817 protein-coding genes, 6 tRNA genes, 1 other RNA gene and 18 pseudogenes (2 of these 842 cut by a window edge) are annotated in these 922,746 nt (G+C 49.5%); 449 read left to right on the plus strand and 393 right to left on the minus strand.

The window, feature by feature from the left end; genetic code table 11:
* The 4 genes in view from UNDYM_RS10415 to UNDYM_RS10430 are tightly spaced (at most 58 nt apart) and all read left to right on the plus strand, a layout consistent with a single transcriptional unit that may run on beyond the window.
* A protein-coding gene (locus tag UNDYM_RS10415; RefSeq protein ID WP_162040979.1) for a FixH family protein crosses the window boundary here: on the plus strand, window positions 1–189 show its 3' portion. 357 nt of this gene lie to the left of the window's left edge; 189 of the gene's 546 nt are visible here — the last part of the coding sequence; its start codon lies beyond the left edge, outside the window; it ends in the stop codon at window positions 187–189.
* Between the two features lie 58 nt (window positions 190–247).
* Window positions 248–505, plus strand: coding sequence for a hypothetical protein (locus UNDYM_RS10420; protein ID WP_232063330.1), 258 nt, complete (start codon window positions 248–250; stop codon window positions 503–505).
* An 8-nt stretch (window positions 506–513) separates the two neighbouring features.
* Window positions 514–1,917 (plus strand): oxygen-independent coproporphyrinogen III oxidase, encoded by a 1,404-nt coding sequence (gene hemN / locus UNDYM_RS10425; RefSeq protein ID WP_162040980.1) that lies wholly within the window; start codon window positions 514–516, stop codon window positions 1,915–1,917.
* Window position 1,918: 1 nt separating this feature from the next.
* Window positions 1,919–2,695: a sulfite exporter TauE/SafE family protein gene (locus UNDYM_RS10430; protein WP_162040981.1), complete on the plus strand. Its 777-nt coding sequence runs from the start codon at window positions 1,919–1,921 to the stop codon at window positions 2,693–2,695.
* 13 nt (window positions 2,696–2,708) lie between these two features.
* Here UNDYM_RS10430 and UNDYM_RS10435 read toward each other — a convergent pair whose 3' ends face one another.
* The 11 genes from UNDYM_RS10435 to trpS all read right to left on the minus strand — a co-directional run bounded on the left by UNDYM_RS10435 (window position 2,709) and on the right by trpS (window position 12,235).
* Complete coding sequence (locus UNDYM_RS10435) at window positions 2,709–3,032, minus strand: flagellar basal body rod C-terminal domain-containing protein (protein ID WP_162040982.1); 324 nt, start codon at window positions 3,030–3,032, stop codon at window positions 2,709–2,711.
* 116 nt (window positions 3,033–3,148) lie between these two features.
* Window positions 3,149–3,967: a sensor histidine kinase gene (locus tag UNDYM_RS31085; RefSeq protein WP_162040983.1), complete on the minus strand. Its 819-nt coding sequence runs from the start codon at window positions 3,965–3,967 to the stop codon at window positions 3,149–3,151.
* A complete protein-coding gene (locus tag UNDYM_RS10445; protein ID WP_162040984.1) occupies window positions 3,877–5,085 on the minus strand; it encodes an MASE3 domain-containing protein in 1,209 nt (402 codons plus the stop codon). Before UNDYM_RS10445 ends, UNDYM_RS31085 begins: the two co-directional genes overlap by 91 nt.
* Window positions 5,086–5,227: 142 nt before the next feature.
* On the minus strand, window positions 5,228–6,067 hold the full coding sequence (locus tag UNDYM_RS10450) for a universal stress protein (RefSeq protein ID WP_162040985.1): 840 nt from the start codon (window positions 6,065–6,067) through the stop codon (window positions 5,228–5,230).
* Window positions 6,068–6,175: 108 nt separating this feature from the next.
* The gene (locus UNDYM_RS10455; protein WP_162040986.1) at window positions 6,176–7,063 is read right to left on the minus strand and encodes a helix-turn-helix domain-containing protein; all 888 of its coding nucleotides are present in this window, start codon (window positions 7,061–7,063) and stop codon (window positions 6,176–6,178) included.
* 30 nt (window positions 7,064–7,093) lie between these two features.
* On the minus strand, window positions 7,094–7,477 hold the full coding sequence (locus tag UNDYM_RS10460; protein WP_162040987.1) for a response regulator: 384 nt from the start codon (window positions 7,475–7,477) through the stop codon (window positions 7,094–7,096).
* 212 nt (window positions 7,478–7,689) lie between these two features.
* Window positions 7,690–8,331 carry a response regulator transcription factor gene (locus tag UNDYM_RS10465; RefSeq protein ID WP_162044555.1) on the minus strand — a complete coding sequence of 214 codons (642 nt, stop codon included), beginning with the start codon at window positions 8,329–8,331 and terminating at the stop codon, window positions 7,690–7,692.
* Window positions 8,332–8,456: 125 nt separating this feature from the next.
* Window positions 8,457–8,912, minus strand: coding sequence for a universal stress protein (locus UNDYM_RS10470; protein ID WP_162040988.1), 456 nt, complete (start codon window positions 8,910–8,912; stop codon window positions 8,457–8,459).
* A 131-nt stretch (window positions 8,913–9,043) separates the two neighbouring features.
* Entirely contained in the window at window positions 9,044–9,928 is an 885-nt protein-coding gene (locus tag UNDYM_RS10475; protein ID WP_162040989.1) for a dienelactone hydrolase family protein, read from the minus strand.
* The gene (locus UNDYM_RS10480; protein ID WP_162040990.1) at window positions 9,929–11,155 is read right to left on the minus strand and encodes a winged helix-turn-helix domain-containing protein; all 1,227 of its coding nucleotides are present in this window, start codon (window positions 11,153–11,155) and stop codon (window positions 9,929–9,931) included.
* Between the two features lie 60 nt (window positions 11,156–11,215).
* Window positions 11,216–12,235: a tryptophan--tRNA ligase gene (trpS, locus tag UNDYM_RS10485; protein ID WP_162040991.1), complete on the minus strand. Its 1,020-nt coding sequence runs from the start codon at window positions 12,233–12,235 to the stop codon at window positions 11,216–11,218.
* A 299-nt stretch (window positions 12,236–12,534) separates the two neighbouring features.
* On the opposite strand from trpS, the gene hemC reads away from it, so the two are divergent.
* The 5 genes from hemC (at window position 12,535) to ppa (ending at window position 17,296) form a co-directional block, all read left to right on the plus strand.
* Window positions 12,535–13,482 (plus strand): hydroxymethylbilane synthase, encoded by a 948-nt coding sequence (gene hemC, locus UNDYM_RS10490; protein WP_255456540.1) that lies wholly within the window; start codon window positions 12,535–12,537, stop codon window positions 13,480–13,482.
* A gap of 11 nt (window positions 13,483–13,493) precedes the next feature.
* Window positions 13,494–14,267, plus strand: coding sequence for a uroporphyrinogen-III synthase (locus tag UNDYM_RS10495; RefSeq protein WP_162040992.1), 774 nt, complete (start codon window positions 13,494–13,496; stop codon window positions 14,265–14,267).
* The gene (locus UNDYM_RS10500; protein ID WP_162040993.1) at window positions 14,264–15,424 is read left to right on the plus strand and encodes a uroporphyrinogen-III C-methyltransferase; all 1,161 of its coding nucleotides are present in this window, start codon (window positions 14,264–14,266) and stop codon (window positions 15,422–15,424) included. The genes UNDYM_RS10495 and UNDYM_RS10500 overlap by 4 nt, the downstream gene beginning before the upstream one ends.
* Before the next feature lie 4 nt (window positions 15,425–15,428).
* Window positions 15,429–16,625 carry a heme biosynthesis HemY N-terminal domain-containing protein gene (locus tag UNDYM_RS10505; RefSeq protein ID WP_162040994.1) on the plus strand — a complete coding sequence of 399 codons (1,197 nt, stop codon included), beginning with the start codon at window positions 15,429–15,431 and terminating at the stop codon, window positions 16,623–16,625.
* A 134-nt stretch (window positions 16,626–16,759) separates the two neighbouring features.
* Entirely contained in the window at window positions 16,760–17,296 is a 537-nt protein-coding gene (ppa, locus tag UNDYM_RS10510; protein WP_162040995.1) for an inorganic diphosphatase, read from the plus strand.
* Between the two features lie 91 nt (window positions 17,297–17,387).
* On the opposite strand, the gene UNDYM_RS10515 is transcribed toward ppa, so the two are convergent.
* Window positions 17,388–18,428 (minus strand): serine/threonine-protein kinase, encoded by a 1,041-nt coding sequence (locus tag UNDYM_RS10515; protein ID WP_162040996.1) that lies wholly within the window; start codon window positions 18,426–18,428, stop codon window positions 17,388–17,390.
* Between the two features lie 31 nt (window positions 18,429–18,459).
* Window positions 18,460–19,641 carry a GNAT family N-acetyltransferase gene (locus tag UNDYM_RS10520; protein WP_162040997.1) on the minus strand — a complete coding sequence of 394 codons (1,182 nt, stop codon included), beginning with the start codon at window positions 19,639–19,641 and terminating at the stop codon, window positions 18,460–18,462.
* A 26-nt stretch (window positions 19,642–19,667) separates the two neighbouring features.
* Here UNDYM_RS10520 and UNDYM_RS10525 point away from each other — a divergent pair, with 26 nt between their 5' ends.
* From UNDYM_RS10525 to UNDYM_RS10535, 3 genes are all read left to right on the plus strand, one after another.
* Entirely contained in the window at window positions 19,668–21,281 is a 1,614-nt protein-coding gene (locus UNDYM_RS10525; RefSeq protein ID WP_162040998.1) for an NAD+ synthase, read from the plus strand.
* Window positions 21,282–21,338: 57 nt separating this feature from the next.
* Window positions 21,339–21,677, plus strand: a complete 339-nt coding sequence (locus tag UNDYM_RS10530) for a P-II family nitrogen regulator (protein WP_110253085.1) — start codon at window positions 21,339–21,341, stop codon at window positions 21,675–21,677.
* 86 nt (window positions 21,678–21,763) lie between these two features.
* The gene (locus tag UNDYM_RS10535) at window positions 21,764–22,861 is read left to right on the plus strand and encodes an ABC transporter substrate-binding protein (protein WP_370529480.1); all 1,098 of its coding nucleotides are present in this window, start codon (window positions 21,764–21,766) and stop codon (window positions 22,859–22,861) included.
* Window positions 22,862–22,935: 74 nt separating this feature from the next.
* Here UNDYM_RS10535 and UNDYM_RS10540 read toward each other — a convergent pair.
* Window positions 22,936–23,570 (minus strand): annotated as a pseudogene (locus tag UNDYM_RS10540) (Smr/MutS family protein).
* A 26-nt stretch (window positions 23,571–23,596) separates the two neighbouring features.
* Window positions 23,597–24,541, minus strand: a complete 945-nt coding sequence (gene trxB / locus UNDYM_RS10545) for a thioredoxin-disulfide reductase (RefSeq protein WP_162040999.1) — start codon at window positions 24,539–24,541, stop codon at window positions 23,597–23,599.
* Between the two features lie 271 nt (window positions 24,542–24,812).
* Here trxB and UNDYM_RS10550 point away from each other — a divergent pair.
* The 5 genes and pseudogenes from UNDYM_RS10550 to serS all read left to right on the plus strand — a co-directional run bounded on the left by UNDYM_RS10550 (window position 24,813) and on the right by serS (window position 32,102).
* A pseudogene (locus UNDYM_RS10550) lies at window positions 24,813–27,151 on the plus strand (DNA translocase FtsK).
* Between the two features lie 54 nt (window positions 27,152–27,205).
* Window positions 27,206–27,841, plus strand: a complete 636-nt coding sequence (lolA, locus tag UNDYM_RS10555) for an outer membrane lipoprotein chaperone LolA (RefSeq protein WP_162044558.1) — start codon at window positions 27,206–27,208, stop codon at window positions 27,839–27,841.
* Between the two features lie 18 nt (window positions 27,842–27,859).
* A complete protein-coding gene (locus UNDYM_RS10560; RefSeq protein WP_162041000.1) occupies window positions 27,860–29,167 on the plus strand; it encodes a replication-associated recombination protein A in 1,308 nt (435 codons plus the stop codon).
* An 84-nt stretch (window positions 29,168–29,251) separates the two neighbouring features.
* Window positions 29,252–30,700, plus strand: a complete 1,449-nt coding sequence (locus UNDYM_RS10565) for a DUF4139 domain-containing protein (RefSeq protein ID WP_162041001.1) — start codon at window positions 29,252–29,254, stop codon at window positions 30,698–30,700.
* A 107-nt stretch (window positions 30,701–30,807) separates the two neighbouring features.
* Window positions 30,808–32,102, plus strand: a pseudogene (gene serS / locus UNDYM_RS10570) (serine--tRNA ligase).
* Window positions 32,103–32,173: 71 nt separating this feature from the next.
* On the opposite strand, the gene UNDYM_RS10575 reads toward serS, so the two are convergent.
* Window positions 32,174–33,943, minus strand: coding sequence for a GGDEF domain-containing protein (locus UNDYM_RS10575; RefSeq protein ID WP_162044559.1), 1,770 nt, complete (start codon window positions 33,941–33,943; stop codon window positions 32,174–32,176).
* Window positions 33,944–34,260: 317 nt separating this feature from the next.
* Here UNDYM_RS10575 and UNDYM_RS10580 point away from each other — a divergent pair.
* Both UNDYM_RS10580 and UNDYM_RS10585 read left to right on the plus strand, forming a co-directional pair.
* Window positions 34,261–34,349, plus strand: a tRNA-Ser gene (locus UNDYM_RS10580).
* Between the two features lie 312 nt (window positions 34,350–34,661).
* Entirely contained in the window at window positions 34,662–34,889 is a 228-nt protein-coding gene (locus UNDYM_RS10585; RefSeq protein WP_162041002.1) for a hypothetical protein, read from the plus strand.
* A gap of 144 nt (window positions 34,890–35,033) precedes the next feature.
* Here the strand turns inward: UNDYM_RS10585 and UNDYM_RS10590 are convergent, their stop codons facing one another.
* Window positions 35,034–35,453, minus strand: coding sequence for a hypothetical protein (locus UNDYM_RS10590; protein ID WP_162041003.1), 420 nt, complete (start codon window positions 35,451–35,453; stop codon window positions 35,034–35,036).
* A 334-nt stretch (window positions 35,454–35,787) separates the two neighbouring features.
* On the opposite strand from UNDYM_RS10590, the gene UNDYM_RS10595 reads away from it, so the two are divergent.
* Window positions 35,788–36,279: a hypothetical protein gene (locus UNDYM_RS10595; RefSeq protein WP_162041004.1), complete on the plus strand. Its 492-nt coding sequence runs from the start codon at window positions 35,788–35,790 to the stop codon at window positions 36,277–36,279.
* Window positions 36,280–36,425: 146 nt separating this feature from the next.
* On the opposite strand, the pseudogene UNDYM_RS30635 reads toward UNDYM_RS10595, so the two are convergent.
* Window positions 36,426–36,737: pseudogene (locus tag UNDYM_RS30635) on the minus strand (DNA adenine methylase); the annotation flags it as partial.
* A gap of 354 nt (window positions 36,738–37,091) precedes the next feature.
* Here UNDYM_RS30635 and UNDYM_RS10600 point away from each other — a divergent pair.
* The 7 genes from UNDYM_RS10600 to UNDYM_RS10630 all read left to right on the plus strand — a co-directional run bounded on the left by UNDYM_RS10600 (window position 37,092) and on the right by UNDYM_RS10630 (window position 45,507).
* Window positions 37,092–37,529, plus strand: a complete 438-nt coding sequence (locus UNDYM_RS10600) for a hypothetical protein (RefSeq protein WP_162041005.1) — start codon at window positions 37,092–37,094, stop codon at window positions 37,527–37,529.
* 108 nt (window positions 37,530–37,637) lie between these two features.
* The gene (locus UNDYM_RS10605) at window positions 37,638–37,976 is read left to right on the plus strand and encodes a hypothetical protein (RefSeq protein ID WP_162041006.1); all 339 of its coding nucleotides are present in this window, start codon (window positions 37,638–37,640) and stop codon (window positions 37,974–37,976) included.
* Window positions 37,977–38,383: 407 nt separating this feature from the next.
* A complete protein-coding gene (locus tag UNDYM_RS10610) occupies window positions 38,384–39,211 on the plus strand; it encodes an ABC transporter permease (protein WP_162041007.1) in 828 nt (275 codons plus the stop codon).
* Entirely contained in the window at window positions 39,201–40,529 is a 1,329-nt protein-coding gene (locus UNDYM_RS10615; protein ID WP_162041008.1) for an ABC transporter ATP-binding protein, read from the plus strand. The genes UNDYM_RS10610 and UNDYM_RS10615 overlap by 11 nt, the downstream gene beginning before the upstream one ends.
* 51 nt (window positions 40,530–40,580) lie before the next feature.
* On the plus strand, window positions 40,581–43,088 hold the full coding sequence (locus tag UNDYM_RS10620; protein WP_162041009.1) for a methyltransferase domain-containing protein: 2,508 nt from the start codon (window positions 40,581–40,583) through the stop codon (window positions 43,086–43,088).
* A 41-nt stretch (window positions 43,089–43,129) separates the two neighbouring features.
* Window positions 43,130–44,296, plus strand: coding sequence for a non-hydrolyzing UDP-N-acetylglucosamine 2-epimerase (wecB, locus tag UNDYM_RS10625; RefSeq protein WP_162041010.1), 1,167 nt, complete (start codon window positions 43,130–43,132; stop codon window positions 44,294–44,296).
* The gene (locus tag UNDYM_RS10630; protein ID WP_197740995.1) at window positions 44,293–45,507 is read left to right on the plus strand and encodes a glycosyl transferase; all 1,215 of its coding nucleotides are present in this window, start codon (window positions 44,293–44,295) and stop codon (window positions 45,505–45,507) included. The genes wecB and UNDYM_RS10630 overlap by 4 nt, the downstream gene beginning before the upstream one ends.
* 9 nt (window positions 45,508–45,516) lie before the next feature.
* Here the strand turns inward: UNDYM_RS10630 and UNDYM_RS10635 are convergent, their stop codons facing one another.
* From UNDYM_RS10635 to UNDYM_RS10645, 3 genes are all read right to left on the minus strand, one after another.
* Complete coding sequence (locus tag UNDYM_RS10635; RefSeq protein ID WP_162041011.1) at window positions 45,517–46,554, minus strand: acyltransferase; 1,038 nt, start codon at window positions 46,552–46,554, stop codon at window positions 45,517–45,519.
* Window positions 46,555–46,730: 176 nt separating this feature from the next.
* Window positions 46,731–47,411 (minus strand): Fe2+-dependent dioxygenase, encoded by a 681-nt coding sequence (locus tag UNDYM_RS10640; RefSeq protein ID WP_162041012.1) that lies wholly within the window; start codon window positions 47,409–47,411, stop codon window positions 46,731–46,733.
* A gap of 52 nt (window positions 47,412–47,463) precedes the next feature.
* A complete protein-coding gene (locus UNDYM_RS10645) occupies window positions 47,464–49,740 on the minus strand; it encodes a catecholate siderophore receptor Fiu (RefSeq protein WP_162041013.1) in 2,277 nt (758 codons plus the stop codon).
* A gap of 356 nt (window positions 49,741–50,096) precedes the next feature.
* Here UNDYM_RS10645 and UNDYM_RS10650 point away from each other — a divergent pair, with 356 nt between their 5' ends.
* The 5 genes from UNDYM_RS10650 to crcB all read left to right on the plus strand — a co-directional run bounded on the left by UNDYM_RS10650 (window position 50,097) and on the right by crcB (window position 53,161).
* Window positions 50,097–50,618, plus strand: a complete 522-nt coding sequence (locus UNDYM_RS10650; protein ID WP_162041014.1) for a glycine zipper 2TM domain-containing protein — start codon at window positions 50,097–50,099, stop codon at window positions 50,616–50,618.
* 177 nt (window positions 50,619–50,795) lie between these two features.
* Entirely contained in the window at window positions 50,796–52,007 is a 1,212-nt protein-coding gene (gene glp / locus UNDYM_RS10655; RefSeq protein ID WP_232063935.1) for a gephyrin-like molybdotransferase Glp, read from the plus strand.
* A gap of 42 nt (window positions 52,008–52,049) precedes the next feature.
* Window positions 52,050–52,307: a molybdopterin converting factor subunit 1 gene (moaD, locus tag UNDYM_RS10660; protein WP_162041015.1), complete on the plus strand. Its 258-nt coding sequence runs from the start codon at window positions 52,050–52,052 to the stop codon at window positions 52,305–52,307.
* A 12-nt stretch (window positions 52,308–52,319) separates the two neighbouring features.
* Window positions 52,320–52,781: a molybdopterin synthase catalytic subunit MoaE gene (moaE, locus tag UNDYM_RS10665; protein ID WP_162044561.1), complete on the plus strand. Its 462-nt coding sequence runs from the start codon at window positions 52,320–52,322 to the stop codon at window positions 52,779–52,781.
* A complete protein-coding gene (crcB, locus tag UNDYM_RS10670; protein WP_162041016.1) occupies window positions 52,778–53,161 on the plus strand; it encodes a fluoride efflux transporter CrcB in 384 nt (127 codons plus the stop codon). The genes moaE and crcB overlap by 4 nt, the downstream gene beginning before the upstream one ends.
* Before the next feature lie 14 nt (window positions 53,162–53,175).
* On the opposite strand, the gene UNDYM_RS10675 is transcribed toward crcB, so the two are convergent.
* Entirely contained in the window at window positions 53,176–54,204 is a 1,029-nt protein-coding gene (locus tag UNDYM_RS10675; RefSeq protein WP_232063938.1) for a phytanoyl-CoA dioxygenase family protein, read from the minus strand.
* A 150-nt stretch (window positions 54,205–54,354) separates the two neighbouring features.
* On the opposite strand from UNDYM_RS10675, the gene pip reads away from it, so the two are divergent.
* Window positions 54,355–55,320, plus strand: a complete 966-nt coding sequence (gene pip / locus UNDYM_RS10680; RefSeq protein ID WP_162041017.1) for a prolyl aminopeptidase — start codon at window positions 54,355–54,357, stop codon at window positions 55,318–55,320.
* Window positions 55,321–55,346: 26 nt separating this feature from the next.
* Here the strand turns inward: pip and UNDYM_RS10685 are convergent, their stop codons facing one another.
* A complete protein-coding gene (locus UNDYM_RS10685) occupies window positions 55,347–55,889 on the minus strand; it encodes a hypothetical protein (RefSeq protein WP_162041018.1) in 543 nt (180 codons plus the stop codon).
* Between the two features lie 117 nt (window positions 55,890–56,006).
* Between UNDYM_RS10685 and clpB the strand changes: the two are divergent.
* A pseudogene (gene clpB, locus UNDYM_RS10690) lies at window positions 56,007–58,609 on the plus strand (ATP-dependent chaperone ClpB).
* 83 nt (window positions 58,610–58,692) lie between these two features.
* On the opposite strand, the gene UNDYM_RS10695 reads toward clpB, so the two are convergent.
* Entirely contained in the window at window positions 58,693–59,478 is a 786-nt protein-coding gene (locus UNDYM_RS10695; RefSeq protein WP_162041019.1) for a helix-turn-helix domain-containing protein, read from the minus strand.
* 137 nt (window positions 59,479–59,615) lie between these two features.
* On the opposite strand from UNDYM_RS10695, the gene UNDYM_RS10700 reads away from it, so the two are divergent.
* From UNDYM_RS10700 to UNDYM_RS10710, 4 genes are all read left to right on the plus strand, one after another.
* Entirely contained in the window at window positions 59,616–60,530 is a 915-nt protein-coding gene (locus UNDYM_RS10700; protein ID WP_370529458.1) for an MFS transporter, read from the plus strand.
* On the plus strand, window positions 60,440–60,844 hold the full coding sequence (locus UNDYM_RS31340) for an MFS transporter (protein ID WP_370529459.1): 405 nt from the start codon (window positions 60,440–60,442) through the stop codon (window positions 60,842–60,844). Before UNDYM_RS10700 ends, UNDYM_RS31340 begins: the two co-directional genes overlap by 91 nt.
* Before the next feature lie 44 nt (window positions 60,845–60,888).
* Window positions 60,889–61,383 carry a ribonuclease E activity regulator RraA gene (gene rraA / locus UNDYM_RS10705; RefSeq protein ID WP_162041020.1) on the plus strand — a complete coding sequence of 165 codons (495 nt, stop codon included), beginning with the start codon at window positions 60,889–60,891 and terminating at the stop codon, window positions 61,381–61,383.
* Window positions 61,384–61,509: 126 nt separating this feature from the next.
* Window positions 61,510–62,454 (plus strand): N-acetylmuramoyl-L-alanine amidase-like domain-containing protein, encoded by a 945-nt coding sequence (locus tag UNDYM_RS10710; RefSeq protein ID WP_232063942.1) that lies wholly within the window; start codon window positions 61,510–61,512, stop codon window positions 62,452–62,454.
* An 11-nt stretch (window positions 62,455–62,465) separates the two neighbouring features.
* On the opposite strand, the gene UNDYM_RS10715 is transcribed toward UNDYM_RS10710, so the two are convergent.
* The gene (locus UNDYM_RS10715; protein WP_162041021.1) at window positions 62,466–63,212 is read right to left on the minus strand and encodes a helix-turn-helix domain-containing protein; all 747 of its coding nucleotides are present in this window, start codon (window positions 63,210–63,212) and stop codon (window positions 62,466–62,468) included.
* A gap of 129 nt (window positions 63,213–63,341) precedes the next feature.
* Between UNDYM_RS10715 and UNDYM_RS10720 the strand changes: the two genes are divergently transcribed.
* From UNDYM_RS10720 to UNDYM_RS10765, 10 genes and pseudogenes are all read left to right on the plus strand, one after another.
* Complete coding sequence (locus tag UNDYM_RS10720; RefSeq protein WP_162041022.1) at window positions 63,342–64,142, plus strand: hypothetical protein; 801 nt, start codon at window positions 63,342–63,344, stop codon at window positions 64,140–64,142.
* A 48-nt stretch (window positions 64,143–64,190) separates the two neighbouring features.
* Complete coding sequence (locus UNDYM_RS10725) at window positions 64,191–64,997, plus strand: TatD family hydrolase (protein WP_162041023.1); 807 nt, start codon at window positions 64,191–64,193, stop codon at window positions 64,995–64,997.
* 15 nt (window positions 64,998–65,012) lie between these two features.
* On the plus strand, window positions 65,013–67,445 hold the full coding sequence (locus tag UNDYM_RS10730) for a DNA internalization-related competence protein ComEC/Rec2 (protein WP_232063948.1): 2,433 nt from the start codon (window positions 65,013–65,015) through the stop codon (window positions 67,443–67,445).
* Between the two features lie 16 nt (window positions 67,446–67,461).
* Window positions 67,462–68,277, plus strand: a complete 816-nt coding sequence (locus UNDYM_RS10735) for an alpha/beta fold hydrolase (RefSeq protein ID WP_162041025.1) — start codon at window positions 67,462–67,464, stop codon at window positions 68,275–68,277.
* 19 nt (window positions 68,278–68,296) lie between these two features.
* A complete protein-coding gene (locus UNDYM_RS10740; protein ID WP_232063953.1) occupies window positions 68,297–69,241 on the plus strand; it encodes a lipid A deacylase LpxR family protein in 945 nt (314 codons plus the stop codon).
* Between the two features lie 111 nt (window positions 69,242–69,352).
* On the plus strand, window positions 69,353–70,996 hold the full coding sequence (locus UNDYM_RS10745; protein ID WP_162041026.1) for a CTP synthase: 1,644 nt from the start codon (window positions 69,353–69,355) through the stop codon (window positions 70,994–70,996).
* A 455-nt stretch (window positions 70,997–71,451) separates the two neighbouring features.
* The gene (gene eno / locus UNDYM_RS10750; RefSeq protein WP_162041027.1) at window positions 71,452–72,735 is read left to right on the plus strand and encodes a phosphopyruvate hydratase; all 1,284 of its coding nucleotides are present in this window, start codon (window positions 71,452–71,454) and stop codon (window positions 72,733–72,735) included.
* Between the two features lie 105 nt (window positions 72,736–72,840).
* Window positions 72,841–73,157, plus strand: a pseudogene (gene ftsB / locus UNDYM_RS10755) (cell division protein FtsB).
* 246 nt (window positions 73,158–73,403) lie between these two features.
* The gene (locus tag UNDYM_RS10760) at window positions 73,404–75,791 is read left to right on the plus strand and encodes a hypothetical protein (protein ID WP_162041028.1); all 2,388 of its coding nucleotides are present in this window, start codon (window positions 73,404–73,406) and stop codon (window positions 75,789–75,791) included.
* A gap of 57 nt (window positions 75,792–75,848) precedes the next feature.
* Window positions 75,849–76,961 (plus strand): hypothetical protein, encoded by a 1,113-nt coding sequence (locus UNDYM_RS10765; protein ID WP_162041029.1) that lies wholly within the window; start codon window positions 75,849–75,851, stop codon window positions 76,959–76,961.
* 9 nt (window positions 76,962–76,970) lie between these two features.
* Here UNDYM_RS10765 and UNDYM_RS10770 read toward each other — a convergent pair whose 3' ends face one another.
* Genes UNDYM_RS10770 through UNDYM_RS10785 form a run of 4 tightly spaced genes read right to left on the minus strand, consistent with a single transcriptional unit; the run spans window position 76,971 to window position 80,344 of the window.
* Window positions 76,971–77,681 carry an ABC transporter ATP-binding protein gene (locus UNDYM_RS10770; protein WP_162041030.1) on the minus strand — a complete coding sequence of 237 codons (711 nt, stop codon included), beginning with the start codon at window positions 77,679–77,681 and terminating at the stop codon, window positions 76,971–76,973.
* Window positions 77,678–78,445: an ABC transporter ATP-binding protein gene (locus tag UNDYM_RS10775; RefSeq protein ID WP_162041031.1), complete on the minus strand. Its 768-nt coding sequence runs from the start codon at window positions 78,443–78,445 to the stop codon at window positions 77,678–77,680. Before UNDYM_RS10775 ends, UNDYM_RS10770 begins: the two co-directional genes overlap by 4 nt.
* Window positions 78,442–79,413, minus strand: a complete 972-nt coding sequence (locus UNDYM_RS10780) for a branched-chain amino acid ABC transporter permease (RefSeq protein WP_162041032.1) — start codon at window positions 79,411–79,413, stop codon at window positions 78,442–78,444. Before UNDYM_RS10780 ends, UNDYM_RS10775 begins: the two co-directional genes overlap by 4 nt.
* A 10-nt stretch (window positions 79,414–79,423) precedes the next feature.
* Window positions 79,424–80,344, minus strand: a complete 921-nt coding sequence (locus tag UNDYM_RS10785) for a branched-chain amino acid ABC transporter permease (protein WP_162041033.1) — start codon at window positions 80,342–80,344, stop codon at window positions 79,424–79,426.
* Window positions 80,345–80,554: 210 nt separating this feature from the next.
* Here UNDYM_RS10785 and UNDYM_RS10790 point away from each other — a divergent pair, with 210 nt between their 5' ends.
* The 12 genes from UNDYM_RS10790 to UNDYM_RS30640 all read left to right on the plus strand — a co-directional run bounded on the left by UNDYM_RS10790 (window position 80,555) and on the right by UNDYM_RS30640 (window position 94,008).
* Window positions 80,555–82,189 carry a benzoate-CoA ligase family protein gene (locus UNDYM_RS10790; protein ID WP_162041034.1) on the plus strand — a complete coding sequence of 545 codons (1,635 nt, stop codon included), beginning with the start codon at window positions 80,555–80,557 and terminating at the stop codon, window positions 82,187–82,189.
* A gap of 24 nt (window positions 82,190–82,213) precedes the next feature.
* The gene (locus UNDYM_RS10795) at window positions 82,214–83,416 is read left to right on the plus strand and encodes an ABC transporter substrate-binding protein (RefSeq protein WP_162041035.1); all 1,203 of its coding nucleotides are present in this window, start codon (window positions 82,214–82,216) and stop codon (window positions 83,414–83,416) included.
* Between the two features lie 42 nt (window positions 83,417–83,458).
* Window positions 83,459–85,852, plus strand: a complete 2,394-nt coding sequence (locus UNDYM_RS10800) for a bifunctional salicylyl-CoA 5-hydroxylase/oxidoreductase (RefSeq protein WP_162041036.1) — start codon at window positions 83,459–83,461, stop codon at window positions 85,850–85,852.
* Between the two features lie 2 nt (window positions 85,853–85,854).
* Window positions 85,855–86,637, plus strand: coding sequence for an SDR family NAD(P)-dependent oxidoreductase (locus UNDYM_RS10805; RefSeq protein WP_162041037.1), 783 nt, complete (start codon window positions 85,855–85,857; stop codon window positions 86,635–86,637).
* A complete protein-coding gene (locus UNDYM_RS10810) occupies window positions 86,637–87,203 on the plus strand; it encodes a MarR family winged helix-turn-helix transcriptional regulator (RefSeq protein ID WP_162041038.1) in 567 nt (188 codons plus the stop codon). Before UNDYM_RS10805 ends, UNDYM_RS10810 begins: the two co-directional genes overlap by 1 nt.
* Before the next feature lie 2 nt (window positions 87,204–87,205).
* Window positions 87,206–88,060, plus strand: coding sequence for an enoyl-CoA hydratase family protein (locus UNDYM_RS10815; RefSeq protein WP_162041039.1), 855 nt, complete (start codon window positions 87,206–87,208; stop codon window positions 88,058–88,060).
* Window positions 88,061–88,074: 14 nt separating this feature from the next.
* The gene (locus tag UNDYM_RS10820) at window positions 88,075–89,256 is read left to right on the plus strand and encodes an acyl-CoA dehydrogenase family protein (RefSeq protein ID WP_162044565.1); all 1,182 of its coding nucleotides are present in this window, start codon (window positions 88,075–88,077) and stop codon (window positions 89,254–89,256) included.
* Entirely contained in the window at window positions 89,253–89,666 is a 414-nt protein-coding gene (locus tag UNDYM_RS10825) for a thioesterase family protein (protein ID WP_162041040.1), read from the plus strand. The genes UNDYM_RS10820 and UNDYM_RS10825 overlap by 4 nt, the downstream gene beginning before the upstream one ends.
* Before the next feature lie 72 nt (window positions 89,667–89,738).
* Entirely contained in the window at window positions 89,739–90,131 is a 393-nt protein-coding gene (locus UNDYM_RS10830; protein ID WP_162041041.1) for a RidA family protein, read from the plus strand.
* 2 nt (window positions 90,132–90,133) lie between these two features.
* Window positions 90,134–91,663: a 3-hydroxyacyl-CoA dehydrogenase gene (locus UNDYM_RS10835; RefSeq protein WP_162041042.1), complete on the plus strand. Its 1,530-nt coding sequence runs from the start codon at window positions 90,134–90,136 to the stop codon at window positions 91,661–91,663.
* Between the two features lie 110 nt (window positions 91,664–91,773).
* Window positions 91,774–92,949 (plus strand): acyl-CoA dehydrogenase, encoded by a 1,176-nt coding sequence (locus UNDYM_RS10840; protein WP_110253131.1) that lies wholly within the window; start codon window positions 91,774–91,776, stop codon window positions 92,947–92,949.
* Window positions 92,950–93,219: 270 nt separating this feature from the next.
* Window positions 93,220–94,008 carry a potassium channel family protein gene (locus tag UNDYM_RS30640; protein WP_232063954.1) on the plus strand — a complete coding sequence of 263 codons (789 nt, stop codon included), beginning with the start codon at window positions 93,220–93,222 and terminating at the stop codon, window positions 94,006–94,008.
* An 18-nt stretch (window positions 94,009–94,026) separates the two neighbouring features.
* Here UNDYM_RS30640 and UNDYM_RS10850 read toward each other — a convergent pair whose 3' ends face one another.
* The gene (locus tag UNDYM_RS10850) at window positions 94,027–95,682 is read right to left on the minus strand and encodes an isovaleryl-CoA dehydrogenase (RefSeq protein WP_162041043.1); all 1,656 of its coding nucleotides are present in this window, start codon (window positions 95,680–95,682) and stop codon (window positions 94,027–94,029) included.
* A gap of 136 nt (window positions 95,683–95,818) precedes the next feature.
* Between UNDYM_RS10850 and UNDYM_RS10855 the strand changes: the two genes are divergently transcribed.
* The 6 genes from UNDYM_RS10855 to UNDYM_RS10880 all read left to right on the plus strand — a co-directional run bounded on the left by UNDYM_RS10855 (window position 95,819) and on the right by UNDYM_RS10880 (window position 101,738).
* Entirely contained in the window at window positions 95,819–96,457 is a 639-nt protein-coding gene (locus UNDYM_RS10855; RefSeq protein ID WP_162041044.1) for a TetR/AcrR family transcriptional regulator, read from the plus strand.
* Window positions 96,458–96,466: 9 nt separating this feature from the next.
* The gene (locus UNDYM_RS10860) at window positions 96,467–98,758 is read left to right on the plus strand and encodes a DNA polymerase III subunit gamma/tau (protein ID WP_162041045.1); all 2,292 of its coding nucleotides are present in this window, start codon (window positions 96,467–96,469) and stop codon (window positions 98,756–98,758) included.
* Window positions 98,759–98,840: 82 nt separating this feature from the next.
* Window positions 98,841–99,167, plus strand: coding sequence for a YbaB/EbfC family nucleoid-associated protein (locus UNDYM_RS10865; protein ID WP_110253135.1), 327 nt, complete (start codon window positions 98,841–98,843; stop codon window positions 99,165–99,167).
* A gap of 2 nt (window positions 99,168–99,169) precedes the next feature.
* Window positions 99,170–99,766, plus strand: a complete 597-nt coding sequence (recR, locus tag UNDYM_RS10870) for a recombination mediator RecR (protein WP_162041046.1) — start codon at window positions 99,170–99,172, stop codon at window positions 99,764–99,766.
* A 20-nt stretch (window positions 99,767–99,786) separates the two neighbouring features.
* Complete coding sequence (locus UNDYM_RS10875; protein WP_162041047.1) at window positions 99,787–100,452, plus strand: hypothetical protein; 666 nt, start codon at window positions 99,787–99,789, stop codon at window positions 100,450–100,452.
* A 38-nt stretch (window positions 100,453–100,490) separates the two neighbouring features.
* A complete protein-coding gene (locus UNDYM_RS10880) occupies window positions 100,491–101,738 on the plus strand; it encodes a CaiB/BaiF CoA-transferase family protein (protein ID WP_162041048.1) in 1,248 nt (415 codons plus the stop codon).
* Between the two features lie 151 nt (window positions 101,739–101,889).
* On the opposite strand, the gene UNDYM_RS10885 is transcribed toward UNDYM_RS10880, so the two are convergent.
* Window positions 101,890–102,492, minus strand: coding sequence for a MarC family protein (locus UNDYM_RS10885; RefSeq protein ID WP_162041049.1), 603 nt, complete (start codon window positions 102,490–102,492; stop codon window positions 101,890–101,892).
* A gap of 41 nt (window positions 102,493–102,533) precedes the next feature.
* A complete protein-coding gene (elbB, locus tag UNDYM_RS10890; protein WP_232063959.1) occupies window positions 102,534–103,184 on the minus strand; it encodes an isoprenoid biosynthesis glyoxalase ElbB in 651 nt (216 codons plus the stop codon).
* A 239-nt stretch (window positions 103,185–103,423) separates the two neighbouring features.
* Here elbB and UNDYM_RS10895 point away from each other — a divergent pair, with 239 nt between their 5' ends.
* The 16 genes and pseudogenes from UNDYM_RS10895 (at window position 103,424) to UNDYM_RS10970 (ending at window position 119,324) form a co-directional block, all read left to right on the plus strand.
* Complete coding sequence (locus UNDYM_RS10895) at window positions 103,424–103,624, plus strand: DUF1289 domain-containing protein (protein WP_162041050.1); 201 nt, start codon at window positions 103,424–103,426, stop codon at window positions 103,622–103,624.
* A gap of 56 nt (window positions 103,625–103,680) precedes the next feature.
* A complete protein-coding gene (locus UNDYM_RS10900; protein ID WP_162041051.1) occupies window positions 103,681–105,939 on the plus strand; it encodes a molybdopterin cofactor-binding domain-containing protein in 2,259 nt (752 codons plus the stop codon).
* Between the two features lie 219 nt (window positions 105,940–106,158).
* A complete protein-coding gene (gene gspG, locus UNDYM_RS10905) occupies window positions 106,159–106,629 on the plus strand; it encodes a type II secretion system major pseudopilin GspG (protein WP_162041052.1) in 471 nt (156 codons plus the stop codon).
* 9 nt (window positions 106,630–106,638) lie between these two features.
* Window positions 106,639–107,103, plus strand: a complete 465-nt coding sequence (gene gspH, locus UNDYM_RS10910; RefSeq protein WP_370529109.1) for a type II secretion system minor pseudopilin GspH — start codon at window positions 106,639–106,641, stop codon at window positions 107,101–107,103.
* Between the two features lies 1 nt (window position 107,104).
* On the plus strand, window positions 107,105–107,491 hold the full coding sequence (gene gspI / locus UNDYM_RS10915) for a type II secretion system minor pseudopilin GspI (RefSeq protein ID WP_162041053.1): 387 nt from the start codon (window positions 107,105–107,107) through the stop codon (window positions 107,489–107,491).
* Window positions 107,481–108,161: a type II secretion system protein J gene (locus tag UNDYM_RS10920; RefSeq protein ID WP_162041054.1), complete on the plus strand. Its 681-nt coding sequence runs from the start codon at window positions 107,481–107,483 to the stop codon at window positions 108,159–108,161. Before gspI ends, UNDYM_RS10920 begins: the two co-directional genes overlap by 11 nt.
* Window positions 108,158–109,162: a type II secretion system minor pseudopilin GspK gene (gene gspK, locus UNDYM_RS10925; protein ID WP_162041055.1), complete on the plus strand. Its 1,005-nt coding sequence runs from the start codon at window positions 108,158–108,160 to the stop codon at window positions 109,160–109,162. The genes UNDYM_RS10920 and gspK (UNDYM_RS10925) overlap by 4 nt, the downstream gene beginning before the upstream one ends.
* 6 nt (window positions 109,163–109,168) lie before the next feature.
* Window positions 109,169–110,362: pseudogene (gspL, locus tag UNDYM_RS10930) on the plus strand (type II secretion system protein GspL); the annotation flags it as partial.
* A gap of 118 nt (window positions 110,363–110,480) precedes the next feature.
* Window positions 110,481–110,915 carry a type II secretion system protein GspM gene (gspM, locus tag UNDYM_RS30645; protein ID WP_232063962.1) on the plus strand — a complete coding sequence of 145 codons (435 nt, stop codon included), beginning with the start codon at window positions 110,481–110,483 and terminating at the stop codon, window positions 110,913–110,915.
* A gap of 15 nt (window positions 110,916–110,930) precedes the next feature.
* Window positions 110,931–111,710, plus strand: coding sequence for a type II secretion system protein N (gene gspN / locus UNDYM_RS10940; protein WP_370529460.1), 780 nt, complete (start codon window positions 110,931–110,933; stop codon window positions 111,708–111,710).
* 29 nt (window positions 111,711–111,739) lie between these two features.
* A complete protein-coding gene (gene gspD / locus UNDYM_RS10945) occupies window positions 111,740–113,875 on the plus strand; it encodes a type II secretion system secretin GspD (protein WP_162041058.1) in 2,136 nt (711 codons plus the stop codon).
* Between the two features lie 3 nt (window positions 113,876–113,878).
* Window positions 113,879–115,309 carry a type II secretion system ATPase GspE gene (gene gspE / locus UNDYM_RS10950; protein WP_162041059.1) on the plus strand — a complete coding sequence of 477 codons (1,431 nt, stop codon included), beginning with the start codon at window positions 113,879–113,881 and terminating at the stop codon, window positions 115,307–115,309.
* A gap of 4 nt (window positions 115,310–115,313) precedes the next feature.
* Window positions 115,314–116,534 carry a type II secretion system inner membrane protein GspF gene (gene gspF / locus UNDYM_RS10955; protein WP_162041060.1) on the plus strand — a complete coding sequence of 407 codons (1,221 nt, stop codon included), beginning with the start codon at window positions 115,314–115,316 and terminating at the stop codon, window positions 116,532–116,534.
* 10 nt (window positions 116,535–116,544) lie between these two features.
* The gene (locus UNDYM_RS10960; RefSeq protein WP_162041061.1) at window positions 116,545–117,144 is read left to right on the plus strand and encodes a type II secretion system protein N; all 600 of its coding nucleotides are present in this window, start codon (window positions 116,545–116,547) and stop codon (window positions 117,142–117,144) included.
* Window positions 117,141–117,965 carry a uracil-DNA glycosylase gene (locus UNDYM_RS10965; protein WP_162041062.1) on the plus strand — a complete coding sequence of 275 codons (825 nt, stop codon included), beginning with the start codon at window positions 117,141–117,143 and terminating at the stop codon, window positions 117,963–117,965. The genes UNDYM_RS10960 and UNDYM_RS10965 overlap by 4 nt, the downstream gene beginning before the upstream one ends.
* A gap of 102 nt (window positions 117,966–118,067) precedes the next feature.
* A complete protein-coding gene (locus tag UNDYM_RS10970) occupies window positions 118,068–119,324 on the plus strand; it encodes an HD-GYP domain-containing protein (RefSeq protein ID WP_162041063.1) in 1,257 nt (418 codons plus the stop codon).
* A gap of 65 nt (window positions 119,325–119,389) precedes the next feature.
* On the opposite strand, the gene UNDYM_RS10975 is transcribed toward UNDYM_RS10970, so the two are convergent.
* The gene (locus UNDYM_RS10975) at window positions 119,390–120,370 is read right to left on the minus strand and encodes an NADPH:quinone oxidoreductase family protein (protein ID WP_162041064.1); all 981 of its coding nucleotides are present in this window, start codon (window positions 120,368–120,370) and stop codon (window positions 119,390–119,392) included.
* Between the two features lie 105 nt (window positions 120,371–120,475).
* Between UNDYM_RS10975 and surE the strand changes: the two genes are divergently transcribed.
* The 21 genes from surE (at window position 120,476) to UNDYM_RS11080 (ending at window position 142,348) form a co-directional block, all read left to right on the plus strand.
* Entirely contained in the window at window positions 120,476–121,213 is a 738-nt protein-coding gene (gene surE, locus UNDYM_RS10980; RefSeq protein ID WP_162041065.1) for a 5'/3'-nucleotidase SurE, read from the plus strand.
* Window positions 121,210–122,079 (plus strand): protein-L-isoaspartate(D-aspartate) O-methyltransferase, encoded by an 870-nt coding sequence (locus tag UNDYM_RS10985; protein ID WP_162041066.1) that lies wholly within the window; start codon window positions 121,210–121,212, stop codon window positions 122,077–122,079. Before surE ends, UNDYM_RS10985 begins: the two co-directional genes overlap by 4 nt.
* Window positions 122,080–122,121: 42 nt before the next feature.
* On the plus strand, window positions 122,122–123,075 hold the full coding sequence (locus UNDYM_RS10990) for a peptidoglycan DD-metalloendopeptidase family protein (RefSeq protein WP_162041067.1): 954 nt from the start codon (window positions 122,122–122,124) through the stop codon (window positions 123,073–123,075).
* A 173-nt stretch (window positions 123,076–123,248) separates the two neighbouring features.
* Window positions 123,249–124,310 (plus strand): RNA polymerase sigma factor RpoS, encoded by a 1,062-nt coding sequence (gene rpoS, locus UNDYM_RS10995; RefSeq protein WP_370529461.1) that lies wholly within the window; start codon window positions 123,249–123,251, stop codon window positions 124,308–124,310.
* A gap of 138 nt (window positions 124,311–124,448) precedes the next feature.
* Window positions 124,449–125,783, plus strand: coding sequence for a 23S rRNA (uracil(1939)-C(5))-methyltransferase RlmD (rlmD, locus tag UNDYM_RS11000; protein WP_162041068.1), 1,335 nt, complete (start codon window positions 124,449–124,451; stop codon window positions 125,781–125,783).
* A 223-nt stretch (window positions 125,784–126,006) separates the two neighbouring features.
* Window positions 126,007–126,432 (plus strand): nucleoside-diphosphate kinase, encoded by a 426-nt coding sequence (ndk, locus tag UNDYM_RS11005; RefSeq protein ID WP_162041069.1) that lies wholly within the window; start codon window positions 126,007–126,009, stop codon window positions 126,430–126,432.
* 86 nt (window positions 126,433–126,518) lie between these two features.
* Entirely contained in the window at window positions 126,519–127,679 is a 1,161-nt protein-coding gene (gene rlmN / locus UNDYM_RS11010) for a 23S rRNA (adenine(2503)-C(2))-methyltransferase RlmN (protein WP_162044571.1), read from the plus strand.
* On the plus strand, window positions 127,676–128,482 hold the full coding sequence (gene pilW, locus UNDYM_RS11015; protein WP_232063970.1) for a type IV pilus biogenesis/stability protein PilW: 807 nt from the start codon (window positions 127,676–127,678) through the stop codon (window positions 128,480–128,482). Before rlmN ends, pilW begins: the two co-directional genes overlap by 4 nt.
* Entirely contained in the window at window positions 128,475–129,539 is a 1,065-nt protein-coding gene (locus tag UNDYM_RS11020) for a RodZ domain-containing protein (RefSeq protein ID WP_162041070.1), read from the plus strand. Before pilW ends, UNDYM_RS11020 begins: the two co-directional genes overlap by 8 nt.
* Before the next feature lie 2 nt (window positions 129,540–129,541).
* A complete protein-coding gene (ispG, locus tag UNDYM_RS11025) occupies window positions 129,542–130,819 on the plus strand; it encodes a flavodoxin-dependent (E)-4-hydroxy-3-methylbut-2-enyl-diphosphate synthase (RefSeq protein WP_162041071.1) in 1,278 nt (425 codons plus the stop codon).
* 14 nt (window positions 130,820–130,833) lie between these two features.
* A complete protein-coding gene (hisS, locus tag UNDYM_RS11030; protein ID WP_162041072.1) occupies window positions 130,834–132,192 on the plus strand; it encodes a histidine--tRNA ligase in 1,359 nt (452 codons plus the stop codon).
* Window positions 132,193–132,234: 42 nt separating this feature from the next.
* Entirely contained in the window at window positions 132,235–132,891 is a 657-nt protein-coding gene (locus UNDYM_RS11035) for a tetratricopeptide repeat protein (RefSeq protein ID WP_162041073.1), read from the plus strand.
* A 12-nt stretch (window positions 132,892–132,903) separates the two neighbouring features.
* A complete protein-coding gene (gene bamB, locus UNDYM_RS11040) occupies window positions 132,904–134,064 on the plus strand; it encodes an outer membrane protein assembly factor BamB (protein WP_162041074.1) in 1,161 nt (386 codons plus the stop codon).
* A gap of 5 nt (window positions 134,065–134,069) precedes the next feature.
* The gene (gene der / locus UNDYM_RS11045) at window positions 134,070–135,413 is read left to right on the plus strand and encodes a ribosome biogenesis GTPase Der (protein WP_162041075.1); all 1,344 of its coding nucleotides are present in this window, start codon (window positions 134,070–134,072) and stop codon (window positions 135,411–135,413) included.
* Window positions 135,414–135,612: 199 nt separating this feature from the next.
* A complete protein-coding gene (gene hfq, locus UNDYM_RS11050; RefSeq protein ID WP_162041076.1) occupies window positions 135,613–135,849 on the plus strand; it encodes an RNA chaperone Hfq in 237 nt (78 codons plus the stop codon).
* 30 nt (window positions 135,850–135,879) lie between these two features.
* Entirely contained in the window at window positions 135,880–137,007 is a 1,128-nt protein-coding gene (gene hflX, locus UNDYM_RS11055) for a GTPase HflX (protein WP_162041077.1), read from the plus strand.
* Between the two features lie 31 nt (window positions 137,008–137,038).
* Window positions 137,039–138,304 carry an FtsH protease activity modulator HflK gene (hflK, locus tag UNDYM_RS11060; RefSeq protein ID WP_162041078.1) on the plus strand — a complete coding sequence of 422 codons (1,266 nt, stop codon included), beginning with the start codon at window positions 137,039–137,041 and terminating at the stop codon, window positions 138,302–138,304.
* A complete protein-coding gene (gene hflC / locus UNDYM_RS11065; RefSeq protein WP_162041079.1) occupies window positions 138,304–139,206 on the plus strand; it encodes a protease modulator HflC in 903 nt (300 codons plus the stop codon). The genes hflK and hflC overlap by 1 nt, the downstream gene beginning before the upstream one ends.
* A 116-nt stretch (window positions 139,207–139,322) precedes the next feature.
* The gene (locus UNDYM_RS11070; RefSeq protein WP_162041080.1) at window positions 139,323–140,474 is read left to right on the plus strand and encodes an ATP phosphoribosyltransferase regulatory subunit; all 1,152 of its coding nucleotides are present in this window, start codon (window positions 139,323–139,325) and stop codon (window positions 140,472–140,474) included.
* 3 nt (window positions 140,475–140,477) lie between these two features.
* Window positions 140,478–141,791 carry an adenylosuccinate synthase gene (locus UNDYM_RS11075; protein WP_162041081.1) on the plus strand — a complete coding sequence of 438 codons (1,314 nt, stop codon included), beginning with the start codon at window positions 140,478–140,480 and terminating at the stop codon, window positions 141,789–141,791.
* A gap of 23 nt (window positions 141,792–141,814) precedes the next feature.
* Window positions 141,815–142,348, plus strand: coding sequence for a phosphoribosyltransferase (locus UNDYM_RS11080; protein WP_110254186.1), 534 nt, complete (start codon window positions 141,815–141,817; stop codon window positions 142,346–142,348).
* A 249-nt stretch (window positions 142,349–142,597) separates the two neighbouring features.
* Here the strand turns inward: UNDYM_RS11080 and UNDYM_RS11085 are convergent.
* Window positions 142,598–142,682, minus strand: a tRNA-Leu gene (locus tag UNDYM_RS11085).
* A gap of 232 nt (window positions 142,683–142,914) precedes the next feature.
* Window positions 142,915–142,999, minus strand: a tRNA-Leu gene (locus tag UNDYM_RS11090).
* A gap of 159 nt (window positions 143,000–143,158) precedes the next feature.
* Here UNDYM_RS11090 and rnr point away from each other — a divergent pair.
* The 3 genes from rnr to cysE all read left to right on the plus strand — a co-directional run bounded on the left by rnr (window position 143,159) and on the right by cysE (window position 147,283).
* A complete protein-coding gene (gene rnr / locus UNDYM_RS11095) occupies window positions 143,159–145,654 on the plus strand; it encodes a ribonuclease R (RefSeq protein ID WP_162041082.1) in 2,496 nt (831 codons plus the stop codon).
* Window positions 145,655–145,689: 35 nt separating this feature from the next.
* Window positions 145,690–146,421, plus strand: coding sequence for a 23S rRNA (guanosine(2251)-2'-O)-methyltransferase RlmB (rlmB, locus tag UNDYM_RS11100; protein WP_162041083.1), 732 nt, complete (start codon window positions 145,690–145,692; stop codon window positions 146,419–146,421).
* 115 nt (window positions 146,422–146,536) lie between these two features.
* Complete coding sequence (gene cysE / locus UNDYM_RS11105) at window positions 146,537–147,283, plus strand: serine O-acetyltransferase (RefSeq protein WP_162041084.1); 747 nt, start codon at window positions 146,537–146,539, stop codon at window positions 147,281–147,283.
* A 32-nt stretch (window positions 147,284–147,315) separates the two neighbouring features.
* On the opposite strand, the gene UNDYM_RS11110 is transcribed toward cysE, so the two are convergent.
* From UNDYM_RS11110 to fliF, 15 genes and pseudogenes are all read right to left on the minus strand, one after another.
* Window positions 147,316–148,854 (minus strand): NAD(P)H-hydrate dehydratase, encoded by a 1,539-nt coding sequence (locus UNDYM_RS11110; RefSeq protein ID WP_162041085.1) that lies wholly within the window; start codon window positions 148,852–148,854, stop codon window positions 147,316–147,318.
* Window positions 148,855–148,857: 3 nt separating this feature from the next.
* On the minus strand, window positions 148,858–149,103 hold the full coding sequence (locus tag UNDYM_RS31345) for a flagellar biosynthetic protein FliR (protein WP_370529462.1): 246 nt from the start codon (window positions 149,101–149,103) through the stop codon (window positions 148,858–148,860).
* A gap of 2 nt (window positions 149,104–149,105) precedes the next feature.
* Window positions 149,106–149,654 (minus strand): flagellar biosynthetic protein FliR, encoded by a 549-nt coding sequence (locus UNDYM_RS11115; RefSeq protein ID WP_370529463.1) that lies wholly within the window; start codon window positions 149,652–149,654, stop codon window positions 149,106–149,108.
* Between the two features lie 21 nt (window positions 149,655–149,675).
* Window positions 149,676–149,945 (minus strand): flagellar biosynthesis protein FliQ, encoded by a 270-nt coding sequence (gene fliQ, locus UNDYM_RS11120; protein ID WP_162041086.1) that lies wholly within the window; start codon window positions 149,943–149,945, stop codon window positions 149,676–149,678.
* A gap of 8 nt (window positions 149,946–149,953) precedes the next feature.
* Window positions 149,954–150,721 carry a flagellar type III secretion system pore protein FliP gene (gene fliP / locus UNDYM_RS11125; RefSeq protein ID WP_162041087.1) on the minus strand — a complete coding sequence of 256 codons (768 nt, stop codon included), beginning with the start codon at window positions 150,719–150,721 and terminating at the stop codon, window positions 149,954–149,956.
* 9 nt (window positions 150,722–150,730) lie between these two features.
* Window positions 150,731–151,189, minus strand: a complete 459-nt coding sequence (gene fliO, locus UNDYM_RS11130; protein WP_162041088.1) for a flagellar biosynthetic protein FliO — start codon at window positions 151,187–151,189, stop codon at window positions 150,731–150,733.
* 2 nt (window positions 151,190–151,191) lie between these two features.
* The gene (gene fliN / locus UNDYM_RS11135; RefSeq protein ID WP_162041089.1) at window positions 151,192–151,620 is read right to left on the minus strand and encodes a flagellar motor switch protein FliN; all 429 of its coding nucleotides are present in this window, start codon (window positions 151,618–151,620) and stop codon (window positions 151,192–151,194) included.
* On the minus strand, window positions 151,613–152,614 hold the full coding sequence (fliM, locus tag UNDYM_RS11140) for a flagellar motor switch protein FliM (RefSeq protein ID WP_162041090.1): 1,002 nt from the start codon (window positions 152,612–152,614) through the stop codon (window positions 151,613–151,615). The genes fliN and fliM overlap by 8 nt, the downstream gene beginning before the upstream one ends.
* A 3-nt stretch (window positions 152,615–152,617) precedes the next feature.
* A complete protein-coding gene (gene fliL, locus UNDYM_RS11145; protein ID WP_162041091.1) occupies window positions 152,618–153,121 on the minus strand; it encodes a flagellar basal body-associated protein FliL in 504 nt (167 codons plus the stop codon).
* 331 nt (window positions 153,122–153,452) lie between these two features.
* A complete protein-coding gene (locus UNDYM_RS30650) occupies window positions 153,453–155,075 on the minus strand; it encodes a flagellar hook-length control protein FliK (protein WP_232063971.1) in 1,623 nt (540 codons plus the stop codon).
* Window positions 155,076–155,095: 20 nt separating this feature from the next.
* On the minus strand, window positions 155,096–155,536 hold the full coding sequence (fliJ, locus tag UNDYM_RS11155) for a flagellar export protein FliJ (protein WP_162041092.1): 441 nt from the start codon (window positions 155,534–155,536) through the stop codon (window positions 155,096–155,098).
* A 32-nt stretch (window positions 155,537–155,568) separates the two neighbouring features.
* Window positions 155,569–156,875, minus strand: a pseudogene (gene fliI, locus UNDYM_RS11160) (flagellar protein export ATPase FliI).
* 86 nt (window positions 156,876–156,961) lie between these two features.
* The gene (locus UNDYM_RS11165) at window positions 156,962–157,642 is read right to left on the minus strand and encodes a flagellar assembly protein FliH (protein WP_162041093.1); all 681 of its coding nucleotides are present in this window, start codon (window positions 157,640–157,642) and stop codon (window positions 156,962–156,964) included.
* Window positions 157,635–158,630 carry a flagellar motor switch protein FliG gene (fliG, locus tag UNDYM_RS11170; protein WP_162041094.1) on the minus strand — a complete coding sequence of 332 codons (996 nt, stop codon included), beginning with the start codon at window positions 158,628–158,630 and terminating at the stop codon, window positions 157,635–157,637. Before fliG ends, UNDYM_RS11165 begins: the two co-directional genes overlap by 8 nt.
* Complete coding sequence (gene fliF, locus UNDYM_RS11175; RefSeq protein WP_162041095.1) at window positions 158,623–160,314, minus strand: flagellar basal-body MS-ring/collar protein FliF; 1,692 nt, start codon at window positions 160,312–160,314, stop codon at window positions 158,623–158,625. Before fliF ends, fliG begins: the two co-directional genes overlap by 8 nt.
* A gap of 202 nt (window positions 160,315–160,516) precedes the next feature.
* On the opposite strand from fliF, the gene fliE reads away from it, so the two are divergent.
* The gene (fliE, locus tag UNDYM_RS11180; RefSeq protein ID WP_162044574.1) at window positions 160,517–160,870 is read left to right on the plus strand and encodes a flagellar hook-basal body complex protein FliE; all 354 of its coding nucleotides are present in this window, start codon (window positions 160,517–160,519) and stop codon (window positions 160,868–160,870) included.
* A 144-nt stretch (window positions 160,871–161,014) separates the two neighbouring features.
* Here the strand turns inward: fliE and UNDYM_RS11185 are convergent, their stop codons facing one another.
* The 8 genes from UNDYM_RS11185 to UNDYM_RS11220 form a co-directional block, all read right to left on the minus strand.
* Complete coding sequence (locus UNDYM_RS11185; RefSeq protein WP_162041096.1) at window positions 161,015–161,776, minus strand: flagellar brake protein; 762 nt, start codon at window positions 161,774–161,776, stop codon at window positions 161,015–161,017.
* Window positions 161,777–161,813: 37 nt separating this feature from the next.
* The gene (locus tag UNDYM_RS11190; RefSeq protein WP_162041097.1) at window positions 161,814–162,125 is read right to left on the minus strand and encodes an EscU/YscU/HrcU family type III secretion system export apparatus switch protein; all 312 of its coding nucleotides are present in this window, start codon (window positions 162,123–162,125) and stop codon (window positions 161,814–161,816) included.
* Window positions 162,112–163,443 carry a flagellar hook-length control protein FliK gene (locus UNDYM_RS11195; RefSeq protein WP_162041098.1) on the minus strand — a complete coding sequence of 444 codons (1,332 nt, stop codon included), beginning with the start codon at window positions 163,441–163,443 and terminating at the stop codon, window positions 162,112–162,114. The genes UNDYM_RS11190 and UNDYM_RS11195 overlap by 14 nt, the downstream gene beginning before the upstream one ends.
* Window positions 163,444–163,448: 5 nt before the next feature.
* Window positions 163,449–163,784 (minus strand): flagellar protein FliT, encoded by a 336-nt coding sequence (locus UNDYM_RS11200; RefSeq protein WP_162041099.1) that lies wholly within the window; start codon window positions 163,782–163,784, stop codon window positions 163,449–163,451.
* 6 nt (window positions 163,785–163,790) lie between these two features.
* Window positions 163,791–164,261 (minus strand): flagellar export chaperone FliS, encoded by a 471-nt coding sequence (gene fliS / locus UNDYM_RS11205; protein WP_162041100.1) that lies wholly within the window; start codon window positions 164,259–164,261, stop codon window positions 163,791–163,793.
* Between the two features lie 43 nt (window positions 164,262–164,304).
* Entirely contained in the window at window positions 164,305–166,317 is a 2,013-nt protein-coding gene (fliD, locus tag UNDYM_RS11210; protein ID WP_162041101.1) for a flagellar filament capping protein FliD, read from the minus strand.
* A gap of 120 nt (window positions 166,318–166,437) precedes the next feature.
* Entirely contained in the window at window positions 166,438–166,821 is a 384-nt protein-coding gene (locus tag UNDYM_RS11215) for a flagellar protein FlaG (RefSeq protein ID WP_162041102.1), read from the minus strand.
* A gap of 100 nt (window positions 166,822–166,921) precedes the next feature.
* Window positions 166,922–168,409, minus strand: a complete 1,488-nt coding sequence (locus tag UNDYM_RS11220; protein WP_162041103.1) for a flagellin — start codon at window positions 168,407–168,409, stop codon at window positions 166,922–166,924.
* A gap of 404 nt (window positions 168,410–168,813) precedes the next feature.
* On the opposite strand from UNDYM_RS11220, the gene UNDYM_RS11225 reads away from it, so the two are divergent.
* The 8 genes and pseudogenes from UNDYM_RS11225 to UNDYM_RS11260 all read left to right on the plus strand — a co-directional run bounded on the left by UNDYM_RS11225 (window position 168,814) and on the right by UNDYM_RS11260 (window position 176,711).
* Complete coding sequence (locus tag UNDYM_RS11225; protein WP_162041104.1) at window positions 168,814–171,018, plus strand: tetratricopeptide repeat protein; 2,205 nt, start codon at window positions 168,814–168,816, stop codon at window positions 171,016–171,018.
* Window positions 171,015–171,784, plus strand: a pseudogene (gene rfbF, locus UNDYM_RS11230) (glucose-1-phosphate cytidylyltransferase). Before UNDYM_RS11225 ends, rfbF begins: the two are co-directional and overlap by 4 nt.
* Window positions 171,778–172,857: a CDP-glucose 4,6-dehydratase gene (gene rfbG, locus UNDYM_RS11235; protein WP_162041105.1), complete on the plus strand. Its 1,080-nt coding sequence runs from the start codon at window positions 171,778–171,780 to the stop codon at window positions 172,855–172,857. The pseudogene rfbF and the gene rfbG overlap by 7 nt, the downstream one beginning before the upstream one ends.
* Window positions 172,854–173,432: a dTDP-4-dehydrorhamnose 3,5-epimerase family protein gene (locus UNDYM_RS11240; protein WP_232063972.1), complete on the plus strand. Its 579-nt coding sequence runs from the start codon at window positions 172,854–172,856 to the stop codon at window positions 173,430–173,432. Before rfbG ends, UNDYM_RS11240 begins: the two co-directional genes overlap by 4 nt.
* Complete coding sequence (locus UNDYM_RS11245) at window positions 173,429–174,655, plus strand: class I SAM-dependent methyltransferase (protein ID WP_162041106.1); 1,227 nt, start codon at window positions 173,429–173,431, stop codon at window positions 174,653–174,655. The genes UNDYM_RS11240 and UNDYM_RS11245 overlap by 4 nt, the downstream gene beginning before the upstream one ends.
* 9 nt (window positions 174,656–174,664) lie before the next feature.
* Window positions 174,665–175,153 carry a DapH/DapD/GlmU-related protein gene (locus UNDYM_RS11250; RefSeq protein WP_162041107.1) on the plus strand — a complete coding sequence of 163 codons (489 nt, stop codon included), beginning with the start codon at window positions 174,665–174,667 and terminating at the stop codon, window positions 175,151–175,153.
* The gene (locus UNDYM_RS11255; RefSeq protein WP_162041108.1) at window positions 175,150–175,965 is read left to right on the plus strand and encodes an NAD(P)-dependent oxidoreductase; all 816 of its coding nucleotides are present in this window, start codon (window positions 175,150–175,152) and stop codon (window positions 175,963–175,965) included. Before UNDYM_RS11250 ends, UNDYM_RS11255 begins: the two co-directional genes overlap by 4 nt.
* A complete protein-coding gene (locus UNDYM_RS11260; protein WP_162041109.1) occupies window positions 175,962–176,711 on the plus strand; it encodes a cephalosporin hydroxylase family protein in 750 nt (249 codons plus the stop codon). Before UNDYM_RS11255 ends, UNDYM_RS11260 begins: the two co-directional genes overlap by 4 nt.
* Before the next feature lie 124 nt (window positions 176,712–176,835).
* Here the strand turns inward: UNDYM_RS11260 and UNDYM_RS11265 are convergent, their stop codons facing one another.
* Both UNDYM_RS11265 and UNDYM_RS11270 read right to left on the minus strand, forming a co-directional pair.
* Window positions 176,836–178,488 carry a GGDEF domain-containing protein gene (locus tag UNDYM_RS11265; protein ID WP_162041110.1) on the minus strand — a complete coding sequence of 551 codons (1,653 nt, stop codon included), beginning with the start codon at window positions 178,486–178,488 and terminating at the stop codon, window positions 176,836–176,838.
* Between the two features lie 58 nt (window positions 178,489–178,546).
* A complete protein-coding gene (locus tag UNDYM_RS11270; protein WP_162041111.1) occupies window positions 178,547–179,194 on the minus strand; it encodes a response regulator transcription factor in 648 nt (215 codons plus the stop codon).
* Between the two features lie 166 nt (window positions 179,195–179,360).
* On the opposite strand from UNDYM_RS11270, the gene greB reads away from it, so the two are divergent.
* Entirely contained in the window at window positions 179,361–179,909 is a 549-nt protein-coding gene (greB, locus tag UNDYM_RS11275; protein ID WP_162041112.1) for a transcription elongation factor GreB, read from the plus strand.
* Window positions 179,910–179,935: 26 nt separating this feature from the next.
* The gene (locus UNDYM_RS11280; RefSeq protein ID WP_162041113.1) at window positions 179,936–181,288 is read left to right on the plus strand and encodes a DUF3422 family protein; all 1,353 of its coding nucleotides are present in this window, start codon (window positions 179,936–179,938) and stop codon (window positions 181,286–181,288) included.
* Window positions 181,289–181,296: 8 nt separating this feature from the next.
* Here UNDYM_RS11280 and UNDYM_RS11285 read toward each other — a convergent pair whose 3' ends face one another.
* From UNDYM_RS11285 to UNDYM_RS11300, 4 genes are all read right to left on the minus strand, one after another.
* Window positions 181,297–183,600: a bifunctional (p)ppGpp synthetase/guanosine-3',5'-bis(diphosphate) 3'-pyrophosphohydrolase gene (locus UNDYM_RS11285; RefSeq protein WP_162041114.1), complete on the minus strand. Its 2,304-nt coding sequence runs from the start codon at window positions 183,598–183,600 to the stop codon at window positions 181,297–181,299.
* A 63-nt stretch (window positions 183,601–183,663) separates the two neighbouring features.
* Window positions 183,664–183,867, minus strand: coding sequence for a DNA-directed RNA polymerase subunit omega (rpoZ, locus tag UNDYM_RS11290; protein ID WP_110253221.1), 204 nt, complete (start codon window positions 183,865–183,867; stop codon window positions 183,664–183,666).
* A gap of 43 nt (window positions 183,868–183,910) precedes the next feature.
* A complete protein-coding gene (gene gmk, locus UNDYM_RS11295; RefSeq protein WP_162041115.1) occupies window positions 183,911–184,555 on the minus strand; it encodes a guanylate kinase in 645 nt (214 codons plus the stop codon).
* A 136-nt stretch (window positions 184,556–184,691) separates the two neighbouring features.
* Window positions 184,692–185,609 carry a YicC/YloC family endoribonuclease gene (locus UNDYM_RS11300; RefSeq protein ID WP_232063973.1) on the minus strand — a complete coding sequence of 306 codons (918 nt, stop codon included), beginning with the start codon at window positions 185,607–185,609 and terminating at the stop codon, window positions 184,692–184,694.
* 137 nt (window positions 185,610–185,746) lie between these two features.
* Here UNDYM_RS11300 and UNDYM_RS11305 point away from each other — a divergent pair, with 137 nt between their 5' ends.
* The 8 genes from UNDYM_RS11305 (at window position 185,747) to UNDYM_RS11340 (ending at window position 194,072) form a co-directional block, all read left to right on the plus strand.
* Window positions 185,747–186,757 carry a serine/threonine-protein kinase gene (locus UNDYM_RS11305; RefSeq protein ID WP_162041116.1) on the plus strand — a complete coding sequence of 337 codons (1,011 nt, stop codon included), beginning with the start codon at window positions 185,747–185,749 and terminating at the stop codon, window positions 186,755–186,757.
* A 125-nt stretch (window positions 186,758–186,882) separates the two neighbouring features.
* Window positions 186,883–187,818, plus strand: coding sequence for a PP2C family serine/threonine-protein phosphatase (locus tag UNDYM_RS11310; protein WP_162041117.1), 936 nt, complete (start codon window positions 186,883–186,885; stop codon window positions 187,816–187,818).
* A 3-nt stretch (window positions 187,819–187,821) separates the two neighbouring features.
* Window positions 187,822–188,559 carry a ribonuclease PH gene (gene rph, locus UNDYM_RS11315; RefSeq protein WP_162041118.1) on the plus strand — a complete coding sequence of 246 codons (738 nt, stop codon included), beginning with the start codon at window positions 187,822–187,824 and terminating at the stop codon, window positions 188,557–188,559.
* A gap of 18 nt (window positions 188,560–188,577) precedes the next feature.
* Window positions 188,578–189,168, plus strand: a complete 591-nt coding sequence (rdgB, locus tag UNDYM_RS11320; protein ID WP_162044577.1) for an RdgB/HAM1 family non-canonical purine NTP pyrophosphatase — start codon at window positions 188,578–188,580, stop codon at window positions 189,166–189,168.
* Window positions 189,165–190,424: a radical SAM family heme chaperone HemW gene (hemW, locus tag UNDYM_RS11325; RefSeq protein WP_162041119.1), complete on the plus strand. Its 1,260-nt coding sequence runs from the start codon at window positions 189,165–189,167 to the stop codon at window positions 190,422–190,424. The genes rdgB and hemW overlap by 4 nt, the downstream gene beginning before the upstream one ends.
* Before the next feature lie 343 nt (window positions 190,425–190,767).
* Window positions 190,768–191,919 (plus strand): EAL and HDOD domain-containing protein, encoded by a 1,152-nt coding sequence (locus UNDYM_RS11330; protein ID WP_162041120.1) that lies wholly within the window; start codon window positions 190,768–190,770, stop codon window positions 191,917–191,919.
* Window positions 191,920–191,922: 3 nt separating this feature from the next.
* Entirely contained in the window at window positions 191,923–193,941 is a 2,019-nt protein-coding gene (locus UNDYM_RS11335; protein ID WP_162041121.1) for a bifunctional diguanylate cyclase/phosphodiesterase, read from the plus strand.
* 41 nt (window positions 193,942–193,982) lie between these two features.
* Window positions 193,983–194,072, plus strand: a tRNA-Ser gene (locus tag UNDYM_RS11340).
* A gap of 190 nt (window positions 194,073–194,262) precedes the next feature.
* Here the strand turns inward: UNDYM_RS11340 and UNDYM_RS11345 are convergent.
* Window positions 194,263–194,619 (minus strand): hypothetical protein, encoded by a 357-nt coding sequence (locus UNDYM_RS11345; RefSeq protein ID WP_162041122.1) that lies wholly within the window; start codon window positions 194,617–194,619, stop codon window positions 194,263–194,265.
* Between the two features lie 750 nt (window positions 194,620–195,369).
* Here UNDYM_RS11345 and UNDYM_RS11350 point away from each other — a divergent pair.
* The 5 genes from UNDYM_RS11350 to UNDYM_RS11370 all read left to right on the plus strand — a co-directional run bounded on the left by UNDYM_RS11350 (window position 195,370) and on the right by UNDYM_RS11370 (window position 198,831).
* Complete coding sequence (locus UNDYM_RS11350; RefSeq protein WP_162041123.1) at window positions 195,370–195,654, plus strand: recombinase family protein; 285 nt, start codon at window positions 195,370–195,372, stop codon at window positions 195,652–195,654.
* Entirely contained in the window at window positions 195,651–195,926 is a 276-nt protein-coding gene (locus UNDYM_RS11355; protein ID WP_162041124.1) for a hypothetical protein, read from the plus strand. Before UNDYM_RS11350 ends, UNDYM_RS11355 begins: the two co-directional genes overlap by 4 nt.
* Before the next feature lie 10 nt (window positions 195,927–195,936).
* On the plus strand, window positions 195,937–196,647 hold the full coding sequence (locus UNDYM_RS11360) for a hypothetical protein (protein WP_162041125.1): 711 nt from the start codon (window positions 195,937–195,939) through the stop codon (window positions 196,645–196,647).
* 174 nt (window positions 196,648–196,821) lie between these two features.
* Window positions 196,822–197,559, plus strand: a complete 738-nt coding sequence (locus UNDYM_RS11365; protein WP_162041126.1) for a hypothetical protein — start codon at window positions 196,822–196,824, stop codon at window positions 197,557–197,559.
* Window positions 197,560–198,159: 600 nt separating this feature from the next.
* On the plus strand, window positions 198,160–198,831 hold the full coding sequence (locus tag UNDYM_RS11370) for a helix-turn-helix domain-containing protein (RefSeq protein ID WP_162041127.1): 672 nt from the start codon (window positions 198,160–198,162) through the stop codon (window positions 198,829–198,831).
* 830 nt (window positions 198,832–199,661) lie between these two features.
* Here UNDYM_RS11370 and UNDYM_RS11375 read toward each other — a convergent pair.
* From UNDYM_RS11375 to UNDYM_RS11390, 4 genes are all read right to left on the minus strand, one after another.
* Entirely contained in the window at window positions 199,662–200,294 is a 633-nt protein-coding gene (locus UNDYM_RS11375; protein WP_162041128.1) for a hypothetical protein, read from the minus strand.
* Between the two features lie 156 nt (window positions 200,295–200,450).
* Window positions 200,451–200,903, minus strand: coding sequence for a hypothetical protein (locus tag UNDYM_RS11380; RefSeq protein WP_162041129.1), 453 nt, complete (start codon window positions 200,901–200,903; stop codon window positions 200,451–200,453).
* A 29-nt stretch (window positions 200,904–200,932) separates the two neighbouring features.
* Window positions 200,933–201,403: a GIY-YIG nuclease family protein gene (locus UNDYM_RS11385; protein WP_162041130.1), complete on the minus strand. Its 471-nt coding sequence runs from the start codon at window positions 201,401–201,403 to the stop codon at window positions 200,933–200,935.
* Between the two features lie 58 nt (window positions 201,404–201,461).
* On the minus strand, window positions 201,462–201,782 hold the full coding sequence (locus tag UNDYM_RS11390; protein WP_162041131.1) for a hypothetical protein: 321 nt from the start codon (window positions 201,780–201,782) through the stop codon (window positions 201,462–201,464).
* A 254-nt stretch (window positions 201,783–202,036) separates the two neighbouring features.
* Between UNDYM_RS11390 and UNDYM_RS11395 the strand changes: the two genes are divergently transcribed.
* Window positions 202,037–202,366 (plus strand): hypothetical protein, encoded by a 330-nt coding sequence (locus UNDYM_RS11395; protein WP_162041132.1) that lies wholly within the window; start codon window positions 202,037–202,039, stop codon window positions 202,364–202,366.
* A gap of 284 nt (window positions 202,367–202,650) precedes the next feature.
* Here UNDYM_RS11395 and UNDYM_RS11400 read toward each other — a convergent pair whose 3' ends face one another.
* Both UNDYM_RS11400 and UNDYM_RS11405 read right to left on the minus strand, forming a co-directional pair.
* Entirely contained in the window at window positions 202,651–203,301 is a 651-nt protein-coding gene (locus UNDYM_RS11400; protein ID WP_197740997.1) for a recombinase family protein, read from the minus strand.
* A 1,010-nt stretch (window positions 203,302–204,311) separates the two neighbouring features.
* Window positions 204,312–205,358, minus strand: coding sequence for a site-specific integrase (locus tag UNDYM_RS11405; RefSeq protein WP_162041133.1), 1,047 nt, complete (start codon window positions 205,356–205,358; stop codon window positions 204,312–204,314).
* 35 nt (window positions 205,359–205,393) lie between these two features.
* On the opposite strand from UNDYM_RS11405, the gene UNDYM_RS11410 reads away from it, so the two are divergent.
* The 8 genes from UNDYM_RS11410 (at window position 205,394) to UNDYM_RS11445 (ending at window position 212,059) form a co-directional block, all read left to right on the plus strand.
* Window positions 205,394–205,535 (plus strand) — tRNA-OTHER (locus UNDYM_RS11410).
* Between the two features lie 309 nt (window positions 205,536–205,844).
* A complete protein-coding gene (locus UNDYM_RS11415) occupies window positions 205,845–206,537 on the plus strand; it encodes a hypothetical protein (RefSeq protein WP_162041134.1) in 693 nt (230 codons plus the stop codon).
* A gap of 523 nt (window positions 206,538–207,060) precedes the next feature.
* Complete coding sequence (locus tag UNDYM_RS11420; RefSeq protein WP_162041135.1) at window positions 207,061–207,294, plus strand: AlpA family transcriptional regulator; 234 nt, start codon at window positions 207,061–207,063, stop codon at window positions 207,292–207,294.
* Window positions 207,295–207,296: 2 nt separating this feature from the next.
* Window positions 207,297–208,577 (plus strand): DUF3987 domain-containing protein, encoded by a 1,281-nt coding sequence (locus UNDYM_RS11425; protein ID WP_162041136.1) that lies wholly within the window; start codon window positions 207,297–207,299, stop codon window positions 208,575–208,577.
* A gap of 293 nt (window positions 208,578–208,870) precedes the next feature.
* Window positions 208,871–209,314 (plus strand): hypothetical protein, encoded by a 444-nt coding sequence (locus tag UNDYM_RS11430; protein ID WP_162041137.1) that lies wholly within the window; start codon window positions 208,871–208,873, stop codon window positions 209,312–209,314.
* Window positions 209,311–210,015, plus strand: a complete 705-nt coding sequence (locus tag UNDYM_RS11435; protein ID WP_162041138.1) for an inovirus-type Gp2 protein — start codon at window positions 209,311–209,313, stop codon at window positions 210,013–210,015. Before UNDYM_RS11430 ends, UNDYM_RS11435 begins: the two co-directional genes overlap by 4 nt.
* A gap of 135 nt (window positions 210,016–210,150) precedes the next feature.
* Window positions 210,151–211,137 carry a hypothetical protein gene (locus UNDYM_RS11440; protein ID WP_162041139.1) on the plus strand — a complete coding sequence of 329 codons (987 nt, stop codon included), beginning with the start codon at window positions 210,151–210,153 and terminating at the stop codon, window positions 211,135–211,137.
* A 256-nt stretch (window positions 211,138–211,393) separates the two neighbouring features.
* Window positions 211,394–212,059, plus strand: coding sequence for a hypothetical protein (locus tag UNDYM_RS11445; protein ID WP_162041140.1), 666 nt, complete (start codon window positions 211,394–211,396; stop codon window positions 212,057–212,059).
* 165 nt (window positions 212,060–212,224) lie between these two features.
* Here UNDYM_RS11445 and UNDYM_RS11450 read toward each other — a convergent pair whose 3' ends face one another.
* The gene (locus tag UNDYM_RS11450) at window positions 212,225–213,175 is read right to left on the minus strand and encodes a toxin-antitoxin system YwqK family antitoxin (RefSeq protein WP_162041141.1); all 951 of its coding nucleotides are present in this window, start codon (window positions 213,173–213,175) and stop codon (window positions 212,225–212,227) included.
* Between the two features lie 89 nt (window positions 213,176–213,264).
* The gene (locus tag UNDYM_RS11455) at window positions 213,265–213,606 is read right to left on the minus strand and encodes a hypothetical protein (RefSeq protein ID WP_162041142.1); all 342 of its coding nucleotides are present in this window, start codon (window positions 213,604–213,606) and stop codon (window positions 213,265–213,267) included.
* Window positions 213,607–213,793: 187 nt separating this feature from the next.
* Between UNDYM_RS11455 and UNDYM_RS11460 the strand changes: the two genes are divergently transcribed.
* The gene (locus UNDYM_RS11460; RefSeq protein WP_162041143.1) at window positions 213,794–214,033 is read left to right on the plus strand and encodes a helix-turn-helix domain-containing protein; all 240 of its coding nucleotides are present in this window, start codon (window positions 213,794–213,796) and stop codon (window positions 214,031–214,033) included.
* Window positions 214,034–214,114: 81 nt separating this feature from the next.
* Here the strand turns inward: UNDYM_RS11460 and UNDYM_RS11465 are convergent, their stop codons facing one another.
* The 6 genes and pseudogenes from UNDYM_RS11465 to UNDYM_RS11490 all read right to left on the minus strand — a co-directional run bounded on the left by UNDYM_RS11465 (window position 214,115) and on the right by UNDYM_RS11490 (window position 220,622).
* Complete coding sequence (locus tag UNDYM_RS11465) at window positions 214,115–215,689, minus strand: DUF4942 domain-containing protein (RefSeq protein WP_162041144.1); 1,575 nt, start codon at window positions 215,687–215,689, stop codon at window positions 214,115–214,117.
* A gap of 119 nt (window positions 215,690–215,808) precedes the next feature.
* A pseudogene (locus UNDYM_RS11470) lies at window positions 215,809–216,761 on the minus strand (hydrolase or metal-binding protein).
* Window positions 216,762–216,894: 133 nt separating this feature from the next.
* Window positions 216,895–217,914, minus strand: coding sequence for a YqaJ viral recombinase family protein (locus UNDYM_RS11475; RefSeq protein ID WP_162041145.1), 1,020 nt, complete (start codon window positions 217,912–217,914; stop codon window positions 216,895–216,897).
* 172 nt (window positions 217,915–218,086) lie between these two features.
* Window positions 218,087–219,046, minus strand: a complete 960-nt coding sequence (locus UNDYM_RS11480) for a DUF932 domain-containing protein (protein ID WP_162041146.1) — start codon at window positions 219,044–219,046, stop codon at window positions 218,087–218,089.
* Window positions 219,047–219,202: 156 nt separating this feature from the next.
* Window positions 219,203–220,009, minus strand: coding sequence for a hypothetical protein (locus tag UNDYM_RS30655; RefSeq protein WP_232063976.1), 807 nt, complete (start codon window positions 220,007–220,009; stop codon window positions 219,203–219,205).
* 283 nt (window positions 220,010–220,292) lie between these two features.
* On the minus strand, window positions 220,293–220,622 hold the full coding sequence (locus UNDYM_RS11490; protein WP_162041147.1) for a hypothetical protein: 330 nt from the start codon (window positions 220,620–220,622) through the stop codon (window positions 220,293–220,295).
* Window positions 220,623–220,873: 251 nt separating this feature from the next.
* Between UNDYM_RS11490 and UNDYM_RS11495 the strand changes: the two genes are divergently transcribed.
* From UNDYM_RS11495 to UNDYM_RS11565, 15 genes and pseudogenes are all read left to right on the plus strand, one after another.
* A complete protein-coding gene (locus tag UNDYM_RS11495) occupies window positions 220,874–221,740 on the plus strand; it encodes a hypothetical protein (RefSeq protein WP_162041148.1) in 867 nt (288 codons plus the stop codon).
* Between the two features lie 5 nt (window positions 221,741–221,745).
* Window positions 221,746–223,053: a DUF6035 family protein gene (locus tag UNDYM_RS11500; protein WP_162041149.1), complete on the plus strand. Its 1,308-nt coding sequence runs from the start codon at window positions 221,746–221,748 to the stop codon at window positions 223,051–223,053.
* A gap of 299 nt (window positions 223,054–223,352) precedes the next feature.
* Window positions 223,353–223,916 (plus strand): DUF3237 domain-containing protein, encoded by a 564-nt coding sequence (locus UNDYM_RS11505; protein WP_162041150.1) that lies wholly within the window; start codon window positions 223,353–223,355, stop codon window positions 223,914–223,916.
* Window positions 223,917–224,087: 171 nt separating this feature from the next.
* A pseudogene (locus UNDYM_RS11510) lies at window positions 224,088–224,405 on the plus strand (helix-turn-helix domain-containing protein); the annotation flags it as partial.
* A 238-nt stretch (window positions 224,406–224,643) separates the two neighbouring features.
* A complete protein-coding gene (locus UNDYM_RS11515) occupies window positions 224,644–224,970 on the plus strand; it encodes a type II toxin-antitoxin system HigB family toxin (RefSeq protein WP_232063984.1) in 327 nt (108 codons plus the stop codon).
* Between the two features lies 1 nt (window position 224,971).
* Window positions 224,972–226,207, plus strand: a complete 1,236-nt coding sequence (locus UNDYM_RS11520; RefSeq protein ID WP_162041151.1) for an ImmA/IrrE family metallo-endopeptidase — start codon at window positions 224,972–224,974, stop codon at window positions 226,205–226,207.
* Window positions 226,208–226,220: 13 nt separating this feature from the next.
* On the plus strand, window positions 226,221–227,348 hold the full coding sequence (locus UNDYM_RS11525; RefSeq protein ID WP_162041152.1) for a beta family protein: 1,128 nt from the start codon (window positions 226,221–226,223) through the stop codon (window positions 227,346–227,348).
* 665 nt (window positions 227,349–228,013) lie between these two features.
* Window positions 228,014–228,892 carry a WYL domain-containing protein gene (locus UNDYM_RS11530; RefSeq protein ID WP_162041153.1) on the plus strand — a complete coding sequence of 293 codons (879 nt, stop codon included), beginning with the start codon at window positions 228,014–228,016 and terminating at the stop codon, window positions 228,890–228,892.
* An 11-nt stretch (window positions 228,893–228,903) separates the two neighbouring features.
* The gene (locus UNDYM_RS11535) at window positions 228,904–230,454 is read left to right on the plus strand and encodes a class I SAM-dependent DNA methyltransferase (protein ID WP_162041154.1); all 1,551 of its coding nucleotides are present in this window, start codon (window positions 228,904–228,906) and stop codon (window positions 230,452–230,454) included.
* Window positions 230,444–231,784, plus strand: coding sequence for a restriction endonuclease subunit S (locus tag UNDYM_RS11540; RefSeq protein ID WP_162041155.1), 1,341 nt, complete (start codon window positions 230,444–230,446; stop codon window positions 231,782–231,784). The genes UNDYM_RS11535 and UNDYM_RS11540 overlap by 11 nt, the downstream gene beginning before the upstream one ends.
* Window positions 231,785–231,788: 4 nt before the next feature.
* A complete protein-coding gene (locus tag UNDYM_RS11545; protein ID WP_162041156.1) occupies window positions 231,789–232,832 on the plus strand; it encodes a hypothetical protein in 1,044 nt (347 codons plus the stop codon).
* 34 nt (window positions 232,833–232,866) lie between these two features.
* On the plus strand, window positions 232,867–236,019 hold the full coding sequence (locus tag UNDYM_RS11550; protein WP_162041157.1) for a type I restriction endonuclease subunit R: 3,153 nt from the start codon (window positions 232,867–232,869) through the stop codon (window positions 236,017–236,019).
* Between the two features lie 120 nt (window positions 236,020–236,139).
* Window positions 236,140–236,676, plus strand: coding sequence for a DUF262 domain-containing protein (locus UNDYM_RS11555; RefSeq protein ID WP_162041158.1), 537 nt, complete (start codon window positions 236,140–236,142; stop codon window positions 236,674–236,676).
* Window positions 236,655–237,620 (plus strand): hypothetical protein, encoded by a 966-nt coding sequence (locus UNDYM_RS11560; protein ID WP_162041159.1) that lies wholly within the window; start codon window positions 236,655–236,657, stop codon window positions 237,618–237,620. The genes UNDYM_RS11555 and UNDYM_RS11560 overlap by 22 nt, the downstream gene beginning before the upstream one ends.
* The gene (locus UNDYM_RS11565; protein WP_162041160.1) at window positions 237,617–239,599 is read left to right on the plus strand and encodes a DUF262 domain-containing protein; all 1,983 of its coding nucleotides are present in this window, start codon (window positions 237,617–237,619) and stop codon (window positions 239,597–239,599) included. Before UNDYM_RS11560 ends, UNDYM_RS11565 begins: the two co-directional genes overlap by 4 nt.
* A gap of 310 nt (window positions 239,600–239,909) precedes the next feature.
* Here UNDYM_RS11565 and UNDYM_RS11570 read toward each other — a convergent pair.
* The 3 genes and pseudogenes from UNDYM_RS11570 to imuA (UNDYM_RS11580) all read right to left on the minus strand — a co-directional run bounded on the left by UNDYM_RS11570 (window position 239,910) and on the right by imuA (UNDYM_RS11580) (window position 245,204).
* Window positions 239,910–243,049, minus strand: a pseudogene (locus UNDYM_RS11570) (error-prone DNA polymerase).
* Between the two features lie 6 nt (window positions 243,050–243,055).
* On the minus strand, window positions 243,056–244,525 hold the full coding sequence (locus UNDYM_RS11575) for a DNA polymerase Y family protein (protein WP_162041162.1): 1,470 nt from the start codon (window positions 244,523–244,525) through the stop codon (window positions 243,056–243,058).
* Window positions 244,458–245,204, minus strand: coding sequence for a translesion DNA synthesis-associated protein ImuA (gene imuA, locus UNDYM_RS11580; protein ID WP_162041163.1), 747 nt, complete (start codon window positions 245,202–245,204; stop codon window positions 244,458–244,460). The genes UNDYM_RS11575 and imuA (UNDYM_RS11580) overlap by 68 nt, the downstream gene beginning before the upstream one ends.
* Before the next feature lie 342 nt (window positions 245,205–245,546).
* Between imuA (UNDYM_RS11580) and UNDYM_RS11585 the strand changes: the two genes are divergently transcribed.
* Window positions 245,547–245,831, plus strand: coding sequence for a hypothetical protein (locus UNDYM_RS11585; protein ID WP_162041164.1), 285 nt, complete (start codon window positions 245,547–245,549; stop codon window positions 245,829–245,831).
* Between the two features lie 8 nt (window positions 245,832–245,839).
* Window positions 245,840–246,439, plus strand: a complete 600-nt coding sequence (locus UNDYM_RS11590; RefSeq protein ID WP_162041165.1) for a hypothetical protein — start codon at window positions 245,840–245,842, stop codon at window positions 246,437–246,439.
* 158 nt (window positions 246,440–246,597) lie between these two features.
* Here the strand turns inward: UNDYM_RS11590 and UNDYM_RS11595 are convergent, their stop codons facing one another.
* The 4 genes from UNDYM_RS11595 to UNDYM_RS11610 all read right to left on the minus strand — a co-directional run bounded on the left by UNDYM_RS11595 (window position 246,598) and on the right by UNDYM_RS11610 (window position 252,345).
* On the minus strand, window positions 246,598–248,772 hold the full coding sequence (locus tag UNDYM_RS11595) for a hypothetical protein (protein ID WP_162041166.1): 2,175 nt from the start codon (window positions 248,770–248,772) through the stop codon (window positions 246,598–246,600).
* Window positions 248,766–250,013 carry a hypothetical protein gene (locus UNDYM_RS11600; protein WP_162041167.1) on the minus strand — a complete coding sequence of 416 codons (1,248 nt, stop codon included), beginning with the start codon at window positions 250,011–250,013 and terminating at the stop codon, window positions 248,766–248,768. Before UNDYM_RS11600 ends, UNDYM_RS11595 begins: the two co-directional genes overlap by 7 nt.
* A 2-nt stretch (window positions 250,014–250,015) precedes the next feature.
* On the minus strand, window positions 250,016–250,624 hold the full coding sequence (locus UNDYM_RS11605; RefSeq protein WP_162041168.1) for a hypothetical protein: 609 nt from the start codon (window positions 250,622–250,624) through the stop codon (window positions 250,016–250,018).
* Between the two features lie 506 nt (window positions 250,625–251,130).
* Entirely contained in the window at window positions 251,131–252,345 is a 1,215-nt protein-coding gene (locus tag UNDYM_RS11610) for a site-specific integrase (RefSeq protein ID WP_162041169.1), read from the minus strand.
* A 556-nt stretch (window positions 252,346–252,901) separates the two neighbouring features.
* Between UNDYM_RS11610 and UNDYM_RS11615 the strand changes: the two genes are divergently transcribed.
* The gene (locus UNDYM_RS11615) at window positions 252,902–253,579 is read left to right on the plus strand and encodes a hypothetical protein (protein WP_162041170.1); all 678 of its coding nucleotides are present in this window, start codon (window positions 252,902–252,904) and stop codon (window positions 253,577–253,579) included.
* Between the two features lie 168 nt (window positions 253,580–253,747).
* The gene (locus UNDYM_RS11620) at window positions 253,748–254,953 is read left to right on the plus strand and encodes an acyltransferase (protein ID WP_162041171.1); all 1,206 of its coding nucleotides are present in this window, start codon (window positions 253,748–253,750) and stop codon (window positions 254,951–254,953) included.
* Between the two features lie 213 nt (window positions 254,954–255,166).
* Here the strand turns inward: UNDYM_RS11620 and UNDYM_RS11625 are convergent, their stop codons facing one another.
* Entirely contained in the window at window positions 255,167–255,310 is a 144-nt protein-coding gene (locus UNDYM_RS11625) for a hypothetical protein (protein ID WP_162041172.1), read from the minus strand.
* A gap of 187 nt (window positions 255,311–255,497) precedes the next feature.
* Between UNDYM_RS11625 and UNDYM_RS11630 the strand changes: the two genes are divergently transcribed.
* Window positions 255,498–255,929 carry an SMI1/KNR4 family protein gene (locus UNDYM_RS11630; protein WP_162041173.1) on the plus strand — a complete coding sequence of 144 codons (432 nt, stop codon included), beginning with the start codon at window positions 255,498–255,500 and terminating at the stop codon, window positions 255,927–255,929.
* 380 nt (window positions 255,930–256,309) lie between these two features.
* On the opposite strand, the gene UNDYM_RS11635 is transcribed toward UNDYM_RS11630, so the two are convergent.
* From UNDYM_RS11635 to UNDYM_RS11650, 4 genes are all read right to left on the minus strand, one after another.
* On the minus strand, window positions 256,310–257,419 hold the full coding sequence (locus tag UNDYM_RS11635; RefSeq protein ID WP_162041174.1) for an LPO_1073/Vpar_1526 family protein: 1,110 nt from the start codon (window positions 257,417–257,419) through the stop codon (window positions 256,310–256,312).
* On the minus strand, window positions 257,409–257,594 hold the full coding sequence (locus UNDYM_RS11640) for a hypothetical protein (RefSeq protein ID WP_162041175.1): 186 nt from the start codon (window positions 257,592–257,594) through the stop codon (window positions 257,409–257,411). The genes UNDYM_RS11635 and UNDYM_RS11640 overlap by 11 nt, the downstream gene beginning before the upstream one ends.
* Window positions 257,595–257,833: 239 nt before the next feature.
* Entirely contained in the window at window positions 257,834–258,118 is a 285-nt protein-coding gene (locus UNDYM_RS11645; protein WP_162044581.1) for a phage virion morphogenesis protein, read from the minus strand.
* 639 nt (window positions 258,119–258,757) lie between these two features.
* Window positions 258,758–259,300 carry a hypothetical protein gene (locus UNDYM_RS11650; RefSeq protein WP_162041176.1) on the minus strand — a complete coding sequence of 181 codons (543 nt, stop codon included), beginning with the start codon at window positions 259,298–259,300 and terminating at the stop codon, window positions 258,758–258,760.
* A gap of 834 nt (window positions 259,301–260,134) precedes the next feature.
* Here UNDYM_RS11650 and dksA point away from each other — a divergent pair.
* Both dksA and UNDYM_RS11660 read left to right on the plus strand, forming a co-directional pair.
* The gene (dksA, locus tag UNDYM_RS11655) at window positions 260,135–260,602 is read left to right on the plus strand and encodes an RNA polymerase-binding protein DksA (protein WP_162044582.1); all 468 of its coding nucleotides are present in this window, start codon (window positions 260,135–260,137) and stop codon (window positions 260,600–260,602) included.
* Window positions 260,603–260,699: 97 nt separating this feature from the next.
* Complete coding sequence (locus tag UNDYM_RS11660; RefSeq protein WP_162041177.1) at window positions 260,700–260,966, plus strand: GlsB/YeaQ/YmgE family stress response membrane protein; 267 nt, start codon at window positions 260,700–260,702, stop codon at window positions 260,964–260,966.
* Between the two features lie 92 nt (window positions 260,967–261,058).
* On the opposite strand, the gene UNDYM_RS11665 is transcribed toward UNDYM_RS11660, so the two are convergent.
* A complete protein-coding gene (locus UNDYM_RS11665) occupies window positions 261,059–262,045 on the minus strand; it encodes a lipase family protein (RefSeq protein ID WP_162041178.1) in 987 nt (328 codons plus the stop codon).
* 153 nt (window positions 262,046–262,198) lie between these two features.
* Here UNDYM_RS11665 and UNDYM_RS11670 point away from each other — a divergent pair, with 153 nt between their 5' ends.
* Window positions 262,199–262,672 (plus strand): hypothetical protein, encoded by a 474-nt coding sequence (locus UNDYM_RS11670; RefSeq protein WP_162041179.1) that lies wholly within the window; start codon window positions 262,199–262,201, stop codon window positions 262,670–262,672.
* A complete protein-coding gene (locus UNDYM_RS11675; RefSeq protein WP_162041180.1) occupies window positions 262,672–264,135 on the plus strand; it encodes a patatin-like phospholipase family protein in 1,464 nt (487 codons plus the stop codon). The genes UNDYM_RS11670 and UNDYM_RS11675 overlap by 1 nt, the downstream gene beginning before the upstream one ends.
* An 85-nt stretch (window positions 264,136–264,220) precedes the next feature.
* Here UNDYM_RS11675 and UNDYM_RS11680 read toward each other — a convergent pair whose 3' ends face one another.
* Together UNDYM_RS11680 and UNDYM_RS11685 are read right to left on the minus strand one after the other, a co-directional pair.
* On the minus strand, window positions 264,221–264,454 hold the full coding sequence (locus UNDYM_RS11680) for a hypothetical protein (RefSeq protein WP_162041181.1): 234 nt from the start codon (window positions 264,452–264,454) through the stop codon (window positions 264,221–264,223).
* A 302-nt stretch (window positions 264,455–264,756) separates the two neighbouring features.
* A complete protein-coding gene (locus UNDYM_RS11685; RefSeq protein ID WP_162041182.1) occupies window positions 264,757–265,050 on the minus strand; it encodes a hypothetical protein in 294 nt (97 codons plus the stop codon).
* A gap of 222 nt (window positions 265,051–265,272) precedes the next feature.
* Between UNDYM_RS11685 and UNDYM_RS11690 the strand changes: the two genes are divergently transcribed.
* Complete coding sequence (locus UNDYM_RS11690; RefSeq protein WP_162041183.1) at window positions 265,273–265,593, plus strand: helix-turn-helix transcriptional regulator; 321 nt, start codon at window positions 265,273–265,275, stop codon at window positions 265,591–265,593.
* A 189-nt stretch (window positions 265,594–265,782) separates the two neighbouring features.
* Here the strand turns inward: UNDYM_RS11690 and UNDYM_RS11695 are convergent, their stop codons facing one another.
* Window positions 265,783–266,838, minus strand: coding sequence for an AraC family transcriptional regulator (locus UNDYM_RS11695; protein WP_162041184.1), 1,056 nt, complete (start codon window positions 266,836–266,838; stop codon window positions 265,783–265,785).
* Between the two features lie 112 nt (window positions 266,839–266,950).
* Between UNDYM_RS11695 and UNDYM_RS11700 the strand changes: the two genes are divergently transcribed.
* The 6 genes from UNDYM_RS11700 to UNDYM_RS11720 all read left to right on the plus strand — a co-directional run bounded on the left by UNDYM_RS11700 (window position 266,951) and on the right by UNDYM_RS11720 (window position 273,379).
* Entirely contained in the window at window positions 266,951–268,561 is a 1,611-nt protein-coding gene (locus tag UNDYM_RS11700) for an FAD-binding oxidoreductase (protein ID WP_162041185.1), read from the plus strand.
* Window positions 268,558–269,433 (plus strand): glycerol-3-phosphate dehydrogenase/oxidase, encoded by an 876-nt coding sequence (locus tag UNDYM_RS31350; protein WP_370529464.1) that lies wholly within the window; start codon window positions 268,558–268,560, stop codon window positions 269,431–269,433. The genes UNDYM_RS11700 and UNDYM_RS31350 overlap by 4 nt, the downstream gene beginning before the upstream one ends.
* Before the next feature lie 14 nt (window positions 269,434–269,447).
* Window positions 269,448–270,179, plus strand: coding sequence for a glycerol-3-phosphate dehydrogenase C-terminal domain-containing protein (locus UNDYM_RS31355; protein WP_370529465.1), 732 nt, complete (start codon window positions 269,448–269,450; stop codon window positions 270,177–270,179).
* Window positions 270,180–270,188: 9 nt separating this feature from the next.
* Window positions 270,189–271,751 carry an FGGY-family carbohydrate kinase gene (locus UNDYM_RS11710; RefSeq protein ID WP_162041186.1) on the plus strand — a complete coding sequence of 521 codons (1,563 nt, stop codon included), beginning with the start codon at window positions 270,189–270,191 and terminating at the stop codon, window positions 271,749–271,751.
* A 357-nt stretch (window positions 271,752–272,108) separates the two neighbouring features.
* Window positions 272,109–272,411, plus strand: coding sequence for an alpha/beta fold hydrolase (locus tag UNDYM_RS11715; protein ID WP_162041187.1), 303 nt, complete (start codon window positions 272,109–272,111; stop codon window positions 272,409–272,411).
* Window positions 272,411–273,379 carry a GyrI-like domain-containing protein gene (locus tag UNDYM_RS11720; RefSeq protein ID WP_197740998.1) on the plus strand — a complete coding sequence of 323 codons (969 nt, stop codon included), beginning with the start codon at window positions 272,411–272,413 and terminating at the stop codon, window positions 273,377–273,379. The genes UNDYM_RS11715 and UNDYM_RS11720 overlap by 1 nt, the downstream gene beginning before the upstream one ends.
* A 54-nt stretch (window positions 273,380–273,433) precedes the next feature.
* Here the strand turns inward: UNDYM_RS11720 and UNDYM_RS11725 are convergent, their stop codons facing one another.
* From UNDYM_RS11725 to UNDYM_RS11745, 6 genes are all read right to left on the minus strand, one after another.
* Window positions 273,434–273,964, minus strand: a complete 531-nt coding sequence (locus UNDYM_RS11725) for a response regulator (RefSeq protein WP_162041188.1) — start codon at window positions 273,962–273,964, stop codon at window positions 273,434–273,436.
* Entirely contained in the window at window positions 273,964–274,734 is a 771-nt protein-coding gene (locus tag UNDYM_RS30660) for an HD-GYP domain-containing protein (RefSeq protein ID WP_370529481.1), read from the minus strand. The genes UNDYM_RS11725 and UNDYM_RS30660 overlap by 1 nt, the downstream gene beginning before the upstream one ends.
* Entirely contained in the window at window positions 274,662–275,276 is a 615-nt protein-coding gene (locus tag UNDYM_RS30665) for a response regulator (RefSeq protein WP_232063991.1), read from the minus strand. Before UNDYM_RS30665 ends, UNDYM_RS30660 begins: the two co-directional genes overlap by 73 nt.
* Window positions 275,273–276,829: an ATP-binding protein gene (locus UNDYM_RS11735; protein ID WP_197740999.1), complete on the minus strand. Its 1,557-nt coding sequence runs from the start codon at window positions 276,827–276,829 to the stop codon at window positions 275,273–275,275. Before UNDYM_RS11735 ends, UNDYM_RS30665 begins: the two co-directional genes overlap by 4 nt.
* Window positions 276,830–276,897: 68 nt before the next feature.
* Entirely contained in the window at window positions 276,898–278,523 is a 1,626-nt protein-coding gene (locus tag UNDYM_RS11740; RefSeq protein WP_162041189.1) for an EAL domain-containing protein, read from the minus strand.
* A 68-nt stretch (window positions 278,524–278,591) separates the two neighbouring features.
* A complete protein-coding gene (locus tag UNDYM_RS11745; RefSeq protein ID WP_162041190.1) occupies window positions 278,592–279,914 on the minus strand; it encodes an ATP-binding protein in 1,323 nt (440 codons plus the stop codon).
* 644 nt (window positions 279,915–280,558) lie between these two features.
* Here UNDYM_RS11745 and urtA point away from each other — a divergent pair.
* The 6 genes from urtA (at window position 280,559) to UNDYM_RS11775 (ending at window position 287,098) form a co-directional block, all read left to right on the plus strand.
* Window positions 280,559–281,812, plus strand: a complete 1,254-nt coding sequence (gene urtA, locus UNDYM_RS11750) for an urea ABC transporter substrate-binding protein (protein ID WP_162041191.1) — start codon at window positions 280,559–280,561, stop codon at window positions 281,810–281,812.
* A 99-nt stretch (window positions 281,813–281,911) separates the two neighbouring features.
* On the plus strand, window positions 281,912–283,510 hold the full coding sequence (gene urtB, locus UNDYM_RS11755) for an urea ABC transporter permease subunit UrtB (protein ID WP_162041192.1): 1,599 nt from the start codon (window positions 281,912–281,914) through the stop codon (window positions 283,508–283,510).
* Entirely contained in the window at window positions 283,507–284,616 is a 1,110-nt protein-coding gene (gene urtC / locus UNDYM_RS11760; protein WP_162041193.1) for an urea ABC transporter permease subunit UrtC, read from the plus strand. The genes urtB and urtC overlap by 4 nt, the downstream gene beginning before the upstream one ends.
* A gap of 11 nt (window positions 284,617–284,627) precedes the next feature.
* Window positions 284,628–285,470: an urea ABC transporter ATP-binding protein UrtD gene (gene urtD, locus UNDYM_RS11765; protein WP_197741927.1), complete on the plus strand. Its 843-nt coding sequence runs from the start codon at window positions 284,628–284,630 to the stop codon at window positions 285,468–285,470.
* A 22-nt stretch (window positions 285,471–285,492) separates the two neighbouring features.
* The gene (gene urtE, locus UNDYM_RS11770) at window positions 285,493–286,191 is read left to right on the plus strand and encodes an urea ABC transporter ATP-binding subunit UrtE (protein ID WP_162041194.1); all 699 of its coding nucleotides are present in this window, start codon (window positions 285,493–285,495) and stop codon (window positions 286,189–286,191) included.
* A gap of 28 nt (window positions 286,192–286,219) precedes the next feature.
* Window positions 286,220–287,098 (plus strand): urease accessory protein UreD, encoded by an 879-nt coding sequence (locus tag UNDYM_RS11775; protein WP_162041195.1) that lies wholly within the window; start codon window positions 286,220–286,222, stop codon window positions 287,096–287,098.
* Here UNDYM_RS11775 and UNDYM_RS11780 read toward each other — a convergent pair.
* The gene (locus UNDYM_RS11780) at window positions 287,042–288,097 is read right to left on the minus strand and encodes an NAD(P)H-binding protein (RefSeq protein WP_162041196.1); all 1,056 of its coding nucleotides are present in this window, start codon (window positions 288,095–288,097) and stop codon (window positions 287,042–287,044) included. The genes UNDYM_RS11775 and UNDYM_RS11780 overlap by 57 nt on opposite strands.
* Window positions 288,098–288,194: 97 nt before the next feature.
* Here UNDYM_RS11780 and UNDYM_RS11785 point away from each other — a divergent pair, with 97 nt between their 5' ends.
* On the plus strand, window positions 288,195–289,091 hold the full coding sequence (locus UNDYM_RS11785) for a LysR family transcriptional regulator (RefSeq protein ID WP_162041197.1): 897 nt from the start codon (window positions 288,195–288,197) through the stop codon (window positions 289,089–289,091).
* 5 nt (window positions 289,092–289,096) lie between these two features.
* On the opposite strand, the gene UNDYM_RS11790 is transcribed toward UNDYM_RS11785, so the two are convergent.
* The 5 genes from UNDYM_RS11790 to UNDYM_RS11810 form a co-directional block, all read right to left on the minus strand.
* Window positions 289,097–290,041: a VTT domain-containing protein gene (locus UNDYM_RS11790; RefSeq protein WP_162041198.1), complete on the minus strand. Its 945-nt coding sequence runs from the start codon at window positions 290,039–290,041 to the stop codon at window positions 289,097–289,099.
* Window positions 290,042–290,203: 162 nt separating this feature from the next.
* Window positions 290,204–291,277, minus strand: coding sequence for a threonine/serine dehydratase (locus UNDYM_RS11795; RefSeq protein WP_162041199.1), 1,074 nt, complete (start codon window positions 291,275–291,277; stop codon window positions 290,204–290,206).
* A gap of 406 nt (window positions 291,278–291,683) precedes the next feature.
* Window positions 291,684–292,910 (minus strand): hypothetical protein, encoded by a 1,227-nt coding sequence (locus UNDYM_RS11800; protein WP_162041200.1) that lies wholly within the window; start codon window positions 292,908–292,910, stop codon window positions 291,684–291,686.
* Between the two features lie 84 nt (window positions 292,911–292,994).
* Window positions 292,995–293,492 carry a hypothetical protein gene (locus tag UNDYM_RS11805; RefSeq protein WP_232063994.1) on the minus strand — a complete coding sequence of 166 codons (498 nt, stop codon included), beginning with the start codon at window positions 293,490–293,492 and terminating at the stop codon, window positions 292,995–292,997.
* 8 nt (window positions 293,493–293,500) lie between these two features.
* On the minus strand, window positions 293,501–294,103 hold the full coding sequence (locus tag UNDYM_RS11810) for an RNA polymerase sigma factor (RefSeq protein ID WP_232063995.1): 603 nt from the start codon (window positions 294,101–294,103) through the stop codon (window positions 293,501–293,503).
* Between the two features lie 289 nt (window positions 294,104–294,392).
* Between UNDYM_RS11810 and UNDYM_RS11815 the strand changes: the two genes are divergently transcribed.
* From UNDYM_RS11815 to UNDYM_RS11880, 15 genes are all read left to right on the plus strand, one after another.
* A complete protein-coding gene (locus UNDYM_RS11815) occupies window positions 294,393–294,695 on the plus strand; it encodes an urease subunit gamma (protein ID WP_110253278.1) in 303 nt (100 codons plus the stop codon).
* A gap of 9 nt (window positions 294,696–294,704) precedes the next feature.
* A complete protein-coding gene (locus UNDYM_RS11820) occupies window positions 294,705–295,010 on the plus strand; it encodes an urease subunit beta (RefSeq protein WP_162041202.1) in 306 nt (101 codons plus the stop codon).
* Window positions 295,007–296,704 (plus strand): urease subunit alpha, encoded by a 1,698-nt coding sequence (ureC, locus tag UNDYM_RS11825; RefSeq protein ID WP_255456541.1) that lies wholly within the window; start codon window positions 295,007–295,009, stop codon window positions 296,702–296,704. The genes UNDYM_RS11820 and ureC overlap by 4 nt, the downstream gene beginning before the upstream one ends.
* A 3-nt stretch (window positions 296,705–296,707) precedes the next feature.
* Window positions 296,708–297,226: an urease accessory protein UreE gene (gene ureE / locus UNDYM_RS11830; protein ID WP_162041203.1), complete on the plus strand. Its 519-nt coding sequence runs from the start codon at window positions 296,708–296,710 to the stop codon at window positions 297,224–297,226.
* A gap of 2 nt (window positions 297,227–297,228) precedes the next feature.
* The gene (locus UNDYM_RS11835) at window positions 297,229–297,909 is read left to right on the plus strand and encodes an urease accessory protein UreF (protein ID WP_162041204.1); all 681 of its coding nucleotides are present in this window, start codon (window positions 297,229–297,231) and stop codon (window positions 297,907–297,909) included.
* 16 nt (window positions 297,910–297,925) lie between these two features.
* Window positions 297,926–298,570, plus strand: coding sequence for an urease accessory protein UreG (gene ureG / locus UNDYM_RS11840; RefSeq protein WP_162041205.1), 645 nt, complete (start codon window positions 297,926–297,928; stop codon window positions 298,568–298,570).
* A gap of 20 nt (window positions 298,571–298,590) precedes the next feature.
* On the plus strand, window positions 298,591–299,193 hold the full coding sequence (locus UNDYM_RS11845) for a HupE/UreJ family protein (RefSeq protein WP_162041206.1): 603 nt from the start codon (window positions 298,591–298,593) through the stop codon (window positions 299,191–299,193).
* 325 nt (window positions 299,194–299,518) lie between these two features.
* Window positions 299,519–300,415, plus strand: a complete 897-nt coding sequence (locus tag UNDYM_RS11850; protein WP_162041207.1) for a dihydrodipicolinate synthase family protein — start codon at window positions 299,519–299,521, stop codon at window positions 300,413–300,415.
* 41 nt (window positions 300,416–300,456) lie between these two features.
* Window positions 300,457–301,584: an FAD-binding oxidoreductase gene (locus UNDYM_RS11855; protein WP_162041208.1), complete on the plus strand. Its 1,128-nt coding sequence runs from the start codon at window positions 300,457–300,459 to the stop codon at window positions 301,582–301,584.
* Window positions 301,577–301,861 carry a 2Fe-2S iron-sulfur cluster-binding protein gene (locus UNDYM_RS11860; protein ID WP_162041209.1) on the plus strand — a complete coding sequence of 95 codons (285 nt, stop codon included), beginning with the start codon at window positions 301,577–301,579 and terminating at the stop codon, window positions 301,859–301,861. The genes UNDYM_RS11855 and UNDYM_RS11860 overlap by 8 nt, the downstream gene beginning before the upstream one ends.
* Window positions 301,862–301,863: 2 nt before the next feature.
* Window positions 301,864–302,472, plus strand: coding sequence for an FAD/NAD(P)-binding oxidoreductase (locus tag UNDYM_RS30670; protein WP_232063997.1), 609 nt, complete (start codon window positions 301,864–301,866; stop codon window positions 302,470–302,472).
* A 2-nt stretch (window positions 302,473–302,474) separates the two neighbouring features.
* A complete protein-coding gene (locus UNDYM_RS30675; RefSeq protein ID WP_232064004.1) occupies window positions 302,475–303,155 on the plus strand; it encodes an FAD-dependent oxidoreductase in 681 nt (226 codons plus the stop codon).
* 39 nt (window positions 303,156–303,194) lie between these two features.
* Complete coding sequence (locus UNDYM_RS11870; protein WP_162041210.1) at window positions 303,195–304,625, plus strand: aldehyde dehydrogenase family protein; 1,431 nt, start codon at window positions 303,195–303,197, stop codon at window positions 304,623–304,625.
* A gap of 224 nt (window positions 304,626–304,849) precedes the next feature.
* Window positions 304,850–305,224, plus strand: coding sequence for a hypothetical protein (locus tag UNDYM_RS11875; RefSeq protein ID WP_162041211.1), 375 nt, complete (start codon window positions 304,850–304,852; stop codon window positions 305,222–305,224).
* 44 nt (window positions 305,225–305,268) lie between these two features.
* A complete protein-coding gene (locus tag UNDYM_RS11880; protein ID WP_162041212.1) occupies window positions 305,269–306,255 on the plus strand; it encodes a hypothetical protein in 987 nt (328 codons plus the stop codon).
* Window positions 306,256–306,258: 3 nt separating this feature from the next.
* On the opposite strand, the gene UNDYM_RS11885 is transcribed toward UNDYM_RS11880, so the two are convergent.
* Window positions 306,259–306,915 (minus strand): TetR/AcrR family transcriptional regulator, encoded by a 657-nt coding sequence (locus tag UNDYM_RS11885; protein WP_162041213.1) that lies wholly within the window; start codon window positions 306,913–306,915, stop codon window positions 306,259–306,261.
* Window positions 306,916–307,057: 142 nt separating this feature from the next.
* Between UNDYM_RS11885 and UNDYM_RS11890 the strand changes: the two genes are divergently transcribed.
* A complete protein-coding gene (locus tag UNDYM_RS11890; RefSeq protein WP_232064007.1) occupies window positions 307,058–308,200 on the plus strand; it encodes an acyl-CoA dehydrogenase family protein in 1,143 nt (380 codons plus the stop codon).
* A 36-nt stretch (window positions 308,201–308,236) separates the two neighbouring features.
* Window positions 308,237–309,388: a CaiB/BaiF CoA-transferase family protein gene (locus UNDYM_RS11895; RefSeq protein WP_162041214.1), complete on the plus strand. Its 1,152-nt coding sequence runs from the start codon at window positions 308,237–308,239 to the stop codon at window positions 309,386–309,388.
* Window positions 309,389–309,412: 24 nt separating this feature from the next.
* Here UNDYM_RS11895 and UNDYM_RS11900 read toward each other — a convergent pair whose 3' ends face one another.
* Window positions 309,413–313,309, minus strand: coding sequence for an ATP-binding protein (locus UNDYM_RS11900; protein WP_162041215.1), 3,897 nt, complete (start codon window positions 313,307–313,309; stop codon window positions 309,413–309,415).
* Window positions 313,310–313,562: 253 nt separating this feature from the next.
* Here UNDYM_RS11900 and UNDYM_RS11905 point away from each other — a divergent pair, with 253 nt between their 5' ends.
* From UNDYM_RS11905 to UNDYM_RS11925, 5 genes are all read left to right on the plus strand, one after another.
* On the plus strand, window positions 313,563–316,835 hold the full coding sequence (locus UNDYM_RS11905; protein WP_197741890.1) for an amidohydrolase family protein: 3,273 nt from the start codon (window positions 313,563–313,565) through the stop codon (window positions 316,833–316,835).
* Window positions 316,836–317,085: 250 nt separating this feature from the next.
* Window positions 317,086–318,279 (plus strand): amino acid aminotransferase, encoded by a 1,194-nt coding sequence (locus UNDYM_RS11910; protein WP_162041216.1) that lies wholly within the window; start codon window positions 317,086–317,088, stop codon window positions 318,277–318,279.
* A 59-nt stretch (window positions 318,280–318,338) separates the two neighbouring features.
* The gene (locus tag UNDYM_RS11915; RefSeq protein ID WP_162041217.1) at window positions 318,339–318,815 is read left to right on the plus strand and encodes a hypothetical protein; all 477 of its coding nucleotides are present in this window, start codon (window positions 318,339–318,341) and stop codon (window positions 318,813–318,815) included.
* Between the two features lie 125 nt (window positions 318,816–318,940).
* Window positions 318,941–319,456 carry a hypothetical protein gene (locus tag UNDYM_RS11920; protein ID WP_162041218.1) on the plus strand — a complete coding sequence of 172 codons (516 nt, stop codon included), beginning with the start codon at window positions 318,941–318,943 and terminating at the stop codon, window positions 319,454–319,456.
* 14 nt (window positions 319,457–319,470) lie between these two features.
* The gene (locus UNDYM_RS11925) at window positions 319,471–319,818 is read left to right on the plus strand and encodes a hypothetical protein (RefSeq protein ID WP_162041219.1); all 348 of its coding nucleotides are present in this window, start codon (window positions 319,471–319,473) and stop codon (window positions 319,816–319,818) included.
* Window positions 319,819–319,849: 31 nt separating this feature from the next.
* Here the strand turns inward: UNDYM_RS11925 and UNDYM_RS11930 are convergent, their stop codons facing one another.
* The 7 genes from UNDYM_RS11930 to UNDYM_RS11960 form a co-directional block, all read right to left on the minus strand.
* A complete protein-coding gene (locus UNDYM_RS11930) occupies window positions 319,850–320,407 on the minus strand; it encodes a redoxin domain-containing protein (RefSeq protein WP_162041220.1) in 558 nt (185 codons plus the stop codon).
* A gap of 70 nt (window positions 320,408–320,477) precedes the next feature.
* Window positions 320,478–321,029: a carboxymuconolactone decarboxylase family protein gene (locus UNDYM_RS11935; RefSeq protein ID WP_162041221.1), complete on the minus strand. Its 552-nt coding sequence runs from the start codon at window positions 321,027–321,029 to the stop codon at window positions 320,478–320,480.
* 30 nt (window positions 321,030–321,059) lie between these two features.
* Window positions 321,060–321,830, minus strand: a complete 771-nt coding sequence (locus UNDYM_RS11940; protein WP_162041222.1) for a hypothetical protein — start codon at window positions 321,828–321,830, stop codon at window positions 321,060–321,062.
* Between the two features lie 204 nt (window positions 321,831–322,034).
* Complete coding sequence (locus UNDYM_RS11945) at window positions 322,035–322,694, minus strand: MarR family winged helix-turn-helix transcriptional regulator (protein WP_162041223.1); 660 nt, start codon at window positions 322,692–322,694, stop codon at window positions 322,035–322,037.
* 141 nt (window positions 322,695–322,835) lie between these two features.
* Window positions 322,836–323,681 (minus strand): glutamate racemase, encoded by an 846-nt coding sequence (gene murI / locus UNDYM_RS11950; protein ID WP_162041224.1) that lies wholly within the window; start codon window positions 323,679–323,681, stop codon window positions 322,836–322,838.
* 55 nt (window positions 323,682–323,736) lie between these two features.
* Complete coding sequence (locus UNDYM_RS11955) at window positions 323,737–325,260, minus strand: fumarate hydratase (protein ID WP_162041225.1); 1,524 nt, start codon at window positions 325,258–325,260, stop codon at window positions 323,737–323,739.
* A 182-nt stretch (window positions 325,261–325,442) separates the two neighbouring features.
* A complete protein-coding gene (locus tag UNDYM_RS11960) occupies window positions 325,443–326,042 on the minus strand; it encodes a YqhA family protein (protein ID WP_162041226.1) in 600 nt (199 codons plus the stop codon).
* Window positions 326,043–326,332: 290 nt separating this feature from the next.
* On the opposite strand from UNDYM_RS11960, the gene acs reads away from it, so the two are divergent.
* A complete protein-coding gene (acs, locus tag UNDYM_RS11965; protein WP_162041227.1) occupies window positions 326,333–328,327 on the plus strand; it encodes an acetate--CoA ligase in 1,995 nt (664 codons plus the stop codon).
* Window positions 328,328–328,404: 77 nt separating this feature from the next.
* Here the strand turns inward: acs and UNDYM_RS11970 are convergent, their stop codons facing one another.
* On the minus strand, window positions 328,405–329,268 hold the full coding sequence (locus UNDYM_RS11970) for a MoxR family ATPase (RefSeq protein ID WP_162041228.1): 864 nt from the start codon (window positions 329,266–329,268) through the stop codon (window positions 328,405–328,407).
* A gap of 271 nt (window positions 329,269–329,539) precedes the next feature.
* Between UNDYM_RS11970 and UNDYM_RS11975 the strand changes: the two genes are divergently transcribed.
* The 3 genes from UNDYM_RS11975 to UNDYM_RS11985 all read left to right on the plus strand — a co-directional run bounded on the left by UNDYM_RS11975 (window position 329,540) and on the right by UNDYM_RS11985 (window position 330,666).
* A complete protein-coding gene (locus UNDYM_RS11975) occupies window positions 329,540–329,863 on the plus strand; it encodes a cytochrome c (RefSeq protein ID WP_162041229.1) in 324 nt (107 codons plus the stop codon).
* A gap of 14 nt (window positions 329,864–329,877) precedes the next feature.
* Window positions 329,878–330,225 (plus strand): cytochrome c, encoded by a 348-nt coding sequence (locus UNDYM_RS11980; protein WP_162041230.1) that lies wholly within the window; start codon window positions 329,878–329,880, stop codon window positions 330,223–330,225.
* A 177-nt stretch (window positions 330,226–330,402) separates the two neighbouring features.
* Window positions 330,403–330,666 carry a hypothetical protein gene (locus UNDYM_RS11985; RefSeq protein ID WP_162041231.1) on the plus strand — a complete coding sequence of 88 codons (264 nt, stop codon included), beginning with the start codon at window positions 330,403–330,405 and terminating at the stop codon, window positions 330,664–330,666.
* A gap of 303 nt (window positions 330,667–330,969) precedes the next feature.
* Here the strand turns inward: UNDYM_RS11985 and UNDYM_RS11990 are convergent, their stop codons facing one another.
* Window positions 330,970–332,106, minus strand: coding sequence for a cupin domain-containing protein (locus UNDYM_RS11990; RefSeq protein ID WP_162041232.1), 1,137 nt, complete (start codon window positions 332,104–332,106; stop codon window positions 330,970–330,972).
* Between the two features lie 78 nt (window positions 332,107–332,184).
* On the opposite strand from UNDYM_RS11990, the gene UNDYM_RS11995 reads away from it, so the two are divergent.
* Window positions 332,185–332,739: a peptidylprolyl isomerase gene (locus UNDYM_RS11995; protein ID WP_162041233.1), complete on the plus strand. Its 555-nt coding sequence runs from the start codon at window positions 332,185–332,187 to the stop codon at window positions 332,737–332,739.
* 61 nt (window positions 332,740–332,800) lie between these two features.
* On the opposite strand, the gene mutS is transcribed toward UNDYM_RS11995, so the two are convergent.
* On the minus strand, window positions 332,801–335,431 hold the full coding sequence (gene mutS / locus UNDYM_RS12000; protein WP_232064008.1) for a DNA mismatch repair protein MutS: 2,631 nt from the start codon (window positions 335,429–335,431) through the stop codon (window positions 332,801–332,803).
* A 258-nt stretch (window positions 335,432–335,689) separates the two neighbouring features.
* Here mutS and UNDYM_RS12005 point away from each other — a divergent pair, with 258 nt between their 5' ends.
* Complete coding sequence (locus UNDYM_RS12005) at window positions 335,690–336,484, plus strand: hypothetical protein (RefSeq protein WP_162041234.1); 795 nt, start codon at window positions 335,690–335,692, stop codon at window positions 336,482–336,484.
* Window positions 336,485–336,552: 68 nt separating this feature from the next.
* Here the strand turns inward: UNDYM_RS12005 and UNDYM_RS12010 are convergent, their stop codons facing one another.
* Window positions 336,553–337,923: a DEAD/DEAH box helicase gene (locus tag UNDYM_RS12010; RefSeq protein WP_162041235.1), complete on the minus strand. Its 1,371-nt coding sequence runs from the start codon at window positions 337,921–337,923 to the stop codon at window positions 336,553–336,555.
* 90 nt (window positions 337,924–338,013) lie between these two features.
* Complete coding sequence (locus UNDYM_RS12015; protein WP_174244988.1) at window positions 338,014–338,805, minus strand: inositol monophosphatase family protein; 792 nt, start codon at window positions 338,803–338,805, stop codon at window positions 338,014–338,016.
* 199 nt (window positions 338,806–339,004) lie between these two features.
* On the opposite strand from UNDYM_RS12015, the gene UNDYM_RS12020 reads away from it, so the two are divergent.
* From UNDYM_RS12020 to UNDYM_RS12030, 3 genes are all read left to right on the plus strand, one after another.
* On the plus strand, window positions 339,005–339,781 hold the full coding sequence (locus UNDYM_RS12020; RefSeq protein ID WP_162041237.1) for an RNA methyltransferase: 777 nt from the start codon (window positions 339,005–339,007) through the stop codon (window positions 339,779–339,781).
* A 521-nt stretch (window positions 339,782–340,302) separates the two neighbouring features.
* Window positions 340,303–342,081, plus strand: a complete 1,779-nt coding sequence (locus UNDYM_RS12025) for a FimV family protein (protein WP_162041238.1) — start codon at window positions 340,303–340,305, stop codon at window positions 342,079–342,081.
* A gap of 94 nt (window positions 342,082–342,175) precedes the next feature.
* Window positions 342,176–342,823, plus strand: a complete 648-nt coding sequence (locus UNDYM_RS12030; protein ID WP_162041239.1) for a glutathione S-transferase — start codon at window positions 342,176–342,178, stop codon at window positions 342,821–342,823.
* Window positions 342,824–342,869: 46 nt separating this feature from the next.
* Here UNDYM_RS12030 and UNDYM_RS12035 read toward each other — a convergent pair whose 3' ends face one another.
* The gene (locus tag UNDYM_RS12035; RefSeq protein ID WP_162041240.1) at window positions 342,870–343,670 is read right to left on the minus strand and encodes a PP2C family serine/threonine-protein phosphatase; all 801 of its coding nucleotides are present in this window, start codon (window positions 343,668–343,670) and stop codon (window positions 342,870–342,872) included.
* Window positions 343,671–343,754: 84 nt separating this feature from the next.
* Here UNDYM_RS12035 and UNDYM_RS12040 point away from each other — a divergent pair, with 84 nt between their 5' ends.
* Together UNDYM_RS12040 and UNDYM_RS12045 are read left to right on the plus strand one after the other, a co-directional pair.
* Window positions 343,755–343,955 carry a YdcH family protein gene (locus UNDYM_RS12040; protein ID WP_162041241.1) on the plus strand — a complete coding sequence of 67 codons (201 nt, stop codon included), beginning with the start codon at window positions 343,755–343,757 and terminating at the stop codon, window positions 343,953–343,955.
* Between the two features lie 44 nt (window positions 343,956–343,999).
* Window positions 344,000–345,994, plus strand: coding sequence for an ATP-dependent DNA helicase (locus UNDYM_RS12045; RefSeq protein ID WP_370529482.1), 1,995 nt, complete (start codon window positions 344,000–344,002; stop codon window positions 345,992–345,994).
* A gap of 88 nt (window positions 345,995–346,082) precedes the next feature.
* On the opposite strand, the gene UNDYM_RS12050 is transcribed toward UNDYM_RS12045, so the two are convergent.
* From UNDYM_RS12050 to UNDYM_RS12080, 7 genes are all read right to left on the minus strand, one after another.
* Window positions 346,083–348,134, minus strand: coding sequence for a M13 family metallopeptidase (locus UNDYM_RS12050; protein WP_232064012.1), 2,052 nt, complete (start codon window positions 348,132–348,134; stop codon window positions 346,083–346,085).
* Between the two features lie 242 nt (window positions 348,135–348,376).
* A complete protein-coding gene (locus UNDYM_RS12055; RefSeq protein ID WP_232064015.1) occupies window positions 348,377–350,440 on the minus strand; it encodes a M13 family metallopeptidase in 2,064 nt (687 codons plus the stop codon).
* Between the two features lie 158 nt (window positions 350,441–350,598).
* Entirely contained in the window at window positions 350,599–351,585 is a 987-nt protein-coding gene (locus tag UNDYM_RS12060; protein ID WP_197741891.1) for a peptide ABC transporter ATP-binding protein, read from the minus strand.
* Window positions 351,585–352,601 carry a dipeptide ABC transporter ATP-binding protein gene (gene dppD, locus UNDYM_RS12065; protein WP_162041244.1) on the minus strand — a complete coding sequence of 339 codons (1,017 nt, stop codon included), beginning with the start codon at window positions 352,599–352,601 and terminating at the stop codon, window positions 351,585–351,587. The genes UNDYM_RS12060 and dppD overlap by 1 nt, the downstream gene beginning before the upstream one ends.
* A gap of 13 nt (window positions 352,602–352,614) precedes the next feature.
* Window positions 352,615–353,550, minus strand: coding sequence for an ABC transporter permease subunit (locus UNDYM_RS12070; RefSeq protein ID WP_162041245.1), 936 nt, complete (start codon window positions 353,548–353,550; stop codon window positions 352,615–352,617).
* 48 nt (window positions 353,551–353,598) lie between these two features.
* Complete coding sequence (locus UNDYM_RS12075) at window positions 353,599–354,603, minus strand: ABC transporter permease subunit (RefSeq protein WP_162041246.1); 1,005 nt, start codon at window positions 354,601–354,603, stop codon at window positions 353,599–353,601.
* Between the two features lie 138 nt (window positions 354,604–354,741).
* Window positions 354,742–356,361, minus strand: a complete 1,620-nt coding sequence (locus UNDYM_RS12080; RefSeq protein ID WP_162041247.1) for an ABC transporter substrate-binding protein — start codon at window positions 356,359–356,361, stop codon at window positions 354,742–354,744.
* 352 nt (window positions 356,362–356,713) lie between these two features.
* Between UNDYM_RS12080 and UNDYM_RS12085 the strand changes: the two genes are divergently transcribed.
* Window positions 356,714–357,421 carry an alpha/beta family hydrolase gene (locus tag UNDYM_RS12085; RefSeq protein WP_162041248.1) on the plus strand — a complete coding sequence of 236 codons (708 nt, stop codon included), beginning with the start codon at window positions 356,714–356,716 and terminating at the stop codon, window positions 357,419–357,421.
* Window positions 357,422–357,443: 22 nt separating this feature from the next.
* Here the strand turns inward: UNDYM_RS12085 and recJ are convergent, their stop codons facing one another.
* Entirely contained in the window at window positions 357,444–359,132 is a 1,689-nt protein-coding gene (gene recJ / locus UNDYM_RS12090) for a single-stranded-DNA-specific exonuclease RecJ (protein WP_162041249.1), read from the minus strand.
* Complete coding sequence (locus UNDYM_RS12095) at window positions 359,129–360,124, minus strand: hypothetical protein (RefSeq protein WP_162041250.1); 996 nt, start codon at window positions 360,122–360,124, stop codon at window positions 359,129–359,131. Before UNDYM_RS12095 ends, recJ begins: the two co-directional genes overlap by 4 nt.
* Window positions 360,125–360,189: 65 nt before the next feature.
* Here UNDYM_RS12095 and UNDYM_RS12100 point away from each other — a divergent pair, with 65 nt between their 5' ends.
* The 6 genes from UNDYM_RS12100 (at window position 360,190) to UNDYM_RS12125 (ending at window position 366,854) form a co-directional block, all read left to right on the plus strand.
* On the plus strand, window positions 360,190–361,446 hold the full coding sequence (locus UNDYM_RS12100; RefSeq protein ID WP_232063351.1) for a lipoprotein-releasing ABC transporter permease subunit: 1,257 nt from the start codon (window positions 360,190–360,192) through the stop codon (window positions 361,444–361,446).
* Window positions 361,439–362,152, plus strand: a complete 714-nt coding sequence (gene lolD, locus UNDYM_RS12105) for a lipoprotein-releasing ABC transporter ATP-binding protein LolD (protein WP_162041251.1) — start codon at window positions 361,439–361,441, stop codon at window positions 362,150–362,152. Before UNDYM_RS12100 ends, lolD begins: the two co-directional genes overlap by 8 nt.
* A gap of 7 nt (window positions 362,153–362,159) precedes the next feature.
* Window positions 362,160–363,581, plus strand: coding sequence for a hypothetical protein (locus tag UNDYM_RS12110; RefSeq protein ID WP_162041252.1), 1,422 nt, complete (start codon window positions 362,160–362,162; stop codon window positions 363,579–363,581).
* A 2-nt stretch (window positions 363,582–363,583) separates the two neighbouring features.
* The gene (locus tag UNDYM_RS12115) at window positions 363,584–364,315 is read left to right on the plus strand and encodes a polysaccharide deacetylase family protein (RefSeq protein ID WP_162041253.1); all 732 of its coding nucleotides are present in this window, start codon (window positions 363,584–363,586) and stop codon (window positions 364,313–364,315) included.
* A gap of 89 nt (window positions 364,316–364,404) precedes the next feature.
* Window positions 364,405–366,291, plus strand: coding sequence for an MFS transporter (locus tag UNDYM_RS12120; RefSeq protein ID WP_162041254.1), 1,887 nt, complete (start codon window positions 364,405–364,407; stop codon window positions 366,289–366,291).
* A gap of 365 nt (window positions 366,292–366,656) precedes the next feature.
* Complete coding sequence (locus UNDYM_RS12125) at window positions 366,657–366,854, plus strand: hypothetical protein (protein ID WP_162041255.1); 198 nt, start codon at window positions 366,657–366,659, stop codon at window positions 366,852–366,854.
* A 100-nt stretch (window positions 366,855–366,954) separates the two neighbouring features.
* Here UNDYM_RS12125 and UNDYM_RS12130 read toward each other — a convergent pair whose 3' ends face one another.
* The 13 genes from UNDYM_RS12130 to bla all read right to left on the minus strand — a co-directional run bounded on the left by UNDYM_RS12130 (window position 366,955) and on the right by bla (window position 377,905).
* On the minus strand, window positions 366,955–368,670 hold the full coding sequence (locus UNDYM_RS12130; protein WP_162041256.1) for a PhoH family protein: 1,716 nt from the start codon (window positions 368,668–368,670) through the stop codon (window positions 366,955–366,957).
* A gap of 116 nt (window positions 368,671–368,786) precedes the next feature.
* Window positions 368,787–369,269, minus strand: a complete 483-nt coding sequence (locus tag UNDYM_RS12135; RefSeq protein ID WP_162041257.1) for a peroxiredoxin — start codon at window positions 369,267–369,269, stop codon at window positions 368,787–368,789.
* Between the two features lie 36 nt (window positions 369,270–369,305).
* Window positions 369,306–370,241, minus strand: coding sequence for a polysaccharide deacetylase family protein (locus tag UNDYM_RS12140; RefSeq protein ID WP_162041258.1), 936 nt, complete (start codon window positions 370,239–370,241; stop codon window positions 369,306–369,308).
* Window positions 370,242–370,252: 11 nt separating this feature from the next.
* Window positions 370,253–371,293, minus strand: coding sequence for a bifunctional UDP-4-keto-pentose/UDP-xylose synthase (locus UNDYM_RS30310; RefSeq protein WP_162041259.1), 1,041 nt, complete (start codon window positions 371,291–371,293; stop codon window positions 370,253–370,255).
* A gap of 57 nt (window positions 371,294–371,350) precedes the next feature.
* Window positions 371,351–372,280, minus strand: a complete 930-nt coding sequence (locus UNDYM_RS30315) for a formyltransferase (RefSeq protein WP_162041260.1) — start codon at window positions 372,278–372,280, stop codon at window positions 371,351–371,353.
* Between the two features lie 10 nt (window positions 372,281–372,290).
* A complete protein-coding gene (locus UNDYM_RS12155; protein ID WP_162041261.1) occupies window positions 372,291–373,256 on the minus strand; it encodes a glycosyltransferase in 966 nt (321 codons plus the stop codon).
* 19 nt (window positions 373,257–373,275) lie between these two features.
* Window positions 373,276–374,403, minus strand: a complete 1,128-nt coding sequence (locus UNDYM_RS12160) for a DegT/DnrJ/EryC1/StrS aminotransferase family protein (protein WP_162041262.1) — start codon at window positions 374,401–374,403, stop codon at window positions 373,276–373,278.
* A 64-nt stretch (window positions 374,404–374,467) separates the two neighbouring features.
* Window positions 374,468–374,839 carry an EamA family transporter gene (locus tag UNDYM_RS12165; RefSeq protein WP_162041263.1) on the minus strand — a complete coding sequence of 124 codons (372 nt, stop codon included), beginning with the start codon at window positions 374,837–374,839 and terminating at the stop codon, window positions 374,468–374,470.
* Between the two features lie 6 nt (window positions 374,840–374,845).
* Complete coding sequence (locus UNDYM_RS12170) at window positions 374,846–375,949, minus strand: hypothetical protein (RefSeq protein ID WP_370529466.1); 1,104 nt, start codon at window positions 375,947–375,949, stop codon at window positions 374,846–374,848.
* Entirely contained in the window at window positions 375,928–376,317 is a 390-nt protein-coding gene (locus UNDYM_RS31360; protein ID WP_370529467.1) for an ArnT family glycosyltransferase, read from the minus strand. Before UNDYM_RS31360 ends, UNDYM_RS12170 begins: the two co-directional genes overlap by 22 nt.
* Entirely contained in the window at window positions 376,314–376,535 is a 222-nt protein-coding gene (locus UNDYM_RS31365; RefSeq protein ID WP_370529114.1) for an ArnT family glycosyltransferase, read from the minus strand. Before UNDYM_RS31365 ends, UNDYM_RS31360 begins: the two co-directional genes overlap by 4 nt.
* Window positions 376,532–376,909: an Mth938-like domain-containing protein gene (locus UNDYM_RS12175; RefSeq protein WP_162041264.1), complete on the minus strand. Its 378-nt coding sequence runs from the start codon at window positions 376,907–376,909 to the stop codon at window positions 376,532–376,534. The genes UNDYM_RS31365 and UNDYM_RS12175 overlap by 4 nt, the downstream gene beginning before the upstream one ends.
* A gap of 84 nt (window positions 376,910–376,993) precedes the next feature.
* Window positions 376,994–377,905, minus strand: coding sequence for a class A beta-lactamase (gene bla, locus UNDYM_RS12180; protein ID WP_162041265.1), 912 nt, complete (start codon window positions 377,903–377,905; stop codon window positions 376,994–376,996).
* Window positions 377,906–378,268: 363 nt separating this feature from the next.
* Here bla and UNDYM_RS12185 point away from each other — a divergent pair, with 363 nt between their 5' ends.
* From UNDYM_RS12185 to UNDYM_RS12195, 3 genes are all read left to right on the plus strand, one after another.
* Window positions 378,269–379,498: a pyridoxal phosphate-dependent aminotransferase gene (locus UNDYM_RS12185; protein ID WP_162041266.1), complete on the plus strand. Its 1,230-nt coding sequence runs from the start codon at window positions 378,269–378,271 to the stop codon at window positions 379,496–379,498.
* Between the two features lie 28 nt (window positions 379,499–379,526).
* The gene (locus UNDYM_RS12190) at window positions 379,527–380,837 is read left to right on the plus strand and encodes a homoserine dehydrogenase (RefSeq protein WP_162041267.1); all 1,311 of its coding nucleotides are present in this window, start codon (window positions 379,527–379,529) and stop codon (window positions 380,835–380,837) included.
* Window positions 380,838–380,922: 85 nt separating this feature from the next.
* A complete protein-coding gene (locus tag UNDYM_RS12195; protein ID WP_162041268.1) occupies window positions 380,923–382,164 on the plus strand; it encodes an MFS transporter in 1,242 nt (413 codons plus the stop codon).
* Between the two features lie 26 nt (window positions 382,165–382,190).
* Here the strand turns inward: UNDYM_RS12195 and UNDYM_RS12200 are convergent, their stop codons facing one another.
* The 4 genes from UNDYM_RS12200 to UNDYM_RS30685 are packed head-to-tail and all read right to left on the minus strand — an operon-like array spanning window position 382,191 to window position 384,284.
* The gene (locus tag UNDYM_RS12200) at window positions 382,191–382,937 is read right to left on the minus strand and encodes an NRDE family protein (RefSeq protein ID WP_162041269.1); all 747 of its coding nucleotides are present in this window, start codon (window positions 382,935–382,937) and stop codon (window positions 382,191–382,193) included.
* Window positions 382,928–383,215: a DUF4936 family protein gene (locus UNDYM_RS12205; RefSeq protein WP_162041270.1), complete on the minus strand. Its 288-nt coding sequence runs from the start codon at window positions 383,213–383,215 to the stop codon at window positions 382,928–382,930. Before UNDYM_RS12205 ends, UNDYM_RS12200 begins: the two co-directional genes overlap by 10 nt.
* A gap of 29 nt (window positions 383,216–383,244) precedes the next feature.
* The gene (locus UNDYM_RS30680) at window positions 383,245–383,832 is read right to left on the minus strand and encodes a folate-binding protein YgfZ (protein WP_232064018.1); all 588 of its coding nucleotides are present in this window, start codon (window positions 383,830–383,832) and stop codon (window positions 383,245–383,247) included.
* The gene (locus UNDYM_RS30685) at window positions 383,832–384,284 is read right to left on the minus strand and encodes a folate-binding protein YgfZ (RefSeq protein ID WP_232064023.1); all 453 of its coding nucleotides are present in this window, start codon (window positions 384,282–384,284) and stop codon (window positions 383,832–383,834) included. Before UNDYM_RS30685 ends, UNDYM_RS30680 begins: the two co-directional genes overlap by 1 nt.
* Before the next feature lie 140 nt (window positions 384,285–384,424).
* On the opposite strand from UNDYM_RS30685, the gene mltG reads away from it, so the two are divergent.
* The 12 genes from mltG to UNDYM_RS12270 all read left to right on the plus strand — a co-directional run bounded on the left by mltG (window position 384,425) and on the right by UNDYM_RS12270 (window position 396,122).
* The gene (mltG, locus tag UNDYM_RS12215; RefSeq protein ID WP_162041271.1) at window positions 384,425–385,411 is read left to right on the plus strand and encodes an endolytic transglycosylase MltG; all 987 of its coding nucleotides are present in this window, start codon (window positions 384,425–384,427) and stop codon (window positions 385,409–385,411) included.
* A gap of 38 nt (window positions 385,412–385,449) precedes the next feature.
* The gene (gene tmk, locus UNDYM_RS12220; RefSeq protein ID WP_162041272.1) at window positions 385,450–386,097 is read left to right on the plus strand and encodes a dTMP kinase; all 648 of its coding nucleotides are present in this window, start codon (window positions 385,450–385,452) and stop codon (window positions 386,095–386,097) included.
* Window positions 386,094–387,134: a DNA polymerase III subunit delta' gene (holB, locus tag UNDYM_RS12225; RefSeq protein ID WP_162041273.1), complete on the plus strand. Its 1,041-nt coding sequence runs from the start codon at window positions 386,094–386,096 to the stop codon at window positions 387,132–387,134. Before tmk ends, holB begins: the two co-directional genes overlap by 4 nt.
* Before the next feature lie 24 nt (window positions 387,135–387,158).
* Entirely contained in the window at window positions 387,159–387,548 is a 390-nt protein-coding gene (locus UNDYM_RS12230) for a PilZ domain-containing protein (protein WP_162041274.1), read from the plus strand.
* 5 nt (window positions 387,549–387,553) lie between these two features.
* Entirely contained in the window at window positions 387,554–388,057 is a 504-nt protein-coding gene (locus UNDYM_RS12235) for a GNAT family N-acetyltransferase (protein ID WP_162041275.1), read from the plus strand.
* Between the two features lie 107 nt (window positions 388,058–388,164).
* On the plus strand, window positions 388,165–389,070 hold the full coding sequence (locus UNDYM_RS12240) for a 23S rRNA (adenine(2030)-N(6))-methyltransferase RlmJ (RefSeq protein WP_162041276.1): 906 nt from the start codon (window positions 388,165–388,167) through the stop codon (window positions 389,068–389,070).
* A gap of 265 nt (window positions 389,071–389,335) precedes the next feature.
* Window positions 389,336–390,988 carry a 3-(methylthio)propionyl-CoA ligase gene (locus UNDYM_RS12245; RefSeq protein WP_162041277.1) on the plus strand — a complete coding sequence of 551 codons (1,653 nt, stop codon included), beginning with the start codon at window positions 389,336–389,338 and terminating at the stop codon, window positions 390,986–390,988.
* Window positions 390,989–391,086: 98 nt separating this feature from the next.
* Window positions 391,087–392,322, plus strand: a complete 1,236-nt coding sequence (locus UNDYM_RS12250; RefSeq protein ID WP_162041278.1) for a branched-chain amino acid ABC transporter substrate-binding protein — start codon at window positions 391,087–391,089, stop codon at window positions 392,320–392,322.
* 94 nt (window positions 392,323–392,416) lie between these two features.
* Window positions 392,417–393,364, plus strand: coding sequence for a branched-chain amino acid ABC transporter permease (locus UNDYM_RS12255; protein ID WP_174244937.1), 948 nt, complete (start codon window positions 392,417–392,419; stop codon window positions 393,362–393,364).
* 3 nt (window positions 393,365–393,367) lie between these two features.
* Complete coding sequence (locus UNDYM_RS12260) at window positions 393,368–394,654, plus strand: branched-chain amino acid ABC transporter permease (RefSeq protein WP_162041280.1); 1,287 nt, start codon at window positions 393,368–393,370, stop codon at window positions 394,652–394,654.
* On the plus strand, window positions 394,651–395,415 hold the full coding sequence (locus UNDYM_RS12265) for an ABC transporter ATP-binding protein (RefSeq protein ID WP_162041281.1): 765 nt from the start codon (window positions 394,651–394,653) through the stop codon (window positions 395,413–395,415). The genes UNDYM_RS12260 and UNDYM_RS12265 overlap by 4 nt, the downstream gene beginning before the upstream one ends.
* A complete protein-coding gene (locus UNDYM_RS12270; RefSeq protein ID WP_162041282.1) occupies window positions 395,412–396,122 on the plus strand; it encodes an ABC transporter ATP-binding protein in 711 nt (236 codons plus the stop codon). Before UNDYM_RS12265 ends, UNDYM_RS12270 begins: the two co-directional genes overlap by 4 nt.
* Window positions 396,123–396,213: 91 nt before the next feature.
* Here the strand turns inward: UNDYM_RS12270 and UNDYM_RS12275 are convergent, their stop codons facing one another.
* Entirely contained in the window at window positions 396,214–397,251 is a 1,038-nt protein-coding gene (locus UNDYM_RS12275; protein ID WP_162041283.1) for a GGDEF domain-containing protein, read from the minus strand.
* A gap of 733 nt (window positions 397,252–397,984) precedes the next feature.
* Between UNDYM_RS12275 and UNDYM_RS12280 the strand changes: the two are divergent.
* Together UNDYM_RS12280 and UNDYM_RS12285 are read left to right on the plus strand one after the other, a co-directional pair.
* A pseudogene (locus tag UNDYM_RS12280) lies at window positions 397,985–400,062 on the plus strand (3-hydroxyacyl-CoA dehydrogenase NAD-binding domain-containing protein).
* A 227-nt stretch (window positions 400,063–400,289) separates the two neighbouring features.
* Window positions 400,290–401,891, plus strand: coding sequence for an ABC-F family ATPase (locus UNDYM_RS12285; RefSeq protein ID WP_162041284.1), 1,602 nt, complete (start codon window positions 400,290–400,292; stop codon window positions 401,889–401,891).
* Window positions 401,892–401,947: 56 nt separating this feature from the next.
* On the opposite strand, the gene UNDYM_RS12290 is transcribed toward UNDYM_RS12285, so the two are convergent.
* The 4 genes from UNDYM_RS12290 to UNDYM_RS12305 all read right to left on the minus strand — a co-directional run bounded on the left by UNDYM_RS12290 (window position 401,948) and on the right by UNDYM_RS12305 (window position 405,072).
* The gene (locus tag UNDYM_RS12290; RefSeq protein WP_162041285.1) at window positions 401,948–402,484 is read right to left on the minus strand and encodes a hypothetical protein; all 537 of its coding nucleotides are present in this window, start codon (window positions 402,482–402,484) and stop codon (window positions 401,948–401,950) included.
* A gap of 115 nt (window positions 402,485–402,599) precedes the next feature.
* Window positions 402,600–402,863, minus strand: a complete 264-nt coding sequence (locus UNDYM_RS12295; protein WP_162041286.1) for a hypothetical protein — start codon at window positions 402,861–402,863, stop codon at window positions 402,600–402,602.
* Window positions 402,864–402,868: 5 nt separating this feature from the next.
* Entirely contained in the window at window positions 402,869–404,758 is a 1,890-nt protein-coding gene (locus tag UNDYM_RS12300) for a ferrous iron transporter B (RefSeq protein WP_232064027.1), read from the minus strand.
* A complete protein-coding gene (locus tag UNDYM_RS12305; protein ID WP_162041287.1) occupies window positions 404,758–405,072 on the minus strand; it encodes a FeoA family protein in 315 nt (104 codons plus the stop codon). The genes UNDYM_RS12300 and UNDYM_RS12305 overlap by 1 nt, the downstream gene beginning before the upstream one ends.
* Before the next feature lie 265 nt (window positions 405,073–405,337).
* On the opposite strand from UNDYM_RS12305, the gene UNDYM_RS12310 reads away from it, so the two are divergent.
* Window positions 405,338–406,303, plus strand: coding sequence for a helix-turn-helix domain-containing GNAT family N-acetyltransferase (locus tag UNDYM_RS12310; protein ID WP_162041288.1), 966 nt, complete (start codon window positions 405,338–405,340; stop codon window positions 406,301–406,303).
* Window positions 406,304–406,352: 49 nt separating this feature from the next.
* Here UNDYM_RS12310 and UNDYM_RS12315 read toward each other — a convergent pair whose 3' ends face one another.
* Window positions 406,353–406,853, minus strand: a complete 501-nt coding sequence (locus tag UNDYM_RS12315) for a DUF1579 domain-containing protein (protein WP_162041289.1) — start codon at window positions 406,851–406,853, stop codon at window positions 406,353–406,355.
* A 101-nt stretch (window positions 406,854–406,954) separates the two neighbouring features.
* Between UNDYM_RS12315 and UNDYM_RS12320 the strand changes: the two genes are divergently transcribed.
* From UNDYM_RS12320 to hmpA, 5 genes are all read left to right on the plus strand, one after another.
* Window positions 406,955–407,911 (plus strand): YafY family protein, encoded by a 957-nt coding sequence (locus tag UNDYM_RS12320; protein ID WP_162041290.1) that lies wholly within the window; start codon window positions 406,955–406,957, stop codon window positions 407,909–407,911.
* A 135-nt stretch (window positions 407,912–408,046) separates the two neighbouring features.
* Window positions 408,047–408,304: a hypothetical protein gene (locus tag UNDYM_RS12325; protein WP_162041291.1), complete on the plus strand. Its 258-nt coding sequence runs from the start codon at window positions 408,047–408,049 to the stop codon at window positions 408,302–408,304.
* 462 nt (window positions 408,305–408,766) lie between these two features.
* Window positions 408,767–409,000: a hypothetical protein gene (locus UNDYM_RS12330; protein WP_162041292.1), complete on the plus strand. Its 234-nt coding sequence runs from the start codon at window positions 408,767–408,769 to the stop codon at window positions 408,998–409,000.
* 150 nt (window positions 409,001–409,150) lie between these two features.
* Window positions 409,151–409,711 (plus strand): HNH endonuclease, encoded by a 561-nt coding sequence (locus tag UNDYM_RS12335; protein WP_162041293.1) that lies wholly within the window; start codon window positions 409,151–409,153, stop codon window positions 409,709–409,711.
* A 229-nt stretch (window positions 409,712–409,940) separates the two neighbouring features.
* Window positions 409,941–411,158: an NO-inducible flavohemoprotein gene (hmpA, locus tag UNDYM_RS12340; RefSeq protein ID WP_162041294.1), complete on the plus strand. Its 1,218-nt coding sequence runs from the start codon at window positions 409,941–409,943 to the stop codon at window positions 411,156–411,158.
* A gap of 162 nt (window positions 411,159–411,320) precedes the next feature.
* Here hmpA and UNDYM_RS12345 read toward each other — a convergent pair whose 3' ends face one another.
* The 4 genes from UNDYM_RS12345 to mfd all read right to left on the minus strand — a co-directional run bounded on the left by UNDYM_RS12345 (window position 411,321) and on the right by mfd (window position 418,228).
* On the minus strand, window positions 411,321–412,580 hold the full coding sequence (locus UNDYM_RS12345; protein WP_162041295.1) for an acyl-CoA dehydrogenase family protein: 1,260 nt from the start codon (window positions 412,578–412,580) through the stop codon (window positions 411,321–411,323).
* A 69-nt stretch (window positions 412,581–412,649) separates the two neighbouring features.
* Window positions 412,650–413,717: a phosphotransferase family protein gene (locus UNDYM_RS12350; RefSeq protein ID WP_162041296.1), complete on the minus strand. Its 1,068-nt coding sequence runs from the start codon at window positions 413,715–413,717 to the stop codon at window positions 412,650–412,652.
* Between the two features lie 167 nt (window positions 413,718–413,884).
* Window positions 413,885–414,733 (minus strand): phosphoserine phosphatase SerB, encoded by an 849-nt coding sequence (gene serB / locus UNDYM_RS12355; RefSeq protein ID WP_162041297.1) that lies wholly within the window; start codon window positions 414,731–414,733, stop codon window positions 413,885–413,887.
* 63 nt (window positions 414,734–414,796) lie between these two features.
* Window positions 414,797–418,228, minus strand: coding sequence for a transcription-repair coupling factor (mfd, locus tag UNDYM_RS12360; protein WP_162041298.1), 3,432 nt, complete (start codon window positions 418,226–418,228; stop codon window positions 414,797–414,799).
* 126 nt (window positions 418,229–418,354) lie between these two features.
* Between mfd and ispD the strand changes: the two genes are divergently transcribed.
* The 8 genes from ispD to UNDYM_RS12400 all read left to right on the plus strand — a co-directional run bounded on the left by ispD (window position 418,355) and on the right by UNDYM_RS12400 (window position 423,827).
* Window positions 418,355–419,083 carry a 2-C-methyl-D-erythritol 4-phosphate cytidylyltransferase gene (ispD, locus tag UNDYM_RS12365; RefSeq protein ID WP_162041299.1) on the plus strand — a complete coding sequence of 243 codons (729 nt, stop codon included), beginning with the start codon at window positions 418,355–418,357 and terminating at the stop codon, window positions 419,081–419,083.
* 10 nt (window positions 419,084–419,093) lie between these two features.
* Window positions 419,094–419,597, plus strand: a complete 504-nt coding sequence (gene ispF, locus UNDYM_RS12370) for a 2-C-methyl-D-erythritol 2,4-cyclodiphosphate synthase (protein ID WP_232064038.1) — start codon at window positions 419,094–419,096, stop codon at window positions 419,595–419,597.
* 67 nt (window positions 419,598–419,664) lie between these two features.
* Window positions 419,665–419,937, plus strand: a complete 273-nt coding sequence (locus UNDYM_RS12375; protein ID WP_162041300.1) for a DUF4404 family protein — start codon at window positions 419,665–419,667, stop codon at window positions 419,935–419,937.
* Window positions 419,938–420,250: 313 nt separating this feature from the next.
* Window positions 420,251–420,730 (plus strand): peptidylprolyl isomerase, encoded by a 480-nt coding sequence (locus UNDYM_RS12380; RefSeq protein ID WP_162041301.1) that lies wholly within the window; start codon window positions 420,251–420,253, stop codon window positions 420,728–420,730.
* Between the two features lie 129 nt (window positions 420,731–420,859).
* The gene (locus UNDYM_RS12385; RefSeq protein WP_110253570.1) at window positions 420,860–421,138 is read left to right on the plus strand and encodes a DnaJ domain-containing protein; all 279 of its coding nucleotides are present in this window, start codon (window positions 420,860–420,862) and stop codon (window positions 421,136–421,138) included.
* Window positions 421,135–421,737, plus strand: coding sequence for a hypothetical protein (locus UNDYM_RS12390; protein ID WP_162041302.1), 603 nt, complete (start codon window positions 421,135–421,137; stop codon window positions 421,735–421,737). The genes UNDYM_RS12385 and UNDYM_RS12390 overlap by 4 nt, the downstream gene beginning before the upstream one ends.
* A gap of 9 nt (window positions 421,738–421,746) precedes the next feature.
* Window positions 421,747–422,517 (plus strand): hypothetical protein, encoded by a 771-nt coding sequence (locus tag UNDYM_RS12395; RefSeq protein ID WP_162041303.1) that lies wholly within the window; start codon window positions 421,747–421,749, stop codon window positions 422,515–422,517.
* 86 nt (window positions 422,518–422,603) lie between these two features.
* Window positions 422,604–423,827 (plus strand): hypothetical protein, encoded by a 1,224-nt coding sequence (locus UNDYM_RS12400; RefSeq protein ID WP_162041304.1) that lies wholly within the window; start codon window positions 422,604–422,606, stop codon window positions 423,825–423,827.
* A gap of 115 nt (window positions 423,828–423,942) precedes the next feature.
* Here the strand turns inward: UNDYM_RS12400 and UNDYM_RS12405 are convergent, their stop codons facing one another.
* From UNDYM_RS12405 to UNDYM_RS12430, 6 genes are all read right to left on the minus strand, one after another.
* A complete protein-coding gene (locus UNDYM_RS12405; RefSeq protein ID WP_162041305.1) occupies window positions 423,943–424,536 on the minus strand; it encodes a hypothetical protein in 594 nt (197 codons plus the stop codon).
* Window positions 424,537–424,560: 24 nt separating this feature from the next.
* Window positions 424,561–425,943, minus strand: coding sequence for a peptidylprolyl isomerase (locus UNDYM_RS12410; protein ID WP_162041306.1), 1,383 nt, complete (start codon window positions 425,941–425,943; stop codon window positions 424,561–424,563).
* A 7-nt stretch (window positions 425,944–425,950) separates the two neighbouring features.
* Window positions 425,951–426,973, minus strand: coding sequence for a phospholipase (locus UNDYM_RS12415; protein ID WP_162041307.1), 1,023 nt, complete (start codon window positions 426,971–426,973; stop codon window positions 425,951–425,953).
* A gap of 515 nt (window positions 426,974–427,488) precedes the next feature.
* Window positions 427,489–428,649 carry an iron-containing alcohol dehydrogenase gene (locus UNDYM_RS12420; RefSeq protein ID WP_162041308.1) on the minus strand — a complete coding sequence of 387 codons (1,161 nt, stop codon included), beginning with the start codon at window positions 428,647–428,649 and terminating at the stop codon, window positions 427,489–427,491.
* A 64-nt stretch (window positions 428,650–428,713) separates the two neighbouring features.
* Window positions 428,714–429,466: an SAM-dependent methyltransferase gene (locus tag UNDYM_RS12425; RefSeq protein ID WP_162041309.1), complete on the minus strand. Its 753-nt coding sequence runs from the start codon at window positions 429,464–429,466 to the stop codon at window positions 428,714–428,716.
* 43 nt (window positions 429,467–429,509) lie between these two features.
* Window positions 429,510–430,121, minus strand: a complete 612-nt coding sequence (locus UNDYM_RS12430) for a Maf-like protein (protein WP_232064039.1) — start codon at window positions 430,119–430,121, stop codon at window positions 429,510–429,512.
* A gap of 116 nt (window positions 430,122–430,237) precedes the next feature.
* Here UNDYM_RS12430 and UNDYM_RS12435 point away from each other — a divergent pair, with 116 nt between their 5' ends.
* The 16 genes from UNDYM_RS12435 to UNDYM_RS12510 all read left to right on the plus strand — a co-directional run bounded on the left by UNDYM_RS12435 (window position 430,238) and on the right by UNDYM_RS12510 (window position 443,159).
* Window positions 430,238–430,762, plus strand: a complete 525-nt coding sequence (locus UNDYM_RS12435; RefSeq protein ID WP_174244938.1) for a DUF177 domain-containing protein — start codon at window positions 430,238–430,240, stop codon at window positions 430,760–430,762.
* A 124-nt stretch (window positions 430,763–430,886) separates the two neighbouring features.
* On the plus strand, window positions 430,887–431,069 hold the full coding sequence (rpmF, locus tag UNDYM_RS12440; RefSeq protein WP_008449924.1) for a 50S ribosomal protein L32: 183 nt from the start codon (window positions 430,887–430,889) through the stop codon (window positions 431,067–431,069).
* A 255-nt stretch (window positions 431,070–431,324) separates the two neighbouring features.
* The gene (plsX, locus tag UNDYM_RS12445) at window positions 431,325–432,419 is read left to right on the plus strand and encodes a phosphate acyltransferase PlsX (protein ID WP_162041310.1); all 1,095 of its coding nucleotides are present in this window, start codon (window positions 431,325–431,327) and stop codon (window positions 432,417–432,419) included.
* Complete coding sequence (locus UNDYM_RS12450) at window positions 432,416–433,402, plus strand: beta-ketoacyl-ACP synthase III (RefSeq protein WP_162041311.1); 987 nt, start codon at window positions 432,416–432,418, stop codon at window positions 433,400–433,402. Before plsX ends, UNDYM_RS12450 begins: the two co-directional genes overlap by 4 nt.
* 51 nt (window positions 433,403–433,453) lie before the next feature.
* Window positions 433,454–434,395, plus strand: a complete 942-nt coding sequence (gene fabD, locus UNDYM_RS12455) for an ACP S-malonyltransferase (RefSeq protein ID WP_162041312.1) — start codon at window positions 433,454–433,456, stop codon at window positions 434,393–434,395.
* Entirely contained in the window at window positions 434,392–435,144 is a 753-nt protein-coding gene (gene fabG / locus UNDYM_RS12460) for a 3-oxoacyl-ACP reductase FabG (RefSeq protein ID WP_162041313.1), read from the plus strand. Before fabD ends, fabG begins: the two co-directional genes overlap by 4 nt.
* 151 nt (window positions 435,145–435,295) lie before the next feature.
* Window positions 435,296–435,535 carry an acyl carrier protein gene (gene acpP / locus UNDYM_RS12465; protein ID WP_110253556.1) on the plus strand — a complete coding sequence of 80 codons (240 nt, stop codon included), beginning with the start codon at window positions 435,296–435,298 and terminating at the stop codon, window positions 435,533–435,535.
* Window positions 435,536–435,567: 32 nt separating this feature from the next.
* Window positions 435,568–436,809: a beta-ketoacyl-ACP synthase II gene (fabF, locus tag UNDYM_RS12470; protein ID WP_162041314.1), complete on the plus strand. Its 1,242-nt coding sequence runs from the start codon at window positions 435,568–435,570 to the stop codon at window positions 436,807–436,809.
* A 60-nt stretch (window positions 436,810–436,869) separates the two neighbouring features.
* Window positions 436,870–437,358 carry a protein YgfX gene (locus UNDYM_RS12475; RefSeq protein ID WP_370529468.1) on the plus strand — a complete coding sequence of 163 codons (489 nt, stop codon included), beginning with the start codon at window positions 436,870–436,872 and terminating at the stop codon, window positions 437,356–437,358.
* Window positions 437,359–437,493: 135 nt separating this feature from the next.
* Complete coding sequence (gene rpoE, locus UNDYM_RS12480) at window positions 437,494–438,096, plus strand: RNA polymerase sigma factor RpoE (RefSeq protein ID WP_162041316.1); 603 nt, start codon at window positions 437,494–437,496, stop codon at window positions 438,094–438,096.
* A gap of 75 nt (window positions 438,097–438,171) precedes the next feature.
* Window positions 438,172–438,840, plus strand: a complete 669-nt coding sequence (locus UNDYM_RS12485) for a sigma-E factor negative regulatory protein (RefSeq protein WP_162041317.1) — start codon at window positions 438,172–438,174, stop codon at window positions 438,838–438,840.
* A gap of 2 nt (window positions 438,841–438,842) precedes the next feature.
* Window positions 438,843–439,859 carry a MucB/RseB C-terminal domain-containing protein gene (locus tag UNDYM_RS12490; protein WP_162041318.1) on the plus strand — a complete coding sequence of 339 codons (1,017 nt, stop codon included), beginning with the start codon at window positions 438,843–438,845 and terminating at the stop codon, window positions 439,857–439,859.
* A gap of 12 nt (window positions 439,860–439,871) precedes the next feature.
* Window positions 439,872–441,353, plus strand: a complete 1,482-nt coding sequence (locus UNDYM_RS12495; RefSeq protein WP_162041319.1) for a DegQ family serine endoprotease — start codon at window positions 439,872–439,874, stop codon at window positions 441,351–441,353.
* A 143-nt stretch (window positions 441,354–441,496) separates the two neighbouring features.
* Window positions 441,497–441,748 (plus strand): glutaredoxin family protein, encoded by a 252-nt coding sequence (locus UNDYM_RS12500; protein WP_162041320.1) that lies wholly within the window; start codon window positions 441,497–441,499, stop codon window positions 441,746–441,748.
* A complete protein-coding gene (gene rnhB / locus UNDYM_RS12505) occupies window positions 441,741–442,346 on the plus strand; it encodes a ribonuclease HII (protein WP_162041321.1) in 606 nt (201 codons plus the stop codon). Before UNDYM_RS12500 ends, rnhB begins: the two co-directional genes overlap by 8 nt.
* Complete coding sequence (locus tag UNDYM_RS12510; protein ID WP_162041322.1) at window positions 442,347–443,159, plus strand: RNA methyltransferase; 813 nt, start codon at window positions 442,347–442,349, stop codon at window positions 443,157–443,159.
* A gap of 83 nt (window positions 443,160–443,242) precedes the next feature.
* On the opposite strand, the gene UNDYM_RS12515 is transcribed toward UNDYM_RS12510, so the two are convergent.
* Window positions 443,243–444,091, minus strand: coding sequence for a pyruvate, water dikinase regulatory protein (locus UNDYM_RS12515; RefSeq protein ID WP_162041323.1), 849 nt, complete (start codon window positions 444,089–444,091; stop codon window positions 443,243–443,245).
* Between the two features lie 232 nt (window positions 444,092–444,323).
* Between UNDYM_RS12515 and ppsA the strand changes: the two genes are divergently transcribed.
* From ppsA to UNDYM_RS12535, 4 genes are all read left to right on the plus strand, one after another.
* Window positions 444,324–446,741 carry a phosphoenolpyruvate synthase gene (gene ppsA, locus UNDYM_RS12520; RefSeq protein ID WP_162041324.1) on the plus strand — a complete coding sequence of 806 codons (2,418 nt, stop codon included), beginning with the start codon at window positions 444,324–444,326 and terminating at the stop codon, window positions 446,739–446,741.
* Window positions 446,742–447,064: 323 nt separating this feature from the next.
* A complete protein-coding gene (locus UNDYM_RS12525; protein WP_162041325.1) occupies window positions 447,065–447,499 on the plus strand; it encodes an NfeD family protein in 435 nt (144 codons plus the stop codon).
* A 59-nt stretch (window positions 447,500–447,558) separates the two neighbouring features.
* On the plus strand, window positions 447,559–448,509 hold the full coding sequence (locus UNDYM_RS12530) for an SPFH domain-containing protein (protein WP_162041326.1): 951 nt from the start codon (window positions 447,559–447,561) through the stop codon (window positions 448,507–448,509).
* Window positions 448,510–448,651: 142 nt separating this feature from the next.
* Window positions 448,652–450,595 carry an SPFH domain-containing protein gene (locus UNDYM_RS12535; RefSeq protein WP_162041327.1) on the plus strand — a complete coding sequence of 648 codons (1,944 nt, stop codon included), beginning with the start codon at window positions 448,652–448,654 and terminating at the stop codon, window positions 450,593–450,595.
* A 25-nt stretch (window positions 450,596–450,620) separates the two neighbouring features.
* On the opposite strand, the gene UNDYM_RS12540 is transcribed toward UNDYM_RS12535, so the two are convergent.
* Genes UNDYM_RS12540 through UNDYM_RS12550 form a run of 3 tightly spaced genes read right to left on the minus strand, consistent with a single transcriptional unit; the run spans window position 450,621 to window position 454,534 of the window.
* A complete protein-coding gene (locus UNDYM_RS12540; RefSeq protein ID WP_162041328.1) occupies window positions 450,621–451,511 on the minus strand; it encodes a DNA-binding domain-containing protein in 891 nt (296 codons plus the stop codon).
* Entirely contained in the window at window positions 451,508–452,428 is a 921-nt protein-coding gene (locus UNDYM_RS12545; protein WP_162041329.1) for a DUF692 domain-containing protein, read from the minus strand. The genes UNDYM_RS12540 and UNDYM_RS12545 overlap by 4 nt, the downstream gene beginning before the upstream one ends.
* Window positions 452,429–452,455: 27 nt before the next feature.
* Complete coding sequence (locus UNDYM_RS12550) at window positions 452,456–454,534, minus strand: ferritin-like domain-containing protein (RefSeq protein WP_162041330.1); 2,079 nt, start codon at window positions 454,532–454,534, stop codon at window positions 452,456–452,458.
* 185 nt (window positions 454,535–454,719) lie between these two features.
* Between UNDYM_RS12550 and UNDYM_RS12555 the strand changes: the two genes are divergently transcribed.
* The 3 genes from UNDYM_RS12555 (at window position 454,720) to UNDYM_RS12565 (ending at window position 458,713) form a co-directional block, all read left to right on the plus strand.
* Window positions 454,720–455,412, plus strand: coding sequence for a DNA alkylation repair protein (locus tag UNDYM_RS12555; protein WP_162041331.1), 693 nt, complete (start codon window positions 454,720–454,722; stop codon window positions 455,410–455,412).
* 112 nt (window positions 455,413–455,524) lie between these two features.
* Complete coding sequence (locus UNDYM_RS12560) at window positions 455,525–458,197, plus strand: polysaccharide deacetylase family protein (protein WP_162041332.1); 2,673 nt, start codon at window positions 455,525–455,527, stop codon at window positions 458,195–458,197.
* Between the two features lie 45 nt (window positions 458,198–458,242).
* A complete protein-coding gene (locus tag UNDYM_RS12565) occupies window positions 458,243–458,713 on the plus strand; it encodes a DUF1870 family protein (RefSeq protein WP_162041333.1) in 471 nt (156 codons plus the stop codon).
* A gap of 54 nt (window positions 458,714–458,767) precedes the next feature.
* On the opposite strand, the gene UNDYM_RS12570 is transcribed toward UNDYM_RS12565, so the two are convergent.
* From UNDYM_RS12570 to UNDYM_RS12580, 3 genes are all read right to left on the minus strand, one after another.
* Window positions 458,768–459,883, minus strand: a complete 1,116-nt coding sequence (locus UNDYM_RS12570; protein WP_162041334.1) for an NADH:flavin oxidoreductase/NADH oxidase — start codon at window positions 459,881–459,883, stop codon at window positions 458,768–458,770.
* Between the two features lie 88 nt (window positions 459,884–459,971).
* On the minus strand, window positions 459,972–460,196 hold the full coding sequence (locus UNDYM_RS12575; protein WP_162041335.1) for a DUF6500 family protein: 225 nt from the start codon (window positions 460,194–460,196) through the stop codon (window positions 459,972–459,974).
* Entirely contained in the window at window positions 460,196–460,747 is a 552-nt protein-coding gene (locus UNDYM_RS12580; protein WP_162041336.1) for an NUDIX hydrolase, read from the minus strand. Before UNDYM_RS12580 ends, UNDYM_RS12575 begins: the two co-directional genes overlap by 1 nt.
* A 178-nt stretch (window positions 460,748–460,925) precedes the next feature.
* Here UNDYM_RS12580 and UNDYM_RS12585 point away from each other — a divergent pair, with 178 nt between their 5' ends.
* Window positions 460,926–461,777, plus strand: coding sequence for a zinc-dependent peptidase (locus UNDYM_RS12585; RefSeq protein ID WP_232064040.1), 852 nt, complete (start codon window positions 460,926–460,928; stop codon window positions 461,775–461,777).
* Window positions 461,778–461,821: 44 nt separating this feature from the next.
* Here UNDYM_RS12585 and UNDYM_RS12590 read toward each other — a convergent pair whose 3' ends face one another.
* The 7 genes from UNDYM_RS12590 to dapC form a co-directional block, all read right to left on the minus strand.
* Entirely contained in the window at window positions 461,822–463,807 is a 1,986-nt protein-coding gene (locus UNDYM_RS12590; protein WP_162041337.1) for an ATP-binding cassette domain-containing protein, read from the minus strand.
* Between the two features lie 109 nt (window positions 463,808–463,916).
* The gene (gene prmB, locus UNDYM_RS12595; RefSeq protein ID WP_162041338.1) at window positions 463,917–464,819 is read right to left on the minus strand and encodes a 50S ribosomal protein L3 N(5)-glutamine methyltransferase; all 903 of its coding nucleotides are present in this window, start codon (window positions 464,817–464,819) and stop codon (window positions 463,917–463,919) included.
* 39 nt (window positions 464,820–464,858) lie between these two features.
* Window positions 464,859–465,986, minus strand: a complete 1,128-nt coding sequence (dapE, locus tag UNDYM_RS12600) for a succinyl-diaminopimelate desuccinylase (RefSeq protein ID WP_162041339.1) — start codon at window positions 465,984–465,986, stop codon at window positions 464,859–464,861.
* Window positions 465,987–465,988: 2 nt separating this feature from the next.
* A complete protein-coding gene (locus UNDYM_RS12605; protein ID WP_162041340.1) occupies window positions 465,989–466,360 on the minus strand; it encodes an ArsC family reductase in 372 nt (123 codons plus the stop codon).
* A 6-nt stretch (window positions 466,361–466,366) separates the two neighbouring features.
* Window positions 466,367–467,509, minus strand: coding sequence for a PilT/PilU family type 4a pilus ATPase (locus UNDYM_RS12610; protein WP_232063357.1), 1,143 nt, complete (start codon window positions 467,507–467,509; stop codon window positions 466,367–466,369).
* A 64-nt stretch (window positions 467,510–467,573) separates the two neighbouring features.
* On the minus strand, window positions 467,574–468,401 hold the full coding sequence (dapD, locus tag UNDYM_RS12615; protein ID WP_162041341.1) for a 2,3,4,5-tetrahydropyridine-2,6-dicarboxylate N-succinyltransferase: 828 nt from the start codon (window positions 468,399–468,401) through the stop codon (window positions 467,574–467,576).
* Between the two features lie 82 nt (window positions 468,402–468,483).
* Complete coding sequence (gene dapC / locus UNDYM_RS12620) at window positions 468,484–469,716, minus strand: succinyldiaminopimelate transaminase (RefSeq protein WP_162041342.1); 1,233 nt, start codon at window positions 469,714–469,716, stop codon at window positions 468,484–468,486.
* Between the two features lie 334 nt (window positions 469,717–470,050).
* Between dapC and smc the strand changes: the two genes are divergently transcribed.
* The 5 genes from smc (at window position 470,051) to def (ending at window position 478,211) form a co-directional block, all read left to right on the plus strand.
* On the plus strand, window positions 470,051–473,575 hold the full coding sequence (gene smc / locus UNDYM_RS12625; RefSeq protein ID WP_162041343.1) for a chromosome segregation protein SMC: 3,525 nt from the start codon (window positions 470,051–470,053) through the stop codon (window positions 473,573–473,575).
* The gene (locus tag UNDYM_RS12630; RefSeq protein ID WP_162041344.1) at window positions 473,572–474,654 is read left to right on the plus strand and encodes a cell division protein ZipA C-terminal FtsZ-binding domain-containing protein; all 1,083 of its coding nucleotides are present in this window, start codon (window positions 473,572–473,574) and stop codon (window positions 474,652–474,654) included. The genes smc and UNDYM_RS12630 overlap by 4 nt, the downstream gene beginning before the upstream one ends.
* A gap of 12 nt (window positions 474,655–474,666) precedes the next feature.
* Window positions 474,667–476,724, plus strand: coding sequence for an NAD-dependent DNA ligase LigA (gene ligA / locus UNDYM_RS12635; RefSeq protein ID WP_162041345.1), 2,058 nt, complete (start codon window positions 474,667–474,669; stop codon window positions 476,722–476,724).
* Between the two features lies 1 nt (window position 476,725).
* Window positions 476,726–477,604: a UTP--glucose-1-phosphate uridylyltransferase GalU gene (galU, locus tag UNDYM_RS12640; protein ID WP_162041346.1), complete on the plus strand. Its 879-nt coding sequence runs from the start codon at window positions 476,726–476,728 to the stop codon at window positions 477,602–477,604.
* A gap of 73 nt (window positions 477,605–477,677) precedes the next feature.
* Complete coding sequence (gene def, locus UNDYM_RS12645) at window positions 477,678–478,211, plus strand: peptide deformylase (RefSeq protein WP_162041347.1); 534 nt, start codon at window positions 477,678–477,680, stop codon at window positions 478,209–478,211.
* 69 nt (window positions 478,212–478,280) lie between these two features.
* Here def and UNDYM_RS12650 read toward each other — a convergent pair whose 3' ends face one another.
* From UNDYM_RS12650 to map, 3 genes are all read right to left on the minus strand, one after another.
* On the minus strand, window positions 478,281–479,027 hold the full coding sequence (locus UNDYM_RS12650) for a pseudouridine synthase (protein WP_162041348.1): 747 nt from the start codon (window positions 479,025–479,027) through the stop codon (window positions 478,281–478,283).
* Between the two features lie 87 nt (window positions 479,028–479,114).
* Complete coding sequence (locus tag UNDYM_RS12655; protein ID WP_162041349.1) at window positions 479,115–481,667, minus strand: [protein-PII] uridylyltransferase; 2,553 nt, start codon at window positions 481,665–481,667, stop codon at window positions 479,115–479,117.
* Between the two features lie 27 nt (window positions 481,668–481,694).
* Window positions 481,695–482,504 (minus strand): type I methionyl aminopeptidase, encoded by an 810-nt coding sequence (gene map, locus UNDYM_RS12660; protein ID WP_162041350.1) that lies wholly within the window; start codon window positions 482,502–482,504, stop codon window positions 481,695–481,697.
* Between the two features lie 395 nt (window positions 482,505–482,899).
* On the opposite strand from map, the gene rpsB reads away from it, so the two are divergent.
* From rpsB to UNDYM_RS12750, 18 genes and pseudogenes are all read left to right on the plus strand, one after another.
* Window positions 482,900–483,646: a 30S ribosomal protein S2 gene (gene rpsB / locus UNDYM_RS12665; RefSeq protein WP_110253518.1), complete on the plus strand. Its 747-nt coding sequence runs from the start codon at window positions 482,900–482,902 to the stop codon at window positions 483,644–483,646.
* Between the two features lie 137 nt (window positions 483,647–483,783).
* Window positions 483,784–484,665: a translation elongation factor Ts gene (gene tsf, locus UNDYM_RS12670; RefSeq protein WP_162041351.1), complete on the plus strand. Its 882-nt coding sequence runs from the start codon at window positions 483,784–483,786 to the stop codon at window positions 484,663–484,665.
* Between the two features lie 257 nt (window positions 484,666–484,922).
* Window positions 484,923–485,639 carry a UMP kinase gene (gene pyrH, locus UNDYM_RS12675; RefSeq protein ID WP_162041352.1) on the plus strand — a complete coding sequence of 239 codons (717 nt, stop codon included), beginning with the start codon at window positions 484,923–484,925 and terminating at the stop codon, window positions 485,637–485,639.
* 85 nt (window positions 485,640–485,724) lie between these two features.
* Window positions 485,725–486,285, plus strand: coding sequence for a ribosome recycling factor (gene frr, locus UNDYM_RS12680; protein WP_110253515.1), 561 nt, complete (start codon window positions 485,725–485,727; stop codon window positions 486,283–486,285).
* A 35-nt stretch (window positions 486,286–486,320) separates the two neighbouring features.
* Entirely contained in the window at window positions 486,321–487,100 is a 780-nt protein-coding gene (locus tag UNDYM_RS12685) for an isoprenyl transferase (RefSeq protein ID WP_162041353.1), read from the plus strand.
* Window positions 487,100–487,918 carry a CDP-archaeol synthase gene (locus UNDYM_RS12690; RefSeq protein ID WP_162041354.1) on the plus strand — a complete coding sequence of 273 codons (819 nt, stop codon included), beginning with the start codon at window positions 487,100–487,102 and terminating at the stop codon, window positions 487,916–487,918. Before UNDYM_RS12685 ends, UNDYM_RS12690 begins: the two co-directional genes overlap by 1 nt.
* A gap of 5 nt (window positions 487,919–487,923) precedes the next feature.
* On the plus strand, window positions 487,924–489,108 hold the full coding sequence (gene ispC / locus UNDYM_RS12695) for a 1-deoxy-D-xylulose-5-phosphate reductoisomerase (RefSeq protein ID WP_162041355.1): 1,185 nt from the start codon (window positions 487,924–487,926) through the stop codon (window positions 489,106–489,108).
* Window positions 489,105–490,478 (plus strand): RIP metalloprotease RseP, encoded by a 1,374-nt coding sequence (gene rseP / locus UNDYM_RS12700; protein ID WP_162041356.1) that lies wholly within the window; start codon window positions 489,105–489,107, stop codon window positions 490,476–490,478. The genes ispC and rseP overlap by 4 nt, the downstream gene beginning before the upstream one ends.
* A 69-nt stretch (window positions 490,479–490,547) precedes the next feature.
* Window positions 490,548–492,896 carry an outer membrane protein assembly factor BamA gene (gene bamA / locus UNDYM_RS12705; protein WP_162041358.1) on the plus strand — a complete coding sequence of 783 codons (2,349 nt, stop codon included), beginning with the start codon at window positions 490,548–490,550 and terminating at the stop codon, window positions 492,894–492,896.
* Between the two features lie 176 nt (window positions 492,897–493,072).
* Window positions 493,073–493,465 carry an OmpH family outer membrane protein gene (locus tag UNDYM_RS12710; protein ID WP_370529469.1) on the plus strand — a complete coding sequence of 131 codons (393 nt, stop codon included), beginning with the start codon at window positions 493,073–493,075 and terminating at the stop codon, window positions 493,463–493,465.
* A gap of 5 nt (window positions 493,466–493,470) precedes the next feature.
* Entirely contained in the window at window positions 493,471–494,532 is a 1,062-nt protein-coding gene (lpxD, locus tag UNDYM_RS12715; protein WP_162041360.1) for a UDP-3-O-(3-hydroxymyristoyl)glucosamine N-acyltransferase, read from the plus strand.
* Window positions 494,525–494,977, plus strand: coding sequence for a 3-hydroxyacyl-ACP dehydratase FabZ (fabZ, locus tag UNDYM_RS12720; RefSeq protein ID WP_162041362.1), 453 nt, complete (start codon window positions 494,525–494,527; stop codon window positions 494,975–494,977). The genes lpxD and fabZ overlap by 8 nt, the downstream gene beginning before the upstream one ends.
* A 9-nt stretch (window positions 494,978–494,986) precedes the next feature.
* Window positions 494,987–495,775, plus strand: coding sequence for an acyl-ACP--UDP-N-acetylglucosamine O-acyltransferase (gene lpxA, locus UNDYM_RS12725; protein ID WP_370529470.1), 789 nt, complete (start codon window positions 494,987–494,989; stop codon window positions 495,773–495,775).
* Between the two features lie 8 nt (window positions 495,776–495,783).
* Complete coding sequence (gene lpxB / locus UNDYM_RS12730; protein WP_255456542.1) at window positions 495,784–496,944, plus strand: lipid-A-disaccharide synthase; 1,161 nt, start codon at window positions 495,784–495,786, stop codon at window positions 496,942–496,944.
* Between the two features lie 59 nt (window positions 496,945–497,003).
* A pseudogene (locus UNDYM_RS12735) lies at window positions 497,004–497,782 on the plus strand (TatD family hydrolase).
* Between the two features lie 8 nt (window positions 497,783–497,790).
* Window positions 497,791–498,459: an ankyrin repeat domain-containing protein gene (locus UNDYM_RS12740; protein ID WP_162041363.1), complete on the plus strand. Its 669-nt coding sequence runs from the start codon at window positions 497,791–497,793 to the stop codon at window positions 498,457–498,459.
* Window positions 498,460–498,811: 352 nt separating this feature from the next.
* Window positions 498,812–500,545, plus strand: coding sequence for an ABC transporter permease subunit (locus UNDYM_RS12745; RefSeq protein ID WP_162041365.1), 1,734 nt, complete (start codon window positions 498,812–498,814; stop codon window positions 500,543–500,545).
* A 42-nt stretch (window positions 500,546–500,587) separates the two neighbouring features.
* Window positions 500,588–501,889: an AAA-associated domain-containing protein gene (locus tag UNDYM_RS12750; RefSeq protein ID WP_162041366.1), complete on the plus strand. Its 1,302-nt coding sequence runs from the start codon at window positions 500,588–500,590 to the stop codon at window positions 501,887–501,889.
* 36 nt (window positions 501,890–501,925) lie between these two features.
* Here the strand turns inward: UNDYM_RS12750 and UNDYM_RS12755 are convergent, their stop codons facing one another.
* From UNDYM_RS12755 to imuA (UNDYM_RS12765), 3 genes are read right to left on the minus strand one after another with little or no spacing between them, the layout of a single operon-like run.
* Window positions 501,926–505,090, minus strand: a complete 3,165-nt coding sequence (locus UNDYM_RS12755; protein WP_162041368.1) for an error-prone DNA polymerase — start codon at window positions 505,088–505,090, stop codon at window positions 501,926–501,928.
* A 20-nt stretch (window positions 505,091–505,110) separates the two neighbouring features.
* Window positions 505,111–506,622, minus strand: coding sequence for a DNA polymerase Y family protein (locus tag UNDYM_RS12760; protein ID WP_162041369.1), 1,512 nt, complete (start codon window positions 506,620–506,622; stop codon window positions 505,111–505,113).
* Window positions 506,567–507,295 (minus strand): translesion DNA synthesis-associated protein ImuA, encoded by a 729-nt coding sequence (gene imuA / locus UNDYM_RS12765; RefSeq protein ID WP_162041370.1) that lies wholly within the window; start codon window positions 507,293–507,295, stop codon window positions 506,567–506,569. The genes UNDYM_RS12760 and imuA (UNDYM_RS12765) overlap by 56 nt, the downstream gene beginning before the upstream one ends.
* A gap of 170 nt (window positions 507,296–507,465) precedes the next feature.
* On the opposite strand from imuA (UNDYM_RS12765), the gene UNDYM_RS12770 reads away from it, so the two are divergent.
* On the plus strand, window positions 507,466–507,762 hold the full coding sequence (locus UNDYM_RS12770; protein ID WP_370529471.1) for a hypothetical protein: 297 nt from the start codon (window positions 507,466–507,468) through the stop codon (window positions 507,760–507,762).
* Window positions 507,763–507,902: 140 nt separating this feature from the next.
* Here the strand turns inward: UNDYM_RS12770 and UNDYM_RS12775 are convergent, their stop codons facing one another.
* The gene (locus UNDYM_RS12775; protein ID WP_162041372.1) at window positions 507,903–508,391 is read right to left on the minus strand and encodes a nuclear transport factor 2 family protein; all 489 of its coding nucleotides are present in this window, start codon (window positions 508,389–508,391) and stop codon (window positions 507,903–507,905) included.
* A 65-nt stretch (window positions 508,392–508,456) separates the two neighbouring features.
* Here UNDYM_RS12775 and UNDYM_RS12780 point away from each other — a divergent pair, with 65 nt between their 5' ends.
* Entirely contained in the window at window positions 508,457–508,981 is a 525-nt protein-coding gene (locus tag UNDYM_RS12780) for a helix-turn-helix domain-containing protein (protein ID WP_162041374.1), read from the plus strand.
* 172 nt (window positions 508,982–509,153) lie between these two features.
* On the opposite strand, the gene UNDYM_RS12785 is transcribed toward UNDYM_RS12780, so the two are convergent.
* The 15 genes from UNDYM_RS12785 to UNDYM_RS12855 form a co-directional block, all read right to left on the minus strand.
* The gene (locus tag UNDYM_RS12785; RefSeq protein WP_162041375.1) at window positions 509,154–510,434 is read right to left on the minus strand and encodes an AI-2E family transporter; all 1,281 of its coding nucleotides are present in this window, start codon (window positions 510,432–510,434) and stop codon (window positions 509,154–509,156) included.
* A gap of 192 nt (window positions 510,435–510,626) precedes the next feature.
* The gene (locus UNDYM_RS12790; RefSeq protein ID WP_162041377.1) at window positions 510,627–514,676 is read right to left on the minus strand and encodes a Pls/PosA family non-ribosomal peptide synthetase; all 4,050 of its coding nucleotides are present in this window, start codon (window positions 514,674–514,676) and stop codon (window positions 510,627–510,629) included.
* 305 nt (window positions 514,677–514,981) lie between these two features.
* Entirely contained in the window at window positions 514,982–515,257 is a 276-nt protein-coding gene (locus UNDYM_RS12795) for a hypothetical protein (RefSeq protein WP_232064041.1), read from the minus strand.
* 179 nt (window positions 515,258–515,436) lie between these two features.
* A complete protein-coding gene (locus UNDYM_RS12800) occupies window positions 515,437–515,652 on the minus strand; it encodes a hypothetical protein (RefSeq protein ID WP_162041378.1) in 216 nt (71 codons plus the stop codon).
* 782 nt (window positions 515,653–516,434) lie between these two features.
* A complete protein-coding gene (locus UNDYM_RS12805) occupies window positions 516,435–517,694 on the minus strand; it encodes a type II secretion system protein GspD (protein WP_232064042.1) in 1,260 nt (419 codons plus the stop codon).
* Window positions 517,691–518,731, minus strand: coding sequence for a zonular occludens toxin family protein (locus UNDYM_RS12810; protein ID WP_162041380.1), 1,041 nt, complete (start codon window positions 518,729–518,731; stop codon window positions 517,691–517,693). Before UNDYM_RS12810 ends, UNDYM_RS12805 begins: the two co-directional genes overlap by 4 nt.
* A gap of 3 nt (window positions 518,732–518,734) precedes the next feature.
* Window positions 518,735–519,073: a DUF2523 family protein gene (locus tag UNDYM_RS12815; RefSeq protein ID WP_370529472.1), complete on the minus strand. Its 339-nt coding sequence runs from the start codon at window positions 519,071–519,073 to the stop codon at window positions 518,735–518,737.
* Complete coding sequence (locus tag UNDYM_RS12820) at window positions 519,031–520,368, minus strand: hypothetical protein (protein WP_162041381.1); 1,338 nt, start codon at window positions 520,366–520,368, stop codon at window positions 519,031–519,033. Before UNDYM_RS12820 ends, UNDYM_RS12815 begins: the two co-directional genes overlap by 43 nt.
* A 162-nt stretch (window positions 520,369–520,530) precedes the next feature.
* Window positions 520,531–520,755 carry a hypothetical protein gene (locus UNDYM_RS12825; protein WP_162041383.1) on the minus strand — a complete coding sequence of 75 codons (225 nt, stop codon included), beginning with the start codon at window positions 520,753–520,755 and terminating at the stop codon, window positions 520,531–520,533.
* A 50-nt stretch (window positions 520,756–520,805) separates the two neighbouring features.
* Window positions 520,806–521,057, minus strand: a complete 252-nt coding sequence (locus UNDYM_RS12830) for a hypothetical protein (protein WP_162041384.1) — start codon at window positions 521,055–521,057, stop codon at window positions 520,806–520,808.
* Between the two features lie 2 nt (window positions 521,058–521,059).
* Entirely contained in the window at window positions 521,060–521,395 is a 336-nt protein-coding gene (locus tag UNDYM_RS12835; protein WP_232064043.1) for a single-stranded DNA-binding protein, read from the minus strand.
* A gap of 13 nt (window positions 521,396–521,408) precedes the next feature.
* Window positions 521,409–522,599, minus strand: coding sequence for a phage/plasmid replication protein, II/X family (locus UNDYM_RS12840; RefSeq protein ID WP_162041385.1), 1,191 nt, complete (start codon window positions 522,597–522,599; stop codon window positions 521,409–521,411).
* Window positions 522,599–523,102, minus strand: a complete 504-nt coding sequence (locus UNDYM_RS12845; protein WP_162041386.1) for a hypothetical protein — start codon at window positions 523,100–523,102, stop codon at window positions 522,599–522,601. Before UNDYM_RS12845 ends, UNDYM_RS12840 begins: the two co-directional genes overlap by 1 nt.
* A 238-nt stretch (window positions 523,103–523,340) precedes the next feature.
* Complete coding sequence (locus tag UNDYM_RS12850) at window positions 523,341–523,535, minus strand: hypothetical protein (protein WP_162041387.1); 195 nt, start codon at window positions 523,533–523,535, stop codon at window positions 523,341–523,343.
* A 20-nt stretch (window positions 523,536–523,555) separates the two neighbouring features.
* Window positions 523,556–523,882 carry a hypothetical protein gene (locus UNDYM_RS12855; protein WP_162041388.1) on the minus strand — a complete coding sequence of 109 codons (327 nt, stop codon included), beginning with the start codon at window positions 523,880–523,882 and terminating at the stop codon, window positions 523,556–523,558.
* Between the two features lie 66 nt (window positions 523,883–523,948).
* Here UNDYM_RS12855 and UNDYM_RS12860 point away from each other — a divergent pair, with 66 nt between their 5' ends.
* The 3 genes from UNDYM_RS12860 to UNDYM_RS12870 all read left to right on the plus strand — a co-directional run bounded on the left by UNDYM_RS12860 (window position 523,949) and on the right by UNDYM_RS12870 (window position 526,948).
* Window positions 523,949–524,548, plus strand: coding sequence for a DUF2726 domain-containing protein (locus UNDYM_RS12860; RefSeq protein ID WP_162041389.1), 600 nt, complete (start codon window positions 523,949–523,951; stop codon window positions 524,546–524,548).
* Window positions 524,549–524,681: 133 nt separating this feature from the next.
* Window positions 524,682–525,167, plus strand: coding sequence for a helix-turn-helix domain-containing protein (locus tag UNDYM_RS12865; RefSeq protein WP_162041390.1), 486 nt, complete (start codon window positions 524,682–524,684; stop codon window positions 525,165–525,167).
* 518 nt (window positions 525,168–525,685) lie between these two features.
* Window positions 525,686–526,948 (plus strand): hypothetical protein, encoded by a 1,263-nt coding sequence (locus tag UNDYM_RS12870; protein WP_162041391.1) that lies wholly within the window; start codon window positions 525,686–525,688, stop codon window positions 526,946–526,948.
* A gap of 306 nt (window positions 526,949–527,254) precedes the next feature.
* Here the strand turns inward: UNDYM_RS12870 and UNDYM_RS12875 are convergent, their stop codons facing one another.
* Window positions 527,255–527,611, minus strand: a complete 357-nt coding sequence (locus UNDYM_RS12875) for a hypothetical protein (RefSeq protein WP_162041392.1) — start codon at window positions 527,609–527,611, stop codon at window positions 527,255–527,257.
* Window positions 527,612–527,713: 102 nt separating this feature from the next.
* A complete protein-coding gene (locus UNDYM_RS12880; protein WP_162041393.1) occupies window positions 527,714–528,730 on the minus strand; it encodes a DNA-binding protein in 1,017 nt (338 codons plus the stop codon).
* A 206-nt stretch (window positions 528,731–528,936) separates the two neighbouring features.
* On the opposite strand from UNDYM_RS12880, the gene UNDYM_RS12885 reads away from it, so the two are divergent.
* The 7 genes from UNDYM_RS12885 to UNDYM_RS12915 all read left to right on the plus strand — a co-directional run bounded on the left by UNDYM_RS12885 (window position 528,937) and on the right by UNDYM_RS12915 (window position 535,052).
* Window positions 528,937–529,920, plus strand: a complete 984-nt coding sequence (locus tag UNDYM_RS12885; protein WP_162041394.1) for a site-specific integrase — start codon at window positions 528,937–528,939, stop codon at window positions 529,918–529,920.
* Window positions 529,921–530,491: 571 nt separating this feature from the next.
* On the plus strand, window positions 530,492–531,124 hold the full coding sequence (locus tag UNDYM_RS12890; protein WP_162041395.1) for a LemA family protein: 633 nt from the start codon (window positions 530,492–530,494) through the stop codon (window positions 531,122–531,124).
* Between the two features lie 26 nt (window positions 531,125–531,150).
* The gene (locus tag UNDYM_RS12895; RefSeq protein WP_232064153.1) at window positions 531,151–531,969 is read left to right on the plus strand and encodes a YgcG family protein; all 819 of its coding nucleotides are present in this window, start codon (window positions 531,151–531,153) and stop codon (window positions 531,967–531,969) included.
* Window positions 531,970–531,971: 2 nt separating this feature from the next.
* Window positions 531,972–532,469 carry a TPM domain-containing protein gene (locus tag UNDYM_RS12900; protein ID WP_162041396.1) on the plus strand — a complete coding sequence of 166 codons (498 nt, stop codon included), beginning with the start codon at window positions 531,972–531,974 and terminating at the stop codon, window positions 532,467–532,469.
* Between the two features lie 97 nt (window positions 532,470–532,566).
* Entirely contained in the window at window positions 532,567–532,821 is a 255-nt protein-coding gene (locus tag UNDYM_RS31370) for a heavy-metal-associated domain-containing protein (protein WP_162041397.1), read from the plus strand.
* Between the two features lie 54 nt (window positions 532,822–532,875).
* Window positions 532,876–533,484 (plus strand): L-2-amino-thiazoline-4-carboxylic acid hydrolase, encoded by a 609-nt coding sequence (locus tag UNDYM_RS12910; RefSeq protein WP_162041398.1) that lies wholly within the window; start codon window positions 532,876–532,878, stop codon window positions 533,482–533,484.
* Between the two features lie 317 nt (window positions 533,485–533,801).
* On the plus strand, window positions 533,802–535,052 hold the full coding sequence (locus tag UNDYM_RS12915; RefSeq protein ID WP_162041399.1) for a hypothetical protein: 1,251 nt from the start codon (window positions 533,802–533,804) through the stop codon (window positions 535,050–535,052).
* A 38-nt stretch (window positions 535,053–535,090) separates the two neighbouring features.
* On the opposite strand, the gene UNDYM_RS12920 is transcribed toward UNDYM_RS12915, so the two are convergent.
* The 14 genes from UNDYM_RS12920 to UNDYM_RS12985 form a co-directional block, all read right to left on the minus strand.
* A complete protein-coding gene (locus UNDYM_RS12920) occupies window positions 535,091–538,213 on the minus strand; it encodes an efflux RND transporter permease subunit (RefSeq protein ID WP_162041400.1) in 3,123 nt (1,040 codons plus the stop codon).
* Window positions 538,210–539,790 carry an efflux RND transporter periplasmic adaptor subunit gene (locus tag UNDYM_RS12925; RefSeq protein ID WP_162041401.1) on the minus strand — a complete coding sequence of 527 codons (1,581 nt, stop codon included), beginning with the start codon at window positions 539,788–539,790 and terminating at the stop codon, window positions 538,210–538,212. The genes UNDYM_RS12920 and UNDYM_RS12925 overlap by 4 nt, the downstream gene beginning before the upstream one ends.
* On the minus strand, window positions 539,787–541,133 hold the full coding sequence (locus tag UNDYM_RS12930; RefSeq protein ID WP_232064044.1) for a TolC family protein: 1,347 nt from the start codon (window positions 541,131–541,133) through the stop codon (window positions 539,787–539,789). The genes UNDYM_RS12925 and UNDYM_RS12930 overlap by 4 nt, the downstream gene beginning before the upstream one ends.
* A gap of 74 nt (window positions 541,134–541,207) precedes the next feature.
* The gene (locus UNDYM_RS12935) at window positions 541,208–541,615 is read right to left on the minus strand and encodes a hypothetical protein (RefSeq protein WP_162041402.1); all 408 of its coding nucleotides are present in this window, start codon (window positions 541,613–541,615) and stop codon (window positions 541,208–541,210) included.
* 122 nt (window positions 541,616–541,737) lie between these two features.
* Window positions 541,738–544,062 carry a heavy metal translocating P-type ATPase gene (locus UNDYM_RS12940; RefSeq protein ID WP_255456543.1) on the minus strand — a complete coding sequence of 775 codons (2,325 nt, stop codon included), beginning with the start codon at window positions 544,060–544,062 and terminating at the stop codon, window positions 541,738–541,740.
* Window positions 544,063–544,090: 28 nt separating this feature from the next.
* On the minus strand, window positions 544,091–544,741 hold the full coding sequence (locus UNDYM_RS12945) for an isoprenylcysteine carboxylmethyltransferase family protein (RefSeq protein ID WP_162041404.1): 651 nt from the start codon (window positions 544,739–544,741) through the stop codon (window positions 544,091–544,093).
* Window positions 544,728–545,015, minus strand: a complete 288-nt coding sequence (locus UNDYM_RS12950; RefSeq protein ID WP_162041405.1) for a DUF2933 domain-containing protein — start codon at window positions 545,013–545,015, stop codon at window positions 544,728–544,730. Before UNDYM_RS12950 ends, UNDYM_RS12945 begins: the two co-directional genes overlap by 14 nt.
* An 11-nt stretch (window positions 545,016–545,026) precedes the next feature.
* The gene (locus tag UNDYM_RS12955; RefSeq protein ID WP_162041406.1) at window positions 545,027–545,476 is read right to left on the minus strand and encodes a hypothetical protein; all 450 of its coding nucleotides are present in this window, start codon (window positions 545,474–545,476) and stop codon (window positions 545,027–545,029) included.
* Window positions 545,477–545,729: 253 nt separating this feature from the next.
* The gene (locus UNDYM_RS12960; protein ID WP_162041407.1) at window positions 545,730–546,158 is read right to left on the minus strand and encodes a nuclear transport factor 2 family protein; all 429 of its coding nucleotides are present in this window, start codon (window positions 546,156–546,158) and stop codon (window positions 545,730–545,732) included.
* An 83-nt stretch (window positions 546,159–546,241) separates the two neighbouring features.
* Window positions 546,242–546,583: a copper-binding protein gene (locus UNDYM_RS12965; RefSeq protein WP_162041408.1), complete on the minus strand. Its 342-nt coding sequence runs from the start codon at window positions 546,581–546,583 to the stop codon at window positions 546,242–546,244.
* A gap of 65 nt (window positions 546,584–546,648) precedes the next feature.
* Window positions 546,649–547,170: a plastocyanin/azurin family copper-binding protein gene (locus tag UNDYM_RS12970; protein ID WP_162041409.1), complete on the minus strand. Its 522-nt coding sequence runs from the start codon at window positions 547,168–547,170 to the stop codon at window positions 546,649–546,651.
* A 25-nt stretch (window positions 547,171–547,195) separates the two neighbouring features.
* Window positions 547,196–548,608 (minus strand): multicopper oxidase family protein, encoded by a 1,413-nt coding sequence (locus UNDYM_RS12975; RefSeq protein WP_162041410.1) that lies wholly within the window; start codon window positions 548,606–548,608, stop codon window positions 547,196–547,198.
* A 33-nt stretch (window positions 548,609–548,641) separates the two neighbouring features.
* Window positions 548,642–550,075 carry a TolC family protein gene (locus tag UNDYM_RS12980; RefSeq protein ID WP_162041411.1) on the minus strand — a complete coding sequence of 478 codons (1,434 nt, stop codon included), beginning with the start codon at window positions 550,073–550,075 and terminating at the stop codon, window positions 548,642–548,644.
* Between the two features lie 11 nt (window positions 550,076–550,086).
* The gene (locus tag UNDYM_RS12985; protein ID WP_162041412.1) at window positions 550,087–550,455 is read right to left on the minus strand and encodes a hypothetical protein; all 369 of its coding nucleotides are present in this window, start codon (window positions 550,453–550,455) and stop codon (window positions 550,087–550,089) included.
* A 358-nt stretch (window positions 550,456–550,813) separates the two neighbouring features.
* Between UNDYM_RS12985 and UNDYM_RS12990 the strand changes: the two genes are divergently transcribed.
* Both UNDYM_RS12990 and UNDYM_RS12995 read left to right on the plus strand, forming a co-directional pair.
* Window positions 550,814–550,984 carry a hypothetical protein gene (locus tag UNDYM_RS12990; RefSeq protein WP_162041413.1) on the plus strand — a complete coding sequence of 57 codons (171 nt, stop codon included), beginning with the start codon at window positions 550,814–550,816 and terminating at the stop codon, window positions 550,982–550,984.
* A gap of 407 nt (window positions 550,985–551,391) precedes the next feature.
* Entirely contained in the window at window positions 551,392–554,364 is a 2,973-nt protein-coding gene (locus tag UNDYM_RS12995; RefSeq protein ID WP_162041414.1) for a Tn3 family transposase, read from the plus strand.
* A gap of 162 nt (window positions 554,365–554,526) precedes the next feature.
* On the opposite strand, the gene UNDYM_RS13000 is transcribed toward UNDYM_RS12995, so the two are convergent.
* Complete coding sequence (locus UNDYM_RS13000; protein ID WP_162041415.1) at window positions 554,527–555,573, minus strand: DNA-binding protein; 1,047 nt, start codon at window positions 555,571–555,573, stop codon at window positions 554,527–554,529.
* Window positions 555,574–555,780: 207 nt separating this feature from the next.
* On the opposite strand from UNDYM_RS13000, the gene UNDYM_RS13005 reads away from it, so the two are divergent.
* Both UNDYM_RS13005 and UNDYM_RS13010 read left to right on the plus strand, forming a co-directional pair.
* On the plus strand, window positions 555,781–556,761 hold the full coding sequence (locus tag UNDYM_RS13005; RefSeq protein ID WP_162041416.1) for a site-specific integrase: 981 nt from the start codon (window positions 555,781–555,783) through the stop codon (window positions 556,759–556,761).
* Window positions 556,762–556,800: 39 nt separating this feature from the next.
* A complete protein-coding gene (locus UNDYM_RS13010) occupies window positions 556,801–557,391 on the plus strand; it encodes a DUF2726 domain-containing protein (RefSeq protein ID WP_162041417.1) in 591 nt (196 codons plus the stop codon).
* A gap of 28 nt (window positions 557,392–557,419) precedes the next feature.
* Here the strand turns inward: UNDYM_RS13010 and UNDYM_RS13015 are convergent, their stop codons facing one another.
* The 10 genes from UNDYM_RS13015 to gspK (UNDYM_RS13060) form a co-directional block, all read right to left on the minus strand.
* Entirely contained in the window at window positions 557,420–557,902 is a 483-nt protein-coding gene (locus UNDYM_RS13015) for a Fur family transcriptional regulator (protein WP_162041418.1), read from the minus strand.
* A 542-nt stretch (window positions 557,903–558,444) separates the two neighbouring features.
* Window positions 558,445–559,728, minus strand: coding sequence for a glycoside hydrolase family 47 protein (locus UNDYM_RS13020; RefSeq protein WP_197741894.1), 1,284 nt, complete (start codon window positions 559,726–559,728; stop codon window positions 558,445–558,447).
* A 93-nt stretch (window positions 559,729–559,821) separates the two neighbouring features.
* Window positions 559,822–560,739 (minus strand): carbohydrate kinase, encoded by a 918-nt coding sequence (locus UNDYM_RS13025; RefSeq protein WP_162041420.1) that lies wholly within the window; start codon window positions 560,737–560,739, stop codon window positions 559,822–559,824.
* A complete protein-coding gene (locus UNDYM_RS13030; RefSeq protein ID WP_162041421.1) occupies window positions 560,732–561,964 on the minus strand; it encodes an AGE family epimerase/isomerase in 1,233 nt (410 codons plus the stop codon). The genes UNDYM_RS13025 and UNDYM_RS13030 overlap by 8 nt, the downstream gene beginning before the upstream one ends.
* Before the next feature lie 45 nt (window positions 561,965–562,009).
* A complete protein-coding gene (locus UNDYM_RS13035; protein WP_197741895.1) occupies window positions 562,010–563,419 on the minus strand; it encodes an MFS transporter in 1,410 nt (469 codons plus the stop codon).
* Between the two features lie 8 nt (window positions 563,420–563,427).
* The gene (locus UNDYM_RS13040) at window positions 563,428–565,755 is read right to left on the minus strand and encodes a GH92 family glycosyl hydrolase (protein WP_174244939.1); all 2,328 of its coding nucleotides are present in this window, start codon (window positions 565,753–565,755) and stop codon (window positions 563,428–563,430) included.
* 62 nt (window positions 565,756–565,817) lie between these two features.
* Window positions 565,818–568,175 carry a GH92 family glycosyl hydrolase gene (locus tag UNDYM_RS13045; protein ID WP_162041424.1) on the minus strand — a complete coding sequence of 786 codons (2,358 nt, stop codon included), beginning with the start codon at window positions 568,173–568,175 and terminating at the stop codon, window positions 565,818–565,820.
* Between the two features lie 54 nt (window positions 568,176–568,229).
* A complete protein-coding gene (locus UNDYM_RS13050; protein WP_162041425.1) occupies window positions 568,230–569,216 on the minus strand; it encodes a LacI family DNA-binding transcriptional regulator in 987 nt (328 codons plus the stop codon).
* Window positions 569,217–569,516: 300 nt separating this feature from the next.
* On the minus strand, window positions 569,517–570,446 hold the full coding sequence (locus UNDYM_RS13055) for a hypothetical protein (protein ID WP_162041426.1): 930 nt from the start codon (window positions 570,444–570,446) through the stop codon (window positions 569,517–569,519).
* Window positions 570,447–570,526: 80 nt separating this feature from the next.
* Complete coding sequence (gspK, locus tag UNDYM_RS13060; RefSeq protein WP_162041427.1) at window positions 570,527–571,525, minus strand: type II secretion system minor pseudopilin GspK; 999 nt, start codon at window positions 571,523–571,525, stop codon at window positions 570,527–570,529.
* Between the two features lie 363 nt (window positions 571,526–571,888).
* Here gspK (UNDYM_RS13060) and UNDYM_RS13065 point away from each other — a divergent pair, with 363 nt between their 5' ends.
* The 4 genes from UNDYM_RS13065 to UNDYM_RS13080 all read left to right on the plus strand — a co-directional run bounded on the left by UNDYM_RS13065 (window position 571,889) and on the right by UNDYM_RS13080 (window position 576,079).
* Window positions 571,889–572,089 (plus strand): hypothetical protein, encoded by a 201-nt coding sequence (locus tag UNDYM_RS13065; protein ID WP_162041428.1) that lies wholly within the window; start codon window positions 571,889–571,891, stop codon window positions 572,087–572,089.
* Between the two features lie 165 nt (window positions 572,090–572,254).
* The gene (locus UNDYM_RS13070; RefSeq protein ID WP_162041429.1) at window positions 572,255–573,457 is read left to right on the plus strand and encodes a hypothetical protein; all 1,203 of its coding nucleotides are present in this window, start codon (window positions 572,255–572,257) and stop codon (window positions 573,455–573,457) included.
* A gap of 422 nt (window positions 573,458–573,879) precedes the next feature.
* Window positions 573,880–575,625, plus strand: a complete 1,746-nt coding sequence (locus UNDYM_RS13075) for an AAA family ATPase (protein ID WP_232064045.1) — start codon at window positions 573,880–573,882, stop codon at window positions 575,623–575,625.
* Window positions 575,626–575,689: 64 nt separating this feature from the next.
* The gene (locus UNDYM_RS13080) at window positions 575,690–576,079 is read left to right on the plus strand and encodes a nuclear transport factor 2 family protein (RefSeq protein WP_162041431.1); all 390 of its coding nucleotides are present in this window, start codon (window positions 575,690–575,692) and stop codon (window positions 576,077–576,079) included.
* Window positions 576,080–576,145: 66 nt separating this feature from the next.
* Here UNDYM_RS13080 and UNDYM_RS13085 read toward each other — a convergent pair whose 3' ends face one another.
* The 13 genes and pseudogenes from UNDYM_RS13085 to UNDYM_RS30700 form a co-directional block, all read right to left on the minus strand.
* Entirely contained in the window at window positions 576,146–578,308 is a 2,163-nt protein-coding gene (locus tag UNDYM_RS13085) for a S46 family peptidase (RefSeq protein ID WP_162041432.1), read from the minus strand.
* 268 nt (window positions 578,309–578,576) lie between these two features.
* Entirely contained in the window at window positions 578,577–580,490 is a 1,914-nt protein-coding gene (locus UNDYM_RS13090) for an ATP-binding protein (RefSeq protein ID WP_232064046.1), read from the minus strand.
* Window positions 580,415–581,047: a hypothetical protein gene (locus UNDYM_RS30690; protein ID WP_232064047.1), complete on the minus strand. Its 633-nt coding sequence runs from the start codon at window positions 581,045–581,047 to the stop codon at window positions 580,415–580,417. The genes UNDYM_RS13090 and UNDYM_RS30690 overlap by 76 nt, the downstream gene beginning before the upstream one ends.
* Window positions 581,048–581,107: 60 nt before the next feature.
* The gene (locus UNDYM_RS13095) at window positions 581,108–582,067 is read right to left on the minus strand and encodes an ABC transporter substrate-binding protein (RefSeq protein WP_232064048.1); all 960 of its coding nucleotides are present in this window, start codon (window positions 582,065–582,067) and stop codon (window positions 581,108–581,110) included.
* Window positions 582,068–582,299: 232 nt separating this feature from the next.
* Window positions 582,300–583,121, minus strand: a complete 822-nt coding sequence (locus tag UNDYM_RS13100; protein WP_370529473.1) for an arginase family protein — start codon at window positions 583,119–583,121, stop codon at window positions 582,300–582,302.
* Window positions 583,112–584,347, minus strand: coding sequence for a sulfotransferase (locus tag UNDYM_RS13105; protein WP_232064050.1), 1,236 nt, complete (start codon window positions 584,345–584,347; stop codon window positions 583,112–583,114). The genes UNDYM_RS13100 and UNDYM_RS13105 overlap by 10 nt, the downstream gene beginning before the upstream one ends.
* The gene (locus UNDYM_RS13110) at window positions 584,347–584,949 is read right to left on the minus strand and encodes a methyltransferase (RefSeq protein ID WP_232064051.1); all 603 of its coding nucleotides are present in this window, start codon (window positions 584,947–584,949) and stop codon (window positions 584,347–584,349) included. Before UNDYM_RS13110 ends, UNDYM_RS13105 begins: the two co-directional genes overlap by 1 nt.
* A gap of 156 nt (window positions 584,950–585,105) precedes the next feature.
* Window positions 585,106–586,743, minus strand: coding sequence for a response regulator (locus UNDYM_RS13115; protein WP_232064052.1), 1,638 nt, complete (start codon window positions 586,741–586,743; stop codon window positions 585,106–585,108).
* Between the two features lie 242 nt (window positions 586,744–586,985).
* Window positions 586,986–587,453: an Rrf2 family transcriptional regulator gene (locus UNDYM_RS13120; RefSeq protein ID WP_162041437.1), complete on the minus strand. Its 468-nt coding sequence runs from the start codon at window positions 587,451–587,453 to the stop codon at window positions 586,986–586,988.
* Between the two features lie 416 nt (window positions 587,454–587,869).
* Window positions 587,870–589,210, minus strand: coding sequence for a TonB family protein (locus tag UNDYM_RS13125; RefSeq protein ID WP_162041438.1), 1,341 nt, complete (start codon window positions 589,208–589,210; stop codon window positions 587,870–587,872).
* Window positions 589,207–589,587 carry a BlaI/MecI/CopY family transcriptional regulator gene (locus tag UNDYM_RS13130; protein ID WP_162041439.1) on the minus strand — a complete coding sequence of 127 codons (381 nt, stop codon included), beginning with the start codon at window positions 589,585–589,587 and terminating at the stop codon, window positions 589,207–589,209. Before UNDYM_RS13130 ends, UNDYM_RS13125 begins: the two co-directional genes overlap by 4 nt.
* A 163-nt stretch (window positions 589,588–589,750) precedes the next feature.
* Window positions 589,751–590,122: a DMT family transporter gene (locus UNDYM_RS30695; RefSeq protein WP_162041440.1), complete on the minus strand. Its 372-nt coding sequence runs from the start codon at window positions 590,120–590,122 to the stop codon at window positions 589,751–589,753.
* A 92-nt stretch (window positions 590,123–590,214) separates the two neighbouring features.
* Window positions 590,215–590,631 (minus strand): annotated as a pseudogene (locus UNDYM_RS30700) (EamA family transporter); the annotation flags it as partial.
* Window positions 590,632–590,773: 142 nt separating this feature from the next.
* On the opposite strand from UNDYM_RS30700, the gene UNDYM_RS13145 reads away from it, so the two are divergent.
* The 8 genes from UNDYM_RS13145 (at window position 590,774) to UNDYM_RS13180 (ending at window position 597,236) form a co-directional block, all read left to right on the plus strand.
* The gene (locus UNDYM_RS13145) at window positions 590,774–591,469 is read left to right on the plus strand and encodes a glutathione binding-like protein (protein ID WP_162041442.1); all 696 of its coding nucleotides are present in this window, start codon (window positions 590,774–590,776) and stop codon (window positions 591,467–591,469) included.
* Window positions 591,470–591,536: 67 nt separating this feature from the next.
* Window positions 591,537–592,763, plus strand: coding sequence for a DUF2863 family protein (locus UNDYM_RS13150; RefSeq protein WP_162041443.1), 1,227 nt, complete (start codon window positions 591,537–591,539; stop codon window positions 592,761–592,763).
* A 31-nt stretch (window positions 592,764–592,794) separates the two neighbouring features.
* On the plus strand, window positions 592,795–593,310 hold the full coding sequence (locus UNDYM_RS13155) for a GNAT family N-acetyltransferase (protein WP_162041444.1): 516 nt from the start codon (window positions 592,795–592,797) through the stop codon (window positions 593,308–593,310).
* 156 nt (window positions 593,311–593,466) lie between these two features.
* Complete coding sequence (locus UNDYM_RS13160; RefSeq protein ID WP_162041445.1) at window positions 593,467–594,657, plus strand: acyl-CoA dehydrogenase family protein; 1,191 nt, start codon at window positions 593,467–593,469, stop codon at window positions 594,655–594,657.
* A gap of 10 nt (window positions 594,658–594,667) precedes the next feature.
* On the plus strand, window positions 594,668–595,807 hold the full coding sequence (locus tag UNDYM_RS13165; RefSeq protein ID WP_162041446.1) for an acyl-CoA dehydrogenase family protein: 1,140 nt from the start codon (window positions 594,668–594,670) through the stop codon (window positions 595,805–595,807).
* A gap of 77 nt (window positions 595,808–595,884) precedes the next feature.
* Entirely contained in the window at window positions 595,885–596,346 is a 462-nt protein-coding gene (locus UNDYM_RS13170; RefSeq protein ID WP_162041447.1) for a MaoC family dehydratase, read from the plus strand.
* Window positions 596,347–596,368: 22 nt separating this feature from the next.
* A complete protein-coding gene (locus UNDYM_RS13175; protein ID WP_162041448.1) occupies window positions 596,369–596,821 on the plus strand; it encodes a MaoC family dehydratase in 453 nt (150 codons plus the stop codon).
* A gap of 34 nt (window positions 596,822–596,855) precedes the next feature.
* Entirely contained in the window at window positions 596,856–597,236 is a 381-nt protein-coding gene (locus UNDYM_RS13180; RefSeq protein WP_162041449.1) for a nuclear transport factor 2 family protein, read from the plus strand.
* A gap of 52 nt (window positions 597,237–597,288) precedes the next feature.
* Here UNDYM_RS13180 and UNDYM_RS13185 read toward each other — a convergent pair whose 3' ends face one another.
* Genes UNDYM_RS13185 through UNDYM_RS13200 form a run of 4 tightly spaced genes read right to left on the minus strand, consistent with a single transcriptional unit; the run spans window position 597,289 to window position 600,265 of the window.
* Window positions 597,289–598,371, minus strand: a complete 1,083-nt coding sequence (locus tag UNDYM_RS13185) for an exo-alpha-sialidase (protein ID WP_232064053.1) — start codon at window positions 598,369–598,371, stop codon at window positions 597,289–597,291.
* A gap of 2 nt (window positions 598,372–598,373) precedes the next feature.
* Window positions 598,374–598,643, minus strand: coding sequence for a MoaD/ThiS family protein (locus UNDYM_RS13190; protein WP_162041451.1), 270 nt, complete (start codon window positions 598,641–598,643; stop codon window positions 598,374–598,376).
* A gap of 2 nt (window positions 598,644–598,645) precedes the next feature.
* Complete coding sequence (locus tag UNDYM_RS13195; protein ID WP_162041452.1) at window positions 598,646–599,113, minus strand: CYTH domain-containing protein; 468 nt, start codon at window positions 599,111–599,113, stop codon at window positions 598,646–598,648.
* Window positions 599,114–599,140: 27 nt separating this feature from the next.
* Complete coding sequence (locus tag UNDYM_RS13200; RefSeq protein WP_162041453.1) at window positions 599,141–600,265, minus strand: carboxypeptidase family protein; 1,125 nt, start codon at window positions 600,263–600,265, stop codon at window positions 599,141–599,143.
* A 209-nt stretch (window positions 600,266–600,474) separates the two neighbouring features.
* Between UNDYM_RS13200 and UNDYM_RS13205 the strand changes: the two genes are divergently transcribed.
* A tRNA-Pro gene (locus tag UNDYM_RS13205) sits at window positions 600,475–600,551 on the plus strand.
* 138 nt (window positions 600,552–600,689) lie between these two features.
* Here the strand turns inward: UNDYM_RS13205 and UNDYM_RS13210 are convergent.
* The 5 genes from UNDYM_RS13210 to UNDYM_RS13230 form a co-directional block, all read right to left on the minus strand.
* Window positions 600,690–601,715 (minus strand): arabinan endo-1,5-alpha-L-arabinosidase, encoded by a 1,026-nt coding sequence (locus UNDYM_RS13210; protein WP_162041454.1) that lies wholly within the window; start codon window positions 601,713–601,715, stop codon window positions 600,690–600,692.
* A 117-nt stretch (window positions 601,716–601,832) separates the two neighbouring features.
* Window positions 601,833–603,416, minus strand: coding sequence for an alpha-N-arabinofuranosidase (locus UNDYM_RS13215; RefSeq protein ID WP_162041455.1), 1,584 nt, complete (start codon window positions 603,414–603,416; stop codon window positions 601,833–601,835).
* A 79-nt stretch (window positions 603,417–603,495) separates the two neighbouring features.
* A complete protein-coding gene (locus UNDYM_RS13220) occupies window positions 603,496–604,923 on the minus strand; it encodes a glycoside hydrolase family 105 protein (RefSeq protein WP_232064054.1) in 1,428 nt (475 codons plus the stop codon).
* 33 nt (window positions 604,924–604,956) lie between these two features.
* Complete coding sequence (locus tag UNDYM_RS13225) at window positions 604,957–605,700, minus strand: DUF6250 domain-containing protein (protein ID WP_162041456.1); 744 nt, start codon at window positions 605,698–605,700, stop codon at window positions 604,957–604,959.
* A gap of 10 nt (window positions 605,701–605,710) precedes the next feature.
* Window positions 605,711–606,628 carry a rhamnogalacturonan acetylesterase gene (locus tag UNDYM_RS13230; RefSeq protein WP_232064055.1) on the minus strand — a complete coding sequence of 306 codons (918 nt, stop codon included), beginning with the start codon at window positions 606,626–606,628 and terminating at the stop codon, window positions 605,711–605,713.
* Between the two features lie 323 nt (window positions 606,629–606,951).
* Between UNDYM_RS13230 and UNDYM_RS13235 the strand changes: the two genes are divergently transcribed.
* Entirely contained in the window at window positions 606,952–608,355 is a 1,404-nt protein-coding gene (locus tag UNDYM_RS13235; RefSeq protein ID WP_232064056.1) for a hypothetical protein, read from the plus strand.
* Between the two features lie 79 nt (window positions 608,356–608,434).
* On the opposite strand, the gene UNDYM_RS13240 is transcribed toward UNDYM_RS13235, so the two are convergent.
* Entirely contained in the window at window positions 608,435–609,100 is a 666-nt protein-coding gene (locus UNDYM_RS13240; RefSeq protein ID WP_162041458.1) for a DUF1080 domain-containing protein, read from the minus strand.
* A gap of 100 nt (window positions 609,101–609,200) precedes the next feature.
* Here UNDYM_RS13240 and UNDYM_RS13245 point away from each other — a divergent pair, with 100 nt between their 5' ends.
* Window positions 609,201–610,121, plus strand: a complete 921-nt coding sequence (locus tag UNDYM_RS13245; protein ID WP_162041459.1) for an alpha/beta hydrolase — start codon at window positions 609,201–609,203, stop codon at window positions 610,119–610,121.
* Between the two features lie 73 nt (window positions 610,122–610,194).
* Here UNDYM_RS13245 and rhaM read toward each other — a convergent pair whose 3' ends face one another.
* The 6 genes from rhaM to UNDYM_RS13275 all read right to left on the minus strand — a co-directional run bounded on the left by rhaM (window position 610,195) and on the right by UNDYM_RS13275 (window position 619,639).
* Window positions 610,195–610,509, minus strand: a complete 315-nt coding sequence (rhaM, locus tag UNDYM_RS13250; protein ID WP_162041460.1) for an L-rhamnose mutarotase — start codon at window positions 610,507–610,509, stop codon at window positions 610,195–610,197.
* A gap of 17 nt (window positions 610,510–610,526) precedes the next feature.
* Window positions 610,527–611,738 (minus strand): glycoside hydrolase family 105 protein, encoded by a 1,212-nt coding sequence (locus UNDYM_RS13255; protein WP_232064057.1) that lies wholly within the window; start codon window positions 611,736–611,738, stop codon window positions 610,527–610,529.
* A 37-nt stretch (window positions 611,739–611,775) separates the two neighbouring features.
* Entirely contained in the window at window positions 611,776–613,224 is a 1,449-nt protein-coding gene (locus UNDYM_RS13260; RefSeq protein ID WP_232064058.1) for a glycoside hydrolase family 28 protein, read from the minus strand.
* Window positions 613,221–615,986 (minus strand): glycosyl hydrolase, encoded by a 2,766-nt coding sequence (locus UNDYM_RS13265; protein ID WP_232064059.1) that lies wholly within the window; start codon window positions 615,984–615,986, stop codon window positions 613,221–613,223. Before UNDYM_RS13265 ends, UNDYM_RS13260 begins: the two co-directional genes overlap by 4 nt.
* Before the next feature lie 168 nt (window positions 615,987–616,154).
* Window positions 616,155–617,450 carry an L-rhamnose catabolism isomerase gene (rhaI, locus tag UNDYM_RS13270; protein ID WP_162041461.1) on the minus strand — a complete coding sequence of 432 codons (1,296 nt, stop codon included), beginning with the start codon at window positions 617,448–617,450 and terminating at the stop codon, window positions 616,155–616,157.
* 80 nt (window positions 617,451–617,530) lie between these two features.
* The gene (locus UNDYM_RS13275; protein ID WP_174244940.1) at window positions 617,531–619,639 is read right to left on the minus strand and encodes a bifunctional rhamnulose-1-phosphate aldolase/short-chain dehydrogenase; all 2,109 of its coding nucleotides are present in this window, start codon (window positions 619,637–619,639) and stop codon (window positions 617,531–617,533) included.
* Between the two features lie 387 nt (window positions 619,640–620,026).
* Between UNDYM_RS13275 and UNDYM_RS13280 the strand changes: the two genes are divergently transcribed.
* From UNDYM_RS13280 to UNDYM_RS13305, 6 genes are all read left to right on the plus strand, one after another.
* Window positions 620,027–620,890: a DeoR/GlpR family DNA-binding transcription regulator gene (locus UNDYM_RS13280; RefSeq protein WP_162041462.1), complete on the plus strand. Its 864-nt coding sequence runs from the start codon at window positions 620,027–620,029 to the stop codon at window positions 620,888–620,890.
* The gene (rhaS, locus tag UNDYM_RS13285) at window positions 620,890–621,870 is read left to right on the plus strand and encodes a rhamnose ABC transporter substrate-binding protein (protein ID WP_370529474.1); all 981 of its coding nucleotides are present in this window, start codon (window positions 620,890–620,892) and stop codon (window positions 621,868–621,870) included. The genes UNDYM_RS13280 and rhaS overlap by 1 nt, the downstream gene beginning before the upstream one ends.
* A gap of 195 nt (window positions 621,871–622,065) precedes the next feature.
* On the plus strand, window positions 622,066–623,649 hold the full coding sequence (locus UNDYM_RS13290; protein ID WP_162041463.1) for a sugar ABC transporter ATP-binding protein: 1,584 nt from the start codon (window positions 622,066–622,068) through the stop codon (window positions 623,647–623,649).
* Window positions 623,646–624,653 carry an ABC transporter permease gene (locus UNDYM_RS13295; protein ID WP_162041464.1) on the plus strand — a complete coding sequence of 336 codons (1,008 nt, stop codon included), beginning with the start codon at window positions 623,646–623,648 and terminating at the stop codon, window positions 624,651–624,653. Before UNDYM_RS13290 ends, UNDYM_RS13295 begins: the two co-directional genes overlap by 4 nt.
* A gap of 11 nt (window positions 624,654–624,664) precedes the next feature.
* The gene (locus tag UNDYM_RS13300) at window positions 624,665–625,666 is read left to right on the plus strand and encodes an ABC transporter permease (RefSeq protein WP_162044617.1); all 1,002 of its coding nucleotides are present in this window, start codon (window positions 624,665–624,667) and stop codon (window positions 625,664–625,666) included.
* A 7-nt stretch (window positions 625,667–625,673) separates the two neighbouring features.
* On the plus strand, window positions 625,674–627,050 hold the full coding sequence (locus UNDYM_RS13305; RefSeq protein WP_162041465.1) for an FGGY-family carbohydrate kinase: 1,377 nt from the start codon (window positions 625,674–625,676) through the stop codon (window positions 627,048–627,050).
* 69 nt (window positions 627,051–627,119) lie between these two features.
* On the opposite strand, the gene UNDYM_RS13310 is transcribed toward UNDYM_RS13305, so the two are convergent.
* The 13 genes from UNDYM_RS13310 to UNDYM_RS13370 form a co-directional block, all read right to left on the minus strand.
* Window positions 627,120–627,761: a hypothetical protein gene (locus tag UNDYM_RS13310; RefSeq protein WP_197741896.1), complete on the minus strand. Its 642-nt coding sequence runs from the start codon at window positions 627,759–627,761 to the stop codon at window positions 627,120–627,122.
* Window positions 627,752–629,044, minus strand: coding sequence for a family 43 glycosylhydrolase (locus UNDYM_RS13315; RefSeq protein ID WP_197741897.1), 1,293 nt, complete (start codon window positions 629,042–629,044; stop codon window positions 627,752–627,754). Before UNDYM_RS13315 ends, UNDYM_RS13310 begins: the two co-directional genes overlap by 10 nt.
* A gap of 150 nt (window positions 629,045–629,194) precedes the next feature.
* Window positions 629,195–632,365 (minus strand): TonB-dependent receptor, encoded by a 3,171-nt coding sequence (locus tag UNDYM_RS13320; protein WP_232064061.1) that lies wholly within the window; start codon window positions 632,363–632,365, stop codon window positions 629,195–629,197.
* Window positions 632,366–632,768: 403 nt separating this feature from the next.
* Complete coding sequence (locus UNDYM_RS13325; RefSeq protein ID WP_162041467.1) at window positions 632,769–633,716, minus strand: LysR substrate-binding domain-containing protein; 948 nt, start codon at window positions 633,714–633,716, stop codon at window positions 632,769–632,771.
* A gap of 23 nt (window positions 633,717–633,739) precedes the next feature.
* The gene (locus tag UNDYM_RS13330) at window positions 633,740–634,513 is read right to left on the minus strand and encodes an SDR family oxidoreductase (protein WP_162044618.1); all 774 of its coding nucleotides are present in this window, start codon (window positions 634,511–634,513) and stop codon (window positions 633,740–633,742) included.
* A gap of 29 nt (window positions 634,514–634,542) precedes the next feature.
* Window positions 634,543–635,580, minus strand: coding sequence for an L-arabinose ABC transporter permease AraH (gene araH / locus UNDYM_RS13335; protein ID WP_162041468.1), 1,038 nt, complete (start codon window positions 635,578–635,580; stop codon window positions 634,543–634,545).
* A gap of 18 nt (window positions 635,581–635,598) precedes the next feature.
* Complete coding sequence (gene araG, locus UNDYM_RS13340) at window positions 635,599–637,116, minus strand: L-arabinose ABC transporter ATP-binding protein AraG (protein ID WP_162041469.1); 1,518 nt, start codon at window positions 637,114–637,116, stop codon at window positions 635,599–635,601.
* A 13-nt stretch (window positions 637,117–637,129) separates the two neighbouring features.
* Window positions 637,130–638,149 (minus strand): arabinose ABC transporter substrate-binding protein, encoded by a 1,020-nt coding sequence (locus tag UNDYM_RS13345; RefSeq protein ID WP_370529483.1) that lies wholly within the window; start codon window positions 638,147–638,149, stop codon window positions 637,130–637,132.
* A 13-nt stretch (window positions 638,150–638,162) separates the two neighbouring features.
* A complete protein-coding gene (locus UNDYM_RS13350) occupies window positions 638,163–639,140 on the minus strand; it encodes an SMP-30/gluconolactonase/LRE family protein (protein WP_162041471.1) in 978 nt (325 codons plus the stop codon).
* Complete coding sequence (locus UNDYM_RS13355) at window positions 639,137–639,802, minus strand: 2-dehydro-3-deoxy-6-phosphogalactonate aldolase (protein WP_162041472.1); 666 nt, start codon at window positions 639,800–639,802, stop codon at window positions 639,137–639,139. The genes UNDYM_RS13350 and UNDYM_RS13355 overlap by 4 nt, the downstream gene beginning before the upstream one ends.
* Window positions 639,803–639,834: 32 nt before the next feature.
* Window positions 639,835–640,845 (minus strand): 2-dehydro-3-deoxygalactonokinase, encoded by a 1,011-nt coding sequence (locus UNDYM_RS13360; protein ID WP_162041473.1) that lies wholly within the window; start codon window positions 640,843–640,845, stop codon window positions 639,835–639,837.
* Between the two features lie 2 nt (window positions 640,846–640,847).
* Complete coding sequence (dgoD, locus tag UNDYM_RS13365; protein WP_162041474.1) at window positions 640,848–641,996, minus strand: galactonate dehydratase; 1,149 nt, start codon at window positions 641,994–641,996, stop codon at window positions 640,848–640,850.
* A gap of 150 nt (window positions 641,997–642,146) precedes the next feature.
* Entirely contained in the window at window positions 642,147–643,769 is a 1,623-nt protein-coding gene (locus UNDYM_RS13370) for a glycoside hydrolase family 28 protein (RefSeq protein ID WP_162041475.1), read from the minus strand.
* 540 nt (window positions 643,770–644,309) lie between these two features.
* On the opposite strand from UNDYM_RS13370, the gene UNDYM_RS13375 reads away from it, so the two are divergent.
* From UNDYM_RS13375 to UNDYM_RS13410, 8 genes are all read left to right on the plus strand, one after another.
* Window positions 644,310–648,341, plus strand: coding sequence for a beta-galactosidase (locus UNDYM_RS13375; protein ID WP_197741898.1), 4,032 nt, complete (start codon window positions 644,310–644,312; stop codon window positions 648,339–648,341).
* A 23-nt stretch (window positions 648,342–648,364) separates the two neighbouring features.
* Entirely contained in the window at window positions 648,365–650,266 is a 1,902-nt protein-coding gene (locus tag UNDYM_RS13380) for a rhamnogalacturonan lyase (protein WP_162041476.1), read from the plus strand.
* 60 nt (window positions 650,267–650,326) lie between these two features.
* Entirely contained in the window at window positions 650,327–653,092 is a 2,766-nt protein-coding gene (locus UNDYM_RS13385) for a Tat pathway signal sequence domain protein (RefSeq protein WP_162041477.1), read from the plus strand.
* 120 nt (window positions 653,093–653,212) lie between these two features.
* Window positions 653,213–655,597 carry an outer membrane beta-barrel family protein gene (locus UNDYM_RS13390; RefSeq protein ID WP_232064063.1) on the plus strand — a complete coding sequence of 795 codons (2,385 nt, stop codon included), beginning with the start codon at window positions 653,213–653,215 and terminating at the stop codon, window positions 655,595–655,597.
* 310 nt (window positions 655,598–655,907) lie between these two features.
* Complete coding sequence (locus tag UNDYM_RS13395) at window positions 655,908–657,035, plus strand: rhamnogalacturonan acetylesterase (protein WP_162041478.1); 1,128 nt, start codon at window positions 655,908–655,910, stop codon at window positions 657,033–657,035.
* A gap of 70 nt (window positions 657,036–657,105) precedes the next feature.
* Window positions 657,106–657,972 (plus strand): rhamnogalacturonan acetylesterase, encoded by an 867-nt coding sequence (locus tag UNDYM_RS13400; RefSeq protein ID WP_162041479.1) that lies wholly within the window; start codon window positions 657,106–657,108, stop codon window positions 657,970–657,972.
* A gap of 37 nt (window positions 657,973–658,009) precedes the next feature.
* Window positions 658,010–658,714: a GDSL-type esterase/lipase family protein gene (locus UNDYM_RS13405; RefSeq protein ID WP_162041480.1), complete on the plus strand. Its 705-nt coding sequence runs from the start codon at window positions 658,010–658,012 to the stop codon at window positions 658,712–658,714.
* A gap of 288 nt (window positions 658,715–659,002) precedes the next feature.
* Window positions 659,003–660,391, plus strand: coding sequence for a hypothetical protein (locus UNDYM_RS13410; protein WP_162041481.1), 1,389 nt, complete (start codon window positions 659,003–659,005; stop codon window positions 660,389–660,391).
* Between the two features lie 149 nt (window positions 660,392–660,540).
* Here the strand turns inward: UNDYM_RS13410 and UNDYM_RS13415 are convergent, their stop codons facing one another.
* Both UNDYM_RS13415 and UNDYM_RS13420 read right to left on the minus strand, forming a co-directional pair.
* Window positions 660,541–661,488, minus strand: coding sequence for a glyoxylate/hydroxypyruvate reductase A (locus UNDYM_RS13415; protein WP_162041482.1), 948 nt, complete (start codon window positions 661,486–661,488; stop codon window positions 660,541–660,543).
* Window positions 661,485–661,898, minus strand: coding sequence for a VOC family protein (locus tag UNDYM_RS13420; RefSeq protein ID WP_162041483.1), 414 nt, complete (start codon window positions 661,896–661,898; stop codon window positions 661,485–661,487). The genes UNDYM_RS13415 and UNDYM_RS13420 overlap by 4 nt, the downstream gene beginning before the upstream one ends.
* Before the next feature lie 118 nt (window positions 661,899–662,016).
* Between UNDYM_RS13420 and UNDYM_RS13425 the strand changes: the two genes are divergently transcribed.
* Window positions 662,017–662,880, plus strand: a complete 864-nt coding sequence (locus UNDYM_RS13425; RefSeq protein ID WP_162041484.1) for a LysR family transcriptional regulator — start codon at window positions 662,017–662,019, stop codon at window positions 662,878–662,880.
* Here UNDYM_RS13425 and UNDYM_RS13430 read toward each other — a convergent pair.
* Entirely contained in the window at window positions 662,877–663,542 is a 666-nt protein-coding gene (locus UNDYM_RS13430; protein WP_162041485.1) for a ribonuclease HI family protein, read from the minus strand. The genes UNDYM_RS13425 and UNDYM_RS13430 overlap by 4 nt on opposite strands.
* Before the next feature lie 127 nt (window positions 663,543–663,669).
* On the opposite strand from UNDYM_RS13430, the gene UNDYM_RS13435 reads away from it, so the two are divergent.
* The 3 genes from UNDYM_RS13435 to UNDYM_RS13445 are packed head-to-tail and all read left to right on the plus strand — an operon-like array spanning window position 663,670 to window position 665,794.
* A complete protein-coding gene (locus UNDYM_RS13435) occupies window positions 663,670–663,909 on the plus strand; it encodes a DUF1272 domain-containing protein (RefSeq protein ID WP_162041486.1) in 240 nt (79 codons plus the stop codon).
* A 7-nt stretch (window positions 663,910–663,916) separates the two neighbouring features.
* The gene (locus UNDYM_RS13440) at window positions 663,917–664,828 is read left to right on the plus strand and encodes an EamA family transporter (RefSeq protein ID WP_162041487.1); all 912 of its coding nucleotides are present in this window, start codon (window positions 663,917–663,919) and stop codon (window positions 664,826–664,828) included.
* Window positions 664,829–664,834: 6 nt separating this feature from the next.
* Complete coding sequence (locus UNDYM_RS13445; protein WP_162041488.1) at window positions 664,835–665,794, plus strand: GlxA family transcriptional regulator; 960 nt, start codon at window positions 664,835–664,837, stop codon at window positions 665,792–665,794.
* A gap of 162 nt (window positions 665,795–665,956) precedes the next feature.
* Here the strand turns inward: UNDYM_RS13445 and UNDYM_RS13450 are convergent, their stop codons facing one another.
* Entirely contained in the window at window positions 665,957–671,062 is a 5,106-nt protein-coding gene (locus UNDYM_RS13450) for a DUF4214 domain-containing protein (protein ID WP_162041489.1), read from the minus strand.
* 366 nt (window positions 671,063–671,428) lie between these two features.
* Between UNDYM_RS13450 and UNDYM_RS13455 the strand changes: the two genes are divergently transcribed.
* A complete protein-coding gene (locus UNDYM_RS13455) occupies window positions 671,429–671,899 on the plus strand; it encodes a DUF6265 family protein (RefSeq protein WP_162041490.1) in 471 nt (156 codons plus the stop codon).
* Between the two features lie 79 nt (window positions 671,900–671,978).
* On the opposite strand, the gene thrC is transcribed toward UNDYM_RS13455, so the two are convergent.
* The 4 genes from thrC to UNDYM_RS13475 all read right to left on the minus strand — a co-directional run bounded on the left by thrC (window position 671,979) and on the right by UNDYM_RS13475 (window position 677,697).
* The gene (gene thrC, locus UNDYM_RS13460; protein ID WP_162041491.1) at window positions 671,979–673,439 is read right to left on the minus strand and encodes a threonine synthase; all 1,461 of its coding nucleotides are present in this window, start codon (window positions 673,437–673,439) and stop codon (window positions 671,979–671,981) included.
* A gap of 118 nt (window positions 673,440–673,557) precedes the next feature.
* Window positions 673,558–674,673, minus strand: a complete 1,116-nt coding sequence (gene fdhD / locus UNDYM_RS13465) for a formate dehydrogenase accessory sulfurtransferase FdhD (protein ID WP_174244941.1) — start codon at window positions 674,671–674,673, stop codon at window positions 673,558–673,560.
* A gap of 11 nt (window positions 674,674–674,684) precedes the next feature.
* Window positions 674,685–676,991 (minus strand): FdhF/YdeP family oxidoreductase, encoded by a 2,307-nt coding sequence (locus UNDYM_RS13470; protein ID WP_162041492.1) that lies wholly within the window; start codon window positions 676,989–676,991, stop codon window positions 674,685–674,687.
* Between the two features lie 133 nt (window positions 676,992–677,124).
* The gene (locus tag UNDYM_RS13475) at window positions 677,125–677,697 is read right to left on the minus strand and encodes a helix-turn-helix domain-containing protein (RefSeq protein WP_162041493.1); all 573 of its coding nucleotides are present in this window, start codon (window positions 677,695–677,697) and stop codon (window positions 677,125–677,127) included.
* A 216-nt stretch (window positions 677,698–677,913) separates the two neighbouring features.
* Between UNDYM_RS13475 and kbl the strand changes: the two genes are divergently transcribed.
* From kbl to UNDYM_RS13490, 3 genes are read left to right on the plus strand one after another with little or no spacing between them, the layout of a single operon-like run.
* A complete protein-coding gene (kbl, locus tag UNDYM_RS13480) occupies window positions 677,914–679,119 on the plus strand; it encodes a glycine C-acetyltransferase (protein ID WP_162041494.1) in 1,206 nt (401 codons plus the stop codon).
* 8 nt (window positions 679,120–679,127) lie between these two features.
* Window positions 679,128–680,108, plus strand: a complete 981-nt coding sequence (locus UNDYM_RS13485) for an NAD-dependent epimerase/dehydratase family protein (RefSeq protein ID WP_162041495.1) — start codon at window positions 679,128–679,130, stop codon at window positions 680,106–680,108.
* 35 nt (window positions 680,109–680,143) lie between these two features.
* Window positions 680,144–681,526 (plus strand): L-serine ammonia-lyase, encoded by a 1,383-nt coding sequence (locus UNDYM_RS13490; protein WP_162041496.1) that lies wholly within the window; start codon window positions 680,144–680,146, stop codon window positions 681,524–681,526.
* Window positions 681,527–681,561: 35 nt separating this feature from the next.
* On the opposite strand, the gene UNDYM_RS13495 is transcribed toward UNDYM_RS13490, so the two are convergent.
* A complete protein-coding gene (locus UNDYM_RS13495; protein WP_232064064.1) occupies window positions 681,562–684,072 on the minus strand; it encodes a TonB-dependent receptor in 2,511 nt (836 codons plus the stop codon).
* A gap of 135 nt (window positions 684,073–684,207) precedes the next feature.
* Window positions 684,208–686,277, minus strand: coding sequence for a hypothetical protein (locus UNDYM_RS13500; protein ID WP_162041497.1), 2,070 nt, complete (start codon window positions 686,275–686,277; stop codon window positions 684,208–684,210).
* Window positions 686,278–686,502: 225 nt separating this feature from the next.
* On the opposite strand from UNDYM_RS13500, the gene UNDYM_RS13505 reads away from it, so the two are divergent.
* Window positions 686,503–686,817, plus strand: coding sequence for a hypothetical protein (locus UNDYM_RS13505; protein ID WP_162041498.1), 315 nt, complete (start codon window positions 686,503–686,505; stop codon window positions 686,815–686,817).
* Window positions 686,818–686,963: 146 nt separating this feature from the next.
* Complete coding sequence (locus UNDYM_RS13510) at window positions 686,964–687,296, plus strand: hypothetical protein (RefSeq protein ID WP_162041499.1); 333 nt, start codon at window positions 686,964–686,966, stop codon at window positions 687,294–687,296.
* Between the two features lie 56 nt (window positions 687,297–687,352).
* On the opposite strand, the gene UNDYM_RS13515 is transcribed toward UNDYM_RS13510, so the two are convergent.
* Window positions 687,353–687,799: an Lrp/AsnC family transcriptional regulator gene (locus UNDYM_RS13515; RefSeq protein WP_162041500.1), complete on the minus strand. Its 447-nt coding sequence runs from the start codon at window positions 687,797–687,799 to the stop codon at window positions 687,353–687,355.
* 174 nt (window positions 687,800–687,973) lie between these two features.
* Between UNDYM_RS13515 and UNDYM_RS13520 the strand changes: the two genes are divergently transcribed.
* The 20 genes from UNDYM_RS13520 (at window position 687,974) to UNDYM_RS13615 (ending at window position 709,522) form a co-directional block, all read left to right on the plus strand.
* Entirely contained in the window at window positions 687,974–689,065 is a 1,092-nt protein-coding gene (locus UNDYM_RS13520) for a saccharopine dehydrogenase family protein (RefSeq protein WP_162041501.1), read from the plus strand.
* Between the two features lie 139 nt (window positions 689,066–689,204).
* On the plus strand, window positions 689,205–690,716 hold the full coding sequence (locus UNDYM_RS13525; protein WP_162041502.1) for an aldehyde dehydrogenase family protein: 1,512 nt from the start codon (window positions 689,205–689,207) through the stop codon (window positions 690,714–690,716).
* 123 nt (window positions 690,717–690,839) lie between these two features.
* Window positions 690,840–691,136 carry a helix-hairpin-helix domain-containing protein gene (locus UNDYM_RS13530; RefSeq protein ID WP_162041503.1) on the plus strand — a complete coding sequence of 99 codons (297 nt, stop codon included), beginning with the start codon at window positions 690,840–690,842 and terminating at the stop codon, window positions 691,134–691,136.
* 104 nt (window positions 691,137–691,240) lie between these two features.
* Window positions 691,241–691,723 carry a Fe-S cluster assembly transcriptional regulator IscR gene (iscR, locus tag UNDYM_RS13535; RefSeq protein WP_162041504.1) on the plus strand — a complete coding sequence of 161 codons (483 nt, stop codon included), beginning with the start codon at window positions 691,241–691,243 and terminating at the stop codon, window positions 691,721–691,723.
* A gap of 16 nt (window positions 691,724–691,739) precedes the next feature.
* Window positions 691,740–692,993 carry an IscS subfamily cysteine desulfurase gene (locus tag UNDYM_RS13540; RefSeq protein WP_162041505.1) on the plus strand — a complete coding sequence of 418 codons (1,254 nt, stop codon included), beginning with the start codon at window positions 691,740–691,742 and terminating at the stop codon, window positions 692,991–692,993.
* A gap of 82 nt (window positions 692,994–693,075) precedes the next feature.
* On the plus strand, window positions 693,076–693,471 hold the full coding sequence (gene iscU / locus UNDYM_RS13545) for a Fe-S cluster assembly scaffold IscU (protein WP_162041506.1): 396 nt from the start codon (window positions 693,076–693,078) through the stop codon (window positions 693,469–693,471).
* A gap of 68 nt (window positions 693,472–693,539) precedes the next feature.
* On the plus strand, window positions 693,540–693,863 hold the full coding sequence (gene iscA, locus UNDYM_RS13550) for an iron-sulfur cluster assembly protein IscA (protein ID WP_110253627.1): 324 nt from the start codon (window positions 693,540–693,542) through the stop codon (window positions 693,861–693,863).
* An 11-nt stretch (window positions 693,864–693,874) separates the two neighbouring features.
* A complete protein-coding gene (gene hscB / locus UNDYM_RS13555) occupies window positions 693,875–694,378 on the plus strand; it encodes a Fe-S protein assembly co-chaperone HscB (RefSeq protein WP_162041507.1) in 504 nt (167 codons plus the stop codon).
* Window positions 694,379–694,451: 73 nt separating this feature from the next.
* Complete coding sequence (hscA, locus tag UNDYM_RS13560) at window positions 694,452–696,317, plus strand: Fe-S protein assembly chaperone HscA (RefSeq protein WP_162041508.1); 1,866 nt, start codon at window positions 694,452–694,454, stop codon at window positions 696,315–696,317.
* A gap of 68 nt (window positions 696,318–696,385) precedes the next feature.
* Window positions 696,386–696,724 carry an ISC system 2Fe-2S type ferredoxin gene (gene fdx, locus UNDYM_RS13565; protein WP_162041509.1) on the plus strand — a complete coding sequence of 113 codons (339 nt, stop codon included), beginning with the start codon at window positions 696,386–696,388 and terminating at the stop codon, window positions 696,722–696,724.
* Between the two features lie 46 nt (window positions 696,725–696,770).
* Window positions 696,771–696,965, plus strand: a complete 195-nt coding sequence (iscX, locus tag UNDYM_RS13570) for a Fe-S cluster assembly protein IscX (protein ID WP_162041510.1) — start codon at window positions 696,771–696,773, stop codon at window positions 696,963–696,965.
* A 263-nt stretch (window positions 696,966–697,228) separates the two neighbouring features.
* Window positions 697,229–698,842: a sensor histidine kinase gene (locus UNDYM_RS13575; RefSeq protein WP_162041511.1), complete on the plus strand. Its 1,614-nt coding sequence runs from the start codon at window positions 697,229–697,231 to the stop codon at window positions 698,840–698,842.
* Window positions 698,843–698,983: 141 nt separating this feature from the next.
* Window positions 698,984–699,778: a thymidylate synthase gene (locus UNDYM_RS13580; protein WP_162041512.1), complete on the plus strand. Its 795-nt coding sequence runs from the start codon at window positions 698,984–698,986 to the stop codon at window positions 699,776–699,778.
* Between the two features lie 17 nt (window positions 699,779–699,795).
* A complete protein-coding gene (locus tag UNDYM_RS13585; RefSeq protein WP_174244942.1) occupies window positions 699,796–700,278 on the plus strand; it encodes a dihydrofolate reductase in 483 nt (160 codons plus the stop codon).
* 7 nt (window positions 700,279–700,285) lie between these two features.
* Window positions 700,286–700,855, plus strand: coding sequence for a DUF4337 domain-containing protein (locus tag UNDYM_RS13590; protein WP_162041514.1), 570 nt, complete (start codon window positions 700,286–700,288; stop codon window positions 700,853–700,855).
* A gap of 16 nt (window positions 700,856–700,871) precedes the next feature.
* Window positions 700,872–701,660, plus strand: coding sequence for a MipA/OmpV family protein (locus UNDYM_RS13595; RefSeq protein WP_162041515.1), 789 nt, complete (start codon window positions 700,872–700,874; stop codon window positions 701,658–701,660).
* A gap of 330 nt (window positions 701,661–701,990) precedes the next feature.
* A complete protein-coding gene (locus UNDYM_RS13600) occupies window positions 701,991–704,261 on the plus strand; it encodes an arginine/lysine/ornithine decarboxylase (protein WP_162041516.1) in 2,271 nt (756 codons plus the stop codon).
* 160 nt (window positions 704,262–704,421) lie between these two features.
* Window positions 704,422–705,348 (plus strand): flagellar brake protein, encoded by a 927-nt coding sequence (locus UNDYM_RS13605; RefSeq protein WP_162041517.1) that lies wholly within the window; start codon window positions 704,422–704,424, stop codon window positions 705,346–705,348.
* 220 nt (window positions 705,349–705,568) lie between these two features.
* Window positions 705,569–708,058: a DUF1800 family protein gene (locus tag UNDYM_RS13610; RefSeq protein WP_162041518.1), complete on the plus strand. Its 2,490-nt coding sequence runs from the start codon at window positions 705,569–705,571 to the stop codon at window positions 708,056–708,058.
* 12 nt (window positions 708,059–708,070) lie between these two features.
* Window positions 708,071–709,522, plus strand: coding sequence for a DUF1501 domain-containing protein (locus UNDYM_RS13615; RefSeq protein ID WP_162041519.1), 1,452 nt, complete (start codon window positions 708,071–708,073; stop codon window positions 709,520–709,522).
* 59 nt (window positions 709,523–709,581) lie between these two features.
* Here UNDYM_RS13615 and UNDYM_RS13620 read toward each other — a convergent pair whose 3' ends face one another.
* A complete protein-coding gene (locus tag UNDYM_RS13620) occupies window positions 709,582–710,502 on the minus strand; it encodes a glutaminase (protein WP_162041520.1) in 921 nt (306 codons plus the stop codon).
* Window positions 710,503–710,515: 13 nt separating this feature from the next.
* On the minus strand, window positions 710,516–711,082 hold the full coding sequence (gene dcd / locus UNDYM_RS13625) for a dCTP deaminase (RefSeq protein ID WP_110253642.1): 567 nt from the start codon (window positions 711,080–711,082) through the stop codon (window positions 710,516–710,518).
* A gap of 278 nt (window positions 711,083–711,360) precedes the next feature.
* Between dcd and UNDYM_RS13630 the strand changes: the two genes are divergently transcribed.
* The 6 genes from UNDYM_RS13630 to UNDYM_RS13655 all read left to right on the plus strand — a co-directional run bounded on the left by UNDYM_RS13630 (window position 711,361) and on the right by UNDYM_RS13655 (window position 719,545).
* Window positions 711,361–713,679, plus strand: coding sequence for a YgiQ family radical SAM protein (locus UNDYM_RS13630; protein WP_162041521.1), 2,319 nt, complete (start codon window positions 711,361–711,363; stop codon window positions 713,677–713,679).
* Window positions 713,680–713,848: 169 nt separating this feature from the next.
* Complete coding sequence (locus UNDYM_RS13635) at window positions 713,849–714,139, plus strand: hypothetical protein (RefSeq protein ID WP_162041522.1); 291 nt, start codon at window positions 713,849–713,851, stop codon at window positions 714,137–714,139.
* Window positions 714,140–714,333: 194 nt separating this feature from the next.
* A protein-coding gene (prfB, locus tag UNDYM_RS13640) for a peptide chain release factor 2 (protein WP_162041523.1) occupies window positions 714,334–715,438 on the plus strand; the annotation gives its coding sequence in 2 pieces (ribosomal slippage) (window positions 714,334–714,414 and window positions 714,416–715,438; 1,104 coding nt in all).
* Window positions 715,439–715,589: 151 nt separating this feature from the next.
* On the plus strand, window positions 715,590–717,068 hold the full coding sequence (lysS, locus tag UNDYM_RS13645) for a lysine--tRNA ligase (RefSeq protein WP_370529484.1): 1,479 nt from the start codon (window positions 715,590–715,592) through the stop codon (window positions 717,066–717,068).
* 105 nt (window positions 717,069–717,173) lie between these two features.
* Window positions 717,174–718,961 carry an ABC transporter ATP-binding protein gene (locus UNDYM_RS13650; RefSeq protein ID WP_162041525.1) on the plus strand — a complete coding sequence of 596 codons (1,788 nt, stop codon included), beginning with the start codon at window positions 717,174–717,176 and terminating at the stop codon, window positions 718,959–718,961.
* Between the two features lie 110 nt (window positions 718,962–719,071).
* Entirely contained in the window at window positions 719,072–719,545 is a 474-nt protein-coding gene (locus UNDYM_RS13655) for a cupin domain-containing protein (protein ID WP_162041526.1), read from the plus strand.
* 18 nt (window positions 719,546–719,563) lie between these two features.
* Here the strand turns inward: UNDYM_RS13655 and UNDYM_RS13660 are convergent, their stop codons facing one another.
* The 3 genes from UNDYM_RS13660 to UNDYM_RS13670 form a co-directional block, all read right to left on the minus strand.
* Complete coding sequence (locus UNDYM_RS13660; protein WP_162041527.1) at window positions 719,564–720,556, minus strand: NAD(P)/FAD-dependent oxidoreductase; 993 nt, start codon at window positions 720,554–720,556, stop codon at window positions 719,564–719,566.
* A gap of 74 nt (window positions 720,557–720,630) precedes the next feature.
* On the minus strand, window positions 720,631–720,834 hold the full coding sequence (locus UNDYM_RS13665) for a hypothetical protein (RefSeq protein WP_162041528.1): 204 nt from the start codon (window positions 720,832–720,834) through the stop codon (window positions 720,631–720,633).
* A 91-nt stretch (window positions 720,835–720,925) separates the two neighbouring features.
* Window positions 720,926–721,375, minus strand: a complete 450-nt coding sequence (locus UNDYM_RS13670) for a CBS domain-containing protein (RefSeq protein ID WP_162041529.1) — start codon at window positions 721,373–721,375, stop codon at window positions 720,926–720,928.
* A 166-nt stretch (window positions 721,376–721,541) separates the two neighbouring features.
* Here UNDYM_RS13670 and UNDYM_RS13675 point away from each other — a divergent pair, with 166 nt between their 5' ends.
* From UNDYM_RS13675 to UNDYM_RS13685, 3 genes are read left to right on the plus strand one after another with little or no spacing between them, the layout of a single operon-like run.
* On the plus strand, window positions 721,542–722,852 hold the full coding sequence (locus UNDYM_RS13675; RefSeq protein ID WP_162041530.1) for an O-acetylhomoserine aminocarboxypropyltransferase: 1,311 nt from the start codon (window positions 721,542–721,544) through the stop codon (window positions 722,850–722,852).
* Window position 722,853: 1 nt separating this feature from the next.
* Window positions 722,854–723,660 (plus strand): alpha/beta fold hydrolase, encoded by an 807-nt coding sequence (locus UNDYM_RS13680; RefSeq protein WP_162041531.1) that lies wholly within the window; start codon window positions 722,854–722,856, stop codon window positions 723,658–723,660.
* A 6-nt stretch (window positions 723,661–723,666) separates the two neighbouring features.
* Window positions 723,667–724,290: a LysE family translocator gene (locus tag UNDYM_RS13685; protein ID WP_162041532.1), complete on the plus strand. Its 624-nt coding sequence runs from the start codon at window positions 723,667–723,669 to the stop codon at window positions 724,288–724,290.
* Window positions 724,291–724,297: 7 nt separating this feature from the next.
* On the opposite strand, the gene UNDYM_RS13690 is transcribed toward UNDYM_RS13685, so the two are convergent.
* From UNDYM_RS13690 to UNDYM_RS13705, 4 genes are all read right to left on the minus strand, one after another.
* Window positions 724,298–725,368: a sulfotransferase gene (locus UNDYM_RS13690; RefSeq protein ID WP_162041533.1), complete on the minus strand. Its 1,071-nt coding sequence runs from the start codon at window positions 725,366–725,368 to the stop codon at window positions 724,298–724,300.
* Window positions 725,369–725,436: 68 nt separating this feature from the next.
* Window positions 725,437–726,447, minus strand: coding sequence for a hypothetical protein (locus UNDYM_RS13695; RefSeq protein ID WP_162041534.1), 1,011 nt, complete (start codon window positions 726,445–726,447; stop codon window positions 725,437–725,439).
* Between the two features lie 19 nt (window positions 726,448–726,466).
* Window positions 726,467–727,171 carry an adenylyl-sulfate kinase gene (gene cysC / locus UNDYM_RS13700; protein ID WP_162041535.1) on the minus strand — a complete coding sequence of 235 codons (705 nt, stop codon included), beginning with the start codon at window positions 727,169–727,171 and terminating at the stop codon, window positions 726,467–726,469.
* A 48-nt stretch (window positions 727,172–727,219) separates the two neighbouring features.
* Entirely contained in the window at window positions 727,220–728,959 is a 1,740-nt protein-coding gene (locus UNDYM_RS13705) for a methyl-accepting chemotaxis protein (RefSeq protein WP_162041536.1), read from the minus strand.
* Between the two features lie 434 nt (window positions 728,960–729,393).
* On the opposite strand from UNDYM_RS13705, the gene UNDYM_RS13710 reads away from it, so the two are divergent.
* Window positions 729,394–729,726, plus strand: a complete 333-nt coding sequence (locus tag UNDYM_RS13710) for a DUF962 domain-containing protein (RefSeq protein ID WP_162041537.1) — start codon at window positions 729,394–729,396, stop codon at window positions 729,724–729,726.
* A gap of 46 nt (window positions 729,727–729,772) precedes the next feature.
* On the opposite strand, the gene UNDYM_RS13715 is transcribed toward UNDYM_RS13710, so the two are convergent.
* The 11 genes from UNDYM_RS13715 to UNDYM_RS13765 form a co-directional block, all read right to left on the minus strand.
* Entirely contained in the window at window positions 729,773–730,207 is a 435-nt protein-coding gene (locus tag UNDYM_RS13715) for a GNAT family N-acetyltransferase (RefSeq protein ID WP_162041538.1), read from the minus strand.
* Complete coding sequence (locus UNDYM_RS13720) at window positions 730,204–730,647, minus strand: thioesterase family protein (RefSeq protein WP_162041539.1); 444 nt, start codon at window positions 730,645–730,647, stop codon at window positions 730,204–730,206. The genes UNDYM_RS13715 and UNDYM_RS13720 overlap by 4 nt, the downstream gene beginning before the upstream one ends.
* Before the next feature lie 5 nt (window positions 730,648–730,652).
* Window positions 730,653–731,549, minus strand: a complete 897-nt coding sequence (locus tag UNDYM_RS13725) for an alpha/beta fold hydrolase (RefSeq protein WP_162041540.1) — start codon at window positions 731,547–731,549, stop codon at window positions 730,653–730,655.
* Between the two features lie 32 nt (window positions 731,550–731,581).
* Window positions 731,582–732,481: an SDR family oxidoreductase gene (locus UNDYM_RS13730; protein WP_162041541.1), complete on the minus strand. Its 900-nt coding sequence runs from the start codon at window positions 732,479–732,481 to the stop codon at window positions 731,582–731,584.
* Between the two features lie 47 nt (window positions 732,482–732,528).
* On the minus strand, window positions 732,529–733,461 hold the full coding sequence (locus UNDYM_RS13735) for a glutathione S-transferase family protein (RefSeq protein WP_162041542.1): 933 nt from the start codon (window positions 733,459–733,461) through the stop codon (window positions 732,529–732,531).
* 35 nt (window positions 733,462–733,496) lie between these two features.
* Window positions 733,497–734,507: an NADP-dependent oxidoreductase gene (locus tag UNDYM_RS13740; RefSeq protein WP_162041543.1), complete on the minus strand. Its 1,011-nt coding sequence runs from the start codon at window positions 734,505–734,507 to the stop codon at window positions 733,497–733,499.
* A 7-nt stretch (window positions 734,508–734,514) separates the two neighbouring features.
* Window positions 734,515–735,765: a serine hydrolase gene (locus UNDYM_RS13745; protein WP_232064065.1), complete on the minus strand. Its 1,251-nt coding sequence runs from the start codon at window positions 735,763–735,765 to the stop codon at window positions 734,515–734,517.
* Between the two features lie 113 nt (window positions 735,766–735,878).
* Window positions 735,879–736,346: a PaaI family thioesterase gene (locus UNDYM_RS13750; RefSeq protein WP_162041545.1), complete on the minus strand. Its 468-nt coding sequence runs from the start codon at window positions 736,344–736,346 to the stop codon at window positions 735,879–735,881.
* Window positions 736,343–737,125 (minus strand): SDR family oxidoreductase, encoded by a 783-nt coding sequence (locus UNDYM_RS13755; RefSeq protein ID WP_110254229.1) that lies wholly within the window; start codon window positions 737,123–737,125, stop codon window positions 736,343–736,345. Before UNDYM_RS13755 ends, UNDYM_RS13750 begins: the two co-directional genes overlap by 4 nt.
* A gap of 106 nt (window positions 737,126–737,231) precedes the next feature.
* Window positions 737,232–739,049 (minus strand): acyl-CoA dehydrogenase, encoded by a 1,818-nt coding sequence (locus UNDYM_RS13760; RefSeq protein ID WP_162041546.1) that lies wholly within the window; start codon window positions 739,047–739,049, stop codon window positions 737,232–737,234.
* A gap of 90 nt (window positions 739,050–739,139) precedes the next feature.
* Window positions 739,140–740,318 (minus strand): acetyl-CoA C-acyltransferase, encoded by a 1,179-nt coding sequence (locus UNDYM_RS13765; RefSeq protein ID WP_162041547.1) that lies wholly within the window; start codon window positions 740,316–740,318, stop codon window positions 739,140–739,142.
* A gap of 408 nt (window positions 740,319–740,726) precedes the next feature.
* Between UNDYM_RS13765 and UNDYM_RS13770 the strand changes: the two genes are divergently transcribed.
* The gene (locus tag UNDYM_RS13770; RefSeq protein ID WP_162041548.1) at window positions 740,727–742,391 is read left to right on the plus strand and encodes an MFS transporter; all 1,665 of its coding nucleotides are present in this window, start codon (window positions 740,727–740,729) and stop codon (window positions 742,389–742,391) included.
* Between the two features lie 66 nt (window positions 742,392–742,457).
* Here the strand turns inward: UNDYM_RS13770 and UNDYM_RS13775 are convergent, their stop codons facing one another.
* The 9 genes from UNDYM_RS13775 to guaB all read right to left on the minus strand — a co-directional run bounded on the left by UNDYM_RS13775 (window position 742,458) and on the right by guaB (window position 751,019).
* Window positions 742,458–743,363 carry an LD-carboxypeptidase gene (locus UNDYM_RS13775; protein ID WP_162041549.1) on the minus strand — a complete coding sequence of 302 codons (906 nt, stop codon included), beginning with the start codon at window positions 743,361–743,363 and terminating at the stop codon, window positions 742,458–742,460.
* Window positions 743,364–743,371: 8 nt separating this feature from the next.
* On the minus strand, window positions 743,372–743,932 hold the full coding sequence (gene tadA, locus UNDYM_RS13780; protein WP_162041550.1) for a tRNA adenosine(34) deaminase TadA: 561 nt from the start codon (window positions 743,930–743,932) through the stop codon (window positions 743,372–743,374).
* A complete protein-coding gene (queD, locus tag UNDYM_RS13785; RefSeq protein ID WP_110253669.1) occupies window positions 743,932–744,375 on the minus strand; it encodes a 6-carboxytetrahydropterin synthase QueD in 444 nt (147 codons plus the stop codon). Before queD ends, tadA begins: the two co-directional genes overlap by 1 nt.
* 6 nt (window positions 744,376–744,381) lie before the next feature.
* Window positions 744,382–745,017 carry a 7-carboxy-7-deazaguanine synthase gene (queE, locus tag UNDYM_RS13790; protein ID WP_162041551.1) on the minus strand — a complete coding sequence of 212 codons (636 nt, stop codon included), beginning with the start codon at window positions 745,015–745,017 and terminating at the stop codon, window positions 744,382–744,384.
* A 300-nt stretch (window positions 745,018–745,317) separates the two neighbouring features.
* Window positions 745,318–746,286, minus strand: coding sequence for a heme-binding protein (locus tag UNDYM_RS13795; RefSeq protein WP_162041552.1), 969 nt, complete (start codon window positions 746,284–746,286; stop codon window positions 745,318–745,320).
* Between the two features lie 570 nt (window positions 746,287–746,856).
* On the minus strand, window positions 746,857–748,449 hold the full coding sequence (gene guaA / locus UNDYM_RS13800) for a glutamine-hydrolyzing GMP synthase (RefSeq protein ID WP_162041553.1): 1,593 nt from the start codon (window positions 748,447–748,449) through the stop codon (window positions 746,857–746,859).
* 3 nt (window positions 748,450–748,452) lie between these two features.
* Window positions 748,453–748,884 (minus strand): GGDEF domain-containing protein, encoded by a 432-nt coding sequence (locus tag UNDYM_RS13805; RefSeq protein ID WP_232064066.1) that lies wholly within the window; start codon window positions 748,882–748,884, stop codon window positions 748,453–748,455.
* Window positions 748,829–749,503, minus strand: a complete 675-nt coding sequence (locus UNDYM_RS13810; RefSeq protein ID WP_162041555.1) for a GAF domain-containing protein — start codon at window positions 749,501–749,503, stop codon at window positions 748,829–748,831. The genes UNDYM_RS13805 and UNDYM_RS13810 overlap by 56 nt, the downstream gene beginning before the upstream one ends.
* Before the next feature lie 55 nt (window positions 749,504–749,558).
* A complete protein-coding gene (gene guaB / locus UNDYM_RS13815; RefSeq protein WP_162041556.1) occupies window positions 749,559–751,019 on the minus strand; it encodes an IMP dehydrogenase in 1,461 nt (486 codons plus the stop codon).
* A 147-nt stretch (window positions 751,020–751,166) separates the two neighbouring features.
* On the opposite strand from guaB, the gene UNDYM_RS13820 reads away from it, so the two are divergent.
* Window positions 751,167–751,502 carry a DUF4124 domain-containing protein gene (locus UNDYM_RS13820; RefSeq protein WP_232064067.1) on the plus strand — a complete coding sequence of 112 codons (336 nt, stop codon included), beginning with the start codon at window positions 751,167–751,169 and terminating at the stop codon, window positions 751,500–751,502.
* 140 nt (window positions 751,503–751,642) lie between these two features.
* Here UNDYM_RS13820 and UNDYM_RS13825 read toward each other — a convergent pair whose 3' ends face one another.
* Window positions 751,643–751,939: an RnfH family protein gene (locus UNDYM_RS13825; RefSeq protein WP_162041557.1), complete on the minus strand. Its 297-nt coding sequence runs from the start codon at window positions 751,937–751,939 to the stop codon at window positions 751,643–751,645.
* The gene (locus UNDYM_RS13830; protein ID WP_162044623.1) at window positions 751,932–752,363 is read right to left on the minus strand and encodes a type II toxin-antitoxin system RatA family toxin; all 432 of its coding nucleotides are present in this window, start codon (window positions 752,361–752,363) and stop codon (window positions 751,932–751,934) included. Before UNDYM_RS13830 ends, UNDYM_RS13825 begins: the two co-directional genes overlap by 8 nt.
* A 111-nt stretch (window positions 752,364–752,474) precedes the next feature.
* Between UNDYM_RS13830 and smpB the strand changes: the two are divergent.
* Window positions 752,475–752,923 (plus strand): annotated as a pseudogene (smpB, locus tag UNDYM_RS13835) (SsrA-binding protein SmpB).
* A gap of 36 nt (window positions 752,924–752,959) precedes the next feature.
* Here smpB and UNDYM_RS13840 read toward each other — a convergent pair.
* The gene (locus tag UNDYM_RS13840; RefSeq protein WP_162041558.1) at window positions 752,960–753,526 is read right to left on the minus strand and encodes a hypothetical protein; all 567 of its coding nucleotides are present in this window, start codon (window positions 753,524–753,526) and stop codon (window positions 752,960–752,962) included.
* A gap of 91 nt (window positions 753,527–753,617) precedes the next feature.
* Between UNDYM_RS13840 and ompR the strand changes: the two genes are divergently transcribed.
* From ompR to UNDYM_RS13855, 3 genes are all read left to right on the plus strand, one after another.
* Window positions 753,618–754,322 carry a two-component system response regulator OmpR gene (gene ompR / locus UNDYM_RS13845; RefSeq protein WP_162044625.1) on the plus strand — a complete coding sequence of 235 codons (705 nt, stop codon included), beginning with the start codon at window positions 753,618–753,620 and terminating at the stop codon, window positions 754,320–754,322.
* Window positions 754,323–754,368: 46 nt separating this feature from the next.
* The gene (locus tag UNDYM_RS13850; RefSeq protein WP_162041559.1) at window positions 754,369–755,730 is read left to right on the plus strand and encodes an ATP-binding protein; all 1,362 of its coding nucleotides are present in this window, start codon (window positions 754,369–754,371) and stop codon (window positions 755,728–755,730) included.
* A 154-nt stretch (window positions 755,731–755,884) separates the two neighbouring features.
* Window positions 755,885–756,826 (plus strand): retropepsin-like aspartic protease, encoded by a 942-nt coding sequence (locus tag UNDYM_RS13855; RefSeq protein WP_162041560.1) that lies wholly within the window; start codon window positions 755,885–755,887, stop codon window positions 756,824–756,826.
* 99 nt (window positions 756,827–756,925) lie between these two features.
* Here UNDYM_RS13855 and UNDYM_RS13860 read toward each other — a convergent pair whose 3' ends face one another.
* A complete protein-coding gene (locus UNDYM_RS13860; RefSeq protein ID WP_162041561.1) occupies window positions 756,926–762,646 on the minus strand; it encodes a hypothetical protein in 5,721 nt (1,906 codons plus the stop codon).
* 205 nt (window positions 762,647–762,851) lie between these two features.
* On the opposite strand from UNDYM_RS13860, the gene upp reads away from it, so the two are divergent.
* Together upp and UNDYM_RS13870 are read left to right on the plus strand one after the other, a co-directional pair.
* Window positions 762,852–763,484 (plus strand): uracil phosphoribosyltransferase, encoded by a 633-nt coding sequence (gene upp, locus UNDYM_RS13865; protein ID WP_162041562.1) that lies wholly within the window; start codon window positions 762,852–762,854, stop codon window positions 763,482–763,484.
* A 43-nt stretch (window positions 763,485–763,527) separates the two neighbouring features.
* Window positions 763,528–764,694, plus strand: coding sequence for a pyridoxal phosphate-dependent aminotransferase (locus tag UNDYM_RS13870; protein WP_162041563.1), 1,167 nt, complete (start codon window positions 763,528–763,530; stop codon window positions 764,692–764,694).
* Window positions 764,695–764,721: 27 nt separating this feature from the next.
* On the opposite strand, the gene UNDYM_RS13875 is transcribed toward UNDYM_RS13870, so the two are convergent.
* From UNDYM_RS13875 to UNDYM_RS13945, 15 genes are all read right to left on the minus strand, one after another.
* Window positions 764,722–766,140, minus strand: a complete 1,419-nt coding sequence (locus UNDYM_RS13875; RefSeq protein ID WP_162041564.1) for a DUF3999 family protein — start codon at window positions 766,138–766,140, stop codon at window positions 764,722–764,724.
* Window positions 766,141–766,204: 64 nt separating this feature from the next.
* Window positions 766,205–770,143, minus strand: coding sequence for a DUF2339 domain-containing protein (locus UNDYM_RS13880; protein ID WP_162041565.1), 3,939 nt, complete (start codon window positions 770,141–770,143; stop codon window positions 766,205–766,207).
* A gap of 263 nt (window positions 770,144–770,406) precedes the next feature.
* On the minus strand, window positions 770,407–770,811 hold the full coding sequence (locus UNDYM_RS13885) for a hypothetical protein (RefSeq protein ID WP_162041566.1): 405 nt from the start codon (window positions 770,809–770,811) through the stop codon (window positions 770,407–770,409).
* Window positions 770,811–771,908, minus strand: coding sequence for a cell division protein ZapE (gene zapE, locus UNDYM_RS13890; RefSeq protein ID WP_162041567.1), 1,098 nt, complete (start codon window positions 771,906–771,908; stop codon window positions 770,811–770,813). Before zapE ends, UNDYM_RS13885 begins: the two co-directional genes overlap by 1 nt.
* Window positions 771,909–772,053: 145 nt before the next feature.
* On the minus strand, window positions 772,054–773,481 hold the full coding sequence (gene lpdA, locus UNDYM_RS13895) for a dihydrolipoyl dehydrogenase (protein ID WP_162041568.1): 1,428 nt from the start codon (window positions 773,479–773,481) through the stop codon (window positions 772,054–772,056).
* A gap of 75 nt (window positions 773,482–773,556) precedes the next feature.
* Window positions 773,557–773,889, minus strand: a complete 333-nt coding sequence (locus UNDYM_RS13900) for a PspC domain-containing protein (protein ID WP_162041569.1) — start codon at window positions 773,887–773,889, stop codon at window positions 773,557–773,559.
* Window positions 773,890–773,922: 33 nt separating this feature from the next.
* Complete coding sequence (gene odhB / locus UNDYM_RS13905; RefSeq protein ID WP_162041570.1) at window positions 773,923–775,182, minus strand: 2-oxoglutarate dehydrogenase complex dihydrolipoyllysine-residue succinyltransferase; 1,260 nt, start codon at window positions 775,180–775,182, stop codon at window positions 773,923–773,925.
* 61 nt (window positions 775,183–775,243) lie between these two features.
* The gene (locus UNDYM_RS13910) at window positions 775,244–778,099 is read right to left on the minus strand and encodes a 2-oxoglutarate dehydrogenase E1 component (protein WP_162041571.1); all 2,856 of its coding nucleotides are present in this window, start codon (window positions 778,097–778,099) and stop codon (window positions 775,244–775,246) included.
* Between the two features lie 334 nt (window positions 778,100–778,433).
* Complete coding sequence (gene gltA / locus UNDYM_RS13915; protein ID WP_162041572.1) at window positions 778,434–779,738, minus strand: citrate synthase; 1,305 nt, start codon at window positions 779,736–779,738, stop codon at window positions 778,434–778,436.
* Between the two features lie 61 nt (window positions 779,739–779,799).
* Entirely contained in the window at window positions 779,800–780,081 is a 282-nt protein-coding gene (locus UNDYM_RS13920; protein ID WP_162041573.1) for a succinate dehydrogenase assembly factor 2, read from the minus strand.
* 108 nt (window positions 780,082–780,189) lie between these two features.
* A complete protein-coding gene (locus UNDYM_RS13925; RefSeq protein WP_162041574.1) occupies window positions 780,190–780,900 on the minus strand; it encodes a succinate dehydrogenase iron-sulfur subunit in 711 nt (236 codons plus the stop codon).
* A 12-nt stretch (window positions 780,901–780,912) separates the two neighbouring features.
* A complete protein-coding gene (gene sdhA / locus UNDYM_RS13930) occupies window positions 780,913–782,688 on the minus strand; it encodes a succinate dehydrogenase flavoprotein subunit (protein ID WP_162041575.1) in 1,776 nt (591 codons plus the stop codon).
* 2 nt (window positions 782,689–782,690) lie between these two features.
* Complete coding sequence (gene sdhD, locus UNDYM_RS13935; RefSeq protein ID WP_162041576.1) at window positions 782,691–783,059, minus strand: succinate dehydrogenase, hydrophobic membrane anchor protein; 369 nt, start codon at window positions 783,057–783,059, stop codon at window positions 782,691–782,693.
* A gap of 2 nt (window positions 783,060–783,061) precedes the next feature.
* A complete protein-coding gene (sdhC, locus tag UNDYM_RS13940) occupies window positions 783,062–783,469 on the minus strand; it encodes a succinate dehydrogenase, cytochrome b556 subunit (protein ID WP_162041577.1) in 408 nt (135 codons plus the stop codon).
* Window positions 783,470–783,670: 201 nt separating this feature from the next.
* Window positions 783,671–784,474, minus strand: coding sequence for a GntR family transcriptional regulator (locus UNDYM_RS13945; RefSeq protein WP_162041578.1), 804 nt, complete (start codon window positions 784,472–784,474; stop codon window positions 783,671–783,673).
* Window positions 784,475–784,829: 355 nt separating this feature from the next.
* Here UNDYM_RS13945 and UNDYM_RS13950 point away from each other — a divergent pair, with 355 nt between their 5' ends.
* The 5 genes from UNDYM_RS13950 (at window position 784,830) to UNDYM_RS13970 (ending at window position 790,621) form a co-directional block, all read left to right on the plus strand.
* On the plus strand, window positions 784,830–785,819 hold the full coding sequence (locus UNDYM_RS13950) for a malate dehydrogenase (protein WP_162041579.1): 990 nt from the start codon (window positions 784,830–784,832) through the stop codon (window positions 785,817–785,819).
* A gap of 66 nt (window positions 785,820–785,885) precedes the next feature.
* Window positions 785,886–786,857, plus strand: coding sequence for a CoA ester lyase (locus UNDYM_RS13955; RefSeq protein WP_162041580.1), 972 nt, complete (start codon window positions 785,886–785,888; stop codon window positions 786,855–786,857).
* Between the two features lie 8 nt (window positions 786,858–786,865).
* Window positions 786,866–787,345 carry a hypothetical protein gene (locus tag UNDYM_RS13960; RefSeq protein ID WP_162041581.1) on the plus strand — a complete coding sequence of 160 codons (480 nt, stop codon included), beginning with the start codon at window positions 786,866–786,868 and terminating at the stop codon, window positions 787,343–787,345.
* A 131-nt stretch (window positions 787,346–787,476) separates the two neighbouring features.
* Window positions 787,477–790,212, plus strand: a complete 2,736-nt coding sequence (gene acnA / locus UNDYM_RS13965) for an aconitate hydratase AcnA (protein WP_162041582.1) — start codon at window positions 787,477–787,479, stop codon at window positions 790,210–790,212.
* Window positions 790,213–790,384: 172 nt separating this feature from the next.
* Window positions 790,385–790,621, plus strand: coding sequence for a hypothetical protein (locus tag UNDYM_RS13970; RefSeq protein WP_162041583.1), 237 nt, complete (start codon window positions 790,385–790,387; stop codon window positions 790,619–790,621).
* A 55-nt stretch (window positions 790,622–790,676) separates the two neighbouring features.
* Here UNDYM_RS13970 and UNDYM_RS13975 read toward each other — a convergent pair whose 3' ends face one another.
* From UNDYM_RS13975 to phaC, 7 genes are all read right to left on the minus strand, one after another.
* On the minus strand, window positions 790,677–791,858 hold the full coding sequence (locus tag UNDYM_RS13975; RefSeq protein WP_162041584.1) for a cystathionine beta-lyase: 1,182 nt from the start codon (window positions 791,856–791,858) through the stop codon (window positions 790,677–790,679).
* A gap of 115 nt (window positions 791,859–791,973) precedes the next feature.
* A complete protein-coding gene (locus tag UNDYM_RS13980) occupies window positions 791,974–792,918 on the minus strand; it encodes a S9 family peptidase (protein ID WP_197741899.1) in 945 nt (314 codons plus the stop codon).
* Between the two features lie 157 nt (window positions 792,919–793,075).
* Entirely contained in the window at window positions 793,076–793,552 is a 477-nt protein-coding gene (locus tag UNDYM_RS13985; RefSeq protein WP_162041585.1) for a hypothetical protein, read from the minus strand.
* Window positions 793,552–794,934, minus strand: coding sequence for a 30S ribosomal protein S12 methylthiotransferase RimO (gene rimO / locus UNDYM_RS13990; RefSeq protein ID WP_232064068.1), 1,383 nt, complete (start codon window positions 794,932–794,934; stop codon window positions 793,552–793,554). The genes UNDYM_RS13985 and rimO overlap by 1 nt, the downstream gene beginning before the upstream one ends.
* A 154-nt stretch (window positions 794,935–795,088) precedes the next feature.
* Window positions 795,089–795,646, minus strand: a complete 558-nt coding sequence (phaR, locus tag UNDYM_RS13995) for a polyhydroxyalkanoate synthesis repressor PhaR (RefSeq protein ID WP_162041586.1) — start codon at window positions 795,644–795,646, stop codon at window positions 795,089–795,091.
* A gap of 299 nt (window positions 795,647–795,945) precedes the next feature.
* Window positions 795,946–796,686: a 3-ketoacyl-ACP reductase gene (locus UNDYM_RS14000; RefSeq protein ID WP_162041587.1), complete on the minus strand. Its 741-nt coding sequence runs from the start codon at window positions 796,684–796,686 to the stop codon at window positions 795,946–795,948.
* Between the two features lie 43 nt (window positions 796,687–796,729).
* Window positions 796,730–798,448 carry a class I poly(R)-hydroxyalkanoic acid synthase gene (gene phaC, locus UNDYM_RS14005; protein ID WP_162041588.1) on the minus strand — a complete coding sequence of 573 codons (1,719 nt, stop codon included), beginning with the start codon at window positions 798,446–798,448 and terminating at the stop codon, window positions 796,730–796,732.
* Window positions 798,449–798,582: 134 nt separating this feature from the next.
* Here phaC and UNDYM_RS14010 point away from each other — a divergent pair, with 134 nt between their 5' ends.
* Window positions 798,583–798,846, plus strand: coding sequence for a hypothetical protein (locus UNDYM_RS14010; protein ID WP_174244911.1), 264 nt, complete (start codon window positions 798,583–798,585; stop codon window positions 798,844–798,846).
* 11 nt (window positions 798,847–798,857) lie between these two features.
* On the opposite strand, the gene pgeF is transcribed toward UNDYM_RS14010, so the two are convergent.
* Both pgeF and UNDYM_RS14020 read right to left on the minus strand, forming a co-directional pair.
* The gene (gene pgeF, locus UNDYM_RS14015; RefSeq protein WP_162041589.1) at window positions 798,858–799,667 is read right to left on the minus strand and encodes a peptidoglycan editing factor PgeF; all 810 of its coding nucleotides are present in this window, start codon (window positions 799,665–799,667) and stop codon (window positions 798,858–798,860) included.
* Window positions 799,664–800,704, minus strand: coding sequence for an RluA family pseudouridine synthase (locus tag UNDYM_RS14020; RefSeq protein ID WP_162041590.1), 1,041 nt, complete (start codon window positions 800,702–800,704; stop codon window positions 799,664–799,666). The genes pgeF and UNDYM_RS14020 overlap by 4 nt, the downstream gene beginning before the upstream one ends.
* A gap of 43 nt (window positions 800,705–800,747) precedes the next feature.
* On the opposite strand from UNDYM_RS14020, the gene UNDYM_RS14025 reads away from it, so the two are divergent.
* The gene (locus UNDYM_RS14025) at window positions 800,748–801,551 is read left to right on the plus strand and encodes an outer membrane protein assembly factor BamD (protein ID WP_162041591.1); all 804 of its coding nucleotides are present in this window, start codon (window positions 800,748–800,750) and stop codon (window positions 801,549–801,551) included.
* Between the two features lie 56 nt (window positions 801,552–801,607).
* Here the strand turns inward: UNDYM_RS14025 and yaaA are convergent, their stop codons facing one another.
* A complete protein-coding gene (gene yaaA, locus UNDYM_RS14030; protein ID WP_162041592.1) occupies window positions 801,608–802,384 on the minus strand; it encodes a peroxide stress protein YaaA in 777 nt (258 codons plus the stop codon).
* Between the two features lie 22 nt (window positions 802,385–802,406).
* Between yaaA and UNDYM_RS14035 the strand changes: the two genes are divergently transcribed.
* The 8 genes from UNDYM_RS14035 to UNDYM_RS14070 all read left to right on the plus strand — a co-directional run bounded on the left by UNDYM_RS14035 (window position 802,407) and on the right by UNDYM_RS14070 (window position 809,485).
* Window positions 802,407–802,886 (plus strand): putative toxin-antitoxin system toxin component, PIN family, encoded by a 480-nt coding sequence (locus UNDYM_RS14035; protein WP_162041593.1) that lies wholly within the window; start codon window positions 802,407–802,409, stop codon window positions 802,884–802,886.
* A 256-nt stretch (window positions 802,887–803,142) separates the two neighbouring features.
* Window positions 803,143–803,901 (plus strand): protein phosphatase CheZ, encoded by a 759-nt coding sequence (locus UNDYM_RS14040; RefSeq protein WP_162041594.1) that lies wholly within the window; start codon window positions 803,143–803,145, stop codon window positions 803,899–803,901.
* Complete coding sequence (locus tag UNDYM_RS14045) at window positions 803,901–805,745, plus strand: chemotaxis protein CheA (protein ID WP_162041595.1); 1,845 nt, start codon at window positions 803,901–803,903, stop codon at window positions 805,743–805,745. The genes UNDYM_RS14040 and UNDYM_RS14045 overlap by 1 nt, the downstream gene beginning before the upstream one ends.
* An 88-nt stretch (window positions 805,746–805,833) precedes the next feature.
* The gene (locus tag UNDYM_RS14050; RefSeq protein ID WP_162041596.1) at window positions 805,834–807,312 is read left to right on the plus strand and encodes a YdiU family protein; all 1,479 of its coding nucleotides are present in this window, start codon (window positions 805,834–805,836) and stop codon (window positions 807,310–807,312) included.
* A 26-nt stretch (window positions 807,313–807,338) separates the two neighbouring features.
* Window positions 807,339–807,734, plus strand: coding sequence for a peptide-methionine (R)-S-oxide reductase MsrB (gene msrB / locus UNDYM_RS14055; protein WP_370529475.1), 396 nt, complete (start codon window positions 807,339–807,341; stop codon window positions 807,732–807,734).
* Window positions 807,735–807,744: 10 nt separating this feature from the next.
* Window positions 807,745–808,368, plus strand: coding sequence for a septation protein A (locus UNDYM_RS14060; protein ID WP_162041597.1), 624 nt, complete (start codon window positions 807,745–807,747; stop codon window positions 808,366–808,368).
* On the plus strand, window positions 808,365–808,637 hold the full coding sequence (locus UNDYM_RS14065; RefSeq protein ID WP_162041598.1) for a BolA family transcriptional regulator: 273 nt from the start codon (window positions 808,365–808,367) through the stop codon (window positions 808,635–808,637). Before UNDYM_RS14060 ends, UNDYM_RS14065 begins: the two co-directional genes overlap by 4 nt.
* 50 nt (window positions 808,638–808,687) lie before the next feature.
* A complete protein-coding gene (locus UNDYM_RS14070; RefSeq protein ID WP_162041599.1) occupies window positions 808,688–809,485 on the plus strand; it encodes a peptidyl-prolyl cis-trans isomerase in 798 nt (265 codons plus the stop codon).
* Between the two features lie 72 nt (window positions 809,486–809,557).
* On the opposite strand, the gene UNDYM_RS14075 is transcribed toward UNDYM_RS14070, so the two are convergent.
* From UNDYM_RS14075 to UNDYM_RS14180, 22 genes and pseudogenes are all read right to left on the minus strand, one after another.
* Entirely contained in the window at window positions 809,558–810,298 is a 741-nt protein-coding gene (locus UNDYM_RS14075; RefSeq protein WP_162041600.1) for an ABC transporter substrate-binding protein, read from the minus strand.
* A gap of 169 nt (window positions 810,299–810,467) precedes the next feature.
* Window positions 810,468–814,461, minus strand: a pseudogene (purL, locus tag UNDYM_RS14080) (phosphoribosylformylglycinamidine synthase).
* Window positions 814,462–814,603: 142 nt separating this feature from the next.
* Entirely contained in the window at window positions 814,604–816,316 is a 1,713-nt protein-coding gene (locus UNDYM_RS14085) for a glycosyltransferase family 39 protein (RefSeq protein ID WP_162041601.1), read from the minus strand.
* A 140-nt stretch (window positions 816,317–816,456) separates the two neighbouring features.
* Entirely contained in the window at window positions 816,457–817,674 is a 1,218-nt protein-coding gene (locus UNDYM_RS14090; RefSeq protein WP_162041602.1) for an EAL and HDOD domain-containing protein, read from the minus strand.
* Between the two features lie 437 nt (window positions 817,675–818,111).
* Window positions 818,112–818,501: a chemotaxis response regulator CheY gene (gene cheY / locus UNDYM_RS14095; RefSeq protein WP_110253727.1), complete on the minus strand. Its 390-nt coding sequence runs from the start codon at window positions 818,499–818,501 to the stop codon at window positions 818,112–818,114.
* Between the two features lie 103 nt (window positions 818,502–818,604).
* Window positions 818,605–819,681, minus strand: a complete 1,077-nt coding sequence (locus UNDYM_RS14100) for a chemotaxis response regulator protein-glutamate methylesterase (protein WP_162041603.1) — start codon at window positions 819,679–819,681, stop codon at window positions 818,605–818,607.
* 53 nt (window positions 819,682–819,734) lie between these two features.
* Window positions 819,735–820,343, minus strand: coding sequence for a chemoreceptor glutamine deamidase CheD (gene cheD / locus UNDYM_RS14105; protein ID WP_110253729.1), 609 nt, complete (start codon window positions 820,341–820,343; stop codon window positions 819,735–819,737).
* Window positions 820,340–821,239, minus strand: a complete 900-nt coding sequence (locus UNDYM_RS14110) for a CheR family methyltransferase (protein ID WP_162041604.1) — start codon at window positions 821,237–821,239, stop codon at window positions 820,340–820,342. Before UNDYM_RS14110 ends, cheD begins: the two co-directional genes overlap by 4 nt.
* Window positions 821,240–821,473: 234 nt before the next feature.
* Entirely contained in the window at window positions 821,474–823,234 is a 1,761-nt protein-coding gene (locus UNDYM_RS14115) for a methyl-accepting chemotaxis protein (protein WP_162041605.1), read from the minus strand.
* A 78-nt stretch (window positions 823,235–823,312) separates the two neighbouring features.
* The gene (locus UNDYM_RS14120) at window positions 823,313–823,822 is read right to left on the minus strand and encodes a chemotaxis protein CheW (protein ID WP_162041606.1); all 510 of its coding nucleotides are present in this window, start codon (window positions 823,820–823,822) and stop codon (window positions 823,313–823,315) included.
* 35 nt (window positions 823,823–823,857) lie between these two features.
* Window positions 823,858–825,891, minus strand: a complete 2,034-nt coding sequence (gene cheA, locus UNDYM_RS14125) for a chemotaxis protein CheA (protein WP_162041607.1) — start codon at window positions 825,889–825,891, stop codon at window positions 823,858–823,860.
* Between the two features lie 50 nt (window positions 825,892–825,941).
* A complete protein-coding gene (locus UNDYM_RS14130; protein WP_110253733.1) occupies window positions 825,942–826,307 on the minus strand; it encodes a response regulator in 366 nt (121 codons plus the stop codon).
* A gap of 51 nt (window positions 826,308–826,358) precedes the next feature.
* Window positions 826,359–826,907: a chemotaxis protein gene (locus UNDYM_RS14135; RefSeq protein WP_162041608.1), complete on the minus strand. Its 549-nt coding sequence runs from the start codon at window positions 826,905–826,907 to the stop codon at window positions 826,359–826,361.
* Window positions 826,908–826,972: 65 nt separating this feature from the next.
* Entirely contained in the window at window positions 826,973–827,896 is a 924-nt protein-coding gene (motB, locus tag UNDYM_RS14140; protein WP_162041609.1) for a flagellar motor protein MotB, read from the minus strand.
* 17 nt (window positions 827,897–827,913) lie between these two features.
* On the minus strand, window positions 827,914–828,774 hold the full coding sequence (gene motA, locus UNDYM_RS14145) for a flagellar motor stator protein MotA (RefSeq protein ID WP_162041610.1): 861 nt from the start codon (window positions 828,772–828,774) through the stop codon (window positions 827,914–827,916).
* Window positions 828,775–828,891: 117 nt separating this feature from the next.
* Window positions 828,892–829,119, minus strand: a complete 228-nt coding sequence (locus tag UNDYM_RS14150; protein WP_162041611.1) for a hypothetical protein — start codon at window positions 829,117–829,119, stop codon at window positions 828,892–828,894.
* Entirely contained in the window at window positions 829,116–829,697 is a 582-nt protein-coding gene (locus UNDYM_RS14155) for a hypothetical protein (RefSeq protein WP_162041612.1), read from the minus strand. Before UNDYM_RS14155 ends, UNDYM_RS14150 begins: the two co-directional genes overlap by 4 nt.
* A gap of 15 nt (window positions 829,698–829,712) precedes the next feature.
* Window positions 829,713–830,267 (minus strand): flagellar transcriptional regulator FlhC, encoded by a 555-nt coding sequence (flhC, locus tag UNDYM_RS14160; RefSeq protein ID WP_162041613.1) that lies wholly within the window; start codon window positions 830,265–830,267, stop codon window positions 829,713–829,715.
* Window positions 830,268–830,305: 38 nt separating this feature from the next.
* Window positions 830,306–830,623: a flagellar transcriptional regulator FlhD gene (flhD, locus tag UNDYM_RS14165; RefSeq protein ID WP_110254236.1), complete on the minus strand. Its 318-nt coding sequence runs from the start codon at window positions 830,621–830,623 to the stop codon at window positions 830,306–830,308.
* Window positions 830,624–831,160: 537 nt separating this feature from the next.
* Entirely contained in the window at window positions 831,161–831,868 is a 708-nt protein-coding gene (gene dnaQ, locus UNDYM_RS14170; protein ID WP_162041614.1) for a DNA polymerase III subunit epsilon, read from the minus strand.
* Between the two features lie 32 nt (window positions 831,869–831,900).
* The gene (tilS, locus tag UNDYM_RS14175; protein ID WP_162041615.1) at window positions 831,901–833,292 is read right to left on the minus strand and encodes a tRNA lysidine(34) synthetase TilS; all 1,392 of its coding nucleotides are present in this window, start codon (window positions 833,290–833,292) and stop codon (window positions 831,901–831,903) included.
* The gene (locus UNDYM_RS14180) at window positions 833,289–834,263 is read right to left on the minus strand and encodes an acetyl-CoA carboxylase carboxyltransferase subunit alpha (RefSeq protein WP_162041616.1); all 975 of its coding nucleotides are present in this window, start codon (window positions 834,261–834,263) and stop codon (window positions 833,289–833,291) included. Before UNDYM_RS14180 ends, tilS begins: the two co-directional genes overlap by 4 nt.
* A 489-nt stretch (window positions 834,264–834,752) precedes the next feature.
* Between UNDYM_RS14180 and UNDYM_RS14185 the strand changes: the two genes are divergently transcribed.
* The 5 genes from UNDYM_RS14185 (at window position 834,753) to UNDYM_RS14205 (ending at window position 839,104) form a co-directional block, all read left to right on the plus strand.
* Window positions 834,753–835,775, plus strand: coding sequence for a tetratricopeptide repeat protein (locus UNDYM_RS14185; RefSeq protein WP_162041617.1), 1,023 nt, complete (start codon window positions 834,753–834,755; stop codon window positions 835,773–835,775).
* 113 nt (window positions 835,776–835,888) lie between these two features.
* Entirely contained in the window at window positions 835,889–837,043 is a 1,155-nt protein-coding gene (locus UNDYM_RS14190) for a murein L,D-transpeptidase family protein (RefSeq protein ID WP_162041618.1), read from the plus strand.
* 52 nt (window positions 837,044–837,095) lie between these two features.
* A complete protein-coding gene (locus tag UNDYM_RS14195; protein WP_162041619.1) occupies window positions 837,096–837,767 on the plus strand; it encodes a peptidylprolyl isomerase in 672 nt (223 codons plus the stop codon).
* A gap of 35 nt (window positions 837,768–837,802) precedes the next feature.
* Window positions 837,803–838,291, plus strand: coding sequence for a peptidylprolyl isomerase (locus UNDYM_RS14200; RefSeq protein ID WP_162041620.1), 489 nt, complete (start codon window positions 837,803–837,805; stop codon window positions 838,289–838,291).
* Window positions 838,292–838,318: 27 nt separating this feature from the next.
* Window positions 838,319–839,104 (plus strand): UDP-2,3-diacylglucosamine diphosphatase, encoded by a 786-nt coding sequence (locus UNDYM_RS14205; protein WP_162041621.1) that lies wholly within the window; start codon window positions 838,319–838,321, stop codon window positions 839,102–839,104.
* Between the two features lie 35 nt (window positions 839,105–839,139).
* Here UNDYM_RS14205 and UNDYM_RS14210 read toward each other — a convergent pair whose 3' ends face one another.
* Window positions 839,140–839,832, minus strand: coding sequence for an ABC transporter ATP-binding protein (locus UNDYM_RS14210; protein ID WP_162041622.1), 693 nt, complete (start codon window positions 839,830–839,832; stop codon window positions 839,140–839,142).
* Between the two features lie 76 nt (window positions 839,833–839,908).
* Between UNDYM_RS14210 and UNDYM_RS14215 the strand changes: the two genes are divergently transcribed.
* Complete coding sequence (locus UNDYM_RS14215) at window positions 839,909–840,514, plus strand: arylesterase (protein ID WP_370529485.1); 606 nt, start codon at window positions 839,909–839,911, stop codon at window positions 840,512–840,514.
* A 4-nt stretch (window positions 840,515–840,518) separates the two neighbouring features.
* Window positions 840,519–841,601: a tRNA 2-selenouridine(34) synthase MnmH gene (mnmH, locus tag UNDYM_RS14220; RefSeq protein ID WP_162041623.1), complete on the plus strand. Its 1,083-nt coding sequence runs from the start codon at window positions 840,519–840,521 to the stop codon at window positions 841,599–841,601.
* A 14-nt stretch (window positions 841,602–841,615) separates the two neighbouring features.
* On the opposite strand, the gene ccoS is transcribed toward mnmH, so the two are convergent.
* From ccoS to UNDYM_RS14255, 7 genes are all read right to left on the minus strand, one after another.
* Window positions 841,616–841,759: a cbb3-type cytochrome oxidase assembly protein CcoS gene (gene ccoS / locus UNDYM_RS14225; RefSeq protein WP_162041624.1), complete on the minus strand. Its 144-nt coding sequence runs from the start codon at window positions 841,757–841,759 to the stop codon at window positions 841,616–841,618.
* A gap of 23 nt (window positions 841,760–841,782) precedes the next feature.
* Window positions 841,783–844,029 carry a cation-translocating P-type ATPase gene (locus UNDYM_RS14230; protein WP_162041625.1) on the minus strand — a complete coding sequence of 749 codons (2,247 nt, stop codon included), beginning with the start codon at window positions 844,027–844,029 and terminating at the stop codon, window positions 841,783–841,785.
* A 4-nt stretch (window positions 844,030–844,033) separates the two neighbouring features.
* Window positions 844,034–844,276, minus strand: a complete 243-nt coding sequence (locus UNDYM_RS31090) for a heavy metal translocating P-type ATPase metal-binding domain-containing protein (RefSeq protein ID WP_162059171.1) — start codon at window positions 844,274–844,276, stop codon at window positions 844,034–844,036.
* A gap of 452 nt (window positions 844,277–844,728) precedes the next feature.
* Window positions 844,729–845,712, minus strand: coding sequence for a S49 family peptidase (locus UNDYM_RS14240; protein ID WP_162041627.1), 984 nt, complete (start codon window positions 845,710–845,712; stop codon window positions 844,729–844,731).
* 14 nt (window positions 845,713–845,726) lie between these two features.
* A complete protein-coding gene (locus tag UNDYM_RS14245) occupies window positions 845,727–846,092 on the minus strand; it encodes a Rieske (2Fe-2S) protein (RefSeq protein ID WP_162041628.1) in 366 nt (121 codons plus the stop codon).
* 27 nt (window positions 846,093–846,119) lie between these two features.
* The gene (locus UNDYM_RS14250) at window positions 846,120–846,779 is read right to left on the minus strand and encodes an HAD-IIIA family hydrolase (protein ID WP_162041629.1); all 660 of its coding nucleotides are present in this window, start codon (window positions 846,777–846,779) and stop codon (window positions 846,120–846,122) included.
* A gap of 101 nt (window positions 846,780–846,880) precedes the next feature.
* Window positions 846,881–847,888, minus strand: coding sequence for an RluA family pseudouridine synthase (locus UNDYM_RS14255; RefSeq protein ID WP_162041630.1), 1,008 nt, complete (start codon window positions 847,886–847,888; stop codon window positions 846,881–846,883).
* Between the two features lie 640 nt (window positions 847,889–848,528).
* Between UNDYM_RS14255 and UNDYM_RS14260 the strand changes: the two genes are divergently transcribed.
* The 10 genes from UNDYM_RS14260 (at window position 848,529) to UNDYM_RS14305 (ending at window position 861,031) form a co-directional block, all read left to right on the plus strand.
* Window positions 848,529–851,507 carry an Rne/Rng family ribonuclease gene (locus UNDYM_RS14260; RefSeq protein ID WP_162041631.1) on the plus strand — a complete coding sequence of 993 codons (2,979 nt, stop codon included), beginning with the start codon at window positions 848,529–848,531 and terminating at the stop codon, window positions 851,505–851,507.
* A gap of 158 nt (window positions 851,508–851,665) precedes the next feature.
* On the plus strand, window positions 851,666–852,973 hold the full coding sequence (gene chrA, locus UNDYM_RS14265; protein ID WP_162041632.1) for a chromate efflux transporter: 1,308 nt from the start codon (window positions 851,666–851,668) through the stop codon (window positions 852,971–852,973).
* 84 nt (window positions 852,974–853,057) lie between these two features.
* The gene (gene moaA / locus UNDYM_RS14270) at window positions 853,058–854,185 is read left to right on the plus strand and encodes a GTP 3',8-cyclase MoaA (protein WP_162041633.1); all 1,128 of its coding nucleotides are present in this window, start codon (window positions 853,058–853,060) and stop codon (window positions 854,183–854,185) included.
* Window positions 854,186–854,216: 31 nt separating this feature from the next.
* A complete protein-coding gene (gene mobA, locus UNDYM_RS14275; RefSeq protein WP_162041634.1) occupies window positions 854,217–854,852 on the plus strand; it encodes a molybdenum cofactor guanylyltransferase MobA in 636 nt (211 codons plus the stop codon).
* A 1-nt stretch (window position 854,853) separates the two neighbouring features.
* Window positions 854,854–856,155, plus strand: coding sequence for a gephyrin-like molybdotransferase Glp (gene glp / locus UNDYM_RS14280; RefSeq protein ID WP_162041635.1), 1,302 nt, complete (start codon window positions 854,854–854,856; stop codon window positions 856,153–856,155).
* Between the two features lie 107 nt (window positions 856,156–856,262).
* Window positions 856,263–857,105 (plus strand): peptidylprolyl isomerase, encoded by an 843-nt coding sequence (locus UNDYM_RS30320; RefSeq protein ID WP_197741900.1) that lies wholly within the window; start codon window positions 856,263–856,265, stop codon window positions 857,103–857,105.
* 88 nt (window positions 857,106–857,193) lie between these two features.
* Window positions 857,194–857,559 carry a helix-hairpin-helix domain-containing protein gene (locus UNDYM_RS14290; protein ID WP_162041636.1) on the plus strand — a complete coding sequence of 122 codons (366 nt, stop codon included), beginning with the start codon at window positions 857,194–857,196 and terminating at the stop codon, window positions 857,557–857,559.
* Window positions 857,560–857,718: 159 nt separating this feature from the next.
* Entirely contained in the window at window positions 857,719–858,930 is a 1,212-nt protein-coding gene (locus tag UNDYM_RS14295; RefSeq protein ID WP_162041637.1) for a hypothetical protein, read from the plus strand.
* 8 nt (window positions 858,931–858,938) lie between these two features.
* A complete protein-coding gene (locus UNDYM_RS14300) occupies window positions 858,939–859,367 on the plus strand; it encodes a hypothetical protein (RefSeq protein ID WP_162041638.1) in 429 nt (142 codons plus the stop codon).
* Window positions 859,368–859,378: 11 nt separating this feature from the next.
* Entirely contained in the window at window positions 859,379–861,031 is a 1,653-nt protein-coding gene (locus UNDYM_RS14305; protein ID WP_162041639.1) for a sensor domain-containing diguanylate cyclase, read from the plus strand.
* On the opposite strand, the gene UNDYM_RS14310 is transcribed toward UNDYM_RS14305, so the two are convergent.
* Entirely contained in the window at window positions 861,007–862,068 is a 1,062-nt protein-coding gene (locus UNDYM_RS14310; protein ID WP_162041640.1) for a questin oxidase family protein, read from the minus strand. The genes UNDYM_RS14305 and UNDYM_RS14310 overlap by 25 nt on opposite strands.
* 90 nt (window positions 862,069–862,158) lie before the next feature.
* Between UNDYM_RS14310 and soxR the strand changes: the two genes are divergently transcribed.
* Window positions 862,159–862,629: a redox-sensitive transcriptional activator SoxR gene (soxR, locus tag UNDYM_RS14315; protein WP_162041641.1), complete on the plus strand. Its 471-nt coding sequence runs from the start codon at window positions 862,159–862,161 to the stop codon at window positions 862,627–862,629.
* Between the two features lie 16 nt (window positions 862,630–862,645).
* Here the strand turns inward: soxR and UNDYM_RS14320 are convergent, their stop codons facing one another.
* The 6 genes from UNDYM_RS14320 to UNDYM_RS14345 form a co-directional block, all read right to left on the minus strand.
* Window positions 862,646–864,124, minus strand: a complete 1,479-nt coding sequence (locus UNDYM_RS14320) for a DNA recombination protein RmuC (RefSeq protein WP_162041642.1) — start codon at window positions 864,122–864,124, stop codon at window positions 862,646–862,648.
* Window positions 864,125–864,173: 49 nt separating this feature from the next.
* A complete protein-coding gene (locus UNDYM_RS14325; RefSeq protein ID WP_162041643.1) occupies window positions 864,174–864,587 on the minus strand; it encodes a group II truncated hemoglobin in 414 nt (137 codons plus the stop codon).
* A 12-nt stretch (window positions 864,588–864,599) separates the two neighbouring features.
* Window positions 864,600–865,232, minus strand: coding sequence for a glutathione transferase (gene yfcF, locus UNDYM_RS14330; RefSeq protein ID WP_162041644.1), 633 nt, complete (start codon window positions 865,230–865,232; stop codon window positions 864,600–864,602).
* Between the two features lie 38 nt (window positions 865,233–865,270).
* A complete protein-coding gene (locus UNDYM_RS14335; RefSeq protein ID WP_162041645.1) occupies window positions 865,271–867,769 on the minus strand; it encodes an ABC transporter permease in 2,499 nt (832 codons plus the stop codon).
* A 114-nt stretch (window positions 867,770–867,883) separates the two neighbouring features.
* Window positions 867,884–869,137: a cystathionine gamma-synthase family protein gene (locus UNDYM_RS14340; protein WP_162041646.1), complete on the minus strand. Its 1,254-nt coding sequence runs from the start codon at window positions 869,135–869,137 to the stop codon at window positions 867,884–867,886.
* A gap of 99 nt (window positions 869,138–869,236) precedes the next feature.
* Window positions 869,237–870,130 carry an alpha/beta fold hydrolase gene (locus UNDYM_RS14345; protein ID WP_162041647.1) on the minus strand — a complete coding sequence of 298 codons (894 nt, stop codon included), beginning with the start codon at window positions 870,128–870,130 and terminating at the stop codon, window positions 869,237–869,239.
* A 145-nt stretch (window positions 870,131–870,275) separates the two neighbouring features.
* Between UNDYM_RS14345 and UNDYM_RS14350 the strand changes: the two genes are divergently transcribed.
* Window positions 870,276–872,000: an acyl-CoA synthetase gene (locus tag UNDYM_RS14350; protein WP_162041648.1), complete on the plus strand. Its 1,725-nt coding sequence runs from the start codon at window positions 870,276–870,278 to the stop codon at window positions 871,998–872,000.
* A gap of 23 nt (window positions 872,001–872,023) precedes the next feature.
* Here the strand turns inward: UNDYM_RS14350 and UNDYM_RS14355 are convergent, their stop codons facing one another.
* The gene (locus UNDYM_RS14355; RefSeq protein WP_162041649.1) at window positions 872,024–872,578 is read right to left on the minus strand and encodes a flagella assembly protein FlgT middle domain-containing protein; all 555 of its coding nucleotides are present in this window, start codon (window positions 872,576–872,578) and stop codon (window positions 872,024–872,026) included.
* A 199-nt stretch (window positions 872,579–872,777) separates the two neighbouring features.
* Here UNDYM_RS14355 and UNDYM_RS14360 point away from each other — a divergent pair, with 199 nt between their 5' ends.
* Together UNDYM_RS14360 and UNDYM_RS14365 are read left to right on the plus strand one after the other, a co-directional pair.
* Window positions 872,778–873,311 carry a GNAT family N-acetyltransferase gene (locus UNDYM_RS14360; RefSeq protein WP_162041650.1) on the plus strand — a complete coding sequence of 178 codons (534 nt, stop codon included), beginning with the start codon at window positions 872,778–872,780 and terminating at the stop codon, window positions 873,309–873,311.
* 107 nt (window positions 873,312–873,418) lie between these two features.
* The gene (locus UNDYM_RS14365; RefSeq protein WP_162041651.1) at window positions 873,419–874,039 is read left to right on the plus strand and encodes a GIN domain-containing protein; all 621 of its coding nucleotides are present in this window, start codon (window positions 873,419–873,421) and stop codon (window positions 874,037–874,039) included.
* A 15-nt stretch (window positions 874,040–874,054) separates the two neighbouring features.
* On the opposite strand, the gene UNDYM_RS14370 is transcribed toward UNDYM_RS14365, so the two are convergent.
* Complete coding sequence (locus tag UNDYM_RS14370) at window positions 874,055–874,858, minus strand: ferritin-like domain-containing protein (RefSeq protein WP_162041652.1); 804 nt, start codon at window positions 874,856–874,858, stop codon at window positions 874,055–874,057.
* A gap of 97 nt (window positions 874,859–874,955) precedes the next feature.
* Here UNDYM_RS14370 and UNDYM_RS14375 point away from each other — a divergent pair, with 97 nt between their 5' ends.
* The 7 genes from UNDYM_RS14375 (at window position 874,956) to UNDYM_RS14405 (ending at window position 882,610) form a co-directional block, all read left to right on the plus strand.
* Window positions 874,956–875,480, plus strand: a complete 525-nt coding sequence (locus UNDYM_RS14375) for a gamma carbonic anhydrase family protein (RefSeq protein WP_162041653.1) — start codon at window positions 874,956–874,958, stop codon at window positions 875,478–875,480.
* 13 nt (window positions 875,481–875,493) lie between these two features.
* Window positions 875,494–876,420, plus strand: coding sequence for an Hsp33 family molecular chaperone HslO (hslO, locus tag UNDYM_RS14380; protein ID WP_162041654.1), 927 nt, complete (start codon window positions 875,494–875,496; stop codon window positions 876,418–876,420).
* 168 nt (window positions 876,421–876,588) lie between these two features.
* Window positions 876,589–877,032, plus strand: coding sequence for a DoxX family protein (locus UNDYM_RS14385; RefSeq protein ID WP_162041655.1), 444 nt, complete (start codon window positions 876,589–876,591; stop codon window positions 877,030–877,032).
* 86 nt (window positions 877,033–877,118) lie between these two features.
* Complete coding sequence (locus tag UNDYM_RS14390; RefSeq protein ID WP_162041656.1) at window positions 877,119–878,165, plus strand: MerR family transcriptional regulator; 1,047 nt, start codon at window positions 877,119–877,121, stop codon at window positions 878,163–878,165.
* An 11-nt stretch (window positions 878,166–878,176) separates the two neighbouring features.
* A complete protein-coding gene (locus tag UNDYM_RS14395) occupies window positions 878,177–879,490 on the plus strand; it encodes an MFS transporter (protein WP_174244943.1) in 1,314 nt (437 codons plus the stop codon).
* Between the two features lie 281 nt (window positions 879,491–879,771).
* Entirely contained in the window at window positions 879,772–880,254 is a 483-nt protein-coding gene (locus tag UNDYM_RS14400; protein ID WP_162041657.1) for a cache domain-containing protein, read from the plus strand.
* Between the two features lie 82 nt (window positions 880,255–880,336).
* Window positions 880,337–882,610 (plus strand): ATP-binding protein, encoded by a 2,274-nt coding sequence (locus tag UNDYM_RS14405; RefSeq protein ID WP_162041658.1) that lies wholly within the window; start codon window positions 880,337–880,339, stop codon window positions 882,608–882,610.
* 67 nt (window positions 882,611–882,677) lie between these two features.
* Here the strand turns inward: UNDYM_RS14405 and ffs are convergent.
* Window positions 882,678–882,776: signal recognition particle sRNA small type (gene ffs, locus UNDYM_RS14410), an RNA gene on the minus strand.
* A gap of 258 nt (window positions 882,777–883,034) precedes the next feature.
* Between ffs and UNDYM_RS14415 the strand changes: the two genes are divergently transcribed.
* From UNDYM_RS14415 to UNDYM_RS14435, 6 genes are all read left to right on the plus strand, one after another.
* Complete coding sequence (locus UNDYM_RS14415; RefSeq protein ID WP_162041659.1) at window positions 883,035–883,943, plus strand: ABC transporter ATP-binding protein; 909 nt, start codon at window positions 883,035–883,037, stop codon at window positions 883,941–883,943.
* Between the two features lie 9 nt (window positions 883,944–883,952).
* A complete protein-coding gene (locus tag UNDYM_RS14420; protein WP_232064070.1) occupies window positions 883,953–886,463 on the plus strand; it encodes an ABC transporter permease in 2,511 nt (836 codons plus the stop codon).
* Between the two features lie 71 nt (window positions 886,464–886,534).
* Window positions 886,535–887,521, plus strand: coding sequence for a M1 family aminopeptidase (locus tag UNDYM_RS30705; protein ID WP_232064071.1), 987 nt, complete (start codon window positions 886,535–886,537; stop codon window positions 887,519–887,521).
* Between the two features lie 302 nt (window positions 887,522–887,823).
* Window positions 887,824–889,686 (plus strand): oligoendopeptidase F, encoded by a 1,863-nt coding sequence (gene pepF, locus UNDYM_RS14425; protein ID WP_162041660.1) that lies wholly within the window; start codon window positions 887,824–887,826, stop codon window positions 889,684–889,686.
* 121 nt (window positions 889,687–889,807) lie between these two features.
* On the plus strand, window positions 889,808–891,862 hold the full coding sequence (locus UNDYM_RS14430; protein WP_162041661.1) for a S46 family peptidase: 2,055 nt from the start codon (window positions 889,808–889,810) through the stop codon (window positions 891,860–891,862).
* 153 nt (window positions 891,863–892,015) lie between these two features.
* Window positions 892,016–892,615, plus strand: coding sequence for a hemerythrin domain-containing protein (locus UNDYM_RS14435; RefSeq protein WP_162041662.1), 600 nt, complete (start codon window positions 892,016–892,018; stop codon window positions 892,613–892,615).
* A gap of 23 nt (window positions 892,616–892,638) precedes the next feature.
* Here the strand turns inward: UNDYM_RS14435 and UNDYM_RS14440 are convergent, their stop codons facing one another.
* Together UNDYM_RS14440 and hrpA are read right to left on the minus strand one after the other, a co-directional pair.
* The gene (locus UNDYM_RS14440) at window positions 892,639–893,535 is read right to left on the minus strand and encodes a DMT family transporter (RefSeq protein ID WP_162041663.1); all 897 of its coding nucleotides are present in this window, start codon (window positions 893,533–893,535) and stop codon (window positions 892,639–892,641) included.
* A 291-nt stretch (window positions 893,536–893,826) separates the two neighbouring features.
* Complete coding sequence (gene hrpA, locus UNDYM_RS14445; protein ID WP_232064072.1) at window positions 893,827–897,990, minus strand: ATP-dependent RNA helicase HrpA; 4,164 nt, start codon at window positions 897,988–897,990, stop codon at window positions 893,827–893,829.
* A gap of 202 nt (window positions 897,991–898,192) precedes the next feature.
* Between hrpA and UNDYM_RS14450 the strand changes: the two genes are divergently transcribed.
* From UNDYM_RS14450 to UNDYM_RS14460, 3 genes are all read left to right on the plus strand, one after another.
* Entirely contained in the window at window positions 898,193–899,347 is a 1,155-nt protein-coding gene (locus tag UNDYM_RS14450) for a tetratricopeptide repeat protein (RefSeq protein WP_162041664.1), read from the plus strand.
* A 161-nt stretch (window positions 899,348–899,508) separates the two neighbouring features.
* Window positions 899,509–900,819 carry an amino-acid N-acetyltransferase gene (gene argA / locus UNDYM_RS14455; protein ID WP_162041665.1) on the plus strand — a complete coding sequence of 437 codons (1,311 nt, stop codon included), beginning with the start codon at window positions 899,509–899,511 and terminating at the stop codon, window positions 900,817–900,819.
* 65 nt (window positions 900,820–900,884) lie between these two features.
* The gene (locus UNDYM_RS14460; protein ID WP_162041666.1) at window positions 900,885–901,157 is read left to right on the plus strand and encodes an oxidative damage protection protein; all 273 of its coding nucleotides are present in this window, start codon (window positions 900,885–900,887) and stop codon (window positions 901,155–901,157) included.
* Window positions 901,158–901,236: 79 nt separating this feature from the next.
* On the opposite strand, the gene UNDYM_RS14465 is transcribed toward UNDYM_RS14460, so the two are convergent.
* The 3 genes and pseudogenes from UNDYM_RS14465 to UNDYM_RS14475 form a co-directional block, all read right to left on the minus strand.
* Window positions 901,237–901,989 (minus strand): carbonic anhydrase family protein, encoded by a 753-nt coding sequence (locus UNDYM_RS14465; protein WP_232063385.1) that lies wholly within the window; start codon window positions 901,987–901,989, stop codon window positions 901,237–901,239.
* Window positions 901,990–902,085: 96 nt separating this feature from the next.
* Window positions 902,086–902,756, minus strand: a pseudogene (gene rpiA, locus UNDYM_RS14470) (ribose-5-phosphate isomerase RpiA).
* A gap of 91 nt (window positions 902,757–902,847) precedes the next feature.
* Window positions 902,848–903,855 (minus strand): serine/threonine protein kinase, encoded by a 1,008-nt coding sequence (locus tag UNDYM_RS14475; RefSeq protein ID WP_162041667.1) that lies wholly within the window; start codon window positions 903,853–903,855, stop codon window positions 902,848–902,850.
* 113 nt (window positions 903,856–903,968) lie between these two features.
* Between UNDYM_RS14475 and UNDYM_RS14480 the strand changes: the two genes are divergently transcribed.
* Window positions 903,969–904,670, plus strand: coding sequence for a UPF0149 family protein (locus UNDYM_RS14480; protein WP_162041668.1), 702 nt, complete (start codon window positions 903,969–903,971; stop codon window positions 904,668–904,670).
* Between the two features lie 123 nt (window positions 904,671–904,793).
* On the plus strand, window positions 904,794–905,048 hold the full coding sequence (locus UNDYM_RS14485) for an acyl-CoA-binding protein (protein WP_162041669.1): 255 nt from the start codon (window positions 904,794–904,796) through the stop codon (window positions 905,046–905,048).
* A 23-nt stretch (window positions 905,049–905,071) separates the two neighbouring features.
* Here the strand turns inward: UNDYM_RS14485 and UNDYM_RS14490 are convergent, their stop codons facing one another.
* The gene (locus UNDYM_RS14490) at window positions 905,072–906,043 is read right to left on the minus strand and encodes a D-glycerate dehydrogenase (protein ID WP_162041670.1); all 972 of its coding nucleotides are present in this window, start codon (window positions 906,041–906,043) and stop codon (window positions 905,072–905,074) included.
* Between the two features lie 400 nt (window positions 906,044–906,443).
* On the opposite strand from UNDYM_RS14490, the gene fdxA reads away from it, so the two are divergent.
* Together fdxA and UNDYM_RS14500 are read left to right on the plus strand one after the other, a co-directional pair.
* A complete protein-coding gene (gene fdxA / locus UNDYM_RS14495; RefSeq protein ID WP_162041671.1) occupies window positions 906,444–906,767 on the plus strand; it encodes a ferredoxin FdxA in 324 nt (107 codons plus the stop codon).
* 74 nt (window positions 906,768–906,841) lie between these two features.
* Window positions 906,842–907,912: an NAD(P)/FAD-dependent oxidoreductase gene (locus UNDYM_RS14500; RefSeq protein ID WP_162041672.1), complete on the plus strand. Its 1,071-nt coding sequence runs from the start codon at window positions 906,842–906,844 to the stop codon at window positions 907,910–907,912.
* A gap of 67 nt (window positions 907,913–907,979) precedes the next feature.
* Here the strand turns inward: UNDYM_RS14500 and UNDYM_RS14505 are convergent, their stop codons facing one another.
* Entirely contained in the window at window positions 907,980–909,104 is a 1,125-nt protein-coding gene (locus UNDYM_RS14505) for a two-component system response regulator (protein WP_162041673.1), read from the minus strand.
* Between the two features lie 71 nt (window positions 909,105–909,175).
* A complete protein-coding gene (locus tag UNDYM_RS14510; protein ID WP_162041674.1) occupies window positions 909,176–913,468 on the minus strand; it encodes a response regulator in 4,293 nt (1,430 codons plus the stop codon).
* 508 nt (window positions 913,469–913,976) lie between these two features.
* Between UNDYM_RS14510 and UNDYM_RS14515 the strand changes: the two genes are divergently transcribed.
* The 3 genes from UNDYM_RS14515 (at window position 913,977) to nth (ending at window position 916,674) form a co-directional block, all read left to right on the plus strand.
* Entirely contained in the window at window positions 913,977–915,212 is a 1,236-nt protein-coding gene (locus UNDYM_RS14515) for a polyhydroxyalkanoate depolymerase (RefSeq protein ID WP_162041675.1), read from the plus strand.
* Between the two features lie 113 nt (window positions 915,213–915,325).
* Window positions 915,326–916,030 (plus strand): electron transport complex subunit RsxB, encoded by a 705-nt coding sequence (gene rsxB, locus UNDYM_RS14520; RefSeq protein WP_162041676.1) that lies wholly within the window; start codon window positions 915,326–915,328, stop codon window positions 916,028–916,030.
* Window positions 916,027–916,674 carry an endonuclease III gene (gene nth, locus UNDYM_RS14525; protein ID WP_162041677.1) on the plus strand — a complete coding sequence of 216 codons (648 nt, stop codon included), beginning with the start codon at window positions 916,027–916,029 and terminating at the stop codon, window positions 916,672–916,674. The genes rsxB and nth overlap by 4 nt, the downstream gene beginning before the upstream one ends.
* Before the next feature lie 68 nt (window positions 916,675–916,742).
* On the opposite strand, the gene UNDYM_RS14530 is transcribed toward nth, so the two are convergent.
* Window positions 916,743–917,324, minus strand: coding sequence for a malonic semialdehyde reductase (locus UNDYM_RS14530; RefSeq protein WP_162041678.1), 582 nt, complete (start codon window positions 917,322–917,324; stop codon window positions 916,743–916,745).
* Window positions 917,325–917,433: 109 nt separating this feature from the next.
* Between UNDYM_RS14530 and UNDYM_RS14535 the strand changes: the two genes are divergently transcribed.
* Entirely contained in the window at window positions 917,434–917,862 is a 429-nt protein-coding gene (locus UNDYM_RS14535; RefSeq protein WP_162041679.1) for a DUF1841 family protein, read from the plus strand.
* 148 nt (window positions 917,863–918,010) lie between these two features.
* Here the strand turns inward: UNDYM_RS14535 and bamC are convergent, their stop codons facing one another.
* The 6 genes from bamC to htpX all read right to left on the minus strand — a co-directional run.
* A complete protein-coding gene (bamC, locus tag UNDYM_RS14540) occupies window positions 918,011–919,174 on the minus strand; it encodes an outer membrane protein assembly factor BamC (protein WP_162041680.1) in 1,164 nt (387 codons plus the stop codon).
* Between the two features lie 84 nt (window positions 919,175–919,258).
* A complete protein-coding gene (gene dapA, locus UNDYM_RS14545; RefSeq protein ID WP_162041681.1) occupies window positions 919,259–920,143 on the minus strand; it encodes a 4-hydroxy-tetrahydrodipicolinate synthase in 885 nt (294 codons plus the stop codon).
* A 99-nt stretch (window positions 920,144–920,242) separates the two neighbouring features.
* Window positions 920,243–920,800 carry a bifunctional 2-polyprenyl-6-hydroxyphenol methylase/3-demethylubiquinol 3-O-methyltransferase UbiG gene (locus UNDYM_RS14550; protein WP_232064073.1) on the minus strand — a complete coding sequence of 186 codons (558 nt, stop codon included), beginning with the start codon at window positions 920,798–920,800 and terminating at the stop codon, window positions 920,243–920,245.
* A gap of 31 nt (window positions 920,801–920,831) precedes the next feature.
* Entirely contained in the window at window positions 920,832–921,527 is a 696-nt protein-coding gene (locus UNDYM_RS14555) for a site-2 protease family protein (RefSeq protein WP_162041682.1), read from the minus strand.
* A 50-nt stretch (window positions 921,528–921,577) separates the two neighbouring features.
* Window positions 921,578–922,201, minus strand: coding sequence for an L-threonylcarbamoyladenylate synthase (locus UNDYM_RS14560; RefSeq protein WP_162041683.1), 624 nt, complete (start codon window positions 922,199–922,201; stop codon window positions 921,578–921,580).
* A 52-nt stretch (window positions 922,202–922,253) separates the two neighbouring features.
* Window positions 922,254–922,746, minus strand: the 3' portion of a protein-coding gene (gene htpX, locus UNDYM_RS14565; RefSeq protein ID WP_162041684.1) for a protease HtpX. It continues 383 nt past the right edge of the window; the window shows 493 of its 876 coding nt (coding positions 384–876); its start codon lies beyond the right edge, outside the window; it ends in the stop codon at window positions 922,254–922,256.

Below are 922,746 nucleotides of genomic sequence, written 5' to 3' on the forward strand. Positions count from 1 at the left end.
GTGATACGTCGCTTACCGATGAAGCGTACGGCCACAGGTCAATATGAAGGTGACCTCAAACTGATGCCAAATGCCGGAGAACAAGCTGTAAAACTGTTTCATATCAAACTGGAGACCACAGACTGGCGTCTGACCGGTGACTGGTTTGATCCAGGACAAAAACCAGTACAACTGAATGCCGCAAAATGAGTTTAATCCCTGAATTTTGCTGACCTGAGGCTGGACAATCACTAGAAGGGGACAGGATTTGGAAAATAGCACTCTCACATCACGTAAACCACAATTGCGTTCTATGTTGATGATCGTTTTGTGGCCAGCGTTTTTGATGGCCTGTGCGGCAACCGGCTTGTTCTTTAGCCTGGTTGACCCGATGGAATTGATTGTGCTGGACAGGCGCCTGCAAATGCATGAAACAGGTGTTTATACCATAGGCTTTTTTGCCTTCTGGTTACTGGGAATCCTGTCTAGTGGTTTAACGGCCTTGCTTGTGCAAAAAGCACATTGAGACCCATCATGAAAATGAACGAACCGGCTGCATTTCCGGCAATAGAAATTCCAGAAGCACTGATACGCCGTTTCGACAGCCTGGGCCCCCGTTACACGTCTTATCCCACGGCAGACAGATTTGCAGAAACTTTCACGGCAGAGTCCTACATACTCTATCTGGAAGAACGCAGTCGTTTGCTGAACAAACCGCCATTATCGCTATACATACACATCCCGTTTTGTGCATCGCTGTGTTATTACTGCGCCTGCAATAAAGTCATCACTAAAGACCATGGAAGGTCGGCCAAGTATCTTGAATACCTGGCCAAGGAATTGAAGCTGGTGACCGGTCATTTACATGCACGTGAAACCCTGAGTCAGTTGCATCTTGGTGGTGGTACGCCGACCTTTCTCAGTCATGCCGAATTGCGCCAGTTGATGCATCTGCTGCGCGAACATTTTGACTTCACCGCTGATGCCGAAATCTCCATAGAGATAGATCCGCGTACCGTTACTACCGAAACACTGCAATTACTGGCAGAGCTGGGCTTTAACCGGACCAGTCTGGGTGTACAGGACTTCAATGCAGACGTGCAAAAAGCAGTTCACCGCATACAGCCGTATGAAATGGTGGCAAGCACGGTGGCCGACAGCCGGGCCTGTGGCTTTCAGTCCATCAATTTTGATTTGATCTATGGTCTGCCGAAACAGAATCTGGAAAGTTTTTCTCAGACGCTGGACCAGGTCATCGCACTGTCTCCTGCCCGCATTGCGCTCTATAACTATGCACACCTGCCCACGCGCTTCAAGCCTCAGCGCCGCATCGCCGAAGCCGACTTGCCGTCTGCCGAGCAGCGTCTGCAGATTTTCCTGATGTCGATACGGCGCTTGCTGGCTGAGGGTTATGTCTATATAGGCCTTGATCATTTTGCCAAACCGGACGACAGTCTGGCACTGGCGACTCTGGATGGCAGTCTGCACCGGAACTTCCAGGGTTATACGACGCGGGCAGATTGCGATCTCATCGCCCTGGGTTTGTCAGCGATAGGCAAGGTGGGGGCATCTTATGGCCAGAACCTGCGCACGCTGGATGAATACTATGCCAGCCTAGATAAAGGTATATTGCCTGTAGAAAAAGGTTATCACCTCGATGTCGATGATATCTTGCGTCGTCAGGTCATCATGAGCCTGATGTGCAGCAATACCCTGAATTTCAAATACCTTGAAATGCAATATGGTATTTCTTTCCCTGATTATTTTGCAGATGAGCTGCAGAGGCTGCAAGACTATGCAAAAGAGGGTATCGTCCTGGTGGATGATGTCAGTATCAGCATCCCCGCCAAAGGCCGCTTGTTTGTACGCGCACTCGCGATGGTTTTTGACCGTTATCTGTCACAGCAATCAGGTGCCAGATACTCCAAACTGATCTGAGATGCTGACCCTGCCTTTGGTATTTGCCGCGATGACAGCCGGTGCCATAGGTGGGGTGCATTGCGCTGGTATGTGTGGTGGCATCTCCATGTTGCTGACACAGTCCAGGCAGAAGTCTTACGGGAGTGGTGGTAAAGTCATTCCTATTGCCCTGGCAGGGCAGCGGGCGGCAAAACACGCTTCTTTTGGTGTGCCGGTCAGTTTGCAATATCAAATCATGTTGCAAGGTGGGCGCATTTCTACCTATATGATTGCCGGTGCTGTGCTCGGCGGCCTGGGCGCAGCGGGTTTGTTATTCAAGCCTTACCTGCCAGTGCAGCAAATCATGTTCGTTCTTGGTAACCTGATGTTGATACTGCTAGGTTTGCGCGTGCTGGGTTGCTTGCCACGTCTGCCTTTTTTGCAAAATGTACTGGCAAACCTGCATGCAGGGCTGACTGACAGGCTACCATTATTACGTCAGGTGACGCGGCATCCATTCTTGATGGGTATGGGCTGGGGCTGCCTGCCTTGCGGTCTTTTGTATGGCGTGGCGCCATTTGCCTTATTATCTGGCGATGCCTGGTCTGGTGCTGTGCTGATGCTGGTGTTTGGTCTGTTTGCGTTACCGCATTTATTGCTGACCCAGGCAGTCATGCAGCAGGCGCAAAATAATGCCATCATGCGTGGCTTGCGCTATTTGGGTGCTGCAATTCTGTTGGGAATAGGTGGATTCGGACTTTGGTATTTTGATATGAAGGATATGCCATCCTTCCTGTGCCTGGTGCCAGCAGCTTAGCAGGCGGACTACCTCAGGCCTTGATGTCAATCAGTGTGCCCAGTAACTCATCTTTCGTTTTGATAATTTTCGCAGACAGGTCAAAACCTGTCTTGAATTGTAGGGACTGCACGATTTCAGTGTTCAGGTCAGTGCCGCTCTGTTCTTGCGAGGCCAGACTGCTGCCTTCTTTACTGATATTGGCAATCACACCACCAGCAGGCTGCTCTTGAAAGCTGACTTGTTGCGGAACAAAGCCTGCCGTACTCGCATTCGCCACATTGTGACCAGAACTATCAAGTGCACGGGCATAAGCCTGGAGTCCTGAAAGGCCACTATTGAGTGCTGAAACTGACATTAAAATGCTCCTGCCGCGATACGATTTTCCGTAAGCTTATACTGGATTCGCCAGGTCTGCACGCATCTTCTGTTTGCTTAACATATTTGCTTGATGTATTTGCTTAACTTATTGAATTAACTTAATGGCAAATTGATTTTCAGTTGCGTTCCTTCTCCTGGCTGGCTGTCAACCAGAAATTCGCCGTGCATGGCTTTGACGCGTTCACGCATGCCAACCAGGCCAAAAGAACGTGATTTACGCATCTCATCTGCCTCTATGCCTTTGCCATTGTCGATAATGCTGAAGCTCAGTGAGTCCGGGCTACGTTCGAAAGTAATTTGCACTTCTGTGGCATCTGCATGCCTGACTACATTCGTCAGCGATTCCTGGACGATACGGAAGATTGCTGTGCTGTGCGCATCGTCGAGTGTCAGTTGCTCTTCGTTTGCCAGCAGGTCGCAGGTAATGCCATGGCGCTGGGAAAAATCCTTTTGCAGGGTCTGCAAGGCAAAATAGAGTCCACCTTCATCCAGTGCGCGCGGCCTGAGGTCGGTGGCGATGCGTCTCAGCGTGGTAATTGAAGTCAGAAGCAGTTGATCCATGCTGTTGATGGTTTGCTGGGTCTTGCCTGTCAACACACTGTCTCTTTGCAGCAGCGATAAATCCATGCGCAACGCGGCCAGTAACTGGCCGAGATCATCATGCAGTTCGCGGGCAATGTGCTTGCGTTCTTCCTCGCGTATGCTTTGCAGTGCTGCTGATAACTGTGTCAATTCATCGTGATAAAGTGCCATTTTTTCTTTCGCGACCTTGCGTTCGGTAATGTCGCGGAAAATCACGGTATAAAAACGTTTGCCATTTTCTATCTGGCTGGAAATTGAAGCCTCGATGGGAAATTCTTCACCATTGGATTTGACGCCGGTGACATAAAAATCATCAAAGTTTCCCCCCATCTTTCTGCGGGTCTCGCCAGTTTCACCAAACTGCTGTACATGTTTGCCATGTACCTTGCGGTGGCGCTCTGGTAATACAAGATCAAGTGAAGCCCCATCAGATCATCGACTTCATAACCGAAAGTGGCAGCAGCGGCAGGATTGACGAGGATGATGGATTGCGATTCGTTGATGGTGATGATGCCATCGATGGCTGTATCTATCATGCGGCTCAGACGTTCTCGCTCTATGCTGAGCTCCTCTGCCGAGCGGGCCAGATTCTGGCTGGTTTCTGCCAGACTGGCATAAGGCGTATGGATATTCACAGAGACCATGCCACGATAAATGGCAATGGCTGCCATTAACTGGAACACATGGCCGATGGCGACGAAGACATCATTGCCATCAGCATAGATGGCAAAATACACCTCTGAAACGGCCAGCAGGATGGCCGCAAGAAACAGGGGCGCACGTTCTATTTGCAGAAGCTCAGCTTGCTTGCCAGGTCCAGCAGAGCCTGAAATGGCCTTGCCCCGTTTGTTCAATTGATAGGCTGTGAACAGATTGATGGCGATCAGACCTGCTTCACAGGCTATTTTGAAAGAAGTTTGCCCTTCACCCTGGATATAAGTTAGCGGCAGCAGATGCGGCAGTGCGAACACCATCATCATCCATCCGGCAGTTGCTATCAAGCCTGCAATCAAGACGAAATAAGCTTGGGCCGGGCTGACTTCTGAATCCTCAGGGGCCAATGCCAGGCCCAGCAGCGTAGTGGCAATGAATGAGCGTGACAGCAGCCAGAACAGCAGGGACTTGTGCATGTCTTCGGCATCTGGGAAGCCGGGCATGCCCTGGAAACTGATTGCATGCATGAAGCCCAGAATGGCAGTGCACAAGAACGCGACAGCCAGGATAACGCTGCTCTTTTTCCTGGCGCCGCCAAAGGCATTCCAGCAAACGATGAATACCGAAGTGAAAATCACGATGGTGATCGTTTCCAGCACGGTATGTACAGGCAGAGGTGCAGGCATCTGTATGGTGGACAGGGTTGCGTGGTTCAACCATAAAACGGCTGATAACAAGGCCAGCAAACCTGCTATCCATCGTGCTTTTACCATACTGGGATAATCATTAGCCATGTGATTTTGCTTTATTGAAATGAGACCATTATTCTAATTCGTAAATGCCCGGTTAAAGCTTGAGTGCCCGGCTATAAAAAATAAAATGACACTCCTTTTACAAGGAGTGTCATTTGCCAGGCTTGAGATACCGACGATTAGTTTAATGTGACATCAGCACTGGCAGCGTCATACTTTGCAGAATGGTTCTGGTAACCCCACCCATGATCATTTCACGGAAGCGCGAATGACCGTAGCCACCCATGACCAGCAAATCATTGTCCTGATCGTGTGACAGCGACAATAATGCATTGCCGATATCGGTAGATGTTTTATGCACGCCAACTTCTACCTTGATACCGTGTCTTGCCAGGTACAGGGCAATATCGGCACCAGGTTGCTCGCCATGACTGTCAGGTACTGCCTTGGGATTGAAGATTGCGACATTGACCATGTCGGCGCGACGCAGCAGGGGAATTGCATCGGTGATCGCGCGGGTAGATTCACGGCTGGCATCCCAGGCAATCAAGGGGCGTTTTGCGACTGTCGTGAAATCACCTACATAAGGAATGATCAGGATGGGGCGGCCTGAATTCATGATCAGGTATTCAGGGAAATCAGGCAATACCGAGGGCGAGGGCTCGTCACGATTGGTCTGGCCTATGACTACCAGGTCGCTATACCTTGCTTGCAGGCCAACTCCACCACCGGCTTCATCATTGGCGATCATGCTTTCATAAGAATTGACGCCTAGAGCCTGGGCTTGCTGGTTAAAGTTGGCGACAGCTTTTTCTGCGCGTTCCCTTAAAAAATTCAGATGTATGCTCAGATTGGGATCGTTGGCACTGATATTGCCATCCTGATAGATAAAACGGGAAACACCGGTGACGGCAGTTCCGGTCAGATGTGCTTCGTCAGCCTTGGCAATTTCTGCCGCAACACGGATACGGAAGTTGGAACGTTCAGATTCATCGACATGAACCAGTATGGTTTTGTATGGCATGTTTTACTCCTTGATGTGAAATCCGGGAAAGAAAACAAATACAAGTTCAGCCATCTTTTTGCCATGGCAAACATGGCAAAAAGATGATGCTACTTGTTAAAGCTTACACTAATTTAAGGCAACAGCAACTTCTTTGCCCCATTGCGGCAGCAAATTCTTACCAACTAAAGCCGACACTTTTTCGCTGACCTTGATGCGTGCCTTGGCTGGTGGCAGGCGACGCAGGGTTTTCAGCGCGGGCACATCGTTCAGGGCGATCTGACGCTGATCTACGCTGATCAGACCCATTTCGTTGAAGGCTGATAGAGTGCGGCTAACAGTTTCCAGGGTCAGGCCCAGGTAGCTGCCTATCTCATGTCGTGTCATGCGCAGATTGAAGGACTTGCCAGAATAACCCAGTTGGCTGAAACGTTCACCGAGTGTCGTCAGGAAGCGGGCAACCTTGGCTTCAGCACTCAGTGCGCTGAGCATGCCTATCATGATCTGTTCACGCACCAGCTCGCGGCTCATGACGCTGAACATGGCCTGTTCCAGTTCTGCATAGGTGCGGCCCAGTGCAGAGAATGTTTTATAGGGCAGCAGTATGATGTCACAGTCGGACAGGGCCACTGCTTCCGAAGCGTGGTGCTGGTTGTGTATACCATCGATACCGAGCAAATCGCCTTTCATGGGGAAGCTCAGGACTTGTTCGTTACCGTATTCGTCAAGCAGCACCGTTTTCAAAAAACCTGAATTGACGATGTAAAGAGTGTCAAAATCCTGGCCTATGGTATGGATTCTCTGACCAGCTTTGAAGCGTACATGCTGGAACAGTACTTCTTCATCTGCTGACGCGGCTGGAGTAGGGATGCGCAAGAGTTCACATACTTCACGCAGGTTGGACCAGAGATTGCCATGACAACGCCAGCCAGCTTCATTGGAAATGGCCGGGAAGGCAGTTTTGCTGGCAACTGAAGGCAGGCTGCTTGTACTGGTGGTGAAGGCTGCTATAGTCATGATATTTCCCTTGTAATGTAAGGACACTGATTAATTGATTTGATGATTTGAATCTGGTTGCTGCCAGCGCAGCAGATAATCTTGTAACAGGCTAAAGTCCGTCGATTTATCAAGGAAGCCGTCTGCGCCAGCCCGCATTGCATGCAGACGGTTGTCTTCAGTTACATGATTTGTCAGTACTACAACTTTAATGCCGGGCTTGCTTTGCTTGATATTTTTCAATAACTGCAGACCGTTGCCGTCGGCAAGCTGTATGTCGAGTATCAAAGCGTCTGCGTCATTGCCCAGCAGTGCCTGATAAGCGCTACCCATATCGCTTGCCACTCCCAATACATGCATGCCAGGCACTTCTTCGACTAACCGTATCAGGCGGTTCTGAATCAGGACTGAATCTTCAAGGATGTACAGGTTCATTTGTAAATGCTGTGCTTGTTTGCTTAGGCTCTATTATCGTAAGCATGGGCTTTGATTTAAATCAGGGGATGCTGATTTGAAGTGTCAGATTTGGCGCTGCCGGTGTAGGAATATTCCTAGACGGCAATTTGTATGGACTGATAAGGCGCAGGGCATCCTGCCCTCAGGGCCTGCTCTGGAATATTAATGTTCAGGAAGGGCGAGGGAGTATTTCAGGCCTGCGGCTGCAGGAGGTGGTGTGCTACCGCGTATTGCACGAGGTCAGACAGGTTGCTCATATTCATTTTTTGCATGATACGGGTTTTGTGTGTACTGACTGTTTTTACGCTTAAATGCAGGATTTCACCAATTTCGGTGATGGACTTGCCTTTCACCAGGTGGGTGAATACTTCAAATTCACGGTCAGACAGGCTGGTGTGTGGCTGGCTGTCATCCGCAGGCATGGCGCTCATGGCCAGTTGTTCGGCCACTTCTATGCTGATGTACGGGCGCCCGGAAGCAACCTTGCGCAAGGCAGTGACCAGTTGCGTGCCTGCACTTTCCTTGGTCAGGTAACCGCGTGCACCGGCGCGTATGGCACGCACGGCATATTGTTCTTCTTCATGCATGGTCAGTATCAGGATGGGTAATTTGGGGAACTCATCCTTGATCTGGCGTATCAGGTCAACGCCGCTACGTCCGGGCATGGACAAGTCCATGAGCAAGACATCAAATTCGGTATTACGTACTTTTTCCAGTGTATCGAAACCATCAACTGCTTCGGCAACTACCTGTATGTCTTCTATGCCATCAAGTATGCGTTTCAGTCCTTCACGCATGATAGTGTGGTCGTCGGCAATCAGGATGCGGGTCATAGGGGCAATAGGGCAACAATGCGTGTTCGGTGGTACACCGGCACTTTCTTGTGCCAGTGCAAAGTTAGCCACTATTGTACTGTAGCCTGACGCCGGATGTGTTCTGGCGGTGGCTTATTGACGATTTAGTGATGCTTTATTCTATGTACCAGCACAGGTATCTGGCACAGAGACAAGACCTTGGTAGTGACACTGCCGAGGATGAATTGCCCCAGACCGCTGCGGCCATGTGAACCCATGAAGATCAGGTCGCAGGCATATTCTTGCGCAGTGTGGACGATTTCCTTGGCCGTGGAATCATTGAATTGTATGACTTCCTGATAGGGCAGGCCAGCGGCGGCAGCGGCCTCCCTGACGGGTTGCAGATAACTTTCAGCCAGGGTCTGCATGGCAGCCTGATATTCTTCTTCAGTTGGTCCATTGGGAGGAAGTATGTCCACATAGAGTGGATACTGATAGTTGCCCGCAACAAAAACGGCGACGACTTCTGCCTTTAATTGCTGGGCAAATTCCAGCCCTGCTGCAACACAGGCATGTGACAGTTCAGAGCCATCGGTGGGTAACAAGATTCTGGAGTACATATCCTGCGCCTTTCATCGTTGAACTTGAAACCAGTATGCTTTCTGATTGTTGCACCAGCTTTGATTTCAAACAAGGTATTTGATGAATTATTCAGCAATCTTGGGGTAGTTATTTTGTATTCATTGCGCACTTATTGCGTACTCAAGTGCTGTTTGAAAAACAGCAGCATTTCTTTGTAGGCCAGTTCTTTGGCTACCGGGTTGCTGCCTGTCGTCACGCCTTGTCCCGGATGCACACCATTCGGCACATCCATGCGTTTGCGCAAAGGCAGGTCCGGCGCATCAAAATCATGATAGCTATCGGGAAATACGCTGACCTTGACAGGTGATGGTGCCAGCATTTTTTCAAAACTTACACAGGGAGCAGCTGGTGTCCAGTCATCTTCTGCACCTATAAGTATCAACAGCGGGGCCGCCAGGCGATAGGCGGGGCGTGCTTTCAGATAGCCCTGACAGCCTGGATAAAAAGCTACGGCTGCCTTGGGATAAAGATCATCCTTGCCTGCAGCTTTATGGGCGGCATTCAAGGCATTCAGGGTGGTAGATCCACCATTTGACCAGCCGAGAAGGGCTATGTTTTTTGCATCAACCGCAGTTTGCCTGCCCAGCCATTGCAAGGCAGCCTGTACATCCAGACGACGGTTGTTGGTGCTGATATCGCGGCTTTTGTAGGTACTGCTGCAGATACTGTTGGTGCCACGCGGACGAAAACTGTCAGGCATCAGTACGTTGTAACCATTTTCCTGCAATAGCCTGGCCATATTGTGATGTCTGGCATTCAGTTCCTGCTCATGTCCCTTGCGGGAGCTATACAAGCCGCCGCAACCATGCAGGGCAATGACGGTTGGCGCAGTGGCAGCATTGCCGCTGGCATGGAACCAGAAGGCATCAAGCTGGACAGTCTGACCGTCTTGCAAGTCCAGGCTGGGGAAGCTGATTTTCTCGGGAGCCTCACCAGCCATTGTCATGGAGCTGGTCAGCAGCAGACTGATGAAGAATGCGTATCGTGGAGACATTTAAATCAGTGCCTCTAACAATGGTATCAGCTCCGCTGAGCTGCACCATGTCAATTGCAGATCATGGCATTCGTGCCATGTGGCGAATTCGTGCAAAGTCCTTGCCAAATCAGCCGCCAGTGCTTGAGAGGCTCGCACGCCCGGCTCCAGATGCAGGGCCTTGATTTCCAGTATGCCTTCCTTGCGATGAGCTTTGGCATCCATGCGCCCAATCAGGGCACCCTTGCGCAAGATAGGCAGGGTGAAATAACCATAACGCCGTTTTGGCGCTGGCGTGTAGCATTCAAGTTTATAGTCAAAATCAAACAGGTCTATTGCACGTTTCCTGTCCCACACCACCGGATCGAAAGGCGAGAGGATGCGCGTAGCAGTAGCTTTCAGCTTGTTCTCGCCTGCCTGTTCCAGCAAATCGCGGCGATCAGGATGGACATAAAACAGGGCATCGTGTTGATCAACAGTGACGGGTATCAGCAAGCCTTCTTTGACCAGTTGTGCTGGCTGGTTGCTGACATCGGGTTTGCCCATGCGGAAATAATCGCTGATCCAGTTTGCCTTGCAAATACCAAGCGCACGGACGGATTGCAATATCTGTGCGCGCTCGCAATGCAGGATGGGTTTCAGATGTTTTTTGTCATTCCACTTGGGATGAACACGTTCCCGCAGATCATAAATACGCTGGAAATTATGGCGTTTTGCGACCATCAGTTCTCCGGTCGTGAACAAGACTTCCAGTGAACGTTTTTCCGGCTTCCATTCCCACCAGCCACCACTTTTGCCATCAGTGCGTTCAAAGTCTGCCGAGCGGCTGGCACCATTTGCGTGGATATGCTGGCGCACAGTTTCTACCTGGGCAGCATTTTCTTTGAGCCACTTGTGATTATATTTCCAGCCCAGACCCTGTGGTGACACCATCTGATGCCGGTACAGGCCGTAGTCTTCTATCGGCAAGAAGCAGGCTTCATGCGACCAGTATTCAAACAGATGGCCTTCTTCCAGCAATTCATGCAGCCATGCATGAGGATAATTGCCCAGACGGCTCCACAGCACCAGGTAAGGGCTGCGCGCAACCACGCTGATGGTGTCAATCTGCAGCGCCGACATATTGCGTATGCAGGCCAGCACATCCTGTTTGCCAGCTTTGCGCGGCGAAGGATTCAACAAGCCCTGTGCGGCCAGATGCAGGGCGCGAGCGGAACTGAGTGTCAGATGGAAATCAGTTGCGCTCATAAAATTTTCGCCCAGGATAACAGAGAGAACCGGGGGTTGGTATCCCCCTTAGATCAGACGTCAGAAGTGTTTCAAGCCGATTGCTGCCCTGACTTCATCGGTGGTTTGCGCAGCAATCTCACGCGCCTTGCGTGTGCCTTCCTTGAGTATTTGCAAAACCTGGCCACGGTCCTTGGCAAATTCTTCACGGCGTTCACGTATCGGTTTCAATAAATCCTGCAAGATACCTTCCAGGCGTGCCTTGACGATGCTGTCACCGAGGCCGCCGCGCACGTAATGGTCTTTCATTTCTTGCAGGCCGGCTTTGTCTTCATCGAAAGCGTCGAGATACATAAAGGCAACATTACCTTCCAGGTGGCCAGGGTCAGCGACGCGCAGATGCAGCGGATCGGTATAGACATTGCGCACTGCTGCCTTGATTTCAGCGGATGAAAAATTCAGGTTGATGACATTGCCCAGTGACTTGCTCATCTTGGCCTTGCCATCTACACCAGGCAGTCGGCCAATTTCAGGCACCAGTGCCTGGCATTCCACCAATATTTCTTTGTTCGCCAGGCGGTTGAAACGACGGACGATTTCATTGGTCTGTTCTATCATCGGTATCTGGTCTTCACCGACCGGTACCAGGCTGGCCTTGAAGGCGCTGATATCTGCTGCCTGGCTGACAGGGTAAGTCAAGAAGCCGGCAGGGATGTCGCGCTCGAAATTGCGCAGGGCGATTTCCTGTTTGATCGTCGGATTGCGTTCCAGGCGCGCTACCGTGACCAGATTGAGGTAGTAGAAAGTCAATTCCGTCAATTCAGGAATTTGTGACTGGATCAGGATGGTTGATTTGGCCGGGTCTATACCAACGGCCAGGTAATCAAGCGCCACTTCCATGACATTGTCATGGACTTTGGCAGGGTTTTCCATATTGTCGGTCAGGGCCTGGGCATCAGCCAGCATGATGTATTGCTCATACTGGTTCTGGAATTTGACGCGGTTGCGCAGGCTGCCTACAAAATGGCCAAGGTGCAGGGGGCCGGTAGGGCGGTCGCCCGTCAGTATCAGGTGTTTTTTATCTTCGGTACCAGGGAGCATGCTGAATCCAGTTGGGTGATGCGGTGAAAAATAGCTAGTATACGTAAAAAAGCCGCTGAATCATGAGCGGCATGACGTATATCAAGGCGTGTTCTAAGGCTATGATGCCGTTTTCAGGTTGACTATGTCAAGTTTGACCAGATTTGATGTGCTTCTACCCCCATTCTGCCGCTGCATTTAATTTAATTCACGCAAAACTATCATCTTGTCATCTGAATTACTTATAAAGTCATTTCCTGCAATGATAAAATCGTGTCTGGTTTTTGTATCCCGCTTTTACAGTTGAAAGTAGCCTTATTTTGACATCTTCAAGTTCTAAAAAATTGATTATTGCCTCACGCGAAAGCCGTCTGGCGATGTGGCAGGCCGAACATGTGCGCGACCGCCTGGCTGCGCTGTACCCTGATTGGCAGATAGAGATTTTGGGCATGACGACCCGTGGTGACCAGATACTGGACCGCGCGCTGTCAAAAGTGGGCGGCAAAGGCCTGTTCGTCAAGGAGCTGGAAGTCGCCATGGCAGAAGGCCGTGCTGACTTGGCCGTGCATTCTCTCAAGGACGTACCCATGGATTTGCCCGAGGGCTTTACCCTGGCGGCCATTTTGGAACGTGAAGATCCGCGCGATGCCTTTGTTTCGAATGACTATGCTGGTCTGGATAGTTTACCTGCTGGTGCAGTCGTTGGTACCAGCAGCTTGCGTCGTCAGGCCCTGATTTCTGCACGTTACCCGCATCTGGTGATACGGCCTTTACGCGGTAATCTGGATACCCGTTTGCGCAAACTCGATAATGGCGAATACGCTGCCATCATCCTGGCTGCGGCCGGCCTTAAACGCCTGGGTGTACCTGAACGCATACGCGCCTGCCTGGATCCTGAAGAAAGCTTGCCGGCAGCAGGGCAGGGCGCAATGGCAATAGAAATACCCGATAACCGGCCAGAGCTGCAAGCCATGCTGGCTGCATTGAATCATACCGAGACTGCCCAGGCAGTGACTGCTGAGCGCACAGTGTCAAAGGCCTTTGGTGGCAGTTGCCAAATCCCGCTGGCAGCTTTTGCGACTGTCAGCCAGGGCCAGATGCAGATCCGGGCCATGGTGGCGACGCCGGATGGCGCACGCATTGCCAGGGCAGAAGCAACAGGGGCTGCAGACCAGCCACAGGAACTGGGCTTGAAGCTGGCACAAGCGCTATCTGCGCAGGATGCAGAAGCCATACTGGCGGTTTGCAAAGCTCAGATCACAGAGTGATATAAGCAGGTATGCAGAATCACAAGGTCATACTGACGCGCCCACTTGCACAGGCTCAGGATTTTGCCCGGCAGGTCAAGGCTATGGGGCGTGAGGTGGCACATTTCCCTTTGCTGGAGATAGTGGCGCTGGAAGACAATACCGCCCTGATCACCCAAATAGGACAATTGCAGGACTATGCCCTGATTGCCTTTGTCAGTCCGAATGCGATAGAAGCTTTTTTCCGCCATGTGGTGAATTTGCCAGCAAATCTGACTTTTGCAGTAATGGGGGAGGGCAGCCGGGCAAAACTGGCCGAATATGGCGTGAATGACCAGACTGCTACCATCTTACGTCCGCGTAATCTGTTGAAGACGGATTCTGAAACCCTGCTGGCCGAACTGGATCTGAAAGCACTGCGTGGGCAGAAAGTATTGATCATACGTGGTGAATCAGGTCGGGAATTATTGGCCGACGCCTTGCGTGCGCATGGAGTAGAAGTGGTGCAGGTGGCCGCTTATCGCAGGGTAAAACCAGTACTGAATGATGAAAATGAAAAGTATTTAACACAATTGCTGGAAACCGGGAATGACTGGGTCATCACCAGTTCCGAGGCTTTGCGCAATTTGTGTGACTATGTAGAGGCGTTGAAATTAAATAGTGGCGTGGCAAAAATGCAACGACAACATTTGCTGGTGCCACACAGCCGTATCGAAGAAACCGCACGATCTCTGGGGTTTCTGCACATAACCTTAACAGCTTCTGGCGACGAACAACTGCTTGTCGCGTTACAATCTCGTCTATGAGTGAACAGCAATCAAATCCCGACGCCGTCGTGACGGCAAATCCTGTCGATGCCCAGGCGCGACAGCCCGCACCAACTTTACCTGCTGAAGCTGCGAAGGAGCCTGGTTGGACCAGTCCGGCTTACCTGGTATCCGGTGTGCTCGCAGTTTTACTGGCAGCTAACTGGTGGTCTTCACAAAATCAGATCAGTGCTTTGCGCGAAGAGGTCGCCAAACGCCTTTTGACTGCAGACACCAATAGTAGTGAAACCAAGGTCTTGGCGCGTAATGTGCAAGAGACTGCCAAGGAAATCCAGTCCAAGGTGATTCTGCTCGAAGGCAAGCAATCTGAGGCGCAAAGCCAGCAACTGGCCCTTGAGCAGTTGTATCAGGATTTGTCCAAGAATCGTGATGACTGGGCGCTGGCAGAGATAGAGCAGGTACTGGCAACTGCCAGCCAGCAATTGCAACTGGCCGGTAATGTGCAAGGTGCACTGATTGCACTGCAAAATGCCGATGGTCGCCTGGCGAAATCCGACAAGCCACAGTTTATTTCCATACGCCGCGCGATAGCCAAGGATATTGAGAGACTGAAGTCTTTGCCTGCACTGGATTTGCCTGGTGTCGCACTGCGCCTGGATAGTGTGATTGCCCAGATAGACCATATTCCATTATGGTCAGACGAAAAATCAGTGGTATCTGCAACACCACCAAAAGCGCCATTGCGCGTTTTGCCAAAGTCTTCAGTCACTGCAAAAGCAGAAAAGAAAACTGTCGATGATGTTGAAGAAATCACCTGGAGCATGCGCCTGCAAGATGGCTGGCAAAGTTTTTCCAGCGAAATGTGGAATGAAGTCAAGCAATTGATACGCGTGCGCAACGTAGAAACGCCGGACGTGCTGTTGCTGACACCATCACAATCTTATTTCGCTCGTGAAAACCTGAAGCTGCGCCTGTTGAATGCAAGGCTGGCTTTGTTGTCCAGGAATGAAAGTATCTTCAGAAGCGACATGATTGCTGCACAAGATGCCATCGCCAAGTATTTTGACACCCGCGCCAAGCAGACCCAGACTGTGCAGGCCTTATTGCGTCAGGTGCAGGGCAGTAATCTTTCGATAGAAATGCCGACTCTGGGTGAGAGCCTGAATGCGGTGCGTAACTATAAAGTGAAGCCATAAGAGTATGCGTATCTTTATCCGGCTTCTGATTCTTTTTGCGCTCGCTGTTGGCCTGGCCGTAGGCGCACGTTATAACCCTGGGAATGTGGTCCTGTTCTTTCCGCCGTACCGGATAGATTTGTCACTGAACTTCTTCCTGTTCCTGCTGCTGGTTCTTTTTGTCGTTATTTATCTGGTCATACGTGCCATTGTCACGACCAGGAAAATGCCGCGCAAAGTTGCCCTTTACCGGCAGAACAAGCGCGAAAAAGATAGTAACAAGGCCCTGCGCGAGGCCTTGAAAGCTCTGTTCGAAGGCCGTTTTGGTCATGCCGAAAAAGCCGCCATGCGTGCTACTGACTTGCCTGATAACGCTGGAGTTGCTTCACTTATCGGTGCGCGTGCTGCCCATCACATGAGCCAGTATGAGCGGCGCGATTCCTGGTTTGCCGGTCTTGAGCAGGATGGCGCTTATAAGGTCGCCCGCCTGGTGAGCATGACCGAGTTGCTGGTCGACCAACACCAGCCTGGCAAGGCACTGGAAGCAGTGCGTGAACTGAATGCCAATGGTACTCGCCACATCCAGGTCTTGCGTTGGGCCTTGAAAGCGAATCAGCAGGCACAGAAGTGGCAGGAAGTATTAAAGCTGGTGCGTACACTGGACAAGCATCGCGCCCTGCATCCGGCACTGTTGCAGCGTTTGCGTGAATTGGCGTATGAAGATCTGTTGAAAAACCAGGGTCATGATGCAGAATCCCTGCGCCGGGTCTGGTATGAAATTCCACAGGCAGAACGCAAATCTGCTTTTATTGCAACAACTGCCGCTACAGCGTTCAACTCGCATGGCTTGTTTGACGATGCCCGCGGTATAGTTGAAAAAGCATTGGCAGAGGAGTGGGATGAGCGCCTGATGCGTGCCTACCGTGATGCCGCAGCCTCAGAAGGTTCCGCTGCCTTGTTATCACAAATTGAACATTGTGAAAAATGGTCAGAGCAGCATCCGACTGACCCTGAACTGGCGCTGACACTTGGTACACTATGCCTGCGCCAGAAATTATGGGGCAAGGCCCAGAGACACATGGAGCAGGCCTTGTCTGATGCAGTTGATCCACGCACCGTGCGGGAAGCTAATCTGAAGCTGGCACAATTGCATGAGGCGCTGGGCCAGGCAGAAGAAGCTGCCAGCCATTATCGCCAATGTGCGATGGCTACCATGTTATGAGTAAACGGGTCGTATAAAGTGGCTGAAAGTTAAATTGTCATGCTGCCCTGTTGCGGCGCACAATTCTGCCTTGAAAAATTATATAATCCCGTTCAAACCATTTCTTCTATTGATACTTATACAGAAAGTGCAAGATGAGCTTGAATAAAGTACCAGCAGGTCGTGATCTGCCAAATGACTTCAATGTTATTATCGAAATTCCTATGAACGGTGATCCGATCAAGTATGAAGTCGATAAAGACACTGGCGCTCTCTTTGTTGACCGTTTCATGGGTACTGCCATGCATTATCCTTGCAACTATGGCTATGTGCCACAAACACTGGCTGGCGACGGTGATCCGGTTGACGTATTGGTCATCACGCCTTTCCCGCTGATTCCTGGCGTAGTCGTGCGTTGTCGTCCTATCGGTATCCTGAAAATGACAGATGAAGCCGGTAATGATGCCAAAGTATTGGCGGTACCAGTAGATAAAATCCTGCCTATCTACACACACTGGCAAAAACCTGAAGATCTGAACGAACTGCGTCTGCGCCAGATCCAGCATTTCTTTGAGCACTACAAAGACCTGGAAAAAGGCAAATGGGTTAAAGTTGAAGGCTGGGGCGGCCCGGACGATGCCAGGGCAGAAATTTTGGCTGGTGTAGAGAATTTCAAAAAAGCTGAAGCTTAATAGCCAGTAGTTTCTTAAAACAAAAAAAGGTGCGGTCAATCGCACCTTTTTTGTTTTTGCTGAAATATTCAGCGAATATCTTTGCCAGCTTCTATGCCCTGTGCATCAGATAAGCGGCCACGCCGATGACGGCTGCGATCAATGCCACCCAGCTCAGCCATGAGCCCACATGCCTGTCTCCTTCATTTTTGTAATCGCTGGTATCGTTGCCTTGCTTTTGGCGTTTGCGTTTCAGTTTTCTGTCGCGCTCAAGAAATTTTTCCAATGCCAAAGACATTTCAGCGGCACTTTCATAACGTGCTGCAGGGTCTTTTTGCATCGCCTTCATGACAATTTTTGATAGTGAGTCTGGTATGCTGGGACGAATTTCAGAAGGATATTTCGCTACTTTATTTACAATCTGTTGCAATAATTTGTCTACATCTTGCGACTGAAATGGCTTTTGACCGGTCAGCATTTCATACATGACCGTACCCAGCGAATATACATCCGTCAGGGCATTGACAGGTTTGCCATTGGCCTGCTCTGGTGACATGTAGTTGGGCGTGCCCAGAATATTATTATTGAACAGAGTGTGGGCCTGTTCCCTGGTTTCATCGAGTACGCGATTTGGTGCGCGGGCGATGCCAAAATCCACCACCTTGGGTTGCTGGTTGGGTAAAACAAAGATATTCGCGGGCTTGATGTCGCGGTGTATCACGCCATTGCTATGGGCGTAAGCAAGAGCTTCAGCGATCTTTTGTATGATGTTCGCAGTCTCTATGATGTCGAATTGCTTGCCCTCTGCCAATAAATGGCGCAAATCCTTGCCTTGCAGAAATTCCATCGCGATAAATGTCGTGCCACCTTCGCTGGAAGCATCGAATATCGTCACGATGTTGGGGTGGGATAACCTGCCAGCTGCACGTGCTTCATTGATAAATTGCTGCTCGCGTTGCTTTTTGTCGGCGGCATTGTTGCCTGCACTAAATATTTTAATGGCGACATCGCGGTCTATGACAGGATCGTGGCCCAGATATACCGCGCCATTTGATCCCATGCCCAGACGTTCGCTGAGATAAAAGCGTCCGACGCGTTTACTTGGCAATGCAGCAGGTGGTGCATTCGGTGTCGAGAGAAAGTTATTTTGCATGGCGACAGGATGCCTTGAACGAAGCAAAATTTCAAGTAGCGCTTACTTCAATGTGTTTCAGCGCTTTATATGGTGTGTGTTGATGTAACTCATTTAAATATAGCTCAATATCTTGTGTTTCACGTACAAGGAAATTTGATACTGCGTCAAAAAATTCTGGATGACTCAGGTAATGTGCAGACCAGGTCGTGGTAGGCAGAAAGCCGCGTGCCATTTTGTGCTCGCCTTGGGCTCCACCTTCGAAAATCGCAATTTTTTCCTGTATGCAGAAAGCTATGGATTGGTAATAAGCTGTTTCAAAATGCAGGCAGGGGTGCGTTTCCAGGCAACCCCAGTAGCGGCCATATACGCGTTGCTGATCATGAATGAGCAGGGATGCAGCGATCTTGTTGCCTTCTCGTAAGGCAATAATAAGATGGATGTTTTCTGGCATGGCACGACCTATGCGCAAGAAAAAATCCAGATTCAAATAAGGCGTTGAATGGTGTTCTTCATAAGTCTGGTCATAACAGTTTTTGAAGAGGCGCCAATCGTCGTCTAGTATGTCTTTGCCGCGCACATGCTGGAACTGTATGCCAGCATCCTGCACTTTCCTGCGTTCGGCACGAATATTCTTGCGTTTTTTCTTGTCCAGCGTATCCAGAAAATCATCAAAGCATTGGTAGCCCTTGTTTTCCCAATGAAACTGCACGCCTTTGCGCAAAAGATAGCCTTCTTCACTGAGCATGCGCGCCTGATCTTCCGGCAAGAACAGCAAGTGGCTGGATGAATATTCACCGGCCTCTTGTAGCTCCTGCAGGGCAGCGATCAAGGCCCCTTGTGCTGCCTTATTGCGTGCCAGCAGACGGCTGCCCGTGATGGGAGAGAAAGGGATGGCGGACAGCAGCTTGGGATAATAATCGTGGCCGTGTCGCTCAAACGCCCTGGCCCAGGCCCAGTCAAACACATACTCGCCATAGGAATGGCTCTTTTCATACAGCGGCATCGCAGCTTCAAGCTGCTCACCATCCCAGATGGTAATAAAACAGCTTTGCCAGCCAGTTTTTTCAGTGGCAGAACCTGACTCTTCCATGGCGCTCAAGAATGCATACGATAGAAATGGATTGGCAAGCGTCTGATCTGCAATCAGGCTGTCCCATGATGATTGCGCTATCTCGCTCAGTGAAGTGACGATGCGCATGCGATAATGTGGGGCTGGAGATTCAGATTTCATTTTCGATTTAATACAGATTTGCAAATATGACCGTAAAAGTTGCCATTGCCCAGATGAATAGCGTTGTCGGTGATCTTGCCGGCAATGCTGCCCAGATCGCAGAATATGCCCGCCGTGCCGCAGAGCAGGGAGCAGACATACTCGTCACACCGGAACTGTCTCTGGTAGGTTATCCACCAGAGGATTTATTGCTGCGCCAGGCGTTTTATCATGATACCGCTGCCGCACTCGATACCTTAAAGAAACAGCTTACGCTATTTCCCGGCCTTGCGGTTTTGGTCGGTCATCCGGGTGAGGCTGAAGGTAAACGGTATAATGCTGTTTCTGTGCTGCAAGATGGTGTGGTATTAGCAAGTTATTTTAAGCGTGATTTGCCAAATGATATGGTGTTTGATGAAAAACGCTATTTTTCATCAGGTAACGAGGCTTGTGTATTCGCCATCAAGGGCGTGAATTTTGGCATCAATATCTGTGAAGATACCTGGCTGCCAGATGCGCCCGCGCAAGCCAGGCAGGCCGGTGCAGAAGTGCTGCTGGTGCCAAACGGTTCACCCTATCACATGGGCAAGCAGCACCAGCGCTACGACGTCATGCGCGCCAATGTGATCTCTCAGGGTCTCTCCCTGGTGTATGCCAATCTGATCGGTGGCCAGGACGAATTGATTTTTGATGGCAATTCATTCGTCATGGATGTCCAGGGTCAGATTTGCGCCCAAATGAAGCATTGCGAAGCTGATTTGCAAGTAGTCGAATTTGATGGCGCGCAGCCTTTGACTGGTCGCGTGGAAGCGGCCTTATCGCTGGAAGCCGAGGTTTATCAGGCACTCGTCATGGGCGTGCGTGATTATGTAGGCAAGAACGGCTTCCCCAGTGTTTTGCTGGGTTTGTCTGGCGGAGTTGATTCTGCCCTGGTGCTGGCAATTGCAGTTGATGCGCTAGGTGCAGACAAGGTCAGGGCGATCATGATGCCTTCGCCTTATACTGCCGATATCTCATGGCTGGATTCGCGTGATATGGTGGCACGCATAGGTGTGCGTTACGATGAAATCGCCATCAGCGATTGCTTCAGTGCATTCCGTTCTACTCTGAGCCAGGAATTTGCTGGCTTGAAGGAAGATACCACCGAAGAAAATATACAGGCCAGGATACGTGGCACTCTGTTGATGGCCTTGTCGAACAAATATGGTTCTATCGTTTTAACGACGGGTAACAAGAGTGAAATGGCAGTTGGTTACTGTACTTTGTACGGTGACATGGCAGGTGGCTTTGCCGTCATCAAGGATATTGCCAAAACCCTGGTATATCGCCTGTGTGCTTATCGCAATACCCTGTCAGCCGTCATACCCGAGCGGATACTGACGAGGGCGCCATCAGCTGAATTGCGACCTGATCAAAAAGACCAGGATTCTTTGCCGCCCTATGACATTCTGGACGGCATCATGGCCATGTATATGGAAGAAAACAAGGCGCGTGCCGAGATAGTTGCGGCAGGCTATGCGGCAGAGGATGTGGAACGCATCACGCGCCTGATCAAAATTAATGAGTACAAGCGGCGTCAAGCGCCCATAGGTATCAGGATTACTCATCGCGCTTTCGGGCGTGACTGGCGTTATCCTATTACTTCGAAGTTCAGAGACTAGTTTGGTTCGTATTAATTATATTAACCGTAATAATCGACATAAATTAAGGAGAGGGAAATGAAACAGATTACCGCTATCATCAAACCATTCAAACTCGACGAAGTGCGTGAGGCGCTGGCTGACGTTGGTGTGACAGGATTGACTGTGGTTGAGGTAAAAGGTTTTGGCCGTCAAAAGGGTCACACTGAGCTGTATCGTGGCGCTGAGTATGTGGTCGATTTCTTGCCCAAGATCAAGGTGGAAGTGGTGGTAGATGACAAGATTGCCGACAATGTAGTCGATGCAATCATTAAAGCAGCCCACACCGGCAAGATTGGTGATGGGAAGATTTTTGTACAAAATGTGGAGCAGGTAATACGTATTCGCACTGGCGAGACGGGTCCTGATGCGGTTTAAATATGACGATGTTTAAGAAGTTTGCAGTAAATGAATTTGTTGGTGTTTCAAAAGCAAAAACAAAAATAGGGGTGGCACTGGTGTTGATGGCGATGGCAAATGCCCAAGCCGAAACCGGTGTCACAGATAGAAAAATTTTATTGGGGCAGTCAGCTGCATTTTCGGGCCCGGCAGCACAACTTGGCTTGCAGCTCAATTCAGGTGCCAAGACTTATTTTGATCAGGTCAATGCTGCTGGCGGTGTATATGGCCGCAAGATTGAAATCATACAAAAAGATGATAAGTATGAGGCAGATCTGGCGGCTGCCAATACCAAAGCCCTGATTGAAAATGATGGTGTATTTGCTTTATTTGGCTATGTAGGTACAGCCACCAGTAATGCAGCCTTACCCATTTTCACGCAAGCAAAAGTCCCTTTCTTTGCGCCTTATACTGGCGCTCAATCCCTGAGAGAACCTCTCAACCGTCAGATTTTCAATATCCGGGCAAGTTATAACGACGAGACTGAATATCTGGTCGATCGCCTGGCCAATCTGGGAACAAAAAATATCGCCGTCTTTTATCAGAACGATGCCTATGGCAAGGCAGGTCTGGCTGGTGTGGAGCAGGCGATGAAGAAAAGAAATTTGCGTATAGCCGAGATGGCGACAGGAGAAAGAAATAGCTCTGATGTATCAGCTGCCGTTGCCAAGCTCTTGCCAAAACGGCCTGATGCCATCATACAGATCAGCACCTATGCAGCCAGTAGTGCGTTGGTCAAGGAAATGCATAAGGCTGCCTATACTGGTATGTTCTACAATGTTTCTTTTGTCGGTAGCCAGGCCTTGGCAGATACGCTGGATAAAGATGGCGTCGGTGTCGTGATTTCACAGGTGGTTCCATTTCCATGGTCACCATCGATACCTGTGGTTGCCGAATACACGAAAAGCATGGAAAAGGCCGGAAATAAAAATCTGAACTTCTCCAGCTTCGAAGGTTATCTGGCTGCCAAAGTGTTTGTGGAAGGTTTGAAGCGCGCCGGATCAGGTCTCACTAGGGAAAAGCTGGTGTCTGCACTGGAAAGTATCAACCGCAGCAGCTATGACGCCGGTGGTTTTGATGTGAGTTTTTCGCCCTCGAATCATAACGGTTCAAAATATGTTGATATGACCGTTATTTCGAAGGACAAGAAGTTCCGCAATTAAGTTTGCTATGCCTGAGCCCCGGTTCATCGGGGGCTCAGGCAGGATAGCCATCAGCCATCAGCCATCAGCCATCGTCAAGATTTCAATAGCACGATCAAGGCACCAGAGCCACCATCAGCCGCAGTCGCCTGGCTGAATGCCAATACTTCATCTTTCTGTATCAGCCAGTTCCTGACTTTTTGCTTTAGTACCGGCTCCTTGTTGACAGAGCCCAGGCCTTTGCCATGGATGATGCGCACGCAACGTGTGCCATTGCGCATGCACTTGCGCAGGAATTCTCCCAGACTGTCCCTGGCTTCATCGCGGCGCAAGCCGTGCAGGTCAAGTTGCGCCTGTATGACCCAGTGGCCCTTACGCAGCTTCCTGACCACATCCTGGCCTACGCCTGATCTGGTATAGCTCAGGTTTTCATCGGTCTCCAGCAGTGAATCAGCATCGAATTCATCCGACAAAGATTCCTGTAGCGCTGCCTGTTCATCTGCAATGTGCTGAAAAGGCAGAGGTTCAAGACGTGTGGGGCAGGGTGATGCTTCACCACTGTTTTCAAAGCTTCGACCTTGCCTACGCTGGAACGAAAAATATTGGCCTCTTCCCTGGCTTTCTTTTCACGTTCCAGACGTTCTGCTTCGGCGCGTTGTCGGCTTTCTTCCTGTTGCTTTAATTGCTGGCTGAGTGACTTCAGGTCAGCAAGGTTTTTAAAAGACGACATGCTTTCATCCTCGACTTGAGCTGAGCTTATTCTTCCAGGTACCGCTGTGCATCCAGAGCTGCCATGCAACCTGTACCCGCACTGGTAATTGCCTGGCGATAAATATGATCCTGCACGTCACCGGCAGCAAACACACCTGGTACATTGGTCGCTGTTGCCATGCCCTCAGTACCGGTACGGGTTTTGATATAGCCATTCTTCATATCAAGCTGGCCATCAAAGATGCTGGTATTTGGTTTGTGACCAATCGCGATGAACACGCCATGCAGGGTGATAGGGGTAATTGTCCCATCAGCAGCCTTGACATTGATGCCAGTCACACCAGAGTCATCACCGATGACTTCATCCAGCGTATGGTTCCATTTGACTTCGATCTTGCCTTCAGCAACTTTAGCCATCAAGCGGTCTATCAAGATTGCTTCGGCGCGGAACTTGTCGCGACGATGGATGACGGTGACCTTGCTGGCGATATTCGACAAATACAGGGCTTCTTCAACAGCGGTATTGCCACCACCAACGACGGCCACTTCCTTGCCGCGGTAAAAGAAACCATCGCAAGTTGCACAGGCAGACACGCCTTTGCCCATGAAGGCTTGTTCAGATGGCAGGCCCAGGTATTGCGCAGACGCACCGGTAGCGATGATCAGGGAGTCGCAAGTGTATTGCGCCTGGTCGCCGATCAGGCGTATCGGTTTTTCATCGAGCTTGGCGGTGTGGATGTAATCAAAAATGATTTCTGTATTAAAACGCTCGGCGTGTTGCAAGAAACGCTGCATCAGTTCCGGGCCTTGTACGCCCATGGGGTCGGCTGGCCAGTTCTCTACATCGGTGGTAGTCATCAACTGGCCGCCTTGTTCTACACCGGTGATCAGTACAGGTTTCAGATTGGCGCGGGCAGCATACACAGCGGCTGAATAACCTGCGGGGCCAGAGCCAAGAATTAATACGCGGGCATGTTTGGGTGTGGACATAGCAGACCTGATAAAAAAGTTGATGATTAGCTGAATTGCAGATAATAGATGGCGTTTTTCATGCAAATTTCAAGTTTTTTGCTGATTTTGCATCACTATCCTGAGATAAGCCTGAATTATAGACTATCCTCATAGTGGTCGTCTTCCTGCCGTGGGCGTCTGGCTGGCATATCTGTTTCAACTGTTACAGCGCACTTGTTTGGCGCATACACGGCTTCATGCTATCTTGTCAGCTTTTGATGGCTGTCCGAATGAGGTTGCTCCCTGTTTTATGACTACTGGTAACGAAGCTTATACTCGAAGCAAGAAAACTGCAGTACCTGCTGCGCCTCCAAACCGCTTCCTGGTGCTGTTGATGGAAGCAAAATGGATAGCTCTGGCCGCATTTTGCATTTGCCTGATACTGATCATGGCAAGCTATTCCACGCAAGACCCGGGTTGGTCAAGGTCAGTGGATATCCCCCGCATACATAATATTGCTGGCAAATTTGGTGCCTGGCTGTCTGACGTGCTGTTTTATGTGTTCGGTATTTCTGCATGGTGGTGGTGCATATTTGCCTGCCGCCAGGTGTGGATTTCGTATAGCAGCCTGTCACAGAGGGTAAAGCTCAATCCTGAGCCGGAAGCGGATGTTGGTTTTCCTGAAATCCTGGTGCGCAATATTGGCTTTGGCCTTTTATTGGCTGGCAGTATGGGCCTGGAATATTTGCGCATGCACAGTCTCAAGGTAGCCTTGCCTCTGGGGCCGGGAGGAGTGCTGGGCGAATTGATAGGAAATGCCGGTTTTGCGGCGCTGGGCTTTACAGGTGCGACCCTGGCATTACTACTGATGATCGCTCTGGGCATCAGCCTCTACTTCCACGTATCCTGGCTGACCATCGCAGAGCGCATAGGCGCAGGTATAGAATGGGTGTTTGTGTTCGTGCAAAACAAACATGCCGATGCAGAAGACCGGCGTGCTGGTCAGACTGCCGCCGTCAAGCGTGAAGAAGTCGTGGTGCAAGAGAGAGCCAAGATCGTCGAGGCCGCACCAATACGTATAGAACCGCAAGTGGTCGCGGTGCAGCGCTCAGAACGCGTAGAAAAAGAAAAACAGGTATCCCTGTTCAATGAACTGCCAGACACGAACCTGCCACCGCTGTCTCTGCTGGATGAACCACCACCAGTGCAGGAAACTGTCAGCGTGCAAACCCTGGAATTTACCAGCCGCCTGATAGAGAAAAAACTCTCAGACTTTGGTGTCGATGCCAAAGTGGTGGCAGCTTACCCTGGCCCGTGGTTACCCGCTATGAAATTGAACCAGCTACTGGCGTCAAGGGTAGCCAGATCGTTAATCTGGCACGTGATCTGGCGCGTTCCTTGTCACTCACTTCCATACGTGTGGTTGAAACCATCCCCGGTAAAAATTACATGGGTCTGGAGTTACCGAATCCCAAGCGCCAGATCGTGCGTCTGACCGAGATTCTGGGCTCCAAGGTCTATAACGACAGTTCGTCCAGCCTGACAGTGGCACTGGGCAAGGATATTGCGGGCCACCCTATCTGCGCTGATCTCGCCAAGATGCCGCATTTGCTGGTGGCGGGTACCACTGGTTCTGGTAAGTCTGTGGGTATCAATGCCACCATTTTGTCGCTGCTCTACAAGTCAGATCCCAATGATGTGCGCATGATACTGATTGATCCCAAAATGCTGGAGATGTCGGTGTATGAAGGCATACCGCATTTGCTGGCACCTGTGGTCACGGATATGCGTCAGGCAGGTCACGCCCTGAACTGGGCGGTGGCAGAGATGGAGCGCCGCTACAAGCTCATGTCCAAGCTCGGTGTACGTAATCTGGCTGGCTATAACGCCAAGATCGCCGAGGCAGCCCGCAAGGAAGTGCATATCCCAAATCCTTTCAGTTTGACGCCAGATGCGCCAGAGCCCCTTGAAAAACTGCCAACCATCGTCATTATCATTGATGAGCTGGCTGATTTGATGATGGTGGTTGGTAAAAAGGTAGAGGAATTGATTGCCCGTATTGCACAAAAAGCGCGTGCTGCGGGCTTGCACCTGATACTGGCAACTCAAAGGCCGTCGGTCGATGTGATCACTGGCCTGATCAAGGCGAATATTCCTACCCGTATCGCTTTCCAGGTCAGCAGCAAGATAGATTCGCGCACCATTCTTGATCAGATGGGGGCAGAAGCCTTGCTGGGCATGGGTGACATGCTCTACTTGCCACCAGGTACAGGCCTGCCTGTGCGTGTGCATGGCGCTTTTGTCTCGGATGAAGAAGTGCATCGCGTCGTCGAATATTTAAAAGCCCAAGGTGAGCCAAATTACATAGAAGGCATACTCGAAGGCGGCACGCTGGAAGAGGGCGGTGAAGCCGGTGGCGAGAGTGCTGGTGCAGGTGGTGGCGAATCAGACGCCTTGTATGACCAGGCTGTTGCCATCGTACTCAAGAATCGCCGTGCCTCTATCTCACTGGTACAAAGGCATTTGCGCATAGGCTATAACCGTGCTGCCCGTTTGCTGGAACAAATGGAGCAAAGTGGTGTCGTATCTACCATGCAGTCCAACGGTAACCGGGAAATCCTGGTTCCTGCCGGGAATACATCTGAATAAAGCAACAGAATAGCAGCGACAGAATAGGATAAATCAGTGAAAAAACAATCTAACATGATGGCAAGACTGGTGGCGGGTGCCTTTGCACTTGCCATGATACCTGCATGGGCATCTGCCACTGCGGTTGAACAGTTCAAATCCTTCGTGACGAATAATAAAAGCGCCAAAGGTGAATTTACACAGCAGCAAGTCAAAATGGTTGATGGCAATCCCAAGATCAGCAAGACTGCAACAGGCAATTTTGTGTTCGCCCGTCCGGGCAAGTTCATCTGGTCTTATGTGAAGCCGTATGAACAACTCTTGCAGGCAGATGGTGAAAAGCTGTACATCTACGATAAAGACTTGAATCAGGTCACGATTCGTCCCCTCGGCAATTCACTGGGTTCCAGTCCCGCAGCCATTTTGTTTGGCAGCGCTGGCGCGGCTGATCTGGACAAGAATTTCAATTTCAAAGAGGTCGGTGCCAAGCAGGGTCTGGAATGGCTGGAAGCTACCCCCAAAGCCAAGGATTCACAGTTTGAGACCATAGGCATAGGTATGAAAGACGGCGTGCCAGTGGCCTTGGAGTTGCACGACAATTTTGGTCAGTTTTCTACCCTGACCCTGAAGAATCTGGAAAAAAATCCTGCGCTGAAGCCTGAGCAATTCAAGTTCGTCGTGCCTGCTGGTGCAGATGTATTTAGACAGTAGTAGCAGTAGTAGCGTTCAATGAATATGTTGCATAATAATCCGCGCAAAAAGCCTGCCCCATTGGCTGAGCGCATGCGCCCGGCTACGCTGGATGATGTCATCGGCCAGCAGCATATCCTGGGCGAGGGCAAGCCCTTGCGTGTAGCTTTTCAGTCTGGTGAACCACATTCGATGATCTTATGGGGGCCACCAGGCGTGGGCAAGACCACACTGGCGCGCCTGATGGCAGATGCCTTTCATTGCGAGTTCATTGCCTTGTCGGCAGTCTTGTCTGGTATCAAGGATATACGCGAGGCAGTAGAGCGCGCGCAGATATTGCAGGCGACTTCCCATCGACGCACCATATTGTTTGTTGATGAAGTCCATCGCTTCAACAAAAGCCAGCAAGATGCCTTCTTGCCGCACGTAGAAAGTGGCTTGTTCACGTTCATCGGTGCGACGACAGAGAATCCTTCGTTTGAAGTCAATAGCGCCTTATTGTCACGTGCCTCAGTGTATGTGTTGAAGTCACTGACGGATGAAGACCTGCAAGCCATGGTAGTACGCGCCTGTGAGCGTGAACTCGATGGTTTGACGCTGACGCCAGAAGCCATGGCCAGCCTGGTCTCCAGTGCTGACGGCGATGGTCGCAAGTTGCTGAATAATCTCGATATTGTTGCCCATGCAGCAGTCGCCAAGCATCTCGACACGGTAGACCAGGGATTGCTGGGCGAATGCCTGGGCGATGCCTTGCGCCGCTTTGATAAGGGGGGCGATGCCTTCTATGACCAGATTTCTGCCCTGCATAAATCGGTACGTGGCTCCAACCCTGATGCCGCCTTGTATTGGCTGGTACGCATGCTTGATGGCGGTGCCGACCCGCGCTACATGGCCAGACGCATAGTCCGCATGGCGTCTGAAGATATAGGCCTGGCCGACCCACGCGCCTTGCGGATATGTCTCGATGCGGCAGAAACCTATGAAAGACTGGGCTCGCCAGAAGGCGAACTGGCCCTGGCAGAAGCGGTAATCTACTTGGCTTGTGCAGCCAAATCAAATGCGGTTTACAAAGCCTATAACGCCGTGCGCGCCATGATCGCCAAAGACAAGTCCCGCATCGTGCCCGAGCATTTGCGCAATGCACCCACCAAACTCATGAAAGAACTGGGCTATGGCAAATTGTATCGCTATGCCCACGATGAGCCAGATGCCTATGCCGCAGGCGAAACCTATCTGCCTGAAGGCCTGGAAAATGAATCCTGGTATCACCCAGTGCCACGCGGGCTGGAAATCAAGATAGCAGAAAAACTCGCGTATTTGCGTAGCATGGATGATCAGGCCAAGTAATTTCAGTTTCGTCTGAATTTCAATCGTTTAGATTTCATTCGTTTAAATCTTCATTGCAAATCAATAATCATAATAAGGACTTTCATGAATAAAACATTTACTGCAAGCGCAAGCCTATTGTTATTCTCACTGGCAGGCTCTGTCTATGCACAAACCGAAGAGCAGCGCAGTACCCTGGCTGACCAAAAAGAAGTCGCCGTCACGATCTACAATGAAAACCTGGCCCTGATCAAGGACCAGCGCAAGCTGCCTTTGAAACGCGGCGCAAGCGCACTGGCTTTCCGCGATGTCAGTGCCAAAATGCGTGCTGAAACTGCCTTGCTACGCAGCTTGTCTTCTCCAGGCAGCTTGTCTGTCGTAGAGCAAAATTTTAATTTCGATTTGCTGACGCCGCAAAAATTGCTGGAAAAATATGTTGGGCGTAACGTCAACATCATTCGCACCAATCCTGCGACGGGTGCTGAGACAACAGAATCGGCCACAGTCTTGTCCGCCAATAATGGCGTGGTGTTGAAGATAGGTGACCGCATAGAAACCGGCCTGCCAGGTCGCATCATTTATCCTGATGTGCCAGCAAATCTCCGTGACCGTCCCACCCTGGTCATGGCACTCGATAACAACGGCGCACAGCAACAGGATGTAGAACTCAGTTACCTGACAGGTGGTTTGTCCTGGAAGGCAGACTATGTTGTAGAACTGAATGCCGCTGATGATAAGCTTGATATTTCAGGCTGGGTCACGCTGGGCAATACCAGTGGTACGACTTACCGCAATGCCAAGCTGCAACTGGTGGCAGGTGATGTTCATCAGGTTTTGCAAAGGATAGAGGTTACCGGTAGCGCAGTCAAAAGGATGGATGCCCCGCAAGCCATGATGGCCAAAAAAGCCATGGCAGAAGAATCCTTGTTTGAATATCACCTGTACACACTGGACAGGCCAACCACCATTGCAGAAAACCAGACCAAACAAGTGGCCTTGCTGTCTGCTTCTGGCGTTCCCGCCCGTAAGGAATTGCTGCTGGCGGGCAGTGATTATTATTACCAAAGCAGTTACGGTGATCTTGGCCAAAAAATGAAAATAGGTGTCTTTGTTGAATTCGACAATAAAGAGGCCTCTCAACTGGGTATGCCTTTACCCAAAGGTGTCGTACGCGTCTATAAAAAAGATGGTGCAGGCAATGCCCAGTTCATTGGTGAAGACAGCGTAGATCACACGCCAAAAAATGAAAAAGTCCGCCTTAAACTCGGCGAAGCCTTTGATGTGACTGCAGACAAGAAGCAGACAGACTTCAAAAAGCTCGCAGCGAGCGGCAAATACAATTACGTTTCTGAAAGTGCCTACGAGCTGGTATTGAAAAATGCCAAAAAAGAAGCCGTCATCGTCACTGTGCAGGAACCCATGCCTGGTGACTGGCAAGTCTTGAGCAGCAGCCATCCTTATACCAAGAGCGCCAGCAATACGGCAGTATGGAAAATCAGCGTGCCTGCAGAAGGTAATACCAAACTGGTTTATCGCAGCGTGGTCAAGTATTGATATAAGTATACTGATGTAAAAACGGCATTTCTCCTTGTCTGAAAATAGGGGAAATGCCCATCCCTTGATACAATAGTCGATTAGCTTAGTTCACTGCACTTAAAATCATGATAGATATTCAACTTTTGCGCAAAGATATTGCCAGTGCGGCAGCGCGCCTGGCTACCCGTAAGTTCCAGCTCGATGTAGAAACCTTCAATGCCCTCGAGGCCGAACGCAAGCAGATCCAGTCCCGTACTGAAGAGCTGCAAGGCAAAAAAATACTATCTCCAAGCAGATTGGTAATCTTAGAAGCAAGGGCGAAGATACTTCCGCATTAATGGCTGAAGCAGCGAGCATCCCGGAAGAGTTGAAAGCATCAGAAACGCATTTGAGTGATGTGCAAGTTCGCATGAGTGCGTTCCTGCAAACCATTCCAAATCTGCCGCATGAATCCGTCGCTGTCGGTGAAGATGAAACCGGCAATGTGGAAGTACGCAAGGTCGGCACGCCACGCGCATTTGATTTTGACGTCAAAGACCATGTCGATATCGGCTCAGCCCTGGGTCTGGATTTTGAAACTGCAGTCAAACTCACAGGTTCACGTTTTTCCGTCATGAAAGGTGGCATGGCACGCCTGCATCGCGCATTGGCCCAGTTTATGCTCGACATGCAAACGCTGGACCATGGCTATACCGAAATGTATACGCCTTACATGGTCAATGCTGATTCCATGCGCGGCACAGGCCAGTTGCCTAAATTTGAAGAAGACTTGTTTGCAGTGAAAAAAGGCGGACAAGAAGGTACAGGCGAAACGTTTTACCTGATCCCTACCTCAGAAGTCACTTTGACCAATACCGTGCGCGACGAGATTCTGGCTGCCGATGCATTGCCCATCAAAATGACCGCGCATACTCCATGCTTCCGTTCTGAAGCCGGCAGCGCAGGCCGCGACACCCGCGGTATGATACGTCAGCATCAATTCGACAAAGTCGAAATGGTACAAATCGTTCATCCAGAAAAATCCATGGAAGCCCTGGATGAAATGGTGGGCCATGCTGAAGCTGTTTTGACCAAGCTGGAACTGCCTTACCGCGTCATGAGCCTGTGTACTGGCGACATGGGCTTTGGTGCCTGCAAGACTTTCGATCTGGAAGTATGGCTGCCAGCACAAAACACTTACCGTGAGATTTCTTCCATCTCGAATATGTTCGACTTCCAGGCCCGCCGCATGCAAGCCCGTTTCCGCAATGCCCAGGGTAAACCAGAACTGGTGCACACCCTGAACGGCTCCGCGCTGGCGGTTGGCCGCACCTTGGTGGCCGTGCTGGAAAATTATCAGCAGGCTGATGGTTCTGTCGTCATCCCTACAGCTTTGCGCCCATACATGGGTGGCCTCGAAAAACTGGCGCCAGCAGCTTAATTGGCTCTAGCCCAATAAGAAAAGCGCTTCACTACATAAAGTGAAGCGCTTTTCTCGTTTACAGATTACGTTTAACCTACCAGTAAATCCATTTCAGAACGACGATCTACAAACAGACTATTGCCATGTATCTTCTTGGCCTGCTTTTTGGCGTCTGATGCGGCGATGGATATCTGGTGATGTGAGTAATAGCGATTTGCTCTTGATTTCACCACGCCCAGAGACAGGCTGACGAGCGGGTAAAAGACTTTTTTGCCCTGCCTGTCTTCACTGAGATAGCCACCTCGTTCGCGGTCTTCATTGCTGTAAAAATCGTAGATGGCAGCTGAAAAACTCGCCAGTATAGCCTGGCAGCGTACTTCCCAATCCTCGCTGCGGAACAGGATGATGAAATCATCGCCACCGATGTGGCCGATAAAATCCAGCTGCTGGTCGCAATGCTGCTTTAATACATCACTGGTCATTTGTATGATGTCGTCACCACGGCGGTAGCCATAGACATCATTAAACGGTTTGAAATGATCAAGGTCGCAATAGCAGGCACAAAAAGACTGCTCTTTTTGCAGCAATACATCAATATGCTCATTGATGGGCACATTGCCCGGCAGTTGCGTCAACGGGTTGGCATAACGCGCCGCATTGATTTGCATCTGCGTGATCTCGCGCATCAAGTCAGGGCCACTACCCAGACCTATGTAGCGGCCCTGATCAGTAATGATAATGCCGTTGATTAACTGCTCAGAATTGGCTTCCACGATAATGTGGCTGACATCCTGCATGCTGGTATTTTTATCGACAATAACAGGATGCGCTTCCATGAAAACGGTGCAAGGCTTTTTGCCATACAGCTCACGCTGATACGGGCGGGCAAAGCGGTCTATCATGTGATAACGGTTGATCAATCCCACAGGCATGCCGTCATCCACCACGGGAATGATCTGCAATTTGGGGTTTTGCAAGAAGATGTCATCCACCTGGTTGTTCAGCATGCGTGAAGAAATAGTTGGTGGCGTCTTTAAAATCTTTTCTACCGTGGCAGCTTGTTCAAAACTGCCGGAGGTACGTCGCGCAGCCTGATATTGGTTCGGCGTTAAAATCCGCGCCACTTCAGCAGACACTGCACGCGCCGGAGTTGGGTGAGGGCGGGCGATATGATAACCCTGGCCGCAGGCTACACCCAGATCACGCACTGCCAGCAACTCAGCCTGGGTTTCTATGCCTTCAGCAACCACCCGCGTACCAGATTTTTCAGCGATGCTTTGTATGGAGCGCACAAACTGCGCTTTGACCGGATCGTGATCTATGCCCTGGATAAAATGCATGTCGATCTTGACATAATCGGGCTTCAATTCTGACCACAAACGCAGACTGGAGAAGCCTTCACCAAGATCATCAATCGCAATTTCAAAACCCATCTCGCGATAATGGATAACCGCCTCACACAACAAGGCATAGTCATGCGTAGGCTGGTATTCAGTCAGTTCTATGATGACGCGCTCAGGGTTGATGCCAAGCTCATGGATATAATCCAGCGTCTCACCATAGCGCACATCTCTCTGTAACAGACACTCAGGGCTGACATTCAAAAATAATTTGCCGGGTAATTTCTGCGCAGCGAATTGTTCCAGCACGATGCGGCGGCAAAGGTGTTCCACCGTCACCGTCAAATTGTTTTCCCATGCCGCCTTGAATAAATTGACGGGAGAGTGCAGCGGGCTGTCCGAAGGGCCACGTATCAAACCCTCATAGCCAAGGATGTCGCCATTCTGCATCTGGACAATGGGCTGGAAGCGTGCGGTAAGCAGGCGCTGCTCAATAATACGCTGCAAATGCGCCAGCATCAGCGCCGCAGACTGCGCACCGAACTGGCTGATGTCTTGCTCTGATACCAGGTTTTGCTGAGACAGATAATCCACAGTATCCCCCGCTAAACTACTTTCCATTGAAGCTGATCCTAATATTGAAATGCCAAGAGCATTCACAATTGCAAACGACATCTTGCCGCATTGCATCAGAATATAGTCTTGCTTTATGACATCTTCATGTCGCAATGTGGCTATGCCTGCCTCATTGCATCGCTGTGTATAAACCGCTAATTTTGATTTGAGCAAGTTCTTTGCTATAATCTCAGGCTTCGTTTATAACGAACAACCAAGCCGGAGAGGTGGCAGAGTGGTTGAATGTACCTGACTCGAAATCAGGCGTAGGGTCAAACCTATCGGGGGTTCGAATCCCCCCTCTCCGCCAAAATAATCAAGCACTTAGCACCATATCGAAGGCCGGAATAATCCGGCCTTTTTCTTTTTGGTCTGCAAGAAATCAGCCATTTAATTTTATAAATTGGTGTAAGGCGGCGCAATACTTTGCACTGATTTGCGGATAACCTTGCATTCTATTGTTTTATAAAGGGTCACGAACGTGACCCTTTTTGATTTCAGAAACTATATTTGAATGCCGTGCTTATGTGACGATTACTTGGTCGCATAAAGAGTGCGCAAACTCTGTGATTGGTATTATCATGCACTATGCTAATTTCGCAATTATAAAAAAGGAATTTATATGTCAATTGAATCTACAAAAAAAATAAAAGTTATCTCAACCAATATTGTTCAGGGCTGCGAGCATGGTTGCACACTGCCATATAACGGCCAGTTCTTTGACGCAAATGTTAATCACTATATTCAAGACCATGGCTACAAGGTCTTGCATATTGGGCAAGAATCAACGCCCGATTCAGAAGGAAAGCCATATCATTCCACTGTTGCAGTGTTGGCAGTTCCCGTTTGAACCTATGGAAACTTCATACCTATACGCTTGATCAACGCATAGAATTCTGCAAATTGATGGTTGACGACAATGCGGACAGACTAAAAGAAAACACCGCCTCAAGGTCGGTGTTTTCGCAAGTTGATCAGCTACAAGCTATAACAGTCAATGCAGCGTTTTTTTGTTCATGCTCTCTGTAAAAGCAGAAACTCCAAAATTAATTGCAGATACGTATCTTTTAAAGTTGTTATAAAAGCTAAGAGTATTTGGATGTAAGCACTGTACTACGCAATGTACTTTGTTGCCCTGCGTGATAAGTTTAGCAAACTTTGTCTGTTGGTTCGCTTTATTGCATGATTCGACTAGCTGGAAAATTTTGGACTGATCCTCTTCTTTCCAAAAAGGCTGATACGTAATTTCAAAGTAACCTTGGTCTTTTTCGTCGTGTGCAATTACGAACAAGCCCCCCTCGACCATGACTTTAACGAGATTATTTTCTATGATCTCAGGCCTGAAACCATCCTTTGACAGTAACTCGTGTATCTCTGCAGTTATACTCAGCACTGGAGTTTTTATTTTAGTCATATGGATTGCAACCTTTGAATATGATTGAAATACTAGCCGCCAATTTTTAATAACATACAATTCAAATATGTGGATGTATATGGTTAATTTAATTATATTTGCAAGGGCGCGACAATTTTGTCCCTCATTCGCAAATTATTTGTCTTAGTAATCACCTCCGGTTCGCGTATTAATTGTCGCCCGCCCCCCCTTGCTTAGTGAGCAATATAGAAACCTCTTGCAACGATCATTGCACTTAGTCCGTATTGAAAACTTGCCTTAAGACACTGCCTTGAATATTTAACGCCAGTTAAAGTTAAGTTACTTATAATGACGTATAGCGATGGAGAGGATGATGACAAGAAAAACGGCATATTGGATTGGCAAAAGACCTTCAGACGGCAAGGCATGGCAGTACGCGGAACACGCAACTATCATTGATGATGCATCTCAGGCGGAAATGATTTATCGGATGTATCGCCGCTACGTCAAGCAGTGGAATGACATTGAATTGAATCCCGAAAAATGTTTGTCAGCTCATACACATGAAATTTGCGGTGCTGCAGTCATAAGTTCTAGTATTCATAAGTTTGTACTTCATGCTCATAATAGTAGTTATCAAAACCACTGGATTCTTGAGGTCTGTTTAGCCAGAGGCTTTTCTATGTATTATCCAGGCGGCTCGTGTGGACTTAACACTCTCCGCTCAATAGATGACATACGCAGTATCAGGCTACACTGGAGTCAAGCAGGTGATGAGGTATTTAAAGCGTGGCTGAACACGGAAAAAGAGATAAATAGTGCTAATGGAGAATCAGAGGAATACAGAGCAAAATCAAGTTACTGAAATTGGAGCTGCGAACTCGGTTTGCAGCTCCAAAAGTCAAAACAAGCTGTTTATACTGCTGCCTTCCCAATTCATTATCACCAATTCCTTGCTTGTCTCAGGCTGACCATGGGTGTTTTATACGCTGTACTTAATATCTAGACCCATCATGTGCGCCCGTTAAACGCTTCCCTGATGGCTGGATGGTCGTTGATACTGACCATTACTTTACCCTTGCAAGTCTGCATGAATTCAACCATCTGCACATAGTTTTCATAGCCAAATTCAACACCGTATCCCTCTGTCTCTCAGTATGGCGGGTCGCAATAAAAGAAGGTATGCGCCCGGTCATATCGCTTCATGCAATCCAGCCAGGACAGGTTTTCCACTTACGTTCCAGCCAGGCGTAAATGGGCGGCGCTCAGGCTTTCCTCTATGCGGCACAGGTTAATCGGTGATCCGGTAGTGGCCGTGCCAAAGTTCGAAAATTGGGTTAGTTCTAACTTTCCAACATCTGCCTTCATACCTTAGCCACTATGTTAGGCTTTACACATGGCCAGATCACTACGTTTAGAATTCGCCGGAGCTTCGTATCACGTGACGTCGAGAGGATATTTATCTGAATGATGAAGACAGGTAGGAGTGGTTGACGGAATTTGCGGCGGTTCTGGTTCTTCGCCAGCCTTGAATGTGCACGCTATTTCCAATCTGATTGTACTTAAGAATTGGGTGATGATTGCTAAGGAGCGTAACTAACACTGGTTCTTTGGGTTTATCCTCCAGATAATTTTTTTAATCACCAAACTTGAACTATCAATTAACTACCAATACGCATGAACCCAAAATTTGAAGAAATAATACCTGTTTTTCGCAAGTTTCTTGAGCAGCAAGGCTTTCCAGGGGAAATTGTATGGGTAGCTCCAGAGCACACTATTTGTTGTGGTAGAGCAGAATGGAAAATTTTTGAGAATGAATGCGTCGATGAAGAAGATATAAAATTAAAGTATCAAGACGCAGATGATAAAAAATTTGGCGTTAGGTTTTGTGCTTTATGTGTAAACGATGAAACTTCCTACTGCTATTTAATTGTCCCCACCAGTGAGCTTGATGCTGACTATAAATTATTGACATATGAAAACGTGAAATTGAGTGTTCCGGCAGAGATGCCACATGCCAGGATTTTGCGTAGAGGTTTTCGTGCGAGTTGGTATCAAATGAGAGAATCAATAAAATTTAAAGAATGGAAGGAGCTGGTTTTTCGGATAGATTGATTTGTATTACTTGTTGCTACTTTTTGTGGGCCTGGAATGGCAAAGACATGCAACAGGTTGATTCGAAATTTTGACCTCCTTTTGCGACCGTTTAGAAAAAGAGAAGATATGTCGAACATCAAACAGGTCTTGTGTATCACTGTGTATGTAAAGCTGTCACAGGGCATTGAGAGCTTCCTTGAAAAATTCAGACATTTTGATCCACTTGCAGAACTGGATTTGGTGGATGGAGTATTGATGGTGTTCTGCGCTACAGATGAATTGAACGCGTTAATTACATCCTCCATACAAGATGCCAAGAAAAAATTTGATTGTGCTTCCTCAGTTGGGTTGATGACGCTGGTTCTTAACGAAGCTGGGGAATTGCAATCTCCGCCTATGGGCATGGCTGTCAATGCGGCCATATTGGAAGCTTCCAAGCTTCAGGGCATGCGGAATTCTGCGTGAATTTTCTCTATAGACTCAAATCGCAATATTCGCATATCAAAAAATTCCATCGTTCTACACGTGTACAAATTGCATACAATTGCACGACACTTGTTAGAAATACTCTTCCTGTCTCCTCCCTATAATCCCCATCTGATAGAGCGCGTCTTGGTATGTCTGTGATGCGCAGTAGATCAGCGCTTGCATGATGTGAGCTTGTACGGGCTCTTGTGTGTGCGCCCGGCATCTGGTTGTCGGACGCGGAAGCAGTGCACGTAGTTGTGCTGCTCAAATAATTATCTCCACTTGTTCAGGCTTTGAACATTCTGTATCCCTATAGGGAGGATGAGTTTCGTCTGTACTTTTTGTGGCTGTGCGCTGGTAGTTGGTGACTCTGAATATGTCGCGAAATTTTTGAAATGAATTGAATGAATCCACACGCAGTACCGTCCATTACGCCCTTGAGCTTGCTGGCTTCTTTACGGCAGCATCGCAGACTCATCGTGAGTTTGATAAAGCGTGAAGTGCTGATGCGTTATCAAGGCTCGCTGCTGGGTTTGTTGTGGTCTTTCTTTAATCCTGTGTTGATGCTGGCGGTTTATACCTTTGTATTTAGTGTGGTGTTCAAGGCGCGCTGGGCTGGTGGGTCTGAATCGAAGACGGAATTTGCACTGGTGCTGTTTGCGGGGCTGATGGTGTTTGGATTGTTTTCTGAATGTGTGAGCCGTGCGCCTGGTCTGGTGGTCAGCAATGTGAACTACGTCAAGAAGGTGATATTCCCTCTGGAGATTTTGCCGGTAGTGGCAATGGGGGCGGCTTGTTTTCATTTGATGGTCAGCTTTGCAGTCTGGCTGATTTTTTATTCGATATTTTTTGGTGTGCCGCCTGCGACGATTTTTATCCTGCCTTTGGTTTTGCTGCCGCTGGTTTTGTTGAGCCTGGGTGTGAGCTGGTTATTGGCCTCACTGGGTGTTTTTATTCGTGACATACATCAGGTGGTGGGTGTTGCAGTGTCAGTGCTGACATTTTTGTCTCCGGTGTTTTATCCGATAGCGGCTTTGCCTGATGGTTTTCGTGCTGTCGTTCAAGTCAGCCCTTTGACGCAGGTGATAGAGCAGAGCCGCGACGCCATGATCTGGGGCAAGCCGCTGGATTGGCAAAGCTGGTTGGTTTATTTTTTATTGTCTGGTGTTGTTGCCTGGCTGGGTTTTGCCTGGTTTCAAAAGACGCGCAAGGGGTTTGCCGATGTCCTCTAAGTTTTCCATCAAGGTCGAGCAATTGAGCAAGTGTTATCAGCTCTACGACAAGCCGCAGGACAGGTTGAAGCAAATGCTTTTTTCGCGCTCCAAAACCTATTACCGTGAATTTTGGGCTTTGCGCGATGTGTCGTTCGAGATTGCACCGGGTGAGACTGTAGGCATCATAGGTCGCAATGGCAGTGGCAAGTCCAGCCTGTTGCAGATGATATGCGGCACTTTGTCGCCAACATCGGGAACGGTGACTACGCATGGCAGGCTGGCGGCTTTACTGGAATTAGGCGCTGGTTTTAACACTGAGTTTACCGGGCGTGAAAACGTCTTGTTGAATGCGGCGATTCTGGGCTTTCCGCAAGAGCAGATGCTGGAGCGTATGGGCGAGATATTGGCCTTCTCTGAGCTCGATGATTTTCTGGATCAGCCGGTCAAGACCTATTCCAGCGGCATGTATGCGCGCCTGGCGTTTTCGATTGCGATTCATGTTGATCCTGAGATTTTGATTGTGGATGAGGCGCTGGCTGTGGGTGATGCCCGTTTTGTTGCCAAGTGCATGCGCCGTATCAAGGATATACAGAAAACAGGGGCCAGTATTTTGTTTGTTAGCCATGACGTCAGTTCAGTGCGCACTTTATGTGACCGCGCCATCTGGCTCGACAAGGGGCGCATGCTGGAGCAGGGCGATGTTTTTCCGGTGACTGGTCGCTATATGGAAATGATGTTTCAGGACGATGATGCCAGCGACGATGACGAGCATGAAGCCATGCACTCGGCCAATGTTCCTGTATTGGGAAATGTACTGGCTGAAGTGGCGGCGGAAGACATTGCACTTGATAGTCGGCCAGTTACTCACTGGGGTTCGCATAAGGGTCTGATACTTTCTGCAGCTGTGCTGGATGCCAATGGCGCACGCCGTGATGTCCATGAATGGGGCAAAAGCATGGAGATCAGGATCAGCCTGCGCATACCGCAAAGCATAGACAGAGAGCATTTAAGCGTTGCCGTCTCCATCAAGGATTTAAAAGGCAGCGACCTTATCGTTTCGACTACCCATGATTTTGAAAGCAGGCGTTTGCCAGACGATGAAGAATTTGAAGTCAGCTTCACACTCACCAACCCGTTGGTTACTGGCAAATACCTGTTGGTTGCCGCAGTAGAGAACCGCCTGCATCGCGATATTCACTATTACGAATACATAGAGGGTGCGCATTACTTTTCTTCACTCGCGGATCAGCGCTTCTTTGGGTTGTTTCAACCGCCGATTTCGCAAGAGATTGTTGCGCCTGCACTCGACCTGAAGCTAAAGAAACTGGCTGCCTGAAGGCAATGAAGCACTCTTCATCAAAATTAATCAGTGATAGATAACACGAACATGCAAACAGAAATTAATTCCCGCGCGTATTGGGATGCGCGATTTGAAAATGATTGGGTCGCTTGCAAAGGTGATAAACAATCACGTTTCTTTGCCAGCATCGCCATTCAGCAATTGCCAGGCTGGTTGCTGGACCAAATCAGGCAAGAGAAATTAAGTGTGGCTGATTGGGGTTGCGCACAGGGGGATGGAACTGATGTTTGGGCCAGCTATGTACCGGCTGATCAGATTAAGGGGGTGGACTTTTCTGCTGCGGCGATACAACAGGCGCATGCACGTTATCCAGGATTGCGGTTTGCAAATACTGACTGGCTGTCATCATCAACATCAGATCAGGATGTATTTGATGTGGTATTTTCTTCGAATACGCTGGAGCATTTTCATCAGCCCTACCAAGTTTTGCAAACGCTGAGCCAGCGAGCGAGCAAGGCACTGGTGTTGGCCTTGCCTTACCGCGAGCTGGAGCGAGAGAGCGAGCATTTCTATTCTTTCTTGCCTGAGAATATTCCACTGCAACTGGAAAATGGTTTCAGCCTCGTTTGGGCCAAAGTACTGGATTGCCGCCCATTGCCAAACAGCCTGTGGCAGGGTGAGCAAATCATCTTGATGTATGCAGATATGGGCTGGCTTAAGAAACTGGGCTTGCGTTTGAGTCATGTGCACTTGACGCAAACCGATGTGCAATCTGAATTGCTTCAATTGCAAACCTCACTGAGCGAATCGCAGCTGCAATTACAGCAGGCACAGCAAACGCAAAAATCGCTAGAGTTGGAAAGCGTTCATCAAGAGCATATGTTGCTGCAACATGAAAAAGCTTATCAACAGCAGCAACTGGATATTGCTGAATTGCTGTTGAAGTGTGAAAAGCTACAGCAAGGCATAGACGAGAAGGTGCAACAGATACTCGGCCTGAAAGATCAACTGGTGAGTAGCGAACATGCATTGCAGGCGCAATACAAAGTTCAATCTGGGTTGCAGAATTTGACAGCCGATCTGCAAAAGAAGGCAGATGACTACGACAAACTGCTCCAGCAACTTGATCTGCGTGATGCACAAATCAGCAGGATGAATCTGGATGTGCATTACAAAGAGCAGGCCATCAGGGAGATCAAGCAGTCTTATTCCTGGATATTGACGCGCCCCTTGCGTTTTACCAGGCAGTTTTTTCAAAGCCCTGGGCGTGCCTGTTATGACCTGGCGAAATTCATGTTCTGGCGTTTGCCAGCAAAAATGCGCTGGGCATTGCATGGGCCAAGGCATGATTTCGTGCGCTGGGTGAGAGCGTCGTCGCCTGCAGTAAACGCGTCGCAACTGGCATTTGCCGGAGTTTCATCAGCAAATACCAATGCAGTAACGCCTTTTGCAAGCAAAGCTGAAAAAAACACAGATTTAAGCTGGCCTGAATTCCAGCAACAGGTCTTGTCGCGTCGTGCAGATTACAAGGGCATCTTTGTGCAGGAGCTGGTGATTGACTGGAATGTACCTCTGTATCAACGTCCCCAGCATATTGCCGCTGCCTTTGGCCGTCTTGGCTACCTGGTGATTTATCGCACCGATAACTGGGCGGGCGATGATGTGCAGGGCTGCAGGGAGGTGGCGAAAAATGTCTGGATCACGAACCGTCATGAAGTCAATCAATTGCAGGATGTGGTGCGTTCATTGTATTCAACTGCCTATGCCAATACACCTGAGCTGCTGCTGGAAAACGGCAGGCGTGGCACGCTGGTGTATGAGTACATCGATCATATCGATCCGCAAATCAGTGGCGATGCAGAAAATGTGCGCCGTTTGTTGGCCTTGAAGGATTTCGCTTTCAGTGGTGGCGCAGATTATGTGGTGGCGTCTGCCAAGAAATTGTATGAAGAAGCCATCGCTGCTGTAGGCGTAAATAAAGTCATCCTTGCACAAAACGGGGTCGATACTGCGCATTATCGTCACCCTAAGCACCTGAGCACGCCGCTGCCGCAAAACCTGCAAAAATTCCGCGCCAGGTACAGCAAGGTAGTTGGCTACTTCGGTGCGCTTGCTCCCTGGCTCTGGTATGAGGCAGTGGCTGATCTGGTTAATTGCCGCCCTGATCTTGGCTTTGTGTTTATCGGGCCTGACTACTACGGTGGTTCAGACAAACTGGTGAAGGCTGACAATCTTTTGTATATGGGGACGGTGGATTATCAAATCCTGCCAGCGTACGCACGCCAGTTTGATGTTTGCTTTATTCCATTCGCTCCCGGCGAAATCGCCCGCACCACTTCACCCCTCAAATTATTTGAATACTTTGCGCTGGAAAAACCTGTGGTCGTAACCAGGGATATGGCGGAGTGCGTCGCGTTTGAGGAGGTATTTTCTGGCAACAGTGTGGAATCGCTAAGCGCCGCGCTGGATGCAGCCTTTGCAGTGAAAGATGACCCTGAATTTACCCAGTGCCTGGCTGATCTGGCAGATGCCAATGACTGGGACTGTCGTGTCAGGGCGATGGAAAAAGCATTTCAAAAACCTTCATTGCATTGAAATGCATGGACAGTAATTTCTGAATCTGAAAGTAATTCATCATGAAAAAAATATTGTGTGTCGTTGGTACCCGCCCTGAAGCCATCAAGATGGCTCCCGTTATTCTGGCCTTGAAGCAAGAGCCCTGGGCACAGGTCAGGGTGCTGGCAACGGCACAACATCGCCAGATGCTGGATCAGGTGTTGTCATTTTTTGATATTGAAGCTGATATTGATTTGAACATGATGCGTCCTAACCAGTCATTGACAACCCTCACTGGCCGCATGTTGCTGGATCTGGATGCGGTCTTGCTGGCAGAGAAACCGGATGTGGTCTTGGTTCAGGGTGATACAACAACTGTCATGACAGTATCGCTGGCCTGTTTTTACCACCGCATACCTATTGGACACGTTGAAGCGGGCTTGCGTACCTGGGATAAACAAAATCCATTTCCAGAAGAGGCAAACCGGGTATTGACCGGTCGCCTGGCACAATGGCATTTCGCCCCGACAGAAAGCTCACGCCAGAATCTCTTGCTTGAAGGTGTGGCTGATAGTGACATCATCGTCACAGGCAATACCGTGATTGATGCCTTGCTGATGACGGCGGAGCGTGAGCTGAACCTGGGTATAGAGCTGGATGCCAGCAAACGCATGGTACTCATCACTTCGCACAGGCGTGAGAATTTTGGTGAACCATTTGCTCATATCTGCCGCGCCATACTGAAGCTGGCGCAAGATAACCCGGATGTGCAGTTCCTTTACCCTGTGCATCCAAATCCTAACGTCAAGGAAGTTGCCCATGCAACGCTGGGTGAGTGCGCGAATATTCATTTGTGTGCACCGCTGGATTATGCCCCTTTTGTGGCAGCGATGAAGCGCGCTTATCTGATCATTAGCGATTCTGGTGGAGTGCAGGAAGAGGCGCCAGCGCTGGCCAAGCCTGTACTGGTCTTGCGTGAAGAAACCGAAAGGCCTGAAGCGGTAGAGCAGGGCGTAGTGAAGCTGGTCGGTGCAAATTACGACAACATCGTCGCAGAGACACAAAAACTGCTGGATGACGAGTTTGCCTACAAAGAGATGGCAAGAGGCGTATCGCCTTATGGTGATGGCCTGGCCGCTGGACGGATAGTGCGGGTACTCCAGCAGTATTATGCAGCCCAGGATAAATCTGCAGATAGTCATAGCGAAGCTGCAGTTGAAGCAGCAGTTGAAGCTGAGCCTGCATGATGCGCCTCGTTTATCTCTCTCCTGTTCCCTGGAACAGCTTTGCCCAAAGACCACATCAGTTTGTGCGCTGGTTTCATCAGCAATTTAATGCGAAGGTATTGTGGGTAGACCCTTATCCCACGCGCTTTCCAGACCTGAGTGATGTGCAACGCGTGCTGGTTTCAAAATTTGCACAGACATCCACTTTTGCTGGCACTGTCAGGGATAAAGAAAACCCGGAAAAAGCAGACTGGCTGACACTGGTCAAGGTTCCTGCCTTGCCGATAGAACCTGTGCCTGCTTCCGGGTTTTTACAGCAATGGTTTTGGCGCAAGGCCATGACAGAGATAGATGCATTTGTTGGCAACGCCAAGGCGCAGATTGTTGTTGGCAAGCCTTCCAAGCTGGCCTTGCAGGTATTGGCGCGTTATCCTGAAATGGCGTCCATGTATGATGCCATGGATGATTTTCCGGCCTTCTATGAGGGTTTGTCCAGCAGGGCTATGCAATATACCGAAAGCAATCTGGCAGCCAGGGTCAATAAGATCGTGGTTTCTTCCAGCGCAGTCTCACGTTTCTCGGCGCAGGCTGATAAACTGAGCCTGATACTGAACGCCTGTGACAGTGATAACCTGCCGCCTGCATTGCCAAGATCTGAGCAGTCACCAGTGTATGGTTATGTGGGCACGATAGGTCATTGGTTTGATTGGGATGCAGTCGTCAAGCTGGCCTCTTCGCTGATAAACACTGACCCACGCGCCGTTGTGCGCCTGATAGGGCCAGTGTTCACGCCGCCACCTTGCGCATTGCCAAAGAATGTGCAAATCCTGCCAGCATGCAGCCATGCGCGTGCCATGCAGGCCATGCAGAAATTTTCTGTAGGCTTGATACCTTTCAAGCGCAAATTGCTGACGGCCTCGGTTGACCCTATCAAGTACTATGAATACCGCTCGCTGGGGATACCGGTTCTGTCATCTGACTTTGGTGAGATGTCTTTGCGGGCGGATGAGGATGGCGTGTTTTTATACAATGGGGAAAGTGATTTCACTACCCTGCTCAAGACTTGCCTGCGGCATCGCAGCAGCGCGGATGGTCTGAGCAAGTTCAGGGCAGATAATTCCTGGGCAGCCCGGTTTGCCGGACTGATACCGTTATTTGATGCCGGTGCTGATCACAGGGGACGTAGAAAATCCACTGCCAGGCTTGAGCAATTTGCATGGCAGCGTGCTTAATCTGATGTTTTAGCGCTCAAACCGGGTTTTCAAGTTCAGAAACCACGATTCGTAATAACGGAAGCTGATACTGGCGGTGATAGTAGCTACAATCAGCGTCAGCAAGAAAACCGCAATACCTGTTTCATGAATCTGCAAGACAGCAAAGAGTTTGGTGACAAAGTTTTTGCACAACATGTGCAGCATATACATGCCGTAACTGATAGACCCCAGATAGGCGATTGGTTTCAAGGACAGTAAAGATGTCAGGGGATGGCGTTCCTGAATGACGCAAGCCCCGACCAGACCCGCAAACAATATTGAGGCAATAAAGCCAGGCAATATATTGCCAAGCAAGACTAGCAGAAGTGCCATGCAGAACACAGGCGCTGACCATGTCTGGCCAAGGATGCGGTAGAGCCAGCTAAAGTGGCTCTCATTGTTCAAGCCTATCGCCAGCAAGGCACCGATGACGATGGGTAATTGTATGATATCGAATGCACGCAGCCCTGCCATTTGGCTTGCTGCACAAACTGCAATTACGCTGATCAGGATGACGCTGGCTCTTTTGACTGAACCTGCGAGTAATAAGAGTGGTGGCCACACCAGATAGAACTGCTCTTCTGCTGCCAGTGACCAGGCAAAATAAAAAATGACCCGTCCATCCAGTGCGACAAAAATATTTGATGTGTAAGTCGCAAAGTAGATCAGGTTGTGAAAGAAAGCCTGACCTGGTTCAGAATATCTTTCCAGTACATATACCAGAACGATATACAACGCCAGTGTGCCGTAATATAGAGGGAAGATGCGCAGTGAACGGCGCAGGTAAAATGCCTTGAGGTCTATCTTGCCATTGCGCTCACGTTCTCTTAACAACAAGGTCGTGATCAAAAAACCGCTGATGGCAAAGAATAATTGCACACCTTGCGCGCCTATGCTGGTCAATATCTCATTGATGCCCGCAGGTGCAGTGTGATGCCAGATGACGGCGATGATACTGATGGCGCGCAAGCCATCCAGGGATGCAAATCTTTTATTTGACAGGTAATCGGCAAACGGCTTAAACATCCACGCTCCTGGCAGACTGGCTGGTGTGCTTGTCAAGTTTCATGTTCGTTTGGTCTGAGTGCGTTTGCTGGGATGGATAGTCTTCGGTTAAGGCAAGTTTACCTTTAAGTAAGAAAGCCCGCATGGAAATTTATCTTTGCGGGCTTTGCTGTTTGATTTGCAGGTGACAAGCAAGTTCAGGTCTCTGACCACATGCGCAAGAGATTGTGGTACTGGCCGGTCAGGCTCAAGACTTCTGCACTGTCACCAAGCAAGCTGCGCAGGCGGGTGATGTTCTGGTCCATTTCAAAGAGCATGTTACGGCGGGCGTCGTCGCGTATCATGCTTTGTGTCCATAAGAACGAACATACGCGTTCACCACGGGTAACTGGCAAGACCTGGTGCAGGCTGGTGGAGGGGTAGAGTATCAGGTCACCGGCAGGCAATTTCACTTCATGGGTGCCGTAGGTATCAACTACTTCAAGCTCGCCGCCATCATAGTCTTCCGGGTCACACAGGAACAGCGTAGAAGATACATCGGTACGCAGACTGTAGTTAGCATTGGCGACATTGCGCACAGCACCATCTACATGCAGGCCATAGTGTTCACCACCGGCATAAGAGTTGAACAGCGGCGGCACGATGCGCAAGGGCAGGGCAGCGGCGAAAAACAGGGGATTATTTTTTAATGCAGCCAGAACGATGTGGCCCAGTTCTTGTGCCAGTGCAGAGTGCTCAGGAAGTTGACGGTTGCGTTTTACCTGGGCACCCTGCGCACCTACAGTCTGTTTGCCGTCAACCCAGTTGGCTGCGTCCAGCCTTAGTCTTATTGCGCTGACTTGCTCACGGCTGAGCACGCCAGGTATATGTAACATCATTACGATTGCTCCAGAAAAAAGCCCCTCAGGGAGAGGGGCCAGTTTGATTGCTTTAGAATTTTACATTTGCTGTCAGGCTGACTGCCCTTGGTGTGCCTGGAGTATAGCGGTAGCCACTCTTGTTGATGGCAGCAACATAGACTTTGTCTGCAATGTTGTTGATGTTCAATTGCAGGTCTATGTTTTTGTTGATGGCATAGCTGGCCATGGTATCAAATACCCAGTAGGCTTCTGTTTTCGCTGGTGTGCCTACTGCGCCATCAGTGCCGCGCAACAGTGCATCAACGAAGCGTGCGCCACCACCGAGCTTGATGCCCATAGGTAATTGGTAAGATGTCCAGGCGGTGAAGCTTTGTTTAGGCGTGTAGCTCAGGTTGTTGATGCCGCTGGCAGTCACCAGTGGGCCACTCTCAACACTGGTATCCATGCGTGTATAACCTGCGCTGACCAGCCAGTTGCGGTTGATCGCGCCTGTCACGCCCAGCTCTACACCTTGCACGCGTTTTTTGCCAGTTTGGTAGTACAGCAAGTCTGTCAGGTTTTGTACTACTTCATTGGATACTTCAGTACGGTAAATCGCTGCCGTGAAAGACAATTTCTGATCCAGCAGATCCCACTTGGTACCAATTTCCATATTCTTGGTTTCTTGCGGATCAAACTTTGGATTGGCAGCGCTGCTGGCAGATGCGCTCAGGGCAAAGTTGGAACCACCAGGCGGCTGCTTGGAAGTCGAATACGATGCATAGACGCTGCTGTCCTTGGTTGGTTTATACAATGCGCCCAGTTTGAAGTTGACCAGGTTGCCGGCCATGTTCAGGTTGGTGGGGATTAACGTGCCAACCGGCAAAGTTGGGTTGGCCGCTGCTGTTGACAAGCTGGCTGCAGAATAGTCTGTCGTGTAATGGTCTATACGTACACCCGCATTGGCTTGCCATTCAGGACTGAATTTGATCGTGTCAAATACATAGGCGCTGGCAGTATTGGTTGCACCACGGGTGAAGACGGCATTACGTACCGGGTTCAGGCCAGTGACTGGGTCACGTGGGTTTGGGTTGTAGAAATTAGCTGCTGGCAAAGTACCCAGGCCATCATTACCCCAGGTATTTTGTTTTTCACTGGTGATTTCAATGCCGCCGACCATGCTGTGTTTCAGGCCGCCCAAGTCCAGGTCTGCCACCAGGTTAGTCTGGTTGGTCAGGATTTCATTTTCCTGGTCTTTCAAAGTGCGTGTGCCGCGTGCCAGTGTCCAGGTAGAGAGATCGGTTGTTGATGGCGTCAGCAGATTGGCAGTGGAACCCATGAAGGATGTCAGCAGGTAATGCTGGCTGGTTTTGCCATAGCGTGCCGTGTTGATCAGTTTTACCTTGTCGCTGAAGTCATGTTCAATGCGGCCAGTCAGCATGTCAGCTGTGACTTTGTCAAAGTCATTGACAGAGCCATAGAAATTTTCAGGATTGACTTTGGGTGCCGTACCAATGAAAGGACGTTTGGGGTCGGGGCTGGTATAGCCCGGCAGGCCCACGGTAGGTACGCCGCCATCAGGCACATTGTCTTGCTGTACATGCAGGTAATTCACATAAACGCGGGTAGCAGACTTCAGACCAAAGGCGAAGGATGGCGCAACACCCCAGCGTTTGTTTTTAACTTCATTGCGGCCAACCACACCGCTGTCCTGATCTACCACGTTCAAGCGGAATGCAGAACCCTGTTCAGCGCTGATGGCCTTGTTCCAGTCCAATGCCACACGTTTTTGGCTGCCGCTACCTACAGTCACGTTACCGAGGATGGCATCATCAAGAGTAGCCTGTTTGCTGACCAGATTGACGGAGCCTGTAGGTGCACCACGGCCACCATCTGTACCAGCCGGGCCTTTGAGTACATCGATTTGCTCGATATTGAACAAGTCACGGGAGATGGAACCCAGGTCACGCACGCCATCCACATAAATGCTGCTGGACGTATCAAAGCCGCGCATGTAGATACTGTCACCAGTACTGGTGCTGCCATTTTCACCGAGGAAGAATGCACCAACGCCTGGCGTATTGCGTAGCGCTTCTGTCAGTGTCAGAGCGCCTTGCTGATCAATCAGCTCGCGTTTAATGACGCTAATGGTTTGTGTGGTATCGACCAGCGGCTGCGTATATTTTGGGGAAGACGCTTTGTCTGCCTTGAAATCATTCTCGGTTTTTGCGGTGACTTTAACTTCTGGCAGGGCTGGGTCAGCCGCCTGTGCTGCGATAGGCAGCAAAAATGCCGCCGCTGCCACCGTCATGGTGTGGTTGATGCGCGTATTGAAATTGGAGTGCTTGCGACTCTTGATGTGAACCATGATATTTCCTGGATGATAATGAAAATAAAATACCGCTGGCTTTTCTTCAAGAATGGCTGAGGTAAGAATGTGAAAAAATCAGAGCGCAATTGTAACGAAATGAATATTGAAAGTAAATGATAATCGTTCTTATTTATATTTGATCTGCATCAATTTCCAGGCAAGTAAAATGAAAATTGTCTATGATGCAAGGAGACATGGCACTGGAAGCAACTTTTACTTGTTGTTTGGCTGAATTTTCGTTTTGGCAATAAAACGTAATTTTTTGTTACTTCGCGTGATATTTTTGTGCTTGCGGTCAACAATAGTCTGAGTACCGCGTTGATTGAGTACATTACTTTTTTTCGGAGTTCATTATGCGCAAGCTTACTATCCTGGCCACTTTAGCCCTTGCTGTTTCTCTGGCAGGATGTGCTGTCCAGCGTTATCCTTCACATGCGCAAAACCAGTACCCACAGCAATATCAGACCCAGCCGCAATATCCTGCTTACGGACAAAATCCTCAGAATTATCCGCAGCAATACCAGAATGCCTATGTGGATACAGCAACGATTGTTGGTGTGCGTGAGGTAAATGTCGGCAGTGGCGGTTCTTCTGGCGGTGGTGCGGTGGTTGGTGCACTGCTAGGCGGCGTGCTTGGACACCAGGTCGGCAAAGGCACTGGACGTGATCTGGCTACCGTTGGCGGAGCTATCGCCGGTGGTGTCATAGGCAATGAAATGGAACGTAATTCCACCCCAAGGAACAAGCTGGAGCTGACTTTACGTCTGCCGAATGGTGATCAGCGTGCAGTCCTGGTAGAGCCCAACAACTATTACCGTGTAGGTGACAGGGTCAGGGTAACTTTCCAGAATGGTCAGATGATATTGGCACCCTGATTGGTAGTGAAGTAGTCGCCGGTCATGCTTAAAAAATAAATCCGCATGCATTATTGCCTGCGGATTTATTGCTTTCAGATCAGACATGGTTCTTGACTCTCGTCTCATACAGTAAAGCCTGGGGACTCAGGCTACAATATAGCTTGCCCTTATATTAGCTGAGATGAAATCCGAACCATGTCCAAACCCATGTTGAGTACCCAAGAAGCGCTGGTTTTTTTATTGTCAGCCGTACGCCCTTTATGCGCAGCCGGGGGCGATGAAAAACTCCCCACGATTGCGGCAAATGGCCGTATCCTCGCTGAAGATCAGTCGTCTTTATTGGATGTTCCACCCGCGGATAATACCCAGATGGATGGCTATGCTGTACGCGCAAGTGATTGCGCCAGCGGCGAGACGCGTCTGCGCATCTCGCAAAGAATACCGGCCGGTCATGTGCCACAGGCACTGGAGCCAGGTACAGCGGCACGTATCTTCACTGGCGCCATGATACCTGCTGGCGCAGATGCGGTCGTCATGCAGGAGCAGTGTCAGGCAGACGGTGAATTTGTCATCATCAGGCACCAGCCACGTAGTGGCGAATGGGTGCGTCGCCAGGGCGAAGATATCCAGGCGGGCTCTACAATATTGAACGCGGGCACGCGTTTGCGGGCGCAGGAACTGGGATTGGCCGCATCGGTAGGCCTGGCACAATTGCCCGTTTTGCGTCAGCCCAGGGTCGCGGTATTTTTTACCGGCGATGAACTGACCATGCCTGGTGAAGCCTTGAAACCTGGCGCGATATACAATTCCAACCGCTTTACATTAAATGGCTTATTGCAAGACCTGGGTTGTGTTGTCACTGACTATGGCATCGTGCCAGACAAGCTGGACGCAACCCGTGACACTTTGCGTCGTGCCAGCCAGGATCATGATCTCATCATCACATCCGGTGGTGTTTCTGTTGGTGAAGAAGACCATATAAGGCCGGCAGTTGAGGCCGAGGGTAGTCTGAACATGTGGCAGATCGCCATGAAACCCGGTAAGCCTTTGGCTTTTGGTGAAGTCGGCAAGGCATTTTTCATGGGGTTGCCGGGCAATCCGGTATCGAGTTTCGTCACTTTCCTGCTGTTTGTGCGTCCTTTCATCCTGCGCATGCAGGGTGTAGAAAAAGTGGAGCCCGCAGCTTACCAGGTGCGTGCTGATTTCGACTGGTTAAAGCCGGACAGGCGCAATGAATTCTTGCGTGCCCGCCTGAATGCAGAGGGGGGTCTGGATCTGTTTGCCAACCAGAGTTCTGGCGTACTGACTTCGACTGTCTGGGGCGATGGCTTGATCGATCTTGCGCCAGGTCAGAACATACGCAAAGGCGAACTGGTACGATACATCCCCTTTAGCAGCCTGATGTAAGCTGCCCGCTTGAATTTGCTCTTATTCCCGGTATTTTAGATGATGAATATACAATTACGTTTCTTTGCCAGTGTCCGTGAAAAGCTGGGCATGTCTGAGCAAAGAGTGGTCTTGCCAGAAGATATCAGGACAGTGGGACAAGTCAGAACCTGGCTGGCAGCGCGTGGCGATGTGTGGGCTGAAGTGCTGGCACCCGGACGCGCGTTGCGCATGGCATACAACCAGCAGATGTGTGAGCCGGATACCGTTATCAGCGAAGGGGCGGAAGTGGCATTCTTTCCGCCAGTTACCGGAGGCTGATAGATGACTGACATGATAATCCGCGTGCAAACCGCTGACTTTGATTTGAATGCAGAGTTGGCGCAATTGCGTCAGGCGAATCCTGGCATAGGTGCTGTGGTCAGCTTTGTTGGCCTGGTACGCGATATCAACGATGGTCAGGACATCAGTGCCATGGAGCTGGAACATTATCCTGGCATGACAGAAAAAGCGCTGGAACAGATAGTCAAAGAAGCTGGGGCACGCTGGAAGCTGATCAATACTGTCGTCATTCACCGGGTGGGAATTTTGCAGCCACTGGACCAGATTGTGCTGGTAGCTGTGGCTACACGCCATCGTGGCGATGCTTTTGCTGCTTGCGAATTCATCATGGACTATCTGAAAACCCAGGCACCTTTCTGGAAGAAAGAGCAGACGCCAGAAGGTGCACGCTGGGTGGATGCGCGTGAATCCGACGATCAGGCCCTGCAAAAATGGACAGAGGGTGTCGCATGACCTGGCTGGGGGCGTTGGCAGTTGGCCTGGGTGCGGCGTTCGGTGCCTGGCTGCGTTGGGCTCTGGGATTGTGGTTCAACGGTGTGCTGCCCTTGTTGCCTGTCGGTACCCTGATCGCCAATCTGGGGGGCGGCTATATTATCGGTTTTGCGGTAGCTTTTTTTTCTGCCTATCCGCAGCTGTCTCCTGAATGGCGGCTGTTTCTGATTACTGGTTTTCTGGGTGGGCTGACAACCTTTTCTACTTTCTCGGCAGAAGCCATGAGCCTGCTGCACCGTGGCGACTACGGCTGGGCTTTACTGCATAGTGGCGTGCATTTGCTGGGGTCCATTATTTGCTGCTTTGCCGGTTTTGCGAGCTACAAGGCGTTCTTCCAGTAAATTGCGGGGTGTTTTTAAAGCCAGGTCTCATGTACTTGCAAATGGCTGGGCAGCATGTTGATGTATTGTACGATGCGGGGTTTCTTGCCCCGGTTAGGTCGGCTGCCATGGGGCAGGGCCTGGTGCCAGATCACCAGGTCGCCTGCCTTGCCACCCACAGGTACAGAGCCCAGGGCATGTAAATCTTCTTCCCTGGGGCTGGCATTTGCTGGTAGTGCATCCAGCCATGCTGCAAGCTTGTGCTGAAAACCTGGCACCAGGGTCAGTGCGCCTTGTTCTGGCGGTGTATCTGTCAGGTAGAGTACGCCCTGGGTTGCAAATGGCACGGGCTGGTACAAGCTCACATCCCAGTGCAGGTCTGGCCCCTGGAAGACGTGGCCTGGTTTTTCAGGGACATTAAAGCTGCAACGGTCAGTGCTTGCCCATAAATCTGCAGTCCCCCACAATTGTGCAAATGCCTTGTGTATGCGTAAAGAGCGGCGATTTTTGTCAAATGCCGGTGACTGGAATAACTGCACCATGATGTTGGCATGTCCTTTGTGGTACCACGATGCAACTTCATCTTCTTTTGCACCTAAAGCATCCCAGATTGTTTGTGCTGCCTCCGCGCAATCTGTTGCTGGTACAGCTTCGTTTAGAATGACGAAACCATGTTCAGACCAGTGTTGCAAGTCTTCGGCACTGAGTACATCAGGCATATTGCTGACTTGCTCATGCAGGCTCAGGATATCCTGAGGGAGGGGCGCATCCTCATACAAGTTTTTCAGGCGGGCAATGGTGTTGCCGGATGGCTTACCTGCTGTAGCAAAGGCCCAGTCCTGGAATTCTGTAAAACCAGGGTGGTTTTGCAAAAGATATTGTGTTGTTTGTTCCAGTCCTAGCCCTAGTACATGCAGGAGCAGGCGATCCCTGTGGAATTCGGAGTTGTGTCCGCTGCTCTTGCCACTCAGCGCTGCCGTCATGCGTGACCAGTAGCCATGCAGGCCAGGTACATCCGTTTGTTCATGTCCGCTTGAATTCGCCTGAAGCTCTGATAGTGGCATGGCTATAGCCTGAAATGTAAAAACAGCATCATAGAAAATAAAAGTCTATACCGCAATACTCGACCAGGTATTGCAATATTGCCTATTACTTCTCAAAACACATGGGTATAATCCTTGGTAATTATTTAAACCACATCAACTCTTATCATCATGAGCGCTGACACTACCTCTTTGTATCCCCCTATAGAGCCACGCCGCACTGGCATGCTGCCTGTTGATGACATACATACCCTGTATTGGGAAGAGAGCGGCAATCCCAACGGCCAGCCGGTAATTTTTCTGCATGGCGGGCCTGGTGCTGGTACGGCACCCAACCATCGCCGTTTCTTTGATCCTGAGCATTATCGTATCGTGCTGTTTGATCAGCGCGGCGCGGGCAAGTCCCTGCCACTGGGGGAATACCGCAATAACACCACGGCCTTGCTGGTGGATGACATAGAAAAAATCCGTGTCATGCTGGGTATAGAGCAATGGCTGGTTTTTGGTGGCTCCTGGGGCTCCACCCTGGCGCTGGCCTATGGTGAAGCACATCCTGAGCGTTGCCTGGGTTTTGTGTTGCGCGGTATATTCCTGTGCACCAGGGCTGAGGTTGAATGGTTTGTGAATGGCATGAAATGGTTCTTTCCTGAAGTGTACCAGCGTTTTGCCGAGGGTGTGCCAGCAGAAGAACGACATGATTTGCTGCAAGCCTATGCCAAACGCTTGTTCAGTGACGACCCCGCTGTTTACACTGAAGCTGCGCGCAACTGGAGCCGCTATGAAGGCTCTTGCATCTTCCTGTTGCCGCAGCCAGATACCATCGCCGATTTTGAGTCAGATGCAATTGCCATAGGTTTGGGCAGGCTGGAGGCGCATTACATGATCAATGGCGCTTTCATGCGTGAAGACCAGTTAATACAGGACATAGATCGTATCCGTCATTTGCCCGCTGTTATCGTGCAAGGCCGCTATGACGTGGTTTGCCCGCCTGCGACCGCACACAGACTGCACCAGGCCTGGCCAGAAGCACGCATGCAGATTATTGCCGACGCCGGTCATTCTGGTGGTGAGCCCGGCATCGCTGCTGCATTGGTGGATGCCACCGATCAGTTCAAAAAATCTGGCAAATTCGATTAAGCCTTAATCGTCCTTAGCTTGCTGTTTTAGTTCAGCATGTTCGCCGGAGGCATTTCCGGCGCACTGCCCAGCATTTCCAGGGTGAATCCCCAGTCTGCTTTTTCCACGGCGTCCTGGAATAATTTGCAAAAGCCATGCAGCAAACGCTTGCCCATGGCAATTTCAAAATTCTTGCCGCCGGCAACCGTAAATTCCATCCTGAATGGCAATTTGGCATGGACATGAAATTGTATGTTTTCTGGCAGCATGGCTTCCTTACCCAGAGGCCAGCCTTGAACATCTCCCTCTAGGGGCGTATCAAAATGGCCACTATCCTTCATCTCGGCCACTGAGGCTTCATGTTCCATTTGTACCAGTTCCGAGCTCGCATGGGCGGCGCTGGGTTTGCTCATCTTGACCTGCTTGCCCATGGCCTCCAGCAAGCCGGGCCAGAACTTCATGGTCGTCCGGCGGGTGAACAAAAGGTCTATCTCTTGCCTCATTGTCTTATCTTTTTCTGCAAACGATAATTTCAGCAATAATCTGTCCTGTTCAGGAAGATAAGTAATTTGTATCTGATGTAAATCCATGTGATCTTTGATGTAAAACAAGCTTTGGGGGATGTGTCGCGAGTTTAAACCAACTATTCTTGAAATTGGCTTAGCTGCCCCAAATTGTAAAGCTAACTAATTCTTCAGGAGAGAGTCATGCGGCTCGACAAATTAACTACCAAGCTACAAGAAGCGCTCTCTGACGCGCAAAGTCAGGCAGTCGGCAATGATAACCAATACATAGAACCTGTGCACGTCTTGTTGGCATTGATCAACCAGGATGATGGCAGCAGCCGTTCATTATTGCAAAGGGCAGGTGTCAATGTTGCCGCCTTGGGCAATGCCTTGAAAGCTGCTTTGGAGCGTTTGCCCAAGGTCAGCGGTACGGATGGGCAAGTACAGGCTGGCCGCGAACTCGTTGGCTTGTTGAACCTGGCAGACAAGGAATCGCAAAAACGCGGTGACCAGTTTCTCGCCAGTGAAATGATCCTGCTGGCACTGACAGAGGACAAGTCCGAGGCTGGCAAGCTGGCACGCGAGAATGGGCTGACACGTAAATCATTGGAAGCAGCCATCGCTGCTGTACGGGGTGGTGGCAATGTGGATAGTCAGGACGCTGAAGGTCAGCGCGAGGCCCTAAAAAAATACACCCTGGACCTGACCGAGCGCGCCCGTATGGGCAAGCTCGACCCTGTGATTGGCCGTGATGATGAAATCCGCCGCGCCATCCAGGTTTTGCAGCGCCGCAGCAAAAACAATCCTGTGCTCATCGGTGAGCCTGGCGTTGGTAAAACCGCCATCGTCGAAGGGCTGGCTCAGCGTATCGTCAATGGCGAGGTGCCGGACAGCCTGAAGTCCAAGCGCGTCCTCTCGCTGGACATGGCTGCCTTGCTGGCCGGTGCCAAATTCCGTGGTGAATTTGAAGAGCGACTCAAAGCCGTGCTCAAGGAAATCGCCATGGATGAAGGCCAGACCATCGTCTTTATCGATGAATTGCACACCATGGTCGGCGCAGGCAAGGCAGAAGGCGCAATGGATGCGGGCAATATGCTCAAACCTGCACTGGCACGCGGTGAATTGCACTGTGTAGGCGCAACCACGCTGGATGAATACCGCAAATACATAGAAAAGATGCTGCACTGGAGCGCCGTTTCCAGAAAATTATCGTTGATGAACCTAGTGTGGAGGCAACCATAGCTATCCTGCGTGGTCTGCAAGAGAAATACGAAGTCCATCATGGTGTCGATATTACTGATCCGGCGATAGTCGCTGCGGCTGAATTGTCACATCGCTACATTACTGACCGTTTCTTGCCAGACAAAGCAATTGATCTGATTGATGAGGCCGCAGCCAAGATCAAGATAGAGATAGATTCCAAGCCTGAGGTCATGGACAAGCTGGATCGTCGCCTGATACAGCTGAAGATAGAGAAAGAAGCCGTCAAGCGCGAAAAGGATGAGGGTTCCAAAAAACGCCTGATCTTGATAGAAGAAGAAATAGGCAAACTGTCGCTCGAATATGCTGACCTCGAAGAAGTCTGGAAGGCAGAAAAAGCGCTGGTGCAGGGCAGTACCCATATCAAGGAAGAGATAGAAAAAATCCGCCTGCAAATGGATGAGGCAAAACGCAAGGGCGACTGGCAAACCATGTCTGAATTACAGTATGGCCGTTTGCCAGAGCTGGAGGCACAACTGAAACAGGCCGATACCCAGGCAGACAAAAACCAGCAAGATGCCAGCAAGATGAAACTCTTGCGTACCCAGGTAGGTGCAGAAGAAATTGCGGAGATTGTATCCCGTGCTACCGGCATACCAGTGTCACGCATGATGCAGGGCGAGCGCGAGAAATTACTGCACATGGAAGACGCCTTGCATGAGCGTGTTGTCGGTCAGCATGAAGCCATTGCTGCCGTGTCGGATGCGATACGCCGTTCACGTTCTGGCCTCGGTGACCCTGGCCGTCCTTATGGTTCTTTCCTGTTCCTTGGGCCTACCGGTGTGGGTAAAACCGAGCTGTGCAAGGCGCTGGCGAATTTCATGTTTGATACGGAAGAATCATTGATCCGTATCGACATGAGTGAGTTCATGGAAAAACATTCGGTGGCCCGCCTGATAGGTGCGCCACCGGGCTATGTAGGCTATGAAGAGGGCGGCTATCTGACCGAGGCAGTCAGACGTAAACCATATAGCGTGATTTTGCTCGACGAGGTCGAAAAAGCGCATCACGATGTCTTTAATGTCTTACTGCAAGTACTTGATGATGGCCGTATGACAGATGGACAAGGCAGAACGGTGGATTTTAAAAATACCGTGATCGTCATGACCTCCAACCTCGGTTCACATCAGATACAGGCGATGGAAGGTAGTGATCCTGAAGTCATCAAGATGGCTGTCATGGGTGAGGTTAAAACTCACTTCCGCCCTGAATTCATCAACCGTATTGATGAAATCGTGGTCTTCCATGCGCTGGATGCGAAAAACATAGGAGCGATTGCCAAGATACAGCTCAAGACCCTGGAGCAGCGTTTGCGCCAGATGGACATGGGTTTGCAGGTCAGCGAAGATGCATTGCAAAAAATTGCCGAAGCCGGTTTCGATCCTGTGTATGGCGCAAGGCCTTTGAAGCGAGCGATACAGCAAGAGATAGAAAATGTTTTGTCCAAGTTGATATTGCAAGGCAAATTCGGGCCCAAGGACATGATCATGATTGATGCCAAAGACCATGAGCTGGTATTCAACAAGGGACCACAACTGGATTGAGCATGAATTGAACTCAGGACCAGGTAAATGGTCTTATAGAGCAGGATAGCAAGTTCGGGCAGCACGAGAGTGCTGCCCTTTTTTTATCTTTGCTTGAAAAAGGCCGATGGCGATTCACCAAATGTTTTTTTGAACATTGCAGAAAAAGCCGATTGGCTGGCGTAACCCAATTCTGATGCCACTTGTGACAGAGGCATGCCGCTGGTGATCAGGGGCGATGCTTTGGATAAGCGCATTTGCTGACGCCAGGCAGTGAAGGACATATCCAGTTCCTGTTCAAACAGGCGTGACAAGGTGCGTGAGGATGCGCCTACCTGCAATGCATAGTCTTCCATCGTCAGGACTGAGGCGGGATCTGCCAGTAAAATTTCACACAGATTTTTGAGCCGTTTATCCCTGGGCATGGGCAAGCGTATGGGCAGTGCCTTTGCTGCCTGCAATTCATCCATGATGACAGCCGCGATATGAAATTCACGTGAGCTTGCGACTTCTATCACTTCCATACAGGCGATCAATTCCCTGAGCAGGGGCGAAACTTCCAGTACCAGGCAGTCGGTGCCGCGAAAAGGTGCAAAATCGGCATGAATATTCAGCAACCGCAATTGTGAAGGTTCTATGATGCGCACTTCATGGGCCACATTCGGCGGTATCCAGATTGCCCTTAAAGGTGGCACGAACCAGGTGTTATTGTTTGCCAATATCTGCATCATGCCTTGGGGCGTGTAGGTAAACTGCCCCCAGGTATGACTATGCATGCTGATGACTTCTTCCGTAGGCAAATTCCTGGCGGCCAGGCGCACCGGGCGCTCAGGTGTCGGATGCTTGTCTGGTGCCTGGGGACGGGTATCGGTCAGGATTTCAATTGCCATGGTCAATCCCAGTTTGGCGGAAATGCGATAAAGTTTGTCTCTCTATCTTAAATCAGACTGGGCGAATTTGCATACACTGTTTGCTGAGTATTTGCTTTGCCATGCAAAGCGTGATTGGAAACAGTAAAGGATTACAAATGACAGCAGCAGCAATACCGCAAGCTCCGGAAAATCTTAAAAAAGATGTCATGGTTATCAGTCTGGTTGGCCTGGCGCATGGCATTTCCCACTTCTTCCACATGATACTGGCCCCTTTATTCCCCTGGATTAAAGATGCCTTCAGCCTGTCATTTGCTGAACTGGGTTTGCTGATGACGGTATTTTTTGTGATTTCTGGCATAGGTCAGGCCTTGTCCGGTTTTATTGTTGATAAAGTCGGTGCCAGGGCAGTCTTGTTTTTTGGTGTCACTTCTCTGGGCATTGCTGCCCTGGTATTGTCGACGTCGCAAAATTACAGCATGCTGCTCATGGGTTCCATGCTGGCTGGGGTGGGGAATAGCGTATTTCATCCTTCAGACTACACCTTGCTCAACAAGAAGGTATCGAGCCAGCGGCTTGGTTATGCATTCTCTGTCCATGGCATCACGGGTAATCTCGGTTGGGCAGCGGCACCCGTGTTTTTGGTGACCATCGCCGGACTGACAAGCTGGCGTACTGCCTTGTTTTGCGCAGCATTCCTGCCTTTTACCGTACTGGCTATCCTGGTCTTTTATCGTGAGCTGTTGCATACCGAAATAGTTCAGCATAAAAGCGCAGCGCATGCTGCAAAGGCCGCCGAGGGATCTATGGATTTCATGCGCATTCCTGCAGTGTGGATGTGCTTTGGTTTTTTCTTCATGATCGCCATGGCACTGGGCGGTATACAAAGTTTTTCATCGGTCAGCTTGCGTCAGATGTATGACATGTCGCTAGGATCAGCCACCACTGCCTATACCTTTTACATGCTGGCTTCTGCGGGGGCATGCTGTGGGGTGGTTTTCTGGCAGCCAGAACCAGTCATCATGACAGGACAATTACGCTGGCCTTCAGCTTCGCTGGTATTTTCTCGCTAATACTCGCCAGCGGGGGTGTGAATGCCAGTATCGCCATTTTGCTCATGGGGGCGATAGGCTTTGGTTCCGGCGTAGCCGGGCCTTCGCGCGATCTGATGATACGTGCTGCAGCACCCAAAAATGCAACTGGCCGTGTGTATGGCATAGTCTATTCAGGCCTGGATTCTGGCCTGGCGGTCGCACCGCTGATTTTTGGCGCCATCATGGATGCGCATCATCCATCCTGGGTGTTTATCTGCGTTGGTTTCTTCCAGGTGTTGGCAATATTGACGGCCGTCAATGTCGGCAGCAGGACCAGGGCATTGGCGGTTTGAAGTTTGCTGGTTAGAATGGGGTTCCACACTAACGAGGACAAATCATGAGCTTTGCTACCTGTGATATTTGTGATGCTAACGAAGACAAGATTGCTACGCATGAGCTGGCTGTTATCCCACCTATTTTCATGCGCTATGGCACAGCAGTTAAATTCAGTGGTCAGGCAGTGACGCTGAAGGTGTTTGAAGATAATTTACTGGTCAGGGAAACGCTGGAAACTCCAGGCAATGGGCATGTCCTGGTGATAGATGGCGGCGGCAGCTTCCGCTGCGCCCTTGTTGGCGGCAATCTGGCGGCACTCGCAGAAAAAAATGGCTGGGTTGGCATAGTCGTGCACGGTTGTATTCGGGATGTTGATGAAATCAACGCCTGCAATATAGGCGTGCGTGCCATGGCTGCCATGCCTTTGCGCGCTACCAAACACGGCGGCGGCATGCGCGATGCACGCATCAATATCGCGGGTGTGGCAATCAAGCCGGGCGACTGGATTTATGCCGATGTGGATGGTGTGTTGGTAGCCAGGCACGCGCTGGTGTAGTGTGATCCGGTCTGGATGATATTAACGCATACGGCCTGCAGGCCCGTATGCGTTTTTGCTTTTTTAGATGCATGCATGGCAGGCTATGGTATAAAGTCTGACTCCCGTCATTTATCCTGTTCCCTTATGTTTCTACGCGTTTTGGTGTTTGCCCTTGCCTCTGCTTCCATGATTACTGGGCCTGTTCAAGCTCAGGATAAGCAGCTCACTGCCCCTGCCAGGCTGCGTACTGAGCCATTTCAGAGCAAGAAAATCTTCCAGATGACACCGCAGGAGGTCGATCAGTACCTGGCATTTTTGCACGCCAACGTACCTGATCTGCGCCAGCGTATCGCCTTGATTGCCAGAAAAAATATAGGCCAGCCCTACAAGCTGAACCTGCTGGGAGAATTCCCTTTTGAACTGCATGACAACCTGCCCATGTATAGTCTGACGCATAGCGATTGCTTGGTGTTTGCTGAACATACCTATGCGATGGCCTTAAGCAGTTCCTGGGAAGAATTCTTCTGGACCCTGCAACGCATACGTTATAAAGACGGTTTGATAGGTGTGGTGACACGCAACCATTACACGGAAGTCGATTGGAATACCAATAATGCCTGGTTGCTTAAAGATGTCAGTGCCGGTTTTGGCTCAGACAAAGTGGCGAGCTATGACATCGTCGTTGACAGGGCAAAATTCCTGCGCGAGCAGCACCATAAAGAAACCACTATCCCCGTGCAAACCAGCCATGAAGCCTATGTCAAAGCCGACAAGGTAAGCGCTATACTGGATCAGTTGCGCGATGGTGATTTTGTGAACGTGGTATCAGACAAGGATGGATATCAATCGATTACCCATGTCGGCCTGGTCGTGGTTGACGCCAATGGCAAGCGCAACTTTCTGAACTCTGGTGAACCACAGGTCAAGGAAGAGAGCTTTGATACTTTCATTAGCCGTACCAATGAAAGAACCAGGACCAGCAAGCAAGCCAAGCCACGTCGCTTGCTAGGTTTTAAATTCTTGCGTTTGCGCGACGATATCGTCATCCCCGGTGCCGTCACTTTACCCAGACCCAAACAGGCGCAGTAAATTAAGTTACACTAAAGTTTTCTTCGCAGGGCAGTGAAGCTGGCTGGCTCCCATTCGCGCATGGCCAGCAATACCGCCGTGCCGCGCCTTTTCTTGAGCGGACTGCTCAAACTCTCGGTATGCAGCTCAGCCAGTTTTTGTCTCAGTTGGCGTATCTCAGCCTGGAATTTTTCAGCGGCGGCATCCGTCAGCATGCCGTGTATGAAATGCTGTGACTCATACTCATGACTAAACGGCGCATCCAGAAAATCTGCCATACCTGTGTCGTGGAAATATTGGCGTATGGGGCCATGTGGCAGCCAGTCAAAATCCCTGGAGATATTCAGGCGTATGCGATTATTTGGCATCAGGCTGATCAGGCATAATTTATCCAGGCGCAAGAGTTTGCTCAGACATTCTGTTTCACTGAGTTGGTAGACGTGCAGGATTTCTTCAAATTTCCAGTGATTCAGGGCGCAAACCGCCACTAGCAACAGTTTTGTGTCAGAGACCAATTCCTTTTCCTGCGCGGGGCTCAGGCTATGGATGCGGGTGTTGCTTGCATTTGCCTCCTGCGTAATCTCCATCAGGCTAAAGCCCAGAAACTGGCTGATTTGCGCCAGCCTCTCTATACTCATATTGGTGCCATTATCGGCACTCAAGAGGCGCTTGATACTGGCCTCGGACAAATCCAGTGCCACAGCCACATCCCTGTATGTTTTGCCTTGCAGCTTCAATTGCTGCTTGATGCTGTTCAATAATTGCCGGATTTCAGTCATGTTTGTGCATGCGCAAGGTTGCGGGATTTAATACTTCGATTGTTCTGTGGTGCTACTTTACCAGTATTAGTTACATTATTTGCTGCCTGTCTTCACAATTGCCTATCTCTTAAAACATGGGTGAAGAAAATGAAAGCTGGATTGCGTACGCTGCCTTTGCTGATTTCGGCGCTGGCAGCCCTGGCATTATTACTGCATGGACCGATTGCCCAGCTAGCGCATTATCATGACTTTGCTGACCAGTCAGACTGGGCGGGTATACCTCATGTGATTGATGTACTGACCAATCTTGGTTTTGCGATGGTGGCGATGGTTGGTGGCTGGTTTTTGCTGGAGAAATATCGCAAGGGCGATGTTGGTGTCGCATTCCCCGCTTATTGCGTCTTTGCTCTCAGTATCGCTGCTACTACCGTGGGTTCCAGTTATTACCATTTGGCACCTGACGATGCACGCCTGTTCTGGGATAGATTGCCCATTGCCTTTGCCTGTTGCAGTTTGCTGGCGGCAGTCAGGGCAGATAGTCTGCCAGGTATGGATGCGCGCAAAGCCTTTTTGGAGCTGGTGCTGTTATTGATGGCGGCTTTGATGTCGGTGATCTGGTGGCAGCAGACAGGTGACTTGCGTCCCTATTTGCTGATACAGGGTTTGACTCTGGTATTGATCCCTTTATGGCAATGGATATGGAAAGCAGAACGTGCAGACCGCCTGGCATTTGGTGCAGCGATGTTTTTATACGTAATTGCAAAAATTACTGAAATGCTGGATGGACAGATTTTGCAGCAACTCCAGTTCATGAGCGGCCACAGTCTCAAGCACTTGCTGGCAGCCCTGGCTGCTGGCCTGATAGTCTGGCGCTGGCGTGCTCACAAGGAAGTACAAGCAAGAACCACCGTTCAAAATATTGTAGTCCGCAGGCAAACTGCTTCATAATCAGGCTATTAATCAATTAGCCTGGATTTGAAGCTATGTGTGGATATTATGTGGATAGATAGCCACTGTCATCTGGATGCAAGTGAGTTTGGCGGCACATCGCTGGCCGTTGCCGAAGCTGCTGCGCAGGCAGGCGTCTCGGCCATCGTTGTGCCTGCCGTTCACAAAAGCAATTTTGACACTGTCATTCAGCTGGGCGAGCAGCGACCTGATTGTTTTTATGCCCTCGGCATACACCCCATGTATGTGCCAACTTCAAAAGAAGAAGACTTGCTACTTCTGCGTGAAAAAGTAAGTGAGTTGATGGCTGGCGCAGATGCACACAAAAAATTGGTTGCCATAGGCGAAATTGGTCTCGACTATTTTGTACCTGCACTGACACAGAGCCCTTTGAAGGAAAAGCAGGAATACTTCTATACGGAACAACTGAAGCTAGCCAGGGATTTTGATTTGCCTGTGCTACTCCATGTAAGACGTTCACAAGACATCATACTCAAGCATTTGCGACGCATCAAAGTGAGAGGCGGCATTGCTCATGCTTTCAATGGTAGTGTGCAGCAGGCACAGACCTTCATTGACATGGGTTTCAAGCTGGGCTTTGGTGGCGCCATGACTTTCACGCGCGCCTTGCAAATACGCAGGCTGGCAACGGACTTGCCCTTGTCCAGCATCGTGCTGGAAACCGATGCGCCAGATATCCCGCCTAGCTGGTTGCCAGAGGGTGCGAATACACCAGCCCAGTTGCCAAAGATAGGAGCCGTGCTGGCGGAGTTACGTCATCTGAGTCTGGCTGAGGTGGCGCAAGCAACTACCGCCAATGCCATGCACATCATGCCACGCATGCAAAGGGGCTAGTCTGTGCGGGCGGTGATGTTGGGATTGGTGTTTGGTGTCGCCATCTTGCAGCAGCAGGCAGAGCTATTGAGTTACAATTTTTTGGCGCTGTTGGTGGCTTCGTCACTAGTCATCATTCTTCTTTTGCTTAAATACAAACCAGAACCCTGGTTGCATCTGCCCGTGCGCTTTGCGCTTGCTGCTCTATTGGGCTTCGTCTGGGCCAGCGCTTATGCACATTTCTATATGCGCGAAGAGTTACCCAAAAAATGGGAAAACCAGGATGTGGTATTAACCGGCACCATAGACAGCCTGCCATTTCAGTTTGAACAAGGGCAAAGATTCAATTTCGCAGTCGAGCAAGTGCGTGCTGATGGTGTCGGTGATCTTACTGGCATTGCACATTGGCCATCCAAAGTCGCATTGTCCTGGTATGGTGTCGACCGTGGTAGCGATATGCGACAGGTGACGACAGTCCAGCCAGGAGAACGCTGGCAATTCAAAGTACGGCTGAAGCGCCCGCATGGCAACGCCAACCCACTCGCTGGCTTTGATTATGAGGCATGGCTGCTGGAGCAGGGTATACGTGCTACTGGTACTGTCAGGCTCGATAAATTTGAACCGGAAGCCGTTATCTATAACCGCAAGCTGGCTGATTTTGTCTGGAGCATCAACAATGTCGTCGAATACAGCCGCGCCAGGTTACGCGACCGCATCCACGCTGCTTTGCCCGGCCAGCCCTATACCGGGGTGCTGGTTGCCCTGGTGGTTGGTGATCAGCGTGAAATTCCTCAGTCTGACTGGACCATATTTAACCGGGTGGGCATAGGTCATCTGATCAGTATCTCCGGCTTGCATATCACCATGGTTGCAGGCTTGTTTGCTGGCCTGGTATTTTACTTTTGGCGGCGCTCTTTCTTTCTCAATCTCTCTTTGCCCCTGCGTTTGCCTGCGCAAAAAGCAGCAGCACTGGCAGGTGCGCTGATGGCATTGGTCTATGTTGCCCTGGCTGGATTTGGTTTGCCAGCGCAAAGAACATTGATCATGCTCAGCGTGGTAGCGGTGGCGATATGGACAGGGCGCATCAGCAGTTTTTCTGCAGTATTAAGCCTGGCGCTTGGACTGGTCGTATTGGCAGACCCGTGGGCGGTGTTGTCCGCGGGGTTTTGGTTATCCTTTGCGGCCGTCGGTGTCATTGTCTTTGCTACCGGTGGACAAGAGCGCCACAAACCTGAGGGGAGCCGTGCAGCTGGCCTCATCGCCTCTTTACGCTCTGCATCCCTCATGCAATATGCAGTGACCCTGGGTATGATCCCGCTGACCATGTTTTTATTTGGCCAGATATCCCTCATCAGCCCGCTGGCAAATGCAATTGCCATTCCCCTCGTCAGCTTTGTTGTGACTCCACTGGCTCTGGTTGGCAGCATCCTGCCTGCGCCCTTGTCAGGATGGCTGCTGCAAATTGCTCATGTCTTCGTCGATTTTCTGGCGCGCTTCCTGACTTACTTCAGTGCCTTGCCCTATGCAGTGTGGACGGCGCCCATCCCCTCATTCTGGCTGTTTGCGTTGGCCATGGCCGGTGTCTTGTGGCTCCTGGCTCCCAGAGCCTGGCCCTTGCGCTGGCTGGGGCTGGTCTGTTGCTTGCCATTGTTATTGCAGACTTCGCAAAGACCAGCAGAGGGAGAGTTGGCTGTGACGGCACTGGATGTAGGGCAGGGTATGGCTTTATTGCTGGAGACTGCACATCACAGGCTACTGTATGACAGCGGCCCCAGCCTTGGGCCTGAGTCAGACAGCGGCAGCCGCGTGATTTTGCCTTATCTGCATGCGAGGGGCATCAATGAGCTTGATGTCATGATGATTTCCCATAACGATAATGACCATTCTGGTGGTGCGCTGAGCATACTCAGGCATTTGCCAGTAAGTCTGCTAAGCACGTCCCTGAGTCTGGATAGTCCCATCGTTCAAACTGCAAAGCAGCACTGGCGTTGCGTGGGCGGGCAATTCTGGGATTGGGATGGTGTGCATTTTGAGGTCTTGCAACCAGGCACGGCCAGTTATGAAAGTACGAAGTGGAAGCCAAATGCCCGCAGCTGCGTATTAAAAGTCTCTACCAAACTGCACTCCATCTTGCTGGCGGGTGATATAGAGGCCATACAGGAAGATGAATTGGTGAACAGTATCCCGCAAAAACTGAAAGCGGATATATTACTTGCGCCCCACCATGGCAGTGGCACCTCTTCAACAGAACCTTTCCTGAAAGTGGTGCAACCAGAGCTGGCAATTTTCCAGGTAGGTTACCTGAACCGCTACCACCATCCCAAGCCAGAAGTCTTCCAGCGCTATGCTGATTTTGGAATAAAACGTCTAAGAACAGATGAATCGGGTGCAATCAGCATACAATTTGGCGCATCATTGAAAACTTCACAATTCAGACAGGAAAACGCGCGTTACTGGTTTGACCGGTAATGCAATGCCTATAGTTATGAACGAGACTACCGTAAAACCCATCATCCATTTTGTCCATGGCAATAGCTTTCCATCCGGGACTTATCGTATGTTCCTCGATCATTTGCGCTCTGACTATGAAGTTCATGCCACTGACATGGTCGGTCACGATCCGGCATATCCTGTCACAGATGGCTGGCGCAACCTGGTGCAGGAATTGATTGATACCTTGCAGGCTAGTTATCAGCAACCTGTGATTTTGCTGGGCCATTCGCTGGGTGGTATTTTGTCTTTAATGGCCGCCAGGGCCAGGCCAGACCTGGTGCGTTGCGTAGTGGTGCTGGATTCGCCAGTAGTCTCAGGTTGGCGGGCAATGTTGTTGCGTATATTCAAGTCCCTGGGGCTGGACAAAAAGTTTTCACCTGCGCGTTTTTCAGAAAGGCGACGTCACCTTTGGAAAAATGAAGAAGAGGCTTATCAGCACTTTGCCTCCAAGGAGATGTTTGCGATCTGGCCGCCAGAAGTCTTGCGTGATTATATGAAAGCTGGACTTAAACCTCATGCTGAAGGCGTCACCCTGCGCTTTACCCGTGAAGTGGAAACGGCAATTTACCGTACTCTGCCACATGGCCTGGGCCGTTTGAATAAACGTCCACCCAATGTGCCAGTGGGTTTTGTAGGCGGGACTGAGTCCATAGAATGCCGTCAGGCAGGCCCTCATGCGACAAAAAAATTAATGGGTGATAATTACGTTCTTATTCCTGGTGGGCATCTGATCCCCATGGAAGTGCCTGGTCATACAGCCGCTGCTGTGCTGAACATGCTGGAAAGCATGAAACTAAGCTCCATATAAACACTATCGTGATAAATACATGAATCAAATCAAGCCTGTATTGAAATTTTCCACTTCACTGGCAGCAATGCTTTTTACTGCCAATGTATTTGCACAAGAGACTTTGCCATCCTGGGATGAATTCACTCAGGTGCGGCAAACTGGCAAGACGACCTGGCAAGTGGACATTGATAATGACAGCCTCTTGCTGAAGAAGGATGATGGTTTTTACACCAGCGGTAACAGAATAGGACAAAGCTTTACCAAAGGGAGCGCAACACAAGCACTGACTTATGGCTGGCGACTGGGGCAGGAGCTATATACAGCATCAGACATCAAGCTGGCACCAAACCAGATCGCCAAAATTGATCATCCCTACGCTGGCTGGTTGTTTGCAGGCGTGTATCGTGAAAAGAATGAAGCCAATGGCAGCAGCCAGCGCCTGGGTCTGGATATAGGATGCCTGGGCCCTTGCGCTGGTGGCGAGTGGACGCAGACGCATTTGCACCGATTGCTGAAGCAGCCTTTGCCACAAGGCTGGAGTACACAACTGCGCAATGAATGGGGTGCAGTCTTATCAGGTGAATATTCGCCTGGCCGCATCGTGACCATGTCCAATGTAGATATTGCTCCGCGTGTGAAGGGCCGTTTTGGCAATATCTTTACTGATGCCAGTGCCGAGTTGATGATACGGGCAGGTAGCTTGAATGCACTGCCGGAGCAGCCAGCCAGTTATGGCTTCTTGCGTACGGAACTCAAAGCCGTTGCCTACAATGCAAGCATACAGGGCGGTTACTTTAGTAATCAGACTACTGCAGTCAAGCCAAAGAGCCTGATTGGCGAGTTTGAAATAGGCTATTTATGGCGTGCTGAAAACTTCGGTGCATCGGCATCTTTCATCCGCCGCAGCAATGAAATCAAGGAATTAAGCAATGGCCAGGGCGCACAGAGTTTTGCAAGATTGCAATTTATTTATGCAATGTAAATCTGCTGATTCCTGAATTTTCAAGCTAATTGCGAGCGGGAATTCTCGCACATCATGGCTTAGTGATGTATAATTCGAATTTCCCGCTTGTGCCGTTCGGCACCTTCTGCAATGACTAAGTTTGTATTCGTTACGGGGGGCGTAGTCTCCTCTTTAGGCAAGGGTATTGCCGCTGCCTCTCTCGCTGCGATCCTTGAATCGCGCGGTCTCAAAGTCACTATGCTCAAACTTGATCCCTACATCAATGTGGATCCAGGTACCATGAGCCCATTCCAGCATGGCGAAGTTTTCGTGACCGATGACGGCGCTGAAACTGATCTGGATCTGGGTCACTATGAGCGTTTCATCACGGCCAAAATGAAAAAGGTGAATAATTTCACCACCGGCCAGATTTATGAATCCGTTATCCGCAAAGAACGCCGTGGCGAATACCTGGGCAAGACTGTGCAAGTTATTCCGCACATCACTAATGAAATCCAGGAATTCATCCACCGTGGCGCAGCCGGTGCTGACGTTGCCCTGGTTGAGATTGGCGGCACAGTCGGTGATATTGAGTCCCTGCCTTTCCTTGAAGCTGCCCGTCAATTGAGTTTGCGTGCTGGCCGCAATGCTGCCGCTTTCGTGCATTTGACACTGGTGCCTTATGTTGCCGCTGCTGGTGAATTGAAAACCAAGCCTACCCAACACAGTGTACAAAAACTGCGCGAAATCGGTATTTTCCCGGATGCCTTGTTATGCCGTGCTGACCGTCCTATCCCTGATGATGAACGCGCCAAGATTTCCTTGTTTGCCAACGTACCTGAAGAAGGCGTGATCTCAGTCTGGGATGCCGATACCATCTATAAGATTCCACAGATGTTGCACGACCAGGGCTTGGATAAAATCGTCTGCGATAAACTGGGCTTGTCACCAAAACCGGCTGATCTGGCGATGTGGGACAAATTGATCTATGCGCTGGAAAATCCGAAAGAAGAAGTCACTATCGGCATGGTAGGTAAATATGTCGATCTGACAGAGTCGTATAAGTCTTTGACAGAAGCCCTGCGTCATGCCGGTATCCATACTGAAAGCCGTGTGAATATTGAATACGTGGATTCTGAAGAAATCGAAGCGCATGGTACCAAGTCGCTGGAAAAATACGATGCCATCCTGGTGCCAGGTGGTTTCGGCAAGCGTGGCGTAGAAGGTAAGATCCTGGCTGCCCGTTATGCGCGTGAAAACAAAATACCTTACCTGGGCATTTGCCTGGGTATGCAGGTTGCCCTGATTGAATATGCACGTAACAAGGCAGGTCTGGCCATGGCAAATTCGACAGAGTTTGATGCTGAGACAGAACAGCCAGTGGTTGCTCTTATCAATGAATGGCAAAACCATGATGGTAAAGTCGAAACGCGCGATGAAAATTCTGACCTCGGCGGCACCATGCGCCTGGGAGCGCAGACTTGTGCAGTTCGCCCCGGTACGCTCGCTTCTGAGATTTATGGCAATGTCGTGACTGAGCGTCATCGCCATCGCTATGAAGCCAATAACCATTACCTGGGGCGCGTGGAGGCTGCTGGTCTGACAGTATCTGCCCGTACGCCGACTGAAGATTTGTGTGAAATCATGGAATTGCCACGCGATGTGCATCCATGGTATCTGGGTGTGCAGTATCACCCTGAATTCAAATCGACACCGCGTGACGGCCATCCCTTGTTTATCTCTTTCGCCAAGGCGGCGATAGAACATAAAAAGGCGCAGGGTAACAAGGCATGAGATGTAAGGGATTTGATGCAGACCTCCAGCCGGGTAGTTTGAACACTGGTTTGTCTGTTATCTGCAAATTCTGATTAAAAAGGCGAGCCACTTTTGCGGTTCGCCTTTTTTGCAAGACGGTACGTAGTTGCCTGAGGGAATGTTGTTGGCATACTCTGCAGAAGGTCATGGCAGGGATATGCCTGGCTTTTTGAGCCTGCTTTTCCATGATTTGATCTGTGGTGAAGGTTTTTTTGCTTACCAGCGTAAAAAGCCGCAAGAATAAAGTTTTGTCCGGCTTGAAGTGTCGCCGTAATGGGGTATCATCTGCACCATCATTTTGGCTGTATCAATTCATTACAGCTTCCAGCTTTATTTGTCTGCAGGCATATCCGGCCAGTGGATGTTTTACAAATCAGATTCGTATTATTTTGTTAGATATTTTGTTCGATATTTTGATTGTTTAGGAGAATTGAATGAGTGCCATCGTTGACATTATCGGTCGTGAAGTTCTGGATTCGCGCGGTAACCCAACTGTTGAATGTGATGTCTTGCTGGAGTCTGGTGTCATGGGCCGTGCTGCCGTGCCTTCTGGCGCATCCACAGGTTCCCGCGAAGCGATAGAACTGCGTGATGGCGACAAGTCCCGCTATCTGGGCAAGGGCGTCCTGAAAGCCTGCGAACACATCAATACCGAAATCGCCGAAGCCATCATGGGCCTGGATGCGAATGAGCAGGCATTCCTGGATCGTACCCTGATCGATCTGGATGGTACTGAAAACAAGAGCCGCCTGGGTGCAAATGCCATGCTGGCTGTGTCCATGGCTGTCGCCAAGGCTGCTGCTGAAGAAGCGGGCCTGCCACTTTACCGTTATTTCGGTGGTTCGGGCGCAATGCAATTGCCAGTGCCTATGATGAACGTCATCAATGGCGGTGCTCATGCTGACAATAATCTGGACTTGCAAGAGTTTATGATTATTCCGGTTGGTGCACCAACTTTCCGCGAAGCAGTTCGCTATGGTGCTGAAGTATTCCACGCACTGAAAAAGATTTTGCATGACAAGGGTTTGACGACAGCAGTTGGTGATGAAGGCGGTTTTGCTCCTTCCGTAGATAACCATGAAGCCGCCATCAAGCTGATCATCCAGGCGATAGAAGCTGCTGGCTACGAGCCAGGCACGCAAATCGCCCTGGGCCTGGATTGCGCCGCCAGTGAATTCTACAAAGACGGCAAATATCACCTCGAAGGTGAAGGTCTGACTTTGTCTTCTGCTGACTTTACTAACCTGCTGGCAACATGGGTAGATAAGTATCCTATCATCTCCATCGAAGACGGCATGGCTGAAGGTGATTGGGATGGCTGGGCTATCCTGACTGAAAAACTGGGCAAGAAAGTCCAGATCGTTGGTGATGACTTGTTCGTCACTAATACCAAGATCCTGAAAGAAGGCATACAAAAAGGTATTGCCAACTCCATCCTGATCAAGATTAACCAGATCGGTACTTTGACTGAAACTTTTGCTGCGATCGAAATGGCAAAACGTGCTGGTTATACAGCCGTTATTTCCCATCGTTCCGGTGAAACAGAAGACAGCACTATCGCTGATATCGCCGTTGGTACGAATGCCTTGCAAATCAAGACCGGCTCTTTGTCTCGTTCTGACCGTATGGCAAAATACAACCAATTGCTGCGTATTGAAGAAGATTTGGGCGAAATTGCCAGTTATCCTGGTCGCGACGCCTTCTATAATCTGAAGTAATCTGGTATCGTGCAAATAAAAAGGGGAACTGGGTTCCCCTTTTTCTTGTAGCTCTGCTTTTGGAAACAGATTGGTTTTGTTTTTATTTTTTTGCTTTAATTATCCGTGCGTTTGATAGCTCTTTCCTTTGCTGCCCTGTTGATGTTGATCCAATACCCGCTGTGGTTGGGTAAGGGGGGTGGTTGCGTGTCTGGGAGTTGGACAGGCAGGTAGCGCAGGTAAAAGGAAATAACGAAAAATTAAAAGAACGCAATGGCAAGCTCGAATCCGAAGTCCAGGATTTAAAGACAGGTACAGACGCGGTAGAAGAGCGTGCCCGTTTTGAGCTAGGCATGATCAAGAAAAATGAAATTTTCGTGCAGATACTAGATGCCAATTCACCTGCTTCAACGACTGCACAGCCTGACCAGGTCAAGCGCTGACAGTATTCATGGTCAGCCTGACGTGGCTGTGCTTCCTCAGTTATACCTCATTTACATCCCATATACATATAGCCACATATTTGTTCGTCCTGTATGTGGTCAAGCAGCATTCTGGTGTTAGAATCACCAGTCTTTTTTGCATTTACATTTCGTAACAAAATTGCAGATATTGCATTTTCCTAGATGCCAGCTGTATTTTGTACTTTTTATGCATGAGCGCATTTGTGCTCAAACTTCGATTACTTCATGAAAAATAACAAGTATCAATTTTTTATTCCCGTCTTATTGTCAGCATTGCTCAGCGCTTGCGGCGGTGGAAGCGGCGGTGCTAGTACAGCCAGCAATAACGCGAACGGCGCTACAGTAGCTGTCAGTAACAGTGGCCGGCAATTCATCGGCATAGTCGCAAAGGGGCGCATCATCGGCGCGCGCGTATCAGCCTTTAGTCTTGATCAGTCCGGTAATAAATCTGCCAGTTCTTTTGCGACAGCTACTACCGGCGCTGACGGGAGCTATGCGATATCGGTACCTGGCAATGTCACCAGCTTTCTCATCGAAGTAAGTGGGGTGCCCGGTGCAATGATGTATGACGAAGCCACCCAGGCAGACCTGCCTTTTCCTGAAGACTTGAAGTTGCGCAGTGTTGTCAAGCAGGGCGCCAGTCCTGAGCCAGTATATTGGGGTAGCGTTACACCGCTGACGGAATTGATCGTTCAGCTTGCAGAAAAAGCGGGTGGCCTGAGTTCGTCCAATATAGACAGGGCCAGGGCAGGTGTGCAGGCATTGCTGGGCTTTGACCCGCAAAGGGTGCCTGTCATCCACACGACGGCTGAGTCATCGCAAGATACTTATGTTGATGAAAAAATTCAGGGCCTGAGTTTGACGGCCATTTCGCAACTGGCGCTGGACAAGGCATTTTCCTGCGATGCTGCAAGCCAGGGTAGCCGCGTAGCTTGCGTGGTAAAACAAATCGCCTCTGCTGGCAGGTTGGATGGCAATGATTTTGTATTGCGCGAAGATGTGCGTGCTGCTTTGCGTGCCAGCCTTGAAAAAGTCGCACAAGATGAAAACCTCAACAAATCAGGCAAAAACTCTGTGGCCGGTACCAGTGCGTTCACTGCAAATAGTTTGCCAGCACCTGCGCCGGAACAGGACAAGATCGCTGCAACCAAACAATTATTTGGCAGCTTGCGTAATAACATCTATGCAGTATCGAATTCACAGCAAAATGGTGGCCTGGATTTACGCCTCAATGCTGTCAAGTCCGACTTTGAAAAAGCGACGCAACCCTTGGATAAGGATTTGCTGATCTGGTCCAAAACCATCACCGAAGGTATAGATCAATTCAATAAATACAGAAATGGTCAGACCAATGCAACGGCGGTCAATGGCCTGTTTTATGGGCAAACGGCATTGTGGAGTGGTTATCAGAATATAGGCAATCTGGGCGATTGCACTGTCATGCGCGATGCCTTGAATGTGGCAACTACACCTGCGCAGGCGGCGGGCATAGAATGCCGTTTTTCACGTTTCATTTTGCCGGGCACCTATAAATACGGTTACAAATACCAGGTTGACTGGGTAGAATTGGTAGATCGTATCTGGCTGGAACCAGTGGCAAATGACGTCACCCGTTTTAACTACAAATCTGAATTGGTGCAGCAAAAAGCAGTGTTCGTCTGGAATGAAGGAAAGAATGATTTCCTGAGAAGACCAGTTAATCCTGCAGACGTAGTTGCCACGTATGGCAATTCAAATGATGCATACACTGGTCAGATGAGTATTGCCATGGAAGGCAACAAGCTATATGCCTTCACGGTTGAAGGCAAGATGCCGCCACGTACGAATAGCGCTGGTCAATTGATTTCAGATTTTGAACGCTGGAGTCTTCGTACAGACCGCAATCAAACTGTCGATGGCAATTTCCGCTATGACTTCAGTGGTGAGCTTAAATCTTATGTCAAAGATCAGGTAAGTTCACGCCTGTCGCTGGATAAAGGTTCTTATGCAATTGTTGCCTTGAATTACAAAGGTAATCTGCAAAAAAATGGCATCAAAGAATTCAATCTGGCGATTACGGCTGAAGCTGGTAATAGCAAAGTGCATGGTGAAATTAAAATCGGCAATGCATCTGCCGACAAGAATGGCCTCAGCTATCAGCCTAACCGTATAGATTTTATCGGTAGCATCAGCAATGCCACAGGCCTTGCAAATGCACTGGAGATTTTCAATGGACAATTGACGGTAGAGCGTTTTGCCTACGGCAGTTTTGATAGCAGCAAGCCTGAGTCAGCAAATAATTTTGTGCGCAAGGCAGTAGCATTGTCAGGCGTGGTGCAGGTGCCAGAACGCCCGCCATTAAAATTGAATGTGACAGGCAGTAATGATGCCTTCGGCAGTAGCAGCATACTTGCGCAATATCTGGATGGCAGCAGTGTCATCAATGCGCAAATGAGTGAGAGTACTGGTAAGCCCCGCGTTGTGCGCGTCAGTAGCTCGTCCGGTGTTTCTTTTGACGTGTATGGCAAAAATGAAGTTGCCGACATCCTCAAGGATGGCAGCAAGGTAGGCTGGCTGGATATCAAGGCAGGCCGTATCAGCTATGTTGATGGCAGCTTTGAAACCATCCGATAGTTTGTAAATTGTTTGACGGCCCGCTGCATGTCAGCGGGCTATTTTTTTGAGTAAACCATGTTTTCATCCCGTCTGATATTTTCCTTGTTCTGCGCATCGCTGATTCAGCAGGTATATGCTCTGGATGTGCTTGCCCCACAAAAGAGTGATGAGGGCTGGCAGGTATTTTCCAGTATCGATTTGTGGGAAGCGTCAGACTTCATGCCCACCCGCAAAATCGAGGGTAACTGGAATACAGATTTTTCTCCCAAAGATGGTCAGAATGTCAGCCTGCGCCGTTTGCGGGCAGAGCTGGGCGTGGGTTATAAAGAGTGGCGCTTGAGTCTGGAAGCGCGTCAGGAAGGCATGCTTAAAGCCAGTTCATCCACCCTGGCATTTGTTAAAGCATACAAGCAAGCTGGTTTGCCACAGCAAGCGGTCAATTATCAGCTGGATGCACAGCTGGAAAGCTGGTCAGGCTTTGGTGTGCGGGCAGGGCGTTGGTTTGCATTTGGCGGTGAATATCAGCCACGCTTCTTTGCCAGTGTCGTGTATTACATGAATCCGCAATACCGCTCCACGCAGGCAACAGGTGCGGCCAGTTATGTCGATAATCAGCACTACAGTTTTTCTGCAACCGAACTGGATGTGAATAGCCGTTACCAATATTTGTTCCAGCAATTTGAGCCTGAAGCCAGGGGTTACAGCTCCAGCCTTGCCATGGATTGGCAAATCAATCCAGCATGGCGCATGCAATATCAACTGGAAGATGCATACAACCGCTTTGCCTGGAAAAATTTGCCAGAGCTACAGCAAAGCCTGAGCTCTGCCGTTGTGCAATATGACAGTAAGGGGTATTTGAACTATCAGCCTTTGCTACAAGGCGTCAACCGTCAAAGGACGCGCTCAGTCTCTGTGCCACAAACACATACAGCGCGACTCGCCTACCAAAACCAGCAATGGGAATTTGCCGCACAAGTACAGCATTTTTACGGCGTCAATCTGCCTGTGTTGAGTGTCGCTAATCATTCTGCCTATGGCCGCTTTGATGCCAGCTTTAATACGCGCTATAAATCAGTGGGCCTAGGCTGGAGCAATCAATTCGTGGGTGTGCATTTGCAGACAGATAATCTGAACTTGAGTAGTGCCAAAGTACTGGGTTTGGGTGTGCAGGCACGCTATCAATTTTAAATGCCAATTCTAAACACCTACATATTTCTGCCAGGTCTCGGGTAATTGTGTGAGGCTGTCGCTATTCCCATGCCAGACTATCTTGCCGCGTTCCATGATGCTGTGTTGGTCGGCAAGGGGTATGAGTTTTTCTACATATTTATCGATAACCAGCGTGGTTTGCCCCTGATCGCGCAGTTTCCGCAGGCAGGCCCAGATTTCTTCACGCACTAGCGGTGACAGGCCTTCCGTCGCTTCATCCAGTATCAGCAAATGCGGATTGGTCATCAAGGCGCGTGAGATGGCCAGCATCTGCTGTTCACCACCAGACAATTGATTACCCATATTACCGGCGCGCTCGGCCAGACGTGGGAATAGCTGGTAAATTTCTTTTAGGCTCCATGGCGTTTTGCTTTGATTGCGATTGGCTGCAAAGGCAACCAGGTTTTCCTTGACGGTCAGGTTAGGGAAAATCTGTCTGCCTTCCGGCACCAGGGCTATGCCCATCCTGGCGATCTTATCCGTCGTCATTTTTTCTATGCGCTGGCCCATGAAACTGATATGGCCCATATGTGCCGGTGTCAGGCCCAGTATCGAGCGCAAGGTCGTAGTCTTGCCAGCGCCATTGCGGCCTAGCAGGCTGGCGACTTCACCTTGGCGTATCTGCAGGTCTATGCCAAACAAGACCTGGCTGTGGCCATAGGCGGTAGCGATATGCTCGACTTCCAGTATGGTCTTCATGCGACTTCCTTGTGTGCGATATCCATTTCATCACCTAGATAGGCTTTCTTGACTTCCGGGTTCTGGCGTATCTGTTCTGCCGCGCCAGTGGCGATGATGGAGCCTGCCACCAGGACAGAAATACGGTCAGCCAGTTTGAAGACGGCATCCATATCATGTTCAATCAAGATGACTGCTGCCTTGCCACGCAGGGCGGCAATCAGTTCCAGCATCTTGCCTGATTCTTCATGTCCTGTGCCTGCCATGGGTTCGTCCAGCAAAAGCAGTTTTGGTTGCGTCGCCAGCGTTAATCCGAGTTCCAGTTGACGTTGTTCGCCATGCGCAAGTTCACAGGCTTTGCTGTTGACCACTTCCGCCAACCCTATGTCACTGGCGAGTTGTCTTGCTTCCTCAAAAAGTGCCTGCTCATCTATCGCTTTGCGCCAGAAACGCATGCTGCTGCCTGAGCGCGCTTGTATTGCCAGGCTCAGGTTATCGATAACGGTATATGACTGGAAAATATTCGTGATCTGGTAAGAACGTGCCAACCCTAGCTTGACGCGCTCATGCATGCTGGTGGCAGTAACATCCTCACCATTGAAAACGATTTGCCCCTGGTTTGGCGCAATGGCACCGGATATCTGATGTATCAGCGTAGTCTTGCCTGCGCCATTCGGGCCTATGATGGCGTGTATCTCGCCAGGCAATACATCCAGGCTCAGGTTGTTGGTTGCGAGCAGCCCGCCATAACGTTTGACCAGGCCTTTTAACTGTAAAACGCTCATGCCTGATCCCCTTGAGGTTTTTTCGCCGACATGAATTTTTGCGGCAGGCTGGCCAGGCCATTTGGTAAGAGCATGACGACCAGTAGCAAGATGATGCCAAGATACAATTGCCAGTGTATGGTGTATCCAGACAGTATCTCTTCCAGCATCAGCATCACTACAGCGCCCAGGATGCCGCCTGACAGATAACCCACGCCGCCGAGTATGACCATTACCATCAGGCTGCCGGATTGTGTCCAGTGCAAAAGATTAGGACTGACCAGCATGTTTTGGTTTGCCAGCAGGGCACCAGCCAGACTGGCGATGCTGCCAGCAATTGCAAAACACAACAGCTTGTAGCGAAACACCGGGTAACCTATGGCTTCCATGCGGGTTTCGTTTTCCTTGATGGCTTGTATCACTCTACCAAAACGGGAGTTGATAAGTCGGTACAGGATGAAGAGAAATATGGTACTAATGGCCAGCACCAGATAATAAAAATTGCTGTCATTGCTCATGTCCAAACCAGTCACCGAGCGTTGTGCCAGGCTCAGGCCATCATCACCGCCATAGTTTTTCAGTGATACGAACAAAAAGTACAGCATCTGCGCGAATGCCAGCGTGATCATGATGAAATATACACCGCGCGTCCTGAGTGAGACACTGCCTATCGCCAGTGCCAGCACAAAGCCAGTGAGCATCGCCACTGGCCAGCTGATCCAGGCAGACGTGACTCCATGCTGCATCAATATACCCACTACATAGGCGCCACTGCCAAAGAAAGCAGCATGTCCCAGGCTGATCATGCCGCCAAAACCGAGTATCAGGTTCAGGCTGCTGGCTACCAGCGCAAAAATCATCAAGCGGCTTAACAAGCCTATATAAAATTCCTGGGCGAAGTAAGTCGCCAGCAGGGGGAAGGCAAGCAGCACGAGCAGGATGCCTGTGCTGGACTTGCGCGATATGCTGTGATGTAGGCTGCTTTGCATAATTAGTCCCTCAGCCGCGAGCAGGGAACAGACCCTGGGGTTTGTAAAACAGCACGGCTGCCATCAATACATAAATCAGTATCGACGCCAGGGCAGGGCCGAGGTTCGCGGCCATCTCCAGCGGCATCAATAGTTTCAGTGCACCAGGCAGCAAGGTTTTACTCAGGGTATCAACCAGCCCCACCAGCAATGCACCTACCAGTGCACCGCGTATCGAGCCTATGCCGCCAATGACGATGACCACAAACGCCAGTATCAGGATACTTTCACCCATGCCCACCTGTACTGCCAGTATGGAGCCGAGCAGAGCGCCCGCGATGGCGCAAAGGGCTGCACCAAAAGCAAACAGCAATGTAAACACCAGCTTGATATTGATACCCATGGTGATCGCCATTTCACGGTTCGATGCCCCGGCACGTACCAGCATACCTACACGGGTTTTGGTAACCACAAAATACAGTAGGCCAGCGACAGCCAGCCCGGTGGCAATGATGAACAGACGGAAAGAGGAATAAAAAAAGTCAGGCAGCAACTCCACTGGCCGTGACAACTGCGGTGGAATATTCAGCATCAGCGGTTGCGCACCCCAGATCATGCGTGCACCTTCGTTAAAGATCAGTATCAATGCAAAAGTCGCCAGTACATGGGACAAATGATCGCGCTGGTATAAATGCCGGAAGACGACTACTTCCAGTATCACACCCAGCAGCGCAGTCGCTATCACCGCTGCAAGCAGGCCCTGCCAGAAAGAACCTGTCATACCAGTAAAGCTGGCGGCGAAATAAGCACCTGCCATATACAGGGAACCGTGAGCCAGGTTGATGAAGTCCATGATGCCAAAGATCAGCGTCAGGCCCGCTGCCAGCAGGAAAAGCATGAGGCCAAACTGCAAGCCATTTAAGCCGTGTTCAAGCAAAAGAGTGATATTCATCCCCTGATCCCTAAATGCTGATGGTGGTACAGATGTGAAATTACTTTAGGCCTAAAATATACTATAAGCGACGCAATTGAAAATATTTTCTTTGTGAAAAATTGAATTTTGATGTGAAAAAACACTTTACCTAAAAATAGTTTAGGTTTAAAGTAGTTTAGTGTTTTCGGGGTTGTTGTATCTACATTGTGTACCAAAGCCGGAGAAGAAATGAATTCAACTGTGCTACCAGGGTCTGCCCATCTGGATACCTTTGCTTTTGATCACTTGCCGTCGCGCGAGCAATGGCCGGAACTGATTTTTTCTTTGCCTGAATTGCAATACCCTGAACGCCTGAATTGTGTCGCCGATTTGCTCGACAAGATGTGCGCAACTGGTCATGCCGACAGCATTGCCATCCGCAGTCAGACAGAAAGCTGGACTTACTCCCATCTGTTGGCTACCGTCAATCGTATTGCCCATGTCTTGCTGGAAGATATGCATTTACAGCCCGGTAACCGGGTATTGTTGCGCGGTGCCAATAATCCCATGATGGCTGCCAGTGTACTGGCTGTCATCAAGGCGGGTTGTATAGCCGTGCCTACCATGCCATTGCTACGCGCCAAGGAATTAGGCGTGATCGCCAACAAAGCTGAAATTGCAGCCGCCCTTTGCTCAGAAAATCTGCGTGAAGAGATGGAGCTTGCAGTGCAGGCTAATCCCATATTGACGCAGGTGATGTACTTCAATCATCAGGGTGATGATGGCCTGGAAGCACTGATGGCTGGCAAGTCAGCTGAATTTGCAGCCGTCGATACCCTGGCCGAAGATGTCTGTCTCATCAGTTTTACTTCTGGTACGACTGGCATGCCCAAAGGCACCATGCATTTCCACAGGGATGTGCTGGCGATCTGCGATTGCTTCCCACGTTCAACCTTGCAGTCTGCACAAAGTGATATTTTCATAGGCACGCCACCACTGGCGTTTACTTTTGGCCTTGGTGGTTTGCTGCTGTTTCCCTTGCGCGTAGGTGCAACTGCGGTGCTGCTGGAAAAACTGACGCCAGAATCCCTGCTGAAAGCCATAGACGAATTCAAGGCTACTGTCTGTTTTACAGCGCCTACCTTTTATCGCCAGATGGCCACGCTGGCAAAGAATTTTGATCTATCCAGTCTCAAGAAAACTGTTTCTGCCGGTGAGGCCTTGCCTGCTGCAACCCGTGAAGCCTGGCGTCAGGCGACTGGTCTGGTCATGATAGATGGCATAGGTGCGACCGAGATGCTTCATATTTTTATTTCTGCCGCAGGTGATGAGGCGCGGGCAGGGGCAACCGGCAAGCCCATACCCGGCTACCAGGCATGCATATTTGATGAGCATGGCAACATGGCTGGCCCTGGCGTGGTTGGTCGTTTGGCAGTCAAGGGGCCAACAGGTTGCCGTTACCTGGCAGATGACAGGCAAAAAAATTATGTGCATCAGGGCTGGAACCTGACTGGCGATGCCTATGAAATGGATGCCGACGGTTATTTCTGGTACCGCGCCCGCACTGACGACATGATCATTTCTGCTGGCTATAACATTGCAGGCCCTGAGGTGGAGGAAGCCTTGCTGAAGCACCCCGCAGTGTCTGAATGCGCAGTCATCGGCCTGGCGGATGAAGAACGCGGCCAGATCGTCAAAGCCTTTGTGGTCTTGAAAGCCGGTGCGCAGGCATCAGCAGAGCTGAGCAAGGAAATCCAGGATTTCGTCAAGAATAACATCGCCCCTTACAAGTACCCGCGTGCCATAGAATTCATGACGAGTTTGCCGAGAACTGAGACCGGCAAACTGCAGCGCTATAAATTGCGTACGCCTGCTGCCAGCTAAAATAACGTTTGAATATATTCGCCCATGCCCATTAACCCGAAGGAGACGTTCGTGAAAAAGACCTTGCTGTGTTTATTGTTGTCCAGTATTGCTGCAACCAATGCGAACCATGCTTTTGCCGCAGACAAAGTCAAAGTAGGCATGGTCACCACCTTGTCTGGTGCGGGTGCAGGCCTGGGTGTTGATATACGCGATGGCTTTTCCCTCGCGATGAAACATCTGGACAATAAATTCGGCAATTTGCCAGTAGAAGTCATTACGGGTGATGATCAGCAAAACCCTGACGCGACCAAGCAGTTGGTGGACAAGCTCATCAAGAAAGACAAGGTCGATTTGATGACAGGCATCGTGTTTTCCAATCTGATGCTGGCAGTAGGGCCAACTATTTTTGGTGCCAAGGTGCATTACATCAGTGCCAATGCTGGCCCTTCGCAATATGCGGGTGAGCAATGTAATCCTTACTTCTTTAATGTGGCCTGGCAAAACGACAGCCTGCATGAAGCTGTTGGCAAACAAGTCAATGACAAGGGTTTTAAGAATGTCGCGTTGGTGGCACCTAATTACCCTGCAGGTAAAGACGCGCTGACTGGTTTCAAGCGCTATTACAAGGGCAAGGTTGCCGAAGAAATCTATACCAAACTGGGGCAGCTTGATTATGCGACGGAGTTGGCGCAGATACGTGGTCTGAAGCCCGATGCCGTGTATATATTCCTGCCAGGTGGCATGGGTATCAATTTCATCAAGCAGTTTGTGGATGCCGGTTTATCCAAGAATACCCAACTCTTTGGCCCCGGCTTTTCCGCTGATGAAGACATCATCAAGGCAGTAGGCGCACCCATGCTGGGCATGTTCAATGCATCGCAGTGGGGGCATGATATGGATAATCCACAAAACAAACGTTTTGTAGCAGACTTCCAGAAAGAATATGGCCGCTTGCCATCACTGTATGCATCGCAAGGCTATGACGCTGCCATGTTGATGGATAGCGCAGTGCGCGGTGTCAAGGGCAAGATAGAAGACAAGGATGCGCTGGGCAAGGCCATCAAGGCCGCCAACTTCAAATCTGTGCGTGGTGACTTCAAGTTCAACAGCAATCACTACCCTGTGCAAAATTACTATGCGCGCATCATCAGCAAGGATGGTCAGGGCAGGGTGACGAATAAAACCCTTAGCGCCGTATTTACCAATCACCCTGACGCTTATGTAGCCTCTTGCAAAATGCAATAAGACAGTGATTGATCAAGTAAAAATAATTTCCAAGGTAATTAAATGAACATCCTATGCATAGGTGGTGGTCCGGCTGGCCTGTACTTCAGCCTGCTGATGAAAAAACAAAACCCGGCACACCAGATCACCATCGTTGAACGCAATCGCGCTTACGATACCTTTGGCTGGGGTGTGGTGTTTTCTGACCAGACCCTGGGCAATCTGGTGAATGCAGATGAACAGACGGCCCGTTCCATCTTGCAGTCCTTTAATCACTGGGACGATATCGACACGCATTTCAAGGGGCAGGTCGTTAGCTCCGGTGGCCACGGTTTTTGCGGCATAGGCCGCAAGCGTTTGCTGAATATCCTGCAAGAGCGTTGTGAAGAGCTGGATGTCAGGCTGGTGTTTGAAACCGATGTGACAGACGATCAGGCATTGGCGCTGGAATATGATGCCGACCTTGTCATTGCCTGCGACGGCCTGAATAGTCGTGTGCGCACTCGTTACGAGCAAAGCTATCAGCCCGATATTGATACCCGCAAATGCCGTTTCGTCTGGCTGGGTACAAAAAAACTGTTCTCGGCTTTTACCTTTGCCTTTGAAGAAACCGAGCATGGCTGGTTCCAGGCGCATGCCTATCAATATGATGGCGATACGGCGACCTTTATCGTCGAGACGCCGGAAAAGACATGGATCAAGGCTGGCATAGATAAAATGAGCCAGGAAGAGGCCATCGCATTTTGTGAAAACCTGTTCGCCAAATACCTTGATGGCAGTGCCCTGATGTCAAATGCCACGCATTTGCGCGGCTCGGCAAACTGGATCAAGTTCCCACGCATTATCTGCAAGAACTGGGTGCACTGGAACCAGTTAAATAATAAACGCGTGCCCGTAGTTTTGATGGGGGACGCAGCCCATACCGCACATTTTTCCATAGGTTCTGGTACCAAGCTGGCTTTGGAAGATGCGATAGAACTGGCGCGCAGTTTCGAAAAACATGGCGAGCAAGGCATGGATGCCGTGCTGGAAGCCTATCAGGATTTGCGTTCCATAGAGGTCTTGAAGATACAGAGCGCAGCCCGCAATTCCATGGAATGGTTTGAAAACGTCCAACGCTATACCGCCATGGAAGCGCCACAGTTTGCCTATTCCATGCTGACACGCAGCCAGCGTCTGTCGCATGAAAACCTGCGGGTAAGGGATGCTGGCTATGTACGCAGCTTTGAGCAATGGATAGCAGAACAGGCGTATGCCAAGGCTGGCCTGCCTGTGCCCAAAACAAAAATAGCGATTCCACCTATGTTGACGCCCTACAAGCTGCGCAATGTGGTATTGAAAAACCGCATAGTCGTCTCACCCATGGCGCAATACTCAGCGGTCGATGGCGTGGCCGGTGATTATCATCTCGTGCACCTGGGTAGCCGGGCCATGGGTGGTGCCGGCCTGGTATTTGCCGAGATGACCTGCGTCTCTGCCGATGCACGTATCACGCCAGCTTGCCCAGGGCTGTATGCACCTGAACATACACAAGCCTGGAAGCGTATCGTTGATTTTGTTCATGCCAACACCGATGCAAAGATTGCGGTGCAGCTCGGCCATGCTGGTGCCAAAGGTTCTACCTGCGTGGCCTGGGAAGGGACGGATCAGCCATTGAAAGAAGGCAACTGGCCATTGGTCTCAGCGTCAGAGCAACAATACCTGCCTGGCATTTCGCAAGTTGCACGTGCTGCGACAAAAGCAGACATGCAACGCATACAGGATGATTTTGTCCAGGCGACCAGGGCAGCAGCGGAAGCAGGCTTTGACTGGCTGGAACTGCATTGTGCTCACGGTTACCTGCTATCAAGCTTCATTTCGCCACTGACCAATCAGCGTGAAGATGAATACGGTGGTTCGCTGGAAAGCCGTTGCCGTTATCCGCTGGAAGTATTTGCCGCCGTACGCGCTGTCTGGCCTGCGGATAAACCGATCTCAGTGCGTATCTCTGCGCATGACTGGGTAGAGGGCGGCATTACGCCAGATGATGCAGTTGCCATTGCCCGCCTGTTCAAGGCAGCGGGTGCCGACATGATAGATTGCTCATCCGGTCAAGTCAGCAAACAGGAGAAACCTGTCTATGGCCGCATGTTTCAGACGCCGTTTGCTGACCGCATACGCAACGAAGCACAAATCCCTACCATCGCAGTTGGTGCCATTTTTGAAGCGGATCATGCAAACAGCATCATCGCTGCCGGCCGTGCTGATTTGTGCGCCATCGCCAGACCGCACCTGGCTGACCCCGCCTGGACCTTACATGAAGCAGCCAAACTGGGCTTCAATGATATGCCCTGGCCCAGGCAATATGTCGCCGGAAAAATGCAGCTGGAACGCAATCTTGAACGTGACAGGCAGGTTGCCGCAGCCAGCGCTGGCCTGACACCACAGCAAGTTGCCGCCAAATTGCTGGAAGGATGAGCATGGTTGCGTATCAGGAAAAATTACAAGGCAGGCATGCACTGGTCACCGGTGGTGGCAAAGGTATAGGCCTGGCGATAGCGCAAGCTTTGCTCAGCGAGGGTGCGACCGTGACCTTGGCAGGTCGCAGCGAAGCGACCTTGCAGGAGGCTGTAGCCTCTCTGGACTATGCCAAAGTGCAGTATGTCGTCATGGATGTCAGCAATGTGGAATCAGTGCAGGCAGCTTTTCAATTATCACAGGGCAGGGATGGCCGCATCGACATCCTCATCAACAATGCCGGGCAAGCCAGTTCCGCTTCTTTCCTGAAAACCGATGCCAAACTGTGGCAAAACATGCTGGATGTGAACCTGAACGGCAGCTTCATTTGCATGCAACAGGCTTTGCCTGCGATGTTGGAAGCAGGCTGGGGTCGTATCGTCAATGTGGTCAGTACAGCAGGCTTGAAGGGTTATGCCTATGTCTCTGCCTATTGCGCCGCCAAGCATGGCGTGATAGGTCTGACGCGCGCGGTGGCGCTTGAAGTTGCAGCTAAAGGCGTGACCGTGAATGCGGTTTGCCCCGGCTATACCGAAACCGATATCGTCAAGGATGCAATTGCCAATATCGTTGCCAAAACCGGTAGAACTGAAGAACAGGCGAAAGCTGAACTGGCCGCTGGCAATCCACAAAAACGCCTGGTGCAACCGCAAGAGGTGGCAGATGCGGTGTTGTGGCTATGCATGGACGGTGCATCGGCGATGAATGGACAATCCATTGCTGTCGCTGGTGGCGAAGTCATGTGATGAAATCTGAAGAACAGATAAAATCAGGTATGAAAGAAGACAGCAACCCCGTATTCGACATGGAAACCCGTCTGACGCAAGATGACCATCAGTCTTTGCGCCTGTGGTTACGCATGTTGTCTTGCACCGTAATGATAGAGGGTGAAATTCGCAGCCGCCTGCGTAGCGAGTTTGGTATTACCTTGCCGCGTTTTGACCTCATGGCGCAACTCGAACGCCACCCAGAAGGCTTGCGCATGGGTGAACTGTCCAAGCGCATGATGGTCACTGGCGGCAATATCACCGGCATTACCGATCAACTGGAACAGGAAAAACTGGTAACCCGTGTCGCAGATCTCAAAGACAGGCGTGCTTACAGCGTCAAGCTGACACCTGCTGGCCGCCGCGCCTTCAAGCGCATGGCTGCTGTCCATGAAGCATGGATAGCCGATATGTTTTCCGGTTTGCAGACTGAACAAAAAAGTAAATTATTTGAATTATTGTCGCAGGTGAAAACGCATTTGCATGAACCTGGTGTTGATGGCATTGCCGACAATAATACGGACAACCTCAAGCAGGAACAATAAACATGAAATACCTACCTGGACAGCCTCAGAATTTGCCTGGCAATCGTCAACAACTGACGGGCTATGAAGCCAGTCATTTCAAATACGCCGTAGTCGCTGGTGTTGCCACGATCAGCCTGAACCGGCCTGAGCGCAAAAATCCCTTGACCTTTGATTCCTATGCCGAGTTGCGCGACCTGTTTCGTGCACTCGCGTATGGGGACGATGTCAAGGCCATTGTTATTACTGGCGCAGGCGAGAATTTTTGTTCTGGTGGTGACGTGCATGAAATCATCGGCCCGTTGACCAAACTTGATATGCCAGGTCTGCTGAGTTTTACCCGCATGACGGGTGATCTCGTCAAAGCCATGCGTGCCTGCCCACAGCCGATTATCGCGGCAATTGATGGCGTCTGCGCTGGCGCTGGCGCGATTTTGGCACTGGCGTCTGATATACGCCTGGGTACAGCGCGTAGCAAGACAGCCTTCCTGTTCACCCGGGTTGGTCTGGCAGGTTGTGATATGGGCGCTTGTTCCATTTTGCCGCGTATCATAGGGCAGGGGCGGGCTTCTGATCTTTTATATACGGGGCGTTCCATGTCGGGCGAAGAGGCAGAACGCTGGGGATTTTTCAATAGGCTTGTAGAGCCTGAGCAAGTTTGGGAAGAGGCGCAGGCTTATGCGCGCAGCTTGGCCGACGGTCCTACCTTCGCTCACGGCATGACCAAAAAAATGCTGCAGCAAGAATGGAATATGGGGGTTGACGAAGCCATAGAGGCGGAAGCCCAGGCACAGGCCATCTGCATGATGACCAATGATTTTCATCGTGCCTACCATGCCTTCGTTGCCAAGCAAAAACCTGTCTTTGAAGGGGATTGAGCATGACGCATATCATGTCTGACACCAGTTACCTGGACTGGCCCTTCTTTGATGACAAACATCGGGAATTGCAACGCACGCTGGATGCCTGGTCTGCGGAGAATCTGCCTGATCATCATGCGGCTGATGTCGATCAGGCTTGCCGCGATCTCGTCAAGCAACTCGGTGCGGCTGGCTGGCTCAAAAATGCCATAGGCGGTAGTGCTTATGGTGGTAATGCTGACGTTATCGATACACGCGCCATTTGCCTGATACGCGAAACCCTGGCCCGTCATTCTGGCCTGGCAGATTTTGCCTTTGCCATGCAAGGGCTGGGCTCAGGTGCCATCAGCCTGCACGGGACGGAAGCGCAAAAGCAAAATTATCTGAGCAAGGTCGCCAAAGGTGAGGCGATTGCCGCGTTTGCCTTGTCGGAACCTGAAGCTGGTTCGGATGTGGCAGCCATGCAATGTGCGGCAGAATTTGTCGCGGATGCAGATGGTGGTCACTATGTATTGAATGGTGAGAAAACCTGGATTTCCAATGGTGGCATTGCTGATTTCTATGTACTGTTTGCCCGCACAGGGGAAGCGCCGGGCGCACGTGGCATCACGGCCTTTATCGTTGACGCTGATCTGCCTGGCTTTGAGATTGCAGAACGTATCGATGTGATAGCCCCGCATCCGCTGGCACGTCTGAAGTTCACTAATTGCCGTATTCCGGCAACACAGCGTCTGGGCGAAGCAGGGCAGGGTTTCAAAGTGGCGATGGCGACGCTGGATATCTTCCGTACGTCCGTGGCTGGCGCTGCACTTGGCTTTGCCCGTCGTGCCATGGATGAAGCCATGCACAGGGTGACGACACGCAAGATGTTTGGCCAGACCCTGGCCGATTTTCAATTGACGCAGGCCAAGCTGGCGCAGATGGCTGCTACGATAGATAGCTCAGCCTTGTTGATTTACCGCGCAGCCTGGCAAAGAGACCAGGGCCGGAAAGTCACCAAAGAAGCCGCCATGGCAAAACTGACTGCGACTGAAGGTGCGCAGCAAGTGATAGATGCAGCGGTGCAGATGTTTGGTGGCCTGGGTGTCGTCAGCGAAGTGCCGGTAGAGCGCCTGTATCGTGAAATCCGCTCCCTGCGTATTTATGAAGGGGCGACGGAAGTGCAGCAACTGATCATAGGCCGTGAATTGCTGAAAGAGTTTGCTTCCGCATGATTTTTACGGTTGAGTTGCCCATACGCTTTGCTCACTGCGACCCGGCGGGCATTGTGTTTTATCCTCGCTATTTTGAAATGATGAATGGCGTGGTAGAAGATTGGTGCGCGCAAGGTCTGGAATGCAGTTTTCATGAAATGCATATTGCACGCGGCATAGGTTTGCCTACCGTGCATCTGGAAACTGATTTCATCAAACCAGCAGAACTGGGCGAAAGCTTGCTGGCGGAATTGATCGTGACGAAACTGGGCAAGAGTTCAGTCGAACTGGAAATTTGCTTTAGCGGGCAGCAACAGGATGTGCGTCTGAAAGCCAGGCTAGTGCTGGTCATGATGGATTTGAAAATGCGCAAGGCGATAGCCATACCCGATGAGCTGCGTACTGCCATGCTGAAGTACTGCGAAATATAAGATAGATAAGATAGATATAATGGACTTTTCAGGCTCAAGGCTATGAAAAGTCATCAATGAAAGGGATAGATGATGGACATTTTGCAACCTCCAGGCTGGGCCAGACCACGTGGTTATTCGAATGGCATTTCTGCCAGTGGCCGCACTGTGTGCGTCAGTGGCATGGTGGGCTGGGACGCGCAATGCGCCTTTCAGACAGATGATTTTGCTGGGCAAGTTAGGCAAGCCTTGCAGAATATCGTTGAAGTATTGACAGAGGCAAATGCCAAACCTGAGCATATCGTGCGCATGACCTGGTATGTCATCGATAAAAAAGAATATGTAGGTGCCTATAAAGAAGTTGGCGAAGCTTACCGCGACATCATAGGCCGCCATTACCCAACCATGACTGCCGTGCAGGTAGCAGGCTTGATAGAAGACAGAGCCAGGGTAGAGATAGAAGTCACCGCCATTGTGCCGGAGTAAATATGAAGACCAGTATTGCTGTTGTTGGTGCTGTTGGCGCTGTTGGCATCGTCGGTGCCGGTGCCATGGGGCGTGGCATCGCCCAGATTGCGGCACAGGCAGGTTTTACTGTGCTCTTGTTTGATGTGCAGGCAGACGCCGCCAGCAAGGCCAGTCAGTTGATTGCCGAACAATGGCAAAAAATGCTGAACAAGGAAAAACTCAGTGCAGAACAATATCAACGCGCTGTGGAAAACTTGCAAGTCGTCAATAGTGTGCAGGAACTGGCCAAATGTGATCTGGTAGTTGAGGCTATTGTTGAAAAGCTGGATGTCAAACGTGCTTTGTTCCAGCAACTTGATGCCATCGTCAGCGACACTTGCATACTGGCGACCAATACTTCTTCCCTGTCAGTAACCGCCATTGCGGCTGGAACAAAAATACCTGAGCGTGTCGCCGGCCTGCATTTCTTTAACCCTGTCCCCTTGATGAAGGTGGTTGAGGTCATTGATGGTTTGCTGACCGATGCTGCGGTCGCAGAGCAGCTCATGGCGTTCTCCACACAAATCGGGCATTTGCCAGTGCGTGCCAAGGATACACCGGGCTTTATCGTCAACCATGCGGGCCGTGGCTATGGAACGGAGGCTCTGCGGATATTGCAAGAGAATGTCGCCAGCTTTCGCCAGATCGACCAAATCATGCGCGAAGCGGCAGGTTTCAAATTGGGCCCGTTTGAATTGCTGGATCTGACTGGGCTGGATGTTTCTCACCCGGTCATGGAAGCGATTTATCATCAGTATTATGAAGAGCCACGCTATCGCCCTAGTGTCATTACTGCACAGCGGGTACATGCGGGTGTGCTGGGTCGCAAGACCGGGCGCGGTTTTTATTCTTACAGTGGCAATCAGGATGTGCCGCCAGTTCCTGAGCAACTGCCTGCCTGGGCGGGGCCAGTATGGATCAACCAGGAAAATGCGGACGCAGTGCCAGCACTGCTTGCCTTGTTTGAACGTTGCGGCGCCGTCGTCGAAAATGGTGCTCTGCCATCTACGGAAGCAATATGCATAGTTAGCCCTTATGGCGAAGATGTCAGCGCCTGTGTAGCAAGAGCCGGGCTGGATGCCCGTCGCAGCCTTGGCATAGATGCACTGACTGCTTGTCAGGGGCATCTGAGCCTGATGATGAATCCCGCTACAGATGCAAATCTGGCAGCACAATGCCAGTCCCTGCTGCAAAAAAGCGGGCAGGGCGTCAGCCTGATACAGGATAGTGCCGGTTTCGTGGTTCAGCGTATTCTGGCGACCATCATCAATATCGCCAGCGACATAGCTCAGCAGGGTATTTGCAGCCCGCAAGACCTGGACAATGCAGTGGTATTGGGCCTCGCTTATCCGGCAGGTCCGCTGGCTTGGGGCGACAAACTCGGCACTTCGCGTATACTATTGGTTTTGCGGAACTTGTATGCCAGCACTGGCGACCCGCGCTATCGCCCCAGCCCATGGCTGGTACGCAGGGCGCAACTGGGTTTGTCCTTGCTGCATTTGCCACAATAGTGGACTGTAACAGGATAAGGCTGCATAAAACCAGACATGTCACTTCTTAATGTAGAAAAGTGGCAGGTAAATAAATATATAACGGTACATATTCAAATCAGGAGAAACAGATGGCCAAGGCTGTATTTAGTTGGGAAGATCCCTTGTTATTGTCCTCGCAACTCAGCGATGAAGAGCGCATGGTGCAGGATGCCGCGCGTGTTTATTGCGAAGAAAAACTGACTCCAAGGGTACTGGAAGCTTTCCGTCATGAAAAAACAGATCCGGCCATTTTCCGTGAAATGGGTGAGCTTGGTTTGCTGGGTTCCATGATCCCTACGCAATACGGCGGCGCTGGTTTGAACTACGTCTGCTATGGCCTGGTTGCACGTGAGGTGGAGCGTGTGGATTCCGGTTATCGTTCCATGATGAGTGTACAAAGCTCGCTGGTGATGGTGCCTATCAATGAATTTGGCAGCGAAGCACAAAAACAAAAATACCTGCCCAAGCTGGCAACTGGAGAATGGATAGGCTGCTTTGGCCTGACCGAGCCTAACCACGGTTCTGACCCCGGCAGCATGGTGACCCGTGCCAAGACTGTACCGGGTGGTTATTCCCTCAGCGGCGCGAAGATGTGGATCACCAATAGCCCTATCGCTGATGTCTTTGTGGTTTGGGCAAAAACAGATGATGGCCGTATCCGTGGCTTTATTCTGGAAAAAGGCTGGAAAGGCCTGAGCGCACCGGCCATTCACGGCAAAGTTGGTTTGCGTGCTTCCATCACTGGCGAAATCGTCATGGATGAAGTATTCGTGCCAGAAGAAAACCTGATGCCGAATGTAGAAGGCCTGAAAGGCCCGTTCACTTGCCTGAACTCTGCCCGTTATGGTATCGCCTGGGGTGCATTGGGCGCGGCAGAATTCTGCTGGCATACGGCACGTCAATACACCATGGACAGACTGCAATTTGGTCGCCCACTGGCCGCAAATCAGCTGGTACAGAAAAAACTGGCTGACATGCAGACAGAAATCACGCTGGCACTGCAAGGCTGTTTGCGTCTGGGGCGTATGAAGGATGAAGGTACGGCAGCCGTTGAAATCACGTCCATCATGAAGCGTAATTCTTGCGGCAAGTCCCTGGATATCGCCCGCACTGCGCGCGATATGCTGGGTGGTAATGGTATTTCCGATGAGTTTGGCATTGCCCGTCATCTGGTGAACCTGGAAGTCGTCAACACCTATGAAGGTACGCACGATATCCACGCACTGATATTGGGCCGTGCGCAGACTGGAATCGCTGCTTTCTAAAATAGCGGTACTCCAAGCTGCTTGCAAAACCATAACAGCCGCTTTGCCTTTAAGGCAGGCGGCTTTGGTTTTATGGCATGGCTTGATTTGCCTGCCTGATTTTTTACCGCAATTTCTCCCGCCTATTCTTCGACTTTCTATAAAATTTGCGCGATCGCAAGGTGTGTTCAATTTTTTCCATTGATGATTGCCAAAAAGCGATAAAGCAGGATTCAGATCCTACAGATGCTGTCGCGTGTTCGTCTTGATGAGATTTTTGGTGAAAATACAATGAAATTTCCAGTGACTCAACGCTTCTGGACCTGGTTTACCCGTCCTTTGTTATTGGTGGGGTTGCTGTTGACCATCCCGGCATTTTATCTGTTGCTGGGTGGTACTACTGACATCACCGAGCTGGCCGGGCGCAGCCTGTATGCGGCCTCAGCTTTGTTGATGCTGGTCGATACTGGTCTGCAATGGCAAAAGAACAGAAATCAAAAAAGACGTAGTGGCAAGCTGGCACTGGATGGCGTGATTATCGCTGGTTGCCTGCTGAGCATCGTCTTTACCGGCGAGGCTTGGGGTACGCTGGAATGGCTGCTGCGCCTGGCGCTGGTAGCCGTCATTCTGCTGCGTCTTGCGACCCTGGTTTTGCAGCACATGAAACCCAGTCATCTGGTGCAAATGATAGTGCTGGCCTTGTTGATGCTAAGTTCCGCAGGTGCCGGGTTTTACTGGCTGGAACCCAATGTGCATAGCTATGCAAATGGTGTCTGGCTGGCTTTTACGACGATAGCTACCGTGGGTTATGGAGATATTGTCCCATCTACACCCGCGTCCAAGATATTTGCCGTCTTCATCGTTTTGCTTGGTTATGCCATGTTTTCCATCGTAACGGCCAATATCGCCGCCTTGTTTGTGGAGGAAGAAGAAGCGAATCTGGAAAAGCAACTGCATGCTGATATACGCCACTTGAGCAGGGAAGTGGCTGCACTCAGGGAAGAGTTGCGCAGCCGGGATCGTCTTTTCCTGGAGAAGGAAAAGGCGAGGGAATTGAAACAGGCTGCGCAAACTGAGTAATGTCCGGCAGCCTGCAGGTTAATTGATTTTTTGGTAAGTGAATGAGCGGGCGATGATACGGTCCAGCAAAGCGCTCTTCACCTGTCCATGCAAGCTTCCATAGACACGACCACATTCAGCATCTGCGCGGCTTTGTATAAAGGTGAGGGCGATATCTTCTTCAGCATATTCGGCCATCAAAAAAGCCTGTGCCGTCAGTACCAGTTTTTGGGTAATGCGGCGGGCGTTCATTTCCCTGAATTCTGTTGATGCCAGGTCTGGCTGTAATTCCTGCACCATTTTCCTGACCTGCTCAGATGCTGAATTGCTCCATAATTGCAACAGTAATTGCAGGCCTTCCGGGTCTCTTTCCATGGCACGCAAGACATCCAGGCACATTACATTACCTGAGCCTTCCCAGATGGAGTTGACTGGCGCTTCACGATATAACCTCGCCATGGGGCCAGTCTCGACATAGCCATTGCCACCCCAGACCTCCATGCATTCACCGGTAAATTCCAGCGCACGCTTGCAAATCCAGAATTTCGCGGCAGGCGTCATGATGCGTTTCCAGGCGCGTTGCAAGGCGTCATCTGGTGCATCCAGGGCAGCAGCCAGATGCAGCATGAGTCGGGTTGCTGCTTCGCTTTCCAGTGCCAGGTCAGCCAGTACATTACGCATCAAAGGCTGATCTACCAGCTTCTTGCCAAAAGCCGTGCGATGGCGTGCATGATGGATGGCTTGCACCAGTGCCTGCCGCATCAGACCTGCGCTGCCGATGACGCAATCCAGCCGGGTCAGGTTGGCCATTTCTATGATGGTTGGTATGCCCCGGCCTTCATTACCTATCATGACGCCGTAGGCATCTTGGAATTCAACTTCGCTGCTGGAGTTGGATTTGTTGCCCAGTTTGTCTTTGAGACTTTGTATCAGGATAGAATTCTTGCTGCCATCAGGACGCCAGCGCGGTACAAAGAAACAAGATAAGCCAGTTTCAGTTTTGGCCAATACCAGATGGGCATCGCACATGGGGGCAGAGAAAAACCATTTGTGGCCGGTCAGTGCATAAGCCTGGCCTCGTCCTTCCGCACCCAGCGCTACTGCCGTGGTGGTATTGGTGCGCACATCCGAGCCACCCTGTTTTTCCGTCATACCCATGCCTATCAGGATGGATTTTTTCTGGGCTATCGGCAAGTCACGCGAATCATGTTCCAGCGAGTACAGTTTGTCTTTGAGTTCAGCGAACAGCACAGCTTCGTTTTGCAGCACGGGGATGGAGGCAAAAGTCATTGTGCTGGGGCATAAGGAACCAGATTCCACCTGTGACTGCATGAAATAGCCGGCTGCACGGGCAACATGTGCACCCATGCGCGATTGACTCCAGGGGCTGGCATGCAAGCCTTGCTTGCGCAATATTCCCAATAATTGATGCCAGCTCGGATGAAAATCTACCCTGTCTATGCGCTTGCCCTGTCTGTCATGAGTATGCAGCTCGGGCAGATGCGTATTGGCCAGCGTAGCAGCTTCCAGCACGGCGCTGCTGCCCAACTCCTGTCCAGATTCTGCCAGCGTGTTTTGATACCAGTCAGCCTGATACTGCGCCAGGCTGGTCATTAGAACGGCATCACTAGTGAAAATATTGTAATCTTGCAGGTCTGCGACCTGATTGCTTATTTCATGGGTTTGCCACTGCATATGGGCCTCATTGAGATGGGGGTATTGATGTTGAGTAAATAAGTAAGCCAGATGAATAGTGTAGTCTGATGAAGTAATCAAGATGTTCGCCTTTTAGCATTCCCCAAGTACCTGAACTTATAAAACAAGAAACACCATGAGCGAGTCTGCCAGCCCTTTGAAACTACGCCGCAAGCCAGTGCAGCAACGCTCAAAAATGACACAATTGGCAATCCTCGATGCCTTTGTTCGGCTTTTGGTCGAAAAAAGCTATGCCGATCTGACCATGCGCGATATCGCTTTGGTTGCTGGCGTAGGTTTGGGTACCTTGTATGAATACTTCCCTGGCAAGAAGTCGATAGCAGCCCATTGTATCCATGAGCGGATGAAGAATATCGGTGCGCAGATGCGCATCTGGGTGGAGTTGCAACATGGTCAGCCCTTGCAAGACATCGTCACGGATCTGCTGGAGCGCATCATTCTTTTGCATGCCGACAAGACCGAGGAGTGGTCTGCCCTGATTTTCCTGGAGCGGCAGATTTCTAATATGGAAGCCTATAGCGCTTTGTATGGGCAGGTTGTTGATATCTGGGAATCTGCTTTTGCGGCAAGCTCAGACCGTGCGCTGTACCCCAATACCAGCCCGGCGATAGTCCACGCGGCTGTCTACGGCGTCTTGTACCAGACCCTGATGTTGTCCCCACAAAGCCTGCAAGAGCCTGAATTTCTTGCTCAGATGAAAAACTTGGTGTTGGGATATCTGCAAATCACTGATCAGAGTGCCCGAATAAGGTAAAATCGCGGGATGTCCTATCAAGTCCTCGCCCGAAAATATCGCCCCAAGAGTTTTGAAACTCTGGTGGGGCAAGAGCACGTGGTCCGTGCCTTATCGCATGCGCTAGAGCAGCAGCGGCTGCATCACGCCTATTTGTTTACCGGTACCCGTGGTGTCGGCAAGACGACGCTGTCACGCATACTGGCCAAATCCTTTAACTGCGAGACGGGCATCACCGCCCATCCTTGCGGAGTTTGCGAAGCCTGTACAGCGATTGATGCCGGGCGCTTTGTTGACTATATTGAAATGGATGCCGCCTCGAACCGCGGCGTCGATGAAATGGCCTCGCTGCTGGAGCAGGCGATTTATGCTCCGTCCAATGCACGCTTTAAAGTCTATATGATAGACGAGGTGCACATGCTGACCAACCACGCTTTCAACGCCATGTTGAAAACGCTGGAAGAGCCGCCTGAACACGTCAAATTCATTCTTGCCACGACAGACCCGCAAAAAATTCCAGTCACGGTCTTGTCACGCTGCCTGCAATTCAATCTCAAGCAAATGCCGCCTGGCCATATCGTTGGCCATCTGGAAAATATCCTGGGGCAAGAGCAAATCGAATTTGAATTGCCCGCCTTGCGTTTGCTGGCACAAGGTGCCCATGGCTCCATGCGCGATGCCTTGTCGCTGACAGATCAGGCAATTGCCTATGCTGCCGGTAAAGTAAGCCTTGATGCGGTGCAAGGCATGCTGGGTGCGCTGGACCAGTCTTATCTGATACGCCTGCTGGATGCCTTGCTGGCCCAGGATGGCAAGGCCTTGCTGGATGTTGCCGACGAAATGGCAGCACGTAGCCTGTCTTATAAGGCTGCCCTGCAGGACCTGGGTAGTTTGCTGCACCAGATAGCCGTGGCGCAAATGGTGCCAGCAGCAGTGGCAGAAGATATTCCTGAGCGTGAACAGGTATTGCGCCTGGCGCAGAGTTTCGCCAAAGAAGAAGTACAACTGTTTTATCAAATTGCCGTACATGGCCGCAATGAGCTGGCGTTGGCACCTGATGAATATGCAGGCTTCAGCATGACACTGTTGCGCATGCTGGCATTCAAACCCGTCAGTGGTGAGCAATGGGCGCAGCCGCCCGCCAGTACACCACCGGCTGGTGGGCGTCCGGCTTTGCCGGTGAATCATGTTAACAATCAGGCTCCCTCACAAAGCGCTGGTCGTCCGGGTTCTGCTCCTGCTTCCGGTCCTGCAGTCGCAAATGTCAGTGGTTCCGTACCGATCGCAAGCGCAGTACAGGCAGTTGCGCCTGCCAGAGTTACTGCAGAAGTAGCGAAACCGGTAGTACAGGAAAAAATAGATGCGCCCGCACCAGCACCAGTGCCAGCTACTGGTGCCCGGGTAAGCCCTGTCATGGCGGCCTTGGCCGCTGCACGTGCAGGTGCAGGTGCCAAGGGCGGTACGCCAGCCCGCTCGGCTCAGTCTGAAGCCGCGCCGGCATCACAAGTCAAGGCTGTGATTGCGCCCGTGGCCCCGGTTGCTCCAGTCGCGCCCGTCGCTCCGGTTACTCCGGCTGCCACGCCAACTGTCAAAGTCGCACCGCCATCCGCGCAGCCATTAGTCAAGCCAGCCCAGCCGGTGTCTGCACCCGCGCCTTTGATTGCCGAGCAGGATATGCAATCCATGGGCATGGATGATATGCCACCACCCTGGGATGAAGAAATGTTCTTCGATGCAGAGCCTGCAAAACCGGCGATGCTACCACGAGTGACGGCTCCCGCTGCACCTACTGTGCCGCAGGAGCAAGCCGCGTCAGTTGAAGTGGCCGTGCTAGCTGACCAGGAACAGCAAGCTGTTGCTGCAGAAGTTGTCAAACCCAGGGAGTCTACTACCCCGAATGCTGATCGGCTGATCGCGAATGCACCAGTGCCTGAGCTGAATTGGGATGGTCATTGGCCAACACTGGCTGCCAGTTTGCCAGTGCGTGGTGTAGCGCAGCAAATGACACAGCAAAGTGAACTGGTCAGTTGCAAGCAGGATGGTAATGCTCATGTATTCCGCCTGCGCCTGCCTTTGGCGACTCTCCTGTCTTCGGGCAGTGTAGAAAAACTTAGTGCAGCCCTGACTGAGCGTTTTGAAAAAAACATACGGGTAGAAACCGAGATAGGTGCGGTTGAGCATACAGCCAACGCACAGGCTGTGGCTGAGCGTGAAGTGCGCCAGCAACAGGCAGAGAAATCCATACAAGGCGACAGTTTCGTGCAGACTTTAATGCGCGAATTTGGTGCCACTATCGTCACAGGCAGCATACGGCCGATCTGAGATCGGCAATGTGTAAGTAAATGTGTCTGTGCTTGTGAGCATCTTTCAAACAAATTCTAATTTTATTTTCGGAGAAATTTTTATGATGAAGAATCAACTGGCTGGCCTGATGAAACAAGCCCAGGCTATGCAGGACAATATGAAAAAAGCCCAGGATCAATTGGGCCTGGTAGAAGTTGAAGGCCAGGCGGGTGCTGGCTTGGTCAAGGTTGTCATGACCTGCAAGAATGATGTCAAGCGCGTTACCATCGATCCATCTCTGCTGGGCGATGACAAGGACATGCTGGAAGATCTGGTCGCTGCTGCATTCAATGATGCAGTACGCAAGGCAGAAGCCACTTCACAAGAAAAAATGTCCGCACTGACAGCTGGCATGCCTTTGCCACCCGGCTTCAAGATGCCATTCTGAGTGTGAAAAAACTCGGTAGTCTGGAAGCCTTGTCTGAGGCATTGCGCCGCTTACCCGGTGTTGGGCCAAAGTCTGCGCAGCGCATGGCTTATCACTTGCTGCAACATGACAGGGAAGGCGCCGCCATCCTTGGCATGGCGCTGACTCACGCGGTTGAGCGGATACAGCATTGTGCATCCTGCAATACCTTCAGCGAGAGCGAAGTTTGCGAAACCTGTCTGGATGCTGTGCGCGATACCAGTCTGCTATGTGTGGTGGAAACACCTTCTGACCAGATGATGATAGAGCAGACCATGACGTACAAAGGCTTGTACTTTGTACTCATGGGACGACTCTCGCCGCTTGATGGCATAGGCCCGAAAGACATACACCTGGAAAAGCTGGTTACCAGAGCTACTGACGGTAAAGTGCAGGAGGTGGTGCTGGCGACCAATTTCACCAATGAGGGCGAGGCAACTGCGCATTACATCAGTGAGACGCTGAAGGCACGTGGCTTGCGGGTCAGCCGTCTGGCGCGTGGTGTGCCGGTTGGTGGTGAACTCGAATATGTGGATGCAGGTACGATTGCCCGCGCCATGCTGGATAGACGGACTACTTAATTATAATAATATAAGCCATCATGTTTCTGATCCCCGCCGAACAAAAAAGCAAATTGCAGTTGCAATGGTCAGACCTGATACAGGGCTTGGCGGGTAGTCCCCGGCATGCCAAAGAAGTCTGGGCTTTACTGGACAAACACTACTCCGAACCTCAACGCAGTTTTCATAATCTCACGCATATCCAGTCCATGCTCAGGCATGCTGAAGAGCGGCGCGCAGATATCCAGAATTTCCCTGTCGTCTCGCTGGCGATCTGGTTTCATGACATGGTGTATGACACCCATGCCAATAATAATGAACTGAAAAGTGCAGAATTGGCAGGAGAGTTGATGATGCGCATGGAGATCAATCCCACCGTCATCATGCATGTGCAGCAATGCATACTTGCCACGGCCAGACATGAAGTGGCTGATTTTAAAAACCGTGCGGCAGATATTCCCTTGTTTCTCGATATTGCACTGACTATCCTGGGCGCACCCAAGGACGTGTATCAGCAATATAGCCGGGCCATACGCAATGAATTCCGCTGGCTGGAAGCACCTGCTTACAGGGCAGGGCGACTGAAAGTGCTGAAGCGCTTTGCAGGCCGCGAACAACTATATTTTCACCCCATCATGGCGGCGCAGTTTGATGCGCAGGCACGCGCCAATATCGCATGGGAAATCAAGAAGCTGACTTTTGTATAAGTCAGTCCCGTAAAACCTTTCTGAGCGCATTTTCTCTTATGCAGTCACAAGCTAAAGCACATGGCCCTTTGGCGGGCATCAAGGTTCTGGAGTTGGGCACACTGATCGCAGGACCATTTTGCTCGCGCATGCTGGCTGAATTTGGTGCCGAAGTGATCAAGGTAGAATCGCCCGATGGCGGCGACCCTTTGCGTCAATGGCGTGTGCTAAAGGATGGTACTTCACTGTGGTGGAGTGTGCAGGCGCGCAATAAGAAAAGCATCACCCTGAATATGAAGCAGGAACAGGCGCGTGAAATTGCCAAACGCCTGGCCCTGGAAGCCGACATCATCATAGAAAATTATCGCCCCGGCGTACTGGAAAAATGGGAGCTGGGATTTGAAGATTTAAAAGCGATCAATCCCGCCACCATCATGGTGCGTCTGTCTGGATATGGCCAGACCGGGCCTTTGAAAGACTTGCCCGGCTTTGGTGCCATAGGCGAGTCCATGGGCGGTTTGCGTTATGTCTCTGGCCACGCTGATCGCCCACCTGTGCGCGTAGGCATATCGATAGGGGACTCAGTCGCCGCCTTGCATGGTGTCATTGGTGCCATGATGGCCCTGCGTCATCGCGATGTCACGGGTGGACGCTGGAATGGCAAACAGGGCGAGGCATGTGTTGCTGGTCAGGGCCAGATGGTGGATGTGGCTTTGTACGAGTCGGTCTTCAATTTGATGGAATCTCTGGTGCCGGAATTTGATCATGCCGGTGTCGTGCGTGAACGTACTGGTGGTGCTTTGCCTGGAATAGTCCCATCGAATACTTATACCACTGCTGAGGGTGAAAATATTGTTATTGCAGGTAATGGTGATGCGATCTTCCACAGGCTCATGAAAGCCATAGATCGTGATGATTTGGCGCAAGACCCTGGTCTGGTGCGCAACGATGGCCGTGTCCCGCGTACGGCAGAAATTGATGCGGCAATTCAAGCATGGTGCTCAGGCCGTGATATAGAAACAGCCTTGCAAATACTGAAGGCTGCGGATGTGCCAGTGGGTAAAATCTACTCTGTGCGGGATATGATGAGCGATCCGCAATTCCTGGCGCGCCAGATGTTCGAGCAGCATGCATTTGATGATGGTACGCCAGTCAAGCTGCCTGCCATAACACCCAAGATGTCAGAGACTCCTGGGCAGACTCAGTGGTTGGGTCCGCGCCTCGGTCAACATAATCAGGAAGTGCTGAGTGCCTTGGGTTATAGTGATGCCGAGATCGCGCAAATGACTGAAGATAAAATAATTTAAAGGACAACCATGAATCGTCAAATGCTTAAACAATTCCTGATTGCCCTGGCGTTGTTCCTGCTCGGTTACTTTAGCTTTAATCACTGAAGGCGCTTGATAAATCGTCTGGTGTGGCTGACCAAGTCCTCAATGCGTGGTCAGCTGTATTTTGTCAGTTCAGGGTTTTCAGATAATCCCTGATCCCCGCCAGCAGCATTTCGACCGACATCGCCGTCAGTATCAAGCCCATCAGGCGTTCGAAGGCCGTCATCGCGCGCACACCCAGTACTTTTTGCATGCGTTCTGCGCTCAATAATACCACCAGCCAGACTATTGCAACGGCAGTCAATGCCGCCAGATGTACCACCATGTCCTGACGGCTATCGGATGAAAATAGCAAGACTGTTGCCAGCGCAGACGGGCCAGCCAGTGCTGGTATTGCCAGTGGCACGATAAAGGGTTCGTGACCATCTTCCACATCGCCAAAAATACCACCTTCCTGCGGGAACACCATGCGCAAGGCAATCAGGAACAGGATCACACCACCACCTATGCGCAAGGACACTTCAGTTAATTGCAGCGCAGTGAGGAAGTGTTTGCCAAAGAACATGAACAGCAAAAGCAGGCCAAAGGCTATCGCGCATTCGCGCACGACCACACGCCAGCGCCGCTCGGGCGCAACATGGGACAGGGCACTGACAAAGATGGGGACGTTGCCAAACGGGTCGGTGACCAATATCAGCAACATCAGGGATTGGAAAAAATCTTGAGTCATGAAGACCTTGTTTTAAAAATGATACCTGGGGCTTGGGGGTTTCAGATTAATGCCAGCGTCGCTTTGACGGCAGCTTCTATGCCAGTAGCAGCTTCAGCAATGTTTTCTGCCAGCATATAGGCTGGTGTGCTGACAACTTTTCTTTGCTTGTCGATGACAAATTCTTTGACCGGGCAATTGATGTGCTGCCCGCCCATGGCAGTGACAGCGCTTGCTGTGCCTTCATCTGTGCCTATGGTGACGGCGACACCATTGCCATAGATGTGGGGCATCATGGCGGGAGCGATGCAGATGTAACATGCGGGTTTGCCTGCATCAGCGATGGCTTTGGCAAAACGCAAGACATCTGGCTGTATCTGGCAGTCTGCCCCTTTGCTGGCAAAATCAGACAGGTTTTTGGCTGCGCCAAAACCACCAGGGAAAAATACGGCGGCATAGTCGTCAGCATTTGCCAGCGCGATATCTTTGATTTTGCCGCGGGCAATGCGGGCAGATTCCACTAATACATTGCGGCTCTCACCTTCAGCGACCAGGCCAGTAAGGTGATTGACAACATGGGCTTGCGGGATATCGGGTGCCAAGAACTCAGGTTCTGCACCGGCTCTGACGAGAGCCAGCATAGTCAGCACACTCTCGTGAATTTCAGCGCCATCGAAGACGCCACAACCGGAAAGAACGACGGCTACTTTCATGATGTACCTTTATATTTGTGAGGGATAGACAGAAAGCAGCCAATTTTCCCGCTGAAGCCTGTAGGCTGTCAACAAAGTCCCTCTGTTTCTGGAAAAATAGAGAGCAAAATAGAGTAAGACCACCAACGCAGTAAACAAAAAAACATTTACTATTAGCCGGGGAAAATGCGAACGCTCGTTTTATTATAAGAGCGCCAAGCTCTCAGGCAAGATTTTCCTGAAAACAAGAGTACATATATATGTCAGTAATAAAGATGGAAGGCAAAGAACGCCCGGACACGCCATGTGTTGCCGTTTGCTCAACAACATTTGATGATGTCTGTCGTGGCTGTGGCCGCACCGTGGCTGAGGTGGCAGAGTGGGTGTTCATGAACACAGAACAGAAGGAAATCGTCTGGACCAGGATATTGGCAGAAGGTTATCCAAGACGGAATACATAAGCACGCCAAATATATAAGAAATAATATGAAGGCGGCAAAAATAAGGGAGACAGCGCATGTCGCAGCTAAAAAAATCAGGACGCCGCCGCTTCATCCTGGGTGGCTTGGGCTTGACGGGTGCATTACTGGTAGGTTGGGGCGTAATGCCTCCGCGCCAGCGACTGAACACCAGTACACCCTTGCCGGTATCAAATGGCGAAGTCGCCATGAACGGTTGGATCAAGATTGTGCAAGATGGCACAGTCAGTGTTGCCATGCACAGGAGCGAAATGGGGCAGGGCATACATACTGCCCTGCAAATGTTGGTGGCCGAAGAGCTGGATGTGCCCATGAGCATGGTCAGGCCCATGTATGTGCCCGCTGACAAAATCTATGGAAACATGGCCGCATTGGCTGATGGCCTGCCTTTTCACCCGGATGATCACGGTAGCCTCAAGCGCACCGCGCAATGGGTGACGCTCAAGTTTGCCCGCGAACTGGGTTTGCAAATGACAGGTGGCTCATCCAGCGTCAAAGACGCCTGGCAACCCATGCGCGAAGCAGGTGCTACGGCGCGCGCCATGCTGATTGCCGCAGCAGCAAAAAAATGGAAGGTGGCTGCGACAGAATGTAGAACCAAAGATGGAGTAGTCAGCCATTCATCCGGCAAGCATGCCAGCTATGCTGAACTGGCTGCTGATGCCGTCAATAGCAAACCTGGTGAGATACAACTCAAGCGTCCGCAAGACTTCAAAATCATAGGCCAGCCGCAGCCGCGTACTGATGCTGCGCCCAAAGGTGATGGCAGCGCCCAGTTTGGTATTGATGCGCGACCAGAAGGCATGGTGTATGCCGCCATCAAACAAAGCCCGACCATAGGTGGTCGCATCAAGTCTTTTGATGCCGCTGCAGTCAAGTCCATGCCCGGCGTTATGCAGGTCATTGATTTCTCCATGGAAGGGGCGGTGGCAGGTGTGGCCGTGGTGGCTCAGTCTTATTGGCAAGCCAGACAGGCATTGGATAAATTGCCCATCACTTGGGATGCGGGCGAGCATGCGCAACTCTCTACAGAAAGTATATTCAAGGACTTTGCCAATAAGCTCGATAGTGAATCTGGTTTTGCCTATCACAAGACTGGAGATGTCGAAGAAACCTTGGCTGGCAAGAACGTAACAAAAACCGTAGAGGCAGAATATCGTGCGCCGTTTCTGGCGCATGCTGCGATGGAACCTATCAATTGCACCGCACAGCTCAAGGATGGCAAGCTGCAAATCTGGGTTTCTACCCAGGTACCTGGTGTGGCCGTAGATGTGGCTGCCAAAGTTGCCAAGCTTAAATCTGAAGACGTCACTCTGCACATGGCCTATCTGGGTGGTGGTTTTGGCCGCAGGCTGGAAGTAGATATGGTCGCGCAAGCCGCGCGTATTGCCTTGGAAATCAAGGGTGCTCCTGTAAAGATGATCTGGAGCCGGGAAGAAGATACGACGCACGACATGTATCGCCCAGCCGCCCTGGCACGCTTCAGGGCAGGGCTGGATAGTGCGGGCAAATTGCTGGCTTATGACAACAAGTCCGTGTCGGGTTCAATTACCCATCAGGTATTGGCGCGCACCTTTGGTTTGATGGGGGCTGGTCCTGATAAAACCACGGCAGAAGGCGAGTTTGACATGCCGTATGAAATCCCGCATCAGCGCATCCGGCATGTCATTGCTCCCAGTCCCGTTGCGCTTGGTTTCTGGCGCTCAGTCGGCCATTCACACAATGCCTTTTTTAAAGAGAGTTTTATCGATGAAATTGCCCATGCAGCTAATCAGGATAGCCTGACATTCCGCCGTGGCTTGTTGAAGGATCATCCACGTCATCTGGCCGTGCTGGATGCAGTAGTACAAAAAGCGGGCAAGCCAGCGGAAGGCAGGGCCCATGGCCTGGCATTGCATGAATCCTTTGGCAGTATAGTCGCCCAGATAGCCGAGGTCTCAGTGCAGGATGGGCAAATCCGGGTGCACAAGGTAACTTGTGCTGTGGATTGCGGCATAGCGGTTAATCCCAATATCATTGCCCAGCAGATGGAGTCTGCCGTGGTATTTGGCCTCAGTGCTGCCTTGTATGGCGAGATCACGATCAAGGACGGCAAGGTCATGCAGAGTAACTTCAACGACTATCAGGTCTTGCGCATCAATGAGGCACCAGAAGTCGAAACTGTCATCATCAAGAGTGCAGAGCTGCCGCAGGGGATAGGTGAGCCAGGCGTGCCGCCGATAGCACCAGCAGTTGCCAACGCGGTATTTATCCTGGCTGGTAAACGTCTGCGCAGTCTGCCGCTGAAATTGAGTTGACACATACTGGTGGTAGTATGAAGTGCAATTCAACAGAATTCATACATATTAATTTCCAATTTTGTGTTTAAATATTGTCTTCAAGGCATTTTTTGTTACTATTCGATACAGAAAGTGGCCCCAGGGATAATCTCAGGATTTATACTGCGTCAGCGTGCAGCTAGTATGTACGCCACGCATTTTTTTATTTTTAGAGTTTTTATTTTTTAGAATTACGCCATGCTTAATTTTTCAGTTCCTTCAGTTTCATTACGTGCAGGCAAGGCCAGGAATTCCCAGCGCGGTTTTACCCTGATAGAGATCATGGTGGTTGTGACCATCATCGCCATTCTCGGTGCTTTTATGGTGCCTAGACTGACGGGTTTTACCCATGAAGCCAGGGTGACTGCAGCCAAGCAGGATATTTCCACCATCATGGGTGCACTGAAGATGTACAAATTGCATAACCAGCGCTACCCGACTACGGAACAGGGTTTGCAGGCACTGATAGAAAAACCAACGTCTGGCCCTGCAGCAAATGCATGGCAGACGGGTGGCTATATAGAAAAACTGCGCAATGACCCATGGGGCAAGCCATATCAATATCTTTCGCCTGGTATCAGAGGTGATGTTGATGTATTTTCTCTGGGGGCTGATGGCCAGCCTGGCGGCAGCGGAGAAGATGCCGATATAGGCTCCTGGGATTTATAAGAAGCAAACATGAAGATGAAGCATGGGCAGCAAGGTTTTACCTTGCTGGAGTTATTGGTGGTGTTAGTCATTTTTGGCCTCATTCTGGGTGCCATCAGTATTAACGCCATGCCGGGCGAGCAGCAACGCCTGGAAAATGACGCCAAGCGTATTTCCCTGCTTTTGCAACTTGCCCGTGATGAAGCGATCGTGCGCAATTTGCCGGTGGCTTTTGAGGTGGATCAGAATGGTTATCGCTTTCTGGTCAGGGAAGACAGAATCTGGTCTCCTATCAAGGACGACATGCTGCGCGAACGGTTTTTTCAAACTGCGCCAGTAGAATTATCCATGCAGCCCCAAGCGGCAGACAGCTCGGTGATCAGGATACTGTTTGGCCGTGAACCCGTCGATAAACCCTTTGTGCTCACCATCAAGTCCAATGACAAACATGTCAGTGTACGGGCCGACGGTATAGGTCATTTTTCAGTGGAATAAGATGCATAAGATGCCGCGCTTGCGCTCACAATCTGGATTTACCCTGCTGGAAGTACTGGTGGCACTGGTCATCGTCGGTACTGCCCTGGGTGCGAGCTTGCGTGCAGTGGGTAGCCTGACGCAAAACAGCAGCAGCTTGCGCGCTTCCATGATGGCGACCTGGTCGGCTGAGAACCGTTTGGCGCAAATACGTCTGGCGCATGAGTGGCCCGCCTTTGGTGAGCGTACCTTTGCCTGCCCGCAAGGCGACTTGCACCTGATGTGCGAAGAGCATGTCATTGCCACTCCCAATCCTTCTTTCAGAAGAGTTGAAGTGTTTGTGTATGAAGCAGACAGCCCTGAGCGCCGCATCATCAAGCTGACGCAGGTGGTGCCGAATGCACTTTAAATGTAGGCCATCCCGGAAAGACCGTACAGCCAATTTGCCGCAGTCCGGTTTTACCCTCATAGAGCTCTTGGTAGCAATTACCATATTAGCGATTATCGCCGTGCTCGGCTGGCGTGGCCTCGATAGTATTGTCCGCGCCCGCACCGTGCTGGCCGAGGAAATGGAGCAGACACGCGGTATACAACTGGCGTTTGCCCAATTGGAGAATGATTGCGCCCATATCGTTGATGCCAGTAATTTGCCGGGCCGTGAAGTTTTCAGCGCCCAAGGGCCGAGATTGGCATTGGTGCGCACTGTATTTGAAGAGAATCAACCCACCCGCTTGCAAGTTGTCGTCTACAGCGTGCGTGGTGGAGTACTTGGCAGGCGCGAAATGCTGCCCACCCGTGAACTGGCAGTGCTGGAGCATGATTGGCAAAATGCCATGTCTGATGCCGAGACCACGCCCTCGATCGGCTTGCAAACGCAGGTGACAGGGTTTGAAATGCGTACCTGGAAAGAAGGTGAGAATGGCTGGCGTGCCGGTGGCAGCGAAGCCGGCGCCAATCCCACACCAGCAGCGCCAGGCATTCCAAGCAGAGCCGGTAAATTGACCGGGCTGGAAATTGCCGTGCAGCTATCAGGCCGTGAGCTGCCTGTCACTAAAGTATTCTTGCTGGGCGCGGTATGAACTCAAAAAATACCCGCCAACAGCGTGGCGTAGCTGTGATTACTGCCTTGTTGCTGACAACCCTTGCTATCACCATTGTTGCCAGCCTGTTCTGGCAACAGCAAGTGCAGGTCAGGTCGATAGAAAACCAGCGCATGCAATTGCAAAAGAAATGGATATTGCGCGGGGCGATAGACTGGGCAAGACTGATATTGTGTGAAGACGGCAAGCAGTCTGCCAATGTCGATCACCTGGGAGAGCCATGGGCTGTCAAGCTGGCAGATACCCGCCTTGATCAATATGTGGAAAATGCCAAGACTGAAAATGAAGATAGCGATGCCACGCTGTCAGGCCAGGTCGTTGATGCGCAAGGAATGTATAACCTGAATAATCTGGCGACAGATGGCAATGTGGATGCACGTGAGGTGGCCGTGTTCAGCCGTCTGCTGGTGAATTTGCGTTTTGATGGGCAACTGGCAGAGGCTGTTGCAGACATGGTGGCAAGGACACAAACCCGGGCGATTGCTGCGCCAGGTTCTTCTTCCGCTGAAACAGGGGCAGGAAAAAGCACCTCCGATTCCGTGCAACCTGAAGTACAATTCCTGCGCTTTACTCAAGTAGATGATTTGCTGGCAATTAATGGATTTACGCCGGAAATGGTGGAGAAGCTCAAAGGCTTTGTTACGGTGTTGCCAGGCAAGACCAGTATTAATGTCAATACGACATTTGCCGAAGTGCTGGCTGCCAGAATTGACGGACTTAGCGTGGGTGATGCTGCCGCCATGATCGCCAGTCGCGATCGTGCGTACTTTCGCACGGTGGCAGAATTCAAGTCGCGCTTTGAAGACAGACTTAAAACACTGACAGACAAGGACGTGGATGTCGCAACCAGATACTTCATCGTCAATGGCAAGGTCAAGATGAATCGTTCGGCACTGGATGTCAGTGCATTGATAGAGCGTGCCGATAATATAGGATCGACGGCAATGACAACAACAGTGCTTTGGGTACGGGAAAATTAAATAAAAATGGCAAGCACACTGTATATCTCTTTGCCCTCCAGAGTGGCGGCACAACACAGGCCTGACTGGTCAGCGCAAGCATTGGCTTTCGCCTTGATATCGGCAGAAGGCCGCTTGCAACAGCAAGGGCATTCCAGCCTCGCTGAATTAAAAACGCTGGCGATCAGCGCAAAACAGGTTGCTTTTATCCTGGCTGCCAGTGACACCAGCTTGCTGAAAACCAAAGTGCCACCGATGTCGGCAGCCAGGTTGAAACAGGCGTTGCCGAATTTGCTGGAAGATCAGTTGATTACCGATCCCTCAGACCTGGTGCTGGTCGGTGGTGATGTGCAGGATGGAGAAGTCACTGTTGCCGTCACGGATAAAGCCTGGCTTGAAGGCTTGGCCAAACGGGTAAAAGACTGGCCGACCAGGAAATTTTCTGCTTATCCAGCACAATTGTCGCTTGCCTATGATGAGGCCAGCCAGACTGCCTCAGCCCTGATAGAAGAAAAGGATGAGGGACTGGAGCTGAGCCTGCGTGACGGTGTTCAGCATGGCCTGGGCCTGAGCCTTGAAAGTGCAGGCATGGGCGATGCGCTTTCCATGCTGGCGCAATTGAGCAACAGTCCTAAAGTTGCTGCTTATGTTCCGGCAACTGCAGTCGAAGCATGTCAACTCGCATTGAAGTCAGATGGCCTGGAAGACAAGATAGAAATCTTGCCGGTAAGCTGGGTCAACCGGGTAGCGGGTGTCAATACCAATACGCCAGACCTGATGACAGGTGTGGCGGCAGAACACATGGCCAGTTTTGACTGGAGCAAATGGCGCTGGCCGCTACGTTTGGCAATAGCCTTGGCGGTAGTCAATTTGCTGGCGCTGAATATTGAATGGTTCAATCTGAGGCGTGAAGAAAAAGATCAGAAGAGTGCCTTGTTGCAGGTATTCCGTAATACCTATCCAAAAGAAACCGTCATTTCTGACCCATTGAAACAGATGCAGCAAAAAATCAACATATCAAAACGGGCAGCCGGACAGTTTGCAATCAATGACTTTGCCGTGATTGCAGCGCAATTCTCGCAAGTATGGGACAGGGTCGGCGTGCCTGGTGGTGTGGCGTCCATAGAATACAAAGACAGGTCATTGTTCGTCAGAATCAAACCGAATGTGCAAGTGCCGATGGATGCCTTGCGTTCTGCACTGGCCGAGCAATCCATGAAAATCAGTACCGCATCAGATGGCGCTTTGCGTGTTTCCACCGGGGTAAAGAATAATGTTCAGTGCAATCAGAGAACAGTTCAATTTCTTTTGGCAGTCCAGGGTAGAGCGCGAGCGCAAAATGCTGATCATTTGTGCCTTGTTCATTATTGCTGCCATAGTCTATGGTTTTTTTCTTGCTCCTGCCTTGAGCGGCCGCAAGCAATTGAGTATTGCATTGCCTGTCTTGAATCAGCAATTGGCAGAAATTACCGAGTTAAGCAAACAGCAGGCCGGCTTGACTGCCAATTTGTCTGAATTTGTTGCGCCTGTGAGCCGAGAACAAATAGAGGCGGTGTTGGGGCGGCGTGGTATCAAGGTGCAAACTGTTGCTGTCAGTGATGATCTGGTACGTTTGCAAATTCCAACCGCTTCTTATGCAAGTTTGATGGAATGTCTCGTGGAAATGCAAAAAGCCTCAAGACTGACCGTGGAAGAAGCAAAGCTGGTGTCCCTGCTGGAAAGTGGTCAGGTAAGTGCGACCCTGACTTTGCGGCAGCAAAGAAGTTCTACCTGAGGCCGGAATACAGCAATGTTAATCACCCGGCGTTTGACGTGGATACTGGCAGCACTGATCAGTGTCATTTTGACTGTAGTTGTGTTTTTGCCTGCGAGTTGGCTGGGCTTTGTGCTTGAAAGACAAAGCCAGGGCAGGTTGAGTCTGGGCGATGTGCAAGGCAGTTTCTGGCAAGGCTCGGCATTTGTGGGTGTGGCAGCAGGTAAAGTCGGGCCGGTGACTCCTTTGTTCCCCGGGCGGTTTCAGTGGCGTATTTCACCTCTGCTGATGTTGGGGCAAATCAAGGTCGAGCTGGAAAATTCTGCGGCCCTGTCTGCCCCTGTCAAGATTGCCGGCAACTTCAGCCAATGGCAAGTCAGTCCGTCGGTGCTGTTGTTGCCGCCTGAACGGCTGGAAGGTTTGGGGGCTCCTTTGAATACCGTAGGGCCTACCGGTTTGTTGCATTTGTCCTGGAATGAGTTGCTGTTTTCGCGCAAGAATGCCCAGTTGAGTATGACAGGACACATGCAGCTGGAGCTGGCAGAAATGGCGTCACGCCTGTCACCTATCAAACCTCTGGGTAGTTACCAGATGGCGTTTGATTTGCGCGGAACAGAAGCAGATATGCAGTTGTTGACGATGAAGGGCCCGATGATGCTGGCAGGCAGTGGAAAAATGACGAATGGTCGTTTCCAGTTTTCTGGCAAGGCATGGGCAGAGGCAGGGCAAGAAGCAAGGCTGGCAAATTTATTGAATTTGCTTGGGCAGCGTCGTAATGACGGTGAAAAAGATGTAATTGCGTTAGAGTTCAAATGAAAACATTTCCATTAAAGCACAGGGTCGCCATGACTAGAAATTCGCTACGCCAACCTATCCAGCAATTGTCTGCATTGACTGGTGCGGCAATATTGACAGCCGGTTTCTTGATGGCACCTATGGCCATGGCACAAGACCCGTCAAAAAATACGGTCGATATCAACCTGGTTGGCGCGGACATAGAGTCGGCCATCAAGGCGATAGGTCACTATACCGGCGTGACTTTCATCATTGACCCCCGGGTCAAGGGACAGATCAATCTGGTGTCGGAAACACCGCTGACCAAGGACCAGGCTTATAAGCTACTGACTTCCACTTTGCGTCTGCAAGGTTTTTCAGTGGTGACGGCGGACGGTTACTCCAAGGTGGTGCCAGAGTCAGATGCCAAGTTGCAGCCCGGCCCTACCCAGAATACAAGTTCAGAAAGAACAGAAACTGCCAAGGGTGACCAGGTCGTCACCCAGATCTATAAGCTGAATTATGAGTCATCTGCCAATATCGTGACGATATTGCGCCCGCTGATTTCGCCGAATAATACGATTAATGGTAACCCCAGCAATAATACGGTGGTCATTACCGATTATGCAGACAACATCAAGCGCCTGAACAAGATCATCGCTGCCCTGGATGTGCCTGCAACCACAGATATGGATGTGGTCCTGATCAAGCATGCAATCGCTTCTGACATCGCCACCATGGTTTCCAAGGTCGTAGATTCGGGCGGCGGCGGTGCTGACCCTACCAAGCCGGTATTGTTGGCTGACCCGCGTTCCAATGCCATATTGGTGCGTGCCTCTTCTGTGGCCAAGGCAAACCAGATCAAGTCGCTGATCGCCAAGCTTGATCAGCCTACCTCACAGCCTGGCAATGTCCATGTGGTTTATTTAAAGAATGCTGAGGCTGAGAAGCTGGCGCAAACCTTGCGCTCCATCGTTACTGGCGATACTTCTTCCTCGCGCAGTTCAAGCAGCACGATTTCCAATGCAGGCAGCGCGGCTAATGGTACCAACAGCCCTGTATCTGCAAATACTACCGGCACGACGCAAAGTAGCATGCCATCATTCAGTAATAACAGCACAGGCAGCAGCTCCAGTGGTGGCGGTGCAGCTGGATATATCCAGGCTGACGCATCGACCAATACCCTGATCATTACCGCGAGTGAACCTGTTTACCGCAATTTGCGCACGGTGATAGAACAGCTTGATGCCCGCCGTGCCCAGGTTTATGTGGAGGCACTGATTGTTGAGATCAGTGCAGACAAATCCAATGAGCTGGGTGTGCAATGGCTGGGCTTGTCAGGTGACAGTACCAGTAATTATCGTATAGGCGGTGGCACGTCGTTCTCTACCAAGGGAAATAATATCCTTAACCTTGCTGCAGGCAATGCCACTACACTAGGCTCGGTGTTGCCGGGCTCAGGCTTGTCTCTGGGCTTGTTCAAACAAGTCAATGGTCAATTGGGCCTGGGCGCATTGGCGCGTGTGTTGCAGACAGATGGCAATGCCAATGTCTTGTCGATACCAAATATCGTCACGCTGGATAACGAAGAAGCCAATATTATCGTCGGTAAAAATGTCCCGCTGATTACTGGTCAATTTACCACTGCATCCAGTGGTACTGCTGGTGTCAATCCTTTTCAGACCATAGACCGCAAACAGGTAGGTTTGAAGTTGAAAATCAAGCCGCAAATCTCTGAAGGCGGCACAGTCAAGCTGGCGATTTATCAGGAAGTATCGAGCGTGGATGATACGACCAATGCCGCAGGCATTATTACCAAGGAACGCTCGATCACTACCAATGTGCTGGTCGATGATGGCCAGATTATTGCGCTGGGTGGTTTGATTGAAGACAGCACCACTGATGGTGGCGAAAAAGTACCAGGCCTGGGTGACATTCCCTTGATTGGCAATCTGTTCAAATACCAGACCAGCAAACGTTCCAAGACAAATTTGATGGTGTTCCTGCGTCCTACAGTGATACGCAATGCAGAGCAAAGCAATAATATTTCTGTTGATCGCTATGACTATATGCGTACCCAGATCGTACCTTCCAAAGATGGCGTTGCAGAGAATTTGTGGCCGTCTGCAGAAAAAGGAAAATTACTGACTACTCCTTTGCTGATCTCTCCTGAGAAAACACCGACAACAGGCAAGGAAGGCAAATAAGCCATGCTTGATCATCGTTTATTGCCTTATGGTTTTGCCAGGGATTTCTCTGTGTTGGCAGTCAGGGACAATGCTGTCATCAATGGCGTCGTAGAAATCCAGATTTCCAAGATGACGCCCTCTGCAGCGATAGCTGAAGTTGGCCGCAAGTTTGGCAAAGTCAAACTGGTCATGCTGCCGCATACTGAGTTAGCCGAAGCAATCGCCAAGGCTTATGCCGGTTCTGGTGGTGATGCGGCCGATGTCGTCGGAGAAGTGGAATCTGATCTTGATCTGGCCAAACTCATGCTGGATATGCCAGCGATTGAGGACTTGCTGGAGTCGGCTGATGATGCGCCGGTGATACGCATGATCAATGCGCTGCTGACGCAGGCCCTGCGTGATGGCGCATCAGACATCCATATTGAGCCATTTGAACAAATTTCTGTAGTGCGTTTCCGTGTTGATGGTGCCTTGCGTGACGTCGTGCGTCCGAAGAAGGCAATCCATGCTTCCCTGATTTCACGTATCAAAATCATGGCGCAGCTTGATATTGCCGAAAAACGCCTGCCGCAAGATGGCCGCATTACCTTGCGCATAGGTGGCAAGCCTGTTGATGTGCGGGTATCCACTTTACCAACCGGCCATGGAGAACGTGCTGTATTGCGCTTGCTGGATAAAGAAGCGGGGCGTCTGGATTTGAGTCATCTGGGCATGAGCGCAGATGTGTTGACGCAATTTGACAAGCTGATCGCGCAACCGCATGGCATCGTGCTGGTGACCGGGCCAACTGGTTCGGGCAAGACCACGACTTTGTATGCAGCTTTGTCGCGGGTGAACGCCGGTACCACCAATATCCTGACGGTGGAAGATCCTATCGAATATGAACTGGCCGGTGTTGGCCAGACACAGGTCAATGCAAAAATCGAAATGACTTTTGCCAAGGCCTTGCGGGCAATTTTGCGGCAAGATCCTGACGTCATCATGATAGGTGAGATACGCGATCTGGAAACCGCGCAAATTGCGGTACAGGCATCCTTGACAGGTCATTTGGTGCTGGCAACCTTGCATACCAATGATTCTGCTGCGGCAGTCACGCGTTTGCTGGATATGGGTATAGAACCCTTCCTGTTGTCTTCTTCATTGCTGGGTGTGGTTGCCCAGCGACTGGTGCGCAAATTGTGTACGCATTGCCGTGTTGAAAAAGAAGGCACTTGGCATGCGGTCGGTTGCGAGCATTGCGGCCATACTGGTTATCAGGGGCGTGTTGGTGTTTATGAGTTATTGCAAACCACAGACGCGATTCGTGCCCAGATACATCATGAGGCGGCAGAAGCAGAAATACGTGCGGCAGCCCAGGCGGATGGCATGAAAACCATGCGTGAAGATGGTGATCGCTGGCTGAAAACTGGTGTTACTACGCCAGAAGAATTGTTGCGCGTGACTAAGGAATAAGTACATGCCAGCATTTCGATATGAGGCTGTTGATAACGCAGGCCATACCAGCAAAGGCGTATTAAATGCCGATAGTGCCCGGGCTGCCCGCAGTGACTTGCGAGCTCAGGGCCTGGTGCCAGTTACTGTAGAGTCCATTGCCAATCAAATGGATGCGGGTGGCAAGCGCAAGACCAGCTTCTTTGCCGATCATCTTTCTACAGTGGAAAATGCCTTATTCACCAGACAATTGTCCAGTCTGCTGGAGGCGGGCTTACCGCTTGAGCAATCCCTGTCTGCCTTGCTGGAGCAATCAGAGCGCACTTATGTCCGTGACCTGGTCGGTTCTATACGTTCGGAAGTCATGGCCGGTAATTCCCTGTCTGACGCGCTGAAGCAGCATCCCAATGATTTTACTGATATCTATTGTGCACTCGTGGCTTCGGGTGAGCATATCGGCCATCTGTCGCGGGTGTTGTCGCGACTGGCTGATTACATAGAGAGACGTAATGCGCTGATACAAAAAGTCAGGCTGGCATTTACTTATCCGGCAATCGTGACGGTGGTGGCTTTTGCCATCGTGATTTTCTTGTTGACTTATGTGGTGCCACAAATTGTTTCTGTCTTTGCCAATACCAAGCAGAAGCTACCTTTCCTGACACTGGTGATGCTGGCCATTTCAGATTTTGTGCGTGCTTATGGCTGGATCGTTGCAATCCTGTTGGTGGCTGCTTTCTCTCTGTGGCGGCTGGCTTTGCGCAATCCTGATTTCAAGATGCGCTGGCACCGCTGGTTATTGCACGCGCCTTTGTATGGCAAGTTTGAACGCAGCCTGAATACGGCAAGGTTCGCCAGTACTCTCGCGATTACGACTGGCTCAGGCGTTCCTATCTTGCGGGCTCTGCAAACCAGCCGCGAAACCTTGTCCAATGTGGCCATGCGTGCACAGGTAGAAGAGGCAACGGCTAGCGTCAGAGAAGGCGTCAGCCTGGCACGCGCCTTGTCGGCGCACAAGCATTTTCCACCCATGTTGATACATATGATCAGGGCAGGCGAGGTGACTGGTGAATTGCCCGCCATGCTGGAGCGTGCGTCAAATACCCAGGAGCAGGACCTTGAGCGCCGGGCAATGACCATGGCTGGCTTTCTGGAGCCGGTATTGATCCTGACCATGGGGATCGTGGTCTTGCTCATCGTGCTGGCGGTACTGATGCCTATCATAGAAATAAATCAATTGGTACGCTAAAAGGATAAAAATGAAACGCTTACCTGTCCTTGTGACATTTCTTTTGTTTATCGCACTATGTGCGTCATTGAGTTTTTGGGCGCTGCGTTTATTCAAGCCGCAGGCAAGGGCGGTTGCTGCCGGGTTTCAGCAAAACAGTTATGAACCAGGTACTGGGCAATGGGGTGGTATTTTCGGTAATAGCCAGGCCGCGCAAGCTACTGCCACCAATTACCAGTTAAAAGGCATTGTGCTGGCAAAGCAGGCTGAAAAAAGTCTGGCCATCATCAGTGCCAACGGAAAACCAGCTGTAGCTGTGGCCATGGATAAGGAGGTTGCTCCTGGCGTGCTCCTGAAAGAAGTGCATGAACAATATGTGATGGTGTCTGAATCCGGCATCATGCGACGTGTAGAATTGCCGCAAATGCCGGATATGAATCGTGGTCCGGTACAAATACCGCCCTTGAATCAGTCCAATACAGTGCCGCCACAAGTGGCGCCTGTCGCATTTCCTTCTGCCAAGCACAATGATGCACCAGGCGGACCTATCAGCAGCCCGCCGCCACCTATGGTGACACCTGGCTTGCCTACGGCCTCTCTGCCATCTGCAATGCCGGGCGGGCAGCAATGAGTTCATGGCAAGATGTGTGCCCGGAAGATGTGTGTCTGGCGATAGAACAGTCACACTCATCCTGGCGGCCTGTCATAGAGAGGGGATTGCAGCGAGTGCATGAAACCAATCCGGATTATTTCCCGGGTTTGACCAGGTCTGACTATCTGCCTAACCAGGCCAGATTATTTGCTGCATTCTCCATGCCCATGGATGATGTACGTTACATCCTGATGGGCGAGGGACCTTATCCGCGGGCAGACAGTGCAACAGGTTATTGTTTCATGGACGGGGCGGTAAAAAGCTTGTGGTCTGATGAAGAGGGTGGTGGCTTGTCCAAGAAAGTCAATCGCGCCACGTCACTGAGAAACTTCATGAAGATGTTGCTGGTCGCTTCTGGTCATTTGCAGCAAGAGGCAACTGCTGGTGACGCCATGGCTGCTGTTGCCACACAGGCGCGTTTGCCTGAGGGCGGTTTTATTCAGACGCTGGACGATTTACAACACAAACTCATCGCACAAGGATTTTTACTATTGAATGCCAGTCTGGTATTTCGTGAAGACACAGCTCCGGTAAAAGATGCAAAAGCATGGCAGCCATTTTTGCAAACAGTTTTATCTGCGCTAGATCAATATCAAAGTGCGCACAAAAAGCAAAAGGCAGTGTTAGTCTTGTGGGGTAAGATTGCCGAACAGCTTCGTGTCATGCCCGAGACCGCACTGTACGAGCAGATCAGTGCTGAGCATCCCTACAACCTGAGTTTTATCGGTAACAAGACAATGCAGGATTTTTTCCGTCCTATGAATTTGTTGGGTAACTTGCCTGAAGGAAAAATTTTGTAATATACGGTTTTACTACTGGCTTGTGGACGAGCTTTGTAGAATAATTGGGTGACACGCATTGAAGCTTTTTTTGCTTATCCAATTCATAACTTTCCCCTGCCTATGTTGAAGAAAATTGAAGTCGCTCAACTGAGGGTTGGCATGTATGTGCAGGAACTGTGCAGTTCCTGGATAGATACGCCATTCTGGCAAAAGTCTTTCTTGCTTGGAGAAATTGAAGAATTAAAAAAAATCCAGGCAACCAAAATCCGTCATGCCTGGATTGATGTCAGCAAGGGCCTTGATGTCCTGCCCGAGGCGGTAGAAAAAACGGCTGCCGAACCTGAGCCAGCGCCACAACCCGAGCCTGCGCCAGAACCGCTGCCAGAGCCTGCTCCATCACCGCGCCAGATTACCTCAGTCTCCATGGATGACGAACTGGGGCGTGCTTCTGCCATTGTCAGCAAATCCAAGCAAGCCGTGTTCAGCATGTTCAGTGAAGCCCGCATGGGCAAGGCGGTAGACGTCGGTAATGCCCAGACCATGGTGGAAGAAATTGCTGATTCCGTCATGCGCAATCCTGGTGCCCTGATAGGTTTGGCCAGACTCAAGACCAAGGATGATTACACCTATATGCATTCGATTGCCGTATGCGCACTAATGGTGGCATTGGCCAAGCAGCTGGGCTTGTCTGAAGAGGCAACCAGGGAAGCCGGTCTGGCTGGCTTGTTGCACGATATAGGCAAGATGATGGTGGATGCTGATATTTTGAACAAGCCAGGAAAATTGACAGATGCTGAATTTGTCTCCGTCAAGGAACATCCTGTAGCTGGATACAAAATGTTGAAAGAGGCCAAGGGTGTCAGTGCAATTGCCCTGGATGTATGCCTGCATCATCATGAAAAAATTGATGGTACCGGTTACCCAAGGCGTCTGAAGGGAGATGAGATCAGTTTGTACGCACGTATGGGGGCTGTATGCGATGTGTATGACGCGATTACTTCAGATCGTCCCTATAAACAAGGCTGGTGCCCTGCTGAATCATTGCGCAAAATGGCTGAGTGGAGTAGCGGTCATTTTGATGAAAAAGTATTTCAGGCTTTTGTCAAAAGTATAGGTATTTATCCTGTGGGTACAATGGTCAAGCTGGAGTCTGGCAGGCTGGCTGTCGTCGTTGAGCAACAGGTTGGAAAATCCCTGTTATTGCCAAAGGTCAGAGTATTCTTTTCTGTTAAATCTATGGCCTACATTGCTCCAGAACTGATTGACTTGTCACGTCCGGGAATGAACGACAAGATCGCCTCACGTGAAGATGCTGCCAAATGGGGTATCAAGGACATCAATCGTTATTGGCTCGGTGAGGCTGCCAACAACCGCTAACAAGTAGTCCCTTTAAGTAGTCCTTTTTGGGGAAAAGACCTCGCACGCAGGCGAGGTCCCGGACTTTATTTCTCAGGTTGTATGACTATCTTGCCAGTTACTTTGCGGGCTGCCAGGTCGTTCAGGGCTGCTGGTGTGTCTTTGAGTGCATAGCGGCCAGAGATATGTGGCTTTATTTTTCCTTCATGCAGCCAGCCCATCAGCTCACGCATGGCAGCCAGGTTGGCTTTAGGCTCACGCTTGGCAAACTCACCCCAGAAAACACCAACCAGAGAAGCGCCTTTCAGCAGGGTCAGATTCAATGGCAGCTTGGGTATTTCGCCATTGGCAAAACCTACCACCAGATAGCGACCGCGCCAGCCTATCGAGCGGAAAGCTGGTTCTGCGTAAATGCCACCGACCGGGTCATAAATCACATCCGGGCCTTTGCCATCGGTAGCGGCCTTGATGGCTTCGCGTAAATCCTGATTGCTATAGTTGATCGTGACATCGGCACCATGCTGCTTGCAGATATCGAGTTTTTCATCGGTCGATGCTGCTGCAATGACACGGGCACCCAGAGCCTTGCCAATTTCTATGGCTGCAAGTCCGACGCCACCGGCAGCGCCCAATACCAGCATGGTTTCACCAGCTTTTAACTGGGCACGATCTACCACTGCGTGATGGGAGGTACCATAAGTCAGGGTGATCGCTGCTGCAACGTCAAAGTCCATGTCTGGTGGCATGGGCATGACGGCATTGGCAGGGGCAACGACCTGTTGTGCAAACGCACCATTACCAATAAAGGCAATCACCTTGTCGCCAGCCTTGATATGGCTGACACCTTCGCCAACGGCATAGACTATCCCGGACAATTCGCTGCCTGGCGTAAATGGCAGTTCAGGTTTGAACTGGTACTTGTTTTGTATGATCAATACGTCAGGGAAGTTGACGCCTGCTGCCTTGACATTGATGGCCACCTGGCCAGGTGCTGGCACCATATCTGGTAAATCTTCTATCACCAAAGTGTCTGGCAATCCCCACTCCTTGCAAACAACAGCTTTCATTTTGATGTCTCCATAAAATAGTACGACCGTTTGATTTTGTGATTATGCCGTAAAAATCTGTTCTCTGTAGAAATTTATATTTCAGCATCAGGTAGAATACAAAACATGAAAATTCTGATCAGTAATGATGATGGTTATCTGGCTCCTGGCATCGTGGCGCTCGCTGAGGCCATGGCATCAATTGCCGAGATTACCGTGGTGGCTCCCGACAGTAACCGTTCCGGGGCATCGAATGCCTTGACCCTGGACCGGCCCTTGAGTGTGCAACGAGCCAGCAATGGTTTTTACTTTGTGAATGGTACTCCTTCTGACTGCGTGCACATCGCCCTGACCGCCATCATGAAAGAAAAACCTGACCTGATCGTTTCTGGTATCAATCAGGGGCAGAATATGGGGGACGATACTTTGTATTCTGGTACCGTAGCCGCAGCGACTGAAGGATTTTTGTTTGGTATCCCGGCAATTGCCTTTTCGCAAACTGAAAAAGGCTGGACGCACCTGGATGCGGCAGCACGCATTGCGCTGGATATGGTGAAGCGTGGTTTCTCAGACTTGGCCAGACCGTTCCTGCTGAATGTGAATATTCCTAATCTGCCGTTTGAAGACATCAAGGGAGTGCGCAAGGCGCGCCTGGGTAAGCGTCATACTTCTGAGCCTGTCATCCACATGACTGATCCGCACGGTCGGGATATTTACTGGATAGGCCCGCCAGGAGCAGCACGGGATGCCAGCGTGGGGACGGATTTTGATACGACGGCCAGGCATTTTGTGTCGGTAACACCTTTACAAATAGATTTGACGAATACCCGCCAGTTGGCTGACCTGGATATGGATTTTGCATGACAACCAAGGATAAGCGCTTTCCTTTGCCCTTGTCTTCTGTGGTCAATCAAAAAGACAAGGCCGGTGGTGGGGCAGTGCGGCATACCGCGATGCCGCAAACTGCCATGCGCAATGCCGCCCACCATTTAAGTGGTGTGGCTGCAGCGAAAGCTGCAAAACCCCAGCAATTGAATGTACCGCAGGGGGCTGCAGGTTCTTCCGCAGGTTTGTCGCCTTCTTTATTGTCTGGCCCCTTGGTGTCTGAAGGCGTAAGGCGTGCCATGGTCGCACGGGTTGCGCAACAAGGGGTCAAGGATGCGACTGTGCTGGCAGCTTTGCAAGCCGTGCCCAGACATTTGTTTCTGGAATCTGGCATGGCCAGCCAGGCCTATGTGGATGCCTCCCTGCCCATAGGCCATCACCAGACCATTTCGCAACCGTATATTGTGGCCCGTATGCTGGAAATCATGCGTAATGGTGGCAAATTGGAGCGTGTACTTGAGATTGGTACTGGCTGCGGCTACCAGGCAGCCGTCCTGTCTGTGATGGTCAAAGAGGTATATTCCATAGAGCGTATCAAGGCCTTGCATGAACTGGCCAAAAGCAATCTGCGTCCCATGCGTATCGCTAATATCCGGCTTTTATATGGCGATGGCATGCAGGGTTTGCCGGGCGAGGCCCCTTTTGACGGTATCATATTGGCAGCAGCGGGAATGGAAGTGCCACAGGCCCTGTTAAAACAGTTGCGGGTAGGTGGCAGGTTGGTTGCACCTGTGGGTGGGCGTAATCAGGTGTTGCAATTGATAGAGCGTGTATCCAATTATGAATGGAAGAGTTCTGTGCTCGAATCCTGCCATTTTGTGCCTTTGCATCCCGGCGTAATTTAGCTTTGCCCATGGCAACAATGAATTTGATAGATTAAAACAGAAATGAAGAAAATACAGCAAATACTACAAACTGGTTTATCCATAACAGTCTTGGCGGTCATGACTGCATGTACCACCAATGTCCAGAATAAGGCGCCAGTTGTGGAGAGGGGCTTTGATCCCAGGCCAGTTGATCCTCCTCCTGTCGTTGAGGTTGTCAAGCCAGTGGTGAAGGCTCCCGATAATACGCGCGGTACCTATGTGGTCAAGCGTGGTGATGGTCTGTACAGAATCGCACTTGATCATGGGCAAAGCTATAGTGACCTGGTTGCCTGGAATGACTTGAAAAACCCGAACGACATCAAAGTGGGGCAGGTTCTGCGGGTTGCGCCACCGGACGCTGCCCAGGGGGCGCAAACTACGGGTGTGGCACCAAATGCCGGAATTGAAGTCAAACCTTTGCCAGTGAACGCAGCTACCAACAAAACCAGCCCGCGCGGCGACAAGCGGCCATATTCAGAGGCTAACCTCGCTGAATTGCAGAAGGCAGATGCCACGGTAGTCGCCTCGGTTGCGCCGACAGTGCCAGTCATTAAGTCTGAAACTTCTGTGCCAGTCAAAGCAGCAGAACCTGTTACGTCTGAAACTGAAAGTGTGGATTGGATGTGGCCGGCTGACGGTAAAGTCCTGGCGACATTTGACGATGTTAAGAATAAAGGCTTCGATATCGCTGGCAAAATGGGGCAGGATGTATTGTCCGCTGGTGCCGGTAAAGTTTTGTACGCAGGTAGTGGCATCCGTGGTTATGGTAATCTGGTGATTATCAAGCATACCAGCACCTTGCTGTCAGCCTATGCGCATAACAAATCCATACTCGTCAAGGAAGGGCAGAGCATAAGCAAAGGGCAAAAAATTGCTGAAATGGGAAATTCTGACAGTGATACTGTGAAGCTGCATTTTGAGATCAGGGTGCAGGGTAAGCCGGTTGATCCGGCAAGATATCTGCCAGCCCGCTAGCTTTTGCGCGCCTTTGTTGTGAAGATGCAGCAAGTGCCGGTGTTTTTCGTAAATTGACATTTTTTATGTAGGGTAATTCCAGAAAAACTGTATTGGTAAATTAATATTGCCATTTTCGACAATAATTTGTTCAAGCAGGACTCACTTACCGGATTTGCAAACCAGCTCAGATCATGCATAACAATTTAAGCACCTACAAGTTGGAAAATTCTTCCGCTAGCGATGAGCCGGATATGTCGCCGGACGGCGCTGATGGTGATGCGCATCCTGCCTCGGATGCTGTGGATATGGATGATGCGGCTGATCTGGCGCAGGAGGGGCGGGACGAGCAAAGTGAAGATCCTGCGGCGCTCATTGTTGCCCCTATTGATGAGCTGAAAAACGTACTTGCTGCCGAGCTTTCTACAGATACCACACAATACTATTTGAATCAGATAGGTACGCGGCCATTGTTTGCCTCTGCTGAAGAGCTGCATTATGCGACTCTGGCCAAGCAAGGTAATTTTGAGGCCAGGCAAAAAATGATAGAGCACAACCTGCGCCTGGTTGTGTCGATTGCCAAACACTATATCAACCGTGGCGTTGCTTTGCTCGACATGATAGAAGAGGGTAATCTGGGCCTGATGCATGCCATCGATAAATTCGAGCCCGAACGCGGCTTTCGTTTTTCGACCTACGCAACATGGTGGATACGCCAGAGTATAGAGCGCGCCATCATGAACCAGGCCAGGACCATACGTCTGCCTGTGCACATGGTGCGTGAACTGAACCAGATACTGCGGGCCAAGTACCATCTTGAATCGCAAAGGCGCGATGGGAGGGATGCGGCACTGGAAGATATTGCCCTGCTGGTCGACAGGCCAGTTGATGAAGTGCAGGATATTCTGACGCTGTCCGAGCATGCCACCTCCCTGGATACGCCGCTGGATAATGATCCCCAGTCCAGTCTCATGGATATGTTGCCAGGTGATAGTGATGATGCGCCAGACATTCGTGCCGAGCAGCATGAAATGACGATCCTGGTCAGGGACTGGCTGTCAAAATTGCCTGACAAGCAACGTATCGTCATAGTGCGCCGCTTTGGACTTGATAATGATGATCCGGCAACTCTGGAAACCCTGGCCGATGAAATGGGGATCACCCGTGAACGTGTGCGTCAGATACAGCAGGAGGCTTTGATCAAACTAAAGCGTTCGTTTGCTTCACGTGGCGTGGGTCGTGACTCTGTGCTTTAGTTGGCTGGCGGCATCTTAAGTTATAGCAGCCAGTTCAATTCGCATATTTCTTGAGGTGCGCGTCCGCGCATCTCTTATAATTCCGTCTTTTAAATCTCACTTCCTCCCGGCGCGATATATCTCGCACCGTTAATTTCCATGAATACAATAGAAATTCGCTCTTTGGATATGGACGCACGTGGCGTCGGTAACTTGCAAAATGAAGATGGTTCCACTGGTAAGGTGGTGTTTGTTGATGGTGCGCTGCCAGGTGAGTTGGTTGAGTTTAGTACCTACAAAAAGAAGGCCAGTTGGGAAGCTGCAACCATGATGAGCCTGGTACGCGAATCTTCGCAAAGGGTGGAGCCTAAATGTGAATTTTTTGGCACTTGCGGCGGTTGTTCCATGCAGCATCTGGATGCCAGCGCCCAGGTTGCCATGAAGCAGCGTGTGCTGGAAGACAACCTCTGGCATATTGGAAAGGTCAAATCCGAAATCATGCTCCGGCCCATCATAGGTCCGACCTGGGGTTACCGCTACCGCGCACGTCTGTCTGTGCGCCATGTGATCAAAAAGGGCACGGTACTTGTTGGTTTTCATGAGAAAAAATCGCGTTATGTCGCGAATATGGAAACCTGTGACATCTTGCCTGCGCATGTGTCCGCCATGCTAATGCCTTTGCGTGGCCTGGTGGCTTCGCTGTCCATAGTTGAAGCCTTGCCGCAAATTGAACTGGCAATAGGTGAGGGTGTGACTGCCATGGTATTGCGCATCATGGCACCATTGACCAAAGAAGATGAAGTGAAGTTGAAGGCATTTGCTGATCAATATCAGGTGCAATGGTGGTTGCAAACCAAGGGGCCGGAAACAGCCACGCCATACTACCCTGCGACTAGCGAATTGCATTATCTGTTGCCAGAATTTGGCGTCAAAATGCCGTTCAAGCCCACTGATTTCACTCAGGTGAACCATCATATCAACCGGGTACTGGTCGCACGCGCCTTGCGCATGCTGGATGTGCAAAAAGATGAGCGTATCGCTGATCTGTTCTGCGGTCTGGGCAATTTCACCCTGCCTATCGCCACGCTGGCAAGAGAGGTTGTGGGTATAGAGGGTAGTGATACTTTGACTGAGCGTGCTCTGGAAAATGCAAAACACAATGGTCTGGCGGCCAAGACCTCGTTCAGTACGCGCAATCTGTTTGAGGTGACGGCACAAGACTTCGTCAAGCTTGGTAAATTTGATCGTTTCCTGATCGATCCGCCTCGCGATGGCGCCATGGCTGTCTGTCAGGCTTTGATTGATCTGGGTGATATCGCGCCTGAATTAAAGCCCAAGCGTCTGGTCTATGTTTCATGCAGCCCTTCCACCCTGGCCAGGGATGCTGGCATGCTGGTGAATCAGGCTGGTTATCGTCTTAGCAGTGCTGGCGTCATTAACATGTTCCCGCATACCTCTCACGTGGAATCCATGGCAGTTTTTGATCTGATCTAGATTTTTGCAATAACAAATCTGTCGTTATGATTGCCCATCGCTGATGGATTTGCCTTATTGCAATGAAATCCCTGCTTCAGATGACATAAGTTCAATTAATTCAGTCTGCGACCAATTGTATTTCTTGAAAGATATATCTGAGCTGGTGGTTTCATGTTAAAATCTAAGGTTAGATGAATTCTTGAAATTTTTCTTAACCCTTTCTTTTTATTGGAGTTTTTAGATGGCTATCGAACGTACATTGTCTATTATTAAGCCTGATGCAGTTGCAAAAAACGTCATCGGTCAAATTTACAGCCGCTTTGAAGGCGCTGGCCTGAAAGTAGTTGCTGCCCGTATGGCGCAGTTGTCCCGTGCTGAAGCTGAAGGTTTCTACGCTGTTCACAGCGCACGTCCTTTCTTCAAGGATCTGGTTGATTTCATGATCTCCGGTCCAGTGATGATCCAAGTTCTGGAAGGCGAAGGCGCCATTTTGAAAAACCGCGACCTGATGGGCGCGACAGATCCTAAGAAAGCAGAAGCTGGCACAATCCGCGCTGATTTCGCTGACTCTATCGATGCTAACGCTGTTCACGGTTCTGATGCTCCAGAAACAGCTGCTGTGGAAATTGCTTACTACTTCCCAGCGTTGAACGTTTATTCCCGTTAATTCAGACTTTGTCTGCATGTAACAGAATAAAGAATTAAGATATGCACCTCATACAGTCTGGTGCTGTTTGAGGTGCGAAAGAGAAGATCATGACGGTACTCACAAATTTATTGGATCTGGATCCAGCACAGCTCGTCGCATATTGCGGTGACTTGGGTGAGAAGCCGTTTCGTGCCAAGCAATTGCAACGCTGGATACACCAGTTTGGTGCCAGTTCGTTTGATGAAATGACAGACCTCGCGAAATCCCTGCGCGAGAAGCTCGCTACGCGGGCGATGATTGCCGCACCCACCGTGATCAGTGACCATACTTCTACAGATGGCACGAGAAAATGGCTGGTTGATGTCGGCCAGGGTAATGCTGTAGAAACTGTATTTATCCCTGAAGAAAACCGTGGCACCCTGTGTATTTCTACCCAGGCTGGTTGTGCGGTGAATTGCCGTTTCTGTTCTACCGGCAAGCAGGGTTTTAACCGCAACCTGAGCGTAGGCGAAATCATAGGCCAGCTCTGGATGGCAGAATTTGAATTGCGCAAGACCAAAGGTATTGCACCTGGACCTAAAGGTGAGCGTCAGATCACCAATGTGGTCATGATGGGAATGGGTGAGCCTTTGCTGAATTTTGAACCAACTGTGACAGCCTTGCGTCTCATGCTCGATGATAATGCTTATGGCTTGTCGCGTCGCCGCGTGACGCTGTCTACCAGTGGTGTGGTTCCCATGATAGACAAGTTGTCGCAAGAATGTCCGGTGGCACTGGCGGTGTCCCTGCATGCATCGAATGATACTTTGCGTGACAGCCTGATACCACTGAACAAAAAGCATCCATTGAAAGAGTTGATGGCAGCCTGCAAGCGCTACCTGGAGTTTGCGCCGCGCGACTTTGTCACGTTTGAATATTGCATGCTGGATGGTGTCAATGATACTGATGCACATGCACGGGAGTTGATCGAGCTGGTGCGTGATGTGCCGTGCAAGTTCAATCTGATTCCTTTTAATCCTTTCCCGGAATCTGGCCTGAAAAGATCAGCGAATCCGCGTATCAAGGCATTTGCCCAGATTTTGCTCGACGCAGGCTTGGTAACAACCACCCGTAAAACCCGTGGCGATGATATCGATGCGGCTTGTGGTCAACTGGCTGGTGAAGTGCAGGACAGAACGCGTGTGCAAGAGCGCATGCAAAAAATGGCGGAATATCAAAAGAAGTTTGGCGAAAATTTTGGCAAGATCGTGGAGATCACTCAGTGAAAATTTCTCAAATGCGTCAATGTTTTTTGAGTGGAGTGCTGGTGGTGCTGGCACTTTCTTTGTCAGCATGTGCATCCAAGAGCCTGGAGGGTGACAGGCCAGATCAAAACATGTCTGCTGAAAAGCAGGATGCGCGAAAACGTGCCTCCATACGCATGGAGCTGGCGGTCGGTTATTATCAGCAGGGGCAGCAGAAGGTTGCTCTTGAAGAGATTCGTCAGGCGTTATTGATTTCTCCTGATCTGGTTGATGCTTTCAGCCTGCGGGCACTTATCTTCATGGATATGGGTGAGAAGCAACTGGCCGAAGATAATTTCCAGCATGCACTGAAACTCGCACCAGGTAATAGTGATATTGGCAATAATTATGGCTGGTTCTTGTGTATGAATGGCCGCGAAAAACAAGGGCTTGTGTATCTTGAGAACGCTGTCAAGGATCCCGCCTATAATGCGCCAGCCAAGGCTTTGAATAATGCTGGATTGTGCAGTTTGCGTATCAAGGATACGCTTGCTGCAGAACGCTATTTCATGCAGGGGCTGCGTGAAGATGCTGGCAATCCGCAAATCAATGCGAATCTGGCCGATGTGCTTTACAAACGCGGTGAATACAAGCAGGCGAAGTTTTATATTGGCCGTGTACTCAAGTTGGACGTGTTGGCAGCAAATGTATTTTGGCTTGCCATCAAAATTGAAAAAAAATTGGGTGATGAGGCTGCGGTAAATAGTCTGGCTACGCAACTGCGTCGCCGCCATCCAAATTCAGCAGAATTTTCTCTGTATCAACGTGGAGTGTTTGATGAGTGATGCGGGCGCGAATCTACCTGTAGAACCTTTGGCTTCTGAGATATCTGAGACTAAAGCGGTTTTGTCTGTAGTGCAGACTGCCGGTTCTCAATTGTCTGCTGCGCGCGTTCAACTCGGTTTGAGTGTGCAGCAGGTGGCGGATCAGCTCAAATTGTCTCAACGCCAGATACTTGCGCTGGAGAGTAATCAATTTGATGATTTGCCCAAGATGGTGATCGTGCGAGGTTTTGTGCGCTCTTATGCGAAACTTCTCAAGCTTGACCCCGCGCCAGTGATCGACTGCCTCCCTGCAGAAAAGGGCCTGTCTGGGCTGGATGCAGATTTGCGTCCTACCCTTGCGACACCTTTCATGGAGTCTCGTACGCCTTTTCTGGGGCGTCAGGACAGTAATAATAATCGCAAGTATGTGATAGGTGCGATAGTGCTGGCTGCATGTGCCCTGATCTTTGTGGCGGTGCAAAAGCTCGAGCAAAACGATTACATCAAGAGCCTGATCTCAGGGCAGTCTGCAAAAAAAACGACTGAAGCAGAGCCTGAAAAACCTGTTGAAAATCCAGACGCGGCATCTGTCAAGCCAGAAGCTGACAAGCCGGCGGCATCAACTATTCCCACAGTGCTTGGTACGCTCAATGGTGCAAAACCAGAAGCTCAGGATGTCGTTCCTCCACCCAAAGTGGATCAGGATGTCCAAACTCCGGTGTCTGCGCCAGCGGTTGCTCAACAAGCTCCGGCCCCGGCTTCTGCTCCTGTGGTTGCAGTAGCTCCGCCCCCGGTTTCCGTGCCCGCTGCGGTTGCCGCACCAGCAGCGACAGATGCGGGAAATAATCAGTTGAAACTGAAATTCAGGCAAGACTCCTGGATACAGGTCAAGCGTGAAAATGGCAGTATTGTGACTTCTCATCTCGCCAAAGCGGGTACTGAAGAGGTGTTTGACATGAAAGAGGCTTTGCAGCTCAGGATAGGTAATGCTGCAGGTGTGGATGGCTGGTTGCGTGGCAAATCCATGGAGATTGCGCCTGGCAAGGATAGTAATGTCATTAATTTGAATGTGAAGTAAAGATGACGGATTTTTTATCGGAAATCGGTTCTGGTCCTAAGCTCAGGCGTGCATCCCGTGCTGCCAAAGTGGTATATGGCAACCGGGAAGTTCTGGTAGGTGGCGGCGCACCTGTCGTGGTGCAATCCATGACGAATACTGATACTGCTGACGCGATAGGCACAGCAATTCAAATCAAGGAATTGGCGCGGGCTGGTTCTGAGTTGGTGCGTATCACGGTCAATAATGCGGAAGCGGCGGCAGCCGTACCAGCGATACGTGAGCAGTTGGACAGAATGGGCATAGATGTGCCGCTGGTAGGTGATTTTCATTACAACGGCCACACGCTGCTGAATGATTTTCCTGATTGCGCCAGGGCTTTGTCCAAGTACAGGATTAATCCTGGCAATGTAGGGCAGGGCGCCAAGCGCGATATCCAGTTTGCCCAGATGATAGAAATGGCTTGCCGCTACGATAAGCCAGTGCGCATCGGTGTCAACTGGGGTAGCCTGGATCAGGCCTTGCTGGCTCGCATCATGGACGATAACGCCAAGCGTGCTCAGCCATGGAGTGTGCAAGCCGTGATGTATCAGGCATTGATCACCTCTGCGATTGAAAGTGCGCAAAAAGCTGAAGAGCTGGGTCTGGCTGGCGACAAGATTATCCTGTCTTGCAAGGTCTCGGGTGTGCAGGACTTGATCGCCGTTTACCGCGAACTGGCAGCACGTTGCGATTACCCCCTGCATCTTGGCCTGACCGAGGCTGGCATGGGTAGTAAAGGCATCGTCGCTTCGACTGCAGCATTGTCGGTATTGATGCAGGAGGGCATAGGCGACACCATACGCATATCCCTGACACCGGAGCCCGGTGGTGACCGTTGCAAGGAAGTTGTCGTTGGTCAGGAAATTTTGCAGACTATGGGTTTGCGAAAATTTACGCCCATGGTCATTGCTTGCCCCGGCTGTGGCAGGACTACCTCGACTGTGTTCCAGGAACTGGCTGATAATATCCAGAGTTTCCTGCGGAATCAAATGCCAGTCTGGAAGAGTCAGTATCCGGGTGTAGAGAATATGAATGTCGCCGTCATGGGCTGTATCGTTAATGGCCCTGGTGAATCCAAGCACGCCAATATTGGTATCAGTTTGCCAGGTACGGGTGAATCACCGGCTGCTCCAGTTTTTATTGATGGTGCCAAGGCGCTCACCTTGCGCGGCGACCGTATTGCAGAAGAGTTCCAGGAAATTGTGCTGGACTATGTCAAGAGTCACTATGCCCCAGTGCATGGCGTAACAAATAATTAAATCAGGTAGCAAGCATGTCGGAAATAAAAAAAGCAGAAAAAATCGCTGGTGTGAAAGGGATGAACGACCTTTTGCCGGATGACGCCCCGTTGTGGGAGTTGTTTGAAAATACTGTGCAATCTGTATTGAAGAGTTATGGCTTCCAGCAAGTCCGTACACCTATCGTTGAGCCTACTAATTTGTTCGCACGTGGTCTGGGTGAAGTAACGGATGTCGTCGAAAAGGAAATGTATTCCTTTGAAGACTCCATGAATGGCGACAAGCTGACTTTGCGCCCGGAAGGTACCGCCGGTGTCGTACGTTCTGCGATTGAGCATAATCTTATTTACGATGGTCCAAGGCGCTTGTGGTATACCGGCCCGATGTTCCGTCATGAAAAACCGCAGCGTGGTCGTTATCGTCAATTTCATCAGGTGGGTGCTGAGGCGCTGGGCTTCACCGGCCCGGACATTGATGCCGAACTGATCATGATGTGTCAGCGTTTCTGGGATGACCTGGGGCTGCAAAATGTGCGTCTGGAATTGAATTCCATTGGCGATGCAGAAGAACGCAATCAGCACAAGGCCGCGTTGATCGCTTATTTTGAACAACATCAGGACATTCTGGATGCCGAAGCAAAAAGGCGTTTGCTGACGAATCCCTTGCGTATTCTGGATACCAAAAATCCTGCCATGCAAGAGATGGTCAATGCTGCCCCCAAGTTGCTGGATTATCTGGGTGCAGAATCGCTGGCTCATTTTGAAGGTGTGCAAAAGATTTTGCGTCATAACAGCATTCCATTTACCATCAATCCGCGTCTGGTGCGTGGGCTTGATTACTATAACCGCACTGTCTTTGAATGGGTCACTGACGACCTGGGTTCCCAGGGCACAGTTTGTGCTGGCGGTCGTTATGATGCCTTGTTTGGTATTTTTGGCGGCAAGCCAACACCAGCCTGTGGTTTTGCCATGGGTATAGAACGCTTGCTGGAATTGATGAAAGCCAATGGCGACGTACATCAGCCTGCAATGTGCGATGCTTATCTGGTGCATCAGGGAGCAGAAGCACAAATGCAGGCGATGGTATTAAGTGAGCGTTTGCGTGATGCAGGTCTGGATGTTGTGTTACATTGCGCAACTGCCAATGGTGTAGGCAGTTTCAAGTCACAGATGAAAAAGGCTGACGGCAGCGGTGCGGCTTATGCTGTCATCATCGGTGAAGATGAGGCAAATAATAATACAGTGAGTATCAAGGAGTTGCGCGCGGCTGACGCTGAAAATAATCAGGTTAACGTCCCGTTCGATACTGCGGTGGATTACCTGGTTGATCAAATTGCCGGTAGCGCTGATGCAGATTGCTGTGATGATCCTCATCATCACCATGTACACCATTAATCCATATTAAAAATATTTATAACATAGATAGACAAAGATACTATGGCATACGATTTAGAAGAACAAGAGCAGTTAGATAACCTCAAGGCAATCTGGAAAAAATACGGCAACATGGCTACCTGGGGGCTGATCGTTGTCCTGGCTGCTTATGCTGGCTGGACCGCATGGACATCGCGTCAAAACACCCAGACTTTGCAAGCTTCTCAGTTGTATGAAGAAATGCAGAAGTCGGTTGTTGCCAAAGACAATGCCAAGGTGCAGGCAGTGACAGAGGATTTGAAAACCAAATTTGCTTCTACTTCATATGCACCTATGGCTGCGCTGGTAGCAGCCAAGAGCGCATTTGATGCGAACGATCTGAAGGCTGCCAAGAGCCAGTTGCAATGGGTGGCAGATACTTCCAAGGCTGATGAATACAAGGCCGTGGCAAGAATACGCCTGGCTGGTATAGCGCTGGATGAAAAAGCCTATGACGAGGCCCTGCAGCAATTGTCAGGTACTTTCCCTGCACAATTCGATGCTGATGTGCTGGATGCCAAAGGCGATGTTTATATAGCACAAAACAAGATCGAAGATGCGCGTACGGCGTATAAGTCAGCGCTGGAAAAAATGGCAGATAAAAGTCCAGGTCGTCAGGCTTTGCAAATGAAGCTGGATGTCATCGGTGGTGTGGCAGATACTAAAGTTGTCAGTAAATAAGGGGAATCATACATGCAATTTTCTGCCAAACTGCTCATTGCGTCATCTGTACTCATGGCAATGACGGGCTGTTCCACGCTGTCTTCGCTGAATCCATTTTCATCTAAATCCGACGCAAAAAATCAGCCAGCTGTTTTGACCGAGATCAAGCCCAGCCTGGCGATCAAACCAAGCTGGACAGTGGCAATCGGTACTGCAGGTAACTACCTCTTTACTCCTGCAGCCTATGCGCAAAATGTCTATGTGGCTGCGGCTGACGGCACGCTGGCACGCATAGAGGTGGCGACTGGCCGCACGGTCTGGCGTATCAATGCCGGTACCCGTTTGACGGCAGGTGTGGGCGTTGACGGTACAACTATTGCTGTTGCGGGTGAAAAAGGCCAGGTATTGGCATTTGACCTCGACGGCAAGCTGCGCTGGAAAACCCAAGGCACAAATGAAATTTTATCTGCTCCGGCAGTTGGCCAGGGTCTGGTTGTGGTTCGTAGTATTGACAACAAGGTCAGTGCTTATGACCTGACTAATGGGGAACGTAAATGGTCCATTGAGCGCCCATTGCCTCCTTTGACTTTGCGCCTTGCACCTGGCATCGTGATACAGGGGCAGCAGGCCATTGTTGCCATGCCTGGTGGCCGTATGTCTTCACTGGCGCTGAATAACGGCGGTTTGCGCTGGGAGGCAACGGTCGGTGAACCTAAAGGTGCTACCGAGCTTGAACGTGTCGCCGACGTTTCTGGTGCGCCAGTGATCTTTGGCGGTGATATTTGCGCCAGCTCTTATCAGGGCAGGGTAGCTTGTTTTGATGTGGCTACTGGTGCTTTGCGCTGGGCCAAGCCTTTGTCCAGCGATGTTGGCGTCAGTGTTGATGAGCGCTTTGTGTTTGCCTCAGATGTTGCTGGTGCCGTAAATGCCTTTGCCCGCAACGGTGGCGCAAGTGCCTGGCGGAATGACAAGCTCAGCTATCGTCGTTTGTCAGCACCAATTTCGTATGACCGTGCAGTTGCGGTCGGCGATTTCGCAGGTTATGTCCACTTCCTGTCAAGGGAAGATGGTTCTTTCATCGGACGTGTTACTACCGATGGTAGTCAGATTTTAGCAGCGCCTTTGGTGGTCGATGCTAAACTGATCGTTCAAACAAAATCAGGATCAGTGGTTGCTCTTGCAACCGAGTAATAATAATGAAGCCGGTTATCGCACTTATAGGCCGACCTAACGTCGGCAAATCCACGCTGTTCAATCGGCTCACCCGTTCACGCGACGCCTTGGTCGCAGATTTACCTGGCTTGACCAGGGACAGGCATTACGGCGAAGGCCGTGTTGGTGAACGCCCTTTTCTGGTGATTGACACTGGCGGTTTCGAACCTGTCGCCAAAGAAGGCATCATGCATGAAATGGCCAAGCAGACCAAGCAGGCTGTGGCTGAGGCAGATGTTGTTGTTTTTATCGTCGATGGTCGTCAGGGTCTGACACCGCATGACAAAACCATCACGGATTTTCTGCGCAAATCAGGCCGCTCCGTCATGCTGGTGGTAAATAAGGCTGAGGGCATGAAATATACCTCGGTCACTGCAGATTTTTATGAACTGGGTCTCGGCGATCCTTATGTGATCTCTGCCGCACACGGTGATGGTGTAGCAGATCTGGTCGAAGAAATGGTTGATATCGCCTTTGCCCAGCGCCCTGAGGAAGTTGAAGAGCCTGAATCCCAGGTTCGCGGCATCAAGATTGCCATCGTTGGCCGTCCCAATGTCGGTAAATCGACACTGGTGAATACCCTGCTGGGTGAAGAACGGGTCATCGCTTTCGATATGCCTGGTACCACTCGCGACTCGATAGAAATCCCTTTCGAGCGTGATGGCGTGCATTATTCCCTGATCGATACCGCAGGTATCCGTCGCCGCGGCAAGGTTTTTGAGGCCATAGAGAAATTCTCTGTCGTTAAAACCCTGCAATCGGTGTCAGAAGCCAACGTAGTCTTGTTGTTGCTGGACGCACAGCAGGACATTTCAGAGCAGGATGCCCATATTGCAGGCTTCATCCTGGAATCTGGCCGTGCGCTGGTAGTTGGCGTCAATAAGTGGGATGGTTTGCAAAGTGACAGGCGCGATGAGATCAAGATGGACATAGAGCGCAAACTGAATTTCCTGACATTTGCCAAATTCCACTTCATTTCAGCCTTGAAATCGACCGGTATAGGTCCTTTGATGAAATCCATTGATGCTGCTTATGCCGCTGCGATGGTGAATTTATCTACGCCTAAACTCACACGTGCCCTGATTGAAGCAGTAGAACATCAACAACCCAAGCGCAAGGGCTCTATCCGTCCCAAGTTGCGCTATGCGCATCAGGGCGGGCAAAATCCACCTATTATTGTCATTCACGGCAATGCGCTTGAGGCAGTGGGTGATGTGTATAAGCGTTATCTCGAAAAACACTTCCGCGAAACGTTTTCACTCACTGGTACTCCTTTGCGAATAGAAATGCGTTCTGGCAAGAATCCGTTTGACAAGTCGTCGAAGTAAGATCGTTCAGTTAAGTTTGCTGGCAAGTATTAAAATGTAAGAAAATGCTTGGTTGATCTCCTTTTGCAGTGAAATTTAAGCAAGAGATATGCAATTAAGATGAAAATAGATTACATTACTTTGTAATCAACTTCTGGGAATACTTGTATTCTGATAAGTAGTCCCCAACTCCTAATCACAACAACACAATGGAGCTGTTATGAGCAATAAAGGGCAATTATTACAAGACCCATTTCTGAACGCTTTGCGTAAAGAACATATTCCTGTATCAATTTATCTGGTCAATGGCATCAAATTGCAGGGCCATATCGAATCTTTCGACCAGTATGTGGTTTTGCTGCGTAATACTGTGACACAAATGGTTTACAAGCATGCTATTTCTACCGTTGTGCCAGCACGCGCAGTCAGCATTAACACCGAGCCAGAGGCAGAGTAATTTTTGAGTAATGAAATAAAGAAGCCGTCCATGCGCGCCGCTTTAGTCGGCGTGGATTTTGGTAAGGACGACTTTGCCGCCAGCCTGGAAGAGCTATCTTTGCTTTCGCAATCCGCGGGGGCAGAGCCAGTTACAACCATCACTTGCAAACGATCAAGCCCTGACGCTGCTTTTTTTGTCGGTAGCGGCAAGGCGGATGAGATTGCGCATGCTGTTGCCGACGCTACGCTGGATATAGTCATTTTTAATCATGCACTCTCGCCGGCGCAACAGAGGAATCTGGAGCGCCACCTGAAAGTGAGGGTGGTTGATCGTACCAGCCTGATCCTGGATATTTTTGCTCAACGAGCCCAAAGTCATGAAGGTAAGGTCCAGGTAGAGTTGGCTCAGTTGCAACATCTTGCCACGCGATTGATACGCGGCTGGACGCATCTGGAAAGACAAAAAGGCGGTATAGGTTTGCGCGGCCCAGGCGAGACTCAGCTTGAGACTGATCGCCGCTTGCTGGGGGAGCGTGTCAAAATGCTCAAACAAAAGCTCGATAAGCTACATAAGCAAAGGGAAACCCAGAGACGTTCGCGTGGCCGTAGTAATACCTTGTCGGTTTCTTTGGTCGGTTATACCAATGCGGGCAAGTCCAGTCTGTTTAATACCATGACCAAGGCAGGCGCTTATGCCGCCAATCAATTATTTGCAACGCTGGATACTACTTCGCGCCGCTTGTACCTGGGCGATGCGGGTAATATCGTCATTTCTGATACGGTTGGTTTTATTCGTGAATTGCCGCATCAACTCGTTGCAGCGTTCAGGGCAACATTGGAAGAAACGATACATGCCGATTTGCTCTTGCATGTCGTAGATGCAAGTAGTCCGGTAAGGTTTGACCAGATACAACAAGTCAACCAGGTGCTTGAAGAAATCGGCGCGGATCACATACCACAGATACTTGTGTGGAATAAGATAGATCTTGCTGAGCTGGAGCCTTCGGTCGAGGTAGATGATTGTGATAAAATCCAGAGGGTTTTTTTGAGTGCCCGCACCGGAGCAGGTATAGGTTTGTTACGCGAAGCTATCGCCGAATTCGCACTGGCAAAAACGTCTGGCATTGCGCAAACGGCAACGCCAGAGGCAGTTGATGCCCGCTTTGATTTTCAGTAGTCCAACCCACTATTCATTGGATAGCGACAGAATGCTTGTTTCATTTCTCAAAAGAATTGGTTTGACCATGTCCATAAATGATCCGCAATGGGGGCGTGGTTCACAAAACAATAATCAAAATAATAATAAGCCCGATGGCAAAAAACCACCGGAAGGCCCACCTGATCTTGATCAGTTATGGAAAGACTTTACCCAGAAATTGGGGCGTCTGTTCGGGCAAAATGGTGCTGGCGATAATGGTGGCAATTTTTCACCAGACTCATCTGGCGCTAAAGTTGGTGCATCCCTGATTGTTGCCGTAATCGCGCTGGTATGGTTGTCCAGTGGTTTTTTCATCGTGCAAGAAGGGCAGACTGCTGTCATCACGACATTTGGTAAATTCAGCCATCAAACTTCTGCCGGCTTTAACTGGCGCTGGCCTTATCCTGTCCAAGGACATGAGATAGTCAATCTGTCGCAAGTCAGAACAGTGGAGATAGGCTACAAAAAAGGCTCAAAAGAGCGCGAATCCCTGATGTTGACTGATGATGAAAACATCGTCGATATTCAGTTTGCTGTCCAGTACACCTTGAACAATGCCGCAGACTGGCTGTATAACAACCGTGATCAGGAAGAGATGATACTTCAGGTCGCAGAAACTGTTGTCCGCGAGGTCGTCGGTAAAAGCTCCATGGATTTTGTCTTGTATGAAGGTCGTGAAAAAATAGCACTTGATGTCAGCGCAGGCATGCAAAAAATCCTGAATGCGTATGGTTCAGGTGTGCTGGTGGCGCAAGTGACTATGCAAAATGTGCAGGCACCTGAGCAGGTCCAGGCTGTTTTTGAAGATGCGCAAAAAGCAAAGCAGGATAAAGAGCGCCTGAAAAATGAAGGCATAGCTTATGCCAATGATGTTATTCCAAAAGCACGTGGTGAGGCGTCCCGGATGATACAAGAGGCAGAAGCATACAAGGGAAGTATCGTTGCCAATGCCCAGGGTAATGCTTCACGCTTCCAACAAGTGCTGGTTGAGTATCAAAAAGCGCCTGCCATTACCAGGGACAGGATGTACCTGGAAACCATGCAGCAAATATTTGCCAATACCAGCAAGGTGATGATGGATACCAAGACTGGTAATAATATGATTTATCTGCCTCTGGATAAAATCCAGGGCGATCAGGCAGCGAAAGTCGCGCCGGCGGCTCCTGCCCAGGTAACTATTCCCGCAGCAGAGCAGATACCTACCGTGGAAATGCGTTATGGCAAGGATGGAAGATCAAAAGATAACCGTGATACACGCGAAAGGGAGGGCAGATAATGAATAAGTTAGCTACTTTCCTCATTGCCATCTGTGGTGCAATTTTAATTGCTTACTCGACTATTTTTGTTGTTGATCAGCGTTCGCACGCGATTGTCTTTGCTTTGGGTGAAGTCAAGTCTGTCATCAGTGAGCCTGGCTTGCACTTCAAGTTGCCACCACCATTCCAGAATGTCTTGTTGCTGGATAAACGTATTCTGACTATTGATACGAATACTGGTGATCGTTTTGTTACGTCGGAAAAGAAAAACATCCTGGTTGATTCGTATGTGAAGTGGCGTATCAAGGACCCACGTCTGTATTTCGTCAGCTTCAATGGCGAAGAGCGCAGAGCACAAAACAGGATGTTGCAAATCATCAAGGCTGCCTTGAATGATGAAATTACCAAGCGTAAAGTTGGCGAAGTAATATCTACACAGCGTGGCAAGGTCATGGACGCCATCAAGAAAAAGGTTTCTGACGAAACCAGGCAGATAGGTGTGGAAATTATAGATGTGCGCCTCAAGCGTGTTGATTACGTAGAGCAAATCAATAATTCGGTGTATGAACGCATGAAGGCCGAGCGTACCCGTGAAGCAAATGGTCTGCGCTCTACCGGTGCAGCTGAAAAAGAAGAAATTAGCGCAGATGCTGACAAGCAAAGATTGGTGATCAAGGCTGAAGCTTATCGTGAAGCGCAAAAGATACGCGGTGCAGGTGACGCTGAAGCTTCACAGATTTATGCGCAGGCATTTGGTCAAAATCCAGAATTTTATAAGTTCTATCGCAGCCTTGAAGCGTATACTGCGTCATTCAAGAATAAGAGTGATGTCTTAGTAGTGGATCCAAACTCTGAGTTCTTTAAATATTTTAAGAGCCCTTCTTCGGTAGGTGGTAATGCTCCTGCTGCAAAGGGTAAGTAACACTCGCCACTGTAAATAGTGACTGTAGTGACCGACAGCGATCTGCACAAATTTTGTGCAGATCGCTGTTTGTCGGATAGACTCAACCAATTTCTTGTTTTTTTTGATTGTTCTTCATGCCAAATTGGCTTTTACCTGAAAATATCGCTGATATCTTGCCGTCCGAAGCACGCAAGATAGAAGAGTTGCGCCGTGTTCTCCTGGACAATTTCAGACTGTATGGCTACGAGCTGGTCATGCCGCCCATGCTGGAATACATAGAGTCCTTGCTGACCGGCGCCGGTCAGGATATGGATTTGCGTACCTTCAAATTGGTAGATCAAATCTCTGGCCGTACCATGGGCCTGCGGGCTGATATGACCACGCAAGTAGCCCGTATTGATGCGCATCTCTTAAACCGCCATACTGTTACCCGTCTTTGCTATGCGGGCAGTGTCTTGCATACCAAGCCTTCTGGTCTGCACGCCACACGCGAGCCTTTGCAAATCGGCGCAGAAATTTATGGTCATGCTGGTCTGGAAGCGGATGCTGAAATCCAGGAGCTGGTATTGGCTTGTCTGGCACTTGCGCATGTGAAAGATGTCAGGCTGGATATGTGTCACGTCGGTGTCTTGCGTGCCTTGCTGGCGGCAGATCCGCTCGCCAAAGCGCAGGAAAATACTCTATATGCCTTGCTGGAGGCAAAGGATTTGCCTAGCATCGATAAGCTGAGCAAGGATTTTTCACCCGAGGTGCGTGCTGCATTAATGGTTTTGCCAGGTTTATATGGCGATATTTCCGTTATCCAGAAAGCGCGTGCGGTACTGCCTGCATTTGAAGGCATACAGACCGCGCTCGACGAACTGGAGCATCTGGTGCGTTTGACTGGCACAACCCATGTCACGATAGATCTCGCTGATTTGCGTGGCTACCACTATCATAGTGGGGTGATGTTCAATGTATTTGTACCAGGTTTGCCAAACGCAGTGGCGCGTGGTGGTCGGTATGACCATGTGGGTGAGGCTTTTGGCCGCTCACGTCCGGCGACTGGATTTTCCCTGGATTTGCGTGAGCTGGCGCGTCTGCTGCCATCCGCAGAGAGAAAGGATGCGATCCGGGCTCCCTGGGGTAGTGACCCTGCATTGCGGGCAAAGATCGTAGAGCTGCGTAGCGAAGGTGAGATCGTTATTCAAAGCTTGCCTGGGCACGAGAACGAACAAGACGAATTTGACTGCAATCGCACGCTCATTTTCGATGCGGGTAAATGGATTCTTCAAAATGTAGGTTGAGTGATGACACAAACTAAAATTGCAAAAAACGTAGTCGTAATCGGTACCCAGTGGGGCGATGAAGGCAAGGGAAAAATCGTTGACTGGTTGACGGATCACGCTCAGGGCGTCGTACGTTTCCAGGGCGGTCACAATGCTGGTCACACATTGGTCATCGGTGGCCAAAAGACAGCCTTGCAACTGATACCTTCCGGCATCATGCGTGCTGGTACTGCCTGCTACATCGGTAATGGTGTGGTCTTGTCTGTGCCTGATCTCTTGCGTGAAATTGACAAGCTGCAGGCAAACGGCGTTGAAGTTGCTTCACGTCTCAAAATTTCAGAAGCTTGCCCAGTTATTTTGCCGTATCACACTGCACTTGATGCAGCACGCGAAATTGCCCGTGGTGCCGCCAAGATAGGTACGACAGGCAAGGGCATAGGTCCTGCCTATGAAGACAAGGTTGCCCGCCGTGCGATACGCGTTGCTGATTTGCTCAATGAAGAGCGTTTTGCCGAGAAGCTGCGCGAAAACCTGGATTACCACAATTTTGTGTTGACCAATTACCTCAAAGCACCTGCAGTTGAGTTCCAGAAAACACTGGATGATACCCTGGCCAATGTGCCGCGTATCCGCCCCATGGTAGCAGACGTCTCCAGTGCCTTGTATGCAGCGCATAAAGCCGGTGCCAGTCTCTTGTTTGAAGGCGCGCAAGGCAGTTTGCTGGACGTCGATCATGGGACTTACCCCTTTGTTACCTCCAGCAATTGCGTGGCTGGCAATGCAGCGGCAGGTTCTGGCGTTGGTCCTAACATGTTGCATTACATCCTGGGTATCACCAAGGCTTACACGACACGTGTAGGTTCTGGCCCATTCCCGTCTGAATTGCCAACCGATGCCGGCGTAGGTAAGCACCTGGCCAGCGTTGGTCATGAATTTGGTACGGTTACTGGCCGTGCCCGTCGTTGCGGCTGGTTCGACGCAGCCTTGTTGAAGCGTTCCGTGCAAATCAATGGTGTATCAGGCATGTGCCTGACCAAGCTGGACGTGCTGGATGGTCTGGAAACACTGAAGCTGTGTACCGGCTACAAGGTCGATGGCAAAGTCGTTGATATCTTCCCGGTTGGTGCTGAAGAAGCGGCGCGCTGCGAAGCCATTTATGAGGAAATGCCGGGTTGGTCTGAAACGACAGTTGGCGCGCAAAGCATGGATGCTCTGCCAGTCAATGCCCGCAATTACATCATGCGTATTCAGGAGCTGGTTGGTGTTCCTGTCGATATGGTCTCTACCGGACCAGATCGCGAAGAAACCATCGTGTTAAGGCACCCGTTTATCTAAGAAGGAAAAATAAAAATATGAATATGCCTGCATCTACAGACAAGGACTTATGGGTTTCCTGGGAAGCCTATCATCGTTCCATTGAGCAGCTTGCATTGAAAGTGCATGAGTCTGGCTGGAAATTTGATCAGGTCCTGTGTCTTGCCCGTGGTGGCTTGCGTCCTGGTGATATTTTCTCCAGAATATTTGACGTGCCTCTGGCGATTTTATCGACCAGTTCGTATCGCGAAGAATCAGGTACCGTACAGGGCACTCTGGATATAGGAAAGTATATTTCCATGACCAAGGGTGCGCTGCAAGGTAAAGTTTTGGTGGTCGATGATCTGGTCGATTCTGGCGTTACTCTGGAAAAAGTACTTGTGCATTTGCGTGAGAATTTCCCGGCTGTGACTGAAGTAAAATCAGCTGTGATCTGGTACAAGGCATGTTCATCAGTGGCTCCGGATTACTATCTCGACTATCTGGCGAACAATCCATGGATACACCAGCCTTTTGAAGAGTATGACAGTATCAGGCCTCATCAGTTGAATGCCTGGTTGAAAAAGGGTGCAGCTTAACTGACAGTCATGAAAACGGAAGCAATTTGCTTCCGTTTTTTTATGTCTACGCTATGCGATTATCTTGTGCTTTATTGCAATGGGTGTCTTGTGTTCTGTGGAGGGGGGGGGGCTCCCGCCAGACTTTGTTTGATTTGGATAATGCAGATATGATGCAGCTTGCGCTAATGATGAAGGCAAATGAGGCAAATGGAGCAAATGTGGAATTGAAAAAGCCCGCTGATTTTCATCAGCGGGCTCTCAAATTTGTGGTGCCCACGGAGGGACTCGAACCCCCACATCCGAAGACACATGGACCTGAACCATGCGCGTCTACCAATTCCGCCACGTGGGCAACGGAAGGCGTAATTATAGAGTATTTGACTGGCTTTGGGGAAATATTTCGGAGAAAATTTCGCATTATGGTGCCGGCAGGTAGAAAGTCGTTGGCAGCTTGGGCAGGAAGTGCAGGGTCAGGGGATTTCTTGCTTATACTTGCAAAACTGAATGCGTGGAATGTGCTGAATGTGAAATTCGAAGTGGAATTGAAAAAGCCCGCTGATTTTCATCAGCGGGCTCTCAAATTTTGGTGCCCACGGAGGGACTCGAACCCCCACACCCGAAGGCACATGGACCTGAACCATGCGCGTCTACCAATTCCGCCACGTGGGCAACGGAGAACAACATTATAAATTAATTGAAGCATTTGTCAAGGTGAGCCACCTTGCAGATACAAGAATTGTTAGGCGAAAGAGGTTTGCTACAGTAAACTATGGCCTGATAAGATTTTGGCGTGAGCCAAATTAACTTTTTTAAGAAAAAATACAAAATTTGAACAAGCATTTATACCCCATCCCCAGTCGCGAAGAGATACTGGGTGTTCTACGTACTAACACGGCAAAAATGACGGCTACTGCAATAGCAGATGCGTTGTCAGTAAAACCTGAGGAGTTAGATGGCATGACACGACGTTTAAGCGCGATGGAAAGAGATGGGCAAGTCAAAGTAGATAAAGGTGGAAATTATTCCATCGCCAATCACGATAACTTCATCAGCGGTAAAGTCAGCAGTCATCGCGAAGGTTATGGTTTCCTGATTCCTGATGATGGCAGTGAAGACCTGTTCCTGCCAGAGCGCGAAATGCAAAAGGTCTTGCATGGTGACCGTGTCATGGCACGCGTGGTAGGTACTGACAGGCGTGGTCGTCTTGAAGGCGGCATACTTGAGATACTCGACCGTGCCAATACTCATGTCATCGGGCGGCTGTTAAATGAAAACGGCGTCTGGATAGTTGCGCCTGAAGACAAACGCTTCAGCCAGGATATTTTATTGACCGGCGCACCGGGCAAAGCCAAGGCTGGTCAGGTTGTCAGCGTCGAGTTGACCGAACAACCGACCCGTTATGCGCAGCCAGTTGGCAAGATCGTTGAAATTCTGGGTGATGTTGATGACCCCGGCATGGAAATCGAAATCGCTGTCCGCAAATTTGGTGTGCCTCATGAGTTTTCTGAAGCGGTAAAAAAAGCCGCAGCCAAATTGCCATCCGAGGTACGCGATATTGATCTGGCTGACCGTGTGGATCTGCGTGACATTCCATTGGTGACTATCGATGGCGAAGACGCCCGCGATTTTGATGATGCAGTGTATTGTGAACCAGTCAAGATAGGCCGCAGTAAAGGTCACAGGCTGATCGTCGCCATTGCCGATGTCAGCCACTATGTCAACCCGAATGATGTGCTTGATGAAGAGGCGCTGTTGCGCAGTACGTCGGTGTATTTCCCGCGCAGGGTGATACCGATGTTGCCAGAGCGCCTGTCGAATGGCCTGTGTTCGCTTAATCCTGACGTCGATCGCCTGACGCTGGTGTGCGATATGGTGATTACGCAAGACGGTGAAGTCACGGCTTACCAGTTTTATCCGGCGGTCATTCATTCTGCTGCGCGCTTCACTTATACCGAAGTGGCAGCCATACTGGGTAACACCAAGGGGCCAGAGGCTGCCAAGCGCCTGACCCTGGTGCCGCATCTCCTGCATTTGTATGAGGTCTTCCAGTCTCTATTGAGGGCACGCCATGCGCGTGGGGCCATCGATTTTGAAACGACAGAGACCTATATCGTTTGCAATCCATCTGGCAAGATAGAAAAAATACTGCCACGCACACGCAATGATGCACACAAGCTGATTGAAGAATGCATGCTGGCAGCCAATGTCTGCGCAGCAAATTTGCTGGAAACCTACAAGCATCCAGGCACTTATCGTATTCATGCAGGTCCGACCAAAGAGAAGCTGACCCAGGTCAGGAATTTCCTGAAACAGGTAGGTCTGTTCCTCAATGGTGGCGACAAGCCTTCAGCCTCGGATTATGCTGAGCTGATGAATAAAATTAAAGGGCGGCCAGATGCGCCGCTCTTGCAAACCATGCTGCTGCGTTCCATGCAGCAAGCGGTTTACAGCCCGGACAATATCGGCCATTTTGGTTTGTCGTATGATGCTTATGCCCATTTCACCAGCCCTATACGCCGTTATCCCGATTTGCTGACCCACAGAGCGATCAAGGCTATTTTGCAGGGGCGTAAATATGAACCCAAGGGCATAGACCTGACGCTCTTGAATACTTCAGTATCGAATGCCGCCAGAAAACAGCAAATTGCTGACAAGGCCGCGGGCAAGAAGAAGGAAGAAAAAGAACAGACCATCTGGGATGCTCTGGGTGTCCACTGTTCTGCCAATGAGCGTCGTGCAGATGAAGCTTCACGTGATGTCGAAGCCTGGCTCAAATGCTACTTCATCCGTAACAAGGTTGGTGAAGAATTCACTGGCATGATCACTGGCGTGACACAGTTTGGTATCTTTGTCCAGCTCGATGAAATTTTCATCGAAGGCCTGGTGCATGTCACTGAGCTCGGTGCTGACTACTTCCAGTTTGACGAAGCACGTCATGAGTTGCGTGGCGAACGCACGGGCAAGCGTTATCAGTTGACTGACAAAGTCACGGTGCAAGTCAGCCGTGTCGATCTGGATGCACGCAAGATAGATTTGGCCATAGTCCAGCCTGTATCACCACGCTCAGCTGGTCTGGTAGATGCTCGTGGTACAGCCACGAATGAAAAAAATCGCAAAGGTGCTGCCAGTGCCAAGAAAGCCTTGCTGGTACCTGAAGAAAAAGCCGTGGCAAATTATGGCAGGGGCGTTAAAGCTGCTCCAGCCAGGAAAGTAAAAGAAGAAAGTTTTTCTGGTGGACGTCGCCAGAAATCTTCGCCTGCTGCTGCCAGTGCAAAGAAAAAAGCACCAGCTGCCGCTGGTAAGTCAGCGAAGAAAAGACGTTAGTACCTCAAAGAAATGCATGTAAAGAAAAGAATGAAATGAAAAGTAAAATGATTTTTGGTTTCCATGCGGTGACCTCCCGGATCCGTCATGAAGCCTCTTCTGTCGAAGAAATCTATGTAGATTCGTCCCGCGTCGATGGTCGTATGAAAGACCTGCTGCAGGCAGCAAAAGCTGCTGGTGTGCGCATCATTCCGGCAGATGATCAGCGCCTCAGCAATATTGTCGGTACACGTCGCCATCAGGGTGTAGTAGCGAAGGCCAGTGAATTGTCACTGGCACGTAATCTCGATGAATTGCTCGATGCGATTGATGGCCCGCCTTTGTTGCTGGTGCTGGATGGCATCACGGACCCACATAACCTGGGTGCCTGCCTGCGCGTGGCTGACGGCGCGGGTGCGCATGCAGTTATCGCTCCAAAGGACAGGGCAGTGGGCTTGAATGCGACTGCAGCCAAGGTTGCCAGTGGCGCTGCTGAAACAGTGCCTTACATCACCGTCACCAATCTGGCGCGCACCCTGCGTGAATTGAAAGACCGTGATATCTGGCTGGTTGGTACCTCAGATGAAGTCGAAAAAAATATCTACGATGTTGATTTCAAGGTTGGTTGCGCCATCGTCATGGGTTCTGAAGGTGAGGGCATGCGCCGCCTGACCCGTGAAACCTGCGATATGCTGGTCAGTGTCCCCATGTTCGGTTCTGTAGAAAGCCTGAATGTCTCCGTGGCTTCAGGTGTTTGTCTGTACGAAGCCCGCCGTCAGCGTCTGTAAGCCATCGTTTCTGTAAGCCTGTACGTCTGCTACCCGGTGATTTTGGTTGGCGGACGCAGCTTTTACAGAAATACGCTACTATCTTATTCCCTTCCGTCATATCCATAAAAAGTTCATGTTTAGCCGCCTGAGAGAAGATATAGCCAGTATTATCAAGAAAGATCCTGCCGCCCGTAATGCCTGGGAGGTGATCACTTGTTATCCTGGTTTTCAGGCGATACTCATGCATGGCTGGGCACAATGGTGCTGGAAGCGTGGCCTGAAATGGCTGGGCCGTTTTATCTCGCACGTTGCCCGCGTATTGACAGGTATAGAAATCCACCCTGGTGCGACCATAGGCCGCAGGGTATTCATAGACCATGGTTTTGGTGTGGTTATTGGTGAAACGGCAGAAATTGGTGATGACTGCACGATCTACCAGGGCGTGACTTTGGGAGGAACTTCCCTGTCGCGTGGCGCCAAGCGTCATCCTACGCTGGAGGCGGGTGTCATTGTCGGTGCCGGTGCCAAGGTGCTGGGTGGTTTTACCATAGGTGCGGGTGCCAAGATAGGGTCTAACTCTGTGGTGCTCAAGCCAGTGCCTGCTGGTGGTACTGCAGTTGGTAATCCTGCTCACGTCATCAAAAAAGAAGTTCCATCGGCAGATTCAGAAACTGCGCATTTGTTCACCGCTTATGGCGTGACTCAAAACAGTGATGACCCGATTTCCAAAGTCTTGCACAAGCTGATTGATCATGCTGCTGCACAGCAAGAGCAGATAGAAAAATTGTCCGCTGCCTTGGCACAGTCTGGTATTGCCTGCGATGCCCGCTCTGAAGTCGGTAAACTGATACCGGAACAGATTAATAGCCTGGTTGACTGATTCCTGGTCCAGTCGGGAATTAATTGTTGGTTTTAGGTTTTAGCGTGATAGGCAAATTGATTGATATGAAGCCTGATCTCTGGCAATAACTCACTGGCAGTCAAACCTATAGGCCCTGTTCCGTTTTTTACCAGTTCATCTGCTGTATGACCATGCACCCAGGTCGCGATTCTTGCCGCATCCATGCTATTGCCAAGCTGCGCCAGTAAGGCACCTGCCACGCCTGCCAGTACATCACCAGTGCCGCCGCTGGCCAATGCCGGATTGCCAGTCGTATTGATAAGCAACTCGCCATCAGGGGCGCAGATAATACTGCCGGAACCCTTGAGTATTACTACTGCATTGAATCGACTTGCCAGTTCTTGTGCTGCAGGCAGGCGATTATTCTGTATGTCAGCGATGCTCTTGTGCAGTAATCTCGCTGCTTCCAATGGGTGTGGTGTGAGTATGCATGGAGTACTTCTGTCGTGTAATAAAGCCTGCAATTTGCTGTCCGCAGCAATCAGGTTCAAGGCGTCGGCATCAATGACCAGTGCTTGCGCAGTCTGAGTCGCACTGCTGAGTAAGGCATGCGCAGCATTTGAAGTGCCTAGTCCTGGACCAACGACCACAGTTGCCTCTGCCAGACTGATATCCCCAGCATGACGAAACATGATTTCTGGGTGTAGACTATCGTAAGCGGGTGCTTCAGCCAGCATGCTGCAGTAAATCCTCCCGGCACCTGCGTACTGTGCAGCCCTGGCCGCAAGGATGGCAGCGCCTGTCATTCCCCTGGCACCGCCAAGCACGACGACGTCACCAAAGCTGCCTTTATGACTGTTTTGTTTGCGAGGTTGTAGAATCTGCAGCAGGGGAGTGCGTTCGTTCAGATGGCTGTGGCATTCAGGAAAAAAATCGTCAGAAATATCCAGTTGGTTAACTGTGACATGACCCGCATAGTCTTTGCCTGATCCTGTGTGCAGGCCAGGTTTGTTGGCAATAAAAGTAATTGTATGGCTGGCCTGAATAAGCACGCTGTCGTGGCTCACTGGCTGCCCGGTATCGGCATTCAAACCACTGGGGACGTCAATCGCCAGTACTGGGATAGTTTTTTCAGATGCGAGTTGGTTGATGAAGTTGATTAGCCTGGCGATGTCAGCTTCTGGTGCCCGTTTCAGACCTATTCCGAATAAGCCATCAATAATCAGGCCCCAGTTTTGTGACGGGGTATTGAGTAACGTCTGAAGCTCTGCAAACTCCAGTCCCGAGCTCCGGGCTCTTTGCAGCGCAGCCTGTGCATCTGGTGAGTATTTCTCAAATACCCCGCACATGAGACAAACGACTTTGAAACCCTGTCTGGATAAGTGATATCCGGCCTCATAAGCATCCCCTCCATTATTACCTGGTCCTGCCAGTATCAATATGGGATATTGCTTGTTCGCGCAAATTTTCGCTGCCAGTTCTGCCGTCGCCAACCCGGCTTTTTGCATGAGTGTGACTTCGCCCTGATGTGCCAGTGCACGGGTCTCTATTTCACGTATCTGTTCTACGTTATATAGTCTGGCTTCGCCGGTAAATACGCTGCATGACATGATTTACCTCTTTACAGGGAGCGGTGTAGTCTGGCTTAAAGACTGTATCATTTCCAGGCCACTCTGGAACAGGTTTTGCAGCGGCAGCAGCAGGTAAGGCATGATAAGGGCGACCATCAAAAAACCTACACCTATGGTGATAGGAAAGCCGATACCAAACAAATTCAATTGAGGCGCAGCGCGCGTCAATATGCCAAGAGCGACGTTGGTTACCAGCAGGGCAGCAACAATGGGTAGTGAGAGATGCATGCCTACGCTAAAAATTTGCTCCCCCAGATTGCCAGCTTTTGATAATTGAGACCAGATTGATAAGTCGTGGCAATTGGTATGGTATGAAAACTTTCCACCAGCGCCGCCAACATGGAGAGGTGCACATTCAGTGTCAGCATCAGCAAGGTGGATGTCAGCACAAGGAATTGTGCAATGGCCGACGATCGCCCCTGCGTCTGTGGATCAAAAAAAGTCGCAAAGCCCAGCCCCATGGTCAAGCCAGAAACCTCACCAGCCATTTCTATGGCAGAAAAGACGACGCGCATGACAAAGCCCATTGCCAATCCTATGATGAGCTGCTGCGCCAGCACCAAAATGCCATTCAGCGAAACCGGATCAAGATTGGAAATGGCTGGCAGGGTAGGGGCGACGATCAGCGATAAAACTATGCCCAGCGCGATCTTGATTTGTACCGGAACAGTGTTATTGCCAAAGGGCGGGGCAACAGCAATCAGCCCCAGTATCCTGGTCAGGGGCCAGATAAAGGAGTTGATCAGTGCGATCAGCTCATTGCTGGAAAAAGAAATCATGGAATTGCGATGGTACGCAAATCAGGCTGCCATGGTGGCGATGCTGGAAAACATCTGGCGCATGTAATCCATCAGGACGGAAAGCATCCAGGGCCCGGCAATGATGAGCGTGACAAAGATGCCTATCAGTTTGGGAATAAAAGACAGGGTCGTTTCATTGATTTGCGTGGCTGCCTGGAAAATACTGACGATCAGACCTATGCCCAGTGCCACCAGCAATAAGGGGGCAGACACCATCAAGGTGACTTCCATGGCCTGGCGGCCTAATGTCATTACGCTATCGGGTGTCATGGTGAACCTCAGTAAAAACTTTGTGCGAGTGAACCTATCAACAACTGCCAGCCATCGACGAGTACGAAAAGCATGAGCTTGAAGGGCAGCGATACGATAGCAGGTGAGACCATCATCATACCCATGGACATCAGCACGCTGGCAACCACCATGTCGATGATGAGGAAGGGGATGAAGATGGCAAAACTGATTTGAAAAGCAGTTTTCAGTTCACTGGTAATGAAGGCAGGGATCAAAATTCGCAAAGGCACATCTTCCGGCCCTTGCAACTCAGGGGTATTGGATAATTTTACATACAGGGCAAGATCAGTCTGCCTGGTTTGCTTCATCATGAATTGTTTCAGCGGGGTTGCACCCTTATCCAGGGCAACCTGCATGGTAATCTTGTTTTCAGTAAATGGCTGATAAGCTTCAGCATAGATTTTGTCAAACACCGGCCCCATGACGAAAAGAGTCAGAAAAAGGGACAAGCCCACCATCACCTGATTCGGTGGTGCAGACTGGGTGCCCAGGGCTTGCCTGAGTAAAGATAAGACGATAATGATGCGGGTAAAACTGGTCATCATCAGCAAGGCCGCCGGCAAGAAGCTTAATGCTGTCAGGAATAGCAGCGTCTGTATGCTGAGGGAATAGTTTTGTCCGCCACCAGGTGCCGGCGTGCTGGTGATGGCTTGCAGGCCACCATTGGCCTGGGCCATGGCGGCTTCTGGCAGGGCTAGTCCGCACAACAAGAGAGCCAGCCAGATGAATGGCAGATGAGAGCGCAAAATTTTCATGCGATGTAATTACCTGTTATCAGACGGCTCTGTAGATTGCTCAGGGGTACGCCCGGTATTGCGTTTTTCCAGCGTGCGTTTAAGCCAGGCGGAAAAAGGATCATTTGCGGCTATTTGCGCTGATTGATTAAGCAGTTCTTGCTGTTTGGGCATGCTGCCCAGATTATTGATATTGCTTGCGGTCACGCCAAGGATCAGCCATTGGTCGCCCACTTCAACTACCATCACCCGTTCGCGATTGCCTACGCTGATGCCGCCAATGATTTTAACCGGAATTTTATTTCCTGCATTCATGGGGCCCAGGCGGCGCATGAGCCAGGCGGCCATGACCACCAATCCCAGTACTAAAAGTAATGCTGTAGCAATTTGCAAAAAACCGCCGCTAGGTGACACTGGCGCAGTCTCGGCAGCAAAAGCAGAGCTGCCAAGTGTGGCTAATATTAGCGGCACAAAATAAGACAATTTCATCCTCATTTGTTGAGCTTGCGTATGCGTTCTGCAGGCGTCACGATATCGGTCAGGCGTATACCGAATTTATCGTTGACCACAACCACCTCACCCTGGGCAATCAGGCAGCCATTGACCAGCACATCCATAGGCTCACCCGCCAGGCCGTCAAGTTCTACGACAGAGCCCTGTGCCAGTTGCAGCAGGTTTTTGATGGCGATCTTGGTTCTGCCCAACTCTACCGTCAGTTGAACCGGAATATCCAGAATGAAGTCGATGTCATTATGGGTTTCAGGTGCGTTACTGCTCTTGCCGCTGAACTCTTTAAAAATGGCAGCGCTGGCCGGTGGTGCTTCAGCTTTTTCGGCTGCCGCAGCTTCGGCTCTTTCCTGCTCTGCAATTGCAGCACCCCAGTCATCTTCACTGATGGGGGAATCGCCGTTGTCATCCATGATTTTCTCCTTGTGCTACTTCCTGTACGCTGGAGCTGATCAACTTCTCCACGCGCAAGGCATATTGCCCGTTAAACACGCCGTATTTGCACTCCATGACCGGAGTGCCATCGACTTTAGCTGAAATAATTTCTGGTACTGAAAGCGGAATGATATCGCCTTCCTTCATATTCAGTATATCGCCCAGAGTGACGCGCGTGGTGCCCAGATCTGCAACTATTTCAACTTCTGCTATCTGTATCTGTTGCGTCATCAGACGCACCCAGCGTTTATCCACCTCCAGGGTTTCGCCTTGCAGGCTGCTGGTCAGGATGTCGCGTATGGGTTCTATGGTGGAGTAGGGCATGCATAAATGCATTTCACCACTGACTGGCCCCAGTTCTATCGTGAACGTGGTGGACACCACTACTTCATTCGGTGTCGCAATGTTAGCGAACTGGGTATTCATTTCTGAACGTATGTATTCAAACTCGATGGGATAAACAGGCTCCCAGGACTTGGAATAGGTTTCGAAAATGATTTCCAGGATGCGATGAATGATACGCTGCTCAGTCTGGGTAAAATCGCGGCCTTCGACACGGGTATGGAAGCGGCCGTCACCACCAAACAGATTATCCACCAGCAAAAACACCAGGCCAGGGTCAAGCACAATCAGGGAGGTGCCGCGCAAGGGCTTCATGTGTACCAGATTCAGATTGGTTGGTACCACCAGGTTGCGGATGAACTCACTGTACTTTGATACCCTGACAGTACCGACGGATACCTCGGCACTGCGTCGCAGGAAATTGAACAAGCCTATGCGCAACAAACGGGCAAAACGTTCATTGATAATTTCCAGCGTCGGCATACGGCCACGGACGATACGCTCTTGCGTGGCAAGATTGTAGGGCCGGACACCGGAGGTATCCTCCAGAGATTGCGAGTCGTCCTGATCTCCCGTGACGCCCTTCAAAAGGGCATCAACTTCTTCCTGGGAGAGAAAATTATCTGACATGGTTTATTGAACTACAAAAGACGTAAAGAAAACACCGCTGACTTTTTGCGGTTCTCCCTTGGGCGTGAAAGGCTGGGCAACTTTTTCTATAATGTCGTTGACCAGTTTTTCCTTGCCTTCGGACGATAAAATTTCAGTTGAATCCTTGCTCGACAACAGCAGCAATAAGCGGCTGCGCACTTGCGGCATATTGGCCTTGATCAGATTGACCTGCTCTTCATCCTGTACTTGCAATGTCATGCTGATTTGCAGGTATTTATCACCATTATCGGATTGCAGGTTTACAGTAAATGGTTCGAGAGCAAGAAATACCGGTGCTTTTGCTGGTTCAGCCTTATGTTCCTTTTCTTTGTTGGCCGAGCTTTTTTTTGACAGTAAAAGGGCTGCACCACCGCCTGCGGCGACCAATAAAAATACGACGGCAGCAATGATGATCAGGAGTTTTTTCTTTGATTTTCCTGCTGGAGCATCACTTGCTTCCGCTGCTTTGGCTGGTGCTTTCGCCATGGTTTTCCTCTCTGTAGGCATGAAATGCCATGATTTTTAAGTATTATGCTTGATGGCAGGCATTTAATATCCAAGAAAAAGAGGGCGTATTTCAGCTTATCTCTAATGTTTGCAAAGTAGTGTGGCCACTTCATCGCCCGGATCAGCCTGTTCATGATCATTCTACATGCATGTACCGGTCTTTTTCCAGAGAGTGGGGCAGGATCTTGCTGCGCAAGAGCAATACTTTTGTGTCAGAGAGTGAAATGAGGGCTGCAACAATGGGCCGGTGTGCAAATCCGGCCATCATTGCAAGGCCTTAGCTCAAGAAAGGGTAGTCGCGGCAAAAAACTCAGGCAAAGGTATCTACCAAGCCGTTATTTGTCTGTATCCTGGCTGGTGCTGTACTTGTTGTATTGATCGTATTGTCAGGCAAGTCAACGCCAGTTCTTGTTGAGCCCAGGCTGCGTGGCTGTTGTTGCGCGAAATTTTGTCCCTGGCCCGCCGCCTGTGAATTGACAGAGAAACCTGTCAATTGTACGCCCGCATCGTTGAGCATTTGTTTCAAGCGCGGTAAGGCTGCTTCCAGTGCTTCCCTGACTTCTGGCTGGGCGGAAGAAAAACTGGCGCTGGCTTGTTCATTGCTGACCTTCAGCACGACCTGCAAGGGGCCGAGATCCGGCGGGTTCAATGTCAGCTCTGCTGATTGCAAGCCTTCACCCACCATCCAGACAACTTTCTGGCCTACTGCTTTATCCCAGCCATTGCTGCCGACTCGTGGTGCAATTTGCTCTGCCGCCAGCACTGCGGCATTGAATTGCGTACTACTGACGGCATTGGCTGCAATCGCAGGTGGTGCCATGACTTGCTGACTGTCTTTGGTAGTTGCACCCGTTTTGACTTCAGATATACGTTCTGCCATGGCATCTTTTGCCTGTGCAATATCAGTGGCAAACGATTTTGGTGTGTCTGCCGCACTTGCTACAGTGCGGGCATCCCCGGTCTTGTCGCTGGTGGCTTTAGCCAAACTCAGGTCGCTGATCTTGGCGTCACTAACTGCCGTTTCAGATGGTGTGTCTGCGCCGACTGTAGTTGCGCCCTTGCTTGTCAGTGTATCTTTTGGTGCGGGAGAGGTGAGCTCAGCCGCGCGGCTAATGGCATCCGTCAATTTGCCTGCCTCTTTATCGAGAGATGACGCTACCGCAGTTTGCCCAGTCTCTGCCAGTCTGCCCGTGGTTTTGCCATCAGCCTTGCTGGCAATCATTTGCGCAGCAATTGCTGCAACATCAGCTTTGCCGGCAGGGTCCTCAGACTTGACCTGTTCCTTGCCCGTTGATTTGCCATCAAGCTGGGTAGTGGCCAGATCCTGATTTTCTGCGCCTGACTTTGCCAGGCTGGCGACCGTATTGCTATCGATCAGATCGCTTGCCGCTGAGTCTGTGCTGGCGACGGCTGCAAGACTATCATTTTTACTGGCATCAACATCGCTTGCAACAGGTTTTTTGGCTATATCTGCAGCCACAGGCGCAGGATTGAGGTTGCCTACCAAGGCGAGAATTTGTTCGCTTACACTGAGTCCATCTTCTTTTTTGACATCAGTTTCGTCTTCTTTGCTGACTGTGCCATCAGTACTCGCTGCGTCTGTTTTTGCTGCACCGGCATTGCCAGGAGCATTATCGTCATTCTTTGCCAGTTTATTGCCAGCATTGGCCTGGTTATTGGCGTTGCCGTTGTTGTTAACGGTATTGTTGGCGTTGTTATTTGTCGCGTTATTATTGTTTTTGTTCGCCTGGGGAGGTTTGTTAGCGCTGCTGGCAGGGCGCGGCGCATCCATCTCTGGCCTTCTTGATCCAGAGATTTCTTTATTCAGCATTTGATTGAAGCTGTTTTCGGTATTGCCAGACGAGTTGCTTTTGCTCGTTTTGGTAGCCGCAGCCGTCTTGTCTGTTGCCGTCAGTATGGGATTAGCTTGCATTTGCGGTACCTGTAAATAAATTAGCGCTTATAAAAAAGGGCGCGGGCAGCCATTTCATCGGTTTGCTTCTGATCTCGCTTGGCTTCTTTTTTTTGCTGTACCGTGAGCGCACGATTCTGCAAAGTATCGTAAGAGAGCCGCTTTTTCTCAGAGGCCTGCCATTCTGTTCTTGCCATCACGATGCGATGTTCTGCATCCATGACGACTTGTTTTTGTCCATCAATAGCCGAGTCCAGCTTGGCGAGGAAAGACAAGAAATTCGTGTATTGCGATACAGTCAGGCCCTTTGCCGCACCATCCTGTAGTCTCTGCGCGTAATCATCGCGGTATTGTTGCAATAAACTCAGTTTTTTTTCTGTATCTTCATGTGCACGTATGGCTTTACCCAGAAGTTTGGCGGCATCGTCAACTTCTTTCTCTGTCATTTCTATCAGTGTGCTAATTGGTGATTTCAACGCCATGGTGATTTAAGTATAGTCGCTGGCAGGATTTTCTAAGCGTTGAATAGAGCCTGAAGTTGCCCCAAGCTTTCGGGAATGCTGCATTTTTCGGCAATATCTTGTTGTAAAAATGAAACGATTCGGTCGCGCAGGCGGATTGCCTCATCCAGTAGTGGGTCTGATCCCGGTGAATAGGCGCCTACGCTAATCAAATCACGGCTGCGTTCGTAACGGGAATACAGCTGTTTAAGTCTTCTTGACAGCGCCTGGTGTTCCGGTGATGTAATGCTGTGCATGGCACGGCTGATCGATTGCTCTATATCGATAGCGGGATAATGCCCGCTTTCAGCCAGGGTCCGGTTCAGGACGATATGACCATCCAGAATGGCCCTTGCGGCATCTGCTATCGGATCCTGCTGATCATCACCTTCGGTCAGGACAGTATAAAAGGCTGTGATTGAGCCGCCACCAGATTTGCCATTGCCCGCTCTTTCTACCAGGACTGGCAGCTTGGCAAATACGGATGGCGGGTAACCCTTGGTCGCTGGTGGTTCGCCTATGGCCAGGGCAATTTCCCTTTGTGCCATTGCATAGCGCGTCAGTGAATCCATGATCAGCAATACACTACGGCCCTGATCCCTAAAATATTCAGCGATGGTGGTCGCGTAGGCAGCGCCCTGCAGGCGCATCAGGGGCGGGGCATCGGCTGGTGCTGCCACCACGACTGAGCGTGCCAGGCCTTCGGCACCAAGAATTTGTTCGATGAATTCTTTCACCTCACGACCCCGTTCACCTATCAGGCCAACCACGATGATGTCGGCGGCGGTATAGCGCGCCATCATGCCCAGCAAGACGCTTTTACCCACGCCAGAACCGGCAAACAGACCCAGGCGCTGGCCCTTGCCGACGCTGAGCATGCTATTGATGGCGCGGACGCCCACGTCCAGCGTTTCAACGATAGGAGCGCGCTCCAGCGGATTATAGATACGCGCACCCAGGGGGCTGATTCGTGGGTGCCGAGCGGGCCCAGGGTATCAAGAGGGCGGCCATTACCATCCAGCACGCGACCCAGTAATTCGTAACCTACTGGTAGATGACGGCTACGGTCACTAGGTCGGCGACGTGGGTGATTGACGATTTCATGTGCTTCAGGTTCCGCCGGGAAGACCGGTGCTCCTGGTGTGACGCCGTCAAGATCACTATGTGGCATCAGGAATAACCTGTCGCCATCAAAACCGACTACTTCGGCATCTATCTTTGCACCACTTTGTAAATGGATGGCGCAGGCGCTACCTACTGGCAAGCGCAAGCCAACTGCTTCCATGACCAGACCCGTGACCCGGGTGACGCGGCCAGACATGGAGGTAGTCTGTACATGCGAAATCTGTTCCCGGCTTAAACTGAGCCTGGATTTCCAGTCATTGATGAAGGTATCCTGCATGCGTATCAATCTGTTTTGTAGTCACTGATTTGCATACTGTCGAGTAGCTTTTTCCAGCGGGTGGAATAACTGGCATCCACCAGGTTATGCTGGGTGACCAGCTTGCAGCCACCACGTTCCATATTGGTGTCAGACACGATGCGCCAACCATCTTCAGACAGAGCTTCTCCCAGCTGATTTTTTACCATTGCTACGTCATCAGGGTGAAGCAGAATTTGCGCTGGCTGCTGTACGCTGGCCAGCTGTGCAATGGCTTCTTCGACGATGGGCAGGATCACGGTAGGGTCGCTATCCAGTTTGGCCTTGAGCATGGCTTGCGCCATGTCCATGGCCAGATGCATCAGCTCATTTCCCATTTGTTGCGACGCTGAATGCAATTGCTCTGAAAATGCTTGCGCCATTTGTTGCAGGGCCAGGATTTCCAGTTGCACTTGTTCCATGGTTTCTGCATAAGCAGTTTCCTGGCCATCTTTCAGGCCACGCTCATAAGCTTCTTTATAGCCCGCAGCAAATCCTTCCTGCTTTGCAGCTTCCCTGGCATGTTCTGCTTCCAGGCGTTGCCGTGCAGCGACCTGAGCGTTCGCAGCCTTGACTTCTTCGACCTGGGCTGGCCGGTTATCGCCAAACGAAGCCATTTCCCAGCGCTGGAAAGCAGTCATGTCACCACTGCGCGTGGCATTAGACATAGGCGTCCTCACCTTTTGCACCTAACATGATTTGTCCTTCATCAGCCAGACGTCTGACGATGAGCAGGATTTGTTTTTGCTGTGCTTCCACTTCTGACAAACGTACCGGACCTTTGGATTCCAGGTCTTCGCGCATCATTTCAGCCGCACGTTGCGACATATTCTTGAAGATTTTTTCGCGCATGTCCTGGTTTGCACCTTTCAGTGCCACGATCAGGGAGTCGGACTGTACTTCGCGCAACAGCAACTGTATACCCTTGTCATCAATCTCAAGAATGTTATCAAAGACAAACATCTCATCCATGATTTTTTCAGCCATGTCGCCATCATATTTGCGCAGATTGTCCATGACTGAAGCCTCATTCTCGCCACTCATGAAGTTCAGGATTTCTGCAGCAGCGCGTACGCCACCTATGGATTTTTTCTTCAGGCTTTCATTGCCGGTCAGCAGCTTGGTCAATACATCGTTCAGTTCGCGTAAGGCAGTTGGCTGGATACCATCCAGGGTAGCAATACGCAGCACGATGTCATTGCGCAGGCGTTCAGTAAACTGATTCAGGATTTCGCAAGCCTGGTCACTTTCCAGATGAACCAGGATGGTGGCGATAATTTGTGGATGCTCATTCTTGATCAGCTCTGCGACTGAGGGCGAATCCATCCACTTCAGGCTTTCTATGCCGCTGGCATCTTTGCCACCGAGGATACGGTTTAATAAAGAAGCTGCCTTGTCGTCACCCAGGGCTTTGGTCAGCACGTTGCGGATGTATTCGTCTGAATCCAGACCCACCGAGGAACTGAGGTCGGCCGCTGCCTTGAATTCTTCCAGCACCTTGGCGATGGCCTCATGCGGGATGGCACCAATCGCAGCCATGGCTGCACCGATTTTTTGCACTTCGCGTGGCCCAAGATATTTCATGACCTCGGCAGCACCATCTTCACCCAGTGCCAACATCAGGGTGGCGGCTTTTTGGACTCCATCTTCACTCATTGCTGACCCATGCCTTTACTACGTTAGCTACAATTCGGGGATCGTCTTTTGCCAGTTGTTTCGCCATTTCCAGGTTCATTTCATAGCTGGAACCATGCCTGGTATTTTGCAATTCTGCTTCTTTCGATAAATTCACAATGGCAGCTTCTTCTTCCTCTTTTTCTGCTTCTTCCTGAGCGCGTTTTTCAGCTTCGATTGCTTCCAGGGTTTCTTTGTCCTTGCCCATCATCTTAAGTAACATGGGTTTCAGGAAGCCAAAAAACAAGTAGGCAAGGACGATGGCAACACCTATGTATTTGGCGATTTCCTTAGCCGTTTGCAATACATCAGGCTGTTTCCACAGTGGTAAATCTACTATAGGCTCTTTTTCAGGGCTGGCAAAGGGGCTGTTGACTACGTTCAATGTGTCGCCCCTGTCTTTGTTGAAGCCCATGGCCTCTCTGGTCAAATCAGTGATCTGGGTTTTTTCTATGTCTGTCAAAGGACGTGTTGTGGTCTTGCCATTTTTGTCTGTTTCTGTTTTGTAATTGATGACCACCGCGACAGACAGACGTTTCACACCGCCCATGGGTTGCTGGGTATAGCGTATGGTCTTATCGACTTCAAAGTTCATGGTGGAGTCTTTTTGCATCAGGCCAGCGTTGGATGCCGCACTCTGCGTATTGGCAGCACCGCTGGCGACGATAGGTGCTGTCGCCGGGACAGGCGGCTGATTGCTCAATGCCCCAGGGATGCCAGACGGATTGCCTGCTTTGTTGTACGACTCGCTGGTTTGCTGGCTGCGGATGGCAGAAGCTTCCGGCGGTGAATTAGGTTTGTACGTTTCAGCAGCTTGTTCTGAGCGGGAGAAGTCGATGTCTGCGGTCGCTTCGGCACGCACATTATTTGCACCTACAATCGGTGAAATAATCGACTCTATGCGCTTGATAATGTTTTGCTGATATTCCTGCACATATTTGAGTTGTGAGGGATCAAGGCTGTTATTTGCCATTTGCTTGGCAGGATCGGACAGCAAATTACCATTCTGATCGACAATAGTGACATTCTTGGCAGATAACTCAGGCACGCTACTGGCCACCAGGTGAATGATGGCGCTGACTTGCTGCTGATCAAGCACACGGCTGGGGTAGAGATTCAATAAAACCGAGGCAGTTGGTTTTTGCTGATCGCGGATGAAAACCTGTGATTTGGGAATGGCCAGATGTACGCGCGCAGTCTGGACGGCAGAGACCGCCTGAATGGAACGGGCCAGTTCGCCTTCCAGTGCACGCTGGAAATTCACTTGCTCCAGAAACTGTGAGATACCCAGCTTCTGGTTTTCCATCAATTCAAAACCGACATTGCCGCCCTTGGGCAAACCTTGTGAAGCCAGTTTCAGGCGTGCATCGTGCACCTGGCTGGCAGGGACGAGAATGGCATTACCACCTTCAGAATATTTGTAAGGAATGTTTAACTGTTGCAATGAGGCAACGATAGCGCCGCCATCCCTGTCATTAAAATTGGAAAACAAGACTTTGTAGTCAGGAGTCTGGCTCCATAGCCAGACGCCAACCATGATGGCCAAAGTAATGGCTGCGCCTACACCCAGAAGGATATTGCGCGTGGCAGGCGTCTGCGGCAAGCCAAATATGCCTGGCAAGGCAGGGCCAGGCGGGGCCATTGCTATATTTTCTGCGGTTGCCATAGTTCACCTTGTACTAAGTAATGTGTCAGCGGATTGCATGCTTGCTATTCCAGATATGGTTTTTTCCTTGATAGCGATTTTCCACTTAATTACTAAAATCAAACGCAGGAAAAACGATGCCTTTACAGTTCTTTTCCAAGCTCCCGTTTGCCATCTGGCTGTTAATGTAGCAAATGTGAAAGTCCACAATATAGGTGATCAAATGAAAATGGGGGGCATAGACGCCAGTCGGATAGAAGCCATGGTTGCGCAATTAAAGGCAACTGCGGCCAGGATGGAGGCAGGCTCGGGCCTGGGAGTAAGCCCGGCAGATGGTGCAGCACCGCCTGGCAGGCTGGATTTTGCAGAGGCTTTGAAGGCCTCGCTGGAGAGTGTGAATGAGTCGCAGGTCAGCTCGCAGCAACTGGGGCAAAAGTTTGCCATGGGCGATGATAAGGTCAGTTTGTCCGACGTCATGATTTCCATGCAAAAAGCCAATATCTCATTCCAGACCACCGTGCAGGTCAGGAACAAGCTGGTATCGGCGTATCACGACATCATGAACATGCAGATATAGCTTCCCGGTAAGACTTGCAGCAGGCTAGCCTCTGGCACCTGTATCTTGCCTGGGTTTGAAAAAATTAGGCCCGATTGCTGGAAATCGGGCCCTGTCTTTGTAACTATCTGACTGACTGTTTAGTTAATTGTTTAGCTAATTTTCTTAGCGTATGCCAGTCAACTTGGCATTGCGTTCCCGTTCCAGTTTCATGATGTAGCGCTGTACGCTTGCCAGGACGCTATTTGACATGTTAATGAACTGGCAGCCGAGGCGGCGGTTTGATTTTCCATTCAGCAGAACCAAATCCTGAGAATTGCGGATTTGCAGTATCACATCCACCAGGCCTATGGTTGGCAAATCCAGTTTGCAATGCTCATAGATGGTGCCTATGGTGCTATCGAGGACTTTTCTTTCATCCAGTATAGCTATGCCACCACAACTGATATCTACCAGGGCAAGTTTCAGTGTTTCCTGATGCCCCTCCAGATGTACTGGTATCAGCGCGCGGATGGGGTTGGATAGCGGAGTGTTGATACGATAATATTCGCGCCTTTGCAGGCGTATCATACTTGCCGGTATCTCAAACTGCAGTGCAGGGCGGTCTTCAAACTCTATGCGTTCAAGATTAGATGCAGAAAATTGTATGCTGATTCTGTCGAGCAGGCCTTCAAACGACACCCTTGGTGCTTCAACGATGCGTTGATTTGCCAATTGACCAGGGGCGCTGTCTATGATCACCAGATTGCTGCTGTCATCGACATCAAGTATGGAGGTAATGAATACTTCCGAGCCATTATTGATCAACATGCTGATCAATTGCTTGCTTTCTTTCAGGCCGCGCAGCAAACCGATGATTTCCCGACGGGAATCAACTTGAAACGGGCTTTGATTTTCTGTACCCAGACTCGGAGGTGTCGATGGCATATTTTTATGATCACATTGTAAAATTGGGGCTGTTTTTTTATTGTCGCCCTGAAGTCTCCGAAATTGTCCCAGACTTTTCCGTATCAATATGGTAAAGCCAAGCGAGCAGTTCTGCAACTGCCCGATACAGGGCAGGGGGAATATCGCGGTCAAGATCCACCTTCATGAGCAAAGAAACCAGCTCTTTGGACTGGTGCACATGGACCCCATGCTCTTTTGCCCTGGCAATGATTTCTTCGGCAATCAGTCCTTTGCCCTTGGCAACTACCTTAGGCGCGGCATCACCATTCTGGTAAGCCAGCGCAACGGCGTTTTGTACTGGTTTGAGAGGTGGATCAGCTGCGCTCATTTTTATTCACCACAAAAGACATCAGCGGTGAACCGGCCACCTGCATCGCAGTTGCCAGTTCACTTGCATGATCCTTCAGGGCGGAGACAGTGGTACTTTGCTCAGCCCGTAAGGACAGGCCCAGATTACTTGACTGCAGATTGATGATGGCCGTGACTGGCCCCAAGTTAGGCAAATCAAAACGAACCACCGATTGCCAGTTTACGTTCTCAATATCTTGCTGATTGCGCTCCCCCTGGCTTTCTTTTTTAATTTCCCATTCGATTTTTTGTCCGGGGAAAAGCTCTCCTTGCCATCGTACGATATTTTGCTCCAGAACATTTAGTTGCTGGTGAATTATTTGGCCCATTTCTTTGTTGGCCGGGTTTAAAGCTGAAGCAGAGGTGCTGGCGGTGGCATCAGAAGAGGCAATTTGAGATTGAGGCTCAGCCCTGATGTCATTAATAGGACGTTTACCCTGTGCCCATTCTGCAACATGTGACTCATAAAACAAACCACTGGTGTTGATCTGGTGCTGGAGCTTGCTGGCGGTGGCGCTTGTGTCTTTCAATTCCGCTGCTGTCGCGACGACCGGGGTTTGGCTGGCAATACTCAGTTTCTCCCCTTGACTGGGAGTTGCCTGCAAAATTTGTGTAATAAATTTCCCGGTGCTGCTCAATGATGTTGGGGCGCTGCTCAGATGGTCTGGTGTCGTATCAAAGGCGTTGTTATTGCCGGGGATGAGCTTACCGTTGATTTCTGTCGGTTTGGCCGTGGTTACTTCCTGTGGGCCGACCTTGGGTGAGTTGACAGTGGCGTCGTTGCTGATCTTCTTGCCAGCTTCATTTACTGACAAACTGACTATACTCGAAGTATCGGCTTTGGCACCTGTTTCTGGAGTGACTGGCCTGCTGGCAGTTTGAAGGCCTGGAGTATCTACCTCGTCAGTTGCCGCACCCAGATAATTACTGGACTGGAGTTGCGGGCGCTTTTCTGCGCCTGTTGCGTAGTTTTGCGGTAGCGGGGTAGGGAAATGGGCGTCCCCGTCATGTTCCAGCAGAAATGTGGGGCGGGGTTCGGTCGCGATCAGGCGCAGTGGAATCTGGTCGCCTGTTTTACTGCCTTCGGGCAGCATCATCTTAGCGGTAATGCCTGCCACTCTGACGGTAAAACTGCCGTCCATTAACTTTGACAGGATTTCACCCTTGAGCAATTGCCCGGTAACCAGCTGCGCCAGTTTGGGGGTGATGTCCTGCCGGGTTTCGTTAATGGACAGTGCTGCTGCCGGTGCCTCGATATTGGCAACTGGTTTGGACAGAATATCGAGCCGGGTCGCCATAAAAATCAGGCTGAACTACCTGCACCATACGCATTGGATAATTTTCTGTTGGTACTGGAGTTTTTCATCAGGTCTGACAACTGCGCCATCCATGGCTCGGTAATGTCGCGAATTTCCTTGTCGTCGGCAAGAATTTTCTTGATGATGCGGACTTTTTTGTCACGCATGTCTGCGGGCAGATCAAAAGGGATTTCGCTTTCACGTATGGTTTGTACGCGGCTGGAGCAGTCATTTTCCAGTTGTTCCAGCAATTCCCAATTTCCTGAGCGCGCAGCTTCCAGCATATTGCCTGTAATCACGGCAACATTTTCATACAATGAGATCAGTTCCAGACTATTCATCTTGATTCAAGCCTCAACAAAGTTGGCAGGACGAGGGGACAATGGGTCGATATTCATTTTGGGTGCTTCCGCAGCAGGTTCGTTGCTGGGGGCAATTGCTTCCCATGAAGATTTTAAATCCCTTAATAGATTTTTTACTTCATTGAGCATGTCATCGTTATTGTCCAGATTGGCGCGAATCAAACGGGCACTCATATATTCGTAAAGGGCATCAAGATTATTGGCTATTTCACCACCGGCCTTCTTGTCCAGGCTGGCGCGCAGTCCGTTTTCGATAATGGCGATAGCTTTCGAAATTGACTGACCTTTAGAGGCTATTTCACCATTGCTGAGGTGCTGCGATGCATTGGAGATCGCTACGATTGCTCCTTCAAAAAGCATCACGATCAATTTATGGGGACTGGCAGCAATCACGCCAGTCTCTATGCCTACTTTTGCGTAGGCATTTGCACCACGTACTTGAGATGAGCCAAACATAGCGATTAATCCTCTCTGATATTATTGGTACTGCTAACTTCGTTCACTTCGTGCTTGACGTCAGTGCTGCCAGTTGTTGTGAAAGAAATGAACTTGTATTATTCAAACTGCTTACAATCGAGTCCAGGGCTGTAAATTGCGCCCGGTAGCGTGCTTCTGTATCGAACAGGCGGCTATTCAAAATATCCCTTTGTTTGCCTATGTCCTTGATACTGCGGTTGATACCATCTGTAGCACTGGATATTGAGCCGGAAGTGCCAACCACAGTAGATAGCAAAGACGATACCTGTGACGCATAACCCCTGGAAAAATTCACTGTTCCGCGGGCTCCCAGTGAGCCACCACTGACCAATATTTTCAAGCCCTCGGTATCAGAGCCAGTAGCACCTGTCAGGAACTGTCCACTGCCAGCCGCTGTAATGCCATTCAGTTTGCCTGCCACGTCCACGCCGGCCGTGCCGTTGAGGACGGTGCCGGTAAAACTGGCAGCACCAGTGCCGGTGCCATTTGCCAGGTTCACATTCGAAGCACTACCATACTTGGTTGATTGCAATTGCAACTTGCCGCCGCTGTTAATGGTGGCAGTGACGGTTGAACCATTGTCTTTGAAAGTGGAATTCCCGTTGATTGAAGTTTGCAGCAAGGTTGCCAGCGAAGACGCTGTGTAAGTGCCTGCGGCCAGTGATACTAGGGATGTTTTCCCATCCAGGGTGACATTGATGGCAGTGTTGGCTGCAATGGTGGTGTTGCCGGTGCTCAGGTCCAGATCGCCTTGCAAGCCACCTTGCGTAGCAATGGCAGTGATTTCCAGGCCATAAGCGCCTTGCTTGGTTGCACTGGTAGAGCTGCTGTAACTGACCAGACTGTCCGTCGCTTTACCAACGGAGGCAAACAAACCGCTGATCTCATTGTAATTCGTCGACAAGGCAGCACTGAGTTTCGTCGAATCGACGGAGAGTGTGCCATCTTTTTGAAAATTGATGCCTATGCTGGCAAGGCTGGTGATGTTTCCACCCAGGCCGTTGACAGCAGTACTGAGTGTCGATCTGATCTGGCTTTGCACATTTCTGGCTGTAGAGTCGCCAATCAGAATGCCACCTTTTTTTGTGCTGGCATCGTAACCGGTCAAGGTTTTTAAGGTTGCCTGAAAGTCATTGTAACCTTTGACAAAACCATTAATGGCAGACTGTATGCCGCTGGTATTGGCACTCAGGGCAAGGCTGGTCGTGCCTACTTTACTGAGGTTCAGGGTGGTACCCTGTATGGCACCCGTTACTGCGTTGGACGTGCTGGAAATCGCAATGCCATTGACCGTCAGTGCTGCATTCTGGGCAGTGGTGGTTTCGGTAAAGTTTTGTGTTCCGGCAGGATCGTAATTCACCAGGCTTTGGATGGCAGCATCGCCCGTGGCAGAAATTTTAAGACTGGAGGTGGCACCAGTTTTGGCAGAAGTGAGCACCAGATGGTAAGGTGTGGCGCTACCGTCACCAACAATGGCGGCAGTTGCGCCTACCTTTGCGGCATTAATTGCGTCACGGATGCCTTGCAGTGAATTGTTAGCGCCATCAATAGTGACTGTGCCTATCGATTGCGTGGCATCCTGAGTAAAGGTAGAGCCCGTATAAACGCCATTTGCAGAAGTGCCACCAGTAATAGTGCCAAACTCAAAGGTGATCGTCGTGCTGGTGCCACTGCCGATACTGGCTGTAGAACTGACTTGACCAGCGCTGGAAATCGTTTGTGCCTGTGCCAGTTTGGTGACATTGACATTATAGTTGCCCTGGGTAGAAACGCTGGTGGTAGTGGCAGACAGGATAGAGCTGTCGCCTGCCGTAGCAGTTAACGACTGAAAAGTGCCCAGATTACTGAGGCCGGTAACATTGGACTGAAAAACGCTGAGCGCGCTGTTAAGCGTGCCATAAGCAGACAGCTTTGCCTGAAAACTGGCTTCTTTCTTCGCCAGTGTAGTCAGAGGCTGACTCTCCACCTGCATTAATTTGGTAATGAGACCGTTGACGTCCAGATTGGCGCCTAAGCCTGTCGATTGTATGCTCACATTGTTCCCCTTGTCAGACCGTACTGTACTAAATTATCGGCAAAGACAAACCAGACTTTAGAGGGGAATTTACATGCCAATTTAAAACTTAGATGCAGGACTGACTATATGATTAGCTAATTACGCTTGTTGTTTGATCAGTAAACCCTGTAGTTTATCCAGAGACCGCGAGATTTCAAGGGCTTCCTCGGACGGGATCTGGCGCAAAACTTCTTTGGTTTGCAAATCAACCACCTTAACGACTACTTTATTACTATGTTCTTCCACACTGAATTCGAGTGATTGTGACAGAGATTGGATTGTCTTGTTGATATCATCGACAGCTTTGGTCACTTTATCGAATTCTGGCGGTGCGGATGCAGAAGAGACTGCCTTGACGGCATCAATGGTTTGCGTTGATGCTGCTGCAGACCTTGAAACAGGGGCGCTGGTATCGGGGCCTGTTGCACGGTCAGTGATCAGTTGTCCTGATGGAGATGCGCTCCCTATCGACCGGATGTCCATGATCTTTTCCTTCAAGAAAAATACCCCTGGTCAAAAAGATGACCAGGGGGACATGCTTTACGCTTTAAGTATAGACCTAATTTACATAAGCCTACTGCTATTAGCCACGCAACAGGGCCAGAACGCCGTTTGGCAAGCCGTTAGCCTGTGCCAAAATCGCTGTACCAGCTTGTTGCAAGACCTGACCACGTGTCAGAGATGCTGTTTCTTGAGCGAAATCTGCATCACGGATACGGCTGCGGGATGCTGTCAAGTTTTCAGAGTTGGTCTGCAAACTTTCAATCGCAGAAGAGAAACGGTTCTGATAAGCACCCAGAGAAGCGCGGGAACTATTGATCGATTGCAGCGCCGCATCGATGGTCGTCAACGCGGCGGTGGCCCCGGCAGCGGTACCCAGATTCAGTGAAGATACACCTGCACCTACTGTTACAGTGGCAGAAGTGAAACCACCTGTCAGGTTGGCAGCTGTCAAACCAGTACCAGTACCGTTAGCCAGAGTGATACCTGCAGAGCTGGTAGAAGTCAGGGACAGTGTCGAAGTGCTGACGTCAGTTGCGCCCGTTGCCGATACAGTAATACCTGTGTTGGCAGCAGCAGCAGCAGCGTTAGTGCTGGCTGTTACAGTGATGTTGCGGCCGTCGGCAGCAGCCAGTGCGACTGCACCAGTTGTTGTGTTGAATGTAGCCGTAACACCTGTTTGTGTGCTGATTGCATTAACGGCTGCAGCAACTTGTGCGCCGCGTTGTGCGCCAGAAGTAGATGCATTCAAGGCGCCCAGATTTACGCCGTTAATTGTAATGTCGCCAGAAGCAATTGCAGTTGCAGAAGTGCTTGCAGTACCAGCAATAGTAGTGGAGCCTACAGTTGCTGTTACGCCTGTGCTGCCGCTGATCGCATTGATGGCTGCTGCCTTAGCGATACCGCTGCCTGTAGAATTGGAGAAGGATACGCCGTCAGCAGCGGACGCACCAACCTGGAAGCCGTTGATGGACAAGTCACCGGCAGCCAGAGCTGTTGTGGTAACTGCACCGGCACCGGCTACTGTCGTAGCGTAGCTGGAAGATGCACCAACACCCAGAGCGCTCGATTTTGCGCTGGAGATAGAAGCGATACTGATTTGATCGTTTGCTGTACCGTTGGCACCGACTTGGAAAGTTTGTGCAGAGAAGCTACCGTCAAGCAGGTTCACGCCGTTGAAGTTAGTGCTGCTGGCAACGCGGTTAATTTCAGAAATCAGCTGACTTGCTTCGTTGTTCAGAGCGGCGCGATCAGAAACGCTGTTGGAGCCGTTGGCGGATTGTACGGCCAGATCACGGATACGTTGCAAGTTGGAACCGATTTGTTGCAGCGCGCCCTCAGCGGTTTGCGCCAGGGAGATACCGTCGTTTGCATTACGTGCAGCTTGATTCAAGCCACCGATTTGTGAAGAAAGACGTTCGGAAATCGCCAGGCCAGCAGCATCGTCTTTTGCGCTATTGATACGCAAGCCAGAAGACAAACGTTGGAGGGACGTATTCAGAGCGGATTGAGATGTGCTCAAATTGCGTTGCGCATTCAGCGAAGCAATATTGGTATTAATAACAGCCATGGTGATTCTCCTTACCTAAGTTATACAATTTTGGCGTAGTAGCCTGAAACTTTGGTCTTTCGTGCTGACTATTGGACCGCCGTTGTAAAGGGTATCGGTAGAGACTAAAAAAGTTTTAGCGTGTTTCTGAAAATAAATCTTATTTTTTCTGCTCAAGTTTTTTTTCTCTTTCCGCTTGTCGGCGCTTTTTTTAAATACTTTAGGGGTAAATTTGATTTAGTTTTCGGCCTTTATTTAACACATGGAAACAAAATCATTAGCTATAAAATAAGCCTGAGCATGGTGGTTTCTGGTATTTTCCAGTGTGGACATGCAGTTTTATTCATTTTGCTTACTTAATTTGTAAGTCAGATGAGGTAATTGTAAAAAAGATTAATGATAAAAAGCTGACCTGGGGACCGGACATGGCAAAAACGAGTTTTGATGCGCGAAAAGCAATGCGCGATGTTCATCGACTTTTCGATGCTGGTTCTGTTTCCGAGGCCAGGCAAGGCTGCCTGACCATCATCAGGCATTTTCCGCGTCACGCAGAAGCTTTATATGCCCTGGCCAGGATGGCTGGGGATGCGGGTGAGAGTGATGAAGCCATGGGATATCTGAAACTGGCTTTTGACGTCATGCCTCACTTTCCTGACAACAGGAAGATTGCTTTCGGCATATTCAATAAATATTTGCTGGCGAAACAGTACCCCCAATTGGAAGAGGCTGGCCTGTGGCTATCAGCTTATTTGCCACGGGACGGCATCGTTTGGGACTATATAGGTGTAGCCAGGATAGAGCAGGCCAAGTTTCCGCAAGCACTTGAAGTGTTGAGCAAGGCTGTTGCCTTGTTGCCAAATAACCCCCACATACTTGCCAATATGGGCAATGTGCTGATTTCTCTGGAGCGTTGTTCCGATGCCATCGTGTATCTGGAAAAAGCACTGGCTATTCAGCCAGAGATGGTTGTTGGCCTCAATAATCTGGGAAATGCATTGCGTTTCATAGGCAAGACAGAGGAGGCGATAGCGAGTATATCGAAAGCAGTTCAATTAGACCCGGGTTTGCCCTATCTGTACAATAATCTTGGTCTCGCTTATCGTGAGCACGGTATGTATAGCGTCGCCATCGAACAATACCGGCACGCCTTGCAACTGCAGCCAGAGCTGGTACAGGTTTATCCCAATCTGATTGATGCACTGCGCCAGAACGGGCAAGTGCAGGAATCCATAGAGTGCGGGCAGCATGCGCTGACGCTGACCCACGATATTCCTGAAATCTGGGGGGCTTATGGTGACACCTTGCGCGAGGCGAACCATCTCGATGCGGCGATTGAAGCTTATATCAAGGCCCTGTCTTTCAAGCAGGATAGCGTGTCTTCTTTCAACCGGAAAATTTACACTAACCTCTTATTTTGTCTGAATTACCATCCGGATTTAACGCCTGAGGTGATTTATAACGCTTACCATGAATTTGATTTGCGTTTTACTGCGCCGCTCAAGGCAACATGGAAGAAATTTGAAAATGTCCGCGTGCCGGGCAGACGTCTCAAAGTGGGCTATGTGACGCAAGCTTTTTATAATCATGTTTGCAAGTATTTCCTGCTGCCGCTGATAGAGGGCCATGACAAGGATCAGGTTGAAGTCTATGCCTACGCAAATCCGCCTTTCGAAGATGAAGTGACTGCCTATTATAAGAAGCAGGTAGATCACTGGGTGCCAACCCGGGATCTGACGGATGAGGCGCTGGCCGAGCGTATTCGCGCCGACGGGATTGATGTCCTGGTGGATGTGGCAGGCCATACCAATGGCAATCGTTTACCGGTCTTTGCGCGCAAACCGGCCCCTGTTTCCTTGCATTGGCTGGAGTATGGTTACACGACGGGTCTAAGTGCCATAGATTATTACTTGACTGACAAGCCCACAATTACGGACAATTGCGCACATTTATTTTCTGAGAAAGTCTGGTGCCTGGATGGTCCGGCCTATGTTTACAGGCCAGATACGCGCAGGGCAGAGCTGACGCCTTCACCTTTTGAAAAAACAGGTCTGATTACCTTCGGTAGTTTATCGCGTTCAACCAGGATAAATCATCGTGTAGTGCGCGTCTGGGCAACGATACTGGATGCAATGCCAGATTCGCAATTAATAATCAATAGTGGTGACTTTAAAGACCCACAAGTACAGGAAGAAATGGCATCACGCTTCATGCGCTATGGTATAGAGCGCTCACGATTACATATAGGATTCAGTACACCATCCTGGGAAGTGTTGAAACACATCGATATCAGCCTGGATTGTTTTCCCCATAATTCGGGAACGACTCTGCTTGAGTCGTTATATATGGGCATACCCTTTATCTCTCTGGCAGACCGGCCTTCAGTTGGTCGCATCGGCGCCAGCATATTGACAGCAATCGGGCATGAAGAGTGGCAGGCTTATACAGAAGATGAATATGCGCAAAAAGCGATTATCCTCGCACATGATCTGGACGGTCTGCGCAGCCTGAGGGCTGGTTTGCGCCAGGAAATGGAGCAATCCCTGCTCATGAACGAACCGGCATTCGCACGTTCAGTCGAAAAAGCTTATCGCCAGATGTGGCAAATTTATTGTGAAGGACAGGAAGAGTGAAGGCCGTTATTTTAGCTGGTGGTCTGGGTACCCGTATTTCTGAAGAGACCCACCTCAAGCCCAAACCCATGATAGAGATAGGGGGCACCCCATACTCTGGCACATCATGAAGTCGTACTCGGCGCATGGTGTGAATGAATTCGTGATTTGTTGTGGTTACAAGGGTTATCTGATCAAGGAATATTTTGCTAATTATTTCCTGCACATGTCAGACGTTACCTTCGACATGCAGAATAATAGTATGGAGGTGCATGAGCACCATGCTGAACCCTGGAAGGTAACCCTGGTCGATACCGGGGAAGACACCATGACTGGCGGGCGTCTCAAGCGTGTTGCACGCTATTTGCAGGGCGAGGAAGCTTTTTGCTTTACCTATGGTGATGGCGTTGCAGACCTGGACATTGCGGCGTCCATCGCATTCCATAAGCAACACGGCAAACTGGCTACCGTTACAGCAGTTCTGCCTCCCGGACGCTATGGCGCACTGGAGCGCAACGGCAATCAGGTCGCCGGTTTTATCGAAAAGCCGCGTGGTGACGGCGGCTGGATCAACGGCGGATATTTCGTGCTGTCTCCGAAAGTACTGGATTTTATCGAGAATGACAGTATCAGCTGGGAAGCCGCTCCACTTGCTGAATTGGCAAAGCGCCAGGAATTAATGGCCTTCGAGCACAGTGGATTCTGGCAGCCCATGGATACCTTGCGTGAAAAAAATCTGCTGGAAGACTTGTGGCAATCCGGAAAAGCACCTTGGCGAGTATGGTAAATCATCCCACACAAACAAGCATCGTTGATCCGGCCTTCTGGCGCGGGCGCCGTGTCTTGCTGACCGGGCACACTGGTTTTAAGGGAGCCTGGCTGGCACACTGGCTGTCTGGCATGGGTGCCGTAGTGCATGGCCTGGCTCTGGCTCCGGTTACCGAGCCTAATTTGTTCGATTTGCTCAATATTGAAGACAAGGTCTGCAGCCACATTGGCGACATACGCGATATCCATGCCGTGACTGCAGCGGTGGAGGCATGTCAGCCAGAGTTTGTATTCCATCTGGCGGCGCAAGCCCTGGTGCGCGCGAGTTATCGTGAGCCTCTGGTGACTTTTGCCAGCAATATCATGGGCACCGCCAATCTGCTGGAGGCTATCAGAGGGCGCAGCGATGTAAAGCTTGCGCTGATTGTGACGACGGATAAAGTCTATCGCAATCTTGAGCAGATCCATCCCTATCCGGAAACCGCTGAATTGGGCGGACATGACCCGTATAGCGCGAGCAAAGCTGCAGCAGAACTGGTGCTGGCTAGTTATCGTGCTTCATTCTTGGCCGGGCAGGGTACAGCCGTGCTGGCCGCCAGGGCCGGGAATGTGATTGGCGGTGGCGACTGGTCTGAAGACAGATTACTTCCGGATGCCGTAAGAGCCTGGCAAAGCGGCCAGACTTTGCAGATCCGCCGTCCCGACTCTGTCCGGCCATGGCAACATGTACTGGAGCCGCTGTCAGCTTATCTGTGTCTTGCCCAGTATGCCCATGCAAATCCACACGTTAGCCATGCGTGGAACATCGGCCCCGATGATGCTGCAAGTGTCAGAACAGTGGTAGAACTGGCTCAGGCTGCTTACGGTAGTGGACAGACTGAATTTGCGACTGATATCGTTGGCCCGCATGAAGCAGGTTTATTGGCATTGGATGCCAGCAAATTGAGGCAGACCCTGGGAATTACCCCGCGCTGGAATCTTGAGCAGGCGGTCAGCCGCAGCATGCACTGGTATCGTGATTTTGCGCAAGCTCAGTGTGCTGCAGAATTGTGTGACCGTGACATTGCCGCTTTCATGGCAGGTAATGCATGATGAAGCTCTCAGCCTCAGGCCGTTTTGAAATTTTATCGACGCCTCTGGATAGTCTGTACCTGCTGCAAAGAAAAGTGCTGGGTGATCAGCGCGGCTATTTTCAGCGCATGTTTTGTGCAACAGATTTGGCTGAATTGGGCTGGCATGAACCTATAGCGCAGGTAAATCATACCTATACCTCAGTAAAAGGGTCTATACGTGGCATGCACCTGCAATTGCCCCCCAGTGCAGAAATGAAATTAATCACTTGCATGAAAGGCGAGGTCTGGGATGTGGCCGTAGATTTGCGCGCTGATTCTGCCACTTTCTTGCAATGGCATGCTGTGTTGTTGTCACAAGCGAATCAGCGCTCGTTTTTAATACCTGCCGGTTTCGCCCATGGCTTTCAAACTCTGTCGGATGAGGTTGAAATGCTATATTGTCATAGCAAGCCTTATGTACCGGCAGATGAAATGGGGTTAAATCCATTTGATGCCCGGTTGGCAATAGAATGGCCTTTGGGGGCAACCGAGATGTCGGATAAAGACCGCAACTGGCCCATGTTAAGCAAAGAATTTCAAGGAGTGATTGTATGAAGTGCCGGCATTGCGCGCATGAGTTGACGCAAACCTTTCTCGATCTTGGTTCAGCACCGCCATCGAATGCCTATTTAAAACCAGAAGCCCTGAGCCAGGCAGAAATCTGGCTGCCTTTGAAAGTAATGGTTTGTGATGCTTGCTGGCTGGCACAAACCCTGGATTTTACCGGGCGTGAAAATTTATTCGATGCCGACTACGCCTATTTCAGTTCATTTTCTTCCAGCTGGCTGGCCCATGCGAAGAAATTTGTTGAAACGATGCGTCAGGATTTGAGCTTGAATTCGCAAAGCCTGGTGATGGAAGTTGCGGCAAATGACGGGTATTTATTGCAGTACGTGCAGGAGGCTGGCATCCCGTGTTTTGGGGTGGAACCAACTGCTAGCACCGCTGCGGCAGCAAGGGAAAAAGGCATTAAGGTCATAGAACGCTTCTTTGGTGTGGAGTTGGCAAAGGAGATACTCGCACGTGGTCAGCGCGTTGATTTATCGGTCGCCAATAATGTATTGGCGCATGTACCTGACATCAATGATTTTGTTGCTGGTTTTAGCTTGGTCTTAAGCGAGCAAGGTGTCGCCAGTTTTGAATTTCCGCATTTGTTGAATATGGTGGAGCAAAACCAGTTTGATACTGCTTACCATGAACATTATTCTTATCTGTCACTGCATGCGGTCAAAACAGTGTTTGCAAAAAATGGTTTGCATGTATTTGATGTGCAGGAGTGGCCAACGCATGGCGGCAGCCTGCGTGTACTTGCTCAGAGAATGGATATCAGGTACCGCGAAGAAAAAGCCAGTGTCGCACAAATACTGCAAGCAGAGCAGGCAGCGGGTATTCTCAATACCGGCTTTTATGAGGCAGCACAGGCTAAGGCAGAATCTGCCAAGTTCGCATTGCTGGAGTTTTTGCTCAATGCAAAACGCAATGGCACGCGTGTAGCCGCCTACGGCGCTGCCGCCAAGGGCAATACCTTGCTGAACTTTTCTGGAGTCAGGCCTGATCTCTTGCCGTATGTCGTGGATATCAACACCCATAAGCAAGGTAAATTCATGCCTGGCAGCCATATACCTATTGTTGATATTCAGCATTTGCTGGCAGATAAGCCGGATTTCATTCTTATTTTGCCCTGGAATTTGCAGGCAGAAATCATGCAAGACCTCGCCCAGGCAAAAAACTGGGGTGGGCAATTCGTCGTTGCGATTCCTCAATTAACGGTGTTGTAAGAGCTCAGCATGATAGAGATACATCCAGATGCGCGAATTTCTAAATTGGCTGATATTGAAGATTCAGTCAGGGGGACGCGCATTATCATAGGTGCTTTTTCCAGCATAGACAGCTTTGTCAAATTCAAGCCTGCCGGTGGCGTGGCCGATGTTGTGATTGGTGAGCGCAGTGTCATCAATTCTGGCTGCGTCCTGTATACGGGAAACGGCATCGTGATAGGGAATGACGTCGCGATTGCCGCGAATTGTACTTTTGCGCCAGTCAATCATGCCTATCACGACAAAAGCCGGCGCATCAATCAACAAGGCTTCTTGCCAGGCAAAGGCGGTATCATCATTGAAGACGATGTCTGGATAGGAGCAAATTGCGTGATACTTGATGGTGCCATCTTGAGGCAGGGCTGCGTCATAGGTGCAGGTTCTATCGTCCGCTCTGAAGTTGCTGCGTACTCCATTAATGTTGGCAACCCCTTGCAACAAATCGGGATGCGCAAATGAGCGAGGCTTTGCGCGCAACCCTGATAGGTGGCAAGGGCTTTGTCGGGCGGCATCTGCACCAGGCTTTGCAAGCAAAGGGATGGGACAGTTATGTCGCAGAACGTGATGATCCGCGGCTGACAACAGATGACCTGGGTCATGTTTTTTATTGCGCTGGTCTGACGGCCGATTTCCGGCAACGTCCCTATGCCACAGTAGATGCCCATGTGCATCTGCTATCAAGTATTTTGCAACATACTCGTTTTGCCAGCCTGACTTACTTGTCGAGTACCCGTGTTTACGCTGGTGCTCTAAATACACAAGAAGACGCAGCATTGACCGTCAGCGCTCACTTGTCTGGCGATTTATATAATATTTCCAAGCTCATGGGTGAAAGCCTGTGCCTGCATGGTGGTCGCAATGTGCGTGTAGTTCGTTTATCGAATGTGTATGGAGCAGGGATGCCAGAGCAGAATTTCCTGGCAGATATCTTAAATTCCGCAACGAAAACCAAACGGGTGGTATTTCGCAGCAGCCCTGATTCGGAAAAAGATTACATTTCCATCACAGATGTCGTGCGTTTTTTACCCATAATTGCCACACAAGGTGAGATTGGCATATACAATTTAGCCAGGGGCAGGAATACTACGCATGCCAGAATCGCAGCATTGCTGGAACAGTTCGGCGTCAGTTGTGAATTCGAAAATCATGCACCATGCATCAGTTTTCCGCCTATTTCCATATTAAAGCTGGAGTCTTTGTCCGGGCAGCCGGAATTGGATATAGCAAGTGAATTACCAGCGCTTTTTAATCATTACACAAAAAAACCATGAATCCGATTAAACAATTTGAAGCAGAACGCGATGCCCGCATAGAGCAATTGGGCAAAGACCTTGAGTTCCAGGCGCAGTCCCGCGACTGGCTGGAACAAAGCATGCGTCGTCAGTATGTTTATAATTTTTCATGGTTGGGGCGCCCCATCATACAAAACCCGATAGACATGATGGCGATGCAAGAACTGATCTGGACGGTGCAGCCCGATCTCATCATAGAAACCGGTATTGCTCATGGCGGTTCGATTATTTACTCCGCTTCCTTGCTGGAGTTAAACGCTGCTTGCGGCGGTAATCCTGACGCTAAAGTTATTGGTATCGATATTGATATTCGCGAACACAATAAGGAAGCAATTCTGCAGCACCCTATGTCCAGGCGTATACAGATGCTGCAGGGATCAAGCGTCGCCACTGAGATTGTGGACCAGGTGAAGGCCATTGCACAGGGCAAACAGAAAGTCCTGGTTTTCCTGGATTCCAACCATACCCACGAACATGTATTGGCTGAGCTGCAGGCTTACGCACCACTGGTAACGAAAGACAGTTATTGCGTCGTATTTGATACTTTTGTAGAAGATGTGCCGGCAGACGTATTTGATAACCGTCCATGGCAGCCGGGAAATAGCCCGAAGACAGCAGTGCATGAATATCTGAAAACTCATCCAGAATTCGTGATAGACAAGGCCATGGACTATAAATTGCAGATTACCGTGGCACCTGACGGCTTCCTGAAGCGGGTCAGCTAGAAAAAAAGTTCAAAAAAACACGGAGGACATCATTTTGTCTTTCGTGTTTTTTTGTATTCGCTTTTTACTTTTTTACTGATACTGATCAGCGACATATTTCCCCTGATCTGCTGATCCCTTAATATCAGCCAGCCTTGATGACGCGGTTTTTGCCAGACTGTTTTGCCTCGTACATAGCCTTATCGGCACGCTTGATGGTTTCTTCTTGTGGCTCGCGTGGATTGCGCAAGGCAACGCCCGCACTGAAAGTGATGAACAAGCGTTGATCATTGGCCGTGAAGAAGTGCTTGGTCAGTTCTCTTTGCACGCGCATCATGGCCTGGGCAGCTTCTTCCAGCTGCGTTTCTGGCATGATGATGACAAATTCCTCACCGCCGTAGCGTGCTACCATGTCTATGGATCTCAGGGTTTGCTTGACAATGCGTACCAGGTGAACCAGCGCCTCATCACCGGCGGCGTGGCCGTGGGTGTCGTTGAGCTTCTTGAAGTTATCAAGATCCAGCAGGGCTACGCAAAGTGGCGTGTTACGTCGGTCAGACCTGTCGGCTTCGCGTTCAAATACATCGTCCATACCCCTGCGGTTCAGGCTGCCTGTCAGTTGGTCTTCCCTGACCAGTTCACTCATGTGGGCAAGTTTGTTTTCCAGTTCCTTGATGCGTGCCTCTGCTTCGCTGACCTCTTTTTGAGCAGCGACTATCATGTCACGCGAACGCAGGGTTTCAGACTGGACTTCCCTGGTTTCGTTGAGGATATTCCTGATCAGGTCGCTGACCTCGGCAACATTCTTGGCTGAACTCAGTTGTTGTGAGTAGGTGCCCATTTTGTGCTGATAAGCGCCGGTGCTGTCTGCCATGGCATTCAATCTGTCGATAAATGCCGTCATCATGTTCTTGACTGAGGTTTTTGACTCGTCAATACTGGTTTTCAATACGCCTTGCTTGTAGATGACATCTTTCAGGCTGCGCGTGGCTTCTTGCAGGGCACGGTGATCAATCGGGCCCGCGATGAGATTTTGTACCACCTCGATCTGGCCGCGTAACCAGTTATCGTTATCAAGCAGATCGTGGATATTGGTCAGCAGCAGGTCGAACAGGCGCAGCAGCAATTCCTGTTGTTCAGCGCTGTCACCGCTTTGCAGTTCAATCTGAAAGCACAATTGCTTGAGTCTGCCAGCAATCATGTTCAGCTCACCTTCATTGACCGCAACCTTGACCGCTGTGCCCAGGCTTTCCGACTCTTCGGCAAGTTGCGGGCTAGGTTTCAGTAGCGAGGTGAGGGCAAGGGTCAGGGTGCGGTACAGTAAGTCCTTGAGGATGCGCAACCTGCCATCCTCAACCGGGCCATCATCAACCAGTGAGATGCTCTTGCTGGCAACAGGCGTTGGCAGCGGATCGACGAGACTGATGTTATTGGAGGCAGTTGGCGGCGGAGCCGTAATACGTTCAGCCAGTTGTGTCAGGCCACGGCCATAATCTTGCCAGTTGCCAGTTTTGATCGCACGGCTGAAGCGTTGCCCAAAAGTGGACATCTCACCTGTCGAAATCTGCAGGCTGTTGGCAAAATTGGCAAGTAAAATCTCGGCTTGCGGAATGACTGGAGTTGCCTCCATTTCAGGCGGGGCTTCTACCGGAGTATCCGGAACACCTGCTATATCATTATAGAGTTTGCGGTAGGCCTCTGGTGTTGGCGCAATGCGCTGTATTGCCAATTGTCTGAATGTCTCGCGCGCAATATCTGTAGGACTTTTAAACTGCGAATTATTTGGAGTTTTCGACATTTTGCTTTGCCAATGACCTTGCTAACAAGAGTATTGCCCACGACATTAATATTGCCGTTTAATCTACAAGCTGATTTTTTATTGCATAGTGCGTTAATTCAGCATTGTGCCGCAATTTCATCTTCAATAGAATTCTCGACCTGTATTCGCTAATGGTTTTTACAGAAAGTGACAATTCTTTTGCGATGTCGCTAACTGACTTGCCTGAGGCGATCAGGGTCATGGTTTGGAACTCACGGTCAGACAGGGTTTTGTGCAGTGCATCTTCATGTTCCTGGTTCAGGTTGTTTGCCAGTTCCTGGGCAAGTTGCGTGCTGATGTATTTCAAGCCACGGGCGACTTGTCGTATGGCTTCCAGGATTTGCACGCTGCTGCATTGCTTGTTCAGAAAACCAGAGGCGCCGGCTTTCAATGCCCTGACTGCATACTGGTCTTCTCTGTGGATGGAGAACATGAGAACTGCGATATGTGGTTTTTCGGACTTGATTTGCTTTAAAACTTCTATGCCATTCCTGTCTGGCAGGGCAATGTCTAGCAACAAGACCTCAAAATCGAGCTGGCGGCTCAGGCGTATCGCCTCCAGGCCGGTTTCTGCCTCTGCGATGATGGCCATATCTGTTGTGGTTGAGATAATGCTTTTTATTCCCTCTCTCACAACGGCATGATCATCGACGACGAGTACATTGATTGCTGCTTTTTCTGTCATGCAAAATCCATTTTCTTAATCAGGCAACCTGACATTACCCAGCATCCTATCAGGAGTGATATTGAATGGTAACGGCAAGCAAACTATTCTTCCATTTTATAAGCTAAGTGTGGGCTTTCGGTGGCACAAAAGAAATTATTTTGATCAACTCCGCTACAATGTAGTAATGAGCAAAGCATTTATCAAAGAATCAGATTCCGACGACGAAGAGGAGTTCGGCGCGCCAGCCATTCCTGCGGGTGTAAAAAACTATATGACGCCGGAAGGTCATCAGCGCATGAAGGATGAGTTCTTGCAACTCATGGACGTGGAGCGGCCCGAGATCGTCAATATTGTGCACTGGGCTGCCTCCAATGGTGACCGCTCGGAGAACGGCGACTATATCTATGGCAAAAAACGCTTGCGTGAAATCGACAGGCGTATACGGTTTTTAACCAAGCGCCTCGATATTGCAGAAGTCTTCGACCCGCGTATTCATCATGGTTCTGATCAAATCTATTTTGGCGCCACTGTCACCTATGAAAACCAGCATGGTGAAGCGCATACTGTGACAATTGTCGGTGTTGATGAATTTGACCCCCTGCAAGGCAAGATCAGCTGGATTTCCCCTGTTGCCAGAGCACTCATCAAGGCAAGGGTAGATGATACGGTGACCTTGCGTACGCCAGGAGGGGTAGAGGAGTTGACCATACTTGAGGTCAATTACCCGGCATAAGATTTTTAATTTCCCTATGAATCCACATGTCCCTTGCTTATTCCAAACTCAATCATCCCTTACGTGTACCTCTGGCAGCAGAAGTTCATTCCAGGCCTTCGTTGCGCTTGCATGCCCCAGAGACGCTGACCCATCTGGCGATTTTTGCCAGGAATGATGCCCATCTGGGTGGTGATAACCTGCTGACCCAACAAGTCATACTGGGTGATTTTTGCCGTCATTTTGCTGTGGCGAGTCCCTCGGGTGATGCCAAGTATTTCTTCCATGATTTTGGTCGTTTCCGCCTTAAATGGGAATGCCATACAGAGTTTGCCACCTATACCTTTGTCGAAAACCAGACAGAGCCGCAGGATAGCGTTCAGCATGAGACGGAGTTGGCCCAGGTATTTGCCAACGCCCCCATACGTCATTTGCCTCAACAGTGGTTATTCGAGTTGCAAGAGAAGGTCATGGTCGCCACCCATGTGGCTCTTATCCCGGCTGCACAGGAATTTCATCCACCGTCACCCGTAAAACAGATATTTGAGGGTGGGGTGGTGGTGGGTAGTGAGGTTTTGAGCCGTGGTGAAGTATGGACAGATTTTCTGATACAGGCAGATGGCTTCAGCCGCTTCGTCGTCAAGGACAATGGTTTTCTGGATCAGCAGGCGGGGCGGACGGTGCAGCGGCTGCTGGAGATCGAGACCTACAGAATGATGGCATTGCTGGGTTTGCCGCATGCGCAAAATGCTTCTTTTGTATTGAATGACATAGAGAGGGACTTGGTCGCCCTGACTGCTGCAATGACGATGGCAGGCAATGGACAAGGCGAGGCAAGTTCGACTGATGCCGAGCAAAGCTTGCTGCGGCAAATTATCGACCTGGCTGCCCGCACTGAAAAACTGGCGCTGGAAAACAGTTATCGCTTCGCGGCATCCAAGGCTTATTTCAAGCTGGTGCAGTCGCGTATTGCCGAGTTGCGTGAATTCAGGATAGAAGGCGTGCCAACCATAGGTGAATTCATGGACAGACGTCTGGCACCAGCCATGAACACCTGTGAAGCTATCGTAAGACGGCAGGAAACATTGGCAGAACGTATCGCCAATACCAATGATCTGTTGCGCACCAGGGTAGGCATCGTACAGGAGCAGCAAAACCGCAAGATACTGCAAAGCATGAATGCCAGGGCGGGCCAGCAATTACGCTTGCAGCAAGCGGTCGAGGGTTTGTCAGTCGTGGCAATCAGCTATTACATGACAGGCCTGGTCTATTATGCGGGCAAGGGTCTGAAGGCGATGGGTTTACCTATTAATCCAGATATGCTGGCTGGCTTGTCTTTACCTGTGATTGCTGGCGTGGTCTGGTGGGGTTTGCGCAAGATGCACAAGACCATACACTGACAGTATTGTTAGCCGTGCTCTCTGACTATGCGCGTAACACCAGCCAGATGCTTGATGTTACGCATGATTTTTGCCAAGTGGGTGCGGTCTTCTATCTGTATCGTGAAGTGAATATTGGTCATGTCATTGGCATCGCCATCTTCCATATTGACATGGCTGATATTTGCATCTGATTCGCCAATCTCGGCAGCGATGCGGGCAAGGGCGCCACGTTCGTTCGTCACCGTTACGGCGATGCGGCAGTCAAAGCGGCGGTTCAGGTCTTCACCCCAGTTGACATCAATCCAGCGGTCAGGCTCCTTGATATGCAGGCGTTTGGCATGCTCGCAATCATCCGTATGCACAACCAGACCCTGATCGCGCTTGAGTTGACCAACTATGCCATCTCCCGGGATGGGCAGGCAACACGGTGCCAATTGTACCGACAAGCCCTCACTGCCATAAATAATGACGGGGTCGCGCTTGTTGTTGATCTTGTCTCCAAATTGCTGGAAGGGGATGGACGGTGAGTCATCTTCCACCAGGTCCAGTATATGCCTTGCCACCAGCGCAGCCATGCGCTTGCCTATGCCAATATCGGTATGAATTTCATCCAGTGATTTGGCGCTGGATTCATTGAGCAATTTATCGACCAGGCTGTCTGGCAGGTCAGGGTTCAGGTTGACTGATACCAAGGCCTGGGCCAGCAATTGTTTGCCCAGTTCTGTCGATTCATTCAGGTTGATTGTGCGCAGGTAATGGCGTATTGCCGACCTGGCCTTGCCAGTACGCACATAAGTCAGCCAGTTTGGCGTAGGGCGCGAATTGGGTGAAGTGATGATTTCGACGATATCACCATTCTTCAATTCAGAACGCAGTGGCACTGGCTCGTGATTGATGCGAGTGGCAATCGCCTGATCACCAATATCGGTATGGATTGTGTATGCAAAGTCCAAAGCTGTTGCTCCGCGGGGCAGGGCAATAATTTTGGATTTTGGCGTGAACACATAAACAGAGTCAGGGAACAGATCAATTTTGACATGCTCGAGAAACTCGGCAGAGTCGCCAGTCTGTTTTTGTATGTCCAGCAGAGACTGCAGCCAGGCGTGCGTGCGCTGTTGCAAGTCAGTCAGGCTGCCTTCTTCGTTCTTGTACAGCCAATGCGCAGCAACACCCGATTCTGCGACATGATGCATGTCACGCGTGCGTATCTGAAACTCGACTGGCGTACCGTAAGGACCAATCAGCGTCGTATGCAGGGATTGATAGCCATTCGTCTTGGGAATAGCAATATAGTCTTTGAACTTGCCCGGCATGGGTTTGTACAAGGCATGCAAGCTGCCCAGCGCATAATAGCTGTCGCGAAAATCACTGACCACGATACGGAAACCATACACATCCAGCACCTGGGAAAAACTCAGGTGTTTGTCGTGCATCTTGCGGTAAATACCGTACAGGGTTTTTTCGCGACCATACACTTCGGCCTTGAGGCCAGCTTCGGACAGGGCCGTCTTTACCGCATCCATGATCTTGTTGACGACTTCCCGGCGGTTACCACGTGCTGCCTTGACCGCTTTGGACAAGGTGCGGTAACGCATAGGATAAAGATGCGAAAACGCCAGATCCTGCAGCTCGCGGTAGATATTATTAAGCCCCAGCCTGTGTGCGATAGGCACATACACATCCATGGTTTCGCGTGAAATACGGCGCTTCTTTTCCGCCGACATGAAACCCAGGGTGCGCATATTGTGCAGGCGGTCTGCCAGCTTCACTAGGATCACGCGTACATCCCGCGCCATGGCGAGCAGCATCTTGCGGAAATTCTCTGCCTGCGCTTCTATCTGGCTCTGGAATTCGATCTTCTCAAGCTTGGAGAGACCATCAACCAGAGTGGCAACCGGTGCGCCAAAGCGCTCAATCAGTTCATCCTTCTTGACATCCTGATCTTCCATGACGTCATGCAGCAGTGCGGCCATGATGGCTTGCACATCCAGCTTCCATTCGGCACAGATTTCTGCCACGGCAATCGGGTGGGAAATATAGGGTTCGCCAGACTTGCGTACCTGACCCAGGTGCATTTCATCAGAAAAGCGATAGGCTTCCTTGACCAGTTTTAATTCACTGGCCGACATGTATTCGCTGATGCGGTTGGTGAGTGCCGTAATGGAGGCGACACCGGTATTCGTCGATGACGCACGAATACTGTCTAATTCATCCAGGGGGGAACTGTGTTTGTTGATGCTGTTCGCAGGGCTGCGTATGGCAGCCAGCGCGACTGCAGCAGAATCGGCCGGTTTGCTTTCCAGAGATGAATGACTGTCATTGAGGTTCATTCTGTGATTCCCGGCCGGATAAAGGCTTAAAGAAGGGGCGGCTAAGAATGTAGGTGCAGCGGCTTACACCGGCACTTTTTTCAACATTTCTATACCGACTTTACCTTCAGCGATTTCACGCAGGGCGATTACCGTAGGCTTATCCTTGGAATCTACCTTGGGAGTGTGGCCTTGCAGCAATTGGCGCGCGCGATAAGTGGCGCACAGTGTCAGCTGAAAGCGGTTAGGGATTTGTTTCAATGCGTCTTCAATGGTAATACGTGCCATATTTCTTCCTCAATACTAAAAAATACTCAATTGGGTTTGCGAATTAATTCGCGTTGGCGTGAATGCCAAGTTGGGTAAACAGCTCGTAGTGGCGTGTTGCCTGTTGTGCAAACCGGCAGCGCGTGGCTTTCACGATTGCATTCAATTCTGACAAGGCTGTTGCAAAGTCTTGATTAATAATAACATATTCGAACTCCGGGGAGTGCGCCATTTCACCGCCAGCAGCCAAAATGCGCTTGGTAATGACGTGCGGCTCGTCCTGGCCGCGCTTCTTCAGGCGTTCTTCCAGGGCAGGTATCGACGGCGGCAAGATAAAAATGCCAACAGCACCGGGAAATTGTTTCCTGACTTGCTGCGCGCCTTGCCAGTCTATTTCCAGCAAAACATCGGTGCCTGAACGCATCTGGTCTTCTATGGTAATGCGCGAAGTGCCATAGTAATTACCGAATACTTCTGCTGATTCCAGAAATTCACCCTGTGCCTTGCGCGCCAGAAAATCTTCGGGTGTCGTGAAATGATATTCGCGGCCATCTTGCTCGCCCGGGCGCGGTGCACGGGTAGTGTAGGAGATCGACAATTTGATCGCCGGTTCTTGTGCCAGCAAGGCATTGACCAGTGAAGACTTGCCTGCACCGGAGGGGGCGGCGACCACAAAAAGACTGCCTGCAGTCGTATTATTGGTTTTCATGGCATTCCTCCGGTAGGTTTAATTCAGGTCATCTCAGGTCTTCAGCAAGACAAATTGGGCTGCATACTCCCATCATTCACCGTCCCGCAATATTTCCCAAGAAAAAGAGTGCGGGAGTATAAGCAAATGCGCCTGTTTATTCAAGGTTTTGCACTTGTTCGCGCATTTGTTCTATGAATAACTTCAATTCCATGGACGCATCCGACAATTCCTTGGATGCCGCTTTGGAACCCAGGGTATTTGCTTCGCGGTTCAATTCCTGCATCATGAAGTCCAGCCTTTTGCCAACCTGACCACCTTTTTTCAGTATATGCCTGGTTTCTGTCAGATGGGCTGACAGGCGCGCCAGCTCTTCTGCTACATCCACACGTATGCCATACATGGTCACTTCCTGGCGGATACGGTCCAGCGCTTCTTCGCGCGTGATCGTCTGGCCAGCATTGGAGCCGCTGGATTGCAAAGCAAGGCCCAGGGCTTCTTCCAGCCTGCTAGTAGCTTTTTGCTGGAATTGCTGAACAATTTGCGGCATCAGTGGCGTGATGCGGGTGACGATTTCTTCCATTGCAGCGATGCGGCTCAGCAGTACTTGTTCCAGCGCCGCACCTTCACGTTCACGGCTGACGATGAATGCATCCAGCGTCTTGTTGATGGTGTCATTGATGGCCGCCTGCAAAGATTCTGCATTGATTTCGCTTTCTTCTATGACGCCGGGCCAGCGCAGGATTTCATTGGTGCTCAGTGCCGCCGCGTCAGGGAACTGCTGCTTCAGATTGATCTGGAAACTGGCAAGCTGTTCAAGCAAGCTGGTGTTGAGGCTTTTATTATGCGTTTCTGTCAGTTTTTTACCAAAGCTGAAACGGCATTCCACTTTACCGCGTGCCAGCTTGCGTGTTAATGCTTCGCGAAATTGTGATTCAACTGAGCGAAACTCGTCATTAATACGAAATTGCAGGTCCAAAAAGCGGGAATTGACGCTTTTGATCTCTATGGTAATGGTGCCAGCATCTGTTTCATTGGTGCTGCTGGCATAACCTGTCATGCTGAAAATGCTCAAGGTATTTCCTTAAAAAGGCGTGAACTGTGTATTACTGTGCATTGGATTGGCTAAATTGTGCATTAGACACTAGGATATTCTTTACAAATACCGCAATAATCAACACAATCCGTTTTGTATAGTGAATTGGACGATTGATGGCCGCACAAAATAACGCACCTCTGCCAGATGGACTGGAAATTGCCGGATACCGCATTGTAAAGAAAATTGCGTCCGGTGGCTTTAGTATTGTATATCTGGCTTCTGACGAAGATGGCAACGCAGTTGCAATTAAAGAGTATTTGCCCAGCTCACTGGCCTTGCGCCAGCAAGGTGAGCTGGTGCCGGCGATCTCAAATGAGAATCTGCCGATTTACCGCATAGGATTGAAGTGTTTTTTTGAAGAAGGTCGTGCACTGGCGCGCATCTCGCACCCGAATGTGGTCAGCGTTATCAATTTCTTCCGCGCCAATGAGACTGTCTATATGGTCATGGCCTATGAATCTGGCCGTTCATTGCAGGAACATATCCTACGTCGTCGTGACAAGGGTGAAAAGCCGCTGGTGTCAGAGCGCTTCATCCGTCGTATGTTCAATCAGGTCATGAATGGCTTGCGTGAAGTGCATACCAATAAACTGCTGCATCTGGATTTGAAACCAGCCAATATCTACCTGCGCCTGGATGGCACGCCTATCTTGCTGGACTTTGGTGCGGCCCGCCAAACCCTCAAAACTGACATACCCAAGCTCTACCCCATGTATACTCCGGGTTTTGCTGCACCAGAGTTGTATTTGAAGAACGGCAATCTGGGCCCCTGGACTGACATTTACAGCATAGGCGCTTCGATTTTTGCCTGTATGGTAGGTGCGCCGCCGCAACCCTCAGACCAGCGCAAGACCAGTGACAAGATGGAGGGGCACTACCGCAAGCTGGAGGGTTTATACTCTTCAGAATTGATAGAAGTAGTGCGCTGGTGTCTGCAACTGGATCCGCTGGAGCGGCCACAAAGTGTGTTCGCCCTGCAAAAAGCCCTGGCGATTCAGGCGCAACCGCAGCGCGAACTGACTTTTATGGAAAAAATGACATTAAAGTTCAAGACGCTATTTGCTGGAAAAAGAAAAAAAGTCGAAAGCGACCATACGACCATACAGGAAAGCACCCTGAATTAAGGTTGCGTTCGGCTGTTTAAAGCCGTGTTGGCTGTGAATGTTCGCCGCTGGCCAGGCTCTGGAGCAAAAGTATGCGCTCCCTGGCCTGTTTGTATCAATAACCATTATAAAGTTTTAAAAATCTCATGCGTTTTTCCGTTTATCAAGAAAGTCATATTGGTGGCCGCAAGGTCAACCAGGATCGTATGGGTTACAGCTTTACCCGCGATTCGATTTTGCTTTTGCTGGCGGACGGCATGGGTGGTCACATCATGGGCGAAATGGCTGCAGCCATTGCCATGCAGACTATAGGTAACCTGTTTCAGCAGCAGGCACACCCGATGATAGGGCGGCCTGAACGCTTTATGGAAGACAGCTTCCTGGCTGCCCATCAAGAGATACATCGTTATCGCGCCATCAATAATTTGCCAGAAACGCCACGCACGACCATCGTTGCCTGCCTGATCCAGAATGGCTATGCGTACTGGGCGCACTGTGGTGATTCACGTTTGTACTGGATGCGCCAGGGTCAGATTTTGTTGCGCACCAAAGATCACTCTCGTCTGGAAACCCTGATCGCTCAGGGCAAGGTTGATCCGGCAGAAAGACATACTCATCCTGACCGTAACAAGCTGTTCAACTGCCTGGGCGCACCCAACGCACCTATTGTTGAATTGTCTCGCCGTGCGGTGTTGCAGCCTGGTGATTTGCTGTTACTGTGCTCTGATGGCCTGTGGTCAGTCTTGCCCGATCATATGCTGGCGCAGCGCCTGCACGATCACACCATCGTGCGTGCCGTGCCTGAATTGATACGCTCTGCCGTTGATATCGCTGGCAAGCAAAGCGACAATGTCACGGCGCTGGCCATGATGTGGGAGGGCGATGACCGCATGGATAATTCCACCATCATCTCGACCAATACCTTGCCTATAGGTTCAGTCACGACCACCATACAGGCACCAGTCGATGCAGAAATTGAAACCACCGATGGTGACGTGTTCAATGACGCCGAAATTGAAAAAGCCATAGCAGAAATTCGCAACGCGATACACAAATCATCACGCATTACTTCTAAGAACTAAATCATGTCAAACTCATTTCGCCCTAGCGGGCGTTCACCGGACGCATTGCGTCCGGTGGTTATCAGCCGCCATTTCACCAAGCATGCAGAAGGCTCTGTCCTCATCGAATTTGGGGATACCCGTGTTATCTGTACAGCGAGTATAGAAGACAAAGTGCCAGGCTTTTTGAAAGGCAAAGGGCAGGGCTGGATGACTGCAGAATATGGCATGCTGCCACGTTCGACCCATAGCCGTATGGACAGGGAAGCAGCCAAGGGCAAACAATCTGGCCGCACCCAGGAAATCCAGCGTCTCATAGGCCGTTCCCTGCGCTCTGCCTTTGATCTCGAAGCCTTTGGTGAACGTACCCTGCATATCGATTGCGATGTGATCCAGGCGGATGGCGGTACCCGTACCGCTTCCATCACCGGTGCCATGGTCGCTGCCTATGATGCATTTGCCAAACTGGTAGAGCGCGAAGTCATCCCCGCCGTACCACTCCGCCATTTTGTGGCAGCCATCTCGGTTGGCGTGTATCAGTCTCAACCCGTACTGGATCTGGATTATCCAGAAGATTCTCAATGCGACACCGACATGAATGTCGTCATGACTGAACATGGTCACTTTGTTGAGGTGCAGGGCACGGCAGAAGGGGAAGCATTTGACCGCATGACCATGAATGCCTTGCTGAATCTGGCACATGATGGTATTGCTGATCTGATCGCCTTGCAAAAAGAAGTATTGGGTTTGCAGGTCAGTTGATTGGATGGAAGTATGAGTATGAGCAAAAACCAGAAAATAGTCCTGGCCTCGAATAATCAGGGCAAGCTCAAAGAGTTTTACCAGATACTGTCACCGCTGGGCATAGATCTCCGGGCACAATCTGAATTTGACGTGTCTGAGGCTGAGGAGCCTTATCCCAGCTTTGTCGAAAATGCGCTGACCAAAGCCAGGCACGCATCGCGCCTGACGGGTTTGCCGGCGCTGGCTGATGATTCCGGCATCTGCGTCAACGCCCTGCAAGGTGCGCCTGGTGTGCTGTCTGCCCGCTTTGCTGGCGAGCCCAAGTCTGATGTGCGCAACAACCAAAAGCTCATCGCAGATTTGGCTGGCATGGCTGACAAATCCGCCTATTATTACTGTGTGCTGGTCTTTGTGCGTTCAGAATCTGACCCGCAGCCGGTAATTGCTGACGGCGTCTGGGCAGGTGAAATCATTGCCGATGCCCGTGGTGAAAACGGTTTTGGCTATGACCCGCATTTCTTCATCCCGGGTTTGAATAAGACCGTGGCTGAACTTGCTGCAGCAGAAAAGAATCAATTGTCGCACCGTGGGCAAGCCTTGCGCGCCCTTGTAGAAAAACTGAAATGATACCCATCAAGCCCATAGCGGCAAGCCAGCCAGTACAAAAAAAATCACCGGATTTATCAAATATACCCGGTGACGTGGCCAGCCAATATCTTGCACCAGGCAGCCTCAATCTGACGCAGTTACCGCCGCTATCGCTATACATCCATTTCCCCTGGTGCGTACGCAAATGCCCTTATTGCGATTTTAATTCGCATGAAGTCAAAGGCAGCTTTGATGAGTCAGCCTATCTGGATGCCATGCGCGCTGATCTTGAGGCTGCCTTGCCACTGATCTGGGGTCGCAAGATTTACACTATCTTCATCGGTGGTGGCACCCCCAGCCTGATGTCGGCAGCAGGCCTGGACAGATTGCTTTCTGACGTGCGTACGCTCTTGCCACTGGATGGCAATGCAGAAATCACCATGGAAGCCAATCCCGGCACCTTTGAAGCTGAAAAATTTCGCTCTTATCGCCAAAGCGGTATTAACCGTTTGTCGATAGGCATACAAAGTTTCAACTCCAAACACCTGGCAGCTTTGGGTCGTATTCATGATGGTGACGAGGCACGCAGGGCTATAGAAATCGCGCAGGCAAATTTTGACAACTTCAATCTTGACCTGATGTTTGCTCTGCCAGACCAGACCATGGATGAAGTCAGCGAGGATGTGGAAACAGCGATTTCTTTCGCACCACCACATCTGTCGCTATACCACCTGACGCTGGAGCCCAATACCTATTTCGCCAAGTTCCCGCCAGCCATACCCGATGACGACCTCAGCGCAGAAATGCAAGACCTCATCCATGGCCGCATGGCAGCAGCAGGTTACGGCAATTATGAAGTGTCTGCCTATGCGCAAGCGGGTAGGGCATCAAAACACAATCTCAATTACTGGAACTTTGGTGATTACCTCGGCATAGGCGCGGGCGCGCATTCAAAAATATCCTTCCCACACCGGGTAGTACGCCAGGCGCGCTACAAGCAGCCCAAGGCTTATATGGACGCCATGGCTGCAGGTAATTGCGTGCAAGAGTCGCATGAAATTCCTGTCGATGAAATGGGTTTTGAATTCATGTTGAATGCACTGCGCTTGCAACAAGGGTTCAAGGTTAACTTGTTCCAGGAGCGTACTGGCATGCTGCTCAACAGCATAGAAAAAGAATTGCTGGTTGCCGAGAACAAAGGTCTGCTTTACCGCGATCATGAAATCATTTGCGCCACGCCGCTGGGCAAACAATTTTTGAATGACCTGCAACAAATTTTTCTCGGCAGCGAATAATTTATTTGCCTGATGCGAGTCTGATACGGGCCTGATGTGAACCCAGTAAAGCATGGCATTTTTACCACATGCTTTATTGGTGAAATCTAAAATATCTCCTATGCTGATAGCAGGGTATCGGCATTCAATATGTCTGTTGCAAAATCAGCAGCCTGACGCTTTTAAGCCCGATTTATGGCAATTGTGTCAGATTGCACTCATCAAGTATCAAAATACCTCACCTGTCGCTTTAAATTGTGTTGCAATTGGTTAAGTCCCAAACTAATATCTCTACCAATTTTTGTAACATTTGATGTCCTTCTTTATGACTCTGGCTCGTGGAATAGGCACTTTTTTGCCCGTGATGAACAGCAAGCAACAATTGCTTGCGCTTCAAGCTGATTTTGGTGCTTTGCCAATCGGCGATGTCATTGCTTTACTCCAGTTTTTGCATGAAAAAGAAATCTTTTCCAGACTTTCTGGCATTTCTGTTCTGGTCAGGATGGCAGACCCTCTGCTTGTCCCGGCAGATATTGATACACGCCTGCCATTGGCACGCATACTCTTTGCCGTACCGGTAAAAGCGGCTGAAGACAAGGATGTGCAAACCAGGCTCAAGTATTTCAACTCGCACGGTGCCCGCATCATCATGGATGATTTGCAGGCGCACGACAATGCGATATGGGAAGGGGCAAAGAAAATCAGTGTCGATTGCAGCAAGGATATTCCTGCCCACATCAAACCCTTGCTGTTGCGCCTGCATGGCGGAGAGCACCTGGCGCAACATCTGCCCCATGCAGCCTTGCAAGAGCAGGCGCATGAAGCCGGTTTTAAATGGTTCTCTGGCGACTATGCATTTCATCCACCCGTCAGCAACAAGGCAGCAGACGCTACTGCCAGAACACGCTTGTTGAAATTGCTGGGGCTGGTCGCCCGCGATGCAGAATCGCGCGAACTGGAAGAATTGTTCAAGCAAGATGCAACCCTGTCATTCATGCTGTTCAAGCTCGTCAGTTCTGCCGCCTTTGCGCAAACCGTGCGGGTGTCCAGCTTTGGCCAGGCCATTAACCTGCTGGGGCGCAGGCAGTTGCAAAGATGGCTACAGTTATTATTGTATGCACGCCAGCAAGATCACAGTGGCAGCTTGAACCCCTTGATGCCGCGCGCCGCTTTTCGCGCCAGCCTGATGGAAGCAATTTGCCTCAAGCGTGGTGGCAACAAAGATGAGCTCGACTGTGCTTTCATGGTCGGCATGTTTTCTTTGCTCGACAAACTGTTTGGCAATCCCCTGGGTGAAGTGCTGCAACCTTTAAACCTGAATACAGAAGTGCTTGATGCCTTGCTGCATAAATCAGGTGCGCTAGGTAAAAGCCTGGATCTGGTAGAAAGGGCAGATCGTCCTTTCAAGGACTTTGATGCTGGCTTGATAGGCGAACTTGGCTTAAGTGCCGAAGATTATTACGACTGCATGATCACTGCTTATGCGTGGGTGAACCAGGTTTGCCAGGACATGTAGCCAATGACCAGTCAAGCTGCGATACATGAACTCGAAGTTGGTGCCAGTCTGGGAGAGGCTGTCTTGTGCCTGCAAGGCCAGGAGCTTGATGCCGCTTTAAATCGCATAGTCAAAGAAGTTTTTCGTGATGCCAATGCGGCATTTCGCCGTGGCAAACTCGATGAACAAAAAATACAGGCTGATGTGCTTTGCATGGCATCACCAGAAACCTATTACATCCTGTCTGGTAAAAAAGGTCAGATCAACGAAGCCGACCTGGCAAAACTGAATACCCTTGCTAGTCTCACGGCCAAGCTGTTTTCCAAACGCGCAAAACTTGACCAGGAGTTGCAGGCATCTGCCCAGGCACAATGGCAACAGACTCAGATCATCGACCAGATTCACGAGTCCGTCATTACCATGGATTTGGCAGGTTTCATCCTCAGCTGGAACCGCGGCGCAGAAAAACTCTTTGGTTATGCCGCGCAAGAAGTCATAGGCAAAAACATCCTGTTCCTATACGACGATGAGGGTGAGCCAGATACGCATTTGTATGACAGCTTCCTTGAGCATGGTGGCCGCGAGATGGAAGTGCGCCGCAAGAAAAAATCGGGTGAAGTATTCTGGGCCAGTCTCAGCCTGTCACCATTGTGTGATGCCCAAGGCCTGCCCATAGGCATCATAGGCTATCTCAGCGATATCACTGCCCGCAAAGAAGCAGAACAAAAAATCAATCACCTCGCTTATTACGATGCGCTGACCAGTCTGCCCAACCGCAGCCTGTTCCGGCAACTCGTCGATAATGCACTGTTGCACTCACAAAGAAACAGCAGCAGCGCTGCCATTATCTTTCTTGACCTGAACCGTTTTAAACTCATCAATGACACCCTTGGTCACGACATAGGCAATGAGTTATTGCGCCAGGTCGCAGCCCGGTTCTTGCTAACCCTGCGCGAGAATGACATCGTAGCCCGCCTCGGCAGCGACGAATTCGCCATCGCCGTACTTGACATCAACCAGCATTTTCATGCAAGCCTGGTCGTGCAAAAACTTTTGCAGGCATTGAATGACGCCTTCATCGTCTCTGGCCACGAATTGCGCGTCGGTGCCAGCATAGGTATCAGTGTCTTCCCGCAAGACGGCAATGACGCCAATGCCTTGCTGCAAAAAGCCGACATCGCCATGTACAAGGCCAAGCGCAGCGCCGGCAATGTATCCGGCAGCTTTGTGTTTTACAGCGACAGCATGAACCAGAGCATCGCTGGCAGACTGTATCTTGAATCCAGCATGCGCAAGGCGCTGGAAAACCAGGAATTCTATTTGCAGTACCAGCCCAAGGTTGATATCAAAAGCGGCAAAATCATCGGTGCAGAAGCTCTGCTGCGCTGGCAACACCCAGAAAAAGGTCTGATCTCGCCAGCAGAATTCATCCCCGTCGCAGAAGAAACCGGCCTGATCCTGCAAATCGATGCCTGGGTACTCGAAACCGCCTGCGCCCAAGCCAGGGAATGGCAAGTCAGCGGCATAGCGCCGTTCCGCATCGCAGTCAATGTCACAGCGAGAGAGTTCACCAACAGCCTGCCACTGCGCGTTAAAGAGGCCATGCAACGCTACCAGATATCACCACGATGGCTGGAGCTCGAAATCACCGAGAGCATGCTCATGCACAGCACCGAGAGCGTCATCGCCATCATGGAGCAAATCACCGCCCAGGACGTCGTGCTGGCCCTCGATGATTTTGGCACAGGCTATTCCAGCCTTTCATACCTCAAACGTTTCCCTATCGATACCCTGAAGATAGACCGCTCCTTCATCCTCAACATCCCCACAGACCAAAACGACTGCGCCATCGCCAGCGCCATCATCATGATGGCCAAGCAACTTAAGCACAAAGTCATCGCAGAAGGCGTAGAAACCCGCGAACAACTGGCCTTCCTCATCAACGCCGGTTGCGACGAAGTGCAGGGCTACCTCTACTCCAGACCCGTCAGCCCCCAGCAATTGCTTGCTTTGCTGGATAAAAATTTCCATTTCGAAATTTGATCCTTGCCCAAGCTCGCCACTCAGGTTATACTATGCGGCTCGGAAGCTTGGCAGAGCGGTTGAATGCACCAGTCTTGAAAACTGGCGAGGTGTTAAAGCCTTCGTGAGTTCGAATCTCACAGCTTCCGCCATTTACCTATATAAATCAAAGACTTATTAAGCCTAGGTGCAATACTTAACTTGTTGCCTAAAGGTTTATAACGTCAAATATCTCAAGATCATTTAGGCTTAAATTAGGCTTAAAAATCTCCTCAAAATTGTACCATCCCAGTTCTTCCCAACAATCTACCATTTCAAGTTCTTTTGCACTTGTTTCTTTCCCTAGAACCTCATCAACTTCGAAGTACGTTTTGCTTTGTACTGTTCTGCCCATGCAATAGCTGCTTCTGCTGGGTCTTCAAAGTTAGGAAGCTTTAGTGTCAATACTTCAACTTTCTTCTCGACAATAACCCATGCATCGTACACTTTTACCTGAAGCTTGTAGCTGTAGGACATCAGCATCAGACATGCTTCTCGTTGAGGGAATTCATAGACTTCTCTGGTATTATTATTGCCATACTTTTGCGATGCTAAAAATTTTGCAGCGTAATTTCCTTCACCTATGACTTCTGGTACTTGAACATGCCCTAAAAATTTAGGGGAAGTTATATACCTTGTATTCCTGCCCATTTTGCCCATTTCTGAGGTGTCCCAAAAATTTGGGAGACCCTTCCAGTCCTAAAACTTCTTGCACTTTTACCATGAATGATTGTGACGCAGTTCCATATACTTCTCACCAGTGCCATTAGTCTTCTGCATAGTCACCCCAAAAAATTTTGGACTAACCTCTTCGCCCTTGTTTAACAGATGCAAAAAATTTTGCAGCCAATCCTTTATAAAAGATGCTCCTAAAAATTTAGGGCTAACTCTTGAAAGAAGTAACCCATTGATTCTTGGGCTACGGTAATTAGAGTGACGCTCCTCTTTTTAAGGAGTGGGTCAGGCTAGCAAATTGGCCTATCTTTGAGCGTAAAAATTCTCTGCTTAGATAAGCCTGATATGCATTTACGTCATTAAATAAAGCATCTGTTTTAGCTTGGCTGTAGAGTGAAACAACCTAATTTTTCTTATTCTCTGTGCCTATTATTTGTGCAAATACGCTGCCCAAAAGTGTGCAAAAAAGAGAAATATATTTTTAAAGCCACTATCCTAGGTACTAGACATATAGCACTTTGGTTGTAAACTTGGGGCATGTGCAGAGATGTTCTGCCTACTCGACCAACGAAAGTAATTTGTATATTGAAATGCCTATGACATAGCCGACATAACATCCAGCCAGCACATGCCCATGCATGAGGCCAGCTATTCAACATACAAAACCACACCGCGATGAAAAGCCTGTGGTTTTTTCTTTTGGTCGTTTGATTAATTATTAACGCAAAGGAATATATGAAAAATGTACCTACAGGGCTGATGCAAGCCCTGCTTCATTGCAAGAAAACAGGCCATACACAGAAAAATACGGCTGTCTATCTTAACGAACTGGGAATAAGAACCCCATTTGGTAAGGCATGGACGGGGGATTCTGTAAATACAGTGCATACGAAATTGCAGAACCCAGAGGACTGGCCTAAGGCAATTGTAAACAAGGCCAAGGAAGCGATGCTTAGAGCAGGAGAGCTAACTCAAGCGGATGCAGACATCTTGACTGCTAAAAGATGGTGGCTTCAATGACTGCACCTATGAAACCAAGGGCTGCTATTCGTACAGAATTAGACAAATGGCTTGATAGCAGCGGCTTTGAATATAAGGCAGGTATGACGGTCAAGGAAGTATCAGACCAAGCTTGCAAAGATTTTCCCACCGTTGAGGGCAGAAATTATTTTGCCCTGAGCATCATAGCTGAGGTGCTGCTACTAAATAAGTATGTCATCGCAGGGGATGAAAAGCTAAAGCAAGCAAAAGTTTACAAGACGTTCAATGAAGCAGTTTATTTACACAATTAAGGGAAACACTATGACAAACACAGAGCAATTCACAAATGACGCATCAAAAGCAGTAGCACCAATTAACGGCGCTATCTATGTTCAAACATTCACTAACTCCATAGGAGAGCAACATCATTTATTTAATCCTGACTCTAGCAAATTTATATTGCCTAGCGAGCTTGCTGTACTGCGTAGGGCTAACGCCAAATACTATAAAGCTATTGATAACGACCGCATGGTTAAAGAGGCGGCAGAAAAAGAAACAAACAAGCCAAAAGAACTAACTGGGGATGAGAAGGCCGTACAGCGGTATGAGGCTCATAAGAAAAGTATGAGTAGCCTCGAAGCGGTAGTAAATGCAGAGACAGTTAGACAGCAAGCCCATCAAACGTATCTGGAAAGTTCGCCCGATGTGGCAAAAATTCATGCACTCTCAATTGAGAATTTTGTTTCAGAGCTTGGACACTGGATGAGTCGAAAGTACACACCTATGCTTGCCTCATTAGTTGATTTAGGCGCTGGAGCATACGCCATTGAGTTGCATAAAAAAGGTTACGTTGTGGACGTTGATGCAGAGGGTAGGGCATGGGAGGCGCGTTGCAAAGCGGCGAAAGAGCAACGTGAGGCAGAAGAAGCAGCAGAGAAAGAACGCTTGCAACGCATCGCAGACGACCTTGCTATGGCTGCACTCCAGGAGCAAGAAGCATTAAAAGCAAGGATAGCTGCTAGAGCAAATTAAGCAGCTTGTAAGGCGATTTTTGCACTGGGGTATAGATATGCACCAGAAAACAAGTAGAAGGCATAGCGGGGCTATAACGGCTTTTCTATGCCTTCCTTACTTGAGGGGCTGGCAGATGGTCTGCTGGCCTGATTGTAGCCAATTTTGGCAGTATTAAATAAGAGGAAAAACAGAGTGAAGACAAAAAAGAACGCAGCAACAAAAAAGAGCAAGTATATCTTTATTAAAGGCCAAAAGAACTTGATTAAAGATGTTCGTGGGCAGGATGGTAGGTGGCTTACATCAGTCACAATTGATGGCGTTAAGTGCCATACGCAAGGCTACAGAATGTATAGCGCTATGATTGGGCGTTGTCACAAAGGCTGGGGCAGGTTTATCAAGCAGAAAGCATATTCTGATGTGAAGATGTTTGTGGAATGGATGCAGGAGATGGATGGCTTCCAGAAGTTCGTTACATGGGCTAATAAGCAGAAGGGCTACCGCAAGGGTTATAGCCCCGACAAAGACCTGATGGGAAGCAAAGCTTATTCGCCTGACACAGTGTGTTTTATTCCTACCGAGATAAACGGTTTTTTAGTAGAGCAAAGTAGAGGGAAATTACCTGCTGGGGTGCATGTCAATGGTAAAGGCTTTCGAGTGAAACAAAGTATTGATGGTAAGAATATCTATTACGGCACATTTCCAACCATTGCGGAAGCTTCAGCAAAGTATGCATCTGTGAAAGAAGCAAGAGCAAAGGAGCTTGCAGAGAAGTGGAAGACTAGGATTAGCAAAGCAGCCTATGAAGCATTGATCGCCTACAAAGTACCAGCACCGAAACCAGAGCCTAAGCCATTATTTGACGTAGTAGAGTTTTTAAGAGGCAGATACGAAGCTGCACAGAATAGGCAGGTTTTAGAAGTCTGTGAGTAAAAAGGCGTGACTAAAAATTTAGCGCGCCCTAGATGAGGAGAGGGAAATTTTTCGTTCTCCTCCAGATACAAAAAAGCCCCTTAACAGAATTACCTGTAGGGGCATTTATTGTTTGCATACCCCACAACAGGGAGCAACGTCACCAGAGGAAATGAATACAGGGAGTGAAACCTGTAATCGCGGAAATTGTGATGATATTGCTGCATACCTGTTGTGGTCTGCAAAACGCTTGCTTGAGGAGACAAACGAGGAGAGAAAGAGGAGCAATCAGAGTGCAGTAATTAGCATGGACTGATTGCTGATGCTAGGAGACAAACCTAACAGAGGAAGCATGACAAACTAAAGGAATTATATCACTGAAGAGCATAGCGTCAACTGCCTGCCAAGGGGCGTAAGCGTGATAAGTGAAGTATTTTTATTGCTGGATTTGCAGAGGAAATGCAGGCTTTAATTTTCCCCAAATTTGGGGGAAATTCCTTAGGCCAGGAAAAGAAAATCGCTCGACCATTTGAACGATGAAGGGGCGGTTATTTTCTATTTTTTAAATTCGTGTGATTGTCTTAGAGGAGGCAAGCACACATACAACGAAAGGTATTACAAATGAGAGAAGAGAGAATAGCATCAAGAGCAGCAACGGGCAACAAACCATTAACGAGTTATGAACTGGTGCAGAAGATAATCAAAAGTACAGTGCTGCCGATAAGTGATAGTGCAAAACTGGTTTTAGTTATTTTGGCCTCGCATTGGAATCACGACACAATGCAGTGTAATCCATCAATTGAAACGATATTGTCAATGACTAATACCTCTGACAGAACCGTTAGGCGCGGAATCGGTGAATTGGTGAGCTATAGTCTGATAAGCAAGCAGCAGAAAGGCAATACAAAGAGTAACGACTACACAATAAATACGGCGTTGATTATTTCTGGTGCTGTCCCAGTATTGAATGCTGAGAAGCCAGCTAAGACGGTGCGCAATACTTCGGGTTTGCTGAAGGGGAACGCAGCACCAACAGCTAAGGCTGTAGATGCAGAAATGGGTCATGTTTATCTAGATGTGCCTGATGATGGTCATGTAGTGGGCGCATCGTGGGCGACTATTGATGTGAAGCTTGATAAACAACCTAGTGTTGCGGAGTCTTTTACTTGGGATGGCTGGGATGACGAGGAAGACGACATAAAACCACGAAATAGAAACCCTCTACAGTCAGGTAAGAAATTTGAGGGCAAGGAAGACTGGGAATTGAGAGAAGGAGGGTCGCCATTTGATTAATTCAAATGGGAAGTGATCGGTCAAATCTTCCGTAAGTGATCGGTCATTTTGTCCAATGTGATCGGTCAAATCTTCCGTAAGTGATCGGTCATTTTGTCCAATGTGATCGGTCAAATCTTCCGTAAGTGATCGGTCATTTTGTCCAATGTGATCGGTCAAATCTTCCGTAAGTGATCGGTCATTTTGTCCAATGTGATCGGTCAAATCTTCCGTAAGTGATCGGTCATTTTGTCCAATGTGATCGGTCAAATCTTCCGTAAGTGATCGGTCATTTTGTCCAATGTGATCGGTCAAATCTTCCGTAAGTGATCGGTCATTTTGTCCAATGTGATCGGTCAAATCTTCCGTAAGTGATCGGTCATTTTGTCCAATGTGATCGGTCAAATCTTCCGTAAGTGATCGGTCATTTTGTCCAATGTGATCGGTCAAATCTTCCGTACTAACAAATAATGAATAAATAAAGAAGAAATAAATCAAGAAATAAAGAATAAATAAAAGAAGAGACCTATAGGTATTTATAGATATTTTATGCTCCGTCCATCTGGCTTACGCCAGAAAGAAAGAAAAAAAAGAAACTATAAGTATTTATAGGTATTTATAGGTATCGGCTATCGCCTCTTCGCTTTCGCTCTCTCTCTCTTTGCACAAAATCCGCTTACGCATGGTGCTACCTTTATCATTACCTTAGGTGCTTATAGGCAACTCTGTTTTTGTGTCTTTGTCGGACACAAGATGTCTTGCTGTGCAGTGCAATCAAAAGTATTTGCAAATCCTGCCAGCGTAACGGTTAGTTAATGTTAGTGCTGGCAGTGGTTGCTAGGTATGTATTCCTATATCTTGGCAACTAATTCTCTACCAAGCGCCTCGACAAACGCCTTTACGTCGTCTTTTAAACGATCATAGTGGTTTGAGCAATCTGATATTTGAGCATCTAATGTCCATTTGGGGAAAACAGAAAGATCGTCGTCCACTCGACCACTATGTTTAAGGCAATTGTTTATCAAGCGTAACTCATCCAATGCTTTATATCCAGTGAGAATTTCAATGTCTATTGATGCTTTACTTTTTAATTTAGACTTGAGAATGGGATGAACATACATCTTGCCTATCTCTTCATCGGTAAATAAATCACTTATTTTGAGCATCCGTTTTATCGCTATTTCAGCGGTTTTATACATAGCGATTATTTGCATTTCTCCTATTAAAAATACAGTTTGCTCACTGGCATAGTATTCATCAGCATATGATTCATTGATATCTTGTTTTTGCCAATCCGTAAGTGAGTCATCGACCTCAATTTTCGCTGATGTTTCGCCAAGTTCTTTGAGTAAATTTTCCTTTGCGACCAGAGCGTAATCGTACATTTGATTGATAATATTCAGATCTAAATCTGAAGTCCACTTGATTGATCTTTTTTTAAAGTTATTTTTGCTTTGTGCCTTGAGTGTCGCAAGATCGACCATTGTTAATTGCTCCTTTTTTTTGGGGGGAGGGTGCTGCAATATGTAAATCGAATTGGGATGACGCAAACGTTTGAATAGCTAGTCATCAGCCACATGAAAACGAATTACATTCATTACGTGCTGATTGTGAATCGGTAGCCTTGGACTTCATTCATACTACTGAATTTCAATAGATTTTGCCCACTCAATGTTGAAAAGAGTTTCAAGGGCACGATTAAAGACAGTGGCAGAATGCAAGCCAATTGCAGTCTCTACCATGTCTGTTTTCCCAAAATCAGAAGTTGCAACCCAAACTGTTTCCGGTGCAAGCAATACCAGCTTCGCATTCATTTTCGGATGCAGCACTATTCTTACTTTTGGGAATGCTCTTTTAATTTGCAAAGCATTCTGTCTTGCCGCTTCATTCGCAATAATAAAAATATTCTCCGCTCTCTTTGAGATAATTTTTGCTATGTAATCTGGATTTGGTAAGAGGTTGGTCATGATGTAAAGAGCGCCTTTGGCAGTCCCTAGCTGTGAAAGACGTGTATTCCACGTGCTTGCATTCAACATGAATTTTCCGTCATTACAAACAAACGCAAAGCCGCCGCTATCATCACTAAAAGCCATTTTTTGCTCCTATATTCAGAATCATCATGTTATTCACTCAGTGACTCAATATGCCTGAATTCACCACAATTTATGCAGTGATACATGCCTGTGTCTCCTTGTTCGTGCATTCCGCAGAGGCAGGCGCAGTATGGACAGCATTCGTAAATCTCAAAGTCTTGCCATTCGCATACACCTAAATATTCAGGTATTGCGTCATTGTCATATCCAACAATTTCATACGAATTCTTAGGCGTGCCAACAAATCCATTTTCTCGCTTGAGTTCGGTTAGCACTTCGCATGAATCAATGTTAAACCACTCACCTAGTTCGCACCAATCTTGGTATGTCTGATGAAGTCTGCGCTCTACTTTTACCTCGTCATTTACATTCATCCAGCCCATGAGTTGAAGAGGGCTGGGATTACCTGTTTGTAAATCTCGAATACGTTGCTGTACATTTTTTGAGCGCCCGATTTTAATTTTTTTTCTTACCGTATCTTTTAAGAAGTAGATGGGCATTTGATTGCTCAGTTGTCAGGGTTTATTTTTGCTATTTGGAAGAAAATGAGTAAAGCTCTCAAATTGCATCAAACTGGCTCTGATGTGTTAATTTTTGATGCTGTTCAAATTCATTTGCCAGTTTGTTAGCCCAACTTGAATTTTGAAATTGTTTAATAGCTGCGTCCATGTACTGCTGGTACATTAAATTCATGTCGCCTTGATTCAATGCAAGTTGCTCTAGAGGTATTGAAAACTCGACTTGGCTTCCATGATCTAAGCGCACTAGATGAGTAATAATGATTGCTGGACGCTTGTTTGGATAGCCGACGAAAGCAAGAAACATTGAGTTGCCTTTCGATGTCTGAACATAAAATGGCTTAGGTGGAATTTCGGTCATACTTTTTCCTTAGTCAAATAAATTTTATGCTACCACGACTCCAGAATTGATAAATTAGATGAATTTAATGCAATTTACTAAGGGGAAATCTTAGCAAAGTTTAATTTAATTCCATTCTTTAAATGTGCCTTTGATATTAGTTGAGCTTAGGAAAGTTGATTTTAGGAAAATAATCATACTTTTTATTAAATGTCACTATTTGTCTATAAAATACACTGATACGGCTCCCTAGTCGCTAACTCAGAAAGAATTGTATGGACACACCAAGAATATTGCACAGAGATGAGTACACACATGGTGAAACGTCTGATTTTCAACATGATATCAAGGCTCATTCCAGTACCTACTTGCTAGGTGAAGTAGCTAAATCCTTCACGCTTGGCACTGTAAATGTTCAGATGTTCAGCAGTATAGAAAAAGGTCAAAATGGAGGCGTAGCAATTCGTATTACTATAGATGACAAAGGCAGCTCCTCTTTACCCGTATCAAAAAATATAGATGGCGGCATAGAGTTTCATGTATCTGGAGACATTGAAGCGAGCGCCGTAATGGCTGCTTTGAAAGAGGCATTAGAAAAGTTGTGAATAGCTAAGGGCTATCTTCCCCAATCTATATGTTTTTCGCCTGTTAAATCTGTAGCCTTGTAGCGACACTTTGAAACTGAAAAATTAATAAAAATTTTTTAGCTCATTGGGGAAATGCTGACAGCCAGGAATTTGATACCCAAAAATAGTAGGACTCAAACAGTGAGGCTAATAGGGGTTTTTGGTCTGAAAATGGTTTGAGGTAAGTATGGTGCTTAACCGTAGGCCGTGCAGCCTGTTTCAAAAGAGCCATAATTTTAAAATATCCTGACTCTGATGATATATCAGGCTTCAGCTTTCACTACCTTAGCCAGCTTTGCAACCTGAGCACGTGATACCCCACATAGATCAACTATCTCACTCCATGAATGAGTGCCAGCCTTCAAGAGCTTGATTACTTTGTCATTGGTTACAGTATTAACCTTGCGACCTGTCAGCTTGCCTTCTGCTCTTGCCTTTGCCATTCCTTGTGCGGCACGTTCACGCCTCTGCATATAGTCCTTGCGTGCCATAGCTGCCATGATATCTATAATCATGCTGTTAATTGCCTTCATGATGGCAGTGGTCACGTCATCGCCTGCATTACTTAGGTTTATGTGTGAGGTGGGGAGGTCGAGCATAACCAGACGGATACCCTTCTCATTGATTGATTGCTTGAGAGTGTCCCATGCTTCATTAGATAGACGTGTCAGGCGGTCTGTAGATTCACATAGCAGGATATCGCCTTGTTTGCTGGCAGCTATGAGCTTGAAGAGTTCGGGGCGTTCTAAGGATGCACCGGATTCATTCTCTATGAATGTGTGTACTACGTTGAGCTTGTGCAAGTTAGCGAACTCAAGCAGGGATGCTTCTGCCCTAGATGCATTTTGCTGGTCTGTGCTGGCTCTCAGGTAAATACGTGTGTTGGTTGTCATGTTTGCCCCTTGTTTGTCCATGGGGTCTATTATGACTGGTCTATTAAGCAAAGTCTATTAATTCTGGTGTATTAACTGCGACTGGTTTACTAATGGATGGAGTTGTATGGGTATGCCTTAATAGACCATCCGACCAAAGAGGGATGCAAGAGCGCTAGAGGCTGTATTGCTTACGGGCTAGTCATGCTCGAAAGGGGAGCAGAAAGCGCGCAAATAGTAATGGAAGGTGGATGATGTACGGTGGTGGGAATTTGATCTATTTGCCACAGAAGTGTACCAGCAGCAAAAAAAGATTAAAAAAGGCTAGCACTGATTAAAAAATCAGCATTATAATACGCGCACCGCCCAATCCATTGCTAGAGGGGCGGCACAAACGACAGCATCTCGACAATGCTGTAATTTTAACAAACACAGAAACTACTGGTTTGGTCTTCACAACCATAAGATTATAAAGAATTAGGGAAGTATCACAACCCTTGTTACAAATAATTTTACGACTGGTAGGAGTATGTGGCTTTATAAAGGTATAGACATCATGTCTAAATCAGTAAAACCCGTAGTAAGAACCGTTTACCGTAGTTCGGTTGACGGGGAATTTGTAACGGCTGAATATGCAAAGCAGCATCCTCGTGAGACTGAGAAGCAGCGCATACGTTTACAATCCCCACCGCCACCTAAAAAACCTAGGTAGGTAAGTAAAAGAAGAGTCATCGGTAAAGTGGCTCTTCTTTTCATTTCTCATTAGCAATTTGATGTCTCTGCACCTGGAGATATCTGGTCGATCAGTTTTATAGGCTAGTGTTATTGGGAGTATCTACTTCGTTTTCCAAAAAGTGGCGTTATAGTTCAAATAATTGGGGTCAGAGTACCTTGTTTTGAGAGTGAATTGCTTGGAAACCCTTACTGGCTATACTTACAAAGCTGAGATTGTAAAGTTTCTGCAAAAATCAGCATACTACTCAGGTTGTGTTAGACAATAAGGGCTTTCCAAAAATAAGAGATATAAGAATACCTCTCTTTGTCTGCTGAGTTTACCCCAGTCTCATTGCCAAGTTTGCCGCCTTTAAATGTGTATATCGTTTGAGCATGGCTAATGTTTTGTGACCGCTGATTGTCGCTACCTCCATAGGGTTAAATCCTAGCTCAAAGAAGCGTGATACAGCCTCATGCCTTAAATCATGAAACCTGAGATTGCGAAGCATGGGGTCTTGCTCAATAGCTGCAAGTGGCTTGCCTGCTTCTAAGCAATCGCTTTCGTATGTCAACCTTGCACGGACTACAGCAGCACGGTAAGCTTGTTTGATGCTGTCTGCGTTGACAGGGAAAGCAGCATCTGAATTGAACTTTTGGGGCAGTAATTGAAGGGCTTTAATTGCTCTTGTTGAGAGTGGCACATCTCTATCTGTAGAGTTCTTTGTGTCGTACAGATGGGCAACGCGATTGACATAATCAATGTCACCTCTTTTAAGTTTTGATAGCTCACCGAGGCGCATTCCTGTTTCAATAGCTAGGATAACGATGCATGATAAGTACCATGCTTTCGATTGTCTGCAAGCAGCAAGAAGTAACTCTTGTTCCCCATCATATAGCCGACGATCTCTACCAGCAGGAGCAGCAGGGCGTTTAAGCCCCTTGACAGGGTTTTGAACTTCAATGCTCCATTCCATCCGGCAGGCTTCAAAAACTGCTGATAGCGTGTTTAATTCGTTTTTGACGGTATTGGCTGCTACTTCCTTTCTTCGGTCATCCCTGTATCTGGCTATGTCAATGCTGCGAATGCTCGAAAGCGATTTTTCCGCAAGGGGAGAGCGCATTAAGATACCTATGGTGTAGCCTTCTTGTTTCACGCCTTTCTTTTGAGGAGTAATTTCTGTGCGATACCGTGTTAAGGCTTCGCCTAAGCTGATTTTTTCAATAACTGACTGAGAGACAAACACGCCTCGCTCAATATCTGTTTCAGTTTGTTTTGCCCACCTTACCGCATCCGTTTTACTGGTGAATGTTTTTGTAATCGTGGGAACGCCTTTGCGTTGAATACGGGCTTGCCATTTGTCAGACTGTTTTCTAATCGTTGCCATGTTGTTTCCTTAGATTTAGGCTTAGATTAGGCTTTGGGTTAGTTTTGCATAGCTAGGCTTTACATAAGTCATTGATTTTTAAGGCTCTGCGAAGCATCCGAGCCTTAAAATTAACCAGTCTTGAAAACTGGCGAGGTGTTAAAGCCTTCGTGAGTTCGAATCTCACAGCTTCCGCCAAATATTTTTATTAAGCCCTTGATTTTCAAGGGCTTTTTATTTATCTGCAATTCTTGGTATGCCACTCAGTATGCCATTACATCTTGGATTCAATTGGTCTTGGTTGGAATGGCTTCGTATCGCTCATTCTTACCTCTAGCTTCGAAAAGTCATATTTTAGCTGGAGGGCTGTGGTGCTTTATTTCTCCCACTTCCCTTGATCTTTGTTGATACAATTGTACTCAGTGTCTCGATTATTTCCTGTCCTTAGACTGGACTTAGTATCTAATTTATCCCACATCGGCTAGTCTTGTTATTTGAGTGTTTTTTATGAACAAAGTGTTGAGGTTTTCACGTAACGAATTGACTTTCGAAAAATTTTTGGAATTAACCCTGAAGAACTTGTCCGATTATTTTTCCGAACTTAACCCAGGGAAAAGCTTCGAAAACTTTAAGATAGAGATATTGGACAAAGTCTGGGTCACTGATAATCCAGAACTTGAGGACCCATATGAAATTCTCTGTACGTTACTTTCTTCCGATGATCGCGAAAAAATAGCTAAACACCCCATGGGACCAATGGTAGTGTCGTGTGCATATTTGGTGCGAGCGATAGAGGCTCATAGGGCTGATAAGCTCAATTATGCGTGGTCTTATATGGTTGATTCGAGATATTGGTGTGGCGTAGCTTTAGCTAGCAGAGGTATTGACAGCGCTTACCACAAAACAAAAGTTGAGACTCGTAAAGAAACCGCAAAATCGGGAGCTGATGCCCGTGCCAAGAAATTTGAACCATTGGTGCAAGAAGCCTACCGTTTGACCCGGGCACTTAAGCCCGCGACTAAGGGATGGCGCTCAAGGAATCATGCTGTTCAAACAATCAAGCAGCAGGTTTTAGATTTTTCCGCAGAAAAAAGCGCAGACGTAAAACCTTTAAGTGAAAAACAAATCGAAAAAACGCTGCATGAATGGCTTAAAAATATGCCTGATGCCAATGAGTTGTTTCCCGCCAAAGTGAATTGAGCGCAACTTGATCCGACAGTTATTCATCTCCTATAGCTGGCAGTTGTCAGATCAAATTCAACTATTCGATGTGACGTTCTAATTACGCCTCTCTTCTTCCTGTCACTCAAGTTTCTAAGGGCTGACATTCTCAGCACATTCTTCCCTGATGTTTGCTTTCATATCGCCGTAAAACGTCAGCCAGATCGCTAATGAATTTTGTAATTTTAATAATTCATAAAATTTCTATTGAACTTCGCGTGCCCTAAATTTTATAGGGCCTGTCTATATGGCCGTTTGCAAAGGTCACGTGATTTTTGTTCGCTTCTATTTACTGTGTTTACTCGTAAAGCCGGCGTACTTGGCTCTTAGTCGAAGCAGAAGTGCATCCGAAAGAGGTCAATGTTTGCGGAAAAGCAAACTGACGAATCCTTGCATTTACTGAAATTTCATACACTGTTTGCTAGTAAACGGTACTTTTTTCGTTACTTCCGTAGAGGTATCTTTCGTTGTCGAAAAAAATTTGATACGAAAGGAATCTTCGATGACGAACAATTATGTAACTTCAAATACTGTTTTGCGCCTACCTAAGCTGAAGAAGAAGCTCGAATTATCGGCAAGTAGCGTCTACAACAAGCTTGACACGAACAGCAAATATTTTGACGAGTCTTTCCCAAAACCAATTCGTTTGGGTGGTAAAGCCGTAGGCTGGATCGAGGCAGAAGTCGATTCATGGCTTGAATCGCGCCCTCGTGCTACACAAAAAGTGGAGGCGTAATTATGCAAAATCATACGCTTACAATCCCCCGTTATCCATCGCATATCTTTCCAGGGTTGCTGTGTGAAATTATGCGCTGTCTTACAGTTGGTAGTGTTGACGCTGAAATGGTTGGCACACAATTGATGGCGATGGTTTCTCTGCTGACCCAAGGTATTGCCGATGTACTGTGGCCAAACGGTCTTACCTCGCCAATTGGTGCCAACGGACTTCTGGTAGCGCCATCCGGTAGTGGAAAAACTGTGATATTCAAAATTTTAAGTGGGCCTATAGAGCAATATCTGATGGACCGTCATGCTGAAAGTGACGCTGACAGGCACTTAGACTTTTTTATAGAGGATGCCACACGAGAGGCAATTATCCAGAGCTTGCATGGATGGCCAGTGGCAGGTCTGTTCACTGATGAAGCAGGACAGATCAAGGGCTTGCTAAGGAATGGATCGACGTTAGTCAAATTGCTTGATGGCTCGCCTATACGCAATTCTCGTGCTTCCACTGGCCGTGTTGCACTTTTTGGCCAACGTTTTTCTATGCTCTTGTTGGAGCAACCAGAAGTGTTTGAAACAACAAAAATGCTTCTGGGCGCAAGCAAGGGTGGTGTCGGCATGATCAATCGCTTTTTTGTTGCTCAAGCCAGTGGTGTTGTGTCAGGTGGGGCAACCCATCAGCGATCGCTTTCCACAGAAGTGAAAAACGGCTATGTAACAAAGATTCGTGAATTGCTTGATGCGACCATTCTGCACATAGACAATAACATTAAAGAACGACCAGCCTTACCCTTAAGTGATGCTGCTGCACGATTCTTGATGAGTATTGTGGATGAGGCGCGCAGGAATTCAGGTCAGGGCTCGCCATGGTTTTATATTTCAGAATATATTTCACGTCATGCTGAGCGTGTTCTGCGGCTTGCCGGTGCTTTTCATGTATTTGAACATGGGGCTGTAGGCGAAATTTCATTGGAGACTTTGCAGCGTGCCGCAACGCTGGGTGAGTGGTATGTCGAGGCATTCGCTCAGATGATGTACACCCCACCTAAGCTGACGCAGGCAGAAGTAGATGCGTCAGATCTTGAGTATGCTTTCCGCCAATATCACAGGACGACAGGTGTCATGAAACTGCGTCAAAGTGAGGCGCGCTCACGCTCATTGAACTTGGGAATTACTCCTGTACGTTTTAATAAAGCGCTTGCAGTCTTGTGTAATGTGGGGGTAGTTCGCGTGGTCATAGAACGCAATATCCCTTGGCTGGAATTGAGCGGCTTCCAAATTTATCAAAACCGATAATCTCCAATATCGCTTGCTGGTACGCACACTGCGTATCGGTGAGCTGATATGTCCTGGCACTAAAAACCGGAACAACTTCGCATATTAACTTCTTGAGAATTTCTTCAGAAGATCGGGGACTGCAATCAAAAAATGGCATGAGTTCCCATTGGTTTTATTGAAAGGCGGGTTTTGGTTATTAGTAAGATATATGCATTCAAAATACATATATCAAAATACCAATAAGAAATATTGAATGCTTTCCTATATCTATAGATTATAGATAAGCAGTATAAAAAATTAAGGATTATAAAATGACTTTGAACTTCACCCATTACAGGCTAAAAGGTAAAGACAACAAAACCTACCTGCTCTCGTCAGCTCTAGAGGGTATTCAAATGTTAATGACTTTTATGACGAAAGTTATTTACGGTTCTGATTTATTTTTCACTGTTTTCAGGACTGTGGCAGGTGGGCAAAAGAAGACAGTATCGTCTTTGGGACGACACATGAATCGAATTCATCATTACGCCGAACTTTTCTCGAGTGAAGAAAAATTCTCACCATTACTGGCATTCTTTTTTGAGGAATATCGGAAGCACCCTATTAAGAATCATGACTTTCCCCGCACTGGCTATTATTCTGAAGATATTACCCTGTTCGATAATTTTGTCACAACTATGCGAAAAAATGCATTGACGGTCAAATTGAAAAAATATGTCGCTGATTGGGAAAGTAAGTCCAAAAAAAATATATGAAAAGCCTGGTCAAATTTGAAGCTGAATTATTCCAGCGCTTTAGCCGCCTTATGGTTGTGCGGTTGGACTTTAATTATCACAAGGCGACCTTCACGCCTGAAGAAATTGATGAAATCATGAGAGAGCAGGTGTGTCACAAGGCGCAAGACCTGGCAACTTTTTTTGCCGGTGAAAATACTTCAACACCCAGCAAGATTGAAGGGCGTGTGGCGTTTGAAGAAGTGCAGAAAGACCGCAAACGCTTTTTCACAAATGTAAAAGGCAAACCATCATTATTTAAAGAACTGGTCGGTTATGTCTGGAGTATCGAATGCGGACATGTGGCAGGTTATCACTTGCACGTGATGCTGTTTTTTAATGGTGCCAAAGTTCAGAAACATCAATTTCTGGCGCAGGAGATCGGACAGTATTGGGCCGATTCAATAACGCAAGGTCGTGGTTATTTTGAAAACTGCAACCTTAATGAAAAAAAGTATGGTGATGATTGGGCAATGGGTGAGGTCAATTATTGGGATTCTGCCAAGCGTGAAAAGCTGCGATACACAATGCAGTATTTCTGTAAGACCAACCAGCTTGTCCAGGTAATCCCCTATTCTGGTTGTCGCCTTTTTGGCTGTGGTTTTGTACACCGCCAACATAAGTTGCCAGGCGGTCGTCCGCGCACAAAGGGCGTCGCTGGTCATGAAAACCAGCGTCTTTAACAGCGAATCTCCATATCTGTTTTTGTCCTTTTCTTTTTAAATCATAGGTTTACAGAGATTAGCATTTGCCGGGTATGGGCGTGGTTATTTCCGCTCATATCCAACTATACAAAAAATATTGAGAGTGAATTTAATATGAATAATGGTGAAGATGGAAATTTAAAACGTCCCACACAGATCGTTTGCAAGCTGCTGGCGTTGTTAGCCACGTCCATTTCCCTTTCGCTGTTGGCGGTCGCAGGCTGGCAACTGGGTGAGTCGCCGGTAGGAAAGGTGATCTTGATGGGATTTGGCGTTCTGTCGGTGTTAGGCGCACATTTGTTGTTATCGTTATGCCAAAAGGCGTCGATCAACGTCAGGGTGGTTGCTATTGTGCTGTGGTTGTTTTGCATGACGTATGTAGCTTTTAACCACGCGAGTTTTTTCTTGTTGTCACAACAGCAGGCAGGCATACGTCGAGTGGCTCTTGTTGATCAGTCGTTATCAAAAGCAGAACCTGTCCGAAACTTGACGGCTATTGTATCTGATCAGTCCAAGATCAAAACTGAGCTTGCAATTAAATCGCAGATTCGTTGTGGTAACGGCTGCGTCACTCTACGGGCTAAACTTACCAGTTTGCAGGCTACATTGGATGTACTGGAAGCGGAGGCAGATGATGTCAGGCGTTGGCATCGTCAGCAAGACCGTCAAATTGAACTTCAGGACCGGGTTCGTGACGACCCGGTAATGATGCAACTGGCAAAGTGGTTTGGCGTGACTGCTATGCAGATGGGGCTGGTCAAAAGTTTTCTTTTTTCAGTAATCTTAGAAGGCTTGGCATGCTTGTGCTGGTACATGGGACTCCAGTCCCGTGACTTAACTGTGCCCCTTCCTGTGACTCCTCCTGTGACTCAGTTGGTCACGGCGGTCTTAGATTTGGAGGAAGTCGGTAAGGCTGACGATACTGAGTCACGTCCTGAATTGAATAATCAAGTGGAAGAACTGGTAAAGGCGGTCAGGGCGGGGCTGTTACCTTTAACAGTCAGCGCAGTACGGAAACATTGCCGCTGCGCTCAGAAGAAAGCGTCAGAGCTTAAGCGACTGGTCGATGCAAAGTTGAGCGCTGAGACTCAGACTTGCTAACATGTTGATTTCTGGGTAGAGGTTTAATTACCATTACTGATGAGCATTTATACCAATCGGTTGATGCCAGGCGGGTTCTGATTTTTGCCTGCAATCTGCATCAACCGATTGATTAAAAGGTGATTGGTTATTTTTAATATTCTAGATATTGAGTGAGGTAAAAAGTGAAATTTAAATTTGAAATGCGTGTCTGGATAACTTCACATTTGATAAGCTCTGAAAGTAAGATAGAAGAGTTGTGGAAAGGAAAAATATAGTGTCGCTAACAACTAAACAGATATGTGATCTGCGAACATCCATAGATGGATACAGTTTTCCTCCCGTTTATTTTGATTTCTCAAAAAATACTGAAGTGCTTGTCGCCAGCATCTCAGATGTTGAAAAGTACATCAAAAATTTGCTCATCTCAGATAATTTGCAAGATATCGAAAATGGCTTAGCCAATGTGGTCTTTTGGGGTAATGCTAATGCTGGCTACCAAGTGCACCGGGCGATGCAATTCAAAAATAGAATAACTGCGGTTCAGCTACAAAAATTTCAAACTCTGGTATCTTGCGGAAAAGTCCCTTCGCTACAAGACATTGCCAAACTTAAAATGCCTCAGTTTTCTGGAATATCATTTATCTCAAAAATTATAGCGTTCTTGGATCCGGTTAATTACTGCGTTCTCGATTTACTGACTTCCAGGCTAAGCGACTCTAAACAGAGTAATGCGTTAAGTCGGCTGAAATCAACGACAACAATAGCAATCACGAAAAATAATAGTTTATGTTACTACTCGTGGTGTCAGGAGTGCATTTCGATTAGCAATCAGTATTTTGGTGGCAACTACAGGGCAGTTGATATTGAACGTGGGTTTTTTGATTTGATTCAAAACAAAAACTTGCAGACTGCGCAGGAAATGTATTTTGCCGCATATTAGGGCGTGTTGACATCGTAGTTTCAAAAGGCGATTGAAGCGCCACTCGTTGTTCAAACGAAACGTGCCTACACGGATGTCAACATATGCCGACAAATAAAATTTTACCCATACGAAGCTTCTAATAAAAATAGCTGCCAAACAGCAAGTGCAATGGCAGCTTTGGGACTACTGTGGAACTTTCCCTTCCTTGCACCAGAGTTCCCACTCGCTGATTTGGTCACTCGCAATGGGTGTGTCTTCACCGACTACCTTTTTATGCGCAGCAATCCACAGATCGACACAATTGTTTGATGCAGTGCTTGATGCTGTGGCTGGCCTAGAAGGTGTTGCTTCAACTACACCGTCTTTCCAGATGGTTTTTTCGATTAGCTTGCCGGTAGCTGGGTCATATTTTTCAAGCGCACCATGTAGCTTTCCGTTTGCGTAGTTCGTCTTTTGAATCAGTGTCTTACCGTTGCTGGTATAGCTGAGTAATTCCCCATCATATTGACCTTTCACGAGATGCCCTGAAAATATGAGGTTCCCCGTATTTTTATCAAAACCTTCTTCCAGGCCGTTGGCAAGACCATCTTCCCAACTGGCCTTATTTATAGTCTTTCCGGTTTCGGGGCTATTGATCAAAGATTGGCCATTTAACTTTCCATCTTTAAAATTCGCTTCGGCAAGCAGAGAGTTTTCCTTGTCTGGAGAATTGAAAACGAACTTTCCGTCGATTATATTTTTCTTGTACGGAATAATCAGAAGTACCTTTTCTGAACCGGTGGCTTTGCATATCGCATCACCATCCAATAGGCCTTGATCTATCTTTACGTCGCAAAGTAAATGGTTTCCACCGCGATCGAATAACACACCTACTGATGCTTTCAATAGGAAAGACTCTAAGGTGTTTGTCTGGCTTGCCGCACTGAAAACCTTTGCAAACTGCGCCAGTCCTTGGGTGGGCATCTTGTTGTATTGCAGGTTCGTGATCTTCCCATTAAACGGAGTATTGTCACCTTGCGAATAAATTTTTCCGTTTGAAATTTCAGCATTGCGATAGTCCAGCGTCTTGCCGCAACCAGCCAGCAGAATGGCTGAGCTCAGCAGTACGCAGCTGCATTTGAATTGCTTGTTCATTGTTTCTCCTGTTTGTATATTTGAATTTCACTAAAGCTGCTAAAGGCGTTGACGGGATTAGTCTTGTTAACAGTTAAAGTGCGAAGAGCTTATTTTTTATAGGTCACGGTTACAGTGCCAGCGATTTTGTTCTTACCGATTTCATAGTCAGGATTGATTGTTGCCAGATTGTGTGCAGCGATGCCGATAGCTGCCGCTGCGCCAAGAAGTGCAGTTGGACCAAAAAATGATCCGGCAATTGCCGCCTTTCGATATTCGGTAAAAATTCTGCAAGTCAAGTCTGCTAAAGCGATGCGCCCCTCAATTTCAGTAACTACTGCGCTTATATCTGAGACCGCGACGATTTGGAAAGATTGTCTGGAAGCTATAAGTGAATCGATTTTTGTGCTGTTTAAGTCATTTGAAGCTATTTTCAGTATGTCTATAGTCATAAGGTCTTTCTTGGAGAATATTGAACTTCGGAAGATGGGCCTAAAACGCATTTGATTAGAAACCGATTTAGCGCGTCAATTTATAAACAGCATTGTGAAGTCATCAGTAATTCGAGCCAAAATAATAACATATGCTACTCAAACTCTGTAGACTCAAAGTCATCTAAAAAGCAATCTTCGGTCAGTGATGACCAAAGATACAAAACCGCTAATTAGACAACTTGCCAAGGTACGTTTTGGCTTGAGGCTTCGGCTTGCTCGCGAAAATTTGCAGTTATCGCAAGAATTGCTTGCTGAAAAAGCAGGGCTTCATCGCACTTACATCGGTCAGGTTGAACGAGGCGAGCGAAACATTTCTATCGACAATATGGAAAAATTGGCTGCTGCTGTTGGTCTGGAAGTTTGGGATATGTTGCGGCCAGAATAGAGAACTGAAGTTCGAAGAGAATGGCGGTCGTTGATTGCTGCATTTGCCTCGGAATTGACACTTTAAGGCAGTTGAATTTTCCTATACCTTAGTGGCTTTCAACATCACAACAGAAACGCTGGTACCTGCAAACTCATTGTCATAAGTCCGCACCCATTCCAACTCCCAACCCGGCAACAAGTCTTTCCCTCTCATGGATAAAGGCAATATCGCCACAATACATCCCTGCGATCTGACTAGGCTTGCCGCCGCCTCTAGATGTGACGACGCCCGTCCATCAGAAAACGGTGGATTCATCAACACCTTGTCAAACCGCTGAGCCGTTGTCTTCGCATATTCAAGGAAATCCATTTCCAAAGTGTCGAACCCTTTCTCGTTCAGTATTTTTGCGTGCAACTGACTGATCTCAACACAGCGGGTTCGCGCCTTTGGCAGGTACCTGGCTAAGTTACCCAGCCCCGCACTTGGCTCCAGGCAGATGTCATCATCGGCAATATCCAGTTCCCCAGCTGCGTCTTCTGCAATGGCTTCTGGCGTCGGGAAATACTGGTAGGTTGTCTTGTCTGGCAGGCAGCCGCTGGCAATCATTTCATTGAGCACCACATTCGGCTTATAGTCAAATTCGACATTCCCCTTTTTATTAATGACGCCACCAAGATATTGCAATACCCTGATTGCCTCCACCTTGGCTGGTGAAGAAACACAGTGCTGATAGTCAAACTGAAACTCAAGCGAGTTATGCCGACTACCCCGCAAGCAAGCCAACACGTCAAGAACGGCGAATGGTAATGGCCGGTTAATCAATTGATAGTTCTTCTCCTGTTTGGCTGGTTTCTTGCGAAACTGCGCCGGAATCGCCATAGGGTAGATAGAATGCAGGACCTGGTTCAAGCGCCATGCCATGTCCGGATGGACTTCCAGATGCGCCGTACCCTTCAGATAGCAGCGTATCCGCAGCGCACCACCGTCCAACGTCACCCATTCACCATGACGCTGTCGGGCCATGCTCACAATTCCTGATGTTGCATTCCACTTAGGCTCATCCCTGCCCATGAACTTGGCAATCACCGCACGCAGGTCATTGATCAGCCCGGCCCTGCTGGTATCGGTACTCCACTCACTGGTGACATAGCCAATAATCATGCGTTTATTGAAACCTGCAGGCGAATTCGTGACGTGCTCGCCTGACAGTCCACGGAATATCCCGTCTACTCGTTCAGCAAAGAATTTGTGGCGAGATGCAAGCAAGTCACTGATGGTAGGGCGGACTGCTTCTTCGGTAAAATCAGGTGCGGTCATATCGCTGATGGTTTTGTTCCATTCATCACGACGTTTTTGTGGCATGACGTTTAGCACATCCGTCATCGCCAGCGTTTTTGACCAATAGGCTGCATTCAAGGCAGCAATCGCACCAGCCGGATTGAACAGCTTCTGAACGCTGGGTTTGAAGCGATTGTGCTCATCGCCGTTTCCATCCAGAAAATACTCCATAGCTGCCGATAGTTCACCGTCGATCATGGCCGCGATGTTGATAATACGCTGACGCGTGCTGTCATATTGCCCCAACAGGCTGTCAATCAGATCTGAAGAGACCGGTGCGAAGAACTGCGCCGTATCATCCTCAATAGTAAAATCCGTCATGGTTATGTCAGTCATTGCATATGCTCCTGAGAATAGTAAATTTGTAGAGACTCATTGCTAATTTGGTAATGTAGCAAAAAGGATTGAAAAAAATGGGGGGAGAGATTTGCCGGGAGTAAATCCCTACAAAACAATCAGGAAGATTTCTGTAACGAGGTCGGATTTTGCAGACTGAGTTTTTTGTCCAACTTATCGACCAGGCTGGGTTTGGGCCTGACCAGTGCAGGAAGCTGTTTTTCAGAGGGGGATATTTCTTGTGAAGCGGTTGCTTCAGGACGATTCTGCTCAGGATAGAATTCCTCTACGATGCCCTGAGCTTCTTCTTCACTTTCCTCAAACGCCCCTTTCGCAAACCCGAGCGCTGCGGCAGTATCCAACGCCACCTGGTCATACCCGCTATCCCTGCGCCTTTGATCCGTTTCCCTTGCTGTGGCAATGGCTGCCTCCAGCGACATGCCTTCCCGCACCGTTAAATCCACGTAATAAATAGGAGAACGATGGCTCATCGTCGTGCTTTTCCCCCTAAGCCGCAGTTCCAGCGGCAGGCATGCCAGCAAGTTGCCAGACACCGCCTGGTAATAGCTAAGACGTGCTGCCAGGGTGCGGATGCTGTTAAACCCGGTTGTCCTGAAGATGAACGACCCCAGTTCATCCTCATCCCCGATCTGCACATTCAGACGGCCATAAGGTTTGCAGGCACCACCCCTCGCCAGTTCACAACCATCCGGCGAAGGGCAGGGAAGGCTTTGAAGTCCTGATTTGGTATAGCGTCTGCACGTTTCCCCGTTCCCCACACATAGTGGTCGGCCAGTCTGCCGGTCAAACATACTGTACTCGGCCCGCAAGTTCAGGTCGGGTTCACTGAACAGTACCCGTACTGGTATAGAGCGTAGCTTGTCTGTTCCTCCTGCCTTTTTCCGCAATTCTTCATTCAGTGGATGATCTACCCATCCATTTCGCCCCTGTACCTGTGAAGTGATAGTAAAAAATCTTCCTTGACTGGCAGACGCTTGCCATTCGTTTCAACAATGCTTCCTATGGAAATGCGGCCCAATATGGGAGGCGTGATAGCGAGACCTTTGATCATCATGATTCCTTGAAATAAAAAAAGAAAGCCTGTCCTCTGGTAATCAGGGGCAGGCTGTATGAACTTGCGGAAGGGGAAAATGCAGCTTGATTAAACTGGCAGTAAAGGGAAAATTCGCCAACATCCGGATTGCTCAGTCACCAGTTTCAGGAGCCAGCAAGAATCGTCGGCTACCCGGTCTGAGCAGCGGATAACGCTCAAGCAAATCCGGTTGATCCAGCAGCAGCTTCTCAACATCAAGACGTCCACTGTCTTTCGAACGCTTCCAACTGACACGACCAGTTTCAAAACTCGCCGTACTCGCATTCTCCATGCGCTGCTGGATTTGCTGTGCAAGCAAAGCGGCCAGTTCTTCCCGGTTCGCTATATCCGTCCGCAGATTGACCAGATCAGCAAAGATGGCTGACATTTCCGTATCATTGGTGAAATCGAGATGATTGCCAGAATCATGCGGATACAGGCAGCGCAAAGCGATATCGGCAGATTCTGAGCCGTCTGCCGGTGGCGGTGTATCCGTTTCCACGTAATACCAGAACTGTCTTTCCAGTGCGATCAGTCGGGCAATCAACTCATCATCACGGGTAATCCGGTATATCCTGATTTCCTGCCCACATACCAGCACGCAGACATCGGCAGCGGTTTTGCCTGTCACGGCAAGCTGATGCTGTACCTGGCAGATTATGTATTCCGGCACCCCCTCACGCCACAACCGGACTCCAAATTCCCCGGCAGTCTTGCATTCCAGTATTTGCACATCTGGTGCGCCAGTCACTTCCCGGTCAATATTTGCCAGCATCCAGAATTTATCGGGATCAGGATGCTGTAGTACCGCATTGATCTTCCTCACCCGGTTGCCCGTGCGGCGGGTGTAATGTGCTGCGACTATGGGTTCCAGCAAACTTCCCCAATAGGTGGGACTGGTTTCATCATTGGGGTCAATTTTAGGCAAACCCGCATCCCGGCCAGTCTTGATCATCCACAGTTCCAGAGGTGACTGATAGGGATTCAGGCCGACTGCGGTACCGGCATCGCTACTGCCTATGCCTTGTTTGCGTATAGTCAACCAGTCATCGCGGCTGAGTTCCTTGGTTTTAACCAGCTTCAGGGCAGGGCGGCTGGATTTAAGTAAAGCATCTTTTTCTGCGACAGACATAGGTGTCTCCAGATTTATAAAAATAAAAGGGAATAAAAAGCAAAAAGCCCGGTAAGCAAAAGCTACCGGGCAGCAGGGTTGACGTTTCCAGTTTATGGTGCCCGAAACGTCCATAGACACTTATATTTGTTATTGACGCTATTGTTTCGATGGCTGGTAGCAATGAATATGCCTATGCCACCATCAACAGCGCCTGATCCAGAGCTTTTTGCTTCAGAGACGCACCCTGACCAAACCAGGCTGATTCCAGCCGGTGGTCAGTGGTACGTGCCCGTTTCTGGTGATCTACGTATTCAGTAACAGAATTCAGCAAGCCAAATGCTGTTCCCTTGGAAGAACTCAGTTCCGCACCTTTACCCTGGCCGTCATACAACTCCTGTACTTTCTTCATGGCACGTTCATTTGTGAGACCAGAAGCGGTGTTGCTGGGATCAGTGAAGACACGCAGGAAGTAATTCATGGCTTCATGCGATTTCACCTTGCGTTCAGAGAGAGTCTTCATGCGGTACATGAAGGCATCCCAGGAAGCGACAGAAATACCTAACTGACGTTTGACGGCTTGCGCATCAAAGTTGGTGTTGTGCGGCACTTTGACAGACCCGCTGGAATTATTCAGAGCTACCGCCAGGGTGTTATTACACACGACGCGGATACTGGTGAACTGTGCAGTGGTCGCCAGACTGCCATCGCAGGCAGTCGCCAGCAGCAGATAGGCTTTCACAACATCGTTACCCTTGATGGTGGCTGACTGATTGGTCTTAGCCAGCGCCCAGACCTTGCGGCCTTCTTTTAGGACGCCAGCTGTTTCCAGCTCAAACCCGGATACTTCCGTCAGGTCACGGTAAAACTCCAGGATTTCGCGGGGCTGCACGACCTGGTAACGGTTGGATACGACTGACAATGCTGCCTTGGTATCAGAGCGGTACAGTACCTTTTGTTCAGGGAAAGTCATGATAGCGCCGAGATTGCCAGCACTTTCGCTCATGTATCGTACTGGCGATTCTTTGATGTCGAAAGCCATTCCGGCTTGTTTGGCCCAGACTTCGATGGGTTGTTTGGCAGTGAGTTTGTTACCCAGGCCGTGCCAGGGCACTTCGTTAACGTAAGCCATGGTTTCGATGAGGTGTGCCATAAATATTTTTCCTTGTTTAAAGATGCAAGTAGTCATGTCGCTGAGACAGAAATACAAAAATCAACGCAGCTTGTAATGACGATGCGGGTGGGGGAGAGGTAATACAGAAAGGGTGAAACGAAGTGTGAAACAGAAATGAATAACGCTAGCAAGAGATCAATAGACCTCCTGAGAATAGGTATGACCGCATTCCTGACACTCATAATTGTCCAGGATGCGGTCATCAAGGACCGCACCCAGTCTGACGCCCACAGAGCAACCGGTAGCACCACCAACCAGGCCTCCGATAATGGCACCGGCAATACTGCCGATGACTATTCCAACCGGACCTGCCGCAGCACCAGTAACTGCACCGACCTCGGCTCCGCCGAAGAAGCTGACAGCACCTGCAGTCACACCAGCTACCGTACCAATGGCACCACCAGCTTTTTTAGCATAGTTGCGTATCTGGACTTGGTGCGAGCCGCACCAGGGACAACTGAGCCCCTGTTCTACTGGCATGGGATCAAAATCCTCTTCCATCAGGAACGCCTCGCTATCAGCGGCAGGTGCGGATTCATCGGTACCGGAATACAAGTTCTGCCGATGAGCATCAGTACCCAATGAAGAGGAAAGGGTAGAACGGCAGACTGGCTTGCCCAGCAGATGACGCAGTTTCCAGACTCTTGCCATGGAAATCAGGAACAGGATGAACGAAGAAAACATTGCAGCCTCCATGTCAACTTCTGCTTCTCCACCAAAGGCAAAGAAGAGATAAGCAATGAATGAAATTAGAAAAAAAGCGGATGGCTGTAAGTAGCTGCGCGAGCCTGGCATTGCAGTAGTCCTACCAAGCAGTGGCCTGGCTCTTAGAGAGAGCTCGAGTTCTGCTAGTTTCCTCGCCATGAAGAGTGGGGTGAACAAAATAATCGATATAAGAATGAGGATGAAATTAAACAGGGTAAAGAAGAGATTGGCTGTCATAAGGATTTCCTTTATGTCGTATGGGTTTCTGAGATAAGGGCATAGAAGCATCAGGCAACAATGATTGCCGGATGCCAGGGGAGTGATATGTGGCTGAAATTATTTTGAATCTGGACTTAATCAGACAAATATCGTCAGATTCAAGTTGAGAGTCTTGATATCGGACGTGTTAATAACTTACAGGAAGTGCCATTTAAAGACTTGAGAGGGAAGGGTACGATCAGGAGGGAAAACTATGCTCAGGTAGGAAATATGAGCGAATTTCTGGAAGTGTGAAACAAACTCAGGGTTTGCCCAACATCATTCTTAGCATCCATACTCTGGACAGGGATATCAGGAATAGGACAAGCAGTGTAAATGCAGCAAAGTACATGTCAACATTTTCGCGGACGGCAATGAACATATACGCGACTAGAGAAATACAAAAATACAGGCATACGCGGATATAACTGCGATTGCTCTTGCGGGCGACAGCTCTTGCCAACGCTGGTCGGGATTTAATTGCTTCGTGCAATGCCTCGGCGCTCGATGCTTTAAGGAGCGGGCGGTAGAGGATAACAGTAGCCAGGGTGAGTACGGCATTGAAGATAGTGAAGAAAATGTTGTGATCCATGAGGATTTCCTTTATTGAATATTCTGATGAGGGAGGGGACTGGGTATCAGGGAGAAACAACTTCTGATTCCAATTTGGTGATATGTGACTGAGAATTTTTAGAAGACAGCTTGGAGATACTTGAAATCTGCTACTAAATTATTGGGGCGGCGTTATAATTTAGTACACACTCGCGATAGCTTCTTGACATCGCAGTGAGGGCAGTAATTGACGGATTTCTGTTGAACTGATTCGAGGTTATTAAAAGCGATATGGCTAACAACGATACAAAACAGAATAAGAGCTCAAATGAAATGAGCAATCGGGTTTCCAATTACTGGAAATACTTCCTGCTCATTCTCAGTGGGATAGCTTTAGTTGCCGGAATCGGCTATCTGTTATGTGGATTCACAGCAAATGGCACAGCCCTGGCCGTGTTAGGCATGGCGATATCAGTATTGGCTATTCCAGAGCGATTCGATTCATTCAAGGCTTTAGGATTTGAAGCAAAATTGAGAGAGGTCAAAAATGATCTCCATGATCAATTAAAGGCAGAATTCCTTGAGTCATCCCGAATTCATGCAAATTTCTTGTTTCAGCAACTGTCTTTACTTGGACGGCGAGAAACGGAGCCAAGAGTGCAGAGCCTGGAGAAAGCCAAGAGAATCTTCAATCATTTGTCAGATATTGGAATGTCTGCGGAAGAACTGGAAGAAGTCAGCAAGCCCTGGCATCGGTCGGTTTTTATTGATCTTATTTCCCCTGCGGATAAAGCCATTCATGCATGTTTAAGTCTGTTGACGCAGCACCTTGTTGAATTACAGAGATCTGGTGCAGACAATAGTGAGGCAATCAAGTTAACTGAACAAGCGATAGCCATTCGTGGAAAGATGCTAAGCATGTTTAATGTCGAACCAGAAGATTGGTTGAAATCTATGCAGGAAGTCCTGCTAGCAATTCGCGGCGCAAATTTAGGAGAGGCGCAGAGTCATTTTAATGATTCTTTCGGGGAGGCCGAATCATCCCTCGGCTATGCGCAAGATTACTGGAAGACGAAGGCTCTGAAAAATGAAGCATATTGGAAGGCGTTGGTCACTCCTGATAACGAAATTTGGCAGCAGTTTTCAAACTCTGTTTAATCCCCATGAATATACTCGCAGTAGAAGACCCGGCTATACCGGAAGTATTGGATTTGTCGTCAGGGCTGCATGTGTCAGCTCATCAAGTCATCGGCACTGACTATGAGAAACTCATCCAGCTTCGTATGAAGATAAAAGAAGGGCTAAAGATTGGGATACCTCTCTATGCTTGCTCAGTCTGTGGAATCGCCGTGAGCTTGCTCATGCACAAAGTGAGTCGCCATTTTTTCTTTAGGCATGTGAAGGAAGATGGCCGGTGTCCGCAAATTTCTCGTGGTGAGTTATCGAGAGAAGAAATCAATGCGCGCAAATACAATGGTGCAAAGGAAAGCGCACTGCATCGTAGAATGAAGTCCTTAGTAGCGCAATCTCTGGCGGCAGACAAAGAATTTTCTGACATCAAGGTAGAAGAGAGGTGGAAGGGAAGCCTCTCCGGCGAGTGGCGCCAGCCTGATATTTGTGCGACATATCGAGGGGTAAAGATTGTATTTGAAATTCAACTTTCGACGACTTACCTGGATGTCATTGTAGAGCGGAGGCTCTTTTACCAGAGAGAAGGGGCATTACTTATATGGATTTTTGCAGAATTTGATGATGAGAATCGCCGTTTGCTTCAAGATGACGTGTTTTACAATAACAATCAGAACGTATTCATCGTGAATGAAGAAAGTGCTGCATTTTCCATTAGTGCCGGCTTATTTCGCCTTTCATGCGTCTGGTCTGAGCCGTTACCGAATGGCGGAAGCTCATTGCTTAGAAGGAAGATGGTTTTGTTCAATGAACTTACACTTAGCAGGCAGACTCAGCGCGCTTTCTTTTTCGATTATGCCGGTGCGTGCGAGAGAATAGCCAAAGAAAAAACTACAGTCGCTGATAGCCTGCGTGAGCGCTTTGAGCAGGCATGGATGGCTTCTCTCGACAATACCGAAGTAATGCCAAGATTGTGGGGGAGTTTTCGTAAGGAATTCCGTGCCCAGGGTGTTCAGCTTCCTGTATATCACAATCAGTTGCACGCTATTTTGATCAATGCTATTTATTCTGCCAAGTACGGACGCGTAGTTGGATGGAAATATACTCGCTTTATTGAGGTTGCACACCTAATTGCAGGTGGATACAAATCCTATTTGTGGATTTTCCGTGAAGCACTGAAAGTCTACGACCGCGGTCAGCAATTGATGGATGAAGACAAATCTGGCCGTTGGGCTGTACGTGTGGAAATTTATAAGGCAGCTATTAAGAAAAACGATCCGGACTATATCTCAGACGATAAGTTTTTTCCTGTTTTGGAGGTCCTTTTTCCGGAGCTATTTTAGTTGTAAAAAAACCATATCCAATCTGATACTTGGCGTCCAATCTGATAGCGTCCACTTTGACAGATTCTTGTCATGAAGCAGACGTTCTTCAGTTCAATATGAAACATATCAGTTAAAAGCTAAGCGTCGCATATTAGAATTATTTGTACAAGTTGTGATTCGATATGACGGGACGTGTCAGAACGTGAATGTCGTAGTTTGCCCAAAGCGGACCTAGGTGATGTGAAGATTTCGCTTGACTGTTTGTGTGGTGTTTGCCGTAGTATTCGTATCCCGAACCACCAAATAGGGAGACCGCAATGTCGACAATCGATCAGGGCCCGAAAACGAGCGAAAAGGAATTTATCAGTGAGGTACAACGCTTCTTGTCTGCTAACGGCTACATTCAGCAGGACGAATGCCATTTTGATGGTGATAATGACGAGCGAGCGGACGTTGAGTTAGTGCTAGTTACATCGCGCTGGCCGGCAGAGATGCCGGGCGCTTTATTGTTAGAGGCAAAATCCCACCATTCGAAGGACTCGCCGAACACAATTAACAAAGCATTCGGCCAACTTCTGAAAGAGACCAACAAGAGCCTGGTCACTCGCGCTCAGCGCGAGCATTGCCTAGGTCTGCTAATTCCCATCGATGGAGCGACTTGGACCGACCCCAAAGGTGAGAGCATCAATCGTGGCTCGGGTATCGATTACTACCGTACTGGCTTTCAGCGCATCGACGCAGACGTCTTTGCAGGGTTCGGGCGCTTAGTCAACGCTCGCTACGTTCTTGCTTTCTCCGTGCTCAATCAATATTTGGAGGTGTTCAACTGGGATGCATTCCATGTTGGCAACCAACCGCTGGCGCGCTTAACGGCGCAGTAGTATTTCCCCGTTACGGTTCGCGTGGTTCAGTCCACTAATTTCCACGTTCTTTATCGGAAGATTGTTGATTTGCACTGAAAATTGCCCCACTTTTTTGCTGGATAAATTGCATCAAAAATTGACCCACGTTTAGCACACAATCCTACTTATCTTGATGAGTGGGGAGTAGGAGTGATTGACGTGGCATTACTAGGTATTATTCGACGCTGGCACATTCGTGACCAGATTCCATTACAGAAGATCGCCAGACGACTGGGCATCTCTCGCAACACTGTCCGGCGTTATCTGCGCTCTGAAGTCACAGAGCCTGCCTATGCGGAGCGACAAACGACTAGTGCGATTGACAAATACGCATTGCAGCTCTCAAGCTGGCTTAAAACCGAAGTAGGTAAAAATCGGAAGCAACGACGCAGCTTAAAACAGCTTCATCTTGATCTGAAAGAACTGAGAATTGAAGGGTCGTATGACCGGGTGGCGGCCTTCGCCAGGTAGTTGAAGGTGGATCAAACTGATAGGGACAATTCAGCTAGCAAACGAACACAGATTTTGCATTTAGTAAATGTTGTGCTGCCAGTCAGGGTAACTGTGAACCAGACCAAATTCTTGACCATCTTAGTGCGCCGCTAGGGACGATTCGGGCACCTTGCCGGTGTGGCAATTTCGCCGAATATACAACGCAATCCTTGACGTTTGATCCCAAATCGGTAACACTGTATTTGTTCCCGTAATGGGATTCGAAATTCGAACCATTTTTGGGAGCGCGGTTTTCATGAGGGTTGTTGGACTTGGTGTGCTTTCTGCCTTTTGTGACAAGCATGCAGACTGTCGAAAGTGGATATCGAACTGGATTGCCGATGCTCAGGCCAGTCAGTGGACGACTAGCCACGATATCAAAGAAAGATATCCGTCCGCCAGCTTTTTGGCGACAAACATTGTCATTTTTAATGTGCGCGGCAACGAGTACCGTATGGAAATCCAAGTGGCTTACAACGCGGGCGTGGTCTCCATAAAGTGGGTGGGCACGCATGACCAGTACACGAAGCGGATGCGTTGATATGGAATATAGAATTCTCAAAAGCGAAACTGAACACCAAACTGCATTGCAAGAAGTAGAGAGTCTTGTTGCCCTTGACCCAGAGACAGGATCGCTGGATGGTGATCGCCTCGCTTTGCTTGCACTATTAATTGAAGATTACGAAAAACGTGCGTATCAATTCGAGGCACTTGACCCAATCGAGATCATTGAATTTAGGATGGCTGAGCAAGGACTTCGGCAGAAAGACCTTGTGCCACTCTTGGGTAGCAGAAGTCGGGTATCTGAAGTATTGGGTGGCAAACGACCTCTTACCGTGCAAATGATTCGCGCATTGTCAAGCGGCCTTGGAATTCCTGCAGATGCGCTGATCGGGAGAGAACCAAACACCGCATCGCATAACGGCGAGAGCAACGTCGAAGAGATTGATTGGAAGCGTTTTCCGTACCGGGAGATGGAAAGGCGTGGATGGTTCAGCGCGGCGAAAATCAGCGGAAAGAATGCGGAAGAAATGCTTCGCTCCTTCCTCGCCCAGATCGTCCCTAGCCGTCAAGCGCCAATCATGTTCAGACGCAGGTTTCGGGGTGATAAACTTGATGAAAAGGCGTATTATTCAACACTGGCATGGACAGCTCGGGTATTGATGCGCGCTAAAGAAGTTGAGAACGATTTGCCTCGATTTGATCCCGCTAAAATTTCTGCTGATACGCTGCGCGACCTCGCGCGACTAAGTTGGTTTAGTAATGGACCGCGCTTGGCAGTCGAATTTCTTTCGAAGTGCGGCATTGTAGTGATCGTCGAACCTCGGTTGCCAAACGCGGTAATAGATGGTGCGGCAATGCTGTCGGAGTGGGGGAAGCCGGTGATTGGCCTCACACTACGGATTGACCGGACTGACTATTTTTGGTTCACCCTTATGCATGAGGTCGTGCATGTATGGAAACACCTTAATACGACCGATGAAGCATTTATTGATCGAGTAGAGAGAATTGCAAGCACTGAGAAGAACGAGCAAAAAGAGAATGAAGCAAACCGTATAGCCCGCGATTCTTTTATTCGCCGCGCAGTCTGGGAACGTTCCTCGGCGAGGCTTGCGCCCACACATCAAAGCATTCAGGAACTTGCGGATAGCCTGCATATTCACCCTGCAATTGTGGCTGGACGAATTCAATTTGAGAGCGGGCACTATGAGAATTTCCGTGAATTTTTAGAGCAAGGATTGGTACAACAGCACTTCAATGAAGTCTTTATGACGTAGGCAGGAGATATCGATGGATAGTCGCTCAGTTTATGTGCCGTTGGTTAAGGGCAAAAGGAATGATTTAGTGGCCGTAGGAAAGGTCAACAATGACGTGCGTCAATTGATGAAGCCATTCGTTGAGGCGATGCCGATCAATCCCAAAAAGCCTTTTGTGGAAGAGCATGTACACAAACTGTGCGGGTACATTCGAAAGCACTTGCCAATGGGAGATATTTTTGTCGATTTCTTTGGTTTGATGCCGGATGCAGTTATTCCGGACGGTACAAATGCTATTCTCCACGGATTTGCGTTGCTCAAAGCGTTCGGTCGCCCTGTTACCCCTGCATTTGGTTTTGAGCGTAACGACAATTTGTGGGATGCGCTTGGCACAATTGCCCGTGATTTTGACAAGGGATTTTGCTTTCGCCTATCCCGCGACGATCTCGCGGAATACCTTTTTGATGACGTATGGGCGCTAATCATTGAGCGTACAGCCCAGATGCGATTGCCTCAAGACAAAATCGATTTGCTATTAGATTTGCGACACATCGATGACGACGACAATACGAATCTTGCCGAGAGTGTAGTCTCCTTCCTATTTCATAATCCCAATGTTGCCGGATATAGATCAATCATTGTCGCCGGGTCGTCTGCGCTGAAAACGGTAAGTGACATTGAAAAGGATAATGTCGGCGAGGTGATTCGCCAGGAGCTGCATCTTTGGTCAACTCTATGGAGAGATATGCCGGATACGGTTAAACCGACATTTGGGGATTACGGCGTAATTCATCCTGATTTCAGCGATCAGAATGCAAGTCTAAAAGTGAATGCCAAGATTCGTTACACAGCAGGCGACAAGATCATATATTTCCGGGGGCATGGTCTTCATCGCCCAGTCAAGGATTATGACCAATACCATGACATAGCTGCTCGTGTAACTTCAGATCGTCGGTACGTTGACCGGTCGCGTAGCTTCGGCGACGCGTATATCGATGATTGCGCCAAGCGCCTCATCAAACCTGGTTCGCTCGGAACGTGGGTCGTCGCAGATATGAATCATCACGTGTGTTATACGGCACGCCAATTGGCCCGTCTCACTCAAGAGTTGGCATCGGTGGCGACTGAAGGTGAAGCTGATATTGCCCTTGCTGCCGTTTAGAACTTTCTTACGTTACTGGCATTCTTCCGACGCAAATTGCGAACACCTTTTGCCATTTCGGAATTTAGGCAAAATGCTCGTATTTAATCCGATTAGTACAGATGTTGCCAAGTGTGCAGCAAGCCTGAGACTCGCAAGAACTGCGCCATCGCGGTCGCAGACTTTAGGGGTTCGTGATCCAATTTCTTCATTTGAAAGTTTTCTAACTCCCACTTGCAAGGCTTGCCAGCGGTCGTGATAAGACTTGGCTTCCGTACCTTGCTCTTCCAAGAAGGGCAAGACTTTGCCATTAAACAGATCTGCTGTGGTAAAAGGTGTCTTCGTGGTGTACAGCTTGGCAGCTGGGCGCTATCCCCCGCAGGGTGTGGAGCTATTCAGAAATGGAAAAATCATCCGAGAACGGTTGACCCCGAATATTAGAGCAGGAATTGGACCGAATCCGCGACCGCACTCAGAACCAGAATGGCAACATTTCGGCTTTGAAGTCACGGCTTCGATGATTTGTCAGGTTTGAGTACTTGCTCAGACATAAGTAATTGCGCATAATGTAATCAATTTGATGATGCCGACCACCTAGCCATGAGCGAAAATTCTGTATCTTTTTTGTTTGACCGTCGTTTCTTATAGATGACGAGTGCGGTTATGCACCCCAACGCGTCGAAAGTATGAGTCACGCCCAGCGTGAACGCTTGGCGTATATCGACTTCCGTCTGTACTTTATGGGTGAGATCGGTAGACCTGATCTGGCAAGTCGCTTTGGGGTGGCCCCTGCGGGCGCAACTCGGGATCTCGCACTTTATCGAGAGATTGCTCCGCAGAACATCGAGTTTGACGGTAGCAGCAAGATCTATCGAATAGGCAAAGAGTTCGGTTCTTTGTTTAACCATATTCCGCAGCGTGTGTTGTCAGCGCTTTCGCTTGGATTTGGTGATGGTGTGAATGGCGACGCGTGGCCAATGCTACCGTGCGAATCCCCGGCTGTTTTAAGCAGTCCGCGTATAGAGGTCCTTGCTTCGATTTGCCGGGCCATTCATGCCAAGCGTCCAATAGCAGTTCGATATCACTCGCTTAGCAGAGGTGATTCTGACCGCGTGATCGTGCCATTCGCGCTGGTTGATACAGGCCTACGCTGGCATGTTCGAGCTTTTGATCGCAAGAGCAGCGAGTTCCGCGACTTCGTCGTCACCCGCATCGAAGCGCCGACTTTGGTTGATGAGGAACCCAAAGCCAACGAGCGCCCTGAGAACGACATTCAGTGGACGCGGATTGTGGAGTTGGACTTGGTGCCGCCCCCGCGCCTTGCTCGCCCAGAGATCATCAGGATGGACTACGGAATGGCTGATAGCTCGATACGCATGCGTGTGCGCGCTGCGTTCGCGGACAATATGCTGCTTCGGTGGAGCGTAGACGCGTCGCCGGATCACAGTCTTAGAGAAGAACAGTACCGTCTGTGGCTCAGCGATCCGCTGGCCTTGTACGGGGTAGAGAACGCCAAGCTCGCGCCAGGATATCAAGCCCCCGCCGCGAAGACAGCACACAAATAGGACAAGACACGATGGCAACTAACGACACAAACAAGAATGGCGGTAATCTCGGCTTCGAGGCTGATATGTTCAAAGCAGCCGACAAGCTGCGCGGCAATATGGAGCCGTCCGACTACAAGCACGTCGCGCTTGGACTCATCTTCCTGAAGTACATCTCGGACGCCTTCGAAGCGCGGCACAAGGCGTTGCTGGCTGAAGATCCTCACGCGGCCGAGGACAAGGATGAGTACCTTGCCGACAACGTGTTTTGGGTTCCCAAGGATGCCCGCTGGTCTCACTTACAAGCCAACGCCAAGCTCCCGACGATCGGGACGTTGATTGATGACGCAATGCGCGCCATCGAAAAAGATAACGAGTCCCTCAAGGGCGTGCTTCCCAAGGACTACGCGCGGCCTGCGCTCAACAAGGTGATGCTCGGCGAGCTGATCGACCTGATCTCTGGTATTGCGCTCAATAAAGAGGGCCATGCATCGCGTGACATCCTCGGCCGTGTCTACGAATACTTCCTTGGCCAGTTCGCCGGTGCCGAAGGCAAGCGCGGCGGCGAGTTCTACACGCCGCGTTCAGTGGTTCGTGTAATGGTGGAAATGCTGGAGCCCTACCAAGGCCGCATCTATGACCCGTGCTGCGGCTCGGGCGGGATGTTTGTCCAGTCCGAGAAGTTTGTGCAGGAGCATGGCGGGCGTATTGGTGACATCGCCATCTATGGACAGGAATCGAACTATGTTACGTGGCGTCTGGCCAAGATGAACCTCGCTGTGCGCGGCATTGACTCCGACATCCGCTGGAACAATGATGGCAGCTTTCACAAGGACGAGTTGCGCGACCTCAAGGCCGACTATATCCTCGCCAATCCACCGTTCAATATTTCCGACTGGGGTGGCGACCGTCTGCGAGAAGACGTCCGTTGGAAGTTCGGCGCGCCGCCTGTGGGCAACGCCAACTATGCGTGGCTTCAGCACATCTACCACCACCTCGCCCCAAATGGTACGGCAGGCGTAGTGCTGGCCAACGGCTCGATGAGTTCCAACCAGTCCGGCGAAGGCGACATCCGCAAGGCGATGCTCGAGGCTGACGCAGTGGATTGCATGTTGGCGCTACCTGGGCAGCTCTTTTACTCCACGCAGATTCCTGCCTGCCTGTGGTTCCTGGCTCGCAACAAGTACCCCAGCAAGGGCCTGCGCGATCGGCGCGGTCAAGTGCTGTTCATCGACGCCCGCAAGCTGGGCGTGCTGGTGGATCGCACCCGGCGAGAACTCACCGATGAGGAAGTTAAGAAGATCGCCGACACCTATCACGCTTGGCGGGGCGAAGAAGGCGCGGGCGAGTACGCCGATGTAGCGGGCTTCTGCAAGTCAGCTTCGATGGATGATATCCGTAAGCATGGCCATGTTCTGACGCCAGGTCGTCACGTTGGTGCGGCGGATGTGGAAGACGATGGCGAACCCTTCGAGGAAAAGATGGCGCGGCTGTCCTCTCAATGGCGCGAGCTACGGGCAACAGCGGCCAAGCTTGATGCTACGGTTGAGGCCAATTTGAAGGAGCTGGGCTATGGCGAATGACTGGCGTGATGTTTCGCTCGGTGACCTCTTCAAGGTCAAACACGGATTCGCCTTCAAAGGCGAATTTTTCACCGAAGAACCGCAAGACACAGTTCTTGTTACACCCGGCAATTTCGCTATTGGCGGAGGATTTCAAGACGGAAAGCGCAAGTACTACATTGGCCCGGTGCCTGAGGATTACGTTTTAAAGCCTGGGCAAGTTGCCGTGACGATGACAGACCTTAGCAAGGAGTCTGATACCCTAGGATATGCCGCGAGCATTCCGGATGACTCAAACATCTGGCTGCACAATCAACGCGTTGGCTTGCTCGAGTTCAAATCTGTCGTACCAACGTCGCCACGTTTCATTCAATACCTATTACGTACGCACGAATATCGTTCTTGGATTGTAGGTTCCGCAACGGGTACAACGGTAAAGCACACGTCGCCTGGTCGAATTGAGAGCTTTGTAACGCGAATTCCACCCATTGAAGAACAATGCGCCATCGCGCACATCCTCGGCTCGCTCGACGACAAAATCGAACTAAACCGGCGCGCGAACGAGACGCTGGAGGCGATGGCAAGAACCTTGTTCAAAGCATGGTTCGTGGACTTTGAGCCAGTGCGCGCTAAGCTGGAGGGGCGCTGGCTGCGTGGCCAATCTTTACCCGGCCTGCCAGCGCACCTCTACGACCTTTTTCCCAGCGGGCTTTCTGAATCGGAGCTGGGGGATATTCCTGTAGGTTGGGAGATTGGCAGTTTTTATGATGCTGTTGAAATTATCGGAGGTGGAACACCGAAAACTTCGGTCAGCGAATACTGGGATGGCGAAATTCCGTGGTTTTCAGTCGTGGATACGCCTGCGGCGAGCGATGTCTTCGTTGTTCAAACAGAAAAGTCGATTACCCAGGCCGGGTTGAATGGTAGTTCGGCGCGGCTGATTACCAAAGGCACGACGATCATATCCGCGCGAGGAACTGTTGGTAATTTAGCTATCGCAGGGTGTGAAATGGCATTCAACCAATCGTGCTATGCGCTCCTGGGTAAGAACGGTTCGGGAAGTTACTTCGTATTTTTATTTGCGCAGCGCATGGTTGAACAGCTTAAAGCAATGGCACATGGCTCCGTGTTCTCGACGATTACGCGGCAAACATTCGAAGCAGTGCGAACTGTGCTTCCGCCAGAAAACGTGCTTCAACAATTCGAGCAAAGTGCGGCTAGTCTGCTCGATGCAATTTTCGGCAACGTCAACGAATCTCGTTCCCTCGCCCAACTGCGCGATACCCTTTTGCCCAAACTCATCTCTGGCGAGCTGCGTGTGCCGGATCCCGAGAGAATTGCTGGAGTTTGATTCAATGAAACTTCAGCTTGATCCAAATATATACGATGCATGCCCGCCATACAACGATTGGCTAGATGAGCAATATTCAGAACAGTCAGGACCGCTTGATATCCTTGGTTATCAACCAAGGCCAAGTTTTGTCCTGTTTACCATGAGCCCGGATACCTATGAGGCTACTTTTTCTGACTTTGTACAACAGCGAGAAGAGGAGATAAAAGGATCTGTATGTAATCTCTTTCCATCCCCGATTGCATACTATTTTTATCGATTTGAAAACGGGTATGAGAACGATTTACAACGTCTCCACTTCCTTAGGGATACTTGGGAGTCCGTAATCGATATCCTACACGCGCTGGCGGTGGCCGAATCCAAGCATTGGCAAATTCCTCTAGTAGTTCCGCTGAAGTTTAAAGATCTGCTCACTGATAGTGTTGCAAAGAGACTTGAAAATATTGAGGGGATAGTAAATCAGTTAGGTGCAAGTGGCATTACTTCAAGCGTCGCTCAAATATCTCCGACAGCGATTCTCAATGCGATGAGAGACCTCAATCAATCACGTAACGCGTTCTCTCACAGCTCGGCACAATCCGAGGCACAGGCGCGAAATTGGATAAGTGAATGTTATGTTGATGTTTTGGAAGTTCTGGCTGGTTTAGATGCCCTAGAAGACATTCAGATTGTTCGATATTTAAGTCAGGTTGATGGAACCACACTTCGATGCGAAGTTTTCAGGGGTCACAGCTCTACCAGAACAATCCAAAATATAAAAATTAGCCACGAGCAAATGGTCGCTTCAGCTAAATATTTTCAGCAAGGTCAGATGCTTGTCATCGCGGGCGGGCTAATTTTCGGACTTCGCCCGATGATTCACTTTCGTGAGGATGGTGTCGGACACACGACACGCCTCTGTATTTTTAGAAAAACTCGCGGGGATGCTCTGGATAGGCGCTTTGAGTACGAAGTGGTCGGCGAAGCTGTGCGTCAAGAAGAGAATCGTGCAAATTTCTCCGCAGAATTGAATGAGCTGCGTGCGCTATTTGATTTAGGAGCGGACTAGCAATGTGCAAACTTAATGGGGCAGGAGAAAAGTGATGGCATTTTTGTCGGAGGCAGCCCTTGAGCTGGCACTTCTGGAGCAATTGGTGGGGCTGGGATACAGCATCGAACGCGAGGAGGATATCGGCCCCGATGGACATCGCCCGGAACGCGAGAGTCACGATGAGGTAGTGCTGAAGAAGCGATTCGAGAACGCCGTTGCGTTGCTCAATCCAGGCTTGCCAGCGGAGGCGCGCCAGGATGCCATCCGCAAGGTGATGCAGTCGGAGCTGCCGTCATTGCTTGAAGAGAATCGCCGCATCCACAAGTTATTGACTGAAGGCGTGGACGTCGAATATTACGCCACCGACGGCACTCTGACTGCAGGCAAGGTATCGCTTATCGATTTTGAGAGGCCAAAACAGAATGACTGGTTGGCCGTAAGCCAGTTCGTGGTCATTGCCGGACAGTATAACCGTCGTACTGACGTGGTCATCTTCGTGAATGGGCTACCTCTTGGCGTGATCGAGTTGAAAGCGCCAGGGAGCGGCAATGCGACCTTGGTCGGCGCATTCAACCAAATGCAGACCTACAAGAAGCAGATATCGGCGCTTTTCCATACCAACGCGCTGCTGGTGACTTCAGATGGAATTACCGCTCGGGTCGGCTCGCTGTCCGCCGATTTGGAACGCTTTATGCCCTGGCGCACGACCGACGGCACGGACGTTGCCCCTAAGGGTTCTCCAGAACTTTCGACGCTAGTCGAGGGCGTTTTTGAACAACGGCGCCTGCTCGACCTGCTGTGCTACTTCACGGTGTTTGGGGAAACTGGCTCAGGCTTGGCGAAGATTATTGCTGGCTATCACCAGTTTCACGCGGTGCGACACGCGGTCAACAGCACAGTGACTGCGTCCGCCCCCGGAGGCAACCAGCGGGTCGGCGTGATTTGGCACACACAAGGTTCCGGAAAAAGCCTACTGATGGCGTTCTACGCTGGGCAATTGGTCAAGCACCCAAAGATGGCCAACCCAACCCTGGTGGTGCTGACTGACCGGAACGACCTCGACGATCAACTGTTTGCGACTTTTTCAATGTGCCGCGATTTGATTCGCCAGACACCGGTGCAGGCAGACAGCCGCGAGGACTTGCAGAAGCACTTGGCACGTGCATCCGGTGGGGTTATTTTCACCACGTTGCAGAAATTTGGCGAGACCAGCCAGGCGCTGACTGATCGACGCAACGTGATCGTGATTGCGGATGAAGCCCATCGCAGTCAATATGGCTTCAGAGCCAAGGTGGACGCGAAGACCGGAGAAATTTCCTACGGCTTCGCCAAGTACATGCGCGATGCCCTACCCAACGCATCGTTTATTGGCTTCACAGGCACGCCCATCGAAGCCGATGACGTTAACACCCCAGCGGTGTTCGGCAACTACATCGACGTGTACGACATTAGCCGCGCCGTCGAAGATGGTGCGACCGTGCCGATTTACTACGAATCACGGCTTGCGCGCATTGAGCTGGACGACGACGAGAAACCCAAGATCGACGCCGAGGTGAACGAACTTACGGAGGACGATCCGGAGGTCGAGCAGGAGCGCTTTAAGAAGAAGTGGTCAACTGTTGAAGCCTTGGTCGGCAGTGACAAGCGGCTGGGCTTGGTTGCCAAGGACATGGTCACTCACTTTGAGGATCGCGTGGCGGCCCTGGATGGGAAGGCGATGGTGGTTTGTTTGAGCCGTCGCATCTGCGTGAAGCTGTACGACGAAATCGTGAAATTACGCCCGGACTGGCATAGTGCCGATGACAACGCGGGCGCTGTCAAAATCGTGATGACGGGCGCGGCGAGTGATCCGCAGGAGTGGCAACAGCATATCGGGAACAAGGCGCGGCGTGATTTGCTGGCCAAGCGCGCCCGTGCCCCCAAAGACCCACTAAAGCTGGTGATCGTTCGGGATATGTGGTTGACCGGCTTTGACGCACCGTGCATGCACACGATGTACGTGGACAAGCCGATGCAAGGCCACGGATTGATGCAGGCGATTGCACGCGTGAACCGTGTGTTTCGCGACAAGCCTGCAGGGTTGATCGTGGACTACATCGGCATCGCGCAGAACCTCAAGTCTGCCCTGCAACAGTATTCCAAGAACGACCAGGAGAACACTGGCGTCGATGAAGCGCAGGCCGTCGCTGTGATGATAGAGAAGTACGAGGTGGTGCGAGATATGTACCACGGCTTCGACTACGCATCCGCGATGAGCGGAACGCCACAAGAGCGACTGGCGATGATGGCGGGAGCTATCGAGTGGATTCTCGATCTACAGCAGAAATTGGCAGCAAAGGAAAAGACAGCGGAAGGTAAGAAGAACGCACATCGCCGCTATCAGGACGCGGTGTTGTCTCTGGCCAAGGCGTTCTCACTTGCATCGGCATCTGACGAGGCTCGCGAGATCCGGGAGGAAGTCGGTTTCTTCCAGGCGATCCGAGCGGCGCTAGTCAAGACTAGCACAGGTTCTGGTGTAACCCAGCAAGAGCGCGAGTTGGCGATCCAGCAAATCGTCAGCCGTGCGGTGGTCTCGACCGAGATTGTTGACATCCTGGCTGCTGCAGGCATCAAGAGCCCGGACATCTCCATCCTGTCCGATGAATTCCTGGCTGAAGTTCAGCAGATGGAGCGCAAGAACCTCGCGCTTGAGGCATTGCGCAAATTGATCAACGACGGCATTCGCTCACGGAGTAAGTCCAACGTCGTGCAGACCAAGGCCTTCTCGGAGCGGCTGGAAGACGCGGTGGCCCGTTACCACGCCAATGCAATCACGACTGCCGAGGTGCTGCAGGAACTGATCCGGCTTGCCAAAGACATTCGGGCCGCGCGCCAGCGTGGCGAAGAGCAAGGCTTATCCGAGGATGAAATCGCCTTCTACGACGCGCTGGCCGAGAACGAGAGCGCCATTCAAATGATGGGTGACGACAAACTAAAACTCATCGCACACGAGTTGTTGGTCAGTTTGCGCGAGAACGTATCGGTGGATTGGGCGCATCGTGATTCTGCCCGCGCACGCATGCGAGTTTTGGTGAAACGTATTTTGCGCAAGTATGGCTACCCACCTGATCTGCAAGACGCGGCCGTGCAAACGGTACTGCAGCAGGCTGAAGCGTTGTCACCGACGTGGACGGTGTCGAGGTCCGCCGGTAGTAACGGTAAATGATTCGAGGGGAGGTCTGATGACAAAACAAATTAAACAATCAGCGTCTGTCATGGCCTCCCTCATCATTAGGCAGACCAAGCTTACGCGGGAGTTGCTTCTGTTCGACAGGATTCTGCTTGTATGAACGACAACTCTAAGCAGTCCCCTGTACGTGTGAAAGTCAGGAGTTTTTCGGATTTATTCGGGAAATCGAAGCATCCGTATGCGGTGGATACATATCAGCGGGGATTTGTCTGGAATGATGAAAAGATTCGGCAACTTGCCGATGACTTGGCTGACTACCAGAAAGCGCCTGATCCGAAGCCACCGTACTATATGGGCACGATACTTGTACATTTTCATGCTCAAAAGAAAAAACGTTTCATCATAGATGGCCAGCAGCGGCTGACGGCTTTGTGCGTGCTGTATCAGCAGTTGCAGGGCTGCTTGCCTGAGAAATGTGCACTGACATACTCGCCGCAGTCGGCCCGTCGCATTCGTTGCGCTGCTGGTATTTTTCGGGAGCACTTAAACCTCCCCAACCCTGACATCTTCCGGCAAATCGTCTTCACGGTGATTAGCGTGAATCGAGTGGATCTGGCTTTTACTTTTTTTGACACGCAAAACAACCGGGGGTTCCGCTTCATGCCACGGACTTGCTCAAAGCCTACCACTTGAGGGCGATCGATGGCGAAACAACAGAACGGAAGGAAGCACTTCAAACGCTGTGTGCACGACGATGGGAAGGTATCCAGCAGGGTGCGCCGGTGATGTCGCATGACCAAGAATTTGCACCTAGTCTTTTTACAAAATTCCTCTGGCGTGCCCGCTACTGGACCGGCGGTCGTGTTAATAACGGCGGTCACGATGCACTTATGGAGGAGTTCCAGAAACAGACTTGGGCGCCAGATGGTGACAATGCCACCATTCCGCTCTACCGTTCGCGGAATAATAGGCTTGGCAAAGCACTTTCGCTCACGCGCGATGGGCACAGTGAAATTCACACCAATCGCATTTCGCTGAGCCCCAACGCCGAGGATTTACCCTTTGCAATCCGACAGCCGATTCACAAGGGTATTGGCTTTTTTCTCTACGCAGATAAGTATTCCGCTCTCCTGCGCCGCTTAGTGCACGAACCTACTGAATCATCCGAAGTGTTGCGCTATCGTTTGGTTTACGAGAAGTTGTTAATGGCAAACTCGATTTTCCTGCGAGAGGTTTTTTTGTTGGCTTCGCTGATGTACTTCGATCAGTTTGGGGATGAGCGGATGTGGGAGTTCTCGCTTTGGCTCGAGCACGCGTTGGGCGCAATTCGGTTAGATAAGCAGCAAGTTCGATATGAGGCGGCACAAAATTTTGTCAGGCAGGACCCCAACAACCCGGGCAATCTGAATTTGCTCGATGTCATTTCAACCGGCTTCCGACCAGAGCAGATTATCGGCCACTTAAAAATGCACCACGCACACAGTGAGATCTATGCGAGTGAATCCATTGAGGTAGGGAAAGGTGTGCAGGGAAGGTACAAAAAAGCGGTGCTAGCCTACTTTGAACAAACAAAACGTACATCACTTGGCGGCAAGAATAAATGGATCGTTGAAAAGCTTAAAGAGGGTGCAGCATGAAGATCGCTTCCGAGCTTTACAGTTTGACAGAAATCGTCGAGGAAAGCCCCCACTGGCACTTCAACATTCCAATTTATCAGCGCTTGTATGTTTGGGGTGAAGATCAGGTACTTACGCTACTGAATGACCTAGTGAATGCCTATGAACGAGGTGAGGATTTATTTTTTCTCGGTGGCACCCTGCTGGTTGAGCAATTCGGTGTTTCAGGGCGACACTTTGATCTCATCGACGGACAGCAGCGATTCACGACACTGTGGATGCTTTGCCAAGCATGGCAAGAAGCTTTGAAACCGTTCCTAACGGTAACGGAAGACACACGCACGCAGACGCGACTAAAGTTCGCCATTCGGCCCGAAGTCAATCACTTTTTAGAAACATTGACTTTTGGATCGCGCGGACAGCCAATAGCTGTAGACGAAGCTACCAAACGGATGCGAACTGCGCTTGATCTAATGAAGTCTGTTTTTGAGAGGCGCCCCCTGCCGAAAGATGTGAGAAGCAAAGAGGCGCATTTAACTGGATTGACGGATTTTGTTTTTGGCAAGGTGCAGTTTGTAATCACCACGGTTCCTCGCGAGACCGACTTAAACAAACTATTCGAGGTTATCAACAATCGCGGGGTGCAGCTTCAGCATCATGAGATTCTCAAGGCAAGGATGCTAGACGCGTTGACTGAGTCCGAACGTGGCCCGTACGCTGTGCTCTGGGAGGCTTGTGCAGACATGGATAGTTTTATCGAGCGTAACCTTGTTGGACTTTCGGGGCTATCGGCAAGTGAGGTCACAGGATTCTATGAGCGCGGTGAATTTAGTAATTTAGAATTCATTCGTCTGGCGCTGAGTAAAAAAATGCACAGCCAGAGTAATCTTCATGCGTTGAACTTGGAAAGTATTCTGAAAGATTTGGGACAGCCTGCGACATCCGATGCTGATAGCGAAATGGAGGATGGTGATCCGACATGGGTGCGAAGTATTTTTGGGTTTCCACTCTTTTTACAGCATACGTTGCGAATTTGGCTTTTAGAAAATAAACAGGGTGACTTACCTCGTTTGCTTGACCGAGAGCTTTTGACTCTGTTTGACGAACATTTTTTCCAAGATTCGCTAAAACGGGCAGAGGATGTACGCTCGTTCATTGAATTGCTCTGGAGGCTGCGCGTTATCTTCGATATTCACTTTATTAAGTGGATCGATCAAGGCGAAGAGGAAGTGCATCTGATTAGCAACATCAGCGTTAGTACAAGCAGTGGGAAGCGATACGTAAGCAGGTCGCGCGAGACCGATTCCCATCGGGGATTTTCGCTTTTGCAGAGTATGCTTTATCACTCCCAGGAAATCACGACGCAGTATTGGGTGACCCCATTATTGTTGTATATGTACCGCAATCCAGGCGAGAAGACAGAAACACAAGTCACAAAGGCAAAGCGCTATTTTGACTACCTTCGTCATCTCGACAATCACCTGCTAGGTTCTGCCGCTAATGAGTCCCTGGTGATTAGAACTCGCTCATTTATGGAAAAGCCTTGGCAGCGGCGTAACTTGGTCCATAAAACTGAGTTGATAAGTGCGAAAGGGGTGAAGTTTGCCCACTACTGGTTTTACAAATTAGAGTTTGTGCTTTGGTTTCAACGAACGCGTGAAACAGAGGGATGGAAGAAATTCCGTCTGACAGCAAAAAGCTCGGTCGAACATATCTCTCCACAGACACCGACCGAAAGGGATAGTAATCAAGTTGATCAAGCGCTTGACTGCATAGGCAATCTAGCACTTGTTTCTCGGAGTCTGAATTCAGAATATGGAAATTTGCCTTACAACGAGAAACGTCAACGGTTCCTCAACAAGAACAAGACGCGGATCGATTCGCTCAAGATGGATCTAATCTATGAGAACAAGCATTGGGGCGATAAGCAGGCGTTCGCTCATCAAAAGGAGATGATTGAGTGTCTAGAGAATTACTGCGGGAACACTCCAACGACATAAGCAACGGTCGAATTATGCTGTTTTAGGCAGTCCCATTGATCTGCTCCGCGACATGCATCCCGCCAGACACAGCATACCGAGCGTCTGCCCAAGCTTGCATCAAAGGACGACGCTGTTCCAGCAGATCAGTCCTGTGATAAGTTGCCTCAACCATATTTTCTACTTGATATGCAAGCGAGCGTTTAGCTGAATCATGAGAATGGCCACTCTCAACAATAAGATCATGATTATCCAACGCAATGAGGCATTATGGGTTGTTGAATGGTTGTGGAATCCAGCGACGGAAACAAATGAAATGTAGCAGTAACAGCTAACAAAAATCCCGACTCCTAGTTTCCAGCTCCCCAACAGATGCGACAAATCCACCAGCCGCATCGCAATCAGATGTTTCACATTATGTTGACTCTGCCAACGCCCATACACCCCAATGAGTGAAGCACCATAAATCTCCCTGCGAAACTGCTCAACGACACTCTGCCAGCAGATCACGTTGACATTCCCAGTCTCATCCTCAATCGTCAAAAACACCACGCCGTTCGCTGTCTGAGGCCGTTGTCGCACAATCACAATCCCGCATCCGCGTGCCAGCATGCCATCGGCACTGACATGCAGGACATTGGAACTCAGGAAACGCATTTTTTTTAGCTTCTCCCGCAGCAAAGCCAAGGGATGTCTTCCCAGCGTCAAGCCAAGACTGCGGTAATCCGCAACGATTGTTTCTCCTTCGCTTGGGGCAACCAGTTCGATGTGGTCTTCATGAACACTGGCATCTCGCAGCAGCCCCTTATCCGGGATGCTGACCGCCGATTGCCACATGGCTTGGCGTCTATTGCCTGCCAGAGATTCAAGAGCGTTGGCCTTGGCCAATGCCTGGATGTCATTTCTGTTCAGTCTGGCTCTGCTGGACAGGTCACTGACACTAGAGAATTGCTGAATTGCCCTGGCTTCTTCTATGCGCCAGGCAGCATCCTGTTTGAGACCACTGACATTGTTAAGGCCGAGCCTGACCGCTGGCTGCTTATTCGGTATAGGCTCCAGACTGGCATCCCAATTACTTATGCGTACATCTACCGGCCTGACGATGAGACCATGACGCTTGCCATCTTGAACCAAAGCTGACGCTGAGTAGAATCCCATTGGTAAGCTGTTTAACAGAGCGCAAAGGAATGCAGCAGGCTCATGGCATTTCAGCCAACTGCTTGCGTAGGCCAGTAAAGCAAAACTGGCCGCATGACTCTCTGGGAATCCATATTCAGCGAAGCCGCGTATCTGTCCTATGATGCCTACTGCAAATTCAGGCGCATATCCGCGCTCTTCCATACCTTCAGTGAGCTTTTGTTCAAACTGCTCCAGATTGCCTTTTTTCTTCCAGGCTGCCATGGCCCTTCGCAACGCATCGGCTTCACCGGCACTAAAGCCAGCCGCAACCATGGCAATTTGCATGACTTGTTCCTGGAAGATGGGCACACCTAATGTCCGGGACAGGACTTTTTCCATATCCTTGCTAGGATAAGTCACTTCTTCCATGCCTTGTCTGCGGCGCAGATAAGGTTGGATCATGCCGCCCTGGATCGGGCCTGGCCGGATGATGGCAACTTCGATGACCAGATCATAGTAAGTCCGTGGCAGTAGTCTTGGTAGCATGGACATCTGGGCCCGGCTCTCTATCTGGAACACACCTACCGTATCCGCTGCACAGATCATGTCGTATGTGGCTGGGTCTTCAGCCGGGATGTCCGATAACTCAAACCGTTCACCGCGCTGTTCTGACACCAGGTCAAGTGCCCGCCGGATGCAACTCAGCATGCCCAGGGCGAGGATATCAATCTTAAGGAGACCAATAGCGTCCAGGTCGTCTTTGTCCCACTGAACGACGCTACGGTTTTCCATGGCAGCGTTTTCTATGGGAACCAGACGGGAGAGTTTTTCATGGGAGATGACAAAACCTCCCGGATGCTGGGACATGTGGCGCGGGAACTTCATCATCTTGTCAGCGATATCGGACCACTTCTGGGCTATGTCTGACTCAGGATCGAAGCCACAGTCTGTCATGCGTTGTGCCAGGTTAGCGCTGCTCCAGCCATGGCGCGCTTTGGTGACTTTTTCTACAACAGACAGATCGATGCCCAAAGCTTTGCCAACATCACGCAGTACACTCTTTGGGCGGTAAGAGATGATCACGGCAGTCAGTGCCGCTCTCAGCCGTCCATACTTGTTGTAGATGTACTGAATCACTTCTTCACGCCGCTGATGTTCGAAGTCCACGTCTATGTCCGGCGGTTCGTTGCGCTCTTTTGAGATGAAGCGCTCAAACAGCATGGTTCCACGTGCCGGGTCCACCTCGGTGATGCCTAGGCAATAGCAGACAGTCGAATTGGCGGCGCTGCCACGCCCCTGGCAGAGAATGTTCTGACTGCGGGCGAAGCGCACGATGTCATACACCGTCAAGAAATAAGGTTCGTACTTGAGGTCCTCAATCAGCTTCAGTTCATATTCGAGCTGGAATTGCACAGTTTCGGGAATGCCAGCCGGGAAACGCCAGTTGGCACCTATATAGCTTTCGCGGCGCAAATAGCTTGTGACGGTTTCGCCTGCCGGAACAAATTCCTCGGGATACTCATACTTCAGTTCATCCAGGGAGAAGGTACACAGTCTGGCAACCCGCAAGGTTTCATCCAGTGCCTCCCGGTTATACAGGTTGCCGATGCGCAGCCGCGAGCGCAGGTGTTGTTCAGCATTGGATGCCAGTCGGTATCCGCATTGAGAGATTGGCAGTCCATGGCGGATCGCGGTCATGGTGTCTTGCACAGGTTTATAAGAGCGTACATGCATGCACACGTCACCTGTCGCCACTACGGGTAAGCCGTATTGTTCAGAAACAGCATAGACCACATCCTTGTGCCTGTCGTCCTTGGACCGGTTGTGCAGGCTCAACGCGATGCGGGCACGGCCTGGGCAGGTATGTACCAGCCAGGCTGCCTGCAATGCCAGTGTGCTGGCATCTACCCCATAGGTAGGGGCCAGGATCAATTGGCAGTCTGGCATGCCCTTTAAATGTACCAGGTCGCCTTTGGGATGGGCGATGTCCTCTGGCCTGATCAGGTAAGTACCTTTTTCTGCACGGGTACGACCGACCGTGATCAATTCGCACAGGTTCCCGTAGCCATTCTTGTTCATCGCCAGGATAATGAGATTGAAGGCTGGGGTATGGTTCTCTGGCGTCACCAGCATCTGGCTACCGATGATCAGGTGCAAGCCTAGCTTTTTGGCTTCCACGTGTGCTTTGACGACACCGGAGACACTGCATTCATCCGTGATGGCAATGGCCTGGTAGTCCAGTTTCGCTGCACGCTGGATCATGTCTTCCGGCGATGAGGCTCCGCGCAGGAAACTGTAGTGTGTAAAGGTCTGGAGCTCGGCATAAGCCGGTAGTAAAGATGAGGTCAGCATGGCAACTCACGCAAATAAGCCGTGCAAAAACCAGCGCGGGTCCGAGGTCCGCTCAAGGTAGACCCAGTAACATGTTGCATCACTGCCCTGGGCAACGTAGTAGTCACGTGCTGCCATGGCATTGTCGAACCAGCCGCTTTCTATCCGTTCGGGCCCTTTAATCAGCTTGAGGGGCGAGTTGTAGAATGGACGGTCATCACGCATCAAGAGCTGAATGGGATTTTCTAATACCCAGAATGGCCGCTCCAGGTCGATAGAATCCGATTCTTGCTTGGCACATTTAGTAGAGACCGGCACCCAGCAATTGGCACGCTCAGGGCGATGGTCAGCTAATGGCGTTAGCTTCAGCACATTCTCTTTACCCAGGCGAGCGACCAGTAACTCCAACAGGCGGTTGTGATCCTCCTGCGAACCACCAGGCTCAGGGAATAAGGAATCGGTTGGCGGCAACATATCGACCAGTTGCAGGACTTCCAATCTGAGGGCAATGACGGGAGCCACCAGCTCAAGTCTTCCCAGTCTCTCTTTTAACAGGCGGATCAGGTGATCTTCGTGCCATGCCGGTTCGGCCAGACTGATTTCGAGAACGGAAGGCGCTATGGCCGCACGACCACGCTCATGTTCCAGGAAGAACACAAAACAGGAAACAGCCTTTTGCAGTGACACCAGCCAGCCGACCAGTTGCAATAACAGGCGCTCGGAGCCAAACAGCAGTGCCTCCGCATGCTCAATACGGTCATGTGTCTCCATCCGGGCAGAGAAGGTCAAGGGCGTCTTGATCCATTCAAACAGTTCCGGTGCCATGCCAAAGGCTTTATCCATGGCTTCCAACAAGAGCTTGTTGGTACGCCTCTGCAATCCTGCCCTTGGCAGCTTGCGTAGCTGACCAATGGTGTCACAGCCTATGCCTTGCAGCCATTCAAAGTGCTCGTGGGCAGATGGCAGAAGCAATACAGGCAGACGGTCCAGCAATCTCTCCATGGTGCCAGTCTGAACGACACGCCTGACCTGCCCATATTTCTTACTGAACGGTACTCTGGAGAGCAGCCATGCACCCATGGCTGTGGGGGCAGTGGCCATGGTCGCGGTAAATCCCAGCATGCGCACACACTTCTTGATCTGCCTGCAAATAGCCCGTGGGCCACGGAACAGACTCAGACTGGCAGTAACGTCCATCAGGACACAGAAGTCATCAGCGTAGGTGACTTCAGGGGTGAACCGCAATAGCGCCATCGCGATGGCGTTGAAGGCTATGTCTTCCTTGTGCAGATCACGATCTATCATAATCGCGTCGGGTACGACTGCAGCAACGCCGCTGCGCCGCATTGCAGGACGCACGCCGGCAACTGCCGCCTCCCGGCTTGCAGTCAGGACACGGTCTTGTTCCATTAATACATAGGGACCAGGCTCAGACCAGGATGGTCTGATTGCTTCCAGTGGCAAGAATCGCAGGTGCAGGCAAATCCACATGCGCATGATCGTGTTCCGTTGAGTTGTTGTGGCGACTGACAGGCATGTCAGGCAGGTTAATGAAATGGATAAGGTCTGAATGTGGTCCTTGCCGTTTGACGATTTCCACATTGATACCCGATCGCGCCGGTCGAAGAGCTAAACGCAAAGGTGCCGGAGAAGTATCTCTTTGCGCTGACACTGGACGCATGAGAAAGAAATATGTGTCGGTTGTCTGTGCTGCCAGGTTCAATCGTCGCAAGGCTTCAGCACGGATATTTGCTTGCCAGAGCAGTACTGCACCGCAACTGCCGTTCTTCAAAATTTGCTCGGTGGTCCACAGGGCATCGGCGGTGGTTTTGGCTTTGAGCCACATGAGCCGTTCTGCGGGCAGGTTCCAGCTTTGGCATGTCAGGCCATTGGGGGCATGGGGTGGCTGGATCAAGGCGATGCGCTGTGATCTGGCTATCGCTGCCAGAGCTGGCTTCAAGAGCTGCATTTCGCCGATGCCTGCCTGCTGGACCAACAGCTCGATCAAAGATGAGCGTGGCCAGCCTTCATTGGGTAACTCTGCATCCAGTTCTTTGAAACCAGATGAAAGCGTCGACGCTTTATAGACAGCCATCTCGCTGGCCCGCCAGATGGCGTGCGGCATTTTGCCTAGCACACTGGATAGATTTGGCGGGATTGGTGACTGGGCAATCATGATTTTGTTGCTGACGAAATAATTTTTTGGATTGGAAAAATACTGAATTAATGTACAGTATATGCACAAAAAAATTAAATGTCATCTTCATTTCCGTTTGTTGATTTCTTGAAAATGAAGGTGGTTGGGGAGAGATTTTCCGCTATGCCAAGTTAACGGATCATTTTTGCAACGATTTAACAATTATTTAAATATCTAGCTTTATTTATAATTTTTGTAAAAAAATAAGAAGATATTATTCAATTAGTTACAACCCAATTCATCCGTCACCAACATATGCTGGAAATTGTTTATGACGGCATCTCTGGTTGACTTTGCTTGTCCTTCACAGATAGGAAAATAATGAAAACTTCGATTCTGAATGTAATGTTGTTGGGGCTGATCATGACAAGTTCGATCGCATGGGCAGACAACAAAGCAACCTGCGATGCTGGCAAAGGCAGCTATGTCACAGGAAAAGTGACATCTGCGCCAAAGTTTAAGAGTGGAAAATTTCTCAAGGGTGTCGAACTTTCGCACACCCATCTCAACGTGAAAGTAGACGGCACTGGCGATATCTATGACGTTGCTATCGATAACGTGTTTGCGACGGGCTATGTGAAAAACATGAAAAAGGTGAGTGTGTAGCTCTTTTGATGAAAGACAAACCTATGGCGCGAGCTTACATTATGGTTGTATTAGTAACAACTATTCTCTTTGGAACGCAAATATGTATAGCGAGTCCTCACAAGCAGATTGATCTTCGCAATCAAACCGATGCGGATGGAGAATACACAGTCTCAATTTGTTCGCGCCCCTCACCAGGCCCCGAAGGCTTGCCTGGGCACATGTTTGTCGCATACAGCTTCAAGCCCACTGATCAAGATCGAAAAGTGATTGCATTAGGCTACACGACTAGAGCAGGACTCATCCAAGGGGTTTTGTCGTTCAGCGCGCTGCTCACTATGCCTAGCGGATATCTCGGAGAAGAGAATTTCACGCACATGGAGGAGCAGTGTCTTGAGCTCCTCGTAAACAAAAATGACTTTGATCATGCATGGTCAATTGCTCAGCCGTTCTATAATTTACCAGCACTAAGTTCGGTGCAATACGCTGGAATCTATTCATTAACGAATAATGACTGCGAAACATTCGCAACTCAGGTTGCTCGAACCTTTAATAGCCTTGTAGTGCCTCAAAGGAAAATCCTCGACCTACCAGAGGCCTACGTTCGAAAGCTCATTGACGCCAACTAGTTAAGCAGCGACATGTGTCGCTGATAAGTAAGCGCATTGAATTAAATTCGATAGATGAGAGTAGCTTTACTTTATGGACACAAAATTATTTACACCCTCCGAGGGACGCTCATATTCCAAAAAATCAAGTTTGTATTAATTGGAATTCTGGCTTATTTCTAATTGAATCCAGGCAGCATGTCTGATGTGACTGAGAAAACTGCCCCGACGTAGTTTTGATCTATCGTAAAATCGGCCGTATCATACGATACCAATCCCTGTACTCTAAATGACCACGCGTTTGCATCATTGGGCTTAATCCATTGAAGATCTCGTTTTCCATTTGGACCACAGCTTCGCAAGTCAACAACCTTGGATGGTAGTTTCGACTGATTCGAGATATTGATTGGGGTAATGGTAAGTAACGCCTTCGTAAAAGGCTGGTTGCTACTCGTATAGACCGACGGTAATTCGCATTGGACACTCACCCCAAGTGTTAAATCATTTTGAATAAAGTCAAAATAGGCAGCTTCAATCGAATCGTTTGCGGCGGAAGTATCGAATACAAACTGAACCACGTCTGCAACGGTTACTGCTTGACCAAAACACTCCGTGAGTGAAATCGATGCCTTTGCGGCGATTTTGCACGTCGATATTGCCTTATTCAAGAGTTGCTTGCCTGAGTTATTTTGAGTAACTGCAAATGAGATGGAAACAGTCTCGTCGCTCGTATTTAGTATTTGATCATTCACCAAACGCATCGGGAGAACGCCAACATGAGACTGTAGACGAACGATCACCTGAATTTCAGTAAAGGAGTCACGCTGCTGTGCACTTCTTTTGATCCTCAATGTCACTGGAATCCCGGTCAAACTACGCATTTGATGAAGTATTAAAGCTGCTCTGCTTCTTGGCATAGTGAGACTGATTGAAAGATCACTGCCTACTCGCCATGCTGTCGCTGTGCCCTCCTGCCAAGCTGCCGAATCAATAGCTACGTCGAGTGCCTCCAAAGCGTTCACATTGGTTGAAACTACATCCTCAGAGCGAGATGTAGCCAAGACGACTGCGGGATCTACAAGCAATGTCCCCAAAACCGTGACAATTAGATTCCCAGACGGATCAACTTGGACACTTCCTTTTTGCCGCACTCCATCGACTGCACTGAACCTTGGTGTAATGTGGGTGGGGGCGGGCGCGCGTGCCAGTGATACAAGATCATTGATCACCGTTCCGCTCGAAAGGAATTCAAAACTTTGGGGATTGGTTGGGATAGTGGTTCTAAAGATAGATCCAAAACGAGCTCGATCAGAAATAGCGGCGTCGATAGTCTGTAGTCCCTCGGCAGAGACGCCAACGCCAACGTCAACAATTGGTTTGTACTTACTTAAATAGGAATAAAATTTAAGCGCTTCCTGCCATCGTTGTTGATCCATTGCTTGCTTGGCCGCAGCCAAAATTGAAGGGAGCGCACTTGTCTCCCATGCCTTGATCCAATCTCCGAGCGCACTGCCGTTACTATCCGCACATTCAGGCAGTGTCAGGCGTTGAAGCGTTCCACTAACAGGCGCTGGAATCTTTACATTATTTGCCACATTGACTGCCCCCTTGAGACCCTCACGTAGACGCTCATAGGAGTTTCTCTCAGGATGGTTGCGAGCATCCCAATAAGGCTTCAAGTTGGCATACTCTCCAACCCAGAAACTGTCGGAAACGGACATTTGCGAGCTGGGGAAATCGTCTTCTGAATATTGAGCATTGAGCGCAGAGAGAGCTGCTTGGATTTGATTGAGGCCTGTGCTAACAGCGGTCGGGCCTGCTTGGGTATTTACAACTATTGATGACCCTGCCACTGTAGACGTAGCGTTCACAGCTGCCTGCCCGCATACATTGAAATTGAGGCCAACCTGAGGTGCAGTCGGCGCTTTGTAAAATGGAAAAAGGGTAGACATGCCGTACTTAAATCCAAATAGAGGGTACCCATTTTGCCCTGGAGATCGGTAAGCAAATATTGTTAATGACGCAGATTGATCGACATCCACGTCATCAACAAATAGATGGACGTCTATAAGGTTATTGGCGCCATCAACACTAATAGACGTGTCCGCTGCGGCACCAATACGCCTACCAATTAAGATCAAACGTCTGGTCTTGGGACTAACCGTAATTCGAACATTGCCTGTGGGTTTCCAGTCGAGAAATCCAAGTACCGCAGTCTCCGTATCTGGGAATGGAATGAATACTGTAGCGTCATTAGAAACGAACCGTGCGACCGTCTGCGCGGTGGCGTGACCAGTGAGCAACTGCATCACGAGAGGCAGAATAATGGCCCACTGTATTTTAAAAGCTAACATGTTGGGGTGAATTCTGAACAGTCGAATGCCTTATTTAAAGGCGCATCCTGCCACAGCCCACTCCAGGAAAACGTTCGCTTTGTTCCATCCTTGAAATTGGCGTCAAACTTAATAGATAATCTTCTCGGCAAGTCCAATTGGTCAAACAACAGAAACGTAGGTCTTGGGACGCTTTTTACTCCGTTTAAACTAGCTGGCGAAATGAAGCCTGTACCAATTGTCTTGTCATCTGCTTTCACAGTTAGTATTCCATTTCTAATGCCTGCGTCAACGCCATCTACGCCAGACCAAGGAAGACTATCAAACCTAAATTGAAGTTGCTCTACCATTGGCAGAACATCGTGAATTCCAGCCTCTAGTTGGGTTGCAGGTGTAGTTATTTTTCGTGGTTTTAGATTGAGGGACTTCGTTGTGCCAAGGGTCGGGTATAGTATGCTTCCAGATTGCTCAAGTGAATAGTCCCCCACCTTTGTTACTCCATTCGAAGAGAGTTCGAACGCAAAGTTGCTTACGCTGCGGCCTTGGGCATCTGTCCAAGCACCGGGATCATGCCAGCTAACAAGCTGCTGTTGAGCCTTTCCAGACTTATAAGTAGCCTTGAGAACAACCTGAACGTCAGTTAAGCTTAGGCCGTCAATGGTACCCATTGGAGGAAGCACTACGTATGCAGATGAAAATGATCCTCCTTGTACAAAAGTGTAAAGATTCTTAAGGATAGGATCGTTTTCGGCATACTTACCACCTAGACCGATGAAGCCTTGTACGGATGTTCTTCGGTCAATAGTCCTTCGAAAGGTGAAGGAAATAGTCTCTTGAAGCTTTGTGAGCTGACTAACGTCTTTGTAAGCCTCTGATCTTCCTACGTTGAGCCATCCGCCGCCCAGGCTCGGGTCGTTCGCATTTGCTGGCTCGATTTTTTCTGGTGTTTGCTGGAGCACCAAAACTGACTGCGCTAACCGTTGTAGGATCGGGTCGAGGTATTTGTCAAGATCCGATTGCTGGAAGCCAATCCCAACCTCGCCTGTCACAGTCATCACCCCAGAGTTGATCAACGAGTCACGTACGTTGGAACGTTCTTCTTGATATGTAGCAGATCCCGTGCGGACGAGGCCAAAAAAGCCAAAACTGCCAACGGAAACTCTGGTTTTTACATCTGAACTGAAGTAGGATCGGGCCTTTTGGTAGTCCACCTTGACTTGGAATGTGGATACTGGAGTCAAACCTTCATAAACAATATCCACTATTACGGGTACCCCGTCGCCGACTTAGTCAGGGCCTCATAGACTTCAGTACCCACGTTCGTGAGCGGTAACGAAAAAATAAGGTTTTGAGTACCCACTGTTGGTGCATCCCTGTCTCCCAACTTCGTGCCGGTAACCAGCGCACCATCCGGAGTGTAAAGTGATGCAGTAGCGCTCTTGAACGGGAGCGCTGCGAGCTTGACTTGATTCTCTGCAACGCCTGTACGCGATGACACGGCTTTTCGCAATGAACTCAGGGCTTCGCCAGCATCAAGAGTGACAGCGAACTGCAGGATTCCCGCTTCTTTTAGCTTTCCTGTATTGGCTGGATCTTTGTACTGGTATCGCAGAAGTGAGAACCAAGGTAGTTCGGTACCATTGACAACTCGTGAGGCCAGCCGAGGACGTGTGGGAATGTAGAACCAAAGATCTGCTTGATGCGCATCTCGAACAATTGTGAACTTCTCCTTTGTAGGCACGTGTTCTACTTCCCAAATGGTATCTGCAGAGTCGAGACTAACTTGGGCAAACCCTTTTGGGACCACAAACAACGCCGAAATCGCAATTAGCGCACTAGTAAAAGCGGTGCAAAGCTTTCTTGTCGAGTACATAGTCTACCCCTATTTTATCGTTGCCTAGTGCAAGTTCTGCACATAAGAATTGGCCGTCAAATAACTCCACTCATAATCACTATGCCTGTTCAGAAGGCATGTTTGTTGCTCATTCTCTGCGGCTGCTACTAATTTGTCTTGCTAATAAGTTAATTCTAAAAAATTGTGAGAATTGTACTTATTATTGTCATTTTAAATATTTATTTACTAAATTAAGTTGCTATAAAAAAAACAACTAATGTTAGATTTTAGGCGCTCCATTGAGGCAAAGTCAATGTATTAAATAACATATTGTGAAGATATATATGCAATATTTGATATGTGCGCATGCAAGCAGATTTTTGTCTGAGCTTGGAGACCGCCAGATTGGGCTGAGGGCTGATTTTGAGAAATAATCCATGAGTGACACCGTAAAACCGGATAATGTGAAATCTTGAGACGGTGTTCTTGCAGAGGTGCGAATTCCTTGTGTCGTGTCCATAACCTCAAATGCCAACTACTACACTTTAAATTAAGGAGGATGATTCACTTCTTCCAAGAAAATCTGTCCAGGCTTGCATTAAAGGACGACGTTGTTCCAACAGGTCAGTCCTGTGATAGGCAGCTTCCACCTTATTCTCAACTTGGTGTGCCAACGAGCGTTCTGCCAAATCGCGTGAATGGCCGCTTTCACTGCACCAATCTCGAAAACTCGATCTAAATCCATGAGCAGTGGCAACTCGCCCAGGGGTATCGCTATGCGCTTTAACGCGGCGTAAAAAGCTGGTCATCGCCATGTCGGATAATTCCACTTGATCGCGCGGCGATGGGAATACTAGATCTTCGTGTATCTCTTGTTGCTTCTTTAAAATCTCAATCGCTCGCAATGACAATGGGACTCTGTGAATTAATTTTGCTTTCATGCGCTCCGCAGGAACTGTCCAAATAGCATTGTTCCAATCTACTTCAGACCATTTCATTCCCCTTACTTCCCCTGATCGAGCTGCAGTCAAAATCAAGAATTCCAGCATGGGCCTTGTAACATCATAACGTTCAGCACCATTTAGGTGACTGGCTATAAAGGCAGGAATGTCCTTCCATGGCATAGCAGGATGATGCTTGGTTCTAACCGATTTGCCAGGCTGTTGTGGCAGTAAATGATTAACCACGGTCACAGGGTTCGATTGACAATATTCATGCGCCCAACCCCAGGCCATCACCGCATGCAAGCGTTGCTTTAATCTGCTGGCTGTTTCTGCTTTCTCCAACCAGATCGGGCGCAAAGTGTCTGCAATATGTCTTGGTAAAATTTTATCAAGCGGCAAATTGCCGATAAGAGGGAAGGCGTATTCAGTCAGAGTATTGATCCATTGCTGACCATGCTTTTCATTCTTCCAACCAGGTAACAATTCAGTATGCAAAGCTTCAGCCGCAGCTTTAAAAGTTGGTGTGGCTAATTTGGCTTTGGATCTAATTTTCTCTTCAAGTGGGTCAATCCCTTTCTCAATTTTCTCTCGCATTTGCATGGCAGTTTTCGCCGCCTCAGCGATACTAATTTCAGGGTAGCTGCCTAAGCCAGCATTGCGCCGTTTGCCTGTATCTGGGCTCACAAAGCGTAATACCCATTTGCCACTCCCTTTTTTGTTGGAAGGATGTAATGCAAGACCTGTCACCCCACCATGGGGTAGGGCTATTGAGTCAGGCTTGATATTGCGGGCTTTTAAGTCAGTGAGAATTGCCATAATTATCCATGAAAACAGAAAAACTGGTATGCCATCCAGTATGCCATTAATGCTTGGGTTTTAATAGATTGCGTTGGAAGATATTGGACTGAAGGAATTTTAAGTTATTGATATTTATGAAAAAAATTTATTAAATTGGATTGGATTGGAATATATATTGGCGGACACAGCTTCCGCCAACGAATACAAAAGGCCCTTGATTAATAATCAAGGGCCTTTTTTTGTGCATTTACATTGACTTTATTATAAGAAATAAATAAAAATAGCAAAAAGCAGGCATGGTTATCGAGGCTGCTCTGCAACTTGAAAAGGGGCGCAAAATTTGCTTCAGTTTGCACGCAAATTTGCATTTTCATATTTTGGGTGGGAATGCGATGGGGTATGCGCATCTATGCGGACTAACAATCCATCGCAGCCCTTTATCTTGGGTAAAAATAAGGAATGGCTTCAATACGTATTCAGAATCGATTTCTATCAGCAGTTTGCTTTCGGTCTGAAAAAATGAATTTCAATATCAAGCATGTAGTTTGATGAAGGCAGGAACCGCAGGTTGGTAATGGCGCAAAAAAATGAAATAAGCGGTGATGTAGGCCAGATTGTGATGGGTGATTCAAATGTCGGGCCATCGCTCAGCATTGTCATAAATTTGAACCTGAACAATGATGGAGAAAAACTTCTGACCAAAGCGCAGCGCGACGACATCATAAAAAAAGTAAAAGAATTGTCGGCCGTGTCAGATTTGATTGCGCTCGATATTTACCGCGAATTGCTAAATAAATTTGATACTGACAAAATGGATAATTTTCCACGCAACAAATTTAATGACGCTTGCGAGTACATCGACAAGAAGTATGCAGAATGTATTGATGATGATTTGCAGGCAGATACAGCACAAATAGAAGCACCAGTTCAGATCAAAGAAATTCCCTGCAAAAATTGCCAGGCAAACAGCGAACTACTCAAAAAGACTAATTTTAAATTGCATGTGCTTTTTGGCTTGATGGTGTTGATGATAATCACAGAAGCAGTGTTCTTAATGTCTGCGTCACCTGCAAAAGCAAGCCAAGAGATATTAAGTAATGAAAGACCTCCAGATGAAAGCTGTCACTTTGACGGCAAGGTTCATTCTATAGGCCGTACTGTACGTATGGCCGACGGGATCATACGGCAACGCATGGATGCGCCCGGTGACGCGCCTTCTTATTGGGAAGTACCAATTAAAAATCGTCATTGATTTAGTGATGAATCAACGAAGGAATGAAAGACAATGAAAAATTTTGACACTAGAACATAAACGAACAAGAGAAACTTAATGCTAGCCATTTTTGTCCCTTCAAAATGCTGGCAGATAATATTGCACACCCTAATAATTCATTTTGGATAGTCATAAAGACGTCATCAAATGCAGAATATCAATGCGTCACTCAACAGTTCTCAGCGAGGTTTTTTTCAAGAAATAGAATCACTGCGTGGGCTAGCCGCACTAGCGGTTGTAATTGAACATTGCTTTTGGTTTTTCTTTGAAGCCAAGCCAGGCATATTCAATACGTATCCGGGCGTCCAACCAATTACACACTGGCTGATTCATACGGTGTTTAATGGGCGTGCGTCGGTCCTTCTCTTTTTCATCATGAGCGGCTTCGTCCTGGGGCTGCAACTCAAGAACGAGACCGCATCACTCCTGATTGGCTGGCCAGCCTATGTCGTCCGGCGAGTCCTTCGAATCGTACCGGCAATGTGGGTTAGTGTTTTTGTTTCCTATGGCGTTGCTTTGCTAACAGGCAGTCCGTCCAATGCAGACATTGCCATGTTGGTGAGGACACTTTTTTTCTGGGATTTTTTCCTGCAAGCTCCACTGTGGTCCATCAATATCGAGATGGGATGTAGCTTGGTCTTCCCACTGCTTTATTTCATTTCCACTCGAACGGGAAAAATCACCAATCTCGCTATTTTTGTTTTGTTGATGGCGATGATCTTTATCGTGCCCATGCCACCTTGGGACCTGCGCGTCGAGTTCATGCGCTCCCTGGTCTTGTTTCATGCAGGACTAATCGTTGGCGAATATGGAACAACATGGATGACAGCGCTGGGGCGACTGCGGCGGCCGTTGTTCTGGGGCGCGCTATTAGGATTCGGCCTCATTCCTCAGCTGTGGATATTCCAGTCAACATTTATGTTCTATGATGATAGAAGGTGGACACTGCTTGCAGAAATTCCCTTTTGTTTCTTCATTCTTTCGTACGTGGTCCATGAACGCGGCCAACCTGGTACTGCGCTGCTGAGACAAGCCTGGGCCAGATATTTAGGAAAGGTTTCGTATAGCCTTTTCCTGTTCCATTGGCCAGTCTTGGTAATTGTCCAGTTTTACCTGCTCAATGATATGAGTCCTGCACTGTCGGCGATTGTCCAGCGATATCCACTGGCAGTCCAAGGCGTGCTGTTTGCTGTCGTCCTCAGTATTTCGCTTGTAGTTGCGTCTGCAAGCTATCGATGGGTAGAAAAGCCATTCATTGAGTTAGGAAGAATATTTGGTCGATTCGTGAAAGCGAAAAGTCGTAAAAACCTTATGCCAACTGAAGCAGGAATATCGCTTGTAAAAGCGGACTGAAAAGATGCTTAATAGCAAAAACGATGCTGGTCGCTTTGTTTCGAACAATAAGTCCATCAGCATCTCACCAAGCTTCTTGTATCAGTACCGGCAAGGGGTCTAACATTCATACATTTTCTAAGGGCGCGTGGTCAGGTCTTGCATTCATACATTTTCTTTTGTCTGGAATTGTCGTAATGTCAGACCTGACCCCATTTCCTTGACCCCATTTCCTTATGTGGCGACGAGCTCGATCTTGACGATATTAAAGCTCTTATTGCCTTCAAAAATCTGGACCATCTTTCGATAGCCTGCAGGCAGCTTGGTGATGGAATTGTGCCTTATCTGCTCCAATTTGAAGAACTTATTTCTCTTCATGTTGACGTTGAAAAGATGACAGAAGCCGGGGCACGTGCACTCAAGACCGGCATTGCAAAAGGAACAGATCTTTTTTTACCGATGAACTTGCGAGATTGCTGACATGGTAATGATCAATAGCCTGCGCGACAGCGAATACCTGGGGCTATTCGTGCCTACGCGGATTAAATAATACACTGGTTAAAAAATGGAATCTGCCAAAATTCTTCAAAATATATTGCCTTGCTTTAGGATTGATTCCCATAAGGGGGCGGCTTCGCAAGAAGATATAAGGCTGTTAGAAAACTTCAGTGGGATTCAAGTTCCGGAAGATTATTTGGATTTAGTACAGGTAATGACTGAGGTTGAGATTCTCGTCAATAGCAAAAATTATGTGCGGATATGGGGTCCACTTAGATGTATTGAAATGAATGAGGCATATCAGATTCAAAAATACATCTCAAATTCTCTCGCCATCGGTGACGATGAAGGGGGTAAAGCCTTGATTCCGATAACTGGCAAGCAAGGCTATGGGCTCTATATAACGGGATTCGGTGATTTAGATGCCGATAGCGCAGAGTTCATAGCGCCGACCTTGCATAGTTTTTTTGTTGATGGTGTCGGGGTTAATACCGTTTGATGTTTTTATGATAGCCCGCGTAAGAGCAATCAGGCTGGCTATGATTGTCATGCGTACGAATACGCGGGGCTATTCGTACCTACGCGAGCTAGCTTAGCCAGTAGACCTGATGCAAATTTTCATAATCTTCAAAGATGTCGAATTTTTTAACAAAAGCGCGGCATTTCTCTTTGTAGACATTATGAATATCTTCCAATACTGATATCTCGGCTAATGCGTTGGCTGCAACACCCCAACGCGAGTTTTGGGATTGAAACTTGAGCGTACACCACAAGCTGTACAAGCTAAAGCGTCTGAACTTGGAGTATCGCTTAAGCCAGTAAATCAATCACCATATAATCGTAAATCTAAAAAATAAAAAGCGTCTATCTATCAAATTTTTAAACAAGGGGCGGTAAAGTCTTATCGCACCTTTGAGCATTAGAGTGCGCTAGTACTTTTCCAACAGATGTGATGGAAAAACCATTAGGAATGTTATCCCACCATTCTCTAAGAATTTTTAAATTCGACCGTTTGTCCCATTCTGTCATGAATGATTTAACATTAGCTTGTTTTTTGTTGCCGTCGTTGGAATAAAGATCATATATCGAGTTGAGTGCTTGCTTATGTTCGTCAGACAGTTTTTGTTCGATATTAACTAATCTGCCCTCATAAGTTCCTTGAATGGTTGCAGTTAGTTCATTAATTTTTCCCTTATTGGGAATGCAAAGCCTATGAAAATCACTATTAAGGGCGTGCTCAACTAATATGCTTTGCGTCAAGTTATTGTTATTTAGTATTTCAATTGCCGTATTGTGATTTGCTGAATTGTTTTCAATGCCTAAATCAACATAGCCAGACAAAACCTCTTGGTAATACTCTTCTAATTTTCTAAATCCACCAAAAGGATTTAAGCGCACTGCATCCAATATATCTAAGTGATCAATCCAATCCTGACCTTTTGGAAGCTCGCTGTAAAATAGTTTCTTGCAAAAATCGTTTAATACATCTAGCCCTTGATGAATATCCCCGGTATTTGGAATTATGGTGTTTACTACATGCGCTACGGTTAAGCCTAGTAGCGCCTCATCAGAAATTTTATCAACAATCTCTACAGCAAGACTGATCCCCGCTCGTGTGATTCGATTCTCACCCCTCTGAAATCTGTGTATCAGTAATTCAGACAAGAGATCGTAATCTGCTAATCTTTCGGTAGATGCCGCCGCTTTTTGGGCTTCAATTAAGAGCAGTTGAAAGCTTGGATCTGCAAAAGCCTCTAACGCACCTTCAACCTGTGCCATTTTAGGCATTAGCCTGTTTTCGAACTCCGTAACTCTTGAATTTGCAACATTACGAGCCTCTTGAGTGTATTCTCTTTTTGATTGCAAGATCATTTCTTGATAAATTTCTCTTGCACGTTTTTCATCGATGCCAACAAGATTCACGACCATATGCTGAGCTTGCATATTGGTAGAACTATCTCCAGCATTTTGGCTCTGGCTATTTATCATCCTTTTTACCGCCTATTTTTACATTTCCACCAATCTGTATATTCGTTGAGTTGTCGCCGCTTTTTTGAACTTGGCTATTTCCTCGACTAGAAAAAAACCAGCCTATTATTGCAAGCGGTATTGCAATAGCAATCCCACTAAAAAGCCACTCTTTATTTTGAATAATCCATTCCATTTGCATACTCTCTGACGGTGATGTGTATCTTGCTGTAATTTTCAAAATGGTCAATTAACAAGGAACGCAAAAGCGGATGTCCTGGTTCTATTCTCTGGAGCCCTTGACGTTGCCAGTCTCAAATCTTCTATATGTCAAAAATAGGCGGTATAACAGAATCGACAAACGAGGCTTGAAGACTCAATTTCATTCTACTATTGAAAATGTCTGCTTTACAGTTTTTTTGACAATAATACTGTTCACTTCGCATTGAATTCATGCAAGGTAGAAAAGAAATTTTGTTCATAGGATTTTTTATCTGAAAATCCCAAGACCTGCCTCTCTTTATACTGAACATCACCCCCACCCGCCACAACCCTATCCCGTAGCCCATATTGATGCACCCACGCAATACGGGCTACGCGGCCATAGAAACCCACTTCCAGCCCGTTGCCGTCTGCCTTTGCTTTGAGGTGGGTGTTTGTGCGCAGCTTGTTGAACATGCTGGCTTTTTGCTTCTTTATTCTGCCTTGTTTGCCCCTGATGTTTTTGAGAAGCGCGGGGTCAGGTCTAACTTTCCTACATTTTCAACCAAGTGGACGATTACGCGGCGCTAATCGCCCCTGCGCGTGCTTAGGCTTCTGCGTCAGGCTGGTCACTTCGCCATACCCATCCTGCAGAATGCAAATCGCATCGTGTGACAACCCAGCTAGCGATGATCATTTCAATTCCAGTTGCGCCACAAGTCTCACAGATTTCCAGACTTCGCTCGGCCACATCGTCTAAGTAATCGGTAAATGACGGGTCGTTGCGTGGATCAAGATCAAATCTTAATGCCCCCATTTTTGGAACGCACACGTTATCGATATATGTGGCGGCAAATTTTCGAAGACTTCGTCGACTAAGGGCAACCAGCCCTCACCACAAGTGTCCCGTATCGCTTCTTGCGCCTGCAGCCTAGTCAAACCATTCGCCATTTGAAGCCTCAGTAGATTTCCGTTAAATGTCGGGTGATGTCGCAAGGCACAGGGCCAGGTCTGACATTCATACATTTCCAACCCGGCTGGCGATTACGCGCCACTATTCGCCCTTACGCGGGCTGAATACCTTAAAAGCCGAATTTTTAAATGATTCAGCCTCTGGGCCAGGCTTTGGTGTGGGATATCCTGATGGAATATCAAGGCTCATAAGTCCCCCATGATTCCCCCTACTATCCCACCAGCGATTCCAGCTTGAACCGGTGACATATTTGCAGGAGTACTTCGCATTACAAGAGCTTGGACGGCCGTAGAATCTTCATTAGTAGCTTCGAAAGCTAGTGGGGCTTTCTCTCTTTTGGCTATAGCTTCTCCAAACGATTTTGAGCTGTACGCAATACGACTTGGTGTATAGTAAATAAATGGCATCAACGACAAATCATTAGGAATCCAAATTCCCCCGTAAGCAAGTATTATTTCGTTACCTAGCTTCCACCAAACTGACGGAAGTTGGCCAATGTAATATTTTCCGATCGAATTTTCCAAATGCAATCGGTAAGTACCTTGCAATATGCCGACAGTAGATTCTTTTCCAAATGCGCCAATGACTGTGTAAGAAAGGTTTTCTTTCAGTTCTATTGGAGGAGCATTATTTTGGGGAGGTTTTAAATCTGCTGACACGGGAGGAGTTGCGCATCCAGCCATTGTCATAACAATGGCTATCCAAATGAGTAATAGGTGATTTTTCATGGGTATTGATCTTGTAAAAGAGCCGGGTCAGGGTTGGTATTTCAATTTTCCGACCTCGCGGGTGTTTAGCTTATCATTTTTGCTTTGAATAAGCGGGGGGAGGTATAACTTTCATACATTTCCAACCCAGTGGGCGATTACGCGCCGCTAGTCGCCACCACGCGTGCTGATAGTGTTTTCGTCGCTAGAGTGTCAAATTTCAGATGAAAAAGGCATTCAGAGATGCTGCGACCTCGGGAAAAGGCGGGTTGCCGGGTTCACATAACCATACCGTGCCAGTCCGATTGCATACGCCGAAATAGAAGTCGGAATTAGTTGTAGCTATGCAGATTGGAGCGGCGTCTTGATTCCAGCTACACGCTGTTATTACCCTTTGCGGGGTATTGTCACGCGGTCGTATACGGTTGTATTGATTGCTCTCTTTGGCCCCGGTCAGTACCAGGCTTACTATATCCTGATAGATTTTTGCTGGCAATGTCCTGTCCGTTGATGTACGCGTCCACTTGGCCGAGCAAATCTATTCACTAAGGCATACCTCCATCAGAAACATATTTTTTCCTTTGGTCAGAACGGTCATCAAACATTGATGCGAAGTAGGATGGATGAGCCTTTATTATTAACCCAGCGTAGGAACTCACTGACAAGTTTTGTGGCCTTGGTCTTGTAGATGTGGCGTTCATTGATTGGTATCTTGCCTTAGGTTTTAAATATTTCTTCAGTTGCAAAGAAAAAACCTATGCAGTAGATCTGCTGGTTTTTTGCGATGTTCTTTTGGGAAATATTTAAATGGACAATCGACTCACTACTTGATTCAGGAGTATCACGATGACTACCATGCAAAGCAATACTGCATCTAAAAAAACGGCGATCAAATCCCGTGCACTTGGCTCCAAGCCCAGGCTGACAGAAGAAAAAATTCTGCGCATGGGGGAGATGGAGTATATGAATGATGCGCAACTGGCGTTTTTTAAATCTCGCTTGCAGGAAATTGAATCAACCCTGGTCCAGAATGCTAATGAGACTACGGCCCATCTGCAGGAAAACGACATCATTGCAGACCCTTTTGACCGTGCCACGATAGAAGAAGAGCATGCGCTGGAGTTGCGTGCGCGTGACCGTGAAAGCAAGCTGCTCAGGAAGGTGAGGGCTGCCTTGGTGCGCATAGAGGAAGGGGATTATGGCTGGTGCGAAGACTCTGGTGAGCCTATCGGTATAGAGCGTTTGTTGGCACGACCTACCGCGACGTTGTCGCTGGAGGCACAGCAACGTCATGAGCAAAGGCAAAAATTATTTGGTCACTGATTTTTCATGGTGATAGTCCACAGGAACGCATCTCATGCTATTTATGAAATGAGTTCTAGATAGCAGGACAGGGATCGCTAAGCAATACGGAGGGCATATGGATTTGATTTTTTGGATTTTTGTCGGTGGCATAGTCGGCTGGATCATTTTGATGACTTCTACGGGTGACCACCAGAATATTTATCTGAATGTGCTGGTTGGCATAGCGGGTGGTTTGATCATAGGCTGCCTGATGCCCTCGTATTTGAGTATTGATGCACCCAACGATGGAGGCTTTGATTTTCAGGCCCTGGGCAGTCTCATCGTTGGCGCAATGGCGATACTGAGCATTGCCAGCCTTTTTATGTCGCGGGATTCGCGCTAGGGCGGGCATCGTCACGGGGATTTTTTTATGAAAACAAGCCCTTGTTGGACGAGGGCTCGTTTGTTCTTGCTGATCCGGTGTGTACCGCTTGTTCAGGAAGTCGTGCAACTGACTGGCGGCAAGCCGAAGAAAGATAAATAATTCCCTTGTTCATGCTGGGCGGCGACCTGGTCAAACCATTGTTCTATCAGAGGCTTGCTGGTATCCACCGGGTGAAGTGATTTTGAGGTATTCAGCGCGACACTGCCGCTTGCCTGATTGGTCTGTGTGTAATACGAGCCGTAACCAAATTCGGCAGTATCGATCGCAATTGCGATGAGGTCAATTGCTTCCTTGAGTGTGACGGTGACGTTGTCGTATGTGGTTTCTATGCTGCTGGCTTCTGGTGCAGGTGAATACAGCAGCCCTCCAGAACTCAGATCGTCCGATGCCATGGGGACAAGGTCTATCTCATTATAGTAGCGCCATGAATTGGGGAAGCTTTTGTCATAGGCGTCTGCAAATGCCTGGTTGCCAGCGGTGGGGGCGGCAAAGGTCAGTACGGGGAAAAGTGCGGGAGGCGTTACTTTGTTTTGCTGGAATTGATACAGCAGCCAGGGGGCAAAAACCGTCGTCAGGTTACCACCCAGGCTGTGGCCAACCACGCCGATGGAAATGTCACTGCCGATAGCATTTGCAGCAAGGTACTGGTATATCGTTTGGCCAGACGCATTGACCAACTGTGTCAGGTCATTCAGGCCATCTGACGAGCCCTGCGAGATCATAGGATTTGCGTCGCTGGCTGGATAAGTCCAGGCAGTTTGTTCAAACACATTCAAATCCTGATAAAACCAATTGTCAAAAGCCTGCCAGCTAAAGTTGAGCAGAGAGCCGCGTATGCCCACCACATATTGCGAACTGCCATTGTAGGCAACGAAGGCGATATTGCCGTTGATATCGTTTTGCGCCACCCAGACGGCACTCCAGCCATTGTTCATGTTCTTTAGCGTTGAAGCCGGATCGGGGCAATACGCTACTGCAGCCAGCGTCATTGCTAATCCTGGATTGGGGTCGGATGCATTGCCTATCGATGTACTCATGGTATTTTCCTGGTAGATGTGGGTTGACATGCGTGCAGATTTGTCCGGGATGTGCCAATGCGCATGTCGGGCAAATCAGTTTTTAAATTCCGATTTGAAAATGTAGTTGATGGTGGTTAAAAAGACAAGTTCATTTTATAAATACCTGGCCAGTTGCGCAATTACGGCGCCGTTTTTTTGCCGCAACTTGGAGGAGGGGCGGGGCAGCCTCGCAGCGTCTTTGTGAGATATTCTGGAACCTGTGCAATAATTAATAGTCTATCAAGTTTGCATTTGAGTTCTGGCCGTCAATTTCTTTCTGTTGACTGTGGAATTCAAGGTTTCAAGGGAATCATGGAGTTTGAATTGTTGAATATTTCCCCGATAAAAAATGCCATTATTGGCTCTTCGATCTGGGCGACGATGCTTTTATCAGGCTGTGCTTCTTTGCACCTGGATGAAAGAAATCCACATATAAATGTCAAGGCTGCTGGCGGTGACACCAGTGTTCCACGGGCGCATTACGCGTCGCGGCTAGGATGTACAACAAGTACTGTGGCTGAGAGCGATCCTTGTCCTCATCCCATGTTTGTGGGAGTAGCGATTTCTGGAGGAGGATTGCGGGCGGCAAATTTTGGCCTGGGGTAATGTCGCAGTTGCGTCATTTTGGTTTGTTTGATGAGGTCACGGCATTGTCATCAGTCTCTGGTGGTTCACTTGCGGCTGCGGCTGTGAGTTTGAAGCCATTGACCAGTGAGGCGGATTTTGATGTGATGGCGTCCCAATTACGCAGGGACTATTTGTCATCATGGGTATACCGTTCGGCTAACCCTATCAATTTTGTACCTACGCTGACATCCGGTAAAAATGCCACCCGTATCCTGGCAGATGTGTTTGATACGGGGATATACAAGGGCGCGGTGTATGGCGATTTGGGTGAACGCAAGCCGGGCAAGCCTTCGCTGTATATCAACAGTTCGCATGCGCACCGGTTTGTCGGTGCCGACAGCTTGACGACCAGGGGACTTAATTCCTCAGAAGCGAGCTTGCAGGGTTTTACTTTTACGGATGCTGCATTCAAGGAAATTGGTTCAGATTTAAATCAGTTGCGCCTGGCAGACGCAGTGGCCGCATCTGCTGCCTATCCTGGTTTGTTCGTGCCCTTGGCATTAAAAAACTTTAATGCTGAGACTGATATTTATCATCAGGCCAGCCCGAAATTTTTGCATTTATATGATGCGGGCTCATCTGATAATCTGGGTGTCGATGCGTTGATCCGTGCCTATTCAGAAATTTTGGTGGGCACTCAGGATTTGTCATGCCTGCTGATACTGGTAGATGCGCACGTCAATGACAGGGGGGACTTGAGTGGTTCATTGGCAGATACCAGGAGCAGCATGATAGATTATGTCATCAGCCCATCTATCTATCGTGCATTCGATTCCTTGCTGGAGCAGCGCAGGGAATGGCAGCTCGATATGCTGGGCGTGCCGTTAGCGTCTGATCAGTCATTCAGGTTCAATCCTAACGTCAATATCCCTTTAAAGAATTATGCATTTTCTGGAAAAGGGAATTCGGTAGGACGTGGGCGTCATTTCGCGGTGGACGAATCTCCCGCCCTGACGCCGAGTCGCTCCATCAATCATGCAAATTGCGCGGTTTGGCATATAGGTCTGGATCGTTTGCTTGAGCTAACCAAGAAGGGAAATCCGCGCAAGCGCAATGCATTTTTTCAGCAGGCGGCTGCCGATGAATACAGGGATGATTCCTATCGGGATAACCAGCTCATCAGACTAGACCGCTTTGTCAATTCCATACAAACAAATTACAAGCTTGCCTTGAATGGGCCTGGACGTTGCGATGAGATCCCGATACAAAATTCTCTTTTTGAAGCGGCGAGGGTGTTGATGACTACGGATACTGACTCCAGCACCAAGCTGGTGACATGGCTGAAAGAAAATCATCGCGAAAACCTGTCGCAGAACATCAGTGATTTGCTGGCTTCGAAAGCGATGCAGGACCAAAAGGAGCTGGTCCAGGTGCCACGTTATTTAGTGCAAGAGCCAAATTCTTCGCATCCTTTGGCGTCCTGGATTAATTGTATCAAGTAAGCCGTACCAATAAAAAGACCTGAGCTAGCTCAGGTCTTTGCATTTGCTGGTGTCATATTGATAGTGGCGCTGATATGTTTTTGTATCATGCCGCGATCTTGTGGTCGGCCCAGTGATAATCTATTGCCGCACTTGGCACACCGACAGAATTGGTATTTTCTGAAGACATGCTGATGTGGCGTATATATTCTCCTGCGGCCTGTCTTTGTCTCAGATTCTCAGCAAATTTGAGGGCGGCAATCATGTCGCCGGTATCAAATTCCCTGCAGTGAGACATCTTAATTTGCTTGTGGATTTCTATCCAGAATACAGCAAACATGTTTACCTCCCTTCCTTAGAAATAACGTCAGGCTGGCCGGATTTTTCCCTTTAAGCCTGGGCTTGTCCTTGCGATTCAGGTAAGCAAGGAAAAGCTTGATTAAATGAATATTGTTACTTGCGGGCCTGTGATCAGTACCGGTGTTTCCGTGGCCTGACTGCTAACTACTGGCCACGACCGCTTGCGCGGGTTTTACTGCTGGGTCTGTGTTTTTTGATAAAAACAGCAGATGATTAAACAAAAAGCCCGGAGCTTTTTAAGGGCATCCGGGCTTTTCAGCTTTAAGTAGGGCAGAGCGGGTTTTAATTTGCTCCTGCTACCTGAAGGGCTGGCCTTCGGATGCGGTGATACTGGTTAGGGTTAAACGTAAAATTAACTGGCTTGGACTGCTCGCTGCGGGTACTCACATGTTTGGCGACTGTACGAATAATGCTGTTGCTATCATCGCGTTTGGACGTTGTGCCAGACGCAGCCAGAGTTGTTTGTGCATCACGATAATTCAGTCCCGCCACTGCCTTGGCCGACAATGCTGCCAGCAAGCCCTGTGCGGTTAAGCACATGTCTTGTTGCAGTTGTGGGAGCCAGGTAGATTTCACGTATCGTTCCTAAAGAAAAAAATGTTTAAAAAGTCTTGCTAAATTCGATGAATTGATCTTGCCACAGCTTTTGGAAAAAATCCAGCATGGCGTGGAGAAAATTGAATGTTTCATGTTGTTTTTATGCGGTGACCGCAAAAATTGCCTATATCCTGTATCATCGCAGCCGTTGATTGAGGTTCAATCACGCTTATTACAAACCCTGTAACAATACTTTTCCCCATGTTCGGACACAAAATAAAAGCCGAGCTCAGAATCCGTGAGTTGATGGTTGAGCACAAGATTCGTTCGGTTTCTGCCTTGCACCGCCTGCTGATAGCAAGGCGGGTGACCGTCTCGCATTCCCAGCTATTACGTATCGTCGATAACAAGGCAGAACACTGGAAGGTGGAGTTTATTGAAGCTTTTGCCGAGCTTTTTAATTGTTCGGTACAAGACTTGTTCCGTTTTGAAAAACTCGCCGCCATTGAGGCCTCTGCTGATGCGCTTGTGCAGGATAAAGACTCAGGTGTCAGCGCTGAAAATAAAAGTGCAGGGGTTTGATGTAGCACAAAAGACGATTCATGCAGCCGTCATAATTTTGCGCTATAGTATGTCTAGCTGCTGTACATACAACCGATATGTATGACGGTAGTGAGGTGCGCTTGGTTTGCGTTCAAGCAGACAAGCCACCGTCCAGAATTCAAAAAATGCGGGAGTCGTGTAAGCGGCTTCCGTTTTTTTATTATCTGCTTATTTTCGACGCTGGTGTTTTTCTCTGTAGGCACCCGGGCTCACGCCTGTCCACTCCTTGAAGGCATGATTGAAGGCGCTTTGCTCCTGGTAGCCTAGCAGGAAGGCGATATCAGCCAGGCTGAAACCTGTTTGCTGCAAATAATCGATGGCCATGTCTTTCCGGGTTCGATCCAGGATTTGCTGGAAGCTGATGCCTGCTTCGCTCAATTTACGCTGTAGCGTGCGCTGGCTCAGCAATAGTTCTTGCGCGATCAGCGGCAATCTGGCCTGGTCTTGTGCGAGATTATTGCTGATAGCTGCCCTGACCTGGGCAACGATGCCACCGTCCTGCTGTGCCTGCTGTTTTTGTTTGAGCAATTGTTCGGCATGATGTTGCAAGACCGGGTACATGCTGACATCGGCATTGGGCACAGGCCAGCCAAGCAGGGCTGTGGGAAAACGTGCGCAATTGATGATGGCCTCAAAGTGTACTTCCTGGCCAAACAGACGGTGATGCTCGCTCAAATCATCTGGAGCCGCATGCCTGAAATACACCGGTGCATCAGGCAGTATAGTGCCGGCAAACCAGTTGCCAAACACGCGTATGCCGGCAAATACACTTTCTACCAGGTGCCTGCTGGCCTGCGGATAGTGGCTATGCCACTGATATTCGGTCATCGCATCATCGACGACCAGTGCCGAGCGGCCAAGGTCATGTGCCAGGCCTTCATAGCGCATGGTTTGCTGGAAGGCTTGCTCAAAGTCCTTGCAGCTCATCAGTATCATGCCATACACATTGTAGGTGCCAAGCTTGACCCTCTCGCCTACATGCAAGCCAATGTGCGGGTCCTTGCTTAGTTCTGCTGCCGCATCAAGCAGGCGTATATAGTCTGCAGCAGCTATGCTTTCCTGCAACCTGCTCAGGGCATCTTCAGCCATGCCAGCCATGGTCGCCAGCGTGCACAAATTTAAACTACGTTCGTTCACCAGTTCAAGCAAAGGTTGCAGGTAGGCAGCAGCAACCCGTCCATTGATATGGTGGCCAGCGATTGCTCCTGTATGTGAATTTGGCATATTAAAACAAGAACCCTGTCATGAAAGCGCAATACCTGAAGGTGACACTTGATTAAGCTACAAGTTAATCATTGAGTATACCAAGCTCGGGCTTAATTCAGGGATAGAAAAAATGCGACGTTGGAATGGTTGGGGGGATGACAGTATTCATTATGCGATCAATGCAGATGCATTGAGTTTTTTGCAGGCACGCATAGGGAATGGCGTGCCGCAGACAGATGCAGAACTGGATCAGGTATGCCAGCAAGTGCCAGAAAGCCGTTTGCCACCACATCCACTGACAGATACAGATGCGCTTGGGCGCGTCAGGCATACTCTGGGACAAAGCCTGCCAGACTGGCTCAAAATGCGCTTTGGCAAGATCAGCCATTTCCCTGATGGTGTGGCTTACCCAGAAAGTGCTGCGGATGTGCGCAGCTTGCTGGATTACGCCGCATTACACAACATCGCCTTGATACCTTATGGCGGTGGCACCAGTGTGGTTGGGCATCTGGCCGTTACCGAGAGCGTACAGCCTGTCTTGTCTGTCGACATGTCACGTATGTCGCAATTGCTGAATCTGGACAAGGAGGCACAACTGGCGACTTTTGGTGCAGGTGTCTTTGGTCCTGATCTGGAAGCGCAATTGCGTGCCCATGGCTATACGCTGGGGCATTTCCCACAATCTTTTGAATATTCGACGCTGGGTGGCTGGGTGGTTACCCGTTCATCTGGTCAGCAGTCGTTACTCTATGGGCGTATAGAACAATTACTGGCAGGTGCCAGGGTAGAGACCCCTGCGGGGAGGCTGGATATCCAGACCTTCCCTGCATCCGCTGCCGGGCTGGATTTGCGGGAAATGTTGCTGGGATCAGAAGGGCGCATGGGCATATTGACGGAAGTGACCGTACGCATTACGCCTTTACCTGCATGTGAAGAATTTCACGCGGTGTTCTTTCCTGACTGGGATACAGCACAAACTGCTGTGAGGACTATCGCCCAGGGCAAGCTCGGTTTATCGATGTTGCGACTGTCAAATGCAACGGAAACCCTGACCAGCCTGACATTGGCAGGCCACAAGAAGTTGATAGGCTTGCTGGAATCTTATCTGCGCCTGCGTGGTTGTGATGAAGGTAAATGTGTTTTGCTCATCGGTGCCAGCGGCGAGAAATTTCAAGTGCGCCATGCTATCAAATCTGCATTGAAGATGACAGGCCAGCATCAAGGTGTGCATGTAGGTAAAACCATGGGTGAAAAATGGAAGCAAGGGCGTTTCAGGAATGTCTATCTGCGTAATAGCGCCTGGCAGCAGGGCTATGCGATAGATACGGTAGAGACAGCTTGCGACTGGCCCAAAGTGAAGGCCATGATGTCGAGTATAGAGCAGGCGGGACGTGATGCGATGGCAATCGAGCGTGAACAGGTGCATGCGTATACGCATTTGTCCCATTTATATGGACAGGGGGCCAGCGTTTACTCAAGCTTTGTCTATCGCCTGACTGGTGATTATGAACATGATTACGCACGCTGGCGCAGGCTCAAGTCTGCAGTTTCTGCTGCCATCGTCGCCAATGGCGGCACCATAAGCCACCAGCATGGCGTGGGTAGTGACCATGCACCTTACCTGGAAGCTGAAAAAGGCAGCCTGGGAATATCTGGCATGCGTCATCTGTTCAAACACTTCGACCCACAAGGCATCATGAATCCGGGCAAGCTGTTGCCGGCAGAAGATGTAAAACAATGAAAACAGCCAAATCACGTGCCGATTTGCTCAAGTCGATTACCCGTCATGAGCAAGATTGGGACATCATCGTTATCGGCGGCGGAATCACTGGTGCAGGCATATTGCTGGAAGCTGCACGACGTGGCTTAAGGGTTTTGCTGGTCGAGCAAAAAGATTTCGCCTGGGGCACATCCAGCCGTTCATCCAAACTGGTGCATGGTGGCTTGCGCTACATTAAAGAAGGCAAGTTCTTCCTGACACGGGATTCTGTACGTGAAAGGCAGGGACTGATGCAAGCTGCGGCAGGTCTGGTCGAGCCACAGAGTTTTGCATTTGCTGACTATCAGGGGCGCAAGCCCGGGCGATGGATGTTTGCGATCGGTTTGGTCATCTATGACTTTCTGGCTGGTTTGCGTGGAAAGCATTATTTTTCGGCGCAAGACTTCCAGATGCTGGCACCGCATATACCTGCGGCTGATTTAAAAGGCGGCTCTTGCTATCTGGATGCCAAGACTGATGATGCCCGTCTGGTGCTCAGAGTCTTGCAGGAGGCGCGTGCTGCCGGAGCAATCGCCTTGAATTATCTTGCAGTAAAAAGTGTCATGTATGAAAACGAGCAGGCCACTGAAATTATCCTGCAAGATGTATTGAACATGCAGGAGTACCAGATCAAGGCAAAAGTCATCATCAATGCAACCGGAGCCTGGGCTGACGACCTGCGTCAGCAGCAAGGGGCAAGTGCAAGATTGCGCCCTCTGCGCGGCAGCCATTTGCTAATGCCTGCCTGGCGCTTGCCGGTGGCGCAGGCGGTAAGCCTGATGCACCCGCGTGATGGCCGTCCCGTCTTTGTCTATCCCTGGGGGGCGTCAGTCTGGTGGGAACGACAGACGTAGATCACTGCTCTGACATGCGGCAAGAAACAGCCATCACGGCAGATGAAGTCGCTTATTTGATGGAAGCCATGGACTTTCAGTTCCCGCAATTGCAACTGAAGCTGGATGACATCATCGCCAGCTATGCAGGCATACGGCCTGTGATTGATACCGGCAAGGCCGATCCATCGAAGGAAGGGCGTGATCATGCCATCTGGCTGGAAAAAGGCTTATTGACAGTTACAGGCGGCAAGTTGACGACTTTCAGGCTGATTGCGCAAGATGCGCTAAAGCACATTGCTCATTTATTTCCTGGTCATCAGTCTGATCAAAAGGTGAGCAATTTATTTGCCCGCCCATCAGATTTAGCTAATGAAAAACAATTAAACCATACACAAAAATCACGGTTGCAAGGCCATTATGGTGAATCCGCTGCTGAGATTGTACAAATTGCTCAAGATGGTGAACTGGATTTCATACCAGGGACACTGACCATGTGGGTGGAATTGCGCTGGGCAGCGCGGCATGAAGCGGTAGAGCACTTGCAAGACCTGATGTTGCGCAGAACCAGGCTGGGTTTATTGTTGCGCCAGGGTGGCATGGCTCTGCTGCCACGCATTCGTGCTATCTGCCAGTCCGAACTAAAGTGGGATGATGAGCGTTGGGAAAATGAGCAGTCAGCCTATCTGCAGATGTGGAACAAGTATTATGCTTTGCCAGACAAGAGTAGTATTCCTGAATGGCGAAATCATCGACAGCACACATAAAATAAAAACATGTCCAGACAATATATCCTCTCCATAGACAACGGCACTCAAAGCGTCAGGGCTATCCTGTTTGATTTGCGCGGCAATATCGTCGCCAAATCCCAGGTACATCTGGAAGCTTATTTTTCAGATCAGCCTGGCTGGGCCGAACATCATCCTGAAGATTATTGGCAGGCAGTGTGCACAGCCTGTCAGCGGCTGTGGAATGAACACGGGATTTCTCCATCGACGGTACACGGTGTTGCAGTGACCACTCAGCGCGGCACCATGATCAACCTGGACAAGCAGGGCCAGCCTTTGCGACCCGCAATTACCTGGCTGGATCAAAGGCGCACCGACATAGTCCCACCGGTTAACCCCTTGTGGATGACAGCCTTCAAGCTGGCAGGCGTCGCCAGTACCATCAATTTTTTTCGAGGTGAGGCAGAAGCCAACTGGATCAAGGCGCATCAGCCAGATATCTGGGACAAGACGGATAAATACCTGATGTTGTCCGGTTACCTGAATTATCGCCTGTGCGGCAATTTCATTGATTCCATAGGTTCGCAAGTCGGTTATTTGCCATTTGATTATAAAGGCTTGAAATGGGCTGGGAAATTGGACTGGAAATGGCAGGCATTGGCGGTAAAGGCCGAAAGCTTGCCTGAGCTGGTGCCACCCGGCACGGTCATGGGGCATATCAACCAGGCAGCTGAGGCAGCAACCGGCATACTGGCTGGCACACCTTTGCTGGCCGCTGCGGCGGACAAGGCTTGTGAAGTGATAGGGGCTGGCTGCCAGCAAGCAAACATCGGTTGCCTTAGTTATGGCACAACTGCGACTATCAACACCACCAGCAAGAAATACCTGGAAGTGACGCCCTTTATACCACCTTATCCAGCAGCAATCCCCGGTTCTTACAGTACCGAGGTGCAGATATTCCGTGGTTACTGGATGGTGAACTGGTTCAAGGAACAGTTTGGTCATCATGAAAAACTGCAGGCGGCAGAGCAGGGCGTCTTGCCAGAGGCCTTGTTTGATGAGCTGGTGAATGCCGTGCCACCGGGCTCCATGGGCCTGATGCTGCAACCTTACTGGACGCCAGGTATCAAGGTGCCAGGTGCAGAAGCCAAAGGCGCTATCATCGGTTTCGGTGATGTGCATACGCGTGCACACATGTACCGCGCTATCCTTGAGGGACTGGCTTATGCGCTACGTGAAGGCAAAGAGCGTATAGAAAAGCGTAGCGGTGTAGCGATCACTGAATTGCGAATCTCAGGCGGCGGCTCTCAGAGTGACGCTGCCATGCAATTGACGGCAGATATCTTTGGTTTGCCGACATCGCGCCCGCATATCTATGAAACTTCAGGTTTGGGTGCTGCTATCGATGCAGCGGTAGGCTTGGGCCTGCATCCCAGTTTTGACGTCGCGATCAAGGAAATGACGCGCATAGGCAAAACCTTTGAACCTATCGCTCATCATCACCAGATCTACAATGAGCTGTATCACCGGGTTTATCAAAAGATGTATGCCCGATTGCAGCCTTTGTATAAAGAGATACAGCAAATCACCGGATATCCGAAAATGCATTGAAGTTACATCGTAGTGCTCGGCCTGCTATCATTATTCGCATGACGACTATAGTTCTCTTGCCTGGCATGGATGGTACAGGCACACTCTATGAGCCTTTGCACAAGGCATTGAATGGTAGATATAAACTACTGGTATTGACATATCCGCCAGATCAAGCGCTGGACTACGCAGAACTGGAGATATTGGTTCAGACGCAACTACCGCAGGATGAAGATTATATTTTGATGGGCGAATCGTTCTCAGGCCCGATTGCCATTTCCATCGCTGCCACAAAGCCAGTGCGGCTGAAGGCCTTGATACTCTGTGCGACTTTTGCATGTAATCCTTATCCCTGGATGGCCGGTTTCAGATTTGTGCATGCAGTTGGCAGATGCTTTGGCACGTGTCAGGCCCGCCAGTTTAAAGGCCCGTTTGCATGCGGTGTTGAGTTGCGATGTCAGAGAAAAACTCCAGGCTATCAAAGTGCCGGTACTCTATCTGCAAGCCAACAGGGACAGACTGATACCAGTCTCTGTCCATGCAGATATCAAAACGCAATTGCATGAAATGGAAACATGCCGATACGATGCACCTCATTTTTTATTGCAGACGAAAGCGGATGCAGTTGCCAAAGATGTTCTGCGGTTGATGTCGAAAGTCGAAGTTGATAAGGAGAGGTAGTGTTAAGTAATGGTGAAAAAGTTGAATATGCCAGGCGCCTGAACAGTGTTCTTGACTATGTAGACCAGCATTTGGATACGTCGTTGGAATTGGATAAATTGGCTGAAGTGGCGCATTTTTCACGTTTTCATTTTCATCGTATATTTGCCGCCTGGATGGGTGAAACACTGGGAGATTATGCGCGGCGGCGACGTCTGGAAACCGCAGCCTGGCGTTTATCCTGCGATCGACAAGCATCGGTACTGGACATTGCGCTCGCATGCGGTTTCGCTTCTGGCGAAGCGTTTGCCCGCGCATTCAAACTCCGGTTTGACTGCACTCCCAGCCAATGGCGGGCTGGTAGCGATGAGCGCAGATTAGCTCAGGTGCGGGCAGGTTATGAAAACCGTGCAAGACATGACAGCAATCTGAGTCAGGTACTCAGCAATTCTGATCAGGTAAACGTGAACGGTATTTGCGAAGATGGTGGCTCTTATCAACCACGTCGAAAGTATCTTATGGAAGTAAATATTGTTCAATTGCCGGCAGTACGCGTTGCTTACCAACGTTATATAGGTCCATATGGCCCAGGTGTTACTGAGTTCTGGCGCAGTAAAGTTACGCCATGGATGCAAGTCCATGGCTTACAGGATCAAGTCTGTTATGGAATAGGGTATGACGATCCCAGCGTCACGGCTGCTGACAAATGTCGCTATGATGCATGCGTCACTATCACTGAGGGCTTCGCGCCAGGTGCTCATGCAAATGTCAAAACATTGCCAGGCGGTGCTTATGCGGTTGCTCAATTCAATGGACCAGCGACGGCTGTGAATGATGCATGGATGGAGTTGATGCGCGAATACTTGCCAGCCAGCGGCATGCAATGTGATGACAGGCCCTGTTTTGAGCAGTTTTCGGCAAATTCTGCTTTGGATCTTCAGACAGGAATATTTTCTTGTCTGTTGTGCATACCTGTCAAGGCGCTATAAAAAATCCTGCAATAATAGTGACATAGTCACTTGTGATGACTAATTCAGCTTGAGTTAATCAAGCAATACCGAGCCATCGGGGCCCCATTTCACTTTGGTGATCCCTGGCTCGGTTTCTTCCAGCCGTTTCATCTCATGTTCCTGTGGCGTGATCATGCCACGTTGCAGGCGCAATTCATCTGCCAGTTTTTGGTCTTCCATGATTTGCTGACGACGCGCTGCTGCCAGTTGTATGGTTTCCAGCAATTCTTCCTGGTTCCAGGGTTTGGCGATGTAGCGAAACACCTCGGCATCATTGATGGCACCCAGTATGGTCTTGAATTCGGCAGAGGCGCTCAGCATGAGGCGTATTGCATGGGGCTGTATTTCCTTGGCAATGGACAAGAACTGAATGCCGTTCATGCCAGGCATGTGGTAGTCAGAGATGATAAAGTCGAAAGCTGTATTACTCAGGCGATTGATCGCATCCTGAGGGGAATTAAACAATTCCATCGTCATTTCCATCTCTTTTGCGACGCTTTTCAGGCTTCTCTGCAGCGCCAGCAAAACATTCTGTTCGTCATCGAGCAATAATATTTTATACATTATTTTCTCCTGTTACTGTGGACACGTATAACTAATTTAGCACCTGCGGGATGCTCGAACAATGTCAATTTGTCGATGATGTGCTGGTCTAGAACATAATCGGCAGGCAGAAGCAGCATACCTTCTTTGGAAATAACGTCTGCAGAAAGTATCATGCCGGGTTGCAGGTGGGCAGTGGTAATTTCTCTATCGTCAATATCTTCAGCCTGATTACTGATGATTTGCTTGAAGGCCGCGACGACTTTGTCATCATAGCGATTGCCGGCACCACGTATGATCAAGGCCTGCGCATCTTCAATATGCACCCGTTTTTGAACCAGGCTGCCATTTTGCAGATTGTCATAGTCACTAGCCAGCGACAATATGCGCGCACCTATGGGGATATTCTCGCCAACCAGCCCATCCGGGAAGCCCCGCCCATCAAAACGTTCATGCTGAGCACGTATGATCTTCGCTGCGCCTTGTAAATCTTGTAGTGGCATTAGCAGCTGTTCGGCGCGCAGAGTATGCTTGTGAAAATGACCCAACTGCTCGCCATTCATTTGATTGACAGGCGTTGCCAATAGCTCGTCTGAAAACCCTATTTTACCTATGTCGGCCAATAAAGCCGCGACAAAAATTTCTTGCGCTTCACGCGTATCCAGATTAAGTTTTTTTGCAATTTTTCTGGATAAATCAGCTACCCGCCGTGAATGTCCTACCAGCTTGTCCCCCGCATCTCTATGACATTGGAAAAAACTTTGATCGAAGTAAGAAAATTGCTTTTTAATTTATCATTGGCCTGCAGCAGGGATGCATGGGCTTTTTTCAAATCGGCGGTGCGCTCATCGACCTTAATTTCCAGACTGGCATTCAGGGATTTAAGCTCTTCATTCTGGCGCAGCGTTAATTCTTCCAGACGTCTTTTCTCTATCTCCAGTGCCTTGCGTTCCAGCGCCTGTTTGACGACCAGTACGATATCGTTGTCATTCCAGGGCTTGGTAATATAGCGATAAATTTCTCCACGGTTGATCGCATCAATTGTGGACTGTATGTCGGCATAGCCTGTCAGGAGCAGACGTATGGTGTCTGGCCATCGGGCTTTGACATGGGTCAAAAATACTGCGCCATCCATGACTGGCATGCGCATATCGGAAATAACCAGATCTATGGTCTCTTTCTCCAGTATCTCCAGACCTTCCTGGCCGCCATTGGCGATAAATATTTTGTAAGAGTGTTGCCTGAACAGTCTGCGCAGAGATGAAAGAATATTCGGCTCGTCGTCAACGAAGAGCAATGCAGGCATCACTTCTGATACTGACTCTGGACTCATTGATTGTCACCGCCATCTTCTTGGGATTGTTCCATGTGCTTGATGGGCAAGCTGATGAGGAAACTGGTTCCTTTACCAACTTCACTATTTACTGTGATTTTGCCGTGGTGTTTTTGTATGATGCCATAAGACAGTGAAAGTCCCAAGCCTGTGCCTTTGCCTATCGATTTGGTGGTGAAGAAAGGATCAAAAATCCGGTTGATAATCTCTTTGGGGATACCACTGCCATTATCTGCAACTTCAATATAGGCCTGAGTATCGTCGCAACTGGTACGTATCGTTATTTTGCCGCGCTCGGCAATGATGGCATGAGAAGCATTGACCACCAGATTCATGATGACCTGGTTGATTTGTGATGCCAGACATTCAATATCAGGGATTTCACCATATTCCTTAATGACGTCAGCCTTGTACTTGATTTCATTATTGACGATATTGAGGGTGGAATCTATGCCCTGATGGATATTGGCCCACTGCCATTCCTGCTGTGAATCAATACGGGAAAAATCTTTCAAATCCTGGACTATCTTGCGTACCCTTTCTATACCTTCACGCGATTGCTGAACCAGCTCAGGAATATCCTCCTTGAGAAAAGATAATTCCTTTTCTTCCTTGATGGCTGTGATTTCATTCCTGATACTTGCAGAGGCAATTTGCTGCTCAGATGACTCATAAACCTGGATGATGGAAAACAAGTCTTTAATATAATTTTCCAAGGTCGCAAAATTGGAAAAAATATAACCTATGGGGTTATTGATTTCATGTGCCACACCTGCGGCAAGCTGGCCTATTGAGGCGAGTTTTTCTGATTGCAGTAACTGCTCTTGCGCCATGGATAATTTGGCATTGAGTTCAGTGAGGTCACTATTCCTGCGCACCAGCTCGTTTTCTATGGATTCTCTTTGCTTGATATCCGCTTCGAGCTTGCTATTTGTTTCTGCCAGTTGCAAGGTACGTTTCTTGACCAGATTTTCCAAATTGCTGTGCGCCTGGCGCAGGGCATTCTCTGCGTCACAACGTTCGGTAATGTCTTCCAAGGTCTCTATGGCGCCTACAATTTCTCCTTCGCTATTGTAGAGCGGAGCCGCTGTAAAGTGTAGCCACAAGCCATGTTCATGCAAGTCTGGAAAAAAATCTATGGCTTCATAAGCACCGCGTATCAATTGAGATTGTGAAAATTTATTGTGGTAAAACTTGTGAACGACGATGTCGTCATGCCCGGACAAAACCAGGTCTGCCAGCACAGGGCGACTATCACGGTAAAAAGGCTTCCATTGATTGCGGGTTGCTAGCATGCTTGCTGCGGAATAACCAAGCACAAATTCGCAAGCCTTGTTCCAATGGGTAATGACATGATCAGAATCGATGACAAAAGTTGGTACGGGGCTGCTGTCCAGGAATTGCGCGAGTTCTATTCCCATTTTGTTGAGCAGAGGTGTGTCAGTTTTAATCCTGTTTTGCTCTATGCGGGAAACGGGCGTTTGAGCATCGGCGGCTCCCGCCGCAGATGCCTGCAAATCATTGTTCTCTGACAGGGAATATTCTTTGTTCATTATTTCACCCGGACTCCTGATTACAGCAACAAGCGTTGTATATTGAATATCCTGATTTGCATTGAATCTCAGTGGCGATGACGGTCATCAATGAGCATGACAATTTTGCCGGTTGATTTTTGTGTCGCCCCCAGGTTTTTCCATTGCGCATTGTAGAGTTGCCCCTGCACCTTGACGGGAAACCATAGCCCTTCAGAAGATTCCCGTATTCCGGGACCTGCGTCCGGTATCATGTAATCGATTTGACAGCCAAGCTCCAGTCTTGATGGAGGGATGATTTTTTCCGCTGAGCTATTGATGAATACCACCATGTCCTCGTCATCGACTGCAATGATGGGCAGGGGTACATACTGCAATACTTCGCGTACTATGCTCAGGCTGAGTTCGTCACGGCTGATTTGCTTTTGTTTTTGTTCCAGCATTTCTGCCAGTAATTTATTGGTATGGATCAGTTCCTGGTTGGTCGTTTGAACCTGTAAGGTCAGCCGCCGGTTTTCATCTTCCATTTCCTTGTAATGAAACGCTTCCCGGATATTGGCACGTATTTGCTCATCATCCCAGGGTTTGGTCAGAAATTTGTAGATTGCCCCTTCGTTAATGGCGTCAGTGATGTATTGAAGCTCGGTATAGCCGGACAAGATGATACGGATAGTGTCGGGATATTTTTGTTTGGCGCTGCGTAAAAAATCAACGCCTGTCATGATGGGCATTCTTTGATCAGAAATAATGACATCGACCCGGTTCTTTTCCAGGATTTCCAAACCTTCATGACCACCGCCAGCGGTCAATATGCGGTATTCATCCCGGCGCAACAGACGCTTGAGTGCACTCAGTATATTGGGTTCGTCATCGACCAGGAGGAGGGTACGCTCAGGTTTCCCCAGACGTAGTAAATGTTTGTCCAGGACATGGTTCTCGCCCAGGAAAAGCTGCATTTGCTCCGAGTTCAGAGGTCTTGCGAAGAAATGTCCCTGTATCTGGTCACACATATTGTCGCTCAGGAATTTGCATTGCGCCTCAGTCTCAACTCCTTCAGCAATAACTTTGATGCCCAGGCTGTGCGCCATGGATATTACAGCTCTGGTGATCGAGGCATCGTCAAGATTGTGCGGTAATTCCTGAACAAAAGATTGATCAATCTTGACAAAGTCAAACGGATAATGCTTTAGATAGCTCAGTGCAGAATAACCAGTACCAAAATCATCCAGAGCCAGGGTAAACCCCTGTTTTTTAAAATCGCTGAATGCTTTGTCTATTTTGTCACTACGATACATCAGTATCTGCTCAGTTATTTCCAGTGATACTTTATCTGGTGTGACTGCCATGCTCTCCAGTATTTCAGAAAGGCGACGGTTAAAGTCACTGCTTTGCAATTGTATGGGAGATATATTAATGGCAATGCAGGGTGGGTTCAGTCCCGCCAGATTCCACTGGGCGATATCCTTGCACACTTGCTTGATAATCCATTCTCCCAGACGCACGATGAGATCAGATTTTTCGGCAACCGGGATCAGTACTGCTGGCGGGATCCGGCCATGAATCGGGTGCTGCCAGCGTAACAATGCTTCCGCTCCTGCCACGTACCCAGTTTGCAAATCGACTGTGGGTTGATAGTGCAAGCTCAATGCTGCGGTATCGATAGCGGTATTAAGCTCCGCCTCTATATCGATTCCTTCTTGTTCTATCGTATTCATTGCGATAGTCCTGTGTAGTCTTCAATATGGTGTAGATGACGCTGCCTTTTGACAAACTGCAGGCTGTATCATGGCTCAGAGGGTGTGTTTATCTGGTTCAATGGTAACCAGACAGTGAAACAAGTACCTTTTCCCACAACGCTTTGTACATCGATACGTCCGCCATGTTTTTTGATGATGCCGTAGGAAAGCGATAAACCCAGGCCAGTGCCACTACCTACGGGTTTAGTCGTAAAAAAAGGTTCGAAGATGCGATTCAGATTTTCTTGCGGAATACCAGAACCAGTATCCAATACCTTGATCCATGCCATATCTTTCTCGCATCCTGTGCTGATTTTGATCATGCCGTTTTCTTTGATGGCATGTGAGGCATTCACCAGCAAGTTCATGACAACCTGATTGACCTGGGAAATAATGCATTTCACCAATGGAACCTGACCGTATTCCTTGACGACATTGGCTTTGTATTTGATCTCGTTTTTGACGATGTTCAGCGTGCTGTCTATCCCCTGGTGCAGGTCGGCTTCCTGCCAGTCTGTTTCGCCGACATGAGAAAAATCCTTCAAAGACTGCACGATATCTTTCACGCGTTTGAGCCCATCCATGGATTCGCGCACCAGATCCTGTATATCTTCCTTTAAAAATTCCAGGTCGGCCTTTTCTTTGAATTCTTCCATTTTTCTGGCGGCGTCTGGAGAAGACTGCTGCTGTATCAAATCCTCATACTGATTGATGACTTCAAATAATTTTTCTACGTAGTTTTGCAAACTGCCGATATTTGAATTGATAAAACCTATGGGATTATTAATTTCATGAGCGATACCAGCGGCCAGTTGGCCGACTGAAGCCATTTTTTCTGATTGCAATAACTGTTCGTGGGCCTCTTGCAGTTTTTTTATTAAAAGCTGCTGTTCTTCACCCTTTTTGAAGAGCGCAGCTTCCATCTCCTTGCGTTTGGTGATGTCAGTCAAGGAACCCACAACTTCAACAGGATTACCATCCTTGTCGCGTATCAGTCTCAGCATGTCATGCATCCATACATACTGGCCGCTGCGGCTCATGAAGCGATATTCGTAGGTTCTTTCACCTTCGGTAAACAATTTGGCAATGCTGGAGAAAATTTCAGGTACATCACTAGGATGTATATGCTCAAACCAAAAATTAGGGTCAGCAACCATTTCATCAGGATGGTAGCCAAGCACATGCAAGGCATTGTTGCTGACAAAAGTCATTTTGAAATCACCCGTAGGTACGCTGCTATAGATGATGGCTGGGGTATTGTCGATCAGGTATTGGAGTCTGGCATCCGTTGAGATACCTACGACCGAAGCGGGCTGTGGGGCAGCATTAGTTGCCGGTAGAACGCTGAATTCGTCGAATTGATTCACCATGACCACCATTAGGAAACAATCAATAAAAATATTGCTTTTTAAAATTCCCTTATGACTACATATTAGAGCAACAAGTATATAAAGTGCTATTTTTTTCAATCAGGTTTGACGGGTTTTAGTATTGCCGTGAGGGAATAATCACAAAAATGTCGGTTTTTAATGATAGTCATAATTTAAGCCCAATAAATCATGAGCTTACGTTAAATAACGTCAAATAATTAGCTGGTTAATCCTTGCTAATCATTTCTTTTTAATATCTATTTATGGGATGTTTTTCTGCTTAACATCCATATCAAGCACTTAAATCTCTATAAAAGAAAATTTTCTTATTTTCCGCACAATTTCGGCGCGAAGATGCACCGAAATGTGGAATTGCTATATGTTTAAGTTGTTTTTGCATCATTTTCATCAAGTTTTTCCGCTGTTTTCATTGAGTATATGCACTGAAATAGTTAGAAAATTTCTCTTGTTCCAGGCATGAGTGAGCTTGTTGACCCCTGTCTATACCGGATTTTCAACTGCGTAGTTATGGGGGATACACGAGGATCACTTTTTTGTTTTTAACAGTTGGCACGTTATCTGCTATCTGCCTTGATGGAAGTTCGGTTTTTCTTTCCATGACCTCACCACTATCAGGAGAAAACATGTCACGTCGTACTGTTTTGAAAGCAACTGCTGTCGCCGCAATGACCCTGGCCGCTTCTGGCTGGCTTACGCAGGCACAGGCCGCCGATACCATCAAGGTCGGCATTCTGCATTCCCTGTCTGGCACTATGGCAATCTCGGAGACATCTCTCAAAGATGTGGCCCTGATGACGATAGATGAAATCAATGCCAAGGGCGGTGTCATGGGTAAAAAGCTGGAAGCGGTGATCGTTGATCCAGCCTCCAACTGGCCGCTGTTTGCTGAGAAGGCCCGCCAACTGGTATCGCAAGACAAAGTATCCGTCGTGTTTGGTTGCTGGACTTCGGTATCACGTAAATCCGTCCTGCCCGTTTTCAAGGAACTCAATAGCCTACTGTTTTACCCGGTGCAGTATGAAGGTGAAGAGCTTGAGAAAAACGTTTTTTACACAGGTGCCGCACCTAACCAGCAAGCCATTCCTGCGACTGAATACCTGATGTCGAAAGAGGGAGGCGGTGCCAAGCGTTTTGTCTTGCTGGGTACTGACTATGTGTATCCGCGCACCACCAACAAAATCCTGCGCGCCTTCTTGCATAGTAAGGGAGTCAAGGATACTGACATCGATGAAGTGTATACCCCATTCGGCCACTCTGATTACCAGACCATCGTTGCCAATATCAAGAAATTTGCTGCGGGTGGCAAGACTGCGGTTATCTCCACCATCAATGGTGACTCCAATGTCCCATTCTATAAAGAACTCGGCAATGCGGGCTTGAAGGCAACTGATGTGCCTGTCGTTGCATTCTCAGTCGGTGAAGAAGAGTTACGCGGTGTCGATACCAAGCCATTGGTCGGTCATCTGGCCGCCTGGAATTACTTCCAGTCTGTAAAAAACCCGGTGAATACTGAATTCATCAAGAAATGGAAAGACTATGCAGTCGCCAAAAAACTGCCTAATGCAGCAACGGTGGTGACCAATGATCCTATGGAAGCGACTTATGTAGGTATGTATATGTGGAAGCAGGCTGTTGAAAAAGCCAAATCCACAGATACTGACAAAGTCATTGCTGCCATGGGCGGGCAGACTTTCAAGGCACCTTCCGGTTTTGAATTGACGATGGACAAAACCAATCATCACTTGCACAAGCCAGTCATGATAGGTGAGATCAAGGCTGATGGTCAGTTCAGCGTCGTCTATAAAACCAAGGCACCTATCCGTGCGCAACCATGGAGCCCTTACATTCCGGGTAATGAAGGTAAACAAAAACTGTAATTCAAGGACTGATATTTAAAGAGTGATGCAGACACTCAGGACTTCTATCACGACGTCCTGAGTGCTGCTCCGGATTTCCCATCCCTGACCTGGTTGCCTATGATATTTCGTAAAATCTGCGCGAGCATAGTCTTGTTCGTGTTCAGTCTGACAGCGCATGCGGCTATCGATGGCAAGCTTTTGCAGGCGCTGGCGGGTGAAGATCCTGATGCGCGTATTACTGCTGTCAACTCCATCGCGGCCATGGGTAATGAAAAGGCTGTGGAAGTATTGACTGCACTCAAAAATGAACAATTATTTGCCAGGGACGTCAACGTTTACCTGGTCGATGGTGAACAGGCAAAAGACCTTAGCACAGGGAAAATGCAAAAGCTGCCGGATGATGCAGAGGCAATCACCATCAATAACCGCCTGCGTGCCGCGCTGGATAGCGCACTGTCAGGCTTGAAATTATTTTCACCGGACAAAAATACCCGCCTCGTCGCAGCCACTGCGCTGGAAAAAGAAGCAACACCAGAACAATTGCCCTTGCTGAACAAAGCCTATCTGAAAGAAAACGATAGCGAAATCAAATCCCGTCTGCAAATGCTGATTGCCACCGCCAATTTGCAGGCCAGTGACACTGTGGTGCGCAAGGCAGCAGTCAAGGCTTTGCTGGATAGTCCCAATCCCAATTTAAAACCTGTGCTGCAAAAAATGCTGGCACAAAATCCTGATGGCAGTTACAACGAAGCCGATGCCAGCATACGCCTGGAGGCTGCTAACACTCTGAATGCCATCGATGGCCGTCTCGCGCGCATGGAATTTGTCGGAAATCTGTTCTATGGAGTATCGCTGGGCAGCGTGTTGCTGCTTGCTGCACTTGGTCTGGCAATCACCTTTGGTCTGATGGGCATCATCAATATGGCGCATGGCGAGTTGCTGATGATAGGCGCTTACACAACCTATGTCTGTCAGATGCTGTTCCGTAAATTCATGCCTGGCGCTGTCGATGCTTATTTGTTGCTGGCGCTGCCTGCCGCCTTCCTGGTTTCTGCCGCCGTTGGTATTTTGCTGGAAAGAACGGTGATACGCTGGTTATATGGTCGCCCGCTGGAGACTCTGTTATGCACCTGGGGTATCAGTCTTATCTTGATGCAGGCCGTGCGCTCGATTTTTGGTGCGCAAAATGTCGAGGTTGCCAATCCGTCCTGGATGTCGGGCGGTATTACGGTGCTGGGTTCGCTGGTGTTGTCTTATAACCGCATCATAATTATCTTCTTTGCCTTGTTCGTGGTGCTGACAGTCTGGCTGATCCTGAACAAAACACGCCTGGGCCTGTTCGTACGCGCCGTGACACAGAATCGCCGCATGGCTGATTGTGTAGGTGTGGCAACTGGCAAGATCGACATGCTGACTTTTGGACTGGGCTCGGGCATTGCGGGTCTGGGTGGTGTGGCCTTGTCGCAATTGGGTAATGTCGGCCCTGACCTGGGGCAAAACTACATTGTCGATTCTTTCATGGTCGTGGTGCTTGGCGGGGTAGGGCAGTTGGCGGGCACCGTGATTGCGGCTTTTGGCCTGGGTGAAGTGAATAAATTTCTGGAGCCGGTAGCCGGTGCTGTCATGGCCAAGATCGTCATCCTGGTATTTATCATCATTTTCATACAACGCAGACCGCAAGGCTTGTTTGCGCTCAAAGGCAGGAGTGTGGAATGAGTGCAACTACGACGATTGCAACAGCAAAGGGGCTGTTTTCCAAGCCTGCATGGACAGGCATATTGGTGTGTGCTGTGATCGCAGTATTGCTGCCTATCCTTAACCTGAGTTTTCCCGCTGGTCATGCCCTGCATATTTCCAGTTATACGATAGCTCTGGTTGGCAAGTTCATGTGCTATGCCCTGGCTGCGCTGGCGCTTGATCTGGTCTGGGGTTATACCGGGATTCTGTCTTTGGGACATGGCGTATTCTTTGCACTGGGTGCCTATGCGCATGGCATGTATCTGATGCGTGCGATTGGCCGTGATGGCGTTTATCAAAGCAATCTGCCAGACTTCATGGTTTTCCTGGATTGGAAAACCTATCCCTGGTATTGGGCTATGACAGACAGCTTCTGGTATTGCATGGCGCTGGTGGTACTGGTGCCTGGGGGCCTGGCCTTTATCTTTGGTTTCTTTGCCTTTCGCTCACGCATCAAGGGTGTATATTTTTCCATCATCACCCAGGCCATGACATTTGCTTTCATGCTGCTGTTCTTTCGTAATAACACTGGCTTTGGCGGCAATAATGGTTTCACTGACTTCAAGCGTATTCTGGGTTTTACCATCACAGCACCTGGCACCAAGGCAGCCTTGTACCTGATTACCTTGCTGATTTTATTGTCAGCCTTGTTCCTGTGCCGCTGGATAGTCACTTCCAAGTTGGGGCGCGTGCTGCAGGCTGTGCGTGATTCAGAATCGCGACTGATGTTCATCGGCTACAACCCCTTGTGGTTCAAGCTGTTTGTCTGGACCTTGTCCGCCATAATTTGCGGTATTGCCGGAGCCTTGTATGTGCCTCAGGTTGGCATCATCAACCCGTCTGAAATGTCACCAGCCAATTCGATAGAAATGGTGATCTGGGCCGCAGTCGGCGGGCGCGGTACTTTGCTGGGGCCTATCATTGGTGCTTTTACTGTCAACGGCTTAAAGAGCTGGTTCACAGCGGCTTTTCCGGATTTGTGGCTGTATGCCCTGGGCTTGCTGTTCATACTGGTGACCTTGTTCATGCAACAAGGTGTATTGGGCCTGGTGAATAAATTGAAAAAACAGCGGGAACCAGCATGACTTCTTATATGATGAGTGGCGTCTTGCGACCGGGGCAGCAATATGAAGGGGCTACCGGTGACCAGGGCGTGTCTTATGGCCGTATCAAACCGGAGGGAGTAGATACCACCCACGGCGCGATCCTTTATCTGGACGACATCGTCGTTTCATTTGACGGTTTCAAGGCCATCAATAATCTGAACCTGGATATCTCTGTGGGAGAACTGCGTTGCATTATCGGCCCCAATGGTGCGGGTAAGACCACGATGATGGATGTGATCACCGGCAAAACCCGGCCCACATCCGGTACCGCGTTCTTTGGCCAGACCATGGACCTGACACGCATGAGCGAAGTCGATATTGCCCATGCTGGCATAGGACGCAAGTTCCAGCGACCAACAGTGTTTGAGCAGCACAGTGTGTTCGAAAATCTTGAGCTGGCCATGAAAATGGACAAGCGCGTCAAAACCACCCTGTTTGCCCGTTTGAACAGCGAACAAAAAGACAAGATAACCGCCATCCTGGAATTGATACGCCTGAATGGGCAAGAACAAAGGCAGGCTGGCTTGTTATCGCATGGCCAAAAGCAGTGGCTGGAGATAGGCATGCTGCTGATACAGGAACCACAATTGATCTTGCTCGATGAGCCAGTGGCTGGCATGTCGGATGCAGAGACCGCACGCACTGCTGAATTACTCAATGAACTGCGCGGCAAGCATTCCATCATGGTGGTCGAGCATGACATGGGTTTTGTCACCGAAATTGCGCAACAGGGCAAAGTCACGGTTTTGCATGAGGGATCTGTACTTGCCGAGGGCACAATGGCGCAGGTGCAAGCCGATGAACGCGTGATTGAAGTCTACCTGGGACGCTAAAGGACGCTAATGAAAGCCAAGCATGCTTGAAGTCAAACAACTACATCAGCATTACGGTTCCAGCCACACCTTGCGTGGTATTTCACTGTCACTCAAAAAAGGTGAGTGCATGGCTTTGCTGGGCCGTAATGGCGTCGGCAAGACCAGCTTGCTGAAATGCCTGATGGGTGTTTTGCCCGTTACTGAAGGGACGGTCAGCTTTGAGGGCCGCGACATCAACAAACTCTCGCCACATGACAGAGCCAGGGCAGGGATAGCTTATGTGCCACAAGGGCGTGAGATTTTTGCCCGTCTTACCGTAGAAGAAAACCTGCTCATGGGCATGGCCAGCCTGCCTGCACGCAAGGCTGGCAAAATCAAGGATGAGGTATATCAGCTTTTCCCGGTATTGAAAGAAATGCTGCACAGGCGTGGCGGTGATTTATCTGGCGGCCAGCAGCAACAGCTCGCCATTGCCCGCGCCTTGCTGGCTGAACCCAAGCTCATCATCCTCGATGAGCCTACAGAAGGTATACAGCCATCCATCATCAAGGATATAGGTCGCGTCATCCGCCTGCTGCGTGAGCGGGGCGACATAGGCATCTTGCTGTGTGAGCAGTATTTCGATTTCGCCCGTGAACTGGCAGATCATTTTGTCGTGCTGTCGCGCGGTGAAGTGATCGCCTATGGCGGCCAGGAATTGATGGACGGTGATGACGTCAAGCGGCATCTGGCGGTATAGTGCAGTTTTTACCTATCGCTAGCTGAATATGGATGTCTGCAGTCCGGCATTACCCCCAAGCGCTACAAAATCACACTGGCAAGCCAGCCTGCAACTGGGCTTTAGCAAGGATGGCGATGTCACGCGCCTGACAGAACGTAAGCACAATGGCCCCCTGCGTGTGCAAAAACCTTTGTATCCTGAAGGGGATGAGGTTTGCCATGCCATCATCATCCATCCTCCAGGTGGGGTAGTCGGTGGCGACCAGTTGCAAATAGATGTGAAGCTGGCTGCTGATACCCATGCGCTGGTAACCACACCAGGTGCGGCAAAATGGTATCGCAGTAATGGCTACCTATCCGCACAACATATCAATCTGAAACTTGATGCAGGTGCCAGGCTGGAATGGCTGCCGCAAGAAACCATTTTTTTTGACGATGCCTGTGTCGATTTGCACCAGACCATCCACCTTGCGGCAGATGCGCGGCTGATTGCGGCTGATATTTTTTGCTTTGGCCGCACTGCCTCTGGCGAAACCTATAACAGCGGCAGAATAAAACAGCATTGCAGCATCTATCGTGAAGACAAAATGATCTGGCATGAACAGGGCAGTTTGCAAGGTGGCAGCGCTGCCATGCAAAGCCCGCTGGGTTTGAATGGCAAATCAGTGTCGGCCATGGTATTGGCTTCTGGTGTCATGCTGTCTGGTGAGCAATTGCAGGCTTTGCGCGAACAAACTTCGGCCTTTTTGTCGGAAGGTGAAGCGGACGCCCTGTGCGGCGTCACGCAAATGAAATCTGTCATTGTTGCACGCTACCTGGGCAACTCCAGCGAAGTTGCCCGGCTTTGGTTGCAACTGGTGTGGCAACATTTACGCCCTGTCGTGATTGGGTGTGATGCCAAAATTCCGCGCATCTGGAACACTTGATTCGTAACCTGCACTACGCTTGATGCAACCCAGGCCTGCCAGGCTGGAACGTACTGCCACATCCAGTGGTGTGCGTGGTTCTTCACCTAAAAAATCTACCAAAGCCTGGTTTGACATTTTGACTTCCGTACGCCACAGGTAACGCATTTCCAGCATTTCCTTAAAGGTTTGCTGGAAAGGTGCCAGCAAAGTGAATAATGGCCATGGGAACCAGCTTGCCTTCAATGTCGGTTGGCCAGTGACACGGCCGATTGCGGCGACCATTTGCTGGCCGTCATGATCCCAGTGGCCTTCCATGTGGAAGCGGGCAAAATTACCGAGTTCTTTTTCACGCTCCAGCAAACGCACCATGGTTTCAGCCACGTCAGGCAAGTATGCCCATTGATGACCAACGCCGGCACTGCCAGGGTAGCGCACTACACTCACTGGCTTGCCCGGTGTTACCAGACCTTGTGAAAACCAGTTGTTGGCAGCTTTGGGGCCAAAGAAATCACCAGCCCTGACGATGAGTGATTTGACACCCTTGCTGGAAGCCAGGCGCAGGCGGTGTTCCAGCTCTACCCGGATTTTCCCTTTTTTAGTGATAGGGAACTGTGATGCATTTTCTGCGATCAGCGGGAATGCATCGGGGCCGTAGTTATAAACAGTGCCTGGCAGCAGTATGCGTGCGCCACTGGCCTGGGCTGCTGCGATCGTGTTGTCTATCATAGGCAGTACCAGTTTCTCCCAGTCGCGGTATCCAGGTGGGTTGACTGCGTGGACGATGACAGATTTTCCTGCCGCAGCTTGCACCACATCATCCTGGACCATGACATCACCTTTCATCCAGATATGGGCTGCCGTTTTATCTTTCACCTGATCAGGATTGCGGTGCAGGGTAGTGACCTGCCAGCCGCGTTGCATCAGCAAGCGCGCCACTTCACCACCTACGCCGCCAGTTGCACCTAGTACCAGGGCTTGCTTATTGTTTTCGATCTTATTGGCTGTTTGCTGGTTCATTTTGTTACTCCTTAATGTTTGGTTGATGTAGTCATTGTGTATCTTTGCTAAGCTATATACAATTCTCTAAAACTGCATAGGTGATATACATTTCTGTATGGATGACAAGAATATCCACTGGGACTACTACCGTACTGCCCTGGCGGTGCTGGAAGAAGGCTCGCTATCAGGCGCTGCCCGTGCACTGGGCTTGACGCAGCCTACGGTAGGGCGGCATATCGAGGCATTGGAGCAGGCCCTGGGCACGAGTTTGTTTGTGCGCAATCAATCTGGCCTGTCGCCCACCATTGCCGCACTGGCCATGAAACCTTATGCAGAAAGCTTGCGGGCAACCGAAAGCGCCTTGCTGCGCAGCGTGTCTTCAGAAGCAAATGAGGTAAGAGGCACAGTGCGTGTTACCGCATCAGAAGTCATGGGCGTAGAAGTATTGCCCGGTATGCTGGCAGGCTTGCAGCAAAACTATCCAGAACTGAGCATAGAACTACAAATAACTAACCACACTCAGGATTTGCTCAAACGTGATGCGGACATTGCCATACGCAACACCGAACCCTTGCAAGATGCATTGATTGCCCGTCGAGCTGGTACGATCAGTCTAGGCTACTTTGCCCATGTCGATTATCTGTCGCGCCAAGGTATACCAGCTGATTTGATGGCACTGAAAAACCATAGCGTAATCGGCTATGACCGGGAGTTTCCCTATATCCGGGCTTTGCAAAAACGTTATCCGCAAGTGCAGCGCTCGGACTTTTCCTTGCGTGCTGATAGCGACCTGGTACAGCTTTCCGCTATACGCAAAGGTTATGGCATAGGTATTTGCCAGGTCGGCCTGGCCCAGCAACATACCCAGTTGCAACGTGTATTGGCAGATGAATTTCAAATTGACTTCCCCGTATGGGTAGTCATGCATGAAGACTTACGGTCCAGTCAACGTTACCGGACTACCTTTGATCATCTGGTCAAGGAACTGCAGGCCCTGCTGCAGAAGGCGTGAAGTACTCAAACCTTGATCAGCAAGTGCGGGTGCTGGGCAGACAATTCCTGCCATGCATCAAAACCGCCCGCAAAAGGCCTGACATCTTTAAATCCCAATTGCCTCAGGGTGTGAGCGGCATGCACGGCACCTGCATCGCCAGGGCAAGCGCATATCGTAATGATCATTTCATGCTGCGGCCAATGTTGGGCAGCATTGCCAACCTGCTTGACCTCACTGACCATGGCATGGGGTATGGTACCGGTTTCTGCAATCAGCGCCGGGCTACGCAGGTCTATGATATGGGGCAGAGCGCTGGTTTTCAGTATGTCTGACATTTCAGTCGCACTGAAATGAGGGATAGACGCAAGTTTTTCAAAGCGTTTCTTTTGCCAGAATTTCCAGGCTAGCCAGCTCAATATCAAGGCAATGAAAATTGCCGCAATACGTATACCCTGTGCCGATAAAAATACCAGACCAGCTTCAATTTGCGCCTGCAAGGCAAAGCCTGCCAGCAATGCCAGCCCTGCCCATAAAGCTGCGCCTGCGGCAGACGCCAGCATGAATGACGTACGCGGCATGCCCAAAGCACCAGCTACCGGTGGCGCCACAGTAGAAAAGCCGGGTATGAATTTGCCCACCACCAGCGACCACACACCCCATCGATGAAACCTTGCTTCGGTCTGATTCACACAAGAACCGGGGTTGATCGACATCTTGCATAAAAACTTCAGTACGCTGTAGCCAAATTTCTTGCCTGCCTGGTACCAGATCAGGTCAGCAATCAATGAAGCGCCTACCGCCGCCATCAACAACACCAGCAATTGCCCGGACTGAGTTGCCTGGCTGGCATTGAACATCATGGTCGGCACTGCTGGCACAGGCAAGCCCAGTTGCTGCAACAAGACGTTGACAAACACCATCAAACTATCGTTTTGACGAAAAAAATCTGCCAGCCAGCCTTGTTGCATATGCAATTCCGTTAGTAATCATGAGTAATCATGCTGTGAACAGGCATGGAACGGTAAATGTAAAATCCGTACATGTTCATGCCTGAGTGAACCCCTATTGTAGGGCATTGCAAGGCTTTGCATATCACGCATGTGATGCCTGTTGCAAACTGAACAGCAGCTTTAGGCGGCCAGCCCGTGCGCTGATGATCCAGCCCTGCCAAGCAATTCTGCATATCTGGCAGGATCGACATTAGATCCGCAGACAATCACAGCTACCCGTTTGCCTGCGATTCGTTCGCGCAATGGACCAAACAAGCCTGCCGTGGCAACCGCAGCAGCAGGTTCAGCCACCAACTTGACGTCATGATATAAATCCGACATGGCTGTACAGATTTCATCATCACTGACCCTGACCACCTCATCCACAAAACGCTGGCATACCCTGAAACTGTAATCCATGGCGTAGGGCGCGCAGAGGCTGTCGGCTATGCTATCGACCTCCTTTAATTTCTCTGGTTGACCAGACTGGAAGCTGCGGTACATGGCATCTGCGCCATAGGGTTCAACTCCATAGACAGCGCAATGTGGTGCCAGTTGTTTGACGGCAGAAGCAATGCCGCCGCACAGACCGCCACCACCGATAGGCACGATCACGGCATCCAGTTGCACCACTTGCTGCATCAGTTCCAGCCCCACTGTTGCAGTGCCAAGTGCAGTCAACGGTCCATCATAAGGATGGATCATGGTGCGCTGCTCTTCTTCCATAATGCGCTGTCCCAGTGCGAATGCCTTATGCATGTCCGCTTCCAGTATCACTTCCGCACCATCTTGTCGGCAAGCCCTGATACGGGTGGGGCTGGCATGACGTGGCAACACCACTTTGCAAGACACGCCCGCCAGCTTGGCCGCATAGGCAACTGCCATTGCATGATTGCCTGCACTGACAGCTACTACCCCAAGCTCGCGCGCATCTGCATCCAGCGCAGATATGCAATTCAACGCTCCGCGTAACTTGAACGTACCGGTTTTTTGAAATAACTCCAGCTTCAGCCAGACTTCAGTATCAGGCTCCAGCTTGTCCAGGGCAGACCCGGTTTGCCAGTGCCAGACAGGGGTGTGCAAAACCTGTTGCGACAAGCTGGCAGCAGTCTTGCGGATATCTGCCAGCGAAGGATAAGGAAAACCTGCACTCAATAAGATGGACGATAAGGACGCAGGGGCGTGCACAAGCCTGTCTGTGGCGACATGGGACATAAAAACTCCAGAATAAAAATCAGCAGAAAAAATCAGAGAAGGCTTGGGCGCGATGGTCACAACAATAAGTGACAGCAATAGCGCTCAGGACATCAAAATAGGATGAGTTGAAGGGCCGCCAGGCACCGGCATACGCCGTAGCTTAACGACCCGGAATAATTCGAATAATGGAAATGTCGCAGATGGAAACAACAGGCAGCGCAATCGCGTGCACGACAGCAGATGCGGCATTAATTGCGCATAAGTTCGTGTTCAGCAGGGGATGGGTAATTGCGTGCATGGAAAAACTATAACCAATCCCGGGAATATTGGCAAGCAACTTTAAAAAAGAGTGGCAGGGCAGGTCGGGAATCCTGGCCCTGCCCACTCACAAGCCCTGCAAAAACGGCCCGGCTGGCCGGAGGGATCAGGGTTTCTTTTCTTCGCGTCTTTCAATAACGATTTTTTGTGCGAGGTTGACGTTTCTTACGGTGTACCCTTCCGGAACAGTAAACAGATTGGCGGCTGGCTCTGTACGTTTCAGGTTGTTCAGACGATAGCTCCATTCACCAGTGCGAGGGTCACTTTGCTTGATAAGAACGGTTAATTGCAAGTCGGGGGAGTACCAGGTTTCAGAACTGACAGTAATCGGATTTTTATTGCCGATCTCTCCGGCAGGGATTTGATAAGAACGCATTTTTCCTTCAGCGCGAACGCCATCGATTTCTTTTGTGCCGATATCCTTGGTGCCCGTTTTATTACTCCAGCGAGTGTCCATGAACGCAGTCGGGAGCGGTGAGGTTTTTATGATGTTAATCAGATTATCTGTCGCACTGATGAAGGCAGTATGAGGTCCTGGTACATAGCTGGAAGATTTAGCATTAATGACCTTGATTTCTTCTCGTGCTTCTTTGTTGCCTTCAGATTTATCATCAGTTTTCTTTTTCAATGTCTTGATAATGATTTCATCATCATTCGTTTGTAGATAAATCCGGCCTGTATTTCCTTCCTGCTTCTCTTTTTGGGCGATGACTTTCCCGTCTGGTGTTTTGGCCAGCATCACTTTGGTGACGGTCTTTCTTTCAGGAATGATGATGTACCGTGAGTTTTCCACCGGATCAGTGATGAAAATTTGCGACAAGTTCCCTTTGCTGTCGCGGACTTCATAGCGAATGCGGCCAGCATTATCTCTATAGACCGAACTGGAAGTTTTATTGCTGATCTGATTGCCGTCAGCTAAGGTCTGTGTTTTTTCGGTAATGATTTCTGCGCTGTATGCCGCATTTTTAATCGTGTTGGAGATATGCATGTCCTGCATGCCAGAGAAAACAGCGTTCATGGCATCGTTAGCATTTCTTGCTGCACTCATTGCATCTGAGATAGTTTTATTGATGGTGCCAGCTTCGGGCAAGTCGGCCAATGCCGCAAGTGTCGGCATGGTTGGCATGACAGAAATTGGAGACATGGGAGCTAAAGGTGGCATCGGTGGAGCGGGTGGCATGGGGGCAAGCGGAGTAGCCCTATGGAATTCAAGTTGCAGGCGTGTTTGTTTTTCTTCTGGCGCAACTGGCGCCGGATTGTCGTTGATGACATTTGCTTGCGCCACAGTCCATGAATAACTCAAAAGGACCAATATTGGAAGTTTGATAGTCATGATGTTTCCCTCTTGCTCATGGTGAAAGGTAGTTGAAATAAAAAAATCAATGTCGAAATTAAAAATTTTGCTCAAACAGATGCATTAATTTTTGAGCAGGCGCATGGCCAAAGGTGAGCCTTCCGCATCCACCAGCATCTGTGCCCGCACCGTCTCCCCAGCAATTTCAGGACTAACAGGCATGCCCAAACTGGCCAACCAGGCAGCTGGCACTTCAGTTTCCATCATGTGAGGTGTGCCTTCTTCCAGACGCTCCATCGGCACCAGAGCGACAAAGGGAGGCAGTTCCGAGTTTGAAACTGCGCTGCTGTCCGGCGTCAGTTGATGCTGCGATGCTGGGAATATGACCGTCAGCATGACCAGACCAAAGCTGCCACTCAGCGTCAGTAAACCTGCCAGCCACGGGCGCAGGCGTTTGCTGCGTGCCTGTTTTTTATCCTTGGCCCGTTGTTTGGCAAAAGCTTGCAATAAAGTCTGCTCGATCGCCGTTGGCGTATTCAGCTCCTGCAAATCTTTGCGCAAAAGGCTGAACTGCTGATCCAGCAAAGCATCGGCATTGCTGGTGTCCTGTGGGGTATTCATAAGGTCTTTCATCTTTGTGTTCCGGTTTTTGCCGCTGCGTCGGGTCGCCAGCCCAGTCTTTCGCTGTATTGCAGTATCGCTGCCCGCGCCCGCGACAGGCGTGAGCGAACTGTTCCTATATCTATGTCGCAAATCACGGCTATCTCTGCGTACGACAGTTCCTGCAATTCATACAAAATAATCACGTCACGATAATGAGGGCGCAGTACCGAGACTGCCTGCCGCACATGTTCAGTCATTTGCTGATGGAAGATGACATCCGCCAGTTCTGTCGTTTCACTCATCAAGACTTCTTCTCCATCTTCGTCGCTATAACCTGGTAATGACTGGCGGCGGCGTTCTGCCTGGTCCTGTTTCAACAATAAATTTCTTGCTACGCCAAACAGAAAATTTTGCAAACTGCCCAGGCCTGCGTCATAGCGGTAAGACTTGCTCAATAAACCCATGAAAACATCCTGCACCACGTCCGCTGCCAGCGCACTTTGGCCACATCGCATCAATGCATAGCGATAGATAGGCCCCTGATGACGCTGGTACAGACGTTGAAATGCAGCAACATCACCATCGCGCATTTTTGTCAGCAAGCTGGAATCTGTCTCTTGGTTATCCACGTTTATTTGTTGGTTGTTTTAAGGTATTACTCTCAGGAGTATCAAAAGTTCCAATTATTTTCGCGCCATCTGCATTTATATGAAATGCACTAACTTGGTGAGATCTTGCCTCTGTTTGGTGCGCATTCCGGTAATTCAGGCTATTTGCCCTTGGTTCAAAACTTGCTGTGTTGCTTTTTATAATGTTTTTAGAGGGCTGGCCTGTCACCTTGGTGGACTTGCTTGTTATTTTGTAAATGGCGATAAATAATAAGTTCGGTGATAGCACAGACAATAAGCGAAAGAAGATATGGATCTGACACCCAGAGAAAAAGATAAGTTGCTGATATTTACCGCCGCCTTGTTGGCAGAAAGGCGTAAAGCACGCGGCCTGAAGTTGAATTACCCAGAAGCAGTCGCCCTGATTACTGCTGCCATCATGGAAGGCGCACGCGATGGCCGCACGGTGGCCGAATTGATGTCGGAAGGCACACAAATTCTCAGCCGTGCCGATGTCATGGAAGGTGTGCCAGAAATGATTCCTGATATTCAGGTCGAAGCGACATTCCCGGACGGCAGCAAGCTGGTCACCGTTCATCACCCCATTCCTTAGGAGAAAATCATGATACCAGGCGAAACCCTGATAGAGGATGGGGATATAGAACTGAATGTCGGTCGTGCCATCGTCAGCATTACTGTAGCCAATAGCGGTGACAGGCCGATACAGGTGGGCTCACATTTTCATTTTTTTGAAACCAATCCGTCCCTGCAATTTGACCGTCAACAGGCCTACGGCATGCGCCTCAATATTGCTGCTGGCACCGCCATACGTTTTGAACCTGGACAGCAACGCAGCATAGAGCTGGTAGCCCTGGCAGGTGACAGAAAAGTCTATGGCTTTAGCGGCAAAGTGATGGGGGCGCTGTGAAAATTTCACGTCACGCTTATGCTGAAATGTTTGGGCCGACTACGGGTGACCGCATTCGCCTGGCAGACACTGGCTTGTTCATCGAAATTGAAAAAGACTTTGCCATCTATGGCGAAGAAGTGAAATTTGGCGGCGGCAAGGTGATACGCGATGGCATGGGCCAGTCACAAAGATCACATGCTGAAGTCATGGATACTGTCATCACCAATGCCGTCATTATTGATCACTGGGGCATCGTCAAGGCTGACATTGGGATTAAAAATGGCTTGATTGCCTGTATAGGCAAGGCTGGCAATCCTGACATACAGTCCGGCGTTGACATGGCAATTGGCGGCGCGACCGAGATAATTGCCGGTGAGGGCAAGATCGTGACCGCTGGTGGCATCGATTCGCATATCCACTTCATTTGTCCGCAGCAGATTGAAGAAGCATTGATGAGCGGCGTTACCACCATGCTTGGCGGCGGCACCGGCCCTGCCACTGGCACGGCAGCAACCACCTGTACTCCTGGCCCCTGGCATTTGCATTCCATGCTGATGGCGGCAGATGCTTTCCCTATGAACCTGGGTTTTATGGGCAAGGGTAATGTCAGCTTGCCTTTACCGCTGGAGGAGCAGATCAGAGCAGGTGCCATAGGCTTGAAGCTGCATGAAGACTGGGGCACGACACCACAAGCAATCGATAATTGCCTGACTGTGGCAGACAAGATGGATGTGCAGGTCGCTATCCATAGTGACACGCTCAACGAAGGTGGCTTCCTGGAACATACCTTGGCTGCATTCAAGGACAGGACTATCCATACCTTCCATACCGAAGGTGCGGGCGGTGGCCATGCGCCCGATATTATTGCGGCGGTGGGTGAGGCAAATGTATTGCCGTCTTCCACCAATCCTACCCGCCCTTACACCGTCAATACCCTGGATGAGCATCTCGACATGCTCATGGTCTGCCACCATCTGGACCCGGCAATCGCCGAAGATATTGCCTTTGCCGAATCACGCATACGGCGCGAAACCATAGCGGCTGAAGATATTTTGCACGATATCGGTGCCATCTCCATGATGTCTTCCGATTCCCAGGCCATGGGCCGTGTAGGCGAAGTCATCATGCGTACCTGGCAAACGGCAGACAAGATGAAGCAACAGCGTGGCTCGCTGGCAGAAGACAATGCGCGTCACGATAACTTCCGTGTCAAACGCTATATCGCCAAATACACGATCAACCCGGCGCTGACTCATGGCATTGCCCATGCAGTAGGCTCGCTGGAAGTGGGCAAGATTGCCGATATCGTCTTGTGGAAGCCAGCTTTCTTTGGCGTGAAGCCATCGATGATCATCAAGGGTGGCATGATCGCCGCTGCCCAGATGGGTGACCCGAATGCATCAATACCAACGCCACAGCCCGTGCATTACCGCATGATGTTTGGTGCCTTTGGTGGTGGCTTGAAAAAGTCGTTTACTTTTGTATCGCAGGCGGGGCTGGATGCGGGGCTGGCAGAACAGTTGAAACTGAACAAGACCCTGATTGCTGTCAAGAACACGCGCCAGATTCGCAAGAAGGACATGATACACAATAGCCTGACACCAAAAATGGAAGTCGATTCCGAAACCTATGAAGTTCGTGCCAATGGTGAACTGCTGGTGTGCGAACCGGCAAAAATCCTGCCCATGGCCCAACGTTATTTCTTATTTTAAACAATGTTGACATTACAAACAAAGATAGAGACTGCCGACAGCATCGCCGGGCAACTGGTTTTGCCGTATGAGTTGCGTGAAAAAAGCCGTTTGCGTGCCACCCTTACCAGCGGTGAAGATGTTGCCGTGTTCACCGTGCGCGGTACAGTCATGCGCCATGGTGACCTGATGCTGGGCAATGATGGCCGCGTGATTGAAGTCGTTGCTGCTGCCGAACCGACGTATAAGGTGGAATGCGATACTGCCTTTAATTTATTGCGCTGCGCCTTCCACCTTGGCAATCGGCATACCCAGGCGCAGGTCGGCGAGGGTTTTTTGCGCATACGCAAAGACCCGGTGCTGAAGGAAATGCTGCAAGGGCTGGGCGCTGTCGTCACTGAAGAGCAGGCCAGTTTTGAGCCAGAATCAGGTGCGTATGGCGGTGGCCATCATCATGGCGGCGATGATGGACATCCGCATAATCCACTGGCACCGATACCTTTGCGCCAGCGCATACACCGTCCTTCCGACAGCAAGGCTTGAGCATGCAGTCTGCAGCCTTACTCCATCTCCTGCAACTGGCCAGCCCGTCTTTGCCCATCGGTGCCTATAGTTATTCGCAAGGGATGGAAGCGGCGATAGAAAAGGGCCTGGTGCGCAACGAAGCCACAGCCCGGGAATGGATTATCAATTGCCTGCATGAAGTGGTGGCCCGCTTTGAAGCGCCAGTACTGTGGCGCTTGTTGCAGGCTTTTGAGAGCAGAGACTTGGCTGCAGTATCGCACTGGACCAGCTTGTTCATCGCCGCCAGGGATACGGCAGAATTTCGGGCAGAGAGCATACAAATGGGTTATTCACTGGGCAAACTGGTGAGTGATCTGAAGATTGCTGATGCTGAGTTACTGGCGATATTGCTGGCACAACATGAATTGCCTTTGCCTACGGCCTTGGCAGCAGCGGCAGTTGCCTTGCAGGTGCCGCCGGAATCGGTATTGCTGGGTATGCTGTTTTCATGGGCAGAAAACCAGGTGCTGGTGGGGGTTAAATCCATCCCCTTGGGCCAGGTTTCAGGACAACGCTTGCTGCTGTCGCTACGCCCCGAACTGGAAAAGGCAGCAAGGCTGGCACAAAAACTGGAAGATGATCAATTATCGAACTGGGCACCAGGCTTGTCTTTGCTGTCCATGCAGCATGAGGTGCAGTACAGTCGTCTGTATAGATCATAAAAATAGGAACAATAAAATGAACACTCCAACACATACATCTTCAGAACCAAATCCCCTGCGTGTAGGCATAGGCGGTCCGGTCGGTTCCGGTAAAACTGCACTCTGCGAAATGCTGTGCAAAAGCATGCGTGATCATTATGAAATGGCTGTCATCACCAATGACATCTACACCAAGGAAGACATGGAAATCCTTTTGCGTGCCGATGCCTTGCCCGCAGAACGTTTGATGGGAGTGGAAACCGGTGGCTGTCCGCACACAGCCATACGCGAAGATGCCTCCATCAACCTGGAAGCGATAGCTCGCATGAGCGCAGACTTTCCTGATCTTGATTTGATCCTGGTGGAATCTGGTGGTGACAATCTGGCGGCGACCTTCAGCCCTGAACTGTCAGACCTGACCATCTACGTCATCGATGTGGCCGGTGGTGAAAAAATTCCGCGCAAGGGCGGGCCTGGCATTACCCGCTCTGATCTGCTGATCATCAATAAAACTGATCTCGCACCACACGTCGGTGCCAATCTCGACATCATGGCACAAGACGCCAAGCGCATGCGTGGCGAACGTCCCTTTGTATTTACCAATTTGCGTACAGGCGACGGGCTGGAGGCAGTCGTCAGTTTCATTCGTCAGCAAGGCATGCTGGATGAAGTCAAAAACTAATTTTCAATCTGGAGAACAATATGAAACTAAATAAATTGCGCAGCCTTTATGTGGTCGCGGTCCTGGGCAGTGCCATGATTTCATTGCCAGCCCTGGCGCATGACAGTGTGCTGCATTCCATGAATGCCCTGCAGGATGGTTTTCTCCATCCCTTCACCGGACTTGACCATTTGCTGGCCATGCTGGCAACAGGCATCTGGGCAGCGCAACAAAAGCATGCACGTGCCTGGTTGATACCAGCCAGCTTTCCCTTGATGATGGTCTTTGGCGGTGCATTGGCTCTTGCAGGCATAGGCTTGCCGGGCGTGGAGCATGGTATCGCCGCCTCTGTGCTTATCCTTGGTTTGTTGATCAGTTTTGCAGTTAAGTTGCCCGTAGGTGCAGGACTGGCACTGGTGTCGATATTTGCCATGGCGCATGGCTATGCACATGGGCAAGAAATGCCAGTGTATGAATCTGCCGTGTTGTATGGCGCCAGTTTTGTGCTGGCGACAGCACTGATTCATGCCGCTGGCTGGTTTGCCAGCAATGCGGCTCAAAAGATGCTGACTAGTACATTGCCAAGGTATGCAGGAGTGATGATCACTTTGGCAGGTGCTTTTTTCCTTTCAGCACTTGCTTGATGCGCAATAATAGTTAATTAAATTTCATTTGCCAGGCAAGGAGAGGCCGTTTCTCCTTGCTTGCTGCATCTTGCTGGCCCCGGCTTACCCTTGTCGCACAGTAATAATCGACTGTGCCGATTTCGTCTTTCAAAATGCATACAAACATCAAGACTAGGCCTCTTTGCAGGCTTACACTTTGTCATGTTCAATCTGACAGCGCGTGAAATAAGTTTGCAAAAGGCTTATATTTACTGTGATCGATTTCTTCGCGATTTGTCAGCATCAGGTTCTTTGATTGATTTTCAAAAATTGACCGGTTTGATCCGGAGATAAGGCAAATATCATGTGGCAAGGCGTCATTCCCGCAGTTACGACAAAATTCAACCAGGACGATACGCTGGACTTCAAGGAAATGGAGCGCTGCTTCCGTTATTTGATGGATGCCGGTTGTGATGGTCTGATCGCTTGTGGCTCTTTGGGTGAGGGACCTTTGTTATCCCATGCCGAGCGTATCGATGTGCTGAAATTGACAAAAGAAGTGACAGGCAACAAGCCTGCCATTCTGACTGTCGCCGAGGCAGCAACACGTGATGCCTGTGCCCTGGCTGAAAAAGCCGCCAAAGCGGGTGCCGATGGCTTGATGGTTGTGCCTAGCACCATCTATCACACTAATCACCGTGAAACCGTAGCAACCCTGCGCAGCATCGCCGCTGCCGGTGATTTGCCCATCATGATTTACTCCAACCGTCTGGCTTATCGCGTCGATGTGACGACAGATATGCTGGAAGAACTGGCTGACGATGCCCGTTTTGTCGCAGTGAAAGAATCTTCTGACGATATCCGCCGCACTACAGAAATCATCAATCGCCTGGGTAACCGTTATGACCTGTTCACTGGCGTAGATAACCTGGCATTTGAAGCCTTGACTGCAGGTGCAACTGGCTGGGTCGCTGGTCTGGTTGTGGCTTTCCCGCATGAGACGGTGGCTATTTACCGTCTCATAAAGGCTGGCCGCTATAACGAAGCCCTGGATATCTACCGCTGGTTCCGTCCTTTGCTGGATCTGGATGTCTCTACTTATCTGGTGCAAAACATCAAACTGGTAGAAGCACTGGTCATCGATTCGAATGACCGCGTGCGTGCACCGCGTCTGCCACTGGAAGGTGCTCTGCGTACCCGTGTAGAGCAAGTGGTCGGCGCTTCTCTTGCCAATCGTCCGGTTTTGCCAACGTTTAACTGATCGTTTGTTTTAGTGAATGTGATGGCGCAGGAGGCATGCCTATGAAGACAACAGTGTGTGTCATTGGTGCTGGCATAGTCGGCACCACCTGCGCCTTGAAAATGCAGGAAGAGGGCTATCAGGTCAGTTTGATTGATGCGGCTTCTCCCGGTTGTGGAGTGACTGCAGTGGGTATGGGGCATCTGGTTGCTCTGGATGAAAGCGAGCAGGAGCTGGACTTGTGTATGCTTTCTTTGCGCATGTGGAAAGATTTCTTCACTGAATTTCCCAGCGTAGGAGAAGTCAGCCAATGCGGCACCTTATGGGTGGCAGAGAACGAAGACCAGCTTTCTGAGGCGCATCATCGCGCGCAAGCAATGAATGCTAGGCTATGGCGTGCCGAAGCCTTGACTGGTGAGCAGGTGCAAAAACTGGAACCTGCTTTGCGTCCCGGCCTTGCTGGTGGTGTCAGAGTATTTGGCGATAGTGTGGTGTATCCACCCAAGCTGGCGCATTTCATGGTTCAGCTTCTGGTCAAGCGTGGTGGCAATGTAATTCTGGGTAAGCGAGTTGCTCAGCTAGCAGCAAACCAGTTGATTTTTGCTGATGGCAGCAAGCTGACTACAGATATCATCATTGTCGCTACTGGCCTCGAAGTAGCCAAGCTCTTGCCTGAAATTGCCGTGTTTGGCCGCAAAGGCCATCTGGCGATTACTGACCGTTATCCTGGTCGTCTTTCACATCAAATTGTCAGCATGAATTATGGTCAGGCTGCAGTTACTGCAGATGCACTGGCGGTGGCTGCCAATGTGCAACCACGTAGTAATGGGCAATGGCTGATCGGTTCTTGCAGGCAGGATGGACAGACAGATAATAGCCTCGACCCCAAGGCGCTTGGGGCAGTCTTGCAATCCGCCATGACGCTATTGCCTTGCCTGGCCGATATGCAAATCATACGCGCCTGGGCGGGTATGCGTCCGGCATCACCCGACGGTCATCCCATTATCGGACCTCATCCTGAGCTGCCAGGTATCTGGCTGGCAGCAGGGCATGAAGGCCTGGGGGTGACTACGGCCATGGCGACGGCAAAAATGCTGGCAGACCAGATTGCTGGGAGGGCGGGAGAAATAGATTATCAACATTATTCGCCTGAACGTTTTTTCCCTGTGCAGGAGTTGAAATATGCGTGAGCAAGGCCCAGACACAAAAATAATCGCAAAAATCTGGATTAACGGCTCTCCCTTTGAGGCAACAACAGAGATGAGTGTAGCTGCGGCCCTGATGCGGCATGACAATATGCAGACGCGCCAGTCGGTTTCTGGCCAGCCGCGCTTTGCTGTTTGCGGCATGGGCGTGTGCCAGGAATGCAGGGTGCGCATCAATGGTCAGCCGCATAAACTGGCCTGCCAGGAATACTGTCGCTCAGGCATGGTGATTAATACTGAAACCGCTGGTCTGGGAGTGTGACGATGGTCTCAGCGATTCTCCCGTTTTCGACGGACATACTTATCATAGGTGCAGGCCCTGCAGGACTGGCAGCGGCGCTGGCCGCAGCTGAATTGTCATCCACCGTCACTGTGATCGATGAAAACCCCGCACCTGGCGGGCAAATCTGGCGCGGTGGCCCAGGCGCGTGGCGTGACCGGAGGGCGCATGATTTGTGGCAGGCACTGGCAAATTGCCTGAATGTACGCATGGTTTATGGGGTACGCATTGTTGCTGCTATTTCTGACAAGGAGTTTTTGCTGGAGACAGCAGATGGCGCGCAGAAATTAAGCTGGAATAAGCTGATTATCTGTAGCGGTGCCCGTGAGTTGCTCTTGCCTTTCCCCGGCTGGACTTTGCCAGGTGTCACTGGTGCTGGTGGTTTGCAAGCCTTGATCAAGGGCGGTATGCCAGTGGAAGGCAAGCGCGTTGCTGTTGCTGGTAGCGGGCCCTTGTTGCTGGCAGTAGCGGAAACAGTCATACGTGCTGGCGGTCAGGTCGTCAGTATCATAGAAACAAAAGCAGTAAAAATTTACGTCAATTTTTCTGGGCCTTGCTCAAATCGCATCGAGGCAAGCTGCTACAGTCGCTGAAGTTGTTTTGGCAACTCAAGAGTGTACGTTATCGCCATGACGCCAGAGTGATCAAGGCACATGGTGAGCAATGCCTGCTCGGAATCAGTCTGCAGTATGGCGACAAGAAAATTGATCTGAGCTGTGATTTGCTGGCCTGTGGATTTGGTTTGTTACCCAATCTGGAAATCGGCACGCTGTTGGGATGCCAGATCAGGGATGGCAGTATCGTGGTTGACGCCAACCAGGCCAGCTCCCGCGCCGATGTCTGGGTGGCAGGAGAAGCTTGCGGCATAGGCGGTGTTGACAAGGCTTTGGCAGAAGGGCACATTGCCGGTCTGGCTGCGATTGGGCAGGCGGCTGAACAAGATGATATTGCGCGCCGCGCCCATGCCTGGCAATTTGCGGATTTGCTCAAACAGAGTTTTGCCACCGATGACAGCCTGCGCAAGTTATGCAAGTCAGATACTTTGGTGTGCCGCTGCGAGGACGTCAGTGCCAGGCAATTGCGGGAACATGACGACTGGCGTACCGCAAAGCTGATGACCAGGGCAGGGATGGGGGCATGTCAGGGGCGTATTTGTGGCGCAGCCTGCCAGTTCATGTTTGGCTGGGATGCGCCAGGACTGAGACAACCGGTTTTCCCGACAAAAACATCGACTCTCGCTACCCTGAGTGGTGCAGCGGGAAATATTGATGAATAAGGTCGACCAACAAGATTGAAAAAACAAGGAAGAATAAAAATGAAACAACTGTATATCAATGGTAGCTGGCATGACGGCGCAAACGTAACTGTCACACACAGTCCCTCTGATTTGAGTGAGGTGGTTGGCGAATACGCCAGTGCGGGTAATGAGCAGGTAGAGCTGGCAATTGCCGCTGCGCGTGATGCTGCAGAAGGCTGGCGTAATTCTGGCGTGCAGCAAAGGGCAGACGCGCTCGACAAGATAGGTACAGAAATCAATGAACGCAAAGCTGAGCTCGGTAGCCTGCTGGCAAGTGAAGAAGGCAAGACCCTGCCAGAAGCGATAGGTGAAGTTGGCCGTGCAGCAGCCATCTTCAAATTCTTTGCACAGGAAGCCTTGCGCATACGCGGCGACAAACTGGCCTCGGTGCGCCCGGGCGTGGACGTTGATGTCACCCGCGAACCGGTAGGCGTGGTCGGTATCATCGCACCCTGGAATTTCCCTATCGCCATTCCAGCCTGGAAAGCTGCACCTGCGCTGGCTTATGGCAACACCGTGATCCTGAAACCGGCAGAGCTGGTGCCAGGCTGCTCATGGGCCATGGCAGAAATCATCAGCCGTTCTGGTTTGCCAGCAGGCGTATTCAATCTCTTGTCTGGCCCTGGCCGTATTGTTGGTGAAGCCTTGAGTAAGGATAGCAGGGTAGATGCCATAAGCTTTACCGGTTCAGTCGGTACTGGCAGCAGGGTACTGGCAGCTTGCGCCGCACGCCGGGCCAAGGTGCAACTGGAAATGGGTGGCAAGAACCCGCTGGTGATTTTGGCAGATGCTGACCTGGATGTGGCAGTCAATGCGGCAATTCAGGGCTCTTATTTTTCTACTGGCCAGCGTTGCACAGCATCTTCGCGCCTGATTGTTGAAGAGAAAATCTACCCGGCATTTGTCGCGGCGATGATCGATAAGTTGAAGAGCCTGAAAGTAGGGCATGCCTTGCAGACAGGCATAGATATAGGCCCAGTGGTAGACAAGTCTCAACTGGACCAGGATTTGCGCTATATACAGATAGCCAAAGATGAAGGCGCCAAACTGGCCTTTGGTGGTGAACGTCTGTCACGCGACACCGATGGTTATTTCCTGAACCCGGCTCTGTTCGTTGATTGCGACCCTGCAATGCAGCATACCAGGGAAGAGATTTTTGGCCCGGTAGCATCCGTCATTCCCGCCAAAAACTATGAGCATGCGCTGCAACTGGCAAATGATACTGAATTTGGCCTGACAGCAGGGATTTGCACTACCTCATTGAAATACGCCACTCATTTCAAGCGTCATGCCCGTGCAGGCATGGTCATGGTCAACCTGCCTACCGCTGGGGTCGATTACCATGTTCCATTTGGTGGCAGCAAGGCTTCCAGCTATGGTGCCCGCGAGCAAGGTAGTGCTGCCGTGGAATTCTTTACTACAATGAAGACCAGTTATACCGGTAGCTGATCTTTTATCGCTCTATAGCAAACAAAAAAGCAGCTTGGCTGCTTTTTTTGCTTTTTATACCCAGTTTTGTCCCATTCCTCCCTTCAAATCACTGTTCAAGCCGTGATTTGCGCATTCTGTCGCAAGCCCATGGAAGCCCCTGATGTTCTTTTATAAGATGCTTACATCGAATCACAGAACACAAAAAATCATCAAATTCACAATTGAGCTAAAGGGAGCCCATCATGACATCTGCTATCACATCACGCATCACCTCAAACAAGCGCACCGCCATCATCCTCTTGTCTGTCCTGGTTTTTGCGGTAATAGTCATGTCATCCTTCCATGGCGTCGATGTGCAGATGGACGGCGACGACATCGATGGCGTGGGTGGATTCTTTGGCTTCTTTGGTGTCTTGTTCGGTTGCGGTATTGCTGTAGTGGCGGTGGTGTTTGCCCTTGGCCTGACTGGCATGGTACTGGCAGGTGTGGCAATATTGTTATGCGTGATTTTCGCGGTAGTACTGGGTTCGCTGGCGCTGGCAATGTTGCCCTTGCTTTTCCCTGTATTGTTGGTAGTGGGGTTGGTTGCCCTGTTCTCTCGCCGTAAAACTGCTTGAACCGAATTCCGGATATGCATAGATTGCGGAGTCAATAAATGTACATGCTTGACACTGTTAGCACCGTCAAGCCAGGCAAATACAGGAAGTGGCTTGCTTCCTTTTTGCTTTTGAGCCTGGCCTTGTTCCTCTCAGCTTGCGCAACTGGCAACAAACTCTCGCCTGCGCAAGTGGAGTTGTCGGGCGACGGTGGAGAGGTGAATATACTGTGGAGTGCCATACCGCGCCCGGCACCTTTGCCGCCACTGGATCATGCAGCCTTGCTTTTGCCAGTGCATTTTGGTGGCAGCGAGGAAAAAATATTCTATATGCAGTTTGATCTGGGGCATCCTTCCACCGTCTTTTATTCCCATAAATGGAAGGAGATTGCCGAGAAATATCAATTTGTAAATTCTGGTGACAAGCTGGCCGCTGTTAATTTCAAACTTGGGGACATGCAAGTGCTGGCCAAAGATGTTTCCATCATGCAGCGCGAAGGAACAGGTGTTGACTGGAGCAAGGACAGCGTAGAAGTAATCGGCACCATAGGTTCAGATTTGATTGACGGCAGGGTAGTGGTGCTGGACTTCAAAAAAGATATAGTGCAATTTGCCCGTGAACGCAAAGGCTTGCATTTGGCAAGCAGCAAATTCCAGCCTTTCAGTTTTTCTGGCCGCAGGATAGTCATGCCTGTTACTTTTGATGGTGAAGAGAAAACGGTGATGTATGACAGCGGTTCCAGCGCTTTTTCCTGGCTAAGCAATGAAAAAACTTTCCAGCGACTGGCAAAGCAGGATGTCAGACCCGTGGCTTATCCCATTCGTTCGTGGGACAAGATATTAACCGCGCATACGGTAGAAACCAGCGCAGAGGCAACAGTAGCAGGCATCAAGCTGCCTGTGAAAGAGATCAGTTACATCCAGGATATGGGTTTCTTGCAAGAACTGGCAATCAGTAGCCTGGGTGCTGGTGGGATGGTTGGGAATAAGCTTTTCCTGGGCAAAAAGCTTATTATTGATACGCGCAAACTGGAAATGGCCCTGGAAGAATAAGTTCTATTCAGGTTTGGTACGCAAAATGAACTGCAGCGCCTGTTCTGCCAGTTCATCTATGCTGATGCCTGAACCGCGCCTATACCATTGTGCTGTCCAGTTCAGCGTGCCAAACATCAACAACTTGTCTATGCGCGTGGGCATGGCCCAATCCCCTGAGGCATGCAGGTCTACGATGACTTTTTCCCACGCAGCTTCATACTTGTCTTTGAGGGCAATGATGCGTGCGCGTGCGGGTTTGTCGAGTGCGCGCCATTCGTACAGCAGTACGGCAATAAAATCATGCTCAGGAGCCAGCAAGGTATTCAGATGGACCTTGACCAGATGCTGAAACGCCAAGCGCGGCGGCAAATCTGCCAAAGCCAGCTTCTCTATTTCTTCCAGTGACTTTTGCATGCCTTGTTCCATCACTGCGACCAGGATGTCCTGCTTGGTCTTGAAGTGATAAAACCAGCTGCCTGACTGTATCCCCACCGCCGCAGCGATGTCGCGTACGGTAGTGTTGTCATAACCCTTTTTTCTGAAAAGCTGTGCTGATTTCCTGATCAAATCCTGGCGTATGCTTTCTGCTTCGTCCAGCACAGGGCGGCCGCGCTTTTTTGCGGTTTCTGAGGCGGGCAATGCTTGCTCTGTCGCGTCGGTAGTAATTTCTTTGGGCATTGCTATTGGGGATAGTCTTCTAAAAAATGTGGTGGTGTGCTTTCCTGATAGCTCTTGATGGTAACCTTAAACATAGCCGCCATCAATCAGGCCAGAAAAAATCAGGCACAAAAGTCTGAAACCATAATATAGGAGACACAGCATGCAAATCAAACCAAGCTGGATGACGCCAGAGCTGGAAACTTTTCGCGACGCAGTACGTCGCTTTGTCGCTGCCGAAGTCATTCCGCACCAGGAGCATTGGAAAAAACAGCAACATGTAGACCGCGATGTTTGGGACAAGGGCGGTGCCATGGGCATTCTGCTGGCCGACATACCTGAGGAATATGGTGGTTCTGGCGGCAGCTTTGCCCATCAATCCATCGTGTTTGAAGAATTGACTTATGCCGGTGACATGGCCTTTGGCATCCATGTACATGCGATTGTCGCTCATTATATTTTGAACCAGGGGACAGAAGAGCAAAAGCAAAAATACTTACCCAAGCTGGCTTCAGGTGAAATGATCGCCGCCATCGCCATGTCTGAGCCAGGTGCAGGGTCTGATCTCAAAGGCATACGCACCACTGCCAGACGTGATGGCGACAGCTATGTTATCAATGGCTCCAAGACTTTTATCTCTAATGGCTATATGGCCGATCTGGTGGTGGTTGTAACCAAGACTGACCCTGAGGCTGGTGCCAAGGGTGTTTCGCTGATCATGGTAGAAACCAGAGACTGTCCAGGTTACAGGGTAGGACGCATACTGGAAAAAATAGGGCAAAAAGGCCAGGACACTTGCGAGCTGTTTTTTGATGATGTGCGGGTGCCGCTGGACAGGGTGCTCGGCGGCGTAGAAGGCAAGGGTTTTACCCAGTTGATGACTGAACTGCCCTATGAGCGCACCATACTGGGTGTATCCGGCGTTGCTGCGATAGAGCGCGCACTGGATTTGACGATCTCCCATACCCGTGAACGCAAAGCCTTTGGCCACGCCCTGATAGAAATGCAGAATACCCGCTTTGTATTGGCAGAGATCAAGACCGAGGCAACAATAGCCCGTACCTTTATCGACCGTTGTATAGTCGATATGATGGAAGGGCGCATGGATACCGAACTGGCATCGATGGCCAAATACTGGATATCCGATTTGCAGTGCAAGGTCATAGACCAGTGCCTGCAGTTATTTGGAGGTTATGGCTATATGCTGGAATATCCTATAGCGCAAATGTATGTCGATGCGCGGGTACAGCGCATCTATGGTGGTGCCAATGAAATCATGAAAGAAATCATATCTCGTAACTTATAAGCAGATAAAAGCAAGAATAAAAACGGAGAACAAAACATGGCTGGACCTTTACAGGGCATACGTGTCATAGAAATGGTGGGCTTAGGCCCATGCCCTTTTGCTGCCATGATGCTGGCTGACATGGGGGCAGAAGTCATACGCATAGACCGCAAGCTCACTCCAGGTGCGAATAATCCTTTTCCCATGCTGGGCACCAAATATGATGTCATGTCCAGAGGGCGGCGCTCGCTGGCTCTGGACTTGAAACAGGCAGAAGCCAAAGCCGTCTTGCTGGATCTGGTAGCGAGTGCCGATATCCTGCTGGAAGGTTTCCGCCCTGGTGTCATGGAAAGACTGGGCCTGGGGCCGGAAGTCTGCCAGCAACGCAATCCACGTCTGGTATACGGGCGGATCACTGGCTGGGGCCAGGATGGCCCGCTGGCGCAGGCTGCAGGGCATGACCTGAATTACATCGCACTCAGCGGCATGTTGCACGCAATGGGACGGGCAGATACGCCACCAGCACCACCTTTGAACCTGGTTGGCGATTTTGGTGGCGGTGCCATGATGCTGGCTTTTGGCGTGGTCTGTGCTGCTTTGGAGGCGCGCAGTTCTGGCAAGGGGCAGGTGGTGGATGCTGCTATGGTCGATGGTTCGGCCTTGTTGGGCGCGATGATTTACGGTTTCCGTGCCTTTGGTGCCTGGTCAGACCAGCGCGGAGCGAATATGCTGGATGGTGGTGCGCATTTTTATGACACTTACGCTTGCGCTGACGGCAAATTCATCTCCATAGGCGCGATAGAGCCGCAGTTTTATGCTTTGTTGCTGGAGCGTGCCGGTATCACCGATAGCGCTTTCAATACGCAAATGGATAGCCGCAAATGGCCAGAGCTGAAAGAAAAATGTGCGGTGCTGTTCAAGACCAAAACTCGCCAACAATGGTGTGACTTGATGGAAGGGACGGATATCTGTTTTGCTCCGGTACTGGATATGGCAGAAGCCCCCAAGCATCCACATAATCAGGCCAGGGCTAATTTTACTGATATCGAAGGCATATTGCAGCCAGCACCTGCGCCACGATTCAGCAGGACCGCGCCAGAAGTCAGCAGACCGCCGGCAGCACCTGGCCAGCATAGTGCTGAGATTTTGCATGACTGGGGAATCAGCGCGGACCGCATATCCAGCCTAAAAGAGAATCAGGTGATTTAAATTCGTATTTGCTGTCTATTTTATTTATTGCTGTTCTATCAGTTTTGCCGCTGACTCAAATTCAAACTGATGCATATAATGCCTGAGTTGTATCATGGCATCCGGGTTGAATTGAGTAGCAATTGCGGTTTCGTTTTCTTCAAACAGGCTCTGCGCATCAGCGTCTGATGCAGCCAGTAAGATGCGCAGCTCGGTCACGATGTTTTTTGCCTCGGCTTCGTCGACGATGATTTCTTCGTGCTGGGGCAAAATTCCTGGTAATACCGTTTTTAACTCATCCAGTACTGCATTAAGTGACTGAGTAAGTGGCTCCAGGGTTTCCAGGATGAATTCCCTGTCTTCTTCTTTGCTTAGTTTGTATTCTAGTTCGGCCGCTATTTTTTGCAGTTTTGTGGCACCTATGCTGCCAGCCAGACCCTTCAGGGTATGACTTAACCTCTCTGCATTACCATACTCCCCAATTTGTATGAGTCTGTTCAATTCATGTAAGGTATCAGCCTGACTTTGTTCAAACCGGTGCAGCATGTTGATATAAAACTCATGACGCCCACCCATGTAATGCAGGCCCAGGCTGGTGTCGAGCTCGTTGAATTGAGGGAATCCGGCATCCTCATCATCAAACACGGTACTGGTGATCAGGCTGCCGGGCACAGGCAGTTCATGTTCCGTATCCATCCAGTGCGAGACTATGCTAAACAAAGCATCCGGTTGTATAGGCTTGGTCAGGTAATCCTGCATGCCTTCACGCATGCAACGCTCCCGAATATCGCCAACAGCATGTGCAGTCAGGGCGATGATAGGTGTGTCATCCAGGCGCGCATCTTGTCTGATTCTTGCAGCGGCTTCATGGCCATCCATGATGGGCATTTGCAAATCCATGAATATCATGGCGTAATATCCAGGCTCATTTGCCATGATCAGGCGCACTGCCTCTTCACCATTGTCGGCAACGTCAGCAGTAATTCCTATCATGCTCAGCAGCTCTATGGCAATTTGCTGATTGACTGGATTATCTTCAGCCAGCAAGACCCGACGGCCAGCATGGTTTTGTATTGCAAAATTACTGTTATGACTATGGTGTGATTCTGCATGTGTGTCAGATGCGGTATGCAGGGTAAAATCTATTTCCAGTGGCAAGGTAAAGCTGAATGTAGAGCCTTTGTTCTCTTGGCTACTGACTTCAATTTGCCCACCCATCAGCTCCACCAGGCGGCGTGAGATGGATAATCCCAGGCCAGTTCCCCCATATTTACGGGTTGTCGAACCATCTGCCTGGGTAAAGGGCTGGAACAGGCTTTGCTGCTGCGCCACAGACATTCCTATGCCAGTATCCCGTACCGAGAATGTCAGGTCCGTCGTTGCAGATGTGGTTGGCGGTCGGCTGACACTGAGTTCAATTTCTCCGCCTGCAGGGGTGAATTTGACGGCATTATTGACCAGGTTGGTCAACACCTGCCCCAATCGCAGCGGGTCTCCACGCAGGTGTGCAGGTACTTCTTCAGCGATGCTGACGATATAGGCTATCTGTTTTTCGATGGCTTTCTGGCTGGTCAGGGTGGATACGCTATTGAGCACATCCTTGATGGAGAAGGGAATATTTTCCACATCCAGCATGCCTGCTTCTATCTTGGAAAAATCCAGTATGTCATTGATGATGCCCAGCAGTGACTCTCCGGCATGATGAATTTTGCTGACATAATCATATTGCTTGGGTGTCAGCCTGGTTTGTAGCGCAAGGTGGGCCAAGCCTATGACCGCGTTCATGGGCGTGCGGATTTCATGGCTCATATTCGCCAGGAATTCACTTTTTAATCTTGTCGCATCTTCTGCTTTCTTGCGTGCCTGCCTTTCTGTCAGGCTGGAAGACTCCAGTTGCTGTTGGGTCAGGCGCAATTCTCGATAGGCGTTGGCATTGTCAAGTGCAATCGCGCCGTAAGAGCACAGCGTGCGAAAAATCAGGCATTCCCTCTCGCCATAAGCATATTCGCGCGGTGTCTGTATGCTCATGACACCGAGGATACGGTCACCTATGCTGAGTGGGGCAAACAACAGGCTCAGGGTTTCCAGTGTATCTGGTACGACAGGGAAATCATTATCCGGCCGTAATTCCAGCTTGATTTCACGTCGTTCGCGAACACAACGAGCACTCGAGGCACGTTCATCTGTCAGCGCGACTTCATGGTAGGGGTGGGGCAGGTTTTCTTCTACGCCAAATGCCTGGGTCAGCATTTGTCCATCTGGTGACAGCATGTAAATGATGAAGGTGGTCGCATCCAGCAAATCCTTGAGATGGAAGTGGATAGCTTCAAAAACAGCTTCGGGCTCCAGGTTGGAGGTGATTTGCTGACCTATCCTGCCCAGACGTTCCAGCGTAGCACCAGCTTCCTGTAAGGTAGCTGCCCGGCGCGCTTCGGATACGGCAACCAGCCTGTGCTGTTCAGCCTCGGCACGTATCAATTCTGTCTCATGTCTTACCTGGGCCATGGCTGTGCGGTTATTTGCCTGCTTCTTGCTCTCACGCTGTTCTGCTGCAACGGCTTTTCGCGCATACAACAAGGCTTTATTGCTGTCACCTACATCGGCCCAGGCATCACTGAGGGCCATCAGTAATTCTGTACTGGCTTGCCAGCCTTCGGTCAGTTCACCTGTCTGCAGGGATTCTTCCAGGTAGTGGATGATGGCATTGGGAGCATCCATTTTCTCCGGCATGGTGATGATATGCCGCGCATGTATTTCGGCCAGCGTCTGGTTCAGGTTGACGCCAAGCGCGGTGAACTGGTGCTGGTGTATCAGGGATCTGGCTTCGTCTATGGCCGCCAGGGCAGCATCGGCCTGGCCTGATACTGACAATGCCCGTGCATAGCGTATCAAGGCCTGCGGCAAGTCGTCCATGGAATGAGCTGCGCGGAACAGCGCAATTGCTTCACCGAAGGCCGCGATCGCCCCAGCGGTTTCGCCCTGCATCAGCAGACATTCCGCCAGTTCCGCATGGACGATGGCCTTGTTGATACCACCTGGCGTCCTGGAAAAACCATTCAGCGCCTCTTCCAGGGTTTTCTGGCTGCGTTCATACTGGCCCAACTGTCGCAGCAGGCTGCCAAGATGGGACATGGCATAGCCTATCAGGGCTGGCCATTCCGTTTCATGTGCGCGTTCGGCAGCCCAGTCAAAGACACCGGCAGCACCTTCGAGGTCACCCACAGTTTGCATGGATTCACCAGAATTACCTGCCGAAATGATGGCCAGCCTGATCAAGCCTGCCTGGCGGGCCAGTTCACTCGACTGTAGATAATACACGGACGCCCGCGCAGGTTCCCGCCTGCCTTGAATGACTCCTGACGCTGCTGTCAAATGGGCAGCAACGGCTGGGTGCTCACGATGTTGGTATTGCTTGTCAAACGCCATGTGCCTGACCGAGGCAGCGAGTGGATCATAAAATGCCAGCTCATAGATGACCCAGGACTCTGCAATGGCGAGCCTGAGTTTGTCATTTGCCTTGGTGTACCAGCCCACGGCTGCTGCACATGCCCGTGCTTCTCTGGCAGGGTCGCCTTGCTCCAGCGCCAGCAGGGCTTCGGTCAGACTGGCGTCCCCCAAGCCTGTATTATCATTCAAGTCAGTGAAGACCGTGACGGCTTCACTGAACAACAGTTCGGCATTTTTTTTGTCGCAGAATAAGGCAGCGATTTCTGCACGTATCAGGCAGAGGCGGGCATGGAACTGTCTTCTCAGGGTTTCCGGGGCATCGAGGTCTGCAAGATCGGCCAAAACCGACATCGCCAGTGTATTGGCCTGCTGGCTATTCCTTTGCCTTAAATACCAGGCCAGTGTCAATTGACTGATGAATCTATCCAGCCCCTGTGCTGAAGTCAGCCTGTTGGCAAGCTGGTTTACTTCTTCGTCAGTAGCAAATAGATTCATGGTCGCAAGCGAAATAGAATTGCTCAAATCATACCTTATGCGAGTCTGCTTGGCGGATTAAGAGTCCCACTGTGTTGCAATCTTCACAGATATGCATGCAGAACAGGTTTGTACCAGGAACTTTTTAAGCCCGGATTCATCTGATTCCACTGATTGATATTCTATTGATATATTATCGCCTGCATCTTGAGACGCTATAGTCCAGAATCGATCAATAATTGAAATTTAAATAATAATCAAAGAGGGGAAATCTATGCGTGTGTCAAAACTGTTGCCTCTGGCCTGGGCTGTCATACTGTGTTTGCCAGCATTGGCGGCAGAGCCAGTCACCAAGCCGGATATAGAAAAAAAGAAATGGGATGTCAATCATCCACCCGGCGAAAGCAAAACAGTCAATATTTACACCCGCACTGGTACCTGGATGAGCGTGGATGTCAGCCCGGATGGCAAGCAACTGGTGTTTGATTTGCTCGGCGACTTGTACACGCTACCCATTGCCGGTGGCGAAGCCAAGGCTTTGACGCACTCCATCGCCTGGGAAATGCAGGCGCGTTTCTCACCGGACGGCAAACAGATAGCCTATATGTCTGACGCTGGTGGCGGTGACAATGTCTGGGTTATGAATGTTGACGGCAGCAATGCCCATGCAGTCAGCAAGGAGGATTTTCGTTTATTGAATAATCCTGTCTGGCACCCGAATGGCCAGTACATTGCCGCACGCAAGCACTATACCGGCACTCGCTCACTGGGTTCTGGTGAAATCTGGCTGTATCATCAGAGCGGTGGCACAGGCGTGCAATTGAATGAAAAACCCAACTGGCAAAAAGACCTGGGGGAGCCGGCGTTCTCACCTGATGGCCGCTATGTCTACTATTCCCAAGACACAACACCAGGCACGTCCTTTGAATACAATAAAAATTCCAACGGCCAGATTTATCAAATTTTCCGTCGTGACCTGCAAGATGGCAAGGTCAAAGCGCTCGTCAGTGGCCCTGGCGGAGCAGTGCGCCCGATACCTTCTCCTGATGGCAAATACCTGGCTTTCGTGCGCCGCATCCGCAATCAGTCTGCCTTGTTCCTGAAAAATTTGCAGACTGGTGAAGAAACAGCAGCATGGCCAGAGCTGGAGCGTGACATGCAAGAGGCCTGGGCTATACAAGGCGTGTATCCAGCCTTTGCCTGGATGCCAGGCAGCAAGGAAATTGTGGTCTGGGCCAAGGGCAAACTCTGGCGTCTTGATCCATTCAGCCGCAAGGCAGTCGAAATTCCTTTTCATGTGAAAGATACCCGGGAAGTGCGCAGCGCCTTGCGCTTCCCGCAAGAAGTCGCGCCTGATCAGTTCGATGTGCATCAATTGCGCTGGGTGAATGTCGCGCCACAAGGGGACAAAGTTGTTTACTCGGCGCTGGGACATATTTATGTCAAGGACCTGCCAAATGGCACGCCACGCCGTCTGACCACACAAAACGCGCATTTTGAATTCTTCCCCAGCTTTTCACGCGATGGCAAGTCTGTGGTGTTTAGTAGCTGGAATGATGAAAAGTTCGGCGCTGTCAGAACTGTGGAGCTTGCCAGCGGCAAGGAAACCATAGTGACCAAGGCTCCGGGTAAATATTTGCAGGCGCGATTTTCACCTGATGGCAAGCAAGTTGCCTACGTCAAAGCCAAGGGTGGCTACCTGACTACGCCCTGGCATGGCATGGAAACTGGCGTATTCCTGGCGAACACAGACGGTAAATCCGAACCTCGCCTGTTGACGGAGGAGGGTGGTTCACCACAATTTGGTAAAGATGGGCAAGCAGTGTATGTCACTCGCACACAATATACTGGTGAAGTCGATTGGACTACCTCGCTGATACGCGTGCCTCTGGATGGAAAACCCGAGCAGCCAGTCGCAAAAAGTGAATTTGCCGGTGAATTTGCGATTTCACCAGATGGTGAATGGCTGGCTTTCGGCGAGCGTTACCATGCTTATGTAACGCCGTTGCCGCTGGCTGGCAAGGCAGTCACCATAGGACAGAAAATGGATGCGCTGCCTGTCAAGCAACTGGATGTGAATGCCGGGCAATACCTGCACTGGTCTGGCGACAGCAAGCGTATCAATTTCTCACTCGGCGATGAATTATTCAGCCGTGAATTGAAAGATGCTTTTGCTTTCGTGCCAGGCGCACCTGCTGAATTGCCTAAACCGGTAGAACAGGGGCAAAAAATAGGCTTCCGCCAGGCTGCTGACAAACCGAGTGGTTACACAGTCATATCCGGCGCCAGAATCGTCACCATGAAAGGCGAGGAGGTCATCGAAGATGGCCGTATTGTCGTCAAGGATAATCGCATCGTTAGCGTCGGTAAATCTGCTGATGTGGCCATACCTGCAGGCGCAACCCAGATCGATGCCAAGGGCAAAACCATCTTGCCGGGCCTGGTTGATGTGCACTGGCATGGCAGCATGGGCGAGAGCGGCATTATCCCGCAGCAAAGTTGGGTCAATTATGCTTCGCTGGCTTTTGGTGTGACGACCATCCATGATCCATCGAACGACACTGGAGAAATCTTCACGCAAAGTGAATTACAAAGAGCCGGACAAGTGCTGGGGCCACGTATTTACTCTACCGGCACTATCCTCTACGGTGCCAAGGGTAATTTTGCCGCCATCGTCAATAATCTTGATGATGCCTTGACGCATTTGAAACGCCTCAAGGCAGCAGGCGCGATTTCAGTCAAGAGCTACAACCAGCCAAGGCGTGAGCAACGCCAGCAAGTGCTGGAGGCTGCACGCCTGACACAAATGATGGTCGTGCCGGAAGGTGGTTCGCTGTTCCAGACCAATATGAGCATGGTAGTCGATGGCCATACTGGCGTTGAGCATGCCTTGCCAGTTGAGAAAGTGTATGACGATGTCAAGCAACTGTGGTCGCAAACTCAGGTAGGCTATACCCCGACCCTGGGAGTCGCCTACGGTGGCCTCGATGGCGAGCACTACTGGTATGCCCATACCGATGTCTGGAAACATCCTCTGCTGAGTAAATATGTACCGCGTTCAGTGCTGGAACCACGTAGCGTCAGACGTGAGACTGCACCGGAAGAAGACTTCAATGTCATCAAGGTGGCGCAGACTGCAACCGCCTTGCAACGTGCCGGTGTTCCCGTCAATCTGGGTGCGCATGGTCAGCGCGAAGGTCTGGCAGCGCATTGGGAATTGTGGACCCTGGTCAAAGGCGGCATGACTCCGATGGAGGCGATACGCAGCGGTACCATCAATGGCGCACGTTATCTGGGCATGGATAAGGACATAGGTTCTCTGGAAGTTGGCAAACTGGCTGACCTGATGATTATTGATGGTGATGTCCTCAGAGACATCCGGCAATCAGACAAACTCAGCCATGTCATGTTGAATGGACGTTTGTATGAATCTGCTACCTTGAATGAGGTGGGTAAAACCAAAAAAGTGCGTAAAGCTTTCTTTTTTGAGGGTAAGAGCGGCGCTGAAATGCCCATAGAGGCCGATGAGCATGCGCACGGCCACTAATGCCTGAATAAGCTACTCAGTGTAATGAAGAATGCAGCTATTGAAAAATAGCTGCATTTTTTACATCTTCTCACGGTCAAGATATACAGTTCCTTATAACGATTAAAGCGGCCTGTATCCTAAGTTGCTGGTGGCATGTGTCACAATAGAGGCTTGACGCATTAGTCTGGTGCATTTTATATTGCTTTAGTGATATTAAATTGCCGACTTTGCAGCCTTGATTCTATGTCCAACCATCTGGAGTTCTATCATGTTTCAGCACGTCGAAGCCTATCCTGGCGATCCTATCTTGTCCTTGAACGAGGCCTTTGGTAAAGACCCCCGCACCAACAAGATCAATTTGTCTATCGGTATTTATTTTGACGATGCTGGCAAGATTCCCATGCTGCCATCTGTACGTGCAGCAGAACACAAGGTCGTGGCAGATGCTGGTGCCCGTCCTTATTTGCCTATGGAAGGCGCAGCAAATTTCCGCACAGCAGTGCAGGAACTCTTGTTTGGCGCAGACAGTGCAGCAGTCAAAGCTGGCCGTGTCGTCACTATCCAGGCGGTGGGTTCCAGCGGTGGCCTCAAGGTGGGCGGTGATTTCATCAAGCGTTATTTCCCGACATCGACCATGCTGGTCAGCGATCCTACCTGGGATAATCACAAGGCAGTATTTGAAGGTTGTGGCCTGACTGTCAAAACCTATCCTTATTATGATGCTGCAACTGGTGGCTTGCGTTTTGATGCCATGATAGAAGCCTTGAAAGCCGCAGAAAAGAAAAGCATCGTCCTGCTGCATGCCTGCTGCCATAACCCTACAGGTGTCGATCTGACGCAAGAGCAGTGGCAACAACTGGTGCCGGTATTGAAAGAGCGTGAACTGATCGCCTTCCTCGACCTGGCTTATCAGGGCTATGGCGACGGTATCGTCGAAGATGCCTATGCCGTGCGCTTGCTGGCTGACCAGGGCTTGAGCTTCTTCGTTGCGAATTCCTTCTCCAAGAGCATGAGCCTGTATGGCGAGCGTTGCGGTGCCCTGAGTGTCGTTTGTCCGGATGCGGCACAGGCAGTGAATGTGCTAGGTCAGATGAAAGCAACGATACGCCGCAACTACTCCAACCCACCTCTGCATGGTGGTCAACTGGTAGCCCGCGTATTGAGCGACCCCGAGCTGCGCCCTATGTGGGAATCAGAAGTTGTCGCCATGCGCGACCGTATCCAGCTCATGCGCCGTAAATTGCATGATGTACTGGCTGCAAAATTACCAGGCCGTGATTTTAGCTACTTCCTGACGCAACGCGGCATGTTCAGCTATACAGGTTTGACGGCTGAGCAGTGTGATCGCCTGAAAGAAGAATTCGGCGTTTATCTGGTCCGTTCTGGCCGTATGTGTATTGCCGGTTTGAATACTGGTAATGTTGAAGCGACTGCGAATGCAATCGCGGCTGTTTTAGGCTGATTGTCATTGTCCCTGTCCAAACATCTTGCGGGCAGGGACTTTCATCGTTGTGGCTTTATATGAAAAATAGTTACCTCTTGTCTTTGCTGGTGTTTTTGACCGCAAATGCTTCTTCCGCTGAGCTGGTTTATAAAACCTATGTGAATGGTCGATATGGTTTTTCGATAGATTATCCAGATTACCTTATCCCGCAAGGTGAAGCTGCCAATGGTGACGGCCAGGTGTTTTTATCTAAAGATGGTGAGGCTGAGTTGCGTGTTTATGCCAGGGCTTGCATAGAGGAATGGGATACGACTCCGACAGAATTCCTTAAAAAGGCAGAAACAGAAAAAGTAAAAGAGGGTAGGGCCATTTCTTATCGCGCCAAAGGAAAAGGTTTTGCCGTTGTCTCTGGTACCAAAGGCAAGCAGATTTATTACGATAAATTACTGACGACTGGTAACTGGTGTACTTTCTTCCAATGGAATTACGCCGCCAGCAATAAAGAAAAATATGATGAAGCAACCAGGCTTATCGCCAACTCTTTCAAGCCCTGATTTTTCTATTTTGAAATAGAAAGGTCGTCAGTAAAATTATCAAAAAAGATAATTCTTGCGATGATAAATTAAACTCCAAATGTTAATATGGCATCTTTGCCATTTTTATTCCATGTGGAGTAGTCATGAAGCCAGCAGTGCAATTATTGTGGTGGATGCGTGTGTACCTGCTGGGGCTTTGTATTGCGCTCTCAGGGTGCGCAACCCAACTGGCACCCGCTTATGACAAAACAGTGGTTGATGGCTTGGCCGCCGTCAATACAGACACCATGGTTTTGTTCGCCAGCGTGTCTAACGGCAGCGATAAAAACAGCTTCCCCTCCCGCGTTGATAATTACAATTCACTGATTGGTCGGCTGGACGCACTGAGTTTGCAGGCCGGAGCCCGGCCCATGCCAAAAAACAAGGTGACCGATACCATTAATCAATTACTTGATAAACGTGGCAGCCCGGCCATGTCGGGTGACGACGGCACACCGCCTAGCGCCTATGCCATCAAAAAAGTATCGGAAACCCTGAGTAAAATGCGTGATGTTGACCGTCTGCAAGGCGTGACTGCTTATGAGGCGCAGGCTTTCAAGGGGCAGGCCGTGATCTATCTCGATCAGGCAATTACGTATGAAAATTTCTTGCAGCGTTAATTTGGGGCATAAATATGGCACTTGATCTTGATCAACTCGTCGCTGACATGCAGGCCGCAGCTTCTGGTGTTTTACAGGCTGACGTGACAACCTTGCGCGGATTTACGCAACAACAATTAAAAGCCATAGCGCAACAGGCTGGGCTGGTCAGTACCGGCATATTGACCAAGCAGATTACGCCTGAAACCCAACAGTTTTTCCTGGATGGGCTGGAGGATATGGCCTTGAGTTTCGCTAAAACCTTGCGGGAGTTACTGATGGTCACCATAGAAAAAGTCTGGAATGCAGTTGTAGGCGTACTCTGGTCTGCAATTTCCAAGGCGACCAATCTGGTATTGCCTGTACCGGTCATGAATTCTTGAAGCTTCTTGGTACATTCCGAAGCCGATTTTTCTAAGACAAACTGCACGAGTCTTCATTGCATCCCACGGCCTGCTTGGGTTTGCCTTCATTCGCGCTGACAAGCTCTTCTGTAGCATCTGTCTCTGCCACCAACTGGCCCAGCATGCTGCCTAATTTGAGATCATCAATGTGGCCAAAGTGATGAAATCTAATGCGCCCCTGCCGGTCTATGAGCAAGATGCTTGGCGTGCCGCGCAAGCCATATTTCTGCATGCTCAAAGGTATTCCACTGACAGGATCTGGCATGTCAATGGCAATCGGGAAGCGTAAACGGTATTCATGGATGAAGGCTTTTAAGGCTGCTTTTCCCATCACCTGATGATGTTCAAACACCGTGTGCAATCCTATCACCGCAAGTTCTTGTTGCAAAAATTCATTCCTTACTGCGCTTGCCTGTGGCAAACCATGCGTGACACAGGCAGGGCATAGCATTTGAAAACTATGCAGTAACACGACTTTGCCGCGTAAAGACTGCAAGCTGATAGCTTTATCAGTGTTGAGCCAGTCTGAAGTGATCAGTTCAGGTGCGATGCTATTGATCATAGACATTTTTATTCTTTCCGTTTTATTTGAATTTATCTGAGTAAGGTGCGGAGTTATCCGCACCTTTAAAAGCTGATTAATTTTTGCTGGCTGCGTTCAGCTTGATTTTGGGAAAATCAACCGGTACATCCAGTGCCACATTGATATAGTTGGTGTACAGATTGAGAGCGACGTGGGCCATGATTTCAACGATGTGTTCATCGTCATAACCATGTGACCGTAAAGCTTCCACATCGTCTTTATTAATTTGTGCCTGCTGACTGACTACCTTCAATGCAAATTTAAGTGCTGCATCAGTTTTCACGTCGTCTGAATTGCCTGATTGGGCTGCCGCCATTTCTGAGGCACTGGCACCTGCTTTTTGTCCCAATACGGTATGTGCTGCCAGGCAGTATTCGCACTGATTCTGATTTGCTATGGCAACTGCAATTTGCTCTCCCAGTTTTGCCGGGATGACGCCATTGCCAAGGGCCGCAAACGCAGACCACATGCTGTTGAGCGCCGCCGTAGAGTTGGCGACAGCGCGGAACATATTTGGTGTGGCACCAAAGGCAGTATTAATGTCATTCAAAATGGCATGGCGAGTACCAGATGTTTCTTTGAGATTGATGAGTTGAACATGAGACATGGTGATTCCTTTTGGGTTTGCGATGTTGGCTTACTGATTGAATTTACCTGGCAGGCTGAGATTGCCTGAGGCGACTTTGAAAACATTGTTTACGCAAAGCAGTGGTGCATGGACACTGGCATTGACACGCAGTGCAGCAGTGACACCGTCAAAGCCAGCAGACTGAATGCTGGCTATATCATCAAAAGGCACGCGTACTTCCAGCGTTTTGCCTTTGAATATAGGGTTCCAGCCCGGGCTGTCTATGAGTATCGGCAAGCCCGGCCAGGTTTTTGGCAGGCGGGGTTTGCTACCCTCGGGAATATCAACAACTTTCAGCGCATCTTTGCCGCAAGCCTGATCGGGCTGCAAGACTACCCAGTGTGAGTGCCAGGCATTGCCATCATTGTTGGGATTGCCATCGCCGTTTTCATCAAACAGCGGGGTGTCATCAAAGTCAGGGTGAGAAGTTACGGCAAAAGCCAGGATGCCACTTTTAGGCTCGAAACCTACTATGGATGGGTCCAGAGTGGTTGGCCAAACATAAGAGAAAACAGAGCTGCCCGCGAGCTTGCCTGATTTAGAAGGCTTGGTTTTGCCAGCCTTGCCGGAGACGGCAATATGAAAAATTGCCACATTGCCTTCAGTCGTAATCTTGGTATGGAAAATATCAAAGTCAGGTTTGATCTTGCTGCTGGCTTCAGTTTGTATACCACCCTGATGTGCGTGATCATGAGCCGCGGCCCAGTGCGTTGTACTGGCGATGGTCAGGCTTAGACCTAAACCAAGACTGAGGCAGAGTTTTTTGTATCTGTGTTCCATGTTTATCTTTCAAATGTCATGTGACGGTTCTGTTTATCGACACGCATTGCCAGGCTAATTTCTGATGCGTGTACTGCTTACATTCGATGCAAGAACCTCAGCATCAAATATTATCAATAGGAGTCCTAAGTAAATGGAGTAAAAAAATAGGCGATCTGCCCCAGCTAACTCTTCTTCAGCTATTCCATTCTTACTTATCCATTTTCATTTCATTTCGATTTTCTTCCAGTTATTGCGAATGATGTTGTTTGCTGTTTGTTGATGTTCAGGACAATCCAGGCGCAATTGCTCTTTGCGTAAAGGCGCATCCACCAGGGCACAATGGTGGGGTGCGAGCACATCTTCGTGTCTGTCCGGCATGAAGTGTGCACAAGTGACACAGGCGCGGATGTCTGGAAAATGTTCGGCTTGCTGCAGTGTGCCTATCAGGTTTAACAGGTTGGTAAAAGTTTGTTCTTGTGCTGCAGGTGATAATTGCGCTATGGCTTCGCTGGCAAAACCGGTTGCACCAGCTATTTTTTTGACCAGGGCATGACCATCACTAGTGAGTCTCAAGGCAATGGCGCGACCATCGTCTGGTGCACGGGCTTTTTCTACCAAGCCTTTGGCAGTCAATGAACTCACAGAGTCGCTGGCACTGGCCGTGCTGACACCCAATTGCTCGGCTATCCATGACAGCCTGACAGCATCTTTGCGCGCCGCCAGCATGTCTATGATATCGACTTGGGTAGGGTTCAAACCTTCAGACGTGGCGAACTGCCAGGTGCCCGAGCGCAATACGCCGGCAATTCTGGCAATCGCATCCAGTATGCGTTCACTGGTTGCTGGTGTTTCGTCCCATGGATGCTTGGCTGGCTTTTTCATGCAAGCATTATGGCGCAATAAAATAGATATGTAAAGGAGTCCTAATTAAATTATTTGTAGTTTGATTTACTGTGGATTTGCCTGCTTCTATACATTGGGTTTTGCCAGTGTGGTCATAGGCGGGTGCAACTGATGCTGAAATCAGGTGCTGAAGCTGGAAACACTTAATTTGTCTTCTGGTATGTTAATCCACTGGGTACAGGCGTGTTTCAGCTTTTCTGGATTGCCGCTGGTGTAAGCATTAATGTGGGGAGTATCGCTATTTCTGGTTGTCAGATCGCGTTCAGCTAGCAAACGTTGTATTTGGGATGCGACGGCTTTTCCGGTATCGATGAGTTTGATGGGTCCGCCGTCAGGAACATGCGCAGACGCGAGCTTCTGTATGAGGCCAGCTACAAAAGGATAATGTGTGCAACCCAGTACCAGTGTATCGACTTTTGCGTCAAGCAAAGGGGTCAAATATTTTTTCAGTAAAAGCCGGGTTTCATCCGCATTTGCTTCGGCTTTTTCTATTTGATCGACCAGGCCTACGCAGGCTTGCGGAATAAATTCCACGCCGGTCTCTGCACTTAACTTTGTGCTCAAGTGCTGATACTTTTCGCTTTGTATTGTGGAGAGGGTGGCTAGTACACCGACTTTCTTTGTCTTGCTGAGCAGGCTTGCCGGTTTTAAACCGGGTTCCATGCCAACAATAATGAGGTCAGGGTAATGTAATCGCAGGTGCTTGATGGCGGCGGCGGTTGCCGTATTGCAGGCAACTACCAGTGCCTTGATTTTTTTTCTCAACAAAAAATCTGTGACAGCGATGCTACGCTCCAGAATCTCCGCACTGGTCTTGTCACCATAAGGTGCAAAACCTGAATCTGCCACATACAGCAATGCTTCATGTGGCAGGGTCTGGCGTATGTGCTGCAAAACCGACAGTCCACCAAGGCCAGAATCAAATACTCCAATCGGAGCAGAGCGTGAAAATTCCTCTGATGCCATAAGGAGTATTTATTCTTGCTTCAGCCAGTAATAGTCAGTGATAGTCGGGGTGCGATCAGGATGCGCTGACAGGGATGATGCCTATCTTCGCTTGCCATTCTTTCGGGCCGGTATTGTGTACGGATGTGCCGCTGGAATCAACCGCAACCGTGACTGGCATATCGACGACATCAAATTCATAGATCGCTTCCATGCCCAGGTCAGCAAAACCAACTACCGTAGCTGATTTGATCGCCTTGGAAACCAGGTAAGCCGCACCGCCAACAGCCATCAAATATGCTGACTGGTGTTTGCGTATGGATTCTATGGCGACCGGGCCGCGCTCTGCCTTGCCTATCATGGAAATCAGGCCGGTTTTTTCCAGCATCATGTCGGTAAATTTATCCATGCGGGTGGCGGTCGTCGGGCCGGCCGGGCCAACTGCTTCATCACGTACAGGATCAACCGGGCCCACGTAGTAAATCACGCGGTTGGTGAAATCGACAGGCAGTGACTCGCCCTTGGCCAGCATGTCCTGAATGCGCTTGTGGGCTGCATCGCGGCCAGTCAGCATTTTGCCGTTCAGGAGCAAAGTCTGGCCTGGCTTCCAGGAGGCGACTTCTTCCTTGGTCAGGGTGTTCAGATCAACGCGTTTGGATTTTTCTGTATCAGGTGCCCAGCTTACATCTGGCCAGTCAGACAGTTTTGGTGGTTCTATATAGCTGGGACCAGAACCGTCGAGCACAAAATGCGCATGACGTGTTGCAGCGCAGTTGGGGATCATGGCAACCGGCTTGGATGCCGCATGGGTAGGGTACATATTGATCTTGACGTCGAGCACTGTCGTCAAGCCGCCCAGACCTTGTGCGCCTATGCCCAGAGCATTGATCTTGTCGCACAGTTCTATACGCAATTCTTCAGTCTTGTTTTGTGGGCCGCGTTGCTTGAGCTCATACATGTCGATGTCATCCATCAAGGATTCTTTCGCCATCAGCATGGCTTTTTCTGCAGTGCCACCTATGCCTATACCCAGCATGCCAGGAGGACACCAGCCCGCGCCCATGGTCGGCACGGTTTTCATGACCCAGTCGATCAGTGAATCGGAAGGGTTCAGCATGACGAACTTGGTTTTGTTCTCAGAGCCGCCCCCTTTGGCTGCGACTTTGACATCGACAGTATCGCCAGGAACCAGTTCCATGTGTACTACGGCAGGTGTATTGTCCTTGGTGTTTTTGCGTTCAAAGTGCGGGTCTGCGACGATAGAGGCGCGCAGTTTATTGTCAGGGTCGTTATAACCACGACGCACACCTTCGTTGACTGCATCGATGATGGAACCACTGAAACCTTCAAAGCGTACACTCATGCCGATTTTCAGGAATACATTGACGATACCTGTGTCCTGGCAAATTGGACGGCGGCCTTCTGCGCACATGCGCGAGTTGGTCAGGATTTGTGCAATCGCATCTTTTGCTGCCGGGCTTTGCTCGGCTTCATAGGCGCGTGCCAGATGGGCGATATAGTCGGCTGGATGATAGTAACTGATGTATTGCAGCGCTGCGGCTACGGACTCGATCAGATCGTCTTGCTTGATGACTGTCATGATTTGGCTCTGGGCTAGGTGAAAGAAAACTGGTGTTGTAGATATTACTGTTGATAACTAAAAGTAAATTACTCAAACTTGTGTGTGCTGCATGACAGAATTTTTCATTGCCATGCAGCTCTTGTTGTTAATTGTAGTTGTTAGTCTGCGACTCTCAATAGGTAACTATCAATAGGCAACTATCAATGTTTATCGGCCGCCAGTGCGGTATGCGTCATGATGCGATCGCAATGTGCAATTGCCAGGGCCGATAACAGAAACACCATGTGTATGCCAGTCTGGGCAAGTATGACATCACCTCCATAATTGCCTGCATTGATAAAAGTTTTTAATAAATGGATGGATGAAATGCCAATAATCGCCATGGCCAGTTTGACTTTAAGTACTGATGCATTGACATGAGACAGCCATTCGGGCTGGTCAGGATGTCCATCCAGGCCCAGGCGAGACACAAAAGTCTCATAACCGCCAATAATGACCATGATGAGCAGGTTGGAAATCATGACGACGTCAATCAAGCCAAGCACGACCAGCATGATGGTGGTTTCTGTGAGTTTGTTTGGCCTGGTGCCACCGGTGGAAACTGCGTCCAGTATATGCTTCAGCGCGGATTCGTTACCCATTGCTGCGCCTATCAAATCCACGAGTTCTACCCAGAAGTGGAATACATAAACGCATTGCGCAAGTATTAATCCGAGATAAAGTGGTAGCTGCAGCCAACGGCTAAAAAAAATCAGGCTGGCAAGAGGCGATAGTTTGGTTGAAGAAACTGGTTTGGTCATGTCGGCAATCGTTGGTGGAAAGGGCAGTTTTTGATGCGAGCCCGTATTTTACATGGGCAGAGCCAGCTCGTGTAGCGCTGCTGATAATGTTGGCTATGTAGTGGAGGTGTAATGGTATCTTTGTGGTATCATTTTTCAAAAGTGCAAGCGTAAGGCTTGAGTAAGTCTCCAAGTTTATGGTTTGCCCTGTGCTTAAAGGTGATAATTACTGCCACAATCTGGTGCAATGCCAGTTTGGGGTGAAGCTGTAGTGAAGATTTTAATCTAACGATAACAAGCTGGAGATAACAATGTCTGACCTCAACGCTGCGCAAGCTGAAGCTAAAACAGAATCCCGCGTTTTTTACCCACCGGCAGCATTTGTTGCCAATGCGGCTATCCCAAGCATGGAAGCGTATGACGCGCTATGCAAAGAAGCTGAGCAAGATTATGAAGGCTTCTGGGCACGTCTGGCACGCGAAAATTTGCACTGGCATAAAGATTTCAATACCGTGCTGGATGAATCCACAGCACCCTTGTACAAATGGTTTGAAGATGGTTTGCTGAATGTGTCTTACAACTGCCTGGATGTGAATCTGCAGAAAGGCAATGGCGATAAAGTAGCGCTGATTTTTGAGGCGGATGGTGGTGAAGTCACCAAGGTGACATACAAGGACCTACATGCAAAAGTCTGCCAGTTCGCCAATGGCCTGAAGTCTCTGGGTATTAGTAAGGGTGACCGTGTTGTGATCTACATGCCCATGTCTGTTGAGGGCGTGGTTGCCATGCAGGCCTGCGCACGCATAGGTGCAACACACTCTGTAGTGTTTGGTGGTTTCTCGGCAAAATCCTTGCAAGAGCGTATTGTGGATGTGGGGGCGGTCGCTGTTATCACGGCCGATGAACAAGTCCGTGGTGGCAAGCATTTGCCTTTAAAAGCGATTGTGGATGAAGCACTCGCTCTGGGCGATTGCGAGAAAGTGAAAAATGTCGTCATCTATAAACGCACTGGTGGAAACATCAATGTTGCGGCAGGACGTGATGTATGGATGCATGAACTGGTAGCCGCCCAGGCGGCAGTGTGTGAGCCTGAATGGGTCAGCGCAGAACATCCTCTTTTCATACTGTATACGTCAGGCTCTACCGGCAAACCAAAAGGTGTGCAGCATTCATCGGGTGGTTATTTGCTGTGGGCTATCCTGACAATGAAATGGACTTTCGATGTCAAGCCCTCAGATGTGTTCTGGTGTACTGCTGATATAGGCTGGGTAACAGGTCACACCTATATTACCTATGGCCCGCTGGCAGCAGGCGCCACTGAAATCGTGTTTGAAGGCGTACCTACTTTCCCCAATGCCGGGCGTTTCTGGAGCATGATAGAAAAACACAAGGCCACCATTTTCTATACTGCGCCAACAGCGATACGTTCGCTGATCAAGGCTGCGGATGCTGACGCCAATATTCATCCTAATAAATTTGATTTATCATCCTTGCGCTTGCTGGGCTCTGTAGGTGAGCCTATCAACCCTGAAGCCTGGATGTGGTACTACAATAATATAGGTCGCACCAATTGCCCTATTGTTGATACCTTCTGGCAGACAGAAACAGGTGGTCACATGATGACGCCTTTGCCAGGTGCCACGCCTATGGTGCCGGGTTCCTGTACTTTGCCTTTGCCAGGCATCATGTCTGCTATTGTTGATGAGACAGGCCATGATTTACCGAACGGACAGGGTGGTATCCTGGTTGTCAAGCGTCCATGGCCGTCGATGATACGCACGATCTGGGGCGATCCTGAGCGCTTCAAGAAAAGTTACTTCCCGGAAGAGTTCGGCGGCAAAGTCTATCTGGCCGGTGACGGTGCGATACGCAATAAAGATACCGGTTATTTCACTATCACTGGCCGCATTGATGATGTGCTGAATGTATCGGGTCACCGCATGGGCACCATGGAGATTGAATCTGCCCTGGTGGCGAACCCACTGGTGGCTGAAGCTGCTGTCGTAGGCAAGCCTGATGAAACAACAGGGGAGGCGATTTGCGCCTTCGTGGTATTGAAGCGTGCACGCCCGACTGGTGATGAAGCCAAGCAAATTGCGACCGAATTGCGCAACTGGGTAGCGAAAGAAATTGGCCCTATCGCCAAGCCCAAGGAAATCCGCTTTGGTGATAATTTGCCCAAGACACGCTCTGGCAAGATCATGCGTCGCTTGCTGCGGGTGTTGGCAAAAGGTGAAGAGATCACCCAGGATATTTCTACACTGGAAAATCCAGCTATTCTGGAGCAACTGAAGCAAGCGCAATAAGCAAGCAGCAAATGCATTAGTTGAGGAGTAAAAAAAATGGCGCTGCAGTGCAGCGCCATTTTTGTCATTGCATCTTGTCAGCGATTGGTACGTGACATGAATACCAGGCGCTCAAACAAATGCACATCCTGTTCATTTTTCAGCAAGGCACCATGCAGGGGAGGGACGATCGCCTTATTATCCTTGCTGCGCATGGCTTCTGCGGGTATATCTTCAGCCAATAAGAGCTTCAACCAGTCTATGAACTCTGAAGTGGAAGGTTTTTTCTTGAGGCCGGCAACGTCGCGGATTTCATAAAAGGTTTGCAGTGCCTGCGCCAGCAAGTCTGACTTTAATTTTGGGAAGTGGACATCGACGATCTTTTGCATCGTTTCCTTGTCCGGGAATTTGATGTAATGGAAGAAGCAGCGGCGCAGGAAGGCGTCTGGTAGTTCTTTTTCATTGTTGGAAGTAATGATGACCAGTGGGCGATGCTTGGCGCGCACCATCTCACGGGTTTCATAGACATAAAACTCCATACGGTCCAGCTCGCGCAACAAGTCATTCGGGAATTCTATGTCGGCCTTATCGATTTCATCGATGAGTAAAACCACGGGCTCGTCAGCAGTAAAGGCCTGCCACAGCACACCTTTGACGATATAGTTGTGGATGTCCTTGACTCTTTCATCGCCGAGTTGCGAGTCACGCAGGCGCGAAACAGCATCGTACTCATACAATCCCTGTTGTGCCTTGGTCGTGGATTTGATATGCCATTGCATCAGGGGCATATTCAGGGCTGCAGCGACTTCTTCCGCCAGCATGGTTTTGCCTGTGCCAGGCTCACCCTTGATCAGTAGTGGGCGTTGCAGACTCAGGGCGGCATTGACTGCCAGTTTCAAATCATCGGTAGCGACATAATTGTCGGCACCGTCAAAGCGTAAAGTAGTTGGCGCTTGTGTCATGGATATAAACTCGACGTGTAGGGTTACTTGAGAGTGTAAAGAGTATAAGCGAGAATTTGTCCTCTTGTGAACGGCTGTTCTTTTTTCTGTGCATGCAACTCAGAAAGGCAATTATTTTTTTGCCTGGAGTTGCGTAAGTGCAGCTTTTTTACCCTTTGGAGAGGCGCGTGTACCAGGTTTTTTACGCAAATTTGATTGTAATCAGCTAAAATGCTGAGTTATATCAAAACACTGAATTTATTGATCTGCCTGCTAATTAATAATCGCTAATATGAAAAAATTGTTTGCACTCCTCGCTATGGCGAGCCTCGCTCAAGCTGCTACTGCGGCAGATCCGGTTGGCAATCCTAAAGATGCTGCTGATAAAAAAATCGCGATGTGTATTGGTTGCCATGGTATTCCTGGCTACAAAGCGAGTTTCCCTGAGGTATATCAGGTGCCTATGATAGGCGGGCAATCTGCCAAATATATAGAAAGCGCCTTGAAGGCTTATCAAAAAGGCGATCGCAAGCATCCATCCATGCGCGGTATTGCTGGCAGCCTGACTGAGCAGGACATCGCAGATCTGGCGGCATATTACTCTCAACAAAAATAAGAATAGGACAGATCATGAAGAAAACTCTGTTGATGGCAACTTTGTTGTCCACCTTGTCTTTCGCAGTTCATGCGGGCGGCAATATAGAAGCCGGTAAAGAAGCGGCAAAAAAATTCAATTGCGCTTCTTGTCATGGCGACAATTACTCCAAGCCTATCGATCCTAGCTATCCTAAGTTAGCTGGTCAGCACGCCGATTACATTGCCCAGGCTTTGCACGCCTACCAGCGTGGAGGTGATGCAGCAAATGGCCGTTCTAACCCAACCATGGCTACGCAGGCCAAGGCCTTGTCTAACCAGGATATACAAAATATCGCCGCTTACCTGCATAGCTTGCCAAGCGAGCTGGTGTTGAAGAAATAAGTTCTTGCAAAGAACAGTTTTTGCTTGATAAAAAAAGCCACGATGATTCGTGGCTTTTTTTATCTTTGCGCTTTAAGTCGATTGCTTTTTTATTATGACTGTTTGCCTATTTCAAGGCGAAAAAAAACCGGCTAAAAGCCGGTTTTTCTTAAGTAATTAAAAATTACTTGGAAGCAGATGCGGAAGCTGCTGCTGGAGCGGAAGCTGCTGCAGATGCTGCAGGAGCTGCGCCAGAAGCTGCTGCTGCGTCAGAAGCTGCTGCTGGTGCTGGAGCTGCTGCTGGGGCTTCTGCTGGAGCAGATGCTGGTGCAGGAGCTGCTGCAGATGCGGATGCTGCTGGAGCGGATGCTTCAGGAGCTTTTTTCTCGCCGCAAGCAGCCAGAGTCAATGCCAACAGGGAAACGAGCAAGAGTGATTTTTTCATGTTTGTACTTTCAATAAATAGATCAAAAAAGAAGATCAAAACTTTGCGATGAATAATTACCGGTAATTATCGCTCTATAGGTTAATTCGCGAGCTTCTCGCCAAAACGACATTCGGCCCCTACGAAAGTTTCCTAACCCGGAATTATAATGATTTTTCCATTAATGGAATAGGCATAGATGCATTTTTGCACTCAAATCAATCATTATTTCTAGACAAGACGCTATTTTTAGTAGGAAATTTCAGGTTTTCCATGAAAATAAACTACTTTTCGGAAGAAAATTTTCTTTCATATTTTAAAATAATGACGCGTTGCAGCAATCATTGACGTATATCCAGCCAGCCGTCTTCATACCAAAGGCAGAAAGTTTCTATCGCATCTGCGGAAATATTCGCCAGATCAGCACCATCCAGCTCTCTTTGATTTGCCAATTTGCTCAGACAAATCTTGTCTTCCTTGCCAACCGCGAATGATTCGCCATTGATGAAAATATGTTTTCCTTTATATAACATCAGCGACTTGCGTGACAGCTTCAGGCCATTTTTCAGGGCTGACTGATGGAAACGTTTAGGCGCCAGAGGTTTTTCCGGCCCAGTGAAGAAAACACTGGGTTTGGGTTCTGTCAGGTGCTCACCCAGGAAAATGAGTACGTCATCGTCAGTAAATTGAATCTTGGCAATTTCTTCAGCAACCTGTTCCAGCATTTCATTGCTGATTTCTGCCGGTTTGGTGCTGACTTTCAAATCAGGGTCAGCATATCTTCCTGGCAAGTCTATCGAGTCAGACATGAAGTGCAGGAAGGACTCACCCAGTTCCTGGTAAGACGGCGCACGGAAGCCAATGGAGTAAGTCATACATTCACCGATGGCGATGCCATCATGCGCATATTTTGGCGGTAGATACAGCATGTCGCCCGGCTCAAGCACAAATTCTTGCTCAGCCTTAAAGTTGCGCAAAATCTTGAGAGGCATGCCATCAATCAGCGTCAAGTCTTTTTGCGCACCTATGCGCCATTTGCGTTGACCATGCGCCTGTAGCAGGAATACATCATAAGAATCAAAATGCGGTCCAACACCGCCGCCATCTGCCGCAAAGCTGATCATCAGGTCATCAAGACGGCTGTCAGGGATGAAGCGGAATTGCCTGAGCAGGGCATCAGCCTTGTCATCATGCAAATTAACGCCTTGTACCAGCAGCGTCCAGTCTTTCTTTTCCTTGACTGGTATGCTGGCTTGTGGGCCAGACTTCATTTCCCAGTGTTTGTTGAAGAAGCTGATGAGCCTGGACTCAACATCGTCACGGCCAGCCATGTCAAACAGGTCAGCTTTTGGGATCAGAGGCTGAAAGTCAGGGATAGCCTGGCGTATCAGCAAGGGCTTCTTGTGCCAGTATTCGCTGAGAAACTCTTCTGCTGTAATGCCGCCCAGCAGGGGCAGGGGGATGGTATTTTTTTTCATGCCCGCATTATAGGCTGAGGCAAAGGACTCGACTAGACGGGTATAATCTCAGGGCAAATAAATTTTTAAGGAATTGCTATGAAGATAGGCAAAAATTCAGTTGTTACTGCAGTCTATACCTTGAAAGACGCACAAGACAATCTGATAGAAGAAGGTCAGGAGCCTATGGTTTACCTGCATGGCGGGTATGACAATGTGTTTCCCAAGATAGAAGAAGCCCTGGAAGGCAAGGAAAAGGGCTTCAGCACCATTATCCAGTTAAACCCTGAAGATGCCTTTGGTGACTATGATGCCGCCCTGGTGAAAGTGGAACCGCGTGATCGCTTTCCTTCACCATTGGAAGTTGGCATGCAGTTTGAAGGCATGCCGGAAGAGTCGGATGATGATGCCGATGAAGACAATGCCCATATTTTTACCGTCACGGATATCGCGGATGACAAGGTCGTACTGGATGGCAATCACCCGCTGGCAGGCATAGCCTTGCGCTTTAGTTTGACGGTAGAAGATGTGCGTGCTGCTTCTGAAGAAGAAGTCGCTCACGGTCACGTGCATGGCGCTCATGGCCATCATCATGACGATGATGATGAGGATGATGGTGCGGGCGACGAATATCGTAGTCACCAGTTGCACTGACAAGTAGCCATAAAAAATGCCGTTGACTTCAACGGCATTTTTTTAGCTGGATATGTTTTGGTCAGACCTTGTTTGCCAGGCTCTTCAATTCATACAAGGCTGCCAGTGCTTCCCTTGGGGTCATACTATCCGGGTCTATGGTGTCAAGAGTATCCATCAGCTCAGTATTAACGGGCGCTGACTCCACAACTTCCACTTCAGGCGCACCAACCGGGGAAGAGAATAAATCAAACTGAGGCGTTGATTGCAGCGACTGCGCTTCCAGATCAGCCAGATGCTTGCGTGCAGAGCGGATAACTGGCTGAGGTATGCCCGCCAGTTGCGCCACCTGCAAACCATAGCTTTGTGAGGCAGGGCCAGCCTGTACAGCATGCAGGAAAACGATGTTTTCCTTATGCTCAACCGCAGATAAATGCACATTTTCTGCCGATGGGTGGACTTCAGGCAATTGCGTCAGCTCAAAATAATGCGTGGCAAACAAGGTATAGCTCTTGGATACCTGTATCAGATGCTTGGCAATTGCCCAGGCCAAAGCCAGGCCGTCAAATGTCGATGTACCGCGACCCACTTCGTCCATCAATACCAGAGAGTGGTCAGTCGCACCATTCAGGATGGCTGCCGATTCTGTCATCTCCACCATGAAGGTAGAGCGGCCACCTGCCAGGTCATCCGCTGCACCTATGCGCGTGAAAATACGGTCTATCGGGCCTATCGTCACTTCGGTCGCGGGTACATAACTGCCAACGTAGGCGAGCAGCGTGATCAGGGCAACCTGACGCATAAAGGTCGATTTACCACCCATGTTAGGGCCGGTGATCAACAATAATTTGCGCTCGGCAGAAAAATCACAATCATTGGCGATAAAGCGTTCTATCTGGTTTTCGACCACAGGATGGCGACCCTGGACGATATGCAGGGTAGGTTCATCCACCAATTGCGGTGCGCACCAGTTATTCTTGGTCGCATGCTCAGCCAGGCTGACCAGAGTGTCGAGTTGGGCAATCGCATTTGCCACTCTTTGCAACAAGGGTACTTGCGGCAACAGATCTTGTAACAGACGCTCATACAACATCTTTTCACGTACCAGGGCACGTTCTTGTGCCGATAATGCCTTGTCTTCAAAGGCTTTCAATTCTGGTGTGATGTAGCGCTCAGCATTTTTCAGGGTCTGGCGACGGCGGTAATTATCCGGCACTTTATCGCTTTGTCCGTTTGTGACTTCAATATAAAAGCCATGCACACGGTTGTATTCAACACGCAGATTGGCAATGCCTGTGCGTTCACGTTCAGACACTTCGAGGTCTATCAGGAATTGCCCGGCATTCTCAGAAAGAGCGCGCAATTCATCGAGCTCTGCATCAAAGCCGGCGGCTATCACGCCACCATCGCGTACCATGTTGGCGGGTTGCAGCATCAAGCCACGTTCCAGCAGGTCCAGGCATTCTGTCGGTGTATCCAGATCAGACAAGACCTTGGTCAGCAAACTGGTTTGGTTATCGGCGATACACAAGCTCACATAATTGCGCAGGCCGGGCAGGTTTTGCAGGCCATCTCGGAGTGCAGATAAATCACGAGGTCGCGCAGATTGCAGGGCTATGCGTGTGGTGATGCGCTCTATGTCGGGGATAGCCTTTAAAGTGGTAGCCAGGCCATCAGTGGAGTCTGCCTGTATCAGCGCCTTGATGGCGTGATGACGTGCCCTGGAGACGGCTTGATCGCGCCGTGCATGGTGTAACCAGTGACGCAGCAGACGCGAGCCCATGGCTGTGCGGCAATGATCAAGCAAGGAAAACAGGGTGGGCGATTCTTGGCCACGCAAGGTCTCTGTCAACTCCAGATTGCGACGTGTCGCGGTATCCAGCCCTATGAATTCATGCTCACTCTCAACATTGAGCGTATTGACATGCTTCAGGCCACGGCCTTGCGTGCTTTCAGCATAGCGCAGCAAAGCACCAGCGGCGCCCAGTGCCGCACTCAGGTTTTCTACCCCAAAACCGGTCAATGAGGCAGTGGCCAATTGATCCTGCAAGGCTTTTTGCCCTTGCTTGACATCGAAATGCCAGTCAGGCAATTCAGAGAATTTGCCCGGGAGTTGAGCATAATGCTCATCTAGCAATAGCGTGCCAGCGGACAGCAATACTTCAGCAGGGCTGATGCGTTCAAGTTCCTGTTGCAGGCGTTGTGGCAGGGATTTCTCGTCAGTCGATACTTCCATCAACTTCAGGGCGCCACTGGCCAGCGATAACCATGCCAGACCTATGCTGACGGTTTTTCTTTGTTGCAGCATGCATAGTGACAGCAATGGACGGTCAGATTTCTCAGGCAACAAATCAGTGTCAGTCAGTGTGCCCGGGGTGATCACGCGCATGACTTTTCGCTCTACCGGCCCCTTGCTGGTCGCCGGGTCGCCTATCTGTTCGCAGATTGCCGCTGATTCACCTATCTTGACCAGCTTGGCCAGATAAGGTTCCAGTGAATGGAAGGGCACGCCCGCCATCTTGATCGGTTCGCCGCCAGAACTGCCGCGCTGGGTCAGTGTGATGCCTAACAGACGCGAGACTTTTTCGGCATCACCAAAAAACAGCTCATAAAAATCGCCCATCCGGTAAAACACAAGGGTTTCTGGATAGTCTGCCTTGATGCGCAGATATTGCTGCATCATGGGGGTGTGTTGTGTTTCTTTTGCGGTCATAAGACTTTGATTTTATTCGTTTTGTTTTCTTGTTTTTGCCTGCTGAAGCACTGGAATTTATACCCAGTCAGTTCAAATTTGGTGCGCACCATATCATAGACGATTGCCTTGGTCTACGGTTGTCTAGCTTTATTGTGGATATCAATAACTTACAGGCTGCAGAATTGTCAGGTAAAAGCAAAAACTATCCAGGATATTGTTAAAATCAAAAATCTGATTGTAGCAATATCCTTTTTTGTGTCGAAAGGGCGCTGACCGATGACAAATGAATTTATGTATGGACAAAGCACTGCCCTGATCGTTTTCCTTCTTCTTACCTGTATGCTGATTGCCACCGAGCTTGCATATAGAAATGGCCTGCGCAAACAAATGGTAGCAAATGATGCGGCCAAATCACAGATCAATACCCTGCAGGCTTCTATGCTGGGCTTGCTCGCCTTATTGTTGAGTTTTGCTTTTTCTCTGGCGCTGCAAAGGTTTGATGAGCGCAATCAATCGGTAGTCAATGAAGCGAATGCAATTGGCACCACGTATTTGCGCACCCAGCTGTTACCCTTGAGCGTACGCGAGCATACGCAGACCATGTTGAAGCAGTATATAGACCTGAGAGTAGAAGAAGGGCAGGTCAGTCTCGCAGATGTGGAAAAACGTGATGCCTTAATAAAAAAAACCAGCCAAATCTCGGATCAGTTGTGGGCGCTCGCCATGAAGTCTGTCGAGTTGGATAAGAGTGCCGTGACCACTGGCATGTTTGTACAGTCGTTGAACGATACTATCGATGCATTTGGTAAAAGGGATGCTGGCTTGCAAAGGCATGTGCCTGAGACAGTTGTGTTGCTCTTGTTGATTACCATCATCATGACAGCTGCGACCATAGGTTATGCTTCTGGCCTGACTGGGCAAAGGGCGGTCTTTGCAACTTTGGCTTTGCAGATTTTGATCAGTATGGCGGTATTTTTAACCATAGACCTGGATCGCCCACGACGTGGTTTTATACAAGTGAGCCAGTTGAGTATGCTGAATTTACAGCAGTCAGTACATGCAAAGCAGTAATTGAATTTGTATAAAGTGCAAAGGGCCAAAAAATGGCCCTTTGTGCTTTTAATCCTGCCAGCTAAGGATCAGCCATTACCACGGCTACCAGACCTGCGTGGAGCGGACTGCTTTACCGCCGGTCTTGGGCCTGCTGGGCGAGGTTTGGCTGCCTGTGGCGCAGCTGCCTTACCTGGTGTGCGGGCTGGCTGTCCGCGGCCATTACCTGCAGGACGTTGACCTCTGCCACCTCCGCCACCGCCACGATGATCAAAGCTGCGCAACTGTATGGGTTCAGCCTTGGCATGCGGGTCAGGGATGAAGCCATCAATGATTTCTTGTGGTATCTGACGCTTGATGAGTTTTTCTATGTCAGCCAGCAATTTGAATTCATCAACGCAGACCAGGGAAACTGCTTCGCCAGTAGCGCCAGCGCGGCCAGTGCGGCCTATGCGATGCACATAATCTTCTGGCACATTCGGCAAATCATAATTGACGACGTGAGGCAACTGGTCAATGTCGATACCACGGGCAGCGATGTCGGTCGCGACCAGTACGGTCAGGCTGCCATCCTTGAATTCGGCCAGAGCCTTGGTGCGCGCAGACTGGCTCTTGTTACCGTGGATGGCCATGGCGGCAATGCCATCTTTGCCCAATTGCTCTACCAGCTTGTTGGCACCATGTTTGGTGCGGGTGAACACCAGTACTTGTGACCATTGATGGGTCTTGATCAGGTGTGCCAGCATAGGGTGTTTTTTATCGCGATCGACCGGGTGCACTTTTTGTGCGATGACTTCAACCGTGGAATTGCGACGCGCGACTTCTATCATCGCCGGGTTATCCAGCAAGCGGTCTGCCAGTGCCTTGATGTCGTCGGAGAAAGTGGCAGAGAACAGCAAATTCTGCCGCTTGGCAGGCAAGATCGCCAATACTTTTTTGATGTCATGGATAAAGCCCATGTCCAGCATGCGGTCTGCTTCATCCAAGACCAAAATCTCGATATTGCGCAGGTCTATCGTGCCTTGCTGGTGATGATCAAGCAGGCGGCCTGGCGTTGCCACCAATATATCGACCCCTTGCTTTAACAATTTGATTTGCGGGTTAATGCCAACACCACCAAAAATCACGCCGGAATTCAGTGGTACATATTTGCCGTAGGTATTGACGCTTTCTTCTACCTGGGCTGCCAGTTCGCGGGTTGGTGTCAGTACCAGGGCGCGGATAGGGCGTCTGCTGGTTTTGTCTTTTGGGGCATTGGCTGAGGTAGACAGGCGCTGCAATATAGGCAGGGTAAAACCCGCTGTTTTGCCAGTACCGGTTTGCGCGCCAGCCAGCAAGTCGCCGCCTTTGATGACAGCGGGAATTGCCTGCTGTTGTATCGGGGTTGGGGAGGTATAGCCTTGTTCGCTGACTGCGCGGACAATGTTCTCGGATAAGCCGAGTTCGTTGAATGATGCCATGTGGTTTTACTGTGTTTCTTTATGACCGGACTGGTTTTCATCAGTCCGGAGAGAGGGGCGTCCCGCTAAATGCCAGCGGGACGTGAGAAATTACTTTTTAGCTGAAAACGCTTGCAATGCATTGACCATCTGGGCAAATACTTTCGGTGTGCCAGCTAATACATCACCTTTGTGCAGATAGTCGGAATCACCAGAGAAGTTGCCGACGATACCGCCAGCTTCGGTGATGATGAGTGAGCCTGCAGCGATATCCCAGGGTGCCAGACCTTTTTCAAAGAAGCCATCAAGACGGCCGGTTGCGACATAAGCCAGGTCAAGCGCGGCAGAACCTGGTCTTCTCAGACCCTGGCATTTGCTGGTCATGACTTTGAACATGGCCAGGTATTCATCGAGGCCCGACAAGTCGCGGGATGGGAAGCCTGTACCTATCAATGCATCAGCCAGTTTGTCGCAACGGGTAACGCGGATACGTTTATCATTGAGGAAAGCGCCGGCACCTTTGCTGGCCGTGAACATTTCATTGCGCGTAGGGTCGTAAATAACGGCTTGTGTAATCACGCCGCGTTGTTGGAGCGCGATAGAAACGCAATATTGTGGGAAGCCGTGGATGAAGTTGGTCGTGCCATCGAGTGGATCAATGATCCAGACATTATCATTTTCGTCGTGCAAATTAGCGGATGCACCTGATTCTTCTGCCAGGATGGCATGGTCAGGGTAGGCAGAAGTCAGCACCTCAATGATGGCAGCTTCAGCAGCCTGATCGACTTCAGTCACGAAATCATTGAATTGTTTCTCTGTGACCTGGACACGGTCGAGGTCAAAAGATGCGCGATTGATAATAGTCGCGCCACGACGAGCGGCTTTAACTGCCGTATTCAGCATTGGGTGCATAAGGTTTCCGATAAAATGGCAGCATGCAAGCGACTATCCCTCAAAAAAGAGCAAGGATGTCATCAAGATGCTAGACAAAAATGATAAAGAGCGTGCGTAATTCTTGTCCGACTGCCATCCGTCTGATCAATAAGACGTACAACAAGACGCACAACCGAATAAAAATTAACGCGGGATACCGCTATTTTAAATGAACTTGCCCAAAACTGACACATCTCTTTTTCAACGCCTGTGCTTTATCCTGGTTGAAACCAGTCATCCGGGCAATATAGGTTCGGCTGCGAGAGCCATTAAAACCATGGGGTTTAGTGAGTTGATCCTGGTAAAGCCACGCTTTGCCGATGCCCTGCAACATCCTGAAGCGATAGCCCTTGCCAGCGGTGCGCAAGACATACTGGACAGTGCCCGTATCGTCGAACATATTGATGAGGCTCTGGATGGGTGTGAATATGTGGCCGCCGTCAGTGCCAGATTGCGGGAATTTTCCCCGCCTATCCTTAGTCCAAGAGTATTCGCTGAATCCATGGTGCAAAGCCAGCACGCCAAAATCGGGCTGATATTTGGTAACGAGCGATTTGGTTTACCTAACGAGATCGTCATGAATTGCCATGCCCTCATCAATATTCCCGCCAATCCGGCCTATTCTTCATTGAATCTGGCGCAAGCAATACAACTGCTATCTTATGAATGCCGCATGGCTGCTGATACCGGTGTGCCAGTTGCCGGTAATGTCGGTTTTCAGGGGCAATTGGCAACCGTGAATGAAATAGATGGAATGTATACGCATCTGGAGCAGGCACTTGTCGCGATAGAGTTTTTGAACCCGGATAAGCCCAAGAAGTTGATGCCACGCCTGAAACGTATGTTGTCACGTACGCAATTGGAAGTTGAAGAGGTGAATATCTTGCGTGGAATTGCAAATAAAATATTGGATGTCAGCAAAAAACAGGCAATGCCTGAAAAATAATAAAATTTCTGCTTCAATACTTTAATTAATAAGATGTAAATCAAGCTTGAATAAGACATAAATAATTTGTTTTTTTATTTTTTGTGTCTTTTTGGCAAATTAAATTGTACATTCCATCATCAATATTACAATGATGTTGACTCGTAGTTTTCCTTCAAATATGTCGAAAATGCATTAAGTATTCACCTTGCGCCATCTGAAGTGATCGGGAATCAGTGTTGTTGCAATTGATAAATATGTTGAAATCAACAAACATTGTTACCTTTGTTTGCGTTTTACATTTGGTAACGACTTCAAGGATTGTTATAAAGCCAGTAAGATTGCAGTTAATATACATTCAGGAATAACAATTGATTTTCTGAAGTAATTACTTTCTTTCTGAGGTCATTATTATTTTTGTTCCATTCCGCCGATCAACGTTATATCTGCTTTGCCTTGGTGCTCTGGCATCCGGCGCAACAGGGAATGCGTATGCCCTGGGGTTTAGCAATCTGACTGTACAGTCAGCCTTGGGTCAGCAGTTGCGGGCTCAATTGGAGTTGACGGGGAATGATGCGGCAGAAATTGATCAGTCATGCTTTAAGGCAAAAGTAGAGAGTCCTGACGGATATGCCATCGCACCTGTGAACATCACTCTGGTGCAAAAGGGGAGTGCGCGTTTCCTGACGCTGGTAACCAGAGCCAGCATCGTTGAACCAGCAGTCAAGATACTGGTCAACATGGGGTGCGAAATTCAGCTGCACAGGGAGTTTTTGATTTTGCTGGACCCGCCATTGTCAGCGCCAGCCTTGACGACGCCAACGCCTGGCTCTGCCAGAGCAACGGCAAATCCAGCTCCAGTGGTCGTTGGCAAAGATCCCGTGACGAGCGAGCCATCGCCTCAGGTAAAAGTCAGGCCTCGTATAAGAAAAGACAAACCCGCTAGTGAATTGACAGAAATTGTTGGTGCGCCTGTTAATGCGCCTGCAACAAAAAAAAAGCCAGCCAGGTCAATTGACAAACAAATTAGTCAGCCCAGGGACACCCTGAAACTGTCCGATGACTTGCCGGTGCTGACTCAAGGGTTGCGTTTGAGTGAGAACTTGTCCACCAACACCTTGCCGTCAAATATCGAAGAGTTACGTGCAGCGCAGGCACAACTGGCTGCCATGTTGCGGGATGAAAAACCAGCGCAGCCTGCGGTGGATAAACTCAAGAATGAGCAACAGAAAATTCTGAGTCTGCAACAAGAGGCGCAGCAACTCAAGCGCCAGAGTCAACTGGATAAGGCGGCTTTGGAAGAGGCCCGTGAAAACAGTTTTTCACGCAACTGGGTGATGGGTCTGAGCGTATTCATCGCTGCAGGCCTGGCCATCATCGCTTTGCTCCTGCTCTACGTCAGTCGCATGCGTAAGAGATTACACGAGAGCTGGTGGCAACAAAAAGAACCTGCTTCTGAGCCCGAGGCCAAAAAGAATATAGAAGAGATCGTTGATAGCATACAGGCTTCTTACGGGCCAACAACGACCAGTTCGCTGTATCAGGTGCATGATGATGACGATGAGCCCGGTTCCAGTCGCCCGGTGACAAAGCCATCCAGAAAAGCTGCGGCAGATACTGGTCTGGGTAAGCTCGACACACCTTCCATATTCAGTAAAGCCTATGTCCCGACACTGGAGGACAGTAACAGCAGTACCTTTAATTTCTTTTCCACCAAAGGCCAGTCAGTCAAAGTAGAAGAAATTTCTGATGTAACTCAGGAAGCTGAGTTCTGGATTTCCGTCAACGACCCGCAAAGGGCAATTGAAATTCTTGAACCCCTGGCTGACGTTGATCACCCTGAGTCGCCCGTGCCGTGGCTATATCTGATCGATTTATACAGGGTTACTGCCAATAAAGAAAAATATGACACATTAAGAGACAGGTTCATTGTATTTTTTAATGCGAATGTACCTGAATTTGAAGTCGATCCGGCGACCTTGCCCAGCAGACACCTTGATGACTTTGAGCATTTGATGAACCGCATCTGCAATATGTGGAATTCAAATGACATTTTGCCTTTCCTTGAAAGTCTTCTGGTCGATGACAGGGATGGCAAACGTATGGGTTTCGAATTGCCGGTTTACCGCGATATCCTGTTGCTGATCTCGGTCGCAAATGAGCTTGAGAAGTCGAATTCTTTTGGTGCCCCTGAAAGAAATCGCGCCTGGGCAAATGTGCCAGGTTTGCCGCCGGATGAGCCTGCCAGTCAGGAGCAACAACCGGAGCCAGAGTCGAATGTCATCGATTTTGAGATGATAGATTTTCCGAAAGAAAAATAACACGATTAATTCGGGGAAAGCCCAAAAGTAACATCCCAGTTTGCCTGACCAGGCAGTCAGTCTTTGCTGTGCCAATAAAAAAGAATGGAGATATATGATCAAACTTTGCGGTTTTGCAGTCAGTAATTATTACAATAAAGTCAAATTGGCACTTTTGGAGAAAGATATTCCCTTTGAAGAGCAATTGGTCTGGACTGGAAAAACACCTGAATTATTGCAGCATTCACCTTTAGGAAAAATTCCCTATATAGAAACTGAGCACGGCTCGCTGTGTGAATCTCAAGTGATCGTTGAATACCTGGAAAAACGCTTTCCTGATCATCCCCTGATGCCAGCAGACCCGTTCGCAGCCGCTAAATTACGTGAATTGATTACCTTTATTGAGCTGCACATGGAGTTGCCCGCACGCGAGCTTTATGCCGAAGCTTTTTTCGGAGGCAAGGTTACTGACGAGGTCAAGGCAAAAGTAGAAAAGCAACTGAGCCGCAATATCCCCGCATTTGCTACACTGGCAAAGTTTGATCCATTTGTCGGTGGTAAAGAGTTCACATTGGCCGATTGCGCTGCCGTTGTGCATTTTCCACTGATATCCATGGCGACCAAGATTATTTATGGCAGGGATTTTCTGGCGGATTTGCCTACACGCGACTATGTGAAGTTTATTTCAGAGCGGCCAGCCATGCAAAAGGTCAATGCTGATCGCAAGGCAAATCAGGAATTGATGGCAAACAAGGGTAAATGAATTTGATGGCGCTACAGAGCTAATTTGTAGCGCCATCAGCGCAAATCTAGACAGCTCTGCGCATTTTTTGCACTGTATATGTTTTGGCTTGTGCGGGTGGCTCTACCAGTTTGACAATCGCAAAGGTGCAATTGTCACCGCGGCCACTTGCCCTGTCCCTGGCTTTTCTGATCAGGAACTCTGAAGCCTGACGAGGACTGTTGGCCGCAACAGCTGCTGATAGCTCATGATCTTCAAAATAATGCCAGAGGCCATCTGAGCACAATAAGAAACTGTCATGCGCTTTCAAAGGCGTATGCTCACCAAAGGTGATATAGGGGGCCGCAGTGCTTGAGCCAAGTACGTTTACCAGGATGTTCGATAGTCTGTGGGTCTTGGCTTCTTCTGCGGTAATCTTGCCTTCATCCACCAATTTTTCTACATAAGAGTGATCTTTGGTTTTTTCGGCATAATTCGGGCCGTCGAACCGATACAGGCGGGAATCGCCGACATAGGCCCAGATAGCTTCTTGCTGCGGGGTAATTACCAGTGCAACTACCGTGCTATGTGGTTCTTTTTCTGATGAAACACCAGACAATTTAATGACAGTGTGTGCTTCGTTGACGATATTTTCTAAAAGACTGCGGACATCATTCCCTGGGTAAAATTCATCAAATAATTGTTTTGCCGTGCGCACGACCTGCTCAGCGGCAAGTGCGCCACCGCTTTTGCCGCCCATGCCATCGGCCACCACGGCCATGACATAACCTGGCGCATGTGGTGCCGCAAAAAGTGCTGTGCGGTCTTGTTGTTCCTGCCTGTCGCCGATATGTTGTCCGGTTCCAGCTTCGATCTTATATTGGCTCATACGTCTTGGTAGATTAAACTAACGGGATAAACCCAAAAATGGTCTTTCCTTAATTAAACTTTATTTTACTGCAACCAGAAGACTATGAGCCACCCTGAACAAATACAACAACGCATTATCGAGCTCGAGGTTGAACATAGAGACCTGGATGTGGTAATCGAGACACTGATTAAAGATCCCTCTCATGATGAGTTACAACTGCGGCGTCTTAAAAAACGCAAATTGCAGCTGAAAGATCATATTACATTACTAAGAATGCAATTGACACCTGATGTCCCTGCATAATTATCCACTTTTCCTTAGCTTTATAGTTAGTTTCTGATTGCCTCATTTTGACTGAACCACTCGCCACACCGAATGCAAACGGCATTCACGATACAGAAGTAGAACATATTTTTGGCTTGACCGGACCATTAAGTGCGTCTATCAATGGTTATCGCCCGCGCCAGGCGCAGACAGAGATGGCAAAAGCCATCGCCGACGCCATTGCAGGGCAAAAAACCTTGCTAGCAGAAGCGGGGACCGGAACCGGGAAAACTTATGCATACCTGACTCCGGCATTATTGTGGGGTGGCAAGGTTATTGTCTCTACGGGGACAAAAAACCTGCAGGATCAGTTATTTTTACGCGATATTCCTACGATACGCAAAGTGTTGAAGGCACCTGTATCGGTTGCCTTGCTAAAGGGCAGGGCAAACTATCTGTGCCATTACCATCTGGAAAGAACCATACAAAATGGCCGCCTGAGCTCGCGCGAAGATGTCGGCTATTTACGCGACATAAGCCGTTTCATTAAAACCACAATGACGGGGGACAAGGCTGAACTGGCACGGGTGCCGGAAAATGCCTCAGTCTGGAGTCTGGTGACCTCAACTAAAGATACCTGCATGGGATCAGAGTGCCAGTATTATCAGGACTGTTTCGTCATGAAGGCGCGCAAAGAGGCGCAGCAGGCAGATGTGGTTGTGGTGAATCATCATCTGTTCTTTGCCGACGTGGCCTTGAAAGATACTGGAATCGCAGAGCTATTACCCTCTGCCAATACAGTCATCTTCGATGAGGCGCATCAATTACCAGAAACTGCCACCCTGTTTTTTGGCGATACCGTCTCAACTTCGCAAGTGCTGGAACTTTGCCGTGACGTACAGGCAGAAGGTTTGTCGCATGCACGGGATGGGGCAGAGTGGTCCAAGCTGGTTGCCCCTGTTGAGCGGGCTGCACGCGATTTGCGTCTGGCCTTCCCACAAGATATCGTACGCTATTCCATAGACCAGATTGCGCCATCCAGCCCTTTCTTTGAAGCCCTGGAAGCCTTGAAATCCAGTATGGATGCCATGATTTCCGTGCTGGAGAAGCAGGCCGAGCGTGCGGAGACCCTGGAGCAGTGCCGTGCACGCGCCATTACTTTGGCTGAGCAATATGAAAAATGGAATGCCGCAGATGACGGTAAATCCGGTGACTATGTTTTGTGGGTAGAAGCGTTTTCTACTTCCTTGCAATTGCACCGCACCCCCTTGTCCATCGCTCCGATTTTCAACAAGCAGCGTGAAGGCGTTCCTCGTGCCTGGATATTTACATCCGCTACGATGGCCGTCAAGAATGACTTCAGCCATTATGTGTCGCAAATGGGGCTGTGGGACCAACCGGCGCACACCTGGCCCAGTCCTTTTAATTACCAGGAGCAGGGTTATTTGTATGTGCCTAACGGCATGCCACAGCCCAATTCCTTTGGCTACATGGATGCAGTCATTGATGCTGCGTTACCAGTCATAGAAGCGGCTGGTGGCAAGACTTTCCTGTTGTGTACTACCTTGAAAGCAGTGAAGTACAGCGCAGAACGTTTGCGCGAAGAATTCCAGAAGCGTGGCCTGGATTTTCCTTTGTTTGTACATGGCGATGCTGGCAGAACCGAATTACTTGACCGCTTCAGGGCAGCAGGCAATGGCGTGCTGATAGGCAGTCAAAGTTTCTGGGAGGGAGTCGATGTGCGCGGCGACGCTTTATCCCTGGTGATTATCGATAAGCTGCCTTTTGCTCCACCTGATGATCCAGTATTGTCCGCCCGCATCGCTGCGATGGAGAAAAAGGGCTTGAACGGCTTTGTTCATCATCAATTACCAGAAGCCATCATCAATTTGAAGCAGGGCGCCGGTCGCCTGATCCGGGATGAAGGTGATAAAGGTGTATTGATGATTTGTGATCCACGTCTGATCTCAAAACCCTATGGCAAACGTATCTGGCAAAGCTTGCCGAGTTTCGCGCGCACCAGGGAGCTGGCGGATGTACAGGCTTTTTTCAAAAAAATTCAGACTCCTGTTGCTTAGAGGTAGTATTTTAAGTTGTTTTTTTAAATAAAACGGCAGTCCGTCGTTCTGCCGTTTTATTTGAACCGCGTCATTTAATGTTCAGACGTCACCAGATATTAACGCGCTCTGTTGGCGCCAGATACATCTGGTCTCCTTCTTTGATTTGATAGGCGTCATAAAAACTGGAAATATTACGCAAGCTGCCATTTGCACGTATTTCCGCTGGTGCCCTGAAATCGTTTTTTAATTGCGTGATCATGAAATTTTTCAAGGCTTTGCTACGCCAAATCTGGGCGTATCCCATGAAGAAACGCTGATCGCCGGTCAAGCCATCGATAGTTGGTGCAGCTCGGTCAGCGAGCGATAGTTTGTATGCTTTGTACGCGATAGTCAGGCCTGCGTTGTCCGCAATATTCTCATTGAATGTCAATTCCCCATCAACCCAGTAACCCGGGATTGGGCTGAAAGAGTTATATTGTTTAATGATAGGACGGGCTTTTAGCGCGAATTTGTTACGGGTTTCTTTGGTCCACCAGTCACGCAATTTTCCCGATGCATCGTATTGTGAGCCTTGCTCGTCCAGGCCATAACTGATCTGACGTCCAATGATCGCACCTATAGCACCATAATTGACAGCATCATTTGCGTCGGGAGTAAAGTACGGCTGGCGCAACATGGCTGCCGGAACAACGATCTCATTTAATTCTGGATTGTAGTAGACATTAGCTGTTTGCGGAGTGATTCCCCATTCATCACGGTTAATCGACGAGCCCAATTTATTCAGATTAAATTGTGAGTCGAAATTATGGATGTTGCGCAGGTTTCCAAGTGGGTCTCCTTTTTTTATAGCTAATCCGGAATAATCACGCCATTTTTCTGGATAAGCTATTTTGGGCATGATGGTGTCCAGTTTTGCCAGTGCCTCCTTTTTAGTTTCAACATCCATCCAATCGAGCGTAGTGATACTCTGTCTGTATGCAAGCAGCAAATTGCCAACTATTTTTTTTATTTTTGTTTTATTTTTTACAGAAAAATATTTGGCAACATACATTTTCCCCAGGCTTTCACCCATACCGGAATTAATCAGACGTGTGCCTCGCTTCCAACGTACTTCCTCAGTAGTTATGCCGCGCAGGGTAGTGGAGTTAAATGTGAAGTATTCATTACTGATATCTTTCGGCAATGCACTGACAGCAGAGCGAAGTATGTGCCATTTGAAATAAGTTTTCCAATCGTCCAAAGAGGTGTTTTGTAATAATTTATCCAGAGCTGCAAAGTAACTTGGTTGGCTAATAATGACATAGTCGATTTTATCTGTGATGCCCAGATCTTTAAAATAGATGTTCCAGTTATATTCAGGCATCAGTTGATGCAATTGATGGATTTCGAACCTGTTATAGGCTTTAATCGGGTCGCGCATGTCAACCCTGCTCCACTGGATTTTCGCGAGCTCCGCTTCTAAAGCAATGATGTCGCCAGCATGTTTTGTTGCTTCCTTGTCGCCGCCGAATGTCAGCATTTTTTCAATATGCTGTAGGTATTTTTTTTGTATGGTTTGCAGTTTTACATCGTCGTGTCTTAGGTAATAATCACGATCAGGCAAGCCCAAGCCAAATTGCACTAAGTCAACTACATACTTGCTCGTGTCCTTGCTGTCCAAATGAACCTGGAATTCATAAGGCGCACTTATCTGGGATTTGTTTAGCCAGGCAATCAATGTGGGAATTTGACTTTTATCAGTCATAGCATCCACTTTGAGAAATTCAGCTTGCAAGGGCTTGTTTCCCAAAGCTTCAATGTGGGCTGTATCCATGAAAGCAGAATACAGATCTATCATTTTTCTTTGCTCAGCGTCTGCTTTGCTTTTTGATTTGAGCAGGTCTTCAATGATCGATTGCAGAGCCGGAAATGTGGCTTCATTTAAATCACTGTAGGCACTGACAGATGATTTACCGATTGGAATGTCTGTATTTTTTAACCATTTCCCATTTACGTAACGAAAAAAATCATCTTGTGGCCGTACCGAAAAATCATTATTAGCAAGGACAATTCCCGACTGTATCGATGCTGTTTGAATGTGATCAGCCGCATGATCAAGACTGCTAATGCCTATGCTTGTTACTATCAGGGCAAAAGTTTTATGGATTTTAAATTTCACTTGAAGTTGGAGAGCAAGTTATGTTGTGGATTTAAATTTGAGGGGCGCTGGTACAGCGCATTTTTTAGCCTTGAGTCTGACAATAAATTTATGTAATTATAAATACTTGCCTTGGTGCCTACTCAATGATAAGCAGTTGAAAACTGCTAGAAGTAAAAAGAAAAATAATAAGGCAGGTAACATGAATTACTTAGTTACCTGCCTTGCAGTTGCTAGGCTATGAGTCTATGACGATATAGTCGTTACCAGATACTGACACGCTCAGCAGGTGCCAGGAACATCTTGCCACCTTCCTTGAGTTTGTAGGCATCATAGAAACCCTGCATGTTGCGCAGGCTGCCATTTGCGCGAATCTCTCCAGGTGAGTGTGGATCTGTCTTCAAGCGTGCAATCATGGTTGCTTCGCGCATTTTTCCACGCCATACCTGCGCAAAACCCATAAAGAAACGCTGATCGCCAGTCAGGCCACCAATGACTGGTGCTGGTTTGCCACCCAGTGACAGTTTGTAGGCTTTGTAGGCAATTGCCAGACCAGAATTGTCTGCAATATTTTCACCCAAAGTCAACTCGCCGTTGACGTTGTAACCGGGGATAGGACTGAAGGCACTATACTGCTTGACCAGGACAGCAGTTTTGGCCGCGAACTTGTCATGATCTTCTTTCGTCCACCAGTCGCGCAAATTCCCCTGACCATCATATTGTGCGCCTTGATCATCAAAGCCATGACTGATTTCATGACCAATGACGGCACCTATGCCACCGTAGTTGACTGCGTCGTCAGCCTTGGCATTGAAGAATGGGGGTTGCAGTATCGCCGCCGGGAAGACGATCTCATTGAGTTCAGGATTGTAATAGGCATTGACGGTTTGCGGCGTCATACCCCATTCGTCACGATCTACTGGTTTGCCAAGCTTGTTCAATTCAAATTGCGCGGCAAACATGCGGGCGTTGCGCAAGTTGCCGACTGCATCGCCTTTAGTAATGTTCAAGCCAGAATAGTCGCGCCATTTGTTTGGATAGCCAATCTTGGGCGTGAAAGTAGCCAGTTTTGCCTGTGCTTCTTTCTTGGTTTCCGGGCTCATCCAGTCCAACGTGTCTATACTTTGTTTATAGGCCAGCAGCAAATTGCCAACCAGCTTCTCCATTCTTGCTTTGCTTTCAGCTGGAAAATGCTTGGCTACATAAAGTTTCCCCAAGCTTTCGCCGAGTGCGGAATCCGCCAGTCGCACGCCACGTTTCCAGCGCGGCTCCTGTTTTGGAACGCCAGCCAGAACGGTGGAGTTAAACGCAAAACTTTCGTCGCTGAATTTTGCTGGAAGTTGAGCCGCAGCAGAACGCAGGATATGCCATTTGAAATAGACTTTGAGATTGTCCAGGGCCGTATCTTGAAAAACCTTGTTCAGGCCAGTCAGGTAGCTAGGCTGGCTGACGATGATGTAATCTACCTTGCCTTTGACGCCCATTTCCGCAAGATAAGCATTCCAGTCGTAGCCTGGTGTCAAGGCATCGAGCTTGTTGATCTCAATTTTATTGTAGGCCTTGACAGGGTCACGCAATTCAACCTTGGTCCATTGTATTTTTGCGAGCTCTGTTTCCAGGGCCAGTATGTCTGCAGCATGTTTGCCAGCCTCTTTGTCACCAGCGAGCGTCAGCATTTTTTCTATATGCGCCTGGTATTTGATACGGAAATCTTTTAATTTCGCATCGTCATTATTGAGGTAATAGTCACGGTCAGGTAAACCTAATCCAGCCTGGGCTATGTCAAAAACATATTTGGTGGAATCCTTGTTGTCCTGATGAACCTGAAAATCATATGGCGCGCCTATGCTGACACGGTTTAGCCATGCCATCAAACCGGGGATCTGTTTTTTGTCGGTCATGCCATCTACTTTTGCAAATTCAGCTTGCAAAGGTTTCAGACCCAGGGATTCAATGTGTGCCGTATCCATGTAACTGGCATACATATCCGCAATTTTTTGCGCGTCTGTGCCAGGCTTATTTTTGGCTTTGGACAAAGCTTCGATGAGTGAATGCAAATGCGGGATAGTCGCTTCGCGTAAGTCCATGAAAGCACCTGCAGAGGACCTGTCTGAAGGAATTTCGGTATTTTTTAACCAATGACCGTTAACATGGCGAAAAAAATCATCCTGGGCACGCACTGCGGCATCATTATGCTTGGATTCTATGCCTGACAACAGAACTGGTGTCGCTGAGGCCGCTTTTGCTGGTTCTGCAGCAGTTGCGAGTTGACTGCCAACTGTGCCGGCGATCATCAGCGCGATAGCGCTAAGTACATGTGCTTTCACTTTGGGGTCTCCTGAGAGTGAAGGTAGGAATGAAAATAAGACAGCCTTTTAGACTGTCTTTGGTAATTGTTGTAAAACTAAATAAATCGTTTGCAACAATTCCTCGTCTGCTTAAGACTGCAAGAGTTTAACGAAGTTCGCGAGATTTAGTAAAAGTTTCAGGTAATTTCTTCTACTCTGTGGCAGGCGACCAAGGTGTTGTCAAACGAGCGCAGCACAGGTATTTCTTTACGACATCTTTCATTGGCGTGTGGGCAGCGATTATTGAAGGCACATCCGGGTGGTGGTGCCAGTGGGGATGGTAATTCACCATCCAGCATCATCTTTTGCTGGCGTTGCGCAGGGTCAATGCGAGGCGTCGATGCAAGCAGTGCCCGGGTATAAGGGTGCAGAGGACGTTTGAATATGCTTTGCTTGTCACCATGCTCAACGGTTTTCCCAAGATACATGACCAGCACATCGTCCGCTATATGCTCAACCACCGACAGATTATGAGAAATGAACAGATAGGCGACACCATTCTGTTGTTGCAAATCCATTAACAAATTCAGGACTTGCGCCTGTATGGACACATCCAGGGCAGAGACTGGTTCGTCCGCGACGATGACTTCAGGATCAAGCATTAGCGCCCTGGCAATAGCAATGCGCTGCCTTTGTCCACCCGAAAACATATGGGGATAACGCCCATAATGTTCAGGCCGCAAGCCTACTTTTGTCATCATGGCCCGCGCTTTTTCTTCACGCTCGGCAGATGGCAGGCCAGTGTTGATGATCAAGGGTTCTTCCAGCATGGCACCCACTTTTTTGCGCGGGTTCAGGCTGGCATAAGGGTTCTGGAACACCATCTGCACAAGCGGACGCACTTGCTTGAGTGTGAGTTTGTCCGCATGGGCAATATTTTTTCCACCCATCCACAACTCGCCGCTACTCGGCGTTTCTATCATGGTGATCTGGCGGGCGAGGGTAGATTTGCCGCAACCTGATTCACCCACCACGGCCAGGGTTTTGCCAGCAGTCAGCTGGAATGAGACGCCGTCCAGCGCTTTCGCCAGTGCTTTGGGTTTGAGAAAACCTTGTGGCACAGCGTAATGCTTGGCCAGGTTTTTTGCTTCCAGTAAGACAGGGGTAGTCGTGGTATTTTGCATCATGCTGCCTGATCAATTTGTGGTGCTTGCCATCCATTGCCCGGCACACCTTGCGCATCCAGAGGGAAATGGCAACGCACCTGGGCATTGGCTTGTCCTTGCAATTGCGGTCTTTCAGTTTGACAGCGCTCTGTCGCATAGCTGCAGCGCGGTGTGAGCAGGCAGCCTGTTGGCCTGTCATACAAACCTGGTACTACACCTGGTATGGTTTGCAGGCGTGCTTTACCCAGATTATGTTCGGGCAGAGCTGCCAGCAGAGCCTGGGTGTAAGGGTGTTTGGGGGCATCGAATATTTCTGGCACGGTACCAGTTTCAAGTACCTGGCCTGCATACATCACCACAACCCTCTTGGCAGTCTGGGCGACCACGGCCAGGTCATGGGTGATCAGCATCAACGCCATGCCACGTTCACGCTGTAATTGCAGTAATAATTCCAGCATTTGCGCTTGTACAGTAACGTCCAGCGCAGTGGTAGGTTCGTCCGCTATTAGCAGGCGAGGGTTGCAGGCAATGGCGATCGCCACCATGACGCGCTGGCTCATGCCGCCCGAGAGTTGGTGGGGATAGGCATTCATGCGCCTTTCCGGGTCGGGGATGTCGACCTGCTTCAATAAAGCCAGCGCCTTGGCGCGCAGGTCTTTTTCTTTGCCACCCTGATGCAAGCGCAGGGTCTCCATCAATTGAAAGGCTACGGTGTAGCAAGGATTCAGGCTGGTCATGGGGTCCTGGAAGATCATGGCAATATCCTTGCCCAGCAATTGCCGTCTTTCCTTGTCCTTCATCTTCAGCAAATCGCGTCCATCAAATTCCATTTGATCTGCGCGTACACGTCCAGGAAAATCGATCAGGCCCATCAAGGCCAGCGAAGTCACACTTTTACCTGAGCCTGATTCTCCGACGATTCCAACCACTTCACCTTGTTCTATGAACAGATCAAGACCATCAACTGCCTTGAATGGCTGAGCTTCCGAGCCAAATTCAACGCGTAAATTTTTAATATCCAATAATGGTTTCATGTTGAATCTTTGTTCAGCGTTTTAACTTGGGATCGAGTGCATCGCGCAGGCCATCACCCATGAGGTTAAAGGCCAGTACGGAAATCAAAATCGCCAGACCAGGGAAGGTGACCACCCACCAGGCGCTTTGTATAAATTCCATGGCACTGGCCAGCATAGAGCCCCATTCTGGTGTTGGCGGCTGTGCGCCAAGACCCAGGAAGCCCAGTGCTGCCGCATCCAGTATCGCCGTGGAAAATCCTAGTGTAGCCTGGACGATAATGGGGGCCGCGCAGTTCGGTAATACACAATTGAACATCAGGCGCAAATTGCCTGCGCCAGCTATACGGGAGGCATTGACATAATCCTTGTTCAGTTCACCACTGACTGCTGCCCGCGTCAGCCTGGCATACGAAGGCATAAGAACAATCGCAATGGCATACATTGCATTCATCAGACCGGGGCCGAGTATCGCTACGACTGCGATTGCCAGCAACAGACTGGGCAGGGCTTGCAGGATATCCATGAAGCGCACGATGATCGTTTCCAGCATGCGGGCAAAGCGCCCGGTCCAGCTACGTGAAAAACCGGCGATCATACCCAGGGTCACACCCACTCCCATGGACAGGGTGACAGAGACCAGGCCTATAAACAGCGACAGGCGTGAGCCATGAATGAGGCGTGACAAAATGTCGCGACCAACCGGATCAGTGCCAAGTATGAATTTACTGTTGCCCGTTACTGTCCATGCGGGCGGCACCAATGTGGATTCGCGAAACTGTTCTATGGCGGAATGTGGTGCTATCCATTCCGCGAACAGGGCGCATAAACTCATTATGCCAACCAGCGCCAGGCCGATGACGGCGCCGCGGTTTTGCTTGAAGTAATGCCAGAACTCAATCAAGGGATGCGGTGGCGATAAGCTTGCGGTAGCAGCTACGGCATTTGCAGGTAAATTGGTATTGCTCATAATTCTGCGATCAAGTCTTTTAAACGATGAGTGAAATTGGACATCACATTAATGGCGTATGCGCGGATTGATCACGCCATACAACACATCGACAATCAGGTTGACGGTGATGACGATGGTGGCGATCAGTAATATCCCACCCTGCACGGTCGGGTAATCGCGCCTTTGTATCGCTTCGATGAGCCATTTACCTATGCCAGGCCAGGAGAAAATGGTTTCAGTCAGAATGGCGCCCGCCAGCAGCGTACCGACTTGCATGCCGATGACGGTGACGACTGGTATCAGTGCGTTGCGCAAGGCATGTACCCAGACTACCCGCATCCAAGACATGCCTTTGGCACGCGCAGTACGGACGTAATCTTCCTTGAGTACTTCCAGCATCGCAGAGCGGGTCATGCGGGCAATCACGGCCAGTGGAATAGTGCCTAGTGCAATTGCGGGCAAAATCAAATGCATGACGGCTGACTTGAAAGCACCTTCTTCACCTGACAGCAGGCTATCGACCAGCATCAGGCCAGTCACATGCGGCAGATCAAACAGGATGTCGATACGGCCAGACACTGGCGTCCAGCCCAGGGTGACAGAAAACATCAGGATCAGCAAAAGTGCCCACCAGAAGATAGGCATGGAATAGCCGGTCAGGGATGCGCCCATGACAGAATAATCAAGAAAAGTATTACGCTTCAAGGCAGCCAGTATGCCTGCGGGCAAGCCTAGCACAACGGCAAAAATAATCGCGCATAGCGACAATTCCAGCGTTGCCGGGAACAGAGTGAAAAATTCTTTGCTGACCAGTTCCTGGGTGATGATGGAACGACCCAGATCTCCTTGCAGAACTTTGCCCAGATAAGAAAAATACTGCTGATACAAAGGTTGATCCAACCCATACAAATGCATGAGACTGGCATAGCGTTCTGCATCCATGCCACGCTCACCCGTCATGGCTTCGACAACATTACCGGGTATCAGATGTATCAAAGAAAAAACCAGCAGCGTGATGCCAAGGAAAGTAGGGATGACTACACCCAGGCGTCGGAGAATAAAACCCAGCATCGAAAAACCTTTTTTTTAAGACAAGCCTGCAAACAGCATCATAAAGACTGAAAAAGCAGCAAGCAGATACAACGATGGCACCAAATTGCAATTGTTCAGCAAAATTGGTGCCACGTGTTGTTCACCAGTAAGCAGTACTTATTTATCCAAATCTACTTTTTTGAAGTAATGATGGGCAGTTGAATCCATCTTGAAGCCAATTACATTTTTGCGTACCGGTGTATAACGCAAAGAATGTGCCAGCAGCAATAAAGGCGCTTCTTCCCTGACTATTTCTTGCGCTTTTTCGTAAAGCTTGGCCCTTTCAGACTGCTTAGGTGTCAATTTGGCTTTCTGGATCAGGTCTTCATAATCCTTATTGCACCATCTTGGAATATTGCCGCCACCTTTGACGGCTTCACATCCCAAAATTGGCTCAAAGAAATTATCCGGGTCGCCATTGTCGCCGGACCAGCCAAACATCATGGCATGTTGCTCACCAGTCTTGCTGCGCTTTTTATACTCTGTCCATTCGTAAGTAGTCAGCTTGGTTTTGACGCCAATTTTTGCCCAGTCTGCCTGTATCAACTCAGCCATGCGTTTGCCGTCCGGGTTGTAGGGGCGGGATACAGGCAAATACCAGAGTTCAACTTCCAGGCCATTTGCATAACCAGCTTTTGCCAGCAAATCTTTTGCCTGGGCGACGTCGTAAGGATATTCCTTTATCTTATCGTTATACGACCACATCGTAGGCGGGATAACGTTTTTGGCGATTTGACCCGTACCCGCATAGACGGATTTCAATATCGATGCACGATCTACAGCCAGATTCAAAGCCTGGCGCACCAGCTTGTTATCAAAGGGTTTTTTCTCGACGTTGAAGCCGACGTAACCAATATTCAAACCTTGTTGTGACAACAGTTTGATATTTGGGTCGCTCTTCATCAATTCCACATCTGCCGGTTTTGGCAAGGCCATGACATGGCATTCGCCTGCTTTGAGTTTGGCGTAACGCACTGACGCATCCGGCGTGATCGCGTAAATCAGATTGTCGATTTTTGGCCGGCCATCCCAATAGCCATCATGTGCCTTGTAGCGGATGATGGCATCTTTTTGGTAAGAGACGAACTGGAAGGCGCCTGTGCCTATGATTTCTTTATCGATCAGTTCTGGCGTTCCTGCTGCTTTCATTTTCTGCGCATATTCAGCAGAGTGAACAGACATGAAGTCCATCGTCAGCGTGGCGAGGAAGGGGGCCTCCTGACGCTTGAGTTTAAAGCGTACAGTCAGGTCATCGACTTTTTCGAGTTTATCAACGATCTTGTTAATACCCAGATCCTGGAAGTAGGCATAGGTTTGACCTGGCGTGTTCTTATGGAAAGGATGATTTTCATCTGCCATGCGATAGAAGCTGAAAAGTATATCGTCGGCATTGAGGTCGCGGCTAGGTTTGAACTTGGCATTGCTGTGGAACTTGACACCTTTGCGCAGCTTGAAGGTATAGGTCAGGCCATCTGCAGAAATATCCCAGGATTCTGCCAGGGCAGGGGTGATATTGGTGGTGCCGGTTTCCATCTCGACCAGACGGTTATACATGGGTACTGAGCCTGCATCTGCCGTGGTGCCTGTGGTAAAAAATTGCGGATTAAAACCTTCTGGACTACCTTCAGAGCAAAATACCAAAGTCTTGGCGGCCATCGCTGCGCCAGCATGCAAACCTGCAAAAGCGCCAATCACAACCAAAGCGCCAGTCTTCAATAACCAATTACCTTTTTTCATCCAGACTCTCCACAGTGAATAAGTACCAGTAAAAACGACAAAACGATTGTGCCATAGCCGACCGCACAGATTTTTGTATTGTGCAGCAATTCGATAAAATTTGTATTATTTTGTTACAAGGCCGAAGAAAATTTTGAAAACAAAATCGACAAATCACATTGCCACCATGGAATGAAGTCTCTTGCAAAGAAGATTTGCTCAGTGTTGCAAATATGATGCATGGTAGAGAATAAATTTTTTCACTTTTTTTTGCGCGGAACCAAAAGATTGCTTGTGCCGTCAAAATCGATATACGTTTCAGGTATAAGCAATTTACAAAAACAATGCACTTCACTATTCATCTCAGCGTTTCATGCATACTAACTTAGAAAAAATCAACTGGTCGGATGACATATTCCCCGATGTTATCGCAGGGTTCCCGGCAGGGCCTGGTCCGTTTCCTGCAGTGATATTGGCACCAGGTCTGCGCTATGACATGCACCGGCCAGTCATGGCACAATTAGCCCATCACTTGCTGTTGCAAGGTTTTGCTGTGTTCAGATTCAACTGGTCTTTTTATACTTCTGACGCGGCCCGTGGACAGCCTTCAGCAGATTTAATACCGGAGTTGCAGGACATGACATCAGTGTTGCGCCTGGCAACAAATGATGGGCGCATACAACAACAGAATATTTCGATCGCAGGGAAATCTTTTGGCTCCATAGTCGCCTGGCGCTTTTTTCAGCAACAGCCTGCTGTGAAAAGCTGTGTGCTATTGACGCCCTTATGTGTGGCAGACAAATCTGGAGAGGAAGAACTCAGCCTTGTGAAACAGAATTATCCCGGCGCTGAGCTAGAAAAAAGGCCAGTTCTTATGCTGGCCGGGAATGCAGATCCCTATTGCGAACTCGATACTCTGCGGGAGTTTGCCGGGCCCATGGCAGCACGATTCAAAATTGTCGTGCTGGAAGGTAATCACAGTATGGAGATACCTGATGAAGATACGACGGTGGCTACCAGCAAACTGGAGCGCAACCTGGCTTTGCTAGCCTGCCACATCCAGGGTTTCTTGCTTCAGTAAATTGAGTGCCACCAATACGGCGTTAATCTATGTGCTCCACCATTAACTGTACTCTGGTGACACCATTGTATTCATTGGCATCGAGCCTGAAGGCAACGTGGACGTTTTCAGGCAGGGTGTCGGTATGGCCGAACCAGATTGCATCATAGCGCAGCTTGTTTTTCTCCAGCACCAGTTTTAAATGGCGCTCTTTTAATATTCTCTGGGATATCAGTTTAAAGTCATCGCAAAATATGGGGGGAGGGAAACCTTGCCCCCATACTTGCGTATCCAGCAGGCGGATAAAGTCTGTCGTGTAATAGGCCTCTTCCAGTGGACCATCAGTTTCTACCACCCGCTCAAGCTGGTGTGCCTGTAACCAGCTTTTTCCTACGGCTTCAAAAGCCTGCTGGAATGCCGGGAAGTCTTCAGACCGCAAGGTCAGACCTGCTGCCATTGCATGACCACCAAATTTTTGTATCAGGCTGGGTGCGTGCTTGGATACCAGATCAAGCGCATCACGCAAATGAAAGCCTGGTATGGAACGACCCGAACCTTTGATCAATCCCTCGCCTCCAGGTGCAAAGGTAATCGTGGGGCGATAAAACTTGTCTTTCAGGCGCGAGGCGACGATACCAATGACACCCTGATGCCAGCTTTCATCAAACACGGTAATGGTATTGCTATCTTGTGGCTGGAAATCATCCAGGTGAAGCAGCGCCACATCCTGCATTTCACGTTCTATGTCTTTGCGGTCAGCATTGATGCTGTTTAATTCCTGCGCGATTTGCCAGGCGCGGCCTTCGTCATCCGTGGTCAGGCATTCTATGCCCAGGGCCATGTCAGCCAGACGACCAGCAGCGTTGAGTCTGGGGCCAAGAGCGAAGCCAAGATCAAAAGGGCTGGCATTGTGTGGTTCGCGGCCAGCTACGCGGAATAGTGCAGCTATGCCCGCACACATCCGGCCAGCGCGCATGCGCTTCAGGCCTTGCGCCACCAGGATGCGGTTATTGGCATCCAGTTTAACCACGTCAGCAACCGTACCTAGCGCAACCAGATCCAGTAAAGTATCAAGCTTGGGTTGATTTTGCTGGTCGAACACGCCGCGCTGGCGTAGTTCTGCCCGCAAAGCCAGCAAGACATAAAACATGACGCCTACACCGGCCAGGTTCTTGCTGGGAAAGCCGCATTCAGGCTGATTTGGATTGACGATGACAGCAGCATCCGGCAAATGATCACCCGGCAAATGGTGATCCGTGACTACCACGGCAATGCCCTGGGCATTGGCCGCTGCCACGCCATCCACACTGGCAATGCCATTATCGACAGTGACGATGACATCAGGGGATTTCTCTTTTTGCGTCAATGCCACGATTTCTGGCGTCAGGCCATAGCCATATTCAAAACGATTCGGGACAATGTAATCAACATTTGCTCCCAGCATGCGCAAGCCGCGCAAACCTACCGCACAGGCAGTCGCACCATCGCAGTCGTAATCGGCGACGATGACGAGTTTTTTATTTTGCGCGATGGCATCTGCCAAAAATTTCGCAGCCTGGTCTATATGCAAAAGCCCGGCAGGCGGCAGCATGGCATTCAACTCGGTGCTGAGTTCTTTTTCTGCTGTTGCACCGCGTGAGGCATACAGGCGCGCCAATACGGGATGCAGGCCATTCTGGCGCAGCATTTCAGATTCACGGAAAGGGCAGGGGCGTACTGTAATGCGTGTCATGAAATCGAAAATAAGTGATGTAATGAAGGCTTGACCCAGAATTTACGCAAGGACCACGGAGTGACATCAAAGCTGGCAATTCTGTGGCCATCACTGAAGTGCAGTTTCAAACTGCTGACTTGTTTGTTGCGCAAACCTGTCAGCAATGGAGAAAACCATTTTTTTTCCAGCACATGAATATTGTCCAGCCAAAGCGCCCAGTCATTGTTGATGGCTGCTTCAGACAGATTGCCGAGCAAAGCTGGTGCGTGCTTGTTTCCGGCTGGTGACTGGGCCAAATGCTGGGCGTAGTCAGTCGCTTCGCTAATTTGCTTCATTTCTGGATGCAAGCTTTGCGCGCCGCCTGATATCCAGACGGAATTGATGACTTTTGCACCGCGCATCTCACGTTGAGCATTGATGTCGTGTGTGAACCACTGCATTTGTATTTCATTTTGCAGTTTGCGCCACGCCCTTTCAAACTCACCTTTGGGCATCCAGATATCGATATTGTGACCGCAAGCGGCATCCACCGTGGCTGTTTGCAGTTCAGGCCACGCGTCAGCGCGCAAGAACCAGTTCTGGGCGTCGCCAAACAGGAGCTGCAAGCCTATTTCTTCGCAGCTCGCTTTAGCCTGCTCAAATAAAACGCGGGACTCGGCTTCGCCGATATGCAGCCGTCGCTGATCTGTCAATACCAGATGATCCCGGGCAATATGAATATGCACGGGCTGTAGCAGGAACCAATAGCCTGCTTCCGGTGTCAGACCGCAAGCTTTCATGCGGTTCCAGGCAAGAGGTGGGCTATTTGCTTTATCCCCAGGAGGAAACTGGCTGGCAAGCCAGTATTCGTAGCTTAGTGCGCGTGAAAAATCGTCTATTGCCTGTACTTTAGCCTTGCCTGCGCTAGCGATCAGTCTGGCTAATCCAGGGGTGTGCATTTCTTTTAACAGGTCTTTGGCCAGGCTGGCAGGGGGAATCCCGAAAGGGATTATCAATTCTAAATGGCTCATAGTGCTGTATTGTATGGCAAACGTATGGCAAACTGCTGGCTGCTTTCATAACAAGTGTAAATGCAGTGAAAAATCTCTCTTTTGAATGGCTGGTCGGCTTGCGTTATACGCGGGCAGGGCGGCGTAGTGGGCGTAACGGCTTTATTTCTTTTATCTCGCTGATCTCCATGGCGGGTATAGGACTGGGTGTGGCAGCCATGATTGTTGTCATTTCAGTCATGAATGGTTTCCAGAAAGAAGTTCGGGACCGCATGTTGTCCGTACTGGCCCACGTCGAAGTCTTTGATGCCAGTGGTGCCTTGCCTGACTGGCGTTCAACAGCGCTGGAAGTGCAAAAAAATCCTGCTGTCACGGGAACAGCTCCCTACGTCGATGGTCAGGCCATGATCATCCGTGAAGATGTCATGCGCGGTGTTATTATCAGAGGCATCTTGCCTGAAGAAGAACCCAAGGTCTCGGATGTCGCTAGCAAAATCAAGTATGGCAAATGGGCAGACCTCAAGCCTGGCGAATTCAATATCGTACTGGGATCAGCACTGGCCAACAGTTTGCGGGTACGCATAGGTGAAAAAATTACCTTGGCTGCGCCCGAGGGGCAGATGACGCCTGCGGGCGTTGTTCCTCGCCTGAAAGCCTTTAATGTCGTCGGCATATTTGAGGCTGGGCACTACGAATATGATTCTGGCATGGCATTCATGCACATAGAAGATGCGCAAAAATTCTTCCGCCTGAATTCGCCATCCGGCCTGCGTCTGCGCATCAAGGAGATGCTCAAGGCACCACAGGTGGCGCTGGAGTTGTCGCGCACTTTGTCAGGCGATTTGCTGATCCGTGATTGGTCACAACAGAACAAGGTGTATTTCGCTGCCGTAAAAGCAGAAAAAACCATGATGTTTATCATCCTGACCCTGATCATCGCCGTGGCTGCGTTTAACCTGGTTTCTACTCTGGTCATGACGGTCACAGACAAGCAGGCTGATATTGCCATCTTGCGCACCCTGGGGGCGGCTCCTTCATCGATCATGAAAATATTCGTGATACAAGGCACCATCGTTGGTTGCCTCGGTACGCTGTCTGGTGTGGGGCTGGGCCTGTTGATCTCCCTGAATATTGACGTCATCGTGCCTTTCATAGAAAGCATATTGGGTATACAACTGCTGTCCAAAGAAGTGTATGTCATTAGTAAACTGCCATCGGATGTGCAGTTGTTTGACGTGCTGACTATTGGTAGTGTCGCTTTAATTCTGGCCATGCTGGCCACTATCTATCCTAGCTGGCGTGCTTCACGCGTGAAACCTGCGGAGGCATTGCGTTATGAATGATCAAGTATTGAGTCAAGAAAAGAACAAACAAGAAATGATTTTATCCTGCAGCGGCCTGGGTAAGACGTTTTCGCAAGGGCTGGAATCTGTCAATGTCCTGAATGAAATCAATCTGAGCATCTACAAGGGTGAGCGAATCGCCATCGTCGGTGCATCTGGTTGCGGCAAATCTACTTTATTGCATTTGCTGGGTGGGCTTGATACCCCAAGCAAAGGAACGGTTACCTTGCAGGGCAAGGATTTTGCCAGCCTGAATGAGACCGCGCGCGGAGAGTTGCGCAATCATGCGCTGGGCTTTGTCTATCAGTTTCACCATCTGTTGCCTGAGTTTTCTGCGCTGGATAATGTGGCCATGCCCCTTATCATCCGTCGCATGGCAAGAAGTGAAGCGCAAAAAGTGGCACAGGCAATTTTGGAAAAAGTGGGCCTTGGTCATAGACTCAAGCACGTTCCTGGTGAATTGTCTGGCGGTGAAAGACAGCGTGTGGCTTTGGCGCGCGCTCTGGTAACACAGCCTGCCTGCGTGTTGGCAGATGAGCCTACAGGTAACCTTGACGGTAGTACAGCACAACAGGTGTTTGCCTTGATGCTGGAATTATCGCAAACTCTGGGTACGGCATTTGTGATTGTTACCCATGATGCGGAGTTGGCCGGGCGCTGTGACCGGGTTTTCCGTTTGACTGAACGCGGCTTGCAACAACAATAAAAATGGCATGCGAAAAACCAGCAAAATGAATTTCAGGAGACGTGATCCTGCGTTTTCCATAGCTCATTTTTCTACCGGACCAGGTGGCTGGGTCATGCTTGGTCTGTTATCTGTGCTCGCATCATCTACATCGGCTGTACATGCGGCAGATACAGTAGAGCTGGTGTTGCAACTGGAAACTTCGCTGACCAGCGACAGTAATCCGTTTCGCTTTTACGAGCAGACAGCCAAGCCCACACAGCCTGATCAAGGTGACCAGGGGCAAGGTGAGCAGTCAGGTCAGCCTGGCGTTGCCGACGACAAAAAGTTTCGCAATCGCGATAGCATAACCGGCACCGATGTGCGGGCTGGCGCCATCATCCCCATTTTATCGGACCGCACCCGCCTGATATTGACGGGCTCGCTTGGTAACCGGCATTATAAAAACTATAAAGAACTCGATCACCATCTGTTAGCAGGCGATGCCACGCTCCAATGGGCAGCAGGACAGATTATTAATGGCCAAATCACTGCGGGTAAAGAAGACAGGTTATTTCAATACATCAATGGCAGCCTGACAGATAAAGATATCTCGCACCAAAAACGTGCTTCTGCCAATGTTAATTTTAAACTGACTGATGAATGGTCCTTGAATGCCAGTCTGGACAGGGCTGGCCTGAATTATGATTTGCCCCTGAATCAGCTATATAACTTTGACGAGCGTGGCAGGCAATTGAGTGGGCGCTACTACTCTCCAACTGGATCAAGCGTTGAAATCGGGACACGTTTGTCGGAAACGAATTTCCCGGACCGTAATGAGCAGGATATTGCCGACCTGGATAAGGCATATAAAGAGTCAGAGGTCTTTCTCGATGCTGAATGGCGTTACAGCAGCAAGTCTGTTACCAGTGCGCATCTGGGGGTGATCAAACGCAAGTACGATGTGCTGACAGAACGCGACACCAATTTGTCGAATATTTTATTGCGTGGTACCTATCATTACTCACCAAAATTGCGCCTGGATTTGCAGTTGTGGGACCGGCCTTTTACCATTGTTGACCGCACTGTCGTCTATGTGCTGAGCAAGGCATTACGCTTTGATGCACAGTGGAAGTATTCAGACAAATCGCAGATGAATTTCTCCACGCTTTTTCAAAATAGCGATAATGTATTGGTGCCGCGTCTTGCGACACTGGCCGATGGCACATCGCGCAAAGAGAAATTGATACGCGTCGGTTTGGGCGGCGCTTATGAATTTGAACGGGGTTTCCGACTGGTGCTGGATAGTTTTTATGAAAAAGTCCAGCGTGAATCTGATGGCATAAATCTGAAGCAGGCCGTGATTAAATTAGGACTGGAATATACCTATGAAAATTTGCCGGGGAGTAATTCGCGCATGGGTTTGAAGCGCTACCAGCACTCCTTGAGCGCCTCGGATAGTTTGCGTTGATCATGGGGCTAGCACAAAGATTGAGCCGATTTGCGGCACGCCACACAGCAAATCGCTGGTTGCCACTCAATAAGGGCAGGGGAGTGGTCAGTTTCAGTTTTGACGATGTACCCGCCAGTGCCTGTCATCAGGGAGCCATGCTGCTGGAGTTATACCAGGCACGCGGTACTTTCTATATCTGTGGCAGCCTGACCGATGGCGTTGAGCAAAACCAGCCTTGTCATAGTGTGGAGGATTTGCGGCGCCTGGTAGAAAACGAGCATGAAGTTGGCTGCCATACCTATTCCCATACTAATTGCGCTAATGCTTCTTTAGATTTTTTAGCGGCTGACTGGGAACGCAATCAGGCTTTTTTCAAGCAACACAATATCGCTAATCGCGGTTTTGCCTTTCCTTTTGGTGCCTATGACCTGGGTAGCAAGCTGGCAGCAGCCAAACGATTTTCATATAGCCGCATTACCGGCGGCGGCACCCAGACTGGTCGTGCCGACTTGTCTGCCTTGCGCGCACAAGCCCTGTACTCTGCGAACAATAATCAAGATGAGATCATTGCCCTGATCAAGCACACTGCTTCTGTAGGTGGCTGGTTGATTTTATACAGCCATGAAGTCAGTGAAACACCAGGGCCATGGGGGACAACTCCGGCTCTGTTGGAAACTGCACTGCAGATGGCGACGCAGGAGAGTTGTCAGATACTACCTGTTCATAAAGCCATAGATTTTTTTCTTTCCTGACGCTGTGCATGGTTTTTTTCAATTCTGATTTGAGTAAGTTACAATCCTTGCAGTTTTAATCTTAATTTTTCAGGTAGCCGACAACATCCATGAGCCAACATAGCCAGTTTACCCTGCTGTCGCAGCGCCGTTTTGCCCCTTTCTTCTGGACGCAGTTTCTCGGCGCATTCAATGACAATGTGTTCAAGACAGCCTTGCTGACCATACTGACGTATGACGCCTTGTCCTGGACTGACATGAAAGTCGGGCTGCTCAATAACTTGATTCCTGGCTTATTCATTTTGCCCTTTGTACTGTTTTCTGCGACTTCAGGGCAATTGGCTGATAAATTTGAAAAAGGTCGCATGGCCCGCAATGTCAAACTACTCGAGATTGGCATCATGCTGGTAGCGGCTGTCGGCTGGCAGACGCATAATCTGTGGCTCCTGATTGCGGCTGTTTGCGGCATGGGGATACATTCCACTTTGTTTGGCCCGGTCAAATACGCCTATTTGCCTCAGCATCTGAAGACCGACGAGCTGGTTGGTGGCAATGGCCTGATAGAAATGGGTACTTTTGTCGGTATTCTGCTCGGAGAAATCCTCGGTGCCATGCTGGTGGTGCGTAAACCCTGGGGGACTGAGCTGGTGGCTGGCGGTGCGATAGTCGTCGCCATCATGGGCTACCTGACGGCTTTGCGTATTCCCGATTCGCCTGCGCCTGCGCCAGAATTGAAAATCAACTGGAACCCGGCCACTGAAACCATCAGGAATATCAGTTTCAGCAAACAAAATCGTCCTGTATTTTTGTCTTTGCTGGGTAACTCCTGGTTCTGGTTCTATGGTGCTATCGTACTGGCGCAGTTTCCTCAGTATGCCAAGGATTATCTGCATGGCGATCACAGTGTCTTTGTGCTTTTACTGACGATTTTCTCCTTTGGCATAGGTGCTGGTTCTTTGTTGTGTGAAAAACTGTCTGGTCATAAGGTGGAGATTGGTCTGGTGCCGTTTGGTGCCATAGGTTTGTCGGTATTTGGTTTTGATTTGTATTTATCCAGTCTGAGCTATACCAATGTGGCAACTGTCGGTGCAATGGAATTCATCAAGCAGGCTGGCAGTTTGCACATTCTGTTCGATATCACGATGATAGGTATTTTTGGCGGCTTATACATCGTGCCTTTGTTTGCCTTGATACAGACACGCTGCGATCCAAAGCATTTGTCGCGCACAATAGCAGGCATGAACATCCTGAACGCTTTGTTCATGGTGGTCGCCTCCTTGTCGGCAGTAGCCATGCTGGAAAAAGGCTTTACGATACCGCAAATCTTCATGGCAACCGCCATCCTGAATGCCATCGTGGCGATCTATATCTTTAGTCTGGTGCCAGAATTCCTGATGCGCTTTATTGCCTGGCTGTTGATACACACTATCTACAAGGTCAAAACTATCAACACTGAACGGATACCCGATGAAGGTGCGGGCATCCTCGTCTGTAATCATGTCAGCTACATGGATGCCATCGTCATCATGGCGTCGAGCCCGAGGCCGGTACGCTTTGTCATGGATCACCGGATATTTAAAATACCTTTCCTGTCCTGGGTATTCCGTACTGCCAAGGCCATCCCGATTGCGCCGGCTAAAGAAGACCCGTGGTTGATGGAGAAATCATTTATCGACGTAGCCCAGGCTTTGCATGAAGGTGATCTGGTCTGCATTTTCCCGGAGGGTAAATTGACCGCCACAGGTGAGTTGAATGAATTCAAAGGCGGGATTATGAAAATACTGGAACGTAGTCCCGTTCCGGTTTATCCACTGGCTTTGCGTGGGCTATGGGGCAGTGTATTTTCAAGGGATAAAAGCAATTCATTCGGACGCGCATTCCGTCGCGGACCATTTTCCAAACTGGAACTGGTCGTGGGCGACGTTATGCAGCCTCAGGATGTGACGCCTCAGGCGTTGCAGGAAAAGGTCAGTGAGTTGCGCGGGGAATGGAAATAAAGTGCTCTGCTCAGTTTGACAAAGCCACCCACAGCTGGAATATGACAGAAAATTTTGGCACCTTAGGGTGCCAATTTTTTTGTGGTGAAATAATTTTCAATTTCTCCAATGATTTGTAAGCCGATTTACAACAAATTATTTATATAATATTCAATTCGCTTGACATACCTTGGTAAGGAATTAATACTTAATACGCAATTTAACATTTTTTATAAAAGTTAGCTTGTACTGTGTAATTAGTCTGCTTGATAGTTCTTTCAGGGAATGACGACTACACATGGTTGTGATGCACTTGTTTGGTGCATGGGATCGCAGACCATGTACCTAAGCACATAAAATCTGCGCAATCATAGGAAATTTTGATAATGAATATCCAAGCTGAAAAAAATCAAGCGAAGGCTGATGTTATGGGAATGAAGATTGCACGCGAATTGAGTGAGCAGGAAATATTGATGGTTTCTGGTGGTGATAATAGTGATGGCGGACAAAACCACGATCCAAGTGCAGGTGAGGAACCACCTCCAGGTTATGTTCCTTATCCATGGGAGTTGCCTAAACCTTAATGGTTTCGTTATGGGTTCTACTCGAGTGAATTCATGAGCAGCTAAAAAAATGGCACCCAAATTTGGGTGCCATTTTCAATTGCCGCCAGCTATTTATTGATTACAAAATTTCGCTCGCGTGATCTGCCAGACGTGAACGCTCACCGCGAGCCAGTGTCACATGGCCGCTATGCGCCCAGCCCTTGAATCTATCTACGACATAAGTCAAACCGCTGGAACCTTCAGTCAGGTATGGCGTATCGATCTGGGCAATATTACCCAGGCAGATGATCTTAGTGCCGGGGCCTGCGCGTGTTACCAAGGTCTTGACCTGTTTGGGTGTCAAGTTCTGCGCTTCGTCGATGATGAGGAATTTATTGACGAAAGTACGGCCACGCATGAAGTTCAGGGACTTGATCTTGATCTTCGAACGTATCAAATCCTGAGTGGCAGCACGACCCCAGTCACCGGCGTCATTATCAGACTTGTTGAGCACTTCCAGATTGTCGTCAAAAGCGCCCATCCATGGCGACATTTTTTCTTCCTCTGTACCTGGCAGGAAACCTATGTCTTCACCTACAGGCACAGTAACGCGCGTGACGATGATTTCATTATAGGTTTTGGTTTCCAGCACTTGTGCCAGACCTGCAGCCAAAGCGAGCAAGGTCTTGCCTGTACCAGCCTGACCCAGCAGGGTAACGAAATCGCATTCCGGGTCCATCAAGAGATTCAAGGCAAAGTTTTGTTCGCGGTTACGTGAGGTGATGCCCCAGACACTATGCTTGACATGGCCATAGTCACGCAAGGTTTGCAGTACCGCAGTCTTGCCATTGATCTGCCTGACCTGGCCATAGAAAGATGCTTCACCATTCTTGGGCTCCAGATACACAAACTGATTCACCAGCAGGGATGGGATGACAGGGCCGGTAATGCGGTAAAAAGTTGTGCTCAGGCCATTGCGGTTTTCTTGCCAGGTTTCTATACCCTTGCCATGCTTGTTCCAGAAGTCATCAGGCAACTGCACGATGCCGGAATACAGCAGATCAGAATCTTCCAATACATGGTCATTGAAGTAATCTTCGGCAGGCAAGCCCATGGCGCGCGCCTTGATGCGCATGTTGATGTCTTTTGACACCAGTACCACAGGGCGGCCCGGCATTTCTGTTTCCAGCGCACGGACTACACCAAGTATCTGGTTATCTGCCTTACCTTTAGGCAGGCCAACTGGCAAGTCGGCACTTTGCAGCTTGGTCTGGAAGTACAGATGACCCTTGGCATCCTTGTTGCCCAGTTTGGACAGCAAGATGCCTTTTTCTATATCGTGATGATCGATATCACCTACCAGGGCATCCAGCGAGCGTGATACCTGACGCGCATTGCGGGCGACCTCGGACATGCCTTTTTTATGATCATCCAGTTCTTCCAGCGTGATCATAGGGAGATATACATCATGCTCTTCAAAACGGAATAGCGATGATGGATCATGCATGAGGACGTTGGTGTCCAGTACAAACAATTTGGTCGTGCCAGATTTATCCGCAGCACGGCTGGTACCTGACTTGACCCGGCTGTCATGGGTTTTGGCCTTGCTGGCAGCAACGACAGGCAAGCTTTTGGCGATGGCTGCCGGTACCGGTTTCTCTGCAACAGGTTTGCTCACAACAGCGGGAACCGTTGCGATTTTCTTTCTTTGTGGTGCCGGGGCGACATCAATAGCTTTGATTTTCTCTGGCGTTGCGGATTTTATTGTTTTGGCTGGTTTGCCTTTTTCTGCCTTCGGATAATCCTTGGGTGAAAGCAGTGCTGCTGGCTTGGTCGGCATTTTTGGCAATGGCATGAAAACCTCAATCAAAAAGTGAGAGCTGAAAAGTTAAAAGCCGCTGAGGACATACCAACATCGCTGCTGGCACTGTCTTTCGCGGCTTTTATCAAGAGTAATTCTGGAGAGTTCAATTAAGTTTGGGCGCTCACAAATTCGAGTACTTCATCTACGTGTCCTGCTACTTTGACTCCACGCCATTCTTTCACTAATTTACCGTTGCCGTCAATCACAAATGTGCTGCGCTCGATGCCACGTACCTGTTTGCCATACATGTTCTTCATTTTCATCACGTTGAACAACAGACACAGGGTTTCATCAGGATCAGAAATCAACTCGAAAGGCAGACCTAACTTGCTCTTAAAGCCTTCGTGAGAGCGCAGACTGTCACGGCTGATACCAAAAACGACAGCATTGGCTAGCTGAAATTGTGGGTGGAGATCACGGAAGGCGATACTTTCCGTAGTACAGCCTGGGGTGTTGTCTTTTGGGTAAAAATAAATAATGATATTTTTACCAATGTAGTTACTTAATTGAAACGCTTTGTCGCCAGTCATGGCAGCGGAAAATTCAGGTACCTGGCATTGCAGTGCAGAAGGGGTCTCAGCCACTTTCATCTCCTTGGTTAGGGGTGGAGAAATGTTGCTGACTGACTAGATCAGGGCGACCAGCTCTCCGGAACGGCCTGGCAAGCCCGCCCATGATAATGGACGTGTCGGTAAATCCTCATTTTTGATGGATTCATAATAATCCGCCATGGAAATGCAACGATAACCTTGCTTGCGCCAGCCTGTCAGCAATTCCTCGAATATGGGGGCGAGTTTCTGTCCTTCAAGCTCTGCATGTAAGGTAAATACATGATCTTTTGGAATTGCTGTCAGTCCCAGTATATTCGCAGCGATATTTGACTCGCTAATGACATTGCCTGCAATGTCGCGTCCCAGCAACTCGTCGAGAGTAGGCAGGGTTGTTGGCATCTGTATACAGGACATAACATTGGCACCCACTTGCAGGCGGTAAGGGCCAGCCTTCGGATCGCTGAGACCGCCATCTTCATTGAGCATGGCGCGCCCATCGGAAGCGTATTGCATGCCGAACTGGTCAAGCTGGGCAAAAGCGTGATCATTCATTTGCCAGCCAGCCGCACCATGGGTTTTTGGCGTCGCACCAAAAATCTGCTGGAAGCGCTGGTGGGCTTGCTCCATCTGCTTACGAGTCCAACTCAGGTCACGCACCCGCACATTGTCTTGCCAGACTACATGGTCCCAGGTATGAATGCCACACTCAAAACCAGCATCACGTACTGCCTGCATTTCGGTCGTGCAACTACCTATATCCGGGGCAGGCAGGAACACGCCATACATCAGGGTCTTGAAACCATAGTGTTCCAGAACCGAGGTGCGTGACACTTTTTGGAAAAAACCAGGACGGAATGCCCTGCGCAAGGCCCAGCCAGTGTGGTCCTTGCCCAAGGAAAACAGGAAAGTTGCGCCTGCATTATGCTTCTTGAGAATGCGCACCAGATTAGGTACGCCTTCTTTAGTGCCGCGATAGGTATCGACGTCGATCTTGAGAACGATGGTAGGCATGTAATCCAGTATTAATCCATCAAGGCGCGTGCTTCCGCTACTTGGCTTCGGTAAGCGTCGAAAATATTGCGCATGGTGTCTGGCATGGTCGTTACCGGCTTCCAGCCCAGTTCTTCGCAGGTGTTGGTAATTTTTGGAACGCGGTTTTGCACGTCCTGATAACCTTTACCATAGTAGGCTGCAGAAGTGGTTTCTGTCAGCTCTACTTTTTTGGCTGTCTCAGCATACTCTGGATATTCAGCAGCCAGATCCAGCATCATGTGTGCCAGCTCGCGGATGGAGAAATTATTGGATGGATTACCGATGTTATAGATCTTGCCGCTGGCTACGCCGTTTTTGTTATCAATAATACGCATCAAGGCGTCGATACCGTCGTCGATATAGGTGAATGCACGTTTCTGCGCGCCGCCATCGACCAGGGAAATATTTTCACCACGAACGATATGGCCAAAGAATTGCGTCACGACGCGTGAGCTGCCTTCTTTTGGTGTGTGGATGTTGTCCAGGCCAGCGCCGATCCAGTTAAATGGGCGGAACAGGGTGAAGTTCAGGCCTTCCATGCCATAACCCCAGATCACGCGGTCCATCAACTGCTTGGCGCAGGAATAAATCCAGCGTGGTTTATTGATAGGGCCGCAAATCAGTTCAGATTCTTCTGGATCAAACTCTTCATCATGGCACATGCCATACACTTCAGAAGTGGATGGGAATACCAGGTGCTTGCCGTATTTTGCGGCAGAACGGACGATAGGCAGATTGGCTTCAAAATCGAGCTCAAATACGCGCAAAGGTTGTTTTACGTATGTGGAAGGTGTAGCGATCGCCACCAGGGGCAGGATGACATCGCACTTCTTGACATGGTATTCCACCCATTCTTTATTGATGGTGATGTCGCCTTCAAAGAAATGCATGCGCGGGTGATTGAGCAAGTCGCCCAGACGCTCGGTTTGCATGTCCATGCCATACACTTCCCAGTCTGTGGTTTCGAGGATGCGCTTGGACAAATGGTGGCCGATAAAACCGTTCACGCCGAGTATGAGGACTTTTTTCATAATGAATTCTTTTTAAAGTAAATGTTGATTGCTAGTTCAGATGCGCAAAACAGAGGCTTATGCCACTTGCTTTAACAGGGCCGCCAATTCCTGCGTGCCCACGACTTTGCCATCCATTAACAATTCAATAATATGCAGTGCGTGACCATCGCCACACACGCCAAGGACGTTATTATCTACTACATGTAAGCCTGTCGGCAAATTTGCCGCGTTGCCTTTGAATAAACGTGCTTTTACGATAATAAATCGATGACCAGCCTGATCGGTAAATGCACCCGGATAGGGAGGGGCAACGGCCCTGTGCAGGTTATATACCTGTTGCGCAGTCTGTTCCCAGTTGATGCGGCCATCTTCAGGTTTGCGGCCGCCAAAGTAACTGCCGGCGGACAAATCATTAGGCAAACGCCTGGCTGTACCTGCGATCAAGTTGGGCAGCGCAGTCCAAAGACATTGTTCTGCTGCCACCGTCAACTTACCAAACACCTCATAGGCTGTGTCATCCGGCAAAATGGGCGCTGATACTTGAGCAAGAATGTCACCTGCATCAGGTTTCAAGGCCATTTCATGCAGGGTGGCACCAGTTTCAGTTTCACCATGCAAGACTGCCCAGTTGACTGGTACACGGCCACGGTATTTAGGCAGCAAAGAACCATGCAGGTTGTAAGCTCCGCGTTTGGCCAAAGCCAGCACATCCAGCGGCAACATGTGGCGATAATAAAAGCTGAAAATGAAATCTGGCGCTATGGCTGCTACCCGCTCTTTCAATTCAGCTGATTTTGGGTTATCAGGTGTGATGCAGGTTATGCCTTGCTCACGGCAAAGATCGGCCACTGATTCAAACCAGATGGTTTCTGCCGGGTTATCAGTGTGGCTAACAACCAGTTTGACGCCTATACCTCGTGCCAGCAAAGTCTTGATGCAACGCACACCGACGCTGTGATAGGCAAAAACCACCGCTGTTGCAGGGGAGGATGCTGATGTTGTCATCTCTGCTTTCTTAATTAACTTCAGGCAAATCCGGGGTGGATTGTTCCAGGATGGTCTGCACCACATAGCGCGGACGGCCACGCACCTGCTGGTAAATCCGGCCTACATACTCACCGAGCAAACCTATGCCAAACAGGATCACACCCATCAGGAAGAAGGCGATCGCAAATAGCGTGAACAGACCTTCTGCTTCAGCGCCCAGCACAAAGCGGCGTATCAGCAACAGCAATACCAGGCCGCCAGACAAGACCGACAGCACCATGCCCAGCATGGAGAACCATTGCAGGGGCATGATGGAGAAGCCAGTCATCAGATCGAAATTCAGGCGTATCAGGCTGTACAGTGAATATTTTGATTCGCCGGCAGAACGTTCTTCGTGCTCAACGATGATTTCCGTGGGCTTGCGCGCAAAGGTATAAGCCAGGGCAGGGACGAAGGTATTCACTTCACTGCATTGATTAATCAGATTAATCACATTGCGGCCATAGGCGCGTAACATATTGCCCTGGTCCGTGATCTTGATGCGCGTGATTTTTTCACGGAAGCGGTTCATCGCCTTGGACGCATAAGTACGCCAGGCAGAATCCTGGCGCTTGCGACGTATGGAGCCTACGTAGTCATAGCCTTCACGCATCTTATCGACGAGGGCACCGATTTCTTCTGGCGGATTTTGCAAATCCGCATCCAGGGTGACGACGATTTCACCGCGTGTAGCTTCAAATCCAGCCAGAATAGCCATGTGCTGGCCGTAATTGCCATTGAACAGCACGACACGCGTAACATCCGGGCGCAGGCGATACTGGTCAGCCAGCAAGGCAGGCGTGTTATCGCGGCTACCATCGTTGACAAACACTATTTCATAGCTGACACCACGCGCGGCAAGCGTATCAAGCGCCGGGTACAGGCGTTCAAACAGCTTGGCCAGGCCAGCTTCTTCGTTGTAGACGGGTATGACAACAGAGAGTTCGGGTTTCATTGGTATTGTTCTGCCGATTTCAGAGAAGGCAGGATTTTACCGCAGACACGACTCTTTCGACATCTTCTGTGTTCATGGCTGGAAATAATGGCAAAGTAACAATCTGCTTACCTATGCGTTCTGCAATCGGGAACATGCCATCGGTAAAACCGCGCTCGCGGTACATGCTGAACAAATGGATCGCGCGATAGTGGTAACCCAGGCCAATTTGTTGATCCAGCATTTGCTGCATGAAAGCTGCGCGATTGACGCTTTCTGGCAAGACCAGGTGGAACATGTGCCAGTTACTGTTTTCAAAGTCGGCAATGGGCAACTCTGCGCCTGTCTTTTGTTCAAAGTCACTACCAAAGCTGGTGAAATAGTGCTTTGCCAGGGCCGCGCGCTTGGCATTGAACTCTGTCAGATGTTTCATTTGCCCCAGGCCTATGGCGGCGGCAATATCTGTCATATTGTATTTGCCGCCGAGTACGTCAACATCGATACCGTCAAGACCACTGCGCGTTACACCTTGCAGTCTGTATTTTTCTGCCAGGCGTGCTTCTTCTGCATTGTTCAACACCAGGCAACCACCTTCACCAGTCATGATGTTTTTATTGACCTGGAAGCTGAATGAGGCAAAGTCACCGAAAGAGCCTATGCGTTTGCCTTTCCAGGTGGAACCTATGGCTTGCGCTGCATCTTCTATGACACGCAATTTGTATTTGTCGGCGATGGCGTAAAGCTTGTCCATGTCGCAAGGCAGGCCGCACATGTGCACGGGGATAATCGCCTTGGTACGTGGTGTTATGGCAGCTTCAACTTTGTCGAGGTCGATATTATGTGTTTTTGGATCAATGTCAGCAAACACAGGGGTTGCACCAGTTTCTATGATGACGTTGGCGGTTGCCACCCATGAATTTGGTGTCGTGATCACTTCATCGCCCGCGCCTATACCAGCTATACGCAGGGCAATTTCCATGGTGCAGGTACCAGAATTGAAAGTGCGCACAGGACGGCCACCAAAATATTCAGATAATTGCGCTTCCAAAGCTTGTACTTTAGGCCCACTGGTCAGCCAGCCAGAACGCAAGACTTCTGTTACGGCAGCGATGGTTTCTTCATCGATAGTCGGTTTGGTGAAGGGCAGGAATTTGGGTGTATCACTCATGGTGAACCTTTCAATAAAACAAAGCTATTCTTATGGAATATGAGATGGGTGCCAATGAGGCAATTCAGCTTTTTACCAGCAAGGCTACGCCAATGATAATGACACCAATCGCCAGCATCCTTTGCATGGACATGACTTCACCCAGGAAATACCATGCACCGATGGCATTGACGATATAGCCTAATGATAGCAACGGGTAAGCAATGCTGACATCAACGCGTGACAAACCGATGATCCAGACGACGACAGAAATGACGTAGCATGTCAGGCCACCAATGATGGGTAACTGCGTTGCCAGTTGCAGGCCCGTTGAAAACCAGTTCTCTGCAGTGAGATGAATGGCACCAACTGCATTGGTGCCTTTCTTCAGCAAAAGCTGGGCGACAGCATTGAGCATGATGCCGGTGAAGATAAAGCCAAAGGTATTGATATTCATAATTGTTTATTTGTTTTTATTAACCAGATTGGCGACGATGACGCGGCGCGGGTCCTTGGCGATTATCCGCATGGGGAAATCAGTTTTTTTCAAATCGTCATAAATATCATTACGCAAGATGGCAACGGCAGCTTCGCCCTTGTCCTGATGCATCTGCCATTGTTTGACGAAGTCTTCACGCTTGGGTATCCATAATTCAGGTTGATGCTCAAGACCAAACTGCATTTCATCAGGGAACTCAACCAGTGTTGTGGTGCGCTCCAGATAAAACGGCAAGGCCTGTTCATAGCGGCCAACTGCATAGAAAGGTGTAGTTGGTGAGATCAGTTCAGCCTTGATTGCAGGTATGTATTCGCTGCCTGCAATATATTTTCCCCAAGGATTATGTCCCAGAAAACCTATCTGGCCTACCAGATAACCGCTGGCAGCGAGGCAAATAATTGCCCAGTCTTTTCCTGTCGTGCCTTTACCTGCCAGTAGCCATGTAAGCGCCCCGCCGATGATCGCCAACACGGCTACGCAAATTATCCAGGGTTTGTATGCAATCGCCAAGGCTTGGTCGAATGCGTCTGCTTCATGTAATTTGCCCAGATAGATTGTGAGGCCGACCGCGATAGCTATGCCAAATATAATGAACAGGATGCCTGCTATTTTCACTGGGCGATTATCTGATTTCTCCAGATGGCAAGCGATAAGAAGGGCGAGCGCGGGGAAGATAGGCAGAATGTAGCCTGGCAATTTTGAGCCTGAAATACTAAAAAAGAAAAACAGGAAGGCTGCCCAAATGAGCAGCATTTTTTGCGGTTGAAAACCCGGTGTTTTATCTTTGACTCCAGACCATAAGCCTTGAAGCAAAACACCTATCCAGGGCACGATACCGACGATGAGCAAAGGACTGAAGTAATGCCATGGGCCACCACGCTTATGTACAGTACTGGTAAAACGCTGAAAATGTTCGTGGATAAAGAAAAAATGTGGATGCTCAGGGTTTTTTATCGCGATCAAGATAAACCAGGGCGCCGTGATAGCAAAAAACAGGATTAAACCCTTGCCCATATGCAGGCGTTTCCATAAGCCCCAGTCACGCGTCACCAGGGTGTAAATAACCAATACCCCCCCGGCAATACAAACCCGATCAAGCCTTTCGACATCGTCGCCAGCGCCATGCCCGCCCAGCAAACCAGCATGGCATTGCGCTCCGTCTTGCTATTGGCACCAGACATTTGCGCGACCAGCAATCCACACAGAGCCAGAGTCATCATGCCGGACAAGCCCATGTCCAGAGAATTGACGTGGCCCATGCCTGCCCACCAGAAACTTGAACCCAGTACCAGAGCCGCAACGATACCAACGCGACGGCTGAATATCTTGTTGCCGGTATAAGCCACAGCGGCAACACCAAGCAAGCCATTCAGGCCAGTCCATAAACGAGCCTGCCAGTCGCCCAGACCGAAGATGGCAAAGGTCAGGGCATTCATCCAGTTTTGCAGGGGGGCTTTTCAAAATACTTGATGCCGTTCAGGCGCAGGGTAATCCAGTCTCCTGATGCCAGCATTTCACGTGCCATTTCTGCATAACGGCCTTCATCGGTTGGAACCAACGTCCTGGCACCCAGCATGTAAAACCAGACCAGCAAGAAGGCGATCGTCAATGCCCACAGCGTGCGTGGAGAGTCAAAAGGGGAGGTCTGTTTCATGCAGCTTCCATAATCAGTGCCAGCGCAACCTTACGGCCCTCGGCCATTAGAATATTATAGGTGCGGCAGGCAGCTTGATTGTCCATGCATTCAACGCCTATACGTTTGGCAGCCAGTGCAGCCGTCAGCTTGGGATGAACAAAGCGCTGTTTATTGCCTGTGCCTAAAATGACAACATCGGGAATAGTGGCTTCAATTTGCGCAAAATCTTCAGCGCTCAACTGCTCGAAACTGGTGGCCGACCATTGCTGCGGCTTGGTCTCTGGCAACACGATCAGGCTGTAAGTGTAAGTAATTGCATTAATTTCTACACTGTCTTTTTCATAAGCAGTGATGGTCTGGTATTGCTGCGTAGGAGTAGAGTGCAACTTCATCGATATAGCTCAAGGTTAAGACTGTAAAGTGGCGCATTGTAACGTTTTTTGTACGCTGTCATGGGGCATTCAATTGCTGCGGGTCTATTTTTTTGACCATGCATCCCAGCCAACGCGGGTAATTTTGGCGATCGTTAAATCACGGGATGCATGAGGAGCCTTGCTATCCGTCAAAAATACAGCTACTGCCATGTGGAGACCATTTGGCAAGGTAACAATGCCTACATCATTATGCGCAGCAGTCAGACTGCCATGCGTAGGCGAGCTACCAGCTTTGTGAACTACGGCTGTGCCCGCAGGCAGTAAAGCCTTGATGCGGGCAGCATTGGGATTCGGGGAGGCGTTTGACGTGGATTTCAGGTCGACTTCAGTGTCTGTCATCCATTTCAGTAATAATTCACGGCTTTTGGGACTCAGGGCTTTGCCTTCCTGAACAGTTTGCAGCAATTTAATCATGGCTTTGGGGGTAGCTGTATTGCGGTATTGCATATTCCAGGATTTTGCCAGGTCCTTTTCTGTGTCCAGAACTTTGATATCTTTTATGTCGAGTTGCGCAAGATATTGCATGACAGCAGGTGGCCCGCCGAGCAAGCGTAGCAAAGCATCACTGGCAGTTCCATCGTTATCGACGATGGCATGGTGCATTAATTCCTTGGCGGTAATTTTGAAATTGCCCTCAGGGTGCTCATCACGCAATGCGCTGGGTAAGTCCGCAGGGATCAAATCTTCTTTGTTGATAGTGACTTTTTGATCCAGCTTCAGCTTGTTTTTATCGACTGCGGCCAATGCTGCCATGACGATAGGCAGCTTGCTGACACCTTGCATGGGGGCAGCCGTGTCAGGCAATATCCACAAACTCTGCCCCGTTTCCAGTACCAAAAGGCTGGCACCCAGTCTGCCGCCGCTGTCCATGGCAATGGATTCGATCACATTCTGTGCAAAAGCAGCATTCACGCTGACTATACTGAACAAGAGGGATAGGAGCAGTTTTTTCATGGTGGTTTTTACTGAATTAAGTACACAGTCCATATATGTGTACTTGGGGCCGATACTCAATATTCAATATGTGATACTCAGACCGGCAAGTTTGGTTTTTGTTCTGACCGATATGTTTGTTCGGGCCAATTAGGTTGCAAAACCATCATTTACGATACATGATGCGACTCTATCGACGAAAATCTCTTCTGGAATTCAGCTTTTGCTAAGTTCTGATTGATAAAATTCGGCGCATTGTGCAGAATGGAACGTTCGGCAGTGCAGCATTCCTGTACTGCAGCTTATCATGCGCTTGCATTCAATTTCAGCTTAGCTTGCAAGCTGGATGCAGCCAACTCATGAATATTATCAAGGATTGTTGCGGTGCGCCCCATACAAAAATCACAAAAACTGGCAGACGTTTGTTATGACATCCGTGGTCCTGTCATGGAAAAAGCCAAGCAGATGGAGGATGAAGGTCACAAGATCATCAAGCTCAACATCGGTAATCTGGCAGTCTTCAATTTTGATCCGCCCGATGAAATCGTGCAGGATATGATACGCAATATGCAAAATGCCGCCGGTTATACCGACTCCAAAGGTATGTTTGCACCGCGCAAAGCCATCATGCATTACACTCAGGAAAAGCATATCCGTGGTGTGACCATAGAAGATATCTATATCGGTAATGGCGCTTCTGAATTGATCGTCATGGGCATGAATGCCTTGCTCAATAGCGGCGATGAAGTATTGGTGCCTGCGCCTGATTATCCCCTGTGGACAGCTGCTGTCAGCCTGTCTGGCGGCAAGCCTGTGCATTATGTCTGCGATGAAAGTGCAGACTGGATGCCGGATATCGACGATATCAAGAGCAAGATCACGCCTAATACCAAGGCCATTGTCGTCATTAATCCAAATAATCCTACCGGTGCCTTGTACCCGGTTGAGGTCTTGCAGCAGATAGTTGAGGTGGCGCGTCAGCACCAGCTCATCGTTTTTGCAGATGAAATTTACGACAAGACTTTGTATGATGGCGAAGTGCATACCTCCATTGCATCTCTGGCTGATGATGTACTGTTCCTGACTTTGAACGGGCTGTCCAAGAATTATCGCTCTTGCGGCTATCGTGCTGGCTGGATGGTGGTGTCAGGTGAAAAACGTCATGCCAAGGATTATATTGAAGGCTTGAATATGTTAGCCTCCATGCGTTTGTGCGCAAATGCACCTGGCCAGTTTGCCATTCAGACTGCACTTGGCGGCTACCAGAGTATTAATGACCTGGTTGGGCCAGGTGGACGTTTGCTAAAGCAACGCGATCTGGCGCACAAGCTGTTGACGGCAATTCCCGGTGTGACTTGCGTTAAACCCAAGGCTGCGCTGTATATGTTTCCCAAACTGGACCCCGTGATGTATCCCATCAAGGATGACCAGGAGTTTATCCACGAACTGCTGACCGAGCAGCGCGTATTGCTGGTACAGGGAACGGGATTTAACTGGATTAATTCCGACCATTTCCGTGTTGTGTTTTTGCCCAATACGGATGATTTGACAGATGCTTTCGGGCGTATTGCTCAATTTTTAGAGTCATACCGAAAGCGTCACGGCACCAATTAATTAATTTAATTTACTGTTTAGAAAACTTATGAAACCCATCAAAGTAGGCCTGTTAGGCATAGGCACCGTCGGCTCCGGCACTTTCAACGTTTTGAAGCGTAATCAATTAGAGATTACGCGTCGCGCAGGTCGCTCGATTGAGATTGCCATGGTGGCAGACCTGAACGTTGAACGGGCACGTGAGTTGACCAATGGTGAATGTGAAGTTGTCAATGATGCCAATCTGGTGGTCAGCAATCCTGATATCGATATCGTCATCGAATTGATAGGTGGTTATGGCATTGCCAAAGACCTGGTCATGAAAGCCATCGCCAATGGCAAGCATGTTGTTACCGCCAATAAGGCTTTGCTGGCAACACATGGTAATGAAATCTTCAAGGCGGCAGAAGAAAAAGGCGTGATGGTGGCTTTTGAGGCGGCGGTTGCTGGTGGCATCCCTATCATCAAGGCTTTGCGTGAAGGTTTGACGGCCAATCGCATACAGTGGATTGCTGGCATCATCAATGGCACGACCAATTTCATCTTGTCTGAAATGCGTGACAAGGGTCTGGACTTCTCCGCTGTGCTGAAACAGGCGCAAGAACTGGGCTATGCAGAAGCAGACCCTACTTTCGACATCGAAGGTGTCGACGCTGCGCATAAAGCGACCATCATGGCATCCATTGCCTATGGCATTCCCATGCAGTTTGATAAAGCCCACGTCGAAGGCATCACCAAGCTGCAAGCCAGCGATATTCGCTATGCTGAAGAACTGGGTTATCGCATCAAATTGCTGGGTATCAGTAAACGTACTGAGGCTGGCATAGAACTACGCGTACATCCAACCCTGATCCCAGAAAAACGCCTGATCGCGAATGTGGAGGGCGCCATGAATGCAGTGCTGGTGCATGGTGATGCAGTTGGTGCGACACTGTACTATGGCAAGGGCGCAGGCTCTGAACCTACTGCTTCTGCAGTGATTGCCGATCTGGTTGATATCACGCGCCTGGCAACGGCTGATCCTGAGCATCGTGTGCCATACCTCGCTTTCCAGTCCAATTCCCTCAGTGATTTGCCAGTCTTACCTATGGCAGAAATTGTCACCAGCTATTATCTGCGCATGCATGTAGCAGACAAGCCTGGTGTTCTGGCGGATGTCACGCGCATCCTGGCAGATTTGACGATTTCTATCGATGCCATGCTGCAAAAAGAACCAGCAGAAGGCGAAACGCAGACAGATATCATCATCCTGACACATCAGACCAAGGAAAAAAATATCGTTGCAGCCATAGAGAAGATAGAAAAACTTGACTCCGTTTTTGGTGCGGTGACGAAACTGCGCCTGGAAGAACTAAGCTAAATCATCAGGCTTCAAACGAAAAAGCGCGGTCATGGAATAATGATCGCGCTTTTTTATTTTTTAAAGACAGCACGAACAGGATGATATGCAACGTCTCTCACTCTCGCAATTGCTGTCCTATGCCATGTTTGGCTTCCCACTGGCGATGGTGGCATTACCCATCTATGTCTATGTACCGCAGTTTTATGCTGACCGCCTGGGCATGTCTTTGTCTGCGATAGGCACAGCACTATTACTGACACGTATCATGGATGCCTTCATTGATCCTTTTATTGGTACGGTGATAGACCGCAGGCCGCAAAGTCGTAGTTACGCGCCGTATATCGCTCTGGCATTGCCATTATTGATTGCCGGTTTCATTGGCTTGTTCCATCCTCCCCAGTTATCAGGTAATCCTGCTTTTCTGTGGTTCTTCGTCACTCTGGTGGTTGTGTATGCAGGGTTTAGCCTGGTGAGTATTGCTTACCAGAGTTGGGGTGCGTCCCTGACGCAAGAGCCTGGGCAAAGAGTAAGGCTGACCAGTGTACGTGAGACATGTGGTTTGGTTGGTGTGATCGCGACCGCCGTCATCATCCAGTTTGGCAATGTCACGATCTTGTCTGGCATGCTGAGTTTGAGTCTGCTCATAACTGCATGGTTGCTGATACACCATACACCGCGAAAGTCCGGGGTGGCAGGTGTGGCTCATGTACCGCTGTCTTTGCGTCATCTATTCGCCAACCGCAGTTTCCGGGCCTTGTTCCTGGTCTTTGTGGTTAACGGCATTGCCGCAGCGATACCCGCAACCTTGTTCCTGTTTTTCACCAAAGACCGTTTGCATCTGGCGCATTTGTCTGGAGTTTTGTTGCTGATGTATTTTCTGGCGGCTGCTTTATCCATGCCTTTATGGACTCGCCTGGCGCACAGAAAAGGGGAAGTCAAAGCATGGTTGTTGGCAATGCTTTTGTCTGTACTCAGTTTCGTTGGCGTACTTGCATTAGGTATCGGCGATGCCTGGGCTTTTTCGATGATTTGCATTTTTTCAGGTATGAGCCTGGGAGCCGACCTGGCTTTGCCACCCGCCTTGCTGGCAGGAGTCATTCATGCAGCGGGGCATAGCGAAAAAAACGAAGCCAGTTATTTTGGCGTTTGGAACTGGGCCAGCAAGATGAACCTGGCGCTGGCAGCAGGTCTGACTTTGCCAGCGCTGGAATATCTGGGCTATGTACCTGGAGTTGCCAGCGAGAGTGGTTTGCGGGCACTGACACTAGCTTATGCCGCTTTGCCCTGCATATTAAAATTATTGGCCGCAGCCTTGCTGTGGAAAGCCAGGCTGGAAAAAGTATGAAGTGTAGGCTGTATGCCTAAACTTATCTAGCGCAACAACTTTTCATTGAATTCTGCTGGATAGTCTTTATGGACTTTGACTACCGTAGAAACCCGGGTGCCATAATTCGGCGAGACTATGCAGGGTGATGACAACAGGCGTTCCATTTCAAATGAAACGCCGGTGTCAGGCAATCGGCAATCGGGAGCAGGGGTGGTATTGGCCAGCACTTCAAAATAAGCATCCACTGGCGCTCGCTGACATATCATGCTGGCAAATTCTGCCTTGGTCCTGACAACTTTTGGCCAGGGCGTATCCAGTGATGCATTCGAAATGCCATAAATACCCGGAGGCAGGGGCTGTCCATTGCGCACATCATCCTGATTGCGGTTGGAAAACCAGATCAGGTCTTCCTTGTCGCCGATCAGCAAATTGAAGCCGTTATAGTCCGCAACAGTGTCGCGAATACTGGCGATATACTCTTGTGCACTCAAATCACCCTTGAGGTAATTGGCAACCAGTTCTCCGCGAGATGGGGCATCTTCACGCTTTTCAGAAGGTGCACGAATATTGGTAATGGCGGCAAATTTGCTGGTCAGGCTATCTGCGCCATCCATCGTAGTCATGCCCAACCATGTGCCGCCAGATTGCAGGTCGCGCCCGGCGTATATGTTGGGGTAGTCTTGCCACCAGTCAGCCGCAGCAGCGGGCCGGTCGTAAAACTCGTCGCGGTTACCTGCAAACACGATAGGTGTGCAGGGTATCAGTTTCCAGGCAAAGACGATCAGGCACATAAGTCTACATCCAAAAAATATTCCATATGTCGCTCACCAGACTGTAATTGCTTCAATCCGGTTTGCGCGTAAGCCAACTCAAGGCGCTGTTCAAAATCAGACGTGACCTGATGATAAATCTCCATCCAGGTATGCATGCCATCCTGTTCTGTCGGGCGTCTCTGCAAGCCTGAGCTTTGCTGATAGGCCTGGCGCATCAGATTTTGCAACAGCCGTTCCTGCTGCAGTACTTCTGCTTCTTTGCCAGCGCTGGCTTTAAAATAGATATAGCAATTCATATGCCTGCTTTTGATTCTTTATTGCGCGATTATTGTGTAATATCTGTAATCGCGTACGGCAGCGCCTGCAGTTCTATCGTTGCGCCAGTTGCCGAGCCTAGAGTGAGCTGACCGCTCTCCTGATCGGCCAGCTTCATTTCTATCAAGGCCAGTGAACTGTCTTCCTGATGTTGTTCTGCATTAACGATCATGCCGCAAGGCTGGCTGACATCATCGCTATGAAATACTTCGGTTCCTGCTACTACATCTGTCGCATGCACCAAGGCTATTGCCATGCGGCGCTTGAGCTTGCCCAGATATTGGCTGCGAGCGACTATCTCCTGCCCTGGGTAACAGCCCTTTTTAAAGTTCACACCACCGATAAGTTCAAAATTGATCATCTGCGGGACAAACTTCTCTTGTGTGCTGGCGATGACGATGGCAATGCCAGCCTGAATCTCAGTCACGCGCCAGGCGCTGGTGTTTACCGCACGCAATTGGGTGCTTAATTTTGGCCACGCCTGCTTTGCAATCTCTACAGGTGCTATCCACTGATAACGCGGTGCATTGTTGGCGTCAGCAACGCGTAGCAAGCTGCCATACTCATTACTCAGCTTTTGGTCGGGTCTGGCTGGCATTACAGGAAACCATTCGTGCAGTGCCGCCGGGGCAGCTGCCCCCCCAGCCCGAGAACGACGTATTCGGCATTGATATCGTGCAATTTGGCTTTTGCCCGTAAAACAAACATTTGCAAGCGTTTTTGTACAGTAGCTTGTATGCTTTTTGATAGCTGCAAGATAATATCCTGGCCATCTTTCCAATATACAAAGCTGGCCAGCATGCGCCCTTTGGGGGTGCAGTAAGCAGCACGGCGCAGCTCGGCAGCACTCAGATGCTCTACATCATTGCTTAATTGATTATGCAAAAATGACGGGGCATCTTCACCGGTAACCCTGATCAGGCCAAGGTCGGTTAAAGCGGCTATAAATCCTGTTTGCAGGGCACCTGACTGCCAATGTGGGGCAAAACCGGTCGTATTCAGATCTTCCACAGTGGCACCCTGGCTGGATAAAAAGTCTTCCCACGTCATATTGTTATACTCACTCTTCTTTGCTGATTCGCTTATTGTCTGCGCTGGCTTTACAATACCGCCTGCACCTGTTCAGGCGAATTATAGTAGCGTCTGCAAAATCTCGTCAGAACTCCCTCAATTTTGATTAAGCTGCCTACATGGGTTTCATAAAAAAACTATTTGTATTATTGATCCTGCTGGCGCTGGCCGCAGGTGGCGGTTTCTATTATTGGATGCAGCAAGCCATTTTTACAGAGGGCGAGGTCAAGGAATTCATCATCAAGCCGGGCAGTAGCGTGCGTGCGTCCGCCCGTCAGGTGTATGAGGCTGGCGTACCTGTCCAACCTCTGATGTTTGAAGCACTGGCACGTTTGTTGGCTAAGGAAAATCGCCTGAAAGCTGGTTCTTTCGAAATCGAGGCGGGTAAAACGCCAGTGGACTTGCTGAACAAGATCGTCAATGGCGATTTTTCCATGGCCAGCCTGGCGGTCATAGAAGGCTGGACATTCCAGCAAATGCGCAAGCTAGTCGATGCGCATCCTGCCATCAAGCATGAAACCCAGGGTTTGAGTGAAGCCGAGTTGATGCGCAAGATCACGCCTGATTTTCCGCAAGCTGAAGGTTTGTTTTTTCCTGATACCTATCGCTTTGCCAAGGGTAGTACAGACGTGCAGTTGTATCAGCAGGCGCATAGCCAGTTATTGAAAAAACTTGATGAGGCCTGGAAAAAGCGCGTTGATGGCTTGCCTTACAAGAATCGCTACGAAGCCCTGATCATGGCTTCCATCATAGAAAAAGAGACAGGGCAAAAATCAGAACGCCCCATGATAGCCTCGGTTTTTGTGAATCGCTTGCGTACCGGCATGTTGCTGCAAACCGATCCTACCGTCATCTATGGCATGGGCGAGCGCTATCAGGGCAAGATATATAAGCGTGACTTGTTGACTGATACCCCCTATAACACGTATACCCGGGTTGGCCTGCCGCCCACACCGATTGCCTTGCCAGGCATGGAATCCATTTCTGCAGCTTTGGACCCTGCTCATAGCGATGCTTTATACTTCGTGGCGCGTGGAAATGGTACCAGTCAGTTTTCCGATAACCTGAATGACCATAATCGCGCAGTGAACAAGTACCAACGTTGATAGCGTCAAGGTGCATTAATAGAATATAGAATTAAATAATGAAGCACTCAGGAAAATTTATCAGTTTTGAAGGCATAGACGGTGCGGGTAAGTCCACCCATATCGCCTATGTGGCAGAGCGTTTGCAAAACAAGCTGCAAGCTGAAGATGTAAAAGTGATTTGCAGTCGTGAACCCGGGGGGACGCCACTAGGTGAGACCTTGCGCGAATTGCTATTAAAGCAAAAAATGCATCTGGAGACAGAGGCTTTGTTGATGTTTGCTGTCAGGCGCGAACACATTGCCCAGGTCATAGAGCCAGCTTTGGCGCGCGGCGACTGGGTCATTTCTGACCGTTTCACTGATGCCAGCTTTGCCTATCAGGGCGGTGGCAGGAATTTGTCACTGGATAAACTCAATGCCCTTGAACAATGGGTGCACCCTGATTTACAGCCAGACCTGACTCTATTGTTCGACGTTCCTTTGGAAGTGGCACGTGCACGCCTTGATGCGACCCGTGATCTGGATAAATTTGAACAGGAAAAAGCAGATTTTTTTGCTGCCACCCGCAATGAATATCTGCGCCGCGCCAAAGAGTTTCCTCAACGTTTCAGGATTATCGACTCCACGCAGAGCATAGAGATCATACGTTCGCAACTGGATATATTGATTGACGAGTTACTGGGCTCTGCTCAGCAAACAAGATGACGCAACATCCCCTATATAGCTGGCAAGAAGATGCCTGGCAGCAGATACAGGCTTTGGGACAACGCTTGCCCCATGCCTTTTTATTGCATGGGCCGCAAGGCATAGGTAAAACTGTGTTTGCCGAGCATCTGGCGCAGTCACTGCTTTGCGAAAACCCGGGGCAGGGTGGGCACGCCTGCCAGCAATGTGGTTCTTGTGGCTGGTTTGCTCAATACAGCCATCCCGACTATCGCCGTGTCAGGCCAGAACTGCTGGACGAAGAAGATGCGCCAGTTGGTGAAGAGGCTGAAGCTCCTGCCAAAACCAGCAAGGCCAGTAAAGCGCCTTCCAAGGAAATCGTCATTAATCAAATCCGCGCGTTGTCGGATTTCATGAATATTTCTACCCACCGTAGCGGCCGGCGCGTCATCGTTCTGTATCCTGCCGAGGCGCTGAATGTGCCTGCGGCAAATGCTTTGTTGAAATCCCTGGAAGAACCCAATGCCAATACGGTATTCATTCTGGTCTCAAACAGCATAGACAGGTTGCTGCCAACCATCTTGTCGCGTTGTCACAAGTTTGGACTTGGCTTGCCGGATGCTGGTATTGCGCTGGAATGGCTGCATAAGCAGGGCATCAAGGATGCCGATGTTTGGTTGGCTCAACAGGGTGGAGCGCCTTTGGCAGCATTCGACATGGCACATTCAGACTTGCGTGCTGATCTGGATGAATTTATACGGTTTTTGAGTAAACCTGGTACAGAGTTGAGCCTCAAAACTGCCGACAAGATGCAGAAAATGGAAATGCCAGTCGTCGTCGGCTGGCTACAACGTTGGCTCTACGATATATTTTCCTATAAACAAAGCGGCAGAATCCGGTATCATCCTCGCTATGAGAAGGAGTTGAAGTCATTGTCCATGCAGGTTGATGAGCCAGCCTTGCAACAATTCATCAAGAATTGCAATGAAAGACAGGCGATTGCCAGTCACCCTTTGTCGGCCAAATTATTTTTGGAAGATATGCTGCTTGAATATTCCGCATTATTCGGCACTATTTGATTAAAGAATTGCGAAAGCCAGAACATGTCAGATTTACCAGCAGATCCCGGTGCACCGCTTAATATGCCTTCACCGAATCGTCCTTCGGTGTTGTCGCTGGCGATTAAAGAAAAAGCTGCTTTGTTTGCAGCCTATATGCCATTTTTAAAAAATGGCGGCATTTTCGTGCCTACCAATAAGACTTATCGCTTGGGTGAAGAGATTTACCTGATTTTGACTTTGTTGGATGACCCTAATAAATATCCTATCGCTGGCAAGGTTGCCTGGATTACACCTGCCGGTGCAGGAAATAATAAGTCACAGGGTATAGGCGTGCATTTTCCGGAAGATGAAAGTGGTAACCGCATACGCTTGCGTGTAGAAGAATTGCTAGGTGCGGCAGTACGTTCTTCCCGGGCTACCCATACAATTTAATGACGATGGCAGCAGAATTTACTCATAGACTGGCGCAGTTTGAAGATTTGCCGCAAATTGTTGCCATTTACAATTCCACAGTTGCTTCGCGCGTGGTTACCGCCGATACAGAGCCAATTACGGTAGAATCGCGCCATGCATGGTTTCATGAGCACAAGCCGGAATCTCGTCCACTCTGGGTCTGCGAACAGGATGGTCAAATCATAGGCTGGTTATCATTCTCAAATTTTTATGGCAGGCCTGCTTATTCCGGCACTGCTGAATTATCTATCTACTTGCATGAGGCTGCACGTGGTCAGGGACTGGGGCGTTATTTCCTGACGCAGGCTATTGCGCATGCCCCTGAAATCAAGGTTCACACTCTGTTGGGCTTCATTTTTGGTCACAATGTGCCTAGTTTGAAGTTATTTGCTGCATTTGACTTTGCAACCTGGGCAAATATGCCAAAGGTGGCAACGCTGGACGGCATAGAGCGCGATTTGATCATACTCGGCAAACGGGTAGGCTAAGCTAGCTGGCTAAATTAGCTGGCCCGCCACTACCTGTCACCGCTTGCTACCATTTTCGGGCGACTTGCCAGCGGCAGGTCGCCTATTCATTTTTGAAAGATTTTATTATGCTGAGCTACCGCCACGGCTTTCATGCCGGTAATCATGCCGACGTCCTGAAGCACTTTGTCTTGATTCAATTGTTGGAATATCTGGGGCAAAAAGACACTGCCTACACTTATATAGACACGCACTCCGGTGCTGGCCTGTACGCCCTTGACAGCGGTTATGCCAGTAAAAATGCTGAGTTTGAGACTGGCATTGCTCCCTTGTGGGACAAAAAAGACATGCCCGAAGCTTTGGCATCGTATATGGATTTGATCAGAGGGCTTAATCCCAGTGGAAAGTTGCGCTATTACCCAGGATCACCCTATTGCGCCAATATAGTCATGCGCGAGCAAGACCGACTGCGCCTGTTTGAGTTGCACCCTAGCGAAATCAAGATACTCAGTGAAAATTTCCGCAAACTTGATGCCCATGCGGCTGAGCAGGGTAAGCGCCAGACGGTTAGAGGCAAGCGTGTGATTATCTCGGCTGGCGATGGCTTTGAAAGTCTGAAGGCATTGCTGCCACCACCTTCACGACGCGGCATGGTGTTGATAGATCCGCCGTATGAAGTCAAGGATGATTACCGACGCGTCAAGGTATCTCTGGAGGATGGCTTGAAACGTTTCCCTACCGGTACCTTTGCTGTTTGGTATCCGGTACTGCAACGCCAGGAGTCCCGTTCTTTGCCAGAAAAACTTAAACGACTGCAAGCGAATAGCTGGCTGAATGTTACCTTGTCCATCAGCGGCCCAACGCCAGATGGTTTTGGCTTGCATAGTAGCGGCATGTTCATCCTTAATCCGCCATGGACTTTGCTGGCTACTCTAAAAGAAGTCATGCCCTATCTGGTCAAGATATTGGGAAAAGATGCAAAAGCAGGTTTTGTGCTGGAGTCGGGGGAAGGTGGTCCTCCAGGCAAGCGTTAAGAAGGCGGTAGGCTAGAGGTGTCGGACTCCTTTTTCGACACAAAGTAAATTTGTTGAATGGTGCGATGCGGGAGAGCTTATCTCCCGCATTTTTGTTTGTGGAGGAGCTAAAACGGAAAGGATGAAAAGAGACTACTTTGTGCATTGCAGAAAAAATACTGATTGACGGATTAGTACGGTCGTACAAAAATCGGTAAAGAATAATATTCAGCAATTTGCGCGATTACCAAAGTAATCAATAACGCTGCACATTTCAGGAGAACAAATGTCGTCTTATGTGAAGAGTCCCTTGATGGGGCAAATGATGAGCAAGCCCATGCTTATTTCCAGCCTCATTGAACATGCTGACCGTTATTTTGGAAAGAATGAAATAGTTTCCCGCCGGGTAGAAGGGGATATCCATCGCTATAACTACAGCGAATGCCATAAACGTTCAAAAAAACTCGCGAATGCTTTTGCCAAACTGGGCGTTAAAATCGGTGACCGTATTGCCACGCTGGCCTGGAATGGCTATCGTCATCTGGAGGCTTACTATGCTGTCTCAGGTTCGGGCGCTGTTCTTCACACCATTAATCCCAGGTTGCATCCAGAACAAATCGCCTATATAGCCAATCATGCAGAAGATCAGTACTTGCTGTTTGATATGACCTTCCTGCCTATCGTGCAGGCAATTGCTGCGCATTGCCCTGGTATCAAAGGCTATATCATGATGTGCGACCGGGATAAATTGCCTGCAGATGGCAAAATTCCGAATCTGACGGCCTATGAAGATTTAATCGAAGCCAATAGTGATGATTTTGTCTGGCCACTCTTCGACGAAAATTCTGCTTCCAGTCTGTGTTATACCTCAGGTACGACAGGCAATCCTAAAGGGGCTCTGTATTCTCATCGTTCAACCATCCTTCATTCTTATGGCTCATCCTTGCCAGATGGCTTGAACGTATCGGCACGCGATTCTGTTTTGCCGGTAGTACCGATGTTCCATGTAAATGCGTGGGGCCTGCCTTATTCTGCACCATTGAACGGTGCCAAACTGGTTTTCCCGGGCCCGCATCTGGACGGCAAATCCCTGTATGAATTGTTTGAGCAGGAAAAAGTCACTTTCTCTGCCGGAGTACCTACCGTCTGGCTGGGTCTGCTGACTTATGTGGCACAAAATAATCTGAAGTTTTCGACTTTCAAACGCACAGTGATTGGTGGTTCTGCCTGCCCGCCAGCCATGATGAAGACCTTGCGTCATACCTATGGTGTAGAGGTAGTGCATGCCTGGGGCATGACAGAAATGTCACCGCTTGGTACTGCTGGTACCTTGATGACCAAACATGCTGACCTGGCCGAAGAAGACAAGCAAGCGATACTCCAGAAGCAAGGCCATGTCCTGTATGGCGTAGATATGAAGATCGTTGATGACGCTGGCCAGGAATTGCCATGGGATGGCAAAACCTATGGCAACCTGCTGGTCAAAGGCCCCTGGATTATCAATAGCTATTACAAGAATGAAGGCGGTGATGTTCTTGAAGGTGGATGGTTCCCGACTGGTGACGTGGCTACCATCGATGATGATGGTTATATGCAGATTACTGACCGCAGCAAGGATGTGGTCAAATCGGGTGGCGAGTGGATAGGTACGATAGACCTGGAAAATGTAGCGGTCTCACACCCGGCAATCCTGCAAGCGGCCTGTATCGGTGTATTCCATCCTAAATGGGATGAGCGCCCATTGCTGCTGGCGGTCAAGAAGCCTGGTGCTGAAGTCACTAAAGAGGAATTACTGCAATTCTTTGACGGAAAAGTTGCGAAATGGTGGCTGCCTGATGACGTGGTTTTCATAGAAAGCCTGCCATTAGGCGCAACAGGGAAAATTTTGAAAAATAAACTGAGGGAGCAATTCAAGGAATATAAACTACCAACTGCATAAGAAGTGCAGAACCTGACTATGTATAGTTCAGGTTCTGGAAGTAGCGATAAAACGAAAAAAATCTAGATTCCAACAATGAGAATACCGGAGAGAGACAAATGAAATTTCCTTTACGTGCCAGCCTTGCTGCAGTCGCTTTAACCTTCGCCGTACCCGCAGTGATGGCTGATACCATCAAGATCGCCTACATCGATCCACTGTCAGGTGCTTTTGCGCCAGTTGGGCAAAATATTCTGAACTCCTATCAATACATTGCTGATAAAGCCAATGCTGAAAAATGGGCGGGGGAACATAAATTTGAAGTTGTCGGTTTTGATAATAAGGGTAGCCCACAAGAGTCACTGAATGTATTGAAAACAGTCATTGATAAAGGTTTTCGCTATATCACACAGGGCAATGGCTCGGCGGTAGGTCTGGCTTTGCAGGATGCCGTCAACAAGCATAATGAGCGCAATCCCGGTAAGGAAATTGTTTATCTGAACCATGCTGCTGTTGATCCTGACATGACCAATAGCAAATGTAGCTTCTGGCATTTCCGTTTTGATTCCAACTCGGACATGAAAATGGAAGCGCTGACAACCTTCATGGCTGCTGATAAAAACATCAAGAAGGTATATATCATTGGCCAGAACTACTCGTTTGGACATCAGGTTACCCGCGCTGCCAAAGAGTACCTGGCACGCAAACGCCCAGATATACAAATTGTTGGCGATGATCTGCATCCTATTGGCCAGGTCAAGGATTTCTCTCCCTATGTGGCAAAAATCAAGGCTTCCGGCGCGGACACCGTTATTACCGGCAACTGGGGTGCCGACCTGGCCTTGCTGATCAAGTCCGCAAAGGATGCTGATCTGAAATCAAATTTTTATACCTATTATGCAGCGACAACGGGCGTGCCCACGGCGATGGGTGCTGCTGGTATGGATCGCGTCAAATATGTGGGTTACTGGAATCCAAATAACGAGACTTTTGCTGGCAAGGATATCGTAGAGGGCTTTAAAACCAAGTATAAGGATGACTACTATTCCATGGCGACCTATTCTGTCCTCGCTGCCATGGGGCAGGCTGTCAAGCAGGCCAAATCTGTTGATCCAGTCAAAGTTGCATTCGCACTGGAAGGCTTGAACTTCAAGAGCCTGAATGGTGACGCGAACATGCGTAAGGTTGATCACCAGATACAACAGCCTTTGTACATAGCAACCTGGGTTAAAACCAATGGCAAGGATGTTAAATTTGACCAGGAAAATACTGGCATGGGTTGGAAAACCAATCAAAAGATCGATGCATTTGTCGCGTCACAGCCATCTTCTTGCCAGATGAAACGACCAGGCTAGTCCTTTAAAAAAAGAGAGTCGCTTCATGCGCACTCTCTTTTTTTTCCTATAAATAGTACGATCGTTCAAGAATTTTCTGAAAAGGATCTTGGCTGTGGAATTCACACTGATCACTTTGCTGAACGGTGTCAGTTACGGATTGCTGTTGTTCATGCTTTCATCCGGACTGACGCTGATCTTCAGTATGATGGGCGTACTCAACTTCGCCCACGCCAGTTTTTACATGTTGGGCGCCTACTTTGCCTATACCATCAGTATCAAAATCGGCTTTTGGCCAGCTTTGTTTTTGGCTCCGTTATTGGTTGGTTTGCTAGGTGCAATGGTGGAGCGATATGGCCTGCGTTCCGTGCATAAATACGGGCACATCCCCGAATTACTATTTACCTTCGGGCTGTCTTATGTGATTGTCGAACTGGTGCAACTGATTTGGGGCAGATCTACTGTTCCTTATCCCATCCCTGCGTCTCTGGATGGCCCCTTGTTTACCCTTTACACGACGACATTCCCCATCTATCGCGGTTTCATGATGCTGGTTGCGCTGGTAATGCTGGCTTCGATTTACCTGTTGCTGACACGTACCCGCATAGGTCTGGTGATACAGGCTGCTCTCACTCATCCTGATACTGTGGAAGCGCTGGGACATAATGTCCCGCGCGTTTTCATGCTGGTATTTGGCGGCGGTTGCGCATTGGCCGGGCTTGCCGGCGTTGTGGGCGGTAATGCCTTTGTCACCGAGCCAGGTATGGCAGCGACTTTGGGAAGCATAATTTTCGTCGTCGTCGTGGTTGGCGGTATGGGGTCGCTGGCAGGTGCTTTTGTGGCGTCGCTGCTGATAGGGGTATTGCAGACATTTGCCGTAGCGCTGGATTACTCTTTCGTCTCCGTGTTCGCAAAACTGGGAATGATCATCAGTGCCACAGCGCCTGGCTATGCCTTGCTGAGTCTGACGATTGCACAGGTAGCACCTATCTTGCCTTATCTCTTGTTGGTACTCATCCTGATTTTCAGGCCCAGAGGTTTACTCGGCACTCGTGAAGGATAAAAGATGAGCAAAGCTTTAGTATTCAAACCTATCAATCTGGCCCGCTGGATTATCTGGGGCAGCTTTGCCATGCTGCTTATTCTGGCACCGATGATATTCAGTAGCGGTGGATCATTATCTCTGCTCTCGCAAATCGGTACACTGATGATCTTCGGCCTTTCTTACAATATGCTGTTGGGGCAGGGCGGTATGCTGTCATTTGGTCACGCGGTTTATTCTGGCCTGGGAGCTTTCTTCGCCATCCATGCGATGAATCTGATCACTGCTGGCAGCCTGGTTTTCCCGGTCACCCTGATTCCTTTGATTGGTGGCGTTGCAGGCATGTTTTTTGGGGTGTTGTTTGGCTACGTTACGACCAAGAAGTCTGGCACGACTTTCTCCATGATTACTTTGGGTATGGTGGAGCTGGTGTTTGCCTGTTCCCTGATGTTCCCCAGTTTCTTTGGTGGCGAGGGTGGGATCTCGACCAATCGCGTCATAGGCCAGTCCTTCCTTGGTATTACTTACGGCCCGCAAATCCAGGTGTATTACCTGATTGCCATGTGGTTGTTTATCAGTACCGTAGGCATGTATGCGTTTACACAAACGCCTTTGGGGCGCATTGTCAATGCCGTTCGCGATAATCCTGAACGCGTTGAGTTCATAGGCTACGATACCCAATGGGTGCGTTACCTGACATTGATATTGTCAGCTTTTTTTGCAGGTATTGCTGGCGGCTTGTCTGCCATCAATTTTGAAATCGTCACTGCAGAAAATGTCAGCGCCATACGTTCAGGCGCTGTGTTGCTGTTCACTTTCATTGGTGGCGTGGGCTTCTTCTTTGGCCCAATGATAGGGGCAATCATAGGGGTGTTCCTGACCGTGATGCTGTCAGACCTGACCAAGGCATGGCAGTTGTACCTGGGTGTTTTCTTCATCCTCATCGTCATGTATGCGCCTGGCGGCATGGCTAGCATCATCATGATGAATTTGCGCGTGGCGAAGTTTGGCATGTTCAAACGGGTATGGCCCAGTATGTGGAAACTGGTGCTGGCAGCGGCAGTGACCACAGCTGGAGCCATTCTGGCAGTGGAAATGCTGTATCAACGTACACTGGAGGCCAGCCAGAGTGCTGTCATAGAGATGTTTGGTTTTTCCATTGACACGGCCAGCAGTGTTTCCTGGGGAATGACCGTGGTCGTTATTGCCTTGGGTATTTTTGCCTGCGTGAAGTTGAAGAATGGTTTTGCCGAACATTGGGGCGAAGTCAATACTGAAATCGAAGAACAAATGCGGAGGGCGCAAGCATGACAGGCTTTTCGCTTGAATTAAAAGACGTACGAAAATCCTTTGGCAGTGCGGAAATTATCAAGGGTGCCAATTTGCAGGTGCCAAAAGGCGAACGATTTGCCATTATCGGCCCTAATGGTGCAGGCAAATCCACGCTGTTTAATTTGATTTCTGGCCGCTTCCCTATTACTTCCGGGGATATCCAGCTCAATGGCGAGAGCATCACGCAATTGAAACCGTATGAAATCAACCGACGTGGCCTGTCGCGCAGTTTTCAGATTACGAATATTTTTCACCGTCTGTCCGTGTATGAAAACCTGCGCTGTGCAGTCTTGTGGTCATTGGGATATAAATACTCATTCTGGCACAGGCTGAACGGCTTGAAGGATGCACATGAAAGGGCAGAAGCAGTATTGGAACAGATAGGCCTGAAACGCAGGCGTAATGTCACGGCCGGTTTGCTAACCTATGCAGAGCAGCGTGCGCTGGAAATCGGTATCACCATCGCTGGCGGTGCAGATGTTATTTTGCTCGATGAGCCTACTGCCGGTATGAGCAGGTCGGAATCTGATGCGGCAGTTGAACTCATACGCAAGGTCACGGTCGGCAAATCCCTGTTGATGGTGGAGCATGACATGAGCGTGGTCTTCGGCCTGGCCGATAAAATTGCCGTGGTCGTCTATGGTGAAGTCATTGCCTGCGATACGCCTGCCAATATCCGCAATAATCAAAAAGTCAAAGACGCCTATCTGGGTGGTCATGCGCCGGTGGAGGTTGAATGAGCTTACTGACGATAAAAAATCTGAATGCATACTATGGCAAGAGCCACGTCCTGCATGGTGTTGATATGCAGGTCAATGCGGGGGAAATTGTCAGCCTGCTGGGGCGCAATGGCGTAGGGCGCTCGACTACCGTCAAGGCAACTATGGGACAGGTCGATGCGACTGGCTCCATCTTGTTCAAGGGCGAGGAAATCATCGGTCTGAAAGCTTTCCAGATTGCCCATAAAGGCCTGGGTTATGTACCTGAAAACCGTGATATTTTTCCTGGTTTGACGGTGGAACAAAATCTGATGCTGGGAGAAAAATCCGGTCGCCCCAAGGGAAGCAAGCCGCGCTGGAGTTTGGAAGACATGTATCAGATGTTCCCGCGTCTGCGTGAGCGCAGGAATACCCAGGCAGGGGTGATGTCCGGCGGTGAGCAGCAAATGCTGACGCTATGCCGCACCTTGATGGGTGATCCTGACCTGATCATGATTGATGAACCCACCGAAGGATTGGCACCAAAGATTGTTGAACTGGTAGCAGAATACTTGAAGGAGCTGAAAAATCGCGGTATCTCCGTTTTATTGGTAGAACAAAAATTGGCAATTGCGCTGGAAATTTCACAGCGTGTATATGTCATGGGACATGGCAGCATTGTGTTTGAAGGCACACCTGCAGATTTGCGTGCCAACGACAATATCCGTAAAGAATGGCTGGAGGTGTAAAAGCTTCCTGCCCCATGCTGATAAATGCTTGGGTACTCGCGTGCTTCTGCCTATGGTATGTCTTGATCAGTTTCTAACCTGGTTGCCTCAATTAGGTTGGAACCTGATCATTTTTATTTTTTATGTCATCAAGATCGTCCGTTTCTACCCGATTGCGCCCATTTTCCTTGGCGCGGTAGAGTGCTTTATCTGCGACTAGCAATAGTGCTTCAATATCAGGCACGGCTTGGTGGATGAGGCTGATTCCTATGCTGACAGTGACCTTGATTTGCTGGTCATCACCAATGGCTATGGGAGTACTGGCAAGTTTGCTGCGTATCCGCCCGGCTATCATTTCAGCGTCCTTGCGGCTGCAGCCGGGCAATATGGCCGCAAATTCTTCACCACCGATACGACCCAGTGTATCGACTTCACGCAAGCCAGCGCTGGCTATGCGCGCAAACGCCACCAGCACGCGGTCACCACCAGCATGGCCATACGTATCATTGACATCCTTGAATTTGTCGATGTCCAGCATCAGTACTGCTACCGGGCGCCTTTGTTCAGCCAGGGCGCACAATTTGCTGGAAGCCCGCTCATTAAATGCCCGCCGGTTCAAAAGGCTGGTCAGTTGGTCGTGTTCTGCAACGTACTTGAGTTGACGCAAGAGTTCTTCGCGCGCTGCCATGACGCAGGCTACAGTCAGTGGCGCCAGTGTCAGCAAGCTTACTCCTATGCGTATTGATAGCAGCATGGGGCGTGCATTCATGTTGACGATGGATATTGGCAGGTAGCCCATGGACATGGAAATCAATACCCAGCAGCTGTAAAACAAGGTCAGTAAGCTGGTGATGAAAATGTCATAGCTGAGTGCGCACCACAGTAAAGCAGGGATAGGGAAAACCGGGGCACCCGGGCCGCCTATGATGATGCCCAACACAAAGGACGCCAGAAGGGCGCAGACAGGTAGAATCTTGCCAGGCTGGATGCTGTAAGTCTTGAAAGCACGGCGACGGTTTAATCTGAATCCTGATAAATCTGGCAAGCTGAGCATGACAGGTAAAATTGCCATCAAATTGACCAGTTCATTCACGAACCAGAATGCCCAGCCTTTGAGCGGACCAGCATTTGACAGGCTAGTATCAGTCATGGTGCCAAAGACACCGGCCGTCGCGGCGGCGCAAGAAGCTACAAGCGCAAGATAAAAGACAGAAAGCGGGTGTTTTAAGCGTCTATGTTCTTCATTAAGCCATGAAAAGAGCAGTACGCCAGTGATGACGCAAACCAGATTTCCGCCAGTTAACAATAAACTGGATGACCAATTGTTGCCCATCATTAAGTAGGTTGAGATGTACGCCGATATCGCGGCCAGCCATCCGCAGGACTTGTTTAGCGATGGGAAGTGTACAAACAGGCCTATTATGATGGCATTGGCTGGCCATAGTGCCGCAAGATGTCCCAAGGGGCGGCTGAGTATTCCCAGTGCACATGCAGCAAACACGATGAGGCCAGTGATGGCTGCTGCTTTGATTTGCTCAGTCCAGGTTGGAATAGGATGCATTATTAACTCAAAGACTCCGGTGCCCGTTGGCTTTACAAGGTATAAGCTGCTTCTTATCCCATCATAGTTTGAATCAGACTTGCGCGACTAGATTTTCCAATGTGGGCATGCTTAATAGACTAAAGTACTGTAGCGGACAGTCGGTGCCGCATGCACTTTTTTCGGGGCTCAAGATTATTTTTATACCCATCAGCACCGGAACTAAAATAAAATAATACGCTCGTACTATTTTGCGGTATAGTAATCAAAAATAAGCTTACACCAGATTTTTAAAAGCACTGAACTGGCAAATCCAAGCAGTATTTCACCTATAGGAAGAGACATGAGCGCCGAATATCAAGTGAATGGCAATATCGCCGTAATTACCCTGAACAATCCACCTGTGAATGGCCTGGGCCATGCCACCCGCACAGCAGCGGTGAACGGCATGAAGCAAGCCTTGAACGATGACGCTATCAAAGCCATCGTCATTACAGGTGCCGGTAAGGCATTCTCCGGCGGTGCGGATATCAAAGAATTCAATTCCCCAAGGCGTCTGCAGAGCCTAGTCTGCATACGTTGATCAATGTGGTGGAAGGATCTGACAAGCCAGTCATCGCTGCTATTCACACAGTGTGCATGGGTGGTGGCCTGGAACTGGCGCTGGGTTGTAATTACCGCGTCGCATCCAAAGGTGCGCAAATTGCCTTGCCTGAAGTTAAATTGGGTATCTTGCCGGGTGCTGGCGGTACGCAACGTCTGCCGCGCGTGCTGGGCCTGGAAATGGCATTAAACATGATCGTCTCGGGTACACCCGTACCCTCTGAAAAACTGGCCAAGACAGCGATCTTCAATGAAGTTGTGGAAGGCGATGTACTGGAAGCTGCACTCGCATTCGCTGCAAAAGTTGCTGATGTGAGCCCATTACCAAGAGTACGTGATATCAAGATTGATTATCCGAACTATGAAGCCTATCTGCAATTCTCACGTAATACGGTACGCGCCATGGCCGGCCCTTTCCCAGCACCTTTGAAATGCGTGGAAGCAGTCGCAGCCGCAGTCACCAGGAAATTTGATGATGGCATCAAGTTTGAGCGTGAATTGTTTGTCGATCTGGTACAAACCACAGAATCCAAAGCCTTGCGCCATGCCTTCTTCGGCGAGCGTGCTGCCAGCAAATTGCCAGATGTGCCAGATGACACGCCAACTCGCCCCATTAAATCGGTTGCCGTTATCGGTGCGGGTACCATGGGTGGCGGTATTGCGATGAACTTTGCCAATGCCGGTATCCCTGTACAGATTCTTGAAATGAAGCAGGAAGCACTGGACAAAGGTCTTGCGACTATCCGCAAAAATTATGAAAACACACTTAAAAAAGGCAAGCTGACTCAGGAGAAGTTTGACCAGCGTGTGGGCTTGATCACTGGCACTTTGTCGTATGAAGAGATTGCTCAGGCAGATATCGTCATTGAAGCCGTGTTTGAAGACATGGGCGTCAAGGAACAAGTCTTCAAAAAGCTTGATGAAGTCATGAAGCAGGGCGCCATTCTGGCATCGAATACCTCTACTCTGGATGTCGATAAGATTGCTGACTTCACCAAGCGCCCTGAAGATGTCATCGGCACCCATTTTTTCAGTCCTGCAAACGTCATGAAGTTGCTGGAAATCGTGCGCGGTAAAAAAACTGCCAAGGACGTGCTGGCAACGGTGTTGGGCCTGTCCAAGAAAATCAAGAAAACCGGTGTGGTATCTGGCGTCTGCGATGGTTTCATTGGCAACCGCATGATAGAGCAATACAGCCGTCAGGCAGGCTTCTTGCTGGAAGAAGGTTGCACACCTGAGCAGGTTGATAAAGCGGTAGAAAAAATGGGCTTTGCCATGGGGCCATTCCGTATGGGTGATCTGGCTGGCAACGACATCGGCTGGTATATCCGCAAACGCCGTTACGTAGAAAAACCACAAATCACTTATTCCAAAACAGCAGATTTGCTGTGCGAGTTGGGCCGCTTCGGGCAAAAGACCGGTGCAGGCTGGTATGACTATAAACCGGGTGACCGCAAAGCTTATCCGTCTTCCATTGTGAATGACATGATCATCCAGCACTCTGCTGATCTAGGTATTACACGCCGCAAGATTTCTGATCAGGAAATTGTCGAGCGTCTGATATTTGCGCTGGTCAATGAGGCAGCATACATCCTGGAAGAGGGTATCGCGACACGCGCATCGGATATCGATATGGTGTATCTGACTGGCTATGGCTTCCCATTGCATACTGGCGGACCTATGTTCTATGCAGATACCGTGGGCTTGCCCAATGTAGTCATGGCCATGGAGAAATATGCGAAAGGCCGCCATGGAGACGCCTGGAAACCAGCTCCTTTGCTGGCAAAATTGGCTGCCGAAGGAAAAACTTTCAATTAAATAAAGTTAATTGAAATTAATAAGTGGCTTGTCTGAGGAATTAGCCTTCAGGCAAGCCATTTCCTATTGGTAAAGAAGTAATCTCATCTGCAAAAAACTGCCGGGCTACCAATATCTCCCCCCAAATCCCATAATTTCTCTATAAATCATGGGCTTGTCTGCAAGTCACCAAAAGCACAATGCTATAATGTGCGGTTAATTCCCATCTTTATTGCAAAAGGTTTTCTGTGCTTTCTACCGCTAATATCACCATGCAGTTCGGCCCCAAGCCGCTGTTTGAAAATATCTCAGTTAAATTTGGCGAAGGTAACCGCTATGGCCTGATCGGTGCCAATGGCTGCGGCAAATCCACTTTCATGAAGATTCTCGGTGGTGACCTTGAGCAATCTTCAGGTACGGTCATGCTGGATCAGAATGAACGCCTCGGTAAATTGCGCCAGGATCAGTTTGCCTTTGAAGATATGCGCGTACTGGATGTGGTCATGATGGGCCACACAGAAATGTGGGCAGCCATGTCGGAGCGGGATGCGATTTACGCGAATCCTGAAGCAACTGACGACGACTACATGAAAGCAGCTGATCTGGAAGCCAAGTTTGCTGAATATGATGGTTATACCGCAGAAGCACGTGCTGGCGAATTATTGCTGGGCGTTGGTATACCAACTGATCAGCATCAGGGCGTCATGAGTGCCGTTGCACCAGGCTGGAAGCTGCGCGTCTTGCTGGCGCAGGCCCTGTTTTCCAACCCAGATATTTTGCTGCTTGATGAGCCAACCAATAACCTGGACATCAATACCATCCGCTGGCTGGAAGACATTCTGAATGAACGTAATTCCACCATGATCATCATTTCCCATGATCGCCATTTCCTGAATCAGGTATGTACACACATGGCGGATATGGATTATGGCACCCTCAAAGTGTATCCGGGCAATTACGACGACTACATGCTGGCATCGTCACAGGCGCGTGCACAGCAAATGGCGAACAATGCCAAGGCCAAGGAAAAGGTCGCAGAGCTGCAAGATTTTGTCCGTCGCTTTTCTGCGAATAAATCCAAAGCGCGCCAGGCAACTTCACGTGCCAAACAGATTGATAAGATCAAGATTGAAGAATTCAAACCATCAAGCCGCCAGAATCCTTTCGTGCGTTTTGATGGCGAGAAAAAATTGCACCGTCTTGCAGTGGAAGTGCAATCCCTGAGCAAGGCTTACGACAAGACCTTGTTCAAAAATATCGACCTGATGGTTGAGGCAGGCGAAAGAATCGCGATCATCGGTGCCAACGGCATTGGTAAAACGACTTTGCTGCGATGCATAGGTGGTGGCGATATCACTGGTTTGAATGCGGATTATGGCACTGTCAAATGGGCAGAAAACGCCAATGTCGGTTATATGCCGCAAGATCCTACCGAAGAATTTGCATCTGATAAAAACCTGACTGACTGGATAGGTCAATGGACGCAAGAAGGTGATGATGACCAGGCAGTCCGCTCCATTCTGGGTCGTTTGCTGTTCGGTGGTGATGATGTCAAAAAATCGGTCAAGGTATTGTCCGGTGGTGAAAAAGGCCGCATGATGTATGGCAAGCTGATGCTGGGTCGCCACAATGTCCTGTTGCTGGATGAGCCTACCAACCACATGGATATGGAATCTATCGAGTCACTGAATATCGCGCTCGAAAAATATGCTGGCACCCTGATTTTCGTTTCGCATGACCGCGAGTTTGTTTCTTCTTTGGCGACACGTGTTCTGGAAATCAAGGAAAATGAAATCATCGACTTCCAGGGCAGTTATGAAGAGTACCTGAGCAGTCAGGGTATAGAGTAAAAGCAAAAAGCCAGGTTCACCTGGCTTTTTTTGGGCCCTGATATCCGCTTATCGGCTCAGGGCTTTCCTAGCAACAAATCAAGTCTGTCACTCAGGCTGCGCGCCATTTCTGGTCCTTTGGCTTTTTGAACTGCTTCGACATAGGCCTGTCTTAATGTGCGGAAATCGTCAATGTTTGCTGCACGTTCCACCTTGAGTTGCAACCCATAACCGCGCAAGCCTATGGCACTTTTAATGGTCTCATTGTAGAAGTTATATAGCGCCTGAAATCGCTCTGCATCTGTCATCGCAGGTGCAGCAGAACTATCGGCAACCGGAGACGTTGCTGCTGCAGTTGCGTGGGGAGGGGATTCAGAGGCGCCATTGGCAGACTCTGCTTGCTGCGCAATTTCAACAATGAACTCTTGTTCCAGAAGTTCTTGCAGGTTCTGTTCTGTCAAACCCAGTGCCGACACCTTTTTCATGATGTCTGCGGCGCTTTGTTTGCCGTCTATCATGACCAGTAAGGTGCGCAATCTGGATGCCAGTTGATGCTTCCTGGTTGTAATTTCTTCCCGGCCTTTTTCGGTCTTGTCGTAGATGCTTGCGTTCATATCCAGCTACGGCCTTTGCTTGTCTCAATATGTCAGAAATTATTTCTGCTTTTTTTGAGGATACATCAATTCAGCCGGACTGCCAATGAAATGAGGGTAAATGCCGCTCCTATCTTTAGTTCGGTAGCTTGCGAACCAATTTGACAGTTTTTAATTCGGAGGAGCTGGTACATGTGTCGTTTGTTGAGGACGAACAACTGCTGCAACCGGAACCGCATCCTGCGGTTTGTTTGACTGCTTTAGTCAACAGTGGGGCGAGGGCGGGGAAGTGGCGGGCACAAGTTGTCCTGATTTTTTCTCTGGCGGCTGCTGGCATCCATTTTAATAACAAATAAGCAGCAGCTATAGCCAGTAATAAAGCGGCGATCAGGTTTTGCATAGGTCTTATCTCCCCAGAAAAAAGCTGGAAATATGATAGGTCAGGAAAGACGCGCAATAGGCCAGACCAAATAAGTACGCTGCCATGATGACCGGGTAGCGCAAGGTATTGGTCTCACGTTTGACCACACTCAAGGTCGCCACGCATTGTGGAGCAAAAACATACCAGGCCAGCAGGGACAAGGCCGTTGGCACGCTCCAGGAATGCGCTATCAATGGCTCCAGCGAGCGGCTCAGTTCTTCGCCTGATTGCGAGAGTGCATATACTGTACCCAAGGCCGCTACGGCAACTTCACGCGCTGCCAGTCCTGGTACCAGGGCAATGCAGATTTGCCAGTTAAAACCAATCGGCGCAAATATCACTTCCAGTGCACGGCCCAGGTAACCGGCAATGCTGTAATAAATTGGCGGCTGGGTTGCATTTTCTGGTGCGCCAGGAAAGCTGCTGAGGAACCACAATAAGATCATTAAAGACAGGATGATGGTACCAACACGGGTCGTGAAAATCTTTATTCTTTCCCATAAACCGAGGAGCAGGTTGCGGACGTTTGGCCATCGATAATCGGGCAATTCCAGCATCAGGGCCTGTTGATGTACTTCGCTGCCCCATTTCTTTTTAAAGAAGTAGGCCACCAGCATGGCAGATACTATGCCGCCGAGATACAGAAGAAATAATACCAGCCCCTGCAAATTCAACATGCCCAGAACGGTTTGGTCAGGAATGAAGGCGGCGATGATGAGCGCATACACAGGTAAGCGTGCGGAACAGGTCATCAGCGGGGCGATCATGATGGTCACCAGCCTGTCGCGCGGATTTTGTATGGTCCTGGTTGCCATGATGCCTGGAATCGCACAGGCAAAGCTGGACAGCAGCGGAATAAAGGCGCGACCAGACAAGCCGACTTTACCCATGACTCTGTCAAGTAAAAAGGCGGCACGTGGCAAATAGCCAGAATCTTCCATGATCAGGATGAAGAAGAACAGGATCACGATCTGCGGCAAAAACACCAGCACGCTGCCTGCACCGCCTATCACGCCCTTGACCAGCAAGCCTTGCAGTATGCCGGGTGCCAGCGCTGATTCAACTGCAGTGCCAGCCGCATCGATGCTTGATTTGATCAAATCCATCGGTGCCTGTGCCCAGGCGAATACTGCCTGAAATACCAGGAACATCAGGGTCGCAAAAATGACGGGGCCAATAGCCGGGTGCAAAATCCAGCTATCCAGGCGATAACTCAAACTGGCCGCACGTTCGCTGGCGGCGTCAACATCTTGCGTGACACAGGCTTCCAGTACCGCGTTGGCTTGTTGTTGCAAGCTCTCAGGGCTCTGTGCAGAAAGTGCATGCGGTGTGATGTTGCCATTTGGTTGCAACGTTTGCGCCAGTGCTTCCAGCTCAGTCAAAAGCGCATCAATCCCTTTTGGATCGACTGCAATGGTCTCGACCACAGGGATATTCAGCTTGCGGCTCAATGCGGCGATGTCGATATGGATATGGCGTTTTTTAGCGATATCCATCATGTTCACTGCCAAGATCAATGGCTGACCAAGTGCAAGTAATTCAAACACCACGCGCAGGCCGCGTTTCAAATTGGTGGCATCGACTACGCACACCACAGCATCCGGCATGGTTTCATCAGTTCGTTGGCCGGTGACCACTTCCTGGGTGATTTTTTCATCAGGTGTGATGGCGTGTAGGCTGTAAGTACCTGGTAAATCCAGTACCTGCCATTGACGCCCTGCATCAGAACGGAATTTACCTTCTTTCCGTTCTATCGTGACGCCCGCATAGTTTGCTACTTTTTGTCGAGCACCTGTCAATCGATTGAAGAGTGCAGTTTTTCCGCAGTTAGGGTTACCGACAAGAGCGATGAGCGGAGAAAACAATTCGTTCACTATGTTCCTACTTTTTCTGAATGACTAACACCGAGATTGGTAACGCCTATGAGGGCTGCTTCAAAATTTCGCAACGCAAAGGTCGATTGGCCTATCCTGACGGCCAGTGGTTCTCCACCAAAATATCCTTTGTGTAATATTTTTACAGGCTCACCTTTGACAAAGCCTAGTTCTTTCAGGCGACGGGTAATATTGAACAGGCTATCGTCTTTTGCATCGCCTTGCTCCTGCACATCGACAACGACGCCAGAATCGCCGACTTTCATCAGGTTCAACGTAGTAGAAACTGCTTGCTGTAATGGCGAACCGCTCATCGCTATTTTCCCGTGACCAAAAAATGCAACTCTAAATGATAATGAGAATATATATCAATACCAATTATGTTTCAATCGTCATAGAGACTGTGAGCGTTCAGCTTTGCGTTTCCTCATGCGTAAAGTGAATTATTTTTCTTTATGTAACAAATTTGGAAATATATCCGCCCATTACTTTATTTTTCAGGCAAGCCTTCATATAAATCCTTGCGCAATTACCACCCCAGGAATATAGTTGTATTGTACAACTATAGGTGAATGGGTCATGGATGCTTCAATATCTTCGCTAACTGTTCAGGGAATTCGCGACGCATCGCGCAGGCTGGTTCGTGAATTGGGTTTCATGAAGCCCACTTTGGCTGGCACCATGCTTCCTGCGTCCGCTGTGCATGCATTAATTGAAATAGGGGACCACGGTGTCCATAGCGCGACTGCATTGTGCGAAATACTGGGCCTGGAAAAATCCAGCGTCAGCCGCATGGTTAGAAAACTTATAGAAGGTGGCGAACTGGCAGAGGCCGGCAATTTGAAAGATGGCCGGGAAAAACAGCTTGTGTTAAGCCCGAAAGGCAGGCAGACCCTGCTTGCGATTAACCGGTTTGCCAGTTTGCAGGTTGGCAAGGCTCTTGAACGTATTCCGGTTTCGGCGCATGGCAAAGTACAGACAGGGTTGAACATGTATGCAGAAGCGCTGGCAGTTGCGCGTAAAGGTGACTCAGCCGCTACCGCACATGATACGTACATCCAGTCAGGTTATCACCCTGGCATACTTGGCCGTGTAGTTGAAATGCACGCTCGTTACTATGCACGCTATGCTGGTTTCGGGCATTTTTTTGAGGCCAAAGTTGCCAGCGGCATAGCTGAATTTGCAGGGCGTCTGGAAAATCCAGGCAATCAACTATGGTTTGCAATCCGCGACAATATCATCCTTGGCAGCATCGCGATTGATGCCGAAGACCTGGGTGGCAATATTGCCCATCTTCGCTGGTTTATTGTTGATGACGAATTGCGTGGCAGTGGCATAGGGAGGCGCTTGCTTGCTGAAGCTATTTCTTTTTGTGACCGACAACAATTCAGCGAAATACATCTATGGACTTTTAAAGGGTTGGACGCGGCGCGGCGCTTGTATGAAGAAGCTGGGTTTGTATTGCTTGAAGAATTCAGGGGGCAGCAATGGGGGGAAGAAGTCCTGGAACAAAAATTCTCCCGCCCACATCCTGCTATTCTCTGAGCCCAGGTATTTGTATGAAAGAGGTGCTACTGGTGGCGAGTCTGCAAACTTATTCTACCCTTTGAAAATTCATGATCCAATTGGTTTCCCAACTGATGCCGCCGTCCACAGAGAATGCCTGCTCCCAGCGTGGCTGATCGGGAGCGGGCATGCTCCAGATAAAACGCACACGTATCGGTTTTCCCGCAAAAGTATCGTCAACATAAAACATACCCGCGCCATTCTCAAAACGTCCCTGCATGGGAGTATCCAGATGCGTGGGGTAGCGACCATCCAGCCACCAGATGGACCAGATGCCTTTTTCTATATCGAACGAACGCAGAGTTGCTGCACGATATGTGCAGCCCGGCATGTCAAGTACATTGTCATCCATATTGCCAGCCCCTCCAAGGATAGCGATGACGGACGTGCTCCCATTAAACTCCAGCCACTCATCACAACTGGCAAGCCGCTCCTTGAGGCGGCGATGCCTTACCTGCCAGTTGCCTATAAAAAAATCAAAACCCCTGGCTCCGTCTGCGATGCTGACAGTATTTATTGTTGTGTTCATGTTTCCTCTTTTTGATGATCACACTCCGGGCGAAGTGACAGAACGAAGGATAAAGTGTATATAGGACATAATTTATCCTATTTAAAATATAAACTAGCCGCATGTCTCAAAATTATCAGCCAACCACACGTGTTCTGGCCCTGCTGGAACTCTTGCAAAATCATGGGCAAGTCAGCGGAGCAGAACTGTCGCAGATGCTGGAGATAGACCGGCGCAGTTTACGTCGCTATATTGTGACTCTGGAGGAAATGGGCATACCCATCATGACTTCACGCGGACGCTTTGGGGGTTATTCCATCATGCCGGGTTTTAAATTGCCACCCATGATGTTCAATGAAGAAGAGGGCTTTGCCATTTCCATTGCCTTGACTGCGGCGCGACAATTGAAATTGCTGGATGTCGCGCCATCCATAGAAAGTGCGCAGTCCAAACTGCAAAGAATTTTGCCAGACCAACTCAGGCAAAGACTGCGGGCGGCGGATACCGCAATAGAACTTAATCTCCAGCCTGCGGCAATGCCGGCAGACAAGGAGGTATTGGTAAAACTAAGTCACGCGGTCGCGCACAAGCAAAGCATCAATTTGCAGTACAGGAGTGTCAGCGATATGGTAAGTGAGCGTAAGCTTGACGCCTATGGTCTGGCTTTTCATGCCACGCACTGGTATGTCGTCGGTTTTTGCCATTTACGGCAGGACATACGCAGCTTCAGACTAGACAGGGTGATGCGGGCCGAATTACTGAGCCAACAATTCACTTCTCCTCCTGATTTCAGCGTGATCAGTTATTTGCGCAGCGCTGTGGCGAGTATTCCTCGTGCCTATAGCGTAGAACTCCTGCTCAAAACAGATATGCAGTATGCACGCAGATATCTGTCAGATGCAATTGCCGTTCTCGAGCAAACGACCGGAGGGGTATTGCTATACAACCAGTCAGAGGATTTAAGCTGGTTTGCCAGGCAACTGGCGGCCTTGCCTTTCGATTTTGAAGTACGCAAACCAGCGCAGTTGCAGGATGAGCTCAGGAAGGTGGCTGAGCGGCTGTTGAAAAATTGCTCATAAAACCTGTTTGAAATGCCACATTTAATTCAAATTCTTCTTTGAATGAAGAAATTATTCTTTAAATGGCTTGTTTGTTGGGCTGAACTGTGACAAGATGGCATGGTAAAAATAAAAATATTTGGAAATTGGCAAGAAATGTACACCCAGATTAATCATCAGTCGCTGAATCAGACCAACGCTGGCTACATGGCGCGGGCTGTAAGCCATTTGCGCATGTGGATGCGCATTGGTGAAGGTACGGTTTCAGCTAATGACTTGGCGACAGAGGAAGTCGCTGCGCAGCTGCCTGTTGGCAAGCATGCCACAACCACAGATTTTTGCGCACAGGATAGCGGCTGGGAGCTGGCGCTGCGCAGGACTATCATGATGGACATTCGGGGGAGCAATCCTTGAAATCAGAGTAGCAGACAAGCTGCTTACTGAATCAAAAGCTGAAAAGCCCGGTTGCCCTTAAAGCTCCGCGCTTTTTGCCTTTAATGGTTTTTAGAGATATTGCTTTGAGAAGCGAACCTTAAAAGCCGAGTAGTAGAACCCGCCGTTTGGCGGTCGTGCCGGGAAACGCCGGATAACACGGGATTCTTTAACAATTCGGGAAGATGTATCGAGAGGCCTTGCCACTGTGTGTTCAAAGCATGCAGCAGGGAAGGGATGTGCTGTGAATATCATGTGGTATTCACAGCATGTTAAAAGTGACCTGAGTCAGGTGATGCAGGTCATTTTTAACATGCTGCTGCACTTCATTTTGCGATGAAGCCTATACTTCGAGACATGGATAACTCTTCGTTAGAGAAAAATACCCATGCCGGAATACAGCAGCACTTTGTCATCCTATAAAAACAAGAAAAATAGAAAATTATGTTTATGATTTATTGGTCCATCTGCGTAGATGGAAAAGAGCAGGCATGCTCGCAGGAGTTTGGTAGTGAAAGTATGGCGGATGCGTTGCGATTCACTGAGTCCTTGCGGGCAGAGCGGCGGCAGGGGGCAGCAATCCGCCATATCACCATGTCATGTGAAAACCCTGATTCCGTTGGCCATGCAGGTGTTGCTGACGCAGGACCTGAATACTCCTGGAAAAAGCGTCGTTAAATGCATTTGAAAGTTAATTCGGCTGAAATTTGATCATCATGCCTTACAGCATCAGCAAATCGTGGCTACAATGAAAGAGCATGTCGCTGGTGAACACCTATCAATCCGTCTTCCCAAATTGGAAAAACATCCCAAACAAACAGGTGATGTATGCAACAAATATTGGTTTTGGATATAGCAGGAGTACCCTATGACTGGATAAGTCAGAATGATGCTGCGACTCAGTACGCCGCAAAAAAAGTGGCATGGGATATAGGTGACCAGGTCATCATGCTGCGTGGTGGTTATAACAAGGATGGCGTGCAATCAAAGATCTTCATCAAGCCCATCATTTCCATACGTAATAGTGAACGCATGTCCAGGAACAGCCGTCACCAGATACCTTTGGGAGATGGAAATCGCCTGCTGTATGCAAGAGACAGACATATTTGTGCCTATTGTGGTGAGACTTTTCCTTATCAGGAATTGTCACGCGATCACATTCTGCCAACTTCTCGTGGTGGAAAAGATGTCTGGGAAAATTGCGTAACCGCCTGCAAGGAATGCAATCACGCCAAAGGTAACAAGTTCGTGCATGACTTCAAACCTTTGATTTATGTGCCGTATGCACCTTGCCGTTTCGAGCATTTCATCCTGAGCGGCAGGAATGTGATTGCTGATCAACTGGAGTATCTTTCAGCGAAATTACCCAGACACAGTCGTCTATTGTAGCGAGTGGGAGCATGAGTCCTTGATGTGTGTAAACGGACTCATGCTTTTTAAAATTCAGGATTTAATTCAAGATGCACGATTGTCATTGTAATTTATAAAATGTATTTACAATGCATGTTATGTGGGGTATGATGGCCGCACATTAACTTTGAATTTCACCGCTTGTTTAAAGTCTTTCATTTTCATTTGGCTTTAAACATGTATTTAAAATACATTTATATAATTGAATATGTTAAACATCAATACAAAAAATCTAGTAAAAGCCACGGTACCGGTATTGAAGGAACATGGTGTCGCCTTGACCCGCCATTTTTATGCGCGCATGTTTTCACATAACCCGGAATTGAAACCTGTCTTCAATCAGGGTAATCAGCAATCTGGCAGTCAGCAACAAGCTTTGGCAATGGCGGTATTGGCGTATGCCGAACATATTGATGACCCTTCGGTCCTGATGCCGGTTTTGACTCTGGTCGCGAACAAGCACGTCAGCGTTGGCATCAGGGCAGAGCATTATCCTGTTGTTGGCATGCATCTATTGGCATCGATCAAAGAGGTATTGGGAGACGCTGCCAACGATGAGTTATTGGCAGCCTGGGCCGCAGCGTATGAGCAACTGGCAGATATATTGATTGCACAAGAGAGCGCCATCTATGCAAAAGCTGCAATGACCCCAGGTGAGTGGACAGGATGGCGTGGCTTCATCGTCAGCAAAAAAGTAGTGGAAAGTGAAGAAATAACGTCCTTCTATTTGCAACCTGCAGATGGTGGATCGGTGCCTGATTACAAGCCAGGTCAGTACATCTCAGTCAAAGTATTTGTTCCTGAATTGGGTATGATGCAACCGCGTCAGTACAGCCTTTCATGTGCGCCTGGCCAAGCCTATCTGCGTATATCCGTCAAACGTGAGGCTGCAATGGCGACCAAACCCGCTGGCCTGGTTTCCAATGTATTGCACAGGGATTGTCATGAAGGTGCATCAATTGACGTGGCGCCACCTATGGGGGATTATGTCTTGCATGAGGACAGGGATACACCCGTGGTTCTGATCAGTGCTGGTGTAGGTGTAACTCCCAAACTTGCCATGCTGGAGCATTTACTCAAACGAAACACCGGGCGCAAAATTCGTTTCGTGCATGCTTGCAGGCATGGTGGAGTACATGCATTCAAACAACAAGTTCGTGAATTGAGCGAGCAATACGGACAGATAAAATCATTGACGTATTACGAGGTGCCGCGCGCAGAAGATCTGCAGTCCATAGATTATGATCAGCAAGGGCGACTGGATCTGCAGACTGTGGCGAGTGATTTTATTTTACCTGAAGCCGATTATTACATCTGTGGACCGCGTCCGTTCATGCAAGCGCAAATCGCCAGTTTGCAGAGTCTGGGCATCACATCTGCACGTATTCATAAAGAGGCTTTTGGAAGTGGCGGATTTGCACACTGATGAGCCACCGCAATATGAGGCTTTGTGTAATTTGAAACCTATGCTATTGCCTTGCTTTAACTCTGTATTAATGTGATTTCTCGGATCAAATAAAATCAGGTGATGGTACAGTGCGCAATTCATGTTGCTAACGAATTGCGCACTGACTCAATCTGAATTTGTTCAGGAACGGGTAATTGGCAAGCCTAGATCTTCATTCAGGCTGATGTGCTTGGCCAGTTCCAATTTGGCGATTGCATTTCTGTGCACTTCATCCGGGCCATCTGCCAGGCGTAAAGTACGGTTGCCTGCCCATTGTGCTGCCAGCGGGAAGTCGCCAGAAACACCGCCAGCACCGTGCGCCTGTATCGCCCAGTCCAGCACTTGCTGAGTGACGTTCGGTGCAAGAACCTTGATCATGGCGATCTCTGCCTGCGCATGCTTGTTGCCTACGGTATCCATCATGTACGCTGCCTTCAGAGTCAGCAGGCGTGCTGTGTCAATTTGTATGCGCGACTCTGCAATGCGTTCGCGCCAGATGCTTTGTTCCGAGATTTTCTTGCCAAAGGCAGTGCGGCTGTTCAGGCGTTTGCACATCAATTCCAGCGCGCGCTCTGCGACACCTATGGCGCGCATGCAGTGATGGATGCGGCCAGGGCCAAGACGACCCTGGGCAATTTCAAAACCACGGCCTTCACCCAAAAGAATATTCGATGCAGGCACACGTACGTTTTCAAACAGGATTTCGCAATGACCATGTGGTGCATCGTCGTAACCAAAAACGGGAAGAGGGCGTACTACCGTAATGCCCGGGGTTTTGGCATCCACTAATATCATCGATTGTTGCGAGTGGCGCGCAGCGTTGAAATCAGTCTTGCCCATCAATATATACACGGCACAACGCGGATCACCTGCGCCAGATATCCACCACTTATGACCATTGATGACATAGTCATTACCGTCGCGGTCTATGCGGGTTTCTATATTGGTGGCATCAGATGAAGCAACGCCAGGTTCTGTCATGGCAAAGGCAGAGCGGATTTCGCCACGCAAGAGTGGTTCCAGCCATTGTTTCTTGTGCTCTTCGCTGCCATAGCGTTCTATGGTTTCCATATTGCCGGTGTCAGGTGCGGAGCAGTTGAATACTTCTGGTGCCCAGCTTACACGGCCCATGATTTCGCACAGCGGCGCGTAATCCAGATTCGACAAGCCTTCTGGCGCACGTACCGATTTTGGCAAGAATAAATTCCACAAACCTTGTGCACGCGCTTTCGGTTTTAAATCTTCAATGATCTGGGTGGCGATCCAGCGATTACCTTTTTCCAGACCATTGCGGTCAATTTCTTCTTTATAGGCTTTTTCATTGGGATAGATATGTTCATCCATGAAACGCAAGAGCCTGGCTTGCAAGTCTTTACAGCGATCTGAGTATTCGAATTCCATGTTGTCTCCAATAATATTGTCGTTTTGCGCTGCTTTGGAACTGAGAGTATGTGCTGCCTCAATGGGTGACTATTTTTTAGCGTAGCTCCAGCCCAGTTCAGCCATGGGGCGTGCCGCTTCGCCAGATTTCTTGGCCTGGGCGCTGGATGCTGTGCCATCAACATAGCGTTTCATGATGCCCTGCAAAATCCCCGCCATGCGGAACAGGTTATAGGCAAGATAAAAATTGAAATCTTCCTGGCGTATGGTTTTACCTGTACGCTCGCAATATTTGGCAATGTATTCCTGCTCGTTCGGTATGCCCAATGCCTTGTGATCAAGACCGGCAATGCCACGGAACTGGCCAGGGGTTACATGCCAGCTCATGCAGTGGTAAGAGAAATCAGCCAGTGGATGACCGAGTGTTGATAGCTCCCAATCCAGTATCGCCATGATGCGTGGCTCGGTCGGGTGGAACATCATATTGTCGAGGCGGTAGTCACCATGCACAATACTGGTGTCGTCGCCAGGCGGGATATTATGCGGCAGCCATTCAATAAGATTGTCCATGGCTTCGATTTTTTCAGTCTCGGAAGCACGATATTGTTTGGTCCAGCGATCTATCTGGCGGGCAAAATAATTGCCTGGCTTGCCGTAGTCGGCCAGACCAATAGCGGCATAGTCGATGGTATGCAATTGCGCGATGACGCGATTCATTTCGTCGTAGATTTCACCGCGCTGAGCTGGCGTCATGCCGGGCAGCGATTGATCCCACAGCACGCGGCCATCGACAAATTCCATGATGTAGAAGGCGCGGCCTATGACATCTTCATCGGCGCACAAGGCATATTGGCGCGCAGCGGGAAAGCCTGCCTTGTTCAAGGCATTCATGACTTTGAATTCACGTTCTATGGCATGGGCAGAAGGCAGCAGTTTTGCGACCGGACCAGGTTTGGCACGCATGACATAACGCTGATCACCCGCACTGAGTTTGAAAGTAGGGTTGGACTGCCCGCCCTTGAATTGTTCCACCACCAGCTTGTCTGCCAGCGTAGCGTCGAAACCTTCCACATGCTGACGCATATAGTCTGCCAGTGCCGCCACATCAAATTTTTGACGTTCAGCTACCGGCATGGTGCCCATGAATTCTTCAAACATCGGTGTCTCCCAATTGTTTCAGTTTTTGTATGATCTTACTCCTGGCACAGGTGGATGTGCTGGATGAGCTGAAACTATTCTAACTCAAATAATAGAACGTCCGTACTATTATTTGAGTTGTGAGGAAACCTGTTTGTATTATTGCCTGTTTTTGATTCGGGACCTGTCTACAGCAAATTCAATACTCCATCCAGGCCCACAAAATTCAACGCCACATCTGCCTGTGCACGCACCACAGGCTTGGCCCGGAATGCGACTGACAGGCCAGAAATTTTCATCATCTTCAAGTCATTCGCACCGTCACCCATGACGATGGCCTGGCTGGTGGGAATGTCCATCTCATTACAGACGCGCTCCACGGTTCTTTGCTTTTCATCAGCATCGACAATGGTGCCTATGACTTTGCCAGTCAATTTGCCGTCCTGAATTTCAAGCACATTGGAGTGGGTGTAGTCCAGATTCAGGCGGGACTTCATGCGGTCGGTGAAGAAAGTAAAGCCGCCGGACACCAGCAAAGTCTTGAGACCGGCTTGCTGTATGGCCTTCAACATCTGATCCGCCCCCAGGGACAATTGCAGACGTTCGTCATACACGCGTTGCAGAGCACTGGCATCTAGTCCTTTGAGCAAGGCGACGCGACGGATCAGGCTTTCCTGGAATTCCAGTTCGCCGCGCATGGCGGCTTCGGTAATTTCTGCGACTTGGGGTTTTAAACCTTGCATGTCAGCGATTTCATCGATGCATTCTATTGTGATCAGGGTTGAATCCATATCCATGGCGATCAGCTTGAAATCTGATATGGCAAGTTGCTGGTCCAGAGCCGTGATATCCAGTTGAGCAGCAAAGCAGCTTTCGCGTATTGAGCTCAAGGTCTGTTCATCATATTCTGCATCATCGAGGCGCACTGCATGGGCATTCAATTGCACCAGTTTTGCTCTGGTCTGGCTGACGATATCCTGGATGAGTGCGGTGTTATTGCTGAGCGTATTGTTCAGGCCTTGTATGGTCAAATGCATAGTAGTCTCTTTTTATTCACTTATTTTATTCGCTGATTTTATTCACTTATTTTATTTAACTAATTAGTGCAGTGCCTTGATGGTAGCCTTGATCTGGGCTACGCGGCTGGCAAGGTCGGGCATGATGGCAGTGATGCGCAACTTGTCCTGACCATTGAGTTTGATGTTTTTGTTTTTTTGTACCAGTTCTATGATGCGCATGCCATCTATCGGTGGTTTGGGTTCAAACTGCAGGGTCGCGGCTTCGCTGTGCGCATCTATCTTGATGATACCGAGAGGTTTGGCTGCGACGCGCAGTCTGTGTGTTTCCAGCAGTGATTTCACGGGTTCTGGCAGTTTGCCAAAGCGGTCTATCATTTCTTCCTGCATGTCATCAATGCCATTGGCGCTGCTGCAATTGGCCAGGCGTTTGTAGATGGACAGGCGTTCATGTACGTCACCACAGAATTCATTCGGTAGCAGGGCAGGGATGTGCAGGTTGATTTCTGTCGTGGTCGACAGCGGTGCTGCCAGATCGGGTTCCTTGCCATTCTTCAGTGAGCGTACTGCTTCACTGAGCATGTCGGAATACATCTGGAAACCTATCTCATGCATTTCACCAGACTGGTTATCGCCCAAGACTTCACCTGCGCCACGAATTTCAAGGTCATGCATGGCCAGGTAAAAGCCGCTACCCAGTTCTTCCATCTGCTGGATAGCTTCAAGACGACGATTGGCCTGTTTGGTCAGGCTTTGTACATCATGCACCAGCAAATAGGCATAGGCCTGATGGTGGGAGCGACCTACGCGGCCACGCAATTGATGTAACTGCGCCAGGCCAAATTTGTCGGCTCTATGCATGATGATGGTGTTGGCAGTGGGTACGTCGATACCGGTTTCGATGATCGTAGTACACAGCAAAATATTATGGCGTTGGGCCACAAAGTCACGCATGACTTTTTCCAGGTCACGCTCATGCATTTGGCCATGTGCCACGACAACGCGTGCCTCTGGCAGCAGGGCTTCCAGCATGGCCTTGCGGTTTTCTATGGTTTCGACTTCATTGTGCAGGAAATACACCTGGCCGCCACGCTTCAGTTCACGCAAGCAGGCTTCGCGGATGACGGAATCATCTTCGCCGCGAACAAAAGTCTTGATCGCCAGCCGCTTTTGCGGTGCTGTCGCGATGACAGAAAAGTCGCGCAAGCCTTCCAGTGCCATGCCCAGGGTGCGTGGTATTGGTGTCGCTGTCAGCGTCAATACATCGACTTCTGCACGCAAAGCCTTCAAGGCTTCCTTCTGACGTACACCAAAGCGGTGCTCTTCATCAATGATGACCAAACCAAGGCGCGAGAATTTGACGTCATCAGACAGCAGTTTATGTGTGCCTATGACGATATCAACAGTGCCGTCGCCCATACCTTTCATGGCAGTGCTGATTTCCTTACCAGAACGGAAGCGTGATAATTCGGCAATTTTCACCGGCCATGCGGCAAAGCGGTCAGCAAAAGTCTGGGCATGTTGTTCGGCCAGCAGGGTGGTAGGTGCAAGGATGGCGACTTGCTTGCCACCCATGACTGCTACAAAGGCGGCTCGCAGGGCGACCTCTGTCTTGCCAAAACCAACGTCGCCGCAAATCAGCCTGTCCATGGGCTTGCCGGATGTCATGTCACCAATCACAGCGGTGATGGCGGCTGCCTGATCCGGTGTTTCATCAAAGCCAAAGCTGTCAGCAAAGGCTTCATAGTCACGCGCAGAATATTCAAAGGCATGGCCCTGGCGCGCAGCGCGGCGGGCATACAGGTTCAGCAGTTCTGCGGCGGTATCGCGAATTTGCTGAGCCGCTTTTTTCTTGGCTTTTTCCCACTGACCAGAACCCAGGCTGTGCAAGGGTGCGTCATCTGGCGAAGCACCGGAGTAACGTGAAATGACATGTAATTGCGATACCGGTACATACAGCTTGGTATCTTTAGCGTATTCCAGATGCAGGAATTCAGTTTCACCTTCACCCAGATCCATGCTGATCAGTCCCATGTAACGGCCTATGCCATGGTTGCTATGGACGACGGGATCGCCAATTTTAAGTTCTGACAGATCGCGCACCATGTGCTCAACCTGAGTAACTGCTTCCTGCTTTTTACGGCCTATGCGTTTGCCACTGCCAGCATAAAGCTCGGCTTCGGTAATAAACGCCAGACCATCGGCCAGCACAAAGCCCGCATGCAAGGGCGCAACGCCCAGCATCAGCTTGGCATCTGCCGTGGCAAAGTCGGTATAGCCTTCACACAGGCTCAGGCGGATATCGTATTCAGTGAAATATTGCTGCAAGGTTTCGCGCCTGCCCAGAGTCTCGGCGCAGATCATTACGCGTTTATCTGTTTGCAGCAGGAAGGAGCGCAAGTTCGTCAGCGGATCATCGGCGCGGCGATTGACGGCGATATCTGGTAAAAAGCTGGACACTTCTGAAGCCGCAGCGGCCTTATCTGTGGCCGCGATAGTCCAGCGTGCCAGCGGTTTCATCGCAGCAAAGAAGTCTTCGTCGCGCAAAAATACGATTTCTGGTGCCAGTACCGGACGCTCTCGGTCAGACTTTAAAAACTGATAGCGTGAGCGGGTATCGTTCCAGAAGCGTCTGATCGCATCGTCGATATCACCTATCAAGGCAAAATGCGGCGCTTCTGGCAGATAATCAAACAGGGTAGCGGTTTGTTCAAAGAACAGCGGTAGGTAATATTCTATGCCAGCTGAAGGTATGCCATTGCCTATATCTTTGTAGATGCTGGAACGTGAAGGATCACCTTCAAAAGTTTCGCGCCAGCGGCTGCGAAAGGCAGCTCGCGCAGGTTCATCCATGGGGAATTCACGCCCAGGCAGCAAGCGTACTTCCGGCACAGGGTAGAGCGAACGCTGGGTATCGGCATCAAAGGTGCGTATGGTTTCTATGGTGTCGCCAAACAGATCCAGACGGTAAGGCAGGGCCGAACCCATGGGGAACAAGTCGATCAGGCCGCCGCGCACAGAATATTCACCTGGAGACATGACCTGGTTGACATGGCTATAACCTGCCAGCGTAAGCTGGCTTTTTAGCTTCGCCTCATCAAGACGGTCACCTTTTTTGAAAAAGAAGGTGTAGGCTGCCAGGAAAGAAGGCGGGGCCATGCGCAACAAGGCCGTCGTTGCCGGTGCCAGCAAGACATCGCAATTGCCATTCTGGATTTCATGCAGGCTGGCCAGACGCTCAGACACCAGGTCCTGATGCGGTGAAAAGGCGTCGTAAGGCAGGGTTTCCCAGTCTGGCAGCAAATGGCAGCGCAGTTCTGCATTAAACCAGGGGATTTCATCCAGCAGGCGCTGGGCATCTCCTGGGTTGGCGACAAAAATGGTCAGCATGCGCTTGTCAGCCTTGAGCGCCGTCGCTGCTTGCGCCAGGGCATAAGCATCGGAAGAACCATGCAAATTGGGGAGTGCCAGTTTATGGCCGGGTTTTGCTAAGGATTTGCTGAAATCAAATGACATTGCGGCTATACATGTGGAATGCCGTAAAAGCTGCTTACGGAACAAGATACGCGGTTAAAATGAGCGCCTAATTATAAACGAAGGGGCTCTTTCTTATCGGGGCAGCCCCAAGAGCTTGTGACATTCATGGAAAAACAATTGCAAGAACATCATTTTGACGCGGAAAAGCTGATAGATACACCTCGCTATGTTACGCTGATTCCTGCTGCGGGCGTGGGTTCGCGTATGGTGGCAACTAGACCTAAGCAATATATGCGTATAGGTAGTAAATCAGTTTTGCAGCACACTGTCGATGCCTTCCTCAAGTTTTCCAAAATACAGCACACCTATGTCGTCGTCAGCCCGGATGATGCTTATGTTGATGAATATCTGGCAAAAGCAGAAAACCTGAGCGTCTTGCGTTGCGGTGGTGCCAGCCGCCGTGATACGGTCAGAAATGGCTTGAGCGAGTTAGCCAGTACTTTGAGTAATCAGGACTGGGTACTTGTACACGATGCCGCCAGGCCGGGTTTGACATCTGGCCTGCTGCAGCATTTAATTGATAGTGTTGCTGACGATGCAGTTGGCGGCTTGCTTGCACTGCCTGTGGTTGATACCGTCAAGCGGGTGGAAAACGGCAAAGTACAAACCATACCTCGTGATGGCTTGTGGCTGGCACAAACCCCGCAAATGTTCCGTTATCAGTTGTTGTGCGAGGCCCTGGATGCGGCAGATCAGGTTACTGACGAAGCCAGTGCTATTGAAGCTGCTGGCCATGTCCCCATACTGGTTGAGGGGCATGTGCGAAACATGAAGCTGACTTTGCCCAGCGATATGGCATTAATCACCCAATATTTGAATAGCCCGCAAGAATAAAGGAAGCTTGATGCAAAATAAGATGTTACCGTTCAGAATAGGTCAGGGTTATGACTGTCATGCATTGGTGCCTGGTCGTAAATTGATTATTGGTGGTGTGACTATCCCTCACACCACAGGTTTGCTTGGGCATTCAGATGCGGATGTGTTGTTGCATGCGATTACCGATGCGCTGTTTGGTTCAGTCGCCTTGGGTGATATAGGCAAGCATTTCCCGGATACCGACACCCGTTTTGCCGGTGCTGATTCGCGTGTTTTACTGCGTGAGGCTGTCAAACGTATTCATGCCGCAGGTTATGAGGTGGGCAATCTGGATGCCACCATCATTGCCCAGGCACCGAAGATGGCACCGCATATTGCAGGCATGGTGGCAAATATTGCAGAGGATATGCAGGTTGATATCAGTCAGGTCAATATCAAGGCAAAAACCAATGAGCGTCTTGGTTACCTGGGTAGGGAAGAAGGCATAGCTGCCGAAGCCGTGGTACTGGTTTTTCCACGAGTCAGCAACTAGACTGCAAGTAAGCTGCAAAAAGCTAAGCTGCAACGAAGTTAAGAATGTTCCATCAAGGAGATACGATATGAAACAAGAACAATTGAAACATCTGCTGGGCCTGTTGCATCAAGAACTGGCAAGCACTGAAGCGGTTGATGATGAGTTGAGGTCCTTGCTGGAGAAATTGAATGAGGATATTCAACATGTCCTGGCGACTACGCAGAGTCATGATGACCCTGTGTTCGCGGCCTTGAGTGAACGCTCGCAGGCCCTGTCAGCGAAATTTGCTGCACAGCACCCCAAGCTGGAACCAGCTTTGCGTGAACTAGGTACCATGCTTGAAAAAATTGGTGTTTGAGAGGCCTTCATCAATCCCGCTTCGCTTTTAAAACCGCCGCTGGCGGTTTTTTATTGCCTGATGGGAAATGAAATTACACTATAACCACGCTAAGTCAGGCACCAGCGACTCTTGAAGAAAAAATATCTCGAACCGAAGAGATAAAAGAACAAAGATAGCAAACGCAAACAATAGAGAGTAGCTCTGCTACAATACGCGGTTAGCCTATTGAAATGGGTGCTTGCAGGCTTTATATGGCTAGGTATCTGGGCCTTTCATGGGTTTCTCATTTCAATCTTGTCGCAATAATGCGCAATTACTCTATTTATTTGTCATGCAAATCACACAAAATACCGCTGTTACTTTGAATTACACCATGTTCAGTGCTGAGGGCGAGGTCATAGACCAGAATCAGCAGCCCATCGTTTATTTGCATGGTGGATATGATAATATTTTGCCAGCAGTGGAAGCCGCGCTGGATGGTAAAGCCGTAGGCGACATAGTCTCTGTGACTTTGGCACCAGAAGAAGGTTTTGGCGAGTTTGATCCAGAATTCGTGCGTGAAGAAGATATCAGCGCTTTCCCTCCTGATATCGAAGTTGGCATGATGTTTGAAACACGTGAGCCAGAAACTGGCGAAACCATGCAGTTTCGCGTTACTGCTATCGATGCAGGTGTGGTCACAGTCGATGGCAACCACCCCCTGGCTGGCATGACCATACGTTTCGATGCAGAAGTGCTGGAAGTTCGTGAAGCCACTGACGAAGAAGTTGTGCACGGTCACGTACATGGCGAACACGGTCATCATCATTAATTTGTATGCACAGGATTAGCTGAATTCTGGCTTGTCCTTGCATAGGGGATTCCATATACATGGTTTCCCTTATTCTTCGCTGCTGATCTGCAGTGTCAATTCAAGTCCAAGTGCAAGCCAAGGGTGTGTATGAAAGACTATTATTTTATTCTCGGTATTGCCACCAATGCGAGTCTGGCAGACGTCAAGAAGGCGTTTCGTCAAAAGGCTGCAGAGTTTCATCCAGACAGAAATGATTCTGAACTGGCGCCGGAAAAATTCCATGCGGTCAAAGAAGCTTACGATATTTTATCGGATGAGGCAGCACGTACTGCCTATGATGAAAATCGCAGGCGCAATTTGCTGGACTCTCCTATCGAGACAGCGACCGAAATCTGGAAAAATTATTTATCAGGAGTATTGCAGTGAAATTGTCACGTTTTTTTGAAGATATTATTCCGCTCTATAAGGCTGAATTGGAGGATTTGAAATCCGATTCCGAGGGCAAAAACGTGCTCAAGGCCAGATTGCGTGAAAAGGCGGAACAACTGCCGATGTTGCTGCCCATGATGGCCAGTAACCCAGAAATGTTGGCAGTCGCTTTCCATCAAGGCTTCATTTTCATGAATCCATTGACGATGGAATCATTGATCACCAAAGAAGCCAGCAAATTTCCTTCCTGGAAAACTTTGTCAGCAGCAGTCAAGCTGGAACCTTGGGCTGAACCACTGAGTCGCATCGTCCTGAAAGACCCTGACGGTGAAGCTTTCCTGGTAACGGCGGCAGCACTGGAATATCTGAACCGTAGCAATACTACGCGCAAAGCTGGTGCCAGTGATGCTGCTGGCGCTGACGAGGATGAGGATAAAGAAGCCAATGAGGAAAATGAAGAGTTGAAAGAACATGGCGATCTTGATGGCCAATATGGCAGGCATGGTCGCGATGACGGTGATGATGGTGATGATTATGATCTGGGCGAAGCCGGTGCAGACTGGTTGGCTGAGCAAGGTTTTGACCGCAAAGAATAAGGAGTACAGATGAATTATCCTGCATTAATCGAAGCCCAAAGCCTGGTCAAGGCGGGTGACATCGCCGGTGCTGAACATGCACTGGCCAATCTGGCCGAAACCGAAGGCGACAAAGCGCTGGTAGCCGCGCTGGATGAATTTCCCGCCAAGGATTTGCTGGCGATTATCCGCGAATACGATGCATCGAAAGAGTCTTTGGTGAACCTGCTGGTCACCCCTGAGCAATTTGCCCAGGCCGTGGTGTTGGAACGCCGCTATGGCGACCAGACCCATGAGCAATTGCGTGGCATGGTCAATTCCGTCATTTTCCGTGACGGCGCTGACCCGGCAGAATTTTTGTATGAAATCGCCGAAGTGGAGGGCGGCTATGACGCTCTCGTCGACTACCTGCTTGACAGGGCGCAAATGGTAGAGCATTTCTACCGCTATGCGACTTTCGATTTGTATGAATATGGCGATGACAACAAAACACAGGCTCGTGATGATGATTTGCTGAACCTGACACGTGACACCGAGAGCCTGGCATCGCCTTTGGATATGGCAAATCTGGAAGATCATGATTGGATGCAGGTGACTTACATCCTGCGTTATGAATTGCCTGAAATCTTCCGCGAAGTGTTGATGAAATTGCGTGCGCGTTACAAGGCTTATCAAGCCAGCCTTGCACAAGATGAATTATTGGAAGGCGGCGAGGGCGGCACTGAAGAAGAGCAGGAAGAACGCCCTAAAAACAATGATGATGGCGACGACAAGGATGATGACGAAGAGTCAGCCTTGTAATTGTTGATGTTATTTTGATGCACGTGGCAGGCAGGATTTTTTCTGCCTGCTTTTCATTTCCATAGTCTGCTTCTATTCTGGTATTTATGCCTGAAAATACTTTTGAAATTGCCCTGCTTGATAATCGCCCCTATTTTGAAACGGCGCTGCGTTATGGCGTGCAAAAGGCGATTATTTCCACCACCAAGATTGCTGCGATTGAGGCAGAAGCCCCAAAAGGCATGGTGCAGATAGCGGATGCTTTCGGCAGTAAATACCTGCGTCCTGAAATTGAAGCGGCACGCAAACGTATCGTCAACCTGGCTAGCTTGTATCTGATCGAAACCACAAAGGGCGACCTTGAACTGGCTGCCAAGATGATACGCGATAATACCTTTTTGACTTTGTCGCGCGGCGGTTCTGGCTTGCTGAAAGCCTTGTTCGCCATGCCGGAATATGCTTTACTGGGCCACGAGGCCAAGGGCAAGGTAGAAGATTTTCTGGAAGCCTGGTCACTCAAGGAAAAGCCGATTGAATACAGGAACACGCTCGAACACCGGCAAATGAATGCGCTGGAAATCGAGGCTGGTTACTGGTTTGGTGAAGAACTGGGCTTGTCTGCCAGTTACCTCAAAGAAGAAGATGTCGAGGCTGTCTCCGTAGTCCGCACTGCCTTGTTGTTGCAAATGTTTGGCAAGCCTGAAGCGACACTGCAAAATCAGGTGGAGTTCGCCAGCCTGATCGACTCTATCCGTGCATATACCGCAGCAAAATTGAAGAAGGCTTTGTCAGCCATTGATCTGGCTGATATCCCTGAGAAATTTCATGTCATCGTCGAGCGCGTAATGGGTGAGATCAAATCACACGATCTGCCGCGTCTGCAGGATAAATCGGCATCTCTCGACAGGCTGGTATTTGAGCTTAAGGACCGCTACTATTTGCGCGACCATGAAGTCGAAGATACTTCTGAATACGATGCCCTGGTGTCCAAGGAGTGGACCAAACTGACCAAGGGTAAAACCGATATTGATTCACTCATTACCCTGTTCGTTTGCATCACTGGTGAAATACCACCTAAAACGACTTTGCCAGAAAAGACCGCAAAAAGCCTGGTGAAAAAATTCCGTGATCAGGGCTTTAATCCTGAGCTGGCAACAGACTGGATTAAAACAGCAGCACCTCACGAAAAGCAGGAAGGTTTGCTGGAAGACTGGAATAATTTCGTCGAAGAAGCAAGTAATTATTTAATGGATGACTGGGATACCAATTACACGGGAGCCATGCGTTTCCTGGATGCGAATTGTCATATTCAAAAAACAGTCAAGAAATAAATCCCGATGCCGGATTGAGTTCTTGTTGCAATTTAATTCGGTATGCTTTTGTGTCATTTCGAGCCCGACAAGACACCGTATCAAGTCAATATCTTTCGATTCAAATTTGAATTTTTCATTTTTGCCCCGCCCTGGCAGTTGCAGTATTTTGCAGTTCCGGGTGTTCGGCAAGCATTTGACCTTGCATGGCCGTGATGCGGCGTAGTTTCTCTTCGCCCTTGGCAATATCTGCAGCAGGAATGCCCATATCGCGTGCCCGGACTATCGCTTCACGCAGGCGTGGTATTTCTTCATTCGCAGCTTTCACATAGGCGGCATACAGACGGCTATTTTGTCTGGTTTCATATTGCTGGTAAGCCTTGGTATCGGCAAGTTCGGCTGCCGTGGGTGTTTCCTGCATCGCATCCTCATGCTGGATGGGCGGCGTGCGCGGATCGCCATCGCGGGTGGCTACCAGACTCTGGGCCGCAGAAAGCTCGGGCCCGGTAGGCAGTAGTGGAACAAATTTTCTCTCCTCTACCGATTCAGGAAATGGTGGCGGCCAGGAAGATGTCCGCATCTGCTCAGGCCTGCCGGTTGCAGTGGTGCCGGATGGAGAAACTGTTTCTGGATGGCGGGCTTGGCTATCTTCAGCTTGCGGCCAAAGTTGCCAGATCATCAGTGTTGCAGTTGCAAGGATGGTCATCGCAATGAGTATGCCTTTGTTCATAAATACATTGCCTCACAATTTCAATTAATTTGTCAGTACGGTTTTGTAAACGTCGATTCTTGCATTTTTACGTAATTGCGCTTGCAGAGCAGATAGCTGATGGATCGCTTTTTCCTGAGCAAGTGCCCGGCTGGCTTGATAACGTACTTCTTCTGAGGCGGGGTCCTGGTAGCCTTCATTGCGTTGTTCCACAAGCACAATTTCCCAATGGGCTTTCTCATCAGGTGCAACGGCGGCGCGAATGGGGGCGGACACTTTGCCGGGCTCTTGCATGTAAGCCAGTTGCTCCAACCAAGATAGTTGTCCGTTGTGAACAATCATGCCCATGTCGCCGCCTTGCCGGGCATCTGCCGCAGTGGAATATTGCTGTGCCAGACCGGCGAAATTGCTGCCCTGGCGCGCCAGTTCGGCAACCTGCCTTGCCTGTGCTTCATTGTCGAGGCGGATGTGGCGTGACCTGACAGAAACAATGCGTTTAAATTCTTCCTTATGGTTGCGGAAATAGGCTGACACTTCTTTTGGTTTTACCTCGGCAGCGAGCTGGTTTAAAAGCCGGCTTTCTGAATCGGTATCAGCGCCTATGCCATGCAGACTCTTGATGGCTCTGACCGAATTTTGTTCCGCAACTGCCTGCCGCAAATCCTTGAGTGCCGCTTCGCCAAAACGCAGGCGCGCCCAGTCAAGCACATACAGGTTGGCCAGATAAAGCTGGGCTTGCTGGCGTATGAAGTCACGGTTGCGGTTAAAAAACTCTACTCGCCCTTGCACATTCTGGCGGCGGAACACATCATAAAGGCTGATGTTGGTGGCGGCTGCAAAGTTGCAGCGCAGGACGGTCACTTGGGCGGCGGCAGCCTGTTGGGCTGTGCCCAGGGTGTAATCGAGTATCACTCTGTTCCTGGGGCCGAAAACACTGTTCAGTTCATCTTCTCCCAGCTTGCCCTGTTCCTGTATCAGTGCATCAAGCCTGCCACCAGGGAGTTTGTTGATGGCTGCTTCCAGATCCTTGAGATAAACGGTGCGCAAATAGCCACTTAGCTGGTTATCCAGCATGACATCCGGCTCGAAGGCTACCCGGCGGGACGCTTGCAGTTCTTCATCAGAAAACTGGCTACGCATTTTGTCAGTGAGCAGACGATTATTGATGATGCTGTCAAGGATGTCAGTGCTTCTGGTTTTTGGTTTCTCCAATTGCGCCATCTGGGTAAGTACATCCAGTGTCAGTCTGTAAACCGGCGCGCCATTGAGATGTACTGCCAACTCGGGCTGCTGCGCTATTTGATTCAGTTTTGTTGCTGGGACAATATCTACCGCCACTGCGGCGGCAGATATTGTCAGGCACATGACAGACAGGCAATAGCCTGTAATGCGCATACTCCATTGCAGGTTATGGCCTGGTCTGTACATGGTAACCTCAGCTATTGAGACGGTTGGCAGCGCGGTTCAATACATGAACCATCATGGCAATGGCGTGCGGCACTACCAGGCGACCAACGCGGACGCGGTCATTCTGATCGGTGGAGGACAGCACGATGCCACCGTTTTGGTAAGAATATGTGCCACCCTGTGTCAGCAACTGGCGTATGTCGGTCGCATTTGCAGCCAGGGGAGTGAAGTCAGCCATCGCTGCAGCAACCAGGGCTGGGTCATTCAGTTGTTGGCTATCGTAATAGCTGCTGACCCACTGCTCCCAACCTGAATGATTGCGGGCTGAAGTAGTCCAGGTGTGATGCGGTTGCAGCAAGTCGGTGGAATGCATGACAAACCCCAGGCTTTGCAGGCTGGGGCTGCTCAAAAATTGCTGAAACCAGTATTGCGCCAGGTTGTCTATGGGCTGGAATGGGATTTTTTCAAAATCAGCATACTGACTGGGTGTGGAGTAGCCGCCCAGACGGTAATGCGCTTCGGTGACGCCGTAAGTGTTGTACTTGCTATTGTCGCCAAACCAGCCCTTCATGCCGCCAGGGCCATCATCAAGATAATCGCCGACCAGCCAGGACGCTGCCAGATTATCCACATCGCCAGCGACAGTGAGTTTGGCATAGTTATAGCCACCAAATGGATTGCCATGCACATCAGGGCCAGCAGTATGGTTTTGGAAATGCCAGTAAGAAGTATATTTGACGATACTTTGTGCTGCGCCCCAGATGGGTGCCAACTGGCAATCGCCGGTCACTGCACCACAAATATAAGTGTCGGCAAAATCGTCAACATCATAGGCACCCTGGCCCATGGCCGTGGCGAACTGATCCACGGTAATGCCTGCCCGCGCCAGACCACTGGCCAATGCTTTGTAATTGGTTTTGTCGGGATTGTTTTTCATGAAGTTGACGGCATCGATAGCGATTCGGCGATGGGTCTCTTGCAAGAAAGCATGTGCAGGGGTAAAACAACAGAGCAAGGCGGTGACAGCAGCCAGTTTGAAAACGGATTTCATGGAACGTCCTTCAGATTTGATTTGTGAAAAGGAGCGAAACTCAGACCGCTGAAATGATTGCCGTGACAAACTCCCGCTCTTTACAGAGCGAAACCGGAAGCAGCCGCTGGCATGTGTAGATATTGGAATTTAATAATTTCAGCGAATTGGCTTTTTAACATGGAGGAAAACGCCAGCATTACTGTTTTCTCTAGAAGTTGACCTCTAGTTTTCCGTAATCAATATGTCATTTTTTGTGCGTAGATATAAGAAAAAGTAATCTTTTTTGATTGCTGTGATGCAAACTTCGGGACGCGCACAATGCTGAGGAATCTCAGACAGGATATGAGGTTGAGGCTGACTTGTTAATGCATTGCGGTGCAGCAGATATTCCTTGAGGAATAATATCGGGAGGAGGAGCTGGCGATGAAAATTTCAAAAATCACAGAGGGTGATGTTGTTAAAACGTAACGGTAGCATTTGCCGGGATTTGCCATCCTTTCATTTCAAAAGATGGCAAATCTCATGTAAGCACCTTACAGACTTAATTCCAATACCTGACGGCTGACATCCAGCGTCACATCACGTTTCTCACCCAGGCTGACCATGCGATGGGTTTCCAGTGCTGACAGGATAGGTGCAATATCGTCGCTGCCGAGTTGATAATCGCTGAGACGGGTTTTGACACCCATTTGCTCAAAGTAATCCTGCATGCGGCTGATGGCCGTTTCTATGCGGCTGTCTTCGTCTCCATCGCGCAAGCCCCAGACGCGTTCGGCAAATTGCAGCAGCTTTGCCCGTTTACCTTCCTTGCGCACGCGCAGCATGCTAGGCAGCACGATGGCCAGGGTTTGAGCGTGATCAATGTTATGCAAGGCGGTCAGTTCGTGACCTATCATATGCGTGGCCCAGTCTTGCGGCACGCCGGTCGAGATCAGGCCATTCAGGGCCATGGTGGCGCACCACATCAGATTGGCGCGCACATCGTAATCTTCTGGATTCGCCAGGGCCTTCGGGCCTTCTTCTATCAGTGTCAGCAACAAGCCTTCAGCAAACCGGTCTTGCACTGGTGAATTCACCGGGTAGGTCAGGTACTGTTCCATTATGTGGACAAAGGCATCAACGGCACCATTGCCTATCTGGCGCACTGGCAAAGTGTAAGTTTTAGTCGGGTCCAGTACCGAGAATTGCGGGAAGCAATGACGGCTGGAGAAAGCCATTTTTGCCTTGATGGATTTGCGGGTGACGACGCCGCCGTTATTCATTTCAGAGCCGGTGGCAGGCAAGGTCAGTACGCTGCCAAATGGCATTGCCTTGGTCACATTATTGCCGCGTTTTTCCATGATGACCCAGGGGTCATCACCCTCAAACAAGGCTGCAGCAGCGATGAATTTGGTGCCGTCAATGACAGAGCCGCCGCCAACTGCAAGCAAAAAATCTATCTTGTTTTGCTTGATGAGTTCGACAGCCTTCATCAGGGTTTCATAGCTGGGATTTGGTTCTATGCCAGTAAATTCTGTCACCTGGCGCGTGCCAAGTGCCGCGATGACTTCATCATAAACGCCATTTTGTTTGATGCTGCCACCACCATACAGCATCAATACATGGGCTTCAGCCGGGATGACTTTGTTCAGGTCGGCTATGCGTCCTTTGCCAAACAGGATTTGTGTGGGGTTATAAAAATCAAAATTCAGCATGTGCATTTCTCCAGAAAAAAGACATCTTAGCGCAAATAGAAAAAATCGACCGGTCGTGCACTTTTTAATTGCTCAAGAATAAGAAAACCGTCGGTTTCTTATGAAAATCAGGGCCTTGTTGCTTGCTTAAATTGGCTTTCCACTCAGCCGCAGTTTTGGTTTGTAGCGATTCTGTATTGAGGCTCAAATCCGTTGCTACGCATATCAGCGTAGTTGGGTGGCAGTGATTACTCAAGGCTTCCAGCATGGCTGCATTGCGATAAGGGGTTTCTATGAGCAATTGCGTTTGTTTTTCTTTTTTTGATCGCTCTTCGAGTTCTTTGATGCGCTTTGCACGCAACGCAGCATCTGTCGGCAAATAGCCGTGAAAGGCAAAGCTTTGCCCATTCAGGCCGCTACCCATCAAGGCCAGCAGCAAGGAAGAGGGGCCAACCAGTGGGCGCACCTTAATATTGCGCTGATGAGCAAGTCTGACCAGGTTGGCGCCAGGATCAGCAACGGCAGGCACACCAGCTTCAGATATCAAACCCACGTCCTGACCTTGCAGCAGCGGTTGCAACAGGCCCTCCAGCGCTTGTGCAGGTGTGTTGATATTCAACTCGCTGATCTGGATTTCCTGCATGGCTTTTTGCAGGGGGTGTGCCTGCGACAGGTATTTCAGATAAGCGCGTGTGGTTTTTGCATTTTCAGCAATGAAGTGACTGAGTTCCGCCGTCATTTTTTGTACGGTATCAGGGATGATGCTGGCAAGTAAATTAACTTGCTGATCTTCGTTCAGACCCAGGGTATTTGGGATTAGATAAAGCGTGCCTGTCATGGGTTTTAATTTTTTATTTTATTAAATGGATGAAGCGACAAATTCAAAGATTGAAAAAGCTCAGACCGGTATTGCGCAACATGCTGGTCAGAGCAATAAGCGGCAGGCCAGTTAATGCGGTGGGATCGTCACTTTTGATGCTTTCTATGATGGCAATGCCCAGTCCTTCATTCTTGGCGCTGCCTGCGCAATCATAAGGTTGTTCTATGCGTAAGTAGGCCTCGAGTTCAACATCGCTTAAGTCCCTGAACCTGACCATCGTGCACACGTCTTGAATTTGTAAAGGAAAGGCTGCCTGTTGACGGTTGTCCAGGACGCACAAGGCGGTATGAAATGCTACATCCCGCCCGCGCATGAGCTGTAACTGCGCTAAAGCGGCTTCATGATTGCCGGGCTTGCCAATTTGCAGGCCATCCAGTGTTGCGACCTGGTCTGAACCTATAATAATGGCCTCTGGCTGACTTTTGGCTATCACCTCAGCCTTTTGTTGCGCCAGTCGCAGAGCTGTTTGTTCGGGGCTTTCTCCGGGTGCAGGGCTTTCGTCGAGTTCAGGTGCTATACTTTCGAAATCGAATTGCAGTCTGGATAATAATTCGCGGCGGTAAACAGAGCTGGATGCCAGTATCAGCCTGGCGGCTTGCATTTTTCTTTGCATTGTGAAAATATTTCCCGTGATTTTCATCGTCATGGCGTGAAAAAATCACGCCAATTCTTTGACTACTTAGGTGTAATCCTGTTATTATCGCAGGTTTTCTGGGTTCAAATAATCCTATGCAAGTATTTGTGATTGACGCTTTCACGTTCTCCCGGCTCGAAGAGCAGCGTTCGGGAAGCATTTTAGTCGCAGATTTGCCTCGCCTGTCAGAAGAAAGTGCAAGCACCGAAGGTGCCTTGAACTGGTCTCTGCAAGGTGGTAAAGACAAGCTGGGTCATGCACAGTTGGAGTTATCTGTGAATGGCACGGTACAGTTGATGTGTCAGCGCTGTTTGACGCCGTTTGCATTTGATATTGACTCTGAATCCATATTGATACTCGCCAAAAACGAAGAAAATGCTGATGAAATTGAAGCATTGCTCGAAGATGACGAGGTCGATGTTGTAGTGGGTAGCAAAACATTCAATGTCATGGATTTGATAGAGGATGAGGTGCTGCTGGCAATACCCCAATCGCCCAAACATGCAGTATGCCCGGATTTACCGTTGGCTTCAGCAGATACTACTGCAGCGATTGACGCGGAAGTCGGCAAAAAAGAATCACCTTTTGCCGTGCTGAAGAAAATTAATGGGCGTACCTAGTGGCATTATTCTGAAAAAACACTCAGGTCGAAGTATTGTTAGGGATTCTTGGTTGGCGATGTTCGCATTCTTCAACCAGGTGTGTTAAATTTTAGAAACATTTTTTGAAGTATTAGGAGTTATCATGGCAGTTCAACAAAACAAAAAGTCCCCATCCAAGCGTGGCATGCACCGTTCCCACGATTTCCTGGTTGCACCACAACTGGGTATCGAGCCAACAACTGGTGAAACACATCTGCGTCACCACATCAGCCCTAACGGCTTTTACCGTGGTCGTAAAGTATTGAAAACCAAGAACGACGAGTAATCCCTGTTCCTGGTGAAAAAGCGGCGTGACGAGTCCCTGACTTGCCGCCGCTTTTTTGCGTTAACTTTCCTGTGCTTTCTTGAGTAGAGCATACTTGCAGAATTAGACAGGCGTCTAATTTGCTTTTTGATTGAATTGTTGGTGGTGAGTCTTTGGATTTTTGAGATAATCCTGCTTTTGCAAGAATTAATTCGGGGTGATGTCTGTCCCGGTTTGATACACTAGCTGTTTCGGATTGAAGTTTCGTATCACTACATGACAATTAAAATTTCCATAGACTGCATGGGCGGAGATCATGGCCCTGCGGTTACAGTGGCAGCAGCAGTTGCTTTTGCCAATCGCGAACCTGATGTCGAATTTCTCCTGGTGGGTTCTGAGCCCGTTATACAGGCCGAGCTGAAAAAGCTTCATGCCAGTGGGCATGCACGTTTGAAAATTATCAATGCCACAGAAGTGGTGGAGATGGATGATCCGATAGAGGTTGCCTTGCGCCGCAAGAAAGATTCCTCCATGCGCGTCGCCATCAGCCAGGTCAAAGAAGGGGCTGCGCAAGCTTGCGTTTCTGCCGGTAATACCGGGGCATTGATGGCCGTTTCCCGTTACGTGTTGAAAACCATGTCGGGTGTGGACCGCCCGGCAATTTGCAGCATTTTGCCGAACCAAAAAAATCTTCCCACCTACATGCTTGACCTTGGGGCAAATGTCGATTGCGAACCTTTGCATCTGCACCAGTTCGCCATCATGGGTTCTGCCCTGGTATCTGCACTGGAAGGTAAAGATAAACCGAGCATAGGCCTGTTGAATGTCGGGGAGGAAGATATCAAGGGCAATGATGTTGTCAAGAAAACGGCGCAATTATTGCGTGCTGACCATGAACGTGGTCTGTTGAATTTTTATGGCAATGTCGAAGGTAATAACATTTTTGAAGGCACGACCGATATTGTTGTCTGCGACGGTTTTGTCGGTAATGTCACCCTGAAAGCCGCTGAGGGTATGGGGCGCTTTGTGAAAATCACCCTGACGGCTGCTTTCAAGAGTAATCCACTGAATATTCTGGGAGCCATCTTTGCGCGCGGCGCCTTGAAATCCATTTCGCGCACGATGAACCCATCCAACTACAATGGCGGCAGTTTGCTGGGCTTGCGCGGCCTGGTATTTAAGAGCCACGGTAGTGCAGACAAGTATAGTTATGAGTGGGCAATACAGCGCGCATTCGATGCTGCGAAAAATGATGTATTGTCACGCATTGCGACTTCAATGGCGAAACTGATGCCAATGGCAGATGCTGACGCAGTTGCTGAGGTGGTCGCTCCGGACAACAATGAACTCTTGGTACAGAAAACCGCATGACTTTCTATAGCAAAATTATAGGGACGGGCAGTTATTTGCCTCCCAAAAAAGTAAGCAATCAGGAATTAACGGATCAACTGGCGGCGAAGGGAATCGAAACTTCGGACGAATGGATATTTTCCCGCAGTGGGATTTCTTTCCGTCATTATGCTGAGCCTTCTGTTGCAACCAGTGATATGGCAGTGGAAGCTGCAAAGCGTGCGCTTGATGCTGCAAAGATGCAGGCCAGCGATATTGACCTGATCGTGTTGGCTACTTCAACCCCTGATTTTCTCGGCGGCTTCCCTAGTACTGCATGCGTAGTGCAAAACAAGCTGGGTATCACGAATGGCGGCGCGGCTGTTGATGTGCAGGCGGTATGTAGTGGCTTCATGTATGCCATGTCTATCGCTGATAGCATGATCAAGGCTGGCAACCATAAAAACGTGCTGGTGATCGGTGCTGAGGTATTTTCCCGTATCCTGAATTTTGAAGATCGCACTACCTGCGTACTGTTTGGTGATGGCGCTGGTGCGATCGTCATGTCCCGCTCAGAAGAGCCGGGGGTGCTCGCCACCAAATTGCATGCTGATGGCAGCTATGCCAATATTTTATGTGTGCCAGGCAATGTGCAGAGTGGTGTAGTTGAGGGTAGCGCATTTTTGTATATGGATGGTCAGGCTGTCTTTAAACTGGCGGTTAATTTGCTGGAAAAAGTCGCCAATGAAGCACTGGAAATCGCAGGCCTGACGACAGACCAGATCGACTGGCTGATACCGCACCAGGCGAACATACGCATCATGCAAAGCACCGCAAAAAAAATGCGCATGCCTATGGATAGGGTGGTGGTCACGGTTGATCAGCATGGTAATACCTCTGCCGCGTCGATACCGCTGGCACTGGATCTGGCGGTGCGTGATGGCCGGGTCAAGCCTGGTCATACAGTGATGCTGGAAGGTGTAGGTGGTGGTTTTACCTGGGGCGCGGCCATCGTAAAGATTTGAGTGTCCCGGAACGAGAGTTGGGCAACCAATAATAAACATTAGAGATAAGAAATGACGCAATTTGCATTTGTATTCCCTGGGCAGGGTTCGCAAGCGATAGGCATGTTGAATGGCTTTGCTGATAATCCTGTCGTGCAGCAAACCATTGCTGAAGCATCTGATGCGCTGCAACTGGATTTGGGCAAGATGATTAATGAAGGTCCAAAAGAAGCGCTGGATCTGACCACTAATACCCAGCCTGTCATGCTGACAGCGGCCGTGGCTTGCTATCGCGCCTGGATTGCTGCTGGTGGAGCAGCTCCCAGGCTGGTGGCCGGACATAGTCTGGGCGAGTATTCCGCGTTAGTCGCTGCCGGTGTTATCGCGTTCAAGGATGCGGTACCTATGGTGCGTTTCCGTGCGCAAGCCATGCAAGATGCTGTGCCAGTGGGGCAGGGCGGCATGGCCGCTATTCTGGGCTTGTCAGATGAGGAGGTGCTGGCAGCTTGTGCAGAGGCAGTGGTTGCCATACCAGGGGAAGTGGTTGAGGCCGTCAATTTCAATGCGCCAGCGCAAGTTGTCATTGCCGGCAGTAAAGCTGGTGTAGATCGCGCTTGTGAAATTGCCAAGGCAAAAGGGGCCAAGCGTGCCTTGCCTTTGTCGGTGTCGGCGCCGTTTCACTCATCCTTGCTCAAGCCTGCATCGGATAAGTTGAGTGAGTATCTGGCTGGCATTCAGTTTTCTGCACCGGCAATCCCATTGATTAATAATGTTGATGTTGCAATCGTGAATGATGTCGCAGCCATCAAGGATGCATTGGTCAGGCAGGCGGCGCTTCCGGTGCGTTGGGTGGAAACTATTAACAAGATGCATGCTGATGGCATTAGCCATGTGATTGAGTGTGGTCCGGGCAAGGTCTTGACTGGCCTGACCAAGCGCATTCAGGGCGAATTGACAGGTGATACTGTATTTGATCAGGCAAGTTTGGAAAAAGTATTGGAACTCTTGAAATGACACAACAATTGGAAAATCAGGTGGCATTGGTCACTGGAGCATCCCGTGGTATTGGTAAGGCAATTGCCATTGGCCTTGCCAAGGCTGGCGCCAAAGTCATAGGCACGGCAACGACAGAATCAGGTGCCGCGGCAATTACCGCTTATCTGGAAGAAGTGGCTCCAGGTGCTGGTAAGGGTGTTGCGTTCAATGTCAATGACGTAGAGCGCGCAAATGGCTTGGTAGATGAAATCCAGAAGGAATTTGGCAGCCTCTCCATCCTGGTTAATAACGCTGGCATTACCCAGGATCAATTGGCCATGCGCATGAAGGAAGAGGAGTGGGATAGTGTTATCTCTACCAACCTGACTTCTGTTGCGCGTTTGTCGCGTGCAGTATTGCGCGGCATGATGAAGGCCAAACATGGCCGTATCATCAATATTACCTCGGTGGTGGGCTCTTCTGGCAATCCTGGGCAAATGAACTATGCTGCTGCCAAAGCAGGAGTGGCTGGTATGAGTCGCGCTCTGGCAAGAGAAATCGGCAGCCGCAATATTACCGTTAACTGTATTGCTCCCGGCTTTATCGATACTGACATGACCCGGGCTTTGAATGACGACCAGAAAGCCGCAATTTTGCAGCAAATTCCACTCGCCAAACTCGGCCGGCCGGAAGATATTGCAGCGGCAACCGTGTTTTTGGCATCGCCAGATGCAGGATATATCACTGGCACGACATTGCATGTGAATGGTGGGATGTACCTCGCCTAATCATTTTGTTGATTTTTATAGGCAACTTCGACGAAAATAGCAGGAGTTGTTGCCGAGGATCAGAGGCTTGCTTTTTTTGCTCACAAACCTGCTAAAATGCGCGCACTTTCTGTAGGCCCTTATTTTTTTGATTTTTTCACTGGAGACACACATGTCCGATATCGAACAACGCGTTAAGAAAATCGTCGCTGAACAACTGGGCGTCGCTGAAGCTGACATCAAAATCGAATCTTCTTTCGTAGATGATTTGGGTGCAGACTCTTTGGACACAGTTGAACTGGTGATGGCACTCGAAGACGAATTCGAAATGGAAATCCCTGACGAACAAGCAGAGAAAATCACTACTGTTCAGCAAGCGATTGACTACGCTAAAGCCCATTTGAAGGCTTAATAGTCAAACTTTTTCAAATCCAGGAGAAACGCTTGAGTCGTTCGCTTAAACGTCGAGTCGTTGTAACCGGGCTCGGTTGTATTTCGCCAGTTGGCAATACCGTTGCAGATGCCTGGAGTGCCATCACTTCAGGTAAATCCGGCATCGCAACGATTACCAAATTTGATGCAACTCCTTTCACTACGCATTTTGCAGGCGAGGTGAAGGGCTTTAATGTCGAGGATTATATTCCGGCAAAAGAAGCGCGCAATATGGACACCTTTATCCACTACGGCATTGCTGCAGGGATGCAGGCGTTTCAAGACTCTGGTCTTGCTGTCACCGAAGAAAATGCAGAACGTATTGGTGTCATCGTAGGTTCCGGTATTGGCGGTTTGCCGTTGATTGAGGAAACCAAGGAAACACTGATGGCGCGTGGACCACGCCGCATCAGTCCTTTCTTTGTTCCAGCCTCGATCATCAATATGATTTCTGGCAATCTGTCGATCAAGTATGGCTTGAAGGGACCAAATCTTTCCATAGTCACGGCTTGTACGACTGGTCTGCATTGCATAGGTTCTGCGGCGCGCATGATTGAGTACGGCGATGCTGACGTAATGATTGCCGGTGGTGCCGAATCAACGATTTCTCCTCTGGGTCTGGGTGGTTTTGCTTCGGCAAGAGCACTCTCTACCAGGAATGACGATCCTGCTACAGCATCTCGTCCGTGGGATAAGGACCGTGACGGCTTTGTCCTGGGTGAGGGGGCTGGCGTCATGGTGCTCGAAGAATACGAGCATGCCAAGGCGCGCGGGGCGAGGATATATGCTGAAGTCATAGGCTTTGGCATGAGTGGTGATGCTTATCACATCACGACGCCGACCATGGATGGTCCACGCCGCAGCATGATCAATGCCATGAAAGATGCCGAGATTAACCCCGAGCAAATCAGCTATCTGAATGCTCACGGTACATCCACATCCATTGGTGATCAGAACGAAACGGACGCAATCAAGGCTACCTTTGCCGACCATGCATACAAAATGACCATCAATTCGACCAAGTCGATGACAGGGCATTTGCTGGGCGGTGCTGGCGGTCTGGAATCCTTGTTCACGGTTCTTGCTCTGCACAACCAGGTTTCACCACCGACCATGAATATCATTAATCAGGATCCTGCTTGTGATCTCGATTATTGTGCAAATGTTGCACGTGATATGCGCATAGATTATGCGATGAAAAATTCGTTCGGCTTCGGTGGAACGAATGGCACGTTGATATTTGCAAAAGTCTGATTTTAAATAATTAGCCTTGGCACTTCATTTCTGATGGAATGAAGTGCCATTTTTTTTGCCATGACGATAGCGCTACATATAATCACCCGCGCTTCACGCACGCTACTAACGGCATGTTTTTGCATGCTGGCATTGGTGCATCTGAGTATCTGGCTTTTATTTAGCTACAAGACGATGTCGTTCGTGTTTATTTGCATGATTGTCGCCAGTTCATTTTGCGGCAACTGCTATCTTGTTTTCAAATATTGGCAGCGTGTGCAACAAAGCCGGCAACTGAGTATTTCTGCGACGGGGGACATCGTATTGCACCTATTGCTCGAAAAAGAAGTGCACAAGGACGTGCAGGGGAGGGAGGTTGGGCCGCTGACGGGGTTGAATGTGCGTTTAAGTCACAAAACCCGTATTTGGCCATACTTTTTATCAATTTTTTTGCTCGATGAAGCTGGCAAGGAACATAAGTTGCTTATACTGCCAGATTCATTGAGCCCTGCTGCATTCCAGGCATTAAGAGTGAGCTTGATATGGATTAGTCAACATCAGGCGAGTTGACGTGAATTTTACTTCTGCTGAGGAACTTTTAGGAATCATGCGGACTCTGACAGTATATAAATCGCGTATGTTGACGGTAATAACATGCATTTGGGACGGGCTTTTCTCTTCCCATGCAAATCTAGGAATGAATGAGTGACGACAGAACGCGAAATTGATCAGCTATTGGTTGAGCGCGTCCAGCGTGGTGACAAAAAAGCATTCGAGCTTCTGGTTTCCAAATATCAAAGGAAATTAATGCGGCTCGTGTCCCGGCTCGTCTATGACCACGCAGAAGCGGAAGATGTAGTGCAGGAAGCATTTATCAAGGCGTACAGAGCATTACCGAATTTTCGTGGTGAATCGGCTTTTTATACCTGGTTGTACCGTATTGGAGTAAATACGGCGAAAAATCACCTGGTTACGCAAGGACGCAGAGCCCCCACGTCGACAGAATCTGATGTGGATGAAGCGGAGTCCTTTGTTGATGCAGATGGATTGAGAGATATTAATACGCCGGAATCCTTGTTGGCGAGCAAACAGATAGCTGAGACTGTGAATTCGGCCATGTCCACTCTGCCGGAAGAATTGCGTAATGCAATCACCCTGCGGGAGATAGAAGGCTTGAGCTACGATGAAATCGCAGAAGTCATGCTATGTCCCATAGGGACAGTCAGAAGCAGAATATTCAGGGCGCGAGAAGCGATAGCAGAAAAATTGCGACCCTTGTTGGGTACGACACTGGAACAACGCTGGTAAAGCATGGGTCAAAGTCTGTATCCAAATGAAAAGCAGTACAAACGAATTTAAAAATAGTGGTAAAAGGTGAAAATGATGAACAAAAGCACAAATCAACACGAGAGCATTTCAGCCATGGCAGATGGCGAATTGAGTGATGCTCAGCTGGATTCCCTGCTTGCGAGTTTAAATGAAGCAGAAAGCAAGGATGCATGGGAAATTTATCACCAGATCGGCGATGTGCTGCGTTCAGAAGAATTGGCGGTCACTTTTAGTGCTGATTTCTCTCAGCGGTTTTCTGCAAAATTGAATGCTGAGCCTGTCATCCTGGCACCAAGCACCATGCAAAAAACAGACTCTCAGGACAAGCAAAGAAAACACAAGTTCTTGGGCGCTTATGCAGCCGTGGCCAGTATGGCGGCCGCTGCCGTGTTTGCTTTTATCATGATCCCGCAATTGCAGTCTTTCCAGACTAAGCCTGACGCTGCGAGTCAGATCAGCAGCAGAGCGGTAACCCCGGGTAGTGTCCAGTTAGCCAATCATAGCGGCAACCAGAGCGGCAATACCCTGGCTGCAAATGAGCAGACCAGACAGCCTGCCCAGCTCGCACAAGGCAGCGATAAAAAAGTCGCAGAACTGGATATGTTGCGGGACCCCAGAATTGACAGCTATCTGATGGCACATCAGCGTTTTTCTCCTGCCATCAATAACGGAGCGCAATACGTTACACACGCTAACGCTGTTTCATCTGCTTCGGAAAAATAAATATGATGTGCGTATGGCGTTTTAACATCGCATTGGCTGGGTCCGCGTGCCTGCTGGGTTTATTGGCACCAGCCATGGCACAGGACACGATAGACGATAAGCGTGAAGTGCATAGTGTATTGCGTAAAATGCAGGCTTCTGCGCAAAAAATGAATTATTCAGGTACTTTTGTTTATCAACAGGCCAATCAAATCCGAACCTCCAGAATCACGCATGTTCTTGATGGAAATAATGAACTGGAAAAACTGGAAATTCTGGATGGTCAACCCCGTGAGTATTTGCGAAAAAACGAAGAAGTAACCTGCTATCTCCCTGACAGCAAAACCTTGCAGGTGGAGAAAAATGCAACACAAGAAGTATTCCCTGCCTTGCTGACCTCGAATGCGCAATCCCTCCCAGAATCTTACGCAATAAAAAAAGCCGATCTCAGCCGCGTGGCAGGTATTGATTGCCAGACATACTTGCTGGACCCCCGTGATGGCTTTCGCTATGGTTATCGACTCTGCGTAGAAAAAAATTCTGGCTTGCTGCTGCGTGCGCAAACGGTCAATACCAAAAATGAAGTCATAGAGCAAATCGCGTTCACTCAGTTGACTATTGGCGACATCGATAAGCAGAGGGTAAGACCTACCTTTCAAAATACTGCACAGTGGCAGGTTGAAAATCTGACGGTGCAGTCCAATATTCACTCAGGTTGGGTTGTTAAATCCCTGCCAGCCGGTTTCAAGAAAACCCGCGAGATGAAACGGTTGATCCCCGCTGCCGGGAATGCAAAAAACAGCGATGGAACAGCGATCAAATCGCATCAGGTAGTGCAAATGATTTTTTCTGATGGACTGGCAGCGATTTCTGTTTTTATTGAACCGGATAGCGAAAACCGTACTGAAGGCAGTTTGCAGCAAGGGGCGATGACCATCATGGGCAAGCGCCATGCGGAATACTGGCTCACAGTCGTGGGTGAAGTACCCGCCAGCGCGATCCGGCAAGTGATGAACTCAATTGAATTTAAACCTAAATAAGCGAATGACACCATGAAAGCGAATAAACTTTTTCCAATTGAAAAAATTGCTTCCACCCTGGTCCTGAGTGCCTGCGTGGGTTTTATAGCACCGACCGCAATCAATGCCAACCCTGTTGCAGAAGCCGCTTCCACAGTTGGCTTGCCTGACTTTACCGAACTGGTCGAGAAATCTGGTCCGGCTGTCGTAAATATCAGGACCACAGAAAAAGTTCAGTTAAACCAGAATGGCATGAGCGCTGAAGATGAGCAGATGCAGGAATTTTTCCGCCGCTTCTTTGGTACGCCTATGCCAACCCCAAAACAACAGCCCACGCCCAAAGGCCGTAAAACACCTCAACAACAAGAGGAAGAAGTTCCGCGCGGCGTTGGCTCTGGCTTCATCATTTCCCAGGATGGCTATGTGCTGACCAATGCTCATGTGGTCGATGGAGCATCTGAAGTCTATGTCAAGCTGACAGACAAGCGCGAATTCAAGGCTAAAGTTATTGGTGCGGACCGTCGTACCGATGTGGCCGTCTTGAAAATTGAAGGCAGCAAATTACCCCGCGTCACCATCGGTGACTCAGACAAGATCAAGGCCGGTGAATGGGTAATCGCCATAGGCTCCCCTTTTGATCTCGACAATACCGTGACCGCCGGCATTATTTCTGCCAAGGCGCGCGACACTGGTGATTACCTGCCTTTGATACAAACTGACGTCGCAGTCAATCCAGGTAACTCTGGCGGCCCCTTGATCAATATGCGCGGTGAAGTGATAGGCGTGAATTCGCAAATCTATAGCCGCTCTGGCGGCTATATGGGCATTTCATTTGCGATTCCCATAGACGAGGCCATGCGTGTTGTTGAACAGCTTAAATCTGCAGGTAAAGTAGTGCGTGGTTATCTCGGTGTAGAACGTATTGATGTAACCAAGGAAATTGCGGATGGTTTGGGTCTGGCAAAAGCGCAGGGTGCACAGATACAACGTGTCATGCCTGGTTCTCCTGCTGAGAAGGCGGGTATTGAGCCAGGGGATGTGATTCAAAAAGTAAACGGTATTGTCATTGACAAGGCAGTGGACTTGAATCGTATCGTCGGCGACATCAAACCTGGTGGCAAGGCAACAGTGACGGTATGGCGCCGAGGCGGCGTAAAAGATATAGTCGTTACTGTCGCCGAAGCAGATGCAGAAAAAGCACCGGCAAAAACTGGAAAGCAAAAGGCCGAACCTGCTTCGAATGTATTTGGATTGACAGTGACCGACCTGACTGAAGCCCAGAAGCGTGATGCGCATGTCAGTGGTGGCGTGATACTGGAAGGTGCCGAAGGCGGTGCAGCCCGTGCAGGCCTGCAAGCCGGCGATATCATCACACGTATCTTCAATGCAGATATCAAGGATGCCAAGGAATTCGCCGCTGTTATGGCAAAAGTTGATCAAAAGAAACCAGTATTGCTACTGGTCAAACGTGGCGACGTATCTAAATTCGTTGCGGTACGTCCGACCAATCAATAAGCTTTTCAAGTAAAGTGAGGGCCACCTGCATTGCGGGTGGCCTTTTTTCTTTTGTAGGTCTGATATTGGCGACTTATAATACAGACATGGAGAATGCATTACTCGCATGATGTTAGCAATCTCAACCACTTTAGGCAGGAATGATGATTCAATTTACCCTTTATTCACGCAGTTATTGTCATCTCTGCGATGACATGCTTGAGCAACTGCAAGCCTATAGCCCTGAATATGGTTTTACCGTCAAGGTGGTCGATGTCGATCAGGATGATGAGGTACTGGCCTTGTATGACGAGCTGGTGCCCGTACTGGTAGGCCAAAAAGAGGGGCAGAGTCAGCAAAGAATTTGTCACTACTATCTTGACCCCGCAGCACTGAAAGCCTTTTTCCATGCATGACCTGACACCTGGTTTATCTCTGTTTGATTATGAAAATGAAGTGATTTGCGGTGTGGATGAAGCAGGCAGGGGGCCATTAGCCGGACCTGTCATGGCCGCAGCAGTGATCCTTGACCCGAATAGGCCCATTGCAGGCTTGCGTGACTCAAAAAAACTCAGCGAAGCAAAGCGCGAGTTGCTGGCGATAGAGATCAAGGAACACGCCCTGGCCTGGTGTGTTGCCGAATGTTCTGAACAGGAAATTGATGAACTCAATATACTGCAGGCCACCATGCAGGCCATGCGCCGTGCAGTTGAAGGTTTGTCTGTCACACCGACACTGGCACTGATTGATGGCAATCGTTGCCCGGTAATGTCTATTGCTTCGGAAGCCATCGTCAAGGGCGATGACAAGGTAGCAGCAATATCGGCTGCATCCATACTCGCAAAAACTGCCCGTGACCATGCCTTGATGCAATTACATGAAACCTACCCACAGTACGCGCTTGATCAGCACAAGGGCTATCCTACGGCCTTGCATCTTGAGCGTTTGCGCGAGCATGGTGTATCACCGATACACAGAAAATCTTACGCGCCTGTCAAAGCTTTACTCAAATAAATGAAATCGATTACTTCCCGCGATAATCCTCTGTACAAGGAATTCAAACAGCTTGCCACCAGTTCGCAGGCAAGGCGCAAGGCCGGCCGCACCTTGCTCGATGGCGTGCATCTGTGCGAAGCTTATTTTCAGCATCTTGGTGCACCAGAGTATTGCATCGTTGCAGAAAGCAGCCTGCATCATGCAGAGGTGGCAGCAGTGCTGGCGCAAAGCGAGCAACAGAGAACACAATGCATTTGCCTGCCAGATGCCTTGTACAAGGCGCTAAGCCAGGTTGAGCACGGGGTGGGTGTGATGTTTATCATTACTACGCCTGCGCCTGAATTTCCAAACGATTTGGCTTCATCTTCCGTGGTGCTGGACAATTTGCAGGACCCTGGCAACCTCGGTTCTATCCTGCGCAGCGCGGCGGCGGCAGGCATAAAAAATGTATTTTGCAGTCCGGGCACTGCATTTGCCTGGTCGCCCAAAGTCATGCGCGCAGGCATGGGGGCACATTTTTTACTGAATATTTTTGAAAATGTCGATTTGCCAGCACTATTGAGAAATACCACTATCCCGGTGTTGGCGACTAGTTCGCACACCAGGCAAACCATTTATCAAAGCAACTTGAATCAGGAAGTGGTTTGGCTATTTGGTCACGAGGGACAGGGTGTTTCACCAGAATTGATGTCCATGGCCACCAGTACAGTGACCATACCCCAGCAAGCGGCGATAGAATCATTGAATGTGGCTGCCAGCGCTGCCATCTGTTTTTTTGAACAAGTACGGCAGCAACTGGATGCAAAAACTGAGAGGCTGCCGCAAAATTGACCTGGCGTTGTTGCGCCGCCTTGCCGTACTAAAGTACTGTCTGCCCCGGCGACGCCTAGCCATCTTAATTTTGCAGCAGCCTCCTAGTAAATCCGCACGTCAGATTTAATTTCCTGCAAAATCGTGGTCGATATTTCTTCTATCGATTTTGCAGTCGATGACAACCAGCGTATGCCTTCACGCTTCATCATCAGTTCCGCCTCGTTGACTTCATAGCGGCAGTTTTCCAGTGAGGCATATTTGCTACCTGGGCGACGTTCATTGCGAATTTCTGACAGACGTTCTGGTGCAATGCTCAAACCAAAAATCTTTCCTTTAAATTCGGGTAATGCTGATGGCAACTTGCCGCGTTCAAAATCATCAGGGATCAAAGGATAATTTGCTGCCTTGATGCCATATTGCATGGCCAGATACAGGGTAGTTGGCGTTTTTCCTGAGCGCGAAACACCGACAAGTATCACATCTGCCGTTGATAAATTCTTGTTGGACTGACCATCATCATGTGCCAAAGAGAAATTGATGGCTTCTATCCTGTTTTTATATTCTTCAGAATCTGTAATGTTATGGCTGCGCCCTATGGTGTGAGTGGACTTGACACCCAGTTCCTGCTCAAGTGGTGACACAAAGGTTTGTATCAAATCCATGTGCAAACCCTTGGATTTAAAAACAACCCCAGCCAGGTCAGTTTTAACAAGAGTAGAGAAGACGATGGGGCGATTGCCTTCAGCCGTATAGGCGTCATTGATTTTGCGCACGGCATCGTGGGCTTTTTCCAGAGTATCTATGAAGGGTAAGCGAACTTGTTTAAATTTCAAGTCAAATTGTGTCAATACCGAGTGACCAAAGGTTTCTGCAGTGATGCCGGTACCGTCCGAGACGAAAAAAACGGTACGGTTCGCTGCAGGCCGTGCTTGCTGGAGAGTATCTGACATAGTAATTTTATATGAATAATGGCAATAGGCTGGACGAAATATATTTGTACTCTTAGAAACAAAAAAGACTGCAAATTCTTATTCCGTTTAGATAAATCTTGCAGGACACAATGTAAAATGCTGCAACAGCATGTCAAGCGTGGCTCGCCTCAAGAATAACAAAAAACCAGCGGGATACGAAGCAACACGGCATTAAACAGCAAAGATTTCTTACCATCAAAAAGAGGTTGTTATGTCCAACGCAGCAAATACCGAAGCGACTTATGTTGCCTCGTTTGAGCATTTACGCATGACGGATGTTGAATCCGTCGGCGGAAAAAATGCTTCTTTAGGCGAAATGATCAGCCAACTGGCAACTGCCGGTGTGCGGGTTCCTGGTGGTTTTGCCACCACGGCACAAGCTTTCCGTGATTTCCTGACACATAGTATCGATGGCGGTCTGCCATTGGAAAAGCGCATCGCTGACCGTCTTGAGGGGCTTGATATCGACGATGTCAAAGAGTTGGCAAGAGCAGGTGCCGACATCCGCCAATGGATCATAGACACACCATTCCAGCCGCGCTTGCTCAAGGAAATAGAAGAGTTCTACAGCAAGCTGGTTTCTGACTCTACCGCTGAAATGTCGTTTGCCGTGCGTTCTTCGGCTACAGCAGAAGATTTGCCTGATGCGTCTTTTGCAGGTCAGCAAGAGACTTTCTTGAATGTTGTCGGAATTGACAATATTCTGGAGGCAATGAAACATGTATTTGCCTCGCTGTATAACGACAGGGCGATTTCCTACCGTGTCCATAAAGGTTTTACACACGCTGAAGTCGCCTTGTCTGCCGGTGTACAGCGCATGGTGCGTTCAGACCTGGGTGCCGCTGGCGTGATGTTCACAATAGATACAGAATCCGGTTTCAAGGATGTGGTTTTCATCACTTCCAGCTATGGCTTGGGCGAAACCGTGGTGCAGGGCGCGGTTAATCCTGACGAATTCTATGTCCATAAGCCTATGCTGGAACAGGGCAAATTGCCTGTCATACGCCGTAATATTGGCTCCAAGCTCATTAAAATGGAATTCACAGGCGAAGCCAAGGCTGGTCGTTCGGTTAAGACAGTCGATGTGCCGGTCGAATTGCGTAACCGTTATTCCCTGAATGATACAGAAGTAGTAGAGCTGGCTAAATACGCGACCATCATCGAGAAGCATTATGGCCGCCCTATGGACATCGAATGGGGTAAGGATGGCCGTGACGGCAAGCTGTACATCCTGCAAGCACGTCCGGAAACAGTCAAATCCCAGCAAAAACATACTGATGCACAGCAGCGCTTCAAGCTCAAAGGAAGTGGCACTGTGCTGGTGTCTGGCCGTGCGATTGGCCAGAAAATCGGTGCAGGCCGCGTGCGCGTCATTCACGATCCTTCCGAGATGGAAAGAGTGCAGCCAGGCGACGTTCTGGTAGCCGACATGACTGACCCTAACTGGGAACCTGTCATGAAGCGCGCTGCCGCTATCGTCACCAACCGTGGTGGTCGTACTTGCCACGCAGCGATTATTGCGCGTGAACTCGGTGTTCCAGCTGTAGTCGGTTGTGAAGATGCGACGGATGTGCTGAAAGATGGCACCCTGGTCACAGTGTCTTGTGCAGAAGGTGATGAAGGCAAGATTTACGATGGTTTGCTGGAAACCGAGGTCACAGAAGAAGTACGCGGTGAATTGCCCAAATTGCCTTTGAAGATCATGCTCAATGTCGGAAATCCACAACTGGCATTTGACTTCCAGTCTGTACCGAATGATGGCGTTGGTTTGGCGCGCCTGGAATTCATCATCAATAACAATATCGGCGTGCATCCAAAAGCAATACTGGAATACCCGAATATTGATGCCGACCTCAAAAAAGCAGTGGAATCTGTTGCGCGTGGGCATGCCTCTCCAAGAGCCTTTTATGTAGATAAACTGGCAGAAGGCATCGCGACTATTGCGGCTGCATTCTGGCCCAAGAAAGTTATCGTCCGCTTGTCAGATTTTAAATCGAATGAATACAAGAAGCTCATAGGTGGATCGCGCTACGAACCGGATGAAGAAAATCCTATGCTGGGTTTCCGCGGTGCTGCGCGTTATCTGGCACCGGATTTTGCCGAGTCATTCGAAATGGAATGCCAGGCAATGAAACGTGTACGTAATGAGATGGGCCTGACCAATGTAGAAATCATGGTTCCTTTCGTACGTACTCTGGGTCAGGCTGAAAAAGTCGTGAACCTGCTGGCAAAAAATGGACTCAAACGTGGTGAAAATGGCTTGCGCCTGATCATGATGTGCGAAGTGCCATCGAATGCAATCCTGGCAGAAGAATTCCTGCAATTCTTTGATGGCTTCTCTATCGGTTCCAATGATTTGACGCAGCTGACACTGGGCTTGGATCGCGACTCTGGTATGGAATTGCTGGCAGCAGATTTTGATGAACGTGACCCTGCAGTGCGCGCTTTGCTGTCACGCGCCATCGCTGCTTGCCGCAAACTCGACAAGTATGTTGGTATATGCGGCCAGGGCCCATCTGATCATCCTGACTTTGCTGAATGGCTGATGAAAGAAGGAATAGAATCAATTTCCCTGAACCCTGATTCTGTGATTGATACCTGGCAGAAACTGGCTGCAGTCGGAAAATAAATAGTTTTTCTCTGGAAGTAAAAAACGGGAATTTCTTGCAAAAGAATTCCCGTTTTTGTTGTTGGTGCGCCGCAACATAATTCAATTGAAGCCCCTTGTATTTTTTAGAATTAAGACTAGACTACCGATGTCGAAACTTAAGAAAAAGAAAATCAATACTTCAACAAAATTCCTGAGAAAGCCCTCGTTACCACGCCAGGTAACGGGGGCTTTTTTGTGGGTAAATTTCTATGACGATTACCGATGAAAAATATAAGCCAGTCGTAGAAAATGCAAATGTCGCAAAGTAAATAAGTACAAAAACTGATAAGGAGAATAAGAATATGAACGGATGGATGATGTGGATGATACTGGCTGGTGTAGTCGTGATCTTTGAGTTGTTCACTGGCACGTTTTACTTGTTGATGATTTCAATTGGTTTGGTTGCCGGTGCTCTGGCTGCTGTTTTCCAATTGGGTTCAGCAGGACAAATGATAGTTGCTGCTGTTGTTGGATCGCTCGCAACCATAGCCTTGCACAAGAGTAAATATGGCTGGAAAGAAAATGCAAATGCGGCCAGAGACCCAAATGTGAACATGGATATAGGGCAAACCTTGCAAGTCAATGAATGGAAGGAATTAGGTAATGGCAAGTTTGCCGCGAGAACCATGTATCGCGGCGCGATGTGGGATGTCGAATTACAGCACTCGGCAGGTTATCCCGGTGCTTATATTATTGAAGAGGTACAAGGTAGCCGTTTGATCGTAAGACCGTCGTAGCAGTGCAAAGAATAATTGAAATCACATAAGACAATCTGAATAACAATAAAGGTAAAAAAATGGAAAACATAGGTACAGTCGCTCTGGTTTTACTGGTATTGGGCATAGTGTTTATCTTCAAGACCATTAACGTCGTACCACAACAGCATGCCTGGGTTGTGGAGCGACTTGGTAAATATCATGCCACTCTGGGGCCGGGCTTGAATATCGTGGTGCCTTTTGTTGATCGCATCGCTTATAAACACATACTGAAAGAAATCCCGCTCGATGTTCCGCCGCAGGTCTGTATCACCAGAGACAATACGCAATTGCAGGTAGATGGTATTTTGTATTTCCAGATTACTGATGCCATGCGTGCGTCTTATGGTTCGTCCAACTACATCTCTGCCATCACGCAACTGGCGCAAACCACCTTGCGTTCTGTCATCGGTAAGATGGAGCTAGACAAAACTTTTGAAGAGCGTGATCACATCAATACCACCATCGTTAATGCGATTGATGAATCGGCAGCCAACTGGGGTGTCAAGGTCTTGCGTTATGAAATCAAGGATTTGACACCACCAAAAGAAATCTTGCATGCGATGCAGGCGCAAATTACTGCTGAGCGTGAAAAACGTGCCTTGATCGCTGCGTCAGAAGGCCGCAAGCAAGAGCAGATCAATATTGCGACTGGTGAGCGTGAAGCGTCGATTGCCAAATCTGAAGGTGAGAAACAGGCATCGATTAACCGTGCACAAGGTCAGGCTGCAGCCATACTGGCGATCGCAGAGGCCAGTGCAGAAGCGATACGCAAGACAGCAGCGGCGATACAGTCACCTGGTGGTGCAGATGCGGTCAATCTGAAAGTCGCAGAACAATATGTCAGTGCATTTGGCAACCTGGCTAAAACCAATAACTCCATTATTGTTCCAGCCAACCTGGGTGATATGAGTGGCCTGATCGCTACTGCCATGCAAGTTGTTAAGTCTCAAAAACCCGCAATCACCGAGTCGCCACGACGACCCGTCTGATCAAATGAGGAGCGTGACAGGCTCCTCATTATCGTAACACTACCCACACAAATTTCCGTTGTACTGCTGGCATCTACCAGATGCCAGTAGCGCTGCTGCATGTCCGGAACAAACCGGAACTTTTAAAAAGAAGAGGCTAGGTATGTTTGAAATTATTTTGGCAAGCATCGTTGTTATACTTATTTTGCTGTTGTATAGCAGCAATGTGCTCGTATATATCTCGAATGAAAAAATTGGTATCGTCGAAAAGAAATGGTCGGCCAGCGGTTCTGTCCAGCATGGATTCATTGCCCTAAATGGCGAAGCCGGTTTCCAGCCCGAAGTATTGCGCGGTGGCTTTCATATGTTCTTCCCGTTTCAATATTCCATACACAGACATGACCTGGTGACCATACAGCAAGGCACCCTGGCCTATGTATTTGCCCGTGATGGGCAGGCCATGGCTCCAACCCAGAATCTGGCATGCAATAAGGAGGCAAATGACTTTACCGATGTCCGCAGTTTCCTGACCAATGCTGGCCAAAAAGGTTTGCAACGCAAGATACTGCGTGAAGGTACTTACGCGATCAACCTGGCACAATTTGTGGTGCTGACTGCTGAGCGCGTTTATGCCTTGCCTTTACCTGGTGATGGCAATATCAGTAACGATGGCATCGTGGTTGGCCAACTGGCAGAAATGCTGGATGAACTGCGCTCACGTAACGGTTTCCTGCCCTTGGTGATACGTGACGATAAGCTGGCAGTCATCACCACGCATGAAGGACAGTCTTTGCCCGAGGGCACTATCGTTGCACCTGTAGTGGGCGCTGATCCGCATGAGGGTAATAGTTATCACCATGACTTTCAAAACCCAGAAGTGTTTATAGAGGCCGGCGGTTACAAAGGACGGCAGTTGCAGGTGCTGGTGGAAGGTACCTATTATCTGAATGCCCGTTTTGCCAGTTATGAAATAGTGGAAAAACGTGTAGTGCCGGTTGGCTATGTTGGTGTAGTGGTGTCTTATACCAGTAAGGCTGGTAACGACGTAACAGGGGATGCTTATCGCCACGGTGAATTGGTCAGCAGTGATGAAAAAGGTGTACAGGTAAGCCCATTATTGCCTGGCAAATATGCCCTGAACCCCTATGCTAAACGTGTTATCGATGTGCCTACGACCAACTTTATTTTGAAATGGCAGTCAGGCCAGGTGGGTTCACATGAGCTGGACAAACACCTGAGTGAAGTTTCACTGATTACCAAAGACGCATTTGAACCTGATCTGCCTTTATCTGTCGTCGTCAACATCGACTATAAAATGGCGCCGCTGGTCATACAAAGGTTTGGGGATATCCAGAAACTGGTAGAGCAAACCCTGGACCCTATGGTTGCCGCGTATTTCAAGAACATAGGCCAGGGCAAAACACTCATAGAGTTACTGCAAGAACGTTCAGACATACAGGAACGCGCCAAAGCAGAAATGCGCAAGAATTTTGAAGGTTATAATCTGACCCTGAATGAAGTATTGATAGGCACGCCGCGTGCCAAGACTGGCGACACGCAGATTGAAGTGATTCTGAAGCAATTGCGTGAGCGTCAGGTCTCCAGGGAGCAACTGGAAACTTACAAAACCAAAGAAACCGCCGCCGTACAAGAGCGCATCCTGCGTGAGGCAGAGGCCAGGGCAAAGCAACAGACTTCCATCACCGAGTCGGAACTGGCCGTCAAGATCGCAGAAAATCAAGGTAGTGCAGCCGTGCAGAAAGCGATCAAGGCTGCTGAGGAAGCACGTCAGGTTGCCTCTGGTGCCGCTGATGCCAAACGTACTCTGGCGAATGCTGAAGCTTATCAAATTCAGCAGATAGGTGAAGCACAGGCGAAAGCGACTGAGTTGAACGTAGAAGCTTATGGGGGCCCAGAGCTGCAATTCCAGCAAACAGTCTTGCTGCGTTTTGCCGAAGCGATAGAAAAAGGCCACATCGCCATGGTACCAAGCATACAGACTGGTGGCAGTGGTAGCAGCTCCGCCGTAGATGCTTTCCTCGCACTCGCTGCAAAAGACCTGTTGAATAAAGGGGAGGGGAAAACCGCAGTGATTAATGCCGGTTAATCTCGTATTTGAGAAGTGGCTTTGATCAGGCCAAAGTCACTTCTTCTGTCGTCAGCAAACCAAGCGCTTGCGCTTGTGGCTGCCACAGGCAAATATCTGCCAGTAGTGCTTTCATATCCAGTCCTGTTTCTTGTGATGACTTTACTGCGCACTCATGCATATCTGGATTGTTGTAAGCAGCTTGCAAAAAATAATATTGCCATGGAAGCAGGGTGATCAGTTGCACGCGGTAATTCTGGCGAGTAAATGCGAGGTAACTGGTCTCTGGTTGTGGCGGGGCTGGTAAATCCTGGCCCGCAGGTGTGTGTTTTGCCTGCTCCCAGTAGGCCAGTAAAGGAAAGCTGGTTTTCAGTAGCCGTACGCAGGCCGGGATATGGATGTCTGCATGTGAACCCATGAGCAAGTCAAACGCATTGTGGGTTTTGATATTAAGGTTATTCTCCAGTCCGGGTGCCCGTATTACCTCGGTAAATGCCCGTTCCAGTTTTGCTATCTCCACCGGAAACTGCAATAGCAGGTCTGCTTCGCCAGCTTTTAATGCGTCTGTATTTTGGGCTTGACTCTGCAGAAGGAAGCTGGCAAAACCAGCACCTAAATCATACAAAGACGGCGCACGGGAAGGATGTCGCCAGATATAGTTATGGGCAAAAAAATTAAACAATTCATCGCCCATCAAACGATGTAGAACCGGGAAGTCAGCTTGCAGGCATTCCTGTAAACGCAGGATATAGCCATGGGCATAAATATGCATGCGCGATTGCTTGCCCGGCGTGATCTTGATTACGCGTGACTCTTCCAGTCCCAGATGTTCCTGCGCCAGCAACAAGCCTCTCGCCAGACCACCGGGAGCAGTCATCACTGTTAAAAACCAGTGCTGTAATTGCGATAGCGACGGATCAGGTGCAGGCTGGCTCATGAAGTGCTGAGTTCTTCCAATTGAAAATGCACGGGCGTAGAAATGCTTGAACCCGATGCAGCATTGATTTTCATCTCTGGAAAATGACCAGTCATGACCAAGCGTGCCTTGTCCAGTTCTGCCAGCAAGTCAGGGTAAGCCGGGATATTGGCATCCCATTCCAGCAGTGTAGAAACACCACCCGTCAAGGTTTGTGCCAGCGCATATAAATGCCAGACTGGTGTTGGTACTGGCTGATCATGCGTATCTATCATATAGTCGCCATGATGACTAGGTCCCGCCAGATGAATTTGCACGATGCGGTCCGCAGGCAGGTTGCGTATATAACGTTCAGCATCAAAGCCGTGATTGTAGGCAGACACATAGACATTATTGACATCCAGTAGTAACCCACAACCGGTTTTTTCAGTTAACCGACTTAGAAATTCATCCTCCGCCATGCTGGACTGTTCAAATTCTACGTAGGTACTGGGGTTTTCTATAATCAATGGGCGTTCCAGAAAATCCTGCACTATGCGTACACGTTCAATCACATGCGCTAGCGTGACCTCATTCAAGGGGAGCGGCAGCAAATCATGGGTATTCATGGCTGCAGCACCCGTCCAGCACAAATGATCTGATACCCAGGAAGGTTGCAATTCCTTCGCCAGTTGCCTGAGCTTCTTTAGATAATCGAAATTCAGCGCATCTGTACTGCCTATCGATAGCGAAACACCATGCATGACGATAGGACAGCTTTGCGCTATGCGTTCCAATACATGACGTGCATAACCATGGTTATCAATGAAATTTTCTGTAATCACTTCAAACCAGGCGACTCCGGCACCATGTTCAAGTATGTGCTCAAAATGGGTATTGCGCAGACCAACGCCCAGACCCAGATTGGGCAGGCCCAGGCGTGGCTGCAAAGTGTGCATAGAGTACTGCTCAGGCATGCTTAATCATCAGGTTGATGGTGGCAAAGCCAGGCGCAAATCATTTGGCTTGGGCTTTTCCCCCGGGTTTTTATGGCGCGTGCTCATTACCGTGCTGTAGGCCGCCCAGGCCGTGTCAAACACACTGTCACCTTGCTTGAATTTGATGTTCTTGTTCAATAGATGCTCTGCATGTGGTGGCGCATAATCAAAAGTATACAAAGTCATCGTGCCGCTTGCGGGAAACAGTTGCGACGCAGAGATGGGCACGGCACAGCCACCATAGGTTTTGCAGCGGTTATCGCTTGGCGCGCTATATAAGGTGCCTGTAGGCGGTGGTCCGGGAGGAGCGCCGCAAATACCATGCGAACCACGGTCTGGAGTTGCGGCTACAAGTGCTTCTTTGTCCGCTTCTTTTTCCGGCTTAACAACCATATCTGTCTGGGCAAAACCACAACCACCTTGGGCCTTGCAACCGTTTGAACCACGGCAGCTATGATAAACCGCAATTGCAGCGCATTGACTATTTGCTTCTTCTGATTCCGTCACCTTGTTGGCGTTGAAATCCAGGCCCTGGCAAGAGTGGTACAAAATATTCTTGTCTGGTAGTGGAACACTGACTGACAAATTTGGTGAACAGCCTGTGATCGCCCAGCAAATCGACATACGGTCGCCTGAACCCACCATGGATGGGTAGGGAAAGCTTGTGTCTTTGTTCGTCCAGTATTCGTCCAGTACTGAGGTAATGCCATAAATCGCACCTGCAGATACGCTGCTTAACATCTGCACAGTTTTTGCTCCTTCACTTTTCAGGCGATTCAGTGCACCGGCAACGTCATCAGGTGTAGGGATATTTTGCGGTGCTGACGCCGCATCGTATTCCTCATTGGTCAACATGGCGGCAGTCCACTGATTGCCTGCAACCGCATGCCATTGTTCCCACGTCAACAACTGCTCAGATGCAGCTACTTTAGGGTGCAGTATGTCTTTGCTGATTTCCTGGAAGCGCTCATAGTGATCAAATGCCGCGCTGTGGAAACGTGCAGCAGCATCTCTCGATGCCGCTAACTCGCCATCACCGTCATACGCAGGATAATCAAGCTTCAAGGCTTCGTCGGATTCACGATAATCAGGCTGTACGGCACGCAGTAATTGCGTGCGACGGTAGTGCGTGATCCCTGCGGAATTACCTTCGCCCTGATCGGTAATGGCGCACATCATATCGATGGCCTTGTTTTGAGAGCCTGCCATGCCGCCATCAAGATCTTCAGGGCCGAACAAGGTGTCAAATTGCGGGTATTCTTTTTGCGGATGACTGTCGTTCGGCTGTTTGGGTGTGCTGTGGGCATTGAACATGTCTTTTTGCACCGCATTGTTATCAAAGAGTTTTTCCCATAGTGTCTGACCATCCGTATACTCCATGCTGATGTATCTGGCATAGCATTCATACATATAGCCTATGGTGCCGAACAGTGGCAGGTCAGCAAATCCCTTGTCAGGGTTCCAGTCGGCCAGTGGTACATCAGGGAAGTACTTATTGGCATTGTGGCGCAACTCTTCGCGCGCCTGCTTCTCTGGCTGCTCGATTGCCAAAAACAGTTCTATCTGATTTTTGTTCAGGGACTCCAGATTGACCCTGACATCCTTATAGCTGTTGGTGTCCCTCAGATCAACAATGCAAGGTATGGTGTGCTTGTCTGGCCCGTAACAAATCCAGCCACGCTGACTGTTTTGCAGACCAGAATTTTCAGTAAAGCTGGGATTGACTCCAATCGCTGTAGCGATATTCGCTGCCATCTGCAAATGCAGCATTTCCTGTATGAATACACTGAAGATGACATTGAAGGCACGCTCATTGGCTGTCACGGCTTTTGCTGTGGTAGCCATGCCCGGCCATTGGCGGCCCTTATAATAGTTGTTGCCCTTGGAATTGATCTGGTGCGTGCCATAGATCGAATACATGGAATTCATGTACAACGGTATCGTAAATAATTCGACACTGACAGTCGCCTGGGCAATGGCCCTCACGGCAGCAACATCGGTATCAAATTCTGACAGTGGGCGATTCTTGATGGCGTGCTGCGGTGCTTCAGGTATGGCTGCAAACATGAGACGACTCCTGCGCTGGCTTGGTATCATTAGGGGATATGCGGACGGGGTGATGCAGTAAGGCGTGAACAAAAGCACAATGACTCTAACATAAAAAAATGTGTGCTTGAAAGTATTTGAGCGCACCCGATTCTTTTAAGCCGGCTTGTTTTTTTCGGTATCTTCACAATTCTGGTGCAATCGATATGAAAGAAATTATCAGTCAATGTCAACTCAGTTTATTGCCGCTTGCTGACCCGGTACGGGCACTTGCCATGCGTGCCTATATGAAAAACCGTTTTGAATTTCTGGGCATTCCCGCACCTGACAGGCGCAAGGCGTGTGCAGATATCATCCGGCAATTAAAAACGGCTGATGCGGATGAACTTTTACAGATCGCAAATGGCTTGTGGTCCTGTGAACAGCGCGAATATCAGTATCTGGCAGTGGATATCCTGGCCAGGCATTACCGGCGTTTACGTTTGGAAGATGTGCCAGCCTTGCTCACTTTGGTGCAGCAAAAATCCTGGTGGGATACTGTCGATGGTCTGGCTGGTGTTGTCGGCGACATATTGCAGCAAAATTTGACGGCGAGCCGGGATATACAAGCTGGCATGGATAAAGCTCTTGGACATCCCGATTTTTGGGTAAGGCGCATCGCCTTATTACATCAGTTAGGTTGGCGCGAACAGACCGATGTGAACAGATTATTTAGCTATGCTCTGGCGCTGGCAGACGAAGAAGAGTTTTTCACTCGTAAAGCGATAGGCTGGGCCTTGCGTGACTATGCCTGGCATGATCCAGTTGTCGTAAGAAACTTTTTGCAAGAAAATCAGAGTCGGTTTTCTGGCCTGAGCTACCGTGAGGCCGCTAAAAATTTGGAGAAACTGGGCAAATAGTTACAAAAAAACTTTACAGTTCATTCTGCAACAGCACATTAAGCCACCATGCAGTACGGCATTTGCAATATGATATCGCTTGTTTGTTAATTGCCAGTCTGCATTTCTCCTGATGAAACCTCAAAAACTTATCTTGTCTGCCGTTGCAGTAGTCGGCGTAGCTGTAGCTTCTTATTTTGTCGTTCAAAAAACTAGCCAGTCTCCAGAGAGCAAAGCAGTAAGCTCTCAGCTTGAGCAAAAAGACACATTTGATCCTGCCAAATTGCCAGAAGATTTGAATGGTTTATTGGTCGCGTATCGCAAGATTATCATCTTGTTGGCTGACGAGAAAAAGCTTACTACCAAAGAGCGCAGTGAGGCAAACCGGGTAGGGCAGGCATTGTTCCATGAAAATCTGGTCAGGCTTAATGATCTGGATACTTTTTTCGGCAAGCTGAAGTCACTCAGCAATGCCAAACGCGAAGCCAGTTTTGACACTATCCTGACCTATATAGAATCTGGCGAAGATTTATACGACGCAGATCGTCTCGCATTCCGCGAAGTTTTGCTTAAAATGCAAACATCGATAGCTACAGAGCAGACCCTGCCAGCTATCAAGCTGCACAAGCGTGTTACCGATGACTTGAATGCACTCAGTGAAATTGAAAAAGAATACGACAAAGAACTCAAAGAAATTTTCTCGCGATTTGAATCCCGCTCCATAGAACTTAAGCGTGAACGCTGGGATGACTACATCGTCAAATTGCGCAAGTTGTATAACCGCGAACAAATCCTCAAGGATTACGGCTTCATCCTGCCTTACCCGGAAAAACCGGAAGTAGCCGATGAAAAAGATAAGGAGATTTTCGGTCAGGGCTTGCCACCGAAGACTGTGGTGCTGACGTTTGACGACGGCCCTCACGCTACCTATACCGATGAAATTGCAGCGATACTCAAGCAATACAATGTGCCAGGCGTGTTCTTCCAGGTTGGCAAGAACGTTGGCAGTGTCGATGCTCAGGGCAAAGAATCGCTGAATAAAAACGCTGCAACCAGCAAGAAACTGTTGAGCGCAGGCCATGTGCTGGCCAATCACAGTTTCAGCCACGCTTTACTGTCCAAGCAAAGCGGCGATAATCTGAACGCAGAAATTGAGCAGACAGATAAACTGCTGAAGGCCATAGACCCGGCACGATCAGCTCTGTTCCGTTTCCCTTACGGTGCAAAGAATAAAGAAGGTATGCAAATCCTGCACAAGCTGGGCTTGCGCTCGGTCATGTGGAATATTGATTCCCTGGATTGGGCTGACCCTGTGCCTAATTCGATTGCAGGCCGTGTACTTGGCACTTTGGAAAAAGAGCAGCGCGGCATCATTCTTTTCCATGATATCCATGAACGCACGGTAAAGGCCTTGCCGCTGGTACTCGATAAACTGATTGCCGATGGTTATAGCTTTGCCTCTTGGGATGGCGCGGACTTCAAGATTGCCAAAGGTGGCAAGCCAACCCCAGAAAAAGTCAGTATCAGTACCGACTATCAAAATAGCTGGGCTATCGTCATTGGCATCAATGACTATGCAAAATGGCCCAAGCTGCAATATGCAGTGCAGGATGCCAATGCTATCCGCGATACACTGATTAATCGCATGGGTTTTGCTGGTGACAAAGTACTGACACTGACCAATGCAGATGCGACCCGCAATAATATCCTCGCCTTGTTCCATGAAAAACTGGGACATGGGCAATTGAAAAAAGATGACAGGGTCTTCGTCTTCTTTGCAGGCCATGGTGCAACCAGAAAGCTGAGTTCTGGACGTAACCTGGGTTACATCATTCCCGTTGATTCTGACCCTGAACAATTGTCTGTCGATGCCATCCCCATGACGGATTTGCAGAATATCGCAGAGAGTCTCAATGCTAAACATATTCTGTTTGTCATGGATGCCTGTTATAGCGGGCTGGGGTTGACGCGCGGCGGAGGCACCAGCGCATTCCTGCGTGAAAATGGTAAGCGTCTGGGACGCCAGATGCTGACGGCGGGTGGCGCCGATCAACTGGTTGCTGACGGCGGACCTAATGGTCACTCCGTCTTTACCTGGACCTTGCTGCAGGCCCTGAGTGGCAAGGCAGATATGAATGGTGACGGCATGATTACCGCAACAGAACTGGCAGCCTATATTGCACCTGCAGTATCGAGTGTGTCGCAACAAACGCCTGCATTTGGTAGCTTGCCAGGTTCTGAAGGCGGTGAATTTGTTTTTGAAATACGTGGTGAAGGCGAGTTCCTGAATGCAAAAACCAATCAGTTGTCTGCCGATGCCATTGCACTCAACAACAAGCTTGATGGTGCTGTGAGCAAAGCAGGTAGTGACACGCCCATAGTCATCAAGAACCTGAACGGTGGCGAACAAAAAATCGCGGCACCTAAAATGGTAGATGGCTCATCAAGGCAACTGGCACAAAGAGCCAATGACCATGGGCTGCAATTGTATAAAGAGAAGCAATATACCCAGGCAGAAGCCGCATTCACTGAAGCTTTGAAATACAGGCCTGACTTTGGGTTGGCGGCAAACAATCTGGGCTTTGTTTATTTTAAACAGCAAAAATATGCAGAGGCAGCGCGCTGGTTTGAAAATACTTTGCAGATTGATCCTTCCCGCTCAATTGCTTACTTGAACCTGGGTGATGCCCGGGCGTTATTGAATGAAAATGAGAAAGCCAAAAAAGCTTACATGAGCTTTCTGGAATTATCGCCAAATAGTTCGAATGCCAATTATGTCAAAGAAGCGCTAAAAAAATTGAACTGAGCTTTTATTCATTAGCAGCAATTAAATTTTGAGTAAAGAATAAATATGAATGGTGTAAGTTTGAAGGCTATGCGCAGTTTGCTGCATTTCAACCAGCATGAAGCGGCAGAACTGATTGGCGGTGTCTCAGTACGCACCTGGAGCAACTGGGAAGCAGGAGCGCAAAAGATACCGCAAGATGTGATATCCATGATTAATTACCTCATGGTGTGCCGCAAGAAGGCAATTGCAGATACGCAGGCAGCGATAAAAACCTACTACCAGCAAATGCCGCCCGGGGCCAGCAAAAAACCAGTAGCACTAGTCTGGTACGACAGCTTTGAAGACTGGTGTACCTTACCGTATCGTGAATCAATCATGTGGAGGCCACAGCAGTCTGTGGTTGCACATCTGATTTCAGTGGAAAACTGCAACGTCGTACAGTTTGATGCAGGTGCTTATGAATCGTGGCTGGGCCGACGTCCGGATAGTGATTCCATGCGTAATCAATGGGCAGAAGAGCAGGTGACTGCCTGATCATGCATCACAAAGCTGCGGTGCCGCGGCTTTGTGATGCCACATGCTTCTTGTTTATCTTTGCCCTATGCGGGTATCACCAAACAGGTTTTTCTGGTCGCGTGGTTGCGAGCGCCAATACTGTTTTGGCGCGTCCACTGTAGCGCCTAATTGCGCTGCTGCATGCCATGGCCAATGCGGGTCATACAAAATGCCACGAGCTATGGCAATGGCATCAGCTTTGCCCGCCGTAATAATTTCTTCTGCCTGATGGGCATCCGTAATCAGGCCCACCGCAATGACAGGTATGCTGCAATGCTGTTTGATTTCTTCTGCCAGATGAACCTGATAACCAGGCCCCAGCGGGATTTTCTGGTCAGGTGAAACCCCACCGCTGGAAACATGGATAAAGTCACAGCCTCGCTCCTGCAATTGCTGGACAAAGAGTTTGCTTTGCGAGATATCCAGACCACCTTCGACCCAGTCGGTTGCCGACAATCGCAGGCCAACTGCCATGCGGTCTTTAGGAACCGCTGTCCGCACAGCATCAAATACTTCCAAGGGAAACCTTAAGCGGTTTTCAACAGAACCACCATATTGATCTGTGCGTTGGTTGGAAATGGGGGATAAAAATTGATGCAACAAATAACCATGTGCTGCATGTATCTCAATTGCATCAATACCCAAGCGGTGTGCGCGTACCGCTGCATCAACAAAAGCCTGTTTCACGCGTTGTAGGCCGGCCTCATCCAGTGCCAATGGTGCACGCTCAGCTTGCGCATGCGGCACAGCAGAGGGTGCCACCATTTGCCAACCACCGTCTTCCAGTGCAATCAATTGACCGCCATGCCACGGAGCCTGACTAGATGCTTTACGTCCGGCATGACCCAGCTGTATCGCAATGGGCATGGCAGAATGCTTGCGTATCGAAGTCAATACTTTCGCCAGCGCCGCTTCTGTTTCATCTGACCATAAACCCAGGTCACCGGGAGAAATGCGGCCTATCGCTTCTACAGCTGTGGCTTCCAGTATCAATAAACCGGCACCTGACAAGGCAAGCCCACCCAGATGAATAAGATGCCAGTCAGTCGCCTTGCCATCTTCTGCAGAGTACTGGCACATGGGGGCAATGATGATGCGGTTCTTTAAACTTAGCGAGCCAAGCTTGATGGGGGAGAAGAGAGTGCTCATGTCTTTGAGAAATGCCTGAATGAAAGAAATAATCTGATTTCTTCATTATGCCTGCGCTTTTCTTTTGCTGCAGGGAGCTGCTCATTCTTCAGCTTGCTTCCAGAGCTTCAACGATGGTTTTGATCTTGACTGCTTTTTCAAAATGATCAAACTTGTTTTCCATGATCCACCATGTGGCAGCTTCCATCAATAATTGTGGATCATCGTTTTTATTGGCAAAGAAGGCATAAAATGACAGACCAACATTGCTGCCTTTTTGCCCGATTTTGTCATTGCATACTTCTATGATCTTCTTTTTGAGGCTGCTTCTCATTATTTATTTGTATTCAAGGTTAATGACTGCAACGCTCGGTAAAATGAGGCGATGTGCAGTGCTTGAGAGAACTCATTGGTTTCTATTTTTTGCTGTATTTGAGTAAGCGACAGAAAATTGAATTCTATATCTTCTGATGCATCCAGTTGTTGCCTGGCCTTTAATTTAAGCCCAGTGGCAAAAAATAAATGGATGGTATTGGTCTGGCGGGCTGGGTTGGCGTACATTTTTCCCAGTGGCTGCCAATGAGCTGCGGTATAGCCGGTTTCTTCCAATAACTCCCTTTGTGCTGCACAGAGAGGTGTTTCACCTTTGTCGATGACGCCACCAGGTAATTCTATGCAGACCGTTTTGGCTGCATAGCGAAACTGTTTTACCGTCAATATGCGGCCATCATCTGCCTGGGCAAACACATGCACCCAGTCTGCTTCGTGAAGCACATAGTAAGGCGTGATTGTTTGCCCATTTGGGATCAGGCAGGTATCTGCTGTCAGTCTTAGCCACGCATCGTTGACCAATATTGTTGAGTTTATGGTTTCCCAGTGTTTCATAATTGTTGGTTCAAGCTGGTAAGAAAAAAGTCAGTGTTTGTTATATTTTTATGAAATTGATTAATTCATATTATTTTATACCGTGTGATCTGATAAGCTGGTTTTCAAGGGGCCGGCATTTATATATTAATTGCTATTGAGTTTGCCCCCATTGCTCCCATTTGCATCTGATCAACGAATGTCAGATGCAAATCGCATTCGCAATCCTCATGAGCTTGTCGATATGGAATGGTTGCTCCTTATTCTTGTTTTACTCGTACTTGGCGTAGTTGTCTTGCCCAAGCTGCGTTTGCGTCATGTGCTGTCGCAGGCTTTTCCGCTAAATTATTCAAAAATATTACGCAAAAACCTGCCTGGATACACGCGTATGCCAACCGATTTGCAAATGCAATTGAAGAAACGCATACGTCAGTTCCTCTATCAAAAAACCTTTGTCGGTTGCGGTGGTTTGATTATTACTGATGAAATCAGGGTAACGATTGCGGGTAAGGCCTGTTTGCTGCTGCTGAACCGTGAATCGGATGTGTATCCGCAGCTTACGCACGTGCTGGTATATCCTTCAGCATTCGTGGCGCCCCGGACACAAATGAATGCTGACGGTATCGTCACGCATACCAATCAGGGACTCAGTGGCGAATCATGGAGTGATGGCAGGGTTATACTTGCCTGGGATCAGGTTGCGCATAATCCCGACAATGAAGCGCGAGGACAGGATGTGGTTATTCATGAATTTGCTCACCAGCTTGATAGCGAAACGGGAACGACTAATGGCGCACCAGCCTTGAAGTCAGCCGCAGCTTACAAGGCATGGTCGGCGTTGATGGAAAGAGAGTATGCTCAACTGCATCAGGCGATAGCCAATGATGTTGCTACCGTCATTGATCCTTATGGCGCGACCAATCCGGCAGAGTTTTTTGCTGTCGTTACGGAAGCCTTTTTCAAAAAAAGCCGCGACCTTGCTCAGTATCACACCGCCTTATATGAGCAGTTGCGGGCGTATTACCAGGTTGATCCATGTGACTGGGTTTAATCCTTGAATCAAAAAACAAGGGGCGCTACATGCGCCCCTTTGCTTTATTCTACTGCTTCCAGAAATTCCTGCTGTTCCAGCCAGTCAGCTTCGATTTGTCCCAGTTCCTTGACGACATAAGCCTGATCAAGTAACAGTGCCTTCAGCTTTTCCTTATTGGCATCGTTATAGATTTCACCATCTTCCAACTGCGCATCGATGTCTTTCTTTTTGATGTTCAACTTGGCCATCTGCTCTTCAAGACGTTTGATGCGTGTTTCTATTGGTTTGCGCAGATTGGCAAGGCGCGTGCGTTCGTCAGCGTCGCGTTTACGCTGTTCCTTGTCATCGACTTTTGCAGCGGGAACAGGTTTCGCCTGAGGTAAAGCAGCTTCCTGAGCCTTGGTTTTTTCTGGCAGGGCGGGGTTGGCCTTTTCCAGTTTGTTTTTGAACAGCCAGTCTTTGTAATCGTCCAGATCGCCATCGAATGGCTGCAGCTTGCCATCAGCCACGATGATGAACTGGTCCGTCGTGGCGCGCAGCAAATGCCTGTCATGGGAGACGACGACAAGTGTGCCTTCAAACTGCGCCAGGGCATCAGTCAGGGCTTCGCGGGTTTCCAGATCCAGATGGTTGGTTGGTTCATCGAGCAACAAGAGGTTGGGGCGCTGCCAGACGATCATTGCCAGCGCCAGGCGGGCTTTTTCACCGCCTGAGAATGGCTTGATAGGGCTGGTCACCATGGTGCCTGGGAAGTTGAAACCACCGAGGAAGTTACGCAACTCCTGCTCACGTACATCAGGAGCAATATGGGCCAAATGCCACAGCGGTGATTCGTCATGACGCAACATCTCTACCTGGTGCTGGGCAAAATAACCGATGGACAAACCCTTGCCAGTTTGCATGATACCGTTCAATGGTGCGATATCACCGACGATGGTTTTGATCAGCGTTGATTTACCGGCACCATTCACACCGAGAAGGCCAATGCGCTGGCCAATTTGCAGCGTGAACTTGACATCGCCGACGATCTTTTTCTCAGTAAAACTATGATCAGTTTCTGATTCGATACGGTAGCCACAATCCACATCTTCCATCACCAGCATGGGGTTTGGTGCACTCAGAGGTTCACGGAACTCAAAAGAAAATTCTGCAGCAGCGCGCAAAGGCGCCATTTCTTCCATGCGTGCCAGGGCCTTGATACGGCTCTGTGCCTGCTTGGCTTTGGATGCCTTGGCTTTGAAGCGGTCGATAAAGGATTGCAGATGGGCGCGCTTGCGATTTTGTTTCTCCAGCATGCCTTGCGCCAGTTCCAACTGTGCTGCACGCTGGCGTTCGAAACCGGAATAGTTGCCGCCATAGCGCTTGAGCTTGCGCTCATCAATATGGACGATGACATTTACCACGCCATCGAGAAAATCGCGATCATGGGAAATAATGATCAGCGTGCCTTCATAACGCTTGAGCCAGTCTTCCAGCCAGATAATGGCATCCAAGTCCAGATGGTTGGTCGGTTCATCGAGCAGCAGTAAATCGGATTTACACATCAGCGCCTGCGCCAGATTCAGGCGCATGCGCCAGCCACCAGAAAAACTGGCGACTGGTTGTTCCAGTTCATTGATCTTGAAACCCAGGCCCAATAGCAATTGTTCGGCACGCGGGCGTACGGTATAGGCATCGGCATCGGCCAGTGCACCATACATATTGCCAATGGCAATACCGTTTTCATAGCTTTCTGGTTGGGCTTCGAGTTCAGCCAATTGTGCTTCGAGTTTACGCAGGGCGACGTCGCCGTCTATTGCGTAGTCAATGGCGCTGCGTTCCAGCGGTGGTGTTTCTTGCGCGACGTGCGCAAGCTGCCACTTGGCTGGGAAATCGATGCTGCCCTGGTCCGGATGCAATTCACCACGCAACATGGCAAACAGGCTGGATTTGCCTGCACCGTTGGAGCCGATCAAGCCTATCTTGTCGCCGGGATTGAGCGTCACATCGACGCTGTCAAATAAAGGTTTAATGCCGCGCGCCAGGACGACTTGTTGAAGACGTATCATATAAACTTAATTAATGGGTAATGCTATTGTTGATGCGAAAAAATGGAAAAACGGGCAAAACTGGTTTTGCCCGTCTTCATGATGTTTATTGCACTGTACTTACACTGATTTATGCAGTGAAATTGCTCAGTTGGTCAGCCTCTACCAAAAATACCATGTCGTCACCGGCACTGGTACTCAACCAGGTCAGGTTCAGTTCAGGGAAGGCAGCTTCGGCAAAGGCACGTTCATTGCCAATTTCCACCATCAGCAAACCATCTTCGGTCAGACGTTGTGCTGCCCCTGCGACTATCTTGCGTACCAGGTCCATGCCATCGTCGCCGCCAGCCAGGGCAATTTGTGGTTCATGCATGTATTCCTTGGGCAGCTTGGCCATGGAGCCTGAGTTCACATACGGCGGATTGGTGATGATCAGATCATATTTCTTGTCGGGCACATTTGCATACAGATCAGACTCGATCAGGGTAATACGGTCCTGCAATTCATAAGTCGCCACATTACGCTTGGCCACCTCCAGCGCATCTTTGGAAATATCTACGGCATCGACATGCGCCTCGGAGAACATATCTGCCAGCATGATGGGCAGGCAGCCAGAGCCGGTGCACAGTTCAAGTATGTTGGTGATGGCTTCCGGGTCGGTAACCCATGGTGAAAAATGCTCAGGGATCAGTTCAGCGATGAAAGAGCGCGGCACGATAACACGCTCATCTACGTAAAAATTATAAGTGCCTAGCCAGGCTTCATTGGTAATGTAGGAGGCAGGCACACGGTCTACTGCACGTCTGTCAATCACGCGCAATACGGCATCTATTTCTGACGGCAATAAATGCGCATCCAGGAAGGGGTCTATCTTGTCCAGTGGCAGGTGCAGGGTATGCAGCAGCAAATAAGCAGCTTCATCCAGGGCATTGGCACTGCCATGACCAAAGAACAGTTTCTCTTTGTTGAAACGGGTGACCGCATAGCGCAATAAATCACGCAGGGTCAGGAAGGTAGTAGCGGGTGTCGTCATATTGTTTCCGTATCGGCCAGTGGTGAGCTGAACTAAAGCTTAGGTCAGCAGGTTTTCCAGAGTGCGGCGATAAATGTTCTTGAGCGGGTCTATGTACTGAAGCTCTATGTGTTCGTCAATTTTATGGATGCTGGCATTCGGCGGACCAAATTCCACAACCTGTGGACAGATCTTGGCAATGAAACGGCCATCAGATGTACCTCCAGTAGTGGAAAGTTCGGTTTCTATGCCAGTTTCAGCACGTATCGCATCACCCAGTGCATCGCTGAGGCTACCTTTGGGTGTCAGGAAAGGATGTCCACCGACTGTCCACTTCAACTCATATTCCAAGCCATGTTTGTCGAGTATGGCATGCACACGTTGTTGCAGACCCTCGGCTGTGCTGGCAGTGGAAAAACGGAAATTGAAATCGATAACCGCTTCGCCAGGGATAACGTTGGAAGCACCAGTGCCGGCATGAATATTCGACATTTGCCAGGATGTGGGCAGGTAATACTCATTGCCTTCATCCCAGACTTCAGCCACCAGTTCAGCCAACGCAGGGGCGGCCAGATGAATTGGGTTTTTTGCCAGCTGCGGATAGGCGATATGGCCTTGCACACCTTTGACGATCAACTTGCCCGACATGGTGCCGCGACGGCCATTCTTGATGGTGTCACCCAGTTTATCTACGGATGTTGGTTCGCCAACGATGCAATAATCAAGCTGTTCGCCACGAGCTTTGAGCTTTTCGCAAACGACCACTGTGCCGTCCGTGGCCGGGCCTTCTTCATCACTGGTGATCAGGAAACCGATGGAGCCTTTATGATCCGGGTGGTCAGCGATAAATTCTTCTGTTGCCACGACAAAGGCGGCGATGGAAGTTTTCATATCAGCAGCACCACGGCCATACAGCTTGCCATCCCTGTGAGTAGGTGTAAATGGGGCTGACTGCCATTGTGTGACAGGGCCAGTAGGTACTACATCAGTATGGCCAGCAAACACCAGCAAGGGCTGAGTCTGACCACGTCTGGCCCACAGATTGGTTACGTCACCAGACTGTATGGTTTCGCACTGGAAGCCCAGAGGTTCCAGCAGGGCGATCAAAGTGTTTTGGCAGCCTTTGTCTTCAGGTGTGACAGAATCCAGCGCAATCAGCTGTTCGGTCAGGGCAAGTGTTTTGCTCATGTTTACTTATGGAAAATGGACTGGTATTGCGGCACCGAAAAGCCGACATTCACTTGGGATTTGCCATCGTTATTGATCAGCAATACCGGGCGTTTGATGACAGATGGCTTATCCAGCATAAGTGCGATGGCCTGTTCTGTATCTTCAGCCGAAGCTTTTTCTGCATCGCTGAGCGCACGCCAGGTGGTACCTTTGCGGTTGATCAACACATCCAGGCCTTGATGTTCCAGCCATGTTTGTATGGCGGCACGGTTCAAACCTTGTTTTTTAAAATCGTGGAATTCAAAAGCCAGTTCCTGCTCTTGCAGCCAGGTACGGGCTTTTTTAACGGTGTCACAGTTTGGAATGCCAAACAGGGTAATGCTTCGCGTCATACTTTTTTATACGTTCAAGGTAAATTCTGTGAAAGAAGCTTCTTCTTTGGTTTCTGGCTCTGGTTCAGGCTTTGGAGCTACAGCAGTGGATGCTTCATTGTTCAGCAGCCATAACAGGTTATTGGCAGAATCAGAATTGGCCAAACCTTCTTCTTGCGTGATCAAACCTTCACGTATCAAATGCATAAGGGCGCGTTCAAAGGTTTGCGAACCAGGTGACAAGCTTTTCTCGATCGCTTCCTTGATCTGGAAAATATCGCCTTGTTCTATCAATTCAGCAACGTAGCGGGTATTGAGCATGATCTCGACTGCAGGGCAGCGGCCGCCATCTTTTGCACGTATCAGGCGTTGCGAGATAATCGCGCGTATGGAAGAAGACAAATCCAGCAGCAAGGCATTACGCGTTTCCATGGGGAAGAAACTGATGATACGGTTTAAGGCCTGGTAACTATTGTTCGCATGCAGGGTCGCCAAGACCAGATGGCCGGATTGCGCATAGGCAATCGCTGCCATCATGGTTTCCAGATCGCGAATTTCGCCAATCAGGATGCAGTCTGGTGCCTGGCGCAGCGAATTCTTCAGTGCTGTTTTCAGACTTTCAGAATCACTCCCAATTTCACGCTGGTTGACGATGGATTTTTTACTGCGGAACAAGAATTCAATCGGGTCCTCCAGCGTCAGGATATGACCAGTCTTGACTTCATTCCTGTGATCCAGCATGGATGCTATCGTGGTCGATTTGCCTGAGCCGGTCGAGCCGACCAGCAAGATCAAACCACGTTTTTCCATAATCAGCTCAGACAATACCGGAGGCAAGTGCAGGGTATCGAGTTTTGGGATGTCACCAGGCACGTAACGGAAGACAGCTGAGATGGAACCACGTTGGCGGAATGCCGACAGGCGGAAACGGCCTATACCGGCGGCACCAATACCAACATTCAGTTCATTTTCTACTTCCAGCTGTTCCATGTGCTCAGGATCTACCACTTCACTGAGCAGCGACAGGATGTTTGCCTGATCCATCTTCTGCTGATTGATAGGGAGCAGATTGCCATTGATTTTCAAATGTATGGGCGAATTCATCGCGAAAAACATGTCAGATGCATGTTTTTCCTTCATCAGTTGAAATAACCTCTCCATCGCTGCCATGATGTGTCCCTAAGCTGAGCTAATTATTAAAATAAAATGCAAAAAAGGCGTCAATACAACTTAATCAAGCGCCACGCAACAATTCATTGATGCTGGTTTTGGAGCGTGTCTGTGCATCGACACGTTTCACAATCACCGCACAATACAGGCTATATTTGCCGTCAGCAGATGGCAGGTTGCCGGAAACAACCACTGAACCAGCAGGTACGCGACCGTAGCTGACTTCACCTGTGGCGCGGTCATAAATCTTGGTCGATTGGCCGATATATACACCCATGGAAATCACGGAATTTTCTTCAACGATCACGCCTTCAACGATTTCTGAACGCGCACCGATGAAGCAATTGTCTTCAATGATGGTCGGGTTGGCTTGCATAGGTTCGAGTACGCCACCAATACCAACGCCGCCAGACAAATGCACGTTTTTACCGATTTGTGCGCAGGAACCAACAGTCGCCCAGGTATCAACCATCGCGCCTTCATCAACATAAGCGCCGATGTTGACATAAGAAGGCATCAACACCACGTTTTTTGCGATAAAGCTGCCACGGCGCGCCACTGCTGGTGGCACCACGCGGAAGCCGCCTTTGACGAAATCTTCAGCCGTGTAATTGGCGAACTTGGTTGGCACTTTGTCAAAGAATTGCATATGTTCACCAGAAGGCATGGTGATATTGTCTTCCAGGCGGAAAGACAGCAATACAGCTTTTTTGATCCATTGGTTGACTTGCCAGCTACCCTCAATTTTTTGCGCAACGCGCAGAGTGCCTGCATCAAGTTCGCTCAAGACATGGGCAACTGCTTCGCGGATTTCTGCCGGCGCAGATTTAGGCGAGAAATTTGTGCGGTCTTCCCAGGCTTGATCAATGATTTGCTGTAATTGTTGAGTCATGTTGAGTGTCTTCAAATGAAAATGTAAAAATAAAAACCGAAATAATCTTGTGTCTGCGTTTGGTTGCTGTTTGGCTGCAGTATCAGGCTGCTGCCGGAGTAAAATTCTTGCAAAAGCTGACTATCCTTTGTGCTGCTTCCAGGCATTCTTCAGGTTCGGCCACCAGGGCCATGCGTATACGGTTTTGCCCAGGGTTGATGCCATGGGCCTCGCGCGCCAGATAACTGCCGGGTAGAACCGTTACATTATATTCCTCGTACAAGCGACGGGCGAACTCTGTATCTGATAAACCCATGGCATCAGGAATTCTTGCCCACAGGTAAAAGGCAGCATCAGGCAGCTTCACATCCAGCACTTCTTGCAGTATGGGTGTGATCTGGGCAAATTTGCGTATGTATTTGTCACGATTTTCCTGTACATGCACCTCATCATTCCATGCTACGACTGAGGCAGCCTGTATGTTTGGGCTCATGGCGCTACCATGATAAGTCCGGTACAGCAGGAATTTTTTGATGATTTCGGCATCTCCCGCCACAAAACCTGAACGCATGCCAGGCACATTTGAGCGTTTTGACAGGCTTGACAGGGTAATCAGACGCGGGTATTCATTTCTTCCCAACGCACGTGCCGCTTGCAGGCTGCCCAGTGGCGCTTCTTCCTTGAAGTAAATCTCTGAATAGCATTCATCTGCGGCAATAACAAAGCCATAACGGTCTGACAGGGCAAATAACTCTTTCCAGTCGTCCAGATTCAGCACTGCACCTGTAGGGTTGCCAGGCGAGCAGATGTACAGCAGTTGTACACGCTGCCAGACTGATTCGGGGATGCTCTTGTAGTCAGGCGCAAAATTGCGTTCAGGATCAGCATTGGCAAAGTAGGGTTCAGCCCCGGCCAGGTATGCTGCTCCTTCATAAATCTGATAAAAAGGATTGGGACACACCACTAATGGCAAGCCATCTTTGCAGACACTGGGGTCTATGATGGTTTGTGCCAGGGCAAACAAGGCTTCACGTGAGCCTATCACCGGTAAAATCTGGTTTGCTGCATCTAGCGGTGGTATGCCGTAGCGACGTCCCAGCCAGGCAGAGATGGAATTACGCAAGGCATCCGAGCCAGCAGTGGAGGGGTAACTGGCCAGACCAGCCATATTATCTACTATGGCATCCTTGATCAAAGCGGGAGTGGGGTGCTTGGGTTCGCCTATGCCCAGACTGATGGCTGGAAACCCGGAATTTGGCACAACATCGGCAAACAGGCGTTTCAGTTTCTCGAACGGATACGGCTGCAACTTACTGAGGTAGGGATTGAATGTCATTTTTCGAATTGTTGTCGATGCCAAACAGGCTTTTTAGCTAATTTCTCTGGTCTGTTGGCCGTATTCCGGCATTTTATTTGGTCTGCTTGAGCTTGTTACTTCTTATTTGCAATCCGTATTATAGCGTCCTGAGGATTCTACAGAGAAAGGCTTTCATCTGTACTTGTGCGAAATACTGATTAATATGTAAATTGTGTCATAAGTTTGAAAACTGAAAATTTTGCTCTTACGATGGTATGATGCAGCGATACAGGAACGTGGCTGGCAGTGATGGCCTTGGCATTAATACGATACGCGGTAGATTTGACTGCAAAAGATAATAAAATTATATAAAGTGCGATTAACTTCTATTAAATTATCGGGATTTAAATCTTTTGTAGATCCCACCCATTTTCAGGTTCCTGGCCAGCTGGTTGGTGTCGTCGGCCCTAATGGCTGCGGCAAATCCAATATTATTGATGCCGTGCGCTGGGTTTTGGGGGAATCCAAAGCCTCTGAGTTGCGTGGTGAGTCCATGCAGGACGTTATCTTTAACGGTTCTACCCATCGCAAACCCGCTGGTCGTTCATCGGTCGAGCTGGTTTTTGACAATAGTATGGGGAAAGCTGCTGGTCAATGGAGTCAATATGCTGAAATCGCCGTCAAGCGCACATTGACGCGAGATGGCACATCGACCTATTACATCAATGGGCAGCCTGTACGCCGTCGTGATATCCAGGACATCTTCCTCGGTACAGGCCTGGGTCCGCGCGCTTACGCGATTATCGGCCAGGGCATGATTTCGCGCATTATTGAAGCCCGTCCGGAAGAATTAAGGATTTTCCTTGAGGAAGCTGCCGGTGTTTCCCGCTATAAAGAACGCCGCCGCGAGACAGAAAACCGCATTCACGACACCCATGAAAACCTGGTGCGCGTTGAGGATATCCTGCGTGAGCTGAATAACAACCTCGAAAGATTGGGTGCGCAGGCTGTTGTTGCCAATAAATTCCGAGAATTGCAGACTGACCAGGAAGAAAAACAAAAACTGCTGTGGTTGCTGCGTAAAAAAGAAGCAGAAAACGAACAGAAAAAGCATTTTGCCGAGATAGAAAAGACCCAGACCGACCTGGAAGAACAAACCGCCAAGCTGCGCCATGTCGAACTGGAATTGGAACAAATGCGTCAGGCGCACTATGCAGTCGGTGACCGCATGCATCAGGCGCAAGGTCATTTGTACCAGACCAACGCTGAGATAGGCAGCCTGGAAGCGCAAATCAAATTCGTCATCGAATCACGCAGCCGCTTGCAATCACAATTGCAGTCACTGACCGCTCAGCGCGATCAATGGCAAAACCAGAGCAGGCAATTTCAGGATGATTTGTCTGAAGGCGAAATCCATGTAGAGGAACTGGCCATGCGCGCCGAGCAGGCGCTGGAAGTCAGCCAGCAACAGCAAGACAAACTGCCAGCGATGGAACAAATATGGCGTGAGTCGCAACTGAAGACGACAGAATCACGCGCCAAAATCATGCAGATGCAACAGCAGATAGAGCTGGAATCTGCGCATCAGCGTAATGCCTCGAACATCCTGAATACCCTGGCATCCAGGCGTGAACGCCTGATGCAGGAAAAGCAAGGACTGGTTTTGCCGGATACGACGCACCTGGACAATCTGTCCATGCAACTGGAAGAGAAAAAGCAGGTGCTGGAAGAACTCACCATGCAGTTGGAAGAGGCGCAAGAGCGCCTGCCTTTGCTGGAAGATGAGCGCAAACAGGCACAGCAACAAGTGAACCAGGATAGTGCTGAATATGCGCAGCTGGAAGCGCGCCTGCTGGCACTGAAGCAATTGCAGGAAAAAGTGCAAAGTCAGGGCAAGGTCCAGCCATGGCTGGAAAAACACGAATTGAGTGGTCTGCCAAAAATCTGGCAAAAACTGCATATTGAAGCTGGCTGGGAAACTGCGCTGGAATCCATCCTGCGCGAACGTACCGCAGCGCTGGAAATGTCGAATCTGGACTGGGCCAAGGCCTTTTTTGGTGATGCGCCCCCTGCCAAGCTGGCTGTTTGCGCGCCGACTATCGCAGCAGAAACTACAGTGCCTCTGGCCGGCTTCAAACCCTTCATTGATTTGCTGCAACTTAATGATGCCGGTTTGCGTGGTTTGATGCAAGATTGGTTGCATCAGGTGTATATCGCCGAAGATATTACTTCTGCCTTCATGGACAGGGTTAAATTGCCAGCCGGTGCCTGTTTTATCACCAAGCAAGGCCATGTTATTGCCCGCTCCAGTGTACGTTTTTACGCCTCCGATTCCGAGCAGGATGGCGTATTGGGGCGTCAGCAAGAGATAGAAAACATCGCCAAGCAATGCCGCGCCAAGCACATGCTGGCAGATGAGTCCAAGACCCGCGCAGTGCGTGCTGAATCTGTCTATACCCAGGCAACACAGCAATTACAGGACTTACGCCAGCGCGTGGGCAGCCTGACGCAGACTACCCATAGCCTGCAAATTGAATTTATGAAACTGTCTGAAGTGCAGGAGCGCTTTAATCAGCGCAGCACACAGATAGGCAGTGACCTGGCAGAGATTGCTGCACAAGAAGCCGAACAGCAGCAAATTCGTGCTGAGTCCGAACAAAAATTTGAACAGTTGGACATGGATCTGGCAGAGCTGCAGGAAACCCATGAAGAAGGGCAAACAGCTTACCTGGAAAAAGAACAGCAACTGAATGAAGCCAGGCAGCGTTTGCGCGATCTGGAACTGGCTGCGCAAGAAGCTGCTTTTGCAGAAAAATCCCATCGCAGCAAGATGGAAGAATTACGCCGCAGTATTGCGACTGCTCTTGAGCAATCTGCGCAATTATTTGCCAGCATGCAGCAAGGCCAGTTGGAACTGGAATCCATGGATGATCAGGCAGCACAAGCAGGCCTGCAAGATTTACTGGACCGCCGCAGCTCTCAGGAAGTGGCATTGGCAAACGCACGCCATGAACTCGATCAATTGACGCAGCAACTGCGCCATCACGAAGAATCAAAAATGCAGGTCGAGCGTAGCCTGCAACCACAGCGTGACCGTATCGTTGAATTGCAATTGAAAGAACAGGCCGCACGTCTGAGTCAGGAACAATACGCAGAGCAATTGCGCAATTTTGAAGTCGATGAAGAAGTCTTAGCGCAAAAACTGCATGATGATCTCAAGCCATCTTATCTGCAGGGCGAGGTTACCCGTCTGACCAATGCGATTGCCGCTTTGGGTGCTGTGAACATGGCTGCCCTTGATGAACTGGCGCAGGCAACCGAGCGCAAGACTTTCCTCGACGCCCAGCATGCAGACTTGACTGAGGCAATCACCACCTTGCAAGATGCCATTCACAAGATTGATATTGAAACACGCGACTTGTTGCAAGATACCTTTGACAAGGTGAACCATCATTTCGCTGAGCTTTTCCCGATTTTATTTGGTGGTGGCCAAGCGAAACTGATCATGACAGGCGATGAGATACTGGATTCTGGCGTGCAAGTCATGGCGCAACCACCTGGCAAAAAGAATGCCACCATTCATTTGCTGTCTGGCGGTGAAAAAGCCCTGACGGCAACAGCATTGGTGTTCTCGATGTTCCAGTTGAATCCTGCACCTTTCTGTTTGCTGGATGAGGTTGATGCACCGCTGGATGACTCAAATACCGAGCGCTTCTGTAATATGGTGAAACGCATGTCGTCAAACACACAATTTTTATTTATCTCCCATAACAAGATTGCGATGGAAATGGCCCAACAATTGATTGGTGTCACCATGCAAGAACAGGGGGTTTCACGAATCGTGGCGGTAGATATGGAATCTGCCGTCAATTTTGCTACTGAGGTTCAAGCAGCATGACAGATCTACAAATCAGCTTGTTAGCGATAGGCGGAACGCTGGTGGTTGGCGTCCTGATTTTTAATAAATGGCAAGAGTATAAAGCCAAGAAAACCGTCGAAAATGCGTTTGGCGACGGACATGATGATGTTCTCATGCATCCTGATGCACCTGTCGATTCCATCGTCAGGCATGAACCCAGTCTTGATGGGGATGTGCAGCCTGTTGAAGATGTGCCACAACACCATGCACCCATGCACACAGATGCTGCCACTGAAATGGAAACACCGGTAGCGATACAAAATAAAGAACTGCCAGTCGATGAGTTAATCGATTGCGTGATTCCACTTGAGTTTGAAACACCAGTGCGCGGCGAAAAAATCCTGGCAGAAATTGCTGACCTTAAATACGTGGGTAAAAAACCTGTGCACTTTATTGGACAGAGTCATAGTGGTGAGCGTGACGTGATTGCCGTCGGTGGTGCCTACACTTGCCTGTTTGCCGGTGTACAAATGGTCAGCCGCAATGGACCTTTGAATGAGCTGGAATATTCCGAGTTCATTATGAAGTTGCGGGCGATTGCTGATAATCTGAGTGCGCACCCTGATATCCCGGACATGAACAAGGTGATGGTCAATGCCCGAGAACTACATCAATTTGTCGCTGAACACGATGCGCAATTGAGCGTGAATATCGCTGCCAATGGGGCACCATGGGCTCTGAATACTTTGCTCGCAGCATTGGAAAAAATGGGCTTTGATCAGCGCCCTGATGGCCGCCTGATGATGCCAGACGGTGATGGTGGTAGCCTGTTCACATTATCCACGAATGTCAGCGTCAGTGAGACCATGACTTCACGTCTGACCTTGCTGCTGGATGTGCCCTGTGTTGCTCCTGCGCGCGACGGTTTCGGCGCCATGGCGGCTTGTGCGCGCTCGCTGGCAACTCGACTGAGTGGTACGGTTGTGGATGACGGCAATCAACCCATTTCCAAATTGGCGCTGGATGAAATATCTGGTCAGGTTCACGAATTTTATGCGGCAATGGCAGAGGCGCAGATTCCTGCGGGCTCTTTGCGTGCCCAGCGATTATTTTGTTAATTTATTCCAGACATGCAGAATGATCTTTTGGATGCTGCCGCCATGGCGGCAGATATTTCAACATTGGTAGCACAGGCAGAAAGCCTGCGCGCAGAGTTGAACAGGCATGCCCATGCCTATTATGTGCTGGATAACCCCAGTGTCCCCGATGCTGAATACGACAGACTGTTTTCGGAACTTCAGCATCTCGAAGAAGCGCATCCTGAATTAAAGACCCTGGATTCACCGACGAATAGAGTAGGTGGAACACCCTTGCCAGAATTTGGTCAGGTACAACATGCCGTGCCCATGTTGTCCCTGAATAATGGCTTTGAAGATGAGGATGTCATTAATTTTGACCGCCGTGCCCGTGAGGGGCTTGATGCGCAAAATGAAATTGTCTATGCGATAGATTTGAAGTTTGATGGCCTGGCCATCAACTTGCGTTATGTCGATGGCGTGTTCACGCAGGCAGCAACGCGCGGTGACGGTTTTACCGGCGAGGATGTCACCGAAAATATTCGCACCATACGCAGCATCCCATTGCGCTTGCGGGTAGAAAATCCGCCAAAGATATTGGATGTGCGTGGTGAAGTATTGATGTTCAAACGCGATTTTGAAAAACTAAATCAGCGCCAGCGAGATGCCGGTGCCAAAGAGTTTGCCAACCCACGTAATGCTGCTGCTGGCAGCCTGCGTCAGCTTGATTCAAAAATTACTGCCCAGCGCAGCCTGCGTTTCTTTGCCTATGGCATAGGCTTGTTGGAAGGCATGAATGTGCCGCCCTCACATCGCGCCTTGCTGAACTGGTATAAGGAGGCAGGCATCCCAGTCTGCGAAGAAAATGCTCTGGTCAGTGGTGCGTCTGGTTTGCTGGAGTTTTACAAGGCAATTCAAGCCAAGCGCGACAACCTGGATTACGAGATTGATGGCGTAGTCTATAAGGTTAACGATTTTGCCAGTCAGCAGTCGCTAGGTTTTGTATCACGCGCGCCACGCTTTGCAATTGCTCACAAATTCCCGGCCCAGGAAGCTTTAACGACAGTACTGGATATAGAAGTGCAGGTTGGCAGAACTGGTGCCATTACACCAGTTGCCAGGTTGGCCCCGGTTTTTGTCGGTGGCGTCACGGTAACCAATGCGACCCTGCACAATGAAGAAGAAATACAGCGCAAGGATATACGCATAGGTGACACGGTTTCCGTACGTCGTGCTGGTGATGTCATACCTGAGGTTGTCGCCAGCATATTGGAAAGACGTCCGGCAGACTCTCGCCAGTTTGTCATGCCAGTTGAATGTCCGATTTGTGGCTCGCCCATACAAAAACCGGAAGATGAGGCGATTGCCCGCTGCAGCGGCGGCTGGATAAAATGTTCGGCGCAGCGTAAAGGGGGGCTGTCTCATTTTGCCTCCCGCAAGGCCATGAATATTGATGGCGTTGGCGAGCAGCTCATTGATCAATTGGTTGACAAGAATGTGGTTACAACTGCCGCAGATTTATATAAGCTTGGGTTGCGCTCACTGGTAGAACTGGACCGCATGGCAGAGAAGTCTGCGCAAAATGTATTGAGTGCGCTGGAAACTTCCAAGCTGACCAGTTTCCCTCGCTTTATCTATGCGCTGGGCATACGCCATGTCGGTGAATCTACAGCAAAAGATCTGGCTGCGCATTTTGGCAATACAGATGCATTAATGAAAGCGACAGAAGAGCAGTTGCTGGAAGTGCCCGATGTTGGGCCAGTCGTTGCAAAATCTATCTTGCGCTTCTTCTCTGACCCACTTAATGTGGAACTGGTGGAGCAATTACTGGCGTCCGGGATACACTGGCCCGTTATTGAGGTGCAGGAAAAAGGCGAGCAGGTATTGGCAGGCAAGACGCTGGTATTGACAGGTACACTGCCCACACTGAGTCGCGATCAGGCGACAGAGGTCATAGAGAAGGCTGGTGGTAAAGTGTCAGGCTCAGTATCAAAAAAAACCAGTTATCTGGTTGCCGGTGACGATGCGGGAAGCAAGCTGGTAAAAGCGCAAGAATTGGGTATTAGTATTTTGACAGAAGCAGAATTGCTTCAACTTTGTTCCGGGAGCTGAAATGAGAAAAATTAAAAAAGCCGTATTTCCAGTGGCAGGTTTGGGTAGCCGCTTCCTGCCAGCTACCAAGGCACAACCAAAAGAGATGTTGCCTATCGTAGATAAGCCACTCATACAATATGCGGTTGAAGAGGCAGTGGAAGCTGGCATTACTGAAATGGTGTTCATCACTGGTAGAAATAAACGGGCGATTGAAGATCATTTTGATAAAGCCTATGAGCTCGAAAGCGAACTGGAAGCAGCAGGTAAAGAAGCCTTGCTGGATCTGGTCAGGAATGTGATCCCCAAGAATATCAACTGCATCTACATACGCCAGACAGCTGCATTGGGTTTGGGTCATGCGGTATTGTGCGCACGTCCTGTCATTGGCGACGATCCTTTTGCCGTGCTGCTGGCAGATGACTTGATGGATGCTGACGCCGGCCAACCTTCTGTCATGGCGCAAATGGCGCGCCAGTATGAGGCAGAGGGTGGAAGCATTATTGCCGTGCAAAACGTGCCACGTGAATTTACACGTCAATATGGTATTGTCAGTGGCACCCCTTATACTGAAAGTCTGGAAAGAGTGCAGGGCATAGTTGAGAAACCTATGCCTGATGTTGCGCCATCCACCTTGGCAGTAGTTGGGCGTTATATCTTGTCTGGTCGTATTTTCTCTTACCTGGAAACTTTGGGAAAAGGTTCGGGTGGCGAAATTCAATTGACCGATGGTATAGCTGCCATGCTGAAAGATTTTCCTGTCTATGCTTTCCGTCCGAATGCAACACGGTATGACTGCGGCTCCAAGCTTGGCTACCTGAAAGCCAGTGTCGCCCTGGGTTTGAAACACAAAGAAACCAGTGCAGAATTTACCGAATTCCTGCAATCTTTGAATAAATAATGCAATTCTGCGGCCAGCTACAAACTGGCCGTATTTGTGTTAAGTCATTTACTCTTACTACATTTGGTGCACCATGATTCATCCTATCCTGAAAATGGGCGATCCGCGGCTGTTAAGGGTTGCGGAGCAAGTCACCGCCTTTGATACGGCAGAATTGCATGAACTTATCAAGGACATGTTTGAAACTATGATTGCTGCTAATGGCGCAGGGTTGGCAGCACCTCAGATAGGTGTGAACCTGCAACTGGTGATTTTCGGTTTCAAGAATAACCCCCGTTATCCTGATGCACCTGTCGTGCCAGAAACTGTATTGATCAACCCTGTACTCACGCCTTTATCTGAAGAGACTGATGACGCATGGGAAGGTTGCCTCTCGGTACCAGGCATGCGTGGTCTGGTGCCACGCTGGAGCGCCCTTCGCTATGAAGGTTTTGATCAGTTTGGCAGGCGTATCTCTCGCGATGTTGATGGTTTTCATGCCCGTGTCGTACAGCATGAATGCGATCATCTGAATGGCATACTGTATCCCATGCGCATACGAGACCTGACGCAGTTTGGTTTTACTGAAGTCCTGTTTCCTGAGCTTGATCCTACCGACGACGATTGAGTCAGTAACTTCAAAACACAAGGGCAAGAATTTCAATTCTTGCCCTTTGTTTATTTTGATGAACACAAATTAAAACTGCTCATCTTCACGCAGATAGCGCCACTGGCCTTCTGGCAATTTACCCAGTTTGATCTTGCCTATGCGCACACGTTTGAGGCCTATGACTTTCAGGCCTACCATGTCACACATGCGCCTGATCTGGCGTTTTTTGCCTTCGCGCAGGATGAAGTTTAACTGGTCTTCATTTTGCCAGGTGACTTTGGCAGGCAGCAGTTTCTTGCCATCGAGAGACAGACCATGATTCAGGCGGCGCAGATCTGCATCGGGCAGACGTCCGGGCTTGCTGTATTGCACGCGTACCAGGTATTCCTTTTCCACCACCGTGGTTTCGCCTATCAGGTGCTTGGCGATGCGGCCGTCCTGGGTCAGTACCAGCAGGCCAACGGAATCAATATCCAGGCGGCCAGCGGGTACCAGGCTACGCAATTGAGTAGGGTGGAACTGGGTATCAACTTCATCTTCAATCCAGCGGTTTTCTGGCTTGATCAGGGCGATTGCAGGTGTGTAGCCATCTTCAGCCTGGCCGCTGACATAACCTACCGGTTTGTTGATGAGTACCGTGACACGTTTGGATTGCTCTGCAGCGGCCTGTCTTTCCACTGTTACTTTTTGATGCGGGAGTACCTTGCTGCCCAGTTCAGAGATGACTTTGCCATCAACCCTGACCCAGCCGCGCGCTATCCATTCGTCGGCCTCGCGGCGGGAGCAAAGGCCAAGTTCGGACATGCGTTTGGAGAGTCTTACAAGTTCAGTCATGATGCTTTTAGAGTAGTCTCGCCTGAGTCTGGTTGTGGGTCAGGTGAGGGTGTTGATTATTCGGTTGTAATATTGCGGTGTCAGCACTTAAATTCTGAGTGCATCCAGCAAGTCGGTTTCAAACTGTATCTGGCTACGCGCACCTTGCAAGGCCTGGCCATCAACGATGAAAACGTCTTCTACCCTTTCGCCCAGGGTCATGATTTTGGCCGTATGCAAATTGATTTTATACTTGGTCAGGATATTTGCCACTGCGTATAACAAACCATTTCTGTCATTCGCAGAGATCGACAGCAAATAATACTGGCCACGGTCATCTGGTCGTAAATCGACTGTAGGCACGATAGGGAAGGTGCGTGACATGCGTGACAAGCGCCCCCGGTTAGGTGGGGAAAGGGGGGTCTGGCGTGTCAGTATCTCTGTCAGCTCATGTTCGATCAAATTAATGATGTCACGATAATTATTGGCAAAAGCCGGTTCTATGACCAGGAAGGTATCAAGGGCATAGCCATTTTTGCTGGTATGAATTTTTGCATCGAGAATGCCAAAGTTCTTGCCGTCAAAATAATTGCAGATGCGCGCAAACAAATCCGGCTGGTCTTTGACATACACCGTGATCTGTAAGCCTTCGCCGATAGGTGAGAGGCGGCATTTCACCACGGGTGTCTGGCTGTCTATACGGTCATGCAGGGCGCGTGTTTGCCAGGCGATATCTGATGCATCATGGCGCAGGAAATAGGCGACATCCAGTTGTTGCCAGAATTTTTCATGGGCGTCAGGTGCCAGGCCATACAGACGCAAGGCTTTCAACGCATCTTCCTGACGATTTTTTAATTCCCTGTCCTTGCTCGGTGCTTCTCCACCCAACACTCGCAAAGCCATGCGATACAGGTCTTCCAGCAGCTTGCCTTTCCACGCATTCCAGACCTTGGGGCTAGTGCCACGTATATCGGACACCGTCAGCAAATACAGGGCTGTCAGGTGGCGTTCATCCTTGACGATGTTGGCAAAATTTTGTATCACGTCAGGATCAGACAAGTCCTGCTTTTGTGCCACATGCGACATGGTCAGGTGATTTTGCACAAGGAAGATAATCAGCTCGGTATTGGCTTTGCTGAGTCCATGGTCATAACAGAATTTTTTTGCATCAGCCATGCCAAGGATGGAGTGATCGCCGCCACGGCCCTTGGCAATATCATGGAACAAAGCCGCGATATACAAAACCCAGGGTTGATTAAAATTCGCCATCAATTGGCTGCAGAAAGGGTACTCGTGTGCATGCTCAGGCATGGTGAATCGACGCAAATTGCGCACCACCATGAGAATATGCTGATCCACCGTGTAGGCATGAAACAAATCGTGCTGCATCTGGCCTATGATGCGGCGGAAGTTCGGTAGATAGCGCCCCAGAATACTCATCTGGTTCATGCGCCGCAGGGCATGGGTAATCCCTTGTGGCGACTGCAGGATTTGCAGGAACAGTGAGCGATTGAAAATATCGTGGCGAAATTCTGCATCGATCAGCAAACGTGCATGCCACAGTGCACGCAAGGTCCTGGCCGTCATACCCTTGAGCTCACCATGTTTGGCCATCGCCAGAAATACTTCCAGTATGGTCGATGGATTTGCTTCAAAGGTGTCATCCCTGGCGATGTCAATGAAGCCATTCACTTCATTGAAGTGTTCATTAATGGGGCGGGGCACAGAGGGCTGGGGAAACAATACGGCCTCTATGTTTTGCAGTAACACGGTATTGAGCTGCGTGACTGCCTTGGCGGCCCAGTAATAGCGCTGCATCAGGTATTCGCTGGCACGCCTTGATTCTGTGGTCTTGAAGCCAAAGGTTTCTGCTATCGGTGTCTGGACGTCGAAAATCAGACGATCTTCACGGCGTCCTGCATAAATATGCAGCCGTATGCGTATATCCTTGAAGGCGCGCTCATTGCGCTTTAACTGGCGGGCCTCGATATCGGTGATCAGGCCGCGCTCTGCCAGCTCACGCCAGGAGTTGCCCAGATTGGCTGCCTTTGCTACCCACAGTATGACTTGCAAGTCCCTGAGTCCACCCGGGCTCTCTTTACAATTTGGCTCCAGGCTATAGGGCGTATCTTCGTATTTGACGTGGCGCTGTTGTAATTCCAGCAGTTTTTCCTGAAAAAACTTCTGTGGATTCAAGGCCTCAGCATACCGTTGCTGCATTTCCTTGAATAATTTACGGCTGCCGGTAACCAGGCGTGCTTCCAGCAGGCTGGTTTGCACGGTGATGTCAGCTGCAGATTCCTGCAGACATTCATCAATGGTACGTATGCTGTGACCAATATCCAGGCCAATGTCCCAGAATAGCTGTACCAGTTTTTCCAGTTTGTCGCGCAAGGCGGCGTCCGGCCTTTGCTGCAACAGTATCAACACATCAACGTCAGAGTAGGGGAAAAGCTCACCGCGTCCGTAACCACCTACAGCGACCAGCGCTGCCTCTTTCGGAAACTCAAAGTGACGCCAGATTTTACTGAGTTGCTGATCGACATTGCGGCACAAATCATGCAGCAGTTGCTCTGCCTTATGATTTTCCTTGAACGCATTGATGACGATCAGTTGCGCTGATTTCAGTTCTTCCTTGAAGGAAAGTGCCGGTGTCTGCATGTGACCAGGGTCTTAATCGAGTTTGATTTAAGCAAGTTTGATGAAATCCGGGATAGGCGGATAGCCTGCCGACAATGTCAGCACTTCATAGCCGGTTTCTGTTACCAGCACAGTATGCTCCCATTGCGCTGACAAACTGCGGTCCTTGGTCTTGATGGTCCAGCCGTCCGGCATTTCCTTGATGTCGCGCCTTCCGGCATTGACCATGGGTTCTACTGTAAAAATCATGCCAGGCAAGAGTTTTTCCATGGTGCCAGGTTTGCCGTAATGCATGACTTGCGGTGCTTCATGGAATATCTTGCCTATGCCATGACCGCAAAATTCACGCACTATGCTATAGCCCGCACGCTCAGCATGCTGCTGTATGACATGGCCGATGTCGCCGAGATGTGCGCCGGGTTTGATTTTATCTATGCCCAGCCACATGCATTCATAAGTAATGGCATTCAGGCGCTTGGACAGGATGGATGGTTCGCCCAGCAGGAACATGCGGCTGGTGTCGCCATGATAGCCATTTTTGATGACGGTAATATCCAGATTGACTGAGTCTCCGTCTTTTAAAACCTTATCTCCGGGTATGCCGTGACAGATTACATCGTTGACCGATGTGCATATCGCTTTGGGATAAGGCGTGTAGCCTGGCGGGCAGTAATTCAGCGGGGCGGGGATGGTGCCTTGCACATTAGTCATGAATTCGTGGCACAAGCGGTCCAGTTCACCCGTTGTCACGCCAATTTTAACGAAAGGCGTGATGTAATCGAGAACTTCCGAAGCCAGTTTGCCAGCGATGCGCATGCCGGCGATATCTTCCGGCGTTTTGATATTAATAGCTTCCATACGTTTTCTTGTCGTTTACCAAGACTTGTATAGCGTGCAAATGGGGTAATCCTGGCAATTTTGTGCCAGGCAAGTCCAGGCTTGCTTATCCGCTACAGTCTTGGTTTGAGTAAAATTGCGAAAGTGTTGCAGAATCGGAATTATAGTCCATGAAGGGCGCTGCCGTATCGGGCCGGCATCCTTGCAATATTATGCGACCGAAGACAGCACTTGAGGGAAATGCGATTTTCATAGTAGAATAGATGGTTAGCTTGTAGATGTATAGAAATGCGGTACTTGCTAATTAATATTTTATCAATCGAATCCGGTCGAAAAGGGTGTCTCGCAGCGCTTAATTATTGAGCCTGGACTGCTGAGATCACTGGCTGGATTCAAGACCTAACCCTGGAGTTATTATGTCTGTAACAATGCGTGAAATGCTGGAAGCTGGTGTGCACTTTGGTCACCAAACCCGTTTTTGGAATCCAAAAATGGCACCGTACATCTTCGGTCATCGCAACAAGATTCATATCGTCAACCTGGAAAAAACATTGGCAATGTACCAGGACGCGATGAAGTACATCCGTCAATTGTCTTCCAATCGCGGCACAGTGTTGATGGTTGGCACCAAGCGCCAATCCCGTGACATCATCGCAGCAGAAGCACAACGTGCTGGCATGCCTTTCGTTGATCAACGCTGGTTGGGTGGTATGTTGACTAACTTCAAAACAGTCAAAACATCTATCAAGCGCCTGAAAGACATGGAAGCTTCCATCGAAGACGGTTCTGTTGAGAAGCTGTCCAAAAAAGAAGCCCTGATGTTCCAGCGCGAAATGATCAAGCTGCAAAAATCCATCGGTGGTATCAAGGACATGGGCGGCGTTCCTGATGCAATTTTCGTGGTTGACGTTGGCTACCACAAAGGTGCGATCACTGAAGCAGCGAAACTGGGTATCCCGGTTATCGGCGTGGTTGATACTAACCACTCCCCAGAAGGTGTTGCATACATCATCCCTGGTAATGATGACTCCTCCAAAGCAATCGCTTTGTATGCTCGCGGTGTTGCCGATTCCATCCTGGAAGGCCGTGCAAACGCAGTGAACGAAGTTTTGGAAGCTGTTAAGCCAGGTTCTGATGAGTTTGTAGAAGTAGAACAAGCTTAATTGCCTGTTCTGGCACATGGTTTCAAGCCGCCGATGGTGGTTTGAAACAAAAAATGGGGCAACAGTCGTTCGCCCTTTTTTTTAAACAAAATTTGATATCGGTGTTTCTTTAAACACCATTGAACTAGGAGAATGACATGGCGGCGATTACAGCAGCTTTGGTAGGTGCACTGCGCGCAAAAACAGATGCGCCAATGATGGAATGCAAAAAAGCGCTGACAGAAGCAGAAGGCGATATGGACCGTGCGGAAGAGATTCTGCGTGTAAAACTGGGTAGCAAAGCTTCCAAAGCATCCTCCCGTATTACTGCAGAAGGCGTTGTCGCATCCTATATCTCTGGTAATGTTGGTTCCCTGATCGAAGTTAACTGCGAAACAGACTTCGTGACCAAGAATGATGATTTCCTGGCGCTGGCTAATACTTGTGCAAAACTGATTGCTGAACACAATCCTGCTGATATAGCAGCTTTGGGTGCATTGCCACTGGATGGCAAAACAGTTGAAGAAGTGCGCGCAGCACTGGTTGGTAAAATCGGCGAAAACATGTCTTTCCGTCGTTTTGTCCGCTTTGACACAACTGCCAAACTGGTTTCTTACCTGCACGGCACGCGTATCGGTGTGGTTGTCGAATTCGACGGCGCAGATGAACAAGTTGGTAAAGACGTGGCAATGCATATCGCTGCGATGAAACCAGTATCCCTGTCTTCTGACCAGGTGCCTGCTGATCTGATCGAAAAAGAGCGTTCTGTAGCGGCTTTGAAAGCTGCAGAATCTGGCAAGCCAGCAGATATCGCTGAAAAAATGGTTGAAGGTTCCGTACAGAAATTCCTGAAAGAAGTTTCTTTGCTGAATCAGACATTCGTTAAGAATGACAAGCAAACAGTTGAACAGATGTTGAAATCTGTTAATACAACTGTTAAAGCATTCACCATGTTTGTAGTTGGTGAAGGCATTGAGAAGAAGCAAGATGACTTCGCCGCAGAAGTGGCCGCTCAAGTGGCTGCTGCAAAACAAGCGTAATTGGCGAAATAAAAAAACGGGCCGAAAGGCCCGTTTTTTTAAACCCAGCGATTGTAAGTATTTGTGTCTGAGCATCAAATTTGTGTATTCAGGTGTAAATATGAGTGTGTGATAAGTGAGTGGTGCTCCATTTGCTTTGTGTATTGCCTGACCGGGCTAGTTTGCAAATCAAATGGTCATTGAAGAGCCTTATCCAGGTGACTTCATCCAGTATGCATTTCATTTCAATTATTTAAACTACCAGAAGGAGTCCTATCATGACAAAACCTGCTTACAAGCGTGTGCTCTTGAAGCTCTCTGGCGAAGCCCTGATGGGTGATGATCCGTTTGGCATTAACCGTGCGACGATAGAGCGCATGGTGGCCGATGTGGCCGAAGTATCAAGAATGGGCGTTGAGTTGGCCATCGTTATCGGTGGCGGCAATATCTTCCGTGGCGTGGCACCTGGTGCACAAGGCATGGACAGGGCTACTGCTGACTATATGGGCATGTTGGCGACAGTCATGAATGCCCTGGCATTGTCAGATGCCATGCGCCAGGTAGGTCTGACTTCGCGCGTCATGTCAGCCATTGCCATCGACCAGGTTGTTGAACCTTACGTTCGCCCTAAAGCCTTGCAATACCTGGAGGAGGGCAAGGTCATCGTCTTTGCTGCAGGCACTGGCAATCCTTTCTTTACAACCGATACAGCAGCAGCTTTGCGCGGCTCGGAAATAGGCGCTGAAATCGTTCTGAAGGCGACCAAGGTTGATGGCGTGTATACGGCCGACCCTAAAAAAGATGCCACGGCCACACGTTACACGACGATTTCGTTCGACGAAGCTATTGCCCGTCATCTGCAAGTCATGGATGCAACCGCGTTTGCTCTGTGCCGTGATCAAAAATTGCCCATCAAGGTATTTTCCATTATTAAACCGGGTGCATTGAAGAATGTCATTCTGGGGGCAGACGAAGGCACCTTAGTGCACGTATAATCCTGCACTTCGGATTGTTTCATATTAATTCGGCAAGGAGCGCGGCCACAGCCGTCGCTCGTGCCCAGATGTACAGGAGAGCGCGATGAGCGTAGCAGATATCAAAAAAAGTTCTGACCAGCGTATGCAAAAGTCCATCGAGACTTTAAAAGCTGATTTGTCTAAAGTACGCACTGGCCGTGCCCATACCGGCATTCTGGATCATGTCCAGGTTGATTATTACGGCACACCTACCCACATCACCCAGGTTGCCAATGTTACTTTGATCGATGCGCGCACAATAGGTGTGCAGCCTTGGGAAAAGAAAATGTTGAATGCCATTGAAAAAGCGATTCGTGATGCCGATCTCGGCTTGAATCCATCTTCACAGGGTGAACTGATTCGTGTACCAACACCACCGCTGACTGAAGAGCGTCGCAAGGAAATGGTTAAGCTGGTCAAGACGGAAGGCGAGAGCGCCAAGATTGCGATACGTAACATCCGCCGTGATTCTAACGAGTCTCTAAAAAAGTTGCTTAAAGAAAAAGAGTGCTCTGAAGATGATGAGCGCCGTGCGCAAGACGACATCCAGAAGCTGACAGACAAGTTTGTTGCAGAAGTCGATAAACTCCTGGCTGACAAAGAAAAAGAAGTGTTGACAGTTTAAGCCGTCTCCCGCGTATCAACACATTCTGGATTTACATGACCCATACAAGTTCCACCAAGGAAATTCCGGCAGTTGGCGCAATTCCTAAACATATAGCAATTATTATGGATGGCAATGGACGCTGGGCAACCAAGCGTTTTTTGCCACGAGTCGCCGGGCATGTAAAGGGCGTTGAGGCGGTCAGGGGCATCGTTGAAGCCTGTGCCCGCCGCGGTGTTTCTTACCTGACCTTTTTTGCCTTCAGTTCAGAAAACTGGCGTCGGCCCGCTGAAGAGGTTTCGCTACTGATGCGTTTGTTTGTCACCGCTCTTGAAAAAGAAGTGGCGAAAATGCACGCCAACAATATACGTCTCAAGGTCGTTGGTGATCTCACCAGATTTGATCCCCAACTGCAAAACATGATTTCGGCAGCAGAGCAAAAAACTGCCAGCAATCAAGGCTTGACTGTGACTGTTTGTGCCAATTACGGTGGGCGCTGGGATATCATGCAGGCCATGAACCGCCTGCAAAAAGAGCGTGCCGCTGCAGGGCTGGCCGATCAGGAAATCACAGAAGATCAGCTTTCCGCCTATCTTTCAATGGCCTATGCGCCTGAGCCGGATTTGTTTATCCGTACCGGCGGCGAGACGCGCATTTCCAATTTTCTGCTCTGGCAACTGGCGTATAGTGAGTTGTATTTCACTGATACATTCTGGCCTGACTTTGACGCAGCAGCTCTGGACTTGTCCATATCCTCGTATCAAAACCGCGAACGTCGCTTTGGGCGTACCAGCGCTCAGGTGTCTGAGCAATCTGCCCAGCAAGAAAGCAAGTAATGCTTAAAACCCGTGTCCTGACTGCTCTGGTTCTGCTGGCCATTTTGCTGCCAGTCCTGTATTCGGCCAATTTTTATGCTTTCTCTGTATTGGCGGTGGCTTTTTTTGCTGCTGCCATGTGGGAATGCCAACGCCTGTTCAAAAAACCTGGCCCCATCATCATGGCTGCGTTGTGGGTTGGTCTGCTGGTGTATTGCTTATTTCATCTGGCAGACTTTTCCCACCCCTTGCTGTTTGCACTGAGCACGGCATTCTGGGCTTTCAGATTGGTTCCCACATTGGCGCGTGGCCTGCCGGAAACGCATAATTTCTCCAGTGGCATGCTGAGTACTTTGTATGGCATCAGTATTTTTGCCTGCTTCATCGCGATTGCTGTTTTCTTTCAGCGCTCACCGATGTATCTGTTTTCTGTCATGGCGATTGTCTGGATTGCTGATATTGGCGCCTATTTTTCTGGTAAAACTTTCGGCAAACGTAAACTGGCGCCCACAATTTCTCCTGGTAAATCGTGGGAGGGGGCGATCGGCGGCTGGATTTGCGTCTTGGTGCTGGCGACAGCGACCAGCTTTATTCCTGCATTGGAAAATACCTTTACCGCGCAATTAGTCGCAAGAAAAGGATGGCTCATCTTTGTCTGCGCCATGACTCTGATCACTGCGGCCAGCGTAGTGGGAGATCTGTTTGAATCTTCATTGAAACGCCGCGTCAGTATGAAAGACAGCAGTAATCTCTTGCCAGGGCACGGTGGCGTACTCGACAGGATAGATGCCTTGATACCCGTGCTCCCCCTGGCGGCTTTGGTTGATTTGTGGCGATAAAATACATGCAGAAAAAACAGCAGCTTTGCATATTAGGTTCTACCGGCTCCATAGGCGTATCGACTTTGGATGTGGTGGCACGCCATCCGGATCGCTATGGTGTTTTTGCACTGACTGCACATACCCAGGTAAAAAAACTGGCCGAGCAATGCGCGCAGTTTTTACCTCAGGTTGCAGTGGTTGGTACTGCGCAGGCAGCAGATGAACTGGCGGTTCTGTTAAAAGAATTGCATTTACCTCAAATCCAGATATTGTCTGGCCCAGAGGCCTTGTGTTCCGTTGCCAGCGCCAGTGAATGTGATAGCGTGATGGCAGCCATTGTTGGTGCTGCCGGTTTGCCTGCGTCTTTGGCTGCTGCAAAAGCAGGTAAAAAAGTCTTGCTGGCGAACAAAGAGGCACTGGTCATGTCTGGCCAGCTATTTATTGATGCCATTAAAGACAGCGGTGCTGCTTTACTGCCTATCGATAGCGAGCACAACGCAATCTTTCAATGCTTGCCCGGCAACTATAACCGTCAACCCGGCCAGCATGGCATACACAAAATATTATTGACAGCCTCTGGCGGGCCCTTCCTGAACAGGGATGTCAATACCCTGGATGATGTCACGCCTGAACAGGCCGTGGCTCACCCCAACTGGGTCATGGGTCGTAAAATCTCTGTCGATTCAGCGACGATGATGAACAAGGGGCTCGAGGTCATCGAGGCGCACTGGCTGTTTGCTACGCCAGCCGGGCAGATTGATGTAGTCATCCATCCGCAGAGCGTGATTCATTCCATGGTGTCTTATACAGATGGTTCAGTGATTGCACAAATGGGCAACCCTGACATGCGCATACCCATCGCTTACGGCATGGCCTATCCTGAGCGTATAGACTCGGGAGTCGCACCACTTGATCTGTTGAAGGTCGCCAGTCTGAATTTCATCAAGCCAGACTTCCAGCGTTTCCCTTGCTTGCAACTGGCTTATGATGCATTGAAAGAGGGCAAGTCGGCTGCAATCATATTGAACGCAAGTAATGAAATCGCTGTCCAAGCATTTTTGGACAAGAGAATAGGCTTCCGCATGATCAATCAGGTCATAGAGCATACGTTGAGCAAACTTGCCGCGAGCGAGACGCCAGATCTGGAAAGCATACTTGCCTGCGATGCTGAAGCACGCCGGGTTGCAGAGGCAATGATTTCCTCATGATTGTCTTGCAAAAAACTCTGGCTTTCCTTTTGACCCTTGGCATATTGGTCACTATCCATGAATTGGGGCACTATATTGTCGCGCGCTGGTGCGGCGTAAAGGTGTTGCGCTTTTCTTTAGGTATGGGCAAAGTCATTTATTCAAAGCGACTGGGTAAAGACCAGACTGAATGGGCCATCTCTATGCTGCCACTGGGCGGCTACGTCAAAATGCTGGATGCACGTGAGTTAGGTGCAGAAAATATTGACCCAAATGAACTGCCTCGCGAATTCTGCCAACAGTCAGTATGGAAGCGCATCGCCATCGTCGCTGCTGGTCCAATAGCCAATTTTCTATTGGCTATTTCCCTTTACACCGTGTTGTTTGTGCATGGCGTACCAGAACCGATTGCTAAATTGCGCGTAGGGTCTGAGTCCTCTGTTGCTTACAAAGCCGGGTTACGTTATGGCGATCTGGTAACTGCCGTCAATGGCGAGCAGATACAAAGCTGGTCAGAATTTCGCTGGAAGATGCTGCAGGCTGGCATCAATAAGCAAAATCCGGTACTGGAAGTACAGCGTGCCTATACTCAAAAAATTACTGGCAACGTACCAATTTCTGTAGAAATTCCACTTGAACAACTTAGTACTAGAGAGGCTGATGCTGATATTTTGCAGCATCTTGGCTTGAATCTCGCTGGTAGTTCAGAAGTTGTCCTGGACGATTTTTTGCCAGACAGCCCTGCAATACGTGCAGGTTTGCAAGTCGGTGACCGCATTCTTGAAATAGGGCAAAAACCTTTGCTTGATGTCATAGATTTTCGTCAAGTCGTCAACGCAAGCCCGGAGAAGCCGTTGAAGTTATTGGTTCTAAGGAAAGGTAGTAAGTTTGAGGTAGAGGTCACACCTGTAAGTCAGGAGCTCAGCGGACAAACAGTGGGATTGATGAAAGTGAAATTGCAACCTATGGTTGCTGAAATGACAGTAGTACAGGCACGCCCTCTGCAGGCATTTATAAAGTCTGCTGAAAAAACTTGGGATACCAGTATTTTCAGCCTGAAGATGATGGTCAAGATGTTGACTGGTAGTGTTTCTTTAAAGAATATAACCGGACCACTGACTATAGCTGATTATGCCGAACAAACAGCCAGAACAGGTTTGATTACTTACCTTGGCTTCATAGCGGCTATCAGTATTAGCCTTGGCGTGATGAATTTACTACCGATACCGGTTTTGGATGGTGGGCATTTGTTGTATTATTCGCTGGAAGTTTTAACGGGGAAACCTTTAAAAGACCGTTATGTCGAAATGGGGCAGCGAGTCGGAGTTTTTTTGCTATTGACGATGATGGCAATAGCTTTTTTTAATGACATCGCCCGGAAAATGTCATAATAGTCGGCTTGATGACAGAAACTCATTTTAGATAGCAATATTGAGAGTATTGAAAGAAATTTATACCCAATGAAATTACATATCGAGCAGTTCACTTTAGCCCATTTTCGTCGTCATGCTTTATCTCTGGCTGCATTGGCACTTTGCACCGGAAACGCATTGGCGATTGAGCCCTTCACCGTCAAGGACATACGTGTAGAAGGCTTGCAGCGGACGGAGGCTGGTACTGTATTTAGCTATTTGCCTGTCAAAGTCGGTGAGCAATTTGATGACGCAAAAAGTACAACTGCGATCAAATCCCTGTATGCAACGGGTTTCTTCAAAGACGTTCAGATTGAAGTGCAAGACGGTATATTGATCGTTTTGCTGGAAGAACGTCCTACTATTGCTGGCGTAGAATTCACCGGCACTAAAGAATTTGAGAAAGATGCACTCGTCAAAGCCTTGAAAGACATAGGCGTTGGTGAATCACGTATTTTCGATAAGGCAACGGTAGATCGTGCCGAACAAGAGCTCAAACGCCAATACCTGTCCAAGGGCTTGTATGGCATGCAAATCACCACCACCATTACGCCTATAGAACGTAACCGTGTGAACGTTACATTTGCGGTGGATGAGGGTGAAGTAGCCAAGATTGCCCAGATTAATATCATCGGTAACAAAGATTTTTCTGACGGTGAAATCCGTGATCTGTTGACCTTGACGACACCAGGCTGGTTTACCTGGTATACCAAGGCAGATCAATATTCCAAGCAAAAACTGTCGGGTGATATCGAGACCTTGCGCTCGTTCTATCAGAACCGTGGTTATCTGGAAATGCAGATTTTATCGACGCAGATTTCCATTACACCGGACAAAAAAGACATTTACATCACCATCAATATTGATGAGGGCGATAAATATACTGTCTCCGATATCAAGCTTGAAGGCGATACCATGGGCAGGGAAGAGGAGTTGGCCTCTTTGTTGTTGCTCAAAAAAGGCAATATTTATAATGCCGCCCGTCTGACTGAAAGCACAAAGCGTATTTCTGAACGCATGGGTAATTTTGGTTATGCGTTTGCCAACGTTAATGCAAATCCTAACCTGAATAAAGAAAAGAAAGAAGTTGCTTTCACCATCTTTGTTGATCCGGGCAAGCGTGTTTATGTGCGCCGCATCAATCTGGCTGGAAATACCCGCACACGTGATGAAGTTATCCGCCGCGAATTCCGCCAGTTTGAGAGTTCCTGGTACGACGGTGAGAAAATCAAAACATCACGTGACCGTGTAGAGCGTCTTGGTTATTTCAAAGATGTCACTATAGAAACACCTGAAGTACCAACCAGCGTTGATCAGGTGGATGTCAATTTGACTGTGACTGAAAAACCTACGGGCAACCTGATGTTTGGTGCTGGTTACTCCAGTGCTGAAAGACTGACGCTGACAGGCTCTATCCAGCAAGCCAATGCTTTTGGTAGTGGTGATACGATAGGTCTGGATATCAACACCAGCCGCCAGAACCGTACTATTGCACTTTCTCACACTGACCCATACTTCACCGACGATGGTGTAAGCCGCAATGTGGAAGCCTATATCCGTACTACACGCCCAATTATTGGTAGTGTTGGTGACTATAAGATCCAGACTACCGGTGGTGCCTTGCGTTTTGGTGTGCCGTTCTCTGAAGTGGATACAGTCTTCTTTGGACTCGGTTTTGAACGCACCAAGGTTGAGACTTACTTTGGCAGCCCATACCGTTACCTGAAATATGTCTCTGATTACGGTACTGGCTCCAAGGATACGACTGCCATTGATTATGGTATAGGCGAGGCCGTGACAAACTCCTTCCCATTGACAGCCGCCTGGCAAAGGGATAGCCGCGACAGCGTATTGACCCCAACGATTGGTCGTTATCAACGTGCCAACCTGGAATTGGCAGCGGTGGGTAGCTTTAAATATTATCGTGCAATTTATAATGCGCAATTATTCCAGCCGGTTTATCGGTCTGTTGTGCTGGCATTGAACGGTGAAATTGATTATGGGCATGGCCTGGGTGGCAAACCATATCCATTGTTTAAGAACTTCTATGCTGGTGGTATAGGTTCGGTGCGCGGTTATGAGCCATCGTCCTTGGGCACCAAAGATCCAAATGGTGACGCACTTGGCGGCGCAACCCGCTTGCTGGCTAATGTAGAATTGCAGATTCCTTTCCCGGGCGCTGACAAATCCTTGCGCTGGTTCACTTTTGTGGATGGTGGTAATGTATTTGATGAAGGTCAAAAAATCCGGGCGAAAGATTTACGTTTTTCTGCTGGTATAGGTATAAGCTGGATATCGCCGGTTGGCCCATTGAAACTGAGTTTTGGTAAAGCTTTGAATGCCAAACCGGACGACAAGAAGCAGACATTCCAGTTCCAGATGGGTACTGGTTTCTAATTGCTTATGTTCGGCTGTGTTTTGTTTTAGTACGTGTTACGGAGATTATTTTGAGTCAACATACTACCCCGACCAAATTGTTGCAACGCTTGATGGTTTGTGCGGCTTGCGTTTTCAGCGTTGCTCAAGCTCAGGCGCAAGATACCAAAATAGCGATATTTGACTCTCAGAGAGTGATGCGCGAATCCGTTCCGGCAAAAGCGGCTGAGGCTAAGCTGAAAGTTGAATTTCAAAAGCGCGGCGAAGAACTGGAAAACCTGGCAAAGAAATTGAAGGCGACGGCTGAGAAATATGAAAAAGATGCGCCTTTATTGTCAGAATCTGACCGTGTTGTCCGTCAGCGTGAAATTACTGAGCTCGATCAGGCTTTCAAGCGCAAACAACGTTCTTATAATGAGGATGTGAACCAGCGTCAGAATGAAGAAATTGCCTCATTGGTGGAACGCGCGCAAAAAGTGATCAAACAAATCGCAGAAGCCGAAAAAATTGATCTGGTCTTGCAAGATTCCGTGTATCACAGCGCCCGCATCGATATTACTGACAAAGTTCTAAAAGCACTCTCCAAATAATTCCTATGACCGCAAGCATTCGGCTGGGTGAATTGGTCGATCGCTTCGGTGGTCAATTGACTGGTTCACCTGATATTACTGTCACTGGCATTGCCCCTCTGGATGAGGCCAGTGAGCAGCATATTACCTTTCTGTCCAATCCTAAGTTCCGGCACAAGGCAGCGGCTACCCAGGCTGCTGCCTTGATTTTGACACAAACTGATTACGAACAAATTGGCAAAGACTATGCTGGTATTTGCCTTATTGTGCCGCAACCTTATGTGTATTTTGCCCGTGCGGCGCAGTACTTTGCGTCACTCAATGCAATACCGGCAACGGTCGGCGTGCATCCTGCGGCATGGGTCAGTCCCCACGCAATAGTCGCTGCCACCGCCAGCATTGGGGCTAATGCCAGTATTGATGCCGAGGCAGTGATTGGTGAGCACGTTGTCATCAAGCCAGGCGTCGTGATTGGCCGTGGCGTAGTGATCGGTGACCATAGTCTGATCCATGCAAATGTCAGCATTTATGACTACTGTGTTCTGGGTCAGCGCTGCATTATCCATTCTGGCGCAGTAATAGGCGCTGATGGTTTTGGCTTTGCCAATGAAAAAGGCCAATGGATCAAAATTCCGCAAACGGGCAGGGTGCTGATAGGTGATGATGTAGAAATCGGTGCAAACACCAGTATAGACCGTGGCGCTTTGGCTGACACCATCATAGAAGAGGGTGTCAAGCTGGATAACCAGATACAGATAGGCCATAACTGCCATATAGGCGCGCATACAGCAATGGCAGGTTGCGTGGGTGTGGCAGGTAGTGCCAAGATAGGCAAATATTGCACATTTGGTGGTGCGGCCATGGTGCTGGGGCACCTGACCATCGTCGATAATGTACATATTTCTTCTGCCAGCATGGTGTCGCGCTCCATACTGGAGCCGGGCCAATACACGGGCTTCTATCCATTGGCAAAAAATGCCGAATGGGAAAAAACTGCCGCCATCGTGCGCAATTTATCGGGCATGCGTGAAAAAATGCGCTATCTCGAAAAAACAATGAAAACACTGACTGAAAAAGATCATGAATAGCCTGGACATTAATCAAATCAAAGAATACCTGCCACACCGTTATCCGATGTTGCTGGTGGATCGCGTACTGAGCTGGGAAAATGGCAAGACCATTACCGCCATCAAAAATGTCACGGCGAATGAAGAATTTTTTAACGGGCATTTCCCGAATAAGCCCGTCATGCCCGGCGTACTGATGATAGAAGCGATGGCCCAGACTGCAGCCATCCTCTCATTCCTGACCATGGGGCAAAAGCCGGACGAGAATACTATTGTGTATTTCCTCGGCATTGATGGCGCGCGTTTCAAGCGTCCGGTTGAACCTGGTGACCAGTTGAAAATGGAAGTCGAAATCATCAAGGTTGCACGCGGCATCTGGAAATACAAGGCCAGGGCAACAGTCGATGGCCAATTGGCAGTAGAAGGCGAACTGATGTGCACCATGCGTACGAAAGATGAAGCCTAGGAGGGCATTATGCATATCCACCCGACCGCGCTGATAGACCCCAAAGCCCAACTGGATAGCTCCGTTGAGGTCGGTGCCTATTCGATTATCGGCCCCAATGTGACGATAGCTGAGGGTACCAAAATCGGCCCGCATGTTGTCATTGAAGGACATACGACAATAGGCCGTAACAATACTTTCTACCAATTTTCTTCCATAGGTGCTGCCCCGCAAGACAAGAAATATGCGGGTGAACCTACGCGCCTGGAAATTGGTGACAATAACGTCATTCGTGAATTTTGCACCTTCAATCTGGGCACGGTTCAGGACAACGGTGTCACCCGTCTGGGTAACGATAACTGGATCATGGCCTATGTGCATCTGGCACATGATTGCCAGGTAGGCAACAACGTCATATTCGCCAATAACGCCGCTTTGGCTGGTCATGTGCATGTCGGTGACTGGGTGATTTTGGGTGGTTTTACCAATGTCCATCAGTTCTGCAAGATAGGTGCACATGCCATGTGTGGTATGGGGACCTCCTTGTTGCAGGATGTACCTCCGTTCGTGATGTTGAATGGCAATCCGGCTGCTGCCCATGGCATTAATGTCGAAGGCCTGAAGCGCCGTGGTTTTAGCCGCGAACAGATTGCAGCGATACGCCAGTCTTATAAGCTGATCTATAAATCTGGCCTGACTCTGGAAGAGGCCAAGGCAGCGATAGATGAGCAGATTGCCGGGCTGGAAACTGATGTTGCTCTTCACGTGCAGTCCATGCGTCATTTTCTCGATGCTGCTACACGCGGCATCGTCCGTTAAGTTTCGTTGTGACAAATCAAGCTAATCGTCCCATTATTGCGATGGTTGCCGGAGAAACTTCCGGCGACATGCTGGCCAACCGCCTCCTGTCAGGTCTGCGTCCGGCCTTGCCTGATGCTCACATGCACGGCATAGGTGGTCCGCGAATGGCTGAGCACGGTTTCATTAATGACTGGCCGATGGAAAAACTGTCTGTGCGTGGGCTGTTTGAAGTGCTGGCGCATTACCGTGAAATCAGTGGCATACGCAAGCAATTGCGTGAACAGTTATTGCTTGAAAAACCGGATGTCTTCATCGGTGTGGATGCGCCAGACTTCAATCTGGATCTGGAAATCCAGTTAAAGCGGGCTGGCATTCCCACCATGCACTACATCAGCCCCTCAATCTGGGCCTGGCGTGGTGGCCGCATCAAAAAGATAGCGGAAGCAGTTTCCCACATGCTGGTGGTGTTCCCGTTTGAAGAAGAGATATACCGCAATGCGGGCATACCTGTGACTTATGTTGGTCACCCGCTGGCGCAGGTCATTCCCATGGAAACGGACATGGCCGCCGCCAGGGACGAGCTGGGTCTGGACAAGAACGCCAGAGTCGTTACGATCTTGCCGGGCAGCCGCATGTCCGAGATCAAATACAATACCGAAGCTTTTATCCAGACAGCTAAAATACTATGCCAGCGTGATCCACATCTGCAGATTGTGGTGCCCATGGCTGGTGACAAGCAACGCAGTTATTACATCAAGCTGGTGGTTGAAGCCAAGCTCGATAATGTACCCGTGTTGCTGATAGATGGCCGCTCCCATACGGCCATTGCAGCGGCGGATGCGGTACTGGTTGCCTCAGGCACTGCATCACTGGAAGTAGCGTTATTTAAAAAGCCCATGGTGATTGCCTACAAGATGATGGAAGCTTCATGGCAGATTTTGCGACACATGGGTTACCAGCCCTGGATAGGTTTGCCGAATATACTTGCGCGTGAATTCCTGGTCCCAGAATTTTTGCAGTCAGCAGCCAGGCCAGATGCGATGGCTGATGCTCTGTGGCAGCAGTTAAGTGACGAAACCTTGCAGGAACGCCTGAAACAGCGCTTCATCGACATGCATCATTCTCTTTTGCGTGACACTGCCAACGTCTCGGCGCGAGCCGTATTACAATTGATTTCAGCAAAATGAGGCTTAGTCCTCCATTTATTGACTGATCATTGCATCAAATTTCCTTTAGAGTAGCAAGCATGTACATTGATTCCCATTGCCATATTAATTTCCCTGAACTTGCCGTGCGCATGCCGGAAATACTGAGCAAGATGCAGGAAAATAGTGTGACACATGCACTATGCGTTTCTGTTGATTTGCCTGATTTTCCCCAGGTGCTGGCACTTGCAGAGCAGTATCCTCATATCTACGCATCCGTAGGTGTGCATCCTGATTATGAAGAAACAGAAGAACCAACGGCAGAGCAATTGGTTAAGCTGGCGGATCACGACAAAATTATTGCCATCGGTGAAACCGGTCTCGATTACTTTCGCCTCAAGGGCGACCTGGAGTGGCAGCGCGAGCGTTTCAGGCAACATATCCGCGCCTCACGCATCTGCCGCAAGCCACTTATCATTCATACCCGCGCTGCAGCTGAAGACACCATACGCATTATGAAAGAAGAGGGGCAGGCACGGCGCAGGGGGGCGTGGCCGGTGTCATGCACTGTTTCACCGAATCTCTGGAAGTGGCGCAAGCTGCAGTGGACCTTGGCTTTTATATTTCATTCTCAGGCATACTGACTTTCAAAAGTGCCAAAGATTTGCAGGCTGTTGCCAAAGCCTTGCCGCTCGATCGTATTTTGATAGAAACTGATTCACCCTACCTGGCACCAGCCCCGCATCGTGGCAAGATGAATGAACCCGGTTTTGTGCGCCATGTCGGTGAATTTCTGGCAGATTTGAAAGGCATATCTGTCAAAGAAGTGCAGGAAACCACTACCAGAAATTTCTTTCAATTGTTTCAATTCGCTCAATGAGGTCTGGCATGCAAACAAGCTTGCAAAGAAGTGTTTATTGGCGTTGCCTTGCTTGTTTTTTGTTGTGGCTAATTTCCTCCTGCGCTTTTGCTGACGACCGCGAGGATTTGATATTTGCTGTGCGTTTTGACCAGGTAGATAGGGTTAAGGAACTATTAGGACGAGGTGTAAGTATAGATATTACTGAACCCATTCGCGGTGAAACCCTGCTGATGATCGCCTTGCGGGAAGATTCAAAAAAAGTCTTCCAGGCCTTGCTCAATCATAAAGATATCAAGCTTGAAGCCAGGGCCAGCAATGGCGATACTATCCTGATGCTGGCCAGCTACCTGGGTAATTTTCCTTTCGTTAAAGCCCTGGTTGCGCATGATGCCGAGATTAATCAGGTGGGCTGGTGTGCCTTGCACTATGCCGCTGCTGGCGGCAATAAGGAGATCGTTGCCTTATTGCTGGAAAAATCGGCCTACATAGACGCCGAATCCCCCAACAAAACCACCCCGTTGATGATGGCTGCCCGTTCAGGTAAGCACCTTATTGTCAATCTTTTGCTGGAAGAGGGAGCAGACCCATTTCTCAAGAATGATCTGGGCCTAACCGCTCTTGATTTTGCAATTGAAGTAGAGCAGAGAGAAATTGCCGCTGTCTTGAAAGAACGCATGCAAGCTACAAAAAAATAAGCTTTTTGCGCTGCAACATCTTGCTTGCGAAACAAAGTCTATGTTAAAGTTCGCGCATCTCATTTTCGGAGCACATCTGTGGACAGTTATAGTTGTAGATATTCACTCAACTTGGCAATGTAAGCACAGATTTTCTCTTGCTACCTTGCCATTTGGCGGGTAGTAGTCTTTTGCAGCAAACACGCTGCTCCCTACTTTTACCCCTATCTTAAATTTCGCGTGGCGCTGGCTATTAACCAGTATGCATGTGCGTAGCTGCGCGTTTCATCTTTGTCCAGACTTTGTGTTTGTGACAGGAGGTATGGTATGTCTCATTTTTTCTTTTGCGTTTTGCATGAGTTGAGGAGCATTCATGTTTGAATTGTTCCGTTTCCAGGCACGTGATGTCGTCACCGAAAGTAAAGGGCCAAATCGCTGGGATTGGGCTTTGCTTCCTCTGGTATTGGCTGTATTGGGAATTTTTGCATTTGCGGCCATGCAGATGAGCCGTCCTTTTGCCGTAGGCGAGGCTTTGCAGATCAGTCTTGATCCTGCCTATCTGCCTTACTATTTATTGCGCACGATTTTGCGCATGTTCACGGCACTGGCTTTTTCCCTGGTTTTCAGCCTGATATTTGCAGCCATCGCAGCCAAATATGCGGCAGCTGAAAAAGTCATGATACCGGCGCTGGACATCCTGCAATCTGTACCTATTCTTGGTTTTCAGGCGATTGCGATTGCCCCTTTTATTGCCTTGTTTCCTGGTAATTTGCTGGGTGTGGAGTGCGCCGCCATTTTTGCGATTTTCACTTCCCAGGCATGGAATATGGCATTCAGCCTGTATCAATCGATACGCAATGTGCCACCTGAATTGAAAGAAGCGGCGCAGATATTCAGGCTGTCTGGTTGGCAGCGTTTCTGGCGCCTGGAATTGCCATTTGCCATGCCAGGTTTGCTCTGGAATATGATGATGTCCATGTCCGGCGGCTGGTTTTTCCTGGTGGCGGCAGAGGCAATTTCTGTGGCTGGGCAAGATATTAAATTACCAGGTATAGGCTCCTATATTGCGGTAGCGATTGAAGCGAGGGATGGCATGGCGATCACCTGGGCAATTGCTGCCATGCTGATCGGTATTTTGCTGTACGACCAATTATTTTTCCGCCCTCTGCTGGCCTGGGCCGACAAGTTCCGCTTTGAAGAATCTCAGGGTGAAACGGCACAACAATCCTGGTTGCTGGACTGGATGCGTAGCAGCCGTTTGTTTCGTGCCTGGATTGCCAGGTTCTGGCTCTTCCTCGGCCGCGGTTTGTCTTGGTTTAGTGTGCAGGGTGATGGCACTGCCGTACAAGTAAAGCCACGCTTCAGTCATCCTGTTTGGCCAAAAATCTGGGATGCGACCTTGCTGCTGGCTTCTGTTTTTGCCATGTACAGTCTTCTGATTTTCATACACAGTGTAGTCGGCTGGGCTGAAGTAGCACATGTACTGGGTCTGGGTCTGGTAACACTGCTACGTGTCATGTTGCTGATTGCACTGGCTTCATTGTTCTGGGTGCCGGTTGCTGTCTGGATAGGTTTGCGTCCACAGTATTCGCAAAAGGTACAGGCGATGGCGCAGTTTCTGGCTGCTTTCCCTGTCAATCTGATGTTCCCCCTGGTGGTGTTTGCCATGGTGACCTTCAAACTGACACCGAATATCTGGCTTAGCCCATTGATGGTGTTTGGTACGCAGTGGTACATCCTGTTCAATGTCGTGGCTGGCGCTGCCACCATCCCCAATGAATTGCGGCTGGCGGCAGACAACCTGGGTTTGAAAGGCTGGCTCAAATGGAAGCGGGTGTATTTGCCTGCTGTTTTCCCCAGCTATATCACTGGTGCAATTACTGCCAGCGGCGGCTCCTGGAATGCCAGTATTGTGGCTGAGTATGTCACCTGGGGCAAAACCACACTGGTGGCCGATGGTCTGGGGAGCTATATCAAGCAAATGACAGAAACCGGTGACTTTCACCGTATTGCTTTGGGGATAGGCGTGATGTGCGTATTCGTCATGCTGCTGAACCGCTTTTTCTGGCGCAAATTGTATTTGCTGGCAGAAGACCATCTGCGTTGAGCCAGTGAGCTTACGCCTGGATTATTCATCAAGGAGTTCAAGATGACACAAAATTTATTGCTCGATCTGAATCAGGTAGCCAAATCCTTTAAGGCAGCAGATGGTAAATCGCGCCTGATACTGGACAAGGTTGATTTTCAACTCAAAGATGGCGAAATCGTCGCCTTGCTCGGTAAATCTGGTTCCGGTAAATCTACTTTACTGCGCATCATGGCTGGTTTGATACCAGCAGATGCAGGCAAAGTGGCTTATCGCGACAAGGCAATTGGTGGGCCGGTGGCAGGCATAGCCATGGTATTCCAGTCCTTTGCCTTATTCCCGTGGCTGACTGTGCAACAGAATGTGGAACTGGGTCTCGAAGCCCAGGGTGTGCCAGCGGCAGAGCGTGAACAAAGGGCTGACGCGGTTCTCGAATTGATAGGCCTGGCCGGTTTTGGTGGTGCCTTGCCGCGTGAACTTTCTGGCGGCATGAAACAACGTGTGGGTATAGCTAGGGCACTGGTTACCAATCCTGACGTGCTGCTTATGGATGAAGCTTTTTCTGCTCTGGATGTGTTGACAGGTGAAACCCTGCGTAACGACATGCTGGAATTGTGGGAAGAAGACCGTATATCGACCAAGGGCATTTTGATCGTTTCTCACAATATTGAAGAAGCCGTCATGATGGCAGACCGCATCATTATTCTGTCCAGCGACCCCGGTTCAGTAAGATGTGAAATCAAGATAGACCTGCCCAGGCCGCGTGATGTGGATTCGCTGGAAGTCCGCGCCTTGATTGATGAAGTATATGGTTTGATGACTATGCGCGCGACGCATGAGGCTGCGGCAGATACGCCCAATACGCGCCACTTGGGTTATCGCTTGCCTGAGACTGATGTCAGCCGCATCGAAGGTATTCTCGATTTGCTGGCAGACGCCCCATTCAATGGCCGTGCAGACTTGCCGCAACTGGCAGAAGAGGCGGAATTGTCGGATGAAGAATTATTCCCGACCTATGAAGCTCTGAGCCTGCTGGGCTTTGCCGTGCTGGAAAAAGGCGACATCATGCTGACGCCACTGGGTAAAAAGTATGTGGAAGTCGAGCAAGCCCATAAACAGGAATTGTTTGGTCAGCAATTGCTGACTCATGTTCCATTGGCAGCGCACATACGCCGCAATCTGGAATCAGATGCAAGTGGCAGTCTGTCAGAGCAACCGCTGATAGATTTGCTGGAAGAGTTTTTGAAGGCCGACGAAGCAAAGCGCGTACTCGAAGTCGCCATCGAATGGGGTCGTTATGGAGAAGTCTATGAGTATGATTATCATACTGGCCGTCTGACTTTGCCTGATGATAATCAGGAGTAAAAGTAGCAGGCACTGTCAATTTGCAGGGCATAGGACTCAACAAAAGTTTCTGCTGCCCACTTCCAATTGACCCAGAAGATGTGACATATCCACCAGGCGTTTGGCAACCAGATGCCTGACTTCGGCTTCACATTGCCAGATACCATATACACCGAGCAGCGGCGCACTCAAGACTTCACTGCGCTGCTTTTCCAGCACATTTGGCCAAATAATCACATTTACGGGGCCGGTCTCATCTTCTATGGTGATGAAGATGACACCTTTGGCTGTCTGCGGTCTTTGTCTTACCGTAACCAGGCCACAGCCGCGGGCAAATTGCCCTTGCTGAAAGGTGTTCAGCATTTCTGCTGGCAAGAAGCGTTTGGCCAGTAATTGTGGCCGTAACAAAGCAACTGGATGGCGCTGCAGACTGAAGCCGGTCGCGTGATAGTCACTATAAATCTCCTGTGCCTCTGAAGGGGCTTTCAGTTGCGGCACTTGTTCCTGTATGCTGGTGACGCGTAATAAGTCCTTATCCGGCATTGCACCTACTGCCTGCCACAATGCCTGCCTTCTATGCCCAGCCAGACCAGACAAGGCATTACCTGCAGCCAGCACATGTAAATCGTGCTGGCTTAATTGAGCACGTTTTGCCAGATCTTGCACATCAACAAATGCCTGTTGCTGACGCGCCTGCATGATACGCGAGGCAGCGTCCTCGGACATGCCATACAGCAAAGAGAAGCCCATGCGAACGACAGGCTGCATGGTGCCGGTAAATTTATTATGCAGCGTCTCTGTCTCAAGCGAAGAATCCCAGTCACTGCAAGTCACATCGATGGCCCTGACTTGCACATCATGGCGACGGGCATCCTGTATCAATTGCGAAGGCGAATAAAACCCCAAGGGCTGAGAATTCAATAGCGAACACAAAAACACCGCAGGTTCATGACGCTTGATCCAGCTACTGAAATACGCAAGGATGGCAAAGCTGGCTGAATGGCTTTCAGGGAAACCATAATCACCAAAACCCTTCATTTGTTCGTAGATACCTTGAGCAAAATCACGCTCATAGCCATTCTTGACCATGGTTTCCACTATTCTGGCTTCATAGGCTTCCAGTCCTCCCTTGCGTTTCCAGGCAGCCATTGCGCGGCGCAATCCATCTGCTTCCCCTGGTGTAAAGTCAGCCGCATGCATGGCGATCTGCATGACTTGTTCCTGGAAAATGGGTATTCCCAAAGTGCGTTCCAGCGCCGCCCTCATACCCGGATTTTTATGAATTTCTACAGGCTGCTTGCCCTGACGCCTCTGCAAATAAGGGTGGACCATGCCACCCTGTATAGGGCCGGGCCGGACAATGGCGATCTGTATCACCAGGTCATAGAATTTTCTGGGCCTCAGGCGCGGCAGCATACTCATCTGCGCCCGCGATTCTATTTGAAACACTCCTATGGTATCTGCCTTGCAGATCATGTCATAGGTCAGCGTATCTTCGCGTGGCACATCCTGCATGCACTTAGGTTTGCCTGGCAAGCTAGCCATCAAATCAAAAGCCCGCCGCAATGCCGACAGCATGCCAAGAGCCAGCACATCAACCTTGAGCAAGCCCAGAGATTCAAGGTCATCCTTATCCCATTGAATCACATTACGCTTTTCCATCGCTGCATTTTCTATAGGCACCAGCCTGGATAATTTGCCGCGTGCGATAACAAAGCCGCCACTGTGCTGCGATAAATGACGCGGGAAACGTAGTAATTTTCTTGTCAGCGAAGCCCATTGCTGGGCAACAGGAGAACTGGTATCCAGCCCGCATTCAGCAAAGCGTTTAAATAACTCATGTTTGCTATCAAACCAGCGATGCGATTTTGCCACCGCATCGACGATCGCCAAATCTATACCCAGGGCTTTTCCAACATCGCGCAAGGCACCGCGTGGGTGGTAAGTGTGCACAGCAGCAGCTATGGCAGCGCGGTCACGTCCATATTTATCATAAATATACTGCATGACTTCTTCCCGACGCTGATGCTCAAAATCGACATCGATGTCTGGAGGCTCCCCCCTTTCCTTGGACAGGAAACGTTCAAACAACAGGGTATGTGTCTCTGGGTTGACTTCTGTGATATGCAGGCAATAGCAGACCACGCTGTTGGCTGCCGAGCCGCGTCCCTGACAAAGTATTTTTTCATTCCTTGCGAAATTAACGATATCAAATACCGTCAAAAAATATGGCTCATAAGCCAGATCATTAATCAGTGCCAGTTCATGCTCTATTTTATGTTTTACCGACGATGGCAAACCTTTTGGATAGCGTAGATCGGCTCCTTTATAGACTTGCAGCTTTAAATAACTGGCAGGCGTATAGCCTTTAGGCACCAGTTCGTGCGGGTATTCGTAGCGTAATTCATTCAATGAAAAACTGCACAGGTCTGCAATCCTCACTGTTTCGGCCAGAGTATGTCGTGGATAGATCGTTGCCAGCCGCAAGCGTGAACGCAGGTGCTGTTCTGCATTCATCGCCAGCGTGTAACCACATTCAGTGATGGGCTGGCATAAGCGTATGGCCGTCATCGTGTCTTGCAAGGGCTTACGAGAACGGACATGCATGGTGACCTGTCCAATGGCAACAACGGGTAATTGCACGGCTTCAGCCACAGCCTCAACTTGCTGTTTTTGATATTCATCTGCAATTTGCACCAATAAATTCAAGCCTACCCAGGTACGGCCAGGAAAGTTTTTCTTTAACCATTTGGCCTGTTTCAGTAGTGCATCGCTTTCTGCAGGGTAGGCTGGTACCAGTATCAGCAGGCAATCTGGCAAGCCAGACAAATGCTCCAAACCCGGCGGTGGCGTGACGAAATCCTTGGGCGTCAATAAGTAACTACCCTTGGTCGCCCTGCATCTGCCAAGAGTGATCATTTCAGATAAGTTGCCATAGCCCTCACGGTTTTGTGCAAGGGCAATCAGGTGCACATTATTTTCAGGAGTCTCTGTATCTTCCAGTCTAAAGTGAGCCCCAATGATGAGGTGTAAATCGGTATTTTTTGCTGCTGCATACGCTCTTGCCACGCCAGCCAGTGAACATTCATCGGTAATGGCCAGGGCGCGATAATTCAGTTTAATCGCACGCTCCACCAGTTCTTCTGAATGTGATGCCCCATGCAGGAAGCTGAAATTGCTAATGCAAAATAATTCGGCATATTCGGGCAAGAAGGTACTCATGCTGATTTATCCCAAAAATGCTATCCAAAAACACCGTGTAAAAACCAGACAGGTTCTTCACTGTCAGGATCATTGGCACGCTCGCGATAAATCCAGTAACGCACATGGCGCTTATCAACAGCAATGTAATAATCCCGGGTTTGTATCTGCTCATGCCACCATCCGGCTTCTATGCGTTCAGCCGGAGAAACAAGTTGGAGTTCTGAGCCGTAATAAGGACGATGCTCGTGAATGTCCAGCGCCAACGGCTGCGGCAATAACCAGTTAGGGCGCAAGGCATAGCCGGCCAAAGCGGATGCCGGGCAGGGCGACGGAGCTTTCTTGATGACAGAAATCCAGTGATTGGCAATATCAGCCCTATGGTCTGCCTGTGGTGCTGGCTGCAAGACATTCTCTTCGCCCAGACGGGCGACCAGGAGTTCAAGCAAGCGCTTGTGTTCATTTGCCTGCCCGCCGGGTTCGGGGAACAAGGTATAGCTTTGTGCTTCGCGCAAGATGGTCTGTTTTACTTCCAGCAGCATGCCGATGACGGCACTATGCAGCTTGAGCTGGCTGAATTTTTCTTTAAACAAACTTAGCAGATGCGACTCTTGCCAGCATGCTTGTGCCAGTTGCAGATCAAACATGGTTGGTGGAATGGCCTGGCGACCACGTTCATGCAATAACTCCATGTGTATATGCGTAACCGCCAGTTGCTGCGCAGCCAGCCATCCCAATAATTGGGCTAGCAGGCTACGGGCAAAGATGAGCAGGGACTCTGCCTGCTCTATGCGGTCTGGTAATTCCATTTTGACTTTGAATTCTGGCGCTGCCAGATACCATTCGTGTACTTCTGCCTGCTCACCATAGGCTTGATCCAGCTCTATGAGTAAAGCTTTACCACAACGTCTCTGCAGGCCAGGGCGTGGTAATTGACGTAAATCTCTGAGGTTATAACAGGCTATGCCTTGCAGTAATTCAGTCAAAGGTTCAGCTGCGGTGAGTAATTTGACCGGTAGCCTGTCCAGGCGCTGGCTCAATCTTTGCAGTTTAAAGACATGCTGCCCTCTGGGGAGTTTGCGCGATGCCTGCTTGGCAAATAGCCAGGCAGCCCTGGCAACGGGAGCAATGCCTGTCGTTGCTGTATAACCCAGAATGCGCATGCTTTCCTGCACGCGTTTACGTAAAGCGCGTATGCCACCAAACAAACTCAAGCTGGCACTGATATCAACCAGTATGCAATCGTCTTCTGCCAGGCAGACTTGTGGTGAGTATTGCAGCAATGCAGTTGCTGTCGCCTGTAATGCCAGCTTCTCTTTATTGTGATCGCGCTGATAATAATCTGCATCAGCAGACAGCATCTGCACACCCCCTGCGCGCATGCCCAGACGTACGCCTGCCTGATCGGCTGATGCAGACATGGATGTCACCCGGCCTTGATGGAGTATCACACTGACTTGCGTCTCTTGCTGAGCAAACAAGGGAGTGACGAACACCTCAAGCTGGAGTAAAGGCAGGTGAACGGCTATCCACAATGGTGGGCAAGTTGCCATAGTTTGTCGCAAGTTTTTCTTTGCCTGGATGAGCATAGGCATACAAATAAGGATGATCGGGTACATGCAATGTCAGCGGCGCATCACGCTGGCTGCCACGGCGTTTGAGTATGCCCAGCTCCAGGCCATATTGACTGGTTTGCACACTCAATCGCAAGGGGGCAGGAGAGGCCTGCTGTGCCGCCCGCATGTCACGCATCAAAAAAAATAAAGTCTCCGAGCTTTGTGCTGCCAGATGCAAACGACGCAAAGCTTCACTACGGATGCTGGATGTCCAGAACAACAGCGCGCCACAACTGCTATTGCGCAACACCTGCTCAGCCGCCCACAAGGCATCGACATGCTTCTGGCAGCGTATCCATATCAATTGCGATGCCTGCAAGCCAGTGCATGAAAAAGCCAATGCCTGCGGTACATAAGGTGGCGTCAACAAAACAATGGGACGCCCATCAAGTTGGTTTAAGGCGGGTTTGAGCAAGCTGAGTTCGGCAGTGCCAACCTGTGGCAGCAAAATTTCGGTTAATTGCCCCTGTGGCCAGCCATTGCCAGGTAGCTCATTATTGAGTTCTGCATAACCACTGGGCAAATAGCCGCCCTGACCACGCGCCAGTTGCGATGCACGCCACAGTGCGGGGTGTATGCGTTCAGGAAGAAGTGAGGAAACGTGGGCCATATTACATATACTGATTAAATATACAGTATATGTAATATGGTGAAAGACTTCAAAGTTTATTTTATGTGTCAGTACTATGAGACGGGAGCAAGAAATCACAGGTAGACGAGAAAACCACAGTTTACAATATACTGATTGCGCATACAGTAGTTTGTGTTAAAGTTCGACCTATGGATGAACGCATGGCTGTTTTGATGAAGTTCCTCTATCACATACCAACCGATATGGAGATTGAAATTATGGCAAACCTCGAACAGTCCTTTGATACGCGTTTCAGCCTGCAATTTGCACCAACATCATTTTTGATGCGCCTTGGTCGTCGCGAAATATTTGTCTGCCGCGACTTCAGGCAGCGTACTTACTATGTTAATCCGATACTGGATTGCAGTACAGGCATACAAGCCGGACATCTGGAAGTACTGGTACTACGTAAGTGGTTGATTATTTTGTCTAAAGCCAACTGGTAAGTTCAGGCTATGGTGTTTAATCAGGCGACCAATTTATCCTTTAGCAGAATGAGCAAACTTCTACCGCAACAAAACCCAGATATGTGCTGTAGAGTTTGCTCCCATCAGGATAAGTTTTCTGCCGATCTGGATATCCAGATCTAAGCCCGCAAGAAAGGACCAGTGCCTGGCCAGGCTTGATCTGTAATAGGCGGAGCCAGTGCCTCATCACATCCCTGGCTCACACTCCACGCCAGATAACGGCTGCAGCGCTGAGTGTCTTCCAATGTGTGAATGTAGGTAATTTTGCCCCAACGCATACGCATGAATTGCATCACAACATTCTTGTAGGGGCCATCTGGCTGGTGTGGCACGATAAAATCCAGTACAGCATGGATGCGGGTATCCCACGGTGGCCCGATGACAGCAACTTCTTTTACTTCAAAGTGCAGTCCTGGAAACAGACGATATAAGCGCTCCCACCATAAAGCCATGGATGCGCGTGAATTACGCAATCCAGAAATAGGAGAATCTCCTTCAAAGCGATAAGTGAAATCAGCAGCGAGGCTATCCAGCATCAGGCCGACATCGCCTGCGTTGATGGCGGCAAAGGTCTTACGAAGTTTGTTTTCAACGATATAAGCATACATGGCGAACTTTCACTGGCATAATGCAAGTAATATAAACAGTTAACTTGCATCAAGCAAGCCAAATTATGGAGCGCAGTTCTTTTTCCGATTTTTCCTGCTCGATAGCCCGCACGTTGGAAGTGATTGGTGAGTGGTGGACACTCCTGATCTTGCGTGATCTGTTTCTGGGGTTTGAACGCTTTGATGATATCCAGCGCAATCTCGGAGTGGCATCGAATATTCTGACCGCCCGTCTGAAAAAAATGATGGAGCAGGGCATAGTCGAGCGACATACCGATGTTCAGGATAAACGTGTCTGGCGTTATAGCCTGACGCAGCAAGGGCGGGATTTATATCCAGTATTACTGGCATTGACTGCCTGGGGAGATAAATGGCGCACAGCAGAAGGGCAACAACCTTTACTTGTCCGTCATCAGCACTGCGGCCATGTCACCAGCGCCACACCATTTTGTGCCATGTGCAAAGAAGAATTGCAACTCGAAGATATACGATTTGAAGCAGGCCCAGGTGGTAAGGAAACACCTGGTACCGCATTAATGGGACAAGTGCTGGGTCGACCAAAAGCACTTGATAGTAACCCAAAGAAATAAAAATAATGCAGTATCAAGTCGAGGCTTATCAATTTGTACCAACTTAAGAGGCTGTTACAAAATTAAGATGGCTAGGTGCCCCCGGCTAGGAGTCGCCGACGCAGGCAGTACTTTAGTACCGGGTTTTACATTCTGGAGGCGCAACAACGCCAGGTTAAACTTGCAACAGCCTCTAAGTATTCTCTACAGAATGCTCTGCCGCGGTCAAATCTTTTATTGCCTTGTCTTCTTCGCTGAATTTTCTATCCCCCGAAATTTCGAGTGCGATTCCAGCGGCGGCTTCTGCTGGCATGCCATCAGTACGCCTTAAATATTCGGCCTCGCCAACAATATCATCTCTCTGCACGGCCAAATCCCTGGGTTGCGGGCTTTCACCTGGTAATTCAACTTTCAACTCATCGACCAGCATGAGCAGGGTCGCCGCAACCGGCAATGCGAGCAGCGCACCTCCTATACCATATAGCGAACCTCCCGCGATCAATGCGAACAGTACTATGGAAGAGGGTAAGCGTAGCGCGCGCCCATAAACGACCGGGATTAATATCCGGCTTTCAAACTCTTCATAGCAAAGTAACAGCACAAATACTACGGATGCAGCAACGCCACCAACAGCCATGGCAGCCAGCACAGCAGGTATCATGGTCAAAAAAATCCCGACAAAGGGAAGCACATCCACAATCCCGCCAAAAGCCGCAATTGCTATCGCATTAGGCACCCCACATGCTGTGAGCAAAATAAACAGAAAGACTGTCATCATCGCACAAGTGAGAACCTGGCCACGCACATAGCCACCAACAATAGTCTCAAGATTGAGCATGATACGCGCCAGCTTGATATGGTGAGCGCGCGGAATCACAGCAAACAATGCGCCGCGCAACCGGTCACGGTCTATCATGATGTACAAGGCAAGAAAGAAGGCACCTGCACCATACGCGATAATCTCGAAGAAACCTCTTGAAAAAGCCATTGCTTCGCTGCTGTAGGATTTGAAGAGTGCGGCATATTGAATATGCCGCAAACCATCTGCCAGAGATTCAGTAACGGGATAAGCAGCAAGAAATTTAATCAGGCGTCCGCGCAATTCTGGTTCTTGCTGAATCAGGCTAACCACTTGTGCAATAAACGGTGGCACGGTAAAAACAGTCAATACAACCAAAACGATCAGCAGCACCGTAAACACCGTCGCAATACTGGCAAAGCGACGTATTTTACGACGCTCCAGCCAGTCAACAGCCGGATTCAGAGTGCCAACCAGCATCAGCGCAGTGATCAATACGAGAATGACGGGAACCAATTGTGAAAGCAGTGCGAAGCCAAGCACTACGGCAACAATCGCTACAATCGTAGATTTCGCTAATTCAACGCGGATAGTTTTCTTAGCCATTGGGGTGGCGGGTTTTGGCGCAAATTTTTCCGGATTTTTTGTCATATCAGCGCTTGTATTCTGTGCCATTTCTGCACAAGTTCAGTGAATCTGTATAAAGTCTGTTTCATCATGACAGACTACCCTGACAGCAACTGTGCGTTATCCCGCATCCAGCTTTCACATTCGCCGACATGAATAGCGGAAGCGGGTTAGTCAATTAAATTAACACGCTCAAACCTGGCCCCACGCGACTGCGCAAGGCCAGTTCACATGTACAAATCAAGCCCCCATCATGGCAGCAGGGCACCCACGCCAACTGGAATTAGCGGGAATATATTCCCCCTTCATGACCAGCGTCAACGCACCAAGACTGGCACCATCTGCGACCACAGCGCTATATAGAACTGAGCTGCGCGGCCCCATATAGACCCGCTCACCAATACTGACATGGTCAATTTTCATAACCCTGTCTTCAAACAAATGTGTTTGCGGGCAGGCCAGGGCATTGATCTCGCTATAGTCACCTATGCTCACGCAGTCAAACTCGGTAATATCAGTGGTGTCCATGTACACGCCTCGCCCAATTTTGCAGCCCAACAAGTTGAATACCAGGGGCAGCCAGGGTGTACCACGCAAGTAACGCATGAAATTTGGCACGGCAATACCTTCATACAGATTGGTGATGCCTTCTGATATCCAGACAAAAGGTGTCCACATGGGCACGCTGCTTTTCTTGTAGCGGAAAATCAGTATCCATTTCAACACCAGCACAAAGGCAAAACTGCCTACCCCATATAGCAGACCAGCAACCACCAGGTAATACACAACCTCACTCCAGCGATCATCTCCGGCCAAAGGCATCAAATCCAGAACGATGGTATAGCCAACAGCGATCACCATCGCATGCGGCGCAATGATGCGGAAAGCCTCAATCAAACCACGTCCCAGACGGCGAATAAGAGACGGCCGGAAAGTCAGGTTCTCAGGAAAGCCCTTGGTTTCCTCACGGGCAGGCAAATGGATAGCCGGCGAACCCAGCCAGGTATCACCCTCACGCATTTGTTCATTATCTGGTGCGCTGGAATGTACACCTATCAATACATTCTCAGGCAAGATCGTGCCATCAGGCACGTATGCACCATTGCCCACAAAACTGCGGCGAGAAATGACGGTAGGATGCATGCTCATCCAGCCGCAATCAATTTGCTCATCACCCAGCAACACTGCATCAGCGATAAAGGTTTCATCACCTAGAGTCAGCATGTCCGGCACAACACCCAAAGCGGTAGAAATTTCAGCGCCACGCCCGACTTTGGCACCCAGCAAGCGATACCAGAAGGGCGCATATACCGTTGCATATACCCCGTGCAAGACATTCAGGCTGGATTCCTGGATCTGGTTGACCAGCCATTTGCCGCAATAAGTGTTGCCATGAACTGGATATTGCCCTTCCTTCAAGGTCGGCAAAATACTCCAGCGTATGCCCGCAGAGAGCAGGGCTGTACAAACAATCAATACCGCAGTGGCAGGGAAAGCCAGCAAGAAATATTTCATGAGCTGGAAAATCACGGAATTACTTTGCAAACCAGGGAACAGCTCAGAATTATCAAACCAGTCTATCGTCACAAAGCTTGGGAAGACAGGCATGAAAAACAGGGCGCTGATCAATAGCGAACCAAATACGAAGAACACAGCTTCCCCTGCCAGGCGCAAGCGTGAAACCTGTGGTCTGGGCGGGAAAATTGATGCATCAAATGCGCCTGCATCTCTGGCAGGCGAGCCTTTCCAGATTCTGGATTTTGGTATGCGCTGCCCTTCACTTAAAGCAGATTGCCCTTCAAGATGGCCACCACCTTCAATATGTACATTACCTTCCAGCACAGCATATGAACCAGCATAGGCATCATCTTCCAGCGTAATTGTGCCCAGGATTAACTCGCCATGCTGAACTCTGGCATTTTCAAAATTACTGGCATTACCTATGCTGCAACGGTCGCCGATGCTTAGCAAATCAGGCGCCCGCAAAGTCATTGAGCCGATCACGACATCAGACCCTACTTTTGCACCCAGTGCACGCAACCACCAACTGTATAAAGAAGATCCGCTTAACATATAGGCAGGCGCAGCCTCCACCAGCCTGTCTGCCAGCCACCAGCGATAATAGGTCAAGCCCCACAAGGGATAACGCCCGGCCTTCAGACGCCCGGCAATCAACCATTTTCCGATAATGGCAACGGCAAATTCGGTCAGTGTCAACAACAAGAAAACACCAACAGACAAGAACACAGCCCTGGCAATGGAATCTTCAGGGTCGCCTGTAAAGAAGTGGTAGGCAAAAAACGGTGCCAGCCATTGCACCATGCGCATGGCCACTAACCAGGGTATGGCTGCTGCTTGCCCTATGCCGCAAAGCCAGCGTTTCCATTCAGGTGCAGTGGCCCATTGTTGCTTGCTTGCGGCGGCTGATGCATCCTGTGTTACACCAGTGGATTCCAGTACTTGCAGCATCCTCGCAATCACCCGGTGCGTATAAATGTCGCTTATTCTGAAATACGCAAAGCGTGGATGTTTGCGCAAAATCGACACCAGTTTTGCTGCCATCAGAGAATGGCCGCCCAGATCAATAAAAAAATCAGACCCACGTTGTATCGCCTGCCCTGGGAACAGGCTGGCCAGGGCCTCAAACAGCACGGCCTCAGTTTCGTTTTCTGGCGTATCTGACGCATGGTTTGCAGCCTGCTTTGCCAGAGTCAGCTTTTTGAGCGTATTGCGGTCAATTTTGCCCGAGGTCAGTCTGGGCATTTCAGGTAGATACTCAAAGCGTGCAGGCACCATATAAATAGGCAAAACCCTGCTTAACTCGGTGCGCAAGACAAGCGCATGCTGTGCAAACACGCTGACATCAGTATCGGCAGGGAGCTGATCATTGACGATGAAAGCCACGATCTGGTCAATGTCTTCGTCCTTGCGCAAGACAACCGCAACCGCACCCACGCCAGCTTGTTTGGCCAAAACAGACTCAATTTCGCCCAGCTCCACCCTGAATCCGCGGATTTTTACCTGATCATCAGCCCGCCCCAGGCATTGCACACTGCCATCTGGGTTAAAACAAGCCAGATCACCTGTGCGATACAGTCTGGCCTCATGCGCATTTCTGGCCCAGGGATTGGCAAGAAATTTTTCAGCTGTCAGATCCGGGCGCCCAAGATAACCAATCGCCACACCGGGGCCAGAAATACAAAGCTCCCCGGTTTCACCCGCAGGCAAAAGACGCAAACCGTTTTCAACATCGGTAGCAATGACAAGTAAAGAATAATTAGGTAAAGGCCTGCCTATGTTCACAGCCCGTTCCGGCTGCAATTGCGCCAGGCTGGCAGAAACACTGGCTTCAGTCGGCCCATAAGTGTTGAACATCTGCCGTCCGGGGCGCGACCAACGCTTGACCAACACCTCGGGACACATTTCGCCACCCAGATTGATCAGGCGCAGGCTGTCAACCTCATGGCTGAATAAAGCGAGCAGGGTGGGGACAGCGTGTAAAACACTGATGTGGTTTTCATTCAAGGCCAGCGGCAGGGCATCTGGATCAGCCGTAATTTCTTTTGGTGCCAGCCACAAGGTCGCACCAACCAGGTAACTGATCCAGATTTCTTCAAATGACATATCAAATGCCAGTGAAAATCCCTGATACACGCGGTCATCATGCCGAATGCCCAGCACATGATTTTCACTACGCAAAAAATGACAGATACTGGCCTGGTTCACCAATATGCCCTTGGGCTTGCCAGTCGATCCTGAGGTATAAATCACATAAGCCGGGTCGCTGCCTTTGACGGCTTCACGCCTTAAAATGGCTTGCCCAACATCGGCCAATGCATCTTCAGCCAGCCATTTCTGGCAGTTCAGCTCAATCAACTGCGCTTCAAAAGCCTGGCAGCTCAAGATGCCAAAGGCATTTGCATCATTGAGGCAAACGGCTATCCTGTCTATGGGAGTATCTGCATCAAACGGCAGCCAGGCTGCACCAGTTTTGGCAATCGCTGCCTGCATGATCAGCAAATGTATGCCGCGTGGCAGCCACAAGCCAATAATATGTCCGGGCCTCACACCAGCAGCGATCAAAACAGAGGCAACACGATCTGCATCAGCATTTAATTGCCCATAACTGACAGATACTTCACCGGAGATTAATGCGGTCTTGTCAGGAAAAGCAGCCGCGCTTGCCTCCAGCAAATCAGCCAGTACTTCTTCTCGTAAAAAATCGAGCCTTTCCTCACCGTACAAAATTTCTGGGTTTGTTATTGTATTTGTGCTGCTAAACGATTGCATAAAAAATCTGAAAGAGAAAGGTCACTTAATATAGGCTAAATTTTGGCGGCAAAAGCCAAATTCTTTCTCATGTTGAGAAATCACAACTAAAGTGTCAGTTTACCATTTTGATAAATTCATCTTTGGGAAATATGCGTAACGAATTATTTTGTTTCAATTGGTCTCCATCGAGATTTAATGGGTAACAGCCGATACAGAAGAGCAAAGATGACTCCAACAAGACCACATTGTAATCCCAATTCATCCTTAATTTCGCATAATTTATATTATGTAAAATAGCCTCCGATATGAAGGCATGGATTTTGTCAAAAATTAGATCGGCAATAAGGACAATCTTTACCTCGTTTACATTTCAAACGGCAACAAGCTAAGTAATCTAAAATCTCCCTTTTTGAAACGCCTGACATCATCAGGCGTTTTTTTTCGACCTCAATTCTTCGATAGGCTTTGCGGCGCGGCGCATCGCCAAAACGCCAGGAGCGCGTGTTTCGTATCGTCCAATAATGCCTTTTAATAATTTCAAATATTTGTTGTTTTTCGGCTACGCTCATCGGCTCGAACGGGAAAAGCTCTAACTGCATGTCGTTGTATCAGGGGCAAGTAATTTGCAGATGATACAAGATATCAAAGGCTGAGTTTGGCTTGCATGGCGCACAGTCGGCCATCAGTTGGCGTACATCAAACTGCGGAGTCAGCCAACCATGATCGACCAGCCACCACAGCATTCATGGGGTCTAAAGCGACCCCATACCCTGCAACTTTAAAGAAAGTTCCCGCGTGAAGAAATGCTGCCTGTGATAAACGTGTATGAATCAAAGTCGCATCGTTCGTACTTCTGCCCAGCAAAATAGATTGCGGCATTTTCTTCATTCATGCGCCAGCGTGTCCGAACCATTTTCTTTTTACCTGGCACCTGATAGCGCCAAAAATAGATGGTCTGCTCGTCGCCTTCCTTGTATTTGTCTGTATGCTGCATGATATTAACCACTGTATAAATAAGCAGCATAAATCTTGGACAAAAATCTGGGCAGATGCAACTTGTATGGATGTGCACCAAAACAAAATACCCATGTTTGTATGTCAATACACAAACATGGGCATTTAACTTATTTCTTCTTGGAATGAATCCAATAAATTAATCCAAAAATCAGCAAACTACCGCCAAAAGGATTACTCTCAAATGTGATCGCCAAAAAAGCGAGCGCGTCTAAAGCTCGATAAATATCGACAGGCATATTAGCTCCCTAAAATTAAATAAAATAAATCCAGCACTAGGTGAAGGAAAATTTAAAAAATTTTCATATTTCCACTCTTTCTTCATAAAAGAGTAAGAAAAGAACAAGAGCTAATAAAAATGAAAATACACAGCAAAGCAGATAGTTAATAAATAAAAAAATATCTACCTTTGACAAAAAAAATCAAATTACGTTAATTTGATCTGGTATAGTTTCAGATGTCTGCTACGACAAAGTTCTGTTCTAATCTTACTTAGTTTCGGAACACCTCATAAAGTGCTGTTTTGGGTTGGTCCCCTTAACAGCATTTTTCTTTAGCACTATTCAAATCTAAAATTTCCCAACAATTAGTAAAAGCCCTGAACTGTTTGGAAACAATGTCAGTATAAGGCAAAGATCGAAATTACCGTGCTAACTCAATACTAACAAAACCTGTGTGCGCAAGATTGACAACTGGAACCCGTTACCACGACAACGATTCAATGTTAGCGACCACAAACAGCACGCATCAATTTTGTGGTTTTTAAGTTCGATTCAACTGAAGAACAAGCAAAATTTCCACCTTTGAATTTTCCGTGCCTTTTGAATGAAGAAACGATGGCAAAAACGACAGGCCGGAATGAGAGCCGGTTTGCTTATCCTGTGAGAGTCCGCCCAGGACAACCACATCGCCATCTTGAAGGCTCAGGCTGGTTTCCACTTCACGCTTGTTGAGCGTCGGGCTGTTGTTGACACCTGTCGTTGTGGTCACAAAGTCGCTGATCTGCTGCTTTACCTTCAAATCGACTACCTCGTCTCTGACACTTGGCTTGACCTCAAACGAAACGCCGCTGTTACGGTATTGCACGTCCTGGACTGCCTGGCCTGCGCCGGATGGATACGATACAGCACCCAGTACTGGTACTTCTTGGCCGCTGTTAAATCTGCCAGTGTCGCCGGATGCAACACGCACGCTTGCCTTGCTGATGACATTGAATCTGGAGTCACTCGATAGCGCAGAGAATACGGCATCGATGCTGTTGGTTTTCAGGCGTATAGCACTGTCAAGCGTTGCAGATCCACCGTTGATAACAGAGAACTTGCCGCCGAGGATACTAAGCGCCAGCGCAAATGCCGAACCTTCCTTGGCACTACTGGCAACCTCATACACCACGCCCCTGACCATCACTTGCCCCTTTGCTTCGTCGATCTGTGGCAACAGTCTTTGCAGCGTCGCAATCTCCTTGGCCGTGCCTGTAAAGATCAGCACATCTGCATTCTGATCAACCATGGCAGCGACTGAACCCTCAGGGACAGACCTGTTAACCTTGGCCGACTCAGGAGCGGCAATACTCCTGTTTACCGCAAAGGAGCCTTGAAACACTGGCGCAAGCACCCTGCTGATATAGCCTACCTCTCGATGCTTAGGCTTGTACACGAACGTTTCCATGTCGGGCGGCAGTGCTTGCTTTTTATCTTCCGGCAGCCTGCGCGTAATGTAATCCACACCTTGCTTGGTCTCGATAGCGAAGCCGAGCGTGTCCAGGAAATTTGCGAGGAATGCACGTGAATCACCGTTTGCAGATTCATAGCGGAAGCTCACCAGTCTGGTATCGGCCAACACATCAGGATGAATCACATAAGGCTGTTTCAGGGCTTCACCATAGACTAACTGGACGACCTGGCCGACATTGATCATACGAAAGTCGAATTTCACAGGGACACTAGCCGCTGTAACCGGGGATGCCTGCACGCTCTGGCAAATCAGACCGAGCGCTAACAGTGCATAGGCAAACATCTTCATTTCTTTTCTCCAGTGAGCGCACCTGTCCACATCGTTACCTTGCGACCGTCAACCGTACCGATTGCAGTCGCATCATTACTACTGAATACAGACGGTGACTCCATGCGCACCCTACCCTGACTATCTGCGACTACCGCCATGTTTGCGCCGTTCTTATCGAGATAGGTGCCAACATACCGCCATGTATCAGAAAACGTCTGAGAATCGCTACTATGAGCCTTACCAGACGCATTTGCTGTTGCATCTGGCGTTACAGCCTGCGCCTGCGCTTTATCCTTCTTGACACTTGGCCCGGTAAAGAACTTGTACATGTTGTAGCCAGAGTATGAACCAAACACCAAAATGCCAACGATAAACACATAGACCATCTTGTTATTCCAGATGTTCTGGCGCTTGTCCACTTGCACTTCCTTGCCTTTGCCGCCCTGATAGCTGCTGTACAGTGGAAAAATTTCCTTATCGTAGTGCCTGTAAAAACTGGTGACATGAAAAGACTTTGTGAGCCTGTACGACTCATACATATCTACGCGGTACTTGCTGGACAATCCTAAGCTTTTCAGCTTGGTAGTCTTGAACGTTGCCTCAACGACGACTTTTAGAATCCTGTTCAAGTCACCGATATCCTGCACCATGAGAACGAGGTCACATGCAACGCTGGTTTTCTCAGACACGTAGTGACGATGCTCACGAAAAAACACGGCGTGATTGTGGCAGACCTTAGACTTGGTGCCCCAGAACTTCCACGCCTCATCAATCACCACCAAATCACCGGGACGGCAGAATGTATCGACGTCTTCACCATACGGAAAAAAATCATCCTTTGACACGTCTGCATTCTGGCAGTGCCTGACCTGGCCTAGCTGCTCAAAACTCGCGCCCTTCTTCTCGACACAATAAGCAGCAATCGCATCTCCATCGATGCCATCGACATTGGTAACAACATCACGACCAGCCAGCACAGCCGGGATAATGACGTTGGACACCGATTCATAAGACTTGCCTGAACCCATCAGGCCGCAATAGACGTTTATGGGCATGTTCTATCCGATCACAGGAATTCTGCGAATAATGAAGGCTGTCACCTGAGCAGAAATCATCATCGATATACCAGTGCTGATAGCAAAAATATCCATGAAATACCAGACACCGGAAGGCAGGCCAGCGAACGCACTATTTAACTGACTGGCTGATGGAAAAATTCCAGAAGAAACCAGCACCTGCAGGAATTCGGTAGTAATCAGGTAAAGCGCAAAAAACACAAAGAATTTGGCGATGACAGACCGAACCACAAAGCCCAAAACGACATTAAACGCTGACAGTAATATCCCGAACATGATTAAGCCCTCAACACAATGAACAGCGACATAATCGTGAAGCACAGAATCATGGTGGCATGTATGGTGCCTCTCCCCTGCTCCAGCAATTCACAATGCTTGTCAACCGTATAGCTCTTATTGAACGCAGACAGCGAAAATTTTGGACACTCGCCACCACCTCCCGGAACAGTGTAATTTTTCAGGTCAGGTAGCAAGTTCAAGATTGGTGCCAATATCTGCGCAGCAGTTGGGATGCTCTCCAGATTAGGTGCGCCTATGCCCGGATCGACACCGAGGTTAGTAGCTGGCTGACTGGCAGCAGCATTCGTACCTGTATTCACCTGGGTATTATCGACAGAACCAGCCGGAGAGCCTACCAAAGGCAAATCGAAGGGATTCGTTCCAGTATTTGGCCGGGTGAAGGAATCCACGGTAGGCGCAAAGCCCGGATTAGCCGCAGTCCAATTATTCACATCGTCCACTGTAATGGGCTTGGTGTAGTCGTAGGGAATGCCGTTGTAACCGGGTGTCGCTGCCGCGTCTATCCACGCCTTATTTGCAACAGCAGCAGTAATCGCAGGATTGAGAGGCTTAGTCAAATCCAAGCCGGGAATACCTGCCACTGCATCAGCCAGAGGAATAGGAGTGCCGTTTGTTCCCGTCTGAACAGGAGTGAGAGCAACACACTTGCCATCTTTATCAACGTATCTGCCAGAACCGCAGGAGATAGGTGCGCCAGTCTCAGCAGACACCACATTAAAGGAACCTGCGTTGTAATTCCATTTATCGGCTACAGAGTCATAACTGTAAACGAAACACATCCACTGCGTCGCAGACTGAACCGAGCAAGTACCTAATCTGCTGCCTGCCGGATACGCGACACTGATCAACTGTGAAGCGACAGAATTAACTTCTGTACCTTCAGCAAGAATTTTGCCGCCCGCAGCAGCCCAGAGATGTTTTCCACCTTGTACCATAGGAGGCGTATTAGGTACGGTTACAGGCGTAGTGACAGTAACTTTCTTGGGGTTGTTGTAGTTCCATAGCCAGGTCGCAGCAGCCTCACCAGCGTACATACCAAGCACTACAGCACCATAAGCCAAAGCACCCCAGCCAGTGCCTATAAACGCGGTCGTGGCAGCGGCAGCCCCCCATCTTGCAGCAACACCACCAACAGCACGCAAAGTAGCGAACACACGCGGGTCTGCCAAGCTAAATCCACGGCCAAGCATGTTGGCATTCAGAACACCTGTAAGCGTATTGGCAAACGGATTGACTGGCACAGTAGTTGCCCATGCACATTGAACATTCAGGGCAAGGAACCATGCGCAAAATAATGTGATAAACAGTTTTTTCATTTTATGCCCTCCACTACAGCCCACGCGCAAATCATGCCGAGACCGAAAGTAAACAGATACCAAAAGTGTGCGCCCATCACATGCCCCTTTTAATGATATAAATTATTTTGATCGAAAAAAAAGGCGCGCATCTGCCCGCCTTCTTTTCATGGTGTTGGCCGATTATTTTTTCTTCGTCATGTGCAACACGTATGCAACTGCCATAACGACCATTGCAATCGCCATCAATCCACTGGCCATTTGCATGACGGCCGAATTAATCGGCGCTGGGTCAAACTGAGACGTCAACGGCGTTAAATCGATAGGCGTGGGACCTGCTGCCAGCGCTGACTGAACACCAGCGGCAGAGACTGCACCAAAAGCTACAATTTTCTTGATCAATTTCATGTTGATACTCCATTTAAAAATGACTGGAACGTCCAGCCCCGTACTGCTAACTACAATCTTCTTTTGCGAACCATGTTGATTACTTCACCGAACGAACGGCCAATAAAGAAGCAGATCAACACTGGCCCGAATCCGGCGCTGAACGCTTGCGCCAATAACGCAGGGTCAAGTGGTGGCACGGTTTCCTCAATTTCGATAGAACGCAAATTCTTAGACTGACAGCCGATGTATATCTGACCCTCCCCACCATGAATAGGATAAGGATTCTGGTCTTGTTCACAGGCTGTAATCCAAGTAGTCACGATTAATTTTCTTCGATCAAATCAAGCGTATGCTCAACAGGCACTACCGTTTTCATCTCGCCTGAAGACTTGTCCTTGACGGTGAACGCCTTGCGCTGATAACCGCCCAGGAGACACCTGACGGTGACAATCTCACCTTTCTCACCAATGCGATTCTTACTGCGGACTTCCAGCAACTGAGGGCGTGAGAACTCATCAACGGAAGGAGTCATGATCTTGGTAGAGCGCGTACCCTCAAAAACGCTGCTGCCCTCGATACGCCCGCGTACCACAACCTGCATCAAAGCCTGCGCTGGTTTGTCTTTGATACTTGTTACTACATTTTCTGCTGCTGCCATGGTGAACCCCTTTTTACGCGGCTATCCGCATTTGTTCCCTGCTTACGTTGTACTCTTCACGATTGCGTGCAGGTAGGTAACACAATCGCTTATCCGACCTAATCGGAGCAAAATCAAATGGCAAGGCTGAATCATTCGCCACAATGACAAGGTCAGTGCCACGCCAGCACACACCCGCTTCTTCCAGGTGTTTTCTGTGCCTGTAAAAACTAGCCTTCGGATACAAGGCACGCGTGTAGTCGTCGCCTTCAGTCGCTAGCGTCGTCCAAAATCCATGGAGGCGATCACCGTTTAAATCGCCGTACATCTGGCGCAGGCGCTGGCGCACTGCTCTTGTAGTTCTGACCTTGTCCATACCCTGCTTTCCTTCCCTTAGGAGCTTTTCCACTTCCTTGTCATAAACGCCTTGCAGATAAGCGTCGGTCACTTCGCTGACCAGTGGATTCTTGCCAAAGTCGTACTGGAACTTGTCAGAGTGAATCTCAACCTCACCCCTGAGCCTGTTGTCTGCCAGTCGCTGCAACGCTTCAATTTTCCGTTTGACTCTCGATGCATTTTGCAAATCGCCCTTGCCATAGATGTGCGCAAACAGGCTGCTAAAAAACTGCTTCAGGCGTGAGCGTTCATGTACTGCAAACTCACTGCCCTTGTGGTAAAACTTGACGGTCGTGGTCTTGCCTGCGAAATACACAGCCATGTCATACTTGGCCGCGCCTTTCTTCCGGCGTGGGAAGTTGATAAGCTGCATCCCTGCGAAGAATTCCTTGCACGCCTCTTTCGAGAGTCGATAGACCAGCGCCACGTCCACCCGGTGCACAGTCCAAAGGTTGGCAGGCGGCAGCTCTATCTCCAGCAGCTCTTCCAGCAGTACAACGAAATCACTACACACCTTCTGAAAATCTGTTGGACCGCCATACACGTTGTGGCCGTTGAATACCTTGTGCACCGAGGCTTCCACCAAGATGTAAGGCTCACAGCGCTGCAAGACCGGATGGCCAGCGCTGTTAATCTGGTATTCCTCATCCTTTGGCACCACAGAGATACGGGCATCCCATGAGCCCAGCAACTCACCAGTAAAAATCTCATAACGCACTTCACCAGATGACATCTCGACGCCGGAGCGGAAAAAACACTGGTTTTCGATCATCTGAATGAGCTTCGAATTCAGAGCCGGTGAACGCAATTTAATGGTGTCGTAAGCCACTACTCAAACCCTTTGAAATCAGTTGAACCAGAAACTGTAAAAGTCTCACCCGTGAGACCGTCAGGCGGTGCTACCACGCCCGCCTGACAAAAATCAACGTCAACACCAACAGCGAAAAACCCACTTCCAGACCCTTCAAAAGCGGCTGTCCTCGCTCCGCTCCGGGCAGGCGCTTTTGTAGTGCTGGAAGTGGAACGAACCGCCACAGCAGCCGATATCTTTTTGTCATTGAGGGCGCGTAAAGCTGCCTTGATGTCAGCAGAGGGGACGCGCTTGCGGTTTGGGTAGAAAAACTGAACTCGCAGGGTTGAGTAAGGGAGCAGCTTCAGCCAGGCGCGTTTGGCCTCTTTGGCAGCAGCAACACAGACGAGGAAATCAGGAGCTGCACCATAGACGAGAATGCCGGAGGCACAGGCAAGCTGGAAACGGATATGGAGACACCTTGGGCGGCGAGGCTGGAAGCTCATGCCCTGCCCCATTTGTCCGGTATAGGCGTTTATCATTTCGACTCGCTCAGCAAAGACAATTTGTGGCGCAGATAGGCCATGGAGCCAAGCACAATCACAAAATTGCCACACGCTAGGATGGCAAGGGCTGCCAACAGGTTGGACAGGTCGCAGTGATCTAGCATCATGGCGCGTCGTGCAGAAGCGAGGTAATCAGCCAGCCAAAATAGCCACAGGCTCCGGTAATGCAGGTGAAGGCGACGAATTCGAAGACGAGATGCATGTCCATGATTCACTACTCCGTAGCAGCAGGAACAGCACGCATCGTGCGCAAAGAGTTCAAGCACTCGATAGCCTGACCGATCAAGCAGATTTCAGCCGCGAGCGGGTCTGAGTAACCATCGTGTGCTATGAAATCTTTGCCGACCTGGACATGGTCACCCTGTAATTGTTCAATGAGGTCAGCAAGTGCTTGATCTGTCAGTTTCATTTTTCGTTACTCCGTAACTTTTAATCAGAGAAACCATCTTGAGCAATGTAATCGCCAAGCTCGGATTCAAAATCAGTGAGAGCCTCACCCAGGCTTTGCAACTGGCTCAGAAAATGCTCATCGATATCGCCCCAATCGGCAGACATTGCTTGCAGCTTTTTTGCTGTAGAGCGAAGAAATGCAGCCTGGATTTTTGCTTGAGCCACAGGGTCAGATGTGCCTTGCTTGACTGCCTTGCGATACCTGGCCTGGCGCTGAGCATTTGTTAAAGGTTGTAAGACTGGAGGACGGCCACGGCGTGGTGTCTCAAATGCGTCACGGGTAAACTTGTCTTGTTCTTGTTTCATTTTTCGTTACTCCGTAACGATAATTGCATATAATGCTTAAACGACAACATAAAGAGGAGAAAAAACATGTTCAGCCCAGCAGTTGAAAGCATCATCAGACTAGTGATGTACGGGCTTATATTCGTATTAGTCATAGCTGGCTTACAGTCAGTCCTGACGAGAGACCGAAGCAAGAACAACAGAAAACTGACTTTGGTCGATGAGGCAAAGGCACCATTGATTGAGGAGAAAAAGGCAGCAGAACCTCTGCCAGTAAAAAAGAAAAGACCTCTTACTGAGAGAGAAAAACCAATGTTTCCGAGACTCGTAAGTGCGTTTCCTAACCATATCGTTCTTACGCAGGTCGCATTCTCAGCAATCATCACGCACGAGAGACAGGACTGGGCAACTGACAGAGCAACTCGTTCCAAATTCAACAGGATGGTCGTTGACTTTGTGATTTGCACCAAAGAGTTCGACGTCCTTGCGGTCATAGAACTAGACGACTCGACACACGACGGAAGAGAAGACAGAGACGCATCAAGGGATGCATTGTTGCAAACTGCTGGGTACAAGGTTTTCAGATACAGGCAGATACCAGACGTGCTCAGGTTGAGACAAGACATAACGCCGGACGAAGCTACATCTGGCGAACCTTCGCGTGTAGCAAATATTGAAACAGCGTGAATATGTGTCAAATGTGTCACGGGTAACTTACCTTCGTTAGTATTCGTGCTAGAGTCTCGCTAATTCTTCACTCAAGTGAGTGCACTCAGGTGAGAGCATGCACTCAGGTGAGAGTACTAGTCAAGGGATAATTATGAAAAGCGCAAAATATTTGGAGCAGATAAAGGCCAAACACGGCCTATCGAACGATAGACAACTTGCTCTTCATCTGAAAAAGTCGACTGGAACGATCAGCCAATACATGAATGGCACACGCGTAATGGACGACGAAATGTGCCTAGCGATTGCCTTAGATTTAGGAATCAACCCTATTGAAATAGTGGGCGCTGCATGTATTGACAGAGCTGAAAAATCAGGTCAGAAATCGTTGTGGGAAGTTTTTATGACGAGGATGGCAGCGACCGCTAGCGCCCTCCTGTTGTGTTTTAGTGTCAACTTATTTGTGACCCTAGAAAAAGCGGAAGCCGCACCAGTATTGGGTTACAGCCATGTTGATGAAAGCGAAAACTTTATATTATGTAAAATGACTTCCAGAATGAAGGCGTGGATCCCGTTAAAAATATCGGCTGCAATGCGGACATTCTTTGCCACGTTTGCACTTCAGACGGCAGCAAGCTAAGTAATCCAAAATCTCCCTTTTTGAAACGCCTGCCAAAAGCAGGCGTTTTTTTTCGACCTCGATTATACGCTTTCTGGCGCGGCGCATCCCCATATCGCCACGACCTAGTATTACGTATCGTCCAATAATGGCTGCTAATGTTTTCGAGAATTTGTTATTGTTCGGATCCGGACAGCGTATCGAATGGAAAAAGCTCAAGTTGTATCGTCAGCAAAAAAATTGCAGATGATACAAGAATTTGAATAACTAGCTGATTTGTATTATGGGGCCGCTTGTCGGCGATCAATGCCCCCCGCATTGCTACACGGCTTGCCCGCTCAAAATCCAGGTAGTCGGTAAGTCGCGACTTCTAAGCGCACGTCTTCGACTTAGTGTTGATCTGGCTAGATATTTTGCCTCGCTTTGCGCGATCGCTTGTATCATGAGTAATAATAAAAATGTTACGCTTATAACGTTGCCAATAAATAGGCTTTTAAATCTAACTAACCAGCAGCGTTAATATACAAAAAAGAGAACCTATGAGCATAGATAGACTTAAGCAAATATGTACTGATAATAAAATTAAATTCGAAGAAACTTTATTGGAAACACTGAATGCACGACGTCTTTCTATCTCTATGCTAAAAGCCGATGAGCCAACTTGGATATATGCATTCGAAGGACGAAATCTAGGACAATTCGGAGAATTTTTAGATTTTTATGAATACCGTCTTATAAAAGGATATACAGGCATATGGTCAGAAAAATATAAAATGGTCGAGTGCACTATTGATGGCACTATCGGAAATCTTACTTTGAAGCTTCTAAGAAGATGTATCTCAGAAGAATGTTGGGATATTACAGATCAAAACAATATTTTCCTGAAGATACCATCTCCAATAGCAGATACAACGATTGAAATTGGAAAACCTTCTAATGCATTTGATCTGATCGATAACGCAAGAAATGAATATCCATCGCATTCAGACTATAGAGACGTACTTCCGTACCACACCATAAAAATTAAAAACTTGACGATTACGTCGCATGACGAAGCCATTAAATTGGTCAAAAGCATATTTTCCACAATTTGCTTTAATGTGAATATTCTTACCGATATCCAGATACAACTTCGGCCTGATCAATCTAGCTCAGTCAATTCAATTCCAATTAGCGATAAAAAAGTTAAATTACATGCACCAAGGTACCAATATCATTCCGAGCCTTTGTCCATGTTTTGGCTAGCAGATAAACTTAAAGCTATGCCTCTACAAAGATATTTTTTGTTATATCAAGCAATTGAATTCTATTTCACGATATATGCCGAGAAAGAGGCGCAAAATAAAATAAGAGGTCTTTTGAAAAATCCAGCATTTAATGTAGACGACGACAAAGAGCTTTCAAAAGTTCTGAACGTAATAAAATTCAGCAAATCCAGCAACACATTCGGTAACGAATTAACTCAGCTAATTTCTACTGTTTCTCATTGCGTAAATGAATATGAACTGAAAAAGTGGCTGTCAGAAAATGACGAAAGAAAAGAATTTTTCAATTCAAAGGAGGCAAAAAAAATTTCAACTACCGCATTAAATATCGACAAAAACATCGAATTAACCAAAACAATTTCGGAGAGAATTTACAATATTCGCTGCCGAATAGTCCATACAAAAGGCACCGAGAATAATGTGGAGGTATTCCATCATTTGTCTAATGAGGCGAAATATCTAAAATATGACATCGAACTTATCGAATATATTTGCAAACAGGTGATCGCGTTCAATGGCAGCCCAATTTCAATTTAATTGTGAACTTCTTTTAGAAATACCTACAAATCGGCACAGCAAATCTGCAGGCTTAATGAAGTTTTGACTTCACGCTTGATCCTTTGCACTACTACTGAACATTAGCTCTGATCAATGAGAGGAACGGCCGGGATTACGGTTTTTTTCGCCAAAGTGTGCTTAACCCACTGATTTAAAATGGAAATTTGAAAATTTCCCTATCTTCCCTGAGAATGTAGAATTGGCCCGTAAAACCATTGGTGAGCAATTAGATAAACACTATTTCTACAGCGTTTTAAGTTTACTTTTTGGCTTTCCTTTTACATTTTAATCGTCGTTTTGATCCGCATATTGCACCTGGTCATCACACCAATTACAACAGCCCAGTTTCGCAGTAGCGTGATTGTTGGCCAACTGCTTGTCCAACTGCTCTGCTGCGCGTCGTAGCGCAAATGATGCGGCCTGCAACTCTTTGGTCATGCAGCCAACCTGCTCCGCCTCAGAAAATTGTACAAAATCATCCAATAGAGTTTGAAGCGACACGCTTACCACTTCGTGCAGCCTTTCCTCAAACGTGGTTTGCAGATAGATCATCAGTTCCTGCTGCCTTGGTGCTGCGTGCAGGCGGAATGCTTGATGCCAGCTGAATACTGGGTTAAATAGATTTTTGTCGTCAGAATTCATCAATATTTTTTTAAAGTGACATCGAGGGCCCGTTTCAATTAACCCATGCACGCGGCTGCAAATCAATATGATGGTCTGTACAGCGTCTTGCTTAAGAATAATTTACTGCGGTTTCACATTCAAGAACGTCTTAAATTCATTCATCATTAGCTGCTGAGCATTAAGCTTGGCAACGGTCTTGGCCAACTCCAATTGCAAACTGCTTATCTGGGTCTCCAATGCCTTATTTTGCGTCAAAACCTCAGCATGCTGCTCTTGTAAGTCAGTGATCCGGGCAGTCTTTTGAATCAATTGAGTCTCCATCTGCGCGACACGCTGCGCGATGGCTCGTTGTGCATCTAACTCAGTCTGTGTCTTACGACTTTGATTTTTCTCTTCATATAGCGACTTCTGCGCCTGGGACAATTCTGCAATCAGCTTAGCCCCATCCTGGTTGAGTTGCGTCACTTCGTTCTGCTTGAGTACAAGGCTCTGTTGCAAATGACGCATCTCAGCCTGTAGTTGTTGAATTTGCTGTTCATGACGCCTGATATCCTGATCGCGCTGCTCTTTGACGGATGATCTGTAATGCTCCAGGGCATCCCGTGCATGATTGTGTTTTTCTTCCAATGATTGCCGGTGTGTTTCATTCTCAACCAAGCGCTCCTTCAGATCCGTCACTTGCTGCGTCAAAGTATGTCTGGCGATGGATTCGCTCTGCAATGCTTCCCTGGTTTGCTCGTGGGATTGAATTTCTTGCTTGATCGCGGCGATGGTGAGGTCGAGTTTTTCTTGGATGGCAGCATTTGCTGCAGTCAGCGCTTTAACTTCTACTTCATGCAGGCGATCTTTCTCGCTATGCCGCGATTCCAGTTCAGTAATGCGATTACTTGCCTCAGCCTCCAGCTGAACAGCCAGGCGTGCCACCAGATCCTGCAGCGCTTCACTGATGGAGGTTTTGCGATCAACGTTGCCGCCATTCTCCTCTTCTAACTCCTTCAGGTACTTGTGTATGGTGGACTTGGAGCCAGTGTTCCCCAAAGCAATTCTTACTGCATCGACTGATGGATGGCGGCCCTGAGCAATGAGTGAATTGCGTGCTTTTTCGACTTCTGACTTATACAATCCGGTTCTGGCCATCATTTACTCCATTGAATATCGTAATGTATTACGTATCATGTAATTACATACTAAATATGGTTTAACTTCAAGTGGAAATAAATGAATATTCAATGCAGGATAAGATAAGGTTATCCAGTGTGAATACGAAAAAAGCGTTAAAATTGACGCAATATTTGGTACAGCCCCAATTTGCCCACTGATCTTGAAATCTAGGGATGCATAGCATGAGCAAAATCGATCACTATCTCCATGCCGGCACGCGTGACAATACCCGCATTGCCTACCAATCGGCCGTTCGGCACTACGAAATCGAATGGGGTGGCTTTTTGCCTGCCACCAGCGAAAACATCGCTCAGTACCTTGTTGATCATGCTGAAAAGCTGGCGATCAACACGTTACGGCAGCGCTTGGCAGCTTTGGCACAATGGCATATTGACCAGGGCTTCCCAGACCCGACCAAAACACCCCTCATCAAGAAAGTCCTAAAAGGCATACAACGAGAGCATCCTGTACAAGAGAAACAGGCCAAACCATTTCAGCTTGAGCAGCTTGGCATGGTAGATCGCTGGTTAGACCAGGCAATTGCTGCTGCAAATGCATCTGGGAGCCGCGCTGGAGAACTACGACACACTAGGAACCGTGCCTTGCTACTGCTTGGCTTCTGGCGAGGTTTCCGTGGAGATGAGCTTACACGCCTGCAGGTCGAGTACATTGAAGTGTCTCCTGGTCAAGGCATGAGTTTTTTCTTGCCACATACAAAAGGTGATCGCCAGAATAAAGGCGTGACGTTTAAAGCGCCAGTCCTAAAGCAGTTTTGTCCAGTTGCAGCTTACTCAGCCTGGAAGGAATTAGCTGCACTTGAGTCTGGCCCAGTATTCCGGTCAGTTAACCGCTGGGGGCAAGTTGGGAATCATGGACTTCATATGGATAGCCTGATACCTTTGTTGCGCACCATATTCAAAGATGCAGGCGTCGCTGGGTCCGACGAATACTCAGCACACTCACTCCGGCGCGGGTTCGCCAATTGGGCGACGGGAAATGGCTGGGATCTAAAAACCCTCATGGAATACGTGGGCTGGAAAAGCGTGCAAAACGCAATGCGATATGTCGATGCGGTTGATCCTTTCGCTCGGCACAGAATTGAATCAAGTTTGGACACTTCTGGTCAAATGACGTCATCAATTCTTATCGATCCCTCACTAAAATAGTGACCGGTTCAGGCCCACATTTGATGAGTCGATGAGCGATGCCGCACAGACCAGTCGTTGCATGAAGAGTAACTTCAAAATCAGATAGTTGATGCCTGCTTGGCTTTGCCTGGAGGGCCACAAGGAATGTGCAGTGCAAGCAACTCCAACTTGCCATGAAAATTGAGTGGCGATAGCAACGTTCATCGCCTGGTTACAGTGCCCAAATGACTTATGGCGGCTACTTTTTTAAATTGATGCAGATCAAAGCAAGTAGCGATAGCCTGCAATGTCGCACCTTACCGCTAGACTAATGGCAAGTTGTTGAATACGCTGAGGGATACAGAACTTCCACAGGTTCGTCAGATTGCCACCTCTAAAAAAATCTGACATACCAGAAAACATGGAACTATTTCTGGCGCTGCTAACACTCGCCAGGTAGCCAATACAGCGGCCAATATAGGGGCTAATACTGCAGTTTTTTTTCGACTTTGAGAGTACAAGCGCACCCGTAAAACGAATTATCGGTTGTCTATGATGGAGTCCCATTTTATGCGCTTATCTAGCGCATAAAATTCTTGGAGCAATAAAAATGCGTAAATTTTGGATGATCTTGTTTGCCCTGGTCTCACTCAATCTGACAGGCTGCGGTTACAACACATTACAGGCCAATGACGAGCAAATTAAGGCGAGCTGGTCAGAGGTTATCAATCAATATCAACGTCGTGCGGATTTGGTTCCCAACCTGGTCAATACCGTCAAAGGTTTCGCAGCCCAAGAAAAGGATGTTTTACTCGGTGTGACCAATGCTCGCGCCAAGGTCGGCAGCATTCAGGCAACACCTGAACTACTCAACAACCCTGAAGACTTTGCCAAATTTCAGACCGCCCAGCGAGAGATGTCAGGCGCACTCTCGAGGCTGCTGGTGGTAACAGAGAATTACCCACAACTCAAATCTGACGCGAACTTCCGCGATCTACAAGCGCAGTTGGAAGGTACAGAGAACCGCATTACCGTGGCACGCAACCGCTATATCGTCGCCGTCAAGGAGTTCAATATAACGGTTCGCTCTTTCCCTTCCAATCTGACGGCAATGGCCTTCGGCTATAAGGAGAAGCCCAATTTCACGGTGGATAACGAAAAGGAAATCGCCAAGCCGCCCCAAGTCGATTTCAGTGCTACGCCAGCCAAGCCACAAGTAGATGCCCAAGGAGCTTCGAAGTGAGTACGTTCACTTGGGCAAGACTCCCTATTCTTGCCAGTATCTTTTGTATTTCTTTGATCGCGGGAGCGCAAGTGCCTGTGCCGCCCTTGACCGGGCATGTCACTGATCAGACGTTGACCTTGAACGCCGAACAAAAATCTGCCCTGGAGCAGACCCTGCAAGCATTTGAGGCAAAGAAAGGTAGTCAGATAGCGGTTCTACTTGTTCCCACCGTCAGTCCGGAAACCATTGAGCAATATGCCTTGCGTGTCGCTGAGGCATGGAAGCTGGGACGTAAAAAGGTCGACGACGGTGCAATTTTGGTGATTGCCAAGAACGACCGTGCCCTGCGTATTGAGGTGGGATATGGCCTGGAAGGCGCACTTAACGATGCGACCAGCAAGCGTATCATCAGCGAAATAATAAGCCCCCGCTTCAAGCAAGGAGATTTCTATGGCGGTATTACTGCTGGGGTCAATCAGATGCTACAGGTTATCGATGGCGAACCATTGCCGCCACCCAGAGGCACTGGCAATTCCAATGTCAGTTTCGGCGCTATCCAGCAGTATGCGCCAGTCATCTTTGTGATGGCTGTCATCTTTGGTGGACTAATGCGTACCTTGTTCGGTAGATTTCCGGGCGCAATTGTTACGGGCGCGGTCGTGGGAGGCATGGCATGGCTGTTTGCCGGAGCCATATCGATTGCTTTGGTCTCAGGGGTGATCGCATTCCTGTTTACCTTGATCGGTGGCGGTATGATTGGGCGTGGCATGGGTGGCCTAGCTGGCGTATATGGTCGCGGTGGAGGGAGTTTTAGCGGTGGCGGCGGTGGATTTGGCGGCGGTGGTGCGTCAGGAAGGTGGTAACGATGAACATCAAGCGCATAGTCAGACATCTCACGATGACCCACTGGCAAGTCAACCAAACTTTTACCCGCCAGGTTTTAAGCACCATTGAACAGGCGATCAAACACAGCGAAGCAGCGCACGTTGGGGAACTTCGATTTGTCGTAGAAGGCGCACTGGACGGCATGCCACTCTTTACCGGGCAATCCGCAAGAGGTCGTGCGATTGACGTATTTTCTCAATTGCGCATGTGGGACACTGAATATAACAACGGCGTGCTGATTTATTTGTTGTATGCCGATCGCGATGTGGAAATTATCGCTGATCGCGGTATCCACTCAAAGGTGCACTCCAGGGAGTGGGCAAAGATCTGTCATCAGATGGAAACCGCTTTCAGTCAAGGCGACTACGAAGGTGGCGTGGTCCGTGGGATTGAAGCGGTGACAGCATCTCTGGCAGAACATTTTCCCTCCGCGGGTGCCAGCCGCAATGAACTGTCTGACAAACCGGTAATGCTTTAAATAAGAGATCTTGCTGCGCGGTTGATCTGGCGCAGCGAGATTTGACGCTTGCTACTCAGCCCTCTTTAATCAACTCTAAATAGAACGGAGCACTACCATGCAAACAGAGCATTTAAAAGTGACGGGAATGACTTGCGGAGGCTGCACCAGCGCTGTAACAAAAGCCTTGGAAGCAGTCTCCGGCGTCAGTGACGTAAGAGTGTCACTGGTGGAGGGTGAGGTTACTGTGCAATACGATGAGTCAAGGAGCTCCCTTGATCAAATAAAGACAGCCATAAAGGAGGCTGGCTACGGCGTGGATGTGCCTTTGGAAGCGTACAGACATCAATCCAAGGGAGGCTGTTGTAGTTAGGTTGACTGACCTCAACATTGGAAGGTCAAAAGAACTAGTATCCAGGAGATGTTTATGACTCCGGCATTCGATATGAAGAAAGTTACTACGCCGATCCTGCTTCACATGCTGAAGAGTGAGATACGATTTCCGCGATTGTTTCTTCTCAACTGTAAGCTTACGCTCGCTCAATTCAAAAAAACGATAGGCAGACAATTTCCTGCCGAGTTAGTCGAACTCGCTGCATTACCTGTTTGGGTCTATATCAACCTGAAGAATAAAATTGGCCAACCCAGAGCGTTCGAAATCCTGCGTGTAGCCTTGCTAACCGGTGGAACTGCAGCACAGAATTTGCAGTTTGACACCGTCCACCAGAAGCGTAATTTTCAGAACTTCTCAGAATTGGAGATCGAGAACAATCGCACCGGCCTGGTACGCTGGAACAAGATGGAAGTCATTGAACGCTCGGCGCGGCGCTTCGAAATCAAGATAACGCGATGCATGTTTCATGAATTTGTCGTCTCTATAGGGATTCCAGAGATGACGCCAATTGTGTGCCAGATCGATAATGCGATGTTCAATTCTTATCTTCCAGATGAGATGACATTTGATCGAGGTGGCGTCGGGCGACGGATTGCCGATGGCAAACGTGAATGCAATTTCGTCTGGGAATTGCGTCAATAGCCGGAAACATTCGTTTTAAGATGTCATGCCAGACTTAAGGCTTCCCTCTTGTTGATTTGCACTGAAAATTGACCCACTTTACTGGATAAATTGCATCTAAATGTGGAGCGACAAACAACCAGTGATATCATCAAATATGCATTACAGCTTTCAAGCTGGCTTAAAACCGAAGCAGGTAAAAATCGGAAGCAACGACGCAGCTTAAAAGACATTAAAACGAGTGGGTCAGTATTTGATGCAAATGTCGGGTTATAATCCAGCGCAAAATAACAGATCTGATATTAGGTTGGTTTATCTATGCTTTTTTGGAATTTTTTGTGACTGCAAACCTGATCGCTCAATATAAAACCGACCCCGAATCGGTCTATAACACATGGTTTATTGGCGGCGAACAAAGGATGAAGGCGTTCCGGGCAATACGCCGAGGTGTGAAAGATACCGTTGACGCCATTGCAGCCGGTAGCTTTGGCAATGATTTTAAGGGCTCTCCTTTAGAAATCGTCCTGGCCGCCATTACCGAGCAAAAACAGGTATTCGAAGGAGCGGCCCATCCTTTCTACTGGAAACCCAAGCTGCGCATCCCGGATATTTACGAAAATACACAGAATCAGCAAAAGTTTGGCGCTTTTTTGAATGCATGCCTGAATGCTACGCGAGAAGATCAGGTCCTTGACGAGATGAGTCGCCTGGCAGATGCCAATATTAAAGGCTTAGGTCCGTCAGTAGCGACCATCGTTTATTTTTTACATCCGACGCTGGTGCCGCCGTTCAATACAGCCATCGTGAATGGGTTTAATGCACTGTTCGACGCCAAACAAAAATTAGGGTCCTGGCAAAGCTATTTATCGATGCGCGAAACAATAGTACAAGCCAATGCGACACACCGAAGCTTGCTGTCCAAGGACTTGGGTGCTTTCGCCGGATTGCTGTTCGAACTTGGTAGCGGTAGATTGATCATTGAAAATAATGCTGACAATGTTCTGAAAGATCTACAGGAAAAAGCGGAGAAAGCTGCGGCACGCCGCCATAGCCAGGTTGTAGAGGAACACAAGGAAGAATCCGAGCATACGCAAGTGCAGCATATGTTGATCAAAATAGGCCAGGCTTTGAAATACCAGGTATTTGTGGCGCGTAATGATCGTCATCGTTCTTGTCATGGCGAGGCATTTTCTCAACTCACGATTGAACAACTACCACCATTAGAGGTTCCTTCAGAGGTGCTGGATACTATAAGCCTCATTGACGTTTTATGGATAGACCCCAAAACCTCCAAGATCGCATGTGCTTTTGAAGTGGAAAGAAGTACTTCCATTTATTCCGGTATTCTAAGGATGAAGGATTTGGCCCGTTCAATTCCGTCGGACAACTGCCACTACTATCTGGTGGCACCAAATAAGCGTCAGCATGAAGTGATGGCGCAAATCAGCCGCCCCGCCTTTCGAGGCGATTCGGCTGACTTGTCTTTGGGGTATTTGCCGTTTGATATTTTGAGACAACATTGTGATGCGTTATGCATGCTGGGCGAAAATCATTCCGTTCTCAAGAAAATTGCCCAGTTCAGTGCTTAGGAATAGAAAAAGGCAAGGTTAATTCCCTTTTCATCGGATCACAATTTCCTTCGGCGCAAAAGCAAATACACTGCTGGCACAACAAACATCGAAAGCAATGGTGCGGTGATCATGCCGCCCACCATAGGTGCAGCGATGCGCTTCATGACTTCCGAACCTGTACCCGTACCAAGCATGATCGGAACCAGACCTGCAATGATGACAGCGACCGTCATTGCCTTCGGCCTCACTCGCAGTACTGCACCTTCCCGAATAGCCTCCAGCAAATCTTGTTCATCGGCTTTTCCAATGGCGACACGCGCTTCCCAGGCATGCTTCAGGTACAAAAGCATAATCACGCCGAATTCAGCGGAAACACCCGCCAGTGCGATAAAGCCGACACCACTGGCGACCGATAGATTATGGCCAAGCGCCCACAGCAGCCATATACCACCAGCCAATGCAAACGGCAAGGTCGCCATGATCAGCGCTGCTTCGTCGACACGCTTGAAGGTCATGTACAACAGTACGAAGATGATCAGCAAGGTCGCCGGTACGACGATTTTCAATTTGGCTGTAGCACGCTCCAGATATTCAAATTGCCCGGACCAGGCAATTGAATAACCTGCTGGCAGCTTGACTTCGCTGGTAACGACTTCCTGCATTTCACGTACTGTCGAGTTCAAGTCACGATCACGGATGTCAACGTATACCCATCCAGACAGCCGGGCATTTTCGCTCTTCAACATAGGTGGCCCGTCATTAATGCGAATTTCTGCGACATCACCCAGCCGGATTTGTGCGCCACGTTCAGTCAGCACTGGTAACTGCCGCAGTTTTTCGACGGAGTCACGTACTTCTCTCGGATATCGAACGTTGATCGGAAATCGCTGTAAGCCCTCAATGGTTTCGCCGATATTATCCCCGCCAATCGCTGCGGACACGATGCTTTGTACGTCTGCGATATTGAGACCGTAGCGCGCCGCTGCATCCCGGTTGATATCGACATCGATATAACGTCCGCCATTGAGTCTTTCTGCCAGGGCTGAAGACACTCCAGGAAGGTTTTTGATAACACGTTCAATATCGCTGGTAATCCTGTCTATTTCTTTCAGACTGGTGCCTGCCACTTTCACGCCCACGGGGCTCTTGATACCGGTCGCCAGCATATCGATACGATTCCGGATAGGTGGCACCCAGATATTGGATAGCCCAGGGACTTTAACTATACGATCCAGTTCTTCTACCAGCTTATCGGTCGTCATGCCAGGCCGCCATTGATCTTTCGGCTTGAATTGTATCGTGGTTTCGAACATTTCCAGAGGAGCCGGATCAGTCGCACTTTCAGCGCGCCCAGCTTTGCCAAATACACTTTTTACCTCTGGCACAGTCTTAATCAATCGATCAGTCTGCTGGAGTAACTCTGAAACCTTGCCAGCGCCTATGCCTGGGAGTGCAGACGGCATATAGAGCAAATCACCTTCATCCAGTGGCGGCATGAACTCACCGCCAAGCCGTGCCATTGGCCATACCGTTACTACAGCAACCAAACCTGCGATCACTAAAGTGGTCTTAGGGAAACGTAATACCATATCCAATAAAGGCCGGTATATGGCAATCAAGACGCGATTCAAGGGGTTCTGTTGTTCATCAGGTATCTTACCCCGGATCAGGTAACCCATTAGTACAGGTATCAAGGTCACCGCCAAGCCCGCTGCTGCCGCCATGGCATACGTTTTGGTAAATGCCAGCGGAGAAAATAAGCGTCCTTCCTGCGCCTCCAGGGTAAAGACCGGTATAAAGGACAAGACAATGATGAGCAATGAAAAAAACAGGGCTGGCCCTACCTCAGCGGCCGCATCGCCGATCACTCGCCAATGGGTTTCGCCGTGAAGTTTTTCTCCTGGATGCATATGGTTCCACGCCTCGATGTGCTTGTGAGCATTTTCTATCATGACCACTGCGGCATCAACCATGGCACCTACTGCAATGGCAATCCCGCCCAGCGACATGATATTCGCATTCACGCCCTGGTAATACATGACGATGAAGGCTATCAGGATGCCAATTGGCAAAGTAACGATGGCGACCAAAGCTGAACGCAGATGAAACAGGAAGATGGCACAGACAATGGCGACAACAATGAATTCTTCTATTAATTTCTCTTGCAAGTTCTTGACGGCACGATTGATTAGATTGGACCGGTCATAGGTAGTGACAATTTCCACGCCAGCAGGCAGACTGGCCTTGAGCTTTTGCAGTTTGACTTTGACTGCATCGATGGTTTCCAGTGCGTTTTTGCCGGACCGCATGACAATCACGCCACCAGCGACTTCACCTTCACCGTTCAAGTCGGCGATGCCGCGCCGCATTTCAGGCCCGATTTGTATACGGGCCACGTCGCCCAGACGCACTGATACACCAGCATCTGTGGTCATCAAAGGTATTTTACGAAAATCATCCAATGATTTCAGGTACCCGGATGCACGTACCATATATTCAGCTTCCCCCAGTTCCAGCACCGAACCACCGGTTTCCTGATTGGCTTTCTGCACAGCCTCAATGATTTTTCCATGCGGGATGTTGTAGGCGCGCATCTTGTCCGGATCGAGTTGTATCTGGTACTGGCGTACCATGCCGCCTATGCTCGCCACCTCAGACACATTCGGCACTGATTTCAGTTCGTACTTCAAGAACCAGTCCTGGAATGCCCGTAATTGCGATAAATCCATCTTGCCGCTGCGGTCCACCAAGGCATATTCATACACCCAACCTACACCCGTGGCATCTGGGCCGAGTGAAGCTTTTGCCTGTGGCGGCAAGCGAGACTGCACTTGGTTCAGGTATTCCAATACGCGGGAACGTGCCCAGTACATATCGGTGCCATCTTCAAACAATACGTAGACGAAAGAATCCCCAAAGAATGAATAACCACGCACCGTCTTGGCACCCGGCACGGACAGCATGGTCGTCGTCAAAGGATAGGTAATCTGGTTTTCAACAATTTGCGGTGCCTGGCCGGGATAACTGGTGCGGATGATGACTTGCACATCCGACAGGTCAGGAATCGCATCAAGTGGTGTACGCGACAAAGACCAGATACCCCAGGCAGTCATCATCAGCGTTGCTAGCAGCACCAGAAAGCGGTTGGCGATTGACCAGCGTATTAGTTTGGCCATCATTTTTTTGCTCCTGCAGAAGACGAGGGCATATTCATCGTATCGTTCATCGCATTAGACGATGGATTGGTCTTAGGTGTTTCAGCCGTTGGTGAAATAGAGGTAATCTGGTACATACCGTCCTTGGTTTGGCGTATGTCAAAAATCACCATGTCGCCAACGGCAACGTTTGCAGGAAAACCATTCGCTGGTAGCTTGAAGCCCATCGTCATCGCTCCCCATTTCAGGGACGATATAGGAGCGTGAGATAGCGTGATTTCATTCTTATCTATCTTTTCGACTTTGCCACTACCATGATGTATCGCTGCGGTACTCTTGTCGGCACTGTCCACTGGCGCATCACTCATGCGCGTCGCTGTACCTTTCAGGCTCGCTTCGGAATCGATCAGGAATTGGCCGGATACGACGACTTTTTGTCCAGCTTCCAGGCCGTTACGGATTTCAGTCTGGCCATTTGTCTCTATACCGGTTTCAACATCAACGGGCATGAATTTACCATTGCCTTGTGCGACCATCACCACAGCGCGAGTGCCAGTCTGGATGATGGCTTCGGTTGGCACTTGCAAAATATCGTTGCGGGTCTCAGAACTGAAGCTCAGATTGGCAAACATGCCGGGTACCAGTTGACCGGAAGGATTCGCCAGTTCGATGCGGGCTTTCAGAGTACGGGTAGCAACGTCAATCTGGGGGAGTATGGCACTGACCTTGCCTTTAAAGATAACGCCTGGCAATGACGGAGTACGTGCTTCGACGGCATTCCCTAAGCGCATCTTGGCAGATTGATTTTCAGGGATGTCGGCATTGACCCAGATCGTGCCCAGACCATTGATACGGAATAAGGGTGCACCGGTCGTGACGGTCATACCTTCACGTACAGACAATTCCGCGACTACGCCGCTGACCGGGGCCGTGACAGAGATACGTGTGTGCACCTTGCCGCTAGCCTCTACTGCGCGTATTTGATCGTCGCTCATCCCAACCAGGCGCATGCGTTGCTTTGCCCCGTCCATTAATCCGGCAATACCGCTAGCCTGCATGCGCTTCGCCGTCAGGTATTCCTCCTGTGCAGCGACCCAATCTGGCACATATAGCTCAGCCAGTACCTGACCTTTCTTGACTGTATCTAGAGGGGCGCGAACGTAGAGTTTTTCGACAAAACCATTGCTACGTGCCTGCACCAGAGCGACATCACGCTCGTTATAAACGACACTGCCAACCGCTACCACAGCCGATGCCAGGCTACTGCGTGTCACTTCTGCAGTGCGGATACCAAGGTTTTGTTGTACACGAGGACTGATGCTGACAGAACCTTCATCGCCGCCATCGGCATATACAGGTACTAATTGCATGTCCATGAAAGGCGATTTGCCAGGTTTATCAAATTTTTGACCGGGAACCATTGGGTCATGCCAATACAATACTTTTTTTACGCCGGTAGCAGAACTTGTTGTTGATGCACTTGAGTGCGGCCCGTCAGCCCCTTGCATTCCTTGATTGAGGCCAAGGCGATACAGACCATAACCACTACCAGCCAGTACGCCAGCAGTAACCAGGGCGATGAAGATTTTCTTATTGTTCATGGCATATCCTTTTTCATGGATTGGGTTGGATACGTCGCTTGGACATCGACAGGAAACAGGAAATTAAGTTGCGCCCATAAACGGGCAGTGTCGGCTTGTAGTTGCAAGGCCTGTAGTCGTACGTCGGTTTCGTTGCGGCGAGCCGCCAGCACATCACCCAGACTGGACTTGCCGCCGCGATAGGCACCCAATATGGCTTGAGTACGCTCTTTTGCCAGCGGTATCAATTCGTGCTCATAACGAGTACAGCGTTCGAGGTCAGTTTGCCACTCTTCTATCATCGCTTTCGTTTCCGCAACATGTGCACGCAATGTTTCATCACGTTCTGCCTTAGCCTGTTCGACCATTGCCAATTTGGAAGACAGTTCACGATCTTGGCGATTCTTTTGATCCCACTGGAAAGGCAGTGATATGCCGACCGAAACCATATTGGAATAAGCTGGGCCACGTTGCTGGAACGCGACTTCAACACTCCAGTCGGTTTTTTTATTGGCTTCGGCCAATCTGGCATCTGTCTCAGCAATCTCCGTTTGCCTGGTCAGCACTGCAATCTGGGGATGGTGAGCAAGTGACTTGTCCAGTGCCGATAAATCCAGGCGAATCTTCTCGATACTGGGCTCACCTGCCAACGCAAGTTCTGGGTCACCTCCAGTCCAACGGCTTAACATCGTCTTGGCCGTACGCACTTTGCGTAAGATTTCACTTTGACGGTCATCGACCATGCTGAGTGCACTTCGGGCTGCGAAGATATCTGCCTGGTTGCCACGACCAGCGCGGTAACTACTCTCGGCCGCTTCAATTTCAAGTTTGGCCTGAATGGATTGTTCTGTGACTACAGCAGCCATACGTTCTGCGTAGTATCGATCGAGCCAAGCGACAGCGGTGTCGCGCTGGATAGCGGCAATCGCGCTGCTTTTCTCTGCCAGGGACTTGTCGGCTAGACGGTCATAGCGCTCTGCGCGTAATTGGCGTTTGTCGTTTCTGGTCAATTCTTGCATGACGCCGATGCGACGCATGGTCATGAAATCGCCAGTCAGACTGCCGCGGTCAGGGCCACTGACTGGCAGATTATCGATTCCAGCCCTCAATATAGGATCAGGCAACTGACCGGCAGCGGCAGCCATTTCGCGGGAGGCAGTGACCGCCATATCTTGCGCGATCAATTGACGGGAACGGGCGACTGCAAGATGTTGGGCATTGCCCAAAGTCAATGGAGACTCTGCAGCGTTAACATAGAGAGGAGTAAGCACAAAAGCAATCGCTACAGGAATCACAACCAGGAACTGAGTATAAAGTTTTGTTTTATGGTGCGCAAACATAGGTGCACGGAATGAGAATGACATGAAACCTCCAGATAGCAAGAAACGGCACTTCCGTCGACAAGACGTAGCAGTGACAGACTAGGCAATCTGGAAATTTAAATGCGGAAACAGCAGTTGCGTATTGCGATGGGCGGAGCGCTGGAACGCGCCAGATAGGAGGGTTGTGGTTGAAGCTCTTGTTGTAGACCGGCAATATCCATTACTTGCAAGGTCAGCGTCAATCCCGCCACTACAAAGGGCTGCACATTGGGCATTTGCGGCTTATCCAATGATTGTTTTGCATACGGATCATCGGCATGTGCATGACACAATGCAGGCTGCTCTTTGTCCATGCCAGCACAATTGACCATTGCGACAGAGCTGAGATCTCCGGATAAAGCAGGAATTTCACTACCCGTCATATGACCCGGGCAAACGTATGATGCCACAGCAAGCTGCATAAACAGCATGCTGAAGAGTACGATCAACGCAGTGAACAGGCGATGTGGACGGGATAATTTCACGTAATTATTGTATTTAATTAACATTAAAAACAAAATGGATTAGAAAATCAGTGAACAGCATCAATTTCCTTACGCAGATTATAGTGCCTTTGCCAGATATTTCCTTGATCAGTCTCATATAGTCAGGTGTCGACACCATGTGTTCTCAACCGCAGAGCATTGCCTATGACGGAAGCTGAGCTCAAACTCATCGCTAAAGCAGCAATCAGTGGAGAAAGTAACCAGCCGGTCATCGGATACAAAACGCCAGCAGCGACTGGAATACCCAAGCCGTTATACAAGAAAGCAAATAGCAGATTTTGTTTCATATTTCCAACTGTGTCGTCCGACAATAAGCGTGCAACAGAGATGCCGCGCAGGTCACCTTTAACCAGGGTGACTTGGGCACTGTTCATAGCGACATCGGTGCCGGTACCCATGGCGATACCTACATTGGCTTTTGCCAGTGCGGGTGCATCATTGATCCCGTCACCTGCCATGGCAACGATGCGACCTTCTTTTTGTAGACGTTCAACCAGTATAAGTTTGTCTTGCGGCTTTACCTCTCCAAAGACTTCATCCAGGCCGAGCCGGTTACCAACAGCTTTTGCCGTGGTCAGGCCGTCACCCGTTGCCATAATGATGCGAATTCCTGATGCTTTAAGTGTGGCCAGGGCTTCCGGGGTGCTTTTCTTGATTGGGTCTGACACCGCAAGCAATCCTGCCAGTTGATTGTCCACAGCAAGGTACATGACGCTTGCGCCCTCGGCACGAAGATATTCTGCCTGCGTCATCAAGTCTTGCACTTGTACGCCCAATTGCTCCATGAGTGTCGTATTTCCCAGAGCAATCCCATGCTGATTGATGGTGCCACGCACGCCAATACCTGAACCTGATTCAAAATTCTCTGGTTTGTCCAGATTGAGCCCCCGCTCGCGAGCTGCTCGTACAATGGCATCGGCCAAGGGATGCTCGCTACCCTGATCGAGACTGGCTGCCAGGCGCAGCACTTCGTCTTCGTGGTAGCCAGAGGATGGAATCGCTTTATTGAATGCGGGACGCCCTTCAGTCAAGGTACCGGTCTTGTCAACAATCAGGGTATCAACCTTGCGTAAATTTTCTATGGCAGCAGCATCCCGGAATAAAACGCCTTGCGTGGCACCACGACCAGTTGCCACCATGATAGACATAGGAGTCGCCAGTCCCAAGGCACAGGGACAGGCAATGATCAGTACTGAAACAGCATTGATCAGGCCAAAGACCCAGCGCGGTTCTGGTCCCCAAAAGCCCCAGGCAAAAAAAGTCAGGATGGCAATGCCGATCACGGTCGTCACGAAATATCCAGCCACAACGTCCGCCATTCGCTGCATCGGGGCCTTTGAACGCTGCGCCTGCGCAACCATCTGAACGATTTGTGCCAGCATCGTGGCAGATCCTACCCGCTCAGAGCGCATGACTAAAGCACCATTCGTATTTAAAGTAGCACCAATGACTTTATCTCCAACCCGTTTAGTCACAGGGACAGGTTCTCCGGTCAGCATGGATTCGTCAACGGCGCTACTTCCCTCCGTCACACTGCCATCAACCGGAACTTTTTCACCAGGGCGAACACGCAATAAATCTCCAACATGAACGTTGGCGAGAGGTATGTCTTCTTCGTTTCCATCCGCGTTGATGCGCCGAGCAGTCTTCGGAGAAAGGCCTAGCAAGGATTTGATCGCCGCCGAAGTCTGTGATCGCGCTTTAAGTTCCAGTACTTGTCCGAGTAAAGTCAGCGAAATAATCACCGCCGCCGCCTCAAAATACACTGCAACACGTCCCATTGAAATAAACGAATCTGGAAAAACGCCAGGAGTCAATGTCGCAACCACGCTATAGATGAAAGCTGCACCAGTTCCCAAGCTGATCAATGTCCACATATTGGGACTACGGTGCAACACAGATTGCCAACCTCTTGTGAAGAAAGGCCATCCAGCCCACAACACGATAGGTGAAGCAATGGCCATTTCCACCCAACTTTGAACAGACATCTGCATCAAATGTAGCGACTCACCAGACATGGCAAGTACAAAAACAATCACGGTGAGAGGTAAAGTCCACCAGAAGCGATGCTGAAAGTCCTTCAGCTCGGAATTATCATCTGCCTCAAGTTCGGGAATCACCGGCTCCAGCGTCATACCACACTTAGGACAACTGCCCGGATGATCTTGCCGTATTTCGGGATGCATGGGACAAGTATAGATAGCGGCGGAAGATGTTTCTTCCTCCTTTTCTGGAGTAGTCTTTGACAATATGTACTTGCCAGGTTCTGCATTAAATTTAGTATGGCATTTGCTGCTGCAAAAGTAATACATTTTTGAGTCACGTAGCTCCTTATGTTCGGACTGTTCGGTGACGGTCATGCCGCATACAGGATCTTTTAGGCCCATGTCTTTCGCAGAAGCGGGTACAGTCACTGTATCGTTCATGGTTATTTCCATTTAAGGTGTTGTTGATTCAATGACTAGCCGGACTGGCAGATAAGTACGGGAAAAATCGTGGAGTCTGCGTCGCGTATCGGGCGAATTCCTCACCAAATTGCGCCTGCATCTCTTTTTCTTCCGTGACAGCCAGACGACCATACATGATTAGCAAGATAGGGAACATGACCAATGTTAATACTGTAGGCCACTGTAATAAGAACCCCAGGAGAATTAAGACAAAAGCGACATACTGTGGGTGGCGGATTTTGGCATAAGGACCCGCAGTCGCCAGCGTATGCCTTCTTTGGGCATGGTAAAGCACATTCCAGGCACTGGATAAGAGGTAAAAGCCGAACCCCAAGAACACATAACTGGCGATGTGCAATACGCCAAAATGCGGATCACCTTTTTCTCCAAGCAAGGTGGACCATAAGTGCCCTGCGTTGTGCGACAAAATATCCAGATTGGGGTAACGCGTCTGCAACCAGCCTGACATCAGGTAAATAGTGAGCGGGAAGCCATACATTTCTACGAACAAGGCCACAATGAATGCAGAAAATGCGCTGAAACTACGCCAGTCACGCGCCGTTTGCGGTTTAAAGAAACTGAACGCAAACATGATAAAAATGGCTGAATTGAGTATCACCAGCGACCAAAGGCCGTAGGCGTTTTCACCGTGGTCCATGGCGGCTCTCCTTATTCGCGCTGGCATCCTTGCCTTCGTCACTTGGCGACTCTGCATCGTGATGATGGTTATGATGTCCATGTCCGTGATGCATGAAGACGTGCATCAGCGGACAGGCCAGCAACAACAAAAATGGTAACGCGCCGATCACGTGCGCCAGATGTTCTGTCAATAGAAAATAGGCAGCAACTGCACCAATGACAAGATATCCCAGAGCGTATCTGGAGCGCCAGAAACTGCCTGGTTCATTCTGATTTTCGTGTTCGTGATTCATGGCGCATCCTCTTATTTGGTAATGGCTGTCGACGCAGGCATTCTATCCATCATCATTTGCATCATGCCTTCCATCATTTCCATGCGTTTTTCCATCATTTTGTGCATGGACATGTCTTTTTGCATGCCTCCCTTTGCTTGGGCTTTTTTATCGTCGGCCATCTTGCCCATCATCGCCATGCCAGCCTGCATCGCTTTCATGTGATCCGCCATCAAGGCACTGCGTTCCTCTGGACTCTTTGCATTCATCATATTTTCATGCATGTCATGCATCGACTTGATCTGGTCATCTATTTTTTGCATGGATACCTTGTTTGCGCTTTCAGTGGCTGCATCGACTTTGGCAGAGGCGCTGGCAGAAGCCGGGTGATGCTTTGTATGGTCTACAGGTTCAGCGGCCCATATGCTTGAAGCAACCATCAGCAAGCTTGCAATACTTAAGACTGGACGAAGCGATATCATCGTTAACTCCTTTGTATACGATCGTTTGAAAAAAATCTACACCTTGAAAGTAGCAAATATGAATAGAATTGTTTCTGAAAATGTGTTTGCCTGAATTCACTATAGGCGCTGTACCCGGGTACGGAGTCAATCATCATTCATGCGTATTACAATCTGTTTGATCTGCATCAAGTACCCGTCTTCGTACTATGGAAAAGATCGCTTGAAAGACAACAAATACTACATTTTTCACATGAAATGAAACATCGGACACTTATTTGGGCTTTCTTGAAGACCAGTGCACGTGGACGATCTTCCATTTGTCGCCGGTTTTTTGTTGCAGCGCGGTTTCTGTCCCCAGAATGACGACATCTTTGCCACCGATCTTTGTCTTGGTTTCTGTCTCTTCCCAAATCACGGCCAAATTGCCTTCAATGCGCTGGCTTTGTTGCAACACAGACCGTTTTGATGCTTTAGCAAAAGTCATATCACCTGGCATGTGATGCTCAGCATATTCAGCCCGGGAACGTTCGACATAGCCGGATTCATAAATAGTGACATCAGCTGCCAGCACTTCGCTTGCCTTTGCCTTGTCACCAGCTACAAGTGCGGTGTGGAAGTCTGCAAGTGCTTCTTTAGGTTCGTTGGCAAAACTGATGATGGTCGCCGTACTGAGCAATGCAATGGCAGCTATTTTTCGCATGGTCGTTATCTCCAGTATTTAAATATGATGAATAGGACTGGCCAGCAACAAAAGAGTGCTAGCCAGCGCTCCCACAATAGCGATTACTTGGCAACTTGAATCTCGGTCGCAAAAATGGCACCGTCAGCCTTTTCAGCCTTGAACTTCACCTTGTCGCCCACTTTAAAAGTATCCAGCACTGCGGGATCTTTGAGGCGAAATACCATTGTCATACCGGGCATATCCAGGTTCTTGATATCGCCGTGTTTCAACGTGATCTTGTTAGCACTTTTATCGATTTTTTTGACTTCCCCATCGGTCATGTCACTATTGGTGCTATTTGCGGAAGCGGAAGCTGTTGCAGACATTGAGTGATCGGCAGCAATAGCTGTATGGAATGCGGCAGCAGTGAAAATGCTCAGCGCCAGAAATTTAATGATGGACATGATGTTTCCTATTTTTTTGAATAATCAATTTGCCGGGCAGTCAGTTGATCGCCCGGTATTTACGGTTAATGCTTGTGTTCGTGAGCATCAATATCAGCTTTAGCAACAGCTTTGCCTCTTGCAACGGTAACTTTGCCCTTCATACCGGCGTCATAATGACCTGGTTGGAGGCAGGCAAAATCAATCTTGCCCGCCTTGGTGAACTGCCAGACAACTTCACCAGCTTGCCCACCAGCCAAGGTGATCATGTTCGGATCACTGTGTTCCATTTCCGGATTTTTCTTCATGACTTCGTAGTGTTCTTTGAGCTCCTTTTCCGTACCCAAGACGAATTCATGTTTAATGCCACCAGAATTTTTAATCACGAAACGAATGGTTTCACCTTGCTTGGCGACGATGTTGGACGGTGTAAATCGCATGTTGTCAGTCATATTGACATTGACGGTACGGGTAGTTGCGGTGGCGGTGCCTGGTTTGCCGATGGCTTCGTTGTCATGACCTTGTGCGTGGTCATCATGGGCGAAACTGGCCTGAGCGGCGAATGCGAGAGCCAACGTGACTGCGATGGTAGTAAGGCGAGTTTTCATGGGGTGATCCTTTCAGTGTTAAAAATTAATGTTCCATCTTGCCGACAGGTTTGCGGACTTGTATTTCTACTTGTTGCTGATTTCTTTGTTTCAAAGGCATGGATTTACCGCCTACAGTCGTTGCCCGTGCAGGTTCCGCGATGTTGCTGGTCCATTCCTGTGCAACTGTTCCTGGCGGGTGCTTGTACCATCCGTGATCCTTGTAGTCGCCTCGCTTCTGGTCTTTCCTGACTTTGAGGACACTGAACATGCCGCCCATCTCGACACCGCCAAATGGGCCTTCACCCGTCATCATTGGCAAGGTATTGTCCGGAAGCGGCATTTCCATCTCTCCCATATCAGCCATGCCACGTTCACCCATGGCCATGTATTCAGGGATGAGGCTGGTGATTTTCTTAGCAACGCCGGTGTGATCAACGCCAATCAGGTTAGGCGTGTCGTGACCCATCGCGTTCATGGTGTGGTGCGACTTGTGGCAATGGAAGGCCCAGTCACCTTCTTCATCTGCCAAAAATTCGATCTGGCGCATTTGGCCTACCGCAATATCTGTCGTAACTTCTGGCCAGCGCGCAGAATGCGGAACCGGGCCGCCATCCGTGCCTGTGACCTGGAACTCATGACCATGAATGTGAATAGGATGATTTGTCATCGTCAGGTTACCGATACGGATACGAACCTTGTCGTTCTTGCGGACGACAAACGGGTCAATCCCAGGGAAGACGCGGCTATTCCAGCTCCATAGATTGAAGTCCAGCATGGTTGAAGTCTTGGGGGTAAAAGCACCAGGATCAATATCGTAGGCATTGAGTAAAAATACGAAATCGCGATCCACTTCAGCAATCTGCGGATGTTTAGCTTTGGGATGCGTTACCCAAAACCCCATCATACCCATCGCCATTTGTGTCATTTCATCTGCATGCGGGTGATACATGAAGGTGCCAGGCCTGCGTGCGACAAACTCATACATGAATGTCTTACCAGGCTGTATCGACTTTTGGGTTAGGCCTGAAACACCATCCATGCCGTTCGGCAGGCGTTGCCCATGCCAGTGCATGCTGGTATGTTCTGGCAGCTTGTTAGTGACAAATATTCGCACGCGGTCACCTTCGACCACTTCAATGGTGGGGCCAGGTGACTGGCCGTTATAGCCCCACAAGTGTGCTTTCATGCCTGGTGCCATTTCACGCACTACAGGCTCCGCCACCAGATGAAATTCCTTGACACCATTATTCATCCTCCATGGCAAGGTCCAGCCATTGAGGGTCACCACAGGGTTATAGGGGCGTCCTGTATTTGGCACTAGCGGTGCCATGGTATCCGGCGAGGTCTGGGTGACTGGTTCTGGCAATGCTGCCATGGCGACTTTGCTGACTGACGCAGCGGAAGCTGCAGCAGTAATAGCGCCGAGGCCGCTTAAAAAATTTCTTCTTGAACTCATTTTATTTCCTCTATTGTGCAATGCGCGATGTCATCAATGTCCAGCAGCCGGTGCATCGCTGCCCCCTATACCGCTCATCGGTGCTGAGCTCATGCTGGGACGGCCCAATAAACTCATTTCCAGATCGGCCTGCGCAATCCAGAAATCACGGCTGGCCTCAATCGCGCTGTTGACACCGGCGATTTGGGAGCGTGCATCGGCCAGCAGATCAAACACGCCGATCAGCATGCCGTTGTAGCGCAATTGGTTTTCTTCAGACACGCGCTTCTTCAAAGGCACGATTTCGTTTTGATAATGCATGGCGACGTCATAGCTTGAGCGATAGCCCAGATAGGCTTCCCTGACTTCAGAGCGCGCATTGATGGCAATTTCTGCCGTGCGATTGACTGCCTGCATATATAGTGCTTCCGCTTTCGCGATTTTGGCATCGCTCCAGTCAAACAATGGCAACTCCAGTGTCACCGAGTAACCTTTCTGTATTGGTTGATCATTGAACGTATTACGGATGGCACCCACTTCCAGCACATTGATGAAACGGGTAGCCTTACTTAGTCCCAGATTTTTAGCCAGTTGCTCTGTACTCAGACGAGCCGCCTGAACATCCAGGCGTTGTGTCATCGCTAGTTGCTCGACATTCGGTATGTCATCTGGCTTTTTAGGTAGGTCGGGCAATCTAAGCGGCAAGGTAAAGGCTGTTTGAGCCCCCCATAACCCCATCAGGCGCGTCAATTTCTCTTTGCTACGCGTTTGCGCCTGCTCAGCACGCGCCAGATTGAGGGCGGCTTCAGCAAAAAAACCTTGTTCGCGGGCCTGTTGCAGTTTGTTGTAATTACCGGCCTTTGCAAGCCGTCCTGCCAACTCTGCGCCTGCGTCAGCGGCTTTTTTGACCTGTTGCATGTACAGCATGGTCTGGTCTGCAGCCACTGCCGTGTAGTAGGCTTTGCGCGTTTCCGCAGCCAAAGTCAGCATTTGCATAGTCACTTCACGCTTGGTTTGCTCGAAGCGACGTTGTTCCATCTGCCTGGTTAAAGGCATGGTCAACAGGTGGGCAATATTAAAAGTCAAGCTGCGGTCGATTTCAATTTCACTACTTTGCCGTGTACGGCTGAATGAAAAACCGGGATTGGGTAGGCGGCCGGCCTGCACAAAATCAGACTCGGAAATGCCCAGTTCATAGAACGAAGCCTGTAGCCCGCGATTATTGAGCAAGGCGATTTGCACAGCATCGTCGACAGTCAAGGGAGACGCAAGTAATTCTTTTACCCTTTTTGCTGCGGTATCAGTTGCGTTATCAGAGCGCTGCCAGCTAACTTCCTTGCCAAGGCGCTCCTTGGCAACTTGCTCTACCGTAGAAAATCCGCCATCGGCACTAAAACTGGCGCAACCGCCCAATATCAATGGGAGGCTTATCAGCGCAGCGAGTTTGCCTGACAGGTGGAAAAACTTGCCATTTGAGGCTGTTCGCATGGTAGGTTCCTTTATTTTGTATGACTGCTGTGATCCATCGACTTGGCCTTGTCCGTTGCGGGAGTTTCCTTTTCTTTCGCGGCAGGCTTCGTGTCGGTGGTGTCTGGCTCTCTGGCCTGTTTGGCATAAACTCGCCATCCGCCTATACGCGCCGTTGTGTCATTCAACTCCTTCCAGGAGCCAACTTCCTGATCTGTAAAGGGACGATAGTTTTGTAAAGTGGACAGGTAGACCACCGGTGGCACGATGGCCTGGGCGTCTGCGGGATTTGGTCGTTGGCTGCGGCTTGCTTCCTGGGCAAGGACGTTCTGACCCATGGTAAGCAAGGCGAGCATAGCCAGTACCAACCGTAGCCCTGACGGAAAAATAGATGGATTCATGAAATCCTCAGTGAGTAATAGATAATGTGTCCAAGACGAACCGTGCAAATACAGACGCGGCAACGCAATGGCGGATATCAACGCATGGCTAAGCTGATTGAAACAGACGAATCAGCGCCTCTATAGCTTCAAATAGCTATTGGCGTTGCAGGTGAAAATTAAGCGCGGGGAGGTCGTTCGAGGCCATCACTGATATGGCCGAAAGGAGAAGAAAAAACCAGACTGATTTTTTCTGATGAAGGAGCGGAAACGGGGGGACAGTAGAAACGGTGACCAGAGCCGCACCGACACAGCATGAAGCGCAAGCGCTACACTTGTCTTTCATAGACTTGGCGGTGGGAGACACTTTAGCTACTGCATGGTCAGAGACTTTATCAGCATCACTGTGCTGATGATCGTGTTGTCCGGCTTGCGCATCGTCATGATCATGCGACTCACCTGGGAATGCATGGTGATGTTCCGTGTTGCAGTCCACCATAGCCGCAGCAGCGAAGCCCTGGAAGGGTATCGCGACGAATATGATGCATAGCAGAAAGAGTCGGAACAGCTTTTTCATGTGTTGGATTATAGCGCAAATTTTTCTGGATGCTACTCCCATCAAAATGGGGCGCACATACATAGGTTTGAATCGCCTACTTACCAGGCTGGCTGGGACTCATGCTTGCCTTATGCTTTTTTAGTCAGGTACAGACTTACACCAAAATTTGCCCAATTTGTAGGCTAATTTGCATCTAAAATTTACTCACATTTAGCACTTGACCATTTCCGAATCGAAGGATTGGGTTCTGCCTATACCTAGACCATGTGAAAGTGTATGTCCTGCGGGCAAAGTCTTAGTAGTCGGCCCTTAAAAATATCCTTCTTGACAAAACAATTGTTGAGAAGCTATGTTTTGCTTTGATGAAATATACATAAGGCATTTGGCCAGTTAAACAGATGAGCAGTGTTCACGAAACCGCCTATCCCCGACTGAAGCTTGAGTTTACAGAACAAGAGCTTATCGCCATTTACACACCAACACCCGCCGAACTCAAATTTGTTGCAGCCAGATACCGCCAAATTTCTCAACAAACTCTGCTTTTGCTGCAATTGAAACTCCTGCAGAGGTTAGGTTATTTTGTGGCGTTAAGCAGTGTCCCCGCGGTGATCATTGAGCACATCTGCAGCCGGGCACAAGTACGAAAGCCATCCAAAGTCGCTTTGTCCAAGTATGACAAATCTGGTACCAAGCACCGCCAACAGGCAATTTTGCGGGACTTTGTTGGCATTCAGGAAATGACAGATACCACAGAAAAGTGGCTGGCAGAACAAGCTCTCCAGGCTGCACAGACCAAACAGGAGCTACCTGATATTATCAATGTCCTCATTGAAGAACTGATACAGCGCCGCTTTGAATTGCCCGGATTTACTTATTTGTTTCGACTGGCACGGAATGCCAGGGTAACAATCAACGACCGCATTTACAAAACCGTCGCAGGCACATTGTCCGAATCAATTACGACAAGAATTGATGGCTTGCTGAAATCGGTTGCTGGCAGAAGTGCCTGGGACAGTCTGAAACGGGAGCCTAAACAACCCAATGTCAGGGAAGTTACAGATTTCTTGCAGCATATTGATGGCATGGCCAAATTGGCGAGCGATCTGCCAGACACTGGGCATATCGCTGCGACCAAACGCGAGCAACTTGTTCTTGAGGCGCGTGCACTTGATATGGCAGAAATGCGCGCATTAAAACCCCTGAAGCGCTACACCTTGGCAGTGCTCTTAATCCAGACTCAGCTACAAAATGCAATGGACGATGTCGCTGAAATTTTTATCAAGACCATTCGAAACTTGCATAATGTGGCAGAAGAGCGGCTACGCCAATATCACCTCCAGCATGCCGACCAGGTTGAGCGTCTGATTGGTCAATTTCGAGAAGTGTTAACCGTTTTTAGTGAAGACGGGCCAAGCGAACAGCGTGTGTCACGCGTCGAGAGTTCGCTTGATGGAGATCTGGCAAGCTGGATAAGAGAATGTGATGAGCATATGGCATATGCGGGAAATATTTATTTCCCATTCATGCTCACAATCTACACCGGAAAACGAAGCCTGTTGTTCAAATGCCTGGAAGCGTTGACGCTACGTTCAAGCTCACAAGACGAGAGCTTGCTGGCAATGATTGCACTGACACAAAAATACCGGTCCAGCCATAAGGAGCATCTGTCTATCGCTGAGAGTCAGATCGATATGCTGGCATTGGACTGGATGCCAGAGAAGTGGCGTACTCTGGTGTTCGGTAAGAGGCTCAGTGCACCACCTACCCATTACCACCGGAAATACTTCGAACTGGCGGTATTTTCTGCGGTCATGGATGAATTGAAGTCAGGTGATTTGTTTGTCGAGCATAGTGGTGACTACGATGATTACCGCAATCACCTAGTTTCCTGGGAGGAATATGAGCGAGAAGTACACGCCTATAGCGAAATGGTGGGCCTTCCGGTAGAACCCCAGGAATTTGTAGCGCAATTGCGAACGCAGATGCAGGCACTGACAAAACAAGTCGATGAACGTTTTCCTGAGAATGGGCATGTTGATATTGATGAGACAGGGTTAGTCATACGCCGTGGTGAGAGACAAAAGCCACCAGCTGAACTGGCAATTGTGGACGAGGCCATCCGGACGCAAATGAGCGACGCCAGCATTTTGGATGTATTAACCGAAACAGAGAAATGGCTGGACTTGCATCGCTTGTTCGGCCCACTTTCTGGATTCGAATCGAAGGTTGATGACCCCCGTAAACGATTTATTACGACCTTATTCTGTTACGGCTGCAATCTGGGACCGACGCAAACTGCAAGATCAGTCAAAGGACTAAGCCGGAAGCAGGTCGCTTGGTTGAATCTGAAGCATGTCACCGAACAACGCCTGGATAAAGCGATCACCAAGGTCATCAACGCCTACAACCGTTTTGCTTTACCAAGATATTGGGGCACTGGGAAAAGCGCATCTGCTGATGGCACCAAGTGGAATATGTACGAGCAGAATCTGCTGTCGGAATACCACATCCGCTATGGTGGGTACGGAGGTATTGGCTACTACCATGTGTCCGACACATACATCGCGTTGTTTAGCCATTTCATTCCATGCGGTGTATACGAAGCAGTCTATATTCTAGACGGTCTACTTAAAAACCAATCCGATATACAACCAGACACTCTGCATGGAGATACGCAGGCGCAAAGTACACCCGTTTTTGGGTTAGCGCATTTGCTTGGTATTAACCTGATGCCGCGTATCCGCAATATCAAAGACTTGACGTTCTATCGGGCTGATAAGGGTGATCACTACGAGCACATTGACAGTCTGTTTAGGGGATCGATTGATTGGGATCTGATTGCCAGGCATTTGAAAGATATGTTGCGAGTCGTTATCTCCATCAAAACAGGAAAAATTGCTCCATCGACAATTCTGCGCCGCCTGGGTACCGCTAGCCGTAAGAATAGGCTCTACTATGCATTTAGAGAGTTGGGAAGGGTAGTTCGTACCCAGTTCCTGTTGAAGTACATCAACGATGCTGAACTCAGGAAAACAATCCATGCCGCAACTAACAAGAGCGAGGAATTTAACGACTTTGTGAAATGGCTATTCTTTGGTGGAGATGGAATCATTGCGGAAAATATTAAACATGAGCAGCGTAAGGTCGTGAAGTACAACCAGCTCGTGGCCAACATGGTCATCTTGCATAACGTCCACGGAATGTCACGCATTCTAAAAAACCTTCAGATAAAAGGCTATGTGCTCACTGAGGAAATTCTTAGGGGTACAGCGCCATACAGGCGTGAGCATATCAACCGTTTTGGAGAATATCCACTGGATCTCGACCGGGAAGTAGAGCCGATAAACTATAAGATCGATTTCACCATATAAATCATCAACTTACGTGTGCTTTGGCGAAAAAAACCGTAATCCCGGCCGCCCCTCAATGAGAGACTGCCGAACCTCCCGGTACCTGCTTTGATAACTACCACCCTGCTCTCAGTCAGGCTAGAAAATTTCCTTGCATAGACAAGGCTCTCAGGCTGCACTGCTTTACTTGCCCGCATGAGGCTCTTCATCTTCTGGCTTCATCCTTTCACGGAGCAAGTTTTTTAATTCCACCATCATCATCTCCTGTGCCTCAATCTTGGCTTTCGCAGCATTCAAGTCCAATTCTATCTGGCGCAGGTGCTGCTGATGCTCGCTATCTCTGGAAGAAAAATCTGTCAGGCGGGTTTTTAATTCTTCGATTAAAACGTCCTTCTCATTCAGTTGTGGCTCCAGCAATCTGGCGCGTTGTTCGATTACGCGTAATGCTTCTACCTGGCTATTGAGTTTGCGGAAATTGGTTTGCTCTTCATAGATGGTTTTTTGTGCTTGCGCTATTTCTGCCACCCAGCGGGCACCATCCTGGTTGAGTCGCGTTATTTCATTTTGTTTATTGATCAGGCTTTGCTGCAACTGACGTTGCTCTGCCTGCAGTTGCTGCACTTGTTGCTCATGGCGTCGGATATCCTGATCACGTTGCTCTTTCACGGATGCACGATAGTGTTCAAGCGCATCGCGGGCGTGCTGGTGTTTTTCTTCCAGTGATTGCCGGTGAATCTCATTTTCTGCCAGACGCTCCCGCAGATCAATGACTTGCTGGGCCAGAGTGTGGTGGGCCATGGACTCGGTTTGCAGGGCTTCCCTGGTTTGCTCGTGCGATGCTATTTCTTGCTTGATGGCGGCAATTGTCAGGTCGAGTTTTTCTTTTGTCTGCGCATTGCTGGCTTTGAGCTCGGCAATTTCTACTGCATGAAGACGGTCCCTTTCATTGCATTGAGCTGCCATTTCAGCAATGCGATTATCTGCTTCAGCTTCCAGTTGAGTGGCCAACTGTGCCACCAGGTTTTGCAGGGCTTCACTAACGGGCGCTTTGCTGCGTGAATTGCCGCCGCCCTCCTCTTCCAGCTCTTTGAGGTATTTGTGAATTGTCGTCTTTGAGCCGGTGTTGCCAAGGACAATTCTTACCGCATCGACTGACGGATGGCGACCCTGCGCTATCAAGGTGTTGCGCGCTTTTTCTACTTCTGACTTGTATAACCCGGTTCTCGCCATGACTTCTCCCATGAAATATCATAATGTATTACGTACCATGTAATTACATACTAAAATATTACTTTAACTTATAGATAAAATCCACTTAATTAACACTGGATAAATTAATATTATCCTGTGCTAGGCTGAAAATCATTTAAAATTACCCCCACAACCACTGGACATCCAATTTGGACGGACTATGGCGAAAACAGCATCGGCAGGCTTATGAGCAAAATCGATCACTATTTGCACGCCGGCACGCGTGACAATACCCGCGCCGCTTATCAGGCAGCGGTCAGGCATTACGAAATCGAATGGGGTGGCTTTTTACCCGCGACAGGCGAAAATATCGCTCAATACCTGGTTGATCATGCAGAATCACTGGCGATGAATACATTGTGTCAGCGGCTTGCTGCATTAGCGCAGTGGCACATAGACCAGGGCTTTGCTGATCCAACCAAAGCACCGCTGATAAAAAAAATACTTCGCGGAATACAACGAGAGCATCCTGCCCAGGAAAAACAAGCTAAGCCGTTCCAGCTTGAGCAGCTTGCCCTGGTTGATCGTTGGCTGGAGAATTCAATCGCCGCTGCAAACGCATCTGGCGACCGCGCTGCAGAATTAAGGCACACCAGAAACCGTGCTTTATTGCTGCTTGGGTTTTGGAGAGGGTTTCGTGGCGATGAACTGACGCGACTGCAGATTGAATACATAGAAATCGTTCCTGGCCAAGGCATGAGCTTGTTCTTGCCGCATACAAAAAGTGATCGCCAAAATAAGGGGAGCACTTTTAAAGCACCTGCGCTAAAGCAGCTTTGCCCTGTTGCCGCTTATACGGCCTGGAAAGAATTAGCGGGGCTCACATCAGGGCCAGTATTCAGGTCTATCAATCGCTGGGGACATATTGGAGATGAAGGCTTGCATATGGATAGCCTGATCCCCCTGCTGCGCAGCATCTTCAACGATGCAGGTGTAATTAACGCAGATGATTACTCGGCACACTCGCTCAGGCGTGGATTTGCGAATTGGGCGAGCAGCAGCGGCTGGGATTTAAAAACGCTGATGGAGTACGTGGGCTGGAAAAGCGTACAAAGCGCGATGCGCTATGTAGATGCAGTTGATCCATTCTCGCAACATAGAATCGAATCAAGCTTGTCACTACAAGGCAACGCATCAAGCCCAAAATCACGCATTACGGCAAGTTAATTGTTTGTAATTAAATATTGCTAAATATTTAATTTGTATATGTCAGGCGCCAGCAAACAAATCCTGGAAGCACTACCCTTGTCACTTTTCAACGCAGTAATGATCTTGATCATCGGGCTGCTATTTGTGGCGATGGCCGTTACTTACTGGCAAATACTTAAACAAAGAAAATATCCAGACAAGTACAGAACTGCAGAAGTTTTTGCGTCATTGCGCGCTGTTGGGATATCAACACGAAAAAGGCCGGTGCTCTCCATGCGAGAGCAGCCTATGTATGGTCAACTGGTAAAGGCCTTCCCTGACTATGTGGTGTTGGCGCAGGTATCGATCAGTGCTTTGCTTGAAACGAATGATCAGGCAGTCAGGAATAGATACTGCAGAAAATATGGAGATTTCGTCATCTGCACCAGGGCATTTGGCGCAATTGCCATCGTCGAATATGATGACTCCAGTCACAATGGACGGGGAAAGGAAGATGCAATACGAGAATCTTTTTTGATAGCCGCTGGCTACCCTGTTTTCAGATACAGGACTATTCCAGATCTGCAGAAATTGAGGCAGGATATTACGCCTGAAGCCTTGAAATTTACTAGCCCCATGTTGCCGGCATCTCTGGCAGAACAGACATAGCAAATGTAGGTGTCATTCTGGATTGCCGCTACTTATGCCCGGCACTTTCCAGTTTTGTCGTTGCATTGACTCGTATCAATAAAGGTGATGATGATGTTTCCATGCCATGCTGACGCGCCAACTGATCTAATTTCCCCCGGAGTTCACTTTCATGGACAGTGATACTGCGCCCTGATTGTTCACAGACCAGGCATATTTCTTCGGCAGCTATGCTTGCATGAGCTAATCGGTATTTGGCCTTACCTTCTACATCAAAAGAGCGCTGCAAAAAATTGATCGACGTCAAATCGGCAAGAACTCGATAAATCGTTGTGATGCTACCTAGCCTGCCCTGCCTTAACAGTTCCCTCAAAATATCTTCTGGATAATGGTAGCCTTCACCAATTTGTATAATTGCCACCAGCATTCCTACGCGGCCAACAGTCGGGCGTAATCCTGCGCGCTGCAACTGTTCGGCCAGACCCGGTATTTCTCCCGAATTCATCGAGTTGAGTCTAATTTTCTTTTCCATTTTTACCATTCAAACATGCCTGTAGGGAATGCAATTGGCTATGCGCTACCAGAATGGCATATGCAAATGCAACAAACAAATAATAATGATTCTCATTAATATTTACAAGAGGTATGTTTATATTTTTATACTCTAATGCGGGTTTTTACGTTCCACGCTATGGTCCTGGATATAAATAGGACTTACGCAAAATTGGCCTCGACGATTTTTGCTTCGGCCATGCATAGATCACAATGAGCACAATAAATACAGCGAACCCCAAACCGTCATTCCCGCATGCTTTTAGCGGGAATCCATCGTTGATCAACCGTAGACCGGTGGGGCCGATCAGACATGGATACCCGCCTGCGCAGGTATCACGAATTGGGCAGTACGGTAGGCTGCAAGCTTGGGGCGGTTTTGCGTAAGTCCTAATAAACCTTATGCTGACGATTAATTGAAAAGTATAAAATTAATGTGACGTCAAAACTTAGTGAGGACGAGGCCAAGAATGCAGTCATGAAGAGTTTTATATTTTTACAAATTTAAATTCACAGAAAAATTTACTTGATCTGCAACGGGTGCGCCTCAGTATTAAAAGTAACTTTATCGAAATCCAGGGCAGATTTTGGCGCAAACAAAAGGTAATAATATTTGAAGGTTTCGGCAAACAAGAAGCTTTCCATGGAATCGTCCTTTTCTTTGCTACGCACATCTTTCAAGGCAGCATAACCAGCCTCACTGCGGCAATATTTCACGAAGTCTTCAAAAAACTCCTTACCCATGAGGCGGTATTTTGCGTCACCAGTAGTGCGGTACAGGTAATAAGCTGACTCAATAATTTCTGGCCGCAAATGATAACTGGCAGAAGTGACCGTCATGGTCTTATAGTCGAGCGACTCTGGCTCAATGCCATGTATTCGCCACATCTTCAAACCAGAATCCTGTAATCGCTTGGCACGATCTACATCGCCACTCAACACCAGCAACGCGGGCATGAACGCATCAAGTGCGCCATAACGGCTTGCAGTGCGTGCCCCACTTTGCATGTTTGCACGCCCATACCAGTATCCACTATCGACCTCATCTCCGAGATAACGGTTAACGCTGTCGATACTGGTATCCCACATGGCCTTGCAATCAGCATCGCCAAACAAGCGCCAGCATTTGTAGATGTACTCGTAGTAAGAGTCGATACCACCGCCGATGTGAGAGTTCTGGTCGGCCCACTCCCCTGTTTCTACATTGATGCGCGCTCCAACCAGGCCGATGGATGAGCGGCGCTCATAGGTTGCCACCAATGCCTTCTTCGCTTTTTGGAAATAGATAGGCTTGTTGCTAAGTTTGCTCAGCATGCCAAACTCCAGTAGCAGCGTACCTGTCTCTGCGGGGTTGCTGACATTGCCACGCACTTGTCCGGTCTTGAGATTCACATGGGTATAGGGCAAGCCGGTCGGTGTTTCAAATACCGGTAATAATCGCTGCCCCAGATCTTCAGCGAGATTCAGCAGACGCTGGTCTTTTGTTATTTGGTAAGCGGATAGCAGGCCACCCAGCAGGCGAATCGTGATTTCAAAATTCTGAACATAGATATCCTGGTCAAAATTGAGCTTGGAGACGATCAGGTCTTGCGCTTCTTTTGCTTCTTTTTTCAAGCCCATGATCAGGAAAGTATCCAAGGCATCCACCGGTGTCATTAACAGCGAAGTACCATACCAGTCATGTGGCGTGCGGCTCAATGGTTTTACTGCGTCATGACCCCAGGCAAATTGCTTATATGCTTGCCAGGCATGTTGGGTTTCGCGCTTTACCTTGTTGGCCATGAGCTGCGATTGCGCTTCAGTCATGCTGTTTTCTGCATGGGCTAAGGTACTGCCAAGCAAAAAAAAAAGTAAGGCACAACTGATGCGTAAGGTCTTCAACATAGAAAATTCTCCGGGTTAATTTTTCTTGATTTGTTCGTACAGGGCTGACACTTGCGCAAGTTCAGGCGCTTGCGCACCAGCCGCCAAACATGCTGCTGCACCACTGGCGACAGAGAAATCCAGGTGTTCTTGCCAGGTTTTTTCTGGTGTCTTGTGCAAGCTATAAAGCAAGCCCGCGATACTGGCGTCGCCAGCGCCTATCGTGTCGATGACATTGATCTGGGGTGGCAATGCTTGCCAGGTCTGATCGCCCAGGTGCAAAGAGGCGCCTGCTGCACCGCAGGTATACAGATAAACCGCTTCGGGATTGAATTCACGTAATTGTGTTAAGGCCAAGTCGGCGTTTTCCTGGCGAAAAAGCCCACGTAAATCATCGTAAGATATTTTTATTACGTCAGCCAATTGCGTCATTGTGCGCAAAGTAGCATCATATCTGTCGTCCATAAGATTACGGAAATTGGGGTCATAACTGATCTTTACCCCATCCTTTTTGCATTGCCTTGCCAAGGAAATCAATGTTGTTGCCAGCGGCTCGCGCGCCAGGCTAATGCCACCAAAATGTATCCATTGCAAATCGCGGTTCCATCCATCTGGTAGAGCCGCAGGTGAAAAATACAGATCCGCACTGTCTTCACCAATGAAGAAGTACTTTGGCGGCGCAGTCTCAGCGACAATCGCGAGCAAGGGTGATCTTTTAAAGCGTTGTAGCAGACGCATGTCCAGGCCAGCCTGCTCATTGGCTGCATACAATGCATCGCCAAATACATCTTCACTGATAGCCCCGGCAAAACCTGTGCGCAAGCCTAGTTTTGCCAGATTACGGGCGACATTCCAGGTGGAGCCGCCGACCAGGCTTTTCCAGTCATCTGAGTCAGTGCGCAGCATGTCGGTCAAGGCTTCACCAGCACAGACAAATTGAGGGAAGTCAGTCATGATGTTTGCCCAGTTTTAATACATTCAACACTTCATAACATGCGCCCATAGTATGGTAATCAGTCTTTCCGGCTGGGCTTTTTTCATCGCTGATTTTATGGTTACTGTTATCCAGGATGCGGTACCAGGCACCGTACTGGTGGTCAACAAAATGCGTCCAGCTGTATTGCCAGATTTTGTCGTACCAGTCCCAGTATTTTTGCTTACCTGTGCGTTGTGCCAGACAAGCTGCAGCAGCGATTGACTCAGCCTGCACCCAAAAGTATTTATCGCCATCGCAAATACTGTGATCTGGGGCAAAGCCATAACAAATGCCACCATGCTCTTGATCCCAGGCGAGATCCAGCGCTATGTCAAACAGACGCTCGGCTGTTGGTAAAATCCATGTCGAATCGCCTTGCAAATTTGCAGCCTCTGCATCCAGCAGTACCAGAAGTTTAGACCATTCAGTGAAATGCCCTGGTTGGAATCCCCAGGGACGGAATAGATTTGCCTTGTCCTCAAGATTGTATTTCCAGTCTATCTGCCAGGTATTATCGTAATGTTCCCATATCATGCCGCCGGCTTGTGAGGCTTGTCGCTGGGTAATGGATTTGGCTATCATTTCCGCACGGTGCAGATGCTTGACTTCACCAGTCGCCTGATAGGCTGCCAGCATCGCTTCACAGCTATGCATATTGGCATTCTGACCGCGATAAGTGTCGAGGTGCGTCCAGTCGGCACTGGCCTGGTCTGCATAGAGTTCAAATTCTGGTAGCCAGAACTTTTCTTCCATGAGAGCCACGGTTTCATCGATATAAGCATGTGCCTCTTCCATCCCTGCCATTACTGCGTGGGAATAGGCGAACAAAACAAAGGCCAGGCCATAGCAATGATTATTATCGTCAATGACATGTTTCTTGCCATTGTCCCAGCTCAGTTGCCAGGCATAGCCGCCATTGACGGCGTCACGGTGTACTTCGCGCAAGAATGTGACGCCGTGTTGCACCATGTGCAAATAACGTGGATCAGAAAACTGTCGGTAGGCCATTGCGTAATCAAAGATGAAACGCGTACTGCTGACCAAATGACGCGACCTTGCATCATAAACCTGACCGTCATCTTTAAAATAATGATAGAAGCCACCGCTGATATCAATACAGCGTGGATGATAAAAACGCATGGTGTGTGCTATGTGCTCAGTCAGAGTACTGGCAGCACGAAAATCTGGAAAAGTCATTGTCATGATCTGGAGTTGCTGGGGTAATTAATGCGCGGTAGTTGCTTTTCTTTATAAATCTATTCCCTGTCTGGCCAAAATGGTTTTTACCTTCCAGGAATAAAAAGCCAGATAAGAAAAACAGCCTACGCCGACGATGTAGCTCATTTGTATACCGACCTTGTCGGCAACAAAGCCTTGCAGCCAGCTCACAACACCGCCGCCCATGATCATCATGATCAGGAAATTGCTACCCTGCCCCGTATGTTTGCCGAGACCGCTGATAGCCAAAGAGAAAATGCACGGCCACAAAGTGCTGCAAAACAAACCTATGCTGGTGAATGCATAAATGCTTACCATGCCGCTGGTGCACATACCGAGTATCAAGGCAGAAATACCCAATACAGAAAAAATGCCCAACATGTTTGCGGGATTTCCCTTGCTGGCAAGGTCAGCAAAAATCAACACCAGGACAACAGCACCATATACATAAAAACGGCTTAACTCATGTTGCGCTATCGCGTTCACAGCAAGAAACACGCTGAAGGCCAGATACGGCGCAAGAAATTTCGCCAGCTTTGCTGCACCGTCACTCAATTGAAAAGCCTCGACCGCGCCCGTCCAGCGGCCTATCATCAAACTACCCCAATACAGCGAAATGAATGGTGCGATATCCTTGGTCAGATAGCCCTGAGTCAATTCCATATAGGCAGGTAAATTACTGGCAGTGGATACCTCGACACCCACATAGACAAAAATCGCAAGCATGCCCAAGACCAATTGTGGGAACTGTAATGCAGAGCTAGGGCCATGTGTACGGCTGTCTTGCGCGTCTTCTTCCAGTGCCGGGCGGTCAGGCAGAGATGAAAATTTGAGGAAAACAGCAACCAGGAAAAATACCAGCCCCAAAACCAGGTAAGGTATTTTGACGCTTTCTATACTGGCGACCGTATTGTTTGACGATGGTGTGCCAAATATGGCAAAGCTCACTATCAACGGGCCTATGGTGGTACCAAAATTATTAATCCCACCAGCAAGGGTCAGTCGTTGTGAGCCGGTTTCGCGCGAACCCAAGGCAATCGCCAGTGGATTAGCCGCCGTTTGCTGTAATGAAAAACCCAGACCCACGATAAACAAGCCCGACAACATCAATGTAAACGAGCTTGAATTAGCTGCCGGATAAAATAACAAAGTACCCAACGCAGATATGCAAAGCCCTAGCGCCAATCCATTTTTGTAACCTATCTTCTGTATCAGATCCTGTTTAAGTACGGCAGAAACCAGCAGGTACAGCAAGGAGCCAACCGTGTAGGCAACATAAAAAGCAAGCGATACAAACTGGCTTTGTGTTTGCGACAGATGGAACGCTGCCTTGAACACAGGGATTAAAATATCATTGCTGGCTGCAACAAAGCCCCAGAAGAAGAATACCGTCACCAGTGGTATGAATTGTCCCCAATACGTGCGTGCTGATTTTTTCATCATCGGCCTCATTGATATGGTGTTTGTGTATAGGGTCGGGCATCCTTGAGATTGCCCCACTTCTTGTTTGGCTCAGCCTGCATGACAAACACCAGCTCGCCACCAGCCATGATTTGTTCATGACGCAGATAGTTTTGATCCAGCACTTTCCCATTCAAACTAACGCTTGCCACATAGGGGTGAGCATCACTCAGATTCTGGGCGCGTATGGTGAACTGTTTGCCATTCGGTAAATGCAAGGTCGTTTTATCCAAAAACGGGCGACCAAGTATGTATTCATTACTACCGGGAGCAACCGGGTAAAAACCAAGACTCGTGAAAACAAACCAGGCAGACATCTGACCAAGATCATCATTGCCAGACAATCCATCAGGTTTGGCCTGATACTGGCTTTGCATGATTTGCTGCAAGCGTTGCTGGGTTTTCCATGGTGCGCCGAAGTAATTATATAAATAAGCGACATGATGCGAAGGCTCATTACCATGTGCGTAATGCCCTATCAGACCAGAAATATCTTCCATGTGCGCATAGACTTTGTGATCCACTTTTGCATCGAATACCTGATCGATTTTCGAGATGGCAGCAGCATCACCTCCCAGCATGCTGATCAGGCCGGCATTATCATGCGGCATATACCATGAATATTGCCATGCACTGCCTTCGGTATAATCACTGCCAAAATTAGATACGGTCGGGTCAAAAGGGACGCGGAACTCACCATTCGATTTACGTGCACGGATGAAACCGGTTTTGGTATCAAACACATTACGGAAATTCTGGGCGCGGGCATAATATTTTTTCGCGATATCAGTCTTGCCCATCTTCTCGGCCATACGCGCAATTGTCCAGTCATCAAAAGCATATTCCACGGTTTTGGAGGCGGCTTCCGGTTCCAGATCGGTTGGAACATAACCCAGTTTCATATAATGTTTCAAGCCGCCGTAGGGTCCATATTCAGCGCTGGCCATCATTGCATTCAATGCGCTATCTGCATCAAAGCCGGGAATGCCCTTCATGTAGGCATCAGCTATTACTGGCACTGCGTGATAACCTATCATGCACCAGGTTTCGAGACCATGAAATTGCCATACCGGCAGTATGCCCTCAGGACTATATTGCTGGGATGCCAGCAGCGACCGCACAAAATCAGCATTGCGCTGTGCTGGCTGTATCAAAGTTAGCAAGGGATGGAGAGCACGGTAAGTGTCCCATAAAGAAAAGGTGGAATGAAAACGGAAGCCTTCAGCCTGATGCACCAGATTATCCGGCCCACGGTAACGGCCATCCACATCCATAAACAGGCTGGGACCCATCATGCTGTGGTACAAGGCGGTGTAAGCCTTGGTGCGCATCTCTGGCTTAGCCTCTATGCTGACTGCTGACAGGGCATCGTCCCAGGCCTGCTTCGATTTGGCGCGCTGCGCTGTAAAGTCCCAATCCTGGATTTCAGCCAGATTTGCAATGGCGCCATCTTCACTGACAGCCGAAATGGCCACTTTGACCATCAGAGTCTGGTCGTCGGGAACACCAAAATCCAGCGCGGCAACCAGCGCCTTGCCTTCGACTTTGGCTTTATCCTGAGGGCCACTGCCCGGCCCGGCAAAGCCACGGTATTCAACTGCATCTTCACGGTTATGGATTTCACGCGTCAATAATGGCCGTGAAAATTGCATGGCAAAATAAACCTGCCGGCCCGGTGCCCAGCCTCGGGTTTCACGCATGCCGGTGATAATACCGTCCTTGCGTACGCGCATGCTGGACCACAGGTTTTTTGTTTTGTAATCGTAAATACTGCTACGCAAATCGACGATCAACTTGGCCGCCTCACCTTTGGCAAAACGATAGCGGTGCATGCCTACCCTGTCACTCGCCGTCAATTCGACATCAATCTCATGATCCAGCAACTTGACTGCATAATAGCCAGGCTCAGCGCGCTCTTCTTTGTGACTGAAACGCGAACGATAACCGCTGAAAGGACGTTCTGGATAGCCTGGCTCGAGTTTGGTGTCGCCGCTATAGGGCATCAACAATACGTCACCCAGATCAGAATGGCCGGTACCGGAAAAATGTGTATGCGAGAAGCCAAGTATGGAATCATCTTCATAACGGTAGCCAGCCGCCCAGGGATAACTCTGGCGGAAATGTCTTACCTGCGTATCGGGACTTAATTGCACCATGCCAAAAGGACGTGTCGCCCCGGGAAATGTATGACCATCACCGCCGGTGCCTATGAATACATTGACGGCATCAACCGGACGTGAACTACTGGCTGGCGCGGCATCAACACTGCTGGCGATGACTGCGCCCAGGAAAATTAACCCGCAAATACGAAACATCATATGTACCTTTTCAGTGGATTCTTTTAAAGCGACGAATACAACAACTGCCTGAATTAAATTTATTCAAATGAAGGTGGTAATTCACCTGGCTTTATCGCCCATTTTTTATTGGCTTCCCTGCCAAGTTTAAAATCCAGGTTCAGCTTACCGTCCAAGGCAGTTTCATCGAGCCAGGATTTCGTCAATGATTTGCCGTTCAAGGTCAGGCTTTGCACGTATTTAAATTGCGTGCCAGTCTGATCTGTATTGATGGTCAATGGTCCTTGTTTTCGTTGAACCACGATTTTCTTGAAAGTCGGGCTGGCAATCAGTAATTCTGCCCGGCCTGGGTATTGTGGATACAAGCCCATCGCTGCCCATACATACCATGCAGACATCTGACCCAGGTCATCGTTGCCAGGTATGCCGTCAGGGCGATTGTGCCAAAGCTGCCCTAACACTTCGCGTACCACTTCCTGGGTTTTCCAGGGTTGCGCGGCATAAGAATATAGCCAGGCTGCGCCAATCGAGGGTTCATTATCCATTTCCGAATGATGTGCGCCAGAGACAGTCAGTGTCCATGCGCCAAAATCACTCTTGAAAAATTTATCCAGCCGCTGCGTGGATTTTTCAACGCCGCCCAAGGTCCTGATCAAGCCATCAGCATTGAATGGCACCATCCAAAGATACTGCGCACCACTGCCCTCTACCATGCCCTCGTCTGAGGCCGGGTCAAACGCGGCGACGAACTGGCCATCCTGTTTGCGTTCCTGCAGATAACCAGTGGCAGGATTGAAGTGATTTTTCCAGTTTTGCGCACGGGCCAGGAATTCTTTCTTAGCAGCCTGATCGCCCAATTTTCCAGCGAATGAGGCCAGCGCAAAGTCGGCACTTGCATATTCCAGTGCATCAGATACCATGCCCCAGCCTGGCGCTGATTGTGGCATATAGCCATACTTTATCCATTGATCCAATCCCGGTCGTTGCCCTACACACATGACAGGACAGCCATCTCTGGACAAATCCAGCTTGGTCGGGGTACGCGCCGCCTGAGTGAGTGAGGTAAAAGCTGTAGCCACATCAAAATCACGCGCGCCAAATGCGTACATGCTGGCAACCGACGCAGTAGCAGGATCACCATTCATAACGCCAGTGGCACCATTGTTATGCGTCCAGCGGTCCCACACGCCATTGTTCTGCTGGGCCTGGTTCAATAAAGACTGTGCTATGTCACTGGCGATTTTTGGTTCGATCAGGGCGATCAATTGCACTTGTGAGCGGTAGATATCCCAGCCTGAAAAATTGGCATATTGCGCCAATTGGGTAGCCTTTACCTTGTGTGTCTTTTGATCAAAACCTGCATACTCACCATTGACGTCACTAAAAAGATTAGGATGCAGCAAGGAGTGATATAAGGCAGTATAGAAAATCGTGCGCTGGTCTTTGTCGCCACCTGTCACATCAATTTTGGACAGTTGCTGATTCCAGGCCTGGCGACTTTCTTTTACGACCGTCTCCAGAGATTTTTCTGAAGATATTTCTGCATTCAGATTTTCTGTGGCATTTGCTACGCTGACATAAGAAATGCCAATCCGTGCTTCAACATTTCTGGCATGACCAAAATCTATCCAGGCACCTGAGCCTTTGTTGAGTTGCGGGAAGCCTTTATCATCCAGCTCTGTCGCACCTTCTGCTGCTATACCATTGGGAATGATTTTCTCGTTTTGCCAGGTTGCGGTTGCCGCAATTTTTTGGTTAAAGCGGGCGACGAAATGAATTGTGTAATAAGGCCTGCGTGTCACAGGGTGCAGATATCCGCAAAAATTGCCGCTGCTAACCGAACCGCTGACGGTATTCGTCGCAGTATCAATTTTCAAATTAGCCGCAAAACTGCCTAACTGCGAATCAGAATTGCGTATCAAAATCGCTGCCTTACCCTGTGAAGGATAGACAAAGCGCGCAATACCTGCACGCAGGCTTGCACTTAATTCAGTTTGCACGCCATTTTCCATGCGCACTTTGTAGTAACCAGGTTGCACGGTTTCATTTAAATGGGAATAGCGGCTGGCGTAATGCTCGTCCTTGCTGTCCAGCGACGGTGAAGTGCTGAGCTCTGTTGTGACTGGCATGAACGGTATGTCACCACTGGCACCACGACAACCTGTACCTGATAAATGCGTCAGACTGAAGCCACGTATTTTCCTGGCTTCGTATAAATAGCCCCCCGGAGCTGCTGCCTTGTTTTTTTCACCTTTGCTGGTCTCAGGACTAAAGCTGAACATGCCAAAAGGCATGACTGCCCCTGGAAAAGTATTGCCCAGATTTGTCGTCCCTATCAAGGGATTGACCTCTGCTGCAAGATCAGTACCTGCCTTTGCATAAAGTGGTGGCACACAAAGTAACGTAATCGAAGCAAATAAAATGGTAGAACGACGCATGATTTTTCCAAAAATTATATGGCGTTGGTGACTTAGTTCGATGAGGTTCAATCTTCAAACAGATTGCACACTGCTGCCCCGTACAATCAATTGCACTGCAAGTGTGATCTCAAGGCTCTCTGGTTGTGCATTGCGCAGTAGCATGGCCACGCCCTCTGCGCCCAGTCCTTCCTTATCTACGGCAATACTGCTTAAAGTTGGGTGGGCTCTCGCTGCGGCCCGGATATCGTCAAAACCGACAATGGCGATATCTTCAGGGACCTTCAATCCCATATCCAGACAAGCAGTCATCGCAGTCAGGGCAGTATTGTCGTTGTAGCAAAAGAGAGCATCTGGTGGCTCGGACATGGACAACAAATCCGTCACTGCCTGCCTGACTATTTTTTCTTCTTCAGCCTGATGCGGAATCGCAATTTCATATTCTGGATTGGCCAGCATTTTTGCGTCAAACAAGGCCTTGCGAAAACCATGGATACGCTCTTGTATGCTGTAGTGCGCGTGCGGACCGCTTAACATGGCTATACGCTTGCGTCCGGTGTTGATCAAATGTTGCGTGGCTAAATAACCGCCCAGACGATTATTCGGGTTAATTGAGGCATAACCGGCCAGATGCATATCAATCAGCACCAAGGGTTTTCCTGAAGTGCGTATCGCCTGCAATAATTCTGCTTCGAAAAATCCCGCACACACAATGGCGTCCGGCTGATGAACCCTGATTTGCTCCATCACTGGCTCAGCCGGGCCCACGGCGACAAATGACAATGCAATGCCGGCTCGTCTGCAGGCAGCTTCTGCCCCGTGCAAAACGATGGAATAAAATGGGCTGCTCGACAAATTATTGTGCTGCCTGTGCAATAGAAAAGCGATACGTCGTATGCGTCCATGCTTTAACTTTGACAGGTCGTAACCCATTTCTTGCGCAGCGTTAAAAACCAGGGCGCGCGTGGCTTCTGTCAAACCAGTCTGGTTTTTGAGCGCACGGGAAATCGTGCCCACTGAAAAACCAGTGGCTTCGGCCAGGTCGCGTATGGTTATGCCCATGCTGATAGAGGAAAAAACAAAGTCATCATAATCTGCTAAACAAATTTAAGAAATTGCTGTAAAAACGGTATTTGATGGTAGCTTTGTCTTGAAAAATCGGTCAATCAATGTCTGATTGCGACTTTTAGTTTAGTTAGTTTACTAAACAATAATGATGGTTTTCAACAACGCTTTGTTGTTGCTAAGAGTCTTTGAAGTCGTGTAGTTGCAGCGCTTCATACCATGCACAACGATATGCCACGAAGCGCTTAGTCAGGTTGCAGGAAAACCTACTGCTTGGTCAGATGCTTTAGCGCTTTTTCAGTACACGCTCACCTGATAATTTTTATTATAGAAGTGCCCTGAACCAGATTTCACTTCAGTTCCTGCCTCTACCGTCATCACATAGTAGGTGCTCTTGAATACATCGGCCCTCCTGCGCGCTGCTTCTGCAAAAAAAAATTTCAGGTTTTTATTGAAGTAACGGGCATTCACCCGTTTTCGAAATTGCATGACTGGCCAGCTATTGCCGTTGGACGTCATGGTCGCTTGCCAGACATCCCAGGTTTCGCCATCGAGCACAAAGCTGGCAGCGTCTTTGACACCCCAACCCGCGGTCTGCGAGTTAGCAGAGGAGTCAGGTATGACCATGATTTCTCCTTTCAGGTAACTCGTATTCCAGATGTTGGATGAATGAAAGAAGACGTCAATGGCATGGTTGTAGGTGCCAACAATATTGCCCGTTCCATCGTAGCCCGCTGTGGCAAAGCTCCATAGCACATCGACATTTTTTGTATTGGCGCCAAACTGATAAGGCAAACCAGACGTGGCCGGATTATTCTGACTATTGCTGGCCCCCCGGCGTATGCTTGGGTATGACTTGACTGTACTTGTATCACCGCCAAATCCCGTCCATTTATAACCCGCCCCATCCATGGTACTGGTTGAATTGGTGAAGATGGTTTCAGACCAGTTCGTACCTGCGCCGCTGATACCCCACAGATTTGTAGAGAGATCATACTGATCTACATAAATGTGCTTGTTGCTTGCGTCGGCAGGGTTGGCCGAGGCGGATGCTGCCTGCGCCTGATGGCAGAAGCTAAGCCCCAGCAGCAATCCGGTTATAAGCAGTCTAACCTTCGCGAGATTCAAGTTTCTTGTCTTAATCATTATTGTCTCCATTTTTTTATGTTGATTGAATTCGATGATGATCGAATTTGATGAACGAATTTGACACACGGGGTATTCCATGGCAAATGTCGATGGCGGCCCGCGTACGCCGCTGGCACCAGAGCAAAGCTGAGTGGTCGTGAGTGTTGCATCAATTCACCTCAGCTTTTACGCATCCAGATAACAGCGGTAGTTAAAACGTCATCTCGCTCCTGGATGTCAGGGAAACGCCCTCCTGTCTTGCGCCTGATAAGAGCTCTCGAAGACAAGCTCATGCGGCCCAGTCTGATCTGCTGTTCCACGAGGAAATAGTCACTTTTTACATCCAGGAAAGTGTCCTTCACCAGCAATGCTTCGTCTGATTGTTGGGGCTGTTGGGATTGTTGCGTTATTTCGGCGCGCTTGCGTATTGCCTGCCGCTGCCGCGCTTGTGACAGCATCATGGTGTTTTGCTGTGATCCGGTCACGGCGAATAGCAACACTAACGAGGCTGTATTGACATTCAAGGCAGTGGGCTCGGGCAACAGCACGATAAACTCCCTGAGGCTGGCCAGTATCTGAGGGGTATATCCGGAAATGGTGACGAGATCATCAATGTGAACGAAGGCGAATATACTTTCACCTGCTGTTCCTGTCGATTGAGTGGCTGCGATAGCAGTTGCTGTCAGTTCCGCCAGGGCGGTATCTATTTTCAATATCTGAAGCAAGCGCCGGTAATTGCTCACCTGGCCCTCATTGATCTTGCCACCAGTCGCCAGATTCATAAGGTTGTAGCGGGATTGAGCATCTATGACCCGGATGGTCAGCGCGGCAATGCTTGATTCTGCGTACTGTAATAATTCATTTAACTTGATTGTGGCATCAGATTTAGCCCAAGCTCCGTCCAGGCTGGTAACGCCATCATTTTCCATCGCATCCAGCCTTAATATCTGACGGGTCTTGTCCAGCACGCCTCTTTGCAACATACGCATCCGCTGTTGTTCGAGTTGATTTTCAAGCGACCAGAACTGGATATGTTGTGGCCAGAACATCCCGCTGACCACAGCAACTGCAAGCGCCGACAGCAATAGTGCAAGTACGACGGCAACTCCTTGCTGGTGAGACCATACCTGATATGAATGGTCGTACGAGTATGGGCTGCGATTTCTTTGTGCGGGCACATAGTTGGCATTCCCATCCCTGGTCTCATGAGTTCATTTATTTTCCAGGTAGTCGCACTCAACAATGGTAGCGCTACCTATGATGGCATGTCAACTACTTTTCCGTTATTGCGAAATTAGCAGTTAAGCCGCAGTTAAGTAACAGTGCTTGGTAAAGCATTACGCCGGGCCAATCCGACTAGTTTTAGTCTGTTAATTTGATCTGAATTGCACTTATAATGCCAAATATACAATGTCATCCGTTGCCGCAAACAGGGAAGGCAGGCGATAAATAGAAACCTGACTGGCATGCATTACTAATCAAACACCCTATCGAAGTACGACAACCGTATTGCATCAAAAAAATAAAATAACCGCTTTCATATGAATGAACTCATCAAAATCACTGACCATCTGATTGCTCTATTTGCAATCTACAAAGACGAAATTTTAGTCCTCAGCCTGACATTAAACATGTGTATGTTATTGATACTGTTGATGCATACAACGAGAAAACAAGGACGTACGCAGCAAGATAAAGCCAAAGCTGCGATCTACAATCCCAAACCATTCCGCAAAAACTGAATGCCCGGCTGACAGTATGTCAAGTTGATGCGGCGGCCGGCTGACAGCATCAATATCTGCGCCCACGCCGCACGCTGATAAAATGGCGCTCGCAAACAGGCGCATATTTAATATTTGCTCCCCAAAAATCAATAGCCTTATTTGGCTGATTAAGACAGGCTATTCATGTTTTCAGACACCTTCTCTCATCTGCTATCGCAATACATGCGCAGGATACGTGCCAGTGCGGCTGGCGTTGCTGCAGAAATTGGACTAAGCCGGGAGTCAGTCAATAACTGGAGAAACGGAACTTCGCTCCCCAGCGCCAGATCGCGCGACAGTTTGCATGCGTGCGCGCGTTATCTCAGGCTGACAGAAACTGAAACCAATCTTTTTTTTGCTGCTGCGGGTCTTGCACCTGAATTCCCATTACAAAACGAAGAAATCAATGAAACACCGTTTGCGGAATTCATGGATCAATTGTTTGTGCGATTGGCTCAATCTACGCCCTACCCTATCACCCTGCTGCTGTCGCAAGCGCACTGGGGACAACCTCCATTCAGGGAAAAATTACTGGCCCGCGCACGTGTACAGTACGGTGAAAAAGCGACACTTCATATACAGCCCCCTTACAGTATCAGCGCCGACAGCAGTGAATATTTTGCGGCTATAGGGCGGCAATGCGGGTTTGAGAATGTCAGTTCAGATTATGAATTTGAAGCGGCACTGGAACAGAGACTGCAAGCAGGTGAACGCGTATTTTGCCTGGTCAGCCGGTTCGAGCAAGGTACCCCAGTCTTGCGTGAAGCGTTGGCAGGCATCTTGCGCAGCCTGAGTGAAATGCATGGCGGTCGCCTGCACCTTTTGTTATGCGGCGGTGAGGCGCTGGCCGACCTGAAATACCGCAGCGGCGATTTGTCGCTACTGAATATTGCCCAGGTCAGCCATTGGCCAGATGCGGACACAGAAGATTTGCATATCCTCGTCAAGCAACGCTGGCCAGACCATGTCATTGCATCTTCCAGACTGACTGCACTGGCATCCATGTGTGGCGGCCATCCGGCGCTCTTTGAAGAAGGTATGCAATGGCTGGTTGATAATCAGGCTTCGATGGAAAACGATGCGGCAGCATTGCGCACATTTTTAACTCATAGTGCTCGCTTGTGGCAGACCTTTTTGCCGCTGACACAAAATCCAGCTTCTCTGCTGCGTCTGCGCAGCTTGCTTGAGACTGATGATCTGGGACGGGCTCGTCCCTATCTTCAGGATGAAGATTTGCGCCGCCTTTTTTGGGGAAACCTGATACACGTCCGTGGGCAAGGTGATCAGGCCCGGCTTTGCTGGCGTTGCGACATTATCCGTGAAGCTGGCTTGATGGTGCTTGAATGATGCAGGGAAATCTTTTGTTGCGACTGCCAAAGAAAATTGTACGCACTATTTTCATTATCGTGCTGACATTATTGCTTGGAACTGCGCTGCTTGCACCAAAGCTGAATCCCTTTACCAGGGATGGTGTGCTTGCTGCTGAAAACATTGGCCCTATCTGGAGTGATATAAACCAGTGGCGCCTTGCTTTGTCTGAGATGCGTAACATTAACGATGAATGGCCTTCTGACATTAAAAAGTTAGAACCACAAACGATTACGCCATATCTCGTAGTGACCTCACCCCGACCAAATATATTGCAGATCAATTTAATAAAATATGCCCAGTTAGGCTCCCTGTCGGGGACACAGTTGATATTTGAGTTCAATCCATCAAATCACTCATGGAAATGCCGTGCCGGCACGCCTCCCGTGCCTGCCAAATTCATGCCAATGAATTGCGAAGGTGCCACTTCAGACACTGTAACTCTGAGCAAGCTAAAGACCTTGCCCCTGGTTTGTGCATTGATTTTCATAGTCGCTGGTATTTTTGCAGTTGTAAGACACCCTTTACTGGGGCCATCACAATTGCGCCCTGACCGCCTGCGAAGAACACCCTACCGTATCTTGCCCAAACTTGATCGTTTGCTGGGTATTACCGGCAGAAGACAGGCGACGTTGCAAGCTGCGGGCATCTCCACTGCCTCCTGGCAGCGCGCCGTTGCCTATGTCAATGAAGGTGCAAATAAACAGCAGGAATACCTGGCTACCCGGCTGTCAGTGCAAAGCAAAGTCAGTGCGGGGTGGTCACTTCCTGGCCAGGTTTTTGAGTGGCAATTTGCCAGCAATCTGCCTGTGTCGCTGGACAGATGCCTGGTGTTTATCCCCTATGTTGATGTCAACGATGAGGCACTGATAGGCGCGCTAATATCCGCGCAAATTGGTTCGGATGTGATGCTGATACTTGCCAGATCCGAGAGTGAAACAGAACACATTGCACTGCAAGCTTATTGTGAAGATAAAGCCAATATGTTTGTGATGCTCGACGGCGCGAGTCAGACTGAGTGCATGCTTAGCAGACAACCTGCGGCTGTATTATTGCGTCTTCTTGCTGAACAATTACGTGTAACGCGCATATCGCCCTACCAGACCAGAGGGGCGGTTACCAGTGCGGGTGCATTTTTTGGGCGGGAAAAATTGCTGTCACGCGTCATCGGTCGCGATCCCTCCAATTACCTTGTCGTGGGTGGCCGCCAGCTTGGCAAAAGCAGTCTCTTGAAAGCTGTCCAGCGTAGCCTGCAGGGGCATCCACACATAGTCTGTCATTACATTTCTTTGCGCGATCATCGCCTGGCTCCTCGCATGGCACTTCAGTTTGGCCTTGATGCAACAACGCCTATCGAAGATATTATTTCTCATCTGGAAGCCAACTTCGCAGGTAAACGATTATTCCTGTTGATCGACGAAGCTGATCTCTTTTTCCGAGATGAATCCATCAATAATTACCCGCAATTATCAGCCCTGCGCTCCTTGAGTGATGAAGGCCGTTGCTGGTTCATGCTTGCAGGATTTTGGGATTTATATGCAACTGCGGTGCTTGATTATCAGTCCCCACTGCGCAATTTTGGCGAAGTATTGACGATAGGTGGACTGGAGCAGGATGCCTGCAAAGAATTGGTCACGGTACCTTTATCGCGCTTGCGCTTTGGTTTTTCCAGCAACCAGTTAGTAGATCAACTGGTGGAAGCCAGTGGCCAGCGCGCCAATTTGCTCGCCATCCTTTGTCAGGAATGCCTGGAAGCTTTGCAGCCAGGAGAGCGTGCCATAGAAGTCCGCCATGTCACGCACGCACTATCTTCGCAAGCTGTGCAAGACGCTTTGGCTGGTTGGGGTAAATTAAGTAACGATGAAGCCTCTTGCCGCCTCGACCGCATCGTCGTCTATCACACGGCGCTCAAGGGCAAAACGAGTTTATCTGCACTTGCTGCCCTGCTTGCTTACAATGGTCTGACTGTAGAACCTGAAACCATGCGTCATGCCCTGTCCCGTCTGCAATTAGCCTATGTACTCAAGCGCGATGGATCCGAGTTTGTATTTGCTGTTCCTTTGCTGATAAAACAATTCGAGCAAAGTGAGCTCATGCTTTTGCTTAGCCAGGAACTGTCATCAATGAAAACCGTCGATGTGGTCTAAGCAAGCCTGGCGATTCCACAAAAAGTGATATATTTGTGAGACATTAATCAAAAGGAGAGCATCAATGTCGGAGTACATTTCTGTTTTGCAAATCTATATGAAGGCGCTTGGTGATGCCGACTACGGCACCATCAAGAGCTTGTTTGCAGAAGATGGAAAGGTTCTTTCGCCGTTTCTTGGGGAAATGGCAGCTGGCCCTTTCTTTGACAGACTGGCAGAAGCTTCCAGCCGCAATGTGATTACCCCTATCGACATCTTTGTCAGCACGACAAAGAAACATCATGCAACAGCTTATTTCCAATATGACTGGACAGTTCGTGACGGGACTTTAATTACCTTCAAAGTCATGGATCTGTTTACGTTTGATGCCGATAGCAACAAAATCAAGTATCTGGATTTGATCTATGACACGCACCCTATCCGTTCCACTGCAGGCAATAAATACGAGCTTTAACATCATCAGATAAAAAAGCCCTGCAATGTGACTTGCAGGGCTTTTTACTTTGAGGCAGTTGCTTGATTACTCAGTGCCCATTTCCTTCAACAGACGATCAGCCTTATCTACATGTTTCATTTGCCATAGCATGTAACGCAGATCAACTTGTATAGAACGGGAGTTGGCCTTGTTGTAGTCCCAGTCAGAAATAATGGAATCCAGAGTGCCATCAAATGCCAGACCGATGAATTCGCCTTTGGCATTCAAAGCAGCGGAACCAGAATTGCCGCCCGTGATATCCAAAGTCGCCAGATAGTTCACCGGAACTGTCTTCAGTTGCGGATCAACATATTTGCCGAAGTCTTTGGCCTTGATCGCAGCCAATTGCGCAGCTGGCGCATTGAATTCACCAGTGCCGGTTGCTTTTGGCGGAATGCCATTGACTGTTGTGAAGGCGCTCCATGCCAGGCCATCAGCAGTACCGTGATCACGTCCCGTCACTTTGCCAAAGGTAACGCGCAAGGTGCTGTTGGCATCTGGATATACTGCCTGCCCTTTGCTCTTCATGTAGGCAATTTTTGCCTTCATGTAGTTGCCGTAGGCTTGCTGGATTTTACCCATCAATTCTTCATCCTCAGCTTCACGCTTCAAGCCACCGTCATACATTGCCACGGCTGCTTTGATAAAGCTGTCATTGCTGGCTTTGAAGTCTTCTGGTTTTGCCGTCAGCCACGCGCTGCGTGCTGCCTTGTCACCCAGTTTGCTACCAGCATACAGGGTATCAAGCAGGGATTTCAAATCAGCTTCCGACATGCCATCCTTGATGCCCAACGCTGCATCAAAATTGGCATTGCGGTCAGCCTTGGCTTGCGCAGCGTATTTGCTCAGGTTGTACAAGACCAGGGCCTTGTCGACTTTTTCATCATAGTTGCGTTCGACCGCATCTACTGAGGCTTTGAAGCGAGGCAGGTCGCGTACCTGGAAGCCTGCTTTGCGTTCCGCATCCGCTTTTGTTGATTCATTCGACAAGCGGTACAAAGTTCGCGCTGTAGACAAGAAACGTGGAGAAGAACTGGCCAGGTAAAAATCTCGCTTACCCAGAGCATCGCGCTCTGCGATCAATTTTTCTACCTGATCAATATCGCTGGCAAATTCTTTGGCGCGTGCGGGATTGCTGTTGATCCAGGCCTTCAGCTCTTCATGCTCTTTGGTTTTGCGTGCCAGGATATCGCTGCCCGCATAGCTGTCGAGCATACCCTGACGGTTTTTGTAGTAGTTGTTGATGCCTGCAACCTGACCGGCGTATTTGAGTTTCGCATCTGGATTGCTGCTGGTTTCTTTGGCGATGATGGCCAGCATGTCACCTGAACTCTTCACAAACGTCGGATAGTTCCAGTCAAATGTGTAAGCGACTTCTGATGGCAGGCGATGACGGTTGGTGCGGCCTGGGTAACCCAGCACCATGATAAAGTCACCTTCCTTGAGATTGTCTTTGGCCAGCTTCAGGAAATGTTTTGGTACGTAAGGTACATTGTCTTTGCTGTAGTCGGCAGATTTGCCGTCTTTGCTGACATAAGCGCGGTAAAAACCGTAATCACCGGTGTGGCGCGGCCACATCCAGTTGTCGGTATCACCGCCAAATTTGCCTACACCTTCAGGCGGTGCGTGAACCAGGCGTACGTCCTTGATTTCCAGTTGCTTGATGAGGTAATACTCAAGGCCACCGTAGTAAGGATAAACGTTGCAGCGATGGCCGGCGTCTTTTTCGCATTCAGCGATGATGGCTTTGGAATTTTTCTCAATGGCATCGACACGCGCCTTGCCATTCAATTTGGCAGTATTTTTATCGATGATCTTGTTGCTGACATTGTTGACTTCTTTCGTCACAAAGATACGAGAGCCAGGAGAGGCAGGCAATTCCTCTTCAAGGCTGCTTGCCAGAAAACCATTAGCCAGCAAGTTACGTTCTGGTTTTGAATGGTGGGCAACACTGTTGTAGACGCAGTGATGGTTAGTTGCAACCAAGCCTTGCGGGGATACAAAGGAAGCTGAGCAACCGCCGAGACTGACAATGGCTCCCATAGGAAACTCAGTCAATTTGGTCAATGTTGCAGGGTCCAGTTTTAAGCCGTCTGCCTTAAGTTGCTTGGCAACCTGTGGCAACTGCTGAGGCATCCACATGCCTTCATCTGCGCTAGCTATCTGGCATAGGCTCATGACCGCCAGCGTGGTAAGTGTTTTTTTCATCATATTGTTATAAAAAGATGTGAAAATTATGAGTGATTCCCTCTTGGTACCTTGGAGCAAGCCCAAGGCGCGACAGTTTAGTCTTAAAAATAGGCGGAAAGTTCACTATTTTGTGCGAACTTTGATGAATTACGTGGGTTTTGGCAGTTAGAGGCTTAGAAACTGATATTAAATGTCAGCAAATTGCAATTCAGACATTCTTCTATTTTCGCAAACAAGCATGTAGGAAAAGCAAGTCATAACAGGACTGGCTTAAGACACCAAAAAATCACAGTATCTTCCTCAGCGCCTCACGCAACTCTGATAGTTTGGGTGGTTTACTCAGCACGCAATCCACATGCGAGGGTGAGTCGCCGTCATCGACCAGCCGCTGCCCCCATCCCGTCAACATGATGATGGGTGTCATCGGGGACACTTGCTTGATGGAGCTGGCCAACTTGCGGCCATCGATATAGGGCATGCCAAGATCGGTGATGACAACGGCAAAAGTATCCCCTCTTTCATGTGCCTCATTAAACGCATTTATCCCGGCCTGACCACCATCAGCCGAGAGTACGCTATGACCGTCAATCTCCAATATGTCGCGCAAGGACTTTAAAACCATGGGATCATCATCGACCACCAGTATGCGCCTGTGCGTAGGCACAGATTCTGCAGCCGGTGTTCTGGCAATCGGACTGACCGTAGTGGGCACAAGAAAACTCATGCGCATGGTCGTACCCTTGCCAACTTCAGTCAGGATGTCGATATGGGCACTATGTCTTTCTATCATGCCATAGACCATGGCCAGGCCCAGCCCGGTTCCGCGCTCACCTTTGGTGGTAAAGAACGGCTCCAGACACCTGCGTCTGGTATCGTCAGACATGCCTACACCTGAATCGCTGACTTCGATGTGGACTTGTTTCAAGATGACTTCTTTAGTCGATTCCAGCAAATCCTGAACGACACTGGTGCGTAAAGTGAGTACCCCACCCTCCGGCATGGCATCCACCGCATTGAAGATCAAATTAGTTAATGCTTCCCTTATTTCACCGTGCACACCCATGATATCCGGCAAATCTGGTGCAAGCTCGGTATGTACATTGATGACAATGCCGCGCTGCTGTGGCATGTCGCTCCATCTGGCACGGGTGAGGTCTATGACTTGTTGAACCAGGCTGTTTACATTGACAGGTGACAGAGATAATTGTGGCGCACGCTGGCGATAAAATTCCCTCATTCTGGCGACAGTTGCGGCAACATCATCTATTGCGCGCGAAATAACTTCCAGATAATTTCTGCCTTTAACACTCAGGTTTTTTTCTGTTTCCAGTAAGGATTCAGTATAAAGTGCAACAGGTGAGATTGCGTTGTTGATATCGTGAGCTATACCGCTGGCCATTTGTCCCAGGGCCCGCAGACGTTCTTGTTGCATGATAGATTGTTGGGTCTGGCGTAAATCATCATAAGCTTGTTGTAGTGCAGTATAGAGTTGCGCCTGATTGGCAGCCAGGGCCACATGCTCGCTCAACTGCCTTAAAAACTCACATTCACCGCTATTAAAGCTATGAGCTTCACGCTTGGCAACGACCAGTACGCCAAACACGGTACTTTCTGCCCTCAGCGGTGCCATCACCAGGGCACTGAGTCCCCCAGCAGCCAGTCTTTGTGGAAAAGGAAAATTGACTTTACTGATGTCCGCTTCATAGACCAGTTGACCGCGCACACAGCGCGACAGGCCGTTCTCATCAATGGAGACCTGGGTATTCTGGGTCATGGATAATTGTTGCGCCAAAGATTCGCTGTGCAAACCTACACTGGTGACCTGCAACTGGTTTTTGCCCTGGTCATAAAGACAGACGCAACTGAAATCTACAGGAAGATGGTCTTCAAGGCTACGGATGACGACCTGGAAGATACTCCGTAAATCCTGGCGCTCACCTATGGAGCGTGTAATCTGATGCAGCAAATTCAAGCGGGCGAGCTGGGCCTGTGCTTTTTTCTCGATTTGCTGACGCTCTATGATTTCTGCCTGCAAGGTTTCGTTGATATCAACCAGGGCATCACGTGAGACCGTGGTCAGTTTGAGTTTTTCTGTCATACCATCAAATGCACGGGCCAAATCCCCTATTTCATCCTGACTATCAAATTGCAGGGAAAAGTCGAGATTGCCTGCACCAACGATGGCTGTACCTTCACGCAATTTTTCCAGGGGCGGCTGACACTGCGCAAGGTAATATAAATAGTGACTGTTACAACCAGGACGACTATGCCCCCGAAGAGGATCACCGCATTAAAAGCACGCTGCTGGGCGTTCAGGGCGCCGATACGGCTTTGTTCAGACAAATTCAACGCATCAGAAATCATAGCCTGGGTTTTATTCGTGATCTGCCCCAATAACCGCGATTCCAATTCTTCAAGTATCTCAGCCTTGTCTTTTTCTTTCATCAATTCATGATGATTGCCTACCAATAAAGCAAAAAGCTGCGCTATATTTTCATTGCCATCTCTCAATTCGACTATTGCCTCTTTATCCGCTGGTTCGGTAAATTCTTCAGGGCCCGCCAGTCGCTTTGCCAAAGAAGTGCTGCGCAATTGCCACTGTGCCTTGGTGCGCTCATCGTGACGCAAGGCATATTCCAGTGTGAGATAACGCAAAGAAGTTACTGCCTGCAATAACTCGCCAGCCGCTTCATTTTTGGCAATTTCCCGCTTCATTTGCAAAGTCGTGGACAACAAAATCACAACAATCATTGCCACGATGGCTAAAGATATTAATTCCGCAAATTTCAGTCGGGTCGAAATTTTCACTTTGGAATCTCAATGAATGATGGTCACTGCCGACGGTTTGACTTTTTCCATGCCGTCCAAATATATATAGTCAAGGTAATTTGGCACTTCAGTTTTATTGGTCAGCTTGTTCTTGATTGCCCACCGTGCCTGATCTTCCAGTGCCAGCAATAATCCCTGATCGAGACCAATTTCAAAGCGATAGGTAGCCCATGCTGTTCTTTGTTCTTTGGTATTGGTTTTTTTACCTGCTTCATGCAATATCCGGGCGGCATCAGGCATTTCGTTACAGTAATTACTCCCCTGATCAAGAGCACGCAATACTTTCTTGATCGTTTCAGGCTCAGCAGAAATGTAACTGCGCATGCCAACGACGTTGTACAGGCTTTCATACACATCTTTGCCATAAAAAATCACACCATTGTCACCAAGTCGCGTCATCATGGTATTCAGGAAAGGCTCCCAAGTAGCGACAGCATCGACTTCACCACGCTCTATCGCATCAGCAAATTCTTCCGGCTTGTAATTGATCATGGTCACGTCTTTGACCGATAGTTTCTGGCGGTTCAAAAAAGCGCTGAGGGTGAAATGGCTCGATGAGCTAAGCGTGACGCCAACTCGCTTGCCTTTGAGGTCCGCAGGCTGCAGTATGCCCCGGTCACGGCGCCCGACTATGCCATGGTCTTTGTCGGTTTTAAAAATCGTGGCTATCGCCGCAACCGGTCTTTGGTCCAGCCCGGCAAACATGACAGGAATATCGGCTACGGTCCCGAGGTGTGCCTGCCCCTGAACGACAGCTTCCATGGCAGCCTTGCCACTGGAATGTGACTGTATGAGTACAACGATACCTTCTTTGGCGAAGTAACCCTTCTCACGGGCTGCGGTGATGGAACAGGTGCCTACATATTCAGTATTGGTAGCGATGATGACTTGCTCCAGTGGCGCCCTGGACACCGGTGGCCGAATGAGCCAGACATAAATCAAACTCAAGAAAAGGATTACACCAAGCATACAGGCAAGCCAGATGAGAACTGTCTTGTGAAAAAATTGCCCGAGCTTTATGCCTGCCATGCCGCTTCCCTCTTTTCCGCATTCACTTTACCAACTCATATAGCAATATCCAAAATAAGCGTGAGAGCCGAGCTGAACATTGCAGAGTGATATGAGTATGTATTTTTAATTGCAACTTGCATCACATCATGCAATGATGAAACATTGTTTTTTATTCTAGTTCTTCAAGTAAATTTAAGCAAGCAATAGCGGTTTTATTGTCCAGATCCTCTTCTTCATGCCATGCGGAAACAGACACTGCGACCAGTTTGAATTGGCGCAATACAGAAAAAAGAGCGCTCATCTGAGCATGCGAGGGGCCTTGCCTGACGTGATATTTAAGAGCAGGTAATTTAGTCCTGTCATCAATCACATCGGTATCAAAATGCAGATATATGTTTTCATGTGGTGACAGGTGCTTGCTTATCTGATCGATGTTGCAAGTGAGTATCTTTGAACTTTCCAGTGACTCTTTTTCACCGGGATCGAGATCGCGGGCATCAGACAGAATGATTTGCTCCTCTGGATAAGGCTTGATACCAACTTCTTTTAAAAAAGTGCCAATGGCATTGCGTTCATTCCTGCGTCTGTCGCGCCGTCCAACCAGCATGGCCAGAGGCATTCCCCCAAGGTATTTGGTAAGCGTGGTTTCCCAGGTGTGAAAATCTCCGTGTGCATCCAGCCACAATATACGGTCTGGTTGCCTGCCCGCTTTTTGCAGTCCCGTCACTACAGCCAAAGTAGAAAAACAGTCGCCGGCTATACAGACTGCCCTGTCGCCGTGCTCAGTGATTTGCTGAACCCTGGTAGCCAGATTTGCATAAATCTGCCCCATTCTGCGCAATTTTTCATTCGCGTCAGCAATGGCGGTTTCCTTGAATTCAGGGATATTCACTATTTCCCAGGGATGTACACTGACGTCATTAACGCGGCCAAGACCATCCCTTCTTTGCCCGGTCAGAAAGGGAATGAGTAAGTGTTTATTCATAGCCATGTTTCCGGATTCATGGAATAAGCCAAGCTATCCATCATCATTTGCACATCCTGTCTTTTTCCCATGCGTAGCAAATCGGTTTCACGCTTGTGCCATCGCCGGAACTTGGGCGCCTCCGTCGCCATCGTCACTGGAAAAACAGGTAAACTCAGCATTTCTGGCAAGTCCAGATAGGAAGTAATTTTCTGTATGATTCCAGCGGGGTCTGATAAAAATTCTTCAAATGACACAGACAAAGAGCTAACCCGACTATCAATGATGGCCTGGTGTGCAGACAACCACTGATTCAAACAGACTTCTTCCAAACTTGTATTCAAATATTCTTGCCAGTTCGGTGGTAAATCAAATTTCCACCAGCGCTTGCCAAAACTAACGGTATCGGAATATCCCTTGATTGATAAATCGAGTCCTATACGTTCCAGATCATGTGAAAAAAAAGCAACGGGTGATAACCAGCCATCCATCAAGCCATTCACTGATTGCGCATAACCCCTGGTCAGATGCAGATACCGGATTCTGGCATTTGGAAACAACTGTTCATACATGCCTATCCTGTATACATCGGGCGGAGTCTTGAATAGCAAGATTTTTTGTTCAACATCGTCGGGCTCTAACTGCCTTCGATGCTGTCGGGGGACAACAAATGGCGGTTCTTCCAGTTTGAAAGGTTCATTGAAACTATGGCTGGCTGCAGGATTTTTTTTTCCGTCGTAATAATCCAGCCGCCAGGTTTCGCTCTTGAAAACGCGCGACAATACCAAATCTTGCAGCATGACTTCACTCTGAATTTTCTTTTCTGCGGCCAAACGAAAAACTGCATCCAGATCATGTATGAGCTGTTCATGAGCCCGATCTTCAGAGAATAAGGCAGGGAATTGCAATAGCAGGCGCTTCCTCCATCTGTCCTTGAGAAATAGATAGTCAGACTCGCCTCCTGCAGGCAAAGTCATGTCATCAAAAATATTATCCAGCAGTACGTCCTGATTATCGATGGACTTGAGCGCGTCGCTGCCTGCATTAAAGGAAAAACCATTTCTCGTCAAAGCAAGAAATGGCTCCATTTCACCATCAAGTGAGGCGATTTCGGGATGCGATGACAGCACGCTTTTAAGCAGGCTGGAGCCTGATCTGGGCGATGTGAGGATAACAGCAACATTCTTGACGCGCGCGGCCAGATCCGTATGCGTCACCCGGCGCAAATCATTGACAGCGTCTATGACGTCCATCATTCACCCGGCTGCTTTGCGCGCCTCATGACAAAGGCATAGAATTTTTTTGTCTCTGCCTTGTCTGCCGCTGCACTCGCCAGTGTTCTGACAGTCAAACCGGCAGCTTTTGCCAATGCCTTGATCTCATCAATGGCACCAAAATTGGATTGAGAAAAATAAATACGGCCTTCGGGCTTGAGATACTTCCCAACCTCCGCAAAAAATTGCGTATTCGTCTTGAAATCAGTATCCCATTGCGAACTGGCGACTACATCATGCGCTGGCTTGTTGCGAAATGGCAGGTTAGCGGTAATGACATCAAATTGCTCTCCTTCCAGGGCCTGAAAGAGGTTGGATTTTTTGACTGTCATCAGCGTCTCAAAACCATGCATCCTGGCATTGTGTCTGGCACTTTTTATGGCAGCCGGATTGATATCGACAGCCGTCACCTTGCTGGCACCACCGTAGCAGGCAAAAATAGCAATCACCCCTGAGCCCGTACCTACATCAAGCACGCTTTCACCCCGTTTGATTTTAAAACTCTTCACCAACGGCTGACTATCTGTGAATGGCCAAAAGGTCTCCGGAAAAACCAGGAATTCTTTTCCCAGGTATTTCACTACTTTTCCTTCAGGAGGGATGGTCTTGAATGCCTTTTGCCTGTTCTTTTGCCACCTGTCTATGTGTGCAAGGCTATTTGTTGATGTCTGCTCCATGGCCATCCTTTCTGATGTAAAACACTAAGAAGTGTTCATCAGCATGACGATGCTGATGCTTTAAATCGGGGATTTATTTGCAACGAACTCCAGTGCCTTGTCCACAGCAAATCCAAACTCTTCAATATTGATGGGTTTGGTAATGTAAGAAAAAAAACCAGCTGCTTTTCCATTTTCAAGATCAGCAGGCATTGCATTTGCTGTCACAGCAATTACCGGGATGTGCGCAGTCCTCGGGTCGCTCTGCAAAAACCGCATGGTTTCTATACCGTCTATACCTGGCAAATTGATATCCATCAAAATAAGGTCTGGCAAATGCAGGCGTGCCTGCTCTATACCTAGCAAGCCATCCGTAGCGGTCAATAAAATCAGGTCAGAGCGCAGACGTATCAATTCGGCGACCAGCCTCAGATTGGTAGGATTATCTTCAACATATAGCAGGCATTTTTGCGTACTTGATTTTGGGTCCTGCGCAGACTCATAAAACATCGTTTTAATGTCTGGTTGCCGGTATTGGCTGTCGGCAGCAGAACCGGGGAATCTGACCCAAAATGTACTGCCTGAACCTACCTGGCTATTAATGCCTATGCGACCATTCATCGCCTCGACAAGGTGTTTGACCAGTGACAGACCTATGCCGGTTCCTTCTTCATTGAATACTTCGCGCCCAAGACGGTTAAAGGGCTGGAAAATGGTTTCCAGTTGAACGGTACTAAGGCCAACGCCAGTGTCGATGACTTGAATACAGACATGCAGATCATCTTCCAGATGTGCTACAACACTGACTGTACCATTTTGACGGTTATATTTGATGGCATTCGACAACAGATTAATCAATACTTGCTTCAGGCGAATCCGGTCAGCATTCACATGCAGGCAAGTGTTTTCTGCAAAACTTACATTAATTCCGCGTTTCTGGGCCAGCGGTTCTATCATTGTTTTACACTCTGCAAATACCTCATCAAGAGTGATGACTTCTGCAGTTAATTTCATCGCCCCTGACTCTACTTTTGCCAGATCAAGAATTTCATTAATTAGTGCTAACAAATGGCTGCCAGCTTCCTCTATGTGCTTGGCGAATTCTTTTTTCTCATCGAGACTGGTTTGCAGACTATCAGATGCCAGAATCTGGGCAAAACCAAGTATGGCATTCAGGGGTGTGCGCAATTCATGGCTCATGTTCGACAAAAATGTCGATTTTGCACGATTTGCAATTTCTGCCTGCAACCTGGCTTGCTCCAGGTCCTGATTCAAGATTACCAGTTCGGCAGTATGTTCGCGTAGTTGCTGCTCCAGTCTGGCATTCGCCATGCGCAGCTGACGCGTCTCCATGGCACGCACCAGCACGGGCAGGATTGCTGAAATTTTGAATGGTTTGATAATGTAGTCAAGTGCGCCGACCTTCATCGCCCTGACTGCAGAGGTTATACTACCTTCACCCGTCATGACTATACACGCAAGATCAGTGTCAATCTTGCGGGCAGACTCAACCATGGCAATGCCGTCAAGATCAGGCATCATCAAATCTGTCAGCAACAAGTCAAATGTATTGTTGCGAAGATATGCCAGCGCTTCAACGCCATTGGCAAAACCTGTAGTTTCATAGTTATGGTCACGCAACAAATCACACAATGCCTGCATGTGTGCGGTTTCATCATCGACTATCAAAATGCGGGCTTGCATCTGGGATACTGTCATCTGAACTCCTGGCATTGGCTAAATGCTCATATTGGCGCTTTCCCAGCCGTAGCTATTTCTTGCCAAGAAATTATCTTGCTTGCAAAAACATCATGCCTACGTGCCAGATGGTCTTATTACATGACCTTGTAAGCATATTAGCATTTTTTAAAAAACAATAATGAGGAATAAGCAATACAAGATTCAATGACGAAAGAGATGGTATATCGCCCATGAAGATAGCTGGTCAGTTTCCAGGGCATTTAAGGAAGATGCTTGAATTTTGCACTATCGATAAAACCGGATTGATGCAACATGATGATAGCTTCCTGTGTCCGGCCGCCGAGAGCGTCTTGTAGTGTGTATTGGTCAAGCTTAGTGTAAAACACCAGCAATGCCTCATCAAGTAAAGACTTAAGCTGGCAATTGCCACGCAATGCACATGGCGGGGTGACGCAGTCTATCAAGGCATCCCCACCTTCAAGTTCGCGAATGATGCTACCCAGCCGATAAGACTTTATGTCTTGCGCCAGAGCCATGCCGCCGCCCTTCCCCCTGGTCGTGATAATCCAGCCCTTTTGCGCAAGAAAATGCACCACCTTGACCAGATGATTACGGGAAATGGCAAATTTACTGGCAATCTCACTGATTGTCACAGGCTCTTGTCTGTCTTTGTGACTCAGATACATGAGCACGCGTAGTCCCAGGTCAGTAAAATGGGTCAATTGCATAAATGATTTTCTGATATTTTTAAAGCATAGTCATGTTAATACAATTAGGGGATTCTTTTGCACATCAATGCAACCGGCAAAAAACGACTCGCTCACGATCGGTTGGTCGCATACATTGATGTCTGACACGGATATTTCAGTGGATCGTGCATCTGACAGCCCTGGGGTTTCGTCTGCAGCAGCCTTGAAAGACTTCAGTTCAACATCCATCTCTGCAATATCTGCCGGCAAGTCATCGAGGCACTTTCGTTGATATGTGCAAAGGAATATGCTGACAATGTCCCGGCTTGAGCACGTGCGGAAACAAGCACAGCAAGAAAAACACGGAATAGCACAAATTCATTGATATTCACTGACCATATTCATTTACTAGGATAGAAGCTGGTGGCAGACATGCTGTCACCAGCCTAGCGTGTCTACTTCAATTTCCAGACAAACTGCACTTTAGTCCACAGCATGGTATTAGCGCCATTTACCTGCCCAGGAACAGCCTTGAAAGTACAATTTTCGAGGGCGCTGACAACCGCTTCGTCCAGATCAGGGAAGCCTGCTGAACGATCTACTTTGGTTTTCAATATTTTCCCGTCCGCACCTACCAATACCGAAGCATGGACGACGCCAGTTTCTTCGCGTCGGATTGATGCTCTTGGATATTGTGGTTTGCAATTATTAAAATCAACAACAGGTTTTTTATCGCCATTTTTGACATTGGCAAATTTTGCTGCATCCATGGCTTGCTGACTAATATCGACTGCAGCTACTGTTACTATAGGTGTATTTGCCTGCGCATAAATAGCCAGGCAACTGGCGCTGATTCCCAGGATGGTAACTGCGGCCCTCCAGTTGAAAGGGCTTTTTTCTGGTTTCACAAGACGTTTGATACGGGACATAAGATTTCCTCCTTGGGCCGCCTGGGCCAGTTGAGGGGTTATGAATTGGAAATTAGCCAATTCAGAAAGTGCAAGAGCAAGACGCCGCGGTTCGCCTGTGACTCTTGCGGCTAGATCATCCGCAATTTCTTCTCTGTTATTACGAATCTGCCTTGATATCCACCAAACTGCCGGGTGGTAAAACAAGATGATTTCTATCAGCGATTGAATCAAATTCAACAAATAGTCATGCCGTTTGATGTGCGCCATTTCATGCGCCACCAGCATTTCCAGCAAATCAACTGGCATGCCCGTGAGCATTGCACTGGGCAGGAGTATCATGGGGCGGACTATACCGACAGTGACAGGGCCCTTCAGATCATCAACTACCCTGAGTATCACCTTGCTGCGGATGAGAAATTTTTCGCTCATTTGATCAATGCGCGACTGCCATCGTGAGTCTGATTTGCTGCGATGTGGGTGGGCATAAGCAGAAATCCAGAACAAGCCCATGCTCAGACGTATTGCCAGAGCCGCGACACAGATGAGCCATACCCCTACCATATCGCTCAAATGCATTTCTACCCATGGGAAAAACCCCATCCATGCCGATGAAGCATCAAATCCCAAGTAGGCAGGAACTTCACTCAGTGTATTGAATCCATTACTGACATGTACGGCATCGACTCGCAGGAAAAATTCCCTGACAGGAAGGCTAATGCAGGCAAGCAAACCAATATATGCGATTGCATAACGTGCTCTTACCTGGGTAGAACCAATAAAATACAAGGACACAGCCAGCAGCAAGGCTATCAGAAAACCTTGCCAGACAAAATGCAACAAGGCCCAGCCCAGCGCAGTGACGAGGTGCTGAAAAAATGGGCTCATTTTTCATCCTCATTCAGCAATTTTTGAATTTCTTCCCGCTCTTCTTTGCTGACATGGCCGCGCAGGGCTGCCATCACCAAATCTTTGGCTGAACCTGAAAAAGCCTTGTGGATCAAATCCTTCAAAAGATTCGTCTGCAGAGAGTCTTGTGCCTGGGCCGCAGCATAGACATGGGAGCGCTGAGTTTCGTCCCTGCTGAGCAAGCCCTTGGTATGCATGACCTGCATGAGCCGCAATACGGTTGCATAAGACAACTCCGGTCTGTCCTGCACCGCTGCCTGATGTACATCCTTGACGGTTGATGGTCCCAGTTGCCACATCAGGCGCAACAAATCCAGCTCTGCAGTCGTCGGTTTACGTGAAATGATTTTGCCCATATCGCGCTCTTGTAGATAATTGATTAAGATGTAGATTATATGGTCTAGATTATTTTGTCTAGACTATTTTATCTACTTCCATGCGAAATCAAAACAGATGCAAAAAAGATACAAATGATGGGCTTATCGGAAAAGACAGGGGCAGGCCTGGACGGTGAACAAACTAGTGTGCCTGGTGCCGATAGCTGGCATAAGCGGTGGCTACCATGATGATGAAAGCGCCGGTTAATTCGAGCATTCCCGGTGTTTCCCGCAAAAACAGGAATGCCAGCAACATGCCATACACTGGTTCCAGTGAAGTCATGATACTGGCAAAACTGGTCGATAAATGACGCAGGCTGAACATGAACAAGCCATGAGATAAAGCGGTAAACACCACCCCCAGCAATATCAACCCCGACCAGGTTTGTGTAGTATTGCCTGCAAGGTCACCTGCCAATAATATGAAAGGTAAAAGCAAAAAAGCGGCCACAGCATTTTGCAGAAAGGCCAATTTAAATGGAGGGATATGATTCCCTTGCCAGCGATTCGCCATCGCCAGCAAAGCGAAACTGAAACCAGAGAATACTCCCAGCCCCAAAGCAAGGAGTGCACCATTACCCAAGAAGTGTCGCTAACCATCACCACCATGCCCAATACAACGAACAAGGCAGCCCAGGCGTCCTGCGCCCTTCTTGGTTCTTTAAAAAACCACGGCTCCAGCAATGCCACAAATAGAGGAAAACTGGCAAAGCCCATCAAGCCAAAAGCAACCGATGCGAAATTGAGTGAGGCAAAAAAAGTCAGCCAGTGTACAGCCAGTAGAAAACCGCAAAGTATGACACTCTTTGAAACATCTCGAACATGCAATTGCCGCTGATATGCGAGCACAGGTATCAGGCATAAGGCTGCAAACAAGGTACGTCCAAATACCAGGATTAAAGAACTGACGGCCAGCGACTTGCCAAGCACGCCTGCAGCACCGAATAAAAACACGGCAATATGCAGGGCAAATAAAGCAGGCAGTGAAGTTTTTTTCATCTTAACTTTATGCTTGGTGAGCATTGAGTATAAAGCCGAAGTATAAAGTCGTAGTGCAGCATGTCAGTTGCGGGGCAGCACTTTTATTTTGGATTAAAGCGCAAATGCATGAATCTATGCATAATGGATACTTGCTGTTTTCATCAACCCATTAAAGAGGGAAGCAATGATAGACGTTTATTCCTGGCCGACACCAAACGGACACAAAGTACACATCATGCTGGAAGAATGCGGCTTGCCTTACCGCGCCATTCCAGTTGATATTGGCGTTGGCGATCAATTCAAAGCCGATTTTCTGGCGATATCACCAAATAACAAGATACCTGCCATCGTTGATGCAGATGGCCCTGACGGCAAACCTATCGCTTTGTTTGAATCTGGCGCGATACTGATTTACCTGGCTGGTAAAACAGGTTTATTCCTTGGGAAGACCGACAGGGAAAAATATGAAGCGCTGCAATGGCTGATGTTCCAGATGGGCAGTGTTGGCCCCATGCTGGGCCAGGCCCATCATTTCCGTATCTATGCGCCTGAAAAAATAGCCTATGCCGTTGACCGCTATACTAACGAAACAAAGCGCATCTACGGTGTTATCGATAAACAGCTGGAGAAAACCACTTATCTGGCAGGAGAGGAATATGGCATCGCCGATATAGCCACCTTCCCGTGGACACGTTCATTCGCCAATCAGGGTATAGACTGGGCAGAATTCCCGAATGCCAAGCGCTGGTTTGATACCATCAGCCAGCGCCCTGCAGTACAACGCGGCGTACAAGTATTGGCTGACTTGCGCAAACCGCTGGAAAATAATGACAAGGCAAGAGAAGTTTTGTTTGGAAAAACACAGTACGCAAAGAAATAAACTCATTCACCGGGGGCAAGGCAAATTGCCGTTACAATGGGCTTAACCCCCTCTACTCTATTTCAGTATGCGTCGCCCTATAAAAAGAAACCGTCTTAAACTCGCCGCTGAAAGCCAGCGCGTCGCCAATCTTGCGCTCGCAGTTGCACAATCTGCCAGCCGCTTAGAAGACCTGGACTGGCAGGCCAAACTGGATGCTCTGGTGACCAAGAGTCTCAAGCAACATCATCAGGATATGCTGGAGGCAGCCACTGAACACTTGTTCCAAACTCATCCCAATGGTTATGAGGTCCTGACCGAAACGCTGGAATCTGTGAGCACCTGTGCGCAATTTGAGCATGATGGGCAATCTTATACCAGCTTGCTGATCGCTGCCCCCATATTGGCATGGACGCGTTTTGAAATTGCCTCGGGTAGCATTCCCACAGAAGCGCTGGGTATACTGCACACACAATTGCAGGCGCATTTATTGGCTGAAGAAACACAACTGCGCTTGCTGCCGGGATTGTATTCCATCGATCAATTACCGCGCAGCCACGTAGAAACCTATGCTTTGCTGGAGCGGCATAGTCTGGCCATGTTAAAACATCTGCCTGCACCGGTAGAAGCTGAACGTGCTCATACCATTCCTTTTTTGGCAGATATACGGTATGTGCTTGGTGTGCTGCTTGTCAAAAAAGGCGACCCACTCTTCCAGTGGCAAACTATTGAAGCACCCTATGATTGCGCACAAGCCAAGAGTGATGCTTTGCTGGAATGGCAGCAGCAAACCGATGCCACCATCAAGCGCCTGTTGCCTGGATGCGGCATAGAACTTTTACTGCCCGAAGCCTATTACACCGCCTGTCGTGAAGCAGATATCAGAATACGTCCGGCGACCATACGCTCTGCCATGTTTTATCTGACGCAAACTCTGGGTAAAGAGGCAGATCAGTTCACCGTCATCATTGCATCTTTTGGTGAGCAGGAAAATCCCGGGCAAATTGATGAATACCGCATCAGTTTTTGCCTCCGTGATGCTCCTGAAGTAATCTATGGCGTAGTTTGGCCGCTGTATCAGGCAGAAGATCAGATCATTGCCGTCAATCTGGATGAAAACGAGCAACTTGCTGGCGAAATCCCCAACATTTTGCAAGAGTGCGGTGTTACCGACATTATCCAACTGGAAGAAATTTTCGCGATGGAATTCTGCGATGATTGCGGCACTCCCCTGTTTGCAGACCGGGAAAATGATCTGGTACATACAGAAATGCCGGATGACACACCAACTCCGGGGGCAACACACTTTCACTAAACGTCGAAATTTGTCTAGTTTGGTGGAATAGATGGCGACAACAGGTAACCCTGCACATAAAAGTGAACAAACCATCTCTGGCATGAAGCCTGAACTTCATTTCCGGGATGGCTTGGCTGCTGACGCTTTGATCATCAGTCAATTGATCGCGTTGTTCGCCCGCGATTTTTACGTCAATCCGGATGGCAGCGGTGCCGATTTATTTTTACAGTCAGTATCAGAATCTGCCGAACTTTCTTATCTCTCTGATTCACGCTATCACTACATTCTTGCATTGCACGGTGAAACGCTGGCTGGCTTCATCGCCATGCGCGACCTGAGCCACCTGTTTCACCTGTTCGTTCATCCCTCATATCAGGGGCACAAATTGGCAAGCAAGCTATGGCAGCGTGCCCGCCAGCATGCTGCCGTACAAGGACATACAGGTAGTTTCACTGTCAATTCTTCCCTGAATGCCATTCCCGTTTATGAGCGCTTTGGCTTCCTGGCTAAAGGCGAGATAGTAGAAATGCATGGCATTGCCTTTTTGCCCATGCAAAAGCCTTAAGCCCACCTGCAACAAGTTTTTACCACTCAAATATTGGCTGCCAATTTTGCCTGGCACATTTGTGAAAATCCGTTGTACAATTAGTTTTGAACGGTCGTGCTTTTTTCTGCTTTCTTATTAATTGCTTGCTGCGGCCATCATAAAACAGGAGACAACATGGATTTGAACTATACGGCAGAAGACCTTGCCTTCCGGGATCAGGTGCGCACCTACCTGGAAGCCAATCTTCCACAAGACCTGCAGCAAAAAGTACTGAATCATAAACGCCTGTCCAGAGAAGACTTTGTTCGCTGGCACAAAATACTCGCCAAACAAGGATGGGTAGCCACAGGCTGGCCAGCAGAATACGGTGGCACAGGCTGGACAGCCACTCAACGCCATATCTTTGAAGAAGAATGCGCCCGCGCTGGCACGCCAGCCATCCTGCCGTTTGGCGTGAATATGGTGGCACCTGTCATCATGGCATTTGGCAACCAGGCTCAAAAAGACTATTACCTGCCACGCATACTGAGTTGTGAAGACTGGTGGTGCCAGGGTTACTCTGAGCCAGGCTCAGGTTCTGACCTTGCTTCGCTGAAGACCCGCGCCGAGCGCGAAGGTGATCACTATATCGTCAATGGTCAAAAAACCTGGACCACCCTCGCCCAGCATGCCGACATGATTTTCTGCCTGGTGCGCACAGACCCCAGCGTACGGAAACAGGAGGGCATCTCCTTCCTGCTCATCGATATGAAGACACCGGGTATTACCGTGCGCCCTATCATCATGCTTGATGAAGAGCATGAAGTAAATGAAGTCTTCTTCGACAATGTCAAAGTTCCGTTAGAGAACCTGATAGGCGAAGAAAACAAGGGCTGGACTTATGCTAAATACCTGCTCGGCCATGAACGCACGAATATCGCTGCAGTGGGCCGTGCCAAACGTGAATTGCAATTCCTCAAGCGCATCGCCGCAAAACATCAAAAGAACGGCCTGCCGCTGATTGATGATGCAGTGTATGCCAGCAAGGTCGCCAGCCTTGAAGTGGAACTGATGGCGCTGGAAATTACAGTCCTGCGTGTCATTTCGCAAGACAGTGGTCGCCCTGGCCCGGAAGCATCCCTGCTCAAGATCAAGGGTACGGAAATCCAGCAAAGGCTGACGGAGTTGATGGTAGAGGCAGTTGGCCCTTACGGCTTGCCATTTGACCCGTCCTTCCTCGAAGGCGAGACTGAACATAGCATAGTCGGTGACGATGATGCTGCGCCTTTGGCGCCGTACTACTTCAATTTCCGCAAAACTTCCATTTATGGTGGTTCCAACGAAATTCAAAAAAATATCATCACTCAGATGATCCTGGGTCTGTGAGGAGAGCAAAATGGATTTCAACTTAACACAAGAACAAACACAGTTTGCTGATGCCTTGCGTCGCTGGGTAGAAAAAGATTATGGCTTTGAACAGCGCAAGCAAATTATAGAATCTGCTGGAGGTATATGCGATAAAGCATGGGGTGGTCTGGCCGAGCTGGGCGCACTGGCCTTGCCTGTGCCAGAAGAGCAAGGCGGCTTCAATGGTTCTGCCATCGACATGCTGGTCATCATGCAGGAACTGGGGCGCGGCATTGTTATCGAGCCCTACTTTGCCACTGTCATGGGTGCAGAGTTTTTGAAAAAATCCGGCAAGCATGCAGATGTGCTGGAGCAAATCGCTGGCGGCGAAGTCAAACTGGCGAATGCACTGGGCGAAAGGCAATCACGTCACGACCTGTTTGACATTGCCACCACGGCCAGCAAAAGTGGCGATGGCTTTGTACTCAATGGCAGCAAGACTGTGGTGCTGCACGGCGCCCAGGCAGACAAACTGATTGTCTCTGCGCGCAGCAGCGGAGGACAACGCGAAACGAATGGCATCAGCCTGTTTATCGTTGAGGCCAATGCAGTAGGCGTCAGCCGTCGCGATTACCGCACCATCGATGGTTATCGTGCTGCTGATATTAGCTTCAGCAATGTACAAGTCGGTGCAGATGCGTTGTTAAGCGCAGTGGATGGTGGTTGGGAATTACTGGATGCGGTGGCTGACTACGGCGTTACCTTGTTGTGTGCAGAGTCCATAGGCATCATGGAAGCAATTACCGCAGCCACTCTGGATTATTTGAAAACCCGCCAACAATTTGGCGTACCTATCGGCAAGTTCCAGGTCTTGCAACATCGCATGGCTGAAATGTTCATGGAAATGGAACAGGCACGCTCGATGGCAACACTGGCTGCCGTCAAGATAGCCTCTGATGATGTCGAAGAACGCCGCCGCACGGTATCTGCCGCCAAGGCCAGGATAGGCCAGGCTGCCAAATACATAGGCCAGCAAGCCGTGCAATTGCATGGCGGCATGGGCGTCACCAATGAACTGCCGGTTGCCCACATGTTCAAGCGCCTGACCACGATAGAGCTGACACTGGGTGACACTGATCATCATCTGGCCAGATTTGTCGCACAACCCGGCTTTAAAAGCGCAGCCTGAATGCTGTAGGAAAATCCCGACTGCGTTCGGGATTTTTTTTGCCTTTTAAGACAATAAGGAAACAACGAGGACACACTATGAGTATCAAAACAGATCGCTGGTATTTTGAAGATTTCATTCCCGGTACAGTCATAGAACTGGGGCAGCGTGTAGTGACAGAAGAAGAAATCATCACATTCGCCAGGCAATTCGACCCACAATCCTTTCACGTCGATAAAGAAGCAGCGAGTCATTCCATCTTTGGCGGCGTCATCGCCAGCGGCTGGCATACCTGCGGCATGATTATGCGCATGGTGGTCGATGGCTTCCTGGCCAATTCATCGAGCATGGGCTCTCCTGGCGTAGATGAAATACGCTGGATACTGCCAGTGCGCCCTGGCGACACCCTGACTGTCACAGCCGAAACCACAGGCAGCAAACTGTCCACTTCAAAACCAGACCGGGGTGTAATCAATACCTTGTGGAAAGCCTACAACCAGGAAGGCAAGCTGGTTTGCACGATCACTGGCATGGGCATGTTTGGTCGCCGCACAGAGTAAAAATAAACAATAAGGAGACATGATGAGAGAATTTAATAGCCTTGCTGAATTAAAAGACTTGATAGGCCAGGAAGTTGCCCACTCAGAATGGGTAGAAATCAGCCAGGAAAGAGTGAATACTTTTGCTGATGCGACTGGCGACCATCAATGGATACATATCGATGTAGAAAGAGCCAAACGTGAATCTCCTTTTGGTGGGCCGATTGCACATGGTTTTTTGACTTTGTCCCTGCTGCCCATGCTGGTTGCCAATGCCATCAAACTCACTTACGTCAAAATGGGCGTCAATTATGGACTCAATAAAGTACGCTTCCCCTCCCCTGTACCTGTCGGCAGCCGGGTACGTGCGCGTTTGAAACTGCTGGAAATCGAAGACATCAAGGACGGTGCGCAATTCACCTGGGAAGTAACAATAGAACGTGAAGGCCAGGATAAACCAGTATGCGTAGCAGAATCAATTTCACGCGCCTATTAGTCCTGCTAAACCTCATCTTTACGAGACCGAATCCATGCCCAGTCAAGATACATTGAAACGCTTCATCGCCAAGGTAGAGGCGAACCAACATGCCGCAGCATGTGAAGAGTTTTATACCGAAAATTCCAGCATGCAGGAAAACCAGGCAAAGCCCAGGATAGGCCGTGCGGCGCATGTAGCCTCTGAACATGCCGTCATGTCACGCGCCAGGTCAGTCACATCTACCTGTGTTCATCCGGTCTTGGTGAATGGCGACCATGTCGTCATACGCTGGATTTTCAGGTTTGAATGGCTGGACGGCAGTGTCACGCAAATGGAGGAGCTTGCCTACCAGCGCTGGGAAGGTGAATGCATAGCTGAAGAAACTTTCTTCTACGACCCAGCGCAACGCATTCCACAAAGATCCAGTACTTGAAATGCAAGAGGCCAAAGTACGTACTTTGGCCTCTTGTCTCATGTGAATGAGGTTAATAAAATTTAACGGCGTAAATCGGCGGCAGATTAACTGATATCTGGTACCAGTCATCCCCTTCATTCTCACTCGCCCACAAATTGCCCGTAGTCGACGCCATCAGCAGATTTTTGCCATTTTCCGACACCGCCAGTCCATGGCGATACACAAGGTCATAGCAATCTTGTTGCGGCAAACCGCTTCTCAAAGACTCAAAGGTCTTGCCTCCATCCCGTGTACGCGTGACACTCATGGCGCCATGCAGGGGCACACGCTTTTGATCCGCCACTGCAGGCACAAACCAGGCAATATCAGGGTTGCGCGGGTGAGCGGCTACAGCAAAACCAAAATCTGGAATACCTTCAGGCAAATGTAATTGTTGCCAGCTCACCGCATCGTCTTCACTGCGCCAGATGCCATTATGATGCTGGCACCATAAAACATGGCTGGCGAATTTGCTGCGTGCGATCAGGTGCGGGTCCTGGATATTTTGCTTGTCTGCCAGATCAGGCGGCATATAAGCGGCATGCATACCGGATGCACATAATCCCCAATTCTTCCCACCATCTTCAGTTTTCCAGGCACCGCCACAGGATATGCCAAGTAAAATATGCTGAGGATTTCGCGGGTTGACGCATATCGAATGTATGCCAGGTGTGTCATAACCACCACCCATCCACTCTTTGCGCTCTTCCCTGTCCCATAGGCTGCGCACCAACTCCCAGCTATTGCCACGATCAGTTGAACGGAACAAGCCACCAGGCAAGGTACCGGCCCACAACACACCCGGCTCTTCACTGCCACCAGTTTCCAGTGACCAGATGGCTTTCAGTTTCCATTCGACATCATCATCTGTTTTGGCATGTTCAGGGTAGGCTGGCACGGCGATCTCAGTCCAGTCGTCACGGCCTTCATCGCGTCTGTGCAGCTTGACTCCAAAGTGTCCAAGGTTCAATGCCGCATAAACAGCGCCATCGCGTTTGTCATGCAGGCACATGCTCAGGGGTTCACCCAGAAAACTGATCTGATCCAGCTTCCACTTGCCGTCCATATGGATCAATTCAAACAAACCCTTGCGGGTTGCTACCATTGCTTTCATCATTAGCCTCCTGAAAGAGCCTGCAATACATAGACTTGGCTATTTGAATTTAAAGGGTCACGCAAGCCACTGCGCTGCACGACACGCTTGCCGTCGATAAAAACCACCACATGAAAACGCAGATCGCCCTGTTCATCCAGGATATAGCCACGTAAAGTGGAGTTGACCTGAAATGCTGCTTCCAGCGCATCACGCAGATTATCAGCCGCAGTTTCCACCTCAGGAACTTCAGTAAAGCGACTGAGTTGCTGGGTAAAAATCAGCCTGGCCATGATTATGCCCAGTCCTTGTAGGGATGCTTGAGCAAATTCGCATTTGCGTAACGCCTGTCATGGCTGACTTCTTCACCCAGCCAGGCCGGGCGCTCAAATTGCTGTTGTTCGGATTCAAGCTCGACCTCTGCCACGATAAGGCCGAGATTATCACCAATGAACTCATCCACTTCCCAAATCAAACCGGCAAGAGGAATGCGGTAACGTGTTTTTTCTATGAGAGGTTGCTGGCAGACTGTGTCCAGCAAGATTTGCGCATCGGCTAGTGGAATGGAGTATTCCCATTCGCCACAGCTAATGCCCGTTGACATGCCCTTGATGGTCAGCATCGCACGCTCTGCTTCTATGCGTACCCGTACGATGCGACCTGGGTCAGAACAAATATAACCCTGGCGCAGAAATGTGCCCTGCCCCTGTCGTTTGAAATCCTGATTCACAACAAGGAATTTGCGTTCAATTTCTACGCCCATCACTACTCCGATCAATAAATACCGGAATTATGCACTCAATGTCGCCAAAATCGGTTGCAACATTGCTTCACCGAGTTTGATACTGCGTGAACCGTCCCAACCCACTTCTGCATCCGGCAAATTGGCATTGTCCTTGAATGGCAATTCCAGAGTCAGCGAAACGCATTTGAAGGTATGGCCAATATACTTGGATGCCAGCTTCAACACATCTTCATTGTATTTGGATGCTTCGTAACCGTATTTGGTCTGGAAGTCAGGACTGGCCTTGCAAAAACTATCGACAAAATGCTGCTGCTCCTGCGCCTGCTTTTCGCTAAAACCTGCCAGCATTTCACTGCCAGCCACGAAGATGTAAGGCAAGGCTTCATCTCCATGGATATCCAGGAAAAGATCACAACCTGTTTCGTGAATCTTGTTCTTGACGTAATACACTTCAGGGCTGGTTTCCAGCGAAGGTGTCATCCATTCACGGTTCAGGTTGGCACCAGCTGCATTGGTGCGCAGGTTGCCGCGTACAGAACCATCTGGATTCATGTTCGGGACGATATACACCACCGCTTTTTCCAGAATGCTGCGTGCGATTGGATTGGATGGGTCCAGCAAGGCATTCAAAGTGCCCTCCACCAGCCATTCAGCCATGGTTTCGCCTGGATGCTGGCGCGCAATGATCCACACTTTCTTTTCAGCAGCAGGGTCACCGACAACGATCAGGTTCAGGTCACGGCCATCAACGGTATTGCCCAGGTCTTCAACACGGGCGACAGAAGAATTCTCTACCCCACCCAGCAAGGCCAGGTGACGTTCCCAGGTGTAAGGCTCAAAATAAGCGTAATACACGCTGTCACGTTCAGGTGTATGACGTATGGTCATGACCTTGCCATCAAACTCGGTATCTACACGGAACCAGTTAGCCCTGTCATAACTTGCTACCGCGCGATAGCCTTCCCAGCCCTTGGCATAAGTGGCATCACCCGCATTGATAATGCGCATGACAGTCTCTTGCCCACGTGCGCCCTGCAAGCGAAAGTGAAACCACTGCCAGATGTCGGCATGTGAATCCTTGCGCAAATTTAAATCGATGGCCCCCGCCTGTTCCGCCTTGACGACTTCGATCGCTCCCGCGTCGAAGTTCTGACTGATTTTAATTGTCATCTTGTATTTATTCAGAAATGTTTTTAAGCACCGTAGTGATACGGCGACCTAGGACTGGTATTTTCACAGTTTTTTCTGAATTATGAAAATATTTCAGTCAAATAATGAATAAAATCGGACAAATATTTTCACCAAGGCAAGCATTTAAGAAGTTTCTGGTCAAACATAGCAAAATTCGCCACGATATACTATAATCTTTCGCTCAGTGTCGGGGCGTAGCGCAGCCTGGTAGCGTACGTGCATGGGGTGCACGGGGTCGGAGGTTCGAATCCTCTCGCCCCGACCAATGAATACAAAAAGGCTTGCAGATATCTTATCTGCAAGCCTTTTTTATTTGATGCGAGCTATTAAAGTTAACTCGATACGCTCAACAAGCTTTGTCCCGCAATGATGCAATATGAACAATCATTAAGGATAATTCATGCTATTTTCCTGGCAACTGTACGCTGCGGTAGGCGTCGAGTTGAGCAGCATCAACGAATGGCCAAAGTTCTGCGTCCCATTGCATGTCAAGAATTTTCAGTTTTTGCAGGTATTTATCAGCGGCCTCATACGCGTGTAATACCAGATAATCCCTGCCATTGAAATAATAGGCGCTATTGTGTCCCAGTGCCTTCCAGTGCTCAGTGCCATGTAAAAACAGAGAGCCGCCGCCTTCAAGCATAGCTTTGCCATTTTTGTCCAGATATGGCCCTGTCAGACTTTTGGAGCGTCCGACAACCAGATGATAGGTGCTTTTTTCTTCCTGACAGCATAGGCCCCAGGAAACGAAAAGGTAGTAGTAGTCCCCTCTTTTAAAAATAAAAGGTGCTTCAATTTCTGCGGGCCCAGCTGATTCATCCGGTGTAAAAGCCGGACGAGCACGCTTTGCAATCGCATGCCATTCCTGTGGCTGTGCCAAACCTGTCCATGCCTCGTTCAATTTCACGAGTTTGATGCCGGACCAGAACGAACCAAATGACATCCAGGCCTGGCCCTCGCTGTCGGTGACAATATTCGGGTCAATGGCATTCCACAAATCGCGTCCTGGGACGGACTGCAATATCATTCCCTGATCTTCCCAGCGATAATCCGGTGAGTGAAGATTGAGCGTCTTGTTAACCGTGACACCAATAGCTGAAGTCAGCTTGCCAAATCCAGATATTGAATAATATAAATAGTATTTTCCGCTGTGGAACTGTATGTCTGGCGCCCAGATGTGGCCATTGAAGTCCGGCACAGTATTGCGTGCCCAGACAGGTTCACCAGCGAACACCCTGCCCTCAGGCCGCCAGTCTTTCATATTGGCAGAGCTATAGAAAGTAATGCCTGGCCCGGTGCTGAACAGGTAATATGTATTTCCCTCTTTTGCCATCACAGGGTCGTGCACACTGACTTCTGCAGCGGCAAGTTGACATTGCGGCTGCAAACAAAAAATACTAACCATGAAGTACAAACAGAGAGATTTCATGCAATTCGCCTTTAAACTGAACTGTTTGCCTGATTGCATTACGACAGCGGCTCTACTTCCTGCACTAACTTCCTCATCGGCATGATTTCAGATAGTTGAATAACAGGTATCTCGCCATTATTCAAGCGCCACCACAACTATCGCCTTGGCTGGGACACTCAATGTCAATCTGCCTGCTTTTGCACTGGAATTAAAATTGTCTGGCTGTACTGATTGTGGCCGGATAAAAGTGTTGTGTGCATCCATGGTCTTTGCAGTCAGTACGCGGCCTTTGGCAGCTTCTATTTTTTCGCCTGCAACATCAACATCTATCTCAACACTCTCATTGGGATTAGTGTTCACCAGCGACAAATATACTTTTCCATCAAGCGCACGAGCTGCAGAAGCACTTATTGCTGGAATACTGGTTTTGCCAAAACTGTATTCGTGGTTATTGCTTATCGTGAGTGGCAAGTTTGTCGCATTTTGGAATGGCACATACATTTCAAATGCATGATAAGTTGGCGTTAGTAAAATTTTGTCTTTATCAGTCAATATCATGGCCTGTAAGACATTAACCATCTGGGCAATATTGGTCATACGCACACGCGCTGCATGTTCATGAAAAATATTGAAATTCAAGGCAGCAACCAGAGCATCGCGCAAACTGTTTTGTTGATATAAAAATCCAGGATTCGTACCCGGTTCCACGTCATACCATGTTCCCCACTCATCCACATTGAAAGCAATTTTGCTCTTGGGGTCATTGACCTCCATCCTGGCAACGTTATTCCTGATCAGCCTATCCATGCGCAATGTATTTTTTAGCGTGGATATCCATTGATCCTCCCCAAAACCAAGCGCCTTGCCTTTCTTTTCCCAAGTGCCGGTTGGTAGAGTGTAATAATGAAAGCTGACACCATCAAAACGCATATTCCATTGTTCGTGGATGTTCCTGGTCAAATAATCTGTCCAACTGGTGTCATCATCATGACCACCACTGGCAATGATTTTTGGCATGTAAGCCTTTGGAGCTTTCAAAAAACTGGCGTATTGATTGAACAGGCTGGTGTAGTGCTCAAGCTTCATATTGCCGCCACAACCCCAGGCCTCATTACCGATACCAAAGAAAGCGACTTTAAATGGCTTATCACGGCCATTTTTGCGGCGTAATTCTGCCAAAGTTGACTTGCCGTCACCCGTCATATACTCCAGCCATTCTGCCATTTCCTGCGGCGTGCCAGAACCAAGATTGCCATTCACATAGGCATCTGCACCCAGCAGATCAATCAAGTCAAAAAACTCATGGGTACCAACGGCATTGCGTTCTTCCACATTGCCCCAGTTGGTGTTCATCTTGACTGGACGGTTCTCACGTACGCCTATGCCGTCCCGCCAATGATATTCATCCGCAAAACAACCACCTGGCCAACGTACCAGTGGCACATGTATCTTTTTTAGCGCCGCGACAACATCATTGCGCCATCCCTTTGTATTTGGAATAGCTGAATCTGGTCCTACCCACATGCCTTCATAAACACCCCTGCCCAAATGTTCTGCAAACTGGCCGTAAACATTTTTATTAATGACTGGGCCAGGTTTTTTCGCATCAATGCTGATACTGACTTGATTGCCAGCAAAAACCGGAACGGCAATAGCTACAAATACAAGCGCTGCCGAACAAAATACGCCTACCTTTATGCTGGCTTTCAACACAAACATTTCTCCTCCTGATTTATGAGGCATTGTCGACACCAATTTATTCCAAGCTAGCCTCGAAGATCACTAGATCATGGCTTATTCATGGCCTCGCTAGTTTGAGCTGCAATGAGCTATCATTGATTTCAAAGGTATTGGTCCTCATCAGGTTGATGACCTCTGCACCGGCCAGCAATACTGGGCCGTAGCTATGCGCGGCAAATACATTCACCGGGCGATAGTAATAAAACGCCGGGTCAAAGCCCATGCCTGTACCCACACAAGCACCTTCCACCTGGCCTTTTTGTGTCACTTTACTGGCTACCGCATTCCATGCCAGCATGACTACCGGTGCGTAAGCACGTTTATCGATAAAGCCGCGATTGATGGCATGTGCCATGGCATAGGTGTAGATGGCAGTGGCAGACGTTTCCAGGTAACTGTCATTGCGGTCCAGCAGTTGGTGCCAGAAGCCTGTGCCATGCTGGTAAGAAGCCAGACCTTTGACATGGGCCTGCAATTGCGCCAATACGTCTGCATAGCCAGGATGGTCTGGTGGCAGTACATCCAGCAATTCAACCATGGTCATGACGGCCCAGCCATTAGCCCTGGCCCAGTGGAATTGCGGATGCACGCCCATATCCTGGACCCAGCCATGCATGTACACACCTTTTTCCTTGTTGAACATGCGTTCAGAAAATAGTTTGACCTGTTTTACGGCATCGTCATAATATTTTGTGTCGCCTGTCAATTTGCCCATTTGCGCCAGGGCTGGCACGCTCATGAACAGATCATCGAGCCACAAGGTATTCGGTTGCGGACGGTTACGGGCCAGGGTGCCATCCGGCAGACGGAACTCTTTGGTGCTGACGTAGCTGCTGCAAATATCAATCAGGCTGGACAGTTTATTGGACACGCCTTCCCTGGTGGCTTTGATCATGGCGGCACACATGGCACCCGCATCATCCAGTGCATGGGGCTGCAACAATGATCGGATAGGTGAGGGGCTCTTCGGATTAGCCTTCAGACGGGCAATGTAATGCGGTGCCAGGTCAGCCAGCAAACCAAGGCGCTCACTGGCATAATTGCTGAAACGTTTATCACCCGTGGCACTGCCAGCCAGCAACATGCCTGCGTAGGTGACACCCCATTCGTAGCTGGTCAGGCGATAATCGCCCGGGGCCAGTATCGTATCGTCATTGATCTGGGAAAAATCAGTAATCTGCTTTTTTGTTTTGCCATCAATAATTTTGGCAGGCGTAACATTGTCCAGATAGGTATGCACACGGTACAGCACTTTCTTGACATCTTCTGCTGTCGGTTGCCCGTACGGCGTGGGGTAATCTGGTTGCATCAAATGCAGTGGTGCCGTCACGTCATTGGCTGGTTTGCCTGTATTGTTTGTTTTGCCTGCGGCTACTGCCGTGCTCATGCCCATACTTAATGGCAATATGCAACTGATGCCTGCGATGGCCAATAATTTCAATGTTGAACGCAGGCCTGACTGGTTTTTTTGTCTCATCTTTATCATCTTTTTTGCTCTATAAATAAATCTTGCGGGTATTCATTCCAACTGATAAATCTTGAAATCACGTACTTGTTGTCGGGATTGGGTGGTCCGGAATCCAAAGTAGCCATCCCGCAAGGCATCTTTGTCCTTGTATGAAAAGAACACTTTGCCATCGACCAGAACGCGTGTGCAGCCTTGGTACACCGTAGTTTCTATGACGTAGTCGCGGTTCGCCTGCAATAAGGTGTCGCGCTCATTCAACTCTGTCAGCAAGCTACGTTCACCATTGCCCTGGTATTTACGAAACCTGGTCGTGGTATTGGTGTTGCCGCCTATGCCCGCGTAATACAGACGTAAATCATCGTATTGTTCAAAAACGCCCTTACGGGTAAAGATGTTTTGATCACGCGGGTCGGTCGCCATCCAGAATTGATTCAAGTCAGACAGCCGGTCATTGCGTCCCTGTTCCATGACGACCCTGCGGGTATACCTGATCAAGATATCGCCAGATAATTTTTGCTTGAACCACACCGTTGCACCTTTCGCTGCATCAATCAAAAGCTGGTGATTGGCAACACTGATGTCGGAATTCTTTGTGTCGGCGGACTCTACCTGCCACTGTCGCAGGTCCGTATCAAAATCATCCTGGTAAATTAATTTACCAAGCTTGCCTGACTGGCTGCAAGTGATTTCGGCGGATTGCGCAGCGGCAGGTACAGCCTGAGTCATAACGACGATGGCTGCAAGCGTCATCCAGAACAGTTGCAGTTTCGTTCGACAATGGGAAGTGAATATCATTTCTGTAGTGCTATTTGACTGATGCTGCCGTCGATTTCAGATCAACCGATTTATCATTTAAATAGTTTTTCAACTGTGCATATTGCAAAGTTTTAATACCTGCCACAACTACCTTTGCATTAAATTCTGCACCGGCCAGATTGGTGTGGGTATGTTCATCCGGTGTCACTAAGGGGAACAGTTTCATCACCTCATCCTTACCCATGATGTCATAGGCAGCGGCGATGTTTTCATTCAGATCGATGAAATCCGCTTTTTCCTGTTTCGCCACCTGTTCAGCCCAACCCCCATAGCTGGCTTTGCTGCGGTTGATTTTTCCATTTGCATCCCAGTTCTTGCGGGGAATGGGAGAACATACGATGGCCTGCACGCCTTTGGCTCTGGCCTCGGCAATAAATTTGCGCAAATACCAGCCATAGCTGTGTACTGTCTCTGGTAATTTTGTCAGCAGATTATCGATTTCTTCAGCTTCTTCACCGATGCCTTTGATGGTCCCTCTTGCACGGCTGGTATCGTTCAAGGGGCCATTATCATTGTGGCCAAATTGCATGATGACAAAATCACCTGGCTTCATCAATGCCAGGCTTCTTTGCCAGTGCCCGCCAGTCAGATAAGTGCGGCTGCTAAGACCGCCGATGGCGCGGTTAACAACATTGATTTTATCCGTCTGAAAATAAACCTTGATGGGATTGCCCCAGCCCCACTGCCCTTCTGCACCCTTGTTCTGACCATCATCCCGGCCATTGCGCACGGTTGAATCGCCGATAAAAAAAACAGAAGGTAATTGCGGATTCGCCGGTTCTGGCAATACGATACGTGCTGCTGCATTGGGGTCGGTGTTCACCGCTGGTGGTGGCGTAGTTTGCGCCAGGGCAGAACAAGTCCAGCCCAGCACACTTACACAGATCAGGCGGCGTACCGCAGACATACTGGTATTCATAAATAGATGACAGGAATAATGGTTAAGTATCGTCGGGTAGCGAAAGACTGAAGGTCATCATACACGTGAGTACATATGGGTAAATCAACAGCCTCGACATATGATTTCATTTTATTCGAGAGCTTGTAACTGACTGCAAGACTTGTTTAAAGAATCAAAAAAATGATCACTATTGATTGTGCAGTGCAAATTATGAAAAAACTGCCTGAAAACCAAGCACAATAGGCAGCACTGATGCCATTCCACTCAAGCATGTTGAGAAAATGCGCATCCGGAATTTAACCGATTACTCCCACACATATCAAAATTCCATGAAGCGCTTATCTGTTCGTATCTCTGTTCGTATCTTGCCTGTTCGCATGCCCAGTTTTTTCCTGAATCTTTTCCTGTGCCTGTTCTGCCTGTTGTCCGCGTCTGCATTTGCGCAAATAGGGCATCGCTTCCCCAGTGAGCGAAAAGTGGTCAAAGACCCGGTTACTGGAGTGATGCTGACCTTTCTGACCAGCCAGCCGCATGGCGATTCAAAAATCTATCCTACCCATCCACAATGGACTTCCGATGGGCAATGGGTGATCTTTCGCTCAGGTATCGCAAAAGGTGAAGCGATGGCCGTCAATGAACAAACCGGAGATATCGTACAGGTATCTGAAGGCGGCTATACAGGCATGCTGAATGTGTCGACACGTGCCATGAAACTGTATTTCATGCGCAGCACGGATAAATCTCCACGAGAAGGAAAAGTTGGTCGGCCACGTCAGGCCGCACCGGTTGAACTGGTAGAGGTTGATCTTGCTGCGGTATTTACCGATAGCAAAGCTGGCAAGATGAAGCCTGCAGAAAGCTACCAGCGCATATGCGGCGTAGTACCTGCTGAAGTCGGACAAGCTGCCGACCTGGCGCTGGATGCTGCCGATGAATGGATATACTTCCGCGAGACATCACAGGAGGCGGCAAAATACCTGGCAAAAAATGCACGCATAGAGAAAAGCTTCGGCCCCAGAAACATGGGGGCCGGCCCCGGCGGCATTGCAAAAATGCATGTGAAGACAGGTGAAATCCGCCATGTTGTTTCAGTACCCTTCCAGATCGGCCATATTCAGGCGAACTTGTGGAATCCGGGTGAAATCATTTTTTGCTGGGAAACTGGCGGCAAATCACCTCAACGCACCTGGGTGGTGATGGCAGACGGCAGTGGCTTGCGCCCGCTGTATCCTGAAGCGGATTATGAATGGGTGACCCACGAAGCCGTCATTTCAAAAGATGAAGTGGCAATGGCGATTATGGGGCATCGCAATATAGGCGGAACAAATAATAGCGCCAACAAAGGCACTGCCGTTGAAGGTGCCAATCCGGGGCAAGATCCGGGTTGGGGTAATGCCGGCACACGCGAAAAACCCAGTGGCCTTGCCATTGTGAATTTACGTACACGTGAAATGCGTATCGCTGGGCAAACACCATCAGGCAGCGGCTTATGGCATGTGCACGGATCAAGCGATGGTCGCTGGGCTGTCGGCGATGATTTCAGCCGCAGCATTTATCTGATAGACCGTTTAAGCGGCAAGATGAGTCTACTCAGCACCGGGCACAAGGATACAGCGGCTGATCACCCTCACCCAACATTCAGCCCGGACGGCAAGAAGATAGAAATCCAGTCGGCCATGCTGTCTGCAGACAACCGGACACTGAATATCTGCATTATTCCTGTATCCAATTGACCAAGCTGTCCAGGTCATGCAACGAACATGGCCTGGCTTGCGGACATCAATCGTGTATCAATCCTGCATCAATCGACCATCAATCGAGTTTTTGAATGCGCACATTGCGCAGTTCATAGGCGGTGCCTTCAAGCTGAAAGCCGATGTGACCAGAGTCTGGACTGGATTTGCTGATTTTGTTTTGTACTATGCCATTGATCCTGACTTCAACCGATCCATCTTTGGCAAGAATGTCGCAGCTATTCCATTCGCCAACAGGTTTTTCGCTATCGGCCAGTTTTGCCTTGATGGGAGGATACGCGCCCTCGGCCGTAGTCAGGGGTTCGGCAAAGCTGGCACCGGCCATGGGCAGCAGGTCACCGACATTTTTGTATTTGGTTTGAATTTGCAGGCTCAGTGGCCAGACTTTGTCTTTGGGGCCAGAACTGATGTGTATCAACACGCCACCATTGCCAGGGGCAGCGGTCCAGCGCCATTCTGCATGTAGCGAAAAATTTTTATAGCGTTCCGTCGTAGCAATGTAACCTGAAGGTTTGCCAGCAGAAGCAATCACACCATCCGCTGTGATACTGAAGACTTCTTCAATCTTGCTTGCCGGTGTAGTTTGAATTTCCCAACCCTTGAAATCGCGGCCATTGAACAGTTCATCCGCATTGGCAACAGGAATGACCATAACAGACAGAATAGATGCCACAGGCAATACTGATAATTGAAAAGACTTCAAAAAACGGGAAAGTTGACGCATGATGTTCTTTCTCAAATGGAATCGATATTTTTTTGTATTGATACAAAACTGCTTTACACAGGATAGCCGGATTTTTTTATAACATACTTCATTTACTGCCATGAAACGACTTTTTTTCACTTTGTTACTGACCTTGTCGGCCATTTCTTCTCATGCACAATCCGGTGCCATCAGCTTGTGGCCAGAAGGCGTACCGGGCGCGAAAAACATAAGGCCAGAACAGGTGGCTGATGGCCGCACGTCGAATGTCAGCGAACCGAATCTGACTTTTTATCCCGCTGCTGCCGACAGAAAAAATGGCAGCGTAGTGATCATTTGCCCCGGCGGCGGCTATGTACGTCTGTCTACCCTTCGTGAAGGCGAGCAATATGCGCACTGGCTCAGTACCCTGGGTGTCAGCAGTTTTGTGCTTAAATCCCGCCTGGCCGAATTTGGCCACCCTGCCCCTTTACAGGATGTCTTGCGTGCCATTCGTCTAGTGCGTTCCAGCGCAGCGCAATATGGTATAGATCCCAATCGCATCGGTGTGATGGGCAGTTCGGCGGGCGGCCATCTGGCAGCCAGTGCCGGCACCCTGTTTGATCACCCTCTGGGGCGCACCGGTGCTGCGCTTGACGGTGTCAATGCACGCCCTGACTTCATGATACTGATGTATCCCGTGATTACCATGCAAGACCCGTCGGTACATGCGGGATCCCGCAAAGCCCTTTTGGGTGCATCACCCAGCGCAGAATCCATGCAACTGATGTCGCTGGAAAAACAGGTGAGCAGCACGACACCCCCTACTCTGTTGATCCATACCCAGAATGATAAAACCGTTCCGGTCGAAAACAGTATCCTGTTTTATCAGGCTCTGACCAAAGCTGGTGTACCAGCGGAAATGCTCTTGTTTGAACGCGGTACACATGGCATGGCTATGCGTCTTGGTAACGGCAATGCATCCGATTGGCCGCATCGCGCCGAAGAATGGCTGAGGGACAGAAAAATACTGCAAGCCGACAGCCAGTCACTAGGGAAATAAGCAGTAAAATAAACTGAAAAATACATATCAAAATCGCCAGCCCATATCAGATTATAGGCTGGCGATTTTTTATTTACTCGAAATAAAACACAGGTTTCAATGCCAATTGTTTGGGACGGTTATCGGCCTCGACTTCCATCAGGTCTGCCATATAATCCCACCAACGTTGCATGACTGGATGTTTGGGCAAGTCATCGATCTGGTGATCAGGATGCAATTTGAGTACACCAAACAGATGCAAAGTCTCTTCATCCAGAAAAATGGAATAATCATAGATACCGGCAGCACGCAATGCATCTGCCAGATCTGGCCACAGATCATCGTGACGGCGATGATATTCATCTACATTGCCTGGTTTTAGTTTCATCCGGAAAGCACGCGTTATCATGACTGGCTCTCCTGCTGTTATTTCGCTGGTTTGACTGTGACCATCTTCTTCAATTCGGCAGCGGCCAGCATGAAGCCGCCGACACCATAATCAAAGCTGGATGCTGGCCTGTAAAAGGCTGGCTCGGCACCGGTCTGCTGTATGCCGCCCAACCTGCCATCTGCATAGACGTGCTTCAGGATACCCTTCCATGCCTTGGCGATTACTGGCTGGTATTCTTTGGGGTCAAGAATGCCGCGATTGATGCCATAAGCCATGCCATATACAAACAGGGCTGAGCCAGAAATTTCAGGCAAGGGATACGTAGCGGGGTCCAGCAAACCGGCATGCCACAGACCGTTTTCATCCTGCAACTGTGCGATGCGGGCTGACATTTCACGTAACTGTTGTACGTAGAATGGGCGTTGCGGATCGTCTTTGGGGATATAGTCCAGTGTCCTGGCTATACCACCCATGACCCAACCTTCGCCGCGTGACCAGAAAATTTTCTTGCCATTGGGTTCAGTCTTGTTGATATAGCTGACGTCGCGGGCATACAGGTGTTCTTGTTTGTCGTACAGCAGATCGTAAGTGTTTTTCCATTGGGTATGGACATAATCCAGATATTTGCGCTCACCTGTTGCCACATACATTTTCGCCCATACCGGCGGTGCCATGAACAAGGCATCACACCACCACCATGGCAGACGGTCGTCACCTGGTTTAAGAGTCTTCAGATCAATCAGGGTATCGAGGTCGCCTTTGGTTGGGGCGATGAATTCAGGCTGCTTGTTGAGGAAATACAAATCCAGATAAGTCTGCGCCACACTCTGGTCATCCGCATTCGGCAGGCGTTTCGCCAGTTGCCATTGATGTTGCTGGCTCATGGCCAGCATGGCGTCTTTATATTTGCTGTCATTTGTGGCTTCTGACGCTGCCATGAAGCCGGTGTACATCACGCTGGATGTCCAGATACGCCCAAAGTGCGCCTGCGAACGGGCCAGTTGCCAATCCGCCACCTTGCGCAAGACATTTTCTATCGCTGCTGGTTCCAGCTCTGCAGACAGATCGGTTGCCAGAGGGCCGCCATCAGCAGGTGCATCACCAAAATGACGTGAAGTATCCTTGTCGATGATCGCCTGCATGGCTGGTGTAGGAAGCGGATAGTTCTGCGTCCAGGCCAGGGCTGGCAACATGCTGCCGACAAAACCCAGGCTGGCAAGCATCAGGTATTTTTTTTGAAATTTCAAAGTGCTCTCCTTCATTTTATTGTTGTTTACTTCATTCTTATTTTGCAGGTCCGGAGCCATTGACGGTCAGCCCGGATACTTCAGAATCTGCGGAAATATTTACCGGTTTGCCATCCTCAAAAACCAGCCTGGAATCCGACATTTTCCAGCGCTTCACGTAACGGATAAAGCCACCGGTGTTTGCTTCAATATCGAGTTTGCTGAGCTTAAAATCCTCTAGCGGCGCTTGCGCGTATCCTTCAATTTCAAAGGCGGTTTTTGCGCCACGTGCCTTGATGCCGGAGATATTGACACGGCGCAGTCTGGATATACCGTCTTTTTCTGGTACCGGCGTGACCAGTACTTTCCAGTAAGTCGGTACATCTTTCACATCATCAGGAATCTTTGCATAGCTGTATTGCGGGTTCCAGTTCATGATCACGCGCAAAACCACTGGCACGTCATTCATGACAAAATCATGGATATTCAGGTCTTCGCCAAAACCACCACGTGTATGTGCTGATTTGAACAGTATGCCTACGGGTACATCTTTCATTACCGTGAAGCGATATGCTTCAATACGACGGAATCCACCTGAAGTCTCGCTACCAAAACTCAATCCGGCAACTGCTTCCCGGACAGTGATATCGCGTATGACCACATCTTCTGTTGGGCGATTGACCCGCAGGCCATCAGAATCCCGCCCGGCCTTCAAGACGATCGCATCATCATTGACGGCAATATCTGCGTGCTGGACCAGAATGTCTTTGGATGAATCGATATCTATGCCATCAGTGGATGGGCCATGTCCGCCTTCGTTATTGCGAATGGTGAGGCGATCTACGACCACTTTGTTCGAGTAACAGATATGCAAAGTCCAGAAACCTGAGCGACGCAACAGCAAGCCGTCACCCACACGCACATCGGATGCCTTATAGATTTGCAACAAGCGAGGGCGACCGGCATCATAGTCCGATGCCCATCTCAGGCCACGTGGTTCATAGGCCTTGCGCAGGTTCCAGTAACTTTCCCAGAATACCTTGCCGTCACCGTCAATCACACCTTCACCAGTGATGGCAACCTTGTTTTGTTCATACACATTGATCAGCGCTGCTGGCCAGCTCATCTCTATGCCGGCAACCCGGGTAGGCATGACAGGATAATCCTGTATGTTTTGTGAACCCAGCAAGGTCACGCCCTTATCCAGTCGCAGCGTCACGCCAGTTTTAAGGAACAGGGCACCGGTCAGGTAGGTACCCGCCGGAAAAATCAGCGTACCACCCTCTTTGGCAGCAGCATCAATGGCACTCTGTATGGCGCTGGTATTGAGCGTCTTGCCATCGCCGATGGCACCGTAGGTACCGGCACTGATTTCTTTTGCCGCTGCGGTAAACGATGTCAATAGCAATACGGACATCAAAGCCGCAGCGACTGCCAGATGCAAAAGCACAGGCAAGACAAATACCATATCAGTATGGCGTAACCAGCGCCGGGCCAAGGATTTCATTGCAACTTCGCGCCTATCAATTTGACTGGTCCAAGAATACCGGCAGGCTGAGCTTGTATCAGATGAGTATCCTGCGGGATGAATCGTTGTCCATACCTGGCAGACAGCAAGCGATAGTCCGGCAAGGCATGGCCAGCCAGCGCATTCAAGCCCAGGTTGGCGACCTGTATTTCAAGACGGTTATTACCGGCACGCAGCAATTTGCTGATATCCAGTTGATAAGGTGGTTTCCATACCGAACCGGCACGCTGACCATTGACGAAGACGACTGCAGCTTCCCGCACCGGGCTGTCAAGCATGGCACGCATGCCGCTCGGTACTTTGGGCGTGACCTCCAGTGGTGTGCCCGGACCGAAATCCAGAGTCAGCTTGCTGTCGTTTAATTGTACCGCGCTCAATTCCAGGTCTTTGGTATAGCTTGCGATACCAGAAAAATAACGCGTTGCTTCATCTTCAGTCCATGAACGCAGACTGGACATATTGACCGCCTGTGGTTTTTCGCTGAACTGCACTTTCCAGTCACGGCTTAAATCAACAACGGTGGTGGCATCTGCCAGTTTTGGTTCCGGCGCTGCATTCTGCGGTGTATCGGTCAGTACCAGCACCCGTGATTCATAAGGTGCGAGACGCAGAGTCGGCTTGACATCGGCATTGCTGATCTTGCCGTCATACGGATTCCACCAGTAAGCTGTTTTGTACTTGCTGCGGAAGGCGGCATTCGCGGTCACATCACGATTGCTGGTGTTGGCGATGAAATAGACATCAGAATGAGGCAGTTGTCGACGAATGAAGCCTATGTTTTCTTTTTCAGCACTCAACTCCATGTCTGCGGGAACTGCAGCCTTCAAAGCGGCACCCACGGCGCTATCGCTGCTGACCAGGCTGACCTTGTCCTGATTGGCAAACAGGGCATCTGATGCAGTCTGGACTTCTGTACTGATGCGCGCTGCATTCAGGTAGCCTGGTGCCAGCGATGGCTTGTTGCCAACCGCAATGATTTTGCCACCGGCACGCACATAATCACTCAATTTGGCAATGACTGCCGGTGACAGCCGACTCACATGCGGCAAAATCAAAACGGGATAATTGATGCCCAGCTCCATGACGGATTCGGCATCCACGTAATCAATGTTATGGCCGGCATCAAGTACCTGCGCGCTTAGCTCTGGCGTCACATATTTGCCCATTTCTGCCGACACAGACACCTTGCCCAGAGACAGGGTTGCGTACACGTCATCAGTAGGCAGGAATACGGCAACCTGATTTGCCGGTTTCCCCTGACGCATCAGGTAACTCATTCTTTGCAGATAGCCATTGACGTCCGGCATGACATTCCACCACGGCAGATGGGTGTTGAATACCGCCGCCGCATAGAATGCGTAGCCAGGTTCCAGCGTGCCCGGTGGTGTATAGGGCCAGCCATGGCCAACGAACTGATTAACACCCTGCAACAGCATGCGGTCAGCTTCGACCTTCATATCCAGCGGCGTCGCGCTGAAAGCAGGCGAATGCAGCCAGGTCCAGGTTTCAGCAGAAATGACGGGGCGGCCATAAAGGTGACCCGCGGATGTTGCCCAGCGTGTAAATGAAAACTGGCGGAACTGATAGCCCTCACCTTCTGGCAAATCAACCAGTTTATTACTCGACATGGTCACCGCCGGTTCACCATAGGTTTGGGAACGGAAGCGGGTACCGTGGGCTTTGGCCCATTGATTCACTGGCACCAGATAACGTTCGTTTGCCAGTTCGGTTTGTGTCAATGCCCAGTCACGCCGGATGGCGGCAGCATCTGCACCAATGCCAGATTCGATTTTTGGCAGATGTGGTTTCAGGTCATAGCCACGACGACGCTGAAATTCGGCCAGGAAATCATCGGTCCAGTCGGTACCATAGGCTTCCAGGCTGTCAGAAAATACGGCGTATGGTGGATTTTTTCCGAAAGCCTTCAACAACGGTTCAGCCACGGTTTTCAGGTGATGATCAATGGCCTTGCGGCTCAGATGGTCAAGTACAAAACCTTCTGCCCCTAAAGCTGCACGTTTAACCTGCTGGCCGGTACGGCTGGCGATATAACACACCACTACGCGGTCAGCGGCAGCAGCCTTGATGCCTGCCCGGCCACTTTTACTTGCCAGCAGTTGGGGTTCAAATAATTGCAATTTGCTGCTATCCAACTGTTTTGGCGTACCATCGACCACGAAGCTGGCCAATAATTTCTCACCATTCATGATGGCTGGCAAGGCAAAACTCTCATTACCGGCTGGCAGCTCAATCACGGCTACCCGCAAACGACCGGCAGCATCAGCTACAGCGACATGTGGACCGCCGTATGGCCAGCCGCTGCCCAGCGTAATATCAACTCTGAGTTTGTTGGCACGTGCCTTGTCATTGGCAAAACTGACGTGTTCAAGAAATTGCTTCGACAAATACGGATAATTGTGTGTACCTTTGGCAGCATCATCCAGTTCCATGGGGTAGACAGCCTGAATCTCAAAACCACCAAAACCGCCTGCCTTCATGTCCAGTATTTCGCGTTCCAGCTGTTTCTTTTCCACGGATGGTCCGAACCACCACCAGCGCACCATGGGACGTGCATCATCGGGCGGCGTGGCAAAGGCTTTGGCAAGTTCTTTCACAGATGGAGAATTCGCTGCTGCCCTGGCTTGTGCCATTGTTGGTGCGGCACATAGCATGGCAAGAGAAAGCAGGACGCAGGTGCGCAATTTATTAAGCGCAAATGCAGGCAAGGTAGACTTGGTCATAGAAAATGATAATCCAGACAAATAGAGAACAGGCGTCTATCCTGAATGGACATCAGCTTATTGCTAAGTCTATTCCATCCGGAGACATGGCTATGAAAAAATCCCCCTGAAGCAGATCACCATTACGCAAAAATGCGCAACAGCAAATATGCTTCAGAGGGAGTTGAATCAGACTATACCGCTACCGCTGGCGCCAGCCTTTGGTGGACGGAGTGTAGCCTGTTTTTCACGATAGCCAGTTGCACGATAGCAGGCAACCGGATCAATAGCCGCACCAGAACGGGCGCGTGCCATAGCCAGGATGGGACTGACATCAGTGCGGAACGCCTGTTTCAGTGTTTGCGCTGCCAGCAGCACATCATTGTTTTCCTGATATGCGCTCAATGCCTTGCGGTCTACCAGTGCAGACTGTACAAAAGAACGTTGTACTTCGATAGCACTGGACATCAGACTTTCTATAGGATCGGTCACATTGTGTGACTGATCCAGCATGTAAGATGGTTTGAAGGCATCACCGTCACGCTGTGCTACATCGGCCAGCTCATTGAAAATCAGGAACAGCTGGAAAGGATTGATACTGCCAGAATCCAGATCGTCATCACCATACTTGCTGTCATTGAAATGGAAGCCACCCAGTTTGCCGAATTGCGCAAGGCGGGCAACAATCATTTCTATGTTGGTATTTGGCGCATGGTGACCAAGATCAACCAGGCATTTTGCCTTAGGGCCCAATTCGGTAGCACAGGCGTAACTGGTACCCCAGTCAGCAATCGTGGTGGCATAGAATGCCGGCTCAAACAGTTTGTGCTCGATGTACATCAGCCAGTCTGCAGGCAGTGCCTTGTAGATGTCGCGCATGCTGTCGAGATAGCGTTCGAGCGCACCACGCAAATTGTGCTGCCCCGGGAAGTTGGCTCCATCGCCTACCCATACGGTCAAGCCTTTGGAACCCAGTGCACGACCCAATTCTATGCATTCGATATTATGTGCTACAGCCTGCTCACGCACGGCTTTGGCATTGGCTGTCAGGCTGCCGAATTTATAGGTCTGTTCCTGATTGGCCTGATCCTGGAAAGTGTTTGAATTGACAGTGTCAAATCCCAGGCCATGTTTGCTGGCAAATTCACGCATGGCAGCCGGATCACTGCTTTTATCCCAGGGGAAATGCAGGGACACGGTAGGTGTAGCCTGTGTCAGTTGATGGATGACAGCACAGTCTTCCAGTTTTTCCATGACATCGCGTGGCTCGCCTTTGCCTGGGAAACGTGCAAAGCGGGTGCCACCGGTACCAACACCCCAGCTTGGCAAGGCTACGGCAAAGGTCTGGGCTTTGGCTGTCAGTTGCTCAATATCCTGTCCGCGTCTGGCCAGGATGCTGCCCAGGGCAGCATAATCGGCATCCAGATTATTTTGCAGTTTGGCGTTGTGTTCTACCACCTGGCCATGATCAATTACTTTATCCATCTTATGTCTCCGTCTTGTTGCTGACCCAGATCAGATACCTGATATTGGGCATCTGATCCAGGTCAGTCAATTTTTATATTTTAGCGCGTGAATGCAGCAGCATTGCCAGCATCTACGTTGATGATGTTACCTGTGCTCTTGGCAGACTTGTCACTGGCCAGGAAATACACTGCTTCTGCGATATCTTCCGGCAATACGCTGAGTTTCAGCATGCTACGCTGACGATAGAATTCTTCGATATCATCTGCATCGATTTTATTCGAGACAGCACGCTCTTCTTTCCATTTGCCATCCCAGATACGGGAACCGCGGATCACGGCATCTGGATTGACGACATTGACGCGTATGCCGTGGGCCGCACCTTCGAGGGCGATACAGCGTGCCAGGTGGATTTCAGCCGCTTTTGCCGTGCAATATGCAGACGCACCAGCAGAAGCAACCAGACCATTTTTGCTGGCCACAAACACCATGCTGCCACCGATTTGCTGTTGCTTCATGATACGGAATGCGCTGCGGCTGACCAGGAAGTAACCCTTGACCAGAATATCCTGATTGCGTTCCCAGATTTCCAGTGTCGTTTCATCCAGCGGCGCTGAAGATGCAATACCGGCATTCGAGATCAGCAAATCGATACCACCAAACCGCAAGGAAGTTTCGCTCAGTATGGCTTCAACATCGCTTTCACGGGTAATGTTGGCGCTGATGGTTGCCACATTATCTTTGCCTGCTACTTTGGACAAGACCTGATGTGCCTGGCTTAATGCCTCGCCATCGATGTCTGTCAACATGACACAAGCGCCCTCTTGCAACAACTGACGTGCCACTGCCTGACCGATGCCACCGGCAGCACCAGTCACCAGTGCAATGCGACCAGCCAGACTTTTCGGCTTGGGCATGCGTTGCAGTTTGGCTTCTTCCAGCAACCAGTATTCGATATCAAAGGCTTCCTGCTCTGGCAAACCTACATAACTGTCAACACCATTCGCACCGCGCATTACATTGATGGCATTCACATAAAACTCACCAGCGATACGCGCAGTTGCCTTATCTTTTGCAAATGACAACATACCGATACCTGGTATCAGGTAAATAATCGGGTTGGCATCACGCACTGCCGGGCTATTGTCGTGCTTGCAACGTTCATAATACGCAACATAGTCTGCGCGATATTGATTCAGGCCTTCATCCAAACCGCTCAAAAGTTGATCAAAGTTAGGATTGGAAGGATCAAAATCAATCACAAACGGGCGAATCTTGGTGCGCAGGAAGTGATCAGGGCAAGATGTACCCAGCGCTGCCAGTGCCTGCAAGTCTTTGCTGCACACAAAATCCAGTACTGTGGTGCTGTCATCAAAGTGGCCGAGTTTGAATTCTGTTTTACTGATTTTACCGCGCAGTACCGGCATCAGACGGGCAACCAGGCTGGCACGCTCTGCAGCTGGCAGCGCGCTGTATTTGGCACCGCCGAATGCTGGCTTGCGGCTGTTTTCTTCCAGCCATGATTCGGCACGCTGGATGATTGCCAGTGTAGTTTCATAGCAAGACTTGGCGGTATCACCCCAGGTGAACAAGCCATGACCTTCAAGGATGATGCCTTTCAGATTTGGTTGGGCTTGGGAAACTGCTTCCAGTTTCAGGCCCAGGTCATAGCCAGGACGCTGCCAAGGCAACCAGCCCAGCTCGCCTTCGAATATTTTTTGCGTCAAATCCTTGCTATTGGCGCAGGCCGCAATAGCGATGACTGAATCAGGGTGCATGTGATCAACATGCTTGCGATTGATATACGCATGCAGTGGCGTATCGATACTGGCAGCGCGCGGGTTCAGGTTGAACGTACAGTGTGGCAAATAAGCCACCATTTCATCTTCCAGCGCCAGACCGCGATAGCGGCCTTTCAGTGAGTGCAGTTTATCCATGTAAAGCGTTGAGAAACCATCCATCTTGATGCTTCCCAGATCACCGCCAGAACCTTTAACCCAAAGTACTTCTACCTGCTCGCCAGTCAGGTAATCCGGCATCATCACCTTGGCAGAGGTATTGCCACCACCAAAGTTGGTAATGCGCATATCAGAGCCGAGCAGATTTGAGCGATACAGCAATAATTCTGGCTCAGTCAGGCCAGTTGCGTATGCATCGTCCCAAAGTGAAGTAATAGGCTTCTTCTGCTCGGTTTGCATCGTTGAGGTCATACATTCTCCGTGATTAATTAGTGTTTTTATGACAAATTCTTTAGCCTGAAGCCTTGAGTGATCAAGAGCTGAGCGGATCAATCACATCACTTGCTCATGTGAAGCATTTTGTCCGTTTTGGCAGTGGCAGTCAGTAGAAAACAGCCAGCTTTGAGTGTCAATACAGAAGTAATCAAGAAGCTGATCGAAGTCACAATAGTCAGCATGATGATTGAAATTTTCATAGCCAGATTAATGCATAGGAAAATAATCAGTTATTTGATCAATTTATGATTGACGCGCGATTTTTAAGTGATTAGTCTCGCTATACGCCAGCAAATTACTACGAAATAATGACTGGTAGCATGCCGCAATAAAGATAATAGACGGCAACAGACGGAGACAAAAATGGTAAATCACAAACGCCGTAAGCGTTTGCTGAAGCTGCTCGCCGAGCATAATTCAGCAAGCGTTCAGCAACTGGTAACATGGCTCAGCGCATCCCCCGCTACTGTCAGGCGCGATATCAGTTGGCTTGCAGCCCGTAATCTGCTTACCCGTACGCGTGGTGGCGCAGAAAACCTGCAGCAGGTAAAACGATCAATTGCGCTCACCAGCGAGACCTTCCAGAACAATATCAAATGTTATGCCGACAGAAAGCGGGCAATCGCACGCTATGCGGCAAACATGTGCAATGACGGTGAAACCATCATCATCAATGGCGGTACGACGACCTTCATGATGGCTGAGTTCCTGGTCGATAAGAAGCTCAAGATACTGACAAATTCTTTCATGATGGCAGAGCGCCTGCTGGTCTCCAGTGAAAATGAAATCATCGTTCCTGGCGGTCGCGTGTACCGCGAACAGAATGTCATCCTCAGCCCTTTTGACAACGACATCACTCAGCATCATTACGCTGGAAAAATGTTCATGAGTGTTTATGGTCTGTCATTGCTGGGCCTGATGGAAGTAGACCCGCTCTTGATACAGGCTGAAAAACGCTTGATCAGCCAGGCTGAAGAATTGATCGTTCTGGCAGACAGCTCCAAATTCGCCAAAAAAGCTGGTCTCATCCTATGTGGCTTGAATCGCGTATCTTGCCTTATCACTGATCATTACGCGTCTGACTCTGCCGTACAGTTGCTTGAGCAGTCTGGCGTCAAAGTCATTACCGTAGCACCGGAAGAATTGCCAGCAAAAGACATATTAAATAAATTTACAAATGCTTATGACACTGAGTCTGCAAGCATATTCCAGACGGAGACAGTTTGATGAAAAGAAGAAAAGTGATACTGGCAGCAATTGCATTGAGCATGCTGGGTGCCATGCAGGGTTGCGAACAGAAATCAGATAAAATAAAAATTGCCATCGTGGTTAAAAATCTGGGCAATGGTTTTTTTGACGCTGCACACGAAGGTGCCAAAGAAGCGGCCAAACAAATTGGTAATGTAGAAATCATTTATACAGGCCCGACCACACCCAGTGCTGAGGGCCAGATAGAAATCATCAACTCGCTGATCAGTCAAAAGGTCAATGCCATCGCCATCTCAGCAAATGATGCCAATGCGCTAGTTCCTATCACCAAAAAAGCCATGCAACGCGGCATCAAGGTCATCTCTTTCGATAGCGGGATCGCGCCAGAAGGCCGGTTGATGCAACTCAATCCATCTAATGCTGAATTGATAGGTATCAAGCAGCTGGAAATGGCATCCAATGCGACTGGTGGCAAAGGTGAAATCGCCATCCTGTCTGCATCTGCCCAGGCGACCAACCAGAACATCTGGATTAATGTCATGAAAAAAGGCCTGGAAAAACCTGAGTTTGCCGGCCTTAAACTGGTGGCAACTGTGTATGGTGATGACCAGTCCGATAAAAGTTACCGCGAAGCGATAGGCCTGTTGCGCAGCAATCCAAATCTGAAGGTCATTATTTCCCCTTCCACTGTTGGCATCAACGCTGCCAGCAAGGCCGTGGTCGATGAAAAACTGGTCGGCAAGGTATTCGTTACCGGACTGGGCTTGCCATCAGAAATGGCGGGACACGTCAAAAGCGGTGCCGTTAAGGAATTCGCCATCTGGAATCCCATTGACCTTGGTTACGCTGCGACTTATATCGCCAATGAATTTATCAAAGGCAATCCAGATGCCAAGGCAGGTGGCAGCTTTACCATAGGCCGCATGGGTACGATCAAGATTGATGCCAACGGTGAAGCAGCAATGGCCCCCCCTTCACTTACAACAAAGAGAACGTAGAACAATTCTCCAAGATATTTTAAGTAAAGACACTTGTTCAGTACCGGCCCGTGATGCACTTCAACGGGCTGTCTGGAAATAGAACCAGTTGCATGTGAAAATTTATGCCAGCAGCACATGCTTGTGCTTGCCAGTTTTTTAAGCAGGCAACTGACTTCTTTTCTATTATTGCCTTGCCTTATATTAATGACCTTAATGACGAACGAGCACAACCCGTTTCCCATCGCCCCGGATGGTTCACCTGCGGCACCTATTCTGACATTGACCGGTATTTGCAAGCGCTTTCAAGGCATCATTGCATTACACGAAGTCGCACTCAATGTGCGTGCAGGTGAGGTCATGGCGCTGATAGGTGAAAACGGCGCAGGCAAATCCACTTTGGTAAAAACACTGACTGGCATTTATCAGCCAGATAGTGGCAGCATACACATCGCTGGCAAGCAAGTTCGTTTTACCAATCCGCAAGATGCCATGCTGGCAGGCGTTACAGCTGTCCATCAGGAAACCGTCATGTTTGACGAATTGACGGTGGCAGAAAATATTTTCATAGGCCGCCAGCCCATGTGCGGCTTTCCGGCACGGGTAGATTGGGCATTGATGGAAGCTCAGTCTGAAAGACTGTTTGCAAGGCTGGAAGTGTCGCTGCCGGTACGAGCCAAGGTCAAGGACTTGAGTGTGGCACAGCGCCACTTTGTCGAAATTGCCCGCGCCCTGTCGCAAGATGCACGCGTGGTCATCATGGATGAGCCGACCGCATCGCTGTCACAACGGGAAATTCAAGAGCTGTACCGCATCATCAGGCAATTACGCGCTGCTGGTACCGCAGTGATTTTCATCTCACACAAGTTTGATGAAATCTATGCTGTTGCCGATCGATACACCGTCTTACGGGACGGTCATTTTGTTGCTGAAGGTGCACTGGCTGATATCTCTGAACCGGATCTGGTGTCTCTCATGGTAGGTCGCTCCATTCATCAAACCTTCCCCAAGCAAGATGTGGTCATAGGCGACACCTTGCTTGAGGTAAAAGATTTTTGTCACCCTACCGAGTTTGACAAGGTCAATTTTTCTTTGCGCAAAGGTGAGATTCTGGGGTTTTATGGTCTGGTGGGTGCGGGCCGTTCAGAAGTCATGCAAGCCCTGTTTGGACTCAGCAGTGGCGTCACTGGCAGCGTAAGCCTGGAAGGCAAGGTATTAGCCATCAAATCAGCCAAAGATGCGATATCCCATGGCATAGCTTATGTACCGGAAGACCGGCAACATCAAGGTGGCCATCTGACCATGTCGGTGCAGCAAAATATCACCTTGCCTATCCTGGATCGCATAGGCTTCCTGCTCGGCAGGCGACGCAGCGAAGAAGCAGCAATTTCAAGACACTACAGCGAACAACTGGAACTCAAGGCTAGTCATTTGACGCAACTGATCGCCGAGCTATCTGGTGGCAACCAGCAAAAAGTCATCCTGGGCAAGTGGCTGGCAACCAAACCCAAAGTCATCATCCTGGACGAGCCAACCAAGGGCATCGATATCGGTTCCAAGGCTGCGGTGCATCGTTTCATCAGCGAACTGGTTTCAACCGGATTGTCAGTGATACTGGTGTCATCCGAATTACCGGAAGTACTGGGCATGTCTGACCGCGTTATCGTCATGCATCAGGGACATATCAAAAAAATATTTGACAGAGCACTTGCCACGCCAGAGAGCGTAGTTGCTGCGGCGTCTGGCAGTGATGCATCAATAGTGGAGATAGCAGAGGAAATGGCAGAGGAAATAGCATGAACCGTTTGAAGTATTTGCAGCAGAGGGAAGTTCTGCTGGGATTGATGATCGTTTCTCTGATAGTCCTTGTTGGGCTACGTGCGCCTGTTTTTCTCAGTGTATCAAGTCTGTCCAACTTGCTGACCGACAGCACGCTGTTGATCATGCTGGCGGTGACCCAGATGTTTGTCATCATTACACGTGGCATCGATTTATCAGTGGCATCCAATCTGGCGCTATCAGGCATGATGTCTGCCTTGCTGGCTTCCAAATTTCCTGATCTGCCTCTACTACTGATTATCTTGGTGGCAATCACCATAGGCCTTGGCCTGGGATTGATCAATGGCTACCTGATCGGTTATCTGGGTCTGCCGCCTATCGTCGTAACGCTGGGCACCATGAGCGTCTATCGCGGCCTGGTGTTTGTATTGTCTGGTGGTGCCTGGGTATCGTCACACCAGATGCCTGCCGCCTTCATCGCCTTTCCACTCAGTCAGTTACTAGGAATTACGCATCTGGTCTGGATTGCCGTCATCGTTATTGCTGTGATGTGGTATCTCGCCCACTATACACATTTTGGCAGGGACTTGTATGCCATTGGCAATCAACCAAATGCTGCCAACTATATAGGCATCCCTACCCCACGCCGCCTGTTCTGGACGTATGGCTTGTCAGGATTGATGGCTGGCTTATGTGGTTACCTGTGGGTGGCACGTTATGCAGTGGCCTATACGGAAATTGCCTATGGCTTTGAATTTACCGTGATTGCAGCCTGCGTCATTGGCGGTATCAATATCGCCGGTGGTGCGGGTACAGTATCTGGTGCAGTACTGGGCTCACTGTTTTTGGCAGTCATCAACAACGCCCTGCCCATCATGAAAATTTCGCCCTTCTGGCAAAGCGCACTGACCGGCGTTGTGATACTTACCGCGGTCATGATCAATGCGCGTAGCAATAAAAAAAGCAGCCGCCAGATTTTGCCTTTGCAACTACTGCAAAAAAATGCAATCAGGAGCAGTACGTGAACACGACTATCATGACACCCTCAAATAACAGCTCACGCTACACCATACGCGACCGGGAAGATTTTCAGTTAAAGAAAATTTTCTCGCATTGGGAAACTCTGCTGGCCATACTGTTTGTCGCAGCCTTCATTGTCAACAGCCTGGTGTTGCCGAATTTTTTTGATTTGCACAATTTGGCTGATGGCACGTTCAACTTCAGTGAAAAAGCACTGATCGCCTTGCCCATGGCCTTGCTGATCATCTGCCGCGAGATTGATATTTCTGTGTCCGGCATATTGGCATTGTGTTCAGTTGCCATGGGGCTGGCGAATTCACATGGTTTCCCAGCTTACACTTTATTGTTCATCGCCATATTTACTGGTGCAGCCTGTGGCAGTTTGAATGGCTTGCTGGTCACTCGCTTTGCCCTGCCTTCCATCGTCGTGACGATAGGCAGTGTGTCACTGTTTCGCGGTCTGGCCAGCGTGGTTCTTGGCGACCAGGCATTTACTTCTTATCCGCAATTATTAATCGACTGGGGCCAGGGCTATTTCTTTGATCTTATTCCCCGACAATTCATCGTCCTGTTGTTCTTTGTTGTACTGTTCGCGATTCTGCTGCATGCAACCAGTTGGGGACGCCGCATCTATGCGATTGGCAACAACCCTGTTGCTGCCAGATTTTCTGGTGTGGCAGTCGATAAATACCGCTTCATGCTTTTTACACTGACCGGCGCCATGGCTGGCCTTGCAGCGTTTTTCCTGACGGGACGCATCGGCAGTACTCGCCCGAATATTGCTACAGGATGGGAGCTGGAAATCATTACCATGGTGATCTTGGGTGGTGTCAGCATCTCGGGCGGCGCTGGAACCATTATCGGCGTGTTCCTGGCTGTATTGACATTAGGTATCGTCAACTATGGCATGGCATTGGCAAACATCCCCGGCATTATCATGACCATCATCGTCGGCATCCTGCTGCTGGTCACGATTGCCCTGCCCCGTCTGATGAATCTTAAGAAACAAAGAAAATAAAAAGCAAATGACGCAGAATGCCAGTATCGTCCTTGACATAGGCAAGACCAATGTAAAGCTCAGCCTGCTCGATGCGCAGGCAAATACTTTGGCCGAGCAACGCTGCCCTAATAACATCGTCCAGGACGGCGTCTATCCACATCATGATACCGAGAGGATATGGTCGTGGATGCTGCAGATATTCAGTGAGTTTTCCCGGATTGCCAAGGTGTCAGCAATCATCCCTGTGACCCACGGTGCAACTGCTGCGCTGGTGAATGGTAATGGCTTGGTGCTGCCAGTTCTGGACTATGAGGCAGAATTGCCTGAGCAGGATAATCATCAATATCAGCCGCTACGGCCGCCATACCAGCAAAGCTATTCTCCTGATTTGCCAGCAGGCCTCAATCTGGGTCGTCAACTGGTCTGGCTGCAAAACAACTACCCACAGGAATTTGCCAAAGCCTCACATGTACTGATGTATCCACAGTACTGGGCATGGCGCTTGTCCGGTGTTGCAGCAACTGAAGTCAGCTCACTGGGTTGTCATACAGACTTGTGGGACACCAGCCAGCAGACATACTCTACTTTAGTGGAAAAAAAGGGATGGACATCTCTTTTTCCACCCATGCAAAAAGCCTGGACCAGGCTGGCAAGGATACGTGCCACATTAGCAAGGGAAACCGGTTTGCCAGCAGACTGCCAAATAATATGCGGTGTGCATGACAGCAATGCATCTCTGTTACGTCATCTGAAAGATGCGGGTAACAAGCACCGTACAGTTCTATCGACCGGCACCTGGACGATCGCTGCCGCCTTGGGCGCAGATCAGGAAAGGCTGGACGAACATGCGGATATGCTGGCCAATACCAATGTGCTTGGTAAAGCAGTTTCCTGCATGCGCTTTATGGGCGGGCGCGAATTTGCCATTCTGGCAGGCCAGGAGCCAGTGACTTGTACGCCATCCGATATCAGCAAACTGATCAGCCAAAATACCTTTGCCTTGCCCTGCTTTGCCGAATCAGGTGGCCCGTTTTCTGGACAATTGGCCAAAATATCAGGGCAGGCACCAGAAAACATGCAGGAAAGATATGCTCTCGCCACTCTGTATTGCGTACTCATGACAGATTATTGCCTGGAAAAACTGGGGTCAGAAGGCGATATCATTATTGAGGGGAGTTTTACCAACAATCCCTACTTGGCAGCAATGCTAGCCAGTTTGCGGCCGCAGCAAAACATCGAGCTGTCAAATGACACCAGTGGTACCACTTACGGGGCCTGGATGTTGCATCACTGGGAAAATTTGCCTGACCTGGATTCACAAGCTGGTGCCGTGAGCAAACTGGAACCGCCCGGATTACTCACATACAAGGCGAAGTGGCGCGAATTGGTGACGTCAAGATAAGTCAAAATCGATCCAGAAATTCATCAATGGGAACCTGCTACCTGGTTCCCATTTTGCGTTTTTCAGCCGCTAATCATTTGATAAACGGACATAAGCAGGTGCATCACGTTCAGCCTGCAAGCCCTGCTCAGTCAGTAATAACTCAACGACCTGCAAGGAACTTCGTCGCTGTTCCTTGCCATCTTTTTTCTGGTCGGCACCACGTTTGCCAGGATGGGTGAAATAAAATAAAAATGCCCTGTCACCGTTGACCACAACATCGGGATGCCCGCCGATGACGCCGTCATCTTCGCCATGCCCTGGTATTTCAAGCAGATTACCGCCCACCTGACGCTTCCAGCTCAGTAAGTCATCTGAACGATATACAGCCAGCCCACGCCACACATCAGTAATCATCCACCATTGCTCTTTCCAGCGAAAAACCTTGGGCCCTTCCCCGCTTTGATCGCCAACGGCCTTGCCTTTGTCTATCCAATTTTCAAGATCAGCGCTGTCAGCATAGTAAATAGATTTCTTATCTACTTCATTGTTGTACCACATACGATATCCGCCTTCTGGCAAACGCAGTACCGTAGCATCAATCACCCTGTCAGAAGCAAGCTGCAATATCCTGGCATTGCGCCAATGACGTAAATCCTGGCTACGCAGATGTACCATGTAGCGAGGATGTTTCCAGTCATTAAAGATACCGGGTACCACAGTCAGGAACATATGGTAACTGCCGTCATCAGCCCGGATGATATCCGGTGCCCAATGCGTCGAGTCCATTCCCCCATGAATGGTGGCAACTCTATGTCGGCTTCGCCCAAGTAGTGCCAGTTCGCTCCATTATCATTTGATTCAGCTATGCCTATACGTGTTCCATGCACCCATGCGACACCAGGGACATCATTAGCATTCGCCCGTCGGTTGGTGTAAAACATCCACCATTTACCCAATGCGGTATTGCGCACCAGTACGGGATCTGCAGCTCCATCCATGATGGGATCTCTGAACAAGGGCTTGGCAGCCAGTTTGCCCTGATTAATCATGGGCGCACCAGGTTGTCCAAAATCTGGTGTTCCGTCAGCGTTCCAGCTGAATGTCTGAGCACGGGTATGTCTGTTCGGGTCATACAGCGCATTACCCTTGATGTCCCGATAATCACGAGCGTGATAAACCAGTACATCTGTTTTACCATCTGCCGTGGTCGTGAAGGAATTGTGTCCGGGACCATATTGATTACTTGCAGCATTGCTCTTGAATACAGGCTGAGAAGATTTGCTCCATACCTTTGCATCAAGCAGATTTGCGTTTGCCGGTGCCGTCAATAAGCCCATACAATAGTTTTCATCGATGGCGCTGGCTGAATAGGTGATGAATATACGCCCATTTCTGATCAATACTGCCGGTGCTTCATTGACTTCATACTTACGCTTCTCCCAGTCATAATCAGGGCGCGACAATAAAGTCGCTGGCCCTGCAATAGACAAAGGAGTATCCATCTTCGCCAGATAGATATTGGTATTCTTTTTATCCGGCGCAGGATCACGCTGCGTCCACACCAGGTAACGTTGGCCAGCATGAGAGAACGTGGTTGCGTCCAGTGAAAATGACTCCCAACCGGTCTTGAGCTGTCCCCGCTCCAGCCACTCGCCGTCAACAGGATTGGCCGCACTGCTTTCCAGTACATACAGACGTATATCCCAGATCGCGTCAGCCCTGCCAGCTGTGAAATACACATACCACTTCCCATCAATGAAATGTAATTCCGGGGCCCAGATGTGATGACTCATGGGGCCGCTAGCGTGTTTGCGCCAGATGACTTTGGCATCTGCCGTGGCAAGTTCATTGATGCTGCGTGCGCGTCTCAATTCGATACGATCATATTCTGGCGCTGTGGCGGTAAAGTAATAATAGCCATCTGCATGCAAGAATATTTGTGGATCTGCCCGATTCTTCACTAATGGATTATTAAAAACAGGCTGGGCAAACGACAAACCAGGGACAGACATGAATACTGTCCATATCAGGCTAAAGAAAACCATCCTGCACTTTGCATGTGAAGTCATGAGAAATAGTCTGAAAATATGAAGCTAAAAAAAACCAGCCATCTGCACTAGCATGGCTGGATCAAATACTGCGATTAACAAAAGTCTTACTGATTAATTCTTGATCGATACACCGATGAAGTAGCGACGGCCAGACCATGCCAGTTCATTCGGGCGCGACAAATCACCTGCATCCGTAATATTTGCCTGATCGGTCAAATTCTTGCCTTCGAATGAAATAGTGATATTTGGGCTATAGCGATACTGGAATTTTGCATCCAGATAACCAGTTTTCTCGATGAAGTTAGGATTACCAGATACATCATTGGTACCTGTGTAGTAACGGTCACGATAATGATAGGCAAGGCGCGCATTGAACTTATCCTTGTCATACCACAGGCCCAGGTTATAGGCATTCTTGGACAAACCGGCGTAAGGCAAGATAGAGTTATCCAGGGGATTCAAACGCTCTGTTCCTGGTGCATAGGTAAAATTCATGCGGGTGTAATTGGCATCAATACCAAAACCACTGAAGAAGCCAGGCAAGAAAGTAAGTGCTGTTCTTCCAGCAAGTTCTATACCGCGCGTCACTGCACCTGGGTAATTGATAGGCATCTTGACGTCCCACAAAGTGCCATCTTTGAACAGATCCACATTCTTCACGTTAGTCGATACACTATTACCGACAGTGATGTTCTTGCGAAATACTGCCAGGCTGAGCTGACTATCAGCATTTGGATAATATTCCAGGCTCAGGTCTGTATTGCTTGCCTGGAATGGCTTCAAGGCGGGATTACCAGCAGTGCAATCATCCGTGCCATCGCCACCAAACTGTGCTGCGCCGCTGTTTTTGGTACATGTAGCATTCGGAACGATATCCAGTATCCTTGGTCTGGCCATGACCTTACCCCAGCCTACACGTACCAGGAATTGATTTGGTATCAACCATGCACCGGCGTTAAAGCTTGGCAATACATTCGAATAAGTATTGTCTATGCTGGTAATGGAGTTCGACAAAATGACTGTATTGAAAGTTGTCGAACCAGGTGTTTTCTCGACATTGATCTGTTGTTTGAACAGGCCCTGAGAGACATCGCGCGTTTGTGTATATCTGACACCGATGTTACCGAAGATATCTTTGCCAAACAATTCAGTATCAAAATCTGCACGTAAATAAACTGATTTGACTTTTTCATCGACAACATAAGCAGGAATCTGCGCATACATTTTACCGTCACTGCCAGGCGCGTTATACAGGTAGTCATGGTTAAAGTGGGTCAGATCAAAATTGGAACCCACATTTGCAAATGAAGGAGCAACCCAGTTTGTGGGTACATTGCTGATGCCACTATAACCTTTGAAGAAAGTACCAGGCGAAGTCGAGAATACAGATTGCGCCAGCGCAGCCATGGCAGAGCTGTTGACCGACCTGGTCCAGGCATTAGCGTCAGCAAGATTTGTCGGGCCTACTGTTGCACGCACCACATTGGTGGTATTCAATGGGTCGTAACTATAAGTCTGGTTGATGTTTGCTGTTTGCACATACACATCGTCAGCAGTACTGTTCAAGTCATTGCCAGCACTGGCAAGATAACCGCCACCGTTATACTGACTGGATTTTGCCTGCTGCGACTGCACACCAAACCAGATGCGGGACAAAAAGTCAGTTTTCAGCTTATATTTAAAATCAAGCTTGAGCTGATCTTCTTTGTTGATCGTTTCTGAAGGGCGGTACTGCAATTGAGCAGAAATATAGGAATTAGGGTTCGAAGGACTATAGCCTGTTGGAAAAGTAAATCGTGGCAACCCTGAAGAATCAAGATTGACCTGCAAACCAGGGGCATTCTGCGTCAATATCAGGTTATTCGAATCACTGCTGTACGTGGATTTAGCTGACGACGCCAGGCCTTCTACATCCAGACGTTCGCCCTTATAGGTAAAGCCGGCTGTCGTATATTTGGAATCAATTTTTAAACCAAAATCGCGCAAGGATGTGCTAAAGCCGGCCTGCCCGCCGTTTGGCGAAGCCGCACTGCCCGGTACCAGGCAGTTACCCAATACATACTGGGTAACGATATGATTTTCCACGATCATGCCAGCCGGTGTCGTGGTTGTTGAAACCGGTGTGCATGAGCCGCCAGTTGGCACAGCAGTGGTCGCAGCATAGGTGGGCAAAGTACCTGTGCTGGACAAGCGCGTTACCGCACTGAAGTCTGTACCGTAGTTGTAATCCCGGAGTTTTTGATTCTGGATATTGGTCTGGTAGCTTACCCAGGCGTTCAAACGATCAGTGAATTTGTATTGCGCCGTCAGTTCAGCAGAAGTTCTTTCATGATCACGTTCCCAGATACCATAACGGGCAATCTGTGGTGAATAGTCATTCCATTGTGAGACACAGCTGGCCTGCAATGCGGCGGTAGCAGCAGCCGCAGTCTGCGTTGCATTTGCAGGGCTACTCAGATTGGAACAATCAGCTTTGGAGCCTACACCTGCCAATACCGGATCAATACTAGGAACCGTTTTTTGCGGAGAAAAGTCCCAGTCACGGAAGTAACGCCATGAAGTATTTCGGGAAAAATCACCGCGCGTCAAGACCTTGTCGTAGATAACATTCGCCATCAGCCCGAGACGGTCATCAAAAAATTTGTCGGTGATAAAGAGATTGACACGTGGTTGCACGCCACCACGTTGCGGTGCCTGCTCACCGGCAACACTGCCAACAACAGTCATTTTTTTGAAATCGAGTGGCTTGCGTGTCGAAATTTGTACTGAGCCGCCAATACCACCTTCAGTCATATTGGCTGTCACACCTTTGATGACATCTATCGAAGAAATCAATTCTGCTGGCAATTCACGCAAATCAGCACCACGACCGGCGGTACCAGTCGTACTCAGTATCGATACACCATTGATTTCAATACGGTTTAGATCTGGTTCTACGCCACGAATGGAAACACTGGTACCTTCACCAAATGAGCGTTCCAGTTGCACGCCTGTAACGCGCGACAGCGCCTCACCAACGTTCTTGTCCGGGAATTGACCAATATCTTCAGCAACGATGGAATCCGCTACCGTATCCGCACGCAGTTTTCTGTCAATTGCGGAGGCTACTGATTTGCGGGTGCCAGACACAACGACAACATGATCAGCCTGCTCTTTGGTATCTGCAGGTTTTTTTGCTTCTTGTGCCATGACTGAATTGGCAGCCATGACAGATAGTACAGCCAGGGCTGTACCTTTGAGTTTGGGATTAAAAAATTCTTTTTTACCGCGATTGTTCAACACAATTGTCTCCTCCATTTGTCGGCCATGTATAGCCTGTGTTATTAGCTGCATCCGACCATTTTGTTTGGTCTGTCATTCAATCCAGCTGATTCAATGAAAAAGATTTTAAGTGATGATGAAATCCAATTACGCACATAAAAAAAAGAATCAAGAAAGTGATTGGTTTTTAAGCAGAAATTTGATCATTTCAGACGAGAAGATGAAAAACTGATTGAAACTGATTATAGATTCTCAAGGCATTTTATGCGATGCAACATGAGATATCAGAGATAAAAACACATCAAAAAGACACTGAAAAAATTTGAATGGGAGTTTGTCATCGCCTGAAGAGCAAGGCCAGACAAGGCATTCGAAATCCCTCATTAAGAAATGCGGGAAATGCATAATTGAAATGCCTTGCTATTCACTTGTCCGTATCTTGCACTGCCAACTCGCGCAAAATATCAAGCATGGCTTGTGCTCCAGGCGACAAACGATGTTGCTTTCTGGTGACAATACCATAGGCATCCATACGCAATCCTAGATCAAATGGCAGCACGAATAGCAGCTCGGCATCAAGATAGGTACGAATCAGGTCTTCCGGCAAAGCAGCCACCATATCAGTGGCCATCAACAAGCTGGTAATCACCGGTAGCGACAAGGTTTCTACAGTTTCTACCGGTTGATCAAGGCCGTGCGACAAGAAAAGAGAGGTGAGGCGATCACGCAAAATACTGCCATTTGGTGGCAGTATCCAGGCCTCTTTCGCAAGATCATTCAGAGTCAGTTTTTTTCGCTGTGCAAGGGCATGCTTGCCGCGTGCAATCAGGCTGTGAGGCTCGTCGGTCAAGGGCTCAAAATTCAGTTCTGCGGCAGATTCAGAATCGAGAATGCGGCCTATGACCATGTCCAGTTCTCCAGCACGCAAACGCTGTATCAGTATTTTGCTGGTATCAACCTGTATGGCGACATGCAAGCGCTTATGGCGGGATTTAAGCAAGCTTACTGCTTGCGGGATGAGATTCATCGATGGTGTCATGACTGAACCTATCGAGACAAAACCGCTTAAACCTGATAACAACTCCATGACTTCCTGATGGGCTGCATTCATTTCTGCCAGCGCTGCACCTGCTCTGCGTATCATGATCTCGCCATACCAGGTAGGTGAGATGCCGCGTGGCAGGCGTTCAAACAACTGCACACCGAGGGCATACTCAAGTTCTGTCAGCAATTTGGAGGCTGCTGGCTGAGTCAGATGCGCAGCCTCAGCCGCATGAAAAATCGAACCATGGCGTCCCAACTCAACCAATAACACCAGATGGCGTGTTTTCAGGTGTGTGCGTACAAAGCGATCGGGCTTGCTATTGCTCATGCTGTCAGTAGTAAAGACAAAGATCAATCATGATACAACTGCGAGCGCCCTCCATCAATCAGGATATCCGTAGCATTGATGAAACGTGCTTCGTCGCTGGCCAGAAAAACTGCCGTGTAAGCGACTTCTTCTGGCATTCCTATGCGACGGCAAGGCAACAGCGCGGCCTGCCGTTGTTGCTCGGCCACCGGGTCAGGGCAACTGGCAAACCAGGATTGTATGGCTTCGGTCATTATCAGGCCGGGTGATATGGAATTAACCCGTACCCCTCGTGCTGCATATTCTATTCCCAGAGATCGGGTCAGACCTATCAAAGCATGCTTGGCAACCGGATACGGAAAACATCCCGGTATGATTTTATGTCCATGTACAGAAGCGATATTGATGATGCTCCCTGCCGACTGTTCAAGCATGAACGGCAGCACTGCACGCGTAGTATTCCAGGCACCTTCGAGATCGACAGAAAAACAACGTTGCCACTCTTCATCAGTCATCTGCAAGGGATCTGCGAACACGTTCATGCCCGCATTGTTGACCAGTACATCCACTTTGCCAAATTTTGCTACCGTCTTATCGACCAGGGCCCGCATGGCCGCAGCATCGGCAACATCTGCCTGGACAAAAAGACTGTGCCCGGAGCCCAATTCAGATGAGATACGCTCAGCAGCGGCATCATAAATGTGACTATTCAGTACGACACGTGCGCCTTGTTGCACAAAAAGACGTGCTGTAGCAGCGCCTATGCCCAGGGTGGAACCAGTGATGATGGCAACCTTGCCACGCAATCTTTCGCACATCTGATTATTATTGACTGAATATGAATCGTTCATGATTTCCTCGCAGACCGGTTTTTTAATTGATCCAGCAATACCGCTGCCAGCAAAATGAAACCACGCATCAGGTACTGATAGAAAGCATCTACATCCAGCAAGTTCATGACATTCTCTACCGTCCCCATGATCAGAACCCCGACCAGTACTCCGGTGATTCTGGCTTTTCCGCCTTGCAGAGAAACGCCACCCAGTACGCAGGCAGAGATGACATCCAGTTCAAAACCTTGCGCCGAATTTGGTTGCCCGCTGGTGATGCGCGATGCGAGTATCAGTCCTGCCAGTGCTGTCACCAGTCCTTGCAACAAAAATATCCAGATACGCAGGCGTTCGACGCGGATGCCCGCAAGACGTGCGGCATCTGGATTACCACCAATTGCCAAAGTATTTCTTCCAAACACAGTGTGATTGAGCAAAACACCAAATATCAAAAAACAGGCTGCAACAACCAATACTGGAAATGGCAAGCCAAAAATACGACCGTCACCAAAACTGATGAAAGTCTCATTGGAAATACCGACCGCCTGGCCTTTTGAAACAATGAATGCCAGGCCGCGCACCATCAGCATTGTCGCCAGTGTCGCAATCAGGGCATTCACCCGCAAATAGGCAATCAATACTCCATTACCTGCGCCTATCAGTGCGCCAGCCAGTAAACCGCCGCCAACTGCGAGCGTGATACTGCCGCTACGTTCAAGGATGATAGCGCCCAGCACGCCAGTGAAGGCAATGGTCGATCCTATGGATAAATCAAAATCACGAGAAGCAAGACACATCATCATGGTACAGGCGACCATGCCTATCTGTGCCACAGAGAGCATCAATCCGACAATATTGGTACCTGAGAAAAAATTTTCTACTGAAAAGGACAGCACAATAAAAAGTAAGGCATATGCCAATGGCATACTCTGCTCATGCAACCAGTGCCGGGTCGTCTTCATCATATTCTTACTGTTCATTCTATTGTTTTGTCCCGGTTTTATTTGCTGAACTGTTGATACATCATCTGTCTGTGCAGGATTAAGGGAAGACATGAAAGATTCCTGTAATAATTATGCTGCGTACAAATCCGGCAGTGCCAATTGCAAAACTGCTGCTTCGTTCGCCTGACTGCGCTCAAGTTCACCACTGATCTGCCCTTCACGCATGACGATGACGCGATCACAAATGCCCAATATTTCAGGTAATTCGCTGGACACCACGATCACACAGCAACCGCGCTCGGCGACTTCATGAATGATGCGATAGATTTCATTTTTTGCGCCCACATCTATGCCACGCGTCGGCTCATCCAGGATGAGTACTTTCATACCCGGTTCTGCCAGCCAGCGTGCCAGAATGACTTTTTGCTGATTGCCACCGGACAGCAAACGAATTTCCTGTTCGCGATTCGGTGTTTTTATTTTTAATCTTTGAATAAAACGATCAGCCAGTTCTGCTTCATGTTTATGTCTTAAAAATAGACCTGCCAGCAGACCATGGCGGCGACAACTGATATTGATGTTTTCTGCGACAGATGCCTCTGCCAGAATGCCTTGCTCTTTGCGGTCTTCAGGGCACAAGACTATGCCTGCCTCGATCGCGGCAGCCGGCCCACGATCAGGCACATTGACACCATCCAGCACGACACTGCAACTAGCGTCTTTCTTGTCTGCGCCATATAACAGCCGCATCAACTCAGTGCGGCCAGCACCAACCAGGCCAAAAAAGCCTAGCACTTCGCCGCCGCGCACACTGAAATTCTGTGCCACATTAAGCGTCTCGCCTTTCAGTTGCTTTACCACCAGCCTTTCAGACTGTAGTTGGCGTGGCCGGTAATCGTAAATATCACTAAGTTCACGTCCCACCATATCGTTGATGAGTACATCGCGTGGCACATCGGCCATCACAGGATGGGTGACGATTTTTTGACCATCGCGAAAAATCGTGCAGGTATCGCATAGGGCGTATAACTCTTCCAGCCTGTGAGAAATATAGATGATGGTACGACCAGCCGTACGCAAATCGCGTATCAGACGAAACAGAATTTCACTTTCGCGATAAGATAAACTGCTGGTCGGCTCGTCGAAAGCAATGACCTGTGCATCTTGCAGCAGGGCCTTGCATATTTCTGCCATTTGCCTTTGAGCTATCGATAAATCACAAAGCCGGGCACCAGGATCCAGATCAACACCCATTTGTTGCAGGCGCAGGCTTACCTGACGCCGCGCCTCAACCCGGTTCACAAAACCCAGTTTTTGCGGCAAACGCCCTAATAACAAATTTTCTGAGACAGTCAGTTCCGGAACATATTGCAATTCCTGGTGAATGACGGCTATGCCCGCGGCGATGGCATCACCAGCAGACGAGAAATGACAAGAGCGTCCATTCAACAACAAGCGCCCGCCATCCGGTTTGTACTGACCGCCCAGTATTTTCAATAGCGTTGATTTGCCTGCGCCATTTTCACCAAGCAAGCCGTGCACCGTACCTGCATGGGCGTCAAAACTGACGCCATTGAGTGCTTTCACACCAGGGAAATATTTACACACATCTTCAAACTGAAGAGATGGGGGCTGAGATGATGACATGATCCGCTATGTCCTAAAGTCCGAATTCTGCACGTACATCACTCTGATTCCGGCGTGTCATCAAGACCCCAGTAGTCAGTATCATTGGTGCAGGAGTCTTGTTTTCAGCTATCCATTTGTACATGTTCACTGAAGTTTCATAGCCATGACGCTTGGGACTGATCAATACTGTGCCATAAAATCCAGTTGGATTGGGTTTGGCAAATTCATTCAATGCAGTTTTACTGCCACCTATGCCTATTCCTATGACAGCGTCACTGCGTAAGCCCCTACCCTCGGCTGCACGCACTGTACCAAGAACAGCTTCATCGTTCATGCCAAATACCAGCCATCGTTTGAATTTTGTTTGTTTGGTCAAAGCAATATTGGCGGCATTGAAGGCACTTTCAGTATCCGTTTTTGCCTGTGCTGCATCAACTATGTTCGCAACAGGAAAACCGCCAGCCTTTAAGGCATCCAGCGCCCCCTGAGTACGTTCACGTGCCGTAGGCAGTTGGTCAAAGGCCATGCGCATGGCACCGACTTCAGTCATGTTCCAGCCACGTGACTTCATTTCTTCCATCAGGCCCTGTCCAACCTGCTTGCCAATTTCATAGGCCGAGATACCCATGTGCGGGATAGATGCTATCGGTTTGCCACCGCCATCGACAAGCTGATCATCGACCGACATCACTTTCAGGTTATTTCTTTTGGCGGCACGTTCAACCGCCATACCCAGTTTGACATCCGGTGCGCAAATCACAAAGCCCTGGGCTTTCTGTGCGGCTAGGTTGTCTATGGCAGCCATCATCTTTTCACCATTAGCCACACCTATTTTCACCAGGGAAAATCCTTTTTCCTTAGCTGCCTGTTCTGCATAACGCCATTCATCCTGGAACCAGGGTTCTTCAGCCTGCTTGACCAGAAAACCTATTTTCACTGGATCGGCCGCCTGCGCTGCGGATACAGCTGCAAGACTGAAACAGCCAGCTACCAAAGTGAAGCCAGCGGCATTTAAGAACTGCAAGCATCTATCTCTTATTGTGTTTTTCATCATCATTGTCTCTTTATTGTTTTAGGGGCAAGGGCAATACTGAGCCCGCATCACTGTCGTCGAACAAGGTATCGGCAACAGCGAGCGGCGCATCCATCTGCATCGCAAACAAACTACCGGCAGCTGGCATACGGGATAATTCTTCGGCACTCATTTCCTGTCGTGCGCTGCTAACCATGAGATAGTCACCATTGACACCGCCAAATGCAGGGCAGGTAGGATTTTTTGTTGGAACCGATAATCGCTGCAGGCAACGCCCGTCAGGCGCGTACTGTGCCACACTGCCAGCGCCCCACTCTGCGTTCCATAAGCATCCATTCCTGTCAATGACAGAGCCATCTGGATAGGCTTCATCGCCCTCCGGTATGGCGAACAAACGGATATTACTGACACTGGCAGTTTCAGCGTCATAATCACACTGCTGTATGCGACGGCTTAATGTGTCGGTAAAGTACATGATCTTGCCGTCCAGGCTAAAGCAAATACTGTTGGCAATCGCTACAGCAGGCAAAGCCAGCCTCCGTAGGCCGTAAGACATGGAAAACTGGTAAAAACTGGCAATAGGACGTTTGTCCGGCGCTTCATTCATGGTGCCAAATACGAAGTAACCGCGTCTGTCGGTACGCCCATCATTCACACGTGTGCGCGACTCTGCCGGATCAACCGCAACCAGCGACTGCACTGCCAACTGGGCTGCCGCAGAAGCACTTGTCGTCAACTGTGCAGATGAAGCAGGCACTGCTGCATTTTTTGGCAAGCTGGCAAAACACAGGCGCTTTGCCAACCCAAGCAAAATACGGCCTGAACGACAATGAACAAAAGAACCCAATCTATCTGGCAATTTGTAAGTGACTACAGCCTGACCAGGTTTCCAGTTTTGCAAACTCGCTGCCTCAATATCAGTCCACCACCAGCTTTCTGTATTATCTTGCCAGCTCAAACCCTCGCCCAAGGTAGCTGTATGCGCCAGAGCCTGTTGCAGATGATTCATTGCAAAGCCTCATTTGTTTTTTTCGCCATGCCTGCTCTGAGGGCTTTTATAAAATCAAGTGCCTTGACTCTTATTTTTCCAGCATCCATTCCTGGTTTATACAAAGCTGAGCCAAGGCCAAATCCATTGACACCTGCCCGTAGGTAGTCATCCATGTTGTCAGGAGTAATCCCTCCCACTGGCAAGAGACGCAGGCTGGCTGGCAAAACGGCCCGCATCGCTCGTACTATAGGCGGCGTGACCAATTCTGCAGGAAAGAGCTTGACTGCATCTGCACCTGCATACATCGCCGCAAATGCTTCTGTCAGTGAGCTTGCCCCTGGTACGCAATACAGGCCCTGTTTTTTTGCTTCCCTGATGACCATTACATCAGCGTGTGGCATGACGATCAAACGTCCACCCGCATCACGTACCTGACGCACGGCATCCAGAGTCAACACAGTACCTGCACCTGTCAGCGCATCTGGTGGCAGACAGCGACTTAGCATGCCTATCGATTCGAGCGCGGAGGGTGAATTCAGCGGGACTTCAATAATGCGAAAACCGGCTTCATATAAATCTGCAGCGATGGATTCCACTTCTTCAGGATGTATGCCGCGCAAGATGGCAATCAAGGGTAAATCAGCAAATGCCTGATCAAATGTGGCGGGAATGGTTTTCATGAAATTCCTTCGGGTGGTGTTGATGTCCATACTCAGGATCTCAGCATGCCTGCGGTGAACGCCAGATGCCATAAACCCGCCGGTGCGCTATTCAGCAATACGGCGTCTGGCTTGACGCCAAAACGTGAAAGCGCCAGGGAATAACGCCCACAAAGAGATGCATCCCCTGTCAATATCAATGGCGCATGTGCCAGACCTTGCTCAGAGCGCCAATGCAAACCAGCCAGTAACTCATTGGCGATCAATAAACCAGATAAGTAATCCGCCAGTCCATCAGGTGGCATATCACCCATCAAGCCCAGGGTGCGCACACTGAACAATTGATGACTCAAGCCTTGCGCCATCATCTTGCGGGCAACATCCAGGCCGGCAATAAAACTGACATCACTGCTCTCCCCCTGCACGGCAGGCATCAAACGGCCAAGAACCGAATGCTGCTTGAGTACGGCAAACAATTCCCCTGTCATGTGTGTGGTAAAAGCCTGTACTTTTCCATCTACAATACTGGCCCATTTCGAATGTGTGCCGGGCATGACTATGCATGACTGGCTGGCCCAGTCTGGCTGACCTTGCAGTGCACCTACGATCTGGGTTTCTTCGCCACGCATGACGTCAGGCGCATCGCCGCGATATAGCAAGCCCGGTACAATACCCAGGCGTGAATGCACGGGGCGTAAATCTCCGGCATCTATAGATAGAATATTGATAGCGATATCATGGGCGTCTGCCGGACTTTGTACATAGGGCACCTCTTGCCAGCCATGCTTGCTGCCAACCATGCCGCAAGCCAGCAAAGGAACATCAGGCCAGCTTGTCAGCCAGTCACCGGCCAGCTCCTGCAACACCCGCACATAAGCGGCTTGCCCACCCTGTATGACAGAAATACCGGAGGCTGCTTCCCGGCTATCGATAAGTTGACCATTCTGTCCGATCAAGAAAATCCGCAAGCCTGTACTACCCCAGTCAATACCGATCAGGCTCACATTTTCTTTCGCGTCCAAAGGCAGAACTGCCTTGCCTTGCGCGGTATTCGTTTGTACCATTCTTACCATTCCGCAACGCTGCCGTCAGGGTGACGCCATAGCGGATTACGCCAGTCAGGTGCTCGCAGGCTGGCTTCTTTCACGCGCTCTTCATCAATTTCCACGCCCAGACCTGGTTTAGGCAAGGCGGCAATATAGCCATCGGTAATGCGCAAATCCTCGCGGTTGACGACGTAGTCAAGCAGCTCTGCATCCTTGTTGTAATGGATGCCCATGCTTTGCTCTTGCAAGACTGCGTTATGGGCGACAAAGTCGAGTTGCAGACATGCTGCAAGCGCAATCGGCCCCAAAGGACAATGCGGTGCCAGGGCAATGTCATAGGCTTCTGCCATTGCGGCAATTTTATGGCATTCGGAAATACCACCAGCATGGGACAGGTCAGGCTGGACGATGGCAATACCTCCCTCCTGCAACACTCGTTTGAATTCAAAGCGCGAATACATGCGTTCGCCTGCGGCCAGCGGTATAGCCGTACTTTCTGCCAGGCGTGGATAATATTCAGCCTGTTCTGCCAGCACAGGTTCTTCCACAAACAAGGGGCGATATGGCTCCAGAGCACGCAACAATACCTTGGCCATGGGTGCTGCAACACGGCCATGAAAATCAATGCCGAATTCAATCTGACTGCCAAACGCTTCACGAATCTCGGCAATACGCCCTACCGCGGCATCAACCGCCGCCGCACTGTCAATGATGCCAAATTCTTCGGTGCCATTCATCTTGAAGGTATCAAAGCCTGCTTCGCGCAGACGACGAATATCAGCAATGACGTCAGCAGGTCTGTCACCGCCGACCCAGCTATAGGTTTTCATGCGGTCACGCACCAGGCCACCCAGTAATTGATATACCGGCACGCCCAGGGCTTTGCCCTTGATATCCCACAGTGCCTGATCAATGCCTGCCATGGCGCTCATGAGTATGGCTCCACCGCGATAAAAACTACCGCGATACATGACTTGCCAGAGGTCGTTGATGCGGGCCGGGTCTTGCCCTATCAGATAAGGCGCAAATTCCTGCACTGCTGTTTCTACAGTTCGCGCCCGCCCTTCTATGACAGGCTCGCCCCAACCGACGATACCCTCATCGGTTTCTATCTTCAGCAACATCCACCTTGGAGGAACGCGGTAAGTAGTCAGTTTTGTTATTTTCATGACGCAATGGCTAAGCAAATGAAGTCATGAGTGTAGATGGGCACACACGATAAGAAATATGAATTAACTGACCGAAAGTATATGAATTTGGCATAGCTGTTGACATGCATAATTCAAGAGACCCATCAATAGAAATGCCACAGCACACAACTACAGGCTTTCGCGCTCCACCTGTTTGCGCTGGATATCTGCCATACCGCTGCAATCTTTAACAGAGAAGTCTTTTACGTCTTGCAGACTAAAACCCGGTGTACCCTGTTGAAGAGGAAAATTCACGTGGTCAAAATTAGCACGGCTCACATCATGCAAAGCAAAGGCTGGCCTGTTGTCTGGCTGCACACATTTGACATCAACATGATGCAACTTCAGATTATTGACATGACGTGCGAACACCGCATGTGCGGGGCTGAGGCCAAACATGCTGGGCTCGGGATAACTACCAGCATTTTCTGGTGGATTGACAGCTACGTTGCCAAGCTCACCACCTCCCTGATGCAAGACGTGCATATTACTGATACGCACATCTTCTACAGGATAGCCAGGCACGCCACTAATGATGGATGCATAACGTGAATCAGCACCTGACACCGTGACATTACTGATATTAATACGCCTGATAGCCCCGGTCACCGCGCCTTCCGGTGCGCGCAAACGGCTGCCCAGGCGGATGAAGATAGGGGGATTGGTCAAATCGCGCATGGTCAGATTGCTGACACTGATGTCCTCAATCATGGCGCCATCGACGCTTTCTATGGCCAACCCGCGGCAACGCTCAAAAACACAATTTGAAATGGCGATATTACGAAAACCACCGTTAGATTCAGTACCCAGCTTGATGCGCCCGGTCACGCCCTCCTTGTCTGGAGCAAACTCTTGCTTGCGCTGAAAACTACCATCCAGAAATGTACCAAGATCAAAGCCTGATACCTGGCAATTAGTGATGCTGACGTTTTCAGTAAAACGCTTATAACCCAGTGCAAATGAGCTTTTCAGGCAGATGGCATCGTCATTGGGAGAGTTGATACTGCAATTAGAGATGTGAACATTGCGGCAGCAATCTATGTCAAAGCCATCCCTGTCGGTATCCACTTTCAAATTATCTATCGTCATATTGTCAGCAGCTGTTGCCAGCAAGGCAAAGTGCCCGCCGTTGAAAATACTGATATCACGCAAGATAATGTTTTTACAGTTTTTAAGGGCAATCGCCTTATTGCCTTTGCCCACCATATCAGCGCCGTAAGCCTTGTTGCCACTGCGCTCACCGTGCGGATCGCTATTGCCAAGGCTGAGTGGCATATCACCAGGCTTGGCCACGCGACGCGGTCCAGGGCCAGCATGTGTCAGGCCCTGGCCATAGATGAGTCCGTTACCCAGAATAGCGATATGTTCAAGACCTTCGCCCCAGATCAGGCTATTGTGCCAGTGGCTGTGCCCAAAATCCTGATAAGCATCCCATTCGTTAGGCTCCGCCTCGTCGTAGCTGCCACCATGCTTTGCCGGGTCTGCAGCAATCAGGGTGGCACCTGCATCCAGATACAGAGTGACATGGCTTTGCAGGCGAATCGAGAAACTCAGGTATTTACCAGCAGGAAAATATACTGTCCCACCGCCTGCCGCAGCAGCAGCTTTGATGGCGCGATTGATCGCATCAGTATCAAGCTTCTTACCATTGCCATTGGCACCAAAACCCCGGACATTAAAATTGCCTGCCAGATTGGCTTTCCCAACAATTTTTCCTTGCGCCATTACCGGTAAAGCATGCAAAGGCAACATGCTAGCTACAGCTCCAGTACCAAATATACGCAAAAAGTTTCGTCGCAATGGCGATGATGTCTGCTTACTCAATTTTTGTCCCCTACTTATTTTTTTGGATATGTTTTCTTTTTATCCATGGCGCTATCGATTGAGATTACCATTAAAAAACCAGGGAACGTCCAGTCAAAATGTTCAACTTGATGATTAATAATGAGCAGATCTCTGAGTACTCCCCAAAAAAACATCAATTACCGTGAGCTGATTTGGTGAATAACACATAACACGCCGTAAATCGCCTGAAAAAAGCCGGAATAATCTGCTATTGCTCATTAGCGTGATTACATCGCTCGCTGCAGTTGACAGGTTTTAACGCGAAATTGATACTCGAAACAATAAGCTGCATCTTTATTTATTAATGTGGCGATAAAAACAGAGACATCTCACACCAAGCCCAGGCCAATCAAGTACCTGAGCCAGACAGACATAGCGCATCGCCCGGTGTGGGCATACATCTACTCATTCCCAATTCTTTGTTTGACCACGGTCAGAAGGAAAATGATGAACTCAGTAGTACGGTCAGGATTGACGATCTTGGTATTGACGTGCAGCGTGTGTCTGGCACATGCGCAAATGCAGCATACTGCACCACCACAAAATTCGTCTCAAAATCCACCAGTCACTGGTGATGCCCTGATGGATAGTTTCGGGCTGACCAGTACCAACAAGGTGCAGACCAATAGTACGGTTGCCCCACCAAATGCCAACCCCAAAGTGATTCCGCTCAAGGGTGACACCAGCTTCCTGATGTCAGCCTTTCCTTCGACATCACAAAACAAGCTCAGCCTGTTTACATCCTATGACGGCACCAGCTTTGCACCGCTGGCTTCCGAAGCGTATACACCGCCACAAGGCCTGCTGCGTGACCCTTCCATTTTGCATGCAGATGATGGTTATTACTATGTGATTTACACTACCGGCTGGGCTGGCGACACGTTTGGCGTTGCCAAAAGCAGCGACCTGCGCCATTGGCAGCACGTACGTGACGTGCGCCTGCAATTACCGGATGTGAATGCCAAAATCAGCAATGTCTGGGCACCCGAATGGTTCACTGACAGTGATGGCACTGTCCACATTGTCGTGTCCATATCTACACAGGGAACCAAGGGCCCCTTTGGTGCCTATGTGCTACATGCGCTGGACAAGACGTATGCCAATTTCTCGCCAGCTCAGGCCATGGCAGGTCTGCAAAATAATTACATTGATACTTTCCCCATCAAGGATGGGTCACGCTATGTGGTTTTCACTAAAAATGAAACCAGCAAGTACATAGAAATGGCGACCGCCCCTGCCCTTGCGGGTCCATGGAAAGTGGAAAAAACGGGTGACTGGGCAGGCTGGGGCAAGCCTTCGGAAGGTCAGGCCCTGGTCAAGCTAAAAAATGGCGGCTGGCGCATTTACTTTGACGACTATACGACCAAGCATTACTGGTATTCCGACAGCAAGGACAATTTCAAAACCTGGACAGCCAAGCAGGAACTGGGTGGTGTATCCGGTGCGGTACGCCACTTTACTGTCATCAGTGAGCCGACCAAAGTCCTGGAGCAAGCCATTGCCGCAAAATCGCCAGCGAAAAAGATCACCTGGGATAAATACTCGCTAGTGATAGACGGCAAAAGGGAAATGATCTGGGCCGGTGAATTTCACCCTTTCCGCTTACCCAATCCCTCACTTTGGCGTGATGTCATACAGAAAATGAAAGCCACGGGGCTCAACACTGTAGCCATCTACTTTGACTGGGGTTATCACTCGTCACGCCCAAATCAATATGACTTTTCCAGCATACGCAATGTAGAACTGGCGATAGAAATGGCCGAACAGGAAGGCATGTATGTCATTGCCCGCCCAGGCCCCTATGTAAATGCTGAACTGACACTGGGCGGTTTTCCTGGTTATCTGGCCAGGCAAAAAGCAATTGCCCGTACTGATGCTGCTGAATATATGCAGTCTGCAGATGAATGGCTGACCCAGATTGACGCGATTATCGCGCGCCATCAAATCACCACTGGTGGTGGCACTGTCATTGCCTATCAGCTGGAAAACGAATTATCCAATACCTCGGATACGCATAAACGCTACATGCAGCATCTGGCCGACAAAGCCAGGGCAGATGGCATCAGCGTGCCGCTGTTCCACAATTCTGCCGGTCGTCTTCCTAACTGGACGCCGCCCAATTCCAGCGCGCCCTATGCAGTCCCTGGCCCCACCGATTTGTACAGTTTTGACGGCTACCCGGGTGGTGGCTGTACCAATACCAAAGAAATTGGCAAACCAAATGTCGTGCCCAACTGGGGCATGTATGGTGAAATTCCTGCCAATACAGGAACCGGGCCAGTCAAGATTGGTGCCCTCGCCTCGCCAAATACACCAGGTTTTGCGGCAGAAATGGGGGGCGGCTGGTTTGATTTCTGGGGCAGCGTCGGCACCTATGACTGTACCGCGCAGCGCACCGGATCGAATTATGTGCGCACGTTCTACGGCGCCAATTTGATCAATGGCATTTCCATCCATTCCATCTACATGATGTATGGCGGCACATCCTGGGGCTGGCTGCCGGCGCAGGTGGTGTACACGTCCTACGATTATGGCGCAGCCATCGACGAAGGCCGTGGCTTGCGTGAAAAAGCCCTGACACTGAAACAGATGGGGCATTTTGTAGAAGCCGCCAAATCTGTGTTGAGCGCCATGGATAAAGGCGAGACAATCACCACCTCCAATCCTGCGGTCAGGCTGTATCACAATATCAGCCCGGTGAATGGCTCGCACCTGATTTTCGCCATCCATACCAAGACCGATTCAACCACCGAAGAATTGTTCAGCTTCAAGCTCACCACACGCGATGGCAGCTATCAGATCCCGCAGGCAGGTACTTTGCGCATCAAGGACCAGAACGTCAAGCTGCTGTTGTCTGACTATGCAATGGAGCGCCAGCATCTGGTCTACACCACATCCGACACCCAGACCCACCTGCAACAGGATGAGCGCGATATCGCCTTGCTGTATGGCCGCAAGGGCGAAGATGGCGAAACCGTATTGCGTTATCAATCAGCGCCAAAGGTCGAAGTACTGGAAGGTGCAGCCAATACAGTGTTTGATCAGAAGACAGGCGATCTGCGATTGAATTATGTACATAAGGATTTGATACGCGTACGCATCAGTGGTGGTGGCAAAGCAGATTTACTGTTGTTGCTTGCAGACGATGAAACCGGTCGCAATTTCTGGCGCCAGGAAACCGCACACGGACCTGTCCTTGAGCGTTCGCCAGCACTGGTGCGCCAGGCCAATGTGCAAGACAACACCCTGCACCTGAGTGGCGACACCCACGAAAGCAGTAAGCTGGACATATGGGCACCAAAAGCCGTCACACAAATCACCTGGAATACTGCTGCCATCACCAGCAACAGTAATGCCGACGGCAGTTTGTCAACTGAGCCCCTGGCTGGCCCTGCTGACATTGTTTTACCAAAACTGATGCAACAGACATGGATGCGCCGCATGGATTCGCCAGAGGCTGCCAAAGTCTTTGACGACAGCAAATGGCGCAAGACTGACCTGACCACCACGGCTGCCACCGTGAAGACCACGCCTCCTGCTGGCCAACCCATACTCAGCATGAGTGATTACGGCTTTCACCATGGCGATGTCTGGTACCGTGGCAACTTCAAGGTTCTGGCCGGGAAACCACTGCCTGAACAATTGGAAATCAGTTATGGCGGTGGTGGTGCAGGCTTCATGCAACTGTGGCTGGACGGTGTCTACATCGGTGAAAATGAAATGCCAACCGGAAAACCCAAGCCAGATAACTGGGACACAGCCAACTTCAAGCTGCCCGCCGAAGCATTGCATGCAGGCGAACATGTACTGTCGGTCATGGTCAGAAATAATTCCCACAACTGGGATCTGGCGGCGGATGACGAACATAAAGTCGCACGTGGTTTGATCAGCGCATCGCTGACGCATGACTTCAAAGAAAAATTTTCCACACCAATTACCTGGAAAATCCAGGGCAATAAAGGCGGTGAAGAAATTGCTGACCTGGTACGTGGCCCCATGAATAATGGCGGCCTCTATGGTGAACGTACAGGCTGGTATTTGCCGGTCAGCAGTAAGGCCGAATCCAAACCAGACAACGGCGGCTGGGAAAAAGCCAGTCCAGATGCGGCGCCACCAGCCGCTGGTACGTATTGGTTACGCACCAATTTCACCCTGGATATGCCAGCAGGTCATGACGTGCAACTGGGTCTGGCCATAGGCGATACCAGCCAGCCACGTTCTGACCGCAGAAACCGTGTCCTGATTTTCGTCAATGGCTGGAATATGGGAAATTTCATTTCTCATATAGGTCCGCAGCGTCTATTCATCCTGCCACCAGGCATATTGAATCCGAATGGCGAAAATACGCTTACATTGGCAGTCAGTACAGATGGCAAGGCTGCGAATGCACTGGAGCCGCTGGAATTGGTCAAGATACGCGCCGCCCGTGGTGGTGCGCCACTGGAACTGGTACCAAGCCCTTCCAACCTGCAACGCTGATGACAAACGGGAAATCTGCATCTATGAAAATCCATCGTGTAGTGACCGGCATACTGGTATTTGCCAGCCTGGCTGGTGTTTGCAGCAGTCAGGTGCAGGCCGAAGCGACCACTGCCGCTGTTAAAGCGAAAACGATAAGCCCTGCCAGCGCGTCACCGCGCGGCAAGCAGATGGAAAAACTCGATCGCGGTGTCGTCGCAATCTATACTGGCAAAAGCAATTTCATCAGTTGGCGTCTACTGGGAACCGATCCTGACAATATCAGTTTCAACATCTATCGTGGACAGGAGAAATTAAACCGCGTTCCCCAGCGTGAAACCAATTTCACCGATGAGGCAGGTACAACCGCCAGCAGCTACACCATACGCCCGGTCATAGACGGTGCCGAATTGCTGGCAGATGCACCAAAAAGCACGTGGAGTAATTTGTACAAAACCATACCGGTACAAAAACCTGCTGATGGTGTCACGCCCAATGGATCTGCCTATATCTATGTGCTGAACGATGGCTCAGCCGCTGACCTTGATGGTGACGGCGAATACGAACTCATCGTCAAATGGCAACCGACCAACGCCAAGGATAATTCCCAGGCTGGCTACACCGGCAATACCTACGTAGATGCCTACAAGCTCGATGGAAAGCTGTTGTGGCGCATTGATCTGGGCAAGAATATCCGCGCCGGGGCACATTACACCACCTTCCTGGCGTATGACTTTGATGGCGATGGCAAGGCAGAAGTCATGATGAAAACTGCGGATGGCACCGTAGATGGCAAAGGTAAAGTCATAGGCAATGCTGCTGCCGATTATCGTAACGATAAAGGTTATATTTTATCTGGTCCTGAATATCTGACTGTTTTCAACGGCATGACGGGTGCCGCCATGGCCAGCACCAACTATATCCCTGCACGTGGTAATGTCGCAGCCTGGGGGGATGCCTATGGCAACCGGGTGGACCGCTTTCTTGGCACGGTAGCGTTTCTGGATGGAGAACGTCCAAGCGCGGTCTTTTCGCGCGGCTATTACACCCGTGCAGTCATTGCAGCCTGGGACTGGCGCGATGGCAAACTCACCAGCCGCTGGACATTTGACAGCGATATCGAAGGCGGCCCGGTCAATCACCAGGGCGCACACTGGATGTCGGTCGCTGATGTGGACGGCGATGGCAAGGACGACCTCATCTATGGCGCTGCCACGGTAGGCAGCAACGGCAAAATGCTGTACAGCACCGGCCTGTGCCACGGTGATGCTCTGCATGTAGGCAAACTTGACCCCAATCGCCTGGGACAGCAAATTTACATGGTACATGAAACGCCAAGCTGCTATGGCGCACACGGACTGGAAATGCATGATGCCGCTACCGGAAAGATACTCTGGAGCGTAGATGGCAAAGGTGCCGATGTCGGTCGTGGCGTCTGCATGGACATAGACCCGGCTTATCCCGGCGAAGAATGCTGGGGATCAGTCGGTGGGCTGATGAGCGCCGCAGGTGTGGAAATTTCACCCCAGCATCCACGTCGCGTCAACTTCGCTGTCTGGTGGGATGGTGATCTGTTGCGTGAATCGCTGGATGGCACCCTGATAGAAAAATGGAATCCAAAAGCCTTCGCCTTCGAGCGTTTGCTCAATGGTGCGACTTATAACGCCGCATCCAATAATGGCACCAAATCTACACCTGTGCTGTCGGCCGACTTATTTGGCGACTGGCGTGAAGAAGTCGTCTGGTGCAATAATGACAGCACTGCCCTGCTGGTATTCAGCACCACCATAGCAACACCACATCGCATCACCAGCCTGATGCACAATCCGCAATACAGGATGCAGGTGGCGGGACAAAATGCCGGGTACAACCAGCCTCCACATCCCAGTTTCTACCTCGGTGATGGCATGGTCATTACCAAACCTGAGCTCATACATACACCCTGATTTTCCATGCGCGATCAAACAACAGGCACAGCTATCTCCAGGTTTATAAAGTAACGGATAATGTATAAATTAACACGTCGCAGCTTCATCAAAACAACGGCAGCCACAGCGCTTGTCAGTCATTTGCCTTCTCTGCAGGCGCAGAATCTGTCTGCGGGTAATACAGGCATGGAAATAAAGGCAGATGAGTTTATACGCCTGAACTGGCTGGAAGGAAAAGCGCCGCAAGTATTAACAGGCGCAACAGTCGGCGTGCCATGGCCAAGAGGCAAGATAGCCAAAAGCCAACAGTTCCAATTGATCAATCAGGATGGCAAAGACTTGCCTACTCAAAGCTGGCCTCTGGCATATTGGCCTGATGGCACCTTGAAGTGGACTGCACATGCCGTGGGCGCGGGTGTCAGCCTGGGTTCAGAATTGCAGGTCAAGCCTGTAGCAAAAACTGCCCCGCCATCTGAAAACATTGTCAGTGTCAAACAAAGCAAAGACGGGTATCTGATAGATACCGGCGTGATGCTGTGTGATGTCGCTACTCATGGGTCACAGCTTATCCGCAGCGTGCAGCGTGATGGCAGAGACATCATGCGCAATGGCCACCTGGTTGTCATCAGCGATGATCAGCCAGATGGTGAAAGCGGCACTACCCGCCAGCACAATTACCTCAGCAATATCAGCCAGGTCACCCTTGAACAACATGGCCCGGTACGTGCGGTGCTGAAGGTGGAAGGCATGCACAAGGACGCCAAACGGGCCTGGTTGCCTTTCGTGCTCAGGCTGTATTTCTATGCAGGCGCGGATACCATACGTGTCATGCACAGCTTTGTTTATGATGGCGATGAGCAACGCGATTTCTTGCGCGGTATAGGCTTGCGCTTCGACGTCCCCATGCGTGATGCGCTGTATGACAGGCATGTGCGCTTTGCCGGTGAAAATGCCGGCTTGTGGGCAGAAGGTGTGCGTAATATGACCGGCCTGCGCCGTGACCCTGGCCCCGCAGTACGCAATGCCCAACTGGCAGGGCTTGCCTGCCCACCACTGACACAGTTCCCAGAGGTGATACAGCGCCTGATCCATCTGGTACCAGCATGGGGTGATTACACCCTGTCACAACAATCGGCAGACGGTTTCAAGATACGCAAACGTACCAAATCCGGTTATGGCTGGGTAGAAGCCGCCTGGGGACACAGGTCACCTGGCACAGGCTATATAGGTGGCATCAGTGGCGGTGTTGCTTTTGGCTTGCGCGATTTCTGGCAACGCCACCCTACCCAACTGGATATCCGTCAGGCGCATACAGACACCGTCCAGGTCACCGTCTGGATGTGGTCCCCAGATGCCCCTGCCATGGACCTGCGCTTTTACCATGACGGCATGGGCATGGAAACCCATGATCAGGAACGCGAAGGCCTGGAGATCACCTACGAAGATTATGAAAAAGGATTTGGTAGCCCCATGGGTGTGGCCCGCAGTAGCGAAATCACTTTATGGGTATGCGCCGCCACCCCGTCAAGGGAAAAACTGGTGCAGTTTGCTGATGCAGTACAGACACCGCCACAACTGGTGGCAAAGCCCAGTCATTTCCTGGCGACTGGCGTGTTCGGCGGACTGTGGAGCTTGCCTGATCGCTCGCATCCGGTAAAAGCTGCACTTGAAGATCAGCTCGATTTCCGCTTCAATTTTTACAAGGAACAACTTGAACAGCGCCACTGGTATGGTTTCTGGGATTATGGCGACATCCGCCATACCTATGATCTGGACCGGCATGAATGGCGTTATGACGTCGGTGGCTTTGCCTGGGATAATTCCGAACTATCCCCCGACCTTTGGCTCTGGTATTCCTTCCTGCGCACCGGACGGGCAGACATCTTCCGTTTTGCCGAAGCCATGGTCCGCCATACCAGTGAAGTCGATATCCATCACCTGGGGCAATTTGCCGGCCTGGGTTCTCGCCACAATGTACAGCACTGGGGTTGCAGTGCAAAGCAGTTGCGCATTAGTGCCGCCGTCTATCGCCGCTTTTATTATTACCTGACAGCAGATGAACGCATAGGCGACATCATGCATTCACTGATAGATGCCGACAAAAAACTGGAAAGCACAGATCCGGCGCGCAAACTAAAACCTAGAGAAGATATCAGTAATATCAAGGCACATGCCGGTTTCGGCACGGACTGGGGTTCACTCGCCGGCAACTGGCTGACCGAATGGGAACGCAGCGGTGACATCAGATACCGCAACAAGATATTGACCGGCATGCGTGACATTGCCGGCATGCCCCACGGCTTTTTCAACGGTAACAGCTTTGCCTATGACGCTGACACCAGCCACCTGATCAATGTCTTTGGTAAGCGCGCATCAGCCAGCCATTTGAATGCTGTCTTTGGCGCAGTAGAAATTTTTGCCGAACTGTTGACCCTGACTGACGAACCCGGGTTTGTACGAGCATGGCTGCAGTACTGCGAGCTCTTTAATGCAGGCAAACAGGAGCAGATCAATGCACTGGGCATGCCGCACGGTGCCGGCAATGCCTTGCGTAACGGCCACTCCAGACTCACTGCCTATGTCGCTTGGAAAAACAAAAATCCCGCATTGGCACAACGCGCCTGGAGCGAGTTTTTTGGTAACCGTGGCGTGCCCGGCCCATTGCTGAAGACCACACGCGTTCAGGGTATCAATAGCCTTAATCCCGTCGATGAAGTGCCATGGATCAGCACTAATGACACTGCCCAATGGGGCTTGGCTGCGATACAAAATCTGGCACTCATCGGTGAGTATATTCCCTCAGTGACAGACCTGAAAAAAATGACTCTTGCAGACCCGGATTGAACAAATGAAGCACCCGCATCTACTGACAACAAACTGATACAAAGCAAGTTGAACAAGGCAGACATTTTTACGTCATAGTGTTGGCAATTTCATCTAATGGCATTCAACTAGACCCAAATCATGACTACACGCCGTAAAAAAATATGCCCAGCGACAGTAACGCAATTTGTCCGTCATGGTCGCAAGACAACGCGTAACCTGGTAGTGGGTGTGCTGATCACAGAAGCTTTTTGCATGAGTCCAATTGCTTATGCTCAAACCCCGGATAAGCCAGCTGTACCTGCCACACCGGCCAAAGCCGCAACACCAGTCAAGCCTGCAGAAACCAAACCAGAAGAAACAAATAGTAAGACTGGGCCGGTAAGCAAAACAGATAGCAAGCCTGTGACATCTGATGCGCCAGTAAGCAGCAGTGGCGAGCCACAATCGGTGACCGTACAAGCAGAGCGCCCCAGCAATCGCATTGATCGTCAGGTATATGATGTCAAATCAGATGTCGCCAGTACCAATGGCACGGCCGCCGACGCCCTTAACAATATCCCTTCTGTATCCGTAGATCCAGATGGCACAGTCAGTCTGCGGGGCAGCACTAAAGTTCAAATCCTGATCGATGGAAAACCATCCGCCATGATGCAGGGCGACAATCGTGGCGCATCGCTGAATGCCATGCCCTCGCACGACATAGAATCTATAGAAGTGATCAATAATCCTGGCGCGCAGTTTGGCAACGAAGGCGGTGGTGGGCCCATTCTCAATCTGGTCATGCGACGTAATCGCCAACCCGGTGGTTTCGGTGTCGTCAATGCTAATGCCGGATCAGCGGGTCGCTATAACAGCGCTGTATCTGGCAGTTATCATGAAGGCCTGTTTGGCATACAAGGTGGGATGAATTTCCGCCATGATGGCAGAAATTCAGTAGGCGAGGCTGTCCGCGACCGGCTTGATCTCGGTCAGCACAGTACTCAGGATTCTGCTTCTGCTGGCTTGAATAATTCTTCCGGTGTCAATGCTGCGATTACGTACAACATCGGCACGAAGGATACACTCGGGGCCAATTTCTCTTATGCCAGACGCAACAATGACCAAAAATCGACAGACCACTACCTGAACACCGGTCAAATCAATAGTGACTATGTGCGTTCCACCCAGCGCGGTGGCGAAAGCACCAACTACAGTTGGGGTGGACGCTATGACCACAAGGGAGATATCAACGGTGAAATAATGCGGCTGGACTTGCGTGTATCAGGTTCGGACAATGCCAGCTCCAACGCCTATTCCAACGTATACTCTAACGTAGATGCGAGCAGTCCGATTATTTTTACCGATGTGCACAGCAGGCAAAATAATGCCAACAATATCAAGATCGTCGATTTTACCGGTGACTATGAACGCCCCGATGAAAAGGGTCTTTTAAAAATGGGCTACAAGATAGCCAACAACAAAAGTGAATTTGATACCAGCTATTTTAATATTGATCCCATCAGCAACACTGCCATCCTCAATCCATCACGAACCAATAGCTATAATCTGGATGAAGCCAATATTGCCCTGTACGGATCGTATCAATTGCGCCTGAATGAAAAATGGGGTGTACTGGCAGGCCTGAGGACGGAGTATACGCATATCGATATTCAACAATTGACTGCGCGCATAGAGGCGACCAATCACTACATTAACTATATTCCCAGCTTCTTCGCCAGTTATAAGGCCAGTGACGACACCACCCTGCGTTTCAGTTATGCCCACCGCATACGTCGCGCCAATGCCAATGAGCTCAATCCTTTTGTTGTCTATCGTGACGAGCTGAATTACTCTAGCGGCAACCCAAAATTGAAGCCGGCGCAAACAGACTCTTTTGAATTGGCGTATGAAACCAGAGTCATCGGGCTGGATATGAATATCCGTGGCTACTATCGCACAGAAAGCGACAGTATTTTGTCTCGAAAAATCCCGATCAACGACACTGTCGTGCTGACCACGCTGGAAAACGGTGGCGGCAATCATTCCAGCGGCGTTGAATTCACGCTCAGCGGCAAGCTGACTCCCAAGCTTTCCATCAATACCAGCGGCAACCTCTTATTCATCGAACAAAAAATCCTGAATACTGCCGGTCAGGAAATTCAGCGTTCAGCATCTTCATTAAGTTTGCGCGGACGCTTTAATTATCAACTCAGCGAGCAAGATCAGCTGCAAATCAGCCTTAATTCCCAGGGGAAAACTCTGTCGGGCGAAGGTTATCGGCAACCCAATTCCACTGCTAATTTCAGCCTGCGCCACACCATTACGCCTAGCCTGAATCTGGTTTTGAACGTCACGGATGTCTTTAACTCAAACAAAATTGAGACCATCGTCGATACAGACACACTCAAAGAACACAATATCCGGCGTTATGACGGTCGCCTGATATATGTCGGGCTGTCTTATCGCTTTGGCGGCAATACAGCCGGCGGCCAGGGCAATAATCGTCAGGAAATGCGCCGCCCGCCTCCACCTGGCCAATCCTGATGCGGCCTTACCGCAATCCGGCAATCAACGGCCTGTCGAATACTATAGACAGGCCGTTTTTCATCGAATGCCAATCACCACTCTGATTGTTTTTCTGAAAAACGGCCTTTGCCCCATAGCTACCCTAAAATGCATCAATAATTTCCAGAGCTTTTTATTACTGCAAGTATTTCCTGAGCTTATTCCGATGAAAAAAATACCGACTTTCAAGCTATTGATTTTTATTGGCAGCATCGCCTTTAGTAATACGCTCTACGCCCAAACATATTCATTTGATTTCAGCACAAAGCCTGCAGCGCAGTCCAAAGCGGTGAAAACAGATGCTATCTATTCAACAGAGACCGGATTTGGCTTTGAGAATGGTGCTCAGATCAGCACTACCGGCAATGGCATCAGCAGCGCTAAACCCTTCCTGTTTTCCGTTGCTGTACCCGAGGGAAATTATCGCGTCAAACTCATGCTGGGTGATGATGACGGCGAATCTGAGACGACCGTCAAGGCAGAAACCCGCCGTCTGATGCTGGAAAAAATCAAAACCAGGAAAGGTGAGCGCATAGAAAAAAGCTTCATCGTCAACGTACGTCGCCCTGGTATTGCTGACGGTGGCGAAGTCAAATTGAAGCAGCGCGAAACAGGAGAAGAACAATTTACCTGGGATGACAAACTGACGCTGGAATTCAATGGCCCACGCTCCAGTGTAGATACCATCAGCATTGAGCGCGTAGAAAATGTGCCCACGCTTTATTTACTGGGTGACTCTACTGTCACCGATCAACCAGGCGAGCCTTACGCCAGTTGGGGGCAAATGCTGCCGCGCTTTTTCTCCGCAGATGTCAGTGTCGCGAATTATGCGCAGTCAGGCGAATCCCTGGCATCTTCTAAAACGGCACGCAGGCTGGACAAAGTACTTAGCCTGGTCAAGCCTGACGACTATGTGTTGATCCAATTTGGGCACAATGACATGAAGGCGGTGGATGTTGCCACTTACAAAAATAACCTGAAGATCTACACCGCCGCACTGGCTGAAAAACATGCGCAGGTGGTATTGGTCACCCAAGTACAACGCCGCACATTTGAAGGTACGACTATCACCAATTCTCACAAGGGCTATCCAGATGCAGTACGTGAAGTCGCAAAAGAAGAGAACCTGCCTCTGATTGATCTGCATGCCATGAGCAAGGTCTTTTATGAAGCACTGGGGCCAGAAAAGTCTTTGCTGGCATTTAAACCGGGGGACGGCACCCATCACAATGCCTACGGTGCTTATGAGCTGGCCAGGTGCATCGTGGAAGGTGTGCGGCAAAGCAAATTACCTCTGAAAAAATTCATCCTGGCTCAGCCGGAAAACTTTGATCCTGCCAAACCGGACGCGCCAGAGTCCTTTTTCATACCGGCCAGCCCGGCTATCGTCAGTATAAAAAAGCCAGATGGCAGTTGAGTTGTCGTTGATACGCGTCTTATAATCAGTTGATTTAATGACTGCCATGGCACCGTTTAGAGGACTTTTCATGATTATACGCAGCACAATCCCTATTTCGTTGAATAAGGCCTTGCAGGCTTTAATCCTTCTGGCGGTAGTTAGTGTAGCCTCAGCACAGACAGTGAAAGAAGATGACAGACCAGTTGTGGAAGAAAGCAGGCAGATCGTCAATCAGGCGGCTGACCCTAAATTGCCCTCCTTCTTTATCGTTGGCGACTCCACAGCCCGTAGTGACGCACCCATGCGTGGCTGGGCTGATGAAATAGCACCCTATTTCGACTTAAAAAAAATTAATGTCATCAATCGTGCCATAGGCGGGCGTAGCAGTCGTACCTATATACAGGAGGGCCGCTGGGACAAGGTATTGGGCGAAATGAAGGCTGGTGATTTCTTGCTGGTACAGTTTGGGCATAATGATGTTGGTCCGGTTGATGCCAGAGGCAAATTCAGAGGCACATTGCGCAGCACTGGAGAGGATACCGAAATCATCAACAGACCAGATGGCAGTGTTGAAATCGTGCACAGTTACGGCTGGTATTTAAAAAAATACATACAAGATGCCAGGGCGAAGGGTATTTCCATCATTATCGCAACCCCAGTGCCGCACAAGGACTGGGCTAATGATTTTGCCGAGCATCGCAAGCTGGCAAGCATAGTCGCCAATGAAACCCAGGTAGCCCTGATTGATGTGACAGCCATTACAGGCAAGACATACGACGCCCTCGGCAAGGAAAAAGTCGATACCTTGTTTAGCGACCAGCGCACCCATACCAACGTCACCGGCGCGAGGATTAATGCAGAATCCGTCATTGCGGGCATCAAAGGTCTCTCAGGCAATGGCTTGAACAACTATCTTTCACTTAAAGCTGGCCTTATATCACCGCAGCCTGAGTGAAATTTTCTGGCAACTCACAATTCTATATATTCACTTCATGAAACGCTTAATTTTATCTGCCCTTCTGTTTACTTCTCTTTGTCATGCACAAGTAAGTTCGCTACCTGTCAAACAGCCTACTACGATTGCAAGTGATCAGAATTACAGTCTCAAATTGGCTTATCAAATATACTTTAATGACTATATAACACTAAGGAAAAATCGCCCGGCTGACCTGATTTTCATTGGTGACTCGATTACAGAACAATGGCGATGGGGAGCGGGCTCTACTGTTTGGAAAAAACGTTTTGAAGAGCGCGCGATCGATTTTGGGTTGGGATCGGACAAAACCCAACATACTATCTGGCGCTTGGAAAATATCGACATGTCAGCTTTTACACCCCAGGTCGCCATCATCCTGATTGGCACAAACAATGTACAAGATACGCCAGAAGAAATTGCCGACGGTGTGAAAGCCGTCATCGCCGCCACTCAAAAGAAATTCAATGGCATCAAGATTGTTTTGTTGAGTATTTTACCGAATGCACGTGCGACAGAAAAAATGTCTGCAACCAATATGTTGCTGGCGCCACTGGATGACCAAAGAAACATTTATTATCTCGATCTCGCGGCGCAACTCCCACCTGTCGGTGACAACTGGAAAGGCATGAGTAAAGACAAGTTGCATCTATCCGTTGAAGGATACGAAATTTGGGCAAGCGCCCTGGGGCCTTTGCTCTCGACAATAATGAATCAAAAATAAATTTGCCATTTTTTTGGCAAATTCAATTTTTTTGGGCACAGCGCTGGTAAACAAATACTCCGTCTTTGTTTTAATTTTCCGCATTCACATCTACGTGGAAATTAAATATTGATCCTCAAATTGCAAGGAAAATAAATTCTTGCAGCAAATGTTTGGGTCAAATCCCTGTTGTTGCAATTATTTTGCGCTAACATAATCATTTCAAGGATTTTAGCCAGAACATCCTCAGCGTCAAAAAAATTTCTGGTTTTTCTCTTTCAGCAACTGATAGATAACAGGAGTTATTCCATGAAGACTTTGATGACAAAGAAGTACAGCACACCTTTTCTGAAGACAACGCTCATTGCCTGCGGTTTATTGGCTACACCACTGATTGCGACATCACAAACCAAACCAGCCGCCAGTACGCAAGGCAAAGCCCCAGCTACAAAAACTGGCACACAAGTGGTCAAGCCACCGATTGCCTTTGCATATATCGATCTGGCGACCAATGCCAGTGATATGCCGGGTAGTATGATGGGTGGAGCTATGCAGGGTGCGCAGTCTGGCGGCTTCTTTGGTGCCTTGGGTGGCATGGCTCGTGGTGGCACTGGTAACAATGACAGAGGCAATGTTTTCGGCAATACGCATTCCATGGGTTTTGCCAGTGGCAGATTCATGGATGTGTCAGTTTTCACAAACAAGAATACCTCTCTGACAGATGCCAACCAGATGATTCCTGCTGGCATGAACCTCGGGGATAGTTTGAAACTGGTAGCGCCTGCGCCAGAAAAACCAGTGCAATACACACCTTCTGAAGAAACACCATCCGAGCCCAGTTATGAAAAACCCAAAGGCAAAATTTCTATTTATTGGGGTTGCGGCGAAACCATAAGGCCGGGGCAGCCGCGTACTCTCGATGCTGCAAAAGCATCGCCAGAAGATTATGCAAAATTCTTTACCATGCGCGGCAAGGTCACCAAGGGTGCGCGTTCACAACCTGGCAATCCTGCATGGCCAAACAAGAACGATGACAGGAAAGTGCCGGACACTGCTTCACTGGTTGGTCAGCATCAATTTGTCGGTAGTGGCATGCCTGAGAGCTTCAAACTCAATCTGGCGTCAAACAATGATTTGATGGCAGCGATTGAACTGGTACAAACCAAGAAGGCTGGCGGGGTTGGACTGGAGTGGAAATCAGTGCCAAATGCGCGTGGCTATTTCATCAGTGTCATGGGTGGACAGTCGGGTGGCGGCGATAACCCCGAAGTCATAGTCTGGACATCCAGTGAATTGCCAGACTTTGGCTTTGGCCTGGTCGACTATCAAGCCAATGCAGATGTCGATAAGTGGCTTAATGAAAAAGTCATCCTGCCCGCCAGCACGACCAAATGCGATGTTCCAAAAGGTATTTTTGGCGAGCAGGGAGCGGGCATGCTGCGCATGATTGCCTACGGCTCAGATGCTTATTTTGCCTACCCTCCCCGTCCCAGCGATCCCAAAATTGCCTGGGAACCAGATTGGCAAACCAAGCTGCGCATGAAATCGACTTATAGCTCCATACTAGGTGGTATGGGCGACATGGGTGGACGCAGGTCCAATAATGCATCGCAAGCAGAGCAACAGCAAAGGCCTGAACAGAAAGAAGAACCCAAGGTCAAGGCAACAGATGTCCTGAAAGGTTTGCTGGGTTTCTGATTCAAGCTTGCAGCTTAGAGCGGCGGCCAAGGTATTGATCAATGCTTTGATGAATGCATTGATCAATACCTTGGCCGATGAATCAAGCAATGCCCTGCAATGATATGAATGGAAAACGCTATCCATTCATATCATTAAACGTTCTTCCTTCAATACCCTTTCACTCTGTCTACCGTCACAGGCAACTCTCCCGTGAATCTGTAACGCCGGATATTATTGGCCACAATCAAAGAAGCCGTTTCTCTGTCTGTGGGTGCGGAGCAATGCGGCAATACTGTCACAGACGGATGCTGCCAGTGCCATGCAATGGTGGGCAAAGGTTCTGTTTCAAATACGTCGAGAACTGCATGACCGATATGCCCGCTATCCAGGGCGATATGCAAATCATGATCATTGATGATTGCCCCTCGCGCGAAATTGATCAGCGATGCACCTTGCGGCAAGGCTTGCAGAGTTTGGGCATTGACCAGTCCTTTGGTATCTGGTGTCAGTGGTAGTAGACAAACCAGGATATCGGTTTTTGCCAGCATGACTGGCAATTCATCTGTACCTGCAAAGCATTCGACACCTGCAAATTCTTTGCGGTTGCGGCTCCAGCCAATGACGTTAAAGCCTGCACGCAGCAGGCTGTTCGCCGCCACTTCACCCAGCGCACCGAGACCCAGCAGACCTATAGTTTTTTGCTGAGGCCGCAGATATTCACGTGGCTGCCAAAGCTGCTGCTTTTGTTGTCGCGCGTAAGCTGGCATATCTCTATGCAGGTAGAGTGTCCAGGCCAGCACTGCTTCGGCCATGGTGGTGGCCAGTTGCTGGTCTATCAAGCGGACAATTTTCAGCTCCGTGTCCGCCAAATCCGAAATCAGTCTTTCCACTCCCGCCCAGACACTATGCACCCATTGCAGTTGGGGTAATTGCTTCAGCTGGGCAGGATCAGGATTGGCAACGATCGCGACTTTACAAGTAGCTTTGTCCTCATCGTTCATGCTGTCAAAGGCGACAATCTGTTCGTCTGGCAGATTCTTTTGTAGCGCATCTACCCAAGCCTGGGTATGGGAGTAAGCAGGCGCAGCCAGGAATGGGATTTTAATTGAACTCATTTGTCGTAAATACTTTCCAAATTGTTGAAACCTTTGATTTCTATGGGATTGCCTGAGGGATCAAGAAAGAACATGGTTGCTTGCTCACCCGGTTGCCCAGCAAAACGAATCGATGGTTCCAACACAAAGTCGAGATCATGACCACGCAGGCGATCGGCCAGTATAGCCCAGTCCTTCATCGCGAGTATTACACCCAGGTGAGGCATGGGCACCAGATGATCCCCTACCCTGCCTGTATTAGTCGTGGCGAACGGCGTGCCCAGATGCAAGGAAATTTGATGACCAAAAAAATCAAAATCTACCCAGGTGGCCGTACTGCGCCCTTCTTTGCAGCCCAATATGCCTGTATAAAATTGCCGGGTCTGATCAAGATCATGCACATGATAGGCAAGATGAAATAAAGCTTTCATGGATATGGTTCCGTATTGAATTATCGCTGTTCAGATGGTGATTCACAATATTGCATGCTAGCGTCATTTCTTCATAAGAGATAGCATATTATTTTTAATCCATTCGAAAGAATTTTTTATGGATAGTCGCTATCTACAAAGCCTGATTACCACGATAGAACATGGCTCCATAGCTGAAGCCGCAAGGGTTGAAAACCTGACCGCAGCGGCGATCAGCCAGAGAATTCAGGCTTTGGAGAGGGAGCTGGGTTTTCCCTTATTGTCGAGACAGACGCATGCGGCAAAACCGACCCAGGCTTGCCTGCATCTGCTGCCACGAGCACGAAATATCGTGCGCGCGATTGGCCTGTTGGCTGGTGATGCCGACCTTGATGGCTTGACAGGCACAATCAAGATAGGCGCCATTTCCACCGCGATGACAGGCATGCTGCCAACTGTCTTACGGTATTTGACTAGACATGCGCCAAAATTGAAGGCCGGCATCGTGCCTGGCACCTCCCGCTCTTTATATCAGTCTGTGCAGGATGAAGAGATAGATGCAGCAATACTGGTTGCACCTCCATTTGATTTGCCCAAAAGCCTGATAGCGCACCACATAAAAACAGAGCACCTGGTCTTACTTTCCAGACAAGCACCACAAAACGATATCTTGTCCACGCTACAATCAAAGCCCTATTTGCGTTATGACCCGACAGCATGGGGTGGCCGTTATGCTGAGAAATTTCTTCAAGACCAGGGCCTGGCGCTGGAAGCCATGTGCGACCTCGATGCACTGGAAACCATCGCCATGCTGGTCGCAGATGATGTAGGCGTCAGTTTGGTACCGCATTGGTCAGGCTTGGCAAGATTGGCGAGACATTGCGTATTAACACCCATCCCAGCCCCTGCCTATGCACGTAACCTTGTTTTACTCAGCAAAACACAACATCCACGGCCTGCAATGTTGGGCCTGTTGCTGCGCTCATTGAAAACCAAGTCTTAATCTGACCGCATCTGAGTAAGTGCATCAGCCAGTTGATTTTTGTGCCTGGGCACCCAGGACACGCGCAACTGCTCAAATGCAGAGGTTAGTTCCTGTGCTTGCTGACGATACTGCTGCATGCGTAACAAGCTACTCAACTTGATATGGTTAAAGTCATCAATGACAACCTGGCTATCGCCATGCACAAGCAAGTTCACTATTCCATGTTGTCTCGCTTGCTGTAATAGCAGTATCAAACCACTGTATTCTGCGTCACAGCTGTCGCCGTACTCCATATGAGCTATGTGTTCGAAATTTTGCCCGTCGGGCGCTTTGAGTATGCAAGCAATCCGGCATTTCCCCGGGTTAGGCACAGCCGAGCCATCGAACCAGCCCAGCCAGGTATTTGCAGGCAGCAAAGTTAAATCTCGATCTTTTTTACTCTTTTGCTGTGCAGCTTTCTTGACCAATCTTTGAGCAGCATCCGCCACCTTCATGGCTTCCCGCTGTTGTGCCAGCTCTGAGATATTCTGCAAACCTGAATTGTGCGCCGCTGCTTCCAGCAGCTTAATAAGTGCTTCCACAGCTTGCAGCTTTTCCTGCTTTGCCAATTGACGACTAAGCACGCGCTCTTTGCGCGTAGCAATACTGACTAGTTGTTGATATGTAAAATTGAAATCCATAAAGCTTTGTGATTTAGATTTAGCAGATGTCCGGATATGACCGACTCTGGTCGCTATCTATGCTGGCATATACCATTCAAACTGATATTCTGCTTAATATTCACCCACGACAGAAAGAAAATGTATCATGCTTGAACTTAGACCGAATTGCGAGCGCTGTGACTGTGATTTACCACCGGATTCTGACAGGGCCCGCATTTGTACTTTTGAATGCACCTTTTGCGTTGACTGCGTGGAGGGTCCTTTACAAGGCATATGCCCGAATTGCGGTGGGAATTTCGTCCCAAGGCCAATCAGGCCACAAAATAAGCTGCTGAATAACCCTGCATCGACCAAACGTGTACATGCAAAACAAATTAAGCCTTAGCCAAGCCATGTCCAAATCTGTCCTTAGCACACGTCACATCCTGATCGCTGCCATCGTCGTTTTGTTGTGGGGAATGAATTTTGTGGTGATCAAAATAGGATTGAAAGGCATCCCTCCCTTCTTGATGGGCGCTTTGCGCTTTCTGCTGGTGGCGTTTCCCGCTATCTTGTTTTTGCCACGCCCAAAAGTGTCATTCAAACTGTTATTGGCGTATGCCATGTTCATCAGCCTTGGCCAATTTGCCTTTTTGTTTTCAGCAATGGCCGTCGGTATGCCAGCGGGCTTGGCATCACTGGTTTTGCAGGCACAGGCTTTCTTTACCGTGGGTTTGTCTGCCATGCTCTTTGGCGACAAGCTAAGGCCCAGCAATTTGCTAGGCATGCTGGTAGCCAGTGCTGGTCTCATATTGCTGGGTAGCGCAAGCATTGCCAGTTCGGCCAGCCAGGTAACGCTTGCTGGTTTTGTACTCACCTTATGTGCCGCATTCTCATGGGCCAGCGGTAATGTCATTAATAAAAAGATAGGCGTGACCAATGTACTAAGTCTGGTGTCATGGAGTGCCCTGGTACCTATACTGCCGTTTATTTTATTATCTTATCTGTTTGAAGGTGGCGATGTCATTTTGCACAGTTTAAGCAATATGAGCCTGTCATCTGGTCTGACCATCGTTTACCTGGCCGTCGCAGCTACCCTGATTGGCTATACCTTATGGGGAAAACTACTAGCCAGCTTGCCTACCCATCTCGTTGCGCCGCTGACATTGATGGTGCCTGTGGTTGGATTGACAGCCGCGTGGCTGATACTTGATGAGGCATTAAGCCATACCCAATTACTGGGGGCAGTTATCGTAATGGCAGGCCTGCTCATTAATGTATTCGGTACAAAACTGGTTCATAACTTGCGCAATATATTCGCCTGATTCATCATGCCCCGTGTTCAGTCAGTTTATTTTCTGTTATTGCAAGACACCTTATTGCTGGACATTGCCGGGCCAGCAGATGCCCTCTTGTTTGCCAATCGCTACCAGGATGAAGTGCGGTTTGAAATGCACTTCATCAGCCCGCAGCAAAGCGTGAATTCTTCTGTGGGCCTGCAACTAGGCCCGCTGCTGCCTTTGCCGGAACAACTGAGGCCAGATGCCATCCTGATTTTGCCTGGCCTGATCGGTGGCAATGAAGTCTACGCTTTGCCAGATGCACAGATTGCCATCCGGTGGTTGTCAGAAAAAGTGCAGACAAGCCACAGGGTTGTATGCATTTGTTCTGGCGCGCTGATGGCGGCGCATGCTGGTTTACTGAGCGGGCACAAGGCGACGACACATCATAACCATTGCCACGAGCTGGCAGAAATAGACAGTTCAATCAAAATAGAAGAAAACCGCATCTTTGTTGAAGATGGACGCATCAGTACCAGTGCCGGCGTTACCGCAGGCATAGATCTCGCCTTGCATCTGGTCAGTGAACTTACCAGCCCCTTTGCTGCGAGTGCTGTTGCCCGCAATCTGGTGGTGTACATGCGTCGCTCTGGCAATGACCCACAATTGTCACCCTGGCTGAAATACCGTAATCATCTGCACCCTATTGTTCACAAAGTACAGGATGCCATGGTCAAGGATCCTGCTCACCCTTGGAATTTAACTGAGTTGTCCAATATCGCCTGCAGCAGTACGCGGCATATTACCCGGCTGTTCAAATTGCACGCTGAAGTGTCGATACAAGCCTATTTGACATCACTGCGTTTATCGCTGGCGACAAAATTTCTGGCCAACACCGATTGGTCAATAGAACGAATTGCAGAGGCGTCTGGTTTTGGCTCGGCAAGGCAATTCAGACGCATTTGGAATAGTCACTTTTCAGCACCTCCTTCGGCTGAGCAGTTTAGATAATTAATTTTTAAATCTCACCCTCGACGATAATTAGCAAAAATGAAGCATAAAAAAACCCACCGCTTTACAGAGATGGGTTTTTTATTTTTACACAACAGGGAGGATGTTCTCTCCCTGCTGCATGGGTAGCAAGCTACCCATTTTCCTGCATAGCTTACTGAATTAAGCGATGAAGTCGCCAGCGACGATGGAACCTGCGCCAGTGATTTTAACGATAAAGTCAGTTGCGTCAACTGTACCTACAGTGCCACCGATGTTTTGGAAAGCATAAGTACCAGCTGCTGTACCTGCGGCTACAGTAATAACGTAAGCCTGGGTATTCGCTGCCAGAGCCGCGCCAGCTGCAGTTGCTGCTGTAGCGATCGCTGCTGCCAGAGTAGATACATCAGCAGTTGCGATAGACAACAGGTTCAATGTTGTTGCTGCTGTACCTGTTTTGAATACGTCAGCGCCAGCAACTTTGAAGTTTGCCACTGTATCGATGTTAGCCAATACAGAACCGGAAGCAATCACATCAGCACCAGTTGCAGTGGTGGACAGGTTGATTGTATCCACGCCAGAACCGCCAGTGATGGTTGTGTTACCAGTACCTGCACCCAGAATGTTGAGAGTCTGACCACCTGTACCCAGAACAACATTATTGATGTCAGTAGCGGCAGACTTGGTGAAGTTCAAAGTCACGCCAGCACCGTTTTCATTAGTAACAGTCCATGCAGCTGTAGTACCACCAGTTACATTGATAGTTTCAACACCAGTTGTTTTTGTGCTCAGGTTGATCGCTGCTGTAACTGCACCAACGTTCAGAATATCAGTACCCAGGCCACCGTTGATAGTAGCGATGGAAGCATTGTAGATTGCTTCGCTGATGTTCAGAGTGTCATTACCTGTGCCACCAACTACGGAAACTGCACCTGCTGCTGCGGTGAATGTGTTTGCACCGTTAGCCAGAGTGTAGTTTTCGATAGCGGCAACACCAGCAACTGTACCTGCTGTTGTGAACGTTACTGTTTCTGCACCAGCAGCTGTTACTGTACCTGTGAAGGCTGCGAATTGAGCAGCTGTCATTGTTACAGCAGAGTTGTTAGCCAGAGTCAGTTGTTCAAAGCCAGAAACGTTAGCACCGGCGATGTTGGAACCTGTCACCAGAGACAATGTATCAGTTGTACCTGCACCAGCAGTGAAAGTGCCAGTGTAAGCAGAACCTGCCAGTATCAATGTGTTGTTACCTGTACCCAGGTTGACATTACCAGCCAGGAAACTGTTAGCAGCAACAGTCAGATCAACACTGTCGGCACCTGTGCCACCATTAACTGTTGTAGTACCAGTTGTAGCGTTAGCGAAAGTAACAACGTTAGTGCCATTGCCCAGGTTCAAGGTTTTGATATTGGAGATACCAGCACCATAAGTGAAAGTACCTGCATCAGACAGAGTGATGATGTCTGTGTCAGCAGCATTACCGTTGACAGTTGTACCAACCAGGGAAGCAATATTGCCTGTGAAGTTGTCGTTCACGTTGGCTGTGCTATTGAATGTACCACCAGCTGTCAATGCTGTTGGAGACAATGCTGTACCGCCACCATTAACTGGGTTAGTACCGATATTGCCTGTTGTTACTGTTGCGCCGCCAGACAATGTCACTGCATTGGATGTAGTGATGTTGTTGACGCTGCCACCAGTTGCATTGGAAGAAGATGTTGTGTCGATCACCAATGTGCCGCTAGTGACAGCGATCAAGGACAGATCGATGTTATTCACGCCAGCGATGTCATCAACGATAGTCAGTTGATGTGGAACATTGCCTGTGAATGTGATTACTGGTGTGCTCAGGGACAGAGCAGCACGGGCAGCAACCAGAGCAGCATATTGAGAAGCAGTGATCACAACAGCAGAGTTCGCTGTGATGTTTTCAATACCAGACAATTGTGCACCAGCCAGGTTGATCGCACCGTAAGTCACCAGTGTATCGTTACCTGCACCCAGGTTGATGGTGTCTGTCACAACACGTGCCACTGCATTTGCTGTGGATTGTGCGTTCAGGGAAACACCGTTTTCTGTACCCAGGTAAGTACCGGCAACATAGTTACCCAACAAGACAACGCGGTCTGCACCAGCGCCGAGTTGCAGGAAGTTGGCGCCGCGGGCCAGTGTCACGTCCAGAGCAGATTGTGCTGTCAATGCGCCTGCATCGATGGAAACACCAACAGTGGCGTTAGCAACGTTGACGTTGTCGATTGCACGGATAGTCAGACGTTCTACGTGGGTTGTTGTGTTAGCAGCTTGGTAGCTGTCAACCAGTGCATCAACGATAGTATCGTTCAACTGGATTTGGGACACTTGGGTGACTGCTGTGTCGTTAGTCAGTTCGATGTTACCAACGTTGGAGATGCCGTTGAAGTCACCGATCGCTGCGTTTGTTGCATTGCGCAGTTCGATCACGTCGTCGTTCTTCTGGCTGTTGTTGGTGCTGTTGTTGTCAACTGCACCGCCGTTGATGGCGTGGGAGCCATTGAAGTTGGCATCAGAGAAGATGATGCGGTCGGCTGTGCGGGAAGCACCTTCTTCGCCGTTGTAGCTGAAGCGGCTTGTGGCGCTCAGTGTACGTGCGTCGATGACGACTGCGCTTTCAACGGCTGTACCAGCTGTGTCTGCGGCGTTAGCTGCATCATTGGCTGTGTCGTTGTCGTTGACGATAGCCAGAACACCTGCGTTGTTGTTGGCAGCGATCAGGGCATCTGTCAATGTCAGACGGTAGTTACCTGCACCGTCAACACCGGCGTTGTTGGAAGTACCAACCAGACGGATAGTTTCGAAACCGGAAACGTTAGTCCATTCAGACGCGCCCAGAGCGATGGTGTCGCCCAGTGCTGCACCTGTCAGGTCGCCGTCGATGACCAGTGTATCTGTACCAGCGCCACCTACGACTGTGTCGGAGATCGTCAGGCCAGCACGTGTGTCCTGGATGTTATCGAAAGTGACTGTGTCGTTACCAGCACCCATCTTGATGTTTTGCGCGCCGTTGGCTGCACCGCTGGTGGAAACGCGAACGATAACGCTGGCGGTTTCTGCGGATGCATCGATGTTAGCGGCGATCAGTTTGATCTGACCTGCTGTTTTGGACAACTCTTGTACGCCAGCGATGTTGGCTGCGGCGCCGCCTGTTGTGTCGATACGGTACAAACCGCCGTTACCAGCAACTGTGGTGTCGAGGTTCAGGAAGGTTGTTGTGGAACCAGCACCTGCTGTTGTACCAATCGTGATGGTGCCTGTGTGGGCAGCAACGTTGGCCAGGGCAACTGTGTTGGATTCTGTATCAGCATCGACCAGAGTGATGTTTTCTACAGCGTTGGTGTTCAATACGAAGTTGAAACGTGGGTCAACGTTCAAACCTTCAGCGATAGTGACAGCAACTGTATCGGATGCACCAGTAGCAGTCGCCAGATTGGCGTTGATGGTGGATTGGCCGATGGCGTTGGAGCCTGTGTCGCTATGACGGATGGTGATGGCTGCAGCTTGACCAACACTCAGGTTGTTGAGTGTGAACACGTCTGTACCAGCGACTGGTGCGGAGTTCGCAGGAGCTGCTACGTTGGTGTTGGAGACGTTGCGGACCAATACGCCTGTCACATCTGGCAGTTTGGCGAAGTCAACTGTGGAAGCGGCGTTGTTCAACAGAACTTGAACTGCTTCTACTTTGGTGATGATGGAGGAACCAGCTGCACCGGCTGTGACGTTGCCGCCGTTGACGATAACCAGGGTATCTGTACCGTCGCCGCCTGTGATGCTGTCGCCTGTTTCTACTGTGTCTGCCAGGTAGAATGTGTCGTTACCAGAACCACCAGTGATGGTGACGTTTTGAACGGAACCGGAGGTGTCAGCTTTACCTGTGGTGAAGATGCCATTGCCGAGGTTGAGTGTCAGGTTGCCTTTGAATGCGGATGCATCAATGGCGGACAGACGGCCTGCTGCTTGCAGGATACCACCGGAGAAGTTGGTGGATTCAATGGTTGTTACACCATTGACAACATTGGATGTCTGGGCCAGTGTGAGGTCTTTGTCGCCAGTGATGATGACTTTGCCTGCTGTACCTGTGTCCATTGGCAGATTCAGTGTGCCGATGTTGTTGGTGTTGCCTGTGCTGTTGATGGTCAGTGTTTCGTAACCTTGGTTGGCAACGCCTGCGGCGGATGTGCCGGAAACGTTTTGACCAATGTTGACTGTACCAACTTGAACGTCGGACAGGTTCAATGTACCTGTGTTAGCGCCGAGCAGTGTGCCATTGCCGAAGGAGAATTCAACCACGCCTGTGTTGTTGGCGTTGGTGCTGGTCAAATTCATTGTTTCTACAGCTTGCTTGATGTTTTCAATACGGGCTGTGTTGGTACCTGCTGTGGAGGCGATACGGTTGATGCCAACTGTTTTCAAGCCAGTGCCGTCTTGCAGGTCAACTGCAACAACAGCGTTGTTGTTGACGTTGTTGCCATCAGCGGAACCTGTGAAGGTGAATGTGGCTGTCTGGATGTTTTTGAGCGTTGGTGTGACGATCGCTGCGCCGTTGTCATTGGAGTTACCCAGTGTGGCGGTCAGTTTGTTGTTGGCTGTAGCGGATGTGTTGGAGCCTGTCAGGACGTCTTCGTCTTGCAGGGCATTCACACGGGAACCACCGTTTGGTGTGTAGACGAGGCCAGCTGTGAAGTTTTCAGCTGTGGCGATGTCTGTGTTGCTTGTCAGTGTGAAGTCTTTGACGCCGCCGCCATTGACGATGGATGTCAACACTGCATCTTGAACTGCGATTTGGGATGCTTGTGTGGCGGAATCCAACACTTTGCTCAACCAGTCCTTGGCCAGGGCTGTGTTGGCTGGCAGGGAGTAGGCAACGATTTCTTCGTTGGTGTCGATGGCTGTTGTGAAGGATGTCGCTGCAGCAACTTTGGAGTCAACAGCAACTTTGTCTGCACCGGTAGCACCACCGAGGATGGCCAGAGCGGCTTGACCCAGGGTAACTTTGCCGTTCAGCAGTTGGCCTGTCCAGTAGTTGAGACCGGCTACGTCAGCTTTGTGGCCGAACAGGTTGTTGTAAATGGTGTTGACGGTGTCTTCTGTTGTTTTACCAGCATACACTGTTGCGTATTCTGCTTGTTTGGAGAAGCTGTCGGCGATTTGACCCAGTGTGAAACTTTGGGCCATCCAGTAGGCCAGACCATTTGGGTCTGCTGGGCGGTTGAAATATGCGATGTAAAGCTTTTGGATGTCTGCTGCTGTATTGGCCATGTCAAGTTTCCTGTTTATTTAATTATTAATACGAAAAATACAAAAATCTAAATTTCTTTAGAGCTGGACTTTTTTAACGGGTGCAGATTAGCATGTGAGTCTGTTTTTCAATGTGACGCAAGTCACATTAATTAAAAATGTGAAAAATATTTACAGGACACTTGCACAGATTCATCGAATTATTCACTCTTCAACAACTACACTATCATTTCCTTTTTGATTACCTTTTGGTACATAAATTGTTTGCAATTTAAGTAATTGCTGATAATTCATGATTTTAATTTGATGATTAAAAGGTCAACCCTCCACCTGTAACAAAATTTGAACATTCATTCACCAGAAAAGATACTTACCTTGGAGACTAGCATGTGCTTTAAATTTGCATTATTTGCCAGCATCCTGATAATGGCCAATAACAGTTTGGCGGATAACACCATACAAGATCTGCAATGGCTACAAGGCTGTTGGCAACCTGTTGGTGCCGAAACTGGCTCGGAAGAACACTGGCTGACACCAGCAGGTGGTTCTATGCTGGGTGTGGGGCGCACTGTGCGTAAATCCAAAACCATCGCATGGGAATTCATGCGCATACAAGAAAATGGAGATAGCCTGGTTTTTACCGCCATCCCCTCAGGTAAACCAGAGGCCAGTTTTCAATTGTTGTCACTGAATAAGCAGAGAGTGGTTTTTGAAAATCCCAGACCTGAATTCCCACAGCGCGTCATCTATCAATTGAATGCAGATGGCAGTTTGCTCGGACGCATAGAAGGCCAGATGAAAGATCAGGAAAAGGGAATCGATTTCCCTATGCAAAGGATTAGCTGCAATCAGCAGTAATGAATTGTTTTTCCAGCACCCAATAAAAAAACCGCATCAAGCGGTTTTTTTATTGGGCATCACAGTCTGAAAACGTTCATTACAGACCAGTATTTTTTGCAATATAAGCTTTCATCGCATTCACATCGACAGCCATGACTTCAAATCGCTGTGGTAGCGCTTCTATATTTTCAAAGCCAGCCGGGCGCTCAGCATCACGACCCAATGCCTCTTTGATGGTTTCATTGAACTTGGCCGGTAAGGCTGTTTCCAGCACAACCATAGGAACACCTTCTTGCAAGTGCTCAAATGCGACTTTAATGCCATCCGCAGTATGCGTATCGATGGTGATGTTAAATTCTTTCTCTACCTGGCGTATGGTTTGCAAGCGGTCTGCATGAACAGATTTGCCTGACACAAAACCAAACTTGGCAATCTTATTAAATTCATCGCCATCGCTACCTGGCTTTCCCGATAAATCAAAGCCACCTTCGGTTTCAACTTTCTTGAACAGAGCCGCAACGCGGGCAGCATCCCTGTCCAGCAAGTCATAGATAAAACGCTCAAAATTCGACGCCTTGGATATATCCATCGATGGACTGGTGGTGTGCCAGGTTTCTGCTGATTTGCGTACGCGATAAACGCCGGTGCGGAAAAATTCATCCAACACATCATTTTCATTGGTCGCCACAACCAGCTTATCGATAGGCAAACCCATCATGCGGGCAATATGACCGGCGCAGATATTACCGAAATTACCAGATGGCACTGTGAATGAGACTTTTTGCTCATTGCTGGTCGTCGCACTCAGGTAACCGCGGAAGTAATACACTACCTGAGCAACCACACGTGCCCAGTTAATCGAATTGACCGTACCTATTTTTTGGCGATTTTTGAATTCCAGGTCATTTGACACAGCCTTGACCATGTCCTGGCAATCATCAAACACGCCTTCGACAGCGATATTGAAAATATTCGGGTCTTGCAGACTGAACATCTGGGCGGTCTGGAAGGCACTCATTTTCTTATGCGGGGACAGCATGAAAACCCGTATGCCCTTCTTGCCGCGCATTGCATATTCAGCAGCGCTGCCAGTGTCACCAGAAGTGGCTCCAAAGATATTCAACTCTGCATCATTCTTGGCCAGGGCATATTCAAACAAGTTACCCAGCAATTGCATGGCCATATCCTTGAATGCCAGGGTTGGGCCATTCGACAAGGCTTGCAAAACCAGCTTGTGGCCATCCTTGTCTTGCAATATACGCAAGGGTGTAATTTGCGCAGCAGATTCATCACTGCGTGCGTTTTTGTAGACATCTGACGTATAAGTTTTGTCTACTAGCGCCCTTAAATCGGCCTCTGGAATATCTGTGGCAAATTTTTTCAAGACTTCAAATGCCAGCCCGGCGTAAGACAGCTTGCGCCATGCATCAAGCTCAACGTCAGTTATCTGAGGGTAAGTTGTAGGCAGATAAAGGCCACCGTCGGGGGCCAGGCCACCTAAGAGTATCTCCGAGAAATTTTGTGCTGCGGTATGCCCGCGTGTTGAAGCGTATTGCATAAGTCGACAGGATGAGGGAAATTGATTGGAAGGATAAAACGAATATTCTTCCTATTATAACTTTCTTACAGGCTTAAAACCTCTGTAAATTTGGTGAAAATCCAATTTCATCCCTGCTTCATTCGGCCTGCATTCTTTCAGGATGGGTATAGACCACGTAACCATGCTGTCTCACAAAGCCTATCAGGCAAATGCCCGCCTGCTCCGCAAGTTCGATGGCAAGTGCCGTCGGAGCCGATAACGCAGCCAATATGGCAATATTGGCTCGTGCCGCCTTTTGCACCAGCTCATAACTAAGCCTGCTACTCATGAGAACGAAACCTTCGTCCGACGATTTAGGTTTTACTTTTGGAGTTGCCAAAACACCAAGCAATTTATCCAGGGCATTATGCCGACCTACGTCTTCGCGCAACACCAGGATTTCCCCTTGCATATCAACCCAGGCCGCAGCATGAACGGCACCGGTATGCAAATTAATGGCTTGCAAGGAACTCAGGCTGCCCAGTGCTCTAAGCAAACTAGCGCGTGACAATTGCTGAACGGGCCCGGTCTTGATCGCCGGTAGATGCATTTGCAAAGCCTGTAGACTATCTTTGCCACACAAGCCACAACCTGTATTGCCTGCAAGATGACGGCGACGCCCTTTCAATGCAGCAAACCTCGCTGCCGATATCTGCACATGAACTTCTATGCCCTGCACTTCTGGATTTTGCTGGCATTCCATGTCATAGATTTCACTAACATCACCGACTATGGCTTCAGACAAACTGAAACCAAGCGCAAAGTCTTCCAGATCCAGGGGAGTTGCCAGCATGACTGCATGTGAAATGCCGTTATAGACCAGCGCAACCGGTACTTCCTGTGCAATCTGGTCCATCAAGTCCTCGGCGACATGATTGGAGAATGCATGTCTTTGCACCTTGCGACTTACAACGCCCGCCAGCGTCGCAGACTCACCATCAGACTTGCCCGTCGTCGCTTCGCAAACCCTTCGCCCTTCTTTAGTCAGACTGAGCAAACTACGTTCACCGTCCTGCTGCAGATGAACCCACCCTGCCCCCTTGTGCTGGCCGATAGATTCTTCACCAAGATAAGCAATGCAGCGCAGCAAGGTACTTTGCCGCACCCTTAGCCGTTTGCACAGACGTGGCAATGATAAAGCTTCTGTATGCTGAGCGAGTTCAGCCATCAGGGCATGACTGAGTTTATCCTGCGAATAATTAAGCGATTCCATTAAGACCTGCATTAAACCTGCACTTGATGCGCGTGGATGATCACAGGTATAGATTTGGATGTGGGCGTACGTGCGTGATCAGCAAAACTTGATAAAGGTACCAGACCATTCGTCTCGGGGAAGTAGGCTGCCAGGCAACCCTGGGGAATATTGTAGGCCACCAGCATGAAGCGCTTTGCCTGCCGCTTTACACCGTCGTCACACAGGCTTTCCATATCTACCCAGTCACCCGCCTGCATGCCCAGAGCACTGATATCTTCCTGACCTATGAAAAGCACGCGACGTTCACCGAATACACCACGGTAACGGTCATTCATGCCATAGATAGTCGTATTATATTGATCATGCGAACGCATGGTGGCCAGATTGAAAACGGGCGACTGCCTATTCCTGCGCGCCTGATGGATAGGCAAATCAACCGGGACAGCATGAGTATTGAAATTAGCTTTGTTGGTTGCCGTTACCCATAGCCTTTCAGCGGCAGTATTACGCAAATGAAAGCCACCCGGCACTTTGACGCGCGCATTAAAATCAGCAAAATCATCAAACACAGCGGCAATTTTGTCACGTATGCGGCTATAGTCAGCCAGTAACCAGGCCCACGGTGTTTTGCTACGGTCTTTCAGGGTAGCTTGCGCCAGACGCGCAAGTATGGCCACTTCAGACAGCAAATTTGCAGAAGCTGGCGGATTGATGCCAGATGACAGATGCACCATGCTCATGGAATCCTCCACGGTCACTGCCTGTGGCCCAGTCTCTTGAATATCTATTTCAGTACGGCCAAGACAAGGCAGGATGATCGCCTCATGACCGCAAATCAAGTGGCTGCGGTTGAGCTTGGTAGTCACATGCACTGTCAATGCACAGTTTTTCAGGGCCTTGTGGGTGACTTCTGTATCTGGTGTCGCAGTAGCAAAATTCCCACCCATGCCAAAAAATACTTTACCGCCTTCCTTCAACATCGCCTCAATAGCGCCCACGGTATCGTGACCATGTTTTTGTGGCGGCGTAAAATCAAAAACCTGCCCTAAGCGCTCAAGGAACGCCTGCTTCGGCTTTTCTATGATACCCATAGTGCGGTCGCCTTGCACATTACTATGGCCCCGCACAGGGCAAGGTCCCGCACCAGGACGACCGATATTGCCACGCAAAAGCAAAAGATTAACGATCATCTGTATGGTTGCCACAGAATGCTTGTGCTGGGTGATACCCATGCCCCAGCAGGCGATGACCTTACCAGCGCCCATATAAGTATCTGCCGCGCGTTGTATCTGCGCCCGGTCCAGGCCAGATTCTCTGACAATGACATCCCATGATTCTGCCAGCGCCTCGGCAGCAAACTGTTCAAAATTAGCGGTATGTTCAGAGATAAACTCTACATCGATAATTCTGTGCCGCCCTTCAGCTTGCGCCAGTTGATCTGCTTCCAGCACACATTTGATCATGCCTTTGACTGTTGCCAGATCCCCGCCAATTTTCAACTGAAAATAATCGGATGAAATAGTCGAAGACTGGTCTGTCAGCATATCCAGCGCATTTTGCGGGTTCTGGAATTTTTCCAGACCGCGCTCACGCAAGGGATTGAAAGAGACAATGGCAGCGCCACGCTTGGCGGCAGAACGCAACTCCCCCAACATACGCGGGTGATTGGTGCCAGGATTTTGACCGAAAATCAAAATCGCGTCCGCAATCTGGAAGTCAGACAGCAATACTGTGCCCTTACCCACACCTATCGCTTCACGCATGGCAAAGCCAGAAGGCTCATGACACATGTTTGAACAATCAGGAAAATTATTGGTGCCAAATTCACGTACAAATAACTGATACAGGAAAGCAGCCTCATTACTGGTACGGCCTGAGGTATAGAAAATCGCATCGTCAGGTGTTGGCAAGGCATTCAGACGAGCCGCAATCAACTCAAAAGCCTGATCCCAACTGATGATTTTATATTTGTCACTGGCGCGGTCATATTGCATGGGCTGGGTCAAACGCCCCTGCGCTTCCAACCAGTGATCAGACTTCTCTGCCAATTCACTCACTGTCAAACTGGCGATCAGTTCTGGGGTGGCGCGGCGTGCTGTCGATTCAGCCGCCACTGCCTTGGCACCATTTTCACAAAATTCAAAGGTCGATGTGTGATCGGCATCTGGCCACGCGCAGCCCGGGCAATCAAAGCCATCTGGTTGATTGGCGGACAACAGGGTCAACGCCCCTTTGCCAGGAATCCCTTGCTCTATGATTTGCTGGGCAACACTTTTCAATGCACCCCAGCCACCTGCTGGCCGATTATAGACTTTGATTGTTTCGTTCTTACTCATACTGCTTAATCTCCACACTACCAAGGCTTGATACGACCAACATTATTGCAGCCAAATGGCAAAATATTATGTGGCGAACAAGTTTTCAATCCAAATGTTACCAGAATCCATGCTTCAGCATAGCTGTTGAGCGTTATCGATGGATCACTACCAGCAAAGCCTTGGCCTCGGTCTTACCCAAGTTGCGTATAGCATGATTCTTGTCGGCGTTATAACGTGCGGTTGCACCCAGCTTCAACTTTTTGCATACACCATCGACTTCCACCTCAACACTGCCATGCAGCAATGTCAGATGCTCGGATGCTCCGGGGTCATGGGAATTCGACACCAGTGCGCCGCCAGGTGCCAGCGTCAGCTCATACCATTCATATTTACCTGCCAGCTCCATAGGGCCAAGTATGCGCAGGATATAGCCTGCATGCTCACCCGGCAAAGTAGGTGTTTCGTGTGACTCCAGTACCCGTATCGCGTCTGGCTTGGGTAATTCTGATGACAATAGCTCCGCGATACTGACGCCCAAGGCATTTGCCAATCGCCATGCAACGGCTATAGTGGGATTAGCCTTTTCTCTTTCTATTTGGGACAGCATGGACTTTGAAACGCCAGCGGTACGCGACAAATCTTCCAGCGTCAGGCCACGTTCCAGACGCATTTTTTGCAAAGTCGCGCCCACTTCCGGCGGCGTATTGGATAAAACTTTTTTCATAGAGACTCTTGCATGAGTAAAAAAGCTAGCTTAATATTCGATATATCGAACTTTAGTTCCAGATATTGAATTATTCAAATATTTTAGAAAATTCCAACAATAGTGTAACAGTGCGATTGATACGCAAGCATGAAATTGCCAGTAATTAAGCAATAATTATCTGAAAACAAGCTATCCGCACAGCAACACAACAGTAAACAATAATCAGGGGACATCATGAGCCAGAACACTTCCAGGGCAAACTTCATCGGCAATTTAGCTGGCAATCTGGACAATTTGCGCGAACAAGGTCTGTACAAGCCAGAACGCGTGATTGCCTCCCGTCAGGGTTCTGAAGTCACTTGCGATGATGGCCGCAAGCTCATCAATCTGTGCGCCAACAATTACCTGGGCTTGTCTGGTGATGAATCCATGGTACAGGCATCCATCGCGGCGACTGAGCAATATGGGTACGGTCTATCCTCTGTACGCTTTATCTGCGGCACACAAACTGTGCACAAACAACTCGAAAAAGCATTGTCGAGCTTTCTCGGCACAGAAGATTGCATCCTGTACGCAGCCGCATTTGATGCCAATGGCGGCGTATTTGAGCCCTTGTTTGATGAAAATGACGCTATCATCTCTGATGCGCTGAATCATGCCTCCATCATTGATGGCATACGCCTGTGCAAGGCTGCACGTTTCCGTTATACCCATAACGACATGGCCGACCTGGAAAAACAATTGATTGCCGCTGCCGACAAGCGTCACCGCATCATCGTGACTGATGGCGTGTTCTCCATGGATGGCACGATCGCCCAGCTCGACAAGATCTGTGACCTGGCTGACAAATATGATGCACTGGTCATGATCGATGAATGCCACGCATCCGGCTTTATGGGCGCAACTGGTCGCGGCACACATGAGCATCACAATGTGCTGGGTCGCATTGATATCATTACCGGTACTTTGGGTAAGGCGCTGGGTGGTGCCATGGGTGGCTTCACAGCGGCACGCAAGGAAGTGATAGATACCTTGCGTCAAAAGTCCCGGCCTTACCTGTTTTCGAATACTCTCGCGCCTTCCATAGCGGGTGCCTCGCTATCTGTTTTGGAACGTCTGTCCAGTTCCACCGAACTACGTGACCGCCTGCATGCGAATACTGCGCATTTCCGCGGTGAAATTGAGTCTTTGGGCTTTACCATCAAGCCTGGCACCCATCCTGTCGTGCCCGTCATGCTGTTTGATGCGCCAGTTGCGCAAAAATTTGCTGCACGCCTGTATGAGCTTGGCGTATTAGTGACAGGCTTCTTTTACCCAGTGGTGCCGATGGGCCAAGCCCGCGTGCGTGTGCAATTGTCTGCCGCACATACGACTGAACAATTAAATACTGCCCTGGCTGCATTTGCTCAGGCTGGCCGCGAATTAAACATCATTAAGTAAGGACAAACATGGAACGAATATTAGTGATCGGTGCCAATGGCCAGATCGGCAGCGAGTTGGTAGAAGCGCTGGCAAACCAGCATGGTGCCGATAATGTCATCGCCGCCGACATCAGGCCAGGGAGCCTGTATGGCGCAAAAATTTACGAAGTCATTGACGTATTGAATACCGAAAGACTGGCGCAAGTCGTGGCTCAATACGACATTACCCAGGTCTACCAACTGGCAGCCATGCTGTCAGCCACTGGTGAGCAAGCACCATTGAAGGCCTGGACCTTGAACATGGATGGCCTGCTCAACATCCTTGAACTGGCGCGTACCCGCAATGAAGCTGGCAAACCCCTGAAAGTATTCTGGCCCTCATCGATTGCTGCATTCGGCCCGAACACGCCACCAGTCAATACACCGCAATACACAGTGATGGACCCAAGCACCATCTATGGCATCAGCAAGCTGGCAGGCGAACGACTGTGCGAATATTACTTCCAGAAATATGGGGTTGATGTCCGCAGCATACGCTACCCAGGCATCATCAGCTACAAGTCTCCTCCAGGCGGCGGCACTACGGACTATTCGATTGCAATCTTCCATTCAGCTCTGCGTGGCGAAACCTACGAATGCTTCCTGGAGTCAGAAACCAGCTTGCCCATGATCTACATGCCAGATGCCATACGCGCCACCATTTCATTAATGGATGCGCCAGCGGCCAAACTTTCTATACGTTCTTCTTACAATGTTGCCGGTTTAAGCTTTAATCCACGGGAATTAGCGTTTGCAATCAAACAAAATTTGCCTGCATTTGACATACACTACGCGCCTGACAGCCGTCAGGCAATCGCCGCATCCTGGCCACAGAGTTTGGATGACACAGTGGCGCGAGCAGACTGGGGCTGGCAAGCACAAGTAGGCCTGCAACAACTGGTGGAAGACATGCTAAAGAATATTCGTGTCGATCAAAAGGAGTTGAAGGAGTTGAACCAGGCCGCATAAATAATTATCAGAGACTAGTAAAAAGAGGTGAATTGATGGACATGCGTGTATTCGAATTATTTAAAATAGGCGTGGGTCCGTCCAGTTCCCATACGGTAGGACCCATGCTTGCCGCACGCCGTTTTTTACTAGAATCCGCCGATCTTTACAAAGCTGTCAAAATACAGGTTGCTTTATATGGTTCTCTTGCCCTGACAGGTCACGGTCACGCGACCGACAAAGCAACCTTGCTGGGTCTGATGGGTGAAACCCCACAGGACGTGGTACCTGAAAGCGTAGATGAAAAACTCGCCAACTTGGCGACGTCAGGGAAATTGAATTTATTGGGTGAATACCCCATCAAGTTCGATGTCGCTACAGATATCCTGTGGTTCAAGCAAGAAGTGTTGCCCGGCCACCCAAATGGCATGAAGTTCATACTGACCCGCAATGACGGCAGCAGTTTTGAAAAAGTTTATTACTCTACTGGTGGTGGCTTCATCTATTCAGCAGACGAACTGGCGAATACGAATAAAACTGAAAGCGCCGACAAAAAACCTCTTCCCTATCCTTTTGCGACCATGGCTGAACTATTGGCCCATGGCAAACGTACTGGCTTATCCATCACGGATATGCTGCGCGCCAATGAAAATGTGTATTGCACCGATGAAGAGCTGGATGCCGGCCTGGATAAAATCTGGGCGGTAATGAAGGGTTGCATTTCACGCGGCTTGCAAATGTCCGGCGAATTACCCGGTGGTTTACATGTCAAACGCCGTGCCGCCAAACTGTGGCGCGCGGCCAATGAAACTGCCGACGTATTGCCACATGATGGCTTGCACCGTGTCAGCCTGTATGCCATGGCAGTCAATGAAGAAAATGCCGCTGGTGGCCGTGTTGTCACTGCCCCTACCAATGGCGCAGCTGGCATTATCCCGGCAGTGCTGCGCTATTACGCCGAAGACTGCAAACCCAGCCACCCGGAACAAGGCATACGCAATTTCATGCTGGCAGCGTCTGCCATAGGCATGCTATGCAAAACCAATGCATCCATTTCTGGGGCTGAAATTGGTTGCCAGGGCGAAGTTGGCGTAGCGTGCGCCATGGCTGCAGCGGGACTGACTGCTGCTTTGGGCGGCACTAATGAGCAAATCGAATCAGCCGCTGAAATTGGTATAGAACATCACCTGGGCATGACTTGTGACCCTATTGGTGGCTTGGTACAAATCCCCTGCATAGAACGCAATGGCATGGGCGCGGTCAAGGCGATTACTGCCGCTTCGCTGTCATTGCGCAGCGATGGCACACACCATGTGAGCCTGGATGACGTGATAGAAACTATGCGCGCAACTGGCTTTGACATGCAGGCTAAATACAAGGAAACCTCATTGGGTGGCCTGGCGGTGCATGTGGTTACCGTCAATTACGCAGCCTGCTGATATCTCAAATTTAAATGAAGCACTGCAATAGTGCTTCATTCCCTAGCCTTAGCTCCAAAACTGTAACGCACGCCCAGCCATATCATGCGTGGCGCACTGGGAGTGTAGAAACTCGTCCCCTTGGCGTCAGAATTGCTGTAACCGCCATTGGCGGTGATCGCATAAGGGCCAAGCTGTCCAGCCGTGTAATAAGGCTGATCAAACAGGTTGCTGACATTGACAGAGAATTTCCATTGCGGGTTTGGCCTGTAGCTCGCGGACACGTTGACGACTGCATACCCCTGAATATTACCCGACCCAAAATTTGTCAGACCATCAGGTGCATGGGCATTGTTTTCATTGCCCCGTACAAAACTCTTGCCCACTCCCAACACTTCAATGCTGGCTGAAGTTTGCGCATTGAACTCATAATTTGCATGGACTTTAAAAATTTGTTGGGGAATCAGCGGTATCAAGTCACCAGGCTTAACGCTGATATTGCCACTGGCATTTGCCAGGCCGTTATTTTGCGAACCCAGGATATCCGCACTCTGGTAGCTTGCTTTCAACCAGGTATAGTTCAATCCATAGCTAAAATTATCCTGACTGCTTGCAATACCTGCCTCAAAGCCCTGCCGCCTGGTTTGTCCAAAGTTCTTGAAATAACCAGTTGCAGCAGAATTGGCCACGAACAGGATGTCATCTTCGTTTGTTCCCCTGAAAACACCTGCGTTCCATACCATCTTGCCAGGCAATTTACCACGCAGGCCAGCTTCCCAGGTTTTGGAAATCACCTGCTTTAATGCCGGATCACCCGCCATGGAATTTGGCAAGCGGCAGCCAAAGTCAGGGTCAGCGCAGCCCAACTCTATGGAAGTTGGTGCCCTGCTGCTCTCGCTGTAAGCTGCATAGATATTCAAAGCAGGATTTGCTACATAACTGACACCAACAGCGGGATTAAAACGCCTGAAAACATGATCCCCATCCAGAGAACTGCGCTGAGCACCCCTGGTAGTGGCGTTGTTATAGGGGTAGAGTCGGTCAGTATTTTTAAGGCTGCTATTATTGTAACGGGCTGACAACGTCAGATGCCAGGCGTCTGACAACGTCAGAGTGTCGCTGCCAAACAAACTCCAGGCTCTTGTTTGCCCATCCAGATTGACGCGCTGGTCAAAAGCATTTTCAGAATTTTGTGTGCCGTCTGCATAAGCATTGACAGCAGTGATGCTGCGATCAGGGTTCAGGTAGCCAAACTGGCTGGCCTGATTAAAGCTGGCGCGACTGGCATCATAAGCTGCACCAACAACCATCTGGTTACTATATCCAGGCGCTTTGCTCAGTGAACTCAATTGCGCACTGAAGCCATAATTTTGCTGGCGGGTGCTGGTATTGGTAATAATGCCTGTGCATTTTTCGTTAGGCTCAGTATTCGTACCAGCCTGGGCAATACAGCGCAGGCTTGGGAAAGAAAAATGAGGACTTGTCCTGCTGTTACTGCTTTCAATCACCGGGTTATAGCCATGCGCCAGCAACCAGTTCTTATCCGCTGCTTGTCCGGTGTAATACAGAGACTCACCCAGAGCTTCCTCATTCAGATCACCATTTGTCGTGGCAGTATGGGTATTACGGTAGTAGGCATTTCCGGATAATTGCAAGGTGCCACCAAGATTGGTTCTGGCTTCCAGGTTGATGAAACTGGCCCGGTTTTTTGTCACATCTGGCAGCGTGAATACGCTGGAATAGCGACTGTAGCGATTGTCCAGCAACTGCTGCTCCTGAGATCCATTACCTGTCATCTCGCTGCTAGCCCATGCATAGCCAAGTTTGAGTTCGCTTTTGCTGTCATGCCAGCCCAGCTTGCCAAAGAATTGCCTGAGCCTGGATGGGGATGCATCCCGCCAGCCATCTTCCTGATAATTATTGGCAGTAAAGTACCAGTCCAGACCTTGCTGATTTGCCCCACCATGCTCAATACTGGCATTGCGACGTGCATAAGAACCTGCGCCTAATTCCAGAGAAGTTCCAGCATCGTGCAGGCCGTCTTTGGTTTGCAGCGATAATGCACCTCCAAGTGTATTGAGGCCGAATAAAGGGTTTGATCCCGACATCAGCGTCACGGAAGAAATAGCAGATTTTGGAATCAAATCCCACATCACCACATCCCCAAATGGCTGGTTCAGACGTACGCCATCCAGATAAACCGATAATCCTTGCGGGGTACCCAATAGGGGCGATGCCGTGTAGCCGCGGTAGTTTACGTCATTCATGAAGGGATTGCCCTGCACGTCATTGACATGCACGCTGCCCAGATAGCGATTGAAGAAGTCAGAAATATTCAGCGCCCCACTCTTCTCCATGTCTTTACTATTTGCAATCTGCACAGCAGTCGGGATCTGCTCCTTGTTCAAACCTGTGCCAGGCAAGACGGTGATGCCTATGATTTCTACCGGAGGACTGATGATAGTTTCAGTAGCAGCGCTGGCCTGATCAGCGAGGCTGGAAAGAGATAGGGCAAAAACACAAAACAAGGGTTTGGGGAAAGGCAAATAATCCATAGCTTCACACATTTGCTATTTTCACAATTTAATTATATATAATACAATAAATGTGGAATAGACAAAAAATATCACCCCAAGTGTGGCCTCAGGGTGACATTTGAAAATATGGACAAATCATAAGTAACTATTGATGGCAGCCCTACATCAGGGCTGCAAGGAAAACCCCTTTTGCCCTGCCTGCCAAAGCAGGAATGCCCAGTTATCTGCCTGCTCAGCCAGAGCATCCGCCTTCCACACATTAGCGAAATCAGTACGAAATAAAACAGGCCTGGACTTATTCACCGTTGCAGCCTGGAAGCGTGCGACGAATTTGCTGCTCATCCAAATTGGTGTATCGGCAACACCAAAACGTGCAGAGATCAAGGCGGCTGGATAAGGCTGGCCATCGCGCAAGCTAAGATAGGGATTGCCGTTTACAAGCTTGGCCTTGTCTGCCGCAGTCAATTTTTTAGATTTACCATTACCTGTCGACTCAGACTGCAAAGCTGCACTTTGTACCGCAGCAAATAATTCCGGACGATGGCTGATTGCTTGTGCCAGCCAGCGCTTACCCGGACTTGGCTCTTGCGTAACCAGTTTCCCGGAACTGGTATAGCCTTCACTCACCAGATAGTCAGCTGCTGCAAGAAACTCATCAAGCCCATCATTAGCGCTTCTTTGTTTGATATTCTCGTTTGCAGGAACATAGACTATCGCCATCACGGCATCCTGCTCCAGCCAGGCCAGGCGCAAGGCATCGAACTTCGCCAGCTTCGACAAACCCGTACCAGTTTCCATGGTCAGCAATAAAGGATGTTTGCCATCAAGTTCCATACCTTGTGGATAGAAGAGCGTCAGTGCAATTTGTTTATTAGTGCCTGGCTTGGAGATGCTCAGGTTTTTACTGGCAATGCGATGAAAGCCAACTTGCGGCGAACGGAAAACTTCTACATTCCTGATTTGCCCTCCTGCCAAAGCGCGATAAGACAAGGGGGCGGCATTTGCCGCTTCCAATACAAACAACGCACCCTCTGTTTCTGCATCCGCGTTCAATTCACTGATACGACCAGAATAAGGCAAAGTCAGCTCTTCTTTTTTACTGCCATCCAATTCAGTCTTGATGAGCTTACTGTAGCCAGCCTCGGCAGCATGAATATATAGCGCATTTTTTGCGACCACCATATTCAGCAATTCATCGCTACTGGCCGGTACTACTTCTTTGGCTGCACTCAATTGCGGTGTTTTTAAATCCAGCTTCAGGATTGCTCCTGCACTTTTCTTCTTTGCCGATAAGAGGTAGATCTGCTCGCCTGCCAGCCAGGCATTTCTGAGTTTATCTGTAGGTGATGCCAATTTTTGCCAGGCAGTTGCAGCGCCCTTTAGCTGATCTTGCTTGATAAGATACAAACTTCGATCCTGACTCTGTCCGTGTTGAACCTCGGCCAACAGGTAAGCAGAATTTTGATTACTTTTAATTACTACCGCATCAGTGGCGGTAAACCGCCGGCTTTTGCTGACACCAGGGCCTATGAGAGGCAAATCTGTTTCCAGCTTGCTTCCCAGTACATGTTGCCAGACTGCGCCACGGTCGGCACTAATTTTGGCGGGTGCCTTGCGATAATAAATCGCAGTCGAGTCAGGCTTCCAGGTTACCTCATTGCTGTCCGGGGCTATTGCATCCAGATTATCCTTCAGCATGCTAGCGTCGCTGGTTTTGATAATGCGCAGGCTATGCCGCTGGCGCCCTGTGTTCACAATATCAACAGCCACATGACTGCCATCGAGAGATGGGGTAAAAAAGCCCAGGCTCTGTCCAGGCTCGGTTAGTAATAACAAACGCTCAGCATTGGTAGCAGCATTGCGCATAAATAGTTGTTGTCGGTTATCAGCCGTTGTGCGGGCAAAAAACTGCATGCCACGTACCTCGATCAGCCTACCAGTGCCAAACTCGGTAGCTTGCAAGACTTTGAGTCGCTTCAGCAAGCCATCGCGCCCAGTGATGCGGGCCAGCACAGTATTACTAAAGTCCGTCTGCTTTTTCATCCAGGAACGGACTTGCGTGTCGCTTAATGACTCCAGGAAGCGATACGGGTCAGTCAGCGCTGAGGTTTGCCCTGTCACCGCCTGCCTGGGTAATGCGGGGTAATCACCCCAAGCCTGCAACTGGGCATGCGCCAGCGCAGGCACAATGCCAAGTACTGCCAATAGTTGTTTTATGTTCTGTTTTGCTGGCATGCTGATTCCAAGTCCTGGTTTCCTGACAGGGCTACAGTATCTCTCACACCTGCGGAAAATTGCAAAAATCACCTGATTTTTTTAATGCAGTCCTCACTGCTCATGTTTCAATTCTTGAATTTCATCCCTTACTTTCTGCATTTCATCGCAAACGCATGGCAGACAGGGAGCAGCTTGCTTAAAGTGCTCACATTGCAAGAACAAATGAAAACCAGGGAGAAAAAAATGAATATCATTAAGAAAAGCAATTTAACACTCTTAACCATTTGCGTATTTGCTGCTACCATAGTGCCAGTGGCTACATATATTAATAAACTTGCTGCAAAAACAAGTGTCCCCACAGTCACAATAACAGCGCAAAGACTGACAGAAGAACAAAAGATCGCTTTTGATATCGAACAGACTGGCAATACGATGCAAACCGTCTTCATTGCGGCTAAACGCCTCAGCGCAGAAGAAAAATTCGCTCTTGACCAGCTCGACAGACAGACTCAACAGGCAAAAGTGCGCGTACACAAGAAACCGCAATTGCTTGTTTAAGCCCTGCTATCCAAAAGATGCACTTTTGCAAAAATTAACATAACGCTCATCAACCACATACTGCATATTCACTATGCGGTTTCGTTTTGTAGTGATGAATGATATTTGTTTTGACATTCGCAGCACTTCTTAATTTGCAGGCAATCATGTTAAAAAAATCCATCTTCCTGTGTTTGCTGTCTTCCACTTTGCTGGCTGGCATTGCCTTTTCGCAGGATTTTATGTTTGCGCCCTCCATTCCCACTCAGCATGACGAGCAGGACAAGACAACAGAGATCATGCAGGAGGCACAGACACCGGCAGCACCAGCACCTTTGCAACTGGACCGTAGCGGGGTCGATCGCGCATCAGTGCACTTGCAAATACTGCAGCAATCAAACCAGCGTTTTTCTGACAATGCGCAAACAACTCCTGCGCCCGCCAAGAAAACGGCTTCCGATGATAAAAAATCTCAAGCCAAGTCAGCAAGCAGTACTTAACCTTTCCTCACAACCCGGATTCCATGATGAAATCCGGGTTTGCCCCCTACATATTCCTAAAGAGCACCGCGATCTATCCTCTTACTCAGTATGATTGAGGTTGAGGTCTGTCTGACCCCATCCAGCGCACCTATCTGATCCAGTAATTTATCCAGCGTTTCGGTATTACTACACCGCAAGGTCAACATATAGTCAATGGCACCACTGACTGCGCATAGCGTCTCAGTTTCTGGCAATTGCTGCAGATATTTGATCAGCCCCGCTGCGTAGCGCGCCTCCACTGACAAGCCTACATACGCACGGACAGCAGGCTGCACCATTTTCTGGTTCAACTTCAACCCATAACCGGCAATGACACCGCGCTTCTCCAAGGCAGCAATGCGGGCAATCACGGTCGTTCGTGCTATGCCTACCGATTTGGCGATGCTGGTCACAGGCAAACGGGCGTTATCCATCAGCAATGCCAGGATTTTGTCATCTATCTCATCAAGATCAGGTTTCATATCGTCATTATGTCGAATTATTTAGACATATTATCTCGCAAATACACAATATGACGATAACTTTGACGCTATTAACTGACAAAACTAAGGCCTAGACTTCAGTATCAATCTTATATTTTCAATTGCAACTCATTTACAACTCACTTACAACACGAACAGATACTGGAGACTGACATGGCAACTAAGTTAATTCTTTTGGGTGCAGGCAAAATTGGCGACGCAATCCTCAATTTGCTGTCCCATACTGGCGATTACGAAATCACAGTGGCTGACCGTGACCCGGAACGTTTGAAATATGTAGAACAAGCAGGTTTTCCCAATACCCGCATTGTCCAGGCTGACCTGGGTGATAAAGCGGCAGTCACCGAGTTGATACGCGGCCATAAAGTGACTATGTCTGCCTGTCCTTACTTTTTAACACCCATCATCGCTGGCGCAGCACGTGAAGCCAATTCCCATTATTTTGATTTGACTGAAGACGTAGAAAGCACACGTATCGTCAAACAACTGGCTGAAGGTGCGGATTGTGCCTTTGTTCCACAATGCGGCCTGGCACCAGGCTTTATCTCCATCGTGGCCAATGATGTAGCAAAGCGTTTTGAAACCCTGCGTGATGTCAGCATGCGCGTCGGCGCCCTGCCCACCTTCCCTAACAATGCATTGAAATATAACCTGACCTGGAGCACGGACGGTCTGATCAATGAATATTGCAATCCTTGTGAAGCGATTGTTGATGGCGAATTGCGTGAAACCGCAGCCCTGGAAGAAATCGAGCATTTCTCCCTGGACGGCATCGACTACGAAGCTTTCAATACTTCCGGCGGCCTGGGCACTTTGTGCGAAAGTCTGGAAGGCAAAGTACAAAACCTGAATTACAAGACCGTGCGCTACCCTGGTCACCGCGATATCGTCAAAATGTTGATACGCGACCTGCAACTGGGCAAACTGGAACGCCGTCCAATTTTGAAAGAAGTCATGGAAACCGCTATCCCAATGACAAAACAGGACGTGGTACTGGTGTTTGTCAGCGTCGTTGGCATGCGCGATGGCCGCCTGGAGCAAGAATCCTATGCCAAGAAAATCTATGCGCAACAAGTTAATGGTCAATTGCTGTCAGCCATACAACTGACAACTGCCTCCGGCATTTGCGCTATGGTTGATCTGGTGGTGACAGGTAAATTGCCTCAACATGGTCTGGTACGTCAGGAACAAGCTGTACTGGCTGATTTCCTGGCAAACCGCTTTGGTCAATACTACTCCGCCTAATCAGAGGCGATGCAGCACTGGGCACAAGATCGCTGCCAGAGCTACAATATAGAGACTGACATTAAACCCACCCAATAAACTTAAAGGCAGGCTTTCCAAAAGAAAGCCTGCCTTTATAAAACATACCGAGGCAAACAAGATGGAAAACACCACTTTGCAAGCAATCCTGAAAGAGCTTGATATCAATTTAAGCGATTATCAGGGTAGCGACATACACAGCATTTCCCCTATAGATGGCAAAAAACTGGCCAGCCTGCGCGCTGATACCGCAGAAGAAGTCAAGCAGCGCGTAGATCGCGCCCATGCTGCATTTTTGCAATGGCGCAATGTACCAGCACCGCGCCGTGGTGAACTGGTACGCCTGTTTGGTGAAGAGCTGCGCACGCACAAACTGGCGCTGGGTCAACTGGTGACGCTGGAAGCAGGCAAAATCCTGCAAGAAGGCCTGGGCGAAGTACAGGAGATGATCGATATCTGTGATTTCGCAGTTGGTCTGTCACGCCAGTTGTATGGCCTGACTATCGCGTCTGAGCGTCCTGGCCATCGCATGATGGAACAATGGCATCCGATCGGCGTCGTTGGCGTGATCTCCGCCTTCAATTTCCCGGTTGCCGTCTGGGCCTGGAATGCTGCGCTGGCATTCGTTTGCGGCAATAGCGTGACCTGGAAACCATCTGAAAAAACGCCGTTGACAGCCATCGCCACGCACGCCCTGTTCATGAAGGCAGTCGCCCGCTTTGGCAGCGATGCCCCTGCTGGCCTGGCAGAATTGATTATCGGTGGACGAGATACTGGCGCACAAATGGTAGAAGACAAGCGCATCGCCCTGGTCAGCGCCACTGGCAGCACCCGCATGGGCCGTCAGGTTGCTGAAGTCTGCGCCAAGCGTTTGACCCGCACCATCCTTGAGCTCGGCGGCAATAACGCCATGATAGTCGCACCTAGTGCCGACCTGGAAATGGCCGTTCGCGCCATCACTTTCTCTGCAGTTGGCACTGCCGGACAACGCTGCACCACCCTGCGCCGCCTGTTCGTGCATGACAGTATTTATGACACCCTGGTACCGCGCCTGAAGAAAATCTATGCAGGCCTGCCAGTCGGCAATCCTCTGGAAAAGACAACTTTGGTCGGCCCATTGGTCGATGCGGCTTCTTTTGATGCCATGCAAAGTGCTTTGGCAGTTGCCAAATCCGAGCAAGGCCAGGTATTTGGCGGTGAGCGCAAAGTAATTACGGGCAATGAAGGCGGCTATTACGTCAGCCCGGCCCTGGTAGAAATGCCAAGCCAGACGGCGTCCATGCACCATGAAACCTTTGCGCCCATCATGTACATCGTGCGTTACAAGGATTTGCAACAAGCCATCAGCCTCAATAACGAAGTTCCGCAAGGCTTGTCGTCTTCTATCTTCACGACAGATATGCGCGAAGCTGAGACCTTTGTCTCTGCTGCTGGCAGTGACTGCGGTATTGCCAATGTCAATATCGGCCCTTCTGGCGCTGAAATTGGCGGCGCATTTGGCGGCGAGAAAGAAACAGGCGGTGGCCGCGAATCTGGTTCTGACGCGTGGAAAGCCTATATGCGTCGCACTACGAATACCTTTAACTACAGCAATTCCTTGCCATTAGCACAAGGTATCAGTTTTGATATTTGATCCAAGTCAAATTTTTTAGTTTTAAAAGACCGCCAAATGGCGGTCTTTTAATTTATAGCATCAAGAATTCGTTTTACAATTTCGATTCTAGGAATTCGCGCAACCAGAGCGGCAAAAAGACTCATGAAAAAAGCACTTACATGCACCGACATCAAACAGTTGGAGCAACTGCCAAATGTCGGCAAAGCAACGGTTGCTGACTTGCACCTGCTGGGGATTATCGAGCCAAAGCAACTCAAGGGACGCAATCCCTACCAGATGTATGATGAACTTTGCGCCATGACCAAAGTCAGGCATGACCCCTGCGTCTACGACGTTTTCATTTCCATAGTAAAATTCATGGACGGTGATCCGCCTCTTGCCTGGTGGCACTACACCGCAGAGCGTAAGGCCCATCTTGCATCACCCTCCTCACTCTAAGCCCATTCCTGACAAAATTACTCAAGTTTGTTATACTTGACCAAAATGCTCAACAACTCAGGGCATTCAGCTTTTTCTTGCGTGGAGTATCTCCGGAGTAACATATGCGACTGACCACCAAAGGACGTTTTGCCGTGACGGCCATGATAGACCTGGCTCTGCGTCAGGATAAGGGACCAGTGACCCTGGCGGGCATCAGCCAGCGTCAGGATATTTCCCTTTCCTATCTTGAACAATTGTTTGGAAAACTGCGTCGCCATGAAATTGTTGAATCCGTGCGTGGGCCCGGTGGCGGCTATAATCTTGCCCGCAAGGCACAAAATGTGACTGTTGCCGATATTATCATCGCCGTTGATGAGCCCCTTGATGCAACGCAATGCGGCGGCAAAGGCAATTGCCATGGCAGCGACCATGAAAATGGCCTGCACTGCATGACGCACGACCTGTGGGCGACGCTGAACGCCAAAATGGTCGATTACCTGGACTCTGTTTCACTCCAGGACCTGGTCAATCAGCAAAGACAGAAAGCATCAGAAAACCATGTAGTCGTCATGCATCATACGCATGTCAATCACATTGCCTCTTGAATATTTGGAGTTTTGAATGAACGCCCCTTTGGAAAAAAGCCTGCTCGACACTTTAAAGTCACCGCACTTCCCTATCTACATGGATTATTCGGCGACGACACCGGTCGATCCTCGTGTTGCTGACAAGATGATTCCCTTCTTGCGTGCGCAGTATGGCAATCCTGCGTCACGCAGCCACATGTACGGCTGGGATGCAGAAAAAGCCGTAGAAGATGCACGTGCGCAAGTGGCCGACCTGGTCAATGCGGACCCGCGTGAAATCATCTGGACTTCTGGTGCGACGGAAAGCAATAACCTCGCACTCAAGGGTGCGGCAAATTTTTACAAATCCAAAGGCAAGCACATCATCACAGTAAAGACAGAGCACAAGGCTGTGCTGGATACTGTCCGTGAACTGGAGCGTCAGGGCTTTGAAGCCACTTACCTGCAACCAGGTGATGATGGCCTCATCACAGTCGAACAACTGAAGGCGGCTATTCGTCCCGACACCATCCTGGTATCCGTGATGTGGGTCAACAATGAAATTGGCGTCATCCAGCCTATCGCTGAAATTGGCGAGCTGTGCCGTGAAAAAGGCATCGTGTTCCATTCCGATGCAGCCCAGGCCACTGGCAAGGTGCATATCGACCTGGAAAATACCAAGGTGGATCTGGTGTCATTCTCGGCCCATAAAACTTATGGCCCAAAAGGCATAGGTGCACTGTATATCCGCCGCAAACCACGTGTACGTCTTGAAGCGCAGATGCACGGCGGCGGTCATGAGCGCGGCTTCCGCTCCGGCACACTGGCAACACATCAGATTGCCGGCATGGGCGAAGCCTTCCGTATTGCCAAAGAAGAAATGGAAAGCGAACTGGCACATGTGCGCACCATGCGTGACCGCCTGGCAAAAGGCTTGCAAGAAATTGAAGAAACCTATGTCAATGGTGACATGGAACACCGTGTACCACACAACCTGAATGTCAGTTTCAACTATGTTGAAGGTGAATCCCTGATCATGGCAATCAAGGATATCGCGGTCTCGTCCGGGTCTGCCTGTACTTCTGCAAGTCTGGAACCATCTTATGTATTGCGCGCACTGGGTCGCAGTGACGAACTGGCGCACAGTTCAATACGCTTTACCATAGGCCGCTTTACAACTGAAGAAGACATCGACTTTACGATAGACCTGCTGAAAACCAAGGTTGCCAAGTTGCGTGAATTGTCGCCTCTCTGGGATATGTACAAGGACGGCATTGATATCTCCACTATCCAGTGGGCTGCGCATTAATTCAATTTGAATGTGTATTTAAAAAAACGCATTTGAGAAACGCATGTAAGAAATACATGCAAGAAAAACAAGGAGCATCAAAATGGCTTACTCAGAAAAAGTGTTGGATCACTATGAAAATCCACGTAATGTCGGCGCCTTTGAAAAAGGTGATGACACAGTAGGTACCGGCATGGTCGGCGCACCAGCTTGCGGCGACGTCATGAAATTGCAAATCAAGGTAGGTGCTGATGGCGTTATCCAGGATGCGAAATTCAAGACTTATGGTTGCGGCTCTGCAATTGCCTCCTCTTCCCTGGTAACTGAATGGGTCAAGGGCAAGACTTTGGATCAGGCACTGGAAATCAAGAACACAGCTATTGCTGAAGAACTGGCACTGCCGCCGGTCAAGATTCACTGCTCCATCCTGGCGGAAGATGCAATCAAGGCTGCTGTGCTGGATTACAAAAACAAGCACGGCGCTGAACAAAGCGCCTGAAACTAGTTTCAAGATTCGCGTCAAGAAAATTGGCAACAAAAGTTTAGTAGCAAAAAACTGGAATAAATATGGCTATCACACTCACAGAAAAAGCGGCAAAACATGTGACCCGTTATATGGAACGTCGCGGCAAAGGCATAGGCCTGCGCTTTGGGGTACGTACAACCGGCTGCTCAGGCATGGCTTACAAGCTTGAGTATGTGGATGAAGTCGGCAACGACGACCAGATTTTTGAGTCGCACGGTGTCAAGGTGTTTGTTGACCCTAAAAGCCTGCCTTATATTGATGGCACTGAGCTTGATTTTGCCCGCGAAGGCTTGAACGAAGGCTTTAAATTCTACAACCCCAACGTCAAGGACGAATGTGGTTGTGGCGAAAGTTTCAGGATTTAAGGCTGGCGCAGATGCAGAATCATTTTGAGCTGTTCCAGTTGCCACAGCAGTTTGCACTTGATCAGGGACAACTGGATGCAGCTTACCGTGAGGTGCAGAATCAGGTGCACCCGGATAAGTTTGTGCAGGCCAGCGAAGCTGAAAAACGCGTCGCCATGCAATGGGCAACCAGGGCCAACGAGGCTTATCAAACACTGAAAAAGCCGCTGCAACGCGCACGCTATCTATGTGAATTGCAGGGTGTGGATCTACAGACAGAATCCAATACCTCCATGCCTGGTGCATTTTTGATGCAACAGATGGAGTGGCGCGAATCCTTTGATGACGCACGCCAGGACAATAATGAAGCTGCCTTGCTACGCCTGGAGCGTGAACTGAACAGTGCCCTAAGAACGCAATTGCATGCGGTTGGCAACTCGATAGACCTGGGTAACTTTGAAGAAGCTGCGCAGCAAATCCGCACCTGCATGTTCCTGGAAAAATTCATTGCCGATATCGCTGCACTCGAAGAGTAATTTCAAATAACCCGGCAAATACGGCTATGCCGATTTGCCATTTTATAGATGCTTAGCCATCCCCCATTTCATCATGGCATTACTGCAAATTTCTGAACCTGGCATGTCCACAGCTCCACACCAGCACAGGTTGGCAGTAGGCATAGATCTGGGTACCACAAATTCCCTGGTTGCAACCGTACGCAATAGTATCCCTGAAGTATTGAATGATGAAGAAGGTCGTCCGCTGCTGCCTTCTGTTGTACGCTATCTGCCGAATGGTCATGCGCATATAGGCTTCAAGGCCCAGGCCGAGCAAAGCAATGATCCACGGAATACGATAGCCTCAGTTAAACGCTTCATGGGCCGTGGCTTGAAAGACATCGCCTATGCTGAAAACCTGCCGTATGATTTTCATGATGAACCTGGCATGGTACAAATCAAGACCGTGGCTGGCATCAAGAGTCCTGTTGAAGTGTCCGCACAAATTCTGGCCACTTTACGCCAGCAGGCGGAAGACGCACTGGGCGATGACCTGGTTGGCGCCGTCATTACCGTCCCCGCGTATTTTGATGATGCGCAAAGACAGGCAACCAAAGACGCCGCCAAACTGGCTGGACTGAATGTCTTGCGCCTGCTAAATGAACCTACTGCAGCAGCAATCGCCTACGGCCTCGACAATGCATCTGAAGGCATTTATGCCGTCTATGATCTGGGTGGCGGCACCTTCGACATCTCCATCCTGAAAATGAGCAAGGGTGTCTTTGAAGTCCTGGCTACTGGTGGTGATTCTGCCCTTGGTGGCGACGATTTTGATCACCGCCTGTTTTGCTGGATTTTGCAAGAATCCAAACTGGCACCACTGTCAGACGAAGACACCAGCGCCCTGATGGTCAAGGCACGCGAAGCCAAGGAAATCCTGTCAACCAAACCCAGCACCTATATCGACGCCAAACTCAATTCCGGTGAGTCTGTCCATTTACAAATCAGTGCAGCAGCATTTGCCGAAATGACGCAAAACCTGGTGGTAAAAACCACGACGCCTTGCCGCAAAGCCTTGCGCGATGCTGGCCTCACTGTAGATGATATCGATGGCGTGGTACTGGTAGGTGGCGCTACGCGCATGCCGCATGTACGCAAGGCTGTTGGTGAATTCTTCCAGACTACGCCACTCGCCAATATTGACCCCGACAAAGTGGTAGCTCTGGGTGCAGCGATACAGGCCAATCTGCTGGCGGGCAATCGCGCTCCTGGCGATGACTGGCTGCTGCTGGATGTCATCCCGCTGTCGCTGGGCGTGGAAACCATGGGCGGTCTGGCTGAAAAAGTCATTCCGCGTAATTCCACTATCCCTTGCGCACGCGCGCAAGAATTTACTACCTTCAAGGATGGACAAACTGCCATGGCGATTCATGTCGTGCAGGGCGAACGCGAACTGGTGAGCGAATGCCGCTCGCTGGCACGCTTTGAATTGCGCGGCATCCCTCCCATGGCTGCCGGTGCTGCACGTATACGTATCACTTATCAGGTAGATGCCGATGGACTGTTGTCGGTATCTGCACGCGAACTGCGCTCTGGCGTAGAAGCGGCTATCACGGTCAAACCATCTTATGGTCTGGCCGACGACGAAATAACACGTATGCTGCAAGACTCATTCACCTCGGCAGATGCCGATATGCAGGAACGTGCCTTGCGCGAAGAAATCGTCGAAGCTGAACGCATTTTGCTGGCGACCCAGTCAGCACTGAATGGTGACGCTCATTTACTGAATGATGCAGAGCAAGGACAGATCAGAGAATTGATGAATGAGGTCAGCAAGCTGAAGAATGGCAAAGATCATCAGCTACTCCACGCTGCTATCAGCGCACTTGCTGATGGCACGGAAGAATTTGCCGCCCGCCGCATGGATCAAAGCGTGCGCAGTGCGTTGGCTGGAAAAAAACTGGATGAGATTGCCTGAGCGATATTACCTCTTACCGACCCAGACAACATTGATACATATTGAGATAGCCAGATTACGAGAACAACATGCCCCAAATTATTGTCCTGCCCCACCCCCAGCTTTGCCCCGAAGGAACTGTGATTGATGCACCCGAAGGCAAATCTTTATGCGAGGCACTGGTTGAAAGCGATGTCGAAATCGAACATGCCTGTGAAATGTCTTGCGCCTGCACCACTTGTCACGTGGTCATACGCGAAGGTTTTAATTCCCTGAATGAGTCTACGGATGATGAAGAGGACTTGCTGGATGCCGCCTGGGGTCTGGAAGCAACTTCGCGCCTGTCCTGCCAGGTTAAACTGGGTAAACAGGATATCACCATAGAAATCCCAAAATACACCATCAACCACGCACGCGAAAATCATTAACACTGATTTTGCATCTGCATGACATCTACACTAAGTGGAGCGCAACATGAAATGGATAGACACCTTCAGAATCGCCGAAGCACTTTGCGATAAATTTCCTGATGTTGATCCTCTCACGGTGCGCTTCACTGACTTGCATAACTGGATTGTCGATCTGGAAGAATTTGACGACGATCATACACGTGGTGGCGAGAAGATACTTGAAGCCATACAAATGGCCTGGATAGACGAAACCAAGTAATCCTGAACATACCCCACTTGCAGACAAGTCAAGCGACTGCTTCAAACAACAATTTGCCCATTTTTGGACATTTGGACACACAGAGTGAACACTCCAGAATCATAACTTGCTGAAACGCAAAAAACCTTTTAGTATTTTGACTTGTTTGTGCGATCATCAGACATGGATACCCATGTTTGATCTGTATATGAATGTCTGGTGGGAAATTGCATCCAGTTCCGCCTGACTATACCTTCCGGGAAGTGCTGCACAAGGACCTCGCAATGCAGTTTAGACATCTTTTATCTGCACTACGCAGCCGGATCACGCTGAGACTAGCGATTATTCTGGCTGTTGTATTCGGATTAACCGTCCCTGCTGCCATCCTCATCCCCTATCACCTGCACACCATAGAAACTGCGGCCCAGCTCAGAAATGCTGAGGATCATAATCGCCTGGTCGAAATCCTCTCCGTCATACTGAGTGAACCCTTGTGGCAAATCACGCCCGAGATTGCCAATATCTCCAGCGAAGTGGTGTATTCCGACCCCAGGGTAGCAACCATAGAAGTGATCACCCTGCCCGACCGCAAGGAATTCATCAAGAACGATACCAGGAAAAAAACCCAGCGAGGGCCATTCACCAGCATGGTTAGAGAAATCAAGCATGGAGGTCAGGTCATAGGCCAGGTAAGACTTACCCTTGCAGAAGACTTGCTGCAAGAAAGCCTGGCATCTGATTTCCGGCGTTATGTCACTACAGCTGTGCTTTCATTGATACTGGCTATCCTGTTTATTCTTGTGGTATTGCAATGGCGCCTCGTACAGCCAGTCAGGATACTCATGGGCGAGTCTGACAGACTGGCAAATGGTGAACTTAATGACCCTATCGCCCTGAACCGCGAAGATGAACTGGGTCACTTGGCAACCAGTCTGGAAGCCACCCGCCAGGCTTTGCAAAGGTCATTTGGCGAACTGGAAATCAAGAATCAACAATTGCTTGAATACTCAGGCACACTGGAATCCAAAGTCCGTCAGCGTACACAAGAACTGGAAACCGTGAACCAGAACCTGGAAGCGGCCTTGAATAACGTCAACTCTGCTCAGGCAGAACTGGCAAGGGTAGAACGCATGGCGGCACTGGGCTCTATGGTCGCAGGCGTAGCGCATGAATTAAATACCCCACTTGGTAATTGCCTGCTGGTTGCCAGCACCCTGGAAGAAGAAACCCGCAACCTGGTCAGGATGGTCGAAGAAGGCAAGATGAAGCGCTCTGACCTGACACGTTATGCAACCACGGCAGTAGATTCCACCAAATTGCTATTACGCGGGCTGCAACAATCTGCCCATCTGGTGGGTGACTTCAAACAGGTGGCGGTTGATCAGTCAAGTGCCCAGCGCAGGCAATTTGCTCTATTGGTCATGTTGCAGGAGCTCACGGCCCTGCTGCATTCAAGCTTGCGCAAAACCCCGTTTACCCTGGAACTAGACATCCCTGGTGAAATCCAGCTTGACAGCTACCCTGGTTTGTTGGGACAGGTTTTCACCAACCTGGTCAATAATGCAGTCGCTCACGGTCTCGAAGGACGTGAAGAAGGTCACATGCGCTGCACAGCCACACAACAGGGCGACCATGTCCTCATTATTTTTGAAGACAATGGCAAAGGCATTTCGGCAGAAATTATTAACAGGATATTCGAACCCTTCTTTACCACCAAGTTTGGCCAGGGCGGCAGCGGCCTTGGGCTGAGCATCACTTTCAACATCATTTCCAATGTACTTGGCGGCAGTATTCATGCGAGCAGTATAGTCGGCCAGGGAACCCGTTTCGAAATCAAATTGCCACTCGTGGCACCAGGCGAACCAGAATCCAGCAATCCCCTGCTGAGCAAACGCTGAGTCAGCCAGACTGTAACCACACTAGCTTGCTCTCAGCTGCGGTGGATGAGACTCATTACAATCTCCAAGAGTTTTATCTTTCCCTAAGGTATACTAGCGCCTGACCAAGATAGCAACTCAACATAGCAATTTATTAAGCCCATGCATCAATACCTTGACTTCATGCGCCATGTGAAAGAACACGGCACCCAAAAAACTGACAGAACCGGCACAGGTACAGTGTCAGTGTTTGGCTACCAGATGCGCTTTGACCTGAGCAAGGGCTTTCCATTGGTGACCACCAAAAAGCTGCACCTCAAATCCATCGTGCATGAACTGATCTGGTTCCTGGCAGGCTCGACCAATATCAAATACCTCACGGATAATGGTGTCTCTATCTGGAATGAATGGGCGGATGCCAATGGTGATCTTGGCCCGGTTTATGGTTCGCAATGGCGCAACTGGCCTACACCTTCCGGCGAACACATAGACCAGATCAAACAAGTGATCGAGCAGATACGCAATAACCCTGACTCACGCCGCCTCATCGTCTCTGCCTGGAATGTTGCTGATGTCCCGCAGATGAAGCTGCCACCCTGCCATATGATGTTCCAGTTTTACGTCGCTGACGGCAAATTGTCCTGCCAGTTGTATCAGCGCAGCGCAGATATATTTTTGGGTGTGCCTTTCAATATCGCGTCCTATGCCTTGTTGACCCATATGGTGGCGCAACAAACCGCTCTGGAAGTTGGTGATTTTATCTGGACGGGTGGTGACTGCCACTTGTATTCCAATCACATGGACCAAGTTAACGAACAATTATCACGTAGCACTTTGCCACTGGGTCAATTGATCATCAAGCGCAAACCTGAATCCATCTTTGATTATCAGTTTGATGATTTTGAGTTTGCAAATTATCAATTCCACCCCGCAATCAAAGCACCTGTTGCTGTTTAAACCCTGGATTCATGAGCATGTCATCTTTAAGTATTATTGTTGCAACCGACTCCAAGCTGGGCATAGGGATAGATAATAAGCTGCCCTGGCATTTGCCTGAAGATCTTGCCCACTTTAAGCGGACCACCACTGGACACGCCATCATCATGGGCAGGAAAACCTTTGAATCCATAGGTCGCCCCTTACCGAACAGGCGCAATATTGTCGTCACACGGAATCATGAGTGGCAACATGCGGGAGTGGAAGTAGTGGCTTCACTAGATGCAGCGCGGGCTTTGCTGGACCAGGAATTGGCTTTCATCATAGGCGGAGCCGAGATTTACAGCCAAAGCATGGAATTGGCCAATGAACTGGTCGTGACCGAGATACAACAGGAGTTTGCATGTGATGCTTTTTTCCCAGTGATCAATCCGCTAATATGGAAAGAGACGGGAAGAGAAAAACATTTCTCCAAAGAAAAAAATTTACATTTTGCATTTGTCACTTACAAAAAGATTTAGGATTACTATGTCAGGACACGGGTTTCACGTACACGGACCGCATGATCATGAGTTGGAACATGCAGCCCACGGCAATGATGATTTTGCCAGCAAAATTGCAGTAATGACTGCGATCATGGCAACTGTCGGAGCCTTGTTTGGTTATGAAGGCGGCGCAACACAAAATGATGCAGCCATGTTCAAGAATGATTCGGCCATTAAAAAGACCGAAGCATCGAACCAATGGAATTATTATCAGTCGAAGTCAAGCAAGCAAAACCTCGCGGAATTGGCAATGGTGATACCAGGTGCTGATGTTGCAAAGTACAAAGCAGAAGTTGAGCGCTATAAAGTAGAAAAAGAAGATATCAAGAAAAAAGCGGAAGCACTGGAAAAAGAAAGTCAGGACTGGGAAGAAAAATCCAAAGAAGCCTTGCATCAGCATCATCGCTGGGCGCAGGCCATGACTGCCGTGCAAATTGCCATTTCCCTGGCAGCAATCACCTTGCTGACCAAGAAAAAATGGCTGCAGTATGCTTCTTATGGTGTAGCTGGAGTTGGCGTAGTACTGGCGGGACTTGCTGCCCTCCACATATAACAAAGACGAGAACATAATGAAAAAAATACTCGGTATCACATTATTGGCGATGGCCTGTTCCGCAGGAGCGCAGACCTCGCAATTTGTGCAACTGGTTCCCACTAGCTACCTGCCCAAGGACGTGAACTTTTCTCTGGGTGCTGTTGCACTCAGCATGCCTAAATACACAGGCTCTGATGAGCGCCGTCTGGCAGCTTATCCCATGTTTGATGCGCAATGGAAAAATGGTGCCTTCTTTAGCGCCGTTAATGGTCTTGGCTATAATTTCTCAAAGAACGCCAGTCTGCAGTACGGCGTGCGTATGTCGCTGGAAGCCGCACGTGATGAGTCGCGCTCCAGCAAATTGCGCGGCTTGGGTGACGTCAACATGGCAGTTGAACCCGGCGCTTTCCTCAACTACAACATAGACCAGAATTTTTCTCTGGCATCGTCTGTACGCTATGGATCAGGTCTGGATCATAACGGTGTACAAGTCAGCTTTGGCGTACGTGCGACCACTTTACTGAGCCCACAACACAGGCTTTCTGCCAGCATAGGTGCAAACTGGGTTAATTCTGCTTACATGCAGTCATACTTCGGTGTAACTGCCGCACAATCTGCCTCTAGTGGCTACGCACAGTACACACCTTCTTCCGGCATCTCAGATATCAAGCTTGGTGCCAGCTGGCATTGGAATATTGACAATAACTGGTCTTTAACAACCGGTGCCTCAGTTAGTCGCTTGAATGGCGATGCTGGCAGGAGCCCGTTTGTATTCCAGAAAAACCCTGTCACCATCTTCTCTGCAGCAAGCTATCGCTTCTGAAAACGCACTTTGCAATGCATGATCAGATAAAAGAGTGTTTGCAAAAACACTCTTTTTTTATTTATTCAGCAAGCGAAGCGAGAGCCTAAAGGCGATGATTTGTTAAATAAAATTTATCGCAGCCGCCATTTGACGATGCAAGATATGGTACGAATCCTGATTTGATGACAATCAGATGAAATTTTGCATTTCATGGCTAAAAGCTGAGATTTTTTAACATCAGCACCCACATATCTGAGAGAATTCGCTTCTTTGAATTTTTCGGCGCGCAAGCGGTTGATTTAACTTGCCCAGGCGTCTCCCTTGTAACAAGTTTTTTTGGAGACCTCCATGAAATTCCGCTTCCCCATCGTCATCATCGACGAAGACTTCCGTTCTGAAAACACCTCCGGTCTTGGCATACGCGCACTTGCTGACGCGATAGAAACCGAAGGCATGGAAGTACTGGGTGTAACCAGCTATGGTGACCTGTCCCAGTTCGCCCAGCAACAATCGCGCGCGTCCGCCTTCATCCTGTCGATTGACGATGAAGAATTTGGTGACGGCACCGATGAAGAGACTGATTACGCGTTGAAGTCCTTGCGTGCCTTCGTTGAAGAGATTCGCTACAAGAATGCAGACATCCCGATTTACCTGTACGGTGAAACCCGCACTTCACGCCACATCCCAAATGACATCCTGCGCGAATTGCATGGTTTCATTCACATGTTTGAAGACACGCCAGAATTCGTGGCACGTCATATCATCCGTGAAGCCCGCTCTTACCTGGATGGCCTGGCACCACCGTTTTTCCGCGCCCTGGTACATTACGCCAATGATGGTTCCTACTCCTGGCATTGCCCTGGCCACTCAGGTGGCGTGGCCTTCCTGAAGTCGCCTATCGGCCAGATGTTCCACCAGTTCTTTGGTGAAAACATGCTGCGGGCCGACGTGTGTAATGCGGTAGAAGAACTGGGACAGTTGCTCGATCATACCGGTCCGGTTGCTGCGTCTGAACGCAATGCTGCGCGCATTTTCAATGCGGATCATTGCTACTTCGTGACCAATGGCACCTCGACCTCCAACAAGATGGTCTGGCATTCCACTGTTGCACCTGGCGATATCGTCGTGGTAGATCGTAACTGCCATAAATCCATCCTGCATTCCATCATCATGTGTGGTGCGATACCGGTTTTCCTGATGCCGACACGGAATCACCTTGGCATTATCGGCCCTATCCCGCTGGAAGAATTCAGCATGGAAAGCATACAGAAGAAGATAGAAGCCAATCCTTTTGCACGCGAAGCCAAGAACAAGAAACCACGTATCCTGACTATCACGCAATCGACTTACGACGGCGTGTTGTACAACGTCGAAGTATTGAAGGATTTGCTGGATGGCGAAATCGACACCCTGCACTTTGACGAAGCCTGGTTGCCGCACGCGACCTTCCATGACTTTTATAAAGACATGCATGCCATCGGCAAGGACAGGCCACGTGCCAAGAAGTCAATGATTTTCTCGACCCAATCTACGCACAAACTGCTGGCGGGTATTTCACAGGCGTCGCAAATCCTGGTGCGTGAATCGGAGTCGCGCAAACTCGATCGTGACAGCTTCAATGAAGCTTACCTGATGCATACTTCGACTTCGCCTCAATATTCGATCATCGCCTCTTGCGATATCGCAGCAGCGATGATGGAAGCGCCAGGCGGTACGGCATTGGTAGAAGAATCCATACTCGAAGCACTGGACTTCCGCCGCGCCATGCGCAAGGTTGATCAGGAATGGGGCAAGGACTGGTGGTTCCAGGTCTGGGGACCGGAAGAATTTGCAGCAGATGGCATAGGTTCGCGCGATGACTGGATGATACGTGCGGAAGATGACTGGCATGGCTTTGGCAAACTGGCGCCTGGCTTCAACATGCTGGACCCGATCAAGGCCACTATTGTGACACCAGGATTATCACTGGAAGGTAAATTTGGCGAAACGGGCATTCCCGCGTCTATCGTCACCAAGTACCTGGCAGAGCATGGTGTTATTGTTGAAAAATGTGGCCTGTATTCCTTCTTCATCATGTTCACCATCGGCATTACCAAGGGCCGCTGGAATACTTTGCTGACCGCCTTGCAACAGTTTAAGGATGACTACGACAAGAATCAACCTATGTGGCGCATCCTGCCAGAGTTTGCAGCAGCCAACCCCCGCTATGAAGGCGTAGGGTTGAAAGACCTGTGCCAGGGTATACATGAAGCCTACAAAGGTCATGATGTGGCACGCCTGACGACAGAAATGTATTTGTCCGACATGCAACCGGCGATGAAACCATCTGATGCCTTTGCCATGATGGCGCACCGTGAAACTGAGCGGGTATCGATCGATGAACTCGAAGGCCGCGTCACGGCCATCCTGTTGACCCCTTATCCCCCAGGCATCCCGCTGCTTATTCCTGGCGAGCGCTTCAACCAGACTATCGTTGATTACTTGCGCTTCGTACGTGATTTCAATGAAAAATTCCCAGGCTTCGAAACCGATTGCCATGGTCTGGTCAAAGCAGAAGTCGATGGCAAGCGTGGCTATTTTGTTGATTGCGTCAAATCCACGGCAGAAAACGGCAAATAAGCCAGGCTCAAAAAACCTGATGCGTTCAGTCTGACAGAGCACTTATTGCCATTCCCTGGCAATAAGTGCTTTTTATTATACAAACGCACAACAAGACGCTTAATTTGCCTCAATTTTCGATATACAATCAGAGCGACAATCATGATTATGGATATAGGAAATGGGTGGTGCAACAGGACTAATGCCGATCAAGCATGCTGAAATCAGCGTAGGTCAGACTGCGCCCTGGCCCATCTATGATGAGCAGGGCCATCTGCTGATGGCGTCAGGCGTCAAAATTGAAAGCCAACACCAGTTGGAAGGCTTGCTGGAACATGGCTACTGCAATCCCGATGCCATGTGGGACACTATCCCCTCAAAACTCACGCCCATTTCCAAACCAGTTTCATCTCAATCTTCAGCACCTGGCTCCAGTCCTGCTCCGCAAGATGCGCATAAAGATACGCTGATGGAGTTGGACAGCGTACGCTGGAATGTAGGCGAGACCCTGTATCTGCAAGTTCATGATCATACTGCTGTGCGCTATACGGTGAAGTTGATCGGTTTTGTCAAAAATATGTCCATCATGGTGACTGCACCGGCCATCGATGGCAAGGCCGTCATTATTCGTGACGGACAAACCTTTATAGTCCGGGCTTTTCCCGGCAAAAAAGCTTATGCGTTTACCGCATCAGCGATCAAATCCGTATATTCCCCCCATCCCTACCTGCATATCTCTTATCCCAAGCAAGTTCGTTGTACCACCATACGCCAGGGCTCGCGTGCCAATGTCAAAATTATTGCATCCGTCACCATAGGCGACCCAGAGCAAACTGCCGCGGCCACTCTCGGTGATTTGAGTATGGGTGGCGCCTCCGGCGTCATGAAAAAACCTGTTGGAAAAAAAGGTGATGCCGGGGTCATCAAATTCAAAGTCAGCGCTGCCGGGAATGACGAGTATCTGACTCTGAATGTCATCTTGCGCTCACAGGCACAAACTGAAAATGGCCTGGAATACCGGCATGGATTTGAGTTTGTCGATGTTTCAGCGCAATCCAAGTTAATTTTGTCAGCATTTGTGCATCAAACCCTGGCTGAAATGGATTAGCCTGGCAAAGCCAGTGCGCCTATTTTGATCTCATCAAATGCTGTCCGGCATTTGCAAATTCAGCACCAATAACGGGCGCCGCATTACATTTGCTTACCATTCATAGTGGTTTGTGTAGTGCCTAACCCTTTGTTACACTTTATGGTGAATGGCACTATATGCTTGCATTAGAATTGCCTTCCAGAATGTAAAATCTGAGTGTGGACAATCAGGAGTCACCATGACCATCATCAAGCTACCCGCAATCAGGCAATGCTTGCTTGTTTTATCTGTTTTCGTATTGAGCTCATGCGGTGGCGACCAAAAGACCAGTTCCACATCCGCAGAACCTGCTGCCAGCCCTCCAACAATATTGGAAAGATTGTTTGCGCCAGCACCGGTAGTCACCAGCACGACGATCAGTTTTGGCGGTAATCGCTCAAATTATTCGATTACCCAGACCAGTACGGGTTATTCAGTCAAAGACAATATAGGCACTGATGGCACAACCGATGTCAACTCCAACATTCAGCAACTGATATTTAAAGATGTCTCAGTCAATCTGCAGATCGCCAGCCTGTCTACCAGCATTGCAGCCAATGACCTGAATAACATCATTGAGTTGTACATCTCTTATTTCAACCGTATTCCTGACGCGAATGGCCTGGCCTACTGGATCACCCAATTCAAAAATGGCATGTCCATAGAAAAAATTGGGGATTCGTTTTACATTGCAGCCATACAGGATGCGGCACTTACTGGTTATGCACCAGACGCCAACAATGTCGATTTCGTCACCAATGTTTACCGCAATGTATTGAGCCGCTCACCACCAGATAAGGCCGGACTGGATTACTGGACGAGCAGCCTCGCCAATGGCACGGTAACGCGTGGAATAGTCGTTCGCTCCATGCTGATTGCCGCCCATGGTTATGCGGGTGATGCAGTCAATGGCTGGGTAAGTACCCTGCTCGACAATAAAATCAATGTCGCCAAGAACTTTGCCATTCAGCAGGGTTTCACTTATATAAGCAAAGCAGACTCCATCACCAAGGGAATGGCACTGGCCTCTACGGTCACGCCAACAGACTCCAGTATTGCCAACGGCATGATACAAGCGCTGGTAGGCTTTCAGTCGAGCAATAATGCCAACGCGCCGACTCCAGCTCAGGCATCCCGCTTCCTGGCGCAAGCCAGTTTTGGCGCGAACAATGCTGACATCAATAGTCTGACGAACAGCAGCTATAGTGCATGGATAGACAAGCAGTTGGCCATGCCGCAAAAATTGCACCGCAGTTATATGGATGCCCAGGCTGCTGGCTTCATCAATGGCTTGAGTGATTTAAGCCAGAACAACTTTTTTGAATCATTCTGGCAGCAGGCAATCAAAGGCGATGACCAATTAAGACAGCGCGTTACCTTTGCTCTGTCACAAATATTCGTGGTGTCCTTCCAGGACAGTAATGTTGCCAACTACCCGCGTGGTGTTGCTGGCTATTACGATACGCTGGGAGCCAATGCCTTTGGCAACTTCCGTAACTTGCTGGAATCAGTCAGCCTGCACCCCATGATGGGCACCTACCTGACTTCTTTACGCAATCAAAAAGAATCCGGCACCCAGGTTCCTGACGAGAATTATGCACGTGAAGTCATGCAACTCTTCACTATCGGCTTGTATCAGTTGAATCAGGACGGTACTTATGTCATGAACGGTGGCAAACCGGTTGAAACCTACTCCAGTACAGATATACAGGGTCTGGCCAAGGTATTCACCGGATGGAGCTGGGCAGGCCCGGACAAGAGTGATAACCGCTTCTTTGGTGGCAATGCTGATGCCAACCGTGACTGGTTGCCTATGCAAAGTTATCCCAAATACCATTCTGTATCAGCCAAAACTTTCCTTGGTGTGACAATTCCGGCCCAGTCGCCAGCCAATCCCGAAGCAAGTTTGAAAACTGCGCTGGATACCTTGTTCAATCATCCCAATGTCGGCCCTTTCATAGGCAAACAATTGATACAGAGGCTGGTCACCAGCAATCCTAGCCCACAATATATCTCCAGGGTTGCGGCAGCTTTCAACAACAATGGCTCAGGCGTCAGGGGTGACATGCGCGCTGTCATCAAGGCGATCCTGCTGGACAATGAAGCACGCAATGACACTACACTGGCTTTTGCCAACACAGGCAAACTGAGGGAGCCGGTATTGCGCCTGGCGAACTGGATGCGTGCATTCAATGTGAACTCCACTTCTGGTCGCTTCCTGATGACCAGCATGGATGACCCGCTCAGTGGCTTGTCAGAAACACCGATGCGCTCACCAACGGTATTCAATTTCTACCGCCCCGGTTATGTACCACCAAATTCCGGCATCGCCAGCGCAGGCCTGGTGTCGCCAGAAATGCAAATCACTGGTGAAACCTCAGTCGTTGGTTACCTGAACTTCATGCGCGATGTAATACCTAACGGTACCGGTTCATCGCGTGACGTCAAGGCAGATTACAGCAGCCTCATCAATTTGGCGGCAACACCGGATCAATTGCTGGATCAACTGAACCTGACCCTGATGTCCAACCAGATGAGCAGCAACTTGCGCAGCCAGATTTTGACAGCTGTTAATTCGGTCACGATACCAACCAACAATACAGCCAATGCGGATACAGCGAAGAAGAATCGCGTCTATTTGTCAATTTTCCTGACTATGGCCTCTCCTGAATATCTGGTCCAAAAATGAACGGGATCCATCATGACTAAATTGAACGCTTCGCGCCGCGAGTTTTTGCGCTTCTCCACTGCACTTGGTGTTGCCGGTGCTGCAGGCAGCGCCAGCCTGCCCTTTGCCATCAATCTGGCAACCATGGGTTCCGCTGCGGCACAAACCTCTTCCGGCGGCTACAAGGCACTCGTATGCCTGTTCCTGTATGGTGCCAATGATCATGCCAATACCGTACTGGCAACTGACAGCACGTCCTGGAGTCAATACACCACAGTGCGTACCACCAACGAGGCAGGATCAATAGCCCTGCCCGCTGTCGGCAGCAATGGCGGCGTCTTGCCTATCAGCCCGACCACATCCCAGGCTGGCCGCAGCTTCGCATTACATCCGCAGCTAGGCCCACTAAAAAGCCTGTTTGACAATGGCCGCGCAGCGATACTCAGCAATGTTGGTCCGCTGATCGTGCCGACCACTCTGGCACAATACAAGGCTGGCAGCGTACCACTGCCACCGAAACTGTTTTCTCATAATGACCAGCAGTCCCTGTGGCAAGCCTATGCACCTGAAGGTGCAGCTTATGGCTGGGGTGGGCGCATGGGTGATATGCTGGCCGCATCGAATGCCTACCCTGTATTTACGGCGATATCAACGTCTGGCAACGCTGTTTTTCTTGCGGGGCGCAACATCAATCAATATCAGGTCAGCGCGTCAGGCGCAGTGCCTATTGGCGGCCTGACCGGCACCCTGTTTGGCTCCAGTGCTGCTGGCAATCCTTTAAAGAACATCATCGCATCAGACTCTGCCAATCTGTTTCAGAAAGAGCATGCGGCGGTCACCAACCGCTCCATCAACGCACAAAGCCTGTTGAGTCCTGCAATGGCTCCTGCAGGCGCTACTGGCGTTCCCAACCCCACACAATATACCAACCCCAACAATGGCAATCTGGCCAACAATGGCCTGGCCTCCCAATTGCAAACGATCGCCAGGATCATCGCCGGACGCAGCGCCCTGGGCGCACAAAGACAAGTGTTCTTTGTCAGCCTGGGCGGTTTCGATACGCATGACTTCCAGCGTACGGCGCATGCAGACCTGATGGCCAGGCTGGCTCATGCCATCAGTTATTTTGATGGTGTCATGGGTAACTTGCAGGGCACTGACATGCGCAAGCAGGTGACCCTGTTCACGGCCTCGGATTTTGGCAGGACCTTTACCAGCAATGGTGATGGCACCGATCATGGCTGGGGCTCTCACCACTTCATCGTTGGTGGCGCGGTCAAAGGTAATAATATTTATGGTGATTTCCCGGTAACGGGGCTCAAGCATAGCCTTGATGTGGGGTCCGGCAGCCTGCTGCCACAGATATCGGTTGATCAGTATGGTGCCACACTGGCAAACTGGTTTGGACTGAGCACGAGCCAGATTAATGATATTTTCCCGAATATCACTAATTTTTCCAACCGCAATCTGGGATTCCTGACTTAGACCATACACCACTGCAAATGCATAATGCTTGCAGTGGTGTCAGTGGTGTATATCGGAAATCAAAAAATGGATCTGGCTGTCAGCGTGGTGAAACGCTCCAGCGCATAAGTACCCGCCAGCGAATTGCCGGTGGCATCCAGCCCCGGCGACCAGACAGCTACTGCAAGCTCACCCGGCACCAGCGCCAGAATACCACCGCCAACACCACTCTTGGCGGGCAAACCCACGCGGTAGGCAAAATCACCTGCCGCATCATAGGTGCCGCAAGTCAGCATCAACGCATTCAGGCGCTTGGATGAGCTGGCATCGAGAATTTGCTGTCCACTCCAGGGTACGCTGCCATGATTGGCCAGGAAGCTGCCCGCCTTGGCCAACTCAGCACAAGTCATGGTCAGCGAGCATTGGCGGCAATAGCTATCGATGACGGTTTTGACGGGATTATGCAGATTGCCAAAATCTTTCATTAAATGAGCAATTGCATAATTGCGGTGTGCGGTCTGCCGTTCAGACTGGGCAACCGCCATATCAAAATCGATGGTAGGTTCGCCAGAAATGGTACGGGCGAACTGCTGGACCGCAATATCAGATTGTACAAAGCGAGCCGACAAAATGTCAGCAATGACCAGCGCGCCCGCATTAATGAAGGGGTTACGCGGCTTGCCACGCTCGTATTCCAGCTGGACCAGGGAATTGAAAGGATTACCGGAAGGCTCGCGCCCTACCCGCTCCCAGATTGCATCGCCTTCGCGGGAAAATGCCAGCGCCAGCGCAAACAGCTTGGTGACGCTTTGCAAAGAAAATTTTTGCTGGCTATCACCTATGTTGTAGGTGCTGCCATCCAGGCAATACACAGCCATGCCAAAATGCTGGGCTGATACTTTGGATAACTCAGGAATATAGGAAGCCACTTTCCCCTGAGTCAATAAAGGCTGGACTTCAGCAAAAATGGTCTGAAGTATGGCTGCGTAATCAGGCAACATCTATACTAAAAGCTCAAGTCTTTGGAAGAGTCACACCGACCTGACCCTGATACTTGCCACCTCGGTCTTTGTAAGATGTTTCGCAGATTTCATCGCTCTCAAAGAACAACACCTGGGCGCAACCCTCACCTGCATAAATCTTGGCTGGCAATGGTGTGGTATTGGAAAATTCCAGTGTCACATAACCTTCCCACTCAGGCTCAAACGGCGTGACATTGACAATGATGCCGCAACGCGCATAAGTGGATTTGCCGAGGCATATGGTCAATACACTGCGCGGAATACGGAAATACTCCATCGTGCGCGCTAGCGCAAATGAATTTGGTGGAATGATGCAGACATCGCCCTTGAAATCGACAAAGGATTTTTCATCGAAGTTTTTAGGATCCACAATGGTGCTGTTGATATTCGTGAAAATCTTGAATTCGTCGGCACAACGTATATCGTAACCGTAAGAAGAAGTACCATAACTGACGATGCGGTTGCCATCACGCTCACGCACCTGACCTGGTTCAAACGGCTCTATCATGCCGTGTTGTTCTGCCATACGGCGTATCCATTTGTCTGATTTAATACTCATGCGCTTCTCCTGCCAAATTAATATTGGCGCGATTTTACGCGAAAACAGCTATATCTAATATGGAATTAGCCGCAAAAAGGGCAAACAAATTTATAGGGAATTTTGCGCAACTGTAAATATTGCAGGTACGCAGGAAGTTGAACCATTGCTGCGCCAGGAGCCTGATAGTGAATGAAATTAGCAATAAGATCACTTCAACTTCTTGCAAGCTTTTGATTTTTCAGAAGAATTTCCTTGTCGACACACAAAACAAGTAGCTTTCCGGTACAATTCGGCCCATGAACGCTCAGCCTAAAAATTTATTCTCTTTCCCACGTTTTCGTCCTGAAGTCGGCGGGAAAAATACTGCTCCATTCCTCCCCATGTCACGCGCCGAAATGGATGTATTGGGCTGGGATAGTTGCGATGTCATCCTCGTTACTGGCGATGCCTATATTGACCACCCCAGCTTCGGCATGGCTCTGATTGGCCGTCTGCTCGAACATCACGGCTTCCGTGTTGGCATCATCAGCCAGCCGGACTGGCAATCTGCCGATGCCTTCCGTGCGCTGGGTAAGCCAAATCTGTATTTTGGTGTCACAGCGGGCAATATGGATTCCATGGTGAACCGCTATACGGCTGACCGCAAAATACGCTCAGAAGACGCCTATACGCCCGATGGCGACCGCACAAAACGCCCCGACCGTGCGCTGGTGGTGTATGCCCAGCGTGCCCGTGAAGCTTACCCGGATGCCAATGTAGTTGTAGGCAGTATAGAAGCCAGTTTGCGCCGTATTGCGCATTATGATTACTGGTCTGACAAGGTAAGACGCTCGGTCTTGCCCGATTCAAAAGCCGACATCCTGTTGTTTGGCAATGCCGAACGCGCACTCATAGACCTGACCCACCGCCTGGCAAGTGGCGAAGCCATCAAGGATATCCGCAATCTGCGCGGCACCGCCTTCATGACACCAAAAGGCTGGCTGCCAGATGAAGACTGGACAGAAATCAACTCTGTCAAAATTGATACGCCAGGCAAGATAGAAGCACATACCGATCCGTACGCCATGGTGCCTGAGAAAGAGGCAAAATGTGCCACCGGCGATGCTCCTGCCGCTACATCCATGGAAGCCAGGCCAGAGGTCAAAACCGAAGCCAAGGCTGACGTCGTCCAATTGCAAGCCATACGTATCATGAGCCGCGAAGAGCGTCAACTCATGCTGCGCAACAAGCAACACAAATCTGTCATACGCCTGCCTTCCTTTGACGAAGTCAAGGAAGACGCGGTTCTGTATGCCCATGCTTCACGCGTATTCCATCTTGAGGCCAATCCCGGCAATGCCAAGGCGCTGGTGCAAGGCCATGGCGACCGCGATGTCTGGCTGAACCCGCCACCGCTGCCACTGGCCATGGACGAAATGGATGGCGTGTATGACCGCGCCTACGCACGTGCGCCCCACCCTGCCTACGGCAAGTCACGCATACCAGCTTGGGAGATGATACGTTTCTCGGTGAATATCATGCGTGGCTGCTTTGGTGGCTGTACTTTCTGCTCGATTACCGAGCATGAAGGCCGCATCATACAAAGCCGCTCTGAACCTTCAATTTTGCGCGAGATAGAAGAAATCCGCGACAAGGTCAAAGGCTTTACCGGCACCATTTCTGATCTTGGCGGCCCGACAGCCAATATGTATCGCCTGGCCTGCAAGGACAAGAAGATAGAAGAATCCTGCCGTCGCTTGTCTTGCGTCTATCCTGGCATCTGTTCAAACCTGGGAACCGACCACAGCAAGCTGATCTCGATTTACCGCAAGGCACGTGCGCTTCCCGGCATCAAGAAGATACTGGTCAGCTCTGGCCTGCGCTATGACCTGGCTGTGCGCTCGCCAGAGTATGTAAAAGAACTGGTCACTCATCACGTCGGCGGCTTGCTGAAGATTGCGCCTGAGCACACCGAAGCCGATACATTGTCCAAGATGATGAAGCCCGGCATAGGCAGCTATGACGAGTTCAAGGCCATGTTCCAGAAGTATTCAAAAGAAGCTGGCAAGGAACAATACCTGATCCCTTACTTTATCGCCGCCCATCCAGGCTCTACCGATGAAGACATGGTGAACCTGGCTGTCTGGCTCAAGAAAAATGATTTCAAGCTGGATCAGGTGCAAACCTTCATGCCTACTCCTATGGCGCTGGCAACCACCATGTACCATACCCGCAAGAATCCGCTGAAGAAAGTCACTGCCGATTCTGAGGTAGTGGAGACAGCACGCTCAGGCAAGATCCGCAAATTGCACAAGGCGTTATTGCGTTATCATGCGCCAGAAAACTGGGAAATCATCCACGAAGCACTGGTACGCATGGGCAGGCGTGACTTGATAGGTAGTGGGCCCAAACACCTGATCCCGCTGCGCCAGCCACATATACCGATTACCATCGATGAGAGTGGTGTTGCCAATGGCAAGCGCGTAGCAGCGCCAAGAATTGATACTTTTGGCAAAAAGTCTTATGCACGCGCAGCATCAAACGCAAAAACAGCACCCGCCAGCCCTGCTCGTCCGGCATTGGCTTATAAATCAGCCAAGCCTAAAGCGGCTACCAGCAAAACAGGCAGACGCTAAAAGATTCCAAATAAGCAACAACAGTCTGGCAAAAGATGAAAGCTGTGTTGACCTGCACCGGTCAACACAGCTTTTTTTCACTCCAGCTCTTTTCATGCTCTTGCACTGATGTAGAATCAAATCATCACTTGCCACCAAATCCAGGTCATCAACACCATAGGGAGGAAGTATGAAACACATGAAAACAGTATTGATACTTGAGCATACTGAAGAGGTTTTCGACAAGCTCACCTGTGATGTCTGTGGGGCAGAGTCAAAGTGGGATGAAAACTGGGCAAGCAAAGAGCACGAAAAATCCATTACCACCCTGCAACTGGAAGAGGAAGAGTCTTTCCCTCATGGTGGCCAATCTACCCAGACGCAATACCATATTTGTCCATCCTGCTTCAAAACTCATCTGGCGAAGTGGATGGAAAGCCACAGGGAATCGAAACCCACAATCACTAACTCGGTCTGGTAACAGCACAAACCAGGCTTTGAGCCAAATGCACTTTTGTGCAAATGCGCAAAAATGAGCGATAAACCCAGGCAAATCTGTCTGGGCTTAGTCTGAGTTTAATATCATTTAAACATATCAATGTGAGCAAATTACTTCAAGCGCCTTACAGCAAGGTATAATGCAAGGTTTGATTGCATTAGAAAAGTACACCTATCATGGAAGCAGAACGCCTCAATAGCCTGTCCGCCCTGCTCGCCGACCTGACAGTCCGCGAAGCCGAACTCCGGAGGTATCTTTGACTTCGATATCAAGTCAGAGAAACTGGAACAAGTCAACGCCGAACTGGAAGACCCCGCTGTCTGGAATGACCCCAAACGCGCCCAGGAACTAGGCAAAGAAAAAAAATCTCTGGAAGCCGTAGTCAACACGCTCATCAAGGCTGACAGCGGCCTGCGCGATGCCAACGACTTGTTCTCCATGGCGCGCGAAGAAAATGATGACGACACGCTGGAAGCCATAGAAGTTGACGCACAAGCTTTGCGTGAGCTGGTCGAAGGCATGGAATTCCGTCGCATGTTCAACAACCCCATGGACCCGAACAATTGCTTTATCGATATCCAGGCCGGTGCTGGTGGTACGGAAGCCCAGGACTGGGCATCGATGTTGCTGCGTCAATACCTGCGTTATTGTGAGCGCAAAGGCTTCAAGGTTGAAATTCTGGAGCAATCCGACGGTGATGTTGCCGGTATCAAGACTGCGACCCTGAAAGTAGAGGGCGAATACGCCTATGGCTTCTTGCGCACGGAAACCGGCGTACACCGCCTGGTACGCAAGTCCCCATTCGACTCCAACAATGGCCGCCACACATCCTTTTCCAGCCTGTTTGTCTATCCTGAGGTAGATGACTCGTTCGAGATTGACATCAATCCGGCAGATGTGCGCACCGATACTTACCGCGCTTCTGGTGCCGGTGGTCAGCATATTAATAAAACCGACTCTGCTGTTCGTTTGACACATGGCCCTTCCGGCATTGTCGTCCAATGTCAGAATGACCGCAGCCAGCACAGGAACCGTGCAGAAGCGTGGGAAATGTTGAAGGCCAAACTGTTTGAACTCGAATTGCGCAAGCGCATGAGTGAAAAGCAGAATCTGGAAGATTCCAAGACCGACGTAGGTTGGGGTCACCAGATCCGCTCTTATGTACTGGATCAATCCCGCATTAAGGATTTACGCACGAATTTTGAATCAGGCAACACCAAGGCAATTTTGGATGGTGACCTGGATGAATTCATCGCGGCATCCTTAAAGCAAGGCGTTTAATACATTGCTTACAGTGCGCAGGCGATCGCCTGCGCAGCCTTAAAGAATCAAAACCCGCAGGCCAGATGCCTGCCCTCCCTTAGGGAAAATTATGTCCGACATCAATAACACAACTCCAAATGGAGATACGCCAGTCGATGAAAGCTCCGTCATGGCAATTCGTCGTGCCAAATTGGACGCGATCCGCGCCAAAGGCATAGCCTTTCCAAATGATTTCCGCCCACTGCATAAAGCCGCTGATCTGCATGAGAAATACGGATCAAAAACTCGTGAAGAGCTGGAAGCAATGAATGTTGAAGTGACGATTGCTGGTCGTATGATGAAACAACGTGAAGCTGGCAAAAAAGCCGCCTTTGCTGAACTTCAAGACGCTTCTGGTATTAAGGCTAACGGTTGCATACAGTTGTATGTCACCACAGACAAAACCGGCGAAGCCGAAATGGAAGCCTTCCGTCACTATGACCTGGGCGATATCCTGGGCATAGAAGGCGTACTGTTCAAAACAAAAACTGATGAATTGACAGTCAAGGTCACGACCTTGCGCATGCTGACCAAGTCCCTGCGTCCTTTGCCTGACAAATTCCATGGCCTGGCCAATCAGGAAACCAAATACCGCCAGCGTTATGTCGACCTCATCATGAGCGAAGACACACGCCGCACTTTCAAGGCGCGCACGGCCGCCATGAACTCTATCCGCTCCTTCATGAACAGCAATGATTTCATGGAAGTGGAAACGCCAATGTTGCATGTGATACCTGGCGGCGCGGCAGCCAAGCCTTTCATCACGCATCACAATGCGCTGGACATGCAAATGTATCTGCGTATCGCGCCTGAGCTGTACCTAAAACGTCTGGTGGTTGGTGGTTTTGACCGCGTGTTTGAAGTCAATCGCAACTTCCGCAATGAAGGTGTATCACCACGCCACAATCCAGAATTCACGATGATGGAATTCTATGCGGCCTATGTCGATTACAAATGGCTCATGGACTTTACTGAACAAGTCATACGCAAAGCCGCTGAAGATGCACACGGCACAGCCGTATTGACTTATCAGGGTCGTGAACTGGATTTGAGCAAGCCTTTCCAGCGCCTGACCATTGTTGGTGCCATCAACAAATACGCACCAGACTATACCGACGAACAATTGCATGATGCTGAATTCATCAAGAAAGAATTGCTGAAGTTTGGCGTCAAACCTTTCGCCACCGCTGGTCTGGGCGCATTGCAACTGGCCCTGTTTGAAGAAACGGCAGAGGCGCAATTGTGGGACCCGACCTATATCATTGACTACCCTGTCGAAGTCTCGCCACTGGCACGTGCCTCTGACACGGTTGCAGGCATCACCGAACGTTTCGAGCTGTTCATGACGGGCCGCGAAATCGCCAACGGTTTCTCGGAATTGAATGACGCAGAAGACCAGGCAGCGCGCTTCCAGGCGCAGGTTGCAGCAAAAGATGCTGGCGACGAAGAAGCCATGTACTACGACGCTGATTACATCCGCGCCCTGGAATATGGCCTGCCACCAACTGGCGGTTGTGGCATAGGCATAGACCGTTTGATGATGTTGATCACTGATTCACCTAACATCCGTGACGTGATTTTGTTCCCGCATTTGCGCCGGGAAGAATAATAATTGACATAGTCAAGCATAAATAAGGAAGGGACTGTAGAATTTGCAGTCCCTTTTGTTTTCTGCTCATCTTCTGCCATCTTCTGCCATTAAGTAAATCCTGCCATGCCGCCAGTCCACCCGCTTAAAAAACTCCTGAATTATGCCAAGGCCTATAGAACAGATTATCGGCTGGCGACCATGTATTCGATATTGAACAAATTCTTTGATGTCCTGCCAGAGGTCTTGATTGGTGTCGCAGTCGATATCGTCATCAATGGCGACAAGAGTTTTTTGGCAAAACGGGTGCTGGGTGGTTTCGGCATAACCGATACCTGGCATCAACTGATGTTCCTTGGCGCAGTCAATGCCCTGATCTGGGGCGGTGAATCCTGGTTCGAATATCTGCTTTCGATCAAGTGGCGCAAGCTGGCGCAGAACCTGCAACATGATTTGCGGCTTGATACCTACGACCATGTGCAAAAACTGGAGATGGCATATTTTGAAAACCAGCGCACTGGCAATCTGATGTCCATCTTGAATGAAGATATCAACCAGATGGAACGCTTCCTGAACGGTGGCGCGAATCAGATCATCCAGGTCATCTGCTCTTCCATCATGGTCAGTGCAGTGTTTTTCACTTTACAGCCTTCTCTGGCAGTTATCTCCCTGTTGCCAGTACCGTTGATACTGATAGGTGCATTCTGGTTTCAAAAACGCCTGGCACCACGCTATTCTGAAGTACGCGAAGCGGCTGGCGATGTCAGCGCTCGCCTGAATAATAATTTGCTCGGCCTGGCCACCATCAAAGCCTTTGCGACTGAGAGTTTTGAAAAGAATCATATCGCCGAAGCCAGCAACACTTATCGCGAGGCCAACAGCAATGCCATTGCCATCAGTGCCGCCATCACACCTGTCATCCGCATGGCGATTCTGGCTGGCTTTACAGCAACCCTGGTCTACGGTGGCTGGCTAACTTTGCAGGGTGACCTGGCTGTCGGTGCTTATTCTGTATTGGTGTACCTGACGCAACGCCTGCTGTGGCCTATGACAGGCCTGGCTGAAGTCGCAGACATGTATCAGCGTTCAATGTCAGCCATAGACCGTGCCATGGGTTTGCTGGATACCAAAATCAATATTCCCTATGAAGGCAAGCATGTTGCAGTTTCACAGATCAAGGGTGAGTTGCAGTTTGATCAAGTCGATTTTGCTTATGGTGACCAAAAGACCTTGCAGCAGATCAGCTTAAATATACCTGCAGGCAAAACCATTGCCTTTGTTGGCTCGACCGGTTCAGGCAAATCGACCCTGGTGAAATTGCTTTTGCGCTTCTATTCTGCACAAGCAGGAAAAATCACACTTGATGGCATGGAGATCAATGACATCAACCTGCAAGACCTGCGCCGCTGCATAGGCTATGTTGCACAAGACAGTTTCCTGACTGACGGTACGATAGCCGACAATATTGCCTATGGCATGCAGGATGCTGATGATGCGGCCATCCGGGATGCGGCGCAGGCAGCAGAAGCCATGGAGTTCATTTCCAAACTGCCGCTGGGCTTTGCCACACGCATAGGTGAACGCGGGCAAAAACTCTCTGGCGGTCAGCGCCAGCGCCTGGCATTGGCCAGGGCCATTTTGAAAAACCCACCTATACTGATACTCGATGAAGCCACCAGTGCCGTCGATAATGAAACCGAAGCAGCAATTCAGCGTAGCCTGGATGTCGTCAGCCGCAACCGCACCACCATCGTCATCGCCCATCGTTTATCCACGGTACGCCAGGCAGATTGCATACACTTACTGGAAGCTGGCAAGATCATAGAAAGTGGCACGCATGACGAATTGCTGGCACTAGATGCCGGTTATGCGGCCCTGTGGCGCTTGCAGACCGGTGAACGCGCTCATGTATAATCTGAATCAATAAGTAAATTGCAAAAAGTTAAACAGCTTCCTGTTTAACTTTGTTTTTCATACTGGATGGCAATTCGGTGCTACTCTTACAACATGGGAGAGTATAAAGCATGAAAAAATCACTGACGATAGGCGTAGCTGCCGTTTTGCTGACCTTGATGGGTGTTACCTCCTATCAGGCTATCGCCTATGTCACGCAGGCACAGCCGGCAAGCGCTACGGCTGTTAATTTGCCCGTCAAACCCTTTGAGGTTGATCCATCCTGGGTCAAGGAAGGCAAACCGAATTTCCGTGCCGCTGAATTTTTCAAATCCCATGATGGCGACACCAGTTCAGGCATTTTTGAGTGCGATGGCCCCTCTACTTTTGAATGGCATTACCAGCTTGATGAAAGTATCTATGTGCTGGAAGGCGGCGTGGATATTGAATATGAAGGGAAAAAGTTTTCCATGCAGCCTGGTGATACCGTGCTCTTCCGCGCTGGCACAAAAGCGCTTTGGCATGTACCCAAAGGCATACGCAAAAGCTGGACTTTGCATGATGCTGGCAAACCCGCGCGCGGGCTCGCCAACTTCCTCAAGTAAATCAATCGCAGGAATTGATCAAGAAATTGTCTTTGCCAGTGCCAGCGCACTGAGGAAGGCATTTTCCACCTTGCCAGCACCTTCAAGACCGGCAGCAAACCAGTCGCCGCAGACACCTATACCCTGCTTGCCATTCCACAAGAAATCAGAAGCCACTGGTTTTACGGCCTCGGCATAACGCCAGCGGTGCACGACAGCATGGATGGGCTGTATCCATGAACCTGTAGCCTCATGAAAAGCCTTGGTCAGTTTTTCCTTGACCCTTTCATCATCATCTTCCAGATGCTCAATACTCCAGGCCTGAGTAGCGTGGCAAACCCATCGTTCACCCGCCCTGTGCAAGGGCTTGGCATCGTCATGCGCTATCCAGCCCAGGCGGGAATTATTGATCCAGGCACCGTCATAAGGCAGGTCCAACGAAGTCTGGAAACCCAGCATCAGTGTCCAGCAAGGTGCCAGATGTGCCTGCCTGGCCTGCTTGGCCAGGGCTGGTGCAGCACTCAACAGAGGCTCAGCCTGATCAGCAGGTATCGCCAGTACCACTGCATCAAACGGCCCGGCAGTTGCCGCGATGGGAACGGTTGCTGATCGGATGGACAACAACCATTGCTTGCCATGGGCTTCCAGCGCACTCACCTGCTGCTCAGCACGCACATCCAGTCCATGCGCAAGTTGTTTACCGAGCGAACTCATGCCAGGCACAGCGATATAACGCGTGCCACTACGCCCCGCTGGCTTGCTATTACCCGCCTCCAGCGTCGCCAGCTTGGCAGTCCATGGAACGACCCAGCCAAATTTTTTCCAGTCTGCAATTTCTTTCTTAAAGCGCTCGGAGCTGGCAGTGAAATATTGAGCACCATGATCAAAACCACCCAGCTCCGTATGTCTGGTACTCATGCGGCCACTGACGCCCATGCTCTTTTCATACACAGTGACATGGTGGCCTTGCGTCTGTAATTGCCGCGCAACTGTCAACCCTGCTAATCCGGCTCCAACAACAGCGATATGCATATTATTTTCCTTATCTAGCGTCCAAACAGACAATAAAAAACGCCCGCTATACAAGCTTGCGGGCGTCAATTGGTTTAGTGCATATTGATATCTACTTTAGGAACAGCATTCTCACGGCCATGCAGGCTGGCACGACGTGCTGTACAGTCAGGAACACCACCTCTGAGAAGGCGCAACATCCTGGCAGCCCTGCTGTCAAGCACATTGAGCATGACTCTCGCAGAAGGTATAGGTATCCCAGAGAAACCTGAACTTGCTGCGCCGCTGCTAAGTTTCATGCTAAGTTTCATTCGCGATCCTGAAATAGATATCGACACACCTTGAACTTTACACGTTGATCTTTATTGATCAATGCGCAAACATTCGTGCTTACTGCTCGTTTTCTTCAACGGGCCAGTCACGGATATAGGCTTTCAACATCTTGTTTTCAAAACTTTGCGCTTCCAGCACGGCCCGGGCTACGTCATAGAATGAAATAACGCCCAGCAGAGTTTTGGCATCCATGACAGGCAGGTAGCGTGAATGCTTTTCCAGCATCATGCGACGCACTTCATTGACTTCTGTCTCTGGTGTCACAGTCAGTGGGTGGTCATCCATATACTTGCGCACCGTGCCATTACCAAGTGAGCCCTGGTTTTTATGAATTGCACGTATGACTTCACGGAAAGTCAGTATGCCGACCAGATCGCCGTATTCCATCACGACCAGAGAACCTATGTCTTTCTCTTCCATGACGCTGACGGCTTCGGTGATGGGGATATCAGGTGTGATCGTGAAAAGGATATTACCTTTCACTTGAAGTATCTCTGAAACTTTCATGATGTCCCTCCTCTTCTACATTTTTGTGAGCCTTCATTGCAATGTATCGCAAGCCTTGCAAAAAATCCAGCATGTAAAATATTTTATTCTCGAATTCACGTGCATTTTGCATGCTTTGCATCAGCGATGGTAGCATTGCTGCCTCACAATATGGAGACTCACATCAATGAGCGGCCCTAAATACCACGGCTTCGATACCTTGTCCCTGCACGCGGGCGCAGCACCCGATCCAGCCACAGGTGCACGCGCCACCCCCATTTACCTGACATCCTCTTTTGTATTCAAGGATTCAGATCATGCAGCTTCTCTCTTCAATATGGAAAGAGCGGGCCACGTCTATTCACGCATATCCAATCCGACCAATGCAGTGCTGGAAGAAAGAATTGCTGCACTCGAAGGTGGCGTTGCAGGCATCGCCGTTGCCAGCGGGCAAGCTGCCATGCATCTGGGCCTGACAACCATAGCCGGGGCTGGCTCACATGTCGTTGCTTCGCGTGCCCTGTACGGCGGCTCGCAAAACCTGCTGGCCTATACGATGAAGCGCTTTGGCATAGAAACCACTTTTGTCGATCCGCGAGATCTGGATGCCTGGCGTGCTGCCATACGCCCGAATACCAAGGTACTGTTTGCCGAAACACTGGGCAACCCGGGTCTTGATGTGCTGAACATCCCAGCAGTGGCAGAAATTGCGCATGAGCATCATCTGCCGTTGATGCTGGACTCAACCTTCACCACGCCTTATCTGTTGAAGCCATTCGATCATGGTGCCGACCTGGTGTTCCATTCAGCCACGAAGTTCCTGTGCGGCCATGGTACAGCCATAGGTGGTTTACTGGTCGATGGCGGCACGTTTGACTGGCAGACAGCCTATGAAAAGACCGGACACTTTGCCGAACTTTGCGAGCCTTATGATGGCTTCCATGGCATGGTATTCAGTGAAGAATCCACAGTCGCCGCATTTTCACTCAGGGCCAGACGGGAAGGCTTGCGTGATTTTGGTGCCTGCATGAGCCCGCACAATGCATTCAGCATCCTGCAAGGCATAGAAACCCTGGGCCTGCGCATGGACAAGCATGTGGCAAATACCCGCAAAGTCGTCGAATTCCTGGTGGCGCATCCGGCAGTCGATTCAGTCTCTTACCCTGAACTGGAAAATCACCCCGACTATGAACTGGCAAAGACGCTTCTGCCCAAAGGTTGCGGTGCAGTATTTTCATTTAACATCAAAGGTAACCGTGCCGCCGGGCAGCGCTTTATTGAATCACTGAATATCTTTTCACATCTGGCCAATGTCGGCGATGCTAAATCCCTGGCGATACATCCGGCTTCGACTACACATTTCCGCGTACCAGCAGAGCAATTGCTGGCATCCGGCATTACCGAGGGAACCATGCGCCTGTCGATAGGATTGGAAAATGTCGAAGACCTGATTGAAGACCTGTCACGTGCTCTCAAAGCTGCACAGAAAGGAGCCTGAGATGTTATTTGAAGTCTATGGCCAGACAGCCTATTGCTATACCGGTGGCAAAGCTTACAACCCTGCCCTGCCTACACTGGTATTCATCCATGGCGCACAAAATGATCACTCGGTCTGGGGTTTGCAGACCCGCTATCTGGCACATCACGGTTTTAATGTACTGGCAGTCGACTTGCCCGGCCATGGCCGCAGCAAAGGCCAGGCGCTGACCAGCGTAGAACAAATGGCAGACTGGCTGCTGGCTTTGCTGGATGTGGCGGGCATAGCGCAAGCCACGCTGATCGGACACAGTATGGGTTCCCTGATCGCGCTGGAGAGCTGCTTTAAAGCGAACTCGCGTGTCAGTAAACTCATCATGGTTGGTACCGCTTATCCCATGAAAGTATCCGATACCTTGCTTAATGCCGCCCGTGATGAAGAGCAGACTGCTATCGATATGGTGAATATCTGGTCGCACACATCCATCGCACACAAACCATCCTGCCCTGGCCCTGGATTTTATGTCATGGGTGTCAGCCAGCGTCTGATGCAGCGTATTTCTGCCATCAATCCTGACAAGGTTTTTTATACCGACTTTGCAGCCTGCAATGCTTATGCCAACGGTGAAGCAGCCGCACAATCAGTCACTTGCCCCAGCCTGTTCATACTCGGCAAAAAAGACATGATGACACCAGCAAAGGCCAGCCTGACTCTTAGCAAAGCCATCGCAAATAGCCAGCAAAAGATCATAGACAATTGCGGCCATTCATTGATGTCAGAGCAGGCCGATCAGGTGCTGACGGCCATTCATGATTTTGTGAAGGCATAAACAGCGATGGCAATGAATCTGGAAAGCTGGGCCTTGTTTACAGCCACAGAGGCAGCCTTGTCTCTGTCACCCGGCCCCGCTGTCATAATGGTGGTTGCCTATGGCATAGCCAGGGGTTGGCGCACCTCCCTGTTTGTCACGCTGGGCATATTGACGGGCAATGCGATTTACTTTGCAGTATCGGCAACAGGCATAGGTTCGCTGATACTGGCTTCACCCAAAGTATTCTTGGCGATTAAGTACCTGGGTGCGGCTTATCTGGTCTATCTTGGTTTGTCTGCCATCTTCGGCAAGCCATCACCATTGACCATATCCAAACTGGATGGAGTAGTGCTCAGTGGCAGGAAGATATTCAGCAGCGCGCTGATGCTGCAGTTGACCAATCCTAAAACCTTGTTGATGTTCGTGGCGATATTGCCGCAATTCATAGACCCGAGGGAACCGGTAGGTGTGCAGATGCTGATACTTGCGGCCTGTTCGATCATCCCTGAATTTTTTATCCTGTTGGGATATGGCATGCTGGCCAGCAAAGCCAGTCACTGGGCGACGCAGGAAAGGTATGCAGTGATTACAGAAAGAATAGCCGGCACTCTGGTGACAGGTGCCGGCATCATGGTTGCGCTGGTATAGCTTTACTTTATGCGTGAGCAGGCAAGCGCTGGTTCAGGCTTGCCAGGTAATCTGCCCTGAAGCGGCGCAAGACATAATCCTTGTAATTGTCGTGCTTCAGGCTGTCCCAGGCTTCTACCCTGCCTTTGCTGGATTTATCCTTAGCTGCCGCAAGCACTTCTGGACTTAATTCCAGATTGGCATCCGTCATCATTTCATAGCCATACAATTGCATAAACTCTTTGGTCAGGCTTTCTATGACTTCAATTTCCTGCATGCTCAGTTGCTGCTTGAACTTGTCCTTGTTGGCCATGACGGGCGGGAAGCGGTTTGTTGCCCACAATGCCGACATCTGAGATATCTGCTGTGCTTCGCTGGAATGGGTAACATCGAGCATCTCGGGCAAGAACTGTATGCCAAAGAATTGACAAATCGCCCGCAAGACAGTTTCCTGGTTACTCAGAAAATCCTCATAACGTATGGTCAGTACTCTATCGGGATGACGCTGGATAATATCGCGCGACAACTGGTGAGCCTCCAGCCAGGCCAGTGCATTCAGTGTCGAATCATAATCGTGAATGATGGCCTTGTTCATGGAGGCAACCTGCGCCCTCGGGTCCCGAACCACATTCAGGAACAGCATATTCGGAAACAGCTGCAATAGCTCTTCTGCATAGTGCACACTATCGAGTGACTTATCCATGACGATACTGGCATGGTGATGCTCACCTGTACGCAACAACAATTCCCACAATATCCTGTGCACGCTGCGCTGATCATTCTTGATGGATTCAAACACATCTACCGGATCAAACACCATGCCTTTCCATTTCACCATGCTGGCGGCTTGCAAGCCAACCACATCAACGACCAGCCTGAAATATGACTCATCATCGCTCAAGTCACCATAGCGCGGCACCAGGGGCATGAAGTCAACGATATGTAGGGGATAAGGCGAATAAAATTCCTTGCTGTTATTGAGGCGCAAACGCAGGGCATGGCTACCACAGCGGCGCAAGGGTATCATCAGGACAGGCGTCGGTCGTTTATTGGAAGTAGTTGTTTTTTCTATACTGCTTGCACTATCTGATTCTGCCATGATGCTCTCCCCATGCTTGAAGGTAGGAATCTGGAAAACCGCTTATGTATCAGTCAGCTTAATTAAGCTCAAGTCAGACTGAGCTGAGGTATTTCCATTTTCTCAAAATAAGCTATAAAAGCTTGCACAAAACTATCCACTTCTGATGCCTGCAAATGATTGATGCCACCCGCGCCGCGCCTGCCGCCACCTGTTGCAAACGCAGAACAAAATTGACCCGCTGGACAACGATCTGCATCACCTGAACGTATGCTGACGACATAATTGCCATCTGGCTTTGCTGTCAGCACCGCGAATGATTTCCCAGGTTCTTCTTGTGTCAATTGATTTGCCAGAATGCCCGACACCCGCCTGGCCCAGGCCTGAGCAGGCAAGATATATATGGAGGTCAATTCACTTTCCCTGTCAGCATGCAGGCCTTGCATGAATGCCATATCACTGGCATAGGCATTACGCAGCAGCGTAAATTGCGCCGCATTATGCAAAAAATCAAAAGGATCGATATAGTCATGCACAGCCTGATACAAGGCCGCTGGGTGAAAATGCAAATCATCCACTGATTCGCCATAAGCGTTGTAGTTCAGCAAAGTACCTAGTTCCTGCAAGTGCTCGCGTTGCGATTGACTCAGGCCAGCATCGCCAGCCATCACCGTTGCGACTGCTGGCAAGTTATCACCATAAGCCGCTACCACGGCCCATTTCCAATACAGGCCATTTAAATAGCGATTGACCAGTATGCTGCTGCATACATCTGCCGCCAGGTCGCAATGCAAATCCAGGTGCTCATGCTCAAAGGCCTGAGCTGCATTGTGATGATCGAAGTAAGTGATCTTTGCACCTGCATTAAGATGCTGGCGCAATGCTGAAATATTGCTGTCCAGTGAAATATCCACCACCGTCACCCTGTCACCTGATTTGGTGGAGAAACGATTCAGCAAATCAATATCCCGCTTGGCACCTGTAATCAATTCTGCCGTAAGGGGCTCAGCCAGCCTGAGCTGGTGCAAGGCGCAGATGCCATCTGCGTCACCATTAAATACATCATAGGCTGCTACTGAATTATTGATCTCTGCTGACATGGCCGACGTCATCTTCCCGCTATTTGATATAGCACAATCCTATCAGATGTCTGTAGAGCTTTTCCGCCGCTTCCTCTATGGTATGTTGCTCGGAATTGATTTCCAGGTCAGGATCAAGGGGAGCCTCGTAAGGCGCTGAAACCCCGGTGAATTCTGGAATTTCTCCCCGGCGGGCTTTGGCATACAGACCTTTGGGATCGCGTCTTTCGCAAACGACCCCGGGTGTGCTGACATGCACTTCGACAAAGCGCTCCTGGCCTATGATTTCTTTCGCCATCGCCCTGTCGTCCCGGAATGGCGAGATAAATGCGGTGATGGCTATCATGCCAGCTTCATTCATGAGGTGCGCAACCTCAGCCGCCCTGCGTATGTTTTCACGTCTGTCGTGCGCCGAAAAACCAAGGTCGCTATTCAAATGATGGCGCAGGTTATCGCCATCAACAACGAAGCAGCAATGCCCGCGTTCCAGTAATATTTTTTCCAGGGCATAGGCCAAAGTAGATTTTCCCGCGCCACTCAAACCAGTCAGCCACAAGGTAGCGGGACTTTGCCGCATCAGGCGTTCACGTGCATTGGAATTGACGATGCCATAGTGCCATTTGATATCCACCCCACTAGTCTGTGGGCTTTGCACAAAACGGCCAAATTGTGTCCTGCGCTCTACCCGGACTGCAGTCTGCTCAGCTTGAGGCTTGTCTTCCAGTATGCTCGTATTCGCTTGCATAGATTGCTCCTGGTTTTACCACTGATGCCTAACAATCAATTCAATTCGTTAAAACTCTTCCCAATCAGCATTGCCGGACTGAGGATTGCTATTCGCATTTGCCACTCGCTTGATCTGCTTCACTGGAGCATTATTTTGCGGTGCAGCTTTTTTAATCAAAGGAACGATTTTTTTGTTTTCCAGGACTGGCTCCTGCCATGCAGGCTGGGCATTTTTTTCTGCTGCCAACTGGAAGGTGCTGACCAGTTCAGACAGATCGTCTGCCTGGTTCTGCAGGGCGGTAGCGGCAGCAGCGGCTTCTTCTACGAGGGCAGCATTTTGTTGGGTGACGTCGTCCATCTGCACGATGGCTTCATTGATCTGCTCTATCCCTGTTGTTTGCTCCTGGCTGGCCAACATGATTTCGCTCATGATGCCGGTAACACGTTTGATACTGACCACAATTTCTTCCATGGTGACCCCGGCTTGATCAACCAGTTTGGCACCGACCTCCACCTTCGTGACAGAATCATCGATCAAATGCTTGATCTCACGTGCGGCCTCTGCCGAGCGTTGCGCCAGATTTCTGACTTCAGTTGCGACCACGGCAAAGCCACGGCCTTGCTCGCCAGCACGGGCAGCCTCTACAGCGGCATTCAGCGCCAATATATTGGTCTGGAAAGCAATGCCGTCTATCACACCGATGATATCGACAATCTTGCGTGAAGACGTATTGATGGAACCCATGGTCTGGACAACCTCAGACACGACCGTACCACCCTTGACTGCAACGTCTGAAGCGGATTGTGCAAGAAGATTGGCCTGCCTGGCACTGTCAGCATTTTGTTTGACGGTGGAAGTCAGCTCTTCCATCGAGGATGCTGTTTCTTCCAGCGAGCCCGCTTGTGCCTCAGTGCGTGAAGACAAATCCATATTGCCGGAAGCTATTTGCCTGGAGGCAGTCGCTATGGTGTCTGTACCAGAACGTACCATGCCAACAATGTCGGCCAGGCCTTTTTGCATTTCATGCATGGCATGCATGAGACTGTGTTCATCCTTGTCGGCCAGCCTGATAGGCACGGATAAATCGCCTGCTGCTATCCTCTCGGCAATTTGCACTGCATAGCGGGGTTCGCCACCCAATTGCTTCAGCAAACTCCTGACAATCAGCCAGGCGGCCGCCATACCCACAAACAGGGCTGCAGCGCCAAACAGGTACATGAGTTTTTTTGCACTGTTATAGTCTTGCTCCGCCTGCACTATGGCCGCTGAGTTTTGTTTTTCTTCGTCAGAAATAAAATCATTCAGCAAATCCCACCATTTTTTTTGTACAGGACGAAATTCGAAGCGTAGTAATTTATAAGCCTCTTCCCCCTTTTTTTGCACGCCGAGATCGGCGCCTTTGGCGATAAAAGACTCTGACAGCTTGGCCTGGTCCCTGATTTTACCCAACAGGGCAATTTGCTCTGGAGTGGCATTGGGATCGGCATTCAGCATCTGGGTGAGTTTGTCTTCGGCCTCAGTATATTTTTTTGTCTGTGCCGCTATCCTTTTTACTTCAATCTGGATTTCGGCTTCGTCTGACAACAAAATAAGATTTCGCAAAGCCAGTGCCCGCTCCGTCACAGTCAGGTACATGGTTGAAGCCAGTTTGGACTGTACATTATTGACATTGGCGATCTCATCAAGGCGCTGGTGCATTTTCGCCATATAAGTTGTACCCAGGAGCAGAACAACCAGCAGCAAGCCCAAGACCAGGCCAAAACCTGTGATCAGACGGGTTGAGACTTTCGAATTCTCAATATTCATGATTCCCCCAAAAACGTTGTCAGCGACAAGAATGTTTGACTTGGTTTGTACTATCAGGGCTTGCATAAGTTTGTTCGACAAACTCATATTGCCACATAGAATTTAATGCCACAAGGAAATTATTAAAGATTGTGTCTTTTGAATAAAGCTTTTAACTTCAATTATTTACATCATTAAATATAGCTATCATCAGCCCAAATCCAGTAGCACAAATCATATATAGTTATGCCTTAATTTTATATCACTGAATAATAGTAGATATTTTTGCAATGTCAATATTGCAATTCATTATCATTTATATGGCCCTGGTACACAAATAGATAAATCATTTTGAAAATTCTGGAAATTGAGTGCCCAAAGCCATCCTATGACCTAATATGCCTGTAGCAAGACTGTGCCGCTGTCATACGAAGCAGATGTGATAAGGAGTCAAAATGGCAGAGAAATTTACTGATTTTTCAAAGTTTTATGTTTTTTACCTGACTGAGCACAGCAACAGGACTTGCAGGCAATTGCATTTCATAGGAAGCAGCCTGGTTATCTTGTGTATCGCCACATTTATCGTGACCGGCCATGCTGGATATTTGTTGGCGGCGCCAGTCTGTGGTTATGGTTTTGCCTGGGTGGGTCATTTTGCTTTTGAAAAGAACCGTCCGGCCTCATTCAGACAGCCCTTGTATTCATTCATGGGGGATTGGCTTATGTACTGGCAGTTGCTGAGTGGGGAAATCAGCTTTTCCCCGCAGGATGATGTACGTAAAACATAACATCAAGACACAGCCCTGGCTCAACCCGGGACTGTGCTCAAATTCATCAGGCAAAACGATAAATCATGCTGACATGAGGAATGCCAGCCTCTTCAAAAATCTCGCCATCGCGACTGTAGCCTTCCTTGAGATAGAAATTCTCGGCTGACTGCTGTGCATTCAGGCAAACGGCCACCTCACCCCTCGCCTGTGCCTCTTTCATCAATGCACGCAAAATCGTTGCACCAATACCCAAACCTCGAGCAGACGCTAATACTGCCATGCGGCCTATGTGCGCATCTGGTAACAGGCGGCCCGTTCCCACGGCCTTGCCATCTGCATCATAGGCAACTGCATGCAGGCATTCAGCATCAGCGGCATCCCATTCCAGTTCCGCAGGGATTTTTTGCTCTATGACAAAGACTTCATAACGTATAGCCTGGGCGTCTTTTTGCAGCGTGGCCCAGTCAGCAATGACCAGGTGCAGGTTTTCAGTATTCATGATCGGGTATCGGCAGGCGCAAGCGTTTCAAAGGATGAAATTATCGCACGCCATCCATCTGAAACAGCAACTGCCTTGCGCTTTTCTGTATCGGCATAGACATATACCAACTCGCCGGAGATCAGATGGTTTTCCCCAAGATAAATTTCGAGAATGAACTGCAGAGAGGACCTACCTATGCTGGCACAACGTACGCCGATATCGAGCTCATCATCAAACCTTGCTGGCGCCATGTATTCGATAGTAGATTTGCGGGCAAACAATTCCTTACCCTCGGCTGCCTGGGTAATCACGTTTGGCAAACCGGTTGCACGCCAATATTCGGTAAACGCCACATCAAAGTAATTGAGGTAATTGCCATTAAAGACGATGGCTTGCATGTCGACTTCTGACCAGCGCACCCGCAAGCGGTGAAAGAAAGCAAAATCTGCTTTGGCCATAATCCCTAACTCTGTAAAAATTGACGGATAAGACGGTTTACACGTTCGGGCTGTTCATGAATAACCCAGTGTGAACCCTCTGCAATGCGCTGTATCTGGATATCATCGACAAAATTCTCAATACCGTCGAGCAAGGTCTTGGGCAAAGCTTTGTCGTTTTCACCCCAGATGACACGGGTAGGTACCTTCACCTGGAAATCAGCCGGGTTCAGATTCAATTGCAAAGGCCCGGGATTTTTGTCCGTCGGTGGATGCAGTGGCGAAGCGCGGTAATAATTCACTCCACCTGTCAAACCCCGCGCCCAACACGCATGATAAGCAGCTTGTGTCTCCGCATCAAACCAGCTTGCCTCACCCTGCCCCATGCCATTGAAAAAACCATCCATAAGGGCAAAATCATCTTTGGCTAGTGCTTCTTCAGACCCTGGATTGCGCAACCAGTTCATGTATTCACTGGAAGCTCTTTGCGCAGAGTCAGTTGCCAATGCCTGCATGAACAGGTAAGGATGCGGTGAATTGATGATGATCAGTTTTTCAAACAAGGCAGGCAGGGCAATCGCCATATTCCAGCATACCGCCCCACCCCAGTCATGCGCGACGACTATGGCTTGCTGATAGCCCAAATGGGCGATCAGCAAACGCAAGTCATCAACGATATGCCTGGCCTTGTAAGCAGCAACATCCGTTGGCATGTCTGACAGATTGAAGCCGCGCAAATCCGGTGCCACGGCAAAATAATCCTGTCCAAACTCAGCTAGTTGAGCCGACCATTCGTACCAGAATTCTGGAAAGCCATGCACGAACAAGATCAATGGCCTGCCGCGCTCACCCGCACTGGCAAAATGCAGGCGTGTTCCATTGCCCAGTGTGGCAAACTGATTACTTAGTATCTCTGCTGTCATCTAAGCTTCTCCCTGATGCTTGAAAGTGGTAATCAGGCCTTGAGTTTGGCTCTGAGCATGTCACGGATATGTGGCGCAGCCTTGTAGGGGTCACCAGGATTGCGTTGCAGGACGATATCTTCCATGCGTTCTTGCACATTACCCAGGGCACCTGGATGAGAGAAGATGTAGAACTGTTCGTCAGCAATTGCCTTGAAGGTATTTTCAGCCACTTCCTCGGCAGTTACTTTGCCAGAATTCACAGCCTTGTCTGACATGGCCTGCGCTGCTCTCTGGCTGGCAGTTGGTGCAGAACCTGGCACATCGTCAGGCCGATTTCTATGTGATTGTGAAATGCCTGTTGGTACAAAATATGGGCACAACACAGATGCGCCTATCGGTGCTTCTACCAGTTTCAAATCCTGATACAGGGATTCTGACAAAGACACTACTGCATGCTTGGAGACGTTATACACACCCATGGTCGGCGCATTGAGCAAGCCTGCCATGGAAGCCGTATTCACGATATGGCCTTCAAATTGCGGATCTTTCTTTGCACATTCCAGCATCAGATTGGTGAAAATGCGCACGCCATGGATAACGCCCCAGAGATTCACGCCTATCACCCAATCCCAGTCAGCCTGGGTGTTTTCCCAGATCAGGCCACCAGAGCCGACACCGGCATTATTGAATACCAGATGCACGGCACCAAATTTCTCCATGGTGGCATCCGCCAGGGCCTGTACTTCTTCTGCATGGCGTACATCGCAACGCATGGCCAGTACTTGAGCACCTTGTGCTTCCAACTCGGCTTTGGTCTTGTCCAGGGCATCTTGCTGTACATCAGCCAGCACCAGCTTCATGCCCAGGCGCGCACCGATAATCGCAAACTCACGGCCAAAACCGCTGGCACCACCGGTAATCACGGCTACTCTGTCTTTGAATACTTTCATGTTGTCTCCTGTATGTGATTTATTAAATTTATTTGTTTTGGATTAATTTATTTTGCGCGTTTCATCTGGAAGCCTACACGTGGGAAATGAACGACCACAGTTCCGACTCGTTCATCTTGACGGCGCACGGCCAATTCATTTTCACTGGCGATGACAAGTTCGCCCACGACCGGGTCCAGCGCATAGTCGGTCGGCATGATGGCAACTTGCTCACCCAACGCTATGCCATGGCTGTCAACGAAGTTACGACCATCCGTATCAAATCCCTGGGCATTTTTGGCTATGTCCAATGCTTCTGCACTGCTCAGCGCTTCAGACTGGTGATGCCCGAAAGCGACTACCTGCTCCATCCATTTCAAGAGTTTTGGATAAGCGTCGAAAACAGGATTGATCGCTGGAGCCAGTCGTATCAGCCACAAAGCCTGATACACAGAGAAATCTGCAACGCTGGCTTGTGTACCCAGCAGAAACGGCGCATCGCCGCTGAGCATATTTTCCAGACGACTTAAGTATTCTAAAAGCTGCCCTTTGGCTTCACCCATGCTGGTGCGCGGCATATTGCCACGCATGGTGGCACGGTCTGCACTGAAGGCTTGCAATTCTTCAGCACTGATATTGCCGAATATGGATGGGATGGCCGCTGGCTGAAATGCATAGGGGATTGCTGTCCAGAACAGCGTAGTATCAGCCCATTGTGCCAGATTGCGCGCCAGACCATTGATAGCAGCCGGGTATAGAGCAGGTGCGGGCGATCGTTTTTCCAGCACCTCGGCAATCAAAGATGTATCACAATAAATATCCCCGCCAATTTGCAATATGGGTGTACGCCTGTAGCCACCCGTCAACGCCGTCACATCTGGCTTGGGCATGATGATGGGTACTGTTACAGACTTCCACTTCAATTGTTTGAAACCGAAAATCAGGCGGATCTTTTCTGAAAATGGAGAAATTGCAAAATTATGGAAAATAAGGTCGGACATGATTGCTCTGTGCTCTTCAGGTTTATACGACTAACTCAAATCAGCTTCACCAACTGCTTGCCGAAGTTTTTGCCTTTCAGCAGGCCAATGAATGCTTCTGGCGCAGCAGCAATGCCTTCAGCAACAGATTCGCGGAACTTCAGTTTGCCAGTCGCCACCAGGCCACCCAGTTCTTTCAAACCTTGCGGCCACAAATCCATGTGTTCAGAGACAATGAAGCCACGCATCGTCAAACGCATGGTCAAGAATACGCGCGCATTCTTGATGCTCAATTGCTCGCCGTTGTACCCGGCAATCAAACCGCACAGGGCGATACGGCCAAAGGCATTCATGCGCGCCAGGCTCGCATCAAAGATTTCACCGCCGACGTTTTCAAATACGGCATCAATGCCATCCGGTGTTGCGGCGGCCAAGTCAGCTTCGAGATTGCCTGCCTTGTAATCGATGCAGGCATCAAATCCCAGTTCATTGACAACATAAGCACATTTGTCTGAGCCACCCGCTATACCAACCACGCGGCAACCCAGTTGCTTGCCCAGTTGACCAACCACACTGCCCACGGCACCGCTGGCAGCAGACACCACGATGGTTTCACCGGCCTTGGGTTGCATGATCTGCGTCAGGCCATACCAGGCTGTCAGTCCGGGCATACCAACTGAGCCGAGGTAGGCTGACAATGGAATATACGTGGTATCGACTTTGCGCAACAGCAAGCCATCAGACACACCCATTTCTGACCAGCCCAGCATGCCTATGACTTTGTCACCCACATTGAATTTGGCATTTTTGCTGGCGACCACTTCACCTACCGTACCACCTATCATGGTTTCACCTATGACTTGTGGGGCGGCATAGCTTTTGGCATCTTCCATGCGGCCGCGCATGTAAGGGTCAAGCGACATATAGTGATTGCGCACCAGTAGTTCACCATCCTTGAGTTCTGGCACAGGCAGGGATTCAAGGCGGAAATTTTCTGGCACAACCTGGCCTTTAGGACGAGAGGCCAGCACGATACGTTGGTAAGAAAGTTGAGAATTAGTAGTCATGATTTGCTCATTTCATCAAGTGATTTGCCACAGCCTGGAAGGCGCGGTAAGTGACAGGGTCAGTCGCGCCATTGGCAGCAATGGGATGGGAAGAAAATTTAACGATGACCATTTCGGCCACCGGGTCGATGTAGATACGTTGTCCGTGTATGCCACGGGCTTCAAAAGTCTGGTGGCTGTTGTGCGCTACCCACCACATATTGCGGTAGGAGTAACCTGGCAAAGTGGCATAGCCCGCCTTGGCAAACTTAGCCGAGTCAGCACCCTTGCGTATATCTTCCACTGCAGCGGCGGGAATGATTTGCTGGCCATTGAATTTGCCATTCAGGCGCATCATTTCACCAAAGCGTGCCATGTCACGTAGCGTCAGATTCAAACCACCGCCACCCTGCTCGGTGCCTACGCTGTCTACCGAAAAATAGGCATCATTCTCGGTACCCAGTTTTTGCCAGATACGTTCAGACAAGAGATCAGACAGATTTTGCCCGCTTGCGCGCTTGACTATCCAGGCCAGCACTTCTGCATTCACGGTCTTGTAGGCAAAGGCTTCGTCATGCTTGCCTTCTTTTTTCAATTTCACCAGGAAATCATAAAAAGTTTTAGGCCCGTCATAAGTTGGGGCTACAGGCAACAGCCCGCCTGATCTGGCGTAATCCCAGACTTCAGCTTTAGGGTCAGCGTAATTTTCAGAATACTGCACGCCTATGGTCATATCCATGACCTGGCGAACAGTGGCGTCACCATAGGCTGTGTCTTTGATCTCAGGAATATATTGCGTAACAGGTGCACTTGGATCAAGCCTACCTTCCGCAGCCAAAGTAGCAGCCAGCGTACCAACAAAGGACTTGGTGACCGACATGGCGATATGCGGCAAGTAAGTTTTAGTAATCCCAAGGTAGCGCTCGTAAACGATCTTGCCCTTGTGCAGCACCAGTATGCTGTCGGTGTAAGTATGGGCTTGCATATCAGCCCAACCAATCTCGCTACCCTTTTCATCTGCGAACCGCAATTTATCCAAATCACGCAAAGCTACTGGCAAAGCTGACACTGGGCCAGCACCATGCCAGACATTGCTGGTAGGCCCCAGTTCACGCCCATGAGAAAACGACCAACGTGTGCGCGGGAACTGGTAATTGCTGCCATTTGCAAATTTGATGAGCTTGTCAGGTGCCGGTGGGAAGCCCTGCATCCAGCCCATTTTTTGCGGGTCGCTTGCCTCAGCATCAGGCAAGGCTGTTTGTGCCGAAGACATGCTCATGAATGGTCCACAAATTAAAGCTGAAAAAAGTACTGCAAAGCGGGTCTGCTGCATGTTGGTCTCCATTTATTTTTATAAGACTTGCAGAAACGACGTCAATTTTTTATTTTTAATCAGTCACTACCGTAGAGTTTTTTCATATTCTCGCCAGACTTCAAGCGTCGCAAGTATTTGAAAGTACCCATGGCTTTGGCAATCAGCTTGTCGCCATTCCAGACCTCTCCCTCGCAAAAGCACATGGTGGTGGATTGATGGAAAGCCTTGCCACGCGCTTCCATACGGCCACCTGGTACACCGCCTGGCTGCAGGAAAGTGGTTTTCATTTCTACCGTGACGACTCCCTTGAGGTCGCTACTCATGGACCGGCCAGCCATCGCCATCACCACATCAAGCATGGTCATAATCACGCCACCGTGGGCAATTTGCCAGCTATTCATGTGCCGTTCGCTCAGGTCAAGTGCCAGTCGTGCATGACCATTTTCCATTTCCAGGAACTCAACGCCCAAGTCGTGTAAAAAAGGATTCAATACCGGTGTTGGTTGCGCAATGGGAAGCGCCGCAGCAGACTTGGCCTCTGTCATACAGCAGATACTCCGCCATCCACTGCCAGGGTTTGGCCTGTAATGTGCTTACCAGCATCACTGGCAAACAGCATGGCCACGCCCTTCAAATCTTCATCATCACCTATGCGCTGCAAAGGCGCTTCTTTGGCGAGTTTTTCTTCGCCCAGGTTTTCCAGTATGCCCTTGGTCATTTTTGAGGGGAAAAATCCCGGTGCAATCGCATTGACGGTAATGCCATGCACACCCCATTCACCAGCCAGCGTGCGTGTAAAGTTAATGACGGCTGCCTTGGAGGTGTTATAAGCAATGGTCTGCATGGTACCAGGCGCATTACCAGCCAGACCGGCGATAGAGGCGATATTGATGATGCGGCCATACTTGCGCGGTATCATGGACCGTTTACCGACTGCCTGCGAGATCAGGAATATGCTGCGGATATTCAGGTTCATGACCTTGTCCCAGGCATCAACTGGATAATCTTCCGCCGGAGCACCCCAGGTAGCGCCTGCATTATTGATAAGGATATCGATATGTCCCAGACGGGCCAGTGCTTCATCTACCAATGGCTGCACTGCTGCTTCTTTAGACAAATCAGCAGCAATCGCGCTGGCATCTATGCCACGGCTTTTCAGGTGGGCGACAGCTTCATCCAGATCAGATTGCTTGCGTGAAGACAGCACCACTTTGGCACCCTGCTCACCCAGCGCTTCTGCCATTTGCAGACCCAGTCCACGCGAGCCGCCAGTGATCAGTGCTGTCTTGCCATGCAAGTCAAATAATTGTTGTACGGTACGAATTGCTTTGCTCATTTTTTGTCTCCGGTATGTGCGACTACCACCTGTCTGCGCGCAGACAGGAAGGACATCGTTTGTTATGTGTTTTTGATTATTTCAAGGCTATGGTTCAGAACCAGGCATCCTGCATATCGAAAGTCGTCATATCGATATTCGACAGCAAATCCAGTTGGGGATGAACGCGTGGCAATTCCCAGTGGAAGAAGTATTTACAAGCCTGCAGCTTACCTGCATAGAAATCAGCATCATGGTGATTTTCTTTGTTCAGACACAAGCTGGCTTGCTCCAGCCACATCCAGGCAATCACGGCATGGCCAAATACTTCCAGATAAGCCGAGGCGTTCGCCAGGGTCTTGTTGGTATCTCCCACGCCGTGCAGTTGCTGCGTAACGCTGGCCAGTCTTTGCAACACACGTGCCAGTGATTTGGTATAGGCCAGCAATTCAGGATGAGCCGCAGCTCTAGCCAAAGTCTTGTGCATGATTTCGCCCAAAGCTTCAAGCGCGGCACCGTCTTGCATGACCACCTTGCGGCCCAATAAATCCAGTCCCTGTATTCCGTGCGTACCTTCATGGATGGGATTGAGGCGGTTATCGCGGTAAAACTGTTCTACATTGTATTCACGGGTATAACCATAACCACCATGCACCTGTATCGCCAGATTATTCGCTTCCAGACACCATTGTGAAGGCCAGGATTTAGCAATCGGTGTCAATATCTCCAGCATCTGCGCAGCATGGGTACGTGCCTCAGGCGATGGCGCAGTACGCTCTTCATCGACCAGGCGGGCACAAAACAAATTCAATGCCAGGCCACCTTCGACATAGGCTTTTTGTGCCAGCAACATACGCTTGACATCGGTATGTTCAATGATAGGCACTTGTGGTGCAGCCGGGTCTTTGTTCAGCGGTGCACGTCCCTGTGGACGGTTACGGGCATAATCCAGTGCATGCAAATAACCGGTATAGCCCAACATGACAGCACCCAGGCCTACACCTATGCGTGCCTCATTCATCATGTGGAACATGTTTGCCATGCCACGGTGCACGGTACCCACCAGATATCCTATCGCACCCGCTTTACCTTGCGGTTTGAATTTACCTTCACCAAAATTCAGCAGGCAATTGGTGGTGCCGCGATAACCCATTTTGTGATTCAGGCCAGCCAGCACTACGTCATTACGTTCGCCTAAACTACCATCAGCATTCACCAGTTTTTTTGGCACGATGAAAAGCGAAATGCCTTTAACGCCAGGTATCAGCTTGCCGTTTGCGTCCGGTACTTTGGCCAATACCAGATGCACGATATTCTCGGCCAGTTCATGCTCCCCTGCCGATATCCACATCTTGTTGCCCGTCAACCGGTAAGTGCCATCTTCTTGCGGCTCAGCCCTGGTGACGATATCAGACAGGCTGGAGCCAGCTTGCGGTTCAGACAAACACATGGTGCCAAAGAAACGGCCTTCCAGCATGGGTTTGACGAAGGTTTCTATCTGCTCAGGTGTACCGCATTTGAGCAAGGTATTGGCATTGCCTATGGTGAGGAAGGGATAAGATGCCGTCCCAACATTCGCCCCTTTGAAATAAGCAAAACCAGCTTTTTCAACCACGCAGGGTAACTGCATGCCGCCAACATCAAAATCTTGCCCTGCGGCCATCAAGCCAGCTTCGCAAAATGCTTTCAGGGCAGTCTTCACTTCAGGAATCATGTGCACTTCTTCGCCATCGAAGTGCGGCTCCTGCTGGTCATTTTTTTTATTGTGGGTAGCGAACAGGTCTGTCGCTATTTGTTCGCAGGTATCAAGGGCGGCATTGAACGTTTCGCGGCTATGATCGGCAAAACGAGGCCTTTGATTCAGTGATTCTACATTCAGCCATTCATACAGCATGAATTCGAGATCACGGCGGGAAAGAATTTTAGATTGCATGGCTTTATCTGGACAAAAGAGATGAGGTACTCATTTTGCCCAAACCGGATGACAACATCATACGGTCCGGGCACCCAACATGCATCCAGCTTAGACTACTTCAAACAAACCTGCAGCGCCCTGGCCGCCACCAATACACATGGTGACCACGACATATTTTGCACCACGGCGTTTGCCTTCGATCAGCGCATGGCCAGTCAGGCGTGCGCCTGAAACGCCGTAAGGATGTCCCACTGCAATTGCGCCACCATTGACATTCAGTTTATCCATGGGGATACCGAGTTTGTCTGCGCAATACAAGACTTGTACGGCAAATGCCTCATTCAATTCCCACAAACCGATGTCCTCAACTTTGAGGCCGGCTTTTTTCAACAATTTGGGAATCGCAAAGACCGGGCCTATACCCATTTCATCTGGCTCGCATCCTGCGATCGCAAATCCACGGAAAATACCCAATGGTTGCAAGCCCTTTGCCTCAGCCAATTTGCTGCTCATCAGGATAGCAACAGAAGCGCCATCAGAAAACTGGCTGGCGTTACCGGCAGTAATCACACCACCTGGCACTGCGGTACGGATTTTGGAGACGCCTTCGAGTGTCGTATCTGCACGTATGCCTTCATCGGCAGAAATGGTGACTTCTTTGGTGATCAGCATGCCAGTCGCTTTATCAGCCACGCCCATGGTGGTAGTCATAGGCACGATCTCGGCATCAAACAGGCCCGCGGCTTGTGCAGCAGCTGCGCGCAACTGGCTTTGTACACCATATTCGTCCTGGCGTTCCTTTGCGATGCCATAACGTTTGGCGACAGTTTCTGCCGTTTGCAACATGGGCCAATAGACTTCTGGCTTGTGTTGCTTCAGCCAGGTTTCAACGATCATGTGGCTATTGGCTTCGTTTTGTACGCAAGAAATAGACTCGACACCGCCTGCCGCATAGATATCGCCTTCACCGGCAATAATTCTTTGTGCTGCCAGGGCAATGGTCTGCAAGCCGGAGGAGCAAAAACGATTGACCGTCATGCCAGCAGTAGTTACCGGGCAACCTGCACGCAAAGCGATCTGACGAGCAATATTGCTGCCAGTTGCGCCTTCTGGCGTGGCACAGCCCATGATGACATCTTCCACCTCGCCTGCTTCAATCTTTGCGCGGGTAATGGCTGCATTCAATACATGGCCACCCATGGTAGCACCATGCGTCATGTTGAAAGCACCCTTCCAGGATTTTGCAAGGCCAGTGCGGGCGGTGGATACGATAACTGCGTCAGACATGTAGATCTCCTGATTAATATAAGTATGTGTACAGGCTGGAACTGCTGATAACCATCATAAGTAGTAATTTGCCCTTTGCAAATCAACATGCAGGAACAAACTTCCATAGCCCTGTTTTGCTTGAATCGAATTGCCTGAAGTAAAAGCATATAGATCAAGCTCAAAAACTAGAATATCACATTTTAGTACGACCGTTCGTAAATTAATTTCATGCAATTACAGTGCTCAATATTGCTCTTCTTTACATATTCAGGATAGCGCCTTTGTAAGTTTCTGTAAGTTTCGAGCAAGCAAGCCGTAAGTTTCGACTTGCACACTTTGCTTGCAATAAAAATTATGTCGGAAATGTGATAGTGGGATTCCGGCCATTTTTTAGCATACTTAATATACATAAAACAGGAGACAAGCATGGCGACAGCACCTATCGCAACGTCAGGCGGCATGACAGCAGAAGAACGCAAGGTTATTTTTGCGTCTTCACTGGGAACCGTCTTTGAATGGTACGACTTTTATCTATATGGCTCACTTGCGGCCATCATTGCAAAACAGTTCTTCGCTGGCACTGACCCCAATACTGCATTCATCTTTGCCTTGCTGGCATTTGCAGCAGGCTTTATCGTGCGGCCCTTCGGCGCATTGGTCTTTGGTCGCCTTGGTGACATGATAGGCCGCAAATATACCTTTCTCGTCACCATCCTGATCATGGGCGGCTCGACCTTCTGCGTTGGCTTACTGCCTAGCTATGCCAGCATAGGTATTGCAGCGCCAGTTATCCTGATCACTCTGCGCATCTTGCAGGGGCTGGCATTGGGTGGCGAATATGGTGGCGCAGCAACGTATGTTGCAGAGCATGCTCCTCATGGCAAGCGCGGCGCCTACACGGCCTGGATACAGACTACAGCTACACTGGGATTGTTCCTTTCGCTGATGGTGATCCTGGGCACCCGTATGGCCATAGGCGAAGAAGAATTTGGCAACTGGGGCTGGCGTGTTCCCTTCCTGGTATCCGTTTTCCTGCTGGCTATTTCAGTCTGGATACGCTTATCCATGAACGAATCTCCTGCTTTTGCCAAAATGAAAGCTGAAGGCAAAACTTCCAAGGCTCCATTGACAGAATCTTTCGGTCAATGGAAAAACCTGAAGATCGTTATCCTGGCTCTGCTGGGTTTGACAGCGGGTCAGGCTGTGGTCTGGTATACAGGCCAGTTCTATGCACTGTTCTTCCTGCAACAAACACTCAAAGTCGATGGCCCGACTGCCAACGTTCTGATCGCAGCATCGTTGGTCATAGGCACGCCATTCTTTATCGTATTTGGTACTCTTTCGGATAAAATTGGCCGCAAACCGATTATCCTGGCAGGCTGCCTGATTGCAGCTGCGACCTATTTCCCAATTTTTGGCGCACTCACACATTATGCCAATCCTGCTCTGGAAAGCGCATTGAAAAATGCACCAGTTGTGGTAACGGCAGATCCAAATGACTGCCAATTCCAGTTCAACCCGACAGGCACGAAGAAATTTACCTCTTCATGCGATATCGTCAAGGCAAAACTGGCAGCCGCTTCAGTCAATTACTCAAACGAAATAGCTGCACCAGGAACCATTGCATCCGTCAAAGTTGGCGATAAAGTCATTACTTCTTACAATGCAAATGGCTTGCCAAAAGATGAAGCCACCGCAAAAGACAAGGCCTTCTCTAAAGATCTGGGTGAAGCGATCAAAGCTGCAGGCTACCCAGCCAAAGCTGATCCTGCACAAGTCAACAAGCCTATGGTACTGGTCTTGCTGATCATCCTGGTCATCTATGTGACCATGGTGTATGGCCCTATCGCTGCCATGCTGGTGGAAATGTTCCCGACACGCATACGTTATACCTCGATGTCCTTGCCTTATCACATCGGCAATGGCTGGTTCGGTGGCCTGTTGCCAACTACAGCGTTTGCTCTGGTTGCCTTCAAGGGAGATATTTACTTCGGCTTGTGGTATCCGATCATCATTGCCTTAGCCACTTTCGTTATCGGTCTGTTGTTTGTCAAAGAAACCAAAGACAATGACATCTATGCTGCCGATTGATCAGTAAGCAAACCGTCGATTGAAAAAAACGCCCGTCTGTTGACGGGCGTTTTTTATTGTGAGCGGCTACAAGTTGTAGTTCATGACCAGGCTGGCCCGTCCCACTTCCACATCCAATTGCGCCTCGCTGCCAACCACGAGGCTGGCACGGGTTGAGATGTGGCCAAACGGCAAACCGGTAATGACAGGCACATTGATCACACTACGAATGTAAGCAAGCATTGCATTGAAGTCATAGCCATTGTCATGAACAGCCAGTTTGTAGGCAGAAAAATTCCCGAGTACGATCGCTTTTTGCTTACTCAACACTCCGGCGAAATGCAGTTGCAGCAGCATGCGCTCTATGCGGTAAGGATGCTCGCCTATGTCCTCCAGGAACAATATGCCACCTTCAACTTCAGCCCAATATGGTGTACCGACGACATGGGTCAGCATGGCCAGATTACCGCCCCATAGCTTACCGTCAACATGCAAATCTTGTTCTGTAGCAGTTTCAAATTCAACTGTGTGCATGGTATTGCTGACACACGCCTGGAACTGCTGCAAGGTATATTCAACAGGCTGCTCACGTATGTAATCATCACACAGCATGGGGCCTGCAATACTGGTACGGCCACGCGCCAGCATTGCCAGATGCACGAGGGTAAAATCACTATAGCCAACAAAACACTTGCCACTATTTGCCAGCAAATCAAAATCAAGCAAAGGCATCAGCCTTGACATGCCATAACTGCCACGCAGTGCCATGACTATCTGCACATCAGGATTTTGCGCAGCCTCATGGGTTTGCCTGACTCGTTCTGCATCCATCGCTCCAAAACGTTGAAATTTGGCATCAGCATCATAGTAGCTATGCACCTTAAAACCTTGTCCGGCCAATCGCTGCAAGCCACGCTCAATCAGGCTATCGTCGAGAGGTGCGCCACTCGGGGCAATGATGGCGATTCCGGTTTGCGTGCTTGATCCAGGCATAATGTATTTCAGTCTTGTATAGGAAGTGTACTGACATCAGAACTCGCAGCAAGTTTCTTTTGTGCGGCCACGGCACGCCGGTGGGCAAAAAAGTCCTTGAGCATACTGCTGCATTCGTCTGCCAGCACGCCACCCGTCACTTGCGTATGATGATTCAATTGCCCATGTTCAAATACATTCAGCAAAGAACCGGCCACACCAGTCTTGGGGTCGCTGGCAGCATAAATAACACGCGCCAGTCTGGCATGCATCATCGCCCCCGCGCACATCATGCACGGTTCAAGGGTAACGTAGAGTTCACATCCGGGCAGGCGGTAATTGCCAATTAACTCAGCGGCTGCGCGCAGGGCCATGATTTCTGCATGGGCGGTGGGGTCGTGTCTGCCTATGGGGCGATTATAGCCTGTAGCAATGATCAAGCCATCCTTGACGACCACAGCACCTACTGGCACTTCGCCTTCATTTCTGGCTAGCAGGGCTTGCTGGTAGGCTGCCTGCATGAACTGTATATCATGCAGGCTCTGCTGGTTCTGCTCACTTTGCGGCAGCAGATTTTGCGCGTCGGCCATTATCCGTCTATCTCAGCCCAGCAATTTGGAGTTTCATACAGCGTGACTTTGGTCAACTCCAAAGTGCGGCCAAACCTGCCGTGATAAACCACCTTCAGAATATCGAAGGCGATCTTGGCCAGATTTTCTACAGTCGGCACGCGATCAATGACCACCGTCTTGTGCCCTGGCAGTTTCTCCAGGAAATTCTTGATGATGTAATCCTTCTCATAGACGATGAAGGAATGGTCCCACAGATTCACCAGATGCTCGTTGGCGAGCGCCTTGATATCACCAAAATCCATGATCATGCCGTTGTCCGACTCGCCATCTTTCTGGACGACCTCACCGGTCAGGGTAATTTGCAGGGTATAGCGGTGACCGTGCAAATTGCGACACTGGCTGCCGTGATCGGGAATACGATGACCTGCATCGAATTCCAACTTTCTGGTAATCGTTAACATGAAAACTCAAGGAATCTGTAATAGTTTATGGGTTTGCAAACTCAGCTTCCATTGCGGATGCTGTTTGCAGTATTCAATTGCAAGACGCAAATTATCGTCTCTTAAAGGGCCATCCATGGCTTGTACAAAGTAATGTTCAAAATCAAGATTTGCGTATGCAGCCATATCCTGACCAAACTGCGGGATCACCACTTTGAGCTCACTACCTTTTCTGACAACCAGTTCTGATCCCATTTTTGGGCTGACGCATATCCAATCTACACCATCAGGAACAGGCAAGGTACCATTGGTTTCTATGGCGATCTCAAAACCCACTGCGTGCATTGCTTCAATCAAGGCCGCATCAAGTTGCAACAAGGGTTCGCCGCCAGTAAACACCACGTACTTGCTTGCAGTATAGGACACCGGCCACAAAGCATTGATAGTCGCAGCCAGCGCTTCAGCCTGTTTGAACTTGCCACCGCCTTCACCATTGGTACCGACAAAATCGGTATCACAAAACTGGCAGACAGCCGTCGCCCTGTCTTCTTCGCGCCCAGACCACAAATTGCAGCCAGAAAAACGGCAAAACACCGCCGGACGCCCAGCATGATTGCCCTCGCCTTGAAGAGTATAAAAAATTTCCTTGACGCTATAAGTCACGTCTTATTCCCGCATGATGATCAGCAGCGACTTTAATGGCTGCACTGGCAAGGCTTTTCGACAAAGCCGCTCTCTTTTTACACTGCAAGCAAAATGCAATATATGAAATTTTAGCGTGTTTTTGGAACGCAAAAGGCTACTATGATACCACGTAGCAGGTCATTACCCCCAACTTGTCTGGAACTTGCATGCCAGCACGCCAATTATTGATATTTTTACAAATAGTTCCTTGCTGTGCAAAGAAAAAGCGCAAAGCAGGAAACCTGCCTTGCGCTCTCATTTGTAACGATGTTCAGAAAATCAGGGGGCGTCAGGTATTTTTTCCAGGGTATTAATACTGATATGCGGCCACTGGATCAAGCCCTTTCCATCAGGGCGCGGGAAAAACTCCAGTAACACCAACTGCGAATATTGCAGGCGCATCTGAGGTTTGTTATTGGCATCCAGAATCTCCTGTATCCAGAAGGTAGATTTCATCGTCACTGCGTTGGCCTGCTTGACAACAAAAGGAATATTGTGGATACCGCCCGTTTCTATCGTTGTATCAACAGACAGGATCGTTGTTTTCTTGATATTCACCCCTTTGTTAGCCTCATTGAGCAAAGCGTTAGGCAATGTAGGATCAAACAAACCGCGGAAAGGCTGTGCATGGAAATGGCTATATGGTGCCAGGTAAGGGTCGGTGAGACTCTGCGGTACACCTATGGGCAAGCTATTGATTTCACGGATTACTGGTGCACCAGCAACTTCAGTGTGCTGGCCTAATGCCAGAACGGAGTCACCATGGGGAACACTTGATAACCGTGCGATATCGTGACCGGTCGAGACCTGATTCGCCATATGTAACCATAAACCGGGTTCAAAATGAATGGCAGCACCTGGATTGCCAGCCAGGCCGCTGACCGGGAAATCCTGCGCAGCGATTTGTGTTACCGATTGCTGGTAACGCAAGGCCGCCAGGAATTGATCCGAATTGATCAGGCCATTTGCTGTTTTGGTCAGGCCACGATTGGGAACACCTTTGTCTACCAGGGTAAAGTCAAGCTCTTCGTTATATTGATTCAGCAAAAGCCGGAAATCTGTTTTGGCTGGCGCCGGTGCCACGAATGGCAAGGCAATCATATTCCAGCCATGCCCTTCCAGGCCATTCACGTTACGCCACTTACCTGCCAATAATTTAAGTGGACCAAGTTCATCATCTTTAATGCTGGCTTTACTGATAGTACGGCCTTGCGCCTTCATGGCCGTAAGTTGCTGGCTGCTGAGCATGGTGAATTCCCTTCCGCAATTGTTTGTAGGATTGCCCGCCTACGTCATTGAAGTCTTGCCCTTGCGGTCAAAGCCCCTTGCAAAAGCTTCCTGTATGACAATGTTTTCCCAAGCAAATACCTATCTGGATTCAGTACTTGAGTTTTTTGCGAGCAAATCATTTTAGCAACTTAAACTTCAAATAATTATCTTTTTTAATAATAAATTTAATAATTAAATTATATTTTTAAGTAGACTTAAAGATATCCACAATAAACAACGGAATTTTCACGGATTGTTACCAGACAGGAACAAAAAAAACATCATCCAGATATGGCAAGGCACTCTTGCTTAAAAGGCCCTGAGCAAAAAACGTAAACATTCATCAACCACTACACCAGCCCTCCCCAAAAATAACAAGTACATCACTCTTCTTTCGCAAGAACGATCCCAAGCTGATCCACCAGTTCCCTTATCTGGCTATTTTTCCGCCATTAATTAGCCCGCCAGCCGGGCAGCAAAAAGCCCGCAATGACGCGGGCTTCTGGGGTGTTTCGTGCTTTCAGTTGCCTGATATTGCCAGACCTAAAATCATTCCCACTCTATGGTCGCAGGCGGCTTGCCCGAGATGTCATAGACTACGCGATTGATACCACGTACTTCGTTGATGATGCGGTTGGATACTTTGCCCAATAACTCGTGCGGGAGATGTGCCCAGTGGGCGGTCATGAAATCTTGCGTTTGCACCGCACGTAAAGCAACCACGTATTCATAGGTACGACCATCACCCATGACGCCGACGGACTTGACCGGCAGGAATACGGCAAAAGCCTGACTCGTTGCGTCGTACCAGCTTTGCGGTTTTTCTGCATGCGGATCGACAAAGGTGCTGCGCAATTCTTCAATGAAGATGGCGTCAGCACGGCGCAGCAAGTCGGCAAATTCCTTTTTGACTTCACCGAGTATGCGTACACCCAGGCCAGGACCAGGGAAAGGATGGCGATAGACCATGCTATGTGGCAGACCCAGAGCTACGCCCAGCTTGCGCACCTCGTCTTTGAACAACTCACGCAGTGGTTCAAGCAATTTCAGGTTCAGGGTATCTGGCAAGCCACCAACATTGTGATGGCTCTTGATGGTGTGCGAGCCTTTTTTACCTTTACCGGCGCTTTCGATAACGTCCGGGTAAATCGTGCCCTGCGCCAGCCATTTGGCATTGGTCAACTTGCCGGATTCAACCTGAAAGACTTCGACAAATTCACGACCTATGATTTTGCGCTTGGCTTCCGGATCTGTCACACCTGCGAGATGCCCCATGAATTGGGCAGTCGCATCAACATGAATGACTTTGACACCGAGGTTCTTGGCAAACATTTCCATGACCATCTTGCCTTCGTCAAGACGCAACAGACCGTGATCGACGAATACGCAAGTGAGTTTATCGCCTATGGCGCGGTGTATCAGCGCAGCAGCTACACTGCTATCGACACCGCCGGACAAACCGAGTATGACTTCGTCGTCACCAACCTGGGCCCGTATGGACGCAACAGCTTCGGAGATGTAGTCAGGCATGTTCCAGTCAGATTGGCAGCCGCAGATTTCGTGCACAAAACGGCTGATGATGGCTTCACCCTTCAATGTATGCGTGACTTCAGGGTGGAATTGCACAGCATAAAAACGGCGCTCTTCATCTGCCATGGCAGCGATAGGGCAATTGTCTGTAGATGCCATGAGTTTAAAGCCTGGCGGCATTTCATTGACCTTGTCGCCATGACTCATCCATACCTTGAGCATGCCATGACCTTCTGGCGTGACGAAGTCATTGATGTCCTTGAACAGGGCTGTATGGCCACGGGCACGGACCTCGGCATAACCAAATTCTCGGACCAGGCCATTTTCAACCTTGCCACCAAGTTGCTCTGCCATGGTTTGCATGCCGTAGCAAATGCCCAGCACTGGGACACCGACTTCAAATACGGCCATAGGTGCACGAGGGGTGTCGCCCTCTGTTACGCTGTTTGGACCACCAGACAAAATAATGCCGGCAGCGCCATAGTTCTTTATGAACTCATCACTGACGTCATAAGGATGAACTTCAGAAAACACACCAGCATCTCGAACGCGGCGAGCGATCAGTTGCGTGACCTGGGAACCAAAATCGAGGATAAGAATTTTTGAGTGCATAAATCAAATTATCATGTCAGGTTGTGCAGGGGTAGCCTGGACAACACAATTGTTTCCTGCATTTCTGGCGGAAAGCAGGGCTTTTTCTGCGAGGCTAATTAAAGTTTCTGGTTCGGCATCAGGAAAGATGTCAGTTGATGCGGTGCCAGCACTGATCGTCAAAGCTGTATCGACATCATTCATTTTTTCAGGATGCATGAGCACGGAAGCACGTATGCGCTCCCCTACTGCTGTAACCACCAGGTGGGATGCACCCGGCAATACCACCAGCAGCAAGTCAGTGCCAAAACGCCCCAGGGCGTCAAATGGACGCACGCAAGAGCGAATACGGCTGACAGTCTTGACCAGTATCATGTCTGTGATGGCGATACCATGCAGATCACGCAAATGTTCCATCTGATCCACACTGGCTATCAGCAGGGCCAAAGGTTTCATGGCCTTGGCACAGCGCTCCATCTCCAGTTTCAATGAACGGATGATGGCAGATTTTGTTCCACGTGCCCAGCAAAGGGTCTATCAGTGAATCACGTTTGAGATTGCGGTTTTGTTTGATGACTTCGAGCTGCGTCTGGTAAAGGGCACTGAAAGCCATTTCGCGCTCAACCATGGAAGCAAGATCAGCAAATGACTGCCTTTCCTCATCATCCAGGTCACGGCTTTGATAGTCGATCAGAATGACACTGCCGATTAACTGGTTGCCATGATCAAAAACGGGATGAGAAGCAAAGAAACGTATGGAGGGTGGGCCTGCCACCATAGGATGCTTGCCCAGATGTTCATGCAGACGCAGGTCAGGTATGACCAGGATTTCATCAGCAGGTGGAACAGAATCGCAAAACTCGGCTTCCATATTGGTAATGGAATGCACCAGATGGTCAAACCTTGGCACCAGCTTGCCAAAACTGACCAGGCAGTTAGCCACCCCAAACAACTTGATGCCAAGTCGTTCAAAGCGGCCCAGGCGCAGCTCCATCCGTTCAGAAACCATGCGCTCAAAACCCGAACTGACTGGTGTCGTTGTCGATGGGCCGGAACGATCTAGGTTCGTTGACATTCCACTCTCCAGGCGTCCTCAATTCGGGTCATGCTTCTCAAGCGCATTTCAAACATTAGTCAGCACGGTAATTTGGCGCTTCTTTGGTGATTTGCACATCATGCACATGTGATTCACGCATGCCTGCCGAGGTGATTTCAACAAATTCAGATTTGGTATGCAAATCGTCTATTGTCGCGCAGCCACAATAACCCATGGAAGAACGTACACCACCTACCAGTTGATACAGGATGGCCAGCACGCTACCTTTATAAGGAACACGTCCTTCGATACCTTCAGGCACCAGTTTGTCGGCATTATTGGCCGCGTCCTGGAAATAACGGTCAGCAGAGCCATCGGCCATCGCACCCAGACTACCCATGCCGCGATAAGACTTATAGCTACGGCCCTGGAACAGGATAACCTCACCTGGCGCTTCTTCAGTACCGGCAAACATGCTGCCCATCATGACAGTAGATGCGCCAGCAGCAAGAGCTTTGGAAACATCACCGGAAAAACGCACGCCGCCGTCAGCGATACAAGGTACACCAGTGCCCTTGAGCGCATTGGCTACATTGGCTATTGCAGTAATCTGTGGTACGCCAACACCGGCAACAATACGTGTCGTGCAAATAGAACCTGGGCCTATGCCAACCTTGACTGCATCCGCGCCATGTTCAACCAGGGCCAGGGCAGCTGCTGCAGTAGCGATATTGCCGCCTATGACTTCAATATGCGGATAATTGGTTTTCACCCAACGCACACGGTCCAGCACGCCTTTGGAATGACCATGGGCTGTATCAACAACGATAACATCGACACCAGCTTTTGCCAGCAAGTCTATGCGCTCTTCATTATCGGGGCCTACACCAACTGCTGCGCCTACGCGCAATTTACCCTGATCATCTTTGGATGCAAAAGGATGCTCTGTTGATTTTTGGATATCTTTGACAGTAATCAGACCGCGCAGCTCAAATGCCTCATTGACGACCAGTACACGCTCCAGGCGGTGCTTGTTCATCAAGCGCTTGGCTTCTGCCAGATCTGCTGTTTCATTGACACAGACGAGTTTTTCACGTGGCGTCATTTTGGCGCGCGCTTCTGCGTCCAGTTCTTCTTCGAAACGCAAATCGCGGTTGGTAATAATACCAACAACCGTCTTGCCTTCTACGACCGGGAAACCGCTGATGCCGTGTTGTTGAGACAGGGCAATGACTTCGCGAATTTTCATGTTCGGCGGGATGGTGATAGGATCACGCAATACACCGGACTCAAAACGTTTGACCTTGGCAACTTCGCGGGCTTGCTCTTTTGCCGTCAAGTTTTTGTGGATAATACCGATACCACCTTCTTGAGCCATGGCAATAGCCAGGCGCGCTTCAGTGACTGTATCCATCGCAGCTGATACCAGAGGGATATTCAGATTGATGTTGCGAGTCAATTTGGTCGCAAGTGAGGTATCTTTAGGGAGTATGTTCGAGTATGCAGGGACGAGTAGCACGTCATCGAACGTGAGTGCTTTTTGGAGTAAACGCATAGTATTTCCTATAGGCGCAAAACCGAATTATACAGAAAACTTGCGAAGTCGTCTTGCTCCGTGTAAAACTCTTGCATAATCCCATGTTTTTCTTGAAAGCAAATTATGTCTATCTTACGAATATCACGATCAGGCGCTGCACTTTTAATGTCTTTAGCATTCTGCGCCGTCGCTCATGCGCAATATGTGTGGATTGATGATAAAGGCAATAAGCAGTTCTCAGACCTGCCACCACCGAAATCCGTGCCCAAGGATAAAATCCTCAAAGCGCCAGGTGGTGCCAAGGCTGCCCAGGCACCAGCAGCAGATGACAAAGCAGCTTCTGCCAGTCAGGCCGCGCCCAAGCTCGAAAAACCCGTAACGTTGGCGACCAAGAACGAAGATTCAACAAACGCCGTGCCGAGCAAGCCGAAAAAGACAAGAAGGCAGAACAAGAAAAAACTGCAGCTGACGACAAGGCAAAAATTGCGAAAGAGCCCGTAATTATCAACAGTCGCTGAATTCTGGCGCTCGCCTGAGCCGCACTGACAAAAATGGCGAACGTAGTTTTTTATCGGATGCTGAGCGTCAACAAGAGCTGGATACAGCAAAAAAAGCTCTGGCTGATTGCAAATAGCAGAAAATCAGGTCTCTGCCTGTTTTTTAGCCCTGCGCCTGCGCGCCTCCATGGGATCTGCAACAAGGGGGCGATAGATCTCTATCCTGTCCCCTGCGTGCAATTGACTATCAAGTGCCTTAAGTTTGCCAAAAACACCTACCTTGAGAACGCTGACATCAATCTCAGGATGCGCTTGAACAATGCCACTTTGCTGTATCACCTGCAGAACCGTGGCATACAGAGGCACCTGGACATCCAGTAAACTGGTCCTATCCAGTCCGGCATAGCAGACCTGGACAATCATATTGATTTGCTCAACCATATAATGTCTCGGCACGGGCGCAAAAAGAATCGACAAAACTATTGGCGATCTTGGAGAAAACAGGACCTATCAAATGCTCCAGCAATTTGCTGGAAAATTCATAGTTAAGTTCAAATTCAATTTTGCAGGCATCTGCGCGCAACTCAGTAAACTTCCAGCAACCCGATAATTGCTTGAATGGTCCCTCAACCAGACTCATCTCAATAGAATGCGGGCGTTTATTACTATTACGCGTCGTAAAATGCTGTTTTAAACCATGATAATTAATAGCAAGCGTGGCAACCAGCTCATGATCGGTACGCTCTGCCACCCTTACCTCGCCACACCATGGCAGAAATTTAGGATAATTTTCCACTTGATCAACCAGAGCAAACATCTGCTCAGTGCTGTAAGCTACGAAAACTGTTTTATGTACAACTGCCATCAAGAAGAACCATTTGGTAGAATCACAGGTTCGCATTTTAACCGAGTCATAAGCAGTACCAAAATGCATTCATGCATTTCCGCACTCTAATTTGACCAATTTTCATCCTACATGAGCATCGCAGATAAAAAAAAGCATTCCACGATTATTTTATCGAGGAACAATACGAAGCTGGCATCGTCCTGCAAGGCTGGGAAGTCAAAGCCATACGCGCGGGCCGTGCGCAGTTGAAAGAAGCCTATGTCATCGTCAAGAATGGCGAAATTTTCCTGTTTGGCGCGCATATTGGCGCCTTGCCGACGGCCTCTACCCATATTCACCCGGACTCTGTGCGCACACGTAAATTATTGTTAAATGCGGCAGAAATCAGCAAACTGATAGGCAAAGTGGAGCGTTCTGGCTACACCATGGTGCCGCTGAACCTGCATTTCACCAAGGGGCGGATCAAATGTCAGGTCGGCCTCGCCAAGGGTAAAAAGCAGCACGACAAGCGCGATACTGAGAAAGAAAAAGACTGGCAGCGCGAGCAACAGAAAATAATGAAGCAAAACAGGCGCTGATATCTGTTGAGAATTTGGGAAAGGATATGGAAAGATTTAGCGGGCTGGGCGATATAGTTCGTGCCCGACATCCTGAATCTGGCGACGCAGGGCGCGCTTTTCTTCTGGCGTGAGACGACCAGCTTTTTTGCTATCCTCAGCACTGCCACAAGCGCGTTCGCCAATATGGCGAGCGTCATTACAGCGTTCAAGCAAGCTGTTTTTTTCAGCCTGTTTATTAAGTTGTCGCTCGCGCTGTTTCTCTTCTTTGCGCGCTGCGTCATTTTTTTGCTGGACATTGCCGTTATTAAATCGCCCCCATAGTGCCGAACCACCATTACCTTTATTATCCGCCATAGCCCCAGCAGTCACGATCAGTGACAAGAGCAGGACAGAAATTTCTTTGTACGGTATATTCATCGACTTGAAAACAAATGGCCTTGCAAGCAAAACCGGTGAGGCAAGCAAAAAGATATAAATGGATTGCAATTCTAAGTGCAAATGGCTGTGCCTTACCAGCATCAATTTGTATGAATTTAGTTTACGATAGCCACATGAATTGCGCAGTCCCATTCCGTAAAGTGTGTAACAGTTTGTAATCCAGAATATTAATTTTGTTTGCAAGCTCACTCTATGACAGTACTATTAAGCCCATGAACACGACGCCCCTACCCCAGACTCCACAAATAACAATTCCAGCAACCCCAAGGCTAAGATTCTAGTGGTTGATGATGACCTGCGTTTGCGCGATTTGTTGCGCCGCTATCTGACAGAACAAGGTTTTCAAGTCGTCAGTGCAGAAAATGCACAGGCCATGAACAAGCTCTGGATACGTGAACGCTACGACATGCTGGTGCTGGATCTCATGTTGCCTGGCGAGGATGGCCTGGCCATCTGCCGCCGCCTGCGCGGTGCCGGCGACAAAACACCCATCATCATGCTGACCGCCAAAGGCGAAGAAGTCGATCGCATCATTGGGCTAGAAATGGGTGCAGACGATTACCTGCCTAAACCATTCAGCCCACGCGAACTGGTTGCCCGCATCAATGCCGTGTTGAGGCGTAAAGCTCCGGACGAATTGCCAGGTGCACCTTCCGACGGCCCACAGACTTTTGCCTTTGGTGACTTTGTCCTTGATCTCGGCACCCGTACGCTGAAAAAAAATGATGACAATATTTCACTTACTACAGGTGAATTTTCAGTATTGAAAGTCTTCGCCCGTCATGCCCGCCAACCACTTTCGAGGGAAAAGCTCATGGAACTGGCAAGAGGTCGCGAGTATGAAGTATTTGACCGCAGCCTGGACGTACAAATTTCACGTCTGCGCAAACTGATAGAACCAGATCCCAGCAATCCACTTTACATACAAACAGTATGGGGGCTGGGCTATGTGTTTATTCCTGATGGCCAATCACATTGATATCCGGGCTATTTTTACATCAGATTGTTTTCTTTGCAAAACTTGAATGCGTGACTACCTCAACAGTCTGGACTGGCTAAAAAGCGGACTGTTCTGGCGTACCTTCCTCATGCTGGCCGTGCTTGTCACCGCCAGTATGCTGGCCTGGATGTCCAATTTTCGCACACTGGAAACAGCACCACGGGCGCAGCAGATGGCGGCGCAAATTGTCTCCATTGTCACCATCACGCGTGCGGCTCTGACCCACTCTGCCCCAGAGAAACGGCATGAACTCTTGCGCGACCTGGCCAACAAAGAAGGTGTGCAGATCTACCTGCTGGAAGATACTGATCGTGTAGAAGAGCCAGAAGCCACGCCCTTCTTTCTTGAATCCCGGCCCCTGATGTTGCGCGGACTGGGGAATAACACCCGCTTTGCCAGCAAACTCAACGGTATCAGCGGCTTCTGGATCAGCTTTGATATTGAAGATGATCATTACTGGCTGAGATTGGAGCAAGACCGCCTGGACCCTCCTATAGGGCAGCAATTATTCAGTTGGGCTATCCTGACTCTCTTTTTGACCTTGCTGGGTGCGGCCATCATCTCCAAGCTCATTAATGACCCATTATCACGTTTGAGCAATGCAGCACGCGCTGTCGCCAAAGGCAAACAACCACCACCTCTGCCACAAAAAGGCCCGAAAGAAATCCGGGAGACCAATGTCAGCTTCAATACCATGATGGAAGATCTGGTCAGGATAGAAACCGACCGGTCCATCATTCTGGCCGGTATTTCGCATGATTTGCGCACCCCGCTGGCACGCATGCAGCTTGAGGTCGAAATGGCCAGCCTCAGTGATGAGGCCAGGACCGGCATGCAATCCGATCTGCAGCAAATGGATGACATCATCAGCCAGTTCCTCGATTACGCCAAGCCCCTGGACAAAGTCGAATTCGAACGCATCAACATCAGCGAAGTCATGCAGCAAGTCATGGATGAGGCTTTTCGCTTTCAAAACCTGCGCCTGCGCACCGCGATCAAACCAAATATCTATGTCAATGGCAATCTGACTGAACTCAGGCGTCTGTTCAACAACATCGTGGAAAATGCCTGTCGCTACGGAAAAACCCCAGGTTCCCCCGTCATCACACTCGACGTGCAATGCTCACGCAAAAACAAGGACAGAAAGCTGGGTATACAAATCAGCTTCCGTGATCATGGGCTGGGTGTGGCAGAACAAGACCTGGTCCGATTGCTCCGCCCCTTCACCCGTGGTGATGCTTCGCGCAGCCAGGCCAATGGCTCTGGTCTGGGTCTGGCCATTGTCGATCGCATTATCAAAAGCCATGGCGGCAAATTGCGCATCTACAATCATGCTGAAGGCGGTTTTGTCATCGTGATAGCACTACAGGAAGCAAAAGAAGCCTGATCCTCTACTGACTCCAAAGATGGTTTTGATCCGACAACCTGACCTTAATACCGGAACAAATAGCCTGACGCACATCAATAAAACCCTCTGTTACAGAAAAGTTTAAATGTTACAATTGCCGCAATTTTTAGGGCTCTTAAAGACCAATAAACTCATGCGTAACCAAATTTCAGCCCTGCTCGTCACCTGCATTGCAATCAGCTTACCTGCCTTTGCAGAAACTTATCCTCCTTCGGCCTATAAAGATGGCGCTGTAAAATGCATGCAAGTACGCAGCTATGATTGCGCAGAAAAAAACTGGAACCAATACATCAAAATGCGTCCCACCGACGCAAAAGCCATCGCCAGTCTGGCAATCACTTATCATTGGGCAGACAAACCGGAGGCGAGTATCGTTCAGGCTGAAAAAGCCATCAGTATGGGAGAGGGCGCCTACGACTTGTTCGCTGCTTATTCAGAAAGCCTTGGAAAAACCGGTCGCATAGAAGAAGCCATAGGCTGGGGCTATAAAACACTGGCAATAATTCCCAGTCTGGTGAACGTGCGTGGCGACGTTGCGAAATATCTCGTCATGCGCAAGCGCGAATTTGAAGCCCTGGCCCTGCTCGCCTCATTCGATTCGTCACTGGAAGCACAGGGGCACGGCCATTATTTCGACGGCCAGCGCATCGCCATTGAATCGTCATTGGAACGCCAGGGACAAACTGCCACCACAACGGTGAAAAGCATGCGCCTGCCAAAGACCAAAGAGCATTTTTACGCTCCTGTAAAGCTTGGCAACAACAAAATAGAAGCCTTTATGGTTGATACCGGCGCCACCAAAACCACGCTCAGCGACGATATGCTTAACGACTCCAAAGTGTCCTACAAAGTGGTAAAACCGCTCGTTAATATGCAGACTGCGGATGGACGGATCATACAAGCCCGCGTCGTCACGATCGACAATATGAAAGTTGGTCCATTTGAATTACGCAAAGTTACCGCCGCAGTGTGCAAAACCTGCCAGCCACTGCTGGGCCAGGGATCGCTGTCGCAATTCAATATGGCGTCTTCCAAGACGCAAGGAGTAGAATTTTTGACTTTGGAATTGCGTTAATTGCGTTAGTTACCTGCGCACATTAATCGCCCATTGCGATGCAATAGTTAAAAAGCCGCGCAAATTGCGCGGCTTTTTTTGTCCAGGCGTTACTTCTATTTAGCGACTACCCGCCAAAGCAAGCTGAGTAGCTGCAGCCTTACTGCCCTCGTCTGCCTGAGAGGGTGCTGGATCAGCAGGAGCAGCCAACTCATAAGTCATGTGCAAGCCGCCATTCACTTTCTCGACTGGCGCAAGTTGTTCCAACACGGCCGTTTTTTGCGTCACTGCGCGGGAAGCTGTCGCGCCGCTCAACGCAAAATTACTGAAACCGGCAAAACCTGCAATACCAGCACACAACAACAAACCGGCGATGACAGATGGGCGCAGGCGGAAGCGTTTTTGTACTTCATCTTGCGGAGCTGTCGCATCATAAGCCACAGTGATCGGTGCTGCTGCCAGCATTTGCTCAACCTGTTGACGCCATTCTTCTGATGTTTGCCTGTTGCTAAGCAGTTTGGTGATCAAAGCTTGCGCCAGTTGTTCTGCTTCATGATGTTCGGCTTCCAGCGTTTGTTTCGCCATTTCTGCCTCAGCTTGCAACTCTTCTTGCTGTTGCTGGATCTGCAATCTGCTTTGCTCTTGCCATTCCCTGGCAGATGCCAACGCCTGTTCAATGAATGCCTGAGCAGCAGCTTGTTGCTCAGCACGTTGTTGCAACATGGCTTGCAGTTCTGCTTCGTCGGCAGCTTGTTTTTCCAGTTGCGCCTGCAAGGCTTTTTCATCGGCGATACGTTTTGCTGCCGCATCTGCCAATGCCTGTTGCTTTTGCTGGGTTTGAACTTCAACCGCAATTAATTGCTGCTGCAGCTCTTCTTGCAATGCCGCTTCCAATGACAATTGTTCTTCGAGTTTGGCTTGCAGCGCACCTTGCTCTTCCATGCGTTTGGCGATAGCAGCATTAAGTGCCTGTTCTTTTTCCAGCCTTTGTGCTTCAGCCGCTTCCAGTTTGGATGCCAGCTCAGCCTGCAATACTGCCTCTACTGCCAGGGCTTGCTCAGCCTGCTTGAGCAAGTCATTCTCTTTCTTTGTACGTGCTGCAAAGCTTGCGGCCAAAGCCTGTTCTTTTTCCAGTCTCTGGACTTCAGCAGTTTGCAGTTTCGATGTGAATTCAGCTTTCAATTCTGCTTCCACAGCCAATGCCTGCTCAGCGTGGGCCAGCAATATGTTTTCTTCTTCAACACGTGCGGCTATCGCTGCAGCCAGGGCTTGTTCTTTTTCCAGCCTTTGCGCTTCCAGGGTTTCAAGCTGGCTTTCTTCCAATAATTTGGCACGCAGTTCTGGCAGTGCTTGTTCATCGGCAGCGATTTGCAAAGCTGTGGCCTCTGCAATTTCACGTTCCAGTGCCAGTTTTTCTTGTTCCAGGGCGTTAGCGATCAACAGTTGTTCTGCGCGTTGCTTGCTTTGTTCTGCCAATTCTGACTCCAGACGTACGCGCTCTTCTGTCGCCGTAATGACCAGACGTTCAGCTTCCATTTTTTCTTCTATGAGGCGCAAGGCATCCTGCGTCATTTGCAGGCTATCCATCTCCATCTGTCTTTGCTGCTGGATGGTGATGATTTCGCGCTGCGCCAGCTCTGCACGTTGTTGTTCCGCTTGCTGCAAGATGAACAATTCTTCAGCACGAGTCTGCGCTGCTTCAGTGGCTTGTTGCTCGGATATTGCCAGTGCATTTGCCAGCTCAGTTGCTTCTTTTTCGCTTTGCAACCTGGCCTGTATGGCGACATTGGCATCTTGCTCTGCGTTGGCGCGAATTTCGCACAGGCTCAGGTATTCTTGCTCCGCCAGTTTGCGTTGCTCTGCTTCTTGCGCTGCTTTTTGTTCTGCCGCCAGTTTTTGCTGTACGAGGCTCAATGCTTCAAGCTCAGCAGAAGCGCGCTGGTTTTCTGTCATGGTCAGAGTTTCTGCTTCGCGCAATCTGGTTTCTGTCGCTTCTGCTGCCAGACGCTGCGCTTCTGCATGTTCAGCAGAACGGGCCAGCAAGGCTTGTTCAGCATTTGCCAGGCGCAAGGTGGCTTCCAGAGCTTCTTGCTCTTTATAGGCACGTTCGCTTGCGGCTTCGGCAAATTCACGTTCTATCGCCAATTTGGCTTGCAGGGTGATTTCCGCAGATTCTTCCTGTTCCAGTTTGGTTTTCAGTTCAGCACTGATTTGCTGTTCGACAGCAATTTTTTCCTGGCTGGCACGACTCAATTCCAGCAACAAAGCTGTTTTTTCTTCGAGTGCGACGGCTGCCTGGCGTTTGATCAATGCTTCCTGAGCCGCTTGTGCCAACCATTGTTTTTCAGTTTCATTGAATTTTTCTGCCAGTTCGCGTGCTTGGGCTTCAGCAGCCTGGCGCTCAGTGATCAATTTGTGTTGCGCTTGTTCTGCCACCAGACGCGCTTCTGCTTCTGCAGTAGCTGCCAGCTCTGCCTGTTGTTTGGCTGTCAGGCTGTCCAGTACCGCTTGTTCAGCAGCGATACGTTGTTGTTGTGCAGCCAACAATTCCTGCTCTTGTTGCAGACGTTGTGCCAGCAGCTCAGCCATGAGACTTTGTGCATCAGCATGAGCAGCCAGTTCCTGGAACAGGGCTTTTTCTGATGCCAGGGTTGCCTCGGTTGCGGCGCGGATAATTTTTTCAGCACGGGCGCGAGCTTCAGCAAACTGTTGTGCCTCAGCTTCGCAGGACAAACGACTTTGCACGTCTGCGTGCGCTTCTTGTTCTGCCTGCAGTCTGGCTGCTGTGGTGTCCAGCAAGGCCTGATCATCTACCAGGCGTTGTTGCAAGACAGCGTCAAGTTCAGCAACTTTTTTATTCTTTTCAATGACCAGTTCGTGGGCTTTATGCTGGCTGGCAGCATAGGCTTGCGCCTGGATTTGTAAGGCTTGTTCAGCTTGCAATTTGGCGGCTGCCAATTCATTGGCTTCTTGCTCTGCCCTGGCCCTGACTGCTGCAGCCTGTGCATGTTGCTGTTCTGCTTTTGCTCTGGCAGCGGCTGCTTCTGTGGCAATTTGTTCTGCGGCAAGTTTTTCTGTTGCAGCTTTTGCTTCCAACTCTGCAGCATCAGCTTTTCGTTTTTCCAGCCTGGCTTGCTCCTCAAGAGCCATCGCTGCCTGCTGCTGCGATTTGGCTTTTTCCTGTTCAAGTTGCGTCAATTGAGTAGCAGCTTTCACCCTTGCTGCAGCGGCAGTTGCCGCTTGTTGTTCAGCCTTGGCTTGTTGATTGTTTTGCTCCAGCAGTTTTTTTTCTTCTGCGACCTTGCTTTCCATCGCAGCACGCAAAGCTTGCTCAGATTGCAGACGGGCCAGGTGCTGGTCACGTTGTTCTTGCTCTACCGCTGCCTTGGCTTGCAATTCTGCTGTCAGGCGTTTTTCTGCTTCCAGTTTTTGCTGAACCAGGTTCAGGGCTTTTTGCTCGGACTCTGCACGCAAGCGCAAAGTCTTGCCCAGCTCCTCAGCCTCTACTGCCTTGGTTTGTGCCAGTACTGCAGACTGCTTTTGCAAATCTGCATGTTCCTGCATTTTTTGCAGGCGTACTTGTTCAGCGGCAATCATGGCTTGACGCGCCGCACGGGCTTCGGCCTCTTGCTGTTGGCGTGCGTTCAGGACGTCAGTATGCTCACGGTCAGCATGCGCACGGGCAATAACTTGCTCGGCGGCTGTTTTTTCAGCCTCCAGTTTTTCCTGAGCAGCTCTTGCCGCCTGCTTTTCTGCTTCCAGACGCATTTGTTCTGCACGCGCCATTTCTGTGGCTTGATGGCTAATCAGCAAAGCGACCTTGGCTGCCTTGCATTGCGCATCTTTTTGCAGCTCTGTTTGTTCCAGAGTAGTTTTTTCAGCATCGAGTTTCGCTTCCAGCGCCAGTCTTTCTTCGCGTTCAGCTTGCTCCCTGGCGGCGGCAATTGCCTTGGCCTCCTCTTCTGCGCGTAACCTGGCTTCAGCTTCTTGCTGGGCGGCTTGTTCAAGTTGCAGTTTTTCCTGGGTTGCCTTCAGCACTTGTTGCACTGCATTGGCACGGCGACGTTCTGCCTGTAGTTTTTCTTCCTGAAGTTCCATCGCTTTCACCTCATCATTAGTGCGTTGCTGTTGGACGCGCAGAAGTTCGCTGGCATCTTGATTTTTTCTGGCAGCGGCTGCGGCCATTTTTTGCTGCAATTCCACCTGCTCCATGGTTTTTTCCAGGTTCAGTTTTTCTGCCACACATTCTGATTCCTGAGCGATGCGACGGGCATGCTCTGCCTGTTCTTGCAGACGCAAGAGTTCGGCATGAGATTGCTCTGCCTTGGCCAGGGCTTCTGCTTCTTCTGTCATTTTGCGCTCAGCAGCCAATTTCTCTTGCAAGGCGGCAGCAGCTTTTTGTTCTGCTGCAGCGCGCATTTTTTCAGCCATCATCAATTCCTGGGCTTTTTTTGCTTTATCTGCGGCAGCCAGATTGGCGCGTTTCAGCAATTCAGCCTGGAATGCGCTAGCGCTTAAGGCTTGTTGTTCAGAATCGGCTTTTTCACGGGCATCTTGTACTGCCTGTTTTTCGATCTCCAGGCGCTCTTTGGCCAGCTTGGCAGCGCGTTGCTCTTCAGCGACGCGCTGACGGGCATTGTCGGCAGCTTCTTGCTCAGCCAGACGGCGTTGGCGTGCTTCTTCTGCCAATGCGGCTTCAGCAGCTTGTCTCGCGCGTGCCTGCAGGTCGGCTTGCTGTTCGTTTTCTATGCGCGTCATGGCAGTTGATTGCAGTTCGCGCTCTGCGCGTATGCGCGACTCAGTCACCATGCGAATTTTGTCTTCTGCTTCACGACGGGCCTGTGCTGTCGCAGCAGCAATTTTCTCTGCCTGTTCGCGTTTGTTGGCAGCAATGCGCAAGTCTTCTTCTGACTGCATGCGCAACTGTATGGCTTCTGCTGCCTTTCTTTCAGACTCCATTCTGGCTTGGGCAATTGCCTCTTGACCTTGCTCCAAGGCAACGCGCGCCAGTGCATCTTCACGGGCGCGCAATTCCACTGGCGCGCGATTGATGGCATATTCCAACGCCATGGCTTCTGCCTGGTCGCGTTCTTTGCTGATTTGCAGGGATTCGCTGCGGACTTTGGCGAGCATTTCTGCCGTTTCACGGGCTTCGCGGTCGCGTTTTTCACGTTCGCGTGCCAGTTCAGTGATACGGGCATCAGCGCGGGCGCGTTCTTCTGCCTGTTGGCGTGCAGATTGGGATGCGGCAAAGCGTTCTGCAGCCCAGTTGCGGGCATTGGCAGTTTGCGTTGCGAGTTTTTCTGCTTCGGCATGGGCTTGAGAAGCCAGTTCTGACTCAGCCTTGAACTGATGCTCGGCTTTTTCTATGGCTTGTTGTTCGAGTTTGGCGCGTTGTTCTGATTGTTCACGGGCCCGTGACTCTATCAGTGCGCGTTCTTGCAGATTCCTGGTTTCTTCGGCGGTGGCAGCTATTCTGGCTTCACTGGCAGCACGTGACTGGCGTTCTGCCATCAGTTTTGCCTGTGCAACGGCAATGGCTTCTTGTTCCAGTGCCAGTTTGCGCTGCGCCAGTTCGGCGGACTCTGCTTCTGCCTGCGCCCTGGTTTCTGCCAGTGCCCTGGCTTGCGATTCTGCTTTCAGCCTTGTTTCAGCTGCTACGGTGGCCCTGGCTTCTGCCTCTACCCGTGCGATGGCTTCACGAATACCTTTCACATCGATGCGTGTGTTGGACTCAATTGCCTCGTCTGGTGGCAAATAATTGTCCTTGCGGTCGCCATGGCGATCGAGGGAGTAATCTCCCAGAGATAATTTATTTAACAACGCCTGATTGCTGTCCATTTATGCACTCCTGATCTGATAGTCGTTCACCGTCATCGCGGGCCCTGCCATGCCGGAACTTCTTATACTGGATTATCAATCAAGAAAAATTTGATGATGGCTGGAGCAGAAGTGGAAAAACACCTCAATTCCTGATTTATCCGTTTCCCTTAATGCTGGCTGGGACGTAAAATAGCGGTCAACTCAACATTGCCGGAGAATTACCTTGAACGAACTCGTTACCGAAATCAGACACCCGCTGGTGCAACACAAGCTGACCCTCATGCGCAGCAAAGACACGCCGACGGATAATTTCCGCCGTCTGTTGCGTGAAATCAGCCAGATGCTGGCCTATGAAGTAACCCGTGATCTGCCGATTGAACTGGTCAAGATCGAGACACCGATCACCACCATTGATGCCCCAACCATCAGCGGCAAAAAACTGTGCGTAATCTCGGTATTGCGCGCTGGCAATGGCATCCTGGATGGCATGCTGGATTTGCTGCCAAATGCACGTGTAGGCCATATCGGCCTGTACCGCGACCCTGAAACTTTGGAACCAGTTGAGTACTACTTCAAGGTGCCGGAAGATATTGCGGAACGCCTGGTGATCGTGGTTGACCCCATGCTGGCAACTGGCAACTCAGCCGCTGCCGCCATTTCCCGCCTGAAACTGCGTGGCGCGACGACGATCAAATTCGTGTGCCTGCTGGCTGCCCCGGAAGGTATCAAGGTCATGAATGCGGCCCATCCTGATGTACCTATCGTGACTGCTTCAATTGATGACCATCTCAATGAACATGGTTATATCGTGCCTGGCCTGGGCGATGCCGGTGACCGTTTGTTTGGTACAAAATAATCGTTTTATATCAATCGCTTATAGTTTTTGAAGAGTTTCACTGATGACGACTACTGCCCGCTTCGTACCTGAGTCTAAATTGCCCGAAGTGGGCACCACCATCTTTTCAGTGATGTCTGCCCTGGCAGCAGAGAAAAAAGCGGTCAATCTTGGTCAGGGCTTCCCTGACTTTAGCTGCGACCCTGCTCTGCCTGCTCTGGTAGCACAGGCCATGACGGATAATTACAATCAATATCCGCCGATGCCAGGCATGCCGCAGTTGCGCGAGCAAATAGCCACCAAGATCAAGAACATCTATGGTCACGCTTATGATGTGAATACTGAAATCACCGTCACTGCTGGCGCGACCCAGGGTATTTTGACCATCTTGCTGGCCTGCGTACATGCAGGTGATGAAGTCATTGTCATAGAACCTGCATATGACAGCTATGTATCCAGTATCAAGCTGGCAGGCGGTGTGCCAGTATTTGTCAGCATGGAACTGGGTGAAAATGGCTATACCATTCCCTGGGATAAAGTAAAAGCCAGCATCACTGACAAGACCCGTTTGCTGATGCTGAATTCACCGCACAACCCTACCGGATCGGTGCTAAGCGTGGATGACATCGCCACCTTGACAGATATCGTACGCGACACCAAGGTCTTGATCGCCTCAGACGAAGTGTATGAGCATATGGTATTTGACGGACAGCGCCATGAATCGCTGTCGCGTTACCCTGAACTGGCCGAGCGCAGCTTTATCATTTCCAGCTTTGGCAAAACGTATCATGTGACAGGCTGGAAAGTTGGCTATGTAACGGCACCGGCAGCACTGATGGCAGAGTTCCGCAAGGTCCATCAATACAATGTCTTTACCGTCAATACACCTATGCAGGTGGGACTGGCGCAGTATATGAGCAAGCCTGCTCCGTATCTGGAGCTATCGGACTTTTATCAAAAGAAACGTGACCTGTTCAGGGCCGGCCTGGCCAATTCACGCTTGCGCTTGCTGCCATGTGCTGGCACTTATTTCCAGTCGGTTGATTATTCAGCAGTTTCCGACATGACTGAACTGGAATTTGCCCGCTGGCTGACGACTGAGATTGGTGTGGCAGCCATCCCGGTTTCTGCTTTTTATCAGCAAGGCAAGGAATCTGGCATCGTGCGTTTTTGCTTTGCCAAGCAGGATACTACCCTGCAAGACGCCTTGCAGCGCCTGCAAAACATTTAATTCCCATTACAAGACCTGAGCAAATACTCAGGTCTTTGCCTTATCTTCTGACATATTCTTCAGCAGGGACCATACCATCCCGCCCAATAATAATAAACCAACACCTAATGCCGCCCATAACCAGGGTTTGTGCTCTTTGGCGGGTGTCTTTTCAGCGACTGGTTTGACCACAGCCTGAGGTGCGACATAGTCGGCAATTTCCACACTGGCGATATCAGCCTGCACTGGCTTGCTCAAATCCATTTTGGGAATGAGCGTTGTCAAAGGTATTGCAGCCCCCTCTTTGTTCTCCATTCCCCATTCGAGTTGATAAGGCGGTTTGCCGCGCGCCAGAAAAACCAGCCTGCGCGGTAAGCTGGCGATCTGTATCTCAGGCAGGGTTTTGCCCAGCTTGCTGAATGGGCTATCGGTTTGCAAGCGCAAAGTCTTATAACTGGCACCATCCAAGAGCAAATCAGGTGATTTCACTTCACCATTCTGAAGATTGATTTTATAGACCAGGCTGTCATTCAACCAGACTTGTTGATTTACTACCTGCACTTCAGCATTACGCTTCTGATTCCTTAAGACATGCAGAGGATATAACGGACTATGTCTGTGATGATACGAAGACACCGGCGCAGTTGTCGTCGTCACCTGCGCCAGCACCGTGATATGTAGCAGGGTGTTGGGCTCGCTGACCAGCAAACGCAGGCTGTCGATAGGCGTGTTGTCCGGGATAGAGTAATCACAATAATTTGCAGCACAAGCCTTCACAGGAATAGGCTTACTCCATTGTAAAACTGGTGGTGTATAGACTTCTTGCTGGCTGTCTATGCTGACATTGTCCAGCCAGGGTGCAACTGCAGGATTATTCCAGCGCAGGCGCAAATACTGGGCGCTGACATGGTGTAGCCTGATACCAAGATTCTGCAACATGGAACCCTGGTGGCGCAATTGCACCAATTGCTCGCTACCCAGCGATTGCCAGTTTTTCAGATCGTTGCTGCTTTCCAGTGTGAAGCCGAACATGCCATCCACCTGCTCAGCTATACCGAACCTGGCTTGCAATAACTTGCCCTTGATTTTGCTGACATCGATAATCCAGGCAGGCACAGGATTTTGCCTGGTGATTTTCACTTGCGACAAGGCGCTTAGTGAGCCATCTGCATTTTGCCGGAAACTGCTGAAGCTGCTGCTTTGTATATCTTTTAAAGGAAACGCACTGACCGTAGCACTCTCAAGCTTGGCACTCGCCGTCTCTGCGTCTGCCCAGGCAAAAGACAAGAGATCACCATCAGCATTGCGCACACGTACATCATGCAGATCGGGATGCAGGCTGCCAGGGTAAATACTGGTTGGTATATCCAGTTGAAAATACGGGCCCCTCCCGTGCTGGTGATGACAGCGTGTTTTAGCTGCGGTGCAATCGCCTGTGCCAAAACCACATTGGAGGCAATTGCACAAGCAGCCAGCAATGAAAGCTTCGATTGCAATTTCAGGGTCAGCTTGTTGATACGCCTGTTGATACTCATGATGCCTTCCCCTGATCTTCCGGTGCGTCACTATCCTCTGCCAATGTCGTTTGTGGCTCTTTGGGCTTGACAGGCACAGGGGCAAAATAAGCAACCACCAGCACCAAGATACCAACACCAATGAAAGAGACGATACGGTAAACGTCGCCACGGTCTGCCAGTTCTATCAGGAACAGTTTCACTACCACGACGCCCAGGAGGGCAGCACCAGCTATCCAGGTGCTGCGTGACATGCGGCGGTTACCAAACAACATGACAGCCACACTACAAATTGCCCAGGTAATGGAAACAGCAGCCTGACTCAGGCGCGAAGCAAACAAGGCATCTGCATCCCAAGGCACGCCAGCAAAATGATGGCAGCTACGCAAGACCATGCCTGTCAACAAAGCCAGGGCTGTAGCGGCTACCAATGCTGTCGCAGCATGTTTGGTGTCTGTCTTGAGCGCAGCCAGAGGTAAAGCGCGCCACCAGTGCAATAAGGACGCCAGCACCAGCCATTGCCCCAATTCCAGCGGATTCAGTAAAGGCAGATAAGGCAAGGGGCTGGCATCGCCCGCGCTGAAGGCATTGGTCAACCAGCACCATGCCAGCAAATACAGGGCAACGGGTGCGCATGCCTGCTCTATATAGGCTTTACGGTAAGAATTGAGCGGCCATCTGACTGCCAGCGGTTTGGCACCAATGAACCAGAAGACCAACGCAGGCACCAGCACCCAACCCAGTAATGGCCAGCTTGACCAGGTATCAGCCAGTGGCGCGAGGCGTGCCTGACCTTCGCGGGCTGCCAATAACAGGAAGAACCAGAAACCGGCGATATGCGTCAGACTCAAGAGTGGCGAAGAAGCAGCCATCCAGTTTTGCTGCTTCTTCAGTAGCTGCAAATGCCAGGCCAGTGCCAGAGGCCAGGCCAGCCAGCCCAGGTTTGCAGATGGCAAATAAGATCCATCCGCGCCGACCATGCCTATCAAACCAGCAAAAATCAGTAAGGGCAAAGTGACGATCGTGGCAAAACCCATTTGCGGCCAATGACGCCAGCCTGCCAGAGCCGCCATCAGGACTGAACTGACCAAACCTATCACGATAGCAACGGTCGAAGAATAATTGCGGTGATCTGTGCGCACCAATGCTTCCAGACTCTCAGGGAACCAGGCACTCAACCACAATACCAGCCCCCATACAACTGGCAAACCAAGCGCCAGCTTGCTGTTGCACCAGGGATTGAGCCAGACCGATGGTAGTTTTTGCCCCGAAGTATTGACCTCATCCGGTTTTGCAGCATGACCGAACCCACTCAAGTCCAGCAACACTGTACGCATTCTGGCAGCTTCAGCCCGGATCAGATCAGCACTGAGCCATGCAGACACAGCCAGCGACAAAGGTACCAAAAAGCCCAGGTGTGCAAATGCCGTGCCCTGGTATTTGCCCGGTTCCACCAGGCACAACCCAGCCGCAATGACTTGCAAAGCAGCAGAGAAACCTGCCAGTGCACCATGCGACATGCGCAAACCGACCCATAGCAAGAGACAAGCAGTTAATGGCCAGATCAATGATGCCTGCGTCAGGTTGATGGCAAACAGCATGGCCAGATGTAACAGTGCGCTGCCACTGACAATGGCCACCTGGTTCCAGATTGACCAGGCTGGCGGCAAGGATTGCGCCTGTGCAGTCTGCTTGGTCGCCACCATGGAGCGCCCGGCACTGAACAATATGCTGCCAGCAATGATCAGGGCAGCCAGGCCACCTTTCCAGCCATCTTCCAGTGCAGCATTGCCATTGGCGGCAACATGCAGGGTCAGCATGAAAGACGCCAGCGCTACCGCCTGTAAAGTGGCAGAAATATGTTCAAAAGCCTTCAGCACATAACGACGGGCAATGGCCGATACCAGCAAGGCCATGACAGCCATCGCCGCAGCTGCAAACTGTGGAACCAGCAACATCCAGGGCAATAAAGCCAATGAAGCTGTACCCAGCCACGGCAAGGCTGCATTTGGCATGGTTTCCCAGCTCGCAATATTCTCTGGTTTGGCTTTTCTATGCAGATTCCAGACCACAAAGCAGCTAATTGCCAGCAATACCGGGCCCAGCAAACCACCCTGCAACAATGGCCCCGTTGCCTCGGGATTGACGTAGATACCATGCAAGAGCTTGTACGCCGCCCCCACCATGACAACATAGGCAAAACCGCGTGCATAAGGACGCTGCTGGCGTATGCCCAGCCAGTACATGCCGGCACCCTCTATGGCCCAGGCAGCACCTGTCCATGCGCCTTCCAGCCCCAATGGTATTGCCAGCGTGGCAAAGATGGCAGCCACGATGACATAGGCTTCTGCCAGCAGAGCCAATCCCTGCCTGGCTTTGGAAAATACGAACCTGGCCAGCAGCAGGTAAAAGAAACCGACTGCCAGTGCTGAAAAGGCTGCACCAAACTCGGTATGTTTGACCAGCATGTATTGCATGCCAAAGGCGGTGATGGGATTGCCAAATACCAGGGCACTATCAACTCGCCCTACCCGCTTCAGGGTATCCAAAGGGCCTTCCTGTACTTCCGCTTCTTTCAGAGTGCGGCGGGCAAATAGCAAGCCTATCAGGGCAAACAGGACGAAGAAAAAAATCAGGAAAGGCTGGACTATGCTGTACTGGCTATCGGTATAACTCCGCTCAGCCCAGCCCAATGCCAGGGTAAAAGTACCAACAAAACCGATCAGGTTCAGCACACGCCAGGCATTAAACCAGGCGACCACGAAGATACCTATATCCAGCACGGCCATATATGTGAACAAACCTAGCGGACGGTTTTCACCGGTGGAAATCAAAACAGGGGTGGCAAAACCTTCAATTGCGGCAACAATGGCCAGCACAGGGGCATTTTGCAAGACCGCCAATATGGCACTGAGAACAGACACCAGAAACAGGAAGCCGAAGCCAACATCAGGACTGATAAGCGCATGCAATTTCATTGCTGACAGTGTAGTCAGGTAAAACACCCCTATCGCCATGCCTTGCAATATCAAGGCATAGTCGCGGCGCTTGCTACGCAAGAACCAGCCCAGTGCCAGCAAGACCACGCCAGACAGAGCCACACCTGCGTAACGCAGCTCCACCGGCACCGTAACCCGCTCTGCGGTATAGCGCAGCAAGAAGGCCAGGCCCAGGAACAAGATCAGGACACCGACTTTGACCAGTGCATTACCACCAAAAATCAGTTTCGCCAGCGGTGCAGGCAAGCTTTCTCTCAAGGTTTTTGGAGGCGGTGGTGGTGGGCGCTTGGATGCCGGCGGTTTTACGATGGCGGGACTTACTATTGGCGATTCAATTGCTGCAGCTTCTACAGTTGCCAAGGGCTCTGTAACTTGAGCCACTGTCATTGGAGTGACTTGCTCTGTAACGACCGCGGAAATTTCTTTGGCAAGTATCGCTTCTTCCAAAGGCTGTATCTCCAGGTCCAGCGCTGGTGGCTGCGCATTCTCTTGCGCGTCAGCAGTAACAGCTTCAGCCTGTGATCCAAATGCCGTTGTCAGCGGCACAGCTACGCTAGTGCTGGCGTCGGCTGCTTTTGCAGCAGCAAGGGCTACCTGGGGTTCTGCCACTGCTGTTTCTTCTGCAGCCGGCTGACTTACCGGTTCTGGCTGTGCTGCGACATTCTTGATGATCACGCCGCCGGCTTTGAGCTCGGCCATTTCACGTTCCAGCGTTTGCAGCCGGTGTTCAAGCGTGAAGATTTTCTGGCGCATCTCTGCCATTGCATCGACAGGTTTGTTTTGTGCAGGCTGGTTTATTGGTTTATTCGCCACCGGCTTGGTATTGGTATTAGTCTTGCGCGAACTGGCGATCAGATATCCAACAAAGCCGCCGGTCAAAGCAAAAAAGAACATGGCGGCACCAGAACCGGTCGCCACGCCCAAAATAAAGCCTATGATTGCGCCCACAAACCACATATATCATTTCCTTGGATTACAGTATGCCAATGCGGCTAACGCCAGACTGTAAGGAAATTTTTAGAGACTTGCAATACTTATATCGCAGCGCAGGATGGGATTCCATATTCAAATCTTGCCGCGTGCAACAGACAGCTATCACTTGTGGGCATTGCGCCAGCAGTGCTATCCCGGTTTCAGTAACTAAAAACCCGGAGGCCGCCTTCAAATAGCGGCATTTGATAAGGAAAAAGACTTACAGCCAGTTACAAATCTCTCAGCGATCAGGGCTTGGCCTGGCGTTGCGCCAGCTCTCTGTCTAGTTGTTCTATATGGAGTTTACGCTGCAAGGCTTTGGCTTCCAGGGAAATTCTCTGCAAGGCAACGATGTATAGACGGCGCTTTTGTTTAACATCACTGAGACAATCATTGACAAAAAATGTATCGTGACAAGCTCGCTCAGACTGTTCGTACCAGCTTTGCAAACGCAGTTGCGCTGCATTACTTTCTTGCAGGGCAATTTCGGCCTGCTCTGCGCTGCTGATAGTACCTGCAGCATATTTTTGATCCAGACTCGCAGACAGATTGGCAATCTGTGTAAGTTCAGTACTACCAGGAGTAGCCAGCGCATGTGCAGCAAATATCATTTGCGCAAGCAATACGAGGATTACAGGCAATAAACGATTCATCAGGCAATATTCTCCGCAAGTTGGCGTTGGTCAGCATCCATGTATTCTTTTGATTGCATTTCTATGATGCGTGACACTGTTCTGTGAAACTCATTAGACAAGGTACCATTGGTATAAAGTTCCTCAGGCGGCACTTCTGCCGACATAATCAGTTTCACTTTGTTATCGTAAAACACGTCTATGAGCCAGGTGAAACGCCTGGCCTCGGAAGACATGGCTGCCGACATGCGCGGAATCGACGACAAAACAACAGTATGAAAGCGACTGGCGATTTCGAGATAATCATTTTGCGAGCGTGGTCCGCCACATAAAGTGGCAAAGTCAAACCAGATCACGCTGCCAGCACGGCGCAAGGACTTGAGCTTGCGCCCCTCGATATCGACTTGCGGGTCTTCATCACTGGTTTCTGCAACCCGGGCAAAAATATCGCGCAAAGTCTTGTCCGTAGCTGCACTCAATGGTGTCAGGTAGGCCTGTACCTGTTCCAGAGCACGCTTGCGATAATCATTGCCGGAATCTACATTTAGGATATCGAGTTTTTCTTTCAGCAAGGCAATCGTTGGCAGCATGCGGTCGCGATGCAAGCCATCTGGATACAAAGTATCAGGCTGGTAATTCGATGTCATGACGAAGGACACGCCATTTTCAAACAGGGCATTGAGCAAGTTATACAACAACATCGCGTCTGCCACGTCAGACACATGAAATTCATCAAAGCAAATCAGACGATATTTCTTGGCGATCCTGCGTGCCACTTCATCGAGCGGATCAGCGACTCCTTTGAGTTCGTCCAACTGCCTGTGCACGGCGCGCATGAATTCATGGAAATGCAGGCGGGTTTTGCGCACCACTGGCACAACTGAATAAAAACTGTCCATCAAAAATGATTTGCCGCGCCCGACTCCGCCCCACATATAAACGCCACGCGGTACTTCAGGACGGGTGATCAGACGGGTAAATTTATTCGCACGCTTGCCCTTGTACTCCACCCATTCTTCATAGGCTGTCTGCAAGCGATCAACTGCGCGCTTTTGCGCCTCATCGGCCTGAAAACCGCGCTGACTCAAGGCATCCTGATAATACTCTATGACATTCATGGGCGAGGGATACTATCTTTGCTGGCTTGCCTGCGCATGGCAAGCGGGTAAAAAGCGACGCACCCTACCCCAATCAAACTGAGGACAGAGTGCGCTGCCAATGTGGGCGCGAGTTTACGCCCAGATTTCAAACAAGCGACTTGAATCAGAAATTCAATGAACGCTTATCGACTGCCAATGCTGCTTCTTTCGTTGCTTCAGACAGAGATGGATGTGCATGGCAAATACGGGCGATGTCTTCTGCCGATGCCTTGAATTCCATCGCCACTACAGCTTCGGAAATCAATTCAGATGCCATAGGACCAACGATGTGCACGCCGAGGATTTCATCTGTCGTGGCATCTGCCAGGAACTTGACCATACCTGAAGTATCACCCAGCGCACGGGCACGGCCATTCGCCATGAATGGGAAAGTACCGGCTTTGTAAGCCACGCCATCAGCCTTCAATTGCTGCTCAGTACGGCCTACCCATGCGATTTCCGGAGATGTGTAGATGACCCATGGGATGGTATTGAAGTTCACATGACCATGCTGACCGGCGATACGCTCAGCCACGGCAACACCCTCTTCTTCTGCCTTGTGTGCCAGCATAGGGCCACGTACCACGTCACCGACGGCCCAGACATTGGCCAGGTTCGTTTTGCAATCACCATCCACCGCGATGAAACCACGTTCATCCAGTTGCAGGCCAACAGCTTCTGCATTCAAACCATTGGTGTTAGGTGTACGGCCAATAGAGATGATCAGTTTGTCGAACACTGCCTTGTGCTCAGCGCCCTTGTCGTCAGTGTAGTTGACAGTCACATCGCTGCCACCGTTGACGATTTCACCTATCTTGACGCCCAGATTGATGGACAGGCCTTGTTTGACGAACAGTTTGTGTGCTTCTTTAGCGATTTGTTCATCCACAGCGCCGAGGAAAGTCGGCAATGCTTCCAGCACTGTCACTTCAGCGCCCAGACGACGCCAGACGCTACCCATTTCCAGACCAATCACACCAGCGCCGATCACGCCGAGTTTTTTCGGCACTTCTGCGATCTTCAATGCGCCATCGTTCGACAGGATAGTCGTTTCGTCAAATGCAGCACCAGGCAATGCACGTGCATTCGAGCCAGTCGCCACGATGATGTGTTTGCCAGTGATGGTTTCTTCTGTCTTGCCAGCAACCTTGATTTCGTAACCGGCGGCATCGCCTTTAACAAAAGAACCATGGCCGTGAAAGAAAGTCACTTTATTCTTTTTAAACAGGAACAGGATACCGTCATTGTTTTGCTTGACGATAGTGTTCTTGCGACCCAGCATCTTGGCCACATCCAGACCCAGGCCTTGTACATTGATACCGTGGTCAGCGAAAGCATGACCAGCATGCTCATAATGCTCGGAAGACTGCAACAGAGCCTTGGATGGAATGCAACCTACGTTAGTGCATGTACCACCTGGAGCCGGGCCACCTTTTTCATTGGTCCATGCATCGATACAGGCAGTAGAAAATCCCAGTTGGGCAGCGCGGATTGCGGCGATGTAGCCACCAGGGCCACCACCGATAACGACGACGTCAAATTGTTTGCTCATGAAAATATCCTGATTTTGTGTATATGAATTTAGCGCCGAATTCAGTCGTGACGTCCACTCTTCGCCTTGTAGTTTTCAGCTCTCTTCGGGGATGAAGATCCAGGCCAGCAAATAAGCCACTGCGCCAGCGCCAAAGTAAAGACTGAAGAAGACAAACATCAAACGCCATATCCAGGAATCCAGGCCAGTAAACTGTCCAAGACCACCACAGATACCACCCAGCCACTGGTCACTTTTTGACCGGCGGAACTGGTTCAAATGATTAAAGCCCTGGCTCTGTTGATTGCCGGATGCGGAAGTGTCACCAGTTGCCAGCAATCTGGCTTTGGCTTGTGCAAATTCTGCATCAGACAGGGCTCCTGCCTGATGCAGTTCATGCAGACGTTTGATTTCGTCAGCGATATTCACGGAATGATTCTCGCTTTGTGGGTTGAACCTGAATTACAGATCAAGCAACAGGCGGGCTGGATCTTCCAGCGCGTCTTTCATTGCCACCAGACCCAGAACTGCTTCACGACCGTCAATGATGCGATGGTCATAAGACATTGCCAGGTAATTCATAGGACGGATCACGATCTGGCCATTTTCAACCACGGCACGGTCCTTGGTCGCATGCACGCCCAGAATTGCGGATTGTGGTGGGTTGATAATAGGTGTAGACAACATGGATCCGAAAGTACCACCATTCGAGATGGAGAAAGTACCGCCAGACAGATCGTCCAGTGTCAGTTTGCCGTCTTTTGCCTTGGCACCGAATTCACCGATTTTCTTCTCGATCTCAGCAATCGTCATTTGGTCCGCATTGCGCAGGATAGGTACTACCAGACCGCGTGGGGAACCAACAGCGATACCGATGTCGAAGTAACCGTGGTAAACGATGTCGTTACCGTCAACAGAAGCGTTGATGATAGGGTATTTTTTCAATGCAGCAACGGCAGCCTTGACGAAGAAAGACATGAAACCCAGTTTCACGCCGTGTTCTTTTTCAAACTTGTCTTTGTACTTGTTACGCAAGTCCATGACAGGTGCCATGTTGACTTCGTTGAAAGTTGTCAAAATAGCGTTGGTCGATTGCGATTGCACCAGACGTTCAGCGATACGGGCACGCAAACGGCTCATCGGTACGCGCTCTTCAGGACGGTCACCCAGGCTGGCGATAGCTGGTGCAGCAACTTGTTGTAGTGCTGGCTTGCCAGCTGCAGGAGCAGCCAGAGGTGCAACTGCTGGTGCCGCAGCAGGTTTGGCGGCTACGGCTGCCAGTGCATCACCTTTGGTAACACGGCCATCTTTGCCGGAGCCGTCAACTTGAGCTGCAGTCAGATTGTTTTCTGACAGGATTTTTGCTGCTGCAGGCATTGCCACGCCAGCAGAAGATTTTGCGTCAGAAGAAGCTGCCGCAACTGCGGCAGGCGCAGCAGCAACTGGTGCCGCTGCTGGAGTTGCTGCAGTACCGGCACTTGCGGCTGTATCCAGGATAGCGATAACTTCGCCAGCAACAACCGTGCTGCCATCACCCTTGATGATTTGTGTGATCACGCCAGCATCTGGGGCTGGCAGCTCCAGTACGACTTTGTCAGTTTCCACGTCGATCAGGTTTTCGTCACGGCCAACTGCTTCGCCAACTTTTTTATGCCAGGACAACAGGGTTGCTTCTGCGACGGACTCAGATAACTGAGGAACTTTTACTTCGATAATTGCCATTTTTTACTCTCCGATTCGGGTAGCCAAATGCGGTACCAGCTTCTGGCACCGCATCGCGTCATTATTTGGTCAGGACAAAGCCTTTGAGTTTGGAAAATGCCGTTTCCAGCAATGCTTTTTGTTGTGCATAGTGCTTGTCATAGTAACCGACAGCAGGCGATGCACTGGCTGGACGACCTGCATAAGCAAGTTTTTGACCTTCTTCCAGGCTTTCAAAAATATTGTGCTGGATCTGGAACCATGGTCCCTGATTTTGCGGCTCGTCTTGTGCCCAGACCAATTCCGCCATGTTCGGGAATTTTTTCAGTTCTGCGGCAAAACTCTTATGCGGGAAAGGATACAGTTGTTCAACACGGATAATCGCTGTATCTGTCTGACCACGCTCTTTACGTGCATTGACCAGGTCGAAATACACTTTGCCAGAGCAAGCGATAACACGTTTGACTTTCTTCGCATCGATCTTTTCATCCACTTCACCGATAACGGTGTGGAAGCTACCCTTCGCCAGGTCAGACAAAGGTGAACCTGCATCCTTGTTACGCAACAGGGACTTAGGTGTCATGATAACCAGAGGTTTGCGGAACATGCGTATCATCTGACGACGCAACAGATGGAAAATCTGCGCTGCAGTCGTAGGCTGTACCACTTGCATATTATTGTCAGCACACAGTTGCAGGAAGCGCTCAGGGCGTGCAGATGAGTGCTCTGGACCCTGGCCTTCATAACCGTGTGGCAGCATCATGACCAGACCGGATGCACGGCCCCATTTCACTTCACCAGAACTGATGAACTGATCGATAACAACCTGGGCACCATTGGCGAAATCGCCGAATTGTGCTTCCCAGATAGTCAGTGTATTTGGCTCTGCTGTGGAGTAACCGTATTCAAAACCCAATACCGCTTCTTCAGACAAAACGGAGTCAATGACTGTGAATGGTGCCTGCTTGTCAGAAATGTTTTGCAGAGGGATATACGTACCCGCATCCCAGCGTTCACGGTTTTGATCATGCAATACAGCGTGGCGGTGAACGAAAGTGCCACGACCTGCATCCTGGCCTGTCAGACGGATGGCATAACCGGAAGAAACCAGGGATGCGTAAGCCAGATGCTCGCCCATACCCCAGTCCAGGTTCATGTCACCACGGCCCATGGCTGCACGGTCACCCAATACTTTTTCTACCAGGCTATGCGGCTTGAAACCTTCAGGTACGACAGTAATACGTTCAGCCAGACGTTTCAATTCCGTGGATGGCACAGCTGTGTCAGCAGCATCTGTCCATTTACGGTTGAGGAAAGGAATCCAGTCAACAGCGTACTTGTTTTTAAAGTTGGAGATGACAGGGTCATGCGTATGCTTGCCTGCATCCATGGCATCACGGTAAGCCTTGACCATCTGATCGCCGCCATCCGCAGGGATAGTACCTTGCGCAGACAATTTGTCTGCATACATACGGCGCGTGCCTGGATGCTGACCAATCTTCTTGTACATCAAAGGCTGAGTCAGTGCAGGTGTATCTTGCTCGTTGTGACCCAATTTGCGGTAGCAGATGATATCAACGACAACGTCTTTCTTGAATTCCATACGGTAATCCAGAGCGATCTGGGTCGCCAGGACTACTGCTTCAGGATCATCCGCATTGACGTGCAATACCGGTGCTTCAATCATCTTGACGACGTCGGAGCAATACAGGGTAGAACGTGAATCGCGTGGATCAGAAGTCGTGAAACCGATCTGGTTATTGATGACGATATGCACGGTGCCACCTGTACCATAGCCGCGTGTTTGCGCCAGGTTCAGGGTTTCCATGACTACGCCCTGCCCTGCAAACGCGGCGTCGCCGTGTACCAGGATAGGCAAGACTTGTGAGCCATCTTTGTCACCGCGACGATCCATACGCGCTTTGACAGAACCCTCAACCACTGGATTAACGATTTCCAGATGGGAAGGATTAAACGCCAGGGATAAGTGAACCGGGCCACCTGGAGTCGAGATATCAGAGGAGAAGCCTTGATGGTATTTAACGTCGCCAGCTGGCAAGTCATCACCGTGTTTGCCCTCAAATTCAGCGAACAGGTCCTGAGGCATTTTGCCCAGGGTGTTGACCAGTACGTTCAGACGGCCACGGTGAGCCATACCGATAACGATTTCTTCGACACCGCGCTCACCGGCGCGCTGGATAGTTTCATCCATGGAGGCGATAAAGCTTTCGCCGCCTTCCAGGGAGAAGCGCTTCTGACCAACATATTTGGTATGCAGATAGCGCTCCAAGCCCTCAGCCGCAGTCAGGCGGTCGAGGATATGTTTTTTCTTTTCAGGAGAGAAAGATGGCGTGGAGCGTATCGCCTCCAGCTTTTGTTGCAACCAGCGCTTTTCTGTCGGGTCGCTGATGTACATGAACTCAGCGCCGATGGAACGGCAATAAGTGTCACGCAGGGCATTCAAAAGGTCGCGCAATGATGCTGTTTCTGGCCCGAAATAGGTATTGCTGATATTGAACTGTATGTCCATATCGGCATCGGTAAAACCGTAGAAACTTGGTTCCAGCTCTGGAATACTTGGGCGCTCCTGGCGTTGCAGCGGGTCCAGATTGGCCCAGTGGCTGCCGAGGAAGCGATAAGCTGCGATCAGTTGCTGGGCAGCGACGCGTTTGCGTCCCATTTCAGCATCAGCAGTCGCATTGACTGTGCGTATCGGACCTTGCTTGGCACGTTCTGCAAACGATGCAATAACAGGTGCGTGGGCGACGTCTGGTTTGGCTGAGCCATCAACGGCAGGCACGTTTTGCATGGCGTCGAAATATGCGCGCCAGTTGTCAGGAACAGAACCGGGATTATTCAGGTACGCTTCATACAGTTCTTCTACATACGGCGCATTGCCGCCGAACAAGTACGAGTTAGCGTTATATTGTTGCATCATCTTGCTCACCTTTCTTCGCGTTTCGCGAGATTAGCGGGTTAATCTAACCTTCCGCGACACGGCCTGACCGGTTAGCGGATTGCACATCAAGTTGTGGGGAAGGGCTTAATTCAAACTATCCTCATGATTAAATCAAAAATCATGTCATTTAAATATGTTTTTTGATTGAATCGCGAAAATTATTCCTAAAAATCACTTTCGTGGCGAAGCATAGCATAATTACTGAAGAAAAAAAAGCGAGTCGTAAAGACTCGCTTTTTACAACAACATAAAATAACTAAAGATTAACGCTAAATCAAGGTTTTGAATTAATGCTTCAAATTGACGCTTCGAATTAACGCTTATCTATAGCTGGTACATCACGTTTGGCTGCGCCAACAAACAACTGACGTGGGCGACCGATTTTTTGCTCAGGATCAGAAATCATTTCTTTCCACTGAGCGATCCAGCCTACTGTACGCGCCAGAGCAAAGATACCGGTGAACAATGCAGTTGGGATACCCAGTGCACGTTGTACGATACCAGAGTAGAAATCGACGTTAGGATACAGTTTGCGGCTGACGAAGTATTCGTCTTCCAGCGCGATTTTTTCCAGTGCCATGGCCAGCTTGAACAGTGGATCATCTTGCAGACCCAGTTCTTGCAGCACTTCATAGCAAGTTTCACGCATCAGTTTGGCGCGTGGGTCATAGTTTTTGTAGACACGGTGACCAAAGCCCATCAGCTTGACGCCAGAGTTCTTGTCTTTGACTTGAGCGATGAACTCAGGGATATTATCGACGCTGCCGATTTCTTCCAGCATGCTCAATGCAGCTTCATTTGCACCGCCGTGGGCAGGACCCCACAGGCAAGCGATACCAGCAGCGATACAGGCAAATGGATTGGCACCAGAAGAACCTGCCAGACGCACTGTCGATGTAGAAGCATTTTGCTCGTGATCTGCGTGCAGGATCAGGATACGATCCAGGGCGCGCACCAGCACTTCATTGGTTTTGTATGGCTCACATGGTGTAGAGAACATCATGTGCATGAAGTTCGCGCTGTAAGACAAGTCATTGCGTGGATACACGAAAGGCTGGCCGATAGAATATTTATAGGCCATCGCAACCAGTGTAGGCATCTTGGCGATCAGGCGGATAGCTGACACTTCGCGGTGATGCGGGTCATTGATATCTAGCGAATCATGGTAGAAGGATGCCAGTGCACCTACTGTACCAACCAATACCGACATAGGATGCGCATCACGGCGGAAGCCGCGGAAGAAGAATTGCATCTGCTCGTGCACCATGGTGTGATTGGTGACGGTCGCTACAAATTCTTTCTTCTGGTCTGCATTAGGCAATTCGCCATTCAGCAACAGGTAGCAGGTTTCCAGGAAGTCACCACCATTGACTGCCAGTTGCTCGATAGGATAGCCGCGGTACAACAGCTCGCCTTTGTCGCCATCAATATAAGTAATGGAAGAATTACAGGCGGCCGTGGACATGAAACCTGGATCATAGGTGAACATGCCGGTAGAACCATACAATTTACGGATGTCGATGACATCGGGACCAATAGAGCCCTTGTAAATCGGCATTTCCAGGGCTGGTGAGCCATCGGAGAATGATAGGGTGGCTTTTGTTTCAGAATTTGTCATGGCTCTTCCTTCAGATAAGAGGTGAGTCGTTAATCAAAAAAACACAAGAAATCAAATTGACTTACGCCGTTTGCAGGCGCAGCAATAATGCATGTACATGAGGCAGATCGACTTCGGCTTCCGGTTTTGTCTTGGCCATGATCAGATCCATTAATGTATTGTCCGGCAATTCCATCAGGCGGCTGAAGGCATCCACTTCCTCATCTGTCAGGGATTCTTCATTGGCATCAAGAAAACGTGTCAAGATCAGATCGTTTTCCAGCAAACCGCGCCTTGCCCGCCACCGCAGCCTTGCCCGCTTTACCGGGTCGCTTTGATGGGATATAGCTTGTGACTCAGACATAATTAATTCTCTTCCATACTGACTATTTCATGCGGCTCTCAGCTCGCCTGGAAAACCGCATGAAATAGCAGCGATACTCCCTGAGGAGCATCGCTGACGAACAACAACTTAGACCGCGCGACGAACCATGAGTTCTTTAATCTTACCGATAGCACGGGTAGGATTCAGACCTTTAGGACAGACATCCACACAATTCATAATCGTGTGGCAACGGAACAAGCGATAAGGATCTTCCAGATTATCAAGACGTTCGCCAGTTGCCTGATCACGTGAATCGGCAATAAAGCGATAAGCCTGCAGCAAACCTGCCGGACCGACGAATTTATCAGGATTCCACCAGAAAGATGGGCATGAAGTCGAGCAGCATGCGCACAGAATGCACTCATACAGACCATCAAGCTCTTCACGTTCGGCAGGAGACTGCAGGCGTTCTTTTTCCGGAGGAATGGAATCATTCATCAGGTAAGGCTTGATGGAATTGTATTGCTTGAAGAATTGCGTCATATCCACGATCAAGTCGCGAATGACAGGCAAGCCTGGCAAAGGGCGCAAGACGATAGGCTCGCTCAATTCATTCAGATTGGTGGTGCAAGCCAGACCATTTTTACCATTGATGTTCATTGCATCAGAACCACACACACCTTCACGGCATGAGCGGCGCAGCGCCAGGGAGTCATCAACATCAGACTTGATGCGTTGCAAGGCATCCAGCAACATCTTGTCAGTGTCTTGCAACTCAACGGTCAAGTCCTGCATGTAAGGCTTGGCATCCTTGTCCGGATCGTAGCGATAGATTTTAAATTTCAGTGTACGTGCCATATCGGTATCTCTTTAGAATGTACGGGCTTTAGGCTTGAAGGTTTCTACAGTCAGTGGTTTGGTCACGACTGGCTTGTAGTCGAGGCGATTGCCTTCGGAATACCACAAGGTATGCTTCATCCAGTTCACGTCGTCGCGCTGTTCGTAATCACGGTGCGCATGTGCGCCACGGGATTCTTTACGGGCAGCAGCGGATGTGATAGTTGCCTTGGCTGTTTCGATCAGATTATCCAGTTCCAGTGCTTCTACACGGGCAGTATTGAAGACCTTGGATTTATCCTTGAAAGAAACATGCTTGCGACGCTCATCAAGCTCCATAATTTTCTTGTAGCCGGTTTGCAGCAATTCATCAGTACGGAACACGCCGCAGTACTGCTGCATGGTGCCGCGAATCGCATTGGCAACATCTTGCACGCGCTCGGAACCCGTACTGGTTTCCAGCTTGGACAAACGTGACAGCGCCAGATCAGCTGCATCAGCAGGCAAATCTTTATTGCTGCGCGCCTTGAGGTTACTTGCAACCACATGATTACCCGCTGCACGGCCAAACACCAGCAAATCAAGCAGGGAGTTCGTACCCAGACGGTTTGCACCATGCACAGATACACAGGCACATTCACCAATTGCATACAAACCATTGACGATTTCGCTGCCACCGTTTTTCGGAGCAACTACCTGACCATAGATATTGGTCGGGATACCACCCATCTGATAGTGGATCGTAGGAACGACAGGAATCGGTTCCTTGGTTGCATCCACATTGGCAAACTTGTGCGCAATTTCCAGAATCGATGGCAAACGTTTTTGAATGGTGTCAGCACCGATATGACGCAGGTCCAGCATGACGTGATCTTTATTCGGACCACAGCCACGGCCTTCCTTAATTTCCTGATCCATGGAACGGGAAACAAAGTCGCGTGGGGCCAGATCTTTCAGTGTAGGCGCATAACGCTCCATGAAGCGCTCGCCCTGGCTATTCACCAGAATACCGCCCTCACCTCGCACACCCTCAGTAATCAGGACACCAGCACCGGCAACACCGGTCGGGTGGAATTGCCAGAACTCCATATCTTCGAGTGGCAAACCAGCGCGAGCAGCCATACCCATACCGTCACCGGTATTGATAAATGCATTAGTAGAAGCAGCCCAGATACGACCGGCGCCGCCAGTGGCAAATATCGTGGTTTTGGCTTCCAGCATCATGACTTCGCCAGTTTCCATCTCCAGCGCGACAACGCCCAACACATCACCTTCCGCATCACGGATCAGGTCGATTGCCATCCACTCAACAAAGAAATGGGTACGGGCGCGGACGTTACGCTGATACAAAGTATGCAGCAAGGCATGACCTGTACGGTCAGCTGCAGCGCAGGCACGCTGCACTGGTTTTTCACCAAAATTGGCAGTGTGACCACCAAAAGGACGCTGATAAATCGTGCCATCCGCATTACGGTCAAAAGGCATACCGAAATGTTCGAGCTCATACACGACCTTTGGTGCTTCACGACACATGAATTCGATCGCATCCTGGTCACCCAGGTAATCAGAACCCTTGACCGTGTCAAACATATGCCAGTACCAGTTGTCTTCGGACATATTACCCAGGGAAGCACCAATACCGCCCTGCGCAGCCACCGTATGAGAACGGGTAGGAAATACTTTAGACAGTACGGCAACATTCAGGCCAGCTTCTGCCAATTGCAGCGAAGCGCGCATGCCGGAGCCACCGGCACCAACGATGACCGCATCAAAACGGCGGCTTGGGATTGTGGATTTAATTGCAGCCACTTTTATACTCTCCACAAAATCTGTGCAGCATAGCCAGCACAAGCAATCAGCCACAGAATAGTGGCAACTTGAAATACCAGACGAACAAATACGTTGTGCGTCACATAATCCATCCAGATATCACGCATACCAACCCAGGCGTGATAAAGCAGGCAGATAACAACAGAGAAAGTCGCCAGCTTGAACCATTGCATGGCAAATATGCCAGCCCAGGCAGCCTGATTGAAGTTTTTGCCCGTCAAAAACAAACCCAGCAAAATGACGGTGTACAGTGCCATGACGATGGCAGTAACACGCTGCGCCAGCCAGTCACGCAAACCGTAACTTGCTCCCACGACCAGGCGCTTTGGTCCAATATTATTATTTGCCATTTTTAAAATACTCCGAACAGTTTCAAGGCTACCAATGCTGCCAGCACAAGACTGATCGCCAACACACTCACCGCTGACTGACGTGCACTGTCCTTGTCGAGACCGTAGTGCAAATCCATCAGCAAGTGGCGGATACCAGCGCAGAAATGGTGCAGATAAGCCCACGACAAAGCCAGGATGATCAGCTTAACGAAAACACCAGATGTCAATGCCTGCAATTCGGCAAATGTTGCTTCTGATGTCAAACTCTTATCGAGCAGATACAAGATGAATGGCAACAACAGGAACATCAGCATTCCACTTGCCCGGTGCAAGATGGAAACAAAGCCTGCCAGCGGCAACCGGTAACCGGTTGCATCTATCAAGCGCATTACACCAAAGCGTGGCTTGGTTCTTACAACTTCAGACATAAATAATCTCCCCATTAACTAGTCTGTACATAAACCTTGCAATTTTCGCTCATTTTGGTGCATTGCACCAACAAAAATCATCACGATTAACAAAATATCGCTATCTTAAACCTAAAGCTGTGTACACGCAGAGCCAGCGAAATTGCAGATCACGAGACTTTTCACATCCAAAAACCACAGCAAATCAAATACCTGATTGATTTAGCTCAATTCATTTCTGTAGTGATGATTCATCGTCAGATATAAGCCACGGCGCAACTCAACCGGCTTGTCACCATAAGTAAAAGAAACACGCTCCACATTGAGCAAAGGCGTGCCAGCATCAACGTTCAGCAAACCGGCTATCGCTGCATCTGCACAAACCGCCCGGATTTGCTCGGAAGCCCGTATCATGTGCGTGCCAAATTCAGTTTCAAATAAACCGTACATAGGCCCCTTGTATTCATTCAGACGCTCAGCCGTCAGGCCTTTGAAGATGGAACCGGGCAACCACAGGTCATCAAGAATAGTGGGGACACCAGAAAAAGATTGAACACGTCGAATAAAAACGACGGAATCACCAGATTTGATATCGAGCAAACGCGCCACTTCTGCCGGTGCACGCATACGCTTTACTTCAATGATGCGATTCTCCGGATAATGTGGCACCCCCTCATCAGGCGCCAAACGCAAGAAGCGAAACTGGGAACGCGCCTCATGGTGAGTGGCGACAAAAGTACCTTTACCCTGCCGACGCACCACCAGGTTTTCAGCCGACAACTCATCAATCGCCTTGCGCACCGTACCCTGACTGACCTTGAAGCGACTGGCCAACTCCATCTCACTGGGGATCAACTCGCCCGGCTTCCATTCGCCGGATTGCAGGCTCTGGGTAATCAGTGCTTTGATCTGTTGATATAATGGACTGAAGGTGGGAGAAGCACTCAAAGACGATGCACCGACGCCAGCACCTGGAGTAGCCGGGGTAGCAGTCGGATTATTTGCGGTTGGTATGATAGCGTTCATAGACTGCAATTTCACCACAAAACTACCCAGCACGTCCAGAACAAAAACTAAGTGATATGTCTTATATAAGACATAAGATATTGATTGACACTTAGCCCCGCACGACCTACACTCCCGTACAAACGATAGTTGAAGTGTGCATCAGGCCGCCCTCAACTATTAATCTGTCACAAAGCAGTCACACCAAGCAATATAGTTCGAACGCTTTCAATGTAAAGGACGAAAACATGTTTGCAGCGGATTTTGGCTGACTGACAGCGCTTTCAACGGTATCATTAAGTGTTTTACATAGCGTCGGCTTATCAGTCGCTGCAATTGTTTGAACATCGTTTTCACACCACTTCGGAGATGCATCATGGCGAAATCCCCTATGCGCGTAGCTGTCACCGGCGCCGCAGGCCAAATTGGCTATTCCCTTCTGTTCCGTATCGCCAATGGCGACATGCTGGGCAAAGACCAGCCAGTGATTCTGCAATTATTGGAAATTCCTGACGAAAAAGCCCAGAAAGCGCTGAAAGGCGTAATGATGGAAATCGACGACTGCGCATTCCCACTGTTGGCTGGCATGACAGCTCACAGCGATCCAATGACAGCGTTCAAAGATATCGACGTCGCCCTGCTGGTTGGTGCGCGTCCTCGCGGCCCAGGTATGGAACGCAAAGATCTGCTGGAAGCCAACGCGCAGATTTTCACTGTACAAGGCAAGGCACTTGATGCAGTAGCATCCCGCAATGTTAAAGTTCTGGTCGTTGGCAACCCAGCCAATACCAATGCTTACATCGCGATGAAATCAGCACCTTCCCTGCCAGCGAAAAACTTCACAGCAATGCTGCGCCTGGATCACAACCGCGCCTTGTCTCAAGTGGCAGCCAAAGTTGGCAAGCCAGTTGCTGCAGTTGAAAAACTGTGCGTATGGGGCAATCACTCCCCAACCATGTACGCTGACTATCGCTTCGCGACAGTTGACGGTGCATCTGTCAAAGACCTGATCAATGATCAAGTCTGGAACAAGGATGTATTCCTGCCTACAGTTGGCAAACGCGGCGCAGCAATTATCGAAGCACGCGGCCTGTCTTCTGCAGCTTCTGCAGCGAACGCAGCAATCGACCACGTACGTGACTGGTTGCTGGGCACAAATGGTAAATGGACAACAATGGGTATCCCTTCCGATGGCTCTTATGGCATCCCAGAAGGCACCATGTTCGGCTTCCCTGTGACAACAGAAAATGGTGAATACACCATCGTTCAAGGTCTGGAAATCGACGAGTTTTCCCGTGAACGCATCAACATCACACTCAAAGAATTGCAAGAAGAGCGTGATGGCGTCAAACACCTGGTAGGTTAATCAGGTAAGGGGGCAGGTTCCGGCACTCGCTGGAATCTGCCTTGATTCACGACGATATATTAAGTAATGCACCCATCTACAGTACTTTTTCAGGATCAAACTCTACCGGTTATATTACCGGTCTGCGACCATTACGCAGGATCTGAAAAATTGATGCGCAAATCGATTGCGCTACAACAGGAACTGGGTGGAGTTTTTGACATCACTCTCGATTGCGAAGACGGCGCGGCCGCTGGCAACGAGATCAACCATGCCAATCTGGTCACCAGTTTGGTGAACGGTACAGATAATCATTATCAGCGCCTGGGCGTGCGGGTGCATGATGTACATCACCCCGCATTTGAGCAAGACCTGGAAATCATCCTCCCTGCATGTGCAGACAAACTCGCTTATCTGGTTCTACCAAAAATCAACAATGTTGCCGAATTGCAGACTGCTCTTCAGCGCATTAATCATGTTGGTAAAAGAACTGATGGCCAACCGGTCCCTGTCCACGTCTTGATAGAAAGCCATGGCGCGCTGGCAGAAGTGCAGCAGATTGCCGCCCTGCCCCAGGTAGAATGCCTGTCTTTTGGCTTGATGGATTTTGTGTCCGCCCATTTTGGTGCCATACCTGCATCGGCGATGCGCTCACCTGGGCAGTTCAGCCACCCCCTGGTCTTGCGGGCCAAGCTTGAGATTGCTGCAGCCTGTCATCGCTACGGCAAGGTAGCCTCACACAATGTTACCACCGAGATCAAAGACGCCAGCGTCGTGGCGAATGACGCACATCGCGCAGCCAGTGAGTGCGGCTACACACGTATGTGGAGCATACATCCAGACCAGATACGTCCCATCATTGAGGCATTTACGCCTGATGAAAACGACATCCATGATGCCATAGGCATCCTGGGTCAGGCAAAAAAACAGGACTGGGGCCCCATACAATGGCAAGGACAGTTACATGACAGAGCCAGTTACCGTTATTATTGGACAATTTTAAAACGTGCCCAGTCCGGGTCATTTGTTTTACCAGCAGCAACACAAGAGTTAATCTAGGAGACACCATGAAATTACTTTCTTTTATCAGCCTGGCATTTGCCGCATGTACCATCCTTGTGGCCAATGCCCATGCAGTGGAAGCGCCACGCAGCAAAACCAAATCCACAGCAAAGGCAGCAAAACCTGCAGCCACCCAGGCAACAAAAGAAGATGACGAGCCAGAACCTGACGTGGCATCGCACAAAAATTTCGACTACAAGTGCGAACTCGGCAACTCCCTGACCATGTACACCAATCCAGAAGATGCTGACCACGTGGCCATGCGCTGGAAAAAACGCTTGTACCGCCTGACTAAAGTCGATACCACTACAGGTGCCGTGCGCTTTGAAAACCGCAAGTCTGGATTTGTCTGGATAGGCATTCCTGCCAAAGGTTTATTACTGGATTCCCACAAGGGCCAGCAATTGGCCAATGAATGCAAGACAGAAGCAGCATCACTGGCAGAAGTGAATAGCAGCGCCACCGGTGCAGCGCCAGTCAAGTAAGTTCTAGTGCCATAACACGCAATATTTGCTCAGTATGACCGGATGGAGTTGAGTGGGCATTGAGTGGATATTGCAGTAATTTAATGTAATTATTTTTTGATCGTTGATTTTTGTAAATAAGAGGAAGAGCCATGAGCCAAAATGCGTACAAAGATGCATTCAAAACCCTGAAAGATTTTAAAATTTCAGACACCAAGAAAGGCAAGTTCTTTTCCCTGCCTGCACTGGAAAAAAATCTCGGCGTAAAAATCTCACGCCTGCCAGTCTCCATCCGTATCGTGCTGGAATCGGTACTGCGTAACTGCGACGGCAAAAAAGTCACCGAAGAGCACGTCAAGCAGTTGGCGAACTGGGGTGCAACTGCAGCCCGCACGGACGAAATCCCTTTCGTCGTATCCCGCGTTGTCCTGCAAGATTTTACCGGCGTCCCTTTGCTGGCTGACCTGGCTGCGATGCGCAACGTCGCTGCCAAGCAAGGCAAAAATCCAAAAAATATCGAGCCATTGGTTCCGGTTGATCTGGTCGTAGATCACTCCGTGCAGATCGATCATTTCCGCGAAAAGAAAGCGCTGGACCTGAACATGAAACTGGAATTCCAACGCAATAACGAGCGTTACCAGTTCATGAAATGGGGCATGCAGGCATTTGATACTTTTGGCGTGGTTCCTCCAGGCTTTGGTATCGTCCATCAGGTCAATCTGGAATACCTCGCACGCGGCGTACACAAAATCAAAGATGCCAAGAAAAATGAAGTCTTCTATCCAGACACACTGGTAGGTACAGACTCCCACACCACCATGATCAATGGTATCGGTGTCGTCGGCTGGGGCGTGGGCGGTATTGAAGCCGAAGCCGGCATGCTGGGTCAACCGGTCTATTTCCTGACACCTGACGTGGTCGGCGTGAACCTGACTGGCGCATTGCGCGAAGGTTGCACGGCAACGGATCTGGTACTGACAATTACCGAATTGCTGCGCAAAGCCAAGGTTGTTGGCAAGTTTGTTGAATTCTTTGGCGAAGGCACACGCTCCCTGTCACTGACAGACCGCGCCACCATCGCCAACATGGCACCAGAATACGGCGCCACCATGGGCTTCTTCCCGGTTGATGAAGCGACTATCGACTACTTCAAAGGCACAGGCCGCACCAAGGCAGAAATAGACGCATTCGAAGGCTATTTCAAAGCCCAGAAAATGTTCGGCATCCCTGCTGCTGGCGACATCGACTATACGACAGAAATCAGCCTCGATCTGTCCACCGTTGCACCATCTCTGGCTGGCCCTAAACGCCCACAAGACCGTATTGAAATCGGAAACGTCAAATCGACTTTTGCAGACCTGTTCTCGAAACCAACCTCCGAGAACGGCTTCAACAAAAAAGCAGAAGATCTGGATGCGGTCTACACCAATACTGATGGCGTGAAAGTCAAAAACGGCGATGTATTGATCGCTGCAATTACATCCTGCACCAACACATCCAATCCTAGCGTCTTGCTGGCAGCAGGCTTGCTGGCCAAGAAAGCCGTTGAAGCTGGCTTGAAAGTTGCCCCGCATATCAAAACTTCGCTGGCTCCTGGCTCGCGCGTTGTGACCAAATACCTGGAAGCAGCAGGTTTGTTGCCTTACCTGGAAAAACTCGGCTTCGGCGTCACAGCCTACGGTTGCACAACCTGTATCGGCAATGCCGGTGACCTGACACCTGCAATGAATGAAGCAATTGTTGCCAACGACGTCGTCGCATCTGCAGTTCTGTCCGGCAACCGTAACTTTGAAGCACGTATTCACCCGAATATCCGCTCCAACTTCCTGGCCTCCCCTCCATTGGTGGTTGCCTACGCCATTGCTGGCAATATGACACGCGACCTGATGACAGAGCCAGTTGGCCGCGTTAAAGGCAAGGACATTTTCCTGGGTGACATCTGGCCTACCAGTGCAGAAATCAACAAGCTGATGAAATATGCGATGAATTCCAAGACTTTCAAGGAAAACTACGCTGACGTCAAAGGTGCACCAGGCAAGCTGTGGGAAAACATCCAGGGTGTTGCAGAAGGTGAAGTCTATAACTGGCCTACTTCCACCTATATCGCTGAGCCACCATTCTTTGCTGACTTCACGATGGAACCAAAAGCCGCCGCGACAGGTATCACTGGTGCGCGTGCACTGGGCGTATTCGGCGACTCCATCACGACTGACCATATCTCCCCAGCTGGCTCCATCAAGGAATCCAGCCCTGCAGGTAAATGGCTGAAAGAAAACGGCGTCTTGAAAGCCGATTTCAACTCCTACGGCTCACGTCGTGGCAACCATGAAATCATGATGCGCGGCACGTTTGCCAACGTCCGTATCAAAAATCTCATGATCCCGGCAAAAGAAGACGGTTCCCGCGTTGAAGGCGGCGAAACCCTGTTCCAGCCAACCGGCGAACCTATGGCCATTTACGATGCTGCAATGAAGTATGTTGCTGAAGGCACGCCAACCATGATTTTCGGTGGCGAAGAATACGGTACGGGTTCTTCCCGTGACTGGGCAGCAAAAGGGACGCAATTGCTGGGTGTCAAAGCTGTCATCGCCCGTTCTTTTGAACGTATCCACCGCTCCAACCTGGTTGGCATGGGTGTATTGCCACTGCAATTTATCGGCACTGACAGTGTTGATACTTTGGGCATCACTGGCAATGAATCCTTTGATCTCAAAGGTATAGAAGATGAAATCAAGCCACAGCAAGAAGTGACTCTGGTCATCAACCGTGCCAACGGTGAGAAGAAGGAAGTCAAGGTCTTGCTGCGCATCGATACACCTATCGAAGTTGACTACTACAAACATGGCGGCATCTTGCCATTCGTCTTGCGTCAATTGCTGGCAGCCTAAGCTTAGGGCAAACCCATCCCTGCTTGCAGGGATGAATTGAAAAAGAGTGAATTTCCATGGAAATTCACTCTTTTTTATTTGGTTTTTCTTTCATTGCATGAACATGCAAGAATGATGTAAGCAAGCTCCTCTAAGCTTAGTCCATCTTATAAGCTCAACTCTGGAGACAATTATGTGGAAAATTCTCGTCGGCTTTATTATTTTTGCAGCCGCTGCCCTGTTCCTGATTTTTAAAGCGGGTGACAAAGTCGATATGCAAGGTGAAGCAGCCGGCCATAATCCGACCGAGGTTCATTCGGCTTCCGCCAGTGCCACCGCTCCTGCTCCGGCAAGCCTGCCAGCTGCCGCATCTGAAGCGAGCGCAAGTGCCGCGCCAGCATCTGAAGCAGCAAGCAGTGCCAGTAAATAAGTCTTTATTTATTAAAACGAAGGCTGCCTGAATAACAAGTTGGCAGCCTTTGTCTTTACACCAGCGCCACCAAAGCCTGTTCTATATCGGCAATCAGGTCTTGCGTATCTTCCAGACCTATATTGAAACGCACCAAAGTCCCTGACTCTGTCCAGTTGCTACGCATATACTGCATGCGATAAGGCACGCATAAACTATGCGCCCCACCCCAGCTATAACCCAGCTTGAACAGTTTCAGGCTATCGACGAAGCGGTCGGTTTGCTCTTCAGTATACTTCGCATCCAATAGCACCGAAAACAAACCGCCTGCCCCGGTAAAATCACGCTGCCAGATTTCATGCCCGGGGCAATCCGGCAAGGCTGGATGCAAAACCTTGCTGATCTCTGGTCGCAGGGCTAACCACGCAGCAATTTTGCGTGCACTTTGATCGTGTGCGTTAAAACGCAGTTGCAGCGTCGGCAAATTGCGCAGTACCAAATAGACGTCGTCCATGCCAACACCAAAGCCCAGACGCATGTGCGCCAGTTGCAACCGGGTATTCAGTGCCTTGTCACGGGTAATGACGGCTCCCATCAAGACATCCGAACCACCACTCTGGTATTTGGTCAGCGCCTGCATGATGATATCGACGCCATGCGCAAAAGCAGAGAACGCAAGCCCTGCCGACCAGGTATTGTCCATCGCCACCAATACCCCGCGCGCATGGGCAGCAATGCATATCGCAGGCACATCCGGTACTTCCATTGACACTGAACCCGGTGCTTCCACCCAGATCAGGCGAGTATTTTCTGCTATCAATGCTGCGATACCAGCACCAATCAAGGGGTCATAATACTGCACACTGATACCGAAACTGCGCGATAACCAATCTGCCAGGTCGCGGTTGGGGCCGTAGGCATTGTCCGGTATCAGAACGTGATCACCACTCTGCAGGAAAGCCATATCTACCAGCGTAATTGCCGCGAGGCCACTGGGTGCAAGCAGGCAGAAGTTGCCTTTCTCTATTTGTGCCAGCCTGGCTTCCAGGGTAAAACTGGTCGGCGTGCCATGCAGACCATAGGTATACGCCGACTTATCCTGCCAGCTACGCTCGCGCATGGCGGCGACATTTTCAAACAAGACGGTAGATGCATGATGTATGCCGACAGGGAAGGCAGCAAAACCTTCTGGTGCGACATATTCATTGTGGATGATGCTGGTATTAAATCCCGGCTCAGGTCGAATATTTTCTGACATGCCAATCCCTGTTTCGCTAATAGTTCAAATGTTTGCACATATTAGCGTACAAGCAGTACACACTCCATCATGAAAAAAGGCGCATCACGCGCCTTTTAGAAGTCTGTCTTGTTAACTATTTTTTTGACAGCTCGTTGATCATTTCACCTTCTGTCAGGCTGATGTTGCTGGCAGCCCCATCATCCAGCAGAATTTTTCTGGCGATCAGATCGTTACCAGGAGCCAGAATCGTAAAATGTGAAGCTCCTTTGATCGATAAGAATTTGATATAGGGATTGCGGGATTTACTGCGCAGCGATTCCAGAGATTGGATATTTCCATCCACCCCCTCAATAACAAATAAAGGGCTTGCGACAGATGGCAGCCAGTAATATGGTGCGCGAGCCAGCAAGTCCGCACTACTCATCTTGTCGTAATTAACCGGCATCATTTTCCCGTATTGACGCAACTCAGCGACCGGGCCAAATGAAAACACTGCCCTGAAACGTTTGCTAGCCTCAGCCACCATCAATACCAAAGTACCGCCAGTGCTATGGCCGCCAAGATAAATACGCGATGGATCTACCCAGGGTTGCTGGGCCAGATAATCTGCCGCTGCCAGCACATCATCAATCTCACCAAAATGTGCTTCATGCTTACCTGGATTATCATTACCACCGCGCAAAGTCGGGAACATCATCACGATACCAGCTTTGCGGTAAGCCGCAGCAGACTGGTCATTAGTTCTGGGACTAGCCTGGGATAAAGTTGTTCCATCAATCGAATTGCAATCGCCGCCTGTAATCCAGATGATGGCCGGGTGTTTTTTCCCATCTTTGGGGTCGGGAGTCAACATGGCAGCAAGCTGCCCTACTGCTGACTGATATTGCACAGATTTGAATACATTATCTGGTGAATTACCTACGGGGCTACGATCATTCCCGTCATAAGCCACCTGAGTCTTGAACTGCTTGCGAAAGCTGGCAAAGGATGCCGGATTAGGGGCGTTATCAGCAAACACTGATGGAGAAATTGACGCTAGCAACAATACAAGTACGCAAAATTTTTTTACTAAAAACATGATCTTCCAGGCCCGGGGAAAAGAGCTGGATTGTACCATTTAAGATTTGCCTCAAATGCACGCTATTTTGGATTACGGTGCAACAGCAAGAACTGCACAACGCATAAAAACATACGCCGGCATGAGCAGCCTTGGATGAAAAGCTCGATCGACTATTTTATTTAGTTAAGACAGCTTTGGTTTTTTTACTTTTTGGGCGTGGCAGCAATTCAAGTACGAATTCTTTACTGACTTTGCCATCATCTGATTGCCAGATACCGCGTATGACATTGTCCTTGAGTTCACCATCCCACTGCCCGGATACATCTATGCCGTCTTCGGATTCTTCCATGCTGAGCTTGTTGCCGCTGACTTCACCGGCCAACAAAATCTTTTTACCTTGATTACGCTTGCCACCTGCCACGACATAAGAACCTTCGACACTGTCCCTGTCTTCGGCCTTGGGTTGCAAATGCATACGTATCTTGTCATCACCGATTTTGCCCTGGAATTCAATTTCCCTCGCAAAAAAAGGGTTCTCCATGGGAGCAAAGCGTGTAGTCTGGATGGAAGCAGGCTCAGCCTTGACCTGAGCCTGGGCCGCCAACCCCGAGCACAGAGTCAGCGGCAATACAGCGAAATACAAAAATCTCATCAGACCGCTTCGCCCCACAAATCATGGGCATCAGCCGCCGTAATTTTCACTTCGACGAATTCGCCAACCTTGAGTTTGCGGTGTGGTTCGAAAGGTGGCTTGACATAGACTACGCCATCAATCTCAGGCGCATCTGCAGAGCTACGGCCAACGCCGCCACTACGATCCAGGGAATCGATCAAGACACGCATGGTTTTACCTATCTTGGCCTGCAGGCGTTTCTTGGATATGCCTTCCTGCAATTCCATGACACGGCGGCGGCGGTCTTCACGGACCTCATCTGGCAACTGGTTCTCTATCTCGTTGGCTGTTGCGCCCTCGACCGGTGAATAGGCAAAACAACCGAGACGATCAATTTCAGCCTCTTTAAGGAAGTCGAGCAGGTATTCAAACTCTTCTTCTGTCTCGCCAGGGAAACCGGCGATGAAGGTGGAACGTATCGTGATCTCCGGGCACATTTCACGCCAGGCCTTGATGCGTTCTATGTTTTTCTCGCCGCTCGCCGGACGCTTCATACGCTTTAGCACGTCAGGGTGAGCATGCTGCAAAGGCACATCCAGGTAAGGGAGGACATGACCATTGTTCATGAAAGGAATGATCTGATCGACATGCGGATACGGATACACATAATGCAGGCGCACCCAGGCATCATATTGTTTGGCCAGCTCACCCAGCGCCTCCACCAACTGCGTCATATGCGTCTTGACTGGCTTGCCATTCCAGAAGCCCATGCGGAACTTGATATCCACGCCATAGGCACTGGTGTCCTGGGAGATCACCAGCAATTCCTTGACCCCGGCTTTGAACAGGTTTTCTGCTTCCAGCATGACATCGGCAATCGGGCGCGACACCAGATCACCACGCATGGAGGGAATAATGCAGAAACTGCAGCGGTGGTTACAGCCTTCGGATATTTTGAGGTAAGCGAAATGCTTGGGCGTCAGTTTGACGCCTTGTGCTGGCACCAGATCCATGAAAGGCTCATGCGGTTTAGGCAAATGCTTGTGCACTGCCGCCATGACTTCACCGACTGCATGTGGGCCAGTCACTTCCAGCACTTTAGGATGAATAGACTGTATCATGTCCTTACCGTCAGCATCTTTTTTAGCGCCCAGGCAACCAGTCACGATGACCCTGCCGTTTTCAGCCAGTGCCTCACCAATCGCATCCAGAGATTCCTGCACAGCGGCATCAATGAAGCCGCAGGTGTTAACGATGACCAGATCGGCACCGTCATAGGATTTGGCAGTGTCGTAACCTTCAGCACGCAACTGGGTCAGGATTTGTTCGGAATCGACAAGCGCCTTTGGGCAACCCAGGGACACAAATCCCACCTTGTGGGTAGCAGGCATTTCTTGACGACGAATTTCAGAGATAGACATAGAGGACAATTAATAGCAAATAAGAGCAAAAAGGGTACAAAAGCGAATCCGCTATTGTACCCTTTTTGCCAGCCCAACTTGCCGCATCTGTCATAATTTCCTGAAGAATCAGAGGCTTAAGTCAGAATACGTACCCGTTCGACTTGAATATCATTTACTTTTTATTCACATCTTCTGGATTGAAGGGGAAGACATTGAACATATTTTTTGCCTGACTTTGCATTTGTTCTTGCATTTGCACAAACAAATTCTTGCTCTGCTCTATGTAGTTGCCCATCATGCCCTGCATCATCGGGCCCTGAACATTCATGAACTGCGTCCACATCTCAGGGCTGAAGGGCTTGCCTTCGTAAATACCCTTGGAATTCTCGGCCAGTTTGTTCTGGATATCAATAAAGGCCTGGACATTTTTTTCCAGGTAATTGCCCATCATGCCTTGCATGGCGTGACCATAGTAGCGAATGATTTGCGACAAGACCACACTGGAGAACATGGGCGTACCACCCGCCTCTTCTTCCAGAATGATTTGCAACAGTATGCTGCGCGTCAGGTCTTCGCCAGTTTTTGCATCGACTACGGCGAAATCATCGTTCTCCAATACAAACTGCTTGACATCAACCAGCGTGATATAGCTACTGGTCTGGGTGTCATACAGACGACGGTTAGGATATTTCTTGATCAGATGCTGTGTTGATTTTTTTGCGCTATTCATTGAGATCTCAGTTAAACACTTCGATATCCTGCCACTTTACGAGGATCACTCGTCAAAGTAGCACAGACTATTCACGCAAACATGATTCTTATTCTGGCCCGGCCAAAACAGCTTTCATGTTTGTCCCCTTTTTTATATCTTGTATTTTGCAGCCTGCAAAAGATATGCCCATCGAAATCTTGCGACTCTGATGGGCATATTTTACCGCACTGCAGAAGAAAGACAGCAATCAGGGAGGCTAAAAAGCCAATTTAAAAAATATATTCTAATTCCTGGCAGTTTCTGATGGTTGGCGGCGATTAGCCCATATGCAAACCACCATTGATGGAGAAATCTGAACCAGTAGCATAACCACCTTCATCAGATGCAATCCAGGCAACAATAGAGGCAATCTCTTCAGGCTCAGCCAGACGCTTGACAGGGATGCCAGCCACAATTTTTTCCAGCACGTCTGGGCGTATGGCCTTGACCATGTCAGTACCGACATAACCTGGGGATACTGTATTGACCGTCACCCCCTTGGTTGCCACCTCCTGCGCCAGAGCCATGGAGAAGCCGTGGATACCTGCTTTAGCCGTCGAGTAGTTAGTCTGACCAAACTGGCCTTTTTGACCATTCACAGAAGAAATATTGATGATACGGCCCCACCCACGATCCACCATGCCGTCGATAACTTGTTTCGTGACATTGAACAAGGAGTTCAGGTTGGTGTCCATCACCGCATCCCAATCTGCCTTGCTCATCTTGCGGAACTGACCATCACGGGTAATACCCGCGTTATTGACCAGCACATCGACTTCGCCAATTTCTGCCTTGACCTTTTCAAAAGCTGCCTTGGTCGATTCCCAGTCCGAGACATTACCCTCAGAAGCATGAATGTCCAGGCCTTCTGCACGCATATCTGCCAGCCATTTATCCTTACGGGCTGAATTCGGGCCACAACCGGCAACGACTGTATAGCCATCTTTGCACAAACGTCTGCAAATTGGAGTTCCGATACCACCCATACCACCAGTAACATAAGCAACACGTTTTGACATACTTGTTCTCCTCATTGAATTTTAACTACTTAACAACAAACCTTCAATCTGCCCTTACCTTCACATACCGTCCGGGTGCGGCTTCAATTGCAGGAAATTCTGCGTTTCCAGGCTTAGCTGGCACTTTCACCATCTTGCCGCCATGCTCGCTCAAAAAGGCTGACCATTCTGGCCACCAGCTGCCTGGGTGTTCAGTGGCACCAGCAAACCAGCTTTCTGCATCCAGGCCAGCCTGCTCGTTGGTCCAATAACTTCTCTTTTTCTTGGCCGGGGGATTCACCACCCCGGCGATATGACCCGATGCACCCAGCACAAAGCGGTTCCTGTCTTTATTACGGGGATTGAGCAAGGCTGTAGAAGCGTAAGCTGCCTGCCAGGGAACAATGTGATCTTCACGTGAACCATAGACAAAGCAAGGTGCATCGATTTTGCCCAGATCGACCTTGCTGCCCGCGACTGTCAAGGCACCAGGCTGTTTGAGTTTGTTCTCCAGATAGGTATTGCGGAGGTACCAGCAAAACATCGGGCCAGGCAAGTTGGTACTATCGGCATTCCAGTACAAGAGATCGAATGGTGGCGGAGCCTCGCCCTTGAGGTAATTAGACTGTACATAATTCCAGACCAGGTCATTTGCCCGCAGGCTGGAGAATGTGCTGGCCAGGTCCTTGCCCGGCAAAATGCCACGACGACCTATGGTCTGCTCACGCATCTTGACTTGCATTTCATCGACAAACACGTCGAGCACACCAGTCTGGGTAAAGTCCAGCAAAGTGGTCAGCAAAGTCAGGCTGCTGGCAGGATGCTCACCGCGCGCCGCCAGTACAGACAAGGCAGTCGAAATGATGGTGCCACCCACGCAAAAGCCAAAGGTGTTGATCTTGTCCTGCTTGCTGATTTTTTGCACGACCTTGATAGCCTGTATCGCGCCATCCTCGATATAGTCATTCCAGCTGACTTCGGCCATGCTTTCATCCGGGTTCGCCCAGGATACAAGGAAGACTGTGTGCCCCTGATCGACGGCATAGCGTACGACCGAGTTCTCAGGTTGCAAATCCAGGATATAGAATTTATTGATACAAGGCGGCACCATCAACAAGGGGCGTTGATGAACTGTCTTGGTGGTAGGCTGATACTGAATCAACTGGAACAGTTGGTTTTCATACACCACGGTACCGGCTGATGTTGCGACATTTTTGCCGACTTCGAAGGCGGATTCATCGGTTTGGGAAATACGGCCTTTTTGCATATCGGCCAGCATTTGAGTAATGCCCTTGGCCAGACTCTCGCCTTTACTCTCGATCAATTTGCTTTGCGCTTCGGGATTAGTAACCAGAAAATTGGCCGGCGACATCGCATCTATCATTTGCTGCACTGCAAAACCGATTTTCTGTTTTGTCTTGATTGGTGCCTGCACAGACTCTGCCATGGCCATCAAAAAACGTGCATTCAACAAATAAGATGCTGCACTATAAGAGTGCATGGCATGATTATGCCAGTCTGGGGCTGAAAAACGCCTGTCTTTCAGATCAGGGATTTTGGATACAGCAAAGTCTTGCCATAGCTTGCCGAACTCTTGCATATACTCCGTTTGCAAGCGCGTCATGGTGGCAGGATCTATCTGCGCTCCCAAGTCCTTCAGCATATCTGCTGCTGGCATGGGGTTCATTGTTGCGGCAGGTTTCATCCACTCCTGCCATTTGTCTTGATTCACTAGCTGTGACATCCACTCGGAGTACATAGCTTGAGGATCGAAAGTCTTCATGCGTGCCTCCTGATTTTCGCGTATCGTTTCGAAATAATTTTAAGCTTTCTTTCCCTGACTAAATAAGCTGCAATACAGTTCCTACCATTGCTTGCCCACATCAAGCATTCACAATAATAAGTAGCAAGGTTTTTATGTATATCGTTGCAATCGCCTGGATTTATGTCGTACTGATGATGTCGATCACAGAACACTCTGTCATCGCAGGCATCATGACTTTCCTCTTGTATTGCGTTTTTCCTTTAACAATAGTTTTATACCTGATGCGTACACCACAGCGCAAGCGTGAACGACTGGAAAAACAAGCTGCACTGCAAAAACAATCTGAAACTCCAACACTTTCATACGACGATCAACTGCATAAAGCGCACCAATCAGTCGAAACGAAAGCGGATTAAATCAAGCAGCTTTAATCCGGCGCAATCCAGATCAGGCTGACCATTCTTCCGCTGACACCATCACGGCGGTATGAATAGAACTCTGTCACTTCGCTCACTGTACAATGGTCTCCGCCAAAAACCTGGTCAATACCGATGTCATTTAGCAATTTTCTTGCCAGCCCGTAAAGATCCGCCAGATATTTTTCTGCACCATCCTGCCTGGCTTGCACGTTGAAATACGCCTGCGCATCAGGAATCTGTGCAGCAAAAGCATCCAGTACATCACGCCCTACTTCAAACTCTTGCGGCCCGATAGCTGGACCAAGCCATGCAATAATTTCTTGCGCGCCCTTACCTCTCATCGCTAACACGGTATTTTGCAACACGCCACCAGCCAGCCCACGCCAGCCAGCATGGGCTGCCGCAACGACCTTACCGGTGACATCGGCAAATAAAACCGGCAAACAATCCGCAGTCAGCACGGCGCAGACTTGCCCTGCTTGCGTACTGAGAACCGCATCACCGATATTGGACTTACTAATAGCAAGGTCAGCCGTGTTCAGTATTATATTGCCATGCACTTGTGATAAGAATATGACATCCGAAGGCAATTGACGATTTAATTTATCCCGATTCTGTTTTACAGCAAGCGGATCATCATTGACATGGTCACCGAGATTGAAGCCAGCGTTACCGCTTGCATCTCCATAGGGGCCAAGACTGACCCCGCCATGACGGGTAGTGGTGAACGCCCGCACGTTAGCGGGCGCGTGCTGCCAGTTGGGCAGCACTACCGGGAAAGGAGCAAGAGCAGCTAAGTTCTTGCCGTCTGGTTTCATACTGTCTGTATGCCAGCCTGCAGCAGTAATGCTGCAAAATCATCAGCTAATGGGACCTCCCACTCCACATGCTCGCCTGTGGTCGGGTGCGTCAAACCCAGCTTACGTGCCTGCAGCGCCTGGCGATGAAAAAAGCGGGCCAGATGCTGCTTGCCATATAAAGGATCACCTACCAGAGGAAAACCCAGTGACAACATGTGAACACGTATTTGATGGGTGCGGCCAGTTTCCAGTTGGCAGGCCACCAGGCTGACAGGGAATTTTTCCAGCATGCCAGCCGCCACCCGCTGGAAATGCGTGACAGCAGGCTTGGCAAGCATGCTTTGTGAAACCGCCATCTTGATGCGGTCACGCGGATGTCTGGCCATGGGTGCATCGACTGTGCCTGACAAATTAGGCGTACCCCATACCAGCGCATAATATTCACGCTTGACTGTCCTGTCCTGTAACTGGCGTACCAGTTCAGTATGGGCAATCAGGGTTTTGGCGACCACCATCAAGCCAGAAGTATCTTTATCGAGCCTGTGCACGATGCCGGCGCGAGGCACACCCAGCAAAGCAGGCCAGCGATATAGCAAGCCATTGAGCAAAGTGCCTGACCAGTTACCCGCTGCCGGGTGCACCACCATATCAGCTGGTTTGTTGATGACCAGGATGTCATCGTCTTCATACACCACGTTCAAAGGGATGTCTTCAGGTGCATAAGCACCTTCGTCGGGCGCTGCCTGTGGCTCAATGATGATTTTTTCATCGCCGAGCATGGTCATCTTGCCACGACCAGGCTTGCCATCAACGCTGACAAAACCGTCTTCTATCCACTGCTGGATGCGGCTTCTTGAATATTGTGGAACCAGTTTGGACAAAGTCTTGTCCAAACGCTCACCACAAGCATCCGAAGTAAGCTTTAATTCTATATTTTCTACTACAAGGGCAAAATCTTCGTCCACTTCGGTGGTATCGTTCAGCCCTTCCAATTCAGTGTCCAGGTCGGAATCTGACAAAATCACTGTAGTAGTTTGTTTCACATTTTTTGCCATCGGCTATAATCCGTAAATTGTTTTCATGCTCACGCACAAATTTATGCACATTAAATCTTTGAAATTGCTGGTTCTGGCTGTTGCCGCGTCCTTAAGTTTAAGCGGCTGCGGGGTCTTTGGTGAAAAAGGCGATGAGACCAAAACCTGGTCAGCATCAAAATTATACGCTGAAGCTAAAGACGAAATGTCCAGTGGGGGTTATGAAAAGGCAATTCAATACTTTGAAAAACTGGAATCACGCTTCCCCTTCGGTACTTACGCACAACAAGCGCAGATGGAAACTGCCTACGCTTATTACAAGCAAGGTGACCAGGCCCAGGCGCTGGCCGCGGTGGAACGCTTTATCAAGCTGCACCCGAATCATAGTCACGTAGATTACATGTATTATTTGCGCGGCGTGATCAACTTCAACGACCAGGTCGGCTTGCTCAATTTCCTGGCAAACCAGGATATCACCGAACGCGACCCTAAAGCCTCCCGCGATTCTTTTGATGCCTTCAAGCAACTTGCAGTCCAGTTCCCAGACAGCAAGTATACGCCAGACGCGATCCTGCGCATGAAATATCTGGTGAATGCACTCGCGCAATATGACGTACACGTTGCACGCTATTACCTGCGTCGTGGCGCCTACTTGGCCTCAGCCAACCGCGCGCAGTCTGCCATCAAGGAATATCCGGATGCACCCTCCATTGAAGAAGCGATGTTCATTTTGATACGCTCCTACGATGCGATGGGCATGACAGAGCTGCGAGACGATGCAAACCGCGTCTTCTTGCAGAACTTCCCAAAAAGTGATTACCTGACAGGCAAAGCCGGTAAGCGCGATGCGTGGTGGAAATTCTGGTAAGAATGTAAGCAACCCTGATGTAAAGTCAGGGCGCAAGCATGTGCCCTGACTTTACATCAATCTTCTATTTTGCGCCGGAACACCCATTCAGTGCTGGTAGATTCCTCTTCGCAATAAGCATAAGCCTCTTCAGCAAAAGCTTTCAAGTCATTGACCTTGCGTATGCCATGCTGGGCACAATATCTGGCCATCAAGCCTCTGGCGCGTTTGGCATAAAAAGAAATGATTTTGTATTTGCCATTTTTCCAGTCCTGAAAGACGGGAGAAATGATTTTTGCCCCCAAAACTGCTGGTCTTACCGCCTTGAAGTATTCATCAGATGCCAAATTCACCAGAACTTGTGATTTATGTTGCTGAATAGCATCGCTCAACAGTAAACTAATTTTATCTCCCCAGAAACTGTACAGATTTTTACCATGCTGATTGGCTAGCGCAGTTCCCATTTCCAGCCTGTATGCCTGCAAGAGATCAAGCGGACGCAATAAACCGTATAAACCAGACAGAATACGCAGATGGTTTTGCAAGTATTTCAGTTGTGGAGATGTCAGACTCGCGACATCGAGCCCCTCATACACATCTCCATTAAATGCAAATACTGCCTGTTTACTATGTTGTGCGTCCGGCTGTGGCAACCAGTCAGCAAAGCGTTGCACATTCAATTCAGCAAGCGCAGGAGAGATATCCATCAGCCTGCCCAGTTGATCAGCACTATATGTTCTGGCTATTTCCACCAGTTGTTCTGCCTCGACCAGAAAATGGGGCGCAGTTTTCGTCCTGGTTTTTACTGGTGTTTCAAAATCCAGACTTTTGGCTGGAGATAATACAATGAGCATAAATTGAACTTAATAGACAAAAATGACCGACATCATACCTAAGCGCGTAATTCTTGACACCAATGTGTGTCTGGATTTGTTTGTATTCAAAGATCCCAGATGGTCGGTCCTGCTTGATGATCTCAGCAATGGCCAGTTAAAGGCCCTGACCCGCACAGATTGTCGGGATGAATGGCTGGCAGTACTCGACTACCCTCATCTTGCAGCAAGACACGAAAGCGCCGAAGCGGTGACGGCCCTGTTTGATGCCCATATCGAGTGCCTCGCTCCCGCCGATACCGGCTATAGACTCCCTGTCTGCAGTGACAAGGATGATCAGAAATTTCTTGAGATTGCACGCGATGCCCATGCTGAAGTTTTGATCACCAAAGACAAGGCTTTGCTCAAGCTCGCCAGAAAAATGAAGCAGGCTGGCATGTTCAGAATAGAGACGCCAGAACATTTTTTGCGAACTTACGTAAAAGAATGTGACAAAACTGCATCGGGAGTAACAAAAGAATGACAAATTTTATTACTCTGGGTTATTCTTCGGTAATGTCCTGCTACTATGAACAGGAGCAAAAAGCAGTCTTGTTCATGGATAAAAATTACCCCCTGATTCAAGCAAAATAAATCAGGAAAAAAAACGGAGTCCATGCAGAAACGTTGTATCTGAACGGCAGCAATACTCAGAACATGTCTGCATACTCCCGCTGACACAACGTGACATTTGTGAAGCTTTACACAATGATCAATGCGATTATGGAGAACCAAGGACTATGACCGATTCAGCAGATGATCTGGACGCATTGTTTGAAGAAATGGCCAATCAGCGCCTGGAAACCAATGTAGAGTCCCCCTCTTCCCAAGCAGCGCCTACTGTGATTAGCGAACCTATATTGCAGGAACCGGTTCCTGCCAAGTTCAATTTTCACAGCGAAGATGCAGACGCCACCAAACCCATTTTTGACCGTTTGGGCGGCATTGTCAGAATGCTGCATGACTCCATGCGCGAGCTCGGCTATGACCGTTCGCTATCAGACGTTGCAGTGCAGATTGCAGATGCCCAGGGAAGGCTTGAATATGTCGCCACCCTGACTGAGCAAGCCGCCAACAAAGTCTTGAACGCAACAGATCTGGGCATGCCTGAACAAGATGAACTGGCCAAGAAAGCCAAGTCCATGGATGTTCGCTGGACAGACCTGTTTGATGGCAAACTCAGCGTTGATGAATTCAAAACCCTGGCAACAGATTCCAAGACTTTTGCCAATAGTGTGCTGACGGCGACCGATGCTGAAAAAGCACGCCTGCTGGACATCATGATGGCGCAAGACTTCCAAGACCTGACAGGTCAGTTGATCAAAAAAGTGGTGGCCATCAACAAGCGTGTTGAGCACGAACTGACCCAAATTCTGCTGGACAATGCGCCTGTAGAATTGAAAGAAAAAGCAGTAGAATTGATGGAAGGCCCTTCCGTCCCGAACGCAGCACTGGAACAGGACGATGTAGATAACCTACTTGATAGTCTGGGTTTCTAATGGATGACATGCTCAAAGAATTTGTCGTCGAAGCGCTCGATCTGGCGACCAATGTAGAAGAACATCTGCTTTCGCTCGAGCGCAATCCCGGCGACATGAATACGCTGAATGCCGTATTCCGGTCCTTCCACACCATCAAGGGCGGCGCTGGCTTCATGAACTTGAGTGCGATGGTATCGGCCTGCCACTTGACCGAAAACCTCTTTGACGCCCTGCGCACGGGACAAGTTCCTGTCACGCCAGAGGCGATAGAAGCAGCGCTTGAGGCCAGCGGCTTTGTCGCAGACCAGTTAACCGCGCTCAATAATGGTACTGAGCCAGACAAGCTCTCGACCATGCCCAAGTCGCTGGAAAAAATGCTGACAGACGCCATAGAAATGAAGGGCGTCAGCAAAAAACCGGCGGCGGCCAAAGCCAGACCGGCAGATACGCCCAAGCCCGTAGAAAAGGCTGCCCCACCTGCAGCAAAAAAAGAGAATGACGGTGAACTTGACTGGGAAGCCTATTTCCGCGCCGTGACACCGCCAGGCACCTTACCCGAGGCCGAATCCGAAGCCGCCGAGGAAGAGGAAGTACACGCTGCAGCACCAACGCAGCGGGAAGAAACCGAAGCTGTCAAATCTTCATTATCAGGCGCAGAAATCAAACAGAACGCGCCCGCAAAAGAAGAAAGCATACGCATAGATGCAGTCAAACTGAATGTCTTGCTCGAAGTTGCCGGTGAATCCGTGCAGGCAGCCAACCAGGCCGCCGTATTACTTGAAAAACTGTCGCAATTCAAGTTTGACGGCCAGGCAGCACCGCTGATGTCTGCCCTGACTGAAACCCTGACACGCGCCTCCCGCTATTCAACTGAATTGCAACGCGCTACTTTGGCAACGCGCATGCAGCCTGTGGGACGCTTGTTCCAGAAATTCCCAAGACTGATCAGGGAACTGGCACGTGACCTTGGCAAAGAAGTCGATCTGAACATTGCCGGTGCCGAGACAGAAGTCGATCGAGTGGTCGTTGACAGCTTGTATGACCCATTGGTCCACATGTTGCGCAACGCCCTCGATCACGGTATCGAAACTGCTGAGGAACGCATCAATGCCAATAAGGCACCTCGTGCCACGATTTCACTGAAAGCCTGGCAGGAAGCCAGCAGCGTCATGATAGAAGTGACAGATGATGGCAAGGGCATGGATGCACAAAGACTGCGCGATAAAGCCATCTCCAAAGGCTTGATCAATGCGCATGATGCCCGCACCGACGACGAGGCTTTCCAGCTGGTTTTCTTGCCAGGTTTCTCGACCAAGGAAGTTGCCTCCAGCGTATCTGGCCGCGGCGTTGGCATGGATGTAGTAAAAACTGCGGTAGAACGCCATCGTGGAGCAATACGCATCGCCTCGCAATTAGGAACTGGCACAACCTTCCTGATCCGTTTGCCAATCGAACTGTCCATCGTGCCGACCATGCTGGTACGCACCGATGGCGCTTCGCTGGCATTGCCTATGGCAACCGTGCAGCGTGTGGTTGAATTACCAGAAACCTTTGAAAGCGTCGGTGGTCAACCTGTTTTGCGTGATCTGGGCCGGCCTTTGCCAGTCAAGTCTCTGGGCAAGATATTGGGCTACACACCAGCGTCAGAAAGAGTTGGTATCGTCATTGCAGCTCCCAGCCCTTACATCTTGTCTGTCGATGCGGTTGATGGTACCGCCGATCTGGTCATTAAACCGTTGACCTGCATCAGCACACCAGGCATTACGGGCACTGCCCGCTCTGCTGAAGGTGAGCTGGTTCTGGTGATCAGCCTGTCCTTCCTGATTGATGGTTGCAAGACCAGGGAACGTATTACTGCCTGATCCCGCATCACGAGCAAGCAACTGATAAACGCATTTTGACCAAATCTGTCAAAATGCGTTTATTCTTTTTATAGCCACCTGGCACCTCATGACCACACCCCCACTCTCTCTGCAAGAATTCGTGCTGGAGAATAAGTTTGCAGAACTTCCCCCGCATTTTTATACCCAGCTTTCAGCCAGCCCCATAGATAAACCCTATCTGGTCGCGGCCAGCGATGAAGTTGCAGCGCAATTGAACCTGGGCCAGGCCAGCCTTAATTCTCCAGAATTTTTGAATTACTTTTCCGGCAACCAGGTTCTTCCTGGCAGCAAGCCCCTGGCAGCAGTCTATTCAGGCCATCAGTTTGGTGTCTGGGCTGGTCAACTGGGTGATGGCCGTGCCTTGTTGCTGGGTGGCATATCCCATGCTGGCCAACATCTGGAAATTCAATTAAAAGGTGCTGGCATGACACCGTATTCGCGCATGGGTGATGGACGCGCGGTATTGCGCTCATCCATACGTGAGTTTTTGTGCTCGGAAGCAATGGCAGCATTGAACATACCAACTTCGCGCGCTCTGTGTGTCATCGGCTCAGACCAGATGGTTTTTCGCGAGACACCAGAAACCAGCGCGGTTGTCGCCCGGGTAGCGCCGAGCTTTGTACGCTTTGGCTCATTTGAACATTGGTATTACAACGACAGGATGGATAATCTGCGGCAACTGGCTGATTATGTCATTGCGCATTCCTATCCTGAACTGCAGGCAGAAAACAATCCTTACCAGGCGCTGCTGACTACCGTCACCACCCGCACTGCCGAACTGATGGCACACTGGCAGGCCGTGGGATTTATGCACGGCGTCATGAATACCGACAACATGTCCATCATAGGACAGACGCTGGACTATGGTCCATTCGGCTTCATGGAAGCTTACGATGAAAAACATATCTGCAACCATACTGACCAGCAAGGCCGTTATTCGTATCGCATGCAACCTGCCATAGGGAACTGGAATTGCCAGGCCTTGGCGCAAGCTTTATCGCCACTCATAGGAAGTGTCGATGACACTAATGCGGCCCTGAGCCATTATCCTGCTGTTTATCGGCAAAAATGGTCAGAACTCATGCGTCAAAAATTTGGCTTGAAAACAGATCAAGAAGGCGATCTCGATTTATTTGCCAGCTTTTTCACTTTGTTACAAAGTAATCATGCCGACTTCACCCTGAGTTTCCGTCATTTGAGTAAGCTTTCGAACCAGAAATCGACCAATGATGAGCTGTTGCGTGATTTGTTTCTTGACAGGGATAGTCTGGACACATGGCTGCTGAATTACCGGGCGCGTCTGATTATGGAACAAAGTGATGAACAGACACGTCAAACCAGTATGCTTTCAGTCAATCCCAAATATGTTTTAAGAAATTATCTTGCGCAGCAGGCTATAGAAAAAGCGCAACAGAAGGATTTTTCAGAAGTCAGGAAATTATTGAGCATCCTGAAAAATCCCTATGACGAACAAGAGGAACACGACGACTATGCAAGCTTGCCGCCAGACTGGGCAAAGCATCTGGAAGTCAGTTGTTCATCCTGATACAAGAAAGAAGTGAAGAGGAAATCATGAGTAAAATCGTCAAATCAGATGCCGAATGGAAGGCGCAACTGAGCTCCATGGAGTATGAGGTCACCAGACACGCAGCCACAGAGCGCGCTTTTACAGGCAAATTCTGGGATCATCATGAGGCTGGCATCTATACCTGCGTTTGCTGCAACACGCCTTTATTTGCCTCCGATGCCAAATTTGATTCCGGTTGCGGCTGGCCAAGCTACTTCAGGGCATTAAATCCAGCCCATGTACGTGAAAAAGTTGATACATCTCATGGCATGACGCGCACTGAGATTTTGTGTAATATCTGCGACGCTCATCTTGGGCATGTATTCCCTGACGGACCACCACCTACAAGGTTGCGCTATTGCATTAATTCAGCCTCCTTGAAGTTTGACCCAGTAACCTGATTGTCTGTAAATGAAATTTCTTTTTGATATGTTTCCGGTAGTTTTGTTTTTTCTCACTCTCAAATGGGGTGAGAAAAATGCAACTGCTGCACAATCCATCGTATCCGACTATTTTTCCGGCGTAGTCTCTGGCGGAGTAACCACCGCTGAACTGGCTCCTATTTTGCTAGCCACAGCGATTACTTTGGTCGCGTCCGTATTTCAGATAGGCTATCTGCTGATACGTCGCAAGAAGGTAGATGCCATGCTATGGATTTCCTTCATTATTATCATGGTGTTCGGTGGTGCCACCCTGTATTTCCAAAACGAAGCCTTTATCAAATGGAAGCCAACTGTACTTTACTGGTGCTACTGCGGTGCGTTTGCCTTGGCACAGTTTGTATTCAAGAGTAACTTGATTCAATTGGCGATGGGCGGGCAAATCAAGTTGCCAGAACATATCTGGACACGACTCAGCTATGCATGGATGGCGTATTTCTTGCTCATGGGGTTCATTAACCTCTATGTGGCGTTTAATTTCTCTACGGATACCTGGGCCAATTTCAAACTCCTGGCCGTTGTTGCCATCATGCCGGCATTTATCATTATCCAGAGCCTGTTTCTGGCTAAATACATGGAAGAACCTGCACAATGACGCGCACGGACAAAATATTAGCCCGTCTGACTGAAACCTTGCAGCCAGTTGACTGTCAATTAACAGATGACTCCGAGGCTCACCGGGGCCATGCTGGTGCGGCTGGTGGTGCAGGTCATTACAGTGTAAGAATAGTTTGTCAGCAATTTGAAGGATTAAACCGCATTTCTCGCCATCGACTAGTGTATGATGCCGTTGGCGTTATGATGCAAACGGAAATTCATGCCCTCAATATTGTGGCATTAAGTCCGTCAGAGATACCGACCTAAGCAGTTTATTTATAATCCGTTTTATTTATTTTGTTATTTAGGAACAGACAATGACTTTTAAACCTGCTCATTTGCTGGTAGTACTTCTTGCAACTGCCCTGCCTGCAATGGCTCAGAACGTAGCTACAGTTAATGGCAAGGCTATCCCTGCCAGCCAACTTGAAGCATTAGTAAAACAAGCGGTAACGCAAGGCCAGCAGCAGGATACGCCTCAGCTGCGCGCACAGATCAAGCAAGACCTGATCGTCAATGAAGTCTTGATACAAGAGGCTGAAAAGTCAGGCCTGGCAAAAAATGCCGATGTAAAACAAGCTATTGAACAAGCACGCCAAACCATTCTGGTTCGCGCAATGATGTTTGACTACCTGAAAAAGAACCCTGTCACTGACGCTGAAGTCCAGGCAGAATATGACAGGCAAAAAGCTCAGGCAGGCGACAAGGAATACCACCTGTTCAACATCGTTCTGGATACAGAAGATGAAGCAAAAGCCACAATTTCCAAATTGAAAGGCGGCGCCAAATTTGAAGAGCTGGCCAAACAAGTCTCCAAAGATCCTGGCAACGCCTCCAAAGGTGGTGATCTGGATTGGTCCATACCTAGCGGCTGGCCTCCAGCATTCGCCCCTGTGCTGAGCAAACTGCAAAAGGGTCAATTTACAGAAACGCCTGTAAAAATGACTGATGCCCAAGGGAAAGACAAGTTCCATATCGTCAAGCTTGATGATACGCGTACAGCGAAATTCCCTACACTTGAAGAAGTGAAACGTGATTTTGTGAACGGCATTTCACAACAACACCTGCAGGCATTCCAGCAATCCCTGTATAAAAAAGCTAAAATTACTCAATAAAGTGGTGAAGTATTAAGATAAAAGAGGCGCAATGCGCCTCTTTTGTTTTTTCCAGCACGTATTTATCAATATTTACTGGTATTTATTGATAATGCTGTTCAATTTCCCATTTTTCTGCAACTCCATCAGGCCTTTATCGAGCTGCTCTATGATTTGTGCAGCCTGGGGATGCTCCTTGCTGACACCAAAATGCAGGGGGTATTTTTCAGTCTGCGGCAAGCTCTGTATCTTGTATGTACTCATGTCCAGAGGCAAAAGACTCAGGCGGGCAAAGCCCCATAACACTTCTTGCATATCCACCACAATATCACAATGCCCCCGCTCTATCTTGCGCATGAGGCTGGTATAGCTGGTTGCGCCACTTTCGATGACAGAGGGTGGCAGACGGGTATAAAAAGTCGATGAGCCATGTAAAGAGCAGATTTTATATTTCTCCAGATCACTGAGCATTTGCAGTGGGGGCTGCGGGAATTTTTTTGCAGAATATAAATAAGATGGCGTAAGACTATGGTAACTGCGGGAAAACAAATACACCTTTTCACGCTCAGGGTTCCTGAACACCGACATCACAATATCGAAACCCTCACGTGCCTGGACCTCAAACAGGCAACGCGCCCAAGGCCTGAGTTCTATTTTTGGGTCGGTAAAGATGTTGCGCAAGATATCCGCCGACAGTCCCTCAACAGGTGTTCCTGCAGACTTGATATAAGACATGGGCGGCCAGTTACTATCCCCACCACAAGCACGTACGCGCTCCGCCGCACCAGCATGATGCAAGAAAAAGAACATAGCAAAGAAGAGCAGATATCGCATTTATCTGGAGAAAGTTTCCCTGACGATTCATTATAAGGAAAGCTGTGCCACGTAAAGGTTTTATTCTGTACTGAGAATGTAAATCATCTTCATAAAGTGAGGGGCAAGTAAAAAGGGCGCAATCATTTTCATGATTACGCCCTTCCTTTTTAACTGTTATCGCGACAGTTTAGCCCACGAATACCCGTGCATTGCGGAACATACGCATCCAAGGGGAATCTTCACCCCAACCTTCTGGATGCCATGAATGCAATACTGAGCGGAACACACGTTCCGCATGTGGCATTAACACAGTAAAGCGTCCGTCTTCATTGGTGACTGAAGTAATGCCCTGTGGCGAACCATTTGGATTGTATGGGTAAGCTTCTGTAGCCAAGCCTGCGTTATTGATAAAGCGCATGGCTACCTGTGCTTTGGCAATGTCGCCAGTCGTTGAGAAGTCAGCAAAACCTTCACCATGAGCGATGGCGATAGGTGTTTGTGTACCAGCCATACCCTGGAAGAAGATGGAAGCAGAATCAGTCACCTCCACCATGGCAAAACGACCTTCGAATTGCTCAGACTTGTTCTTGGTGAATTTAGGCCAGGCCTGTGCACCTGGGATGATGGATTTCAAATTACTCATCATCTGGCAGCCATTACAGATACCCAGACCAAAGGTGTCATCGCGATGGAAGAATTGCGAGAACTGATCAGACATCATGGCATTGAACAAAATGGTTTTTGCCCAGCCCTCGCCTGCACCCAATACGTCACCATAAGAGAAGCCACCAACAGCGATCAAGCCCTTGAAGTCAGCCAGTTTTGCGCGACCGGCAATCAGGTCACTCATATGCACGTCTACCGCCTCAAAACCGGACTTATGCATGACATAGGCTGTTTCTATATGCGAGTTCACACCCTGCTCACGCAGGATGGCAACCTTGGGACGTACACCAGTTGCAATGTATGGCGCTGCCACGTCTTGCTGTGGATCGAAGCTCAGTTTAGGCTGCATGCCTGGATCATTCGCATCCACGATGCGCGCATATTCAGCATCAGCACCGGCAGGATTGTCGCGCAGACGGGCAATTTGCCAGCTGGTTTTGCTCCACAACTGATGCAAGGCAGTTCTTGGCTGACTATAAATTTGCTTGGCATCGCGGGTAAATTCGATGATGCCGCTATTGTTTGGCTTGCCTATAATGTGGCTGCAGGCACCCAGATTGAAGCTGCGCAAGACATCCATGACTTCTGAACGCTGTTCAGTCCGCACTTGTATCACGGCCCCAGTTCTTCGTTAAACAAGGCGCGCAAGGTCATGTCATTGCGACGTTCAGACACCTGGGTCGCCCAGTTCTTGGCATCACCCTGGTCTGCTGCGTGTTCGCTATCCATGGTCAGGATATCGAGATTGACCGATAAACCAGCACGGCCAGCAAAGGCCATTTCACACAGACTGGCGTACAGGCCGCCGTCAGAGCGGTCATGATAAGCCAGCAATTTGCCGTCACTATTCAACTTCTGGATAGCATTGAAGAAGGCCTTCAAGTCTTCCGCGCTATCGACATCCGGTGAGTCGTTGCCGAGTTGCTGCATGACTTGCGCAAAGCAGGAAGCACCCAGGCGATTTTTGCCACGACCCAGATCAATCAGGATCAGGCTGGTATCACCCTGGTCCAGACGTATCTGCGGCGTCAATGACTTGCGCACGTCATACACCGGCGAGAAGGCGGAAATAATCAGTGATACAGGTGAGGTTACCGCCTTGCTTTGCCCTTCATCCTTCCAGGTAGTGCGCATGGACAGGGAATCTTTACCCACCGGGATACTGATGCCCAGTGCCGGGCACAATTCCATGCCGACTGCTTTTACCGTATCAAACAGGGCCGCATCCTGGCCAGGCTGGCCACAGGCTGCCATCCAGTTGGCCGACAGTTTGATATCCGAGATATCCCTGATCGGTGCAGCAGCAATATTGGTGATAGCCTCACCAACGGCCATACGGCCAGATGCAGCAGCATCAATCACGGCCAACGGGGTACGTTCGCCCATGGACATGGCTTCACCCAGGTAGCCTTCCAGGCTCATAGTGGTCACGGCGCAATCAGCCACTGGCACCTGCCATGGCCCTACCATCTGGTCACGCACGGATGTAGCACCCACTGTGCGGTCACCAATGGTGATCAAGAAGGATTTATCAGCAACAGTGGGCAAGCTCAACACGCGTTCTGCGGCAACTTGCAGATCGATGCCAGTCAAATCAATTTTTGGGAAATCATTGCTGACATGGACAACATCCCTGTGCATTTTTGGCGGCTTGCCCAGCAAGACATTCATGGGCATATCGACTGGTGAAGTGTCATTCAGCGGGTCAATGACGCGCAATTGACGCTCTTCAGTCGCGGTACCAACCACGGCAAACGGGCAACGCTCACGTTCGCAGAAATGACGGAACAGTTCCAGGCTTTCTGGTGCTATACCCAGGACATAACGCTCCTGCGATTCATTACTCCAGATTTCTTTCGGGGCCATACCGCTTTCTTCCAACGGTACCTTACGCAAATCAAACAGCGCACCACGTTTGGCATCATTGGTGATTTCTGGGAAAGCATTCGACAAACCACCAGCACCAACGTCATGGATGGACAGGATGGGATTGTTCTCTCCCAACTGCCAGCAGGAATTGATGACTTCTTGCGCACGGCGTTCCATTTCAGGATTACCACGCTGTACCGAGTCGAAATCCAGATCCGCAGTATTAGTACCAGTTGCCATCGAAGAAGCGGCACTGCCACCCATGCCTATGCGCATGCCAGGACCACCCAGCTGTATCAGCAGGCTGCCTACAGGAAGATCATTCTTTTTGGTGAGTTTGTCCGAGATATTGCCTATACCGCCGGCAATCATGATGGGCTTGTGATAGCCATAGACCGTGCCGCCAACATTTTGCTCGAAGGTACGGAAATACCCCCCAGAACAGGACGACCAAATTCATTATTGAAAGCAGCACCACCCAAAGGGCCTTCTATCATGATCTGCAATGGTGAAGCGATGCGGTCTGGCTTGCCATAGGCATCCGCAGTAACTTTTGCAGTCAGGCTGTCACCAGCGTTTTCCCACGCCTGGCGTGCGCCTGGCAACATCAGGTTGGAGACGGTAAAGCCGGTCAGACCTGCTTTTGGGCGGGCACCACGACCTGTGGCACCTTCGTCACGAATTTCGCCGCCAGCGCCAGTAGAAGCGCCTGGGAATGGAGAAATGGCTGTAGGGTGATTATGCGTTTCCACCTTCATCAGGGTATGCGTCAGTTCTTCTGTGACCTGATAGATTTGGTCTTTACCGGATGGGAAGAAACGTTTGACGACCGCGCCTTCCATGATCGAAGAATTATCGCTATAGGCAACGATCGTGCCCTTGGGTTGCAACTCATGCGTGTTCTTGATCATCTGGAACAGGGATTTATCCTGCTTCTGACCATCGATAGTCCAGTCTGCATTGAAAATCTTGTGACGGCAATGTTCGCTGTTTGCCTGTGCAAACATCATCAGTTCTACGTCCGTAGGATTGCGCTTTGCTGTAGTGAAAGCATCAACCAGATAATCGATCTCGTCATCTGACAGAGCCAGGCCGAGTTCGCTATTTGCTTGTAACAGCGCCGTCTTGCCGCCTTGCAGTACATCAACGTGCTCCAGATCTTTGGCAACCAGTTCAGAGAACAGTGCCTGCGCTTGCTGCGCATCGGCCAGCACCATTTCTGTCATGCGGTCATGCAAGAGTGCAGCCACCTGCTCACGGCTGCCATCAGCGAGTTTTTTAGCACCGCCCAGCAAACCCGTCTTGACTTGCACATAGTAAATAATGCCGCGCTCAAGACGATGGATATGTGTCATGCAACAATTGTGGACGATGTCTGTGGCTTTGCTGGCCCATGGCGATATCGTGCCGAAACGTGGAATCACGACAAACACATCACCCTCACTGCTGGCGGTAAATGCATCGCCGTATACCAGCAAGGCATTCAGGCGATCAGCGTCTTCTTTGAGCAGTTCAGAGGCAACATCAACGAAATGGACATAGCGGCCGGTAACGCCAACAATATTGGCATCAACAGCTTGCAAACGAGAGAGAAGACCGGAGGTACGAAAAGCAGACAGGGCGTTGGAGCCTGGCAATATCAACATGGTGAGCGAGGTAGTTGAGGCAATGTACACAAAACCTGCCGTGCACAAGTGCTGGTTGGATCAGAAAGCGTGATTATACCTTGATGCCCAAGCTGACTCCAGACGCCAGCAGGAAGAAATTACCCTGACTACCAAACTCAGTTCATAAACAAGGTAGTTCGGCCGATTTTTTTATTTTTTTGAATTTATACGCATATTTTTTACACATAAAGCACTCTGTCTGGCTGTCTGGTAGTTTTGGGTTTTTATCCAAATCCTCATCAAGAACAAGCAAAACGACGGATTGTTTATCTAACAAAGTATCAAAACTGCTATCTGAAAGAACAATATTATTCTTATGAAGTTTATTTCCCCAAAACAAATCACTACTACGGCTATCAACCACTCTTACCGGCTGCTTCAAATAAAATGGCAATGAAGATTGATGTTCAAACACCTTAAATAAAAATACTTCATGCTTAGCTTCAATTGTTGACAATTCAGCCAACAAGGGCTGAGTAGAAGTCCATTGTGCGGCGGCTTGTAAAAGCCCAATAAACGCCAGTAACATCAGTGCTGGCAAAGCGATAAACGGGAAGATTCCAAAGCGCACTTTGCGCCAGACAAGAACCGCAATACCTGCACTCAACAGAGATGCAGCCAGCATAAAATCCCGTAAGAATTGCTTTCCATCCATGCCATACACCACCAGCGAAGACAACTGATGATTCAACTGTTTACCTATCCACCAGGCGGCGAGAGCAAATAAGGCTGCCAAAAACATACCAACCAATGCCCTGCCCCATGCAGCACCAAAACCCCGGTCTTCCAGGGCAATGGCCAATTGCAATGCTGCGAGTGGCATGACAACGACGAGATAATAATTCGCCTTGGCACTGGATAAAGAAAAAAACAGGACTGGCATGATCCAGGCGCAAGCGAGGAAAAAATGCAGGGTTCTGGGTGTTTGCTGCTTTGCCTTCACAAACAAGAGCACAGGCAAAAAGAAGGACCAGGGGAAGAGGTAGAGCACCATCCTCGGCAGGTAATACCACCAGGCACCGGCATAATAATCATGCGGTTCTCGCTTGCCCAAAAACCGCAGCACATGCTCGTTGATGAAATAAAACCAGGCAAATATAGGCTCAGCCAGAATGGCAGCAATATGCCAGGGCAAGGCTATCAATAAGAAAATCCCTATCGCTTTTATATCAAACCAGGCGATGATTCTTTTTTGAAAATCTCTTAGCGAACTGGAAAACAATATGGTGTAAATAAAACTCACAGCACCAAATAAAATAATGGCAACAAAGCCCTTGGCCAGCAAGGCAAATGCCAATAAACCCAAACACCAGTTGAGCTTCTTCTTTTCTCCTGAGACGCTGTACAGGTAGCCAAACATCAGCGCACCTGTCAAAAATACGGTCAGCAGCATATCAAACATCAAAGTGCGCGACATCGCCATGACGCCCAGGCCGCTGATGAACATCAATGCAGCCAGACGCGAGGCTGCAACCCGCCCTATCTGCCGCCCGAACCACAAAATCAAAGCCACGCAAGACAGTGCAGACATCGCAGGGACCATTCTGGCCGCCCATTCATTTTCGCCAAAGACAGCAAAAGAAATCGCCGTCAGCCAGTACAGCAGAGGCGGTTTTTCCATATAGGCCAGACCATTCAGGTGAGGAATGATCCAATGATGCCAGTCACCAGATGCCAGCATTTCCCTGGGGATTTCTGCGTACAGGCCCTCATTGTTGTCTAATATCGGGTAGCAACCAAGACCGTAAGCCAAAAAGAAGATAGTAAATAACCAGACCAGCCAGGCAGGTATGGCAGGTTGAGGCACTTCATTTTTGGCTTGCACAACATTCATAGTTGGAACGACTTCTTTCCCACAAGAATGGGACTTGTCTCAATTTAATTTTCAAGTAGCGAACTTTATCTAGTCTTGCCAAATAAAGCAAAAAAAAGACAAGCAAAACTGCTTGTCTTTTTGGTTAAGGCAAAAGCTGATCAGGCTACAGAAGCGACATTTTTTGCCCAAACCAGCGCTGCCATGTGCGCAGCATTTAAATCTGGCGGGGTGATCTTCAGCGTCTCTGCCAGCGAGCCCACCAGCATGCTGTTCAACTCACACGCTTCTGCCAGTGCCAGGAAAGGCCCATAGGTGCCGCCACGGGATATCAGGGCCTCTGTAACCACGTCTGGCAACTGTATTGAAGACAGCACCTCTTCCATGGGGATGCCCAACAACCTGTCCAGCAAAGAGAACATACCTGCCACAAACAGGTTTTCAGCCTCGCTCTTGGACATTTTGCTCTGCCCCAGAATTTCAGCCAGGCGACCACGAACAATGGCAGTTTCCAGCAAGACTGGGGAATAACCGCTGGTACTCGCAGTTGCCAGCAATAGCGTCAGCCAACGATACAAGGGACTGTAACCCAGCATTTGCACGGCATGCTTCAAGGATTGCACTTCAGTACGCAAACCAAAACCAGCCGAGTTTATGTAACGCAAAAGTTTATAGGCCAATGTTGCATCGCGTTTGACAACCGCTTCAAGCTGCTGGATGTCAGCATTTTTTCTAACCATTTCCATCAACTGCAAAATGGTGGTCTGGGATGTATTTAAAGTCTTGGGCGCAGTACTTGGCCTTGGCGTCAGATGCAATTTACCGACAAAGCTGTCAAGACCCAGGGCTGAGCAGGCATCAAAATCCTGCCAGGCATTGACATTGCGGGCGACCATGCGCACCGTCGATTGCTTCAATGTTGCATACACCTTTGCCTGTGAAGCAAAATTAGCCGCATTCAATTTGACTTCAAGATGGGTAATTTGCGCAAAATAAGCGCGCTCCAGCGTAGTCACCTCAGCACCACGCAGGCAGATACCATAACCCAGTTGGCGCAACTCAGTCACTGCTGCCAGCGTATCCGGGTCGGCAAAGTATTTTTTATGAAGTATCAGTACAGTATTTTTAGCAGGCAGTTGCTTTAAGCCTTCTGCATGCAATAACTCTGGAACGGCTTCAAGGAACAGCAGGCTATCGCCAAGCAGGAAGCCCTTGTCATCGTCATGCAATTGTACGGCAACGAATTCAAGCAAGGCGCTCAGGCTTTCTGTGCTTGCTTCTGCATTCTGATCCGGCTGCTGCCAGGAAATTTGAAAACCAATGACTCGCTGTTTAGGATCGAGTAGTGGCTCTCTTACGATGAAGCTTTCTTCTATCATCTTAGTATTATTTATGTTGGATTAATATGATTGAAAAATTCAGACCCCGGGCTGCAGGGAAAATCAACAAAGCCGGCTCTGCCTTACAACACCCGGACATTAACTTGAACATAACTTGAAACGCTGTTCAAGACTGCAATCGCAAGCCACCGCCTTACTATCAACGACAACCTCATCATTCATATAATTGCCTGCAGCGCATTGCAGGTAAACACAGGTCAACTTTATTCTCTTTATCACCTTCCGGGCAAAAGCGAGCAAGCAATATGGCTTTTACAGATTTTTGCCTGTCAAATCAGAGCACTGTCGCAAAGTTTTGCCATGTTGCGGCAGCCTGCTCACTTGCACTGGCTTACTTGCACTGGCTTAATCAGGAGATTTAATGCCTGAGTTAAAGCACTTACGCAACGTCATCTCCTGGCAAACTGATTGCCCTGTTATTTCCCGAGTTTTTCGAAAATCTTTGTCAGTTTTTCATCCAAAGTAGCTGCAGTAAATGGTTTTACTACATAGCCATTTGCACCAGCCTGCGCAGCAGCAATGATGTTTTCTTTTTTGGCCTCTGCCGTGACCATAAGTACCGGCATTTTTGACAAAGCTGGATCAGCACGGATGTGCTGCAACATCGTCAGCCCATCCATGTTAGGCATGTTCCAGTCAGAGATGACGAAATCGAAATCACCATTCTTCAACTTTGCCAGTCCCATTGCTCCATCTTCGGCTTCATCGACATTGGAATATCCCAATTCTTTAAGCAAATTCCGCACTATGCGACGCATAGTAGAAAAATCGTCGACTACTAAAAATTTGAGATTTTGATCAGCCATGAATTACTCCACTATTTCTTTAAGGACAGTTATTAGCATTATCGGACAAATTGAGATAAAACGGTGGTGAAATTGCTGTAACACATTAAATTCTATCAAAACGTCACACCCTCAGGGCTCTGCTGCCATGCGTGGCAAGGTAATGCAGGACCTTGGTGGGCAATTCATTCAAAGGGCCAACCTCATGTGTCGCGCCAATTGCAATTGCTTCACGCGGCATACCAAATACTACACAACTTGCTTCGTCTTGGGCAAAATTGTATGCACCGGCATTTTTCATCTCCAGCATGCCAGCCGCTCCATCCTTGCCCATGCCAGTCAAGATCACGCCAACAGCATTTTTACCGGCATAAGTCGCGGCAGACCTGAACAGGACATCCACTGAGGGCCGGTGCCGGTTAACTGGCTCACCCTGATCCAGTTGAGTCACATAGTTGGCACCACTACGCCCCAACAACAGATGAGAATGACCAGGAGCGATATAAGCATGACCTGGCAAGACGCGCTCGCCACCGGCGGCCTCGGACACTGAAATCTTGCACAAGCCATCAAGACGTTTGGCAAAAGAACGGGTAAACCCTTCCGGCATATGCTGGGTGATTAAAATCCCCGGGCAATCGGAAGGCATTTGCACCAGAAAATTCTTGATTGCCTCAGTACCACCAGTCGATGCCCCAATAATAATCAGTTTTTCACTACTGGTCAGAGGATTGCGAACTTGTGGCAATACACCAACATTTGCCTGACCGGGAGTTGCTATGGGCGCAGCTCTGGGCCTGATCCTGGCTTTGGATGCGATCCGGATTTTGTCCGTGATCAGCTCAGTATATTCAAGCATGCCGCTTTGTATCGACAACTTGGGCTTGGTGACGAAATCAACCGCCCCCAGTTCCAATGCGCGCATGGTAATTTCAGAGCCTCGCTCGGTCAGTGACGACACCATGATGACAGGCATGGGACGCAGGCGCATCAGGCGCTCAAGAAAATCCAGGCCATCCATCTTTGGCATTTCCACATCCAGCGTCAGCACATCAGGATTTGTCTGCTTGATCAGTTCGCGTGCAACCAGGGGATCAGGAGCAACTCCGACCACCTCCATATCGGGCTGACTGCTGATAATCTCGCTCATGACGCTACGGATCAGCGCAGAGTCATCGACAATCAATACTTTTATCTTCATTCGTAAATACTCCGCGCTCAGTCTCAACCACCGACTTCACACATACAAAATAACTAGAACAAATCGACTTCACCACCAACTGAAGTCGTCTTGAGCCTGCTGGCATAATCCTGCTCGCGCCTTCTCAAGGTATCGTTATGTTCCACTTTGAGTTTCTTGACCAGTACCTTGCCGGTTCTGGGAAAAAAATAGACTTTGCGCGGGTAAATATCATTGAGGTCCTCAGCAATGACGCGCATCCTTTCAGCCCGCAAATAATCGAGTACAAATTTGGCGTTACGCTCACCCACGTTGATCGCGGTAAAGCCACGTAATACATTGCCGCCGCCAAACACTTTAGCCTCCATGTTTTCTCGCTTGGCACCTGCCTTTAACAATTCATTGATCAGGACTTCCATTGCATAGGTGCCATAGCGCATGGATGCCGACACTGGATTATCTGCGTCCCCGCCACCATCCGGCAACATGAAATGGTTCATGCCACCAACACCAGAAACACGGTCACGAATGCATGCAGAAACACAGGAACCCAGCACCGTAACAATCAGCATGTCCTTGTTGGTGAAATAGAATTCACCCGGCAGTATTTTTGCGGCATCACAATCAAACGTCCTGTCATAATAGACATTCGTCGCAAAATGCTCTTCACTTAGCTGGCTCATGGATTACCCTTTTGCAAATTGCGCAATGTCGCTCTGCTGCCTGCCGTATGGGATTTACCCAGTTCATAAACTGTTTTCCCTCTCAGCTTGAAATCATCTGAGACATACAGGAAATTTTCCGAATGACCGGCGAACAACAGACCGTCTGACTTCATCAAGGGAACAAACTTCTTCAAGATTTTACCCTGCGTAGGCTTGTCAAAATAAATCATGACATTCCGGCAAAAAATTGCATCGAATTCGCCACTTAAAGGCCAGCCATCTTCCAATAAATTCAACTGTTTAAATGTAATCAGGTCCCGTAATTCCGGCCTGACTCTGACCAGGCCTTCCTGGGCACCCTTGCCTTTCAAGAAGAATTTTCGCGTTCTCTCAGCAGACAATTTTTCTATACGATCAAGGTTGTATACGCCACGGGATGCTGTCTCCAGTACATTGGTATCTATATCCGTGGCAATGATGTGTGCGGGCGGACGCAGAGTTCCGAATGCTTCGCAAAGCGTAATGGCGATAGAATACGGCTCCTCACCGGTAGAGCTGGCAGAACACCAGATATTGACCGGCTCATGCTTCCTGGCAATGTGTTCAGCGAGTATGGGAAAGTGATGCTCTTCCCTGAAGAATGAAGTCAGGTTAGTCGTCAGGGCGTTGGTAAATGCTTCCCATTCAGACTCAATCTGATTACTTTCAAGGCCATCCAGATATTCAGAAAACGAGCTGATACCAGTCGCCCGCAAACGACGTGCAAGCCGGCTATACACCATTTCCTGCTTGCTATCTGCCAAGGAAATGCCAGCTCGTTTGTAAATCAGATCCCTGACACGGTCAAAATCCCTGGAGTTAAACGCAAACTCCTTTGAAGTGTCTGATCTGGCTTTATCGATGGATTTCGTCATTCAATGCTTTCCCAAACTTTCCCCATCCTGTTTCAGAGACGAAAGCTGATTTCAAATAAAAATCCAGATAATCAAGATTACAAAGACATTTTGCCAGACTGAAAGATATTTACTGTTAATTAAGTTAAATTACAAGCGTCTTTGATACGCTACCGTGACACTTTTTACATGACTAGCGTTTTAAGCGGGACGCCTGCAAACGTGCAGGCGTAACCACACTCTACAATCAATAATTTAAAATTCTTCCCAGTCGTCTTCAGCAGGTTTGCCCTGCTCTGCGGCTGGCTTGCTGGCCCGCGCACCCGCACCGGCTGATGCAGACGCAGCAGGAGTCGCCGCCCTTGGCAAAGCCTTCACCTGAGACCTGGTATTCGTGACTGGCTTATTTGCGACATTACTTGCCACCTTACTGACAACTGGTTTGACTTGCTGACTTAATTGGGCGGCATTTCCGTTGAGTTTGAATACACTGACTGCCTGGGCCAATGCCACTGCCTGTTCTTCCATACTCTCTGCCGCCGCTGCTGCCTGCTCAACCAAAGCCGCATTCTGTTGCGTCATTTCATCCATTTGCGTAATCGCCAGATTTACCTGTTCTATGCCTGAACTTTGTTCCTGGCTGGCCGCCGTGATCTCACTCATGATGTCGGCTACATGCTGGACACTGGTGACAATCTCATCCATGGTCTTGCCTGCCTCATCGACGAGCTTGCTACCCTGATCAACTTTATCGACCGAGTCACTGATGAGGGATTTGATTTCCTTGGCTGCACTGGCACTGCGCTGTGCAAGATTGCGCACTTCGGCAGCGACCACTGCAAAACCGCGACCTTGTTCACCGGCACGGGCAGCTTCTACCGCAGCGTTCAAGGCCAGGATATTGGTCTGGAAGGCGATGCCATCAATAACGCCGATGATATCGACGATCTTGCGTGAACTCTCTTTGATCGAGCCCATGGTATTGACCACTTGCCCTACGACTTCACCACCCTTGACCGCAACGCTGGAGGCAGAAACCACAAGCTGATTGGCCTGGCGCGCATTGTCGGCATTTTGCCTGACGGTGCTGGTCAGCTCTTCCATCGAGCTTGCTGTTTCTTCCAGTGAACTGGCCTGAGATTCTGTGCGGCTGGACAGATCGGCATTACCTGAGGCTATTTCTTGCGAGGCTACGGTAATGGTTTCTGTACCTGTCCTGACCTGTCCGACTGTTGAAGCCAGATTGTCATTCATGTTTTTCAGTGCCTGGAACAATGATGTAACTTCATCATGACCCGATACACTTACCTGGCTGCGCAAATCCCCCTCAGCAACGGTCTCTGCCAGGCTAAGGGCTTCTTGCAAGGGTTGGGTAATACTGCGTGTGATAGTCCAGGCAAACAAGGCACCCAAAGCGGCTGCAGATGAAAGTATGACATACAGCCAGATAGTTAGTTTTGCACCAGCGGCTGCGAAATTTTCAAACACTTGCTTGGAGGCTACATCCTGCAGATCAACGAGCTTATTCATTTCCAAAATGGATTTGGAGCTCAGCGGATCAATCACTGACGCAATAATTTTTGCGGCACCTTCAGCATTAAATGCCAGGGCCTGACCGACTGCATCTTTTAATGGCTTTTCTATTTCCTTATCAATTTTTGCGATGTCACCGAGAATTTTCTTTTCTTCCTCGTTCAGACCAAGGGACGCAATCTTTTCTTTAGCATCTTCATACTTTTTCCTTTGCGTCTTGACCTTGGTTTCTTCTTTTTGCATTTCACCGACATCGGACTGTATGCCGATATTGCGCATGGCTATGCCGCCTTCAAACAAGGCGCTTTTCATGTTGTTGGCCAGCACCTGCTTTTGTGCAGCCAGGTTCAAGCCTTCTATCATGGCCTTGCGATTGTTGCCACTCAATGCATTGACGAATAAGATAACGGCGATCAGACCCACCAAAATAAGTCCAAAGCCAACACCCAAACGGGTACCAATTTTAAAATTTCTCAGATTCATAGCGTCTCCTATTTATTTTTTAGTCAGTTCTATGTCTACATTTTTTTATCAGTAGCCACTCAGAGAGAAACTAGATCATCATGCTGCTGCATCAACAAGTCCCATTTCTGGACTCGACATCAATTTGTCTATATCAACAAGTATCAACATACGGTCATCCAGCGTACCCAGACCAATCAGGAAATCCGTACTGAAAGTCGTTCCCATTTCAGGAGCCGGCCTGACTTGTTCGGGCAGTAAAGTCGTCACATCGGAAACGCTATCGACCACCATGCCAACTATGCGCCCTTCTATATTGAGAATGATGACCACCGTGAACTGGTCATAAGTAGGCGTCCCCAGATTGAATTTGATACGCATATCGACCACGGGCACAATAATGCCGCGCAAGTTGATAACGCCCTTCAAAAAATCAGGTGCATTAGCAATTCTCGTCACGGCCTCATAACCACGTATTTCCTGAACTTTGAGAATGTCGATACCATATTCTTCATTACCCAAAGTAAAAGCAAGGAATTCATGCCCGGCAATATCAGATTTAGCTCCATCTTTTGAGCCTTGATCACTACCCTGTGAAATTTGCGTCATTTCTTTTTCCTCGTCTTAAATTTCTGATTCAATTTTCATCGCGCAGTACGCAAAACAGCAGCGACATCCAAAATAAGTGCAACGCCACCATCACCCAGGATAGTTGCGCCGGAGATCCCTGGGACCTTCTTGTAATTCGACTCTATGTTTTTCACTACTACCTGCTGCTGCCCGACCAGGTCATCAACAAACAAGGCCGCTTTTTTACCATCGACTTCAACGATGACGACTATGCCATCAGATGGATCGGTATACTTTGGTTCAATATCAAAGTACTCGTATAAAGGTACCAGCGGCAGATATTCGTCACGCACTTTCACCACCCTGCCCTTGCCACTGATTTCTTTGATATCTGCCTTGGCGGGCTGCAGCGACTCCATGACAAAGCCCAGGGGCAAAATATAAATTTCATTGCCGAATTTAATCGACATGCCGTCAAGTATCGCCAGTGTCAATGGCAAGGAAATCGTGATTGTCGTGCCATAACCCATGGCTGAGCGTATATCAACAACACCGCCCATGGCGGTAATATTACGCTTGACCACATCCATGCCCACACCACGGCCAGAAACGTCAGTTACCGTCTCCGCAGTAGAAAACCCAGGGGCAAAAATCAGCAACCAGACTTCACTGTCACTCATGGAATCTGAAACCGCCAGACCATTTTGCCTGGCCTTGGCAAGAATTTTCTCTCTGTGCAGGCCACCACCGTCATCACTGACTTCGATGACGATATTGCCGCCCTGATGCACGGCTGACAGGGACAATTTACCAGCCTCGCCTTTACCGGCCTGCAGCCTTGCGGCTGGCATTTCTATGCCATGATCAATACTATTTCTGACCAGATGAGTCAGCGGATCGACGATACGCTCTATCAAGCCTTTATCAAGCTCGGTTGAAGCACCATAAGTTACAAATTCGACTTTCTTGCCCAGCTTGCTGGCCAGGTCCCTGACCATGCGCGGGAAACGCGAAAAAACATAATCCATAGGCATCATGCGTATGGACATCACTGCCTCTTGCAGGTCACGGGTATTTCTCGTCAGATGAGCGATACTACTCAACAGACGCTCATTCGCAATCGGATCAAGGTCCTGGGTACGTTGTTCCAGCATCGCTTGAGTAATGACCAGTTCGCCAATCAGATTGATCAACTGATCAACTTTTTCTATGCCTACCCTGATGGTGGAAGACTCTTGAGAAGCAGCGGGTTTTTCCACCTTTTTCTCAGCTTGCGGTGCCTGCTTCTCAGGCAGCGCTATCTCTGGCGTTTTCTCGACAATGGCATCAGCCTTGCCCTCTTCTGGCGGGAACATCGATTCCAGCGGCTCAAAAAAACCATAGCCAAGTTCATCTTCCGTAGGTGCGGCCTTTTTGACAGGCAGATTAGCTATCTGTTCTTCAGTAATTTTCAGCGTATCGGGATTGAGAATAAAAGAGCAGATAGATATGATGTCATCCTTGCTCTCATTGGTGCGCAATGCAAGAACCACATTCTTGCCATTATTATCCAGCCGTGAAATCGCCCCCAAAAGTCCAAGCTCGGACATGATCGCTGCAGCATCTGCCTCTGACACCTCAGGCATTTCGATTTTGTATGCCGTCTTGAATACGACATCCGCATGATCCATTTCTGAATGATGACTGATAAAACTGGCCGTTGGCGCAGCCACAGGTACCGCGTCCTGCGACAGAGATTGCAACAACATCCTGACATCTGCTACCGCATCCTGATCGACAGGTGTACCCAGCCTGTGCCCATCAAGCTGCATCTTTAAAATATCTTTGGCGATCAGAAAAGCATCTACATGCTCCCCTGTCAACGCCATTTCTCCCTTGCGTATTTTATCGAGCAGTGACTCCAGTATATGCGTCACCTCCGTCATATCTGTCAGGCCAAAGGTCGAAGCACCACCCTTGATGGAATGAGCTGCCCTGAATATGGCATTCAAATCCTCAGGATCAGGCGAAGAGATATCGACGCCAAGTAACAATTTTTCCTTCTCGGCAAGAAGCTCTTCCGCCTCGTCGAAAAACACTTGGAAAAACTGACTCATGTCAATCGTCATTATTAAACTCCGTGATTTACATTTGTTTGCCCAGACACCGGGCCAATAATTCAGCCAATCACTTTTTTAACTACTTCAGTCAACTTCTGTGGATCAAAGGGTTTGACCAGCCAGCCATTCGCACCAGCTGCACGCCCCTTCGCCTTCATGTCATCACTTGATTCTGTTGTCAGCATCAGGATAGGTACGCGCGCATAAGACGGCAGGCCACGCAAGGACTTGATCAGGGTCAACCCATCCATTCTTGGCATATTCTGATCTGTCAGCACCAGATCCACCACCTGGTTACGCGCTTTTTCCAGACCATCCTGGCCATCTACCGCCTCGATTACCTGATATCCGGCTGCTTTTAAACTGAAAGCTACCATCTGCCTCAGAGAGCCAGAATCATCCACAGCTAAAATTGTCTTGGCCATATTTACTCCGTTATACGAATTGTAGGCAGCTTCAGCTTGCTGCCACTTGATTTAAAATAACTCTATGTCACCGCTATCCATATGCTTTTGATGCACTGCTTTACGTAACAAATTCTTCAGGTCGGCGCTTTGCTTTTCCAGGCGCAAGGTAGTCTCACGCAACAAGGCTGTCAACTCATCCGTTTCACCGTCATGCTGCATATCATTGCCGACCACACCCAAGGTTCCCAGCACTTCACGCAAACCTTCACACCTTTGCAAGGTGCGCGATATCAACTGGCTGGTCAAATCCTGGAATTGCAAACTGGTCACAGCCGAACTGATATGCGTGGCAATATCTTCCTGAATTGCCTTGAGCCGTAACACACTGTCGTCGGCAACACCTCCAGAACTGATGATCAGGTTGATTTCTTCCTGCTCACTCGATATGGCGGAGTGCAGCGCCATGAAACTGACGCCCAGCTTTTCTATCGCTTCACCCAAGAGTATCGTTGTTTGCGCAAGGTCAGTCTCAACCTCCAGCAAATGTGCATTTCCATGATCAGACACACCTGATAAAAGTTGCTTAACCTGAGAACCCAACAGTTTCTTTTTGGACATCTTAAGCATCCTATCTATGCATATTGACTTAATGATGCTGCAGTCTTACTTGTAGCTTGTCTATATCAAGGCTTGACTGAAATTTCAGCGCTTGAGTCAGACTGATTTGCAACCTCAATAGAGCCGCCGTCCTGTGAAGCAGATTCTTCTGCCTTTTTATTCATGACGATAATACTGATCCTGCGGTTGATCGGATTAAGTGGATCTGCCTTGTCAAACAGAACCGAGGACGACAAGCCAACCACTCTCAACACCTTGGATTCGTCCATGCCACCATAAATCAGTTCCCGCCTGGAGGCATTGGCACGGTCGGCAGACAATTCCCAATTGCTATAACCTCGCTCACCACTGCCATAGGGAGCCGCATCAGTATGACCCGACAGGCTGATGCGATTCGGTACATCATTAAGTGCCTTGCCAATCTCATGCAAAATTTCCCGCGTGTATGGTTGCAGGTCTGCCTTGGCCGAAGCAAACATGGGACGATTTTGCTCATCTACCATCTGTATCCGCAAACCGTCAGTAGTGATATCAAGTAAAAGCTGTTTCTTGTATTGTTTTAGCGTAGGGTTGGATTCTATGGCAGCTTCAATCTTGGACTTCAGGCCCTTCAGCCGCTCTGCCTCAACTTTTGCCAGGGCGGCCTCAGCAGCTTGCAGGTTATAAGTTTTCTTTTGCGTGTCAATCTCACCTTTACGGCTTTGCCCTTCACGCGCACTCAAATCCTTGCCACCACCCTTGATCACACTGGAACTATCACCGCTACCGTCGCCACCCGCCATTGCCACTTTTAAAGGTGTCTGAAAATACTCAGCTATACCATTCAAATTACCTTTGGCAGTCGAGCCCAGCAACCACATCAACAGGAAAAACGCCATCATTGCTGTCACAAAGTCAGCGTAGGCAATTTTCCAGGCACCACCATGATGGCCACCAGCCACCTTCTTGATGCGCTTTACAATAATCGGTCGTAGTTCTTCGCTTGCCATCATCAATCCAGTTTTTATTATTTAGATTTCGATTGCTTAATATGATCTTCCAGTTCGCTGAACGTTGGCCTTTCAGTGGAATACAACACCTTCCTGCCAAATTCTACTGCCAGCGCAGGTGCATAACCATTCAGGCTTGCCAGCAAAGTCACTTTGATACATTGAAAAGTCTTGGATGACTCATCCAGTTGCTGTTCCATCAAACCGGCCAGCGGACCAACAAAACCATAAGCCAGCAAAATACCCAGGAAAGTACCCACCAGTGCATGTGCAATCAGGATACCAAGTTCTGATGGCGGGATACCCACAGATTCCATCGTATGCACCACCCCCATCACCGCCGCCACAATACCGAACGCCGGCAAGCCATCACCCAGCTTGGCAATGAAATGTGCAGGAACTGCACCTTCGTGATGATGCGTTTCCAATTCATTGTCCATCAGATTTTCAATCTGGAAGGCATCCATATTCCCCGAAACCATCAGACGCAGATAATCGCCTATGAATTCCATCATGTGATGATCATGAACAATAGAAGGATATTTGCTGAACAAGGGGCTGTCTTCAGGCTTCTCAATATCACCCTCGATAGACATCAGGCCTTCTTTGCGCACCTTTGTCAACACATCGAAGAGCATCGTCATCAGCTCCATGTAGAGAGCCTTGGTATATTTTGAGCCTTTCAGAACACCCGGAAGTGCCTTCATGGTGGCCTTCAGGGTTTTCGCATTGTTACCGACGAGGGAAGCGCCAACGGCAGCACCACCTATCATCAACAATTCCAGCGGCTGGAACAATACCGCAATATGTCCACCGGACATGACAAAGCCACCAAATACCGAGCCCAATACGACGAGATAGCCGACGATAACTAACACGAGCTGTTACTCCTTAGAGGGAATTTTTATAATATCGACTACACTACCTCAGACCGGAAGCATTCACCAGAAATGGAAGGTTAAATATTGCTTCTGGAATACATTTCACTATATGCATTATATGCGCCAGACATAAAGAACGGGGTCATTCGCATTGCTTTTTATAGTTAAATCCGCCTCAACACCGGGCACTTTGAACTCATAACTCATGAACTGCGTACCTGGCCGCATCTCAGCACGGACTTTTTCCCACAATCCTGGCATGGCCGCCGGAGACAAGTAGGCAAAGACCGCATCAAATTCAGCAAAATCCAGTTGCAAATAATCTTTTAAATAGAAACTCACCCTGGGGCCAGCCCATTTAGCCCTGAACCAGCTGACCAGCCAGGGAAAAGGCGCAACCTCCACCCCAAAAAAAGACTGCTGAGGACGCAATCTGGCAAGACTGACAGACACCCCCCAAAACCACTGCCGATATCAATGAAAGACAAACCATCGCGCGCAGGTAGTTGCTCAAGAATACACGGCAACAAACTGGATTTGGAAGGAAAATATGGAACTTGAGTGCGGTAAGTTGACCAAAACAACAATACCATCAACACGAAAATCGCCAGACTGATACCAGGATGCAGTTGAAAAACCAGCGAAGCGACGACCGCAAAGGGAAAGACGAACTGAATAAACCACCACCACCAGTTCATACGCAGCAGATAGCTGCAGGCAGAAGCAAGGCTGGCGTGAATGAAGAGCAGTAAAAAGGGGGAAAGTTTGCCGCCGAGTTGCCACCGGTCGGCGACATACAATAGATAAGACAGGCCTAAAGCCAATAGCTGGATAAGAACTGCCAGGAAAACGGGCGAAGAAAGCACTCCGCCATCTGGTAGGAATTTGCCTTTACGGGTTTTTGATGACGCTACCTCCAAGGCTCCTCCTGAATTTTATGCCACCATTTCCAGTGTGGCCTCCGCATCTTTTGCTTTTTTTGTTTTACCTGCCCGTGACGGGACGTGGCATAAACCACAAGCATAATCATCATGCAAATCCAGGCTATGCGCAACAAAATGCCCACCGCATTTGCAACATTTTGCAAAACTCAGCATTTTCCCCTCAAAGAAGCGCACCAGAGTCCAGGCACGTGTCAGGGATAAGACAGGCTCTTCGCCAGCAGGAACAGGCACCTGCTCCAGATACAGGCGGTATGCCTTGATGACAGCATCGATACCATCAACACCAGCATGCTCACGCAAATACTTATGGATGTTCATGAACAGGGACGAATGGATATTTGGCTGCCAGGTAATAAACCAGTCAGCAGAAAAAGGCAGCATGCCTTTTGGAGGGGATACCCCCTTCAACTCCTTGTATATCTTCAGCAGACGCTCACGCGACAAGGAAGTCTCAGATTCCAGCAACTGCAACCTGGCACCCAGATTGACCAATTCAATTGCCAATTGAATTTCGTGAGCCTCGTTTACTACGCTTTTGCTTGCCATGATATTTCTCCGTCCGCTTCGATTCAATGCCTGACAAATTAATGGATTTCTTCAACTGGCTGACCAGCCATCAAAATCGCAGCATGGGAATGCGCAAGCGCACGCTCCTTGTTGTAATTTGTCAACATGCACAAAATGGAACTATCTTCGAAGCGGAAGCGCGCCAACATCATGTTGGAGCCAGCCAGCTTCAAGATCTGGGCATTATTCAAACCTTCGATCAGGTCTGCAATTTCTTTACCAATACCCAAACGGAAAATAGCGGTCGCTTTATCAGCGCGAATCATTTGTTGTGCCAACATCAAATAACTCAAATTGGCATCCCGAATCTCGGCCATCATATCGTTCTGCGTCATTTTCCCACCCTCCAGTTTTGTTATCAGCGGCATGTTTGCGTTGCCAGTGAGATACATTGTGCAGGTTGGCCAAAAGTGGCTGTATAAGCGGGATTCCGTATTTAAAGCAAGAATAAAACGAAGACATGCCGTAGGAAAATATCCTACAGGCACATTTAGACATCTACAAAATGAAATTTCGTAGAAAACAGATTTTAATTTTTTCAAACCAACAAAATCGAGCAATTCGAAAAAATTTAATAAAAACAAAGACTTGCGCATAAATTTAGGTTTTATCGCATCGTCTTATAATCATTAACGGCAGCACTTTAGAAAACTTTAGGGAAAATTTAAAAATATTTTCGATTTATTTTCATTAGCTTGTAACGGCAACAAATTGTGAAATCTTTAGGGCTGATCGCAAAAAAAATCAAAAAAAAATCACCTGTTTGCAACAGGTGATTCATTTTGAGTTGATTACTTGGCTATTTAATCTATTGCTTCCTGCATTTATTGTCTTTCACACATATCAATAAGACCATAAACCTGGTTTATTTCCTACAAAGTCGCACGCCAGATGCATTTGTCTTTAATCTGCTTATCCAGCCCTGTCAGGAGTTTTTCGTGCTCACCCATCTCTTCTTCCGTGGCCATCAATACAGCAATCTCGCCAACCGGCATATCAAAAGCCACGACCTCCTGCACTTTTGGCGCATCGTCTTCTTCTACTTCAATCTCAAAGCTGTTCTGTCCGCGTGACATTGCCAGAAAAACATCTGCCAATAATTCAGCATCCAGCAAAGCGCCGTGCAATTTGCGGTGGGAATTCGAAATTTCATAACGGGTACAGAGCGCATCCAGCGAATTACGCTTACCTGGATGCAATTCTTTTGCCTGAACCAATGTATCAATGACACTGGGGCAATATTCTGTCAATACGGGCAAATCCAGACGCGCGAGTTCGGCATTCAAAAATCCGATGTCAAAAGGTGCGTTATGGATAATGATTTCGGCATCTTTGATATAAGCGCAAAACTCTTCGGCAATCTCGGCGAACTTAGGCTTGTCGCTCAAAAATTCGGTGGTCAGGCCGTGAACTGCCAAAGCACCTTCTTCGGAATCTCGCTCAGGATTGATGTAGCGATGGAAATTATTACCTGTCAGCTTGCGGTTTACTAATTCTACGCAACCAATTTCTATAATGCGGTCGCCATTGCGCGCATTCAAACCCGTGGTTTCGGTATCGAGGACCAACTGCCTACGCATGTTCAATACTCCTTTAAATTACAACACTTAATTTAATCAAAAACCCAGCGCAAGGAAATGCAGGCGGCCAAGCCATCCTGGCAAAACCGACTCTGCATACCAACTCCGGCGGCAAATAATAATTCGCGACCAACAGAAACATAAGGCAGGCGCTCCCTTTGCCAGAAAGGTATCTGCAAGGACTGAAAATGGCTCTTCATGTCGCGGGTAGGCCGGTTTTCGGCAAGTTTAAGGCGCTCTCCTCCCCTGCGCAAATGCATGGTCAACGACTGCTGCTTTAGCCAGGAGACATCCAGCCCATGCTCAGCCGCATCAAAATACAAACGGCCAGCAAACGCTGGGAAATGGATATGATCCTGCCCTTCCCAGACAAACTCCCGCAACTGGTCTTGCTCTGACACTCTCGTATTTTGCGCAGACAAATAGACGATGTTTTTATAGCGATGTATGGCGACAGTATCGTGGTGTACCGTAATACGCGCATCTTCACGCCCCTCAAATAGCTGGCTTTGCATTTCCTTCAGACGTGAAGTCGTAGGCATGCGTACGCCAGCCCTTGAAAACCAGTAACGGAACAAATTATCCCTGCGCGCAGGACTCAACGCACGCATGGCAGCAATGCCCAGTCCAGCATCAGTAGAGCAACTGGCGAAATCCTGCTGAGCGACTTCAAGCATCAAATCTTGCGCAGCCTGGAAATGCATAGCCGAACGGGCAATGCGCTCAGAATAACCCGGTGACAGGGTGTCAAGTACCGGCATGACGCTATGGCGTATGGCATTGCGCAGATAGCGCTGGTCAGTATTTGATTCATCTTCTATATAACGCAGGCCTCGCTGACTTGCATAGGCCTCCAGCGTTGCCCGCTTTTCAGACAACAATGGCCGCCCCAGCATGACCTGGTCATGACCAAACAGATTAGGCGCACGATGACATGCATCCATGCCTGACATGCCGGCCACTCCGCTGCCACGCAGCAATTGCAATAACAGGGTTTCTGCCTGATCGTCCTGATGATGGGCTGCCAGAATCAAGGGGATGCCTGTATCTTTCGCCATTCGCCCCAAAGCTTCATAGCGCCCCTTGCGAGCAGAAGCCTCGACACCATCACCGCTGTCGCGGGCAACCTGAATACGTTGAGCATGAAAGCCGACTTCACCTGAAACGCATATAGCCCGGCAATGATCTAGCCAGGCATCTGCGTTCGGGCTCAAACCATGATGGATGTGAAAAGCATGCAGTGAGATTTTGGCACGATGGCAATAATTGATGGCCAGGTCAAGCAAGACCGTAGAATCCAGGCCGCCGCTATAGCCTACAGCGAGGCCATTTTGCAGATTTCCTTCACAGCAATCAGCAATAATGGCATCGAGTTTTTTTGAGAATGTTTGCTCAAGACTGGAGCAATGTTGATCTGGCCTCATTCAGCAAGTTTCGTTTCCTTAAACTTGCCATAGCTCATTAATTTTTCATGACGTGCTGCCAGCAAGTCCTTGGTTTTGACGCCCTGGAACTGACGCAGGGTATCAGCCAAAGCACGTTTTACCAGTGCACACATTTGTTTTGGATCCCTGTGGGCTCCACCCAGAGGTTCATTGATGATCTTGTCTATCAGGCCCATGGCTTTGAGCCTGTGGGCAGTCAAGCCCAACGCTTCGGCAGCATCAGAGGCACGGTCAGATGTCTTCCACAGGATGGAGGCACAACCTTCAGGGGAAATGACGGAGTAAGTCGCATATTGCAACATCAAAACGGCATCGCCAACCGCCAGCGCCAGCGCACCACCAGAACCACCCTCACCAATAATCGTCGTAATCAGTGGCACTTTAAGCTCTGCCATAACATACAGGTTGTGGCCGATAGCCTCTGACTGGCCGCGCTCTTCCGCATCTATACCTGGCCAGGCACCTGTAGTATCTACAAAGGTGAATACTGGGATATCAAATTTCTCAGCCAGCTTCATCAGGCGCATGGCCTTGCGATAGCCTTCGGGCTTGGGCATACCAAAATTGCGCAGGGCGCGCTCTTTGGTGTCACGACCTTTTTGATGGCCCATAACCATACATGCCTGACCATTAAACCTGGCCAGACCACCAACGATGGACTGGTCATCAGAAAAGCTGCGGTCGCCATGCAACTCATGGAAGTCAGTAAACATCTGGTTGATGTAGTCCATGGTATATGGACGCTGGGGATGGCGGGAAATCTGCGACACTTGCCATGGGGTCAACTTGGCGTAAATATCCTTCGTCAACATCTGGCTTTTCTTCGACAGTCTGTCTATTTCTTCAGAAATATCGACTGCGGAATCATCCTGAACAAAACGCAGCTCTTCTATTTTTGTTTCCAGTTCTGCAATTGATTGTTCAAAATTTAAAAATGTCGTTTTAGTCATCGTGCCTCCTTAACATCACACGAGTTGATAAAAAAATCCAATTTCATTTTGGCGCGGGCGCAATGTTTAATTGAATAAAGTGTCGCTTTGCCAAGCGTACAAAAGAACCATTTAGATGATCTTTTGCAAAATTCACAAGCCTGCATATTGGACATATTGTCCTGACGGAGCAGATTAGATATCAAAACTGGTCTCGCTGTCCAGTGTTCAGCACTTTTTGTCCGGGTAAAGGCTGCCAAAACCCCTCTTAAAAAACGCCTGAATCAGTTAAATTCATTGGCAACATTCGCCCTGCAACAAGCAGAAAACCATAAAATCTGATGCAACCGGAAAATAAAGAGAGACCAAAGTGCTGCTTCCTTGTCAAAGTAATTGTCAAACGCCCATAGCCAGCAACTTATTTGATAAGATGGCGCTTTGCTTAAAAGTCAGTATACCATTGCAGCTTACATGTTCTGCCAAACTCCTATAAATCCAAGACCGAACACCATGCGCCAGATTTTAAAGAATGTTCTTACCCTATCCAGCCTGTCATTGCTGTTGATGTCCGCGCATGTCAGGGCAGATGATGCTGCCGACGTTGGCAAATTACTCAGATCTGGTCAGGTAAGCGAGGCCTTGCAAAAAGTCGAGGCTGCCCTGGCGCAGCGCCCCAAGGACGCGCAGATGCGTTTTCTGAAGGGATTGATACTGACAGAACAGAATAAATCCGCTGAAGCCATCACTGTTTTCTCAAAATTGACTGACGATTACCCGGAATTGCCCGAGCCTTACAACAACCTGGCCGTCCTGTATGCCTCGTCAGGTCAATATGACAAGGCCCGCGCGGCCCTTGAAATGGCCATCAGGACCAACCCGACTTATGGCACTGCCCACGAAAACCTCGGTGATGTGTACGCAAAACTGGCGAGCCAGGCCTATGACAAGGCCCTGCAACTTGATGCCGGCAATAATACTGCCAAGTTAAAACTGACCCTGGTCAAAAATCTGGTGGGCAATACTACCGGTGGCACCAATCCTAAAACTGCCATGGCATCCCAGGCGGCTGCCAGCACAGCCACCCCGGCAAAGACCAGCGCTGCCACAGTCGCGACTGCAAAACCCGAGACAGAAACAGCCAAGCCAGAACCAAAATCCAAACCGGCACCTGCGGCCACTGCTTCTGGCGACAAATCAGAAGACGATGTGCTCAAAGCCGTAGAGAACTGGGCCAAGGCCTGGAGCAGCAAAGACACCAATGCCTATCTGGGGCATTATGCAAAAGACTTCCAGACACCCAAGGGCGAATCCTATAAAGCCTGGGCGGAAGAACGCCGCAACAGGATAGAAGGCAAAGGCCGTATCAACGTCAAAATTGAGTCCGCCAAAATTGATGTCGATGGCAATACTGCGACAGTCAAGTTCCGCCAGATATATACATCTGACCAGTTGACTGCCAACAGCCGCAAAACCTTGCACATGGTGAAGCAAGATGGCAAGTGGCAGATCAAACAGGAGCGTGCGGGTAGCTAATGTTTTTCGCTGTCAATTCTGATGCTCCGGCCACATGCGCAGCCGGAAAATCACGCATTTTTGCTGTTCTTGCACTGACATGCCTGGCGTACCTGGTTACGCCGCTGCAAGTCATGGCCAAGTCACGCCCCAATAAAGTTGCTCCGGCCGAGATTAATCCGAATGCCCCTGATCCAGATGCCCTGTTAATCGAGGTTTACAAAAACTTGGCGGCAAATAATCTGCAACAGGCGCAAACCAAGATTGATGCGCTGGTAGAAGCCTACCCGCACTTCCAGTTGGCACACCTGATACAGGGCGACCTGCTGCTGATGCACACCCGCCCGGTACGCAGTTTTGGTGTCGGTGCCCTGACCCAGCCTGATAAACTGAAAGACTTGAGAGATGAGGCTGCGGCGCGCATACGCTCTTACCGTGAACGCCCCGCTCCCGACCTGATCCCCAGAGCCATCCTGCAACTGCGGGAAGACCAGAAACAGGCCATCGTCGTCGACGCAAAAAAATCGCGCTTATATGTGTATGAGAATGCGGCAGGGCAGCCCCGTCTGATCAATGACTTCTACATCAGCCAGGGCAAGTTTGGCATCAACAAGCTCAAAGAAGGTGATCAAAAAACACCTATAGGCGTGTATTACATTACCAGCCGCCTGGCTGGCACCAAACTGCCAAGCTTTTATGGCCCCGGCGCCCTGCCCTTGAATTATCCAAATGAATGGGACAAGTTCAATGGCCGCAATGGCTCCGGCATCTGGTTGCATGGCATGCCACCAGAGAGCTTCAGCCGCCCTCCGCTGGCATCTGATGGCTGCGTGGTGTTGACGAATCCGGATTTTTTAAAAATCTCGTCCATGGTCGATATAGGTAAAACACCCGTCATCATCAGTGAGCAAGTAGAATTTGTCAGCCGCAATAAATGGATATTGGACAGAAACTTTGCCGAAAAACTGCTGGATGACTGGCGCCTGGACATGCAAAGCCAGAATGCCAACCGCATTCTGACAAACTATTCACGCAATTTCAAAACCACTCAGGGCGATAATCTGAATACCTGGTTTCCCAAACAGCAGCAAAGTTGGGATAACTGGCATAATCCTGCTATTAAATTAAAAGACGTCACCCATTTCCGCTATCCCGGCAAAGATGAGCTGATAGTCAGCACCTTTACCCAGGAAACCAGCAATGGGAAAAGCAAAGCGGCTGTTCGTAAGCGTCAGTACTGGATGAAAGAAGCTGCCAGATGGCGCATAATTTACGAAACAACGGTGTGAGCCTTGTCGATTTGACCTATTTGCTACTATTTAATTCATCAACCTATAACGTATGCTGAATATGAAAATTTCAAAATCCGGATTGAGCAGTGTATTGCTGGGCACCTGCCTGATGATGGCGAGCGCTTTTAGTTTTGCCGAAGGGCAACCTAAAGTTTCCCTGAAAACCAATATGGGCGAAATCGTCATTGAGCTCTACCCGGAAGCAGCCCCAAAAACAGTGGATAATTTTCTCAAGTATGTCAAAAGCGGACACTACAAAGGAACGATTTTTCATCGCGTCATTGATAACTTCATGATACAGGGCGGCGGTTATGACAAGGACATGAAAGAGAAGCCGACAAATAAACCGGTACCGCTGGAAGCACGCGAAGCACTGGAACATGGCTTGAAAAATGACCTGGGTGTAGTTGCCATGGCCCGTACGCAAGACCCTAACTCTGCCAGCGCGCAGTTTTTTATCAATGTTAAAGATAATGACTTCCTGAATCACCAGGTCTTGCCTGAAGGTGATCCGGTCGAATTCCAGTACCGTGGTAACACTGTCACGGAACGACGCGCCCGAGCACTGGCGATGACTGCTGGCTATACGCCCTTTGGCAAAGTCATCAAGGGCATGGAAGTCGTAGAAAAAATTAAAGTGGTAGAAACTGGTGAAGCTAAAATGATGCAAAATGTACCAAACAAACCAGTTATCATCCAATCCGCTACCTTGTTAAAATAAACAAATCACTAAACTTTTTAAAATGAAGGACTATCATGGCCGTTATTCTGACCACCAACTTCGGTGACATCAAGATTGAACTGAACGAAGAAAAAGCTCCAAAAACTGTTGCCAATTTCCTGGCCTATGTTGAATCTGGTCACTACAACGGCACGATTTTCCATCGCGTGATTGACGGTTTCATGATACAAGGCGGCGGTTTTGAGCCAGGCATGAACCAAAAATCCACCAATGCGCCTATCGAAAATGAAGCCAAGAATGGCTTGAAAAACGAGCGTTATGCATTGGCCATGGCACGTACTGGCGACCCGCACTCTGCTTCTGCACAGTTCTTCATCAACACGGCAAACAACAGCTTCCTTGACTATCCAGGTCAGGACGGCTGGGGTTACTGCGTATTTGGCAAAGTCGTCGAAGGCACAGATGTTGTTGATAAAATCAAAGGCGTTAAAACTACACGCACTGGCATGTTCCAGGACGTACCGGTAGAAAACGTCGTGATCGAAAAAACACAGATCGTTTAATCGCCTACGTTCTCATTACCCTATTTCATGATCGCAGACCACAACGCGAATCAGACAAAAGCGCAACCTGAACTGGTTGCGCTTTTTGTTTCTGACACACACTTAAATCCTGCCCTGCCCCTCACCACAGTGGCGTTCCTGAGCTTTCTTGAAAAACACGCAGTGCAAGCCAAGGCCCTGTATTTGCTGGGAGACTTGTTTGAATACTGGGTAGGCGACGACAATATCGACGATCCCTATAATGCATCCATAGTCCATGCCCTGCGCAAAGTGCATGATCAGGGCGTGCAACTGTACTGGATAGCAGGTAACCGTGACTTTTTGATAGGCCGCGATTTTTCTGCAGCGACTGGTGCAGTGTTATTGGAAGACCCCACTGTTATTGATTTGGCCGGGGAAAAAGTAGTGATTGCGCATGGCGACGCACAGTGCACAGATGACCACGCTTACATGAAATTTCGTGAGCAAGTCAGGCAAGTGGAGTGGCAAAAGACTTTCCTGGCGATGCCGCTTGATCAGCGCAAGAAAATCATTGAAGGCTTGCGCACCGAAAGCAAGATGGAACAAAAACAAAAATCTGTCGCCATCATGGATGTGAATGCAGATGCCATCGCAGCGCTGTTCCAGCACACTGGCACCAGCACCATGATACATGGCCACACCCACAGGCCAGCCATACATAATAGCGGTGAAAAAAACCGATATGTATTGCCGGACTGGGATTGTGAGGACCAGGACAAGCGAGGCGGCTGGCTCGCAGCTTACAGCGATGGCAGCATCAAGACTTATAACTGGGATGGAACCCCGAAATAAATCTTTACATAAATGCTTAGATAAATCCTAAGCCATCAGGCGTTTAAAGTGTCCGAGCGCAAATGACCCGCACTGATGGTCAGCACCCTGCCGCATCTCGCTGCAATCGACAGATCATGCGTGACCAGCACCAGGGTAGAGCCACGCTCTCGGTTCAATGTAAACATCAGGTTGATAATCGCTTCGCCAGTGGCAGCATCCAAGCTGCCGGTAGGCTCATCAGCGAACAGTAAAGGTGGCTCGGTCACAAAAGCGCGCGCCAGAGCCACCCTTTGCTGTTCACCACCGGATAAAAACTTGGGATAATGCCTGAGACGGGAACCGAGTCCGACATGCTCCAGCATTTTTTCTGCCTTGGCACGTGCCTGCTTGTCGCCCCTCAATTCCAGCGGCAGCATGACATTTTCCAGCGCATTCAGGTGCATCAGTAACTGAAAGGACTGGAATACAAAACCCAGATTTTCCTTGCGAAATTGTGCCCTGCCATCCTCGGTCAAATCAAAAATATCCACGCCATCTAGCAAGACCTTACCTTCTGTTGGCGTATCCAGACCAGCCAGGATGCCCAGCAGGGTAGATTTACCGGAACCAGAAGCGCCAACAATTGCAAGCGTCTGCCCGGCTTGCGCGGTAAAATCTATACCATTCAGGATACTGAGCTCGCCCGTGGCGTCTGCTACACGCTTGCTCAGGTGCTTTACTTCTATTGCCGCTTTGTTTGATTCCATAAGGTCTTTGCGTATGCTATTTTCTCAATTATCAGGTCACGTCAGCAGGCTATCAAAACAAGCCCTGATGTTTGTGATGTTTGCCGTCTTTGCTGTATTCACATTCACTACATTACCTGCTTATTCTGCATCAAAAACCATACTCGTGCTCGGCGACAGTTTATCAGCCGAATATGGCCTGGCACGCGGCAAAGGCTGGGTAACACTACTGGAACAAGGATTGCAGCAAAAAAAAATACCTGCCACAGTCATCAACGCCAGCATCAGTGGTGACACCACCAGTGGCGGCAAAGCCAGGTTAGGCACTCTGCTAGAAAAGCATCATCCAGATGTCGTTATCATCGAGCTTGGTGGAAATGATGCCCTGCGTGGTCTATCACTTAAGGCCTCTGAAGATAATTTCAAGGCCATGATAGAAATGGTGAAGGCGCAGCATAGTAAAGTTTTGTTGGCAGGAATGAGGATACCGCCCAATTATGGGCCAGATTATTCTGAACGCTTCTTTTCCATGTATGGAAAACTCGCGAAAGCCAACAAGATTGCCTTAGTCCCATTTCTGCTGGAAGGCATAGCAGAAAAAGAAAGCCTGTTCCAGCCTGACCGCATCCACCCGATTGCAGAAGCACACCCGGCCATACTCAATAATGTCTGGCCGCATTTGCTGCCATTGCTCGGCAAATGACACCATGAAATATCCCGAACTACTGGATTTTCCAGAGGTATTCCAGCAAAGGTCAAAGTTTGACACCATTATCGACGTCCGCAGCCCGGCTGAGTTTGCCGAAGACCATATTACTGGTGCCATCAATTGTCCGGTACTCAACAATGAAGAGCGCATAGTTGTTGGCACCATGTACAAGCAAGTCGGTTCATTTGAAGCCAAGCGCCTGGGTGCGGCCCTGGTAGCCAAAAACATAGGTCATCACATAGAAAACCTGTTCCAGGACAAACCACGCGACTGGAAACCATTGATTTATTGCTGGCGCGGTGGCAACCGCAGTGGCTCCATGGCGCATATCTTTGCAAAAATCGGCTGGCCAGTGACACAACTGAATGGGGGTTACAAGGCCTACCGACAGTTTGTAAATCAAAGCATCAGCACTATGCCCGCTCAATTCAAGTGGCAAGTTTTATGCGGTCCGACCGGTAGCGGTAAAAGCCGTTGTCTGCACACCCTCACCAGGCTGGGTGCACAAGTACTGGATCTGGAACAACTGGCCAATCATCGCGGCTCAGTGTTGGGTGACATCCCTGGACAAGCACAAGCTTCGCAGAAAAAATTCGAGAGCCTGATTTTTGAGCAGCTACAACGATTTGATCAGCAAAAAATGATTTTCGTTGAAGCAGAAAGCAAGAAAATTGGCAGACTCAGGGTGCCGGAGAGCCTTATGCATGCCATGCGCGCCTCGTCCTGCGTGCAACTTTGCCTGCCCATGGAAAAACGTGTAGGGCTATTGGTGGAAGAATATGCGCACTTCATACGCAATGCAGAAAGCCTGGGGCAACAACTGGACTTTCTGACCCCTTTGCATGGCAAGGAAAAAATTTCCCGCTGGAGGCAAATGGCAGAATGTGGCAAACTCACTGAGCTGGCCAAAGAACTGCTGGAACAACATTATGACCCTGCCTATAGCAAGTCAATTGCAAGAAACTTTGCGGGATATGCTAACGCAAGGCGCGTAGTTCAAAACGATATAAACGAATCAGATTTTCTTGAATCTGCACACCAGATATTGCCTCTGGCAAACCCAGGCATGAATGGCGTTTAAGCATAGCCGCAGGTTCAGCCATCAACGTCATCGACAATTCTTTGCCCTTCATCTTCCAGGCCATCGAATTGGCGGTGATTGACTGCCCACCAGAATACCGCTCCTATGGCGAACACCAGCACCAGACTCAATGGTATCAGCAAATAAAGTATATCCATAATTTCCTGTGTCAGTCTTTTTATCAGTCCTGCATCAGATACACGGGTTGCGGCAATAAATAAAGACGCAGCGCATTTAACACAACGATCAGCGAACTCAGCGACATACCCAGGGCTGCATGCCAGGGTTCAAGCCAGCCGCACATGGCCGCCGGTATGGCCAACAGATTATAAAACACAGCCCAGGCAAGATTTTCCCGTATCAGTCTATAAGACTTGGCAGCCACCATCATGCCAAAATCCAGGTCCAGCAGACGATTCGACATCAGCAATACATCACTGCGTGATTGGGAAATAGGTGCGCCCTGTCCCATTGCCACCGACACGTCTGCCAGCGCCAGCACCGGGCCATCATTCATGCCATCGCCAACCATGACTACTGTAGCGCCATTGGTCTGGAGCTTTTGCACAATCTCATGTTTGCCTGAAGGGCTCAGTCCTGAGTATACATCCTGAATATCGCATTGCTCAGCAATTTTATTGACCACATCTTTCCTGTCGCCAGACAGGAGCATGATTTTCTTGCCCTTGCCTTTCAGGTTCCTGATCGCTTCTACCGCATCTTCACGCAATATGTCGTCGAGTGCAAACCAGATGAGATTACCGCGCCTGCTCGCCAGCACGCTCAGCGTGCGCCCGGTAAAGCGCTCAGGAACACAGATATCATGAGCATGTACGCCGCTGGCAAACTCCACACTACCGAGGCGATATACTTCATCTTCGAATTCAGCTTCTATGCCACCACCGGGGACTTCCCTGACGTTAACCAGGTCAACAATATCCTGAGGCACAGCATTTTGCGCAAGGTAGTCAGCTATCGCCCGGGCTACAGGATGCGCAGACTGGCAGGACAACGCCATCGCAATTGCGACGCTCCCGCCCTCTTCATCTGTATTTAGCATTTCCATGACCTGCAATTTGCCCATGGTCAATGTACCAGTTTTATCAAAGACGATATGGGTGGCATTCGCCATGGCTTGTATGGCTTTTGATTTCGCCATCAATACACCATTTTTTGCCAGAATACCGATGGCAGCCGACATGACACCCGGCGTTGCGAGGGACAAGGCGCAGGGGCAGGTCACGACAATGATGCTGATGGCTATCCACAAGGCACGGTCAGCATCTATCTGCCACCAGACTATGCCACTCACAAACGCCAGCAAAAGGATGATGATCAAAAAGCGGCTGGCATGTTTGTCAGCCAGCAAAACCAGTGGCGGTTTTTCCAGCGATGCGGATTCCATCATGCCTATCAATGCCGACAATTGCGTCGCTCCACCCACTTCTTTTGCCTGCATCACCAGAGCACCGTGAATATTCACTGAGCCCGCCAGCACATGGCTGCCCTTGGTTTTAGTGACCGGCAAAGACTCACCCGTCATCAAGGCTTCATCACAACTGCTGTCACCGCTGATCACCACGCCATCTGCAGGAATATGTTCGCCGGCAGCGACCATCAAATAATCACCTGCCTCCAAGGCAGATACATCGACAGTCTCAAGCGCCTGCTGCGGATAGGCCAGAAATCGCTGCGCCATTGCAGGTGACAATTGCGTCAAAATCCGCAATGCAGCGGTAGTGCGTTTCTGCACTTTTGATTCAATCAGGCGTGCCCCCAACAAGAGAAAAACAAACATGATGGCCGAATCAAAATACACGGCACCACCATGAAAAGTTGCCCAGATACTGGCAAAGAAAGTCAGCAGTATCCCCAGAGAAACTGGCACGTCCATACCTATGTGGCGATTTTTCAAATCGCGCCAGGCAGAAGAAAAGAAAGGCAAGGCAGAGAATCCGATCACAGGTACCGCAATGATCATGCTGGCCAGCTTGAGCAGTTTATCGACATCTGGTGTCAAGTCACCATCGACCTGAGGCACGGGCACCATGTAGGCAGGAAAGGCATACATCATCACCTGCATCATGGCAAAACCGGCGATAAACAGGCGCCACAGGGCGCGTTTGTTTTCTTTTTGCTCCAGTTCATCTGGAGACTGACTGGCAGGTAAGGCACCGTATCCAAGATCGCTGATGGCAGCGAGGATACGTTTTAACGTCAGCAAATTGCTGTCCCAGGAAATATCGGCACGATGGCTTGCAGGATTGATTTTAAAAGATGCGACCCCTCCCAGTTGCCTGATGCGAAATTCTATCAATTGCACGCAGGCAGCACAGCGCATGCCTGAGAGGTTCAATTTCTCACTGACAAGCTGCGGCTGTTGATCTGCACTATCCCGGGGTGCCACTGCCTTGCCTGAATTTGCCATAGACTTACCCGACACTGACCTGGCCGACTTTATTTTGCATATATTCATCCACCAGTTTGTTTTGCTCCACGGCACGTAAAACCGCGAGGCAACCATGGCAGCATACTGGCTGCACGCGGCCATCAAACTGAGTAGTCAATGCATTGCTTTTGCGCATTTTTTCGCCGCAATGAAAACAGTCAATCTTCTCACTTCCTTTTATGGTGAAAAGTATGGTCTCAAAAAGAGATGAAAATACAAATGCCATGATGACTGATCAAAGGAGTAGAAGGATGAAACTGCCTTGATATTACAGGAGGAAAAGCAATGATACTTGACTCAAATCAAGTATCCCAGAGGAAAATGCGCATAAAAAAACGGTAGCGTTGCACTACCGTTTCTTTTTTTACTTCATGGATGCTATGTGGCTACTATTATTGCTGCTAACTTAGCGAGGGTTCTTAGAAACCTCAGGTCCGTCGTTCAAACGGATGGGCACTTCACAAATTGTAGACTATCCACTTCATTAATAACCGGCACACAAGACACCGGAGCTCAAATTCATTCCGCCTTGGATACAAAAAATATTTTGTATATCGACCTCCTTCTTTTGAACCAGTTACGCCCCTAATATATGCCAACTCAATAACGAGTGGAAGAAAAAAATAACTATGCAAGCAGCCAACAGGATTAACAAAATCAACCAAACAAATTAGCTAATTAGCGCATGCTGGGAGTATTTCCTTTTAATAAGGTAGTTGCCGCACTGCTACCGATGGAAGCACCAAATTTCTTCAGGACACGCTCAGGCAAACCTTCTTTTTGGGTGTAATCAACAATGTTTTCTACCTTGATGATATCGCGTGCCACAGAATCCACAGAGCCAAAATCATCTGCCAATCCCATTTGTACCGCTTTGCTGCCTATCCAGAATAAGCCAGAAAACATTTCCGGCGTTTCTTTCAAACGCTGACCGCGGCCTGCACGTACGGTATCGATGAATTGCTGATGGATTTCATTGAGCATGGTTTGTGAAAACGCTTTTTGCTTTTCTGTCTGTGGTGAAAACGGGTCCATGAAACCCTTGTTTTCACCTGCCGTCATGAGACGGCGCTCAACACCCAACTTGTCCATCAGACCGGTAAAGCCAAAGCCATCCATGAGCACGCCTATAGAACCAACCACGCTGGCTTTATTCACGAAAATCTTATCTGCAGCCACGGCAATGTAATAGCCGCCTGAGGCACAAATCTCATCTACCACGACATACAGTTTTTTCTCTGGATATTCTTTGCGCAACCTGCCCATTTCATCATTGATCATGCCAGCCTGCACGGGGCTGCCGCCGGGGCTATTGATGCGAATAACGACTGCCACCGAGCCCGGATCAGCAAATGCCCGGTTCAGAGCTGGTATTACGGCGTGCGCACTGCCCGAGCCTTCGGACTCTATGGTGCCATCTATTTCTATCAGCGCGGTGTGATGCCCGAGATTTTCCATTTCGGTACTTGCATAATCGCTGAAATAGTAGAACGCGAAAATAATCACCGATAAAAATGCAAACCTGAAAAAGATACTCCAACGTCGGCGCAGGCGCTGCTCACGCAAGGAATCTGTCGCCAGCTTCTCCAACAACTGACGCTCCCAGCCCGCTTCTTTCTTTTCGCTTTCAACCGCTGGCGAATTCGATAATTGCTCGTCCATGTTTTTTCCAGAAATCAGGCAATGACAGCTTGTATATAATCATCGGGATGCCAGTAAATCTGCCCTTCTTCTTCACTGACATGAATTTTTCGCAGGCGACCACCGCGACAAGGGCCGCCAGTACAATAGCCAGTATCTGGCTGGTAAATCGCGCCATGGGTTGCGCACATGATATATAGGCCGCTGGACTCCAGGAATTCGCCCGGATTCCAGTCCAGCTCCACTGGCACATGGGCGCAGCGGTTCAAATAGCCATGTACTGCACCATCATAGCGAATCACAAAACCCACAGCATCGTCACTGCCCGCAGTGACAGGAAAGCGCACGCCCTTGCCGCCTTCTATCAGTTCATCTGACTTACATACAGAAATTGCCGTCATCTCTACCTCTAATCTGCCTTTTGTGTTTCAGGCATTTTCACGCAACCATTCATGCAACTGCGCCACATCTTTTGCCGAAAACAGAGGCTGCATGTTTTTCAGGGCCAATACGTCGTGTGCACCATACTCAACAGCAATCGCGGCAGCACCGGCATTGTTGGCCATCTGCAAGTCATGGGTGGTGTCACCTATCATGACAGTGCGGCGCATATCCTGCCCCAGTTCGCGCGTCAATTCCTGCAACATGGCGGGATGCGGCTTGGAAAATGTCTCATCGGAACAACGGGTTGCATCAAATATTGAGGTCAGTTTGGCGGTGTGCAAAGCGCGACTCAGGCCAACCCTGCTGGCACCGGTTGCCACCGCGAGGAAATAACCTTCCTGCGCTAATTCAGCCAGCATTTCCCTGACGCCTTTAAATAAAGGCAATTCATGATCTCTGGTCAGAAAATGGTGACGGAACCGCTCTATCACTCTTGGATACAGTTTGGGATCTATGCCCGGCATGGCGACCTGTATTGCTTCAGGCAAGGCCAATCCAATGACATACGATGCAATATCTTCTTTTGGGACAGGCAAACCAAGGTCTTTCGCTGCGGACTGCATACACTTGACGATGGCAGCGGTGCTGTCCATCAAGGTTCCGTCCCAGTCAAATACAATTAAATCGAATTGCTTTTTTGCCATATATTCAATAAACGCGCATGCATCAGCATGCGCGACATGTTTCTCATCAATAACGGCATCATACCATTACTAAACCATTAAGACTTTTCCTGACAAGGCTACTAAGCCAGGCTTTTCAGAAAATCTTCGCATTCTTTGGGCAAGCCTGCATTCACCGTCACGGTCTTGCCGGTTTCGGGATGAACAAAGCTGATCTGATGGGCATGCAGGAACATGCGTTTCAGAGCACCACGCCCTTCACCAGCCTTCAGCAAAGCACGATTCAGTGCAAAGTCACCATATTTATCATCGCCGGCAATAGCAAAACCACTGGCTGACAAATGAACGCGAATTTGATGGGTGCGCCCGGTTTTCAGTTCGGCTTCGAGCAAGGCAAAATCGCGATATTTTTTTTGCAAAGTAAATACCGTATGCGAAGCCATGCCATCGGCCTGCACCCGCACGCGGCGCTCACCTTCGGCTGTTGTGTATTTATGCAAAGCCAGTTTGACATGCTGGCGGGTATTCTTCCAGTCACCATGCACCAGGGTCAGGTAACGCTTGTCAGTAACACCATCACGCATTTGCTCATGCAAATTTGTCAATGCACTACGTTTTTTGGCCAGCAAGAGTATGCCCGAGGTTTCCCTGTCCAGCCTGTGCACCAACTCAAGAAACTTGGCATCCGCCCTCGATGCGCGCAATTGTTCAATCACGCCATAACTAACACCAGAGCCACCGTGTACCGCCACTCCTGCCGGTTTATTAATAATCAATAAATAATTATCTTCAAAGAGGATAGGGAATTCGTGTTTGGGTACGACCTGCTCGCTGACCTCTGCCATGCGGATTGGCGGCACTCGGACCACATCCCCCTCCACCAAACGGTATAACTGGTCTATGCGACCTTTGTTGACACGCACTTCACCAGAGCGCAAAACACGGTAAACGTGACTTTTTGGCACGCCTTTACAGATGCGCAGCAAGAAATTATCGATGCGCTGCCCAGCCTCTTCTTCCGAGATCGTGAGCATCTGAACTTTGGGTTGGGAGGCCGAAGGCTGCTGAGGGGAAGGCTTTTCCATCTGAATTTGATGTGCTCCCCTATTATTTGTCGCTAAGTCCTTCATTTTGAATATATAATCATTTTCGCTTCAGCATTTAACGCTGTAAGCAGTGTAAGAGGAATAAACGCCTATTTTACACAGGGGCATGTCCATAAGCCTCGCCTGTTTGCAAATTTGATGGAAAAGATGTGTATGCAGCGTCATTTACAGGTCAAGGTAACCGCCAATTGTTGTTATCGGGCTTAGATAAGTGAAGTTGGATCAGAGAGTTTGAATTGTAAGGATATTAGTCTGGCAAGAGGCGCTGGTTTACATATTAAATCAGTGAGCTTGCCAGTTGATGATTGAGGTAATAGGGTCGATTCCGCCAGACACAACACAATAAGATGGTCTGGCACCAAAGTTGCTCATCGCCTGGCGTTGTACTTGCTTGTTCACCAATAAGCAGGTCAGACAACGCGGGGGACATGTGCACTCGAACTTGATTTGTCTTGATTATCCGCGCCCAACGCAAAACAGATGGCCATATTGCCATAACATCAGTTCTACTTGGCTTTTCATGGCCATATAGACTCCGCCCTGTTTTGTCTCAGGCATTTCCCTCCCCCTCAAACACTCCGCTCCCGCGTACATCCCGTATCAGTACAGTTGCCCCTTCAATGGATGGCAACACAAGATGACCACCAGGTCACGGAGTAAAAACATGAAACGTATGCTGTTCAATGCGACGCAGCAAGAAGAGTTGCGCGTTGCCATTGTCAATGGGCAAAAGCTCATTGACATAGATATCGAAACTGCCGGCCGCGAACTGCGCAAATCGAATATCTACAAAGGCGTGATCACTCGTATCGAGCCTTCCCTTGAAGCCTGTTTCGTCAACTACGGCGAAGAACGTCACGGTTTCCTCCCCTTCAAAGAAGTCGCCCGCACCTACTTTAAAGAAGGTGTAGACGTACGCAATGCTTCCATTAAAGAAGCGCTGCGCGAAGGCCAGGAAATCATGGTCCAGGTCGAAAAAGAAGAACGTGGCAACAAGGGCGCTGCCCTGACCTCGTTCATTTCCCTGGCAGGCCGCTACCTGGTTTTGATGCCTAACAACCCGCGTGGTGGTGGTGTTTCCCGCCGCGTCGAAGGTGAAGACCGTCAGGAATTGCGCGAAACCATGGACAAACTGGACTTGCCTGGCGGCATGTCTGTGATTGCCCGCACTGCAGGCATAGGCCGCAATGTCGATGAATTGCAATGGGACTTGAATTACCTGATGCAACTCTGGCGTGCGATTGAAGGCGCAGGCAAATCCTCCCCAGGTGCTTTCCTGATTTATCAGGAATCTTCGCTGGTGATCCGCGCCATCCGCGACTATTTCCAGCCTGATATTGGTGAAATCCTCATCGATACCGATGAAATTTACGAACAGGCCCAGCAGTTCATGAGCCACGTGATGCCAGATATGGTGCATCGCGTAAAACGTTATAGCGATGATGTGCCGCTGTTCTCACGTTTCCAGATCGAACACCAGATCGAAACTGCCTATTCCCGTACCGTACCATTGCCTTCCGGTGGCGCGATCGTAATCGATCACACTGAAGCTTTGGTGTCAGTTGACGTTAACTCGGCCCGCTCCACCCGTGGTGGCGATATCGAAACGACGGCTTTCAATACCAATCTGGAAGCCGCTGAAGAAGTAGCCCGTCAATTGCGCCTGCGTGACTTGGGTGGTTTGATCGTGATCGATTTTATCGACATGGAAAACGCCAAGAACCAGCGCGAAGTTGAAACCCGCCTAAAAGATGCCCTGCGCTATGACCGCGCACGTGTGCAAATGGGCAAGATTTCCCGCTTTGGCCTGATGGAATTGTCACGCCAGCGCCTGCGCCCTTCCCTGTCCGAAGGCAGCCATGTGACTTGCCCACGTTGCAACGGCACTGGCCATATCCGCGACACCGAGTCCTCTGCCCTGCAAGTCCTGCGCATCATCCAGGAAGAGGCCATGAAGGAAAACTCAGCAGCAATCCACGTCCAGGTACCTGTCGATGTTGCCGCTTTCCTGCTGAATGAAAAACGTGGTGAGATCCTGAAGATAGAAACGCGCCACCGCGTGACTGTGATCCTGATCCCGAACAAACATCTGGAAACCCCACATTACAAGCTGGATCGCCTGAAAACAGATGATCCACGCCTCGAAGACCACCACGCCAGCTATGCCATGGCTGAGCAGGCCGATACCGACATTGGCTACAGCAAACGTCAGAAAGAAGACGTCAAGCCACGTCAGGAAGCCGTCGTCAAGAGCATTACGCCTGAAACAGCACCTATCGTTGAACGCAAGGAAGTTGCCCCAGTGGTCGTTGCACCAGTTGCAGCCCCGGCGGAACCTGGCTTCTTCGTCAAGTTGTTTGGTTTCCTGTTTGGCAAGTCTGAGCCAGCCAAAGTAGAAGCACCAAAACCAGCAGAAGAAAAAACTGCCGAACGTGACCGCAATGGCCGCGGACCGCGCAATGGAAATAGTAATAGCCAGCGTAACCGCAATCGCCGCAACCGTGACCGTGATGAGCGCGAAGACCGCCCGGCAAAGGCTGAGAAGCCAGAGCAGGAAGCAGTCAAACCGGTAGCCGCGGAAAATCCACGTCCGCCAAAAGCACCTAAGCCACCGCGTGAAGAGCGGGAATCCCAGGAAACTCGCCGCGAACGCCAGCAACGTCAACGCGACGAGCGCAAGGAAAACCAGGCTCAGGAAAGCAAGGAAGAACCTATCCACAAGCATGTAGATCCAGTACCAGTTGATGTCATGCCAGCAGCTCCACAGCTGGAAGCACTGGAATCTGGTGCAGAAAACGACAATAGCGAGCAAGGCGAAGAGCGTCGTCGCCGTCGTCGTCGTGGTGGCCGCAACCGCAACCGCCGCGACCGCGATGGTAACGAGCAAGTCAATGAGCAAGGCGAATTGCCGATTGACGGCAGCGAAATAGTCGATGCCAATACAGGCGGCGATGTCGCTACACTGAGCTCAGTGGTCGCTCCCGCAGTTGCGACACCAGCAGCGCCTGACAACGCGGCAAACCATGTTGCTGAAGTCAGCCAGCCTGCGACCTTTACTGAAGCAGTAAGCACAGCGGCACCTGAGCCAACTCCAGCGACCAACGCCCCAGCCCATGTGGCTAAGGCTGCGGCTGATGCAGTAGTGGCACCTGCTGTCGCAGCAACCGTAGCTGCTGCGGCACCACAGGAAGCCATCAGCACACCAGCAGTTGTTGCAGCTCCTGAAGCTCCCGTAATGGCTGCTCCAGCAGAAGCAAGCCCGGTGGCGGCTCCTGCAGTTGAGGCTACAACAACAGTCAGCGCAACTGAACCAGTTCCAGTTACTGAGGCAATCATCTCTGCTCCGGCAGAAGTTATTCCTCAAGTTGCTGCAGTTGAAGTAGCACCGGTTCAGGTAGTTACAGCGCCGGTAATCAGCACGCCAGCAGCAAAACCACAGGATGCGACCATGCCTTTGGAATCCCTGCATAGCATGCTGAAAGACGCCGGATTGGTATTGGCCAGCACCGACCCAGTGAAACTGCAGGCCGCCAAAGCGGAAGCAGAAAAACTGGTGGCACCGGTACGCGTTCCCCGCGAGCGTAAACCATTGCCAGTTGTTGCTGATGAGCCATTGGTGATGGTGGAAACACGTCGCTCTTGATGTGAGCACATGATCCCCCGGACAGTCTTCTGCACGGGCTCAAGAAAAAACCGGCTTTCTTTCTGATTGCCGGTTTTTTTGTGTGCATCAACATATAAACAGCGGTCCACTGGCAACATATTTATCAGTTAATCAGTGAAATATAGAAAGCATAAACTTTGCCTGCTCATGAAGTCGCCCTGAAAACTGCATTCCTGTACTGGCTCAAGCTGGGATTCATCAGTTTTGGCGGACCAGCGGGGCAAATTGCGCTAATGCATGCAGAACTTGTGGAAAAGCGTCGCTGGATATCCGAAGCACGTTTTTTACATGCCTTGAATTACTGCATGCTCTTACCCGGGCCTGAGGCGACGCAACTTGCCATTTACATAGGCTGGCTCATGCACAAGACCAGGGGTGGCATCATGGCTGGCCTGCTATTTGTCTTGCCCGGACTTCTGATATTAACCCTGCTGTCCTGGATATACATGGCTGCAGGTGACAATACTGCAGTTCAAGCAATCATGAGCGGCATCAAACCTGCGGTAGTCGCGATTGTTCTGGCTGCGGCCTGGCGCATCGCGCAACGCACCCTGAAGAGCAGTGTATTGATTGCGGTCGCCATGGCCGCCTTTGTTGCAATCGCCTTGTTACATCTCCCCTTCCCTCTCGTGATCGTGGCAGCCGCATGTATCGGCCTGATATTTCGCAAACACTGCAATCCCGTAAAATCACCCTCAGATCACACCACACATCAGCATCTGCCCGCCATCATTGATGACAACACGCCCACACCCGTGCACGCCCGCTTTTCCTGGTTAAAACTCTTCATCACCTTAAGCCTGGGGATGCTGCTAGCTATCGCAGTGTGGCTGTTGCTGGCATTCAGTTTTGGCCTGCCCCACCCCTTGACTGATATGGCCAGTTTTTTTACCAAGGCAGCCATGCTCAGTTTTGGCGGTGCCTATGCGGTACTACCGTATATGGTGCAGGCAGCAGTTGAGCAATATCACTGGTTGAGCACCGCACAAATGATGGATGGCCTGGCTCTGGGTGAGACCACACCAGGCCCCTTGATCATGATCGTGGCTTTTGTCGGTTTTATTGGCGGCTGGAACCAGGCATTTTTAGGAGGAGATCATCTATTATTGGCGGCGAGCCTGGCAGCTGGCGTTGCCTGTTTTTTTACTTTCCTGCCTTCTTTTATTTTCATTCTGGCAGGTGGCCCACTGGTTGAATCCAGCCGGAATAATTTACATTTGAATGCGCCTCTAAATGCCATTTCAGCAGCAGTAGTTGGCGTCATAGCCAGCCTGGCCTGGTTATTTGCCAGCCATGTCTTTTTCAAAGATGCGGCAAGCCTGGATATACAAGCCATCATACTCACTGCCCTTGCCAGTATTGCAGTTTTCAAATTCAAGCTATCAACTGTCAAACTGCTGGCCGCCTGTTCCTGCGCGGGATATATCTTGTTTTTGTTGGCTTAAATTTAATAAAATTCCGCGCGGTCACATGAGATTCCAAGTCGTGCTATTGTTCTTTATTAAGTACAAAATTTACCTGCGCCAGCCATGACGGAAAAATTTATTCCGCTATCAGCACTAACACGCTTCCGCCCTGCATTGTCTGTTCCAGAAGTATTAACAACACCCGATGGTCAATTGCAGGATGCCTTGTCACGCCCCTTGCATGACCTGCGCATTTCCGTCACAGACCGCTGCAATTTCCGCTGTGTTTACTGCATGCCCAAAGAGGTCTTTGATAAAGACTACCAATACCTGCCTCATAAATCCCTGCTGAGTTTTGAAGAAATTACCCGTGTCGCCAGCATATTTGTTGCACACGGCGTCAGGAAAATACGCCTGACCGGTGGCGAACCCTTATTGCGCAAACATCTGGAACGCCTCATAGAAATGCTGGCCAGGCTACGCACTGTCGATGACAAGCCGCTTGATCTGACACTGACAACCAATGGCTCATTGCTGGCACGCAAGGCACAAAGCCTGAAAGATGCAGGTCTGACGCGGGTGACCGTGTCACTGGACGCATTGGACAATGCCATTTTCCAGCGCATGAATGACGTCGATTTTTCCGTTAATGAAGTGCTGGAAGGCATAGCCGCAGCAGAAGCCGCCGGTCTGGGACCTGTGAAGGTCAATATGGTCGTCAAGGCAGGCTTGAATGACCATGAAATCGTGCCCATGGCCCGCTATTTCAGAGACACGCCACATATCCTCAGGTTCATAGAGTATATGGACGTAGGAGCATCCAACGGCTGGAAACTCGATGAAGTCATCCCTTCCTCGCAAGTCGTGCAACGCATACAGGATGCCGGTATGCCCTTGCTTGCCCTGGATGCCAACTATGCAGGTGAAACAGCCACACGCTGGCGTCATGCAAAAAGTCAGGATGGTCAGGGGGAACTGGGATTCATTTCCAGCGTAACCGGGGCTTTTTGCCGCGACTGCAGCAGGGCCAGGCTCTCAACTGAAGGCAAGCTTTACACCTGCCTGTTTGCCAGCCACGGACATGATTTGCGCAGCCTGTTGCGCGATCCTCAGCAACTCCCGGACCTGGCAATTGCGAATGTCATTGCCCATATCTGGCAACAACGCACTGACCGCTACTCCGAATTGCGCAGCCAGAATACTGCTGGCCAACAACGAAAGAAGATAGAAATGTCTTACATAGGCGGCTGATAACAGTATCATAAGTACTTTAGATGCCAGCATGTCGATTTTCGTGTCAAATTCTAGCCTCCCCCTGGACAGAAAACTCATCACCGGCCTGGTACTGGCAGGTGGCCGCGGCACGCGCATGGGTGAAGTAGATAAAGGCCTGCAATGCCTGCACGACAAACCCATGGCCGCGCATGTCACTCAAAGACTGGCCGCACAAACGGCAACTGTCATGATCAGTGCCAACCAGAATCCTGACATTTATAAGGAATTTGGTTTCCCAGTCCATGCTGATTATATGCAAGGTTTTGCTGGTCCACTGGCAGGAATACAGACTGGCCTGCTACATTGCACAACACCCTATTTGCTTTGCGCCCCCTGCGATTCGCCATTTTTGCCAGCCGATCTGGCTGAACGCCTGTCGTCTGCATTGCTACAGCACAATGCAGACCTCGCCGTAGCCACGACTTTGGAAAACCACGACGGTATTCTGCAAAAACAAATTCATCCTGTTTTTGCGCTCATGAAAACCAGTGTACTGCCCAGATTGACAGCTTATCTTGAGAATGGCGGACGCAAAATGCAGGCCTGGCATGCCTGCCTGCGAATAAGCGAAGTCTTGTTTGAAGACAAGGCAGCATTCAGGAATATCAATACACTGGAAGAATTACGGGAACTTGAAAACTGATATGAATACCGCCCCAGGCTCCGCCAGCACGCTCCAAGACATCACCGGATGCATGTCTGATTACAATCCCAATGCCCTTACAGTCCAACAGGCGCAAGATATCATGCGTGCCTATGTCCAGCCCGTCTGCGGAATGGAAAAACTCACCGTACGACAGGCCTTGGGGCATGTACTGGCTATTGACATCATTTCCCCCATTAACGTGCCAGCCCACGACAACTCAGCCATGGATGGCTATGCCTTACGGGGCGAAGATATAACAGACAGCGAAGAACTGAAACTGAAGGTCACAGCTACTGTCCTGGCAGGCGCAGAGTTTACCAGTACAGTCGAGCCCGGAGAATGTGTGCGCATCATGACAGGCGCACTCATGCCTGCGGCTTGCGATACGGTAGTCCCGCAGGAATTCACGACAAAAATCAGCGATGAAGAAATCAGAATAAGCGCAGGCAGTTTGCGCGCAGGCGACAATCGCCGCCTCAAAGGTGAAGATCTGGCCATGGGCACAATCGCCCTGCATAAAGGCAAGATACTGACACCAGCCGACCTTGGACTGCTTGCCTCTCTGGGCATCCCCGAAGTCAGCGTCCAGAGACGATTGCGGGTGGCTATTTTTTCTACTGGTGATGAATTGCGCTCTTTGGGCGAAACACTGGAAAGCGGTTGTGTGTATGACAGTAATCGCTACACCCTGTATGGCATGCTGGTGCGCATGGGTTGTGAGGTGCTGGATATGGGCGTGGTTCAGGATAATCCCGACGCACTTGAAGCAGCGATGCGCAGTGCCTGTGAAAATGCCGATGCCATCATCACTTCAGGAGGCGTCTCTGTTGGCGATGCTGACCATACCCGCCAGTTGATGAACAGGCTGGGCGAAGTTGCCTTCTGGAGCATCGCCATGCGACCTGGCCGCCCCATGGCTTTTGGCAAAATCGCGTCGGCAGGCAAAACTGCCTACCTGTTTGGCCTGCCGGGTAACCCGGTTGCCGTCATGGTTTCTTTTTATTTTTTTGCGCGCCAGGCTTTGCAGCAAATGGGCGGAGCAGAAATAACACCCTTACCCATGTTCAGCGTCAAATCGAATGCAGATATACGCAAACGGCCAGGGCGCACAGAATACCAGCGCGGCATATTATCCATACGTGAGGATGGCGAGCTCGGTGTCAGCATTACCGGCTCACAGGGCTCCGGCATTTTGCGCTCCATGTCAGAAGCCAATTGCATGATTATCCTGCATCATGAGCAAGGCAATATAGCTGCTGGCGAAAAGCTCAGCGTGCTGCCATTTGCAGGTCTTATCTAAAAGATACAGTCACAATTGTATAGAAATCGTAACAGCTTACGGCTTGACGATAAAAATAGGGATAAGCAAAGTAAAATACTGCCATTTACTTACTTTTGGAGAACAGTTTGAAAGCGACATCATGGCTCTTGGGTGCCTGTGCATCTATCGTATTACTTAGCGGCTGCGGCGGGTCCAAGTCAGACACGGCTGCCGTTATTCCATCCGTGACAAAAGTCACAACGGATCAGGTCGTCTACCGCAAGGTGACCAATTTCACGATTACCGGCCAAAATCTGGACAAGGGCTATAACGCCAGCATCCCCGCCTGTCTGACTATTACAGAATTGCCAGGTGGCACGGCTACCCAGCGTGTATTGTCCTGCAAACTGGTTGGCGTTGGCTCAACGACTTACTCCATTACAGCGGCAAATGGCACGACTCTTTTCTCCGGCCTGGTCAACCTGACGCTGCCAGCACAACCACAAGTCACGATGACAACCAGCATGGGCACGATAGTCATCGAGCTCAATCCTGGCAGAGCACCTATTACTGTCGATAATTTCCTGAACTATGTGGAAAATGGATTTTATGTAAATAAAATATTCCATCGCGTCATCAAGAGCGCTATCGTCCAGGGTGGTGGCTTCACGTCTGATTTGCAACAACCGACAACACTGCCAGCCATCAAACTGGAAACGCCAAATGGTTTGAGCAACCTGCGCGGCACCATCGCCATGGCACGCACCTCAGACCCTAACTCTGCTACAGCCCAGTTCTACCTGAATGCCGCTGACAATACCGGTTTTGATGGCCTGACTGCTGGCACAGGTTATGCCGTATTTGGCAAGATTGTGACTGGACTGGATATCATGGACAAAATCAATGTCGTGCCAACTACAACAGCTGGTGGCATGTCTGATGTACCTGTATCACCAGTCTTCATTAATTCGATGGTACAAACACAATAACATGCTATGCTGCATTCAGCAGCGCTCATGAACTTTGTAAAAAACAGGAGCCTCGTGCTCCTGTTTCACTTTTTGGGATGGAGTAAAGATGAAAAAACAATGGCAAGCAATCCTGTTGGCGACCGCGCTGACAACCATGGCTATCGGCAGTGTATCTGCCGCCGACGCATCCAAGAAAGCATCGGCTAGCGCTGCTGTTGCGGCAACGTCTGCATCTGCGGCGGCATCGGCTTCAGCATCGGCCAAAACCGAACTTCTGGATTTGAACAGCGCGACAAAAAAAGAATTGGCGACCCTGCCTAAAATTGGCGATGTACGCTCAGATGCAATTATCAAGGGGCGTCCTTACAAAGGTAAGGATGAATTGCTTAGCAAAAAAATATTAACCGAAGATGTTTATAACGGTATAAAAGATATGGTGATCGCCAAACAAAAAACTGCTGAGAAAAAATAATCATGTAGCCCCATGCAGTGTCTGTAAAATCTGTTTACAGACATTGCATAAATTAGCACTCAATAACACTGAATAGCTTGCCCTTGATCGTGTAGCACTTTGCCGTGACAGTGAGGTTCTATGTCAAGCAGGTTTTTACATCTTATTTCATGCATCAGCATGCTCAGCCTGGCAACACAGGTGCATGCTGCAGATGACGACAGCAAGCCATTTACCATCAGCGGTTTTGGCACACTGGGTGTCGTTCATAGCAACACCCGTAATGTAGATATCGTCCGGGATCTGACGCAGAATGACGGTGTTGGTTACACCAGACAAACTGATTTTGGCATGGACTCCAATTTTGGCCTCCAGCTCAACAAGAGCGTCAGCGACAATATCGACACAGCCCTGCAAGTTGTCAGCCGTAGATCTGCAAACAAATTCCAGCCTGAAGTCACCTGGGCATATGCCCGCTATGTTCCCAACGATAATCTGCAATTGCGTGCAGGCCGCCTTGGATTTGATGTCTATCTGCTGGCTGATTCACGCAATGTAGGCTATACCTATCAATGGGTAAGACCTCCCATTGATTTCTTTGGCAGCCTGATCATTTCCTATTTCGATGGCGGTGACATGGTGCTTTCTACACCACTCAGCGGCGGCATATTGCGGGCCAAAGTCTTTGCGGGTGTAGCCAGGGAAAAAACTTCAACAGGGAGCCCGGATGAATTCTTGTCCCTGAACCGTTCGCGCCTGCTCGGCGGACATCTTGAATACCAGACTTCAAACTGGATATATCGTCTGGGCTACAGCCAGCTTACATTCAAAAATGAATTCCCGCCTTTGCAGCCATTGCTGGACAACCTGCGTTCACCTTACCTGAACGCGTTTATTCCCAGTGCAGCCGGTCTGGCGAATGAACTATCACTGACTGACAATAAATTCACTTATCTGTCGGCAGGCATTGCCTATGATGAGGGGCCCTTGCAGGCTCAGCTCATGCTCAATCAACTGAGCTCGGCATCCCTACTCTTCCCCACTAACAGGGCCGCCTACCTGACTGTCGGTTATCGCATCGATCAATGGACACCTTATTTTACTTACTCGGCATCAAGGCCCGTTAACAAGAACACTGCCAGCCGCCTGCCGCTGGGCGTCAGTCCCGATATCGATATGCTCGCAGCAGCCTTCAATGACGCGATCAATAATCAATACAATCGCCAGACGACTTTCTCTCTCGGGGTGCGCTTTGACCTGACAGAAAAAAGCAATGTGAAATTGCAAGTGGATGACATCAAGACTGATGACTATTTTTTGGTCAGGAATAATCAGCCCGGATGGAATGGCAAAGCCAGGCTGATCAGCATTGCCTACAATTTCATTTTTTAGAGAAAATGATGAAAGCCCTTTGCCATCTTATCTTGTGTCTTGGTTTCTGGGGCTGTTGTCATGCAGCACAGGCTGATTTGGTGGTGATTGCCAATCCACAAAGTGGCATAGAAAAATTGAGCAAGGATGAAGTCATCAACCTGTATATGGGCAGAAACCGCAAACTGGCATCTGGCATGAATGCCATGCCGCTGGACATGACGGCAGCCAATACCGAAAAGGCAAAGTTTTACGCATTACTGGTCAATAAAAACCTGCCTGAAATCAATTCTTATTGGGCGAGATTGATGTTTTCTGGCCAGGGCTCGCCGCCCATGCAGGTAGAATCGGCAGATGAGGTAATGGATATCGTCAGCAGCAACAAGGCTGCCATAGGCTATATAGAACGGAAGAAGCTGGATAAACGGGTCCGAATGATCTATGATCCCACACAATAAGTGATTCCTGCATGTTAAGACTACTACGTACCAGCATCGTTTATCGCAGCGCATTCATTGTGCTTGGTATTGCCCTGCTTGTAGGTATATTTTTTGCACTGCTCAGCTATCACTTCTCTGCACAATCTGAACAGGAACAGGCCCGCCAGCGCATGCAGGCATCGTTAAGCACGGTTGAAAATACCGCCAGCATAGCTTGCTTTGTACTGGACCAGAATCTGGCAGGAGAACTCGCACGCGGCTTATTAAAGAATGGCGATATCAGCCGGGTGCAAATCATTTCAGAAGGTAAAGTCCTTGCCCAGGCTGACAAGAAACCGGTCAAAGGCAGCGATCAATCCGCGCTTGCCATACTGCCCGGTATCAGCCCGTCCAATCAACTGGTGCATGAAGTTTATTCTCCATTCAATCCCAAGGAAAAAGTCTGTGAAATTCACCTGGACCCCAACATTGATTTCATCAGGGAACAGAGTACAGCCAAGGCCCGCTTCATCGTCTATCTCTTGTTATTACAGGCGCTGGCCATGGCTTCTGCAGTGGTGTATGTCGTACTGACCATGATTACCAGGCCGATTAAAAATATATCAGACCGCCTGCATACCCTGGCACCAGAATCCGGTGACAAGCTGGGCCTGCCAGATGGCAATGAAAAAGACGAAATCGGTCAATTGGTACGCGACGTCAACACCCTGGTCGCCAGCCTTCTAAAGACACTCAATGAAGAAAGAACCCTGCGCATACAACATGCGATAGGTGAGAAAAAATTCCAGACCATTTTTGAAAATGCAGAAACCGGCATTTTCCAGCTCAATTTTTCTGGTGAACTGCTTTCTTACAACCCTGCCTTCCTGCGCATGTTCAGTCTTGACGATCATGGTGGCAAAGACATTATTGCGAATGCCCTGACTTCATTGCTGGAAGGCCAGGAATTACGCTTGCATCTAATGATCGATGCGGCCATTAATGAAGCCAGGATCATGTCTGACGACTTTTACATACAACTGGCAAGCTCAAGCAGCAAGAAGTGGATCAATCTCGTCATCAGCCCGGCCGAAGACGGCATACTGCAAGGCCTGGTGAATGACATTACCGAACGCAAATCGCAGGAAGAAAGTGCCAATCAACTGGCGGTAACCGATCATTTAACCGGTATCAACAATCGCCTGGGCTTTGAAAAAGAAATCAGCCGCCTGTCCAGGGAATATGCCAATGGCAATGCGCAGGGCTTTTTCCTGCTCATGATAGATCTGGACAAATTCAAGCAAGTCAATGACAGCCACGGCCATACTGTTGGTGACCAGGTACTTGTACACTTTTCACGCCTGGTCAGCAATACGGTCAGAAGATCAGATTTCATTGCCCGCCTCGGCGGTGATGAATTCATCATCCTGTTAAAAGACCTGACATATCTGGAAAAAGCAGAAGAGATTGCTCAAAAAATCATTACCCTGGCCAGCCAGCCTATCGTCATCAATGAAACCCTGTGTGTGCAAATCGGTGCCAGCATAGGGATCAGTTATACCGGCCCAAATGAATTTGATGCCAATGATTTACTCCGTCAAGCCGATGCCGCCATGTATGAAGTCAAGCGCAGCGGTAAAAATGCCTACCGCGTTGTCCATCTTAACAGCAGCAAGCATCAACAGGCAAATGACTCTATTTGATCTTCCAGCATTTCCATGACCACCATCTGGTAAAGCAGATTGGGCTGCAAGCTGATTTCCAGGGCGCAGGTATAAGTCAGCTTGATCACATGGTCGTCATTGCTTTCTATTGCCCTCTCAAACAAATCCGACCAGGAGCAGAGTTGCCTGTGTTTTACGCGCATGCGGCTTTCATACGCGGATTCCGGCACGAGCTTTGGTGCACCAACAGAGACGTAAGCTGCGCATAGCGCTACCCATAAATCTTGCAGCCTGCTGAACAGTGTTTTTTGATCGAGATAAAGCAGGACCTGTCTTGCCGCATTGACACCTGTGACTATGTGCAAGATCGTAAAGTCCCTGGTTTGTCCATAAGCTGAAATCGCCCAGAGCGCCAACTCATCCAAGAGATTTTCGGTGACAGGCATACCCGGTAAATTTTGCAAAAATTGCTCATCATTGACGACTGCACGCATTTTCTCTGCAATCATCCTGCCTGGATAGGTTTTGCCTCTCATGCCTTGCGATAACTGATAAAAACCAGAGGCAACCAAGCTGGCTGCTGGTCGCGCTTTGATATCGATGCTGATAGCAAAGTTCGCGGCAACCAGTGCAGCGAGACTGGCAGCTATTTCCCCGTCATGCTCAGCTTGCAAACCATAGGCCAGCCGTATCAGTGCATGAAAGGCTGTTGTTGCGGGAGCGAATGGGACTATGGCCAATACTTCCCTGATGACTTCGCCTTTTCCTCGCTGCGCAATACGAATGGCAAAGCAGGATTGCAGGTCAGCAAAATGGTCTCTCTTGCCAAGGTAAGCCTGAAAGTCTTCGTACCTGATGGTTACAGCGGGAGGCAAGGCTGGCAAGGCATAAGTATCGCGCCAATGCGCAAAGAATTCCTGCAAACGTCTGTCACTCGCCCCCATGCCGGCAAGTGCGCACAAGGCCATGGGACAGTGGTTGGTGGTTCCTTTGCCATTCAGGGCGAACTCGCTGTTCTTGTCCAGCAAGTCCTTAAGAATCACATTACTGCACATCGCTGTTGTTGAAGCCGTCATTTGCACTCTCCATCGATAGTTGATGTGTTGTAGTATGCAAGTTCAAGTTAACTTGAAGTCAAACACTTTTTTACACATTGGAGTGAAATGATGGCTGATGCAAACAATACAAACCTGATCAGCATAGGTGAACTTGCCAAACGATCAGGCATCGCCGCCAGTGCTTTGCGCTTTTATGAAAGCCGTGGTTTGATTACCAGCGTGCGCAGTCCGGCGCAACGCCGCCAATTCCCGCGTGAAGTATTGCGCCGCGTTGCATTTATCAAGGCGGCGCAAACAGCAGGGCTGACACTGGAAGAAATAGAAAATAGTCTGGCTACCCTGCCCGGCCAGCGGACGCCGACAAAGCAGGATTGGGAAAAGCTGTCAAGATCATGGCATGCCCTGATAGAAGAGCGCATCAGGTCATTGACAGCCTTGCGTGACCAGCTAAGTTCCTGTATAGGCTGCGGCTGCCTGTCGCTCAAATCCTGCGCGTTATATAACCCACAAGACATTGCCCATACCAGAGGTACTGGGCCGCGTTATTTAATGGGGGATAAATCTTCAAACCTGGTTTAATTAGGTCAAAGCATCTTTATTCAGTATCTGCATCACCAGCATCAATACTGGTGCCCAGCAAGCTTTGCGCAGTATCAGCAGGCAGGGCTTCGACGCTTTTGAGTTTCCGCGTCATTTGCCGTGTTCTGACTTCTGCCTGATCGATATTTTTTGCCGCTTTTTCCAGCGCGACTTTGGTGGCGGTCAGTACATCGGCAAATTTGCCAAACTCTGTCTTGACCGCTCCGAGTACTTGCCAAACTTCTGATGAGCGCTGTTCCAGTACCAGGCTGCGGAAACCCATTTGCAGGCTGTTCAGCAATGCCGATAAAGTCGATGGGCCAGAGATGGAAACACGGCAAGTGCGTTGCAATTCATCAGCCAGGCCAGGCCTGCGCATGACTTCTGCGTACAGGCCCTCTGTCGGCAGGAATAGGATGGCGAAATCCGTCGTCAACGGTGGTGAAAGGTATTTCTCGGATATGGTTTTAGCCTCAAGGCGTATCGCCCTCTCCAGCTCTTTGCCAGCCTGCGCTACCCCTTCTGCATCGGCACGTTCTGCGGCATCGATCAGGCGCTCATATTGCTCTTTGGGGAATTTCGCGTCGATGGGCATCCATACAGGGGCCCTGTTTTCTTCCTTGCCTGGCAGCTTGATGGCGAATTCCACCCGCTCGCCTGAACCGGGTACGGTTTCTACATTTTTGGCATACTGGTCTGGCGTCAGCATTTGTTCCAGCACCATTTCCAGCTGCACTTCGCCCCAGGTGCCACGGGTTTTCACATTCGTCAACACGCGTTTGAGGTCACCGACACCTATCGCGAGTTGCTGCATTTCACCCAGGCCCTGATGCACTTTTTCGAGACGGTCAGAGACCAGCTTGAATGACTCTCCAAGTCGCTGTTCCAGCGTCGCATGCAGTTTTTCATCGACAGTCTTGCGCATTTCTTCGAGCTTGCCTGCATTGTCTGCCTGCAATTGCTGAATCTTTTGCTCCAGCGTTGCGCGTATTTCATTCATGCGCTGGGCATTTGATTCTGTCAATGCAAGCAAAGTTTGATTCAGGCTGTCACCAAAGCGCTTCAGGCTTTGACCTTGCTCGTCACGGGCGACCTGTCCTTGCAGGATGAAAGCCTGCCTGAATTGCTCCAGTTGCTGGGCATTGGTTTCATTGAGTTTCACCAGTTGCTGGGAGAATGCATCGATCTGGTTATTTTGCAGCGTTGCCACGCTGGTCAACTGGGCGGCCAGGTTTTGCTGTAACTGACCAAAGCTGCCAGCCAGTTCCTGGCGGCCAGTCTGGGCTGTCAATTGCACCTGTTCTCTCAATGCGCGTTCACTGCGTTCCTGCGTCATTTGCGACTGCAATGATTGTTGTTGAGTCTGGCGCAGTTGCTCCTGTATGGCGAGGATGCCACCCACGTCTTGACCATCTTTCTTGCGCAGCAGTAGCACAATATTCAAGACAACGGCCAGCGCAGCCAGCAAAAGTATCAGTACCTCAAACAGGCTCATAGAAAAATATTCAGGTGAAAAGGGATTTCAAATTGCGAAGCCTGGAAACTCAGCCAGGGCGGTTACGCATCCAGTCAGCGGTCTGGTAAAACGATTGCATCAAATGCTGCTGCAAATCTTCGCTTACGCCGACATCCTGCATAGCCCAGGCCATGCAGCGCAACCATTGATCGCGCTCGCTGCTGGCGATGGCATACGGCAGATGGCGTGCGCGCAGGCGTGGATGACCGAACTGTTCTATATACAAATCAGGGCCGCCCATCCAGCCAGACAAGAACCAGTACAGCTTGTCGCGTGACCCATCCATGGGATTGGGATGCAGTGCGCGTATGCCGGCAAATTCTGGTTCCAGCTCCATCAAATCATAAAAGCGGTCAACCATTTCACGCAGTTTTTCTGCGCCGCCCAGCAATTGATATAAATTGACCTGGGCTTCTTCATTATCTTCAACTTCAGTATTCATATCATTTATTACTTAAAGTGCTGGCCTGGCCTGATTCACCCATAATTGCACTGCAGGTCTTTGCCATTGCTGAGCTGCGAACCTAGCTAATTTTTCAGGTACATGGTCGCCATGCAGGGCCAGACGATTAATCATCAAGGCGAGATCAAGATCAGCGACAGACCAGTCACCAAAGAGGTTTTCAGCACTATCTGATATCAATGATTCACCCACCAGGAATAATTGCGCCGCTGCTGCTTTGGCAGCGTCAGACAGAGGCTCCAGCTTCTTGCCATAGAAGATGACCTGGGTATTGCGCTCTACCCGTATAGGCATCAGGGCGCTGCGTATCCAGGCTTGCACCTGCCTTGCCCTGGCACGGGCGTGCGTGTCTTTGGGATAAACAGCCTGCTGTGGAAATACTTCTTCCAGGTACTCGGTAATCGCTGAAGATTCAGACAGAGCAAAACCATTATGCGCCAGGGTAGGCACGCGTTGTGTCAGCGACGTAGCGGCATAGTCGGGCGCATGCTGGGCATCAGCTTCCAGGTCTACCGTCAGCAAATCAAAGTCCAGGCCTTTTTCATGCAGGGCGACGAATACCGACATCGCATAAGGGCTGGTAAATTGTGAATCTACATACAGTTTGATGTCTTGTTTTTGCAAGATATATCCCTTCAAATTAATTCAGTAATACGCTGATATCAAGCTTCGCGCAGGCTTTGCAGAGGCGGCTGATTCAATACATTACGCAAACCCAGCCAGCCGCCGACTACGGCGCAAGTAGCACCAACAACCAGGCCCGCCAGCCACACCAGTGGCGAGAAAGTCCATTCAAAATTGAAACTGAAACGTGCCAGTGCCCAGCCTATGGCTGATGCACCAGAAGCTGCCAATACACCAGACAAGCCACCTATCAGCAAGAATTCTATCCACTGCGCCTGTGAGAGTTGTTTGCGGGTTGCGCCTAATGCACGCAAGAGCGCTGCCTCTCGCATGCGTACATCTTGAGAGCCAGCCAGCGCCGCATATAACACCAGCACACCAGAGGCCAGCGTGAACAGGAACAGAAATTCTACTGCCGTAATCACCTGGTTCAGCACATCCTGCATTTGCTTGATCATGGCACCCACATCCACCACGGTCAGATTAGGGAAATCACGCATGAAGCGATTGACGAAATTCTTATCTGTTTCAGGCAAACGGAAAGCCGTGATCCAGGTTTGCGGCATATCGACCATGGCTTTAGGATTGATGATGACAAAGAAGTTCACCCGCATCGAACCCCAGTCCAGCTTGCGCAGGCTGGTGATGGTTGATGTCACTTGCTGACCTGCGACATCAAAAGTCATCTTGTCACCCAGCTTCAGCTTCAGGGTTTTGGCTATGCCCTCCTCCACCGACGCCTCGGCTTCTGTTGCCTTGCTATCGTCATACCAGCGACCAGCAGTGATCTTGTTCAGGGCAGGCATGTCAGGCATGGTCGATAAATTGAATTCGCGATCGACCATGCGCTTGGCCTGGTCTTCTACATAGGTGTCGCCAGTGATCTGCTTGTCATTCAAGGCAATCAAACGCCCGCGTATCATCGGATAAAGCTGGGGCTTGCCAAAGGCATCCAGTTGCTTGGCAATATCTGTTTTTTGATCTGGCTGTATGTTGATGACAAACTGATTTGGCGCATCTGCCGGGGTAGCTTTTTTCCATGCAGTGATGAGGTCACCGCGCACTACAGTCAACAGCAGCAAGGCCATCAAACCCAGAGCAAGGGAGACGACTTGTACGATAGTCGCGCCAGGCCGCCTTTGCAAGGCAGTAATGGCAAAACGCCAGGCAGAATGTGCGAATAATGTACGCATGCGTTTGAGTGAAAACATGCCCAGCCAGGCAACCAGCGCGAATACCAGCAAACCGACCAAAAAGCCTGCCGCAGTCATTAAGCCCAACTTGATATCAGCCGTTTGCCATAACAACAAAGCCACGAACATGCCAAGGCCACAGGCATAAGTCACTAGTGTCATTGCCTTGGGTGCATCTTGCTCACGTCGTATGACGCGGTTATGTGGCACATTACGCAGTTGCAAAATCGGTGGCAAGGCAAAGCCTACCAGCAGCAATAAACCTGTGGCGATACCCTGCACGGCTGGTAAGAAATTCGCATCTGGCAAATCCTTGGCGACCAGCTTGCCCAACCATTCGAGCAAGACATAATGGCCTGCATAACCCAGCAGCACACCAGCGAAACTGCCCAGCAAACCCAAAATCAGGAATTCAATCAGATACATGGACATGACCTGGTTTTGCGTCAGTCCCAGGCATCGCAACATGGCGCAGGCATCCAGATGGCGCAACATGAAGCGGCGCGCTGCCATGGCAATCGCCACTGCGGCCAGCATGGCTGACAACAGACTCACCAGCGACAGGAACTGATCTGCCCTGTCTAGCGTGGCGCGCATTTCCGGGCGGCCTGATTCAAGTGACTCCAGGCGTATGCCTTTGAGTTTTTCACTTTCTATTTTGCCCTGCAGCTCTTTTTGATAGGCAGCGATCAATTTGGCATCGCCCGCCATGAGCAAACGGTAAGTTACACGCGACCCATTTTGTATCAGCTTGCTGGCAGGTATATCTGTCAGCGATATCATGGCGCGCGGTGCAAAATTCATGAAACCGGCACCACGGTCGGGTTCTGTACCTATGGTCTGGGTCACTGTCAATTGCAGCTCACCCAGCTTGATTTTTTGACCCACATTCAAATTCAGAGCAGACAGCAAGGCAGGATCTACCCACACTGTGCCTGATTGAGGGACGACATCGGTAGCAACTTCGGTTTCGCCCTTGTTTAGCTTCAGCTTGCCACGTAAAGGGTAATCTGCACTCACGGCTTTTAAAGATACCAGGCGGGATATGGCTTCATCGCCCTCGCCCGCCAGCGCCATACTCGGAAAGACTAATGTTTCTGCCGTCCTGAAGCCGCGTTTTTCTGCTTCTTGTCGCCACTCTGGCTTGATAGGCTGATCAGCCGCGACCAGCAAGTCAGCACCTAGCAACTGGTGTGCATCGCGGTTAAGGCCGCTGCGCATCCTGTCGGTAAAGAAACCGACCGAGGCCAGGGAGGCCACGGCGATCATCAAGGCAATCAATAAAAAGCGCAGCTCACCAGCACGCCAGTCACGCATCGTCATACTGAGAGAGAGTTTAAACATGGTTACCTTGCCAATACAGAAATTAAAATCGAATACACGCCAAATGCAGCACCATCAGACACCCAGACAGTAGTGCTGCAAAAATGGCTTTAGTTCAAAGTTCGCCTTGCTTTTTTACTCTTCTACCAACGCATTCGCAAAATCAGCCAACAAATCTTGGGTATCTTCTATGCCGACAGAAACGCGCATCAAAGAGTCAGCTATTCCCATCTCGGCACGACGCTCTGCCCCCATCTCAAAGAAAATGGTGTGTGCAACCGGAATAACAAGGGTGCGGGTATCCCCAAGATGCGTTGCGTTGATCGCCAGCTTCAGGCGATTCAGGTAATCAAAGCAATCAATCTCTGGTTTTAACTCAAAACTGAACAAGGCACCATAGGCCGCAAACAACTCAGTTGCCAGGGCATGCTGTGGATGATCTGACAAGCCAGGATAATGCACCGCTGCGACACGCGGGTCGGCAGCCAGCATTTTTGCCAGAGCCATCGCATTGGTACATTCCCTGTCCATACGCAGGGCAATGGTTTCTGCGCCTACTGCCACCTGATGTGCAGCTTCTGGCGACAGCGAGGCACCAAAATCACGCAAAGCCTTGGCCCTGATTTGTGCCAGACCCTGCATCTTTGCAGGCTGTTTGCGGAAGTTGGCGGCAATATTTGGAAATGCGCTCCAGTCGAACAAGCCAGTATCCGTCAAGGCACCACCCAGTACATTGCCATGTCCAGCGATGGATTTAGTGAGTGAATTGATCACCAGACCTGCATGCACAGTCTTGGGCTGGAACAGATAAGGCGAAGTCATAGTGTTATCGACCACAAACAGGATGCCTTTTTCACGGCAGAGTTCACCTATCTTTTTCAAGTCAGCGATTTGCGTGCGTGGATTGGCGATGGTCTCGACAAACACCATGCGGGTTGCTGGCGTCAATGCTGCCGCAACATGGTTTACATCAGTGGCATCCACCAAAGAAACATCAACGCCCTGACCAGCAACGGTTTGCCACAGGCTGTTGGTATTACCAAACAAGAATGAGGATGACACGACATGATCACCCTGGCGCAACAATGCCTGGAACACCGCGCCTATGGCAGCCATGCCGGTCGCAAACGCAATAGTCGACAGCCCGCCTTCCATCTTGCTGATTTTTTCTTCCAGTGCAGAGACCGTAGGATTGCCTTGACGACCATAGCGGTAGCCAGATTGTTTATTCTGGAACACAGCTGCCAGATCACGCGCATCGCTGTAACCATACATGACTGAGGTATGGATGGGCTTATGAACAGAGCCGTGCTCTATGTCTTTTTGTCTGTCGCTATGCAGGATAGTGGTGGTGAAGCCGTATTTGGGAGATTGAGGTGTCGTGCTCATGGTGCCGGAAATAAGAATAGAAAATAAAAAGCGAGTTCTGGGAGTTTAACCCAGAACTCGCTTTTTCATTCTTGTGCCGAGGCAGCAAGGCTAGTTAAATCACTCCTTCAGCAAGAAAGCCTCTATCAATTCTGCCAATTTTTCTGGCTGGTCATGGTGCAGCATGTGCCCGGCATCGAAAATCATCTCTTTTTGTAGCTGCGGTATATGTTCCAGGCGCCTGTCTATTTCCAGGCGAGCTTCTTCTTTAGGTCCCATCCAGTGCCAGACATTGGTGTCATCTGCCTCCATCCACAATACAGGCGCTGTGATTTTTTGCCAGCAGGCCATGACCTCTTCCACCCTATACAAAAGTGGGCTGGTTTGCTTGTGGGCAGGGTCCCCCAAAATCTCCCAGCAACCGGGTCTGGTTTCCCTCGCCCAATGGGCAGAAAGAAATGCCGCTCTTTCATTCGACAGACGAGGATTGGTTTTTTGCAAACGGGCGGCGACTTCTGCCTGCGAAGCATAAGTACGCAAGCCAGCCTGGTTTTCCAACTCATCCAGCCACTTCCTGTAGCGTCCTGGTGCCTGTTTGGGATGGGTCACCGGCATGCCAAAGCCTTCAAGATTAATAAACTTGCGCACGCGCTCTGGCCGCACGCCTGCATACAGACCAGCGACATTCGCGCCCATGCTATGCCCCAGCAGGTTCACAGGTTCATCCGGCGAGATATGCCTTAGCAGCGCATCAAGGTCACCCAGATAATCGGGGAACCAGTAAGTATCGACATTGGGCGATTCAGTCAATCCAAAGCCACGCCAGTCGGGCGCAAGCACTTGCCAGTCATGCTTCAGGCAATCGACAACGAATTGGAAAGACGCAGACACATCCATCCAGCCATGCAGCATGATGATCTTGGGCGCATCTTCCCGCCCCCAACTGCGCACATGGTATTGCAGACCACGGATATCAAGAAAGGACGTGCGTGAAGGCTTGAATAGAGTATTCATAAGAATTTAATATTTTTCATCTGGAAATACGGGCAAACGCCAGCCTGTACAGCGCATTATCAAGTAGCATGATACTAATGCTTCAGGGCACTTGCAGCATAAGCATACAATAGCACGACCGTTCGATTATTATAACGGAGACAGGATGAAGCAGTTGAACAAACTCAAAGACAAGACAGAAAACGATACAAAAGCTGATCAAGTTACCCATGTTGATCATTATGATCAGCTTTATCACGAATTCAGGTGGGATGTACCCAGCAATTTCAATATCGCAGAAGCCTGTTGTCACCGGTGGGCGGTAAAGCATAAACACGCAAAGAAGACTGCCATTCTTTATGAAGACAGCGAAGGCAATAGCCGCCGCCTGACTTATCAGCAACTACATGAACAAGCCAACCAGCTTGCCAATCTGCTCTTGCAGGAAGGCATACAGCGTGGTGATGTGATCGCCTGCATCTTGCCACAAAGACCAGAAACCGCGATTACCATCATGGCTTGCCTTCAAATTGGTGCCATCGTCATGCCCTTGTCCTTTTTGTTCGGGCCAGAGGCGCTGGAATACCGGCTGCAACACAGCCAGTCCATCGCCATTGTCCTGGATGGCAGTAGGATAAAGGCATTTGAAGAAATACGCAGCCGCTGTCCCGACCTGAAAACCGTCATTACCGTAGATTGCGATACCAGTGACGACATGCCACCCTGCATAGACTGGGAAACCCATGTACCCAACATGCCTGTCACTGCACACATTGCCGATACCCGCTCCAGCGATCCTGCCATCCTGATTTACACCAGCGGCACTACTGGTGCGCCCAAAGGTGCGCTGCTACCGCATTCTGCCATTATCGGTAATCTGACTGGCTTTGTGGCTTCGCAAAACTGGTTCCCGAAAGATGAAGATGTATTCTGGTCACCAGCTGACTGGGCCTGGACTGGTGGTTTGATGGATGCCTTGTTGCCCACCCTGTATTTTGGCAAACCCATTGTTGGCTACCAGGGGCGCTTTACTGCAGAAACTGCCTACTATTTGCTGGAAAAATATCAGGTCACGAATACCTTCCTGTTCCCTACCGCCTTGAAAATGATGATGAAGGCAGAGCCCAAGCCCAGGAAGAAATACAAGCTCGTCCTGCGCGCCATCATGACTGCGGGTGAGGCTGTCGGTGATGCAGTCTTCAACTGGTGTGAAAAAGCGCTGAACATCACACCAAATGAAATGTTTGGCCAGACTGAAATGAACTACATCGTCGGCAATAGCCATCAGTTGTGGCCAGCCAAACCGGGCAGCATGGGGCGGCCCTATCCTGGACACAGGGTTGCCATCATTGATGACGATGGCAAAGAAGTGGCAGATGGCGAGACAGGTGAAGTTGCCATGAGCCGCTATGATGCCTACGGCCATCTTGACCCGGTGTTCTTCCTGGGTTACTGGAAAAATGATACGGCAACCCGCAATAAATTTACTGGCGACTGGTGCCGGACGGGTGATCTGGCTACCCGCGACGCCGATGGCTACCTGTGGTATCAGGGCCGGGCAGACGATATGTTCAAGGCGGCAGGTTACCGCATAGGCCCTTCAGAAATCGAGAATTGCCTGGTCAAGCACGCGGCAGTGGCAAACGTTGCTGTGGTGCCGAAGCCAGACAAAGAACGTGGCAACCTGGTCAAGGCGTATGTGGTGTTGAGCCAGGGGTTTCAGGGTGATGATGCCCTGATCAAGGAATTGCAAGCCCATGTGCGCGGCAAACTCGCACCCTATGAATATCCGAAGGAGATAGAATTTATCGACGCCTTGCCTATGACCACCACAGGCAAGATACAGCGGCGCATATTACGGCTGCGTGAAGAGGAGCGCGCAGCAAAATAATTCAAACTACAATTCAAACCCGCTCAGTGCTGCGCCATCACCGTGGCACTGACCAGACTCGCAACCTGGTCCAGCATGTCGCTGATAGTCTTGCCATACAGGGTGCTATTGAAGGCTGCGCCATCGAAGACATGCTCACGTCCTATACTCACATTACCTGCAACGGCATTTGAGAATTCCTGCTGCGCCAGCAGTTGACCAGTACTTGCGTCATAGATGCGTACCTCCAGTTCTATGGCACGGGTTCTTTTTTGCGTCAGGCCAAACAGGTTGGTATCTATCTTGGTACCCGCGTTGCGTATCTCACCTGAGACGATGTAGCGGCTGGCATAAGTGCGCCCCAGTTGCTGCAAGAGATTCGCTGGTGGCACATCCTGCTGCCAGTCAAACGATAACAAATCAGGCGAGGTGCGCACCTGAACTTGTCGTTCACGCATGAGTCTGCGGGCAATCGCCTTGGGGAAACCCTGTGAAGCGTCATCAATATCCAGTACCTGGACTGGTTTATTGACGGCAAAGCCTGTCAATACCAGAGCCTTATTGGACGGCAAATTAGGCGGCAAACCGGGATCGGTCATTTGTGCGATGGAGTGCGCAGAAAAGAATACGCCGAGTAAAATTAACGCAATCCGGTTTACCATTGATCTGATTGATCTTATGAGTGCTGTCATGACATTCTTCAATGCAAGTGGTTTATCTTGATTACGACAGTAACAGCAACAACTTTAAGCATCCATTACAATCCTTCATTCATCAACCAGCTTTGACATCATCTCCATGAGTTCATCTCTGATCATTACGCTCGTCAAATCCGACGATGCCGCTGCCGTACTCGCATTTGAACAGGAAAACCGCGACCATTTTGAAGAATGGATAGCCAGCCGGGGCAATGACTTTTATTGCCTGCCAGAAGTACGTTCCAGCCTTGAACAGGCACAATACCTGGCCAGCGCCAATCGTGAATATCACTACCTGGCATGGATAGAGAATGAAGTCGTTGGCCGCATCACCCTGCGTGGCGTTGAACAAGATCAATACCATAAGGCTTTCCTGGGATACCGCTTCAGCAAACGGCATGGAGGCCATGGCTATGCGACAGCCGCAGTCAATGCCGTCGTCAAGCAGGCATTTGAAGAACTCAAATTGAACCGGATTGAGGCCACCGTCATCATTGACAACCTGCCATCCCAGGCCATCATGCGCAAATGCGGCTTCATAGAGTATGGCCACTCGCATGCTTCAGTCTTTCGCAATGGCGTATGGCTGGATATGCTGCACTATGAAAAGCTGAATACGGTGCGCCCGGCCTGAATGACGGCTCATCCCCAGAATTTTGCAGTTCATCGCAAAGCGTGCGCAGGCAAGGACAAAATTGGCAATACTGGCACCAATGCAACACACTTACATTGGAGAAAACCATGCGCCACATCTTGTTGATAGCTGCCCTGCTGCTCAGTTCTACTGCTTTTGCCGATGAGCAAACCCGTAACCTGCCCGCCTTCAAGTCCATCAAGACCCGCAGTGCCTTCAGCCTGGTGGTGGAAGTTGGCAAATCCCAGTCTGTACAAGTCAAGGGCAATGAAAGGTTTGTCAATAATGTCATTACTGAAGTCATTGGTGACGAACTGGTCATTTCTTATAAAGAAAAAAATTCCATCAAGGTCAGCGACAACTCCCAGGTCATCATCAGCATCCCAGAACTGAGCCGTTTCAAGATGGAAGGTGCGGGTAAAACCGTTTTGAACAATCTTTCTGGCCCCCACTTTGCCTTGTATTACGAAGGGGCAGGCATGCTGGTCGCGAATGGCAAGGTCAAATCATTTATCCTGCGGGCCGAAGGCGTGGGCCTGGTAGAAACCAAGGACCTGATTGCCGAACAGGTGGATGCGCACATAGAAGGCATAGGCTCGGTATCTGTCAATGCACGCGACAGCCTGAATGCATCCGTACAAGGCATAGGCAGCCTGACTTATTATGGCCGCCCACGCAATGTCAGCAAGTCTGTCGAAGGTATAGGCTCGGTACGTGCTGGCGATTAAACAAGTCCTGGCAGCTCAGTTTGCGGCTGCTTGCAAGGCACGTAATTCATCTTCATCAAACCCGGCGGCCCGCCTGCCTGCAAGGTTAAAAGGCCCCCGCACTGGTGGGGCCTTGTATTTACGGGCCATCTCGGCATAAGTCGAAATAATATCCAGCCCTTGTTCAGCGCAGAGTTTCTTGTACCAGAAATTGCCTATGGCAACATGACCAATTTCATCGTGCAGGATAATGGCCAGTATATCGGCAGCAGCCTGGTCACCTGCCTGCGCAAGCTTGGCCATGACGGCTGGCGTTGCATCCAGACCGCGTGCCTCCAGCGTACGTGGCACCAGGGCGAGACGGGCCAGCAGGTCACTCCTGGTTTTCTCTGCCATTTCCCAGAGGCTGTTATGGGCAGTGAAATCGCCGTAGGCAAACCCCTGGGTATGTAAATGTCCATCCAGTAACTGGAAGTGATAAGCCTCCTCCTTCAGCACTTTCAACCAGTCCAGATAAAACTGCGTTGGCATACCGGCAAAACGCCAAATGATATCCGCAGCCAGGTTGACTGCATTCAGTTCTATGTGCGCCAGCGCATGGATGAGTACTGCCCTGCCCTCTACTGTATTCATGGCACGACGACCTACTTTACCTGGTGGCACCAGTTCGGGCTTGCTCAAGCGCCCGGGTATGCCCGCCGGTTCCACAAAAACCTTGGCAACATCCAGCAAAGGCTCCTTGAGAATTGCGTGGATAGCCTCACATTTACGTTGAGGGTCAGGCTCAAGCAAAGCCATCAGGGCATCACCCCTTAATTCATTAATAAGTTTATCGTTCATATCGATGCGAAGTCGGGCAAGCAAGCCCGCTGAGGTTTACAATACGGGCTTTAGCCAATATTGCGCCAACAATAAAGCGCCATTTTACGGAAAAATCATGCCCATTTACCAATTCGGTGACCTCAGCCCTGAAATTGACGCATCCGCCTATATTGCCGACAGCGCCAACATCATAGGCAAAGTCGAAATAGGAGCCAATGCCAGCATCTGGTTTGACGTCACCATACGCGGCGACAATGAATTGATTACCATCAGTGAAAACAGCAATGTACAGGAAGGCAGCATTTTACATACTGATCCTGGCTACCCCATGGTGATAGGTAAAAATGTGACTGTCGGCCATCAGGCCATGCTGCATGGCTGCACTGTTGGTGATGGCTCATTGATAGGCATACAGGCGGTAGTGCTGAATGGCGCAAGGATAGGAAAAAACTGTCTGGTTGGTGCAGGTGCACTGGTCACGGAAGGTAAGGAATTTCCTGACAACTCCCTCATCATAGGCTCGCCCGCCAAAGTTGTCAGAACACTGGGTGAAGCCGATATTGCCGGTCTGCAGCGCAATGCCGACACTTACGTAAAACGTGGGCAAGCCTTTAAAACACAACTGAAACGCATAGACTGATTTAGCGATAACAATGACTGATACCTTACAAAAATTCATGTTCGAACATGCCGGTGTACGCGGCGAAATGGTCGAACTGACCCACACCTGGCAACAAACCCTGGCGCGCAAGACTTATCCGGCTGCGGTACAAACCATACTTGGTGAATTGATGGCGGCATCTGCCCTGCTGTCCGCCAACCTGAAGTTTGATGGCACCATGATCATGCAAATCCATGGCGATGGCCCGGTGAAATTGCTTGTGGTTGAATGCGATGGCGAACTGAAAATGCGTGCCACTGCCAAACTCGGTGAGCATGCCAATATCGCAGACGACGCCAGCCTGACTGACCTGATCCATTCCCATGGCAAAGGTCGTTTTGTGATTACGCTCGACCCGAACAATAAATTGCCAGGCCAGCAGGCTTACCAGGGCATCGTGCCGCTCGATGGTGACAGCATTGCAACTGTCATAGAAAACTATATGCAGCGCTCAGAACAGCTCGATACCAAGCTGTGGCTGGCGGCGGACGACCAGGTCGCACGTGGCATGCTGTTACAAAAACTGCCTAAAACCGGTGGTGTAGAAGCCCAAGTGGAAGATGAAACCGAAGCCTGGAACCATGCCGTCATGCTGGGTGATACCCTGAAGCGCCCGGAATTGCTCAGCACAGGCATAGACATACTCATGCACCGCCTGTTCTGGGAAGAAACCATACGCGTATTCGATCCTCTGCATCCGCAGTTCCAGTGCAACTGCACCCGGGAAAAAGTCGGTGACATGCTCAGAATGCTGGGTGAGGAAGAAATAAAGTCAGCCATTGCTGACCTGGGCACGCTGGATATCAATTGCGATTTCTGTGGTAAGCACTATGGCTTCGACAAAGTGGATTGCGCGCAGTTGTTCGTTGCCAGCACGCTGACTGAGGGTACGCTGACCGCGCCTGAAATCAAGCATTAATGTGTATTGGTCTATTGATCCATTGGTCTGGTGACTGCGCGTCGCCAGACTATTTCCATCTCAAATCCACCTTGAATTCATCACTCTGCATGAGTGTTTGATCACATAAACGAATTTCCAATTTGATTTTCTGCCATTGTCGAAAGCTCATTATTCCGGAGACTTTCCATGATTCAACAATGGTATAAATTAAATCAAGCAAATCCAGCCAACCAGCACCGCGGCATGGATATCGTACGCATCGGTGTCGCGCTGATTATTTTGATGCACCCTCTGCATGGCTACACCCACATAGCAAATATCCCAAAATTCGGCGAGTTCCTGACTGAACTTGGCTACCCTTTTGGCACTGCCCTGGCATGGATGGTCTTGCTGGTGCAAACAGCCAGCAGCCTGGCATTACTGGCCAATCGCTTTGTCGTCCCTGCCTGCCTGGGTCATATCATTGTTGTCTGCTTTGGATTGCTCCATGTTCACTCCCACTATGGCTGGTATGTTGTAGGCCCAGGTCAGGGTGGCATGGAATGGGGCTTTATACTGTTGACCAGTTTGCTGGGTGTCATGTGGGCCTATTGGCCAGAAAATAGCAAAAAAGATAAAAAAGATAAATAAATCAGGCAATAAAAATATTTTCAAAAAACCTTTGACCCTGACATTAGGTGAGGCTTTATAGTCTCCCTCATTGAAGGAGATCAGGTATGTTATTGAAAATCGGTGAACTGGCCAGCCGCACTGGCCTGACCATACGCACACTGCATCACTACGACAAAATTGGCTTGCTCAAGCCATCTGCGCGCTCAGAGGCAGGATATCGCCTCTACGACAGGTCGGACATCAAACGCCTGCACCACATACAAGCCCTGCGCCGCCTGAATTTATCGCTGGCAGAAGTGGGCGATGTCATCAACGGCGCTGGCAATGATTTGCACTTTGTCATAGACGAACAGATTTCTGGCCTGGATCAGCAGATAGCCCAGAGCATGGAGTTACGCGACAGGCTGCAACAATTGTCGGGCGTGTTGAAAGCCAAAAGCGAACCCAATCTGGAATATTGGCTTTCGACGCTGGAAATGATGAGTTTGATAGGCAAGTACTTCAGTCGCGATGAGATTTTGCACATGCGTGAACTGGAGCTACAGGCAAAAAGCAAGCTTGAAACTCACATGTCGCCCCTTATCCAGGCAGCCAGGAGCTTGCTGGATCAAAAAACCTCACCGCTTGATCCTGTGGCCAAGCAATTGGCCAGGGAATGGGTGCTAGCCATGAGCCAGATCATGCCTGACCCCAGATTACTCAGCAAATTCACTTTGATGCACAGAAAAGAACCTTCACTGCAGTCATTAAGCGGTGTCGATGATGAGATGATGGACTTTATCACCCAGGCATCAGTAGAGGTCAGGTACGACATTTACAGGAAACACCTGAGTGAAGAAGAACTGAAGTATTTCCGTCACTCCTTTTTTAAAAATGCCGAATCCTGGACCCGGGTCTTTTCTGAAGTGAGACAGAAAATGGCCCTGAACCTGCCACCCGAACACCCGGACGTGCAAGCCATTTTAATCAAGTGGCGCACCCTGTTCATGGACGCCTGGGGTAACCATCTGCCCACCATGCTCAAGGTCAGGAGCATCCATGAAAAAGAGCCCGAGCTAAGTATAGGAGGCGGATTAACGCCATCCATCATTGCCTACGCTCGCCAGGGATTGGCAATTCTCGAAAAGAATTACCCCATGAAGCAGAATTGAAGGAAAACAGTATGAACGAAATAAACAAGAATACAGCCGACAGCAAGCCCAAGGGCATATTCAAGGACAGCAATTTCCTCTGGATGATAGGCGGCGGCGCGATCTCCATGCTGGGTGACCAATTTACTTTAATCGCCCTGCCCTGGCTTGTCCTGAAGATGACTGGTGATACCCTGATACTCGGCATCGTGCTGGCATTGATCAGCGTGCCGCGCGCATTATTGATATTGCTGGGTGGAGCAGTGGTCGATCGCTACTCGCCCAAGACTGTGATGATGCAAACCAAATACATCAATACACTGCTACTGGGTATATTGAGTGCCCTGATTTTTTACGGCAAACTGGAATTATGGATGGTCTATGCGCTGGCCCTGGGTTTGGGTATATCGACAGCCTTCAGCATACCTTCAGGTACATCGATGTTGCCGCGTGTCGTACAGCCATCACAATTGCAGCCAGCAAATGGCATCATGCTGGGCATGCGTCAGTTGACCATGTTCATCGGCCCCGTACTGGCGGGTCTGTTGATCGCCCTGTTTGGTACGCAAGAAAGTGGCATGGTCCATGATGCGCAAGGCCTGGCAGCAGCATTTTTCTTTGACTGTTTTACCTATGCTTTTTCAGCCTGGACACTGAGCAAGGTCAGGATGAATGAAGGCATGCCAGCATCACCTGGCGCAACACCTGCAGCACAAAAACCGGCACTGCTGAAGTCTCTCTCAGAAGGTTTGCGTTATTGCTGGAATGAGAAACAACTGCGTAGCTGCTTTATCTATTGGGCGGCAATCGCTTTCTTCATCATGGGGCCAATACAGATTGCCCTGCCGGTGATGGCAAACCAGCTCAGCAATAGTGCCAGCGCACTGGGCTTACTGGCAGGCTCACACGGTGCAGGCACCTTATTGGGCATGGCACTGGCAGCCATGAAGCCCAATCTGCGCTTTGGCAACCTTGGCCGCACTATCCTGCTGGTCGATTTTCTGGTCGGCATACTTTTCGCACCCATGGGCCTGATCAGCGCAAGCTGGCAAGGGGCACTGATTTTGCTAAGCGTGGGCATACTCGGTGGTTTCTTGCATGTGGCCGTATTTACCTGGGTACAAAAACAGGTACCGCCACATATGATAGGTCGCGCCATGAGCATGTTCATGTTTATCTTCATGGGCATAGGGCCGGTCTCTGCTGCTTTCACAGGCTGGCTACTGCGAAGCATCACGATACCGCAATTGTTCATGGGTAGTGGCAGCTTGCTGATCCTGATCGTCATCACTGCAACACAGTTCAGCCCTATCGCCACCGTGACAGACAAAAGGGCTGCTGCATAGTACATCACCAACACCAGGCAATCCGGCACTGGCGCGCATATCATCATGCGCGCCCGGCCGCCTCGCCGCTGGCAAAATAGCAATCAAATCCCGCTCATGCATGCCCCCCCTTATCCTGGCCTGCATGCACTTTCTGAAAAACAACGATTTCATTGTTAAATCGAGCTAATTTAAGCAACAATTAACTTTTATTTGACCTATCCTTGCCCGCTTTAACCCTATGATACAAAATCGGATATCAGTTATATCTCTTCAGATGCTGCCAGAACAGGGAGACCAGCATGAAAAGAACTTGCTACGCTTTGGTTCTGAGTTTATTTGTCAGCGTCCCACTTCAGGCGATAGCTGTAGAGAGAAGCACGGAAGCTGAAGCCCTGGCTCTGATACAAAAAGCCCAGGAATATATCAAGACTTACGGCGTAGAGAAGGCCGTTATCGAATTCAACCGGCTGGACAGCCCCTTCAATTCTGTCAGTGAAATCAATAAAAAAGGTGACCTTTACCTTTTCACCCTGGACCAGAAGGGATATCAGTCTGTGCATGGCAAAAACCCCAAGATTGTTGGCAAAGTCATGCTCGACATGCGTGACCAGGATGGTGTTTTCCTGATCAGGGAAATGGTAGAGAAATGTTTCTCGAAAGGAAAAGGATGGGTGAACTATCGCTGGCCCAATCCTGTCACCAGGGACCTGGAAAAGAAAAAAGGCTATGTTGAAAGGGTTCCTGGACAGGATTTTTGCCTGGGGACAGGGGTATACTACTGAGGCACACGACACCAATAGCCTGTCTGATGTTGCATTAACCACGAAACAAACAAAGAATATTTATACAGAGACAAGGACAGATATGGCAGCACCGGCTGAACGACCCAGGTTTGCTGGTGTCATTTTCCTGTTGCTTGCAGGTTTGGCAATTGTTGCCATTATTTTGCAAACCTGGTGGGCCATCTCGCAAGACCGCAATGTCACATTCAAATCTGAATATGAAAATGGTCTGGTGACTGTCCGTTTGCTGGAAGAACATGCTACCCAGACCTTGCGGGAAGCTGACGGCAACCTGAGCACGGTCATCAGTGCCATACAATCCATGAGCCGCGAACAAGAGCTTAATGATGACATCATCCGCGAACTGATTACCAAGGCACAGCCCTTCAACAAGGTATTGAAAGCACTGCAGTACGTTAATCCTTCGGGCAAAGCTTTTGTCAGCACCATAGACTACCCAGCCTTTCAGGTTGACGCTGACGAGAGAACTTACATTCCCGTGTTGCTGAAACATCCTGAAATACGGCATGCCGTGATCGGCCATCCTTTTCAGCGTTTTTACGATACCGAACTCGTCGTCCCCATTGCCCGCAACCTGTTTGCAGACAATGGCAAGCATCTTGGCATTATCAGCACTGACATCAGTGTTTCCTATTTCAGCTCTGTGTATGCCAGGGTTGCCAAAGACAGCAAGGCGATGGTCTCTTTGTTTACTGAAGATGGCACTGTCATTGTCCGATTCCCCTTTGATAAAGAATATGTGGGTAAAGAAGTCCGGCAATCGCCGCTGATCAAGGACATGCTCAGGCAGGCTGTTGAAGGTAATTTTATGGACAGCCAGTTTCTTGACGAAAAAAACCAGATAGAGCGCCTTTATACTTATCGCAAAATCGCCGGTTTCCCTATCGTTTCTGTGTTTGCACGTGACAGTGATTCCATCCTGGCTGCCTGGCGCGACCGCACCCGTGACCGCATCGTGTTTTCGGGGGCAACCATACTATTACTGGGTGCGCTGACATTTTTATTATGGCTGCACATACGCCGTCTGCACCGCTCCGAAGATTCATTGAAAAAATCGGAGATGTCGCTGCGCATGAGCGAAAACAAATTCGTCAATTTATTCAAGTATTCCCCGGTTCCGCTCGCCCTGATCAGTCTCAGCAATGACAGGTTTGTAGAAATCAACGATAGCCTGGCCAGGCAGGCTGGCTATAGCCCCAGTGAAATCCTTGGCAAAACACCGCAAGAATTGCAACTGTGGGAAGATATTTCCTTACGATCCGCCTACCTGAAATTACTCAATGAACAGGGCTTTGTCGATCAATTTGAAATGCGCTTTCGCTACAAGGACGGCAGTATAGCGACTTGCCTGTTGTCTTCACGCTTGCTGGAATCTGATGGCGACAGGATGGTCATTTTTACGCCCATCGACATCAGCCGCATGCGCGCCATGGAAAATGACATGCGCCAGTTGAATGCCGAACTTGAAGAACGCGTCAGGCAACGCACCTACAGCCTGGAAAAAACCAATGAAGAACTGGGAAATGCGCTCGACAGCCTGACTACCATGCAGGATGAGTTGATACGGTCTGAAAAAATGGCTGCCCTGGGCTCACTGGTGGCTGGCATCGCTCACGAGCTGAATACACCTATAGGCAATAGCGTTACCGTCGCCTCCACCATGCAAGACCATGCGGCCAGCATGGAGAACGAATTATCCACCAGCCAGCCACGCCGCTCCATCCTCACACAATTGACGCAGGAAACTATCAAGGGCGCCAACATCCTGGTACGCAGTCTCGACCGTGCTGCACAGCTGATACTCAGCTTCAAGCAGGTTGCAGTAGATCAGTCCGGTAATCAAAGACGGCGTTTTGACCTGAGTATCACTCTGAGCGAAATCCTGACCACCCTGGAACCCATGTATAGCCGGAGCAAGCACCAATTACATGTAGACCTGGCACCGGAAGTCACGATGGAAAGTTACCCAGGCGCACTGGCGCAAATACTGACCAATTCTGTTACCAACTCGCTGACACACGCCTTTGAACACTGTGAGCATGGCAATATGTACCTGAAGACCCGCCTGACCGGAGCTAATCAGGTAGAAATCATCTTCAGTGATGACGGTGCGGGTATTTCAGTAGAACATCTTGCGCGGGTATTTGATCCCTTCTTTACGACAAAACTCGGGAAAGGAGGCTCAGGTCTGGGCATGCACATCGTCTATAACCTGGTGACTGATGTGCTGGGAGGGAAAATCGAACTTCAAAGCGAACCTGGCCAGGGAACAAGCTTGAACTTGTTACTTCCATTAATTGCGCCTGTCAAGCAAGCAGACCGATTTGCGGCATGAACAGCAAAAATCCATGAATGCAAAACTCATGGTGACGAAAATAAGATGGGGGGATGTAAAACTGGAAGTTGGCGAGCCTGATCTGCGGCACTTGCGGTAAGTGACTGTGGCTGCTTCGTTCCCGACCTGACCAGATTGGCCACGCCGCAATGCGCAGGGGCCCGCCAACCCATATTATATCGCATCAGGCGCAAACTTGCAGCACTTGGGTTCATTTTGACTTAAGCGGCCAAGCCAGTCGGCAAACTCCCCTGCCCTGCTTCAATGATTCAATGATTCAATGATTCAAGCCGCAATTCTTCATTTCCATCCCCGGCTGGCCCAGTTTCATCGCACCCTTCCATTTGCCCATTCCATTTACATAAGATATGTCTGCCCGCGCCCGTTGCGCATGGATTAGCTCAATTACAAACAGGAAAAAAGCATGGAACTTCGCATACAGCAGCTATCAAAACAATACAGCAATGGTGTACAAGCACTTAATGATATCAATCTGACCATACCTGCTGGCATGTTTGGCTTACTGGGACCAAATGGCGCAGGCAAATCAACCCTGATGCGCACATTGGCAACCTTGCAGGATGCCGATGCGGGCACTGCTCTGCTGGACGATATCAATATCCACGAGCACAAAGACCATATCCGCCGCTTGCTGGGTTACCTGCCACAGGACTTTGGACTTTACCCCAAGGTCAGCGCCTATGACTTGCTGGATCATTTTGCCGTTCTCAAGGGGCTAGATCAGCGCAAGCAGCGTAAAGAGGTAGTCGAGGCCTTATTGCACCAAACCAATCTCTACAATGTCAGGAGCAAGCACCTCGGCGGATTTTCTGGTGGCATGCGCCAGCGTTTTGGCATAGCCCAGGCCCTGCTTGGCGATCCCAAACTGATCATCGTCGATGAACCCACTGCAGGCCTGGACCCAGAAGAACGGGTGCGCTTCCATAATTTGCTGGCTGACATAGGTACAGAAAAAATCGTCATCCTCTCTACCCACATCGTCGAAGACGTTGCAGACCTGTGCAATAACATGGCAGTCATCAACAAGGGACGAGTCATACTGACCGGGCAGCCACTTACCCTGATAGCACAGATACAGGGAAAAATCTGGAAACGCTTTATAGAAAAAAGCGAACTTGCCGACTGCCAGCAAAAATACCAACTCATCTCCAGCCGCCTGACCTCAGGCCGCACACTCATCCATGTATATGCAGATGAAAAGCCGGACCATGCATTTGAAGCGGCCGCTGGCAACCTGGAAGATGTTTATTTCTCTGCGATGGCCGGTTTGCTGACGAGCCCAGCGACATCGCCAGTTCAACGCACAGCCTGAGGAGTCGTCATGTTAGCGATACTCATGTTCGAGCTGCGTCAGAAGTCGCGCAGTCTTTCTACTTATGTCTATTTTCTGGTTTTTTTCAGTCTGGCCCTGCTCTGGATGGCGGCTGCCGGCGGTGTATTTCCCGGTGTTTCCATAGGCTTTGGCGGCAAGGTCAATGTCAACGCACCGGTAGCAGTTTTTCAGAGCATCACCTTTCTTGGTTATCTGGGCATCAGCACAGTCGCGGCCTTGATGGGGCAGGCAACACATCAGGACATAGAACATCATACCTGGCATTTTTTCTATAGCGCCCCCATCAGTAAATTCCAATATCTTGCGGGCCGCTTTTCTGGTGCGCTGCTGACTTCCATCATTATCTTTTCTGGTCTTGGCCTGGGCGCATGGCTGGGTTGTTATCTGCCGGGTCTGGAGGCCGTCAGGCTGGGGCCAGTGCAAGCCCTGTCTTATCTGATGCCTTATCTGTATGCGATATTGCCAAATTTTATTATTTTTGGTGGCATTTTCTTTACCCTGGGGGCACTGAGCCGCCGCATGATGCCGGTGTATGTATCCAGCGTGCTGTTGATTATTGGCTACCTGGTCGCCCGTTCATTGCGGGCTGATCTGGATAACAAGACCATGGCCGCCCTGCTTGATCCTTTTGGTTCCTCTGCCGTCAGCATGGTGACTGAATACTGGAGCATCGCCGACAAGAATACCCGCGAGATTACGCTGGATGGTGTATTCCTGATTAACCGTCTGATCTGGCTGGTTCTTGGCTTCGCCAGTCTGGCGCTATGCTACTGGCGCTTTCAATTCGCTACCGTCAATACGGCTGGCAAACAAAAGAAGGATCAGGCCACAGCTACCCTTGTCCTTATCCAGCCGCAAAAAGTCACGCCGAATTTCGCCAATAGCCGCAACTGGAAATTGCTGTATGCCGAGAGCATGCTGAATCTGCGTGAGTCAGTCAAAAACGTGTATTTCATTGTCATGCTATTGGCAGGCGTCTTGTTCATGTTCGCAGTTTCCAGTTCCATCACCAAGATGTTTGGCACACCCACTTATCCCGTGACTTATGCTGTGCTGGAAATCCTCAGCGGCAGCTTCGGGATCTTCATGCTTGCGATTACCACTTTTTATGCTGGCGAACTGGTATGGCGCGAACGGGATGCACGTATTGCGCAATTGCTTGATGCACTGCCGATACCGAATTACCTGCCTTTCACTGCGAAACTGATTGCACTGATCGTTTTGCAAGGCATCATGCTGTTTGTACTGATGTTGTGCGGCATCCTGATACAGACGGTAAAGGGCTACACCAATTATGAGCTGACCCAGTATCTGCAGCAATTGTTCCTGATGCAGTGGCCGGACTATGCCTTGCTGGCAGTACTTGCGATTTCCTTGCAAGCCATCGTCAATCACAAATACCTGGCTTACTTTTTGATCGTACTGTATTACGCAGCTACGATAGCCCTGCCTGCACTGGGTATCGAACATCCGATGTTCCGCTATGGAATCACTCCAGCATTCACCTATTCAGACATGAATGGCTATGGTCACATGCTGGCTCTTTCGCGCTGGTATCTGGCTTATTGGACAGGTGCCGCCCTGATACTGGTCAGCCTGTCACTGATGATGTGGGTACGCGGCACGACTACTGATTTTCGCCTGCGCTTGCGTTCTGCGAAACAGGCTTTCAAAGGCGGCAATGTCATTTTGCTCGCGTCTGGCAGTTGCCTCTTTGTGTTGACTGGCGCTGCGATCTTTTATTTCACTAACGTCCTCAATACTTACCAAAACCAGTTTGCGCAACAGACTGACAATGCCCAGTATGAAAAACGCTATAAACAATATGCCAGCCAGGCACAGCCACGTATCAGTGACGTCAAACTGAACGTCGATCTTTATCCTGAAACCCGTAGCGCCCATATCAAAGGCAACTATCAATTAATCAACCGCAGCAAGCAGGCGATACAGGAAATATTTATCACGCAAAAAGAAGATATCGATATTATCAAGATGGAATTTGATCTTGCCAGTGAAAAGAATATTGCCGATGGCAAGCTGGGATTCCATAGCTACAAGCTGAAAAAACCGCTGGCAGAGGGCGAGAAACTGACGCTCAATTTTGAGCTCAATATCAAGCCCAAAAACTTCCTGGGCATGAGCCAGGGCAGCTACCTTTATTACAATGGCAGCTTCTTCAACAGCACGCTCTTACCCCACATAGGTTATCAAGCCGCACTGGAACTGCGGGAAGACAAAACCAGGCGCGAACAGGGCTTGCCTGAAAAAGAAAGAATGGCTGAAACCGATGATCCCAAGGCATTGGAAAACAGCTATATCGCCAATGACGCTGACTGGATCAATTTTGATGCGGTGGTTTCAACTTCTGCAGATCAGATGGCCGTTGCGCCTGGCACCTTAAAACGCCAGTGGCAAGAACATGGCCGTCATTATTATCAATACGTGCCTGAACAGCCCATCTTGAATTTTATGCTTTCCTGTCAGGTCGTTATGAAGTAAAAAAGGCGCAATGGCATGACATTCCTATAGAAATCGATTACCACAAAGGGCATGAATATAATCTGGACCGCATGGTAAAGGGCGTACAAAAATCGCTGGATTACTACACGCAGAATTTTGGCCCTTACCAGCACAAACTGGTCCGTATCATTGAGTTTCCGCGTTACGCGAGATTTGCCCAGGCTTTCCCTAACACCATACCGTTTTCAGAAAGCATAGGTTTCATTGCCCGCGTTGATGACAATAATCCCAAGGAAGTGGATTATCCCTTCTATGTGACAGCACATGAGGTCGCCCATCAATGGTGGGCACATCAGGTCATCTCGGGTAACAGCAAGGGTGGCACAGTCCTCGTAGAAACCCTGGCGCAATATTCTGCATTGATGGTCATGAAGCATACCTATGGTGATGCAACCATGCGCCGCTTTCTGCAGTTTGAGCTGGACAGGTATCTGCAGGGCCGCAGTCAGGAGAGGAAAAAAGAATTACCACTGGCACGCAATGAAAATCAAGACTATATCCACTATGCCAAGGGCAGCCTGGCCATGTATTTGCTGCAAGACCAAATCGGTGAAGACAAAGTCAATCAGGCCCTGCGCCTGATCATTGCACGCCATGCCAACAAAGGTGCGCCCTACCCTAGCAGCACGGCACTGACCAGGGCATTGCGCGAAGTCACTCCGGCGGAGCAGCAATATGTGATTGATGACCTGTTTGACTCTATCACCCTGTATGAAAACCGCGCCATTTCAGCTGTTGCCCATACCTTGCCTGATGGTCAGTATGAAGTGATGCTCAAAGTCACCAGCAACAAACTCAAGGCGGATGAGCTGGGTGTGGAAAAAGAAGTTTCCTTGAAAGACTGGATGGATATAGGCATAGATGACAAAGACGGCAAACCTTTGCTGCGTCAGCGTCAGCTCATCAATCAAAAAGAAATGGAGTTCAAGCTCCTTGTCAAAGACTTGCCCGCCAAGGCAGGCATAGATCCAGATATTAAATATGTAGATCGCAAACCGGATGACAATCTGATCAAAGTAGAGTTAGTTAGCAAATAATTACCACACATCTGCACGGGAAGGCGAGCCAGAGTTCGCCTTCCCGTGCGCGTGCGTGTGTATCACATGATTTCTTGCCGTCCGGAATAAAAGTATTAATTTAATAATTAAATATTGGACTTATGGTAAATATATTTCCAATTTTGCTTTTCAATTGTGAACTTTCAGACCAGAATATGGCCTCAAGTGCAGGGCTAATATGACAATACTGAAAAGCACTCATATCAAATAAATAACAAGCCACTACCCTGCATTTGTTGCACATCCATTAATCCAAAAAAATCCACACTGGACCATTAACCATGCATAAACATCTTGTTCGCAACTTGTTCGCTGTTGCATTGACCTTACCCAGCTTCGCCTTTGCTGCTCATCCCAGCGAGACCGAAGCAGACCGCTGGAATTTAAATGATATGTATCAGAGCAAGGCTGACTGGGACAAGGATGCCGTCATGCTGGAAGTGCAGTTAAAACAGTTTCAAACCTGTAGTGGTCATCTGGCTGACAATATCGCCCGCTTCAAGACTTGCCTGGATCTGAACGCTGATTTATCCAAACGCTATGCCAAACTGGCCAGCTATGCTTTCCAGTTCCGCGATCAGGATACGGGTGATAATGCCGGCATGGACCTGGGCCAACGCTCAGATATTCTGGGCAGCAAGGTCGAAGAAGCCACTTCTTTCCTGCGCCCGGAAATTCTGAGCATAGGGGCAAAAAAAATCCAGGCATTCCAGGCCAAAGAGAAAGGCCTGAAGATTTATGCCCACCAGCTCGATGACATTTTGCGCTCAGGCGCCCACACCCTGGACAAAAAGGGCGAAGAACTCATCGCCACTTTTGGCATGGCCACTAACACTGCCAGCGCTGTCTATTCGACTTTATCCAACGCAGAAATGCCCTGGCCCAAAGTCAAATTATCGACAGGTGAAGAAGTACGCATAGACCAGGCTGCCTATACCAAATACCGTGCCGCCCCCAACCGTGCTGACCGCCAACTGGTGTTCGATGCATTCTGGGGAAAATGGAAAGAGTTTGAGCGTAGCTATGGCGTGACCTTCTACGAACAGCTGAAACGTGACTCGGCCTACGCCAAGATACGCAGTTATCCGGATTCGCTGACACAGGCGCTGGATAACAATAAATTGCCACGAGAAGTGTATGACACACTGGTAACACAGACTCGTGCCAACCTCCCTACCCTGCACCGCTATTTCAAACTGCGTGCGAAATTGCTCGGCGTAAAAGACCTGCGTTATTTCGACATTTATCCGCCGCTGGTGTCTGGCGATTTCAAATACCCTATCAAGGATGGTGTCAGGCTGATGCTCGAGTCAGTCAAACCGCTGGGTGATGACTACGCCAAGGCCATGGCAAAAGCCACGACTGAACGCTGGATGGATGTTTACCCTCGTCCACGCAAACGCTCGGGCGCTTATATGAATGGCGCTGCCTATGATGTCCATCCTTACCTGCTGTTGAACTACAACGATGATTATGAGTCTGTCTCGACCCTGGGTCATGAATGGGGCCATGCGATGCATTCTTACCTGGCGAATAAACATCAACCATTTATCAGCGCGGATTACCCTACCTTCACCGCAGAAATTGCTTCGACCACCAATGAAGTCTTCCTGCTTGACCACATGCTGAAAATCGCCAAGAGCGATGACGAGCGCCTGCTCTACCTGGGCTCGGCGCTGGAAAACCTGCGCGGCACTTTCTTCCGTCAGGCCATGTTTGCTGACTTTGAGCGCGAAGTACATGCCAAGGTCGATAAAGGCGAATCCCTGACTGGTGAAGCATTGTCAAAAATCTATGGCGACATCCTGAAAAGCTATCATGGCGATAAGGAAGGCATCATGAAGATAGACGACACCTATGCTGTGGAATGGGCATATATCCCGCACTTCTATAACCGCTTCTATGTATTTCAGTACGCTACATCCATCGCTGCAGGTTCGATGTTTGCCGACGAAATCCTCAAGGGCCAAACTGGCGCCAGGGACAAGTACCTGAACATATTGAAAGCGGGCGGCTCTGCCTATCCTTATGAACTGGTCAAGAGTGCGGGTGTGGATCTGGCCTCACCTGCCCCATATCAGGCGGTGTTTGCACGCATGAATAAAATCATGGATCAGATTGAAGCAATACAGGCAAAACGCTAATACAATAAGCAAATCTATCAGAAGCTGATTCAACAATGAATGAGTTTCTGAACATGAAAAAACCCTGCCTCCCGCCCCCCCCTGGCGAGAGGCAATTTATTTTCAAAGCAATGGAAAAAAGATGCAAAAGAAATTCTTGTTGCTGAGTCTGGCACTGCCTGCATTGTCGATGGCAGCAGAAGGCATGTGGACACTGGACAATTTACCCGACACCAGGCTGCAAGCGGAATATGGCTTCAAACCTACGGCAGAGTGGGTCAGGAATACCATGCTGAGCTCAGTCAAACTGCCCGGCTGCTCTGGTTCTTTCGTCTCCAAAGATGGTCTGGTGATGACCAATCATCATTGTGCCTCAGGCTGCATAGAGCAATTATCGACTGCCAAACAAAATTATGTAGAAAACGGCTTCCTGGCAAAAAAACGGGAAGAAGAACAAATATGCCCAGCGCTGGAATTAAATCGACTGGAAGATATCAGTGATGTGACAGACGAGGTCAAAAAAGCCACCGCAGGTCTGGAAGGCACAGAATTCAAACAGGCACAAAATGCGATTCACGCCAAATTGACCTCAGCCTGCGTGGGTGAAGATAAAGAAAAAACCCGCTGCGACATCGTCGATCTTTATCATGGTGGCCGCTACCATCTGTATAAATACCACCGCTATGCCGATACGCGCCTGGTATGGGCACCAGAAAAATCCATCGCTTTTTTTGGTGGCGACCCTGACAATTTCAATTTCCCGCGCTATGACCTCGATATCACCATGTTGCGGGTGTATGAAAATGGCAAACCTGTTGAAATCAAAAATTTTTTCCCCTTCAGTAAAACCGGGCCACAAGAAGGTGAAATGACATTTATCACGGGTCATCCTGGTTCTACGCAGCGCCAACTGACAATGGCGCAACTGAACAGCCTGCGCGATATTGGTTTGATCGACAGACTGCAGCATCTGGCAGAATTGCGCGGTGTGCTCACGCAATACCGTAAAACCAGCCCGGAAGCAGCGCGCACTGCCGACCATCTGTTATTCGGTACAGAAAACAGCTACAAGGCTGGCGTGGGCAGGTTAAAAACGTTGCTGGACCCGGAATTTATCGCCCGCAAACAAGCTGAAGAAACCGCATTGCGTCAGTTTGTCGATGCCAGGCCAGAGCTCAAGGCAAAAGTTGGTGGTGCCTGGGATGCCATCGCCAAGGCGCAGGAGAACTATCGCCAACTACACAGAATCTCCAGCATGACCGAAGGTGCCGAAGCGTTTTCCAGTGATTATTTCCGCATAGCCCGCAATCTTGTCCGTGCGGCAGACGAGAAAATCAAAAGCAATGCCGAGCGCCTGCCGGAATTTACCGAAAACCGTTTGCCTGGTATCCAGCAAATGGTATTTTCAAAAGCACCAATTTATCCCGAGTTTGAAAAAGTCAAACTTGCACATTCGCTGACCAAGATGCGGGAAGACCTGGGGAGCAATCATGCCTTCGTCAGACAGGTACTAGGCAAACTCTCACCAGAGCAATTGACAGAAAAACTGGTCAGCAAAACCCGCCTGGCAGATATCGAATACCGCAAGACCTTATGGAATGGTGGCAAGGAAGCCATCATCCAGTCGGATGACCCGTTCATCAAACTGGCGCTGGCCGTCGATGCCGATTCTCGTAGCGCACGCAAGCGCATGGAACAGGAAGTGCAATCCGTCGTGCAAAAAAATGCTGAACTGATTGCACAAGCACGCTTTTTGCAGACCGGCACCAGCGTTTATCCGGATGCCACAGGCACCTTGCGCCTGTCTTATGGCGAAGTCAAAGGCTGGCAAGCTGGTGAGCAGGCCATTAAACCCTACACTAATTTTGCTGGTGCTTTCGAACACGAAACCGGGGCCTACCCTTTTGCCCTGCCCACTTCCTGGCATGCTGCAAAAAACAAGCTTAACCTTCAACAGCCTTACAATTTCGTGACCAATAATGACATCATAGGTGGCAATTCAGGCAGCCCTGTCATTAACAAAAATGGCGAAATTGTCGGCCTGGTCTTTGATGGCAATATCCATTCCCTGGGCGGAGCATTCTGGTTTGATGAGCGCAGCAACCGCAGTGTCGCCGTGCATAGCGGTGGCATACTGGAAGCCATGGATAAAATTTACCACGCTCAGGACTTGCTGAAGGAATTGAGCAGCAAATAAGATAATCCTGGAAATCCCTGTAGCCACGCCAGCATCAGCTCGCGTGGCTTTTTTATTAATCCGGCCATCACTGCCCCTGACTTTTGATCCTGATCAACAGCTCACTGCTCTTGTCAAAGTAAAGTAACAAAAAGAACAGCAAGGAGGCCCACCATGTCAGTCAGAAATATTTACCCTGCTTCGCTGCGCATCATTCAGGATGAACACGAACACTTGTCTTCGGTCATACAAGGCATGCGCTATTTCGTCCGGCAAGTAGAAAATGGTGGCAATGCGCCTGATCTGAAAGTTTTCCGTGCCATGCTTTACTACATCATGGAGTATCCGGAGAAAGTCCATCACCCCAAGGAAGATCAATACCTGTTTGCCAAGATCAAGGAGAGAACACACCAGCTTGACAATGAACTGGATGCCTTAAGCGAACAACACGGCAAGGGTGAGCTGATGGTGCACAGGCTGTTTCAAGCCTTGCTCGACTATGAGTTTGGAGGTAAAACTGCCTTCCCTGCTTTCCGCGATCTGGTGGAACAATATGCGCATTTTTATTTTTCCCACATGCGTACTGAAGAAGAACGCATCATGCCGATTGCCAGGCAAGTGCTGAATGACCAGGACTGGAAGCAAGTCGATGCAGCGTTTCTGGAAAATCGCAAAATGCTTGATGACGCTGGTGAACGCTACAAATACGAGCAGCTATTCTCACTGATCGTCAATATTGCACCAGCCCCGATAGGTGTTGCCGATCCGGTTTGAGGAAAAGAGTTTAAGAGAAAGAACTAGCGTCTTGATGACAGGACAATGCCGCCAACGATACACATGAAAGCCATCGCATGAAACAGGTGCGGCAATTCCCCCAGGAATGCGGATGACATCAAAGCAGCAAACAAGGGTGTCAGATTGCTGAAAAAAGCAGCAATACTCGGCCCCACTCTTTGCACACCCAGCCCCCAGCAACGGAAGGCGATCACCGCCGGACCAACCGCAACAAAGGCCAGGGCGGCACACAATGCAGGGCTCCAGTGTATCGTCGGTGTGGTGATGGCCCATTCAGCCGCAGAAAACAAGCCCGACCACAATACACCGAAGCTGACTTGCGCCAGCAGAAAATCAGCCCAGTGATTGCGCAACTCACCATCATTCCCTCTTGTCAGCAGCCAGCTATAAATAGACCAGGTTATGGTGGCAATAATCATGAAGACATCCCCTGGGACCAGTCGCAAAGCCAGTAGTTGTGCAAATTCGCCACGACTCAGGACTATCAGCACGCCGGCAATAGACAGTAGTGCACCTGCCAGCTGCCAAGGCGTAACTTTGGCTTGAAAAAACAAGCGCCCCACGATGAGCATCCACACCGGCATGCTGGCTGCAACCAGGGTGACATTAATAGGAGTAGAACTTTGCAAGGCCAGGTATTGCAAAGCATTGTATAAGCCCACGCCCAGCAAACCCAATAAAGCAAAGCGCCGCCAGTTGCGCCATAACATACTGTCGCTGCGATAAATGTGGGCAGCCATGGGCAAGAGTATTAAGAAAGCCAGCACCCAGCGTATGAAGTTCAGAGTAATCGGTGGCACCAGCTCATGTATCATGCGCCCCACGACAGCATTGCCAGCCCATAGCAAAGGCGGGATAACAAGCAAAAATATGGTTGCAGGGTTCAGTTTGTGATTCATGGATTTCTGGCTGTCGATAAAAAACAGGCTTCAGCTTGATTAGCCTGAAGCCTGCCCTCAGCATACAACAAGCAAACAAGCTTTGCCTGCGGTCACGCTAATACATCCCCGATAACATCCAGTGAACTGTAACAGTGAAAATCGGAGTGCCTGCCACGTGCGCGACGATCATGGCTGCGTTGCAAATACTCGCGATAGCCCCGCTATCGCTGTGCTCATTTGTTCCCCCCTTGTCTTGCCCTGATGCGCCGGGCACATGTCCTTCACTCTCGATTTCACTGTTACAGTCCACTAGCGCTGCAAACTCTCCCACACTTTTTGCAGGCGCTTGACGGACACAGGCATGGGTGTACGCAATTCCTGGGCAAACAAGGACACTCTGAGTTCTTCCAGCAACCAGCGGAACTCCTGTAATTTTGGATCAGCGTCCGACCCTGTCTTGCGTGGATGACGCTGCCAGGCCTGAGCCACGCTATTCCACTCTGCCAGCAACTTCTGGTCACGTGCAGGATCAGCACGCAGCTTGTCCATGCGCACCGTGATCGCTTTCAGGTAACGCGGGAAATGCGACAACTGGGTGAAATCATTTTCCGAAATAAAGTGCCTGGTCACCAGCATCTGCAATTGCGTCTGCATATCGGCAGCAGCCTGTGCATGCGCCTTGATGCCTTGCAGCTTCTTGGGCAAGCCATGGTATTCAGCTAATATTTGCGCGGCTGTGCGGGCAATTTCATTCGCCAGTAAATTCAATCTGGCTTTGCCTTCATCTCGTCGCTTATTGAATTCACCTGAATTGGCAGGCAAGGGATTTTGCAGGAAAGCACTCTCTATCGCGACCTGGATAATCTGATCCCGCAATTCTTCCTGCGAACCCAGGGCCATGAACTGCATGCCCATTTGCTGCAAGCCTGGGATATTTTTTTCCAGGAACTTGATCTGCTCTTTTAATTGCAAGGCAAACAGACGGCGCAAGCCTATGCGATGTACGCGCGCGGCCTCATCCGGATCATCAAACACTTCGATATGGCAATGCGTGAGTTTATCGACCAGTGCTGGATAGCCAATCAGAGTTTGCTTGCCTTGCTGGACTTCCAGCAATTCCGGCAGGCTGTCAAAAGTCCAGGCAGTCAGGTTTTCCTGTTTGAATGCGGGTACCGGAGCACTGGTCTGGACACTCACAGTTGCTGGTTTTCCAGCACTACGGACTGACTTGTCTTCTGCAGCAGTCTGTTTGGGAGCAACTGAATTTGTATCCAGCAAGGCCAGTTTCTCGGCACTGGCAATACGCTGAAAACTCTCGCGTGCCTGTCCACCAAACTCAGCGCGCAAGCTGGCCAGGTTACGTCCCATTTCCAGTTGACGGCCATGTTCATCAACGACTTTGAAATTCATCGTCAAATGCACGGGCACGGTCTCGAATTTGAAATCCGTGGTCTTGCACAGCAAGCCTTTTTGTTCGCGTATATCAGCAATCACGGCATCAAGGAAATTGCCCTTACCGAAATCATTGCGCTCGCAAAAGCCTGCTGCATATTCCGGGATAGGCACACAATGACGGCGTATCTTTTGCGGCAAGGACTTGATCAGCAAATGCACTTTTTCTTTGAGCATACCGGGCACCAGCCATTCGCAGCGGTCTGCAGACACCTGGTTCAGAGAAAATAAAGGCACGGTCAGGGTCACACCGTCGCGTGGGCTGCCCGGCTCAAAGTGATAACTGAGCTGCAAAGCCACGCCCGAGACCTGCATGGTCTTGGGGAACAAATCCGTGGTCACGCCTGCCGCTTCATGGCGCATCAGCTCATCTTTGTTCAGGTACAAGAGTTTGGGATTGGCCTTGGTCGCTTCTTTATGCCATTGCTCAAACAGCACGGCATTCCAGACATCGGCTGGCAAGTGTTGATCATAAAAAGCTACGATCAGCTCTTCATCGACCAGCACATCCAGGCGGCGTGATTTATGTTCAAGGTTTTCTATCTCGCGTACCAGTTTCTGGTTATAGGCGAAGAAAGGTGCGCGGGTATCAAACTCGCCTTCGACCAGGGCATCACGGATGAACATCTCGCGCGCCTCAACAGGGTGCGTCAAACCATACTGTGTACGACGCTGGCTATACACCACCAGACCATACAGGGTAGCGCGTTCAAAGGCAGATACCTGTCCGGCGCGTTTTTCCCAGCGCGGCTCGCCATAGGATTTTTTAAGCAGATGTTCGCCTATCTTCTCCAGCCATTCCGGATTGATCTGTGCAATGCAACGACCATACAGGCGCGTGGTATCGACCAGCTCAGCCGCCATGATCCAGCGCCCGGCTTTTTTAGCGAGAGTGGAACCCGGCCAGATATAAAATTTGATACCACGCGCACCCAGGTAATGTGCTTCTTCATCTGACTTGTAGCCTATATTACCCAGCAAACCCGTCAGCAGGGAGAGATGTAATTGCTCATAGGTGGCAGGTGCCTCATTCAAGCGCCAGCCCTGCTCTTTTACTATCGTCAGCAATTGCGAATGCACTTCACGCCATTCGCGCAAGCGCATCTGGCTCAGGAAATTGGAGCGGCAATTATCTTGCAACTGTCGATTGGTTTTTTTATGTTCGATGGCATCTTCAAACCAGTTCCAAATTTTCAGGTAAGACTGGAATTCAGATTTTTCATCGGCAAATTTCTTGTGCGCCATGTCGGCAGCGGCCTGCGCATCCATGGGGCGATCACGCGGATCTTGCACCGACAAAGCCGCCGCAATGATCAACACTTCCTGCAAGGCCTGGTTGTCACGCGCAGCCAGAATCATGCGGCCCACACGCGGGTCCAGCGGTAGTTTGGCGAGCTGTCGGCCTACTGGTGTCAATTGATTGACTTCGTCCATGGCTCCCAGTTCCTGCAGGAGCTGATAACCGTCAGCAATCGCCCTGCCAGGCGGCGGCTCTATGAATGGGAAAGTTTCTACATCGGTCAGGCGCAGAGATTTCATACGCAAGATGACAGCAGCCAGTGACGAGCGCAAAATCTCAGGCTCGGTAAATTTTGGCCTTTGCAGGTAATCCTGCTCATCGTACAAACGTATGCAAACACCAGCCGCAACACGCCCGCAACGACCGGCACGCTGATTGGCAGCCGACTGGGCAACCGCCTCTATCTGCAATTGCTCGACTTTATTCCGGTAGCTGTAACGCTTGACACGCGCCAGGCCAGCATCGACGACATAACGTATGCCAGGTACGGTCAGCGAAGTTTCTGCCACGTTCGTGGCCAGCACGATGCGACGCGCATTTGAAGTCTTGAATACCCGCTCCTGTTCTTGTGCTGACAGGCGGGCAAACAGCGGCAAAATCTCTACATGCGGCGGATGATGCTTGCGCAGGGCTTCAGCAGCATCACGAATTTCACGCTCGCCTGGCAAGAATACGAGTACATCGCCAGAACCTACGCGGCATAATTCATCAACAGCGTCGGTAATCGCCGTCATCAGATCACGTTCTTTATCTTTTTCTGTATCTTGTATAGGGCGATACCGCACTTCTACAGGGTACAAGCGGCCTGACACTTCTATCACAGGAGCAGGTTTGGGTTCTCCCCCACGAGCATCAGCAAAATGATTGGCAAAGCGCTGCGCATCTATCGTGGCTGAAGTAATGATGATCTTCAGGTCACGGCGCTTGGGCAGCAATTGTTTCAGGTAACCGAGCAGGAAGTCAATATTGAGGCTGCGCTCATGCGCCTCATCGATGATGATGGTGTCATATTGTTTGAGCAGTGGGTCAGTCTGGGTTTCTGCCAGCAAGATGCCATCGGTCATCAGCTTGACCGATGCGCCCTTGCTCAAAGTATCAGTGAAACGGACTTTAAAGCCGACATGCTCACCTAAAGGTGAATTCAATTCCTGTGCAATACGCTTGGCCGTTGATGACGCAGCAATACGGCGTGGCTGGGTATGGCCTATCAATCCCTTTTGCCCACGTCCCAGTTCCAGGCAAATCTTTGGTAATTGCGTGGTCTTGCCTGAGCCGGTTTCACCACAGACAATAATAACCTGATGTTTTTGCAAAGCCTCGGCAATTTCTGCCCGCTTGCCGGACACCGGTAATTCTTCGGGGAAGCTAATGGGTGGCAAGACATTGCGAAAAGGCAGAGCTGGCTCTTCCCTTACTGGCACTGCCGTCTTTTGTTTGTTATTGTTTTTGCCGTTTTCCCGGCCAGCTTCTGTGCCAGTCACACGCCCTGGCTGAGGTCTTGACTGCTGACGAGATCCTGGTGCCCTTGCTTGCTGCGTTCTTGCAGGGCGCACTTGTTCTACGCCACCTTCATTGAGATTGCGTGGTTTGTTTTCAGGCACTTCAGACTTCGCGGTGGTCTCACGCAATTGTTGTCGAAGCTCTCGCAATCCCGATAAACCATCTATCGCACCGGGCGTTGCTTTCTTGGGGGAGTTTTTAGGTGTTTGATTTGAAGACATAGCGCTGCGCATTATCCCAGATTTTCGTGCAGAGCAGGAAATGTTGCATTGCTTACCATGGCATACCTGCCAGACAACAGGCGAAATTCATATAAATCAAACCCATCTTTATTTATCCTATAATGAACCAGAGACCTGGCAAGCAGTCTAACGACAATGAAGCATGCGAGGTTCAAAACCTGGTTACACGGGGAGACAAAAAATGAAAACCTGGATCACATTGCTGTTCAGTATTTTGCTCACGGCCTGCGCCACCCAACCGAGCCAAAAAATCAGCCATCTGCAATTTCATGATGCAGGTTTTACGCCTCCTGCCAAAATCATCAGCGCTGAAGATGTCGTGGCGCTCAGCGATGAAATGCGTTCTTACATCAAGAATGATATCAACTCACAATTAAGACTCAAATCCCCGCAGAAGGCCCTGTTTGATGCACTCTCCAGCAAAGGCCAGATCAGGCTGGAATATGATGCAGAAATTACACGGAATGCAGCACAGGCATTCAAGGCACGTTCTGGCAATTGTCTGTCACTGGTCCTGATGACCGCAGCACTGGCAAAAGAACTGGGGATGGATGTGCAATATCAAAATGTCCTCGTCGATGAATCATGGAGCCGCAATAACGACATCTATTTTGCTGCCGGACATGTCAATATCGTATTGGGCCACAAATCTGCATTCAAGGGCTTTACCCAGGAGTATTCGCAATCCATGGTGATAGATTTCCTGCCTCCAAAAGATCTTCGTGGTCAACGTACGGAAATGATCAAGGAAGAAACTGTGATCGCCATGTATTTCAATAACCGTGCTGCCGAATCCCTGGCGCTGCAACAAGTCAATGATGCTTACTGGTTTGCCCGCTCGGCCCTGATGAGTGATCCCGACTTTACTGCGGCTTACAATACACTTGGCGTGGTTTACAGGCAGCATGGTGACCTGGCGCTGGCTGAAAATGTGTTCAGGCAAATACTGGACAAAGAGGCAGAAAACATCATGGCACTCAGCAACCTGGTGGAAGTCTTGCGCAAGAGCGAGCGCCGGGCCGAAGCGCAAATTTACATGAGCCGTCTGGAAAACTTGCAACCTTACCCACCTTTCCATTTCTTTAACCGCGGACTGGCTGCCATGGAACGTGGCGACTATGCCGAAGCAAAAAACCTGTTCAAACGCGAACTCAGGCGCGATCCAAATTATGATGAATTCCATTTGTGGCTGGCACTGGCACATTTAAAACTGGGCGAAACCCGGGATGCAGTCGATGAACTGACGCTGGCCAAGGCCAATAGCACAACGCGCAAGGCGCAAAACCTCTACGCCAGCAAACTGGAGAAAATCAAGGCAACTTACTCGCATAATTAAGCTGTCGCACATTATTTGAGATCACTTGAGGCGATTTGAGGTGATTCAGGATATGTGACCAGAGCTAATCGCCCCTGTCTCCTGAGTGGAATGACAGTAATGTGGAAATTCGACCACGTTGTTGCTCCATGCATTTTTGCGTCTCAGATTATAATTGGCGAATGGAAAATCCCTTTCAATTCGTTCAATGGCTGCGCTCAGTCGCACCCTATATTCATGCCTTCCGTGGAAAGACCTTCGTGGTCGCCTTTCCCGGTGAACTGGTCATGGCAGGTGCCCTGCCAGTTCTGGCGCAAGATTTATCACTTTTGCATGCACTTGGCATTAAAGTTGTCATTGTCCATGGCTCGCGACCCCAGGTAGCCGAGCAACTGGCCTTGCGTAATGTCGAAGGCAAATTTCATAATGGCATACGCATTACAGATACCGCTGCTCTGGAATGCTCGAAGGAAGCTGCCGGTGAATTACGCCTCGACATAGAAGCGGCATTCAGCCAGGGCTTGCCGAATACGCCGATGGCACATTCTGCGATACGCATCATCTCCGGCAACTTCGTGACGGCCAAACCTATCGGCATAGTCGGCGGGGTAGATTTTCAACTGACTGGCATCGCCCGCAAAGTCGCTTATGACACCATCCACCGCATCCTTGATGCTGGTAACCTGGTTTTGCTGGGCCCGCTGGGTTTCTCCCCTACTGGCGAAGCATTCAACCTGACTATGGAAGATGTGGCTGTCTCTGCCGCCACGGCCTTGCGTGCTGACAAACTGATTTTTATCTCTGAGACACCGATGATGGTGGATCAGGACAATGATGAAATACGTGAATTATCTTTCATGCAGGCGGAACAGGAATTAAAGGCCGCTTATCTGCCACCAGATTCTGCGTTTTACCTGGAGCACGCTGTCAAGGCTTCACGTGGAGGTGTGCCACGTATCCATATAGTCCCTTACAAGATGGATGGTTCTGCCTTGCTGGAATTGTTCACCCATGATGGTGTGGGTACCATGGTGTCTTCAGAAAACCTGGAAAGCCTGCGTGAAGCCACGATTGAAGACGTAGGCGGCATCATCAAGCTGATAGAACCACTGGAAGCTGATGGCACCCTGGTCAAGCGTGGTCGCGAGCTGATAGAAAGGGAAATCAATTACTTCTCAGTCATTGAACATGATGGTGTCATCTTCGGTTGCGCGGCCCTGTACCCCTTCCCGTTCGAAAAAATGGCCGAGATGGCTTGCCTGACAGTCAACCCGGATGTACAAAGCCAGGGTGATGGCGAACGCATACTCAAGCATATGGAAAAACGTGCGCGCCGAGCTGGTTTCCACAGCCTGTTTGTATTAACGACACGCACGGCACACTGGTTCCTGAAGCGTGGTTTTGTCAGTGCATCAGTCGATGATTTACCAAAAGACAGGCAAAAAATGTATAACTGGCAACGCAAGTCTCTGGTTTTGATCAAGCAGCTCTAGCGCATTGACCGTATAATTCACGCTGTTTTCAAGATTGACCAAGATTCATATTAAGGAGCACCAACATGGCCCGTACGGTCCACTGCATTAAACTAGACAAAGAAGCCGAAGGCCTGGACTTCCCACCTTATCCAGGTGAATTAGGCAAGCGTATTTATGAAAGCGTGTCCAAAGAAGCCTGGGCCGCCTGGCTCAAGCACCAGACCATGCTGGTCAATGAGAACCGCCTGAACCTGGCCGATACCCGTGCCCGCAAATACCTGGCGACCCAGATGGAAAAGCATTTCTTTGGTGATGGTGCAGATGCCGCCAGCGGCTACGTCCCGCCGACAGAATAAAGCCTGTTACCGTAGCAAAAAACTGTGGTCGCAAACAAGAAAGCCCGCATCAGCGGGCTTTTTTTCGACGTAGACTACCTCAATAAAACTCTATCTTGCCAGTTTCCACATCCAGCATGGCACCAATGATCTTGATCTGCCCCTTGTCAGCCATTTCTTTCAGTACCACACTCTTTTCTGTAACTGCCTTGACCGTCATTTTGACATTCATCTCTGCCACGGCATCAACAAAATGATGATTTGCTGAAGTACGGTCGCTACCGTGAGTGTCTGGCGTAGCTTTGACGGCTGGCATGATCTTGGCCACCAGTTGCGTCAGATTCCCCAGATTGGCATTATCACAGGCCCCCTTGACTGCACCGCAATGCGAATGGCCAAGAATAACGATGGTTTTGGAACCTGCCACTTTGGCGGCATATTCCAGGCTACCAAGTATGTCTTCATTGACGACATTTCCAGCCACACGGGCGGTAAACAAGTCACCTATACCTTGATCAAACACCAGCGCTGGCTCAGAGCGTGAATCTATGCAACTGACGATACTGGCGAAGGGAAATTGTCCATCCCTGCCACTGGTTTTCACCTGGCCTGGTAAATCGCGTTTAAGCATATTGCCCGACACAAAGCGCTGGTTACCTTCTTTTAACATTGCGATGGCAGCGTCAGGGCTGATCTTGCTTTGCATGGACTGTGTCATCGCAACGCTGATGGGAGGCTGGCTCGCTGTTGGAGACTGCGAGGCGCAGGCTGTCACCAGCAAAGCCGTCGTCAACGCAGCGAGAAAGCTCAGGGATGTGGATGCTTTTTTATAGGTATTCATGCTTGTATTCATTTGTCTCATCTCCTCATAAAATTGAACAACAGATGACTTCTCATTCATCTGCATTTGCACAGATTCACAGCAGACCAAAATACTTCCTTAATACGGTCAGAATTGCAATGTCTTGACGCCTTCGGTAGTCCCCAACAGACAAACATCTGCCCCTGACGCGCGAACAAACCTACCGTCACCACACCCACGATATTGTTGATCTCTGCTTCCATGGCCACGGGGTCCTGGATTTGCAAACCATATACATCCAAAATCATGTTGCCGTTATCCGTCAACAATGGCTGCCCATCCTTGATACGCAAACGCGCCTCACCACCCAGTGCATTGAGCTTGCGCGCAACCACTGCATGCGACATGGGAATAACCTCTACCGGCAAAGGAAACTTGCCCAGCACATCTACCAGCTTGGAACCATCGGCGATACAGATAAACTTTTCAGCAACTGAAGCAACAATCTTTTCACGTGTCAATGCCGCACCACCACCTTTGATCATGGCCCCTTGCGGCGTGATTTCATCCGCGCCATCGATATACACTGGCATGGATGTCACCTCATTCAAATCCAGCACGGTAATGCCATGCGAACGCAGACGCGCTGCGGTTACCTCTGAAGATGCAACTGCGGCCTTGATTTTGTGCTTGATCTTACCCAACTCATCGATAAAAAAATTGGCCGTAGAACCTGTGCCTACGCCAACAATTTCACCCTCTACTACATAAGCAATTGCCGCCTGGGCGACGGCAAGTTTCAATTCATCTTGAGTCATGGTGCATTTCCATCATAGTTTAAAAATTGGCGGGATTTTACAGCAAGGGCGGACTTATTAGCTATTTGATCAAAACATGACAAAAAGAGTATCAAATTTGCCACAATGGTGCCTCATCCATCAGAGCAACCTGCTCCCGTAGCTCAAGTATGCGGTCTTGCCAGTAACGCTGGCTATTAAACCAGGGAAAGGCCGCAGGAAAAGCCGGGTCAGTCCAGCGCTGGGCAAGCCAGGCGGAATAATGGATCAACCTCAAAGTCCGCAAGGCTTCTATCAAATACAGCTGACGTGGCTCGAACTCAAAGAAATCTTCGTACCCCACCAGAATATCGGTCAACTGACTTTGCATTTCGCTACGGTCGCCTGATAACAGCATCCATAAGTCCTGTATGCCTGGCCCCATGCGGCTATCATCAAAATCAACAAAGTGAGGCCCTGCCTCTGGACCTGACTCCAACCATAAGACATTTCCCATGTGGCAATCGCCATGCAGGCGCAGTTGCTGCACCTCACCTGCCCTGTCATAGCAAGCCCGGATGCCGTCCAAGGCCTGCTGGCTGACGCTGGTATATGCTGCGAGCAAATCAGGCGGAATGAAATCATGTTCAAGCAACCAGGTACGCGGCAAGACGCCAAAGCTTTGCAGGTCCAGCGCTGGCCTGATTGCGTACTTGGTAGTAGCGCCGACAGCATGTATTCGCCCTATGAAACGACCCAGCCATTCCAGTGTGGCAGGATCGCCGGTTTCAGGTGCGCGTCCACTCTGACGCTTGAACAGGGAAAAACGGAAGCCCTGATAATGTCGCAGGCTATTACCATCCTCAGTTTGCAAAGCGGCCAACACAGGAATCTCCTGCGCCTGTAATTCGCGCACGAAATCATGTTCTTCCTGTATAGCCTCATCTGACCAGCGCAAGGGCCGGTAAAACTTGGCAATCACCGGAGGTGCATCTTCTATGCCTATCTGGTAAACACGGTTTTCATAGCTGTTCAAGGCCAACATGCGGCCATCGCTGCGCAAGCCACTGCTTTCCACAGCATCGAGGACGAATTCGGGTGTCAGCCCGGCGAAGGAATCTGGGGGAGTAAAATCTGTCATCCCGCTATTGTACGTGGCTGTCAGCAGGTTCGACTATAAAACTCCTGCACAGCCAGCACACAAAGCGCTAAACTTCCGGTATTTTCATACTTATCTTTTTCAAGAGTCACACCATGCATCTCGACGAACCACTAAGCGACAAAGAATTCAATGAACTCGACAAATTCCTGATGTCGGACAAAGTCGGCGACGATGGCATGACCATGGATGCCCTGCACGGCTACCTGACCGCCATTGCCCTGGGACCAGAAATCATCCCTATGGCTGAATGGTTGCCACTGGTATGGGGCTTGCCTGACCAGGGCGAACCCAAGTTCAAGAACGAAAAGGAAATGCAGCGTGTGACCGGTCTGGTGGCCCGCTTCATGAATGAAATACAAATCACCTTTGAGGTCGCCCCACAAGAGTACGAACCCCTGTTTTGCGTCATGGAGCAAAATGGCAAGGAACTGATCGATGGCGAAACATGGGCATGGGGCTTTTGGGAAGGCATGCAATTGCGTGAAGAAGCCTGGGAAGCCGCCTGGGAATCGGAAGAAATCGGGCCCTTGCTGCAACCGATTTACCTGCTGGGCGCAGAAGAAATAGAAGAAGATGAACTGAAATTCGTCGATACACCAGAAAAATGCCATGAGCTGGCGCTAACGCTGGAAGCCTCCATCCCTGCCATACGCCGCTTCTGGGCACCTTTGCGCAAATCTGGCGTCACCACAGTCAAGCGTGAAACGCCCAAGGTAGGCAGAAATGATCCCTGCCCTTGTGGCAGCGGCAAAAAATACAAAGTCTGCTGCGGCGCAGAGCCTACCCTGCACTAATCATCTACATAATTAATCACCTGCAAACCTGCTACGCTGGAGGGAAACCTCTAGCGTAAAACTGCCCTGCCTGCATGTCTTCGTGCTATTTTTGCGCTTCTCAACAACATGCTGGAGACTCCCATGAGCTTGCAAGAACAATTCACCCAGGCACAAGCCGATTCCAAAAACCTGTCCGAGCGTCCGGACAATATGACTTTGCTCAAGATTTATGCCCTGTTCAAGCAAGGCAGTGCTGGCGATGCCACCGGTGACCGTCCTGGCATGACCGATTTTGTCGGCCGCGCCAAGTTCGATGCCTGGGCTGGCCTGAAAGGCACTACCCAGGAAGCAGCGATGCAGCAATATGTGGATCTGATCACTTCGCTCAAGGATTAAGTCGCTATCATCAAGTCGCCATCTTAAGCTGGAGGGTTGAGCCAATCCCTGGGCTTGCCCTCAATCAGACCGGCAATCAGATTATCTGCCGCGCGGTTTGCCATCGCCCGCCGGGTTGCCTCTGAGGCACTGGCAATATGCGGCGTCAGTACGACATTGCTCAAGCTCAAAAAATCTGGATGGAATTTGGGCTCATTCTCGAATACATCCAGGCCTGCCGCCGCAATCCGCTTTTCACGCAAGGCGACAATCAGCGCCTGGTCATCAACGATACCGCCACGGGCGAGATTAACCAGGGTTGCTCCTGGCTTCATCAACTGCAATTCTGCCGCGCCTATGGTGTGATGCGAAGCTGCTGAGTAAGGCAGCACCAGCACGACATGATCAGCTTGCTGCAATAATTCTTCCTTGCTGACATATTGTGCATTATTCGCATAGGCTTCCTGTTCAGCTCTGAGGCGTGAACGGTTGTGATAAACGACCTTCATATCAAAACCCATGGAACGCCGGGCAATAGCCTGACCTATCCTGCCCATGCCTATGATGCCCAGGGTAGCACCATGCACATCCGCCCCAAGAAAAGAATCGAAGCGCCACTTGGTCCAGTGACCTGCACGCAGCCAGTGCTCAGCTTCGGTTACCCGCCTGGCGGTGGCCATCAGCAAGGCCCAGCCAAAATCAGCTGTGGTTTCATTCAGAACTTCTGGCGTATTGCTGGCCATGACACCATGTGCAGTACAAGCAGGCACATCAATATTGTCATAACCAACAGCCATGCTTGCAATCATTTTCAAATCTGGCAACTGTTGCAACAACTCTGTATTGATTTTGGCGCTGGCAGTGGCAAGAGTACCCGCCTTGCCCTTGAGTCTGCCGGCGAGCTCAGCCGGAGAAAAAATAATATCTTCCTGATTTGACTCAACTTCAAAATACTGTTCTAGTTTCGTCAACACTTCAGGAAAAATGGCACGTGTTACCAGGATTGCAGGCTTCATGTATGGCCTTGAATATAAAAAATATTAAACAATGACGAGAATACTACCCGTCCTATGGCGGGCAGACCAGACGCTGCATCATACCGTTTACATGGCATTATTTCTTGCCAGACTATGGCAGTTCAACAACTTTCATCCTCACACAGATTCATGCAAGAAAATTCATGAAGGTGAGCTAAATCAAGACCGGCACCCGGTTCCTGATCTAAAATTGATCATTTCAGACCCGCCTCAGAAGCAAAGCCCTTGATACGCCTGCATTTGCTTATGCGCAAACTATATAAGCCTGATTTGTGAGAACTGCTAAATTGCCTTAAAATACAAGGCTTTGCAGCCCTGAGCCTGTTTTTGCGCCCTGGCTGCGCCTAAATCCCGAATTTTTAGTTTAGATTGGACTGTTATGACCCACGTTGTGACCGAATCCTGCATCCGCTGCCGTTATACTGATTGCGTGGATGTCTGCCCGGTGGACTGCTTCCGTGCTGGCCCAAATTTCCTGATCATTGATCCAGACGAATGCATAGACTGCGCCGTGTGCGTTGCAGAGTGTCCGGCTAACGCTATTTTTGCCGAAGAAGATGTACCTGCAGATCAGCAGCAATTCATCAAGATCAATGCCGACCTGACCCGCAAATGGCCGTCGATTACCAAGACAGTTGCTCCTTTGCCAGATGCTGACGACTGGAAAGACGTCAAAGACAAATTGCAATATCTGGAAAAATAAGTATCTGGGGCAGCAATATGGGCTTTGCTTAATCGGCTCAAACAAATCCGCAATATCAGGAATCATCACGTCGTATGGAAAACAAACAAACTACCGCGGTTCAGGCCGCCATTGAAGCAGATGCCGTCATCATCGGTGCAGGCCCGGTTGGCCTGTTCCAGGTGTTCGAACTGGGCTTGCTCGAAATCAAGGCACACGTTATTGACTCCCTGCCAGTTGTCGGCGGCCAGTGTGTAGAGCTGTATCCGGACAAACCGATTTATGACATCCCTGCCGTGCCAGTCTGCACAGGCCAGGAATTGACAGACAATCTGTTGAAACAGATCGAACCTTTCGAACCAACCTTCCACCTCGGCCAGGAAGTAACCCTGGTTGAACGCCGTGAAGATGGCCGCTTCGATCTGGAAACCTCGACTGGCACCCGCTTCATCACCAAGACCATTTTCATCGCTGCCGGTGTTGGTTCCTTCCAGCCACGCACCTTGAAAGTCGAAGGCATAGAAGCATTCGAAGGCTCTCAAGTATTCTACCGCGTCAAAGACCCTAGCCAGTTCCATGGCAAAAACCTGGTGATCTGTGGTGGTGGTGACTCTGCGCTGGACTGGGCTTTGAACCTTGTAGGCAAGGCTGAATCTGTCGTACTGTTGCACCGTCGCGAAGATTTCCGCGCTGCGCCCGCCTCAGTCGCCAAGATGAAAGAGCTTTGCGACAACTATGAGATGCAACTCACTATCGGCCAGGTAACAGGTATAGAGACCAAAGATGATGTATTGTCTGAAATCAAGGTCACTGGTGCTGATGGTGTTACCCGCCGCATGCCGCTGGATACCCTGCTGGTCTTCTTTGGCCTGTCACCAAAACTCGGCCCTATCGCCGAATGGGGTCTGGACATAGAACGCAAGCAATTGAAAGTCGTTAATACTGAGAAGTTTGAGACGAATGTTCCCGGTATTTTTGCCGTAGGTGATATCAACACCTACCCTGGCAAGAAAAAACTCATCCTGTCCGGCTTCCATGAAGCTGCACTGGCTGCGTTTGGTGCGGCACCATATATTTTCCCTGAAAAGAAAATCCACATGCAGTACACCACGACGTCGCCAAAACTGCACAAAATCCTGGGCGTGGAAACGCCAGTTTTCGACTAATCGCGAAAGCCAGGACAAAAAAAGCGCAAAGATTTCTTTGCGCTTTTTTTTGCCTGACATCAGGCTGTCAATTTGCTGGTACGTGAGAGTCCGATTCTTTGAATTGATTGGCGATCTGCCTGAATTCATCGGTAATTTGCAGGAAAGCATCCAGTATATCCGGATCAAAATGCGTCTCACGCCCCTTACGCATGATGCTGATCGCTTCTTCATGCGAAAAGGCCGGTTTATAGACACGACGCGAGATCAGGGCATCATACACGTCAGCCACGGCCATCAGACGCGCAGACAGGGGAATGGCATCACCCACCAGATTTTCCGGATAACCTGAGCCATCCCACTTCTCTTGATGCGAATAGGTAATCTCACGGGCGAAGCGCAAAAACTCATTACTCTCACCCAGATATTTTTCTACTGACAGTATGGTTTCACGCCCGTAAACGGTATGCAGCTTCATGACTTCAAATTCTTCAGAAGTCAGCTTGTCAGGTTTGAGCAAAATATTATCGGGAATACCGACTTTGCCGATATCGTGCAAAGGAGCGGACTTATAGAGCAAATCGATGTTTTCGTCTGTCAGCTCATTACTGAAACGCGCATGGCTTTTGAGTTTACGTGCCAGTGCAGCGACATAATTCTGGGTACGACGAATGTGGTTACCTGTTTCATTATCACGGGTCTCGGCCAGCGAAGCCATGGCCATGATGATGGCATCCTGCATCTTGCCCAGCTTGCGGGTTCTGTCCTGCACCAGGCTTTCCAGGTGTTTGTTCTGGTCTTGCAATAAATGGCGCGCCCTGACGAGATTTAATTGCGTAGCCACTCTTGCCAGCACGATAGGTGGGCTGATAGGTTTGCTGATGTAATCCACTGCTCCCAGACGCAAGCCCATTTCTTCATCCTGCACCTGGCTTTTTGCGGTCAGAAAAATAATGGGAATATCCGCAGTGGCGGGATCGGCCTTGAGGCGGCGGCAGGTTTCATAGCCGTCCATCTCGGGCATCATGACATCGAGCAGTATCAGGTCCGGGCCAGGCAGGCTGGAGGCTATTTGCAAGGCTTTCAGGCCATTGGTGGCGATCTTGATCTTGTACTGGTCTTTGAGCAAACCCGACAAGAGCGAGATATTGTCAGGAGTGTCATCAACGATCAGGACTACCTGCTTGGCATGTTGATCGAATACTTCATTCATACATCACCCCGATAAGAAGTAATTGCCCCGCATTCCCGTGAACGCCACACATCAAACTGGATACCATCGCATCAAAGTATTTCATAACCGAGGTTTTTCGCACTATTGCTTAATAAATTCAGGGCCACATCATAGTCAAATTGCCTGACCGCACGCATGATCTGTTTTTGCACATCAACGCCAAATGCATTGGCGATCATTTCCCCTGACTCTAACAGCAAGTCAACCGCTTCGCCATCGTAATCGCGCAACAAGTTACAGCATTTTACAAGTAAATTTTGCATGAGCTCGTGATCGACAGGCACCAGTTCGGCTACCTTCGCATCCGCTTTACCTGAGGATTTTTCCAGCGCCAATACCTGATCTATCGCGTTGATGGTGGCCAACATTGTTTGTGCGCATTCATCGAGTACCGGTGCCAACTCTGCCAGACTGGCATTGTCATGCAGTTTCAATTCCAGCTCTGAAGCATAAGGCTGTATGGTTTTAGCACCTATGAGACCAGCCACTCCCTTGAGGGTATGGGCCAGCCGTTCTGCCAGCAGATTATCGCCTGCCTCCAGTGCCTTGCGGATATGCTCGACAACATGACGCTGATCGTCGCAGAACCGCGATAACAGCTCCATATAAAATGAGCGGTTACCAAGAGTACGGCTCAGACCCTCCTCGACATCAATGCCATCAATCAACAGACTGTTGCTGATATCCTGTATCGGCATTTGCACATTATCAAAATTACTGCCAGTTACGTGCTCCGGGCACCAGTGCGAAATAGCGTGATACAACTCCTTGGGATTGATAGGCTTGGCGAGGTGAGCATTCATGCCGGAGGCAAAGCAGAGCTCACGCTCTTCTACCATCGCATGCGCTGTCATGGCGACGATGGGCAGGTCGTCAAAGCGGGCATCTGCGCGGATCAGACGGGTTGCCTCGTGCCCATCCATTTCTGGCATCTGCACATCCATGAACACCACGCCGTAAAACCCTGGATCTGCCCTGCGCACCATATCAATCGCGATTTTTCCATTACCGGCAATATCAACGGCAACACCAGCAGCCTCCATCAGTTCACGGGCGATTTGCTGATTGATCTCATTGTCCTCGACCAGCAATACGCGCAAATCGGCATATTTGGGCACCAGCACACCATGGCTGACAGGAATAGCGTAATTGGTACTTGAAAACAGCTCAACCAGGCAATCGACCAGGGTAGAGGCATTGACTGGCTTGGTCAGGAAGCCGTCAGGCAAGGCAATATCTTCACGGTAGCTGACTTCTTCACGGCCATGTGCACTGACCAACACCATCAGAGGCGTGGGTTGCAGTGAACCATCGCGCTTCAGGTAGGTGATGAGCTCCAGTCCATCCATTTCCGGCATGCGCAGGTCTGTGAATATCACACCGTAGGGATAACTCAGACTACTTTCCCTGACTGCTTGCAAAGCGGCGGCACCGCTGTTTACAACATCAATATCGACCGGTAATTCAGAAAGTATCTCCTGCAAAATCTCGGCAGCGGCAGGATTATCATCGACGATGAGCAAACGCATGCCATTGATGGCACCAGGTATCACTTGACGCTGCACTACAGGCTGGGCTATGCCAAACCAGCCAGTGAAATACACGCAAGTACCGCGCCCCTCTTCGCTGCTCAGGGCAATTTCACCGCCCATCAACTCCACCATGCCCTTGGAAATTGACAGGCCCAAGCCTGTGCCACCAAACTTGCGTGTCGTTGATTCATCGGCCTGGCTGAAGGGGCGGAATAATTTATCTGACTGCTCTTCCGACATACCTATGCCGGTATCGCGCACTTCAAACTTGAGTTTGACCTTGCCACCTGCCACTTCCAGCGTCTGGCAAGTCACATAGATTTCACCCTTCTCGGTAAATTTAATGGCATTGTTGATGAGATTGATCAGGACCTGCCCCAATCTCAAGGGATCACCATTGAGGTAACGCGGTATGTCGGGGGGCGCACGGAACAGAAATTCCAGCCCCTTTTCATCTGCCTTGTCGGTCGTCACTGCAGAAATATTATTGAGCACATCATCAAGATTGAAATCGACTTGCTCGATATTGAGCTTGCCTGCTTCTATCTTGGAAAAATCCAGGATATCGTTGATGATGCCCAATAAGGAAATACCCGCCTTATGGATTTTCTCTACATAATCTTTTTGTTTGGAATTGAGCTCAGTCCTCAGCGCCAGGTGAGCCATGCCTATGATGGCATTCATCGGCGTGCGGATTTCATGACTCATATTCGCCAGGAACATGGATTTGGCTTCCGTCGTCTCTTCTGCATGACGGCGCGCCATTTCGGCTTCCTTCAATTCATTTTGCATTTGCAGGGTTTGCAGACGTATCTGCTCAGCCATGCTTTCCTTGAGCTGGGATTCGAGCAGCTTTCTCTGAGTGATATCCGAGACAAAAGACAGGGTGGCCGGGCGGCCTTCCCAATCTATCATGACAGCAGATAATTCCACCCAGATGATGGAACGGCTTTGATTATTTTCTATGCGAAAATGATAGTACTGCTCAACGTCTTCACCACGCAGGCGGCGCGTATGGTGATCAATCACCATGGGCCTGTCGTCGGGATAGATGGCGGTGATAAAGGACATCTGCGCCAGTTCGTCAGCCTTGTACCCGGTCAGACTCTGCACGCGTGGATTGGCAAAAACGATGCGCCCGTCCTGCACAACCAGTATGCCCTCAGTCACATTATTGATAAGTTGCCGGTAATGCTGCTCGGACTTGCTCAAATCTTCTTCGAGCTGGCGACGGGCGGAGATATCCATCACCACCCAGACTGTGCCATGGGTCAAGTTGGTTTTATCCACCGCGCGACCTGAAAAATGCACCCAGAACAGCGTGCCATCACTACGCCGCATTTTCAATTCAGTCTCGTAAGCTTCGCCCTTGAGCACCGATGCATTAACCTGCGCACCTGACTCCAGATAGGCTTCACGCGAAGCGTAAAAAGGCTCGAGCGAAGCACCAAGGACATTGTCGCGGTCAACACCGAAAATCTGGCACAGGGGTGTATTGACCCATTGCACCCGTCCCTGGTTATTCAGGAAGACCATGCCAACGATGGAGTTTTCCAGGATGGTTTCGCGCTCGGCCAGCATGCGCTTGAGCTCATCTTCCAACTGGCGGCGCTCGACCATGGCACGTTCAGCCATGCGGCGCGCCAGCTCGGCTTCCTTGAGCTCATTCCTGATATGGAGAGTCTGCACATGGACTCGGGTTGCCAGTCCTTGCGCCTTGGCAAACAGGTCGAGGTAACGCTTTTGCTCGTTGTAAGCCTCTTTCCACTCCCCCATTTCGGTAAAAATTTCGGACAATTCCTTGATTGCCCGCAAAGGCATGTAGATGTAGCCGTTACCGCCAACCTCATCCACCGCACGGCGCAAATCACGTATGGCTTCCGGGTAGCGTTTATGGCTGCGGTGCAGGTGACCACTGACCCACCAGCTATAGGGTTTCAAATGCTTGTCTTCAAAACTGTCCAGCAGGTTCATCGCTGTTTCACTGAGCTTGTCTGCCTCTTCTACCTGGCCACGCATGGCCAGCGTATAAGCAGCTACCGAGAGACAGAATGCCCGGCTGGAATTATCCGCATTTTCACCACTCTTGATGCCACCTATATAAGAAGCGATGGCCTGGTAGGCTTCTTCATATTTATCCAGCGATACTTTGCATAGTGCCAGCATGGTGGATACAAAAGGTGCCAGCCAGCGCTCACTGGAATTGACGGCAATATCTCTTGCCTCCTGCAGCAAAACTTCAGCATCTTCGGCATTGCCGCTGACGTAAAAAATTTCACCGAGGTTGGCCGTCACTTGTGCGACACGGTTAGGTATCTGCAAGGCCCGCGCATCATTCAATGCAGTATAGAAATGGCGTATGGCTTCTTCGGTATAGCCCAGCTCCTGGGACAGGATGCCCAGGGTGTTATAGACCACCACAGAAATCCGGCTCACCTTCATGCGCAAGGCTGGCACGATGCGTGAATGACATAAGGCATAAGCATCCTGCACTTGCCCCCGGCGACGCCATACCGCAACCGTACCAAATAATGCAAATGCCATGCCCTCATGTTCATCGACTGATTCAAACAGGGTGGCGGCACGCTCAAAGACTGGCGCAGCCTGCTCCATGTGATCATCAAAATAATCAGCAAAGGCGTCTATCAGGTCTGCCGCTATCATGGCGGCCGGATTGGATTTACCTGACTCTTGCTGGCGCATGGCAGTCGCCATCTTGCGTCCATCCGCCGGATTGTCGCGCATCAGGTCCAGTGCATCGAGGCAGAGCTCGCGCCAGTGGATTTCTGCTAGAGAACTATCTTTACTCATTCTACTCAGCTCTTCAGAAAGAAATGATGCAATGAAAAATCAAATTGAATCTTGGCATTCCGCCCTTGGCTTGCCACACGGCCCAAGAAACAGATACATGTGTTTTTGCCAGCAGCTTTAACACTGCAATATTAATGCGAGTGACCTGTCTATGGATGAACATCACCAGAAACTGTGTCATTTAACGGAATAAACAGGCAAATCAAACGATTTCAGGCTCCGGGAAAACAAAGGAAACAGCGAATTCTTGAAAAATAACTTAAATTTCAACATTTCCACAAGAAATCATTGTATATAAATCAATAATTTAACATTAATTCACACCAACAAGTTGCGCAAGTCTTTTGCTCAGCCAAAAATTTTTAAAACTGGTTTATGATGCATTGCAACAGTCCGCAACAGTTTGATTAAGTGTTTTTTCTAAGCTTGTTTCGCCCTGTCTCATTTGGCCATGACTATCCCGTTTTTGACCAGGTGAATGCGTGGCCCCCTATTTGAAAGATTCACTATGCTTTATCAATTTCATGAGCTCAATCGCGCCTTTTTGAATCCCCTGACTCAATGGGCAGAAGCATCTTCAAAACTGTTCACCAATCCAGTTTCACCCCTGGCGCACACGCCATATTCGCAACGCATTGCTGCAGGCTATGAACTGCTGTTCCGCCTGGGCAAAGATTACGAAAAACCGGAATTCGGCATTACTGCGACCACCATAGACAAGCAAGAAGTAGAAATCGCACAAAGCACGGCTGTCATCAAGCCCTTCTGCAAATTGTTGCATTTCAAAAAAGTCTTGAGTGACAAGGAACTGGCAAAACTGAACCAGCCCAAGGTTTTGCTGGTTGCCCCCCTGTCTGGTCACCATGCAACCTTGCTGCGCGATACCGTGCGCGGTTTGTTGCCCAAGCATGATGTGTATATCACCGACTGGACAGATGCCCGCATGGTGCCCTTGTCTGCTGGTCCCTTCCATCTGCACGACTACATTTATTACATCCAGGATTTCATCCATTTCCTGGGGGCAGGCACACATGTGATTTCCGTGTGTCAGCCAACTGTGCCGGTACTGGCAGCGATTTCCCTGATGGCGACGGCCAAAGATCCTCTGCTGCCCAAGACCATGACACTCATGGGTGGCCCTATAGATCCACGCAAATCGCCAACACAAGTCAACAACCTGGCGACGGAAAAGAAATTCTCCTGGTTTGAAAACACGGTGATCTACAGCGTACCTGCGAATTATCCAGGCTATGGCCGCAAGGTCTATCCAGGCTTCTTGCAGCACACCGGCTTTGTTGCCATGAACCCTGACCGCCATGCGCAAAGCCACTGGGACTTTTACCAGCACCTGATACAGGGTGATGATGAGTCCGCAGAACAGCATCGCAAGTTCTATGATGAATACAATGCGGTACTGGACATGCCGGCTGAGTACTACCTCGAAACCATCAAGTCCGTGTTCCAGGAATTCCGCCTTCCAACCGGCACCTGGGAAGTTGAAGGCAAACTGGTCAGGCCGCAAGATATCAAAAATGTAGCCCTGTTCACGGTAGAAGGTGAACTCGATGACATCTCTGGCCCTGGCCAGACCCAGGCTGCACATGACCTGTGCAGCGGCATCCCTGCCAATATGAAGCAGGATTATGTGGCACCGGGTGCGGGCCATTATGGCATTTTCTCTGGCCGTCGCTGGCGCGATATCATTTGCCCGAAAATCGGCGAGTTCATCAAGCAACACTCCTGATCAATACAGATCAAATCAGTGCAAACAAAAGCCACGACGCCCAAGGCCTCGTGGCTTTTTTGTTTGTGGCTGTTGATGTTTAGGGGGATAATCACGGCTCTCCATTGTCTTTTATGATCACCGTGTCACAATCTCTAGCAGATCAGCTTGAAAACGCCTTGCCGCAAACCCAGTGCACCAAGTGCGGCTACCCCGCTTGCCGCCCCTATGCTGAAGCCATGGCCAATGGCGCAGCCAGCTACAATCAATGCCCACCAGGTGGTCAGGAAGGTGTAGTGCGGCTTGCCAGCATACTCGGCAAACCGGTTATTCCACTGGATATCAGTCACGGACTTGAACGCGAAAGACCGGTGGCCAAGATAGAAGAAGCCTATTGCATAGGCTGCACCCTGTGCATACAAGCCTGCCCGGTCGATGCCATTATCGGCGCCCCGAAGCAAATGCACAGCATCATCAGCGAACTGTGCACCGGCTGTGACCTCTGCGTTGCCCCCTGCCCTGTCGATTGCATTAGCATGTTGCCCGTCACAACAGGACACACTGGCTGGGACGCCTGGAGCCAGAGTCAAGCAGACAAATCACGCCAACTCTATGCTTTGCGCAATCAGCGTCTGATACGCGAAAAACAGGAGAACGATGAGCGCCTTGCAGCCAAGGCGGCGGCCAAACTCGTCGCACTCGAAGCAGAGCCAGCACTCAGCGCAGAAGAAATCGCCAGCAAAGAGCGCAAGAAAGCCATCATTGCGGCCGCCATAGAAAGAGCGCGCATCAAAAAACTGCAAACACAAGAAGACTCAGCAAAAGGTGACAAGCAATGAATGCAGCAAAACGTCAGGCCATTTTTGAACGCTTGCGACAACAAAATCCACATCCGACTACAGAACTCGAATACACCACGCCATTCGAATTACTGATAGCAGTGCTGCTATCGGCACAGGCCACGGATGTGTCTGTCAATAAAGCCACCCGCCTGCTTTATCCAATAGCAAACACACCCAAGAAAATCCATGCCCTGGGTGTTGATGGTCTGATCCCCTACATACAAACCATTGGTCTGTTCCGCACCAAGGCAAAAAATGTGATCGAAACTTGCCGCATCCTCATGGCTGAACATGGTGGTGAAGTACCACGCCAGCGCGAAGCACTGGAAGCATTACCCGGCGTAGGCAGAAAAACTGCCAATGTCGTCATGAATACGGCCTTTGGTGAACCCACTATCGCGGTGGATACGCATATCTTCCGGGTATCGAACCGCACCGGTATTGCACCTGGCAAGAATGTTGATATCGTAGAACAGAAGCTAATGAAATTCGTACCCGCAGAATTCAAGCAAGATGCGCATCACTGGCTGATATTGCATGGCCGTTACACCTGCATAGCCAGAAAACCCAAGTGCTGGAACTGCATGATTGCAGACTTGTGTGAATTCAAGCAAAAAACGCCCTTGCCGGATTCAGTTTAAAAAACACACCCACAAAAACAAAAGCCTGCAGTTGCAGGCTTTTGTTTTTTTACAGAGCATCAAGAGATTCAGACTATCTTGCACGCCTCGTCAAAACTCAGGCGCGGGGAACGTGGAAACAACTGCTGCGCATCACCATAACCGAGATTGCAGATAAAATTGACTTTAACCGTAGTACCTGCAAAAAAGGCGGCATTGAGCTTGTCAGCATCAAAACCCGACATAGGACCGCAATCCAGGCCCACAGCGCGTGCGGCGAGCATGAAGTAAGCCCCTTGCAGCGATGAGTTACGGAAAGCCGTTGCATCGATGTTAGCCTGGTTACCAACGAACCATGAACGGGCATCTGCATGCGGGAATAATTGCGGCAGTTTTTCAAAAAACTCCATGTCCGTGCCTATGATGGCCGTCACTGGTGCCGCTTTGGTTTTTTCAAAATTACCCTGGGAAACACAGCCCAGTAATTTTTGTTTTTCAGCATCCGACCTGACAAATACGATACGAGCTGGCGAACAATTGGCAGAAGTGGAACCCCACTTCATCAGATCATATATTTCTTGCAATTGCGCATCGGTCACCGGCTTGTCCAGCCAGGCATTATGAGTACGTGCATTGGTAAACAGGGTGTCGAGAGCTTCTTTGGATAACATGGGCGTCCTTTCAAATAATCGGAGGATAATAACCCAAGTCGCCAAAAGCTTCAGCGCAGTAAAATAAAATACCTTTTACAATAGGCGCACTTTTTCATTTGGACCAGCCATGTTCACCCCTAGCCAGCACGACGTACGCCGTTTTTTTTGTGAAACCTTCAGAAAAACCCGCGAAAACCTGATACTGACACCAATAGAAATCATTGCCTCTGACTGGATCAGGCAGCATCCCGAGTACGACAATGAGCTTGCAGATATAGAACAAGCCCTTGAAGCCAATTACAGCGTGGATCAGGGCCAGACCAATCCATTTCTGCACTTGTCCATGCATTTATCGATAGCCGAGCAAATCTCGGTTGATCAGCCACCTGGCATTAAACAGGCGTTTCAGATCCTGACCAGAAAACATCAGTCTGAACATGAAGCACACCATGAAATCATGGAGTGCCTGGGGGAAATGATATGGAATTCACAAAGGACAGGCTTGCCACCAGATGGCCAGGCGTACATAGAATCACTGAAGATGCGTTGCAGTTAAGCTGTTTACCTACTGTACGCAAATACATTTACGGTTAATCGAGCGCACACCCTAAGCCGCCCACCGCGCCGCTCATAGGCATTTTAGATTCTGTCGGCACAAAGCAAAAAAGCGAGGCTCAGCCTCGCTTTTTTTACGTAACCAACGATTATTTCAGTTGATCGTTCAAGAGTTGCAGGATCTTGTCTGCCACTGGTGAAGATTCAACCTTGCCATCGCTGCCATGTACGGATACCTGGCTGGTTTCACCAGTCGTCGTGTTCTTGACCAGGATGCGGTATTTCTGTGCATTCTTGGCAGCATCGCTGGATGAACCAAACGAGAACAGACGGGAGAAGAAGCCTTCGCTGGCACCTTTGGTCTTGGCATCGATGTCCTGATCAACATAACGGACAAAGTACAAGCCCTGGGAGCGGTCACGGTCTTCCACTGTGAAACCTATGCGGTCCAGCGCCAGACCTACCCTGCGCCATGAGCGGTCAAATGCCTCATCCACTTCAACAAAAGTTTTGCCATCGACTTTCAGCAATTGCGAATGCGGCTTGCCTGTTGCAGCAGGTGATGCCACAGCAGTTTTGGCTTTTTCACCATCAGAACCCAGACGTACCATCAGGCGTGACAGGAACTCGGCTTCGAGGCCGGGATCAGCAGCACGAGGTGTCCATACCGTACCATCTTTTTGCGCGCCAACCAGCACCTCTTGTGCACCACGATGGCTGATATAAATCTCTACTTCACCATTGGCACTACGCTCAATGCGGGTACGGAATTTATCACGTTCACCCGTGGAGTACAGGGAATCAAGCACCTTGCCCAAGGTATTACGAATAATGTCCTGAGGGATTTTGGCACGGTTCTCTGCCCAATCGGTTTCCATGACGCCTGCTTCCTGGTTTTCGACATTGATCAGGAAGCCCAATTCTTGCCAAAAGTCTTTCAATTGTGGCCACAGGGCTTCAGGAGTGTCTTTAACAACCAGCCAGCGGGCATTCCCATTGCGTTCTATACGCATGTTCTGCACTTGCTTGACCGCAACTACGCCAGAGTTAGTGGCGACTTTGTTTCCTTTTTCCAGGTTATAGCTGGATGCTGTAGCACTGCTTTTGTTTGCTTCAGGAATGGAAAAACGACTATCGCGTCGAATTTGCGTCAAATCTGGTGGCACCTCCAGGGATGCAGTCGTTGCCTTACTGGCACTTCTATAGTCGATCTTGTTAGGTTCGAGGATATTGCCGATCGAACTACAGCCAGTCAAACCTGCCAGCGCCAGCGCGCCTATGATGCCGTTTTTAGCAACAAAGCTTTTTGCCATGTGAAAGTCCCTACGTATTAGTATCGAGTATCAATTAAAACTGCGTGAAGCAAACGTGCAAGTTTCCAAGCCGTTCAGGGGGAGTCATTGTAATACACCCGCCTCACGCATTGCTGCGCGAACGGTTTCATGATATTGCTCAGCCATCGTTACCAAAGGCAAACGAATACCAGTTGGTATCAAACCCATTTCTACCATCGCCCATTTGACAGGCAAAGGATTGGGTTCAATAAACAATTTATTATGCAAAGGAATCATGCGGTTATTGATGGCAACGGCTTCCTTCACGTCGCCACGCATGGCTGCCGCGCACAATTCATGCATGGCTTTGGGAGCAACGTTGGCAGTCACCGAGATATTACCCTTGCCACCGTACAACATCAGCGCTACTGCCGTAGCATCATCACCTGAATATACAGCGAAAGTAGCTGGTGCCAGACGTATCAGGTCTGTACCTCTGGCGATATTACCTGTTGCATCCTTGACACCGATAATGCCAGGTACTTGTGCCAGACGCAGTATAGTCTCATTCGACATGTCTGCGACAGTACGGCCAGGTACGTTGTACAAGATAATAGGAATATCAACAGATTCAGCAATCTTTTTGAAATGCTGGTACATGCCTTCCTGGGTAGGACGGTTGTAATAAGGCACAACTTGCAAAGAAGCATCAGCGCCAGCCTGTTTGGCGAATTTGGTGAGGTTGATTGCTTCTTCTGTTGAGTTACCGCCAGAACCGGCAATGATAGGGATGCGCTTGTTCGCATGCTCAACCGCCACACGTATCAATTCACAATGTTCCTCGACAGAAACAGTGGGAGACTCGCCTGTCGTACCAACGATGACGATGCCGTCTGTGCCTTCGGCAATATGCCAGTCTATCAATTTGCGCAAACAAGGCAAATCAAGACTGCCATCTGCATGCATGGGGGTTACGATCGCAACCAGACTACCCTGAATCTTTGTCATGTTAATGCAAGAAAAAAGTAAAACCCTGATTGTAGCGGATACGCTGCTAAACGGGGCGCAAATAGCTGGAATAAGCCTCTAAACTTGTGAGCATTTGCTTCAAAGCTTATCCAAAACACTGATTTTTCCAGCTTTCCTGGCACAAATACGCTGCACGATGGCTGGCTTAGGCTGCTCGACATAGCCTTCTTCGTAAGCGATGATAGACATAGTCACTGAGGGATTAGACTGCATTTGCGTCAGAAGTTCGCCTGGACGTAACAAAAATGCAGGATTAGAGGGTTTACCAAAATTCTCATTACCGGCAGCAAAGGTTTCATAAATCAGCAAACCACCGGGCTTGAGGCTGGCAAGCAAATGCGGGAACAAGGGGCGATGCAGATAATTGCAGACGACAATAGCGGCAAAACTCTGTTCGGCAAAAGGCCAGTCATAGCCACCCTCGCCGGCCTCAAGATCATGCGCTTTAGTCGCTACACCTGCGGCTTGCATGCCAGCAAGGCTTGCAACATCCCTGTCCAAAGCCAACAAAGGTAACCCAAGGCCGTGCAGATAGAAACTGTTTCTCCCAGTACCACAGGCCAAATCAAGTATTTGCCCGGTATCTGCATTAAGCAAATGAAGGTAGCGTTGCAACCAGCTTGAAGGCAGGCTCAAAAGAAGAACTCCAGAGTGCAAAATGCCAGCATCAACCCGCTCCCAATAAAAGGCTAAAGGGATACATGAATAGGGATAACAAGAAGTTACCTGCCAGCATAACTGGCGTCATCCAGAAATTAAGCACATTCATCATCGCAAGACCGATGACGATGAAGAAGCCATATGGTTCAATCTGCGCAAATTTATATGCCAGATTATGCGGCAGCAAACTAAAAAGTATGCGACCACCATCCAACGGGGGGATGGGGAACAGATTGAAGGCAAACATCATCAGATTAACGATCAAACCTGCATTGGCCATACTCATAAAAAATTTAGCCATACTCAGGAAAAACTCTTCCTGCACCTGTATCTTTTGTATCAATGCGGCAAGCAACACCCATGCAAATGCCATGATTAGATTTGCCATAGGCCCGGCCAGAGCAACCCAGGCCATATCACGCTTAGGTTTTTTCAAATTGGAATAATTAACTGGCACCGGCTTGGCGTAACCAAATAACAATCCGGTCCCCGTAGAAATATAAATCACAGTCAGAACAACAGGAATCAGAATGGTGCCAACTGGGTCTATATGCACCATGGGATTCAAGCTTACCCTGCCCTGGCTATAGGCTGTCAAATCACCAAGGTATTTGGCGACATAGGCATGAGCCGCTTCATGCAAGGTAATCGCAAAAATAACAGGTAGCGCATAAATGCAGATTGTTTGGATTATCAGGTCCATTGAGTATTTCTATTTAAGTCTGTCGTTGAAAAGGAAATTGCCCCCTGCCATCACAATCCGAACAAAGCAGCATCACCACGCCCCTGTCGCACCAGCTCCGGCATATCACCAGTCATGTCTATCACGGTAGTCGGCACCAGGCTACATGCTCCTCCATCGATAACCAGATCGACCAGTTTCTCCAGCCTGTCTCTGACCTGCTCAGGATCAGTCAAAGGCTCTTCTTCATCAGGCAAGATCAGTGTGGTCCCCAGCAAGGGTTGCTTCAACTCTTCCAGCAAGGCATGGGTAATAGTATTTTCTGGCACGCGCAAACCTATGGTTTTGCGTGAGGGGTGACTCAGGCGACGCGGCACTTCCTTGGTCGCTTCAAGAATGAAGGTATAAGGTCCTGGAGTGGCAGCCTTCAACATGCGGTACTGACGGTTATCCACCTTGGCATATTGCGCAATTTCAGACAAATCACGGCACAGCAGGGTCAGATGATGTTTTTCATCGACCCCACGTATTTTGCGCAGGCGCATGACGGCATCTTTGTCATCCAGATGGCAAACCAGGGCATAGCAAGAATCCGTAGGCAAGGCGACGATACCACCGCCATCGATAATTTGCACTGCCTGCTTGATCAATCTCAGTTGCGGATTGTCGGGATGAATTTGAAAAAATTGGCTCATAAAAAGAATAAAGGCGGTAGCTCAGCTACCGCCACACATTATTTATTGAAAATTAACGCATGTTCTGTAATGCGGCAATACGTTGCTCTAATGGCGGATGGGAGGAGAATAAAGCGCTCCAGCCAGGTGCATCACTAATGCCCGATGCAGCCATAGACTTTGGTAACTCGCCCGGCTGTAAACCACCAAGTCTTGCCAGCGCATGCATCATGGGCTGACGGTTACCCAGCAACTGCGCCGAACCGGCATCTGCACGGAATTCACGTTGACGCGAAAACCAGTTAACGATCATGGATGCAACGATACCAAATAGTATCTCACATACAAATACCGTGATCATATAACCTATGCCGGGCCTGTCATCATCACTATTGCGAAATACCGCCTTATCCACTGCGTAGCCCACCACCCGTGCCAGGAATACCACGAAAGTATTCACCACACCCTGTATCAGCGCCATGGTCACCATATCACCATTGGCAATATGCGCCACTTCATGACCGAGTACAGCTTCTACCTCTTCCCGTGTCATGCCTTCCAGCAAA

Source organism: Undibacterium sp. YM2 (assembly GCF_009937975.1).
Lineage (GTDB): Bacteria > Pseudomonadota > Gammaproteobacteria > Burkholderiales > Burkholderiaceae_D > Undibacterium.

What these genes read in the sequence shown, in the direction of transcription:
- hemN (WP_162040980.1), top strand. Translation starts at nt 514, where the DNA reads ATGAAAATGAACGAACCGGCTGCATTTCCGGCAATAGAAATTCCAGAA.
- UNDYM_RS10430 (WP_162040981.1), top strand. Translation starts at nt 1,919, where the DNA reads ATGCTGACCCTGCCTTTGGTATTTGCCGCGATGACAGCCGGTGCCATA.
- UNDYM_RS10435 (WP_162040982.1), bottom strand. Translation starts at nt 3,032, where the DNA reads ATGTCAGTTTCAGCACTCAATAGTGGCCTTTCAGGACTCCAGGCTTAT.
- UNDYM_RS31085 (WP_162040983.1), bottom strand. Translation starts at nt 3,967, where the DNA reads ATGGGGGGAAACTTTGATGATTTTTATGTCACCGGCGTCAAATCCAAT.
- UNDYM_RS10445 (WP_162040984.1), bottom strand. Translation starts at nt 5,085, where the DNA reads ATGGCTAATGATTATCCCAGTATGGTAAAAGCACGATGGATAGCAGGT.
- UNDYM_RS10450 (WP_162040985.1), bottom strand. Translation starts at nt 6,067, where the DNA reads ATGCCATACAAAACCATACTGGTTCATGTCGATGAATCTGAACGTTCC.
- UNDYM_RS10455 (WP_162040986.1), bottom strand. Translation starts at nt 7,063, where the DNA reads ATGACTATAGCAGCCTTCACCACCAGTACAAGCAGCCTGCCTTCAGTT.
- UNDYM_RS10460 (WP_162040987.1), bottom strand. Translation starts at nt 7,477, where the DNA reads ATGAACCTGTACATCCTTGAAGATTCAGTCCTGATTCAGAACCGCCTG.
- UNDYM_RS10465 (WP_162044555.1), bottom strand. Translation starts at nt 8,331, where the DNA reads ATGACCCGCATCCTGATTGCCGACGACCACACTATCATGCGTGAAGGA.
- UNDYM_RS10470 (WP_162040988.1), bottom strand. Translation starts at nt 8,912, where the DNA reads ATGTACTCCAGAATCTTGTTACCCACCGATGGCTCTGAACTGTCACAT.
- UNDYM_RS10475 (WP_162040989.1), bottom strand. Translation starts at nt 9,928, where the DNA reads ATGTCTCCACGATACGCATTCTTCATCAGTCTGCTGCTGACCAGCTCC.
- UNDYM_RS10480 (WP_162040990.1), bottom strand. Translation starts at nt 11,155, where the DNA reads ATGAGCGCAACTGATTTCCATCTGACACTCAGTTCCGCTCGCGCCCTG.
- trpS (WP_162040991.1), bottom strand. Translation starts at nt 12,235, where the DNA reads ATGCTCCCTGGTACCGAAGATAAAAAACACCTGATACTGACGGGCGAC.
- UNDYM_RS10495 (WP_162040992.1), top strand. Translation starts at nt 13,494, where the DNA reads ATGCAGAATCACAAGGTCATACTGACGCGCCCACTTGCACAGGCTCAG.
- UNDYM_RS10500 (WP_162040993.1), top strand. Translation starts at nt 14,264, where the DNA reads ATGAGTGAACAGCAATCAAATCCCGACGCCGTCGTGACGGCAAATCCT.
- UNDYM_RS10505 (WP_162040994.1), top strand. Translation starts at nt 15,429, where the DNA reads ATGCGTATCTTTATCCGGCTTCTGATTCTTTTTGCGCTCGCTGTTGGC.
- ppa (WP_162040995.1), top strand. Translation starts at nt 16,760, where the DNA reads ATGAGCTTGAATAAAGTACCAGCAGGTCGTGATCTGCCAAATGACTTC.
- UNDYM_RS10515 (WP_162040996.1), bottom strand. Translation starts at nt 18,428, where the DNA reads ATGCAAAATAACTTTCTCTCGACACCGAATGCACCACCTGCTGCATTG.
- UNDYM_RS10520 (WP_162040997.1), bottom strand. Translation starts at nt 19,641, where the DNA reads ATGAAATCTGAATCTCCAGCCCCACATTATCGCATGCGCATCGTCACT.
- UNDYM_RS10525 (WP_162040998.1), top strand. Translation starts at nt 19,668, where the DNA reads ATGACCGTAAAAGTTGCCATTGCCCAGATGAATAGCGTTGTCGGTGAT.
- UNDYM_RS10530 (WP_110253085.1), top strand. Translation starts at nt 21,339, where the DNA reads ATGAAACAGATTACCGCTATCATCAAACCATTCAAACTCGACGAAGTG.
- UNDYM_RS10535 (WP_370529480.1), top strand. Translation starts at nt 21,764, where the DNA reads ATGGCGATGGCAAATGCCCAAGCCGAAACCGGTGTCACAGATAGAAAA.
- trxB (WP_162040999.1), bottom strand. Translation starts at nt 24,541, where the DNA reads ATGTCCACACCCAAACATGCCCGCGTATTAATTCTTGGCTCTGGCCCC.
- lolA (WP_162044558.1), top strand. Translation starts at nt 27,206, where the DNA reads ATGATGGCAAGACTGGTGGCGGGTGCCTTTGCACTTGCCATGATACCT.
- UNDYM_RS10560 (WP_162041000.1), top strand. Translation starts at nt 27,860, where the DNA reads ATGAATATGTTGCATAATAATCCGCGCAAAAAGCCTGCCCCATTGGCT.
- UNDYM_RS10565 (WP_162041001.1), top strand. Translation starts at nt 29,252, where the DNA reads ATGAATAAAACATTTACTGCAAGCGCAAGCCTATTGTTATTCTCACTG.
- UNDYM_RS10575 (WP_162044559.1), bottom strand. Translation starts at nt 33,943, where the DNA reads ATGCTGGCGCATTTGCAGCGTATTATTGAGCAGCGCCTGCTTACCGCA.
- UNDYM_RS10585 (WP_162041002.1), top strand. Translation starts at nt 34,662, where the DNA reads ATGTCAATTGAATCTACAAAAAAAATAAAAGTTATCTCAACCAATATT.
- UNDYM_RS10590 (WP_162041003.1), bottom strand. Translation starts at nt 35,453, where the DNA reads ATGACTAAAATAAAAACTCCAGTGCTGAGTATAACTGCAGAGATACAC.
- UNDYM_RS10595 (WP_162041004.1), top strand. Translation starts at nt 35,788, where the DNA reads ATGACAAGAAAAACGGCATATTGGATTGGCAAAAGACCTTCAGACGGC.
- UNDYM_RS10600 (WP_162041005.1), top strand. Translation starts at nt 37,092, where the DNA reads ATGAACCCAAAATTTGAAGAAATAATACCTGTTTTTCGCAAGTTTCTT.
- UNDYM_RS10605 (WP_162041006.1), top strand. Translation starts at nt 37,638, where the DNA reads ATGTCGAACATCAAACAGGTCTTGTGTATCACTGTGTATGTAAAGCTG.
- UNDYM_RS10610 (WP_162041007.1), top strand. Translation starts at nt 38,384, where the DNA reads ATGAATCCACACGCAGTACCGTCCATTACGCCCTTGAGCTTGCTGGCT.
- UNDYM_RS10615 (WP_162041008.1), top strand. Translation starts at nt 39,201, where the DNA reads ATGTCCTCTAAGTTTTCCATCAAGGTCGAGCAATTGAGCAAGTGTTAT.
- UNDYM_RS10620 (WP_162041009.1), top strand. Translation starts at nt 40,581, where the DNA reads ATGCAAACAGAAATTAATTCCCGCGCGTATTGGGATGCGCGATTTGAA.
- wecB (WP_162041010.1), top strand. Translation starts at nt 43,130, where the DNA reads ATGAAAAAAATATTGTGTGTCGTTGGTACCCGCCCTGAAGCCATCAAG.
- UNDYM_RS10630 (WP_197740995.1), top strand. Translation starts at nt 44,293, where the DNA reads ATGATGCGCCTCGTTTATCTCTCTCCTGTTCCCTGGAACAGCTTTGCC.
- UNDYM_RS10635 (WP_162041011.1), bottom strand. Translation starts at nt 46,554, where the DNA reads ATGTTTAAGCCGTTTGCCGATTACCTGTCAAATAAAAGATTTGCATCC.
- UNDYM_RS10640 (WP_162041012.1), bottom strand. Translation starts at nt 47,411, where the DNA reads ATGATGTTACATATACCTGGCGTGCTCAGCCGTGAGCAAGTCAGCGCA.
- UNDYM_RS10645 (WP_162041013.1), bottom strand. Translation starts at nt 49,740, where the DNA reads ATGGTTCACATCAAGAGTCGCAAGCACTCCAATTTCAATACGCGCATC.
- UNDYM_RS10650 (WP_162041014.1), top strand. Translation starts at nt 50,097, where the DNA reads ATGCGCAAGCTTACTATCCTGGCCACTTTAGCCCTTGCTGTTTCTCTG.
- glp (WP_232063935.1), top strand. Translation starts at nt 50,796, where the DNA reads ATGTCCAAACCCATGTTGAGTACCCAAGAAGCGCTGGTTTTTTTATTG.
- moaD (WP_162041015.1), top strand. Translation starts at nt 52,050, where the DNA reads ATGAATATACAATTACGTTTCTTTGCCAGTGTCCGTGAAAAGCTGGGC.
- moaE (WP_162044561.1), top strand. Translation starts at nt 52,320, where the DNA reads ATGATAATCCGCGTGCAAACCGCTGACTTTGATTTGAATGCAGAGTTG.
- crcB (WP_162041016.1), top strand. Translation starts at nt 52,778, where the DNA reads ATGACCTGGCTGGGGGCGTTGGCAGTTGGCCTGGGTGCGGCGTTCGGT.
- UNDYM_RS10675 (WP_232063938.1), bottom strand. Translation starts at nt 54,204, where the DNA reads ATGCCACTATCAGAGCTTCAGGCGAATTCAAGCGGACATGAACAAACG.
- pip (WP_162041017.1), top strand. Translation starts at nt 54,355, where the DNA reads ATGAGCGCTGACACTACCTCTTTGTATCCCCCTATAGAGCCACGCCGC.
- UNDYM_RS10685 (WP_162041018.1), bottom strand. Translation starts at nt 55,889, where the DNA reads ATGGATTTACATCAGATACAAATTACTTATCTTCCTGAACAGGACAGA.
- UNDYM_RS10695 (WP_162041019.1), bottom strand. Translation starts at nt 59,478, where the DNA reads ATGGCAATTGAAATCCTGACCGATACCCGTCCCCAGGCACCAGACAAG.
- UNDYM_RS10700 (WP_370529458.1), top strand. Translation starts at nt 59,616, where the DNA reads ATGACAGCAGCAGCAATACCGCAAGCTCCGGAAAATCTTAAAAAAGAT.
- UNDYM_RS31340 (WP_370529459.1), top strand. Translation starts at nt 60,440, where the DNA reads ATGCTGTGGGGTGGTTTTCTGGCAGCCAGAACCAGTCATCATGACAGG.
- rraA (WP_162041020.1), top strand. Translation starts at nt 60,889, where the DNA reads ATGAGCTTTGCTACCTGTGATATTTGTGATGCTAACGAAGACAAGATT.
- UNDYM_RS10710 (WP_232063942.1), top strand. Translation starts at nt 61,510, where the DNA reads ATGTTTCTACGCGTTTTGGTGTTTGCCCTTGCCTCTGCTTCCATGATT.
- UNDYM_RS10715 (WP_162041021.1), bottom strand. Translation starts at nt 63,212, where the DNA reads ATGACTGAAATCCGGCAATTATTGAACAGCATCAAGCAGCAATTGAAG.
- UNDYM_RS10720 (WP_162041022.1), top strand. Translation starts at nt 63,342, where the DNA reads ATGAAAGCTGGATTGCGTACGCTGCCTTTGCTGATTTCGGCGCTGGCA.
- UNDYM_RS10725 (WP_162041023.1), top strand. Translation starts at nt 64,191, where the DNA reads ATGTGGATAGATAGCCACTGTCATCTGGATGCAAGTGAGTTTGGCGGC.
- UNDYM_RS10730 (WP_232063948.1), top strand. Translation starts at nt 65,013, where the DNA reads ATGTTGGGATTGGTGTTTGGTGTCGCCATCTTGCAGCAGCAGGCAGAG.
- UNDYM_RS10735 (WP_162041025.1), top strand. Translation starts at nt 67,462, where the DNA reads ATGAACGAGACTACCGTAAAACCCATCATCCATTTTGTCCATGGCAAT.
- UNDYM_RS10740 (WP_232063953.1), top strand. Translation starts at nt 68,297, where the DNA reads ATGAATCAAATCAAGCCTGTATTGAAATTTTCCACTTCACTGGCAGCA.
- UNDYM_RS10745 (WP_162041026.1), top strand. Translation starts at nt 69,353, where the DNA reads ATGACTAAGTTTGTATTCGTTACGGGGGGCGTAGTCTCCTCTTTAGGC.
- eno (WP_162041027.1), top strand. Translation starts at nt 71,452, where the DNA reads ATGAGTGCCATCGTTGACATTATCGGTCGTGAAGTTCTGGATTCGCGC.
- UNDYM_RS10760 (WP_162041028.1), top strand. Translation starts at nt 73,404, where the DNA reads ATGAAAAATAACAAGTATCAATTTTTTATTCCCGTCTTATTGTCAGCA.
- UNDYM_RS10765 (WP_162041029.1), top strand. Translation starts at nt 75,849, where the DNA reads ATGTTTTCATCCCGTCTGATATTTTCCTTGTTCTGCGCATCGCTGATT.
- UNDYM_RS10770 (WP_162041030.1), bottom strand. Translation starts at nt 77,681, where the DNA reads ATGAAGACCATACTGGAAGTCGAGCATATCGCTACCGCCTATGGCCAC.
- UNDYM_RS10775 (WP_162041031.1), bottom strand. Translation starts at nt 78,445, where the DNA reads ATGAGCGTTTTACAGTTAAAAGGCCTGGTCAAACGTTATGGCGGGCTG.
- UNDYM_RS10780 (WP_162041032.1), bottom strand. Translation starts at nt 79,413, where the DNA reads ATGCAAAGCAGCCTACATCACAGCATATCGCGCAAGTCCAGCACAGGC.
- UNDYM_RS10785 (WP_162041033.1), bottom strand. Translation starts at nt 80,344, where the DNA reads ATGAATATCACTCTTTTGCTTGAACACGGCTTAAATGGCTTGCAGTTT.
- UNDYM_RS10790 (WP_162041034.1), top strand. Translation starts at nt 80,555, where the DNA reads ATGAATTCAACTGTGCTACCAGGGTCTGCCCATCTGGATACCTTTGCT.
- UNDYM_RS10795 (WP_162041035.1), top strand. Translation starts at nt 82,214, where the DNA reads ATGCCCATTAACCCGAAGGAGACGTTCGTGAAAAAGACCTTGCTGTGT.
- UNDYM_RS10800 (WP_162041036.1), top strand. Translation starts at nt 83,459, where the DNA reads ATGAACATCCTATGCATAGGTGGTGGTCCGGCTGGCCTGTACTTCAGC.
- UNDYM_RS10805 (WP_162041037.1), top strand. Translation starts at nt 85,855, where the DNA reads ATGGTTGCGTATCAGGAAAAATTACAAGGCAGGCATGCACTGGTCACC.
- UNDYM_RS10810 (WP_162041038.1), top strand. Translation starts at nt 86,637, where the DNA reads ATGAAATCTGAAGAACAGATAAAATCAGGTATGAAAGAAGACAGCAAC.
- UNDYM_RS10815 (WP_162041039.1), top strand. Translation starts at nt 87,206, where the DNA reads ATGAAATACCTACCTGGACAGCCTCAGAATTTGCCTGGCAATCGTCAA.
- UNDYM_RS10820 (WP_162044565.1), top strand. Translation starts at nt 88,075, where the DNA reads ATGTCTGACACCAGTTACCTGGACTGGCCCTTCTTTGATGACAAACAT.
- UNDYM_RS10825 (WP_162041040.1), top strand. Translation starts at nt 89,253, where the DNA reads ATGATTTTTACGGTTGAGTTGCCCATACGCTTTGCTCACTGCGACCCG.
- UNDYM_RS10830 (WP_162041041.1), top strand. Translation starts at nt 89,739, where the DNA reads ATGGACATTTTGCAACCTCCAGGCTGGGCCAGACCACGTGGTTATTCG.
- UNDYM_RS10835 (WP_162041042.1), top strand. Translation starts at nt 90,134, where the DNA reads ATGAAGACCAGTATTGCTGTTGTTGGTGCTGTTGGCGCTGTTGGCATC.
- UNDYM_RS10840 (WP_110253131.1), top strand. Translation starts at nt 91,774, where the DNA reads ATGGCCAAGGCTGTATTTAGTTGGGAAGATCCCTTGTTATTGTCCTCG.
- UNDYM_RS30640 (WP_232063954.1), top strand. Translation starts at nt 93,220, where the DNA reads ATGAAATTTCCAGTGACTCAACGCTTCTGGACCTGGTTTACCCGTCCT.
- UNDYM_RS10850 (WP_162041043.1), bottom strand. Translation starts at nt 95,682, where the DNA reads ATGCAGTGGCAAACCCATGAAATAAGCAATCAGGTCGCAGACCTGCAA.
- UNDYM_RS10855 (WP_162041044.1), top strand. Translation starts at nt 95,819, where the DNA reads ATGAGCGAGTCTGCCAGCCCTTTGAAACTACGCCGCAAGCCAGTGCAG.
- UNDYM_RS10860 (WP_162041045.1), top strand. Translation starts at nt 96,467, where the DNA reads ATGTCCTATCAAGTCCTCGCCCGAAAATATCGCCCCAAGAGTTTTGAA.
- UNDYM_RS10865 (WP_110253135.1), top strand. Translation starts at nt 98,841, where the DNA reads ATGATGAAGAATCAACTGGCTGGCCTGATGAAACAAGCCCAGGCTATG.
- UNDYM_RS10875 (WP_162041047.1), top strand. Translation starts at nt 99,787, where the DNA reads ATGTTTCTGATCCCCGCCGAACAAAAAAGCAAATTGCAGTTGCAATGG.
- UNDYM_RS10880 (WP_162041048.1), top strand. Translation starts at nt 100,491, where the DNA reads ATGCAGTCACAAGCTAAAGCACATGGCCCTTTGGCGGGCATCAAGGTT.
- UNDYM_RS10885 (WP_162041049.1), bottom strand. Translation starts at nt 102,492, where the DNA reads ATGACTCAAGATTTTTTCCAATCCCTGATGTTGCTGATATTGGTCACC.
- elbB (WP_232063959.1), bottom strand. Translation starts at nt 103,184, where the DNA reads ATGAAAGTAGCCGTCGTTCTTTCCGGTTGTGGCGTCTTCGATGGCGCT.
- UNDYM_RS10895 (WP_162041050.1), top strand. Translation starts at nt 103,424, where the DNA reads ATGTCAGTAATAAAGATGGAAGGCAAAGAACGCCCGGACACGCCATGT.
- UNDYM_RS10900 (WP_162041051.1), top strand. Translation starts at nt 103,681, where the DNA reads ATGTCGCAGCTAAAAAAATCAGGACGCCGCCGCTTCATCCTGGGTGGC.
- gspG (WP_162041052.1), top strand. Translation starts at nt 106,159, where the DNA reads ATGCTTAATTTTTCAGTTCCTTCAGTTTCATTACGTGCAGGCAAGGCC.
- gspH (WP_370529109.1), top strand. Translation starts at nt 106,639, where the DNA reads ATGAAGATGAAGCATGGGCAGCAAGGTTTTACCTTGCTGGAGTTATTG.
- gspI (WP_162041053.1), top strand. Translation starts at nt 107,105, where the DNA reads ATGCATAAGATGCCGCGCTTGCGCTCACAATCTGGATTTACCCTGCTG.
- UNDYM_RS10920 (WP_162041054.1), top strand. Translation starts at nt 107,481, where the DNA reads ATGCACTTTAAATGTAGGCCATCCCGGAAAGACCGTACAGCCAATTTG.
- gspK (WP_162041055.1), top strand. Translation starts at nt 108,158, where the DNA reads ATGAACTCAAAAAATACCCGCCAACAGCGTGGCGTAGCTGTGATTACT.
- gspM (WP_232063962.1), top strand. Translation starts at nt 110,481, where the DNA reads ATGCTGATCATTTGTGCCTTGTTCATTATTGCTGCCATAGTCTATGGT.
- gspN (WP_370529460.1), top strand. Translation starts at nt 110,931, where the DNA reads ATGTTAATCACCCGGCGTTTGACGTGGATACTGGCAGCACTGATCAGT.
- gspD (WP_162041058.1), top strand. Translation starts at nt 111,740, where the DNA reads ATGACTAGAAATTCGCTACGCCAACCTATCCAGCAATTGTCTGCATTG.
- gspE (WP_162041059.1), top strand. Translation starts at nt 113,879, where the DNA reads ATGCTTGATCATCGTTTATTGCCTTATGGTTTTGCCAGGGATTTCTCT.
- gspF (WP_162041060.1), top strand. Translation starts at nt 115,314, where the DNA reads ATGCCAGCATTTCGATATGAGGCTGTTGATAACGCAGGCCATACCAGC.
- UNDYM_RS10960 (WP_162041061.1), top strand. Translation starts at nt 116,545, where the DNA reads ATGAAACGCTTACCTGTCCTTGTGACATTTCTTTTGTTTATCGCACTA.
- UNDYM_RS10965 (WP_162041062.1), top strand. Translation starts at nt 117,141, where the DNA reads ATGAGTTCATGGCAAGATGTGTGCCCGGAAGATGTGTGTCTGGCGATA.
- UNDYM_RS10970 (WP_162041063.1), top strand. Translation starts at nt 118,068, where the DNA reads ATGTTGAAGAAAATTGAAGTCGCTCAACTGAGGGTTGGCATGTATGTG.
- UNDYM_RS10975 (WP_162041064.1), bottom strand. Translation starts at nt 120,370, where the DNA reads ATGAAAGCTGTTGTTTGCAAGGAGTGGGGATTGCCAGACACTTTGGTG.
- surE (WP_162041065.1), top strand. Translation starts at nt 120,476, where the DNA reads ATGAAAATTCTGATCAGTAATGATGATGGTTATCTGGCTCCTGGCATC.
- UNDYM_RS10985 (WP_162041066.1), top strand. Translation starts at nt 121,210, where the DNA reads ATGACAACCAAGGATAAGCGCTTTCCTTTGCCCTTGTCTTCTGTGGTC.
- UNDYM_RS10990 (WP_162041067.1), top strand. Translation starts at nt 122,122, where the DNA reads ATGAAGAAAATACAGCAAATACTACAAACTGGTTTATCCATAACAGTC.
- rpoS (WP_370529461.1), top strand. Translation starts at nt 123,249, where the DNA reads ATGCATAACAATTTAAGCACCTACAAGTTGGAAAATTCTTCCGCTAGC.
- rlmD (WP_162041068.1), top strand. Translation starts at nt 124,449, where the DNA reads ATGAATACAATAGAAATTCGCTCTTTGGATATGGACGCACGTGGCGTC.
- ndk (WP_162041069.1), top strand. Translation starts at nt 126,007, where the DNA reads ATGGCTATCGAACGTACATTGTCTATTATTAAGCCTGATGCAGTTGCA.
- UNDYM_RS11020 (WP_162041070.1), top strand. Translation starts at nt 128,475, where the DNA reads ATGAGTGATGCGGGCGCGAATCTACCTGTAGAACCTTTGGCTTCTGAG.
- ispG (WP_162041071.1), top strand. Translation starts at nt 129,542, where the DNA reads ATGACGGATTTTTTATCGGAAATCGGTTCTGGTCCTAAGCTCAGGCGT.
- hisS (WP_162041072.1), top strand. Translation starts at nt 130,834, where the DNA reads ATGTCGGAAATAAAAAAAGCAGAAAAAATCGCTGGTGTGAAAGGGATG.
- UNDYM_RS11035 (WP_162041073.1), top strand. Translation starts at nt 132,235, where the DNA reads ATGGCATACGATTTAGAAGAACAAGAGCAGTTAGATAACCTCAAGGCA.
- bamB (WP_162041074.1), top strand. Translation starts at nt 132,904, where the DNA reads ATGCAATTTTCTGCCAAACTGCTCATTGCGTCATCTGTACTCATGGCA.
- der (WP_162041075.1), top strand. Translation starts at nt 134,070, where the DNA reads ATGAAGCCGGTTATCGCACTTATAGGCCGACCTAACGTCGGCAAATCC.
- hfq (WP_162041076.1), top strand. Translation starts at nt 135,613, where the DNA reads ATGAGCAATAAAGGGCAATTATTACAAGACCCATTTCTGAACGCTTTG.
- hflX (WP_162041077.1), top strand. Translation starts at nt 135,880, where the DNA reads ATGCGCGCCGCTTTAGTCGGCGTGGATTTTGGTAAGGACGACTTTGCC.
- hflK (WP_162041078.1), top strand. Translation starts at nt 137,039, where the DNA reads ATGCTTGTTTCATTTCTCAAAAGAATTGGTTTGACCATGTCCATAAAT.
- hflC (WP_162041079.1), top strand. Translation starts at nt 138,304, where the DNA reads ATGAATAAGTTAGCTACTTTCCTCATTGCCATCTGTGGTGCAATTTTA.
- UNDYM_RS11070 (WP_162041080.1), top strand. Translation starts at nt 139,323, where the DNA reads ATGCCAAATTGGCTTTTACCTGAAAATATCGCTGATATCTTGCCGTCC.
- UNDYM_RS11075 (WP_162041081.1), top strand. Translation starts at nt 140,478, where the DNA reads ATGACACAAACTAAAATTGCAAAAAACGTAGTCGTAATCGGTACCCAG.
- UNDYM_RS11080 (WP_110254186.1), top strand. Translation starts at nt 141,815, where the DNA reads ATGCCTGCATCTACAGACAAGGACTTATGGGTTTCCTGGGAAGCCTAT.
- rlmB (WP_162041083.1), top strand. Translation starts at nt 145,690, where the DNA reads ATGAAAAGTAAAATGATTTTTGGTTTCCATGCGGTGACCTCCCGGATC.
- cysE (WP_162041084.1), top strand. Translation starts at nt 146,537, where the DNA reads ATGTTTAGCCGCCTGAGAGAAGATATAGCCAGTATTATCAAGAAAGAT.
- UNDYM_RS11110 (WP_162041085.1), bottom strand. Translation starts at nt 148,854, where the DNA reads ATGTCATGCAGCGTATTTACCGGCGAAGCCAGACTATATAACGTAGAA.
- UNDYM_RS31345 (WP_370529462.1), bottom strand. Translation starts at nt 149,103, where the DNA reads ATGCATCTCTCACTACCCATTGTTGCTGCCCTGCTGGTAACCAACGTC.
- UNDYM_RS11115 (WP_370529463.1), bottom strand. Translation starts at nt 149,654, where the DNA reads ATGATTTCTTTTTCCAGCAATGAGCTGATCGCACTGATCAACTCCTTT.
- fliQ (WP_162041086.1), bottom strand. Translation starts at nt 149,945, where the DNA reads ATGACACCCGATAGCGTAATGACATTAGGCCGCCAGGCCATGGAAGTC.
- fliP (WP_162041087.1), bottom strand. Translation starts at nt 150,721, where the DNA reads ATGAAAATTTTGCGCTCTCATCTGCCATTCATCTGGCTGGCTCTCTTG.
- fliO (WP_162041088.1), bottom strand. Translation starts at nt 151,189, where the DNA reads ATGAAATTGTCTTATTTTGTGCCGCTAATATTAGCCACACTTGGCAGC.
- fliN (WP_162041089.1), bottom strand. Translation starts at nt 151,620, where the DNA reads ATGGATGACAACGGCGATTCCCCCATCAGTGAAGATGACTGGGGTGCT.
- fliM (WP_162041090.1), bottom strand. Translation starts at nt 152,614, where the DNA reads ATGTCAGATAATTTTCTCTCCCAGGAAGAAGTTGATGCCCTTTTGAAG.
- fliL (WP_162041091.1), bottom strand. Translation starts at nt 153,121, where the DNA reads ATGGCGAAAGCACCAGCCAAAGCAGCGGAAGCAAGTGATGCTCCAGCA.
- UNDYM_RS30650 (WP_232063971.1), bottom strand. Translation starts at nt 155,075, where the DNA reads ATGCAAGCTAATCCCATACTGACGGCAACAGACAAGACGGCTGCGGCT.
- fliJ (WP_162041092.1), bottom strand. Translation starts at nt 155,536, where the DNA reads ATGGCGTTGAAATCACCAATTAGCACACTGATAGAAATGACAGAGAAA.
- UNDYM_RS11165 (WP_162041093.1), bottom strand. Translation starts at nt 157,642, where the DNA reads ATGTCTAATGCCACGCGCAGTGGTGACATGACTGCTTTCCAGCGCTGG.
- fliG (WP_162041094.1), bottom strand. Translation starts at nt 158,630, where the DNA reads ATGAGTGAAGATGGAGTCCAAAAAGCCGCCACCCTGATGTTGGCACTG.
- fliF (WP_162041095.1), bottom strand. Translation starts at nt 160,314, where the DNA reads ATGGCAACCGCAGAAAATATAGCAATGGCCCCGCCTGGCCCTGCCTTG.
- fliE (WP_162044574.1), top strand. Translation starts at nt 160,517, where the DNA reads ATGAAAATGGGGGGCATAGACGCCAGTCGGATAGAAGCCATGGTTGCG.
- UNDYM_RS11185 (WP_162041096.1), bottom strand. Translation starts at nt 161,776, where the DNA reads ATGCCATCGACACCTCCGAGTCTGGGTACAGAAAATCAAAGCCCGTTT.
- UNDYM_RS11190 (WP_162041097.1), bottom strand. Translation starts at nt 162,125, where the DNA reads ATGAGCGCAGCTGATCCACCTCTCAAACCAGTACAAAACGCCGTTGCG.
- UNDYM_RS11195 (WP_162041098.1), bottom strand. Translation starts at nt 163,443, where the DNA reads ATGGCGACCCGGCTCGATATTCTGTCCAAACCAGTTGCCAATATCGAG.
- UNDYM_RS11200 (WP_162041099.1), bottom strand. Translation starts at nt 163,784, where the DNA reads ATGAATAGTCTGGAACTGATCTCATTGTATGAAAATGTTGCCGTGATT.
- fliS (WP_162041100.1), bottom strand. Translation starts at nt 164,261, where the DNA reads ATGTTTGGCTCATCTCAAGTACGTGGTGCAAATGCCTACGCAAAAGTA.
- UNDYM_RS11215 (WP_162041102.1), bottom strand. Translation starts at nt 166,821, where the DNA reads ATGGACATCCGGTCGATAGGGAGCGCATCTCCATCAGGACAACTGATC.
- UNDYM_RS11220 (WP_162041103.1), bottom strand. Translation starts at nt 168,409, where the DNA reads ATGGCTGTTATTAATACCAATATTGCTTCGCTGAATGCGCAACGCAAT.
- UNDYM_RS11225 (WP_162041104.1), top strand. Translation starts at nt 168,814, where the DNA reads ATGGCAAAAACGAGTTTTGATGCGCGAAAAGCAATGCGCGATGTTCAT.
- rfbG (WP_162041105.1), top strand. Translation starts at nt 171,778, where the DNA reads ATGGTAAATCATCCCACACAAACAAGCATCGTTGATCCGGCCTTCTGG.
- UNDYM_RS11240 (WP_232063972.1), top strand. Translation starts at nt 172,854, where the DNA reads ATGATGAAGCTCTCAGCCTCAGGCCGTTTTGAAATTTTATCGACGCCT.
- UNDYM_RS11245 (WP_162041106.1), top strand. Translation starts at nt 173,429, where the DNA reads ATGAAGTGCCGGCATTGCGCGCATGAGTTGACGCAAACCTTTCTCGAT.
- UNDYM_RS11250 (WP_162041107.1), top strand. Translation starts at nt 174,665, where the DNA reads ATGATAGAGATACATCCAGATGCGCGAATTTCTAAATTGGCTGATATT.
- UNDYM_RS11255 (WP_162041108.1), top strand. Translation starts at nt 175,150, where the DNA reads ATGAGCGAGGCTTTGCGCGCAACCCTGATAGGTGGCAAGGGCTTTGTC.
- UNDYM_RS11260 (WP_162041109.1), top strand. Translation starts at nt 175,962, where the DNA reads ATGAATCCGATTAAACAATTTGAAGCAGAACGCGATGCCCGCATAGAG.
- UNDYM_RS11265 (WP_162041110.1), bottom strand. Translation starts at nt 178,488, where the DNA reads ATGTCGAAAACTCCAAATAATTCGCAGTTTAAAAGTCCTACAGATATT.
- UNDYM_RS11270 (WP_162041111.1), bottom strand. Translation starts at nt 179,194, where the DNA reads ATGACAGAAAAAGCAGCAATCAATGTACTCGTCGTCGATGATCATGCC.
- greB (WP_162041112.1), top strand. Translation starts at nt 179,361, where the DNA reads ATGAGCAAAGCATTTATCAAAGAATCAGATTCCGACGACGAAGAGGAG.
- UNDYM_RS11280 (WP_162041113.1), top strand. Translation starts at nt 179,936, where the DNA reads ATGTCCCTTGCTTATTCCAAACTCAATCATCCCTTACGTGTACCTCTG.
- UNDYM_RS11285 (WP_162041114.1), bottom strand. Translation starts at nt 183,600, where the DNA reads ATGAACCTCAATGACAGTCATTCATCTCTGGAAAGCAAACCGGCCGAT.
- rpoZ (WP_110253221.1), bottom strand. Translation starts at nt 183,867, where the DNA reads ATGGCACGTATTACCATTGAAGACGCATTGAAACAAATCCCTAACCGC.
- gmk (WP_162041115.1), bottom strand. Translation starts at nt 184,555, where the DNA reads ATGAAAACCAATAATACGACTGCAGGCAGTCTTTTTGTGGTCGCCGCC.
- UNDYM_RS11305 (WP_162041116.1), top strand. Translation starts at nt 185,747, where the DNA reads ATGGCCGCACAAAATAACGCACCTCTGCCAGATGGACTGGAAATTGCC.
- UNDYM_RS11310 (WP_162041117.1), top strand. Translation starts at nt 186,883, where the DNA reads ATGCGTTTTTCCGTTTATCAAGAAAGTCATATTGGTGGCCGCAAGGTC.
- rph (WP_162041118.1), top strand. Translation starts at nt 187,822, where the DNA reads ATGTCAAACTCATTTCGCCCTAGCGGGCGTTCACCGGACGCATTGCGT.
- rdgB (WP_162044577.1), top strand. Translation starts at nt 188,578, where the DNA reads ATGAGCAAAAACCAGAAAATAGTCCTGGCCTCGAATAATCAGGGCAAG.
- hemW (WP_162041119.1), top strand. Translation starts at nt 189,165, where the DNA reads ATGATACCCATCAAGCCCATAGCGGCAAGCCAGCCAGTACAAAAAAAA.
- UNDYM_RS11330 (WP_162041120.1), top strand. Translation starts at nt 190,768, where the DNA reads ATGAACAGCAAGCAACAATTGCTTGCGCTTCAAGCTGATTTTGGTGCT.
- UNDYM_RS11335 (WP_162041121.1), top strand. Translation starts at nt 191,923, where the DNA reads ATGACCAGTCAAGCTGCGATACATGAACTCGAAGTTGGTGCCAGTCTG.
- UNDYM_RS11345 (WP_162041122.1), bottom strand. Translation starts at nt 194,619, where the DNA reads ATGGGCAAAATGGGCAGGAATACAAGGTATATAACTTCCCCTAAATTT.
- UNDYM_RS11350 (WP_162041123.1), top strand. Translation starts at nt 195,370, where the DNA reads ATGAAAAATGTACCTACAGGGCTGATGCAAGCCCTGCTTCATTGCAAG.
- UNDYM_RS11355 (WP_162041124.1), top strand. Translation starts at nt 195,651, where the DNA reads ATGACTGCACCTATGAAACCAAGGGCTGCTATTCGTACAGAATTAGAC.
- UNDYM_RS11360 (WP_162041125.1), top strand. Translation starts at nt 195,937, where the DNA reads ATGACAAACACAGAGCAATTCACAAATGACGCATCAAAAGCAGTAGCA.
- UNDYM_RS11370 (WP_162041127.1), top strand. Translation starts at nt 198,160, where the DNA reads ATGAGAGAAGAGAGAATAGCATCAAGAGCAGCAACGGGCAACAAACCA.
- UNDYM_RS11375 (WP_162041128.1), bottom strand. Translation starts at nt 200,294, where the DNA reads ATGGTCGATCTTGCGACACTCAAGGCACAAAGCAAAAATAACTTTAAA.
- UNDYM_RS11380 (WP_162041129.1), bottom strand. Translation starts at nt 200,903, where the DNA reads ATGGCTTTTAGTGATGATAGCGGCGGCTTTGCGTTTGTTTGTAATGAC.
- UNDYM_RS11385 (WP_162041130.1), bottom strand. Translation starts at nt 201,403, where the DNA reads ATGCCCATCTACTTCTTAAAAGATACGGTAAGAAAAAAAATTAAAATC.
- UNDYM_RS11390 (WP_162041131.1), bottom strand. Translation starts at nt 201,782, where the DNA reads ATGACCGAAATTCCACCTAAGCCATTTTATGTTCAGACATCGAAAGGC.
- UNDYM_RS11395 (WP_162041132.1), top strand. Translation starts at nt 202,037, where the DNA reads ATGGACACACCAAGAATATTGCACAGAGATGAGTACACACATGGTGAA.
- UNDYM_RS11400 (WP_197740997.1), bottom strand. Translation starts at nt 203,301, where the DNA reads ATGGACAAACAAGGGGCAAACATGACAACCAACACACGTATTTACCTG.
- UNDYM_RS11405 (WP_162041133.1), bottom strand. Translation starts at nt 205,358, where the DNA reads ATGGCAACGATTAGAAAACAGTCTGACAAATGGCAAGCCCGTATTCAA.
- UNDYM_RS11415 (WP_162041134.1), top strand. Translation starts at nt 205,845, where the DNA reads ATGAACAAAGTGTTGAGGTTTTCACGTAACGAATTGACTTTCGAAAAA.
- UNDYM_RS11420 (WP_162041135.1), top strand. Translation starts at nt 207,061, where the DNA reads ATGACGAACAATTATGTAACTTCAAATACTGTTTTGCGCCTACCTAAG.
- UNDYM_RS11425 (WP_162041136.1), top strand. Translation starts at nt 207,297, where the DNA reads ATGCAAAATCATACGCTTACAATCCCCCGTTATCCATCGCATATCTTT.
- UNDYM_RS11430 (WP_162041137.1), top strand. Translation starts at nt 208,871, where the DNA reads ATGACTTTGAACTTCACCCATTACAGGCTAAAAGGTAAAGACAACAAA.
- UNDYM_RS11435 (WP_162041138.1), top strand. Translation starts at nt 209,311, where the DNA reads ATGAAAAGCCTGGTCAAATTTGAAGCTGAATTATTCCAGCGCTTTAGC.
- UNDYM_RS11440 (WP_162041139.1), top strand. Translation starts at nt 210,151, where the DNA reads ATGAATAATGGTGAAGATGGAAATTTAAAACGTCCCACACAGATCGTT.
- UNDYM_RS11450 (WP_162041141.1), bottom strand. Translation starts at nt 213,175, where the DNA reads ATGAACAAGCAATTCAAATGCAGCTGCGTACTGCTGAGCTCAGCCATT.
- UNDYM_RS11455 (WP_162041142.1), bottom strand. Translation starts at nt 213,606, where the DNA reads ATGACTATAGACATACTGAAAATAGCTTCAAATGACTTAAACAGCACA.
- UNDYM_RS11460 (WP_162041143.1), top strand. Translation starts at nt 213,794, where the DNA reads ATGACCAAAGATACAAAACCGCTAATTAGACAACTTGCCAAGGTACGT.
- UNDYM_RS11465 (WP_162041144.1), bottom strand. Translation starts at nt 215,689, where the DNA reads ATGACTGACATAACCATGACGGATTTTACTATTGAGGATGATACGGCG.
- UNDYM_RS11475 (WP_162041145.1), bottom strand. Translation starts at nt 217,914, where the DNA reads ATGTCTGTCGCAGAAAAAGATGCTTTACTTAAATCCAGCCGCCCTGCC.
- UNDYM_RS11480 (WP_162041146.1), bottom strand. Translation starts at nt 219,046, where the DNA reads ATGGCACACCTCATCGAAACCATGGCTTACGTTAACGAAGTGCCCTGG.
- UNDYM_RS30655 (WP_232063976.1), bottom strand. Translation starts at nt 220,009, where the DNA reads ATGACAGCCAATCTCTTCTTTACCCTGTTTAATTTCATCCTCATTCTT.
- UNDYM_RS11490 (WP_162041147.1), bottom strand. Translation starts at nt 220,622, where the DNA reads ATGGATCACAACATTTTCTTCACTATCTTCAATGCCGTACTCACCCTG.
- UNDYM_RS11495 (WP_162041148.1), top strand. Translation starts at nt 220,874, where the DNA reads ATGGCTAACAACGATACAAAACAGAATAAGAGCTCAAATGAAATGAGC.
- UNDYM_RS11500 (WP_162041149.1), top strand. Translation starts at nt 221,746, where the DNA reads ATGAATATACTCGCAGTAGAAGACCCGGCTATACCGGAAGTATTGGAT.
- UNDYM_RS11505 (WP_162041150.1), top strand. Translation starts at nt 223,353, where the DNA reads ATGTCGACAATCGATCAGGGCCCGAAAACGAGCGAAAAGGAATTTATC.
- UNDYM_RS11515 (WP_232063984.1), top strand. Translation starts at nt 224,644, where the DNA reads ATGGGATTCGAAATTCGAACCATTTTTGGGAGCGCGGTTTTCATGAGG.
- UNDYM_RS11520 (WP_162041151.1), top strand. Translation starts at nt 224,972, where the DNA reads ATGGAATATAGAATTCTCAAAAGCGAAACTGAACACCAAACTGCATTG.
- UNDYM_RS11525 (WP_162041152.1), top strand. Translation starts at nt 226,221, where the DNA reads ATGGATAGTCGCTCAGTTTATGTGCCGTTGGTTAAGGGCAAAAGGAAT.
- UNDYM_RS11530 (WP_162041153.1), top strand. Translation starts at nt 228,014, where the DNA reads ATGAGTCACGCCCAGCGTGAACGCTTGGCGTATATCGACTTCCGTCTG.
- UNDYM_RS11535 (WP_162041154.1), top strand. Translation starts at nt 228,904, where the DNA reads ATGGCAACTAACGACACAAACAAGAATGGCGGTAATCTCGGCTTCGAG.
- UNDYM_RS11540 (WP_162041155.1), top strand. Translation starts at nt 230,444, where the DNA reads ATGGCGAATGACTGGCGTGATGTTTCGCTCGGTGACCTCTTCAAGGTC.
- UNDYM_RS11545 (WP_162041156.1), top strand. Translation starts at nt 231,789, where the DNA reads ATGAAACTTCAGCTTGATCCAAATATATACGATGCATGCCCGCCATAC.
- UNDYM_RS11550 (WP_162041157.1), top strand. Translation starts at nt 232,867, where the DNA reads ATGGCATTTTTGTCGGAGGCAGCCCTTGAGCTGGCACTTCTGGAGCAA.
- UNDYM_RS11555 (WP_162041158.1), top strand. Translation starts at nt 236,140, where the DNA reads ATGAACGACAACTCTAAGCAGTCCCCTGTACGTGTGAAAGTCAGGAGT.
- UNDYM_RS11565 (WP_162041160.1), top strand. Translation starts at nt 237,617, where the DNA reads ATGAAGATCGCTTCCGAGCTTTACAGTTTGACAGAAATCGTCGAGGAA.
- UNDYM_RS11575 (WP_162041162.1), bottom strand. Translation starts at nt 244,525, where the DNA reads ATGCGCATGTGGATTTGCCTGCACCTGCGATTCTTGCCACTGGAAGCA.
- imuA (WP_162041163.1), bottom strand. Translation starts at nt 245,204, where the DNA reads ATGATTGCCCAGTCACCAATCCCGCCAAATCTATCCAGTGTGCTAGGC.
- UNDYM_RS11585 (WP_162041164.1), top strand. Translation starts at nt 245,547, where the DNA reads ATGAAAACTTCGATTCTGAATGTAATGTTGTTGGGGCTGATCATGACA.
- UNDYM_RS11590 (WP_162041165.1), top strand. Translation starts at nt 245,840, where the DNA reads ATGAAAGACAAACCTATGGCGCGAGCTTACATTATGGTTGTATTAGTA.
- UNDYM_RS11595 (WP_162041166.1), bottom strand. Translation starts at nt 248,772, where the DNA reads ATGTTAGCTTTTAAAATACAGTGGGCCATTATTCTGCCTCTCGTGATG.
- UNDYM_RS11605 (WP_162041168.1), bottom strand. Translation starts at nt 250,624, where the DNA reads ATGTACTCGACAAGAAAGCTTTGCACCGCTTTTACTAGTGCGCTAATT.
- UNDYM_RS11610 (WP_162041169.1), bottom strand. Translation starts at nt 252,345, where the DNA reads ATGGCAATTCTCACTGACTTAAAAGCCCGCAATATCAAGCCTGACTCA.
- UNDYM_RS11615 (WP_162041170.1), top strand. Translation starts at nt 252,902, where the DNA reads ATGGCGCAAAAAAATGAAATAAGCGGTGATGTAGGCCAGATTGTGATG.
- UNDYM_RS11620 (WP_162041171.1), top strand. Translation starts at nt 253,748, where the DNA reads ATGCAGAATATCAATGCGTCACTCAACAGTTCTCAGCGAGGTTTTTTT.
- UNDYM_RS11625 (WP_162041172.1), bottom strand. Translation starts at nt 255,310, where the DNA reads ATGAAGAGAAATAAGTTCTTCAAATTGGAGCAGATAAGGCACAATTCC.
- UNDYM_RS11630 (WP_162041173.1), top strand. Translation starts at nt 255,498, where the DNA reads ATGGAATCTGCCAAAATTCTTCAAAATATATTGCCTTGCTTTAGGATT.
- UNDYM_RS11635 (WP_162041174.1), bottom strand. Translation starts at nt 257,419, where the DNA reads ATGATAAATAGCCAGAGCCAAAATGCTGGAGATAGTTCTACCAATATG.
- UNDYM_RS11640 (WP_162041175.1), bottom strand. Translation starts at nt 257,594, where the DNA reads ATGGAATGGATTATTCAAAATAAAGAGTGGCTTTTTAGTGGGATTGCT.
- UNDYM_RS11650 (WP_162041176.1), bottom strand. Translation starts at nt 259,300, where the DNA reads ATGAAAAATCACCTATTACTCATTTGGATAGCCATTGTTATGACAATG.
- dksA (WP_162044582.1), top strand. Translation starts at nt 260,135, where the DNA reads ATGCAAAGCAATACTGCATCTAAAAAAACGGCGATCAAATCCCGTGCA.
- UNDYM_RS11660 (WP_162041177.1), top strand. Translation starts at nt 260,700, where the DNA reads ATGGATTTGATTTTTTGGATTTTTGTCGGTGGCATAGTCGGCTGGATC.
- UNDYM_RS11665 (WP_162041178.1), bottom strand. Translation starts at nt 262,045, where the DNA reads ATGAGTACATCGATAGGCAATGCATCCGACCCCAATCCAGGATTAGCA.
- UNDYM_RS11675 (WP_162041180.1), top strand. Translation starts at nt 262,672, where the DNA reads ATGTCGCAGTTGCGTCATTTTGGTTTGTTTGATGAGGTCACGGCATTG.
- UNDYM_RS11680 (WP_162041181.1), bottom strand. Translation starts at nt 264,454, where the DNA reads ATGTTTGCTGTATTCTGGATAGAAATCCACAAGCAAATTAAGATGTCT.
- UNDYM_RS11690 (WP_162041183.1), top strand. Translation starts at nt 265,273, where the DNA reads ATGTTCGGACACAAAATAAAAGCCGAGCTCAGAATCCGTGAGTTGATG.
- UNDYM_RS11695 (WP_162041184.1), bottom strand. Translation starts at nt 266,838, where the DNA reads ATGCCAAATTCACATACAGGAGCAATCGCTGGCCACCATATCAATGGA.
- UNDYM_RS11700 (WP_162041185.1), top strand. Translation starts at nt 266,951, where the DNA reads ATGCGACGTTGGAATGGTTGGGGGGATGACAGTATTCATTATGCGATC.
- UNDYM_RS31350 (WP_370529464.1), top strand. Translation starts at nt 268,558, where the DNA reads ATGAAAACAGCCAAATCACGTGCCGATTTGCTCAAGTCGATTACCCGT.
- UNDYM_RS31355 (WP_370529465.1), top strand. Translation starts at nt 269,448, where the DNA reads ATGCGGCAAGAAACAGCCATCACGGCAGATGAAGTCGCTTATTTGATG.
- UNDYM_RS11710 (WP_162041186.1), top strand. Translation starts at nt 270,189, where the DNA reads ATGTCCAGACAATATATCCTCTCCATAGACAACGGCACTCAAAGCGTC.
- UNDYM_RS11715 (WP_162041187.1), top strand. Translation starts at nt 272,109, where the DNA reads ATGCAGTTGGCAGATGCTTTGGCACGTGTCAGGCCCGCCAGTTTAAAG.
- UNDYM_RS11725 (WP_162041188.1), bottom strand. Translation starts at nt 273,964, where the DNA reads ATGTATAAAATATTATTGCTCGATGACGAACAGAATGTTTTGCTGGCG.
- UNDYM_RS30665 (WP_232063991.1), bottom strand. Translation starts at nt 275,276, where the DNA reads ATGAGTCCAGAGTCAGTATCAGAAGTGATGCCTGCATTGCTCTTCGTT.
- UNDYM_RS11735 (WP_197740999.1), bottom strand. Translation starts at nt 276,829, where the DNA reads ATGAACAAAGAATATTCCCTGTCAGAGAACAATGATTTGCAGGCATCT.
- UNDYM_RS11740 (WP_162041189.1), bottom strand. Translation starts at nt 278,523, where the DNA reads ATGAATACGATAGAACAAGAAGGAATCGATATAGAGGCGGAGCTTAAT.
- UNDYM_RS11745 (WP_162041190.1), bottom strand. Translation starts at nt 279,914, where the DNA reads ATGGTGAATCAATTCGACGAATTCAGCGTTCTACCGGCAACTAATGCT.
- urtA (WP_162041191.1), top strand. Translation starts at nt 280,559, where the DNA reads ATGTCACGTCGTACTGTTTTGAAAGCAACTGCTGTCGCCGCAATGACC.
- urtB (WP_162041192.1), top strand. Translation starts at nt 281,912, where the DNA reads ATGATATTTCGTAAAATCTGCGCGAGCATAGTCTTGTTCGTGTTCAGT.
- urtC (WP_162041193.1), top strand. Translation starts at nt 283,507, where the DNA reads ATGAGTGCAACTACGACGATTGCAACAGCAAAGGGGCTGTTTTCCAAG.
- urtD (WP_197741927.1), top strand. Translation starts at nt 284,628, where the DNA reads ATGAGTGGCGTCTTGCGACCGGGGCAGCAATATGAAGGGGCTACCGGT.
- urtE (WP_162041194.1), top strand. Translation starts at nt 285,493, where the DNA reads ATGCTTGAAGTCAAACAACTACATCAGCATTACGGTTCCAGCCACACC.
- UNDYM_RS11775 (WP_162041195.1), top strand. Translation starts at nt 286,220, where the DNA reads ATGGATGTCTGCAGTCCGGCATTACCCCCAAGCGCTACAAAATCACAC.
- UNDYM_RS11780 (WP_162041196.1), bottom strand. Translation starts at nt 288,097, where the DNA reads ATGAACCAGCAAACAGCCAATAAGATCGAAAACAATAAGCAAGCCCTG.
- UNDYM_RS11785 (WP_162041197.1), top strand. Translation starts at nt 288,195, where the DNA reads ATGGATGACAAGAATATCCACTGGGACTACTACCGTACTGCCCTGGCG.
- UNDYM_RS11790 (WP_162041198.1), bottom strand. Translation starts at nt 290,041, where the DNA reads ATGCAACAAGGCTGGCTGGCAGATTTTTTTCGTCAAAACGATAGTTTG.
- UNDYM_RS11795 (WP_162041199.1), bottom strand. Translation starts at nt 291,277, where the DNA reads ATGTCCCATGTCGCCACAGACAGGCTTGTGCACGCCCCTGCGTCCTTA.
- UNDYM_RS11800 (WP_162041200.1), bottom strand. Translation starts at nt 292,910, where the DNA reads ATGACTATCAAACTTCCAATATTGGTCCTTTTGAGTTATTCATGGACT.
- UNDYM_RS11805 (WP_232063994.1), bottom strand. Translation starts at nt 293,492, where the DNA reads ATGAATACCCCACAGGACACCAGCAATGCCGATGCTTTGCTGGATCAG.
- UNDYM_RS11815 (WP_110253278.1), top strand. Translation starts at nt 294,393, where the DNA reads ATGGATCTGACACCCAGAGAAAAAGATAAGTTGCTGATATTTACCGCC.
- UNDYM_RS11820 (WP_162041202.1), top strand. Translation starts at nt 294,705, where the DNA reads ATGATACCAGGCGAAACCCTGATAGAGGATGGGGATATAGAACTGAAT.
- ureE (WP_162041203.1), top strand. Translation starts at nt 296,708, where the DNA reads ATGTTGACATTACAAACAAAGATAGAGACTGCCGACAGCATCGCCGGG.
- UNDYM_RS11835 (WP_162041204.1), top strand. Translation starts at nt 297,229, where the DNA reads ATGCAGTCTGCAGCCTTACTCCATCTCCTGCAACTGGCCAGCCCGTCT.
- ureG (WP_162041205.1), top strand. Translation starts at nt 297,926, where the DNA reads ATGAACACTCCAACACATACATCTTCAGAACCAAATCCCCTGCGTGTA.
- UNDYM_RS11845 (WP_162041206.1), top strand. Translation starts at nt 298,591, where the DNA reads ATGAAACTAAATAAATTGCGCAGCCTTTATGTGGTCGCGGTCCTGGGC.
- UNDYM_RS11850 (WP_162041207.1), top strand. Translation starts at nt 299,519, where the DNA reads ATGTGGCAAGGCGTCATTCCCGCAGTTACGACAAAATTCAACCAGGAC.
- UNDYM_RS11855 (WP_162041208.1), top strand. Translation starts at nt 300,457, where the DNA reads ATGAAGACAACAGTGTGTGTCATTGGTGCTGGCATAGTCGGCACCACC.
- UNDYM_RS11860 (WP_162041209.1), top strand. Translation starts at nt 301,577, where the DNA reads ATGCGTGAGCAAGGCCCAGACACAAAAATAATCGCAAAAATCTGGATT.
- UNDYM_RS30670 (WP_232063997.1), top strand. Translation starts at nt 301,864, where the DNA reads ATGGTCTCAGCGATTCTCCCGTTTTCGACGGACATACTTATCATAGGT.
- UNDYM_RS11870 (WP_162041210.1), top strand. Translation starts at nt 303,195, where the DNA reads ATGAAACAACTGTATATCAATGGTAGCTGGCATGACGGCGCAAACGTA.
- UNDYM_RS11875 (WP_162041211.1), top strand. Translation starts at nt 304,850, where the DNA reads ATGACATCTGCTATCACATCACGCATCACCTCAAACAAGCGCACCGCC.
- UNDYM_RS11880 (WP_162041212.1), top strand. Translation starts at nt 305,269, where the DNA reads ATGCTTGACACTGTTAGCACCGTCAAGCCAGGCAAATACAGGAAGTGG.
- UNDYM_RS11885 (WP_162041213.1), bottom strand. Translation starts at nt 306,915, where the DNA reads ATGCCCAAAGAAATTACTACCGACGCGACAGAGCAAGCATTGCCCGCC.
- UNDYM_RS11890 (WP_232064007.1), top strand. Translation starts at nt 307,058, where the DNA reads ATGCAAATCAAACCAAGCTGGATGACGCCAGAGCTGGAAACTTTTCGC.
- UNDYM_RS11895 (WP_162041214.1), top strand. Translation starts at nt 308,237, where the DNA reads ATGGCTGGACCTTTACAGGGCATACGTGTCATAGAAATGGTGGGCTTA.
- UNDYM_RS11900 (WP_162041215.1), bottom strand. Translation starts at nt 313,309, where the DNA reads ATGAATCTATTTGCTACTGACGAAGAAGTAAACCAGCTTGCCAACAGG.
- UNDYM_RS11905 (WP_197741890.1), top strand. Translation starts at nt 313,563, where the DNA reads ATGCGTGTGTCAAAACTGTTGCCTCTGGCCTGGGCTGTCATACTGTGT.
- UNDYM_RS11910 (WP_162041216.1), top strand. Translation starts at nt 317,086, where the DNA reads ATGTTTCAGCACGTCGAAGCCTATCCTGGCGATCCTATCTTGTCCTTG.
- UNDYM_RS11915 (WP_162041217.1), top strand. Translation starts at nt 318,339, where the DNA reads ATGAAAAATAGTTACCTCTTGTCTTTGCTGGTGTTTTTGACCGCAAAT.
- UNDYM_RS11920 (WP_162041218.1), top strand. Translation starts at nt 318,941, where the DNA reads ATGAAGCCAGCAGTGCAATTATTGTGGTGGATGCGTGTGTACCTGCTG.
- UNDYM_RS11925 (WP_162041219.1), top strand. Translation starts at nt 319,471, where the DNA reads ATGGCACTTGATCTTGATCAACTCGTCGCTGACATGCAGGCCGCAGCT.
- UNDYM_RS11930 (WP_162041220.1), bottom strand. Translation starts at nt 320,407, where the DNA reads ATGTCTATGATCAATAGCATCGCACCTGAACTGATCACTTCAGACTGG.
- UNDYM_RS11935 (WP_162041221.1), bottom strand. Translation starts at nt 321,029, where the DNA reads ATGTCTCATGTTCAACTCATCAATCTCAAAGAAACATCTGGTACTCGC.
- UNDYM_RS11940 (WP_162041222.1), bottom strand. Translation starts at nt 321,830, where the DNA reads ATGGAACACAGATACAAAAAACTCTGCCTCAGTCTTGGTTTAGGTCTA.
- UNDYM_RS11945 (WP_162041223.1), bottom strand. Translation starts at nt 322,694, where the DNA reads ATGAAAAAGCCAGCCAAGCATCCATGGGACGAAACACCAGCAACCAGT.
- murI (WP_162041224.1), bottom strand. Translation starts at nt 323,681, where the DNA reads ATGGCATCAGAGGAATTTTCACGCTCTGCTCCGATTGGAGTATTTGAT.
- UNDYM_RS11955 (WP_162041225.1), bottom strand. Translation starts at nt 325,260, where the DNA reads ATGACAGTCATCAAGCAAGACGATCTGATCGAGTCCGTAGCCGCAGCG.
- UNDYM_RS11960 (WP_162041226.1), bottom strand. Translation starts at nt 326,042, where the DNA reads ATGACCAAACCAGTTTCTTCAACCAAACTATCGCCTCTTGCCAGCCTG.
- acs (WP_162041227.1), top strand. Translation starts at nt 326,333, where the DNA reads ATGTCTGACCTCAACGCTGCGCAAGCTGAAGCTAAAACAGAATCCCGC.
- UNDYM_RS11970 (WP_162041228.1), bottom strand. Translation starts at nt 329,268, where the DNA reads ATGACACAAGCGCCAACTACTTTACGCTTTGACGGTGCCGACAATTAT.
- UNDYM_RS11975 (WP_162041229.1), top strand. Translation starts at nt 329,540, where the DNA reads ATGAAAAAATTGTTTGCACTCCTCGCTATGGCGAGCCTCGCTCAAGCT.
- UNDYM_RS11980 (WP_162041230.1), top strand. Translation starts at nt 329,878, where the DNA reads ATGAAGAAAACTCTGTTGATGGCAACTTTGTTGTCCACCTTGTCTTTC.
- UNDYM_RS11985 (WP_162041231.1), top strand. Translation starts at nt 330,403, where the DNA reads ATGCGGAAGCTGCTGCTGGAGCGGAAGCTGCTGCAGATGCTGCAGGAG.
- UNDYM_RS11990 (WP_162041232.1), bottom strand. Translation starts at nt 332,106, where the DNA reads ATGAAAAAAAATACCATCCCCCTGCCCCTGCTGGGCGGCATTACAGCA.
- UNDYM_RS11995 (WP_162041233.1), top strand. Translation starts at nt 332,185, where the DNA reads ATGAAGATAGGCAAAAATTCAGTTGTTACTGCAGTCTATACCTTGAAA.
- mutS (WP_232064008.1), bottom strand. Translation starts at nt 335,431, where the DNA reads ATGACCGCAAAAGAAACACAACACACCCCCATGATGCAGCAATATCTG.
- UNDYM_RS12005 (WP_162041234.1), top strand. Translation starts at nt 335,690, where the DNA reads ATGACAAATGAATTTATGTATGGACAAAGCACTGCCCTGATCGTTTTC.
- UNDYM_RS12010 (WP_162041235.1), bottom strand. Translation starts at nt 337,923, where the DNA reads ATGGCATCATTCAACGAACTCGGCTTATCCGAGAACATTGTCCGCGCA.
- UNDYM_RS12015 (WP_174244988.1), bottom strand. Translation starts at nt 338,805, where the DNA reads ATGCTGAATACGGCAGTTAAAGCCGCTCGTCGTGGCGCGACTATTATC.
- UNDYM_RS12020 (WP_162041237.1), top strand. Translation starts at nt 339,005, where the DNA reads ATGAACTTGCCCAAAACTGACACATCTCTTTTTCAACGCCTGTGCTTT.
- UNDYM_RS12030 (WP_162041239.1), top strand. Translation starts at nt 342,176, where the DNA reads ATGATCAAACTTTGCGGTTTTGCAGTCAGTAATTATTACAATAAAGTC.
- UNDYM_RS12035 (WP_162041240.1), bottom strand. Translation starts at nt 343,670, where the DNA reads ATGAGCCAATATAAGATCGAAGCTGGAACCGGACAACATATCGGCGAC.
- UNDYM_RS12040 (WP_162041241.1), top strand. Translation starts at nt 343,755, where the DNA reads ATGAGCCACCCTGAACAAATACAACAACGCATTATCGAGCTCGAGGTT.
- UNDYM_RS12060 (WP_197741891.1), bottom strand. Translation starts at nt 351,585, where the DNA reads ATGCAAAATACCACGACTACCCCTGTCTTACTGGAAGCAAAAAACCTG.
- dppD (WP_162041244.1), bottom strand. Translation starts at nt 352,601, where the DNA reads ATGAAACCATTATTGGATATTAAAAATTTACGCGTTGAATTTGGCTCG.
- UNDYM_RS12070 (WP_162041245.1), bottom strand. Translation starts at nt 353,550, where the DNA reads ATGAGCAATACCAATTTACCTGCAAATGCCGTAGCTGCTACCGCAAGC.
- UNDYM_RS12075 (WP_162041246.1), bottom strand. Translation starts at nt 354,603, where the DNA reads ATGCTGGGTTTTATTCTCCGACGCCTGGGTGTAGTCATCCCTACTTTC.
- UNDYM_RS12080 (WP_162041247.1), bottom strand. Translation starts at nt 356,361, where the DNA reads ATGAAAAAAGGTAATTGGTTATTGAAGACTGGCGCTTTGGTTGTGATT.
- UNDYM_RS12085 (WP_162041248.1), top strand. Translation starts at nt 356,714, where the DNA reads ATGCATACTAACTTAGAAAAAATCAACTGGTCGGATGACATATTCCCC.
- recJ (WP_162041249.1), bottom strand. Translation starts at nt 359,132, where the DNA reads ATGACACGCATTACAGTACGCCCCTGCCCTTTCCGTGAATCTGAAATG.
- UNDYM_RS12095 (WP_162041250.1), bottom strand. Translation starts at nt 360,124, where the DNA reads ATGAGCCATTTAGAATTGATAATCCCTTTCGGGATTCCCCCTGCCAGC.
- lolD (WP_162041251.1), top strand. Translation starts at nt 361,439, where the DNA reads ATGAATGATCAAGTATTGAGTCAAGAAAAGAACAAACAAGAAATGATT.
- UNDYM_RS12110 (WP_162041252.1), top strand. Translation starts at nt 362,160, where the DNA reads ATGCGAAAAACCAGCAAAATGAATTTCAGGAGACGTGATCCTGCGTTT.
- UNDYM_RS12115 (WP_162041253.1), top strand. Translation starts at nt 363,584, where the DNA reads ATGGGGCTAGCACAAAGATTGAGCCGATTTGCGGCACGCCACACAGCA.
- UNDYM_RS12120 (WP_162041254.1), top strand. Translation starts at nt 364,405, where the DNA reads ATGAGCCAACATAGCCAGTTTACCCTGCTGTCGCAGCGCCGTTTTGCC.
- UNDYM_RS12125 (WP_162041255.1), top strand. Translation starts at nt 366,657, where the DNA reads ATGAATATCCAAGCTGAAAAAAATCAAGCGAAGGCTGATGTTATGGGA.
- UNDYM_RS12130 (WP_162041256.1), bottom strand. Translation starts at nt 368,670, where the DNA reads ATGCCATTGCCAAAAATGCCGACCAAGCCAGCAGCACTGCTTTCACCC.
- UNDYM_RS12135 (WP_162041257.1), bottom strand. Translation starts at nt 369,269, where the DNA reads ATGAAAGTGGCTGAGACCCCTTCTGCACTGCAATGCCAGGTACCTGAA.
- UNDYM_RS12140 (WP_162041258.1), bottom strand. Translation starts at nt 370,241, where the DNA reads ATGCCTACCATCGTTCTCAAGATCGACGTCGATACCTATCGCGGCACT.
- UNDYM_RS30310 (WP_162041259.1), bottom strand. Translation starts at nt 371,293, where the DNA reads ATGAAAAAAGTCCTCATACTCGGCGTGAACGGTTTTATCGGCCACCAT.
- UNDYM_RS30315 (WP_162041260.1), bottom strand. Translation starts at nt 372,280, where the DNA reads ATGACAACATCAGCATCCTCCCCTGCAACAGCGGTGGTTTTTGCCTAT.
- UNDYM_RS12155 (WP_162041261.1), bottom strand. Translation starts at nt 373,256, where the DNA reads ATGAAACCCGAACTCTCTGTTGTCATACCCGTCTACAACGAAGAAGCT.
- UNDYM_RS12160 (WP_162041262.1), bottom strand. Translation starts at nt 374,403, where the DNA reads ATGAGTGATACACCCAAATTCCTGCCCTTCACCAAACCGACTATCGAT.
- UNDYM_RS12165 (WP_162041263.1), bottom strand. Translation starts at nt 374,839, where the DNA reads ATGAATATCAATACCTTTGGCTTTATCTTCACCGGCATCATGCTCAAT.
- UNDYM_RS31360 (WP_370529467.1), bottom strand. Translation starts at nt 376,317, where the DNA reads ATGAATGCCCTGACCTTTGCCATCTTCGGTCTGGGCGACTGGCAGGCT.
- UNDYM_RS31365 (WP_370529114.1), bottom strand. Translation starts at nt 376,535, where the DNA reads ATGAAACAGACCTCCCCTTTTGACTCTCCACGCACGCTGTGGGCATTG.
- UNDYM_RS12175 (WP_162041264.1), bottom strand. Translation starts at nt 376,909, where the DNA reads ATGAAGTTGCACTCTACTCCTACGCAGCAATACCAGACCATCACTGCT.
- bla (WP_162041265.1), bottom strand. Translation starts at nt 377,905, where the DNA reads ATGAAAAAACTGCTCCTATCCCTCTTGTTCAGTATAGTCAGCGTGAAT.
- UNDYM_RS12190 (WP_162041267.1), top strand. Translation starts at nt 379,527, where the DNA reads ATGAAACCCATCAAAGTAGGCCTGTTAGGCATAGGCACCGTCGGCTCC.
- UNDYM_RS12195 (WP_162041268.1), top strand. Translation starts at nt 380,923, where the DNA reads ATGCAACGTCTCTCACTCTCGCAATTGCTGTCCTATGCCATGTTTGGC.
- UNDYM_RS12200 (WP_162041269.1), bottom strand. Translation starts at nt 382,937, where the DNA reads ATGTGCCTGATCGTCTTTGCCTGGAAACTGATACCCTGCACACCTATC.
- UNDYM_RS12205 (WP_162041270.1), bottom strand. Translation starts at nt 383,215, where the DNA reads ATGAATTGCTATATCTATTTTAAAGCCAGCGCTGGCAAAGAAGCAGAA.
- UNDYM_RS30680 (WP_232064018.1), bottom strand. Translation starts at nt 383,832, where the DNA reads ATGCCAGCCAGACCCGACCAAAAGCTGAGTAATGAGTATGGCAGCTTG.
- UNDYM_RS30685 (WP_232064023.1), bottom strand. Translation starts at nt 384,284, where the DNA reads ATGACGTGGGAAGACTTTTTATCCAGCCAGGGTGCCACTGTGGAAGAT.
- mltG (WP_162041271.1), top strand. Translation starts at nt 384,425, where the DNA reads ATGGGTTTCATAAAAAAACTATTTGTATTATTGATCCTGCTGGCGCTG.
- tmk (WP_162041272.1), top strand. Translation starts at nt 385,450, where the DNA reads ATGAAGCACTCAGGAAAATTTATCAGTTTTGAAGGCATAGACGGTGCG.
- holB (WP_162041273.1), top strand. Translation starts at nt 386,094, where the DNA reads ATGACGCAACATCCCCTATATAGCTGGCAAGAAGATGCCTGGCAGCAG.
- UNDYM_RS12230 (WP_162041274.1), top strand. Translation starts at nt 387,159, where the DNA reads ATGTCAGATTTACCAGCAGATCCCGGTGCACCGCTTAATATGCCTTCA.
- UNDYM_RS12235 (WP_162041275.1), top strand. Translation starts at nt 387,554, where the DNA reads ATGGCAGCAGAATTTACTCATAGACTGGCGCAGTTTGAAGATTTGCCG.
- UNDYM_RS12240 (WP_162041276.1), top strand. Translation starts at nt 388,165, where the DNA reads ATGCTGAGCTACCGCCACGGCTTTCATGCCGGTAATCATGCCGACGTC.
- UNDYM_RS12245 (WP_162041277.1), top strand. Translation starts at nt 389,336, where the DNA reads ATGTCGTCTTATGTGAAGAGTCCCTTGATGGGGCAAATGATGAGCAAG.
- UNDYM_RS12250 (WP_162041278.1), top strand. Translation starts at nt 391,087, where the DNA reads ATGAAATTTCCTTTACGTGCCAGCCTTGCTGCAGTCGCTTTAACCTTC.
- UNDYM_RS12260 (WP_162041280.1), top strand. Translation starts at nt 393,368, where the DNA reads ATGAGCAAAGCTTTAGTATTCAAACCTATCAATCTGGCCCGCTGGATT.
- UNDYM_RS12265 (WP_162041281.1), top strand. Translation starts at nt 394,651, where the DNA reads ATGACAGGCTTTTCGCTTGAATTAAAAGACGTACGAAAATCCTTTGGC.
- UNDYM_RS12270 (WP_162041282.1), top strand. Translation starts at nt 395,412, where the DNA reads ATGAGCTTACTGACGATAAAAAATCTGAATGCATACTATGGCAAGAGC.
- UNDYM_RS12275 (WP_162041283.1), bottom strand. Translation starts at nt 397,251, where the DNA reads ATGACTGATACTAGCCTGTCAAATGCTGGTCCGCTCAAAGGCTGGGCA.
- UNDYM_RS12290 (WP_162041285.1), bottom strand. Translation starts at nt 402,484, where the DNA reads ATGAACGCAAGCATCTACGACAAGACCGAAAAAGGCCGGGAAGAAATT.
- UNDYM_RS12295 (WP_162041286.1), bottom strand. Translation starts at nt 402,863, where the DNA reads ATGCAAAACCTGATCGCCGCTTTATTACTGGCTATAGCTGCTGCTTAT.
- UNDYM_RS12305 (WP_162041287.1), bottom strand. Translation starts at nt 405,072, where the DNA reads ATGAGCGGTTCGCCATTACAGCAAGCAGTTTCTACTACGTTGAACCTG.
- UNDYM_RS12310 (WP_162041288.1), top strand. Translation starts at nt 405,338, where the DNA reads ATGGATGCTTCAATATCTTCGCTAACTGTTCAGGGAATTCGCGACGCA.
- UNDYM_RS12315 (WP_162041289.1), bottom strand. Translation starts at nt 406,853, where the DNA reads ATGAACACAACAATAAATACTGTCAGCATCGCAGACGGAGCCAGGGGT.
- UNDYM_RS12320 (WP_162041290.1), top strand. Translation starts at nt 406,955, where the DNA reads ATGTCTCAAAATTATCAGCCAACCACACGTGTTCTGGCCCTGCTGGAA.
- UNDYM_RS12325 (WP_162041291.1), top strand. Translation starts at nt 408,047, where the DNA reads ATGTACACCCAGATTAATCATCAGTCGCTGAATCAGACCAACGCTGGC.
- UNDYM_RS12330 (WP_162041292.1), top strand. Translation starts at nt 408,767, where the DNA reads ATGTTTATGATTTATTGGTCCATCTGCGTAGATGGAAAAGAGCAGGCA.
- UNDYM_RS12335 (WP_162041293.1), top strand. Translation starts at nt 409,151, where the DNA reads ATGCAACAAATATTGGTTTTGGATATAGCAGGAGTACCCTATGACTGG.
- hmpA (WP_162041294.1), top strand. Translation starts at nt 409,941, where the DNA reads ATGTTAAACATCAATACAAAAAATCTAGTAAAAGCCACGGTACCGGTA.
- UNDYM_RS12345 (WP_162041295.1), bottom strand. Translation starts at nt 412,580, where the DNA reads ATGGAATTCGAATACTCAGATCGCTGTAAAGACTTGCAAGCCAGGCTC.
- UNDYM_RS12350 (WP_162041296.1), bottom strand. Translation starts at nt 413,717, where the DNA reads ATGTTTGAAGAATTCATGGGCACCATGCCGGTAGCTGAACGTCAAAAA.
- serB (WP_162041297.1), bottom strand. Translation starts at nt 414,733, where the DNA reads ATGCATTTGACCATACAAGGCCTGAACAATACGCTCAGCAATAACACC.
- mfd (WP_162041298.1), bottom strand. Translation starts at nt 418,228, where the DNA reads ATGTCATTTGATTTCAGCAAATCCTTAGCAAAACCCGGCCATAAACTG.
- ispD (WP_162041299.1), top strand. Translation starts at nt 418,355, where the DNA reads ATGGAAAAACAATTGCAAGAACATCATTTTGACGCGGAAAAGCTGATA.
- ispF (WP_232064038.1), top strand. Translation starts at nt 419,094, where the DNA reads ATGCAAAATAAGATGTTACCGTTCAGAATAGGTCAGGGTTATGACTGT.
- UNDYM_RS12375 (WP_162041300.1), top strand. Translation starts at nt 419,665, where the DNA reads ATGAAACAAGAACAATTGAAACATCTGCTGGGCCTGTTGCATCAAGAA.
- UNDYM_RS12380 (WP_162041301.1), top strand. Translation starts at nt 420,251, where the DNA reads ATGCAAATCACACAAAATACCGCTGTTACTTTGAATTACACCATGTTC.
- UNDYM_RS12385 (WP_110253570.1), top strand. Translation starts at nt 420,860, where the DNA reads ATGAAAGACTATTATTTTATTCTCGGTATTGCCACCAATGCGAGTCTG.
- UNDYM_RS12395 (WP_162041303.1), top strand. Translation starts at nt 421,747, where the DNA reads ATGAATTATCCTGCATTAATCGAAGCCCAAAGCCTGGTCAAGGCGGGT.
- UNDYM_RS12400 (WP_162041304.1), top strand. Translation starts at nt 422,604, where the DNA reads ATGCCTGAAAATACTTTTGAAATTGCCCTGCTTGATAATCGCCCCTAT.
- UNDYM_RS12405 (WP_162041305.1), bottom strand. Translation starts at nt 424,536, where the DNA reads ATGAACAAAGGCATACTCATTGCGATGACCATCCTTGCAACTGCAACA.
- UNDYM_RS12410 (WP_162041306.1), bottom strand. Translation starts at nt 425,943, where the DNA reads ATGTACAGACCAGGCCATAACCTGCAATGGAGTATGCGCATTACAGGC.
- UNDYM_RS12415 (WP_162041307.1), bottom strand. Translation starts at nt 426,973, where the DNA reads ATGAAATCCGTTTTCAAACTGGCTGCTGTCACCGCCTTGCTCTGTTGT.
- UNDYM_RS12420 (WP_162041308.1), bottom strand. Translation starts at nt 428,649, where the DNA reads ATGCTGAATTTTGATTTTTATAACCCCACACAAATCCTGTTTGGCAAA.
- UNDYM_RS12425 (WP_162041309.1), bottom strand. Translation starts at nt 429,466, where the DNA reads ATGACAGGCACGCTTTATCTAATCCCAAATACCCTGGGTCTGAACGAA.
- UNDYM_RS12430 (WP_232064039.1), bottom strand. Translation starts at nt 430,121, where the DNA reads ATGCAAAGAAAAATGCAAGCCGCCAGGCTGATACTGGCATCCAGCTCT.
- UNDYM_RS12435 (WP_174244938.1), top strand. Translation starts at nt 430,238, where the DNA reads ATGCAAGTATTTGTGATTGACGCTTTCACGTTCTCCCGGCTCGAAGAG.
- rpmF (WP_008449924.1), top strand. Translation starts at nt 430,887, where the DNA reads ATGGCAGTTCAACAAAACAAAAAGTCCCCATCCAAGCGTGGCATGCAC.
- plsX (WP_162041310.1), top strand. Translation starts at nt 431,325, where the DNA reads ATGACAATTAAAATTTCCATAGACTGCATGGGCGGAGATCATGGCCCT.
- UNDYM_RS12450 (WP_162041311.1), top strand. Translation starts at nt 432,416, where the DNA reads ATGACTTTCTATAGCAAAATTATAGGGACGGGCAGTTATTTGCCTCCC.
- fabD (WP_162041312.1), top strand. Translation starts at nt 433,454, where the DNA reads ATGACGCAATTTGCATTTGTATTCCCTGGGCAGGGTTCGCAAGCGATA.
- fabG (WP_162041313.1), top strand. Translation starts at nt 434,392, where the DNA reads ATGACACAACAATTGGAAAATCAGGTGGCATTGGTCACTGGAGCATCC.
- acpP (WP_110253556.1), top strand. Translation starts at nt 435,296, where the DNA reads ATGTCCGATATCGAACAACGCGTTAAGAAAATCGTCGCTGAACAACTG.
- UNDYM_RS12475 (WP_370529468.1), top strand. Translation starts at nt 436,870, where the DNA reads ATGACGATAGCGCTACATATAATCACCCGCGCTTCACGCACGCTACTA.
- UNDYM_RS12485 (WP_162041317.1), top strand. Translation starts at nt 438,172, where the DNA reads ATGAACAAAAGCACAAATCAACACGAGAGCATTTCAGCCATGGCAGAT.
- UNDYM_RS12490 (WP_162041318.1), top strand. Translation starts at nt 438,843, where the DNA reads ATGATGTGCGTATGGCGTTTTAACATCGCATTGGCTGGGTCCGCGTGC.
- UNDYM_RS12495 (WP_162041319.1), top strand. Translation starts at nt 439,872, where the DNA reads ATGAAAGCGAATAAACTTTTTCCAATTGAAAAAATTGCTTCCACCCTG.
- UNDYM_RS12500 (WP_162041320.1), top strand. Translation starts at nt 441,497, where the DNA reads ATGATTCAATTTACCCTTTATTCACGCAGTTATTGTCATCTCTGCGAT.
- rnhB (WP_162041321.1), top strand. Translation starts at nt 441,741, where the DNA reads ATGCATGACCTGACACCTGGTTTATCTCTGTTTGATTATGAAAATGAA.
- UNDYM_RS12510 (WP_162041322.1), top strand. Translation starts at nt 442,347, where the DNA reads ATGAAATCGATTACTTCCCGCGATAATCCTCTGTACAAGGAATTCAAA.
- UNDYM_RS12515 (WP_162041323.1), bottom strand. Translation starts at nt 444,091, where the DNA reads ATGTCAGATACTCTCCAGCAAGCACGGCCTGCAGCGAACCGTACCGTT.
- ppsA (WP_162041324.1), top strand. Translation starts at nt 444,324, where the DNA reads ATGTCCAACGCAGCAAATACCGAAGCGACTTATGTTGCCTCGTTTGAG.
- UNDYM_RS12525 (WP_162041325.1), top strand. Translation starts at nt 447,065, where the DNA reads ATGAACGGATGGATGATGTGGATGATACTGGCTGGTGTAGTCGTGATC.
- UNDYM_RS12530 (WP_162041326.1), top strand. Translation starts at nt 447,559, where the DNA reads ATGGAAAACATAGGTACAGTCGCTCTGGTTTTACTGGTATTGGGCATA.
- UNDYM_RS12535 (WP_162041327.1), top strand. Translation starts at nt 448,652, where the DNA reads ATGTTTGAAATTATTTTGGCAAGCATCGTTGTTATACTTATTTTGCTG.
- UNDYM_RS12540 (WP_162041328.1), bottom strand. Translation starts at nt 451,511, where the DNA reads ATGAGCCAGCCTGCACCTGATCCGTCGCTATCGCAATTACAGCACTGG.
- UNDYM_RS12545 (WP_162041329.1), bottom strand. Translation starts at nt 452,428, where the DNA reads ATGCACACTTTGCAGCCACGCCTGGGCCTGCCCAATCTGGGTCTGGGC.
- UNDYM_RS12550 (WP_162041330.1), bottom strand. Translation starts at nt 454,534, where the DNA reads ATGTTTGCAGCCATACCTGAAGCACCGCAGCACGCCATCAAGAATCGC.
- UNDYM_RS12555 (WP_162041331.1), top strand. Translation starts at nt 454,720, where the DNA reads ATGAAAGAAATTATCAGTCAATGTCAACTCAGTTTATTGCCGCTTGCT.
- UNDYM_RS12560 (WP_162041332.1), top strand. Translation starts at nt 455,525, where the DNA reads ATGAAACCTCAAAAACTTATCTTGTCTGCCGTTGCAGTAGTCGGCGTA.
- UNDYM_RS12565 (WP_162041333.1), top strand. Translation starts at nt 458,243, where the DNA reads ATGAATGGTGTAAGTTTGAAGGCTATGCGCAGTTTGCTGCATTTCAAC.
- UNDYM_RS12570 (WP_162041334.1), bottom strand. Translation starts at nt 459,883, where the DNA reads ATGAGCACTCTCTTCTCCCCCATCAAGCTTGGCTCGCTAAGTTTAAAG.
- UNDYM_RS12575 (WP_162041335.1), bottom strand. Translation starts at nt 460,196, where the DNA reads ATGAGAAGCAGCCTCAAAAAGAAGATCATAGAAGTATGCAATGACAAA.
- UNDYM_RS12580 (WP_162041336.1), bottom strand. Translation starts at nt 460,747, where the DNA reads ATGAAACACTGGGAAACCATAAACTCAACAATATTGGTCAACGATGCG.
- UNDYM_RS12585 (WP_232064040.1), top strand. Translation starts at nt 460,926, where the DNA reads ATGTCAGATGCAAATCGCATTCGCAATCCTCATGAGCTTGTCGATATG.
- UNDYM_RS12590 (WP_162041337.1), bottom strand. Translation starts at nt 463,807, where the DNA reads ATGATACGTCTTCAACAAGTCGTCCTGGCGCGCGGCATTAAACCTTTA.
- prmB (WP_162041338.1), bottom strand. Translation starts at nt 464,819, where the DNA reads ATGACGACACCCGCTACTACCTTCCTGACCCTGCGTGATTTATTGCGC.
- dapE (WP_162041339.1), bottom strand. Translation starts at nt 465,986, where the DNA reads ATGAGCAAAACACTTGCCCTGACCGAACAGCTGATTGCGCTGGATTCT.
- UNDYM_RS12605 (WP_162041340.1), bottom strand. Translation starts at nt 466,360, where the DNA reads ATGACGCGAAGCATTACCCTGTTTGGCATTCCAAACTGTGACACCGTT.
- UNDYM_RS12610 (WP_232063357.1), bottom strand. Translation starts at nt 467,509, where the DNA reads ATGGCAGCGATGGAGAGGTTATTTCAACTGATGAAGGAAAAACATGCA.
- dapD (WP_162041341.1), bottom strand. Translation starts at nt 468,401, where the DNA reads ATGACTCAACAATTACAGCAAATCATTGATCAAGCCTGGGAAGACCGC.
- dapC (WP_162041342.1), bottom strand. Translation starts at nt 469,716, where the DNA reads ATGACATTCAATCCCTACCTCAGTAAGTTGCAGCCGTATCCGTTCGAG.
- UNDYM_RS12630 (WP_162041344.1), top strand. Translation starts at nt 473,572, where the DNA reads ATGACAGATCTACAAATCAGCTTGTTAGCGATAGGCGGAACGCTGGTG.
- ligA (WP_162041345.1), top strand. Translation starts at nt 474,667, where the DNA reads ATGCAGAATGATCTTTTGGATGCTGCCGCCATGGCGGCAGATATTTCA.
- galU (WP_162041346.1), top strand. Translation starts at nt 476,726, where the DNA reads ATGAGAAAAATTAAAAAAGCCGTATTTCCAGTGGCAGGTTTGGGTAGC.
- def (WP_162041347.1), top strand. Translation starts at nt 477,678, where the DNA reads ATGATTCATCCTATCCTGAAAATGGGCGATCCGCGGCTGTTAAGGGTT.
- UNDYM_RS12650 (WP_162041348.1), bottom strand. Translation starts at nt 479,027, where the DNA reads ATGACTGAACTTGTAAGACTCTCCAAACGCATGTCCGAACTTGGCCTT.
- UNDYM_RS12655 (WP_162041349.1), bottom strand. Translation starts at nt 481,667, where the DNA reads ATGCAGACACCGGCACTTTCCTTCAAGGAAGAACTGAAATCAGCGCAA.
- map (WP_162041350.1), bottom strand. Translation starts at nt 482,504, where the DNA reads ATGGAAGCTATTAATATCAAAACGCCGGAAGATATCGCCGGCATGCGC.
- rpsB (WP_110253518.1), top strand. Translation starts at nt 482,900, where the DNA reads ATGTCTGTAACAATGCGTGAAATGCTGGAAGCTGGTGTGCACTTTGGT.
- tsf (WP_162041351.1), top strand. Translation starts at nt 483,784, where the DNA reads ATGGCGGCGATTACAGCAGCTTTGGTAGGTGCACTGCGCGCAAAAACA.
- pyrH (WP_162041352.1), top strand. Translation starts at nt 484,923, where the DNA reads ATGACAAAACCTGCTTACAAGCGTGTGCTCTTGAAGCTCTCTGGCGAA.
- frr (WP_110253515.1), top strand. Translation starts at nt 485,725, where the DNA reads ATGAGCGTAGCAGATATCAAAAAAAGTTCTGACCAGCGTATGCAAAAG.
- UNDYM_RS12685 (WP_162041353.1), top strand. Translation starts at nt 486,321, where the DNA reads ATGACCCATACAAGTTCCACCAAGGAAATTCCGGCAGTTGGCGCAATT.
- UNDYM_RS12690 (WP_162041354.1), top strand. Translation starts at nt 487,100, where the DNA reads ATGCTTAAAACCCGTGTCCTGACTGCTCTGGTTCTGCTGGCCATTTTG.
- ispC (WP_162041355.1), top strand. Translation starts at nt 487,924, where the DNA reads ATGCAGAAAAAACAGCAGCTTTGCATATTAGGTTCTACCGGCTCCATA.
- rseP (WP_162041356.1), top strand. Translation starts at nt 489,105, where the DNA reads ATGATTGTCTTGCAAAAAACTCTGGCTTTCCTTTTGACCCTTGGCATA.
- bamA (WP_162041358.1), top strand. Translation starts at nt 490,548, where the DNA reads ATGAAATTACATATCGAGCAGTTCACTTTAGCCCATTTTCGTCGTCAT.
- UNDYM_RS12710 (WP_370529469.1), top strand. Translation starts at nt 493,073, where the DNA reads ATGCGCGAATCCGTTCCGGCAAAAGCGGCTGAGGCTAAGCTGAAAGTT.
- lpxD (WP_162041360.1), top strand. Translation starts at nt 493,471, where the DNA reads ATGACCGCAAGCATTCGGCTGGGTGAATTGGTCGATCGCTTCGGTGGT.
- fabZ (WP_162041362.1), top strand. Translation starts at nt 494,525, where the DNA reads ATGAATAGCCTGGACATTAATCAAATCAAAGAATACCTGCCACACCGT.
- lpxA (WP_370529470.1), top strand. Translation starts at nt 494,987, where the DNA reads ATGCATATCCACCCGACCGCGCTGATAGACCCCAAAGCCCAACTGGAT.
- UNDYM_RS12740 (WP_162041363.1), top strand. Translation starts at nt 497,791, where the DNA reads ATGCAAACAAGCTTGCAAAGAAGTGTTTATTGGCGTTGCCTTGCTTGT.
- UNDYM_RS12745 (WP_162041365.1), top strand. Translation starts at nt 498,812, where the DNA reads ATGTTTGAATTGTTCCGTTTCCAGGCACGTGATGTCGTCACCGAAAGT.
- UNDYM_RS12750 (WP_162041366.1), top strand. Translation starts at nt 500,588, where the DNA reads ATGACACAAAATTTATTGCTCGATCTGAATCAGGTAGCCAAATCCTTT.
- UNDYM_RS12755 (WP_162041368.1), bottom strand. Translation starts at nt 505,090, where the DNA reads ATGAGTACCTTCTTGCCCGAATATGCCGAATTATTTTGCATTAGCAAT.
- UNDYM_RS12760 (WP_162041369.1), bottom strand. Translation starts at nt 506,622, where the DNA reads ATGGCAACTTGCCCACCATTGTGGATAGCCGTTCACCTGCCTTTACTC.
- imuA (WP_162041370.1), bottom strand. Translation starts at nt 507,295, where the DNA reads ATGGCCCACGTTTCCTCACTTCTTCCTGAACGCATACACCCCGCACTG.
- UNDYM_RS12770 (WP_370529471.1), top strand. Translation starts at nt 507,466, where the DNA reads ATGGATGAACGCATGGCTGTTTTGATGAAGTTCCTCTATCACATACCA.
- UNDYM_RS12775 (WP_162041372.1), bottom strand. Translation starts at nt 508,391, where the DNA reads ATGTATGCTTATATCGTTGAAAACAAACTTCGTAAGACCTTTGCCGCC.
- UNDYM_RS12780 (WP_162041374.1), top strand. Translation starts at nt 508,457, where the DNA reads ATGGAGCGCAGTTCTTTTTCCGATTTTTCCTGCTCGATAGCCCGCACG.
- UNDYM_RS12785 (WP_162041375.1), bottom strand. Translation starts at nt 510,434, where the DNA reads ATGGCACAGAATACAAGCGCTGATATGACAAAAAATCCGGAAAAATTT.
- UNDYM_RS12790 (WP_162041377.1), bottom strand. Translation starts at nt 514,676, where the DNA reads ATGCAATCGTTTAGCAGCACAAATACAATAACAAACCCAGAAATTTTG.
- UNDYM_RS12795 (WP_232064041.1), bottom strand. Translation starts at nt 515,257, where the DNA reads ATGCAGTTAGAGCTTTTCCCGTTCGAGCCGATGAGCGTAGCCGAAAAA.
- UNDYM_RS12800 (WP_162041378.1), bottom strand. Translation starts at nt 515,652, where the DNA reads ATGCAGCATACAGACAAATACAAGGAAGGCGACGAGCAGACCATCTAT.
- UNDYM_RS12805 (WP_232064042.1), bottom strand. Translation starts at nt 517,694, where the DNA reads ATGAAGATGTTTGCCTATGCACTGTTAGCGCTCGGTCTGATTTGCCAG.
- UNDYM_RS12810 (WP_162041380.1), bottom strand. Translation starts at nt 518,731, where the DNA reads ATGCCCATAAACGTCTATTGCGGCCTGATGGGTTCAGGCAAGTCTTAT.
- UNDYM_RS12820 (WP_162041381.1), bottom strand. Translation starts at nt 520,368, where the DNA reads ATGAAAAAACTGTTTATCACATTATTTTGCGCATGGTTCCTTGCCCTG.
- UNDYM_RS12825 (WP_162041383.1), bottom strand. Translation starts at nt 520,755, where the DNA reads ATGAAATTGATCAAGAAAATTGTAGCTTTTGGTGCAGTCTCTGCCGCT.
- UNDYM_RS12835 (WP_232064043.1), bottom strand. Translation starts at nt 521,395, where the DNA reads ATGGCAGCAGCAGAAAATGTAGTAACAAGTATCAAAGACAAACCAGCG.
- UNDYM_RS12845 (WP_162041386.1), bottom strand. Translation starts at nt 523,102, where the DNA reads ATGATAAACGCCTATACCGGACAAATGGGGCAGGGCATGAGCTTCCAG.
- UNDYM_RS12850 (WP_162041387.1), bottom strand. Translation starts at nt 523,535, where the DNA reads ATGAAACTGACAGATCAAGCACTTGCTGACCTCATTGAACAATTACAG.
- UNDYM_RS12855 (WP_162041388.1), bottom strand. Translation starts at nt 523,882, where the DNA reads ATGAAACAAGAACAAGACAAGTTTACCCGTGACGCATTTGAGACACCA.
- UNDYM_RS12860 (WP_162041389.1), top strand. Translation starts at nt 523,949, where the DNA reads ATGTTCAGCCCAGCAGTTGAAAGCATCATCAGACTAGTGATGTACGGG.
- UNDYM_RS12865 (WP_162041390.1), top strand. Translation starts at nt 524,682, where the DNA reads ATGAAAAGCGCAAAATATTTGGAGCAGATAAAGGCCAAACACGGCCTA.
- UNDYM_RS12870 (WP_162041391.1), top strand. Translation starts at nt 525,686, where the DNA reads ATGAGCATAGATAGACTTAAGCAAATATGTACTGATAATAAAATTAAA.
- UNDYM_RS12875 (WP_162041392.1), bottom strand. Translation starts at nt 527,611, where the DNA reads ATGAATTCTGACGACAAAAATCTATTTAACCCAGTATTCAGCTGGCAT.
- UNDYM_RS12880 (WP_162041393.1), bottom strand. Translation starts at nt 528,730, where the DNA reads ATGGCCAGAACCGGATTGTATAAGTCAGAAGTCGAAAAAGCACGCAAT.
- UNDYM_RS12885 (WP_162041394.1), top strand. Translation starts at nt 528,937, where the DNA reads ATGAGCAAAATCGATCACTATCTCCATGCCGGCACGCGTGACAATACC.
- UNDYM_RS12890 (WP_162041395.1), top strand. Translation starts at nt 530,492, where the DNA reads ATGCGTAAATTTTGGATGATCTTGTTTGCCCTGGTCTCACTCAATCTG.
- UNDYM_RS12900 (WP_162041396.1), top strand. Translation starts at nt 531,972, where the DNA reads ATGAACATCAAGCGCATAGTCAGACATCTCACGATGACCCACTGGCAA.
- UNDYM_RS31370 (WP_162041397.1), top strand. Translation starts at nt 532,567, where the DNA reads ATGCAAACAGAGCATTTAAAAGTGACGGGAATGACTTGCGGAGGCTGC.
- UNDYM_RS12910 (WP_162041398.1), top strand. Translation starts at nt 532,876, where the DNA reads ATGACTCCGGCATTCGATATGAAGAAAGTTACTACGCCGATCCTGCTT.
- UNDYM_RS12920 (WP_162041400.1), bottom strand. Translation starts at nt 538,213, where the DNA reads ATGATGGCCAAACTAATACGCTGGTCAATCGCCAACCGCTTTCTGGTG.
- UNDYM_RS12925 (WP_162041401.1), bottom strand. Translation starts at nt 539,790, where the DNA reads ATGAACAATAAGAAAATCTTCATCGCCCTGGTTACTGCTGGCGTACTG.
- UNDYM_RS12930 (WP_232064044.1), bottom strand. Translation starts at nt 541,133, where the DNA reads ATGTCATTCTCATTCCGTGCACCTATGTTTGCGCACCATAAAACAAAA.
- UNDYM_RS12940 (WP_255456543.1), bottom strand. Translation starts at nt 544,062, where the DNA reads ATGAACGATACAGTGACTGTACCCGCTTCTGCGAAAGACATGGGCCTA.
- UNDYM_RS12945 (WP_162041404.1), bottom strand. Translation starts at nt 544,741, where the DNA reads ATGGACCACGGTGAAAACGCCTACGGCCTTTGGTCGCTGGTGATACTC.
- UNDYM_RS12950 (WP_162041405.1), bottom strand. Translation starts at nt 545,015, where the DNA reads ATGAATCACGAACACGAAAATCAGAATGAACCAGGCAGTTTCTGGCGC.
- UNDYM_RS12955 (WP_162041406.1), bottom strand. Translation starts at nt 545,476, where the DNA reads ATGATATCGCTTCGTCCAGTCTTAAGTATTGCAAGCTTGCTGATGGTT.
- UNDYM_RS12960 (WP_162041407.1), bottom strand. Translation starts at nt 546,158, where the DNA reads ATGCGAAAAATAGCTGCCATTGCATTGCTCAGTACGGCGACCATCATC.
- UNDYM_RS12965 (WP_162041408.1), bottom strand. Translation starts at nt 546,583, where the DNA reads ATGTCCATCATTAAATTTCTGGCGCTGAGCATTTTCACTGCTGCCGCA.
- UNDYM_RS12970 (WP_162041409.1), bottom strand. Translation starts at nt 547,170, where the DNA reads ATGAAAACTCGCCTTACTACCATCGCAGTCACGTTGGCTCTCGCATTC.
- UNDYM_RS12975 (WP_162041410.1), bottom strand. Translation starts at nt 548,608, where the DNA reads ATGAGTTCAAGAAGAAATTTTTTAAGCGGCCTCGGCGCTATTACTGCT.
- UNDYM_RS12980 (WP_162041411.1), bottom strand. Translation starts at nt 550,075, where the DNA reads ATGCGAACAGCCTCAAATGGCAAGTTTTTCCACCTGTCAGGCAAACTC.
- UNDYM_RS12985 (WP_162041412.1), bottom strand. Translation starts at nt 550,455, where the DNA reads ATGAATCCATCTATTTTTCCGTCAGGGCTACGGTTGGTACTGGCTATG.
- UNDYM_RS12990 (WP_162041413.1), top strand. Translation starts at nt 550,814, where the DNA reads ATGGTCAGAGACTTTATCAGCATCACTGTGCTGATGATCGTGTTGTCC.
- UNDYM_RS12995 (WP_162041414.1), top strand. Translation starts at nt 551,392, where the DNA reads ATGAGCAGTGTTCACGAAACCGCCTATCCCCGACTGAAGCTTGAGTTT.
- UNDYM_RS13000 (WP_162041415.1), bottom strand. Translation starts at nt 555,573, where the DNA reads ATGGCGAGAACCGGGTTATACAAGTCAGAAGTAGAAAAAGCGCGCAAC.
- UNDYM_RS13005 (WP_162041416.1), top strand. Translation starts at nt 555,781, where the DNA reads ATGAGCAAAATCGATCACTATTTGCACGCCGGCACGCGTGACAATACC.
- UNDYM_RS13010 (WP_162041417.1), top strand. Translation starts at nt 556,801, where the DNA reads ATGTCAGGCGCCAGCAAACAAATCCTGGAAGCACTACCCTTGTCACTT.
- UNDYM_RS13015 (WP_162041418.1), bottom strand. Translation starts at nt 557,902, where the DNA reads ATGGAAAAGAAAATTAGACTCAACTCGATGAATTCGGGAGAAATACCG.
- UNDYM_RS13020 (WP_197741894.1), bottom strand. Translation starts at nt 559,728, where the DNA reads ATGACTGAAGCGCAATCGCAGCTCATGGCCAACAAGGTAAAGCGCGAA.
- UNDYM_RS13025 (WP_162041420.1), bottom strand. Translation starts at nt 560,739, where the DNA reads ATGACTGACTTCCCTCAATTTGTCTGTGCTGGTGAAGCCTTGACCGAC.
- UNDYM_RS13030 (WP_162041421.1), bottom strand. Translation starts at nt 561,964, where the DNA reads ATGACAATGACTTTTCCAGATTTTCGTGCTGCCAGTACTCTGACTGAG.
- UNDYM_RS13035 (WP_197741895.1), bottom strand. Translation starts at nt 563,419, where the DNA reads ATGAAAAAATCAGCACGCACGTATTGGGGACAATTCATACCACTGGTG.
- UNDYM_RS13040 (WP_174244939.1), bottom strand. Translation starts at nt 565,755, where the DNA reads ATGTTTCGTATTTGCGGGTTAATTTTCCTGGGCGCAGTCATCGCCAGC.
- UNDYM_RS13045 (WP_162041424.1), bottom strand. Translation starts at nt 568,175, where the DNA reads ATGCGTCGTTCTACCATTTTATTTGCTTCGATTACGTTACTTTGTGTG.
- UNDYM_RS13050 (WP_162041425.1), bottom strand. Translation starts at nt 569,216, where the DNA reads ATGGGCATAACCATACGCGACCTGGCCGAAGCCACTGGTTTTTCAGTG.
- UNDYM_RS13055 (WP_162041426.1), bottom strand. Translation starts at nt 570,446, where the DNA reads ATGGAATACCCCGTGTGTCAAATTCGTTCATCAAATTCGATCATCATC.
- UNDYM_RS13065 (WP_162041428.1), top strand. Translation starts at nt 571,889, where the DNA reads ATGAATGAACTCATCAAAATCACTGACCATCTGATTGCTCTATTTGCA.
- UNDYM_RS13070 (WP_162041429.1), top strand. Translation starts at nt 572,255, where the DNA reads ATGTTTTCAGACACCTTCTCTCATCTGCTATCGCAATACATGCGCAGG.
- UNDYM_RS13075 (WP_232064045.1), top strand. Translation starts at nt 573,880, where the DNA reads ATGCCAATGAATTGCGAAGGTGCCACTTCAGACACTGTAACTCTGAGC.
- UNDYM_RS13080 (WP_162041431.1), top strand. Translation starts at nt 575,690, where the DNA reads ATGTCGGAGTACATTTCTGTTTTGCAAATCTATATGAAGGCGCTTGGT.
- UNDYM_RS13085 (WP_162041432.1), bottom strand. Translation starts at nt 578,308, where the DNA reads ATGAAAAAAACACTTACCACGCTGGCGGTCATGAGCCTATGCCAGATA.
- UNDYM_RS13100 (WP_370529473.1), bottom strand. Translation starts at nt 583,121, where the DNA reads ATGGCTATGAATAAACACTTACTCATTCCCTTTCTGACCGGGCAAAGA.
- UNDYM_RS13105 (WP_232064050.1), bottom strand. Translation starts at nt 584,347, where the DNA reads ATGGACGTCATAGACGCTGTCAATGATTTGCGCCGGGTGACGCATACG.
- UNDYM_RS13115 (WP_232064052.1), bottom strand. Translation starts at nt 586,743, where the DNA reads ATGACAGTATCCCAGATGCAAGCCCGCATTTTGATAGTCGATGATGAA.
- UNDYM_RS13120 (WP_162041437.1), bottom strand. Translation starts at nt 587,453, where the DNA reads ATGCAATTGACCCATTTTACTGACCTGGGACTACGCGTGCTCATGTAT.
- UNDYM_RS13125 (WP_162041438.1), bottom strand. Translation starts at nt 589,210, where the DNA reads ATGAGCCCATTTTTTCAGCACCTCGTCACTGCGCTGGGCTGGGCCTTG.
- UNDYM_RS13130 (WP_162041439.1), bottom strand. Translation starts at nt 589,587, where the DNA reads ATGGGCAAAATCATTTCACGTAAACCGACGACTGCAGAGCTGGATTTG.
- UNDYM_RS30695 (WP_162041440.1), bottom strand. Translation starts at nt 590,122, where the DNA reads ATGGCGAATCGCTGGCAAGGGAATCATATCCCTCCATTTAAATTGGCC.
- UNDYM_RS13145 (WP_162041442.1), top strand. Translation starts at nt 590,774, where the DNA reads ATGATAGACGTTTATTCCTGGCCGACACCAAACGGACACAAAGTACAC.
- UNDYM_RS13150 (WP_162041443.1), top strand. Translation starts at nt 591,537, where the DNA reads ATGCGTCGCCCTATAAAAAGAAACCGTCTTAAACTCGCCGCTGAAAGC.
- UNDYM_RS13155 (WP_162041444.1), top strand. Translation starts at nt 592,795, where the DNA reads ATGGCGACAACAGGTAACCCTGCACATAAAAGTGAACAAACCATCTCT.
- UNDYM_RS13160 (WP_162041445.1), top strand. Translation starts at nt 593,467, where the DNA reads ATGGATTTGAACTATACGGCAGAAGACCTTGCCTTCCGGGATCAGGTG.
- UNDYM_RS13165 (WP_162041446.1), top strand. Translation starts at nt 594,668, where the DNA reads ATGGATTTCAACTTAACACAAGAACAAACACAGTTTGCTGATGCCTTG.
- UNDYM_RS13170 (WP_162041447.1), top strand. Translation starts at nt 595,885, where the DNA reads ATGAGTATCAAAACAGATCGCTGGTATTTTGAAGATTTCATTCCCGGT.
- UNDYM_RS13175 (WP_162041448.1), top strand. Translation starts at nt 596,369, where the DNA reads ATGAGAGAATTTAATAGCCTTGCTGAATTAAAAGACTTGATAGGCCAG.
- UNDYM_RS13180 (WP_162041449.1), top strand. Translation starts at nt 596,856, where the DNA reads ATGCCCAGTCAAGATACATTGAAACGCTTCATCGCCAAGGTAGAGGCG.
- UNDYM_RS13185 (WP_232064053.1), bottom strand. Translation starts at nt 598,371, where the DNA reads ATGAAAGCAATGGTAGCAACCCGCAAGGGTTTGTTTGAATTGATCCAT.
- UNDYM_RS13190 (WP_162041451.1), bottom strand. Translation starts at nt 598,643, where the DNA reads ATGGCCAGGCTGATTTTTACCCAGCAACTCAGTCGCTTTACTGAAGTT.
- UNDYM_RS13195 (WP_162041452.1), bottom strand. Translation starts at nt 599,113, where the DNA reads ATGGGCGTAGAAATTGAACGCAAATTCCTTGTTGTGAATCAGGATTTC.
- UNDYM_RS13200 (WP_162041453.1), bottom strand. Translation starts at nt 600,265, where the DNA reads ATGACAATTAAAATCAGTCAGAACTTCGACGCGGGAGCGATCGAAGTC.
- UNDYM_RS13210 (WP_162041454.1), bottom strand. Translation starts at nt 601,715, where the DNA reads ATGAAATCTCTCTGTTTGTACTTCATGGTTAGTATTTTTTGTTTGCAG.
- UNDYM_RS13215 (WP_162041455.1), bottom strand. Translation starts at nt 603,416, where the DNA reads ATGTTTGTGTTGAAAGCCAGCATAAAGGTAGGCGTATTTTGTTCGGCA.
- UNDYM_RS13220 (WP_232064054.1), bottom strand. Translation starts at nt 604,923, where the DNA reads ATGATAAAGATGAGACAAAAAAACCAGTCAGGCCTGCGTTCAACATTG.
- UNDYM_RS13225 (WP_162041456.1), bottom strand. Translation starts at nt 605,700, where the DNA reads ATGATATTCACTTCCCATTGTCGAACGAAACTGCAACTGTTCTGGATG.
- UNDYM_RS13230 (WP_232064055.1), bottom strand. Translation starts at nt 606,628, where the DNA reads ATGTCTGCGGTACGCCGCCTGATCTGTGTAAGTGTGCTGGGCTGGACT.
- UNDYM_RS13235 (WP_232064056.1), top strand. Translation starts at nt 606,952, where the DNA reads ATGAAGCGCTTATCTGTTCGTATCTCTGTTCGTATCTTGCCTGTTCGC.
- UNDYM_RS13240 (WP_162041458.1), bottom strand. Translation starts at nt 609,100, where the DNA reads ATGCGTCAACTTTCCCGTTTTTTGAAGTCTTTTCAATTATCAGTATTG.
- UNDYM_RS13245 (WP_162041459.1), top strand. Translation starts at nt 609,201, where the DNA reads ATGAAACGACTTTTTTTCACTTTGTTACTGACCTTGTCGGCCATTTCT.
- rhaM (WP_162041460.1), bottom strand. Translation starts at nt 610,509, where the DNA reads ATGATAACGCGTGCTTTCCGGATGAAACTAAAACCAGGCAATGTAGAT.
- UNDYM_RS13260 (WP_232064058.1), bottom strand. Translation starts at nt 613,224, where the DNA reads ATGAAATCCTTGGCCCGGCGCTGGTTACGCCATACTGATATGGTATTT.
- UNDYM_RS13265 (WP_232064059.1), bottom strand. Translation starts at nt 615,986, where the DNA reads ATGACCAAGTCTACCTTGCCTGCATTTGCGCTTAATAAATTGCGCACC.
- rhaI (WP_162041461.1), bottom strand. Translation starts at nt 617,450, where the DNA reads ATGGATAAAGTAATTGATCATGGCCAGGTGGTAGAACACAACGCCAAA.
- UNDYM_RS13275 (WP_174244940.1), bottom strand. Translation starts at nt 619,639, where the DNA reads ATGACCTCAACGATGCAAACCGAGCAGAAGAAGCCTATTACTTCACTT.
- UNDYM_RS13280 (WP_162041462.1), top strand. Translation starts at nt 620,027, where the DNA reads ATGGTAAATCACAAACGCCGTAAGCGTTTGCTGAAGCTGCTCGCCGAG.
- rhaS (WP_370529474.1), top strand. Translation starts at nt 620,890, where the DNA reads ATGAAAAGAAGAAAAGTGATACTGGCAGCAATTGCATTGAGCATGCTG.
- UNDYM_RS13290 (WP_162041463.1), top strand. Translation starts at nt 622,066, where the DNA reads ATGACGAACGAGCACAACCCGTTTCCCATCGCCCCGGATGGTTCACCT.
- UNDYM_RS13295 (WP_162041464.1), top strand. Translation starts at nt 623,646, where the DNA reads ATGAACCGTTTGAAGTATTTGCAGCAGAGGGAAGTTCTGCTGGGATTG.
- UNDYM_RS13300 (WP_162044617.1), top strand. Translation starts at nt 624,665, where the DNA reads ATGACACCCTCAAATAACAGCTCACGCTACACCATACGCGACCGGGAA.
- UNDYM_RS13305 (WP_162041465.1), top strand. Translation starts at nt 625,674, where the DNA reads ATGACGCAGAATGCCAGTATCGTCCTTGACATAGGCAAGACCAATGTA.
- UNDYM_RS13310 (WP_197741896.1), bottom strand. Translation starts at nt 627,761, where the DNA reads ATGTTCCTGACTGTGGTACCCGGTATCTTTAATGACTGGAAACATCCT.
- UNDYM_RS13315 (WP_197741897.1), bottom strand. Translation starts at nt 629,044, where the DNA reads ATGTCTGTCCCTGGTTTGTCGTTTGCCCAGCCTGTTTTTAATAATCCA.
- UNDYM_RS13325 (WP_162041467.1), bottom strand. Translation starts at nt 633,716, where the DNA reads ATGAGCAATAGCAAGCCCGATCGCTTTGTACGCACACACCTGAAAACA.
- UNDYM_RS13330 (WP_162044618.1), bottom strand. Translation starts at nt 634,513, where the DNA reads ATGTGCGAAAGATTGCGTGGCAAGGTTGCCATCATCACTGGTTCCACC.
- araH (WP_162041468.1), bottom strand. Translation starts at nt 635,580, where the DNA reads ATGTCTTCCCTTAATCCTGCACAGACAGATGATGTATCAACAGTTCAG.
- araG (WP_162041469.1), bottom strand. Translation starts at nt 637,116, where the DNA reads ATGTCATCATCTCAGCCCCCATCTCTTCAGTTTGAAGATGTGTGTAAA.
- UNDYM_RS13345 (WP_370529483.1), bottom strand. Translation starts at nt 638,149, where the DNA reads ATGAAAAACACAATAAGAGATAGATGCTTGCAGTTCTTAAATGCCGCT.
- UNDYM_RS13350 (WP_162041471.1), bottom strand. Translation starts at nt 639,140, where the DNA reads ATGAATCATCTGCAACAGGCTCTGGCGCATACAGCTACCTTGGGCGAG.
- UNDYM_RS13355 (WP_162041472.1), bottom strand. Translation starts at nt 639,802, where the DNA reads ATGAAAACCATTCCCGCCACATTTGATCAGGCATTTGCTGATTTACCC.
- UNDYM_RS13360 (WP_162041473.1), bottom strand. Translation starts at nt 640,845, where the DNA reads ATGGTACAAACGAATACCGCGCAAGGCAAGGCAGTTCTGCCTTTGGAC.
- dgoD (WP_162041474.1), bottom strand. Translation starts at nt 641,996, where the DNA reads ATGAAAATAACAAAACTGACTACTTACCGCGTTCCTCCAAGGTGGATG.
- UNDYM_RS13370 (WP_162041475.1), bottom strand. Translation starts at nt 643,769, where the DNA reads ATGTTGCCTTTGCATGCTTTACCGGTAATGGCGCAAGGAAAAATTGTT.
- UNDYM_RS13375 (WP_197741898.1), top strand. Translation starts at nt 644,310, where the DNA reads ATGAACTCAGTAGTACGGTCAGGATTGACGATCTTGGTATTGACGTGC.
- UNDYM_RS13380 (WP_162041476.1), top strand. Translation starts at nt 648,365, where the DNA reads ATGAAAATCCATCGTGTAGTGACCGGCATACTGGTATTTGCCAGCCTG.
- UNDYM_RS13385 (WP_162041477.1), top strand. Translation starts at nt 650,327, where the DNA reads ATGTATAAATTAACACGTCGCAGCTTCATCAAAACAACGGCAGCCACA.
- UNDYM_RS13390 (WP_232064063.1), top strand. Translation starts at nt 653,213, where the DNA reads ATGACTACACGCCGTAAAAAAATATGCCCAGCGACAGTAACGCAATTT.
- UNDYM_RS13400 (WP_162041479.1), top strand. Translation starts at nt 657,106, where the DNA reads ATGATTATACGCAGCACAATCCCTATTTCGTTGAATAAGGCCTTGCAG.
- UNDYM_RS13405 (WP_162041480.1), top strand. Translation starts at nt 658,010, where the DNA reads ATGAAACGCTTAATTTTATCTGCCCTTCTGTTTACTTCTCTTTGTCAT.
- UNDYM_RS13410 (WP_162041481.1), top strand. Translation starts at nt 659,003, where the DNA reads ATGAAGACTTTGATGACAAAGAAGTACAGCACACCTTTTCTGAAGACA.
- UNDYM_RS13415 (WP_162041482.1), bottom strand. Translation starts at nt 661,488, where the DNA reads ATGAGTTCAATTAAAATCCCATTCCTGGCTGCGCCTGCTTACTCCCAT.
- UNDYM_RS13420 (WP_162041483.1), bottom strand. Translation starts at nt 661,898, where the DNA reads ATGAAAGCTTTATTTCATCTTGCCTATCATGTGCATGATCTTGATCAG.
- UNDYM_RS13425 (WP_162041484.1), top strand. Translation starts at nt 662,017, where the DNA reads ATGGATAGTCGCTATCTACAAAGCCTGATTACCACGATAGAACATGGC.
- UNDYM_RS13430 (WP_162041485.1), bottom strand. Translation starts at nt 663,542, where the DNA reads ATGGATTTCAATTTTACATATCAACAACTAGTCAGTATTGCTACGCGC.
- UNDYM_RS13435 (WP_162041486.1), top strand. Translation starts at nt 663,670, where the DNA reads ATGCTTGAACTTAGACCGAATTGCGAGCGCTGTGACTGTGATTTACCA.
- UNDYM_RS13440 (WP_162041487.1), top strand. Translation starts at nt 663,917, where the DNA reads ATGTCCAAATCTGTCCTTAGCACACGTCACATCCTGATCGCTGCCATC.
- UNDYM_RS13445 (WP_162041488.1), top strand. Translation starts at nt 664,835, where the DNA reads ATGCCCCGTGTTCAGTCAGTTTATTTTCTGTTATTGCAAGACACCTTA.
- UNDYM_RS13450 (WP_162041489.1), bottom strand. Translation starts at nt 671,062, where the DNA reads ATGGCCAATACAGCAGCAGACATCCAAAAGCTTTACATCGCATATTTC.
- UNDYM_RS13455 (WP_162041490.1), top strand. Translation starts at nt 671,429, where the DNA reads ATGTGCTTTAAATTTGCATTATTTGCCAGCATCCTGATAATGGCCAAT.
- thrC (WP_162041491.1), bottom strand. Translation starts at nt 673,439, where the DNA reads ATGCAATACGCTTCAACACGCGGGCATACCGCAGCACAAAATTTCTCG.
- fdhD (WP_174244941.1), bottom strand. Translation starts at nt 674,673, where the DNA reads ATGGAATCGCTTAATTATTCGCAGGATAAACTCAGTCATGCCCTGATG.
- UNDYM_RS13470 (WP_162041492.1), bottom strand. Translation starts at nt 676,991, where the DNA reads ATGAGTAAGAACGAAACAATCAAAGTCTATAATCGGCCAGCAGGTGGC.
- UNDYM_RS13475 (WP_162041493.1), bottom strand. Translation starts at nt 677,697, where the DNA reads ATGAAAAAAGTTTTATCCAATACGCCGCCGGAAGTGGGCGCGACTTTG.
- kbl (WP_162041494.1), top strand. Translation starts at nt 677,914, where the DNA reads ATGAGCCAGAACACTTCCAGGGCAAACTTCATCGGCAATTTAGCTGGC.
- UNDYM_RS13485 (WP_162041495.1), top strand. Translation starts at nt 679,128, where the DNA reads ATGGAACGAATATTAGTGATCGGTGCCAATGGCCAGATCGGCAGCGAG.
- UNDYM_RS13490 (WP_162041496.1), top strand. Translation starts at nt 680,144, where the DNA reads ATGGACATGCGTGTATTCGAATTATTTAAAATAGGCGTGGGTCCGTCC.
- UNDYM_RS13495 (WP_232064064.1), bottom strand. Translation starts at nt 684,072, where the DNA reads ATGTGTGAAGCTATGGATTATTTGCCTTTCCCCAAACCCTTGTTTTGT.
- UNDYM_RS13500 (WP_162041497.1), bottom strand. Translation starts at nt 686,277, where the DNA reads ATGCCAGCAAAACAGAACATAAAACAACTATTGGCAGTACTTGGCATT.
- UNDYM_RS13505 (WP_162041498.1), top strand. Translation starts at nt 686,503, where the DNA reads ATGAATATCATTAAGAAAAGCAATTTAACACTCTTAACCATTTGCGTA.
- UNDYM_RS13510 (WP_162041499.1), top strand. Translation starts at nt 686,964, where the DNA reads ATGTTAAAAAAATCCATCTTCCTGTGTTTGCTGTCTTCCACTTTGCTG.
- UNDYM_RS13515 (WP_162041500.1), bottom strand. Translation starts at nt 687,799, where the DNA reads ATGAAACCTGATCTTGATGAGATAGATGACAAAATCCTGGCATTGCTG.
- UNDYM_RS13520 (WP_162041501.1), top strand. Translation starts at nt 687,974, where the DNA reads ATGGCAACTAAGTTAATTCTTTTGGGTGCAGGCAAAATTGGCGACGCA.
- UNDYM_RS13525 (WP_162041502.1), top strand. Translation starts at nt 689,205, where the DNA reads ATGGAAAACACCACTTTGCAAGCAATCCTGAAAGAGCTTGATATCAAT.
- UNDYM_RS13530 (WP_162041503.1), top strand. Translation starts at nt 690,840, where the DNA reads ATGAAAAAAGCACTTACATGCACCGACATCAAACAGTTGGAGCAACTG.
- iscR (WP_162041504.1), top strand. Translation starts at nt 691,241, where the DNA reads ATGCGACTGACCACCAAAGGACGTTTTGCCGTGACGGCCATGATAGAC.
- UNDYM_RS13540 (WP_162041505.1), top strand. Translation starts at nt 691,740, where the DNA reads ATGAACGCCCCTTTGGAAAAAAGCCTGCTCGACACTTTAAAGTCACCG.
- iscU (WP_162041506.1), top strand. Translation starts at nt 693,076, where the DNA reads ATGGCTTACTCAGAAAAAGTGTTGGATCACTATGAAAATCCACGTAAT.
- iscA (WP_110253627.1), top strand. Translation starts at nt 693,540, where the DNA reads ATGGCTATCACACTCACAGAAAAAGCGGCAAAACATGTGACCCGTTAT.
- hscB (WP_162041507.1), top strand. Translation starts at nt 693,875, where the DNA reads ATGCAGAATCATTTTGAGCTGTTCCAGTTGCCACAGCAGTTTGCACTT.
- hscA (WP_162041508.1), top strand. Translation starts at nt 694,452, where the DNA reads ATGGCATTACTGCAAATTTCTGAACCTGGCATGTCCACAGCTCCACAC.
- fdx (WP_162041509.1), top strand. Translation starts at nt 696,386, where the DNA reads ATGCCCCAAATTATTGTCCTGCCCCACCCCCAGCTTTGCCCCGAAGGA.
- iscX (WP_162041510.1), top strand. Translation starts at nt 696,771, where the DNA reads ATGAAATGGATAGACACCTTCAGAATCGCCGAAGCACTTTGCGATAAA.
- UNDYM_RS13575 (WP_162041511.1), top strand. Translation starts at nt 697,229, where the DNA reads ATGCAGTTTAGACATCTTTTATCTGCACTACGCAGCCGGATCACGCTG.
- UNDYM_RS13580 (WP_162041512.1), top strand. Translation starts at nt 698,984, where the DNA reads ATGCATCAATACCTTGACTTCATGCGCCATGTGAAAGAACACGGCACC.
- UNDYM_RS13585 (WP_174244942.1), top strand. Translation starts at nt 699,796, where the DNA reads ATGTCATCTTTAAGTATTATTGTTGCAACCGACTCCAAGCTGGGCATA.
- UNDYM_RS13590 (WP_162041514.1), top strand. Translation starts at nt 700,286, where the DNA reads ATGTCAGGACACGGGTTTCACGTACACGGACCGCATGATCATGAGTTG.
- UNDYM_RS13595 (WP_162041515.1), top strand. Translation starts at nt 700,872, where the DNA reads ATGAAAAAAATACTCGGTATCACATTATTGGCGATGGCCTGTTCCGCA.
- UNDYM_RS13600 (WP_162041516.1), top strand. Translation starts at nt 701,991, where the DNA reads ATGAAATTCCGCTTCCCCATCGTCATCATCGACGAAGACTTCCGTTCT.
- UNDYM_RS13605 (WP_162041517.1), top strand. Translation starts at nt 704,422, where the DNA reads ATGGGTGGTGCAACAGGACTAATGCCGATCAAGCATGCTGAAATCAGC.
- UNDYM_RS13610 (WP_162041518.1), top strand. Translation starts at nt 705,569, where the DNA reads ATGACCATCATCAAGCTACCCGCAATCAGGCAATGCTTGCTTGTTTTA.
- UNDYM_RS13615 (WP_162041519.1), top strand. Translation starts at nt 708,071, where the DNA reads ATGACTAAATTGAACGCTTCGCGCCGCGAGTTTTTGCGCTTCTCCACT.
- UNDYM_RS13620 (WP_162041520.1), bottom strand. Translation starts at nt 710,502, where the DNA reads ATGTTGCCTGATTACGCAGCCATACTTCAGACCATTTTTGCTGAAGTC.
- dcd (WP_110253642.1), bottom strand. Translation starts at nt 711,082, where the DNA reads ATGAGTATTAAATCAGACAAATGGATACGCCGTATGGCAGAACAACAC.
- UNDYM_RS13630 (WP_162041521.1), top strand. Translation starts at nt 711,361, where the DNA reads ATGAACGCTCAGCCTAAAAATTTATTCTCTTTCCCACGTTTTCGTCCT.
- UNDYM_RS13635 (WP_162041522.1), top strand. Translation starts at nt 713,849, where the DNA reads ATGAAACACATGAAAACAGTATTGATACTTGAGCATACTGAAGAGGTT.
- lysS (WP_370529484.1), top strand. Translation starts at nt 715,590, where the DNA reads ATGGCAATTCGTCGTGCCAAATTGGACGCGATCCGCGCCAAAGGCATA.
- UNDYM_RS13650 (WP_162041525.1), top strand. Translation starts at nt 717,174, where the DNA reads ATGCCGCCAGTCCACCCGCTTAAAAAACTCCTGAATTATGCCAAGGCC.
- UNDYM_RS13655 (WP_162041526.1), top strand. Translation starts at nt 719,072, where the DNA reads ATGAAAAAATCACTGACGATAGGCGTAGCTGCCGTTTTGCTGACCTTG.
- UNDYM_RS13660 (WP_162041527.1), bottom strand. Translation starts at nt 720,556, where the DNA reads ATGCATATCGCTGTTGTTGGAGCCGGATTAGCAGGGTTGACAGTTGCG.
- UNDYM_RS13665 (WP_162041528.1), bottom strand. Translation starts at nt 720,834, where the DNA reads ATGAAACTTAGCAGCGGCGCAGCAAGTTCAGGTTTCTCTGGGATACCT.
- UNDYM_RS13670 (WP_162041529.1), bottom strand. Translation starts at nt 721,375, where the DNA reads ATGAAAGTTTCAGAGATACTTCAAGTGAAAGGTAATATCCTTTTCACG.
- UNDYM_RS13675 (WP_162041530.1), top strand. Translation starts at nt 721,542, where the DNA reads ATGAGCGGCCCTAAATACCACGGCTTCGATACCTTGTCCCTGCACGCG.
- UNDYM_RS13680 (WP_162041531.1), top strand. Translation starts at nt 722,854, where the DNA reads ATGTTATTTGAAGTCTATGGCCAGACAGCCTATTGCTATACCGGTGGC.
- UNDYM_RS13685 (WP_162041532.1), top strand. Translation starts at nt 723,667, where the DNA reads ATGGCAATGAATCTGGAAAGCTGGGCCTTGTTTACAGCCACAGAGGCA.
- UNDYM_RS13690 (WP_162041533.1), bottom strand. Translation starts at nt 725,368, where the DNA reads ATGGCAGAATCAGATAGTGCAAGCAGTATAGAAAAAACAACTACTTCC.
- UNDYM_RS13695 (WP_162041534.1), bottom strand. Translation starts at nt 726,447, where the DNA reads ATGTCAGCAGAGATCAATAATTCAGTAGCAGCCTATGATGTATTTAAT.
- cysC (WP_162041535.1), bottom strand. Translation starts at nt 727,171, where the DNA reads ATGCAAGCGAATACGAGCATACTGGAAGACAAGCCTCAAGCTGAGCAG.
- UNDYM_RS13705 (WP_162041536.1), bottom strand. Translation starts at nt 728,959, where the DNA reads ATGAATATTGAGAATTCGAAAGTCTCAACCCGTCTGATCACAGGTTTT.
- UNDYM_RS13710 (WP_162041537.1), top strand. Translation starts at nt 729,394, where the DNA reads ATGGCAGAGAAATTTACTGATTTTTCAAAGTTTTATGTTTTTTACCTG.
- UNDYM_RS13715 (WP_162041538.1), bottom strand. Translation starts at nt 730,207, where the DNA reads ATGAATACTGAAAACCTGCACCTGGTCATTGCTGACTGGGCCACGCTG.
- UNDYM_RS13720 (WP_162041539.1), bottom strand. Translation starts at nt 730,647, where the DNA reads ATGGCCAAAGCAGATTTTGCTTTCTTTCACCGCTTGCGGGTGCGCTGG.
- UNDYM_RS13725 (WP_162041540.1), bottom strand. Translation starts at nt 731,549, where the DNA reads ATGACAGCAGAGATACTAAGTAATCAGTTTGCCACACTGGGCAATGGA.
- UNDYM_RS13730 (WP_162041541.1), bottom strand. Translation starts at nt 732,481, where the DNA reads ATGAAAGTATTCAAAGACAGAGTAGCCGTGATTACCGGTGGTGCCAGC.
- UNDYM_RS13735 (WP_162041542.1), bottom strand. Translation starts at nt 733,461, where the DNA reads ATGTCCGACCTTATTTTCCATAATTTTGCAATTTCTCCATTTTCAGAA.
- UNDYM_RS13740 (WP_162041543.1), bottom strand. Translation starts at nt 734,507, where the DNA reads ATGACTACTAATTCTCAACTTTCTTACCAACGTATCGTGCTGGCCTCT.
- UNDYM_RS13745 (WP_232064065.1), bottom strand. Translation starts at nt 735,765, where the DNA reads ATGAGCATGTCTTCGGCACAAACAGCCTTGCCTGATGCTGAGGCAAGC.
- UNDYM_RS13750 (WP_162041545.1), bottom strand. Translation starts at nt 736,346, where the DNA reads ATGACAGAGGCCAAGTCTGCTGCGGCGCTTCCCATTGCGCAACCAACA.
- UNDYM_RS13760 (WP_162041546.1), bottom strand. Translation starts at nt 739,049, where the DNA reads ATGCAATCTAAAATTCTTTCCCGCCGTGATCTCGAATTCATGCTGTAT.
- UNDYM_RS13765 (WP_162041547.1), bottom strand. Translation starts at nt 740,318, where the DNA reads ATGTCTGACGCAGTTATCGTATCCACCGCCCGCACTGGCCTTGCAAAA.
- UNDYM_RS13770 (WP_162041548.1), top strand. Translation starts at nt 740,727, where the DNA reads ATGGCGACAGCACCTATCGCAACGTCAGGCGGCATGACAGCAGAAGAA.
- UNDYM_RS13775 (WP_162041549.1), bottom strand. Translation starts at nt 743,363, where the DNA reads ATGCCTGGATCAAGCACGCAAACCGGAATCGCCATCATTGCCCCGAGT.
- tadA (WP_162041550.1), bottom strand. Translation starts at nt 743,932, where the DNA reads ATGGCCGACGCGCAAAATCTGCTGCCGCAAAGTGAGCAGAACCAGCAG.
- queD (WP_110253669.1), bottom strand. Translation starts at nt 744,375, where the DNA reads ATGTTAACGATTACCAGAAAGTTGGAATTCGATGCAGGTCATCGTATT.
- UNDYM_RS13795 (WP_162041552.1), bottom strand. Translation starts at nt 746,286, where the DNA reads ATGCTCAGCAGCCAGCAACTTACGGCCATGAAGGCGCAAGGCCGTACT.
- guaA (WP_162041553.1), bottom strand. Translation starts at nt 748,449, where the DNA reads ATGCACTCAAAAATTCTTATCCTCGATTTTGGTTCCCAGGTCACGCAA.
- UNDYM_RS13805 (WP_232064066.1), bottom strand. Translation starts at nt 748,884, where the DNA reads ATGAAACCTTTGGCCCTGCTGATAGCCAGTGTGGATCAGATGGAACAT.
- UNDYM_RS13810 (WP_162041555.1), bottom strand. Translation starts at nt 749,503, where the DNA reads ATGTCAACGAACCTAGATCGTTCCGGCCCATCGACAACGACACCAGTC.
- guaB (WP_162041556.1), bottom strand. Translation starts at nt 751,019, where the DNA reads ATGCGTTTACTCCAAAAAGCACTCACGTTCGATGACGTGCTACTCGTC.
- UNDYM_RS13820 (WP_232064067.1), top strand. Translation starts at nt 751,167, where the DNA reads ATGTCTTTAGCATTCTGCGCCGTCGCTCATGCGCAATATGTGTGGATT.
- UNDYM_RS13825 (WP_162041557.1), bottom strand. Translation starts at nt 751,939, where the DNA reads ATGGTTGAGCAAATCAATATGATTGTCCAGGTCTGCTATGCCGGACTG.
- UNDYM_RS13830 (WP_162044623.1), bottom strand. Translation starts at nt 752,363, where the DNA reads ATGGCAGTTGTACATAAAACAGTTTTCGTAGCTTACAGCACTGAGCAG.
- UNDYM_RS13850 (WP_162041559.1), top strand. Translation starts at nt 754,369, where the DNA reads ATGCGTGACTACCTCAACAGTCTGGACTGGCTAAAAAGCGGACTGTTC.
- UNDYM_RS13855 (WP_162041560.1), top strand. Translation starts at nt 755,885, where the DNA reads ATGCGTAACCAAATTTCAGCCCTGCTCGTCACCTGCATTGCAATCAGC.
- UNDYM_RS13860 (WP_162041561.1), bottom strand. Translation starts at nt 762,646, where the DNA reads ATGGACAGCAATCAGGCGTTGTTAAATAAATTATCTCTGGGAGATTAC.
- UNDYM_RS13870 (WP_162041563.1), top strand. Translation starts at nt 763,528, where the DNA reads ATGACGACTACTGCCCGCTTCGTACCTGAGTCTAAATTGCCCGAAGTG.
- UNDYM_RS13880 (WP_162041565.1), bottom strand. Translation starts at nt 770,143, where the DNA reads ATGTGGTTTGTGGGCGCAATCATAGGCTTTATTTTGGGCGTGGCGACC.
- UNDYM_RS13885 (WP_162041566.1), bottom strand. Translation starts at nt 770,811, where the DNA reads ATGAATCGTTTATTGCCTGTAATCCTCGTATTGCTTGCGCAAATGATA.
- zapE (WP_162041567.1), bottom strand. Translation starts at nt 771,908, where the DNA reads ATGAATGTCATAGAGTATTATCAGGATGCCTTGAGTCAGCGCGGTTTT.
- lpdA (WP_162041568.1), bottom strand. Translation starts at nt 773,481, where the DNA reads ATGAGCAAACAATTTGACGTCGTCGTTATCGGTGGTGGCCCTGGTGGC.
- odhB (WP_162041570.1), bottom strand. Translation starts at nt 775,182, where the DNA reads ATGGCAATTATCGAAGTAAAAGTTCCTCAGTTATCTGAGTCCGTCGCA.
- UNDYM_RS13910 (WP_162041571.1), bottom strand. Translation starts at nt 778,099, where the DNA reads ATGATGCAACAATATAACGCTAACTCGTACTTGTTCGGCGGCAATGCG.
- gltA (WP_162041572.1), bottom strand. Translation starts at nt 779,738, where the DNA reads ATGACAAATTCTGAAACAAAAGCCACCCTATCATTCTCCGATGGCTCA.
- UNDYM_RS13920 (WP_162041573.1), bottom strand. Translation starts at nt 780,081, where the DNA reads ATGTCTGAGTCACAAGCTATATCCCATCAAAGCGACCCGGTAAAGCGG.
- UNDYM_RS13925 (WP_162041574.1), bottom strand. Translation starts at nt 780,900, where the DNA reads ATGGCACGTACACTGAAATTTAAAATCTATCGCTACGATCCGGACAAG.
- sdhD (WP_162041576.1), bottom strand. Translation starts at nt 783,059, where the DNA reads ATGGCAAATAATAATATTGGACCAAAGCGCCTGGTCGTGGGAGCAAGT.
- sdhC (WP_162041577.1), bottom strand. Translation starts at nt 783,469, where the DNA reads ATGTCTGAAGTTGTAAGAACCAAGCCACGCTTTGGTGTAATGCGCTTG.
- UNDYM_RS13945 (WP_162041578.1), bottom strand. Translation starts at nt 784,474, where the DNA reads ATGAACGCTATCATACCAACCGCAAATAATCCGACTGCTACCCCGGCT.
- UNDYM_RS13950 (WP_162041579.1), top strand. Translation starts at nt 784,830, where the DNA reads ATGGCGAAATCCCCTATGCGCGTAGCTGTCACCGGCGCCGCAGGCCAA.
- UNDYM_RS13955 (WP_162041580.1), top strand. Translation starts at nt 785,886, where the DNA reads ATGCACCCATCTACAGTACTTTTTCAGGATCAAACTCTACCGGTTATA.
- UNDYM_RS13960 (WP_162041581.1), top strand. Translation starts at nt 786,866, where the DNA reads ATGAAATTACTTTCTTTTATCAGCCTGGCATTTGCCGCATGTACCATC.
- acnA (WP_162041582.1), top strand. Translation starts at nt 787,477, where the DNA reads ATGAGCCAAAATGCGTACAAAGATGCATTCAAAACCCTGAAAGATTTT.
- UNDYM_RS13970 (WP_162041583.1), top strand. Translation starts at nt 790,385, where the DNA reads ATGTGGAAAATTCTCGTCGGCTTTATTATTTTTGCAGCCGCTGCCCTG.
- UNDYM_RS13975 (WP_162041584.1), bottom strand. Translation starts at nt 791,858, where the DNA reads ATGTCAGAAAATATTCGACCTGAGCCGGGATTTAATACCAGCATCATC.
- UNDYM_RS13980 (WP_197741899.1), bottom strand. Translation starts at nt 792,918, where the DNA reads ATGTTTTTAGTAAAAAAATTTTGCGTACTTGTATTGTTGCTAGCGTCA.
- UNDYM_RS13985 (WP_162041585.1), bottom strand. Translation starts at nt 793,552, where the DNA reads ATGAGATTTTTGTATTTCGCTGTATTGCCGCTGACTCTGTGCTCGGGG.
- rimO (WP_232064068.1), bottom strand. Translation starts at nt 794,934, where the DNA reads ATGTCTATCTCTGAAATTCGTCGTCAAGAAATGCCTGCTACCCACAAG.
- phaR (WP_162041586.1), bottom strand. Translation starts at nt 795,646, where the DNA reads ATGAATAGCGCAAAAAAATCAACACAGCATCTGATCAAGAAATATCCT.
- UNDYM_RS14000 (WP_162041587.1), bottom strand. Translation starts at nt 796,686, where the DNA reads ATGTCAAAACGTGTTGCTTATGTTACTGGTGGTATGGGTGGTATCGGA.
- phaC (WP_162041588.1), bottom strand. Translation starts at nt 798,448, where the DNA reads ATGAAGACTTTCGATCCTCAAGCTATGTACTCCGAGTGGATGTCACAG.
- UNDYM_RS14010 (WP_174244911.1), top strand. Translation starts at nt 798,583, where the DNA reads ATGTATATCGTTGCAATCGCCTGGATTTATGTCGTACTGATGATGTCG.
- pgeF (WP_162041589.1), bottom strand. Translation starts at nt 799,667, where the DNA reads ATGAAACCAGACGGCAAGAACTTAGCTGCTCTTGCTCCTTTCCCGGTA.
- UNDYM_RS14020 (WP_162041590.1), bottom strand. Translation starts at nt 800,704, where the DNA reads ATGGCAAAAAATGTGAAACAAACTACTACAGTGATTTTGTCAGATTCC.
- UNDYM_RS14025 (WP_162041591.1), top strand. Translation starts at nt 800,748, where the DNA reads ATGCACATTAAATCTTTGAAATTGCTGGTTCTGGCTGTTGCCGCGTCC.
- yaaA (WP_162041592.1), bottom strand. Translation starts at nt 802,384, where the DNA reads ATGCTCATTGTATTATCTCCAGCCAAAAGTCTGGATTTTGAAACACCA.
- UNDYM_RS14035 (WP_162041593.1), top strand. Translation starts at nt 802,407, where the DNA reads ATGACCGACATCATACCTAAGCGCGTAATTCTTGACACCAATGTGTGT.
- UNDYM_RS14040 (WP_162041594.1), top strand. Translation starts at nt 803,143, where the DNA reads ATGACCGATTCAGCAGATGATCTGGACGCATTGTTTGAAGAAATGGCC.
- UNDYM_RS14045 (WP_162041595.1), top strand. Translation starts at nt 803,901, where the DNA reads ATGGATGACATGCTCAAAGAATTTGTCGTCGAAGCGCTCGATCTGGCG.
- UNDYM_RS14050 (WP_162041596.1), top strand. Translation starts at nt 805,834, where the DNA reads ATGACCACACCCCCACTCTCTCTGCAAGAATTCGTGCTGGAGAATAAG.
- msrB (WP_370529475.1), top strand. Translation starts at nt 807,339, where the DNA reads ATGAGTAAAATCGTCAAATCAGATGCCGAATGGAAGGCGCAACTGAGC.
- UNDYM_RS14060 (WP_162041597.1), top strand. Translation starts at nt 807,745, where the DNA reads ATGAAATTTCTTTTTGATATGTTTCCGGTAGTTTTGTTTTTTCTCACT.
- UNDYM_RS14065 (WP_162041598.1), top strand. Translation starts at nt 808,365, where the DNA reads ATGACGCGCACGGACAAAATATTAGCCCGTCTGACTGAAACCTTGCAG.
- UNDYM_RS14070 (WP_162041599.1), top strand. Translation starts at nt 808,688, where the DNA reads ATGACTTTTAAACCTGCTCATTTGCTGGTAGTACTTCTTGCAACTGCC.
- UNDYM_RS14075 (WP_162041600.1), bottom strand. Translation starts at nt 810,298, where the DNA reads ATGCGATATCTGCTCTTCTTTGCTATGTTCTTTTTCTTGCATCATGCT.
- UNDYM_RS14085 (WP_162041601.1), bottom strand. Translation starts at nt 816,316, where the DNA reads ATGAATGTTGTGCAAGCCAAAAATGAAGTGCCTCAACCTGCCATACCT.
- UNDYM_RS14090 (WP_162041602.1), bottom strand. Translation starts at nt 817,674, where the DNA reads ATGATAGAAGAAAGCTTCATCGTAAGAGAGCCACTACTCGATCCTAAA.
- cheY (WP_110253727.1), bottom strand. Translation starts at nt 818,501, where the DNA reads ATGGCTGATCAAAATCTCAAATTTTTAGTAGTCGACGATTTTTCTACT.
- UNDYM_RS14100 (WP_162041603.1), bottom strand. Translation starts at nt 819,681, where the DNA reads ATGAAGATAAAAGTATTGATTGTCGATGACTCTGCGCTGATCCGTAGC.
- cheD (WP_110253729.1), bottom strand. Translation starts at nt 820,343, where the DNA reads ATGAGCCAGCTAAGTGAAGAGCATTTTGCGACGAATGTCTATTATGAC.
- UNDYM_RS14110 (WP_162041604.1), bottom strand. Translation starts at nt 821,239, where the DNA reads ATGACGAAATCCATCGATAAAGCCAGATCAGACACTTCAAAGGAGTTT.
- UNDYM_RS14115 (WP_162041605.1), bottom strand. Translation starts at nt 823,234, where the DNA reads ATGAATCTGAGAAATTTTAAAATTGGTACCCGTTTGGGTGTTGGCTTT.
- UNDYM_RS14120 (WP_162041606.1), bottom strand. Translation starts at nt 823,822, where the DNA reads ATGACGCAAATTTCACAGGGTAGTGATCAAGGCTCAAAAGATGGAGCT.
- cheA (WP_162041607.1), bottom strand. Translation starts at nt 825,891, where the DNA reads ATGACGATTGACATGAGTCAGTTTTTCCAAGTGTTTTTCGACGAGGCG.
- UNDYM_RS14130 (WP_110253733.1), bottom strand. Translation starts at nt 826,307, where the DNA reads ATGGCCAAGACAATTTTAGCTGTGGATGATTCTGGCTCTCTGAGGCAG.
- UNDYM_RS14135 (WP_162041608.1), bottom strand. Translation starts at nt 826,907, where the DNA reads ATGTCCAAAAAGAAACTGTTGGGTTCTCAGGTTAAGCAACTTTTATCA.
- motB (WP_162041609.1), bottom strand. Translation starts at nt 827,896, where the DNA reads ATGGCAAGCGAAGAACTACGACCGATTATTGTAAAGCGCATCAAGAAG.
- flhC (WP_162041613.1), bottom strand. Translation starts at nt 830,267, where the DNA reads ATGGCAAGCAAAAGCGTAGTAAACGAGGCTCACGAAATTCAATTGGCA.
- flhD (WP_110254236.1), bottom strand. Translation starts at nt 830,623, where the DNA reads ATGACGCAGAACGATATGATGGCCGAGATTCGGGATGCCAATTTGAGT.
- dnaQ (WP_162041614.1), bottom strand. Translation starts at nt 831,868, where the DNA reads ATGCGTAGGCAGTTGGTCCTCGATACCGAAACCACGGGTTTGAATGCG.
- tilS (WP_162041615.1), bottom strand. Translation starts at nt 833,292, where the DNA reads ATGAGGCCAGATCAACATTGCTCCAGTCTTGAGCAAACATTCTCAAAA.
- UNDYM_RS14180 (WP_162041616.1), bottom strand. Translation starts at nt 834,263, where the DNA reads ATGACTAAAACGACATTTTTAAATTTTGAACAATCAATTGCAGAACTG.
- UNDYM_RS14185 (WP_162041617.1), top strand. Translation starts at nt 834,753, where the DNA reads ATGCGCCAGATTTTAAAGAATGTTCTTACCCTATCCAGCCTGTCATTG.
- UNDYM_RS14190 (WP_162041618.1), top strand. Translation starts at nt 835,889, where the DNA reads ATGGCCAAGTCACGCCCCAATAAAGTTGCTCCGGCCGAGATTAATCCG.
- UNDYM_RS14195 (WP_162041619.1), top strand. Translation starts at nt 837,096, where the DNA reads ATGCTGAATATGAAAATTTCAAAATCCGGATTGAGCAGTGTATTGCTG.
- UNDYM_RS14200 (WP_162041620.1), top strand. Translation starts at nt 837,803, where the DNA reads ATGGCCGTTATTCTGACCACCAACTTCGGTGACATCAAGATTGAACTG.
- UNDYM_RS14205 (WP_162041621.1), top strand. Translation starts at nt 838,319, where the DNA reads ATGATCGCAGACCACAACGCGAATCAGACAAAAGCGCAACCTGAACTG.
- UNDYM_RS14210 (WP_162041622.1), bottom strand. Translation starts at nt 839,832, where the DNA reads ATGGAATCAAACAAAGCGGCAATAGAAGTAAAGCACCTGAGCAAGCGT.
- UNDYM_RS14215 (WP_370529485.1), top strand. Translation starts at nt 839,909, where the DNA reads ATGTTTGCCGTCTTTGCTGTATTCACATTCACTACATTACCTGCTTAT.
- mnmH (WP_162041623.1), top strand. Translation starts at nt 840,519, where the DNA reads ATGAAATATCCCGAACTACTGGATTTTCCAGAGGTATTCCAGCAAAGG.
- ccoS (WP_162041624.1), bottom strand. Translation starts at nt 841,759, where the DNA reads ATGGATATACTTTATTTGCTGATACCATTGAGTCTGGTGCTGGTGTTC.
- UNDYM_RS14230 (WP_162041625.1), bottom strand. Translation starts at nt 844,029, where the DNA reads ATGGCAAATTCAGGCAAGGCAGTGGCACCCCGGGATAGTGCAGATCAA.
- UNDYM_RS31090 (WP_162059171.1), bottom strand. Translation starts at nt 844,276, where the DNA reads ATGGCATTTGTATTTTCATCTCTTTTTGAGACCATACTTTTCACCATA.
- UNDYM_RS14240 (WP_162041627.1), bottom strand. Translation starts at nt 845,712, where the DNA reads ATGGACGAGCAATTATCGAATTCGCCAGCGGTTGAAAGCGAAAAGAAA.
- UNDYM_RS14245 (WP_162041628.1), bottom strand. Translation starts at nt 846,092, where the DNA reads ATGACGGCAATTTCTGTATGTAAGTCAGATGAACTGATAGAAGGCGGC.
- UNDYM_RS14250 (WP_162041629.1), bottom strand. Translation starts at nt 846,779, where the DNA reads ATGGCAAAAAAGCAATTCGATTTAATTGTATTTGACTGGGACGGAACC.
- UNDYM_RS14255 (WP_162041630.1), bottom strand. Translation starts at nt 847,888, where the DNA reads ATGAAGGACTTAGCGACAAATAATAGGGGAGCACATCAAATTCAGATG.
- UNDYM_RS14260 (WP_162041631.1), top strand. Translation starts at nt 848,529, where the DNA reads ATGAAACGTATGCTGTTCAATGCGACGCAGCAAGAAGAGTTGCGCGTT.
- moaA (WP_162041633.1), top strand. Translation starts at nt 853,058, where the DNA reads ATGACGGAAAAATTTATTCCGCTATCAGCACTAACACGCTTCCGCCCT.
- mobA (WP_162041634.1), top strand. Translation starts at nt 854,217, where the DNA reads ATGTCGATTTTCGTGTCAAATTCTAGCCTCCCCCTGGACAGAAAACTC.
- glp (WP_162041635.1), top strand. Translation starts at nt 854,854, where the DNA reads ATGAATACCGCCCCAGGCTCCGCCAGCACGCTCCAAGACATCACCGGA.
- UNDYM_RS14290 (WP_162041636.1), top strand. Translation starts at nt 857,194, where the DNA reads ATGAAAAAACAATGGCAAGCAATCCTGTTGGCGACCGCGCTGACAACC.
- UNDYM_RS14295 (WP_162041637.1), top strand. Translation starts at nt 857,719, where the DNA reads ATGCTCAGCCTGGCAACACAGGTGCATGCTGCAGATGACGACAGCAAG.
- UNDYM_RS14300 (WP_162041638.1), top strand. Translation starts at nt 858,939, where the DNA reads ATGAAAGCCCTTTGCCATCTTATCTTGTGTCTTGGTTTCTGGGGCTGT.
- UNDYM_RS14305 (WP_162041639.1), top strand. Translation starts at nt 859,379, where the DNA reads ATGTTAAGACTACTACGTACCAGCATCGTTTATCGCAGCGCATTCATT.
- UNDYM_RS14310 (WP_162041640.1), bottom strand. Translation starts at nt 862,068, where the DNA reads ATGACGGCTTCAACAACAGCGATGTGCAGTAATGTGATTCTTAAGGAC.
- soxR (WP_162041641.1), top strand. Translation starts at nt 862,159, where the DNA reads ATGGCTGATGCAAACAATACAAACCTGATCAGCATAGGTGAACTTGCC.
- UNDYM_RS14320 (WP_162041642.1), bottom strand. Translation starts at nt 864,124, where the DNA reads ATGAGCCTGTTTGAGGTACTGATACTTTTGCTGGCTGCGCTGGCCGTT.
- UNDYM_RS14325 (WP_162041643.1), bottom strand. Translation starts at nt 864,587, where the DNA reads ATGAATACTGAAGTTGAAGATAATGAAGAAGCCCAGGTCAATTTATAT.
- UNDYM_RS14335 (WP_162041645.1), bottom strand. Translation starts at nt 867,769, where the DNA reads ATGTTTAAACTCTCTCTCAGTATGACGATGCGTGACTGGCGTGCTGGT.
- UNDYM_RS14340 (WP_162041646.1), bottom strand. Translation starts at nt 869,137, where the DNA reads ATGAGCACGACACCTCAATCTCCCAAATACGGCTTCACCACCACTATC.
- UNDYM_RS14345 (WP_162041647.1), bottom strand. Translation starts at nt 870,130, where the DNA reads ATGAATACTCTATTCAAGCCTTCACGCACGTCCTTTCTTGATATCCGT.
- UNDYM_RS14350 (WP_162041648.1), top strand. Translation starts at nt 870,276, where the DNA reads ATGAAGCAGTTGAACAAACTCAAAGACAAGACAGAAAACGATACAAAA.
- UNDYM_RS14355 (WP_162041649.1), bottom strand. Translation starts at nt 872,578, where the DNA reads ATGACCGATCCCGGTTTGCCGCCTAATTTGCCGTCCAATAAGGCTCTG.
- UNDYM_RS14360 (WP_162041650.1), top strand. Translation starts at nt 872,778, where the DNA reads ATGAGTTCATCTCTGATCATTACGCTCGTCAAATCCGACGATGCCGCT.
- UNDYM_RS14365 (WP_162041651.1), top strand. Translation starts at nt 873,419, where the DNA reads ATGCGCCACATCTTGTTGATAGCTGCCCTGCTGCTCAGTTCTACTGCT.
- UNDYM_RS14370 (WP_162041652.1), bottom strand. Translation starts at nt 874,858, where the DNA reads ATGAACGATAAACTTATTAATGAATTAAGGGGTGATGCCCTGATGGCT.
- UNDYM_RS14375 (WP_162041653.1), top strand. Translation starts at nt 874,956, where the DNA reads ATGCCCATTTACCAATTCGGTGACCTCAGCCCTGAAATTGACGCATCC.
- hslO (WP_162041654.1), top strand. Translation starts at nt 875,494, where the DNA reads ATGACTGATACCTTACAAAAATTCATGTTCGAACATGCCGGTGTACGC.
- UNDYM_RS14385 (WP_162041655.1), top strand. Translation starts at nt 876,589, where the DNA reads ATGATTCAACAATGGTATAAATTAAATCAAGCAAATCCAGCCAACCAG.
- UNDYM_RS14390 (WP_162041656.1), top strand. Translation starts at nt 877,119, where the DNA reads ATGTTATTGAAAATCGGTGAACTGGCCAGCCGCACTGGCCTGACCATA.
- UNDYM_RS14395 (WP_174244943.1), top strand. Translation starts at nt 878,177, where the DNA reads ATGAACGAAATAAACAAGAATACAGCCGACAGCAAGCCCAAGGGCATA.
- UNDYM_RS14400 (WP_162041657.1), top strand. Translation starts at nt 879,772, where the DNA reads ATGAAAAGAACTTGCTACGCTTTGGTTCTGAGTTTATTTGTCAGCGTC.
- UNDYM_RS14405 (WP_162041658.1), top strand. Translation starts at nt 880,337, where the DNA reads ATGGCAGCACCGGCTGAACGACCCAGGTTTGCTGGTGTCATTTTCCTG.
- UNDYM_RS14415 (WP_162041659.1), top strand. Translation starts at nt 883,035, where the DNA reads ATGGAACTTCGCATACAGCAGCTATCAAAACAATACAGCAATGGTGTA.
- UNDYM_RS14420 (WP_232064070.1), top strand. Translation starts at nt 883,953, where the DNA reads ATGTTAGCGATACTCATGTTCGAGCTGCGTCAGAAGTCGCGCAGTCTT.
- UNDYM_RS30705 (WP_232064071.1), top strand. Translation starts at nt 886,535, where the DNA reads ATGGTAAAGGGCGTACAAAAATCGCTGGATTACTACACGCAGAATTTT.
- pepF (WP_162041660.1), top strand. Translation starts at nt 887,824, where the DNA reads ATGCATAAACATCTTGTTCGCAACTTGTTCGCTGTTGCATTGACCTTA.
- UNDYM_RS14430 (WP_162041661.1), top strand. Translation starts at nt 889,808, where the DNA reads ATGCAAAAGAAATTCTTGTTGCTGAGTCTGGCACTGCCTGCATTGTCG.
- UNDYM_RS14435 (WP_162041662.1), top strand. Translation starts at nt 892,016, where the DNA reads ATGTCAGTCAGAAATATTTACCCTGCTTCGCTGCGCATCATTCAGGAT.
- UNDYM_RS14440 (WP_162041663.1), bottom strand. Translation starts at nt 893,535, where the DNA reads ATGAATCACAAACTGAACCCTGCAACCATATTTTTGCTTGTTATCCCG.
- hrpA (WP_232064072.1), bottom strand. Translation starts at nt 897,990, where the DNA reads ATGTCTTCAAATCAAACACCTAAAAACTCCCCCAAGAAAGCAACGCCC.
- UNDYM_RS14450 (WP_162041664.1), top strand. Translation starts at nt 898,193, where the DNA reads ATGAAAACCTGGATCACATTGCTGTTCAGTATTTTGCTCACGGCCTGC.
- argA (WP_162041665.1), top strand. Translation starts at nt 899,509, where the DNA reads ATGGAAAATCCCTTTCAATTCGTTCAATGGCTGCGCTCAGTCGCACCC.
- UNDYM_RS14460 (WP_162041666.1), top strand. Translation starts at nt 900,885, where the DNA reads ATGGCCCGTACGGTCCACTGCATTAAACTAGACAAAGAAGCCGAAGGC.
- UNDYM_RS14465 (WP_232063385.1), bottom strand. Translation starts at nt 901,989, where the DNA reads ATGAATACAAGCATGAATACCTATAAAAAAGCATCCACATCCCTGAGC.
- UNDYM_RS14475 (WP_162041667.1), bottom strand. Translation starts at nt 903,855, where the DNA reads ATGACAGATTTTACTCCCCCAGATTCCTTCGCCGGGCTGACACCCGAA.
- UNDYM_RS14480 (WP_162041668.1), top strand. Translation starts at nt 903,969, where the DNA reads ATGCATCTCGACGAACCACTAAGCGACAAAGAATTCAATGAACTCGAC.
- UNDYM_RS14485 (WP_162041669.1), top strand. Translation starts at nt 904,794, where the DNA reads ATGAGCTTGCAAGAACAATTCACCCAGGCACAAGCCGATTCCAAAAAC.
- UNDYM_RS14490 (WP_162041670.1), bottom strand. Translation starts at nt 906,043, where the DNA reads ATGAAGCCTGCAATCCTGGTAACACGTGCCATTTTTCCTGAAGTGTTG.
- fdxA (WP_162041671.1), top strand. Translation starts at nt 906,444, where the DNA reads ATGACCCACGTTGTGACCGAATCCTGCATCCGCTGCCGTTATACTGAT.
- UNDYM_RS14500 (WP_162041672.1), top strand. Translation starts at nt 906,842, where the DNA reads ATGGAAAACAAACAAACTACCGCGGTTCAGGCCGCCATTGAAGCAGAT.
- UNDYM_RS14505 (WP_162041673.1), bottom strand. Translation starts at nt 909,104, where the DNA reads ATGAATGAAGTATTCGATCAACATGCCAAGCAGGTAGTCCTGATCGTT.
- UNDYM_RS14510 (WP_162041674.1), bottom strand. Translation starts at nt 913,468, where the DNA reads ATGAGTAAAGATAGTTCTCTAGCAGAAATCCACTGGCGCGAGCTCTGC.
- UNDYM_RS14515 (WP_162041675.1), top strand. Translation starts at nt 913,977, where the DNA reads ATGCTTTATCAATTTCATGAGCTCAATCGCGCCTTTTTGAATCCCCTG.
- rsxB (WP_162041676.1), top strand. Translation starts at nt 915,326, where the DNA reads ATGATCACCGTGTCACAATCTCTAGCAGATCAGCTTGAAAACGCCTTG.
- nth (WP_162041677.1), top strand. Translation starts at nt 916,027, where the DNA reads ATGAATGCAGCAAAACGTCAGGCCATTTTTGAACGCTTGCGACAACAA.
- UNDYM_RS14530 (WP_162041678.1), bottom strand. Translation starts at nt 917,324, where the DNA reads ATGTTATCCAAAGAAGCTCTCGACACCCTGTTTACCAATGCACGTACT.
- UNDYM_RS14535 (WP_162041679.1), top strand. Translation starts at nt 917,434, where the DNA reads ATGTTCACCCCTAGCCAGCACGACGTACGCCGTTTTTTTTGTGAAACC.
- bamC (WP_162041680.1), bottom strand. Translation starts at nt 919,174, where the DNA reads ATGGCAAAAAGCTTTGTTGCTAAAAACGGCATCATAGGCGCGCTGGCG.
- dapA (WP_162041681.1), bottom strand. Translation starts at nt 920,143, where the DNA reads ATGACAAAGATTCAGGGTAGTCTGGTTGCGATCGTAACCCCCATGCAT.
- UNDYM_RS14555 (WP_162041682.1), bottom strand. Translation starts at nt 921,527, where the DNA reads ATGGACCTGATAATCCAAACAATCTGCATTTATGCGCTACCTGTTATT.
- UNDYM_RS14560 (WP_162041683.1), bottom strand. Translation starts at nt 922,201, where the DNA reads ATGAGCCAATTTTTTCAAATTCATCCCGACAATCCGCAACTGAGATTG.